General features: G+C 45.4%; 799 protein-coding genes, 2 tRNA genes, 15 pseudogenes and 2 riboswitches (2 of these 818 only partly in view). Of the genes and pseudogenes, 424 read left to right on the top strand and 392 right to left on the bottom strand.

Annotated features, from left to right (window positions below; genetic code table 11):
• The 9 genes in view from MUK70_RS11880 to MUK70_RS11840 are tightly spaced (at most 28 nt apart) and all read left to right on the top strand, a layout consistent with a single transcriptional unit that may run on beyond the window.
• Nucleotides 1-29, top strand: the 3' end of a protein-coding gene (locus MUK70_RS11880) for a hypothetical protein (RefSeq protein WP_234652247.1). Its footprint begins 214 nt before the window's first position; the window shows 29 of its 243 coding nt (coding positions 215-243); its start codon lies beyond the left edge, outside the window; the stop codon is at nt 27-29.
• A gap of 1 nt (nt 30) precedes the next feature.
• On the top strand, nt 31-546 hold the full coding sequence (locus MUK70_RS11875) for a head-tail connector protein (RefSeq protein WP_234652245.1): 516 nt from the start codon (nt 31-33) through the stop codon (nt 544-546).
• Nucleotides 534-863 carry a phage head completion protein gene (locus MUK70_RS11870; protein ID WP_234652243.1) on the top strand — a complete coding sequence of 110 codons (330 nt, stop codon included), beginning with the start codon at nt 534-536 and terminating at the stop codon, nt 861-863. The genes MUK70_RS11875 and MUK70_RS11870 overlap by 13 nt, the downstream gene beginning before the upstream one ends.
• A gap of 17 nt (nt 864-880) precedes the next feature.
• Complete coding sequence (locus MUK70_RS11865; RefSeq protein ID WP_244784814.1) at nt 881-1,333, top strand: hypothetical protein; 453 nt, start codon at nt 881-883, stop codon at nt 1,331-1,333.
• A 23-nt stretch (nt 1,334-1,356) separates the two neighbouring features.
• Complete coding sequence (locus MUK70_RS11860) at nt 1,357-1,788, top strand: hypothetical protein (protein ID WP_234652238.1); 432 nt, start codon at nt 1,357-1,359, stop codon at nt 1,786-1,788.
• Nucleotides 1,789-1,801: 13 nt separating this feature from the next.
• On the top strand, nt 1,802-2,221 hold the full coding sequence (locus MUK70_RS11855) for a phage tail tube protein (protein ID WP_234652237.1): 420 nt from the start codon (nt 1,802-1,804) through the stop codon (nt 2,219-2,221).
• 26 nt (nt 2,222-2,247) lie between these two features.
• Complete coding sequence (locus MUK70_RS11850) at nt 2,248-2,676, top strand: hypothetical protein (protein ID WP_234652236.1); 429 nt, start codon at nt 2,248-2,250, stop codon at nt 2,674-2,676.
• 28 nt (nt 2,677-2,704) lie between these two features.
• Nucleotides 2,705-2,992, top strand: coding sequence for a hypothetical protein (locus tag MUK70_RS11845; protein WP_234652235.1), 288 nt, complete (start codon nt 2,705-2,707; stop codon nt 2,990-2,992).
• Nucleotides 2,961-5,015 carry a tape measure protein gene (locus MUK70_RS11840; RefSeq protein ID WP_234652234.1) on the top strand — a complete coding sequence of 685 codons (2,055 nt, stop codon included), beginning with the start codon at nt 2,961-2,963 and terminating at the stop codon, nt 5,013-5,015. The genes MUK70_RS11845 and MUK70_RS11840 overlap by 32 nt, the downstream gene beginning before the upstream one ends.
• 545 nt (nt 5,016-5,560) lie before the next feature.
• Here the strand turns inward: MUK70_RS11840 and MUK70_RS30840 are convergent.
• Nucleotides 5,561-5,695 (bottom strand): hypothetical protein, encoded by a 135-nt coding sequence (locus MUK70_RS30840; protein WP_255715664.1) that lies wholly within the window; start codon nt 5,693-5,695, stop codon nt 5,561-5,563.
• Nucleotides 5,696-6,039: 344 nt separating this feature from the next.
• On the opposite strand from MUK70_RS30840, the gene MUK70_RS11835 reads away from it, so the two are divergent.
• From MUK70_RS11835 to MUK70_RS11820, 5 genes are read left to right on the top strand one after another with little or no spacing between them, the layout of a single operon-like run.
• Nucleotides 6,040-6,453, top strand: coding sequence for a hypothetical protein (locus MUK70_RS11835; RefSeq protein WP_234652233.1), 414 nt, complete (start codon nt 6,040-6,042; stop codon nt 6,451-6,453).
• Nucleotides 6,383-6,598: a helix-turn-helix domain-containing protein gene (locus tag MUK70_RS31140; protein WP_374759701.1), complete on the top strand. Its 216-nt coding sequence runs from the start codon at nt 6,383-6,385 to the stop codon at nt 6,596-6,598. The genes MUK70_RS11835 and MUK70_RS31140 overlap by 71 nt, the downstream gene beginning before the upstream one ends.
• Nucleotides 6,595-7,383 (top strand): hypothetical protein, encoded by a 789-nt coding sequence (locus MUK70_RS11830; protein WP_234652232.1) that lies wholly within the window; start codon nt 6,595-6,597, stop codon nt 7,381-7,383. Before MUK70_RS31140 ends, MUK70_RS11830 begins: the two co-directional genes overlap by 4 nt.
• A 20-nt stretch (nt 7,384-7,403) precedes the next feature.
• Entirely contained in the window at nt 7,404-7,571 is a 168-nt protein-coding gene (locus MUK70_RS11825) for a hypothetical protein (protein ID WP_234652231.1), read from the top strand.
• The gene (locus tag MUK70_RS11820) at nt 7,568-7,945 is read left to right on the top strand and encodes a hypothetical protein (RefSeq protein ID WP_234652225.1); all 378 of its coding nucleotides are present in this window, start codon (nt 7,568-7,570) and stop codon (nt 7,943-7,945) included. The genes MUK70_RS11825 and MUK70_RS11820 overlap by 4 nt, the downstream gene beginning before the upstream one ends.
• 34 nt (nt 7,946-7,979) lie before the next feature.
• Here MUK70_RS11820 and MUK70_RS11815 read toward each other — a convergent pair whose 3' ends face one another.
• Together MUK70_RS11815 and MUK70_RS11810 are read right to left on the bottom strand one after the other, a co-directional pair.
• Nucleotides 7,980-8,357 carry a hypothetical protein gene (locus tag MUK70_RS11815; protein ID WP_234652223.1) on the bottom strand — a complete coding sequence of 126 codons (378 nt, stop codon included), beginning with the start codon at nt 8,355-8,357 and terminating at the stop codon, nt 7,980-7,982.
• Nucleotides 8,354-8,590 (bottom strand): hypothetical protein, encoded by a 237-nt coding sequence (locus MUK70_RS11810; RefSeq protein ID WP_234652221.1) that lies wholly within the window; start codon nt 8,588-8,590, stop codon nt 8,354-8,356. The genes MUK70_RS11815 and MUK70_RS11810 overlap by 4 nt, the downstream gene beginning before the upstream one ends.
• Nucleotides 8,591-8,744: 154 nt before the next feature.
• On the opposite strand from MUK70_RS11810, the gene MUK70_RS11805 reads away from it, so the two are divergent.
• The 8 genes from MUK70_RS11805 (at nt 8,745) to MUK70_RS11770 (ending at nt 22,951) form a co-directional block, all read left to right on the top strand.
• Complete coding sequence (locus MUK70_RS11805; protein WP_234652219.1) at nt 8,745-14,474, top strand: hypothetical protein; 5,730 nt, start codon at nt 8,745-8,747, stop codon at nt 14,472-14,474.
• Nucleotides 14,475-14,533: 59 nt separating this feature from the next.
• Nucleotides 14,534-15,019: a hypothetical protein gene (locus tag MUK70_RS11800; protein WP_234652215.1), complete on the top strand. Its 486-nt coding sequence runs from the start codon at nt 14,534-14,536 to the stop codon at nt 15,017-15,019.
• A gap of 10 nt (nt 15,020-15,029) precedes the next feature.
• Nucleotides 15,030-17,939 carry an SGNH/GDSL hydrolase family protein gene (locus MUK70_RS11795; protein WP_234652214.1) on the top strand — a complete coding sequence of 970 codons (2,910 nt, stop codon included), beginning with the start codon at nt 15,030-15,032 and terminating at the stop codon, nt 17,937-17,939.
• Between the two features lie 11 nt (nt 17,940-17,950).
• Nucleotides 17,951-20,347: a hypothetical protein gene (locus MUK70_RS11790; RefSeq protein ID WP_234652211.1), complete on the top strand. Its 2,397-nt coding sequence runs from the start codon at nt 17,951-17,953 to the stop codon at nt 20,345-20,347.
• Nucleotides 20,348-20,488: 141 nt separating this feature from the next.
• Complete coding sequence (locus MUK70_RS11785; protein ID WP_234652209.1) at nt 20,489-20,902, top strand: hypothetical protein; 414 nt, start codon at nt 20,489-20,491, stop codon at nt 20,900-20,902.
• Complete coding sequence (locus MUK70_RS11780) at nt 20,899-21,369, top strand: hypothetical protein (RefSeq protein WP_234652207.1); 471 nt, start codon at nt 20,899-20,901, stop codon at nt 21,367-21,369. Before MUK70_RS11785 ends, MUK70_RS11780 begins: the two co-directional genes overlap by 4 nt.
• Nucleotides 21,369-21,875 (top strand): glycoside hydrolase family 108 protein, encoded by a 507-nt coding sequence (locus MUK70_RS11775; protein WP_234652196.1) that lies wholly within the window; start codon nt 21,369-21,371, stop codon nt 21,873-21,875. Before MUK70_RS11780 ends, MUK70_RS11775 begins: the two co-directional genes overlap by 1 nt.
• Nucleotides 21,872-22,951, top strand: coding sequence for a patatin-like phospholipase family protein (locus MUK70_RS11770; RefSeq protein ID WP_234652194.1), 1,080 nt, complete (start codon nt 21,872-21,874; stop codon nt 22,949-22,951). Before MUK70_RS11775 ends, MUK70_RS11770 begins: the two co-directional genes overlap by 4 nt.
• A 252-nt stretch (nt 22,952-23,203) precedes the next feature.
• On the opposite strand, the gene MUK70_RS11765 is transcribed toward MUK70_RS11770, so the two are convergent.
• The 8 genes from MUK70_RS11765 to MUK70_RS11730 form a co-directional block, all read right to left on the bottom strand.
• Nucleotides 23,204-23,554, bottom strand: coding sequence for a hypothetical protein (locus MUK70_RS11765; protein ID WP_234652193.1), 351 nt, complete (start codon nt 23,552-23,554; stop codon nt 23,204-23,206).
• Between the two features lie 62 nt (nt 23,555-23,616).
• Nucleotides 23,617-23,766 carry a hypothetical protein gene (locus MUK70_RS11760; protein WP_234652191.1) on the bottom strand — a complete coding sequence of 50 codons (150 nt, stop codon included), beginning with the start codon at nt 23,764-23,766 and terminating at the stop codon, nt 23,617-23,619.
• Nucleotides 23,767-24,099: 333 nt separating this feature from the next.
• The gene (locus MUK70_RS11755) at nt 24,100-24,381 is read right to left on the bottom strand and encodes a hypothetical protein (RefSeq protein ID WP_234652189.1); all 282 of its coding nucleotides are present in this window, start codon (nt 24,379-24,381) and stop codon (nt 24,100-24,102) included.
• Nucleotides 24,382-24,384: 3 nt separating this feature from the next.
• The gene (locus tag MUK70_RS11750; protein ID WP_234652187.1) at nt 24,385-24,645 is read right to left on the bottom strand and encodes a hypothetical protein; all 261 of its coding nucleotides are present in this window, start codon (nt 24,643-24,645) and stop codon (nt 24,385-24,387) included.
• Nucleotides 24,642-24,806, bottom strand: coding sequence for a hypothetical protein (locus MUK70_RS11745; protein ID WP_234652185.1), 165 nt, complete (start codon nt 24,804-24,806; stop codon nt 24,642-24,644). The genes MUK70_RS11750 and MUK70_RS11745 overlap by 4 nt, the downstream gene beginning before the upstream one ends.
• Nucleotides 24,807-24,896: 90 nt before the next feature.
• Nucleotides 24,897-25,544 (bottom strand): hypothetical protein, encoded by a 648-nt coding sequence (locus MUK70_RS11740; protein ID WP_234652183.1) that lies wholly within the window; start codon nt 25,542-25,544, stop codon nt 24,897-24,899.
• Nucleotides 25,545-25,547: 3 nt separating this feature from the next.
• Complete coding sequence (locus tag MUK70_RS11735; RefSeq protein WP_234652182.1) at nt 25,548-25,871, bottom strand: hypothetical protein; 324 nt, start codon at nt 25,869-25,871, stop codon at nt 25,548-25,550.
• 81 nt (nt 25,872-25,952) lie between these two features.
• Nucleotides 25,953-26,126: a hypothetical protein gene (locus MUK70_RS11730; protein ID WP_234652180.1), complete on the bottom strand. Its 174-nt coding sequence runs from the start codon at nt 26,124-26,126 to the stop codon at nt 25,953-25,955.
• A gap of 51 nt (nt 26,127-26,177) precedes the next feature.
• Here MUK70_RS11730 and MUK70_RS11725 point away from each other — a divergent pair, with 51 nt between their 5' ends.
• Entirely contained in the window at nt 26,178-26,609 is a 432-nt protein-coding gene (locus MUK70_RS11725; RefSeq protein WP_234652178.1) for a hypothetical protein, read from the top strand.
• Here the strand turns inward: MUK70_RS11725 and MUK70_RS11720 are convergent.
• The 21 genes from MUK70_RS11720 to MUK70_RS11620 form a co-directional block, all read right to left on the bottom strand.
• Nucleotides 26,606-26,983, bottom strand: coding sequence for a hypothetical protein (locus MUK70_RS11720; protein WP_234652176.1), 378 nt, complete (start codon nt 26,981-26,983; stop codon nt 26,606-26,608). The two genes, MUK70_RS11725 and MUK70_RS11720, sit on opposite strands and share 4 nt — an antisense overlap.
• A gap of 147 nt (nt 26,984-27,130) precedes the next feature.
• Nucleotides 27,131-27,409, bottom strand: a complete 279-nt coding sequence (locus MUK70_RS11715; RefSeq protein ID WP_234652174.1) for a hypothetical protein — start codon at nt 27,407-27,409, stop codon at nt 27,131-27,133.
• A 4-nt stretch (nt 27,410-27,413) separates the two neighbouring features.
• Complete coding sequence (locus MUK70_RS11710) at nt 27,414-27,560, bottom strand: hypothetical protein (protein ID WP_234652172.1); 147 nt, start codon at nt 27,558-27,560, stop codon at nt 27,414-27,416.
• A gap of 26 nt (nt 27,561-27,586) precedes the next feature.
• Nucleotides 27,587-27,799 (bottom strand): hypothetical protein, encoded by a 213-nt coding sequence (locus MUK70_RS11705; RefSeq protein ID WP_234652170.1) that lies wholly within the window; start codon nt 27,797-27,799, stop codon nt 27,587-27,589.
• 210 nt (nt 27,800-28,009) lie between these two features.
• On the bottom strand, nt 28,010-28,255 hold the full coding sequence (locus MUK70_RS11700; protein ID WP_234652167.1) for a hypothetical protein: 246 nt from the start codon (nt 28,253-28,255) through the stop codon (nt 28,010-28,012).
• Nucleotides 28,256-28,267: 12 nt separating this feature from the next.
• Nucleotides 28,268-28,555, bottom strand: a complete 288-nt coding sequence (locus MUK70_RS11695) for a hypothetical protein (protein ID WP_234652165.1) — start codon at nt 28,553-28,555, stop codon at nt 28,268-28,270.
• A complete protein-coding gene (locus MUK70_RS11690) occupies nt 28,552-28,821 on the bottom strand; it encodes a hypothetical protein (protein ID WP_234652163.1) in 270 nt (89 codons plus the stop codon). Before MUK70_RS11690 ends, MUK70_RS11695 begins: the two co-directional genes overlap by 4 nt.
• 23 nt (nt 28,822-28,844) lie before the next feature.
• On the bottom strand, nt 28,845-29,246 hold the full coding sequence (locus MUK70_RS11685) for a hypothetical protein (protein WP_234652161.1): 402 nt from the start codon (nt 29,244-29,246) through the stop codon (nt 28,845-28,847).
• A gap of 3 nt (nt 29,247-29,249) precedes the next feature.
• Nucleotides 29,250-29,699, bottom strand: a complete 450-nt coding sequence (locus tag MUK70_RS11680; protein WP_234652159.1) for a hypothetical protein — start codon at nt 29,697-29,699, stop codon at nt 29,250-29,252.
• 108 nt (nt 29,700-29,807) lie between these two features.
• Nucleotides 29,808-30,185: a hypothetical protein gene (locus MUK70_RS11675; RefSeq protein ID WP_234652157.1), complete on the bottom strand. Its 378-nt coding sequence runs from the start codon at nt 30,183-30,185 to the stop codon at nt 29,808-29,810.
• A gap of 86 nt (nt 30,186-30,271) precedes the next feature.
• The gene (locus MUK70_RS11670) at nt 30,272-30,883 is read right to left on the bottom strand and encodes an HNH endonuclease (RefSeq protein WP_234652156.1); all 612 of its coding nucleotides are present in this window, start codon (nt 30,881-30,883) and stop codon (nt 30,272-30,274) included.
• 452 nt (nt 30,884-31,335) lie between these two features.
• Nucleotides 31,336-31,617 carry a hypothetical protein gene (locus MUK70_RS11665; protein WP_234652154.1) on the bottom strand — a complete coding sequence of 94 codons (282 nt, stop codon included), beginning with the start codon at nt 31,615-31,617 and terminating at the stop codon, nt 31,336-31,338.
• Between the two features lie 182 nt (nt 31,618-31,799).
• A complete protein-coding gene (locus MUK70_RS11660) occupies nt 31,800-32,441 on the bottom strand; it encodes a phage replication initiation protein, NGO0469 family (RefSeq protein ID WP_234652152.1) in 642 nt (213 codons plus the stop codon).
• 154 nt (nt 32,442-32,595) lie between these two features.
• Nucleotides 32,596-32,856: a hypothetical protein gene (locus tag MUK70_RS11655; RefSeq protein WP_234652150.1), complete on the bottom strand. Its 261-nt coding sequence runs from the start codon at nt 32,854-32,856 to the stop codon at nt 32,596-32,598.
• Nucleotides 32,853-33,050 carry a hypothetical protein gene (locus tag MUK70_RS11650; protein ID WP_234652148.1) on the bottom strand — a complete coding sequence of 66 codons (198 nt, stop codon included), beginning with the start codon at nt 33,048-33,050 and terminating at the stop codon, nt 32,853-32,855. Before MUK70_RS11650 ends, MUK70_RS11655 begins: the two co-directional genes overlap by 4 nt.
• The gene (locus MUK70_RS11645; RefSeq protein ID WP_234652147.1) at nt 33,047-33,304 is read right to left on the bottom strand and encodes a hypothetical protein; all 258 of its coding nucleotides are present in this window, start codon (nt 33,302-33,304) and stop codon (nt 33,047-33,049) included. Before MUK70_RS11645 ends, MUK70_RS11650 begins: the two co-directional genes overlap by 4 nt.
• Nucleotides 33,301-33,669, bottom strand: a complete 369-nt coding sequence (locus tag MUK70_RS11640) for a hypothetical protein (RefSeq protein WP_234652145.1) — start codon at nt 33,667-33,669, stop codon at nt 33,301-33,303. The genes MUK70_RS11645 and MUK70_RS11640 overlap by 4 nt, the downstream gene beginning before the upstream one ends.
• 2 nt (nt 33,670-33,671) lie before the next feature.
• Nucleotides 33,672-34,001: a hypothetical protein gene (locus MUK70_RS11635; RefSeq protein ID WP_234652142.1), complete on the bottom strand. Its 330-nt coding sequence runs from the start codon at nt 33,999-34,001 to the stop codon at nt 33,672-33,674.
• Nucleotide 34,002: 1 nt separating this feature from the next.
• On the bottom strand, nt 34,003-34,209 hold the full coding sequence (locus tag MUK70_RS11630; RefSeq protein WP_234652140.1) for a hypothetical protein: 207 nt from the start codon (nt 34,207-34,209) through the stop codon (nt 34,003-34,005).
• The gene (locus MUK70_RS11625; protein ID WP_234652138.1) at nt 34,206-34,445 is read right to left on the bottom strand and encodes a hypothetical protein; all 240 of its coding nucleotides are present in this window, start codon (nt 34,443-34,445) and stop codon (nt 34,206-34,208) included. Before MUK70_RS11625 ends, MUK70_RS11630 begins: the two co-directional genes overlap by 4 nt.
• Before the next feature lie 184 nt (nt 34,446-34,629).
• Nucleotides 34,630-34,989, bottom strand: coding sequence for a DUF6283 family protein (locus tag MUK70_RS11620; RefSeq protein WP_234652137.1), 360 nt, complete (start codon nt 34,987-34,989; stop codon nt 34,630-34,632).
• A 352-nt stretch (nt 34,990-35,341) separates the two neighbouring features.
• On the opposite strand from MUK70_RS11620, the gene MUK70_RS11615 reads away from it, so the two are divergent.
• Nucleotides 35,342-35,869 (top strand): hypothetical protein, encoded by a 528-nt coding sequence (locus MUK70_RS11615; RefSeq protein WP_234652135.1) that lies wholly within the window; start codon nt 35,342-35,344, stop codon nt 35,867-35,869.
• On the opposite strand, the gene MUK70_RS11610 is transcribed toward MUK70_RS11615, so the two are convergent.
• From MUK70_RS11610 to MUK70_RS11560, 11 genes are all read right to left on the bottom strand, one after another.
• The gene (locus MUK70_RS11610) at nt 35,866-36,117 is read right to left on the bottom strand and encodes a hypothetical protein (protein ID WP_234652134.1); all 252 of its coding nucleotides are present in this window, start codon (nt 36,115-36,117) and stop codon (nt 35,866-35,868) included. The two genes, MUK70_RS11615 and MUK70_RS11610, sit on opposite strands and share 4 nt — an antisense overlap.
• A 237-nt stretch (nt 36,118-36,354) precedes the next feature.
• Complete coding sequence (locus MUK70_RS11605; RefSeq protein WP_234652132.1) at nt 36,355-36,564, bottom strand: hypothetical protein; 210 nt, start codon at nt 36,562-36,564, stop codon at nt 36,355-36,357.
• A complete protein-coding gene (locus MUK70_RS11600; protein WP_234652130.1) occupies nt 36,561-36,851 on the bottom strand; it encodes a DUF1064 domain-containing protein in 291 nt (96 codons plus the stop codon). Before MUK70_RS11600 ends, MUK70_RS11605 begins: the two co-directional genes overlap by 4 nt.
• Before the next feature lie 44 nt (nt 36,852-36,895).
• The gene (locus MUK70_RS11595) at nt 36,896-37,495 is read right to left on the bottom strand and encodes a hypothetical protein (RefSeq protein ID WP_234652128.1); all 600 of its coding nucleotides are present in this window, start codon (nt 37,493-37,495) and stop codon (nt 36,896-36,898) included.
• Between the two features lie 151 nt (nt 37,496-37,646).
• Nucleotides 37,647-37,925: a hypothetical protein gene (locus tag MUK70_RS11590; protein ID WP_234652126.1), complete on the bottom strand. Its 279-nt coding sequence runs from the start codon at nt 37,923-37,925 to the stop codon at nt 37,647-37,649.
• A 382-nt stretch (nt 37,926-38,307) separates the two neighbouring features.
• Nucleotides 38,308-38,943 carry a DNA methyltransferase gene (locus MUK70_RS11585; protein ID WP_234652124.1) on the bottom strand — a complete coding sequence of 212 codons (636 nt, stop codon included), beginning with the start codon at nt 38,941-38,943 and terminating at the stop codon, nt 38,308-38,310.
• A gap of 193 nt (nt 38,944-39,136) precedes the next feature.
• Complete coding sequence (locus MUK70_RS11580; RefSeq protein WP_234652123.1) at nt 39,137-40,534, bottom strand: replicative DNA helicase; 1,398 nt, start codon at nt 40,532-40,534, stop codon at nt 39,137-39,139.
• A complete protein-coding gene (locus tag MUK70_RS11575; protein WP_234652121.1) occupies nt 40,522-40,704 on the bottom strand; it encodes a hypothetical protein in 183 nt (60 codons plus the stop codon). The genes MUK70_RS11580 and MUK70_RS11575 overlap by 13 nt, the downstream gene beginning before the upstream one ends.
• Nucleotides 40,691-41,452, bottom strand: coding sequence for a Lin1244/Lin1753 domain-containing protein (locus tag MUK70_RS11570; RefSeq protein ID WP_234652119.1), 762 nt, complete (start codon nt 41,450-41,452; stop codon nt 40,691-40,693). The genes MUK70_RS11575 and MUK70_RS11570 overlap by 14 nt, the downstream gene beginning before the upstream one ends.
• A 2-nt stretch (nt 41,453-41,454) precedes the next feature.
• A complete protein-coding gene (locus tag MUK70_RS11565; RefSeq protein ID WP_234652117.1) occupies nt 41,455-42,039 on the bottom strand; it encodes a hypothetical protein in 585 nt (194 codons plus the stop codon).
• A gap of 88 nt (nt 42,040-42,127) precedes the next feature.
• The gene (locus tag MUK70_RS11560; protein WP_234652115.1) at nt 42,128-42,310 is read right to left on the bottom strand and encodes a hypothetical protein; all 183 of its coding nucleotides are present in this window, start codon (nt 42,308-42,310) and stop codon (nt 42,128-42,130) included.
• A gap of 207 nt (nt 42,311-42,517) precedes the next feature.
• Between MUK70_RS11560 and MUK70_RS11555 the strand changes: the two genes are divergently transcribed.
• The 3 genes from MUK70_RS11555 to MUK70_RS11545 all read left to right on the top strand — a co-directional run bounded on the left by MUK70_RS11555 (nt 42,518) and on the right by MUK70_RS11545 (nt 45,952).
• A complete protein-coding gene (locus MUK70_RS11555) occupies nt 42,518-42,979 on the top strand; it encodes a helix-turn-helix domain-containing protein (RefSeq protein ID WP_234652114.1) in 462 nt (153 codons plus the stop codon).
• 396 nt (nt 42,980-43,375) lie between these two features.
• Nucleotides 43,376-44,590, top strand: coding sequence for a site-specific integrase (locus MUK70_RS11550; RefSeq protein ID WP_234652112.1), 1,215 nt, complete (start codon nt 43,376-43,378; stop codon nt 44,588-44,590).
• Nucleotides 44,591-44,899: 309 nt separating this feature from the next.
• Nucleotides 44,900-45,952, top strand: coding sequence for a DUF932 domain-containing protein (locus MUK70_RS11545; protein ID WP_234652110.1), 1,053 nt, complete (start codon nt 44,900-44,902; stop codon nt 45,950-45,952).
• Between the two features lie 750 nt (nt 45,953-46,702).
• Here the strand turns inward: MUK70_RS11545 and MUK70_RS11540 are convergent.
• The 15 genes from MUK70_RS11540 to MUK70_RS11470 form a co-directional block, all read right to left on the bottom strand.
• Nucleotides 46,703-46,975, bottom strand: coding sequence for a helix-turn-helix domain-containing protein (locus MUK70_RS11540; protein ID WP_234652108.1), 273 nt, complete (start codon nt 46,973-46,975; stop codon nt 46,703-46,705).
• 320 nt (nt 46,976-47,295) lie between these two features.
• Complete coding sequence (locus tag MUK70_RS11535) at nt 47,296-48,087, bottom strand: hypothetical protein (RefSeq protein ID WP_234652106.1); 792 nt, start codon at nt 48,085-48,087, stop codon at nt 47,296-47,298.
• A 30-nt stretch (nt 48,088-48,117) separates the two neighbouring features.
• The gene (traN, locus tag MUK70_RS11530; RefSeq protein WP_234652097.1) at nt 48,118-48,945 is read right to left on the bottom strand and encodes a conjugative transposon protein TraN; all 828 of its coding nucleotides are present in this window, start codon (nt 48,943-48,945) and stop codon (nt 48,118-48,120) included.
• A gap of 29 nt (nt 48,946-48,974) precedes the next feature.
• Nucleotides 48,975-50,294 carry a conjugative transposon protein TraM gene (gene traM, locus MUK70_RS11525; RefSeq protein WP_234652095.1) on the bottom strand — a complete coding sequence of 440 codons (1,320 nt, stop codon included), beginning with the start codon at nt 50,292-50,294 and terminating at the stop codon, nt 48,975-48,977.
• Nucleotides 50,284-50,694, bottom strand: coding sequence for a hypothetical protein (locus MUK70_RS11520; RefSeq protein ID WP_234652093.1), 411 nt, complete (start codon nt 50,692-50,694; stop codon nt 50,284-50,286). The genes traM and MUK70_RS11520 overlap by 11 nt, the downstream gene beginning before the upstream one ends.
• Before the next feature lie 3 nt (nt 50,695-50,697).
• Nucleotides 50,698-51,315: a conjugative transposon protein TraK gene (traK, locus tag MUK70_RS11515; protein WP_234652091.1), complete on the bottom strand. Its 618-nt coding sequence runs from the start codon at nt 51,313-51,315 to the stop codon at nt 50,698-50,700.
• Nucleotides 51,316-51,327: 12 nt separating this feature from the next.
• Nucleotides 51,328-52,440 (bottom strand): conjugative transposon protein TraJ, encoded by a 1,113-nt coding sequence (gene traJ, locus MUK70_RS11510; protein WP_234652089.1) that lies wholly within the window; start codon nt 52,438-52,440, stop codon nt 51,328-51,330.
• A 20-nt stretch (nt 52,441-52,460) separates the two neighbouring features.
• Nucleotides 52,461-53,096, bottom strand: a complete 636-nt coding sequence (locus MUK70_RS11505) for a TerB family tellurite resistance protein (protein ID WP_234652087.1) — start codon at nt 53,094-53,096, stop codon at nt 52,461-52,463.
• 5 nt (nt 53,097-53,101) lie between these two features.
• A complete protein-coding gene (locus MUK70_RS11500) occupies nt 53,102-53,743 on the bottom strand; it encodes a hypothetical protein (RefSeq protein ID WP_234652084.1) in 642 nt (213 codons plus the stop codon).
• A 13-nt stretch (nt 53,744-53,756) separates the two neighbouring features.
• Entirely contained in the window at nt 53,757-54,434 is a 678-nt protein-coding gene (locus MUK70_RS11495) for a conjugal transfer protein TraI (protein WP_234652082.1), read from the bottom strand.
• 11 nt (nt 54,435-54,445) lie between these two features.
• Complete coding sequence (locus MUK70_RS11490) at nt 54,446-56,908, bottom strand: TraG family conjugative transposon ATPase (RefSeq protein WP_234652080.1); 2,463 nt, start codon at nt 56,906-56,908, stop codon at nt 54,446-54,448.
• A complete protein-coding gene (locus MUK70_RS11485) occupies nt 56,889-57,230 on the bottom strand; it encodes a DUF4133 domain-containing protein (protein ID WP_234652078.1) in 342 nt (113 codons plus the stop codon). Before MUK70_RS11485 ends, MUK70_RS11490 begins: the two co-directional genes overlap by 20 nt.
• An 11-nt stretch (nt 57,231-57,241) precedes the next feature.
• Nucleotides 57,242-57,568 (bottom strand): DUF4134 domain-containing protein, encoded by a 327-nt coding sequence (locus tag MUK70_RS11480; protein WP_255716572.1) that lies wholly within the window; start codon nt 57,566-57,568, stop codon nt 57,242-57,244.
• A gap of 94 nt (nt 57,569-57,662) precedes the next feature.
• Nucleotides 57,663-57,911 carry a hypothetical protein gene (locus MUK70_RS11475; RefSeq protein ID WP_234652076.1) on the bottom strand — a complete coding sequence of 83 codons (249 nt, stop codon included), beginning with the start codon at nt 57,909-57,911 and terminating at the stop codon, nt 57,663-57,665.
• A 65-nt stretch (nt 57,912-57,976) separates the two neighbouring features.
• The gene (locus tag MUK70_RS11470; protein ID WP_234652074.1) at nt 57,977-58,144 is read right to left on the bottom strand and encodes a hypothetical protein; all 168 of its coding nucleotides are present in this window, start codon (nt 58,142-58,144) and stop codon (nt 57,977-57,979) included.
• Nucleotides 58,145-58,558: 414 nt separating this feature from the next.
• On the opposite strand from MUK70_RS11470, the gene MUK70_RS11465 reads away from it, so the two are divergent.
• The 6 genes from MUK70_RS11465 to MUK70_RS11440 all read left to right on the top strand — a co-directional run bounded on the left by MUK70_RS11465 (nt 58,559) and on the right by MUK70_RS11440 (nt 64,410).
• Nucleotides 58,559-59,032 (top strand): JAB domain-containing protein, encoded by a 474-nt coding sequence (locus MUK70_RS11465; protein WP_234652072.1) that lies wholly within the window; start codon nt 58,559-58,561, stop codon nt 59,030-59,032.
• 391 nt (nt 59,033-59,423) lie between these two features.
• Nucleotides 59,424-59,651 (top strand): DUF4365 domain-containing protein, encoded by a 228-nt coding sequence (locus MUK70_RS11460; RefSeq protein ID WP_244784812.1) that lies wholly within the window; start codon nt 59,424-59,426, stop codon nt 59,649-59,651.
• A 593-nt stretch (nt 59,652-60,244) separates the two neighbouring features.
• A complete protein-coding gene (locus tag MUK70_RS11455) occupies nt 60,245-60,814 on the top strand; it encodes a hypothetical protein (protein WP_244784810.1) in 570 nt (189 codons plus the stop codon).
• 1 nt (nt 60,815) lies between these two features.
• Nucleotides 60,816-62,399 (top strand): argonaute/piwi family protein, encoded by a 1,584-nt coding sequence (locus MUK70_RS11450; RefSeq protein ID WP_234652068.1) that lies wholly within the window; start codon nt 60,816-60,818, stop codon nt 62,397-62,399.
• A gap of 56 nt (nt 62,400-62,455) precedes the next feature.
• The gene (locus tag MUK70_RS11445) at nt 62,456-63,166 is read left to right on the top strand and encodes a hypothetical protein (RefSeq protein WP_234652066.1); all 711 of its coding nucleotides are present in this window, start codon (nt 62,456-62,458) and stop codon (nt 63,164-63,166) included.
• Nucleotides 63,167-63,213: 47 nt separating this feature from the next.
• Nucleotides 63,214-64,410 carry an IS256 family transposase gene (locus MUK70_RS11440; protein WP_234658931.1) on the top strand — a complete coding sequence of 399 codons (1,197 nt, stop codon included), beginning with the start codon at nt 63,214-63,216 and terminating at the stop codon, nt 64,408-64,410.
• Between the two features lie 461 nt (nt 64,411-64,871).
• Here the strand turns inward: MUK70_RS11440 and MUK70_RS11435 are convergent, their stop codons facing one another.
• On the bottom strand, nt 64,872-65,309 hold the full coding sequence (locus MUK70_RS11435) for a helix-turn-helix domain-containing protein (RefSeq protein WP_234658709.1): 438 nt from the start codon (nt 65,307-65,309) through the stop codon (nt 64,872-64,874).
• Between the two features lie 180 nt (nt 65,310-65,489).
• Between MUK70_RS11435 and MUK70_RS11430 the strand changes: the two genes are divergently transcribed.
• A complete protein-coding gene (locus MUK70_RS11430; RefSeq protein ID WP_234658708.1) occupies nt 65,490-65,756 on the top strand; it encodes a hypothetical protein in 267 nt (88 codons plus the stop codon).
• A gap of 61 nt (nt 65,757-65,817) precedes the next feature.
• Here MUK70_RS11430 and MUK70_RS11425 read toward each other — a convergent pair whose 3' ends face one another.
• Both MUK70_RS11425 and MUK70_RS11420 read right to left on the bottom strand, forming a co-directional pair.
• Nucleotides 65,818-66,903, bottom strand: a complete 1,086-nt coding sequence (locus tag MUK70_RS11425) for a hypothetical protein (protein WP_234658707.1) — start codon at nt 66,901-66,903, stop codon at nt 65,818-65,820.
• 76 nt (nt 66,904-66,979) lie between these two features.
• Nucleotides 66,980-67,894 carry a BRCT domain-containing protein gene (locus tag MUK70_RS11420; protein WP_234658706.1) on the bottom strand — a complete coding sequence of 305 codons (915 nt, stop codon included), beginning with the start codon at nt 67,892-67,894 and terminating at the stop codon, nt 66,980-66,982.
• 193 nt (nt 67,895-68,087) lie between these two features.
• Between MUK70_RS11420 and MUK70_RS11415 the strand changes: the two genes are divergently transcribed.
• Both MUK70_RS11415 and MUK70_RS11410 read left to right on the top strand, forming a co-directional pair.
• Nucleotides 68,088-68,900, top strand: coding sequence for an oxidoreductase (locus MUK70_RS11415; protein WP_234658705.1), 813 nt, complete (start codon nt 68,088-68,090; stop codon nt 68,898-68,900).
• A gap of 20 nt (nt 68,901-68,920) precedes the next feature.
• Nucleotides 68,921-69,490: a Crp/Fnr family transcriptional regulator gene (locus MUK70_RS11410; protein ID WP_244784808.1), complete on the top strand. Its 570-nt coding sequence runs from the start codon at nt 68,921-68,923 to the stop codon at nt 69,488-69,490.
• Between the two features lie 8 nt (nt 69,491-69,498).
• Here the strand turns inward: MUK70_RS11410 and MUK70_RS11405 are convergent, their stop codons facing one another.
• The 3 genes from MUK70_RS11405 to MUK70_RS11395 form a co-directional block, all read right to left on the bottom strand.
• Complete coding sequence (locus MUK70_RS11405) at nt 69,499-69,861, bottom strand: VOC family protein (protein WP_234658703.1); 363 nt, start codon at nt 69,859-69,861, stop codon at nt 69,499-69,501.
• A gap of 61 nt (nt 69,862-69,922) precedes the next feature.
• Nucleotides 69,923-70,294 carry a VOC family protein gene (locus tag MUK70_RS11400; RefSeq protein WP_234658702.1) on the bottom strand — a complete coding sequence of 124 codons (372 nt, stop codon included), beginning with the start codon at nt 70,292-70,294 and terminating at the stop codon, nt 69,923-69,925.
• 58 nt (nt 70,295-70,352) lie between these two features.
• A complete protein-coding gene (locus MUK70_RS11395) occupies nt 70,353-70,919 on the bottom strand; it encodes a Crp/Fnr family transcriptional regulator (RefSeq protein WP_234658701.1) in 567 nt (188 codons plus the stop codon).
• Nucleotides 70,920-71,003: 84 nt separating this feature from the next.
• Here MUK70_RS11395 and MUK70_RS11390 point away from each other — a divergent pair, with 84 nt between their 5' ends.
• Nucleotides 71,004-71,510: a peptide-methionine (S)-S-oxide reductase gene (locus tag MUK70_RS11390; protein WP_234658700.1), complete on the top strand. Its 507-nt coding sequence runs from the start codon at nt 71,004-71,006 to the stop codon at nt 71,508-71,510.
• Here the strand turns inward: MUK70_RS11390 and MUK70_RS11385 are convergent.
• From MUK70_RS11385 to MUK70_RS11370, 4 genes are all read right to left on the bottom strand, one after another.
• A complete protein-coding gene (locus MUK70_RS11385) occupies nt 71,505-71,960 on the bottom strand; it encodes a DUF1905 domain-containing protein (RefSeq protein ID WP_234658698.1) in 456 nt (151 codons plus the stop codon). The two genes, MUK70_RS11390 and MUK70_RS11385, sit on opposite strands and share 6 nt — an antisense overlap.
• Nucleotides 71,961-71,994: 34 nt before the next feature.
• A complete protein-coding gene (locus MUK70_RS11380; protein ID WP_234658697.1) occupies nt 71,995-72,477 on the bottom strand; it encodes a DUF4385 domain-containing protein in 483 nt (160 codons plus the stop codon).
• Nucleotides 72,478-72,546: 69 nt separating this feature from the next.
• Nucleotides 72,547-73,068, bottom strand: a complete 522-nt coding sequence (locus MUK70_RS11375) for a hypothetical protein (RefSeq protein ID WP_244784806.1) — start codon at nt 73,066-73,068, stop codon at nt 72,547-72,549.
• A gap of 198 nt (nt 73,069-73,266) precedes the next feature.
• The gene (locus tag MUK70_RS11370) at nt 73,267-73,545 is read right to left on the bottom strand and encodes a hypothetical protein (RefSeq protein ID WP_234658695.1); all 279 of its coding nucleotides are present in this window, start codon (nt 73,543-73,545) and stop codon (nt 73,267-73,269) included.
• Between the two features lie 132 nt (nt 73,546-73,677).
• On the opposite strand from MUK70_RS11370, the gene MUK70_RS11365 reads away from it, so the two are divergent.
• The 8 genes from MUK70_RS11365 to MUK70_RS30835 all read left to right on the top strand — a co-directional run bounded on the left by MUK70_RS11365 (nt 73,678) and on the right by MUK70_RS30835 (nt 81,820).
• Nucleotides 73,678-74,559 carry a DUF8464 domain-containing protein gene (locus tag MUK70_RS11365; RefSeq protein WP_234658694.1) on the top strand — a complete coding sequence of 294 codons (882 nt, stop codon included), beginning with the start codon at nt 73,678-73,680 and terminating at the stop codon, nt 74,557-74,559.
• A gap of 201 nt (nt 74,560-74,760) precedes the next feature.
• A complete protein-coding gene (locus MUK70_RS11360) occupies nt 74,761-75,150 on the top strand; it encodes a plasmid mobilization protein (RefSeq protein WP_234658693.1) in 390 nt (129 codons plus the stop codon).
• The gene (locus MUK70_RS11355; RefSeq protein ID WP_234658692.1) at nt 75,138-76,433 is read left to right on the top strand and encodes a relaxase/mobilization nuclease domain-containing protein; all 1,296 of its coding nucleotides are present in this window, start codon (nt 75,138-75,140) and stop codon (nt 76,431-76,433) included. Before MUK70_RS11360 ends, MUK70_RS11355 begins: the two co-directional genes overlap by 13 nt.
• Nucleotides 76,434-76,446: 13 nt before the next feature.
• Nucleotides 76,447-78,438 carry a conjugal transfer protein MobC gene (gene mobC / locus MUK70_RS11350; RefSeq protein WP_234658691.1) on the top strand — a complete coding sequence of 664 codons (1,992 nt, stop codon included), beginning with the start codon at nt 76,447-76,449 and terminating at the stop codon, nt 78,436-78,438.
• A 195-nt stretch (nt 78,439-78,633) separates the two neighbouring features.
• Nucleotides 78,634-79,206 (top strand): GNAT family N-acetyltransferase, encoded by a 573-nt coding sequence (locus MUK70_RS11345; RefSeq protein WP_234658690.1) that lies wholly within the window; start codon nt 78,634-78,636, stop codon nt 79,204-79,206.
• Nucleotides 79,207-79,229: 23 nt separating this feature from the next.
• Nucleotides 79,230-80,210, top strand: coding sequence for a helix-turn-helix transcriptional regulator (locus MUK70_RS30925; RefSeq protein ID WP_275975562.1), 981 nt, complete (start codon nt 79,230-79,232; stop codon nt 80,208-80,210).
• A gap of 170 nt (nt 80,211-80,380) precedes the next feature.
• A complete protein-coding gene (locus tag MUK70_RS11335; protein WP_234658689.1) occupies nt 80,381-81,565 on the top strand; it encodes a hypothetical protein in 1,185 nt (394 codons plus the stop codon).
• Between the two features lie 123 nt (nt 81,566-81,688).
• A complete protein-coding gene (locus tag MUK70_RS30835) occupies nt 81,689-81,820 on the top strand; it encodes a hypothetical protein (RefSeq protein WP_255700588.1) in 132 nt (43 codons plus the stop codon).
• Between the two features lie 111 nt (nt 81,821-81,931).
• Here the strand turns inward: MUK70_RS30835 and MUK70_RS11330 are convergent, their stop codons facing one another.
• The 3 genes from MUK70_RS11330 to MUK70_RS11320 all read right to left on the bottom strand — a co-directional run bounded on the left by MUK70_RS11330 (nt 81,932) and on the right by MUK70_RS11320 (nt 83,549).
• Complete coding sequence (locus MUK70_RS11330) at nt 81,932-82,546, bottom strand: DinB/UmuC family translesion DNA polymerase (protein ID WP_234658687.1); 615 nt, start codon at nt 82,544-82,546, stop codon at nt 81,932-81,934.
• Nucleotides 82,547-82,639: 93 nt separating this feature from the next.
• The gene (locus tag MUK70_RS11325) at nt 82,640-83,191 is read right to left on the bottom strand and encodes a Y-family DNA polymerase (RefSeq protein ID WP_234658685.1); all 552 of its coding nucleotides are present in this window, start codon (nt 83,189-83,191) and stop codon (nt 82,640-82,642) included.
• Nucleotides 83,192-83,225: 34 nt separating this feature from the next.
• Nucleotides 83,226-83,549 carry a LexA family protein gene (locus MUK70_RS11320; protein WP_256464077.1) on the bottom strand — a complete coding sequence of 108 codons (324 nt, stop codon included), beginning with the start codon at nt 83,547-83,549 and terminating at the stop codon, nt 83,226-83,228.
• A 465-nt stretch (nt 83,550-84,014) separates the two neighbouring features.
• On the opposite strand from MUK70_RS11320, the pseudogene MUK70_RS11315 reads away from it, so the two are divergent.
• The 4 genes and pseudogenes from MUK70_RS11315 to MUK70_RS11300 form a co-directional block, all read left to right on the top strand.
• Nucleotides 84,015-84,380 (top strand): annotated as a pseudogene (locus tag MUK70_RS11315) (SOS response-associated peptidase family protein); the annotation flags it as partial.
• A gap of 1,110 nt (nt 84,381-85,490) precedes the next feature.
• A pseudogene (locus tag MUK70_RS11310) lies at nt 85,491-86,137 on the top strand (IclR family transcriptional regulator); the annotation flags it as partial.
• Nucleotides 86,138-86,143: 6 nt separating this feature from the next.
• The gene (locus tag MUK70_RS31270; RefSeq protein WP_445438801.1) at nt 86,144-86,506 is read left to right on the top strand and encodes a biotin/lipoyl-containing protein; all 363 of its coding nucleotides are present in this window, start codon (nt 86,144-86,146) and stop codon (nt 86,504-86,506) included.
• Between the two features lie 52 nt (nt 86,507-86,558).
• The gene (locus MUK70_RS11300) at nt 86,559-87,083 is read left to right on the top strand and encodes a DinB family protein (RefSeq protein ID WP_234658679.1); all 525 of its coding nucleotides are present in this window, start codon (nt 86,559-86,561) and stop codon (nt 87,081-87,083) included.
• A 139-nt stretch (nt 87,084-87,222) separates the two neighbouring features.
• On the opposite strand, the gene MUK70_RS11295 is transcribed toward MUK70_RS11300, so the two are convergent.
• The 3 genes from MUK70_RS11295 to MUK70_RS11285 all read right to left on the bottom strand — a co-directional run bounded on the left by MUK70_RS11295 (nt 87,223) and on the right by MUK70_RS11285 (nt 88,428).
• Nucleotides 87,223-87,450, bottom strand: coding sequence for an integrase core domain-containing protein (locus MUK70_RS11295; protein WP_234658678.1), 228 nt, complete (start codon nt 87,448-87,450; stop codon nt 87,223-87,225).
• Between the two features lie 8 nt (nt 87,451-87,458).
• A complete protein-coding gene (locus MUK70_RS11290) occupies nt 87,459-87,959 on the bottom strand; it encodes a DDE-type integrase/transposase/recombinase (RefSeq protein WP_510185832.1) in 501 nt (166 codons plus the stop codon).
• 247 nt (nt 87,960-88,206) lie between these two features.
• Nucleotides 88,207-88,428: a transposase gene (locus MUK70_RS11285; protein ID WP_234658674.1), complete on the bottom strand. Its 222-nt coding sequence runs from the start codon at nt 88,426-88,428 to the stop codon at nt 88,207-88,209.
• A gap of 21 nt (nt 88,429-88,449) precedes the next feature.
• On the opposite strand from MUK70_RS11285, the gene MUK70_RS11280 reads away from it, so the two are divergent.
• Both MUK70_RS11280 and MUK70_RS11275 read left to right on the top strand, forming a co-directional pair.
• Entirely contained in the window at nt 88,450-88,662 is a 213-nt protein-coding gene (locus MUK70_RS11280) for a PQQ-dependent sugar dehydrogenase (RefSeq protein WP_255716817.1), read from the top strand.
• Nucleotides 88,663-88,870: 208 nt separating this feature from the next.
• A complete protein-coding gene (locus MUK70_RS11275; protein ID WP_234658670.1) occupies nt 88,871-90,100 on the top strand; it encodes an alpha/beta hydrolase-fold protein in 1,230 nt (409 codons plus the stop codon).
• Between the two features lie 990 nt (nt 90,101-91,090).
• Here MUK70_RS11275 and MUK70_RS11270 read toward each other — a convergent pair.
• Nucleotides 91,091-93,454, bottom strand: a complete 2,364-nt coding sequence (locus MUK70_RS11270) for a TonB-dependent receptor domain-containing protein (protein ID WP_234658669.1) — start codon at nt 93,452-93,454, stop codon at nt 91,091-91,093.
• 103 nt (nt 93,455-93,557) lie between these two features.
• Nucleotides 93,558-94,625 (bottom strand): helix-turn-helix domain-containing protein, encoded by a 1,068-nt coding sequence (locus MUK70_RS11265; protein ID WP_234658668.1) that lies wholly within the window; start codon nt 94,623-94,625, stop codon nt 93,558-93,560.
• 141 nt (nt 94,626-94,766) lie between these two features.
• On the opposite strand from MUK70_RS11265, the pseudogene MUK70_RS11260 reads away from it, so the two are divergent.
• Nucleotides 94,767-95,669 (top strand): annotated as a pseudogene (locus MUK70_RS11260) (serine hydrolase domain-containing protein).
• Between the two features lie 11 nt (nt 95,670-95,680).
• On the opposite strand, the pseudogene MUK70_RS11255 reads toward MUK70_RS11260, so the two are convergent.
• From MUK70_RS11255 to MUK70_RS11210, 10 genes and pseudogenes are all read right to left on the bottom strand, one after another.
• A pseudogene (locus MUK70_RS11255) lies at nt 95,681-96,916 on the bottom strand (Tn3 family transposase).
• Nucleotides 96,906-97,940 carry a hypothetical protein gene (locus MUK70_RS11250; RefSeq protein ID WP_234658667.1) on the bottom strand — a complete coding sequence of 345 codons (1,035 nt, stop codon included), beginning with the start codon at nt 97,938-97,940 and terminating at the stop codon, nt 96,906-96,908. Before MUK70_RS11250 ends, MUK70_RS11255 begins: the two are co-directional and overlap by 11 nt.
• Nucleotides 97,885-98,670, bottom strand: a pseudogene (locus tag MUK70_RS11245) (DUF4158 domain-containing protein). The gene MUK70_RS11250 and the pseudogene MUK70_RS11245 overlap by 56 nt, the downstream one beginning before the upstream one ends.
• Nucleotides 98,671-98,890: 220 nt before the next feature.
• Nucleotides 98,891-101,338 carry an ABC transporter permease gene (locus tag MUK70_RS11240; RefSeq protein WP_234658666.1) on the bottom strand — a complete coding sequence of 816 codons (2,448 nt, stop codon included), beginning with the start codon at nt 101,336-101,338 and terminating at the stop codon, nt 98,891-98,893.
• Between the two features lie 153 nt (nt 101,339-101,491).
• The gene (locus tag MUK70_RS11235) at nt 101,492-101,905 is read right to left on the bottom strand and encodes a hypothetical protein (protein WP_244784804.1); all 414 of its coding nucleotides are present in this window, start codon (nt 101,903-101,905) and stop codon (nt 101,492-101,494) included.
• 148 nt (nt 101,906-102,053) lie between these two features.
• A complete protein-coding gene (locus tag MUK70_RS11230; protein WP_234658664.1) occupies nt 102,054-102,476 on the bottom strand; it encodes a response regulator in 423 nt (140 codons plus the stop codon).
• Nucleotides 102,477-103,703: 1,227 nt separating this feature from the next.
• Nucleotides 103,704-104,648: an alpha/beta fold hydrolase gene (locus MUK70_RS11225; protein WP_234658663.1), complete on the bottom strand. Its 945-nt coding sequence runs from the start codon at nt 104,646-104,648 to the stop codon at nt 103,704-103,706.
• Nucleotides 104,649-104,766: 118 nt separating this feature from the next.
• Nucleotides 104,767-105,558 carry a penicillin-binding transpeptidase domain-containing protein gene (locus tag MUK70_RS11220; protein ID WP_234658662.1) on the bottom strand — a complete coding sequence of 264 codons (792 nt, stop codon included), beginning with the start codon at nt 105,556-105,558 and terminating at the stop codon, nt 104,767-104,769.
• A gap of 49 nt (nt 105,559-105,607) precedes the next feature.
• Nucleotides 105,608-106,711, bottom strand: a complete 1,104-nt coding sequence (locus tag MUK70_RS11215) for a serine hydrolase domain-containing protein (RefSeq protein WP_234658661.1) — start codon at nt 106,709-106,711, stop codon at nt 105,608-105,610.
• Nucleotides 106,704-107,201 (bottom strand): nuclear transport factor 2 family protein, encoded by a 498-nt coding sequence (locus MUK70_RS11210; protein WP_234658660.1) that lies wholly within the window; start codon nt 107,199-107,201, stop codon nt 106,704-106,706. The genes MUK70_RS11215 and MUK70_RS11210 overlap by 8 nt, the downstream gene beginning before the upstream one ends.
• Nucleotides 107,202-107,335: 134 nt before the next feature.
• Here MUK70_RS11210 and MUK70_RS11205 point away from each other — a divergent pair, with 134 nt between their 5' ends.
• The 19 genes from MUK70_RS11205 to MUK70_RS11115 all read left to right on the top strand — a co-directional run bounded on the left by MUK70_RS11205 (nt 107,336) and on the right by MUK70_RS11115 (nt 126,489).
• Nucleotides 107,336-107,809, top strand: coding sequence for an Lrp/AsnC family transcriptional regulator (locus MUK70_RS11205; RefSeq protein ID WP_234658658.1), 474 nt, complete (start codon nt 107,336-107,338; stop codon nt 107,807-107,809).
• A 536-nt stretch (nt 107,810-108,345) separates the two neighbouring features.
• Nucleotides 108,346-110,820 carry a tetratricopeptide repeat-containing sensor histidine kinase gene (locus MUK70_RS11200; RefSeq protein WP_234658656.1) on the top strand — a complete coding sequence of 825 codons (2,475 nt, stop codon included), beginning with the start codon at nt 108,346-108,348 and terminating at the stop codon, nt 110,818-110,820.
• A 23-nt stretch (nt 110,821-110,843) separates the two neighbouring features.
• Nucleotides 110,844-112,820, top strand: coding sequence for a sigma 54-interacting transcriptional regulator (locus MUK70_RS11195; RefSeq protein WP_234658654.1), 1,977 nt, complete (start codon nt 110,844-110,846; stop codon nt 112,818-112,820).
• A gap of 225 nt (nt 112,821-113,045) precedes the next feature.
• The gene (locus MUK70_RS11190) at nt 113,046-113,870 is read left to right on the top strand and encodes a helix-turn-helix domain-containing protein (RefSeq protein ID WP_234658652.1); all 825 of its coding nucleotides are present in this window, start codon (nt 113,046-113,048) and stop codon (nt 113,868-113,870) included.
• Nucleotides 113,854-114,492: a DUF2490 domain-containing protein gene (locus tag MUK70_RS11185; RefSeq protein ID WP_234658651.1), complete on the top strand. Its 639-nt coding sequence runs from the start codon at nt 113,854-113,856 to the stop codon at nt 114,490-114,492. Before MUK70_RS11190 ends, MUK70_RS11185 begins: the two co-directional genes overlap by 17 nt.
• A gap of 84 nt (nt 114,493-114,576) precedes the next feature.
• On the top strand, nt 114,577-115,227 hold the full coding sequence (locus MUK70_RS11180) for a hypothetical protein (protein WP_234658650.1): 651 nt from the start codon (nt 114,577-114,579) through the stop codon (nt 115,225-115,227).
• A gap of 45 nt (nt 115,228-115,272) precedes the next feature.
• Complete coding sequence (locus MUK70_RS11175; protein WP_234658649.1) at nt 115,273-117,426, top strand: xanthine dehydrogenase family protein molybdopterin-binding subunit; 2,154 nt, start codon at nt 115,273-115,275, stop codon at nt 117,424-117,426.
• Between the two features lie 34 nt (nt 117,427-117,460).
• Complete coding sequence (locus MUK70_RS11170; protein WP_234658648.1) at nt 117,461-117,910, top strand: (2Fe-2S)-binding protein; 450 nt, start codon at nt 117,461-117,463, stop codon at nt 117,908-117,910.
• Between the two features lie 17 nt (nt 117,911-117,927).
• Nucleotides 117,928-119,295 carry an NAD-dependent succinate-semialdehyde dehydrogenase gene (locus MUK70_RS11165; RefSeq protein ID WP_234658647.1) on the top strand — a complete coding sequence of 456 codons (1,368 nt, stop codon included), beginning with the start codon at nt 117,928-117,930 and terminating at the stop codon, nt 119,293-119,295.
• A 24-nt stretch (nt 119,296-119,319) separates the two neighbouring features.
• Entirely contained in the window at nt 119,320-119,997 is a 678-nt protein-coding gene (locus MUK70_RS11160; protein WP_234658646.1) for a type 1 glutamine amidotransferase domain-containing protein, read from the top strand.
• Nucleotides 119,998-120,007: 10 nt separating this feature from the next.
• The gene (locus MUK70_RS11155; RefSeq protein WP_234658645.1) at nt 120,008-120,313 is read left to right on the top strand and encodes a putative quinol monooxygenase; all 306 of its coding nucleotides are present in this window, start codon (nt 120,008-120,010) and stop codon (nt 120,311-120,313) included.
• Between the two features lie 7 nt (nt 120,314-120,320).
• A complete protein-coding gene (locus tag MUK70_RS11150) occupies nt 120,321-121,352 on the top strand; it encodes a proline iminopeptidase-family hydrolase (RefSeq protein WP_234658643.1) in 1,032 nt (343 codons plus the stop codon).
• Between the two features lie 67 nt (nt 121,353-121,419).
• A complete protein-coding gene (locus MUK70_RS11145; RefSeq protein ID WP_234658641.1) occupies nt 121,420-122,445 on the top strand; it encodes a bestrophin family protein in 1,026 nt (341 codons plus the stop codon).
• A 43-nt stretch (nt 122,446-122,488) separates the two neighbouring features.
• The gene (locus tag MUK70_RS11140; RefSeq protein WP_234658639.1) at nt 122,489-123,241 is read left to right on the top strand and encodes a putative quinol monooxygenase; all 753 of its coding nucleotides are present in this window, start codon (nt 122,489-122,491) and stop codon (nt 123,239-123,241) included.
• A gap of 33 nt (nt 123,242-123,274) precedes the next feature.
• Nucleotides 123,275-124,090 carry a DJ-1/PfpI/YhbO family deglycase/protease gene (locus tag MUK70_RS11135; RefSeq protein ID WP_234658638.1) on the top strand — a complete coding sequence of 272 codons (816 nt, stop codon included), beginning with the start codon at nt 123,275-123,277 and terminating at the stop codon, nt 124,088-124,090.
• Nucleotides 124,091-124,139: 49 nt separating this feature from the next.
• A complete protein-coding gene (locus tag MUK70_RS11130) occupies nt 124,140-124,568 on the top strand; it encodes a cupin domain-containing protein (protein WP_234658636.1) in 429 nt (142 codons plus the stop codon).
• 34 nt (nt 124,569-124,602) lie between these two features.
• Nucleotides 124,603-125,586: an aldo/keto reductase gene (locus tag MUK70_RS11125; RefSeq protein ID WP_234658634.1), complete on the top strand. Its 984-nt coding sequence runs from the start codon at nt 124,603-124,605 to the stop codon at nt 125,584-125,586.
• A 2-nt stretch (nt 125,587-125,588) separates the two neighbouring features.
• Nucleotides 125,589-125,738, top strand: coding sequence for a helix-turn-helix domain-containing protein (locus tag MUK70_RS11120; RefSeq protein WP_244784802.1), 150 nt, complete (start codon nt 125,589-125,591; stop codon nt 125,736-125,738).
• Entirely contained in the window at nt 125,731-126,489 is a 759-nt protein-coding gene (locus tag MUK70_RS11115; protein WP_244784800.1) for a LysR substrate-binding domain-containing protein, read from the top strand. The genes MUK70_RS11120 and MUK70_RS11115 overlap by 8 nt, the downstream gene beginning before the upstream one ends.
• Here MUK70_RS11115 and MUK70_RS11110 read toward each other — a convergent pair.
• Together MUK70_RS11110 and MUK70_RS11105 are read right to left on the bottom strand one after the other, a co-directional pair.
• Nucleotides 126,484-128,085, bottom strand: a complete 1,602-nt coding sequence (locus tag MUK70_RS11110; RefSeq protein ID WP_234658632.1) for a Na+/H+ antiporter — start codon at nt 128,083-128,085, stop codon at nt 126,484-126,486. The genes MUK70_RS11115 and MUK70_RS11110 overlap by 6 nt on opposite strands.
• Nucleotides 128,085-128,897 carry an SDR family oxidoreductase gene (locus MUK70_RS11105; RefSeq protein ID WP_234658631.1) on the bottom strand — a complete coding sequence of 271 codons (813 nt, stop codon included), beginning with the start codon at nt 128,895-128,897 and terminating at the stop codon, nt 128,085-128,087. The genes MUK70_RS11110 and MUK70_RS11105 overlap by 1 nt, the downstream gene beginning before the upstream one ends.
• Nucleotides 128,898-129,152: 255 nt before the next feature.
• On the opposite strand from MUK70_RS11105, the gene MUK70_RS11100 reads away from it, so the two are divergent.
• The gene (locus tag MUK70_RS11100) at nt 129,153-131,579 is read left to right on the top strand and encodes a histidine kinase dimerization/phosphoacceptor domain -containing protein (protein ID WP_234658630.1); all 2,427 of its coding nucleotides are present in this window, start codon (nt 129,153-129,155) and stop codon (nt 131,577-131,579) included.
• Between the two features lie 710 nt (nt 131,580-132,289).
• On the opposite strand, the gene MUK70_RS11095 is transcribed toward MUK70_RS11100, so the two are convergent.
• Together MUK70_RS11095 and MUK70_RS11090 are read right to left on the bottom strand one after the other, a co-directional pair.
• Complete coding sequence (locus MUK70_RS11095) at nt 132,290-132,478, bottom strand: hypothetical protein (protein WP_234658629.1); 189 nt, start codon at nt 132,476-132,478, stop codon at nt 132,290-132,292.
• A 799-nt stretch (nt 132,479-133,277) separates the two neighbouring features.
• A complete protein-coding gene (locus MUK70_RS11090; RefSeq protein WP_234658628.1) occupies nt 133,278-134,420 on the bottom strand; it encodes a helix-turn-helix domain-containing protein in 1,143 nt (380 codons plus the stop codon).
• Between the two features lie 276 nt (nt 134,421-134,696).
• On the opposite strand from MUK70_RS11090, the gene MUK70_RS11085 reads away from it, so the two are divergent.
• The 4 genes from MUK70_RS11085 (at nt 134,697) to MUK70_RS11070 (ending at nt 142,064) form a co-directional block, all read left to right on the top strand.
• Nucleotides 134,697-135,902 carry an alkaline phosphatase family protein gene (locus MUK70_RS11085; protein WP_234658627.1) on the top strand — a complete coding sequence of 402 codons (1,206 nt, stop codon included), beginning with the start codon at nt 134,697-134,699 and terminating at the stop codon, nt 135,900-135,902.
• A gap of 66 nt (nt 135,903-135,968) precedes the next feature.
• Entirely contained in the window at nt 135,969-136,628 is a 660-nt protein-coding gene (locus MUK70_RS11080) for a GDSL-type esterase/lipase family protein (protein WP_234658626.1), read from the top strand.
• Nucleotides 136,629-137,116: 488 nt separating this feature from the next.
• Nucleotides 137,117-140,431 (top strand): SusC/RagA family TonB-linked outer membrane protein, encoded by a 3,315-nt coding sequence (locus tag MUK70_RS11075; RefSeq protein ID WP_234658625.1) that lies wholly within the window; start codon nt 137,117-137,119, stop codon nt 140,429-140,431.
• A 28-nt stretch (nt 140,432-140,459) separates the two neighbouring features.
• A complete protein-coding gene (locus tag MUK70_RS11070; protein WP_234658623.1) occupies nt 140,460-142,064 on the top strand; it encodes a SusD/RagB family nutrient-binding outer membrane lipoprotein in 1,605 nt (534 codons plus the stop codon).
• 229 nt (nt 142,065-142,293) lie between these two features.
• Here MUK70_RS11070 and MUK70_RS11065 read toward each other — a convergent pair whose 3' ends face one another.
• Nucleotides 142,294-143,217, bottom strand: coding sequence for a LysR family transcriptional regulator (locus MUK70_RS11065; RefSeq protein ID WP_244784798.1), 924 nt, complete (start codon nt 143,215-143,217; stop codon nt 142,294-142,296).
• A gap of 48 nt (nt 143,218-143,265) precedes the next feature.
• Here MUK70_RS11065 and MUK70_RS11060 point away from each other — a divergent pair, with 48 nt between their 5' ends.
• The 3 genes from MUK70_RS11060 to MUK70_RS11050 all read left to right on the top strand — a co-directional run bounded on the left by MUK70_RS11060 (nt 143,266) and on the right by MUK70_RS11050 (nt 145,298).
• Nucleotides 143,266-144,234: an alpha/beta fold hydrolase gene (locus MUK70_RS11060; RefSeq protein ID WP_234658621.1), complete on the top strand. Its 969-nt coding sequence runs from the start codon at nt 143,266-143,268 to the stop codon at nt 144,232-144,234.
• A gap of 117 nt (nt 144,235-144,351) precedes the next feature.
• Nucleotides 144,352-144,564 (top strand): DUF1348 family protein, encoded by a 213-nt coding sequence (locus MUK70_RS11055; RefSeq protein WP_310590041.1) that lies wholly within the window; start codon nt 144,352-144,354, stop codon nt 144,562-144,564.
• 92 nt (nt 144,565-144,656) lie between these two features.
• Nucleotides 144,657-145,298 (top strand): DJ-1/PfpI family protein, encoded by a 642-nt coding sequence (locus tag MUK70_RS11050; protein ID WP_256464072.1) that lies wholly within the window; start codon nt 144,657-144,659, stop codon nt 145,296-145,298.
• A 237-nt stretch (nt 145,299-145,535) separates the two neighbouring features.
• On the opposite strand, the gene MUK70_RS11045 is transcribed toward MUK70_RS11050, so the two are convergent.
• From MUK70_RS11045 to MUK70_RS11030, 4 genes are all read right to left on the bottom strand, one after another.
• Entirely contained in the window at nt 145,536-145,826 is a 291-nt protein-coding gene (locus MUK70_RS11045) for a LysR family transcriptional regulator substrate-binding protein (protein ID WP_234658712.1), read from the bottom strand.
• Nucleotides 145,827-145,887: 61 nt separating this feature from the next.
• Nucleotides 145,888-146,115: a type 2 periplasmic-binding domain-containing protein gene (locus tag MUK70_RS11040; protein WP_234658619.1), complete on the bottom strand. Its 228-nt coding sequence runs from the start codon at nt 146,113-146,115 to the stop codon at nt 145,888-145,890.
• Nucleotides 146,116-146,283: 168 nt separating this feature from the next.
• On the bottom strand, nt 146,284-148,113 hold the full coding sequence (locus tag MUK70_RS11035; protein ID WP_234658618.1) for a CocE/NonD family hydrolase: 1,830 nt from the start codon (nt 148,111-148,113) through the stop codon (nt 146,284-146,286).
• Between the two features lie 371 nt (nt 148,114-148,484).
• Complete coding sequence (locus MUK70_RS11030; protein WP_234658617.1) at nt 148,485-149,381, bottom strand: helix-turn-helix domain-containing protein; 897 nt, start codon at nt 149,379-149,381, stop codon at nt 148,485-148,487.
• 240 nt (nt 149,382-149,621) lie between these two features.
• Here MUK70_RS11030 and MUK70_RS11025 point away from each other — a divergent pair, with 240 nt between their 5' ends.
• The 15 genes from MUK70_RS11025 (at nt 149,622) to MUK70_RS10955 (ending at nt 169,219) form a co-directional block, all read left to right on the top strand.
• Entirely contained in the window at nt 149,622-152,696 is a 3,075-nt protein-coding gene (locus MUK70_RS11025; RefSeq protein WP_234658616.1) for a SusC/RagA family TonB-linked outer membrane protein, read from the top strand.
• A gap of 29 nt (nt 152,697-152,725) precedes the next feature.
• Nucleotides 152,726-154,270, top strand: coding sequence for a RagB/SusD family nutrient uptake outer membrane protein (locus MUK70_RS11020; RefSeq protein WP_234658615.1), 1,545 nt, complete (start codon nt 152,726-152,728; stop codon nt 154,268-154,270).
• 103 nt (nt 154,271-154,373) lie between these two features.
• On the top strand, nt 154,374-156,827 hold the full coding sequence (locus MUK70_RS11015) for an alpha-L-rhamnosidase C-terminal domain-containing protein (protein ID WP_234658613.1): 2,454 nt from the start codon (nt 154,374-154,376) through the stop codon (nt 156,825-156,827).
• Nucleotides 156,828-156,895: 68 nt separating this feature from the next.
• Nucleotides 156,896-157,708, top strand: coding sequence for a phytanoyl-CoA dioxygenase family protein (locus tag MUK70_RS11010; RefSeq protein WP_234658611.1), 813 nt, complete (start codon nt 156,896-156,898; stop codon nt 157,706-157,708).
• An 11-nt stretch (nt 157,709-157,719) separates the two neighbouring features.
• Nucleotides 157,720-158,781 carry a glycoside hydrolase family protein gene (locus MUK70_RS11005; RefSeq protein WP_234658610.1) on the top strand — a complete coding sequence of 354 codons (1,062 nt, stop codon included), beginning with the start codon at nt 157,720-157,722 and terminating at the stop codon, nt 158,779-158,781.
• A 3-nt stretch (nt 158,782-158,784) separates the two neighbouring features.
• Nucleotides 158,785-159,612, top strand: a complete 828-nt coding sequence (locus tag MUK70_RS11000) for a sugar phosphate isomerase/epimerase family protein (RefSeq protein ID WP_234658608.1) — start codon at nt 158,785-158,787, stop codon at nt 159,610-159,612.
• A 51-nt stretch (nt 159,613-159,663) separates the two neighbouring features.
• Nucleotides 159,664-162,162, top strand: a complete 2,499-nt coding sequence (locus MUK70_RS10995) for an alpha-L-rhamnosidase-related protein (protein WP_234658606.1) — start codon at nt 159,664-159,666, stop codon at nt 162,160-162,162.
• Between the two features lie 177 nt (nt 162,163-162,339).
• Complete coding sequence (locus tag MUK70_RS10990) at nt 162,340-162,969, top strand: Crp/Fnr family transcriptional regulator (RefSeq protein ID WP_234658605.1); 630 nt, start codon at nt 162,340-162,342, stop codon at nt 162,967-162,969.
• An 81-nt stretch (nt 162,970-163,050) separates the two neighbouring features.
• Nucleotides 163,051-163,584 carry a hypothetical protein gene (locus MUK70_RS10985; protein ID WP_234658604.1) on the top strand — a complete coding sequence of 178 codons (534 nt, stop codon included), beginning with the start codon at nt 163,051-163,053 and terminating at the stop codon, nt 163,582-163,584.
• A 40-nt stretch (nt 163,585-163,624) separates the two neighbouring features.
• On the top strand, nt 163,625-164,986 hold the full coding sequence (locus MUK70_RS10980) for an aldehyde dehydrogenase (RefSeq protein ID WP_234658603.1): 1,362 nt from the start codon (nt 163,625-163,627) through the stop codon (nt 164,984-164,986).
• Nucleotides 164,987-165,078: 92 nt separating this feature from the next.
• On the top strand, nt 165,079-166,188 hold the full coding sequence (locus MUK70_RS10975; protein WP_234658602.1) for an adenylate/guanylate cyclase domain-containing protein: 1,110 nt from the start codon (nt 165,079-165,081) through the stop codon (nt 166,186-166,188).
• A 68-nt stretch (nt 166,189-166,256) separates the two neighbouring features.
• Nucleotides 166,257-167,093, top strand: a complete 837-nt coding sequence (locus tag MUK70_RS10970) for a helix-turn-helix domain-containing protein (RefSeq protein ID WP_234658601.1) — start codon at nt 166,257-166,259, stop codon at nt 167,091-167,093.
• 78 nt (nt 167,094-167,171) lie between these two features.
• The gene (locus tag MUK70_RS10965) at nt 167,172-168,344 is read left to right on the top strand and encodes a pectin acetylesterase-family hydrolase (RefSeq protein ID WP_234658600.1); all 1,173 of its coding nucleotides are present in this window, start codon (nt 167,172-167,174) and stop codon (nt 168,342-168,344) included.
• Nucleotides 168,345-168,356: 12 nt separating this feature from the next.
• Nucleotides 168,357-168,629, top strand: coding sequence for a hypothetical protein (locus MUK70_RS10960; protein WP_234658599.1), 273 nt, complete (start codon nt 168,357-168,359; stop codon nt 168,627-168,629).
• Between the two features lie 182 nt (nt 168,630-168,811).
• Nucleotides 168,812-169,219, top strand: a complete 408-nt coding sequence (locus MUK70_RS10955; protein ID WP_234658598.1) for a hypothetical protein — start codon at nt 168,812-168,814, stop codon at nt 169,217-169,219.
• Nucleotides 169,220-169,380: 161 nt separating this feature from the next.
• On the opposite strand, the gene MUK70_RS10950 is transcribed toward MUK70_RS10955, so the two are convergent.
• The 9 genes from MUK70_RS10950 to MUK70_RS10910 all read right to left on the bottom strand — a co-directional run bounded on the left by MUK70_RS10950 (nt 169,381) and on the right by MUK70_RS10910 (nt 174,557).
• Nucleotides 169,381-169,752, bottom strand: a complete 372-nt coding sequence (locus tag MUK70_RS10950) for a hypothetical protein (protein ID WP_234658597.1) — start codon at nt 169,750-169,752, stop codon at nt 169,381-169,383.
• On the bottom strand, nt 169,739-170,284 hold the full coding sequence (locus MUK70_RS10945) for a hypothetical protein (protein WP_234658596.1): 546 nt from the start codon (nt 170,282-170,284) through the stop codon (nt 169,739-169,741). The genes MUK70_RS10950 and MUK70_RS10945 overlap by 14 nt, the downstream gene beginning before the upstream one ends.
• A complete protein-coding gene (locus tag MUK70_RS10940; RefSeq protein ID WP_234658594.1) occupies nt 170,259-170,612 on the bottom strand; it encodes a hypothetical protein in 354 nt (117 codons plus the stop codon). Before MUK70_RS10940 ends, MUK70_RS10945 begins: the two co-directional genes overlap by 26 nt.
• A 64-nt stretch (nt 170,613-170,676) precedes the next feature.
• Nucleotides 170,677-170,934, bottom strand: a complete 258-nt coding sequence (locus tag MUK70_RS10935) for a hypothetical protein (RefSeq protein ID WP_234658592.1) — start codon at nt 170,932-170,934, stop codon at nt 170,677-170,679.
• A gap of 75 nt (nt 170,935-171,009) precedes the next feature.
• Complete coding sequence (locus MUK70_RS10930) at nt 171,010-171,156, bottom strand: hypothetical protein (RefSeq protein WP_234658590.1); 147 nt, start codon at nt 171,154-171,156, stop codon at nt 171,010-171,012.
• 205 nt (nt 171,157-171,361) lie between these two features.
• Nucleotides 171,362-171,502, bottom strand: coding sequence for a hypothetical protein (locus tag MUK70_RS10925; RefSeq protein ID WP_234658588.1), 141 nt, complete (start codon nt 171,500-171,502; stop codon nt 171,362-171,364).
• 3 nt (nt 171,503-171,505) lie between these two features.
• The gene (locus MUK70_RS10920; RefSeq protein ID WP_234658587.1) at nt 171,506-172,420 is read right to left on the bottom strand and encodes an IS1595 family transposase; all 915 of its coding nucleotides are present in this window, start codon (nt 172,418-172,420) and stop codon (nt 171,506-171,508) included.
• A 566-nt stretch (nt 172,421-172,986) separates the two neighbouring features.
• On the bottom strand, nt 172,987-173,700 hold the full coding sequence (locus MUK70_RS10915) for a hypothetical protein (RefSeq protein ID WP_234658586.1): 714 nt from the start codon (nt 173,698-173,700) through the stop codon (nt 172,987-172,989).
• A 431-nt stretch (nt 173,701-174,131) separates the two neighbouring features.
• Nucleotides 174,132-174,557, bottom strand: a complete 426-nt coding sequence (locus MUK70_RS10910; RefSeq protein ID WP_234658585.1) for a response regulator — start codon at nt 174,555-174,557, stop codon at nt 174,132-174,134.
• A gap of 9 nt (nt 174,558-174,566) precedes the next feature.
• Here MUK70_RS10910 and MUK70_RS10905 point away from each other — a divergent pair, with 9 nt between their 5' ends.
• The gene (locus MUK70_RS10905; protein WP_234658584.1) at nt 174,567-174,947 is read left to right on the top strand and encodes an FAD-dependent monooxygenase; all 381 of its coding nucleotides are present in this window, start codon (nt 174,567-174,569) and stop codon (nt 174,945-174,947) included.
• Nucleotides 174,948-175,870: 923 nt separating this feature from the next.
• Here MUK70_RS10905 and MUK70_RS10900 read toward each other — a convergent pair.
• The 5 genes from MUK70_RS10900 to MUK70_RS10880 all read right to left on the bottom strand — a co-directional run bounded on the left by MUK70_RS10900 (nt 175,871) and on the right by MUK70_RS10880 (nt 180,788).
• Entirely contained in the window at nt 175,871-176,107 is a 237-nt protein-coding gene (locus tag MUK70_RS10900; protein WP_234658583.1) for a hypothetical protein, read from the bottom strand.
• Nucleotides 176,108-176,253: 146 nt separating this feature from the next.
• A complete protein-coding gene (locus MUK70_RS10895; protein WP_234658582.1) occupies nt 176,254-176,685 on the bottom strand; it encodes a hypothetical protein in 432 nt (143 codons plus the stop codon).
• Between the two features lie 466 nt (nt 176,686-177,151).
• Nucleotides 177,152-179,116 (bottom strand): sensor histidine kinase, encoded by a 1,965-nt coding sequence (locus tag MUK70_RS10890; protein WP_234658581.1) that lies wholly within the window; start codon nt 179,114-179,116, stop codon nt 177,152-177,154.
• An 84-nt stretch (nt 179,117-179,200) separates the two neighbouring features.
• On the bottom strand, nt 179,201-180,196 hold the full coding sequence (locus MUK70_RS10885) for an alpha/beta hydrolase (RefSeq protein ID WP_234658580.1): 996 nt from the start codon (nt 180,194-180,196) through the stop codon (nt 179,201-179,203).
• Between the two features lie 73 nt (nt 180,197-180,269).
• On the bottom strand, nt 180,270-180,788 hold the full coding sequence (locus tag MUK70_RS10880; protein WP_234658579.1) for a Crp/Fnr family transcriptional regulator: 519 nt from the start codon (nt 180,786-180,788) through the stop codon (nt 180,270-180,272).
• Nucleotides 180,789-180,860: 72 nt separating this feature from the next.
• Between MUK70_RS10880 and MUK70_RS10875 the strand changes: the two genes are divergently transcribed.
• The 6 genes from MUK70_RS10875 to MUK70_RS10850 all read left to right on the top strand — a co-directional run bounded on the left by MUK70_RS10875 (nt 180,861) and on the right by MUK70_RS10850 (nt 185,061).
• Nucleotides 180,861-181,067: a hypothetical protein gene (locus MUK70_RS10875; RefSeq protein WP_234658577.1), complete on the top strand. Its 207-nt coding sequence runs from the start codon at nt 180,861-180,863 to the stop codon at nt 181,065-181,067.
• Nucleotides 181,068-181,107: 40 nt separating this feature from the next.
• Entirely contained in the window at nt 181,108-181,449 is a 342-nt protein-coding gene (locus MUK70_RS10870) for an EthD domain-containing protein (RefSeq protein WP_234658575.1), read from the top strand.
• A 135-nt stretch (nt 181,450-181,584) separates the two neighbouring features.
• Nucleotides 181,585-182,409: an SDR family NAD(P)-dependent oxidoreductase gene (locus MUK70_RS10865; RefSeq protein WP_234658573.1), complete on the top strand. Its 825-nt coding sequence runs from the start codon at nt 181,585-181,587 to the stop codon at nt 182,407-182,409.
• A gap of 74 nt (nt 182,410-182,483) precedes the next feature.
• On the top strand, nt 182,484-183,380 hold the full coding sequence (locus tag MUK70_RS10860; RefSeq protein ID WP_234658572.1) for a helix-turn-helix domain-containing protein: 897 nt from the start codon (nt 182,484-182,486) through the stop codon (nt 183,378-183,380).
• A gap of 381 nt (nt 183,381-183,761) precedes the next feature.
• On the top strand, nt 183,762-184,469 hold the full coding sequence (locus tag MUK70_RS10855) for a helix-turn-helix transcriptional regulator (RefSeq protein ID WP_234658571.1): 708 nt from the start codon (nt 183,762-183,764) through the stop codon (nt 184,467-184,469).
• 64 nt (nt 184,470-184,533) lie between these two features.
• The gene (locus tag MUK70_RS10850) at nt 184,534-185,061 is read left to right on the top strand and encodes a VOC family protein (RefSeq protein ID WP_234658570.1); all 528 of its coding nucleotides are present in this window, start codon (nt 184,534-184,536) and stop codon (nt 185,059-185,061) included.
• A gap of 23 nt (nt 185,062-185,084) precedes the next feature.
• Here the strand turns inward: MUK70_RS10850 and MUK70_RS10845 are convergent, their stop codons facing one another.
• Genes MUK70_RS10845 through MUK70_RS10835 form a run of 3 tightly spaced genes read right to left on the bottom strand, consistent with a single transcriptional unit; the run spans nt 185,085 to nt 187,787 of the window.
• Nucleotides 185,085-185,861, bottom strand: a complete 777-nt coding sequence (locus MUK70_RS10845; RefSeq protein WP_234658569.1) for a hypothetical protein — start codon at nt 185,859-185,861, stop codon at nt 185,085-185,087.
• Nucleotides 185,862-185,877: 16 nt separating this feature from the next.
• On the bottom strand, nt 185,878-186,789 hold the full coding sequence (locus MUK70_RS10840; protein ID WP_234658568.1) for a helix-turn-helix domain-containing protein: 912 nt from the start codon (nt 186,787-186,789) through the stop codon (nt 185,878-185,880).
• A gap of 17 nt (nt 186,790-186,806) precedes the next feature.
• Nucleotides 186,807-187,787 carry an NAD(P)H-binding protein gene (locus tag MUK70_RS10835; protein ID WP_234658567.1) on the bottom strand — a complete coding sequence of 327 codons (981 nt, stop codon included), beginning with the start codon at nt 187,785-187,787 and terminating at the stop codon, nt 186,807-186,809.
• A gap of 234 nt (nt 187,788-188,021) precedes the next feature.
• Between MUK70_RS10835 and MUK70_RS10830 the strand changes: the two genes are divergently transcribed.
• The 7 genes from MUK70_RS10830 to MUK70_RS10800 all read left to right on the top strand — a co-directional run bounded on the left by MUK70_RS10830 (nt 188,022) and on the right by MUK70_RS10800 (nt 197,971).
• Entirely contained in the window at nt 188,022-188,534 is a 513-nt protein-coding gene (locus tag MUK70_RS10830; RefSeq protein ID WP_234658566.1) for a hypothetical protein, read from the top strand.
• 50 nt (nt 188,535-188,584) lie between these two features.
• Nucleotides 188,585-189,151: an adenylate/guanylate cyclase domain-containing protein gene (locus tag MUK70_RS10825; RefSeq protein ID WP_234658565.1), complete on the top strand. Its 567-nt coding sequence runs from the start codon at nt 188,585-188,587 to the stop codon at nt 189,149-189,151.
• Nucleotides 189,152-190,064: 913 nt separating this feature from the next.
• Nucleotides 190,065-191,228, top strand: coding sequence for an acetyltransferase domain-containing protein (locus tag MUK70_RS10820; RefSeq protein ID WP_234658564.1), 1,164 nt, complete (start codon nt 190,065-190,067; stop codon nt 191,226-191,228).
• A 1,247-nt stretch (nt 191,229-192,475) separates the two neighbouring features.
• Complete coding sequence (locus MUK70_RS10815; protein ID WP_234658563.1) at nt 192,476-193,060, top strand: RNA polymerase sigma-70 factor; 585 nt, start codon at nt 192,476-192,478, stop codon at nt 193,058-193,060.
• A gap of 89 nt (nt 193,061-193,149) precedes the next feature.
• Complete coding sequence (locus tag MUK70_RS10810) at nt 193,150-194,136, top strand: FecR family protein (RefSeq protein WP_234658562.1); 987 nt, start codon at nt 193,150-193,152, stop codon at nt 194,134-194,136.
• Between the two features lie 165 nt (nt 194,137-194,301).
• Nucleotides 194,302-197,070, top strand: a complete 2,769-nt coding sequence (locus MUK70_RS10805; RefSeq protein ID WP_234658560.1) for an outer membrane beta-barrel family protein — start codon at nt 194,302-194,304, stop codon at nt 197,068-197,070.
• 166 nt (nt 197,071-197,236) lie between these two features.
• Nucleotides 197,237-197,971 carry a hypothetical protein gene (locus MUK70_RS10800; RefSeq protein WP_234658558.1) on the top strand — a complete coding sequence of 245 codons (735 nt, stop codon included), beginning with the start codon at nt 197,237-197,239 and terminating at the stop codon, nt 197,969-197,971.
• Between the two features lie 222 nt (nt 197,972-198,193).
• Here the strand turns inward: MUK70_RS10800 and MUK70_RS10795 are convergent, their stop codons facing one another.
• The 6 genes from MUK70_RS10795 to MUK70_RS10770 all read right to left on the bottom strand — a co-directional run bounded on the left by MUK70_RS10795 (nt 198,194) and on the right by MUK70_RS10770 (nt 204,675).
• Complete coding sequence (locus MUK70_RS10795) at nt 198,194-198,376, bottom strand: hypothetical protein (protein WP_234658556.1); 183 nt, start codon at nt 198,374-198,376, stop codon at nt 198,194-198,196.
• 278 nt (nt 198,377-198,654) lie between these two features.
• Nucleotides 198,655-199,725, bottom strand: coding sequence for a serine hydrolase (locus MUK70_RS10790; protein ID WP_234658555.1), 1,071 nt, complete (start codon nt 199,723-199,725; stop codon nt 198,655-198,657).
• 306 nt (nt 199,726-200,031) lie between these two features.
• Nucleotides 200,032-200,169 (bottom strand): hypothetical protein, encoded by a 138-nt coding sequence (locus tag MUK70_RS10785; RefSeq protein WP_234658554.1) that lies wholly within the window; start codon nt 200,167-200,169, stop codon nt 200,032-200,034.
• 305 nt (nt 200,170-200,474) lie between these two features.
• Nucleotides 200,475-201,953: a S41 family peptidase gene (locus tag MUK70_RS10780; protein WP_234658553.1), complete on the bottom strand. Its 1,479-nt coding sequence runs from the start codon at nt 201,951-201,953 to the stop codon at nt 200,475-200,477.
• An 83-nt stretch (nt 201,954-202,036) separates the two neighbouring features.
• Nucleotides 202,037-203,353, bottom strand: coding sequence for a serine hydrolase domain-containing protein (locus tag MUK70_RS10775; RefSeq protein ID WP_234658552.1), 1,317 nt, complete (start codon nt 203,351-203,353; stop codon nt 202,037-202,039).
• Between the two features lie 956 nt (nt 203,354-204,309).
• A complete protein-coding gene (locus MUK70_RS10770; protein ID WP_234658551.1) occupies nt 204,310-204,675 on the bottom strand; it encodes a winged helix-turn-helix transcriptional regulator in 366 nt (121 codons plus the stop codon).
• Nucleotides 204,676-204,787: 112 nt separating this feature from the next.
• On the opposite strand from MUK70_RS10770, the gene MUK70_RS10765 reads away from it, so the two are divergent.
• Nucleotides 204,788-205,663, top strand: a complete 876-nt coding sequence (locus MUK70_RS10765) for an SDR family oxidoreductase (protein ID WP_234658550.1) — start codon at nt 204,788-204,790, stop codon at nt 205,661-205,663.
• 109 nt (nt 205,664-205,772) lie between these two features.
• Here the strand turns inward: MUK70_RS10765 and MUK70_RS10760 are convergent, their stop codons facing one another.
• From MUK70_RS10760 to MUK70_RS10745, 4 genes are all read right to left on the bottom strand, one after another.
• The gene (locus MUK70_RS10760) at nt 205,773-206,375 is read right to left on the bottom strand and encodes a cytochrome b (RefSeq protein ID WP_234658549.1); all 603 of its coding nucleotides are present in this window, start codon (nt 206,373-206,375) and stop codon (nt 205,773-205,775) included.
• Between the two features lie 2 nt (nt 206,376-206,377).
• On the bottom strand, nt 206,378-207,478 hold the full coding sequence (locus MUK70_RS10755; protein ID WP_234658548.1) for a catalase family peroxidase: 1,101 nt from the start codon (nt 207,476-207,478) through the stop codon (nt 206,378-206,380).
• Nucleotides 207,479-207,580: 102 nt separating this feature from the next.
• The gene (locus MUK70_RS10750; protein ID WP_234658546.1) at nt 207,581-208,354 is read right to left on the bottom strand and encodes a helix-turn-helix domain-containing protein; all 774 of its coding nucleotides are present in this window, start codon (nt 208,352-208,354) and stop codon (nt 207,581-207,583) included.
• 672 nt (nt 208,355-209,026) lie between these two features.
• Complete coding sequence (locus MUK70_RS10745; protein ID WP_234658545.1) at nt 209,027-209,635, bottom strand: NAD(P)H-dependent oxidoreductase; 609 nt, start codon at nt 209,633-209,635, stop codon at nt 209,027-209,029.
• Between the two features lie 251 nt (nt 209,636-209,886).
• On the opposite strand from MUK70_RS10745, the gene MUK70_RS10740 reads away from it, so the two are divergent.
• Nucleotides 209,887-210,261, top strand: coding sequence for a winged helix-turn-helix transcriptional regulator (locus MUK70_RS10740; RefSeq protein ID WP_234658543.1), 375 nt, complete (start codon nt 209,887-209,889; stop codon nt 210,259-210,261).
• A gap of 191 nt (nt 210,262-210,452) precedes the next feature.
• Here MUK70_RS10740 and MUK70_RS10735 read toward each other — a convergent pair whose 3' ends face one another.
• Nucleotides 210,453-210,776, bottom strand: coding sequence for a helix-turn-helix domain-containing protein (locus tag MUK70_RS10735; protein WP_234658542.1), 324 nt, complete (start codon nt 210,774-210,776; stop codon nt 210,453-210,455).
• Between the two features lie 517 nt (nt 210,777-211,293).
• Between MUK70_RS10735 and MUK70_RS10730 the strand changes: the two genes are divergently transcribed.
• On the top strand, nt 211,294-211,800 hold the full coding sequence (locus MUK70_RS10730) for a hypothetical protein (protein WP_234658541.1): 507 nt from the start codon (nt 211,294-211,296) through the stop codon (nt 211,798-211,800).
• Between the two features lie 380 nt (nt 211,801-212,180).
• Here MUK70_RS10730 and MUK70_RS10725 read toward each other — a convergent pair whose 3' ends face one another.
• Together MUK70_RS10725 and MUK70_RS10720 are read right to left on the bottom strand one after the other, a co-directional pair.
• The gene (locus MUK70_RS10725) at nt 212,181-212,489 is read right to left on the bottom strand and encodes a P-loop NTPase family protein (protein WP_234658540.1); all 309 of its coding nucleotides are present in this window, start codon (nt 212,487-212,489) and stop codon (nt 212,181-212,183) included.
• Between the two features lie 138 nt (nt 212,490-212,627).
• On the bottom strand, nt 212,628-213,086 hold the full coding sequence (locus MUK70_RS10720; protein WP_244784796.1) for a hypothetical protein: 459 nt from the start codon (nt 213,084-213,086) through the stop codon (nt 212,628-212,630).
• Nucleotides 213,087-213,103: 17 nt separating this feature from the next.
• On the opposite strand from MUK70_RS10720, the gene MUK70_RS10715 reads away from it, so the two are divergent.
• Nucleotides 213,104-213,337 carry a hypothetical protein gene (locus MUK70_RS10715; RefSeq protein WP_244784794.1) on the top strand — a complete coding sequence of 78 codons (234 nt, stop codon included), beginning with the start codon at nt 213,104-213,106 and terminating at the stop codon, nt 213,335-213,337.
• A gap of 26 nt (nt 213,338-213,363) precedes the next feature.
• Here MUK70_RS10715 and MUK70_RS10710 read toward each other — a convergent pair whose 3' ends face one another.
• Nucleotides 213,364-215,085, bottom strand: coding sequence for a serine hydrolase (locus tag MUK70_RS10710; protein ID WP_234658537.1), 1,722 nt, complete (start codon nt 215,083-215,085; stop codon nt 213,364-213,366).
• A 455-nt stretch (nt 215,086-215,540) separates the two neighbouring features.
• On the opposite strand from MUK70_RS10710, the pseudogene MUK70_RS31265 reads away from it, so the two are divergent.
• From MUK70_RS31265 to MUK70_RS10675, 8 genes and pseudogenes are all read left to right on the top strand, one after another.
• Nucleotides 215,541-215,711: pseudogene (locus tag MUK70_RS31265) on the top strand (IS982 family transposase); the annotation flags it as partial.
• 179 nt (nt 215,712-215,890) lie between these two features.
• Nucleotides 215,891-216,613: an SDR family oxidoreductase gene (locus tag MUK70_RS10705; RefSeq protein ID WP_234658536.1), complete on the top strand. Its 723-nt coding sequence runs from the start codon at nt 215,891-215,893 to the stop codon at nt 216,611-216,613.
• Between the two features lie 101 nt (nt 216,614-216,714).
• A complete protein-coding gene (locus tag MUK70_RS10700; RefSeq protein WP_234658535.1) occupies nt 216,715-217,383 on the top strand; it encodes a DUF2652 domain-containing protein in 669 nt (222 codons plus the stop codon).
• Between the two features lie 49 nt (nt 217,384-217,432).
• Nucleotides 217,433-218,473, top strand: coding sequence for an NAD(P)-dependent alcohol dehydrogenase (locus MUK70_RS10695; protein WP_234658533.1), 1,041 nt, complete (start codon nt 217,433-217,435; stop codon nt 218,471-218,473).
• A gap of 18 nt (nt 218,474-218,491) precedes the next feature.
• Nucleotides 218,492-219,403: a helix-turn-helix domain-containing protein gene (locus MUK70_RS10690; protein WP_234658531.1), complete on the top strand. Its 912-nt coding sequence runs from the start codon at nt 218,492-218,494 to the stop codon at nt 219,401-219,403.
• Nucleotides 219,404-219,518: 115 nt separating this feature from the next.
• On the top strand, nt 219,519-220,931 hold the full coding sequence (locus tag MUK70_RS10685; protein ID WP_234658529.1) for an aldehyde dehydrogenase family protein: 1,413 nt from the start codon (nt 219,519-219,521) through the stop codon (nt 220,929-220,931).
• A 76-nt stretch (nt 220,932-221,007) separates the two neighbouring features.
• Nucleotides 221,008-222,000, top strand: a complete 993-nt coding sequence (locus MUK70_RS10680) for a zinc-dependent alcohol dehydrogenase family protein (protein ID WP_234658528.1) — start codon at nt 221,008-221,010, stop codon at nt 221,998-222,000.
• A 150-nt stretch (nt 222,001-222,150) separates the two neighbouring features.
• Nucleotides 222,151-222,954: an AraC family transcriptional regulator gene (locus MUK70_RS10675; protein ID WP_234658527.1), complete on the top strand. Its 804-nt coding sequence runs from the start codon at nt 222,151-222,153 to the stop codon at nt 222,952-222,954.
• Between the two features lie 79 nt (nt 222,955-223,033).
• Here the strand turns inward: MUK70_RS10675 and MUK70_RS10670 are convergent, their stop codons facing one another.
• Nucleotides 223,034-223,405, bottom strand: coding sequence for an NIPSNAP family protein (locus MUK70_RS10670; RefSeq protein ID WP_234658526.1), 372 nt, complete (start codon nt 223,403-223,405; stop codon nt 223,034-223,036).
• 11 nt (nt 223,406-223,416) lie between these two features.
• Complete coding sequence (locus MUK70_RS10665) at nt 223,417-224,391, bottom strand: NADP-dependent oxidoreductase (RefSeq protein WP_234658525.1); 975 nt, start codon at nt 224,389-224,391, stop codon at nt 223,417-223,419.
• A gap of 288 nt (nt 224,392-224,679) precedes the next feature.
• On the opposite strand from MUK70_RS10665, the gene lipB reads away from it, so the two are divergent.
• The gene (lipB, locus tag MUK70_RS10660; protein WP_234658524.1) at nt 224,680-225,372 is read left to right on the top strand and encodes a lipoyl(octanoyl) transferase LipB; all 693 of its coding nucleotides are present in this window, start codon (nt 224,680-224,682) and stop codon (nt 225,370-225,372) included.
• A gap of 229 nt (nt 225,373-225,601) precedes the next feature.
• Here the strand turns inward: lipB and MUK70_RS10655 are convergent, their stop codons facing one another.
• The 5 genes from MUK70_RS10655 to MUK70_RS10635 all read right to left on the bottom strand — a co-directional run bounded on the left by MUK70_RS10655 (nt 225,602) and on the right by MUK70_RS10635 (nt 231,663).
• Nucleotides 225,602-226,288 (bottom strand): alpha/beta fold hydrolase, encoded by a 687-nt coding sequence (locus MUK70_RS10655; protein WP_234658711.1) that lies wholly within the window; start codon nt 226,286-226,288, stop codon nt 225,602-225,604.
• Between the two features lie 212 nt (nt 226,289-226,500).
• Complete coding sequence (locus MUK70_RS10650; RefSeq protein WP_244784792.1) at nt 226,501-227,571, bottom strand: serine hydrolase; 1,071 nt, start codon at nt 227,569-227,571, stop codon at nt 226,501-226,503.
• Nucleotides 227,572-228,663: 1,092 nt separating this feature from the next.
• Nucleotides 228,664-230,043, bottom strand: coding sequence for an aldehyde dehydrogenase family protein (locus MUK70_RS10645; protein ID WP_234658521.1), 1,380 nt, complete (start codon nt 230,041-230,043; stop codon nt 228,664-228,666).
• Between the two features lie 74 nt (nt 230,044-230,117).
• Nucleotides 230,118-230,729, bottom strand: coding sequence for a Crp/Fnr family transcriptional regulator (locus MUK70_RS10640; RefSeq protein WP_234658520.1), 612 nt, complete (start codon nt 230,727-230,729; stop codon nt 230,118-230,120).
• Nucleotides 230,730-230,772: 43 nt separating this feature from the next.
• Complete coding sequence (locus MUK70_RS10635) at nt 230,773-231,663, bottom strand: LysR family transcriptional regulator (RefSeq protein ID WP_234658518.1); 891 nt, start codon at nt 231,661-231,663, stop codon at nt 230,773-230,775.
• Nucleotides 231,664-231,736: 73 nt separating this feature from the next.
• On the opposite strand from MUK70_RS10635, the gene MUK70_RS10630 reads away from it, so the two are divergent.
• Nucleotides 231,737-233,185 (top strand): pyridoxal phosphate-dependent decarboxylase family protein, encoded by a 1,449-nt coding sequence (locus MUK70_RS10630; protein ID WP_234658516.1) that lies wholly within the window; start codon nt 231,737-231,739, stop codon nt 233,183-233,185.
• A gap of 64 nt (nt 233,186-233,249) precedes the next feature.
• On the opposite strand, the gene MUK70_RS10625 is transcribed toward MUK70_RS10630, so the two are convergent.
• The 3 genes from MUK70_RS10625 to MUK70_RS10615 form a co-directional block, all read right to left on the bottom strand.
• Nucleotides 233,250-233,459, bottom strand: coding sequence for a hypothetical protein (locus tag MUK70_RS10625; RefSeq protein ID WP_234658515.1), 210 nt, complete (start codon nt 233,457-233,459; stop codon nt 233,250-233,252).
• A 109-nt stretch (nt 233,460-233,568) separates the two neighbouring features.
• Nucleotides 233,569-233,856 (bottom strand): hypothetical protein, encoded by a 288-nt coding sequence (locus MUK70_RS10620; protein WP_234658514.1) that lies wholly within the window; start codon nt 233,854-233,856, stop codon nt 233,569-233,571.
• 449 nt (nt 233,857-234,305) lie between these two features.
• Complete coding sequence (locus MUK70_RS10615; RefSeq protein ID WP_234658513.1) at nt 234,306-234,485, bottom strand: hypothetical protein; 180 nt, start codon at nt 234,483-234,485, stop codon at nt 234,306-234,308.
• Between the two features lie 196 nt (nt 234,486-234,681).
• On the opposite strand from MUK70_RS10615, the gene MUK70_RS31135 reads away from it, so the two are divergent.
• Both MUK70_RS31135 and MUK70_RS31130 read left to right on the top strand, forming a co-directional pair.
• Nucleotides 234,682-234,939: an AraC family ligand binding domain-containing protein gene (locus MUK70_RS31135; protein ID WP_374759745.1), complete on the top strand. Its 258-nt coding sequence runs from the start codon at nt 234,682-234,684 to the stop codon at nt 234,937-234,939.
• 33 nt (nt 234,940-234,972) lie between these two features.
• A pseudogene (locus tag MUK70_RS31130) lies at nt 234,973-235,128 on the top strand (DUF4113 domain-containing protein); the annotation flags it as partial.
• Nucleotides 235,129-235,237: 109 nt separating this feature from the next.
• Here the strand turns inward: MUK70_RS31130 and MUK70_RS30830 are convergent.
• Both MUK70_RS30830 and MUK70_RS10610 read right to left on the bottom strand, forming a co-directional pair.
• On the bottom strand, nt 235,238-235,369 hold the full coding sequence (locus MUK70_RS30830; protein ID WP_255716814.1) for a hypothetical protein: 132 nt from the start codon (nt 235,367-235,369) through the stop codon (nt 235,238-235,240).
• A 122-nt stretch (nt 235,370-235,491) separates the two neighbouring features.
• Entirely contained in the window at nt 235,492-236,157 is a 666-nt protein-coding gene (locus MUK70_RS10610) for a hypothetical protein (RefSeq protein ID WP_234658512.1), read from the bottom strand.
• A 53-nt stretch (nt 236,158-236,210) separates the two neighbouring features.
• On the opposite strand from MUK70_RS10610, the gene MUK70_RS30825 reads away from it, so the two are divergent.
• The 4 genes and pseudogenes from MUK70_RS30825 (at nt 236,211) to MUK70_RS10595 (ending at nt 240,713) form a co-directional block, all read left to right on the top strand.
• Nucleotides 236,211-236,339, top strand: a complete 129-nt coding sequence (locus MUK70_RS30825; RefSeq protein WP_255716813.1) for a hypothetical protein — start codon at nt 236,211-236,213, stop codon at nt 236,337-236,339.
• Between the two features lie 173 nt (nt 236,340-236,512).
• The gene (gene istA, locus MUK70_RS10605) at nt 236,513-238,078 is read left to right on the top strand and encodes an IS21 family transposase (RefSeq protein ID WP_244784790.1); all 1,566 of its coding nucleotides are present in this window, start codon (nt 236,513-236,515) and stop codon (nt 238,076-238,078) included.
• A 27-nt stretch (nt 238,079-238,105) separates the two neighbouring features.
• Nucleotides 238,106-238,837: an IS21-like element helper ATPase IstB gene (gene istB / locus MUK70_RS10600; protein ID WP_234658510.1), complete on the top strand. Its 732-nt coding sequence runs from the start codon at nt 238,106-238,108 to the stop codon at nt 238,835-238,837.
• Between the two features lie 681 nt (nt 238,838-239,518).
• A pseudogene (locus tag MUK70_RS10595) lies at nt 239,519-240,713 on the top strand (IS256 family transposase).
• An 88-nt stretch (nt 240,714-240,801) separates the two neighbouring features.
• Here MUK70_RS10595 and MUK70_RS10590 read toward each other — a convergent pair.
• The 6 genes from MUK70_RS10590 to MUK70_RS10565 form a co-directional block, all read right to left on the bottom strand.
• The gene (locus MUK70_RS10590) at nt 240,802-241,266 is read right to left on the bottom strand and encodes a hypothetical protein (protein WP_244784788.1); all 465 of its coding nucleotides are present in this window, start codon (nt 241,264-241,266) and stop codon (nt 240,802-240,804) included.
• A 6-nt stretch (nt 241,267-241,272) separates the two neighbouring features.
• Nucleotides 241,273-242,637 carry a C10 family peptidase gene (locus MUK70_RS10585; RefSeq protein WP_234656208.1) on the bottom strand — a complete coding sequence of 455 codons (1,365 nt, stop codon included), beginning with the start codon at nt 242,635-242,637 and terminating at the stop codon, nt 241,273-241,275.
• Between the two features lie 650 nt (nt 242,638-243,287).
• Nucleotides 243,288-243,704 (bottom strand): hypothetical protein, encoded by a 417-nt coding sequence (locus MUK70_RS10580; protein WP_234656209.1) that lies wholly within the window; start codon nt 243,702-243,704, stop codon nt 243,288-243,290.
• Nucleotides 243,701-244,831 carry a DUF6973 domain-containing protein gene (locus tag MUK70_RS10575; protein WP_234656210.1) on the bottom strand — a complete coding sequence of 377 codons (1,131 nt, stop codon included), beginning with the start codon at nt 244,829-244,831 and terminating at the stop codon, nt 243,701-243,703. The genes MUK70_RS10580 and MUK70_RS10575 overlap by 4 nt, the downstream gene beginning before the upstream one ends.
• Nucleotides 244,832-245,175: 344 nt before the next feature.
• Nucleotides 245,176-246,189 carry an ISKra4 family transposase gene (locus tag MUK70_RS10570; RefSeq protein ID WP_256464076.1) on the bottom strand — a complete coding sequence of 338 codons (1,014 nt, stop codon included), beginning with the start codon at nt 246,187-246,189 and terminating at the stop codon, nt 245,176-245,178.
• A 714-nt stretch (nt 246,190-246,903) separates the two neighbouring features.
• Entirely contained in the window at nt 246,904-248,019 is a 1,116-nt protein-coding gene (locus MUK70_RS10565) for an alpha/beta hydrolase-fold protein (RefSeq protein WP_234656212.1), read from the bottom strand.
• A 494-nt stretch (nt 248,020-248,513) separates the two neighbouring features.
• Here MUK70_RS10565 and MUK70_RS31125 point away from each other — a divergent pair.
• Nucleotides 248,514-248,702: pseudogene (locus tag MUK70_RS31125) on the top strand (DUF6876 family protein); the annotation flags it as partial.
• A 45-nt stretch (nt 248,703-248,747) separates the two neighbouring features.
• Here the strand turns inward: MUK70_RS31125 and MUK70_RS10560 are convergent.
• Together MUK70_RS10560 and MUK70_RS10555 are read right to left on the bottom strand one after the other, a co-directional pair.
• On the bottom strand, nt 248,748-248,897 hold the full coding sequence (locus MUK70_RS10560) for a DUF3606 domain-containing protein (protein WP_234656213.1): 150 nt from the start codon (nt 248,895-248,897) through the stop codon (nt 248,748-248,750).
• Nucleotides 248,898-249,409: 512 nt separating this feature from the next.
• The gene (locus MUK70_RS10555) at nt 249,410-249,727 is read right to left on the bottom strand and encodes a hypothetical protein (protein ID WP_234656214.1); all 318 of its coding nucleotides are present in this window, start codon (nt 249,725-249,727) and stop codon (nt 249,410-249,412) included.
• A gap of 291 nt (nt 249,728-250,018) precedes the next feature.
• Here MUK70_RS10555 and MUK70_RS10550 point away from each other — a divergent pair, with 291 nt between their 5' ends.
• The 5 genes from MUK70_RS10550 (at nt 250,019) to MUK70_RS10530 (ending at nt 254,480) form a co-directional block, all read left to right on the top strand.
• The gene (locus MUK70_RS10550) at nt 250,019-250,636 is read left to right on the top strand and encodes a recombinase family protein (RefSeq protein ID WP_234656215.1); all 618 of its coding nucleotides are present in this window, start codon (nt 250,019-250,021) and stop codon (nt 250,634-250,636) included.
• A gap of 35 nt (nt 250,637-250,671) precedes the next feature.
• Nucleotides 250,672-251,100, top strand: a complete 429-nt coding sequence (locus MUK70_RS10545) for a VOC family protein (RefSeq protein ID WP_234656216.1) — start codon at nt 250,672-250,674, stop codon at nt 251,098-251,100.
• 20 nt (nt 251,101-251,120) lie between these two features.
• Nucleotides 251,121-251,558 carry a GNAT family N-acetyltransferase gene (locus MUK70_RS10540; protein WP_234656217.1) on the top strand — a complete coding sequence of 146 codons (438 nt, stop codon included), beginning with the start codon at nt 251,121-251,123 and terminating at the stop codon, nt 251,556-251,558.
• Nucleotides 251,559-252,020: 462 nt separating this feature from the next.
• Nucleotides 252,021-253,205, top strand: coding sequence for a CehA/McbA family metallohydrolase domain-containing protein (locus MUK70_RS10535; protein ID WP_234656218.1), 1,185 nt, complete (start codon nt 252,021-252,023; stop codon nt 253,203-253,205).
• Between the two features lie 33 nt (nt 253,206-253,238).
• Nucleotides 253,239-254,480, top strand: coding sequence for an ArnT family glycosyltransferase (locus tag MUK70_RS10530; protein ID WP_234656219.1), 1,242 nt, complete (start codon nt 253,239-253,241; stop codon nt 254,478-254,480).
• Nucleotides 254,481-254,661: 181 nt separating this feature from the next.
• On the opposite strand, the gene MUK70_RS10525 is transcribed toward MUK70_RS10530, so the two are convergent.
• Complete coding sequence (locus MUK70_RS10525; RefSeq protein ID WP_234656220.1) at nt 254,662-255,210, bottom strand: putative glycolipid-binding domain-containing protein; 549 nt, start codon at nt 255,208-255,210, stop codon at nt 254,662-254,664.
• 112 nt (nt 255,211-255,322) lie between these two features.
• Here MUK70_RS10525 and MUK70_RS10520 point away from each other — a divergent pair, with 112 nt between their 5' ends.
• From MUK70_RS10520 to MUK70_RS10500, 5 genes are all read left to right on the top strand, one after another.
• Nucleotides 255,323-255,901, top strand: coding sequence for an RNA polymerase sigma factor (locus MUK70_RS10520; RefSeq protein ID WP_234656221.1), 579 nt, complete (start codon nt 255,323-255,325; stop codon nt 255,899-255,901).
• A gap of 72 nt (nt 255,902-255,973) precedes the next feature.
• A complete protein-coding gene (locus MUK70_RS10515; RefSeq protein WP_234656222.1) occupies nt 255,974-257,020 on the top strand; it encodes a FecR family protein in 1,047 nt (348 codons plus the stop codon).
• Between the two features lie 98 nt (nt 257,021-257,118).
• Nucleotides 257,119-260,295 (top strand): SusC/RagA family TonB-linked outer membrane protein, encoded by a 3,177-nt coding sequence (locus MUK70_RS10510; protein ID WP_234656223.1) that lies wholly within the window; start codon nt 257,119-257,121, stop codon nt 260,293-260,295.
• Between the two features lie 12 nt (nt 260,296-260,307).
• Nucleotides 260,308-261,702, top strand: coding sequence for a RagB/SusD family nutrient uptake outer membrane protein (locus MUK70_RS10505; RefSeq protein ID WP_234656224.1), 1,395 nt, complete (start codon nt 260,308-260,310; stop codon nt 261,700-261,702).
• Nucleotides 261,703-261,712: 10 nt separating this feature from the next.
• Nucleotides 261,713-262,990, top strand: coding sequence for a ComEC/Rec2 family competence protein (locus tag MUK70_RS10500; RefSeq protein WP_234656225.1), 1,278 nt, complete (start codon nt 261,713-261,715; stop codon nt 262,988-262,990).
• A 1,089-nt stretch (nt 262,991-264,079) separates the two neighbouring features.
• Here MUK70_RS10500 and MUK70_RS10495 read toward each other — a convergent pair.
• From MUK70_RS10495 to MUK70_RS10475, 5 genes are all read right to left on the bottom strand, one after another.
• Nucleotides 264,080-264,478 (bottom strand): hypothetical protein, encoded by a 399-nt coding sequence (locus MUK70_RS10495; protein ID WP_234656226.1) that lies wholly within the window; start codon nt 264,476-264,478, stop codon nt 264,080-264,082.
• A gap of 512 nt (nt 264,479-264,990) precedes the next feature.
• Nucleotides 264,991-267,354, bottom strand: coding sequence for a S41 family peptidase (locus tag MUK70_RS10490; RefSeq protein ID WP_234656227.1), 2,364 nt, complete (start codon nt 267,352-267,354; stop codon nt 264,991-264,993).
• Nucleotides 267,355-267,451: 97 nt separating this feature from the next.
• Nucleotides 267,452-267,958 carry a DUF4252 domain-containing protein gene (locus MUK70_RS10485; RefSeq protein WP_234656228.1) on the bottom strand — a complete coding sequence of 169 codons (507 nt, stop codon included), beginning with the start codon at nt 267,956-267,958 and terminating at the stop codon, nt 267,452-267,454.
• Nucleotides 267,955-268,407 carry a PG0215 family putative anti-sigma factor gene (locus MUK70_RS10480; RefSeq protein WP_234656229.1) on the bottom strand — a complete coding sequence of 151 codons (453 nt, stop codon included), beginning with the start codon at nt 268,405-268,407 and terminating at the stop codon, nt 267,955-267,957. Before MUK70_RS10480 ends, MUK70_RS10485 begins: the two co-directional genes overlap by 4 nt.
• Complete coding sequence (locus MUK70_RS10475; protein WP_234656230.1) at nt 268,394-268,891, bottom strand: GFO_1088 family ECF-type sigma factor; 498 nt, start codon at nt 268,889-268,891, stop codon at nt 268,394-268,396. Before MUK70_RS10475 ends, MUK70_RS10480 begins: the two co-directional genes overlap by 14 nt.
• 639 nt (nt 268,892-269,530) lie before the next feature.
• On the opposite strand from MUK70_RS10475, the gene MUK70_RS10470 reads away from it, so the two are divergent.
• The 3 genes from MUK70_RS10470 to MUK70_RS10460 all read left to right on the top strand — a co-directional run bounded on the left by MUK70_RS10470 (nt 269,531) and on the right by MUK70_RS10460 (nt 273,249).
• A complete protein-coding gene (locus MUK70_RS10470; protein ID WP_234656231.1) occupies nt 269,531-270,508 on the top strand; it encodes a T9SS type A sorting domain-containing protein in 978 nt (325 codons plus the stop codon).
• Nucleotides 270,509-270,567: 59 nt separating this feature from the next.
• Nucleotides 270,568-271,599: a tail fiber domain-containing protein gene (locus MUK70_RS10465; protein ID WP_234656232.1), complete on the top strand. Its 1,032-nt coding sequence runs from the start codon at nt 270,568-270,570 to the stop codon at nt 271,597-271,599.
• Between the two features lie 552 nt (nt 271,600-272,151).
• Nucleotides 272,152-273,249, top strand: coding sequence for an adenylate/guanylate cyclase domain-containing protein (locus MUK70_RS10460; RefSeq protein WP_234656233.1), 1,098 nt, complete (start codon nt 272,152-272,154; stop codon nt 273,247-273,249).
• A gap of 45 nt (nt 273,250-273,294) precedes the next feature.
• Here the strand turns inward: MUK70_RS10460 and MUK70_RS10455 are convergent, their stop codons facing one another.
• The 6 genes and pseudogenes from MUK70_RS10455 to MUK70_RS10430 form a co-directional block, all read right to left on the bottom strand.
• A complete protein-coding gene (locus tag MUK70_RS10455) occupies nt 273,295-274,395 on the bottom strand; it encodes a medium chain dehydrogenase/reductase family protein (RefSeq protein ID WP_234656234.1) in 1,101 nt (366 codons plus the stop codon).
• 96 nt (nt 274,396-274,491) lie between these two features.
• On the bottom strand, nt 274,492-275,352 hold the full coding sequence (locus tag MUK70_RS10450) for a helix-turn-helix domain-containing protein (protein WP_234656235.1): 861 nt from the start codon (nt 275,350-275,352) through the stop codon (nt 274,492-274,494).
• A 310-nt stretch (nt 275,353-275,662) separates the two neighbouring features.
• A complete protein-coding gene (locus MUK70_RS10445; protein ID WP_234656236.1) occupies nt 275,663-275,881 on the bottom strand; it encodes a hypothetical protein in 219 nt (72 codons plus the stop codon).
• Nucleotides 275,882-275,885: 4 nt separating this feature from the next.
• Nucleotides 275,886-276,473, bottom strand: coding sequence for a peptide deformylase (gene def / locus MUK70_RS10440; protein WP_234656237.1), 588 nt, complete (start codon nt 276,471-276,473; stop codon nt 275,886-275,888).
• 413 nt (nt 276,474-276,886) lie between these two features.
• A pseudogene (locus MUK70_RS10435) lies at nt 276,887-277,048 on the bottom strand (DMT family transporter); the annotation flags it as partial.
• Nucleotides 277,049-277,104: 56 nt separating this feature from the next.
• Nucleotides 277,105-277,530: a VOC family protein gene (locus MUK70_RS10430; protein ID WP_234656238.1), complete on the bottom strand. Its 426-nt coding sequence runs from the start codon at nt 277,528-277,530 to the stop codon at nt 277,105-277,107.
• Nucleotides 277,531-277,710: 180 nt separating this feature from the next.
• Between MUK70_RS10430 and MUK70_RS10425 the strand changes: the two genes are divergently transcribed.
• The gene (locus MUK70_RS10425) at nt 277,711-278,541 is read left to right on the top strand and encodes a helix-turn-helix domain-containing protein (RefSeq protein ID WP_234656239.1); all 831 of its coding nucleotides are present in this window, start codon (nt 277,711-277,713) and stop codon (nt 278,539-278,541) included.
• Nucleotides 278,542-278,624: 83 nt separating this feature from the next.
• Here the strand turns inward: MUK70_RS10425 and MUK70_RS10420 are convergent, their stop codons facing one another.
• From MUK70_RS10420 to MUK70_RS10385, 8 genes are all read right to left on the bottom strand, one after another.
• Nucleotides 278,625-279,659 (bottom strand): alpha/beta fold hydrolase, encoded by a 1,035-nt coding sequence (locus tag MUK70_RS10420; RefSeq protein ID WP_234656240.1) that lies wholly within the window; start codon nt 279,657-279,659, stop codon nt 278,625-278,627.
• 21 nt (nt 279,660-279,680) lie between these two features.
• A complete protein-coding gene (locus MUK70_RS10415; protein WP_234656241.1) occupies nt 279,681-280,328 on the bottom strand; it encodes a hypothetical protein in 648 nt (215 codons plus the stop codon).
• A 219-nt stretch (nt 280,329-280,547) separates the two neighbouring features.
• Nucleotides 280,548-280,964, bottom strand: a complete 417-nt coding sequence (locus MUK70_RS10410) for a hypothetical protein (protein ID WP_234656242.1) — start codon at nt 280,962-280,964, stop codon at nt 280,548-280,550.
• A 676-nt stretch (nt 280,965-281,640) separates the two neighbouring features.
• A complete protein-coding gene (locus tag MUK70_RS10405; RefSeq protein ID WP_234656243.1) occupies nt 281,641-282,882 on the bottom strand; it encodes an RNA polymerase sigma factor in 1,242 nt (413 codons plus the stop codon).
• A 10-nt stretch (nt 282,883-282,892) separates the two neighbouring features.
• Nucleotides 282,893-283,243: a YciI family protein gene (locus tag MUK70_RS10400; RefSeq protein WP_234656244.1), complete on the bottom strand. Its 351-nt coding sequence runs from the start codon at nt 283,241-283,243 to the stop codon at nt 282,893-282,895.
• Between the two features lie 63 nt (nt 283,244-283,306).
• Entirely contained in the window at nt 283,307-283,759 is a 453-nt protein-coding gene (locus tag MUK70_RS10395; protein WP_234656245.1) for a carboxymuconolactone decarboxylase family protein, read from the bottom strand.
• A gap of 282 nt (nt 283,760-284,041) precedes the next feature.
• Complete coding sequence (locus MUK70_RS10390) at nt 284,042-284,431, bottom strand: RidA family protein (RefSeq protein ID WP_234656246.1); 390 nt, start codon at nt 284,429-284,431, stop codon at nt 284,042-284,044.
• Between the two features lie 118 nt (nt 284,432-284,549).
• Nucleotides 284,550-285,113, bottom strand: coding sequence for a Crp/Fnr family transcriptional regulator (locus MUK70_RS10385; RefSeq protein ID WP_234607394.1), 564 nt, complete (start codon nt 285,111-285,113; stop codon nt 284,550-284,552).
• A 535-nt stretch (nt 285,114-285,648) separates the two neighbouring features.
• Between MUK70_RS10385 and MUK70_RS10380 the strand changes: the two genes are divergently transcribed.
• On the top strand, nt 285,649-285,888 hold the full coding sequence (locus MUK70_RS10380) for a hypothetical protein (RefSeq protein WP_234656247.1): 240 nt from the start codon (nt 285,649-285,651) through the stop codon (nt 285,886-285,888).
• A gap of 292 nt (nt 285,889-286,180) precedes the next feature.
• Here MUK70_RS10380 and MUK70_RS10375 read toward each other — a convergent pair whose 3' ends face one another.
• Complete coding sequence (locus MUK70_RS10375; protein ID WP_234656248.1) at nt 286,181-287,809, bottom strand: RagB/SusD family nutrient uptake outer membrane protein; 1,629 nt, start codon at nt 287,807-287,809, stop codon at nt 286,181-286,183.
• Between the two features lie 19 nt (nt 287,810-287,828).
• A complete protein-coding gene (locus tag MUK70_RS10370; protein ID WP_234656249.1) occupies nt 287,829-290,876 on the bottom strand; it encodes a SusC/RagA family TonB-linked outer membrane protein in 3,048 nt (1,015 codons plus the stop codon).
• 595 nt (nt 290,877-291,471) lie between these two features.
• Between MUK70_RS10370 and MUK70_RS10365 the strand changes: the two genes are divergently transcribed.
• The gene (locus MUK70_RS10365; protein ID WP_234656250.1) at nt 291,472-292,059 is read left to right on the top strand and encodes a Crp/Fnr family transcriptional regulator; all 588 of its coding nucleotides are present in this window, start codon (nt 291,472-291,474) and stop codon (nt 292,057-292,059) included.
• A gap of 101 nt (nt 292,060-292,160) precedes the next feature.
• Nucleotides 292,161-292,997 (top strand): DUF2306 domain-containing protein, encoded by an 837-nt coding sequence (locus tag MUK70_RS10360; RefSeq protein ID WP_234656251.1) that lies wholly within the window; start codon nt 292,161-292,163, stop codon nt 292,995-292,997.
• 115 nt (nt 292,998-293,112) lie between these two features.
• On the opposite strand, the gene MUK70_RS10355 is transcribed toward MUK70_RS10360, so the two are convergent.
• Together MUK70_RS10355 and MUK70_RS10350 are read right to left on the bottom strand one after the other, a co-directional pair.
• A complete protein-coding gene (locus tag MUK70_RS10355) occupies nt 293,113-293,841 on the bottom strand; it encodes a LytR/AlgR family response regulator transcription factor (RefSeq protein WP_234656252.1) in 729 nt (242 codons plus the stop codon).
• 3 nt (nt 293,842-293,844) lie between these two features.
• A complete protein-coding gene (locus MUK70_RS10350; protein ID WP_244784786.1) occupies nt 293,845-294,990 on the bottom strand; it encodes a sensor histidine kinase in 1,146 nt (381 codons plus the stop codon).
• Between the two features lie 417 nt (nt 294,991-295,407).
• Between MUK70_RS10350 and MUK70_RS10345 the strand changes: the two genes are divergently transcribed.
• The 3 genes from MUK70_RS10345 to MUK70_RS10335 all read left to right on the top strand — a co-directional run bounded on the left by MUK70_RS10345 (nt 295,408) and on the right by MUK70_RS10335 (nt 300,246).
• Nucleotides 295,408-295,887, top strand: coding sequence for a (2Fe-2S)-binding protein (locus MUK70_RS10345; RefSeq protein WP_234656254.1), 480 nt, complete (start codon nt 295,408-295,410; stop codon nt 295,885-295,887).
• Nucleotides 295,877-298,036, top strand: coding sequence for a xanthine dehydrogenase family protein molybdopterin-binding subunit (locus MUK70_RS10340; RefSeq protein ID WP_234656255.1), 2,160 nt, complete (start codon nt 295,877-295,879; stop codon nt 298,034-298,036). The genes MUK70_RS10345 and MUK70_RS10340 overlap by 11 nt, the downstream gene beginning before the upstream one ends.
• Before the next feature lie 62 nt (nt 298,037-298,098).
• Entirely contained in the window at nt 298,099-300,246 is a 2,148-nt protein-coding gene (locus tag MUK70_RS10335; protein ID WP_234656256.1) for a xanthine dehydrogenase family protein molybdopterin-binding subunit, read from the top strand.
• Nucleotides 300,247-300,319: 73 nt separating this feature from the next.
• Here the strand turns inward: MUK70_RS10335 and MUK70_RS10330 are convergent, their stop codons facing one another.
• Together MUK70_RS10330 and MUK70_RS10325 are read right to left on the bottom strand one after the other, a co-directional pair.
• A complete protein-coding gene (locus MUK70_RS10330; protein WP_234656257.1) occupies nt 300,320-300,430 on the bottom strand; it encodes a chromate resistance protein ChrB domain-containing protein in 111 nt (36 codons plus the stop codon).
• Between the two features lie 4 nt (nt 300,431-300,434).
• Nucleotides 300,435-301,418 carry a DUF1259 domain-containing protein gene (locus MUK70_RS10325; RefSeq protein WP_234656258.1) on the bottom strand — a complete coding sequence of 328 codons (984 nt, stop codon included), beginning with the start codon at nt 301,416-301,418 and terminating at the stop codon, nt 300,435-300,437.
• A 422-nt stretch (nt 301,419-301,840) separates the two neighbouring features.
• Here MUK70_RS10325 and MUK70_RS10320 point away from each other — a divergent pair, with 422 nt between their 5' ends.
• A complete protein-coding gene (locus MUK70_RS10320; protein WP_234656259.1) occupies nt 301,841-302,218 on the top strand; it encodes a RidA family protein in 378 nt (125 codons plus the stop codon).
• 129 nt (nt 302,219-302,347) lie between these two features.
• On the opposite strand, the gene MUK70_RS10315 is transcribed toward MUK70_RS10320, so the two are convergent.
• A complete protein-coding gene (locus MUK70_RS10315; RefSeq protein WP_234656260.1) occupies nt 302,348-302,620 on the bottom strand; it encodes a response regulator in 273 nt (90 codons plus the stop codon).
• 34 nt (nt 302,621-302,654) lie between these two features.
• On the opposite strand from MUK70_RS10315, the gene MUK70_RS10310 reads away from it, so the two are divergent.
• The gene (locus tag MUK70_RS10310) at nt 302,655-304,265 is read left to right on the top strand and encodes a glycoside hydrolase family 26 protein (RefSeq protein ID WP_234656261.1); all 1,611 of its coding nucleotides are present in this window, start codon (nt 302,655-302,657) and stop codon (nt 304,263-304,265) included.
• Here the strand turns inward: MUK70_RS10310 and MUK70_RS10305 are convergent.
• The 3 genes from MUK70_RS10305 to MUK70_RS10295 all read right to left on the bottom strand — a co-directional run bounded on the left by MUK70_RS10305 (nt 304,251) and on the right by MUK70_RS10295 (nt 309,209).
• Nucleotides 304,251-307,172 carry a glycosyltransferase family 2 protein gene (locus MUK70_RS10305; RefSeq protein ID WP_234656262.1) on the bottom strand — a complete coding sequence of 974 codons (2,922 nt, stop codon included), beginning with the start codon at nt 307,170-307,172 and terminating at the stop codon, nt 304,251-304,253. The two genes, MUK70_RS10310 and MUK70_RS10305, sit on opposite strands and share 15 nt — an antisense overlap.
• Nucleotides 307,169-308,524 (bottom strand): glycoside hydrolase family 2 TIM barrel-domain containing protein, encoded by a 1,356-nt coding sequence (locus MUK70_RS10300; protein WP_234656263.1) that lies wholly within the window; start codon nt 308,522-308,524, stop codon nt 307,169-307,171. Before MUK70_RS10300 ends, MUK70_RS10305 begins: the two co-directional genes overlap by 4 nt.
• Before the next feature lie 304 nt (nt 308,525-308,828).
• On the bottom strand, nt 308,829-309,209 hold the full coding sequence (locus MUK70_RS10295) for a hypothetical protein (protein ID WP_234656264.1): 381 nt from the start codon (nt 309,207-309,209) through the stop codon (nt 308,829-308,831).
• Between the two features lie 210 nt (nt 309,210-309,419).
• Between MUK70_RS10295 and MUK70_RS10290 the strand changes: the two genes are divergently transcribed.
• From MUK70_RS10290 to MUK70_RS10270, 5 genes are all read left to right on the top strand, one after another.
• Nucleotides 309,420-310,862: an energy transducer TonB gene (locus MUK70_RS10290; RefSeq protein WP_234656265.1), complete on the top strand. Its 1,443-nt coding sequence runs from the start codon at nt 309,420-309,422 to the stop codon at nt 310,860-310,862.
• 58 nt (nt 310,863-310,920) lie between these two features.
• Nucleotides 310,921-311,298: a hypothetical protein gene (locus MUK70_RS10285; RefSeq protein ID WP_234656266.1), complete on the top strand. Its 378-nt coding sequence runs from the start codon at nt 310,921-310,923 to the stop codon at nt 311,296-311,298.
• A gap of 160 nt (nt 311,299-311,458) precedes the next feature.
• Nucleotides 311,459-312,811 (top strand): hypothetical protein, encoded by a 1,353-nt coding sequence (locus MUK70_RS10280; protein WP_234656267.1) that lies wholly within the window; start codon nt 311,459-311,461, stop codon nt 312,809-312,811.
• An 88-nt stretch (nt 312,812-312,899) separates the two neighbouring features.
• Nucleotides 312,900-313,913 carry a hypothetical protein gene (locus tag MUK70_RS10275; protein WP_234656268.1) on the top strand — a complete coding sequence of 338 codons (1,014 nt, stop codon included), beginning with the start codon at nt 312,900-312,902 and terminating at the stop codon, nt 313,911-313,913.
• A 537-nt stretch (nt 313,914-314,450) separates the two neighbouring features.
• Nucleotides 314,451-315,434, top strand: a complete 984-nt coding sequence (locus MUK70_RS10270) for a hypothetical protein (protein ID WP_234656269.1) — start codon at nt 314,451-314,453, stop codon at nt 315,432-315,434.
• Between the two features lie 96 nt (nt 315,435-315,530).
• Here the strand turns inward: MUK70_RS10270 and MUK70_RS10265 are convergent, their stop codons facing one another.
• Together MUK70_RS10265 and MUK70_RS10260 are read right to left on the bottom strand one after the other, a co-directional pair.
• Entirely contained in the window at nt 315,531-316,235 is a 705-nt protein-coding gene (locus MUK70_RS10265; protein WP_234656270.1) for a LytR/AlgR family response regulator transcription factor, read from the bottom strand.
• Nucleotide 316,236: 1 nt separating this feature from the next.
• Nucleotides 316,237-317,274, bottom strand: coding sequence for a sensor histidine kinase (locus MUK70_RS10260; RefSeq protein ID WP_234656271.1), 1,038 nt, complete (start codon nt 317,272-317,274; stop codon nt 316,237-316,239).
• Nucleotides 317,275-317,474: 200 nt separating this feature from the next.
• Between MUK70_RS10260 and MUK70_RS10255 the strand changes: the two genes are divergently transcribed.
• The 7 genes from MUK70_RS10255 to MUK70_RS10225 all read left to right on the top strand — a co-directional run bounded on the left by MUK70_RS10255 (nt 317,475) and on the right by MUK70_RS10225 (nt 324,171).
• Nucleotides 317,475-318,404 (top strand): ATP-binding cassette domain-containing protein, encoded by a 930-nt coding sequence (locus tag MUK70_RS10255; protein ID WP_234656272.1) that lies wholly within the window; start codon nt 317,475-317,477, stop codon nt 318,402-318,404.
• On the top strand, nt 318,401-319,153 hold the full coding sequence (locus tag MUK70_RS10250) for an ABC transporter permease (RefSeq protein WP_234656273.1): 753 nt from the start codon (nt 318,401-318,403) through the stop codon (nt 319,151-319,153). Before MUK70_RS10255 ends, MUK70_RS10250 begins: the two co-directional genes overlap by 4 nt.
• A 144-nt stretch (nt 319,154-319,297) precedes the next feature.
• The gene (locus tag MUK70_RS10245; RefSeq protein WP_234656274.1) at nt 319,298-319,624 is read left to right on the top strand and encodes an ArsR/SmtB family transcription factor; all 327 of its coding nucleotides are present in this window, start codon (nt 319,298-319,300) and stop codon (nt 319,622-319,624) included.
• On the top strand, nt 319,614-320,114 hold the full coding sequence (locus MUK70_RS10240; protein ID WP_234656275.1) for an SRPBCC family protein: 501 nt from the start codon (nt 319,614-319,616) through the stop codon (nt 320,112-320,114). The genes MUK70_RS10245 and MUK70_RS10240 overlap by 11 nt, the downstream gene beginning before the upstream one ends.
• A gap of 80 nt (nt 320,115-320,194) precedes the next feature.
• Nucleotides 320,195-320,635 carry a VOC family protein gene (locus MUK70_RS10235; protein WP_234607365.1) on the top strand — a complete coding sequence of 147 codons (441 nt, stop codon included), beginning with the start codon at nt 320,195-320,197 and terminating at the stop codon, nt 320,633-320,635.
• 331 nt (nt 320,636-320,966) lie between these two features.
• Nucleotides 320,967-322,190: a helix-turn-helix domain-containing protein gene (locus tag MUK70_RS10230; RefSeq protein WP_234656276.1), complete on the top strand. Its 1,224-nt coding sequence runs from the start codon at nt 320,967-320,969 to the stop codon at nt 322,188-322,190.
• 106 nt (nt 322,191-322,296) lie between these two features.
• The gene (locus MUK70_RS10225; protein ID WP_234656277.1) at nt 322,297-324,171 is read left to right on the top strand and encodes a serine hydrolase domain-containing protein; all 1,875 of its coding nucleotides are present in this window, start codon (nt 322,297-322,299) and stop codon (nt 324,169-324,171) included.
• A 286-nt stretch (nt 324,172-324,457) separates the two neighbouring features.
• Here MUK70_RS10225 and MUK70_RS10220 read toward each other — a convergent pair whose 3' ends face one another.
• The 5 genes from MUK70_RS10220 to MUK70_RS10200 all read right to left on the bottom strand — a co-directional run bounded on the left by MUK70_RS10220 (nt 324,458) and on the right by MUK70_RS10200 (nt 329,818).
• Nucleotides 324,458-324,769 (bottom strand): hypothetical protein, encoded by a 312-nt coding sequence (locus MUK70_RS10220; protein ID WP_234656278.1) that lies wholly within the window; start codon nt 324,767-324,769, stop codon nt 324,458-324,460.
• A 227-nt stretch (nt 324,770-324,996) separates the two neighbouring features.
• Nucleotides 324,997-325,692, bottom strand: a complete 696-nt coding sequence (locus MUK70_RS10215) for an ABC transporter ATP-binding protein (protein WP_234656279.1) — start codon at nt 325,690-325,692, stop codon at nt 324,997-324,999.
• On the bottom strand, nt 325,685-327,076 hold the full coding sequence (locus tag MUK70_RS10210; protein WP_234656280.1) for an ABC transporter permease: 1,392 nt from the start codon (nt 327,074-327,076) through the stop codon (nt 325,685-325,687). Before MUK70_RS10210 ends, MUK70_RS10215 begins: the two co-directional genes overlap by 8 nt.
• Nucleotides 327,073-328,593 carry an ABC transporter permease gene (locus MUK70_RS10205; RefSeq protein ID WP_234656281.1) on the bottom strand — a complete coding sequence of 507 codons (1,521 nt, stop codon included), beginning with the start codon at nt 328,591-328,593 and terminating at the stop codon, nt 327,073-327,075. The genes MUK70_RS10210 and MUK70_RS10205 overlap by 4 nt, the downstream gene beginning before the upstream one ends.
• Before the next feature lie 70 nt (nt 328,594-328,663).
• The gene (locus MUK70_RS10200; RefSeq protein WP_234656282.1) at nt 328,664-329,818 is read right to left on the bottom strand and encodes a DUF748 domain-containing protein; all 1,155 of its coding nucleotides are present in this window, start codon (nt 329,816-329,818) and stop codon (nt 328,664-328,666) included.
• A gap of 102 nt (nt 329,819-329,920) precedes the next feature.
• Between MUK70_RS10200 and MUK70_RS10195 the strand changes: the two genes are divergently transcribed.
• Nucleotides 329,921-330,208, top strand: a complete 288-nt coding sequence (locus MUK70_RS10195) for a hypothetical protein (protein WP_374759060.1) — start codon at nt 329,921-329,923, stop codon at nt 330,206-330,208.
• 173 nt (nt 330,209-330,381) lie between these two features.
• On the opposite strand, the gene MUK70_RS10190 is transcribed toward MUK70_RS10195, so the two are convergent.
• Nucleotides 330,382-330,576 (bottom strand): hypothetical protein, encoded by a 195-nt coding sequence (locus MUK70_RS10190; RefSeq protein WP_234607357.1) that lies wholly within the window; start codon nt 330,574-330,576, stop codon nt 330,382-330,384.
• Between the two features lie 187 nt (nt 330,577-330,763).
• On the opposite strand from MUK70_RS10190, the gene MUK70_RS10185 reads away from it, so the two are divergent.
• Nucleotides 330,764-330,991: a hypothetical protein gene (locus MUK70_RS10185; RefSeq protein ID WP_234607356.1), complete on the top strand. Its 228-nt coding sequence runs from the start codon at nt 330,764-330,766 to the stop codon at nt 330,989-330,991.
• A gap of 39 nt (nt 330,992-331,030) precedes the next feature.
• Nucleotides 331,031-331,627, top strand: coding sequence for a hypothetical protein (locus tag MUK70_RS10180; RefSeq protein ID WP_234656283.1), 597 nt, complete (start codon nt 331,031-331,033; stop codon nt 331,625-331,627).
• Between the two features lie 159 nt (nt 331,628-331,786).
• On the opposite strand, the gene MUK70_RS10175 is transcribed toward MUK70_RS10180, so the two are convergent.
• Nucleotides 331,787-332,173: an SPW repeat domain-containing protein gene (locus MUK70_RS10175; protein ID WP_234656284.1), complete on the bottom strand. Its 387-nt coding sequence runs from the start codon at nt 332,171-332,173 to the stop codon at nt 331,787-331,789.
• A 246-nt stretch (nt 332,174-332,419) separates the two neighbouring features.
• Between MUK70_RS10175 and MUK70_RS10170 the strand changes: the two genes are divergently transcribed.
• The 5 genes from MUK70_RS10170 to MUK70_RS10150 are packed head-to-tail and all read left to right on the top strand — an operon-like array spanning nt 332,420 to nt 340,442.
• On the top strand, nt 332,420-335,521 hold the full coding sequence (locus MUK70_RS10170; RefSeq protein WP_234656285.1) for a SusC/RagA family TonB-linked outer membrane protein: 3,102 nt from the start codon (nt 332,420-332,422) through the stop codon (nt 335,519-335,521).
• Between the two features lie 30 nt (nt 335,522-335,551).
• Entirely contained in the window at nt 335,552-337,093 is a 1,542-nt protein-coding gene (locus MUK70_RS10165) for a RagB/SusD family nutrient uptake outer membrane protein (RefSeq protein WP_234656286.1), read from the top strand.
• Nucleotides 337,094-337,124: 31 nt separating this feature from the next.
• Nucleotides 337,125-338,195, top strand: a complete 1,071-nt coding sequence (locus MUK70_RS10160; RefSeq protein WP_234656287.1) for a glycoside hydrolase family 43 protein — start codon at nt 337,125-337,127, stop codon at nt 338,193-338,195.
• A 45-nt stretch (nt 338,196-338,240) separates the two neighbouring features.
• A complete protein-coding gene (locus MUK70_RS10155; RefSeq protein ID WP_234656288.1) occupies nt 338,241-339,731 on the top strand; it encodes a family 43 glycosylhydrolase in 1,491 nt (496 codons plus the stop codon).
• A gap of 39 nt (nt 339,732-339,770) precedes the next feature.
• Nucleotides 339,771-340,442, top strand: a complete 672-nt coding sequence (locus MUK70_RS10150) for a DUF6766 family protein (RefSeq protein WP_255716659.1) — start codon at nt 339,771-339,773, stop codon at nt 340,440-340,442.
• A gap of 72 nt (nt 340,443-340,514) precedes the next feature.
• On the opposite strand, the gene MUK70_RS10145 is transcribed toward MUK70_RS10150, so the two are convergent.
• The 5 genes from MUK70_RS10145 to MUK70_RS10125 form a co-directional block, all read right to left on the bottom strand.
• Nucleotides 340,515-341,207, bottom strand: coding sequence for a DUF421 domain-containing protein (locus MUK70_RS10145; RefSeq protein WP_234656290.1), 693 nt, complete (start codon nt 341,205-341,207; stop codon nt 340,515-340,517).
• A complete protein-coding gene (locus tag MUK70_RS10140) occupies nt 341,204-341,932 on the bottom strand; it encodes a DUF421 domain-containing protein (RefSeq protein WP_234656291.1) in 729 nt (242 codons plus the stop codon). Before MUK70_RS10140 ends, MUK70_RS10145 begins: the two co-directional genes overlap by 4 nt.
• A 50-nt stretch (nt 341,933-341,982) precedes the next feature.
• Nucleotides 341,983-342,678, bottom strand: coding sequence for a DsbA family protein (locus MUK70_RS10135; RefSeq protein ID WP_234656292.1), 696 nt, complete (start codon nt 342,676-342,678; stop codon nt 341,983-341,985).
• Nucleotides 342,679-342,689: 11 nt separating this feature from the next.
• The gene (locus tag MUK70_RS10130) at nt 342,690-343,649 is read right to left on the bottom strand and encodes a manganese catalase family protein (RefSeq protein WP_234656293.1); all 960 of its coding nucleotides are present in this window, start codon (nt 343,647-343,649) and stop codon (nt 342,690-342,692) included.
• Nucleotides 343,650-343,833: 184 nt separating this feature from the next.
• Complete coding sequence (locus tag MUK70_RS10125; RefSeq protein WP_234656294.1) at nt 343,834-344,256, bottom strand: SRPBCC family protein; 423 nt, start codon at nt 344,254-344,256, stop codon at nt 343,834-343,836.
• Between the two features lie 359 nt (nt 344,257-344,615).
• Here MUK70_RS10125 and MUK70_RS10120 point away from each other — a divergent pair, with 359 nt between their 5' ends.
• The 3 genes from MUK70_RS10120 to MUK70_RS10110 are packed head-to-tail and all read left to right on the top strand — an operon-like array spanning nt 344,616 to nt 350,584.
• Complete coding sequence (locus tag MUK70_RS10120) at nt 344,616-347,684, top strand: SusC/RagA family TonB-linked outer membrane protein (protein WP_234656295.1); 3,069 nt, start codon at nt 344,616-344,618, stop codon at nt 347,682-347,684.
• Nucleotides 347,685-347,706: 22 nt separating this feature from the next.
• The gene (locus tag MUK70_RS10115) at nt 347,707-349,137 is read left to right on the top strand and encodes a RagB/SusD family nutrient uptake outer membrane protein (protein WP_234656296.1); all 1,431 of its coding nucleotides are present in this window, start codon (nt 347,707-347,709) and stop codon (nt 349,135-349,137) included.
• 37 nt (nt 349,138-349,174) lie between these two features.
• Nucleotides 349,175-350,584, top strand: coding sequence for a sulfatase family protein (locus tag MUK70_RS10110; RefSeq protein ID WP_234656297.1), 1,410 nt, complete (start codon nt 349,175-349,177; stop codon nt 350,582-350,584).
• A 39-nt stretch (nt 350,585-350,623) separates the two neighbouring features.
• On the opposite strand, the gene MUK70_RS10105 is transcribed toward MUK70_RS10110, so the two are convergent.
• Together MUK70_RS10105 and MUK70_RS10100 are read right to left on the bottom strand one after the other, a co-directional pair.
• A complete protein-coding gene (locus MUK70_RS10105; protein WP_234607340.1) occupies nt 350,624-351,376 on the bottom strand; it encodes an SDR family oxidoreductase in 753 nt (250 codons plus the stop codon).
• Between the two features lie 78 nt (nt 351,377-351,454).
• Nucleotides 351,455-352,405, bottom strand: a complete 951-nt coding sequence (locus MUK70_RS10100; RefSeq protein WP_234656298.1) for a helix-turn-helix domain-containing protein — start codon at nt 352,403-352,405, stop codon at nt 351,455-351,457.
• A 278-nt stretch (nt 352,406-352,683) separates the two neighbouring features.
• Between MUK70_RS10100 and MUK70_RS10095 the strand changes: the two genes are divergently transcribed.
• From MUK70_RS10095 to MUK70_RS10080, 4 genes are all read left to right on the top strand, one after another.
• Nucleotides 352,684-354,288 carry an arylsulfatase gene (locus tag MUK70_RS10095; protein ID WP_234656299.1) on the top strand — a complete coding sequence of 535 codons (1,605 nt, stop codon included), beginning with the start codon at nt 352,684-352,686 and terminating at the stop codon, nt 354,286-354,288.
• Nucleotides 354,289-354,417: 129 nt separating this feature from the next.
• Nucleotides 354,418-355,311: a helix-turn-helix domain-containing protein gene (locus MUK70_RS10090; protein WP_234656300.1), complete on the top strand. Its 894-nt coding sequence runs from the start codon at nt 354,418-354,420 to the stop codon at nt 355,309-355,311.
• Nucleotides 355,312-355,378: 67 nt separating this feature from the next.
• Nucleotides 355,379-356,116 carry an SDR family oxidoreductase gene (locus MUK70_RS10085; RefSeq protein ID WP_234656301.1) on the top strand — a complete coding sequence of 246 codons (738 nt, stop codon included), beginning with the start codon at nt 355,379-355,381 and terminating at the stop codon, nt 356,114-356,116.
• 143 nt (nt 356,117-356,259) lie between these two features.
• Complete coding sequence (locus MUK70_RS10080; protein ID WP_234607335.1) at nt 356,260-356,646, top strand: DoxX family protein; 387 nt, start codon at nt 356,260-356,262, stop codon at nt 356,644-356,646.
• A gap of 7 nt (nt 356,647-356,653) precedes the next feature.
• On the opposite strand, the gene MUK70_RS10075 is transcribed toward MUK70_RS10080, so the two are convergent.
• Nucleotides 356,654-358,789, bottom strand: a complete 2,136-nt coding sequence (locus MUK70_RS10075; RefSeq protein WP_234656302.1) for a hypothetical protein — start codon at nt 358,787-358,789, stop codon at nt 356,654-356,656.
• Nucleotides 358,790-359,015: 226 nt separating this feature from the next.
• Between MUK70_RS10075 and MUK70_RS10070 the strand changes: the two genes are divergently transcribed.
• From MUK70_RS10070 to MUK70_RS10050, 5 genes are all read left to right on the top strand, one after another.
• Nucleotides 359,016-359,618, top strand: a complete 603-nt coding sequence (locus tag MUK70_RS10070; protein ID WP_234607333.1) for a GDSL-type esterase/lipase family protein — start codon at nt 359,016-359,018, stop codon at nt 359,616-359,618.
• A 1-nt stretch (nt 359,619) separates the two neighbouring features.
• A complete protein-coding gene (locus MUK70_RS10065; RefSeq protein ID WP_234656303.1) occupies nt 359,620-360,372 on the top strand; it encodes an esterase family protein in 753 nt (250 codons plus the stop codon).
• Between the two features lie 119 nt (nt 360,373-360,491).
• The gene (locus MUK70_RS10060) at nt 360,492-361,031 is read left to right on the top strand and encodes a hypothetical protein (protein ID WP_234656304.1); all 540 of its coding nucleotides are present in this window, start codon (nt 360,492-360,494) and stop codon (nt 361,029-361,031) included.
• A 183-nt stretch (nt 361,032-361,214) separates the two neighbouring features.
• Nucleotides 361,215-361,652 carry a HEPN domain-containing protein gene (locus MUK70_RS10055; protein ID WP_234656305.1) on the top strand — a complete coding sequence of 146 codons (438 nt, stop codon included), beginning with the start codon at nt 361,215-361,217 and terminating at the stop codon, nt 361,650-361,652.
• Entirely contained in the window at nt 361,631-361,990 is a 360-nt protein-coding gene (locus tag MUK70_RS10050; protein ID WP_234656306.1) for a hypothetical protein, read from the top strand. Before MUK70_RS10055 ends, MUK70_RS10050 begins: the two co-directional genes overlap by 22 nt.
• 51 nt (nt 361,991-362,041) lie before the next feature.
• Here the strand turns inward: MUK70_RS10050 and MUK70_RS10045 are convergent, their stop codons facing one another.
• From MUK70_RS10045 to MUK70_RS10020, 6 genes are all read right to left on the bottom strand, one after another.
• Nucleotides 362,042-363,388, bottom strand: a complete 1,347-nt coding sequence (locus MUK70_RS10045; RefSeq protein WP_234656307.1) for an alkaline phosphatase family protein — start codon at nt 363,386-363,388, stop codon at nt 362,042-362,044.
• A gap of 136 nt (nt 363,389-363,524) precedes the next feature.
• A complete protein-coding gene (locus tag MUK70_RS10040) occupies nt 363,525-366,680 on the bottom strand; it encodes a TonB-dependent receptor (protein WP_234656308.1) in 3,156 nt (1,051 codons plus the stop codon).
• A gap of 362 nt (nt 366,681-367,042) precedes the next feature.
• Nucleotides 367,043-368,440: a sulfatase family protein gene (locus tag MUK70_RS10035; RefSeq protein WP_234656309.1), complete on the bottom strand. Its 1,398-nt coding sequence runs from the start codon at nt 368,438-368,440 to the stop codon at nt 367,043-367,045.
• Nucleotides 368,441-368,520: 80 nt separating this feature from the next.
• On the bottom strand, nt 368,521-370,434 hold the full coding sequence (locus tag MUK70_RS10030) for a glycoside hydrolase family 127 protein (RefSeq protein ID WP_234656497.1): 1,914 nt from the start codon (nt 370,432-370,434) through the stop codon (nt 368,521-368,523).
• A gap of 92 nt (nt 370,435-370,526) precedes the next feature.
• Nucleotides 370,527-370,901: a hypothetical protein gene (locus MUK70_RS10025; RefSeq protein ID WP_234656310.1), complete on the bottom strand. Its 375-nt coding sequence runs from the start codon at nt 370,899-370,901 to the stop codon at nt 370,527-370,529.
• Between the two features lie 45 nt (nt 370,902-370,946).
• Nucleotides 370,947-371,189 carry a hypothetical protein gene (locus MUK70_RS10020; protein ID WP_234656311.1) on the bottom strand — a complete coding sequence of 81 codons (243 nt, stop codon included), beginning with the start codon at nt 371,187-371,189 and terminating at the stop codon, nt 370,947-370,949.
• A gap of 1,151 nt (nt 371,190-372,340) precedes the next feature.
• Between MUK70_RS10020 and MUK70_RS10015 the strand changes: the two genes are divergently transcribed.
• From MUK70_RS10015 to MUK70_RS09995, 5 genes are all read left to right on the top strand, one after another.
• Nucleotides 372,341-375,520 carry a SusC/RagA family TonB-linked outer membrane protein gene (locus tag MUK70_RS10015; protein ID WP_234656312.1) on the top strand — a complete coding sequence of 1,060 codons (3,180 nt, stop codon included), beginning with the start codon at nt 372,341-372,343 and terminating at the stop codon, nt 375,518-375,520.
• Between the two features lie 32 nt (nt 375,521-375,552).
• Nucleotides 375,553-377,106, top strand: coding sequence for a SusD/RagB family nutrient-binding outer membrane lipoprotein (locus tag MUK70_RS10010; protein ID WP_234656313.1), 1,554 nt, complete (start codon nt 375,553-375,555; stop codon nt 377,104-377,106).
• 273 nt (nt 377,107-377,379) lie between these two features.
• Nucleotides 377,380-379,941 carry a TonB-dependent receptor gene (locus tag MUK70_RS10005; RefSeq protein WP_234656314.1) on the top strand — a complete coding sequence of 854 codons (2,562 nt, stop codon included), beginning with the start codon at nt 377,380-377,382 and terminating at the stop codon, nt 379,939-379,941.
• A gap of 246 nt (nt 379,942-380,187) precedes the next feature.
• Nucleotides 380,188-380,607: a DUF1810 domain-containing protein gene (locus MUK70_RS10000; protein WP_234656315.1), complete on the top strand. Its 420-nt coding sequence runs from the start codon at nt 380,188-380,190 to the stop codon at nt 380,605-380,607.
• Between the two features lie 6 nt (nt 380,608-380,613).
• Complete coding sequence (locus MUK70_RS09995) at nt 380,614-381,519, top strand: histone deacetylase family protein (RefSeq protein WP_234656316.1); 906 nt, start codon at nt 380,614-380,616, stop codon at nt 381,517-381,519.
• 116 nt (nt 381,520-381,635) lie between these two features.
• On the opposite strand, the gene MUK70_RS09990 is transcribed toward MUK70_RS09995, so the two are convergent.
• The 4 genes from MUK70_RS09990 to MUK70_RS09975 form a co-directional block, all read right to left on the bottom strand.
• Nucleotides 381,636-382,199 (bottom strand): hypothetical protein, encoded by a 564-nt coding sequence (locus tag MUK70_RS09990; protein ID WP_234656317.1) that lies wholly within the window; start codon nt 382,197-382,199, stop codon nt 381,636-381,638.
• Nucleotides 382,200-382,236: 37 nt separating this feature from the next.
• Complete coding sequence (locus MUK70_RS09985; protein ID WP_234656318.1) at nt 382,237-383,049, bottom strand: pseudouridylate synthase; 813 nt, start codon at nt 383,047-383,049, stop codon at nt 382,237-382,239.
• Nucleotides 383,050-383,151: 102 nt separating this feature from the next.
• Nucleotides 383,152-383,469, bottom strand: coding sequence for a hypothetical protein (locus MUK70_RS09980; protein WP_234656319.1), 318 nt, complete (start codon nt 383,467-383,469; stop codon nt 383,152-383,154).
• Between the two features lie 65 nt (nt 383,470-383,534).
• Nucleotides 383,535-384,371 carry a sigma-70 family RNA polymerase sigma factor gene (locus MUK70_RS09975; protein WP_234656320.1) on the bottom strand — a complete coding sequence of 279 codons (837 nt, stop codon included), beginning with the start codon at nt 384,369-384,371 and terminating at the stop codon, nt 383,535-383,537.
• 106 nt (nt 384,372-384,477) lie between these two features.
• Here MUK70_RS09975 and MUK70_RS09970 point away from each other — a divergent pair, with 106 nt between their 5' ends.
• Both MUK70_RS09970 and MUK70_RS09965 read left to right on the top strand, forming a co-directional pair.
• A complete protein-coding gene (locus MUK70_RS09970) occupies nt 384,478-385,566 on the top strand; it encodes a Gfo/Idh/MocA family protein (RefSeq protein WP_234656321.1) in 1,089 nt (362 codons plus the stop codon).
• A gap of 2 nt (nt 385,567-385,568) precedes the next feature.
• Nucleotides 385,569-387,896, top strand: a complete 2,328-nt coding sequence (locus MUK70_RS09965; RefSeq protein ID WP_234656322.1) for a DUF7133 domain-containing protein — start codon at nt 385,569-385,571, stop codon at nt 387,894-387,896.
• A 96-nt stretch (nt 387,897-387,992) separates the two neighbouring features.
• Here the strand turns inward: MUK70_RS09965 and MUK70_RS09960 are convergent, their stop codons facing one another.
• Entirely contained in the window at nt 387,993-390,173 is a 2,181-nt protein-coding gene (locus tag MUK70_RS09960; RefSeq protein WP_234656323.1) for a TonB-dependent receptor plug domain-containing protein, read from the bottom strand.
• Nucleotides 390,157-390,786: a cytochrome c biogenesis protein CcdA gene (locus tag MUK70_RS09955; protein WP_234607311.1), complete on the bottom strand. Its 630-nt coding sequence runs from the start codon at nt 390,784-390,786 to the stop codon at nt 390,157-390,159. Before MUK70_RS09955 ends, MUK70_RS09960 begins: the two co-directional genes overlap by 17 nt.
• A gap of 32 nt (nt 390,787-390,818) precedes the next feature.
• On the opposite strand from MUK70_RS09955, the gene MUK70_RS30815 reads away from it, so the two are divergent.
• From MUK70_RS30815 to cobC, 14 genes are all read left to right on the top strand, one after another.
• A complete protein-coding gene (locus tag MUK70_RS30815; RefSeq protein WP_255713554.1) occupies nt 390,819-390,950 on the top strand; it encodes a hypothetical protein in 132 nt (43 codons plus the stop codon).
• Nucleotides 390,920-391,184, bottom strand: a riboswitch (cobalamin riboswitch). (Overlaps the previous gene by 31 nt.)
• 75 nt (nt 391,185-391,259) lie before the next feature.
• Nucleotides 391,260-391,522: riboswitch (cobalamin riboswitch) on the top strand.
• A gap of 291 nt (nt 391,523-391,813) precedes the next feature.
• Complete coding sequence (locus MUK70_RS09950; RefSeq protein WP_234656324.1) at nt 391,814-393,136, top strand: cobyrinic acid a,c-diamide synthase CobB; 1,323 nt, start codon at nt 391,814-391,816, stop codon at nt 393,134-393,136.
• Between the two features lie 41 nt (nt 393,137-393,177).
• The gene (gene cobN, locus MUK70_RS09945) at nt 393,178-397,461 is read left to right on the top strand and encodes a cobaltochelatase subunit CobN (RefSeq protein ID WP_234656325.1); all 4,284 of its coding nucleotides are present in this window, start codon (nt 393,178-393,180) and stop codon (nt 397,459-397,461) included.
• An 18-nt stretch (nt 397,462-397,479) separates the two neighbouring features.
• A complete protein-coding gene (locus MUK70_RS09940) occupies nt 397,480-399,405 on the top strand; it encodes a magnesium chelatase subunit D family protein (RefSeq protein WP_234656326.1) in 1,926 nt (641 codons plus the stop codon).
• Entirely contained in the window at nt 399,389-400,876 is a 1,488-nt protein-coding gene (locus tag MUK70_RS09935) for a cobyric acid synthase (protein ID WP_234656327.1), read from the top strand. The genes MUK70_RS09940 and MUK70_RS09935 overlap by 17 nt, the downstream gene beginning before the upstream one ends.
• Before the next feature lie 3 nt (nt 400,877-400,879).
• A complete protein-coding gene (locus MUK70_RS09930; protein WP_234656328.1) occupies nt 400,880-401,902 on the top strand; it encodes a pyridoxal phosphate-dependent aminotransferase in 1,023 nt (340 codons plus the stop codon).
• Nucleotides 401,881-402,819, top strand: a complete 939-nt coding sequence (gene cbiB, locus MUK70_RS09925) for an adenosylcobinamide-phosphate synthase CbiB (protein WP_234656329.1) — start codon at nt 401,881-401,883, stop codon at nt 402,817-402,819. Before MUK70_RS09930 ends, cbiB begins: the two co-directional genes overlap by 22 nt.
• A gap of 156 nt (nt 402,820-402,975) precedes the next feature.
• Nucleotides 402,976-403,518, top strand: coding sequence for an AAA family ATPase (locus MUK70_RS09920; RefSeq protein WP_234656330.1), 543 nt, complete (start codon nt 402,976-402,978; stop codon nt 403,516-403,518).
• Nucleotides 403,505-404,686, top strand: a complete 1,182-nt coding sequence (locus MUK70_RS09915; protein WP_234656331.1) for an ABC transporter substrate-binding protein — start codon at nt 403,505-403,507, stop codon at nt 404,684-404,686. The genes MUK70_RS09920 and MUK70_RS09915 overlap by 14 nt, the downstream gene beginning before the upstream one ends.
• A 135-nt stretch (nt 404,687-404,821) precedes the next feature.
• Nucleotides 404,822-405,403 carry a cob(I)yrinic acid a,c-diamide adenosyltransferase gene (locus tag MUK70_RS09910; RefSeq protein ID WP_234656332.1) on the top strand — a complete coding sequence of 194 codons (582 nt, stop codon included), beginning with the start codon at nt 404,822-404,824 and terminating at the stop codon, nt 405,401-405,403.
• A complete protein-coding gene (locus tag MUK70_RS09905) occupies nt 405,400-405,912 on the top strand; it encodes a bifunctional adenosylcobinamide kinase/adenosylcobinamide-phosphate guanylyltransferase (RefSeq protein WP_234656333.1) in 513 nt (170 codons plus the stop codon). Before MUK70_RS09910 ends, MUK70_RS09905 begins: the two co-directional genes overlap by 4 nt.
• A gap of 11 nt (nt 405,913-405,923) precedes the next feature.
• Nucleotides 405,924-406,943, top strand: coding sequence for a nicotinate-nucleotide--dimethylbenzimidazole phosphoribosyltransferase (gene cobT, locus MUK70_RS09900; RefSeq protein WP_234656334.1), 1,020 nt, complete (start codon nt 405,924-405,926; stop codon nt 406,941-406,943).
• Nucleotides 406,940-407,731 carry an adenosylcobinamide-GDP ribazoletransferase gene (cobS, locus tag MUK70_RS09895; RefSeq protein ID WP_234656335.1) on the top strand — a complete coding sequence of 264 codons (792 nt, stop codon included), beginning with the start codon at nt 406,940-406,942 and terminating at the stop codon, nt 407,729-407,731. Before cobT ends, cobS begins: the two co-directional genes overlap by 4 nt.
• On the top strand, nt 407,716-408,252 hold the full coding sequence (gene cobC, locus MUK70_RS09890; RefSeq protein ID WP_234656336.1) for an alpha-ribazole phosphatase: 537 nt from the start codon (nt 407,716-407,718) through the stop codon (nt 408,250-408,252). The genes cobS and cobC overlap by 16 nt, the downstream gene beginning before the upstream one ends.
• Here the strand turns inward: cobC and MUK70_RS09885 are convergent.
• Nucleotides 408,227-408,757, bottom strand: coding sequence for a GNAT family N-acetyltransferase (locus MUK70_RS09885; RefSeq protein ID WP_234656337.1), 531 nt, complete (start codon nt 408,755-408,757; stop codon nt 408,227-408,229). The two genes, cobC and MUK70_RS09885, sit on opposite strands and share 26 nt — an antisense overlap.
• Before the next feature lie 60 nt (nt 408,758-408,817).
• Here MUK70_RS09885 and MUK70_RS09880 point away from each other — a divergent pair, with 60 nt between their 5' ends.
• From MUK70_RS09880 to MUK70_RS09825, 12 genes are all read left to right on the top strand, one after another.
• The gene (locus MUK70_RS09880; RefSeq protein ID WP_234656338.1) at nt 408,818-410,293 is read left to right on the top strand and encodes a glycoside hydrolase family 28 protein; all 1,476 of its coding nucleotides are present in this window, start codon (nt 408,818-408,820) and stop codon (nt 410,291-410,293) included.
• A gap of 120 nt (nt 410,294-410,413) precedes the next feature.
• A complete protein-coding gene (locus MUK70_RS09875; RefSeq protein WP_234656339.1) occupies nt 410,414-410,698 on the top strand; it encodes a hypothetical protein in 285 nt (94 codons plus the stop codon).
• 112 nt (nt 410,699-410,810) lie between these two features.
• Nucleotides 410,811-411,053: a hypothetical protein gene (locus tag MUK70_RS09870; protein ID WP_234607294.1), complete on the top strand. Its 243-nt coding sequence runs from the start codon at nt 410,811-410,813 to the stop codon at nt 411,051-411,053.
• A 15-nt stretch (nt 411,054-411,068) separates the two neighbouring features.
• Nucleotides 411,069-415,262 carry a hybrid sensor histidine kinase/response regulator transcription factor gene (locus MUK70_RS09865; RefSeq protein WP_234656340.1) on the top strand — a complete coding sequence of 1,398 codons (4,194 nt, stop codon included), beginning with the start codon at nt 411,069-411,071 and terminating at the stop codon, nt 415,260-415,262.
• A 217-nt stretch (nt 415,263-415,479) separates the two neighbouring features.
• Nucleotides 415,480-418,653 carry a SusC/RagA family TonB-linked outer membrane protein gene (locus MUK70_RS09860; RefSeq protein ID WP_234656341.1) on the top strand — a complete coding sequence of 1,058 codons (3,174 nt, stop codon included), beginning with the start codon at nt 415,480-415,482 and terminating at the stop codon, nt 418,651-418,653.
• An 11-nt stretch (nt 418,654-418,664) separates the two neighbouring features.
• On the top strand, nt 418,665-420,350 hold the full coding sequence (locus MUK70_RS09855) for a RagB/SusD family nutrient uptake outer membrane protein (RefSeq protein WP_234656342.1): 1,686 nt from the start codon (nt 418,665-418,667) through the stop codon (nt 420,348-420,350).
• Nucleotides 420,351-420,584: 234 nt separating this feature from the next.
• Nucleotides 420,585-422,174 carry a glycoside hydrolase family 30 protein gene (locus MUK70_RS09850; protein WP_234656343.1) on the top strand — a complete coding sequence of 530 codons (1,590 nt, stop codon included), beginning with the start codon at nt 420,585-420,587 and terminating at the stop codon, nt 422,172-422,174.
• Between the two features lie 68 nt (nt 422,175-422,242).
• Nucleotides 422,243-422,602, top strand: coding sequence for a hypothetical protein (locus MUK70_RS09845; protein ID WP_234656344.1), 360 nt, complete (start codon nt 422,243-422,245; stop codon nt 422,600-422,602).
• 96 nt (nt 422,603-422,698) lie between these two features.
• Entirely contained in the window at nt 422,699-427,060 is a 4,362-nt protein-coding gene (locus tag MUK70_RS09840; protein WP_234656345.1) for a CusA/CzcA family heavy metal efflux RND transporter, read from the top strand.
• Nucleotides 427,061-427,069: 9 nt separating this feature from the next.
• Nucleotides 427,070-428,221: an efflux RND transporter periplasmic adaptor subunit gene (locus tag MUK70_RS09835; protein ID WP_234656346.1), complete on the top strand. Its 1,152-nt coding sequence runs from the start codon at nt 427,070-427,072 to the stop codon at nt 428,219-428,221.
• Between the two features lie 108 nt (nt 428,222-428,329).
• On the top strand, nt 428,330-428,995 hold the full coding sequence (locus MUK70_RS09830) for a dihydrodipicolinate reductase C-terminal domain-containing protein (RefSeq protein WP_234656347.1): 666 nt from the start codon (nt 428,330-428,332) through the stop codon (nt 428,993-428,995).
• An 8-nt stretch (nt 428,996-429,003) separates the two neighbouring features.
• A complete protein-coding gene (locus MUK70_RS09825; protein ID WP_234656348.1) occupies nt 429,004-429,357 on the top strand; it encodes a hypothetical protein in 354 nt (117 codons plus the stop codon).
• Between the two features lie 11 nt (nt 429,358-429,368).
• Here the strand turns inward: MUK70_RS09825 and MUK70_RS09820 are convergent, their stop codons facing one another.
• The gene (locus MUK70_RS09820; protein ID WP_234656349.1) at nt 429,369-430,694 is read right to left on the bottom strand and encodes a glucuronyl esterase domain-containing protein; all 1,326 of its coding nucleotides are present in this window, start codon (nt 430,692-430,694) and stop codon (nt 429,369-429,371) included.
• Nucleotides 430,695-430,835: 141 nt separating this feature from the next.
• Between MUK70_RS09820 and MUK70_RS09815 the strand changes: the two genes are divergently transcribed.
• The 19 genes from MUK70_RS09815 to MUK70_RS09725 all read left to right on the top strand — a co-directional run bounded on the left by MUK70_RS09815 (nt 430,836) and on the right by MUK70_RS09725 (nt 467,799).
• Nucleotides 430,836-431,378: an RNA polymerase sigma-70 factor gene (locus MUK70_RS09815; protein WP_244784783.1), complete on the top strand. Its 543-nt coding sequence runs from the start codon at nt 430,836-430,838 to the stop codon at nt 431,376-431,378.
• A gap of 106 nt (nt 431,379-431,484) precedes the next feature.
• Nucleotides 431,485-432,471: a FecR family protein gene (locus MUK70_RS09810; protein ID WP_234656350.1), complete on the top strand. Its 987-nt coding sequence runs from the start codon at nt 431,485-431,487 to the stop codon at nt 432,469-432,471.
• A gap of 242 nt (nt 432,472-432,713) precedes the next feature.
• The gene (locus tag MUK70_RS09805; RefSeq protein WP_234656351.1) at nt 432,714-436,196 is read left to right on the top strand and encodes a TonB-dependent receptor; all 3,483 of its coding nucleotides are present in this window, start codon (nt 432,714-432,716) and stop codon (nt 436,194-436,196) included.
• A gap of 24 nt (nt 436,197-436,220) precedes the next feature.
• A complete protein-coding gene (locus MUK70_RS09800) occupies nt 436,221-438,002 on the top strand; it encodes a RagB/SusD family nutrient uptake outer membrane protein (protein ID WP_234656352.1) in 1,782 nt (593 codons plus the stop codon).
• Nucleotides 438,003-438,355: 353 nt separating this feature from the next.
• Nucleotides 438,356-441,484, top strand: coding sequence for a SusC/RagA family TonB-linked outer membrane protein (locus MUK70_RS09795; RefSeq protein WP_234656353.1), 3,129 nt, complete (start codon nt 438,356-438,358; stop codon nt 441,482-441,484).
• 11 nt (nt 441,485-441,495) lie between these two features.
• Entirely contained in the window at nt 441,496-443,250 is a 1,755-nt protein-coding gene (locus MUK70_RS09790) for a RagB/SusD family nutrient uptake outer membrane protein (protein ID WP_234656354.1), read from the top strand.
• Nucleotides 443,251-443,422: 172 nt separating this feature from the next.
• Entirely contained in the window at nt 443,423-445,120 is a 1,698-nt protein-coding gene (locus MUK70_RS09785; protein WP_234656355.1) for a pectate lyase family protein, read from the top strand.
• 4 nt (nt 445,121-445,124) lie between these two features.
• Complete coding sequence (locus MUK70_RS09780; RefSeq protein ID WP_234656356.1) at nt 445,125-448,280, top strand: DUF6298 domain-containing protein; 3,156 nt, start codon at nt 445,125-445,127, stop codon at nt 448,278-448,280.
• A 2-nt stretch (nt 448,281-448,282) separates the two neighbouring features.
• Nucleotides 448,283-449,827: an MGH1-like glycoside hydrolase domain-containing protein gene (locus MUK70_RS09775; protein ID WP_234656357.1), complete on the top strand. Its 1,545-nt coding sequence runs from the start codon at nt 448,283-448,285 to the stop codon at nt 449,825-449,827.
• A gap of 109 nt (nt 449,828-449,936) precedes the next feature.
• Nucleotides 449,937-451,019, top strand: coding sequence for a sialidase family protein (locus MUK70_RS09770; RefSeq protein ID WP_234656358.1), 1,083 nt, complete (start codon nt 449,937-449,939; stop codon nt 451,017-451,019).
• 164 nt (nt 451,020-451,183) lie between these two features.
• Nucleotides 451,184-452,071: a sugar phosphate isomerase/epimerase family protein gene (locus MUK70_RS09765; RefSeq protein ID WP_234656359.1), complete on the top strand. Its 888-nt coding sequence runs from the start codon at nt 451,184-451,186 to the stop codon at nt 452,069-452,071.
• 13 nt (nt 452,072-452,084) lie between these two features.
• Nucleotides 452,085-452,681, top strand: coding sequence for a DUF3826 domain-containing protein (locus MUK70_RS09760; RefSeq protein WP_234656360.1), 597 nt, complete (start codon nt 452,085-452,087; stop codon nt 452,679-452,681).
• Nucleotides 452,682-455,033 (top strand): DUF5703 domain-containing protein, encoded by a 2,352-nt coding sequence (locus MUK70_RS09755; protein ID WP_234656361.1) that lies wholly within the window; start codon nt 452,682-452,684, stop codon nt 455,031-455,033. It begins immediately after the preceding gene.
• Nucleotides 455,034-455,078: 45 nt separating this feature from the next.
• The gene (locus MUK70_RS09750; protein ID WP_234656362.1) at nt 455,079-457,394 is read left to right on the top strand and encodes a glycoside hydrolase family 95 protein; all 2,316 of its coding nucleotides are present in this window, start codon (nt 455,079-455,081) and stop codon (nt 457,392-457,394) included.
• Nucleotides 457,395-457,461: 67 nt separating this feature from the next.
• Complete coding sequence (locus tag MUK70_RS09745; protein ID WP_234656363.1) at nt 457,462-458,943, top strand: FGGY family carbohydrate kinase; 1,482 nt, start codon at nt 457,462-457,464, stop codon at nt 458,941-458,943.
• Between the two features lie 276 nt (nt 458,944-459,219).
• On the top strand, nt 459,220-462,366 hold the full coding sequence (locus tag MUK70_RS09740; RefSeq protein WP_234656364.1) for a SusC/RagA family TonB-linked outer membrane protein: 3,147 nt from the start codon (nt 459,220-459,222) through the stop codon (nt 462,364-462,366).
• A 100-nt stretch (nt 462,367-462,466) separates the two neighbouring features.
• Entirely contained in the window at nt 462,467-463,879 is a 1,413-nt protein-coding gene (locus MUK70_RS09735; RefSeq protein WP_234656365.1) for a RagB/SusD family nutrient uptake outer membrane protein, read from the top strand.
• A complete protein-coding gene (locus MUK70_RS09730; protein WP_234656366.1) occupies nt 463,866-465,707 on the top strand; it encodes an exo-alpha-sialidase in 1,842 nt (613 codons plus the stop codon). The genes MUK70_RS09735 and MUK70_RS09730 overlap by 14 nt, the downstream gene beginning before the upstream one ends.
• 64 nt (nt 465,708-465,771) lie before the next feature.
• The gene (locus tag MUK70_RS09725; protein WP_234656367.1) at nt 465,772-467,799 is read left to right on the top strand and encodes an aceric acid hydrolase; all 2,028 of its coding nucleotides are present in this window, start codon (nt 465,772-465,774) and stop codon (nt 467,797-467,799) included.
• Nucleotides 467,800-467,805: 6 nt separating this feature from the next.
• On the opposite strand, the gene MUK70_RS09720 is transcribed toward MUK70_RS09725, so the two are convergent.
• The gene (locus MUK70_RS09720; RefSeq protein WP_234656368.1) at nt 467,806-468,183 is read right to left on the bottom strand and encodes a helix-turn-helix domain-containing protein; all 378 of its coding nucleotides are present in this window, start codon (nt 468,181-468,183) and stop codon (nt 467,806-467,808) included.
• 3 nt (nt 468,184-468,186) lie between these two features.
• Nucleotides 468,187-468,492 carry a type II toxin-antitoxin system HigB family toxin gene (locus MUK70_RS09715; RefSeq protein ID WP_234656369.1) on the bottom strand — a complete coding sequence of 102 codons (306 nt, stop codon included), beginning with the start codon at nt 468,490-468,492 and terminating at the stop codon, nt 468,187-468,189.
• 68 nt (nt 468,493-468,560) lie between these two features.
• Between MUK70_RS09715 and MUK70_RS09710 the strand changes: the two genes are divergently transcribed.
• A complete protein-coding gene (locus tag MUK70_RS09710; protein ID WP_234656370.1) occupies nt 468,561-469,997 on the top strand; it encodes an alpha-L-fucosidase in 1,437 nt (478 codons plus the stop codon).
• Nucleotides 469,994-472,741, top strand: a complete 2,748-nt coding sequence (locus MUK70_RS09705) for an alpha-d-galacturonidase (RefSeq protein WP_234656371.1) — start codon at nt 469,994-469,996, stop codon at nt 472,739-472,741. The genes MUK70_RS09710 and MUK70_RS09705 overlap by 4 nt, the downstream gene beginning before the upstream one ends.
• A 13-nt stretch (nt 472,742-472,754) precedes the next feature.
• Here MUK70_RS09705 and MUK70_RS09700 read toward each other — a convergent pair whose 3' ends face one another.
• From MUK70_RS09700 to MUK70_RS09690, 3 genes are all read right to left on the bottom strand, one after another.
• Nucleotides 472,755-473,510 carry a 3-keto-disaccharide hydrolase gene (locus MUK70_RS09700; RefSeq protein WP_234656372.1) on the bottom strand — a complete coding sequence of 252 codons (756 nt, stop codon included), beginning with the start codon at nt 473,508-473,510 and terminating at the stop codon, nt 472,755-472,757.
• Nucleotides 473,511-473,641: 131 nt separating this feature from the next.
• Nucleotides 473,642-475,591: a plastocyanin/azurin family copper-binding protein gene (locus tag MUK70_RS09695; RefSeq protein ID WP_234656373.1), complete on the bottom strand. Its 1,950-nt coding sequence runs from the start codon at nt 475,589-475,591 to the stop codon at nt 473,642-473,644.
• On the bottom strand, nt 475,585-477,366 hold the full coding sequence (locus tag MUK70_RS09690; protein WP_234656374.1) for a PA14 domain-containing protein: 1,782 nt from the start codon (nt 477,364-477,366) through the stop codon (nt 475,585-475,587). Before MUK70_RS09690 ends, MUK70_RS09695 begins: the two co-directional genes overlap by 7 nt.
• Before the next feature lie 221 nt (nt 477,367-477,587).
• Here MUK70_RS09690 and MUK70_RS09685 point away from each other — a divergent pair, with 221 nt between their 5' ends.
• From MUK70_RS09685 to fbp, 10 genes are all read left to right on the top strand, one after another.
• Nucleotides 477,588-478,355: a DeoR/GlpR family DNA-binding transcription regulator gene (locus MUK70_RS09685; RefSeq protein WP_234606594.1), complete on the top strand. Its 768-nt coding sequence runs from the start codon at nt 477,588-477,590 to the stop codon at nt 478,353-478,355.
• Nucleotides 478,356-478,426: 71 nt separating this feature from the next.
• Nucleotides 478,427-479,839, top strand: a complete 1,413-nt coding sequence (locus tag MUK70_RS09680; protein ID WP_234656375.1) for an L-fucose/L-arabinose isomerase family protein — start codon at nt 478,427-478,429, stop codon at nt 479,837-479,839.
• Between the two features lie 15 nt (nt 479,840-479,854).
• A complete protein-coding gene (locus MUK70_RS09675) occupies nt 479,855-480,688 on the top strand; it encodes a transketolase (protein WP_234656376.1) in 834 nt (277 codons plus the stop codon).
• Between the two features lie 33 nt (nt 480,689-480,721).
• A complete protein-coding gene (locus MUK70_RS09670) occupies nt 480,722-481,684 on the top strand; it encodes a transketolase family protein (RefSeq protein WP_374759724.1) in 963 nt (320 codons plus the stop codon).
• A 108-nt stretch (nt 481,685-481,792) separates the two neighbouring features.
• The gene (locus MUK70_RS09665; protein WP_374759725.1) at nt 481,793-483,178 is read left to right on the top strand and encodes a DUF1593 domain-containing protein; all 1,386 of its coding nucleotides are present in this window, start codon (nt 481,793-481,795) and stop codon (nt 483,176-483,178) included.
• 80 nt (nt 483,179-483,258) lie between these two features.
• Entirely contained in the window at nt 483,259-484,212 is a 954-nt protein-coding gene (locus MUK70_RS09660) for a D-ribose ABC transporter substrate-binding protein (protein WP_234656379.1), read from the top strand.
• 2 nt (nt 484,213-484,214) lie between these two features.
• Nucleotides 484,215-484,844, top strand: coding sequence for a DUF2291 domain-containing protein (locus MUK70_RS09655; RefSeq protein ID WP_234656380.1), 630 nt, complete (start codon nt 484,215-484,217; stop codon nt 484,842-484,844).
• 17 nt (nt 484,845-484,861) lie between these two features.
• A complete protein-coding gene (locus tag MUK70_RS09650; protein WP_234656381.1) occupies nt 484,862-486,382 on the top strand; it encodes a sugar ABC transporter ATP-binding protein in 1,521 nt (506 codons plus the stop codon).
• Nucleotides 486,379-487,353, top strand: a complete 975-nt coding sequence (locus MUK70_RS09645) for an ABC transporter permease (RefSeq protein WP_244784781.1) — start codon at nt 486,379-486,381, stop codon at nt 487,351-487,353. The genes MUK70_RS09650 and MUK70_RS09645 overlap by 4 nt, the downstream gene beginning before the upstream one ends.
• A 58-nt stretch (nt 487,354-487,411) precedes the next feature.
• A complete protein-coding gene (gene fbp, locus MUK70_RS09640; RefSeq protein WP_234656383.1) occupies nt 487,412-488,407 on the top strand; it encodes a class 1 fructose-bisphosphatase in 996 nt (331 codons plus the stop codon).
• A 21-nt stretch (nt 488,408-488,428) separates the two neighbouring features.
• Here fbp and MUK70_RS09635 read toward each other — a convergent pair whose 3' ends face one another.
• A complete protein-coding gene (locus MUK70_RS09635; protein ID WP_234656384.1) occupies nt 488,429-488,980 on the bottom strand; it encodes a cysteine hydrolase family protein in 552 nt (183 codons plus the stop codon).
• 136 nt (nt 488,981-489,116) lie between these two features.
• Between MUK70_RS09635 and MUK70_RS09630 the strand changes: the two genes are divergently transcribed.
• Nucleotides 489,117-493,340, top strand: coding sequence for a hybrid sensor histidine kinase/response regulator (locus tag MUK70_RS09630; protein WP_234656385.1), 4,224 nt, complete (start codon nt 489,117-489,119; stop codon nt 493,338-493,340).
• Between the two features lie 52 nt (nt 493,341-493,392).
• Nucleotides 493,393-494,550 (top strand): acyltransferase family protein, encoded by a 1,158-nt coding sequence (locus MUK70_RS09625; RefSeq protein WP_234656386.1) that lies wholly within the window; start codon nt 493,393-493,395, stop codon nt 494,548-494,550.
• A 15-nt stretch (nt 494,551-494,565) separates the two neighbouring features.
• On the opposite strand, the gene MUK70_RS09620 is transcribed toward MUK70_RS09625, so the two are convergent.
• Nucleotides 494,566-495,342 carry a TspO-related membrane protein gene (locus MUK70_RS09620; protein ID WP_234656387.1) on the bottom strand — a complete coding sequence of 259 codons (777 nt, stop codon included), beginning with the start codon at nt 495,340-495,342 and terminating at the stop codon, nt 494,566-494,568.
• 54 nt (nt 495,343-495,396) lie between these two features.
• Between MUK70_RS09620 and mnmH the strand changes: the two genes are divergently transcribed.
• From mnmH to MUK70_RS09600, 4 genes are all read left to right on the top strand, one after another.
• Nucleotides 495,397-496,440: a tRNA 2-selenouridine(34) synthase MnmH gene (gene mnmH / locus MUK70_RS09615; protein WP_234656388.1), complete on the top strand. Its 1,044-nt coding sequence runs from the start codon at nt 495,397-495,399 to the stop codon at nt 496,438-496,440.
• Between the two features lie 8 nt (nt 496,441-496,448).
• Entirely contained in the window at nt 496,449-497,489 is a 1,041-nt protein-coding gene (selD, locus tag MUK70_RS09610) for a selenide, water dikinase SelD (protein ID WP_234656389.1), read from the top strand.
• 55 nt (nt 497,490-497,544) lie between these two features.
• On the top strand, nt 497,545-497,985 hold the full coding sequence (locus tag MUK70_RS09605) for a rhodanese-like domain-containing protein (protein WP_234656390.1): 441 nt from the start codon (nt 497,545-497,547) through the stop codon (nt 497,983-497,985).
• A gap of 152 nt (nt 497,986-498,137) precedes the next feature.
• Nucleotides 498,138-498,650 carry a TlpA family protein disulfide reductase gene (locus tag MUK70_RS09600; RefSeq protein WP_234656391.1) on the top strand — a complete coding sequence of 171 codons (513 nt, stop codon included), beginning with the start codon at nt 498,138-498,140 and terminating at the stop codon, nt 498,648-498,650.
• On the opposite strand, the gene MUK70_RS09595 is transcribed toward MUK70_RS09600, so the two are convergent.
• The 5 genes from MUK70_RS09595 to MUK70_RS09575 form a co-directional block, all read right to left on the bottom strand.
• Complete coding sequence (locus MUK70_RS09595; protein WP_234606612.1) at nt 498,651-499,022, bottom strand: helix-turn-helix domain-containing protein; 372 nt, start codon at nt 499,020-499,022, stop codon at nt 498,651-498,653. It abuts the gene before it with no gap.
• An 18-nt stretch (nt 499,023-499,040) separates the two neighbouring features.
• Nucleotides 499,041-499,334, bottom strand: a complete 294-nt coding sequence (locus MUK70_RS09590) for a type II toxin-antitoxin system HigB family toxin (protein ID WP_234656392.1) — start codon at nt 499,332-499,334, stop codon at nt 499,041-499,043.
• A 101-nt stretch (nt 499,335-499,435) separates the two neighbouring features.
• Entirely contained in the window at nt 499,436-499,897 is a 462-nt protein-coding gene (locus MUK70_RS09585; protein WP_234656393.1) for a DoxX family protein, read from the bottom strand.
• A gap of 62 nt (nt 499,898-499,959) precedes the next feature.
• A complete protein-coding gene (locus tag MUK70_RS09580; RefSeq protein WP_234656394.1) occupies nt 499,960-500,544 on the bottom strand; it encodes a Crp/Fnr family transcriptional regulator in 585 nt (194 codons plus the stop codon).
• A 4-nt stretch (nt 500,545-500,548) separates the two neighbouring features.
• Entirely contained in the window at nt 500,549-500,926 is a 378-nt protein-coding gene (locus MUK70_RS09575; protein WP_234606616.1) for a nuclear transport factor 2 family protein, read from the bottom strand.
• A gap of 75 nt (nt 500,927-501,001) precedes the next feature.
• Here MUK70_RS09575 and MUK70_RS09570 point away from each other — a divergent pair, with 75 nt between their 5' ends.
• On the top strand, nt 501,002-502,330 hold the full coding sequence (locus MUK70_RS09570; RefSeq protein WP_234656395.1) for a voltage-gated chloride channel family protein: 1,329 nt from the start codon (nt 501,002-501,004) through the stop codon (nt 502,328-502,330).
• A 5-nt stretch (nt 502,331-502,335) separates the two neighbouring features.
• Here MUK70_RS09570 and MUK70_RS09565 read toward each other — a convergent pair whose 3' ends face one another.
• The 6 genes from MUK70_RS09565 to cobA all read right to left on the bottom strand — a co-directional run bounded on the left by MUK70_RS09565 (nt 502,336) and on the right by cobA (nt 512,159).
• Nucleotides 502,336-502,806 carry a nitrate reductase associated protein gene (locus MUK70_RS09565; RefSeq protein WP_234656396.1) on the bottom strand — a complete coding sequence of 157 codons (471 nt, stop codon included), beginning with the start codon at nt 502,804-502,806 and terminating at the stop codon, nt 502,336-502,338.
• The gene (locus tag MUK70_RS09560) at nt 502,803-504,281 is read right to left on the bottom strand and encodes a rubredoxin (RefSeq protein WP_234656397.1); all 1,479 of its coding nucleotides are present in this window, start codon (nt 504,279-504,281) and stop codon (nt 502,803-502,805) included. The genes MUK70_RS09565 and MUK70_RS09560 overlap by 4 nt, the downstream gene beginning before the upstream one ends.
• 6 nt (nt 504,282-504,287) lie before the next feature.
• Nucleotides 504,288-507,806 carry a nitrate reductase gene (locus MUK70_RS09555; protein WP_234656398.1) on the bottom strand — a complete coding sequence of 1,173 codons (3,519 nt, stop codon included), beginning with the start codon at nt 507,804-507,806 and terminating at the stop codon, nt 504,288-504,290.
• 858 nt (nt 507,807-508,664) lie between these two features.
• Nucleotides 508,665-509,972 carry an MFS transporter gene (locus MUK70_RS09550; protein ID WP_234606621.1) on the bottom strand — a complete coding sequence of 436 codons (1,308 nt, stop codon included), beginning with the start codon at nt 509,970-509,972 and terminating at the stop codon, nt 508,665-508,667.
• A gap of 37 nt (nt 509,973-510,009) precedes the next feature.
• Nucleotides 510,010-511,368 carry an alginate export family protein gene (locus tag MUK70_RS09545; RefSeq protein WP_234656399.1) on the bottom strand — a complete coding sequence of 453 codons (1,359 nt, stop codon included), beginning with the start codon at nt 511,366-511,368 and terminating at the stop codon, nt 510,010-510,012.
• Between the two features lie 32 nt (nt 511,369-511,400).
• On the bottom strand, nt 511,401-512,159 hold the full coding sequence (gene cobA, locus MUK70_RS09540; protein WP_234656400.1) for a uroporphyrinogen-III C-methyltransferase: 759 nt from the start codon (nt 512,157-512,159) through the stop codon (nt 511,401-511,403).
• 277 nt (nt 512,160-512,436) lie between these two features.
• Between cobA and nirB the strand changes: the two genes are divergently transcribed.
• The 4 genes from nirB (at nt 512,437) to MUK70_RS09520 (ending at nt 517,616) form a co-directional block, all read left to right on the top strand.
• A complete protein-coding gene (nirB, locus tag MUK70_RS09535; RefSeq protein WP_234656401.1) occupies nt 512,437-514,953 on the top strand; it encodes a nitrite reductase large subunit NirB in 2,517 nt (838 codons plus the stop codon).
• A gap of 180 nt (nt 514,954-515,133) precedes the next feature.
• Nucleotides 515,134-515,487 (top strand): nitrite reductase small subunit NirD, encoded by a 354-nt coding sequence (gene nirD / locus MUK70_RS09530; protein WP_234606625.1) that lies wholly within the window; start codon nt 515,134-515,136, stop codon nt 515,485-515,487.
• A 4-nt stretch (nt 515,488-515,491) separates the two neighbouring features.
• Nucleotides 515,492-516,922 (top strand): ATP-binding protein, encoded by a 1,431-nt coding sequence (locus tag MUK70_RS09525; RefSeq protein ID WP_234656402.1) that lies wholly within the window; start codon nt 515,492-515,494, stop codon nt 516,920-516,922.
• Nucleotides 516,923-516,947: 25 nt separating this feature from the next.
• Entirely contained in the window at nt 516,948-517,616 is a 669-nt protein-coding gene (locus MUK70_RS09520) for a response regulator (RefSeq protein ID WP_234656403.1), read from the top strand.
• Nucleotides 517,617-517,621: 5 nt separating this feature from the next.
• Here the strand turns inward: MUK70_RS09520 and MUK70_RS09515 are convergent, their stop codons facing one another.
• Both MUK70_RS09515 and MUK70_RS09510 read right to left on the bottom strand, forming a co-directional pair.
• Nucleotides 517,622-518,401, bottom strand: a complete 780-nt coding sequence (locus tag MUK70_RS09515) for a LytR/AlgR family response regulator transcription factor (RefSeq protein WP_234656404.1) — start codon at nt 518,399-518,401, stop codon at nt 517,622-517,624.
• Between the two features lie 33 nt (nt 518,402-518,434).
• Nucleotides 518,435-519,511: a sensor histidine kinase gene (locus MUK70_RS09510; protein ID WP_234656405.1), complete on the bottom strand. Its 1,077-nt coding sequence runs from the start codon at nt 519,509-519,511 to the stop codon at nt 518,435-518,437.
• A 413-nt stretch (nt 519,512-519,924) separates the two neighbouring features.
• On the opposite strand from MUK70_RS09510, the gene MUK70_RS09505 reads away from it, so the two are divergent.
• The 4 genes from MUK70_RS09505 to MUK70_RS09490 all read left to right on the top strand — a co-directional run bounded on the left by MUK70_RS09505 (nt 519,925) and on the right by MUK70_RS09490 (nt 524,001).
• Nucleotides 519,925-520,551, top strand: coding sequence for a YceI family protein (locus MUK70_RS09505; RefSeq protein ID WP_234656406.1), 627 nt, complete (start codon nt 519,925-519,927; stop codon nt 520,549-520,551).
• 177 nt (nt 520,552-520,728) lie between these two features.
• On the top strand, nt 520,729-522,096 hold the full coding sequence (locus MUK70_RS09500; RefSeq protein WP_234656407.1) for a glycoside hydrolase family 140 protein: 1,368 nt from the start codon (nt 520,729-520,731) through the stop codon (nt 522,094-522,096).
• Nucleotides 522,097-522,175: 79 nt separating this feature from the next.
• A complete protein-coding gene (locus MUK70_RS09495; protein ID WP_234606632.1) occupies nt 522,176-522,787 on the top strand; it encodes a Crp/Fnr family transcriptional regulator in 612 nt (203 codons plus the stop codon).
• A gap of 71 nt (nt 522,788-522,858) precedes the next feature.
• Nucleotides 522,859-524,001 carry an oxidoreductase gene (locus MUK70_RS09490; RefSeq protein ID WP_234656408.1) on the top strand — a complete coding sequence of 381 codons (1,143 nt, stop codon included), beginning with the start codon at nt 522,859-522,861 and terminating at the stop codon, nt 523,999-524,001.
• Nucleotides 524,002-524,003: 2 nt separating this feature from the next.
• Here the strand turns inward: MUK70_RS09490 and MUK70_RS09485 are convergent, their stop codons facing one another.
• Nucleotides 524,004-525,728 carry a tetratricopeptide repeat protein gene (locus MUK70_RS09485; RefSeq protein WP_234656409.1) on the bottom strand — a complete coding sequence of 575 codons (1,725 nt, stop codon included), beginning with the start codon at nt 525,726-525,728 and terminating at the stop codon, nt 524,004-524,006.
• Between the two features lie 230 nt (nt 525,729-525,958).
• Here MUK70_RS09485 and MUK70_RS09480 point away from each other — a divergent pair, with 230 nt between their 5' ends.
• The 4 genes from MUK70_RS09480 to MUK70_RS09465 all read left to right on the top strand — a co-directional run bounded on the left by MUK70_RS09480 (nt 525,959) and on the right by MUK70_RS09465 (nt 530,498).
• The gene (locus MUK70_RS09480; protein WP_234656410.1) at nt 525,959-527,017 is read left to right on the top strand and encodes a LacI family DNA-binding transcriptional regulator; all 1,059 of its coding nucleotides are present in this window, start codon (nt 525,959-525,961) and stop codon (nt 527,015-527,017) included.
• 151 nt (nt 527,018-527,168) lie between these two features.
• The gene (locus MUK70_RS09475) at nt 527,169-528,392 is read left to right on the top strand and encodes an Nramp family divalent metal transporter (protein ID WP_234656411.1); all 1,224 of its coding nucleotides are present in this window, start codon (nt 527,169-527,171) and stop codon (nt 528,390-528,392) included.
• Entirely contained in the window at nt 528,392-529,408 is a 1,017-nt protein-coding gene (locus MUK70_RS09470; RefSeq protein ID WP_234656412.1) for an NAD-dependent epimerase/dehydratase family protein, read from the top strand. Before MUK70_RS09475 ends, MUK70_RS09470 begins: the two co-directional genes overlap by 1 nt.
• 28 nt (nt 529,409-529,436) lie before the next feature.
• Complete coding sequence (locus tag MUK70_RS09465; RefSeq protein ID WP_234656413.1) at nt 529,437-530,498, top strand: dihydrodipicolinate synthase family protein; 1,062 nt, start codon at nt 529,437-529,439, stop codon at nt 530,496-530,498.
• Here MUK70_RS09465 and MUK70_RS09460 read toward each other — a convergent pair.
• From MUK70_RS09460 to MUK70_RS09450, 3 genes are all read right to left on the bottom strand, one after another.
• Nucleotides 530,495-531,268 carry a LytR/AlgR family response regulator transcription factor gene (locus tag MUK70_RS09460; protein WP_234606639.1) on the bottom strand — a complete coding sequence of 258 codons (774 nt, stop codon included), beginning with the start codon at nt 531,266-531,268 and terminating at the stop codon, nt 530,495-530,497. The two genes, MUK70_RS09465 and MUK70_RS09460, sit on opposite strands and share 4 nt — an antisense overlap.
• Entirely contained in the window at nt 531,265-532,200 is a 936-nt protein-coding gene (locus tag MUK70_RS09455; protein WP_234606640.1) for a sensor histidine kinase, read from the bottom strand. Before MUK70_RS09455 ends, MUK70_RS09460 begins: the two co-directional genes overlap by 4 nt.
• A 104-nt stretch (nt 532,201-532,304) precedes the next feature.
• Nucleotides 532,305-533,240, bottom strand: coding sequence for a GAF domain-containing protein (locus MUK70_RS09450; protein ID WP_234656415.1), 936 nt, complete (start codon nt 533,238-533,240; stop codon nt 532,305-532,307).
• A gap of 472 nt (nt 533,241-533,712) precedes the next feature.
• Here MUK70_RS09450 and MUK70_RS09445 point away from each other — a divergent pair, with 472 nt between their 5' ends.
• The 23 genes from MUK70_RS09445 to MUK70_RS09335 all read left to right on the top strand — a co-directional run bounded on the left by MUK70_RS09445 (nt 533,713) and on the right by MUK70_RS09335 (nt 563,235).
• Complete coding sequence (locus MUK70_RS09445; RefSeq protein ID WP_234606642.1) at nt 533,713-534,576, top strand: ester cyclase; 864 nt, start codon at nt 533,713-533,715, stop codon at nt 534,574-534,576.
• Complete coding sequence (locus MUK70_RS09440; RefSeq protein ID WP_234656416.1) at nt 534,573-534,983, top strand: ester cyclase; 411 nt, start codon at nt 534,573-534,575, stop codon at nt 534,981-534,983. Before MUK70_RS09445 ends, MUK70_RS09440 begins: the two co-directional genes overlap by 4 nt.
• Nucleotide 534,984: 1 nt before the next feature.
• On the top strand, nt 534,985-536,139 hold the full coding sequence (locus tag MUK70_RS09435; protein WP_234656417.1) for a nuclear transport factor 2 family protein: 1,155 nt from the start codon (nt 534,985-534,987) through the stop codon (nt 536,137-536,139).
• Between the two features lie 103 nt (nt 536,140-536,242).
• Nucleotides 536,243-536,689, top strand: coding sequence for an ester cyclase (locus MUK70_RS09430; RefSeq protein ID WP_244784778.1), 447 nt, complete (start codon nt 536,243-536,245; stop codon nt 536,687-536,689).
• Between the two features lie 56 nt (nt 536,690-536,745).
• Complete coding sequence (locus tag MUK70_RS09425) at nt 536,746-537,573, top strand: type 1 glutamine amidotransferase domain-containing protein (RefSeq protein WP_082216367.1); 828 nt, start codon at nt 536,746-536,748, stop codon at nt 537,571-537,573.
• Nucleotides 537,563-539,272, top strand: coding sequence for a thiamine pyrophosphate-binding protein (locus tag MUK70_RS09420; protein ID WP_234656418.1), 1,710 nt, complete (start codon nt 537,563-537,565; stop codon nt 539,270-539,272). The genes MUK70_RS09425 and MUK70_RS09420 overlap by 11 nt, the downstream gene beginning before the upstream one ends.
• Nucleotides 539,273-539,315: 43 nt before the next feature.
• Nucleotides 539,316-540,851 (top strand): GMC family oxidoreductase, encoded by a 1,536-nt coding sequence (locus MUK70_RS09415; protein WP_234656419.1) that lies wholly within the window; start codon nt 539,316-539,318, stop codon nt 540,849-540,851.
• Nucleotides 540,852-540,897: 46 nt separating this feature from the next.
• The gene (locus tag MUK70_RS09410) at nt 540,898-541,323 is read left to right on the top strand and encodes a hypothetical protein (protein WP_234606647.1); all 426 of its coding nucleotides are present in this window, start codon (nt 540,898-540,900) and stop codon (nt 541,321-541,323) included.
• Between the two features lie 35 nt (nt 541,324-541,358).
• Nucleotides 541,359-541,751: a nuclear transport factor 2 family protein gene (locus tag MUK70_RS09405; RefSeq protein WP_234606648.1), complete on the top strand. Its 393-nt coding sequence runs from the start codon at nt 541,359-541,361 to the stop codon at nt 541,749-541,751.
• A gap of 29 nt (nt 541,752-541,780) precedes the next feature.
• Nucleotides 541,781-542,359, top strand: a complete 579-nt coding sequence (locus MUK70_RS09400) for a DJ-1/PfpI family protein (protein ID WP_234656420.1) — start codon at nt 541,781-541,783, stop codon at nt 542,357-542,359.
• 1 nt (nt 542,360) lies between these two features.
• On the top strand, nt 542,361-542,783 hold the full coding sequence (locus MUK70_RS09395; protein ID WP_234656421.1) for a VOC family protein: 423 nt from the start codon (nt 542,361-542,363) through the stop codon (nt 542,781-542,783).
• A gap of 31 nt (nt 542,784-542,814) precedes the next feature.
• Nucleotides 542,815-544,638, top strand: a complete 1,824-nt coding sequence (locus tag MUK70_RS09390; protein WP_234606651.1) for an AGE family epimerase/isomerase — start codon at nt 542,815-542,817, stop codon at nt 544,636-544,638.
• Between the two features lie 27 nt (nt 544,639-544,665).
• Nucleotides 544,666-545,004, top strand: a complete 339-nt coding sequence (locus MUK70_RS09385; RefSeq protein ID WP_234606652.1) for an STAS domain-containing protein — start codon at nt 544,666-544,668, stop codon at nt 545,002-545,004.
• Nucleotides 545,005-545,007: 3 nt separating this feature from the next.
• Complete coding sequence (gene glgX / locus MUK70_RS09380) at nt 545,008-547,128, top strand: glycogen debranching protein GlgX (protein WP_234656422.1); 2,121 nt, start codon at nt 545,008-545,010, stop codon at nt 547,126-547,128.
• A gap of 307 nt (nt 547,129-547,435) precedes the next feature.
• The gene (locus tag MUK70_RS09375; RefSeq protein ID WP_234656423.1) at nt 547,436-547,756 is read left to right on the top strand and encodes an STAS domain-containing protein; all 321 of its coding nucleotides are present in this window, start codon (nt 547,436-547,438) and stop codon (nt 547,754-547,756) included.
• 12 nt (nt 547,757-547,768) lie between these two features.
• Nucleotides 547,769-548,194: an ATP-binding protein gene (locus tag MUK70_RS09370; protein WP_234606655.1), complete on the top strand. Its 426-nt coding sequence runs from the start codon at nt 547,769-547,771 to the stop codon at nt 548,192-548,194.
• 5 nt (nt 548,195-548,199) lie between these two features.
• The gene (locus tag MUK70_RS09365; protein ID WP_234656424.1) at nt 548,200-551,367 is read left to right on the top strand and encodes a WD40 repeat domain-containing protein; all 3,168 of its coding nucleotides are present in this window, start codon (nt 548,200-548,202) and stop codon (nt 551,365-551,367) included.
• A gap of 1 nt (nt 551,368) precedes the next feature.
• Entirely contained in the window at nt 551,369-553,996 is a 2,628-nt protein-coding gene (locus MUK70_RS09360) for a TonB-dependent receptor plug domain-containing protein (protein WP_234656425.1), read from the top strand.
• Nucleotides 553,997-554,044: 48 nt separating this feature from the next.
• On the top strand, nt 554,045-554,602 hold the full coding sequence (locus MUK70_RS09355) for a GNAT family N-acetyltransferase (protein WP_234656426.1): 558 nt from the start codon (nt 554,045-554,047) through the stop codon (nt 554,600-554,602).
• Nucleotides 554,599-557,442, top strand: a complete 2,844-nt coding sequence (locus MUK70_RS09350; RefSeq protein ID WP_234656427.1) for a HEAT repeat domain-containing protein — start codon at nt 554,599-554,601, stop codon at nt 557,440-557,442. The genes MUK70_RS09355 and MUK70_RS09350 overlap by 4 nt, the downstream gene beginning before the upstream one ends.
• A complete protein-coding gene (locus tag MUK70_RS09345) occupies nt 557,417-561,127 on the top strand; it encodes a sensor histidine kinase (RefSeq protein WP_234656428.1) in 3,711 nt (1,236 codons plus the stop codon). Before MUK70_RS09350 ends, MUK70_RS09345 begins: the two co-directional genes overlap by 26 nt.
• A gap of 36 nt (nt 561,128-561,163) precedes the next feature.
• Nucleotides 561,164-561,994, top strand: a complete 831-nt coding sequence (locus tag MUK70_RS09340) for a sensor histidine kinase (RefSeq protein ID WP_234656429.1) — start codon at nt 561,164-561,166, stop codon at nt 561,992-561,994.
• Between the two features lie 59 nt (nt 561,995-562,053).
• The gene (locus tag MUK70_RS09335; protein WP_234606662.1) at nt 562,054-563,235 is read left to right on the top strand and encodes a PP2C family protein-serine/threonine phosphatase; all 1,182 of its coding nucleotides are present in this window, start codon (nt 562,054-562,056) and stop codon (nt 563,233-563,235) included.
• Between the two features lie 168 nt (nt 563,236-563,403).
• Here the strand turns inward: MUK70_RS09335 and MUK70_RS09330 are convergent, their stop codons facing one another.
• Nucleotides 563,404-565,218, bottom strand: coding sequence for a glycosyltransferase family protein (locus MUK70_RS09330; RefSeq protein ID WP_234656430.1), 1,815 nt, complete (start codon nt 565,216-565,218; stop codon nt 563,404-563,406).
• Between the two features lie 203 nt (nt 565,219-565,421).
• On the opposite strand from MUK70_RS09330, the gene MUK70_RS09325 reads away from it, so the two are divergent.
• From MUK70_RS09325 to pgi, 3 genes are all read left to right on the top strand, one after another.
• On the top strand, nt 565,422-566,627 hold the full coding sequence (locus MUK70_RS09325; protein ID WP_234656431.1) for a DUF5009 domain-containing protein: 1,206 nt from the start codon (nt 565,422-565,424) through the stop codon (nt 566,625-566,627).
• A gap of 66 nt (nt 566,628-566,693) precedes the next feature.
• The gene (locus tag MUK70_RS09320) at nt 566,694-567,533 is read left to right on the top strand and encodes a sugar phosphate isomerase/epimerase family protein (RefSeq protein WP_234656432.1); all 840 of its coding nucleotides are present in this window, start codon (nt 566,694-566,696) and stop codon (nt 567,531-567,533) included.
• Between the two features lie 106 nt (nt 567,534-567,639).
• A complete protein-coding gene (gene pgi / locus MUK70_RS09315) occupies nt 567,640-569,289 on the top strand; it encodes a glucose-6-phosphate isomerase (RefSeq protein WP_234656433.1) in 1,650 nt (549 codons plus the stop codon).
• On the opposite strand, the gene MUK70_RS09310 is transcribed toward pgi, so the two are convergent.
• Complete coding sequence (locus tag MUK70_RS09310; protein ID WP_234656434.1) at nt 569,268-569,654, bottom strand: VanZ family protein; 387 nt, start codon at nt 569,652-569,654, stop codon at nt 569,268-569,270. The two genes, pgi and MUK70_RS09310, sit on opposite strands and share 22 nt — an antisense overlap.
• Nucleotides 569,655-569,811: 157 nt before the next feature.
• Between MUK70_RS09310 and MUK70_RS09305 the strand changes: the two genes are divergently transcribed.
• Entirely contained in the window at nt 569,812-572,265 is a 2,454-nt protein-coding gene (locus MUK70_RS09305) for a carboxylesterase family protein (protein WP_244784776.1), read from the top strand.
• 77 nt (nt 572,266-572,342) lie between these two features.
• On the opposite strand, the gene MUK70_RS09300 is transcribed toward MUK70_RS09305, so the two are convergent.
• The 13 genes from MUK70_RS09300 to menB all read right to left on the bottom strand — a co-directional run bounded on the left by MUK70_RS09300 (nt 572,343) and on the right by menB (nt 586,823).
• A complete protein-coding gene (locus tag MUK70_RS09300; RefSeq protein WP_244784774.1) occupies nt 572,343-573,167 on the bottom strand; it encodes a glucose 1-dehydrogenase in 825 nt (274 codons plus the stop codon).
• Nucleotides 573,164-573,379: a hypothetical protein gene (locus MUK70_RS09295; RefSeq protein WP_082216392.1), complete on the bottom strand. Its 216-nt coding sequence runs from the start codon at nt 573,377-573,379 to the stop codon at nt 573,164-573,166. Before MUK70_RS09295 ends, MUK70_RS09300 begins: the two co-directional genes overlap by 4 nt.
• A gap of 191 nt (nt 573,380-573,570) precedes the next feature.
• The gene (gene dnaK / locus MUK70_RS09290) at nt 573,571-575,490 is read right to left on the bottom strand and encodes a molecular chaperone DnaK (protein ID WP_234606670.1); all 1,920 of its coding nucleotides are present in this window, start codon (nt 575,488-575,490) and stop codon (nt 573,571-573,573) included.
• Nucleotides 575,491-575,663: 173 nt separating this feature from the next.
• A complete protein-coding gene (locus MUK70_RS09285; RefSeq protein ID WP_234656436.1) occupies nt 575,664-578,210 on the bottom strand; it encodes a phosphocholine-specific phospholipase C in 2,547 nt (848 codons plus the stop codon).
• 145 nt (nt 578,211-578,355) lie between these two features.
• The gene (rplT, locus tag MUK70_RS09280) at nt 578,356-578,700 is read right to left on the bottom strand and encodes a 50S ribosomal protein L20 (RefSeq protein ID WP_026631508.1); all 345 of its coding nucleotides are present in this window, start codon (nt 578,698-578,700) and stop codon (nt 578,356-578,358) included.
• 103 nt (nt 578,701-578,803) lie between these two features.
• Nucleotides 578,804-578,998, bottom strand: a complete 195-nt coding sequence (gene rpmI, locus MUK70_RS09275; protein WP_026631509.1) for a 50S ribosomal protein L35 — start codon at nt 578,996-578,998, stop codon at nt 578,804-578,806.
• Nucleotides 578,999-579,148: 150 nt separating this feature from the next.
• Nucleotides 579,149-579,700: a translation initiation factor IF-3 gene (gene infC / locus MUK70_RS09270; protein WP_082216552.1), complete on the bottom strand. Its 552-nt coding sequence runs from the start codon at nt 579,698-579,700 to the stop codon at nt 579,149-579,151.
• 113 nt (nt 579,701-579,813) lie between these two features.
• Nucleotides 579,814-581,757, bottom strand: a complete 1,944-nt coding sequence (gene thrS, locus MUK70_RS09265; RefSeq protein ID WP_234656437.1) for a threonine--tRNA ligase — start codon at nt 581,755-581,757, stop codon at nt 579,814-579,816.
• Nucleotides 581,758-581,817: 60 nt separating this feature from the next.
• Nucleotides 581,818-583,014, bottom strand: coding sequence for a tetratricopeptide repeat protein (locus MUK70_RS09260; RefSeq protein ID WP_234656438.1), 1,197 nt, complete (start codon nt 583,012-583,014; stop codon nt 581,818-581,820).
• Nucleotides 583,007-583,894 (bottom strand): class I SAM-dependent methyltransferase, encoded by an 888-nt coding sequence (locus MUK70_RS09255; protein ID WP_234656439.1) that lies wholly within the window; start codon nt 583,892-583,894, stop codon nt 583,007-583,009. Before MUK70_RS09255 ends, MUK70_RS09260 begins: the two co-directional genes overlap by 8 nt.
• 76 nt (nt 583,895-583,970) lie before the next feature.
• The gene (locus MUK70_RS09250) at nt 583,971-585,545 is read right to left on the bottom strand and encodes a hypothetical protein (RefSeq protein ID WP_234656440.1); all 1,575 of its coding nucleotides are present in this window, start codon (nt 585,543-585,545) and stop codon (nt 583,971-583,973) included.
• Nucleotides 585,535-585,945, bottom strand: coding sequence for an EVE domain-containing protein (locus tag MUK70_RS09245; protein ID WP_234656441.1), 411 nt, complete (start codon nt 585,943-585,945; stop codon nt 585,535-585,537). The genes MUK70_RS09250 and MUK70_RS09245 overlap by 11 nt, the downstream gene beginning before the upstream one ends.
• Before the next feature lie 53 nt (nt 585,946-585,998).
• Entirely contained in the window at nt 585,999-586,823 is an 825-nt protein-coding gene (gene menB / locus MUK70_RS09240; protein ID WP_234656442.1) for a 1,4-dihydroxy-2-naphthoyl-CoA synthase, read from the bottom strand.
• 113 nt (nt 586,824-586,936) lie between these two features.
• Here menB and MUK70_RS09235 point away from each other — a divergent pair, with 113 nt between their 5' ends.
• Together MUK70_RS09235 and MUK70_RS09230 are read left to right on the top strand one after the other, a co-directional pair.
• A complete protein-coding gene (locus MUK70_RS09235) occupies nt 586,937-588,022 on the top strand; it encodes an AMP-binding protein (protein WP_234656443.1) in 1,086 nt (361 codons plus the stop codon).
• The gene (locus MUK70_RS09230; protein WP_234606679.1) at nt 588,015-588,788 is read left to right on the top strand and encodes a hypothetical protein; all 774 of its coding nucleotides are present in this window, start codon (nt 588,015-588,017) and stop codon (nt 588,786-588,788) included. The genes MUK70_RS09235 and MUK70_RS09230 overlap by 8 nt, the downstream gene beginning before the upstream one ends.
• Here MUK70_RS09230 and MUK70_RS09225 read toward each other — a convergent pair whose 3' ends face one another.
• From MUK70_RS09225 to topA, 4 genes are read right to left on the bottom strand one after another with little or no spacing between them, the layout of a single operon-like run.
• Nucleotides 588,789-589,916, bottom strand: a complete 1,128-nt coding sequence (locus MUK70_RS09225; RefSeq protein WP_234656444.1) for a helix-turn-helix transcriptional regulator — start codon at nt 589,914-589,916, stop codon at nt 588,789-588,791.
• Nucleotides 589,917-589,926: 10 nt separating this feature from the next.
• On the bottom strand, nt 589,927-590,808 hold the full coding sequence (locus tag MUK70_RS09220) for a bifunctional 5,10-methylenetetrahydrofolate dehydrogenase/5,10-methenyltetrahydrofolate cyclohydrolase (RefSeq protein ID WP_234656445.1): 882 nt from the start codon (nt 590,806-590,808) through the stop codon (nt 589,927-589,929).
• Nucleotides 590,808-591,494, bottom strand: a complete 687-nt coding sequence (locus MUK70_RS09215; protein ID WP_234656446.1) for an SIR2 family NAD-dependent protein deacylase — start codon at nt 591,492-591,494, stop codon at nt 590,808-590,810. The genes MUK70_RS09220 and MUK70_RS09215 overlap by 1 nt, the downstream gene beginning before the upstream one ends.
• A 36-nt stretch (nt 591,495-591,530) precedes the next feature.
• Nucleotides 591,531-593,981: a type I DNA topoisomerase gene (topA, locus tag MUK70_RS09210; RefSeq protein ID WP_234656447.1), complete on the bottom strand. Its 2,451-nt coding sequence runs from the start codon at nt 593,979-593,981 to the stop codon at nt 591,531-591,533.
• Between the two features lie 336 nt (nt 593,982-594,317).
• Here topA and MUK70_RS09205 point away from each other — a divergent pair, with 336 nt between their 5' ends.
• Nucleotides 594,318-597,089, top strand: coding sequence for a bifunctional aconitate hydratase 2/2-methylisocitrate dehydratase (locus tag MUK70_RS09205; protein ID WP_234656448.1), 2,772 nt, complete (start codon nt 594,318-594,320; stop codon nt 597,087-597,089).
• A gap of 56 nt (nt 597,090-597,145) precedes the next feature.
• Entirely contained in the window at nt 597,146-599,416 is a 2,271-nt protein-coding gene (locus tag MUK70_RS09200; protein ID WP_234656449.1) for an aconitate hydratase, read from the top strand.
• Between the two features lie 232 nt (nt 599,417-599,648).
• Here the strand turns inward: MUK70_RS09200 and lspA are convergent, their stop codons facing one another.
• A complete protein-coding gene (gene lspA, locus MUK70_RS09195) occupies nt 599,649-600,161 on the bottom strand; it encodes a signal peptidase II (RefSeq protein ID WP_234656450.1) in 513 nt (170 codons plus the stop codon).
• On the bottom strand, nt 600,162-600,851 hold the full coding sequence (locus MUK70_RS09190) for a 3-keto-disaccharide hydrolase (RefSeq protein ID WP_234656451.1): 690 nt from the start codon (nt 600,849-600,851) through the stop codon (nt 600,162-600,164).
• A gap of 136 nt (nt 600,852-600,987) precedes the next feature.
• Between MUK70_RS09190 and MUK70_RS09185 the strand changes: the two genes are divergently transcribed.
• Entirely contained in the window at nt 600,988-602,805 is a 1,818-nt protein-coding gene (locus MUK70_RS09185; protein ID WP_234656452.1) for a M61 family metallopeptidase, read from the top strand.
• 64 nt (nt 602,806-602,869) lie between these two features.
• Here MUK70_RS09185 and MUK70_RS09180 read toward each other — a convergent pair whose 3' ends face one another.
• The 3 genes from MUK70_RS09180 to MUK70_RS09170 form a co-directional block, all read right to left on the bottom strand.
• Nucleotides 602,870-607,207: a CotH kinase family protein gene (locus MUK70_RS09180; RefSeq protein WP_234656453.1), complete on the bottom strand. Its 4,338-nt coding sequence runs from the start codon at nt 607,205-607,207 to the stop codon at nt 602,870-602,872.
• Between the two features lie 232 nt (nt 607,208-607,439).
• Nucleotides 607,440-608,210 (bottom strand): TIGR03915 family putative DNA repair protein, encoded by a 771-nt coding sequence (locus MUK70_RS09175; RefSeq protein WP_234656454.1) that lies wholly within the window; start codon nt 608,208-608,210, stop codon nt 607,440-607,442.
• The gene (locus tag MUK70_RS09170; protein WP_234656455.1) at nt 608,210-609,466 is read right to left on the bottom strand and encodes a putative DNA modification/repair radical SAM protein; all 1,257 of its coding nucleotides are present in this window, start codon (nt 609,464-609,466) and stop codon (nt 608,210-608,212) included. The genes MUK70_RS09175 and MUK70_RS09170 overlap by 1 nt, the downstream gene beginning before the upstream one ends.
• A 141-nt stretch (nt 609,467-609,607) precedes the next feature.
• On the opposite strand from MUK70_RS09170, the gene MUK70_RS09165 reads away from it, so the two are divergent.
• Nucleotides 609,608-610,357, top strand: coding sequence for a TlpA family protein disulfide reductase (locus tag MUK70_RS09165; RefSeq protein WP_234656456.1), 750 nt, complete (start codon nt 609,608-609,610; stop codon nt 610,355-610,357).
• On the opposite strand, the gene MUK70_RS09160 is transcribed toward MUK70_RS09165, so the two are convergent.
• Both MUK70_RS09160 and MUK70_RS09155 read right to left on the bottom strand, forming a co-directional pair.
• A complete protein-coding gene (locus tag MUK70_RS09160; RefSeq protein WP_234656457.1) occupies nt 610,358-610,804 on the bottom strand; it encodes a DUF2059 domain-containing protein in 447 nt (148 codons plus the stop codon).
• 40 nt (nt 610,805-610,844) lie between these two features.
• Nucleotides 610,845-611,645, bottom strand: coding sequence for a GNAT family N-acetyltransferase (locus MUK70_RS09155; RefSeq protein ID WP_234656458.1), 801 nt, complete (start codon nt 611,643-611,645; stop codon nt 610,845-610,847).
• Nucleotides 611,646-611,755: 110 nt separating this feature from the next.
• Here MUK70_RS09155 and MUK70_RS09150 point away from each other — a divergent pair, with 110 nt between their 5' ends.
• The 3 genes from MUK70_RS09150 to MUK70_RS09140 all read left to right on the top strand — a co-directional run bounded on the left by MUK70_RS09150 (nt 611,756) and on the right by MUK70_RS09140 (nt 613,964).
• Nucleotides 611,756-612,595, top strand: coding sequence for a sulfurtransferase (locus MUK70_RS09150; RefSeq protein ID WP_234656459.1), 840 nt, complete (start codon nt 611,756-611,758; stop codon nt 612,593-612,595).
• Between the two features lie 459 nt (nt 612,596-613,054).
• Nucleotides 613,055-613,594 (top strand): YceI family protein, encoded by a 540-nt coding sequence (locus MUK70_RS09145; RefSeq protein WP_234656460.1) that lies wholly within the window; start codon nt 613,055-613,057, stop codon nt 613,592-613,594.
• A gap of 91 nt (nt 613,595-613,685) precedes the next feature.
• Nucleotides 613,686-613,964: a hypothetical protein gene (locus MUK70_RS09140; RefSeq protein ID WP_234606697.1), complete on the top strand. Its 279-nt coding sequence runs from the start codon at nt 613,686-613,688 to the stop codon at nt 613,962-613,964.
• Here MUK70_RS09140 and MUK70_RS09135 read toward each other — a convergent pair.
• Nucleotides 613,961-614,227: a hypothetical protein gene (locus MUK70_RS09135; protein WP_234656461.1), complete on the bottom strand. Its 267-nt coding sequence runs from the start codon at nt 614,225-614,227 to the stop codon at nt 613,961-613,963. The two genes, MUK70_RS09140 and MUK70_RS09135, sit on opposite strands and share 4 nt — an antisense overlap.
• A 172-nt stretch (nt 614,228-614,399) precedes the next feature.
• Here MUK70_RS09135 and MUK70_RS09130 point away from each other — a divergent pair, with 172 nt between their 5' ends.
• A complete protein-coding gene (locus MUK70_RS09130; protein ID WP_234656462.1) occupies nt 614,400-618,485 on the top strand; it encodes an FG-GAP-like repeat-containing protein in 4,086 nt (1,361 codons plus the stop codon).
• A gap of 116 nt (nt 618,486-618,601) precedes the next feature.
• On the opposite strand, the gene MUK70_RS09125 is transcribed toward MUK70_RS09130, so the two are convergent.
• Nucleotides 618,602-618,835 (bottom strand): hypothetical protein, encoded by a 234-nt coding sequence (locus MUK70_RS09125; protein WP_234606700.1) that lies wholly within the window; start codon nt 618,833-618,835, stop codon nt 618,602-618,604.
• Nucleotides 618,836-618,910: 75 nt separating this feature from the next.
• The gene (locus MUK70_RS09120; RefSeq protein ID WP_234606701.1) at nt 618,911-619,540 is read right to left on the bottom strand and encodes a pyridoxamine 5'-phosphate oxidase family protein; all 630 of its coding nucleotides are present in this window, start codon (nt 619,538-619,540) and stop codon (nt 618,911-618,913) included.
• Nucleotides 619,541-619,619: 79 nt separating this feature from the next.
• On the opposite strand from MUK70_RS09120, the gene pdxR reads away from it, so the two are divergent.
• Both pdxR and MUK70_RS09110 read left to right on the top strand, forming a co-directional pair.
• Complete coding sequence (pdxR, locus tag MUK70_RS09115; protein ID WP_234656463.1) at nt 619,620-621,113, top strand: MocR-like pyridoxine biosynthesis transcription factor PdxR; 1,494 nt, start codon at nt 619,620-619,622, stop codon at nt 621,111-621,113.
• A 25-nt stretch (nt 621,114-621,138) separates the two neighbouring features.
• Nucleotides 621,139-622,353, top strand: coding sequence for an MFS transporter (locus tag MUK70_RS09110; protein WP_234656464.1), 1,215 nt, complete (start codon nt 621,139-621,141; stop codon nt 622,351-622,353).
• Here the strand turns inward: MUK70_RS09110 and MUK70_RS09105 are convergent.
• Nucleotides 622,350-622,709, bottom strand: coding sequence for a helix-turn-helix domain-containing protein (locus MUK70_RS09105; protein WP_234656465.1), 360 nt, complete (start codon nt 622,707-622,709; stop codon nt 622,350-622,352). The genes MUK70_RS09110 and MUK70_RS09105 overlap by 4 nt on opposite strands.
• A gap of 127 nt (nt 622,710-622,836) precedes the next feature.
• On the opposite strand from MUK70_RS09105, the gene MUK70_RS09100 reads away from it, so the two are divergent.
• Nucleotides 622,837-623,115 carry a hypothetical protein gene (locus MUK70_RS09100; RefSeq protein WP_234606705.1) on the top strand — a complete coding sequence of 93 codons (279 nt, stop codon included), beginning with the start codon at nt 622,837-622,839 and terminating at the stop codon, nt 623,113-623,115.
• A 9-nt stretch (nt 623,116-623,124) separates the two neighbouring features.
• Here MUK70_RS09100 and MUK70_RS09095 read toward each other — a convergent pair whose 3' ends face one another.
• The 4 genes from MUK70_RS09095 to MUK70_RS09080 all read right to left on the bottom strand — a co-directional run bounded on the left by MUK70_RS09095 (nt 623,125) and on the right by MUK70_RS09080 (nt 628,028).
• Complete coding sequence (locus MUK70_RS09095) at nt 623,125-623,481, bottom strand: cupin domain-containing protein (protein WP_234656466.1); 357 nt, start codon at nt 623,479-623,481, stop codon at nt 623,125-623,127.
• A gap of 168 nt (nt 623,482-623,649) precedes the next feature.
• A complete protein-coding gene (locus MUK70_RS09090; protein ID WP_234656467.1) occupies nt 623,650-625,620 on the bottom strand; it encodes a TonB-dependent receptor plug domain-containing protein in 1,971 nt (656 codons plus the stop codon).
• A 44-nt stretch (nt 625,621-625,664) separates the two neighbouring features.
• A complete protein-coding gene (locus tag MUK70_RS09085) occupies nt 625,665-625,985 on the bottom strand; it encodes a DUF6660 family protein (RefSeq protein ID WP_234656468.1) in 321 nt (106 codons plus the stop codon).
• 15 nt (nt 625,986-626,000) lie between these two features.
• Nucleotides 626,001-628,028, bottom strand: coding sequence for a heavy metal translocating P-type ATPase (locus MUK70_RS09080; RefSeq protein ID WP_234656469.1), 2,028 nt, complete (start codon nt 628,026-628,028; stop codon nt 626,001-626,003).
• Nucleotides 628,029-628,337: 309 nt separating this feature from the next.
• Here MUK70_RS09080 and MUK70_RS09075 point away from each other — a divergent pair, with 309 nt between their 5' ends.
• Nucleotides 628,338-628,490, top strand: a complete 153-nt coding sequence (locus MUK70_RS09075; protein ID WP_234656470.1) for a hypothetical protein — start codon at nt 628,338-628,340, stop codon at nt 628,488-628,490.
• Nucleotides 628,487-628,651 (top strand): type II toxin-antitoxin system PemK/MazF family toxin, encoded by a 165-nt coding sequence (locus tag MUK70_RS09070; protein WP_234656471.1) that lies wholly within the window; start codon nt 628,487-628,489, stop codon nt 628,649-628,651. The genes MUK70_RS09075 and MUK70_RS09070 overlap by 4 nt, the downstream gene beginning before the upstream one ends.
• 41 nt (nt 628,652-628,692) lie before the next feature.
• Here MUK70_RS09070 and MUK70_RS09065 read toward each other — a convergent pair whose 3' ends face one another.
• Nucleotides 628,693-630,147 (bottom strand): aminotransferase-like domain-containing protein, encoded by a 1,455-nt coding sequence (locus MUK70_RS09065; RefSeq protein ID WP_234656472.1) that lies wholly within the window; start codon nt 630,145-630,147, stop codon nt 628,693-628,695.
• A gap of 175 nt (nt 630,148-630,322) precedes the next feature.
• Between MUK70_RS09065 and MUK70_RS09060 the strand changes: the two genes are divergently transcribed.
• The 5 genes from MUK70_RS09060 (at nt 630,323) to MUK70_RS09040 (ending at nt 634,795) form a co-directional block, all read left to right on the top strand.
• Nucleotides 630,323-630,787: a DUF1572 family protein gene (locus MUK70_RS09060; RefSeq protein WP_234656473.1), complete on the top strand. Its 465-nt coding sequence runs from the start codon at nt 630,323-630,325 to the stop codon at nt 630,785-630,787.
• Nucleotides 630,788-630,791: 4 nt separating this feature from the next.
• Nucleotides 630,792-631,154, top strand: a complete 363-nt coding sequence (locus tag MUK70_RS09055) for a nuclear transport factor 2 family protein (protein WP_234656474.1) — start codon at nt 630,792-630,794, stop codon at nt 631,152-631,154.
• Nucleotide 631,155: 1 nt separating this feature from the next.
• A complete protein-coding gene (locus tag MUK70_RS09050; RefSeq protein WP_234656475.1) occupies nt 631,156-632,556 on the top strand; it encodes a pyridoxal phosphate-dependent decarboxylase family protein in 1,401 nt (466 codons plus the stop codon).
• A 99-nt stretch (nt 632,557-632,655) separates the two neighbouring features.
• Nucleotides 632,656-632,961 (top strand): hypothetical protein, encoded by a 306-nt coding sequence (locus tag MUK70_RS09045; RefSeq protein WP_244784772.1) that lies wholly within the window; start codon nt 632,656-632,658, stop codon nt 632,959-632,961.
• A complete protein-coding gene (locus MUK70_RS09040) occupies nt 632,894-634,795 on the top strand; it encodes a T9SS type A sorting domain-containing protein (protein WP_244784770.1) in 1,902 nt (633 codons plus the stop codon). The genes MUK70_RS09045 and MUK70_RS09040 overlap by 68 nt, the downstream gene beginning before the upstream one ends.
• A gap of 53 nt (nt 634,796-634,848) precedes the next feature.
• On the opposite strand, the gene MUK70_RS09035 is transcribed toward MUK70_RS09040, so the two are convergent.
• The 3 genes from MUK70_RS09035 to MUK70_RS09025 are packed head-to-tail and all read right to left on the bottom strand — an operon-like array spanning nt 634,849 to nt 638,761.
• Nucleotides 634,849-636,918 (bottom strand): metallophosphoesterase, encoded by a 2,070-nt coding sequence (locus MUK70_RS09035; protein WP_244784768.1) that lies wholly within the window; start codon nt 636,916-636,918, stop codon nt 634,849-634,851.
• 36 nt (nt 636,919-636,954) lie between these two features.
• Nucleotides 636,955-637,401, bottom strand: coding sequence for a cytochrome-c peroxidase (locus MUK70_RS09030; RefSeq protein ID WP_244784766.1), 447 nt, complete (start codon nt 637,399-637,401; stop codon nt 636,955-636,957).
• 40 nt (nt 637,402-637,441) lie between these two features.
• A complete protein-coding gene (locus tag MUK70_RS09025) occupies nt 637,442-638,761 on the bottom strand; it encodes a cytochrome-c peroxidase (RefSeq protein ID WP_244784764.1) in 1,320 nt (439 codons plus the stop codon).
• A gap of 234 nt (nt 638,762-638,995) precedes the next feature.
• Between MUK70_RS09025 and MUK70_RS09020 the strand changes: the two genes are divergently transcribed.
• From MUK70_RS09020 to MUK70_RS09010, 3 genes are read left to right on the top strand one after another with little or no spacing between them, the layout of a single operon-like run.
• Complete coding sequence (locus tag MUK70_RS09020) at nt 638,996-640,237, top strand: glycosyltransferase family 1 protein (RefSeq protein WP_234656479.1); 1,242 nt, start codon at nt 638,996-638,998, stop codon at nt 640,235-640,237.
• The gene (locus MUK70_RS09015; protein ID WP_234656480.1) at nt 640,234-641,529 is read left to right on the top strand and encodes an amine oxidase; all 1,296 of its coding nucleotides are present in this window, start codon (nt 640,234-640,236) and stop codon (nt 641,527-641,529) included. The genes MUK70_RS09020 and MUK70_RS09015 overlap by 4 nt, the downstream gene beginning before the upstream one ends.
• A complete protein-coding gene (locus MUK70_RS09010; RefSeq protein ID WP_234656481.1) occupies nt 641,504-642,388 on the top strand; it encodes a helix-turn-helix domain-containing protein in 885 nt (294 codons plus the stop codon). Before MUK70_RS09015 ends, MUK70_RS09010 begins: the two co-directional genes overlap by 26 nt.
• Here the strand turns inward: MUK70_RS09010 and MUK70_RS09005 are convergent.
• The 7 genes from MUK70_RS09005 to MUK70_RS08975 all read right to left on the bottom strand — a co-directional run bounded on the left by MUK70_RS09005 (nt 642,385) and on the right by MUK70_RS08975 (nt 650,341).
• Nucleotides 642,385-642,768 carry a DUF983 domain-containing protein gene (locus tag MUK70_RS09005; protein ID WP_255713531.1) on the bottom strand — a complete coding sequence of 128 codons (384 nt, stop codon included), beginning with the start codon at nt 642,766-642,768 and terminating at the stop codon, nt 642,385-642,387. The genes MUK70_RS09010 and MUK70_RS09005 overlap by 4 nt on opposite strands.
• A 136-nt stretch (nt 642,769-642,904) precedes the next feature.
• Entirely contained in the window at nt 642,905-643,486 is a 582-nt protein-coding gene (locus tag MUK70_RS09000; RefSeq protein WP_234656482.1) for a chemotaxis protein CheB, read from the bottom strand.
• The gene (locus MUK70_RS08995; RefSeq protein WP_234606724.1) at nt 643,468-644,277 is read right to left on the bottom strand and encodes a CheR family methyltransferase; all 810 of its coding nucleotides are present in this window, start codon (nt 644,275-644,277) and stop codon (nt 643,468-643,470) included. The genes MUK70_RS09000 and MUK70_RS08995 overlap by 19 nt, the downstream gene beginning before the upstream one ends.
• A gap of 4 nt (nt 644,278-644,281) precedes the next feature.
• Complete coding sequence (locus MUK70_RS08990; protein ID WP_234656483.1) at nt 644,282-644,647, bottom strand: response regulator; 366 nt, start codon at nt 644,645-644,647, stop codon at nt 644,282-644,284.
• A gap of 12 nt (nt 644,648-644,659) precedes the next feature.
• Nucleotides 644,660-648,262 (bottom strand): response regulator, encoded by a 3,603-nt coding sequence (locus tag MUK70_RS08985; RefSeq protein ID WP_234656484.1) that lies wholly within the window; start codon nt 648,260-648,262, stop codon nt 644,660-644,662.
• 12 nt (nt 648,263-648,274) lie between these two features.
• Nucleotides 648,275-649,870, bottom strand: coding sequence for a hybrid sensor histidine kinase/response regulator (locus MUK70_RS08980; RefSeq protein ID WP_234656485.1), 1,596 nt, complete (start codon nt 649,868-649,870; stop codon nt 648,275-648,277).
• Between the two features lie 213 nt (nt 649,871-650,083).
• Complete coding sequence (locus MUK70_RS08975) at nt 650,084-650,341, bottom strand: hypothetical protein (RefSeq protein WP_234656486.1); 258 nt, start codon at nt 650,339-650,341, stop codon at nt 650,084-650,086.
• Nucleotides 650,342-650,531: 190 nt separating this feature from the next.
• Between MUK70_RS08975 and glgX (MUK70_RS08970) the strand changes: the two are divergent.
• Together glgX (MUK70_RS08970) and treZ are read left to right on the top strand one after the other, a co-directional pair.
• Nucleotides 650,532-652,713 (top strand): annotated as a pseudogene (gene glgX, locus MUK70_RS08970) (glycogen debranching protein GlgX).
• Nucleotides 652,710-654,539, top strand: coding sequence for a malto-oligosyltrehalose trehalohydrolase (gene treZ, locus MUK70_RS08965; RefSeq protein WP_234656488.1), 1,830 nt, complete (start codon nt 652,710-652,712; stop codon nt 654,537-654,539). The pseudogene glgX (MUK70_RS08970) and the gene treZ overlap by 4 nt, the downstream one beginning before the upstream one ends.
• On the opposite strand, the gene MUK70_RS08960 is transcribed toward treZ, so the two are convergent.
• The 7 genes and pseudogenes from MUK70_RS08960 to surE (MUK70_RS08930) all read right to left on the bottom strand — a co-directional run bounded on the left by MUK70_RS08960 (nt 654,526) and on the right by surE (MUK70_RS08930) (nt 662,102).
• Nucleotides 654,526-655,098, bottom strand: a complete 573-nt coding sequence (locus MUK70_RS08960; RefSeq protein ID WP_234656489.1) for a hypothetical protein — start codon at nt 655,096-655,098, stop codon at nt 654,526-654,528. The two genes, treZ and MUK70_RS08960, sit on opposite strands and share 14 nt — an antisense overlap.
• 95 nt (nt 655,099-655,193) lie before the next feature.
• The gene (locus MUK70_RS08955) at nt 655,194-655,916 is read right to left on the bottom strand and encodes a DUF3891 family protein (RefSeq protein ID WP_234656490.1); all 723 of its coding nucleotides are present in this window, start codon (nt 655,914-655,916) and stop codon (nt 655,194-655,196) included.
• 83 nt (nt 655,917-655,999) lie between these two features.
• On the bottom strand, nt 656,000-656,176 hold the full coding sequence (locus MUK70_RS08950) for a hypothetical protein (RefSeq protein ID WP_234606732.1): 177 nt from the start codon (nt 656,174-656,176) through the stop codon (nt 656,000-656,002).
• A 38-nt stretch (nt 656,177-656,214) separates the two neighbouring features.
• Nucleotides 656,215-657,405, bottom strand: a complete 1,191-nt coding sequence (locus tag MUK70_RS08945; RefSeq protein WP_234656491.1) for a THUMP domain-containing class I SAM-dependent RNA methyltransferase — start codon at nt 657,403-657,405, stop codon at nt 656,215-656,217.
• A gap of 82 nt (nt 657,406-657,487) precedes the next feature.
• Nucleotides 657,488-659,806, bottom strand: coding sequence for a DUF7133 domain-containing protein (locus tag MUK70_RS08940; protein WP_234656492.1), 2,319 nt, complete (start codon nt 659,804-659,806; stop codon nt 657,488-657,490).
• 68 nt (nt 659,807-659,874) lie between these two features.
• Nucleotides 659,875-661,177 (bottom strand): annotated as a pseudogene (locus tag MUK70_RS08935) (MFS transporter).
• A 190-nt stretch (nt 661,178-661,367) separates the two neighbouring features.
• Nucleotides 661,368-662,102 (bottom strand): 5'/3'-nucleotidase SurE, encoded by a 735-nt coding sequence (gene surE, locus MUK70_RS08930; RefSeq protein ID WP_234606736.1) that lies wholly within the window; start codon nt 662,100-662,102, stop codon nt 661,368-661,370.
• Nucleotides 662,103-662,186: 84 nt separating this feature from the next.
• On the opposite strand from surE (MUK70_RS08930), the gene MUK70_RS08925 reads away from it, so the two are divergent.
• The 3 genes from MUK70_RS08925 (at nt 662,187) to MUK70_RS08915 (ending at nt 664,530) form a co-directional block, all read left to right on the top strand.
• Nucleotides 662,187-663,098 carry a diacylglycerol/lipid kinase family protein gene (locus MUK70_RS08925; RefSeq protein WP_234656493.1) on the top strand — a complete coding sequence of 304 codons (912 nt, stop codon included), beginning with the start codon at nt 662,187-662,189 and terminating at the stop codon, nt 663,096-663,098.
• Between the two features lie 101 nt (nt 663,099-663,199).
• Nucleotides 663,200-664,204: an NAD(P)/FAD-dependent oxidoreductase gene (locus MUK70_RS08920; RefSeq protein WP_234656494.1), complete on the top strand. Its 1,005-nt coding sequence runs from the start codon at nt 663,200-663,202 to the stop codon at nt 664,202-664,204.
• Between the two features lie 2 nt (nt 664,205-664,206).
• Entirely contained in the window at nt 664,207-664,530 is a 324-nt protein-coding gene (locus MUK70_RS08915; RefSeq protein WP_234606739.1) for a 2Fe-2S iron-sulfur cluster-binding protein, read from the top strand.
• A gap of 76 nt (nt 664,531-664,606) precedes the next feature.
• On the opposite strand, the gene MUK70_RS08910 is transcribed toward MUK70_RS08915, so the two are convergent.
• Nucleotides 664,607-665,302: an SGNH/GDSL hydrolase family protein gene (locus MUK70_RS08910; protein ID WP_234656495.1), complete on the bottom strand. Its 696-nt coding sequence runs from the start codon at nt 665,300-665,302 to the stop codon at nt 664,607-664,609.
• An 89-nt stretch (nt 665,303-665,391) separates the two neighbouring features.
• Entirely contained in the window at nt 665,392-666,213 is an 822-nt protein-coding gene (locus MUK70_RS08905) for a maleylpyruvate isomerase N-terminal domain-containing protein (protein WP_234656496.1), read from the bottom strand.
• A 190-nt stretch (nt 666,214-666,403) separates the two neighbouring features.
• Here MUK70_RS08905 and MUK70_RS08900 point away from each other — a divergent pair, with 190 nt between their 5' ends.
• The 3 genes from MUK70_RS08900 to MUK70_RS08890 all read left to right on the top strand — a co-directional run bounded on the left by MUK70_RS08900 (nt 666,404) and on the right by MUK70_RS08890 (nt 668,546).
• Complete coding sequence (locus MUK70_RS08900) at nt 666,404-667,126, top strand: proteasome-type protease (protein ID WP_234606742.1); 723 nt, start codon at nt 666,404-666,406, stop codon at nt 667,124-667,126.
• Nucleotides 667,127-667,188: 62 nt separating this feature from the next.
• Complete coding sequence (locus MUK70_RS08895) at nt 667,189-667,707, top strand: helix-turn-helix domain-containing protein (RefSeq protein ID WP_234658927.1); 519 nt, start codon at nt 667,189-667,191, stop codon at nt 667,705-667,707.
• Nucleotides 667,704-668,546: an IS3 family transposase gene (locus tag MUK70_RS08890; protein ID WP_244784531.1), complete on the top strand. Its 843-nt coding sequence runs from the start codon at nt 667,704-667,706 to the stop codon at nt 668,544-668,546. The genes MUK70_RS08895 and MUK70_RS08890 overlap by 4 nt, the downstream gene beginning before the upstream one ends.
• 81 nt (nt 668,547-668,627) lie before the next feature.
• Here MUK70_RS08890 and MUK70_RS08885 read toward each other — a convergent pair whose 3' ends face one another.
• The 6 genes from MUK70_RS08885 to pdxA all read right to left on the bottom strand — a co-directional run bounded on the left by MUK70_RS08885 (nt 668,628) and on the right by pdxA (nt 676,937).
• Complete coding sequence (locus tag MUK70_RS08885; protein ID WP_234655825.1) at nt 668,628-670,949, bottom strand: efflux RND transporter permease subunit; 2,322 nt, start codon at nt 670,947-670,949, stop codon at nt 668,628-668,630.
• Between the two features lie 119 nt (nt 670,950-671,068).
• Complete coding sequence (locus tag MUK70_RS08880; RefSeq protein ID WP_234655826.1) at nt 671,069-672,262, bottom strand: class I SAM-dependent methyltransferase; 1,194 nt, start codon at nt 672,260-672,262, stop codon at nt 671,069-671,071.
• Nucleotides 672,263-672,296: 34 nt separating this feature from the next.
• The gene (locus MUK70_RS08875; protein ID WP_234655827.1) at nt 672,297-674,072 is read right to left on the bottom strand and encodes a tetratricopeptide repeat-containing sensor histidine kinase; all 1,776 of its coding nucleotides are present in this window, start codon (nt 674,070-674,072) and stop codon (nt 672,297-672,299) included.
• 183 nt (nt 674,073-674,255) lie between these two features.
• The gene (locus tag MUK70_RS08870) at nt 674,256-674,879 is read right to left on the bottom strand and encodes a DNA-3-methyladenine glycosylase (protein ID WP_234655828.1); all 624 of its coding nucleotides are present in this window, start codon (nt 674,877-674,879) and stop codon (nt 674,256-674,258) included.
• 3 nt (nt 674,880-674,882) lie between these two features.
• A complete protein-coding gene (locus tag MUK70_RS08865; protein ID WP_234606747.1) occupies nt 674,883-675,770 on the bottom strand; it encodes a YicC/YloC family endoribonuclease in 888 nt (295 codons plus the stop codon).
• A gap of 57 nt (nt 675,771-675,827) precedes the next feature.
• Nucleotides 675,828-676,937, bottom strand: a complete 1,110-nt coding sequence (gene pdxA / locus MUK70_RS08860) for a 4-hydroxythreonine-4-phosphate dehydrogenase PdxA (RefSeq protein WP_234655829.1) — start codon at nt 676,935-676,937, stop codon at nt 675,828-675,830.
• Nucleotides 676,938-677,032: 95 nt separating this feature from the next.
• Here pdxA and MUK70_RS08855 point away from each other — a divergent pair, with 95 nt between their 5' ends.
• A complete protein-coding gene (locus MUK70_RS08855) occupies nt 677,033-677,959 on the top strand; it encodes a 2-hydroxyacid dehydrogenase (protein ID WP_234655830.1) in 927 nt (308 codons plus the stop codon).
• A gap of 60 nt (nt 677,960-678,019) precedes the next feature.
• On the opposite strand, the gene MUK70_RS08850 is transcribed toward MUK70_RS08855, so the two are convergent.
• The 6 genes from MUK70_RS08850 to MUK70_RS08825 are packed head-to-tail and all read right to left on the bottom strand — an operon-like array spanning nt 678,020 to nt 681,725.
• The gene (locus MUK70_RS08850; protein ID WP_233798093.1) at nt 678,020-678,586 is read right to left on the bottom strand and encodes a 50S ribosomal protein L25/general stress protein Ctc; all 567 of its coding nucleotides are present in this window, start codon (nt 678,584-678,586) and stop codon (nt 678,020-678,022) included.
• A 37-nt stretch (nt 678,587-678,623) separates the two neighbouring features.
• A complete protein-coding gene (locus MUK70_RS08845; protein WP_234606750.1) occupies nt 678,624-679,568 on the bottom strand; it encodes a ribose-phosphate pyrophosphokinase in 945 nt (314 codons plus the stop codon).
• Between the two features lie 39 nt (nt 679,569-679,607).
• A complete protein-coding gene (locus MUK70_RS08840) occupies nt 679,608-680,183 on the bottom strand; it encodes a phosphatase PAP2 family protein (protein ID WP_234655831.1) in 576 nt (191 codons plus the stop codon).
• Nucleotides 680,180-681,157, bottom strand: coding sequence for a tryptophan--tRNA ligase (gene trpS, locus MUK70_RS08835; protein WP_234606752.1), 978 nt, complete (start codon nt 681,155-681,157; stop codon nt 680,180-680,182). Before trpS ends, MUK70_RS08840 begins: the two co-directional genes overlap by 4 nt.
• Nucleotides 681,158-681,176: 19 nt before the next feature.
• The gene (locus tag MUK70_RS08830; protein WP_234655832.1) at nt 681,177-681,500 is read right to left on the bottom strand and encodes a type II toxin-antitoxin system RelE/ParE family toxin; all 324 of its coding nucleotides are present in this window, start codon (nt 681,498-681,500) and stop codon (nt 681,177-681,179) included.
• A gap of 12 nt (nt 681,501-681,512) precedes the next feature.
• The gene (locus MUK70_RS08825) at nt 681,513-681,725 is read right to left on the bottom strand and encodes a hypothetical protein (protein ID WP_234606754.1); all 213 of its coding nucleotides are present in this window, start codon (nt 681,723-681,725) and stop codon (nt 681,513-681,515) included.
• A gap of 116 nt (nt 681,726-681,841) precedes the next feature.
• On the opposite strand from MUK70_RS08825, the gene MUK70_RS08820 reads away from it, so the two are divergent.
• From MUK70_RS08820 to MUK70_RS08805, 5 genes are all read left to right on the top strand, one after another.
• Entirely contained in the window at nt 681,842-682,513 is a 672-nt protein-coding gene (locus MUK70_RS08820; protein WP_234655833.1) for a DUF2461 domain-containing protein, read from the top strand.
• A 55-nt stretch (nt 682,514-682,568) separates the two neighbouring features.
• Nucleotides 682,569-686,207 (top strand): DNA polymerase III subunit alpha, encoded by a 3,639-nt coding sequence (gene dnaE, locus MUK70_RS08815; RefSeq protein ID WP_234655834.1) that lies wholly within the window; start codon nt 682,569-682,571, stop codon nt 686,205-686,207.
• A gap of 87 nt (nt 686,208-686,294) precedes the next feature.
• Entirely contained in the window at nt 686,295-686,627 is a 333-nt protein-coding gene (gene trxA / locus MUK70_RS08810) for a thioredoxin (RefSeq protein WP_082216473.1), read from the top strand.
• A 119-nt stretch (nt 686,628-686,746) separates the two neighbouring features.
• On the top strand, nt 686,747-686,932 hold the full coding sequence (locus tag MUK70_RS31120) for a type II toxin-antitoxin system HicA family toxin (protein WP_374759721.1): 186 nt from the start codon (nt 686,747-686,749) through the stop codon (nt 686,930-686,932).
• Nucleotides 686,929-687,324, top strand: coding sequence for a type II toxin-antitoxin system HicB family antitoxin (locus MUK70_RS08805; RefSeq protein WP_234655835.1), 396 nt, complete (start codon nt 686,929-686,931; stop codon nt 687,322-687,324). The genes MUK70_RS31120 and MUK70_RS08805 overlap by 4 nt, the downstream gene beginning before the upstream one ends.
• 8 nt (nt 687,325-687,332) lie before the next feature.
• Here MUK70_RS08805 and MUK70_RS08800 read toward each other — a convergent pair whose 3' ends face one another.
• The 7 genes from MUK70_RS08800 to MUK70_RS08770 all read right to left on the bottom strand — a co-directional run bounded on the left by MUK70_RS08800 (nt 687,333) and on the right by MUK70_RS08770 (nt 694,700).
• Nucleotides 687,333-688,211, bottom strand: a complete 879-nt coding sequence (locus tag MUK70_RS08800) for an aldose 1-epimerase family protein (RefSeq protein ID WP_234655836.1) — start codon at nt 688,209-688,211, stop codon at nt 687,333-687,335.
• 5 nt (nt 688,212-688,216) lie between these two features.
• Nucleotides 688,217-689,428 (bottom strand): aspartate aminotransferase family protein, encoded by a 1,212-nt coding sequence (locus MUK70_RS08795; protein ID WP_234655837.1) that lies wholly within the window; start codon nt 689,426-689,428, stop codon nt 688,217-688,219.
• A 57-nt stretch (nt 689,429-689,485) separates the two neighbouring features.
• Entirely contained in the window at nt 689,486-690,679 is a 1,194-nt protein-coding gene (locus MUK70_RS08790; protein ID WP_234655838.1) for a hypothetical protein, read from the bottom strand.
• The gene (locus MUK70_RS08785; RefSeq protein WP_234655839.1) at nt 690,672-691,514 is read right to left on the bottom strand and encodes a type 1 glutamine amidotransferase; all 843 of its coding nucleotides are present in this window, start codon (nt 691,512-691,514) and stop codon (nt 690,672-690,674) included. The genes MUK70_RS08790 and MUK70_RS08785 overlap by 8 nt, the downstream gene beginning before the upstream one ends.
• Before the next feature lie 111 nt (nt 691,515-691,625).
• Nucleotides 691,626-692,726: a carboxylate-amine ligase gene (locus MUK70_RS08780; RefSeq protein WP_234606762.1), complete on the bottom strand. Its 1,101-nt coding sequence runs from the start codon at nt 692,724-692,726 to the stop codon at nt 691,626-691,628.
• Between the two features lie 22 nt (nt 692,727-692,748).
• Nucleotides 692,749-693,972, bottom strand: a complete 1,224-nt coding sequence (locus tag MUK70_RS08775) for an ATP-grasp domain-containing protein (protein ID WP_234655840.1) — start codon at nt 693,970-693,972, stop codon at nt 692,749-692,751.
• Nucleotides 693,973-693,992: 20 nt separating this feature from the next.
• Nucleotides 693,993-694,700 carry an esterase family protein gene (locus MUK70_RS08770; protein ID WP_234655841.1) on the bottom strand — a complete coding sequence of 236 codons (708 nt, stop codon included), beginning with the start codon at nt 694,698-694,700 and terminating at the stop codon, nt 693,993-693,995.
• 123 nt (nt 694,701-694,823) lie between these two features.
• Between MUK70_RS08770 and MUK70_RS08765 the strand changes: the two genes are divergently transcribed.
• Nucleotides 694,824-695,627, top strand: coding sequence for an alpha/beta hydrolase (locus tag MUK70_RS08765; RefSeq protein ID WP_234655842.1), 804 nt, complete (start codon nt 694,824-694,826; stop codon nt 695,625-695,627).
• A gap of 4 nt (nt 695,628-695,631) precedes the next feature.
• Here MUK70_RS08765 and MUK70_RS08760 read toward each other — a convergent pair whose 3' ends face one another.
• Nucleotides 695,632-696,654, bottom strand: a complete 1,023-nt coding sequence (locus tag MUK70_RS08760) for an acyl-CoA reductase (RefSeq protein WP_234655843.1) — start codon at nt 696,652-696,654, stop codon at nt 695,632-695,634.
• Nucleotides 696,655-696,782: 128 nt separating this feature from the next.
• Between MUK70_RS08760 and MUK70_RS08755 the strand changes: the two genes are divergently transcribed.
• The 3 genes from MUK70_RS08755 (at nt 696,783) to MUK70_RS08745 (ending at nt 700,049) form a co-directional block, all read left to right on the top strand.
• A complete protein-coding gene (locus MUK70_RS08755) occupies nt 696,783-697,130 on the top strand; it encodes a 4Fe-4S binding protein (protein WP_082216484.1) in 348 nt (115 codons plus the stop codon).
• A 347-nt stretch (nt 697,131-697,477) separates the two neighbouring features.
• Nucleotides 697,478-698,680, top strand: coding sequence for a porin (locus MUK70_RS08750; protein ID WP_374759045.1), 1,203 nt, complete (start codon nt 697,478-697,480; stop codon nt 698,678-698,680).
• A gap of 49 nt (nt 698,681-698,729) precedes the next feature.
• Nucleotides 698,730-700,049 carry an ammonium transporter gene (locus MUK70_RS08745; RefSeq protein WP_234606767.1) on the top strand — a complete coding sequence of 440 codons (1,320 nt, stop codon included), beginning with the start codon at nt 698,730-698,732 and terminating at the stop codon, nt 700,047-700,049.
• A gap of 70 nt (nt 700,050-700,119) precedes the next feature.
• Here MUK70_RS08745 and mtaB read toward each other — a convergent pair whose 3' ends face one another.
• Nucleotides 700,120-701,451: a tRNA (N(6)-L-threonylcarbamoyladenosine(37)-C(2))-methylthiotransferase MtaB gene (mtaB, locus tag MUK70_RS08740; protein ID WP_234655844.1), complete on the bottom strand. Its 1,332-nt coding sequence runs from the start codon at nt 701,449-701,451 to the stop codon at nt 700,120-700,122.
• Between the two features lie 202 nt (nt 701,452-701,653).
• Nucleotides 701,654-703,486, bottom strand: coding sequence for an LTA synthase family protein (locus MUK70_RS08735; protein WP_234655845.1), 1,833 nt, complete (start codon nt 703,484-703,486; stop codon nt 701,654-701,656).
• Nucleotides 703,487-703,631: 145 nt separating this feature from the next.
• On the opposite strand from MUK70_RS08735, the gene MUK70_RS08730 reads away from it, so the two are divergent.
• Both MUK70_RS08730 and MUK70_RS08725 read left to right on the top strand, forming a co-directional pair.
• Entirely contained in the window at nt 703,632-705,818 is a 2,187-nt protein-coding gene (locus MUK70_RS08730) for a glutamine synthetase III family protein (RefSeq protein ID WP_234606771.1), read from the top strand.
• 41 nt (nt 705,819-705,859) lie between these two features.
• Nucleotides 705,860-706,414: a hypothetical protein gene (locus MUK70_RS08725; protein ID WP_234613227.1), complete on the top strand. Its 555-nt coding sequence runs from the start codon at nt 705,860-705,862 to the stop codon at nt 706,412-706,414.
• A 376-nt stretch (nt 706,415-706,790) separates the two neighbouring features.
• Here MUK70_RS08725 and MUK70_RS08720 read toward each other — a convergent pair whose 3' ends face one another.
• Nucleotides 706,791-707,801: a glutamine synthetase beta-grasp domain-containing protein gene (locus MUK70_RS08720; RefSeq protein ID WP_234606773.1), complete on the bottom strand. Its 1,011-nt coding sequence runs from the start codon at nt 707,799-707,801 to the stop codon at nt 706,791-706,793.
• Nucleotides 707,802-708,196: 395 nt separating this feature from the next.
• Between MUK70_RS08720 and MUK70_RS08715 the strand changes: the two genes are divergently transcribed.
• From MUK70_RS08715 to MUK70_RS08705, 3 genes are all read left to right on the top strand, one after another.
• Nucleotides 708,197-708,907 (top strand): RsmE family RNA methyltransferase, encoded by a 711-nt coding sequence (locus MUK70_RS08715; protein ID WP_234655846.1) that lies wholly within the window; start codon nt 708,197-708,199, stop codon nt 708,905-708,907.
• A gap of 15 nt (nt 708,908-708,922) precedes the next feature.
• The gene (locus MUK70_RS08710) at nt 708,923-709,600 is read left to right on the top strand and encodes a DUF4159 domain-containing protein (RefSeq protein ID WP_234655847.1); all 678 of its coding nucleotides are present in this window, start codon (nt 708,923-708,925) and stop codon (nt 709,598-709,600) included.
• Between the two features lie 153 nt (nt 709,601-709,753).
• Nucleotides 709,754-710,500 (top strand): acyl-CoA desaturase, encoded by a 747-nt coding sequence (locus MUK70_RS08705; protein ID WP_234606776.1) that lies wholly within the window; start codon nt 709,754-709,756, stop codon nt 710,498-710,500.
• A 357-nt stretch (nt 710,501-710,857) separates the two neighbouring features.
• Here MUK70_RS08705 and MUK70_RS08700 read toward each other — a convergent pair whose 3' ends face one another.
• Genes MUK70_RS08700 through MUK70_RS08680 form a run of 5 tightly spaced genes read right to left on the bottom strand, consistent with a single transcriptional unit; the run spans nt 710,858 to nt 716,081 of the window.
• Nucleotides 710,858-712,234 (bottom strand): sensor histidine kinase, encoded by a 1,377-nt coding sequence (locus tag MUK70_RS08700; protein ID WP_234655848.1) that lies wholly within the window; start codon nt 712,232-712,234, stop codon nt 710,858-710,860.
• A 3-nt stretch (nt 712,235-712,237) separates the two neighbouring features.
• Nucleotides 712,238-712,915, bottom strand: coding sequence for a response regulator (locus MUK70_RS08695; protein ID WP_234606778.1), 678 nt, complete (start codon nt 712,913-712,915; stop codon nt 712,238-712,240).
• Nucleotides 712,912-713,445 carry a 5' nucleotidase, NT5C type gene (locus tag MUK70_RS08690; RefSeq protein WP_234655849.1) on the bottom strand — a complete coding sequence of 178 codons (534 nt, stop codon included), beginning with the start codon at nt 713,443-713,445 and terminating at the stop codon, nt 712,912-712,914. Before MUK70_RS08690 ends, MUK70_RS08695 begins: the two co-directional genes overlap by 4 nt.
• On the bottom strand, nt 713,445-714,752 hold the full coding sequence (locus MUK70_RS08685) for a dihydrolipoamide acetyltransferase family protein (RefSeq protein WP_234655850.1): 1,308 nt from the start codon (nt 714,750-714,752) through the stop codon (nt 713,445-713,447). Before MUK70_RS08685 ends, MUK70_RS08690 begins: the two co-directional genes overlap by 1 nt.
• Nucleotides 714,753-714,809: 57 nt before the next feature.
• On the bottom strand, nt 714,810-716,081 hold the full coding sequence (locus MUK70_RS08680; RefSeq protein WP_234655851.1) for a competence/damage-inducible protein A: 1,272 nt from the start codon (nt 716,079-716,081) through the stop codon (nt 714,810-714,812).
• A gap of 105 nt (nt 716,082-716,186) precedes the next feature.
• Here MUK70_RS08680 and MUK70_RS08675 point away from each other — a divergent pair, with 105 nt between their 5' ends.
• Together MUK70_RS08675 and gldC are read left to right on the top strand one after the other, a co-directional pair.
• Nucleotides 716,187-716,912: a DUF4197 domain-containing protein gene (locus MUK70_RS08675; protein WP_234606782.1), complete on the top strand. Its 726-nt coding sequence runs from the start codon at nt 716,187-716,189 to the stop codon at nt 716,910-716,912.
• 58 nt (nt 716,913-716,970) lie between these two features.
• Nucleotides 716,971-717,312 carry a gliding motility protein GldC gene (gene gldC, locus MUK70_RS08670; protein WP_234613237.1) on the top strand — a complete coding sequence of 114 codons (342 nt, stop codon included), beginning with the start codon at nt 716,971-716,973 and terminating at the stop codon, nt 717,310-717,312.
• A gap of 104 nt (nt 717,313-717,416) precedes the next feature.
• Here the strand turns inward: gldC and MUK70_RS08665 are convergent, their stop codons facing one another.
• The 6 genes from MUK70_RS08665 to MUK70_RS08640 all read right to left on the bottom strand — a co-directional run bounded on the left by MUK70_RS08665 (nt 717,417) and on the right by MUK70_RS08640 (nt 723,810).
• On the bottom strand, nt 717,417-717,806 hold the full coding sequence (locus MUK70_RS08665; protein ID WP_234655852.1) for an MmcQ/YjbR family DNA-binding protein: 390 nt from the start codon (nt 717,804-717,806) through the stop codon (nt 717,417-717,419).
• The gene (locus tag MUK70_RS08660; protein WP_082216504.1) at nt 717,803-717,982 is read right to left on the bottom strand and encodes a DUF6728 family protein; all 180 of its coding nucleotides are present in this window, start codon (nt 717,980-717,982) and stop codon (nt 717,803-717,805) included. The genes MUK70_RS08665 and MUK70_RS08660 overlap by 4 nt, the downstream gene beginning before the upstream one ends.
• 33 nt (nt 717,983-718,015) lie before the next feature.
• Entirely contained in the window at nt 718,016-720,025 is a 2,010-nt protein-coding gene (gene ispG / locus MUK70_RS08655) for a (E)-4-hydroxy-3-methylbut-2-enyl-diphosphate synthase (protein WP_234655853.1), read from the bottom strand.
• A 73-nt stretch (nt 720,026-720,098) separates the two neighbouring features.
• Nucleotides 720,099-721,181 carry a GHMP family kinase ATP-binding protein gene (locus tag MUK70_RS08650; protein ID WP_234655854.1) on the bottom strand — a complete coding sequence of 361 codons (1,083 nt, stop codon included), beginning with the start codon at nt 721,179-721,181 and terminating at the stop codon, nt 720,099-720,101.
• Between the two features lie 3 nt (nt 721,182-721,184).
• The gene (locus tag MUK70_RS08645) at nt 721,185-722,402 is read right to left on the bottom strand and encodes a sugar MFS transporter (protein ID WP_234655855.1); all 1,218 of its coding nucleotides are present in this window, start codon (nt 722,400-722,402) and stop codon (nt 721,185-721,187) included.
• Nucleotides 722,403-722,457: 55 nt separating this feature from the next.
• Nucleotides 722,458-723,810, bottom strand: coding sequence for a Gfo/Idh/MocA family protein (locus MUK70_RS08640; protein ID WP_234655856.1), 1,353 nt, complete (start codon nt 723,808-723,810; stop codon nt 722,458-722,460).
• Nucleotides 723,811-724,110: 300 nt separating this feature from the next.
• On the opposite strand from MUK70_RS08640, the gene MUK70_RS08635 reads away from it, so the two are divergent.
• Together MUK70_RS08635 and folE are read left to right on the top strand one after the other, a co-directional pair.
• The gene (locus tag MUK70_RS08635; RefSeq protein WP_234655857.1) at nt 724,111-724,527 is read left to right on the top strand and encodes a 6-pyruvoyl trahydropterin synthase family protein; all 417 of its coding nucleotides are present in this window, start codon (nt 724,111-724,113) and stop codon (nt 724,525-724,527) included.
• Nucleotides 724,487-725,176, top strand: coding sequence for a GTP cyclohydrolase I FolE (gene folE / locus MUK70_RS08630; protein WP_234655858.1), 690 nt, complete (start codon nt 724,487-724,489; stop codon nt 725,174-725,176). The genes MUK70_RS08635 and folE overlap by 41 nt, the downstream gene beginning before the upstream one ends.
• Nucleotides 725,177-726,178: 1,002 nt before the next feature.
• Here folE and MUK70_RS08625 read toward each other — a convergent pair.
• Both MUK70_RS08625 and MUK70_RS08620 read right to left on the bottom strand, forming a co-directional pair.
• The gene (locus MUK70_RS08625) at nt 726,179-727,102 is read right to left on the bottom strand and encodes a sugar phosphate isomerase/epimerase family protein (protein ID WP_234655859.1); all 924 of its coding nucleotides are present in this window, start codon (nt 727,100-727,102) and stop codon (nt 726,179-726,181) included.
• Between the two features lie 27 nt (nt 727,103-727,129).
• The gene (locus MUK70_RS08620; RefSeq protein WP_234655860.1) at nt 727,130-728,140 is read right to left on the bottom strand and encodes a cation diffusion facilitator family transporter; all 1,011 of its coding nucleotides are present in this window, start codon (nt 728,138-728,140) and stop codon (nt 727,130-727,132) included.
• Nucleotides 728,141-728,178: 38 nt separating this feature from the next.
• Here MUK70_RS08620 and MUK70_RS08615 point away from each other — a divergent pair, with 38 nt between their 5' ends.
• Nucleotides 728,179-728,733, top strand: coding sequence for an NUDIX domain-containing protein (locus MUK70_RS08615; RefSeq protein ID WP_234655861.1), 555 nt, complete (start codon nt 728,179-728,181; stop codon nt 728,731-728,733).
• Between the two features lies 1 nt (nt 728,734).
• On the top strand, nt 728,735-729,349 hold the full coding sequence (locus MUK70_RS08610) for a LysE family translocator (RefSeq protein ID WP_234606793.1): 615 nt from the start codon (nt 728,735-728,737) through the stop codon (nt 729,347-729,349).
• Here MUK70_RS08610 and MUK70_RS08605 read toward each other — a convergent pair.
• Together MUK70_RS08605 and surE (MUK70_RS08600) are read right to left on the bottom strand one after the other, a co-directional pair.
• A pseudogene (locus MUK70_RS08605) lies at nt 729,333-730,921 on the bottom strand (GH3 family acyl-acid amido synthetase). The gene MUK70_RS08610 and the pseudogene MUK70_RS08605 sit on opposite strands and share 17 nt — an antisense overlap.
• A 15-nt stretch (nt 730,922-730,936) precedes the next feature.
• The gene (gene surE / locus MUK70_RS08600) at nt 730,937-731,704 is read right to left on the bottom strand and encodes a 5'/3'-nucleotidase SurE (protein ID WP_244784761.1); all 768 of its coding nucleotides are present in this window, start codon (nt 731,702-731,704) and stop codon (nt 730,937-730,939) included.
• A 123-nt stretch (nt 731,705-731,827) separates the two neighbouring features.
• Between surE (MUK70_RS08600) and MUK70_RS08595 the strand changes: the two genes are divergently transcribed.
• Nucleotides 731,828-732,325, top strand: coding sequence for a GNAT family N-acetyltransferase (locus tag MUK70_RS08595; protein ID WP_234655863.1), 498 nt, complete (start codon nt 731,828-731,830; stop codon nt 732,323-732,325).
• Between the two features lies 1 nt (nt 732,326).
• Here MUK70_RS08595 and trhO read toward each other — a convergent pair whose 3' ends face one another.
• A complete protein-coding gene (trhO, locus tag MUK70_RS08590) occupies nt 732,327-733,316 on the bottom strand; it encodes an oxygen-dependent tRNA uridine(34) hydroxylase TrhO (protein WP_234655864.1) in 990 nt (329 codons plus the stop codon).
• A gap of 197 nt (nt 733,317-733,513) precedes the next feature.
• Between trhO and MUK70_RS08585 the strand changes: the two genes are divergently transcribed.
• A complete protein-coding gene (locus tag MUK70_RS08585) occupies nt 733,514-734,128 on the top strand; it encodes a deoxynucleoside kinase (protein ID WP_234655865.1) in 615 nt (204 codons plus the stop codon).
• Between the two features lie 24 nt (nt 734,129-734,152).
• Here the strand turns inward: MUK70_RS08585 and MUK70_RS08580 are convergent, their stop codons facing one another.
• Entirely contained in the window at nt 734,153-734,617 is a 465-nt protein-coding gene (locus MUK70_RS08580) for a hypothetical protein (RefSeq protein ID WP_234655866.1), read from the bottom strand.
• A gap of 214 nt (nt 734,618-734,831) precedes the next feature.
• On the opposite strand from MUK70_RS08580, the gene MUK70_RS08575 reads away from it, so the two are divergent.
• The 3 genes and pseudogenes from MUK70_RS08575 to MUK70_RS08565 form a co-directional block, all read left to right on the top strand.
• Nucleotides 734,832-735,179: a DUF5675 family protein gene (locus tag MUK70_RS08575; RefSeq protein ID WP_234655867.1), complete on the top strand. Its 348-nt coding sequence runs from the start codon at nt 734,832-734,834 to the stop codon at nt 735,177-735,179.
• A 167-nt stretch (nt 735,180-735,346) separates the two neighbouring features.
• Nucleotides 735,347-735,934 (top strand): ATP-binding protein, encoded by a 588-nt coding sequence (locus tag MUK70_RS08570; protein ID WP_234655868.1) that lies wholly within the window; start codon nt 735,347-735,349, stop codon nt 735,932-735,934.
• Nucleotides 735,935-735,973: 39 nt separating this feature from the next.
• Nucleotides 735,974-736,735 (top strand): annotated as a pseudogene (locus tag MUK70_RS08565) (ATP-dependent nuclease); the annotation flags it as partial.
• Nucleotides 736,736-736,936: 201 nt separating this feature from the next.
• On the opposite strand, the gene MUK70_RS08560 reads toward MUK70_RS08565, so the two are convergent.
• From MUK70_RS08560 to MUK70_RS08550, 3 genes are all read right to left on the bottom strand, one after another.
• Nucleotides 736,937-737,572, bottom strand: a complete 636-nt coding sequence (locus MUK70_RS08560) for a hypothetical protein (RefSeq protein WP_234655870.1) — start codon at nt 737,570-737,572, stop codon at nt 736,937-736,939.
• 319 nt (nt 737,573-737,891) lie between these two features.
• Nucleotides 737,892-737,973, bottom strand: a tRNA-Leu gene (locus MUK70_RS08555).
• A gap of 94 nt (nt 737,974-738,067) precedes the next feature.
• Entirely contained in the window at nt 738,068-738,910 is an 843-nt protein-coding gene (locus tag MUK70_RS08550; protein WP_234655871.1) for a glycoside hydrolase family 43 protein, read from the bottom strand.
• A 116-nt stretch (nt 738,911-739,026) separates the two neighbouring features.
• Here MUK70_RS08550 and MUK70_RS08545 point away from each other — a divergent pair, with 116 nt between their 5' ends.
• The gene (locus tag MUK70_RS08545) at nt 739,027-740,082 is read left to right on the top strand and encodes a hypothetical protein (protein WP_244784760.1); all 1,056 of its coding nucleotides are present in this window, start codon (nt 739,027-739,029) and stop codon (nt 740,080-740,082) included.
• Between the two features lie 142 nt (nt 740,083-740,224).
• Nucleotides 740,225-740,752: an anthrone oxygenase family protein gene (locus MUK70_RS08540; protein ID WP_234655873.1), complete on the top strand. Its 528-nt coding sequence runs from the start codon at nt 740,225-740,227 to the stop codon at nt 740,750-740,752.
• A 47-nt stretch (nt 740,753-740,799) separates the two neighbouring features.
• Here the strand turns inward: MUK70_RS08540 and MUK70_RS08535 are convergent, their stop codons facing one another.
• The 5 genes from MUK70_RS08535 to MUK70_RS08515 all read right to left on the bottom strand — a co-directional run bounded on the left by MUK70_RS08535 (nt 740,800) and on the right by MUK70_RS08515 (nt 750,400).
• Nucleotides 740,800-741,183: a DoxX family protein gene (locus tag MUK70_RS08535; RefSeq protein WP_234606803.1), complete on the bottom strand. Its 384-nt coding sequence runs from the start codon at nt 741,181-741,183 to the stop codon at nt 740,800-740,802.
• A gap of 125 nt (nt 741,184-741,308) precedes the next feature.
• The gene (locus MUK70_RS08530) at nt 741,309-742,532 is read right to left on the bottom strand and encodes an RNA polymerase sigma factor (RefSeq protein ID WP_234655874.1); all 1,224 of its coding nucleotides are present in this window, start codon (nt 742,530-742,532) and stop codon (nt 741,309-741,311) included.
• 3 nt (nt 742,533-742,535) lie between these two features.
• Nucleotides 742,536-742,892: a YciI family protein gene (locus tag MUK70_RS08525; RefSeq protein WP_234606805.1), complete on the bottom strand. Its 357-nt coding sequence runs from the start codon at nt 742,890-742,892 to the stop codon at nt 742,536-742,538.
• A gap of 205 nt (nt 742,893-743,097) precedes the next feature.
• Nucleotides 743,098-745,164, bottom strand: coding sequence for a T9SS type A sorting domain-containing protein (locus MUK70_RS08520; RefSeq protein WP_234655875.1), 2,067 nt, complete (start codon nt 745,162-745,164; stop codon nt 743,098-743,100).
• Nucleotides 745,165-745,342: 178 nt separating this feature from the next.
• Entirely contained in the window at nt 745,343-750,400 is a 5,058-nt protein-coding gene (locus MUK70_RS08515) for a T9SS type A sorting domain-containing protein (RefSeq protein ID WP_234655876.1), read from the bottom strand.
• A gap of 577 nt (nt 750,401-750,977) precedes the next feature.
• Here MUK70_RS08515 and MUK70_RS08510 point away from each other — a divergent pair.
• The 3 genes from MUK70_RS08510 to MUK70_RS08500 all read left to right on the top strand — a co-directional run bounded on the left by MUK70_RS08510 (nt 750,978) and on the right by MUK70_RS08500 (nt 751,735).
• Nucleotides 750,978-751,050 (top strand) — tRNA-Lys (locus tag MUK70_RS08510).
• 253 nt (nt 751,051-751,303) lie between these two features.
• A complete protein-coding gene (locus MUK70_RS08505; RefSeq protein WP_234655877.1) occupies nt 751,304-751,465 on the top strand; it encodes an Arm DNA-binding domain-containing protein in 162 nt (53 codons plus the stop codon).
• A 21-nt stretch (nt 751,466-751,486) separates the two neighbouring features.
• Nucleotides 751,487-751,735: a hypothetical protein gene (locus MUK70_RS08500; protein ID WP_234655878.1), complete on the top strand. Its 249-nt coding sequence runs from the start codon at nt 751,487-751,489 to the stop codon at nt 751,733-751,735.
• Here MUK70_RS08500 and MUK70_RS08495 read toward each other — a convergent pair.
• On the bottom strand, nt 751,701-752,507 hold the full coding sequence (locus tag MUK70_RS08495) for a hypothetical protein (RefSeq protein WP_234655879.1): 807 nt from the start codon (nt 752,505-752,507) through the stop codon (nt 751,701-751,703). The genes MUK70_RS08500 and MUK70_RS08495 overlap by 35 nt on opposite strands.
• A 226-nt stretch (nt 752,508-752,733) precedes the next feature.
• On the opposite strand from MUK70_RS08495, the gene MUK70_RS08490 reads away from it, so the two are divergent.
• Nucleotides 752,734-753,483 (top strand): DUF6882 domain-containing protein, encoded by a 750-nt coding sequence (locus MUK70_RS08490; RefSeq protein ID WP_234655880.1) that lies wholly within the window; start codon nt 752,734-752,736, stop codon nt 753,481-753,483.
• Nucleotides 753,484-753,662: 179 nt separating this feature from the next.
• Here MUK70_RS08490 and MUK70_RS08485 read toward each other — a convergent pair whose 3' ends face one another.
• Together MUK70_RS08485 and MUK70_RS08480 are read right to left on the bottom strand one after the other, a co-directional pair.
• Complete coding sequence (locus MUK70_RS08485; protein ID WP_234655881.1) at nt 753,663-754,139, bottom strand: hypothetical protein; 477 nt, start codon at nt 754,137-754,139, stop codon at nt 753,663-753,665.
• 379 nt (nt 754,140-754,518) lie between these two features.
• Nucleotides 754,519-754,743: a hypothetical protein gene (locus tag MUK70_RS08480; RefSeq protein ID WP_234655882.1), complete on the bottom strand. Its 225-nt coding sequence runs from the start codon at nt 754,741-754,743 to the stop codon at nt 754,519-754,521.
• A gap of 1,214 nt (nt 754,744-755,957) precedes the next feature.
• Here MUK70_RS08480 and MUK70_RS08475 point away from each other — a divergent pair.
• The 5 genes from MUK70_RS08475 to MUK70_RS08455 all read left to right on the top strand — a co-directional run bounded on the left by MUK70_RS08475 (nt 755,958) and on the right by MUK70_RS08455 (nt 763,030).
• Complete coding sequence (locus tag MUK70_RS08475) at nt 755,958-757,280, top strand: hypothetical protein (RefSeq protein WP_234655883.1); 1,323 nt, start codon at nt 755,958-755,960, stop codon at nt 757,278-757,280.
• Between the two features lie 101 nt (nt 757,281-757,381).
• Nucleotides 757,382-758,701, top strand: coding sequence for a glycosyltransferase (locus MUK70_RS08470; protein ID WP_234655884.1), 1,320 nt, complete (start codon nt 757,382-757,384; stop codon nt 758,699-758,701).
• A gap of 49 nt (nt 758,702-758,750) precedes the next feature.
• Nucleotides 758,751-760,607, top strand: coding sequence for a sensor histidine kinase (locus tag MUK70_RS08465; protein WP_234655885.1), 1,857 nt, complete (start codon nt 758,751-758,753; stop codon nt 760,605-760,607).
• A gap of 3 nt (nt 760,608-760,610) precedes the next feature.
• Nucleotides 760,611-761,252 carry a response regulator transcription factor gene (locus MUK70_RS08460; RefSeq protein ID WP_234655886.1) on the top strand — a complete coding sequence of 214 codons (642 nt, stop codon included), beginning with the start codon at nt 760,611-760,613 and terminating at the stop codon, nt 761,250-761,252.
• A gap of 350 nt (nt 761,253-761,602) precedes the next feature.
• Complete coding sequence (locus MUK70_RS08455) at nt 761,603-763,030, top strand: RNA polymerase sigma factor (RefSeq protein WP_234655887.1); 1,428 nt, start codon at nt 761,603-761,605, stop codon at nt 763,028-763,030.
• Here MUK70_RS08455 and MUK70_RS08450 read toward each other — a convergent pair.
• Nucleotides 763,014-763,265: a hypothetical protein gene (locus MUK70_RS08450; protein ID WP_234655888.1), complete on the bottom strand. Its 252-nt coding sequence runs from the start codon at nt 763,263-763,265 to the stop codon at nt 763,014-763,016. The two genes, MUK70_RS08455 and MUK70_RS08450, sit on opposite strands and share 17 nt — an antisense overlap.
• Before the next feature lie 161 nt (nt 763,266-763,426).
• Here MUK70_RS08450 and MUK70_RS31320 point away from each other — a divergent pair, with 161 nt between their 5' ends.
• Entirely contained in the window at nt 763,427-763,666 is a 240-nt protein-coding gene (locus MUK70_RS31320) for a helix-turn-helix domain-containing protein (RefSeq protein WP_510185829.1), read from the top strand.
• 22 nt (nt 763,667-763,688) lie between these two features.
• Here MUK70_RS31320 and MUK70_RS08445 read toward each other — a convergent pair whose 3' ends face one another.
• The 8 genes from MUK70_RS08445 to MUK70_RS08410 form a co-directional block, all read right to left on the bottom strand.
• The gene (locus tag MUK70_RS08445; RefSeq protein ID WP_234655889.1) at nt 763,689-765,206 is read right to left on the bottom strand and encodes an outer membrane beta-barrel family protein; all 1,518 of its coding nucleotides are present in this window, start codon (nt 765,204-765,206) and stop codon (nt 763,689-763,691) included.
• Nucleotides 765,203-766,306, bottom strand: coding sequence for a carboxypeptidase regulatory-like domain-containing protein (locus MUK70_RS08440; protein WP_234655890.1), 1,104 nt, complete (start codon nt 766,304-766,306; stop codon nt 765,203-765,205). Before MUK70_RS08440 ends, MUK70_RS08445 begins: the two co-directional genes overlap by 4 nt.
• Nucleotides 766,307-766,368: 62 nt before the next feature.
• Nucleotides 766,369-767,361 (bottom strand): FecR family protein, encoded by a 993-nt coding sequence (locus MUK70_RS08435; protein ID WP_234655891.1) that lies wholly within the window; start codon nt 767,359-767,361, stop codon nt 766,369-766,371.
• 136 nt (nt 767,362-767,497) lie between these two features.
• Nucleotides 767,498-768,079 carry an RNA polymerase sigma factor gene (locus tag MUK70_RS08430; protein ID WP_234655892.1) on the bottom strand — a complete coding sequence of 194 codons (582 nt, stop codon included), beginning with the start codon at nt 768,077-768,079 and terminating at the stop codon, nt 767,498-767,500.
• Nucleotides 768,080-768,145: 66 nt separating this feature from the next.
• Nucleotides 768,146-769,246 (bottom strand): NAD(P)-binding domain-containing protein, encoded by a 1,101-nt coding sequence (locus tag MUK70_RS08425; protein WP_234655893.1) that lies wholly within the window; start codon nt 769,244-769,246, stop codon nt 768,146-768,148.
• 587 nt (nt 769,247-769,833) lie between these two features.
• Nucleotides 769,834-769,974, bottom strand: coding sequence for a hypothetical protein (locus MUK70_RS08420; RefSeq protein ID WP_234655894.1), 141 nt, complete (start codon nt 769,972-769,974; stop codon nt 769,834-769,836).
• Between the two features lie 27 nt (nt 769,975-770,001).
• On the bottom strand, nt 770,002-772,428 hold the full coding sequence (locus tag MUK70_RS08415; RefSeq protein WP_234655895.1) for an FtsX-like permease family protein: 2,427 nt from the start codon (nt 772,426-772,428) through the stop codon (nt 770,002-770,004).
• A gap of 1,026 nt (nt 772,429-773,454) precedes the next feature.
• On the bottom strand, nt 773,455-776,160 hold the full coding sequence (locus tag MUK70_RS08410) for an exo-rhamnogalacturonan lyase family protein (RefSeq protein ID WP_234655896.1): 2,706 nt from the start codon (nt 776,158-776,160) through the stop codon (nt 773,455-773,457).
• A 275-nt stretch (nt 776,161-776,435) separates the two neighbouring features.
• On the opposite strand from MUK70_RS08410, the gene MUK70_RS08405 reads away from it, so the two are divergent.
• The 5 genes from MUK70_RS08405 to MUK70_RS08385 all read left to right on the top strand — a co-directional run bounded on the left by MUK70_RS08405 (nt 776,436) and on the right by MUK70_RS08385 (nt 784,660).
• Nucleotides 776,436-779,738, top strand: coding sequence for a SusC/RagA family TonB-linked outer membrane protein (locus tag MUK70_RS08405; protein ID WP_234655897.1), 3,303 nt, complete (start codon nt 776,436-776,438; stop codon nt 779,736-779,738).
• 13 nt (nt 779,739-779,751) lie between these two features.
• Nucleotides 779,752-782,004, top strand: a complete 2,253-nt coding sequence (locus MUK70_RS08400; RefSeq protein ID WP_234655898.1) for a RagB/SusD family nutrient uptake outer membrane protein — start codon at nt 779,752-779,754, stop codon at nt 782,002-782,004.
• A 24-nt stretch (nt 782,005-782,028) separates the two neighbouring features.
• Nucleotides 782,029-783,417, top strand: coding sequence for an arylsulfatase (locus MUK70_RS08395; protein ID WP_234655899.1), 1,389 nt, complete (start codon nt 782,029-782,031; stop codon nt 783,415-783,417).
• Nucleotides 783,418-783,443: 26 nt separating this feature from the next.
• Nucleotides 783,444-784,139 carry a DUF6250 domain-containing protein gene (locus MUK70_RS08390; RefSeq protein ID WP_234655900.1) on the top strand — a complete coding sequence of 232 codons (696 nt, stop codon included), beginning with the start codon at nt 783,444-783,446 and terminating at the stop codon, nt 784,137-784,139.
• A 305-nt stretch (nt 784,140-784,444) separates the two neighbouring features.
• Nucleotides 784,445-784,660, top strand: coding sequence for a hypothetical protein (locus MUK70_RS08385; RefSeq protein ID WP_234655901.1), 216 nt, complete (start codon nt 784,445-784,447; stop codon nt 784,658-784,660).
• A gap of 331 nt (nt 784,661-784,991) precedes the next feature.
• Here MUK70_RS08385 and MUK70_RS08380 read toward each other — a convergent pair whose 3' ends face one another.
• The gene (locus MUK70_RS08380; protein WP_234606858.1) at nt 784,992-785,135 is read right to left on the bottom strand and encodes a hypothetical protein; all 144 of its coding nucleotides are present in this window, start codon (nt 785,133-785,135) and stop codon (nt 784,992-784,994) included.
• Between the two features lie 145 nt (nt 785,136-785,280).
• Between MUK70_RS08380 and MUK70_RS08375 the strand changes: the two genes are divergently transcribed.
• From MUK70_RS08375 to MUK70_RS08350, 6 genes and pseudogenes are all read left to right on the top strand, one after another.
• Complete coding sequence (locus MUK70_RS08375; RefSeq protein ID WP_234655902.1) at nt 785,281-788,328, top strand: SusC/RagA family TonB-linked outer membrane protein; 3,048 nt, start codon at nt 785,281-785,283, stop codon at nt 788,326-788,328.
• A 26-nt stretch (nt 788,329-788,354) separates the two neighbouring features.
• On the top strand, nt 788,355-789,887 hold the full coding sequence (locus MUK70_RS08370) for a RagB/SusD family nutrient uptake outer membrane protein (RefSeq protein ID WP_234655903.1): 1,533 nt from the start codon (nt 788,355-788,357) through the stop codon (nt 789,885-789,887).
• A gap of 61 nt (nt 789,888-789,948) precedes the next feature.
• Nucleotides 789,949-791,420: pseudogene (locus MUK70_RS08365) on the top strand (sulfatase family protein).
• 181 nt (nt 791,421-791,601) lie between these two features.
• Nucleotides 791,602-793,008, top strand: coding sequence for a sulfatase family protein (locus tag MUK70_RS08360; protein WP_234655905.1), 1,407 nt, complete (start codon nt 791,602-791,604; stop codon nt 793,006-793,008).
• Between the two features lie 127 nt (nt 793,009-793,135).
• On the top strand, nt 793,136-793,354 hold the full coding sequence (locus tag MUK70_RS08355) for a hypothetical protein (RefSeq protein WP_234655906.1): 219 nt from the start codon (nt 793,136-793,138) through the stop codon (nt 793,352-793,354).
• Nucleotides 793,351-795,396 carry an arylsulfatase gene (locus MUK70_RS08350; protein ID WP_234655907.1) on the top strand — a complete coding sequence of 682 codons (2,046 nt, stop codon included), beginning with the start codon at nt 793,351-793,353 and terminating at the stop codon, nt 795,394-795,396. Before MUK70_RS08355 ends, MUK70_RS08350 begins: the two co-directional genes overlap by 4 nt.
• Before the next feature lie 96 nt (nt 795,397-795,492).
• On the opposite strand, the gene MUK70_RS08345 is transcribed toward MUK70_RS08350, so the two are convergent.
• The 3 genes from MUK70_RS08345 to MUK70_RS08335 all read right to left on the bottom strand — a co-directional run bounded on the left by MUK70_RS08345 (nt 795,493) and on the right by MUK70_RS08335 (nt 798,816).
• Nucleotides 795,493-796,407 carry a helix-turn-helix domain-containing protein gene (locus MUK70_RS08345; protein WP_234655908.1) on the bottom strand — a complete coding sequence of 305 codons (915 nt, stop codon included), beginning with the start codon at nt 796,405-796,407 and terminating at the stop codon, nt 795,493-795,495.
• Between the two features lie 77 nt (nt 796,408-796,484).
• Nucleotides 796,485-797,222: an alpha/beta fold hydrolase gene (locus tag MUK70_RS08340; protein WP_234655909.1), complete on the bottom strand. Its 738-nt coding sequence runs from the start codon at nt 797,220-797,222 to the stop codon at nt 796,485-796,487.
• Between the two features lie 526 nt (nt 797,223-797,748).
• Nucleotides 797,749-798,816: an SDR family oxidoreductase gene (locus MUK70_RS08335; RefSeq protein ID WP_234655910.1), complete on the bottom strand. Its 1,068-nt coding sequence runs from the start codon at nt 798,814-798,816 to the stop codon at nt 797,749-797,751.
• 166 nt (nt 798,817-798,982) lie between these two features.
• On the opposite strand from MUK70_RS08335, the gene MUK70_RS08330 reads away from it, so the two are divergent.
• The 10 genes from MUK70_RS08330 to MUK70_RS08285 all read left to right on the top strand — a co-directional run bounded on the left by MUK70_RS08330 (nt 798,983) and on the right by MUK70_RS08285 (nt 815,832).
• The gene (locus tag MUK70_RS08330; RefSeq protein ID WP_234655911.1) at nt 798,983-799,570 is read left to right on the top strand and encodes a Crp/Fnr family transcriptional regulator; all 588 of its coding nucleotides are present in this window, start codon (nt 798,983-798,985) and stop codon (nt 799,568-799,570) included.
• A 134-nt stretch (nt 799,571-799,704) separates the two neighbouring features.
• Nucleotides 799,705-801,000, top strand: a complete 1,296-nt coding sequence (locus MUK70_RS08325; RefSeq protein ID WP_374759722.1) for an alpha/beta fold hydrolase — start codon at nt 799,705-799,707, stop codon at nt 800,998-801,000.
• A 303-nt stretch (nt 801,001-801,303) separates the two neighbouring features.
• Nucleotides 801,304-802,338: a chemotaxis protein CheB gene (locus tag MUK70_RS08320; RefSeq protein ID WP_234655913.1), complete on the top strand. Its 1,035-nt coding sequence runs from the start codon at nt 801,304-801,306 to the stop codon at nt 802,336-802,338.
• A gap of 73 nt (nt 802,339-802,411) precedes the next feature.
• Nucleotides 802,412-807,676 carry a PAS domain S-box protein gene (locus MUK70_RS08315; RefSeq protein ID WP_234655914.1) on the top strand — a complete coding sequence of 1,755 codons (5,265 nt, stop codon included), beginning with the start codon at nt 802,412-802,414 and terminating at the stop codon, nt 807,674-807,676.
• Nucleotides 807,677-807,722: 46 nt separating this feature from the next.
• Nucleotides 807,723-808,151, top strand: coding sequence for a response regulator (locus MUK70_RS08310; protein WP_234655915.1), 429 nt, complete (start codon nt 807,723-807,725; stop codon nt 808,149-808,151).
• 162 nt (nt 808,152-808,313) lie between these two features.
• Nucleotides 808,314-809,936, top strand: coding sequence for a L,D-transpeptidase family protein (locus tag MUK70_RS08305; protein ID WP_234655916.1), 1,623 nt, complete (start codon nt 808,314-808,316; stop codon nt 809,934-809,936).
• Nucleotides 809,937-810,209: 273 nt separating this feature from the next.
• The gene (locus MUK70_RS08300) at nt 810,210-811,406 is read left to right on the top strand and encodes a chromate transporter (RefSeq protein ID WP_234655917.1); all 1,197 of its coding nucleotides are present in this window, start codon (nt 810,210-810,212) and stop codon (nt 811,404-811,406) included.
• Between the two features lie 20 nt (nt 811,407-811,426).
• Nucleotides 811,427-812,158, top strand: a complete 732-nt coding sequence (locus MUK70_RS08295; RefSeq protein ID WP_234655918.1) for a DUF2490 domain-containing protein — start codon at nt 811,427-811,429, stop codon at nt 812,156-812,158.
• Between the two features lie 184 nt (nt 812,159-812,342).
• On the top strand, nt 812,343-814,586 hold the full coding sequence (locus MUK70_RS08290; RefSeq protein ID WP_234655919.1) for a heavy metal translocating P-type ATPase: 2,244 nt from the start codon (nt 812,343-812,345) through the stop codon (nt 814,584-814,586).
• A 118-nt stretch (nt 814,587-814,704) separates the two neighbouring features.
• A complete protein-coding gene (locus tag MUK70_RS08285; RefSeq protein WP_234655920.1) occupies nt 814,705-815,832 on the top strand; it encodes a metallophosphoesterase family protein in 1,128 nt (375 codons plus the stop codon).
• Nucleotides 815,833-815,836: 4 nt separating this feature from the next.
• On the opposite strand, the gene MUK70_RS08280 is transcribed toward MUK70_RS08285, so the two are convergent.
• The 9 genes from MUK70_RS08280 to MUK70_RS08240 all read right to left on the bottom strand — a co-directional run bounded on the left by MUK70_RS08280 (nt 815,837) and on the right by MUK70_RS08240 (nt 828,308).
• Complete coding sequence (locus MUK70_RS08280) at nt 815,837-818,662, bottom strand: PQQ-dependent sugar dehydrogenase (RefSeq protein ID WP_234655921.1); 2,826 nt, start codon at nt 818,660-818,662, stop codon at nt 815,837-815,839.
• Between the two features lie 58 nt (nt 818,663-818,720).
• Nucleotides 818,721-819,503, bottom strand: coding sequence for a LytR/AlgR family response regulator transcription factor (locus tag MUK70_RS08275; RefSeq protein ID WP_234606878.1), 783 nt, complete (start codon nt 819,501-819,503; stop codon nt 818,721-818,723).
• Nucleotides 819,504-819,514: 11 nt separating this feature from the next.
• Nucleotides 819,515-820,624, bottom strand: coding sequence for a sensor histidine kinase (locus MUK70_RS08270; RefSeq protein WP_234655922.1), 1,110 nt, complete (start codon nt 820,622-820,624; stop codon nt 819,515-819,517).
• Nucleotides 820,625-820,767: 143 nt separating this feature from the next.
• Complete coding sequence (locus tag MUK70_RS08265; protein ID WP_234655923.1) at nt 820,768-821,811, bottom strand: sensor histidine kinase; 1,044 nt, start codon at nt 821,809-821,811, stop codon at nt 820,768-820,770.
• A 208-nt stretch (nt 821,812-822,019) separates the two neighbouring features.
• On the bottom strand, nt 822,020-822,559 hold the full coding sequence (locus tag MUK70_RS08260) for a hypothetical protein (protein WP_234655924.1): 540 nt from the start codon (nt 822,557-822,559) through the stop codon (nt 822,020-822,022).
• Nucleotides 822,560-822,703: 144 nt separating this feature from the next.
• Nucleotides 822,704-824,806: a tetratricopeptide repeat-containing sensor histidine kinase gene (locus MUK70_RS08255; protein WP_234655925.1), complete on the bottom strand. Its 2,103-nt coding sequence runs from the start codon at nt 824,804-824,806 to the stop codon at nt 822,704-822,706.
• Nucleotides 824,807-824,808: 2 nt separating this feature from the next.
• Complete coding sequence (locus MUK70_RS08250) at nt 824,809-825,531, bottom strand: LytR/AlgR family response regulator transcription factor (RefSeq protein ID WP_234655926.1); 723 nt, start codon at nt 825,529-825,531, stop codon at nt 824,809-824,811.
• Nucleotides 825,532-825,631: 100 nt separating this feature from the next.
• Nucleotides 825,632-827,440 carry a DUF1420 family protein gene (locus MUK70_RS08245; RefSeq protein WP_234655927.1) on the bottom strand — a complete coding sequence of 603 codons (1,809 nt, stop codon included), beginning with the start codon at nt 827,438-827,440 and terminating at the stop codon, nt 825,632-825,634.
• 61 nt (nt 827,441-827,501) lie between these two features.
• The gene (locus MUK70_RS08240; protein WP_234606885.1) at nt 827,502-828,308 is read right to left on the bottom strand and encodes a hypothetical protein; all 807 of its coding nucleotides are present in this window, start codon (nt 828,306-828,308) and stop codon (nt 827,502-827,504) included.
• 179 nt (nt 828,309-828,487) lie between these two features.
• Here MUK70_RS08240 and MUK70_RS08235 point away from each other — a divergent pair, with 179 nt between their 5' ends.
• Nucleotides 828,488-829,753: an MFS transporter gene (locus MUK70_RS08235; RefSeq protein ID WP_234655928.1), complete on the top strand. Its 1,266-nt coding sequence runs from the start codon at nt 828,488-828,490 to the stop codon at nt 829,751-829,753.
• Here MUK70_RS08235 and MUK70_RS08230 read toward each other — a convergent pair.
• The gene (locus MUK70_RS08230; RefSeq protein WP_234655929.1) at nt 829,750-830,544 is read right to left on the bottom strand and encodes an MOSC domain-containing protein; all 795 of its coding nucleotides are present in this window, start codon (nt 830,542-830,544) and stop codon (nt 829,750-829,752) included. The genes MUK70_RS08235 and MUK70_RS08230 overlap by 4 nt on opposite strands.
• Nucleotides 830,545-830,690: 146 nt before the next feature.
• On the opposite strand from MUK70_RS08230, the gene MUK70_RS08225 reads away from it, so the two are divergent.
• Together MUK70_RS08225 and MUK70_RS08220 are read left to right on the top strand one after the other, a co-directional pair.
• Complete coding sequence (locus MUK70_RS08225; RefSeq protein WP_234655930.1) at nt 830,691-832,397, top strand: FAD/NAD(P)-binding protein; 1,707 nt, start codon at nt 830,691-830,693, stop codon at nt 832,395-832,397.
• A 93-nt stretch (nt 832,398-832,490) separates the two neighbouring features.
• Nucleotides 832,491-833,216 carry a 3-keto-disaccharide hydrolase gene (locus MUK70_RS08220; RefSeq protein WP_234655931.1) on the top strand — a complete coding sequence of 242 codons (726 nt, stop codon included), beginning with the start codon at nt 832,491-832,493 and terminating at the stop codon, nt 833,214-833,216.
• A 42-nt stretch (nt 833,217-833,258) separates the two neighbouring features.
• Here the strand turns inward: MUK70_RS08220 and MUK70_RS08215 are convergent, their stop codons facing one another.
• Both MUK70_RS08215 and MUK70_RS08210 read right to left on the bottom strand, forming a co-directional pair.
• Nucleotides 833,259-834,590 (bottom strand): vanadium-dependent haloperoxidase, encoded by a 1,332-nt coding sequence (locus MUK70_RS08215; RefSeq protein WP_234655932.1) that lies wholly within the window; start codon nt 834,588-834,590, stop codon nt 833,259-833,261.
• Nucleotides 834,591-834,721: 131 nt separating this feature from the next.
• Entirely contained in the window at nt 834,722-835,564 is an 843-nt protein-coding gene (locus MUK70_RS08210) for a sugar phosphate isomerase/epimerase family protein (RefSeq protein WP_234606891.1), read from the bottom strand.
• Nucleotides 835,565-835,702: 138 nt separating this feature from the next.
• Between MUK70_RS08210 and MUK70_RS08205 the strand changes: the two genes are divergently transcribed.
• On the top strand, nt 835,703-836,470 hold the full coding sequence (locus tag MUK70_RS08205) for an ImuA family protein (protein ID WP_244784757.1): 768 nt from the start codon (nt 835,703-835,705) through the stop codon (nt 836,468-836,470).
• A gap of 7 nt (nt 836,471-836,477) precedes the next feature.
• Here MUK70_RS08205 and MUK70_RS08200 read toward each other — a convergent pair whose 3' ends face one another.
• Together MUK70_RS08200 and MUK70_RS08195 are read right to left on the bottom strand one after the other, a co-directional pair.
• Nucleotides 836,478-837,350 (bottom strand): CE1 family esterase, encoded by an 873-nt coding sequence (locus MUK70_RS08200; RefSeq protein WP_234655934.1) that lies wholly within the window; start codon nt 837,348-837,350, stop codon nt 836,478-836,480.
• A 101-nt stretch (nt 837,351-837,451) separates the two neighbouring features.
• Entirely contained in the window at nt 837,452-837,874 is a 423-nt protein-coding gene (locus MUK70_RS08195) for a VOC family protein (RefSeq protein ID WP_234655935.1), read from the bottom strand.
• Nucleotides 837,875-838,129: 255 nt separating this feature from the next.
• On the opposite strand from MUK70_RS08195, the gene MUK70_RS08190 reads away from it, so the two are divergent.
• Entirely contained in the window at nt 838,130-838,909 is a 780-nt protein-coding gene (locus MUK70_RS08190; RefSeq protein ID WP_234655936.1) for a hypothetical protein, read from the top strand.
• A 90-nt stretch (nt 838,910-838,999) separates the two neighbouring features.
• On the opposite strand, the gene MUK70_RS08185 is transcribed toward MUK70_RS08190, so the two are convergent.
• On the bottom strand, nt 839,000-839,509 hold the full coding sequence (locus tag MUK70_RS08185) for an SRPBCC family protein (RefSeq protein ID WP_234655937.1): 510 nt from the start codon (nt 839,507-839,509) through the stop codon (nt 839,000-839,002).
• 16 nt (nt 839,510-839,525) lie between these two features.
• Nucleotides 839,526-839,882 carry an ArsR/SmtB family transcription factor gene (locus MUK70_RS08180; protein ID WP_234606897.1) on the bottom strand — a complete coding sequence of 119 codons (357 nt, stop codon included), beginning with the start codon at nt 839,880-839,882 and terminating at the stop codon, nt 839,526-839,528.
• 128 nt (nt 839,883-840,010) lie between these two features.
• On the opposite strand from MUK70_RS08180, the gene MUK70_RS08175 reads away from it, so the two are divergent.
• Nucleotides 840,011-840,349: an ArsR/SmtB family transcription factor gene (locus MUK70_RS08175; RefSeq protein ID WP_234606898.1), complete on the top strand. Its 339-nt coding sequence runs from the start codon at nt 840,011-840,013 to the stop codon at nt 840,347-840,349.
• On the top strand, nt 840,339-840,839 hold the full coding sequence (locus MUK70_RS08170; protein WP_234606899.1) for an SRPBCC family protein: 501 nt from the start codon (nt 840,339-840,341) through the stop codon (nt 840,837-840,839). Before MUK70_RS08175 ends, MUK70_RS08170 begins: the two co-directional genes overlap by 11 nt.
• Before the next feature lie 84 nt (nt 840,840-840,923).
• Here the strand turns inward: MUK70_RS08170 and MUK70_RS08165 are convergent, their stop codons facing one another.
• Nucleotides 840,924-841,520, bottom strand: coding sequence for an alpha-ketoglutarate-dependent dioxygenase AlkB family protein (locus MUK70_RS08165; protein WP_234655938.1), 597 nt, complete (start codon nt 841,518-841,520; stop codon nt 840,924-840,926).
• Between the two features lie 311 nt (nt 841,521-841,831).
• Between MUK70_RS08165 and MUK70_RS08160 the strand changes: the two genes are divergently transcribed.
• Together MUK70_RS08160 and MUK70_RS08155 are read left to right on the top strand one after the other, a co-directional pair.
• Nucleotides 841,832-843,331, top strand: coding sequence for a Y-family DNA polymerase (locus MUK70_RS08160; protein ID WP_234655939.1), 1,500 nt, complete (start codon nt 841,832-841,834; stop codon nt 843,329-843,331).
• A 50-nt stretch (nt 843,332-843,381) separates the two neighbouring features.
• Nucleotides 843,382-846,612 carry an error-prone DNA polymerase gene (locus MUK70_RS08155; protein WP_234655940.1) on the top strand — a complete coding sequence of 1,077 codons (3,231 nt, stop codon included), beginning with the start codon at nt 843,382-843,384 and terminating at the stop codon, nt 846,610-846,612.
• Between the two features lie 18 nt (nt 846,613-846,630).
• On the opposite strand, the gene MUK70_RS08150 is transcribed toward MUK70_RS08155, so the two are convergent.
• The 4 genes from MUK70_RS08150 to MUK70_RS08135 all read right to left on the bottom strand — a co-directional run bounded on the left by MUK70_RS08150 (nt 846,631) and on the right by MUK70_RS08135 (nt 850,255).
• The gene (locus MUK70_RS08150) at nt 846,631-847,965 is read right to left on the bottom strand and encodes a hypothetical protein (RefSeq protein ID WP_234655941.1); all 1,335 of its coding nucleotides are present in this window, start codon (nt 847,963-847,965) and stop codon (nt 846,631-846,633) included.
• Nucleotides 847,952-848,536: an RNA polymerase sigma factor gene (locus tag MUK70_RS08145; protein ID WP_234655942.1), complete on the bottom strand. Its 585-nt coding sequence runs from the start codon at nt 848,534-848,536 to the stop codon at nt 847,952-847,954. Before MUK70_RS08145 ends, MUK70_RS08150 begins: the two co-directional genes overlap by 14 nt.
• Before the next feature lie 51 nt (nt 848,537-848,587).
• Complete coding sequence (locus MUK70_RS08140) at nt 848,588-849,535, bottom strand: hypothetical protein (RefSeq protein ID WP_234655943.1); 948 nt, start codon at nt 849,533-849,535, stop codon at nt 848,588-848,590.
• A gap of 69 nt (nt 849,536-849,604) precedes the next feature.
• Nucleotides 849,605-850,255 carry a hypothetical protein gene (locus tag MUK70_RS08135; RefSeq protein WP_234655944.1) on the bottom strand — a complete coding sequence of 217 codons (651 nt, stop codon included), beginning with the start codon at nt 850,253-850,255 and terminating at the stop codon, nt 849,605-849,607.
• A 232-nt stretch (nt 850,256-850,487) separates the two neighbouring features.
• Between MUK70_RS08135 and MUK70_RS08130 the strand changes: the two genes are divergently transcribed.
• From MUK70_RS08130 to MUK70_RS08110, 5 genes are all read left to right on the top strand, one after another.
• Entirely contained in the window at nt 850,488-851,438 is a 951-nt protein-coding gene (locus MUK70_RS08130; RefSeq protein WP_234655945.1) for a TonB family protein, read from the top strand.
• 56 nt (nt 851,439-851,494) lie between these two features.
• Nucleotides 851,495-851,902 carry a response regulator gene (locus MUK70_RS08125; RefSeq protein WP_234655946.1) on the top strand — a complete coding sequence of 136 codons (408 nt, stop codon included), beginning with the start codon at nt 851,495-851,497 and terminating at the stop codon, nt 851,900-851,902.
• Nucleotides 851,903-852,004: 102 nt separating this feature from the next.
• On the top strand, nt 852,005-856,216 hold the full coding sequence (locus tag MUK70_RS08120) for a hybrid sensor histidine kinase/response regulator (RefSeq protein WP_234655947.1): 4,212 nt from the start codon (nt 852,005-852,007) through the stop codon (nt 856,214-856,216).
• A 106-nt stretch (nt 856,217-856,322) separates the two neighbouring features.
• The gene (locus MUK70_RS08115) at nt 856,323-856,658 is read left to right on the top strand and encodes a PadR family transcriptional regulator (protein WP_234655948.1); all 336 of its coding nucleotides are present in this window, start codon (nt 856,323-856,325) and stop codon (nt 856,656-856,658) included.
• Nucleotides 856,655-859,270 (top strand): ABC transporter permease, encoded by a 2,616-nt coding sequence (locus tag MUK70_RS08110; RefSeq protein WP_234655949.1) that lies wholly within the window; start codon nt 856,655-856,657, stop codon nt 859,268-859,270. Before MUK70_RS08115 ends, MUK70_RS08110 begins: the two co-directional genes overlap by 4 nt.
• A gap of 6 nt (nt 859,271-859,276) precedes the next feature.
• On the opposite strand, the gene MUK70_RS08105 is transcribed toward MUK70_RS08110, so the two are convergent.
• Nucleotides 859,277-860,368, bottom strand: coding sequence for a glycerophosphodiester phosphodiesterase family protein (locus MUK70_RS08105; RefSeq protein WP_234655950.1), 1,092 nt, complete (start codon nt 860,366-860,368; stop codon nt 859,277-859,279).
• A 206-nt stretch (nt 860,369-860,574) separates the two neighbouring features.
• On the opposite strand from MUK70_RS08105, the gene MUK70_RS08100 reads away from it, so the two are divergent.
• Nucleotides 860,575-860,967, top strand: coding sequence for a response regulator (locus MUK70_RS08100; protein ID WP_234655951.1), 393 nt, complete (start codon nt 860,575-860,577; stop codon nt 860,965-860,967).
• Nucleotides 860,968-860,974: 7 nt separating this feature from the next.
• Entirely contained in the window at nt 860,975-863,992 is a 3,018-nt protein-coding gene (locus MUK70_RS08095) for an ATP-binding protein (RefSeq protein ID WP_234655952.1), read from the top strand.
• 78 nt (nt 863,993-864,070) lie between these two features.
• Here MUK70_RS08095 and MUK70_RS08090 read toward each other — a convergent pair whose 3' ends face one another.
• Nucleotides 864,071-865,090, bottom strand: coding sequence for a ScyD/ScyE family protein (locus tag MUK70_RS08090; RefSeq protein WP_234606916.1), 1,020 nt, complete (start codon nt 865,088-865,090; stop codon nt 864,071-864,073).
• Nucleotides 865,091-865,402: 312 nt separating this feature from the next.
• On the opposite strand from MUK70_RS08090, the gene MUK70_RS08085 reads away from it, so the two are divergent.
• The 6 genes from MUK70_RS08085 (at nt 865,403) to MUK70_RS08060 (ending at nt 877,386) form a co-directional block, all read left to right on the top strand.
• Nucleotides 865,403-865,978, top strand: coding sequence for an RNA polymerase sigma factor (locus tag MUK70_RS08085; protein ID WP_234655953.1), 576 nt, complete (start codon nt 865,403-865,405; stop codon nt 865,976-865,978).
• Nucleotides 865,979-866,096: 118 nt separating this feature from the next.
• Nucleotides 866,097-867,179: a FecR family protein gene (locus MUK70_RS08080; protein ID WP_234655954.1), complete on the top strand. Its 1,083-nt coding sequence runs from the start codon at nt 866,097-866,099 to the stop codon at nt 867,177-867,179.
• Nucleotides 867,180-867,215: 36 nt separating this feature from the next.
• A complete protein-coding gene (locus MUK70_RS08075) occupies nt 867,216-870,830 on the top strand; it encodes a SusC/RagA family TonB-linked outer membrane protein (protein ID WP_234655955.1) in 3,615 nt (1,204 codons plus the stop codon).
• Nucleotides 870,831-870,842: 12 nt separating this feature from the next.
• A complete protein-coding gene (locus MUK70_RS08070; protein WP_234655956.1) occupies nt 870,843-872,561 on the top strand; it encodes a RagB/SusD family nutrient uptake outer membrane protein in 1,719 nt (572 codons plus the stop codon).
• A 73-nt stretch (nt 872,562-872,634) separates the two neighbouring features.
• Complete coding sequence (locus MUK70_RS08065; protein WP_234655957.1) at nt 872,635-875,898, top strand: DUF1553 domain-containing protein; 3,264 nt, start codon at nt 872,635-872,637, stop codon at nt 875,896-875,898.
• A 12-nt stretch (nt 875,899-875,910) separates the two neighbouring features.
• Nucleotides 875,911-877,386: a DUF1501 domain-containing protein gene (locus MUK70_RS08060; protein WP_234655958.1), complete on the top strand. Its 1,476-nt coding sequence runs from the start codon at nt 875,911-875,913 to the stop codon at nt 877,384-877,386.
• 41 nt (nt 877,387-877,427) lie between these two features.
• Here MUK70_RS08060 and MUK70_RS08055 read toward each other — a convergent pair whose 3' ends face one another.
• Nucleotides 877,428-880,043, bottom strand: a complete 2,616-nt coding sequence (locus tag MUK70_RS08055) for an ABC transporter permease (RefSeq protein WP_234655959.1) — start codon at nt 880,041-880,043, stop codon at nt 877,428-877,430.
• A gap of 1 nt (nt 880,044) precedes the next feature.
• Complete coding sequence (locus MUK70_RS08050) at nt 880,045-880,383, bottom strand: PadR family transcriptional regulator (RefSeq protein WP_234655960.1); 339 nt, start codon at nt 880,381-880,383, stop codon at nt 880,045-880,047.
• 230 nt (nt 880,384-880,613) lie between these two features.
• Here MUK70_RS08050 and MUK70_RS08045 point away from each other — a divergent pair, with 230 nt between their 5' ends.
• Nucleotides 880,614-881,474: a sugar phosphate isomerase/epimerase family protein gene (locus MUK70_RS08045; RefSeq protein ID WP_234606925.1), complete on the top strand. Its 861-nt coding sequence runs from the start codon at nt 880,614-880,616 to the stop codon at nt 881,472-881,474.
• 36 nt (nt 881,475-881,510) lie between these two features.
• Here MUK70_RS08045 and MUK70_RS08040 read toward each other — a convergent pair whose 3' ends face one another.
• Both MUK70_RS08040 and xth read right to left on the bottom strand, forming a co-directional pair.
• Nucleotides 881,511-882,506, bottom strand: a complete 996-nt coding sequence (locus MUK70_RS08040) for an ankyrin repeat domain-containing protein (protein WP_234655961.1) — start codon at nt 882,504-882,506, stop codon at nt 881,511-881,513.
• An 82-nt stretch (nt 882,507-882,588) separates the two neighbouring features.
• Nucleotides 882,589-883,371, bottom strand: a complete 783-nt coding sequence (gene xth / locus MUK70_RS08035) for an exodeoxyribonuclease III (protein ID WP_234655962.1) — start codon at nt 883,369-883,371, stop codon at nt 882,589-882,591.
• Between the two features lie 156 nt (nt 883,372-883,527).
• On the opposite strand from xth, the gene MUK70_RS08030 reads away from it, so the two are divergent.
• Nucleotides 883,528-883,953: a transposase gene (locus tag MUK70_RS08030; RefSeq protein ID WP_234608767.1), complete on the top strand. Its 426-nt coding sequence runs from the start codon at nt 883,528-883,530 to the stop codon at nt 883,951-883,953.
• On the opposite strand, the gene MUK70_RS08025 is transcribed toward MUK70_RS08030, so the two are convergent.
• Both MUK70_RS08025 and MUK70_RS08020 read right to left on the bottom strand, forming a co-directional pair.
• Nucleotides 883,950-885,518, bottom strand: a complete 1,569-nt coding sequence (locus tag MUK70_RS08025) for a sulfatase (RefSeq protein ID WP_234655963.1) — start codon at nt 885,516-885,518, stop codon at nt 883,950-883,952. The two genes, MUK70_RS08030 and MUK70_RS08025, sit on opposite strands and share 4 nt — an antisense overlap.
• Before the next feature lie 17 nt (nt 885,519-885,535).
• Nucleotides 885,536-885,721, bottom strand: a complete 186-nt coding sequence (locus MUK70_RS08020; protein ID WP_234655964.1) for a hypothetical protein — start codon at nt 885,719-885,721, stop codon at nt 885,536-885,538.
• On the opposite strand from MUK70_RS08020, the gene MUK70_RS08015 reads away from it, so the two are divergent.
• The 4 genes from MUK70_RS08015 (at nt 885,720) to MUK70_RS08000 (ending at nt 890,406) form a co-directional block, all read left to right on the top strand.
• Nucleotides 885,720-886,526 carry a sugar phosphate isomerase/epimerase family protein gene (locus MUK70_RS08015; protein ID WP_234655965.1) on the top strand — a complete coding sequence of 269 codons (807 nt, stop codon included), beginning with the start codon at nt 885,720-885,722 and terminating at the stop codon, nt 886,524-886,526. The two genes, MUK70_RS08020 and MUK70_RS08015, sit on opposite strands and share 2 nt — an antisense overlap.
• A gap of 156 nt (nt 886,527-886,682) precedes the next feature.
• Complete coding sequence (locus tag MUK70_RS08010; RefSeq protein WP_234655966.1) at nt 886,683-887,960, top strand: chloride channel protein; 1,278 nt, start codon at nt 886,683-886,685, stop codon at nt 887,958-887,960.
• Between the two features lie 91 nt (nt 887,961-888,051).
• Nucleotides 888,052-888,858 carry a hypothetical protein gene (locus tag MUK70_RS08005; RefSeq protein ID WP_234655967.1) on the top strand — a complete coding sequence of 269 codons (807 nt, stop codon included), beginning with the start codon at nt 888,052-888,054 and terminating at the stop codon, nt 888,856-888,858.
• A 12-nt stretch (nt 888,859-888,870) separates the two neighbouring features.
• The gene (locus MUK70_RS08000) at nt 888,871-890,406 is read left to right on the top strand and encodes an alkaline phosphatase family protein (protein WP_234655968.1); all 1,536 of its coding nucleotides are present in this window, start codon (nt 888,871-888,873) and stop codon (nt 890,404-890,406) included.
• Between the two features lie 28 nt (nt 890,407-890,434).
• Here MUK70_RS08000 and MUK70_RS07995 read toward each other — a convergent pair whose 3' ends face one another.
• The 3 genes from MUK70_RS07995 to MUK70_RS07985 form a co-directional block, all read right to left on the bottom strand.
• Nucleotides 890,435-890,791 (bottom strand): helix-turn-helix domain-containing protein, encoded by a 357-nt coding sequence (locus MUK70_RS07995; RefSeq protein WP_234608773.1) that lies wholly within the window; start codon nt 890,789-890,791, stop codon nt 890,435-890,437.
• A 4-nt stretch (nt 890,792-890,795) separates the two neighbouring features.
• A complete protein-coding gene (locus MUK70_RS07990) occupies nt 890,796-891,104 on the bottom strand; it encodes a type II toxin-antitoxin system HigB family toxin (protein WP_234655969.1) in 309 nt (102 codons plus the stop codon).
• Nucleotides 891,105-891,227: 123 nt separating this feature from the next.
• A complete protein-coding gene (locus MUK70_RS07985; RefSeq protein ID WP_310590040.1) occupies nt 891,228-891,653 on the bottom strand; it encodes a DUF6157 family protein in 426 nt (141 codons plus the stop codon).
• 94 nt (nt 891,654-891,747) lie between these two features.
• On the opposite strand from MUK70_RS07985, the gene MUK70_RS07980 reads away from it, so the two are divergent.
• Nucleotides 891,748-892,503 (top strand): MBL fold metallo-hydrolase, encoded by a 756-nt coding sequence (locus MUK70_RS07980; protein WP_234655970.1) that lies wholly within the window; start codon nt 891,748-891,750, stop codon nt 892,501-892,503.
• 67 nt (nt 892,504-892,570) lie between these two features.
• Here MUK70_RS07980 and MUK70_RS07975 read toward each other — a convergent pair whose 3' ends face one another.
• From MUK70_RS07975 to MUK70_RS07955, 5 genes are all read right to left on the bottom strand, one after another.
• On the bottom strand, nt 892,571-892,957 hold the full coding sequence (locus tag MUK70_RS07975; protein WP_234655971.1) for a type II toxin-antitoxin system VapC family toxin: 387 nt from the start codon (nt 892,955-892,957) through the stop codon (nt 892,571-892,573).
• On the bottom strand, nt 892,948-893,175 hold the full coding sequence (locus MUK70_RS07970; protein WP_234655972.1) for a hypothetical protein: 228 nt from the start codon (nt 893,173-893,175) through the stop codon (nt 892,948-892,950). Before MUK70_RS07970 ends, MUK70_RS07975 begins: the two co-directional genes overlap by 10 nt.
• Before the next feature lie 126 nt (nt 893,176-893,301).
• Complete coding sequence (locus MUK70_RS07965) at nt 893,302-894,069, bottom strand: LytR/AlgR family response regulator transcription factor (protein WP_234655973.1); 768 nt, start codon at nt 894,067-894,069, stop codon at nt 893,302-893,304.
• Between the two features lie 16 nt (nt 894,070-894,085).
• A complete protein-coding gene (locus MUK70_RS07960; RefSeq protein ID WP_234655974.1) occupies nt 894,086-895,105 on the bottom strand; it encodes a sensor histidine kinase in 1,020 nt (339 codons plus the stop codon).
• A gap of 42 nt (nt 895,106-895,147) precedes the next feature.
• Nucleotides 895,148-897,532, bottom strand: coding sequence for a TonB-dependent receptor (locus tag MUK70_RS07955; protein WP_234655975.1), 2,385 nt, complete (start codon nt 897,530-897,532; stop codon nt 895,148-895,150).
• A gap of 226 nt (nt 897,533-897,758) precedes the next feature.
• Between MUK70_RS07955 and MUK70_RS07950 the strand changes: the two genes are divergently transcribed.
• The 7 genes from MUK70_RS07950 (at nt 897,759) to MUK70_RS07920 (ending at nt 903,188) form a co-directional block, all read left to right on the top strand.
• The gene (locus tag MUK70_RS07950) at nt 897,759-898,172 is read left to right on the top strand and encodes a VOC family protein (RefSeq protein WP_234655976.1); all 414 of its coding nucleotides are present in this window, start codon (nt 897,759-897,761) and stop codon (nt 898,170-898,172) included.
• A 102-nt stretch (nt 898,173-898,274) separates the two neighbouring features.
• Nucleotides 898,275-899,327, top strand: coding sequence for a sensor histidine kinase (locus MUK70_RS07945; RefSeq protein ID WP_234655977.1), 1,053 nt, complete (start codon nt 898,275-898,277; stop codon nt 899,325-899,327).
• Between the two features lie 106 nt (nt 899,328-899,433).
• Nucleotides 899,434-900,069, top strand: a complete 636-nt coding sequence (locus MUK70_RS07940) for a response regulator (RefSeq protein ID WP_234608783.1) — start codon at nt 899,434-899,436, stop codon at nt 900,067-900,069.
• A gap of 14 nt (nt 900,070-900,083) precedes the next feature.
• The gene (locus MUK70_RS07935; RefSeq protein WP_234655978.1) at nt 900,084-901,319 is read left to right on the top strand and encodes a C39 family peptidase; all 1,236 of its coding nucleotides are present in this window, start codon (nt 900,084-900,086) and stop codon (nt 901,317-901,319) included.
• A 22-nt stretch (nt 901,320-901,341) separates the two neighbouring features.
• The gene (locus MUK70_RS07930) at nt 901,342-901,746 is read left to right on the top strand and encodes a hypothetical protein (protein ID WP_234655979.1); all 405 of its coding nucleotides are present in this window, start codon (nt 901,342-901,344) and stop codon (nt 901,744-901,746) included.
• The gene (locus MUK70_RS07925; RefSeq protein ID WP_234608786.1) at nt 901,743-902,453 is read left to right on the top strand and encodes a hypothetical protein; all 711 of its coding nucleotides are present in this window, start codon (nt 901,743-901,745) and stop codon (nt 902,451-902,453) included. Before MUK70_RS07930 ends, MUK70_RS07925 begins: the two co-directional genes overlap by 4 nt.
• Before the next feature lie 69 nt (nt 902,454-902,522).
• Nucleotides 902,523-903,188, top strand: a complete 666-nt coding sequence (locus MUK70_RS07920) for an START domain-containing protein (RefSeq protein WP_234655980.1) — start codon at nt 902,523-902,525, stop codon at nt 903,186-903,188.
• Between the two features lie 28 nt (nt 903,189-903,216).
• Here MUK70_RS07920 and MUK70_RS07915 read toward each other — a convergent pair whose 3' ends face one another.
• Nucleotides 903,217-904,161, bottom strand: a complete 945-nt coding sequence (locus tag MUK70_RS07915; protein ID WP_234655981.1) for a nitrilase family protein — start codon at nt 904,159-904,161, stop codon at nt 903,217-903,219.
• A 61-nt stretch (nt 904,162-904,222) separates the two neighbouring features.
• Nucleotides 904,223-905,044, bottom strand: coding sequence for an AraC family transcriptional regulator (locus MUK70_RS07910; protein ID WP_234655982.1), 822 nt, complete (start codon nt 905,042-905,044; stop codon nt 904,223-904,225).
• A 271-nt stretch (nt 905,045-905,315) separates the two neighbouring features.
• Here MUK70_RS07910 and MUK70_RS07905 point away from each other — a divergent pair, with 271 nt between their 5' ends.
• From MUK70_RS07905 to MUK70_RS07890, 4 genes are all read left to right on the top strand, one after another.
• Nucleotides 905,316-908,456 (top strand): SusC/RagA family TonB-linked outer membrane protein, encoded by a 3,141-nt coding sequence (locus tag MUK70_RS07905; protein WP_234655983.1) that lies wholly within the window; start codon nt 905,316-905,318, stop codon nt 908,454-908,456.
• An 11-nt stretch (nt 908,457-908,467) separates the two neighbouring features.
• Entirely contained in the window at nt 908,468-910,363 is a 1,896-nt protein-coding gene (locus MUK70_RS07900; protein WP_234655984.1) for a RagB/SusD family nutrient uptake outer membrane protein, read from the top strand.
• Between the two features lie 97 nt (nt 910,364-910,460).
• Nucleotides 910,461-911,150 (top strand): DUF3823 domain-containing protein, encoded by a 690-nt coding sequence (locus MUK70_RS07895; protein ID WP_234655985.1) that lies wholly within the window; start codon nt 910,461-910,463, stop codon nt 911,148-911,150.
• A 102-nt stretch (nt 911,151-911,252) separates the two neighbouring features.
• Nucleotides 911,253-912,563: a glycoside hydrolase family 99 protein gene (locus MUK70_RS07890; protein WP_234655986.1), complete on the top strand. Its 1,311-nt coding sequence runs from the start codon at nt 911,253-911,255 to the stop codon at nt 912,561-912,563.
• Between the two features lie 18 nt (nt 912,564-912,581).
• Here MUK70_RS07890 and MUK70_RS07885 read toward each other — a convergent pair whose 3' ends face one another.
• The 4 genes from MUK70_RS07885 to MUK70_RS07870 all read right to left on the bottom strand — a co-directional run bounded on the left by MUK70_RS07885 (nt 912,582) and on the right by MUK70_RS07870 (nt 919,689).
• Nucleotides 912,582-915,194 (bottom strand): galactose oxidase, encoded by a 2,613-nt coding sequence (locus MUK70_RS07885; RefSeq protein WP_234655987.1) that lies wholly within the window; start codon nt 915,192-915,194, stop codon nt 912,582-912,584.
• 144 nt (nt 915,195-915,338) lie between these two features.
• Nucleotides 915,339-916,055, bottom strand: coding sequence for a LolA-like protein (locus MUK70_RS07880; RefSeq protein WP_234655988.1), 717 nt, complete (start codon nt 916,053-916,055; stop codon nt 915,339-915,341).
• A gap of 65 nt (nt 916,056-916,120) precedes the next feature.
• Nucleotides 916,121-918,673 carry a TonB-dependent receptor gene (locus MUK70_RS07875; protein WP_234655989.1) on the bottom strand — a complete coding sequence of 851 codons (2,553 nt, stop codon included), beginning with the start codon at nt 918,671-918,673 and terminating at the stop codon, nt 916,121-916,123.
• A 173-nt stretch (nt 918,674-918,846) separates the two neighbouring features.
• On the bottom strand, nt 918,847-919,689 hold the full coding sequence (locus MUK70_RS07870) for a polysaccharide deacetylase family protein (RefSeq protein ID WP_234655990.1): 843 nt from the start codon (nt 919,687-919,689) through the stop codon (nt 918,847-918,849).
• A 157-nt stretch (nt 919,690-919,846) separates the two neighbouring features.
• Between MUK70_RS07870 and MUK70_RS07865 the strand changes: the two genes are divergently transcribed.
• A protein-coding gene (locus MUK70_RS07865; RefSeq protein ID WP_234655991.1) for a DUF1553 domain-containing protein crosses the window boundary here: on the top strand, nt 919,847-922,746 show its 5' portion. 334 nt of this gene lie beyond the right edge of the window; the window shows 2,900 of its 3,234 coding nt (coding positions 1-2,900); its start codon is at nt 919,847-919,849; the stop codon falls past the right edge of the window.

The following is a 922,746-nucleotide window of genomic DNA, read 5'->3' as shown; positions in this document are numbered from 1 at the left end:
CTAAGCCAGCCACAAAAGCACGCCCGTAGTATGACCACCAGGGGATTAGATGTACTTAAAACACCCGTAGACGGAGCACAGGAGCCGGTAACACTTGAAGAGTTAAAACTTCATTTGGCTATCGACTTTGACGACCACGATACGCTTTTAGCGCTATTGTTGGTTGACGCCCGTGAAGAGGTGGAAAAGTACACCGGATTATCCCTGATTCAGTCAAACGTAACGGCCAGGTGGGAAAGCCTTACAAGCGCTGAGCTTCCATACGGGCCCGTTATCGGGGCGGTAACAGGAGCAGACGATTACACGCTTGAAGGGGTTTCATTTCGCAGGTTATGCGCAGGCGCTAGTAGCCCGGTTGAGGTGAGTTATTTGGCGGGATATCCGATTGAGATACCGGCGGGGTTAAAGCTTGCCATCATCAAACTGGCAAGCGATCATTTTACTGAGCGCACGGGCGTAAAGGTGGATGGCAATGGCATTCAGGTATTGCCCAACAACTGGAAAACGGTAGCAGCTAAATATTCGAGAAAGTCATGGTTGGGATAAATCCAGGGATGTTGAGAGAAAAGGTAGGCTTTTACAGCCTTACTAAAACTAAAAACGCATCTGGTAAAACCTCCGGGACTGAAATATTCGAATACAATACGCTGGCAGCCGTAAAGCCAATGAAAGCAGTAGGCAGTCAAGAAAACGCCCGGTTAGTGCACGTCAGGCCTTACATGGTGACAATCCGATATCGGAAAGAAAAGGAGCCAAAAGTGGACTGGTTGATGAAGTATAAAGGTAAAACGTACCTGATCAACGAGATAACGGAAGTGGATGTGTTGGGAATGTTGGCGCATTTGATCGTGGTGAAATCCTAATGGCAAGTGTTGAGTTCGTGAACCTAAAACAGTTCAGTGTTGCGCTGAATAAGGCGCAAGGCAAAGTGGTTAAGCAGGTCAATAAAGAACTTGCCGGAACGGCACTCAGGACGGTAGCCGTAGCAAAAAACCGCTTACGAGTAAATAGCGAAGACTCCCGCGAAATGGCCTTTACAATTGGCGCCGTTCGTCAGAGTATCAACTTCATTCACGACCCGAAACTGCTTTCCGCTTCGGTCTTTGCCGGGAACACAAAAGGGGATCACATGGCGGCTTACCTGGAATTTGGAACAGGGCGGCATGCTGCAAGGTATGTGCCGACACTGCTAAAAGACTTCCAGGCATTAGCCAGAACATTCTACGTAAACGGAAAGGGAACATTAAAGGAGCATCCTTATTTGATCCCTGCGTATATGCAGGAAGGTGCACGATTAAAAGAGCGGTTGAAGAACATGAAAATAGGCTGGTGAACTGGCGGTAAACGAGCGAGTGGGTGAAAGATGTGGTGTTGCCTTTGAGGGTTGGTTATTTGGCTTTGCTTGACAATATAGTTGTCGAGGGAAGAGAGATTCAGGCCTTTGATCTGCAAGCCGATTCTGGAGTTGAGCCGCCTTACATAGTCATTGAGGGAATCTTTCAGATTTCCAATAATACCAAGGACTCTTTCGGCGGAGAAGTGACAGTGGACATACTGGTTTACAACGAATTCAAAGGGGACTTTGGAGGGCGTGAAACCACAGACAAAATCACAGATGAGATCCTTACAAGGGTTATTCCGGTGCCGGGACGGTCAGGGGTAGCAGCTTCGGGATTCAATGTGTACATGGCAAAATTAGTCGGGTCAAACGACGAGATGAACTATGCCAATACCGGCAGGAAATACCGGAAAAGGATTACGATTGAACATTTAGTGGAGCAATTATAAACAGGACGAGGGGATGGCAAAGTTTAATGGTAGTGATTTTAAGGCGAGCATTACCGGATCGCCTAACAAGGCAATTGCGGACTCTCGCGATTTGACTGTAAGTATTTCGGTAGCCACTATTGATGTAAGTACAAGGGACTCATTAGGCTGGCGTGAACTGATCGGTGGTCAACGCAGCTGGACGGCTCAGTTATCCGGTGTTGTGGACTATACAGAAGGAACAAACGAAGTGGGCGTTGCCTCATTGGTTGAGCTGGAAGTTTTGCGGGCGCCGATTGACCTGCTTTTTGGTAACACCGTGACAGGCTCACAAACCTACGCCGGCAAAGGTATTATCACCAGCGTAGAAACATCAGCACCTTACGAAGATGCGGTTGAATGGACGGCCTCAATTGAAGGAACCGGCCCGGTGGTATTGGCTGATATGGCGTAACAAATCTTCATTACTAGATCGAAATCATGAACAAATTATTAGGGTACTTCGAATTAAAGATTGAAGAGGATGTCATTCCTATAAAAATTGGTTGCTACACGCTTGAAAAATTTTGCGAAAGTTTCGGGTTGGGTTTGTCGCAAATCGGTGATGTATTTGAGCGAAAACTTGTGGGAGAAAAGGAAATAGAGATTCCGAAAGAGCCTGTTAAGTTTTTGGCTACTATTCTTTTTCATGGCTCCAATTATTGTGCAAAATTATCCGGATCAGGCAATGAGTACTCAATAGAGCAAGCCTATGAATGGGTCGATGAAATTGGGTTCAATTCCGATCAATCGGTGAAAGTTCTCACAAGCTTTTATGCAGCCATAATGAACGGCGGAACCCCAATTAAAGAAGTCCCCGAAGGAAAAAGTAAAAAAAAAGCCCCTGACATGGCAGACCTTCAGGGATGAGGCGATAGCCAACTTGGACATCACCTTAATGGAGTACTACGACAAGACGATATTTGAAATCACTGTCGAAATGAAGGGGTACAATTCCAGATGGGAGGAAAGAGTGTGGCCGTTCCGTGAGTTACTCGCAAAGATTCATAACGTGAATGTGGCGAAGGGTAAAGCTAAGCGCCCTTGGGAACTAATGCCTTTCCCTAGCGAAATGGAGGAAATCGCATGGCAAACCAAAATCAACGGAATAAAGGATTTTGCCAAGCTAAAAAATGATGTAAAAGCACGAGGGGATGGCGGATCAAGAGTTAATAGTAAAGTTTAAAGGGGATGATAGCGACTTGAATCAAGCATTCAAGCGAATACATCGGAATTTAGACGGGCTTCCATCTAGTACAGGTAAAGCAGACCGGGCTATAAACCAGCTTACTAAAAGCAACTCTAGCTTAGAAACGTCATTTGGATCTGTAATAAAGGGATATCTAGGTTTTGAGGCAGCACTGGCAGCAGGGAGGGCGTTTATTAGCGCGACAGCGAAGGTGCAAAAATTCGAGAATCAACTCAAAGTTGCGTCGGAAACCCAAGCGGACTATGCAAAAAATACGGCATTTCTTGATCAATTAGCCGAGCGTTATAATAAAAATGTAATTGACCTTGGGGCTAATTTCGCCAAACTATCCATTGCCACTAAGGATACGAACCTGGCAGGAAAAGAAACAGAGCGCTTGTTTTCGGCAGTTACAGCCGCGTCTTCCACATTGCAACTTTCGGTAGATGAAACCAATGGAGTGTTTCAAGCCTTCATCCAAATGGTTTCCAAAGGTAATGTCCAAGCAGAAGAACTTCGTGGACAATTAGGAGAGCGCCTATACGGGGCGTTTAACCTTGCGGCTAAATCAATGGGGGTAACAACCCAGGAGCTAAATAAAATGCTCGAAAGGGGTGAGGTTTTGGCATCTGATTTACTGCCAAGGTTAACCACAGAGATAGAAAAATCACTTGGGCCTGGCGCGGAAGCTAATGCAAGAAATTTAGGATCTGCCATTGAATATACAACCGGGCAGCTGACTCTTTTATTAGCAGGTGCAACCAAATCAACAGGATTAACTGATCTTTTTACTGACGCTACAAAGGCTGTCGGTAGTTTCGCTAAGCAATTAAGGACATCAGGATTCTTTGATTTTATCGGAATAACGCTAGGGTCTGCAAAGAACTCGCTGGTTGGGGGTCAGGATATGATCACCTCCGTTTTCGGGGCCGCAACCGAGTATGCGGCAGGGAAGGTAGGAGGTAGCAAATCCAGTACGGGAGGCGCTCAAAGCAAAACCGATACGAATGCTTACGGCGCTCAATTTGGAATACATGGGCGCAACAAAAAAGCAGAAGATCAAATAAGAAGACAAAACGAGATTATTGCCAATAAAGCCGCGTCTGAACTAAATAGATGGGTTTCAGAGCAAATTGAGCAATCTAAGGATCGGATAGCAGAAGGGTTGCTTAATGCAGAAATCGCCAATGATACCGCATTCCGCACGAACAATAGTGATATCGGAACGCCTAATACGCTGATGCGCACGGGAACATCGACGGCGTTCCATCCATATTCTTTACAATCGCACACCCAATTCGACAACCCAACAACGGGCGACGGTAGCGCGACAAGCTTTGATCACCTGACCAACCCGCAAGCAATGAGCGCGGCAGTTGACAAAGCTATTGCCGAGCAGAATCGCTTAAAAGGGTCAACTGATGATTTTGGGGCCTCTCTCCAAGAAAGCATTCAAGGGGCTTTTGCTGGATCAACGGCTTACGCAATAGAGGGGGTCGGGACATTGGCGGCAGGCTTAGCGATGGGCACAGCGGATTTAGCTGACGTAGGAAATGCTTTTATGTCAATCATAGCAAATCTTTTCGAAAACATAGGGAAAGCTCTTGCTCAGCATGCATCTTTATTACTTGCGGCAAAAATCGGGATAGCAAGTAATAATATAGCCTTGGTTGCCGCCGGAGCAGCATTAGCTTACGGCGCTGCGGCAGTGGCTAGATCTCAAATACAAGACGCCGGAGCAAGTGCTTTCTGGACTGGCGGGATAGTAGACGGCCCAGGTGGACGCGACCGCGTTCCCGCTATGCTAACCGCTGGTGAAATGGTTATGAATGGCAGCCAGCAACAAAGGTTGTGGGGTGTTATTTCTGGCGCTACATCGGGACGCGATATGCGCGGTGGTATTGGATCGCGGTCAAATGGATCAGAAACGGTTACTGTAAAAGTTCATGGCCGCCTTCGCGCCGGCGATATTGATCTATCCGGAAGAGAAGGGCGGAAGAGGAATAGTTATTTTGAGTAGGTTGCCCTGGCGCGGATATTTTCTGTTGTCCTTTTGTCTCTGTATTTCTGCCCGCGGCACGCCCAGCAACTACATGGAACGCTATGTGATTTAAATGCATAAAGCTTCCCGTCAGATTGCATAAGTCCTCGTAACGCGAGTCGCTTCTTATACTTCAACTCCGATATTTCTTGGCGCCTTCCTTTGTTCATGATAAGTTATTTTGAGTAGGAGGAGGGGGTGGTAGTTGTTTTAGAAATCTCTTTCAAATACAGAAACCCCTATCGGCAGTAAGCTAAAATCTCTTTTGATTTGCAAATACTCTGTTTCGGAGATCGTCTTTCCGTTGTTTATGTCACACAACTTTTCATATGCTCGTTCGCACCTAAAACACAGGTGCCTATACCGATTTAATTGTCTCTGTTTTCGGTTTTTCATGATTCAATACTTACTTATATACCCCCAATAGGTTCTCCTGGCCCAGTCGATGGCGAACTTCCTTCTTCTATCTTCCTGTGACTTTAGCCGTATCGCCTCTCTGAGATCCGACAGTTTAATAGTGATAATCATAAACCCCTTTCAGTTAATTTCCCTTCCACGTCCTCCAATAAAATCTCCCCGCGATCAATCATCTTCCGAAGCTGTTTCTGCGTTACTTGCAGCGCATCAGCCATTAATTTAAGTTTGGTTTCTTTATCCATTTCCATGTCAGTTATTTTTCTCTAAGATACTCATTTTAAGGGTGTTTATCAATAGGTGTCATAAATTCAGACTTCTCTGATTTTATGACACCCGGAATTCCGGGTTTTATGTTTTCAACCCCCGAAAATGTATAAATCCATAATTGGAAGGTTTCATAAATTCGTTTATAAACGAATTTATGGTGCAGGCAAAAAATCTTTACCTGCAAACTAAAATTTCGTAAATTATTTCAGGGGACAAATCATGAAAACGGGAATTTCCGCTTTTCTATAAATGTTTTTATGTACGCTTGCATGTACCATATATTTGTAGTATATTTGTATGGATTTAAAATAAGAGGTCTATGGTAGACGAGAACAGCATTAAGTCAAAACGTGAGTTTCTCATAAAAGAGTGCGATGCGAAGATTGGCTACAAGCTCAATCATCATGTACAGGAAAATGTCTCAATTCGTGTTTATTTATGGGAACACTATGAAAAAGAGGTTAAGATCGCGCTAATTAACGACCGGAAAGCATATTTTACTCTAATAAACGGCAATTCATTATGTGAATTTCGATTCTGGCCAAAATATGAAGTTGGCTGGATTTACGGAGTGACGGACACATTGGAGTCTGCAATTAGTATGGCTTACGACACAATTAGGCTAACTAAAATGACGGAATACTATCAGAAAAAAAATAAAAATGCGGGAAATATATACACAATTAAAGGATCTAAGATTAGCATCCAATCTAACGCAAGCACAGATTGCTGAGAAACTTGGGTCTGGAGGGTACACCAATAAGGCAGTATCAGACATAGAAAACGGCCGCAGAAAAGTTGGTTGGTCGGTTATTCAAGATTGGGCAAAAGCCTGTGGTAAAGAAGCTGAGATTGTATTTAAAAATATGAAACCATGAAAATTAACAACAGGACTTATCACCCTTTAAATTATCTCAAAGCAGGTGGCTTAAAATCTGTGCGAATTGCCAATTCCGATAAGATTGCAGACCCAACAAGCCCTACTTTTTACAATACATTCAATAAATGTATTCCTCATTTTAATAAAGACATACATTTGGTTTCGTCTACATTTTATGAATCAGCAACAGCGACCATGTCGAAAATGTTGGATCTTTATAATGATTCAAAAGACGACACGCCCATATCAGGCACTTTTATTGTCAATGATGCCAAGATGTTTAAAAATATGGCCATGATGGTCTACATTGATCCTTTAACAAAGGAAATGACATTGTTTTGTTTTACACTCGAAGGCATTTTAGTCTCGTTCTTCTTTAGAACTGAAAAAGGAATTACCGACTGGAAAAGTAAGGAGTTCGATAAAATAGAGCATGAGGTTTTAAAAAAATATATTTCTGAGTGGAACAATACATGTTGGGCGGTAGCGATTACGCTGTGCTATTTCAAAAGATATGCGCAGGTTGAAACCATTAATCTACCTCCCAATAAGAAGGTTAAAATCTTTCACACGAACTATGTGAATGAAACAAATCTCAGCATCACTCACCTTGACAGTAAGTGGTTTAACAATTTAGTCAAATCAGATGCATTCAAGGTTCGAGGTCACTTTCGATTTCAGCCCAAGAAAAAGGATGGAGAATGGACTAAGGAGTTAATTTGGATAAATGACTTTATGAAGGAAGGTTATACATCACCAGCGAAAATATTAAAAAATCAATAAACACTTTAATTTTAGAAATCATGGAAAACAATGAACAGTTAGAGTTGTCAAAAGAGACGGTTCGTCTACTCAAAGAAGCGGTCGCGCTGCTGGAGGAATTGGCTGCCGCTAACCGCCCCAGAAAAAGAAAGATAGAGGATTTTCGAGTTACCCAATTCATTTTAGATAGACGCGCATCACTACTATGAACCCGAAATTCACAAGATTTGTAAACGAAACACTTCCCAAATTTACCGAACACCTCGGGGAGGAATTCATAGAAGTGCGGGAAGATTACAAGCTGATCCGCTTCTATGACAACATTGATGGAAAGCGCGGTAAGATTCGGTTACAGTATTATCCGATTGGCGACGTAGCGCAACTTAACACTAACATCTGGATCAAAGAAAGAGCGCTAGAGTATATTGCTAAAGTCCTTCTGGGGGCTGATTCAACGCTTGAATCGCCTAGTGAGTTAATATCTATTCCGAAGTCCAGGTATGAGGAATTATTGAGAGTCGAGCAGGATTACCGGGCGTGGGTTAACTTTGGTAAAGATAAATTATTTGGTGCAAATGGTTGATTATCAGATATACCCTGATTACGGGTATATCTTTTTATTTTAAATGGAGAAATCGAACGTCACGCTGAGTAGTAAATATCACCATTAACCGGGGCTTGTTATTTCGGTCGTGGTGATAAGTTACCGACTTAATAATCTCGAATGGGACGTCCGAAACAAGCCCCCTAAGTTCGCAGTAATCGTTTTTCATCATCTCCCGATATACAGCCAATTCCGCATAGCTTACTCCTTCAAACTTGGGATACGCCTCACTGAATTTTTTATACAAAGGTTCGCTCCACATTTCTTCTTCATCAAAGGGATGTAGTTTCTTTTGTGGACGTGACAGTAAAGCGATACTCGGCTCGGACTTCGCAAAGGCTCCCAATCCTACCGCCCCAAGTAGAGAGGCGAAAAATGTTTTTCTGTTCATAATTCTTTAAAGCGCTTTGTTAATTCAGCCTCTCTTCTGGTATAGTGATCCAAATAAACACCCCATATGGCTTTTAAGAGGTCTTCGGGATGCTCAATAAGTTCTGTTTCAAACCCAAGACCATATGCTGGGGCCCCTCGGGACATAAGCCTCTCAGTTCGCTCGCGGCCTCTCTGTTGTTCTTTCAATTCGCGAAATATTTTTTCGCTTTCTCTGAATTGATCCTCTGTCATGATTCGTTCGACTTAGTTAGCTCCCAAATTTACAGTTAAATATAAACAATTCCCCTTTAATCAAAACACTCCTATAAACTTTTTATTAAAGTTTTTTTAATTATATTTGTTAGCTTTCGCAGGGGGACGAAATCGTGCGGGTTGAGGGGTTGGTATGGCATACGGTGTAAAGTGGTTTTCGGAGTTCGACGATATTGGAGATACACGTGATCCCGATAGCGTAAACGTTGTTTATCGTGTTGAAATCCTCGAAAGGGATTACGCGGGAGCGGCAACAGAAGTCTTGTCCAGCGACAACCCGCTTGTCATTGAAATGACCTCCGTAAATGACCCTTTCCAGGTCATTAGAAGCCAAAAAGCAACCGTTGAATGGATCTCTGATGAAGAGAGTGGTTTTAATATCACTGACCTTTTCATCACCGACGATAAGAAATATCAATTAGCCGTATGGGAGTATACCGGTAGTGGGTTAAAAATCCGCTGGCGGGGATACCTTGTGCCGATTGACTGCGAAGAACCATTTCATTCAAAGCCTTACCCTGTATCCTTTGCCGCAACCTGCGGACTTCCTTTTACGCGGGACGATTACTTTGTTGATGAATTCGGCAAGTTCCCGGTGGGTAAGAAGTCGCTGATTAACATCATTGCCGACGCGTTAACCAGCACAGGTTTCACGCATGAAATTCACACGTACATTAATTTGTACGAGCAAAATATGTCCTATTCTGCAAGCCCGTTAGCGCAGGCGGAAATAGACGCGGACGGATTGCGCGGCAAGAAAGCAAGCGAGGGACTTGAAGGGATTCTTTCTGCGTTTGGGGCTTACGTAACGCAATCTAATGGCGTTTGGGTTATCAAAGGTATCCGTGAGCAGACAGGGGAAACAGCTATCGTTAGGCAATTCAGCGCGGCGGGTAATCCCATCGGCGGCGCTTCGGTGTCGCAGCTGGTGAGCATTGGCAAAACCTTCTTTCCTGGTAGCATCACCCACTTACTGCCCAGCACAGAAACTAATCTTCGCTTAGCTGAGCCTAATTCAATCGTTACCGAAACCGTTGATCCAGGTATTGCCGTAAACAGGCTGGCAAACGGCACGTTTTCGGGCCCAATACTGGGCGGTAATATTCCAGGATGGAGAAATAATATAAAAGGTGGCGTTTCATGGGAAAGGACAGGGGCAGGGACATTTGATTCCCCGTACAGGTTGGAATTTAGGAGTCCCGTTTTTATTGATCCCAAAAAAGCAAAAAGCAGGTATCCTATTACGCCGGATGCTTACTTTGATACGGGTCCAATTGAGATACGGTGTGGAGCTTTCAATACGAGAGAGCAAGACCGCGTAGAATTGAAAATGGTCTTTGCAGGGGCCGCTAAATGCCACAACATTGATGCCGGGATGATGTTTGTCACGCTCAACGAAAGTGAGCGAAAGGGCGTTTCATGGCTTACGTCAGAAGGTGAATGGTATTATTCATCAAAGAATGACAGCGGCCCGTTTCTCATTAAACCGATCGGAAAAAGAAACGATCAGGTAAAAACTTATGACGAACTAGATTTACAGACTTTTGAGGTTGAAAGTAAAGCTATAACGAATTTCGTTCCGCGAAATGGGGAGGCGGTTGTGTATATCCGCGTCCGCATCTACCCTGGTGCGCGAGGTATGGGCTTCAATACGCCGAATGCGTTCTTTTCGGTTGAAGACCTTTCTTTAACATTCTATACCGGACTTGTCTTCGAAGGTGAGCATAAATACCAGGCAGACGGCAAGCTTCCTATCCGGGATGCAAATGAATTGTCTTATACGCAGATTATCGCTGATAAGATAGGCATTGATACACCGGAGCAAGGCCGGGATGTGAACCGGGTAATGACCGGGTACATGACCCTGACAGGCGGTAACCAGCTTACCCAGGCGTGGAGGTATATTGGCGATTCAATACCGGAACCCATCCAAAAAAGATCCCTTCGTGAGCGCATCAGGCAAGTGTGTGGTGAGCGCAGGATATGGGACGCCTCATTGATCGGCTATGATTTAACGCCTGATTTGACGGTGTTTAAGCCGGAGGATGAATTAGGAAACGCAAATATTTTTTATGCGCAAACCTCATGGAGATGGGACGTTAAAAACCTTTCCTATACATCAACGCTTTTAGAACTAAATCACTCTACGCTCGACGAAGAGGATATTTACCTATTCGATGATGAAGGAGGCCGTAGGGGTAACAGAATGTACCGTGGCGGGGCTACTTCGAACAGCGGCAGCACAGCAAAACCCAACATTGAAGAGATTGTATTAGATATAATCCCTACGCTTTATTTTTCCGTAGGGCATCAAGCCACACAATTCGTTGACCTCGCGCCTTTAATTCTATCCACACACCTTCCTTCTGATTTAACCGCAGAGATAAAGTACGCGCCTGAATGGGCTTCCAGTGTCATAATTGAGCTTGGTGAAGACTTTGATATGATCAAGGTCATTATCACAGGAAAGCCTACAACACGCGGCAATGACCGGGTGCAGGTGGAGCTTGTCGGCAGGGACGGTGAAGACTTCCTTGCTGTTATCAACATCATAGTCCTTCCCGCCACAAAAGTAACCTACAACCTGCTTGATATGTCAGCAGGCGGAGTTGTTGACGGGCCGCTTCCAGGCGTTTATCCTTTAAAAGACCTGTGGGATTTAACAGCTAAGATAGCCGGGCCGCATGACTTCTATCAGTTAAGAGTCAAAGGAGGTGGGCCAACCGGCAACGCAATAGACAGGGTGACGAACCAGTTTGTCACAGAAACCGAGCTGGATACCTACCAGATGTTTGGGGAAGATGGCGGCATAACTACCGAAGCGGGACAGTTCCGGTTATGGGTATACACAGAATTAAATAAAAGCCCAGTCAGTAACCAAAACATCACCTTTACGCTTTATGATGAAGAATATCTTAACAAGCTAAAATTCTTCCTTACATCAAGCGGCAGTGATATTGGTGAGATTGCAGTGGATGGATCAAGCAAGTTTGTAAAGCCCGGCGCGCTTAACATTAAGGCCGTTGCAGATGATGTAAACCACGACAAGGCGACCATCACATTATACCAGAACGAGATTGCATTAGCAAGCAGGACTTATCCGTTAGGGGCTGACTCGTTAACCGGAACTTACCTTGTTTACAACGTAGATACGGAACTTGCGCCGGGTTTCTATAATGTTGAGATCGTTTTAACCCTGGACGGAGAAGAAGTTCTTGTCAGGTATGCGGATTTTACCATTAACGAGGAAGAGCCTGAGGCGACAGAGAATGTATTAAAAATAGGCTCAGCCAACGCAGGCAAAACAAATCTTACGTTGATGGGTACGCTTGCCGGGTCTGGCAATGTGTTTCCTCTCCCTGCTTCTGGTTGGAACGTATGGAACGATTCGGTTTCACCTCCTTATGACTGGGAAGGATTTGATTTTTATCAATTCAAAGGCGGCAGTTTAATCCCTATCAGCACGCAGACATACGGTGTTTCCCCTTACCAGACCTATCCAGGCGAAGTTACTTTCTCTGATCACTATCTGTTTGGGAAAAAGAACAGCAAGCAGATAGATAGCATTCACGCAGATGAAACCGCTTTCAGGGTTATCCATACGCGTAGGGCAGGTGGAGCAGGTGGAACGCTCGTAGCGACAAGCACAGCAGATTTTTCTTTTGGCATTGATATTCCGATTGACGAAGCGCCGATTGGTGAGCCTGGGGGTGGGCTGGCTGATTACGTGGCTGGCGCTGGCATGTCAGAAACCGTTGAGGACTATATCAAACGCTTTGATGTCCGTGTGGACAATGTAGGTATTGAAATATTCGAACCAGAATCACCGGACGACCCCGATACCGCGCTTCTGAATCACCTTCGCCTAAAAGCAAAAGGAGTTACCTTCGCTAAGATCCAGGACATTCCCACCAAAACGGTTATTGGCCGTATGGCTGGCGGCACTGGCGTTACTTCGGCTATACCTGTTGCAACAATCGTAACAGGTGCCGATCCGGGGGATCTGGTGACAGTAGAGTATATCGAAGAGCTTATAAGCGCGTCCCTGGCTAAATACATGCCATTGACCAATGTTACAACGGGCAATGTAATCCCTAACTATTTCGGCGATGTAAACGCATATAACTTCACTGGTGTAGCTTTAATCGGTACTGGCGCGGCCAATGCGCCGAATGCTATTCCTGGTATGCTAATCGCAGGCGTGAGCGGCTCAAACGTCTCTCAGCTTGTCGTTACCCGCTCCGGGGATAACTCCTATTACAGGGGCACCAATGGGGGCGCACTGGGCACGTGGTACCAGATCGCAAGCCGGGCGTGGGTTGACCTGAAAGAAGTTAATACAGGGGTAGGATTATTAGGTGGCGGGCCGATAGCAACAAACCTTACTTTAACATTCGATACCGTTTGGGGTGATGCGAGGTATCTGGTTAATGCCAGTACGGGGCTTCCTTGGACGCAGGTAAATGTCAATACCAAACCCAAGTTTAATGTTTCGGCAGTTGACTCACCATCAGGCGGAAGTTCTTCGTTCCATGGTATTTACATCCCTCATTCAACGAATGCGGATATCGGGTCCACCATCGCATTTAGGAATGGTACTGCGTTTTTCAGAAGCGTCGAAAGCGGTGTGTGGGGTGTATGGTTGGCAATTGCAGACAAGCCGTGGGTGAATGCAAAACAGATACTTGGCGGCGATGGTATGGCTGCTGGCAGTGGCGGGGATTTATCAGCCAACCGGGTCATTGATCTGGGGACGCCTTCAACGTTAGATGCATCCACTACCAACGCAGTAACATCAACAAGCCACACACACGAGATTACGACAGGCAGCCTTGTGCAAGGCTCAAATATTGTTTTGTCCGGCACACTGACGGATAGACTGATTGGCGCGGGCAATGTGACCATTTCGGCAACAGCTATACCATGGACGATTGTAACCGGCAAGCCGACAACACTTTCAGGTTTTGGGATAGTGGACGGCGTAACGATCGGTGATTTCAATATCGGACTGGGAACGAAGGAAAACACCTTTCCGAAGGGCAATCTGGTTACTGGCGACAATATAACTTTCGGAGGATCAGGTGTAAACAGACTTGTAGGTTCGGGTGATTTGGTTATCGCCTGCAATAGCATGCCCTGGAATGATGTGACAGGAAAACCAACCACGGTTGCCGGTTATGGTATTACTGATGTGTACACGAAAGCAAATGTCGATGCGGGCCTTAATGGAAAAGAGAACACCTTCTCAAAGGGCAATCTCGTAACAGGCAACAACATCACTTTCGGCGGCGATCCTCTAAACAGGCTTGTCGGCTCAGGAAACCTTGTGATTGCCTGCAATAATATGCCATGGAACGATGTGACGGGCAAGCCGACAACAATTGCGGGGTACGGGATAACAGACGCCTATACTGAATCTCAGGTTGACTCTCTGTTATCCGGGAAAGCCAATTCATCCCATACGCATACATCGTCACAAATCACTGACTTTACCAGTGCAGTACGCGGGTCTATTTCAGGTACTGGGGGGATTTCTTACAACAACAGCACGGGGGTTATAAGCTACGCAGGTGCGGCCAGTCCCGTTTCTGTGGTAGGGCAAGCGGTAAATAGGACGGTTCGGTATGTGAATGGGGGTGCTCCCGCTCAGTTGTCAGATGGGTATATAGAAGATGATGGAGCGACCCTTACATTTCTAAATCCATGTGTGATTTACACTGGAACTCGCATTCAAAGGAGGGCGTATGCGAGTCCTGTTACTGGTATGCTATGGATGCAAACAGACGGAGGGGTGCTCGGAGCAAGCGTCTATGTTTACTATCTAACCGGTTGGATGAAGCTAGAAATCGGAGGTTTTGATTGAGGCTCCAATGCCCGGCTGTAGTGGGAAAAAATTGCATAACAACTAAAATCGAAAGTAACATGAAAATTAAACTAGACAGACTAAGGACATTAAAAGCAGAGTGCGAAGCCCTCGTTGCTCAGAACGCATTCAGTTTCGCAACGGACACCAGACTTACGAGATTGGGTGTGCTGGCTAAGAAAACCATAGAAAGAGAAGCGGGAGAAGCGTTGAGGGGTATTAATACGAGGCGCAATGAACTGTATCAGCAAGTTGTAAAAGATAACCCTAATGCAGATCAGCAAGCGATTTCATCCATATACCTGGCAGACAGCAGATCAAAAGAGATCATGGATCTGCAAGCGGAAATATGGGCAGAGGAAACAGATTTCGAATTTAAGCCTATACCGATCGGCATTGACGAGGTGAGAAAAGAAAACTTCGAAAAGTCCGTGACAGTAGAATACTACGGGTATTCCCACCACATAAACCCGAACATGTGTTTGCAGGGCTTAATTACCGAGGGGTTTGCAGAAGTATCAGAGTTGAAAGAAACAATTGAATAACTAGAATAAAATGAACAATCAGCCACGCAAGGTAGCAGACCTGACCGCCTTTATCGAAAACCCTTTTCCGATCATAATGCAATTTTTGAAGCCGTCCATTATCGTGGCACCGGTGGTTGTGGAACTATGGAGCAACAAGGCAATTTTTGTTGTCGTGCCGTCTTCGGCGGTCGGGGCTAATATCTCCTTTACGCTAACCGTTGCGTGGCTCAGGGTAATTGAAAATGCACAGATTTACGTCAAGTTTGCGGGCGAAACTAAATTCTCCTTTCCGATCAAAACAACTTTGGACGGAGCTGTTTCATCTGAGAGCACCTTTGTAATAACTGCGCCATCAATCGGCACCGTGCGGGTTAGCTCTTTCAGCGATGAGGCCACAGCCGCAAAAGCACTGGAAGCTATCCAGGCGGCGGAAGAAGCGAGAGGTTACCGCGATGAAGCCAAGGATCTTGTTGCATCCGCCGGAACAGGTATCGAGCAGAAGGGCATGTACAATTGGGCAACCAATACGCCTACATTATCGGCAGACGCAACTATTGGCCAAACAGACCCAGAGAAATACCAAATCTATGACATACCGGCAACGGGTGTTGGACTGGCTCAATTCTCTGGCAAGAATTTCACCGCCGGGGATACGATGGGTGAGGGAAAATTAAAGCAAGATCCGAGCGGGCAGTGGTTTTTTATTGCAGAAAGCAGCTCATTACTGGCTAAACTGGACGCTCAGTTTTCGCTAAACTCGTCATTGGTAGGGCCTTCTGTTGTAAGTACTTACACAACCAATAGCACATCGGGCTCAACCACCAGGATATTAGGCCAAAATAAAGCCGGGCTACTTGAAACAATAACCGTTTGGATTACCAGGGGCGGCATTCTGGAAGTGAAGATATTCCGCAAAAACCCTGATACGAGCTATAATTTGATCAATACCTTTTACCTGCTTACCAAAACAGGGCAGAATAATTTCAGCCTTGCCAATGGTGATTTTCCTGAGGTTATCCTACTTGATACCGATTACCTTGGCTGGCATCATGCTTATGTCAACTCATCGAACAACACAGCTTTCGTAGGCTTTAAAAATGAGGGGCCACCAACCTATTTTATAGCGGGTAATGCGGCGGGTACAAACCTTGATGCAGCGGAGGCTCTAACTACAAGTTTCGGTTTTAACTATACCGTATCAGTTGGGGTAACCGCTGCACGTCAGACACAAAGCAACGCTAAAATAACGGCAAACGCGACATCAAGCCTTTCGGCGGAAGAATCAAGCCGCGCTTATTTACAAGAAAGCCCGGATGTAGTTTCTGGCGTAACGGATTCATTAAGCACTTACACATTAACTCCCTCTGAGGATGTTACCAGAATTTATTACACACCGCTAACAGCGGGTTACATTAAAGCAGTTCAGTTGTGGGCCACACGGGCGGGCGATATTACATTCTTCATTTTTAGCAAGAACGCAAACGGCACGTTCAATATCGTTACCAGCTTTGAAGTTACGGCAGTGCTAGGGCTAAATACTATTGCGCCGGCCGATACTGTTACCGTTAAAAAAGGGGAATATTGGGGGTGGTATGTAAATAATCCAGGCGGACAAATCGGATACAAGGCTACGGCCGGAACAATTTACCCGTTCCTTGCAGGCCTTCCGTCGGGCAGCAATATTCTTTTCAACGCCAATTCGGCAAACCTATTTGCTGTCAATATTACGGTAGGAACCGGGGCATTAACCGATAAGGTGAATGATGCGCTTTCCCGTTTGGATGTTGTTGAGGAAGATATAAGCCTGAAGCGCACAGGAGCGCCGGTTGGGCTTATAAAAAAGTACTCCCTTTTGGTAGCCACAAAACCTTCTGATTGGGTTGAGGCGGGGGCGTGGTCGTGGACTACTTCGGGGCTTCAATCTCCCGGTTCGGGTAGTTGGGGTACTTATGCTTACTGGAATAAGCCTTCCAGCTTAGACGAAGATGCAGTTTGCATACGTGTTCAGGCGGTCAATGCGTCATCTGTATTTGCAATTGTCCGCAAAAGTCAATTGGTGGTAGGGACTTCTATCTTGGAAGCGGATTTGGGAGCCGGGAAAATTAAACTGTACCCGCAAATAGCAAACATCGGAGACACGCCTGGAACATCTGTTGCAGAAATAGACATTCCTTTCGCCCGTGTTGCAAACCGGGAGTACCTGCTTACCCTTCGTAAAGACCGGGAGATATTCTACGGTAAGCTGGTGGATACAGTAACACAGGAATCGGTTCAGCTAGTTTATAATTCAATTGGCGGGACTTCATGCGGGGAGTGCGTAGATGCGCCCGGGATTATATTCAGATCAGGTTCAATCATAATCAAAGACCTGGCCCACACAACAGCTATGCCTTACAATCCCTATATGACCATTGTTACGGATAGTATTGGCGATGGCGACACAATCCGTAATGAACCAAGCGGCGGGTATATGAACCGCTGGGCCGGAATAGTTTCCGCGCGCATTAAAGACAATATGTTTTTATCTGCAAGGGGCGGGGATACTACTGCTTTATCAGCGGCAAAGCTTACTGACATCCTGGCTATGATTGGCGAGATCAAAATATTCATTTATGCCATCGGTGTAAATGACTCAAATTTAACAACCTGGCAGAATGGAAAGAATGCAGCACGGGCAGCCGTATTGGCACATAGCCCGAAGGCCGAATTCATCGTGATCACACTACCGCCCAGGGATGATAGGGCGGCTTACGATACACAAGTAACGAATGCGGTGTTGGCTGGGCCAGATAGGTATCTGGACTTTGCTAAATGGATGACAACTAATGGTGATAGGGTGACCAGAGAAAACACTTTATTCCTGCCTGACGAAATCCACCCAAACGTTGCCGGACATGCAAAATTAGGAAGTGGAGTAATTAACGAATTAGGATTATAAACAAACAGATCATGAAAAAACTACTAATACTCATCCTTCTTTGCGCCCATCTGGGCTACGGGCAAACGGTAAACGTTCCAACGAAAGCCTACATTGACGTTCAGTTAAAAGGCGTGAACGCCCGTATTGACAGCCTCAATAAGGTGTTATCTGGTGGCGTAAAGCCGCCGCCGGTTGTGACACCTCTTGACTCATGCCCACGCGGGCCGTCTATTGAGGGGATTTCAAAGATTACCAATACCGGCGCTGAGCTAAATTTTGATGCGGATGGGGTACCTAAAATTAACTACGTTATTCTAAACGAAGCAGGGAATATACTTTATTCTGACAGCCTAATAGATTTGACTAAAAATCGGGTTCCATTCGAATATAAACCACTAGCAGATGGATCGTATTACCTGCGCATCCAAGGCCGCAACTGCGTTAGTACTCCATCTACGCGCAAGTTCACCATCAGGGGAGATTTACCACCCCCTGTTATTGACCCTAAACCAGTTTCCAATCCTTCGGTAATTGGCGCTGAATCCATCAAAGTAGGTGGCAGGTATTACACCTACAACCGGACGGGCGAACTGGAAGTGGCTTTCAATCAGGACGGCACACTATCCGACAACACACCTGGACTGGATAACTCAGGAACAATTTCAAAGCTTAATGGATGGAATGTGTTCTATATGCTGGGCTATTCTCATTTTGAAACAGAGAACGGCGAGTACCAGAAGTTCCAGAATATTACTTTGCCCGATGGGCCGGTTTCTGTCAGGCAATTCATTTGCAATCCTGACAAGATACCCAACCTTGAAACCTTTAAAAAATACCTGACCGCATACGGTGACAAAGGCGTAAACGCGCTGAATGCACGTATGTCACAGATGTTCATTTCGATCAAATCTGATCAAAAGGTAGGCAACGGGATTGGTAGGGATTGGCTTGTAGTTTCGCGTGTCCTGAACTTCCCTAAGACTTTGCCCGCGATGGACTGGCGACCATACAACAAATGGGTTGCTACGGCGGGAATAAACAGAGGAGATAATCAGGATACCTACCGGCGTGTCGGAGTAATACCTGATGCACGTTTCACGCAGCCTAATCAAGAAATGACCTTCAACACTGTAAAGGTGGGGCATGGTCAGGTTTTAAATTCGCAGGAAGCGTATAATGCAGGCCGTGCGTTTGCTACTTATATGGGTTCAAGCCCGTATTCCTACATTACCGAAGAACTTGTAGAGAATGGCCAGGGGCAATATGACAGGCCCGGAACATTGCCAGGATATCAAGTTTCCTACCATTTCGCGAGAGGTAACTTAGACGACATACGGGTTAAACATCCCGGTATTAATAAAAAAGATGCTGGTATATTTGGCGGGTACGGCGGTGATGATTTCTATGGCGCGATTGACCAAGGGCTGTTGTATGGCGACCGCAAGACTTATGAAGAGTCATTAACCAGTAAACTATACAAAGGTCACGGCATCCACGGGTGGAGCGCGGAAGATCATAGATATTTCACGGAAGGCAGTATTGAAGTCCGAAATTTCAACGCCAAATACTATTTCTGGAACCGGGTATATAATCTTCCCTACGAATTTATTGCGCTTAACGAACGGGTTAAGCTTGCAACGAAAACCTATGGTGGGCAGGATCGTGAATCTAACTTATCCATATTCAGCACACCGATCATTGAAAATTTTGTTTCGGATGACAATGGCAATCGGATTGGTATTGAAATAACGAATTCCGGTGAGGTTTATGATTATGCCGGAGGTACGGTTAAAACCAGGATGAACACTGGTCCCGCCGCCGCATGGGATGAGCTTTTCACTTCTGGCTTTTGGTCAACGCTGATAACATCTGGAACCGCCTTATGGGACGCCCCAAATACTCAATACGGTCAAGACGTTAATAAAATTGACTGGTGGTCTGAGCAGCAGATTTACTTTAAATCCAAGGGCGAAAGAGATTTCAGAAGGATTAACGATGGCGATTTCGGAAGGAGCGGCGTTCCAGAAAAAAGTCCGGAAGGATTAAAGAGCACACTTTACGCTCCTGTTATTGATGCCACAATGGCGGGAATGGAAGCAGCTTATGAAATCCGTAATCGGACTACTAAGCTTTCATTCATATCGTACGAGTCTAATCGGGGCGGATTTGTAGCTATGCCTGGTACCGCAGGATTTCACTTAAATGGTTTTGGCCCACCTAACTACAATTCCTTTGTAGTAAAAGATGCCTTCGATCAGAAAAAAGGAATTCCGTTGCTTGGACAAGGACCAGAAGGGGAGGTTTTAATCTATTACAACGGTTTTCTATCCAAACATCTTACCGAAAGAGTGAAGATCCGGCACAATGGGGTTGAGCATGATTTGGGTATCGTTTATGGACATCAGACAGTAATCAAAAAGCTATGAGCAAATTACAACTAAGGATAGAGCAGGCCTTGGTTGTAATAGGTTTCGCTGCTCTGTGCTGGCAAATATATATGTTGGTAAACCCTTAATATTTAAGCCTTTGGGCATGTGTTTTGTACGTAAGTTAATAGCCGCACAAGAATGGATAACCTGGAAAATGTTGATGATGCTTTAAAGAAAAAGGAATGGCCCAGGGCGACAATATTAATCATACTAATCGGGATTGCCGTGGTTTGGCTCTCTTTCAAAGATGCGATAAGCGGGAAAGATCAGGCAGAGAGAGAAGCCGCCATTAAGCTTGAACAAGTGCACGCATTTTATGCAAAAAAGATTGATTCCTTGAATACAAACTGGACGATCTTATACAATATTCAGGTGGACGGACGTATGCGGGATAAGGACGAGAATATTAAGCTACTTCGCGAGAAAGATGAGAAGTATAGCAATGCAGCAATTCAATACTATACTGAGTCGAAGGCGACCCGTATTAGAACAGAGCGGAATAACAAGAAAATAAAAGTTGTCGAAAGCGTGATAAATCCCGTAAAAAAATGACTACGCAGGAGGTTACATTCTCAATTTTAGTGGCGCTGGCTCTCAGCATTATGCCCTCGAACAATGGCAATAGCCAGGATGCTATCCGGGTTGAGACTTCATCCGAACCGGTGGTGCCGGAAGCCATTAAGCGCAAGGTGGAAAAGATAAAAGAAAAGTCCGCCGTAGAAGATTCGCTCATTAACAGGCTTGATGCGCCCGCTGAAATTATCAAAGAGGCGGTTAAGGAAGTGGCTCAAAGCTCAAAGGTTCTTGATAATACCAATCAACGCCTGGACAGGATTATTGTGAGCCTAGCGCCGGTAAAAGTCAAACGCAATAAAATGGTTATTACCGCGCACGTTGAATACAAAAAGCCAGTAGGATACACCGTGCCCGAATCAAAGCCGGTAGAATGGCCGCAGGTGTGCCCGGCGGAAGTTGAGCGCCGTAATTTATTTCAAAGAATATTTCACTGGATTAGGTAATGACATTCGAGAAAGCAATTGAATACGTGGGGCTGGAAGAAGGCGGCTTTTCATTGAACAAAAAAGACAAGGGCAATTATACGCCCTCTGGCGAGCTGAAGGGTACGAAGTACGGTATCTCTGCAAAGTCTTATCCTAACCTGGATATTAAGAACCTTACCTGGGAGAAGGCGCAAGGCATATACCTGCGCGACTTTTGGAATAAATACAGCGTGAATTCATTCCCGCCGGGTATCAGGCTATACTTGTTGGACTCAATAATCAATCACGGGCCAGCAAACGGGATTAAGATTTTGCAAACAGCAGCTGGCGTAAAAGCCGACGGTATATTGGGTGCCGTTACTTTGGCAAACGGCCAAAAGATAAACGCTTATGACTTTGCTTTTGCCCGTAGTGATTTCTATGTGGGGATTGTCAAACGGGATATTTCGCAGCTGGAATTCTTGAAAGGATGGGCGAGGCGCAATTTAAAGATATTGGAAATTTCAATCAGGGAGGGGATATGAATTTATCAGAAATAACAGAGCCAAAACGTGCCCTAAAACATGCTTTCTGTCTACCAGGGGGCGGCGCTAAGGCCGCAGTGCAATTAGGTGCGATTAACAGGTGTTTAGAATTAGGTGTAGAGGGGTCACTTTATGTTACCACATCTGGCGGATCTCCAAACGGGGCAATGGCAGCTATGCGCAAATACGATGAACTGAACGCCTTCTGGAGGCAGACAGGAGATACAGCCGGGCGGTTTATTTTTGAATCGTACCTGGCTCAGTTGCAAGATGGCACAGTTAGAGCTAATGTCGCGGCTATTCGGGATATATTGGCGGCGGGCTTAAACTTTGGCGATAAGATTGGATTGATCACTAAGAAAGGGCAACGCAGTTTTATTGATAAAATTATCAATAACGCGAAAGGCATTGATCATTTGCTGGACAACGCTCCGTTAAAGGAAACACTTTTGGCGCAAGTTCGCATGGCGGATATGAAAGCCGATTTCTATCCTACGTTCGTAAGTCTTTATGATGGACAATTACATTGCTACCACCACTCGCTTTTTAAAGACGACCGCAACTTAGCGCTAGCGGTTTTGGCATCCACTTCGATACCGGGCGTATGCGCGCCGGTTCCTGAAATCCATTTAGCTGACGGTACTGTAATTTATGACTGCGTAGACGGAGGATTAAGAGCTTCAAGCCCTTTTTCGCTTACCATCCAACACATTGATCCGGCTTACGATTGGGCGGCGTGGGCGATTGATAATAACAGCGTAAATCAACAATTAAATAAAAGTAAAAAAAACCTGGTAACTCAAGCCGGTGGCTCCGTAGATATCATGCTTAACGATGGGCTGGGCCGCGAAATTAAGATGACTAAAAAAATAAACGAGTGGGCTTTGAAGTATCCGGAATTTAGGGCAGCAGAAGGTATTAAGGTAGCCAAAATATTGCACATAGAAGCGCCATTAGATGCAGAAGGGTATCCATTATTAGGCTCTACGATGGATTTTCGTTCCGAGTGGATAGATAAGCGCATTGCTATTGGCTATGAGTCCGTAAATGAGTTTTTCAAGTTGGTTGCCGCATGAGCGCCGCCCTTTGTTTTGCTTTTGCTAACTCAGAGTAAAAATGGCGCATGATGTCTTGATCTATGCGGTCTTCTCTATTAAGGCCACAATCACAAAGGTCCGATCGTTTATGCTTAACTACATTTTGCTCATTGGAACATGCTTGGCAGGTCGATTTGTAAGTCATGATTTAGATGTCTAAAGTAGATTCAAATATAAAACATTCGATTTAGTTTGTTGCATAAAAAAAGGGGCTTATGGCCCCTGATTTATTTAAAACGAAATAAACTCGGCCCCACCACTTGCCAACCCCGACTTATCATCATCCTTTCCATAGCATATAATCCCTACGATTTCCAGTCTTTTATATTCGGGCACTTTCAAGAGTAGGTCTTCAACTTTCACATCAGTGTATTTGTCGAGAAACTCTTTGATTGAATCTGTAACGGCCTTTGCTCCTTCGTAATCTTCTTCCTCAATGCAATGAGATATGTGAAACAGAAATGTTTCCGCCCATTCAACTGGCTTGTCTCTATATTCATCAACCAAACGGAAGTCTACGTGCAGAATCTGCTGATCCATGAATTTCTTTATTGCGCGGTAATGCTTTTTGTCGAATGCCATGGTTTCATTTTTATTTATCACCTCCCTACCCACCAAAACTCCTCTCCTCACAGTTTTAGCCCTTACTTCACCCGCTCCCCATCCCGCGAGTACGCAAAAGGGTAAAATCCTGTCATTTTCGCGTACACGTCCAAAATCGAAGCAGCTTTTTCGTCCAAGTGCTCGTCCTGAATCTGTTTTGTTGGTTCTGAGTCTTCTTTTTTTAAGTCCATTGTTATAGATGTTTTATTGTGAAAATTCATTTTGTTTCCAAGGGGGGGGGGTATTTGGTGGGTGGTGGGAGTGGTATCCAATGGGTAGGCTGAATATACTCTGGAACGGGCTCCCCTCCTTGTGTATACCGAAAAGTCTCAATAGCTTTTTCGCCGGAAAATCCATTGACGCCGTGATAAATATCGCCTAAAATTAATTCGTTAATTGCTCCGATAAATCTTATTCTCCCCTTTGGAGCGGTTTCTATTGGTTGCCAGTTCTCCATTCCTTTCTTCGTTTACGTTGTTGGTTTATTGGTGGTGGGGCTCTTCTTTCTTGAAGAGAGGGGGTTACTATTTACTAAACATTTGATATTTCACTAAGCAAACTTCCCGACACTTGCTCTGCCTTCTTTTTTCTGCATATAATTCCATCGCCATAATCATCTTGAAACCGGCGGTTGAATTTTGATCAACGTCGGGGCATTCAGCTGCTAAAATCTCTTTGGCTGTAACAGGATCATCGCCTTGATCGTCCAGTAGATTGTGAATCTGAATAGATGCTGCGATAGGATTTTTTGACTTGATCGCCTCACGAACGATTGCCCGGATTTGTGGTAAAGTTGGTTTGCTCATATTTTATTTAGTAAGAATACTTGTTGTTTTTATTGCGTCCTTATCTGCAATAACCCATAAATCAGTCAAGGGCATATTTATTAATTTTTCCGCAGCACGATTAAGGGCATCTTGCGCCACGTCTTTGGCATACAACTCAGCTGCTTCGTAATTCATATCGTCCCAAAACATAGCGTCAACCGGATATTTTTCTTGCATTGCCCCCCAATCCTTAAACGACCTTCCTCGCGCTATTTCGTCACGGCAATCGTGAAATGTTTTCATTGTTTTACAAGTCTGATGAAGATTTTATTTTTAGCCCATTGAATATCCGCTACGCTTGCTTTCTTTGCGGTAAGTAAATAAGCACACTCAGGAATTTCCTCTCCCGGCCTCTTAAATTTTAAGGCAATTGTATTTAGTGGAATAATCCTTGTTTCTTTCATACTTTTCATTATACTTGCCACGATAATTCCTCGCACACCTCTGATCTTTTTTGATTATGCGCAATTTGCGAGGCTTTTTTATGCCCTATTTTATATCAGTTCGTTATATTCTTCAATCCATTCAGTCGGGATTTTAACGCGCATACTTACGCTGCTGCGAATAGCGCACTCAATATCTTTCAATCGGCTAGCCTTAAAAACTTCTCGCGGAACCAACGTTGGCACAGATGGCACGGTAGGTTTTACTTTCGCCCTGCTATTTGTAATTCCCACAGATCTAACCTCTGTCCGTTCCAGTATTTCATTGACCTCACGTGCAATACTTAACTGATCCCGAACTGGTCGGGCTTCTTCGGTGACAGGAATTGTTTTATCCCTACTATGACCTTTTGCATCTAGGATTCTCCCAGAAATCTTTTTAAGATTTAAGCGATGTTTTACGCGGTTCGTGATCTCTTGAAGAGAATTCTTGTCGTATACGTAATCGGACTTTGCATACAGCTTTGCCTTTTGCCCGTCCAATTTAAACGCAACCAATTCCCCTGCATGAAAAGCTACTGATAACTGCATTCCGATTGACTGACGGATTCTTGCTTGCTCTTTGGCATCACTAGGTGCAAAGTGATGAACCAATTCAGTTACGGAATACGCCGCCTTTTGATTAGAAAAGAATTCTTTCAGGAATGCTCTCCATCCCATAAAGTTCTTCTCTTTCCAAAAAATAGGCACGTGCGGCATAAGTTATCTTATTGAAGAACCACTGTTAAAGAAATCGTAAATACGATTAGCAATTTGGTCGATTTGTTCTGAATACTCCCTCTCTACAACACCAATAATTTCTAACACTTCAACTTCCAAATTGTCAGAAATTTCCACCTCTATGCACTTTTCTTCCAATCGGTAAGATAGTTGAACTGAACCTCTTCCCGTAGGGGATATATGTGGTTGTTGATGGAAACTATTTATAACAAATTTGGTATTATCAATCACTTTATCAGAAAACGGAAGCCCTCCGTAACCGTCCCAATCCTCTTTATATGTTCTATATAATTCTAGCTTTTCCATACCTCAATATACTAACAATCAACCACTTAACAAAATATTTTCCTCCCTATTTCACTTTTAAATATCTTTGCCTAAAAGTTGTTAAACTACGTTGGTATTATCAAGTTCGTGCTCGATAATAAATATGTGAGCATCCCCAACAATATCAAACTTGTTAGCAAAATCTTTATCGAACCACCAGTTGTATGATTCCATATCTTCGTCGTATTCTAAATATCTTCCGTCTTCATCTTGGATGTAAAATACTGTTTTCATGGTGCTTATAATTTCTGTTTTACTTTACCCAAAACTTCATCAACCTGAATAATGCCCAACTACACCCTAGCCGCCCACCTAATCCACTCCGGCCTTCAAATGGTTCTCAACCGGCTTGATTTGCAACCTGGGATGGACACCGTTGATATTCTTCGTGCTAACCTTACAATGCTCGATAAAATAGCCGCTGCGATGAAAAATAAGTACGGCGTGGACTCTGACCGGCCAGATTACGGGCAAGCGATTGAAATGCTTATGAGCGTGCTGGAGCAGGATGAGCCGGTTTACAATCATGTTATTGTTCATGCCAATAAAAACAATGAGACAATGTTGGTTACCAGCCGTGACGGCGGGAATACGTTTGAAAAGACCGACTCCAAAACCTTCATGGACTATGATCAGGCAATGGAAATGCTGAAAAGTATTCAATCCAATCATAAGCATGGGTTCTTTCATTTGGAGAAGAGGTATTGGCGGGGTTAGAGCTCAGGCTCATATCCAAGTGAACGTATAAAGTCTACCAATTTGAAATAATGTGCGTATCGCAAATGAACCCCGTTGTTAACTCCAAAGTGAATAATTCCGTCAGCCCAAATAGACATCGCGTTAATTTCTATTTCGTCGCTTGTTATGCCGAATAGGTTCAAACATTTACTATTTGGTACCACTACGGCTTTACTGAATGCCCACATCGGAAATACACATTCAAATACTTTTCTGCATGCTTCTTCATCCTTGTGAAGATCACTAAGTGGTTTATAGGGTGGATTAAATGACTCATAAATCAAATCAGCAGCCAACTCTTCTGAACAGTTAGCAATGGTGTTCTGGATTGTTTTTAATGTTAGTTTCTTCATTATTTCCGATTGATTTTAAGTTTTGAGCTTCACTGACACCGTAATCCTACTTCTGCCTTCTTCCCACTCATTATTTATTCCGTGCAAGACCGATTCTACAACATATAATTTCCGACCGATCACCAGATCCTCTCCAACACGTGGGTGTTACTGTTCTGGGAAGGGAAGGGGTCTATTCTTAACTGTTCTGGAAAAGTATTGCCCATGTGATTCAAGGATTGTATTGAGTGCGTCCCTATCATCCTTCACGCTTTCGTTGCACATCAATTCACACACTTCTTGCATAGCACTGGAAATAGCCTCAATAAACCATTCTTCTCCTTTGTGTCCAGACAATCCTAGGTAAGCCATGAGCATAAATTCCCATTCTTCGGCTTTCCTCCTCTCGGCCACAGCCTGCTTCGCTTGTTCAAAGGTGTAGTTCATGGGGTTAAAATTCATAGAGTATAGGCACTTTCTCGTAGTAGTGTGCGTCTGGATCTTGATCAACCCAGGATTTAGCCATGGATTCATCGAAAACCGCAAAGGGCGATCCGATCAGTTTTATTTTGCAGATGTAAATAAATTTCTCTTCCATCTTTTCTCTTCGATTAACGTTGTGAATTAGGGTGTTACTTCTTTTACCAGGTCATAGTAGCATTCACCTTCAAAAGCAAGAAAACGCCCATTAGGGAAATATTCATTCTCATCGTCGCCGGTAAAAATTCCATCGTACTCTGATACTATCTTCACATAAAAATAATTTCCTTGTAAATCGCAAATTTCAGGCTCTCTTACCTCATACGTCTTCCCAACTTCCAATTGTATCTCGCTCATGGCTTATTATCGCTTAAAAGATGAATACAATTCGCGATAAGAGTGGTAATTATAAATGGCACCCAAATAATGGGATAGAGTATTTGCATTACACTTTCTCCATTTACGCCTATAGGCGTAATACTTAATATTGATATGACGGCAAGAAAAGTAATACAACACCAGGATATATAATTTATGATTCTATCTTTCATCCTTTCTTTGGTTTAATTACTTGGTTACTGGTTTATACTGTTCGAGCATGTTTTTCATTGCTAATCTATGCTCATCAGAGTTTAAAGGATAAACCTTACCATCTATCTCAGTGCCCCATTGACCTTTTTCGAGACCAGCATCGACCCATTGTTTTTTGTAGTGATTAAGCTCGTCAATGTGCTCTTGCTTTGCAGTTCCTTCGTCAATAATTATTTGAAGTATTGCGCCTCTGATCCCTCCGGGTGTATTAGTCTCGCTCATAATTCCTCCTTTTCAAATTAACAATCCCTTAATCTCCATGTATCCATCCAGCTTAATGCAAACCGGCTGCTCTTCAACCAATTCGAGTATCTTGCGTAACTTTTGAAACTGGGAGTAGTGTATTAAGCCTTCCCAATCAATACTTCCGTTTGCAGGTTCAATCATAACACCTTCGCCTATCTCATCAATTGTGAAAACGTTGTTGGTGATCTTTACCAAGTGCGCTCCTTTCGCTGCAAGTGAGTTCAGGTATTTCAGCATCACCTTCGCACTGAATAGGATTATTGGGGTGTGCGTCATGGCTTAAAAGAGGGTTCTATCAATTCAACAGTTGCGGCCAATATCCAAACCCCCAATATTCCGGAATAATCCTGGTGTTTCTCATTAGCGTCTTTAATCAACTTTATCGCTGATTCAATCTCGCCTACCCCTTCTCGCTTGGAAACCGCTTTAACGATATCCATGTAAACCTTCACTTTGTCTGGATAGCTTTCACCAAACAAGGACTTCATACTGCTTCTCGCCTTATACATTTTGGCGGCTATATTTACGTGTTGTTCGGTCATAGTCGCTCGCTAGTTTTAACTGCCTATTTAATCTTCCTCTGACAATCTTCAATCACACTTACAATGTCCATCACCTCGGATTGAAGAAGGGTGAGGTTGTGATAGTTTGCCATATATTCCCATAAGTCGTGGTATGGGGTATTTGTTAACCATGACATGTCAATTTCAGGAGCAAGTGGCTCAATCCCGAACTCTGCGTAAGCGGCGTCGATTGACTGGCGGGTGAGCTGACGATCACTTTCTAGTAGATGAAACTTGTGCCAGAAATCTCCACCTTCCTTTGTTTTATCCCAAACTTGAAAACAGATAATTGAAATTTCTTTTTTGCCTCTTTCGTATTTTAACTGCCGCACAATGCGCTCAACCAAATCCGGGAACGCGGCGTATTTGTCTTTGTAGGCTTGGATTACTTCGGGTGGGGTCATGAGCTACAAACCAGAAAGTTTTGCTCTAACAATTTGACGGGCCCTCTCGGCAACCTGGTCTTCAATATTCATTTCGAGTCTTTTTTTGATGTATTCAGGCGTTAAAACATCTTTAATCGCTTTGTCTGCCGCTTCTCTTACAATTGCCCTGATTTCTTCTGAAAAGATCCTTTCGATTTCATCTTTTTTGATTTTATTTGTCAGTTCGTTCGGTACGATCTTCGTATACCATCCGTCTTTTACTTTACTAAAAAAAGTAGATTCAATAATAGGTCTTGCGAACTTTTGCAAGTCCGACAAGCAGGTTTCAACTACTGCCGGAACCATCGATTTAAGGTGCTTTTTAGTAAAATCCTGCACAACAGAATTTCTTACTTCTACTTCTAGTTCGGAGTCGCCGCCAATTAATCTATTTAGCGCTTCTAAACTGTTGATTTGAATTTTAGTTGACATATTCTTTATGAATTTTAATTGTTTCCTTATTTGAAATCCCTGATTTGAACCGTCAGCACGTCTTGCTGGCTGTGATTAGCAGGAAGAGGAGGATGGCGCGGGGTATTTTTAATCAATTACGATGTAAGGAACTCCGCCGGGTAATACGTCCCACATTTCACGAGGCACTAGAAATCTTAACTTCCCAATTCCATAACCAAGGCAAAAAAGCTGATCCATCGTTTCGTGAAGATCACACCACTGCTCTTCATTGTTGGTAATGCACATATTGAGAAAAGACCATCCGCCGCCTATTGAGCTCTTGAAGCTGTCGGGTAATTCCGAAAGCATGGATTCGATTTCGCTACGCTTTAAACTTAGCATGTTAATGTGAAGGTTGGCTTTCAGTTTAACCCCTTCGATAGTCCAAAGCAGTTCAGGATTATTGTGTTCCTTGAAAGAGCAATCCTCAAACATTTCCCTTACGTTTTGTGTAGTTAATTTCATTGTGATTGCTGTTAGATGGTGATCCCGAACCCAGGGCGCAGATAGCGTCGGCGCGGCGCGTATTACATTCCTAAACCCTAGTTCACTTATGCTTTTTGATAGCAGAAACGGTGCCCTTTATGCTGTTTTAGAACACCACTTGCTACTCTTGATACGCAAGAACCAATGAACCCGTCCTTCTCTGCAAGCTTGCACGACTCGTAGCTTGCGACATAGTTGCCATGCAGGTCGTAGGCGATAACAGGTTTTGAATTATGTACATCTTTGCCGACAAATCCTTTCCTATTACCAGCAGGTATCTGCAATCCCATATCATACGAATGCTGAGTGTTATGACTCACAGTACACCATTCCAGATTCTCTAAACTATTGTTCAACTTATTGCCGTCAATGTGGTTAACTACGGGATAGTTATTTGGATTGGGAATAAAAACAGTAGCCAGTAATCGGTGTACACTTTTAGTTTTAAATCCGTCTCCCAAATTCAACCGGTATGACTTGTATCCATTTCTGATGTCAATTTTCAAAATTGTAACACCAGTCGATCTTAGATGACCTCCTCTTACTTTCTTTAAGAATCCTTCTGTTTTGACGTGACCAAAACGATTTATCAAATATGGGCATCCCTCTTTGATTCGCACCCACCCCTCGTCCTTAATCCCCAATGCGTCAATCGCGTTTTTGAATCTTGTTGTCATTTGTTTTCAGGTTTAACTTTTTCAAACATTTCCTTATTCCTCGCATTATTCGCTCTATCCGTAACCCTTCGGTACTTTTCCAAGGCATCATAACGTAAGTGGCAAATCTGGCAAAGCGCCAACAGTCTATCGTCAGAAATTTCGTGATTGTCTTCATCGTGGTCAAGATGCGCAATTGTCAAAATAACCTTGACTGGCTTATATTCAGTCCAATGCGTACCCTCTCGCTTTGCGTCCTGCTCATTTCTAAACCAAATACTCCGAAACGTGTATCGACTATTATCGTCCTTGATTTGCAGCTTAATTGCGTAAACCGTTGAAAGGTGTTCCAGTCCACATCTCTCACATTTATTATTTGCACGAGACATTATCCTGGGCCTGATAACTTTCAACCACCCGGGCGGATATTTTGAATAATCAATTGGCATCTTTCATTGGTTTTTCGTCCACATCTATTTATTTTCAGCCAAGTATTCAGCTTCACTTGCATGAATAGCTTTACCCTTCGTAATGCGATTATAGTCAGCTTCGGTAACACACATAGTCTTTGGATGAAATGTTTTTATAAAAGCGCACAAATCCTCTGCTGTTGGCTCTACACATGATCGCGTCCATCTGTCGAAACACCGTTGAAAGTCGTCTTCTGTCAACTGGTGTAGAATCGCGAACTTGATGCCGCCTTCTAATTCAACAGTGATCTGTGAAATTTTTTGTATTGCTGATAATCCCTTCATTGTCTTAATCGTTTTCAGTTTTTATATCTATCCATTGGTGAGAATCCTTATCCCACACAACCCCGATTGTTTTAAGGTGGGCGTTCCATCGCGCCCAACCTTCTTTATCCCACCGGCGCCCAAACATGCGTGCTGTCCATTTAGCGTCGTTGGCGTTTTTGACGTTCTGCCAGGGGTTCACCTCAAAAAGGAAGATCCGAGTCGTCGGACTCTTCTTCTGCCATTACTGGTTCCTTCTCCTGCTTTCCTTGCGAACCAGCAATAGCCTTATATTCCTCAGACAGCGCAATCTTCTCCTGCAACCATTTGGGCAGTTTGTCGTAAACCTCTTGCTCAAATTCATCCAATGAAAAGAAGTAAGGCTTGTTGTGCGGTGTTGGCTTTGGCATTGATTTAGGCAACAGGGACGCCGAATTGATTTGAGCGTATTCTTTGCCAGACTTCTCGTTTGTGCCGTGACTGATGCTTAAAAGGCACGCTTTACCAAGCATGGTAGTAATATCCACGGCTTCGGCTTGCTGCTCTGTATATTTAAGGCCTCTCCAATTCTCCATAAATTTGCGAAGGCCTGCTTTTTCATGCATCGACAAAGTGAAGTTCTTCCCGGCGATCATCGGCTCTTCGCCTCTGGTTTCGTCAAATACTTTCTTTTCGTCAGAAAGCTCCCACACTACGCGCACCTGACGCTTCTTTGATTTCTCCCCGTTAAACTCTGTTTCCTGCGTGCCCAGGTCAACCATAGCATAACATAATGCCACGTGCGAGCCTGCTGGTAATAATTCATTTTCAAAATCCTGTCCGTTACTTTTTGCGATAATTCCCATGTTTTCTAATTGTTTAACTGTTCTGATTGATTTATTTCACTGTGACTATAATTTCCCTTCGTATCATAAATTTCAATTTCTTCTTCTATTTCCATTTGAAGCGTCCGCTGATGGGATTCTTCGAGTTCGCGGCATTCATCGGGTGTGAGAGGTGTCATGGCAGCACAGGTGGTGTTTTCCTTATGAGAGCTTTTGTAAACATATTAACCTCTTTGCTTTGCTTAATGCGCTCCGCTGCGTTAATGAGCGTTTGTGTGATGCAGTCTTTTGCATAATCCTTCATCGCTTCAACCACGAAGCTTTTGTAGGCTTTAATATTTTCTGCTACGTCCCCCATATCGTTTTCGCTCAATGATTCAAAACGATGTGATGCTTTTGCTTCGGCTTCTACCAGATATTCTTCTGCTGTTTTCATACTTCCTCTATTAAATCAAATTCCGTTTCTATATGTAAATTCATTCCGTTCTCCTGGTACCGGTCTTGCTGCTCGGGCAACTCTCCCCACTTTCCTACGTATGAGTAGATTCCTTGCGGGCATCGGCCGGTGATCGTTACGGGCGGGGCTTTTTTGTCGCGGGGCCGGTAGGTTTTGCCGACTTGGATTTTCACGGCGTAATGATCTCAGTGTTTTTAATGCGCTCCTTCCCGGTGAAAAAACAAACGCCGTCCCCTAGCTCCTTTGTGGCTTCGTCTGCTGCTCGGCTAAGCGTTCTGTTGGTGACCTCTGCTGCGTATTCCTTCATAGCTAAACCTGCGAACTCGGCGAACTTGCCATGCATTTCCTTGTGGTTAAACCCGTTTTCTTTGCACCACGCTTTGTATTGCTTGTAAGCCTGATAAAAGTAATCGTTCGCTGTTCTCATGCGGCGACACCGCTAATAGCCTCCAACTCACTGGTAAGCTGCTTAATCCGAACTTGCTTGTCATCTTCAAGTATGCCCGGTAGTTGCTCTTTAAAGATTTCCAGTTTGTAAGCATATTCATCGTAAGCGCTTCCTTCCATCCATTCAATAACGGAGTTTCTGTCATGGAATGAGAAGCCGACGCCGAAGGCAAAGTTTACCGACATTCTTCCCATCGTCACGAAATAAATGCTTTGATGGCTTTCCTCGTAGGTTACGCCAATGGCTTTTAAATATTGATGTAAGCCGTGTTGCTGAGCCATCTGAGCAAATTCCCTTGCAAGGGCTTCGATTGATTGTAGGCGGGTTGTTAGGGTTGTTTTCATGGTTAGTATCCGGCTTTGATCATGTCATTCAATAAAGCAAGCACGCGTTGTTTGGGGGTAGGTTGCGGGTACGGACTTGCGCCGTCATTTACACCAATTAGGCTGTATTCTCCTTTTGTGAAAACATAAATAGAATGTTGAAGTTCGCCTAATCTTCCCCTATATTCCGAGCAATTTGCAATTGAAAAATTATTATCATCACTACTGTTTAATCGGGAATAGTGACCAAACGCGCAGCACTTACTCTTTCTGTCTGTAAAGTCTTTTGTCGTCCACTGATCTTCCGGTATCGGCTCTAACAATCTCTTAGCTTCCTGTGCTATCGTTTCCATTCTACCGGTGTTGTTTATACGTTCCACTATTTTCCCTGTCAAACTTGGTGCTCCACCAGAAGCCGGCCAGTATTCCGGCGGCAATCGCAAGTATTATCCCGGCGCACGCATTCGCGTAAACTTGTTCGTCAGCCAGCCACATTAACACTTGTGAATAGCTCTCACCTATCCATATAAGGAGGTGTTCGATGGTTTGGGGGAGGGTCATAATGTTTCAGCTAATGCGGATTCTATTAATCCATGTTCTTCAAGTATCCTGCGAGTTGCCTCTGCTACTTCAATGGCGTATTGATGCCCGTATTGCTGCTCCCATACTGTGGGATCATCTTTGCTCAATAGGTATATCAGGTGTAATCTATTTAAGTTGAATACTTTCACTTCTGGATTAGACTCTATTCCTTTCCGGAACTGAATCATAAGTTGGGCAACGGCTTGGCAGTTCATGCTTTCCTGATTTTACGAATGATTAATAATGTCGCGGCGGTAAACACTGGCAGGTATCCTACCTGATCAGTCCACAAAAGAGGGTGCCGGCATATCCAGCTTAGTGCGTCCTTTGCGTAAGGCTCAACCCACAATGAAAAAGCAAGAGTAGGGAACCAGAGAAGGCGGATGATGGCGTAGGTTTTCATGGTGTTATCTGGATATGTTTAATACTTGGCAGTGTATCTTCGAACCGTTCATGTTGATCACCTACGACTTTCAAATCTTTGATGTTTTCGCATCGCATCATTTCCATCCTGAGTGCAATGTTATTACCTGGCCCAAGTTGATTATATATCCAGCCGACGCAGTGCTCTTCTTTTCCTTCTTTCGAATGATGGCATGCCATTGCTTTGCCTCCACTTCCTCTGAAATCTCCCGGATCTGCTATTGTACAAGACAAAGCTTTATGCTTATCTACATCATAGCCATCAGGAATATCAAAAGGGTTAGTTGATAACTTCCATGGGCACAACTTACATTGCTTGGTTCGCCTTAGTCTCATACCAACCGATCCTTTAACCATCCAGCAATCAAAAACGGGGAGAAAATAACTACCGCAGCGAAGGCGGCCACTCCCAGAATTGCACCAAAAATTAAATTCCCAATGAATACCATAACCGTTACTGTTTAAAGTTTCCCGCTACCGGCTTCTGCATTCGGGTGGTGCAGCTATCTTGGTGCGTTACTGTTTGTTTGACTTGTACAAATATAAATATTGTTGAAACATTATCCAAACATTATTTATGTTTTTAACAACAATATTTTTACTAAGGTAGATAATTGGTTGATTTTCAGGAAATGTTTTGAATTAATTGTACAAATTTTTAGACTTATCCCGTAAACAACCCTTTGATATGAGCAATACTGAGTCAAATTCATCCACTTATGGGATTATAGCCATTGCAATTTGCGTGGTTTCTCTTTTCACCATCCGACTATTCTTTTCTTTGTTTATGTTGGGTATTGTTGTGTTCGCGGTTATTGGCCTACTTAAAGACTCCGCCAAAATATGGTCCGCCGCTGCGTTAATATTTGCAGCGTTTCTTTATATGTCAGAGGCGAAAACATCATATGATAGACAGATATCAAAAAACAATTATTACAAAATCCAGTACAAGGTGATATGTGGTGGGTGTAATGTCACATACACTAATGAGAGCGGCGGGGAGGATAACTTTAAGAATCAGACAGAATTTTATCGAACCATTCAAATGAAAGGCGATCAAGATTTGCGCCTTTACGCACGAAACGACTACCGCGTCCAGGGAAGTGTTACGGTCGAAATATACGTAAATGGCGAATTATTGAAAAGCGAAACATCGTCAGGGGAGTTAGCAAGCGCCTCGGTTTTTGGTTATCCAGAAGATATCAATAAACATTAAAGTATCACCCCATCGGGATCAGGAATCAAGATGCCTAGCCTTATCTTCGCATCCATCCTAACCAGATCAATGTAAGCCCATATTTCCTCGTGGGTCATATCGGTTGTTGTTAGTCTGGCTTCATCAATGAACTTAACAAAAGGAATGTGGCGATGTTTGTAAACTTCATGCAGGTAAACAGGGTCGTGTCCGGTAAACTCAGAAATATATCCCATAACCACTTTCCAATAATATTTGTTTTCTTGCAAGCTACGCCCCTTAGAGCGCTTCTTTAACTTAATCACTTGTTCCCCTTTCAACTTCGAAAGGGTGGCGTATAAGGCCTGCTTTTAAAGTGGGTTGTCGAAGTTTACAATCAGATCCATTATTTCTTCCTTGGGATTTTGGCGATTCTTTCTTTGGTTAAACATCCGCAGCTCCGGACTTCTCCGCGGATCAGGGTTTGGTAGTCTGCAATTTTAATGTTCCCGCAGATGCATCTACATTCAATCTTTCTTCGCGACTTCACCGAAGTTGATTCGCAGATCACCGTCAACCTCCCGAACGTCTTGCCTATTAGGTGAGTTAAGTCCATTTAGAAGTTTTGTAAAAATGAGAATGGTTCTTTCGCAGTTCTGAGCGATTATAGGGGTAGTGGTTTTTGCCTTTTGTTCTTCCAGGGTGGCAATGGATTCCCTGATTTGTTGTGCGGTCATGAGAATTCACGGACTACCCATTCCTTTTTCAAGTACTGAATGGCAATGAATCGGAATGGGAATTTATCTGCTGCAACTTTGATTTTAACCAGGGAGTCGTCCTCCCATTTCCCTTTTACTTCGTGCACTTCCAATTCACCTGACGCTTTCAAAACCATAAAATCAATCTTGTAAAAACACTTATCCGCCAATCGCAGGTTTGCGGGTTCAAATTCGTACCAAAGTATCTCTCCGGCATGTTTCAATAGTTCTAGCCGCTGCGCGTACCTCGCCTCTGTTTGATTCATAGCTCCGGACTTTAATCGTCCAAGCGCTTGATAGTGTTTATTATTCATATTCTTTTCAATTTTATAGACAATTCATTGTACTCATCAACCCAATCAATAGGGATTGTCTTTTCGTCAAGCACACGCTGCGCTATTGCGGCCCGTAAGTCATCAACTCGCTTTTGGTTGTGTTCGGCGCGCGATAAGATTTGATTTGGTGTCTTGTGCTCCGGCTTCATTAAAGTTTTCTTGTCCTCAATGCTCCGATTTGCGTTAATTTTGCTGAAACCATGCTCCTTTTTTGTCGAAGGCACAGAAAACGCTTTTGGCTTCGGTCGGAGTTTTATAGACTCAATCATTTTTTTATTTCCTTCCTCTGACTTGAAAATGTCAGGCCTGCCGTAGTAATTTCTTCCATCGACTTTGATAGATAAAATCTCCTCGTCGTTTTCGAGTATTGAACATGTGGAGGCAATATTTGACACCACCCGAAAACCTTCATCTGGGAATTTTTCACAGAATTGAGCCGCTAAGTCTGTGGGACTCCAAGCTGTTTTTTGAGCATCAAAATATTGTAGTAAAAAGCTTTTCCATCCTGGGAAAGCATGGTGCCTCCAAAATCGCTCACGAACTTGAAGTTCTTTTATCCTATCGTATGGTTTCATTTTTCAGAATTTTATCTATTTGTAAGTGAGCAATACAGAACATGCATGTCACAAGCTCTTCTTTGTCTGTTACCTTCAACTTGTGCTTTGTTTGAGTGAACGCGCCCGGTCTTAAACATTCAGACCCTTTCATGTGAATCTTTGCCATTTATTATTCTTGATTTAAAGGTGTAACTAACGCTATCCGGCTTCCTATAAACCCTCGTTCAGTTGCCAGCAGTACATTTTCATGAATCCAAATATGACCGATCCGGCTAACAGCAATCCATGTGCTTACATTATTGAGATACTTACCGCGACCCCGACTATGGTGTATTTCTTCTGCTGGTATGCTCGGATATACCGCACAAAACATATTTTCCGGCTTGCTTAAAAATTCCTCCCGCAGCGCTCTATACGTTACCCGCTCTTTGGATAATTTCTTGCTCATTGGGCGGATTGGCTTTTTCTTTTTAGGCTTCCGTTTCTTTTTGTCGGTTCTCAGTGATTGGTGACATTTACAATACCCTTTGCCGAAAACAGGGCGCGTGCAATTAGTGGCCGTGCACGTTTTCATAACACCGGCTTTTTATGCTCTCTGAACCTTCCAAATTTTAGAACCTCCGTCTCCTTTAACTAGCCTATCAAATTGATTAAGATTGAGGCTGGATAGGTCTGCGTAAGCCAAGGTCGGCCTATTCTCGCTGTCCACAGATTTGACTATTCCAAAAGTGTATTTGAAAACTCCGTAGTCGTCAGATAGGTACACTTTAATTTTGTTTCCTACTTTGTAGGGTTTTAACTCAAATTTGTGATATCTCATGATTTTCGTTTTAGAATAAAACAAGCTGCTGTATGTGAGTCTCGAAGCGTTTGCAGCCCTGATCGAAATAATCCTTATCCAATTCACATCCGTAGAAATCGAATCCCATGTCGTAGGCGGCCACTCTGCTTGACTGAGATCCCAGGTGGGTGTCAAGTATTTTATCTCCCTGTTGAGCGTATCTTCCTAGAATCCATTTATAGAGATAATAAGGCTTTTCTGTTGGATGGAAGGTGTTTTGAGCTATCAATTTTGCTCTATTCGCGTTAACCTGCCTAGTAACCGTATTGAAAGAAGTCCATGCCATTTCGCCGTCGGACATAGTTAGGTCGTTTTGTCCTTTGTACCAGAATATCCACGCCTTCGTTGGTTTTAGGTATTCAGTAAAATAATTGCCACCCCATATAATCTGGTTCTTGCTGACCCGGAACAATTCAAAAAAGTACTCTTCTGATGGTATTCCATTATCCCATGATTTTTGGGTATGCGCTTTTCGATTATGCTTAGGATTTTTGTTAACGGATTTCTTCTGGCCGTCAATGCCAATTCCGTAAGGTGGATCAACAATCGCTAAATCGAAAAACTTATCTGGATATCGAGCCATCATAGCCATGTTATCCTCATTCGTTACAATGCTTATGCTCATGATTCAATCTTGGTCCAGGTTTTACACATCAACTTTCTGCTAATATCTTTCTCGCTGATTGCGAAGGCAGGGATAGGGCCGTCTCTTACGGTGGACTTTACGCACTTGCATTTAAGCTCAGCTTTTATCCTTTTGTCGGGTTGGTGCCAGAATACTTCGTATGTGCAGTCGTCAATCGTTTGGTATGTACCGATCATGAGAAAGATGTTTTGGCGCCGTTCAGTGCGTCGTTCCTATGATAACCCTTTGGCATTTCCACGGACATAGAAGCCGGTTCATACATTCGGTTCAATGCAACATTGCATTTGAGCAAAACAGGGCCCAACTGGCCTTCCCGGTTTTTGGCAAAAATGTATTCTATGTCGTGTGTCGGCACAAAGTTTTCCCCGCGAGATTCAGCTTCGTTGTAATCGTAATAGTCCTGACGGTAAAGGAAAATAACCCTAGTTGCGTCTTCTTCCAGTTTGCCAGAACTTTTTAAATCTTTTAGGATTGGTCTTTTGTCGCCGCGGCCTTCATTGTCCCGGTTAAGCTGTGAGAAGAGAATCAAAGGAATACCAAGTTGATTACCCAGGCGCGTTAGCTTCTTCATGACGCTATTCATCACCGCTGTTGCGTCAGAAGCATTTTTAACCATTCTATCCTCGCATAAACCCACATAATCCAGGTAAGCCGCCTTTAATCCATACTTGCGGTGCCAAGTTCGCAATGTTCTAACGATGTCGTTAATATCGCACGAGCGGGTATTGTCGTAGAAGTAAAGAGGGATTTTCTTTGCCTCTCCAGCCTTTTCGATGATAATTTCTTTTTGATTTTTTGCTAGTCGGCCCTTGGTAATATCACTCGAATTGAATCCGCTGGTGTTGGACATCATCCGGGCTACAAGTTTTGCCGGCCGGACTTCCAGGGATATTAAGGCGGTAGGGTATCCCACCATTGCCCCGTAAAATGAATGAAAGGTTGCGGCCACCGTCTTGCCCATTCCAGGCCTGGCAGCGAAAATAACTTTATCGTCAAATTCCCATCCGCCGGTGATTTTATCAAGCATCGGAAGTCCAGTTGGTATTCCGGTAATTCCGTTGGTCTGCTCACGGTTCATTAGATCAAACATTCCCTCTAGTGCTTCATCCATTGAAATCGCCTCCGTGTTCTTATTGCGGGACAGAGCAATGGTACTGGCCTCTGTTACCTCGTTCTCGATTTCGTCAATGTCATCATTTCGCTGGATCATTTGAAGTATTTCCAGTGCCTTAGTGAGCAGAGCCCGTTTTGTAGAATACTCAGCAAGTATCTCAGCGTTTTTAACCAGAAACTTCTCAGAACTGAATGTTCTTTTGATTTCCTGGTAGGTGCCAAGAATGTCTTGCCTTCCTGATGGAATTATCCGGTGAAGAATGGCGCTTTGCGAAACAACCGCTCCGGATGTATGTATTTCCATCACCACAGAGAAGAGAAATTTATAGTCCGGCTGGTAGAAGCAATTTTCATCCAATAGGTCTTCTACTTGATAAACAAGCTCAGGCCGGTTGCAGATGACCGAAAGGACATCCTTTTCAATTTCTGTGGCGTGAGGGGGGATTATTTGTTCCATTTCTTATTTTCGATAGCACTAAATAAATTAAACTGATCCATGGTGATGTCTCCGTCTGCCAGTGACTCATAAAGGATTTCCATTGATCCTTCGTAAGTATTTGCTTGTTGTCTTCTGGTTTTTGATTCTTCCATCATGCGACGTACTGTTCCTGGTTCAAGCTGGTTCATAGATGTCAGGGGAGTTTAAGTAGCGGCGAGGGGATCCATTCACTTGCGTATTTTCAGATCCCGGGTACTTCTTTTTCAATTCGTCTATGGTATCAACCCATGTTGAATTCACGGCTAAGTGCCAATCTTTCATTTTTGTTTTGGCTTTGCCTACCTTCCAGTCGTTATTTTCATAGTGCGACCAAAACTTACTAGCGAAGGCGGCCGCGGCTTTCTCAGAGGTTTTGAATTTCTCCTGGACGAAGGATTTTACATTCTCTTCTGATGGCGCAGTAAACTTCTTTTTTTCTTCCTTTTTATCTTCTAAAATTCGTTGTGGGTCTATAGATAATTTATTATCTATTATAGTATTGTTATGTACTGTACTGTTAGGAGCGTTACTAACGCTGTTGTAACGCGTTACATCTTCTGTATCTTTCTGATTTTCACGGTGTTGGTAAACTCGTTTTGCGGTTTTATTTCTTTTTTCGTCTATACTTTCGCTAAACTTTAGTATTCTTTTGTTGGAAGTTTCTCCATTGTTTGATGAAATAAGATCAATATCTTCCATATATGCCCAGCACTTTTCGAGTTTTTTGCCAACCTTCAGCTGCATTTTTAGGACGCGCGTATTGATCGGCTTTTCCTGTTTGGCTAGCTTCTCTAAGATGGTATAAAACAGCCCCAGCCCTTCGTATCCATACTCCATAAAGAGCATAGAAACTTTTTCATCTTCAAATGATCCGCTATCGTGGAGGAAGTACTTCATGCTTATTTATGTGATATCCAGGATTCATTTTTCGAGGAGTCGTATTTTACTTCCTGTGTTCCATCGAATAGCTTAAACAGGTTTAATTTTTTGCCCTCTCCGTACCATGTTTGTTCGTATGTGTCGGGTTTATACTTGTAATTGAAGATCCTATTGAATACTACCCCTTTGGCGGTGCTTTCATAGGTGTATAATCTAATGTCTAGTTCTGCCGACGCCGCCATGAAATCAACACATTGATCAATTGAATATCCTATTAAGCATGTTGACACATAACATTCTACGTTTTTGTAAATAGGATTGCTGCTGAGTAGTTGGTTGACGGCGTATTTGTATTTTTGCACTTGGCATAACGCCTCAAATGATACGTCACCCCTTTTTAGCTCATATATTGTTATGTGCACTTCCGACAGCCTGCCATTTTCGTCGGCAAAATCAAATCCTACCAAGTCTGGCGTTCCGAAAGAACCAAGCGATAATTGTCTGACGACTTTCGTGTGGTCGTAGATTAATAATCCCGAATCTTGTGTGTTTTGGAACTGCTGGAAATAAATTACATCCTCCAATTCTTTTTCTGAAATTCGCATTTAAAGAAGTGTTTACGTGTCCGAGCAAATTCATACCACTGACGGGATAAGTCATATCCGTTCATGGAAAAACTAAGAAGAGTAAATTTTAAGCTACTTCCAGGCTGGTTAGGGCGTCCTGTAACCCAAGCTCGGCAACTTCACCGCGTTCGATATATTCCTTTGCTGCCTTTACGATTGCGGACTCAACTTGTAGATCATCATACTTTCCAGCTAATACTGCATATATGTTACCGATTGTGTACGGGACACCTTTGTAAGGGGTGCACATATTTTGATCGTTCAGTATTTCAAGTGCTCTAGCAGGTAGTTTAGCCCTTTTTCCCAACCGCTCATACAATTTTCTTGTGTCTGTCCGCATAATATTTAATCTTTGTTGAAACAATATCCGTTTTATGTTTATATTTAAACCGTCGTTACATACAAATATAAATAATGTTGAAACTAAATCAAACAAAATTTATAAATATTATTATTTATGGAAGAAGAAGGAATAAAAGGTCGTTTTTCTGAGGAAATACAAGAGTTGGGTGTTTCAAAAAACGCAATTGCATCTCAAATTGGATTTTCCTCTCAGACATTTACGAATGTCACTTCCGGAAGGAATATGCCCGGAGCCTTGCTTTTAAGTAGAATTCATAAATTCTACCCTACGTTTGACATTTCATATGTCATTACCGGCATTCGATCCAATGACGACTCGGAGGAGGTCAAGAAGTTGAAAGAAGACTTGGACTTGCAGAGAGCCATTGTAAGGAAGTTCGCAATGCCGGGAAAGTCTAAGGGCGCGACTATCATTTGCCCAGGTAACAGAACGAGGGATACACGCCGGAAGATGTTCAAGGACATGAAGGCGGCAACCATTGTTCCAGTGCCGGGTCGCGTCCCTAATGCCATCATCAACCCGAACTGGTTTACCGGTTTAATCGGGTTGAACTGATGTCATCCCAATGGGCTAATTTTAACTACCAATGACTGCATATTCGGTTACCGTTTTTTCAAAAAGGGTTAGAAATGCATCAAAAACTTGATTTAGGTTAAATCAAAAGGGTAAGCGGGATCGTATTGCTGTTCCCTGCATCTCCACCAGTATCAATTACAAAAAGTATCAAAAGCCTGCAAATCAGTGATTTGTGGGCTTTTTGTTTGCTTTGAGCTTATCAAAATATTCAAATAATCACAATATGTTGGTGAGCAATTCGGTGAGCCCTTTTTTGTTCCTAAAACTGCTCACCGAATCCACTGCATATATTTGATTATGAACCTGTTCACCGCGTAAACATCTTGATTTTGGCTAGCTGGAACTTTATTTTTATCACTTTAAAAATTGAATGCTATGCTAACAAAAAGTTTCACGCTGTTATTTTATCTTAAAAAGCGCAGCAATTACGTAAAGGGTAAACTTCCTATTTATATGAGGTTGACAGTCGATGGAAAACGTATAGAAGTCGCTACAAAGCGAGAATGCGAACCCACAAAGTGGAATTCGGCAGCTGGAAGGGTGGCGGGGAATAGGGAAGAGGTCAAAAGCATAAATTCCTATTTGGATGTGCTCCAATCCAAGGTTTACGATCTTCATCGAAAAATGATTGAATCGGAGATTACAATTACCGCAGAGTTGTTTAAGAATAAGCTGGTTAATGACGATGAGAAAAAGAAAATGATTCTGGAGATTTTTGAGAAGCATAATTGTGATATGGCTTCTTTGGTCGGTACGGAATATTCGAAGATAACTTTGGTCAGATACAAAACCTCATTAGAACATACTCGCAATTTTATCAAATGGAAATACAATTTGAATGATTTCAGTATTCAAAGCTTGGATTACGACTTCATTGCGCAGTACGAGTTTTGGCTTAAGACGCAACGCAGGTGTGGGCACAATGCTACAATGAAGTATCTTGCAAACTTCAAGAAAATTGTACTAAGCTGCGTAAAAAAGGGCTGGCTAGGTAGAGACCCGTTCTACGGATTTAAATTCGCTAAACGTGAAGTAGATCGATCTGCATTATCTGAGAGAGAGCTTGAAAAAATCAGCTTGAAAGAGTTTGACAACGTGAGGCTGGATCAAGTAAGGGACATATTTTTGTTTTGCTGCTACACAGGCCTATCATATGTTGATGTCTTTAAGCTGCAACGTTCCGAGGTTATTGAGGGGCATGGAGGTGAGCTATGGATAACAATCAAACGACAGAAGACAGAGACATCCTCACGAGTGCCAATATTGCCCGCTGCTCGTAAAATATTACAAAAGTATGAAAGCCATCCGCAGTGCTCTGCTAAAGGTCAGCTTTTACCGGTGCTTTCTAATCAGAAAATGAATGCTTATCTCAAAGAGATCGCGGATGTCTGTCAGGTAAATAAAAACATAACATTTCACTTGGCAAGGCACACATTTGCAACCACAGTGACATTAACGAATGGTGTTCCTATGGAAAGCGTTTCCAAAATGTTAGGGCATCGAAATATCAGGACCACTCAACTTTACGCCAAGATTGTCGATAAGAAAATTTCGGAGGATATGAAAAAAATAGAGAGTTTGTATTCCTAGAATCGCGTTAATGATACCGTCGATTGACAAACAAACTCGGCAAAAGCGCAGCTAAATAAGTGGCCCTATTTCCTGAGACTTAATTATAGGTGCCAAAAGCGTCCGGCATAATGGCGGCTTCTTCTATTGTATAGATACTTGGAGTTCAAGCCGCCAGCCTGCGGCGCTTATTCCTTTTCCTTTTGGCCAGTTGAGGGCCACTGTTAGAGATGCTTTCTTTTTTTCTCGTTTTTCTTTGTCAAACATTCATTAAAAAGAAGAGAGAGGAAGGAAAAAGAAAATCATTTCTAACTTCTAACATGTACAATCATGGCTCACAACATCAATTTCAATGAGAACACCGACAAACACAGCTTTTTTAGTGTAAGGGAAAAAGCTTGGCACGGGCTCGGACAGGTGGTCAAGCAATATCCAACCAGCAAAGAGGCAATCATCTACGCCGGACTTGACTATCAGGTTGAGAAGGCCAATTTATCTGCCGGAACTATCGATAGTAAAGAATCGAAAGACAATAACCCAGTTCCTGTCCCGGGATATTTTGCGACGATGCGAACGGACAATAATGCTGTTTTGGGAGTTGTCGGCAAAGATTATCAGTTAGTCCAAAATCGGGATGCTTTTACGTTTTTTGATAGCATCGTCAATGGTGATGGCATTATGTATGAAACCGCTGGTGTCCTGGGCAAAGGTGAAAAGATCTTCATTACGGCCAAACTACCTGGTTATATTCAAGTCGGCAAAGACGATCTCATTGAGAAGTACTTGTTTCTAACAACATCCCATGATGGCAGTGGCAGCATTACAGCAGCTTTCACACCCGTAAGGATTGTTTGTGCCAATACGCTCAATGCCGCCTTGAAAAATATGACCAACGTTGTAAAGATCCGCCACACGAGCAATGCGTCAGAGAGGTTAAGAACAGCTCACAAAGTGATGGGAATCGCAAGCCGGTTTAGTGAGGAAATAGGTGCAACCTTTAATAACTGGGCAAAGAAACCCATCACCGACCCGCAATTAAAAAGATTGATTGAGATTGCTATGGCACCAAATAAGGAAGTGTTAGGCAACCTGAAAGATGGCAAAATCAACGCACTTTCAACCCAGTTTGTCAACATTGTTGAGGATGTCTACGAATACGCGTTGTCCAATCCAACACAGCAGCTCCCCACAACGATGGGAACAGTTTTTGGAGCTTATAACGCTGTGACAGGCTATTTTCAGAATGTCAGAAAATTCCAGGATGACGAGGCAAAATTAAAGTCGATTGTACTAGGCGGCACCGGGCAGCTCAGAACCCAGGCTGCTTTCAATTTGTGCAATGATTTTGCCAAACACGGGCCTGCAAGCTTCAATCTTAATTAACCGTGGGGGCCAGTCCCCACAATCTTGTATGGACCCCTAAATGCAAGCCGCCCCCGACCCAGAGCTTTCAGCAGCTCAGAGTCGGGGGCGGTTCAATTGTTTGAGTTTTTCGAAATCAGGTGCTAATGACTGTTGAAAAGCTCTAAGACAATCAGAATAATACCTGACACTATTGCCAATGCCGAAATAATCAATAATAGTCCTTCCCCGGTCGATGTGAGGATTGCCGAAAAATAGCTGTTATAATGCTGAGCCCCGCCATAACCTCTTCTGTTGAACCTTCGTTTACCTACAAATACCCTTAAAACCAGCCCAAGTATTAGAAGAATCACGCCGTAGGCCGTTACCGATGTAATACTGAATGCAAGAATCATAGCCCTTTTGTTTGAGTGATGACTGATTGATCAGATGTAAAATTAATGCATTGGAAATACCTGCACCACATTTGATACAAGCCTGCACAGAATTTCAGCTACTCAACCATCCACACTTGGCTTCCCTGCTTAGGATGATGGGATGGTAAATACTGGATGTAACCAAATGATTCAAGTTCTTTGAGATATTTATGGTACGTAGCAGTACTTTTAGTTCTCGACAAATGCATAATCGTTCGGCGCGTTACATGAAAGGGACTTGATTGTTTGTTCTTGTCCCAAAGCAGAACCAGTGCCAGGTAAGTCCCTACATGCCACACCTTCACTCGCTTATCTAGAAGTATTCGATTAAAGAATTTGGATATTGATCTTTCCATTACCTTTTAGTTTTGGAATCTGCTGCAAGCAGAGACTGGATGTCCTGAAATGCGTAGTAAAATGATCCTCCAACTTTATTGGGCCGGAGCTGGCCATTGATGCGCAAGTTTTGTAAGGTTCCGGGCGAGATATTTAACATCTTGCGGACATCAGCACTTTTGAGCCATTTTTTTGGCTCCGACTTATCGCTTGTCAGGAATTGTTTTAAGTCCTCAAGGAGCTCTCGCCGGAGCTGCTGCAAGTCTTCTTTTGTGATGAATTCGATATTCATATTTTTCGAAAATCAATAGATGATTATTAAACCTGCTATGCCAACAAGCGGATATTACTAGGCCGATTTTTATGAAATGAGGGCTCATAGACAATGTATCCAAAATCGCTTAGCTCGCGCACAACTCTATAATAGGTCTTGCCGCAAGATATTTTAGACAGGCTCATCAGCTCATAGCTGTACATGGATATGCATTCACTCATTAGCCTGTTTGCACAACGGAGAACGGCGGTGTAGACGCTGATATGCATCGCTGTGATACGAGCGTCTACACTGATATCGGTAAAGAATTGATCAAGACGTTTGGTGATATCCATAGATTATTGGCTTACCGACATTCCTTGATTTTTCTTTGGCTTTTTGCCTGAGTGATGGTCTTTTCCATCGTCGCCCAGCCCTTGTTCTACCTTCTGTGCTTGGCTTTTCCCTTTGGATTGGGAGGCCTCTTGTGACTGCCTGTTGTTGATCCTGTGCATGTTCGCATCAAAAACCGTCACGGATTTGAACTGAGGGTTGGCCTCGATATACCTTCGCTGCTCACTGCCATTTTCAAGGAATGTTACCGATTGACGGTTTCCTTTTTGAAGCGAATCTAACAGTTTGGACCTTTCCTGATCATTCTGCAATTCCTTGATTGGATGCTTAGCAAGTTCATTTTCTAGCTTGAAGCCATAGTTTTCATGAAATTGCTTCTGTTTGAAGTTTCCAGCATTATCGGTTTGCTTAAAGTCCATTTGCAGCCAGGCATTGTATATCTTACCTTCTTTATTGGTCAAATCTTTATTAACTGCGCGCCCGCTCATCAGGTTATAGCCCTCTTTCAAGGTTATGTTGTTATCCTTACCTATATAGAAGGTTTGGTTCATTTTTTCATTAGCCTGATCCTGCTTTAAGGAAGCGGTGTAGCTATTAAAAAAATACATATCTGTTGTCGCAGACCGCTTGAAATGCAGAGAACTGTTTAATTCATCTTTGCCAAATGTTCCTTGGTGTTGCAAAGTGAATTCGGGAGGCTGTCTTTTCAGATTGTCTTTTAGCTGAGCTTCCAATCCGTCGCCAAAACCGGTATACTTAACTTGGTCGCGGAGATATTCAAAATTCTTTTCATTCATGATTTCTGAAGTTTAAAATTGATAAAATGGCTATTGCTTAATCGGAGCTGCTTTTAAAATGTGTTTGTTGCGAACTTTGAGGTTGAGGTGCCTGCCTCCGTTTTTCTCCTGCACCTGTATTGAAAGGTATTTCTTGTCTGGAATTGTCATCTTCGGAAGCACATAAATGAAAGAGTGGGAGGAGCGCGGGTCAACAGCGCTGGTATCGCCCCGGATATGAAAAGGCTTGACCTCCAATTCCTGAACTGCGGTGCGTTTTGGTTGTTTTCTGTCTCTAATGAAGAACCGAAAATTTTCTATGTCGTACCTGATGGATGAGTTGTTGATCAGATCAATTTTATAGGCAAGCAGCCCTTCCTCAATGTAGAGTCCAGACAAAGAGAGCTCGGATTGTGAGGATCTGTCTTTGATTGAAATATTTCTGCCGCTACCTGTCGCGGCAGTCTCTGCGACTTTCGCAACCTCGGCTTCATTAAAAGCGTCAGTCCTTAACTTCGCAACTTGTTGTAAAGGCGGGCTCACCAGAATGTTCAGGTTAAGCGGCTTCAAGGCGTATTCAACATCGAAAGAGAACAGCTTGCCATCGGCTGTGATCACGGTCAAATTGGTTGCATTTAAGTCGGGCCGCGCAGCTTTTACCTGAAGAATGTTTTCAACGCCAACCGCTTTTTGAGCGAGTAAATCCTTGCTACCCCGGTCCACCGTTTTGATGCTGAAAGGGAAAATTAAGTGGGTGGTTTTGTCAGTAGTGACTTCCAGCGGGAAAGATTCAATGACCGAAGTTTCGATGACCTGACAAAAGCCACTTGTAATAATTAGAAGGCACAGCAGTAGCTGACACAAAAAGAATGTTCTCATGTTAGTGGAATGATTGATAAAGAGTGGAATTAAATCGTCTTGGCGTTTGCGTCTTTAAGCAGCACCCTATAACCAGCTTTGACGGATACCTGAATTAGTTTCGCCTTACGGCCAAAGAAAGTTTTTGCGGCTTCAATGCCTGCGCTTGCAGCTTGCGCTCCTATGGATGGATCAACCATAGGAATGTTGATGCCTTGAATTGCCCGGTCAGAAGATTGCTTACCAACATCCCTTGAAATCGCTCCCGGAATGTAAATGCCTTCAATGCCATCCATGTCATAGACATTCAGGCTAACCGGAAATAGTGCATTGTCTGAGCGGACAGATTCAATGGCGACCCGCAACCGCTCCTGGTTCAAGCTGGCCTTCCCGTATAGAAAGCTGCCAGCCGGAATCCGTTTACCCGCAATAAAGACATCGGTTGATAATCTAAATTTAACTGTGGCCCCGGTGACTAGTGTTTGATCCTGGTCAATTACAGCCTCAATAGCGGGGAGATTTGCGGCGCTGGGTTCTGAGTTTTCCAGCGAGTAGAAGCCGGTATTTGTGCTCAATCGGTCAGGATTGCTCGTTGTCGCTGAATCCGAATACATATCGGCCACTCCGAATAATGTAACGTTGGCTTGGTCACGGACTTCCGTAACTGGAAAAACCTGTTTTCTATTTGCAATCGATTGCTCGGCTACATTGCTAGCCGCAAGGTCAGGGTTTTGAATTTGCATGATCTTGTCAATCATGCCACTGAGCTCCTGCATTTCCGGATCGCTTTCAGGTTCCGACGCTTCCTGATCAAGGCCTGCCATTAACTGTTCTAACCGCTCGATCTCAGCACTTGATGGTGCTTTTTTATTCGATAGCTTTTCAATTTCAAAGGATTCAAAGTCAGGCTGAGACGTCTGCGACAACACTCTGTTTAGTTCACTAATTTTTTGATGTACCTGTTGTTCCGCCTGCTCGTGATTTTGTGTTTCGTTGGGTTGTGCTAACCCTTTCCTTTTTCTTCCGGGGCCATCAAGGTTCTTCAATGGTACACCCAAGGGGCCACCTGCCGCTACTAACAAAGTATCCTGATAGTAAGGATCTTTTTTTATCATTTCGCGCAACCGCGCCGAATCTGCTGAGGCTTTCTGATAAAAGCTGAGCTTGTTTAAAGATTTGTCGTCTTTCAGGATTGCGTCTGGAAGGCTTAGGATCAGTCCCTTATGATCTTTTTCTGCGGCAAAGTCTCCCTGTTTTCTGCCAATCAATACCCAGAAAAGCATTGTCAGGAAGGGGAGGACTAATAATGGCAGAAAGGTGTAAAATTTTCGCCGTTGTAAGAATTTTCGACTGTATGATTTATTCTGCATGATCATTGTTGTTTTGTTGTGAGTGATAGATGCTATCAGCAATGAAGGCCTTTTCAAGACTATCCAGATAGTTCTCGAATGCCTGCTGTTTTGGGCTTGGCGTTGCAGCTTTGATCGAGCTTGTTTTACCGACCAAGCTCTGAAACGTGTGACTTTCTTTGTCCGTGTGAGAGTACGGTATGGTCAGCCAAATGCAGTAAGCTACACCTAATCCTAGAATTGCAAAGAGGATTGCTTTTTGCCATCGGACGGGCAGTCCTGACATTTCTTGATTCATCCAGTCAGCTAGTTTCCTCTGTTTAGCTTTAATCTTTCCGGCAATTTTGACGGCTGCAGCTTCTGTCTCTGTAACTGCTGCCGGGCTAGTCTTTTGTTTGTGTCGATTGAAATTGTAGAACATAATTTAACGATTTTGAACATTTACATCTTTGTTTTCAAGGGTAGTCCAGCGCTCAATCAAAAACCCGTGCGGATTGTTATCACTGCGTGAGACGCTTCTCAGGTAGCCCTCCGTGACGAGCTTGCGCGTGACAATACTGGTAGATCTGATAATGCGCTGGCTGGCAACGCAGTGGAAGTAATACGGATAGTCATCTGTTTTGATCTCAACTGTGTCAACGCTGATCTGTTGACTGATATTTCCGGAAATGATGCTGGTGTAAAATCCGGATTCTTTCAGATTCTCGTACTGCGCTTTGGCCGATGCGTCTGCCAGATAAAGCGCCTTTACGAGGTTCGACTGGATTACCTTGTCGTCCGGGTCGAGGCTGAAAAAGTATCGGTGAAAAGTCGCGACATGGTCACGGGCTTCGACTGGGATATTTTCGTTTCGCTCGAATGCGTAGGCATCAAGTACTTTTCCGCTTGCCAAGATGTAGACCTTATCCTGTGTTTTATCTACCAGCTGATAGCTTTTGTAAACTGCAAAGCAGCAGAAGCCAATTGAGCATATAATGATAATCACAGTAAATGCGCGAACATGCCGGAACGCAGTGTCAATATTTTTTGCTTTGGTGAACATGACTGTAAATGATTATGAGTTTTGAGATTTTGGCATGGCTGTGCTTCTGGGAAGCGAGCCAAAGCCGCCACCTGCTGGAAATGCCCTGTTACCAATTCCAGTCGCGGTCTGCGAGAAAAGCGTAGTGACTTTATATAGGAATGGATTTCCGCCGCCTGCATGAACAATGTAGTTGGCAACCGAAGGCACTGAGAAATAGCCTATTATACCAATAATTAGAAAGATGAGATAGGCCATGTCAGTTGAGCTAAAAAATGTATCACCTGACCCCTCAACCTGGCTAATGTCCAGCGTCAGCATCATTTCCTGGATCTTGCCGATGATCGCCCCGAAAATATTTGCGACTGGAAGCCACAGGAAAATGTTCACATACCGCGCGATCCATCCAGTGAGTGTATGCTGGAAACCATCAAAGACTGCGAACCCAAATGCTAGGGGGCCGATAATAGCTAAGACAATCAGCTGAAAAGTTCGGAGTGTATTGATACAAAGCGCGGCAGCTTCAAACAGCAATCTGAGGATCTCGCTCATCCATTCTTTGATTGAGTTGCGAAAATTGTAAGATGCCTTTGCCATCGAAAACTTGATGTCGTTGCCGACACTGGCAAAAATGCCCTCGCCTGATGGGTCTTCGTTTCCATGCGTGTATTTGTACCATTTGTCACGATCTCCGTTTCCTGTGGCGCCGACATACATTTGCCATACATTGGTTTTCATGATCGCCTCCTCCTTCTTCTTCAACAGCAAAGTGATAGCTTCATTAGAACCTTCGACCATTGCCGAGGTGGCCCGGACAACAGGCGACATAATGCCGTTGATCATTGCTAAGACCGAGGGGAACATCAGGATTGCAAACCCCAGTACGAATGGCCGGAACAGCGGGTAAAAGTCGATCGGCTCGGCATTGGCCAGGTGTCTCCATATTCTTGATGAGATGTACCAAATTGCGGCGAAACCTGCGATTCCTCGCCCGACACTGATTAGTTTAGCACACATTGGCATCATTTCGTCATACAGCTTGTCAAGCACACTGTGAAGTCCGCTAATTTGCTCGGGAAACCCTTGGGCAAAAGAAAATTGTGGCAAACTGATTCCCATCACCGCAACTAATGCGGTTCTCGTCATTGCATTCATTACGTTTTGGATTAAGGCTTGACGCCGTTTAATTGTGCGCTGGTTTCGACTTCGGCAAATTCTTTGGCCCGTTGTAAGCCTAATGTTGCTGCTGTGGAGTTGAAATGACGGAGAAAAACCAGCTTGTCCTGCATCTCTTCGTGGATCTTGTCAATGGCAGACAAGCGCTCATCGTCGGACATTCGCATTTTTTTGGCGGTCAGTACCATCGTCAATGCATCCATGTTTTTCAAGCTTTGACTAATCAGCCTGGAATAAACGCGCTCCATGTAATCAAGCTCATCCTTATTGAAGTACTCCCCTGATTGAAAGTGCCCTAATGCTGTCCGATATTCCGAAATCAGCCGAACTTGAAATTCCACGATCTCCGCTATACGTTTGTATCGTTTTACTGCTGGGCTAACTTCCAGGAGCCCGTCAAGGAATGCTTCATGTAATTTAAAATTACCTTTTGAAATATCCTTAATTGTCGTGTAACCCTTAAAAAGAATATCATATCCGGCCTTCAACTCTTTCAGGATTTTCCGTAGCTGATTAAGCTTTTGAATATTCAGGATCAGTTGTGTGACCTCCGGCGTTTGGGCCTTCGCCTCCTTCACCGGAAGAAGGAGCGAAGTCAACAGTAATAGTATCAGTGCATATTTCATTGCTCTCATTTTATGCCGCGCAAGGCTCGGCTGGTTGTAACATCCTCTTTCTCTTTTATCCTCGCCGCCGCGAGTACCGCAGACTCACTGCAAAAAGCTTTTGAAAAAGTGAAATTGAAAAGCATATGCTGGTACAAGTCTTCGACGCGTTTGATACGATCGTTATCTGTCATTGCATAACTGCCGTCGGTAGTCACCTCTTTTAGAGAGACCTGTATTCTGTCGCAGTCGCTGGAAAGCCGGTCGAATACCGCCCGCAAGTAAGCTAGCTCGTCACTGGTAAGAAATTCGCTTTGACTCAGTTTCGACACACAAGAACTACAAACACTTTTTACCTCACCGTGATACATACCGATCCACTTGACCTTTACAAGACTAGCGATCTTCGGATTAACGACTTTAAGTGAATCGAAGTGATTTTTGTGCAACTTGAATTCCACATTGTTAATGTCCCCGATCATCGTCAAACCTTCTTTGGCGATCTTGTAACCTTTTTCGGTTAGTTCCAGATATATCTTCAATTGCGCAATCTGCTCGATCAAATACTTCTTTTGGGTTTTCTTTTGCCGGAACCATTCCTTAAATGTCTGCCCAAAACCAACATGAGCAAATCCCAACAGCAGTAATAGCATCTTCAACTTTTTCATCCTCCCGTCCGTGCTAATTGATCCCATATAGCTTTTTGACCACATCCACTTCCTGCTGATTTTTCGAGCGGCTTATACTAAGCATTGCGTTTTCCTGATTGAAACGGGTCAGGTCGCTATATAGCTGGTCTGTTTTGTCGGCTGCGTTGTCGATCAGTTCTAGCCGCTTCGCGTCTGTCATTTGCATGGTCAGGGATTCCACGATCATTTTGAGCAAGTCAATGTTTTTCGCGGAATTTTCGAGGATACCCACGTAGACCTGGAAGATGTAGTTGCGTTCCTGGGCAGTGAAATGCTTGTCGTCTGAGATCAGCCCCCAAAACCTCTTGTATTCATCAACAAGCCGGGAGTTTTTATCAGCGATCTGCTTGATCTTGAAGTAATAGGCAATGACTGCTTTGACCTTTTTGAGCTCTTCATAATACTTCTTGTAAAGGTCCCGCTGCTTTTTGACCCATTCAGTAATATCATCCAGTTGCAGCTTTGCCATCGTATTTTCAATGGCTTTCTGTGCATTTTGTAACCTGATTACTTTATTCTGTCTGCGCTGGATCATCAAATCAACTGCTCTAACAACCTTCTTGATCGCAGCTTTGATTACTGCGGCCCAAGGATTCGCCGCTTGGGCATTTTGGACCGGCGTCATTGTTAGCGCGAGTATTAGCGTGAAGAATAGAATATGCTTTCTCATTCCAGTGTGCTTTAAGAGTTTGCTGCCTTCATATCCTGGGCAAGCGCGGCAATTCCTTTTTGCATGCTTCCGAACCGCCTGGCATAATCCATCACCTTGATTTTCTCGGTTTCCTCAGTGGTGTAGCACAGGTATTCTTCCAGGCTAACTTCGGTCCGGTACACTCTGGAAAGCGTCCCGCCGAGACTGATAAAGACTTCCTTATACTTGCGAAGCGGATCATTTGCTTTGTTGACCGACAGGATCAGCGTCTTTTCCTTTTCCGTAAGACCGAGTAGTTCCTGGATCTGGTCGAACTTGTTTTGATACTTGCTCTGATCCAGCAGGATTTTGCAGTCGCTATTGTTGATGATCGCTTGTTTGACCACGGGAGAGCTGATAATGTCTTCCACTTCCTGCGTCACCACAATCGCCTCACCCAAATACTTCCGGACAGTTTTGAACAAATACTTAATGTAATCGGCCATTCCTTCCTTGGCGATCGCCTTCCACGCTTCTTCGATCAGGATCATTTTGCGGATGCCTTTCAGCTTTCTCATTTTACTGATGAAAACCTCCATGATGATAATCGTTACCACAGGGAACAAAATCGGGTGATCCTTAATGTTATCCAGCTCGAAGACGATAAACCGCTCACTTAAAAGGTCAATGTTTTCGGTCGCATTCAGTAAATAGTCAAATTCACCGCCCTGATAGTAGGGTCTTAAAACATAAAGCAAATTGCCAATATCAAAATCCCTGTCTTTGACTTTGTCTTCACTCAGGATGTTTACAAACTGGTCACGCAAGAATTCGTAGAAGGTGTTGAAGCAAGGAAATCCGCCTGAGCTGTTGATTTCTGCGTAGTACATCGTCAATGCATTGGACAGGGCTACATACTCGCTGCGCTTGAAAACCTCATTGTCTTTCTTCCAAAGCGCAAGGATCAGCGTCTTGATGCTTTCTTTCTTCTCCGTATCCAAGGCATCACCTTCTGCAATATAGAAGGGATTGAAGCGGATCGGGTTAGTTTCTTGATAAGTGAAGTAATATCCATTTACCAATTCACAAAGGCCCTTGTAGGAGTGACCGACATCGACGAGCACAATATGTGAACCTTGCTCATAGTAGCTTCTCACCATGTGATTGGTAAAGAACGACTTGCCACTGCCGGAAGGCCCCAAAATGAATTTGTTCCGGTTAGTGCAAATCCCTTTCTGGATCGGCTCGTCGCTAATATCTACATGCACCGGTTTGCCTGTGAGCCTGTCACCAAGCCGGATGCCGACAGGGCTGATTGACGACCGGTAACCCGTTTCTAGATTTAGAAAGCAGGAGGCCTGCTCGGCAAAACAATCAAAGGTTTCATTCATTGGAAAGTCCGCCGCATTGCCCGGAATGCCCGCCCAAAAAATCTGAGGTGCGCCCGTCGTTTCCTGCTTGGCGACTGCTTCCATTTGCGCAAGTGCGGCAGAGACTTTGTTGTTGAGCTCATTGAGCTCTTCCTTGTTGTGCGTCCAAACAAGCATATTGAAATGCGCCTTCACAGGTAATCGCTGATTGCTGATCGCTTCGTTCAAAAATGCATTGGTTGCATCTAGTGCGATCGCATTCTTTCGCGAATAAGCAGCCAGTGATTGCAACCTCAGCCGTTTGGTTTCCATTTTTCGAAGCGTTTTGGCGCCATCGTCAATGAAAATGTACTGGTTGTAAATGTGGTTGCAGCTTAGCAGTTGCCCGAGCGAAGACGCATAGCCAACGCTGAATTTTGTCTTGTCCGTCGAGTACCGGTCAAAGTGGATTTGTGAGCCGCAGGTAGATGGTAAGTCTTCCGTATCAGCCAGCGTATACAGTTGACAGTGCTGACCTCCGACTTGAATCCCGTCAGCAAATTGCAGGTCTTTGATAACTGGGCTTTCACGCTCCGACAAATAGCAATATTGCTCAATAATCCCGGTTCGGCCGGGCTGGCTCCAAAGTTCCTCATCCTTCAACCGTCGCAACTTAACAAAGCCGCTGTCTTCCATAATGTGCTTGAACTGGCCGACGCAGCTTAGCAATTCCTGCAATACTTTGGCGTCCATCGTTTCCTCAGGCACCAGCGTCGGTCGGATCATATTGGAGAGCAGCGAGGTTGAAAGCTTTCTGTTTGCTGGCTTTTTGGTAATGTAGATGTAGCAGCTGTGATCCAAAAATGGCCGCTCATTGAAATGCCGCTCACTGCTCCGTGACAAGAAACTGGTGTCCTCTTTTGAAAAGTCGGGTTCATACCGGCTGTCGACAAACCAATCCTGTTTGTGAAATATGGAGTGGGAGGGAAGCACCCTCAGCGCCTTCACCAACGTTTGATGAAAGGCCTCGTAATCGTGATCGGACAGGGTGAATATTTCAGGCAGATCTGCCTGAAATACCACTGTAATGTCGCCCTGCTTGCTCAGGATGCAATTGTGCTCAATGTCCATGATCGGAATGAGGTCATCCAAGTATTTTTCCATGGCTACGGATTGGTTTGAAAATGCTTCTTGAATTTGACCTGACATGTTTTGGAATGCTCCTTCTGGCCAACACCTTCGTGACTCCATGCTCACCGTAAACCCCGCTCAAATGGTAAATGCCCATGATCATCGGGATTCCCAAACAGACAACAATCCCGACACAGATGTAAGACCTGATCCCGCACACATAAAGCAGTGCATAAATTGCAAACAGTACGATAGCCGCCCCACCCATATACCAGATATACTGCGCCTTCAACCCCTTGAATTCAATGCTGGCGTTAATGCCTTTGTTGATTTGGTATACGCTCGTATTTCGCATAACGGTAATGCTTATAGGCCAAAGAAAGATTGCAGCACGGTGGCGACCACCACCAGGAAAATACAACTTCCAAACCACGCCGCAGCCACTTTTCCAGTGTCATTATCTCCCGCATTCCACTTCTGGAATACTTTCACGGCGCCTACCAGGCCGAGCACCGCGCCGATGGCATACATCAGCTGTGTGCCTGGCTCGAAGTAGCTTCTCACCTGGCTATCGGCCTCAGAAATACCCGCTGCGCCGTCCTGCGCTTTGGCGACCATGGCACTGAGCGACAGCAATATTGCCGTAAATAATTGTTTGGATTTGCAGATAACTGCGGATTTCACACGTTTCATACCCCTCATAAATTTGATTGTTGAACATTGATTTGAAGTTGCTCCCTTGCGCCTCCCCGGCGTCAACCGGGGAGGGTGGGAGACGGGCCCATCATTAAACCTCCTTCCAAACTTCCTCTAGCTCTGCAGCACTGAGGTTGATGTGGCCATATTTTGCCGATTCCGATGTGATCACATTATCGATCGCAAGCCGGAACGGTGTGCCTCTGATGGCGGAAAAATCTTTGATTAATAGTTGGATTAGAAAGATCAGGTCTTCCCTTTCGTATCTTTTTTGGCAGGCTTCCGATATCGAGCCTGATCTGCTGCGCCAGCTCCTCCACCTTGCCAAATACTTCTTCATTTTGCCAGACTGGCTTTTTTGTTTGCGTTATTTCCTTTTCATCAGCGTCGAACGTAGTCGCTTCGCTAGCTACTTGGGGGAGGTTTGTCCGCCCGCTGCCAGAGCTTGTTTTGCGAGCTGAAAAACGATTTGAGCTCATGCCGGTAGAACGCAATGCCGACGATCGCATAATAGACAGTTACAAGTGACGCCAATGTCAGTAAGTATTCCGTCCAGGTGAAATGTGGTAACATAATGTCTTGCTGTTTTGAAGTGGATAATTGCTTTGCCTTTCTCGAAAGGACATGACAAAACAACACCAGAAATCAAGGCTCTTCAAGTACAACTTTCGGCTGTACCTCAATTGTACCCATTGTACTCTATTGATTTTCAAAAGATTGAGGCTGCTAAAAAGTTTAAGATTTTGAAAAAAAACTTGAAGACTACCGCTAAGTCCGGCATTCCATGCGGGGCAGAGTTTCTTGTATCAATGATGCCACAAAGGTAGGCACAGGGCTGCGGGGCGTAGTAGAAATTCCGGCATAAACACCGGCATGAATGCCTTGCTGCCCGCAGGGCTTTCCTTTATTCCGTTGCTTCCACTACTTGCTTGCCCAGTGCCAGAATGAAGCGCCATAATTCATTCAATCACTTCAAATCTAGTAATTATGGAAAGCTTCGCAAATGTCTCAAACTTGTATCAGGTAGCAGAAATTGAGCTGATCTACAAAACCAATGTACAAGCAAGCCAGCGTCCTAAAATAACATCGTCCATAGATGCATACAATGTGCTAATCCAAAGCTGGAACCCCGACAGACTGGAATTTATTGAAGAGTTCAAGATACTGCTATTGAACAATGCCAGCCGGGTGCTAGGTATTTTTGAAGTTTCCAAAGGCGGGATTTCAGGAGCAAGTGCAGATGTAAGGATCGTTTTTGCAGCGGCTTTGAAGGCCAATGCAACAGGGATTATCCTGGCACACAACCACCCTTCTGGCCAGCTTGTGCCGAGTGATGCTGATAAGTATATTACTGAGAATATGAGAAAGGCTGGAGAGTTACTGAATATTCGGGTACTGGATCATCTGATCGTGACGGCGGAAGGTTTTTGCTCGTTTGTGGATGATGACCGCTTAGGATAGAATTGATTCCAAAATTCTTTCTACGGATACCTACGCATGGATATATTAGTTGACATCCGAGGTTTCCCTCCAAGTCCAGTCGACTATCGGAACTACATGTAAAATGTAATTACACGCTCCCTGAAGTGTGAGTCATTGCTAGGACATATCTGAAATTTTTAACGCGTTTAAATCTTGAATATCCTTTTCACACCGCGATTATAAATCTAAGAAAAGGCTTGCAATAAAAAAATAGATAATAAAAAATCGAATAAGAGCAAAAAAGTTTTCATAAAAAAAATATAACTTATTGATTATAAGCCTTATGTGATTTTTGAATTTTCCAAAAGTTTACAATCTTTGAAATAAGTTTTGTATTTGTTATCTTTAATTTTGCAAAAATTCAAGCATTATGTCAAAAATAGTTCGTGCGTCACATATCATTGCTGAGAGAGGAGTTAATGTTTTCGCGGATTATTGTAATCGGCATAATCCTTATATTATCTGGAGGGAAGAAACCAAAAATGATTTTGGTATCGATGGCGAGATTGAACTGACAGAAAAGACTGACGATGGAAAGACTAAGCCAACCTCACGCATATTAAAAGTTCAGGTCAAGTCGACAGAGCATGATAAATAGCTACATGATTCGAGAGACCGAAGATTCCTTTTGTTTTAGCGCCTCTGAGTCTGACCTGGAATACTGGAACAATTATAGGCGGTTCGGATATGAGGTTCTTCTAGTGATCTTTGACGGGCGCAAAGGGAATGAATATCTTTATTGCAAAAAAATAACTGATATTGATGTAGCGCTGTCTACAAAAAAAGGGAGACAAAAAGCAGCACCAATTCAGTTTTCGAAGATAGACAATCACCTCACAACAGGAAGTAACGAGTTCCTGGATCGTTTCGCGTCGTCATTCAAGCCGAGACTTAATCACTCTGTCTCTGAAATTATTGACTCCAACCTATGGCCATTTAGATCCGAACCTAGATGGATGTATTCATTTTCCAGTAGGTTCAAAAACAAGAAAGCTCTCTTTTCTGAAATTCAGTCAGGCATAGCTCCATATTTTATAATCAAGGATTCATTCATTTACACGTTTACTGACGCTCGGGAAGGGATTCAAAGAATTCTTTGATCAAGCTTCGGAAGACGGCTGCAATTGCCAAGAGCATAGATTCAACGATATCGTTAGCTCATCTACATTAAAGAATTACTATGTAGAGCTGATGAACGCTTACATATCAGATTTCATGAGACGTCGTGGCATGTGGTGGCAGAAAGACTATAAGCGATACTACTTTTACTTAAAAGAGGATCAGCAGGAGCACAAAGTATCCTTCAAGACTAGAAAAATCGCCAAGGAAACTGAAAAAAAGGTGGTAGGCTATTACGAGTATGGAAAAGATCACTTTTTTAGACACTGGGCAATCAATGTCAAAATTGTCTTTATTGAAAATAAGCTCTATCTAGTACTGAATCACAAATACCTTTTTACCTCAGACCGAAGGACTCCCATAAGGCCTGACAAGATAACTAAATATACAAATTACATCAATTCAAGAACTTACAATGATGGAGTTCTAGATGAACTTCATTTTTGGTGGTACCACTTTGCGAAAAACAATACAGAGTGGATGATTTTTGATGGAAAGAATTTGCAGCATCCGGATATAAGCGTTGGTAGACCGATTTGTTTTGATGTCCCATTTGGAATCGCAATGGATTCAGTGCGATCATCCGCAAAAACTAGACCACCAGTGAACGAAAATTCACAACAACTAGCCATATTTCTTTGATATGAAACCCGAATTATTAAGTGAACCCCTGCTTGAATTTGGAAACGACCGCCTTAGTGAAGACCCAAAACAAGGGATCACAATTGGAGGTTTCTTTTCCACCAGTTCTTACACACATCGATCTGAACTTCATTATGCACTAATAGGAACAAGTTTTGGCTTGGAGAAGACTACGGAATGGATTGAGAGTTTTTCCGGTCTTATTGAGGCTACTGCTAAAGAAGTTAAAATGACTTCGGAAACCAAGATATTAGATGGAGAAGTTATTGATGAGGATGATGAAGACGGCCTGCTATTTAGTGGTGATTTTGAAGATGAATTTGAGGATACAAGTACAGAAGTACAAATACAATACGAGCAAAATAAGCGATTAAATCCAGATTTTCCTGGGTTTTCATCAGAAGCGGTTTTTCGTTGTAGTTTTGTTAATGATGAGACAAATAACCGAACTATTAAGCAATCAAAAGTTGAATCGATTTTAGTTGATAATGATTTGACGGACTTTGATCGCATTGTTAGAATATGCGACTTATACAAAGATGCCTACATTGACTTATTGACGACTAGCTTATCTTTACCAAATTTATGCTTCATTGTTATACCAGCCAAGGTATTTAAAGATTTGTCGTCTATCCCTTTCAAAGGGAATTCCTTCTTTAATTTGCGGCGATATCTGAAAGCTCAACTTATTACATTACCAGGATCAATTCCTGTGCAAATTATTTTAGAAGATACTGTTCTTGGAAAGAAGAAGTCTCTTCAAGATCTTTCTATGCAAGCATGGAATTTTGTTGTAGCAAACTATTACAAAAATGGTGGTACTCCATGGACATTGACCCTAAAAGATAAGCACACTTGTTTTATTGGGATAAGCTTTCATAAAGTGCTTAATGCCGATACAAACCTAGTTAGGTCAAGTATTGCGCAGGCATTTAACTATGAAGGAAAAGGCATTGTATTTATTGGTAAATCATTTAAATGGGATTCTAATTTCCACAACACTCCTGCACCCCACTTGACTTATAATTATGCCGAGGATCTTATTAAGTCTGTAATTGAAAGGTATAAGCGGTTCAATAACAATATCTTACCTAACCGCGTAGTAATACATAAAACAACCGATTTCTGGAACTCTTCGCAGCATGCTGAATATGCAGAAGTCGAGGGTCTTAAAGATGGTATCCGAAAAGTACTTGGAGATGATGTTACCATAGATCTAGTAACAATTAAAACTTCTAGCATAAAGTTGCTACGACGGGAGGGTCGATATCCTGTTGTAAGGGGAACGATGCTTCCTTTGGATCAATATACGGGTGTTTTGTATACGACCGGCTATATTCCCTACTACGAGACCTATCCAGGTCTTCATATTCCGCGCCCTTTGGAGATCTCAATATTTGAGGGTGAGTCCACATTGAAACGTGTCTGTGAAGAAATTCTAGCATTGACAAAGCTGAACTTCAATAATTGTAATTTCTTTGATAGTTTACCCATCACGCTACGTTTTGCACAGAAGGTCGGTGAAATCGTTCAATATGCAGACGACGACTCTGTGTTGCCTGACAAATACTTTTTTTATATGTAATATGTTTCAGCGTTCTAATAATTGTGGATTGAGCACTTGGACGAATCATTAAGATTATGTATTACTCATCGGAATATCCAAAAGTATCTCGCTACGAAAAGTCGCCAAGCGCATTGAGTGGCTTAGCATCAAATTTTCTTTTTCATAAAGAGCTTTTACAGCGATTTAATAATCAACTATTTCTTGACGATGTTCACCTGAAAGAACTGATGGAATATTCGATCGAACTTGTAGGTGCAATAATTGATAGTGATTGGAAGGGTGAGAAGTTATCAAACACTGAGCGGGCAGAGATTGAAAAAGTTGTAAATGATTTTAATTCTATTGCGGCTCAATTTAGAAGTTCTGTTCCAAACGTAGATTCGATAGTTGAAAAGTTGAATAAAGACGAATGGAGATCACGGCATACTTCAGTTCAAAAAGAATTTTTAGAACAATTAAGTCAAGAGTCAGCAAAATCTATTCGATTGCGGCTAAATGATGTTATACCAAGACTGATACTGTTTCTGGAATCCTTAGTTGGCAAAAATGTCACTAAAAATTTAGTCAATTACAATGCGAAAATTGATGGATATTTAAGAAAGGTTAAGGATATTGATGAGCTAATTGTTAGAGTCAAAGCATCTCTGGACGAGGTTGGTATGCTACCTACTTTTCAAGGAGTAAGAAATTATGCTGGACTTTTTAACGCTGAATCAAAAAAATTTAAAGATCAGGCGAGATGGTGGCTTATGGGGACACTATCTCAAAATCTGTGTAAAGTTTAAATCGGGGTTTGTAACTCCGATTTTTTACTTTTAACAAAACACAGTTTATGAGACTAGAAGATTTGTTGACTGATGAGTTTTTAAAGCAGTTCAAGAGCCGCGAGACGCTCAATGACTTTCTTGGCCAGTTACAGAAGCGGGGCATTGAGAAAATGCTTGAAGGAGAGCTGGATGGGCATTTGGGATATGATAAGCACGAGCAGTCGCCCAACAGCAATTCCCGTAACGGCTATGGAAAAAAGAGGGTCAAGACCAGCTATGGCGAGTCGGAAATACGTATGCCCCGCGACCGGGACGCGAGTTTCAATCCGATGATTGTTCCCAAGCGGGAAAATATGGTAGATGGGGTCGAAGAGGTGATTGTATCGCTATATGCCAAGGGAATGAGTGTTGCCGATATCGAAGATCAGATCAGGGATGTTTACAATTTTGAAGTATCGACATCTACCATCAGCCGTATCACTTCCCGGATAGCAGAAGATATTGTCAGTTGGCAAAACCGGCCTTTGGAACCCGTTTATTTGATTGTCTGGATGGACGGTATTGTCTTCAAAGTACGTGAAAACAGCAAGGTAGTCAACAAGACAGTTTACATCGCTGTTGGGCTTAAACGCGATGGTTACAAGGAAATCTTAGGCATGTGGCTTGGTAAAAATGAGTCTGCAGCCTACTGGATGAGTGTTTTGACAGATATGAAAGCCCGCGGGTTACAGGACATCCTGATCACGGCAACAGACAATCTTAATGGTTTTACCCAAACAATCCGGTCTGTTTTTCCTGACTCTGCTACTCAGATTTGCGTAGTCCATCAAATCCGGAACAGTTGTCGGTATGTGGTTTGGAAAGATAAAAAGGAGTTTAGCCGTGATTTGAAAGACATTTACGGTGCCCCCACCCGGCAGGCGGCCTTAGCTGCCCTGGATAACCTTGAACTGAAATGGAACAGCAAATATTCCTACGCCATCAAAAGCTGGCGCGAGCACTGGGATGAGCTGACTGTCTTCTTTGATTTTCCATTAGAGATCCGCCAGATCATTTACACCACAAATCTCATAGAGAACCTAAATGGGAAAATTAGGAAGTACACAAAAAACAAGCTGTCGTTTCCTACTGATGAAGCAGTGATGAAATCCGTATATTTAGCCCTTAGAGAGGCTTCGAAGAAATGGACTATGCCCATCCGGAATTGGGGCATGATCCTGAATCAGTTTTTGACTATTTTTGAAAATAGGGTCAGGCTATAAGCTTCGCCCAACCCCGATTGAAAACTTTACACAGTTAATGCGATAGTCCCCTTATGGGCGTCGTAGTTGTTCTTCTCTTACTAACTCTGTTTGCTATCCTGAACTTCTATATGGTTTACAAAGGAATATTAGTTAATCTTAGTACGAATGATACGATTCAAATAAGTCTAAGCAAGTTGTTAATCCTCACAACCTTGGTGTATTTCCTAAGTTTATGTTCGAAGAACTATAAATCATGTAAACATAATGAGGTCTTGAATAGACATCGAGAGACCGCCTTAGTGTCGTTTCAGGCATTTGTAAATGCGCCTTCTGCTGATGATCAGACAAAAAATGCTGTTCTAATTGAAGCTACCCGAGCAATATTTAATAGTCAGCAAACGGGTTACGTATCAAGTGAGACAGAAGAATCTCCTCATAGGATAGTTGAAATTTTTAAGTCCTTCCAAAGCAAATAAATTTCATTTAGTTTTAATCAACCGCTCTAACCGCTCCATCATTTCATCCTTCTCCTTCAACATCCGCTCATACAAAGCAATCTTCTCCTCATGAAGCTGAATAATCTTTTCAATAGGATTTAAATTAATCGTTCCCTGATTAAAGGAATTATCATTAGAGTTGTTACTAGAATGATCGTGGTAAGTATTGGTAATAATGTTAATCGCCTGATCTTCATCAAAATTCCGTATCGCCTCAGCCGGGATTTTGAGAATCGCTGCAACTTGTTCCAAAATGTCAGAATCGATCTTTTCTTTTTGTTCTAGGAGGGAGATTTTTTGCTGGTTCCAGTCTTCGCCGAGCTCAAATGCGAGGGCGTCCTGCTTGAGACTCATTAATTCCCTAAAACGCTTCAAGTTACGGCCTTCGTGGATCTTAGGATTGGAGGTAGTATGTGCCATGTGGAAAGGGTGTTTGGTTAAAAAAGGCAATTTATAGAAATCTGCCGGGAAGTGCTCGGATATCTTACACGGGATTGCAATGTATGTTACCGGTCGATTGTGTTGCGAACAAAACACGGCAGTCGGTGCTTTGCAGAAAACGTAAACGCAAGATTTTGTACCACACTTAAAATCAATAAAATGGACACACTACCGCAGACGCATAGTCCGCACTCCGACGAGCCCGAGAACTCCGCACTAAACCAACTCTACATAGCCTATGGCCGGAAAGTCAAGGAGCTGCTCAGCCAAAGTGACGCCGAGACCTGGATTGAAGATCTTTGGGATATGTACACCGGCTTCACACTTTTCAGCCAGGAAGCTGGGTATGATCCGAGAGGTCACAACAGGTTTGTCTCTTTCAAAGAGCTGGTGTTTTTCTTCCGGGAAGTCGGAAAGATGAAATAGCGCTAGGAGTGAATGGCGACATAAAGCCACTTGTCGCCATTCATTCTCTAATCAAAATTGATTAGCTAGCTGCCAGCAGCAAAGGAGTAAGCTTGGCAATCGTTTCTAAAACAGGCTTGGCAATTTCACCTAAGGGTACCACTACATTTTTAATGCTTTCAATAGCCATCGAAAACCAACTTTTACGGGGTGTCGTGCTAGCGAGCTCTTCGCTTAGGGCCTTGACATCTTTTCCTAAGGTCTCAGCTGTTTTGGTGTCGATGTCTGAACTGAGAGCCGCTATCCTTTCAGAAAGCTGAATCACTAACTCTTTAAGTTCTGTCGGTGAGTTCGCTGAGCCAAGTTGTTGATTAACATGATTGGTGACATCCGCCATATAGTCCGCCACGTTGGTTATTGCTCCTGGACTATTCTCATTGTGAACATTAATATGTTTGCTATTGTCATTTTGTGTCATATACACTGCGGTTTGGATTAAACGGTATCGATCTACATTCACTAGCTCAAGTAAGCCCGGTCGGCCAGATAGGCCAATTATGTTATTTTTAATCGAGTTTATTTCAGTGAGTGCCTCTTCAATTTCTTGGGATATTTCTCTAGCAACCAATCTCACCGATTGAATAGTCTGTCCTTCTTTCAATCCCTGCGGCTGGTAGTAGTATGTATCAAAACCCTGATATTTTGTGAGCGTAAACAAAGCGCTTTGAAGTCGTGCAATTGAGCGATCTACTAATTGTACGATTCTACCTTCCCTTTCTTCCAAAAGTCCGAATAGACTCTCCCAGTCGTTCTTGTATTTGACGTGAGGGTCCAATTTATAGGCAATTTCACTTTCATATTGTAACCTTAGTTGTGCAAGCTGTCCACATATATCGTTCGTTTTCTTAAAATAATGTCGTGTACGTAGCTCCTCTAATTCATTCGCGAGTACTGGTAAGTTTTCACTCGTTAGGATATGCGAATCTATGGTTTTGTATTTTACTAGCGTTGCAAAGACATTCGTAAATGCTTGGTCTACAACACGACTCACTTCATTGATAAAAAGGAGAATACTTCGAAGGTCTTCATCAGATTTACTTCTATCTGAAACAGCTGCTTGTATAACATCTACAAGATTTTTAATAAGGCTCCTAAAAGAAATTTCCATAGATAATACCTTGGTTAATGTTGGTAACTGAAAATGTAATGGTAGGCATGATTGTGATTTCTGGACACTTCGGCTACTAATGGAGAAATCCAAACGCCTTCAACGCCGCAAACAAATCCTCCTCAAAAACCACTTCCGGCCCGGCACCTTTCTTTTTCATATTCATGGCCTTCTCCACCTTTCGCCCATACATTTCAAATGCCCAGGCAGGGTTTCGCACGTCGCATATCACCAGGTAGTGAAGCTTTGCAGTCACCGAGTCGGCGGCAATGCCTCCGTACATTTCAACAATCTGCGCCAGTTCCTTCCGCGAATACTTCGAAGACTCTCCGGTAAAGCAGAAGCTGCATTCCTGAATAAGGATTGAAACCTGCTGCTCAGCAAGCTTGACAGGAATGGTGACCTTCTCTTGTTCGGTTGGTCTGATGGAAGTAATGGATTGGCAGAATGTAAGCAGCTCGCAGTGATCGTCAGCGGATAACTGTCGCTCTGCTTGAATGCGCTCAATGGCTGGCAGCAGGGTATCAAATGGCCAGGTCTTAAACATGGGCGCATTGTTGGAAGTCCAATTGCCCAAAGCGGTAAGCTCCTCAATGTTGATCGTTTGGTCCGCGGAGATCCCAGCTAGAAACCCGCCAAGCTGTTGCGTGGAAGATGTGATCACATCATAATATGGATTCCGGTTGTAATCCAGATAATTCTTGCAAAGCCAGATCAGATCCTTAGCTTCTTCCGCCGTGACGATGCCATCGCTGATAATGGCATTGATCTTGGCGACAAATTTGTTGTAAGGAGCCTTCGCCTGCAAGCTGGAAACAGAGCTGATCCACGCGCGGAGCATTTCAATCTCGTTGTCATTAATATGGCCGTCCGCTTGAATGCCAACGATTAGCCCGTAAAGGGTGTTCAAATCTTTGTGAACCTGAGCCGGCCCGCAGAATTGGCGGAATGAGCCGCTGTCGTAAGTGTTGAAGTAGGAAGTGTTGATCATGGGAGGTTGAGTTGGGTTTGAGCAACAAGGGATTTTATTGTGCAACCTACTTCTACAAATTGTAACAACTTAGTAAGCGGTCAAGACTTTCGTAATCATTTGTAGCACAGGATAATCTCTTTTTGCCAAATGACAAATAATTCCATCTTTACTTGCGGCACCTTTGACCTATGGAACATCAAAAATCAAAAAAATGGAAAAGACAGTCTTAATTACGGGAGCCTCGGCAGGAATCGGAAAAGCAACGGCAGTATATTTGGCGCAAAACGGCTACAATGTGTATGGTGCCGCACGCAGAATTGAAAAGATGGAGGATTTGAAGGGATACGGAATAAAACCGATTTCTTTGGATGTCACTAGCGAAGAAAGTCTAGCCAAATGTGTTGCGCAAATTTTGGGCGAAGCCGGAAGTATAGATATCCTGGTAAACAATGCGGGCTCAGGTTATTATGGTGCATTGGAAGATATGGCGATATTGGATGCAAAATATCAGATGGAAGTAAATGTTTTCGGCCTGGCCCGTCTGATACAATTGGTGTTGCCGTCCATGCGAAAAAACAATTTCGGCAAAATCGTGAATATATCATCGGTGGGCGGTAAAGTAACTTTGCCAATGGGTGGGTGGTATCATGCTAGTAAATTTGCCATTGAAGGGTTGAGCGATGCACTTCGTAAAGAAGTAAAGTCTTTCGGAATTGACGTCATTGTGATTGAGCCGGGAGGTACGAAATCGGAGATGGTTGGGCTTGGAACTGATTATATGATGAAAGTTTCTGGTGGGACCGCGTACGGCAAGCTAGCGAAAGGGGTAAGCAAAATGTATGCGAAAATAGAAAAAGATGCTGCCGAGCCCATCGTCATTGCGAAGCTTATAAAAGAAGGGATCGAAGCAAAGAATCCGAAAACGCGATACGCCGGTGCTGCGGGAGCTAAAATGATGCTGTTTTTTAGAAAAATTTTGTCGGATAAACAATTTGACAAAATGGTAATGAGCCAAATGAATTAACCCCAATGGAATTGTTGCTTATGAAAGCACTCATTAATTACTTGTTACAATTCGGTAATTTGAACCCGACCCAAATTGATTTAGTCAAAAGCAAGGTTGTGTTTAAGGAAATCAAAAAAGACGAATATTTCCAGGAGGCTGGGAGAATACCCCGCGAGATTATTTTTTTGATCGATGGGATCATGAGAATTTGTTATTACAATAACAAAGGCGAAGAAATTACGAAGTATTTCATGCAAGAAAATCGTTTTCTGGCAGACATTAACAGCTACAATCAAGAGATTCCATCGACTGAATATATCCAAGCTGTTACAGATTGCTCGTACTTTGTTTTGTCCAAAAATGCAATGAGAGAGTTGTCGATGACGATCATAGAATGGGATAATATCATCTCCAAGATAACTGCCAAAGGTTTGGCGGACAAAGTGAACAAAATCAGCCCAATGATGTCGGAAGATGGAAAAGAGCGGTATCTTTCATTCCTGGAAAAATTCCCTAATCTTGCAAATCGCATTCCGTTGTCTTATCTGGCCTCGTATCTGGGAATCACGCAATCGTCACTAAGCAGGATCAGGCGAAACATTCGTTGATTTCTATTTTACCACTGTTGAATCACTACTCCTAGCTGTGTGTCCGTGACAGCAAATTCCTGTGCTCCCCAGGGACGTAAAGTGACTTTGTTAAGATTTGGATGCAGGAATTCAGGGTGGCTTGCAGCGATTTTATTGTATACTGATTGGATATCATCTGTTACGAGCCGAAATTCAGGGTGATGTTCCTCCGCATACTTCCTGTCTTGAAATAAGTTGATGCGTAAGCCATCTTTTTCAATCACGCAAAATGGCCTATGTGTTTTCAATTCGTCATGCGTGATTGTGAATTCCAGACAGTCCAGCCAGAATTTAAGGGCATCGTTGATATCTGTGTAAAATACGTTGGGAACAAGTTTGCTGAATTTCATATCGGTAAAAACTATATTGTTTCAGTGTCGAGAATAGTTACTGTGCAGTGAATTGTCAGGCTTATTGCTTATTGAAAAACTCTCCGAAATGCCATAAAATGCCGGAAGGATCGTGCACAAAGCATTCACGGCCCCAATGCTCAACACGAATTGGCGTAAGCCGCACATCTTTGTATTTGGCCGGAAGATTGAGTGACATGAGTTCTTCCCACGTGTTTTGTGCATTTTCTACTTCCAGGAAGATCATTGTGTTGTCGATCCAATCCTGGACAAACGCATCTTGCAGGTAGAAACCAACATTTTCTGTTCTGAAAAGGGACATGTCGGATGAGATTACCATTTCTTCAAAACCCAAATCGCGATAGAAATTTCGGGATATTTCAAAATTCCGGCAACCTACAAATGGCCGGATAGATAATGATGATTGTTTCATATTCCTGAGTTTTAAATCAAAAATATAGCTTCGGCCTGATTTGAACTATTGATTCAAATCAAGAAATGTCTACTTTCGAGATCGATCTCCTGACCCTGCTCAGCGTTTCGGGAGTCAGCTTGAGATACGATGCAATCATTTTCAAAGGAAATGTTTGTATCAGCTGTGGCCGGTTATTGAGAATGAATGTATATTTTTCGGCTGGAGTCATTGATTGATCAAAGAACTTCATTCTTTCCAGTGCGCCTTCCAAAACCCTGTTAAGCTGCAAAAAAGCAATAGACCTTCCAGTTAAATAATGAACGGTTTCGAGACTTAGTTCGAGAATGCGACTGTCGGTGAAAGTTTGGATGTAAGTTTCAGAGGGGCGTTGAGAAATCAGGCTTTGATAATCGAAAAACCATTCATTTTGAATGCGCAAATCAATGATGTTTCGATCCAGCTCAAATACATGTTCATATTGGTAAATGGATCCAGTCAGCAAATAATACATTGATTTAGCGACCTGGCCTTTGTGATGAATGAGTTCGTTTCGGGCAACATGCCGCGACCTAACCGCTTCTTCAAAGAGCCTTATCTCATCGTCCGAGTAAGTGCCGGTTGCTCGTAATATTTCTGAATACATAGGACCTGAGATTGTAAGGTGAAAGTACGACAATTGTAACATTCCATTTTTGTTGACGTCAAACCTATTAACAAATCAAAGTAAATGTTTCGTACAAATAAAATTGGTTTTGGAGGAAGTTGTCACTGGTGCACAGAAGCTATATTTCAATCATTAAAGGGTGTAATCAAAGTAAGTCAGGGCTGGATCGAGCCTGGCGATCATTCAGGTGGATTCTCAGAAGCAGTTATTGTTGAATTTGAACCTGATATGATTTCTATTGAAAAGCTAATTGAAATCCACCTTCATACGCACAGCTGCACTTCTCAACATTCGATGCGATCTAAATATAGATCTGCGGTTTATACATTCAATGACGATCAGGTAATCGCAGCGGTACGGGCTATTGAAATGTTGCAGGATGAGTTTGAGAATCCAATCATTACAAAAGTGATTCCGTTCAAAGCCTTTAAGTTGAATAATCAGCAATATTTAGATTACTACTACAACAACCCAGAGAAGCCGTTATGCAAAACTTTCATTGACCCGAAATTAAAGATTCTCTTAAGCCAATTTTCGAATCATGTGGAGGAAAAAAAGTTGATACTATGATAACTTGGTGATAGCGGCCATAATCTTTTGTTCCTGCCTGCTTTCATTCGGTTGTGAAAGAATGGTATTGATTATCTCCTCCTGCTCCTCGTTTGGCAGGGCTTTGAATTCTTTTAGAAGGCCGGCATTATCAAAACAATCTAGCAACTGATCTTTTGAGCTGAGCTTATTATCTGAGTTCATATACAGGGTCACTATCACTTCATCGCCGCCACCTTTGTTTATGGCTTTCCTGATGGTGCCATTAACGGAGATCATTTTGTCAGCATCTGTGACAGGCGCAAGATTTAAATCTTTGAATTCATAACCATCAATCGTACCAGAAACTTTCATTTCACCCCAGCTTCCCCGAATGTCTTTTGTTCCAGGTATAATTAGATGATAAGTCCAAGCACCCTTGCCAGGCTCGTGCTGGAGAATTAACTTTTCATTTTCTAGTAGTTTTTTCATATTTTAGGTTTGCTACACATATTACACATTTGGATCAGCCAAGCCTGTTTTTCCAATCCTTCTTCATTTGCGCATATTGCTCATTATTTTCCGCCTGCTTCCACTTGGAATAAAATATCGCAGCGGCCTCTGCCTTTTCTTCTTGGCCCGTACCTTTTTCTAGAAGTAAATACTCGTTCTCCTTATCGTACTTCTTTCCGCCTTTGTAATTGGCATACCGACGCGCCCGGGTAAAACCCATTTGCAGATATTTTCGCGCCATGTCGGCACCGACAAAATCATTCTTCAAAAGGTAGGCTAAAAAGACATCAAATATTTTGATACTGCTTTCTTCTGCAATGTCTTTCGTTTTGAACCGCCAGAACTGCCCAATCTCAGATTTGTAAGGTTCACAAATCAACACGCCCTGTTCGCCTTTTCCCACCCGGTAAAGCTCTGGATGTTTTTTATAATCGATATTAGGCTTCCAGCCGTAGGCTTCTTTATCAAAATCAAGGTAAGACGGTTTTTGTATCATCGATTTTTGAACCTGTTGTTTCCGTATCGGCATTGCATCAAATAATGTCAATTACGTTGATCCTTATTTTCAGCTTTCCGCTTTTTCAATCAAAGACGAAAGTACCGCCATAAATAACCTTGCCTTTTTAATAGCGAGGTGACCATTAGGAGCCCAAAAAGTTCCAAGTAGGTTATTGCCAGTATTATTGTGCCGCACTGTTGTGTCCATCTTATTGAGGTCATGCAGCAATTTGTCAACACTTAGCTCATCAAGGTCATCCCCCAGATTGTCGACAAGTTGTATTACATCGCCGCTATCGTTGAGTTGAATTAAATATGGTGTTAAGCCAATTTCAGCCAGCCGTTTATACTTGTCGGTATCGAGGTGATTTGATGTCTTTAAAACTGGCCTGAGCCCAACTCCTCCCTCAACAAAAGCGTTCAGGCGCTTAACCAGGTTAAGGGCACAGTCAAAATTGGAGAATGTGGCTACTGGTTTTTCGAGTTTATTCGCAAAGGCAGCAACTGCCCATACAAATTCTGAATTACCTACCTTGGCAAGGTCTAGCGATGACAACCCTACACTACTATACAGTTCTCGCGTTGTCATTGGGAGCTTTGTGATCATGGCAATAGTCAGTTTGTTGATGAAGTGAATAGTTGAGATATTTTGCGTATCAAATTGATGATCTCAAAAATATCTATTTGGCTTTCCAAATTCAAGTTGCGAGGCCGAAAGTTTTCGCGCTCAAATGCAAGGTTGCAATGTTATGCTCTGAGCAAAAGGTTGTTGAACAGCAAAATTTAATTACAACTTGGCCAGCCGGTCATTCAATTCAACTAGTCCCGATTTTTGCAGGCAATCATTTGATAGCGCTAACAGCTCTTCTTTCGATTCCTTCGAGGAAATATCAATCAGGTCGGGACTATCATTCATAACTTGGTCACTCAGCGCCTTGCTGATGGCCTGGGTCAGGAGCAATACATTCTTTCTGCTAATCTTCAAATCAATCTTGATCTGATCGTTCATCCCTGGGATACTCATGATGGTATCATACACACTGCTCAATTCTTTCGCGTTCATCATTTTCTGAGTTTAAATTTTCCTGTTCAAATGTAGAAAACCTGCCGTAAACGATCCTAAGGAGAATTTACACAGGATAGGTGTCTGACATTCTGGTTCTTTAATTTCGCCTTCGTTCAACAAAACGATCAGAAAATGAGAGAAGGGATGAGGGGAAATTATCAGCCGCTAACACTGGCTGATATTAAAAATTTAGATATCGTAGACTACCTGGCTACTGTTGGCCATGAGCCGGTCAAAGTGCGAGGTGCAGACCATTGGTACTTATCGCCTCTACGAAGTGAAAAAACAGCTTCATTCAAAGTCAACCGAAGATTGAATCGCTGGTACGACCACGGGATCGGCAAGGGGGGTAACCTCGTGGATTTTGCAATTGATTTTTTTCAATGTTCGGTAAAAGAGGTCTTGCAGAATTTTTCCGGTGATTTATCTCTTCGTCAGCCTATCCTTTCCCAACCCATTAGAGGTTACGAAGTCGCAGCCAAAGGTGTTCAAATTCAGTCTGTCCAACCTGTTTCTGCAAAGATGCTTTTTCAGTATTTGTCGGAAAGAAAGATTTCGGAGAAAGTGGCGAAAAAGTATTGTTACCAGGTTCACTACAAATTAGGTGACAGTCAGTATTTCGCGCTGGGATTTCGCAACGATTTGGAAGGCTATGAACTACGCAATTCCTTTTCGAAAGTATCCAGCAGTCCGAAGGCAATAACTTCAGTTAATAATGGTGCTGAAACCGTGTCTGTGTTTGAGGGATTCTTTGATTTTCTCTCTTACAAAACGCTCCTGTTACAGACAGGTGAGGAGTTGGAAGACCATGTTGTCTTGAATTCGATTTCGCTTTTTGAAAGGGCCCGTCCTTTCATGGAAAGGCATAGCAGGATCAATCTTTATCTGGACACGGATGCGCCTGGTCGTCAATGCAGCTTCAAGGCGACCCGTGTCAACGAAAAATACAAGGATGCTAGCGGCCTTTATGAAGGCTTCAAAGATTTGAATGAATGGCTTGTGAGGAGTTTTTGAATGCCGATGATAAGATCGTAGGGGATTGATAAATGCGAAAATTACGGCTTATCAAAAGTCGGGAGGGATTGCCTCTTACCCGCAATCGGCCAGATGTACAATTGTCTGACAATTGTCGGTTCTGCCGAACCGATCTGGCCGTCCCCCTCCGAAGTCGAGGCCGGTTCGTGAGAGATATGTTTAACGTGAAAAAGGTAGGTGATGGAAGGAAAAGAAACAAACAAGACCGAAAGGGTAACGCTCCGTCTGACGCCCGGCGAGTTGGCTCAGATCAATAAAAAGTGCAAATCTTCTACATGCAGAAAACTAAGTGAGTACATGCGACTGGTGCTGTTAAGCAAGCCTGTGTCTGTGGTCACCCGTGACCGATCTGCGGATGATTTAATGCTTGAAGTTACCAAGCTCCGCGTGGAGCTCAGCCGCCTCGGCAACAACTCCAACCAAGCGACAAAAAGGCTACATACACTCAGCCAAATCTCTGAATTTCGGAGCCATTTAGAGCAGCAAAATTCACACAATGAGGAAATTCTTTGGGTGCTCGAACAGGTCAAATCGATCATCAATAAACTGGCTGATCAATGGTTGCAGTGATCCATACAAGTAGTAGCCTAAGGGCTGTGCTGAGCTACAATGAAAGGAAGGTAGAAGAGGAGCAGGCCATCTGTTTGGCAGCGGAAAATTACCCGAAGGAGGCTACCGAATTGACATTCAATCAGAAACTAAATTTACTTCAAAAGCAAGCATCACTGAACCTTCGAACGAAGATTAATAGTGTCCATGTTTCTTTGAATTTTGACCCTTCCGAACGCCATGACCCAGATACATTAAGAGCCATTGCCGGGAGTTATATGGATAAGATTGGGTTTGGACAGCAGCCTTATTTGGTATATCAACACATGGATGCAGGCCACCCCCATATTCATCTTCTGACCACCAACATTCGGCCCGATGGAAGCAGAATATCGTTGCATAATCTGGGGAAAAATCAATCCGAAAAGGCCCGAAAGGAAATTGAAATTGACTTTAATCTAGTCAAAGCAGACGGGCGAAAACAGCAAAACCCACAGATCAAACCGGCAATGGTCAGCGCGAATTACGGGAAGGTGGAGACAAAACGCGCGATTGCCAATGTACTCACTGGCGTGGTCGATCAGTACAAATTCACCTCGATTCCAGAGCTAAATGCAGTCCTAAAACAATATAATGTAATGGCCGATCGCGGTAGTGAAGAATCTCGGACGTATCAAAAAGGAGGTCTTCATTATCGCCTTTTAAATAGAGAAGGCGAGCGGGTAGGGGTGCCAATCAAGGCCAGTGACTTCCATCAGAAACCAACGCTGAAATTCCTTCAAAGTAAGTTCGAGATGAATGAACAATTACGGCAGCCGGATAAAACAAGGATTAAAAATGCCATCGATTTTGCACTCTATGGAGACGACAATGTGACATTAGACCGACTTTCGAAAACCCTGGAACGGGATGGGATTGATACTGTATTAAGAAAAAATGACACCGGACTGATCTATGGTATTACTTATGTTGACCACCGTACAGGATCAGTTTTCAATGGCAGTTCACTTGGCAAAAATTATAGCGCGAAGGCAATTCAAGAGCGCTGCGGTCCGACACAGGAGATGCCCCGAAATTCAATGTCAAATGATTACACAATAGGGAAAAGCAATGCCGATTTCGAAAATCGCGACTCGGATCGGAGCAGCCATTTCACAATACCAGAGTTTCGTCAGCACAACGAAAGCAAAATTTCCGACAGCTCGGATGCATTGTTTGATCCTGTGAAACAAGACGGGTATATGCCAGGTCAGCTCAGGTCGAGCAGGCGTAAAAAGAAAAAAGGAATGTCACAATCACTTTAAAATCAAAATTATTATGGCATCAAATACTGGTGAAAACGAGGTTGGTCTTCGTAAGATTACCGACATGACACGGCTTATAAGCCTGTTGGTCCTGGTACTACACTTCTACTATTTTTGCTATGGAGCGTTCCAGGATTGGCATTTAACATTCGAAATATCTGATCGCATTTTGGAAAAAATTTCAAATGCTGGTTTGTTCACTACATTCAATAAAACTAAGCTGATAGCCCTTTCATTTTTAGTTATTTCGCTAGTAGGCGTGAAAGGGAAGAAGGGTGAAAACTTTAACGTTCGTCAAGGCTTGACCTACATTTTGATCGGGCTTCTGCTATACTTTCCAAGTTCGTTAGTCTTTAAGGTTGAAGTATCGGACGACCTGAAAACAATGTTTTACATGTTAGTTTCATCCACTGGTTTCCTGCTCATCATGTCAGGTGGAAGCAAGTTTTCTCGGCTTATTGTGGCACGGCTCAGTAGCGATATTTTTAATAAGGAAAATGAGACTTTTCCTCAATTTGAGCAGCTAATAGAGAATGAGTATTCAATCAACTTGCCTGCGGAGTATCGCTATAAAAATAGAAAAAGACCAAGTTGGATCAACATTATCAATCCTTTTCGAGGGTTGCTTGTAAGCGGATCGCCGGGATCAGGAAAGACATATTTCGTCTTCCGGCACATTATATCGCAACACATTGAAAAGGGGTTTTCAATGTTTGTTTATGACTTTAAGTACAACGATTTGACCCTGTTAGCTTATAATGCTTGGTTGGAAAACAAAGGCAATTCAAAGACTCCATTGGAATTCTACACAATCAATTTTGACGATCTGTCCCGTACCCACCGCTGCAATCCTTTGGACAGTGCAGGGATGACAGATATTACTGACGCAGTCGAATCCGCACGCACAATTTTGATGGGATTGAACAGGGAATGGATCAAGCGACAAGGGGATTTCTTTGTAGAATCTTCAATCAATTTTATGACTGCTATTATCTGGTTTTTACGCCGATATCAGGATGGCGAGTTCTGTACTTTGCCACATGTTATAGAGCTTATGCAGACAGACTATGACCGTCTTTTTACTATTCTCCGAGCCGAAAAGGAAATTGACGTATTCATTAATCCTTTTGTCACAGCATACTTGAATGATGCAATGCAACAGCTTGAGGGGCAAGTTGGATCGACAAAAATAGCGTTGGCTCGCTTAGCTTCGCCTCAATTATATTATGTTCTATCAGGCAATGATTTCACTTTGGATATCAATGATCCAGTAGCACCGAAAATTGTTTGCATGGGTAACAATCCGCAAAAAATTCAAGTGTTTGGTGCTGTCTTATCACTCTACGTCACGCGTTTAGTTAAACTAGTGAACCAATCCGGTAAGCTGAAAAGCAGTCTGATTTTTGATGAATTTCCCACAATTTATCTAAATAACATGGACACCTTGATTGCGACAGCCAGATCAAATAAAGTCGCAACTACCATTGGAATCCAGGATTTTAGTCAGCTTAAAAAAGACTATGGGAAAGAATATGCAGAGGTGATTATGAATATTGCTGGCAATATTATAAGCGGACAGGTTAGCGGGGAAACAGCCAAACAATTGTCTGATCGGTTCGGTAAAATCATGCAGGCACGGACAAGTTTATCGATCAACCGTATGGATACTTCTGTCAGCAAATCCCTACAATTAGATGCAGCTATTCCAATTTCTACAATTTCTTCTCTCAGCTCGGGAGAGTTTGTCGGATTTGTAGCTGACAATCCGGATCAGCAAATTGACTTAAAAGGCTTTCATTCGAAGTTCGTGACCATTCAAGTAGCAAGCAAAAGGATTAAACGTCAGACAGAATTGCCTGTTATTAGAAACATAACTCCCAACATTATTCAACAAAATTATTTGCAGATTAAACGTGATGTTGAATGTATTGTTGACTCTGAAATGGAGAGAATAATGGGATCTCCGTTACTCAAATATTTGCTGATTAAGAAAAAAACAGGCTGATATATGCAAAACATAGAAGAATTTTTGCGGTCTTATAACCGCACTGAAAATGAGTTATTTAATATGATATTTACTGTTTTCCGTGAAATAATTTGAAGAAATTTGTAGTAATTACAAATCTGAGTTCGTTATTTATCTCATAGATAACCCCAGCCTCCTCTTATAAATAAGATGTTTTTCACCAAATTTCTTACAATGAGAGAAGCAACATTAGCAGACAAGGAACTTGTCGTAGACATTCTCACCGAGTCATTTCAAGACAATCAAAGTGTAAATTATCTTATTCCGAACGACCGTCGGAAAAGCGCCAGGATTCGGGCGTTGATGGACTACTCTTACGAAACCTGTAAGCTTTTTGGAAAAGTATATGTCTCTGAAGACAAGAAGGGTTGCGCCTTGGTATCCTTTCCCGAGCGTAAAAAAACAACTTTAAAATCGCTATTGTTAGAAGTAAAACTCATCCTAAGTGCAATTGGATTGGGTAATATAAGCAAGGCGGTTAATCGGGAAAAGGAGATATCGAAAAACTATCCTTCTTCAAATATATATTACTTGTGGTTCATTGGCGTCGCAACAGAAAGCCAAAACAATGGTGTTGGTGGAAAGTTGATGACCGAACTACTCATGGAAGCAAAAAGGATGGAAAGGCCACTTTACCTTGAAACTTCCACGCTCAAAAACATACCCTGGTACAGGAAGTTCGGCTTGAATGTGTATAATCAACTTGACTTCGGATATACCCTTTTTCTCATTAGAAATGATCAATAGCGATGAGAATTGGGAGTACAGACATGCATGTTGTAACACTTGTGTTCATCATACTCGAACTCATCATGTTCGTGTATCAGGTGTTTTTTTATCTTTCTCATCCACAGGACAGGCGTAGGCTCTACTATGTAGGATTGTTGCTGTTTTTGATCATGAAAAATACTGCCAGCGGCTTTTTTCCTGATCCAAATCTTGATAGCCCTCCAATGGTTGTTCAGTATGCAATAGCTTACGGGATGGGATTTTTGATGGGTGCTTATTTCCCCTATTACTTTTACAAGGCGTTTGATTTAACGCGCTTACGATGGCACGCCCTATACGGTGTTCCACTATTTATCCTTTTGCCTTTTGCTGTCATTTTCCCTGGGAAGTTAATTTTTGACGGGGATATAGACAAAGCAATCAACTACGGAATGGTCATCCCTGCCGGGTATGCGCTTGTCCTTTTGTATACGATTCAACAGTCAATTCAGGCGAAATACAAAAAAGACATTCAGGATCGCAGGTTCTTTGAGGTGACAGCAGTGTATATGGCAGTCATACCTTGGGCATCACTTCCATTCTTTGCTTTCTTTCGAATCCACCAGGTGCCAGAGGCTCTACTCACAAACATAGGCTTTATAGTGATCACCGTCTTGTTCATCAGACGGTCCATTCAGGACAGTCGGGAAGAATACGATCGTCTGAGTGAACTGACCGGTGGGGATGGGCGAACTTCCCTATCGAAATTAGATTTAATAGATCAAATGGTCAAGCAAGTTCAGTCAAGCGGGATTTCTCCTTCTCAGCGTTTTGAGATCAATTTGAATACGGTTGGGCTAACGGCCAGGGAGAAAGAAATCGTAAGATTGATAAAAGTTGGAAAGACTTACAAGGTAATTGCCGAGCAGCTTTTTATTTCCGAGCGAACTGTGAGCAAGCATGTTCAAAATGTTTTTGAGAAGCTTGGCGTGTCAAACCGGGTTGAGCTGCTCAATCGGTTGGATATCTGGGAAAGTGGTTAAGAAAGGCACCCAGAGCCGAAATACGTGTTTTTGCGTATACGACGTGCGTCTTTATGCGTATGTTTTAAGCATGTAAATAGTTGTTTTCTCGTATTTACTTCGTGTCCTAAATCAGAGAGTTTTGTGCCAGACATTCAGTGCTATTGTGATGTTCACTTAACTTATATGAAATGGGACACGAGTATGCCTTGGACTGGCTAGACCAGATGGTTAACGAGCTAGATCCGCAAAGATCAGAACCAGAAAATTTGGATGATTATCAATCTATGGTTATTGTGAACAAAGCTGCCAAGGAAGAGAAGAGGCTTATCCAATCTTTCAAACAGTTTGTATTCAAAAAAGAAAAAACCAGGCAGATTAGGAATTCTGTCAACCATCATCTTTCTGCGGCAGTGAGTCTAATGAAAATTGCCGATAAAAACTTAAAGCAAATTCCTGCGAGGGCTAACAACTTTCGTGTGGCGCTAGAAAGTGTCTTCTCATGTCTCCACAAAGTGTCTGCGTTTATTGCTAATCGTTATAGAAATTTTGTTGATCAAAATATCTCTCTGGATATGGTTTGCGTTGATCCCCGGGCACATGATTTACGCAAGTTAGGCAACCGCGACGTTATGAAACACAATTCTGAACTGTCCGAGATTGTGATTAGGGCGTTCAGTGATATTTTCTTTGATCATCGAGGCGGTGAAATCACAATGCGTAAGTATGACTATTGGGTTAGTGTAAGTAATGCAGTTACTTATGCTGACAGTCCTTTGGAAATAACCGAACCATTCGACCGGTTGGAGCTGATCATGATAGAGCGAAATTACAATTCGCCACTGTTTGTGAAATATTTAACGTCCAAATTTTTAGATAAAATAAATGATTCTGTCGATCCCACATCAGTGGTGGAAAATCTTACCTTTTTGCAGAAAACATTCAACCAAATTCCGGTCATGAAGGATATGATTTTCAGTTGTCAATTTGACGATCTGAGCTTGACCGTCAATGCCTGGTTTATTCAGGAGATCGATTTCCAATCGAAAAGGAGCCGCACTGCTTTTTCTGAGCCTGTCGAGCAGCTACAAAGAGCTGGCAAAAAATATGATAGAAAGACTTCCGATAAGATCTTATGCAATCTTACTGTTGATCAGCTGTCGCTCTTTTTTAAAGCTGCCGACCTTTCGAATATCATATCGTCCCGTTCATTATCAGCGATTTTTCAATCGGTGGCTCCTTATCTTTCCACCCCACATCGCGCAGAAATCTCCCACAGTAGTCTTAGGGTGAAAAGCTATTCGGTTGAGGAACGAGATAAATCCTTGCTGATTGAAATGATGATCAGACTGACTGAGCAAATAAAGGATTTATGATAGACGCAGTCAATGCTTATGCCCGTTTGCACAATTATGGTAATCCAAATGAACAATAGCACTCGATGGCATAGCTTTTTTGTTTTAAGCAAATATCTATTTGTAACAAACGCTAGATTCAAAATGGGAATAAAGACAGGACCTAAAAAAGTTGCCAAGTCAACGGAAGAGCCAGACAAGCGTCAACGGGACAATAAAGAATCCCCAGGGAATACGCCTTCCTTGAAACCGCACAAGCACAAAAAAGGCGATTAGCTTTTTCATAACTTGAATAATATCGTATGCAACTGTTGTCAGGCTAGGACCATTCCTAGCCTTTTTTTGTTCGCCTTGACAGTGGTTCTGGGAGAGTTAGTGTGTGAGCCTTTATTTAGCGTGAATTGTAATTATCTCTTGCATTCGGGTGCTGTATCGCGGAGATAATTTGTCCTGCTTCATCTTCCAGCGAGTAGTCAAGTCCTGGCTTGCTAGCAGCACCTTGTTTTGACCCATAGATTTATTAAGCCTATCGACGACGGCCATCAAGTGCCCGTGACGAGGATCTGTGTTTTCGAAAATTTGCTGCTGCTTCGCGTTTGCAGGAGTTATTTCCATTACAATTACTCCTGCTTTTTTGTACCCATATCCTTCTTTGAATATTTTTTTAAGAGCTTCCAACGTAAAATGAGCTAGCTCAATGGCTGAATTGGTAGGGAAAGGTAAGTCAATGGTGATTGACTTATTGTACTGCGGTTGATCGGGCCGAAACGTGTTTGTATGAACGAATAATTGCAGGACATTACAGCAACTATCCTGCTCACGAAGCCGCTCGCTGCAAACCGAAGCAAAAGTGACGACTCGTTCTTTCACATCTTCGAATGCCGCAAAGTTTTGATTAAACGAGCGGGTTACAGCAATATTCTTCTTCAATTGCGGTGGTTCAAGATCCAGCGTTTTTTGACCAGCCAGTTCTTGTTGAAGTCTTAGGCCTACAATGCCCATTTTTTTTACCCATTCCTCGGGTAGCAATGTGAAATCCAGCACTGTTTCGACGCCAAGCGCTTTCAACCTTTTCTCATGCGCCCGCCCAATTCCCTAGACATCTCCAATGCGAAAAAAACTGATGGCCTTCAGTAGTTTATCTTGTGTGTCTATTATATGGACACCGCCGGTTTTGTCGGCGAATTTCTTTGCAATCTTGTTAGCGATTTTCGCTAGCGCTTTTGTGGGAGCCATTCCTACACTGATAGGAATTCCTGTGCTTTGTGTAACGGTCTTTCTCATGTCTTCTCCAATCTTTCGAAGATCCATGTGCTTGTGATCATCGAATCGGAGAAAAGCTTCGTCAATACTATAGACTTCCATTGCTGGGGTGTATCGACCTAGCAAGCTCATCACCCGGTTGCTCATATCTCCGTACAATGCATAGTTGCTTGAAAAAACATAAATTTGCTGTTCCTTGAATTTCTTTTCAAACAAGAATGCAGGAGCTCCCATCGTAATTCCAAGCGCCTTTGCTTTATTGGATCTGGCAATTACGCATCCGTCATTGTTACTGAGAACAACCACGGGTTTAACGTTCAATTCTGGCCGGAACATTCGTTCGCAGCTTGCATAAAAGTTATTACAATCGACCAGCGCGAACATATCAAAAGAATTTAATGATATTTGTGACGATTCCTCAAACTAAAAACTCCGTATCAGCAGCAACCCAAATCGGGGCGTAATGATCGTTTTCGGCTACCAGCCAGCATCCGCCCTCATCATATCGTACGCGTTTTACCAGGAAGTCGCCATTCAAAAAACAAATGGCGATGCAATTGTCTTTGCACGGAAGGCTTTTGTCGATTACCAAAATATCGCCGTCGTCAATATGGACATCAGTCAAACTTGTGCCCTTTACACGTCCGTAAAATGTGCTTGCAGGATTTTTTACAATTTCTTTTTGTAAATCAATTTCCAGGTCGATGAAATCGGCCGCAGGGGAGGGAAAACCAGCACTAATTGCAGGAATAAAGCGGTAAGCCAGTTTGTGCTGGCAATGTGTCTATAGACGCTTAATGATTGAACATTGAAAATCCCCTCCATCACCTTTCACTTTTTGCAAAGGTTGCACAGGGGAAGCAAGAAATCAAGATTTATAATGGAAATATTCCATCATTTTGGATTTATTCCATTTTATATTATCTTTGATATTCTTTACCATTTAAAGGTGAACCTAACTAACATTTTTGACTTAAATATTGAGGTTATGTGCTATCACGTGTCGAATGAGAGTGATGTTGAAACTTTGAAGGCAGAATTCAAACTTCCTGTTGACAAGCTCGAACAATTTCAAGAAAAGATACGACTTCAATGGCTTTAAGAAGCCGTTCTTGACTGCAATGACTACACCGAGATCACTTGATTTATACAGGTGGAGACTCATACCACCGAATGTAACTGACGAAAAGCATTCAGGTTTAATACGCTCAACGCAACCAATCATGACTTGTTTAATCGGGACAAGATGTGGAGGTATGCAAAGCATAATCGCTGCCTGGTCTTATGTACGGGATTCTTCGAGCCACACTATCCGGATCTAATGACAAGAGAGAATTATGAATCCTGGTATATCAAGCCATTAGAAAAGAAGTTTTTCGCTATGGGCGCGATCTATTCGACCTGGAAGGGAATGAACACTTTTGCCGTTGTTACGCAGGACGCGAGTCCATTGGTTGGTGCGATACATAATGATGGTAAGCGACGGCCACTGATCTTGAAAGGAGACGCTGCTCTGTCATGGATGATTCCCGGCTTGAATGAAAATGAAGTTATGGATTTGACTTATTTTTAGTACCCAGACGATAAGCTTTCGGCGTATCGGGTTATTGATGGAGTTTACAGCAATCAGATTGATACCAACTTACCGCAGGTTTTAGATCCGTATGAGCAGCCGCTGAGGAAGGCGGCTTAAATGCAAGTTGTCTAACGTCAATGGACATTCAGAGTTTCTTAATTATCATCAATTATTTGAATGTCTATTGGAATACCTATGCAGTTGTTCCTTGTACATTTAGATAGCTCACCCTAAATGCCGATTAAGAGAGATTTTACCTGACGAGGCTTATTTTGCAAACTAACTGGAATATGATGACCGAAACAGCTTGCTCAGGTCTGCAGGACAGCGGGTGTTTTGCAATTGTGTTTAATACAAATTGTACATAAATACCGTCGTATAACTGTAAATTCCGCGATTGGCATAAACTCCCTTTTAGTCACCGTAGACGAGTCAAATTTTACGATAAAATTACTATTGGTGACCTGAAACTGTACCCTCACTAGTTGAAGCCGCTAACAACCTATACTCTGGGTTCCACTTCGCACTTCTTCATGCTGACGGTCTCCCAGACTTTTTCATTTGCACTTGAAGATCTAGATATTTCTTTGTCAGCAAGTTTAAGGAAGGTGACTGGCAAGCCAGAGCCGTCAAGCATTAGTTGAAGAATGTTCAATTATTTGTAGCCGCCAAGACAGGTGCTATTCCTGATGAAAAGACCAGCATTGAGCTAACCTTTGAAGATGGGCACTTAATAGCCGACGTTGTAACAAATGGGGAGTAGTATAGGTGGGAGGCCTACGAGCTCATTAGACAATCAAGTTCCAGGGATCTTTGTATAATAGGGTGATGTCTTATTCGACAATAATTCCACTATTTTACTGGAAGTAATCTTGATGGAATCTTCAAAGATCGCGCTTAGATGTTTAATGCCGCGATATATGCCCGGTCGGATTTGCTACACCGAACCCGCGGTACTTTTGGCGACGGCCGCCGCCGTTCTAACTTTGAATTTAACCCATTTTCGATCGCCTTACCAGTGATGGCGTTGCCATACAAATTATAAAAGGCATCATACATAATCCGAATTTAGATTAATGTATAAAAAAGATTATAATCAAGATTTAAATGAGTACTGAAGACGACTCAACTGGCAATAAATCCATGATTACAAAATCGATGGAAGTATTGCAATTGTTAGCGAATTATTTCAATGGCCTGACGCTTCAGGAAATCGTCATGCTGCTGAACTATCCAAAGTCCTCCATTTATAAGATCGTCACGACGCTGCATGAGTTAAATTATCTAGGTAGAGAACTGGGTAGTTCGCGCTATTATCTTTCACGCAAATTGCTTGGTTTGGGCCTTTCTGCTGTCAGCAGTTATGATATTATAGAAAAGTCTAAGGAAAATATGAAACAACTCCGCGACCAGATCGGCGAATCGGTGATGATCGGCACGCTGCTGGACAAAGAAGCAATCCTACTCGATCAGTTTCAGGGAAATATCGATTTCGTTTTTATTTTAAAACAGGGAATGAGGTTTAGTCTGCACTCCACTGCTCCTGGAAAAGTTCTATTGGCCTTTTACCAAAAAAAGAACAGGAAGCAAAATTAGAAATCATTGCCCTTGATCCAATCAACGAATATACAATCACCGATAAGTCTTCACTGAAAAAAGAATTGGATAAAATTGTGGAAGACGGTTATGCGGCGGACATCAACGAAACTGTAAAAGGTGTGCATTGTGTTGCAGCGCCTATTTTTGATGAAAACAATAAGGTGATTGCCTGCGTGTGGACATCGGGACCGGCAGGGCGGCTGGCGCGTATAGAGGGTAGGGTTAATGTGGATATCCGCTCGCAAGCCGATGGGTATATTGAAAAAATATTTGTTGGAGAAGGCGATCAGGTAAGAGCCGGGCAGCCTTTATTTAAAATCGTCGACGCTTCCTACGTACAGCAACTGAACCTGGCAAAAGCTAATCTGGGTGCAGCCAAAGCAGCTTTGAAAAACGCAGCACTGGAAGTAGAAAAGTTTACAGAGCTCAGCAGAAGCGGTACCTCGCAAACTTTGCGACACAAAATCCGTAACGTTTTTGCGCTGGGTCGGCATTCCGGCGGCGGCGGCCGTACTATCTTTTAATTTAATCCAATAATGCCAAATCGTCAATTCTACTAAAAAAATATTAATACCGATGACAGAAAAAGAAATTTTGATCAGCCAGACATCAAATGCCTACGACTGGACAAATAAGCTTATTGAGACGATTCCACTCGAAAAATGGGAGATCATTCCGGATACGGTTGAATCCAGTATCAATTGGCAGGTTGGGCATTTGATCATCAGTCATTACTTCCATTCCATTATGGTAATTAAGGGGCATCAGATGGATATTCTGCAAAAACTTCCAATCAAAGACTACAGTGACATGTTTACTGTATCAGCACCGATACTCTCCGTAGGAAAAACAGACTCATTGAAATTATTGCAGGATCTGAAAATTGTGCAAGAAAAGTCGATGGACGTTCTTGCTGCGCTATCCGATTCAGAACTCCACAGTCCATTGGAACCCACGCCTACACTCCATCCGATCGCAACAACAAAATTTGAAGCAATTGACTGGAATATTAAACACACTATGTATCACTGCGGGCAAATTGGTATTCTAAGACGAATTGTTGACAAGCGTTATGATTTTGGTCTAAGGCTATCAAAATAAACAAAAGTACATCCAGCTCAACCTGATCGCATAACCCTGCTATTAAAGAAATTCTTTAAATCTCGGTTGACCATGTATTGACGTGGTTCCGTTTTGGTTTACACTTTTGCGGGTTAGTAAATATTAAAAACTTCAATTCTTATCCGGTTTGCTGATAGTATTCGGCCTCAAAAGCTACTGGATTTAGATAGTTCAATGACGAATGCAACCTCCTGGTATTGTAATATCCATCAATGTATTCAAATAAAACAGACTTCAATTTCTCGATACTTTCGTAACCGCCTTTCGGCATATCTAATTCGGCCTTCATCCTGCTCCAAAATGACTCAGCCCAAGCATTGTCGTACGGATCATCAGCGCGGGACATGCTCTGTCTCAACTTGAAAGTTTTGATCGCGCGGCGACCGTCACTTTCTTCATTTTCCGCGACAAATATTGTCCGCCGCGATCCGAGTGCACGATCATTCCCCGTTTGGCTCTTCGCTTTAAAAGTGCCCTCACTAACGGTTCCCTGACAAGGCCTTCTTCCATATTGTCGGCTAATTGCCAACCAACGATCTGCCTGGAATATAAGTCAATCCAAGTACACAGATAAGCCCATTTTCCGCCTTTTAACGGCATATAAGTGATATCTGACGTCCAAACTGCATTGGGCTGGCTTGGCTTTGGCTGATCAAGTAATAAGTTCCGACAAACTCGTTTTCCATGCTTACTACCAGTCGTCCTCGGAATAAACCTTGGCGGTTGTATAGCCCTCAAACCTTCTTTTCGCATGATCTCAGCGACTTTTCGACGACCAATCCTGATACCTTTTTGTTTCAAAGACTCTCTGATCCGTCTGCTTCCATACCGCTTCAAATTGCGGATAAACTCGATCCGTATCTCATCCTTTGGACGGTTATATTTTTGTCCGCATTATGACTTTCTGCTCGCTTGTACCGATAGTAGGCTGTGCGACTCACTTCAAAAAGCAAACACAGATAACTTACCTTATTTGTACTTGAAAGCGACAATATTAAGTCATAGACATCTCTTAGTCGGACGTGCTGAAGAGACCCAACGCCTTTTTTAAGATCTCACGGTCGGTTTTCAGGCGTTCAACTTCCGCTCGTAGTCTAGCATTTTAAGCAGCAAGTTTTGCAGCCTTACTACCTTCACTCTCCACATTCTTTGTTTTTGTCTTCATAGTTGCCATTCTCTTCCAACGATATAGAAGATTTTCAGCAATTCCAAACGTCTCCGAGATTTCCTTCGCGCTTCTGCCTGACGCTAACATTCTCGTTACTTCCAGCTTAAAATCAGCATCATAACTCTTTCGGGTCTTAACCCCTTTCTGAACTCCCATTCTGCATCATGTTGTGCAAAAATGTGTGCCGCTTTTTTGAGCCACCTCAGATTGTCCCGGGGGAGCTTGTGGCGTATGGTAATTGAAGACGAAAAAATAATAGCCGCCGAAGAACTTTTTACAGACAGCAGATTAAGAATTCGCAAAGTAGTGCAAAGTCCAGCTGGAAAATTATATCTGCTTACTGATGAAATAAACGGGAAGGTTATTAGAATTATGAACAGCACGAATTGAGATTAACATATGTTAGAGATCATCTTCGGAAGCCTGGCCAACTAAGGATTTGTTAGTTCGGAAACGAACAGCAAAAGGTTCATTTTCGCACAGAAAGACAAAAAATAACACGATAAGAAACTGATTAAAAGCACTATAAATATTGGCTCGCTTCTTTTACGAACACAAGACAAATCTTAAACTTAGAAATTATATTTAATTCCCAGCCATGCAAAAATTATGTGTTTTAATAGGATTACTATGCCTTTCCATTTTGACAAAAGGACAATCCAGCCAGCAAGCCGTAGTACTGGGACATATTGATACGGTATACTCCGAGGTATTGAAAGAAAAAAGGCCAATTTTAATTTACTCTCCAAGTTATGATTCAGCTTACTTCAGTAAACCGGTATATCCCGTATTATATGTTCTGGATGGAGAAGGGTATTTTGCTTCGCTGGTAACCATGATACAGCAGCTTAGTGTTCATAACGGCAATACGATCTTTCCTCAGATGATCATTATAGGTATTCCAAACCTACGCGGGACAAGGAACCGCGACCTTACCCCCTCTCCCAGTTCCATGGATCCAAAATCTGGTGGTGGCGAAGCCTTTACTGCCTTTTTAGAAAAAGAACTAATTCCTTACGTAGATAATCACTACACCACAGCTCCATACCGCACTTTAATCGGGCATTCATTGGGCGGCCTTTTGGTGGTAAATACATTATTAAAGCATCCTTCACTTTTTAACGCCTATGTAGCTTTGGATCCAAGTATGTCTTATGACCAAGGTAACCTGCTTAAACAAACCAAGGAGTTGTTACAGCAACAGAGCTGGAAGCAACAGAGTCTATTTTTAGGTATTGCTAACACCATGAATCCTGGTATGGATACCGCGCAGGTCAGATCGGATACTACTTTAATTACTTATCACATCAGGTCAATATTGAAGCTGAAAGATGACTTCACACAAGCCACTGCCAAAGGATTGCATTGGAACTACAAATATTATTCTGAGGACGACCATGCTTCAATACCACTGATAGCAGAATATGATGCGTTACGCTTTATTTTTCGCACCAACCGTTTTCCACGCAATCAACCGGGAAATCAATATTTCGATAAAAACTATTCCGTTGCGCAATTGAAAAAAGCCATGGACGCGCATTATCGTCTTCTTTCAAACGAACGCGGACACCAGGTGAAGCCGCCGGAACCTTTGATGAACCAGTTGGGATATTCCTTCTTGCAGCAAAAAGATTTTGAAAGAGCCTTCTTTTTCTTTGAAACCAACGTGAATTACTACCCAAACAGCTTTAATGTCTATGATGGCATGGGCGATTACTACTTAGCTGTTAATAAAAAAACAAAAGCAATTGACTGTTTCAAACAGGCACTGAGATTGAAAAACACTTTGGAGATACGAGACAAACTTCAAAAACTAAGTTCAAAATAAGGTGATACCAGAAAATGATATAGTTGCGCACCCCTCTACAGGGGACTTAGCTTTTTAAACACACACCACTTCAATTTCAGCATTTTCTGTCTCAACTGCTCAGCGGATGTCTCCAGGTCGGTAATTAGCCATGCTGTTTTCGGGTTCAGCTTGCCTTGGCTGGTGTGCCATTTAATTACTGTTCCTTAATTAGACGGCTACTTTTTTGAAAACTTCCAAACGAGATACAACATCTACAGTGAATCATGCGTCATAAAGACAATACAGCTTTCCCATCTAAACAAATGAACAGCCATGAAACAGAGTTTACCGTTCCCGCTGCTCTTAACAGCAGTATTTATTATTAGTAGTTGACTGGCTGTAAAACAACAGAAACTAGCCCCTGTGAATGGCTTTTAAGTGAAAGTCCACTAATCCAACTTTTTGTAAAATTCATTGATAAGCAAACCAAGGAAACGTTGATAATGGATGCATCGGTAATAAAAATTACTGAAAAGAAATCTGGGAATCCATAAGTAAACTGGAACATATACAATAGCACCGATTCCTTTCCGCTAAATGGTGCTATCTCACTTGCCGTTTTCCATGAAACACCCGGTGAATATCAGTATGACATCCAAATGGGTGAAGCTGGGATGGTCACATTATCCTATCAGGTCAGCCAGCAGGAAACAGAAAATCCCGCAGACCTTTTGCATACCCTGTGCGCGATATCAAGATTGTAAATCAACCATTTGATATTTTTCAATTTGAAGGTAAAGCGCATCCAAAAATCCTTATTGTCACACTGTAAAGGGCTGAATTGAAGAAAGCGAGAACCGTCACGACTTAGGGAACATTTCTCGGTCTTGAGCGTAGCCTATTCAATTCTACGGCCTCAGATGTAACGCTATGAGTGCAATCAAATTTATAATAGTTTATGCCACCTGAGAGCTCGTATTCTTGTAGGCTTTCCATTCGAAGAAAGTATAAACCAGAGAACTGGCCAAACTAATTGGCCCTGCTATTCTCGGGCTGTACTTGTCTTGGCTGTTGTGCAGCTGCTGCTGTCCCACCAAATCTGTATGTTGCAGTGAGCTTGAAGTAGTTATTACCAAAACGTCTGTTATAATAAACCTGGGTTTTCCCCACATTGTAATCGCCTTCGGCTATCGACCGGTTAAAAATATCGTTGGCACTCAGGTTCAATTTCAATTTGTTACGAAGCATTGACTTCTCGATCCCTGCGGTGACAATCGAGCGTCTGGTATCATGGCGGATACCATAATAACGGTCACCAAGGTGCCATGCGAGTAACTGCAATTTAATGCCCTGCTTGAGACTGAATGTGTTGCTTGTGTAAAAGTAAGCCTGGGGCGTTACCTTTCCGGTTGCATAGTCGTATTGGTCGTCAAACGACCGTCCGTAGGTAACGCTGACGGTGTTGATCGATTGCCACCAGTTCCCGATTGAGAAAGGCCTTGTTACTGATGCAAGAAACGTACGGTCACTGCTTCTGTTGATCGATTTAAGGACATAACTCTCCGGGGTGTTTCCTCTCAAAGCCGCCCCTGACAGCGGGTCGATGGTGTAAGTGTAGCCAATCTTGAATTCCGTTTTCTCGAAATTGATGCCGACTTCAAATGCATGTGCTTTTTCCGGAACAAGATTGGGATTGCCTTCAATCGTGGTGAAAGCATCCTGATAAGTAACAAATGGATTCAGTGCCTGGTATCTTGGACGGGTAATTCTGGCATTATAGGATGCTCTGAGCTTACTGCCATTTTCCAGCGGATAGCCCAGCTGCAGGTTGGGAAAAATGTTCAGATAGTCTCTGCCGAAATCCTGTCCTTCACCTGCCGTAGTGCTCAACTTATAATTGGTCCACTCTGCACGGACGCCGACATTGGCGCTCAGCTTACCGATATTACCCGAAAAACTAGTGTACGCGGCTCCAATCGATTCACTATAATCGAACAGGCTCGAGAGCTTCGAATCGGGTAAATAAGGTCCGTCAGCATTGCGCGAAATCAGAAACCGGGTGTCGGAATTGTTTCCAACATGGCTAAACCTGAGTCCAGACTCCAATTTCACGTCTTTTTTAAAGTGTTTGGTATGATCGACTTGAAGGGCAGCGATATTCAGGTCCTGTGAAAAGGTATTCCGCAGGTAACGCGGCTCAGTTCCGCCGAATTCTGAAATTACGTCCTCATTATCCGTCCTGAAAGTGGAGTACTGGGCACTAAGGAAAACTTGCGAACCAACTGTGTCGGTGCTTTTGGTAAAGTCGGCCATGATCGTATTGTTTTGCCTAAGCTCATTTCTTACAATGCTGCTGCCGTAGTTGTTGTCTGTTGTTAGCGAGGTGATCCTGTTGCGGCTCTCCACCGTTCCGCCTAAATGATCCCTGTTTCCATTATAGGAAACTGATAATACCGAAGCGGGCGAAAAGCGATAACTGACTCCGATACCGTAGGTTGCATAAATATTAAAATCCCTTTTCCAATCCGTCATGAGTGCGGAATTGAGATATTCGGAAGAATCCGGACGGTTTCTGACAGTATATAGCAGTTCCCTCCCGCTGCCCTTAAGTAAAACGATATTGGCAGAAAGTGAGAACTTGTCTTTGCCATAAGCCAGATCAGCAAAGCTGTTGGCATTGGTCCGGGCAAAATCGGATGCCGTCAGGTGCTGGCTAAGCCTGCCACTCAATCCATTCCCGTCTGGGGTTTTCGTGATAATGTTGATCACAGCCCGGCCTCCCGCGTCATAACGTGCAGAAGGGTTTGCAATAACTTCTATCCGTATAATCTGCGAAGTGGAGATACTCGCCAGGCGCTCGGCGGGAATAAGGGCTCCGTTAAGAGAAATAATCGCCTCACCCTTTCCCTGAAGAGAAATCACGCCCTCGTTGATCGTAAGTCCCGGCGTTCTCGAAAGGATTTCGTTAACCGAACTGCTGCTTGCCAGCACGGTTCCGGCTACATTGACTTCCATGTTGCCGTTATCGCCATAATGCATTAGAGGAGCCGCAGCGGTGATGGTTACCTGCCCCAGTGCAGTCGCGCTTTCTTGTGTGACAATTGTACCCAGGTCTACCTCTGCTTTTCGTGCGTAGCGGATGTTAATCGTAGTGTCTTTGGAAATAAGTGAGCTTAGCGTCAGCCGGAGATGAAAATCGTTCAGGCCAGAAATCGCGACATCTCCGTTGAAGGGACTGTTTTGAATTACTTTTCCAGTGGTGTCGGTCAGCCAAAAATTACCATCAACAGGAGCACCGGTTGCGTCGGTAACCTTTGCTGAAATGCTTCTGATCTGCGCGGAAACAGAGATGTCTAATAAAAGCGAAATGAGTAGAAAAACGATAGATTTCATGATTTTGGATTAAATGTCCAAAGCTAGCCACCACGAAAAATCAGAAGGTTTTGAAGTCGGGAATTCGGAGTTCGGATTTATAATTCCGTACCCAACTCACGGATTAAGTCGTTGACAATCCCTCCCTAAACTGGCTGGGCGTGGTTCCGCGGTATTTTTTGAATGCGGTAAAAAAAGTAGACTTTGCATTAAAGCCCACCTCGTAGCCGATCTCTTCAAGCTTGATCCCGTTGTTACTTGCGATCAGTTCGCATGCCTTGGCGACACGGTATTCGTTGATATAGACATTGAAACTCTTGCCCAGGTTGTCATTAAGCAGCTGCGAGAGCTGGTGCCCGGAAATGTTTACCGCTTTGGCCAGATCATTCAATTTAAGATCGGGATCTTTGTAAAGTTCTTGGTCGGTGATGATTTTGCGAACTTTGTCCGCCAAGGTTAAAGCATGGTCTTCCGTGATCTTCTTTTTGGCGTAACGCTCCGGTTCGGCATAGCCTAGGAATGTCGTATTTGACTTTTTTCGGCTTAGAAACAGAGGAATATTCAGGTAAAGCAGTAGTGAAAAGAACAAGGCACCGGTGATGTATACACTGCTGAATGACCAAAAAAAGACAATTAGATAGGCGGTTAAAATCACGGCATTCCCGAAATAGACAGAAAGAATTGGCTTTTCAGTGGGCGAGAGATTTTCGGTTTTGTCAAACAGCTTTACTATCCTTTTTCTGAGCATCCAGCCAGTCAGGATAAAATATGTTACCCACTGTGCGTAAATGATGTGAACTATGTAATGGTTCCAATCCCAGGGATGGGTCTGATAAGGAACGATTATCCCCAAAATAGTGATTCCCGCTATCCAGGCACTATATATATACTTCCATCGAACCGGTGTTTTGAGGGTGTTTTCAAGTGCGGCGCTGGTGAAATAATAAAGCGACGGACCTATTAAAAAACAGCCCGAAAGGCCTATTTGACGAAAAATCCGCGGTATATCAGGATAAAAATAACTAAAAATGACCTTGGTGATCCGCATGGTAAGTGCCAGAACCAGCAGTCCCAGAAAATATGATGCAGGAGCTTTTGTCTTTTTAAAAATCAGCAGATAACAACTGATAATGAGCCCATTAAATGCGCCCAGCGCGCTAAAAAAGAAAAGGATTTGCTGTCCTGGGTTCATGCATTTAGGTAGTAATTAAGAACATTTTAAACGAGTTTGTAAAAATAATAATATTAAATCCCCAAAACATTGATGACCACTTTCGCGCAACTAAAAAGCTTAACCTACCTTTGAAACAAAATCTGCTTTCCATAAATTTCAATGGTACACCGGTCAACACTCCTGAGCTCGCTTTCTTTATTGCTACTTTTTCCATATTTCTGTAAAGGTTTCACTGGCAGCAGCAGGAATCTGCTATATGCCCAGAACTTTGAGACTATTTCCGGCCAAACAAGTTCAAATGTATTTCAACGGATTGATTCACTTATTTTAGCTTCATCCGCAAGTCCTTTCAACGGAGTTATTTTAATTTCACAAGGATCAAAAATAAAGTATTCCTGGCTGGTTGGAAAAAAGGATTCTATTCAAAAACAGCTTTTTCTGGGATCAGATCTATTTGTAATCGGCTCGATAAGTAAACAATTCACCGCCGTATTAGTACTCCAAGAATATGATAAAGGTCGTTTAAAACTTCACATTCCCATCCGCGCTTATCTTCCCGACCTGCCAGCTTCATGGGCAGATACGGTTACAGTGCATTAGCTATTAACGCATACCCACGGAATTATGGCGCTCAACAAACCCTTGGCTTTTGAGCCGGGGACTAAGTACGCATATTCTCAAATTGGTTATGATCTGCTTGCCCGCATTACTGAAAAGGCCAGTGGAAAGTCTTTCTCCCAGCAGGCACAACAGCTCTTCCGAGCGTGCAGAATGACAAGTACTTTCCATTCCAATACAAAAAAATACAGTCACTTGCTTCAAGGCCATGTCTATAAAAATGGGAAAATAACGGCTGAGAAAAACACTTTTGAAAATTATCCCGCCGCTGGAACATTCATCTCTACGGCCAGTGACCTGGTCATCTGGAATATGCTGCTTCACGATGGAGAACTCCTGCAATCTGAAACGTATAAGCTGATGACGACCAAACAAAAGAATGCAATACGGGACCATCCGATTTTTGGCATTGTGAGGTTTTCATTACAAATGGACGGAAAATAGCGGTTTGCCAATTAGCGCTTATCGACAGGCGGCCGCAAAGCTCGTAGCCCGTTCTCTTGTAACCTGATTTCATCGTTGAAATCGTATTTTCCTAGCCGGTTTATATGCTCAAAAGGAGCCGGAGAGATATGTCCCAGATCTTTTTCATCGACTTGATAACCTTCCTTTTGAAGCTGTTTAAGAATTTCCTGGATGTAAACAGTATTCCAGACCATTACGATATTTGTCAGCAGATTAAGGCATCTGGCTGTAACTTGTTGCTGTTTTTCTTGCTTCTTGCGAATGATCCCATCACCTCCGAACCAGAGATAAACACGTAGGTTATGGAGTTGCTCCCCTTTATTGAGCTGGGTATTGATACGGCGCCTGAGCGGCAATTGTAGTAAGTATTTACATATAAAAATCGTTTTTACCACTTGTCCGTATGACTGCAAAACATACATGAGGTTATTCTGTCTTGGGTAGGATTGAATTTTATTAATTAGTAGTGAGGCTGTTACTGTTTCTGTCAAAACCGAAGCAGCCACTCTCTTAAGCTCATCGGCATGTTTTTTCAAGTAGTCGATATTGACGGTACCGGTGAACTTTAACTGCGGATACTGTATTTCTACCAGGTTTTCTTTGTCGGTTTTTATTTTGCACAGGCGTTGATTTTTTATATCGCGAAGCCGCGGGGCAAAACGTTTGTTAGCCAGGTCAAAGAATGCGAATAGTAAATCTGAATACCCATGTGTATCGGTGGTATGTTCAATAATGGTCAAATCCGTTTCATTAGTCAGGATTTCATCCAACGTGTGGAGCATCCCGTTCGGTGCTGCTGATCACTTTTGTGCCGTATTGGGAATACTGATCAGAGGTGTGGGTGTAAAAAGTCACCCCTTTTCCATACCCAAAATACTTTGGCAATGCCTGGGCATTCCGGATTTTGCCACTTGTCGCAAATCTTTGGCCATCGGAAGATGATGTGTCTCATCACCCCAATAGGATGATATCCATTGCCTGTGATGAAAATTTACCAACAGGTCATTGGCCCGTTTAAGGTTCTCGTCAGAAAAGTAATTATTGGCAACCCACCACAGCGAATGGTAATCCAGTTCAGAGGATCGTGCCAGATCAGCCAGCGTCAGGTTACATGCATTACCCAACAAAGCAGCAAACCTCAATGCATCATGTTCCGGATTACGAGGCAGGAGCTCTTCCTGTAATTCCTTTGCATAGCCAACCCAGGTATCTACTTCACGGATCATTTCTACCAGGCCAACGCGGGGCAACCGCTTGTTGATCTGCTGTTGTAGATTCTTTGACTGATTCAGGAAGATTTTCTGCTTCCAGCGGTGGAACAACCAATATTCCATCTTCTAACCTTATCTGGGTACCGTCTGACAACAGATCGGCCAAAGGTCCAAGCAGATCTGTTAATTCAAAAACTTTATCATCAATCCGTTTATCCATATCTAAACCTCCAAAAGGAAGGCATATCTCTGGTGAAGCTACCTGCCACCGTGTTTTAGGGATCAGAAAGCTATTAAAATCCGCATATTTGCTGGATAACTCGACAAAAACATCACCAGACTGGGGTCTGTCGTTGAGCACCGACAAAACACAAAGCTCGTAGGCGGGCGCTTGCAGTATCTTGTCAATGATGACTACTTTTTGCCAGGCCTGGGTAATAAAATGGGTTGGGGCAGATTCCGGCAATTTTCGTTTTGTCCCATTTTGAAGCAGAGTAACCAGATCTAAGCCAGTACCAAAATTATCTTTTGAAAAAGCTACTTTAAAATCCAGGACTCTGAGCAGGTAGGGAGTAAATTGTTTGAACCGGGCATAAGTCTTAAGTAAAAAGAATAAAGGAGTCTGATAGGCCAGTTTGGCTATTTTCAAGACTACCTGTAAAGCCTCTTGTATAGTTTCCTTTGATAAATTTTCAAATATTTTGCTTCTCAGGTACTGATTTTCTATAGTATCATCAACAACCATTTCAACAGTCTTCGTAAGCATTTTCACAGCCTGATTTTGAGATTTGACAACCCCCAGCTGATAGGCCTCCAAAGATTTTTTTGCATCGCTCAGGGCTTGGGTCCAGAAATCATGGTACATCACCAAAATGCTGTCGGTTGTATCAGGCAGTGTTTCCCGAAGGAAACACACCAGCAACGGATACCGCTTTTGTGGTTTGATACGCTGTAAATAATGATTTGAATTATTGCGAACGATGTTAGCTAAACGCTTTTTTCTGTTGGAAGGAATGACAGGTAAATCCCAGGTGTCCACTTTGATGTTTCTCAGAAAAGGTGATTTTATCAAGTGTTTGTCTGAGGCTTTTAGGCGTATTGGCCGTTGGCACCATACACAGCCAGCGATGATCGGTTAGTTTTCCGGTTTGATAGGTTTTAAGAAGATTGTCCAGCTGATTAAATAACTCAGGCTGCCATAAAAATGATAATCGTTGATAGGTCTCCGCGTGAAGATACTCGTCAATGCCTCCAATCACCCTTTCCAGGGTACCTACAGATGGTCTTAAAATTTTATCCTGGTGCAGTTTCTGGCAAAGTTTATTCAAAAGGTACCGCTCATTGTCATGCTCCATGCCCTGAGGAATTAACCATTTTTCATACAGAGGTTCATCCATTGGCTGCCATTTTCGAAAGTTCAGATACCGGAGCATCTGTTGAAAATGAAACGAGCGTGTCATTGCCCTGTTTCCGTAGCTTATTAAATCTGCGGTAACGGGCGCATCGTTTCCACTTGCGAGTTGATGAGAAACAAAGGAAACTATGTTATCCGGAATCTGGGTTTTCCATCAATCATTTAAAAAGCCAAAATATCTTATCAGACAAAGCTGGATCCCGATTGCCAGGCGGTTGGTTGAACCATGGAACGACTGAATAAATATGAGATCGGGCTGTGTTAAATAAAACCCTTGTTGTAAGTCCGTTTCGTCCAGGTCAGGGATTTGAATATATTGATCACGCTCCGAAGTTGTTGAAAAAGTAGCCGGCATAGATTATCAAAAAGGGTGTGGTAAAATTCAGATAAATTATACCTGTGAATCAGCAATTTATAAATCCGAATTTTATATTTGCGAAGGAGTTCCTTTTTGATAGGCAATTAAATGAAAAAGCAAGAGAATATCACCAAACGGGTAGCACTGTATGCAAGGGTATTTACCTTGGATAAAGGCCAGGATCCGGAAACCCAGCTGAGCCAGTTAAGGGCCCTTGTTATTCACTGCTAAGAATCTTGGCCGGGTTTATTCTAGCCACGGATATACTCTGAAAACTTACTGTTATCAATGCGATGGCTAAGATGATTATAATAGGTACAACAAACAGTAGCAGCGTCAAAGAGATATGATAGGCATAGTTGTCGAGCCATCGTATCAAACAAAAATATGTTATGGGAATAGCGACGAAACTGGAAATAATAACGAGTATGAGAAAGTCCCGTGAAAGTAAAACCGTAACTTGGGATATTGACGCACCCAAAGCTTTCCTAATACCAACCTCTCTAACCCGCTGTTTAGTGGCATATAATGATAAACCAAATAAACCCATACCTGAAACCAAACAAGCAAGTGCGCATAGCATATTAAAAAAATCAGCAAATTGTTTGTCAGTTGTATATTGACTGGCAACGTGATCTTCAAGCAAAAAATAGTCGAATGGGTTGTTAGGGAAAAAGTCTTTCCATGTCTTTTGAATCATGTTTAACCATTTGGCTGCATCGCCTTCATAAGTTTTGTCATTCAATACCATAGAAATCACAGGTCCATAATTGGCTGTGAAAAGCGTGGGTTCTATCCGCGACTTAAGAGAGTTTTGATGGAAATCATTTACTACAGCAATAACACGGCACTTATTTGGGCCCCAGTAAACTAATTTTCCAATAGCATTCTCGGGGGTGCCGAATTGTAGACGCTTTACACCAGTTTCATTGATTGCAATACTCTCTATTTTTGACCCAAAAAAGCCATCTGGAAACTCTGCTAGTTCGAAATTTCTTCCTGCTAGCAAATGAAGATTATATGACTTCAGGAATTCATCATCAACGACTTGAATCGAAAATGCGTTGTTTTTAATGTCCTTGTCTTTTTCTTGCCTGACATTTCCCTGCCAGTCAACCAGGTCGCCAGGAACGGAACTGGAAGTTGTTACCGATTTTACTATTGCCAGATTTTTTAAATGCTTTTTGAAGCTGGACAGTTTGGATATATAAGTGGAGTCAACATTAGAAGGAGCTTTTAAAACGACTGTATTGGCCACATTTATCCTAAGGTTTTGGCTTTCCATAAATTGAAACTGATTTCTGAGTACGAAAACAGAGATCATCAAACCTGCTGAAAGAGAAAATTGAAAAATAACGAGTCCTTTTCGAATATTAATGCCATTAGAATTGATATTCAACTTTCCCTTTAATGCACGTATTGGGGTTTTGAAAGCGATTAAGAGTGCAGGATATATTCCTGATAATAAAGAACATACTAGAAAAACCATGCATGCTGAAAGGATCGTGTAAAAATTAAGATCGAATATATCTTGATAATTACGGATACCAATGAATGAATATAGGTCATCGGAAAAAGCTTTCACACAAATGACGCTAAGCGCTATACCGATCAGATTAATTAAAAGAGATTCCAGAAGGAACTGAGGGACAAGTTCCAGACTATTTGCGCCAGAAACTTTTCTTACTGCCACCTCCTTAGCCCTTTCCGAAGATCGGGAAGTAGCCAGATTAACATAGTTGATCCAGGCAATTAACAATATAAAAACCGCAATGATGAGAAGAAAGTAAATTGAATCTGGATTTCCTCCTACATGCATCTCATCTTCCAAATGGGAATAAAGGTAAATTTCCTTGATAGGTTGTAGCTCGTAAGTACTATTTGAACCGCCTAGACCCGCTGCTGAGTTGGAATATTTAGCGGCAAATGTTTTGAAACGACTTTTTAAGCTACTTATATTTTGGTAGCTCTTTAATCGAAGATAATTGTACAATTCTGAATTCTTCAGGTTCGGTGTACTTTCAATGGATGAAATAGAAGCAAGAATATCAACATCAGCTAAATGGGAGTTTTGGGGGAGATCGGGCATCAAGCCAGTTACTATGTAACTTTGATTATGCATGCTCCCATTGAGTGTGAGGCTTTGACCGATCGGATCTGATAAGCCAAAGTAACGTTTAGCGGCGGATTCAGACAGTACCATAGAATTGGGTTGCTGCAAGGCGGTAACACTGTTTCCTTCCTTTAAAGTAATTGAGAAAAAATCAATAAAAGAATTGTCTGTAAAGAATACATTCCTTTCGTTGAAAATTTTACTGCTTCCAGCCTTGTCATTTTTTAATGTACAATCAAACCAGGAACGAGTCGAAAGCAGTTGTGTACATGCTTCGATTTCTGGGAAATTGGTCTGAATATCAGCTTTTAAATGCGGCGTAGTTAATGCCGATTCACTCGTTTTTTCCCCTTTATCATAAAATTCTGAGGTAATACGATAAATGCTGTCATAATTTAGAAACTTACTTTCATAGCTAAGCTCAAAACTCACATATTGCAGAATGAACAAACAAGCTGAAACTCCAATTGAAAGACCAAGAATATTTATTACTGATAGCAGTTTATTCTTTTTAAGGTTACGGAGTGTAATTACCAGATAACTTCTGAACATCTATGATGATTCGGTTAATGATAGAATATAAGCCGAATTTAGTTGAAAATTTCCAAGAATTTAGGTTTAAAGCCGTTCTAGCTGATCGAGAAGAGTAATACCTAAGCTTATAGTTCCTTAGCGCCGTTTTTCGCCCATTTGTAAGAAAAACCTCTAATAGCCTTGTCGCGTGAAGCCAAGCACTTCTTCCAACTGTCGTATTTGAACAGTAGGGTAATTCATTAAAATGAATCTGATTGCTTGGTAACGCACTTTTTTTCGATGTCGAAGTCCTAATTCCTGTTCTGCAACTTGGATCAGCGTGGAATAGTAAACTTGCGCGGCTGCATCTTTGTCAGTTCTACCAAACTGTGATTTTTTTGATGTAGACGGAGCCAGCTTTTCGCTAACTGGATGTTCGAAAGCCTTGTCTTCTACCTTATCTAACCAAGTTTTAACCGTATGACGTGTGACGCTAAATTTGTTAGCTGCCTGAGTAATGTTAAGTTTGCCCTGATGAATCTCAGATATCATTTGAAGCATGGTTTGTCGATGCTGCCGCATACGTAGTTCTTTGAGTTGATCCATAATTTAATAATTTGTGGTCAACTTATTTCAGGACAAGACAATACTGCGGTAGTGCCAGTGGACGTAGTAATTAATCAGATTTTTACGGATCTCCACCTTATTGCCAGAAGGGTACAGTTTCACGTTCGAGCCTTTGAATGACACCTGGCTAAAAATTATTGGGAGCGGCGCACTTTCTCCAATATTCAATCATGATCTTGATTGTTTCCTTAAGTTCATCAAATACTCCGGGCTTGACAAAGAACCCCTGCGCAGATGTACTGTAAGCATCAATAACGGCCTGATGGTTGATGGCTGTTGTGAAAAATACGTAGGGGATACACCGAAGACTAAGTTCAGCATCAGTCTGAACTTTCTTTCTAAGTTCTAATCCATTCAACTGGGGCAGATTTATATCCGATATAATAATGAAGGGCCGTTCCGGGGTTGTATAAAGATATTCTAGAGCCGATAATCCATCCAGGAAATAGATCCTTTTGTTGGAATACCCTAGTTCATTAAAAGCTTCTTCCAATACAAATCGGTCATCTTCGTCATCCTCGATAATAATGATTGTGCCACTTTTATTCATCGTATTGAAAGATCTGTATTAAGATATTTGTAAATATAATGCCATCAAGCTTGAAACCGAATTGCAGGATTGAAGAACTGCTAGTTTTGTAATATCAAAAAAGGACTATTTTTACTTTAATCAGTTTAACCTGAGTCTCTTCTCCGCCTGTTCGTAAGGCTATCCGGTCAAGCCACTCCTCACAATAGCTCTAATGTTTAAAATGGATAAAGCGGTAAATGCGCTGGCACGTATGCATTCGTCTAACGATTATCGTTCAATGCAGGAAAAAATCAATGACTTCCAGTTTCGAAATGAACAACTGTTTTTTCAGGTAACGCGTTAATTGAGCATCAAAAGCGAGTGATTTCACACAATAGAAGTCTGTTGTAAACTCTATTCATCGCTTATTACATGGTTGTCTGTCTTAAAAGCTTGCCTAATACCTGAGATCATTCTAGTTATGAGTCGATACTTCTTCAAACAGCAATAGAATAGACGGTCTATGCTTTTTAGGACGGGTCAGTCAATGAATCCCTCAGGAAATACAGTGTGTGAATTTCAACATTATATTGCAGTGTTTCATCATCATTCTTTTGCCATTTCTCACTTAGAAAATGGTGTCTAAGGACGATTTTATCGATGGGCCGGTAACGGGGATCGGTGCTCTACCTATTTCTGTTAGTCCTTTTGTACTTAAAATGCTGGTTAGCGGTTGTCGGAAATACTACATGTAAGGTTGATGCACTAAGAAAGCACTTAGCTGGATCAGGGCCTAAAACACAGAATACCTTCGGCTCCAGAGGTATACGTTCCTTCAGATTTCACATGACCGACATGAGCTAGGGTCTGTGGTTCTTTCCTCCCATTTATCGTTTATTAGCGTACGCGGAAACGGTAAATAGTGGTACTGATTAATGGCGGAATGGTTTCCACCGCAGGACAGCCGGAGAATTTTAAAAGAATATACAAACGCTATTTAGGAACTGAAACTTCTGGATATACTGCAATTAGCAACGGCGTACAAAAAATAACTATACGGGGCGACCATACTGAAACCGGCATATCCATACCGCCTTTGCATGCAGTCTATGCAATAAACCTTGCTATAAAAAAGGGGAGCTATTCCTGATTATGAGGTGTCAAACTCTGTCCAGGACATGTTGGAAAATAGAGATGCAGTTTTAGAGTTTGTATTTAAAAATCTATATCAGATGAATGCCAAGCGGTAACCGCTATGTACACTTTTTATTTATCCATTATTTCCTGAACACTCTGCAAAAACTTTGCTTGTTGATCTACAAATGGGTAATGAGAGCAATTTTCTATTGTATACAAATTTTGTGGACCAATGATCCTTTTTATGTCTGAAATCTGATTTTTTGAGAAGATGCCATCTTGCAGTCCATAAATGGCTGAGAGCTTTATATTTTTCTGAATGATATCCTTTAAAATGGGTTTGGTGTCAATATTAACACGAGATTCATTTTGATAAAATAGAATGGGGGCTTTATCATTACGGATATTTGACTTGGAAAAGTTGCTATTTTCGTACTCTTCAGTCAGCTCTCTTGACTCTAAAGTAGGTCTCGGCATTTTGAAGAAGCCAAAGTGCGATGCTACCTCATATGTCTGTTTCCGATACTGTTCACTTTGCTCGTTCAAGGTTTTAATGTAAGAAATCTTTTTGAGCATGGTTGAATCTCTCGCTTGTGTTGCAATTTTTAGACTTGTGGTAAGTATATGGTCGTAGGACTCCTGTTGAGAGAACAAAGCACCGACTAAAATAAGCCGCTCTACTTTTTGCGGAAATCTCTCTGTGTACAATGTTGAAACGATACCACCGAAGCTATGACCTAGGAGGTTTACCTTTGCCAAGTCGTAATCTTTAATAAGCGTATTTAAATCAGAAAAGGCTTCATCAAAATTTATTTTTGCTTCCGTATCGCTAGATCGTCCCTCACCTCTCCTGTCATATACAATTACATAAAAGCCTTTTTTAGCGAGCGCGTTTGCAGTTGTTGCTTCGAACAATGTCGAGTTACCCCTAGGGCCACCATGTAAATATATAATAGCTGGATCTCCTTTCTGACCATAGGCTTTCGAATATATTTGCTGAGCTATCGAACCTGGCGCGATAATGGATATAAGAATAAAAGTGGTTGCAAATGCTGTTCTAAAAAAGTGGTTCATTATTGAATTGGTAGGTAAGGTGGTGTAATATAATGGCAATTAAGACGTTGGAATTAAATCATCCGTAGGTAGTTCATGCTGAATTCTTCTTCGGCTACTATTCGCAATTCTATCAGCCCTAATTCGCCATTAGTTGGCTTAGAAATTCTTTCGTAATTGTTTTACGGCATTCTCCAAAGCCAGGATTTGATACTGAGCGTGGTTTAGTAATTCGGGTTGCGAAAAAATATACGTTTCCCTTTGATTCCACATAACCCACCCACCAGCCAATATCATTTCCTTCAACCCGGGTCCATCCTGTTTTGGATCTTAAAGTATGGCTGTCTGTATGCTCTGTAACCATCACTTTCTTTAAAATAGCGATGTTCTGTTTTGAAAAGGGAGTCTTATTCTCATATACATTGATCAAAAACTCAATCTGATTACGGGGAGATATAGCGAATTTTCCAAAATTCCAGAAATCGTCTCCTTGCTCGGAAAGGTCTCCATTACCATATTTTGACTTCTCTAAAATCTTTTTGTATTTTTCCCGACCGACTTGCTTGGCAAGCTCAATGAAGGCCCACCCGGCTGATAATTCAAATGCCTCCTTTACAGAGATGTCCCTGTAAATATCCGGACGATAGCCATAAAGTGTGGTATCTGTTGTCCCAGGCCACTTGATGATGTCGTTTTCATTTTTGATTACACCAGTTTCAAGCGCAATCAATAGATTGATAACTTTAAAAGTAGAAGCTGGTTGGCTCCCTATGTGGGAGTCAGATTCGTCCGTGGTAGTCCATTGATGTTTGTTATAATCATAAATGGTCGTGCTCCCTTTCACATTACATGACTGAAAAGGAGTTTCTTGATTTTGTGCAGTGACATCTAATGCAAAGATGTAGCATATGAGAAGCAATAGAATTTTCATGGCTTATAGCTAATTAAATTAAAGGTTGGTTTGATCTTACCGATTCTGATTACCTTCCCGTCAGAAAGAATTTTTCAAGCCGTTCATTAAAATCTCCCCCTTTGTCGCAATTGGTAAAAAAGACAAATCCACTTTGCTGGTCTCGGTTGATCCGGTAATAGGATTGAAAATTGCCATTGTTACCCCGGTGATTATAATCGGTGCCTTGAAACCCGGGTCTGATACCAATACCCAACCCCCAACCCGTGTCGCCGTCATAGTTTCCATCAGCCGGAAGTGTTACTTGCACCTTGAATAATTCATCGGCAGTTCCCTTTTTAAGTCCATGGCCTTTCATCAGCGCAATTAAAAAAGTGGCATAGCTTACAGCCTCAGTATGCAGGCCTCCCGCTGCTCCAAACCAGGTCGAATCCTGCTTTGGCAATGAACCGGGCCATCGGTGAATAGCTTTGCCATTCATGTATCCTGTCACTTTGTGACTGGTAATGAACGGATTAACACTAAACCAGGCATAGGACATGCCCAATGGTATTGAGACCTCTTTTTGAAAATTAACATCCAGAGTGGTCAGTTCATTCTTTGTAAGTTTTGCAATCACCCTCGATAAGTAGTAATATCCCTCTCCGGAATAAGCGTACGCTGTTCCTGGTTTAAATTTGAGGTAGAGCGTTCCTTTTGCAATATGTCTTGCACTATCGGCCAGATCTGATGTACGCCAGTTTGGAAGGCCAGAGGTGTGTTCAAGCACCATTCGTGCGGTGATTAATTTATAGCGCTCGTCACCAGATATGTCTTCATACAGCATGTACTTATATAATGGCGTATCCAGATTCAAAATGCCCTGATCAACGAGTCTTAATACAAAATAAGTAAAAACAGTTTTGGATAAAGATGCAGCCTCAAAAATGGACTGGTCATTTAAGGGTGCGTGAGTTTCCATACTTGTGGTTCCCATAGACCGGTGATAAACAATCTTTCCATTATTAATGATTGCTATGGACAAACCAGGCAAGTTACCTGGATTCACCTGGGATGCCAGAAACTGATCAAGGGATGCCCTCGAGACTATATTTCCGTTTAGGGTTTTAATTTGAGCATGCACTGCCGAGACCAGAAAGGCAAAAACGAGAGCACGGAAGACTTTCTTAATCATTATGCATCTCGTTGTGACCGTAACTAATAACCCGGGCTAATTTCCAGGCTCCGTCTTTGAACTGCCATAGCTGAACAAATTTGTAAGTTCCACTGACTTTTTCCTGTGTCTGGCCTTTGTTGGTGTGATAAAATGTATGCACTCCGATTTCAACAGCACCATATCCCTGTATTGGATGTACTTCCAAAGTGCTTTTGACTAGTTCTCTCCTGATTTGATTGCCTCTGGCACACATCTCCATTATAGAGCGCATTTCGTAATCAGCACCTACGTTTAAACCGCCTAGGTCATGATAGAACTCGATGTCATTGTTTATGAATTTACGATACGTTAAGCTGTCACAATGATTAAAGGCATTAAACAGGAGGCTGTCCGCTTTAACAATGTCTTTGTAGAGCTGGTCAGGAGCCGCAGAGATGGTTTTTTGAGCAAAAAGGATATTTGCATACAGACACATGAAAAATACCAGGGTGCTAATTTTCGGGTTCATTTTTATGATAATTACAAATCGACTTTAATTATCTGCAAAAATATTACGCTTTCATTGAAATAGTTTCTCTAAAATCTATGTAAATCTGCAATTTTGTTTCATTTTGCCCTTTGTATTGCCAATATTCTTTAATAATGTCTTTGGATCATTTTGATATTGAAATTTTAGCCATTCTCCAGGAAGGGAATCTTACTCCCCAGCGGACCATAGGAGAGCGAGTCAACCTTTCAGCTGCGGCAGTTAATCGTCGTATCAAGCGGATGGAGGCTGATGGGGTCATTCGAGCTAACATTGCTGTTTTGGATGCCGAAAAAGTTGGCCAACGCATTACGATAATAGTCGAAGTTGAACTGGAAAGCGAGCATGTAGACTTAATTGACCAGGCTAAGGCATCTTTCCTTGCAACACCCGAAGTACAACAATGTTATTATGTAACCGGTGAAATGGATTTTGTTTTAGTTGTCTCAGTAGCCAGTATGGGTGATTACGAATTATTAACCAGGCGTCTATTTTTTAACAATCCGAATATGAAACGCTTTCGCACATTGGTCGCCATGAATTGCGTAAAGGTAGGTTTATCGATTCCACTTCAAATAAGCGTCAAATAGGTTGCAGCACATTGTTCTGATTAGCAAAACTCATATTACCAGATAATAGATTTTATCTATGAAAGTTAATGTCTGAATTAATCGGTGGTTTAAGCGAACTTTATTCATCCTTCCAGTTTCTGGACTATTAGCATTCAGAGCGTTGAAATTGTTCAGTTAACCGCTCCAATCTCACGTTAAATTGTACTTTCTCCGGGGCCCAACATTTATTTCGAGACTGCACTTTTAATGCGTTTTAAGAGCCAAACGTACTTTACGCCCCTGTTTAAGAAAGTAACAGTGAGCCGCCCCGGGCTTCTCACGGAGGAGCACAAACTTATTTGAAAGCTTGTCTGCTTTAATTGCGGCTGGTACCTGGTTTTAGTAGCACAGTTCCGCACTTTTCCGTTTTCGCATATACTGCTACAAGAAACTGTCCCGATTCTGACAACATCAGTCGTCATTTATACATAGTCGTTATAACAGAAAATTAGTACCATTGCATTTTTGTGTTTGGTCGGTCAACGGATATTGGGCAGATCAATAAGTTGATTAACATGCATTTTGGTAAGGCCAGAATAATTTTCCCGATCATTATCTCTGCCATTTTATTAATGGCCCCGCTACGTGACGTTTCCAAAAAAGGAAAAGATAATCATCCAGAATTACTGTTGCAGCTCCGTAATAGCAAGGCTGATACCCATCGCGTGCATATTTATGACAAGCTAAGCCGGCATTATCTTAATAGTGCCGGCAAGTTGAAAAGCCACGCTGACAGCGCGCTATATTTCGCAAATAAAATGTTTTATTTGAGCCAAGCTTTGAAATACCAAAGGGGACAGGACGACGCGATCTTATTGAAAGGAGATCTATTTATTAAAAATAATGAGCTGAAATCTGCCATCAGCTTATTAAGCACATTGCGAGATTCCACCCGCATTCGATTTGCCATCACTCTGGCCAATTATTACATGGCTAAGCAAAATAAAACGAAGGCCGACACAGACAGTTCACTTGCTTTTTTGCTAGATGCAGACAAAAATGCCAAGACGCTTTCTGCTCAAAAATGGCAAAATGAAACTCTTCATGCCCGCGCAATCTTTGAGTTTAAAAACGGAAATGTAAATGTTGGAAAGAAAAAATTTAAAGAACTGATTGACTGTATTAACATACCCGGCGAAGAAGAAATCCAGGCCAGTATATGGCAAGAGCTCGCCAAGTTGATCTCGTCGCGCGATAATAGCGGCATTACCAGGTTGTATTGCTATCAACAGATGGCTGCGCTTTACAAGCAGTCGGGTAGCGAAGCAAAAGAAATCGAAGCATTAAAAAGCATTGCCGACATTAATCTGGTGCAAGGCAGACTGGCGCTTGCTGAATCGCAGCTGCTTGTGGTCCTTCGGCGTTACAAAGCGATAGGCTATCAAAACATTCACTATGTATATGATTTATTGTCAGTTACTTACCGTTATAAAGGTGAGTATAGTAAGGCTATTTTTTATGGGTTAAAAACCATTGAGGGAATGGAGGCTACACATGATACTGCTAGGGCAACTACCTTTTACAGTCGCCTTGCCAATATGTATAGAGAGCTGGGAAAACATGAAAAAAGTTTGGAATGGTATCGAAAAGTGGTACGACGGAAATTACTTGCTGATGATAGCAATCCCTACACAATCAGGGACGCAGGTTTTTTGGCCAGAGAATTAATAAAATTAAAAAGGGAAAAGGAGGCTTTGGCATTTATGCTTGCCTATCAGACAAATAATAAGCCTTTTGGGATATATGCGGAAGCAAGCATGGCGGCCTCTCTGGCTTATTGCTATCGCTCGGCGCATCAAAATCGTCAGGCGGATCGATACTATAACAAATTAATAACGATTAGTAGTCAGTTGCAGAATAACAATGAAATCTATACTGATGTTTATAATGAAATCGGGCAATATTTTTTAAGTAAAAAAGAATATAAGACGGCCGCACTTTATTTAAAGAAAGCATTAAATGCATCAGAGGGAATTAACTCATTGTCAGAAACTAAGGGGCTTTACATGGTGCTATATAAGGCAGATTCTGCGGCCGGAAATTACATTTCAGCTATGCAGTATTTGCTGAGAAATAAGGCATTAAATGATTCCATCTTCAGTATTGCAAAAAGCAGACAAATCGAGGAATTACAGGTTCAATATGAAACTGCACAAAGGAAAAAAGATATTGAATTACTCCATAATAAAAATAAACAGGCAAATGAACTGAAAAACATTATGCTGGCAGCCGCGGGATTATTGCTCGTGATTATCGGACTGCTTTATAATCGATATCTGATCAAACAAAGAAGTAACCGCGTACTGGAAGCAAATCAAAAGGAGCTGGACCGCAAAAACCATTTCTTGCAAACACTTAATGCCGAGCAAAATAAATTGCTGGAAGAAAAAGAATGGCTGATTACGGAAGTGCATCACCGAGTAAAAAATAACCTTCAAATCGTTACAAGCTTGCTCAATACACAAACCGCGTATCTAAAAGACGATGCTGCGATTCTTGCTGTAAAAGACAGCCTTCGACGGATGCAGGCCATGTCACTGATCCATCAGAAACTTTACATGGATCAGAACATGTCCACTATTTCCATGAAGGAATATGTCAATGAATTGGTCTGTAACTTGCAAGACAGTTTTTCAACAGGAAACCGTATCACTTTCGAGCAATATATTGAAGCATTGTACCTGGATGTGGCATCAGTCATTCCACTGGGGCTCATCATCAATGAAGGGATCGTTAACGCAATCAAATATGCTTTCCTAAATGTGGAAATGGGTGGCGTCCGCATTGATCTGCATCGCGACGGAGCGGAACATATACTGCTCAGGATATCGGATAATGGTGTCGGATTGCCGGCAGGTTTGGACATTATGCAGCATAATTCCCTGGGGCTGGATCTGATGCAAGGGCTAACAAAGCAATTGAATGGTGTGTTCAAAATAGAAAGTGATCATGGCGTACATATCACTGTCAGATTTAATTTGGTAAATTAGCTTTTTAAATTATACCTGTTTATATGAGTGGTAATGTGCTTATCGTAGAGGATGAATTTATTGTAGCCAATGACCTGCGCGTAGTTTTGAAGCAGGCCGGTTACAAGGTGAATGGCATCTCGGCTTCGGTGGAAGAAGCGGACGAAAGTATTAAGAAACAAAAGCCGGATCTTGTCATTCTTGATATCCAGTTGAAAGGTAAGTTGTCGGGAATTGATTTTGCCAGAACATTACGTGCTGAAAATATTGCCTTCATTTATCTGTCGGCCAATTCGAGCCAGAAAATACTGGAAGAAGCCAAGTCTACGGAGCCGGATGGGTTTTTAGTCAAGCCGTTTAGGGAAAAAGATTTACTCGTTTCATTGGACATTGCGTGGTATCGCCACACGCACAGTCTGGATTCAAAGTTGCGCCAGGAAACTCTTTTACAAAAACAGATGAGCGATATCAGCCAGGAAGTGCTGGATGCTGATCAAAAGTTGTTGAAAATGGCCGGGGTCATTCAGCCATTTGTTCCCTTTGATCTAATTGCTTCTGGTACGAGGCCATTTAAAACCGGGCAGTTTAATGATCTGGCTTATTTACGTATCGGTTTCAACGAGTATCAGTTCTTAGGCAAAAAAGAGTTTGCGACCATTTTAGGTTTGAAGGATCCTGCGCTCGCGATGGTGGCGGACAATAGTCCAATAGACACGGATGCGAATATTTACGATGACTTATCTGCTGTCGAAATGTCTGCGCCGGTAACACTTCAGAAGGTCCTTGCCGATACATTCAAATTGAAATCGTATCTAGTTTTGCCTGTGGCTTTGCATAATGGATTGGTTGTTCATTATTTCTTTTACAGCCGACAGCCTAATGCTTATTCGACAAGGCACATTAATTTGTTGCAAAGTCTGAAAACCCATTTGAGCGACGTTGCGCAAACTGGATTTGATACTGCCGAATCACCGGCCTTATCATCCAATATGGTACAACCAAAGAACAGTGCAGCAATATTTCAATCCGGTTTCAAAGGCATTATTGGTAATCATCCCCTTTTACTGAGCGCCCTGGATCTAACCATGCAAGTTGCTCCCTACACGACTTCCGTGCTGATCCTTGGCGAGAGTGGCACTGGTAAAGAGAATATTGCACGGTCTATCCATTCCAATTCGCCGAGGAAAAATGGCCCATTTGTCAAAGTCAATTGCGCTGCTATTCCTTCTGCATTGATAGAATCGGAGTTGTTCGGCCACGAAAAGGGCGCATTTACCGGTGCTAGCGAAAAGCGTAAGGGCAAGTTTGAACAAGCCAATGACGGGACTATTTTTCTGGATGAAATCGGAGAGCTTCCATTGGATATGCAGGTGAAGCTTTTGCGTGTTTTGCAGGAAAAGGAAGTCGAATACATTGGCAGCAGCATTTCCAAAAAAGTAAATGTCAGGATCATTGCTGCCACCAACAGAAACCTTGAAAAGGAAGTCGCAAAAGGAACATTCAGACTTGACCTGTATTATCGGTTGAATGTATTTCCCATTACATTACCGGCATTGAGGGAGCGAAAAAGTGACATACCTGCGTTGACCGAATTCTTCGCAAATAAATTTTGCCACGAATTTGGCAGGCTTTTTCCGGGTGTTGCCGAATCCATGATGGAAGGATTGAATGCCTATGATTGGCCAGGCAACATTCGCGAGCTCGAAAATGTAATAGAACAATCTGTGATTTTGAATGACGGGAAATCGAAGCTGGAATTGAAGCGAAGCCTGACCAACAAGGGCATTGAAAGCACCGACAAATTGAACATTGCAACGCTTGAAGATGTCAAGAACATTCAGAGAGAGACGGAGCGAGAATATATCATATCCATTTTACGAAAATCAAAAGGGCTGATCCGCGGTGCAAATGGAGCTGCTGAATTGTTGAATTTAAAGCCTACTACACTGGAATCCAGAATGGCAAAACTCGGCATTCAACGCGAAGATTTTACGAATTTTACAGAATCAAATAAGTTTTGAATTCGTCACACAGACTCCGAAAATATCGGAGTCTGAAAAAAGCCTCCCCCGAAAATTTCGGAGCTGCATGGGTTTTTGATAAATTGAATTGAAGTCATTCTATATATTAATGTGTTCAAAATCAGTATATTGTATTTATTGAGGCGCTATTTTAAGGATAAACGCAGAAGTGGCACATAATTGGTTGCAATCGAATTTGAAAGTGAAAAAGCAAATTCGATTGATATGCAAACTGATCTGACTGAGCCCTTGGAAATACTGGTGTTGACTGCTGACTATTTTAAAAATAGGGCAGACACGAAGTACGAGTTTGTCGAGATCATTTTGATAAAAGGAAGTAATTGTCAGTTGTCGTCCGGTTCGGAAGTTTATACCATTTCAGCAGAAAATGCGCTTCTCCTGAAACCAGGCCAATCAATCAATTTGGAACAAGCATACAAATTGGATGGATTGGTGATTCGCTTCCAAGCAGAAATGTTACCAGTAAATTTTAAATTTACAAGTGCGTATAGTTCCAATCTTGTGTCGAGGATATACGAAATTGGTGAACTTAGTGCAGAAGGAATCGGGAGCGTCATCGAATGTATGCAATGGGAATTGAAGCATTCCACCGGTTCGAAAATTGAAGTTTTGTCCGCTTACCTGCGTATTGTTTTGATTTATTTATCCAAACAAAAATCAATTGTCCTGGGGCCTGATATCAAATCAGATGCTGTTTTGGCAATCCGGTTTTTTAGCCTGCTGGAAAGCAAATATTTGGAATTCAAGAAAGTCAGTGACTATGCGGATGCACTGGCGGTAACTCCCAATTATCTGAATAAAGTCATCAAACGCGAAACAGGGCTTTCGGCCGGGGCAAACATCCGCGAGCGACTGATCAGACAAGCGAAGCAAATGGCGGCGGCACAAAATGCCAATCTGAAAAACATCGCATATAAGCTCGGTTTCAACGATGCAGCACATTTTAGCAAATATTTCAAGGCAAGTTGCGGATGCAACTTTACAACATATGTAAAGACGAAACCGCTCCGAAATGAAGCTTACATTTAATCTTGGGGTAGGCGTCGCCTTGCATTTTGTTTGTCTATTCAGCTTTAAGGCAAATGCTCAAACTCCGGCAACCAGGGCGATTTGGCTGATGCCGACATTACAATTCAATGTGTCCGATTCGGCGGCAATCAATTTGCAGCCGGGCTGGAACCCACAGCAGGGAATGTTCTTTATCTATGCCAACTCGGTTTTGAAGGTCAATCGGCTGCTCGACATTAATCTGGGCTATTTGTTTTTGGACTTACCAGAAAGGAATAACGACGAGTCGACATTCATGAATGGGGCAACGCTGAAATTAGGTTCGAGGAAATTCATGCTAGAAAATAGAAACCTAATATGGAACCGGTTCAGAACTTTGAAGGACAGCAAGCATTACGATCGGAACCGGGCGCGGCTGTTTTATCATATCAAGTTTGATCACTACAAAATAAGTCCTTATGTGGTTGATGAGTTCTGGATTTATTTAAATGAAATTCACCTGGCCAGGAACAGGGTAGGTGCAGGAGTTAGCTTGGCGGTGGTCGATAAGCTCAACCTGGACTTCTCTTACGTGAGGCAGTCGGATCGATCCGGCGACAAGCTGCATTTGTTTTTTCTGGTTCTGATCAAGTCACTAAACTAGCAAGATCAACGCTTTGAAATTGAAGCGTATAAGGCAATGAGTTAATGAAATTTAACGAGGAATTATTTCAAATAATCAAGAAATATGAAAGAGATCAAATTTGGCCGTTCACCTTTTTTGTTTGCTACAATCGTGGTAATTCTGACGTGCTTCGTTCAGGCAAAAGAATTGATTCATGAAGATCAAATCGATGATCTCGACGCTGCTCGCGTAAAGCCGATGGAGCAGATTTCGGAAGCTAACCTGCGTGCAGCAGAGTCCAAGAGAGCATTCCTTGACGCATACACGGTTTTTATGCATCCCAGATGCATGAATTGTCATCCGAAGGGAGATACGCCGTTCCAGGGAGATGACAGCCATTTACATTCCCAGGGCGTTACCCGCGGCGTGGACGGCAAGGGGGTTTATGCTAATAAATGCTCCAACTGCCACCAGCCGCAGACTACGGAGCTGGAAGGGGCGCATTTGCCTCCTTCGCATCCAAACTGGCATTTGCCCCCGGCAAACCGCAAAATGGTCTTTGAAGGGAAATCGCCGAGGGAGCTGGCGGCCAGTTTCAAAGATTCAAGCTTTACGGGCTTTGCAACCATGGAACGGTTTATCGACCACGTTGAGAAAGACCCGCTTGTGCAGCACAGCTTTACATACGGCAACCGCCCGCCGCTTTCCCATGATGTGTTTGTCGCAAGAGTAAAAGAGTGGATAAACAAAGGTGCCGTGCTGCCGGACAAGTAGCATGGAATGCATTTCAATTCATCACCAGATTAACAAATGTTGCAAATGATGGAAAAGATACCTGAATACAACCGTCGGGAGTTTCTGACAACCAGCGCAATCCTGGCAGGCGGGCTGCTCATTCCATTTCATTCTTTTGCAGGCAAAAGAGAACGGAATAACGCGAGCCTGGACACCTTAAAACCAAATGCTTACCTTCGGATCGGAACGGATGGTCAGGTGACCGTGCTGTTGTCACGCTCCGAGGTTGGACAGGGAATATGGACCTCGCTGCCCATGCTGATCGCAGAAGAGCTGGATGCCGACTGGACAAAAGTCCGGGCTGAACATGCCCCCGCCGCAGTGGAATATTATCATACCGTTTATGCCACACAGCGCACAGGCGGGTCAACGAGCATTTCCTCAGAATTTGAACGATACCGAAAAGCGGGAGCCACCGCACGACATTTATTGGTGCAGGCCGCTGCATCCCGCGCAAAGGTTGACTTTGCCGAATGTATCACAGAAAACGGGCAGGTGATTGCAGGGGGCATGAAAATAGATTATGGTGATCTGGTGAACGATGCCGCAAAGTTGAAACCACCAGCGGAGGTGCCTCTTAAAACCCCAGCGCATTGGAAAATAATTGGCAAAAGCAAAAAACGGCTCGATACACCCGATAAATCAAATGGTAAGGCGATTTTCGGCATTGATGTCCGCGAACCTGATGCGCTGACTGCTGTGATAGCACGGGTTCCGTTGGAAGGATCAGTTATTAAAAGTTACGATAAGGAAAAAGCGCTTAGCATTCCAGGCGTAAAGCAGGTTGTTGAAATTCCGCAGGGAGTGGCGGTGCTGGGAGATAATTTCTGGGTGGCAAGAAGGGGAAGAGATGCACTGAATGTGCAATGGGACCTGAAAGAAAACGCGAAGATCGACAGTAGGAGCCTTTTAGCAGATTACAAAAAAAGAGCAGATCAGGGAGGCATAGTCGCAACGGAAAAAGGTGATGTAGATGCGGCGCTCAAAACTTCCGCAAAAATAATATCCGTGGAATACTTCCAGCCCTACATTGCTCACGCACCGATGGAACCCTTGAATGCAACGGTTCGCTTAACCAAAGACAAATGCGAGGTGTGGACCGGCACCCAGACACAAACGGACGATCAGAATGCAGCCGCTGAAATTACGGGCTTGCCGATCAGTAAAGTTTTTATTCATACTATGTTTTTGGGCGGTTCATTCGGTCGGAGAAATATTACAAGGTCCGATTTTGTGCGCGAGGCGGTTGAAATTGCAAAGGCGACAGGGAAAGTTGTCAAGACGGTCTGGACGCGGGAAGATGACATTGCGGGCGGACGTTACAGGCCAGCATTTTTGCATCGGTTCAAAGTCGGGCTGGGTAAGGATGGCTTGCCAGTCGCCTGGAAACAGATCAGTGTCGGACAGTCGGTGATGACGGGCGGGCCGTTTGAGAAAGTGGCGGTGATTAATGGTGTAGATCAATATTCCATTGAAGGCATGCAACAAGCCGCACACGTGAATGCATTGGCAAATAAGAAAATCGAACTGAACACGCCAGTTTTGCCCGTTACCGTAGACAACTGGCGGGCGGTTGGGCTCAGCCACACCATTTTTGCCATGGAAAGCCTTTCGGATGAAATGGCCTACGCGGCCGGGAAAGATCCATTGGATTACCGCATCGCGCTCTATAAAGAAGAGCCCCGGTTGGTTCATGTACTCAAAGTGCTTAAAGAGAAAAGTGACTGGGGTAAAAAGCTGCCCAAAGGACAAGGAATGGGCGTTGCCGCTTTCAAAGGAATGGGAAGTTTTGCCGCATTAATATTTGAAGTGACGGTTAATCCGAAAGGTTTGGTCAAAGTCAGCAAAGCAACCTGCGTCGTTGATTGTGGCATTGCTATCAATCCGGATGGTGTTTTAGCCCAGGTGGAAAGCAGTGTCGGTCACGGACTTTCCGCAGCCTTGTACAGCGAAGTGACTTATAAAGCCGGACTGGTGGATCAACGCAATTTTCATGACTATAAATCGCTGCGGATGAATGAGATGCCGCTGGTGGAAACGCACATTGTCCCAAGCGAGGAAAAGCCGGGCGGGATAGGAGAGGCGGCTGCGGGGCAAGTGATGCCCGCCTTGACCAACGCGATTTTTGCCGCTATGGGAAGCCGGATCAGAACACTGCCTGTGTACCGAAAAAGCTAGGCTTTAATAACATTCCTTAAAACAGAAGACAACTATGATCACGCTAAAAGTGAACGGGGACAATCATACATTGGACGTGCCGGGCGAAATGCCAATCCTATGGGTAATCCGTGACGTACTGGGTCTGACAGGAACAAAATTCGGCTGCGGCGCGGCGCAATGCGGGGCTTGTACGGTGCATCTGGATGGGGACGGAATACGGTCCTGCATCACGCCGGTGTCCCGCGCAGCCGGGAAAGAAATCGTTACCATTGAAGGCCTGAATAATCACGTAGGAGACTCACTCCGGTCGGCCTGGGCGGAAGTGGACGTTCCGCAATGCGGTTATTGCCAATCGGGGCAGATCATGGCAGCTTCCATTCTCCTGACGGAAAATCCGGCACCCAATGATCAGGACATTGACCGGGCTATGTCAGGAAACATTTGCCGATGCGGCACTTATCAGCGAATCCGGGCCGCAATCCATCTTGCAGCAAAAAGCTAACTTCTAAACATTGAGCTATGAGTATTATATCAATCAATCCAACCAATGGCAGCCAGATAAAAACCTATACTGACCTGGGTTTTGAGGAAACCGTCCAAAAGATCGAGCGTGCGAACACGGCATGGGAAAGTTGGAAAAAATCCACCCGTGAAACACGCAATGCACTGCTTATTTCCATGGCAGGTGTATTAAGAAAGCGCAGTCAGGAATTGGCTGTACTCATGGCCACTGAAATGGGGAAACCTGTCACGCAAGGACTTGATGAGGTTGAAAAATGCGCCCGTTGCTGCGAGTATTATGCGGAAAACGCCGAAAAGCATCTTTCAGACAGGATTATTGAAACAGAAGCTTCTAAAAGTTACGTCACCTTTCAGCCGATTGGCGTAGTGTTGGCAGTCATGCCCTGGAATTTTCCCTTCTGGCAGGTTTTCCGGTTCCTGGTGCCGGCGCTGGCTGCTGGTAACTGCGGCGTGCTGAAACACGCATCCAATGTGCCGGGCTGCGCATTGGCTATTGAGGAAATAGTAAGGCAAGCCGGTTTCCCGGACGATGTCTTTTTGACGTTACTGGTTGGGAGCGACAAAGTTTCGAAAATCATTGAACATCCTTTGATTAAAGCAGTCACCCTCACGGGCAGCACCAATGCCGGTATCCAGGTTGCCACAAAAGCCGGGTCGGTTTTGAAAAAGACGGTTCTCGAACTGGGCGGAAGCGACGCCTATGTTGTGCTGGCAGATGCTGATCTTGAACTGGCAGCTGAATCCTGTGTGAACAGTCGCCTGATCAACGGCGGACAAAGTTGCATTGCAGGTAAGCGGTTCATTATTGAGAAAACGGTGATCGAAGAGTTTATCAAGCTTTTTTTTCAAAAAATGAAGGCGAAACGGGTGGGAGATCCGCTGGATGCCGCAACAGAAGTGGGACCTCAGGCACGCGCAGACCTCCGCGACGAGCTTCACGGCCAGGTTGAGAAATCGATTGAAAAGGGAGCAGTTTGCATTTTAGGTGGGGAAGTGCCACCCGGAAATAATGCATTTTATCCGCCCACGATGCTGATTAATGTAAAGCCCGGAATGCCGGCTTACTATGAAGAATTATTCGGACCGGTGGCTTCCATCATTGAGGCGGAAGACGAGGCCGACGCCATCCGTATTGCCAACGACAGCATTTTTGGATTGGGGTCAGCTGTTTTCACGCAAGACATAGCCAAGGGTGAGCACATTGCTGCAACAGAACTTCAGGCCGGTTCGAGTTACGTGAACCACCGTGTGGCTTCCGATCCGCGCCTTCCGTTCGGCGGGATCAAAACATCAGGTTACGGCCGCGAACTGAGCGATTTTGGCATCCACGAGTTTGTCAATGTGAAGACAGTTTATATCAAATAATGCAACCACTTAAATCCATTTATTATGAGGAGAAAAATTCTATTCATGGTGACCAGTGCGGCTGTGATCGGCCCGAAAAATCGCCCAACCGGCAGCTTGCTTACCGAGCTGGCGCATCCCTACGAAGCCTTTAAAAAGCAAGGGTATGACATCGATATTTACAGTGTAAAAGGAGGCGAAGCACCGATTGATATGGTCGAACTGGATGATCCCATCAACAGCGCCTTTTTGAGCGACGACGGATTGACTAAAATGAAAAGCACGGAAAGTATTGAAAACCTCTCCATAGCAGGATACGATGCAGTGTTCGTTCCAGGCGGCCTGGGGCCGGTTGCCGACATGACCGACAATCCACCTGTGCAGCAAATACTGGCGGATTTTTATGAAAGTGGCAAAGTAGTGAGTGCGGTTTGCCACGGTCCGGTTTCACTGGGTAATGTGATATTGAAAGATGGTTCTTACCTGGTCAACGGAAAAAATGTGACCGGGTTCAGTAAAGAGGAAGAAGAAAATTATGCGAAGGAAGATGTGCCTTTTGAGCTGGAAGATCTGCTGAAAGTTCACGGTGCCAATTATAGCTCCGTGGATCCCTGGCAGCCTTACAGCATCGCCGACGGAAGGCTTGTAACAGGTCAAAATCCGGCTTCGGCCCAGGGCGTTGCCGAGAAGGTGATTGCCATTTTAGAGTCAGCAGGTTCATAAATCAGCGATCATGAGCGCAACCACAATTACGACTTTTGCCAAATGGCAGGTCAAAAGTGAAAATCTCGAAACCGTGCTTCATTTGCTGGCAGACCTTTCTCAAAAAAGCAAAGCAGAAACGGATAATCTATTTTATCAGGTTTTCCAGGATAAGTCAAATCCTAATGTGCTTGTTTTATTTGAAAGTTATACAGACGAAGCCGCTCTGACTGCGCACCGGAATTCAGCGCATTTTCAGGAGATCGCCGTAAAGCAAATCATCCCGTTACTGGAAAACAGGGAGGTCGTACTGACCTCAGAATTAAATCTGAATTGAATAAATAATGCTGAGAATAAAACTCAAATACATCGTTCTGTTAATGGTCTTCGCGCTGGCCGCGTGCAGGGATAAGGAGCAGCAAAGCGAACATTTACTTGACTACTATGCCTCGGACACTTCGCAGGTGCAGACTGCCGGGGTTAAGATGATTCCAATCAAAACCCCGGCCGGTGTATACAAAGTTTGGACCAAACGGATCGGGAATAATCCCAAAATCAAGGTTTTGCTCCTGGCAGGCGGCCCGGGTTTTCCGCACGATTATCTGGAAGTTTTTGAAAGCTTTTTTCCAAAGGAGGGTATCGAGTTTTATTATTATGATGAACTCGGCTCAGGGAATTCTGACAAGTCAGTGGATTCAACCCGGTTTAGCGTCGATCGTGCAGTCGCGGAGTTGGAGCAGGTGCGGGAAGCATTGGGTTTGGATAAAGACAATCTCTACATTTTCGGGCATTCGTGGGGCGGCATTCTGGCCATGGAATATGCGCTGAAATACCAGCAGCACGTCAAGGGACTGATCATTTCCAATATGTCTTCAAGCGGGAAGGAGTTCAACCGGTACATTAAAGAAGTGCTCGTAAAACAGCTTCCGAAAGTCGCATTGGATAGCATTAACCTGCTGGCAGCCAGAAATGACTACGCCAATCCCAGATATACGGCATTGGTTACGAAACATTTCTATGGGAAGTTTGTTTGTCGGCTCCCGCTCGATCAATGGCCCGAGCCGTTTACCAGAGCACTAGGGAAGCTAAACCAGCCCTATTACTTGTCCATGCAGGGGCCGAGTGAGTTTGGTATCATCGGGAGTTTGAAGAATTGGGATATCAGCACAAGATTGAACCAGATCAAAGTTCCGGCCCTGATGATCGGTGCGAAATATGACGAGATGGATCCCAAGCACATGGAATGGATGAGCAAGCAAGTCGCAAACGGCAGATATCTGTATTGTCACAATGGAAGTCATCTCAGCATGTATGATCAGCAGCAAGTCTATATGAGGGGGATCATTCAGTTTCTCCGGGAGGGAAATGATGACTAATTGGGTGTTCGTATATCATTGTCCGTTCGCTCGAATCTTCGTGTAATATTTAATTTTCGTCGCGGTTATGATTGTCAGGAAAATGCTTTCTGTCAAAGCTATTTATGAGTTCACCGGCTATCATTTGTGGTGGCTCACGGGGTGGATGTCGCTGGTGGCTGTCCTGTATCATTTTACTGAATGCAGGTTGATGGCGCTTCCGTGGCTTCCGCTTCCGCTCATTGGCACTGCGGTTGCGTTTTATGTGGGTTTTAAAAATAATCAATCGTACGACAGGCTTTGGGAGGCGAGGAAAATATGGAGTGAAATGACGAATAGCAGCAGAAGATTGGGAACTCTAGCCCGCAATACCCGTTCGGGGGAGCTGGATGTGAGTGACAGCGTGGAGGTGAGAAGGCAGATTGTGTTCCGGCACATTGCCTATATTTATCAGCTTCGAAATCAACTGCTTGAACCCACTCCATGGGAACATGTCAGTTTGAAGGGGATTTTTGGATTGGGTAAAATCAACAGATTGAGGCGGGCAAGACTCGCTGCCATTTTTGAGAATGAGTTGCAAGAGGCAGCAGGGAGAGAATACATTTCCGAGGTGGAAAGTGATCAATTGAAGGAATATCAAAATGCGGCTGTACAATTGCTGAACCTGCAAACGGAAACGATCCAGAAGCTTTATGAGCGCAAAGAAATCACCATGATCCAGCAAATGCAGTTTCAAACGGCTGTGAATAGTTTCTATGATTGCCAGGGGAACCTGGAACGGATCAAGCAATCGCCATTGCCTCGAAAGTATGCCACATTCAGCTTTGTGTTCGTCTGCATTTTCATTTTTCTCCTGCCGTTTGGCATCGTTGGCGAGTTCGGTAAGATGGGCGCTGCCGGGGTCTGGTTAGCGATTCCGGTCGGGGCAATTATAGGCTGGATTTTCGTCGCCATGGAAATGACCGGTGACTATTCAGAGAACCCGTTTGAAGGCTTGCACAACGATACGCCGATGCTGTCCATTTGCAGGGAAATTGAGATTAATATGCTTCAAACCATAGGCGAAAAAGACATTCCGCGCCCGATTCAAGCCAGGGGAGATACAATTATTTGATCGGAGCATTATCATTTACATTGAATTTTTATCAACAAAAATTATGAAACCGAAAGCATTTTTTTCCATTCCACCACGGCCTCAATTGTTATTCTTTCTGCTGTTTATCCTGTGTATTTTCCAGGTAACTGCGCAAGACATTCAGCAAAACAATGTTGCCCGGATCACGCAATTTGAAGTGAAGGATGCGTATCAGGCTCAATTTAGAAAAGCATTGAGCGAATACGTTTTACATGCGCTCAGCTCAGGCAATAATGTCATGGCCGAGGCTTATTCAGAAAAGGAAAATCCCCGCTTGTTATGGTTGATTGAGAGATGGGATAACAAAGCTGCGCTAAGTCAATCAGCGAAGGATAAGCAGTTTACAGCTATAACCGCGCTTACTAAAGAAGCATTGCAGCAGCCTTCCAAAGTATTTAATGTAAAAGATCTGGAACCTCTCTCGAAACAGCAATGGAGAAGATCCGCAAGAAAGGAGGATAATCCACAGACGATGATGCTTTTTGTGAACTCAAAATCAGGCACAGCGCAGCGTTTCAAGGATGTATATCACGTAGCAATGCCCCAGTTTCGCCGTGAGAAAGGCGTAGTTACTTATCAGCTCTCACAACTGGAAAATGACAGCGAGCAATTTGTGACCTACGAAAAATTCAGGAGCGAAGCCGCTTTCCAGTTTCACTTGAAGTTCCCGCCAATCAAGCCTGTTGTTGATTATCTGGAAACAGACATTAAAGAAAAGCCTTTTCAAAAAGGACTGCACACACTCATTGAAATAGCTCCTCTCACCCGCGAATAGTACTAACTCAATTCAACATTAAATCATTTAAAAATGAAAGCAATCACAAAATTCATCTTGGCAAATCTATTGAGCTGCTTTATCCTGTTTAGTGCGCAAGCGCAGACAAATGCAAGAACTTCATCCGGCGGCGTTGATGAACTTGAAATTTTGAAACAACTCACTTCCACGGCTGTCGTGGCCGACCTGCCCGTTTACCAACTACTCAATGCTCCCGGAAATGAGCAATTGAAAGCATTCTTTTTCACGCCAGTCAAAGATCCTGCGGCTTTAAAAGGAAAGAGGATTGCGGTGATCGCGGCAGACGGCTTTGAGGAAATTGAAATGCTGGGACCAGTCTGGTATTTTAGGGCATTGGGCGCGAAAGTGGATATTGTGGCACCGAAATACAATCCTGCGCCCGAGCGCTATGGTTTGGGAACGCCCGAAATGGCCAAAGGTTATATTATGGCGATCCAGTATTTGCAACCTGTGGGCTGGGTAAAAGTGGACCGCACGGCCGATCAGATAAAAGTGGCCGATTATGACGCTATTTTCATTCCTGGCGGCGCTTGGAACCCGGATAACCTGCGCTTTGACAAAGATGTGATCAAATACATTCAGGATTTCAATAAGGCAGGAAAATTGGTCGCAGCCATTTGTCATGCGCCGGTTGTACTGGCAACTGCTGATATTTTGAAAGGCAAAAAGCTGACTGGCTACTGGAACGTCCACGCCGATCTTAAAAATGCAGGTGGCGTTTTGCAGGACGTACCCGTGGTAACAGACGGAAACTTGATCACCAGCAGGCACCCGATTGATGTTGCTGATTTTTCGAAGGCTGTGGAGCAGTGGTTATTGAAAAAATAGCTGTTCTCAATTCATTGACATCAGTTTTCATACTTAACATTCTTATCTGATGAAAGCGAAAGGAAAATTATCACTTTGCCTGCTTTGCCTCCTGCTTGGAAATCTACCAACACAAGCCCAGCAGCTAAAACACCTGGTGATTGACAAAATGGAAGCTAAGGCAATCTCTGACGGCATTACACTCAGATCTGAGTCGGGCGCCAACGGCACATTTGGTTATTTCGTTTTAAAAAAAGACGCAAGTGTTCCCATGCATAAGCACGTAAATGAGCAGTATTCTTTCATCTTAAAGGGTAGTGTAAAAGCAATAATCGGCGATACAACGATCATTATCAAAGCTGGTGAAGCTGTGCTGATCCCGGCTAATCTTCCACACAGTTTCACCAGCCTTGAAGAAGGGACTATTGATCTGGACTTTTTTGCTCCCCGCCGCGAGGATTGGATCAACGGCACAGCTGATTATTTCAAAAAGAAGTAAGTGGTAAAATTCATCACATTAAAATCCAGAAATTATGGAATACAGACAGTTAGGTAACTCGGCGTTGAAGTTATCCGCGATCACGTACGGAAGTTTTGCGATTGGCGGCACCATGTGGGGCGGAACTGAAAAGAACGATGCGCGAAAAGCAATCCTGACTTCAATTGATCACGGCATTACCACACTGGACACGGCGCCATTCTATGGATTTGGCCTGAGCGAAGCGTTAATCGGTGAGTCTATTAAGGACAGAGATCGTTCAGCAATTCAGATTCTTACAAAATTTGGGATGGTGTGGGACGGAAGTAACAATGGCAAAGGTGACTTTATGATGGATATTGATCAGGACGGTAAACAGTATCCGATCTATAAATATGCCTCGAAAGCCAACGTCATGAAAGAAGTGGAGGAAAGCCTGCAACGGCTGCGGACCGATTACATTGACCTGTTGCAACTGCACTGGCCCGATTCAACCACACCCATTGAAGAAACCATGGAAGCAATGCAGCTCCTGATCGATCAGGGTAAGATCCGCGCGGCAGGGGTTAGCAACTATAATGAAGTACAAATGTTGAAAGCGCAGGAACACATCAACCTGGCGTCTAACCAGGTGCCTTACAGTATGTTGAAACGACAGATAGAGGCGAAAGTAATTCCTGCGGCAGTCGAAAATCATATTGGCATTATTGCATACAGTCCGCTGGAAAGGGGCTTGCTGACCGGGAAGTTTTTCAACGGCAACGCGCTAAAATCCGATGATCACCGGAATGGATACTTTTCGCAATTTGATCTTGATAAGGTAAAATCTTTACTGGAACGCATTGAGCCAATAGCGCAAGAAAAAGGCGCCACCTTATCACAACTAGTGTTAAAATGGACAACACTTCAAAAAGGCGTTACCGTCGTTTTGGCGGGAGCCAGAAACGAAGAACAGGCCATTAGCAATGCTGGGGCGGTTGATATCGACCTCAGCAACGAAGAGCTGGATCAGATCAACCAAGCAGTTAATAGTTTGTAAATATGTTGAATCTCGAATGGTTTAGGACGTTTAAAGTGGTGTACGAGGTCGGCACATTGTCGGCGGCGGCGCAGTCGTTGTTTATTTCCCAGCCTGGGGTGAGCCTGCATTTGAGTGCGCTTGAATCCTACACCGGTTACCGCCTTGTTTGAACGAAAAAACAGGGGCGTCATACCAACAGACAGAGGCACGCTGCTTTACAATTACATCATTGGCCCGATGATCGGCCTGGAAGAAATTGAAAAGCTTTGCTACAAAAAATCGAAAACCAGCAGGGCGACGGTGAGTGTCGGAATGTGCTTTACAACGTTTCACTATACGCTTGAAGAGCATGTCGGACATTTACCGTTCAACCTGATTACAAAGTTTGGTGAATGTGCCCAACTGTTGAATGAGCTCAATGCCGGAGTGATAGACTTTGTAATTACTTCACAAACGCCGCCGTTACCGAACTTGGTTTACACACCATTTATGACCACACGCAATGTGCTGGTCTGTGGAGGTCAAACTGACATTAGTACACTTGAAAAACTGATTATTGCTAACCATCCCGAGCCAATCTCTGATTGGCTCGGGAATCAGGTTTGGTTTGCGACTTCCGCAGACATGGAGGCTGTAAAACGTTTTTGGCAAGTAAATTTTGAAGTATCACCTGACTTTAAGCCGAGTTTCGTTCTTCCGCATTACGGGTCTATTTTACGCAATCTCAAAAGTTGTAATGGCTTTGCAGTTGTTCCGGATTTTGTATGCAAGCATGAATTGGCGAATGGAACTGTGAAACTCGCATGGGAGGGAAGCCAACAGCCTGAGGATATGCTTCATTTTGCCAAAAGAAAAAATACATCTTATCCCAAAGAGCTCTTGCACCTGGAAAATTTATTGACCACAAACGGTCTTTCATAAATGATCTTCCAGCGTTTCTTCTTTAAGGTCCAGTCGCCGCTCCATAATCCGGATGACATCATCATCAAATTCGTCCCTGCGACAGAAATGAATCAAATGTCTTCTTTCATGTTCCAGAACCTCCATCATTACTTTATTAAAATGTCTGACCATCGCCCGCACTTTTTCCTTTTGATAGTCGTCATCCAGCCCCTCATAAACTCCTACCTTGAAAGCCATAAGTTCTAGTTTGTGCTGGATCATCCTGTTTTCCAGAGCATCTTTTGCATAACTGGAACTAAATTTATCATGCGCAGCATTGAATAAATATTTTTCAATAGCCATGAGCTGATCATGGTCTTCCACTTCGCCAGGAATTTTTTCTGGTTTGATAGTTTTGATCACCCAGGGAAGCGTCAGTCCCTGACCGACGAGCGTGACGATGATCACAATGTAGGTGATAAATAAGATCAGGCTGCGAAACGGAAATTCTCCACCGCCGGGAATGACAAGCGGAATGGATAATGCAGATGCAAGTGAAACGACGCCCCGCATGCCGATCCAGCTGATAATCATGGGGTTTCGCCAACCCGGATGCGGGACTGCCACTTTGATATACTTACTAATAAATGATGTAAAAATACCCGAAATATGTCCCGCGACCAGCCTCACCAGCATGATCAGTGCAGCAATGATTAATGCTATTTTCAGCGCTTCGGAAAGTGGGATATCCTTTAATCCCTTCATGATCCCAGGGAATTGTATGCCAATCAGAAAGAATACTATTGCATTCAGGATGAATGTGATCGACGGTAATATGGCGTTTGATTTCAGGCGGCTACTGTGCGGGAGGACAAAATGAGTCTGTGACGAAAGCAGCAATCCGGCAGTAACCACCGCAATCACCCCGGAAGATCCTAATTCTTCGGCAACAATGTAATTCAAGTAGGGGAGCACCAATAAAAGCGTAACATCCAGATCTGACGTAGTGGGCAACCACTTGTATAAAGCATAATAGAGCATTCCGATCGCTGCGCCAATCGCAATACCCGAAACGGTGATCACCGCAAACGTGCCAAGTGCTTCATACCAAACGAATTGATTGGAAACAACAGCCGCGAGTGCAAACCGAAATATTGTCAGGCTTGCTGCGTCGTTCAGCAGGCTTTCGCCTTCGAGGATGGAAACGAGGCCCTTGGGAAGTTTTAGTTTTTTCAGGATCGCGGTTGCCGCTGCTGCATCGGGCGGTGAAATGATGGCCCCGAGCAGAAAACCCTGGGCCATGGTGAAGCCCGGAATGAGCCAGCAGGAAACAATGGCAACAAATGTGGAAGTGAGCAAAACGTAACCAAATGCCATTACACTCACCATCCGCCGCCATTTCCAGAGCGCCCGCCATGAATATTGCTGCGCTGCGTCGAAAAGGATGGGAGGGAGGATAATCAAGAAAACAATGTCCGGATCGATTCGGACATTGGGGATTCCTGGTATGAAACTCAATGCTAACCCGGCTACTACAAGCAGGATCGGGTAAGCGATGGACAGCTTCCTGGCAATCAGCACCAGGAATGCTACCATCAAAACCAATGAAACATATATGATGAGATCGGTTTCCATCAAATCGTGTTTTCCCAAGCTTTGGCCTGTCCCTCTTTCAGCATATCCTCAACAAACTGAGGAAATACATTCCTGAATTTTCCGGTTTCGGCTGGAATGACGCGCACCATTTCATCGATCATATCCTGCGGGTCCAGCTTCCAATCCGGCGTATTAATTTGTTCATCAAAAGATGCTTTTAACGCGGCTTTTTTTGTGAAATTTTTAGCATCGTTCAACCAGCGGAATGACGTTTCGGACATTCTTTCATTGAAACCAGTAAAAAAAGCGCCCGGATTAATCGTCTGAACCTGAATGCCAAACGGTTCCAATTCTTCCTTCATGGATTCGGCGATGGCCTCCAAAGCATGTTTGGTAGAACAATAAATCCCAAAATGTGTCGGCGTAAACAACCCGCCCATAGAAGACAGCCAAACCACTTTACCTTTTCTGTTTTTTTCAATTAGGTTTGCAATGAACCGCTGAGTTAGGTCCAGCGGTGCAAAGACATTGGTTTCAAAATTCCTGCGAACAAGTTCCAGCGGAGTTTCAGACACCGGGCCCGTTTCTCCTATTCCGGCATTGTTGACCAGTATATCAGCATCCCATCGAAGTGCCGCACTAACGTCATACGGGTCTAAAATGTCAAGTCTTTCCACACGGAGGTTCTCTGTAATACCAAGTTCCCTTGCTTTATCGCGAAGGACGGTTACCTGTGGCCCGATGTGCACGCCGGCAAAAACTTCATGACCTAATTGAGCCAGTCCTATTGCGGTGCCTTCCCCTAAACCAGAACCTGCGCCCGTGATTAATATTCTTTTACTATTCGGCATGATGATGTGATTAAGTTATTGAAACTATACAGATTAAAGTTGTATTTTTAAATACTGAATGCAATCAAAGCTCGGTCGAATAGGCTGGAATTCAAAATAAGATGACTGATAGTCATTATTAGTTAACTGATAATATAAAAGCAATAAATCAGCGGTTGCATTCTCAATACTAGTATGATGCATTACTACATTAAAAGAATCTGTATTTTCTTTATTTTTATTTTGGCGAGCTCACCGTCTTCTTTTGCACAAAAAATGTGGGCCGAACAAACCAAATTGTTTGCACAATTACGAAATAGCAAGGCAGATACAAGGCGCGTTGATATTTTGCTCAAACTCGGCCGGTATTACATGCTAAGGGAATATTACGTGTACAGAACGGGCGACCCGAAATCACAGCTGGACAGTGCGTTGTATTTCTCTGACAAAGCACTTAGTTTAAGTAAAACATTGAAATATGAGCAAGGAACAAATGAGGCGGTTATTTTAAAAGCGGATGCCTTTATCAGGAGTCAAGATATGGGTTCTGCTCTTCGGATATTAAGTTCATTACAAAACGAAACCCGCTTTCGTTTGCTGGTAATTTTAGGACGTCACTATTTATTCCATATCCCCAGGACTCTCCGGGCGAAATCACATTTAGATAGCTCACTGCTTTTCTTAAATCAAGCCAATAAAATATCGTCAGTATTATTGTCTGATAAGTTACAGCCGGAACGTATACATGTAAAGGCAATGCAAAGCTTTATCCTGGAAGGTATCCACCCCAGTATAAAAATATATCTGGAATTAATCAGCAAAATTAATGCACCCGGAAATGAAGATCGCGAAGCATTGCTGTGGCATGAACTTACGACGCTTATTCCGTTGAGGGAAAAAAAGGGTTTGACGCGCTTGTATTGTTTCCAAAAGATGCGGGATTTGTACAAAAGAAATCACAATCAGGAAAGGGAAGCCTGGGTTTTAAAATCCATTGCAGATATCCATATCGTAAGTGGAATGCTGGATATGGCTGAAAGCGAATTGTTGGAAGTTCTTGCACTTTACGATGCCATTGGCTATCGCGAACTACATCATATCTATGACCTGCTGGCCATCACTTACCGCAGCAAGGGTGATTACGGCAAAAGTATTTTTTATGCAACGAAGGCTATTGAAAGTGTGGAAGCAACTAACGATTCTTCTTCGGCACTGACATTTTATGGCCAGCTAGCCGCGATGTATCGAGAGTTGGGACAATCGAACAAAAGCATCGAATGGTATTCTAAGTTGCTCGATAACAGGTCGTTTACAGCTGGTGAGAATCTTTTCAAATTCAGAGAGGCTGGCTTTTTCGCAAGGGAGCTCATTAAGTTGAAGAGGGAAAAGGAAGCGTTGGCTTACATGCTCAGTATTGAGTCTAAAAACAAGCCAGTCGGGATGCAGGCGGAAGCTTCGTTAATCAGTTCGCTGGCATTTTGCTATAAGGCCACAAGGCACGAGCGACAGGCAGATAATTATTACACCAGGCTAATAAAGCTTGCGAAAAAATTACCCAAGGACAATCAGGTTACAGCCAACGCTTATTACGAGATTGGTCAATATTTTATTAGTAAACATCAGTATGAGATGGCCTCGTCCTATTTGCGTAAAGCACTACATGAATCACCTGGATCCGTTTCAATTTCGTTAAAAAAAGATATTTATCTGTTACAATATAAAGCCGATTCCGGTTTGAATAATTGGAGTTCGGCTGCTAGAAATCTTTTAATACACAAACAGTTGAATGATTCCATTTTTAATGAGACAAAGAACTGGCAAATGGCAGAACTTCAAGTGCAATTCGAGACTGCCAAAAAGCAAAAGGATATTGAGCTGCTGAATAGTCAGAACAAGTTCCAACGAATCAAGGTTGAGGAGGCCAATAGGACAAAAAATATTTTGCTGGCTGCTGGTACATTGTTACTAGTCATTATAGGCTTATTATTAAATCGCTATCTCACAAAGCAGAAAAGCAACCGCATTCTTGAAGAAAAGAAAAAGGAATTGGATGAGAAAAATAAATTTCTCGAAACGCTTAATGCGGAGCAGGATAAGTTGCTTGAAGAAAAGCAATGGCTGATCAAGGAAGTGCATCACCGCGTGAAGAACAATCTCCAAATGGTGACAAGTTTACTCAACTCGCAATCGGTATATCTGGAAGATGATAAGGCAATTGTTGCTGTAAAAGATAGTCTGAGACGCATACAGGCAATGTCCCTGATTCACCAAAAACTTTATCAGGGTCCGAATACATCTGTTGTTTTTATGCCGGATTATATCAACGAATTGATAAATTATCTGCGCGAAAGTTTGGAGTCCAGTACACGGATTGTATTTGAACAGAGAATTGAACTTATTGATCTGGATGTTGCACAGGCAATTCCACTAGGATTGATCCTTAATGAATGTGTTGTTAATGCGATTAAATATGCATTTGTTAATCGCCAGGATGGGATTGTACGCATCGATTTGATGCGGGTGTCACCGGATCGTATAATGCTCAGCGTATCAGATAATGGAATTGGTTTGCCAGAGGGATTTGATGTAAACGAAAATAATTCACTCGGTCTCGATCTCATACGAGGATTAGCAAAACAAATCAACGGCGACTTTGTAATTGAAAGCCATAAAGGGGTGCACATTAAGCTTACCTTTACGTAACACAATCTAGAACTTTTCATCAGCCTAACCGTATGTGAGGGCTAAAAACATTTTGCGCCGTTCCGCTGGCGCCTGATCTAACCTTTGAATTCGATACGGGCTTTGCCTATCTAAACTAGAGAAAAGGAAGGAACTAATTTAAAAAAGTTAGAGGTAAAATCACGAATGTCAGCACCTATTCCACTCGCTAATGTCCATAGGTAGAACTGTGGATAGAACTTAGGAATATGAAATGAGAAATTTTTCTATATCATTTATTGTCAAGTGAGAAACACAGAATCAGGACCCTGGCAGCAGATTTGTGAAAGTATAAGTAAAGCTCACTTTGCACGTTCCGAATCTGAAGCTACATATTGTTTATTCTCCTTTATCACTAAGGTTTGATGCCATTTGACAGCATACATTTGAAATAGTAGAGCAAAAGATATACCTAAAAGACAGCACTTAGTTCAGGATCACAATGGCATTTTTCGTTTCATTAACAGAATATTTAGTCAAATTGGTCGCATTTTGAAGATCTACAACTGAATTAGATATCAAAAGAAGTAGTAGAAGCTGCTGGAGAATGCTTGGTAAATATGGCTGTTACTTCTAAAAAAGGAGATTTCTGTCCGAATAATGAGGCTTCTTTCAACGAAACCAGGGCTGGTACTCTTAGGACCACTGGCCAAGAAGCAATGGCCGCAGTTGCGATCTCAATATTTGCTTGATTATGGCACAATAATTTCAAATTCTCTTTGGTTAAGACCCTGCCAGACAAGACTTCCGTTATGCCAGATCTTTTCGGGAATCAGATTGGATGGGCTTTCTTGCCATTGAGTTTCAAGTGTATCCGATATGGGTTTGTTTCCAAGCTGAACTAATGTCAGTGTTTTTCGAAGTCCGATTTTTGAGTCCATAGTGACCATAAGGTAAATGTAACCTTCAATCGGATGTTTTTCGATAAGAAAGCTACCGCTGCTATTCGTTCTTGAATATAATATTTTGAAAGGCCACACTTGATTGATGTTATCTGGCGACATCAAATCATTTCCATTTTTGTCGAAAATGCGTATATCTACGCTTGTTGCTACGATTGTGCAGCACAGCATAGGTTTCTTTTCATCCTTTCTGCACCCTGTAAGCAATATTGACGCGAGTATGGCAAGGGGGCACAGTAAACTTTGTCATAGATAGATCGTTCAACTTTACATCCTAAGTTTAGGACTCACAAGATTTCCTAATTGTTATAAGACCTAGGCGGCATAATTCTGAAACTACTATGCAATAGATCACTGAACTTCACAGAGCTTGGGTTGTCGGGAATACTACATGAAGGGTTAGTAGATTAATACAGCACTCGGTCAAATTAGGTTGTACAAACTGAAAACCTTTCGGTCTTAGAGATGCATGTCCTTTTGATTTTGCATGGCCGGCATTGTGCGAAGGCCTTGATTCTTTATCCCATTGTCGCTTATCAGCGTACGCGGAAACGGTGGTTAAAATAAAATATGGCCCAAGTTCAAAAAAATGCAATATCAGCGGTGCAGGCGGCATATAAGTACACATTAGTCCTTTCATGCAAGGTTTAATTGTACTATGTTAGACAAAAAAAACAGAAGAGGTGGGGAAGAGTTTTGTTGAAAGACCGACTGTTGGTCGTCTATGTAGCGGCCGCCACCGTACAATCTTTAAATCTATCCAATCCTTTATATTTGCTCAATGGGCAGCGTTTATTTTTTTCTGATAATCGGAAGGGGTACTTCCAGTAATCTTTTTGAAATACTGATTGAAGGATGCTTTGTTTTTAAATCCAGCAGCGTAAGCAATTGAAAGAATGTTTGAACCTGTATTTGTTTTACATTCTAAAAGACGGGTCACCTCATCGACTCGATATTCGTTTATGTATTGGTAAAAAGACTTTTTAGCAAATACATTTAATGTCTCTGAAATATAATGTCTGTTGTAACCAGTGAGCATTGCTAGTTTATCTAAACTGAAATCCTCTTCCCGATAAAGTTTCCTCTCTTTAATCAAAGCTTCAATAATATTGTAAATCTCTTCATGCTCTCTGCCTTCAAGTAAAAGTTTTCGTTCGCTTTGTTCAGTAGTCTCTTGCTCCGAAGACATTATTTCAGGTAAGATTTTATCAGAAATATATTGATCGCTCATTACTGATTCGATAACTAGATTTTCAGGGCTGAACATGCGCGAATCAGGTTTGGCAACATATTTAAATTGAATTATAAAAACAGGAATCAGACCTAATGACACGTATAATATACATCTGACGGGAATAATATAGAACTGAAAATAGCTGCTAGCAATTACCAGAGCAATTTCGGTAATACCAACCAAAATAAAAATCCAGGCAATGTTTCGTATCAGGAAATAGTCTTTTATTTGATTTCGGCGAATTTTCTTCAAGGTAAATATTCCAAACACAATATGCGCACCAACTATCGGAAAAAAAACGATGGAATTGTAAAGTGACAGCACCAAATCAGTTTTACCCGGATACATGGATAATGCAGCAACTACACATCCATATAGGGTCATGCTGATTATTAAGGGGATAAACAAAAACCACAAGCGAGACGGAAGAAATAGTTGGTTAACTTTCTTAACTGCATAAAGATATAGCAACGGGCCATACGATAATTGTATAAAGGTATGCATCTGAAACAAAACAGCAGGGTTTTTAACCTCAGTGAAAATGTAAAATTTAGTCCCTAAATGCAACCCTATCCCAGCCAAAAGCAGCATCAAAAGATAATCGGATTTTTCCCTATTGTTATTATTGCATAGCAGGAACAACGATATGACTATTTGAACCAAAGCTCCGGCAATAATATATTTCATTACATAAACCGCTTTAAAAATAAATGCAAATTAAGGTAAATGCGAAGATTGTAATATTACCTCATTGTTAACATTGTATCACAGTCAAAAAAATGTACACGCAATTAAATTTTACAAATAGCTGATACACAAATCATTGAACGTAAATATTGATCAAGGCTTACTTTTTCTTTTAGTCATAGACATAGATGGTCGCAGAAGTAATCCTGCCTGCTCAGTTTTGCAGTGTAATTATTTAAAACATCAATAACAATTCAATCGCGAATCAGTAAAAACATGAGAAAAACCTCGTTTTACATTTATCTGTGTCAAGCACTAATTTTAAGTTGTTGTCTTGCAGTGCAGGCGCAACCGGCGAAAAAACATCAAAAGACAATCATTATTATGATTGATGGATTTGGAGAAGACTACTACCGCGCCACCGAAATGCCGAATTTAAATAAAATGGAAAAAGAAGGCATTTATAAAGTTGTCCCCTCTTTGATGCCAGCTGTAACCAATGTAAATAATATCGCCATAGCAACTGGCGATTCTCCTGAGAAAAACGGAATAACCGGTAATGTTTACTTAAATCCGGAAACAGAAAAAGAGGAATATATTGAAGATCCAAATCTAATCCTTACACCAACTATTTTTGAACGCGCAAAAAAGGCTGGAATTAAATCAGCGTTATTTTCCTGCAAAAAGAAAACGGTAGATTTGATGGGACAAGGTGCTGATATTCGCTTATGCCCCGAGTGCAATGGCGCAGATAGTTCAGAATGGTCAGATCAGTTTGGATCCCCACCAAACATTTACTCAAAGGAAGCATCTTACTGGATATTCAAGTCAGCCATTTACGCAATCCAAAAAAATCCGGATCTGGGACTAATCTACATCCACACGACAGATTATCCAATGCACACATGGCCGCCTCAAAGTAAAGATTCTAAAGACTTTCTCCATCATATTGATAAATATATCGGTGAATTAAGAAAGGTCGCTCCTGAGGCAGCAATTTTGATCACCGCTGACCATGGCTTGAATCACAAAGAATTTTGCTGGGATCTTGACAAGGCTTGCATGAACCGTAACACACCGATTAAAATTGCCATTTCTCCTGAAAAAGACCGCTATTTTAAGCATCACCGTGGCATGGGGGGAGCGGCATACGTGTATTTGAAAAATAAAGAAGATCTGGAAAAGGTAAAAAAAACACTTCTTTCTTTAAAAGGTATTGAAAACGTTTTGACCAGAGGTGATGCGGTGAAAGCATATGGTCTTATGGCGGAGCGGATCGGAGATCTGATGGTGGTTGGAGACAAAGTAACCGTTTTCGGCGCCTTGGAAAATCATGAATCCGAAATCCTGGACGAAAATTACCGAAGTCATGGATCGCCCTACGAGGCCAATGTCCCTTTGTTTGTTTACAATGCAAGCAATGCCCCCACTGCAGAATATTTCAAATATAATTATTTGTTAGCTGCGTGGATGTATAGATAATGCTTTATTAAATCGTGTTTACCAGTATAACAAAAATTAGTAATTACAATAATCAGATAGACTATCATGAAACTAAAATTAATTTTCATTTTAATAGGCTGTACTTTACATGCGTCTGTGATGGCTCAGCAAACATTTCCGTTTGAAGATGAGATCAAGGCTTTTCAGCACCAGGATAGTATAAGTTTTCCTGTTCAAAACAGCATCTTATTTATTGGAAGCTCAAGTATTCGTTTGTGGGAAGATCTTGAGCAACGCTTTCCAGGTCAGCAGATTATCAAACGAGGTGTAGGAGGTTGCGAAATGGCAGATTTAGCAGACTATTATGCGCCTTTAATCTTAATCCCGTATCATCCACGCAAGGTCTTTATTTTTGCGGGTGAAAATGACATTTCCCATGGCAAAACTGCACAGTCGGTAGCAGACAATTTCGCGAAATTATGGGTTCAAATTAGAACAAAACTCCCGGCGACTGAAATTTATTTTCTTTCTATTAAACGAAGCCCTTCCAGAATAAAATACGAGCCTATCGTCTTGCAGGCAAATTCCCTTATCAAGAATTACCTGGCTGGTAAAGCCAAAAGCCATTATGTGGATCTGGCACCGGCAATCTATAAACCAGGAACCACCCGATCAGATTCTACTTTGTTTGCTGATGACTATCTTCACCTAAACAGCAAAGGATATGATAAATGGCAGCAAGCCCTTCGACCTTTTGTGAAATAATTCTTAGGCAGAAGTCCAGCATACTAAGGGCTGTATACGTACCTTAAATTATTAAATCCAGTTACGTATAGCAATATGAGTTATTTTTCAATTCACCTAGAGTTGCTTCGTGTTTAGCGGCTTCGTGCAGATATTGTAATTTAATCTAAAATACACCATTGACCAGTTAGAATAGCCCCGTTATCCACTAAATAAATACCTAAGAGAGATTCTGTATTGCTAAATTTAATCGGATAATAGTCAGTATTGCTAATGCAAAGGCATCTAGTAATAAAAGTTACCCAAATCCTGCCTGATTCAAATTTCTCGTTTGTTCGGCCGCATAGATTCAAATTGATAGTTTGATAAACAAATAGTTACAATTAATTATAAAATACCCGCATAATTCCTATATCAGGAATTATGCGGACAATCCGCGGGTAATTTTCTTTTAATCCTGGCATATTTTAATTATCACATCCTGTTTAATGAAAACAAAAACTTTTACCATGAAACGTTCAGCAAACTTTTCATTAAAGGCATCTTTTGCCTTTTGGGGGGTGTTGCTTTTAACGGCACTGACTCCTTCGATGGCCCAAAACCAGATCATCAAAGGGAAAATTATCCAGACCTCCAATGCCCAGGCTATTCCCGGCGTAAGTATTTTGGTAAAAGGGACCAATACGGGATCTTCATCCAACGCCGACGGGGAATATGAAATTAGCGCGCCGTCCAACGCTACACTGATTTTCTCTTCCGTAGGATTTAACTCTCAGGAAATTTTAGTGGGATATAAAACACAAATTGATGTAAAACTGGAAGATGACATAAAATCACTCAATGAAGTTGTAGTTACCGCACTTGGCATCAAGAAAGAAGCACGTACAGTCGGCTACTCAACACAGGAGATCAAAGGTGCTGAGATGACCAAAGCGCGTGAACCTAATGCGATCAACTCTTTGACCGGTAAGATCGCAGGTCTTACTATTGGTGCTTCGGCTGAAATGCTCGGTCGTCCGCAGATTGTTCTTCGTGGCAGCACCGATGTTTTGTTTGTCGTAGATGGCGTGCCGGTCAACTCTGATACCTGGAACATGAATGGTGATGACGTTGATACTTACACCGTTTTAAAAGGCCCGAACGCCGCGGCTCTTTACGGTTCACGCGGACTAAACGGGGCGATCCTTGTGACGACAAAAAAAGGAAGTAAGGACAAAAGAGGTTTTAGTGTTGACTTTAACAGCAGCACGATGATGGAGAAAGGTTTTCTTGCGCTTCCGAAAGACCAGACTGAATACGGATATGGTACGGACTTCAAATATGCATACGGAAATAATGAATATGATTTAGATGGTGCCTACCGCCGTGCCAATATCTGGGGACCACGTTTTGAAGGCCAGAATGTACCGCAGTGGGACAGCCCGGTTGTAGGCGGCGTGCGTCAGGGAACGCCCTGGCTGGCCAAAGGAAAAGATAATTTCAAAAACTTCATGCAGGCCGGAATATTGTCAACTAACAACATATCACTATCTGCTTCTGGTGAAAAATATGACCTTCGTATTTCAGCCACCCATACTTATCAGAAAGGTATGTCGCCTAATACAAAGCTGAATATTGATAACCTGAACATCAACGGTGGATACAATATCACATCCAGACTTCGTATGGAAGCAGGTTTAAACTTCAATGCCCAGTATACGCCAAACATCCCGGACGTATCTTATGGACCAAACAGTTACCAGTACCTTTTTAAGGTGTACGGATCGGCCAGTTATGATATTGCTGATATGCGTGACTATTGGAAACAGGATGGCCTTCAGCAGAAATTTGTAGAGTATGGCCGTATCAATAACCCTTATTTTACTGCCAACGAGTGGCTGCACGGTCATTACAAAACAGACGTTTTTGGAAATATCAAGCTGAGCTACAAAATCACAGATGATCTGAATGTAGCTGTAAGAACACAAGTAACAACCTGGAATCAGCTTAGAACTGAGAAAGTACCACCATCAACGAATTTGAACAGCTATTACAGCGGTTACTATTTTGGATGGTATGGTGATTACCGCGAAGACAGAAGAACGCTTCTTGAAAACAATACAGACGTCCTTTTAAATTACAACAAGGCTGTAGCGAAAGATCTGCATTTGGGCGTGACTTTGGGTGGTAACCTTCGCACGTTCAAGTATAATTCCACCTGGGCATCGACCTATCAGTTGTCCATGCCAAGTGTGTATGACCTGGCAGCATCTAAAAATCCTGTTAAGGCCTATACTTTCGGATCAGACATGCAGGTTTATAGCGGTTACTACTCTGTGGATTTGGGTTACAAAGGTTATTTCAACATCAATACAACAGGCCGTGTAGATAATCTTTCTACACTTCCGGCAGGAAAGCAGACCTTCTTTTACCCATCGGTTTCTTTGAGCACTGTGGTAACAGACTATGCTAAACTTCCTGATTTTATCTCGTTTCTTAAAATCCGCGGATCGTATGCCAATGTTAAGGGCGGATTAACCTCGACAACTATCGGATCAGCATTCCAGGCTTTATACGGCACCACGCTGAACAGCGGGCTACTGGGTTACGGATCCGAGCTTTACACTTCGTATGACGGGCCAAGCTATACCAACCAGAATGCTTACAGCAGCACAAGCTACTACAACAACACCGGCGCTGTGACCTACTCGAAAAACCTGGCCAATCCAAACATCAAACCGCAGTCGAACAGCTCGTCTGAAATCGGTTTTGACATCAAGTTTTTAAGAAACCGTCTGGGCGCAGAATTTACCTATTTCCGCTCTGTGAACGGGCCTTTGATCTACCAACTTCCGCTGGCGCCATCAACAAGTTATGCCACCCAAAGTGTAAATGCAATCACCACGCTAAAAAAAGGATGGGAACTTTCAATCAACGGAAACCCGATCAGAGCAAACGGCTTTAGCTGGGATGTGATGTTTAACCTTTCTACCTACAAAGAGACGCTTAAAGACATTTACGGCGATCTGAAACAGGTGCAGCTTAATAACCATAACTACAAAATCGGTGAGCGTATGGATGCCTATTACGGCCGCAAGTTTGTGCGTTCGGATGCCGGTGAGATCATTCACGCAGGTGGTATTCCGATTGCACAGCAGTCTGGTGTCGACAATATGCAGCTTTTGGGCTACGCTAACCCAAACTATGTATTTGGATTCAATAATAAATTCAGCTACAAGAACCTGATGTTTAGCTTCCAGGTCGATGGCCGGGTAGGCGGAAAAATCTATGATTACGTTTATGCACAGGCAAGTAATGCAGGTTCTGCTATCGAAACAGCCACAGGTGATTTCGGCAAGGCACGTCTGGCTGAATGGAACAGCACTGCACTGGGCACAAAAACGGTAACTCCATCATATGTAGGTAAAGGGGTCGTAATTACAGGAGGAACACCGCATTATACCAATGGGAAAATTGATAATTACCAGGACCTTGAATTCGCTCCCAACACGCAGGCTACCACAGTCAGAACCTATATTCAAAATGGTTATTACAATCTTTTTGATGAGCCTTTCCTGACAAGCAGGTCGTATCTGAAACTGCGTGAAGTAGTATTTACCTACAATTTGCCGGAGAAATTCCTTGCCCGTTCCAAGTTCATCAGAGCTGCCAACATTTCGCTGGTGGGAAGAAACCTTTTATACTTCGCAGAGCGTAAGGATATGGATTTGGATCAGTATGCATCTGGATTTAATCTTTCCAGCACCAGTTTGAGTGGAAGCCAGGGCAATTTGCAGTCTTCAACCGCACGCCGTTACGGGATAAATATCAACCTGACATTCTAATCAACAACTGATTAATAAAATCAAAGTGATGAAACAATATATAATTAAGATAACAGCTGTGATAATAATCATCGCTGTGAGCGGTCTGAATGGATGTAAACAATCCGATTTGAACATTAATCCAAACATTGCAGGTGAGAGTTCCATAGTACCTGCAAGCCTGATCCTGAACCGTTTGACATGGGGACTCTACCAGGGAGGCGGTGTGGTCGACGCAGCAGCCAATGCGGTCTTTGAAGGTCCATGGGACCAGATCATGCGCTGGAACCAGTTTACAGTATCCAACAATTCCTATTACCGTGGCCAGAACATTTATAATTTCAGCAATACAGCCACTTCCTATGATGTGCTTAAGTACGCCAATAAAATGGAGGAGCAGTCCAAAGTACAGCTGGGTACTGATCAGAATGTCTATTCAGCCATAGCTAAATTTTTCAAAGCATATAGTTTCATCTGGCTCACGCAGCGTGTAGGCGATATTCCAATGAGTGACGCCGGAAATACCCAGGTGCTCGAACCTAAGTATGATTCGCAGAAAATCGTTTATCAAAATAGCCTTAAGCTGCTTGATGATGCCAATACGATAATGAAGACCATCATTACATCGTCAAATTCAGCCACTGTGGTAGAAGGTGATATTTACGGTCTGACTTATAAAAAATGGCAGAAAGTAATCAATAGTTATAAGCTAAGGGTCCTAATCAGCTTAAGCAAAAGAGCGGATGACACGGCAGATCTGAACATCAAACAGCAGTTTGCAGCCATCCTTGCAGATCCAGCTTCATACCCGGTGTTTGAAGGCAACACGGACAATATGGAATTTAAATACAACTCAGCTTACAATCCTTACTACCACGGCCCGAACGATACCTACAATACCTTTGAAAATATAGGGTCAACTTATCTTGAGATCACCACAGCCAACCAGGACCCGCGTACCTTTGTGAGCTCTACACCTGCACCTGCACAGATTGCAGCCGGTAAAACCGTCAGCGACTTTGGCGCATATCAGGGCGCTGACATCTCCGCCTATTCACAGGCGCAGCTGACCAATGATATGAATGCAGGTAAATACTCTTTTGTAAACTTCAAACGCTACTTTACTTCACTGGCAGGCCCTGAAAATTATATGATCATTGGATATCCAGAGATGTGCTTTAATGTGGCGGAAGCGATCAACCGGGGATGGTTGACAGGAGATGCTGCAAGCTGGTACAATAAAGGCATTCATGCTTCGCTGGCATACTATGGTTTAAGCGAAGGCCTGACCTATACCATCGGCGACAAAGGCGGTGCAACACTGGGAACAACGATAATCAATATTGTAAATTTCAAATCAAAGGTGGTTTATGCCGGAAACAATGCAAATGGCTTAAAGCAGATCCTGGAACAGAAGTATGTGGCATTTTTTCAAAATTCACAATGGGAGGCTTTTTATAACTGGCGCAGAACAGGTGTTCCTGCTTTTAAAGAAGGTGGTTCAGGCATCGGGACACCAACCAGCAAAATCCCATTGAGATGGCTTTACCCTGTTGATGAAAAAAATGAAAACACAGCCAACGTCAATGCAGCCATCACATCTCAGTATGGCGGTAAAGATGAAGCTACGGCTGTCATGTGGCTTTTAAAATAATTCTAACCCGGCATTCATTTCCGGCGGCTGTCATGGCTGCCGGACCTTTAAATTCGTAAAAAATGAAAAATTCATTGCCCTTTATTTTGGGCTTGGCCTGGATAGTATAACCCATCAAATCGAGCGAAGAAGATCGTCAATCTACATTGACTCCCGCTTTGTTTCCAGAATATAATGCAGAGTAATCAGATGCCCACCAATTCGACATTGCGAATTGAATGTGAAATCTTTATTTATCGCCGTTGTTACTTTTTGTTCCGCCACTAATGCTGATAAAGGCTTTTAAAGCAGGTGAAAGCGGCACATCTTTTCTGTAGACCAAAATTGTTGTCATAAGGCCCAACTCCTTTGGCAGAGGGAATGTTTTTATATTTCTATTACCATAAAAAGTACTTATGATTTCTTCTGGCATAACACTAAATCCAATACCGGATTCAATGAAATTTACAACGCCTTCAATGGAATTCATTACTGTTTTATGATATTGGGCAATACCTTTGCTTACAAGCCAAGAGTCAAGTTTAGCTCTAAAGACGCAGCCTTGATCGAAAACTATTGTTTTAAGCGGGTTTTTTTTAAGTAGAATATCCAGGTTTTCACAATCTGCAGGAGCAACAATTACGACCTGTTCCTCCTTTATTCTAATTTGTTCAAGTTCAGGAATGTCAAGAGGAGCAGGAATAAATGCTGCATCTAGTTTATAATTCAACACATCACTAATTAGGCTGGCACTCATCGCGGATCTAAAATCAAGGTCAACAAATGGGAATTTAGAGGCAAGTTCATTAACAAGTTCAGGCCCTTTCAGGGTCATCATGGTTTCCAAAAATCCAATTTTAATCTGGCCCTTTACGATGTCACTTTTACCAATCGACCTTTTTGCCTCATCCAAAATATGGTTGATTTGCTTGGTATAGCGAATCAGTTTTTCACCTTCCGGAGTTAATTCGACCTTGCGGTTGTTTCTGGTAAAAAGCAGTGCGCCAAACTCCTCTTCCAAATTTTTTATACGGGTAGTTACATTTGATTGAACTGTAAACATAGCTTCAGCAGCCTTTGTAAAACTGGCATAATGTGCAACGGCTTCAAATAAATTAAGGTCATTCGTGTTCATAAATCTTAAACTGAGATATATGGTATCTTTATAAATCATTTTGAATGATTAAATGTCAGGTTTACTTTTGAATAAAAAAAGGAAAAAATGAAAAATCTAAAAATAGCCTTAACGATAATCCTGACTGGCTTATTAGGGAGAACAGAAATTATGGCACAATCAAACACAGTTAAAACAAGTCCTGCTTTAGAAGTTGGAGTTGTACATCACCGCAAAGTAAATGTAAACGGACTTGGCGTATTTTATAGAGAGTCAGGCCCGGCAGGAGCACCCACAATATTATTATTGCATGGTTATCCAACATCATCCCATATGTTCCGGGATCTGATACCAATGCTGAACAAAAAATATCACGTTATAGCCCCTGATATTCCTGGATTTGGAAATACTGATTTGCCAGATCGTACAACTTATACCTATACTTTTGAAAATCTGGCCAAAACAATGCAGGGTTTTATAGATGAATTAGGTTTAAAAAGGTTTGCAATTTATGTATTCGATTATGGTGCACCAACCGGATTTCGTCTGGCACTTGCAAATCCAAAGAAAATTACGGGGATTATTTCACAGAATGGCAATGCCTATGTAGAAGGACTGAGTACGGGGTGGAATCCAATCCAGAAATATTGGGAAAATGACACCCAGGAAAATAGAGATGCGCTAAGGTCTTTTTATAGCAAGGAGGGAACAGAATTCCAGTATTTTACTGGTGTTACCGATTCATCGCTTGTAGCCCCCGAAGCTTACATTTTGGATCAGCATTTTCTGGATAGGCCAGAATCTGCAGAAATTCAGCTTGACCTGTTGAAAGACTATAAAACAAATGTTGATCTGTATCCATCGTTTCAAAAGTATTTTAGAGCCAATAAACCCAAATTGCTTGCTGTATGGGGAAATAAAGATCCATTTTTTCTTCCAGCCGGAGCTGAGGCCTATAAAAAAGATATTCCTGACGCAACAGTAAAATTTTATGATACTGGCCACTTTGCGTTAGAAACCCATGTACAGGAGATAGGAAATGAAATACTGAAGTTTCTCTCCACCCTTCCAAAATAAGATATTTGGGTGTGATACTGCCGGACTTTTTGCAAATAACAAATAAATCAAATGAAGTGATGGAAATTAAAAACCCAGTACCACCGTTTTAGCTACGATTCAGCGGTGAAGAAAGTTATGCTTGCAGAGCAAGCATGGAATAGCCGCGATCCTGAAGTAGTATGCATGGCTTATACCCTTAATACAGAATGGCGCAATCGGTCGGAATTTATCTCGGGCCGTGAAGAAGTCAAAGTATTTTTAGTAAACAAATGGGAGAAAGAACTTGACTGCAAGCTTAAAAAAGAACTTTGGGCATTTACAGACAACCCGTATAGCAGTTCGCTTTGAATATGAATGGCATGGCCATATTTAATGATGGTTTACTTTATAAATTCTGATATCACAAATTCATGAAAATTGGGATCCTGCTTTATGACTAAGTGACTGCCTTAGATGCGTTCGGTCCAATGGATATTTTAGACCGAGTTAAAGCATGGGATGTTCAAAATGTTGCCTGTTTGCCAGGCCCGATCGATGTTGGAAACAAGCTCTTCGTCGAGCCTTCTCTGATATTGACGGTGAAGACGAAATTGGATGTCCTTCTTATTCCGGGAGGTCGTGGGCAGATAGAATTTTATAAAAGTGAAGATAACCTTCGAATCGTCGAGGCAGTCTGTAAAAAAGCCGGTTTTGTTCTCACAGTATGTACAGGTTCGCTAATTCTAGCGTTCTGTGGACTTCTCTTTGATAAGAAAGTGACAACTAACAGGAACGCGTACCAGGCCCTTGAAAAGTTTGGTGCCATTGTAGTTGACGAGCGTATTGTCGAAGACAGTAATATTATCTCCTGCGGCGGGGTAACAGCAGGAATCGATCTAGGCTTTTACTTCGTCAATAAAATTGCCCGGCCTCATGAGGCTAGAAGAATTCAATTGCTTGTCGAGTACAATCCATCGCCACTCTACAGACATACAAGTCTCGAAACGGATGTAGCGCTCAACCATGAACTTACTAACGATTCAAAGAATATGATATCTGTGCGAGATGCTCAGATCGAAGCTCATCTTCAAAAATTTAAATAGCATATCCAAATATTCTCTCGTCATCGCAACTAGTTAAATGTCATTTTGAGAGTTGTGCAACGCCAACGGTGGTTAAAATGAAATCCAACAAACACTCTTCAATAAAGCTAAAATCCGTGAAGCAAGGCTACTATTGGTATTTGAAGTTCATAAAACTTTGTCAGTACCTGGGTTAAAATGTACTTTTCCCAGTTGTTAAAATCATTGTACATAAATTTAAACCAAGCGTTCAAAATTCTAGCGAATCTGGGATTTCAAAAGGCCACTCAGAGCTTGTACCAGCGGTGAAGGCTGTTCTGATTTGTGAACAAGAACATGCTTAATCACAATCTCTTTAAATGGTGTTCCATCGGGATTTACAATAGGCATGGAAATGAGATTGCTTTCCTGCTTCAAATCAAGAGATGCCGGTATAAAGGCAATCCCTTTTCCAGACCTAACCATGCTTTTTAGTAGTTCAAACGATGGCACATACTGCGCCATGTTGCTTTCTCGGTGAAAACCCGCTTTACGACAAACTTCTTCCAGTTGCCCGTAAAAGAGCCCTGCTTCTGGTCCATGGTCAATCCACTTTTCTTTTTTAGCGCAGCTAATTTGAAGCCTTTTGTCCAGCCAAATGATGCTCCCGGTTCATCAGGATTGTATAATCAGCTTGGGTGTATTGGTTGGCTATCAGTCCTTCACTAACCAGCGGCAGTACGCTTAAACCTAAGTCAATTTGCTCATTAGCTACGCTAAGCTGAACCTGGACCGGGTTTGGAAGCTCAACTATTTTAATCTCTAACAGCGGGAAGTGGGCTGAAAAAAGATTGAGCATTCCCATTATACGCTCAGGAAGTATCAGTTTAAAAACCCCTCAGCTAATTACCTGCTGCTGGGCCCCGACCTGCCGGGCACTGCGGACTGCTTTATCAGACAGTTGCAGGATTCGTTTGGCATCCGTAAGAAAAACTTTTCCCGCTTACCGGCATTGAGTCATCTGATATTATTCTGTTACCTGCAACTGTATGTGGGTTGGGAAGCGCTCCGATCGACTGATTTTATGGATGGCTGATTTGTAATCAGACTGTTTGGCCGTGAAAATTGAAGGAACATATGATTGTGGATTGCGATCAATTAGGGGAAACCAACTACTTTGAACCTGGACCATAACTCGGTGACCTTTTTTGAAAACATGATCAATCTGGTGCAAATCAATCGGGTACAGATTCACTTGATTCGGTTTAATTGGTTGCGGTGATTCAAAGCTTTTCCTATAACGACCACGAAAGACTTCATTGGCAACCATTAATTCGTATCCACCCATCGTAGGTTCAACAGGGATATTTTCTGGATAAACATCTATCAGCTTAACGATCCAGTCAGCATCGCTCCCAGAAGTAGCAGCATATAGGTTAGCCAAGATACGGCCCGTTACCGTTAAATCATCTTCAAGTGGATCAGTCTGCCAACTAAGGACATCTGGACGGTCTTTTACAAAACGCTGGTCTTCGGTTAACCAAGCTCGCCACCTGGAATCTTTGGAATTTGTCGGTTCGATAGGCCTGTTCCTGTATGGGACTGGATGCGATGGATCTGAAATGTAATAATCATACGCATCATTTTTATTGGTGGGCTTTGTAAATGATAGTTTACCATTTGCATGAATATATAGGTTCTTCACCCTCATTGCTGCTGGTGGCCACTTATCGTAATGTTGCCAACGATTGCTTCCTGTTTGAAATACTACTGCTTCGGAGGTGAAACCTTTGCCTTTCCCTTTCAGATGGTAGGCGAACCAAGGAGCCTGAATCTCCTTTCGAAAGGTCTCACCAGTATTTGAATTAAAATTTATGTTTCCTAGCTTTTCTCCGAGCCAATATGCCCATTGCCCATGATGCCAGGGGCCTATGACCAGTTGATTTATTTTATCTTTATCGATTTTTTCCAATGCCTGATATATGGATAGGGGGCCGTAAAAATCCTCTTGATCCCACCAACCCGCCACGTTCAATATTGGTACATTGTTTGAACTAAGTCGAGCGGTAGCAGATTGGCGCTGCCAAAAACCATCGTAGTTTGGATGTTTTACAAAGTTGTTCCACGAGGGTAGGGTGCTATGAAAGTATTTTCCATTAACATTTGAAAGTGGTCCTAACTGCAAGTACCAGTCAAAGGTGTCATAATAATTGAATGGAAAAAGTGTGTCGGTCTTAGAGGCTTCTTGACTAAATGCGTACTCGAAACTATAACTCAGCCGAAAAGCACCATTATGGTGAAAGTCATCACCCAGAAACATGTCTGCTGGAGAAGCCTGTGGTGATGCAGCTTTTAACGCGGGATGTGGCCGGATTATTCCCATTAATGTGGTCCAACCATCATACGAAATACCGTACATACCAACTTTACCATTGTTTCCAACAATGTTTTTTAGGAGCCAATCAATTGTATCATAAGTATCTGTACTTTCATCTATTCCTACTTGGCCGTTGATTAAGCTAGGTCGCAGCATCTCGTATCTACCCTCAGATTTATTCCGCCCTCTAATATCCTGAAAAACAAAAATATAGCCTTCACTTGCCATGTCTTTTATGTAGTCATTGTGACTCGGGTCATGGGATTGCACAGCATCATATGGAGTGCGCGTCATTAGAAACGGGAGATCGTCTTGATGTTGAGAGGGAACAAAAATCGAAGTGAACAGCCTAACGCCATCACGCATAGGAATCATTACATTCTTAGAGGTATACGTAAAAGTGGGGCTTGTTTGGGCATGAACCAAGTCACGGTTTAATAATCCACTTAAGAGAGCAAAACTTATCAGGAAGGTGCGCATGATTCTAGTCTTTTATGGCTCAAAACTACCTTGAATGCTCGTGATGATAGAAAATAATCTGCGAACCTCTTATTTCCATCTGCTAACGCCTACTTTGAGATCTAAACTTCTTCTGGGGAGATAAATAATGTTTGCAAAATCTAAGGTCCAATATTCGTACTTATATCACGGCAATGTAATCCTGAAATTTCGTGCATAAGATTCTTGAAGTTTACAAATAAGGCTCATTTTGTAACTGCTTGGAGTTGTCTAAAAATTCGGTCGTTTAAACGAAATTTCACCAACTATCATTTGTATGGGCAATGACGTTTATTTAGGCATAAATTGTTCATTTTAGTAACAAGGATTGATGTTAAAATGTACTAAAGGCATTAAGTGATAGCTTGCTTTCTATATGCCATAGGCGATATACCAGTTTTTTTCTTGAACACCTTTGAAAAATAAAAAACAGAATCGAATCCTGTCTGGTAAGTTATTTCGCTGATATTCAAATTTGTATTAATTAGCAAATCGCGCGCACGCGACAAGCGAAGGTTCAGATGATATTGATTGGGCGAGAAACCTGTTATCCGTTTGAAGGCTTTACGGAATGCAGAATAGCTCATAGGTAGCTGACCAGCTAAATTCTCTACGTCCACCTGTTTTTCATGGGATTCTTGCAGGATAAATTCAGCTTTTGCGATCAATCGACCAACCGGATCGTTATCATAAACTTTAAACTTCGATATAGTATGTAATATTCCCAGCAGCTGAAGGGTGATGCCGGCTATCTGCTGGTGATAACCCAGGTTGGCAATTTTAACCCGGTCAGAAATCCGAAGCAATAGCTCAATAACTTCTTTGTTGGATTTAATATCGACGAAAGGTTTGGCCGAATTGAAGCTAAGATTCTTCATCAGTTGCTGAATATAATAACCATTGAAACCCAGCCAATACTCTTCCCAGCCCGATTTTGAATCTGGTTTGTAGCGGTGCCATACCCCTGGGAAAAGAAAGAAACATTGCCCGGCTGTAACTTCGGTAGGGTGCAGATTTTCTGCTTCAAATATACCCTTGCCTTTGGTTATGAATATGACGTAGTAGTCATTTAAGATCCTTCCTCTGTTCCATGTTAGTTTATGACTATCAGGGTGCGGTTCATTGGGATATTGCTGATTCGGTTCAACTTTTGAATATCCTACCGTTGTCAGGTACATGCCCCAATCTTCCTCTGTCTTTCCTACGGTTAAGTATTTTATATAATTATTTGTCATAATTGATTTCTTCAATTTCCTCTCACACAAGGCCGCCGGCGAATATCGACAGACTTTGAGTCTATTAAATATCCCGCAACGGACTTTTTGATCTTTTTGCGTTCATTACTTCGTCAAATTGCCATAAACAAACATTATTTTGTACTTTCTGATAAATATACGAGATCTTTAGCGATTTGCCATATTAGCAAAGTGTAATTTAGAATCGGAAAATTGCTGTTGTAGCTTACCATTCTAACTTAAATCCTTTGCCGTATGAAGAAAATTTACTTGGGCGACCGGATATGCTATCCCGCCATTTTTACAATCATTTTTGTCCTTTTTGGTCACATCGCGTTGTTTGCCCAGAGCCGGAATATTACGGGTACTGTCCGTGACATGCAGGGAAGTCCGCTGCCAGGAGTTAGCTTGGTAGTGAAAGACACCCAGGTGGGTACGATTACCGATGTGGATGGGAAATTCACTATCCAGGCTTCATCAGGCAGTACCCTCACTTTTAGCTTTGTTGGTTACCAAACCACAAGCCAAGAAGTTGACAATGCGGATGTTCTGGACATTCAGCTACCCACTGATGAGACCAACTTAAATGAAGTGGTGGTTGTAGGTTATGGCACCCAAACTAAACGTGAGCTGACAGGCGCTGTCGCAAGTATCAAGGCAACTGAAATGAAAGACATTCCGGCTACTAACATCAGCCAGCGGCTTCAGGGGAAATTGGCCGGTGTACAAATCAATCAGAATTCAGGACAGCCTGGTGGAGAACTTAGCATCAGGATCCGGGGAGCTGCTTCCATTAATGCAGGAAATAATCCTTTGATTGTAGTGGACGGTTTCCCAACAACGAGCGGCCTGAACGTAATTAATCCTGATGCCATCGAATCCATTACAGTATTAAAGGATGCGGCCTCAGCATCGCTTTACGGTTCTCGCGCCGCGAACGGGGTGATTTTGGTAACTACAAAGCAAGCCAAAAACGGCCAGCGAAATGTGCAGTTCAGCAGTTTCGTGGGCGTACAGTCGGTATCCGACCGAGGAAAGCCCGATCTGATGAACGCCCCGGAATTTGCCCGGTTCAAAAAGGAATATTATGAAGATGCTGCGCTCTATGAAGGCTACACCGGCGGGGTTCCGGAGCAATACCGGAATCCGCAGCAGTATGGCCCAAACGACGGAACCAACTGGTTTGATGTGCTGTTACGGACGGCTGCCATTCAGGACTATAACCTTTCCTTTTCTACGGACGCCAAAACGGTACAGTCAGTTGTTCATTTAGGCTACAACAAACAGGACGGCGTGATGCTCAACAACTCGGCCAGCCGTTTTACCGTGCGGGCCAACAATGTTTTCTCGATTTCGGAGAAATTACGTTTTGGTCTGAATCTGGGCGCCACGCACTATGTTACAAACATAACCCCTGGACTTGGCGAGGGCCGCAACATTATTCAGGTAGCATATTTGTCGGACCCCACTTTAAAATACAGGAATGATGATGGTACTTATCCGATCGGTTTTGCACCACCCGGAATGTTTTCCACACCCAATTATTACCAGGTACTTAAGCAAACGGTTAACCCGGCCAAGTATATGGTACTCATGGGAAATGCATATGTAGATTATCAGATCCTGAAAGGACTGACGTTCAAATCCAGCATCAATATCAACACCAGCAATGACATTAACCGGCTGTTCCAGCCGTCAACTATTCTGGGGGGACCTACGCCGGCCGCATCGGCCAGAGGTAGCTATAACACGGCCAACTATATGTCATGGCTGTCAGAGAATACTTTGACCTACAATAAAGCCTTCGGCAATCACAACCTGGAAGCTCTGGTAGGGTATACAACGCAAAAGGTAACCAACGAAAACAGCAACATCAATGGCAGCCAGTTTCCGGACAACAGCATTCAGTGGCTGAACGTAGCCGCCAACCGGATCGGGAATGTAGGTGCCAGTGATTATTCGCTGATCAGTTACCTGGGAAGGTTGAATTATAACTTCAAAGGAAACTACCTGGTTTCACTGGCTTTTCGCAGTGATGGTTCTTCAAAGTTCGGTCCAAACAATCGCTACGGCACATTCCCTTCGGCTTCATTTGGCTGGGTGGTTTCCGACGAGCAGTTTATGAAACGCTACAAGTTTATTGATTTTTTCAAAGTGCGGGCCAGCTATGGCCAGGTTGGAAACAACAATATCGGTGACTATACGTACCTGGCCGGAGTCAACCCGGCAAACTATGTGTTGAACAATGCATTGGCCTCGGGCCGGGCGCTCGCAGGTATCGGAAACTCCAACCTAACCTGGGAAACGACCACTGGGTATGACTTCGGCGTCGATCTTGCGTTTCTGAATAATCGTATCAATGTCACGTACGATTATTACAAAAAGAAAACGGATGGCCTGCTTTATGCCATTGACATTCCCGTACAATCTGGCTACCCAGCTGTGACTTCAAATATTGGGCGCTTTGATTTCTGGGGACATGAGTTTGCCATTGATACGCGAAACATCGAAGGGAAATTCAACTGGAGCACTAGTTTCAATATCTCCTTTAACCGCAACCTGGTTCGTAAGCTGGGCACCAATGACGCCCCGATCGGCGGATATCAGGAATATTGGGACGACAACCGCACAGCCGTAGGAAACCCCATTGGTCTTTTTTATGGGTACATCAATACGGGCGTATACATGACGCAGCAGGAATTTGAAAGCCAGCCGCACGGGGCCACGTCTATGGTAGGTACTGCGCGTTTTGCGGACATCAGCGGGCCGGATGGAAAGCCGGACGGAAAAATTGACATCAACGACCGGACTTTTATAGGTGATCCCAACCCGGATTTTGTTTATGGGATGACCAATACGCTGAGCTACAAAAAGCTTGATCTATCCATCGTTGTTGCCGGGACGGTCGGCAATGATATTGCCGACGATGCATTTCAGTCTACCGAAAATATTGATGGTGTATTCAATGTGCGCAAAGGTGTCGCGCGGCGGTGGCGGTCAGAAGAAAATCCGGGCGATGGCATTTACCCTAGAACCAGGGCAGGAACGACGGCCGATTTCCGGAATTTTTCTACCCGTCAGGTTTTCAGCGGCAGCTATCTGGCTGTCAAAAATATTACGCTTGGGTATCTCATTCCAATTGGCAGCAAAACAACTGTGAAGAGCGTCAGGGCGTATTTCAGTACCCAAAATCCATTCATGCTCACCAAATATCCGGGCATGAATCCCGAAGTCGGTCTGGCGGGCCTGAACGGATTGAATCTGGGCCGTGACTTTACAGCTTTCCCCATTGCAAGAGTATACACGCTTGGCCTTAACGTTAATTTCTGACCCTGGCTTTCTGATTAACCATGACAATTATGAAAAAAATACTTTTAAGTGGAATCCTGGCCGTCATCCTGGCTGGTTGTAAGGAAAACTTCCTGAATCTTACTCCGCCGACGAGTTTAAGTTCGGCTACTTATTACCAGACCGAAGATCAGTTCAGGCAGGCAATCAACTCTGCGTATACACCGCTGCGTGAGCTTACGGATATCGGTGTGTATGATGGCGAAATGCGCTCGGACAATACATTTTTCACCATTTATCAGGCCAACCGAGGTTTGGATAAATCCCGGGAAGCCTATCCTCAGTTTCTTATTGATGCAACCGCTTCCAGTATTCCCAATACGCCCGGCAGCCGATGGGGAGCCAGTTACCGGGGCATTGCCTATGCCAACACCATCATAGACCGGCTGGATGCCAATACCAGTATAAGGGCCGATGCCAAAAATGCCATGCTTGGAGAAGCACTTTTCCTGCGGGCCTATTACTACTTCGGCTTGGTAACCCATTTTGGTGGTGTACCCCTTCAGCTAAAAGAAGTGACCAATTCCCAGGAGTCGTTCCAGCCCCGAAATACACCTGCTGAGGTATATACCCAGATCAAAACCGATGTACAAAGTGCTATCAACCTGCTTCCTGTTGCCACCACTTTTCCGCAAAACGGGCGTGCTACAAAGGGAGCAGCAAAGATGTTACTGGCTTACGCGCTAATGTCGGGCGAAAACAGGGACTATGCCGCTGCTGAAAAAGAGCTGCTCGACATTACGAAGATGAATTACGCACTCCTGCCCGATTACGCAAAAGTATTTGACCCTGCAAATAAGAATCATCAGGAGTCTATTTTTGACGTACAATATATGGCTGACCAGGTGAGTGGCCAGCAGAGTGCTTTTGCCTGGCAGTTTATGCCCAAAGTAACCAATCCCCAGTTTCTGATGGGATTTGATGGAGGCCGGATGAATATTTTCAGCGGCTGGAACGTACCTACCGATGAGCTGGTAAGTTCGTACGAAAAAGGAGACCTGAGGCTGCCCGCTTCCGTTGCCGTTGTCGAGGGAACCATCAGCGGCGTGGAAGATTTCACGGCCGAACTGCTTACATCTCCCGTCAATTATACGCCCAAGGCAGGAAAAGCATTCCGGTACATGATCAGTAAGTACTTCCATCCGCCTTATGACATTGCCTTTAATACGCCCGACAACTTTCCCGTTTACCGATATTCCGGAGCGCTGCTGCTGCTGGCTGAATGTCTGGTACAGCAAAATAAGGCCGGAGCCGCTTTGCCTTACCTGAACCAGGTTCGCCGCAGAGCCGGGCTTACTGAGCTGGGCACTGCTACACTGGATGCTGTTGCAAATGAAATGCGGCATGAACTTGCCTTTGAAAATCATCGCTGGCAGGACCTGATCCGGATCGGCAATGCCATTGAAGTGGCAACAGCCAAAGGTAAACGGCTTAAAGCCCAGTATGGCTGGATTCTTCCCGCCGCCTTTACTGTAACCCCGGAAAAGTTGCTGGATCCCATTCCATTCAGAGAAACACAAATCAACACTGAACTTGTGCAGAACCCGGGCTATTGATTTGCTTGTAGATCCATGAACTCATAAGGCTATTATATACATCAGGCCGGAGTCATTCGGCCTGATGAAGGGTTAAGTTTACCAATTAAAAACAAACTGATTAATGCGTATTCGAGTTATAGTGCGGGCAAGAGCGAATATTTTTAACCATTTATTGGTGCTTTTGCTCTGTTTATGGACTTTGCCTGGGCACGGGCAGATCAAAGAGCCTTATCGGCCTTTGCATGGCGGGGAATTGAATGCGAAGGTGATCAGGGATTCGCCGGATCCCATGATTGGTTACCATTGGACAAATCCTGGGGCCGACGATAGTCTGCAAATTTTTACCCTCCTGCCGCGGCAGACCGTTGCCAGCCCTTCCGGCGCTTTCCGGATAGAGAAGTCGGGCATTACGATCCTGGGTACCGGGGAGGTGCAATTTGATTTTGGCCAGGTGAATGCCGGGTGGGTGGAATTTGATTCAGAGGACCTGGATGGTGAGGTGCAGCTAAGCATCAGTGAGTACAAGGAACCGGCTATCCTGAATGCAGGTGCTCAGCATCCTGTCAAAACCCTCAAACCCGTTCGATATGGGAATACCTACCGGCTCGAACTGAATCAGCAGTTGTATGAAGGCGTCCGGTTTGCGTGGCTGCATGTTAAAACTTTCTCCAAACCCTGGAAGCTTACCAATTTCCGGCTTATCTGCCAGACCAAACCCGTCAACTATCTGGGCAGCTTTTCCTGCAATGATACCTTGCTTAACCGCATTTGGTATACGGGCGCGTATACAGTAAAGCTTAATGTGTTGCAGGATTACCTGGGAGCGATCCTGATGGAACGCAGCGACCGGCATTCCTGGACCGGCGATGCATATCCCTCACAGGCAGCGTCTATGGCAGCATTTGGTAATTTTGATTTTGTAAAAAAGAATATTGCATTCACCGCTCCTCAGGACAATGGTATTGCGGCCTACTCGATGTACTGGGTGCTGGGCCTGCTGGATTATTTCAGGTGCACCGGTGATACAGCCTTTCTGAAAGCTTACGCGGACAATGCTGCAAAACGGCTTGACGCCGCGTACGTGCACTTTGACAATTTGCCCAACCTGAGCTTCATGGGCTGGGACGAGCGGCTCGGTGCCGGATTTGAGCGGCCCAACATTCCCGAAAGTCAATGGGCTTATCGCTGGTTGTGCATTAACGCCTGGTCAAAATTTGCGGAATGCATGTCGGTCACTGGCAACGCGTCACTTGCGGAGAAGTACAGCAGGTATGCAGATGCTAAAAGAAAGCAGCTCTCGGATGATCAGCTCACCAGTTACGGCGTACACGCGCTAGCCGAGGTGATCAATGCTGGAAATGGCCCCTCATCCACGATACATCACTTAGCCGCAAAATGGTTTAAAGACCGGAATGCGCGGCTGTCGTATTCACCCTTCAACCAATACTTCATCTTGCAAGGCATGGCCAAAGCTGGTTACATGACGGAAGCGCTCACTACGATCAGGGATCAGTGGGGCGGACAAATTTCGTATGGCGGCACCACATTCTTTGAAGTGTTCCGGCCGTCGTGGAATGAGGCTTTGGCCCCGAATAGTGCGCCTGTTAACAATCAGTGTGGTTACACCAGTTTGACCCATCCCTGGGGAGCCGGGGTATCAAGATGGTTATCTGATGAAATACTGGGCGTGCGGCCTGTTACACCAGGCTATAAAACATTCAGCATCATCCCGTTTTTAAATGAATCGCTTACGTGGGTTAAGGGGGATGTACCAACGCCGTGGGGTATCATCAAAGCGTCGTTCAATTCTGTTACGGGCGATTGTGAGGTACATATTCCGGCAGGCACTACCGCGAGCAAGATAGGTATTCCCAAAAACGGGCGGCTGATCAAAGGGATTTTGGTAAACAACCGCCCGGTAAAAATCAAAAACCAGGACGCGCAGTATGTTTATTTGCATAACCTTCCATCAGGAAGTTACCGGATCAGGATCACTTATGGAAAATCATTGCCGTCCCCTTCGAGAACCGATAAGGATGAGCTCTCGTATGCGGTAACGGAATTTACGGTTGATTCCACGACTGGCGGCAACTGGAAAGCCAGGTTTGGGAAAGACGGCTATCTGCTGGCGGGCCGGAGCACGAAAGAAAATACGCTTAGAAAGCCTGTTTACATCGATTCGCTGCGGGTGATCAGGGCAGTTAACCAGACCTGGGAGGATCAGGCAGCCGATGCACGTGCATTGCAGCAGGAAGTGGCTGGGGAAAGATTCGTCAGCGCCTTTGTGACGCAGGACCCCCGGCCAACACTTCAAACCTTCACACTGGATATTTTTAAACGCAACCGGGCCCCGTACTACCTGACACTCTACTTCCTTGACTGGGACCGCAAAGGTCGCCGCTCGGCGATTGAACTGTTCGACGCCAACACATTGGAATTACTGGCACCTGTGCAGGTGATCGACAACTATGCGAATGGCAAATACCTGCGATTTAAAGTCGATCGCTCAGTTCGTGTGCGCATTAACCATGTGCGCGGGCCCAATGCAGCTCTTTCCGGTGTTTTCTTTAATTAAATACATTGGCTTTCACTTTATTCTTGAAAGTCAAATAAACTATCATTTAAATATTATTGTCGTAAAATATGAAAACAGAAATAACAGCCGGAGACGTAGCAAATTACCAGCGAGATGGCTTTATTGTTATTGAGAATTTTTTGTCGGAGCAGGAATTAGCTGAATGGCGAACTACTTTGGATGAAGCATTGGTCAATCGGAATGGGAATAAGCTGCCTGGCCGGAAAGAAGTGTATGGCAAAGGCGATGATGCGGATAAATCATATTATGATAATGTATTTGATCAGCTACTTAACCTCTGGCAAGACAATGCCGGAATCCGGAAACTGATGCTCGACGAGCGCATTGGAAAGATGGCCGCGCAACTGGCTGAGGTAGACGGAATACGCATCTGGCACGATCAGGCGCTGATTAAAAAGCCATGGGCTAATCCGACATCCTGGCACCTGGATACACCGTACTGGTCATTCACCGACCGCCGGGCGTTATCTATTTGGGTAGCGCTGGACGATGCTACGCTCGAAAATGGCTGCCTGTTTTTCATTCCGGGATCACATCAGGTGACCACCTTTGAAAACCCCGGTATTGGCAAAAATATGGGCGCTATTTTTACCACTTATCCGCAGTTTTATAAAACTAAATCCGTGGCTGTTCCGATGAAGGCAGGCAGCTGCTCATTTCACAACGGACTCACCATTCACGGCGCGCATGCCAATATGACCCCGGGATACCGGCGTGCCATGACCTGCGCATATATGCCCGATGGTAACACCTTTAATGGTATTCAGAATATCCTGAGTGACGAAGAAGTGGCTACTTTATCTATTGGCAGTTTATTGAATAAAGAATCGGTAAATCCTTTGATTTATCGGCGTTCGTAATCCTTCATTAAATGAATGTTTTCACATCATTCTGCTGTTTGTTTGTTGGTTTAACCAGCACAATCGACGCGTATTCGCAGCATGAAAATTATATGGACGGCAGACCGCCAGCGACGCAACGGATTGAATGTCAGGATCAAGGTATTGTCATGCGATATGGTGATGGGAAGGATAGCTGCGATGTGTATGGAGCACGCGAAGCTGTTTTGAATAAAGTAGGCAACACCTATTATCTGTTTTACGACGGCGCTGGAAAAGACGGCTGGAAGGCTTGCCTGGCTACGAGTACCGACCTGCAAAACTGGCAGAAGAAGGGCGCTATGCTCGACCTTGGCGATTCGACTAAAATGGACGCCAAAAGCGCATCGTCGCCTTGGGTGATTCAGGATAAAGATACCTGGCACATGTTCTATCTGGGCACTCCCAATGCAACAGCTGCCCCGGACCGCGTTCCCTCCTTTCCGTATCTGACCTTGAAGGCAAAAGCATTATCGCTGGAAGGACCTTGGATCAAACAGTATGATGTTGAGCCATTTACAACCAAGCCCAATACCTTTTATGCATTAACTGCCAGTCCGGGGTTCATTGTAAAGCATGGAAATGAATTCCTGCAGTTTTTCAGCGGATCGGCTCCGAAGGACAAGCTTGTAAAACGCACGGTAGGTATTGCCCGAACTAAGGACCTGAATGGCGGCTGGGATATTATTGAGACCCCCGTCGTGCCGCTGGATGAGCAGATTGAGAATTCAAGTCTTTATTACGATAAGAGCCAACGAACATGGTATCTCTTCACCAACCACATTGGCATCACCGAGAAAGGGACCGAGTTTACAGATGCGATTTGGGTGTATTGGACAAAGGACCTGCTTCACTGGCAAAAAGAGAACAAAGCCATTGTGCTCGACAAACAGAATTGCAAATGGTCGAAAGGTGCCATTGGCATGCCGACTGTCATCCAGACCGGCAACAAGCTTGCATTGCTTTACGATGCGGCGCCCGGCGAAAGCATCAGCCACATGAAAAGGAATATTGGGCTTGCCTGGATTCCATTGCCAATCAAAATTCAGAATTAACGAATGGATATCAAGATTCTAAGTCCACAATGGGGACATGAGCACCTTGAAGTGGTTGACTTTGTTTCAAAAATCGTTGATGCCGGCTATGATGGCATTGATACCTGGCTACCCCCGGACCTAAAAACCAAGAAAATCCTTTTGGATCAAATCGAAAAAAAAGGGCTTGTTTTTGTTGCGCATCAGCACGAGGCGAGGGGGGATGATTTTAAAACATTTCAATCCAGTTTTAAAAGAAACCTGATGGAGTGCGCAAACACATCTCCCGTACTGATCAATTCACATACGGGAAGGGACTATTTTACGCAGGATCAACTGCTCGCTCTGATTGATATTGCCGCCGAAATAGCTGATACCACAAACATGCCGATCGTACATGAGACGCACCGCGGCCGGATGGGGTATTCGCCGCAGTCTATGGAACCGCTTTTCGCTCAGCGCCCGGGGTTGGAAATAACGGCTGATTTTTCGCACTGGGTATGCGTGACAGAAAGTATGCTAGGCAGTTTTGAACCAGTTTTATACGAAGCTATCGACAGGACGCGGCACGTTCATGCGCGTGTGGGCTATGAGCAAGGGCCGCAGGTGACCGATCCAAGATCCCCCGAATGGGCTTATGCATTAAACCAGTTTTTAGTTTGGTGGGATGCGATTGTAGCAGTCAACAGACAGAAACACAGGAATATATTGACATTCACCACCGAGTTCGGACCATTTCCGTATATGCAGATGATTCCATTCACGGATAAATGCATTGCAGACCAATTTGATATCAACTGCTATATGAAAGATTTACTCACGGAGCGATATAGCGTCAAGACGGGTTCCTAATGATCGTCAGCGGTCAAGTATATTTCAAAAGCGCAATAAATCTCCCCAGACATGTATCCTAAATCAACATTTCTTTTCATAGTTCTGCTAATTTTAAATATCACTGCATTCGCTGACGGGTATAGGGACGATATTGTTTTTCAGGAAAAAGCAAAAACAGTCACATTGAGTGTCCCCGGTAAGAAATTAGCATTGGTGATCGATTATGGTGCCGGGTGTACGGTCAGGCAACTCGTGGTTAATGGCCAGCAAACTTTATCAACAAGTGGTGCCTTTACGGGTATGAAAGTAGGAGAGCGCATTTTCAGCTCAACCTCAGCACGCGATGTTAAGCTTGCACGTAAATCTGATGGCATTACATTAACCCATATAACTTATGGCAACGACACTCTAATGGTTGATGAAAGCTGGGATTTTACGATTGTAGGTTCTCTTATTAACTGGAAGATTACCCGTAAATACAGTAATGCTGCCCAGGTACAAGAAGTTGCTTTTCCAAAATGGAATTTTGCAGGACTGAATGTTTGGAAAGGCGGAATCCTGGACAACGGCGGGATGGTCTGGTGTAAATATTTAAAGCGGAATGACGATTCGTATGGCGTTCACACAGGGGGCGTGACCTTCTGGAATGACAAATCGGGAAACGGCTTACGGATAGCCACGCCAGCCAAGGTAAATCAAAATTTTTCAACAAAATTCTCAAACGAAAATAATCTCTTCACCTGTACGCAGCAGCTTAGCGAAAAGCCTTTGAAGCAACGGCATAACCTGAGCAGGTTTGTTTCGGGTAAGGCTGATGTCTTTGCACCGTTTAACGTTGAAGCAGGTACTGTAAGCGCTACTATTTCGCTGGAATATGTTGACTATTTCAAGGAATACTCGCGTGGGACATTACCCGGTATTAATGCCGAAACTGTTCGCGAGTTAATGAATACGACGGGGCGGTATGGTGTGGTTGACAACAATATTATTGGCGCCAACGGATGGCTTACCAATTGGAAATGTCTTCATGAACCGTTTTTCTCGCAGATCGGCATGGCACTTTACGATAGCAATTACACTGCCAACATGGCGGCCACTCTTAACCAGGAACGCGACCTGGCCATGCAAGCCGATGGCCGTGTACTCTCGCGCTGGCATAATGCTCCCGGAGACGAGATACCGGGTACTTACAATGCAGAAACGGGCTATTACGAAGCCATGTGGGGGTATACCATCGATTCGCAGCCCGGCTATGTGATCAACACCAGCGAGCAATTCGATCTGAGCGGTGATCTGGACTGGCTGCGTTCGCACAAGGCCGCATGCGAGAAGGCGCTCGACTGGCTCATCAGCCGTGATGCCAACCACAACGGCATTTTTGAAATGATGAACAACAATATCGCCGAGAAAAAAGCCAGTGACTGGCTGGATATTGTTTGGGCGAGCTATGAAAATGCTTTTGTAAATGCGCAGATGTTTGAGGCGCTGAACTTATGGGCGAACTGTGAGGAAGTATTGGGGGACCAGGACAAAGCAAGGCATTACCGGGCAACTGCCGCAAAACTGAAAGAGGCATTTAACAAACCCGTTGAAGAAGGCGGTTTTTGGTCGGCGGCAAAGAAGCGGTACGTTTACTGGCGTGATAATGATGGTTCGGTACATGGTGACAACCTGGTCACACCCGTCAATTTTGCGGCTATCGCATTTGGCCTTTGTGACGATCAGGAACGCATTACGCAATTACTTGATCAAATAGAGCAGCGTACCACTCAGGAAAATCTTTTTCACTGGCCACTGTGCTTTGATTCATTTACACAGGCTGAGGTATCACCCGGCAACTGGCCGTTTCCGAAATACGAGAACGGCGATATATTTCCGACCTGGGGCTATTTGGGCGTTCGTGCTTACACCCAGTATGATAAGAGCATTGCCCTGAAATACATCAACAAATTGCTTGACCAATATAAAAAGGATGGCCTTTCTTCGCAACGATACAGCCGCACGACGCAGCTTGGCCTGGGAGACGATATTCTTGCGGGCATTTGCACCAGTATCACCGCACTCTATCGCGATATTTACGGGATACGTCCAAAGTGGAATAGGATGGGACTTGAACCCAATCTTAGCCAACAGCTGAATAGTACGCAATTTAGCTACCGCTTGCGCGATATCCTTTACCAGGTAAAGCTGAATGTAGGAGATTACAGTTTGAGTACGGAACGTTTTACTATCAAGAGCAAGCAAAATTTCGGGGCAAGCAACGACGGTCAAATGTTCAATATATATCCGCAGAATCGCGAGAACTTCATACTACAAGTAAAGGCAGTCACAAAAAGTCAGCTTAAATTAAACCTCGAAGAAGCATTGCCGAAAGGGTTGGCCTGGACGGTAGCTTCCAAAGACAATTACACTTTTACATTAAAAGGCTTATCACCTAAAAGCCGGTATGACCTTACTATTAATAGCAAAAAGATGCTATTAACCGCCGATGCAAATGGATGTTTATCATTTAATCGTGATTGTAAAACCCCGGCTAGTTTTATTGTCATCATGGCCAACCAAAACTAGTAGTTTCTATCATGACATAGGCTTCATGATAAACCAGGACAATTCTGGCCCCCCCGCTAAGGGCCATGTTCGCTTGTATCACAATCAGTCTATACCTTATAATTTTTAATGTTATAGTGCAGCAAATCTTTATTCTAGAAGAATAATACATAATTTTTACTGTCTATATCAACTCTCATGCACTCAAAAAAATCAAATCAAGTATTACATGAGCAAGAGATGTCGGAAAGCATCGAAGCTATTAAGAAGTTTATAGGTGCAGTGGCCCCAATGGGTGAAGAAGATTTAGAATTACTGCCCTCAATCCTTGAATATAAGAAAGTTAAAAAAAACGATTACATTTTGAAGGAGGGTGAAATTTGTAAAAATGTGTACTTTCTAACCAAGGGATTTCTACGGATGTTTTTTGTAGATCATAGTGGTAATGAGGTAAATTACCGTTTTACTTTCGAAAATGATTTTTTTGTTGATTTTCAAAGCTTCCTTTTGCAGAAACCGTCACATTTCTTTTGGCAGGCAATGCAGGATAGCGAATTCTTAGTATTGCCCAAAACAGAAATTCTAAAACTCTACGCTACTTCACCAGCATGGAATAATTTTGGAAGGCTTGTATCCGAAAAGGTATATCTCCAAATGAATGAGAGAGTAGAAATGCTTTTGTTCATGACTCCGGAAGAGAGATATAATCACCTGCTGTCTACTCAGCCTGAACTTTTCGCAATGGTATCCCAGTTCCACCTTTCTTCCTATTTGGGTGTTAAGCCTGAATCTCTCAGCAGATTGCGTAAAAGGTTGCTGAAAAAATAGCTCCTTTTTTGTTTTCTTAACCAACGTCAACGTTTTGGGCGGCTTGCCGGAAGCACTTTTGTATCATAAACATCAAATGATATGAAAAACAAATTCTTCCAACAACAAACGCCTTCGGCTAAGTACAGCGAACGCTTTGTTCAAAATTTTCCCATTAACATTCCAATGGAGAAAATTGATCTTTACAAATGGTTTATTGAAATGAACGATATTGATTATCGTTCCTATTCGCCTGCTCACAAAGCAATAGGCAGTTATTTCAGGAATGAGAAATTTTTTATGACGAATGTTGAAAACATAGGGATGGATTCTGTCATCCAAAACTATGAATTAAAAAGTCATGCTGCCAACAGTATCCAGATGTATTCTGCAAAAAGCAAAGTGTATATATGGAGATGGTTTCCTGTAACAGTGGGTGTGCCCTGGGAAATGTATGTACAGCCCGTTTCCTCCACAAGTTGCCGCTTTATTTGCATGATAGGTGTCGACTATCCCAATGCTCTTTTAAGAATTGCTAATTGGTTCAATGGATTGGGCGGCTTGTTCTTACGCAAACACCTTAAAAAGGAAGGAAAAGCGTTTGCGCTTGATATTGAACAGAAGTTCAGCCTGTAAATCACTTTCACTACAATTATTAATAATTAAAATTACGATCATGAAATCAATAATAATAAATCAAAAGCAGTACTTCAATAGTAATGCAACAAAGCCGGTAGCATTTAGATTGGAACAATTAAAAAAATTGCGGACTGTTCTTAAAGCGAATGAGAAAATGCTTACAGAAGCTGTTTACAAAGATTTTCAGAAGGGAAGTTATAATACTTTTCTGACAGAGTTTGCCGGAGTATATGTTGCATTAAACGATGCTATTAAAAATGTAGGCAGATGGTCTAAAATAAAAAGAGCCGGTACAAGTATGGTTAACTTTCCGGGCAGCAGCTATGTTATTCCGGAACCCCTGGGAAGCTGCCTTGTTATCGGCTCATGGAACTACCCAATCAATCTTACTTTGGTGCCTGCCATTGCAGCTATGGTGGCTGGCAACACCGTAGTGATGAAGCCGAGCGAATTATCAGCACATACGAGCGCTGCATTAGCCAATATTATCTCCAACAATTTTGATCCATCTTACTTTGCTGTACTGGAAGGTGGGGTGGACGTAACAACTGAGGCTCTCTCACAGCCTTTTGATAAAATATTTTTTACTGGAAGTGTTCCGGTTGGAAAAGTTGTGTACCAGGCGGCATCCAAAAATCTTGTGCCGGTTACACTTGAGCTCGGTGGAAAAAGTCCACTAATTATCGCTCCGGATGCTAATCTTAAAACAACCGTAAAAAGGCTGGTATGGGGCAAATTTGTGAATGCAGGTCAAACATGCGTAGCACCAGACTATGTACTGGTTCATAAAAGCATCGAGATCGACTTTTTAAGCACCCTTAAAAATGAAATAGCAAAGGGAGATTTTTTTCTTGAAAATGATAACTATGCGCAAATTATCAGCGAAAAGCACTTTGACCGTCTTACCAGCATGATTGAACCAACCAAAGTGTTTATTGGAGGTAATCATGACCGCTCAAAACGATTTATTGCCCCTACGGTTCTTGTGAATGTAACAGAAGACGATAAAATAATGGCTGACGAAGTATTTGGCCCGATTCTACCTGTAATGATCTATGAAAACATTGATGATGCAATCACATTTATTAAAGCCCGGCCTAAGCCACTCTCTCTTTATTTGTTTTCTGAAAGCAGCTCATTACGTAAAAAGATATGGGGTGAAATTTCATTTGGCGGAGGCATGGTAAACGATGTTCTTATGCACTTTGTAAATGAGTCGCTTCCATTTGGGGGAGTAGGTAACAGTGGGATGGGCAACTATCATGGAGAAGCTGGTTTTAAAACCTTCTCACACTTTAAGAGTGTTATACACCGCCCAACCTTATTAGAGTTTCCGCTTAAATACTTTCCATTTACCAAGTTGAAATTTGCACTTATAAAAAAGGCTTTCGGAGTTTAGGAAAGGATAGTAGTATAACGTCGCCAGTAGACCTTTGGGGATTTCAGATAATTGATGGTTAATTTGAAAGCGAGTTCTTAATACCTAAATCTATGCTGTCACCGAAAACTAAAAGAGATGTTGCCCGTGTCATTCCTTTTGGAGTATTGTGGTTTGTTTTTGCCCTGATTTATACCATGCTGGAGAAAGGTATTCTTGGAGATCTGGACCATTATCCTTCTACGGGCGTTGAATATAATTTTGCAAGAAACATTTTGACCATTCCGGCCACAGGCCTGATGATGGGTATGCTGACCGGCATTTTTGAGGTCGGTTATTTCAGTAAGTGTTTTATAAAAAACAGCTTCACCAGAAAGATTGTATTTAAATCCCTTATTTATTTAATCATTGTTGTCATTTTTTTAATAACCATCATGTTAATCAATGCGCTAGATACGCATGAGCCACACTCGTTTCAAAATCTGTCATCTCCAGCGCGGGCGTTTTTAACTGACTACGCGGTAATCAGCACTTTGCTCTACATTGCTTCGATTGTTGTCATCACACAGTTCTACGCAGAATTTAGCCAAAGTATTGGATCAGGGACATTGAGCAATTTTTTTTTGGGAACGTATCATCATCCCGTAGAGGAAGAGAGAATATTTATGTTCCTGGATATGAAGTCCTCGACTACAATCGCGGAAAATCTTGGCCATGTCATGTACTTCGAGATGTTAAAAGAATACTTCTTTGACCTCTCAGGGGCTGTTATAGACTATGCTGGCACAATCTATCAATATGCTGGTGATGAGATGATCGTCTGCTGGAAACTAAAAGACGGTCTAAAGAAAAATAACAGTATTGAATGCTTCTTCGCTATGAAACGCGCTTTGGAGAAGCAGCAGGTGAAGTACAACAGTAAGTTCGGAATTTTACCGGCGTTTAAAGCTGGGCTGCATTTTGGTATGGTGACTACCGGGGAAATCGGATCGCTGAAAAAAGAAATCATCTTCACAGGTGACGTCCTTAATACTTCCGCGCGGATCCAGGGCCTCTGCAACCATTTCGGTGCTGACCTTTTGGTATCGGGGGACCTGGCTAGAATGCTTCAACTTCCAGCCACATATGCAATAAGATCTGTTGGAGAGAACCTACTGAAAGGCCGAAGTAAAACAATGGAGCTATTTGCCATATCATTCCGCGAAGACGGCCAAACGAAATAATCGTAGGATCATTGGGTATATTGCTGATCAAAATGTCAAAAATCAGTCACAGAATACCCACTAATTCAATGGCCGATAACCCCGGTCAAGGGATTTCTATTGATAGAATGACGATAAAAAGATCTGATTTTCGAACGGAGGTACAGTATGAAGAAGCCAAACGGTCACATCGCGATGAGGGACACACTTTCCACATTGTTGAACAGGGCACAGTAATTATTGAAATTGACTTTCAGATCTATCATGTAACAGCGCCGGCAGTTGTTTATATGCATCCCAACCAAGTGCATCGAATTTTAGATTTCGGGGACATTACCGTCAGCTCAATGGCAATAAAGAATGAAGATTTAAATCCCGATTATCTCGATTTTTTGGAAGATATCGTTCCCGCAAAGCCATTGATCCTGACGGAGGAATCCCACACGACGGTTTCGACTATCTTTTCACTGTGTCAGAATTTCTCGATACAAAAGAATAACAAACTATACTATTCCCTATTGAAGGACAGCTGCAATACCCTGGTCGCCTTTTTGACTTCTCAATTTTTATGTCAAACCAAAACGGAAACCCATCCTTCGAGGTTTGAGATAGTCAGCAAATCTTTCAAAAAGCTATTGGAAAAGGATTATCGCACATCAAAGCGGCCAAGTGAATATGCCCATCGGCTGAATATTTCCACAGCTTATCTCAACGAGTGTATCAAGCAAACAACAGGTCTTTCGGTTTCACATTCTATCCATGACCGGATCATTTTGGAAGCAAAACGTTTGCTCTATCACACAGATAAGCCGGTGAAGGAAATTGCCTTTGATCTTGGTTATGAAGATTACCCTTATTTTTCAAAGCTGTTTACCAAGGTTGCAGGTATGTCCGCAATGACTTTTCGGAACAAAAACCGCGGTTAGTACAATAGCTACAACTGATAGGCATTCCTGATCCCCATTTATCCCTGTAGTTTTGTTGCTGGATAAAATATAAAGGATATGGAATTGTTTTGGCTGATAGTTGAATGGGCAGCGTTGGTGGTTGTGGCTGCTGCGGTTCTTGGGTTTCTTTATTTTTACTTCATAAAGTTTGCACACCCTGGCGAAGTTGTAAGGATCGAAGACATTAAAGATGGTAATTGGCATTCTGTGCCAATGAAAGGCGGCACGATGTGCAGTGATGGTTCGGCCTATGAAATCTACATAAGAAAGGGCTCATCAAAAAATCTGATGATTTACTTTGCAGGAGGTGGTGCCTGTTGGGATGGTTACAGCGCCAGCAGACCGATTACCTTGATGAGCGCTTTGGGCGGAAATTCAAGGAGCCTGAAATCGTTCTATTTTCCAAAGCTGCAATGGTTCTACCCTAAGGCAATGGGTGGAATTGGAGATGATAAAGACCCTAAAAATGCTTTTCGTGACTGGAACATTGTTTTTGTTCCCTATTGTACAGGCGACATGCACATTGGGGACATTAAAAATACCTACACTTACAATGGCAAAAAGATAGAGATTCATCACAATGGACGGAAAAACAGTTTAGCGGCATTAGATTGGGTATTTGGCAATTTTAGGGATACAGACAAAATATTGGTGTTGGGTGAAAGTACAGGCGCCTTTGCTTCTGCTTTTTATACGCCATTGGTTGCAGACCATTATGCGGATAAAAAGATTTATTCATTATGTGATGCAGCTATGCTTACTTCTGGCAGATGGAAAGACATTTTGGATACTGTCTGGAACAGTCAAAGCCAGAAAAATCTGGGCTTTAAGATTGGGAAGGATATTTTTGAAGATGCGCTCATTCATCGGGTAGATTCGGTAAAAAGGCAGATCAAATATTTGCATAGCAATACTCTTTACGATGATGTTTTTACAAAGTTTGGTGCAGTTCTTAACCACCAGTCAACAGGTTCCAATGATTTCATAGATCAGTGGACGGCCAACACCAAGGCGTCCATGACCCGACTTAGCAATTCAGATATTGACTATAACTTTTTCATAACCAACTGGGGCTATGATCCTAAAAAACACGCCACGCAGCACACCATCACAACTAATGAATTTTATCACAAATGTACTGCCGATGGTGTTTCTTATGCCGAATGGTTGAAACGAAATGTGATCGACGATGAAAACCTGTCTCTTGGGCAAACACTAATTCAACAATAGTAATAGTCAATCATGGAACCGGTAAAGAATAAAAATGTATTGATATCAGGTGCAAGTTTTGCAGGGCTCACTTCTGCCTTTTGGATGGTAGAAATGGGCTATAAGGTAACTGTGGTGGAAATAGGCAGTGGGCTTAAAATGGGTGGTACACCTGCTGACATTAAGGACCAAACCGTTGATATCGTTAAACGGATGGGGCTCTTCCAGCAGATAAAAGCCAATAGAATAAGTTTGGAGAGGTGGGAATTTAAAATGCAGAAGACTTTACCGAGCCTACCGTTCTAATAAAAAAACCAGGTGAAGAATTACCGGACAACGAGTTTGAAATAGAAAGGGATGTTCTGCTTAACATGTTGTTTGAAGTCCTAAAAATAAGGTGAGCTTTATTTTTAATACCAGCATTACAGCTTTATAAGAAGAAAGGGACCATGTAGAAGTTCCATTCAAAGCGGGTACTAAAAACAAATATGGACTGGTACTGGGTTGTGACGGGATCCATTCTGTTGTCCGAGAAATACACTTTGGGGATGAGGTTCTCTCAGCGTCATTTTTTGGGACAGTGCTTTTCTATTGCCATCATAGACAAATACCTGATACCAGATTCTACCCTGCAACTATATGCCGAGCCAAATAAGGGCATTATGCTTAATGCCTATAATAACAAAACCGACATCGTTTTTACATTCCGGCCCGAGAAGGAAATAACCTATGATTTTCGTAATCAGCAGCAACATACAAAAATAATCTCGGAACAGTTTTTTGGGATGGGCTGGCGGTCCGCAGAACTTCAAAAAGAGCTGTTAAACGCCAGATCCTTTTATTTGGCAACTATATACTACTTGGGACAAGAAGGCAACAACGGGCGAATGCCCTAAAAGTGAGCTTTTGGAAGAAGGTAAAAATCCCTTAGCGTCAATACGCTTAGACCTTCTCATGGTCGGGACAGGCACCTTTAAATCAAAGAGCGGGTCAACCTCCTAATAGTTCCTTCATCTAGTTCAGGACTCCTAGGGCACGGTCAGTACCGGGTTGGGGGTTATACTACTTTATTGTAAACTATTTCTGCACTTGTACTAAGGCACCTTGCTTTGCTTTTTGTTAAAGTTGGAACGCCCTCTTCGCTGTGAATTTCGCTGTGAAACTCATTTTCTTCGATAGGGCAATAAACGGGTAAACAGTTGCAATCCGTTATTGATGTATAGGAAACTTTAACAATTATAGGAAAGTCTTTTTTCTCCAGTAATTTATCTACACATTCCTTATCAGTCCGTGTCCAGTTCCTATCAACAGAAGCCCCTTGCGAGTCTTTAAATGCTGCCGATGTTAACCTTCCTGCTTCATGATCAAATTGATGGCTGTGAACACCTCTAAAAAAAGATTCTTCCTCTAAGAACTCATTGGGCGGCATAGAATTGGTCTATATGATTACTTAACTGATCAGGTTGGGTTATATACTCTCTTTCATTGTCTCCTATTACTTCCAGCACCTCAATTCGATCTTCAAATATTTCTACCTCCATCAAATTTTCGCCGCTAGAATAGTCAAATTGGATAGATCCTCTTCCAGTTGGAGAGATATGAGGAGAGTAGGAAACTTTAAAAAGAATATTCTTAGCAGCATCAATTAGTTTTCCCGAAAAAGGAAGTCCGTCATAGCCATTCCATCCACGTTGGTATCCTTTATACTCATTAAGTTTCAAAAGGTTCATTCCGGTTTTTCTGGTAGGTATTGTGTAGTTGTACTTACTGGTGGTTCCTTGATTTTGCAAAGCTTCGCCTACATATTTTGAAGCTCTTTGCGTTTGTTGTCTTATTGAATCCCCAGTAAAAAATATAATTGTAGGGCGCGTATTAACGTACGGAAGGCTTTTAGACCCAAATTTTACATTTTTTGAGGTCTGGCTATCTCTCTGTTCAAGAAGGATTATTGGATTGCTCATTTTTGCTTAGCCCCTCTAAAAGATTAATTTGTTGCTCTAAAAAGTCTTTAACATCGCGGGCAGTTTTTAGGTTTAAAACAACTCCTGTTTCAATATACCTAATAAAACTATTCCTAAAATCATGAGGCTCTGCTTTCTCCGCGATTTCGTTTCCTAGCTGATTGTCTTTAATTTCAAATGTTTGCTTTTTAGGAATGGATTGCCTTTCTAAAAAAAAGTTTAGCATTATCTCTCCTTGAGGAGCAACCCCCCCGTGAGCACCATTAGCGTATACGGGGTTGTAATTTTCGCTAAATTTATATTTGTAGATTATCGTTGCTTCTGGCATTGTAGTATCGTTTCGTGTGAAATTAGATAATAATTAGTAAAATGTACTCTTTGCTAGAAAATTTTTAAGGGCTATAAGTCATACGGTAAGCATGCAGAACCTTATTGTATTCTTCCGCCGATTTCAATATTTTAGGGTCGTCTGCTGAAAATTCAAACAATCTGTCCTGAACTTCATCATACAGATAGAAGAGCGTTGATTTTGGGCATGAATAGATTTTAATGGTTGTTATATATGGTGAGATCCACCCAAGGTGAGCATTGTATGAGTCGAGTTTGAACTTATCGATCTCCCTGATGAATTGATACCCATGTAGTGCCATAGCCTTTTTCCGGCGTAACTACGTCATAAGCCAATTGGATGCAAAAGCGATGGGTAGTCGGTAGATATGAATTATTTAAAGGGATTTCAGTATTCTTTCATAGTCCTTCTTCACCTCAATATCCATTGCTTCAAGCTTTCGCAGTTCTTTAAGGAATCCTAGCTTTTCATCTTCCGGGAGGTCGATGTACAGCCTGAGTAACTTCAATATCGCGTCAGTCATATCTATTCATCAAAGGCATACTTAATCAAGCGGTATACTACATAAATGCCGGACATTCCCAAAATGTAAGACCCCGAAAGTCTTAATTTTTGATCAATTGGAAGGTTTTCGAGCAAGACACTGGTTATCAGTATGACAGCGATCAGCCCTAAGAAGTAAGGGAATATTTTGGATATGTATCGAAAATCTCCAATTCGAGAATGCTTCACGGCAGCGCGTCTTTCTTAGGATAGTCTTTCTTTTTCGGCTTTATCGCAGCGGCAATCATATCTTCAAAGGTTCCCTTTACGGCAACCTTCGTTTCGTACTTGTCCGCTCGTTTCTTCGGCTCCTTTTCTTTTGCCATAGCTTATTTCTTTATAAGGTCTGTATATCTAAGTCTCTTACCGTCTGCGCGTCCTACCGACAGTTCAAAGCGCGTAGTGTCTTTGATTTTTCTGCTATTATAACGGAAACCGAACTCATTACAATATCTATGTAAGTGTTTTGGACTAACGTTGTGATAGATACCGATAATACCTCTTTTAAGGATGCTCCAAAAGTTTTCAATGTTATTGGTATGGAAAACCTTATCAGTAACATAATTACCCTCTGAGTGCTTCACTGTAACGTGTTTGTAATCCCTTGCCAATCCAGCGTATGATTTATAAGCGTCAGTGATCAAAGTAGCTGACGTGCTTACTTTTGCCCGCATAATGCCTTGAAGAACTTCACCAGTCGTTTCGTCAACGACGTAAGTGCTAACGTTGCCGTCTCTTTCTAAAACACCTACAACCGGCGTTTTGTCTCTTTCTCCTTCTTTGGTTTTCTTGTTAGCGTGACGGTTTTTGTTTTTGCCACCAACATAAGTTTCGTCAACCTCAACAGTTCCTTCTAACAATTCAGGTGCATTTTCAGTCAGCATTTCACGGATACGGTGTAATACAAACCAAGCAGTTTTTTGTGTGATGTTAAGGTCACGGCTTAATTGTAATGATGAAATTCCTTTTTTGTGCGCAGTACATAGGTACATTGCAGCGAACCAAGTACGAAGACCGATCTTAGTGTTTTCGAAGATTGTGCCGCTGATAACAGTGAACTTTTTGTAGCACTCTTTATTAGCGCATTTGTAGCCGCGTGTTGTAGTGTACACGTGAGTGTGTCCACAATGTGGGCAAACGGGAGCACCACCATTCCAACGCTTATCAGCTAAGTAGTTTTTGCAGGTTTCTTCATCCTTGAAGAAGTCCAGAACTTGTAGTAAACTGTTGAATTGAGAAGTCATTTTTGCTTGTCCGTTAAACCTGTACAAATATACAAATTAATAACTTAATGGGACAAGAAATTACTGATTTATTTACAAAAATTTTTACACGTTTATTTATATAAATTTGGTACCCACAGCTTTATAGTTTAGATTTGTGTAACAATGCAAATAGGCCGACCGGAAATGAAACCAGCCGACCATGTTTGATACAAGTGAGACCGGATATGTTTTCGAATCTCGCAGGATTTCGATAAACAAGCGGGGTGGCGACCCCACTTTTGGCTTAAGGCCTATTTTATCAGAAATAAATTAACCGGGTCACCGCCCTCCCAGCGGCTCCCGGGCGATTCAACTACCGTTTTATCCGGATAGTAATTCTTCGCGTAACTGTGACACGTACCGGAACGATACGTCTTACAACAGTGACACTTGTGCTTGTTCTTCTAATCATTGGACTTAGAGCATCAAGGTTACGAACCCAAGTTGATCGGCCGGGAACATCGCCGATTACCGCTGAATAATCTCGAACATTACTCAGCAACAATATCTTAAAAGCGCCTGCTTCAACAGGTGCTTTTTATTTTTTAGAATGGAAGATCGTCTTCGTCCCAATTAATGACATTTGCACTGGGAGGTGTTTCTTCATCGTCTTCCTCATTATCTTCGTCAATCTCATTACTAGCAGCCTCTTCCTTCTCCTTCTCTTTGTTAAATTTCCTAGGCTCGTATTCAAACTCGATTGTATCGTAACCGTATCCTGTTTCATCAGGAGATGGTTCAAATTCTTCTAAAATATATTTTTCTCCATTATCTAAGGTTCCCAGCCACTCAGGCAATCCGTAAAAAACCTTCTTCCAGCTCTTATTGTATCTGACCGAAACAAGGCCTCCCTCTTCCAGCATTGCGTTGACAGGAGTTCTAAGAAAAGTTTCGGATTTTAGATCATGAGCGTTAAGATTGTCTTTTACTTCATCGCCCAGGTATTTTAATTTAACAAACCGACCTATCTCTTTTAAAGTCCATATAATCTGCTTTTTCCTGTCCGCCTTCATCGGAAACCCTTCGGTTTCAACCTCCTGTGCGGGCACTTTAACTCCGAAATCACCATTCGCTCTCTTGACGGCTTCTCCAAATTCGTGAAGCTGATTTTTCTTATGCGTCTCAATAAATCGCATGAACCAAGATATACTTGAATCAAAATCCTGTCGCTTTGCTATCAGATCTTGAATCTCCTCATCTATTTGATCTTTGGCAGCCTGTAAGCCCGTAATCGTGTCAACAGCAGTTTTTATGTCCATATCATTTGGAATAATGATTATTGCATTATACCTTTGCACTCAAGAAAAAATGGTGGAACCAGTGGGAATCGAACCCACACGGAAGGGTCTCAAGTCGCTCCGTTTTGTACCACAAATGGCCCCAGTATTTTTCTTTCTTCAGAATTTGCTCGCTCTAGCTTTGGTCGGTTGGATGCGAGCTTTTCTATTGTGTAGCAATATTAATAGTTTTTGATTTAACGTCAAAGACAAAACACAAAATTAAATAGAATATTTTTCTCTTTATTTTCTTTATTCTGTTTGTTGTAGTTCTTATTTGCTGTATTCTACAGGGTATTTCTACACATATCTTAGTTTTCCACGAAGTATTTCTATGAGGTATAAATTACCTCTATGCTGCTCACAAAAAAAGAGGCATTTAGCCTCTCTGAAACCTCTGCTACTAAAAAAGTCTACTTAAAATTATTTGGAGCAGCGCACTTCTTCCAGTAGTTCATTATAATGGTTATGCTATCGGTCAACTCTTCGATTGAGGTAGCTTTAATGAAAAACCCCTGAGCGGAGTTACTATAAGCGTCAATAACAACTTGCTGGTTGACAGCAGTCGAAAAGAACAGATAAGGAATGCACTTTAAACTTAATTCAGCATCTGTTTGTAGTTTTTCCTTTAATTTAAGTCCGTCCAGTTTCGGCAAATTTATATCAGAAAGGATAATGAACGGATGCGAATTTGGCTTGCGTAAATATTCTAGTGCAGCCTCTCCGTCGATAAAGTATACCCTTTTATTGGGGTGGTTTAGCTTATTAAATACTTCTTCCAGCATTTCCTGGTCATCCTCGTCGTCTTCTATAATGATGATTTCCCCGTTTTTATTCATGGATATCAAATGTTGATCGTTTCAAATATAAACATAAAAATCACACCAGCGGCTTGTCCCAACTCCTATATAGTTGCCTTTTATTTCGACAAATTCTGCCAAGTAAAAATGCCGTCGTGGACAAAAGGGCGGGTGGCATTGGTTGGGGACGCAGGTTATTGCGCTTCACCAGCAGCAGGTATGGGTGGCTCATTGGCCATAATAGGTGCTACTGCACTCGCAGATGCTTTTGAAAAATACCATGGAGACCATGAACTTTCGTTTAACGAATATAACAACGGACTACATCCATTTATCGAGCAGGTTCAAGCTGAAGCAGTGGAAATGTTGTACAAACTTCTTCCGAGGTCAGTGGAAGAAACAAAGATGAGGTTCCAGAATGGATTTTAGTAACTCGGGTAGCCATTTATTAAAAGATAACATGCAGTGGTTTGTGTTCTCTCAATAACTCATACATATCCAAGTTATTTTGAGCTGATAGAGGCTTAATTAAAAGAACGTAACAAGCTGACTTTTGATTACTAGTTGTTCAGCAGCAATGAGCGTTCTTCATTATTTTTAATGCAGGTGAAAAATGACATCTAAAAAAGACCGTTTTCTTGGTCTCATAGAACGTAGGTTTAAACAATCCTGCCTGATCGGGACAACTAGATGGATCTCGGTTGTCGGAAACAATACATGTAAGCTATCGATCCAATCAAAGCTCTTAGCTAGATCTATCCGTATAAACTAGAAAAGGTTTTGTCTCTTGGAGATGTATATGCTTCTCAGATTTTGCATGGCTAGCATTAAGTTTCTGCCTGGGGCTCTTTCTCTTATTTGTCGTTTCGTTAGCGTACGCGGAAACGGTGGTTAAAATGAAAAATAGATGGAATCGATAAATCAGCGTTTGGAGCTAGTTAGAATCAATTAAAGTTTGGTTAAGTGTGATTGGCTACCTTAAACTGTAATGTTGAAAACATCATTAAGGACAAAGGGAAATGGTCGTATGTTGTAGATACACACGATTCATGCTGAACTCTTCGTTGCAAAAAGAGGTCTCACTAAGATCAAACTATTTTGCAATAGTTCTTCCCCCGGTTAATTCCAGGGTTCGATTTTAAAGTCGTGAGCAATGCGGTGTGCATTACGCATCACAGCTATCAAGCACAAGAAGCACGAAAAAGTAAGGGCGATTTGGAATTCAAAATGGGCAGAATGCCAACCTCGAAATAAGTGAAAAAATCGTCCAACGCCTCCGGAAAGTTTCTAACTTTTCGAATTCACTGAACGAATCTGAGGTATGTATTTGATTTCAACTAATCTTTAAAATTTCAATTTTCTTTCCTGTGCCACAAATTACCGTTCCATCTCGTAGTTTTGCATAGGCGCGGTATGTTCCCGGCTGGTTTGCTTTGCCAGTCCCCAATCAGTGGGACTGGCAAAGCAACTATTTTCTGCATATTGGCAGCCTGCCCATCCAGTGGGCCGAACGGAACTTTGACGCCCGTTTGATTGCAGGAAGGAAGTGTGATAATTAGCAGGAAGGAGATTGTTATTGAAACTTTCATGGTAATAGCGGCACACTTTAAAATACCAGGAAATGCGACATAAAATTCGATTACAATTTAAGGATCAACAGGTGCCAGAATAGTACCAAAAGAAGTCTGTCAGTATAGACAAGCAGCTCAATTCTGACAGACTTCTTTGTGTTCAATTATTGAGGTAGAATGTAAGATTTCTTTTCACCATACACAATGTATTGGTCATTGACTGAGGCATAAGCCCGATAGTAGATCGCGCCTTTGTGTGGAAAGTTAGCTTGTGAGTGTGTCAGTTCGCCGAGGATTGCTGGCGCGGTGAATGCTTCGAAAATAGCTTCCGGGTTATCGAAAGTTATGTCATCCTTTGGAAGATCAGTGGTATATGGAATGTATGCGATACCATATTGTGTAATCACTTTGCCGCTGCCAAGATTTTTGAAGCTGACCCGAAAGTTCATGTCAATACCTCCGGGAACACTGACCCCGCTCGCATTACCAGTTTCGATAACAGGATCTTCACTCGGAATGTCGTGGTCAACGCACGATAAGGTGATGATTGAAAATGCCATCAAAAAAAGGCAGATGTGCAATAGATTTCTGGTCATAAAAGGGATTGTTTAAAAATGAAAAATTTAAGTACTGGAAAATAGATTCTCAACCGCAAACGTAGACATCGGCTTCACATCAGTCGCAACAATAATCAATGCTACATGAATTATTGTTGCATTGAAGATCTTCTAGTTTACTGTTAGAAGGTGTTTATCTGTATCAATTGTCTTCGTTAGCACCACTCTGAGAGCTTCTTCGAAAGTATGGCCGTGCTTTCCTGTTTGAAAATTTAACTGGATGAATCGTAGTTATTTGTATCTGAGTCGTGTCCAAATCGAATCGAGTGACACTGCAAGAGATCCAGCTAAAGCATCCTTGTCATGGAGACTCGAGATGGAATATAAAGTGCCGAAAGGAGCTTTCCGGAAGTTGCTAATGGAAAAAGTAATTTCAGATGAAAGACGTTATTTTTGGTAACCATGAAAATTGCCTTAAAGTTGAACCGTCTCTGGCATTAGCGAATCAAAGCAGCGGCACCGAAACCCTGAACTCAGTAGCCGTTTCATCCACGCTGACCTGGCTGGGGCTTAGGTAACGGTACAGCGATTTTAGGCTGTTCAATCCCTGCTTGTTGGACGTCTCAACGAAGCTCTTCCGCTGCAAGTTATTTTGCACGAAAAGCGTATCATTTTTAGCATAAATCAGAATAGTTAGGGGAGAGTCGTCGCTGACGATGTTGTGCTTGATGGCATTCTCGAGTAGATTTTGCAGGGTTACGGGGACAATCTGGCGAGTCAATGAATCGGGGTTGACATCGATGCTGATGCGCAGACCGTCGCCGAACCGGGTGGTTTGCAGGTCGACGTAATTTTGGGCAAACGCAAGCTCGGCCTCAAGGCTGACGAGTTCCGAGTCTTTGTTTTGCAGAATATAACGGTAAATCACTGACAGTTTCCGCAGAAATGTTGAAGCTTCTTTGGGTTGGGTAAGAATGAGGCTATTCAGTGAGGTCAGGCTGTTGAACAGGAAGTGAGGATTGAGGTGATTGATCAGGTTGTGATACTGGATTTCGGCCTTGTCGCGTTCGAGCCTTGTCATCTGGATTTGAAAGTGATGCAACCTTGCCGATTGCCGGAGTCGATACCGATATAAGCTGTACAGTAAAACCAGGGAGATAGCCATTAGCAGGGCTTTAAACCAGCGGGTGTTGTAAAAAGCCGTAGCAACGTGAATGCCCAGTGCGGTTTCCCGGCTCCTCAAGTCGCCCGCTATGGCTTCAACCCTGAAAATATAATCCCCACCAGGTAATTTGGTGTAAACAGCGTTGGTTTGGTTACCTGACTCTTTCCAGTCATCGTCGTAGCCTTCCAGTTTGTACCGGTACTGTTGATTGACCGAAACCGCCAGCATACTAAACTCGATCATAAATGAGTTATCGTCGGATTTTAGCCGGATGGGGGACATTCGGCCGTGCAGCATCAGGGTGGTATCATTCAGCCGAATCCGGTTGAGCAGTACAGGTTCAGGTCGGCGGACAGGTTGCAGATTTTCGGGCTTAAACTCGACGAGGTGACCTTTTTGAGCTGACAACAAGTGGCCATTCCGCATCGGAAACAGCCATGTGCTATACATAGTCGTGTACTCGTTGATCGGTAGCCGAAAGTTGAGAACCTGTTTTTTTTCGCCCGCTTTGATCACCGAAATCAAATTCTGGTTAGCCACCCATGTATTACCGAAGCGGTCGGGTCGGGCAGCCGTGCTTTGACTCATTGTCATGGCGTCGTTTTCGCCCCGGACTGTATCCTGACGGCGCACCGGGTCGTAGGTTACCAACCCACTCATATCTGTTGCCATCAAAAAGGAGCCGTCCCGGTCTTCCGTTAGTGAATTTAGCGTAATTTCATAATCAGCTTGGTGAGTATCGGTAACAATAAATTCTTTTCGCTGCTGAGAGAACCGCGCAAATCCTTCGGGGAAAATGTCCAGCCAGAAATTGCCTCGCCTGTCGAGCAGGGTTTGACGTACCAGAAATCGAGGATCGGTACTTGTCGACCGAATTTGGTAAGTTTTCCACTGCTGTCGGGCCAGGTCGTAGCCGAACGCCTGTTTGCCATCACCAAAAGCCCAATACTGATTGCCAACAAGCCGAAATGTTCGAAGCTCAACCAACTTCGCCGCTGGGGGCAACTCTATCGCCTTGAATTGGTGCGTCAGTGTATTAAATCGATAAATTGCTTTTGCGGATCCTATCAGCAGCTCATTCTCGTGCTGTTCTATACCCGTAACAGGCATTCCCCAAGGGTATTGACTTGTTTTGTTGGGCAGTCGATAGACATCGAGCCGGTTAGTCGCTGGTACGTAGTGCAACAGCCCCCGTATAGATGTGCCCAGCCACCACGACCCATCCGGGTCTTCGACGAAGGAGATGACGCCCCGCTCATCGGTAAGGGGTGGGAACAACGCTTCCAGGTCATATACATCGTACAATGTTCTTTCCGGATTGGTGTAAGCAAGGCCATTGGCCGTACCAGATAATTATCATTTGATAAATTGTGTTTTTAAAGTTGCAGCTTAGGTATTCATTTTAATTAAAAAATCTCCCATTAAAGCCAAAGCTTCTTTCGCAGCAACTAATTGATTGACGTTGGCGGGAAAAACATGTGGCATTCCTTCCCATACATGAATAGCTGTTTCTACTCCACATTTACTAGCCTGATTGGCGTATCTCAAAGAATCATCAAGTAAAATTTCAGCTTCTCCGACATGTATCTGTATTGGTGGTAACCCATCAAGATTTCCATATACTGGCGAAATCCGGGGATTTTTACTGTCTTCATTATTCACATAACGCTCAGCATTACCTCTAAGCGACTTTTCCGAAAGCAGTATGTCGACTTCTCCGTTTGATTTCAGACTCGGGGACTCAAAACCAAGATCTGTCCATGGAGAAATTGCGACTGCTGATATAGGTTTCAGACATATCCCCAAGACTGCATTACGGGTTGCCCATGCCAATGTAACTAAGGCCAGCCCGCCCCCTGCGGAATCTCCAACGATTGAAATTTTGTCGTATCCTTTTTCCAGAAGCCCATTGTAACAAAATTGTCCGTCTTCCACTGCAGCAGGAAAAGGATTTTCCGGAGCTAACCTGTATTGAGGAATAAAAACGGGTATTTTTGAAATCCTGGCAATGTGGCTTACAAAATTTCTATAAGAGAAAGCCGAACCAAGGTTATAGGCGCCACCATAAAAATATAGGATTGCAGACCCTAAGATAACATTATCCGGCAAGCACCACCATCCATTTACACCACCAACCTGCTCTTCTAAATAAGATATTTCAGGAGCTGGGATTATTTGTTCAATAAACTGGTCATAGAGGAGCCTCGCTTCGTTTACCGGCTGACCTGTGTTGTCTTTGAAACCGGCAACTGCCTCTTTCATCAAAGCTAAAACAGGGATATCGCTTGGGTCAAGGGCGTGATATTGCCCAAATTTAGGATCCAGAATATTTTTGTATATCGACGTGCGATCGATTATAAGGCCTTCAATTTCTGAATTTTCCATATTGTAGATAATTTGTTGATCACAAATTACCCGTTTAAAATCCGGGCAGAAATTAAACCAGTTTAATAAATACTTACTTCCTTTTACGCAGCATGCTCAAAAAAACCGGCGTGATGCCCAAGTAAGAGGCAATGTAGTTTTGGGCGATTCTTTTTTCCAGACCCGGGTAGAGCTGCTCGAATTTTAGATATTTCTGATGAGCTGTCAATTCCAATTCGGAGCTAATGCGCTGTTGCTGCATGATAAAACCATTTTGGAAAAGTATGCGGAAAAACCTTTCAAATTTGGGCACCTTCTCATAAAGGACTTCAATCTTATCCCGTGTGATTTGAAGCATTTCAGTATCTTCCAATGCATCAATACTATAATTCGCAGCCGCATTGGTATTGAAACTTAGGGTATCTGAGCACCACCAATTTTCCGGTGCAAATGTCAGAATATGTTCAATACCATTTTCTTGTGTGGAAAAAGTCCGAAGGCAACCTTTAGTGACAAAGCTAAGTACTTTTGAAATTCTTCCTGCCTCTAGCAGAAGTCCTCCTCGTTTAATGTTTTTGTATTCCAGTAGGGATAAAAAATATTCTTCTTCCAATGAAGTGAGTTCAATTACACAATCAAAAGCAGCCCGGGCGTAACCAAAACCGGTTTTGTTGACCGGGCAGGCATGGCAACTTCTGCTTTCGCGCAGGGGAGCCAGCTTGATGCAGCCAAAGTTGCCAAAGCAGGATACGAGGGAATGCTTTCGGGTAAATTAAATATAACACCCGGCCTGCTGAACGGTTTGATGGCTTTTGGAACAAGCATTACCCCTTCCAGAAGCTTGTTATTAGCCATATCTTCTTACGTGATGCGTGAGAAGATAAAGTATTAAGAACCTCATTTTAAACACAAATCAAATAAGCATCCTTAACATGATCAAATTCACTATTTTACTTCGCAGGCATGAGAATATCATCCACGAAGATTTCGTCTGGTACCACAAAAACAATCATGCACCATTGTTCGCTTCTCTGGCGGAGGTCAAAGAAAATGTCCGGCGCTATGTACAATGCTATTCACTGGATGTAACAATGCCGGGATTGCCGGCTCCGCAGTATGATGGGATCACAGAGCTTTGGTTTGATGAAGTGGAATCCATTGGAAAAGTTTTCAACGCTAAACCTTATCTGGAACTGATCAGGCCCGATGAAGAAAAATTTCTTGATCTACATGGCTGCGGTTTCATAATATCAATCGAAAACCCGGTTATATAAATTCGGCTAAAGTCTGCATATGTCCATCACTTTCAGATTCGAACGTTAAAACGTATCAGCATATCCTACTTCTGTATAAAGCCAGGAAGGTACCGCCACACTAATTTTGTCCTATCAATTTAAAACAAAAAAATAATGAAAAGGACAATCTTTATTACCGGTGCATCACGTGGATTTGGGAAGATCTGGGCCCAGGCGTTTTTGGAAAGAGGTGACAATGTGATTGCAACATCAAGAGATATCGGGCAGTTGGCGTACCTTTCAAACCAGTATGGTACTGCGCTGCTACCGATCGAGCTTGATATCACCAACAAGGCAGAAGTTATCACAGCAGTTAACCTGGCCAAGGAACATTTTGGTACTATAGATGTAGTCATCAACAACGCCGGATATTGTTTATTTGGGGCTGTTGAGGAAAACAGTGAAGAAGAGGCAAGAGCGCTCTTTGAAGTGAATGTATTTGGAACGCTCTGGGTCACGCAGGCAATCCTTCCCATTTTCAGAGAACAGGGCAAAGGACATCTTATCCAGCTCTCAAGTGTGATGGGAATCAATACCTTACCAACGATGGGGTTATACTCTGCAACCAAATTTGCCGTAGAAGGATTTAGCGAAGCGTTACTGGCAGAAGTCAAAGATTTTGGTATACACGTCACGCTGATTGAACCGAATTCGTTCAAAACAGAATTTTTCGGATCTTCTGCGGTCGAAAGCCAATCTATTGATGCGTATGCAAAGGTGACAGCAGATTTTAGGTCCGGTGAGGGAATCAAGCCTGAGAATATTGGTGATCCCAATGCTACGGTTGAAGCTATCCTGTATATTGTGGATGCTGAAAACCCTCCCCTCAGGTTGATGCTGGGTAAATTGGCCTATCCATGGACGCAATACACCTATGGTGAAAAGCTGGCCTCCTGGGAAGCACTGAAAGAAGTATCAGCAAAAGCCCACGGTCATTAATTAAATTGAAGGTTCGGGAAATTACAGAATCTGAATCATAATCCGGATTCTGTAATTTCCTTAAAACAAGCGATATGAAACATTACAAGACCATTTCACAGCTTCACCAGGACAGCAATTTTATGCCGCCCGAACATCCTATGATCAGCCTGATCCATTGCAGTGATGTAAACAGCTGCTCGATCGGCCAGAGTAAATTTACTTGTGACTTCTATATGATTGCCCTCAAGAAAATTGCCTCGGGCAGTTTTATTTACGGGAAATCACCATATGATCACGACAATGGGTCCATGTCGTTTGTAAAACCCAGACAGGTGATGGAGATAAACAGTGTGGTCATGGCTGAAAATGCCTTTGTAATTTTTATTCATGAGGATTATTTTCTGAGCCATAACCTGCACAAAGAAATAAAACAATACGGCTTTTTCGACTATGAAACCAATGAGGCGCTCCATCTTTCGCCCACTGAGGAAAAGATTATCTGGGAGTTGTATGATAAAATTTCATTCGAGTACAAAAACAATGCGGATGAGTTTAGCAAAGACATCATACTCACACATATCGATTCAATTTTAAAGTATGTCCAGCGCTTTTACAAGCGTCAGTTTATAAACAGAAAGGACATGTCAGGTCCAATCGTTACAAGATTTAACCGGATCCTGGCTTCTTATTTTGAAACGGGGCAACTCAATAAGAAGGGGCTACCGACCGTAACCGCTGTTTCGTCGCAATTAAATATATCGTCACGCTATTTGAGCGACCTGCTTAAACAGGAAACCGGAAAAACAGCATTGGAGCACATTCATATTTTTTTAATTGATGAGGCTAAAAACCTGTTGATGGGAACTGAGAACACAATCGCCGGAACAGCATATCAATTAGGCTTTGAAAATCCACCTTATTTTACCAGGCTTTTCAAAAAGCAGACAGGTAGTACGCCTGCTGAATTTAAGAAACAGCACCTCAATTAGCAGCGTTGTTGGAAATGCTACATGTAAGATATCGATGTAGTTAAAGCTCTTAGCAATATACATTTATACAAACTTGAAAAGCTTGGATCTTAGTGGTTATACATTCCCTTAGATTTTGCATGGCCAGCAGTGGTTACGCTTCGGTGGCTCTGTCTCCCATTTGTCAATTATCCGCGTTTGCAAAAAAGGTGGTACATCTGAGCTAACAAGAAAGGGTAATTTTTATTATATGTAATTAATAGTCAGGTATATACCGACCTCAATAGTTCATTAAATTCGTTTATTAAGAGGTTATTATTGCCGAAAATATAACATCAGATTATGCGCTATTGTCAAGATTACTGAAATTTAGTCTTGTTTAAGTATAAGTCGATTAGAATTGTGATAGACAAAGATATTTCCAGGCTTTCCAGATTGATCGCTATATTGACCCAGTTACAGTCTAAGAGATTGGTAACTTCAACGGAGCTTGCCGCAAAGTTCAATGTCAGTGTGAGGACTGTATACCGCGACATCAGAACATTGGATGAAGCCGGAGTGCCTATTATGACCGCGGAAGGAAAGGGTTATTCGTTAATGGAAGGTTACCGGCTTCCGCCAGTCATGTTTACAGAACAGGAAGCGAATGCATTTATAACCGCGGAGAAGCTGGTTTTGTTAAATAAGGACTCTTCACTTACAAAAAGTTATGTTGACGGTATTACAAAAATAAAATCCGTTTTACGGAGTGGTGCAAAGGATAAGTTGTTGCTACTTTCCGAGCGGCTAGCATTTGAGGAAAGCCCGGATAAGGATATTGCCAGCGATATTTTGGCATCTGTTCAAGTAGCTTTAACTAATTTCAGGATCGTAAAGATTGAATACTATTCGCCCTCTAAGGACGAAACTACAAACCGTCAAATTGAACCTTTTGCTGTCATAAATCGCGTGGGTGAAAGCTGGTACCTCATTGCCTGGTGCCGCACCCGGCAGGATTTCAGGCTGTTTCGTTTTGATAGGATCAGGAAAATGGAAATCAGCGACGAAACCTTTACGCCGCATAAGATCAGTCTTCAGGAGTATTTGGAAAAATATCGTAGTATTTTTTAGTACCCCTGACATAAGGCTGTCAGTTGACGGCAATAGTTTTGTGTAAACAATAAAATTAAAGAACATGAAAGACAAACAAATCAAAGTTGTCCCTGATAACTACACAGCGGTAACACCATGGATCATATCGCCATCGTCGGCTGGTTTAATTGACTTTTTAACAGCAGCATTTGAAGCCGAGGAAATTCCCAATAGCAGGATTGTGGATGAATCAGGTGTGATCATTCACGTAGTAATCCAAATAGCAGACGCCAGGGTGATGCTTTTTGATGCAAGAGAAGGCTGGGCCCCAACGCCAAGTTTTCTGAATCTATATGTGGATGATGTTGAAAGCACCTATCAAAAAGCGCTCGAATTTGGGGCAAAATCAGTGACTGATATTACTACATTGTGGTTTGGTGAGAAAGTTTGCAGGATTTTAGATCCTTTTGGCAACCTCTGGTGGATCAATGAGCGCGTCGAAGAAGTGGATTTTACCGATCCTAAAATCGGCGAACGAGCAGCTACCTCCGATGCGATAGAAGGTATATCCTACATTCAAAAATCGCTGGACGAAGCTTTAATAAGTCAAAAAGAATTTTTTACAAAGTAAGCAGGAAGGAATTGGCATTATTATTATTGCGAAAAACTTAATAACGGTTTGCTGTTAAGTGCTTGTAGCAGGCAGAAGAGCGCCAAAGCCCCATAAACTAATCCTGAAATTATAACCAATTTAATATCCCTGAGCAAATAATAAGCCATTAGCGGTAATACCTGCAAAGCATGCATTCCCACAAAATGTGCGATACGCAGATCGCCATATTTACGGCTCCAGTTAAGCAGCGGTATACCATCGCCATCACCCGAACCGCCAACACTATGTGAACCATTGGCACCTATGATAGCACCCTCAAACGCAAATATGACAAATAAAAATATGCCTATTCGAATAGCCCACAGGTAATAGCCTGGGAGTTCGGGAAATTGAACTGTACAAAATAAAATGCCGATATAGCCGGTATACAAAGTGGCGCCCATGGCTGCAAAAGCCATGGCTGCGGTAAGCGAAGTATAAAGGGATGAACTGATATTATAATGCGATAACTGACCACGAGCAGCCTGAAAAGTGATATAAAACAACTCGAACCCCAATAGTGTGATGGTAGTCCAGCTAAATGTACTGACCTGGTCAGGTAGTTCAAGATACCCGGTATACCAGCCCATCGTCCAGCAAAATGTACCGATCGACAAGGCGAATTTAAAAGGCTTATACCAGGTGTTGACCCCATTGATCTGAACATGGCTGAATTTTGCAATCAGCAACATTAAAACAGCGCTTAAAAGGCAAATCAGTCCAAAGTAAAACAAGGGTTCATTTCTGGATTTTAGAGCAGCAAAAAGATCGATCATCATTTTATGGATATGTCGGTTAATTAAATCTAGCCCTAAAATCCAGGGGCGAAAGATTGGTTTTACTCTTAAATAATTTACTGAAAGAAGGTGGGTGTTCAAAACCTAACGCATAGGCGATTTCGCTGATCGACACGTCCGTGAGGGATAGTTTCTCCTTGGCTTTTTCGATCAGCTTTTCGTGAATGTGTTGTTGCGTACTTTGGCCGGTCAATGCTTTTAGCAATGCGCTTAAATAGGTGGGTGAGATATTTAAAGTATCGGCAATCATTTGTACGGTTGGCAATCCTTTTTGGATTGGGTCATCCATGTTAAAATATCCCTCGAGTATTTCTTCCACGCGGGTCAGGATCTGATGGCTGCTTATTTTCCTGGTCAAAAACTGGCGGTTGTAAAACCGGTCACAATACTGGAGTAACAGCTCAATTTGTGCAACGATCAGGCCCTGGCTGAACTTATCGATGTTGGCATGATATTCCTGTTTGATCAGCTGCGCAATACCGCCAATGGTTGTCTCTTCTTTCTCGGAGAGAAAAAGGGCCTCATTCGCCGAATAGTCAAAGAATTCATATTGCCTGATCGTTTTTGCCAGCGGTGTGCCCCATAAAAAATCCGGGTGGACAAGCAGAATCCAGCCTGAATTTTTATAATCCTGATCGGCATCAAATGAAAACACCTGTTTGGGAGCAATAAAAAACATGACACCTTCATCAAAATCGTAGGCCTGCTGTCCATAGGTATATTTGATCGAACCCTCAAAATTCCTTTTCAGCGAAATGAGATAAAAATCAAATACAACGCTGATCCGGCTGTTCCCTTCCGGTGGTTTGAAATCATCCATGCTGATGACACTCACCAGCGGATGTTCCGGCTTGGCTATCCCCAAAACCTGATGGTATCGGCTGATGGTTTTAATTTGATAAGGTTCCATGTTTTTACTAATCTAACCTATTTTGAGTTGTAAACGGCTGCAAATTCCTGAGCGAAATCTTTCATTTTTACTTTGCCCATGGTCGGTATGTTTTTGTAGTAATCTTCAAATAAGATCCCGCCATTACGCTGGCTGGCATTCATTTCCGTAATATCATTCGCCAGGCTTAAAGGCATTTTATATTTTAGTAACGCATCCAGCATTTGTTTATCACTGATGGTTACCCATTTCAGATAAGGTTTACCAACGGCAGTACCAAGAATATTTGCAATTTGATTGCAGGTCAGCTCTTCGCTGGCTACATAGCGTGCCTTGCGCCCTTTAAAAGCCGATGTCAGTTCTTCTGAGATCGCAGCTGCAATATCCATAGGTGAAACCCAGGGCATTTTGTCCTCCGCGCCGTAATTGGATACAATAAGCCCCTTTTTCCCCTGCAGCAAACCCGTTAAGCCATAGTGACGAACCGTAAGGAACAACCCTACAAAGCCTTTCAGAAAACCTTCCCCTTTTACAATATCCATAAACTGATACAGATTATAGTAGAAACCCACCGGCCTCATAAACGTGATCGTTACATCTGCAGGTAATTGCTTCAAAACCTGCTCGGCTACAAAATGGAAGGCAAGCAATCCGTTTCCCTTGTCGGTATGAGCCCCTATACTGCTGAGGTGAACGACCTTTTTTACGCCCGATTGCTGAATCGCCTCGACATAATTGCTTGTGAGCCTGCGCGCTTCTTCCCTGGCATCCAGATTGGCATTTTCCTGAAAGTTAAACGGCGGAAGCATCGTGTAAACCGCGTCGGCACCGGTAAACGTTTTTGCCAGAAAACTGACGTCCTCGATTGAACCAATGGCTGCCATTGCGCCTATCGCTTCAATATCTTTTTGTTTGTCAGGATTACTGCTGATCACAGTTACTGCGTGACCGTTTTGTACCAACTCCTTAGCAAGTGGCTTGCTGATGTGTCCCAAAGAACCTGTTATAACAATTTTCATTTTTTTTGATTTTTGTTCATAACAAATGTCCGCTTTACAAATCAGCCGAACGTAGCCAAACCTGTGATTGTCATAGCCATTTTTAGTATATAGGGATTTCAACAACCCGAAATTCCCATGAGAATGATAAGAGAAAGATTTTTTCAACAATCCTGTAATCCAGAATGGTAAATTACCGGTTCATTATATTTAGAATTTAGGTTATTTTGATAGCTAATTCACCTGTCTAGATCTATGCTGTCACCGAAAACCAGAAGAAATGTTGCCCGTGTCATTCCTTTTGGTGTATTATGGTTTATTTTCAGCCTAATCTATGCCATGCTGGAAAAAGGGATTATCGGAAACCTGGACCATTATCCCTCTACGGGCGTTGACTACAATTTTGCAAGAAACATTTTTTTACTCCCATCGTCAGGCCTGATGATGGGGCTATTGACAGGGATTCTGGAAATCGGTTATTTCAGTAAGTGGTTTATTAAAAGGAGTTTCACTAAAAAGATCATCTTCAAATCCCTGATTTATCTGGTAATTGTTATCCTGTTCCTTGTCATTATTACTGTCATCAACACCGCATATACATATAACGTATATTCTTTAAAGAACCTGGTATCTCCGGCCTGGGCGTTTTTCACCGACTATGCTTTGATTGGTATTATGGTATACATTGCTTCAATCATTGTGATTACACAATTCTACGCGGAATTTAGCCAAAGCATTGGAGTGGGTACACTGAGTAACTTTTTTTAGGAAAATACCATCATCCTGTTGAAGAAGAAAGGATATTTATGTTCCTGGATATGAAGTCTTCAACTACAATTGCCGAAAATCTGGGCCATGTCAGTTACTTCGAGATGTTAAAAGAATATTTCTTCGATCTCTCAGAAGCTGTTATTGACTATGCCGGCACAATTTATCAATATGCCGGTGAAGAGATGATCATCTGCTGGAAACTGAAAGACGGGTTAAAAAATAATAACAGTATCGAGTGCTTTTTTGCAATGAAACGCGCTTTGGAACATCAGGCTGAAAAGTACAACAGTAGATTCGGTCTTTTGCCGGAATTCAAAGCGGGGCTGCATTCAGGAATGGTTACTGCCGGAGAGATCGGGTCGCTGAAAAAAGAAATCATCTTTACAGGCGACGTCCTCAATACATCCGCAAGGATCCAGGGGCTTTGCAACCATTTTGATGCTGACCTGCTGGTATCGGAAGACCTGGCTAAAATACTTCAGCTTCCGGCCACATATGCAATAAGGTCGGTTGGGGAGAACCTGCTTAAAGGCCGAAGTAAAACAATGGAGATATTTGCCATTTCCATTTCAAAGCACAATTCTTCACAGGGTATAATGCGATCGCAACAATAGGTCTTTTTGTATTTCATAGTCATCATTGATTTTGTCTACTGGATTATTGCTTAGAATAATCCAGTGGACACCTTAAGGTGAGACCTACTGGGTCAGTCGATACAGCTTATTTAAATTAAATCGAATTTTGTAACCGCTTGCGGCTGTCTAAAAATTCGGTGGTTAAAATGAAATATGACCAACACGCGCTTTTCATGACTTATTCTCTGTCAGAAGTCGAAATAGTACAGTTAAATATTTCTTGTGCACGTTTGATTGCACTTTGGCTAAACCCGAACATATTAACTGATAGTCGTGTGTAGGTGAGAAAATATGCTCTTGTGATGAGGTCAGAACGTATAGTGAGAGATGCATTAGCTAAGATTCTGTATTAGTCTTTGACCTGGCGGCATAGCTGGCTCGCTCTACGGAAATCATCGAATCCTTGTATGACTATTTCATACTCGCCATCTCGCTTTAAGGTTGAGGTCACCCAAGAACTCAATAAGCGGTGAGTCTCTTCACCACGCAAATAGAATTTTTTAAAGTCCATATCTGTATAAATTTTGCATAGTGGTTCGCCAGTCCAGCCAGTAATGCCGATTAGTGGTTTGAGGTAGAATGGCGTAATGTCTCCTTCAACAGCATATGTGTCGAGATTGATGGGAAGCACTTCTGTCCACGAGGGTAGGCATCCGAATCATGTTTTTTCCATGTAATTAGGTTCAATTAGCAAAACGGGCTGGTAGATTATCGGTCTACTGTGATTTAAGCATTTCGACTTGCAGCGATCAAGTCGTTGATTCGAACGGCAGAGTCAAAAATGCACGGAGGGAAGCCTGCAATACGGTTTTACCGCAGTTTGGTTTACCATTCAATAAGTTGTAATGAATATATTTTAATAAGGCAGGTCTTTATAGATAAACCGCTCTATATGAACTCGCTAACTAATCCCCGTATAAAATCTATCGACCTTTTGAAAGGGTTTGTAATGGTTCTGATGGCCCTTGACCATACACGCGACTACTTTTACCATTCAGCCGCATTTTTTGATATCAGCAATCCCGAGCATGCAACGTTGCCCGTGTATCTAACGCGCATCATGACGCACGTCTGCGCGCCGACTTTCAGCTTTCTGGCCGGGGTTTCGGCCTATATGTCGGGCAGGCACCGGGCGAAAGCAGATTTGTCTGCCCTCTTGATCAAGCGTGGTCTGTGGCTGATTTTTATGGAGCTTACGGTCATCGCCTTCGCCTGGTACCTCAATGTGGAATTCACCAACATAGACCTGGCAGTGATCTGGGTTTTAGGCGTGAGTATGATTGCTCTGGCCGGACTTATACATTTACCTCTAAATGTGATTTTCATGATCTCAATTCTGCTGATTGCTGGGCATAATTTGCTGGACAGCGTTCATTTGAGCACAGTCTGGTGGGGGATATCGCATGAGGTTTATTCAACTAAGATTCTGGGCGGAAATGTTACGCTCACAATTGTTTATCCCATCATCCCCTGGATCGCCGTGATGTCTTTGGGTTATTATTTCGGACAGTTTTATCAGTCATCTTTTAGAACCGAATATCGGCAGAAGCTCTTTAACCTGATAGGGCTAGGCAGCGTTTTCCTTTTTATAGTGATACGATGGGCAAACGTATATTGCGATCCGGTGCCCTGGATACATTTACATACGACGGACAGGACATTCATGTCGTTTTTTAACGTCAACAAATATCCGCCTTCGCTCTGCTATTTATTGTTTACACTTACATTTACCTTCCTGTTTCTGGCAAATTCCGAAAAGTGGAAGGGCAAATTGGTTGACTTTTTCTGCGTTTTCGGCCGGGTACCTTTCTTTTATTATATCCTGCATCTTTACACCATCCGCATTTTGGGCATGGTACTCGCCCAGTTGACAGGTTACGGCTGGAAGTCCGCAGTCCAGCACGATTTTGAGATCGATTTGAAGGGCTTCGGTTTTAGCCTGCCGGTCGTATATCTGATTTGGATCGCCATTATTATCGCACTTTATCCTGTTTGCAAAAAATTTGACCGCTATAAGCAAGGCCACCGCCAGCAATGGTGGCTGAGTTATCTGTGACATCGTCGGCGCAAATACCCGATTCATTCCGAATACGACGCTATTAGCTGGGTTGTTTAATGCGGCCAGTGAACGTTTTTGCCCCAAGTATTTTCGACAAAGAAATCGTTATTTCATCGAGAGCCGCTATCAACTCTATCTTGCCGGGCGTCACATAGACTGGAGGGGTAAGCAGAACGGGCGTTGCTGCTGGCAGTGAGTATAAGAAAATGTTTGTTGCAAATACACCTCTTGGTCGACAGCCAGAAGAGATTGCCAGAGCTGCCATATAAAAATTATCTATATGAACTTGGCGGCTAATTATTCGGTGGTTAAATTAAACTTGTATTAGGCCAAGCTTACAAGCAAAATCATTGCATGCTGGATTACAAGTGATGTTTTTGGTTCAATAAAATGGTTTAGCTACCAGGTTAATATGTAATGTATGCCTAGTATGCTTAGATCTTCACTTTTGAAAAAACATACATTGTTTCGGTTGCAGTCTGTTTGCAACGCTCGCCATATTTCGCTGTCTCATGCGCGCTGTCATCGAAGACTTTGAGGTCATCATAAGGAACAGTAACCTGGCAGCTACGCCTTTCACCACAGGGCAAGCTTCATAAGCCCCGCGAGCAAGTCATAATAGCACAGAAATTACTTTGAGGGTTGCTAGCGTCATCAAACTTTTTTGAAAATGCCTTCCGATATTTGCACGGTTCACTCAACTCATAGTTGATTGAAGGCTGATCTAAGGCGAACTTTGATAGGGTTGTGTCCATACCGGGCAGATCAAGAGGGTACCTATAACACTTAATGTGGATAAACTACAAATGGTCGTTCAGCTTTAAAAAGCTAAAAAAACGTCAGTCAAAAAATATGTGAGATGCTAGGGATTAGCAAACTTGTCCTTGATGCTTACATAGGGGCACGTGGAAAACAGTGATTTGGTCAATTAAATATTAGAACTGCCGCTACTACAAAACGTACGGCGATTTTGCCTAGAAAAACGTCCGTCACTGCTCTTCATTGTTCGAAAATGGACGAAAAAAGTATTATATCAATATACAAAATGGCCCATTCAATGCATATTGGAGGATTTAAGGTTTTGGTTCAGTATTTATATGAAAACTAGTTAAAGCGTCCTTCATCGGTAAGTGAAAGACTGTTATCAACTCAGACATATTATTTTGTTTATTAATACTACTTCTTTTTACTTCAATAGTTTTGCTCAGGAGACGGTAGATTATTGTATTGGTACCTAAACTAAAATGCCAGAAACACAACATTCAACGGATATTGAGCTGACTCATCTTTTAAAAAGTGACGATAAAACAGCCTTTGCCGAGATTTACAGGCGCTATGCAAAAAGTCTCGCAGGTTTTGCAGCATCAAAATTATTTAACCTGGAAGATGCCGAAGATATAATCCACGACATTTTCGTTAAACTTTGGGAAGACAGGGAACGGTTGCAAATCACTTCTAATTTAAAAACCTACCTGTTTACCCTTACCCGCCATCGTATTATCGATATAATACGTCGGAATATTACCCGTGAAGAATATGCAGCAATGCTGCAATCATTAGCAAATGCCTATCAGCCTAGCATTGAACAGAAAATAGCCGCTAAAGAACTTCAGCAAACTATTGAAAATTCGCTCGATCAACTATCTCCAAGAGTAAAAGATATATATCAGTTAAGCCGTGAGGAAAATCTAAGCATCCCGGAAATTGCGGAAAAGCTTCAATTATCAGAGCAGACAGTAAAAAATCAGCTATCCACTGCATTGTCACACCTAAGAAAATCAGTATCAGCCATTTCCGTATCAATTCTTTTACTTTGGTGGTTGCGTTAAGCCGCTGTTTACTCCTTAATTAAATAATATTTCATTTTCTTATAGTACTAAATGGTAGTTCATACGACTACTGTTAAATTTCTATAAAGATGGACCGAAATATTATAGAAACCTTATTGGATCGTTACCTGAAAGGCGAAACTTCAAAGGAAGAAAATGGATTGGTGGAAAGCTGGCTGGAGGAAAACAATAATCCCCGTTCCGAATGGCAGTATTTTAATCAAAGCCGGAAGGATCAATGGCTAGCAGATGTATTTGGCAAGATACAGGATAGCATCAAGGCTAACGAACCCAAAGTAGTTGTTATGCCGCAACGCGAGCATTTATGGCGGCGCCTTGCTGCCGTCGCAGCAGTGTTAGCTATTTGTTCTACGCTGTACCTGGAGTGGCCTGCCTTGCAAAATCGTCTGCATCCTGTACAGTTAACCGCGTTAACAGTTTCCTTAAATCAACAAAAGCAAATCACCTTAGCCGATGGAAGTAAAGTTTGGGTTAATGCCAGTTCTCAACTAAAATATCCCCCACAATTTAATGGTAAAACAAGAGAGGTTTATCTTTCCGGTGAGGCATATTTCGATATTAAACATATTGCAGACAAACCCTTTATTATACATACAGGAAAAGTAGTGACTACTGTTTTGGGGACGGCTTTTGATATTAAGGAGGATAAAATCAGCCATACCATTAAAGTAACTGTAATCCGGGGAAAGGTAAGTGTCGCTAACGGGAATAAGCAATTAGGAATCCTCACGCCTAATCAACAGATCAGCTTTAACATATTGAATAGTATGGCTACTCAAACTGAAGTAGATGCCAAACAGGCTATTGCCTGGCAGAAAAGCGAACTGCATTTTGAGGACATTACTTTTGCCGAAGCAGCCTCGCAGTTAGAGCAACACTTTAATGTTAAAATAAATTTCGGCAATGATAAAGTGAAAAACTGCCGGTTTACAGGTACAGCCCTTAAAGGTGAAAAACTGGATAAAATATTAAAGGTGATCTGCGCTTTTAACGACGCTACCTATCAAAGTAAAGCAGACGGCAGCATTATGATTAATGGAGCCGGATGTAATTAACGATAATAAATGGACGAGAAATAAAATAATAAAGAAAGGCTGATTTATACTCAAGGTAGTCTAAACAGTAAAAATAGAACCTGCAAGCCGACGGCTATCAGCTTACAGGTTTCCGGAGAACCGGAGCTTTAAATCATTTGGTAATCACTTAAAACATTTAAAAGTATGGAAATTTCTGCAAAAATGCAGGATGAGGGGATGTATTATGCTCCCCCTTTTAGTAAATCACAGCAATACCGATTAAACTTAATACAATTCATGCGCGTCAGTTTCCTTATTACCGCCTTACTCCTTGCCACGCTACAGTTATTGTTGGCAGTGCCAACACATGGCCAGGATATGACCGTTGAAAAGGTGACCGTAAGACTGAAACAACAGGAGTTAACAGACGCGTTTAAACAGATCGAACAGCAAACCACGCTGCGCTTTTTCTATCGTAAGGCAGATATAGATAAGATAGACAGACTGAACCTGGCGCCGGTTCGACGTACCATTGAACGGACGCTTTTCGAGTTACTGCGTAATACGGGCTTTGGCTTTAGGCAGATAGATCAAAATATCCTGATAGAAGCTAACGGGCAATTGCCCAACGCAAAAATTGGGATCAGCGGCAGGGTATTGGCGATGGACAATCAGCAACCACTACGTGATGTCCGGGTAGAGCTATTACGCAGTATTGATCTGCAATTGGTAGGGCAAGCTCTTACCGATTCTACCGGTCGTTTCCAGATCAGCACTCAGGATAACTCACCGCATATCATCAGGATAGCATTGTTGGGCTATCACGTATACCGGGCCCCGGTTGCCGATGGCGGTGAAGTTACCCTGCCGGAAGTTTATTTGGAACCCGATCCGAAGCTACTAAAAGAGGTGGTTATTGCTGGCAAATCACCACTGGTTAAGCAGGAAGTGGACCGGCTGGTTTACAATGTGCAGGGCGATCCGGATAATAAAACCAGCACTGTCCTGGATATGTTGGCTAAGGTCCCGTTGGTATCGGTTAATGCCGACGGCGATATCAAAGTAAAAGGCAGTTCGAGCTTTAAGGTACTCATAGATGGCCGTACGTCATCATTAGTTGCAAATAGCCCTGCGGATATTTTTAGGGTGATGCCGGCAAGCAGTATAGCCAGTATTGAAGTCATCACTATTCCGCCCGCGAAATATGATAGTGAGGGATTAGCGGGCATCATCAACGTGATCACCGTTAGAAAAAAACTCGATGGTTATAGTGCTAATCTCGGCTTTCAGTATAAGTTCCCCAACGGGCCACGCAACTATGCAAATGTCACGTTTAAAAGCGGCAAATTTGCCATGTCTGTATCAGGAGGCTATAACGTCAACAATACCCCGCAAACGCCTTTTTCTATCTCCCGGCAAAACATTAGCCCGGTTAATTCCACCATTGACCAGAAGGGTAGGGCCCATACCATTAATCATCAAAGCATTGTTTATTCCCAGTATAGTTATGAGCTAGACAGCCTGAACCTGATTTCCGCGATTGTTAACTATGCTAATGGTCTCAACCACCGCCGGGGCAGCAGTTTCACCCGCCAAATAGACAACACGAACAGCAGCTATCAATCAGACGAGGACGCTCGTAACACCCAACATGGGTATGACCTGGGCGTAGATTACCAAAGGGGTTTTAAGAGAAAGAAAACGCAACTGCTCTCGTTTTCCTATCGGTATAGCGATATCGACTACAACCGGCTTAACCTGTTTACCGCATCTCAGCAGGTAAATTCGAATATTGACGATTATAACCAGGAAAACATTTCAGGCACTAAAGAACACACCTTACAACTGGACTATACCCACCCTCTAAAGCGTGTGGACATAGAGGCAGGTATTAAAAGTATTCTCCGGCATAACTTCAGTGATTATGTAACCACCTTTGTTAATACAGACAACAGCTCAGCAAACGGTTTTAATTACGATCAGGACATTTACGCAGCTTATAACTCCTACCAATTTAAGCTGGATTCCTGGACAATTAAGGCAGGAGCAAGATGGGAGATGACTTCGATGAAGGCTGACTTTTCATCAGTTGGTATCGTGAATATTCCCAATTATAACCGGATAGTTCCTGCCATTGCCGTTCAAAAAAAGCTTTCCAAATCAACAAGTCTTAATTGGGGATACACCGAACGGATCAGTAGGCCGGGCATTAAGCAGCTAAACCCTTTTATCGACCGGCAAAATCCCTTTTCTATTAGCTATGGCAACCCCAATCTGCGGCCAGAGTTAAACCATACCTTCAGTTTCGGTTATAGTGCGTCCGGCAGTGGCTCTCTTAATGCGGGCTTAGGTTACACTTTTTCTAACAACTCTTTACAATACATAAGCCTATCAGGAGCAGACGGAGTACTTAATAACACTTACAGCAATTTGGGCAAAAACGCTACGCTCTCGGGTTACATAAGCGTTAATTATCCGCTTAGCCAGCGCCTAAACCTGAATGCTTTTGCGGAGATCAGTCGGGTACATCTGACCGGGATGATTGATGGGCTGAACTATATTAAAAACGCAATGTTCGGTAGCACCAACATTAACCTGAGTTACAAAACGGATCATGACTGGAAAGCGGGCTTTGAGTTTCAGTACTACAGTCAAACGGGAATAGCCTTGCAATCAACTTTTAGTCCATATTATTATACTTCCTTTAGCCTGGCTAAAAGCTTATTCAATAAAAAACTTACCATCCGAGGTACGGTAAGTAACCCTTATTTAAGATATCTTAATTACAAAATCAATTATTCAGATCCGCATTATAAGCAGGTTATACAGCAGGATATTGTTTATCGCAGGTTCAACATTTATTTAAACTATAGTTTTGGGAAACTGCGTGGTGCTGCTGTGAAAAAGAACAAAAAGTCGGTTAAAAATGACGATACCTCAAACGTTTCCCCCCCATCATTACCCGGCAATTAATTAAACATAAAAGGCTTTTAATATGAAAATTATCATCGCCATTGTATTAGAAGGAATTGCTTGAACCCTTTGTGCAAATGCACGGCAATACGAAGCACAGGTGAACATAGCATTAACGCATTAGAAATGCCTGCGCTTTTAAATTAAATTCACTTCAACTTACATTATGAAAAACTTTATCTCATTGCTAATTCCTCTTTGTCTCTCTCTGGGAGCTATTGCCCAGGTTCATACCTTTCCGTTCAAGTCTTCAAGTGCTCGTCAAATAAATATTTCACTTAACAACAGTGATGTTGAAATTATAGGTACTAATGAAGATAGTGTAACTATTACTGCGTCGAACTTTGTTGAGGCCGACAAAAATCTTCTCGGAGAGAGCGGTACTGGCCTAAACGTAGAGGTTTCAGAAAATCTTTTAGATATTAAAAAGATGTCAGAAGCGGCAGCCTCCTATGTTATTAGAGTGCCAAAAACATGCTCTTTATCCTTTCAAGAAGAATTTCGTGCTCCTAAGCTGATTCGGATTTCAAATATTAGTGGTTCCGTAGTAGCCAAATCATGGGTTTCAAGGATAATCTTAATGGAAATAGCGGGTCCGGTGCAGGCATCAAGTATGGCATCAGATGTCTCTGTTGAATATTCGTCTTTGTCTCAGATCAAGCCAAGTACCATCGAGTCTGCCGGGAGACTTGTGGAAGTTATTTTGCCACATGATTCAAAGGTTACTGCAAACCTGATTGTTACAGCAGGTAATGTAGAATCGGAATTTGATTTAGGCTTTCAGAATCGGGAATTATTAAAACAGGTAGGCGGAACCCGAAAAATTGAGGCTAAGCTTAACGGCGGGGGACCCCCATTAAATATTTCAGCTCATACTATAATAATCAAGAAAACTAAATAATCATTATAGTATTCTACCGACACCTTTGTTAATGGTGACCAATAGATCAAGAACAAATTATTCCTAAACATAGCTATCTAAACGGATGGCTAGAGACTGTAAAATGAACCAAAAAGCCAAAGTCCTTTTTCTACTTTAAAGATGGAGGGCATTTTTATTATTTTTTATTACCACATTATAAATTAGGTGGATCCAAAAATGTGTGCCTCTTTTGGATCCACCTCAGTTGCCTAATCCGGATTCAAAAACAACTAAATACTTGGTGCTTGTTATTGCAGAAAACGATGTTAGTTTGTGGGTGGTCAAATCAATTTTTGTTTCTGCAAACGGAGGTGTTGGGTCGTTCGTTTTTTTACAAGAAGCAACGAATACAAGGGTGACCAATGCCATTAATAAAATTTTCATTTCTGACATTTTATCTAATTTTTTTGCAAAGCTACTTTACTTTTGAAAAGCTATTTTTTTATGCTAGTAGACATTGGAATAATTGATAGAAGTGAATGAGGATATTTAAAATTCTTGCAAAAAAATGAGAATAGATTACTGCATTTCTAAATTATAATACACTAATAACGAGACGATCATATCTCTATTAAATATATCGGCATCTGAATTCTCACTAACTTTTGTTAAGTCTCTTTTGGTTCTGTATCCAGCAGTTGAGCACAAATTATCTTCTCAATTCAATTGTAAATTTGTTCCTTAACTTCTTGCACAAACGTTGGCTTTAATAAAATATTCTGATCAAAATAATTCATACCAACCTGCAAACGACTATTTTCTTCATTCGAAAGATCATTGAAGAAGTAAGCAAACTCAACATTGTTTCCTTTTTTGTCAGTAGCATAAACTGCCTTTGTCAGAACAAATAGAGTTGAACCTCCCTTTATTCCAATATGTTCAAATACATCCGAATTAGCAGGATTCTCCAATAGGTACTCCATTACTTCATCCAGGTACTTCTGCTCTTCCATACTGAAAAATTTCCGGTCATTGATTTTTTTCAAAATGCCTGCATACTCAGTTACAGTAGAACCAGTCAGTCGGTCTGACCAAACTTTTTGAACATCCATACCAAAGTCTCCTATATCAGACTTGTATGATGGATCTGCAAGCAATTTTTTATGAATCAAATTGATAAAAATTAAATATTCAGAATTGCTCATGCCACGAAGCTTTTCGGCAAGCGACTTACCCTTTAAACCCGGAAATGCCTCCTTGCCCACAAAGAGTGATGAAGCCAGATAAAACACTTTATCATGATTTTTAACTCCTAAATTTTTTAGCTCAGCTTCCACTTTTTCGGGTCCGAGTTTCGCAAGCAGCCATTCCTGGTTAGCATTTGAGCTAAACTGGATCATTCCCTTGGAGATTTCCCTAATACTTATTTTTTGATTTATTATTTTTGTAGAAACGGCTGAAAGCCAGTTTACGTGGGCACCGCCATCCGTGCCGGAAACATTAAACTTTTCTAAGTCAGCGACAGGAACCATTTCAGCTGCATTAATTTCTCCGGCAGCGGCCTGTCTTGCATACTCAATCGCCAGAATAATTTTGGCCGTACTTGCTAAAGGCATCATTTTATCACCGTTGTGCAACGCAAATAGCGTATCATTTCTCACTAACTTAATACTTGACCGTCCAGGATTTTCTTTTATAAATTTCAAAACGAAATCTTTATCAGGTGTAGGATCATTGGTTTTGCAACCTGTAACTACTAAAAGACATCCAAACATAATTTTTTTTAACATCATGGATTTGATTAAATGGAAATATATTCTTTTATGTCAATGATCTGATCTTGACATCATTATATTTAATTGGAATATCATTTATTAATTGTAATGACTTCTTTTTCTAACGTCACCTGATTTGACCCATAACCGATAAGTACTGGTTACGATAATAATTTTTACTGAAAACAAATCACTTACCTTTAATCTTTTGGGATTTAAAAGTTAAATCTGAATAAAATATTGTTTCTTGGTGACCAACCAATAATCCTTTTATAACAACTGTAAAGCTTTCATTGCCAGGTATAGCCATACCTATCTGTCTCACTAAAAATTTTCCCCTCTATAATGAAATATCATCCCTTGCCCTTCATCATGCTGATCGTCATAGTAGTACTCAAACTGTGCCAAGTCTTCATTTATAGTAAAATGATACCCTGCTAAAAACTTATCTTTATTTGTCATGTTAGTTTAAAAAGAATTGAAAATTGCCAATTTAATATAAATTAGGGTTAAAACTAAAAGAAAGTGAGAAAAGCGCCACGGGTTCGTTTGCAAAACAATTTTTGCTATCGTATTCCATCTCATCATTGAGCAATTGAAGTCTGTATTTTTCTGTAAATAGGGGTTATATTAAAAGATTGAACGAAAAGTAACAGGGGTTTGATCAAGCTCTTCCTAATGAGATTTGTGACCATGCCAATCCCGTTGCATTGTTTTGAGTATTGTCAATGTTTAGGTTGGAAATGATAGGGGTTCATGGATCATCATTAATCAGATTCTAAGGCTAATGCAGCGGCATACTTCCATTGCCTATCGTTGCTTTCTAATATATCAGTTACGCTGTTTATTAAAGGATGATCGGGCAAAACACCCCTATTTTTTTTACGGACGGTAACTGCATTCCAATAGCATAGGGAAGGTATTATTACCTTCAATCCAGAATTGGGCAGTTTAGCTTGTAAAAATATGCCCGAAGTATTCCCTTCCGCGCCTCCACCTGTTTCTTCCCCAATGAAGATCGCGGTAGTGATCTGCCTGATCACAGCGGCAGCATCTGCGGCGGTAGAGAAGGTATAACCATCTGTCAAAACGAACAATTTCCCCTTGAAATTTATTGAAGATGGTTGTTGTATATTAATACCGGCTTTTATTGCACCGGTAAGAAGATGTCGATCGACAGGGTCTGTAACTGTGCCTGTGTCTAGTATATTAAGCAGATCATGGCTCCACCCACCAAATGAAGGTTTAATTGTCCGCATTTGTATTTTTCTAAAATATCTGAAAGGTGCTGATGTAAGATGCGAAACAAGTGCTGCGCCATAAACATCCTCACCTCCACCATTGCTGCGCAGATCAAGTATCAGTGTCTTAGTATTTTTTTGATCAACAATTCTAAAAACACTATCCAACTCATTTTCAAATTCTTTTCCTTTGAATCCCTGAATCCGCAGGTTAGCAGTTTTACCTTCATTTGTAAAGCTTAAAGATACGTTTGGACCCCGACCTTCAAATTGGGTAACACCTTTTCTCACTTGCAGGTTAACAATTGAAAGTCTATTGATTTGACGGTGCGCGTCGGTTACCCCTACTACGTTAGTAATGATCACCTTACCCGTGCTGTTTTTTGCTTTTATATTAAACCGGTCCTGCTGACCAAAATATAGCCACAGGTTTTGAGAAAAATTATCAGCGAGCCGTTTGTTCCGGTGTGAATAGCCATATCCATCAGCTGAAATATGCGGTATCATTGCCTTAATAAGCGACCCAGACTGATGGCCGTTAATGCTTAGAATCTCCATGCCTGGGGTAATTGACTGGTCTTCCGCAGTTTCATTATAAAGCACTCTCAATTTCTCATTCTCTACCATAATAGTGAAGGGGAAAAGTTTCGAGGTCTTTAAAAGATTGTTGGTCTCATCATCATATTCCACCTTCATGTGGCCTTCCCTGAAACTGGCAATTAACGTTGTCAATAGTGAAATAAAGTCAGCCTGGTCATTTATGATCGCTAACTGTCTGCGATATTTATCGAACCTTTTTTGGACATGAATGCTATCGCTCAGACGGTAGATACCGCCATATGTTTCGACAAGCGCATGCTCTAATGTGCCAAAATCCGCCTTAAGCTGCCCTTCATTAAGCTTTCTAAGCGCTATTGGTGGTGGATTGTAGGTAGGTTTCCTGTTTTGTGCTTTAACCGGGTTGCAAAAACAAAATGCAATCAAAAAAGTAATACAATAAGGCATAATTGGTTCATATTTTCGGAAATGCCTTTACATAGGGCTTGCAATTCAGAGAAGCTAATGCGCTGTCAATGCTGGAAGATAAACTAATCTATTTTTTGAAACTTTTCGTTATAAAAAGATTGCTGTTCTTTTTCAAAACCGATTATCATCCCATTTTTATCCCTTATGAAAACCAACTTGGCAATGACCTCATTAAGAAAGAAGTCATCTTTTGCGGCAGGGTGGAGCTCATATTTTCGTTTGTGATTATTCTTAACATACAGAAATAACTTTCCCTTTTCCGTAAGAAAAACGAAATTAGGTGTTGTTGGATCTGAACTCTTATATTCGCCAACGTAACTATTTACATCAATAAGGATATCAGCATCCTTTACCGGATATTCTTGACCATGTTTAAAAAAATATTCGAGATGTTGCATGATGTGCTCCTCCATGTTGTTGTTAATAAAGATGACGAAGCCACTCTTTTTATCAGGATACATGATGTAATCAGCATTAAAAATTTGATTGTTCCCGTTATGCGAAATGCGGTCACCGGCTGATGTATGATGGATAAACACACCTAACCCTTTTGCCGCTGTATGTGATGGAGGATCATCATACGCCTGATCTTTCAACATTTCATTCATAGATTGTTTTTTCAACCCCTTATTATTTATTAGCGCAATCATGAATTTAGCAAACTCTGGCGCATTTGAACGTAAACTTGCTGCGGCATTAAGCTCATCAAAAGTTTCAAAATCACCCTTCCAGTTGGAACCATCGTCATTGCGCAAATATCCGCTCGCCTTGAACTGGTCAACATAATTGTTTCTTATTAAAGTGGAATTTGTCATTCCCAGTGATGTGCAAACCTCTTTATTCATGATCTCTCCCAAGCCCCTCAGGTTAGTGTTTAATAGATGGGCGATTGTTTTAGCCAAATATTGAAATCCTTCTCCTGAATAGCTCACCTGGGTGCCCGGTCGAAAGTTCAAGTACAGACTGCCTTTTTTAACCTTGGTGCTTAGTGAGTCTGGAACTTCATCATCGCGCCAGTTTGGGAAGCCTGTTGTATGACTAAGTGCCATTCGCGCTGTTATCAGTTTGTACCGCTCATCGTAAGCGATATCGGGATATGGCATGTATTTATATAAAGGGGTGTCCAGTGCTATCAATCCTTTCTCTACCTGCTTGAGCACATAATAGGCAAAAACTGATTTGGTTAAAGATGCCGCTTCAAAAAGCGTTTGACGAGTCACCTTTGTTTGTTGTTCAATGTCGGCGAGCCCCATTTCGCGGCTGTAAACTACCTTGCCATTATTGATGATAGCGATCGATAGCCCGGGAATACTCCCGGCCGCCATTTCCTTTTTCAGGAAGGCGTCTATTGCTGTTGGCAAAATTTCCTTGCCATTCAACGACTTAATTTGAGCTGTGCAAAATGTGGTCAGGGAACAAAAAATAATAGTAAGGAAAAGATTGTTTTTAGAAGAAAACATGTAGGATAAAGTACTTTAATTTGGGTTATTTATGATCAGGTCTATACTGAGGGAAAAATAGTCTGCCAATACAGTCAATCCTCCTTTAAACGCTCAAACGATAGATTTTGGAATTTTAAAGCGTTCACTATTGAACGAAATTTCGAGGTAGTGTCCGCTACGCAGATACCAACCGCAATCCTGGCTAATCGTATCAGATATCTCTGGCCTTCGTTTGCTAGCTTGGGTTAAAGTACAAGTTTGTACGGCAACGGCCTAGTCGGCCACGCCGCCGTATCAAAAGCCACGGCACTATCGTCTCTTCTTCAAAAAACCCTTAATATCAACACCACTGTACTTTAAAATTTTGTACAATGTAGGCTGACTTTTTATTTTGAACATTTCTCTGACTTCATCGGTACTCCGACTGTTCTTCTCATAAATTTCCTTGACTTCCGGGGCAATTTTGCGATAACGCTCGCTTAGCCCTTCTGGCCTACCCCCGGATCTGCCCCTTGCCGGGCCGAGTCTAGGCCCATTCGTTCATTTGTCTCATGAGTTAGGTTGTCGGGATACTACATGTAAAGTTGTCGTTGCAGTAAGTTAGCTCCTAGTCAGATCTGCCCCTACCAATCAAAATGCTTTCCGATTTTAGACGTATGCATGTTTCTTTAATTTTGGATGGGCATCCGTTAGCCAAGATCCACGGCTCTTTCTCTCATTTGTCGTTTACCCGAGTTCGTAAAATCGGTGTATGTTTTTGGGGAAACCAATTTTGGAATTGGCTCATTACTTGATCAATCAGATCTTTGAGTACTAGCCATAGTCGGATTGGAATGCTGCATATTTTTCATGATGGCCTTGGAAAATGTTTTAAATCGGCTCCTCTTAGTATATCATGCCACCAATTCGACCTGCCCGGTTTGCATCAGCCTTTTACGGTGGCCAATCCCCCAATCATTTAAAGAAACAATTACCTGTTCCAGGCTGTTTGCATATTCGTCCAAAGTGTATTCCACCAGTACCGGTGTGCCTGTGTAGACTGTGCGCTTGATCAACTGGTGTTCTTCCAGGTCTTTGAGTTCCTTTGTCAAGACCTTGGAGGTAATCCCTGTTACAGCCCGCTCGATTTCACGGAAACGGCTGTTGCCTGCCGAGATAGCAATGATAATTTGCAGCTTCCATTTTCCACTCAAAACTTCCAGTGCATCGCGGATGGGCAAGAGCGCCCCGGTACATTGTGTATGGTCTCTCTTCTTCATATCTTCTGTAATGCTGGCTACCTAAAGGTAACTGGCTACTTTTAGTTAACTGCTATCTTTTAGAATGCTAATGTATTAATTATGCAGAAATAAAACGAAAACAGATAACATTATGAGTACGATATTAGTAACCGGTGCATCCGGACATTTAGGTAAAGCAACGGTAGAAGAGCTGCTGGGAAAGGTAGATGCAAAAGATATTTCTGCACTGGTTCGTGACCCTGCAAAAGTGGAAGACCTGAAAGGCAAAGGTGTCAACGTTATTCAAGGCGATTACACAGATTATGATTCGCTGATAGCTGCTTTTAAAGGTGTTGACAAGCTGTACTTTGTCTCATCGAGCGATATCCCTAACCGCTTTGCCCAGCATCAAAATGTTGTTAAAGCTGCCGTTGAAGCAGGGGTAGGACATATCTTTTATACTAGTGTGCAGCGCAAATCCGAAGACGGAAGCTCGCCGATCGCCTTTGTTTCTGGTGCACACTTGAAAACCGACAATCTGATTAAAGAATCAGGGCTTACCTACACCATTTTAAAACATGGCTTGTATGCTGATGTTTTGCCAATGTTCATCGGTGACAAGGTGATTGAAACGGGCACGATCTTCCTTCCTGCCGGTGATGGAAAGTCTTCTTTTGTGAGCCGCAAGGACTTGGCAGCAGCGGCTGCAAATCTTCTGACCTCGGAAGGCCATGAAAATAAGATTTACGAAATGTGTGCTCCTGTGGCATACTCTTTTGAAGATATTGCAGGAATACTTAGTGAGCTGTCAGGTAGAACCATACAGTATGTTTCTCCATCAGCTGAAGTATTTACTGAGCAGTTGAAAAGCTACGGCCTTCCTGATGAAGCAATCCAGGGCATAACTACTATATGTGTAGCCATTGCCCAGGGTGAATTCGACTTGCATTCTACTGATTTGCAGCAGATCCTGGGAAGAGAGCCAGAATCTGTTAAAGACTTTCTGAAAGCGGCTTATCGGCTTTAAAATGATTGAACAGTGGCCGCTCATTGATTCGTACCAGCGGCTGCTGAGTTCAACTCAATTTAGAAAATCAGAAATTACCCAGTCATTCATCCCAGGTTTTACTTTTTTATCATGATTCAGCCCCTCCAGCAGGAGATTGTTCAGATCTATCAATTGTTTTTCTTGACCACGTAATACTCGAAAACAGGCCGTCACGATATACCCATGCATGTAACAATGCTGCGGAAAGGTGCCCTGTTACCATTAAGAAAAGCATCCAGGCCATCACCTTGTGGGCATCGTGCAACCATGCAAATAAAAATGGACTCTGTGGGAGGATTGAGGGAAGGTTCATACCCGGAAACAGCTTTACCAGAAAACCTGCGGCGGACAATTGTGCCCATCCTGTCAGTGGCAAAGCCAGCATCATGCCATACAGGGCCCAATGCAGGATTACTGCCGCTTTTGACTGAAAACTGGACATGCCAGCGGGCATATTTGGTACAGCAAAGCTTAGCCTGTTTATGAACCGGATAATGACCAACAACAGTATAGCTATGCCTAATGGAATATGAAGGTCCAGCAACCAGGGTCTCCACGTCAGGGATGTCATCATTCCCAATCCGACGAATATCATGGTAATTATCATCGATGCCATCAGCCAGTGTAATATTCGGGCTGTAATATTGAAATGCGTTGGCGGAGCGGAAGAGATATTTTTAGTTTTAGCCATGATTACTTGTTGCCAGCGTTATCTTTTTGATGTTTGCCTACTGCATCCGTGGCCTTACCATACCCGATCTCGCGTACCCGATCGCTGTGCGAATGAGAATAAATGCCGGCCCGGGCTGCCAGAACCGGATCATCGGAAAGAGTAATTCCCTTGGGGACACGGGTGGGATCGAAGTTAATATCCCTGCAACCACCCTTGGTCTGGTCAAAAACATGGGACACTTCCAATGTGCCTGCCACTATCTGTCTGCGGTTTTCAGGCCAAACCTGTGATGGGTCATTTACCGGGTCGCCTGGTTCGGCCAAAGTCAGCACAAGGTCCCAGTATAGCGGCCCCTTTTCAAGACGCTTTTTCAAATCTTCAAACAGGAAGTCGTGGCTGGCCTGTTTACGCTGACGGACACTCCAGGAAGTAAATTCTGCGTGTGGACGCATAGACCAGCGTATTACCTGCTTTTTACCATTCGCATCAATTAAGATGAACGAATTAATAACATTGTACTGAGCCCCGGCAAAACTGCGGGTCCAGGGTGCGGTAGCATCCCATTTTACATATTTCTGAGCCTCTGGATGTTTTTTCAAGAAAGCCGCTACCCGAGCTGGGTCGGGAGCACCTGTGTTGGAGACAGGTTTATATGCTTCCACTTGCTCCAGGAAACCTTCCGTATCGCGGGTAGCAAAATAAGGTTCGTTGTTCAGTTTCATTCGCCATTGTTCCCCGTCATCAGCAGTAAGCATCAGGGCCATACTTACTGTTCGGGTGGAATTGTCAGGAGCGTAGGGATCTGGACTACCCAGTGAGAAACGGCCTGTAACCGGAACTTTCTGTTGGGCAAAAACCCTTGCGATCGAAAATGGCACCCCTTTACCGGACGCACGAAAAGTGCCTTCAAAGCAGATTCCCTTTCCGTGGGCCCGGCGGTAACCTGCAAGGTATGTTTTGGGTGTATCCTTTAGGAATGTTCGGGTGGTAATGCGTCCTCCAATTAGACCTGCTGACCAGGCAAAGGCCAAAACTAATCCGGATGCAATCAGGAAAATCCCAACTAATTTAAAGAGAACACGCTTTGTTTTCAGATAGGCTACTAAGGAGGCTTTTTTCATTTTAGTCTTGAAGTGTACTTTTCCGTTTCTGTTTACTTACAGCGCAAATATAGCGTAACAGAGATGGGGAAAAATTACACTTTCCAGCCCAAAAAAAGGACTTTACTGCTTTGCAAATTCTTTGGGGGTCAGGCCTGTATGTTTTTTTGTAAAACGGGTAAGATAGGAGGGTTCGGTAAACCCAAGATCATATGCTATTTCCTTTATGGTCCTTTTGCCGAGATGCAATTCCTTTCGAATTTCCAGAACAATGCGGTCCTGGATCAGATACTTTAACTTTTTGTTGGTGATACTCTCGCAGATCTGATTGAGCTTTTTGGCAGAAATATTCAACTCTTTGATATAAAATGCCGCTCCTTTTTCTGTAATAAAATGCGTTTCGATCAGACTCATCAGTTTTCCGAAAACTGGATAGTCCACATACTCCCTGAGCCTTGGGCTTTCATCAAAAATTGCTGACACATGAAATAAAAGCGAAAACATATAGCTTTCCATCATTAACGCTCTATTGTCGCTGCTATACTCCGCTAACAGCAGATCAACGATGGATCTCATTGTTAAGGCACTTTTACCATCAAGCGATACCAATTGATTGATAAAAAACCCATTCAGGTAATCTGAGCCTATCTTTTGATTTATCCCAAAGAATACATCGTTATGGATTAAAAACAAATACCCTTTCTTATCAGTGAGATCAATTTTGACATTCTGGTATGGGTAAATGACGACGGCCTGAGAGCCACGGGCTTCAAAATCATTAAAGTCAATACTAAAAGTGATACTTCCATCGGTCTCCGTACTCCATAGCAGCTGATGGAAATTAAACCGTTGATAATGATCGAAAGTACCAGCACGCAATTCTTCTAACTTAAACACCTCTATAAATGGGAATTGTGTTATAGGCTTATTCAAACTGTAATTTCTCAAACTACGCGATAGATTAATGGCGATAAATATAGGTTAAAATTCCACTTTCATATTTAAAGTAAAATTTTAAAAATGGAAAAGCCACGTCAAAAAAAGAGGCACTGAATTTCTTTCACAATTAAAGGTTGAAAAGAGCAGAAACCTATCGGAAAGTTTCATAAAGGTTTATTCTTTCTCAAACAAATTGTAGCTCCATGAGCAGTCGATCCTATTAGAAAGATCCCTATTTAGCTTTTCTGAATGCAAATCCGTACGCATTGCCAAGAATTAGATATCCAAATTTGTTTGATATTTTTCCATAAATGTCCTAAATTTATATCATCAGTCAAAATGTCTTCAAAATCCATTTCCTCCAGAGAAGTATTGAAGTCACCAAAACCTCACAATAAAACCCTCTTTATCGACTGTAAAGAGGGTCTGTGGTGTCCAACTTGATCCTTTCGAATCTATTCTTTCCTGATGCAGGCTTATGGAGATATTAAATTATTTAAACCCCTTCTTTAAAACTAAAATAATTAGTATGAATGAGGAATGACCACGTTCAGCGAAATTGGGGCCATATATGGAATAATCCCCAATCTAAGTATTACTTTGTTTATGTGCAGAACTGAATTGATATGACTAAGACAAACCAAAAACTTTTTCTAAATGTTCGGGATACCTTTCTAATGTGCCTGAGATGTCGCCATCTTTGTAAATATCAAAACAATTGTAATCCGGCACAGTTTCTACCCCACAAAAACGATAAGTCGCTGTAATATGTATTAAGGCATCAGTTGTACTTCTACCTTCATACAAAAGCTGATCGCTATTGCCAAAACTTTCCTGTGGCGCATTCCACGTACTACTAACCATAAATTTCTTTCCCATCATTTTTCCACCTGTTCCATATTGTCTGGTCGGATCCTGACGTGTTCTGCCGTCATTTACAAAGAATGTCGTTTTAATGAATCCGCCGTCAAAAACTTCATCCACGTATTTTTTATATATCCAAGGCGCACTAAACCAATTAATTGGGGTCTGTAAAATGATGATATCTGCTGCCAGATGTTTTTCTACCTCTACATCCACATTATATCCATCCTCAACTTTAGTTTCTAAAACTTCGAAATCCTTTGACAGGAAAAAGTCTTTTGCTTTTTGATGAAATGCCTGATTTAATAATCCCTCCGACCGATTAGGGTAGGTTAAATGTGCATTGATCAAGAGTACTTTTTTTGTTGCATTCATTTTAATTCTATTAAGTATTATGATTTTGTGGTTGGTTTACCATTTTATACAATCTTTTAACATTCCGTTGTTAAAAGATGATCAGCAGTAATTACCTATAACTAATTTCAGTATCATAGATATGCGAATCAGTCACTAATACATCGGGAACAGCCTTCAGTTAATAAAGCAAAATTATGTATATTTGCTTGTATAAAGTAAGTTGTAACCAAAAGGTTAGTACTATCATAAAGGTTAGTTGCATAATGTAGATGGAAAGTGAAAACGATAAAAACGAATTCAAAAGTTTTGCCTGTTCTCAAAGTTTAAAGGCTATTGAGGATGTTCTGCATGTTCTAGGAGGTAAGTGGAAATTGCGCATTGTAGTGGGAATCGCTAGTGGATATAATCGCTTTAATGAATTACAGAGGGCCGTGGAAGGTATTTCTGCTAGGGTGTTGTCAAATGAGTTGAAGGATTTGGAAACAAATGGTGTTATAGTTCGTAAAGTTGAAGCGGGAGCTACACCTGTTATTGTTACTTATGAGCCAACTGAATATGCTAAGACAGTTATGCCCATTGTAAATACACTAGCTGATTGGGGAAAAAATCACAGAAATAAATTACAGAATGAATCTCATTTGTAAAGGATCAAAATGAAAGACACTGGACATTTGAGCAGGATCTTCCATTTGTAAGATGTTAAATCGGCAGAGCTATCTTTACATCGACTTCAATTAATCTATTCTTTAAAACTTCTCCAATATTAGCAAGCAGAGCCAAATTCTAGCTATTCGATGTTACCTGGTTTACTGTGGACCAATTGGAAGCTGCAGATTCATATTAGGCGGTTTATTGACAACTGTTCTAGTTTTGCAATCGTCTTGCGGAACGGAACGACACTTCCTTCTTCAAGTTTCCTTATTTGCGCAGCGTCCATTCCGAAGATCATTCCGAATTTCTTATAGCTCAACCCGTGTCGGTATCGATATTGTTTCAGCCTGACTTTCAATGTACTCGTATCAAACTGCCATGGCGAGTATCTTAAAAACACAACTATGCGTGGATAATATGAGATTTTCGGCTGACTCCGGTAGTTCTCCCAATACGTGATGCAATCTTCGACTACGCCTAGTGACCTCGCGACCGCCGCCTGTGACATGTTTAAATCCATCCTTCTGTGCCGTAAATGTACGCCTAAAGTGACGGGTTTATGTGGATAGCTGATTAGGCACGGCTTAGATGTGCTCTTATCTAGGGTTAGACTAAAAGATTGTACATAAACGACCACCAGCCTTTTGAAAGCTATATATGGAGCAAATATGAGCACCCATATAGTTGAAAGCATATTACCATGCTTCATGGCAGCTAGTTCCGGTGAGCATATTTTGAGAAAAGGTAAACTTCAAACTCTTCAATATTCAAAGATGGCGGTGAGATTTACACGTAGCAAACATCTCACTAGACAAAAAGCTCTACCGAACCCGCGGTACTTTTCGTTCAATCTTTTAATTTAACCCAAGTTTGTGAAAATAATTGTAATAGTACATTCAGGAAAGTAAGCTGAGCAATAAAGAGCAAAATTTCATGGTTGGCTTCCAGCTATTTCACAAGTTGATACAACGTTTCTTATCAATCTTGTGTCATTAAAATAGCTAGTTTTCTAAACCGGTAATCGCATGATTAAAAAACAAAACCTTCCCTTTAAGCGGATTTTATTGACAGTACTATTTCTTAATATTTTTACTGGCTGTAAAAAAGCTCATACAGACCCCTGTGAGGGGCTGCTCAATGAAAGTCCACCGGCGAAGATTATCGTAAAATTCATTGATAAACAAACCAGGGAGCCGTTGATAGTTGATACCGCATTTATAAAAATAACCGACAAACGATCCGGGACTGCTTATAAAAACTGGAGTGTTATAAATACAACCGGATTTGACGCACTGAATGGCTCGCTAACCATTGGATTTTTTAATGAGACGCCAGGTGAATATCAGTTTAACATTCAGCTAGGCAATAAGGGAACGGCAGTGCTTTCTTACCAGGTGAGCAGAAAAGAAACAGATAATCCTTGCAGGCCTGACAGTTACCCGATTGGTGAAATCAAGATTGTAAATCAATCCTTTGAGCATTTTCAATATGAAAGCAGAGCCTATCCCAACATCCTGATAACAGCACTATAACAGGCTTAGTATTGATGAAAGCACATTAATTCATAGATTTCAAAAACTGGTTTACTATTCTTTTTCCAAATTTTGTAAAAAAATAAAGGCTAATGGAAACAGTGGTAATCCATTTGTCGAACCGGTACTGGTTTACACCAACATTATTGGCGGACGGGGATGTTTTGGTGCTTATCATACGGGTAGTTTGCTGATAAATCAGTAGATTATTTAATCAGATTTTCAATGCGTTGCTATACATTAAATGGCCGTATCCGTTGCTGAACTTCAATTAAAAATTGATAAATGCTTCCCAGCAATCTTGGATTTTTGTAACTTCAGGGATGCAAGGAAGAAAAAACTACCCCGCGCGACGGCCACCGAAAAATTGTTCACGAATTTCAAATTATCAGAGCGGAGCCTATGGCATGATTTACCTCATATAGAAAAACGACAAGATCAAACATGGACTGCCATTCCTCTCCCCAGCTGACAAGTGAGCCACCGACAATGTAATGATCCAGCGCCGACAAAGATTCGTTAAGCATTTGGTTTCGAACTGCCGGATCCCGTTCTACCGTGAACGGAATATCAGACTGTTTCCAAAAAAACAGGTCCGTGTCGAAATACGGGCTGGCCAGCTTTTCCGACAACGCCCTACCCAGCGTCGTCGACCCAGCACAGGATGCGCCCATTATGAGGATTTTCATATGACAAAAGTAGTACTGTCACTCGTATCTTCCTGGCCAATCGCTCAAAAAAGCAGGTTAAATGTCTCCCTGGCATTAAGCACTGCTACACTTTGAGGCGACCAGCCGTTGAGCAGAATCGCGACGGTCAGTTTGTGCTCAGGGTAGGTAAAATACCTTTCCCACGAACTCGTACACATGGCCGTCATGCTCGACGGCAGTGCCGTGGTCGGTCTCAATTTTCATCAATCCCAGGCCATACTGCTTGTAATATTTCAGTTCGTCGGGAAGCGTCTCCGGATAGATGTCCTGATAGGTATGCATGAGCGCCAAAGAGGGGGGAAGTACTTCTCCCGTTAGCAAGGCTTGCAGAAATACGACCTTTTGTCCAGAAAAACCTGGTTCGAAAAGAAAACAATCCCAAGGCAAAGGGTGAATGTTGAAAGGGCGAACGGCAAAATGGCCCGGGCCGAAAGAAGCCTTTTCGAGCGCACCGGCAATGCGGATGATCCAAAAATTTATGTAGAGAAAGCGTACGATCGGATCGAGTTGGAAATCGATGCCAAAGGGAAACCTGGCAATATTAAAGAGATATTCGCCCAAAAGTGAGCTGATCACAGTGAACGAATATCAGTATGACAACAATCCCCAACCCATTCAAAAGGTTGTATACAATCCAGGGCACCCTTTTTGATGGTCAGGAACATTTACTTTCAACCAATAACCGGACCAAAGTCACCGTCACTTATCCTGCTAACGGAAAGGTTGTCGTATTGGATTACACATTCAAATACAACGTGGACGGCTATCCGAAAGACGGATTTTATTCCAATCGCAGGGCGCTGGATATGCAGTATAAATGTCGGTAACGGAGTTGAAGGGATCAGTCGGCACTCTATTTTGCATCCGCTGCAAAGTCCGGGGGCAATTTTTTAAACCATAAATTCACAACACGCCCGTTCGTCATGCGAAGGCCTGTGATCTCGTCGGAAGTGCTGCGTACAATGTCTATATTTTGGACAAACCACCAGGGAGCACTTAACCGGTCCTTATTGACCACATTCAGATCCACTTCCCCATGATGCACATGAACGAGTTTTAACTTGTTGTCTTTGAGGTTTATTGTATAAATCGTTTCCAGCTCAGGACTGTAATATTGGCCAGTAAAATCTTCCTTTTTTATGTCTGAGTCCTGCCTGGGTTGCACGCGGTTCCCAGGATGTTCACCATTTTGCCGCAATGTGATCTTTTTTACCTGGCCTTCTTTAGACTTGTGAAAAATGACAGAAGCCTCGACCACTTTCAGAAAGAATGTTGTGTCGGATGAAGGGAAGATCTCAGCTTGCGGTTGCTCGGTTGCCTGGGTAAAATATCGGTCCCCTTCTTTTCTGAAATTCATAATAAACCCGGGCTCCTCGGCCAGTTCATAAGCGCCGGCATAATTTCTGAAAAGCGTAGAGTCAAATTTATAATTTTCGTTTGTGGCCACAGCAGCTGGTTTTTTGACAACATTCTTCTCTTCTTTAAACAAGGAAGCCATGTAAATCCCAGCCAATTCAAATGCTTTCCGCTCCGGCGCAAATTCTGCCTGGTTGCTCAAAACTATGAAGCCATAATCCTCCTTCGGAAAATAGGTGATCGACGACCGGAAACCTGCATCAGCACCATTGTGACCATAGTAAGCCAGTCCTTTGTAATTGCCATGCGCCAACCCGAATGCATAAGGCAGCGTGTCGCCCTTCGTCAAGCGCCCGCGTTCGAGCATTTGTTTCATCACCGACGGTCCCCCGATTTGAGAAGTCTTAAAATTTTTAATCCAAAATAAAAGGTCATTAACTGTTGTAAATAAGCTGGTTGCACCCACATTACCATAACTTAAAATTGCTTTTTCAAATGCTCCCTCCTTTTCCTGCGACTTGTGAAAAGAGTATGCGCGCCCTTTCACAATCTGCTCCTGATCATCGTAGAACAGCGTATTTTTCATCCCCAACGGCTTAAAAACTTCCTGCTCCATCCACTCCGCGAATGGCTTTTTCCCCACACGGCTTACAATTTCAGCTAGAAGGGTATAACCGGTGTTGCAATAAGCGAATGCACTGCCCGGCTCAAAATTCAGCTCCTTCTGCCTTTTGATCAGATTAAACACATGTTCCTTGGTAATGACGTCGTCCAGCCGCCAGCCTGCCATCGATAACAGGTTCCACTGGTCGCGCAGGCCGCTTGTATGATGGATCAGGTGGCGGATTGTGATGGTTTTGCCAAAATCCGGGACCTCCGGGATGTATTTGCGGATGTCATCGTCCAGCGAGAGTTTTCCCTGTTGCGCCAGCAGGACAACAGCATAGGCCGTAAACTGCTTTGAAACAGAGGCAACATGAAAAATCGTTTCCGGCCCGTTCTTTGCACCGGTCTCCACATCCGATTCGCCAAAACCTTTGGCATATATTAATTTGCCCTGATGAACAACCCCAAACGCTGCGCCGGGACTGCCCGGCTTGTTCCATTCCGTAAAAAGCGAATCCGCCCTGGCAGAGAGCCTTGCAGACTGTGCAATTGCAGGAGAAATGTGCTGTATGACAAGCAACGCGAGGGCAACTGAATAGAGTAAAGATTTCATTTCAAATGTAGAATATTGCGAAAGGGATAAACAAGGGGATAATTGACCGCTTGAAGTTAATTAAATCGAAACTTTGATCATACTTTTAGTGACAATTGGTAAAGCAGCCGTTTGGGTTGGTTTTCAGTTTCCCAGCAACCGCTTTCAATTGCATCGCTTTTTTACTTACCGGATAACGGTGGAGAATTCGGATGACTTGATCATCTGATTCCGTGGCAGATTGACCACCAATAGACTATTGTTCATTTATAGTTTGTTCGTTTAGTGTTAAATTATATTAAATACGGTTACATATCATATTATGCTTTGATAACATTGAGTCTATTCGACCAATGAGGTGCTTTTTGATGACGAATGCTGTCAAATTCAAGAGACCAGTTGTGCGGTTGATATTTGATGAAAAAAAATTTGCATTTTGCTGAAATTCAGTAAGTTAATAAGGGTGCCAGGCCGTAATAACAGTACACAATCTGAAAGCCAATTTTTCGACTATTGCCAAAATAGTTTTTCGAGACGAAATCAACGCTGATGGTAAATTTAGATTCTATCCGAACAAACCAAAGATGCCTGATATACAGATCATTGTTCTTTCATGCTTAGCTGAATCGTTGTCAATAGACTCGGAAATTATCAGCGTACTAGAAAACGGTAAGCTTTAAGGGAATGTTACAACATAACCCAATAGAATTACTTTATTCATGATTAGTATCACAATATTTGTGATATTTAAAGGTGTCTGTGGTCTGCGCGGAGAGGTTAGAAATGAATTCGATAAAACCGAGTTGTAACGTAAAAAATAAACAAAATGGAAACAGCAAATAATACAATCTTTATTTCAGGCGGTTCCGCGGGCATAGGCCTTGAAATAGCAAGAAATTTTAATGAAAAAGGAAATAAGGTAATTATCAATGGACGGGATGAAGACCGTTTAAGGCACGCTTTAAAGAGTCTACCCGGAGCCGTAGCTATGGCTGGTGATATGTCGATAGCAGATGAGAGAGTTCGTATTGTAGATAGTTTACAGCAGCAGTACCCCCAAACAAATATAATCATCAACAACGCTGGTACCGCAAACTTTTACAGTTTGGACCAGATCAAAGATTCATTTGATTTCGCACAGCAGGAAATAAATACCAATTACTTGGCAATTGTCCATTTTACAGAGTTAATGCTTCCTGGGCTGTTGGAAAAGGAACGGTCTGCTATTGTCAATGTGACCTCTCAGGCAGCCTATAGACCATTTTCCGTTGCACCTACCTACGCTGCAAGCAAAGCTGCTTTACATTTTTATACCCAATCACTGAGATCTGCTTTGGCTCAAAGCAATATTAAGATTTTCGAGCTGATCCCACCTTTGGTAAATACAGAATTTTCTACGGCAATTGGTGGGGCTTCACGCGGTATACCTCCATTGGAAGTTGCAGAAGAACTTATAAATGCCTTTAAAATCGATCAGCTCGACGTTCCGGTCGGCAAAGCAAAAGCAATTCATACCGTGATTCAAAATGCGCTGAAAACATTAAGCTAACTTCTGTTAACAGTTGGAGACTATGCTACATTTTGCAGCGATCCAGCTACATTTTCTATCTGCATACTAGTGAAATTTGCTGCATACCAAAGAATAAAGTTATGCAAAGGCCAAAGAATCTTGATCGGTCCGCCCGCAACCTGGATGAGATGGGTACCGTTTTGATTGTTGACATCAGTGGTTATACCAGATTTGTCCATGAAGCAGATTACATCCAGGGATCCAGGGTCATGACCCGCTTGCTTGGTGTATTGATGGAAACCAACCAGCTTGGTTTAAGAGTCTCTGAGATCGAAGGGGACGCAATTCTTTTTTACCTGCCTGGCCGGCCACCCTTACCGTCCATACTCAAACAGCAGTTTGAAGCAATGATCGATGGTTTTTGGGACTTGACCAGGCAAATGTCGGAATCTGTTCCGCAAGCTTCACGGCTATCCATCAAAATGGTCGCCCACTACGGAAGGATCATTGAATTTTCTCTTAAAGGATTTCGCAAATTATATGGGGAGGCCGTTATTGAGGCACACCGGTTATTGAAAAATAATGTTGATTCCAATACGTATATCCTGATTACCGAAATACTATTATCATTTCATCCTGATGATGCCTGCCAGGACCAGCGTGTTGTACACATGTGCGAAACTTACGATTTTGGGACGATTTGTTACAGGTATCTTCAATATAAGCGCCCTGGGCAATCCGACGACCAGCCATTCACTCAAAAAGTGATACAACATACCCCGATTGAGCTACATTTAGCAGCATCTTGAATCTGACCTTTGTAATAGTTAAACAATCATTCAAACAGCAAAGAAAGTTATGATTAACGCAAAAGGTTACGCTGCCCAAGATCCGCAGGCCGATCTGGCACCATGGGAGTTTCAGGTCCGTGAATTAGGTCCACACGATGTTCAGTTAAGAATTATGTATTGTGGCGTATGCCATACCGACCTGCATCAAATTCGGAATGATTGGTTTCCTGGGATTTTTCCGATGGTTCCAGGTCATGAAATTGTAGGGGAAGTCGTCGAAATCGGGGCGCATGTTAAAAAGTTCGCCAGAGGTGACTGGGCCGGGGTAGGTGTGATGGTTGACTCCTGTGGGGTGTGCCAGGAATGCGGGCATGACCACGAGAACCAATGTTCTAATGGCACCGTATGGACGTATAACAGCTTGGGTAAGGATGGATTGCCAACATATGGCGGATATGCAAATATTCTCGTGGTGAACGAGAAGTTTGCTTTACAGGTGTCCAAAGTGCTCGATCCCAAGGGTGTGGGGCCTTTGCTGTGCGCAGGGATTACAACCTACTCACCACTGCGCAGGCTCAATGTAGGCCAGGGACACAAGCTGGCGGTACTTGGCTTGGGTGGTCTGGGGCACATGGCCGTCAAATTCGGATTGGCCTTTGGCGCGGATGTGACGGTACTGAGCAATTCTCCTGCGAAACGTTACGATGCATTGGAACTTGGGGCTCATCACTTTATAGACATGAGCAATGTTGATGAAGCAGAATCTGTTAAGGGCACTTTTGATTTTATCATCGATTGTGTATCGGCCAAACATGATCTAAATTTATACCTGGGGCTATTAGCAAATGGCGGGACTCACATATGTGTTGGAATCCCGTCCGAACCTTTTGAATTATCGCCATTTTCACTTCTGTCTGGAAATAAATCGGTGACAGGCTCCGGGGCAGGAGGCTTGGCTGAAACCCAGGAAATGCTGGATTTTTGTGCAGCCCACAATATTACAGCCGACGTGGAATTGATAGATATAAAAAACATCAATGCCGCTTTTGAAAGGATGGTCCGTGGAGATGTCCGGTACCGTTTTGTAATCGACTTGGAAACACTCTAATTATAAAATCGACTAGCTATGAAACCGGAGAAAAAAGGAATGATGACCTTCAATTCCATCCCAGAGTTTCACAAAATATTAGGCACTGCTGAGCCTGGCCATCCATTGGTTAGTGTGATTAATTTCCAGGATCTTGGCGATTTTGCTACGGAAATTTCTGAAAAGGCGATCTACAATTTTTACATGATCTTGTTGGTGAAACGCTTTGACGGAAGAATCCGGTACGGCCAGAACTATGTGGATTTTGATGCAGGCCAGATCTCTTTTTTTTCTCCGGGACAAATACTTTCGACCAATGCCAATGCCAAGGAAGGCTGGATTCTGCTCATACATCCGGATTTCATCAGGGATCACCCTTTTGGTAAGATTATTAAGAATTTCGGTTTTTTTTCTTATGAAATTTATGAAGCCTTATTTCTTTCCGAGAAGGAAGAAAGCCTGCTTGATGCTGTGGCCGACAGCATTGCCCAGGAATGCCGGGTTAATACCGACCAATTCAGTCAAAAGATCATCATTGCGTTGATTGAAGTGCTGCTGAACCATGCCGACCGTTTTTATAATAGACAGTTCATTACCCGAAAACACCTCAATAATGACCTGCTTGCCAGGCTTGAAGGTATCCTGACTGAGTATTTTGATAGTGATAAGGTGAGCGAAGAAGGCTTGCCGTCAGTAGAAGACATTGCCGCCCAGCTATTTGTCTCACCCCATTATCTGAGTGATATGCTCAAATCACTCACTGGCCTGAATACGCAGCAGCATATTCAGAATAAACTCATCGAAAAGGCGAAGGAAAACCTGGCCGCAACAACACTTTCAGTTGGAGAAATTGCCTACCAGCTTGGTTTCAGTCATTCGCAGTCGTTTAACCGTTTTTTCAAAACGAAAACAGACCTTTCTCCGCTAGCCTACCGGAGGTCTTTCAACTAATAAAAATTACCCCTTTTTTCTTTCCTGACAGGTGCATCATGCACCTGTACGCTACCCTTATGCCTTAACGTAATTATCCACTTGTATATTTTTAAACTTTAAATAAACAACTATCATGAAAATGATTGAACGCATTTACATCAATGGGAATTTTGTTACACCACATGGCACAGAAACGTTCGAGCTGGTCAGCCCGACAAACAACACCCAGATTGGCACTGTCAGACTTGCCGATCAAGAGGATACCAGAGCAGCTATTGCTGCTGCAAAAAACGCCTTCAAAACATATTCGCGAACAACCCCAGCTGAGCGCATTGTCTATTTGCAGCGCATATATGATGCAGTCGAGCGCCGTCAGGATGACATTATTCAGGCGATGCTACTGGAATACGGCGGCACGCTGCAATTCACCAGAGAAGCAGCCAAGTCCTGCCTGGCCTTTATCGGATCGAACATAGACCTTCTCAAAAGCTTTGAATTTCAGCAAAGGCTGGGAGATTCCGAAGTATTGTTGGAGCCGCTTGGCGTTGTCGGCATCATCACGCCCTGGAATGCGAGCAGTGGTTTTATCTGCAGCAAATTATCGACTGCCCTGGCCGCCGGGTGCACGGCTGTGATCAAACCTAGTGAAATGAGCGCAATCCAGACCCAGGTCATCACCGAATGCCTGCATGAAGCGGACCTGCCAGCCGGCGTCTTTAATATCGTAACCGGCCGTGGAGAAATTGTTGGAAATGAGATCACGCTCAACCCGGATATCGCTAAAATTACCTTTACAGGTTCGACGGCAGTGGGTAAAATGATTGCCAAAGGCGCTGTCGACACTATGAAGCGTGTCACATTGGAACTGGGAGGGAAATCACCTAACATACTTTTGGAAGATGCTGATTTTCAGACGGCTGTACCCATGGCGGCATTGCTGGCTTTCATGAACAGTGGGCAGGCTTGTGTAGCAGGCACCCGGCTATTGGTACCTGAAAGCCGTCTTGAAGAAGTTGAAACCATTATGAAAGCCACTGTCGAAAATTTGAAAGTAGGCAACCCGGCAGACGAAGACACGGTAGTAGGGCCAATGGTGAGCAAAAAGCAGTATCAGCGCGTCCAGGATTACATCAAGATCGGTCAGGAGGAAGGTGCTCAACTCCTTGTAGGTGGCCAGGGGCATCCTCAGGGACTTGAAGCAGGTAATTTCGTTCGACCGACCGTATTCAGCCGTGTGAAGAATGATATGCGGATCGCGCGGGAAGAGATTTTTGGACCGGTGCTTTCTATCATCACCTATAAGGATGAAGAAGAAGCGGTTGAAATCGCAAACGATACTAACTATGGTCTATTTGCCTATATAAGTTCTGCTGATGAAGACCGGGCAAAAAAGATTGCCTTCAGAATACAAGCAGGGCGGGTTGCCATCAACCAGTTTAGCTTTGATTTGGTAGCACCCTTCGGCGGTTACAAACAATCAGGTATTGGCCGGGAATATGGCAAGTACGGGTTAGAGGCATTTTTAGAACCAAAAGCAATTTGCTAGTGGCGTTGAAGCGGGCAGGGCCTGGATAGGGCCCTGCCAATTAAAACATTTGTCAACCTGGAAAAAATGTAAGATCATGAAAGCACTAATTCTGAATCAATTCAATACCCCATTTGAGCTAACAGACCTGCCCAAACCACAAATAAGCAGTCAGCAAGTCCTGATCAAGGTTGTGGCAAGCGGTATCAATCCAATCGACCTGCAAATCAGGGCTGGTATGGTGCCTTTTGCACAAGTTAAATTACCCAATGCGGTACTTGGCACCGATATGTCGGGCATCATTACAGCAGTTGGAAAGGATGTAATAAATTTCCATGTAGGCGAGGCGGTATTTGGCATGGCAGGAGGGGTTGCTGGTATTCAAGGAACACTGGCTGAATATGTTGCCGCCGACCCTGCGCTTCTTGCAAAAAAACCGGATCAACTTAGTTTTAAAGAGGCAGCGTCCTTGCCGCTATATGCCATTACGGCCTGGGAAGCAATCGTCGAGCGTGGCGCAGTGCGAAAAAGAGATTCAGTGCTAATACAGGGAGGAGCAGGCGGGGTGGGGCACCTGGCGATCCAGATCGCGCAGGCCAGGGGCGCGGAAGTTTTTGCTACCGGCACAAGCAAACAAGCAGATGTGATCCGGGAATTCGGGGCATGGCCGGTCGATTTTGAAAGCCAGTCTGTACAAGACTATGTCAACGAGCTGACTGGCGATCTGGGCTTTGATATGATCCTTGATACAGTAGGTGGTGATGTCCTGGAAGCTTCGTTCGGCGCCGTGAAGCGCTATACAGGAAGGGTCGTGAGTGTGTCAGGTTGGGGAGCCCATAGTCTGACCTCTTTATCGTTCCGTGGAGCTAGTTTTTCAGGCATCTTTGCTTTGTACCCCCTGATTTCAGGAGTTGGAAGGGCGCGTCAGGGAAAGATACTGGCTGATGTGGCCATGCTGGTATCGACTGGTAAACTGTGCCCGACAGTATCTGACCTTGATTTTCCTCTTGAAGCTATTGAAGAAGCATATCGTTATCAGGAGGTGAAGACAGAGCTTGGTAAAGTTACTGTTTCGGTCAGCAACCCATAAACTCTCCAAATTGTCAAGAGACATTATTCCTTGATCCGGTAAGCTGTCCCTATCTGACTAATTACTGACATTTTCGACAAAGTGAAAATGACGTTTAAAACAAAGCCTTGTAGGTTAAATTCCTCTATTTTTGACTAAAAATAGTTAACAATGGCAGAGCAGCAGCAGAATAAATTTGCATCAATCGTCTGGGCGGTAACGGAAGATAAATTTTATAAAGACGAGATCATCCTTGAATTTCATTCGTTTGTCCGGATTATTTCCGGGGAAATGAAAGTGGTCCAGGCGGAAAATTCATATATGTTTGGTGCAGGGGATACATTACTTTTTCCACGCAATCAATTGTCAGCTGTAATCAAACGGCCAAAAGACGGACGGCCTTACAAAGCAGTTGTGCTCGGATTAACGACCGAACGGCTAAAAGAATTTTATACTAAACATACGTTACAGCCAATTCTGCCGCTTGCACATAAAACCAGGAAATTCGACCCACATCCATTATTAGACGGCTTTTTCGCTTCACTGGCGTCCTATTTCGAACTGGAAGACGAACTGCCGATCGACATTGCCAGGTTGAAGTTAGAAGAAGCTATTTCCATCCTCCGATCGCTTGACAACAATATTGATAGCCTATTGGCCGATTTCTCTCAGCCAGGTAAAATCAGTCTGGCTGACTTTATGGAAAAGCATTATATGTTTAATATGCCCATTGAAAAGTTTGGATACTTGACCGGGCGGAGCTTATCTACCTTCCACAGGGATTTTAAGAAGGCTTTTTATACTTCTCCACAAAAATGGCTTACTAAAAAGCGACTGGAACTTGCTCATTATCAACTCAGCGAAAAACATAGAAAACCTGTCGAAGTATATCTGGAAGCGGGGTTTGAAAATCTGTCACATTTTTCTTTTGCCTTCAAAAAGCAGTTTGGGTACGCGCCGACAAATTTGATCTGACCAGTATTTTAAATTTAAGCGTTCACCTTTCACCATTAAGGCAAGTACGCAACTGATTGCTCAGTTGCGTACTTGCTGTTTATTGTAACAAAAGGGAAGGATAATGGTTGAATGAGTGATCATCCACTGCTTGCCGCATCACGTCAATTAAATCTTTGGAATATCCACCAAACAGTTCCAGTCGGTTAATTTTCCAATCAACTTTGTATTTTTCTGAAACGGGTTTTATCATTTCAAGATGAGTGAGCAATGCCGCTTCACTGGCATAAGCTTCAATGATCAGGCATTCGAAGGTGGCAGGGTCAAAATAGCATTCATGCGTCAGCACGCTTTCAGGCCCTTCTTTTTTTACAACCTCCCTGGTTTCGGCTACCATTTGTTTAAAAGTCTGCCAGTCACTGGCCTTAACGGTGGCCCTGGCATGGAGCCTGACAATTGATTCACTCGACATATCCATTCGCATTAAGGCACAACGATGATTTTCCCGACTGTATTTTTTGTCTGCACAATTGTATGTGCTTTGTACATTTCTTCCAGCGGGAATACATGGGAAATGTGTGTTTTTACTTCACCCGACGACAGAAGTCTGGCCACATATTCCATATCATGCTCATAGGTTGGGTTAGGGGTCACATTGACCCTAAGCACCTTGACATTTTTTTCACTCAAAGCCCTCTCAACAAATTCAGTTTCTGGGTAGACGATCAGGCTGAGCAATGTACCGCCTGGCTTCAAGGCTTTGAGTGAACGCTCGATATGTTTGTCATCATCGCTCCATACACTGTCGTGAACGATGTCTGCATCTGTAACGAGCTCTTCAAAACGTTGTGATTTGTAATCAATGAATTCGTTGGCCCCAATTCCGAGGACAAAATCCCGGTTGTCCCCGGATGCTACACCGACAACATATGCCCCAAAATGTTTGGCGAACTGCACGCCATAATGGCCAACACCCCCGGAAGCTCCATGAATGATTACTTTATCGCCTTTTTTGATCTTTCCATGATTGACCAAAGAAACCCAAGCCGTCATGGCTGCCATAGTTGCACCGGCAGCTGCTTCGAAGGTTACATTGTCTGGTTTAAGGACAAGTTCGTTTTCAGGGGCAGCAATAAACTCTGCATAGGCATTTGCCTGTCCGATAAACTTGAAGTTGCCAAAAACTTGATCACCGATCTTGAACTTGGTCACACTCGCGCCTAATTCGGTCACAATTCCTGAAACGTCCCAGCCTAGAATAATATGCTCCTCGTTGCCTTGAGTCTGGTAAACCGCATCCAGATACGCCTTGTTGCGACGCACATAGGCATCTACGGGATTTACGCTAATGGCTTTCACCTGTACCAGTACCTCATTTGCTGCTATGGTGGGAAGGGGAACATCTGCCAAAACTAGATTTTGTGGCTCACCGACTTCTTTTAAAATGATTGCTTTCATATTTGATATATATTTTATGAAGCAAAATTAGTCAGCTCAGCAAAGAAGGGTTTTGCTTAGAGTGTCAAGTTTGCTTTGCTGAGAATGTCAATACGTTGACAAGCTGCAAGCTGGGTATGGGGCAAACACTAGAATAGCCTTCGAACTAGCCAAGGGATCAATCAAGCTGACTTTCATTTTAATCGATATTGGCACAATTCCGGTAAATTTGGGAGAAATCAAAAATTACTAAAGGATGAGCCTGTGAATATTCATTATATGATCGCTTAAGTATTTGAAGAGGATGACATGAGAACAAAAACATATTATGTAGACAAAAAAGTAATTCCTCACCAGACAGCGGTGGATTTCCAGATTGAAGAGCGGGCAAAGATTATATTACTTAAAACGCAAAAATTTGACACTTCGGAGTCGAATCTACTGATATTGTGTGAACACTATCCCATACTTACTTGTGGAAGTTCTGCCAAAGAAAGCCACCTGTTAATTGACAGAAGTGAACTTCCCAATGTTGGCCTCGAAATATCAACTATCAAAAGAGGGGGTGCGATCACCTTCCATGGTCCGGGGCAAATAGTAGGCTATCCAATACTGGATCTGGAAAATTTTAAAACAGACATTAGGTGGTATATTGAAACTCTGGCCAATGTCATCATTGATACGCTTGGGAATTATAATATATCGGGTTATTACGATCACGAATTTCCTGGCGTCTGGATTTATGATGAAGTGACTGCTAAGAAAAAAAAGATTTGTGCTGTCGGCGTGCATCTTTCCAGATGGGTAACTAATCATGGTTTCGCTCTAAATGTTAATAACAACATGAGCTTTTATCAGTATTTCATTCCCTGTTCTATTGATTCGCCAGACAGGGAAACAACTTCCTTGAGTAGGGAGATTGGATTTGATGTAAGTATTACCGAGGTCAAAAAAATAATCATGAAAAACTTTCAAAAGTATTTTTCAACTGAATTGATTTAGTTAACAGATAATCGATAGGAATGTTACCCTTGACTGGTCGCAGCTGTGGATTCAAATGCACCTTTTGTGAAAATATACTCGCCATAATTACCCAATCAAAAGCAATTAAAATTCTTTTAATGGTGTTAATATTCGTAACTACCATTGGTATAGATGTTAACCGTCTGGTGGGCGTTTATGCGGCGGCCACTGCCGTACAATCTTTTCATTTAACCCGGGACGACAATTTTTATCTCAATTTTGAAATCAATAGATTAAAATTGTCAATCACCAGGGTCGGTTCCTCAATCATAATGGCATGTCCTGATTTTGTTGTGGCAATATGGCTAAAATCAGTTACATTCTTTCCTAACAATTCGTGTGCGTTATACAGTATTTGCTTGTCTGATAAAGGATGGGTAGCATCCACTTGCATGCTGGTTAACACAATTACTGGTACATTCGGTAAAGAGGATGATTTACTGACGTATTGTAGGTCTTCTATAAATTCCCTAGCTTCAAATGCCACGCCGGAATTTGCACCACCGGCATTTTTGGCATTCTCGTAAAGCAGATCTTCATCAGCCTGCGAGGGATGGCTATAAAATTCGTGTGTGGGATCAACAAATAATAGGGCTGCCGTTTTCAGAGGATTTTTAATTGCGTAGTCTCTAATGATCAAACCGCCTAATGAATGTCCAATCAATATTACCTTTCTTCCGTTTGAAAATGTATTGATCACGCTTTCCAATTCGGTTCGTAACCGTTCAATATTTCTTGGAGTTGGGCCATTTTCTGATTTTCCATAACCTGCCCGGTCATACATGAGCACATCAGAGTTGCTGTTTATTTGTGAAGCAATAGCTTTTTCAGTCCATACCGTATGGTCGTTGCCTAATCCGGATTCAAAAACAACTAAATACTTGGTGTTTGTTATTGCAGAAAACGATGTTAGTTGTGGGTGATCAAATCAATTTTTGTCTCTTTAAACGAAGGTGTTGGGTCGTTCGTTTTTTTACAAGAAGCAACGAATACAATGGTGGCCAATGCTATTAATATAATTTTCATTTCTGACATTTTATTTAATTTTTTTTGCAAAGCTACTTTACTTTTGCAAAGCAGCAGTTGAGCACAAATTATCTTCTCAATTCAATTGGAAATTTGTTCCTTAACTTCTTGCACAAACGTTGGCTTTAATAAAATATTCTGATCAAAATAATTCATACCAACCTGCAAACGACTATTTTCTTCATTCGAAAGCTCATTGAAGAAGTAAGCAAACTCAACTTTGTTGCCTTTTTTGTCCGTAGCATAAACCGCCTTTGTCAGAACAAATAGAGTTGAACCTCCCTTTATTCCAATATGTTCAAATACATGCGAGTTAGCAGGATTCTCCAATAGGTACTCCATTATTTCATCCAGGTACTTCTGCTCTTCGATACTGAAAAATTTCCGGTCATTAATTTTTTTCAAAATGCCTGCATACTCAGTTACAGTAGAACCAGTCAGTCGGTCTGACCAAACTTTTTGAACATCCGTACCAAAGTCTCCCAAATCAGACTTGTATGATGGATCTATAAGCAATTTTTTATGAATCAAATTGATATAAGTTAAATAATCAGAATTACTCATGCCACGGAGCTTTTCCACAAGCAGGTTATCCTTTAAACCCGGAAATGCCTCCTTGCCCACAAAAAGTGACGAAGCCAGAAAAAACACTTTATCATGATTTTTAACTCCTAAATTTTTTAGCTCAGCTTCCACTTTTTCGGGTCCCAGTTTCTCAATCAGCCATTCCTGATTAGCATTTGAGCTAAACTGGATCATTCCCTTGGAGATTTCCCTAATACTTATTTTTTGATTTATTATTTTTGCAGAAACGGCTGAAAGCCAGTTTATGTGGGCACCGCCATCCGTACCGGAAACATTAAACTTTTCTAAGTCAGCGACAGGAACCATTTCAGCTGCATTAATTTCTCCGGCAGCGGCCTGTCTTGCATACTCAATCGCCAGAATAATTTTGGCCGTACTTGCCAAAGGCATCATTTTATCACCGTTGTGCAACGCAAATACCGTATCATTTCTCACTAACTTAATACTTGACCGTCCAGGATTTTCTTTTATAAATTTCAAAACGAAATCTTTATCAGGTGTAGGATCATTGGTTTTGCAACCTGTAACTACTAAAAGACATCCAAACATAATTTTGTTTAACATCATGGCTTTGATTAAATGGAAATATAGGGTTAAACTAAAAGATTGAACCAAAAGTACAGTGGGTTAGAGTTTTCTAACGAGGCCGTTTGTCAATCCTTGATTAAATTTCGCCCGAAAATGGCTACTGAGGCCATCAACGTACAAACCCTTCGTTCTAACATGCAAAAGTTAATGATTCTGCTCGCCGCAGTACTTCTATGCCCGGCTATCTCTGCCAAAGAAACATATTTCGAGTCAGCTGCTGATAGGCAGATGGCGTGGATAGATAACACCTCTCCGCAAAATACTCAGTCTTCCCTGAGTCAAGATATCCAAACCGTTGCTACTTTTATGACTACTAACGGTGATCGTATTCTCGCATTTAAAAGATCGCGGGAACGATACCTGACTCTCGGCTAAGCCTTGGGTAAATCGACAAATGCAAGTGATCGTACTGATATTAATACTCGCTTAATAGAGGAAGAAAAGCAGCATAAAAGACTGGAAGAGCTCATGGTGAAAGTTGCCGTTTCCCCTAAGGATTGGACGACTGCGGATTTGCAGAAGTTGAAAGCAGATCCTAAAGCGCAGAAATGTTCTAAGCGCTTGTGCGTGTCCGCGATGCTATTTATGGTGATGAGTATAGCGAGAAAATTAAAACGTACCTGATTAAGAAAATTCAGAATGTGATGCCTGGTGAAGAACCTATGACAGTATCAGAATTGCGTGGTCTTCTTGATAGGGTTAAAATAGTTGGCGGCGGCAAAGTAATCAGTAAATGAACGAAGGAATACAACCGATTTACACCCTGCCAACTTTGCCACACCAAACCCGCGTTACTTTCGGTTCAATCTTTTAATTTAACCCATTTTAGTGGAGTAGGGGCGGTGGCAAAGGATATGATCAAAGGCCTGCTTGATCAGAAACAGGTGCAGCAATTGTGAGAAAACCCTTCATGACTGGACAAACCAGCAATGTTAGCGGGTGGGAAGTACTACCAGTATTTCATAAAGCAAATGGCTGAACAACCCGTTTGCTTCGCAATTTAGATTATTCAGCCATTTAGCCAGGATTTTGAGCAGCGATCACCTTAGATATCGCTTTTGGGTAGCCTGATTAATAGTCAAACCATAGATTCAGGGCTTGTAATTTTTCAATAGTATACGGTGGTATAAGGAAGTCTACGCTATTGACGGTTGGCGCGTGTAGTATTGACTTAGCATGCGTCAATGCATCAAAACCAGGCTTTCCATAGTAGGTACCCATTCCTGAGGCGCCGACACCACCAAATGGCAAGGTAACAATGAACACGTGTATATTGCTCTGATTGACTGCGCCGCCGCCAAAAGACAATGTTTCAGCCAACAGATTTATAGTATCCTGATCCTGGCTAAATATGTAAGCCGATAGAGGCTTCGCTTTTTGTTTGATATTTCCAACAGCATCGCTAAGTTCGGAATAGGTCAAAACCGGGAGTATCGGGCCAAAGATTTCTTCATCCATGATCGGATCGTTCCACTTCACCGGATAAATTATGGTTGGTTCCATGAAACGGTTTAGCTCATCATGGGAACCTCCAGCTACTACTTTTTCTGCATCTATTAGTGAAACCAGCCTCTGAACAGATGATATGCTGATCATTTTTGAAAAATCAGGATTTGCTGCAATTTCATCGCCATACATTTCCGTAAGTGCTTTCTTTGACTCTTCGATAAAGCTGTCGGCCACGGACTCATGGATATAAACATATCCCGGTGATGTACACCACTGGCCACCCCAGCCAGTTGCCGCCCAGACCAGCTTACGCGCAGCATCTGCAACATTAGCAGTCTGGTCGATAATAACAGGATTTTGGCCGCCTAGCTCAAGTATCGTTGGCGTTAGGTGCTCTGCCGCTGCTTTAGCTACGATTTTACCGGTCTTGCTGCTGCCTGTAAAAATTATAAAGTCAAACGGGAGGGAAAGTAGTTCTTCGGACACTTCTTTTCCGCCATTTACCAAAGCCAATACCTCAGGTTCAAAGTACTGCGGAATCAGACTTTCGAGTAGTCCGCTTGTTGCGGGAGTTTGTTCATTAGCCTTCATCACAACAGTATTGCCTGCTGAGAGTGCGGCAATTGCCGGATTTATCAGCAGTATCAAAGGGCCATTATAGGGCCCTATAACCAATGTTGATCCGTAAGGTTCCCGGTATATTATTCCCTTGTGGCCGGAAGTGGCCAAGAATTTCGGAATGGGCACTTCAACGGGCTGCATCCATTGGACCAGTTGTGATTTAACAAACTGAATAATGCCAAGAGGGGCGTTAACCTCGAAGAGCTGTTCAGAGAAACATGTTTTGAAGTCTGTCTTAAGGGCCTCCAGGAAAGCAGCTTGATTTTCTGAAAGCATACGTTCCATGTTTTCAAGTTGGGTTATCCTCCATTCGTAAGTTTTAGAGACCTCGGTCAGAAAGTAGGCCTTCTGACGGTTAAAAATTTCTTTTATGGAATACATAGATATGAGATTTGTTGATCACAAAATTGCCCAATCACATCTCTTGTTGCATTCACATTTGTTAATAAACGAAATTATGCAGATTTCGATAGCTGTCTTATCCTGCTCAATGACTGAGGGACAATGCCCAAATAGGTTGCTATGTAATAATTGGAAAACATATTCAAAAGATGCGGCTCTTCCTCCAAGAGCTTCAGATAACGATGTTTAGCGGACATGGTCAAAAATGTTGCAATACGGTCATAAGTGTGGATAAATGCCCGCTCACTCAATTTTCTCATCCAACGCTCAAATACTGCACAGTTATCTAAAAGAAAATCCACTTCGGCCCTGGAAAAATGAATCGCCCGCACGTCTGTCAGTGCTTCCACAGTCAGGGTCGCTGCCTGGCCGGATACAAAACTTTTATAATCAACCGCAAACAAGTTTTTCACTGTACTGTGTGCATTATTAAAATGAAAGAACCAGGTAGTTGTTTTCCCATCTGTGTCTAGAAAAAAGGAAATTGCCTCTCCTGTGAGCACAAAAAACACCTGTTGGCAAACATCCCCAGCATTCAAAACAACTGCACCCTTTTTAATGGTTACTTCTCTGCAATGGGAGTCTATCAGGTTCTTTGATTGTTCATCAAGTTCAACATCTTCTCCCATTAGGTCAAAGAAAGATTTACAAAAGGGGTTTTCCATATCGTGATTTACTTGTCTTTTAGGAGGTAATACTGGAATTAGTCTATAAGGGATTAATTTTATAATGCTTTATGTAATCAATGATTTCTGGAAAAGCTGCCTCTGTGTTTGGTAGCCATAACATGACATTCTCTACCTTTTGCGGGATATCTTTAAGCTCAATATATTTTATTCCCTTATATCCCTTTAAACTGCTTACAGGCTCAATTGTCAGGCCGAACCCGGATTCAACCAGTCGGATTGCAGTACTTGCAAAGGGTGTCTCATGTATAGCCAAAGGGGTAAATCCCTCATGTGTAAAGATTGAATTGATCGTTTCGACAAATTTGGGTCCTTCAGCTTTGGGTGGCAAAATAAAGCGTTCATTTCTCAGGGCCAATAATCCTTTAAAATTATTCGCTTCGATAGGATAGTCCTTCGGCATAGCCAGGGCAAAATTTGTTCTGGCTATCAACATATGTCTAAATGCTTCGTCGATCTCGGGGTTAGATGCAAAACCAATATCAATTTCTCTACTTTTTAGCGCTTCATACTGTCTTGTGTTATTGAATTCTAACCAGACGAAACGAATTTCAGGATACAATTTATTTATAGATAAAATAAGATCTGGCAGGAAATATTGTAAAGCAGAATGCGTATAACCAATTCTAATTTCACCGGCCTGACCCACATAAAGTTTTTTTGTATGCTTAACCACGTGATCGAATTGGTTAAGAAGTTGCTCGGCTTCATTTTGAAAATATCTTCCAGCGGCTGTTAATATTACCTTGCGCTTGGTTCTTAGAAAAAGCGATACACCAATAAAATCTTCCAATTGTTTGATCTGCCTACTTAGAGCAGGCTGAGCAACGTGTGTCTGCTCGGAAGCTCTCGAAAAATTAAGCGTTTTACAGAGGATCAAAAAGTTTCGGAGTACAAGGGTATCAATGTCCATTTATTCAATTTTTGAATAAATATATTCAAATTTAGTATTTTTTTTCATGAGAATGATTGGATTATTTTGTTTCATGGATAAAGAAACAGATACTACCAATTGGTTTTCAGCAGTAAACTCTCCGGAGTATTTTCGTACAATTGGGTATGAACTGATTGATTTGCTTGCTCGCGAGCTTCAAATCGCAAATTCGCCTCTAAGTGAACAAAAAGCTATTGAGTGGAAGGAACCTGAGCAGATGTTGTCTCATTGGTCTGACGATTTTTCTTCTGAACAGGTCAGCGATCCAGTAACCCTGTTTAAGGAAATTCTAAGTCATTCCATAAATATGAATAGAAGAGGGAACGTTGGCCACCAAATTTCTGCACCACATCCGCTTAGTGTGATTACATCGATGCTAATGGCACATCTAAACAACGGTATGGGGGTTTATGAAGTGGGAATGACTGGTAATGCCATGGAGAAGATTATTATTGAGAAATTGGTCAACTTGTTTAATTTGCCATTAAGTGCCACAGGTTTTGTAACGTCAGGAGGGAGTTTAGGAAACTTGACTGCACTGCTGACAGCAAAAGCGCTCTACTTGAATAAGAGCCCCAATACCCCATTAGATAAGCTTGCCATACTTGTGTCCGATGAGGCACACTACAGTATAGAGCGGGCATTCGCGATAATGGGGATACCAGTTCAGAACCTCATAAAAGTACCGGTTAATAGTACTTTTCAAATGCGTACTGAGCTTCTTGAAGGTTATTATGCAGATGCTTGTAACGAAGGTAAAACTGTTTTTTGCATTGTAGGTTGTTCGTGTTCGACATCTACCGGGGCTTTCGATGACCTGACTTCAATTGCTTTATTTGCCAAACGACATGATATATGGTTTCATGTAGATGCTGCGCACGGCGGACCCGTTATCTTTTCAGATAGATATAAATATTTGCTGGAAGGAATTGAAGATGCTGATTCAATCATTATGGATTTTCATAAAATGATGTCTGTCCCATCATTATCGACTGCTGTAATCTTTGCACAGGGATGGCATTCCAGTTTAACATTCTCCCAAAATGCAAAGTACCTATGGCAAGATCAACAGCGCGAAGAGTGGTACAATTCTGGGAAAAGAACTTTCGAATGTACAAAACCCATGACTGTTATTCATGTCTATACATTATTGCGGGTTTACGGACAAGAGATATTCCAGCGGCAAATTGAACTCCAGTATGATCTGGCAAAAAGTTATGCGAAGCACATATCTCAAATTGGTCATCTTGAGCTTCTGTGTCAGCCCCAATCAAATATAGTTTGCTTTAGATACGTTGAAATCAATGCGGACCTCAATGAGGTTAACAAACAGATTCAGTTGGCAGTTATAAAAGAGGGGACATTTTATATTGTTGGAACCACATCTAATGGCGACTATTACCTAAGAATTTCTTTGATGAATACACGTACAACGCTTGACGATTTGAAAATGTTAACTAAAATCATTATTAGGAGGGGGAGAGAACTAGTCAAAAGATAGTATTTTGATTTATAGCACCAACCTTCTCGCTATCGTAAGTCATCAATACGCTGCTTGATTCCGATTACTCTATGGCCTTTAAAATCGTTGCAATATCATTTTCCAGATCGGCTAAGTCAAGGCCTCCAGCATTAGAAAAAAGTAACATCATTTGATTACCCGCTGTCTTACGGCTTAAAAGGCTGGTAGCCGGGAAGATCTCCTTTATGGTATGCAACATCCCAAACTCCCCCGTTTGCCTAAATACCAACCGTAGCCAAATTTTGGTTGACATGCTGGTGGAACATCGGAGCTTGTAACGACTTGGATAAAGAATCTTACGAATGAATGCGCTTGTCAACCAGCCAAAGCATAGTTGTAAACGACATCTTTTTCACATTGGTCTAATAACGAACAAAGGTGGTCTCTTGAAAACGCATCATTTCATTCGCGATATCTTTGGCAGCTTGATCTGAAATCACAGGTATAGCAGGAACTGTTGACGTGTAAAATGCAGGATTTCCTGCTGAGCCTACGGATTCAGTCGATCCTCCATCCCATCTGTGGCCATAATCACAAACAGTTTCGCATGTCTCGACTTGCGGGAAATGACAGTATTCGTCACCATAAGCCATCCAGGGCGGTGAATCTGGTTGCCCTAATTTCATAGGATAGCAAGTCCAAAGTACCATACACTGTGTTACGCAAACGAGATTTGTACGAGCTGCTTTATCGGCAGGGTATAAACTTTTATTGGCCTTCCTTCTTGATATCCGTAACCAACAATAAGATTCTCGTTCATATCAAAAATCCTGATCTCGCGGCTATATCCACTTACGTAACTTCTTGAAGAATATGACCTTACAGTTTGAGTTTGAAATTTATCTCCCTGCTTGAATACAAGAATTTTATCTGTTGACTTTCTTATTTTTTATCTTCCACTTTTGGCATCGTCAACGGTTCCTACATTCATTGCTAAACCTCCTTCATAATCAAAAGGCACAACGACCGCATTTTCCTTCTCTGCATTGTCAAAAAAAGCCTTTTCTTTTTCATTGACGCAACACCAATTCTACCGGTTCCGCTTTTTTCTTGCCCTAACTCACTATTTATCAAAAATAAGAGCCGCCGCTTCGTTGATTTATGTGGTTCGATATCCACTTTCTGAAAACACCAGTTTTTCGGAGTAAATCGAACCAATGATCTCACGCTTCTGATTTGTATCTGATCTTGTGTATACACCATCAATGCTCGAAAGCGCATTTACTGCCCTATCCAGCAACTTTTCAAGGTTCACAGGACTGCCGACGCTAGTTGTCATCTCAGTTGAATTGGCCTCTAGTCGCACAAGCTTTTCCTCTATTTGCTTTCATGGTCCGGTAGTCCTTTGGATCAATGCAGAATAGTGTGCAGATTTTGAAAATATCACTTAGTGTGATAAAAGTCACTGATTATTTTAGATGTTCCGGCAGTATTTCTTCCTACTCTCAATCCGACAAAAAGCACTTAGATAAGACATGGAAACCCTAAAAAATAAACTGCCCATATTTTGCCTGAATATGTACCGGTCAAGTCGGGAAAACGAGCCGTTTTGTGTTATTAGGCTAGAAGAACTATCAAAAAGAGTAAAAGGTGTTGAGCAGCCACATTCACATTCTTTTTACATGCTGATTATTGTCTTGAAGGGTTCGGGTAAGCACTTTATCGATCTTCACAAGTATTCTATTACCAAAGATCAAATGTACTTTCTAAGCCCTGCCCATGCAGATTTTTGAAAACACAGATCCTCGCCACGGCCACTTGATGCAGTTGTCGATAAACTAAACAAGTCCATGGGCCGAAATAAAGTACTGCTAGCGAGCGAGGGCTTGACTACGCGATGGAAGATGAAGCAGGAAAAATTGTCTCCGCGATACAGCATCAGTATGCAGGAGATATTACAATTCACGCTAAATAAAGGCTGACACAAACTGACTCGCTTCTAGAACTGGTGCCAGGACGAACAAAAAAGGCTAGGAATTCTCCTAGCCTAACGATAGCTGCATACGATATTCTTCAAGCTCGCGAAAAAAGCTAATCGCCTTTTTTGTGCTTGTGCGATTTCAAGGAAGGCGTATTACCTGGAGATTCTTTATTATCCCGTTGACGCTTGTCTGGCTCTTCCGTTGACTTGGCAACTTTTTTAGGTCCTGTCTTTATTCCCATTTCGATATAGTGTTTACTAAATATAGATAATTAACTGAGACTAAAAAGCTATGCCATCGATTTGAAATTGTTCAATGGGATTACTTTATTGTGCGATCAGCCATAAGCATTGACTGCCTCCGTCATAAATCCTTGATTTGCTCAGTCAATCTGATCATCATTTCAATCAGCAAGGATTTATCTCGTTCCTCAACCGAATAGCTTTTCACCCTTAGACTACTGTGAGAGATTTCTGCGCGATGTGGAGTGGAAAGATAAGGAGCCACTGATTGAAAAACTGCTGGTAATGAGCGCGCTGTTATAATATTCGACATGTCAGCCGCTTTGAAAAAAAGAGCCAATTGATCGACGGTTAATTTGCAAAGTACTTTATCCGCAGTCTTTCTTACATAGCTAGATGACTTGATTTCCATGGCCGGTGACTCAATAATGTTCTCAGTATTACTGTGCGATTTAAATTCAATTTCGCAGATAAACCATTTGTTGATTGTCAGGGATAGGTCATCATATTGCCTGTCGTAGGTCAAGTCCTTAATTACCGGTATTTGATTAAATAACTTTTGAATGTAGGCTAACTTCTTGATCCTAATGTCATCAGACGCAAGTTCCTCGATCTGACTTTTAAAACGATCGGTGAGGTATCTCGCAAATTTTGTTGAGTTGAAATTCCTCTCAATGAGTAGTGATTCCAGGTTGGAAAAGTGCTCGTTACCTACATTTCTTCCTTGGGACCCGCGAATCAGCTCGTTTAGACCTTTCCAGTGGCAACTATATAGCAGTTGGGACAAAGCTGGCGTGATTTTTTATCAAATGTTGATTGAATAATCAACATTTGATATCCATGAATAAAAACGGGGAAATCATCATTATAGAAGACGACGAGGATGACCAGGCTGGATATTCCGGACCAAAGAGGGCCACTAATTCCGTTGAACTTGAGCCAGCATTCCGGGCAAACAGAGCCACTTGAAGAGTGCTATTCGATGGTAATTCCGGGGAATCAGAGCCAGTATGTTACTGACATTCCGGCGTAATTGAGCCACCCGGGCCGTTGTGCGATGGCATTCCGGACAAAGAGAGCCACCTCATACTTGGTATTGAAGAACTTCAACATCCATCTTTTGCAAAAAAAACGCACAAGGGATGGCTAACAAAGTTACTTCGATGCAAACACTACGCTTGATTATACAGTTGCTTGACCGTAACACTTCGGAACGAAACATTTCCCGGCAACTCCACATTTCCCGCAATACAGTTAAATTTTACAGGGAGCGACTGCAACAAAGGGTTTATTCTTACAAGCAATTGCAGGGACTGGATGATGAGTTGCTGTCAGAGATTGTTTATGCAGACTTACCTTCAACCCAGGACGAAGATGAGCGTAAGCAGGATTTTCGCCAGCGCGTACCTTATTTCCTTTCAGAGCTGGAGCGGACTGGTATGACACGCCAACTACTCTGGGAGGAATATATCAACCAACATCCTGACGGTTACCGGTACTCGCAGTTTTGTCACCATCTTCACGAGTTGGGTAAGGTATTACAACCGAGCTTTCATGCCCGCTATAATGCCGGCGAATTGATGATGATCGATTTTGCCGGGACATCGATGTATTATGTTGACCGGCCTACCGGCGAACAGATTAATTGCCCGGTCCTGATATGCGTTCTTTCGTTCAGTAACTACACCTACGTGGAAGCGCTACCTAATGGAAGGTTGCCTGCCCTGATTGCAGCGCTCAACAACTGCCTGCGCTACTTCAAAGGCGCACCGCTGTCTTTAAAAACCGATAATATGCGGCAAGTCGTGCAAAAAAGCAACCGCTACGAACCTACGTTCACTGAGCTGATCCAGCAATGGGCACTGCATAATAATATTGCCCTGGTCGCTACCAGGCCTGGTAAACCCAAGGATAAGGCACCGGTCGAAGGCCATGTCAAGATCTCCTACCAGCGCATCTATGCGCCTTTACGCGACCAGGTGTTTTTCAGTATCCAGGAATTGAACGAAGGCATCCGCAGGCAACTGGAAGTGCACAACAATAAGAACTTCCAGGGCAAAAGTTACAGTCGCCTCTGGCAGTTTTCCCAGCAGGAGCAGCACCTGCTGCAAACACTGCCCGACCAGCCTTTTATGATCAAGCACAGCACTTCGGCCAAGGTGCAGAAGAACTATCACGTCACCTTAGGTGAGGACTGGCACCATTACAGCGTCCCCTTCCATCATATCGGCAAACAGGTAACCATCATTTATGATCAACAGACAGTAGAGATTTACCTGAACCACCACCGGATTACAGTCCACAAGCGCTTTTTCAATGAGCACGGCTACACGACCCTCAAGGAACACATGCCTGAGAACCACCACGCCTACCAGCAGCAAAAGGGTTGGGATAGCGACTACTTCCTCAGACAGGCCCTTCAAGTTGGCCCGGCAACCCGCTCATATATTGAAGGGGTTTTGAAGGGGCGGCAGTTCACCGAGCAAACGTTCAATTCCTGTCGTGGGATACTGCGCTTGGGCTCCATTTACGGCAAAGAGCGCCTGGAAGCTGCTTGCCATCGAGCGACCCATGCCGGTTCTTACAGCTACAAAACGCTATCGAATATTCTTGCCAATAACCTGGACAAGGCCCCTGATATAGCCCAGACCACACTATTCCAAACGCCTGATCATGATAACATTCGCGGCGCAGCCGCATACGAGTAAAGATTGTATCAATTAAACCAAGCAAAAATGAATACCGATCAAACTTGTCAGCAATTGACCCAACTGAAATTGCAAGGCATGGCCTCCCGTTATGCGGTCATAGCCGAGCAGCCGGTACACCAACAGCCCGAAGCCCATGCCATGGTAGCCATGCTGGTACAGGCAGAACACGAACAGCGGATCCTTCACAGGACACAGCTTTATTTAAAACTGGCTAAGTTGCGGTACACTGCATACGTCGAGCAGGTAAGCTGTAAACCTGAAAGGGGCATCACTTCCGAACAGCTCATCCGGTTAAGTGACTGTTCTTTTATTCAAAAGGGCGAGAACGTGTTGATCACAGGTGCAACGGGCTGCGGAAAATCTTATCTGGCTTGCGCCTTCGGGCGGCAAGCCTGCATTAAAGGTTATAAAGTGCTTTACTATCCAATGAACCGTTTTATTGAACAATTAGCGTTGGCCAGGCTCGATGGAACTTACATAAAATGGCTCAATCAGATTGCGAAAGCACCCCTGCTGATCTTGGATGACTTCGGCTTACAGCCGCTCAGCCACGATACTAAAATGGCCTTACTTCAAATGTTGGAGGACCGGTACGCCTCCGGATCAACGATCATTACCGCGCAGATGCCCGTGGGAAACTGGCACGAGTACATCAATGACCCGAGCCTGGCTGATGCGATATGTGACAGACTGACAGCAAATGCCCACAGAATAAATCTGCAGGGAAGCTCCATGAGAAAGACAAAAACTAGCTAATTTTAAACTCTTCAATACCAAGCTACCGCTGGCTCAAGGTCTGCGGAATGCTGGCTCTGTTTCGCCGGAATTTCCACAATGTCAAAGGTCTATCGCAAAGATAGACTTTTGACATTTTTATGTTCCATCATATTCTAAGGTTCACTCTTCTATCCTTCTCAATATCAGGCCCCTGTCTGCGTAGCGCTGCCGGTACAAGGCCAATTCCATCGCATTTATCCAAATCATGTGAGATCCGTGTATGAGGTTTTTCTTACAAATGTGCGGAAACATACGCTAAGTAACTAAATATTTAGTTTGTTTAAGTTCGCTTGTCTATGGGAATTTCCGTACGAATGTTGGCGGCCCCCCAATATGCGGCAGCGTTTTAACATAATGATAATAACATGATGAGTTTAGGTTGTCGGGAATACTACATGTAACTTTTTTGGGAAGTCAACCGATTTCCTCTGATAGCAGCTAAATCCAGAGGTTTTTCTTACAAATGGGCGAGAAACCTCAGAACAAAGGGGAAAACAAAGAGCTGGTTAGGGAACGGGATAAAAAGAGAGGTTTGAGATTCGGTATGTAAGGCTATTTTATATTTCAAGTCAGTAATTTTTTGACACTATCTCAAAATCTGTGTAAAGTTTAAATCGGGGTTTGTAACTCCGATTTTTTACTTTTAACAAAACACAGTTTATGAGACTAGAAGATTTGTTGACTGATGAGTTTTTAAAGCAGTTCAAGAGCCGCGAGACGCTCAATGACTTTCTTGGCCAGTTACAGAAGCGGGGCATTGAGAAAATGCTTGAAGGAGAGCTGGATGGGCATTTGGGATATGATAAGCACGAGCAGTCGCCCAACAGCAATTCCCGTAACGGCTATGGAAAAAAGAGGGTCAAGACCAGCTATGGCGAGTCGGAAATACGTAGCCCCGCGCCGGGACGCGAGTTTCAATCCGATGATTGTTCCCAAGCGGGAAAATATGGTAGATGGGGTCGAAGAGGTGATTGTATCGCTATATGCCAAGGGAATGAGTGTTGCCGATATCGAAGATCAGATCAGGGATGTTTACAATTTTGAAGTATCGACATCTACCATCAGCCGTATCACTTCCCGGATAGCAGAAGATATTGTCAGTTGGCAAAACCGGCCTTTGGAACCCGTTTATTTGATTGTCTGGATGGACGGTATTGTCTTCAAAGTACGTGAAAACAGCAAGGTAGTCAACAAGACAGTTTACATCGCTGTTGGGCTTAAACGCGATGGTTACAAGGAAATCTTAGGCATGTGGCTTGGTAAAAATGAGTCTGCAGCCTACTGGATGAGTGTTTTGACAGATATGAAAGCCCGCGGGTTACAGGACATCCTGATCACGGCAACAGACAATCTTAATGGTTTTACCCAAACAATCCGGTCTGTTTTTCCTGACTCTGCTACTCAGATTTGCGTAGTCCATCAAATCCGGAACAGTTGTCGGTATGTGGTTTGGAAAGATAAAAAGGAGTTTAGCCGTGATTTGAAAGACATTTACGGTGCCCCCACCCGGCAGGCGGCCTTAGCTGCCCTGGATAACCTTGAACTGAAATGGAACAGCAAATATTCCTACGCCATCAAAAGCTGGCGCGAGCACTGGGATGAGCTGACTGTCTTCTTTGATTTTCCATTAGAGATCCGCCAGATCATTTACACCACAAATCTCATAGAGAACCTAAATGGGAAAATTAGGAAGTACACAAAAAACAAGCTGTCGTTTCCTACTGATGAAGCAGTGATGAAATCCGTATATTTAGCCCTTAGAGAGGCTTCGAAGAAATGGACTATGCCCATCCGGAATTGGGGCATGATCCTGAATCAGTTTTTGACTATTTTTGAAAATAGGGTCAGGCTATAAGCTTCGCCCAACCCCGATTGAAAACTTTACACAGTTAATGCGATAGTCCCTTTTTTTTGTAAAATCACTGACTTGAAATATGTCTACTTTACCTATTTTTACTAGCACCTAGATAAGAATAGTGGTACCTGACAGTATCTACTTTTGTAGAATTATCAATAAATCCACTACTTACTAACCTAAATCTGCCATCCAGAGCACTATCCAATAATTCCAATTTGAGAACGCGATTTCCAGCAGTATATTCCATGTATATCCGACCTTTTTTACCTTCGACATTCGTTGCACTATTCATATATATAACGTCTAATGACTTTTTATCTATGAATTCGGTAAAGTAATCTCTTCTGTTTTCTTGGCCAATCTCAATAATTTGTTCTTGCTTCATATCTTTGGCAAGAATGGTTGTAGTTTTTCCCTCTGTCTTTTCTAATATCCAAAAACCGTGGGAAATATTAATCATTTCAGCGGTATTCCCGTAATATGGATCCTTGCAAGCAGCTAATTGGCTAGTAACTAAGCCTACGATGACTAAATATAAAATGCTTTTCATAATGCCTTAGTTTGGTCTTATTCCTGTTAATGCTCTTAAATAGGTGTCATAAGTGCCATTGTCCGTAGAAAAGCTATAAGTTGTGAAAAAGTATCCATTGCTTGTTCCTCCCCACCCCCAATTCATGCCAATGTATTCCGCGTCATAATTTCTACAATCTTCAATACAATTATCTCCATTTTCATCACACCCAACATATGTTTTATATTGAGTAGATAGTGTTGAATAACCATCTCCAACCCATATATGTGCATCATTTGCGTTTACACCATTTAAGGTTCCCGTAAAAATGACAGGGAAATAATTATTTAAGTCACTTTTTACCTGTGCATACTTGCTACTCAAGCTTCCCCATGTACCACCATTTGCAAAAAAGAACCCACTTTGTAATGCATTGTTTATATTTCCTGGAATTGTCCATGTGTTACAATTTCCTAAAACACCGTAATTTGAACTTGCAGCAGCGCCGGCTATACGCGTAAGTAAAGCGCGTTGGTTTCTACCAGTAGTTGAAGGGAAACCGCAATCTGTGTCGGTTTCTCTCGGCATAGAAGGATAGTCAGGCACGAAACAACTGGAGTTATAGCATAATGTAACGTTCGAAGGGTACTGATGATAGCGCATTACCATTCCCATAGCTACCGCACCACATCCTGCTGCTCGTCTCTGACAGGTGCAACCATTGTCGGAGGTAGAATAATACTTCGTTGACCCACTTTGATTCCATCTAGCAACATTATCAACGTATCTGCCAGTTTCATGATAATTGTAAAAATAGTCGCATCCTGTCCAGTCCATTACCCGGCCACCATCCTTTTTTACACTGCCTTCTAAAACTTTCCATAACTGGCTTATCCCTGGCTCGGGCCGATCTTTTTGTTTCGCCTTTTTTATGTGGTATTTGGCAACTTCAAACCATTCACTTATCCCTGCTAATCCATCATTCCTAAAGGGATTATTATCAGAATATGCCAATATTGGTATACAACGCTTATCGGCGGAGATGATCACAAAACCTTGATTATCTTTATAATTGATTATGTGATACATGTCATCCTCTCCATCTTTTACAGTCTCTTTTGATAAAACTTCCTTTTTTGAGCTAGTAAAAGGATTCTCATCACTTGTACTGCTATATCGTGCTTGTTTACTTGTTCGAGCGGATTCCGTAATAGACATAGTATTGGAAGCAATTGTAACGGCGTCAGTCAGGGTGACATTATAGTTCTGTAATTCTGTACCATCATTCAAATCTTTGGTAGGTTTTAGTTCCTGGGTGTCGTTTTTACATTGAAATAAAAAAACGGATAAAGCGAAGAAATAAATAGCCGATTTGATAATCTGTTTTCGAGCGTTAGATTCTGTTTTCATAAAATATGATTTGAGGTGGATGTATATTCTTAATATATCTTGGGGGCATGAATAGCATTCCCACCATGATTGACCTTTTATTTACCCCCCCCCATAATTGATAGAGTGGTAATTACAATAAATTTTATGATCCTTTTTGTCTGTTTAACTTTAGCTTAAACAGTTGGGAATATCTATTCTCGAAAATCTAGGCAATTGTACGAAAAATAGACAATAATTAGAATTATGGTGTAAATTATATTTTTTATTACAATAGCCCTATTTTATTTAGTGACACGATTGCCTTTAGTTTGAACTATCCAAAAGATATCGAGCATCTTTTTGAAAATTAAAAAAATCTAACCTTTCTTCTTGTGACCGGTGGTTGCTAATCACAATTTGTTGTATAAGTTATCTTATATTAAATAGACGGCCAATAATCCGTGCCGAACCACGGGAAGCAATTTTAGTAAAGGCCTTTCCGAGTAAAGATCATTACAACCCATTACTCAGAAAAGCTTTTCGAATGATGCATTGCTGTTTGGATAACCTGTTGTCAGATCTAATTCAGCATCTGAAGTCCATTCCCAAAACCGATGAAAAGCCAATAGACTTCAATAGAGAAACTTCAACAGACATAAACAAAGCCAGTTGAAGTATTCTATGTGTACCTATTGAATTGACATGCTGATATCTACTTCTCCGGTGGCATGGCGAGCACCAATAATAGTTGCTGTAACCTTGCCAACTCCTTTTGAGCCGTAATAATCTCGTCTAAATTCAGCTTCGACCTTTCCACCAGGGATATGGATGACTTCATTTTGTAGTAGAGAATCGGACTTGGATCCGGGATACCGATAGTAAATGCCAATTTTCAAGGCATAATCGTAAGTAGTAAAACCGTCTACATTTATAACCACTGAGTTGTTACCATCCTTCCAGGGAATAGCTGTTAAGGTTGTCTCATCACCAAAGTGCTGTACATTTAATTTAGAAACATTTCGGTTTCCCATTAAAATGGCACCTAGTATAATGACGATTACAATAATTGCAATGCCTGAAATTATTATTATACGCGATCTACTCATCGATTTGTTGGGGTTAAAACTCCATCTTTAATATATACGCCTCGACCCATATCAATTTCATCTTTGATCAAGATTCTGAGTTCGGTTTCCTGATCTTTTGGGTCAGAATACTTTGATTTTATGAAAAGACCGATTTTGTTACCTAATTCATTGTTCTGTAAATCCATTTTTTTTGCAAGATTTTGTGGATCAGTAATATCTGCTTCATGAAGTTCCGCTAAGAATCTGGCTATCCCATCATCCCATGTCAACACCATTAAGCCAACCCAAAACGCATGTTTAAATGCGTTGGCAATTGTGTTATCATATTCATTACCATAAAGAGAAAGCGTTTTGCTTTCTGCTGTTTTTTGGGCTCTCATCGCTGCATAAATTAACCAAGGATGTCTGGTATAATAGGCTTTCTCATAGTCGTTTGCGCCTTTCAGCCACTCTCTCACTAAATCGTCATTTAACACGTATGCATAGACAATGGCTGGATCAGAACCACAGCATCCGCCAGGTAAAGCGTTTGGCATTTGCGACCAATCTACTGCATCAGGGTTTCCGTCGAATCGGTCGCAAATAATTTCGCTACGCCAATACAAGAAGGTTAACTCTGAACAATAATTGATAGCCGGTACACATCCTTGACTATAAACAGCCGAACTTATCTCCCAGCACCCGCTGCTTGTCCTGCCATTATTGATTTGTCCATTCCCAGGAGATAAGTGCGAGACTACATTTCCATTTTTTAAGATCCTTCCATACAAAAATGTTTCATCCCAGTCCTTCACATAAATCCGGCCGGAAAAAGTAGGGCCGACAATGTTTGTTTGGTCATTATTTAAAAAGTAATCTTTGTCGGCAATATAATTTATAATTCTAGCGTTTTTCTTGGCTTTATCTTCCGTTAGCAATAAATATGATCTGGAATATGTAGTGAGATCAACGCTCTCATGTTTCCCACCAACTTCTATCGATGTAACTAGCTGATCCCGGTAAATAATAGGCACTAAAACATTTACTTTTGCACCGCTCGAATCTAGCCCGCCTACAAAATCCCAAAGTATTTCCTTTTTGCGCTGGAATTGAGCGGTTCTTAGATTAGTATTGAACTGAATGCTATCTTCAAACCACTTTTTCATTTAAGCAATGCTCGATGGACTCCTTTTAACGGATAAAGGAGCAGGTGCATCCTTGATAATTTGGGTTTGACAAGCTAGAAAAATTGAGCCGCCAAAAATAAGGGCACTTAATGCCAGTAATGAAATTGATAAACGAGTCTTCATAAAATTGTTGTTAAAGTGAGACAACAAAATTATTGTTGATTTGCAAACTGCATTCTACCGATAGACTCAGTTAATGATAATATAATAGAGGTGACATTTATCATAAAATATGTTAACATAAAATATAAACATCCGTAATGACTTTACCTTTGATTGTAAATTCATAGTAATAATGGAGTGCATCAAAAAGCGTGGGAGACTCATGCAGCTTCCTGGATAACATCAGGATCCTTCACTGATTTGATCGACCTAAAATCCGGATATATCTTTCGAAAAATATCTTCCCATTCGTTGTTCAATACTTTTGTCCGGACTTGAAGCAGTAAGTGTGCTCCTTTTTTAGTCCACTGCATGGACTGTTTTTTAGAAAAACGTTTAGCAATTACATAATTGACTGTGGATTCCACAAAACTGGTTGAAATAACTTCGCCGTAATTATAGCGCTGGGCGTAATTGACAATAAAATTCTGATTGTTGATGATGTATTTGTCGAAATCGGTAACGTATGTCTGAAAGGGTTTAATCTTGTCATATTTTTTCTTTTGGCCTTCGTCTTCCAAATGATCAGTAAGATAGAAGTCAAGATCGTAGCAATGCTCGATAGCTCTTACAGCATTACCATGCCATAAATTCCATTTTATGCGGGTCAATAAATGTTGAAAAGCCTTCCCTCTTTTTTCATCTACTTTTATTAACCCAAGCGCACACTGGTGTAGAACTGTCAGTTTCATGGTGATATGAAACCAATCCAGAATGTGTGTGGATTCCGCATTGAGGTAGGTTTGTAGATTCCGTAAGTTATCAGCACCATCTGAAAAAAATTCAAGCTGCTGGTGGGGCTGCATTCTTTGTGATACAAGATGGTTATAAAACCGGCGTTTGGATTTTAAATCATATGATCCGACGAATGCAAAGCATTTGGCTGGTTTTTCAGCCGGAATCGACTTGCCAGCTATTACTTCGAATATGCTCTTTTTATCTTTCCAGGCCCTGACATACCCGCCATCAATACCCACAACCATGGTTCTTTCCGGCCTTGGTAATGCCTGCGGTTGGTTTATGCTGCCACAATCGTACATCCACTGTTCTTCTCCAACCTCTTGTTCCTGGGCTGATGCCAACTCATATAGATGGTTCTGTATCGTTGTCGCGTTAATTGTTTCTGCAACTGGCAGGACTTCTTTCAACAAATTTGCCGTCTTTTCAAAAGGGATTAAACACGCCTATTTCGTTTCAAGAAACAAGAGCTCAGGAGTAGTATGGCTTGGAAACAGTTCATTCAAAGGGCTGAACGTTTTATTATCTTCGCCATAATATCTAGGGCTTTCAAAAGTGATATCACCGAAAAGTGTCTTAAGCTTAAAGGTATAGTTTCCTTTTTTACGAAGCTTTTGTAGTCCCTTACTTTTGATAAAGGCTCCCAGTTGCTTTTCAACGATGGATTGCTGACCGAATTGATTACAGCATGAAATTGGATGTTATTGAATGTTCCCTCAACATAGCATAAAATTTCTACACTTAAAACCGGCATCAAAGATCCCTACATCCAGTATTGCGAGTTGAAACGTTTTGACGATGGGTGGCCGCATAGTCAAATGTAGCCTATCATAAACGATTACCCAACCCTTTTTATTGACCTTCCCCCGTGATGTGCATAAAACTCGTGATTCCCTGTATACCAATACCAATATTGATGGAAATACTTTTACTCAGCGGTTTTTCCTGGTAGCTACAAAATCAACGATTTTGATAAAGATGGAAAATTGCGATCTGTGGAAATCAAGCTGGTTTTAGGAACGATATACTTTGAAATATTGAATATGGATTAGAACTATTGTATTGGTGGGGAATAGAAAAGCGGGTGAAGTTGTTTCTCAGGTGATTAGCCATATTTAGTCCGATAACCACCTGATTCACAAAGGTTAATTTTATTTAAATAAAAGCGGTGCCATCTGATACAGGCTGCGGCGCCAGGTAAGAAATTCATGCGCTGTGCCCTCGGAAACATATGAAACCGAATTATATCCGGCCGTTTTAAGCGCAGTAGCCGCATTCCTCACGCCGTCGGGTTTCTCTTTACTACCTGCACTGAGGAAAACAAGCTTAGGCTTGGTTTTGTCTTTTAGATCTTCAAGTGAATACACACCTCCGCTGAGTAGCGCATAGTAGCCGAAAACGTCTGGCTTGTTGAGGGTAATCGTGCGGGTTTCCATTCCTCCCATGGAAAGGCCTGCCATGGCGCGTTTGTCGCGACTGGCTAATGTTTTGAAAGTAGCGTCTACATACGGAATCAGCTCGTCAACCAATACGGTCTGGAAAGGTTCAATCTTAAATTCCCTTATCTTTCCCATTTTGACCTCATTGGTCATTCCATAGGTCATGACAATTATGAACGGCTCAATTTTACCGTCTGCAATCAGGTTGTCCATAATCAGGTTCGCGCGCCCCTGGTTGCTCCAGGCGGTTTCGTCTTCTCCCCATCCGTGCTGCAGGTACAGCACCGGATAGCGTTTGTTTCCCTTTTCATATCCGGCAGGGGTATAAACAAATGCGCGACGGGAAGTACCTGTGCTTTTAGATGGGAATAATATCTGTTGCACATGGCCGTGTGGTACACTCTTCAGCTGATAAAAGTCCTGATCGTGAGCCGGAATTTCAATACCGCTTTCCCAGCGAATCGAGCCGTAATAGTTCAATGTACCCGGATCATTAAAGGTTCCCCCATCCACATTAAGGTGGTAATAGTGAAAGCCCTCGTCCATGGGTCCTTCGGTAGTTCCGGCAAAAAAACCTTCCGGATCTTTAGTGAGTTTGGTTCCGCCCCTTCCGCCCAGTCCAAGGCTTACCCTTACACTATCTGCCTGCGGTGCCTTGATCCGGAAACGGACATATCCCTGAGAATTCACCTGAGGGTATTCCTGGCCGGGCTGATTAAGTTCTGAGGGCTTAAAGTCGTCCTTGACAGCTGACTTTTCCACCTGTGCCCAAGCAGCTCCTACAGTTAACGAAGCTGCCAGAATAAAGGTAAAACATTGTTTGTTCATGTGCTTTTAGTTAAAATACCCGTTTAGAATGTAATGCTTATGTTATTCTACGTGGAAAATAAATGGGAACTGGCTACCGGTTAAAAGTGGTCAGATGGAAAACCTACTTTATATGAACGTCATTAATCGTCAACGCAGATTACCCATAAGACGATGCTGATGGCGGCGATTGCCTTCGGAACTAGAAGATACAGTAGTTGTCACCCCCGGTAGCTCGCTGAAAATGCCCTTCAAAAGACCAAAGGTTACCTCTTAAAGCAATTGGACTGATTTACTTGTCATTTTGGTGCAGAATTTAGTTTTTCGTTCAAATGGCAAGAACCGGGACCAGCGTAAGAAGTCTGAGCGGCAGCTGTGCAACACTCACATCTGCTTATCGGTACCTAAAAACGGACGCGGTCGTTGCACAACTCATGCTTACGTATGTCGGAGCAGTGACGCACATGTTTTTATAGTACGAGCTTTGCCAAGACCCCTATCAGCAGTACCACCCGCGCGTTAAAAATGAAGGATTTCAGGTTTGGAAACTTAGTGTCGACCTGCAGCAATCTTCTGCCACACTTACTTGCGATGACGGCAATCCGGTATTATTTACAAAACAAATCAGCTACACCGATTTCCCGCTAGAAGAGATCATCATCTATTTTACTGATAATGTGATTTTACTACCTGGTGAATATTAACCAGGTAAAGCTGCCTCATTTCCAGGGCAGCTTTCAAATTACTTTTTACCTAAATATTCCCGCTTCTTTGACCGCTTCGCTCAATTTTTCTTTTGAAACACCTAAGTCCTTGGTCCAGTAAGCAACTTCATAATTTTCGCTTAGATTGATGCGGCTACTGTCGGCCGGTCCTTGTTTGGTTTTGTCGTCTGCCATCTTCTTTAATGGTTGAAGAAGTGCTGGTACCGATTTATTTGTTACACCGTTATCGGATAGAAGCTGTGGCCAAATCTGTGGCGGATTGTATTTTACCCATGCTGACAAAAATGATGGCCAGGTAATAACCAGAATGGTTGAACCTAAGGAACAATGGAGGGCTTTAGAATAATTTATCTAGAAAGAATTTTTTGTAGTTGTCTCTTGACATAATGACGGCTCATGTGTAATTTACTGTCCTAATTGCAGCTACTGAAATCATGGTGAGCAATTCGGTGAGCAGTGTTTTATGAAGTATAATAAGTAATTGATTATAAGTCTGATGTGTGATTAGTTCGACTCCCTGCATCTCCACTCCAACAAATTTCAAACCTCGAAACGCCCGTAGATCAATGATTTACGGGCGTTTTGTTTGATGCTCAATATCTCAAATCTTTCAAAGTCTAACAGTAGCAAAGGGACGATTTCGGGACTGAATACCATTATGATTTTTAGTCCCTTTCTGGTCTCTTTTACATACCTAATCGTTTGTCATTCAATAACATGTGCGGCAAATGAACATCTTGATTCAAAAATGAGATATCTAATTTTAAAACAAAAAAGATGGAATCCACAATCAATCCTGTAAACACTGTAAAGACAATTGAAATCAGTAACATAAGATTGGCTTCTTTATTTCTATTGCTGTTCATTAGGTTTTGCCGTAGTAAAAATCCTCCGAACACCGGTGCGAAAAACACTGAGAAACCCCAAATTGCTCTTTTTGAGTATATTTTGACTGTATTTTCTTGGTTTAAGTCTGGTGGTGTATGTTCGCTTTCTGCTGTCATTTCTTTGTTAGTCTAGGATCCAGTTGGAACTGCCAGATTTTCTACTGAGCACTTTATTGCCAATAACATAGTCAAAGCAATTTGGCATGATTATCTCACCTATCATCAGACGTCTACATGCGATGTGAACTAGAATTGAAAAATGTTCACACTCATGTCCGTTCTGAGAGTGTAGTTGCTCGGTCAGTTTCATATAAATTGTAAGGATAATTTAGCAAAAAGGTCTTCATATTACACTGTTATTATTATAAAATAAATCAGGTAATCAGGTTTTCATCTAATCACTGAAAAATGCCCCGAAATATCGCCTATTTACGTGTCTCGACCCTGGATCAAGACCTCGAAAAGAACAAAACTGACATACTACACTTGGCCAAGGAGAAAAATTTGGGCAAAGTGGAATTTGTTCAGGAGAAGGTCTCCGGGAATGTTTCCTGGCGTAACAGCAAAATCGGTCCAATCATTGATGAGCTTAAAAAAGGGGATGTAATTTTACTGAGTGAATTTTCGCGACTTGGACGATCCATGCTTGAAGTGATGGAGATCATATCGATAGCCATGCAGAAAGGTATCCGGATCTATACTGTGAAAGGAGCCTGGCAACTTGACGACTCAATCCAGAGTAAAGTCATGGCAATGGTTTTTGCAATGGCATCAGAAATTGAAAGAGACCTGATCAGTAAGAGGACGAAAGAGTCACTTGCGGCTAAGAAATTATCAGGCATAAAATTAGGCCGACCAACTGGCCCAGGTAAAAGCAAGCTTGATCAGTACAAGCCCGAGATCGAAGCATTGCTGCTCAGTGGTTCTAGTCAGAAGTACATAGCAGACCGTTACCGAATTACAGAAGCGACTTTATCCAACTGGATAAAAAAGAAAGGGATAAAAAAATACCAAAAGGCTGTTTAAAAAGGTGGCATTGACAATTAATTAATTAACAACATATGGAAGGAAATATTAATGGAATATTAGAATCGGCACTATACTTCCCGGATCTGAACAGTGCCAGCGAATTCTACAAGGATTTGTTTGGATTTGAAGTTTTACTTAGCTCAGAACGGTTAGTGGCATTAAGTGTTGCAGGGAAACAGGTGTTACTACTGTTTCAAGAAGAAGGCTCTCTTAAAGAGGTTCAGCTCCCGACAGGGGGCTTTATACCGGCACACGATGGAAAGGGACCGGTTCACATAGCATTTTCAATTGATAGTGGCTCGATTGGTTACTGGAAAGAACGTCTGACTAGCCGCAACATCGATATAGAAAGTGAAATTTCCTTCAATCAGGGATATAGTCTGTATTTCTACGATACCAATAAACATTTAGTTGAACTTGCGACACCGGGTATTTGGAAGGGATTAGGGGAGACGTTATAACCAGAAGTAAAACATATTATATGCATATTGATATTAGGTTAGCCGAAACATCAGACATTCCTTCAATTTTTAACATTCGAACAAGTGTCAAAGAAAATCACTTGTCATTGGAACAGCTTGCAGAAATAGGAATCACATATGAAACAATTGAAAGGGCGATTTTAGAGGAACCTTGTCTTTGGATTGCTCTGGTTAATAATCATCCCGCAGGCTTTTCTATGGCAGACTCTAGCGAGGGATGTGTTTTTGCTGCCTTTGTTAGTCCGGCTTATGAAGGTATTGGAATAGGTAGAATTCTCATGGAAAAGGCAGAAGCATTTCTATTTAATCATTATACAAAAATATGGCTTGAAACGGCTAGGAATAGTCGTGCAGAAGACTTCTATACCAAGCTAGGCTGGATTGCCACTGAAAGCTTACCAAATGGAGATATACGTTTTGAAAAATATCAAAAGTAAAATTTGCCTATTTCAGACACCATTTAACTGGGAGGGTTAACTTTTCTGCGGCCATCCTGTCTAACCCTGGGTATGGAATATAACGAGGATAAACAGTCGGATCAACACTTGGCCCCGAGTGGAAGCACCTTGTTTTTCCAACAATGCATCATTGTAGAATTTTGTTTATGTTCAGAATAGATTATGGTGAATAAACGGGAGGAAAGCATGGAAAGCGCTAGCGAATGCATGCTTTCAGCCGTTATCGGTCGTAAATTTTGATCCCGCGAAATTGAATATTTCTCATAATATACGTTTTCAGGAATCGGGCATTTAACAAAAAGATAATCTTAGGCACACCACGGACGCAAGCAATCTGAATTTCATCCTAACTTTCGGATCAATCGGCTTTTTTGAGATTGTTCTCCGCATATTCTTATTAGGCTAATGTTGAAGTAATACGAGAAAGCCATTTTTGCGGGCATGAAAATACTCGGTATCATTCTGCTCGCATTCCTTACCTGGGTGCTCTGGCTAGTCGTTTCGCAATACCTTTTTTGCGCCCGTTTTCAGTTCGACGATCCTGTTCCATTTGAAGGTTTATCCATTTTCAATCCCTATGACTCAGTCGATGCTGCGCAATGGGTGAAATGTAATTTTCATGCGCATTCGCGTGCCTGGGAGGGATTTACCAATGGTCATGGAAGTGCGGAAGACATTCACGAAGCATATAAAGCGCTGAATTATGGTGTGCATTGTGTTTCAAATTATCACTATATCGACACGACCCACTCTTCCGACCCGGGCTACATTCCCGCGTACGAGCATGGTTACAACATAACCAAAACACATCAGCTTGTCCTCGGCTCGGATAAGGTGCTTTGGCTCGATTACCTTTTTCCACAATCGGTTCATAACAAACAACATGTGCTCAAACACCTGAGCGAGTCGGCAGAGCTTGTCATCCTGAACCACCCGGCACTCAAAAATGCCTACACAAAAGAAGACTTATCGCAGCTGAATGGATACGACTGTATGGAAGTGCTAAGTCCATCCGTCGTTTCCATTGAACAATGGGATGCAGCACTTTCAGCTGGGAAAAAGGTGTTTATAGTCGGCAATGATGACACCCATAATGTGCTGACGAAAAACCGCCTGGGGCGCATGTGTACGTTTATTAATGTGGCTGCCAATTCTTCAAAAGAGGTTTTGACTGCATTAAAAACGGGACGGAGCTATGGTGTCGTAATCGGCGCAGGACAGCTTGTCGACTCGTTACCGTTCTTAAAAAGTGTCAAAGTGATGGGTGATACGGTATTTATAAAGATGAGCAATGCTGCAAACCATGTGACATTGACCGGGCAGAATGGGAAAGTACTGGCTTCGCTTGACCATACCGACCAGATCTCTTACCGGCTTTCTCCATCTGATCATTATTCGCGTGCTACGTTTGAATATGAGAATGGTACGAAAGTTTACCTCAACCCTGTTTTTTACATTCCGAAAACAGGGTACCGCACGCCTGTTTCATTCGAAAATGTGGGAGAAACTATATTCTTTCGTGCGGTCGGAGTTGGTGTACTTTCTCTTTGGGTATTGCTTTTACTCAGTCAGTTTCCCGGCATAAGGCGTCAACGGTTTGGACGCAAACGCTTGTCGCTGAGGTGAAAATAACGTTGAATAGGTAACAGACAAATGCATATGCTCCTGCCATGCAATAGTAAATCCGCAGTACGCTGGATAGTCGTGATTTCGACGTTGATACGCTGCTTTGTAGCCTGGTTTACCGATCTGGGAAATGATGAGGTATATTATTTCACCTACGCCGTTCAGCCGGACCTCAACCATTTTGATCACCCGCCATTGATCGGCATTTTCATCCGGATCTTCACGGGTAATCTTTACTTTCATCACGAGTTTTTTATGCGCCTGCCTGCCATTGTTGGCGCAGGCATTAATACCTGGCTGATTGCAAAGAGCGGAAAACTGATCCGAAATGAACGGACGGGGGTTGTTGCCGCTCTTCTTTACAATACCTCCATTTACACCAGCATTATTTCAGGCGTCTTTATTTTGCCCGATTCAGTTCAGGTTGTTTTCTGGCTGGCGGCTCTTTTTTGTATGCTTCAAAGTATCCGTAGTAAATCCGCTAAATCACAAAACAGGTACATACTTTGGATCGGCATTTGGGCCGGGCTTGCTATTATGAGCAAGGTACACGGCGTTTTCCTCTGGGCGGGCTTTTTGGTATTTATCGTTTTCAACAGGTCGAATTGGCTCAAAAATCCATATCTGTATTTGTCGATGATTATCACAGCAGCCATAAGTTCTCCAATTCTGATCTGGAATATTAACAACGATTTTATCACCTGGCATTTTCACAGTGAAAGGGTTCAACCCGAAGGAATGGGATTGAATGGGAAGTCTTTTCTGAAAACGACAATCGGTCAGATCTTGTACAGTAATCCTTTTCAATTCGGCATTTATCTGCTGCTGATCAGTGCAATTCGCAGGAAACGTGCATTTGTGCAGGACCCGGATTTGCAGCTTCTTCTCTGGTGCAGCCTGCCTCTTATTGGTTGTACCACCGCCATATCTCTTTTTCGCGATACACTCCCGCACTGGAGCGGGCCGGGGTTTATCGGTTTAATGCTCTTGTCAGCCGCATTTGTGGATCACCTCGTTGCCTCGGCTGGCAGCAAGCTCCTGGAACGACTACTTATATCCTCCTCAGGTTTGATCCTGCTGGTCGTGCTGGGAGGTCTTCCGCTCATACATTACTATCCTGGAACATTCGGCAAGAAATCGGCACCGAATGTTGGAAGCGGTGATCCCACACTGGACCTTTATGGTTGGGATGAGTTAATGCCTGCATTCAAAAAAATCAGGGATAAGGATATTGGGCATCGCAGGTCCGGACATTGCAGCCCCGCCGAAAGTTAACGGAGATGATATTATCATTTTCAGCAAAACAGCCAAATTTCGCCACGCTCGATCGAGGCCGGCCTTGGCAGTGGAGACTGGGATTTTTATCTATGGAAGCCAAAGCGCAGGAAGTTACAAATTCAATGGAGGATGAGATTCGTGGGGAGAATCCCTACACGATCATCTGGCATGGAACAAGTCATTGCATATCAGATTGACGCGTAAATAATCCCGGATAGTCGAGCACAAAGCCATTATCATCTACGAGAATGTCGGCCTCAAAATCATTTGGAACATTTTCATAATGATATAGGTTTGCCGAGAGCCTAGTATAACATTGCTTGACAGGTTTAATCGTACGGTCCATTAAATCAAAATATACTACACTTATTTCTCTTACTTCTTTTTCAGATAATACCAGCCTATTGATCGGCAACGAATTGGTAAAAGGGGTAAGTGAAATATCAACATAATCACATTGATCAAAACGGTTGTCTGGCTGACCGTTAGCTATCCATGTTCCAAGGTGGTCGCGTTCAAATAAGAATTGAAAATTAACGCCTCCGAAATGTCCGAAAAGCTCGCAATAATTGGTCTTCCAATGTGTGTCTGTCCTAATTTTATAGCAAATATCCAGGTCTGGCCCTGAAATTTCAGAAGTCACGAGCACACTCTCGCTACGTACATCAATGATACAGTTTTCGATCGTGCCATCGTCTAAACCTTTCCATTTAATTTGTGTCCCCATGTTGTAGATTACTGTTCAAGGCCTAGATGATCGCCCAATTAACAATTTGATAAATAATGCGGCCGCTGAATTTTGATTAATTTTACTAGATGTATCGCGCATTAAAAATAGTATGGGTGTTTTAAAAAACAGCAAACCCTTTAAAGAAGATAATGTAAAGGCTTTTGATGAAATCTACCATCAATACAGTGACGCTGTTTACCGTAATGTCAGTAAAATAGTCAGACAGCCTGTCTTGGCTGAGGAAATCTTGCAAGACGTTTTTTTTGCACTTTGGGAAAACTGGGATCAGATCGACATTGACAACTCGGTAGGAGGTTGGCTGATGGTGGTAAGCCAAAACAAAGCGATTAGCTGTATCAGGAAAATGGTCAGGGAAAAGGTGATCGCGCAAGCGGAGATCCCTGAGATTATCGACGAGCAGGACGAGACTTCGGAAGACCTCGAAATAAAGCTAAACCTGCTCTACAACGCGATAGAGCAGCTTCCGCCGCGAAGAAAAGAAGTATTTACCCTTTGTAAGCTGGAAGGGAAATCCTATCAGGAAGCTTCGGAAATGATGGGGATCTCCGTTTACACAGTGAAAGAGCATTTGATTGCAGCTACAAAAGTCCTCAAAGAATATATCCAGGTGCATGGGGCTAAAAATGCCGCGTGGCTATTGTATATCTTAACGCATCTTGGCAAATAAATATAGTTAACAATTTCGTAACATACCGGATACCCACCACGGCGAAGCGTTCCGCGTATTTAGATTGAAAGCATGGAAGAACTCGACAAACTCATACAGAAATTTTGGGCTGGCCAAACAACGAATGCAGAAGATATTCAGCTTCTGCAAATGCTGGCTGATGACAAAGAAATACTGGTCGAATTTTCGGATATGCAGGATACAATGCTGAACAGCGAGAAAAAAAATGAGTTATTGGACCGGCTGCATGTCAGAATGAATGTACAGGAAGGCAGTACCCGAAAAACCGGGCAACCATTCCTGCATTGGAGTTTGCGTTACTGGGTTGCAGCGGCCTCAGTGGTGCTAGTATTGGCGGGGATGTTTGCCATTTACAGCATGAGAGGCATGCCGCACAAAGAAGTAGCACAGCATTCCGCAGTTGGCAAGGAAGAACTGGTACAATTAGTCAATTCGTCGGACTCTGTTCAGCACATTGCCTTGGCCGACGGCTCGGTCATTAAACTTTTTCCGGAAAGTGGGATTTCTTATTATAAGTCATTCTCAGTGGATAAACGTGACATTTCGTTGCACGGAATGGCTGAGTTTAAAGTTGCAAAAGATTCGGCCCGACCATTTAGCGTATATACCGGAGCGTTAACAACGACAGCCCTCGGAACGACCTTTGTGGTAGATGCGCCGGTCAACAAAAACTATATTAATGTCAGGTTGATTGAAGGGAAAGTGGTGCTGCGCGCTGCACGCATGAAAGCGATCTATTTGTATCCTGGACAGGAATGCGAATATGTCAAAGACACGGGTGAGACAACTGTGAAGGAGTTAAGTAAAGCAAAACCGCAGGGTTTGTCGCGGCAGGAATTCAAAACTGCTCCCACGCCGGGCAGAAAAGAAACCTTAATGTTTGTGCAAAAGCCATTATCAGATGTTTTTGACCAAATTGGGCGACATTATGGAGTTCGGATCGAGAGTGCTGATCCGCAAGTGAATGTGATTTCGTTTTCCGGGTCATTCTTCGAAACGGATTCGCTTAGATCAGTTCTCAAAATAATATGTGACGCCAATCACCTCACTTTTCAAGAGCAACAGAATAAAATAACCATAGAAAAGGTCAAAAAGTAACTTCGTGCCGGTCGGGGTTCGCGTATAACCATGTTTTCATTTTTTCCATGCTCCGTCTTCCGGGGCAACAGGTAAACTATTTTCAAAACAAATTGCAGATGATGAAAAATGTACAGAAAAGGTGGCTGATGCTACTATTCATGATGGTGCCCTGCCTTTCCTATGCCCAGCAAATGGACAGTCAGGTGACAGGCTCGGTAACAAGTTTGGACGGCGAGGAACTGGCAGGCGTAACGATAGCGATCCAGGAAACAGGCTCAGAGAAAAAAGCGTTTTCGATGACAGACGAGAAGGGACTTTTTAAAATTGATAACCTGCAACAGGGCAAATCATACAGCCTTCTGTTCAGTTTTGTTGGCTTTGAAAGTCAGGTTTTGAAAGATTTTCAGATCAAACAAAAGGACAATAATTCCATTGCAATCCGCATGGCCGAAGCGGCAAATGCACTTGACCAGCTTGTAGTAATCGGATATGGATCGCAGCAGAAGCGGTTTGTTACCGGTTCGGTAGCCAAGATCAGCAATGAAAAACTGTCCACGTACAGCGGAAGTAATTTTGCTCAGCAGCTTTCTGGTAAAGCAGCCGGCATTGTCGTCAACGATGCAAATGGCCAGCCCGGATCTAATCCGCAAATTGTGATCAGAGGCATTGGTACACTTACCGCTGGCCGCAATCCGCTCATTGTAGTCGACGGCTTTCCGCTGACTGAGGGGACGTCACTCAACTACATTAACCCCAACGATATTGAAAACCTGGAAGTGTTGAAAGATCCGGCGTCCGCAGCTATTTATGGGTCGAGGGCTGCAAACGGCGTGATTTTGATCACAACCAAAAAAAGCAAGTCGGAAAAGGTCAATGTTGCCCTGGACGTGTACACCGGCTTTCAACAAAAAGCAGACAAGGTTGAATATGTGGATGCTTACGACGCTGCAACTTACCTGACCGAAGCCAGGGATTGGGGATATGTATCCAAAAACCCCGCTAACCGCAGTGTCTCGGATGACCGGGCTACCCGGATTGCAAAAGGCGCTTCACTCCGTGAGCTTCCATTGAACTATCTGGCACCTTATCTGGCAAAGGAGCAAGGCTTGGTCAATACCAATTGGATGGACGAAATATTCAGGACCGCGCCGATGAGCAACTACAATGTGGCTGTGAGCGGCAGCAGCGCAAATACCTCTTACTACACGTCGTTCAATCATTTCAGCCAGGAAGGAATTCTGATCAACAACAATTTAAAAAGATACAGTGCTACACTGAAACTTGACTCGGATATTTCCAAAAGAGCCACCATTGGAATCAGCCTTAATCCTTCTTACACCACCCAGAAATTTATCAATACCAATGGCGGGTTTGATGAGCCCATCGGGATGGTTACGGCCATGTATCCTTTTTTTAAACCCTATAATGAGGATGGAAGTCTGGCTATCAGTGAGCAGATCGTTGCCAACGGGCCTGAGGACGGTGCACTGGTTGAGAACCCGGTGGCAGCTGCCAAGCTGATCAAAAATAACCGCAGCTTTTTCCGCATGTTTGGAAACGCCTTTGTTAGTTATGAAATCGCCAGTGGGCTGAAATACAAATTCGTGCTGGGAGGCGATTTCGCGCAAAGCAATTTTGATTTTTATAATCCATCTAACCTGGGTGCGTACCGGACACCAGCACCCAAACCCGCCTCAGCATCTGAAACCAATGCTTCGCTGAATAATATTCTGGTTGAACATACCCTGAATTATTCCAAGAAAATTGGTCAGCACGATTTCAGTGTTCTGGCCGGTTACAGTTTTCAGCGGGAAAACAGCAAATCTACCCTGGTGACAGGGACAAATATCGCTGACGATAATGTAGACAACATTGCAGGTGCCAGTGCATTTACAGTAGAACCAAGCCGCGAGCGGTGGGTGCAGGTTTCGTATCTTTCCAGAATTCAATACATCTTCAACGAACGCTACATTGCCTCCGCAACCTACCGTACCGACGGCTCATCCAGGTTTGGGGTTAATAATAAATGGGGGAAATTTCCTTCTGTTACGGCAGGTTGGATTTGGAGCAAGGAAGGTTTTTTTCCGCAACAATCGCTCATTACTTTTGGTAAGGCAAGGGCAACGTGGGGTGTTTCGGGAAATAATCAGATAGGCCCTTACGGCTCGCTGGCGCTGATTTCAGGCGGGAATGCTGCCAATAACTATCTTTTTGGCTCAACCCTGGCACCCGGTTTTAGTGCCGCCGCCACGCCAAACCCCAACCTTTCCTGGGAAACCAATACCTCATACAACCTGGGACTGGACGTACAATTGCTGAACAAGATCGATCTGACGGCCGAATATTATAATGCAACCACCTCCGACCTGCTTTTAGATGTTCCTATTCCACAGCAATCCGGCTTCAATACTTCATTGCAGAATATTGGTAAAATCAGAAATACGGGCCTCGAAATTTCGGCATCGGCCGGTGGCATTAATCTTGGTAAAATCGGCTGGTCGATAGATGGTAATATTTCTTTCAACAAAAATAAAGTTCTGGCCCTGGCTCCCGGGCAGACGCAGATCATCGCCGGTTCAAACAGTAACATTATTACGAAAGTCGGAGAGTCGGTAGCCGAACTTTATGGATACCAGGTAACTGGCATTTTTAAAACGCAGGAGCAATTGGGCACAATCCCCAAGTTGCCAGGAACTTTGCTGGGCGATTACATGGTGAAAGACGAAAATGGTGATGGAGTAATCGATTCGCGCGACTGGATTTCCATGGGAACCTACCTTCCAAAATTCACCTACGGAATCAGTAATGCATTCACATTCCGGAATTTTCAGCTGTCACTCTCCATTGCGGGGGTTGAAGGGCGTAAAGTAATGGAAAGTAATTTTGCTTCCCGGGAAGAATCTGGCGAGGGTTTTGCGATGCCAACCAAGTACTATTTCGAAAACCGCTATCATCCCGAGCACAACCCCGACGGATTTCTCGGTCAACCGAATTATGGTAACTTTTCGGCAGCAAGGCGGTCTGTACGCGCGTCGGACCGGTTTATCTACGATGCGGATTTTATCCGGCTCAGAGATGCACAACTTTCTTACAACTTGCCGGAAGCATTGATCAAAAAGGCAAGCATAGCTGCGGCAAGGGTATATGTAAGTGGAAACAATTTGCTGACACTCACCAAATTCAGAGGCTATAATCCTGAGGCCACCACACCCTCGGTGCTAACCAGCGGCCAGAGCACTTCCAATTATCCGATCGCCCGTACATTTTTGATAGGCTTCAACCTTACTTTTTAATTAAAATCAGACATGAAAAAGACCATCATATACCTGATCATGACGCTTGTTTTTGGCGCATGCACGGATCAGCTCGAACAGCGTCCATTGACCAGCAAGGAGCTCGGCGTATTCCTGAAAACAGAAACCGAGGTAGAGGAATACGTCAATTCCATCTATGCCGCTTTGCAAAATAATGGGCTATATGGATTGAACTTGCCTGCCATGGGAGAGATTCCATCTGACAATACTTTCGACGAAGTTCCTGCAAATGATGCGGCTGTCTTTGGCGATATGGATGAATTCAAAACCATTCCGGCCAATGGCGCTGTGGCCGATAATTGGCGGATGTCGTATGTGGCGATCCAGCGCTGTAATGTAGTGCTGGCCAGGATTAATGACGTGACTTTTAAAGCGGATATTACTAAAAATGCCCGGATCGGGGAAGCTAAATTCATCCGTGCGCTGATGTATTTTAACTTGGTCAGATTTTACGGTGATGTTCCGCTTGTGCTGGATGAAACAACTGATCCCAACGTTTTCTTCGGGCAGGGCAGAGCAAATACTTTACAGGTTTATGAGCAGATCATTAAAGATTTGTCGGAATCTATTCCATCATTGCCCGCTTCATCCAGTCAGCCCGGACGTGTTATTAAAACCGCCGCACAGGCATTGCTGGGCAAAGTTTATTTGACCCAAAAAGAATATCAGAAAGCCAAAACAGAGCTCGATGCGCTCATTGCCCCGAATGCTCATGCGCTTTTGCCGTCCGTGGAAGACGTTTTTTCGCTTTCGAATGAAAATAACCAAGAGATCATTTTTGCAGTACAATTTGCTTCCGGGATTAATGGAAACACAGAAGGAAGCACGATGTATCAACAATTTGCGCCATCGGGCACAGTAAGCGGCGCGAAAGGGCATAATTTGCCAACCATTGAACTTTACAATAAATACACTCAAAATGATGCACGAAAGGGCGCATACGTCGCGCTGACCCCTTCCGGAGTTCCATTCAATAATAAATTGAAGAAGGCGGAAATAATCACAGATGGAGGCAGCAATGTGGTTGTCCTCAGGTATGCCGATGTGTTGTTGATGCAGGCAGAAATTGAAAATGAATTGGGGAACCTCGCCTCGGCACAAAATCTGCTTAACCTGGTGCGGAAGCGCGCAGGTTTGACCAACACTGCTTCGACAACGCAAAGCGATTTACGCGCAGCGATTGACCTGGAAAGGAGATTAGAACTGGTAGGTGAGGGGCACCGCTGGTTGGACCTGCTCAGGACCGGTCAGGCAATTACAGTCATGAATAGCTGGTTTACGGCAAACAATAAACCGATCACAGTGTCGGCAAAAAACCTGGTCCTACCAATTCCGCAAAATCAGATTGATACCGATCCTGCCATCATTCAAAATCCTGCATATTAACCGTATCCAAATGAAGCTGTTCCAACATTTGTTAAGTTGCTTTTTCCTGCTTATCGTCTCAGCCGGTGCCGCGTTGGCACAATCGGACACAACGTCGTTAATCTGGAAAGAGGGGTATCTGGATATTCATCATATCAACACCGGAAGAGGAGTGAGCACATTTTTCGCCTTACCCGACGGAACAACCATGCTCGTCGATGCAGGGGATATGGACGACTCTGTTTCGGTTAAAAGCCTGCCATTAACTGTCACGCCGCCTTATCCTGACAACAGTAAAACGGCAGGGCAGTGGATTGCAGATTACATTCGCCAGGTAACGCCGCAAAACAAGAAAATTGTCCTGGACTACGCGGTTATCACCCATTTCCACAGCGATCACTTTGGCTTAATCACGCCTAGAACCAAAACTGCACCGGGTGGCAACTACAAATTGACCGGAATGACGGAAGTAGGAACACTGATCCCAATTAAAAAGATCATAGACAGAAACTATCCTGGCTATAATTTTCCAACAGATTTGAGAGAAGCGTACAAAGGAGAGTCAAGCATCTTTTTGAATCTGCAACAGTTCATCAATGATCAGCAAAAAAATGGCTTGACTGCCGAAGGTTTGAAAGTGGGGTCTGTAAGTCAGATTGTTTTGAAAAATAATACAGGTAAATATTCTGATTTTAAAGTCCGGGGAGTCAAAACAAACGGGACAATCTGGACGGGTATAAGTGACAATACTTTTGAATATTTCCCTGCGGACAGCGTATTGGATGCAAAGGGTAAGTTCAACGAAAATCCGCTCAGCTTGGCAATCAAACTGTCCTACGGTAAGTTCGACTATTTCACTGGCGGGGATAACACGGGTTTACAGGGATTTGGATTGCCAACCTGGTTTGATACGGAAACCCCCATGGCCAAAGCAGTAGGCAAGGTGGAGGTGACCACATTAAACCACCACGGCAACCGGGATGCTACCAACGAAAATTTTTTAGGCAGCTTGCAACCCAAGGCGGTTATTGAACAAACTTGGTGCAGCGACCATCCTGGACAGGAAGTGATGCACAGGCTTCTTTCGAATCACATTTACAAGGGGGAAAAGAATATTTTTGCCACCAATATTCAGGAAGTAACCAAGGCAACACTTGGGTTCTGGTTTACGAGGGGATACAAAAGTATGTTCGGGCATGTGATCGTACGCGTACTCCCCGGAGGAAACCAGTTTTACATTCTGATTGCCGAAACTGTTAATTCCAAAGTTACTATCAAAGGTGTATTTGGACCATTTGCTTCGGAATGAACAGGATTGGACGAACCGCCTGGGCTACAAAGCCTTACTACCAAGTGAGGGTCGATAATATTTATATCAACACTTAATGCCTGCTAACAGCTTAGCGTTCTACTCACGAAGAAAACATCAAGATTTGTCCAAAGTAGGCCCGAGCGCATGGATCAAAGTTCAAAGAGTTTGTAGAATTAACATTATGTTCAACGGAAGTAACAAGTCAAGGCTTTCTGCAAGGCTGCGTTTGTGTTGTAATTATACGTTTGTTGAAGTAACAGCTGATCAACGTTGAATACGCAAATGCTACATACAAGCGGTATCAAACCACTCTCAGTCATACCCAAGAATTTATAATATGGAATTTAAAGTCCGAGATTTCGATGTGCGGAAACTTAATTTCAAATTCATCGCTCAGCTCTTTGGTCGACGTTAGCCATTTTATATCTGGCATTCCTGGATTACTCGATGAAAACAGCCCCCGAGCTGTGGTATCGAACTAAAATAGCTGATCAATAAATAACATACGCACTTTTGACGGGCCCATTGTGACTTGCTGCAGACAACCTTCGTATTACCTCTAATTTGACATCTTTCTTATCAGAATGCTGATATTAAACCCACCAGTTTGGCTTCCGGAGCTAGGACGATATTGCTGCTAAGTGGTTTTATTTCGGTTAAAAATTTTGAGAAAAAAGATCAGAAAGGCCGTTATTGAAAAACCTAGCAGGACGTACCTGAATGAACCATCGATTGAGATCGCCAACAATAAGGCGACCAAGGCTGATATTGCAATGATGAGATTATTTTTCATACGCATTTTTAGATATAAGCCTAAGGTCCTTAAATGCTACTGAGCCGGTACAAAGCTTTCTTTTATTACGTTATGATTATCTAGCCCTTTTGTTCGGTTCGATAAACTTGCTCGGCCTTGACTCGCTAGACTTGGTGGATCGGTTAGTTACGATCACCACCGCGTGCATCAATATTTTGTTGAGTTCACCTTTTGATATTGGCAAACCCACTCTTTACGCATATATAAGGGCAAACATAAAATGGTAGTATATGATCAACACTTAGTTAATGTGGTAGCCTAATGTCTTATGTTTACGACTGCCAATTTTCAATGCAATCACCTATTCTCTTTATTCTGGCAGACCATATCCTATAATTTATATAAGCCTGAATGGCAACGAGCAAGACCAGGCCAAAAAGCGTCCAGTTTTTCTCAGTATCAAGCTCTACGGAAGAAACAAAGAAAATTAATAGGCAAATCAATGAGACCGTCCGTGTCAGCAATGAAACCATAGCGTATCCTTTAAGCTTTTTGTGATATTTAATCATCGACTGCAAAATATCTTCTCCTGATACAATGTTTTTTGCGGCCATGTAGCCCGTCAAGCTATGGATGATAACCATGAGAAAAGATCCGACGAGTAAGAAATTGGCGTACAACGGTTTTTTGTCCCCATCAAACATCGCCAATCCAAGGTTTAAGATCTTCATCGAAAAATGATTGAATCAGAGACTGACATCACCGCAGAGTTATTCAAGAATGTTCGTACACATCTGCCCGAGCTAAAAGCATCACACAAAGAAAAGTGAATAAGATTAAGCGGCCTAGTCTCCGGGGAAATATTAGTGAGCGTATGAGCCTGTTCAGTAATTTTCATAAACAAATTTCCAAGCATTCTGCTCACCATTTTCAACCTCTTCCAGTAAGCCATTGTTATACTTGTTATTAAATTGATGCGTATCAGAATAGGCTGTTGTATTTGGTGGTCTTCGGTAGGGATGCCTACATGATCTTGACACGAAAAAAGGAACACTGAAAGGAGCAGAGGGACGCATAAAATCGAGAAGTATTTCATATATCACATTGACGTTTTAATCCCACAAATATAAATGTAACCGATGTACTATATGCAACAAGCTACAATCATTAAACGCAAATTGTCAGCAGCCTTGACCCAGCACTAAGATTCTTAGGTCACTTGCCAGCAGCCGAATTTATTAGCCTATCTCCGGATTTCACTAAGTGCTCTTTGCAAAATTTCGTCATCGCCGTTCAAAAAGCCTCGAAGTGTTTTATTTATGGGTATATCAATCTTAACACCCAATTTTTGATTTGGCGTCCCATCTGGATAGTACTCACCGAAACCGGAAAAGAACGAAAAATATTGGCCTGGGAAATTAATAGTAATAGCCATCCCGTTTGCACCAGCTGTTTGCGTACCAATAGTAGTGGCGCGCGTTACACCCTGCAAAGCAATTACATTCCATTCTCCCTGGCTTTGAATCCCTTCATCTACAAGTATAAAATACTTCTTGTCCTTCAAGAATTTGTTTGAATTGGGCTGAATAATTTCATGTTCAATAAGTAAATGATTTTTTGATAAAACAGGACTTGTGACAAAAGGAAATTCATTATATGCCACTGTATCCGGCTTTGCGGCTATATAGGATGCCAATTCAGTGCCTATGTGACTATCCCGGGGATAACCTCTTGCATCCAAAATAATCGAATTGCAGTCTTTAAGCATGCGAGATAAGCTATCGAGCTGATGCACAAAAAGCCTATTGATTCTCATATATCCGATACCGGGTTCCAGTATCTGACAGAATGGTTCTTTAAGGGGAAAACGATTTATTTTACCTCTTAAATTGTAATAGTCATCCCTCTTGATTCTGCGCAGAACAATGTCTTTAACCTGTCCGTGACTGAGAACTGTAATTATGGCAGTACTGCCTAATGCTCCATTTGTAAGCCAGGTAAAATAATACTCCCGGCTAAACCCGGCTTTATTGGAAGCCACAATCAGTTTTTCCCATCGCTTCGCCAGTGTGCTTACCGGAACATGATCAATGGCAATCAATTCATCGCCTTCCTTAAGTTGAGATAAGTTATGGCGCTGCGCTGTATCTGCCAGTACGCTTGTTATAAAAACCTTGTTATCTACCACGTCCGTCCCAATAGGAAGGTTTCCATCCATAATGCCAAAAGGTGACCTACCGCCTCGCTTGTTTATTAATATGCTATGGCCATCCTGGATAGATGTGGTTAGCTCCATCAATGCTAGGAAATAAAGGGAGTCGTTTTCCGCCTTAATAAATTTAGGAATGAAATGAGTCAGGACTTTACTCCAATCGCCAGGGATCAGGTTTTTATTGGGAGAAAAATAGTAAATGGCATTCCAAAAGTTAAACAATCCAAGTAAGCGTAATTTCAAATCAGGTACTTGTTTTGAAGGATAATCGAACTGGGGTTTACGAATGAAAACAGTGTTCTCGACCTGTTTGGGAAGAGCGTGTTTTATAGGATGGCTAAACAGACGACCAGCTTCTTTGATGATAAGTTGTTGAGAATCTGTACCTGATTGAGATGCTATATAGGCATCCGGTGTCGATCCAAATGTTCCATCCTCATAAATCAGCTCTGATGTTCTGATCTTCACAGAAATGTTATCCGGTAGTTCCATGCTATGAAAATCTCCATAAACATAGTCAGGCATTTCACCTTGAAAGATAATGTTGCACAAATTACGGTTGCGCAAAGCTAATAGTGCTTTGAGCGTATTAACGTTGACATACCGGTTAACAACGAAGCAGAATCTTTTGGATTTTAAGGATGTGTCTTGCTTAGATAAAAGATAGCCACCCTCGGAAACACTCCTTATACCGTAGTGGACTTGCAAATGACCTACAATTTCACCCTTTTCATCTTGCGGCAATATATTGATATCATGGGGGAAGTCTTGGCGCATAAGCCCCTTGTAATAAAAGCTACGTGCCGTAGGTAAAATCAAAGTCCGGTTTATCAACTTGCCAACCAGCGGCTGTACTAATTGTGTATATTGTTTCAGTCCAGCGTTATTGTCAATCGCTGTATTCCGTAAATCAATAATGAAGGATCGGTGAGAAGCAATTACTTCCGGTGTAAGAACGGAATCTAGCGCCAGGTGTTTTCTAAATATGCTTTGAGGAGCAGTCACATATAATATTCCTGCGGTCGGAGAGCTTAGTTTCAAGTCAGGCTCAATATCTGTCGTGTAGATAGTAAGGCCTTTTTTATCTATAATTCCTGAGTGAGCATCATTCAGATTTGAAAACATTGCTGAAAGTGCTTTCTGAAAACCCTTAGCCGTTGGATCGTCCAATAACGCGCCAATATTGGATATCACCAGACTGTCAACAGCTAGCACACCTTTTCCAGTGGTTGGATGAAAGTAATTGATCACTCCCCATACTTTGCCGAAACTTGCAATCCTGGCTATTTGAAGAGAATCGGATTGATTTTGTAAATTTTGAATGGTTTCTGCATAACCAAATTCAGAATGTAAAATAGCATAGAGAGTCAATAGCGTTTTGGCTATAAATTTCATGGGTGGTTTCTAAAAATGTAGATTTTGGAATTGACTGAGGAGAGGACGCAGATAAACGTAGCATCCCTGGGGTGGGAAGATCTTGACTAGTCGAGCTTTATCTGCCTATGGCTAATGATCGAACACTTTCTAAATCAATGTTATCGCCTAGAAAACTGCTCACCAGAAAGTTTTTCTTGCCAACGGACACGTTGACCAGTTCGGTAATTTTATTTCCGTTGCTTCGCGTATAGATTATACCGGAAGTTTTGCCATTTAACTCCCAGCGGTAGTATTCTTTGTAAATACTGCTTTTTTTCATCTCTGTGTCCAACTGGCTGATGATTTGATTTGACTTCTCAGGCGAGCTGTCAAAACTGAGGTATTTATAGGTTTTCACCTGCTTCATAATGCGGGCTATACTTGGGTGCGACCACATTCCGGTTTCATTAGAACGTTTCACCATTGCTTCACCCATTGTGTTTACGGAATAGCCTGGCATGCCGGCATATTGCTTGAAGTACAAGTCAATAAATGTTTGATTTGGTTCTGGTGCCAATTTATCCTGTCCGAAGGAATAATAACTTGAAAACAGGATTATATATATAAAGCAGATCCGTTTCATAATGGATAGTTTTCTGTTTGTCCTTTGTTTATTAAACCAGTTGGTTTGTTAAGATGCTGGTAGGCTTCGTTAAGCGCATTTGACATTGTCATCAGACTGGACTCTGCTCTCTTGCGGGCCAGAGCCTCGTTTTGGTACTGTACTCTCTGATTATAATTTACTCCTGCCCAAGTCAGGCCGGACACTATGATGACAGTTGCTGCAATTTTAAACCAAATAGGGTAACGGAGGGGTAAGGTCTTACTACTGCTTTGATCAACCGTGAAGTGAACTTCCCCATGCCCTGTATTACTCGCATCTTTAATGGCTCCAAACCAATGCTTGTCAGCTGTAAATGCTTCATTGGCTTCTTGGGTTGACAGGAATGCTTTGATTAACTTTTCTTCCTCTATGGTTGTCTCGGCCTGCCAGTACTTTTTTAAAAGTATTTCGATCTTATCTTTTTCCATGAACTTTATCTTTTAAATATTGCCGAGCCCTGTACAAGTACACTTTTACCTGCGCATCAGTAATACCCATGACCTTCGCAATTTCTTTGTATTCCAATTCCTCGATTTCACGCAGATGCAGAATGTTTCTTTGGATATCCGGTAGTTTACTTGTCAGAGAATTAAAGCGAAACATCAAGTGATCGGTGGTCATGTCTGTGTCTGTCTGGCTAGGTTCGCTCCCTTCGGGAATATCGTCCAGACTGCTGTATACCCGGCCTTTTAGCTTTTTAGTATGATTCAGATATTCGTTACGTATCATGCGCATAGAATAAGCCTCAAAATTTTCCCAGCTGCCCCAATCTTCCCGTAGCTTCCAGAGTTTGAGAAGTGTATCCTGGAGAATGTCCTCGGCATCATTTACATCCTTCGTAAGCGATAGCGCAAAACGATAAAGTTTTCGCTGGCTGCTTATAAAGAGATTGTAAAGTTTCGGATTCATCATGTTTTGTTAAGGAGACAAAACGGCCCATCTAAAAGTTACAATTATTTTTAGCCATGCCTGTTTGTCTACCTAACATTACGAAGTTCTGCCCATTCAAAAATATTTTAATCTTGTATACATTCCTTTCTAAGTTCGGACATGCATGAACCCCTAGTACTTCCAGTCGAACATCGAGGCACAGCTATTGAATTCCCTCTGACAATTGTTACACAAGGGTATACTCATCAGCTGGAAATTGAGGGCAAAAAGCTAGTTTTTGAAAAAGATGATCAGGGTGAATACCGGATTATGGAACAGTCTAGCCGTTCCGGTCAGAATATGGAAGCGGGACCACGCGCCATATTCATATCTCCAATGACGGCTCCATTGAACACTATTACGGAGATGAGATTGAACCTATCGGCAATGTTTTTAAGCCCGTCTATCAAATCAGAATGTTAGGTTATTCTGCTTGATGATAAGTTATGTAATCCTCAAATGGATCCGAGATTTGTCGTTTGACAAACCGGTTGTTGGCCTATTGACACTTCATATAAAACACTATAAACTGCTTGTAAAATTATTTCTATAAAACCATACCTTTGATCCCGAGTAATATCCACGTATTATTCCATCATTCTAATTGTTAACCCGTTGCTTATGAAGCATTATTTACTCTTTTGCCTGCTGGCCCCGTTATGTTCTTTTAATGCCACGGCTCAATTTACCTCAGGAACAGAGGGCTTTTACACTTCTCCAGGTACGGATGTATGTATTGATGGGCTCACATTCCGGCCAACGGCGGCTTTCGGTATCGTGAATAACACCTTAACAATCTCGCCAACTGCACTACCGGGAAGTCCTCCCAGTATTGCACGCGTTTATACTTTTGACTCACCGGTCACCTTTACAGGCAGGCTCGGGCTGTTTTATCTTGCATCAGAACTTAACAGGAATACTGAAACGATGCTTCAGGTGGCTTATCAGAATGCAGCTCCGGTTACTACAATTGGGAGCGTGGTCAATAACACCTCGCATTACATTTATAATGATCTGCTAGCTCCTATCACTTTTAGAACCGTCACGGCGGCACAGCATGGAGCTCTTCCGGTCACCCTCCTGGAATTTAAAGCTAAAAAGGAAGGATCAGCTGCTAGTCTGAATTGGTCAACTACTTATGAGTCCAACAGTGACTATTTCAATGTGGAACATAGCAGTAACGCGAAAGACTGGAACACGCTTTCAAAGATCACAGCAGCCAATCAAAGCAATGGTTTGAAAAACTATGGTTTTTCGCACGGTTCGCCAGCAGCAGGCACTAACTACTACCGTCTCAAAATGGTGGATAAAGATCAGTCATATGCATACAGCACGATCCGTGAGCTTCATTTTGAGCAATCTTACCAAATTGCCCTTTACCCTAATCCTGCCGTTGATAAAGTCCGGATCAGCATGGACCACTGGGATAAAATTGCCACTGTCAAACTATTGGGCGCACAGGGAAACACGCTCTTAGAATTTGACAAAAAACCTTTGTCCAAAGAAATTAATATAAGAAATTTTCCTGCTGGTCTGTATGTGGTACAACTACTTTTGAAAGATGGAAGTACAGCAGCAGTCAAAGTGATCAAGCAATAACTTATTTAACTTAACTCCGGAATGGAAAATTAATTATCCATTCACTTTTAACAAAAACTATGAAACAAACCTTACTTTCTTCTCTTTTTATTGCAGTTTCTACCAGTCTATATGCCCAGGTTGGGATCGGTTTAACAGAACCCAAAGCATTTTTGAACGTTGCGGAAGGTAAAACAGTGCTATTTGGAGCCGACACTGCTGGTGTACAATCACAGACACCAGGGACTTCTCCAAAAGTGATCTGGTATGGCAGCAAGGGCGCCTTCCGGGCCGGCGGGATTTCTAATGACGAAAACAACTATACCCATTGGGACAATGCGAATGTAGGCCGGTATTCTTTCGCCAGCGGTGCTATTACCAAAGCTAACGGGGATTATTCAACGGCTATGGGGTTTGGCACACAAGCTAGCGGGCAAAACTCAACTGCCTTTGGTAGTTGGACATTTGCAAGTGGGGATTATTCAACGGCTATGGGTTCTTCGGTTAGAGCAGATCATAGAGGGTCATTTATTATTGGTGATGATAGTAATAGTTTGGGTTCCACTTACAATACCACAGCTAATAACCAGATGATGACGCATTTTGCCGGTGGTTATGTTTTATATACCTCCAACGCCCGACAGGATAATTTCCCATCCGGAGTACAGCTCGAACCCAATGCTTATGCATGGTCAGTGGTATCCGACTCAACACGAAAAGAAAACTTTCGTGCTACCGACGGAGCGCTGTTTCTTAAAAAGATCAGTGGGATGCGGCTGGGAAGCTGGAACTATAAGGGGCAGGATGTGAAGCAATACCGTCATTACGGCCCAATGGCTCAGGACTTTTTTGCAGCCTTCGGGCGCGACGAATTGGGGCTAATCGGAGAAAATAAGTCTATTAACCAGGCTGATTTTGATGGCGTTAACCTGATCGCAATCCAGGCTTTAATTAAGGAAGTAGAAGCTTTAAAAGCAGAAAACAAAAACCTGAAACAAGCGGAGACTTCTATGAAAGCTGAAACAGAGTCGCTGAAAGTGAAAATGCAGCAATTCGAAAAACAGCTATCCACATTAATGGCCTCCGGCGCCATTTCAACGTTATCGAAATAAAGTGAAACTTGCTCACAGGGTAGAAGAGCATTATAACAAGTTCCTTTGAGAATCCGGGTAATAAGTCTGATATTGAAGGTGACAAAATAGTAATGCCAGCCCGTGCGGGTTCGCCAAAGTGGGCCCGCAAATATCGATGTTTCCGATCACTTAAATTCCGCTCGTGCAATGCTCGCCAGCTTTATGGGAAGAGAACACTTGGTGGCGAAACCCGAGTGAGGGCCAAGGTGCTGGCTATAATATTTTTCGTAAATTCTAGGACCCCATACAACCATTCAAGCGCTTTTGATCCACTTTATCAAAAGTAGCACCATGTTTTGCCGTGTGCCCCAAAGAAAATTTTGGGCTGCCTTTTTTAGCTGCTATGGATAGTCCGAAGTGTCCGATAAACATAGAGTGAAAAATTAATGCCCGATTTGGAATGCAATAATCTATATAAATACTCCACTTGACAAAAATCAAGACACATCAATAATATACTTTTTTACATGTATGGGGCTTCTATTGAAAATTTAGGGTTATTTTGAAAATCAGTCCTCAATACCCCAATCCATGCTGTCACCGAAAACCAGAAGAGATGTTGCCCGTGTCATTCCTTTTGGCGTATTATGGTTTATTTTTAGCCTGATTTATTGCATGCTGGAAAGAGGTATTCTTGGAGATCTGGACCACTATCCATCGACAGGCAATCAGTACAAATTTGCAGCAAACATTTTTGCCATCCCTGTCGCAGGCCTGATGATGGGTCTAATTACCGGCATTCTCGAGATTGGTTATTTCAGTAAGTGGTTTATCAAAAAGAGCTTCGCCAGAAAGATCGTATTTAAATCTTTTCTTTACCTGATCATTACTATCATTTTTCTGGCTGTCACGTTGTTGATGAATGGACTAAATACGCACCGTGAGCATTCTTTTGAAAACTTGGTATCACCAGCCCTGGCATTCTTCACTGACTACGCTGCGGTCGGTCTTACGATATACATTGCTTCGATAATTCTGATTACACAATTCTATGCTGAATTTAGCCAGAGTATCGGACCGGGTACCTTGAGTAATTTTTTCTTAGGGAAATACCATCATCCGGTAGAGGAAGAGCGGATATTTATGTTTCTGGATATGAAGTCCTCGACTACAATCGCAGAAAATCTTGGGCATGTCAGGTACTTCGAGATGTTAAAAGAATACTTTTTTGACCTGTCAGTTGCGGTTATTGATTATGCCGGTACAATCTATCAATACGCTGGTGATGAGATGATCGTCAGCTGGAAACTGAAAGACGGGTTAGTAAATAATAATTGTATTGAGTGCTTCTTCGCTATGAAACACGCACTGAAGAAGCAGGAGGAAAAATACAACAGCAACTTCGGCATCTTGCCGGCGTTTAAAGCCGGCCTACATTTTGGTATGGTTACTGCCGGGGAAATCGGATCGCTGAAAAAGGAAATTATATTTACAGGTGACGTTCTTAATACTTCCGCAAGAATCCAGGGACTTTGCAATCATTTCAATGCCGACCTGCTGGTATCTGAGGATCTGGCCAAAATACTTCATCTTCCGGCCACTTACGAGATCAGATCGGTGGGAGAGAACCTGCTGAAAGGCCGAAATAAAAAAATAGAGATATTTTCCATTTCAGCCTCTCATATATAGAGTGCTGTTCGATACCACATTAATTTTAATAGTGCTGCTCTTAATTCAAGGGACAAGCACAACCTTGCCATAAGCTGTCCGTGATTCGGCCAATTTCATGGCAGCTGTGATTTGCGCCAAAGGAAACCGGGCAGCAATTTGAGGTTTAAGGACTCCGCTAGCGAGCAATGTGGTGAGCTGCGTAAAAGTTTCCCTTAGCTGTATTTGAAAAGTTTCGCTGCCTTTTCCGTCCCAGATATTGTAAAAATAAGCCTTGCGACCATTAGGCAGGATATTCCACCATCCTAATTGTACCAGTACTTTTAGAAACGGGATCAGAATATTACCAGTGTCATTTAGTGCTGAGGCAATGGCATAACATACAAGCACGCCACCTTTGGTAAGCAGGCCAAAAGATCTGGCAAAACTTGCTCCACCCACATGGTCAAAAACTGCATCTACGCCACCGGGTGAATGTTTTAGCACGCTCCCCGCTAAATCAGTATCATTATAATCTACCGGCTGCACGCCTTGCGCCCGCAATGCTTCATGGTGACGAGGTGAAGCAGTTCCGATTACCCGGACGCCAGCATAAAGGGCCAGTTGTGTCAGAATTGTTCCGACACCACCATTGGCACCATGAACAAGGATCGTTTGTCCACGCTTGATCCGGGCTTTGACGTGCAGCATTTGCCAGGCAGTAATGCCATTAACAATTAACGTTTCAGCTTCAAGAGGATCAATATCCTCAGGGACAGGCAGCAGGTCGCTGGCCGGAAGCAGGGTATAGCTTGCCCAGCCGCCAGTCTTTGTCAAGGCAGCGACGCGTTTGCCTAGTAAAGTTGTATCAACGCCCGGGCCGGTTGCAACAACAGTACCAACCAGGTCATAGCCCGGAACGAAAGGAAACTTGGGCTGCTCGTAATACCTGCCACGGCGCATGGACTGCTCGGCAAAACATATGCCGCTGGCTTCCACTTTTACACTTACCTGTCCGGCAGCAGGGTCATTTAATACACGGGTTTTAACCAGCAACCCTTCCGGCTCAACGATACCCGGCATGATTACTTCTGTGGTATTAAACCTGGTTTGTTCTAAGGATTGAACATTTTGGTGATTTACAGTATTACCCGTAATCCTGTTTCCATTTTCTGTAAGTGATTCCATCTTTGCTGTTTGATTTAAATGAACAGTACAAATGTATATGGATGGACTTCGGGGAAATTGTAAGAAAACGAAATGGCCGCTAAGGACTAAAGTATGTTATGGCTGCGCCGGATAAGTATCGGCAACTACGCAGAAACTTCCATTGTCTAAGTTTTTAATAAACTGCTGAGGCGCCACGCCTAAGAAATACTGGAAGTCTTTAATTAGGTGGCTCTGGTCATGATAATCGTGCGTGGCGATCAGATCGAAAATAGCTATTTTCTGATTGCTCCGGGCAAGGATGTAAGCAATGACTTCCTTAAAGCGCAAAAAGCGGAGCAGCTCTTTAACGGAATAGCCGGTATGTTTTTGAAACTTGAGCTGGATACTTCTTTCCGAAAGACGGGTATCAGCCGCTATGGCTTTTACCGGGTCTACACAGGGGTTGAAAAACTGGGCCAGGTTACCGATTATCGTCTGCACTACCTGATCATTTTCTTTAAGTAAGCCTATGGCGGACTGGTTAAATACACTTACTCTTTGTTCTGTTGTAGGTAGGGCTGCTAATTCTTCCCAAAGGCGATCAAAGCGACCGTCATCTGTTAAAATCTCCGCACCTGTCCCTTCTTCGCTAGTCAGTCCTGTTAAAGGCAAACCAAATAAGCGCTGAAAACCATTGAATTTAAAGTTAACTACCAAACCGTCTGCACCGGGCAGCAGTTCATAGTTCAGCATCTGGCGGAGTGGGCCAATTACAGCGGTACGTCGGATAACTTCCACATCCAGAGGGTTATTGTGAAAGGAAATGCGTACAGGTATTCCAAAGTTAAATACCAGCATCATTTCCAAATTTGGACAAACATGCCTGGTGATAGGTTGTCCATCTGAGGCAACAAACAGATGATAGAAGTTATTGATCACATCTTCAAAAGGTGCCTCTATCAAAAATGACGCACCGTTTATATCCGTTTGTTCCATTGCTTCTGTTGGTTTTCTTACAATACCGAGATTCGCTAGCGTGCTAGGTTGGCCTTATCAAATTTAATGAAACCACGATTAGTTACAAGTCTATCACTTAACACACGAACGCAATTAGCATAACTATATGCTCGGATCCTACCTCTCTGATTGATCCGTTAAGCCTGGAGTCAGTAGATGCGCTATATGAATATCTATGCCTGGTTTTGAAGAAACGCAACTTTGCTCTTTCCACGCCACTTACCATGAAAGACGCAGACTTTCCTAAGAATGGTCTGCAAAGTTATTTTTTACACGATGGGTATTTCAATTAGCACGCATTTCTTATCGCATAACTGTCGTTCCAAAGTGTCGATTTGCGCTCTGGAAGATTACTTACCATCTGCACCGATCTGTCCAACATCCATCCGTTCACATGAAATATGGATGTGGAAATGCTTTCTAAACTGATCCTAACCGTTGGTTCATAGTGTGTAAAGGTCATATATCTGACCCTGGCGCCGCAAATAGCAGCATTGATTCCTAACATGTTATTATCTTTTAGAAAAATGCATAGGATAAGCCGATTTGACAAGGCCTTTGCTCACCCTTTTCAATTTACTCTTCACCAGCTTCTTTCGCAAGGAATTGAGATAATCGGTATGCAGGATGCCGCGGGTATGATCAAATTCGTGTTGAATCATGCGGGCAGTTAATCCATCAAAAAAACGAGACTTTTTTACAAAATGCTGATCGGAGTATTCTATCTTAATCGACCAACTCCTAGTTACTGGCAGGACTAATCCGGGTATGCTAAGACAACCTTCATCGTCAGTCCAGACGCGGCCTGAACGCCACACTATGTTAGCGTTCACAAACGTCTCGACAAGACCCTTATCATTTTCGTCAAAAAAATCTTGGCGCTGATCGGCCTCTAAACCTTCATAAGTGCCTCTGCTGTCCACAATGAACAAATTGATATTACGACCAATTTGAGGTGCAGCCAGCCCACAACCATTTGCGTGATACATCGTTTCCCACATATCGTCGATGAGTGAAGCCACAATAGAATCATTTGTCTGAACGTCAGTGCAGGGCTGTCTTAACGTGCTACATCCGTAGGCGAAAATTGGTAATATCATTCCTTTGTTTTTTTTAAAAATTCGCTAGAATAAATCACCGGGCCAATGAACCTTGGTTAACTAACTGATCTGCGTATTCTGCTTAATGCCTGTGGCGTAATGCCAATGTACGAGGCTATGTACTTTAACGGAACAAATCTTAACAGTTGCGGCTGATCAATGAAAAGATTCAGATAGCGTTCCGTAGCAGTTTGACTCAGTAAGGAGAATTCCCTCCGGCTTTTGAACAAAAACAGACGTTCAGCCGCTTGGCGTCCCAGGACATTATCAACCTGTGTTTGGGAATAAACCTTTTGCAAATCTTCATAAGATATCTTCCAGCAAACCGATTTTTCCAGGGCTTGAAGCGCATAGGTAGATCGGGTTTGCGTAAGGAACGAATCATAGGCTTTATCCAGGCTTATTTTTACTAGCTATTCGGTAATGAATTTCAATCCAACGATAGAAATTATCAATGTGCTCAGGAAAAAGAGCCGCCAGAAGCTGGCAGGCTCTTCAAATACAAGTATGCCTACGATGACCGTGCCAACTGCACCAATACCTGTCCATACGGCGTAGGCGGTTCCAATGGGTATTCTATTACAAAACACGGTATATTGAGAACCTCTCCCACCAAAAAAAGATGGCCAATTTATATGTTAGGATTGTTCAAAATTTCAACATAATGCTTGTTGTACATTATACCTAAGATATTGCCGAAAGGATCAATTACAGAAGCTGTAATAAATCCTACGCCATATTCGGTTATAGGACCGTATGCCGTCGCACCATGAGCAATGAGGCTATTCAAAGTTTCTTCAATGTTATCAACATGCCAATAAGCAATTTCACAGCCGGGCTGCGCAGGCATAGGCGGTGCGTATTTTCGGTCAATTAAGCCCAGTTCATGCTGATAATCCCCAATACGGAATTCTATATACGCAGGGTTTTCAGGATCTGGTCTTTCAAAATAAGGTTCAACCCCCAGTATTTTGGTGTACCATTTCTTTGCAGCTTTTAAATCATCTGCCCAGTAACTAATTGTTGTTAGTCCTCTTAAATTAATTGCCTGCTCCATGTTTTGCTTTTTTTTTTCAAAATTATGTGCGTGGCACTTCTAAAAATAGTAGAATTGCGACATCCAAAAGGAAATTCTGCAATTAAAGGGAAACCGAATTTACAGTACATTACAAATGTCATCGCCTCACGTTATCTACATCGCAGTCTGATATTATAATCAATTTGACTAAAAAGTGACATGGATTATAGGGTATTTACACCGCATAAATTATTAGCACCCTATGTGCGATATTTCAGCGCATTGAATTTTAATAAGCTTAGTGGTTTATCACAGATTAAGGTCTTTGCCGACCGTTATCCGCATTTGGTATTTCAGCACAACAACGGACGATCAGCATTTTTTAGGGATGCGGACGCATTACCCCCGGCATTTATCTGTGGGGTGAAAATCTTGCCATATATACTTGATCTCGACAATCATGAAGTTGTAACTGTCACTTTTTATCCACAAGCCATTAAGCAACTTTTCGGGATCAATGTCAATGAGCTAAACGACCAGATTGTTGACCTGATCAATTTTGCCCCAGCTGATTTACTAGAACGTTTGTATTATTCTAGATGTTTAGCTGAACGCATAGATCTATTAACTGAATTTTTATTAAAAAAAATAAATGATGCCGCACCGCCGGACCATCTAATCAGTGAAAGTATCCGCTTGATCAATGATATAGATATCGAAACATCTTTAAATAGTTTATCTAATTATTTCAAAATCTCCACCCGCCAGTTTGAAAGGCGTTTCAAATCTTCAACGGGCTTGTCTCCGAAACTGTTCATTCGTGCGGCAAGATTTGAATCAGCACTCCAGGCAATTAGGGATAACCAGTTTGAAAACCTTTCCGGTTTAGCACATTACCTCAATTTTGCTGATCAATCTCACTTTATAAAAGAGTTTAAAACATTTTCCGGCCTTACGCCCAAGACATTTCTTTTCAACAATCAAAAAACACAAAGCGTCATTCCTGATAATGGTGTTGTAACGATAAACCATCTGGTTACCGAATGCTAAATTGTCGCTTGATTTTTGATGACTGATTAAATCATTCAAGATAAATTGAGCTCAAAATCCCAATTGGATTCGCATTCATTTATTTAATGACCCATAACCCATTGGTTCACGCTCTGCCAGAAGGCGGTCGGCTCGTTAAACATCGGACTGTGACCACTGTGATTAAAAATTGTTGTCATCACATCCGTGCTCCCTATGCGCGCCTTAATGTCATCTGCAAGCTGGGGAGGGCACACAAAATCGTATTTTCCCCATAGCAAAAGTGTCGGTACTTTAATTTTGTACAGGTTTTCAGTGGCTTTTTGAGCATATGCCTGCTTGTCGATTTCTTTAATGAAATTGCTGTAAACCCCATTGCTGAGATAGGTGGTCACCGGATAGTTATATTCCCGTATAAAAAACTTGATCAGTTCTTTGGTCGTCTTACCGGTCGTAATGTCGCTGATCAGGTCCTCGGCGTCGTGCGCGTGTCCATTGATTTTCCTGGTAACTGAATAATTGTTTTTGGGATCGTGGTCGCGGCAATAATCCGTGATCTTCTGCCAATCTCCGGCATTCCGTCCCGCCAGTATTTCCTGCTCCCCAAACTTGATGAGGTTGTTGCGCGAAAGCGAGTCGCTCATAGCGTAATTATGCTCGCCGTCCACCTGTATCCACCCGCTCACCAATGATTGATTATCAGCCTGCTGCAAAAATAAGGGTACCAATAACCCTCCCCAGCTATGACCGAGCAAGTATATTTTCTTTGATTGACCATAACGATGACGCAGCAGGATAATCAGCTTTTTCAGGTCGTCCAGATAATTGGCAATGTTGGCTTTGCTGATGTTACCCTGCGTGGTACCGGCAAGGCGCTGGTCCCAGTAGGCTACTGCAAAATTCTTTTCGGCAATATGGGTGGCTTCGTCAATATTATAGTACAATGATCCGTCGCCGGGACCTCCATGCACCATGGCGAGAATTTTGTCGCTGCTGATGTTCCCTTCAAGGTATACGTGCATTTTAGCGTCGTCATTTTCGAGGTAAAACTGATCTCTGACAAGACCGCTTGTACCTATTTCTTCTTTCTGACATCCCGCCAATAGCAAAACCACTGCCAGGGATATAATGAAATTCATTTTCATAGCTGATTGATTTATTTATTTGAAACGTTGCTTGATTTTAGCTTTATGGGTCATCAGATTGCTGAACTTGTACCCGGCACCAACCTCTACCATGACCCGGCCTACGACGAAGTTGTTATAAGGCAGGTTGGTGAATAATGTTGCTTTTGTAAATAGTGAGAGCGGATTATCAGGATTTTTCATCGAGAAATCTTTTCCAAAACTGACGGTTAAGGAGGGAGCGAAATAGAAGTCACCGGCTAATTTGCGTTTAGAAACAGCGCCGTCATCTCCGACGCGATAAACTGTACCGTCAATAATCGTGCGGCTGATTCCGATCTGTGGTTCGAAGCCGGAAAACCAGCCGTTTTGATTGATACGCTGCCACTGGTAACCCGTTTGGAGAAATAGGTTGGCATTGTAATCTTCGTGATAATAAAATCCCAGATTCGTAGTGATGGAGCGGTTGCGGTATATTGTTTTTCGGTCGCCATTCCGCTTGGCTTTCGCAACCATCTTACTGACTAAAAGATAGTCCGCTCCGATTTTTAGGCCAGGGTATTTTAGTGCGCCGAGTACCGAGGCATGTACATTCAGGCCGCTTTCTTTGCCGGGATATGCAGACTGGGCGTAACTGTTAAGGGTGGCCAGAAGTAAAAACCAGACCAGGTTCCAATATTTCATTTTTCAGGCTGTTATATTAGTTGAACATTATCTGGCTGACCGACAACCAAAGAATGGCTCACCCTAAACTGATGCCTGTTAATTTTTATAAAAAGGTTTTATACAACTTAAATTGAGATTAGTTAGAAATGCAATTGCAGTCCGGATTAGCTGCTATACCCTTACTGGACCCCTTACAGGATTAGTGTAAGGCTCTTTCAGTGTAATACAAAAGTGCATTTACTGAATTGACATGCTAATTTCAACTTCCCCAGTGGCATGCTGTGCACCAATAACAGTGGCTGTGACTTTGCCAACTCCTTTTGAGCCGTAATAATCTCGGAGAAATTTGGCTTTAACCTCTCCGCGAGGTATGTGGATTAACTCGGTTTGGATCAAAGAATCGGACTTGGATTTGAGAGGGCGATAGTAAATCCCAATTTTTAAGGCATAATCGGCAGTAGTATAACCATCTACGTTTATAGCCACTGAGATGTTATTTCCTTTCCAGGGAACAACTGCTAAGGTTGTGCTATCACCAAAGTTGTGTACAATTATGCTAGAAACATGTTGGTTTCCCATGAAAATGACGCCCAGTATTGCGGTGATTAAAATAACTGCAATGCCTGAAATTTTTATTATTCGTGACCTACTCATTTGTTTGTTGGGATTTAAACCCCGTTGTTTATATAGACACTGCCTGGATCTGCGCAGCATCCGCCCGGCGACTTGTTTGGCATTGAAGACCAATCAATTGCATCGGGGTTTCCGTCGAAGCGATCGCAGATTGTTTCGGTTCGCCAATACATGAATTGCAAGTCTCCGCATATTCCGGCAGCAGGCACACATGCTTGACTATAAACAGGCGAATTTATAATTATACAGCCGCTGCTTGTCCTGCCATTATTGATTTGTCCATTCCCGGGAAATTAGTGCGAAGCAATACCTCCAATGGAACTGAGTAGCGATTCTTCATAAGATTGTTGTTAAGTTGAGACTACAAAATTATTGTTGATTTGAGGGCCGCATTCTACCCATAGATTCTTTTAATGATAATATAATAATGGTAACATTTATCACCGATAATGTTCACATAAATTATAAATATGCGTAATCTCTTCCATTGTGAATTGATACTAACAATGGAGTATATACAGCAGATAATTTAAAGCTTTAATGGCGCGCGGTATTGATATCATATCTTTGATATCTTCCCTTATTGTGAAAAGCGTATAACCTGGCAATTTAAATAAATGAATTACTTGATCAGCGTCTGTTTTTTTATCGGTTCCATGATTTATTTCAACTGTAGCAATAGGATCGGGTGTGTGGATCAAAGCGCATCCATATTCCGCTGAATCGTCACCTTATCGGCTGCCGAGACTGCTAGTTCGAGCGCCTTTTCGTAGTTCAATTTTGCCTTATAGTTGTTGAGGCCCGTGTATAAATTTCCGAGTAGTGCATAGTAAAGGTGATTGGAAGTCAGACTTAGCTTTTCTGCTTCAACGATGGCCGTTGCCTTGCCTCTTGCCCTAGCCAGCGCAAATGTGCGGTTTAATGCCGCGATGGGGGAGTATTCCAGCACGAGCAGCTGGTTGTACAAATCCAGGATGTTTTCCCATTTGTCCCGCGAATCTTCTTTGATAGTATGCCAATAGGCGATGCCCGCTTCCAAATGGTAGCGGGTGACGATTGTTCCTGCGGCAGCCTTTCTCAAAAAGTAAATGCCCTGATCGATCAGTTCACGGTTCCACAGCGTCTCGTCCTGGTCTTCATATAAAATTGCTTCCCCGTTTTCGCTAATCCGCGCTTCGAGACGCGAGGCATGAAAGCTCATTAATGCTAGTAATGCATTTGTGGCCGGGGTATTAGTCAGATCGTTTTGTACCAAAAAGTAATTTAGCCGGATTGCCTCAGCACAGAGCGACTTGCGGATATTGGCGTGCACTGCATCGGTTTGCGTCCCGGATGAATAATATCCTTCTGAAAAGACAAGATATAGCGTTTTTAAAACCGGTTCGAGCCGCTCGTGGATCTCAGCCCGCGTAGGCTGACCGATGCGAATCTTCTCTTCTTTCAATTTTTCTTTTGCGCGGCTTATTCTTTTGTAAATGACCTCTCTTTCCGTCAGAAAGGCGTTAGCGATTTCCTGGATACCAAAGCCGCAAAGCAGGTTTAGCGCCAGCGCAACCTGAGACTCCCTGGATATGCTCGGGTGGCAGACTGCGAAAATCATTGCGAGCTGGCTGTCTTCGATGTTTTTTGACGAAAGGTCTATATCCGATGGTTCTGTGTCGTGTGCCTGATAGCGGATTTCAGGAGCCAGTTTTTGCGTGAAAAGCAAACTGCGCTTCAAGTGGTTTTTAGCTTTGTTTTTGGCCACTGTATATAACCAGGCATTCGGGTTTTCAGGTAAACCGTTATAACCCCACGATTCGGTTGCGGCCAAAAATGTGTCGCTCACAATGTCTTCGGCGATTTCAATATGCTCAAAACCAAAATGATAGCAGAGTACCGCAACGATCTTGCGGTACTCTGTCCTGAACAAATCAGGGATAAGGGAGGCAGCGCTCATTGAACTTGGTTTAATTCCCAGGCGTTGGCAACGCCATTCGAACCTCCACCGATGCACCCCATTCAATCACGGGGCAGCCTTTGGCTATTTCTACCGCTTCGTCATAGTCTGCCGCGCGAATCAGGATGATGCCGCCTACGGATTCTTTGATCTCGGCGTAGGGGCCGTTGGTGACGCTGTTTGATTTGATCACTCTGCCGTCACTATCCCATCGCTTGGGCGGTGCTGCCAGCTTATTTTGGGCAGCGATGCCGCCAATCCAGTCTTGAAACGGCTTGATGGCTGCCTGCATTTGTTCGGGCGATGGGCTGGCGTCTTTGCTGACCAGGTCTCTGTGTATGATTATTGCGAAGTCGTTCATTTTTTCTAAGTGTAATGGTTAACAAAAGTGGTTTTTTAAGGTCTGGTTATCAACCGAAAAGGCTTAGCCGAACTGTCCGACGCGGTAGTCGCCGGGGACTGTCTGAAATGCAATATTAAGCCGGTTCCAGTTATTAATGTTATTTACAGAAAAGGTAAGGTCGATCATTTCTTCCTCAGTAAAATGATTGCTTACTTCCTGAAATACCTCTTCGCTCACATGGCAATGCGTCACAGCTTCGGCCCAGGCAAATGCAGCGCGTTCGCGCTCGGAGTAATAAGGCGTTTCACGCCAGGCACTTACTCCGTACAATCGCTGTTCAGTTTCGCCCATTGCGCGAAGATCTTTTGAGTGCATATCCAGGCAATATGCGCAGCCGTTGATCTGTGACACCCGGAAGTTTACCAATTCCAGTAGTTGATGCCCAATTGTTGATTTTTTGAGGTAACCGCCCATGCTGAAAAGCACTTTCAATGCGCCCTGTCCTTTTTCCTGAAAATTAACTCTAGCTTCCATTTAACAATTTGTTTTAATTAAAAACCTATTGACAATCGGCTGCTGCGGATTGGACAGAGATAGCATATTTTTTTGAGAAAAATCTGTGACTGAGGTTTGAAAAAAGATAGGAGAGCTTATGAGGAAGCTTTTTGAGGCTACTTCTGCATGCCAGAAATAATGATTATTATAAAATAGGCCTTCGAATTAATGTGGATTACGCATCAGTTTTTAAGGTTGGTATTTGAGGGAAGTAAAGCGCAGCCAGCCCCATCGGATAGCTGCGCTTTTAGGCTTCCATTTTTACTTCACGACTGTGGCTTCCAGTTCAACCTTTAATGTTTCGAACAGGCTTACGACTTCCAACATAGTGACTGTGGTCTTAACCTGATGCAGGGCAACCCACTCCTGAAAAATGTTGAAATGAGGCCAAAGCTCTGCGGTCGCAGTAGTGTATATGTTTAGCCGTACAATTCCACTGCATTCGTAACCGGCCTCGGTGATGACTTGTTTTAGATTTTGTAAGGCTAAGGTTAACTGGGATTTCATGTCTTCGTTACTAGAAATTCCCTCCGCATTGATGGCGGTTTGTCCTGAGACATACAGCGTGCTTTCTACACTTTTAACTTCAACAGCTTGTACATAGCTGCGGGCATCTTGCCATTGCCAGGGATTAATAATGCGCTTTTCCATTGAGTGATATTTGATTTTGCGCCAATTGTGGCACAGGTTAATTACACTGCAAAGTTTGGAATAAGGCCTGCATGAAGTCGTTGATCATTCTCACTAATTTAATGTGAGATATATCACATCAAGGCGATAACCGGCTCAGTGTTTCCCGCGACACGCCCAGGTAAGCCGCAAGTTGACTTTTTGGTACGCGCTGAATGAGCGCCGGATACTGTTTGAGGAGCTGTTCGTAACGTTCTTTTGCATTGGATGTTAACCAGGATATAATGCGACGTTGCGCACCCAGGAAACCGAAATTTGCTTTTTCAAGGAAAAACCGCTCCATTTTTTGCAGCCCGTCACAAAGAGCTTTATAGCCGTCCAAAGAAAGGCACAGAACTTCGGTATCTTCAAGACATTCGAGTGACATTGTCGCTGTTGTCTGCATATAGAAGGCATAAAAGTCACTTTCCCACCAATCTTCCATAGCAAAAGAAACAATGTGCTGCTTTCCGGTGTCATCCGTGTAAACAAGCTTCAAAAGCCCCGAAATGATGAAGTAGTGATACTTTACTTGTTCGCCTTCCTGTATAAGGAACTGGTGCTTCTTGAATTTCTTTGCAACAAAATGCTCAGAAACAAACAAAAACTCACTATCTGTAAGTTCAACAATCTTTTCTATATGTGCTCTGAGTTGCTCGTACATTGATTAAAGTCGAAGATTCAATTGCCAATTCAAGCGAGTCATTCCTGATCACTATTTCTGATAATTTCCTGAATTAACCAACTCTTGCACTAATCCCTGTATTAAATGTCATTTAAAAAGCGAACTTGACGAGTCTCAGAACAGACTTATCCATCGCTTACATCCGATCAAACATGATAACCATCTTTAAGCATAGCCTTTAAGGTCAGTTTGGTGAGGTAGCTCCGAAAAGCGATCCACATTTTTACACAACGTGATGCAAAATGAAAGATCAAAAATCGGTAAAAACTCGTCGGAGTTATGCTCGTAAGCCTCAATCCTCCAAGGCCAATTACCAAATTCCACAAAGGTGTCTGTTTCCAAAATATGAGGCCGTCGAAATATCAGGATAACTCAACTTTAAGGCAAATCGTTGATAAAAAAATTGAAGAGGATATGAATTTTGTACCTTGGTGTAAAACCAGCAACACCCGCAGCTATGAACGCGCCCATGTGCTGGGAAATGTAGACGTAGGTTTAAATAGCTAGGACGAGCATGACACAAGATCAAGCCATTGAAGAAGCAAAAAAGATCGTTGCTTCGATGCCCGCAACGACGGATAATCTCCATCTCAATATCGTTGTCCCGGACAAGGATTCCCAAGACTCGTCATATTGGACCATTACTTTTAAGCAGGAAGAATTTTCAGAGATGGATGATAGAGGTTTCTGGATGGATTTGATCAGATGGGAATTCGAAAGTGCACAATCACAAAGTGATTGTGAGCGTAAATGATATCTGTAAAGTCACGCTTGTCTGTCTCAACATTTAGGGTTACCGGTATTCCAGCCGTTGATGTTTATATAAAGTCAAGCCTGCAAGGCAAAAAGTATCAATGCCCTCCGAGCATTTCGGTAGTGGTCAACAATATCTTAAACTCAGGTTCAGCATAGATAAGTAAGCGGTTTGAGGTCCTTGGATGGCATTTGTGCAACTAACGGATTTGAGCTACTTTACTGACACAAAAATGACCGGCAGCCCAGGCTGCCGGTCAAAATAATGAAGTTAAACCATTAAAAGTCTCGAATTAGTACCCATTATTCTGGGACAAATTTGAGTTTTTATTTAGTTCAGGCCTTGGGATTGGAAGCAGGCTGCGATACGCACCGTTGGGCACGTGAGATAACCAGGATTTTGTTGTGAACACACCGAAACGGATCAGATCTTGCCGACGGCGCCCTTCCTGCGCAAATTCCCATCCAAGCTCATCCAGGAAACGTCCATATTTAATATCAGCCCCGCCTTCGTTTGTGGTCGTATTATGGTTTTTCAACCCGTAAGCGTAAGTGCTCCCTTTTTGCAGATCCGCAGCAGTGACAACGGCTTTTGCAGGGTTGGCCTTAAAATTGCGCGCTCTTACAGTAGTCACGATTGCTGCGGCCTCGGAGCCTTTTCCGGTCCTTAGTAACGACTCTGCCTTCATCAGCAGCACATCGGCATAGCGTAGCAAGGGCCAGTCGTTGCTTAGATTTACAGTTGTTCCTTTTTCTATTTCAAATTTACCTAGCCTGAAACCATGCACTTCTTCTGACTGATCTACACCTGGCAGTTGATTAATGTAGCTTAACGGCTTTCCGGCAAATGCACCCAACGTACTTTTCAGAGGAGTGCCTCCTGCCGAATATTGCGGGCCCTGAATCCAGTTGCTTACTAGCCGCTCATCGTCCTTATCAAAAGAATCAATAAACTGCGGAATGGCGCAAATCCCGCCCCAAGGTGTGTTTAACAGGTTGTACGTAGCCTGATTGGCTGGTTGCAAAGTTTCCATGTGAATAGAAAACCCGTTCCAGTCAGTTACATATTTGATGTCAAATGGTATGGCGAAAATGATTTCTTTTGACGATTCGTTATTTGTTTTAAAAACCTCTTTCTGGGTCGCTTCCAAAGCATATCCTGCACCAGAGTTGATGACCAGGTTGCATTGTTCAATGCACTTTTCCCATGCAGGCGTGCCTGTGTAAACTTCTGCATTGAGGTACATTTTAGCAAGCAAAGTATGCGCGCCCCACTTGTTGAAACGACCATATGTAGTAGGGTCGTTCTTTTCTGAAAGCAGCGGCAAATTGTCCAGAATGTCCTTTACAATAAAATCGAAAACCTCTTTCCTCGTGCTTTGTTTTGGAATAAAACCAGCGGGAACATCAAACTGGGTGATAATGGGCACATTTCCAAACAGGTCGCACAACACATAATAATAAGATGCGCGCAGTACTTTCAACTCAGCTATCACCGCTTCCTTACCGTCTGTGAACGGAATGCTTCCCGATTCAATCTGATAAATAAGACGGTTACAGTTGGCAATACCTGCGTAAGACCGGTTCCAGTTATTTATCGCAATCTCGTCGTCGGCAGTCCATTTGTGGTCGTGGATCCTGCGGTAAACGCCGCCATCAACCCAGCCGTTGGGACGGGAGGGTATAACGAGTTGGTCACCTGATATTTCCTGCGTGCGGAAAAGTCCGTTCCATTGTTGCATCACGTCGCGCCAGTTGGTGTAAGCAGCACCTACAAGCGAGGCCACATCACCGGATGCGGGAGTAAATTGATTGGCAATAATGCGATCGAAGCTTTCATCTTTTAAATCGGTACAAGAGCTGCCCAGTAACAGGGCCACGACTGCAATTTTACTTTTTAAGCCAAAGTGTATATTGTTCATAATAAGATTGTTAAAGTTTTTACAATGACAAGTTTAATCCCAGCGTGAATGTCCTGGTCATTGGATACTTGTCCCGACTGTCATTACCCGGAGAAAGTCCCAGCCTGTCTACCTCAGGATCCACTCCTTTGTACTTGGTAAAAGTGAATGTGTTCAGCGTAGAGCCATAAACCCGGATAGCCTTGATGTGTTTTGTTTTGAGCTTCGGGATGTTATAACCGATCGTGATGTTATCAATTTTCCAGAAATCACCATCTTCAATGTAGTAACTATTGAATTCCTGCGGCATCGTCGGGCTCAGCACTGCTTTGTCAAAAACCTTGTCATAGGACGATTTCAAGTTGTTATACTGTTGAAGGCCAGTGCTTTCAAAGAACATGCGCTGATAATTCAGGATCTGGTATTTGAATGCGCCGCGCATGGTTACACCCAGGTCCAAATTTTTGTAACGCAGGTTATTATTGAAGTTGAGATAAAATTTGGGCAGACCATTACCGAGCACCCGTTTGTCTTCAAATGCATGCTGGAACTCATCATAATTTTGCGGCTGGCCATCACGGCCTTCGTAAATCCATTTCCCATCTTCGGATATGTCAAGTACTTTGAATCCGTAAAAGTCACCCACCTGGTCGCCAATGCGCACAATGTGCGTGAAAGTCTGAACCGGGTCGCCGGTTGCACCTGTTGTGAAAAAATCGTTGGTCGTTTTGTAAATGTCGTTCGAAAGGCTCACCAGTTTATTGGTGTTGGTCGAATAATTGACACTCGCATTCCAGGTAAAGTTTTTAGTCTGCACCGGCACAAAGTTGACCAGTACTTCCAATCCTCTGTTCTCCATCACACCCACATTTGCCCGCGTTGATGTGTAAAGGTTCGGTGGGCTAGGCACCTGAAAATCATATAAAAGCCCTTTGATCTTCCTGTTATAAAAATCGACGCTACCATTGATCCTGTTTTTCAAAATAGCGAAATCAAGTCCGATATTCGACTCATGCTTTTCCTCCCATCTCAGGTCTGGATTTGGATTTTGGGCGGGAACCAGGGTCTGAACCCATTTGCCATTGCTATAAAAGAACTTTTGATAGTTTAGGATCGCCACGCCAAGAAACAGGTTGTTAGGCTGGGTTCCCGTAACCCCATAACCTGCTCTCAATTTCAGATCCTCGAAGATCGTTTGCCCTTTCATAAATGCCTCGTTGCTAATGCGCCAGCCCAGCGAAACTGCCGGGAATGTTCCCCAAGGGTTTTTGGCACCATAAAGCTGACTGGCTCCTTCATGCCTGATGCTTGCCAGTAAAAGGTAGCGGTCGTCGAAGTTATAAGTGGCCCTTGCAAAAAAACCGATCAGGTTCGTCTCTCTTTTCGAGCTGCCAATGGGTGCAAGCCCTGTCTTTAATGCATCTCCGATACCGATATTGTTGTAAGAAAATTTATCGGTCGGAAAATCCCAGTTCTGCATAAAAGAGTCTGAGAATGAGTTGTCCTGATAGCTATAACCGCCCAGCAGGGAGAATTTGTGACGGTTCAGGTTTTTGGAATATTGTGCGGTTAGCTCCATAAGCTTATCTACTGATCTCACTGAACCAATAGAGGCGTAGCCATTGCGCCCGTCCCTCAATGCAGATACATGGCTTTTGGTTTCTGAATAGCCACGATTTTGATTGTATTGATTGTAGGAAAACAAGGCCGAAAGTTTCAGGTCTTCAATGGGATTATAGCTGATATTGGACGTTATCCGAGTATTCTGGGAGTTGTTTTTCCCATCACTTTCCCGCAAACGAGCCACGGGGTTATCGTAATTAAAGATCCCCGTTTGCTGAAACCAGGTGCCATCCGGATTTTGCAATGGTGCGGTAGGATTTTGAATGATTGCCTGACGGTAAGTATAACCATTGAAACTGACCCCGTCGCCGGTGGTCGGATAACTGTTGTAGGAATTGATAAAACCAAGGTTAATGTTGAGTTTGTCATTCAACATGGTATGGTTTACATCGGCGCGCCCATTGAAAGTTTTATTTTCTGATTTAATAAAAATACCATCCAGATACCGGTAATTGAGGTTTACCAGATAATTGGTACGGTGACTGCCGCCTCGAAAAGTCAAATTGTGAACCTGACTTAATGCTTTTTTAGAAATTTCCTTCATCCAGTCTGTATCAGAGCCCAGGTCCCACGAAGGCTCCCGGATACCCTGCGCAATATGTTCGCGGTAATCGGCTGCCGTGAGCAGTTCGAGCTTCCGGGCAACGGTTTGCGTGCTGAAAGAAGTGTTGTATTCAACCGTACTATTGTAATTTCCACTAGCTCTTTTAGTAGTGACAATGATGACTCCATTGGTACCCCGCGTTCCGTAGATCGCAGCCGCAGAACCGTCTTTCAGAACGTCAATGGATTCAATATCCTCTGGGGCTACGGTTTTGAGGTCGCCCGGGACACCGTCAATGAGTACCAACGGATTGGAGTTAGCACCGAGCAGAGTAGTATTTCCCCGAAGCAGGATCTGTGAGCCTTGTGTAGGGTCACCGCTTGGCGCTGAAATGGTAAGACCAGCTACTTTTCCCTGTAAAAGCTGACCCGCATCCACTGCAGGCGTTTTTACAAAGTTCTCCTGCGTAACACGAACCACCGAGCTGGTAACGTCTGCCTTACGCTGACTTCCATAACCCACCACGACCACTTCCGTAAGTTCCTTGCTGTCGGTCGCTAGTACTACATTGAAGTTGGACTGATTACCAATTGCAATCTCCTGCGAAACATAACCAATAAATGAGAAAACAAGTGTGGTGGCCTGATCCTCCACTTTTAGCTCAAAATTACCTTCGGGATCTGTGATAGTTCCGCTCGAAGTTCCTTTCACAACAACACTTACACCAGGCAAGGCTGTATTATTATTGTCCAGCACTTTTCCCTTCAGTACTTTTTCTGCCTTCATGGGCAGCTCCATTTTAAGCGAAGCAGGCGGGACTTTGGCGGCTATCACCTGATGTGAAAAGAGGGATCCTGCAATCAGCATGGCACAAAGTGGTCTGCCAAACCCCGCGAGAGGAGTTAGTCGATTTGTAATCATAATGGAACCGTTTTAGTTAATTTTTATAGATAGAATATTTAATTTATAATAATTTAAATTGCTTAAATCCTACTTAATTTTGGGCATACTGAGCGTATAATATCAGTAAATCAGCGAATTTGTTCACCCCAGGAACAAAACACTGAACTCGCTAACCATATACCGTATACGCAGGCTAGATCATCCGTTATTAGCGGCATATCAAATTACAATACAATTTTAAGTCTAAATAATACTAAATAAAATACGGTTTTTAGCAACTACTGACTGTATTTTGATCTTATTATTGCATAATGAACGGAACAGTGCAAATTTTAGCAGTATTAGAAATTTATTCTGCTCATCCACAATTCGATATTTACCATATGCTGCTGGAAGGAATTGGCAGTTTGTCCTCCTTCCGGGGTTCCACTGCCAAAACGGTGATTTTGATACAGGAGGGCTGCCCTGTAATTGATACGATGTGGGAATAACCGGTATCATGCACTGCTTAAAGCCTGTTACCGGTCATTGGTACTCAATTGACATCATCTATGGTTTTCCCTAACTTGAAGCTTGTTAAAGAAATTTCACTCCCCATTTGGACGGTCCTTTTATGGATGAATCTTATTACACGAAATTATTCGATTATATCGAACAAATTTTGATCCTGCCAGAAAGTGACAAGGATGCGATTCGTGATTCGTTTAAGCCTGCTTTTGTCCCAAAAAATACGATTATAGAGCCAGCCGGACGAATTCCTGATTACCATAATTTCATAGTCGCAGGCTACATGAGGAACTATTACCTGGACGAGGACAACAACGAGATCACCACCGATCTGAACGAGGGTTCCCGTTTTTTTACATCTTATTCACATTTCATGAATCGCACAGTCTCCAATGAGAACTTACATTGTATTACAGACTGCAAATTACTACGCATTAGCCGCCAAGAAGTGGAGAGTCGTGCCAGTGTGAGCAGTACCCAGAAAGAATACACCATCCGCATCTTACAAAAACATCTTCAACAAGACAAAGACCGGATTAATGACCTGGTTAATTTGACTGCTGAGGGCCGGTACAGGAAATTGTTGATTGAGAAGCCTGACATCTTAAAAAACGTCCCCCTCAGATACATCGCTTCTTACCTTGGGATCACACAGCGGCATATTAGCAGATTAAGAAGTGCAATCAGCAAGTAGCGGTTAAACTGGAATACAACCGCTCATCCCTATTGGACATTTGTCTGGTTTGTCTGGAAACTTCGCGCTTTAAGTTTAAATTAAATTTGAAGCCATAAGAGATGATAACACAAACAGATGTTCCGTTATCCAGCACAGAAAATACTTCGTATTCAACTAGAATCTTAACTTTTACTGCAACCCTGTGGCTTGTCGTGGCTACTCTCGGCCAATGGATATTTGCCGCTTATATACTATTGTTCTATGGTAGACCTGCCTTGACTGGTGCGTTTGAAAAGTGGAACAGGGTACTCCCACATGGTTACGTGGAGGGAGACTGGAAAGGAAATTTTGTCGTCGGGCTACACCTACTACTCGCTTTAATCATGGTAGTGGGCGGTCCATTGCAGCTTATACCTCAGATAAGAAAACGCTTACCTGTAATACATCGTCTGATTGGACGCGTGTATGTTTCGGCTGCCATTATCGTGAGTGCCGCAGGACTGATTATGGTTTGGACACGGGGAACGATTGGCGATCATACGCAGCAAATCAGCATCAGTATCCAAGCTGTATATATCATTCTATTTGCTATAATTTCTATCCGAAAAGCGAGATCAAGAAATTTTAAAAGTCACAGAAGCTGGTCATTAAGGCTTTTTATGGTTGTTAGCGGTGTCTGGTTTTTCCGGGTAGGGCTTATGTTCTGGATATTGATAAACGGAGCTCCGGTTGGGTTTGATTCAAAAACATTTACCGGCCCTTTTCTAACCTTTCTTGCTATCAGTACTTATGCCATTCCGCTTTCACTCATTCTTTTGGAGATGTATTTTTTTGCTTGCAGAAAAAACAATTTCACTTTAAATATCGGCGTGTCGCTAATCATTTTTTTAGTAACACTAATCATGGGTGTTGGGATTTTCGGAGCGACGATGGGGATGTGGCTACCACGAATCTAGTCATCATTATTAAGTGCGGCAGCTGAACGGTAGTAACGAGTGGACTTAAAGTAGGAGTAAAAACATCAAAAAAATATAGACATTTGAAGTTCGGGGGAGCCATGGAGAAATCAGATTATTTGATCCAAAGCTTTTTATTAACAACCTGCTGTATCACCTGTTCCCGGTAGTTTCTGCTGATGGGAACACGGTGCGACTGGATAAAAAGTTCGTTGCCTTCAATTCCTTCAATCTTGCTGACCGATACGATGTACGATTTATGAACTCGTATGAATGACTTGCTATCCAGGTTTTCTTCCAGATTTTTGAGATAAAGCAGCGTCATGTATTTGCTTTTACGGGTGTAAATTACAACATAGTTCTGCATTCCCTGAATGTACAGGATATCGTCCAGATGGATCTTCTCATATTTGCTCCCTGATTTTATGAAAAAATAATCCGCGTCGGAAGCTGGTTTTTGTATTTCGTGGTCAGACGACCTGGTCACCAGGCGGTGGTAATCGTTAGCCTTGTTCGCGGCTTTGAAAAACCGGTCAAAGGTGATCGGCTTTAAAAGATAGTCAAGCACATTCAGCTGGAATCCTTCGAGCGCGTAACTCGGATAAGCCGTGGTGAGAATAACCATGGGCGGGTTTTGCACGATTTTCAAAAAGTCGATTCCGTTCATTTTCGGCATCTGAACATCCAGAAAAATCAGGTCGACCCGGTGCTCACCGAGCACCTTCATCAGTTCGACAGGATTCTCACACGTACCTTTGAGAGTCAAAAAATCGATTTCACGCACATAGTTGGAAATGCCTTCCCTGGCAAGTGGCTCATCGTCGACAATCAAACAGTTCAGCATAAATCAGCTATTAAAATTTAATACAGGCACGTCACCTTGCGCAGGAACCAGCTCAGAAACACATAGCAGCAGTCTTAAATCAAACTGGACATTGTCTTCTTTTATTTGGAGATCATATTGCTCCGGATAAATCAAATCCAGTCTTCTTTGTACATTTTTCAGGCCAATTCCGCCATAATAGATTATATCTCGGGTCGTAAAGGGTGAGGTACTGTTTGAAACACTGAAATCAAGTTTACCCCCTTCCATTTTTAGTTTTATGCGAATCCAGTTGGGGCCACTGGCATGCTTTGAAACATGTTTGAAAGCATTTTCCACAAAAATCATCAACAAAAAAGGAGCTATGCCAAAAAGATGGGTGTTGCGCCGATCCAGATCAAGCGCGATATCAATGTTGTCGTTTTGCCTGAGTTTTTCCAGCTCGATGAAGTTTTCGATGTAAGTGATCTCATTGTGCAGCGGAATTTGCAGATCATTGCATTCATAGAGCTGATACCGCAAGAGCTCCGAGAATTTGGCCAGAGCGTCTGACGCCATATCAGGATTTTTATGGATCAGAAAAAAGATCGAATTGATGGTATTGAAGAGAAAGTGCGGATTGAATTGATTTTTAAGAAATTCCAATTCTGTTTCGAGCTTTTCTTTCTCTAGCGCCTGCTGCTTCCGCTGCGTTTGGATCCAGCTTTTGGTTAGTTTAATGCTCATCGCCAAGGTCATGCTCGCTACGGTGGAAGGCAGTGCATTGTTCAGAAATCTGTAAAAACATTCAGCCTCATTTCCTCCCCCATACAATTCGGACAGACTCCTTCCGGATACATAAGAACTAAAATAATATCCGCTGATGATAAAAAGCGTGGTGGCTACCATCGTAGACAGCAGCAAACCGACGTAGGCGGCAAACCTGCTCTTTTCAAGATATCTGGGAATCAGGTAGTAGAGATTGAAATAAACCGCCAGTGCCTGAAAAATAAAGTAGAAGCTAAATTTGATCGCATATGGCAGGACTGTGAGGGAACTCGCCGGTTTGAAAGCATTACCCATCGACACCGCCCACCACAGATAATGGTAGAGAAACCAAAAAGGCAAATGATATAATTTGTATCTAAAAAACCAGTTTTTAGCGGACAGCGAAATTGTCGGAAACATCATTCATTTCTAAAAAGATTTCCCCTCTCAATGCGCCAGACGAAATCCAGTTCATTGTCTATCCCGAAGATACACAATTTCCATCATCTGCCGACTCACGTATATGAACTGCGGTTATCCGTTGACGAAATGTACGCCAGGGTATATTTCAGGCTTTGACAAGGATTACTTTCCGGCAGAATCCGGTTTATCCCGATTTCCGCATTTGGTCAATTATTCAGTTCCAGTCATCAACTAATGTTTTTTTTATTTTAAAAGATCTATTGTTTTGGTGGAATCCTTAACCCAAAATGAGTGAGCACAAATCCTTGGGATTGTCGCTTGCCACACGCACTAACAAAACATTTCCAGGGGCGCTACCCTGAGGACAGACCATCAGCGAATCAAACTATCATCCTGAAACCGAAAAAATAGCTATTTATGCCTGTATACAATCTAAAAGTCAACGGAAAGAATCATCGCATTGAGGCCGACGAGCAAATGCCGCTACTTTGGGTCATCAGAGATCTGGTCGGACTGACGGGCACCAAATACGGGTGCGGGATCGGTCAGTGCGGAGCGTGCACGATTCACCTCGGTGGTTCGCCGGTAAGGTCCTGTTCATTTCCGGTTTCTGCCGTAGCGGATCAGGCTGTCACCACCATTGAGGGAATTTCCGCAGATAATTCTCACCCTGTACAGATAGCTTGGATCGCCGAGCAGGTTCCTCAATGCGGGTATTGCCAAAGCGGACAAATTATGTCTGCCGTTGCGCTTCTGCAAGCCAACAAGAACCCAACAGATCAGGATATCAACGACGCCATGCAGGGAAACATCTGTCGCTGTGGCACCTATCCGCGAATCCGAAAAGCGATCAAGTCGGCAGCTATCAATTCAAAATCTCCTCAAAATGGAAGGTAAAGATCCAGAACTGTCGCGCAGGGATTTTATTCTCCAAGCAGGATTTTCCGGTATTGCATTAACGATCGGCCTGCCCATTTACGGCACCGGGAAAGTTAACTTTCCATCCTCAGGTATCAGGCCCGGCAAGGACCTGATGTCATGGATTACCCTTGACCAATCCGGTAAGGTGACGATCCTGTGTCATCGTTCAGAAATGGGGCAGGGAACCTTTCAGGCCATCCCGCAGATAATCGCAGAAGAACTGGAACTCCACCCGGATCAGGTCAATATTCGGTTCGCTCCGGCGAACCCTGAAAAATTTGGCCCCCAGCCCCAGGAAGGGAGTTTTTCCATACGGGGTTGGTACCAGCAGCTTTTAAAGCTGGGTGCAACTGCCAGGGAAATGTTAATACAGGCCGCAGCAAACCAGTGGTCTGTCGCTAAATCATCGTGTTATGCCCAGAACGGGCAAATCATCCATCGTACGTCTGGCAGAGCGTTACGCTACGATCAGTTGATTGAAGCGGCATCAAAACTGACGCCGCCTGAACAGGTCAGCTTAAAACATCGTAAGTACTACAAGATCATTGGGAAGCCACTGCCAAGACAGGATATACCGCTCAAAACAAACGGAAGCGCAGTATTTGGTCTGGACAAAAAAATCCCTGGTATGCTGTACGCCGTGGTCGAGCGAAATCCCCGGTTCCTTGGCAAGGTGAAAAGTTTTGATGATGCAGCGGCCTTGAAAATCCCCGGCGTGAAGCATGTGCTAAAAGTACACCGGGCAGTTTTTGCAAATCTCTGTGAGGGTGTTGCGGTCGTAGCGGACTCGCTTTGGGCTGCCATACAGGGGCGCAAAGCATTGAATGTAATATGGAATGACGAAGGATTCGACCACCAGGATTCAGAGCAACTTTCGGAACAAATGCTTCAGAATCTTAAAAAGCCCGGGCCTTCCCAAAAATTTGAACTTGCTTTTCAGGAATCGGAGAAAAATATTGAAGCCATTTATGAAACCCCATATCAATCGCACAGCTGCATGGAGCCACTCAATTGCATTGCTGATGTGAGGCCCGACCGCATTGAAATCTGGGGGCCTATTCAGGAAGCCAACTGGACACAGGCCGATTTAAGTGAACGAATGGGTATTCCGAAGGAAAATGTGACGGTTCATATGACTTTCCTTGGCGGCGGCTTCGGTCGCAAAGCTTTTACGGACTATCCGCATGAGGCGGCGCTCATTTCAAAAGCAGTGAAAGCACCGGTACAGGTCGTCTGGACGCGGGAAGACGATATGCGCCTAGGCCCGTTCCGCCCGGGCGCAAGCTACGTCTGTCGCGGAGGAATTGACAAGCACGGAAATATCAGTGCCTGGCAGACAATAAGCGCAACTCAATGGATCGGTCAGGAGTGGAGCGCAACGCCTTACCCTGCTCCCAAGTCCTCTTCTTACAATGAAGGAGATCTGGAGGGATTTTTAAAACCTTACTTCAAGTCCATCCCGCACTATAGTTTTGCCGACGTTCCTACCCGATCACCAATCCCGGTCATGTGGTGGCGATCGGTATCAGCCTCTACAAATGCCTTTGCAAGTGAAAGTTTTATGGATGAACTTGCTCATGCCGCAAATGAGGACCCATTGGAATTCAGAAAAAAACATCTGCCCGACGCCCGGTATCAGGCACTCATCGATCGCATCGAAACCGCCAGCAGCTGGACTTCCCGGGGCAAAAAAGAAGGATGGGGCCTGGCAATCGCCGAATGTTTTGGCAGTATTTGCGCACATGCCGTGAAGATGTCACGTAAGGCCGACGGTAAAATTTACATTGACAAAGTAATCGCCGTGATGGACTGCGGGTGGTATGTGAATCCGGATATTATACGGGCTCAGGTTGAAGGCAGTATCATCATGGGATTGGGTGCCGCCATCAAACATGCAACTACATTTAAGGGCGGGAAAGCCGTTCAACAAAATTTTGATACCTATCCAATGCCCCGCATCGCCGATTCACCGCAGATTGAGGTACATATCATGGAAAACAATGAAAAAGCAGGTGGTGTCGGCGAGCCGGGTTTACCGCCTTTTGCTCCGGCGCTCTGCAATGCTATATTCGATCTGACGGGAAAACGAATACGCCAACTGCCATTTGATCTTGATAAAATCTGACATACATCCAGGACAGGTACGATCTGGCAAGATTTCTGTCCTGTTTAACCGCTTTAATTCTGATGAATACAGCAGGCAATACCGACCGGCGGAACTTCCTTAAAACCACTATTTTTGCCAGTGGCGGGTTACTTATCGGATATGCCCTGAAAGGGGAAAATATTCCGAAAGTCTGCATTCAAACCGGTGAAAACGTGATGAATGCGCTGATCCATATTAGTGAAGACAACAGCATACACATCATTTTATCAAAAGTAGAAATGGGGCAGGGCATTTGGACTACTCTGCCGATGCTGATCGCCGAAGAACTGGATTGTGATTGGAATAAAATAAAAGTGAGACACGCCCCGCCGGGCAAAGGGGGCGATTTCAAACAGTCTCTTTTCGTGACCTCCACAGGCGGGTCCGATTCGACGCGCTCCGAATTCGACCGTTATCGCATGGCTGGTGCGACTGCCCGGACCATGCTTGTCCTTACCGCCGCGAAAAGACTGGGCGTACCGACCGAAATGTGTAAAACAGAAAATGGATTTGTGATCGCCGGAAAACATCGGATCAGCTATGGTGAGATGGCCAAAGAAGCCTCGATGTTACCTGTTCCTGATGTAAAACTACGCGAGCCCGGAAAGTGGAAATTGATCGGGAAATCTCAAAAAAGGCTTGACAATCCCGAAAAAATAAACGGGAAGGCTACTTATGGTATCGACATCCGGTTACCCGGTTTGTTGACCGCAGTAGTAGCGCATGCTCCGGTTTTTGGAGGAAAAGTAAAAACGTTTGACGATTCCAAAGCAAAATTGATCCCGGGCGTTCGGGATGTAGTAGAAATCCCGAGCGGAATCGCTGTGCTGGCTGATCACTACTGGGCCGCAAAACGCGGTCGTGATGCATTGATAATTGAATGGGATGACGGTGAAAATAAGTCCATTGACAGCAGGCAATTACTGGAAGAATATCAGGAACTTTCGGGCGCAAAAGGGAAAGTCATCAAAGAAAAGGGCAACGTATCGACAGCCTTTCAAAATGCAGCTGACACGGTGGACGTTGTATTTTCATTCCCATATCTGGCTCACGCCCCGATGGAGCCGCTGAACTGCACAGTAAAAATCCAGAAAGACAAATGTGAAGTGTGGACCGGGACGCAGTCACCCCTGCTTCACCAAACCGAAATAGCATCATTTTTAGGCCTGTCCCCGGACAAGGTCGAGTTGAATACGCCTCATTTGGGTGGCAGTTTTGGCAGGCGCGGCTCATTCAGTTCCGACTGGGTAATCGAAGCGGTGCAAATCGCCAAAACAAGCGGTAAATTCATTAAACTCGTCTGGTCACGCGAGGACGATATCAGAGGTGGATATTACCGGCCGGTTTACGTGCATAAGGTTCACATTGGGATTGGCCAGGGCGGTCTGCCGGTTGCCTGGGAACATCGTATTGTGGGACAGTCACTTTTCGCCAATACACCATTGGAAAAGGACATTGTTTTCAATGGCATTGATTATAGTTCTGTGACAACAGGCGCGCCCTATTCAGATTCCATTCCGGATTTCTCTTTTGAGCTGCATACGACAAAAGTTGGTATTCCCGTTCTGGCATGGCGTTCAGTGGGCAATTCGCATACCGCTTTCGCAGTAGAAACGACGATCAACGAACTGGCGCACCGGGCAGCAAAAGATCCCGTGGAGTATCGACGTGTGCTGCTGAAAGATCATCCAAGACATCTTTCCGTTCTCAACCTCGCCGCCGAAAAGTCGGGATGGTTTACCACGTTACCGAAGGGGCGCTTCCGTGGCGTAGCCATTCACGAGGCGATGGGAAGTTGCGTATGTCAGGTCATTGAATTATCTGTAGATAACAGGTCGATACAACTGCATCGGGTAGTTTGTACCATTGATTGCGGCCTGGCCGTGAATCCTGACGGCGTTCGGGCCCAGATGGAAAGCGGCATCATTTACGGACTGACAGCGGCCCTTTATGGCGAAATAACCATTGAAAAAGGGCAGGTAAAGCAAAGTAACTTTCATGATTACCAAATGCTGCGTATGAATGAAACTCCCGAAATAGAGGTGCATATTGTGGCTAGTGATTCAAAAATGGGCGGGGCGGGAGAGCCTGGTGTACCTCCGGTCGCTCCCGCGCTGGTTCATGCACTTTTTGCGGCTACCGGCAAACGTATCCGAAGTTTGCCGGTGCGCATAGATGATCTCTTTTAATCGTTTCTCATCAGCGAGTAAAATCGCAGGTATGCAAATGTTTGGAGATTATATCAGGATTACCCTCGTTCGGTTAAACGATCCGGCCATCCTGAGCACCTTCAATTTTATCGACAGTGTTCTTAATCGGCCACGCGCATGTAATCCCGTCGATCTTGGGCTGTTGGCGGGTAATCCAATTCATTATCTTAGTGATTTGAATGCACTGCTTTGACAGGTTTTCCCAGAACATCCAGCGCCGAGCGGAAGCCCTTGGCAAGCGTTGTAGCCGGGCCGCGTCCATAGTAGTGCAGGAAGATAATCCTTGGGTTTTCACCAAACATATGGTTATGCAATGCTACCACTTCCAGATTATTGGCTCGTAGTGCTTTAATGACCGTATTGACTTCGTCTTCCAGCATCGCGATATCGCCAGCGATATGGGCACTGTCCTTATTACCAGCAAAGCTTGCCCAGGAGTTGAGCCCAATTGCAGCGGTCATTTCTGCACCCATTGCCATGACGGTCAGATCGTCGCGCCCAACGGTGTACTTATATGTTGGCCCGTTTACGACCCCGGTATGCCTGACAACTGCGTCGAGCGCCGGTATATCAAAGAGTTCTTTACCTGTTGCAGTGGATGGAGCGGAAGGTACAGGCTGGTTTTTAGGAGAAATTTTGGCATCTTTAATAGTAGCCGCAAACTTTTTGGCCAGATCTTCCGGGCTACCCATGCCGTGCAAGTGCATATAGAAAATGCGGGGCTGCTCGTAAAAGAAGTGGTTATGGATCGCGCCGATTTCAAGGCCATTGGCGTGCGCGGCCGAGATCAGGGGGTTCACTTCTTCTTCCAATAGCACGGTGTCACTCATCAACACTGCGGATTTGCCGTCCAGTGTTTTCTTGATCGAAGCCCAGCCACCGAATCCAAATGGGATCGGGACAGGTTCCCCTTTCACCGTGACTTTAAGGTCGTTACGAGGAAGCGGGGTTGTATGGACAGCCTGTCCTTCATTGTAAGTCCCTTTTTTACCCATGGCTGCTTCAATGGCAGCAATCTCTTCCGGGGTTAGTGGTGGCGTTTTTGCCAGAGCGCTCCCAGCTTTTACAGTGGTTGCACCCAACAATCCAGCGGTTGTAAAATAAGAACTTGCCTTCAGCCAGTCCCTTCTGGATAAAAATAATTTGGTCATAGGTTATTGAAGTTATCAGTGGTTGTCAATCGAAAATTATAAACGCTTTAAAATGTTATTCTTTTATAGCATTAGTGCGCAATATTAACCAATCGCAAATCTCTGTGATAGAATGAAAATGACAGATTTGTATAGAGATTACTTTTTAGCCAAGTTTTTCGGAAGTCTGACATTACAGAATCCGCCCACCATGTGTGCAGTTATTGGTACAAGAAATCTTATTGCAGTATCTTGCAGCCATAGGGATTAAACCGTAATATGCCACGATTTCAGGTTATGTGCGGATTTCAAAAAATTGAGCAAAACCCAATGGGACATTCGACGCCTCAAAAAGGGGTGGCTGTGAGAAGGTTCAATCGTTAACGGTGTTGGGAGGTCGGGATTAAACAAACAAGGAAAATATATCAATAACAATCTATCACATGAGTACAATCGAAAAGGCTTCTGCACCGGCGGTACCGATCTCAAAAGCTTTGGTGTCAAACGGATTCTTGTTCATTTCGGGTCAGATCGGCTCTGCTGGTGGACGGCTGGTAAGTACTTCCTTCGAGGATGAGGTACGGCAAGTGTTTACGAATATTGAGACGATACTTAAGGAGCATGAATTGACTTTCAGCCACATTGTTAGTGTTACGGTGTACTTAACGGACATGAGGCATTTCGACGAACTGAACGCGGTGTACCAAACTTATTTCGTTGACCGCTATCCAACCCGTACCTGTCTGGCCGTGGCAGGTTTGCCCAAGCAAGCGCGGGTTGAATTAACCACAATTGCTAGTTTCGAGCAAAAAACGAGCTAGGCGTACAACGCACATCGGATTTCCGATCTGGCTGACACCCTTGTCTTTCTTCCAAACAAGAACAGACGGTTACCGAGATGCAAACAAATAACAGCGCGTTTTGAAACTGTTTATTGATGGTTAAAAGCGCTATGGCCATTTCTGAAAAACAGGCTTGGTAGGGGCTGCCGGCTTAACTGCGGTTGACCAAAAGTCTAGCGGGTTCTCAAAATAAAAACGCCAACCGGTGATGTCAAGTGGTTTGACAAGGTAGGCGTTTGCCTGCTGCCTGTAACAATCATCGATGTCCTGGGTGCGGTCCGAATAAGTAAAAACCACTATTGGAATGTTTTCCAAATGATTGAAATGTAGCGATTTGCGTATGAAAACCCCCAGGATTTTAATGATTTCAGCAGGGATCATTTCGACATGTTTGCTGGTGTTCTTTTTTCAAAAGTTGAAATCTTCTTCCACGACATCCACTGATGCTCTAGACTCGACGTTCCACGAGCATGTTATCGGTACATTCGAGCTGAATGAGCAGAGTCTTACGCATTCATTCTCGCATTATGCATTAACATTGGACAAGCACACTGATGAGGCGTCTATCAACAAATTGCTTGCTGAGATCCCGGACGCAGAACAGCTGATCATTACCATTTTAATGCCTGGAACCGACTTTGCTTCTGCACCCAACGCGCTCAGTGAGGTGCGTAGCGGAGCGTATGACGCCAAGATCGAGGCATTCTGTCGTGCACTGGCAAATAGATCCGGCACGATTTATTTGCGCTGGAATCCCGAAATGGAAGTTCCTGTGCAACTATATCCCTGGCAATATCAAGCACCGAATGACTATATTGAAGCATTCAATCACTTTTCGAAATTGTCTAAATCGGTTTTTCCGGCAGTCAAAATTGTCTGGGGAGCGGCGGGTTATCCTGGCACAGATGAATATTGGCCGGGCGGTGCGTATGTGGACAATGTAAGCATAACGATCAATGGTAAATCCGAATCGAAAGCGACTGCTTTCCCGGCCGTGAAAGACCTGGAGGTGAATGTCAGACGGAAAATACAAAGGATGCGAATGTTTGGAAAGCCGGTTCTTGTATTGAATGCGGGAAATGATCATGAGGCCGATGTCAAAACGGCACTGACGAACGCTGCGGCCACTACCAGGCGAGACGCTGCCTATTTGTATCAGATTGAGGACACAGCAAGTGCTTCAAAGATCGAGGGGAGGGGAGAACCGCTTATCGGTGTTTATGATCCGAAAAAATTGCTGGTCAATTCCGGACTGTTAGGCGCAGAGCATATTTTTATTGATCTGGAAAATGTGCAAAACGGCCAGTTCGAAAAAGAGTTCAATGCAATCGTTTCCCGGCAGCACGACGCGATTGTGAGTATAGAGCCATGGCGAGATTTGAAAGTCCGAAAAGATTCGAATGTGCTTGGCAACGTTATTAACGGCGTTTACGATGCGGAATTTGCTGAAATCTACCGCGTTCTTTCGACTGGTAAACAAACTGTGTACCTGCGTTTTGCGCATGAAATGGAGATCCCAATCCATAGATATGCGTGGCAAAGTCAGGATCCCGCGCTTTACATCAAGGCCTTCCGGTATTTTATGAATTTTGATAAGTTAAAAAATAAACGCATCAAAAAAGTCTGGGGCCCGGCAGGTGACCGGGGTTCGATGGAATGGTGGCCCGGCGGCGATGTTGTGGATTACATCAGCATTGCCATTTACGGTTTGCCCGATAAAAATATAACAGATCCCGAGAAGCAGGAGTCTTTCGAGGCCATTTATAATCGGAAAGCTTATCGAATGCGGCTGGCAAACAAGCCGATCTTTATCACTGAATTCGGCGTAAAAGGCCCGGAAGATTTTCAGCAAAAGTGGCTGTCCAAAGCCGCCAAAGTCATTGGCTCCCACCCGGAAATACGGGGTGTCAGCTACTTCAATCTTGCCGATAATCCCAAAGTCTGGGGGAACATCCCGGCTCCGGATTGGAGCGTCAGCAAGGAAACATTTCAGCATTTTGTGACAACTTTGTCAGAAAGCCGATGACTGTGCTGGCAGCGGTGTGTTCAGGCTGGAATCAATGATGTCGATCACTGTATCATCATGGAGCACAAATAAATAAAGCTTATAGGTTTCAGGATGTTTGGGAATGCTTAGGGTCAAGTCCGGACCGGTGCCAACGTCCTTTGTGGAGACGAGGTTGTAGAAATGGTCCATTCGGACAAGTTTCCATTCGAATTTTAGGCTGGTCTGCATGTTTTTTGCCAGCGACCACTTTCCGTCCTTTTTGATGACCGCATGGTAATCGAGGAGAGTGCCGGCAAATGTTCCGGCAGCGGGTCTTAAAATTTTGATTTTTGGTGAGATCAATGGTTTTGCACCACCCTTCCATCGGGCTGCCAGTTGTAGATATGAATTTTTTTTACGGCCGGTCAGGTCTTTGACAGCATCAAAACTCACGCGCCCGGAAGTGTGTACATCCTGCCAATTGGAAATAAATATACCGGCTGAATCACCTGAAAGCTTGTCATAAACATCAAAAGCAGCATAGCTGATGAAATGCGGGAAGTTTTTCGGGATGGTGTCCTTTGGCGCGTTGTCGTTATAAACGAGGCCATAAGCGGCGATTTGCGGAATGGCAGATCGAATCCTGGCAACGACGCCAGGCATTCCCTCCGATACTTTAATGTCCAATGTGATCGGTCGTCTCGGATCGGCGATTTTTATTTGCAACACCAACTTTTTAAGCCAGCCCAGATAAGCATCCTGCTGGTAAGTAAGATCCGACTGTTGATAATACAGGCTCAGATTCTGGAAAACAGCATTCCCGATGTTCCACGAAGTGATTTTTGGGTTTGCCTTATTCTTTCTGACGGTTCGCAATATCGTTTCTGAAAGCGCTTCCAGGCTTTCTTTGTCCGCTCTAAAATCAAGATCGTCCGGGACCCAAAATCCATAATGCAGATCCATCGCTTGCTGTTCGGCGATCCGTAGAATGTTATGATCGTAAAAGCTTGGGCCGTAAAATTTCACGGTGTTAATGCCCATCTTTTTCATTTCCTGAAAATCGGCGACAAGTTCTTTTTTGGTAAACTCGTGATAATCATTTTGCCAATCCGACCCTTTCAGATAGTTTATCCCCCGCGTTCCTTTAAAGGAGCTTGCTGCTGTGGAATTAATAGGGGAAGATAAATCAGCAACCGCCGATTCCTGCATTGTGGAAGCTATTGGCTTGTTTCCTAGAGTAATCTGCCCAGGCATTTGATGCCCTGCACTTTTCTCAAACCCAGGTTCATTTTCTAGAAACTTAAATTTTGCGTTGTAGATCCAGACACCGAGCAACAACAATGTAACCAGCATGGCTGTGCTGCGCAGGCCGGTATAAAGTTGGTGTCGTAAAATCCATAGGGCTCCTTTTACAAATTTTACACGGCCCATCACTGCATCCAGCCACGGATGACTTGCCCGCAGGAGCCGAAACTGTTGCTGCCGGCTTGCTGCAATGGTAAAGCACATAAAAAGACAATTCAGTCCGGCAAAACCCGCCATTACCAGATTGTAAGGGTTCCAGTCTGTGAGTAACCCGTAGCCAATTGCAGCAGCCGAAACGCCCAGCACAACCAGGTTCGGGACATTGAGCGGCCAGTTGTTGGCTTCATTTCCATCCTTCGGCGTTGGTACATAGGGCACTTTCTTCCCGATAATTGTATAAACCAGACCCAGTATAAATATCCACCAGCTGCCGATCAGCAACAATCCGCCCACCATGTGAAAACCACGTTCTTCTTCTTCCATCACCCACCATTGCACGAAGTGCCGGATTAGCACGATGGATGCGATCAGGGGAAACACAGCCAGGCCAAATTCCGAGACATCCATGCGCATAGGACTTATATCAAAACACAAGGCAATAACCGGGATCAGAAAGTTGATCAGGTAAATAATGCCGGACATGTAATGCAGGGGAAGTATGCCGTAATGCAGCTTTTGCCGCCATGTAAACTGGCTGAACAATTTGGGGTAAGCCGTGACAAGTAAATCGAAAACACCCCTCGACCACTTCAATTGTTGTTTGTAATAGGCAGAAAGCGTTGACGGCACCAGCCCGCGTGCCATAACTTCGGGCACATATACCGACTTCCATCCTTTGGCGTGCAGCTGCATGGACGTATGCAGATCTTCCGCAAGGCCAGCCGCATGCCCGCCAATGGAATCTAATGCTGTCCGTCGAAACGTGCAATTTGCGCCAATAGCGAGCACGGTCCCATATTTGTTCATGGTCATCATTATCGGCCCGTAAAACTGGTAGGTCTGCTGGGCCGCACCCTTGGCGATAAGGCTTTCGTCTCCGTTTTTGTATGCCTGAACAACCTGCACATAACCGATTTCCGGATGGACGAAATGCGGGACAATAGGGTCTAGAAAATCAGGAAGCGGTACGTGATCCGGATCCAAGACGACGCATAACTCGCCGGTAGACTGTTTTAAAGCATTGTTAATGTTACCGGCTTTCGCGTTTCTCTTATCCGTCCGCGTGACATGATGCACGCCAAGCTGATGACAAACTTCTTTCAAAAAAGGATCATTGGCTTCGTCGCACAGGTAAGTTTCATGCGGGTAGGTGATCGCTTTAACTGCTTTAAGTGTTTCAAGGATCATCTCATAAGGCTCACCCGCACAGAATGTTGTGAATATGTCAACGGTGAAATTCCTGTTCAGTGGCGGAGTCTCCGGCACAGTAATGTAAAGATAATGGTACCACTCATACAGCAGTTTCAGGCACGTAAACAGGAGTGTGACCATCAGCATCCAGTAGAGCGGCGCATATCCGCGCACGGAGCGGTCCAGGACATTGTAAAGAAAAAATACGATTGCAAGGCATCCAATGAAGATCATCACCCGAAGTGTGATAAGCTCTTTCTTTGACGGAGGTGTGATCGATATGCGCTTCATCGGTCGCTCACAACATAAAAAGGCGTGTTACACGTAGCGAAATTGCCATTGTAGTCATATATTTTTGCAAAAATACGGTAAGGTCCTTCCTCCATGGGCGATGTAAACTCGGTGGTCAGCTTCCCGGCAGGTTCGATTTTCCTATCGAGCGGGAGAAGTTTGCGCGTGCTGTTTTGCCCGTTTTCTTTATACCAATCTTCTCTGAATATTTCCCACCGGACAGACATAATGCTGTCTTTCTCATGCATAACCAGTTCCGGGCGCATCGTTTCTCCTGGATTTAGTAAAATATTATCAGCAGCGCCCTTGTTATTGAGCAGCATGTAACGGATCTGCGGATAGTGCTCCTGTGGAAGCTTTCCTGTCCAAATAGATTCCATGATGGCAACGGGCTCGGACTTTCTGCCGGATTCGTCAAATATGCTGAACCAGGTATGGGTAGTTTCCTGCTTACTGCCCCAATAAAAAATGAAATTTCCTACCAGTCGAGGGTCTTTCACAGGCATTTCCTGTCGATAACGGTTGAGGATAACGTCAGCCTTCTTTTTGCTTGGATTTTCAATGAAAGCACCCCAGGCGGTACGCTGGGTTCCGGTCCATGGGCCATCTGTTCCCCATTCCAGTAACATGTAAGGTCCGTTCCAAAACCACGAAAAGCTTTTCAAATCTTCTTTGAGCAGGCTTATATTGTTAAAAATGTTAAATGAAATCAGATCAAGGTCGCAACGCAGCTGAATATTGGCAATGTATTTCCGGTTGAAATTCAAGACTGTCGTCGTGACCGGATGATTAGGATCAAGATGCCGGATCATTTTTGTTATTGCATTGAACGCATCATAAAAATTGTTGTATGAAGGATTGTAAGGAAAGTCCAGCTCATTTCCCAGACACCACATTAAAAGTGCGGGGTGGTTCTTATGTCGGTCAATAAGAGACTGAAATTGAGACAATTGCCGTAATACTTTAACAGGATCATTGTAAAGATCAATTTGATCACTGTTCTGCATGGGAAGACCGGCGATAACGGCAATGTTGTTCGCGTGCGCGCTGTCCAGAATCTGTTGCAGGTGAGTAGTGTCCCATATACGAAGACAATTCCCGCCAGCCTCCTGCAGCGTATGAAAGTTTGATGCCCCACTTGCGCCCTTAATCCCGAATGCTTTTCCATTCCGCAATACAACGTAGCCGCTGTCAGATTTCGCAATGCGAACTATCGCCGCGGAATTTTCTTTTACGTCTTGACAAGCCAGTAAAGTGACGTATAGGCAAGTGCTGAAAATGATGGAATATACGATGTTGTTTCCCGACGAAATAAGGCTGGCAATGTCAGAAAAGGGTTTATTGAGATTCACAATCACTAAAATACGAAGATATGGGAAATTTCAAAACTCTTACTGATGCCAACCTGGTGGAGAACTGTGTAGAGCGAACTTTCAGAGAGAGACTGCTGCATCGCTTTTGTAGCGACGGCGTTTGCATACTTCTATTTGGGACGACTGGTGCCCGGTGATGGATTCACCAAAATATCAACTATCAGATGGATACTATAAGTCCAGAAAGGTCTGCTTCACAGCGATCGTGCGCCTCAGATTGACAACGTCGTCAATGTCCGGAATTGTACCATAACCTGAACAGCTTTTGAAATGTAGCAAACCTTTAATATTCGATCGTATAATTTTCTACATGGAGATAGTAATATTCTAAACTGCCCACAGGTGGTTTCCGGTCTTTTTCATAAGGCAGATAGCTTCCGGAAAATCGGACTTTCATGCCCTCATGTTTGAGCACATCCAGTTCATCACAATAAAATCCTGCAATTTGTGAATCGTAGGAACCCTGAACTGAAACGTATATGGCCCAGCGGTTCTCATATTGATTATAGCTGACTATCCCCAACTGGTTTTTAGCCTCTTTTGCAGGTTTTCCGGAAAAGCAGCTGCCCAAGTCAGGCAACTGGCTTTCCGTATCGTCGTCGCAACCAATCATTGCGGCTAAAAATATTGGTATTATGATTGAACCGATGATCTTTATTAACATAACTATCCCTTTTTATCTATAAAAGACAATGGTCGCTCAGTGATGGTTGTAACCAACAATGATATAATTGAAATATTTACAGCGGCGTTTGTCTATCCTATCGGATCGCGAAATTGCTCCTATGCTAAAATTGAGGGTTTAAGAGTAACATTAATTTAATAAACAGTAGATTGTTACGCAGTAAATTTGGAGTGACAAAATTTACAACCAATGAAGAAACTCCTTTTCTACCTGGTGCTCTTGCCAACAATCACTTTTGCGCAGCAGGTCTATCAGATTCATGAAGTTCAGCAGAAAGCGGCGCCTTCCGGCGGCGACGCGTATCTCGAGCAATTCATCAATGCCAACATGCAAGTCCCTTTCGAGAGCACAGTTAAGGGGGTAAATGGACGTGTATACCTGAAGGGCATTATAGAGCCCAACGGACACATTTCCCACGTCGAAGTAGCGCGTGGCTTAAACCCGCTCTGCGACCAGGAAGCCGTGCGGGTAATAAGCATGTACAATGCCTGGAAACCGGCAGAGCAGAACGGCCTGAAAGTCAGGCAGGCGATCATTGTCCCAGTAACTTTTAAAACAGGTCCACTAAATACCTATGACAGCACGCAAACGGCGCTGATAGGATATTTCGATTCGAAAAACGCGCCAACCACTGATCCCAAAAAGTATGAATACCGCAGTATTACCCCCGTGGATGCGCGAGGATATGTAAAGGGAGATGTGATTTACGAAGAAAGGTCTGGCAAAAAATGGAATAAAGTTGGTACAGCCACTTTCTTCCGCGAGCGTTTCTGGTACAAGCCCGCCCTGGCCGGAAGCGATTCCGTTCAGGCCATGCGCATCGGCGCAAGGGACGAAAATGGGGCCAGCCACGCTACGGAGCTTGTTGAACACTCAAATGGACAGCTACTTGCCTACACCGAATTTGGCGCATTTAACAGGGCAACATTGGAAAAAACATACGATTTACGCGGAATGGTCCGCTCAGCAAAAATTTCCGGTGATAGTGTTAATTCCTATATTCGCTGGTTTGCCAACGGACAAATCGCATCCATATGGGACGAAACAACGCGCACGCCGCCGAATGTTGAGTTAATCACCTTAATAAATAGCTGGGACTCGACTGGAAATCAGCAACTGAGAGAGGGGCAGGGTTACTGGAAATCTTTCAATATAACGCCGCAGGGCAAATGGTTTTTAGAACAAGGTGCTGTCTCCCGGGGCCTGAAACAGGGGAAATGGATCGGCAAATGGGCTGATAGCACGGTATATTACGAGGAGGTCTACGAAAGTGGGATCTTGAAAAATGGTTTTGCAATTGAAGATGGGCAGCGAGTGGAATATGAGACCGCAAAAAGCAATCCACAATTCAAAGGCGGCGTCAAAGAAATGTACAAGTTTTTGGGTATGAATATAAAATTTCCCTCCCTGGCCTCTCGTGCCCGTGTTTCGGGACAAGTCAGAATATCCTTCACGGTTTGCGAAGACGGTTCGGTTTGTGATTATAAGGTGGAGCAAGGACTGGGTTTTGGTACTGAGGACGAGGCAATGCGCGCAGTGAAAATGATGAGCGGCCATTGGGAGCCTGGTACCATGCGCGGCAAACCTGTCCGGGTCAGGTGCCAGGTTCCTATCAATTTCCAGTCAATATAAGCGTGCCATCAAAATAAGAACCGCAATCCAAAAAATCATCACCGAAATGTTCAAGAATATGAAGCACTTTTTCATGCCAATCGTTTTAGCCTTGATTTCCCTTCCCACATTTGGTCAACTATTCGTTGGTAAGGTAGATATTGATAAATCTGACAGCATTAAAGTTATTGAAGTCATGATTGCGGAAAAAATGTCTAATAAGTATGTCGATGTATATATTGATTTTGGACAGAAGAGCAATTTCAAGGCAGGCAGCATTGATAATAATCCAGACGATCAAAGGATTACAGATTCTACAACAGGAAAGCCGGTCCGGTTTAAGTCCACAGCAGACGTACTTAATTTCCTGGAAGCCCACAACTGGGATCACTATGATTCTGTGATTATTGCCGATAGGGGCGAAAGGTTATTTTATTATTACCTCAGAAAAAAGTAACAAACATTAGAAGAGAAAGCGTGTTCGCAAAACGACCTCCACATCTAATTTAATAAACAAACCTTATTTAATTAATCCCAATTCAGATAGTGAATTGTATATCTAATATAAAATAAGTTACTTAGAGGCACTTTGCTACGATCCGTGATCCCCCTTTCAAATGAAGAAAACAGCTTACATTCTGCTTGTTTTATGCGCCATTCTGGCAAGCTGTAAGAAAAACAGCGGGGACACTGATGTTTTGCCAAAGCCCGAACCGGAGCCAACAGGGCTAGTGACGGCTGGCGAATTTTTGAAGGGCTTGCAGGTTACCGGCGCCGAGGCAGTACAGTTTGATTCCACTAACAACAGTTACGTTGTGCGCTTACCGGATGGCTTTGCGCCTGACCAAGCCGAAGTCCGCCTTGCCCTGAAACCCAACATTGCATTGGAAGATGCTACCGGCAAACTGAGCGCAGACAGCGTTATCCATTATAATTATCACGGAACAAGTGCGTTACCGTTTCGCCTGAGGCGCAAAACCAGCAGCAGGTCATTTGATTTTGAGGTCTATTTTAGGTTTTCAGGGGCTCCACAGATAGACCTGCTCGAAAAGCAGCTTCAGGTGTATCCATCTTATACACAATTTCCTTTGCGCTACCGGGCAAATGTCGGGAGCATCCCTTCCGGTCCGGGAAGACCTGGTCCTTTGGTCAAAATCTTCAATACCAGGACAGGGCGGACAGTAACCACCCGCTTCAATGATCAGTTTGCAGTGATAAACAGCGATTTAGGCGAGAATGTACTGACAGATGATTTGATGAATGTGGAGGTTACACTTGAAGGTCAAAAGTCTGTGATTTTTGAAGGCGTTAAATTCATTAAAGGAAAGGCTGTGGTTTATCCCAGCCCGAGTTATAAGTATCAATTCCTGTATAAAGATACCATACAAGTATTCGGCGACAATTTTGTTGCCGGTCAAAAGTACTCGGTGCGTTTCTCCAATGATTTCCTGGCTAACCCCATGGTAGCAGCCGCGCGCATTGTTGATGGCAGATCGCTGTCTGTCGACAAGATTCCTGCTGATTTGCCGGAAGGGTCTTACCTGATGTCTTTTTATGAATCAGACAGATTAATGGGAAATGGCACCCTGCATGTGTCTTACCATGAAACCAATGCCATTGAATCCATTTGGAAAGGCAGCCTTTATGGAGTAACCGGCCGAAGCGCGGACCCTCTGTCAGTTGGTAGGGGAGAGTCTTTTTTTGTAAAGGCCTCGCCAGTCTCGTACGGGCATCACGATTCAGACTTTAACGTAAATATGCTGCCGCGTCTGCGGCTGAGATTGGCGGAAAAAACAGTTGAACTTGATCCCGAGCTGGTCGTTTTCCACTGGGGAATAGCGGGGATAAAGATCGGTTTTGGCAGATACACTATTCCTCCGAACCTTCCCGCCGGTAACTATGATGTGCGGGGCCTTTTTGTAAACAATAGCGAATCCAAATCTTACTGGTCCAAATTACAGGTGAAGTAAAGCAAAAAGATATACGTGAATTTGTAAAAATATTCAACCAAGGAGTGGATTATTGACTCCCGAACTAATTGTCAAGTATTTCTAAAAAATGTTTAAATATAAATTACTTGCTGCCTTGCTTCTCATCATTCAGGGGTGTGCCATTCATGAAACACCTTTGGAAGATGCTAACACTGTTCCGGAATCAGTGCATAACCTTATTTATGAGAAGTTTCCGGATGCCAGAAACCTATCGAGCATTGTTATTGAGAAGAATAAAGTGTATGAGGTTACCTTTAAATTAAATGATGACAAATATTCAGTAGTCGCAAACGGCAAAGGCATTATTTCCACCGCAAGAACTACCGGTGAAGCAATACCGGATTCATTGGTCAACAGGTTAAACAATACTATCATTAAGGGCGGGACATTTTCAGACTACCGCATAATTACCCTCATTGATGGATACCCTCCGCATCCTACCGTAAATTATCGCCTAAACGGCACGGACTTTGTCCTGACTCTTGCGGGTTCGGTATTTATGGCCCCATATACTAAAATGATTCTCTTATGGAACCTTTCTGACTTGCCTGATAAAATTGTACAGTTCATTGATAAACGAAACAAACCTAATCCTGCGTTTGTCAATACGCTCGTCAATTTAAATCAACAGACCAGGGATTCGTTGAAAGTCAATAATGAACTCTCCTTTAGAGGTGCGATCCTCTACGTGAATAGTGACGGGACCAAAACATACGAAGTCAATGTGTCTTATTTCGGTGCTACCTCACAAAGATTGTTGTTCAATGGTAGTGGAGACCTTATTTGGGTAAGTAGCTTCAATGCAATTAGGCAGTATGATCAGGATCTAACTAAGAGGAATTTCGACACCAATCTGACACTGAAGGAAATGATGACGTTTACGGATATATTACGCGCATCCTCTCATTTTTTTGGGTTTAGTCTTGACGTTAGCGACAACCTCCAAAACAGTTTCAGAAATGAGTATGCCGGGCTCACCAGTTACACCTTGTTCTTATCCAATAACTCGCCTGACCGATGGACGCTCTACTATGATGCTAACAAGAAACTAATATTTCCAGTGTATTCTGCTGGGTGGTGATGAATCAAGTGAGATCGATATGAATATTTCGACCAATATTCATTATGTTTTTAAATAACATCTCCCTGGAATTTTGATGAGTTAAATGATTTCATAAAGAAGGCTTTTTAAAGTTCGTTCGTGGATTTTGAGAGAACCCGAAAGCGTCGGTTGATCAAAAAATTACTTTACGTTTTCTGTTAAAGTGACGCAACGGTTTACCTGGAAAAACCTGTCTTTATTGTAACTCTAACTCAACTCCGAATGCACGCAACAGTCCAGGCACTGCTATTTCTATCAGGCAAAAAATCACCTCCTTTAATAAAAGAGTCGATTAAGAAAGGGCCCCAGGACAATGAGGTCGGGAAGGTATTTGTTGAAAAGTTGTTTGCAAGATGTTTAGACTCCGATTTGCGGATACTGGCGACCTCGTTCGTGATATTCGTATCTGTGCTGCTGCTAACTTATCCTAAATACCTGGAGTTGCTTTCAGATCCAAACCTTAAAACCAATTATTCCTATTTTTTCAATAAAGTGGACGCTCCGCTAACTGCCTCTGTGGGCGGCCGGGAAACACACGGCGCTAAAATAGATTTTCGCTTAACAGTCCCGCTTTTAGCCAAAGCGATCGGAGTAAGCGGGGCAAATGCAAAAACTGTTGTATTCATTTATATCATTCAGTCGGCATTACTGATCCCGTTTTTGTTCGTGCTTATTAAGCTGCTGCTCCAACATCTGTCTCGTTCTTCCGTATTGCCTATTGTCTTGGGTATATCTACTATTTACCTGGCCAAAGCATTTATATGGGACTACGATTTTTGGTTTGATGGATTTGCGTACTTTTTTCTTTTACTCGGGTTGTATTTCCAAAACCGAATGGCCATTTTTTTAACATTAACGCTGGCGTGCTGGACTGATGAAAGGTCCGTGATAGCGTTGTCATCTATATTTTTGTTTCACCTTTTATCAGAAAATAATTTTAATATAAGATCAGTGAAGGGTTTTTGGTCTACGGCCCGCTGGGTCGGGCACAGGTCAAACATCGTGTTGCTGGTTGCCATTAGTTATCTCGCATCACGGTTCTTTCTTTCTGACCGGTTCGGCCTCCACACACCTACTGGCGAAGGTTCCGGCGTGGAGTTAAGTTTGATTCCCTACCAACTCAAGCACCGGCTTGCGGGAATATTTTTAAGCTTTGAAGGCCTGTGGATTTTATTTCTAATCGCCATAGCCCAGTTATTGAGAAGGGGCGAAACACTTTTAGCATTAGCTATCGCAAGTATCATGCTCATTCATATAGTTATTGCATATTCTGTTTTCGATATTACAAGAAGCATGACCTACGGTTTCCCATTGATGATTTTGGCAGCTATTATCATCCAGAAGCATGAATTCACTGTATCAAAGGATATTTACAGAGGAGCCTCCCTGATTTGCATGCTGCTGCCAACGCAGTATCTAATATTTTTCCCACGTCAAATACCTTGGACGGTGTGCAGCTATAATCAGCTCGAACCGGTGATAAGAGGATTGTTTTTTTGACAGAAAGTCGTCAAAACAAGGCAAGCACCGCTTAATAAGACTTTTTCCTGCCATTTAATCGCATAGGCATCCTGGTCAATGAGCAGATCAAGGCAATTAAACGCCAAATACTTTCAAGAAATCATCCTTATAATTACCCCCTAACGGCACTTCGCTTTTGCCGAGAATGATGCGGTTTCCCTGCAAACCGGTAATTTTTGAAAGGTTGACAATAAAGGACCGGTGGACTCTGAAAAACAGCTCATTAGGTAGGTGAGTTTCGATAGAGGAAAGTGGGTTAGTGCTCATTAAATGCTCACCCATAGTAACAACTTTTGTATTGTTGCGGTTAGCCTCTAAATACACAATTTGATCATAGTTCAACTTGTTAATCCGGCCTTCTGTTCGTAAAAGCAGGTGATTACTTTGGGTGATTGTTTGCGTTTCGGGTTTAGTGGTCTTCTTGGAATCTAATTTCTCAATAACCCGGTCAATGGCGATTATAAAACGCTCAATTGAAAAAGGTTTCAACAAGTAATCACAGGCAGCAAGGTCAAATGCATCCGTCGCAAATTCTTTGTAGGCCGTAGTAAAAATGACCAATGGAGGATTTTTTAATGTCTTCAAAAGGTCAATTCCGGACAATACTGGCATGTTGATATCCATCAAAAGCAAATCGATCTGAAGCTGCTGCATCTTTTCCCTGGCTTCAAAAGCATCACTACATTGCGCCACAACCCGCAGCACAGGAAGCAGTTTACAGTACTCGACCAAGATTTGTCTTGCAACGGGGGCGTCGTCTACAATCAGGCAATTGATCATCTTATTTTGCTTTCAAGCGTAGTTCCACATGATATGTACCATTGTCGTGGGTGGCGTTGTAAAAATAATCACTTCCATAAATCAGGTTTAATCTTTTCAGTGTATGGTGCAGACCAATGCCTGACGGCTCCTGAAAACCGGTTTGCTCCTTTTGGTCAGGATCAAACGAGTTTTTAACGGCGCAGCAGATCCAACCTTCAAGGACTCGTAATGTAATGGCGACTAACATACTTGGCTTGCGGGTAGATTTCGAATGTTTGAATGCATTTTCTACAAAGACAATCAACAGCATGGGAGCGATCCGTATCTGCTCGCCCGGATTTTCTTCGATCGCAAGTTCCAGCATCAGCCTGTCACCATTCTGTATTTTCTCAAAATCAATGTAATTCTTTAAATACAGCAGCTCATTTTCAAGAAGAATAAAGTCCTCCCTGGTTTCATAGACGCTATATCTAAGCAATTCCGAAAGTTTAAGCAGTAAGCTGGGCACCCTTTGCTGCTGCGTGAGCGATATCCCATAAATATTATTGAGTGTGTTAAATAGAAAATGCGGGCTCAGTTGCGATAACAATAGCCGCAGCTCGCTTTCCTTTTGTTCCTGGGCGATTTTAGCTTCTGTCACCTGGACAGCCAATGTATGCCGTGCCAGGGCAATTGCGATTCCAAAAAATACAAACAGTAACGAAATGGGAAAGCATATAAACAGGTTTTGCAAGAAATACCCGGCTACATTTCCTTTGAACATATATGCAGCACCGGCAGCGCCACCTAACACCAGTGTCAGAAATATTAAAACTGATTTTGAAACAAGCACCTGCACTGATGAACGGTTTAGCCAAGACTTGCCATACCACCTTCCTACATAAGTGCATGTCAAAATGTACAGGCAGCTTATCATAGCAGCACCAGCCGCGTCGAGGTTACCACTTAAAACGACGGCGAATGAAAAGGTCCCCACAAACGCCAGGCAGAAAGAAAGGTGCAGCAGCGTTCTGGAAGCCATTACTTTTCCAATAAAAGATTCCAGGTGCTTCATCATTCAAATATGGGCAATCACCGCCGCTTTCAAAATATTTCATGCCGAAAACCCGCTTTTCAATGCCCAATTCAACTTACATGTCTCCAAAAGATTCGGCATGCCAAACGGCCAATAGGACGGGCTGGTTTCCGGTTATGTCCCGATGATTTTTCATTTTGAATAAAGCCGAGAACATTTGCTGTCATTTTAAACACAGAGATATGATTGATGCGCATGCGCTTGCCCTTGAAACAAGCGATTTGTCTTTTAGTTTTTCTAAGGATCATCCTGTCATTAAGGGGCTTAATATGCGAATTCCGAAAGGGAGTTTTTATGGCTTTTTAGGCCCGAACGGCGCAGGCAAAACCACCACGATCAGGCTGTTGCTTGACCTGCTCCCTTCAAGCTCAGGAGCCGTCAAAATTTTTGGGAAATCCTACCGTAATGATCGTAATGGGATACTTTCGCGGATCGGCACGCTCATCGAAACCCCATCGCTATATGACCATCTCACCGGGTTTGACAATCTCAAAGTAACCGCAGACCTGAGATGTATCACAAAGGAAAGAGTGTGGCAGGTTCTTGAAATGGTGGGCCTGGCAACCGAAGGCGAAAAGTATGTGCACAGCTATTCACTTGGAATGAAACAGCGGCTTGGACTGGCGCTAGCCCTTCTTTCTTCACCGGATCTGTTAATACTGGATGAGCCTACCAATGGGCTTGATCCGAACGGCATTATAGAAATCAGGGGGTTATTGCGGGATCTGAATGTGAACCACCGTGTTACGATCCTGATCTCAAGCCACTTACTTTCAGAGGTTGAAAGGCTGGTTTCGCATGTGGGTATTATTGGCCAAGGGAAAATGCTTTTTCAAGGGCGCCTGAAAGAACTGCAGCAAATGAGCCGGGAAAAGGCAATCATTGAAATTGATACAGATGACAACATCCGGGCCCTGGCAATCCTGATGGAAGATCATCAGCCTATCATTAAAGCAGCTCAGTTTCTTGCAATTCAATTGGTTAATAAGGATCACCTGGCCCAGGTGATCGCACTGTTGACTGGGGCAGGCCTGCGTGTCAACCGCGCCCAGCTGGTCGAAAGAAGTCTCGAAGAAACCTTCCTTTCACTTATAAAAGACAATCACTTATGAAATTGTTCTATGCCGAGTTCATTAAACTTAAAAATACATTCGCCCTCTGGCTTACCTTATTAGGCGCTCTTTTTATCCCCCTGATCTTGTTTGGCACCTACATATCCGATGTCAAAGCCTTTGTACCGGGGAAGGGAATAAGTCCCTGGGACGACTTCCTGGTTCGGACGCTGAACGGGTGCTGCTTCTTTTCAATTGGCTTTGTTTTATTGATCATTGGCCTGATCATCCAAATCGAACATAAGGCAAATGCATGGAAACACTTGTTTTCGCTGCCTATCAGCAGGGGGCTGATATACATGGGCAAACTGATGGTTATTTTGACCATGGTCCTTGTTTTTTTCGCCTTCTACCTTTCATTCAGCGTTGCGTCGGGTGTGGCGCTCGGCTATGTAATACCAGATTTTGGATTTTTACAATTTCCCATACCCACCCTTCATCTTTTCAGGTTTGTGACCGAATTCTTTATTTCTATACTGCCGACTGTTTTTTTACAGTATTGGCTGTCATTCCGGATAAAAAGTCTGATCATTTCGCTGGGTATTGGCCTGGGTGGGCTCATGATAGGGTTACTGCTAAAAAGCTGGGAACATATTGTTTACCTGCCTTATGCAGCCCCGTTTCAAATGCTGAACTACAAGGAAGGAAGCCCAGCCAACTTCCAAAATCTTTATTTACTAAATGCCGTGTATACCATTTTATTTCTTTCCCTTAGTTACAAATACTTCACCAAACGATTTCGCGGATAGGCAGATACCCGACTCAGAGGCACATCATTCCCGGATTCAGCTTAAAAGTGCTGACCAATACATCTGAAAATAAAAATAAATTTGCGCAACTCAAAAGTTGCGCGTACATTTGCAACTCAGAGGTTGCGAATAATTAGAATAAACATGAGACAAGACATATTCCAGGCTATTGCTGATCCAACTCGCAGAGCTATTTTATCTTTAATTGCTATGCAGGCATTGACGCCAAATACAATGGCTGAAAAATTTGATATGAGCCGGCAAGCAGTATCGAAACACATTAAAGTATTAAATGAATGCGGACTGATCAGACCGGAGCAGTCGGGTAGGGAGATTTACTATCACTTTAATGCAAAAAAAATGCAGGAGTTTGATAATTGGCTGGCCCAGTTCCGGCAAAGTTGGGAAACTCAATTTAATCAACTTGACAAAGTATTAGCAACAATTAAAAACAAAAAAAATGAACAGTAATTTATTATTTGATTTTACAGTTGACAAAGCGGCGAAAACGGTATTTATAACCAGGGAATTTGATGCTGGTCTTTCTCTGGTATGGGATGCTTTTACTAAACCGGAATTACTGGATCAATGGTCGGCACCTGCGCCAATGCGTGCCAAAACCAAATACATGAATTTTGAGGTTGGAGGAAAAAGATTTTATGCCATGATAAGTCCCGATGGACAAGCGCGTTGGGCATTGCAGCGATATACTTCCATTACGCCAAAGACTCACTTTCAAATCTATAATGCCTTTTCCGATAAAGACGAAAACCTTGAATTGCCGGGGTCTGAATGGGATTACAATTTCAGTGAACAAGATGGTATAACAAAAGTAAATATTACAGTTTTTAATGAATCGTTTGAGCGAATGGAGAAATTACTGGATGGATTTACAGCAGGGTTCAAGATGACATTAAAGAACCTGGAAGATCTTCTTGTAACATTATCTCAGAAATCATAAAAAGAACATTTTAGAGACTTGACATAGCTCTATCACTCAAAGCTTAATTGAAAAAAAATAAACAATTAAATATTATAATCATGAAAGCAATTAATCCCTGGATCAACTTTAATGGAAATGCTGAGGAAGCATTCAATTTTTACAAATCAGTTTTTGGCGGAGAATTCGCAAAAGTGATTCGTTTTAAAGACATAGCAAGCGCTGAATTTCCAGTGTCAGAGAATGAAGCGGATAAAGTCATGCACATTTCCCTGCCTATTGGGAAAAACAATGTATTAATAGCGAATGATGTTCCCGAAATAATGGGACGGACAAACGAAAATGAGAACAGATCAAAAATAGCAGTGAGTGCAGAAAGTCGTGAAGAAGCGGATAAAGTATTTGACGGGCTATCGGCAGGCGGAGATGTTGAAGGTCCCATTGGCGACACCCCCTGGGGAACATACGCCGGAATGTTCAGAGATAAGTATGGCATTGAATGGATCGTGGAATTTGACCCAAATGACAACGGTCAGATTTAGCCGAACAAAGGATACTCCGGATACTATTGGCGATTCTGATGTCTAAATTGTAACGGGCGCGACGCTGGTAGGCGAGAAATTTGCTGCTCATTCAGTATTAAACCCCGCATTAAGGCTTCTGAAAGAGCACTCATTTAAATGGACAATATGTCGAAAGGGCTTTCGGATCGCAGCCACTGCGTGCGGTTCGGAGGCTCTCGCCCGACATAGAATCGGAGTAAACAGCTTGTAAGGGCCATGCCGGATTCAACTTTGTAAACCTTCCGACGAAATAAGCGGTGATGAATTAGACAAATTTTCTAATTTCAATCCCCACGGTGGAACCGCCGGGATGGAATCCCCATGGCGGAACCGCCGGGATGGAATCCCCACGGTGGAACTGCCGCGGTGGAACCGCCACGCGAGCCGCAAACATTCACAGCACAAACAACGCATGTCCGACCCTTTACTAATTGGCCTAACCACCGGAGGGGCTTTTCTGCTCGCATTTTTACTTTTTACAAATCCTAAAAACAATAATGTCAAGGCAAACCACTGGCTTGGCGCATTCATTTTCACTTTTGGCTGTGCAATGCTGGAAGTGTTCCTGCATAATCTTCACCTGCATAGCAAGCGGGTTGCCCTCTTTGATCTGATAGAAGTAAGCCGGTTTTTATCGGCTCCGATGTTGTATCTGAGTGTTGTTTTTTTTACAGCAACAGACAAAAAGAGCACCATCCGCATGCTGTGGCATTTCGTCCTTTTTGCAGCAGTCCTGCTTTTCCGCCTTCCTCATATGGTGACAGGAGAAAACGTGAGGTTTTCAGATCCTATGACGGCGCGGGTCGTATTGACATTGCTGAAAATCGCCTTGCCCATCCAGACAGTCGTTTACTGGGGCTTGTCCTACCGCAAACTGATCCGCCACCGGCAGAACATTGAGCAGGTAGCCAGTTCGACCGATGAAATTGACCTGTCGTGGCTGCAATATTTTTTATGGGTCCTGGCCGCCGTCGTGTTGGTATGGCTTAATCTGGCCATATTCAATTTCACTTTACTATTTCATATTACGCCGTTTTTATATCTGCTGAGTGTATATTTCCTGGCATATTTTGCATTGCAACAGAAAGAAATTTACCCGTATTCAAAACCGGCATTAAGAGAGTTGGACCTGGTTATTTCTGCTAAAACGAGCACCCGGAGCGAAAAGCAGAAAAGGCTGACTGAGAGCCAGGCGTCTGTGCTTAAAGATAAACTGGCACATTTGATGCAGGCAGAAAAAGTATACCTCGACAGTGCTCTCAGCCTTCCCGTACTTGCCCAGAAAATGAGTATTTCCATTCATGAGCTGTCCTACCTGATCAACGAGGTGTATGGCCAGAATTTCTTTTCGTTTGTAAACGGCTATCGGATCGAGGAAGCGAAGCGGCTGTTGCTTTCCGAAGAATTTGAAAAGTTGAACATGCTGGGAATTGCTTTTGAAGCCGGATTCAACTCAAAAACCACTTTTAATACAGCTTTTAAGAAATCAACCGGCCAGTCACCAAGTGAATTTGCCTCCGCTGGCAGAAAATAAGCTTCCAAATCTTCAAAAACGGTGCGTTTGGATACATCCGAACGCCGGTAACCCCATTTCTGACCTATTTCGGCCATTGATTCACTTTCAAAAATTGTAAAATCCAATGGCCCGTAGCATTACTTTCTTTTTACTTGTTTTAGCATTTCTGCTGGCAACTTTATCGACATTTCCGGCCGTTCAGGCCCAGGAGCCTGTGCCCAAAACACTGGACGAGCTGAAAGCCCGGCTCGAGTCCGAGATGCAGCGCCAACACGTTGCCGGAATGATGCTGGCAATCGTGGATAAAGACTCAGTCCGGTTTTCAGGCGGTTTAGGATTATCCGACATGGGTAAAAGAACTCCTGTTACGCAGCGTCAATTGTTTCGCGCCGCCTCCATTACGAAAACGTTTATTGCGCTCAGCATTCTGGATCTGGTAAAGGAAAAGAAACTGCGCGGTACCACGAAATTGAGCGATATAGCGCCTGAAATTCCATTTGAAAATAAATGGGAGACTTCAAATCCGGTTACCATTGAAATGCTGCTGGAACACACCACCGGGTTTAGCGATAAGTCCCCTTTCGAAGAATACAACTTCACAGGCAAGCCGGTTACCGGCATTGGTTCGGTAGCGGTTTTTGGGAAATTTATGAAATCCAGATGGAAACCGGGAGAGCGGCATTCCTATTCCAGCGTGAACTATGCCATTCTGGATTACATCATCGGAAAGGTTTCAAGCAAACCGACAAGTGAATATTTGCGTACAAAGGTTTTTACACCTCTGCAAATGCCAGATGCAAACATCGCTATGACCAGCGATGGCTCGGCGAAATACAGTAAGGGCTATGTCTGGAAGGACGATCATTTCCAGTTGGTGCCGCATCAGCCGGCTTTCAATCCCGGATACAGTTCTCTGAATGTCAGTGCATTGGATTTTGCATTTGCATTGAAGGCATATTTGAATGACTGGAAAACACATTCCGGGCCATTTCTTTCGGAGAAATTTTTGAATGAATCTGAAACGCCGCATACTTATCTGTCTGCCCGTGCGGGGCTGATGAACACATACGGGTATGGTAACGAAGCCAGCGACATCGCAGGGCATATTTTCCGGGGACACCGGGGCGCGATCGGAGGATTTTTGTCCGCTTTTTTATATAACCGTAAACTAGGATTGGGGTATGCCTTCGCTATCAATACGCACAACGAATCATTCTATCGGTACGCCGACCATTTGATCAGTCAATTCGTTTTGCAGCATGTCCAGAAACCCGTTATGCCAGTTACGTATCCTTTGAATAAGGCAGTAGCACAGCCATTTATGGGTTATTACAAGCTAAGCAACCCAAGTCAGTTATACACAGGTTTTTTCGAAAGCCTTACCAATACAATCAAGGTAGAACAGGTCGGGAACGAATTAAGCGTTCAAATTCTGGGCCGCGGCTCAATGAAATGGCAAGCGGCTGAGGCTGCGGGCATCCGTTACAAGAGTCTTCACGCCGCCAGCCCGCAGATACTGTTTTTGAAAGACACGGAGGGTAACCACGTGATTGTGGATGGCACGCTTTATTTTGAAAAGACGACTGCTTTCGCCGCCTGGTCGTCCCTCCTTGGTTTTGCAGTAAGTGTACTTTTTTTGGTGAGCACATTGTTTTTTTTGCTGATTAATCTGCTGCTCTTCGTGGCAGGTAAAATACCAAGATGTGTGCTGGTAACAAGATTCTCACCAGCACTTGTAACGACCGGGTCATTATTGATTCTATGGTCAGCCAGCCAACTATTTGATCATATGAGAGAAGCCTCTTCCACCGATTGGCTTTTTATGATGTGGGGAGCGGGAAAGTATTTATTCGCAGCCGGTACACTGCTTGTTTTATATATTTTGAGTGTAAAATGGAGAACATTCAGCAGCAAAGGATTGAAGGGATATCTTGTAATGGTTGCGATTTCAGCATGCTATTTATTTTTCATTTTCGTAAGCAGCAATTGGTATTACTGAACAAAACAACATTTTCTAATGCTGTACTGATGACGATCTGCATGCTAACGCTCACAAGATGACTGAATGAAATCAACCTCGATAGCATTTACTTTTGGTGCTGTTTAATCGTTTCAAAACCACACGGTGGCAAGCTCGCGACCGTGTGGTATAAATGGCAGCTGGAAGGCGCTAGCGAGGCGGGAAAAGCTCTTACCCGTTAACCGGCCGGTCTCAAACAAAATCCAGCCTGGACATTCTAGAAGAGAAAACCTGCCTTAGACACGCCAACATGCAATAGGCAGGACTAATCCAGCCTGCCCAAATCCTTTTTCATCTCCGACCACACATCAATGTCGGCGGCGTCCGCATCGGTATAATTAGACTTTAAATGATCTATGAAAGCAAACTTGGTTTCGTCCGAATCCAGGTGCAGGTGATCTTCAAGACCATCGGCCTTAACCAGATATTCGTAACCGTCGTTGGTAACCTCTTTGGAAGTATAAAATTTGCCGGACCTTTCGAAATTGTTTATCGAATTATAAAGATCATATACATCTTCCTTGCTTTCCAGGGCGATGCCTGATAGCCAGGTCTCAAAGTTTTCTGTTTTTGCCATGTCCTTTTTGGTAGTTTATAAATTACCTTAGCCAAAACCATTCCAATAAAAACTGCTGCTGTTGGAGCGCTGATTTCTTTGAAAGTGCCAGATCGCCGTATCCCACATGCGGTAAACACATCCCCAAAAGGCCAATTTTGCCGACATTACGAACGTCGCTGTTATTAATACGTGGCTGGAACGCCTGCTTGCCGACAGGCTTTTCTCACCAATTTAATTGGCAGCTGCTAAACCGTTTTCAGGTAAAGGCTTTCAAGCTCGTTCGCTGAGATGGAGGCTGCGTCAATCTCAGATTGCAGGTTGCCTTCTTTCATGATCCCGATTCGGCTTGCGACTTCTTTGGCCCGGAAAATGTCGTGGGTTGCCATTAAGATCGCCGTGCCATTTGCAGCAAGGGTCTTTATAATCCGGGAAAATTCATTGGATGCTTTCGGATCAAGTCCGCTGGTTGGCTCATCCAGCAGCAGCACTTTCGCTTTCTTTGCAACAGCGATGGCAATGCCTACTTTTTGCCGCATTCCTTTCGAGTATCCTGCCAATCTTTGATCAAATGCTTTCGATTGCAGGCCGGCAGTTGCGAGCAATTCACCCAGCTCTTTTTTTGAATAATCAAAACCCGCCAGCGAAGAAAAATATTCCAGGTTTTCAATGCCGGTCAGGTTTGGATAAAGCATTACCGTTTCCGGAATGTAGGCGAGATACTTTTTAATCTCTTGTGGGTTTTCGGCTACTGATATACCATTAATTAGTGCATTGCCTTCGGTAGGCGCTATGAAACCCAGAAACAGATTGATAGTCGTGGTTTTCCCAGCCCCGTTCTGACCGAGCAGCGCAAAGATTTCACCGGGCTGAATGCTTAAATTCAGATTGTTTACGGCAGTTTGAATGCCGTAGCGTTTGGTAAGGTTTATAGCTTCAAGCATTTTGAATGTCTTTGATTTTAATAAAATTTCTGTTGAATAACATCAGCGCAGCTCCAAGCGAGCCGATCACCCAGATGAGGATCGCCATTACGCCGCGGAAAATGGGTTCATCCACATATTGATTAGGATGATAAGCCGGGTAACCACCCCAGTCAATGCTTTCGGTAGGGGTTTCTTCAAAAATGAAAGGGTAGAAGTACTCGCGGACCTGCCGGTGGTGGGCCTTCACCGATTGCAGATAGCGGATGTGGCTGGTAAGGTCTGTGTTAGCAATCTTGTTTAATGACTGCTGCGCGGCAATGACAGGGTTGAAGCCCGCAATTTGTTCGGATAGCGTCTGTCTTTGCATTAATTTATCAAAAAGCTTTTTGGAGGAGTTAGCCGATTCCAGATCACCCGAAAATTGCATGGCATAATACCAGCCAGGAGAATATTTGTCGTCGGGGATAGGGTATTTGCGATACTGAGGATAAACCGCGTAGAACTTTTCCATCGTCGGCTTCTTGGGCTCGTCCCATTTGGCATGGTATCCTTCCCTCTGGCGGATCGCCGTTTCAGCCGCTTCGGGCACACGTATGCTGTTGTTCACGGTAATATTTGCGATGCCGGGAAACAGGATCGCCAGGAAAATCCAGATGCAGACCAATGTAGTCGCATTGAATGAAGAGCTTCTGCCCAAAGCAATAACCAGTAGCGAGACTGTGAACCAGAAGAGCATGTAGAGGATTACTACGGTCAGCAGCTCGAAGGTGGGCATCGAAAGGGGGAGGCGCAAAGAGATGATTGCGGCAGCAAATACAAGTAGGGTGACTGCTAAAATAATCGCCAAACGAACCAGCAGCTTGCCAGCAATGGCCGCACCCATGTTATTGCCCGTAGTTCGGACTATTTTCCAGACGCCGCTTTCCTGTTCTTCCGAAAGCACGTTATAGGTAAACGCAATGATCAGCAGCGGGAAAAGAAATATAAATACAAAAGAAGCGTCTAGGTTTCCAACCAGTAAGGTAAGCGGATTGGTTAACTCGGAATCATAAAGCTGCCCTTCAATCGCCAGCATTTTGACTTTCAATGTGAAGGGATTTACATCGCGTTGCCCGATTGAAAATTTCGCCCAGGGAGAAGCCGGGTTGGTCGTATAAAAGAAGGGATAGTAGGCTGTCGTGCCGACCGCTTTTCCTGTTCCATGCTCCACAATCTCTTGCAAATGATGTCTTTGCACACTTTGCACCGTTGTAATCGTCTGCTGCTGCTGACTAATTACCTGGTTGCCGTGATAAAAGCTGTACAAACCAAAAAGCAGCAGGCTGATTGCCCCGATCAGCACCGTTTTTCCCAGCAGGAAGTTTTTGATTTCCAGCAACAGAACTTTCCGATGGATTTTCATATTTGATACGCGCGTTTGGAAGAAACAAAGATTAATACGCCCAGGCTGGCAAAAACCCACAGGATTAATGCAGCCATACCAAGCGTTCCGGCCGCGAGGTTTTCACTGAATGCCAAAGGCTGGAAGCTGAAATCGGGTTGCTGTTGCCAGTTTTTAGCGCTGACCTTCTGTTTGCTGTCGTTTTGATATTTGATCTGAGTCAAATGGATCTCATTGAGCTTTTTAGTTTTTTCAAAGCGGTACTTTTCGGTCTGTTTTTGAAATGCTGTGAAGCTGTCAAAGTCGGTTCCTGAGAGGTTCATGGAAATATTGCGGATCGCCAGATACGGATCTGCAAAACCCAAAATGGAGGATACACTATTTTGGGCCTTATATATGTCGACCAGTCGATCAAAATGTTTGTTGAAGATGCCCGACGAAATGTTTTCCCCTTCCTGCATTACCAATGCGCCATAATTGACTGGAAGCTGTGAGATCGAATCCACATTATATTTTTTCAGGGTGTTTGCCTTCAAGCTTGCGAAATGCGGGTCATCTGGATTATGACTATCGCCCTGCTTGCTCACATCTTCTTCAATGGCCTGCTCGAAAGCGATCTTATCCGGTGCCCGGTGCAGGCTGCTGCCGAGCGTCTGGGCACTTTTGGGAATGACAATAAAAAACAGCATCCAGACCAGGACAAGGACCATCAGCGCGTTTTTTGCAGATTTGCTTATAGCAGAAACGATCACAACCAGCATGGTAATGATCAGGAAGTAAATGGCATATAAAATGGTAAGCAGCAGCACGCGTAGCAAGGCCTCGGCACTCATATCCCCGGTAATGAGCAGGTTGCCCGCTAGCAGGCTTACTAGCAGCAACGGCAAAAACAAAGCCCAGACAACGGCCGTCAGCCCGGTTATTTTGCCGATAAGAATGTCCAGGTACGATGCGCTTTGGCATAAGAGTAATTTAAGTACACCATTTAGTTTGAGACTGGCAACGGTTTGAAAGCCGATGAAAATGATGAACAAGGGAACGAGCAGCTGTAATACCATGGCCATGCTCAGTTCGCCGAAACGAAGCATCCCATTAGAAAAACCCGCTTCACTCATATTAACCGTGTTTTGCCTGTGCGCTTCCAGAAAAACAGAATTGCCTACATAGCTGTCAAGGCCGAAATCAAAGAAGCTGAGCGGGGATTTTTCCCGGAAAACCATGTAGCCATAGTGGGCAACGCGGTGCGGGTGCCGGTTGGGCTGGCTCATCCATTGGTCATGCACCTCCTGATGTGCCGCTTTTTGCTGATGATTGAATTTACTGACGTATTGCCAGCCGGTAAACGTCGCCAGTAACGCAACGACGAACAACACAGTAAACAGCGCCAACGGAACCTTACTTCGAAAGATGGATGCCCATTCCTGACGGGCGACAAGGGTGATAAAGCGGAAATGCATATAAAAATTGATCAATTGCAAAGCAGTTGCACCAGCATTTACATAAAAAGTATGCACATGCAACGGGGTTGCAATATACATACTTTTTTATTGTTGCATCATTGTTGCAATGATAAATATGGCTATGGTACGCATTCCATAGCCTATCGCATTACTTTTTTTCTTTTTTCTCTTTCTTCTCCTTTTTATCCCCGGAAAATATTTTCTGTAAAAATGTTTTCTTCTCCTTTTTTGGATCGTCGACAGAAGCGATGCTGATCTCGCTGTCGATGGAAGGTTGGATGGCATGGATGAATGCATTTTGAAGGATATGGCTCAAAGCATACCAAATATTGGTTTCCGGGTCATCAAGCTTCCCCTCGAAAGGGATTTTGGTAGCCACCTGATCCTTGGGCTGATTCCGGAGCAACTGGCCTACGCCACCTGCGGCAGCTTCCCAGAGCTTTCTGAAAACATTGTCTTTCCGGTCCTCCTTGCCAAGGACATCCAGGTCTTTAATCAATGGTTTGACATACCCGGCAAACCTGTTATTCTTAGCTGCTACTTCGGTATAAAGCCCGAAACGGCCTTTATTAACGTCAATTTTTGCATAGGCCTGAAAAAATTCATTCAGCTTGACCAGGTTTGTATTTTTAAGCTCGGCACTCATGTCAAAGGTCGGCTGGTCGGCCAGTGGGTTCAGTTTTGCGTTCATCGTCAGGGTTCCTTCATAGATCCGGGCAGAGGCATCCACACTGGCCGGCAGCAGGGCGGAGGAATCGTAGCTGTTTCGCAGGTTTTGAGCCAGCAAGTGCAAGCTGTCCATGTGTATGTCCACTTTTGGCGCAGTACTCGGGTCTTTATAGCGAACAGTGCCGTTGCGGATTTCACAGCGGTTGATGCTGAGCGGCATGAAATCGTTCAGTATTTTTTTAAAATCAGCCGAGTCCCTGGCGATCTGTTTGGGCTCCACCTTGTCCTTTGTGAAGACCAGGAGCGGCTTTTCAACCCTCACATTACCGGCAATAGAGCCCTTTAAAAGTGCCTTCCATTCAATCGAGAGATCAATAACGGAAGCGGCGAAAAAGGGTGTCTGCTTGCCTGAAACCGTATCGGCCTTATTGAGATAAATGCTGTCCACCCGGTAAGCACCCCGGAGCACCGCAAGGTCAACATCTTGTATATGACCATAATATCCTTTCATCTCTGCCAGGCTCTTATTGGCATAGTGCAGAACAATGTATGGAAGGGCTATCCGGACGGCTATCATCAGTAATAGCACTCCGGCGATAATCCAGGTAACTTTCTTTCTTTTGGAAGTAGGCATATAAAAGCAGTTCATCAGGTGATGCCGGCATTTCAAAAAAAGGGTGCCAATACGCATAACGCTCCGGTGGTTAGTGCCGGCAGGTATGATATTTATATGCAGATGCGGCAAACTAAAAATCAAGAGAAAATGAAAAATCTAACAGACGCAAGCCACAGCGAAGGTAAAGTGGCAGAGGCAATTGAAGAACAAACAGCCAAACTGCCTTCAGACGTATTTTTGTGGGCCGCCCTGGGTGCTATCGGTGTATCACTGGCTTTGAAAATTATGGGGCGCAAGCACACTGCACTCTTTGTGGGACAATGGACCTCCCCGTTTTTATTGCTGGGTGTCTACAACAAAATTGTTAAAACCCAGGGACACGATCAGGCGGATAGCGGGAATTATTAACGGCGAACAGGTTACAGCATTTGTATCGGGAAATGGCCAGGTCGCCCTATTCAGAAAATGACTAATGGCTGTAAATAACCCGGTGTGAATTGACATTTTTCAAAACCGCACGAGCCCCTGCTTTGTCAGGGGCTTTGTTGTATCTGAGGTTTTGGAAATCTTAATGTCTCCTGTTAAAGTGGCTTCTGCACGACTTTCCCGCCGGACTTCAGGCTTTTCGATTTGTTTTTGTTTGGTTTATCTAAAGGCCGACTATAAGAAGTGCCCTCCGTTTTTCTAAATCCTCCCGGTGTGAACAGGTCATCTATGCTGTCCTTGGTTCCGTTTTCAGATGCGGGCTGGTCTTGGTTTGTGGTTTCGCTGTTCATGTCGTCTCGTGGATAGGTAGTTTTTCGAAAACGACCGGCTCTGATAAATACCATGCCAATCACGCAGCCCGAGATCACTGCTGGCGCGCATTTGATTTATAATAGTGCTCTCGGTAAAGAGGGCACTCCTGGCATACATTTTATAGCCCGCGTCAAATAGGTTTATTCATATTTAATTTTTTTGATCATGAAAATTGCATTTTCTATCATCCTTTCGGTTCTCGGTTTGTTGATCCAGGGATGTACTTCAAATAGCAGTGACAAGGCACAAACTGATACGGGTCAGGCCGTCGATTCCGCTGTGGTAGGGAAGGATACTACGTCAGTGGATGTCCGAAGAGATATTGATCTGAGCGACGACCAGAAACAGGTGCTTCCTGGCCGGGACACAACAAATTCCGATGAGCCAAAATGACCACCCTTTCTCTGCGAGGGTTCACAAAAAACGTAGGTTATGCAAAAAATAAAGCTGTTTTCTCAATACAATCTCGACGCACTTTTTCTTAAAACGCAGAAAGAAATTGATGATCAGATAAGCCAATGGCCGGATCACTACTTTTATAGCGGACAGATACAGTTGCACGTCGAAACATTGAGGACCTCCTTGCGGGTTGATTTGCCTGAGATCGATTTCAAGAATGGCCGCCAGGTGATGCTCGAGCGCATATTGCCGGCATCTGTCTTCCAGCCGGGGCTCAGAAACAATGCAAACGTGCGTGTCGACGTTCTGATTTTTGAATATCAGGCCATAGGTCATATTTATTTACTGGGTTGCTGCCCACCTCTCACTGTCCCGGAACCGCCTGGCGACTGGTATGCCGATCCTGTCCATCAGCAGATCATTATCGAATATGCGGAGTATGAAAAGCATCCGAGAAAGACCCTTATCGCTCATCAATATTATACTGCCAGCTTGCAATTGTGCTATGAATCGCTGAAAGACGAATTCGCCGTATTTTATAAAAAATTGAACGACGCGATAGATGCCGCAATCACAGAAAGAAAAAGTGAAATCGATGACATGAAACGAATGCTCGATTTTTTGAAATAAATGTTGTTTGTGTTTGATGCGATCATATCGCTTTCTCCACCCCACCTCGCCAGCGCCCAAATAGCTATACTGCAAGGCTCGTTCAGCTTTTACATTGATGTATTGAATACGTGAAGCCACATGGTAGGCAGTCACTTGCTTTTGCCAGGTTTTCTTTAACTAAGGCTGCTGGCTGTGTTCCAATGTATCTGCTTCATCGCTTTGCGCAACGCGCCTTGTCATGAGCCCGGCCGCGACTTCAAAGAGGCCAAGCAACAAATGCGGCAGATAAACTTCATCGGCAAAACCCAGGATCCAGGGAGATGCAGCGAGAAATAAGCCGGTGGCAATGTCAATGTTCAGGTGCGCCGCCATAGGTAAACTGCGAACCATACCGCCTTCATAGTCCATGAAAAGTGACATGAGAATAGACATACAACCGACCGCAATCAAAGTCCAGGTTGCGGGCAAAACGTCATTGAAGCCAAGTATCCAGGGCATCGCGATAAACAGGATACTGGTGGTGTAATCTATTCTGCTGTGAAGCTTTGTGCTGATAACATTCATAGGATGTGATTTTTAATGGTTGTTGATGATTTTAAAAAAAAATGCCGTCCTGTTAAAAATTGTGCCAGTTACAAACTCTTTTGTTTTCCAGTCCTTTTCCACGGTCAATTTCTGAATGTGCAGCAACCGGCCTCAATCGCTTTTTGAATGGCACAATTTTTTATCAGCTCGATACCATTTTTTCCAGTTCCCTCCGGACTGGGAAACTTGTTGTTATTGTCTGTTTAATTCATCAACCCATCAGTTATGCGCTATTCTTATACGCTATTTCAAATTGCGCTTCTTCTTATTTTCTGTGTGAAATTTGCGTCTGCCCAGGACAGGCAAATTAGCGGCATTGTGCAGACAGCCACCGGTGAGGTGCTGCCAGGCGCAACAGTGCTCGTCGCCGGCACAACCGCCGCGACTATCACGGATGCCGAAGGAAAATTTTCAATTGCCGCACAAAACGGGCAAACACTTCGGATCTCATTTATTGGCTATCTGGCATCGGACATTCCCGTAACGGATCAAACCACGTATACCGTCCAGTTAGCCGAAGATGCGCAGAACCTGGAAGAATTTGTTGTGATCGGCTATCAGTCCGTTCGGCGCTCGGATCTCACAGGTGCAACCGGCATCATTGATGCGCAGAATACAAACAAACGTATTGCCCGCTCCGTACCCGAAGCATTGCAGGGAATGACGCCCGGTGTTGCGGTACGGAACGGCGGCGCGCCAGGCCAGGAGGCCGTCGTGAATATACGCGGCCTGAGTACGCTGTTCGGGAATGCAAGCCCCTTGTACGTGATCGATGGCATGTTGGCCGACGCAAATACTACCGTGAACCCCAATGACGTGGAGACTATCCAGGTATTGAAAGATGCCTCCGCTGCTGCCATTTATGGTTCCCGGGCGGCGAACGGAGTAATCATCATTACCACTAAGAAAGGGAAAGAAGGAGCGCTGAAAGTGGATGCTTCCCTTCGCCTGGGGGTTTCATCACTTCCCAAACGCTGGGATATGATGAATGCACAGGAGTTTGTTGCTACAAATACCCGCGCCTATCAGGCGGTAGGTTATGCATTGCAGCCCGCAGTGGCCAGTTATAACGGCGCCGTGAATACAAACTGGGCTGACGAACTGTTGCAAACGGGTAGCATTCAGGATTATAACGTGAGCCTTTCGGGCGGCGGTAAAGACAGCAAATACCTGATCTCCGGATCGTATTTTGCTGACGAAGGAGTGCTCAAAGCCCGTAACTTTCAGCGTGGCTCGATGCGCATTAACACAGAGGCTACCCGCAACAAATTCACATTTGGCGAAAACCTGATGATTTCCAGCACCCAGCGAAATGCACCATTCCAGGGTGGGTTTGCCGAAGGGAATGCCTGGTATGATATCTGGACCAGCCTCCCCATCATTCCTGTTCAGAGTGCAGACCTGGTGAGTAACTCAAATCCCGGCGGATGGGGTTACGGGTCGTTCAATGCGAGGTCGTTTTCTCGTAACCAGCTGGCGATCAATGATATTACAAAGACATCTTACAACTTCTTTAAAGTGCTGGGCAATGCGTTTGTCGACTACAAAATCTTGAAAGGGGTAAGTTATCGCTTCAACGCAGGGCTGGAAACGAGTTTTGATAAAACCAATAACCTGCGAAAGGAAGGGCTCTGGTATTGGAATCAGTCACCCGAATTCAGCAGCGTTGGGGAAACACGGGCACAGTTCCTGAGTTATCTTTTTGAGCATACGCTTAACTTCAATTTTACTTTTAACAAACACAATTTAAACGGTGTTGTAGGTTACACGCAGCAAACGATCCAAAACGATGATGTGGGCGGACGAAGGTTACAGCTTGGTTTTTTCGGGGGCGAATATTTCACGACCATCAACGCTGCGAGCGGCGGAATGACCGCGACCGGAACGCGCTCGCAAACGCTCATTAACTCCGCACTGGGAAGGCTGAACTATAATTTTGCTGAAAAATACTATCTCACCTTTACTTTCCGCGCTGATAAGGACTCCCGATTTTCACCTGCACACCGCACCGGTTATTTCCCTTCCGCGGCTGCTTCGTGGAAAATCAGTAATGAGGATTTTTTTAAATCGGACATTATTACCGAGCTGAAACTGAGAGGGTCCTATGGTATTTTGGGTTCCGCAAACCTGAGCAACTATCAGTTCACCGGCTTCCTGAACCAGGCACCGAGGGCTGTGTTCGGATCGGGGCAAACGGAATTTCCTGGGGCAACACAGGCCAGGCTCGTGTATGAGGATATTAAATGGGAACAAAAAGCCACGACCAACATTGGTGCAGACCTGGTACTTTTTAATAACAAATTAGCCGTTACGATTGATGCATTTCGGTCGGTTGCAAAAGATGTGTTGCTATCCCTGCCGCTGCCGCTGTACATTGGAAACTTGCAGGGCGATCCCTTAGTGAACATTGGTTCTATTGAAAATAAAGGGGTTGAGCTTGATTTCAGTTACCGGCAGACTTCGGGGCCATTCACGTGGAGCGTTGCGCCCAATTTCAGCATCATCCGGAATAAAGTGCTCGAACTTGGAAACCTGGGTGTGGACGAGGAGACTGGGGAGCCGCGTAACTACATTCAGTCAGGAAATACGCGCTCGCAGGTTGGCCGCTCCATTGGTGAATATTACCTGATAAAAACCGACGGGCTTTTCCAGAACGACGAAGAAATACAGGCGCATAAAGCCCAGGCTGCCTATGCGAAACCAGGCGATGTCCGCTACGTGAACCGCGTCGATCAGGGCACGAATGATGATATCAACGACCGCGACCGCACATTTGCAGGCAGTCCGTGGCCCAAATTTACTTCGGGTCTTATCCTGAATGGGACCTGGTCCGGGTTGTCGCTGAATGTTCAGTTCTACGGCGCATTTGGCCAAAAAATATACAATGACGTCAGGAGGGATCTGGACGGAATGGGATACTCGAACTATCGCCGGGGCATTAATCCCTGGGCGCCGGGAAACACCGACACCGATTTTCCACGCCTCGGTGTTTCTTATTCCACCGGTGCTACGGGTGACCCCGCCAGTGCGGACCGCGGTATTGTTTCCAATGTAAGGGGAAACACCGATCGTTGGCTGGAAAATGGATCTTATTTAAGGTTGAGGAACATCGAACTATCCTATTCGATCCCTGAGCGTGTCACCGGGAAACTGTCTTTGAGCAATGCCAGGGTTTATGTGAGTGCTCAAAATCTGGCGACTTTCACGAAATACACAGGGCTTGATCCCGATGTGGTTGGCGCGAATTTCAACCTGGAACCTGGGGTGGACCTGGGAGGATACCCATCATCACGCATCTTATCATTCGGCCTCAACCTCGGTTTCTGATCAGTGGCTATTATCCCAAAAGACATCAACATGAAAAAGATATTTTTGCTTGCTTCATTTATTTTGCTGGTTACCACCGCCTGCGACCGCGATTTTGATCAGCCCAATCCTAATAATCCGACAATTGCCTCTTTCTGGAAAAGTGAGGCGGATGCGGTGAAAGGGATCAATGCTGTTTACAGTACTTTTCACCGGACGGCCACGCTGTATTCCAGGTTCCTTTTTTACCACGGAATGCTCCGTTCGGATGAAGGCTATGGCTCCGGCGGTGACATTACGCTGAATAATGTTATGAGCTTCAATCAGACTAACTACAATGAAGGTCTTACTGCCGGAACCTGGCAGAATTTGTTCATCGGGGTATTCAGGGCAAATCAGGTACTCGCTTACGTGCCCGGCATCGAGATGAACGATGGCTTGAAAAACCGCATAATCGGCGAGGCGAAGTTTCTGCGCGGACTGTTTTATTTTAATCTTACTTTATATTTCGGAAGGCCACCGATTATTCTTGCACCGTCAAGCCCAACGGACCGGCCTTCCAATGCGAGCAATGCAGAAGCCTGGGCGCAAGTGGAAAAAGACCTGATGGAAGCAGCAGCTACCCTGCCGCTGAGCTATACAGGCGATGACCTCGGTCGCGCCACACGCGGTGCGGCGATGGGTTTACTGGGAAAGGCTTATTTACAGCAGGGCAAAAATCAGGAAGCAGTGAATGCACTGGCCTGGTTTGTTACCGGTCAAGGAAAAGGATTATACCGTCTGACGCCCAATTATCAGGACAATTTTAAGGCTTCAACCGAAAATAACAGCGAGTCCGTTTTTGAAATACAATTCCGGTTCAATCCCAATGAGAGTACGGATGACGATGTGGACGAAACCAAAATTAATAATACGGGAACTTCTATTGCGCAATTCTATGCGCCGCGGGGCGTAGGTTTTTCTGACGGCGGGGCACGTCGCTGGCTTATCGGTGAATTTAAACAAGAGAATACAGCACAAGGCGCACGGGATCCGCGGCTGGCAGCAACATTGCTGTTTGACTCCACTGACGTGCGCGGCCCGCGGTTCACAATGGTTTACGGGCAGACATTTGCCACCCGCTACGGGGCAAGTACCGGCGAAAGCAGTGCTGTTTGGTTTCGCAAACAGCTGAATGACAACGAGCCGGGAAGAACGGAAGAAGGCTTCCGATCGCCCAATAATTATCGGTTGCTGCGGTATGCGGATATTTTATTAATGTACGCAGAGGCATTAAATGGAGCGAACCAGACCGCACAGGCTTTGCAGTACGTGGATATGGTGCGCGCACGGGCGGGGCTGAGGCCGCTAAGCCGGGCTGGCGGATGGAACCAGGCGCAGCTTCTTGGCCAGATCAAGCACGAGCGCATTACGGAGCTCACAGGAGAAGGCTGGCGTTTTGCAGATTTACAGCGTTGGGGCGACCTCGGGCCCGAACTGGCGGTGCGCGATCCGGAGTTTACCAATTTCAGAAAAGGCAGAAATGAATGGTACCCGATCCCGCAATCGGACATTGACCTTAATCCAAACCTGACCCAGAATCCTGGGTATTGATTACGTTTCTAGTTGACTTTAAATAGTTTTTATGAGTTTGAAAGCCTGGTACAGACCCGTTATTATCTGGTGCGCTTCACTTGTCTTCGTCGCCGCGTCCTGTAAAAAGGAGGCGCAGGCACCGAAACCAGGTGAGCAGCAGACCACCACATTCACGAATCCTCTGCTGAATGCCGCGCCGGATCCCTGGGTGGTTCAGAAAGATTCAACTTATTACTATCTGCATACGCTTGGCAATCGCATCCAGATCTGGAAGACAAGCCGGATGAGCCGGCTAAAAGATGTAACGCCTGTGACCGTTTTCTCTGCACCAGCCACCGGAGGTAATTCCAGGGATATCTGGGCACCAGAGTTATTCTTCCTCAATAACAAATGGTATATCTATTATACCGCCTCAGATGGGAACGACCGGGCACACCGGATGTGGGTTTTGGAAAATACAAATGCTGATCCAACCCAGGGCTCCTGGACAGACAAAGGTGCGCTTGTAACCCAGCCTGCTGACTTGTGGTCGATTGACGGGACTGTTTTTCAACAAGATACAACACTGTATCTGATATGGTCGGGCAGGCCTTTTGCGGGAGGTCCAACTGATTTAACCCAAAATTTATACATCTCCCGGATGAGCAGTCCTTTCAGGCTCGCGGGACAGACGGTAAAAATCTCCTCCCCCGGATACGATTGGGAAAAGCGTGGTTTTGCAGTAAACGAAGGACCTGAAATCCTTCGTAATCCGGCCGGCCGGGTGCATTTGGTGTATTCGGGCAGTTATTGCGGCGATGACCGCTATTCGCTTGGGTTAATGAAATTAAATGAAGGGAGCGACCCGCTGAATTCCGCTAACTGGACCAAGTCCCCGAATCCGGTCTTCACAGGTCTGGCTTCGGCAAATGCATTCGGTGTAGGGCACAACGGGTTTTTCAAATCACGCGACGGAAAAGAGGATTGGGTTATTTATCATGCCAATTCAGCCGCAGGTGAAGGCTGCGACGATTCCCGAAATGTAAGAATGCAAAAATTCAGCTGGACTTCCGACGGCCTCCCCAGTTTTGGAGAGCCGGTAGCCACCGGGCGGTCGGTCGATGTGCCTTCGGGTGAATAAATGTATATTTACAGCATTAAAAAGGCATTCACATCAAAACTATTTATGAGGAAATTAAGCATCAGCTTATTGTTACTGCTGACATTCGTTCAACTTTCAATAGCCCAGCGGGCAGTGGTACGCGGGGATTTTGCTGATCCATCGGTCATTAAGGTAGGGGATACTTATTATACAACGGCGACGAGCTCCAACTGGGCACCCGCATTCCCTATTATGAAATCAAAAGACCTGATTAACTGGGAGCAGACGGGCTCCATATTCCCTGATCTCACTGCCTGGGCCGACTTCTACTATTGGGCCCCTGAATTGACTTACGACAATGGCAAAGTGTATGTTTATTACACCGCCCATAAAAAAGGAGGCAACCTTTGCGTTGGGGTGGCCAGTGCCGATTCGCCGGAAGGTCCGTTCAGGGATCACGGCCCGCTGGTCTGCCAGGAAGTAGGATCTATTGACGGGTTCCCGGTTCGTGACGAAAATAACAAGCTGCACCTGATCTGGAAAGAAGACGGCAATAGCGTGGGAAAACCAACACCCATCTGGATTCAGCCGATCAATGAAGAGAGAACCGCGCTGACAGGCGAAAAACGGGAGCTTTTCCGTAATGATACGCCATGGGAAGCCAATCTGGTGGAAGGTGTTTCCGTCATAAAAAACAATGGCTACTTCTACGCGATTTACGCGGCAGCAGGCTGTTGCGGTCCCGGTTGTACCTATGCAACCGGTGTTGCCAGGGCCAAAAAATTAATGGGTCCCTGGGAAAAATTCTCCGGAAACCCTATCCTTAGCGGGCAAGGTGACTGGATGTGCCCGGGACATGGAACGGCCGTTGTGCACCAGGGGAAAAATTACCTCATGTACCATGCCTACGACCGCGCATCCAACAAGTATACCGGCAGGCAAGCGCTCATCCGCAGATTTGAATTCACTCCCGACAACTGGATCAGTTTTACAGACGACTACCTGTCGCCCGCAGACAAAAATACAGCCTATAAGGTTACCGACGATTTTGACAAAAACAAACTGGGACTGCAGTGGAGCTGGTCCGTTTTCAACAAACCCGCATTGGAGTTAAAAAATGGCCGCGTGGGACTACACATGAAGGATGATCGGGAAGTGTTTGTGGCCAGGAGGATAGATAGCCGGAATTATGAGGCCACAGTAGAAACGATCCCTGTAAAAGATGCGCTGGCCGGTGTAGCGTTAATTGGTGACGACAAGAACCTGATCTACGCAGCGGCGAAACAGGACAGCATTCATGTTACACTCGTTAAAGATGGTGCAAGAAGCAGTCTCGGAGCTTTTCCTGTGGCTGCCGGGGGCAAACATTTATTTATAAAACTGACCGTGAAAAACAACACGGATATCCGTTTCCATTATAGCCTCAACGGATCAGATTTTACACGCTTGGAGACACTGAGTGCAGACATTACTTATATGCCTCCCTGGGATCGGGCGCTGCGTGTAGGAATTTTAGGCAAAGGCGTGCAGGGGGATGCGGTAGTCGTGGAGAAATTTGTTTTTGAAAGTAAGTAACATACGGGCTCATTATTAACATCACCTTTTATTATAGCTATGGGCTCTTTATCAAAATCTCATTCTTTTTTTTATAGAAACGGCTTGGGGCTGGTTGCCTTCAGTTTATTTGTTGTGGCACTCATTGCACAAACATTCACAGGCTGGCACCAGCACAATGCAGAACTACAGCAGGATGGAGCCGTGGCGATCGGCCTGCTCAGCTATTTGGGTAGCGGGCATTTTATTTCTGCAACTTTTGAAAATTTCGAGAGCGAATTCCTGCAAATGGCTTTATATGTGGTGTTAACAGTGGGGCTTCGTCAGAAAGGTTCGGCGGAATCCAAATCCCTGGATGAGCCGGAAGAAGTGGACCGTGAGCCGGTAGCGGGTCCCGACGCCCCGTGGCCCGTCAGGAAAGGTGGCCTTATATTGAAACTGTATCAATATTCGCTTTTTATTGCCTTTGCTATCTTGTTCCTGGTTAGCTGGGGGCTGCATCTTTACGGAAGCTGGACAGAGCACAATGAACAAAATGTCCTGAATGGCGAGGCGAAGGACACCGTTGCGAACTACTTAACACAAGCTAATTTTTGGTTTGAAACCTTTCAAAACTGGCAAAGCGAATTTCTTTCAATTGCGAGCATTGTTTTACTCACCATTTTTTTAAGACAGAAGGGTTCGCCCGAGTCCAAGCCCGTTGATGCTCCTCATTCCCAAACAGGAAAGTAATGGCTGGCGCTTTCATGCAAAAAGCTGACCGATTTCCCGGTCAGCTTTTTGCATGAAATGACTCGAACTTTTCTATTTCAGCGATACCGCCTGTGCCCAGTGTCGGCTGCCGCAGTTGCCACAAGGCTGGTCTGTGGAGTCGTCTGCTGGCGGGAAGCCGCATATGTCGCAAACCTGGATAGGTTCACGCTGATAGGACTGGTCTTGAAATTCAACGTCCTTGTCCGGGAGCACGCCCAGACCGGGAACTATCTCCGTCTCGCGTATTATTGTAAAACTGCCTCCTGCTTCAAAATACAAACGCTTCACTTCTCCCAAATGCAAAATGTCATTGCTGCGAAGCTGAGAAAACACGCGCTCCCTGGTAATGCCTGTTAACCTCATATCTTTCAGGTTCAAATGGTGATCATGTACCAGAACCGAAATGTTGCCCTGGGTAAGCGATTCAAGTTTCTGGTTTCGGGTTGCCATCCACGCAGTTACTTGCTGGATCAAAATCACTACAATTGCGATTACGAACGCCGGAAGGATGCCGCGGTCAGGCGATAGCAACGGAATACCAATGGCGGCTGCCAGAGAAACCATCGCGATCATTTCGTTCCGACTGAGCTGAGACGCCATCCGTTTGCCCATCAGCCTCATTGAGATCATCAGAATGGCGTAAATCACTGCTACTCTTAAAATAACTTCCCAGTAAAATGCACCCGGCACATCGCCGACAAAAATGCGTTGCCAGTCATTTATGCGAATATCCTCGGGTTTCATGATTGACTGGCTATTTGATTGGATTCAGTTGGAACAGATACACTCGCCACTTCCCAATTCGACGAGTCACAAACTGGGCACTGGCCTTCCGCATCTTCCCCGGGAAGTGCTTTTCCGCAGTGCAGGCATACCTTCTGGCCCTCACTGATCTCTTGGGAAAAACAATTGATTTCCGGATCATCCGGTGGAAAGAGGATAAGGCCGGGTGCGGGGCGTTTTTTCTTACATATCGTAAAAATACCGCAGGCCTCAAGATACACTCTGTCTATTTCTCCCAGGTTAAATATTCCCTTCCCACGTAGGGCTGCAAACAATTGTTGTCTCGAAACTTTCGTCTTCGCCATTTCGTCCAGCTGCATGATGCCATCTTTCACCAGTATACTGAATGTCCCCTGGCTGATGTCCTCGAACGTCGCACTTTTGAATTCACCCAGCGTGAGGCCGCGCTGGAAAATAAGTGCGCAGACAAGGACCATAATGCCTAGCAGCAACCCCGTTTGCGGCATCTGCATTCCTGGTGATACAATTGCACCGAGCGTGACCATCACTGCGAGCTCGGAAATGGTTAGCTGCCCGCCCATTCGTTTGCCCATCAGCCTTACGATAACCACAAGGAAAAGGTAAATGATGAATGTGCGGATCAGCACTTCTACCAAAAATATGGGTGGCGCTTGTCCAAAGAGGATACGTTCCCAATCGCCGGGTATAATTTCTTCTTTTTTCATTGCTTAGCAGGACGTCTTAGTACAGCTCCGAGAGTGACAATGCTTTGTAATCAAGGGAGAACAGATTGATCCTGCGAAACCACAAGCAATTGGTTGAAAGCGTCCACCAGTGCTTCATAGGGTCTGAAGCCGGTCATAATTAACCCTTTTCCTGATTTTGTAAAGGTTAATGTAGGAAAACGGCCGATGCGGTTGTAGGCAACCTGCCGCAGATCGCTACGGAACGCTTCACGGCTTTGAGCGTTGTCATAATCATTCAGAAAGCGCTCATAATCTACTACATCGGGATATAACAGGCTTGAACCGCGGGCCGCTTCCAGCAAGACATCTTTTTTGGAGATATTCAGTGCATCCACCATAACCGCCTTCCATACAGCCTGCATGTAATATTCTGATGCTTCAAAACTCTGTAAGCCCGCAGTTTTGACAGCAATACAGGCAGGATATGAAGAGGTGGGTGGCTCTTCCTGGCTCCATATCATGTCGTTTATCTTCGCGCCGGTCTTGTGCTGTGCTTCCATCCAAATCGGGCCCATCTGGGCTGGTCTGCTAACCGAATTGAACGGATCATTATATTTGGTCCAGTCCGGGATCATCCCACCCAGGCAATAAGAGTAGGTAATCTGGTGTTTGTATGCTTCAATAAAACGTTGCCAGTGGGGTTGAAGTGCCCAGCTCCAGCAACAGAGCGGATCGGTATAAAAAACGATTTTTACCCGATCCGCCTGGTGGTTTGATAAGTCCAATTCAGTTTGGATTATAATTCGTTAATAAAGCCGCCCGACTTGTCGTAAGTGCTCCATTGCGCATCAATTTCAGCAGTAGCACTCATGATTTCCTCGCTACGCAATTTGCTCAGCTCTTCGTTAAGCGCTTTTACCGATTTTTCCGTACGGTCTGTTCCGGTTGGCGTCAGGGTCGTAAGCCCATTGGTATCAAGCACTTGTTGCAAGGGATCATCAACATACTGCCATGTTTCGCCCAGCTGTGTACTGCTTCCCTCGTTCCATGGCCCGCGCGCGTCCATTCCACTGGACATGTTATAATAGAGATTACTGTAACGCGGATCGCCTTGCAGGATGCCCGGAGGGAAATTGGGCTGAATAGTTGCCAATGCAGCCTCAAACATCTGGTAATGTGCAATTTCCCGGGTCATTAAGAACCGCAGCGTTTCTTTTACCGAAGGATCATCCGTAAATTTCATCAGATATTCGTAAACAATTTTCGCTCTCGATTCCGCAGCGATGTTGGAGCGAAGATCAACGGTCAGGTCACCGTTTGCAGTCACATAAGCAGCGGTCCAGGGGATACCGTTACTATCTGTTAATGCAGGGCCTCCACCCGTAAGGACCCCAAAATGAGGGTTCACAATGGCTTCATGGATGAAATCCTCCTTTGCGGCTGTTCCGTCCAACAATTTCATGATCTCGGATTCCTCCGAGGCATTCTTCAATTCCCCATTAACACCACCCAGCAACATTTGAATGGTAGCACCCACAATTTCCAGGTGACTGAATTCCTCCGTAGCAATGTCCATGAGCAAATCGTACTTGTCGGGATACGGATTCTTTGCAGTGAATGCCTGAACAAAATACTGCATTGCTGCTTTAAGTTCGCCATTGCTGCCGCCGAATTGTTCGAGCAGGAGTCTTGCAAACTTCGGATCGGGTTTGGAAACCCTGGCGTTAAACTGTAATTCTTTTACGTGATAAAACATAGCATATTTGGTTTAGTTGCCAGATTGGAAAGTCCAGCCATTGTAAAAACCTATGCCACCGAAAAAGGGTAGGGGGCCGACGCTTTCTTTCCCCAGATCTGAGCAATTTTTACGCTAAATGCCGCCCCGGACTCCCGAAGCGGCATTTGATAAAAAAAGCGTTAAAGTGACTCTTCCTGAGTGCTTAGTTCCCCTCTACATGTTTCTTAAAATTGTCGAGGATGGCCTGCCAGCCGGATTTCTGCATTTCGGCCGGGTTGGTTTGCTCAGCATCGAAAATCTCAGTCACCGTCGTGCTGTCACCATTGTCCATAAAAGTCACCTGCACAGTTCTGCCGTCCTCCATGTCGTATTCGATCAGACTTTCCGGAACGACATTGGAATAAACCCCTCCGAAATCAAAACTGAAACTGCCATCTTTTGCAGCCATAGTGGTTCTGAACTTCCCGCCGGTGCGCACATCATTTTCTGCAAAGGGTGCATGCCAGTCGTCTGAGGCAAAACACCATTTTGTGATGTCCTCAGGTGCATTAAATTGTTCCCAAACTGTTGCAACCGGCGCGTTAATGGTCGTTTCAACGGTGATTTTTTGTGCTAAGGTTCCCATTTTCTGTTTGTGTTTTTGGTGAATGATTACGCTACAAAGATGGGCGAAGTTGTTGAAACCAGCAGGTGCCGATTATGACAAAATGGAGGGTTCGTTGCGTCATTCTCTCAATTGAAATGCCCTTGATCAGGCTGAGCCTCCATTGTTCCGAGTCAAATTCGAGGTGCCCCGTTGCTGTTGGATTCTCAACAGTCTAGCTTATTTCTCCTTATAGCTCCCTTTTGTCTTTTATCCCCTTTATCAATGATCATAACAAATAATAATCTATAAACTTGGTAGAATAAATAGTTTATCTAATTTTGCGCTCTCAATCTACAAAGTCTATTACTCAAATATTTTATTAATCCTTATTACCTGCAATGCCTCCATCTTTCCATTCTCCTCATTTACGAATACTAACCCTGGGACTGCTGCTGCTGGCATTTCCCGGTTTTGCACAAACGCTCGTTAAGGGAAAAGTAACCTCAACCAATGATCAGTCGGCGCTTCCCGGCATTAATGTGTTGATTAAGGGTTCCACAACCGGAACTACAACCAACACGGAGGGATATTACGAACTGCAGGCCGGTGACGACGCAATATTGGTGATTTCTGGCATCGGCTACCTTACGCAGGAAGTTCCGGTCAAGAGCCGCTCACAGGTGAATGTGCAGTTAAGCGATGATACGCGCCAGTTGAATGAACTCGTGGTGGTAGGTTACGGAACGCAAAAGAAGCGGGACGTGACAGGCTCCGTGAGTTCTCTGGATGCCAAAGATTTTAATAAGGGTGTACAAACATCTGTTGATCAGCTTATTGCGGGACGGTCGCCTGGGGTGCAAGTGACACAATCCAGCTCTGAGCCGGGCGGAGGCGTAACAATACGGATACGCGGGGCCAACTCCATCAATGCAAACAATGAGCCGCTGTATGTGATTGACGGTCTTCCCATTAACAATACTTCCGTTGTGCCCGCCTCGACGGTCGTAACGGAGCAGGCACCACGAAACCCGCTGAATGCATTAAATCCGAACGACATTGAGTCGGTTGAGATTTTGAAAGATGCCTCGGCAACGGCAATTTACGGTTCGCGTGGCGCAAACGGGGTGATTTTAATCACAACCAAAAAAGGCGTCAAAGGCAAGCTGAATGTTAATTATGCTGTTTCGGGGGGAATTTCAGAGGTTACCAAACAAGTTCCCGTGTTGAATGCGAAACAGTATATGGGCCTGCTCAATGACCTGCGGGCTGATCAGAAACAGGCGCCTGAGTTTTCGGCGGAGCAGATTGCCCAGGTCGGGAACGGCACTTACTGGCAGGATGAAATTTTCCGGAAAGGCACTGTCCAGAACCACCAGCTGAGCTTCTCGGGCGGTCAGGACAAATTTAATTACTATGCCTCGCTGAATTATCTGGACCAAAAAGGAGTGGTGATCAGCTCCGGGATTCAAAAATACACGGGGCGGGTGAACCTCAACTATACGGATGATAAGTTCAAATTCGGTCTCAGTCTTAATTCCAGTAATATTAAAGACGATTTCGTGCCCAATGGAGTGAGTGTGAACGAAAGCGCCGGGGTGATTAACACGGCAATTTTTCAGGACCCGACGCTTACCTTCAGAAACCCTAATGGCACCTGGACGCAGACACAAATCGTAAACCTAGAAAATCCGGTGGGGCTGGCCAATGAGGTGAGCGACTTTGCGACAACCAACCGGACTTTCGCCAGCGTTTTTGCAGAATACTTTTTCCTGCCTGAACTATCGGCGAAAGTCAATTTCGGCACGGACAGACAAGATTCCCGCCGGGACATATTCACTTCCCGGCTCACGAAAAGAGCGGAGGGAACAAAAGGAGTCGCTAATGTGCTGACCAGCAATTCGTACAACAACCTGATCGAAGTCACGGCCCGCTACAATAAGGCTCTTAATAAAAATCATCAATTAGAAGTCTTGGGTGGCTATACTTTCCAAGAATTTGAAACAAGTTCATTAACCGCCGGTGCGCAGAATTTCCCGTTGGATGCATTGGGCACCGATAATCTTGCCGCAGGCGCACAAAGCACTTTTTCGCTTGGGACCGGCCGCACCAAGAACCAGCTGCTGTCGTATCTGGGACGCATTAATTACAACCTGTATGACAAATATTTATTGACAGCCTCCATTCGCGCAGACGGTTCATCACGGTTTGGGGATAATAACAAATATGGGGTTTTCCCTTCCGTAGCACTGGGATGGCGCATCAAGGACGAGGTTTTCCTGAAAAATGTGAATGCCATCACCGATCTGAAATTCCGCGCCAGCTACGGAGTGACGGGTAACCAGGACATTGGAAGCTACAAATCGCTCGTGCTGCTTGGGCCGCAAGGGCAGGCCATTTTTGACGGAACGCCATATGTAGGAATTTCAACAACACAATTGCCCAATCCGGACCTGAAATGGGAAACAACCACACAACTCAACCTGGGGATAGATTTCGGTGTTTTAGATAACAGGCTGACGGGTAGCATTGACTATTTCCAAAAGCAGACAAAGGACTTGCTGCTGCAACTTCCCGTGCCGCGTACGACCGGCTTTACCACAACATTCGAAAATGTAGGCGGCTTGAAAAACTCGGGATTTGAGCTGGGGCTGAATTCGATCAACATTACGGCTCCCTTCACCTGGAGAACTTCCGCGAATTTTTCGGCGGTCAAAAATGAGGTGACCGATCTGGGTACGCTTCCTTTTATTCTGGGTGGGTCTGCGGGTTTTACCAATGACTTTACGATCATTCGCAAAGGCGATCCGTTGAATGCTTACTATGGTTACATTGTGGACGGCGTTTTTCAGACAGGCGATAATATTGCCAGTTCTGCGCAGCCATTATCCCGGCCGGGGGAATATAAATACCGCGACGTGAATGGTGACGGCACAATCAACTCGCAGGACCGTACGATTTTGGGCTCGCCGTTTCCCAAATTTAGTTATGGCTTGAACAACGATTTTACATATGGTCCGTTCAATCTCTCTTTCTTTTTCCAGGGCGTGCAGGGAAGTAAGATCTTCAACCTGAACCGCACCGAATCTGAAAACCCGATATCGTTCCGTCGTAACCGTTTGGTGGAAACTTACACCGATCGCTGGACGCCGACTAATCCGACAAATGCCAATTCTTCTGCAATTCCGGTTGCCGTCGCTTACACGAGCAATGTCAACAGCCGGGCGGTGGAAGATGCATCTTACCTGCGTTTGAAAACCTTGCAACTGACCTACAACTTCCCGACTGCAAAATGGAAATACGTGCGTAATGTGCAGATTTATGTGACCGGTCAAAATCTTTTCACCATCACCAAATACACAGGTTACGACCCCGAAGTCAGTGCATTCGGAACATCCAATGTGCGCGCGGATTACAATGCATTCCCACTGTCGCGCACTTATACAGCCGGCCTGAGTATCAATCTATAACATTGCAGAAGCTCTTAATAAAATGAAAAAACTGATATATATCTTTTTGTTACTGACCGTTTTAGGGTGTGATAAGCCCCTGGAAGAGGAAGTGTTTTCTTCATTTGGTCCGAATAATTTTTTCAACACCGCCGATGATGCCGAGGCACTTTTGAATGCTGCCTATGCCCTGGAACAAAAGCAGGGCACGGACGGTTTCCGGAATATTTTCGTGATGGCCGAAGTCACCACAGACCTGCTTATTATCCGGGAAGGCGGGCTTCGCGGATTGGCACAGCCGCTCGAAGATTTCACCTGGAATGCATCGCACGAGTTTTTCGATGTGGCCTGGACACGATATTACAGTGCCATTTACCGCGCTAACCTGGTCATTGATAATGTCCCGAACATTGATTTCGATGTAGAAAGAAAGAAGCAGATCGTGGCCGAAGCGAGGTTCTTGCGCGCCAGCGGCTACATTTACCTCTATGATCTCTTTGGTCCGACCCCGATCATTACCAGCAGCATCAGCACCAGCGAAGACAGGCCAGCGAGGGCTTCTAACGAGGAATTTGTAAAATTTGTCGCAGATGAGTTGACGGCCGTGAGCGAAATCCTGCCTGTAAAAGCAACCCAATATGGAAGAGCCACAAGAGGCGCTGCGCTCGCGTTTTTGACGAAATTTTATTTAAATAATAAAAACTGGGCAAAAACAGACGAAACTGCCCAAAAAGTGATCGATCTGAACAGTTATAATCTTTTCAATTCAACAAACCGGGCGGATCTTTTCAAGCTGGCCAATGAGGTGAACAGCGAATTCATTTATGTTCGCCCGCACGTAGCGCAACCGGGATTAGGCACCAATTATTTGCCACATGCAGCGCCGCCGAATTATAAATACAAGGGTACGGCCAAAGCGAATTATGCGACGCAGCTGAAAACATTGTCTGGCTTTTACGATTCGTTTGACCCTAAGGATCAGCGCCGACAGGTGTTTCTTACCGAATATGACGATTTGAACGGAAAGCACATTGTGTTGGGGCAGGATGATAAAAGAAGCTTTAAATTTGAAGAAGACCTGAATGCCACCGGTGCGGATCTGGGCAACGATTTTCCGGTGGTCCGTTATGCCGACATTCTTTTGAGCAAAGCCGAAGCATTGAATGAATTGAAAGGCCCGACACCCGACGCACTTGCACTTTTAAATCAGGTTCATGTAAAAGCAGGGCTTCCTGTATTAACATTAGCCAACGTAGCGACCAAAGATGCTTTCCGGGCGCAGATTTTGAAGGAGCGTGGATGGGAATTTTTCTCCGAAGAGCTGCGTCGCCAGGACCTGATCCGTCATGGCAAATTCATTGAGCTGGCCAAAGGAAGGGGTAAAGTTGCATTCGATCACCAGGTGTTGTTTCCTATCCCGCAAAGCGAAATTGACCGTAATCCAAGTTTGAAACAGAACGAAGGTTATAAATAAGCGGAAGGATTGCTATTGCTTTTTATAAAATATAAATATGAAAAAAAGTCTCTTCTCTGTTTTCGTAACAGCATTTTTCCTGATGTCCGCAACTGGGTTTTCCCAAAAGGCGAAGCAGCCAAACTTCATCATTATCCTTGCAGATGATCTCGGTTACGGCGATTTGAGCGCTTACGGCCACCCCACGATCCGTACGCCGAATCTGGACAAAATGGCGCTGGAAGGAACGCGTTTTACGCAATTTTATGTCGCGGCTAATGTTTGCTCGCCTAGTCGCGCCGCATTGCTTACAGGCAGATTGCCGATCCGAAACGGGGTTTTTGGAACTAACAGTGCCAACAAGGTTTTCTTTGTCAATTCCACCAGCGGCCTTCCCAAGCGTGAGACGACCTTACCCAAAGCATTGAAATCAAAGGGTTACCAAACCGCCATTGTCGGGAAGTGGCACCTGGGCTCGCTGCCTGAATTTTTACCGCTTAACTATGGTTTTGACTCCTATTTTGGCATTCCTTACTCGAATGATATGGGCAAAGAATCCTTCCGCACGGGCAAGGACGGGAAGCCCGCTTTATCAACCGAAAATCCGCCACTGCCGCTGTATCGTGATTCCAAACTACTGGAAACCGAGCCTGACCAGGACCTGCTGACCAAAAGATTCACGACAGAAGTTACCGACCTGATCATCAGGAACAAAAACAAACCTTTCTTCATTTACTACGCGAGCCCGTTTCCGCACGTTCCCTTGCATGCCTCACCGGAGTTTGCAGGAAAAAGCAAACGCGGGTTGTACGGCGATGTGGTGGAAGAGCTGGACTGGAGCGTGGGTCAGATTTTGAATAAATTAAAAGAACTCAAACTCGATAACAACACATTTGTAGTGTTCCTGAGCGATAATGGTCCATGGCTGATGAAGTCGCTGATCGATGAAAACGGCGGCTCGTCAGGCTTGCTTTACGAAGCAAAAGCGTCCACCTACGAAGGCGGAATGCGTGTTCCTGCTATCGCCTGGATGCCCGGAACTGTGAAACCACAGATATCGTCTGCCATTGCAACATCCATGGATTTGTATCCGACGATTTTGAAATGGGCCGGGGCAGAGACACCTTCCAACACGCAGCTTGACGGGAATGATATCAGTGACATTCTAACAGGCAAGTCGGATAAGGTCACGGACATAGTGTATTACTACGATGCGAACAATTTATATGCGATTAGGAAAGGACCGTACAAAGCGCACTTCAAAACAAATCCTTCCTATTCGCAAAAGCCTGCCGCCGAGCACAATCCGCCTTTGCTGTACAACCTGGAACACGACCCTTCAGAGAAATTTGAGATTGGCAGTCAAAATCCGCAGGTGATCGAAGAATTGACTGCGGCTTTCAAAAAGCATCTGGAAGGCGTGGTCCCCGTCGACGCTGAGCTGGACAAGCGGGAAGTGCGGAAGTAACGCATCAGCCCGGGTTATAGCAGCGGCTGAAAAGGCGTGTTACAGCCCTACGCCGCCGGTCACCTCAATGCGCTGACCATTGACCCATTTGGCGTCTTCGCTGCAAAGAAAGGCGACTACGCCACCAATGTCATCCGGCAGTCCGACCCTGTTCAGTGCAGTAATGCCTTGGACAAAGGCCCTTATTTCGGGGGAATCCTGCATGGCTCCGCCGCCAAAAATAGCCCCTGGCGCGACTACATTCACATTAATTCCCCTCGAACCCAGTTCAAGGGCAAGATATCTCGTATACACGTCTACGGCGCCTTTCATGATCGCGTAGGCCGATGCGCCTGCAAAGCTCTGGCGCGAGGTGGCCGAAGATAGATTTACGATGCGGCCACCGTCGCGAAGATGCGGCAACGCTTTTTGGGTAAGGAAATAAACGCCTTTAAGATGGATGTTCATCATTTCATCAAAATGTTCCTCGGTCGTTTCGGTGACGGGGGCCGTTAAGCTTGTTCCGGCGTTGTTGATGAGGAAATCAAACCGATCTGTTCCGAATGTGGACGTTAATGCTGCATTCGCCTGTTCGAAAAAGGTGTCGAAGCCATTGGTTTCGGCTGTATTCAATGGTAATGCAACAGCCTTGCGGCCAAGTGATTGGATTGCGGCCACAGTTGCGTCGGCTTCTGTTTTGTTGCTGCGATAGGTTAGTAATATATCGGTTCCTTTTGTGGCAAGGTTTAATGCGATGTCTTTGCCGATACCACGGCTTCCGCCGGTAATGATTGCGATTTTTTGCGTTGTCATGACTTTTTGTATTAATTTTTAAAACGATACAAATGTCCGTGAAAAGCGCATATGCCAGTTTGTGCTTCACAATCAATTTTATGTATAATTCGAACTTTCTGTCTGGCGCCGAAAGGCACCTGGGGAAAAGGAAGTTTCACTCTTGAAGAATTTGGCAAAATGGGCGAAGTCAGAAAATCCGAGACAATCCGCGATCTCGGCAATGGTCCAGTCGGTGTGGAGTAGCAATGCCCTGGCTTCCTGCACAATCCGCCCGGAAATGAGTTCAGTGGTAGTTAGTCCTGTGGTTTCTCTGAGCACTTTGTTCAAATGGTTCACGTGGACCGCGAGGTGATCGGCATATTGTTTTGCCGTGCGTAACGCGATTTTATGTTGGGGGTTTTCAAGTGGAAATTGTCTTTCCAGTAATTCAATAAAAAGGGAAGTGGTGCGGGCAAATGCACTGTGATTAGGATGCAGCATGGTGGTGGACTGCCGCTTCTGGCCGATGTGGATGAGTTCGAGCGTATAGGCGCGCATGAGATCATATTTATAAGCATAGTTGGACGCGATTTCTGCTTCCATGTTCTCGAATATGCTTTGTACACGCGCCGCATCCGGTTCCGACAATGCATAAACAGGGTGCTCGGGCGATTTAAAGATGGGCAGTTCGTCCAGGATTACGCCACTTTTCGTCGGGTGAAGAAATTCCGCTGAGAAGACACAAAATTGCCCCGTTTGCTTACCGATAGGCAGCCAGTTGAAAGGTGTTTTCGGCGTTGTGAAGATCAGTGTCGGCTGCGTGATCTCAATGGTGCGGTCCGGGTAGTCGGCCCGTGAACGTCCCGTCAGGAAGCTGATTTTATAAAATGCGCGGCAAGGATAGGGGACCGTTGGTTTTTCACGTGTTGTTTGTGAGATCTCGGTGAAATTAAATACATTGAAATGTCCTGCTTCGTGCTGGATTCCATCAGGTAACAATGCGCTGAGATCCCGCGAAGCGCCACTGGACAAGCGCTCACAAAGATTTTCAAAAGAGGTCGAGCTCATAATATTTTTTGTAAAAATCAAATTTAACAAAAAAACACATGCCGACCGCTGAATGTTTCTATGCGCACATTGCCAGGGAGAAAAAATTTGCTTAAAAAATAAACTATCAAATTGGTAGACTAAACAGTTTATTTAAATTTGCACCACAACCACCACTCAAAAATGCCACCTCCTTGCTTATGCCTATCCGATATCCAGATGAGCTCATTACCATGAACAACCCAGATCGAAATATGAATTACAAACAGGTCATCAAGCCGGTGGCCCATTGAATGCTTATGATGAATACTTTAAGATTCCGGTTTTTACAACTTTTGCTGCTGTTTTTGAGCGTTACGTCTGTACGGGCGCAGGATAAAAGCCAACATCCAAACATAATTATTATTTTGGCAGATGACCTCGGGTTTTCCGATCTGGGCTGTTTCGGCTCTGAGATCAGTACGCCCAATCTGGACAGGTTGGCCAGGGAGGGCATTAAGCTTACATCGTTTTACAATAGTGGTCGCTGCTGTCCGTCTCGGGCGGCTTTGCTTACCGGCCTGTATCCGCATCAGGCCGGCATAGGGGACATGGTTCAGGATAAAGGTTCCCCGGCCTATCAGGGTTACCTGAGCGAGAACAGTGCGACCATTGCCCAGCTGCTAAAAACCAAAGATTATAACACCATTATCTCGGGTAAATGGCATGTAGGACTTGTGCCATCGGCACTGGCGCATAACCGCGGCTTCGACAAATCATTCACAATGCTCAATAACGGAAGCAGCTATTTCAACTCAGAGCCAATTTACAACGATGGGCGCACCGTCAACTTTCTCTTGAACGGCCAAAAAATAGAGCGCCAGGATACATCGCGCTACCTGACCCAGGCGATCACGGATTTTGCGGTAAAATCTTTGGATGAAGTTAAATCCAGCAAAAACCCGTTTTTCCTTTATGTTGCCTACACGGCTCCTCACTGGCCTATACAAGCTCCGCCCGAGGACATTGCCAAGTACAAAGGAAAGTACATGGAAGGCTGGGATGCGCTGCGCAAACAGCGTTTTGAACGGCAGAAGCAGTTCGGCATTATCGACAAACAATGGCTGCTGTCGTCCCGGTATCAGGGAGCCAGTGAATGGGAAAAGCTGACGAGTGTGGAAAAAGACCTGTGGGATACCCGTATGGCCATCTATGCGGCGATGATCGATCGCATGGACCGTGGCGTAGGAGAGATTCTGACCAAACTTAAAGACATTCAGAAGGATAAAAACACGCTTGTCATTTTTGTCTCTGACAATGGTGGCAGCGGCGATACTGTGAAAGACTGGAATTATGTAACCCAGAAGAATGGTACGCCCGGCTCGGTCAACGCCATTGACAGCTATTATCCCGAGTGGGGCAATGCGAGCAATACTCCGTTTAGATTGTTTAAAAAAAATACGCATGAGGGTGGCATTGCATCGCCATTTATCGCCTGGTTTCCAGGGCAGATCGCGGCTGGGACTTCCAGCAGCCAAATCGGGCATTTGATAGATTTGCTGCCGACCTGTCTGGAATGGGCCGGGCTCCAATATCCCAGGAAGCTGGCTGGCAAGGAACTAACCGCATTGCCCGGGAACAGCTTGAAGTCGACTTTAACAGCGCATCAGAACATAAATAAGCGCAGCGGAACGGTTAACCGGACGCTCTTCTGGGAGCACGAGGGCAGTCGCGCGATCAGAAGCGGACGTTGGAAACTCGTCGCCGAGATTCATCAGCCCTGGGAACTTTATGATTTGCAAGTGGACAGAACGGAGACCAATGATCTCGCTGGTAAGTTACCAGCAAAAGTAAAAGAGCTTGAAAAGCAATATTTGGAATGGGCGAAACGCGTGGGGGTTGTTGACTGGGATTTGATTAAATAACGGCTTCATCCAACAATCGCGCTTTTTGAAACAATAAGGTCGCGGGAAGAAGCCATTTTTTTGCCTGCGAATACACGTCTTCTTGTCCCGAAAAGAGCATTGCGTGCCAAAATTCCCTAATTTTAATCCATGCAAATATTAAGCGATGCGTTGCAGGTGCCCGTCTATGATTTAGAGGCGGAGGAGCCGGGAGGGAACAAACATTTCCGGGTTTATAATTTCGAAGGCAATCCGCCCCATCACGCGGACCTTCTCATTCCGCACCGGAAGGACCATTATCTGTTCGTTTTGATCAGGCAGGCAGGAGGCACGCGGCAGTGGCTCGATATGGCACCCTTTACGCTTCAAGATAACATGGTTTACTTTTCAGCGCCAAATCAAATCATTGTAAAAGAGGGGTTTGCGAAATTATGGGCTACGGGTATTGCCTTTACAGATGAATTTTTGTCTTTGCAGGAAAGTGCATCATTAAGCAAGCTTCCAGTCATCCGGAATCCCCAAGGCGGCCATAAGCTGGCGCTTACCGAGTCGGATAGGCAGTTTGTGGAGGATTTATTGGCGAAAATCAATGTAGAATACCGAAATCCTGGTGAATGGCAGCAACGCATGTTGGGCGCTTACCTGAGCGTGCTGCTCACATATCTCAGCCGCCTCTACGTGGAGCAGTACAAGGAAAAGGAGATCTCTGCTGATAAAATGCTCCTGAAAAGTTTTCTGTCCAAAGTCAATGAATGTTTCCGGGAACTCCACGAGGTTGGTGAATACGCTTCACTGCTGCATATTTCAGCGGGGCACCTGAGCGAGGAAGTCAAAATGCAAAGCGGCAAACCAGCCATCAAGCACATTCACGAACGGCTGACGCTCGAGGCACGCCGCCTGCTCTTTCACACAAATTATTCTTCCAAAGAAATAGCCTTTGATCTGGGTTTTGCCGAAGCATCGTATTTCAACCGCTTCTTCAAACGTGAAACGGGCCAGACGCCGGCCGAGTTTCGGGCCAGCATCCGCGAAATGTACCATTAATACCGCAGGATGTGTTCCAGCGGCGAAGGAAGTTGGCAGTAGTTTTGTGCTGTTAAACAAACGAAATATGAAAACAGTACTGATAACAGGAGCAAACAAAAGCATTGGCTTTGAAACGGCCAGGCAATTATTACAACAAGGATATTATGTGTATCTCGGGTCCAGGGATTTGAACAAAGGCCAGGAGGCGGTCGGCCAGCTTCGCGCTGAGGGGTTTGATCAGGTGGAAGCCATTGAGATCGATGTGGATAGCATTGAATCCATACAAGCTGCGCGCGGGATTTTGGGAGGGAAAATCAACTCGCTGGACGTGCTGGTCAACAACGCCGGGGTAGCAGGCAGCTTCCCGCAAACAGCGCTCGAAACGGATGTTGACGTTTTCAGGCAGGTGTTTGAAACCAATTTTTTTGGCGTAATATCGGTAACCCAGGCATTTATTGATCTGTTAAGACAGTCGCCGGAACCCAGGATCGTCAATGTAACTTCCGGCTTGGGGTCACTCACATTGCATAATGATCCGGCATGGAAATATTACGAGGCCAAGCCAACTGCTTATGTGGCTTCCAAGGCTGCGCTCAATGCCTACACCATCGTTCTGGCGCACAACTTACGCGACACGGCATTTAAAGTAAATGCGGTTGATCCCGGTTACACCGCCACGGACTTCAATCACCATTCGGGTCCGGGAACTGTGCCGGATGCGGCGGCCAGGGTGGTAAAAGCGGCCATGTTAGGTTCCGAAGGGCCAACGGGCCAGTTTTTTAGTGATGACAATGCGCCTGAAACGGGCATTAGTCCCTGGTAAAATGTCTCAGCAATGTATTTTAAGATCTGAACTTCATTGATTTTTAAATGCTCAAAATGCCGGTGAACGCGCTTCACCGGCATTTTGCTTTTCATGCATTTTTCGGGGAACAGTATTTGTAAACCTGCTATAAACTGAAAACAATGAAAGAAAAAGATATCAAAACAGCCGCCCGCATCCTGTTGGGAGCAAGTTTAGTATATGCCGGCATCAGCCACCTTACATTTGCACGAAGAGAATTCCAGGCGCAAGTCCCTGATTTTGTCCCGCTTAAAAAGGACGACACCGTCGTTTATTCCGGTGTTGCCGAAATCGCTATGGGCAGTGCTTTAATCGTGGCTCCCAAAAAGCACCGCGCAAATGTAGGACGGCTTGCCGCGGCGTTCTTCACGGCTGTTTTTCCGGGAAACATTGCTCAATATGTCAATAAACGCAGCGCCTTCGGCCTGGATACGGACAAGAAGCGGTTCATCAGACTATTTTTTCAGCCTGTACTCGTGTGGTGGGCGCTGGGAAGCACCCGGAAGTAATCCTGTTTTACTTCGCTTCACCCACTTCCAGCAAGCCGTGATAATAAGCCATATAATAAGGCAGGAGGAAGAATGTTCCTTCGTGTTCGTCGTGGCCGTCTCCTTCTGAGGCTAACAGGGCGAAACCGTCGCGGTCTTGTCTTACGTGGCCGCGCTCGTCGATGGGTAATGCATAACCGTCGGTGCGCCATCCGATGTTTTTATCCTGCAAGGGAGAAGCGTCAAAAACGACGTCGAGGCGATGGGTGTTATCCATGGTGTATCCGATGAGGTCGAGCGGTATTTTTTGCAGGTTTTCGAGAATGAAGCCGGTGCGGTAATTGCCTTTGTAATGGGCTTTTACGACTTTCGAGGCATATAATCTGTTCTCGGGAAAAAGTCCTTTGTTTTCAAACATTTTCTGATCGGCCTGCTGGGTGAAGCGATTTGCCAGCGCTGCATAGATCGCATCCCAGAATGCGTTTTTTTGCTTGCTGATGTGCTGCCATGCCACTTCCAATCCTTGCCGGTACATGAGTAACAGCGAAGGGTCCGTTTCATAATTGATTAATCCGTAAAGGCTCATTAAACAAATGTTGTTGTCCCAGGGAACGACGTTTTCCGGAGGGAAAAACTCCTTTGGATGCAGGGCGTTAATGTGATAGTTGTATTTATCCCGGAGGATTTTTGCCTCGGCATCGTACTTCTTATCGCCCGTAACGTGCCTGGCTACATTCAGGAATGAGAGCATTACTGCCGAATTAAGTCCACGCTGATCATAACCATACACAGAATTGAAATATTCAGGAGAAAAATCGCCCCAGCGCGTCACCTTGCCATCGTGGTCCACGAGCTTGTATCCATGTCGTATCAAATGGTCGGTAATGTCACCGACAACATCCCGCACAGCCTGTTTTTCTTCCTCGGTTTTCGCAACCAGATCATAATAAATGCCGTAAAAGAAGAAATGTCCGGCCAGTTCGTCCGAGCTTGTATCGCATTTCCAGTAATATTTTCCGTCTTTGCTTTTAGGGAAACGGGGGTAAATGTCTTTCCACATTGGATCGTGCTGCTGGTTGCGGAGGTTGTCCTCGCGGCTGTAAATTTCATTTACTTTTTCAGGCCAGTCCACAGGAATTATCACACGTGCCGGGAAGCCCTTTTCATGGGTAATGTCCACGAGCCATTTGCAGGCTTTGAAACTCCTGTCTGCCAATGCTTTCGCCTCCGGATCGCCGGTAGCAGCGTATCGGAATGCTTGCGCAGCCCCGTACATGGAGGTGTACATGCCATCGTTATCTGAAATGGCGACTTCGGAAGTTGCTATGTTAAATTGTTCCTTCAAATGGCTTTGCGCCACAAAACCCATCCGGTTATGGCGTTCTTCGACCTGTTTTGTGAAGTGCTGTGCTTTTTCTTCGAGTGATAGCGACTGGCGGGTGATCTGGCTGATGCCTTTGTCTGTCCCAATCCATGCGGTGCCATTATCCGTCTGCACCGCAATCGCATTCACTTGATCGTCGGGGAGCCAGCGGCGGCTGAAACGATATTTGAACTGATCCTGATCTACTTCAATAGCTCCTTTATTTGTCCCAAACCACACAAGGCCATCAGGACCGGCCGCGGCGCAGGTAAACTGGTTGTAGGGCAGGCCCTCTTTTCCGGTAAACAACTTCCATTTATCTCCGTCCAGGTAACCGACGCCTTCTTCGGAACCAAACCATAGCCGGCTCTTGGAATCCATAACCAATGCAGTAACATGTCTGAGCGACCAGCTATAATGTTCATTTTTTGGGAAGATCCTTTCGGGGCTTTTTCCTTTTTGATAAAAATACAAACCGTCTTCACAGCCGATCGCCCACCCATTCTTGTAGGGGACGCCCGCTAATACTTTTGTCCCCTGAATGTTGGGTATGGGAGGCTGGGATAATGCTTTTCCCGCAGCAACAGCAGTCCATTTACCATCATTAAACTTTGTTGATTTCCCTGCAACGGAAGCAATCGGCTGGTTGTTCATTAATGTAATGTGGTTCACTTTTCCGTCCGGCAAGCCCGTCGCGGAGGTGTGCAGGGTCACCACTTCCTGAACAAATTTCTGGTTTGGCACGGATTGCGCCAGCAGATGGGATGACAAAAGGAGGCACCAGTAAAAGAGCGGTTTCATGAAGTTGAATAGGAGGGTTTACGTAAACGAATACACTTTATACTTCCGGCCATTGCAAAGAGGCTACTCGCTGGCAACTGGTGCTTTATTTGATTAAAATGATTTTGGCTGTGATGGAATGCGGTATGGCATGCAAAATGTAACATTGGAACGGGTGAAGTTCACAACCGCATAACATTAGGATCGTAATTTTAAGAAGTCAGATTAGGTTAACATTACATCGCTTATGAATTGGTACGAAGACGAAGTGCAGCGGGTTGAAAAAGAATCTGAAAAGCTGCCTTTTCAGCCGGAAACGCTGTTTTACGGCAGTTCCAGCATTACGCTCTGGACTACATTGTATACAGATTTCGAGGATATCAAACCTGTTAATCTCGGTTTTGGGGGATCCACACTGGCGGCTTGTTCCTGGTTCTTCAACAGGATCATGGCGCAGATCAGCGCTCCTAAAACCGTTATCATTTATGCCGGGGACAATGATTTGGGTGATGGCCGCAACCCTATGGAAGTTTGCCTGTATTACCGGCAGCTTATCGGACAGATCAGGGAAAAATTCGGGGACATTCCATGCTATTATATCAGTATTAAGCCGAGTTTGCAGCGTTGGGAGATCATCGCTCAGATCAGGACAGCAAACAGGCTGATCCTGGATGAGATCAATGGAGATCCAAATCAGCATTACATTAATATTTTTCCGGCCATGCTGGACGTGCAGGGCACACCGGTCAGAGGATTTTTTGAACAGGATGGCCTGCACCTCAGTCCAGCCGGATATGCAGTGTGGACAAAGGAAATACGGAACGCGTTAAATCTCCCAACCAATGATTAATATGATGAGCCAATCGCCTCCCGTTGCCATAGAGAGAGCGTACCAGAAATGGTTCAGCCCTGCCCTGAACAGAGATATGGAAATGCTCGTTTTCGGGTCCGGAGGTGTTCCAGTTTTGTTTTTTCCAACCCGGGCGGCACGCTTCTACGATCTGGAAAACTGGAAAATCATTGAGGCCATGCGCGAGCGGATTAACGATCGGGAAATCCAGGTTTTCTGTGTGGACAGTGTTGATCAGGAGAGTTTCTATTCAGCACGGTCCCCTGATCAGCGCATCCTCAGACATTTGCAATACGAGCAATATATTTTGACGGAGGTTATCCCTTTCATCAGAAAAAGAAATAAATCGAAGCAGCTCACGGTTACGGGATGCAGCCTGGGCGGCTATCATGCTGTGAACATTGGATTGAAACACCCCACTCTTTTTACCAAAATAGTAGGCATGAGCGCCCGCTACGACCTCACCAAACCCCTGCCTTTTTTCGCGGACCTGTTTGACGGCTATTTCGATGAGAACATTTACTACAATATGCCCAACCATTTCGTGCCCGGCATTTGTGACGAAAGGCTTTTGCAACAGATCAGGAAAATTGACATTACGCTGGTAATCGGTCGCGAAGATTCGTTTCTGGCGGATAACGAGCGGTTGAGTTACGCGTTATCGAATATAGGCGTGCCGCACAAACTGTACATCTGGGATGAAGAGGCACACAGACCGCGTTATTGGCGCGAGATGGTTAAGTTGTATTTGTAGGGAGCACACTCCTGCAAAATCGTCGTTTTCGGCTGCATATAAGAGCGTCCCAGGGTCAGGTGCATTGAATTGGCATGGTTTGTTTAACATTTGAAATTTCAAATCAAAACTGAAAAACCATGCTTGATGAATTGTTTAATCTGATAAAACAAAACGGACAACAGGCAGTTGTTGAGAATAACGAAGTGCCAAACGAGCACAACGAGGCCGTTATGCAGGAAGCTCAGTCGTCCATAGTGGATGGTTTGAGTAATATCAAAGAGCCGGATCAGGTCAATAGCCTGTTCGAATCGGTGCAGAGCGGACACGCGGAAAGCAATCCGGCCGTGCAGCAAATCTCAAACAATTTCGCGGGCAACATTATGCAGAAATTCGGCATCAATGGCGGCACAGCGGCGTCGATCGCAGCTGCGATCATTCCGGTCGTCCTAGCCAAAATGGCCAACCGCGGCGGACAAGGCGGAGCCGGCGGACTGGACTTGGGCGGATTGTTAGGCTCACTGACCGGCGGCCGATTCGGAGGCGGCAACCTCGGCGGAAGCAATACATCATCCGGCGGCTTAGGCGGAAATCTCGGCAGCATGGGCGCCAAGCTAGGCCTTGACAAAGACGGCGACGGTGACGTGGATCTGAATGATCTGACTAAGATGTTTAAATAATGATTTATTTGCCGGTGGAAAAATGATTTTGAATTTTTGAAGCATTCCGCTTAGGTTTGCTTTGCTCCCAATAAAAATAGCGGTGCGTGAGCACCGCTATTTTTGTATATGGCGCGGATGAATCTGGCTAAAATGGAGCGTTTTCTTGCAGATCTGTTAATTATTTTTCAAACTGTGTAACATTTGGCGACAGCATTGCAATTAAAAACCCTGGCTAATGAAAGAATATTAGAAGCAGAGGTCCTTTTGGAGAATTCAAAGCATGCAGGAGTATTCTACTTAGCAGGTTATGCAATTGAATTTGCTCTTAAAGCAGTAATCTGTTCACGACTTGATGTTGAAATGTTTGACCAGTCACGTAACAGTAATCAGAAGGACATATCTCCAAAGGTTTCAAGCGCGTTTTTAACACATAACCTTACAGATTTGCTTATACTATCCGGATTAAAGCGTGAGTTTAACATAAAAAAGATAAGTGATTCAGGTTTTGCAGCAGCCTGGTCTGAAGTGTCCCAGTGGAGTGAACAAAGAAGGTATGATTTTGGTTGTACTGAGCAAGCAGCGAATGATTTTTTAAGTCACTCAAAAACTTTATTAGCATGGATAAGAAATCACTGGTAAAAAGTATAAACGATGTATTTAACGCCGAGAGAGTAAACGGGTTACATATTGATCAGTTTGGACTTGCACCAGCCTATCGCGGGCTATCTTCTAACTCATTTACATTGGGCGTAAGCGCTCCGTCTCTTGTTAATGAGGAGTCTTCTTCGAGGAAAACCAGAATTATATTTGATGCTTTGTACAAAGGTTTGAATGATGCGGAGAAAATGGCCATCGACCGAGTTCGAGTGTATAATAATATAGACGAGTTGAAGGCTAGCTCCTTTTATGATTTTGAAAGTTTTGATTCGAGTTATATTGAGTGTGATTTTATTCCTGATCTTCATAGCGTTGCATAAAAAAGAGCTTCCCATCAATGAGGAAGCTCTTTTTACATCTTCTAAACAATCCTACTCCTTCAACAACAATCCCGGATACAACGTCCCGTCCGCACTAGGGAAATCTAATCCTAATAGCTTTGCGACAAGTGGGGCGATATCCTGCAAGCTCATTTCGGGCACAACTGCGCCGGGTTTGATGCCTTTGCCGAATGCTACGAAGCCGGTTTGGATTTCCTTGAAGTCGGGGAAGAAGCCGTGGGTTCCTCCGCTTGAAGCGCGCAGGAAATCGCCCGTTGCGGCTCCGCTGATGGTAATTCCCTGGACGGGCGCGATGGCCAGGGATGCATTAGGGTCAGAACCGACTGCGTCCAGTGCTGCGCGGTCTTTAACGGCGAAAAGGTTTTTTTGGTTGACTGGAAGCTGATCCAAAACCTGTTTTACTTTTTCGAGCGTTTTTGTATCATTTTTATCTTTCAAATGTAAGAATGCCGAACCGCCTGCGCTGTGGAAATAGGCTTTCCAATTTGCCTTGTTATTCGGATCGTAAAGTCCGGCTTTGGCTAATAGAATGTTGGGTGCGATGGCGGTGTGGATGTCTACAAAACCGTGGTCGCCCGTAATAATGAATGTTGTGTTTTCTCTGATGCCTGCTTTTTCAGTGGCTTCGATGATTGCCTTAATGCCCCGATCAACGCTCGAAAGAGAAGCCCTCACTTTGTCGCCGTCGCGTCCCTGTTCGTGCTCGAAATGGTCAACAGCAACCAGGTGCACAGCTAGAAATGAAGGCTTGTACTGGCGGATCAGATAACTGCTGATACGTGACATATTATCGTCAATGCTCAGGTAATCGCCGTCAAAATCAATTTCTTCAAGCTTTCCGGTAGCATTCTGCTGGATCTCTTCATACAGACCTTTTGGGAAAGAATTTTCGGAAAGCGCTTTTGTCATATTGCGTTTTCCGCCTTTTGTTTCAGGTAAATACCAAAACTCGGGAATGTTGTAAGTGGCCGGGCTACCCACAGAAACCGGCCAAAAAACCGAAGCCGTTTTCAAGCCTTTTTCTTTGGCTACACTAAACAGGGTAGGGACTTTAATGGTGCTGTAATCCCATATCCATTTGCCGGTAACTTCCAGCGGCTCGGAAGGCGTGTTGTAATAAACGCCGTGCTTGATGGGCTTCACGCCAGTGATAATAGTGGTGTGGGAAGGGTAAGTGACGGTTGGGAAAACGCCGGTGACGCCATCGGAATACGCTCCGGTCTGCATGCCCTGGCGCAGGTTTACCATGGACCAGTTCGGATCTTTGTAAAACTCCGGCCTTAATCCGTCAATGCTGATCAGGACAACGTGCGAATCTTGCGCGAATGCGTTTAGGGAGAGTGCAATGAGACCTATGGAGGTAATTAGTTTCTTCACTGTGTTTGGCATTGTTTCTAATCAGTTCATTCTGCTGAAAATTGAAGCACCCTTGTCACGCTGAGCGGAGTCGAAGCGAATGTAAGATGCTTCTCACATTCGCTTCGACTCCGCTCAGCGTGACAAAGGCAAAGAATTAAAACCCGTATCTCAAACCAAGCTGGATCTGGTAAGGGTTACCATTCAAGCTGGATACACCGGTTCCGGCGCCGAGATTGTAGACATACTGCTTTGTTGCAGCATCGAAGCTTTTGATCGAGTAAAGGTTCTGTTTACCGAGGTTGTAACCAACGCCCCAATCTTTGTTCAAAAGGTTGGCGACATTGAAGACGTCAACAGAAGCTTCAAGACCATGGTCACCAAACAGTCTGAAACGTTTCGCAAGGCGCAAGTCAAATACACCGTAGAAATCATTGATACCACCGTTACGCTCAGCCATTTTGCCCATATCTCTGTTGATATAGTCCTTAATGCTTTGCTCTGCCTCCGGATTATCCAGGATAGCCTGGATGCCTTTGCGGATGTATTCTGGTGTTTCGGGGCTGTTTGGATTGTAAATGTAAGCCAGGTCATTCGAGGATACGAAGTCACCGTTCATGTTACCGCTTACTGCCATCGAGTAGCGCGTTCCGCCGATTCCTGAGTAGCGAAGACCAATTGTTACACCGTAAATGCTTGGCGCTGTTCCGTAGAATACGATTTTGCTGCGGAACTGGTTGTTGGCATAATTCATCTTGCTCAAATCTCGCGGATCATCAGCCACCATCAAATCAAGCGTTGCCGTGTTGGCTACGTTTCCATTGTAGGAAGTGTTGTCTTTCGAATCATTCCAAGTGTAAGAAGCAGTGATCTGTCCGTCTTTGAAGTAACGATACGTTCCGTCGATCACCACTGCATATTGGTCTTTCTTTCCTTCGCTGTTCAATTCCAGCACGCGGCCCACATTTTTGGTCTTACGGCTGTTCAACCAGTTGGTTGCACCGTTTTTAGGGTTAATGCTTTCAGCGGGCACAAATACGCCACGATTCGCTTCTGCCGCGATGCGGAAGAAAGGATCTTCTACCATATTGCGGTCTACATACATATAGTTGTTACGCGCCCATGAAGCATATCCGCTCACACCCACACGCAGACGGTCGCTGAAAAAGTGGTTGTAAGAGAAGTTGGTTTTATAAACAACCGGAATTTTCGCGTCTTTGCTGTTGGTGTTAATCGTTACCAATCTTTCAATGCCAGGAATGTCGAAAAGCTCTGCGCCTGGTGCTGTGGAAGGGTCTGCGCGGTAGCCGGGGAAGTTTGGTTTCGGAACCAGGTCACCCTGAATTTCAACCGAAGCAACCCTTGTTCCGTCAAACAACATGTTGTTGATCATCGAGTAAGGGTTCAAAGCCGAGCCAAAAACACCCGCACCCAAACGAACGATGTCCTTGCTTTTCTCATTCACGTCCCAGGTAAACTGCACACGTGGTTGTAACTGCGTTGTATTGATCACATTATCAGTACGCAAGCCCAGTTCGTCAAAAACAACCTGGCTGAAATTGGCTTTATTCAAGTACTGCGTGTTATCCAAACGCAAACCTGCCATCATTTCCAGACCCAGCGCCAGTTTTGTGTCCATTTGCACGTAAAGACCTGTCGCCAGAGAATTTACAACATTGCTAGGATCATCAAGCAGGTTGATTTCTCTTGCATAACGATATGGCGTCATGTTGTTGAAGTTCTCCAAACCTGTGAAGTAAAAACGACCGTTCATCTCGCTTCCGTAACGCGACTTCATGCGGTTGTACATCAGGTCAAGACCGAAAGTAAAGTTGATCCTTCCTGTGTTGTAATAAAAATTATCAACCAACTGAACTACATTTCCTTTGAACCATTCGGGCGAGAAACGCTGGCCACCAATCTGAATGGAAGTATTGTAATTGTTCGTTCCTGAAACAGATTGTACGTTTTCAACGATTGCGCGGGGGATCCCATCTGATGGAAGTTCAGGACTTGGAATAACGGCCACATCTTCGTAGAAATGCTGCAATTTCAGCTCGTTTGTTGCTTTTGGGTTCAAAATAGTCCGTAAAGACAACATTAAGCTGTTATCAAACTTTTTACGGTCAATGTAAGATTCGTAAGCATTGATGCTTGTGTTATCGCCTTCGGACAGGAGGTCGTTTTCTCTTACAAAGTTATCGCGAATGGTTAGCAGGTTTTTGGAATTCAACTGCCAGTCGATTCTTGCAAATACGGCGTCCGTTCCTTTTGTTTTGCCAAAAGCGCCAAACTGAGGGCCATTAGAAACGCCATACTTTGATCTTGCGATATCCAGAAAGTTATCCAGAGTTTCCTGAGTCACCTTATTGGCAGCTTCGTCAGCTGCTGACTGAATGTTTGCAATGTATAACGGACGTGAATCAGCCTGGTGATCCCATGCTACAAAGAAATGCGCTTTATCCTTTTTGATTGCTCCACCCAAAGAAGCTCCATACTGGAAGGTAGAAAAATCCTGCACTCTTTTATTTCCCCTCAAATCATATGGACTTGAAAGATTGTCGTTGCGCATAAATGTAAATGCACTTCCCGAAAGCTTGTTGGTTCCGGATTTTGTAACTGTACTGATCGTACCACCACCCGCGCGGCCCATGGTTACGTCGTATTCGTTGGTTACAACCTTAAACTCGCGAATTGCTTCCATTGAGATGGAATATGCGCTCTGAGTAGACCCACCGGCGATTGTTCCGCGCGAAGTCATACCATCAATCGTAAAGTTGGTAGAAGACGCAAGTTGTCCGCCCAAACTGGTTCCGTTGCTCAAAGGCGAAAGGTCTACCAGCGAGGTGAAGTTACGTCCGTTTACAGGTAATTTAGTGATGTCTTTCGCTGTAATCTGCGTTGATGCACCTAAGGTTACGACCGTGTTTTTCAATGAGTTAGCTTTGATATCCACAGCTTGAAGCTCGTTGGCGCTGCTTTCCATTGCGAAGTTCAGTCTCAGCTGATCGCCCTGGTTTAATGCGTATCCTGTTTTCTTCTGTTCTCCAAAACCAATAAAGGAAACCGTGATGGAGTAAGGTGAGCCAAGCGGTAATTGCTTGATAATGTAGTCGCCATTCATGTCCGTAACCGTTCCGGCCTGGAAGCCGGTAGATTCGTTTCTGACCAGTACGGTCGCGCCCGGGATCGGGCCTGCATTTACTTCGGTGACTTTCCCGATGATGGTTGCTTCGTTGCCCTGCGCATACAAATTGGCAGAACAGACGACCATTGCGAATGCCACAATTAGTCCGGTAATTAATCGATTCATTTTTGGTGAGTTAATTGAGTAATAGTTGTGATTGGAAAAAAAAGTTGCCTTGTCAGGGCGGGGAGATTAACGCCGCAAAAGTAGACAGACAATGTTAAGGCTGTGTTAACGGTGGATTAACCATTAATTAACCTTCTGAGGCGGACGGGATGTGTTGTTATGAAATAAAGCAGCGTTGGTCAACGGCACAATTATATAGCTCGCTTCGATGAGCGAGGCACCGGCTCGGTTGAGATTATCATTACGGTTCACGACAAGAGACTGGAACGGGTTACCGAGCAACCGCTGGGTGCGAATGTGCTTAATTTGGAATAAGGGCTTTTATTTCAAAACACTTGGTTGCCTGTTTCTTGCAGCAAATGCTACTCACCCAACTTTGGCAACGATTTCCACCAGGCGAGTAACTTTTCACTTAGTTCGTTCACCTTACTGGCTTTTGTCGCGGCAACATTACTGGCTTCTGCCGGGTCCTTAATAATGTTGTAAAGCTCCACATTGCTGCGGTCATGGTTCATGAGCAGCTTCCATTCACCAGACCGTACTGCCAGTTGAGGGCTTTTATCTGTGCCTTTGGGGTAGGCGTAGGCGATGGTGTTGCGGCCATATTCCCAGAACATTTCCTTTTTTCGGAATGATGGTTTGCCCAGTAAAACCGCCGACCGGTCAACGCCGTCGCTCTGGTAAGCAGCTGGCAGTGTGACGCCGGAAAGTTTGGATAATGTGGGCAGCAGGTCGGTCGCGTGAAGCTCGGACCGGTCGTCCGTTGTTCCAGCCGGAATGTGTCCCGGCCAGCTCACGATGAAAGGCATCCGGATTCCTCCTTCGTATAACGAGAGTTTTGAGCCGCGGAACCCGCCACTTCGCGAACCGAAAGTTGGGAGCGCGCCGTTGTCACTGGTGAAAATAATGATGGTGTTTTCTAAAAGCCCGCTTGCTTTCAGTCCGTCGATGAGGCGACCGATCTGGATGTCGTATTCTTGGAGGACGCGTTTGAAAGCGGCTTCCGACTGCGGCTTTAATGTCTCTTCACCTGCGTCTGGCTTCGGCACCCAAGGCGTGTGGACTTCGTCGGGCCAGAGGTTTACAAAGCATGGCTGCGCCCTGTGACGGTTCATGAAATCCAATGTTTTATCCACAAAATAGGCGGTGCGGTTCCACCTTTTAATGCTGTCCTTATCCGACCAGATCCAGTTTGTAGCCGTGAGCAGCGGGTCTGGTTCGGGGCTTTCGTAGGTGCTTGCGTGCTCGTTGATTCCGTATTGGTCAAACTTCGGGGCGTCGGTGACATCCCTTCCGCCGCCCATGTGCCATTTCCCGAAATGACCGGTTACATAGCCTGCGTTTTTAAAGAACCGCGCCATTGAAGGTGCTTTGGGATTCAGGAAATCAATTTGCTCGGCGTCTTTGTTGTGACTCTTTTTGTCAAGATATGTCACAAAATTCCACTTTCCTGGCTGCATTCCGGTGAGTATACTGGCACGGGACGGGGAGCAAATAGGCGCACCGCTATAATAATGTGTAAGCTTCAATCCGTTTGCTGCAAGTTTGTCGATGTTGGGTGTCGGCACGATGGTGCCTCCGAATGCGCTGAGGTCACCCACGCCCATATCGTCGGTGAGAATGATGATGACGTTGGGCTGCGACTTGCTCCTTTCTGCCTCTTTGCGTTGCGCGGTTACCGGCAGCGCTTGAAACAATAACCAAAGTCCTGCCGAAATTTTGCACAGATTTATTCCTTTCATCCCGATAAGCGGTTTCATTTTTACAAAAAGTATTGCTGGAACCATCGCCGCAGTGTCAATTGGCGTACAAATTTGCCAGCGTTGGATAGCGGCAGACATTATTCCGCTATTCTGATATTCTTCATTTTGGAAGGCATCCAAACCTGCATCGGACCTTTGCCGCGGTTAGCCCAGGTATAATAAGGGATTGCCGTGACAATGTGCGGTTTCGCTTGCACACTTAAACCGTCCGCAGCGGCCTCAACTTTCAAAAGGTTCGCCTTTATGGCAATCACCGGTTCATCCAAAATCCGACCATTTTCCGTGCTGAATGTTGGGTTTTCCGGAACCAGCAAGTTCCAGACTTCACCCGCATTGTCGGCACCCTCTACGCAGTATACAAGCGGCCCGCGTTGCAGCGCAATCCGATCCTCATTCGCTTTTACCTCCTTCCGGGCCTTGATCTGACGTACTTCCATAGGAAATTTGAGCTCAATCTCATCGCCGTTCTGCCAGGTGCGGTCGATCACTGCATAACCTTTTTCAAGTTGATAGTTGATGGATTTACCGTTGAGTAAAATCTCCGCTTTCTCAGTGCCAGCTATCTTAAAACTGTAAAGCTCGCCGGGAACCGCTGTGTTCGCGGCCCAGCCGGGAATGCGGATGTTTAGCGCGTATTTTACTTTCTGACTTGGGGTCATCGTTATTTTGACATTGCCGTCCCACGGGTAAGCCGTTTCCATACGAAGCGGAACGCTCGTTTTCCCGATCTGAAACCTCGTGCTACTGCCCACAAAAAGGTTTACCCAAACTTTGTTTTCTGCTTTACCATATATATAGTCACCCACCGAAGCCACCAGCCGGGCAATGTTGGAAGGGCAGCAGGCCGTTCCGAACCATGCATTCCGGGCATTATTTCCGATGGAAGATAGGGGATTACCATAGAAAAATAGGTCGCCGGTTAGACTTAACCCATCCAATGCACCATTGTAAAGGCTGCGTTCCAGCACGTCGATATATTTGGCATCGCCGGTCAGTGCATTCATCCGCTGGTTCCAGAACACCATGCCGACGGAGGCACAGGTTTCGCTGTATGCTGTTCCGTTTGGCAAATCATAATCGGCTGTAAATCCCTCATTTTGCCCTGAGGAGCCTATTCCGCCTGTCAAATACATGTTCCGGTAAACCACATCTTCCCATACCGTGGTCATCGCATTCAAATAACCCGGGTCCTGGGTTACGGAAGCCACGTCAGCCGCACCGGTGTATTGATACATGGCGCGCACCGCGTGACCGGTGATTTCTTTTTGCTGTTTTACCGGCACGTCGTCCTGGCAATATTTAGGGTCCTTCCATTCGTCCCATATTTTGCCTTTCCCATTGCCATGACCACGCTGTTCCAAAAACCAGTCGGCCAGTTTGAGATATCTGTCTTCTTCGGTTAAATGATACATTTTCATCAATGCCAGCTCAACTTCCTGGTGCCCCGACACCCAGGGCCGGTTGGTAACGCGGAATGTGGAGTCTATGTGGTCTGCGAAACGGATGGCGACGTCCAATAATTTTCGCTTACCAGTCGTGTTGTAATACGCAACCGCTGCTTCCATCAAATGTCCCGCGCAATAATCTTCGTGCTTTTCCATGTCGGTCCAGCGCTGGGTTATGTCGGTCAGCGTGTAATATGTGTTAAGATAACCGTCTGATTGCTGCGCCGCAGCGATCTTGTCGATCCACTCATCGGCTTTCTTTTCCAAAACAGCGTCGGGCCGGTTTTTGAGCGAGTAAGCCATGGCTTCAATGGCTTTGTACACGTCACTGTCGTCATAATAAATTCCCTCGTGCTTTTCTCCCTGCTTTCGCGCCACTTTTTCAAAATTCCTGATGCGCCCCGATTTTTCCTCGGTCTGAATAATACACGCATTCAGCGTCGCTGTCGCCACTTTTTCCTGTTTGGGTTTCCAAAAATTGTCATTAATCGAAACTTCGGAAAAACCGACGGGCTGTATGCGCTGGGCGTAAACATCGCTGTCCATGAGATTCAAACAAAACAGGCTGGCGGCGCTAAGCGCTATGTTAATGATCTGTTGCATGGTGAGTCGCTGTTAAGGCGCTGTTAACGAGAAAGTTATTGTCGACCGGGTAAATATCCATGTATTGCTAAATCTGCTTTCGTTTCCACCTCAAGCATCGATCCACCAACCAGGACATAATTTCTTTTTGTGACTTGCCACACGTCGTTATAGTAGTGGTCGGTAAGAAGAATACCCTTATCGGCTAATTTAGACGAAATAATATTCTTAATTACATTATGAAAAAGTGGATCTATCATAGAAAATGGTTCATCCAGCAGTAAGAAAGGATGTTCCATATGGGCCAGTAGCAGGAACTCGAAATACTTTTGCGTACCGAAAGATAGTTCTCCGACCCGCTTGTTTTCAAACGAAGCTACACTGGGCGAATAAAAAATTTGATTCTGCTTTTTCCCATCTGAAAAGACCATTGAAATGAGATTTCTGACTTTTATGTCGCGAGGCAGAAAACTTTCCTATGGAAGATAGGCAATCAATTTGTTTGCTACCACCAGGCGCATCTTGGTTAAGCCCAGGTTATAGTATAAGTAATATTCGTTCGCATGGAAAACCGAATAGGCGATTAGACTTAGGACCATGCCGCCCGTAAGAAATAGAAGAATTCCTCCGAAAGGGCCTATAACAATGGCCAGTATGACGGAAATAGCCAGGTTGAATTTTGTTAAGTCAACATAATATTTCCAAAACGCCCAAGTCATAGCCAGTTTTTTACGAACATCACAAACTAGTGATAAAAAATTGGTAAAGCATTACTTATAAGATCTTTAACATATTTTATGAGTTGCAATGTCAACGACTTGCTCTGACTGCCACCTTTTATTGTCAGACCGGGCCACATTCCTCATATGAGTATCATTGGCCGCAAGCTTTTTGAGCAACTATATATGTCACTTGGGATCAATATTTTTGTAACTGTTATTCCGAAATTTTTAATTTACTGAAAATAAGTAAGTTAAATAGCGTAACTTACATTTCTACCATCCAATAATTCACCATGGAAATCTCGTACAGCCTTTCGCATGTGAATCGGTTATTTGACCATTCAATAGATTTGCAGCTTCGTTTTCACGCAGCTTATCAACGGAGCTTACTCATAAGTGAAAGTATTACGTCGATCATCTTAAAGGCCGAGAGGTTTGGGATTATAAGTAAAGCCAGATAAGGCGATGGAGATTGCGTACGGGAAGTTTTAGAGGTGCTAAACGCCTCTTTTTTGCGTGAATTATTTTTCAGGCTACATTGTAGATTGATGGAGTGCAATGGCACTTGAAGGTTTTTATGATAGTCCGCCCATCTAAAAATACTTCGGTTTTCTTAATGTTATCTTCTTGGCCCTCAGTTGCAGTTTTTAACCCCCCCCCAAATAAAAGGATTAGGATCAACCGCATATGTCCTGGTACCAGTCTCTCAGAAGTGCTTCATTAATTTCACCGTCTGAGTTAAGGTTGTCCCAATAACCGCTTGTTAGTTTACAAAGCTCTAAAATCGCTTCGTATGTCCCACCAACACTAAATTCTTTTTCCTGTGACGCGCTGGTTACCAACGGTTGCACGATTTCAGGCTATGCCAGTCTGTTACCGACCCGGCGTTGCCAGTTTGAATCAACGAATAAGACAAATAAAATTTATTATTCTATTATATCCATAGAGAATAAATATTTAATGTGTTTTTAATAACTTTGCAAAAGAATCTCAATCGGAAGGTCCGATTTGCGTTCGCTGAAACAGTTTTTGCCAAATAAAATTTTAGAATCTGCCCATGAAAAAGATCAAACGTAAACTAAATGCCAACAAAAGTGTTATGTAATTTTTACAAACCTAAAATCAACTCTCTTACAAAAATACAATTCATGAAAACACGGTTTCTATATCTATTCTTGCTGACATTTCTTGTGACGGGATTTGTCAGTGCCCAGCAACGGGTCATAACCGGGATCATCACGGATGCCAACGACGGCTCGCCGCTTCCGGGCGCTTCTGTGGCCGTAAAAGGCACTTCGTCCGGAACACTTTCAGATGCGGACGGCTCTTTCACCCTGAATGTGAATGATGAAACTTCCATACTGGTCGTTTCCTTTATTGGCTACCTGGCTCAGGATGTGGCGATTGGCAACAGTAACAAAATCGCTGTCGCGCTGAAAGCCGATACCAGGATCCTCAACGAAGTGGTAGTCACCGCCCTCGGCATCTCGCGTGAAAAGCGTGCGCTGGGCTACGCAGTGCAGGAGATCAAAGGGGAAGCTTTACAAACGAGGCCTACCAACGCATTAAGTGCGCTTTCCGGGAAAGTTGCCGGTTTGCAGGTCACAACATCGGGCGGCAACATGGGCGGGTCTTCCCGTGTGCTTTTGCGCGGGATCAATTCCATTTCGGGCAATAACCAGCCTCTGTACGTCATCGACGGGACGCCGATCGACAATGCGGACCTGAACAGCGCAGCTACCAGCGCGGGAAGTGGCGGAAAGGATGTTGGTAACATGATCCAGGACATTAATCCGGATGATATCGAGAACATTTCGGTACTGAAAGGGCCTTCTGCGGCAGCGCTTTACGGAACCAGGGCGGCAAACGGGGTTATTTTGATCACAACCAAAAAGGGCAAGGAAAACAGCAAAGTGAACATCACGCTGAACACCGGCATCGAGTTTGAACAAATCGTGCGGTTGCCCAAGCGCCAAAAATTATATGGCGGCGGTTTTTCGAGCACATTCCAGCAGGCGAAGATAGGTGGAACGGATTACAACATTGCCGAATATGCGGTAGACGAAAGCTGGGGCCCGAAACTGGATGGAACGCCAGTGCTGCATTGGTATAACCTGGATCCCGAAAACACAGCGGAATACCTGAAACCACAACCATGGAGCTATCCTAAAAACGATGTGCATTCATTCTTCGAGACGGGTGTGGCCAATACAAACAGCCTGTCTGTCAGCGGTGGAAATGCGAACTCGACTTACCGCCTTTCCTACACCAATAAAAATGTGAAAGGAACGGTGCCGAATTCATCGTTGAAACGGAATTCGATCAACTTTTCAGGATCGACGCAGCTGGGTAAATTGAAGGTTTATAACAATTTCAACTACATCAAAAACCAGTCAACCGGACGTCCATGGACGGGCGCAACCAACCGGAACATTATTCTGGAAGCGTTTCAATGGGGACAGGTTCAGGTGGATTATGATAAACTGAAAAACTATAAGCGGGCCGACGGAACGCAGATTTTGTGGAACCGCAGCGGCTATCAGAACACACCGGCAGGAGAAGCCGCCAAGTTTATCGATAATCCTTACTGGTCGGCCAATGAAAGCTATCTGGATGAAAACAGGGATCGTTTTTACGGAAATGTGGGTCTGGTTTACGACGTGAACAGCTGGCTGAAAGTGAGCGGAAAAGTGAATGCGGATGTTTACAATTACCAATATCAGGACCGCATTGCCGTTTATTCCCGAACCCAATCGCAGTACCAGGAATACATCAATAATTTCAGCGAATTCAATTATGAGCTGCTGGCTTCGGCTAACAAAAGCTGGGATGATTTCTCCTTGAATGTGAATGTCGGGGGAAACATTATGAGCCAGAAACGCCGCATCAGTGATGCTGTGACACAAGGCGGTCTGATCATTCCCGAGTATTATAATCTTAAAAACGCAAGTTCTGTTCTGGTCAATTCAAATGCTTACCGCAAGCAGATCAACTCACTTTTTGCCAGCTTCTCGCTGGGTTACAGAAGTTTGCTTTTCCTGGACGGAACATTGCGTAATGACTGGTCATCGACATTGCCGATCGGTAAAAACTCATTTGCATATCCTTCCTTAACAACGAGTCTGATCCTGAGCGAACTGAATGGTGTGAAAGACATCGGCTGGCTGGATTTTGCGAAAGTTCGTTTGGGCTGGGCGCAAGTGGGTAACGATACAGATCCTTACCAGTTGCAACGCGCTTACGAAGCCACGCAATCTTTTGACGGACTGGCGTCCTACAAACTGCCAAATCAGCTCAATAACCAGGCTTTGAAACCTGAGATTACCAGCTCGTGGGAAACAGGTCTGAGCATTCAGGCGTTCAAAAACAGGGTAGGGCTAGACGTGACTTATTACGACAATGTAAGCCGCAACCAGATCATCAACATCCCGGTTTCTTCTGCTTTTGGCTATGATTCCAAGGTGATCAATGCAGGTAAGATCAACAACAAAGGCGTAGAAGTAACATTGACAGGCACACCGATCCGCCAGAATGGTTTCGAGTGGAATTCAAGCCTGAACTGGTCGCGCAACCGCAACAAGGTGATCCAGTTGGCACCGGGCGTTAACACATTTCAGCTAGCCAACAGCCTGGTAACGTTGGTGGCGCGCGAAGGCCAGCCTTACGGACAGATTTTAGGTAACGACTTTATTTATGCGGCGGACGGCCAAAAGGTCATCAAAGCGGACGGAACCTATGAACGCGGTCAGCAATTGACGCCCCTGGGAAGTGTGTTGCCAAAATATCTTTTCGGTTTTCAAAACAGCTTTACCTATAAAAACTTCAACCTCGGCTTCCTGGTGGACGGCCGCGTAGGAGGGAAATTCTTCTCACAAACATACAAGGTAGGCATGTACTCCGGTGTGCTGGAAAAAACCGCCGCTAACAATGTGCGTGAAACCGGCGTGGTGCTGGAGGGCGTAAAAGGAACGGTAACCTACAATGCGGACGGGACTTATGAAGTGACCAACACGTCGGTCAACGACACGCGCATTACGGCGCAAGCCTGGGCACGGGGAGAATACAGCGGGCCGACGCCACAAACGATCTTCGATGCTACATTCGTGAAGTTGCGGGAAATTACATTCGGTTACAACTTGCCTTTGGCCAACAAAACGGTGAAGTCGGTCTATTTTGGCTTGTACGGGCGGAACCTTGTGAATATCTACACAGCCAGTAAATACATTGATCCCGAATTCACGAGCAGCGGCGGCAACATTCAGGGTCTTGAAGGCGGAAGCATTCCGGTGCCGGCGACTTACGGTCTGAATGTCAATGTGAAGTTTTGAGGCAGCTAATTATTAAGACAAAAATGAAGAAAATGAAAAAGTCCATATATCAAAAAGGCATCTTTTCCCTCGCCATTGGCATGGTAACATTGCTCGCTTCGTGCAGCGACAGCCATTTCGAGGAAATAAACAAAGATCCGAACCGTCCCGAAAACGCAACGACGACGACGATCCTGCTATCGGCTGAAAAGCAACTGATCGATAACATCCGTAATGAGAATTTCTCGCTGCGCGGGTCACAGTTATTTGCTCAATATTACAGCCAGAACATTTACAGCGACCAATCACGTTACGACATTCCCCGCGCTTATTCAGACACTTATTGGAGTAATGCCTACAAAGCGCTCAACAACCTGAATGAGATCATTATCCTGAACACCGATCCTGCTAAAAAAGATGTGGCAGCGGCGGGTGTGGCCGGAACGAACGCCAACCAGATTGCCATTGCGCGGATCTTGAAAGCCTACGCTTTTCAGGGATTGACCGATGCTTTCGGTAATGTTCCTTATCAGTCTTATGGGAATCCGGACCCTGAATTTCAGGCCTTGCAACAAAACCCGGAGAACCTGAGCCCGGCCTATGCGAGCCAGCAAAAGATTTATCAGGATATTCTGAACGAGCTGAAATCGGCTGGTGATACTTTGATCAAATACAAAACGGCGACCACATTTGGTAATTACGATGTGATCTATAAAGGGAAAAATGAATTGTGGGCCAAATTCGCAAATTCACTCCGCCTGCGCATTGCTACGCGGATCAGGACCAAGCTTCCGGCAGAATCGAAAACGCATTTTGAAGATGCTTTGGCAAAAGGTGTTTTCACTTCCAATGCAGATAATGCAGTATTCAAATACCAGGCCCTCGCCCCGAACGAAGCCCCGCTTTATCGCGCGACGGTGACTGCCAACCGGAAGGATTTCGCGGTTTCACACGTGCTGATCAATGTGCTGAAAGGCGAGATGGGTACTGTGAAGGTCGAGGACCCGAGACTGCCGATATATGCGACCAAAAACGCGGCCGGTGAATACGTAGGCCAGCCTTACGGATTACCCGTGGCGGCTGCCGGGTTGCTGACAGCCACGGATGTAAGCCTCCCCGGTGCAGCTGTGAATGCAGCCAGCTATGGAGAGGTTTTGCAGGAATATGCGGAAGTTTCCTTCCTGGTTTCGGAATACAAAAACTGGGACCAGCAGGCTTACATCAATGGTGTTACAGCATCCCTGCAAAAATGGGGCGTGGCACCAGCCGACATTGCGACATACATTGCAGCCCTTCCGAAAGCGGATAAGGCAAATGTTTTGAACCAAAAATACCTGGCTCTTTACACGCAGGGTGATGAGGCATGGAGCGAGATTCGCCGCACCGGCTATCCGACATTCCTTGTAAAACCGGGCGATGTGGTCTGGCGCAGGACTGCCAACGGACAAACGGCCGATTACAAATTCCAGCCATTGTTTGGAGAAGGGGTTCCGCTTCGTTTGTACTACCCGCCAAAAGAACAAAGTGTAAACCTTGTCAACTACCAGAACGCCGTAAAAGCCCAGGGCAACGACGATATTACGACATCACTTTGGTGGGATAAATAATTAAGGGAAATTAGATTATATAAACGCAATGGCGGCCTGTCGGTCGCTGTTGCGTTTTATTTTTGCATTTTTATTATCCTATTAACTCTATATAGTTTATGTTTTTATATATTTGTGCCCAAACTAATCAAACTCCTTTATGAATTCAGTTATCCTAAGCAAAGGCTCTTATTGTTGGCGGTGCAATGTTGCCTTATAACCAGGAGGTTGAGTTCAACTTTCTGACATCAATTTAAAATCCAGACAACCATCATATCGCAAATTGCAGTAAGCATGAAAAATTATTTTAAGTCGACCATTCTCACAATTGCATTTCTATTTCCCCTTTATTTATTCGCACAGGATGCCACCGTTAATGCTACGGTAACCGGAAAAGTGCTGGATGCCCGCACAGATGAACCTTTGATCGGCGCCACCGTAACCATTAAAGGAACGACCAATGGGGATGTCACGGACGCAAACGGGGAATTCAGCCTTGTTACGGGCCAGATCCTGCCATTTACACTCATCGTTTCCTATGTAGGTTATGTAAAAAAGGAAATCCTGATCAACGAGAGTAAGGTCGAGATCAAGCTTGAAGTGAACAATACTCAGCTTGAAGACGTGGTAATTTCTTCACGTCGTCGTCAGGAATCGGCTCAGGAAGTTCCCATTCCTATTTCGGTAATCGGCGGGACGAGGGCCGAGGACGCAGGTGCGTTTAATGTGAACCGCTTGAAAGAACTGGTGCCAACCGTACAGCTTTATGCTTCCAATGCAAGGAACACAACATTGAACATTCGCGGACTGGGCTCCACTTACGGCCTTACCAACGACGGGATCGACCCGGGTGTAGGTTTTTATGTAGATGGTGTTTACTATGCACGCCCGGCTGCCACAGCGCTGGATTTTATCGATATAGAGCGCGTTGAGGTTTTACGCGGTCCACAGGGAACACTTTTCGGGAAAAACACAACGGCCGGTGCATTCAACATTACAACCCGGGCTGCAAGCTTCACACCGGGTGCCAACCTGGAATTGAGCTATGGTAACCTGGGATATGTTCAGGCAAAAGCTTCGGTAACAGGCCCTTTGAGTAAAAAATTGGCAGCAAGGGTTTCTTTTACAGGAACGCAGCGTAACGGAACATTCTTCAACGAGCATACGCAACTGCCGATCAACGACATCAACAACATCGGTGTCCGGGGCCAGCTGCTTTACACGCCTTCGGATAAAGTAAATATTACCGTAATCGGGGACATTTCGGATCAGAAACCAACGGGTTACGGCTGGCCGGTGGCGGGAGTCGTTAAAACCAAAAGGGCTGATTACCGCCAGTTTAACAACATTATTGCAGATCTGGGATATACAATTCCTTACAAAAGCGCATTCGAACGCAGACTCGACCTGGATACACCTTCCAAAGCAGACAACCAGTTAGGTGGCGTTTCTGTGAATGCTGATATCAAAATAGGGAATGGGACGCTGACCTCAACTTCGGCATGGCGTTACTGGAAATGGACTCCTCTGAATGACAGGGATTACATTGGGTTGCCGGTATTTACCATTTCTTCAGGTAACTCGGCGCACGACCAGTGGTCGCAGGAATTGCGCTATTCAGGAAAAATTTCTCCTAAATTAAGCGGCGTTGTTGGTGTATTTGGCCTTTGGCAGGACCTTACTTCCGATCCGGTCCAGACCGAAGAAGCAGGTTCGGCCCAATGGCGTTTCGCGCAAAGCTCTACAAGCCCGTTGTGGCAGACACCAGGCTTGCTCGACAACTTCGGGATCAGAACAACAAACCGTATAAAAAGTACCAGTTTAGCCGTTTTCGCACAGGCTGACTGGGCGGTGACTGAAAAAATTCACATTTTGCCCGGTATCCGTTATAACTACGATAAAAAAGTAGTTGATTACAGCCGCGTTGCTTACGGAGGATTGCAGACGACAGACGCGGCATTGCTTGCATTGAAAAACGGGGTTTACAGCAATCAATCATTCAACACCGATTACGCGGAGGGGAATTTCTCGGGCCAGCTGTCCGTGCAGTATAAGGCAAGCACACGTTTGAATGCTTACGCAACCTATTCAGTTGGCTTCAAGCCTATTGGTGTGAACGTTGGAGGTTTGCCAACAGCAAGCGGAGCCGTGTTGCTTGATCTTGCCAAAGTAAAACCTGAATTTGTTGAGCACAAAGAATTCGGTATCAAAACAAAACCATCAGGCAACTCCGTATTGAACCTGACTTTCTTCCGCTCGGATATTGATGATTTCCAAACGCAGGTGCAAACGCCGGAACCGGGTGTAAACAGAGGTTACCTTGCCAATGCGGAAAAAGTGCGCGTGCAGGGAGCTGAACTGGATGGTAACATTCGTTTCGGCGCATTGACCTTAAACGCAGCCGTTGCCTATACAGATGGTAAATATGCGAAATTCACCAATGCACCGGTGCCTTTGGAAGAAGTAGGCGGCCCGCAAGCATTCAAAGATGTTTCAGGCGGACGTTTGCCGGGGATTTCAAAATGGTCCGGATCAATAGGCGGCGAAGTGGTAGCCAAGGCTTCGTTCCTTGGACTTAAAGGCAATTTCTTTTTGGGAATCGATGAATATTACCGCTCGGAATTCTCGTCGAGCCCTTCTCCGTCACAATATCTGAATATTGACGGATACGGATTAACGAATGCAAGATTGGGTTTCAGGGCTTCAAATGGCATCACATTCTTCCTTTGGGGACGCAACCTGCTCAACAAAGATTATTATGAGCAATTGCTGGCCGCTCCCGGAAGCTATGGCCAATACGCCGGGATTGTGGGTGACCAGAGGACTTACGGGGTGACAATCCGGTATTCGTTATAGCAGGAAAAATATTTCTTGGGTACAATAAGGCAAAAAGAGAAGCTGCATCATGCGGCTTCTCTTTTTTAATGCAGGGCATCCTGAAATAAGCTCAGCCTCAGATGTCATGCATTGTTTTTGGTGTACTTGAATCTGAGAGTCCGCAAGAATCAGAAAAGGTTATATGGATACAAGAAAGTTTTACTTAAAATCAGTTTGATTGCTGGCAAGCTTTTGTTTGGCATACACCAAAACAAATCAAACGAAATGGATTCAGACTTAGATAAATTTCTTACCGCGCAGGAGGGGGACTATGCAGGGGCATTAGCGGAGATGAAGAGAGGCAGGAAGCAGGGGCACTGGATTTGGTATATCTTTCCGCAAATAACAGGTTTGGGGATGAGCAGCACGTCCGTATATTATGCGATAGCAGATATGGAACAAGCAAACCGATACTTTCAACATCCGGTACTCGGAAGAAGATTGGTCGAAATTTCAAACGTGATATTGGCTGTTGAGAGCAAAACGGCTAATCAGATCATGGGAACGCCGGATGACTTAAAGCTGCGGTCAAGCATGACTTTGTTTAGTATGATTGAGAATGCTGATCCGGTCTTTCAGGAGGTTTTGAATAAATATTTTAATGGTAATCCTGATCAAAAAACGATCGAAATCCTCAATAAATGACCCTGCATGTTTCCAATTGCGTTTGACCCCATATACAAATATCCGGTGCCGGAAGGGCACCGGTTTCCAATGGATAAATATGAGCTGCTTCCCGTACAATTGCTGCGGGAAGGAATTGCCGAGCAGGCCGATTTTTTTAGCCCGGAACCCGTGGACATGCAAGCCGTTTATGCCGTGCATGACCGGCATTATGCGGACAGGATCGTGCAGGGCAAATTGAGTAACCAGGAAATGAGGCGCATTGGTTTTACACAAACACCGCTGCTGGCTGAGCGCGAACTGCGGATCACGAACGGAACCGTGCAAGGTGCGCTCAAAGCACTGGATATGGGCATTGCTTTCAATATAGCCGGTGGCACACATCATGCGGGCCGAGATTTTGGAGAAGGGTTTTGTATGATCAATGACCAGGCTGTTGCAGCGCAATACCTGATCGATCACAAAAAAGCAAAACAAGTACTCATTATCGATCTTGATGTGCACCAGGGGAATGGGACAGCGCACATTTTCTCTGACCGGCCACGCATTTTCACGTTTTCCATGCACGGGAAAAATAATTATCCTTTCAGAAAAGAAAACAGCGACCTGGATGTGTCACTGGAAGACCGCACGGACGATAATACCTATTTACGCATTTTAAAAGAGACTCTTCCAGGGCTTATTGAGCAGGTTAAGCCAGATTTTATCTTTTACCAGGCCGGTGTTGACATTCTACAAACTGATAAAATAGGACGTATGTCCTGTACCGTGCAGGGATGCCAGCATCGGGACGAAATGGTTCTGGAAACCGCAAAAAAGCACAACATTCCGGTGCAATGCAGCATGGGTGGCGGCTACTCTCCCCAGCTTCGTACGATCCTGAATGCTCATGCAAACACTTACCGCGTAGCAGGGCAAATTTTTCATCGGTGAGTCCGGGACAGGACTTGCATGTTTGTGTATTTGCCTGAACTGCCTGTGCTCTAAAATTAGCAGGCATAATTAATTGACCTGATAAGAGAAGATGACCAAAAGGCTTCCGCTAAAACTTAATCCAGCATTGCTATTGAAAACAGTTTATTAGTCCTGTCAAAAAGTAACTCGATGCGCGAATCCAGGTGGATGCTGCCAGTTTTGAGTTGCAGTACGCAGGCCGAATCGAAATGAAGGTTTCGGGAAATGCCGGTTCTGTGCGTGATCGGAAAGTTGAGAAACTGAGCGGTTGCCCTTGTTCCGGGACGCTGATGTGGTTTTAGATTCTGTGAAGCTAACTTATCGCCAACTTTAAAAACTTGGCCATCAACTGCGCCGACCGAAATACTGTTGTCCGACAAGTTCCAGTTAACCATCCTATCTTGCCGGAAGAAAATGTTGTTCTTCCCGTATTTGTACAGTTTCAACGTGTCCTCGTCAATTTCCGAGTAGTGATCAGTAACCTGATCAGGTTCACCCAAAACCGCTACGCACCGTGCTGAACTGTCTCCGGTGAAAACGCCGGTTGCATTGTTGCCGGGTTTCATCAAAGCGATTTGCGTGATGTCGACAACAGTTTGACATTGGGCAGTGCATGTGAACAATGTTAACAGGAAGCTGGTAATGAAGTAATATTTCAAAGCGTTTGAGCAAAATTTACCTTATAACGCCAAAAATCTAGTTTTCACTTACTGGATTGGCATCCATTTCAATTCCTGAAAGCATATGCGCCAGAATGGGCGCACATTTTTCGCGGCATGCCGGGTAGAAATGCCGGTGTTTCCAGAAGTCCGATTTGGGAGACTTTCCCCACCAGAATTCAGCGAGCGCAAGCGGCCTCATTTTGTTTTGAAACGCATATTGAAGCAATTTCGGAGCGGCACATTCGCCAGCGCCCGCAGGCGGATTTTTGTAAGAGGCATCTGCAAATAACGCACGCAAACTCTTCTGTTCTCCGGCCTGGTTAAGGAAATTATATTGATCAAAAATCGCATGCTGCAATGCAACGGAATGGTTCTTACGCAAAACTTTCAGGTCTGAAATTTGAGGGCGAAGTAACTCGTTTTCCAAAAATTCAAGCTGGTTTATCTCATCATTCATACGCGAAAGTGCCGTCATTCCGGCATTCAGGAACCCGTCTGCCGCGACTCCGTCGAAGATGGGCGGGACGAATCTGGCGTGATGGTTTCCACCGGCCAGCTTCCCCGAGAACGCAGCAATGTATCCTATTTTGGCCTCGTCGGTTTCTACCACGAGCACACCAAACATTTTGCCGATTACATGCTCCGTATCGTCGGACAAACCGAAATTATGTTGCCAATCCTGCTGACTTTCCAAATGTGCCTGCAACATTTCCACAGCCAGCAAACTCACCGGGTGGGGGTCGTAACAAAACGGAAAGGTGAATCGGTCAGGTAATGGAAAATCGGCTGTGAAATCTTCAAAAGGAGTGAAGAAAGCGTTTTGGGACGATGTCGGGGGCTTTAACAAAAGAAATTTGGATACTTCAATTTTAAAATGCTGTCGGATACAACCGGTGTATCCGACAGCAAAAGTACAAATTTGTAAGGAACGGCTAAAAATGTGCGAACATTAAGGCTCATTTAATATGTCCGTTGTTGCCGCGACAAGACTCCATTCTTCCAGTTTATGCGTGTTGTTCAGGCCGCTTTCGTCTCTTTGTCGTTGAAATTCTTTGAAACTGGGCACATTAAGTACCTTATTCTGAATTTCGGAATTTTTGAAATGAGACAGGTGAACAAACGTTTTTCCATCATTAAGAAGATAAACATTGTAACGGAAGTCGTTTCCGCTCAGCTTTTTAAAATCTTCCATAAAAATTTGAATGTTCTCCTGGTTTTTTTGCACATACGCACCATCCACCGTGTAAGATACTTTTACAGCTATCATGTTTTTGTCTGTTTTGGTTATTTTGATGGAATGACAATCGAGCTTTCCAAAACGTGACAAAAATTTTAAAAGTGGGCTATTATGTTCAGTTTTCCAGGATCGACAATGGAATAAATCCTCTTGATTTTAGTTTGCTCGATCTCAAAAATCTGGCAGTTTACCAGCACGCCGTTATTGTAAAATAATATGGCAGGCTGGTGGTTCAGTTCACGATATTCGATCTCAAATAAATGCTGGTAAGTTTTGTAAACATAAAGCATCAGGTCAGCTGCGTTGTCTGCACCTGCTGTTAATGCGCTCACAATCTTAATCTTGCCGCCGCCATCTGTACGGACAACAATGTCTTCTGATAGCATTTCAACCAAGTTTTCTACATGGCCGCTTCTGATGGTATCCATGTAATTCTGAAGATAACCCTCAGGAAATGCTGTCGCGGATTTTCTGGGTTGTGCAGTATCCTTCAATAATGTTTTGGCCCTGCTCAGGAGTTTGCGGGAGTTTTCAACGGTGAATGATAATGCTTCTGCAATTTCCTGATGTGAATAGTCAAATGCCTCTTTCAGGATAAAAACGGCTCTTTCCCTGGGCCCCAGATTTTCCAGTAAAACGAGCATCGAATAGGACAATATTTCTTCCCGGATAATGTTCGTATCCGTCATTTCAACCGGCTCGGGAAGCCACATGCTGTCGCTTACGGTTTTCTTGTTACGCTTCTTTAAATTAATAGATTGATTCACCACACTTTTGATCAGATAACCCGTTTCATTTTCGATAGCCCGATCCTGGGCCGTCAGATATTTGAGCATCACATCCTGGACAACGTCCCGCGCATCTTCTGCCGATCCCAGAATATTGTAGGCGTAGGGGAATAGTTTCTTTTGGTAATTCTTCAATAAATCCATTTTCAAAGAAAGAAAATTATTCAGACATTAATAACTGTAAGTCTTACACTTAATTTAAATAAATATGGATATTTGCAGAGTGAATTATAATATAACAATCTGAGCTATGCAACTAGAAAGGCGCGATTTCCTATCATCATTGACGTTGGCCAGCGCGGCCACCTTGTTTACCGGCACCTCACTACTGGCAGCCACGACACCTAAAAAAGATAAATTAGGCATTGCTCTGGTCGGTTTGGGCTATTACAGCACCGACCTGCTCGCGCCTGCGCTGCAAATGACCGAAAAATGTTACCTGGCAGGCATCGTAACGGGCACTCCTGCCAAAGCGGAAACCTGGAAAACGAAATATAACATTCCCGACAAAAACATCTACAACTATCAGAATTTCGACAAGATCGCAGACAACCCGGATATCGACATCGTGTATGTGGTGTTGCCGCCGTCCATGCACCGCGAATTTGTGGTACGCGCAGCGAAGGCAGGAAAGCACGTTTTCTGTGAAAAACCGATGGCTCCTTCGGTTGCGGATTGTGAGGCCATGATCAGCGCTTGCAAAAGCAACAAGGTAAAATTGGCGATCGGTTACCGCTGCCAGCACGACCCGAATATCCAGGCGTATATGAAAGTGGCGAAAGAACAGAAATTCGGAAAAGTAAAAATGGTCAATAGCGCGGCCGGCTACGTCGATAACCGCACAGACCACTGGAAGCAAAAGAAGTCGCTGGGTGGAGGCGTAATGGGTGATATGGGCGTTTATGCATTGCAGGGAGCCAGGCTTGCCACGGGCGAAGAGCCCATCAGCGTGATCGCGCAAGCCTCCACAACGCGCCCCGAAATATATAAGGAAGTGGAGGAAACGATGATGTTCATGCTGGATTTTCCAAGCGGCGCGCGCGCGGCCTGCCAGACGAGCTTTGGCATCAATATGAATTATTTACAGATCAATTATGAAAAAGGCTGGGTGAAATTGGAGCCGCAGTCGGGTTATAATGGGAACAAAGGCAGCATGTCGGACGGCACGGTCATAAATTTCCCGATCAAAAGTCAGCAGGCAAAACAAATGGATGAAGACTGCCTGGCCATCATAAATAACACGGATCTGATCGCTCCGGGTGAGGAAGGGCTTCGCGATATCCGTGTCGTGGAGGCTATTTACAAATCTGTTGCATCCGGCAAAAGTGTAAAAATCTGAAAATGAGAAATGTCATTGCGTTTTCCGGATTGCTATTAGGCTCCGTGCTGATCTATAATTGCTCGGGGACGAAGAAAAGCACAGCCTCGGCTGATTTCCAAACACCTGAATTCAATCCCAATCCAACAGGTAAATATCTTTCGCCGAAGGAAAGCATGGCAACCATGCACCTCCCGCCGGGTTACCGCTTGCAGCTGGTAGCCAGCGAACCCATGATCAAAGAGCCGGTGGCGATTGCGTGGGATGGCAATGGCAGAATGTATGTGGCCGAAATGCTCACTTACATGCAGGATGCGGACGCAGCAGGCGAGCAGCAGAAAATCAGCCGCATCTCTCTCTTGGAAGACACAGATAATGATGGTGTAATGGATAAAAGCACTGTTTTTATAGACAGTCTGCTTTTGCCGCGAATGATGCAGCCGGTTGGTAATGAACTGCTTGTGAATGAAACCAACACCATTGATATTTACAGTTACCGCGATACAAATGGCGATGGAAAAGCAGATCTGAAAAAGCCTGTTTATCAAAACGACAAATATGTGGTCAATGATGTGAACATGGAGCACCAGCGGAGCGGGCTCGATTGGAACCTGGACAACTGGATGTATCTCACTTATGACGCAGTCCGTTTTCGTTATACCAATGGCAAAATGCAGGTGGACACCATCGTGAGCGGATCGAGCGGGCAGTGGGGGCTTACCCACGATGACTATGGCCGGCTTTTCTATTCCCGGGCAGGCGGCGAAATTCCGGCGCTTGGTTTTCAGATCAACCCAAAATACGGGACACTGGATTTTCCCGATCAATACAATGCAGCGTTTTCGGAAGTGTGGCCGATCATTGCCACGCCGGACGTGCAGGGCGGGCCGCCGCGCCTGCGCCCGAATGAAACACTGAACCATTTCACCGCGCCAACAGGACAATCCATTTACAGGGGCGAGCAGTATCCCGTCGATTTCTACGGCGATTACATTGTCTGCGAACCGGTTGCGAGGGCAGTAAGGCGTGCAAAAGTGCTGCACCAAAATGGAAAAACGACTTTGCAAAACGTCTATCAGCACAAAGAATTCCTGTCTTCTTCGGACATGAATTTCAGGCCCGTAAATTCTGCCACCGGACCGGATGGTCATCTGTACATTGTGGATATGCATCGCGGGATCATTCAGCAAGGCAACTGGACACCCCCGGGATCTTTTCTCCGACAAAAAATCGACAGCATAGGCCTTGCCAAAAACGTGGGGCACGGCCGTATTTACCGGATCGTTCACGAAAGTTCCAAAATGGCCGCGAAGCCACATATGCTGGACCAAAGCCCCACTGAGCTGATTGCGCATCTGGGCCATCCTAACGGCTGGTGGCGCGATAATGCGCAGAAAGAACTCATCGCGCGGGCAGATAAATCGATAATTCCGGCTTTGAAAGAAATCGCAACCGGCAAGCGTAACATTGCGCAAAAAGAATATCAACATCTGGCACGAATCCATGCATTATGGACATTGGAAGGTATGGATGCCGTTGACCAGGAGTTGCTAACCACCGCAATGAATGATCCTGATCCGCGCGTCAGGAAGACGGCTGTATGGATCAGCGAACCTTATTTCAAGTCGGGTGATGAAAAAATGATTGCATTGGCCGGGAAACGGGCACAAGACGTGGACGATGACGTGCGCGTTCAGGTGCTTTTGTCATTGTATAACAGCAAATTGGATCAGGCGAAGGCGATTGTAAAAGAGATTTTGGATAAAGGACAAAATCATGAAATGCTGCTGGCGACGAAAACAGCTTTGGACAAAAACGAAAATGTAAGAACTTTTGGAAGCCGACTGGGACAGATGGATGAAGAATCGCGGAAGCTCATTATCGGCGGCGCAGCAATTTTCAAATCATTGTGTGCGAGCTGTCATGGGGCTGACGCCAAAGGTCTGGCGATAGGCGGGGCAGGAATGGCCGCACCACCGCTAGCCGGCTCGCCCAGACTTGAATTCATCGAGAAAAACAACCTGGTCCGCATCGTGCTGAAAGGCTTGACCGGGCCGGTGGATGGCAAAGAATATACCAGCATTATGCCGGCTATGGAAGCCAACAGCGACGAATGGGTGGCATCAGTGGTAAGTTACATTCGCCATGATTTTGGCGGCAAACCGCCTCGGAAAAAGGGTGAAATTCCAGGAATGGCACCTGCTGCGGTGAATAATGAGTCCGGTTTTCCAGTCAGGAAAGCATCTTCACCCGTAGTGACCGCAGAGGAAGTCAAAAAAATAAGACAAGAAACAGCTTCCCGGACAACGGCCTGGACAATCCAGGAACTTAAACCGGAAATACAGGAATGAGAAAAAAGCAAAATCTGCTTTGATCCTGATCAATTTTTTGGGGCGGAGCAGATTTTGCAAAACTGTTCAGGGACTTTTGATGTTGCTTCCCGTTCCTTAAAAGCGAAACGCATACCGGCAGGAAATAGCTCGTCCTGGCAGGTTATACCCTCTTTTTTCGTAATAATTTTCATCCGTCACATTCGCGACTTTCAGGGTAAGTGCATGGTTACCGGTAATTTGGAATGAAGCTGCAAAGTCAATCACCATATAATTGGGATACTCGATTTCCGGATTGATCGGATCTGTGTAGTCAATGTCCGTCCGCATCGCCACCTTCCGGCCGGATAACCGGAGCCGCAGCCATTTAAGATTGTCATATTCCAAACCATAATTGAATGTATTTCTGGCCACGTTCTGAATGTTCCTGGTCATTTCGGAAGCATCCGATCCGATGATCAGTTCCTTCGCTTTAAGCAGTGAAGTGCCATTCCAGAATACTCTAAATGCATATCGGAAGTCGTTTATTGCTCCCAAATCATAGGAAATTTCCGTTTCCAAACCATGGATACTGGCGTCAGCGGCGTTGGTGAAAGTTGCCCTCGAAACGATCACATCGCCATTGGTTAATGGCTCGTTTACCGTCCTGATAATTTTTGCGATCCGGTTCTCGACCTGCGTTGAAAAGTATGTAACACTGGCTGATAAGCCGGATTTTGGCTTGTTCAAATGTATTCCCAAATCCCAGCTCAGGCTGCTTTCATTTTTCAGCTCGGGATTTCCGGCGGTGACCGCTATCCGGCCTTTCGCATCCCTGATCTCATTGTAACCGGCCACGCTGTAAGCATCCGTCGTGACGAAAGCCCGGCCAACATTTGCCTTTATGAACACATGACGAACAGGGTTATAAGTAATGCCAAGACTTGGGCTTGTGAAAGGCATTTTTTCCTTGCCCGCCTGGTAAGTCGGCAATAATGCAGTTTCCCGCACATCGAATGTAATGTTGTCATAGCGTACACCCGGCTGCAAAGTGATTTTACCAAATTCCAGCAATGCCTGCGCGAAAAATGCGGACGAAATGATCGCATATGCGGGCTGCGTTGGCGCGCGTTCTGTGGTGTCGTTGGTCCAGCGGCGGCTTCTGATAGAAGCATTCAGATAATCATAACCTGTAATTAATGAATGTCGCCCGATCTTCCACACATCCTTGACCTGGATTCCTTTCCATTCGTTCTTCCCCGCAGCGGAACGAAAAGGGACAACGGGTTTTCCCGAAACATTCAAAGTATAATTGGTCGTGTTCTCTCCCGCACCAAAAACTTTCACGCTCGGACTATGCGCGCCGATTTTTCCCGTAAGCGCCATGTCCAATGCCGATCGGCCCATGTCTTTGGTACTCGCTTCTGTGCTGCCCGACGAAATCTCACCCGGCGATTCAACATCTTTTGCCTGAAAGGTCTCACCCCGCACATCCAGCCGGAAAAATGGATTCAGTTGATAACCCATTCGCAATGCACCGGAATAGTAATGTAACTCCGTATAAGGCCGTCTTTCACCATCATTCACCGTTTCATCCACTTTTTCGGCGGGCTGGTTGGCGTAGTTTTTCTGTGAAGAAGTATTTCCAAATGCATTTCGCAGCCAGTTGCCGCGCCCGATTTTATAATCTTTTGATCTTTCCAAATAGGCAAAGGAAAGATCGTAATCGAGTCTTTTTGTCAGGTTTCCGCCCGTATTAGCGCCAGCCTGAATTGTCTTAAAACTGCCATATTCCACAAAGCCATTGCCGCTAGCCGGGCCCTTGGAACGCTTGGTGATCACATTAATCACACCGCCCATCGCCTGAGAACCATAAAGTGAAGACGCTGGGCCCTTCAAGACTTCGATCCTTTCGATGCCATTCAAATTGATCTGCGACAGGTTCGTCACACCAGCCGCACGTCCGTCGACCAGCAGTAAAGTCCTTTGGTTAAGGCCCGAAAATTGAGGCCGGAAACCGCGAATTCCGACTCCGCTGGACAGATTGGGATACTGGATCACGTCCACAGCCGCTGATTTGCGGACAATGTCGGTCAGGTCCTGCGCCGGCGTGAGGCGGATGTCTTCGGAAGAAATGAGGTCGATTTTTTGGGCAATCCTTTCTTTTTGTGTGTCAAAACGCGTCGCCGTAACCACGATTGGATTCAGCAGATTCGCGTCTGCCGAATCGGTTGGTGCGACCTGGGCGGAAACAGAAATACAGCCCGCTAATGCCAGGCAGGAAACGGATAATTGTAAAGTTTTATGCAAGGGATTCATATAAAGTGATTGCTCCGATAACGATTGAAAATGTGCCTACAACGTAGTTAATGACTTTGAGAAATGTCTCCCTTTTGCCTCCGAAGCGATTGATAGAAGTCGCAAAAAAATAGCCATACGCAGACATGGAGAGAATAATCCCGGCACTTTGCAGGATAATGATCCAGACAGCCGCGGACGTGTCGCTTGCTGCAAGCGTAAGCGCCACCGCGCAGGCGCCGCCCGTTCCCGCAAGTCCGTGCACCATGCCTACCCAAAAAGCGCGGCTCAATTTTTGTTGTGGATTGGGCAATTGTAATGTCTTGTCCTTCAAAAAGTTCCGGCGGATTGCCACCAAGCCCAGCCAGATCATCAGCGGCCCGACGAGCAGCTCCACCTTCTCGGAGATGTCAAGTGTGACAGACGATTTCAGCAGCAGGACCAGCACCGCGAAAAGGATCAAGGTGAAAGAATGTCCGAGTGCCCAGTGGGACGATCGCCAGATTAATTTCCAGCGCTGGCGCGGGCTTTTAGCATCCTCGCTCGCCAGCACCGAAACCGCCGCCATATGGTCGGGTTCGAAGGAATGCTGGATGCCAAGTAACAGAGAGTCAATGAGGAGAATGTTCACCATTCGTTTTTCGTGGCAGTTTAGATAAGTGAAAAATGCTTATCTCGAAAAACTCAGGGAACAATGCAGGAGCAGGCAACGGCCCACAAAGAAGCCATTACCATCGTCCTATTGCCTTTCTTCCCGAAAGCAATCCGGATAAAAATATCGACTGGCAGGTCTTCTGACTCGTTCCGCAGCAACGCCTTCCCGGGGAGTTTTTTTAATGAGTGAATGACTGAATGAGTGAATGACTGAATGTTTTTTATTCACTCATTCAGTCATTCAACATTAATCAACCCCAGTGGCAATCTTGTTACAGCGCTTTATTTGAACTTACAGCAGCGGGTACTGCTCCGGATTTTCACCGGATTCCCTTTTCATCACGCCCGGAGACGTGAACCAATTGAGCCGCAAAGATGGAGTTTTTTTGTTTTACGCAACGATAAAAACGATTATTCCCCTACTTTTGCAGCCTTGAAATAGTTCTTTGCTTTATTTTTCCAACAGGAAAAGGTTTTACTAACCACGTGAATTAATAGGGAATCGTGTGCAAATCACGAGCTGTCGCGCAACTGTAAGTAACCAAAGTTTACATCGAATGATATCCACCGGGGCAATGATTTAATGACTGAATGAGTGAATGATTGAATGACTGAATGTTTTTTTATTCACTCATTCAATCATTCAAAATTAACTCCCCGGGAAGGATGATGTGAATGTTACAAGTCAGGAGACCTGCCTTTTTTTGTTGACAAATGCTTCCGCGAAATGAAGCTTCGTCTGGTCTGGATATGTCCGGTTTTTTGAACCGTGATTTTCGGGTGCAATCTGCCCGATCTCTCTCTTTTCGTCTTCTTTTCGTTTGCATTTTAAAATGCTGCAAGAGCTTTTAACTCACCTGAAATAAGTTAAAAGTATGCAAATGCCACAAAACTGCTGTCCGCGAACCGACGGCGTCCGCGCTGAGCGCAGTAACATCCCTCTCCGATCATTCTTACCGGGAGCGACCATAGGCTTTTTGTTAATTGTCAAATATGGTTTGTAAGAAATGACATTAACGAAATCCCACTTCCTGATCTCCGCTCCATCGAGCAACTCCGGTAAAACCACGATTACGCTGGCATTGCTGCGTGCTTTGAAAAACAGAGGTTTAGAAGTTCAGCCTTTTAAATGCGGGCCGGATTACATTGATCCCATTCACCATACAGCGGCGGCGGGGAAGCAGAGTGTTAATCTGGACACATTCATGTCCTCAGAAACGCATGTGCAGGGAATTTATGCCAAATACAGTTCTGTGGCGGATGTTTCTGTGACAGAGGGCGTGATGGGACTTTTTGATGGGTCTGATAAAATGCGGGGCAGCAGCGCGGATATCGCGCAGTTGCTTGCTATCCCGGTAATTCTGGTCGTTAATGCGAAATCCATGGCTTACTCGGCGGCTCCGCTTTTGTTTGGTTTTAAAAATTTTGACAGGCGGGTTCGTGTGGTCGGCGTAATCTTCAATTTTGTGAGCACGCCGTCGCATTACCGGTTTTTGAAAGATGCGTGCACGGATGTGGGCGTGGAAGCATTGGGTTATCTTCCCCAAAACAATACATTAAGCATTCCTTCGCGGCATCTGGGCCTGCACATTTCTGCCGAGACAAATTATGAGCAGATCATTGCAAACCTGGCGGAAACGCTTCCCAAAACCGTCGATCTCGACCGGTTGCTGGAAATTACACAGCGCGGTGACCAGGAAAATCCGGATCATAATAGTAAGTCAGATACGAAACTGGCGAACCTGAAAATCAGCATTGCGAGGGACGAAGCCTTCACATTTTTATATCAGGAAAATATAAAATTACTGTCACGTTTTGGCGAGATCACTTGGTTTAGTCCGCTGCATGATAACGTTTTGCCGGAAACCGATTTCCTCTATTTACCAGGTGGTTATCCCGAATTATTTGCGGAAAAACTGAGTGAAAACACGTCTATGCGGGCCAGTCTTAAAGATTATTGTGAAAAAGGCAATCGAACGCTGGCAGAATGCGGCGGTATGATGTATCTGGCAAAAAACCTTACAGATCAATATGGCGAAACATTTCCAATGGTTGGCGTCCTGGATTGCACCACCTCCATGCAAAGTGCAAAAATGACATTGGGTTACCGCATCGCCGATTGGAATAATATAGAAATCAAAGGCCACGAATTTCATTACAGTAACCTCATTGACAACGAGATGCAGCCGCAAAGTATGCCCGTCACGAACGCAAAAGGAATTGAAACAGACACAAAAATTTACGGAAAATACAACACATACGCCTCCTACATGCATTTGTACTGGGCAGATAATGAGTCATTTATACAAAATCTATTAGCCATAAAATAAAAAATGCCGACGGCCAATAGCCGAAAGCCGACAGCAAAAAAATGACAACCAAACGACAGCGTATCACCCGTGCGGACGGAAAAGCGATTAACCTTGTGCAGCGGCGGGGGCATTTGTCGTATTGCTACAACGCCTGCTGCTGCGGTCGCACGGACCGGGGTTATGCTGCGATTCCCGTGGAATTGTACAAAAGTGAGTGGCTCAAAAGGAAGCTGCGCAATGTAGTGCATATGACCAAAGGGGGCTGCCTCGGGCCGTGCACGCTGGCGAATGTGGTTACTCTGTTGTTTGACGGGCATTCGGTGTGGTTTCATTCCATTAACAACGACTGGCAGATCATCGCGATTTTCGATTATATCGAAAGCATGGTGAAAGCCGACCGCTATCTCGTTCCACCGTCCGATCTGGCCGAATATGTGTTCCAATTCTACACTTGGAAAGGCTCAGAAACGGCCACGATCAGCGGACAAGCAGCATTGCCAACAGAAGGCATTGTGTTTATGACACATGCGGACACGGATTTGCTGACATTAAACCGCGCCATGGAAATATTGCCAGATGACTTTCCTAAAACAATGGGAATCAGTTTGCTGGCCGTGAAAAGTGAAGAACAAATGCAGCAGTTGCTGACCAGGGAACTGGCCGAAGCACAGATCATTGTGATCCGCATCCATGGCAGATTAAGCAGTATCCCGGGTTATGGCGAGCTGGTCAGGCTTGCCAGGGAGCGGCAACAACATTTGATCATCGTAAGCGGGACCGGTGAATTAAATCCCGACTTCGCAGCCGTCTCCACTGTTTCGCCTGTTATTTTGCAAGAAACATTAAACTATCTGCAAACGGGCGGTTACGCCAACTTTACTTCATTGCTTTGCTATCTGTCTGATCATTTGCTGATGACGGGTTTCGGGGCAGAACCTGCGGTTCAGCTGCCCGAACATGGAATTTACCATCCCGACCTTCCTGAAAACGCAGACATTACGGATTGGTTGAAATACAAAAATCCGGCTTTCCCAACGGTTGCAATCACCTTTTATCGCGCACACTGGATCAGCGGAAACACGCATTTTGTGGATGCAATGATCCGGTCGCTTGAAAGCCGGAATGTGAATGTGTTGCCGGTTTTTACATCTTCTTTGAAAGCGGCTGACCCGGTTTCAGGCAAGCCGATCGCTTTCCAGTATTTTGATCATGAGTCGGTTCACGTGGATGTATTGATCAACACCATTTCATTTGCGATCACGGACATTCAGCCTGCGGGAACGATTAGCAAGCCCGTAGCGGCGCTGGCAAATTTGGATGTGCCCATTTTACAGGCCATTACAAGTGGAATGAGCCGCGGACCGTGGGAAACTTCGTCGCGGGGCTTGAACCCGCTCGATACGGCAATGAATGTGGCGATCCCCGAATTTGACGGCAGGATCATTACGGTTCCGGTTTCGTTTAAAGAAAAGGGCAAGGAAACAAAGGGCTACGAACCGCTCGATAATAGGGTGGAGCGCGTTACCGGCCTGGCGCTCCGTTTTGCCAGGTTACGACATCTCAAAAATGCTGAAAAACGCATCGCATTCATTTTTACAAACTCCAATACAAAAGCTTCTCAGATAGGAAATGCAGTTGGGTTGGATGCACCGGCATCATTGATGAATATGCTGCATGCGATGCAAGCGGAGGGTTATGAGATTAAAAACCTGCCTGCTACGAGCAACGAATTGATCCACACATTGATCGATCGCTGCTCCTATGACCAGAATTATCTGACCAACGAACAATTGGAAAATGCAGCCGGACACGTTCCGGCGCATCAATATCAAAAATGGTTTGAAGAACTGCCGGAAGCATTAAAAAATAAGATTGTCAATCAATGGGGAAACGCGCCAGGCGAAACCTTTGTGCATAACGGAAGGATCGCATTGGCGGGGTTGGATCTGGGCAATGCGTTCGTGGCCTTGCAACCGCCACGTGGTTACGGCATGGACCCGGATGCCATTTACCATCAGCCCGACCTGCCGCCAACGCATCATTATTATGCATTATATCGCTGGCTGCGCGACAGTTGGGGCGCCGACGCAATTGTGCACGTAGGCAAGCACGGCACCCTTGAATGGTTGCCAGGGAAAAGCATTGGCCTCTCCGAAAACTGCTTTCCGGATGCATTGCTGGGCGATATGCCGCTTTTTTATCCCTTTATTATCAATGATCCCGGAGAAGGTTCGCAAGCCAAACGAAGAGCGCATGCTGTGATCGTTGACCATCTTACTCCACCGATGACTTCGGCAGATAGTTACGGTGAATTGGCGCAACTCACGCAATTGGTCGATGAATATTATCAGGTTGAAAGTCTGGACCCGTCGAAGTTACCGTTGTTGCAAAGGCAGATTTGGGAACTGATCCGGAGTACGAATCTCGATACCGACCTATCCGCTATGCTCAGCCGTGACCATGGCGATCACAAACATGACTGGGACGATGAAATGACGCCCGAGGGCGTGCCCGTAAGTCTGACCGAAATGGATGGGAAGGACATTGCCCACCTCATTGAGGACATTGATGGCTATTTGTGTGAACTCGGCGCCGCACAGATCCGTAATGGCCTCCATACGTTGGGAGAAATGCCCGCAGGCGGCGCACTGGCAGATATGTTACAGGCGCTTACTAGGCTCCAAAACGGTGCAGTCGCCGGTTTGCAGTCCGAGTTAGCAACATTATTTGATCTTCCACTTAATGATATTCTGGCAAAAAAAGGAGAGAAGCTCCATGCAGTTGACCCTAAATTCGAACAGCTTGCCGGAAGGAAAGTTGTCACCGGTGCGGACGCTCTGGAGGTGATGGACGAGCTGAGCAACCATTTGTTCAGACTGCTTGAACATTATCATTTTACGCCCGCTTCCATTGACCAGGTGATTTTTGAAACGCTTAACGTGACGCCTGCCTGTGCGGGTTTTGAAAATATCAGATCCATTCTTGCTTTCGTTTGCTGGGCGCTGCTGCCTGACCTCGCGCGAACGGATGAAGAGATCACAAACCTGTTGCACGGACTTTCCGGAGGCTACATTCCGGCCGGGCCGAGCGGTGCGCCTACGCGTGGTATGGCGCATATTCTGCCCACCGGACGTAATTTTTATGCCGTCGATCCGCGCGTGCTCCCTTCCAAAGCTGCGTGGGAAGTGGGACAACAACTTGCGCGCGAAGTTTTGGAAAGACACTTCAAAGACGCCGGCCGCTATCCCGAAAGCGTTGGGATAAGCATCTGGGGCACGAGCGCTATGCGAACACAAGGGGACGATGTGGCCGAAGTGCTGGCGCTGCTGGGCGTTCGTCCGGTCTGGCAGGCGGAAAGCAGGCGCATAACCGGCATCGAGATCATCGAATTGGCCGAACTAGGCCGTCCACGCATTGATGTAACGACGCGGATCAGCGGGTTTTTCAGAGACGCTTTTCCACATTTGATTGAGTTGCTGGACGATGCTGTACAAATGGTTATCGCGCAGGACGAGCCGTTGGAAGAAAATTTTGTCCGGAAACATTATTTAAAAGATTTAGCGGAACTACAAAAGGACGACAACCTCACCATTGAAGAGGCCGAGGAAAAGGCTGCTTACCGGATTTTCGGCGCAGCACCGGGAGCATACGGTGCAGGAATTTTGCCGCTGATCGACGAGCGCAACTGGCATTCTGATGCCGATCTGGCAAAAGCCTACGTCAATTGGGGCGGATATGCCTATTCCAAAAACGCGCAAGGTGTGGACGCCAGGACCGAATTCCGGCAGCGACTGGCGGGGGTAGAAGTGGCGCTGCACAACCAGGACAACCGCGAACACGACATTTTCGACAGCGACGATTACCTCCAATTTCATGGCGGGATGATCGCTACGATCCGTAACCTTACAGGCCAGCAGCCGAAACATTATTTTGGAGATTCTCAAAATCCTGCGTTGCCGATTGTGAGGGACTTGAAGGAGGAAACATTGCGCGTGTTCAGGTCGCGGGTGATTAACCCGAAATGGATCGAGAGCATTAAGAAACATGGTTACAAGGGCGGATTGGAGCTTACTGCGACGGTCGACTATATTTTTGGCTATGATGCCACGGCTCACGTGGCCGAGGATTGGATGTACGAAAAGCTGGCCCAAACCTATGCGCTAGATCCGCAAATGCAACAATTTTTTGAGGAAAATAACCCCTGGGCGCTGAATGCAATTGCAGAAAGATTGCTTGAAGCGGCCCAGCGAGGTATGTGGGCAGCCCCTTCGCAGGCGGCGTTGGATGGTTTAAAAGATTTGTATATCAAAAGCGAAACGCTGCTGGAAGCACGGGCCGAATAGTACATTAACAAGCTGTAAATGAGTAAACATTATCCATTTTCTGCGATAGTAGGGCAACCGAAACTAAAAAAAGCGCTGCTTCTTTGTGCGGTGAACCCTGCTATTGGTGGTGTGCTGATCAAGGGAGAAAAGGGCACCGCCAAAAGCACGGCGGTCCGAGGGCTTGCGGCCGTCATGCCCTATATTCATTCAGAAGTCTCTTCCGGTGAAACGCATCGGTTGCCCAAAATTCCGGTTCCGTTTGTTGACTTGCCGCTGGGTGCTTCGGAAGACCGCGTGATCGGGAGTCTGGACATTGCGGCAATGGTTTCGGAGAAAAAGCAAAAGCTGCTGCCCGGACTGCTGGCAGCTGCACATAGGGGCATTTTATATGTGGATGAAGTAAATCTGCTGCCCGATCATCTGGTGGACATTCTGCTGGATGTGGCCGCATCGGGCGTTAATACCATTCAGCGGGAAGGTCTTTCGATAGCTCACCCGTCACGTTTTGCGCTGATTGGCACTATGAACCCGGAAGAAGGCAACCTTCGTCCGCAGTTTCTGGACCGATTCGGATTAATGGTGGAAGTGGAAGCGCAGCGGGATATCGCGGAGAGGACCGAGGTTGTCAAAAGAAGGATTTCTTTTGAACACAATGCGGAAGAGTTTACAGCGCATTGGAACGGTGCGCAACTGGCTTTGCAAACGCAAATCGCAAATGCGCAAAGTCTCCTTCCCGAAGTTGTCATGCCCGAAGGTCTGCTCACACTGATCAGCCAGCTTTGTATAGAAAGGTCTGTGGCGAGCCTGCGGGCGGATATAGTAATGTATAAAACCGCAATCACCATGGCCGCAATGGCCAACCGAAAAACGGTTATCGCCGACGATATTCGGCATGCAGCGGAGCTGGTTTTGATACACCGCAAAGGGAAAAAGCCTTTTGAACAAAAACAAAATAACCCAGAAGCTGACCGGAATGCCACGCCAGGCGATAAGCAATCTCCGTCTCACAAAGGGCAATCTCCGCTGGACAATGCGCAAAAGGAGCAGCCCGAACCGGAAGATTCCCAATCTGGTCATGATAGAAACCAGGACAAATGCCTAGAAGGAGATTGTCCATCCGATACGGCACAAGTTTTCCTTCCCGCCGTTTCAGCCAAGGTTCCTGACATTCATTCAGATAAAACCATTTTTTCACCCGAGCAGAATGTCGCCCGCCGCCAGAAAACCATTAATATGCCAAAGGGTTTTCAGATAAGTGCAGAGAAATTCTCCGATGGCAGTCTGGCCGTTTCCGAAACGATCAGACACGCCATCGTGCGTCAGGCGTCCGCATCCGATTATAATACACTGGTTATTAAAAATGAAGATCTGCATCAAAAAATCAAGGCTGGAAAAACGGGGCAACTGATCCTGTTTGTGGTGGATGCTTCGGGCTCTATGGCGGCGGGGAAGCGGATGGAAGCGGTAAAGGGAAGCGTGCTTGCGCTTTTGCAAGATGCTTATCAAAAGCGTGACCGGGTAGGGGTGATCGCTTTTCGCGGCGTGGAAGCGGAGGTGCTGCTGGAACCCACACGCAGCATTGAATCTGCGGAGCAAGCAATGGAAAATTTACCGACAGGTGGAAGGACACCATTGGCCCACGCTCTTCAAGCTTCATTACAACTTATTAAAAAAGAACATGTTGATGCTAAAACGTTATTGATTGTTCTTAGTGACGGAAAGGCAAATGTGCCACTGGCGGGCGGCGGCGATCCCTGGCAACAGGCACTGCAACTGGCTGCTACGATTGGAGAAATGCAGATAAAATCATTGGTACTCGACACAGAAGGCGGTTACCTGCGGCTAGGCCGGGCCGCAGAGCTGGCTAACGCGCTGAAAGGGGAATATTTGTCCCTGGATAAGCTTTCGGCAGAATCGATTACGGGCACCATTCATTCTCATATTTATGACAGGCAACAATAGGAAGCCGCTCAGGCCGATCATGTTTGTCGGCACGGGCTCGGATGTGGGGAAAAGCGTGATTACGGCTGGGTTTTGCAGGATTTTCAAGCAGGATGGCTATCAGCCCGCGCCATTCAAAGCGCAGAATATGTCGCTAAACAGCTATGTAACAGCGGACGGACTCGAACTTGGACGCGCGCAGGCTATGCAGGCCGAGGCGGCCGGAATTCCGTGTTTGTCGGATATGAACCCGGTGCTGCTGAAGCCCACGAGCGACCAATCGTCACAGGTGGTTCTGAATGGTAAACCGGTTGGTAATCAGTCGGCTTACGAGTATTTCATGGCCAATGACCGCCGCGAACTGTTCGAAGCTGTAAAGGAGGCTTTCAATCGGCTTTCGACAAGCTATCACCCGATTGTGATGGAGGGCGCAGGCAGCATTTCGGAGCTAAACCTGAAACACCGCGACATTACCAACCTGCGCATGGCCGCCCACGCCGGAGCCGCCACTTACCTGATCGGCGATATCGACCGCGGAGGCGTTTTTGGCAGCGTTTACGGCACCATAGCATTGCTTACAGACGAAGAAAAAGCCTGCATGAAAGGCATTATCATCAACAAATTCAGGGGTGATGGCCGCTTGTTCGAAGATGGAAAACGTATGCTGGAAGAACTTACGGGCCTGCCGGTGGTGGGCATTTTGCCATATTTCCGGGATATTTACATAGAGCAGGAAGATTCCGTTTCGCTGGAATCCAAATATAAAACTTCGGTGGCCGGCAAAGTGAATGTGGTCGTTATTCTGCTGCGGCGCTTGTCCAACTTTACGGATTTTGACCGGCTAGAAAGCGATCAGCGGGTTAACCTCTTTTATACGAATGATCCCGCCGAAATAGCAAACGCCGATATCGTCATTATCCCAGGCAGCAAAAACACCATTGATGATATGCTTTTTATCAAAAATAATGGTGTCGCAAAAGCAATTTTGCAAGCGCATAAGTCAGGCAAAACGGTTATCGGGATCTGCGGCGGTTATCAAATGCTGGGCGAAACGATCCTGGATCCGCACCATGTGGAAGGCACCACTGAAAGTGTGCCCGGCTTGGGTATTTTACCGGTTTCAACCACGCTGCAAGCAGAGAAAACGACACTGCAATGCCGGTTCCGGTTTCGGGAAAGTGAAAACCTGGCATTTGGTTACGAGATCCATATGGGTGAAACGGTGATTACGGGCCATGAAAAAGCCGTCGCAACATTGTCTGACGGACGGAATGATGGCTGTTTTCTCAATGAAAAAACCTGGGGCACTTACCTGCACGGGATTCTTGATAATGATGAGGTGATCGCTCATTTGTTGCAGCCCTATACAACGGATCACTCTGAAAATCAGATCAGTTTCCGGGCATTTAAGGAAAAGCAATTTGATAAGCTGGCGGACGTGATCCGGGCGAATGTGGATATGGAATTGATTTATAAATCCCTTAAAATCTAGCGCATGTTACACGGGCATGGAGATGATGGTTACCGTTACGGACAGGAAATTTTGGCTGATTTCAGCACAAATGTCTGGTATGGAGGCGAACCGGCGGGTTTGAAGGAGTATATTTTTGAAAAATGGGCAAATATCAATCGCTATCCCGAGGTGGCCGGCGAAGGTCTGACTGCTCAAATCACAGGGCATCACAGACTTTCCAATGATCAGATTTTAGTCGCTAATGGCACAACCGAAAGCATTTACCTGATTGCACAGCTTTTTGCAGGAAAGAAAACCACGATTGTAACGCCCGCATTTTCGGAGTATGAGGATGCTTGCGCCATGCACGGGCACGAAATGCAGTTTTTGAGCTGGAAGGAAAGTCTGGAACTGCCCCGACTCAAAAGTGACCTCGTTTTTATATGTAACCCGAATAATCCCACGGGTTTCACATTTCCTGATCTTACATTCTGGCTGCGCATCAACCGGCAATGTGTGTTTGTGGTGGATGAGGCATTCATTGATTTTGCGCCTGGCACCGGGTCGATGCTGGAAGCATTAAGCCAGTTTGAAAACCTGATCATTCTGCGGTCGCTTACGAAAGCTTATGCGATTCCGGGGCTTAGGCTGGGTTATATCCTGGCTGGAAATGAGTGGATTGATCAACTGTTGCGCATAAAGCAACCCTGGTCTGTTAATGCGATTGCGCTGGCAGCGGGTTCCTTTATTTTTGATCATTTTGATGAGGTCCAGCCGCCCGTTGCGCAGTTACTATATGATAAAAAAGAGCTGACAAATCAGCTCAGACAAAATGATGCTTTTGAAATTGAAGATAGCGATACGCATTTTTTTCTTGCTAAAACCATCATTCGTAATGCTGCCCAGCTCAAAACCTTTCTGCTCGAAGAACACCAGATTCTGATCCGCGATGCCAGCAATTTCCGAAACCTGACACGCCAGCATTTCAGGATTGCCGCGCTCTGTCCTGATAAAAATCAACTGCTCATTAACGCGCTCGAAGCATGGAAAACGCGCTATTACTGATCGTGCCGTTATGCGTCGGCTATCTTCTGGATCTTTTGCTCGGCGATCCCGATCACTGGCCTCATCCCGTGCGGTTGTTTGGCGATGCGATTGCGCTTGGGGAGCGGAATTTAAATCACGGGGGCAGCAAGATTTTAAAAGGAGCATTGCTGGCTTTATGCCTGGTTTTGGCTGTGTATTTTATTTTAACAATGTTAAATAATGCGGTTTTTGAGATCAAATGGCTTTTTGTGGTAATTAACAGCATTTGGGTTTACTATGGACTGGCCAACAAAAATCTGGTTTCGGAAGGTCAGAATGTCTTTGATATGCTGGAAAAGAGGGGACTTTCTGAGGGGCGTGCGCAACTTTCGCGGATTGTGGGAAGGGATACAATTCAATTGAGTGAGCAGCAGATCCGGACGGCCGTTTTTGAAACCATGTCGGAGAATCTGAGTGATGGCGTTGTGGCTCCGCTGTTTTACTACGCATTGGCTGGTGCGCCGGGTATGATGGCCTACAAAATGATCAATACAATGGATTCCATGATTGGCTACCATAATGCCCGCTATGAACAATTTGGAAAATTCGCGGCTCGGCTGGACGATGCGGCCAACTTTATCCCGGCGCGGATCACGGCGTTATTAATGGTGCTGGTGACAGGCAGTTGGCGTGGACTGCGGTTTATTTTCAAATACGGCAACAAACACAAAAGCCCGAATGCAGGCTATCCCGAATCGGCTCTGGCAGGCATTCTCCATTGTCGTTTTGGCGGTCCCAATGTGTATCACGGAGTGCTTATCGACAAACCATATATAGGGGAGAACGGGAGGAGAATTAGGAAAGAAGAAATCAGAAAAGTTTCGCAGATAAATCACCTGGTATGTCTGATAACCATTTTGTTATGCTGCATATGGTTCATGATATTAAAAATTTGAAAAGAAATAATATTCCGAAAAAATATTTCGTCGATAAATGCTTCGCCGTTGAAAGAAAAAGAATAATTCTTCGCCGTTGACTTAAGTCAGAAAAAGAGTAATTCTTCGCCGTTGACTTAAGTCAACGGGAATTAGAATTGGAAATAAAAATAGATTATGAATAAGATTATTATTTCCGGTGGGCCGGGTTCTGGAAAATCGACGTTGCTGATTGCGCTGGAAAGTTCTGGTTTCCAATGTGTGCCGGAGGTTTCGCGGGAGCTGATCCGGCAGGAGGTGGCGAGGAGTTCGGAATGTGTTCCATGGAAAGATCTGGCGTGTTTTGCCAGGCTCTGTTTAGGTAAAATGATCTTTGATTTTGAAAATGTTTCGTACGATAACCTCACCTTTTTTGATCGTGGCATTCCGGATATTATTGCTTATCTGCGTTTTGGCGGCTTGCCCGTTGATGATGCATTTATGACCGCGGCTGTAACATTCCGGTATGCAGCCGAGGTCTTTATCGCGCCACCCTGGGAGGCAATTTACATCAATGATAACGAGCGTTGGCAGACATTCAGTGAAGCCGCTGCATTGTATTCGGAAATCAAAAAAGTGTATACCGAACTCGGTTATCAGGTGACGGAATTGCCATTGGCATCCGTTGAGAAACGGGTTGAATTTACTTTAACAAAACTTGAACGAATTGAATATAAGTAACTTTCTATCAGGATGTTGTATTGTGTTTCTTGCGGCCATTCTGGTCGCTTGCAGCACTTCGTCAACGCTTTATGAGCAAGGGGAATCGGGCTATGAAGGGCCAGCGCTTTTTAAGGAGAAAGTTGTCATCAGGCATGCGAAAGGTTTTACCATTGATTACCATAAAAATTTCAAATTGGTCAAAATCATGAGCCCGTTTGAGAAGACTACGGACACCATGACATTTGTCCTCCTCCAACGCGGCACCCCAAAACCAGCAGGTTATCCCAGCGCACAGATCATTCCAATTCCTGTCCAAAGCCTGGTTCCTATGTCTTCCATGCACATTGGATTGGTTGGTTTTTTAGGCGCCGAGCACATTGTTACCGGCATGGGAAACCTTACTTACGTCTCGTCCGAAAAGATCCGGGCGCGGATTAAGTCGGGCGATATTAAGGAAGTGGGAAAGGATCAGGGATTGAATGAAGAACTGCTTATTGCCATGCATCCCGATCTGGTAATGGCGATAGGGAGCCCGGTGTCCAAAATCAACCGCTATCAGTCGCTCAAACAAGCTGGAATTCCTGTGATGGTCAATTCGGAATGGATTGAGACCACGCCGCTTGCCCGCGCCGAATGGGTGAAATTGATGGCCGCCCTGCTGAACAAGGAAGCAGAGGTGAATGCCAGGTTTGGGGAATCCGAAAAGGAATATGCACGCCTCGCAAAGCTGGCAAAGGGCCGCAGAACTAAACCAAGCCTGGTTTCGGGCATGAATTCGAAAGACGCATGGTTCGTCCCGAGTGGCAGCGGCTATGTTAGCAGGTTATTTCAGGATGCTGGCGGGCATTACCAGTGGGCGGACACGAAGGCAACAGGCAGTCTCCCGCTCAATTTTGAAACGGTGTATCCGATTGCTTTGCATGCAGATTTCTGGTTAAATGTGGGGATACTGGGCGTAAAATCGAGGCAGGAGCTTCTGGATAAAGATCGGCGCTATGCGGATTTCAAGGCCTTCAAAACAGGAAACATATTTACCCATAACAAAAGGCAAGCAGCCAACGGCGCAAACGATTACTGGGAATCAGGAGCAGTGAGCCCGCACCTGGTGCTGGCAGATCTAATCAAAATCCTCCACCCGGAATTACTGCCAGCGCATGAATTGGTTTACTATCAGAAGATCGAGTAGGGGTTGCCCTAAATCCCTAAAGGGACTTTGCGTTTGCTGTTCATTCCGAGCGATGGCACCCGCTCATTCACACATTCACACATTCACACATTCACACATTCAATCATTCAGTCATTCACTCATTCAAAATTAACCATGAAAATCTACACCAAAAAAGGAGACAAAGGAACCACGGGGCTGTTTGGCGGGAGCAGGGTTCCGAAGGATAATGTACGCATCGAATGCATCGGAACGCTGGATGAAGTTAATTCTACGATCGGATTAATGCGGGTGAAGCTCGGAACTGATCATGAATGGCAGTCTAATTTGCACAAAATTCAGAAAGATCTGATGGATATGATGTCGCATCTGGCACGGCCTTCGGATGCGAAGAAGGAAAACACTAACCCGATGCCGGTAGACGGTGCGGAGTTTTGTGAAACCTGGATCGATGACCTGGAAGCCGCCATGACTTCGCCTTCGGACTATTTCCTGTTGCCGGGCGGAAACGAGATTTCGGCTTTGTGCCACATGGTGCGGACACAGATGAGACGGGGCGAAAGGAGACTGGTGTCATTGATTAAAACCGATTCCGTGGATGAGGCGATCCCCGCTTACATCAACCGGCTTTCCGACCTGTTTTTTACGCTGGCCCGGGCCGAAATGGATAAGGCGGGTGTAGCGGAAGAAAAGTGGCAGCTGTTTTTGTATAAGCGTTTCAAAACAGCTGACAAATGATCGTTTATATCAGCGGCGGCGCCAGAAGCGGGAAAAGTGGTTTTGCGCAGGAAATGGCTTTGAAAGTCAGTTCTGCGCCTGTTTATGTGGCTACGGCAAAGGTTTGGGATGAAGATTTTGCAGCACGTGTAGCGCGTCACAAACGGGAACGGGGAGCTGAATGGACTTCGATTGAGGCGGGGGCCGACATTCATTTACAACCAATCAAGAACCGCGTGGTGGTGATTGATTGCGTAACGCTCTGGCTAACAAATCTTTTCATCTCTTACGATGAAGACATTGAAAGAACGCTGGCAGCATTCAAAGCGGAAATTGATGGCCTTATGGCATTAGAAGGCACATTCATCATCATTTCCAACGAAATCGGAATGGGTGTACATGCTGCGACGGAACTCGGACGCAAGTTCACCGATTTGCAAGGCTGGGCCAATCAATATGTTGCCAGCAAAGCAGAAGAAGCCATTTTTATGGTTTCCGGACTGCCATTATGGTTAAAGAAATCAAATTAAAAAATAAAGCCATGAACGTTGTATTAGCGGACCAGATCCAGCATAAAATTGATTTTAAGACCAAACCAACGGGGGCATTGGGAATGTTGGAAAAACTGGCATTTCAAATTGCCCAAATCCAACAGACATTGACTCCCGAGCTCAAAAAGCCGCATATCATCGTGTTTGCGGCGAGCCACGGCATCGCGGCACATGCGGTTAGTGCTTATCCGGCTGAGGTGACGGCTCAAATGGTGCTGAACTTCTTAAACGGCGGCGCAGCGATCAATGTTTTCACGAGGCAGCATGGCATAGCGTTGCTGGTTGTGGATGCCGGTGTGAATTATGATTTTGGTAAAAATGAAAAGCTCATCGACGCGAAAGTGGGTTTTGGAACAAACAATATTTTGACCTCCCCGGCTATGTCAGCAATAGAATGCGATGCGTGCCTGCAACGCGGCAGGGAAATCGTGGGCGATGTCCGGGCAACCGGCTGTAACGTGATCGGTTTTGGCGAGATGGGCATTGGCAACACCTCATCAGCAGCATTGATGATGAGCAAATTACTGGACTTGCCACTGGAAGATTGTGTGGGCAAAGGCACAGGTTTAAGTGATGAGCAAATGTCTGCCAAGCTGGCGATCCTTCATCAGGCCATGCAGAACCATGCAGATCTCGACAACAATCCCCTGCGCGTGCTGCAAACTTTCGGCGGGTTTGAAATCGCAATGATGTGCGGTGCAATGCTGGAAGCGGCGGATAGGGGAATGGTCGTTTTGGTGGATGGTTTTATTGCTTCTGTGGCTTATCTGACAGCTTTTCGAATGCATGCCAAGATTTCGCAACATGCTGTTTTCTGCCACGAATCCTCGGAGAAGGGGCACGAAATTTTACTGCGGAGTTTGAATGCAACCCCGATCTTACGGCTGGGGATGCGGCTTGGGGAGGGTACGGGCTGCGCTGTTGCGTATCCTGTTTTGCAGAGTGCCGTGGCGTTTTTAAACGAAATGGCTAGTTTTGAAAGCGCCGGTGTCAGCAATAAAGTCGCATGAAACAGCAACTGACGCTCTTTTTCACCGCCCTGCAGTTTTATACCCGCATTCCGGTGCCCGGCCGGGTGTTGTACAAACCTGAAAATTTAAGTCTGGCAACAGGATATTTACCCTTAATCGGCTGTCTGGTAGGCCTTATTTCGGGATTGACCTGGCTGACCGGTGCGCAACTGGCTACTATTCCGATCGGTCTCGCGCTGTCTATGATCGCATCGGTTCTCACCACCGGAGCATTCCACGAAGATGGATTTGCCGATGTTTGCGATGGATTCGGGGGTGGCTGGACGCGGGATAAGATCATGGAAATAATGAAAGACAGTCGTGTAGGAACTTATGGTTCTGTTGGGTTAATGTCGGTGCTGGCTTTGAAATTTCTGCTTTTAGATAACCTGGCCTTACAGCGGGAAAACAACTTTACAATTCTCACAGCCACGTTAGCCAGCGCCCACGCTTGGAGCCGGTTAATGCCTGTTTTTGTCATTTTCACACAACCTTATGCACGTGTTGGTCAGGGGAGTAAAGCAAAAGCCGCCACACAAATGGTCGGTTGGACCAGCATTGCAACGGGCTGTCTTTTCGCATTGATCCCACTGATTTTACTCGGCTGGGTGAGCCGGACGCCATTCATTTGGATCTGTTGCATTTTGCCTGCCATCATTACATTCGAGCTGACCCGCTATTTTAAAAAATGGATCGGGGGATACACCGGCGATTGCCTCGGCGCTATCCAGCAAACCAGCGAAGTCACTTTCTACCTTTCACTCACGGCACTTTGGAAATTTATCTGATCAGGCACACCACGCCACTTATTACAGCCGGGCACATTTACGGTTGGTCCGATATCCCATTGGCTGAAACATTTTTAACGGAGGTTAACGATGTTAGAAAACAATTACATGTCAGTTTTGACCGGGTATATGCCAGTCCGTCAACACGTTGTCTGAAACTGGCGACCGAGATTAGCGAAAAGGTCTTTATCGACGAGCGCCTTCGGGAGCTGCATTTCGGCGATTGGGAAGGCGAAAGATGGGATACGGTTGACCAAAATGCATTACAGATCTGGATGGATGATTTCGTGAACGTCTGCATTCCCGGCGGTGAAAGCATGCTGCAAATGAAAGAGCGATTGCGCTCCTTTTGGAATGAATTAATGGAGAATGACATAGATAATGTTGCCGTGGTCACACACGCAGGCGCTATCCGAATCCTGCTTGCTTTGCATCAGAGAATGGATTTGAACCGGATATTCGACATCCAGGTCTGTTACGGACAAGTTTTTCATGTCAAATCACCCGTTCCATATAGATAGTCTCTTCGATCGGATTAAAATAGTAGGGATCGATAGGCTCGAAACCAAAAGATTCGTACAGACTGCGCGCTTTGGTCATACTGCTCAATGTGTCCAGCCGGACCTTCTTGTAGCCAATCCTGGCTGCGGTTGCGATGGCTCTTTCCAATAACTCCTTTCCAATACCAAATCCCCGGAAATCAGGCCGGACATACATCCGTTTCAGTTCGGCAATTTCGTCGTCCAATCGCCTGATTCCGGCACAGCCTGCCAGCGAACCGTCTTGATAGACGAGCAGAAGTGCGCCAGTCGGTTTGTCGTATTGCAGGCGGACCGATTCCAGTTCTCCGGAAAAATTCTGGAATGACAGATCAATGTCCAAAGAATTGGCATATTCAATGAAAAGCTCCTTCGCCTGCTCAAATTCTTCGCTCGTTTCTGCTAATTTATAAAACACATTCATGGTGACCGTGATATTTTTTAGTCCTGTAAGCAGCAACAAAATTGTAAAGGAAATCAACTCCATACTATTCGGTCCTGCTGAAAATATATCCGTTCTTTATCCAGCCCCATTAATTTTAACATTATGACATTCAGAAAACGTTTCCTACCCATGGCAATGCTCGCGCTCTGTTCCTTTGGGGCGACAGCACAAAATGGGGAAAATTATAGCTGGACCAATCTTCCAAAAGCGGAGCAGCCCGTTTTTAAGCGTGACACCATCCGGATAACAGCCTATGGTGCGCTTCCCGACGGGCATACGCTGAATACCCATGCGATCCATCAGGCGATTGATGCGTTGAGCAGGAAAGGCGGGGGCGTTGTGATGGTGCCTCCGGGTCTTTGGATGACCGGGCCGATTGTCATGAAAAGCAATATTAACCTGTATTTGAGTGAGAATGCGACGCTGCTTTTCACCCCGGACAAGACGCAATATGCATTGACCGAGGGTTTTTACGAGGGTAAGAGCGCCGCGCGCAACCAGTCTCCCATCTCCGGCATCAACCTCGAAAATGTTGCCGTAACGGGGAAAGGCATTGTGGATGGCAATGGGGATGTGTGGCGCGCTGTTCACAAAAGCCAGTTGACAGAAGGCCAATGGAAAGAAAAAGTTGCTTCCGGTGGAGTCCTCAAAGACGATGGCAAAACCTGGTATCCCAGTGATCAATTCAAAAAAGCAAGCACCGAAAACAAAAGCATGCTGCTCACGCCGGGCAAAACGCCAAGGGATTTTGCGGACATGAAGGATTTTCTCAGGCCTAATCTTGTGGTTTTCAACAACTGCAAAAAGGTGCTGCTGGAAGGCGTAACCTTCCAGAATTCAGCCGCCTGGTGCATTCACCCCCTCATGTGTCAGGACCTGACCATCCGTAATGTGCGTGTAAAGAACCCTGAATACGCGCATAATGGTGACGGAATGGACATTGAATCCTGCAAAAACTTTCTGATCGAAGGCTGCACGCTGGACGTGGGGGATGATGCCATTTGTATCAAATCGGGCAAAGACGAGGAAGGCAGAAAACGCGGCATACCCACGGAGAATGGCCTCATCAGAAACAACGTTGTGTACAATGGGCATGGTGGCTTTGTGGTGGGCAGCGAAATGAGCGGCGGCGCGCGGAATATTTTCGTTCAGAACTGCACATTTATGGGCACGGACAAGGGGTTGCGCTTCAAATCCGTGCGCGGTCGCGGGGGCGTGGTCGAAAAAATCTATGCAAAGGATATTTACATGAAGGACATTGCGCAGGAAGCAGTATTCTTTGATCTCTTTTATTTCGTGAAATTTGCAACAGATGGCGCGCGCGACATGCGGGAAGTCGTCAATGAAGGCACTCCGGTTTTCCGGGACATGCATTTTGAGAACATCGTTTGCAACGGCGCCGCCAAAGCCATTTTCATACGAGGGCTTGCCGAAATGCCGGTAAAGAACATTATCATGGAAAATATGGTCATTACTGCCGACTCCGGCATAGAGCTGACCGATGGTAAGAACATTCAGTTCAAAAATGTGCATCTGATCACGCCGGAAAAAGACCAGATAGTTAACCAGGTAAGGTGAAATGCAATTCCATATTTTTTTTCTTCTTTGGTGCCAAATGGTTGAGATATCGCGTCATTAACTGTAAATTGTTCATCTAATAAAAATGAATAGCCGTACAAGGCGCTTAACTTCTTGGCGATGATACTCCTGGACCTTTTGGGTGTGCTGATCGTGGGCGTCAGCTTCTTCTTACTAAGCCACATAGTCGATCTCTTCAGACCGAAAAGAAAGCGCATGGTGCAAAGGATTCCCCGGCGACTGCCAGAAAAGCGGCACCGCAGACAGATCAAGGCAGATCTGGATAATTTGCTGTTACGCTACAACCAGGGCACCTTGAACGAGCAGCAGTACTACTACGAAGCAAACGAACTAATTGACCAGTTGGCCGATGTACTTGAAAATGAGGCGTCTTTTAGTCATTAATTATGCTTTTAACAAAGAAATAACCCACATTTTTTTTCAATTAATTATAAATGTTTACGTTTTTTACAAAACATTGAAGATCCATTTGTTAGGTTAAAAAACATTTTGGTTTATGAGTTCAAATCTAGAGGAAAAGCGCAGGGAATTGTTTGAGCTTCATAAGGCGAAACTTGGAGCGGATGCACCGCTGATGAGGAAACCTGTTGAAAAAGTGGTCGTTGAAAAAAAAGTCGAGCAACCGAAAGCACCGATCAGCAAAAGGGACAAAATCAAATACGCAGTTTTTGCGTTTGCCGGCATTATCGTGGTCATTGAATTGTTATTTTTGGCAAAAGAGGCGGGTTGGTTGAAGTAATTTACGAGTGACTTGATGAAGGGGACAATCCTGAAAAAACTTATAGGCCTGGGCTTATCCTGCCTGGGCATGTTCCCGGTTTTAGCTGCTGAGAGTGGAAGAGTGCTGCGGTATTCATTAAAGGAAGGTCTGTCTTTTGGCATCGTAAACAGCATTGTCCAGGATAAGCAGGGACTGATGTGGTTTGCAACCGGCGACGGCCTCAACCGTTTCGACGGCACCTCCTTCAAAGTCTTCAAAAATAGTCCTGATAACAAACAGAGTCTTTCCGGAAATTACGTAAAATCAGTTTTTCGCGACCGGGATGGCACCATATGGACCAGTTCCAGGAATGGCCTGAACGAATTTGTCTCGGAAAAGGAGATTTTCAAACGCCATACGCCCATGCCCGTCAAGGGCAGCTCGGGCGCGGATGTCAGCGACATTTCGCAGGCGAGGGATGGCAATCTTTGGATTTCGCTGAACGGTGCCGGTTTCGCTCTTTTCGATAAAAAGGTCGGGAAGTTTACATATTATAATCAGCAAAACCTTCCAAATCTTACCACCAATTCTATCCTTAACACCTATGAGGACTCCAAAGGGCTCCTCTGGCTGGGGACGAGGGATTCCGGAATCGATATTTTTCAAGTCGGGAAGGACAGGAAGCTTGTCAAAGCAAGCCTCAATCTTGAAAATTTGCCTTCCACGCGCATCAACAACATTTATGAGGATCATTTAAGCAACATCTGGATCGCATCCGCAAAGGGACTTGTATTGTTCAAAAGGGATGAGTCCAAATTCTACATTTTACACCTGCCCGGGAACCACCGCACGGACATTTATCTGTCGTTATTGGAAAACCACCGCGGGCAACTCCTGGTGGGCGTACAGGATGGCGGCCTTTACAGTCTCGATCTGAGACAAGTGGCGCAGCGCAAACCGGGAGCTTACACTTTCGAAAAGATCAATAATTCACGGAACGAGGGCATTACACAGCGTTCGGTCCAATCCATTTACATGGATGCCGACCGCAATATCTGGCTCGGCACTTACGGTGAGGGCGTTTACCTGATCAGCAGCATTCCGGAGAAATTCCGAAGTTTTGAGAAAAAGATCCAGGATTCACGTGCGGAAAGTCACCTCCGATTTTATGGCATGTGCGTGGATAAGGACGGCAATCTCTGGTTGGGGACGGATGGAGATGGCATTTATAAAACCAAAAGCTCAGGAGAAACCATCAAGCATTATGCCGCTCGCAATGCGCCGGGCGCGCTTTCAGATGGAGCGGTCATAGCGGCACATCGGGGACGGGACGATTACTTATGGTTCGGCACTTATTCCGGCGGACTTTTCCAATATGATCCTTTAAAAGACTCATTCAAGCAATATGCCAACATGCCCGGGAATCCGGCAAGTTTGGGTAAAAATGACGTTCGGGTCATTTATGAGGACAGTAGACGGAATTTGTGGGTCGGGACCAATGGCGGCGGGCTTGCGCTTCTTGACCGTAAAAAAGGCACATTTCAAAATTTTGTGACCACCAACAGCAGTATTAACTCCAATGACGTAAGGGCGATTAAAGAAGATAGCAGGGGAAATCTCTGGATAGGCAGCTACGGGGGCGGGCTTAATTATCTGGATGTAAGCACCATGCAATTCAAGTCGTTTTTTAACGAACCCGGAAAAGCGGGCTATCTGTCTAACCGCATCATATTTTCATTGCATTTTGACGCGAAAGAAAGGCTATGGATCGGTTCGGAGGGAAACGGCCTTTTGATATATGACACGAAAAACGGAACGACGCGGCATTTCACAGAGAAGAACGGCCTTGCCAATGATGTAATTTATGCATTTCAGGAGGAAAGCGTTGATAATGTTTGGTTTAGTACAAATAAAGGATTGTCCAGGATCAACCTTTCCAACAATCGGATTGATCATTATGACCAGAGCAACGGGTTGCAGGGCGGGCAGTTTAATCCCAACTCGGCGCTTTATATCGAGCATACAAAGGCAATGGTTTTCGGCGGCACCGAAGGCTGGAACCTGTTTGTTCCGGCCGATATCAAACCATCGGATTATAAACCGAAAGTAATGATCACCGGCCTGCAATTGTTCGGCCAAAATGTAGCGGTCGGCGCAAAAAAGGATGGCAGGATCATCCTGGAAAAGCGGATCGCAGAACAGGAGGAGATTGTTTTACAGCCCAGCCAATCCGTTTTTGCCATTCAATACACCGCCTTAAATTACGCTTACCCTGATCGTAACCACTTCGCCTACAAGCTGGAAGGCCTGGATAAAGACTGGAATTACGTGCAAAATGAGCGTTCGGCGACTTACCGTTATCTTCCGCCGGGCGGTTATCTGTTTAAGGTAAAATCGGCTAACCAGGATGGTATTTGGTTTGAAAATATAGCGAGCCTCCATGTGCGTGTGATGCCGCCGTGGTATCAAACCTGGTGGGCTTACCTGCTTTATCTGGGCGTCGGGGTGCTTCTTGTTTACTATTACCAGCAATATAAGATCAGGCAGGCGCGGTTGCAATATGAAGTCCAGATGGCGCATTTCGAAACCCAGAAAGAAAAAGAGCTGAACGAAAAGAAGCTAGCATTTTTTACCCACATTTCGCATGAGTTCCGCACACCGTTAACGCTTATTATCAACCCGGTAAAGGAGCTGTTACTCAAAGCGGAGAACCGCCATCCCGATCAGAACAGTCTCAACATTGTTTATCGCAATGCGAAACGATTGCTGAGTATGGTCGATCAATTGCTGCTTTTCCGGAAGGCGGACCGGGAAGCCGACAAGCTGAACCCGGCTGTCCAGAATATCTCGAAACTGGCGCTGGAAGTTTTTCAATGTTTTACCCATCAGGCTGAACAGAAGCATATTAACTATCAGTTTATAAGTCCAAATGACGATTTGGAGCTGGTGGCGGATCGGGAAAAGATAGAAATTGCGCTTTTCAACCTGGTTTCAAATGCTGTCAAATACACGCCAAAAAATGGAACTGTAACATTGGAGATCGCTGAAACGGTCGATCAGGTGCAGATTCTGGTCAGCGATTCGGGGCCGGGCATTCCGACAAATGTGGGTGATAGCATTTTCTCCGTTTTTCATCAATTTCAAGACGGGCGTTTTCCTTCCAAAGGCGGCTTCGGCATTGGATTATTTTTGACCAAAACCTTTATTGAAAGCCATTTTGGGAGCATTCATTATGAATCGGTTGTGGGCAGCGGCACCGTTTTCAAGGTTTTGCTCTGGAAAGCACATCCGCAATTGGTGACAGCTGATCTGCCGACCATTGTGGAGGAAGGCAACTCTGTGCTGTTGGAAGAGCTTTCGGAGGACGGAGTAATGCTCACATCATCAGCCATTTCGCGTCACCAGCTGGTGGTGGAAGAGCTGAGCTCGGACATTAAAACGATGCTGATCGTGGAAGACGACGCGGATATCAGGCAGTACATCGGCCAGGCATTCACCGGTAAGTTCAAGCTTTTGCAAGCGGAGAGCGGGGAGGATGGGATTTTGCTCGTCAGGAAGCATTTGCCTGACATTGTCATCAGTGACGTGTTCATGGATGGAATCAGCGGCATAGAAATGTGCAGCCAGATCAAAAGTGACCTCATGCTGAGCCACATTCCGGTAATCCTGCTCACGGCGAGCACTTCCCAGGAATCGCGCCTGAAAGGCATCGAGGGCGGAGCGGATGATTACATTAGTAAGCCCTTTGACAAAACACTGCTCGTTGCCCGTGTGGATGCGATCCTGAAAAACCGCAATGACCTGCAGCGATATTTTTACAACGAGATCACATTGCAGGCGAACGACTTCAAGATTTCATCCGAGTATAAGGAATTTTTGAAAGAATGTATCCGCGTTGTCGAAAACCATTTGACCGATCCCGACTTCTCCATCAAAGTGCTTGCCGCTGAGATCGGCATGAGCCATTCAACATTGTATAACCGCATCAAATCTATATCGGGACAGTCCACCAACAGCTTTATCCGGTTCATCCGCCTGCGTCGCGCAGCACAAATCCTGATCACGACAGACATGACGATTTCGGAAGTTGCATACCAGGTTGGGATTAATGATATCAAGTATTTCCGGGGACAATTTTCCAAACTTTTTGAAATGAAGCCCTCCGAATATGTCAAGAAATACCGCAACCCGTTTCACGAGAATTTCCAGGTGAACCGGGGGATTTTTCAAAATAAATTGGACAATTAGGCGATCTTCTGTTAGGATTTGTGAAAAAAATGCCCGGTTTTCCCAAGATCGGGCGTTTTTTATTGAATTACCCCCTTCTTAATGTGAAAATGCCCCCTGCCTTCCAAATACAAATAATCATACTTTTGATTGGTCAATTTATAAAAGTGGACGGCTCTTTTTTGCTCCGGCTTTAATAGACAAACACCAATTACCTTAATTATTTAACCATTGATTTATGAAGAAATCTTTTCGAAGCTGGTGGGCTTTGCCTGGGACGCTTAATGGAACCGGGGCCAAACTATGGCGGCATGCAGGGCTGACTTTTTTACTGGCAGTGATTTCACTGTGTGCAGTCGCGCAGACCGCAGTCGCGCAGACCGCCGTCGCGCAAACCGCATTTGTGGTAAAAGGAACTGTCACTGCGGACAACGGTGATAACCTTCCCGGCGCTAGCGTGATCCTGAAAGGCACCTCAACAGGCACTACAACAGATGCAGACGGTAAATATTCACTTACCATTTCGGACCCGAACGGAACGCTTGTATTCACTTACATCGGGTATATCAATCAGGAAGTTGCCGTAGCGAACCGCAGTGAGATCGACGTGAAGCTTGCAACCAATGACAAAACATTGCAGGAAATTGTGGTTGTTGGATACGGAACGCAGAAAAAGGCAACCTTAACAGGCTCAGTTTCCGAAGTGAAAGGTGCTGACATTGTTAAAAGTCCGCAGCCCAATCTCTCCAACTCACTGGCAGGCCGGTTCTCGGGTTTTGTTGCGAACAACAGGGGCGGGGAACCTGGTTATGACGGTTCCAGCTATACAATCCGCGGTTTCGCATCAACAGGAAACAGCGATGTGCTTGTCGTTGTGGACGGAATCCCCGGCCAGGTGGGCGGCTTGGAACGTCTCGATCCAAACGATATCGAGAGCATTTCCATCCTGAAAGACGCTTCTGCGGCGGTTTATGGAAGCCGCGCTGCGAACGGTGTTATCCTGGTTACAACAAAAAGAGGAACAACGGGCAAACCGGTCATTTCATATAGTTTCAATCAGGGCTTTTCATCGCCCACAAGATTGCCAAAACTGGCTGATGCACCAACATACGCGACAATTTTGAACGAAATTGATTACTACAACAATCCCGCTGGTGGCATGAACCAGTTTTACACAGCCGAAGAAATCGAGAAGTTCAGAAACGGTTCAGATCCATTGAATTACCCAAACACGGATTGGCAAAAAGAGACCTTAAATAAGTTTGCATTGCAAAACCAACACAATCTGGGTATTAACGGAGGCACGGAGAATGTGAAATATTACGTGTCGCTTGGGACGATTTATCAGGATGGTTTGTATAAAAATGGCGCCACGAAATACAAGCAATACAACTTTCGCTCGAACATTGACGCCAACGTTACTAAGGATTTCAAAGTAGGCCTCTCATTGTCAGGTCGTCAAGAAAATAGGCAGTTCCCGATTTCTACCGCTGGAAACACCTTCCGCTCCATTTACCGCGCTTACCCAACCGTAATCTCGCGCTATCCGAACGGAAATTACTCTACCGGCGTAGAAAACAGCAATCCGGTCGTGCTGGGAACGGATATGGGCGGAACGATCAACAACCCGACTTCCGTATTCAACGGGATACTTCGCGGAAGTTACGACCTGCCTTTTGTTGAGGGCTTGTCAGTTGACGGATTTTTCTCAGTGGACAAATCTTTCAATTTTTCCAAGAATTTCAGCACGCCTTACACGCTCTATAACTACAATGGCGACACGGGTGCTTACAGTTCCGTGGTAACAGGCGGCTCGGCAGGGGCGGCGTCCCTTACCCAATCACAGGCGAACATTACCAATGTGACGCAAAATATCCGGATGAGCTTTTTGAGGCAATTCGGTAATCATAATGTGAACGCATTTGTGGCTTACGAGCAGAACAAGCGTAATGAAGTAAAATTCGACGCATCCCGTATCAACTATCCAACTGTTTCCACGCCCGAACTTTCTCAGGGTGGTGCAGCGGCCACAGACAAGAATAACTCGGGAAGCAGCTACAATTTCACCCGTAAAAGCGTCATCGGCCGCATTGCTTACAATTTCAGCGAAAAATACCTGGCCGAAGTGCAGGCTCGGATCGATGGATCGTCTGTATTCCCCAAAGGCAAGCAGTATGGGTTTTTCCCCTCAATATCAGCAGGTTACCGTATTTCGGAAGAGGATTGGTTTAAAAACAGTGTCAGTTTTATCAATGACCTGAAAATCCGTGCTTCGTATGGTTCGCTGGGAAATGATAATGTGGGCCAGTTCCAATATTACAACAATTACTCTTTCGTGAACCAGTATGTGCTTGGCTCAACTGTGATCACGCCGGGAATTGACCTGACCAAACTGGCTAACCCGAACATTACCTGGGAAGTAGCAAAGAAAATGGACATCGGTCTTAATGCGGTTTTCCTGAAAAACTTCAATCTGGAAGTTATTTATTTTCAGCAAAAAAGGTCGGATATCCTTGCGGCCAGAAATGCTTCTATCCCAAACACATCGGGAATTGTGAACCCGTTTAAGACCAATGATAACACACCATTGGTGCCGGATCAGAACATCGGAAAGGTGAATAGCTCAGGTTTCGAAGCCACATTGGGCTATAACCACTCGGGAACATTCCGCTACAACATTTCAGGAAATATGACCTATGCAAAAAGTAAGGTTGTGTTTATAGATGAAGCGCCGGGAACATTGGATTACCAGCGTCAGACAGGCGGTCCGCTTTACACCAACCTGCTGTATAATTCAATTGGAATTTTCCGCACCCAGGCAGACCTTGACGCCTATCCGCACCTCAAAGGCGCGCAACTGGGCGACCTGATCCTGGAAGATTACAACGGCGACGGCGAGATCACAGCTGACGACCAGACCCGGACACCTTACGGAAATGTGCCTTTGCTTACATACGGCTTGGTGCTGAATGGCGGTTACAAAGCATTTGACGCATCCATTGTTTTCGCAGGGCAAGGCATGGTGAGCCAGTATGTGCTTCCGGAGTCGGGACAAGTCGGAAACTTTTACAGCAGCTGGGCAGACAACCGTTGGAGCCCGACAAACCCGGAAGGATCTTACCCAAGGGTTGATACGCGCGCCTCATCATCGATCAACGGAGGGCTTTACGCCAACACTTTCTGGCTTGACAATGCATCATTCGTCCGCCTGAAAAACATTGAAGTTGGTTTTACATTGCCAAAAGAAGCATTGTCGAAAATTAAGATCGCCTCCCTTAGAATTTACGCCAGCGCATTTAACCTCTTCACCATCACTGGCGTGAAAGATTACGACCCGGAAGGGAACAGCAACAGCGGACAATTTTATCCGCAGCAGAGGATCTTGAACCTGGGTTTGAACATTAAGTTTTAATGAATACTGAAATGATAAAGCAAATAAAAAATATACTCATTACGGCCATCTGCGGAGTGTGCGGGCTGGCGGTTGTAGCTTGTCAGGAGAATTTCCTGGATGTGGTTCCTACGGACCGGGTTTCAGATGCATCCATTTTATCCGACTCGGTTCTTTTTGAGGCCTTTGTGATTAACCGTTACATGGGTGCACGTCTTACCGACAAAGAAGCAGAAGGCACATTGCCAGGCTTCGGGCGCGGGTTTGAATACGCAATGTGGTCATCGCTTACCGATGAATCCATTTATAACAACGACGACAACACCTGGGTGATCCAGCGCGGGCAACTTGCCCCGGAAAATACGGGGATTGCAGGAACGCTCTGGGGCAGAAGTTACAGGAGCATCCGCGAGATCAATTACGCCTTGGCCAATGTGGACAAGGTGCCGATGAGCCAGGGTAAAAAGGATAGATTAAAAGGCGAGCTTCAATTCCTTCGCGCATTCCGTTACCATGACCTGATCCGTAATTATGGTAAAGTGGTTTTATTAGGCGATAAAGTGTACGAACTGGACGACGATCTGACAAGCGAGGATCTTTTCGACCGCTCGGAAATTAAAGCCGGCATTGAATATGTGGTTGCACAGCTGGACGAGGCGAGTGCACTTTTGCCAAAAGACAACGATAACGGCTCGTGGAAACTGGGCCGGGCTACGAAAGGAGCTGCAATGGCATTGAAAGCGAGACTGTTGCTTTATGGTGCAAGCCCTTTGTATAATGCTGCAACCTGGGCACAAGCTGCCGCGGCTTCCAAAGCAGTGATGGATTTGAATAAATATAGCTTATACACAGGTGGTTATGGCAAAATATTCACTGTGGCCGATCATTCAGAGATCATTTTCGGTCGTCTTTATGCACAAGGCGCGCGCCACGTTTGCCTGGAAATTGCCAACGGCCCTAACAGCTATAATGCCTGGGGCGGAAACGTTCCGGTGCAGAACCTGGTAAATGATTACGAGATGATGGACGGAACCAAAATCACAGAAACCGGGACCAGCTACAATCCGCAGGATCCGTACAAAGGCCGCGACCCGCGTTTTTACGAAACAATCCTTTACAACGGCGCCACTTACCGCGGAAGCACCATCCAGACATTTACACCGGGCGGGAAAGACAGCAAGGACGGCCCGTCCAACTGGAACACTTCCAAGACAGGTTATTATCTGAAAAAATTCATGAATGATGCCCTGCCGATCGACAACCCATGGGATATCGCAGGAACACAAACCTGGATCTACTTCCGCTATGCTGAAATTCTGCTCAGCTACGCCGAAGCGCAAAATGAAGCAGTAGGCCCGGATGCATCAGTTTATGCAGCCATCAATGCGGTAAGACGACGTCCAGGCGTAATGATGCCGGTTTTGAAAGCAGGGTTAACCCAGGCGCAGATGCGCACAAAAATCAGAAACGAACGCCGCATCGAGCTAGCCTTCGAAGAGCACCGCTTCTATGATGTCCGCAGATGGAAAATCGCCAACGAAACGGAAAACGCGCCTGCTAATGGCATCGAGATCGGTAAAAGCGGCAATGCATTTACTTACAAAGTAAAAGAAGCCCTAACCGGAAAAGCATTCTCCGAAAAACAATACTGGCTCCCGATCCCAAGAGCCGAAATCCAGGCTTCCAATAATAAGCTGGAACAGAACCCTGGGTACTAAGCGTAGTACTAGCAGCAACGTCGTGGCTGCCCGTCGGCTGCATTGGCGTAGTACTAGCAGCAACGTCGTGCACGTGCCTTCGACCGCCCGGCGGCCCGGTCCGCTCAGGCTGACAAGACATCTCGCTTGTCACCCTGAGCGGAGTCGAAGGGCTAGCACAAAGGCCACCAGCTAGCACAACGCCTTGTCACCCTGAGCGAACCGGGCCGCCGGGCGGTCGAAGGGCTAGCACCAATGCCACTTACCATCAAAACCAACAAAACCTTGAACCCAACCAAACAACTCCTATCAACCCTTCTCTTTGCATTAACCCTAACATCCTGCTCCTCAGCAACGCCGGGTACTGTCAATGGGCCTGGCGGGAAGGTGGAGCCCATAAAAGTTACCATTAACCCTGCCAAAACTTTTCAGACCATTGATCATTTCGGCGCGTCGGATGCCTGGTCTTGCCAGTTTGTGGGTAACTGGCCGGATGCCAAGCGAAACGGGATTGCGGATTTGCTGTTCAGCGGCGATACGCTCGGTAATGGTAAGCCAAAAGGCATAGGATTGTCATTATGGCGCTTCAACATTGGTGCGGGGGCGGCTGAGCAGGGCGATGCCAGCGGGATTAAGGATGAATGGCGGCGTGCCGAGTCGTTTCTGAACGACGATGGCACTTATAACTGGAACAAGCAAGCCGGGCAGATCTGGTTTTTGAAGGCGGCAAAGGAGCGGGGTGTGAATGAATTCCTTGCGTTTCCAAACAGCCCGCCGGTGCAGTTTACAGTGAATAAAAAGGGTTATGCCAATGCAGGAAAGCCGAATTTGACAGCTGAAAATTTCGATAAATACGGTGATTTCATGGCCAATGTCGTGAGCGGCGTTCGTGAAAAGGCCGGGATCACTTTCAACCACATTAGTCCGGTGAATGAACCGCAGTGGGACTGGAGCGATGGCGGACAGGAAGGGACCCCTTTTTTCAACAACGAGATTGCAGGCATTGCCAGATCGCTGAGTGCATCATTGATCAAAAGTAAGTTGCCAACCAAAATCGACATTGCGGAAGCGGGACAGATCGATTATCTCTATTCCGAGTTCAATAAACAGGGCAGGGGCAATCAGATCCACGCGTTTTTTGATAAAACATCACCGGATTACATCGGTAACCTGCCCAATCTGACGCAAACCATTTCCGGTCACAGCTATTTCACGACTTCACCATACAGCAAGGCTGCCTCAAAAAGGCAGGAAATTGCCAAAGCACTGCAAACAACGCCTGGACTGAAATACTGGATGTCGGAATATTGTATTTTGGGGGATAACGAAGGCGAGATCCAGGGCTCCGGACGCGATCTGGGGATAAATGCAGGCATTTACATCGCCAAAGTGATCCATAATGATCTGGTGAATGCCAACGCTTCGGCATGGCACTGGTGGATTGCCATTTCTCCCTATAACTATAAAGACGGCCTGATTTACATTGATAAAAACAAAACCGATGGCAACTATCAGTCCTCCAAAATGCTGTGGGCACTGGGCAATTACAGCCGCTTTGTACGCCCGGGAGCGGTTCGGACAGAAGCTTCGGCTTCGTCTGGCAGCGAAGGATTATTAATTTCCGCCTACAAAAACACAGATAACCAGCTCGTAACGGTCATCATCAATGATCAGTCCAAAGCAGCCGAAATTGCATTGAACTTGCAGGCAAACAAGCTTTCCAACCTTAAAATCTATAAAACATCAGCCGCCGCCGACCTTGAACCCATGTCGGTGCCAGCGGGAAGCCCGGTTACTATCGAGGCAAAAAGCATTGTGACCATTGTAGGCATGCTGGTGCAATAAAATTCTTTTTCCTTGTGATTACAGTCGTCGGGGGCTATTTTTGAGCCGTGAAAAGGTTTATCCGAAATATGCTCCTGACGATTGTCATCCTTGATACAACATCATTGTATCAGGTTATGAAAGCGCCGTCACTGATCAGGCATTTTCTCGAACACAAATCTTTGGACCAGAATGTAAGCTTCGTCGACTTCCTTTCCATGCATTACTGGGGTGAAGATCTGGACGATAATGATGATGAAAAAGATATGCAGCTGCCTTTCAAGAAAATTGAAATGCATCATGTTAATTTCTTCTTCTTTGCGCCCCAGGAAAGGTTTGCTTTCATACACAATTCCCAACCCATTATCAAGGCCGATTACGGCCCCGACCAGCCTCAGGTCGCTTATAATACAACGCTGGGCTCCCTCTTCCGCCCGCCTCGAATTTAAGTATATATCAATGCGCAGGATCCGATCCTGAAACACCATTTGTGCTCCATAAGGGCGCATATGGCCTCATTTGCTATATATTTATTTTGATTCAATATGCTGAACAGAATTATCCGGTTCTCTGTGAAGAACAAACTGGTAATCGGGATATTCATGCTGCTGTGGGTGGTCTACGGCGCGTATGAAGTGACCCGGTTACCCATTGATGCCGTTCCCGACATTACCAATAACCAGGTGCAGGTGATTACCACCGCGCCGTCCTTAGGCGCCGAAGACGTGGAGCGCTTGATTACTTTTCCGATCGAACAGGCGATCAGCAACATTCCCGGCCTGAAAGAAAGCCGCAGCATGTCCCGTTTCGGGCTGTCGCTCATCAGCATTGTTTTTGATGATGAATCCGATGTGTACTGGGCGCGCCAGCAGGTTACCGAAAGGCTTTCGCAAGTAGAAATAACCGAGGATGCCAATACGCCGCAGCTCGCACCCGCAACGACCGGGCTGGGGGAAATTTACCAATATGTATTGAAACCAAAAGATGGGTTCGAGAAAAAATATTCACTCGCGGACCTCCGCACTACGCAGGACTGGTTCGTTCGCAGGCAGCTGCTGGGCACGCCGGGCGTAGCGGATGTTTCCACTTTTGGCGGCGACCTCAAACAATATGAAGTGGCTGTGATCCCGGCAAACTTAAAAGCGTTCAACCTCTCTATCAGCGATGTGTTTACCGCACTGAGCCGAAACAACCAGAATGCGGGCGGTGCGTATATAGAGAAGGGGCCGACCGTGATGTACATACGCAGTGTTGGGCTGGCAGGTTCGATGGACGACATTCGCAAGATCGTTGTGAAAAATAACAGCAACGGAACGCCGGTGCTGGTCAGTCATGTGGCGGAGGTGCGGCTGGGTTCGGCCATTCGCTATGGCGCACTGACGATGGCAGGCAAAGGCGAGCTTTCGGGTGGGATTGTCATGATGCTGAAAGGTGGGAATTCCTCCGAAGTGGTTAAAAACGTGAAGTTACGCGTGGCCGAAATCCAGAAAACATTGCCCGAAGGAATGGAGATCGAGCCTTTTCTGGACCGGACCAAAATGGTTAGTAATGCCATTGGGACGGTTGAACACAACCTTTTGGAAGGCGCATTAATTGTGGTTTTGATACTGGTCCTGTTCCTGGGAAACCTGCGTGCCGGGCTAATTGTGGCGTCGGTGATCCCGTTATCCATGCTTTTTGCCATTGCGATGATGAACCTCTTCGGCGTGAGCGGCAACCTGATGAGCTTAGGCGCACTGGATTTCGGACTGATCGTGGATGGCGCGGTGATCATTGTGGAAGCCATTTTGCATCACATGCATTTTTCCAAAAAATACCTGAACGTAGAACGCGTTTCCCAAGCTGAGATGGATGAGGAAGTGACCGGCTCGGCCTCCCGGATGATGAATGCAGCGGTTTTCGGCCAAATTATTATTCTGATCGTTTACTTGCCCATTCTCTCCCTTTCCGGCATTGAAGGCAAAATGTTTAAGCCCATGGCACAGACCGTTGCATTCGCTGTGATGGGCGCATTCATCTTATCACTGACCTACATTCCCATGATCAGCGCATTGTTGATCAGTAAAAAAATCGTCCATAAGCCCAACTTTTCCGACCGTGTTATGACGCGTCTGGAAAATGGTTACGCCAGGCTGTTATCCGGTGCATTAAGGATTAAGAAAACGCTCGTGATTTCGGCCTTTGCATTGTTTGGCTTTGCGGTGTTTTTATTTATGCAAATGGGCGGAGAATTTATCCCGCAGCTCGAAGAAGGCGATTTCGCAACCGAAACCCGCTTGCTCGTTGGGACGAACCTGAGCACGACCATTGATGCATTCAAAGTCATTTCTGAAAAACTGAAAGCGGATTATCCAGAGGTGGAAAAAATAGTGTCCCGCATCGGAAGCGCAGAAATCCCGACCGATCCGATGCCCATTGAAGGCGGCGACATGATCATTGTTTTAAAGGATAAAGCGGAGTGGAAAAGTGCGAAAACTTTCCCGGATCTGGCCAGCAAAATGGCCGCTACTGCGCAGGAAGTGATGCCAGGCATCACAACCGGATTTCAGTATCCTGTCCAAATGCGTTTCAACGAGCTGATGACGGGCGCCAAGCAGGATGTGGTTTGCAAAATATTTGGTGAAGATCTCGACAAGCTCGCCGCATATGCCGAACAATTGGGAAGCATTTCCAAGACTGTGGACGGCACAGCAGATTGGTACATTGAAAAAGTCACCGGGATGCCACAGGTTGTGATCGAATTCAACCGCGACGAGATTGCAAAATACGGCATGAACATTGATGACATAAACCGCACCATTAATGCCGCTTTCGCGGGAGCCGCCGCAGGACAGATCTATGAAGGCGAAAAGAAATTCGATCTCGTCGTGCGGGTGGGCAATGAAGGTCGCAGAAATATCAATGATGTTCAAAACCTGCTCATCACCACGCCGGGAGGCATTCAGATTCCGCTTTATCAGGTCGCCAGCATCCAGGAAGTAGAAGGCCCGAACCAGATCCAGCGCGAAAATACGCGGAGGAGGATCATTGTCGGGTTCAATGTGAGAGGCCGGGACGTGCAGTCCATCGTGGAGGAGTTGCAGGGCAAAGTGGATACGAAAATGAAATTCGAAGCCGGTTACAGCATTACATATGGCGGCGCATTCGAGAACTTGCAACAAGCCAAAGCCCGGCTCGTCATCGCCGTTCCCGTTGCACTGCTGCTGATATTTATCATGCTTTATTTTGCCTTTTCTTCGGTGAAAGATGGCTTGCTGATCTACACCGCCATTCCGCTTTCAGCGATTGGAGGCGTTTTCGGGCTTGCTTTGCGCGGGATGCCATTCAGCATTTCGGCCGGGGTGGGCTTCATTGCATTGTTTGGCGTCGCGGTGCTGAATGGCATTGTGCTGTTGTCCGAGTTCAACAGGATCAGAAAAGAAGGCGTTATTCAGGACGCATGGCAAGTGGTAATGACGGGCACACGCAACCGCCTGCGGCCAGTTTTAATGACTGCAGCAGTCGCCTCGTTGGGTTTCTTGCCGATGGCGTTGAGCAATGGGGCAGGTGCGGAAGTGCAGCGGCCGCTGGCGACGGTGGTGATCGGCGGGCTGATCAGCGCGACATTACTAACGCTTTTTGTGCTGCCGGGTTTGTATTTGTTGTTTGATAAAGGGCCTAAAATCAAGGTGCTTAAACCAGCCTTAACATTGCTGCTAATGCTTTTTGTGCATGCCGGTTTCTCCCAAACCACGCAAACGCCCATTGACCTGGATACCGCCATGAAGATCGCATTGGAAAAAAACTTGCAGGTGAAAAGCGACCGGCTGGGTGAAAAAGCAAGCGAACGCCTGCAATCCAGTTCGTTTGACATTGGCAAAACGAACATCAGCGCGGACTATGGAAAAGTGAACAGCATTAACAATGATAACCGGATCGGCATTAGCCAGACATTCAATTTTCCTGGCGTTTATGCAAATCAGCGGAAATTATTGGAAGCGAACTTCCTGGCTTCCAGGGCTAATACGAAGCTTACGGAACAGGAAATCCGAGCGAATGTGCGTCAACTGTTTTTCGAATACATTTCGCTCACCGAGCGCAGGCGATTACTCGTTTATGCGGACAGCATTTACAGGTTGTTTGAAACAAAATCCAATTTACGCTTTGAAAAAGGGGCTGCTAATGTTCTGGAAAAAACCGCCGCCGAATCACGCAGGCAGCAGATTACCAATCAGTTAAATCTGATAAATAATGACCTGGAAATTGCTGTGAGGCAGTTCAACTTTTTTGTGCAGGATTCAAAAACCTATTTACCAAAAGTGGATCGGCCCAAGATCAGCGATCCGCTGCTCACACCCGATTCTGCGGCGATTCACGAGCTACCATTGATGGAATTGGCTCGCTATCAGCAGGATGCAGCCCGATATCGCTGGCAAACGGAGAAATCGAAACTGCTTCCTGACTTGACCATTGGATACAACAATCAAACGCTGATCGGTCAGCAGGTTGTGCGTGGCCGGGAGCTAACTTATGGTGCTGGCAAAAGGTTTAGCTATGTCAGCGCGGGCATTGGCATTCCGCTGTTTTTCAAAGCACAGAATGCACGCGTAGCGGCTGCGAAGCTGGATTGGGAAAGGAATCAAAAACAGTCTGATCTGATCAGTTTAAGACTTCGAAATGAACTGGATAACGCCAGTCAGCAGATCAGAAAATACCAGCAGAGCCTGCAATATTATGAAGGACAGGGCCTGAAAAACGCTGACGTAATCATCACCACCGCCGACCAGCAGTTTCAGGAAGGAGACATTGATTTTCTGCAATGGGCCATCGTCGCCGACCAGGCGATCACGATTAAAAATGAATATATCAATGCGCTGAACAGCTATAATCTGGCTGTCATCGAGTGGTTGAAACTGAACAACTTATAAAGCATTCAAATGAAAAATCACATTGTTATTTGTCTCGGCGTGCTGCTGCTGTTTTCCTGCGCGGACGAGAAGTCAAAAGAAACCGATCAGCCGGAAAGCCCAGCTTCGGACTCCGCGCAAACCGAGCAAATGGTCTCCATCAGCGACGCCCAGCAGAAAAGCGTGGGCATAGAAGTGGGTACGCCAGCATTTGAAAACATCAGCGGCGTGCTGTCGCTGCAGGGGAAAATCGACGTGCCGCCGCAGAGCACCATAAGCCTCAGTTTTCCGGTCGGCGGCTACTTAAAATCCACCAAAATGCTCCCTGGCATGCATGTACGCAAGGGTGAGGTTTTGGCCGAGTTAGAGGATATGCAGTTCATCCAGCTCCAACAGGATTACCTGACTGCCAAGGAAAAGTTACTCCTGGCAGAATCCGAATTCAACCGCCAGCGCGACCTGAATGCCAGCAAAGCCAGCAGCGACCGGGTTTTTCAGCAGGCCAGGGCAGAAATGGAAACCCAGCGCATACTAGCCAGCGCATTGGGACAAAAACTGGAAGTGATCGGCATTGACCCGGCTAAACTTAAAGCGGATAAGATCTCGAAAAGCGTGCCTATTAAGTCGCCCATCAATGGTTTTGTCTCGAAAGTCAATGTCAATGTAGGCAAGTACACCGCGCCGACGGACATGCTTTTCGAGCTTGTCAATCCGAATGATATCCATCTGGTTCTGAATGTGTTTGAAAAAGATCTTAGTGCATTATCGGTAGGCCAGCGTGTAACCGCTTTCACCAATGGTGATCCAGCGAGGAAATTCCAGGCCGAGATTATTCTGATCACCAAAAGCCTCGACCAGGACAGAATGGCGGAAGTGCATTGCCATTTCGAGAAATACAATGCATCGCTCGTTCCAGGCATGTTTATGAACGGTGAAGTCTCCGTGACCAGCAAGAAAGCGCTCACTGTGCCCGAGGACGCGCTCGTGCGCTGGGAAAATAAATTCTACGTTTTCACCGACAACGGCAGCGGCAACTTCGAAATGATCCATGTAAAACCAGGCGTCATTAACCACGGCAAGCAGCAAATAGAAGCAGCCGGCATTGATGATAGCACCAAGCTGGTTGTTAAGAATGCTTATGCACTCCTGATGAAGATCAAAAACACAGAAAAAGATGGATAGGGAGCTGCTGATTTGCATTCCTGCCCATTTCTTCTGAATATTCGCTGCCGGAATAATATGCTCATTGTTCGGTAATGGTAAAGTTTAAAGTAAAAATGTTCGCAGGAAATGAAAGTGTTTGTTGTTGGTTCGGGTAAGTTGGCGAGTGCAATTCTTTCGGCCAAAACAACATTTAACAACTGCGAGCTGATTCCCTGGGAAAATGCATTTCAGCATTCAAAAGAACAAGCAATAATCCTGCACTGCGGTTCCGGGCGACAGATTGCTGAATGTGTAATGTTCTGTCAGCGAACCGGTTCAAAGTTCATTGAGCTTTCGACAGGTCTGGATACCGAACATTTTACACCCGATTTTCCAATCATCATTTGCCCGAACACCTCCATCTTAATGCTCAAAACCATGGGCATGCTGGGGCAGTTTGGGAAACAATTTAAGGATTACCAAATCGCAATCACAGAGTCGCACCAGTCGGCCAAACAAACTGAGCCGGGAACTGCTTTTCATATTGCTGATTCACTTGGCTTTCCTGTTGAGAAGATTATTTCTGTAAGAGATCGGGAAACGCAATCGGCTGAAATCGGCATTCCGGATGAGTTTCTTGGTAAACATGCCTATCATAAAATCGTTATTCAAGATGGAAACGATTCATTGACCATTGAAACGAAAGTCCTTGGGCATACGTCCTATGCGGCTGGCGTCCGGCAGATTATTGATTTGATTTTAAATAAAAATCTCGAAAACAAGCGGTATAATGTCCTCGAATTAATGCAATAGTAATTCACATGAACACAAAAGCTTCTTTTTTTGATAAAAAACTGATTGTCAGCTCGTTCACCGTGCTTTTTGCCAGCGCTATTGTCGTCGCTGTCATTAAAAGCGCGGAGAGCATTCATTTACCTTACATTGTTGCCGTGCTCTGCGCTGTTATTCTCGGATTCGTGGAGCCGCGCAAGGGCTGGTTTCTGGCGTTATTACAATGTATTCTCATTCTGACAGGCTACTTTCTATTCACCCACTTACCTGAAAACACCGCTCAGCAGGAACTCGAAAATTTCAGCCTTTACGGTTCGCTGATCCTCACATTCGTCGCCAGTTTCCTGGGTGGTTTTATCAAAAGAGCATTAAACACAAAATGATTACCAGTCATTTACAAGTATTTTTTCATATATGAAATAATGTGTGTCCAATCGACCGGAAGCACACTGTGTCCACCGTCGTGCATGAAATAACCGAGCTCGTTCATGAGTAGTGAGGTGTCACCCGCAGCTGGCATAACCGCTGTTTCAGGGCCTTTTTCCTTAAATAATTTGTAGACAGGAGCGGCCGCAACAGCAGCTAAAAACTCACCCTTCGGATCCGACCAGTAATCCGTGCTGCCTGTTTGCAGCAGCAATGGTCGGGGGGCGATTAAGGCCACAAGCATATGTCCATCAACGGGTAAGCTGTTTACATTGGCTGCATAGTCATGATATTTCGGGGCGAATTGATACAAATATCGGCTTGGATCCGAAATATGCTGGATTGTTTCGCCATAATTTCGCCTGCTCAGCGCGGCGCCGCCTTCGCCCGAAATGCTGGCAATAATGACCTTGTATCTCGGGTCATGCGCACCAGCCCACAGCACTGTTTTTCCCAAACGAGAAGCACCTTGCAATGCAACACGCTTGCTGTCAATGGATTTATCCGTTTCAAAATAATCCATAGCGCGGCTCAGTCCCCAACCCCAGGCAGCAATAGCGCCCCACTCGTCGGGTGCGGTCTGTGTTTGTCCGGGTTTTAAATAAAGACTGCGGATCCCGTGCTTAATGCCGTCTTTGAAATCAGGTTCAATATCACCATAATACACGGTGGCAAACCCAAAACCGGCATCGATAAATTGCTCCACATTCATCTTCCCGAATGGCGTAGGCTTATCCGCTTTCACACGCTGACCTTCCTTGTTCCATACATTACCAACCATTAAACCCGGATCGTCAATAAGTTGATTATAAGCGATAAACGAAATGTTCATCAGCAAAGGGACAGGCTTGGTTGCAGCAGCGGGTGTGTAAATCACCAGGTTCATTTTATGGTCCGCAGTGTCTTTGGTAAAATAAACCGTAACCTGCTTGCGTGTCGCTTTCCCATTCAGTGCAGGCGTTTCTTTATCAAAAACATTGAAATGCATGTCCGTCGGACGACCGGGCATTTTGCCAAACTGTGATTCTTCAAACAGCTTTACAATTTCAGGCCTGCGCTTTTTAGTCCAGACCTCCGCGCTGGTCACTTTTTGTCCGTCATTGGTTTTCAGCGGATCGGGGAGGGTGTAAGTGCCCACCGAATCCTCCGAATAATTGACTGGAAAACCGGCAACCATTGTCGGGCGGTTCGCCGCTTGCTGTTGTGCGGCTGCGATGTAACTTACAGATAACAAGCAGCAAGTCATCCACTTGGCCGCAGAAGTGCGATGCGGTGAATTTGGGAATTTTGACATAGGACTAATTTTTACCTTTTTTAACATTATATAAGATGAAACGCATGCTTTTGCGCTTATGCAGCTTGGGTAACTTCACATTCAATAATCCTGAAAAGAGCGGTGACAGACGTGTACAGCACTTATTCCGAAGAAACATTGATGAAATTGATTTGTCAATGTGACGAAGAACTGGCGTTTCGCGAGCTTTACAGGCGTCACGCGCGGCTCCTCGTTCATATTGCTATAAGGAAGACGGGGCTGAAATCTATTGCCGAAGACCTGGTTCAGGAGACTTTTTTGAAATTCTGGCTCGGCAGGAACAAGTTCGACATTCAAAAAAATATCCAGGCTTACCTGAATGGGATGTTGAAAAACAACATTATCAACTATTTCCACCAGGAGCAGAAAAAGAGAACGACCGCATTCCTGGATGAAGAAGAAGTGCTCGATAATGATACGAGTGAATATCTGGAATTCAATAATCTCCATGAATTTTACGAGCAATCGCTGCTCAAACTTCCGCAGAAATGCCGCGAAGTTTTTATCCTGAGCCGAAAAGGCTATTCCCTCAAAGAAATCGCCGCTTCTATGGAAATTTCCGAGAAAACCGTGGAAGCGCATATCAGCAAGGCGCTCAAAATCCTGCGCGTAGAAATGAAAGATTACATCGCATTTGCCGTGCTTTTTCTTCCATTAATTTGACTTATCCTATTTTTTAAAAAAAAATTTACATTCGAACTAAGGGTTGCGCCAGCATTTCATAGACTGTACTATTGAAACCTATTAATAAGTGTAAAACCTACACCTAATGAAGCACCCTAAACCTTCATCTGAGATTTTAAGAAAATACCTGACCGGCACATGCAGCGATGCGGAAAGCCAGGAAGTGAACGACTGGTATCAAAGTCTGGACGCCGGGCATCCCGAGCTCTGGACTGGTGTTGAGGAAGAAAACCTGTACAACCGCATTCAGGTGCGCATCGCGGAGGAGGAAAAAACACATTTGCGGCCTGCTCCGGTGGCGGTGTTCCGGACATATGCGCTCCGGGTTGCGGCTGTGTTGTTTGTTGGCCTGGGCATTGCTTATTATTTCTATTTCAAACCAGATAAAACGGTTTCCGAAACGAATGCACAGGTTTCTGATTGGGTAAGTTTCGAAAATAATGAGAAAAAAGTGAACCGCTACACGCTGCCCGACAGCACGACGGTTTGGCTGAGTCCAGGGGCGACATTGTCCTATGCGAGAGCATTTAAGCAACGAAAAGTGCGTTTTTCAGGTGAAGGATTTTTTGATGTAAAGCCCGACAAGCTGCATCCGTTCGAGATCTTTTCGGGCGAAATGAAAACCCGGGTTTTAGGGACCAGTTTTAATTTGCGTGCCAATGCAGGCGAAGCAACTTGCCAGGTTACGGTGGTGACGGGCATGGTGGAAGTGGAATCTTTGAAAGAGAAAAAGCCGGTGGTTCTGCGTCCCGCACAGCAGGTGGTTTTTGCCAAAAACAGCGATGCATTAACGGTGAAAACATTGCCTGAAAATCGGGAAACGAAGGAAATCTGGCAAAGCGTCTCCCTGGTTTTCGACGAAGTGCCGATGGACGAAGTGGCCGAACGGTTGGAAAAGATCTTTAAGGTTAACATTGAATTCAAAGACCCGCAGATTAAAAAGTGCCGTCTGAAAGTGGATTTTAATAACCAGCGGCTTCCCGAGATCCTGGATATGATTGATGCTTTGTTAGGAACGACTTACCAGATAGAGGGAGAAAAAATTACGTTTGGCGGTGAAGGCTGTCATTAAAACAGGCATTTCCGACTTGCCCGATGAACTACATGAATTTTAACCAAAACCGGAATATCCGATGATCACCTGAAAGCCATCCCTACCAACAGCTTTTAGTCAGAAAACAGATCAGGAGTGGTGCAACACCCCTGATCCGAACTGATTAAGAAGTATCCCAGAACATGCGGTTCATTAACTCGCCCGGAGGCAGTTAAGCAGGATAGTTATTGCTAACATTTTAACCAATTCAATGTAAACTTATGAAAAAACATTTTCATCCACGGCATGGATTGCTACCCAAAATCATGCGACTGACGATCTACCAATTATTATGTATCGGCCTGTGCTCGGCAATGGCCTTTGCGCATAATTCACCGGCCCAGGAACTCCTCAACAAAGGGGTGACGCTGGAACTGAAGAATGTGACTTTGAATGAGGCATTGATAAAAATCGAGAACGAAACGAAGGTGAAATTCGCCTATTCGAGCAACCTGGTGAGCTTGCAGCATATCGTGAGCATTGATGCCCGCAAAGAAAAGCTCGACGCAGTGCTCGACCGCCTGCTGACGCCGCTGGCCATTGCTTACCGTGTCAAAAACAACCAGATCCTTTTGTCCCGGTCAACTAAAAAAGCGACTTCGCTGCAAACCCCTGAAGAGCCGGAAGTAACGCCGGTCGCAGCGGATATCACGGTAAGAGGAACGGTTAAGACGCCCGAAACCAACGAGCCTTTGCCGGGTGTAAGCATTATTTTGAAAGGAACCCAAAGAGGAACAACGACCGATGTCTCGGGTAATTTTCAAATTGATGTTCCTGATGGCAATGCGGTGTTGATTTTTTCATTTGTGGGCTATCTGTCTCAGGAAGTGACCGTTGGCAATGCTACGGACCTTAAAGTGGATCTGGTTCTGGATACGAAAGCACTGGACGAAGTGGTGGTTGTGGGTTATGGAACGCAGAAGAAATCGACATTAACAGGCTCGATCGCATCGGTGAAGGGAAGTGAGATTGCGGAAAATCCGGTCCCTAACATTTCCAACTCCATCGCAGGAAGGGTTGCCGGCGTAAGCATGCGGCCCAATGGCGGACAGCCGGGAAACGACTCGCCTCAGATATACATTCGCGGGATTGGAACAACTGGAAATAACCGCCCGCTGGTTGTTGTGGACGGGATTATCCGGGATAATATAAACCAGATCGATCCGGGTTCTATTGAAACAGTAACCGTTTTGAAAGATGCAGCCGCGGTGGCGCCCTACGGCCTGGGCGGTGCGAACGGCGTGTTGCTCATTACGACGAAAAAAGGCGCAACTGGCGCTCCAACATTAACATTGAGCAGTTACTACGGAACCCAAACGCCAACCTATTATCCCAAGCTATTGAGCGCACAAGACTATATGCGACTCAAAAACGAAGCATATCTGAACGAAAACCCGAACGGGACACAGCTGCCATTTGCAACTGATGTGGTTGAAAATTACATTAATCTCAACCGCGAAGATCCCGACAAATACCCGATCAGCAACACCAAGGATCTCGTGAACATGAATGCACCCATGCAGAATTACGCATTGCAGCTCAGTGGCGGATCGGACCGGATCAAATATCAAACCGGCCTTGGCTTCCTGAAACAAAACGGAATGTTTGATCCCGTGAAATATTCACGTTACAGCTATAACATTAATATTACCGCGGAGGCAACAAAAACCACGACTGTTTCCCTTTCGCTCATAGGAGCGGTGGAGCGTGTTTCTTCTGTGGACACGGCTGTTTCTGCTGCTAACCTTTTCCGCAATGGTTTCAAATACATTCCGACGCGCAGTCTTTATTACAGCAATGGTTTGTGGGGAGAATTTGCAGGAAACTCGCCGGTGGGGATTTTGAATGCGGGTTATACCAAAAACAATAACTCGACACTGCTGACAACGATTGCCATTGAACAAAAGCTGCCGTTTATCAAAGGGCTAAGCGTAAAAGGAACATTCAGCTACGATCCAATAACACGGACCAAGAAAGGATATCACAAGCCTTTCTATTATTACACCCAGGATCTGAACACCACGCCTTACTCTTACAAAAGGGAGATTTCAACATCCGAAGGCGGCGCGGCAGCATTCTCCTGGCTTGCCCAGCAGTTTATCAAAACGCAAACGTTTACATACCAGGGTTACCTTAATTATCACAACACTTTCGGCAAGCATGACTTCACCGGATTGCTGGTTGCGGAAGCCAGGAATAACACTTATGAGCTTTTCTCGGCGCGTCGCAACAACTTCGCGGTGGACGTGGATGAGCTGAATATGGGGAGCTCAAACAAGAATGATTTCGACAACGGCGGCACCTCGTCGACCGGCAGTCAGATCGGTTATGTGTATCGCGTAGGCTATGCTTATGCGGGCAAATATTTGCTGGAAGCATCAGGCCGTTATGATGGACATTATTATTTTGCGCCGGGAAAAAGATGGGGTTACTTCCCCGCATTCTCAGCGGGCTGGGTGGTTTCAGAAGAAAGTTTTCTCAAAAATTCCGTGAGCTGGGTGGACAACCTGAAAGTGCGCGGATCGTGGGGGAAATCGGGTAACCTGGCCGGAACGGCTTTTCAATATCTGACGGGTTATAACCTCAACGGCAACGCGTATGCTTTCGGAACCGGTTCGATGGTGCAGGGTGCAATTGTTCCCAATGAGGCCAATCAGAACATTACCTGGGAAATTTCTACTAAAACAGACATTGGGATTGAAGCCGCATTCTGGCGCGGAATGCTAACATTGGAAGCAGATTATTTCCATGAAAAACGCACGGGCATGCTGCTGCCACCAGCGGTAAGCGTGCCGGTTGAATATGGCCTGGCACTCGCGGATGAAAACGGCGGGATTATGGAAAATAATGGTTTTGAAGTAAGTGCGGGCACAAATCACCGTCTGGCTAATGGCCTGCGTCTGGGCCTGAATGCCAATGTAAGCTTTGCCAAAAACAAAATGATCAAGGTTTACGAAACGGCTGCCACGCGCAACAATCCCAACCGCAGCCGCACCGGCCGCCCGCTTGGAACGCAATTTGGCTACGAAACTATGGGCATTTTCAGCACGGAAGACGACACCAATGACGATGGCCTGATCAATGCGGCCGACGGTTACAACATTACGCAATTTGGCACGCTACGCCCTGGTGACATTCGCTATGCCGACATCAGCGGACCGAACGGCACGCCCGACGGAAAGATTGATTCCAATGATGAAACGGTGATTGGCAACCCGGTTTACCCGTTCCTGACCTACGGATTGAATGCTACGGCAAGCTGGAAAGGATTCGACGCAAACCTGTTTTTCCAGGGATCGTCCATGGCTGACCTGGATATCCGCCAGTTCCAGACCATTCCGTTCAATAACAACAACAGTAATTCCAGCTACGAATATTACGACAACCGCTGGACGCCGCAAACCCAGGACGCCCGTTACCCACGCGCAAACCAGGCGCCTTATGCAAACAACACGCAGCTCTCGGATTTCTGGATGCAGAACACGAACCATATCCGCTTGAAAACGGCCATCATTGGCTACACGCTTCCGGCAAGCCTCACTAAATCCATCAAAATCCAGAATGTGCGGGTTTACGCTTCCGGCCAGAACTTGTTTACAGCCAGCAAGATGAAGTTTATGGACCCGGAAGTGGGAGCGACCGATCGTGAGACGGCTTATCCGAATCAAAAAGTGTATGTGTTCGGATTAAATGTGACATTCTGATTTCAAAAAATGGATAATCGTATTATGAAAAATATCAAACAAATCATTTTTGCCGCAGCGCTCGGAATGTGCCTTACTACATCGTGTAAGGAAGATTTCCTGGACAATCAGATCAAAAGCAGGCTTACCGACGACATTCAGTGGGCTTCCGAAGGCAACGCCGATCTTTTCCTGAACGACATTTACAGCGCGCTTTCCAACAAATGGAATTCGCCGGATAACCTGGACAATTTTACCGACGACAATGATGCCGGTTTTTACTGGAAATCATATAGTTGGCGCCAGGGGATCGTGGACCCGGCCGTGAACCAGGGAACGCCCATGGACCACGCCAATGCCAATGCAACGGATTATGCGTCCTGGGGAGCAGGCTTTACCAAAATCAGGAAGTGTAATTTGTTCATCGAGAAAATAACCGAAAACGCGGCTAATTTTTCCGAGGCTTATATCAAGAAGCGCACGGATGAAGTGCGGTTCTTGCGTGCCTATTATTACAGTGAGCTTTTTATGCACCTGGGCGGTCTGCCGATCATTACAGCAACGTTGGATCGGAACAAAATGAGTGAAGAAGAGCTTTATAATGAGCGCAGTACGTTTGAAGAAACATTCAATTTCATTACTACGGAACTGGATCAGATCGTGACCAACAAGCTGCTGCCCGCGAAATACAATGCCGGCGAGGCCGATGCAGGCCGCGCTACGTTGGGTGCTGCGCTCGCGTTGAAAGGCTGGCTGGAACTGTATGCGGCCAGTCCGGCATTTAATACGGCCACGCCGCCATCAGGCGCCGATCCTAACAAGCTGATCGCGTTCGGAAATTTTGATGCGAAGCGCTGGCAGAAAGCAGCTGCGACCAATAAGAAGTTCATGGATACTTTTGGCGGTCAGTATGCGCTGTTTTCGGACGTGTCTGCGCTTTGGTGGGAAAAAAATGAATACAATTCAGAAATCATCTGGGATCGCCAGATCGTGCCTGTGATCATGGGTTCCAATTACGAGCAGTACGGCGGCCCGGTTTGGATCGACGGCGTATATTACACCTGGGGTAACTATTGTCCGACGCAGGAATTGGTCGACCAGTTTGCGATGGCCAATGGAAAGCCCATTACCGACCCAACTTCCGGTTACGATCCGCAAAAGCCTTATGTGAACCGCGAGAAGCGCTTTTATGACTTCATCGTGTACGACGGCGCACCTTATAAGCAGGATTGGATGGCAAAAGTGGACACCATTTATACGCGCATTGATAAGGTTAGGCCTTCCAAAAATCAGATCGATTTCGGAACGGACGACGTGGGTAACACAGGTTATTATTTCAAAAAGAAAATCAACCCGCTGAAACCCCGCGGTGGCGCGCAAAGCGGGCAGAACTTCGTTTATTATCGTTACGCCGAAGTGCTGTTGAATTATGCGGAAGCGCAAAACGAAGCCGCCGGACCAGACGCCTCAGTTTATGCCGCTGTTAATGCGATCCGCAAAAGGTCCAATTTGCCTGAACTGGCCGCCGGACTGACCAAGGAAACCATGCGCCAGGCCATTCGCCGCGAACGCCGCGTAGAGTTGTGCTTTGAAACAAAACGATTCTACGACATTATCCGCTGGGTGATTGCCGAGGATGTGATGAACAAAGATTTCCATGGTATGAAAATCACAAACTCATCGCCGAATGATAACAAAGGAAAGTGGGTGTATGAAGTGGTAGGATTAAACCATCCGCACGTTTTTACCAAGAAAATGTACATGAACCCAATCCCGCAGCCGGTGATTGACCAAAATAAGAAAATTAAGCAAAATCCTGGTTACTAGGTTTTTATAGTTCATTCATGTCGGCCCGGTCTGCTTTTATGCAAGCCGGGCTTTTTTATTTTGCTTCAAAAATCATCGATAGAGAAAAAGTACAATTTTAATCAGCTGCTTTTAGTCACCTTTGGATATTTTGCATTATACTACATTGTGTCATTTTAACACTTTCGTTTAATTTCGAACATTTACTTTTTGCCTTTGCAATCGTTCCCGGTAACGTGTGCAGAAATAAAATCGAAAATTATCTTGCTTACCAGATTCTGTATAAATAGACTTGAACAGGGTTTCTATTGTACTTTATCAATGGATAATCGAAGTTGTATTGAAATAGTTCTATTTTAAATCATTCGATGAATATGGCAAGGGTTTTTCTACTTTTTCTATTTCTTTTGGCCATGTCCTTTTCCGGCACTGCGCAGAACCGCCAGTTGAAGGGTGTCGTGACCGATGCAGCCTCCAAAGAGCCAATGGCAGGCGTTTCTGTTCTCATTGCGGGAACGACACAGGGAACAACTACGGATGCAGCGGGTAAGTTTTCACTCAACCTTCCAGCCGACGGAAAATCGATTATTATCAGCTATGTGGGTTTCCTGAAACAAACTATGGAGATTGGTAACCGGTCGTCTGTGGAGATTGCTTTGGAGCCGGATGTGAAAGCATTGGAAGATGTGGTCGTGGTGGGTTATGGCGAGCAAAAGCGTTCGCATTTGACGGGTGCGGTTGCGACAGTAAAAATTAATGAGATTGATGAGCTTCCGGTTGGCGACATTTCATCCGCGTTAGCGGGCAAGTTGCCGGGAATCTCCGTAAGCGGAGGCTCAGCACGTCCCGGCACACCGGCGTCCATCGTGATCCGTAATCCTACAAAAGCGTCAAAAGATGGCGGCAGCAATTCACCGCTTTTTATCATTGATGATGTGATTCGTACGGAAGCCGATTTTCAATTGCTCGATGCATCTGAAATTGAAAATTTATCCATTCTAAAAGATGGAGCCGCGGCTGTTTATGGTGCGAGAGCAGCATTGGGCGTGGTTGTTGTACGCACCAAGCGTGGAAAAGCAGGCAAGCCACAGGTCAATTATACGACCACATTCGGCATGTCGGAAGCAACGGACCGGTCCAAAATGATGAATGGCGTGCAGCTTGCCACTTACCTGAACGATTTTAATAAAACCAAAGGTCTTGCGCCAAACGATCCGGAATTTTACTCACCGGACGAGCTCGATCATTTTAAAAATAACAATTATGACTGGTTTGATATGGCCTGGAAACCATCATTCAATACACGGCATGCACTCAATATCAGCGGCGGAACGGACCGGGCGACATTCTTTGCCGGCGCAACGTATTTTGCACAAAACGGAAATGTCGATAACATCAGTTATAAGAAATGGAATTTCCGCGCGAGCAGCGACGTGAAGATTACCAAAAACCTGAAAGTAGGATTGGGGGTGAGCGGAAATTTGTCAGACAACAAATTATTTTACCTCAAACAGGGCGGAGAGAATGTGGAGAAAGATGTGACCAACCTTTTAAATACACCCCAATTCATACCCCCCTATGTCAATGGCTTACCGGTTTTGCTTCCCGGCGGCTCCAACTCAACTGGCTTCCACTTTTTCGAAGCGCAAAAACTCAATAACTACACCCGCGCCAGAAACGTTGTGCTGAACATTAATGCTTACCTGGAATACAATGTTCCTTTTGTTCAGGGCCTGAAAGTCCGCGGGGTTTACAACAAAAACCTGGGCAATGATTGGGGAAAACAGTTTGGCACCTATTATAAGACATATGGTTTTTCCATGCAAGGCGAAAACCGGCACATTTACGGCGGCACGCCCAATGCACCCACAAGGCTTAACAATGGTGACCGGCTGAGGTTCAACCCCGGGTTTTCCGAGTCTTATCAAATGAATGTGAACCTGAGTTATGCACGTGATTTTGGCAGGCATTCTATCAGCGCGCTGGCATTGGTGGAGCAGTCGGAAATTTACTCCGAAAGCATTGCCACATTTAAAGAAGGTATTTTTGAAGGCGGTAATGACTATTTAATGTCTGCATTGGGAGCCAAAGACATAGGCCCGAATACCGCGAATGAAAGCGGCATTCTTTCTTATGTCGGCAGGTTAAATTACAGTTTTGCCGAACGCTATTTACTGGAAGTTTCTTTCCGCCGCGATGCCTCCACTAAATTTGCTCCGGAATATCGCTGGGGAACATTCCCGCAGGTTTCGGCTGGTTGGGTGTTGTCGGAAGAAAGTTTATTTAAAGAAAAACTTAGCTTCATCAACTTTCTGAAACTCCGCGCTTCCATCGGATTTCTGGGCGGCGACCGCACGGCAAACTGGCAATGGCTGCAACGCTATACGCCCCAGGCTTCCAATGGAGCCGTTTTCGGCGGAAACAGCGACCGGACGGTTGGGATAAAACTGGAAAAACTTCCTAACTATTTTGGCCGCTGGGATGATGTTACCAAAAAGAACATTGGTCTCGACGCATCTTTCCTGAACAGCAGATTGACAACCGGTTTTGACTTTTTCCACGATCATGGCTATAATCTGCTTACCACATTGTCCTCATCTGTCCCGCTGACCATTGGCTCTGTGATGCCTTCCGAAAATTATGAGACCATTAATTCCTTTGGTTTTGAGTTTTCGACCGGTTGGAGCAGCAAAATTGGCAAGAGCATTGATTATAATGTGAACGCTTTCCTCGCCTGGAATGACAACCGCAACATTCTCGTCGATGTGGCGCCTACCAACAGAGGCACCTGGCTCGACCCGACGGGTCTTTCCGGCGATCGTGGAATAATGGGCTATCAATATCTGGGCATGTTCCGTTCACAGGACGAGGTAGACCGGTTTCTTGAACAAAACAATGATTACACGATCTTCGGCAGGGCGCCGATGCCGGGAATGCTTTACTATAAAGACATTCGAGGCCCGCGACAGACGGACGGAAGTTACGAAGCCCCCGACGGTAAAATCACCGAGGACGACATGGATTACCTGAGTAAAAAGGAGAACAACCATTACAACTTCGGGTTCTCGTTTGGTTTTGGCTTCAAAGGATTTAAGCTCGATGTCGTAACCGCAGGGTCCTTTGGCGGACAGGGCATTGTCGATGGCGATGCACGCAAAAAGGCGGCCGTGGACGTTTCAAGGCCTGTTTTCTGGGCAGATCATTACACGCCTGAAAACCCGGATGCAGCCTATCCGGACCCTTATTACGACGACACTTACTCCGTCGCCTCGTCATTCTGGTTCCGGGATGCATTTGTATTCCGTATGCGCAGCATGAATTTGTCTTACAGTATTGGACAAAATCTTTCAAAAAGGCTGGGCGTGAGCGGACTGAAAATTATCGGCGTGGCCATGAACCCTTTCAATTTCTATAACCCCTACGATTACAAAGGCTCGGTAGGCGCATACAATGTGTATCCGTTGATGAAAACATGGTCATTGGGATTAAATCTTACACTTTAAAACGGACTGGTATGAAACCGCAACATATTTTTGTATTGGCAGCTGTTTTACTGACTTCGGGCTGCGAAAAAGTGCTGGACAAAACGGACCTGTCGGCATTTAATGAAGAGCAGGTTTTTAATGATACGCTGCTGGCCAGGGGCTATGTGGACTATGTTTATGACCAAAATCTACCTGTGTGGCCAACCGGCGATTTTCTGAAAGCAACGGATGAGATTTCGGGTGAAACGCGTTTTTTCGAAGGAACTGTGCAGGTGAACACCGTCGCAGATTTCGGGACTTCTGTAAATGCCACAAACAATTACGGAAAGATCCGTTCTATCAATCAGTTTTTGACCAAAATGCCTTCCAGCGGGCTTAGCGAAGCTTATAAAAAGCAATTGATGGGGCAGGTCTCATTTTTTCGCGCTTACCGGTATTTTGATCTCGTACAACTGTATGGTGGTGTTCCGCTGGTGCTGGAACCGCTTGGTGCGATCGGCGAAGGAGAAAAAGAACAAGCCGCAATCCCCAGAAGCAGCACATCCGAAAGCATTCAGCAAATCGTTTCCGACCTGAATTACAGCATTGAAAACCTCCCCGGCAAATGGAATGATTCCAATGATTGGGGCAGGATTACAAGCGGTGCGGCGGCAGGCTTCAAAGGGAGAATCTTACTACATTATGCAAGTCCGCAATTCAACCCGAACGATCTGTCGGAGCGCTGGCAAGCCGCTTATGACGCTAACAAACAGGCGATTGACTTATTGAAAGCAAACGGTTTTGGATTACATCAAAGCTTTAAAGACCTGTGGTTTACCGAAGCTAATAATCCTGAGGCTGTGTGGGTTACGTGCTATAATAATAAGGTAGGGGATCAAATTAATAAAAATCAAACCTGGGACAACAACACGCGGCCTTCTTACTTGGGAACAGGAAGCGGCTCCAACCAGCCGACCTGGGAAATTGCACAAGCGTTCCCTATGAAGAACGGTAAAAACATTGACGAAAAAGGTTCAGGCTACGACCCAAAGCTGTTTTACAAAAACCGCGACCCGAGATTTGATAACACTATTGCCTACAACGGAGGCACCTGGCACATTAACGGCAACGCAAATTACAGGCTCTGGACCTATTTTGTAAACAACAAGACCGTCGAGCAAAAAGCCACGGTAACCGGCTTCTACGTTCGCAAAGCCATTGACCCAAATTTGGCCACCGGCGCAGTCGCCAATAGCGGAACCGACTGGATTGAAATGCGTTACGCCGAAGTAATGCTCAATTTCGCAGAAGCCGCATGCGGCATTAACAAGCTGGACGAAGCTTACACGCAATTAAAAGAAATCAGGAAGAGAGCCGGCATCGACCCTAATGCAGACAGTTTTTATGGGCTCAACCCCAAAATGACCCGCGCACAAATGTTCCAGGCGATCCTGCATGAAAGACAAATAGAGCTCGCCTTCGAAGGAAAGCGCTTCTGGGATCTCCGCCGCTGGAAACAGTTTGAAACCAGGCTGAACGGAAAACGCAGAACGGGCGTAACGATAAATCTGAAAACCTCCGCCATCTCGCCCGAAGATTTCGCCGCCAGACGCGACGGCATGAGCCTGGATTCCGTTTATCGCAATTACATGGAAATCGTCCCCAAAGAGTTGGACACCAAATACGTGATCAACTGGTTACCTGAATATTACTTTTTCGCCATCCCAAGCACAGCACTAACTAACAATGCAAAACTAGAACAAAACATCGGCTGGCCTTCGGGTACGTTTGATCCGTTAAAGTAGCGGGTCTGCGTCACGGCGGCTATTAGACTTGCTAAGTCTTTAAGACTTAGCAAGTCTAATAGCAAGTCTACGTGCTAAGCGGAGCGCCGTAAAGTAACGGTGTTCGACTCCGCTCAGACTGACGAGGTAAGTTAGACCAATTACCATAAAATCAAAATCAACGATAACAAACATGATATCAAAAAAATCACTCCCACTCCTAATTCTAGCTGCCCTGGCCCTTTTGGCACCAGCAGCCCACGCTCAATATCCCAAAATCCCGGCTGCGGCGCAGAAAACCAGCGATTCGCTTCTGAAGGCTGCGATGTGGAAATCGGAAATTGCCTGGCAGAAGGCGCTGCCGATTATTGAGCAGGAGGCTAAAAATGGTAAGCCTTACATTCCGTGGGCGGCCAGGCCGGTGGATCTTCCGCAGTCTGACATTCCGGCTTTTCCGGGTGCAGAGGGCGGTGGTGCTTACAGTTTTGGAGGTCGGGGTGGTAAAGTCTACGTGGTGAAAAGTCTGGCGGACAGCGGACCCGGGACGTTGCGTGATGCTTGTGAGCAGGGCGGTGCGCGCATCATTGTTTTTAATGTCGCAGGCATCATTCGTTTGAAAACACCGCTGATTATTCGTGCTCCGTACATTACGATTGCCGGCCAGACTGCTCCTGGCGACGGTGTGTGTGTGGCAGGAGAAACGGTTTGGATCAACACACACGACGTCGTGATTCGCCACATGCGTTTTCGTCGGGGTGAGACATTTGTGGGCCGTCGTGATGATTCCATCGGTGGTAATCCGATTGGTAACATTATGATTGACCACGTTTCGGCGAGTTGGGGTTTGGATGAGAACATGTCTATGTATCGTCATATGTATAACGACAGCACCGGCGCTGCCGAAGCAAAGCTTCCTACGGTGAACATTACCATTCAGAATTCAATATTTTCCGAGACGCTGGATACCTGGAACCATTCGTTCGGAAGTACGCTGGGCGGAGAGAATTGTACGTTTATGCGCAATTTATGGGCAAATAACGCTGGTAGAAATCCGTCCATCGGTTGGTTTGGTATTTTTAATTTCGCTAACAACGTGGTGTTTAACTGGGTGCACCGTTCCATTGACGGCGGGGATTACCGGGCGATGTACAACATTATCAATAACTATTTCAAGCCAGGGCCGCAAACGCCTAAGGATGCGCCCATCGGTCACCGGATCGTCAAACCCGAAGCCGGACGAAGCAAGCTGGATCATCTGGTTTTTGGCCGCGCTTATGTGAATGGAAACGTTATGGAAGGCAACGAGCAGGTTACAAAGGACAACTGGGCAGGCGGAGTGCAGGTTGAAGATCTGGCCGACGCCGGAAAATATCAGGATAAAATGAAGTGGAACAGGCCGTTGCCCATGCCGACGTTTCCTATCATGAGCGCCAAAGAGTCATTTGATTATGTGCTTGCCCATGCAGGCGCAACCCTGCCGAAGCGCGACCCTGTGGACACGCGCGTGACGACACAGGTCAGGACAGGAAAGATCAATCCGATCGATGGTGTTACTTTGCCAAAAACGCAGTTTGAGCACCGTCGTTTGCCTATTGATTCTTATAAAAACGGCATTATTACAGATATTTCGCAAGTAGGGGGTTATCCTGAATATAAAGGAACACCTTATAAAGATTCAGACGATGACGGCATGCCCGATGACTGGGAAGTGAAATACAGTCTCAATCCAAACGATGCTTCGGACGCGCAAAAAGATATGAGCGGCGACGGCTATGCCAACATTGAAAAATTTATTAATGGCATTGATCCGAAAAAGAAAACAAATTGGAAAGACCCTAAGAATAACCACGATACGCTGGCTTCATTAAAGGAACCGTCTAACAAAAAGTAAGATTTTGAAGGTTAAGGATTACATAAAAAGGGTGATTGTATGGAATACAATCCTGTCTCTGACGGGGTTGTATTTATTTATGCCTGATGGTGTCTTAGCACAGAAAAAAATCAGGCCGCCGTCCCCGGTTGCACTGGGCGAAGACGGAAAACTGCATTACGCCCCCGATTCGCTTGGTAACCGCATTGTAGACTTTTCCTATGCAGGCTATATGGCCGGGAATAAGCAAATTCCGAATGTTCCTATCAGGGTTATCGTGCCGGTTAAGGAAGGCGACGCAACCTTGCGCATTCAGGCAGCGATCGATTATGTGGGTTCTTTGCCAGCGGACAAGGAGGGGATACGCGGCGCTGTTTTGTTGGAAAAGGGTGTGCATACGATCTTGAGAAGCCTTTTCATCAAAAAATCAGGCGTTGTAATCCGTGGAAACGGGACATTGGATCATAAAACGACATTGCTGGGCACCGGACTCTCGCGCGAGACGATCATTCAAATTTTGGGTACAAATGATCTGAAAAAAGGCAATCGTATTGAGGTTGAAGATGAATATGTTCCGGTTAATGCATTGAGATTCAATATTTCAGACGCGGCTGATTTTAAAGTGGGGGACCATATTCAGATTCAGCGTCCATCCACAAAGGAATGGATCCGGCTGCTCAAAATGGAGGAGTTTGGCGGTGAAACCGGCTGGCTTGGCTGGAAGCCAGGGCAAAGGGATATTATCTGGGACCGCACCATTACAGCCATTTCTGGAAAGCAGATCACCATTGATGCGCCGATCACAACGGCTTTGGATAGAAAATTTGGCGGCGGTTTCATAACCAAATATGCCTGGTTGGGGCGCATTAGCCAGATCGGCATTGAAAATCTTTGCATTGAATCCACATTCGACAGCACGAACCTAAAAGACGAGGAACATCGCTGGATGGGTGTTACCATGGAAAATGTGGAAAATGCATGGGTCAGGCAAGTGCATTTCAAAGGTCTTGCCGGATCGGCAGTAGCGCTTTTTGAGACAGTTTCAAAGGTTACGGTAGAGGATTGTAAGTCACTGATGCCGGTTTCCGAAATCGCTGGTCAGCGGCGAAACACATTTTACACACAAGGTCAGTTGACGCTTTTTCAGAGATGTTATGCTGAAAACGGTTTTCATGATTTTTCTACGGGTTACCGCGCTCCCGGGCCCAATGCATTTTTGCAGTGTGAGTCGGTTCTGCCGTTTGGTTTCAGCGGTGCGGCGGACAGCTGGGCTTCCGGGGTTTTATTCGACAATGTAAACATTGATGGTCAGGCATTAAGCTTTAAAAATCGTGGCCAGGACGGACAGGGCGCGGGTTGGGCTGCTGCTAACAGTGTTATGTGGCAATGTTCCGCATCCCGCGTTGAGAATTTCAGTCCACCAGGGTCAACCAACTCTGCATTCGGGATCTGGGCGGAATTTGCTGGCGATGGTTATTGGGAGAACGTAAATGAGCACGTTAAACCACGCAGTTTATATGTCGCACAATTATCGGAACGGATTGGAAATGAAGCAGTAGTTCATGCCGCGATATTGCCTAAGGAGTCCGAAGCTTCCAGCAGCCCGAGCATTCAGCAAGCTGCGGAACTGACAGCGAAATCCAATATTCCCGCGGCTTCACTAGCCGATTGGATAGATTTGGCTATACAAAGAAATCCCATTCCCGTTGCATACGAGAACATTAAAACCATTGATGAAATTGGAATAAAACAACCGATCAAAAGGCAAAATCTACCACCGTTAACCCTCAAAAACGGCTGGCTTGTGCGGGGAAATCAGGTTGTTACCGGCAACCGCCAGGAAGTTCCGTGGTGGCGCGGAAGCATTCGTCCGCATGACGTAGCACAAGGCAAACCGCACATTACCCGCTTCGTGCCGGGGAGATCCGGCGCTGGTCTGACAGATATTCCGGATGCGATGACGGATTCGCTTTTGGCTAAAAATATAACGGTGCTCGATCATAATTACGGCCTATGGTACGACCGCCGACGTGACGATCACGAACGCATCCGCCGCATAGACGGGGACGTGTGGCCACCTTTTTACGAGCAGCCTTTCGCAAGGAGCGGCAAGGAAACTGCCTGGGATAATCTCAGCAAGTATGATCTGACCAAATACAATGCCTGGTACTGGGCACGGCTGAAAGAATTTGTGCAACTGGCAGATCAAAAGGGACTTGTGCTCTATCATGAAAATTACTTCCAGCACAACATCCTGGAAGCAGGGGCGCACTACGCCGATTTTCCATGGCGCCCGGCAAACAATATAAACGCCACTGGTTTCCTGGAGCCACCGCCTTACGCAGGCGACAAACGGATTTTTATGGCCGGGCAGTTTTACGACATTACCAATCCTGAGCGCAAGGCGATTCACACCGCATACATTCGCAAATGCCTGGAGAATTTCGCGGACCAGAGCGGCGTCATTCAGTTTATCGGTGCCGAGTATACCGGGCCGTTGCATTTCGTGAAATTCTGGCTGGATGTGATCGCTGATTGGGAAAAAGAGACCGGGAAAAACGCATTAATCGCCCTGAGCACAACAAAAGATGTTCAGGATGCCATTCTAGACGAGCCTGATTATGCCAAAGTTGTGGACATGATAGACATCCGTTACTGGCATTTACGCGAAGATGGCACACATTATGCGCCGGAAGGAGGCCAAAACCTTGCGCCAAGGCAACACGCCAGGTTGCAGAAAACGGGCAAGATTTCCTTTAACTCAGTTTACAAAGCAGTGCTGGATTACCGCCGGAAATATCCCGGAAAAGCAGTGCTTTACTCAGCTGGAAACTACGACTCAAATGCCTGGGCCGTTTTCTTGGCTAGCGGATCAATCAGTGCAATTCCGCGAATTTCTGACGGGTTTTTAAATGAAGTTTCCGAAATGAAACCAGACTCTTCGGACGAATACAAATTGGTTAATCCAGGAACCGGGGCGGTCATTTATAAAGAAACCAATGCAAGCTTCGATCTGGATCTGAGCAGTTTTAAAGGCAATTTCCTCTTGCACCGCATTGATCCGACGACCGGAAAATTCATTGGAAAAACAGAAAATATCAAGGGAGGTAAGTCAATTAAAGTAAACCAAACCTCGGAATTGAAAACCGGTCCTGTGGTTTTTTGGATAACTAAAAAATGATCATGCGCACGAAGAACCAGATCTATTTATTGCTGATTTTTTTGATCGGAATGAGCGCGTGTTCAAGGCGTAGTGCAGGGCCTGCCGTGCTGAAAGCGGAAAACTACCGGCATCATGTGGAGCATTTCAACCGGATGGAGGATGAAAATAAGGTCAACGCGATCCCTAATGCGCAATCGTGGGACTGGATGAAATCCAACATTCCGTTGTTTGACTGTCCGCAGGATAATTTTCAGGAGATCTATTATTATCGCTGGTGGACATTCCGGAAACACATTCATCAGACTCCGCAAGGCTTTATTATCACCGAATTCCTGGTCGACCGTAACTACGCCGATAAATACAACATGATCAGCTGCGCGCTCGGGCATCACATCTACGAAGGGCGCTGGCTGCATAATCAGCAATATCTGGATGATTACGTGCATGTTTGGTTCCGTGGAAATGAGGGGAGCAGAATGAAAAAATTGCTCACATTCAGCAGCTGGACGGCCGATGCGCTCTACAATCGCTATAAGGTCAATCGGGACAAAGCATTTGTGCTGGATATGCTGCCGGATCTGCAATCGGAATATCAGGCCTGGGAAAAAGACCGCCGCACGCAAAGCGGCCTTTTCTGGCAAACGGATGTAAAAGACGGCATGGAAGAATCATTGAGCGGCGGCCGGAGGGAGCAAAATGCCAGGCCGACCATTAACAGTTACATGTACGGAAATGCAAAGGCAATCGCTCAGATCGCACATTTAAAGGGAGATTCCACTGCCAAGGCCTTTTATCAATCGAAAGCAGACACTTTGAAAAGGCTCATTACAGAAAAGCTCTGGAACCCCGGGAGCGGCTTTTTTGAAACCGTAAAAAAAGGCGGCTCAGGTGACTTTGCAGGCGTGCGTGAAGCAATCGGTTACATTCCCTGGTATTTTAATTTACCCAATGAAAAACATGACGAAGCCTGGCAGCAAGTGATTGAACCAAAAGGCTTTCGCGCGCCATTCGGGCTAACGACAGCAGAACGCAGACACCCCGATTTCCGCACGCACGGATGCTGTAAATGTGAATGGGACGGAGCGGTCTGGCCATTTGCGACTTCCCAGACATTGACCGGAATGGCCAACCGGATGAATGTTGGCGATGGTAAAACATTGACAGACACCACCTATTTCAGGTTGATGGAGCTTTATGTAGAGTCGCAATATTACCGCGGCAAGCCCTATATCGGCGAATATCTGGATGAAACGACGGGTTACTGGCTCAAAGGCGATCAGGAAAGAAGCAGATATTACAATCACTCCACATTCAATGACCTCATTATTTCAGGCTTAATCGGGCTTCGGCCGAGGGAAGATGACACCATTGAAGTCAACCCGTTGATCCCGCAAAATAAGTGGGACTGGTTTTGCCTGGATAATGTGCTGTATCATGGTAACATTCTGACAATCATATGGGATAAGGACGGAAGTCACTATAAAAAGGGAAAAGGACTGCAAGTTTTGGTCAACGGTAAAAAAGCAGGCTCATCAGAAAAAATCGAAAGGTTATTGATTAAATAGTTTTAATAAAATGCACGAAAAATCATAAAAGCAAGTCCCGGAGGGACGAAATATCGATAGCAAATCACAACAAGCGCATTTTAAATGCCGGAGACATGCAACAACAATTATGAAAAAACAACACCTGGCAATCGCCACAATCCTCTTATTCCTGACCGGGCTAACGAACGCCCAAACTTACCGGGACGGCATCGTCACCGACGAATTCATTTTTGAAAAAACATCTTTCCCTGAAAGCCATGCGTCCACTATTGCGGAAACGCCAGGCGGACTGGTAAGCGCCTTTTTCGGAGGGACGAAAGAACGAAATCCCGACGTAGGGATCTGGGTAAGTCGCCTCGAAAGTGGTAAATGGACAGCGCCTGTTGAAGTTGCGAACGGCATTGTGAATGATACATTGCGATATGCTTGCTGGAACCCGGTTTTGTACCAGGTTCCAAAAGGTGAGCTCATGTTGTTTTACAAAGTCGGCCCCAATGTTGCGGGATGGAAAGGCTTTCTGATCACTTCCAAGGACAACGGCAAAAGCTGGTCGAAACCAACCGCATTGCAGGAAGGATTTCTTGGCCCGATCAAAAACAAGCCGGTTTTGCTCGCTAACGGAGCGTTATGGTGCCCATCGAGCACGGAAGGAAAAGATGGCTGGCGGGTGCATTTTGAGGTAACCCCTGATTTCGGCAAAACATGGCGAAAAGTGGGCCCGCTGAATGATGGAAAGGCCATTAGCGCGATCCAACCAAGCATTTTAACCTATTCGAACGGCGATATGCAGATACTGTGCCGCAGCCGGAACCGCGCCATTGTCGAAACCTGGTCAAAAGATGGTGGAAAAACCTGGTCGGAAATGAAGGCTTCGAATTTGCCAAATAATAACTCGGGAACCGATGCCGTGACATTGAAAGACGGTCGGCAATTATTGGTTTATAATCACGTGCTGCCGCCTGGAAATGAAGCGAAAGGGCCACGCACGCCTTTGAATGTGGCGATTTCAGAAGATGGCAAAAATTGGGGAGCTGCGTTGATTTTGGAAGATTCGCCGATCAGTCAGTACTCGTATCCTTCTGTAATTCAATCCAATGACGGCATGGTGCACATTGTATACACCTGGCGCCGCGAGCGGATCAAATATGTGAAAATTGATCCTTCCAAATTGACAGGAAAAGCGATAAGTGGAGGAAAATGGCCGCAATAACAGGAAGCCCCTCCGGGGCTAAAAACGATCACGCAAATGCATTTTTCTAGAAACAGAAAGCTCCTCCAGAGCACAACCGGCCCAGCGGGCCACCCTGTTTCTAGCAATGGATATTCGAATCACGGTTCAGCCCCGGCGGGGCTTCCTGTTTCTAGCACAAATGAATGATGACACGACGCAAATTTCTTACCCTTGCAGCATTATCCGGCGTATTGCTGCCATTTGCACCAATGCTTTTGGCGAGGGGGCAAAGACAACGCTACAAAATAGCTGTGATTGACCTGATGATCTTAAAACGTCAGAAATTGAGCGCTTTACAATTGGCAAAGGAAATCGGAGCAGATGGTTTGGAGGTGGATATGGGCGGTTTGGGCAACCGGCCGACCTTTGATAACAAACTGGCGGATCCCGAAATCCGGAAACAATATCTGGATAAGGCAAGGGAGCTTAACCTGGAAATCTGCTCATTGGCAATGACGGGCTTTTACGCGCAGTCATTCGCCAAACGGGACGGCATTGAAAAGACGATCGGTGACTGCATTGAGACTATGATGCAGATGAACATTAAAACGGCATTTCTTCCGATGGGTGTGCAAGGCGATTTGGTTAAAAACCCTGAATTAAGACCTCAGATTATAGAACGACTGAAACTGATCGCACCCATGGCTGAGAAAGCCGGCGTTGTAATTGGCATTGAAACAGCGCTCGGCGCGGCGGAAGAGGTGAAGTTGCTGAATGAAGTTGGCTCGAAGGCGATCCAGATTTATTTTAATTTTTCCAATCCGCTCGAGGCCGGTCGGGATGTGAGTGAAGAGTTGATGATTTTGGGCAAAAACCGCATTTGCCAGATCCATTGTACAGATAAGGACGGCGTTTGGCTGGAAAACAACACGCGAATTGATATGAAAAAAGTGAAAGCAACATTGGATAAAATGGGCTGGAAAGGCTGGCTGGTTATCGAGCGCTCGCGCGACGCAGCGAAACCACAAGACGTGAAAGGAAATTTTGGCGCTAACACCGCATTCATGAAATCTATTTTTCAAAACGCATAACTACGCATCGACAATGAAAACGAAACACATTCTGCTCTGTATCGGACTGCTTATATGCCCAATTTTGAAGGCGCAAAGCCAGGCGGATAGCGACAAAGCTTATCTCGCAACCGTCACCAAACGCTCGGATAAAATACTTGGCGATTTGCAAATCGCTGATTCTGTGAAGTATAAGCAAGTCAGGGAGATCATGGTGAAGCAATATGTTGATTTAAATAATCTCCAACAGCAAAAAAGTGAAGAGCAGATCGCACAAAAACGGACTGAGCTGCATCAACATTACGTCGCCCAACTTTCAGCACAACTTACGCCAGCACAAGTTGAGAAAATCAAAGACGGAATGACTTATGGCGTGTTGCCCGTAACTTATAAAGCTTACACAGACATGATCCCGACATTGAAAGAGGAAGAAAAATCGCAGATTATGAGCTGGTTAACAGAAGCCAGAGAATTAGCGATGGATGGCGGATCGTCGGACGAAAAGCACAAGGTTTTTGGCAAATACAAAGGGCGGATTAATAATTATCTCTCTGAGCGCGGCTACAACATTCAGGAAGAGCGAAGAAATTGGGAAGCGCGTATGAAAGCATCCAAATCAAACGGCCGCTAAATGCAAGTTTCCCGCCGTTCCAGCATTCTTTTTTTTCTATGTTTATGTCTCATTAAGAGTGCATTAGCGCAGCCATTTAATCTTGAAACCTACAATGTTAAGTGGACAAGCCAGAGCAAAAATGCAGGTGAATCGATGCCTTGCGGTGGAGGAGATATTGGGTTGAATGTGTGGGTTGAGAATGGGGATGTGCTCTTTTATTTGTCGAGAAGCGGGGCTTTTGATGAAAATAATATTTTTCCAAAACTGGGACGGGTGCGGATCAGGCTGTCTCCCAATCCGTTTGCAGATGGCACCGCGTTTCGGCAGGAGCTGAAACTGCAAGAAGGATATGTTGAAATCGCGGGCAATTCCGGTGTTGGGGAGGTTGTATTAAAAATATGGGTTGATGTTTTTAATCCGGTTGTGCATGTGGATGTATCTGGCAACAAGCCGGTTCGAGTCAATGCGTGGTATGAAAGCTGGCGGACGCAGGATCGGGAATTGCAGGGTCGGGAAAAGCATGCAAGCTCTTTTAAATGGTTGAAAGATAAGGTTGTAGTTTCAAAAGACATCATTCGCGAACACGATAGCGGAGTGCTTTTCTATCATCAAAATAAGGATTCAACATTGTTTGACCTGGCGGTAAAACAGCAGCAATTGGAATCCGTAAAATCACAGCTTTGGAATCCGCTGAAAGGGATGGTTTATGGTGGCTGGATGCAGGGGGAAAATATGGTTCCTGACATTGCAAACGGGCAATTGAAGGCTGTTTCCGGGAATTATGTCAATGCTCGATTTCAGGGATTTGGTCTAAAAAGCAGGGATGCTGCTCGCTCGCATCGTTTAAATGTATATCTCCACATTGAGGAAAAGAGCGACGCGGAGAAGTGGAAAAACGGATTGTCAAAAATCGTTTCAAAGGTGAAGAACGAAGAAAAGACAGCCAGACAAAAAACGCTTGATTGGTGGAGAGCCTATTGGCAACGAAGCCACATTGCAATCAGTGCTGATAGGCCAGATCCAACTTCGCCAGCCTGGCAGGTTGGGCGTAATTACCAGCTGTTCAGGTATATGCTGGGCTGTAATGCCTTCGGCGCCTATCCGACCAAATTCAACGGCGGACTTTTTACCCACGATCCGGTTTTTATCGATTCAACAATGAAATTCGGGCCTGATTACCGGAGCTGGGGCGGCGGAACATTTACGGCTCAAAACCAGCGGCTGGTATACTGGCCGATGCTGAAAAGCGGTGATTTTGATATGATGGACTCACAATTCAACTTTTACCTGCGCACATTATCCAATGCGGAAACGCGCACAAAACATTACTGGGGACACCAGGGCGCATCTTTTACGGAGCAGATCGAAAATTTTGGTTTGCCCAATTATGCAGAATACGGGCAGAAGCGACCGAAAGATTTTGATCCCGGAGTGGAATACAATGCCTGGCTCGAATATTTATGGGACACATCGCTGGAATTTTGCCTGATGATCCTTGATACAGAGCGTTTTACGAATTCTGATATTGGCAAATATCTACCGCTGATTGAAAGTTGTACAGTCTTTTTCGATGAACATTATCAATATCTAGCTGAAAAGCGTGGCGCCAAAAAACTGGATCAGAACGGACACTTGGTGATATTCCCAGGCTCAGCAGCAGAGACTTATAAAATGGCCTACAACTCCGTAACAACTGTCGCGGGCTTGAAAACAGTGCTTTCCAGGATGCTCGATTTGCCAGCGAAATATGGGACGGAAACGCAGCGTAAAGAATGGGCGGCGCGGCTCGCCAGAGTGCCGCCGCTTACTTTTCGTCAAATGCAGGGACACCAGACCATTGCGCCGGCGAAAGTTTGGGAACGGATCCAGAACACTGAGATCCCGCAGCTTTATCCTGTTTTTCCTTTCGGAATGTATGGAATCGGACTTCCGGATCTGGAAGTGGCGGTTAACACCTGGAAATATGACACGGAGGCAATCAAGAACCGGAACCATACCAGCTGGCACCAGGACAACATTTTTTGCGCAAGACTCGGATTGACGAAGGAAGCTGCTAGGCTCACCGTGAAAAAGTTACAGGATTCCGGTCGCAGGTTTCCGGCTTTTTGGGGGCCGGGCCACGACTGGGTTCCGGACCATAACTGGGGCGGTTCGGGCATGATCGGTTTGCAGGAAATGTTGATGCAGACCGTCGGTGATTCGATCTATCTTTTCCCGGCCTGGCCAAAAGATTGGGATGTGAAATTCAAGCTTCATGCACCTTATAACACAACGGTTGAAGGCGAGTTGCAAAACGGCAGAATAATGCACTTGAAAGTGATGCCCGAATCGCGAAAGAAGGACTTGGTGATCGCTGAGCTGCTCAGATAAGCGCCATTACAGGAACTGATCTGTTTTAAAATTAAACATTACGAAATGATTTTCAACTCATTATCTATTCTAAAAGCAACATTAGCGCTCGGGCTTCTAGTCAGTCTGAGCATTTTGCCGAGCAGTGCGCAAGACCTGAAACTTTGGTATAAACAACCTTCAAAACAGTGGGAGGACGCGCTTCCGGTCGGTAATGGAAGTTTGGCGGCAATGGTCTATGGCGGCGTCGAAAGTGAGCGGATCCAGTTCAATGAAGAGACATTATGGACGGGTGAACCCAGAAGTTATGCACGCAAAGGCGCAAACCAATATCTCGGACAAATCCGGACTTTACTGAATGAGGGCAAGCAAGAGGAGGCGGAAAAGCTGGCTGCGGAGCAATTTATGGGGGTTCCACTGCGGCAAATGGCTTATCAGGCTTTTGGTGATATATACATTGATTTCCCTGAACATTTTAAACCTATCAACTATCGCCGGGAGTTGGATCTTGAAAAAGGGGTTGCGCTTGTGTCTTATAAAAATGGAAATGTGGGTTATAAAAGAGAGGTTTTTGCCAGCTATCCTGCGAAGGCGATTTATGTAAAGCTAACCGCGGATCGGTCTGGTAAGCTCAATTTTACTGTCCGACTGGACGCAATTCATGTGAATAAGAAAACGACCGGTAACGCCAATGAGCTGGCCCTGAACGTCCAGGTCGAAAATGGTGTGCTGGAAGGCGTTGCTAAAATGAAGGTGCTCACCGATGGGAAACTAAGCCAGCAGGATGGCAAAATGAGCATTCAGAACGCAACCACAGCAACGCTAATTTTGTCAGCGGCAACCAATTATATTGATTACAAAACCGTAACTGGAAACCCGGCCACAAAAACAGCGGCTTTACTAAAAAATGCCCCTGCTTATGAGCAGGCAATGAAGGAACACATTGCGGATCACCAAGCGCTTTTTTCAAGGTTTAATTTAAAACTTCCAGGCAAAGATAATGCGACATTACCCACCGACGAACGGCTTTTGAAATTCAAAGAGAATCCCGACGATCCGGCTTTTTTGGCCTTATATGTGCAATATGCACGATATCTGCTCATTGCGAGCAGCCGTCCGGGCACACATGCGGCCAATTTGCAGGGGAAGTGGAACCACCAGCTGAAACCTTCCTGGGACAGCAAATACACCGTGAACATTAACACGGAAATGAATTATTGGCCTGCGGAAATGGGCAATCTGGCGGAATGTCACCAACCTCTTTTTGCCATGATTCGCGATCTTTCGGAAACCGGTGCGGAGGTTGCCAGGGAACATTATCATGCCAATGGCTGGCTGGTGCATCACAACACTGACGTTTGGCGCGGCGCGGCACCGATCAATGCTTCGGATCACGGGATCTGGGTCACGGGCGGCGCGTGGCTTAGCCTTCATTTGTGGGAACATTACCGCTTTACGCAGGATAAAGATTTTCTTGAAAAAACGGCTTACCCGCTCATGAAGGGCGCAGCGGAGTTTTTTGCAGATTTTTTGGTAAAAGATCCGAAGACCGGAAAGCTGATCAGCTCACCCTCCAATTCACCCGAAAACGGCGGGTTAGTGGCAGGACCAACCATGGATCATCAGATTATAAGAGGCTTATTCAAGGCTTGTATTGAAAGCGCGAATGTCCTGGGAAAAGATCAGCAATTTGCTGCAAAACTTGAAAAGTTAGCGTCGCAAATTGCTCCTAACCAGATTGGTAAGGCCGGTCAATTGCAGGAATGGATGGCGGACATAGACGATACAACCAGCCATCACAGGCATGTCTCACACTTGTGGGGCGTTTATCCTGGGGAGGAAATCACGCCGGAAAAAACACCGGAATTGCTCGATGCAGCAAAAAAATCACTGGAATTCAGGGGTGATGATGGCACAGGATGGAGCCTGGCCTGGAAAATCAATTACTGGGCGAGGTTTCTGGATGGTGAGCATGCGTATGCAATGATTAGAAAGTTATTTAACCCAATCATGGACTCATCCGTGAAGAAAGGCGGGGGAGGTTCTTACCCCAATCTTTTCGATGCACATCCGCCTTTTCAGATCGATGGAAACTTTGGTGGTGCGGCCGGTATTTTGGAATTGCTCGTTCAAAGCCATCTCGGGGAATTGCATTTGTTGCCCGCTTTGCCCAAGGCGCTGCCACAAGGAAAAGTGTCTGGTTTGGTTGCCAGAGGCGCTTTTGAGATTACAATGGAATGGGAAAATGGTCAGCTGCAATCCGTTGACATACTTTCCAAGGCGGGTAACAAATGCCATGTGCGTTACGGCTCCAAACGCTTTGCCTTTAACACTGTGAAGGGAAAACATTACAAACTGGATGCTAATCTGAATTTGCAGTAAAACCCTCTTGTGTTTTTCTTTACTTGCGAATGTCTTTGTTTTATTTTCTTTCTGAATTTCCTTTCCTATGAACGGCCCATTTATACTTGCAATTGACCAAGGAACAAGCAGCACCAAGACAGTTTTGTTTGATATAAACGGCATGGCTGTTGCACGTGGCGTTGAGCCGCTTCACACGAGCTATCTGGACGGAGGGTTCGTGGAACAGGATCCGGAAGCAATATATAATAATGTGTTAGGCTCGGTCGAAAAATGTTTAGCCGACCTCAGGGCAAAAGGCGGAATCGTTTCTGAAATAAAAGCATGCGGCATTTCCAATCAGCGTGAGACTTTTGTTTTATGGGATGAAAAGGGGAATTCATTGTGCCCGGCAGTCGTCTGGCAATGCAAGCGGTCAGTCGCAATTTGCGAACGGCTCAAAGCATCCGGTCTGGAAAGTGAGATCCGGCAGAAAACAGGCTTGCTGGTTGACCCTTATTTTTCGGCCTCGAAAGTCATTTGGTTGAATGAAAACCATGCCGAGGTGAAAAGTGCAATTCAGGCGGGGAAAGCATTTTTTGGGACCGTTGACACCTGGTTGCTTTATAAATTAACTGACGGAGCATATTACCGCACCGACCATACAAATGCATCGCGCACCATGTTTTTTAATCTCCATACATTGGATTGGGATAGAAAGTTGCTTGCGGAATTTGATTTGCATAACCTTCAATTGCCTGATATTCAACCGTCTTCGTCATCTTTCGGCGCAACGGATTTTGGAGGTTTATTGGAGACCAAAATCGAAGTTTCAGCCATGATCGGCGATTCGCACGCTGCTGCTTTTGGGGAAGGGTGCTTCGCTCCCGGCATAGCAAAAGCAACATTAGGAACCGGTTCTTCCATCCTGATGAACATTGGTAAATTCCCGAAACCGTCTCAAAATGGTATGGTTACCACCATTGGTTGGAGCATGGGCAAGCATGTTGAGTATGCATTGGAGGGCGTCATCGTGACTTGTGGCGCGACGATTTCGTGGTTGAAAAATAACCTGGGAATGTTTGGTGAGATTACAGATACGCAGGAAATGGCGAATGCGGTCCGGGACAATAACGGCGTATATCTGGTTCCGGCATTCAGCGGACTGGGTGCACCACATTGGGACATGAGCCGCAAAGCTTCCATCACCGGGCTGACTTTCGATTGCAATAAAAATCACATTGTAAGGGCTGCACTGGAATCCATTCCTTATCAGATTAAGGATGTAATCATGGCTATGGAGTCGGATACGGGTATTTTGTTGCAGGAATTGAAGATAGATGGCGGGCTTACTGCCAACACATTTGTCGTTCAGTTTCTGGCCGATCTCTTGGAAAAACCTGTGGTTAATCTGGGTTTTCCGGAAGTTTCAGCATTGGGAGCCGCTTATCTGGCGGGATTGCAAGCGGGTGTTTATGAAAGCATTGCGTTTCTGAAAGGTCTGAGCAGGGACCATACGACGGTGAATCCGTCGCCTGATAATTCTATCGCTGCATCGGGTTATTTGGGCTGGCGGGAGGCGGTTGGCTGATCAATCTGTAACTTTTAGAAGTTCTTCCAGGCCTGTGCATCTGCATAGGCTTTTTTATTTGTTTCTATTTATCAAATAATACACTTCAAATGAAAGACAATTTGTAGTCAAAACACCTGAGTTGAATGGTTTTAAACAATTTTTTATCGAAATAAGACATAAATATTTGCAATTAGTTTTTTGTGAATAAAAATGTTCCTATTTTTCGTAAAAAATAGAATAAAAAAGAAAGTAAAAGAAAAACACTGCACCAGTTAAAATTTAATTCTCCTGCATATGAAGAAAATCTTACCGATTATCCTGGCATTTATACTGGCGGTGCCGGTCGTAAATGCGCAGAGTTTCGCTGTGAAAGGCAGCGTGACGGGCGTTACCGACACAGACCCGCTGGCGGGTGTGAGCGTCGTGATCAAAGGAACACAACGGGGAACAACGACGGGCGCGGATGGAACATTCCAGATAGATGTGCCTGATCGGGAAACGGTTCTTGTGTTCAGTTTCGTTGGTTATCAATCCGTTGAAGAAACGGTTGGGAGCCGCACAGCTATTTCGGTGAAGCTTATTTCGGAAAGCAAGTCGTTGGAGGAAATGGTGGTCGTAGGTTATGGGTCACAAAGCAAACGGGCTGTTACCGGGGCAGTTATCTCCATCAATTATGACAAATTCAAAGACCGCTCTTTTAGTAATGTGACGCAATCCCTTGCCGGAACTTTACCGGGGGTCAACATTTCGCAATCACAAGGTGCGCCGGGCGCTTCGCCGGTGATTAAAATTCGCGGCGTCAGCTCGATTACAGCAGGCACGAATCCGCTGATCGTTGTGGACGGCGTTCCGCTGGAAAACTTCAATTTAAACCTTATTAATCCACAGGATATCGAGTCGATCGAGGTTTTAAAGGATGCTTCTTCGGCTGCGATTTACGGTTCAAGAGGTTCCAGCGGCGTAATCCTGGTTACGACCAAAATGGGCAAGCCGGGGAAAGTCAGCGTGAGTGCAAATGTTGAATATGGATCGCAGAAAGTGGTTCGCCGCGTCAAAATGATGGACGCGCAGCAGTATATTGAGACTTACATTGATGCAAAAAATAATGCATGGGCTGCGCAAGGAGGAAAGGCAAGTGATCCCAACAGCGCCAGGCCGGCAACTCTAAAAATTCCGGAAGATTTTACGAGCAACCCGCAACAATTTGGCAAAGGCACAAACTGGCAGGATGTCATGTTCCGCACGGCGCCGTCCTATAATGCGCAGGTAACGATTTCGGGCGGCACTGAGAAAACGCAATACATGTTTTCCGCCGCTTATCTGGATCAGACTGCGGTTTTGGATGCGAATTATTACAAACGTCTGGCTGTAAGATCCAACATTAAAACCCAGATCAGCAAAAAGTTAAGTGTCGGTCTGAACCTCGGTATCACTTCTATTTTTGACCGTACGGAAGGAACGCAGGGAAAGAGTGATGTAATCAGTCTCGGTTTACAGAGTAACCCGCATTTTCCGGTCTATAATGAAAATGGCAACCTCGGTTTCCGTGATCCGAATTCTACATGGTTTCGTTTTACGTCTTATAACGACATGAATTTATGGCATCCGTATTCGCTCACGAGAGAGCTCGACAAGGCGAGAAAGTCTTTTAACACACTTGCAACGGGCTTTATGGAGTATGAGATCGTGGATAATCTGCGGTTCAGAACCAGCCTTAGCGGTAACCTTTATAATACGCGCAATGCCTTTTATTGGAATGATAAACAAAAATATGGTTACTCGGCTGTGCTTGCAGCACAGGGAAATGCGGGCGATGCTTACATGTTCAATTGGCTAAGCGAGAATACATTGACCTACGAAAAGAAGATCGGAGAACATGCACTGACGGGCCTTTTGGGTTATACGAGTCAAAAACAGCGCGACGAAACCATGTTCGTGGCCGCCAATAATTTCCCTAACGACTTGGTTCACACGCTGAACGCGGGAACCGTAACTGCTGGAAATACAACAGCCAGTGAATGGTCGCTGCTCTCATATCTGGCAAGGGTCCAATACAATTTTAAGAACAAATATTTTCTGACCGGTGCGATTCGCCGCGATGGCATGTCGCGTTTTGGTGAGGATAACAAATGGGGTTATTTCCCTTCTGTATCAGCGGGTTGGCTGATTTCGGACGAAAGCTTTTTATCCGGTGTAAGCGCCATTAACAGCCTGAAAATCCGCGCTAGTTATGGGGTGACGGGAAACAACCAGATCCCGAACTACGGACCGATCAGTTTGCTTGCTTCTGCGCCTTATGTGAACGGGACAACGCTTGCTAATGGTTTGAAAGTGAGTAATCTCGCCAATTCAGGGCTGAGATGGGAGAAGACGAACCAGTTCAATGTGGGTGTGGATCTGGCGATATTTAATAACCGGGTCAATCTGTCGGCTGAATATTATAATTCCATTACGCGTGATATGCTCCTTTTCGTGCCGGTTCCTGATATAACCGGCTTTTCATCCCAATTGACAAACATTGGTAAAATGCGCAACCGGGGTGTGGAATTGAATATCTCCACGAAAAACCTGACAGGCGATTTAACCTGGACGACGGATTTCAACATATCTAGAAACCGCAATAAAGTGCTGCAACTCGGGCCAGGCAATGCGCCGATTCAGTATGTGGATAATGTGGTTACGGTCCGTACGGAAGTTGGGCAGCCTGTTTCGAATTTTTACGGATATGTTTTCGACGGCGTTTTCAACAATCAAAACGAAATAGACGCTTACCCGCACCACAGCAGCACAACACCTGGCGATCCGAAAGTGCGCGACGTGAATGGAGATGGTAAAATTTCAGATGCCGATCGGACGATCTTGGGAAATTACCAACCTGATTTCACTGCCGGGATCACCAATACGGTTGGTTATAAGGGTTTTGAGCTTTCGTTTTTGTTCCAGGGGTCGTTTGGCGGAGAGATTGCCAATAACAATGTGCGCTACTTAGGCACCTGGGATAACGGCCGCAATTTCTTTGCGAGCATGTATAATTACTGGCGTTCGGAAGCGGAACCGGGGGACGGCAAACATTTCAAGCCTTCGGTGAATTACCTGGGTCTTCAGAAACAATTCTCGTCTTACTGGGTAGAGGACGCATCTTTTGTGAGGTTGAGGAATGTGAGAGTCTCGTATGCATTGCCTGGAAAATGGAGCAGTAAGCTCAGAATCAGCGGTGCCAGGGTTTACGTGAATGCTGAAAATGTGCATTTATTTAGCAAATACACAGGTTATGACCCCGAGAACACCACTTACGGAACGACGTCATATAGCAGCAGCATGGAAACTGCCGGTTCGTATAGCAGCGGAAATGCGCCGGTGCCTGGAGCCTTTCAGGGCGTAGATTATGGATCCTATCCATTGCCCAGAGTGATTACGGTTGGGATTAAGGCTGATTTTTAATGCCATTAATTCACCAGTCAACACTCATTACATTCGTGTAAATCAGCGCCCGCCGCTGCGGTGCATTTTTGGCAAAAATAAAAACGTTAAAAAAACAAAAATGAAAAATATCATAAAAATCGTCACTCTAATCAGCCTCGTGGCAGCCTCGTGGGGATGCAAAGATTCCTTCCTGGAACTTGCTCCGATCTCGAACCCGAACGCTGAGATTTTCTATAAAACAAGGACCGATTTCGACCTTGCTACCAATGCGGCTTACAACACATTGGTAACCGTTTACCACCCGCAGGGGCCCGTTTCCTACGCAGGTGAACTGATGAGCGACAATGTTACGATCTTCAATATTTCTGGAAACCAGGCCGATAAATGGCAGTTTCGCGACTATTCACTGGCTCCGGCGAATACAATGGTTTACCAGTTCTGGCAGGATTTCTACAAGTCGCTTTACAACATAAATATCATTTTAGACAAGATTGCGACGGCGGATATTGACGCCACTTATAAATCTCAGACAGAGGGCGAAATGTTGTTCCTCCGCTCGCTCTATTACTTTAATATGGTGCGGATCTGGGGCGATATTCCGTTGGTAACAAAGCCGGTAACCGCTGCTGAGGCCTATAACATTTTGAGGTCGCCTTCGGCGGAGGTCTATGCGCAGATAATCAAAGATCTGAACGAAGCCAAAGCAAAACTTCCGGCTACTTCCAGCATTGTCGGAAGGGCAACGAAAGGTGCTGCGCAAACGCTGTTAGGGAAAGTATACTTAACAACCGGCGATAAAACGAATGCTGCAAAAGAACTGAAAGAAATTTATGACAGCAAACAATACGAACTGCTTCCGTCTTATGCATCGCTTTGGGACGTAAAAAACAAAAATACCAAAGAATCAATTTTCGAAATCCAGTTTTTAGGCGGCAGCGCGACTAACCCTTACAGCAATTATTATCTCGAATTTTTCCCTAATTCCAATGCGTTAGGTTTTTACGGAGCAGGCATGAACCAGGTTGCGGACGACCTTTGGAATGAATTCGAGAAAAGCGATTCGCGGAAAGAAGCGAGCATTGACACGGGTTTCGTGGATGCAAAAGGTAATTTTACAGCCGCTAGATTTCCTAAAAAATGGACGGATAAGACAGCGCCGCTCATCAGTCAAAACATCGCAGCAAACAACAATTTCATTGTATTACGTTACGCCGACGTGCTTTTAATGCTTACTGAGGCGACAGGAGAAGTTTCCTATCTAAACGAAGTGCGGAAAAGAGCTGCATTGCCGCTTTATGGAACAGCCGCTTATCCTGCCAAATACAATACGGTTGCGCTGGCCTTGGAACACGAGCGCAGGGCGGAACTCGCCTTCGAATTTCATAGATGGTTTGACCTGAAAAGAACAAACCGTGCGATCCCAGTGCTTGCGGCCAAAGGGAAAAATGTTTCAGAACAAAAATTACTGTTGCCGATCCCGAGCATTGTCCGCGATCAGAACTCCAGAATAACGCAGAATGCAGGATACTAAACTGAAAATAACAACATTGGTGGCAGTCCTGTGCATGCAGCTTTCGCATGCGCAGGACACGATCCGTTACACAGGGAAAACTTTGGTAAATGTCGATTACCATCACGGCGCGCTTACGCCGGCGATCGGGGCACATTCCTACCAGACGTTAAGGGTAAACCGCGACGATCCGGGCAAAGACACGGCTATAACCTGGACTTATAATCACGCGCCTAATCTGGCTTACTGGAATGATACATATTATCTCAATTACCTGAGTAACCCCGTTGGCGAACACATTCCGCCGGGACAAACACTCCTGCAAACGTCGAAGGACGGTCGCTCCTGGTCGAAACCGGTTACGCTATTCCCGCCATATAAAATTCCGGACGGGACAACAAAAAAGACGCATTCCGGAACGGCCAGAGACCTTTACGCGGTGATGCATCAACGCATGGGTTTTTATGTTTCCAAAAGCAAAAAATTGCTCACACTGGCCTACTACGGCATTGCATTGGATGCCAAAGACGATCCGAACGATGGAAACGGGATTGGCCGTGTAGTTAGGGAGATCAAGAAAGATGGCAGTTTTGGACCCATTTATTTCATCAGACCGAATGCTTCCTGGAAGCAAAAATCGGATTACCCGCTGTTTTCTGAAAGCAAAGACAAGGAATTTGTCAAAGCCTGCGAAGAGTTGCTGGCGAACAAACTGGTGACACAGCAATGGGTGGAAGAAGCAGACCGGGACGATCCGTTAATATCGTTAAAAGGGGAGTATAAGGCGCTCAGTGCGTATCATTTACAAGACGGCAGAGTGGTGGGACTTTGGAAAAATGCCTTAACCAGCATGAGCGCAGACAATGGTGCGACCTGGCTTTACAAGCCTAAACGAGCGCCCGGATTTGTCAATAGTAACGCCAAAATTTGGGGGCAGAAGACATCCGACGGAAAGTATGCCACGGTTTATAATCCATCTGAATTTCGCTGGCCGTTAGCGGTTTCGGTGAGTGATGATGGGATCAATTACAAAAACCTGCTGCTCGTTAATGGTGAGATCACTTCCATGCGTTATGGCGGTAATTACAAATCTTACGGGCCGCAATATCCGCGTGGCATCAGCGAGGGCGATGGCACACCTCCCGATGGGAAGTTGTGGGTTTCATACAGCATGAACAAAGAGGATATCTGGATTTCATCTATTCCCGTGCCGATCAGGTCGGTGGCTGAAAAACATGCAACGGATCGTTTTCATGAGCTGCCGGAAGGGAAAGAGCTTTCGGAATGGAACATTTACAGTCCGCTCTGGGCCGCCGTGGGCATTGAAAAAGGGCAAGATGGCGCTAAATTGCTATCGTTAAAAGATTCAGATCCATTTGATTATGCCAAAGCAGAACGCGTGATCCCGGCGACTAAAAAACTGGTTGCGGAAATTTCTGTTGAGCCAAAACAGAATGATCATGGTTTGCTGGACATTGAGCTTCAGGATGCAAAGGGCACACCGGGCATCCGGCTTTCATTTGATTCAACAGGGAATTTCAGGGCAAAGGCCGGTTACCGAAATAAAGATCTAGTGACCTATAAGCCAGGCGAAAAATACGAGATCAAGATCCAGCTCAACACCGAAACGCGACTTTACAGCGTTACCGTTAATGGCAGGAATCTTGGTAATAACATTCTTTTTGCCCCCCTTGAATCCGTCAGCCGCATCACTTTCCGCACCGGCGACACCCGCCGTTTTCCCAACGCAGACACACCTACGGATCAAATGTATGACCTGCCGAATGCGGGCATGAAGGATCGGGAAGCGGTTTATTATGTTAGATATTTAATAAGTAAGGGAAGTTAGAGTTAGACAGACTTGCTAAGTCTTAAGACTTGGCAAGTCTCGAAACGCTTGCATCAAAAAAGATATGAAACACAGCAAAAAACTAACCATCGCACTTTTCGCATTGTCGATTGCGCAAATGCTTCATGCACAGGATAATGCGCTGGTAAACACTTCGCAAAGTTCCTTCGCTAAGCTGCATGGAACCGACATGAACGCGGTGCGATGGACCCAGGGATTCTGGGCCGATCGGTTTAAAGTATGCCGGGAAACCATGGTGCCGGAACTCTGGAAAACTTACACGGACCCCACCATCAGTCATTCATTCCGGAACTTCGAAATTGCTGCTGGCTTAGAACAAGGGAATTTTAAAGGCCCTTCGTTTCATGACGGTGATTTTTATAAAACATTTGAAGCCGTTGCCAGCATGTACGCCGTCACAAAGGACAAAAAACTGGACGAAATGATGGATAAGGCAATCGCTGTCATGGCAAAAGCCCAGCGTGAGGACGGTTATATTTATACCAAGGCGATTATCGAGCAAAAGAAGAGCGGTGAAGCGCAAATGTTTGCCGACCGTTTGAGTTTCGAAGCTTATAATTTCGGCCATTTAATGACCGCAGCTTGCGTGCATTACCGCGCAACGGGAAAGACATCTTTACTCAGTGTCGCTAAAAAAGCAGCCGATTTTTTAATCGGTTTTTACAACACTGCTACGCCTGAACAATCCAGGAATGCCATTTGCCCATCTCATTACATGGGTCTGTCCGAACTTTACCGCACCACCCACGATCAGAAATATCTGACATTGGTCAAGCATTTGATTTCTATCAAGGGAGCAACCGAAGGCACAGACGACAACCAGGACCGGATTCCTTTCTTAAAACAAACCAAAGTAATGGGCCATGCCGTTCGCGCTAATTACCTGTACGCGGGCGTCGCCGATGTGTATGCGGAAACCGGGGACGCTGCACTTTTGAAACAGCTCCATGCCATGTGGGACGACGTTACGCAGCACAAAATGTACGTTACCGGCGCCTGTGGCTCGCTTTACGACGGCGTTTCACCAGACGGAACTTCGTACAAACCGGATGACGTACAAAAGGTTCATCAGGCTTACGGAAGGGATTACCAGCTCCCGAATTACACGGCACACAACGAAACCTGCGCGAACATTGGCAATGTGCTTTGGAACTGGCGGATGCTGCAAATTACCGGCGATGCCAAGTACGCGGACATCGTGGAGCTGGCCTTGTACAACAGCGTCTTGTCCGGCATTAACCTCAAAGGAGATAAATTTCTTTATACCAACCCATTAAGCCACTCCGATTCGCTCCCTTTTGCGCAGCGCTGGTCGAAGGATAGGGTACCTTATATTTCAAAATCCAATTGCTGTCCGCCAAATACGGTGCGCACTGTTTCGGAAGTGAGCCAGTACGCTTACAGCCTGTCGGACGCAGGTGTGTTTTTCAATTTGTATGGTGGAAATAATCTGGATACAAAAATCAAAGCTGGTTCATTAAAGTTGACCCAGACAACGGATTATCCCTGGGATGGGAAAGTGAATATTTCCTTGCAGGAAGCGCCAAAAGAACCATTCTCTATGTTTCTTAGGATTCCAGGCTGGTGTGGCGACGCGAAGATATTGGTCAATGGAAAGGCGCATAATGCAAAGCTTGTTCCGGGAACCTATGCAGAAATAAAAGGCAGCTGGAAAGCGGGTGACAAAATTGAAATCACGCTTCCTATGCCAGTAAAATTGATCGAATCGAATCCATTGGTGGAGGAAACGCGAAATCAAATCGCCGTAAAGCGTGGGCCTGTTGTTTACTGCCTCGAATCCATCGACCTGCCAAAGGGAAGAAGCATTTTCGACGTCGCAATCAGTATCCAAAACAATTTAAAACCGACTCCATTAATCATTGAGAACAGTCCGGTCATGAGCCTGCAAGGTGATGCGTTGCTGGTTGACAATTCGGATTGGAGCAAGAAATTATACCGGGAAGTTTCCGCAGAAACGCCGAAAACAATCCCGGTCCGCCTGGTTCCGTACTACGCCTGGGGCAACCGGGGGCACAATGATATGTCGGTATGGTTGCCGCTGGCTCGGTAAAGGCAATTAAGCATTGTCCAGCAAAAAGCCCGGATCAACGCCTAATTTTTGGTAAACAGCTTTTAGAAAAGGAACATCCGGCTCACGCTTGCCATTCAGGATCTGCGAAAGCTTTGGCTTACCAAGCCCCAGCATTTCAGCCAGCGCTGCCTGCGTAAGTTTAAGCTGAAACCGCTTTAATTCAACCATTTCGGGGATGGTTTTGGGCTTCGGCAAGGGATAATGAACGTCCTCAAACTCTTCGGCTGCGACAGCCATTTTACGGAGTTTCCAGGCTTCGGTCTTTGACAGATTTCCTTCTCCTTTATTCATGAGAGAAAGAATTTCTTTCATCGCCGTTTCATATTCCGCCTCATTTGAAAAAATTATCTTATCATTTTCCATATCCTAATTCTTGTGTAAAATCTTGGCAGCATCAATTTTATCATACTCGGCATGCGTTCCGATAAACAAAATGTAAACCGTACGAACATCGAAATGGATTTTTGCTATCAGCCTATAATCATTCCCTTTTATATTAAAAACGTATCGGTCATTCCCAACAAAATCGGCTGATCTGAATGTCTGCTTTAAATTCGAAAAGCTGGACCAGTCAGCCGCTTTGCAATGCTTATACCAATGTAAAAGTGCATCAGTTGATCGCGGTTCCAGTTCTGCAAACGCATTAATCATTCGTTTGGAAAGAATAACCATTTAGTGTGTGTTTTAATGTACTACGAAGATTAAATTTTTTTCTGAATTATAAAACATTGTTTCAAAATATGAAATTATCCTCCTATCGTTTTTTACCTGGTTTATGCCTGGCGGTAATCGCTTTTAGTCACCCTGCCAAACTCTTTGCCCAGTCAGCTTACCAGCCCAGCTGGTCGTCGCTGGAAAAGCATAATGAGGTGCCCGATTGGATGCGGGATGCGAAATTTGGGATTTATTGCCATTGGGGCGTATATGCCGTACCTGCTTATAACAATGAGCATTACATTCAGCACATGCACAATGACAGCCCGGATTACTCCAAACTGGGGACTTACAAGCGCCACCTTGCGCTGTACGGGCCTTTGGAAAAGTTCGATTATCACGACTTTATTCCAATGTTCAAAGGCGAGCATTTCAATGCAGATGAATGGGCGGATCTGTTCGTGAAAGGCGGCGCGCGATTTGCGGGGCCGGTTGCCGAGCATCATGATGGTTTTGCTATGTGGGACAGCGACTTAACGCCATTTAATGCAAAAGATATGGGCCCCAAAAGGGATGTTGTAGGCGAATTGGAAAAGTCGATCCGAAAGCGTGGAATGAAGTTCTTCACTTCGTTGCACCATGAACTGAACTACACCAATGTTAAAATGAAACCCGGCTGGGCTGGTTCGGATCCAAAATATGCGAAGCTTTACGGCTCGACCATGAATAAGCAAGAGTGGGAACAAATGTGGATGGAAAAGTGCAAAGAGCTGATCGACAAATATCATCCGGACGTTATTTACCACGACGCCTGGCTCGAACAAGTGCCCGAAAAGAACCTGCAAACTTACCTCGCCCATTATTTCAACGAGGCGGATAAGCGTAAGCAGGACGTGATTGTGACTTACAAAGGCGAAGACATTCCCCTGGGGGTTGGCATGGAAGATCATGAAAATTCGAATCCCAAGAACATTATCGACAAGCCCTGGCTATGCGACTATTCAATCGGGACCGGCCTTTCTTATTCCTGGGGCTACACGGAGGGCATGGAAATCCGGCAGGCAAAAGAGATCATTCATACATTAATTGAAGTGGTTAGCAAGAACGGACAAATGCTTTTGAACCTGTCGCCGAAGGCCGACGGCACTTTCCCGGACGATCAAAAGGATGTGGTTTACAAAGTGGGTCGCTGGATGTGGTCGTTTGGTGAGGCGATTTATGACACGCGTCCATTCAGCGTCTTTGGCGAGACCACGCCTGCGGGTCAAAGGGTTTATTATACGAAAAAAGGAAAAATACTTTACGCCATCTTCCTCGATTGGCCAGGCGAAAATGCTATTAACTTGAAGAAGTTGACATCCGAGCGTCTTGCCGGGAAGGTCACGAATGTTAATCTGCTCGGTTTAAAAAACCTGGTGAAATGTCAAAATACCTTGTCGGCAGGTGGCCTGACAATCACAGTTCCCGCAAAAACGAGGGTTCCCTCAGACATTGCTTACGTTTTTAAAATTGAGACGGAATGAAAAAATATAGTCTTATCCTTGGTTTAATACTGCTGGCATTTTCATCATTGGCCCAAGCCAAATCCAGTGTTGCAGATGAAAAAAAGATCAACATTTATGTGGCCGGCACGTCCCATGCACGTATCGATTTTGGCATAAAAAAGCTGTCTGAAACGCTTAGGCAGAATGGTTTTGAAGTGACCATGTTGCCTAAAAGAGCCAAAATGCCACCGGCTGGAAAAGTAAAGACGATTTTCATTGGCATTGCTAAGGACGGCTTGATACAAATGCTCTTGAAAGAGCTGTCTGACGTGCCAGCGCGAAGCCCGGGTAAAGAAGGTTTTCAAATTTTCTCTGCGGGTAAAAAACTGATCCTGGCAGGTTCCGATCCATCAGGCGTTTTGTATGGTTGCATGGAAATGGTTGAGCGCATTAAAAATGAAGGCAAAATTCCTGAAAAATTAACGGTGTCAGATCAGCCGGAAATGGTGTTGCGCGGGACTTGCATTGGTGTTCAGAAACCGGTTTACCTTCCCGGTCGCACAGTCTATGAATACCCTTACACACCCGAAAATTTCCCATGGTTTTATGATAAATCCTTGTGGATCAAATATCTGGATATGCTCGTAGAGAACCGGATGAACTCCCTTTACCTTTGGAATGGCCACCCGTTTGCCTCCCTTGTTAAACTGAAAGATTATCCTTATGCGGTTGAAGTGGATGACGAAACATTCAAAAAAAATGAAGAGATTTTCAGTTTTCTGACCCAGGAAGCCGATAAGCGTGGCATATGGGTAATTCAGATGTTTTATAATATTATTGTTTCCAAACCTTTCGCCGAAAAACACGGGATCAAAACGCAGGATAGAAAGCGTCCTATCACCCCGCTGATCGCCGATTATACCAGAAAATCCATTGCCGCTTTCGTTGAAAAGTATCCGAACGTGGGCTTGCTCATCACGCTTGGAGAAGCCATGGAAGGCGACGAGTCGGATGTAGAATGGTTTACCAAAACGATCATTCCCGGCGTGCAGGACGGCCTTGCGAAACTGGACAGCGTAGTGCAGCCGCCGATTGTGTTGCGCGGACATGATACGAATCCGCAGCTCGTCATGAAAGCCGCTTTGCCGCTTTACAAAAATTTATACACCATGAACAAGTATAATGGTGAGGCTTTGACAACTTACCAGCCACGCGGGCCATGGGCTAAAATGCACAGGGAAATGAGCGAGCTGGGCTCCACACATATTGATAATGTGCACATCCTGGCAAATTTGGAGCCTTTCCGGTATGGTTCGGCCGATTTTATCCAAAAAAGCGTCCAGGCCATGCACGATGTGCATGGCGCAAATGGGCTGCATTTATATCCCGAGGCGTCTTACTGGGACTGGCCTTATTCCGCAGACAATGTCACGCCGCGACAGCTCCAAATGGACCGCGACTGGGTTTGGTACAAAGCCTGGGCGCGTTATGCATGGAACTGCCGCCGCGACCGGAAGGAGGAAATTGCTTATTGGACCAAACAACTGGGCGATGATTTTGATATCGGCGAACATGGAGGGGAAGTTTTGGAAGCCTATGAACAGGCAGGAGAAATAGCGCCTAAACTGCTCCGAAGATTTGGTATAACAAACGGCAACCGGCAGACGCTCACATTAGGGATGACCATGAGCCAGCTTGTCAATCCTAAAAAATACCGGGTCTGGCCAGAGCTTTATAACTCCGATGGGCCTGAGGGAGAGAGCCTTACGGAATATATGGAGAAAGAATCCCGCGGCGCAAAACACATTGGAGAAACGCCGGTACAGATCATTGATGAGGTTGTCGAACACGGAAAGCTGGCCGCAGCTGCCATTGAAAAAGCGGCTCTGCACGTCAAAAGGAACAAAGAAGAATTTGACCGCGTGCAAAATGATGTGTATTGCAATGAGGCATTAGCGGATTTCTTTTCTGAAAAAGTGAAGGCTGCGGCTTTGGTTTTAAAATATCAATATTCCAATAATGTTTCCGATCTGGAAACTGCCGTCCCGCACCTCCAAAAGAGCGTTGCCCATTTTAAACGGCTCGCGGATCTGACCAGGGACACTTATTTATACGCCAACAGCATGCAAACGGCGCAACGACGCGTGCCGGTAGGAGGGGATGATGGTAAAAACAAGACCTGGGTGGAGCTGCTGCCTTACTATGAAAAGGAATTGGCCAGTTTCAAAAACAACATTAGCAAACTCAAAGCTGGTAACGTCAGCGAGCCTTCTATGCTTGCGCTGAAACCCGCCAAGGTCACGTTCGTGGACAAAAGCCTGAAAACTTTCTCACTGGAAAAAGGACAGCCTGTATATGCAGACGAGGCGTCGATCATTACCGGATTGGCGGATGTTTTGAAATCTTTGAAGGCTGTCAGGATGGATGCAGACAAGCAGAAGGCATCTCAAACGAGCATTAAATTTAAAGCAGAAAAGCCTGTGAAAGTGCTGATTGGCTATTTTCAGGATAAGAACAAATTATTTTTAGCCCCGCCAAATCTGGAAACAGACGCCAGCGCCAATGATTTCGGTCAGGCAGAAGTGCGCCTTGCCGGTGCATTGAAATTCTCTGGTTTGCCGGACGTGAATGTGCATTCCTATCAATTTCCTGCCGGCGAAAATGTATTGACGCTCGGAAAAGGGAAAGTGCTCGTTCTGGGTTTTATAAGCGCTGACAAGGATCCGAAAGGGTCTGAGACCGGGGACAAAATTGGGAAAACGCTTGATTGGTTATTTGAATAAACGGTCAGGCGTCTTAAAATTCTCTGATCCAGATATTACGAAAGCTGACGCGACTGCCATGCTCCTGCAGTCGCAGCGGCATTTTCGCTTCATGATATTCGTATTTCGGAAAACCCTGATAAACCATCGGCCCTTTGAGCTCAACATGGTTCAGGATCAACACATTATTATGCAAAACCGTCATATAAGCAGGCGTTTTTAACGATTTGTCCGCATTGAAGACGGGCGCTTCGAAAATGATGTCAAAGCTCTGCCAGGTTTGCGGTTTCCGTGCTGCATTCACAAGGGGAATATGCTGTTTATAAACACTTCCCGCCTGTCCGTTGTAATAAATCCTGGTTTCGTAATTGTACGATTCGTAGATCTGTAACTCGTAAAGCCCCATTAAAAACACCCCGCTATTGCCCCGGTTCATGCCCTTATCCTCCTTTGGGTCAGGTGTTTTCCATTCGATGTGAAGCTGGCTATTGCCAAATTTTTGCCTCGTTTGAATGTCTGTTGTTTTAGGCACAATCGTCATTCCCTCCGCATTAACTTCCCATTTCACAGCCGACCCGTCCAAATGCCTCCACTTATCTAAATCTTGTTTCCCGCGAAACAAAACAATGGCGTCGGAAGGCGGCAAATCCGGACTTTCCGCAGGAATAACAACCGGCGGTTTCACAGACCAATCTTCTGTGGCTGACGCGGGTGGGAGGGTCTGGGAAAAAGTAAAACTGCTTTTTAATATAAGTGCTGAAAGGAGAAAGATGTAAAAGTTTTTACTCATTTGAGAGGACAGAATAAATTATTCAAATAATTATCTCAAAAAATCAGACCCAGTCCCCGAAAATTTTTCTTCACAGGTAAGGTGTCCGACAAGCGCTCTATTTCCTGTTGCAGGTAAGCTAAATGTTGCATTCACCGCACTTTCATAACACCCTTCATCACAAACGAATGCCCGGGAAAGCTGCATATAAACGGATAATCCCCCGCTTTCGGCGCGGTGAAGTAGATGGTTTGCGAAGCTTCCGGCTGGATGAGGCAAGTGTGGAAGAGGACGGATTTCGAGTCGGGGATGTAGCCGGCGTTGGTGCCGTTTAGGCCCATATCCATGGCGTTTTGGCCGACTTCTTCCCCTTTGCCCGGCGCTGTAATGACCAGATTATGAAGCATATCATCGTTGTTATTGAAAACAAGCTTCACTTTGCTGCCCGCCTTAACTTCCAGGATTTCCTTGTCAAATTTCAAGCCAGGTTTTGTGCCCATATTGATAGTCATATCAGCGCCTGTTTTCCAGTCGGCGGGTTGTTCTTGGATTGATTTGGATGAATCGCTTCCGCAACCTGCTGCTATCGGAGGCGTTTTTGTGTGCGCCATTTCGTGATGTGCGTGGTTCGTTCCTTCCGGGAATGCGTTGATGGTGTAATAGGCCTCCGGATGAAGCAGTTTTTCGCCTTCCTGCGTCGCTATATTTGCAATTTTTAGTTCATGAATGTAACCTGCGCGAAGCCCGTTTACTGTCAAATTCACTTTTTTTCCATCTTCCGAAACTTCGGCCTTACTCACATTGCAATTGCCAGCGTTAATGACCGGACTGCCATACTTTTTGTGATAGCTGTATGTAAAGCCAGTCATCTTGTAATTTTCAGTCATTGAGCCAATTGCTTTGTTGACAGGCTTGGTAAATTCTAATTCAAAACCAGTTGTAGTAATACGCATTGCCCTAATCTCAAGGGGAAATTGTTTTGGAAAAATTACTCTTTGTAAACCAAAAAGATCTTTCCCCGTAGACGCCCAGCCGCGGCTTGTCATGCCGACAAACAGAGAGTGATCACTTCCCCAGGCCATCCGTAAAATTCCGGAAGCAAATCCCTCACGAAACGGAAAGCAAGCGCCTTGATACTGACCATTCACTTTTTCCAAAAACGCTCGCATAATTTTGCTATGGCCCTGATCACCAACAAGTAACTGGCCTTTAAACGGCCCGGCTTCTTCAGAATCCATGGATATGATCGCCGAAGTGGATATGCCCATCACCGTATGTGGAAACCAAATGCCGGGCACTTTAAAATGGGGCTTTCCCTGTGCATAGTCGTACATAATGCCGATCGAATCAGCAAAGGACGCGCGTTTTAAATCAAGGGGAGAACCTGGTTCAGAGGCCCATTTCAGGCCAGCCGGATGACCGGCAAAATCACCTGCATTCAGGTGCGTGATCCGTCCAGAGCCGATCCAGTCTCCCTGGTTCTCAGCCACGAAAATATCCCCGGAAGCATTGAGGCCAAAAGCAGCCGGTGAACGCATACCTGTTGCAAACGGCGTCATTTTGCCATCTTCCGTAATTTTGAGCATCCATCCGCGCCATTTGGTAAGGCTTTCTCCACGACCTACCCACGATAAATTGAGGGTCACCAGCATTTCGCCGTTTGGCAGGATCAGAGGTCCATAGGAATATTCATGGTAATTTCCTGAAATAGGCCAGGCGTAAATGGTTTGGAAAAGATCAGCCAACCCATCGCCATTGCTGTCCGACATTTTCGTAAGCTCGGAGCGCTGGGTGGTGAAGAAGGCGCCTTTTTTATAAGCTAGCCAAAGTGGTTCGTGCAAGCCGCTGGCAAACAGCGAGTAACGGGGCAAGTTGCTTTTTGTCTGATAAGGATCATCTATCACCCAGATTTCGCCGCGCCGCGTGGCGACGCCCAATTTATCTTCGTCGGTAAAAGCCAGCCCGCCTACTTCCAGCATAATGCTGTCGGGCACAGGCACCGTTGTTATTTTGTAATATTTGCTTTCGTTTTCCGGAACATTCTGAGCGAACGATTCCATTGCACAAATGAAAAGCAAAGCAATGATTGCGCACCTTACCATATTATATCGTACTTAATCGTAAGCGTTTCATTTTGAATTGGTATGATGAGTTGCTGGCGGCCGTTATCCCGCCGCAGAATGGGCTCGACTCCTCCCGTTTGCAAATTTTCAATGTAATAACTCTTATCATCGATCGCATAGCCGCCTTGGGTGGTTTGTTCGATCGCGCTTCCTTCTGCCAGCAGGAGATAGACTGGTTTACCCAATTTTGAAACAGTTTTGATTTTTCTGGTCAAGCCTTCATTTTCCGGTGCCGGATATAAAGAATCTTCAACACTGTTCTCATTCAATGTATAGAAATAAACAGGTAAGCCATTGTCAATGAGCCTGTAACCGCAACCTGCGAAAACGCCGTCTGCTGTCTGCGCCGAATCCGGCCAGGAGGCCTGGGGCGATGTTAAGTATGCTAACAGAGGCTTTTGCGTAAATTCCAGTTTGGCACCCAAGGGGATTTCCAGCTGTTTCTCACCACGTTCCGTCCACATGTTGGAAACATCAATAAACCGTCCATGCCACGCGGCTAGCAGGTTATATCGCTTCATGTCGTAAGCGTAATTATTTCCGCTGTTTGTCCTGTCTGACGCCAGTGAGGGGATGCCGACCGAGGCCACGTAAGGATTGACTTTACCGCGATGCATCATAAACCCGCGTTGTACAGCAGGTTTGTTTTTCACCTTGTATTCCAAAGGTTCAAACCGTTCACTCACGCGCATGGAAGCGGGTGTCGTGAGCGATTGCCAGGGAACATGAGGACCTTCATAGTGTAAGACCAGGCATTCATCGGAATTTGAATAGACAATTTTGAATGGATGTTTCCCTTTTGTTAATGTGTGTTTGACATAAAAAGCACGCTCAAAGTCACGTGTTCCCCGGTTGTCAATAACCTGTTTTCCATCGATGTAAAACCAGGCACCGCCCCCGGCAATCATTTTAAAAAGATAGTCGCCATCATATGGAATTTCCATCATACCCTCCATCACCAGCTGCGATTTGCGGTCGCCTACAAAATGTGAGAGTGTGTCGGTAACTCCGGTGCGCCTGGGATGGAGCGTTGCAAGCGTGTCCGGGTTTTTGTGTAAACCCTGATAAACCTTGAAACGAGTGGCTGAAATGCGGATCGAGTCTTTTGTGTAAATTTTATAGCGAACCTTTCGAATCGCAAATGGAAGGTCATTTCCAACGAATGCCAATGACCTGTTTGTGCTTTTTTGCTGCGTATTAATAGGCTGATTTTCTGTGCTTTTTGCAAATTCCTGGCCATTAAGCAGGATTTTATCAAAGCCTGCTGATTGCGTTTCCTTTCCATTTTTATCTAATACTGCTGCCCTGAAATGGATTGTTAAATGTTGCCAAAGGCCGGGCGCTTTCGCACCGGGATTCTCCTTTTTCATCCAGTCGTCCGTGATGCTGATGACATAGCGGCCGTGAAGCAACACACGTAACGATGCGCCTTTTGACAAAAGGAAGTCAAGCTCAATGTCCGCATCGCCGAATTCCGCCTTGGAAGTGAGGGGCTTACTTTTTTTCTTGGGTTTATAATATAGAATTCCTTTTTCCTTGTCCTTGGTAAGGTTTCCAATTTGCTTTCTGTCAGCGGATACCGTGCCCGCAATGTGCCAGATTCCAGTGTCTGCGTTGCGAAATTGGTCCAGATTATCCAGTTTCAATGTGTCAAATGGGAGACTTGGATTGTCAATCTGGGCAATAGCGAGCGGCGCGTAAAAAAGCATGACCGCTGCTGCAAGCTTTTGGGATAGTCGTTGAATAGGCATCATCAAGGTCTGGTATTCACATACAAGGAATTTGTATCACAATTATAGTATTATATTTTCAGTTATTATTTTTTATTTTCTTTTATTTTCGCAAATTTGCTTTTCATATGTAAAACCTATCTATTTGTACTGCACTTACGTTTATTTTTTGTTGTGATACGATTACTTAATTGTTTTCCTTCTATTTTTAGGTAAAAACCATAAGGACTACAAACTATAACATAATGCTCGCAAATCAGAGAAGGGACAAAATACTTGAATTGCTCAAAGAAGACGGTTCGGCGAAGGTCATTGATCTTGCTAAACTTTTTAAGGTGACCGAAGTGACGATCCGGCAGGATTTGGATAAACTGGAAAAGGATGGATTGGTTACCAAAGAGCACGGTGGTGCATTTTTGAAAAATGTGGAAGATCAGGTCCGCAACTTTTCGCTGGCTAACCAGGAAAATCTGGATAAAAAGGAATTGATCGCGGCGAAATGCCTGGAATACATTGCCAATGGCGACACCATTATTCTGGATTCGGGGTCGACAACGACGGAGATAGCCAAAAAGCTGCGAGGAAGCAACCGGCATTTGACAGTAATCACAAATGCACTGAACATTGCCTTGCTGCTGGGCGCCGAAACGGGAATTGAAGTAATTATGACGGGAGGCGAGTTCAAGCCACCCACATTGTCGCTCACGGGACAAAAAGCCGCAGATTTTTTCAAAGGTCTGAATGTCCAGAAGTTGTTCTTGGCCACGGCAGGATTGTCATTGAAGTCAGGCCTTACTTATCCAAGTATCAGTGATTTAGTTGTAAAAAAAGCCATGATAGACGCAGCTGATACAACTTATCTGGTTGCGGATTCGACGAAAGTTGGCAAAAGCGCTTTCGCCAGTTTAGGAGCGCTGTCGCTGATCGATTATGTGATCACCGACGCAGGAATCGAGGAAAAACACAAACAGCTTTTTCACGACAATGAAATTGAACTGATCATAGCTGACTAAAAGCCCATCCGGCTAAACAATATATATTGCCCCGCGCTTCAACCCGGGGCAAAAGAAGCAACAAATTAACTATGAGCGAAAAAGGAAGTATAGGTGTCATCATTGGAAACAGGGATTTTTTCCCGGACAGGCTGGTCGCGGAAGCGCGCGTGGAAATCATTGATCTGCTGTCGAAACTGAAAATCAACAGCATCATGCTCGACACCGAAGACACCAAGTTGGGTGGTGTGGAGACATTTCAGGACGCGCAAAAATGCGCAGCATTATTCCGGAGGCATCGGGATGAGATCATTGGCGTGCTGGTTGTATTACCCAATTTTGGAGACGAAAGAGGCATTGCTGAAACATTGAAGCTGGCGGAATTGAATGTGCCTGTTTTAGTGCAGGGTTATCCGGATGATCTGGATAAACTGGATGTTGCCCGACGCAGGGATTCGTGGTGCGGGAAGATTTCTGCTTGCAATAATTTATATCAGTTTGGCATAAAATATACACTGACTACCAAGCATGTGGTGCATCCGTCGGATCCATCATTTGTGAAAGATCTGCTGGATTTTACAGCCGTTTGCCGCGTCACCAAAGGCTTGCGTAATGTGCGTATTGGTGCCATTGGCGCGCGTCCGGGAGGGTTTAACACCGTTCGTTACAGCGAGAAAATACTGCAAAGAAACGGTATTTCCGTCGTCACGGTCGACCTTTCGGAAATCCTGGGCAATGCCAACAAGCTTACTGCCCAGGATGCAAGCGTGCAGCAGCGGCTGCAAAGGATCCGGGATTACGCTTCCACAGGCAGAACACCCGACGAAGCACTGATCCAAATGGCGAAGCTCGACGTCGTGCTTTCTGATTTTATGCAGGAGAATGCACTGGATGCCACGGCTATTCAGTGCTGGACTTCTGTGCAGAAAAATTACGGTTGCAATGTGTGCACGAGCATGAGCATCATGAGCGAAAATATGCTCCCCAGCGGCTGTGAAGTGGATGTAACCGGAACATTAAGCATGTACGCCCTACAACTCGCATCCGGCTCGCCGAGCGCGCTCGTGGATTGGAATAACAATTATGCGAACGATGATAACAAATGTGTGCTTTTCCATTGCGGCAACTGGGCGAAATCCTTTTTGCCTGACATTGAGATCAGCACAGCCCCGATTTTGGGTACTTCTGTCGGAGAAGAAAATACGTATGGCGCTTTATCCGGCCGTACGCCTGCGATGCCGCTTACATTTGGCCGCATCAGCACCGACGACCCACGTGGCGTGATGAAGGCATACATTGGAGAAGGCAGGCTCACGGACGACACATTGAAAACATTTGGAAACCGGGCCGTGGCCGAGATCCCGAACCTGCAAGACCTCATGCAATACATCTGCCGCAATGGATTTGAACACCATGTGGTGATGAATGCGTCAAAAACAGCAAGCATTCTTAAAGAAGCACTAGGCAATTATATGGGCTGGGAAGTGCAGCTTTTTGATAATTAATAGTCCAGGAAAACCATGTCGGAAAAGGAGTTAGCGCAGAAATCGGTAGAGTACCGCAAGAAAATACTCAAATACATTTATCAGGCCAAAGCGGGTCACACCGGCGGCAGCCTGTCGTGTATCGATATCCTGAACGTACTCTACAATCATACGATGCATGTGGATGCGACCGATTTCACTTCTCCCGACCGCGACCGTTACATTCAGAGTAAAGGGCATACGGTGGAAGCATTGTATGTTGTGCTGGCCTCCCGGGGCTTTTTTCCGGAATCGGATCTGGAAACACTTTGCAAATATCAATCGCATTATATCGGCCACCCTACGCGCAAAGTGCATGGCGTTGAGCAAAATACCGGTGCATTGGGGCATGGACTTTCACTGAGCGTGGGCACTGCCATTGCGGGGAAATTGGATAAAAAAGATTACCGCGTTTTCACGGTTTTGGGCGACGGCGAACTGCCGGAGGGCTCCAACTGGGAAGCAGCATTGTCGGCATCGCATTACAAGCTCGACAATCTGTGTGCGATTTTGGATAAAAATACATTACAGATCTCCGGCCCTACGGCGGACGTGCTTAATACAGACCCTGTTGATAAAAAATTTGAAGCATTTGGCTGGGAAGTGCGGCACGTGGATGGGCATGATATCAAACAGTTGACAGAAGCGTTCGATGCGTTGCCGTTTGCGAAGGGCAAGCCGAGTCTCATTATTGCACACACGGTGAAGGGTAAAGGCATCAGTTTCATGGAAAATCAGCTGAAATGGCATCACGGCGTACCCGATCCGAAGCAATATGCAGATGCCGTGCAGGAGCTGGATCTGTATGGAGAAACGCTGGCTTCGGCATAAAAAGGAATGGTTTTAATCAAAACGGATAGCATTGTGGATGCGACTATTGATAACATTGCGGTTGCGCAACAGACCAACCTGGAAGTTTTTTCCGGTGTTTTGCAGCTGCTGGCAGAGACGGACAAGGACATTATCGTTGTAACCAGCGACTCGCGAGGGTCCGGGAAGCTCGTTCCTTTTGGCCAAAAATTTCCGGATCAGATCATTGAAGTGGGCATTGCGGAGCAAAACCTTGTAGGAGTTTCGGCTGGAATTGCTTCGACCGGGAAGAAAGTTTTTGCAGTTTCGCCAGCTTGTTTTCTGACTGCCCGCGCTTTGGAACAGATCAAAAATGACGTTGCCTATTCCAATAATCCGGTGACGCTGGTGGGGATCAGTGCGGGCGTGAGCTATGGTGCATTAGGTTCAACGCATCACAGTTTGCACGATTTTGCAGTTTTAAGAACCATTCACAATCTCATTATAGTGGCTCCGGCTGATAATTTTGAGGCGGAACAGGCCGTTAAGCTCGCCGCGGAAACCGATTTGCCGGTTTACATTCGTTTTGGAAAAAAATCAATGCCTTTGCTGTCTGCCGAAAAATCATTTGAATTTGGCAAAGGTCGCGTCATCCGTGAAGGAAGCGACCTGACGATCATTGCCACCGGCGAAACCGTTGAACATGCCTGCCGGGCCGCCCGGAAGCTGGAAAGGGAACATAACCTCGCGGCGACAGTCGTAAGCATGCACACCATTAAGCCATTGGACTACAATCTTTTATCAGACATTGCTGCTTGGGACAAACCCATCATTACGGTGGAAGAACACAGTGTTTACGGTGGGCTAGGCGAGGCTTGCGCTTCATTTTTGATCCAGAATAATTTCCGTAACCGTTTCAAAATCATTGGTATACCAGACGAATACACGGTAACCGGTTCGCAGCAGGAAATCTTCAATCATTACGGAATTTCGGAGGACGGGATTACACAAACCGCACTTGCCCTTTTGGGAGAATAAATTAAATCGGGTAGGGGTAAAGTTTTCCGGGATAAGTCGGGAAATAAGCCACCTCTTTCAAATATGGTAAATCGGGAATTTTTTATGAAGTTGTCAAGATACATTGCAATGTCTGCCCTCATGCTTGGTTTTTCACTGGCCAAAGCGCAGCCTGCTGCTCAAAAGCACCGGGTTTTGATTTTGACAGACATTGAAAATGAACCGGACGACACCCAGTCAATGGTTCGTTTTCTGACTTATTCCAACCATTGGGATGTGGAAGGTTTGATCGCGACCACTTCCATTCACCAGCAAAAAAGGATCGCTCCTGAAAAAATCAAGCAGCTTATTAATGCGTATGGCAAAGTCAGGAACAACCTGTTGCTCCACGAAAAAGGCTTTCCCGAAACCGAATATTTGCTCAGCATTACCAAAAGCAGTTTTCCCGAATTTGGGCTGAATGCGGTTGGAAAAGGTAAAGATTCGGAAGGTTCGGAATGGATCATTAAGGTGATTGATAAAAAAGATGACAGGCCGGTTTGGATTCCTGTTTGGGGCGGTGCTAACTGTCTTGCGCAGGCGCTTTGGAAAGTGAAAATGACACGGTCGCCGGAAGATCTCAAAAAGTTTGTTTCCAAAATCAGAATGTACACCATTTCAGATCAGGACGATACGGGACCGTGGATCCGGAAGAATTTTCCCGATTTGTTTTATGTGGGCAGTCCGGGTTACCATGCGGCAGGCGCTTACCATTATGCAACGTGGTCGGGCATTAGCGGTGACAAGTTTCATGGCAGGTTCGTGGGCGCGAATTTCACCATTGTGGACAATCCCTGGCTCGACGAAAACGTGCGTAATCACGGACCATTAGGCGCAGAATACCCGTTCACGAAATTCCTCATGGAAGGCGACACGCCTTCGTTTTTAGGGCTGGTTAACAACGGCTTAAATGATCCGGAGCATCCCGAATTCGGCGGCTGGGGCGGTCGCTATGAATTGTACACGCCACACACATTGAAATATTTTTATGAGCCGGAAACCCGCCCAATCTACACCGACGCCATGGACGAAGTGAAAGGCGTTGACAGTGCATTTCATACCAGTAACAAAGCCACTTTGTGGCGGTGGCGGGAAGCGTTTCAGAATGACTTTGCCGCGCGGATGGACTGGACGATCAAGCCTTATAAAGAGGCGAATCACCCTCCAAAAGCCGCATTAAAGCATGCAAATGTCATCAGGGCTAAAGCCGGCGAGAAAGTAACATTAAGTGCTGAAGGTTCGGAAGATCCCGATGGAAACGAGCTTACTTATCAATGGATCTACTATCCTGAGCCTGGCTCTTACAACCAGAAAGACCCGCTGGGAATCAACAACTGGCAGACCAAAAGCACATTTTTTAGTGCTCCGAAGGTTGAAAAACCGGAAACGATACATATTGTCCTGGCCGTGACAGATAAGGGCGTCCCAGCGCTGACGAGATATCAGCGGGTGATCGTAACGGTTTATCCTGAGTAATGTGGGTGAGGGACCCAGACTTGCTAAGTCTTAAAGACTTAGCAAGTCTATAGCAAAACGCCCAGACAAATCAAAGCAACATGAGATCAATGAGAAAATACAGCATTCTACTTTTCGCAATCATTGCACTCACATTCGCGGACTGCAAATCCAAAGATGGTGCGGAAGAGCCTAAGAAAATGGCGATCGTAGTTTCTACGCTGAACAATCCCTGGTTTGTATTCCTGGCCGAAAGGGCGCAGGCCAAGGCGAAAGAGCTGGGCTATGAATCGAAAGTGTTTGATTCTCAAAACAATACATCGCTGGAAACGGATCATTTCGAAAATGCGATGGCAAGCGGCTATGACGCGATCTTGTTTAATCCAACGGATGCGGACGGGTCTATTGTCAATGTAAAAAATGCCACAGCGGCCGGCGTTCCCGTATTTTGCATGGACCGTGAAGTGAATTCCAATGAGGCCGCGACTTCGCAGATCTTGTCCGACAGTTACTCAGGCTGCGTGGCGATTGCGAAATATTTTGTGGAAACATTGAATAAAAAAGGAAAATACGTCGAGATCCTCGGCATGGTGGGTGATAATAACACCTGGAACCGTTCGAAAGGTTTTCACAGCGTGGTTGACCATTATCCGGGTTTGAAAATGGTGGCACAGCAAAGCGCCGACTTTGACAGGAACAAGGCTATGGAAGTGCTGGAATCCATTTTGCAAGCCCAGCCCGACATTGATGCGGTTTTTTGTGGTAATGACGCCATGGCGATGGGCGCATATCAGGCCCTGGTTGCAGCGGGAAAAGCGGATAAAGTAAAGGTGTTCGGATTTGATGGTGCCGAAGACGTGGTCAATTCCGTCAAGGACGGAAAGATCATGGCGACCGGCATGCAGTTCCCCGAAGTGATGGCGCAAACGGCCGCTAATTTTGCAGACGAATATTTCAAAGGCAAACGCGATTTTCCCAAGAAAATGCCGGTGGCTGTGGAGTTGGTCGTGAAGGATAACATTGAAAATTACGCCGCTTACGGCAAAAAGGAATAGCGATGAAGAAAATGATCCGGTATGGTGTGTTCCTGCTGATAGTAGCTTTTCTGGCTTATAATTCGGTGTATTTCAAAAAATTGGATGAGGTGAAAGCAGGAACTGCTTCTTTCAATGCGGCCAAATATGCGGAAGAATTTTGGACTAAAAAGCTCACGCCGTCTTTGGCAAAATCGGCTGAAACCGGGCAGCTTTTGTCGCTTCTGCGAACAGACAAAGACAAGGCTTTCAAGGATCACGCGCACGCATTAGGCATTGGGAACATTAAATATTTCCTGATCAAAGGCACTGGAAAAGTGACGGGTGTGGAGGAAAATCAGGTGCTGATTAGGCTGGAATCTGACGGTGAACAACCCGAAATGCGCATTGCTACTGAATATGTTTTTGGTAATGCAGTGCGGGATGCTTCCGGGACGATCGATATCAACGCGTTTTCCAATTCTATGGATTTCAACAATGTCTCAGCTGAAATCAACGGGATCATCCGCGAAAAAGTGATCCCGCCTTTTAGATCAAAAGTGAAAAAAGGCGATGTGGTTGAGTTTGCGGGGGCTATTGAATTGAATCAGGAACATTTGAAGCTGGATAATATTGAAATTATCCCTATTAGCTTGAAAATAAGGGATTTGTAAACCAATCATATCTTCAAATGCTGGAAGTCAACAACATAACGAAGAGATTCCCGGGCGTCATCGCGCTTGAAAACGTGTGCCTTTCCATAGAGGCAGGCAAAGTCACCGCATTGATCGGGGAGAATGGCGCTGGGAAGTCTACACTGATGAAGATCCTTTCCGGCGTTTACCAGGATTTTGAAGGAGATATTCATTTCAAAGGTGCGCCTGTAAAGTTCTCTGGCCCGAAAGACGCGCAGCAAAAAGGCATCGCGATCATTCACCAGGAACTCAATCTGATCCCATATCTGACCATTACTGAAAACATTTTTCTTGGCAGGGAAATACGCACGCAGTTCGGGACGATTGATAAGAACCGGATGCGCAAAAAAACGCAGGAATTGCTGGACAGGCTGAAACTGAAAGTGAAGCCCGAAACGCAGGTGGTGAAGCTGAAAGTAGGACAGCAGCAAATTGTAGAAATCGCTAAATCACTGCTCACAGACGCCGACCTGATCATTATGGACGAGCCTACGTCCGCCATAACCGGCAGCGAAGTGGATCTGCTTTTTGATATCATTGAAAACCTTAGACACGAAGGCAAGGCGATTATTTACGTCTCCCACAAGCTGGACGAATTGTTTCGGATCGCGGATCATTATGTCGTGTTAAGAGATGGCAAATCCATCGAATTCGGGCGAATGGAGGGTATTACGCAGGATCAGCTGATTGCGAAAATGGTGGGGCGGAAGATCGAGATCATGCGCAAAAGCACTGGCGAGGCCAAATGTGAGACGTTGCTGGAAGTGAAAAACCTGACATTAAAACATCCCATCCGTCCGAAGGAAGATCTTTTGAAGGGCATTTCATTTGAAATTTGCAAAGGAGAAATCGTTGGTATTTTTGGATTAATGGGTGCCGGGAGGACCGAGTTGTTGGAGACCATCTTTGGTTTGCATGCAGGCGGCATGAGCGGTCAGATTGTAATGGAAGGGAAGGAACTGAAATGTGCATCTCCCTCCGCAGCCATCGCAGCTGGATTGGCGCTGGTGCCTGAGGACCGCAAAAAAGATGGATTGGTGCTCGGCCTGGATGTAAAAACGAACATTAGCCTGACCACACTGCCGGATCTTGAAAAACTGGGGACATTAAGCGATGCGAAAGAAGTGGTGCTCGCGGATAAATACATTGGCGAGCTGCAAATCAAGACATCTTCTAAAAACCAAAAAGCAAATAACCTGAGCGGCGGAAACCAGCAAAAGATCGTTCTGGCAAAGTGGCTGGCCACAAAACCCAAGCTCCTCCTGCTCGACGAACCAACGCGCGGGATCGATATCAATGCCAAAAACGAAATTTACAAACTGATCATTAAACTGGCCGAAGATGGCCTGGGCATCATAGTCGTTTCCTCCGAGCTACCCGAAATTCTGGCAGTTTCCGACAGGGTCCTGGTGATGGCCGAAGGCGCGTTAACCGCTGGTTTCCCAATCAGCGAAGCCACCGAAGATTCCATTTTGCGGGCCGCAATCCCGCAATCCAATTTTGAAAAACAAGCATGAATATAGCATTAGACCGATCCAAATTACTGCGTTTCCAGTCCCTCATCGCGCTTTTTCTGCTGTGCCTGGGACTTAGTATTTTGTCGGACAAGTTCCTCAGCGTCTCCAATCTCTGGAACGTCATGCGGCAGATCTCGGTGAATATTTGTATTTCAACAGGCATGACATTGATCGTGCTTACTGCGGGAATAGATTTGTCCGTGGGCTCTGTATTAGCACTTTGCGGCGCGATAACGGCCGGTTTGCTTAAAAACGGCATCGAGCTTCCGGACAACAACCTTTACATTGGTTTTACGATTCTTGGCGCAATCTTCGCCGGAATAATCACGGGGTCGGCCATGGGCGCATTCAACGGCTGGACTATTACCAAGTTCAATGTGCCTCCATTTGTCGCAACGCTGGCCATGCTTACGGTCGCCCGCGGGTTAACCATGCTCTGGACGCAGGGTTTTCCGATCAGCGGGCTAGGAGACACGTTTTTATATTTCGGGACCGGCTGGTTTTTGGGCATTCCCGTGCCGGTCTGGATATCGGCGGTGATTGTAGCCATAGCCGTTTTTGTCACCAACAAAACGCGGCTCGGGCGTTACATTTATGCGATCGGAGGCCACGAAAGCGCTTCGCGATTGTCTGGTATTCAGGTGAATAGGGTCAAAATTATTGTCTACACGATTGCAGGTGCATTGGCTGCTGTCGGGGGCATCATGGTAACTTCGCGTCTTGATTCTGCACAGCCGAACGCCGGCATCAGCTACGAACTGGATTCTATCGCCGCGGTGGTGATCGGCGGCACTTCGCTATCCGGTGGCCGGGGCAGTATTTTAGGGACGGTTCAGGGCGCAATCATTATTGGCGTGCTTAATAATGGCCTCGTACTGCTTAATGTGTCGCCTTTCTGGCAACAAGTTGTGAAAGGTTTGGTCATATTGATTGCTGTTATTATCGACAAGTCAGGCTCAAAAAACGATTGAATCCTAAATCCTGCTGCACGAGTGCTCAACATTTGTCCATCTACTAATCATTCATGTTATGAGTCCGAAAACTGCTCAGGAACTTGCGTTGCCCGTAGGCGTGACGCTCGACAGGTTTATTATGTTAAGCCAAAGTGCATTCCCCTATGCAACGGGTGAGCTGTCCCAATTGCTGCGGGACATCGCGCTGGCAGGAAAGATCATTAACCGGGAAATTAACCGCGCAGGCCTGGTGGACATTGCGGGCGGTAACGGAACGGATAATGTGCAGGGCGAAAACCAACAAAAACTGGACATTATCGCCAATATCAGGTTCATAAGGGCATTGAAAAACGGCGGAGAAGTGTGCGCGATCCTGTCCGAAGAGGACGAAGACATTATTCACACCGGTAATGATCACGGCAAATATGTGGTGGCCATGGACCCGCTCGACGGCTCGTCCAACATTGATGTGAATGTTTCAATAGGCACAATTTTCTCCATTTACAGACGCGTATCGCCCATTGACGGGCCAGCCACCAAAGAAGATTTCCTGCAAGGCGGACGAAAGCAGGTTGCAGCGGGTTACATCTTATACGGCTCGTCGACCATGCTTGTTTACTCCACCGGTGAAGGCGTGAACGGCTTCACTTACGATCATTCACTGGGAGAGTTTATATTATCTCACAAGAACATTTGTTCGCCGCAGAACGGCACCATTTACTCTGTTAATGACGGCTATATCAATGATTATCCGGCATTTGTACAGCAATATCTGATCAAATGTAAAGAGAAGTCCTGCACTGCGCGATACATCGGCTCCCTGGTTGCTGACTTCCATCGCAATTTGCTCCGGGGCGGCGTTTACCTTTACCCATCTACCCAAAAAACGCCCGAGGGTAAACTCCGGCTATTATATGAATGCTATCCGCTGGCATTCATCGCAGAAAAGTCAGGTGGAAAAGCCATCGACGGCTTCGGCGCTATTCTCGACATTATACCCACTTCCTTCCACCAGCGATCCCCGATTTATCTGGGATCTTCCACAATGGTGGACGAGGTGATGAAATGCTGAATCCGTTTGGTAATAAGCGCATTAGTCAAGCAAAGCGATGACTGCTTCGCTTTTTATAACCTCAATTTTCCCCTCAGTCGGGATCATGTTGCCCCATATCCAGTTGTAATGCCGGACGATTTGTTCTGCGGCTAAATGCGGCCTGTCGCCTGCCGTGTGGCCATCTTCGACAACGATAATGTTATAGTCTTTCGATAAGGCAGCCTGGACCGTGGACTCGACGCAGAAATCAGTTGCGCTGCCTGTTATGACCAGTTCGGTTACGTTTAGTTCGCTTAATCTGGATTCAAGTGCGGTGTTATAAAACGAGTCGTGCGCTTCTTTTTCGATAATCAGATCAGTCGGTCCGACGTGCAAATCGGACAGGATCTGCCATTCGTGCGTGTCAGGAATGTATTCGTTTAGCCGGGTGCCATTGTGTTGTATAAAAATAACAGGCAGATCGTTCGCACGAAATTGGGCAGACAGTTCATTGATCCGTTTCACAATCCCTTCCGGGTCGTAGCGCTTTGATTCTGCAGTAAAAGAACCGTTCTGCATGTCAATGATTAGCAGGCATTTCCGAGTTTCCATAGTTTTAGTTTCACAGGCCGAAAAATTCAGCAGATAGTTATATTTTAAATGTATATTTCTACAAAAATTGCAAAAGTAGTTTTACGTACTCGGCCCGATGAAGTTGACCTCTTCCTGTTGTGTTCTTTTCATTTTAATGCAATTTATTGCATTAAAAGCCTTCCCGCAAAACAAGCCGCTTCACTTCCGACACCTTTCCGCTGAAAATGGTCTTTTGAACAATAATGTGAACTGCGTCATGCAGGATAACACCGGTTTCATCTGGATCGGGACGAATGGTGGCTTACACCGTTACGACGGCCATGAATTTAAGATTTACAAAAACGACGACAAAGACGAAAACAGCATCAGCAACGATTTCGTGACTGCGCTCGCGGAAGACCGGTCGGGCAATATCTGGATCGCAACCAGCGGCGGCGGAGTAAATGTGCTTGACCCGCATAAGGGTGTTTTTGCCAAATATATATTTAAAGGAAATGATCCGAAATCAATTTCAGGGGATTATGTAAACAAGATAGTTTTTGATCAGAATGAAAAGCTATGGATTGCAACAACCGGCGGCCTGGATGTTTTCGATCCGATCAGCCGGACCGTATTAAAACATTATAAATCTGACGAAAAAAACGCGCAGAGTCTAAGCGAAAACAATGTTAACACTGTTTTTTGTGACAAACAGAACAATATCTGGGCCGGAACTGCACAAGGATTGAACCTGCTGGACAGCAAAACGGGGGCTTTTCGCAGATTTGTGTCTGATAATGGTGGGAAAAGCATGTCGGGCAATGATATACGGGCGATCTTTCAGGATAGTAAAAGCAGGATTTGGGTGGGCACATACGGTTTTGGTCTTAACCTTTATCAGCCGGGTGATGGCTCATTCAAGCGATTTAAGAATGACCCAAAGGAGCCTGCATCGATCTCGAATAACAACATTACGAGCATTAACGAGCATTTCGGCGAGATCTGGATCGGCACCGAAAACGGCGGACTGAATATTCTGGATACACAAAGCTGGACATTCAGTTCCTATACGCACGACGAGGTGGATAGGAGCAGCGTCGCCGGAAATTCCGTGGATTACATTTTCAAAGACCGGCAAAAAAACCTTTGGCTGGGGATCTACAGCGCCGGACTGAGCATTTACAAAAGCAACAACAGCTTCATACATTACCAACACAATTCGTCGGCAAACAGTCTTTCAAACGATTTCGTGCTTTGCTTTTTTGAAGGCAGGGATGGGAACATCTGGATCGGAACGGATGGTGGCGGGCTAAATCTGATGGACAAAAAAAAGCAGAAATTCAGTGCTTTCCGTCCAAAAAATTCAGGCATTTCAGGGGAGCATATCCTCGCAATTGTTCCCGATCATGAAGACAAGCTTTGGATCGGGACATGGGGAAACGGATTGAATGTGCTTGATCCGGAAACAAAACGGTTTACTGTTTTGAAACATCTCGAAAACGATACTAACAGCTTGTATTCCAACAATGTATATGCAATAGCCAGGACGCCCGATAACAGGATATGGTTAAGCACTTACGGCGAAGGGCTGGATGTTTTTGATCCTGCAACCAGGCGGTTTAAGCATTATCTCAGTGAGCTTACCGATCCGAAAACGCTATCTGACAACACTATTAATTGTTTCCTCACGGATCGCAGCGGTAACTTGTGGATGGGCACGGATGAAGGCCAGCTGAACCGGTATAACCGTGCGACCGACACATTTACGAGATTTCGGGTGAGTGACAGCGAACGCGTTTTTAACAGCGCGATCAATAGCATTGCAGAAGACAAGCACGGCATCTTATGGCTCTCAACGCTGCGGGGGCTCATCCGTTTTGACCCGCATACGGGCAAATTCAAAAAATATACGACCAAGGAGGGGTTGGTCAACAATGTTACCGAAGCGGTTATTGAGGACGATTTGGGCATGCTCTGGGTTAGTACGGTGAGCGGGCTTTCCCGTTTTGATCCAAAAGCCGAAAAGTTTCAGAATTATACGATTGAATATGGCCTGCAAGCGAGGGAATTTAATCAAAAATCAGCCTATAAGGATAAGGAGGGTATTTTGTATTTTGGTGGGGTCAATGGTTTTAATAAAATCAATCCAAGGCAAATCAGCAGGGAAAGCAGTAACTATCCCATTATCGTAACGAGTTTTAAAGTGTTCAACCGCGACGAAGCAGATGCGGATCCGGACGGATATGCACTCGTTTTGCCTCAGGAAATTTCCCAGGCGCGAACGATCACACTTTCACATGACCAGTCCTTCATTTCGATTACTTTCGCGGCACTGGATTTTTCGTCTTTTCAAAAAAGCTACGCTTATTCCCTGGAAGGGTTTGACAAAAACTGGCATTATGTTGGAGACGATAACACCGCCATCTATACCAATCTGCCGTCTGGCAATTATGTGTTCAAAATCAAGGCGCAGAACACTTCGGGCGTATGGATCACCGGGCAAAACAGCCTGAACATTATCGTCAGGCCGCCGTTCTGGGCAACCTGGTGGTTCAGGATTGCCTCGGTTATCGTAGCAGTATGTACGGTTTACTGGCTATATCTTTATCGCGTAAACACCATTATCCGGCAGAAGGCGAACCTGGAAAAATTGGTGGAAGAACGCACGGCGACGGTGCAAAAACAGGCTGAGGAGCTGCATGCGCAGGCGGACCATCTGCATGCGCTGAATGAGGAGTTACAATCGCAATCGGAAGAACTGCGCGTCCAGACGGAGGAATTGTTCGAGCAGCATGAACAGGCGCAACTGGCGCGAGAAGAAGCGGAGCGGGCCAATCAGGCGAAAAGCATTTTCCTGGCTACGATGAGCCATGAAATCCGGACGCCCATGAATGGCGTCATTGGCATGACTGCATTGCTCTCGGAAACAGAACTGACCGAGGAACAGCAAGATTATACCAAGACAATTGCAAGCTGCGGAGAAACCCTGGTGAATGTCATCAACGACATTCTGGATTTTTCAAAGATAGAATCCGGCAAGATCGACCTCGAAGCACATGAATTTGACCTACGGCTGACTATTGAAGAAATCATGGACCTGTTTTCATTACAAGCTTCGAAGCAGCATATTGATCTCTTGTATCACATTGAACCAGGCCTTCCGGATTATCTGGTGGGCGACAGTTCGAGGCTGAAACAAATTTTGACCAACCTGATCAATAACGCCATTAAATTTACGAGCCGTGGTGAAGTTTACGTGCATGTTTATCCTAATACATCAGCTGAAAACAACGAAATTGATGTTGGTTTTACGGTCCGGGACACCGGAATTGGCATTAAGCAGGAAAGTCTGAATAACCTGTTCAAACCATTTTCACAAGTGGATTCTTCCGTAAACCGCATGTATGGCGGCACCGGTCTCGGCCTCGTGATCTGCGAAAGGCTCGTCCGCCTCATGAATGGTGCGATTCGCGTAGAGAGCGAATACGGAAAAGGGTCTTCATTTCATTTTTATATATCAGTCGGCTATGTTGAAAAAATGAAGTCGAAGCCGAATGAAGCGCAAAATTTGGTGCAGATTGAAGGAAAAGGCATATTGTTTGTCGACGACAGTTTAACAAATCTCAACATTCTGAAAAGCCATGCCGAGCAATGGAAACTGAAACCGGTTCTGGCCGAATCTGCTTGCGAGGCCTTAGCAGCATTGCAGCGCGATAGTCAGATCGAGCTTGTGGTGACCGATATGGATATGCCGGAACAGGACGGTGTTTCGCTTGCCAGAAAGATAGCAACAGATTTCCCATCCGTAACCGTAATTTTATTAAGTTCAGCCGGTGACGACGCCAGGATGAAATTCCCTGAACTTTTTGCAGACATTTTAACCAAACCCGTTCGTAAATCTGTTTTATTAAAAAGTATTTTTGCTGCACTGACTCACCAACAACACCTTCCATCCGAATCAGAACCAGAAAAGCGAATGCTAGAAACCGATTTTTCAATCCAATTTCCTCTCAAAATAATGGTTGCCGAAGATAATTTGGTGAATCAGAAGTTTATCGACTACGTGCTTAAAAAGCTGGGTTACGAAATCCAGATAGCCGAAAATGGCTTGGTTGCCATTGAGAAATTGGCCTCGACCGCCTATGATGTGATCCTGATGGACTTGCAAATGCCCGTAATGGACGGCCTCGAAGCAACCAAGATCATCCGGAAAGACCACAGCGCATTGCCATACATTGTAGCCCTCACCGCCAACGCCATGACCGAAGACAGAAATAACTGCCTGAACAACGGCATGGACGATTACATTTCCAAGCCGATGAAGCTCGAGGTGATTAAGGAAGTGCTGAAAAAGGCCTATCAAAAAATCCATAAGCAGCCAGCAGACGCGCAATCCTGACATTCCATGAGCTTTTTTGTAACTTGGTCCTATTAGCCATAACCGAGAAGAAATGTCACACCAGGTTCCGCCATCTGCCCTAATTCCCGATCATCCCAAAAGTAAAATCGTATACATTGATTATCTGAAAGTGCTGCTGACCGCTCTTGTGATTGCGCATCATGCTTTTGTCACTTACGGCGCGCCGGGAGGGTGGTATTATTCAGAAAAAACAACCATTACCGGTGCTATCATGGCTATGACAATGTTTGTGGCCGTGAATCAGTCGTACTTTATGGGTTTTTTCTTTTTCCTGTCGGCATTGTTCATTCCGTCCTCTTACAAAAAGAAAGGCGCAACGGTTTTTATTAGGGACCGATTGTTTCGTCTTGGAATTCCGCTGTTGTTTTACTCTTTCGTACTGGCGCCCGTCATGAACTACCTGGTTTACTATTACGCCGGGGAGCATCACATTACATTCCTGCAATTTTTATCCGGTTACGACTCTTGGATCAGCGTGGGCGTTTTGTGGTTTGTAGTGGCGTTGCTGCTTTTCAGCCTTCTTTATGCAGTTTGGAAAAGCATTGCAACATCTCCGCCCGACGTCTGGCCCATGCCTGCGGTGAAAAATATTCTGCGTTTAGGAGCCGCCCTCGCCGTTGTCAGTTTCATAGTCAGGCTGAGTTTTCCGGTGGGTTGGGTGCTGGATCCGGTTGGGTTCCAGCTCGGGCATTTTCCGCAATACATCGCCGTTTTTATGGTCGGCATCGCGGCCGCAGAAAGCAAATGGCTGGATCAGCTAAATTCCGGTCAGTACAAAAAAATAAAGACCATCGCGCTGTGCATGATCTTTATTGGTTTCCCGATGGTTTATGCAATCAAGATGATTTTCGATAATCCTCTGGAATGGTTCAGCGGCGGGTTGCACGGCGAGGCAGCATTCTATGCGTTTTGGGAACAAATTACAGGTGTGTGCATCATGGTCGCACTTTTTGCATATGGCAAAGAGCACTTAAATACGCCGAACGCTCTGCTCAGTAGAATGTCCCGCTGCGCGTTTGCCGTGTACATTTTGCACCCATTCGTGCTCATCTCCCTTTCACTTTTACTAAGGTCCTGGGACGTGGACCCGGTTGTGAAACTGCTGATCGTAACTCCCCTGGGCGTTATATTCAGTTTTTTGCTGGGCGACTTCGTCATCAGAATTCCTGGTGTCAATAAGGTCATTTAGCAATGTTAACGTCAGTTATTTGACCAGATAATGTTTGCCCCGGTTCATATAGGCATGTAAGCCATTGCTGATCAGGATTACTGCAACGACAGCAACTGCCGTGAACGCAATGTCCTGATGCGCTCCCCAGTTTGCCACAGCAACCGCGGCAAGCCCCCATGCGCCGACCATTGCAGCCTCTCGCAAATTACGGTTCCATGTCAGGAAGAGTTGGATAAAACCTGCCACACAGATCATAATGATGGTCCAGGCATTTGCAGAAATCCCGAAGCCATCCCAGCCGATCTTGGTAAGATAAGCAGCGATATTGGCGATCAATGCAACGGTAATCCAGCCCAGATATAATGCAAAAGGCCACCATTCCAAGGCAATTTTTTTCATAGTGACCAGATCCAGTTCCATGCGTGTTTTTAAAACTATTCCCAGCAATGAGCTGAGTAACACAATCATTATCAGCACGGAAGCGCCCGTATAGTCATAAAGCCAGGCAATGATCCACAGGCAATTCGCAATGCAGGAAATGACGAAAAGCCATCCGATCCTGCCTACGATCTCCGGCGCCTTTTTATCATTGAAAAGCCCTCGGCTCTGATGAATTACAAATGCAGCCAGACCAATGTAAATCACCCCCCAAATGGAGAACGCATAGCCAGAGGGTGTGAAGAAATTTTGATATTCGGCCGAGACCGTGGCCATTGTATTATTATTGAAAATGCCTGTATTCGACAAGTAATTCATGATTACTGTCGCAATGAATGCCAGTATATTCGCTATTTGCAATGTCTTTGTCATAATTGAAGGTCCGAATTTTTTGATAAAACTGAAACCTGCAAAGCCTGTGCCAAGATGATCAGAACAATAGCGATCAACGAATATTTTCTTTTACCAGGCGGTGTTCCGCTGGCTGATGTGCGCACGCCGGCGGAGTTTGCGCATGGGCACATTCCCGGCGCATTCAATCTGCCTTTGTTTACCAACGAAGAGCGGGTTTTGGTCGGGACAACTTACAAGCAGGTTGGGAGGGAGGAAGCGATTCTGTTAGGATTTGACTTAACCGGTTCCAAATGGTCGGGCTTTATCAAGCATGCTCTCGAAGTTGCTCCCGGTAAAAAAGTTGCAGTGCATTGCTGGCGGGGCGGCATGCGGAGTGGTGCCATGGCTTGGGCGTTAAGTCTTTATGGTTTTGAGGTTTTTCTCATTGAAGGTGGTTATAAAAGTTTCAGGCGATGGGCGCTGGAACAGTTTCAGAAACCAGCGGCGTTCCTGATATTGGGAGGCAGGACAGGATCGGGCAAGACAAAAATCTTACGTGAACTCGCGTCGCTGGGCGAACAAGTAATTGATCTGGAAGACCTGGCGCAGCATCAGGGCTCGTCCTATGGCACGATGAACAGGCTTGTCCAGCCCACGCAGGAACAGTTTGAAAACAATCTGGCCTGCCAGTTGAAAGATATCAATAGGGAAAAGTGCCTGTGGGTGGAAGACGAGAGCAGAAATATTGGCAAACTTACAATTCCTGCGCCCTTTTTCAATCAAATGAGCAGCGCCACGCTGATCGATATCAAAGTGGGCTTGGATCAGCGGGTTGAGGCATTAACATTGGAATACGGCCCGCTCGAAAAAGAATTTTTGATCGCCTGCACAAACCGCATTCACAAAAGGCTGGGACCATTGCAGACGAAGCAAGCAATAGCGGCCATCAGTGAGGGAAATATGGAAGAATTTATCCGTATCGTGCTCGTTTATTATGACAAGACTTACCAGAAAGATATGGCCAAAAGAAGCGCCGAAAAGGTGCTGACTATGGACATTACAAGCAAGGATATGACTGTAAATGCAAAGCAGATTTTAAATTATATCAACACTATTCCGGCCACAGCGCACCCATAGCAAACCCCATGGACACAACAACTGTTAAACTAACGCAATATTCCCACGGAGCCGGCTGCGGCTGCAAGATCAGCCCGGCTATCCTGGACAAAATCCTGCATAGTCCCGTCATCGCACAAGCCGACCCGCGACTGCTCGTAGGGAACGATAAACGTGATGATGCGGCTGTTCTCGATCTCGGGAATGGCACTGCGCTCATTTCAACCACGGACTTTTTCATGCCCATTGTGGACGATGCCTACGATTTCGGTCGGATCGCGTCCGCAAATGCCATCAGTGATGTATATGCCATGGGTGGAAACCCGGTCCTTGCGATTGCAATCCTCGGCTGGCCTGTCGATAAGTTGGCGCCGGAGGTGGCACAGCGCGTGCTCGAAGGCGCGCGTGCCATCTGTGGCGAAGCAGGCATTACACTCGCAGGCGGACATAGTATCGACTGCCCCGAGCCCGTTTTCGGGCTGGCTGTTACCGGTCTGGTCAGCATCGGGCAGCTTAAACAGAACTCCACTGGGAAGGCAGGGTGCCGTTTGTATCTGACCAAAGCGCTGGGTGTGGGAATACTATCCACTGCACAGAAAAAGGGCCTTTTGCTAGACGCGGATGCTGAAATAGCGCTCAATAGCATGGTGAAACTGAACATCCTGGGCGAAACTTTCGCCCGAATGGATGGTGTGGAAGCCATGACGGATGTTACAGGTTTTGGGTTATTGGGCCACCTTGCCGAAATGTGTGAAGGAAGCGGCTTGTCAGCGGTTATTGAGTTTGAAAAAGTCCCCGTGATCGACTCGCTGCCCTATTATCTCGATAAGCAGTGCTTTCCGGGAGGAACCAGTAGAAATCTGGAAAGTTATGGGCATAAAGTGGGACCGCTTACCGACCGCCAAAAATATATTCTTGCCGATCCGCAGACCAGCGGCGGTTTGCTCGTTGCAGTAAGTGAGGAACATGCTGCGGATTTCGAAAGAACAATGGCCGTCTTAGGCAATAACTTGATATCTTTCGGCTGGCTGGAACCCGGGCACGACGGGCCGCTGATCACAGTACGATAAAATGAACCCGGTGCATATTCCGGTTTCTGATTTTTAAACCATTCAATGTAAAATAATGATGAAAAGCACTAAACAATTTCTACTGATTTTCTCCTTTATCCTGCTCTCACTCCATATCCAGGCTCAGACGAAAGAGGAGCCGTGGACGGAATCCCAACTCATGCCTACCAGTGAGCTGGCTGCGCTTATCGAAAATCCTGATGCTGCCAAACCGCTGATCATCAACATTGGCCCACAGGCGGTTATCAAAGGTTCGGTGGACGTGGGACCCGGAAAAGAAAAGGATAATATCAAGAAATTAGAAAAAATGCTTTCGAAGGAAAAGAAAGACCGGGAAGTGATTTTGTACTGCGGCTGCTGCCCGTTCGACAAGTGTCCTAACATCCGCCCGGCGTTCAGTTTGATCAAAGAAAAGGGTTTCGCAAAGGCCAAACTCCTGAATGTGCCTAAAAATATCAAGACAAACTGGATTGATGCGGGGTATCCGGTTAATTAGTGAGCAGGCGGCGTGCGCTGAATGAGCGGGCGCTGATGCGCTGAATGAGCGGGCGCCGTTGCGCTGAATGATTGAATGATTGAATGATTGAATGATTGAATGAGCGGGCGTCATGCGCTGAATGAGTTAAGGAGTTAGTTAATGTATTTACGATGTTGAAATTGACTGGGTTGGGTTTGGTTTTTGGATTGTTGGGCTGCTTGAATGCGGCGGCTCAGGGTAATGTGATTAAAATTGGGGGAAGAGCGCCGGAGATAGTGCTTCCTTCATTGATGGGCGATTCGATCGCACTCTCATCCCAAAAAGGGAAGGTTGTTCTGGTTGATTTTTGGGCGAGCTGGTGCGCGCCATGTGTAGAGGAGCAGCCGGAGCTCAAAAAGCTTTATAATCAATTCAACAAGTCGGGGAATGCTGAGAAAAAGTTCGAAATTTTCGGCGTTTCGCTGGACAGCAAGAAGCCAGCCTGGGAGAAAACAGTCCGTAAATACAAGATCAAATGGATCCAGGTCAGCGATCTGAAATTCTGGACATCCCCTGTCGCCAAAACCTACGAAATTGAAGCGCTCCCTTTTAATGTTTTACTGGATAAAAGCGGCACGATCGTAGGGGTGAACCTGCATGGCAAGGAACTTGAAAACGCGGTGACTGTGGAGCTGGCCAAGTAATCAGCGCAGTTCGTATTCATGCGTCAGTGCCTCCACCGGAATCCGCAGCAGCCTGCTGAATTTCCGGATCATAGTAAGCGATAAGGCTTGTTTGTAATTCAAGACCTTACTAACCGTTCCCTTATCGCCATATTCTTTCGCCAAATCAGCCGATTTATAACCAAAATCATCCATTCGGATTTTAATCAGCTCAATCGGGTCAACCTCCATCAGGTTCGCCCCAATTTTTTCATACTCAGAAATAAGGTGAACAAGCAAGCGTTTTTCCTTATGCGCATCACTATTTTTGGGAGCATTCTTCACTTCCTGATAACGAGCAAGCGCCAGCACATAATCGCCATCATTCTCGATCAAAAACCATTGTGTTTTCATTGATAGTTATATTAGGTATTAAACTGTTTCCGCATTGATCTGATCATATTCCGAATGTGTTCCCACGAACCTCACTTCGACAATTTGATCTTCATAGTCAACTTCAACAATAAGCCGGTACTTATTTCCTACGATTTTAAACCGGGCCCGTTTGTTACTGAGAATTTTCGCTCTCGGAAAGTCTTGTAAAACTTCACTGCTCTTTTGCCAATTCGCTTCCTCGACGACAGTTTTCCAAACGGACAAGCTCTTCCCCGAATCGGAATGATTCCTGGCAAAATCGGATATTTTGCGTAACTGAACGATAACCATGTTCCATAATGAGTTGAAGTTTTTTCATAATAGTTGGAACATGTTGGCATCACAAAAATACCCAAAAGTTGGTAAATAGCCAACTTTTGGGTAAATATTTTTCAATAGTTCAAATCCCGCACCGCGAAGAACCAGACCCAGGCGATGAAAAATAGTTGCAGCGGCACACGGAACCAGAGATAGCGCAGGCCTTCGCCATCGAAGGTGCCTTTTTCGTAGTTGAGATTTTTAATGGCGGCGTAGATGTTCGCGGGCAGGATCAGAATGAAGAAAACGATGATGATGATGCCGATTATTGGCCTGAACGCAGGGAGAAGCAGTGCTAAGCCCAGTATTATTTCCAAAACTCCAGTGAAATAAACGATTTCCTTCTTAAAGGGAATAAAATCCGGGATCATCATGGACATGCCTTTGGTAAACATAAAATGGCCGAGCGCTGTGAAGCAAAGCATAACACCCAAGGCAAGGTTACCGCTCAATGGCAGGTTCCAGTCTCTGGAAAATATTTTGGAAATGGTCGCAGTCAATGCGAATACGATGAGTAACAAGGCGAATGGTTTCATAGGTGGCCAATTTTGATTTATACAAAATTCCAAAATGAAACCAAGCGGGGAAATGATGTATGTTAGTTTCGTGCGAACGCCTTCCTGATCCGGCTCAAACTTTCAGGCTGGATGCCTAAAAAAGAAGAAAGATGCTTCACTGAAATTTCCTGAACCAACCTTGGATTGCGCTGCATCAAATTCGCGTATCGCTCCTCGGCCGTAAGTGAAAGTAAGTCCATTTCTTTGCGTAACCGCTTAGTGTACTGATACTCGGCAATCAGGCGCCCGGTTCTTTCACCATTATGGAAGCTTCGGTAAAAGTTTTGCAAATCAGCATGGGAAATGGCAACTGCTTCCGTGTCTTCCAGCAATTCGATGGTTACAGAGCTGGGTTCGCGCGTGATAAAGGAATAGTAAGCCGTCACAAAATCACATTCAAATTGGAAATCAACAGTGAACTCTTTGCCATCATGTAAAAAGTAATTGCGCGTTGCCCCGCTGTTCAAGAAGTATATGAAATTCTCAACCTGTCCCTGGGATATCAGGAATGCACCTTTCTTGTAATGTTTGACAGCCAATTTAGAAGAAAACGCCTCCCATTCATCCTGGGGCAAAGGCGAAATTTGCTGAATGGCTTGTTTGATTTTTTGTAGATGTACTGTCATCGAATCAACTGATGTCCGTTAGACGGACGATCTTGTTTTCAGAAAATTCAAAGACAGACTTGCCAACCATGTCAAGCTCGTCTCCTTTTTTCAGGCCGTTTGGCAAATCCATCGCCAGTACTGCATAATATTCGATCTCGATTTCCGACCAGTTTTCGTTGTGGATGAACTTGTTGATCGTCTGCTGCCGGGATGAAAACAGGTCCACCGCCTGCTCGGCCTGGTTTCTAAACTCTTCAATGCCGTTGAGCTCCATCGTCACTTCGTCATTCACCATATTTTCAAAAACAATGTTCTCATCAAAGTCGGCGACCATTCCGTCCACATCGAAGTTGTTGTAAGCAGTTACATAATTTGTAATAATTATTTCCCGATCTTTCATAGCATTGTAAATTGATTCGTCCAGAGAGCCATAAATATACCAAATTCACTCATTCACTAATTCAGTCATTCAAAATTGTCCCCTGACCGCTTTCGCCTCCCCAAAAACTTCGTTCCGCTTTTCCGACGCTTCCCCATTATTTTCTACACGGGAAAATGGCTCGTGATCGCTAGTCTGATCGGCGTGCTTACAGGCTCGGCTTCGGCGCTGTTTCTGGTTTCGCTGGACTGGGCCACGAATTTTCGGGAGGCCCACAGGTGGATCATTGCATTGCTGCCGGTTGCAGGATTTTTAATCGGTTGCATGTATCATTATGGGGGAAAGGACGTGGAAGCTGGCAACAATCTTTTGCTGGAAAACATCCATCGCCCGTCGACCATTATTCCACTGAAAATGGCCCCATTCATTCTAATTGGCACCATAGCTACGCATTTGTTCGGCGGTTCGGCGGGTAGGGAAGGCACGGCCTTGCAAATCGGCGGGTCCATTGCCGATCAGTTTACAAACCTTTTCAGGCTTCGCCCGCGCGACAGAAAACTGGTCATAATCGCAGGCATAGCAGCTGGTTTTGGCTCCGTTTTCGGGACGCCGCTGGCCGGGGCGATATTTGCAATTGAGGTTATTCTGATCGGCAGATTGCGTTACGATGCATTGCTACCTGCATTCATTGCATCCGTGGTTGCTGATCTGACTACCAGGGCATGGCAAGTGGGACATACGCATTATCACATTCCGTTTGTTCCGGAAATATCACCGCTGAATTTGCTATGCGCGGTTCTGGCCGGGTGTATTTTTGGAATTTGTTCCATCGTATTCACTTCACTGACGCATTATTTGGGAAGTGTTTTCAAAGCGCGAGTAAGTTTCCCGCCGTTAAGGCCGGTTATCGGCGGCGTTATTGTAGTGCTGGCTGTGTTTGGAACCGGAACGACGCGTTACATCGGATTGGGCATTCCCGTCATTTTGGAGTCCTTTTCCGAGCCATTGCCAGCGTATGATTTTGCATTAAAAATCCTTTTCACCGCAGTTACCCTCGGCGCAGCATTCAAAGGCGGAGAAGTGACGCCATTGTTCTTTATAGGAGCAACATTAGGCAGTTTTCTTTCTTATTTTATTCCCTTACCAACAGCTTTACTGGTCGGAATGGGCTTTGTGGCCGTTTTCGCAGGTGCCGCCAACACACCGCTCGCCTGCACGATCATGGCGATTGAGCTGTTTGGAGCTTCTTGTGGTGTTTATGTCGCACTCGCCTGCGTGGTCGCGTATTTTTTCTCGGGCCATCGCGGGATTTATGGTTCGCAACGTGTCGGGCAGCCTAAACATTTGCTATATGGCCGGCATGCCGATAAAAGACTTTCGGATCTGCGTGCCGAAGTCAAAAAGCGGGATTGGAGAAAGCGTTAGATTGATCACATTAAGCCGAACTCGCTGCATGCAATCGGGAAATTGCTTCCTTCGTGACCCGACCGACCCAGCTTTACCAGTGCAAATCTCTGGAGCGTTTCCAGGTTTCTCCACTGTTCCGTCGTCAGTTGCGGGCAAGCAAATTCGCTCGCTTTTTCTTTCACTTCCGCCGGAATTTCCTGCGTTTCATTCCAGCTATCCGCAATTTGTTTTAAAACCGATGGATATTGGCCGGTGTATTTCCAAACCAGCGCATTCACATAACGGCCATATGCCTCTATTTCATCGGGAAATTGACAAGGCAGATCGGCTAATTGTTCCTTTTCCTCAAAACTCAGTTTAGCCCAATCAGCCAGCTGCAATTTGATCCGGCATGAATCCAGTTTGTATCTCACAATCATGGGGATACAGCGCAGGTTGTTTACGAAATCATTTTCAAATTGAAAATATTGGGTTCGGATATCAAGAATTGTCATGACACTGGAAGTTCTGATAATGTTGATTTGTTCAATTCTGTCGCGGTCATCTCGGTTTTGCTGGCGTCGCAGGTTGGACAGCAATATGTTTCGGGTAAATCCTCAAATGCTGTTCCGGGTGCTATGTTTTGTGCTGCATCACCATATTCCGGGTCGTAAACGGTCAGGCAATCGGGACATTGATAAATGAGCGCTACGATTTTGATAGCCAACTTCGCATCATCCGTTTCTGGCGGCGCCACTTTGAAGTGCTCTCTGGAACGCTGATTATTAAATCTTCTGCAAAGTTTTTCCAACTGGGCAGCAACATGAATTTTGTATAAACCCTTTTCAAAAAGCAGCTGCGTGCGGCTGTTTGGATTAAAATTTTCTGTATAATAAATGTCGTAAACATGAAACATGGCCAACTCACCCATCCGCAACAAAGGCCGTTTTTTAATCAAAACACTTCCAAAAACTTCCGATTTTGCCTTGGTTTGTATGCCAAAACAAAGTCCGAAAGTGCGCATATCGTGTTTATCAAAATAATGGATAAGGTCATTTTTCAAACTTGCGCCGTCCTCATTATGGTCCTCCGTTTGCCAAGCCAGCTCATTCGCCGCGTGCCGCACATTGATGTTGTGTTTGCCGAGAATGTTGCTCCAGTCGGTTCTGTGATGATCTTCTATTCCCTTAATTACCAGTGATTTCCATGGTGTAATGCAAATTTCGCCGATGCGTGTTTTGAGGCATAATGCGCAAACATCGAGCAAAAATTCAATAGGAAACAGCTCGTCGCGGCGATACAAGCCAAGCCATGTTCTGGATTCATAACGGTTGAAACCTTCATAGTAGGGAAGCGAAAATGATGGCAATTCGAGATCCGATGACGCAGGTTGCGAGACATAGCGAATCTTCTTTTTTACCAAATCATACAAACTCTCTTCCTCACAGTGATCACCCGAAAGCATGCAGTCTTCAATCACTTTTGCCAGCCGGCCGATTTCGTTCGTGTACACCAGATCATTCCATTTATAAACCGTATTCGTCTGTTTGTTACGCACATACAAATACCAGAAATGCGGTTCGGGCGAGGAAATGAAATTCAGATTGCCCGTAAAAAACGGCGTAAAGCTCTGGTTAGAATCCGAAATGTTGATTTTCAATGCAGGGTCGTAATCAAAGGTGTCCAGCACCGAGTGATATTCATTCGCATTCAACCATTGTCCCGTCCTGAAAACTTCCTCTCCACAATAGGAACTCACAATGTTAGGCTGCCGGTCTGTGTTCATTTCGTAGAATATCCCGCTCTTTTTCAGGTCTTTTTCCAAAAAGCGCATATCCTCATAAAACACGGACATCAGTAACTGCTGCCGCGATCCGAAGCGCACTTTACGCACATTCGCATGCCAGGCTGCGGTCAGAATGTCTTTTAAATAACCCGGCGAGGCAATCCCGCCCGGGAGATTGATTTTTACATTATAATAGTCTCTCATGATCGCCTAAACTAATGTTGCTTCCACCGCTTTTTCCAAAATACTTCGCACTTCCGGCCTGCACGAGCCGCAACCTGTTCCGGCGCCTGTGCGCTGGCATAACGTTTGGAAATCACTGCACCCGCCCGCAATGGCGCGTTCCAGGTTCCCCTGGCCGACATTGTTGCAGGAGCACACCAATTTTCCCTCCAAAGGCTCCGCTTTCTGGCTGGCCCTCAATAATTGCAGGCGTTTCTCTGAAAGTTCTATCGAATTGGAAATCAGGTCTCTATATTCCAAAAACTCGTTTTTGTCCCCGATTAATATCGCACCCACCAGCTTATCCCGGTGTACAATGCACTTCTTATAATAACGCTTGGATTTATCTATAAAAACAATCTGCTCGTAAGCCGGATCATGATTAGGAACGTCTGTCAGGCCAATGCTGCAAAGCTGTAGCCCTTCCATTTTCAGGATGTTCATGGACGTGCTGCCTTTATAAGGCTGCGAGATATCACCTGCCATATACTTTGCAATGACTTCGGCTTGCTGTTCGGCTGCGAGGGTGATGCCCCACATTTGTCCGTTCCATTCGGCGATTTCACCTGCTGCATAAATGTCCGGGTCGGAAGTTTGCAAATAGTCATTCACCACAACGCCGCGTTTGCAATCCAGTCCGGCATGCTGCGCAAGTTCAATTACTGGCACAGTGCCAATCGCCAAAACCACCACATCACACTGGATTTTACGGCCGGATTTCAACCTAATTCCCTCCACCTTTTCCTGGCCGCTGAATGTGGCGACCTCATCGTTGAAATAAGTTTCAATCCCACGATCCATCAATTCCTGATAAAGCAATTCGCTCGCAAGCGGGTCAAGCTGGCGTTCCATAAAACGGCCGCTGCGCTGGATAACGCTTACCTTTACATGCATTTCACGGAAAGACGCCGCGAGTTCCAGGCCCAAGATCCCGCCGCCTACAATCACAGCGTGTGGCTCAGGTTGTTTCAAAAACGGCAACAGCGAATCCGCATCCAGACGCGAGCGCATATTGAAAATGCCCGGCAGATCCGGCACGCCTTTGGGCATAAAAGCCTTGCTGCCCATGCCCAAAATCAGCTTGTCGTAAGTGTGTTCCTGCCCGATGCTATCGACAACGGTTTTGTTTTTCCTGTCAATATGAACTATGGAAGTGCCTTTATGCACTTTAATGTTGTTTTCCTCGAACTGATCCTCCCGCAACTTCACCAGTTGCTCCCAATGCTGCGCGCCGCTGATGTAGTCCGGAAGCATTACCCGATTGTAGAACGGATAAATTTCTTTTGAAAAAACATGAATTTCATCCTCCTGATTTAAAGCACGATAGGAGTTTATGAACCCCAGTCCAGCCGAACCAGCGCCTATGATGATGATCTTTTCAACGGGTTTTTTATACAAAGAAACCTGCACTGCGGAGAATTTGAAATCGGGTTCTTTGGATTTCGGGTCCACCAGATTGTTAGTCAGGTTATTCGCCCGAGCAAGGTTACTACCGAGGATTTTGCCCCAATGCATGGGCAAAAAGCAAAGTCCCGGTCTGACGTCCTCGGTTATGTTGACCTTCACCCGCACTTCGCCGCGGCGGCTTTGGATTACGGCTAATTGTCCTTCTCTGATGTTGCGATGCTCCGCGTCTTCTGGATGAAGTTGTAAAAAAGGTTGGGGTGTGTGTTGGTTTAATTTCGCTACGCGGCCGGTTTTGGTCATAGTATGCCATTGGTCGCGTATTCTGCCGTTGGTTAAAACCAACGGGTAGGTTTCGCTTGTGGGTTCGGAGTGGTTTTCGTCGGGGACGGCGTGGATTTGGGCTCTTTTGTTTTTTGTGTGAAATTGGTGGTCTGTGAAAAGCCGTTTTGTGCCGGTTATTGGGGTTTTATTGTTTTCAAAGGATGTGGTAAGGGGCCATTGGATGCTTCTGTTGGTTTTTAGAAGTTGGTAATTAACGCCGGTTACGTCAATGGTCGTCCCGGCTGTGCAGGCGGTGTATTCGTCGTAAACTTCGGAAGTGTTTTTGTAATCAAATGAATCTCCGAAGCCCATTTTGGCGGCAAAACGCCAGATGATTTCTGCGTCCGGCAACGCTTCTCCGGGTGCGTCGATGGCTTTGGGTAAATGCGTGATACGTCTTTCTGCATTGGTCATTGTGCCTTCTTTTTCCAGCCACGCCGCCGCCGGAAGCACCACATCAGCAAACTTCACCGTATCCGCCCGATTCGAAACATCCTGAACCACCACAAACCGCGACTTGTTCAGCGCGGCTTCGGCAACATTGATGTCCGGCATACTCACCAGTGGGTTCGTATTAATGATCCAGATGGCTTTTAATTTATCGTCTGCCAGCGCTTCGAACATTTCCGTGGCGGTGAGGCCGGGCTTGTTCGCGATTTTTACCGGCGTATTCCAAAATTCCTCCATTTCGGCGCGATGCGAGGCATTAATTACTTCGCGGTGGCCGGGAAGAATGTTCGCCAGCCCGCCCGTTTCGCGTCCGCCCATGGCATTGGGCTGTCCGGTCAGTGAAAAAGGTCCGTTGCCCGGTTTACCAATTTTTCCTGTGATCAAATGCAGGTTAATGAGCGAAAGATTTTTATTCACCCCGATCACCGACTGATTGAGTCCCATTGTCCAGAACGACAAAAATCCCTTACACTGACCGATCCATTCTGCTGCGGTGTAAATGTCGGCGGCGTCGATTCCACAAAGCTCAGCTGCTTCCGCAACCGTCCTTTGCATTACTTTTTCTTGAAAGTCCGGAAATCCGTCCGTGTGCGCGGCAATGAACTGCTGGTCAATGTAATTTTTTTCAATTAATATCCTTCCAATAGCATTATTGAGCACAATGTCAGTGCCCGGCGCTATCTGCAAATGCAGGTCGGAGGAGCGGGAGGTGTCTGTTTTTCTGGGATCAACGCAGATGATTTTGACATCAGGATTGGCGGCCTTATGTGCTTCGACGCGCCGCCAGATAATGGGATGGCACCAGGCAGGATTCGCACCGGTTACAAAGATCACATCGGCCGCCTCGATGTCGTCGTAGCAAACCGGCACGCTGTCCTCGCCCAGTGCCAGCTTGTAACCCACCACAGCCGAGCTCATGCAAAGCCGCGAGTTGGTATCAATGTTATTGGATCCTATAAAGCCCTTAATGAGCTTGTTAACGAGATAATATTCTTCCGTAAGGCATTGTCCGGACACGTAAAACGCAACAGAATCCGGCCCGAACTTTTTGATCAAAGTCTTAAAAACCGCCGCCGTCCGCTCCAAAGCATCATCCCAATTCACGCGTTGCATAGGCATCGAGCGGTTGAGCCGCATTTGCGGATAGAGCAGCCGGTCCGACTGATCCATCACCGTATAATGCAGGTTCATGCCCTTGGAGCACAACATCCCCATGTTGGAAGGGTGCTCCTTATCACCCTCCAAGCTCAGTTGCCCGTTCCCCTCCTTCGTAACCACAACCCCGCAGCCCACGCCACAGTAACAGCAAGTTGATTTGAATGTTTTCATAGGTTGATGATATTAAGCCAAATTGCGGCAGTTATATTGGTCTCAAGTGCAAAGCCCGGCCCCAGCGGGGCCTCCTTTTTCTAAAAAATGCGCAACCGACAAAAACCCCAACGCCACATCCAAGCAGCCCGCCAAAGTCCCTTTAGGGATTTAGGGCAAAGGCGCATCCAAAACCACCAAGTTGCAGCGGGGCGTCGCGGTGGGTTTGGGCGTTTTTCTGTTTAACCCCCAACCCCCTGGAAGGGGGCTTTTGTTTTTCGCTTGCAATATTTTTTTTGTGACTTGCAAAGTCTGAGAATATAGCATTCGGGTAAACTGCCCGGCCCCAGCGGGGCCTCCTTTTTCTAGAACATACGCAACCAACAAAAAACCCAACGCCACATCCAAGCAGCCCGCAAAAGTCCCTTTAGGGATTTAGGGCAAAAGCGCATCCAAAACCACCAAGTTGCAACGGGGCATCGGGGTGGGGTTGGGCGTTTTTCCGTTTAACCCCCAACCCCCTGGAAGGGGGCTTTTGTATATGGCTGGTAATGTTGTTTTTGTGTTTTGCAAAGTATGAGACCATAGCGTTCAGGTAAATCGCCCGGCCCCAGCGGGGCCTCCTTTTTCTAGAACATACGCAACCAACAAAATCCCCAAACGCCACATCCTAGCAGCCCGCAAAAGTCCCTTTAGGGATTTAGGGCAAAAGCGCATCCAAAACCACCAAGTTGCAACGGGGCATCGGGGTGGGGTTGGGCGTTTAACCCCCAACCCCCTGGAAGGGGGGCTTTTGTTTTTGGCTTGTGATATTTTTTTTGTGATTTGCAAAGTCTGAGACCATAGCATTCGGGTAAATTTTCGGACTCGCTGCGCTTTCTATGCCTCCGCTGGTTCCAGCGCGCCTTCGGCAACCAAGCTTCTCGTTTTATCAAAATTAATCAGCGCAACAACAGCTGCAATACACGCGATCGCTACCCCGATGTACATGAATGCCTGTGAGTAAGTGATTTCACTTGATTTGAACAGAAATCCTGCCAGAACCGCTCCAACATTGCCTCCCGCACCCACAATCCCACTCACGGAACCGATCGCTTTTGGATTGATGAATGGCACCATCGCATAAGTAACGCCATTGGCCATCTTCAAAAACATCGCGAAGCACAACATGGTAACCACCGCTGCAACAATGCTGCCGCTCTGGGCAAACAATGCAATGCCGATTCCTTCACAAGCCAGCAGAAGCGCGAGCAGTTTGCCTTTGCCGATCATTCCATATTTGTTACCTACTTTATCAGCCACAATTCCGCCGACTGCCCTTGCAAAAATATTCATAAAACCAAATGCACCCGCCAGGATCCCAGCCGTAGCAAGCGAAGTTTCGAAGTTTTCAAAAAAGTAAAGTGCGGCAACATTATCAAAGGTGATTTCTATTCCAAAACATGCGCCATAAGCCAGGAAAAGCGCCCAGGTTCTTGGATCTTTCATGGCCAGTTTAAGCGTTCCTTTTGTTTTAACTGCCTTTGCATTCGCAATTTCCAGATCTTCAAAGTTTCCGGCCGGGGTGTCTTTGGTGAAACGATAATAGACAAATGCGAAAATGAAAAGAAATACACCCGGGAAAATCATGGCAATTCTCCATGCGGATTCCGGCAGGTAGCCCATTCCTACAATTCCTGCGAAAACCAATGGCATAACCATGTTTGTGATACCGCCGCCCAGGTTTCCCCAGCCGCCAGCCACCGCATTGGCCGTGCCCACGATCTTTTTATCGAACATGACAGAAGTGTGGTATTGTGTGATCACAAATGAAGCGCCGATCACGCCGATTGCCAGACGGAACAGCAAAAAACCTTCATAGGAATGCACCAGGCCAACGGTCATCACCGGAATGGAACAGATTCCCATTAATGCCGCATAGGTTTTTCTCGGCCCCCAGGAGTCGCATAGTTTTCCAATTGCAATGCGCGCCACAACGGTTGCGGCAACGGAAGCGATGATGATGTTTCCGATCTGGCCTTTGGTTAAGCCCAGATCCGTTTTAACAATAGTCATCAACGGCGCCAAGCCGAACCAGCCGAAAAAGCAGAGGAAAAAGGCCATCCACGTAAGGTGGAAAGTGCGCATTTGTACGCCTTTGAAACTGAAAATATTCAACTTTTCAAGCGGCTTATTGGTTGTTTCCATAGTAATAAGAGTTTTGATATGATGTTGTAGGAAATGCTTATTTCAAAAATTCAGGCTTGATATTGATCATCAGATAAGCCCAGTTGGCCATTTTCTGCGGATCTTTAACTGCTTTGACCTGCGCCAGACTGTTCGTCGGCAGGAATGTGCAGTAACCGCCCTGAAAGCTGATGGTTTTGGTCAGATTGTAAGTGGCAATGATGTCAAGCTCTTCTCCAAAATTGGCCGACAGCTTTTCGTCTTTCGCATTCCGAATGCTGGCAGCGCTTGAAAATTGGTGCAGATCAATGGCTATGGACAGCTTTTCAGTTGCTTTGATCACGCTGTTGATATAAAAATCCGCTAGTCCGCCTTTGCCGAAGCCATTGGCTGCATAGAAGTAATCCATTTGTCCCCAAAACTTGTGCGGGGTGCCATATAGCGGATCAAAAGTGCTGTTTTTGCGTGAACCGTTCGTTGATCCGGAAGTGTAATCAAAACCTGGCCCGATGGAAAAAACCCGGCTGACTCCATACATTCCCTTTACCGAATACATGTAAGCGTTCAGCGATTTGCCATCCTTATCTTTGCCCGCCTGATAATACGCGCTGGCTGTCAGGTTCCAGGCTTTTCCAAGTTTGGTTTGCAGATAAGGCCCGAAAGTAACGCGCTTATTTGTGCCATTTTTAATAGTTCTGACGCCCGCTGTATCCAAAGCATACTTTTGAAAATCGTCTATCAGAATCAGGAAAGAAGCATTTCCCTGTTTTAGTTTCTTGCCTAAATAAGCGAACTGCATGGATTTATACATAGTGCCGATGCCATTTGTCCCGGCTGCATAACCATTGGGAACGCCATCATATAAAGTGCCTGTCCTAAGCTCACGGTTTTGGTTATACGCAACACCAATATGTGCAGTGAGACCCTTGAAACCGTATTTTAACAATGCTGCATCATGCCGGCGAGCTTGTTGGAGCCAATCCAGGTTTCCCAGCAGTCGGCTGTCGTCGTAAAGCAATTCCTGACGCCCGATCTTCAATGCAAACTCTTTTCCCAGCTTCGTCTGGTTTGTGTCTAGTAAGCTGATTTCTCCCCAAGCTTCATGCAACATCAGGCCATTAAGCGCCGGATTGGTAATGCGGTTGTTCGTCGAAGCATCCTGTCCCCAAACCCTAACATCCTGAACAGCAACAAAAAACTGCGTTCTGTAACCCTTGTAACCTGCATTAAGCCTTGTTCTTTGGGAAGTAAAAAACGCAGCCTTGTCCGATTTCGATAATGGTGAACCCTGGCCGTGTAGCAATTCCGAGCGTGTCCGCAACTGGCCCGAAAGGCTGAACTGCGCACTGGCATTGTGCGAACCAAGCAGACAAAAACCCGCTGCAACCAGCAATAAGAGGTAGAAATTAGATTTCATGGAGTGAAAGGTTAGTTGTGTAAGCCGTTATTTCAGGAAACCAATTGCATGCTTTGCAAATATTCCATCGCATAGGACGGATGCAAAGCCACCACATCGCCCATGATCATGATGGCGGGCGTGCCAATGTTGTTCTCTTTCACGAGGCGCGGGATCTCCCAAACCTGTCCCATCACGCTTTTTTCATCGGGGCGCGTGCCGTTTTGGATCACCGCCATCGGCAAATGTCCGCGCCCGAAGTGTTTGTATAGTGCACATACCTCATTCACTTTGCTCAATCCCATCAAAACAATCACCGTTGCTTTCGACTGGGCTGCAAGTCGCAGGTCCTCTGAAAGTTCGCCATTTTGCGTCGTGCCGGTTATCACCCAAAAACTTTCACTCACACCGCGGCGCGTCACCGGAATTTCCATCGAAGCCGGGACTGCTATGCAGCTTGAAACGCCGGGCACCACTTCGCAGGCAACGCCATGATCTCTTGCATATTCCATTTCTTCATGTCCGCGACCAAATACGAACGAGTCGCCACCTTTCAACCTCACTACATGTCCGCGCTTGCGGGCCAGTCGAACGATTAGTCCGTTAATCTCTTCCTGCGAGAATGAAGGGTTTCCGACCTTTTTTCCAACATACATTTTCAAAGCATGGGGCGGGGCGAAATCCAAAATCTCCACATTGGCCAGCTCATCATAAAGGACTACATCTGCTTCTCTGATTGCCCTGATCCCTTTCAGCGTGATCAATTCTCCGTTGCCAGGTCCGGCGCCCACAAGTGTCAGTTTTGCTTCCATCTCTTATATATATAATAGAGTGAATATTGGAAATGTTCTATATATAGTATTTTGTAACTATATCATTTACTGGTTCAAAATTAAGGGCAATATTTTATAAAACAATGCTTTTGCCAATATTTATGTTTCATTTCGACTATAATTGCGAATATAAAATTAGGAAATTGATTAAATGCGATTTAAGTTTGTTCAACAAAAGAGGAGTAAAAAATAGCTTTATATTAAAATAATACAACATAATAATAATGTTTTCACAAATTAATAGTTACTATTTACTATGAATCCAATATCAAACACCCATATTGTTGTGATAGGCAATGGTATGGTAGGCTACAAATTCTGTGAAAAGTTGCTCGCCAAGAAAAAAAATGATCAGCAAATCACCCTCACTGTTTTCGGCGAAGAGCCACGTGTGGCATATGACCGGGTGCATTTGAGCGAATATTTTGCAGGCAAAACGGCGGATGACCTTACATTGGCAAGTGCAGACTGGTATACAGACAACGGGATCAGGCTATTCCTGTCTGATCCCGTTGTTGACATAGACCGTGAAGAAAAGTTGGTAAGATCACATCATGGCCATATAGTTCATTATGACTATCTGATCATGGCAACAGGCTCGGGAGCCTTTGTTCCGGCCATTCCAGGCGTGGAAAAAGACGGAGTGTTTGTATACAGGACTATTGAAGATCTGGAACTGATCCAGTCCTATGCTCGCAAAGCGAAAAAAGGTGCGGTGCTGGGCGGGGGACTGCTGGGCCTGGAAGCGGCGAAAGCATTACTGGACCTGGGTTTACAGGAAGCGCACGTGGTAGAATTCGCTTCGCGCCTTATGCCAAGGCAAATCGATGAAGCCGGTTCCCGGATTCTTCAAAACCAATTGGAATCACTTGGATTACAAATACATCTTGCCAAAAGCACGCAGGAAATTGTAGGCGGCGATTGCATCGAAGGCATGCAGTTCAATGATAACAGCCTGCTGGACGTGGATATGCTGGTGATTTCCGCCGGAATTCGACCACGTGATGAGCTGGCCAAAATTGCTGGACTTGAAACGCATCCGAGAGGCGGCATCGTGGTTAATAACCAGCTGCAAACTTCCGATCCCAGCATTTTTGCAATCGGCGAATGTGCGTTGGCACATCATATGATTTACGGGCTCATCGCACCGGGCTATGAAATGGCCGAAGTGGTGGCAACATTGTTATTGGGCGGAGAAAAGGAGTTTTTGCCTTTCGATATGTCTACGAAATTGAAGCTGATCGGAACGGATGTCGCGAGTTTCGGCGATCCGTTTATCGAAGAGCCTGCATGCAAAACCATTCGCTACGAGAACAAAGCAAAAGGCGTTTATAAAAGAATTAATGTTAGCCAGGACGGCAAAACACTACTGGGCGGCATTCTCGTTGGAGATGCAGAACAATATAATATGCTTCTGCAAACGTGTAAAAGCAAAACGATTCTGCCACCAGACTCAGAGGACCTGATCCTCGGTTCACGTGGGGGAGAAGAGGCCGGAGCAGGTGTGATGAGCTTCCCGGACGACGCACTGATCTGCTCGTGCGAGGCGGTTACCAAAGGGATGATCTGCCAGGAAGTAAGCGAAAAGGGCAACCACACAATAGACGCTCTGAAAAAATCCTGTAAGGCCGGGACAGGCTGCGGCGGCTGCGTGCCCATGGTGAAGGATATTATTTCCGGCGTCATGAAGCAAAATGGCATTTATGTGCGCAATGTCGTGTGCGAACATTTTGATTATTCCAGACAAGAATTGCTGGATCTGGTCAAAATGAATGGTGCGAAAACTTATGGCGCTGTGCTGGACGAATTCGGGAAAGGCGATGGTTGTGAGGTCTGCAAGCCACTGGTTGCCTCGTTACTGGCCAGTTTGTGGAACGAGAGTATTTTGCAAAAAGACCGTGCAACGATACAGGATTCCAACGACCGTTACCTGGCGAACATTCAAAAAGGAGGAACATATTCGGTTGTGCCAAGGATTCCAGGCGGAGAGATCACGCCTGAAAAGCTGATCATTATCGGTCAGGTGGCGCAACAATATAATTTGTATACCAAAATCACAGGCGGCCAGCGCATTGACTTGTTCGGCGCGCATTTGAATGATCTTCCGGATATCTGGGAGCAGTTGATTGATGCCGGATTTGAAAGTGGTCATGCTTATGGAAAATCATTAAGAACTGTAAAAAGCTGCGTAGGATCAACCTGGTGCCGGTTTGGGGTGCAGGATTCGGTGACATTTGCGATTGAAGTGGAAGATCGTTACAAAGGTTTGCGCTCGCCGCACAAGTTAAAATCGGCGGTCTCGGGTTGTGTGCGGGAATGTGCGGAGGCACAAAGCAAGGATTTTGGGATCATTGCAACCGAAAAAGGCTGGAATTTATACGTCTGCGGAAACGGAGGCTCCAAACCGCAACACGCCCAATTGCTCGCGACGGACGTGGACAAAGAAACCTGCTTGAAGCTAATCGACAGATTTTTAATGTTTTATATTAAAACCGCTGACCCGTTAACCCGAACGGCAACCTGGCTGAACAAGATGGAAGGCGGCATGTCTTACCTGAAAGCGGTGATCGTGGATGATGTGCTGGGCATCGCGGCGGAACTGGAATATGATATGCAGAAGCTCATTGATGTGTATCAATGCGAATGGAAAGAAGTGGTGCAAAATCCTGAATTAAGAAAACGCTTCTCACACTTCGTGAACGCACCTGTGAAGGACCCATCCATCGCTTTTGAAACCATGAGAGATCAAAAAAGAGCCAAGGAATGGGCTTAAATCTTTTAAAAATGACAGAGATTAATCCTTCCTTTCTTTGCCCCGGGTTGAAACCCGGGGCAAAGGATTGCTGGTGATCCGGCTTGGAGCGATTTACTTGTAAGTCGCATCATAGCGACAGTCTATTACCCCGACTTTCAAGTCGGGGATACACAACACAAACGCTAACAAACATCCCAAATGGAAACGACAACACAAACACAAAATAGAGTAACCTGGCACATTGCTTGCCATGTCGATGACATCCCAGAAGATGGTGGCGGCTGCGCGCTGATCGATGGGAAACAGATCGCGATTTTTAACTTCGCCAGAAGAGGGGAGTGGTACGCGACTGATAACCAATGTCCGCACCGCCAGCAAATGGCCGTGTCGCGCGGGATGATCGGCAGCCAGGAAGGTGAGCCCAAAGTCGCCTGCCCTTTTCACAAAAAAACCTTTTCATTGCAAAGTGGGCAGTGCCTCAATGATGATTCCTATAAAATCAATACCTTTCCGGTGATGGTGAAAGAAAACCTCGTTTACATCGGAATATGAGCGAATGGAGAGACTCGACAAGAGCGTAGCAAGCAGTCTGACACGGTTTTACATTGTTGCATTATGCGTAGTAGCGATGCTGACAATCAGTGGTTTGTTCCTGATCAGAAGGACGATCAACAACCTGAACCACGACAGTCGGATGGTGAATGTTGCCGGCAGGCAGCGGATGCTGAGCCAGCGGCTGACCAAACTTGCCATCTTGAATGTCGGGCAGATGAAACACAGCGACTCCACGCAGTTCAGCGCGCTTTTGAAAATTTGGAAGGATAGTCATGAAAATTTGGCAAACAAAAAACTGCCTGTCGAAAATGGACTGGTAACCTGGAAAAGCGCCGCGCTGGATTCCATGTTTTTGGATCTTATGCCGGTTTTTGACAGTATTTACCTCAATTTTTTGTTGGTCAATGATCCCATTGTTGCGGCACCGGCGAAAGCGCAGGCATTGAGTCTCATTCTGGAAAAGGAACCATTGTTTCTTGCCAAAATGGATAAGATCGTTTTTCAGTTCGACAAGGAAAGTTTCCAGAGGCTGGAAAACCTCGAAAGGATCGAGTGGATCCTGGACATTATGACAATCCTTGTGCTTTTTGCAGAGGGCATATTGATCTTCCGCCCAGTCGTAAACACCACCCGGCGCGTGGTGAAAATGCTGACTGAATCGGAGAATGCGTTGCAGCTTTCCAATCAGAAATTAAAAGAGGCAAATAATCAGCTGCTGGAAGCGCAGAATGAATTGCTTCGTGTGGAAGAAGAAAAATATGAATTGCAACTGGCCGAAGACCGCATCCGCGCCAGCGCATTGATCGAAGGGCAGGAAGAGGAGCGCAAGCGGTTTGCTCTGGAATTGCATGACGGGATCGGCCAGATGCTGACCGGCCTTAAACTTCACGGTGAAAAGCTGAAATCGGTCCAGTTTCATGACGAGAAGAATCAGAAACGATTTGGGCAGCTGCTCGCATTGATTCAGGATATCATCCAGACCACCCGGCAGATCTCGTTCAATTTGATGCCTTCTGTGCTCAGTGATTTTGGACTTAATGCTGCATTGCGATTGCTTTGCGAGCAAACTGCCGAGTTATCAGGAATCAAAATCGAGTTTGACGGCGATGCAAACAAGCGCATTGAAATGAGCCGCCCAATGGAAATTGGCCTGTATCGCATTGCCCAGGAAGCATTAAATAATGCGGTTAAGCATGCCAATGCGGATAAGATCAAGATTAAATTGGAACAAAATAAGAATCGGATCTTTTTGGAAATTGCCGATAACGGAAAAGGATTTTTAATTAGTAATTTGAAATCAGAAGAAGGAATTTTCCTCACCAGAAACGGTATGGAAAATATCCGCACCAGGACACAGCTGCTGAACGGTGAGATGGAAATTATCTCCAAAGTAGACAGCGGAACCAACCTGATTGTTCGGGTCGATTTGTAATTATTAATCCCAAAAACATTCGTTCATGCCCATCCGAATTTTAATCGTTGATGACCACTCCGTGGTAAGACAAGGGATTATCACCCTTTTGGAAGATGAGGAAGACCTGTTGATAGCAGGTGAGGCGTCGGATGGCGATGAAGTCTGGGATATGGTTGAGACCGCGGGACCAGATGTGATTTTACTGGATCTTACGATGCCCAGAATGTCAGGAATTGATGTGATCAAGCAAATTGTTCCTGTTTTTCCGAATGTCAGGATTTTGGTTTTCAGCATGCATAACAATGCCGATTATATGATTTCGTCGGCTATAAGCGGCGCTTCGGGTTACTTACAGAAAGACACCAGCCGCGATGAAATGTTGAAAGCCATCCGCAGTGTTGCCAAAGGTGAGCTTTATTTTCCTCCCTATGCCTCTTCGGTGATTATCAAAAACCTGTTGAAACAAATCGCCAGAAATCCGGAGCCAAAAGTGGAATTTGAAGAGGGCAATGACAAGTCGATCTGGAAAATGATTACGCCGCGTGAACAGCAGATCCTGAAATGTCTCACCGAAGGCATGAGCAGCAAGGACATCGCCGAAAAATTTGATATCAGCTCAAATACCGTCGCCAACCAGCGCGCAAGCATTATGAAGAAGGCGAATGTAAAAAACACGGCCGAACTGATCAGCCTGGCCTTACGCGGCAATTAAGCAAATTATTTACCCATCCAAACCTTAAAAGCCTGTACTTTCTCACGGCTTACAATGCTCTCTTTATTAAGATTCGGCTGTAACCGCAACGCCAGGCGATGCCCGAAATAGTCGCTGATCTGATTAACAGATTTTACGGTAATGATAAATGAACGGCTGATCCTGAAAAACGAAGCCGGATCGAGGAGTTCTTCCAGTTCGTCCATGTTGTAATCCACGATAAACTGTTTGTCGTCGTGCGTTTTGAAAAAGCTGATCCGCTCCTCACTGAAAAAGTAAGAAATAGCATCCACTTCCACGGAAACGAGTTTCTGAACGTGTTTTACCAAAAACCTTGTACGGTAATCTTTGGGCTGGAATTGACTTTGGAGTTCCAGCACGAGCTTCTCAATGTTCACAGCCTGTGTTTCCGTCACCTGCGAAAAAGTCTCTCTAAATGCGCTGTATTTATCCAATGCTGTATTCAGATCTTCTTTCTGAACTGGTTTGAGCAGATAATCAATGCTGTTTACCTTGAAAGCCCGTAATGCATATTCATCATAAGAAGTGATAAATATGACCGGACTTTTAACCCGCAGTTGATCAAAAATTTCAAAACTCTGACCATCTGCCAGCTCAATGTCCATCAGGATTAAATCGGGGGACGGATGGGTTGCCAACCAGTTGACTGTCGCGTTAATGCTGCTTGTAATGCCGATTACGCGCGCCTGATGATCCAGTTTCGCTAATGTGGCTTTCAGCTTGTCAACCGCCAGGTCTTCATCTTCAACTATCAGAATATTCATCTTAAAACAGTATGTTAATGTGGTATATCAGGGTTATTTGTAATTGTGAATGAGCGGGATAGTCACAGTAAAGACATTGTCGTCATCCAGGATGATAATGTCAGGCTGGTTCAGCAAGCGATATTTAGTCGATATATTGGCCAGGCCCACTTTGTTGGATTGTACAATTAATCGCTTCCTATGCAGCGAATTTCGGACAATGAGGTTTTCGTTTTGGTCTGTTTTTATTTCAATGACAAGCGGCTCCTGTTTCAGGATCACGTTGTGTTTGACTGCATTTTCTAAAAGCATTTGCAGCGTAAGTGGCGGCAGCAGGTAATCTTCATACATTTTTTCAATATCCACATCCAGCATAATTCCCTCAGCGTAACGTGTTTTGAGCAAATGAAAATAGGAAGAGATGAATTTGATCTCGGCGGAAAGCGTCGTCAGTTCCTGCTCGTTCGTACGGAGCAGATAACGGTAAACCTTACTTAACTCATCCAGGAATTCTTCTGCTTTGTCAGGATCCTTATGAATCAGTGCGGATAAAGAATTGAGACTATTAAACAAAAAATGCGGGTTAACCTGGCTTTTCAGCCCATCCAGCTGACTTTGCAGGTTTGCTTTTTTTAGCTTTTCTGCTTCCAGTTTCAGGTTTTCCGCTTCTAATAATGTGCCCCGCCAACGCTCGAAAATGTAAAGCCCTTCGTAAAAGCTTGTAGCCACAATGTTGATTAGGAGGCCTGAGAGAAGAGCGGCGACGAAATTTCCGAAATCAAATGTGTAACCGAGAAAACCAGTTCGATAGAAGCCATAAAATAAAATGCACGCGATGATGCCGGTGAGCGGAATGTAAATGGACATCGACAGCAGCAGCCGGTAAGTGGTTTGCTGCACATCCTGCAAAATGACGCGCATATAATGTCCCGCCAGAATGTGCAGCCGCCACGAGATCACCCATACTGCGCATACAATCATTGTTGCATAAACAAACACCTCACTTTCCCGCATATAGCGACGGCCAAAAAGCAGATATGCCAGCGTAAGGAAGTACGGAAGACAAACAAACAAGACCCAGACGTCCTTCCTGCTGATCGGGCTTTTCAGTATGGATTTAAATTTAGACATGTCCTGATTTGAATGAGCGGGCGCCGATGGGGTTAATGAGTGAATGTGTGAATGAGTGAATGTGTGAATGAGTGAATGAATGAATGTGTGAATGTAAATGAAGGAATGGGAATGTGAATGAATGAATGTGTGACCGGAAAGGGAAAGTTTTCAAAGTTTAACTGGTCACCGCCCGCAATCCGTCACTCATTGACTCATCAAGCAGCGACCCGCTCGTTCATTGCATCGGCGCCCGCTCATTCAGCGCATCGGCGCCCGCTCATTCAATCATCCAATCATTCACTCATTCAAAATCAATCCAATTTCTCAATTCGGAAATTGAAATGCGCAGTTCAGTAGATATCAGATTACGCCGGGCTGGTGAAAAGCGGAGTTTTGTCAAAAATCACAAAAACAAAACAAAACTATCAGTCATGAAAACAATCATTTTATCTGCGATCAGTGCAGTAACCATGCTTTGGGCAGGTTGCAAAACCGACGAAATCAGCCAAAAGCAAGTTTACGTTTTGAATGAGGAAACTTCCGTTGCGGAGTGGAAAGGCGCAATGCCCGACAATGCTAACACAGGCTCATTCGCCGTAAAAAGTAAGGACCTGGAGGTGGAAAATGGCAAAGTTACAGGCGGCTCATTCATTATTCCTATCGCTTCGATCAAGAATTTTAACCTGCCGGACGCCGTGAAGCCGCAGTTGCTGGAACATTTGAAAAGCGCTGATTTCTTCAACATGGCAGTTCATCCGGAGGCCGCTTTTAAAATCACAAAAGTACAGCCTTACACAGGCAGGGACACCGCCGCAATAGCAGGCGCTAACTTTCTCGTAACAGGAGATTTCACCATGATCGGCAAAACAAACTCACTAACATTCCCGGCCAAAATCGACGTAAACGAAAAAAACCTAAAAACCGAAGCCAAATTCAGCATCGACCGCACCAAATGGGGTATGACCTATGCCACAGACCCAAAAGCAGAAGGACATTATATCTATAACGACGTGGCTATCCATTTGAAGCTGGACGGCACGAGGAAGGGGAGTGAGTAGGGGGGATGAGCGGGCGCCGGTGCGCTGAATGATTGAATGAGCGGGCGCCGGTGCGCTGAATGATTGAATGATTGAATGAGTGAATAAAATTTAAAACATTCAGTCATTCAATCATTCAATCATTCAAAATTAAAATTTCATTCGTATCATTATAAAAATAAAACATTTGAAATAACCATGACTTGTCGCAACCTCTGTTATGCCTTCTTGCTATTATTCGCCGGTTATGGCGCCGTGGCGCAGTCGTATACCGTGAGTCCGAACAAGCGTTATCTGATGAGGGAGGGGAAACCGTTTTTCTGGCTTGGTGATACAGCGTGGGAACTGTTCCACCGGCTCGATCGCGAAGATGCCACGTATTATCTGGAAAAGCGTGCAGCACAAGGTTTTACAGTTATTCAAGCGGTGGCTTTGGCTGAGTTTGACGGATTGAATGTTCCAAACACTTACGGAGACAGACCATTGATCGATAATGACCCGACCAAACCTAATGAAGCCTACTTTAAACACGTGGATTTTATCATCGACAAAGCCGCAGAACTTAACTTAACCATTGCTTTTCTGCCCACCTGGGGCGATAAGGTCTTTAAATCGACCTGGGGAAAGGGGCCGGAAGTTTTCAATAAAAGCAATGCAGAGGTTTATGGAAAATGGCTCGGTAATCGCTATAAAAACCGTAAAAATATTATCTGGGTGCTTGGCGGCGACCGCACACCTAGAAAGGATGTGGACGATGTCGGCGTTTGGCGCGCCATGGCCGCGGGCGTTGTTGCGGGTGTGGGAGGGAATGATAATGCGATGATGACCTTTCATCCGCAACCAAATAAAGAAGGATCAGGGGAATGGTTTCATGATGACAATTGGCTTGATTTCAATATGTTTCAGAACGGGCATTGCCGTGACGCAGCCGTTTATGAAAATATAAAACGAGCCTATGACCGCCAGCCGGTTAAACCTGTGTTGGACGGAGAACCTATTTATGAAGACCATCCGGTTTGTTTCAATGCCAGCGAGCTGGGCACTTCCAATGCATATGACGTAAGAAAAGCCGCTTATCTCGACCTGTTTTCGGGCGCTTTCGGTCACACTTACGGTTGCCACGACATTTGGCAAATGTACGCGCCTAATCGCGAAGCCGTGAACGGCCCGCACATTTTCTGGCAACAGGCACTCGACTTGCCCGGTGCGAAAGAAATGAAATTTGTCCGCAAGCTCATGGAATCGCGACCGATCACAGAAAGGGTTCCGGATCAGACAGTTATCATAGAAAATGACCTGGCTTCATACGAAAGGATACAGGCCACGAGGGGCGCAGACTACATTTTTGTTTACACCTCAACGGGCAGATCATTTTCTGTAAATCCTGGTAAGATCTCTGGGAGTCAGTTAAATGCATTTTGGTATGACCCTAAAAATGGCAAAACCAAGGAAATTGGTAAAATGGACAGCAAGGCGGTGAAGCAATTCACGCCGCCTACTTCGGGTTACGGCCATGACTGGATTCTGGTCTTGGATGATGCGTCTAAAAATTATAAGATGCCGTGAGCATGAAACTGACGATCGGCATTTCAAACGTTTCCTGACATATTTTTAATATTTTTAGCATCTATTCTATGCTTAAAAATTGGAAAAAACAGAAGATCTACACCGGTTAATCCTGAACCATGCGTTGCAGCGGATCAGCCTGACAGAGGAAGAACAGCGTCATTTTTGTTCACTGTTAACGGTTCGGCATTTGCTTCCAAGGCAGTATCTGGTGCAGCAGGGAGACATTTGCAACCATGAAAGCTACGTTTGCAAAGGCTTTTTACGCTCCTTTTACATGGACGAAAAAGGGAACGACCATACATTGCATTTTGCGTTTGAAGATTGGTGGATCACCGATTCCACCAGTTTTTTGATGCGCATCCCGGCCACGCGCAACATTGTGGCTCTGGAAGCTTCAACATTGTTACAGATCGATAAGGCCAGCCTCGATCAGCTTTATCTTGACATTCCGGTTTTTGAAAGATATTGGCGCATTATGGATGAAAAATCGGGCATCGCGCAGAATCAGCGGATTCTGAATTCCATTTCTATGAGTGGCGCCGAGCGTTATGAAGCGTTAATCCGGAAATATCCGAGCCTCGAACAAAGGATGCCACAGAAATACATTGCCTCATATCTGGGCATTACGCCGGTGTTTTTAAGCCAGATCAGAAAGAGCTTGTCACGCCCTGACATTAAACAAGTTTAAGGCTTTTTATTAAATTAGTTATACGTGCCCCCGGGAGCTGCTGCCATAGCTTTGTATCAAAAAAATGAGCTATGGAAATGAAAAAAAGCAGCCTCTTTGACCCACAAAAACTGCACGGAGGACGTCAACTACGCAACCGCCTCGTAGTTGCGCCATTAACCAGAAAGAGTGCAACATCCGAAGGCGTTCCCACGCAGGAAATGGTTGATTATTATGGCGCATTTGCGGAAGGCGGCTTTGGAATGATCATCTCAGAAGGCACGTACACCGATCATTTATTCAGCCAGTCCGACCTCAACCAGCCTGGCATCACGCATGAAGGGCAAATGCTGGGATGGAAAAAGGTTACCGACAAAGTTCACAGCCACGATACGGTTTTTATCAACCAGCTCATGCATGCGGGGGCGCTCGGGCAATTGCAGGAGCACACCATTGCTCCTTCGGCTGTGCGGCCGATCGGCGAGCGGTCCACAGAATTGAGCGGTCTTACGGGGCCTTTCCCGCTTCCCAGAGTGATGGAGCGCGCAGATTTTGAGGCGGTTCAGCGCGGTTATGTGCATGCTGCAACATTATCCCGCGAGGCGGGTTTTGATGGCATTGAAATCCACGCAGCGAACGGCTATTTATTCGACCAGTTTCTGACCGAGCATACGAACCTGAGAATGGATCAGTATGGCGGCGATGTGCGGAACCGGTTACGTTTTTTAATGGAAGTTTATCAGGCGATCCGGGACGCGTTGCCAGCCGATTTTATTATCGGCATCCGGCTTTCCGAAAGCAAAGTGAACGATCTCACATACAGATGGCCCGGCGGCTCACAAACGGCAACGGAAATTTTCGAAGTGTTGAGCGGCATCCAGCCCGATTACTTTCACATTGCTTCGGAAGGCGGTTCCTGGAAAAGAGAAAGCCTGTATGCTGATGGGTTGTCATCGACCGGGATTGCCAAAAAACTGACTCGAATCCCCATCATAGCCAACGGCGGATTACACGACATTGAGTTGGCAGAGTCGCTTGTAGCGAGCGATCAGGCAGACTTAATCTCTATTGGCCGCGCCGCCATTGCCAATCCCGACTGGCCAAACCGCATCTTGAAAGGACAGGAAACGATTCCATTTTTCAAAGATCTGATCAAACCCAGCTTAACATTAAAGCATACGGAGCAGGTTTTGAGCCAGTATTTGCAACAAACGCCGCCCAGGCGGCAGGCATAAAGTCAGCGCAGGAAAACGGAGCCCGTCGGCAGCTGTTCCGCGGCAGAAAATGACTGCTTGTAACCACGCTCTATTTTAGCCAGTTCCTTCGTTTTCTTTTGTGCCTGCAGGCTTTGCGACAGGCCAATGGCGGACCAGCCGTTGCCGGGGTTCCAGATGAGATCTTCCCTGTAAATTTTCTCTGCGACGGCTGGTTTGTTCATTTTTAGTAAATAAGCGCCTAAAAACTGCCGCGCCGGAATCGGCCAGTCGTTTGGTTCCGTGTAAATCAGGCCATCTTCGATTTCAACCGCTTTGTTCAGACTGGCAATGGTCTCGTCAAATTTTTTGTCATCAAAAGCAATGGCTGCTGTCAGGATTTCTCCGGCAATGTTTGCGATTGGCGTAAATGAGTTAAAGGGAACGCGCCTTTTGGTCAGGACCGGATCTTTTGCTTTCTGCAAAAGTGACCTCAATTCAGCTTTGGCTTTATCGCCGGCTCCGGTATTTACATAGGCTATTCCTCTCGCGAAGTTGCGTAGTAGCGCAGCATATGTCCATTCAGGATCCAGTTTAGTGGTGTCTTTCAGTATTTCATCCCATTTTCCAAGCCTGACCAAAGTTAATTCGGGTAGCATGAAAAGATATTGATCATACGGATTTTCATAAACCGGTGTCACCGTTTTTCTTAATCGGTTCGCCGCGTACATGCCCGTTTTGTACAAGCCCGCACTCATGGCGCAGTAAGTTTGAACAGCAAAATAATGCGGACTGTGCTTCACCAAACTCAGGTTTTTCGCCAGAGAATCATATCGGAGCAAAGCCGCATCCGCGCGATCATTTACGTCCACGCCTTTCAGAAAAAGGCCATTTCGCTCATATTCGTGGCTGGACATATGCACCATATGCGCGACCCCGGGGAGCTGGTCACGTAATTTGTCTGCGTTCGGAAGCGCAACTTCCGGATGTCGCGAAGCTTCTGTTAAGTGAATGTGGTAATGCAAAGCTGCCGGGTGGTTTGGGTTATTCTTTAAAACGCTTTCGCTCAGCCTAACCACTTCATTCGTCCAGGCTTTGGGTGTTCCATCGTTATTCCAAAAATCCCATGCGTGAATAAGCATCACTGCATCGACAAAGAGCATTTTAATGTCCAGGTCTTCCGGGAACTGGCTGATTAACCCGCGCGTTTTGGCAGCATAAGTGACATTGAGCTCCTTTCTGTCCGCATCCGAAGCATCTGCCGAATAACGCTGGTTCATCACGGCGATCAATGCCTGTGCTTTTTTATTCCCTTTACTTGCAAACTGGTTCATTTGCTTCAAAACATTGCCCAAATTTTCAGGCTTTTTATAGAGATGGGCTGCATTATAGTATGGACCCATGGCCAATGCTTGCCCCCAGTAAGCCATTGCGCACGCTGGTTCCAGCCGGGCCGCTTCCTGAAATGAGGCCAGCGATTCCTTCATATGGTAACTATAATACATATTCAGCCCCTGATCGAAATAAAACTGAACACTGTCATTTGTGGTAGAGACCGGATATGAATAGTTTCCCCAGCCCGGCATCGCTGAAATGAATTTTCCATTGGTTGCTGCCCTCACGTCCGAATCAGGAATTGAGCCGCATATGGCAATGCTGTTTTGTTCGGTATTTTGTGTTTCAAAAAGATGAAATGCATTGAACCGCAGCAAGAGAGCGGCCGTGATAATGACTGGAAGCAATAAAAAAGGAAGGAAGATGTTTTTCATTTGAATTGAGAATGTGCCGGACGGATCATTTAAATATAAAGTGTTTATTTCTTTTTTGATAATCAGAGCTGCTTTTTGTGGCGAGAGACCTTGCCGGCGCGAGGCATGTGCAAGAAATTGAAACTAGCCGCGCTGGTAAGCGGATCGGGCTGGTCAAATGTTCTGTTTTCCGGCCCGGTTTTATTTTAATATTTTATATTTACCCCGGTTATAACAAACTTAAACCCTTGATGGAAAAAGAGAATACCTTGTTCGGCGTGCGGGAAATTGCGAGAAGGGCCAATGTATCCACTGCCACCGTTGACCGCGTGCTGCATAACCGGACGGGGGTTTCGGAAAAGACAAAACAGCGGATCAATGACATTATCAAGGAGCTGGATTATCAGCCCAACATCCTTGCAAGCAGGCTTGCATCAAAAAAAATTATTACGCTTGCAATCCTGATCCCGGAAGTTTCGGAGGAAACCGATTTCTGGGAAGCACCATTAAACGGTGTCCGCAGGGCAGAGGCCGAAATCAAGCAATATGGCATTCAGACACATACGTTTTTCTACGACCTTAACAGCAAGGATTCCTATGTTCAGAAAGCAAGGGAAATCCTGCAACTGGATGTGAACGGCATCTTGATAGCGCCGTCATTCGTAACGGAAACCCAGGAATTTGCGGAAGAATGCAACCAACGAAAAATCCCGTTCATATTCATTGACTCGGACATTCCGGAGCTGAAAAGACTGTCATACATTGGCCCGCATTTGTACAAAAGCGGCTACGTAGGCGCAAAGCTGCTCACTTACAGGTTACAACCTGAGAAAAAAGTGCTGATCATTAACATTTCAAAGGAGATTGATAATTTCAATTACGAGACAATTGAAAAAGGTTTCCGGGCCTATTTCTCCGATAACCATAATCCTAACGAAATCCTCCGCATCGACATCCGGGAGACGGATTACCAATCCGTTGCTCGCCATCTTACCTACGTTTTTCACCTGAATATGGACATTGGCGCCGCTTTTGTAACGAATTCACGCGTTAATACGGTCGCTTCATTTCTCAAAAACAGCCATCGGACCGAAGTTTCCCTGATCGGTTATGATTTTGTAAAGGACAATGTGAAATATCTGGAAAGCAATGTGATCGATTTTCTGATATGTCACCGCCCTGAGGACCAAGCCTACCGTGGCATTATGGCGCTGTACCAGACATTGGTCATGAATTCCACCGTTCCCAGGCTAAGCTATATGCCCATTGACATTGTGACGAAAGAAAATTGTGAATTTTATCAAAATTAAGAAGGAAGCGATTGTCTAGGTAGGTTAGGACAACTTTATTCATTCGCATATTAGCATTGTTCAACATTTGTTTTCTATATTTACGGGCACGTGCCCGTTTTACGTTAAGTATAATAACGCGTCAGTCCGAAATCCCTAAACCGTTGATATTTTGAAAGACTCTATCCTGAAATGGCTGCGCTCACTGGGGCCTGGAATGATTACAGCCGCACTGGTTTTCGGACCCAGTAAGTTGACCATCACTTCCAAGCTGGGGGCGGTTTACGGCTATTCGCTGCTTTGGATCGTCGTTGTGGCGATCTTCTTTATGGGTGTTTTTACAGCAATGTCAACCCGGATCGGCATCGCTACAAATCAATCACTGCTTGCTTCGGTGAAGCGAAAATGGGGTAAACCAGCCTCCGTTGCCATGGGAATTGGTGTTTTTCTGGTGAGCACTTCATTTCAGGCCGGCAATTCCATTGGTGTCGGTATTTCGGTTGGAGAGCTTTATCATACGTCGCCGGTTCCGTGGATCATCTTTTTCAATGTAGTAGGGATCAGTTTGCTTTTTTTCAGAAGCTTTTATTCTGTGCTTGAAAAGACAATGATCTTCCTGATTTTGGTCATGCTGTTTTCTTTTGTAACAACATTTTTTTATGCCAAACCGGATGCTTCCGAAATTTTCACAGGCTTCACGACACCGGTTATCCCGGAAGGTTCGCAAGGACTGATTATCGCATTTGTCGCTTCCTGCTTCTCGATTGTCGGTGCGCTGTATCAATGTTACCTCATTCAAGAGCGTATCAGGGTGAGGCCGGAGGTCAGAAATAATAGAAATGATAGCACGACGGGCATCATTGTGCTCGGTGTCATGTGTGCGATTGTGATCATTTGCGCAGCCGCTATCCTGCATCCAAAAGGGATTGCTGTTAACTCTGCAACGGATATGGCCAGGGCGCTGGAACCGCTCTTTGGTAATAATGCATCCACACTTTTCCTGGTGGGCTTATTTGGTGCGGCATTCTCTTCTTTGATCGGAAATGCTTCGGTAGGCGGCACATTGCTGGGCGATGCACTGGGGTTAGGAAGCAATTTTAGTTCAAAATCAGTGCGTTATCTGGTTGCGTTGGTCATGATTTTTGGTGCAGCGATTGCTGTCAAATTTGGCAAATTGCCATTGGAACTAATCGTTTTTGCGCAAAGCGTTACCATTTTCATTGTTCCGTTTATCGGAACGGCACTTTATATGGTGGGCAATGATAAAAGCATTATGGGCGACAAGGTGAACAGTCCGCTGGTGAAAGTGGTTGCGGGCATCGGGCTCATCATCGTTTTTTCACTCGCGATCATCAATAGTAAAGAATTATTTTTCAACAATCCGCTTTTTAAATAATGACTGGTTTCGAACTTTTGGAAGAAAAATGGCTGAGTCCATCGGATATTTTAGTTGAGGATATAAAAAAAATAAAAGGCGACATCCTGATCCTGGGCGCAGGCGGTAAGATCGGGCCGAGCATTGCGAAACTGGCGAAGCAAGCCATTGATCGCGCCGGGCTGAACAAGCGTGTCATAGGCGTCTCCCGGTTCAGTGAGGAGGGGTTAGCTGATGAGCTGAATGCGGCGGGCATTGAAACCATCGCCGCCAACGTCTTGAACGATGCCGAGTTGCAGGCTTTACCGGAAGTTGAGAATGTGCTTTATCTCGCTGGAACTAAATTTGGCACCTCCAATAATGAACCTTACACGTGGGCGATGAATACGTATCTGCCGGGGCGTGTTGCTGAGAAATTCAAGAATTCCAGAATCGTTGTTTATTCAACAGGTAACGTTTACCCGTTCACAACGGTGGCCTCGGGCGGCGCTACTGAAGATCTTCGGGCCGATCCCGTAGGCGAATATGGACAGTCTTGCCTGGGTAGGGAGCGGTTATTTCAATATTTTTCGTCTGTTCACGGCACACCAATTCTGATTTACCGGCTCAATTATGCTATTGATTTCAAATATGGGGTGTTACTGGAAGTGGCAAAATCGGTGCTGGCCGGCAAACCTGTGGACCTGCGTACGGGGCACGTAAATGTGATCTGGCAGGGCGACGCAAACGAGATGGCGATCCGCTCGCTGCTTCATTGCGAATCGCCTTCAAAAATCCTGAACATTACCGGCCCTGAAACCGTTTCGCTTCGCTGGCTGGCAACTGAGTTCGGACGTATATTCAATACCGAACCATTTTTTGTAAACGAGGAGCAGCCCACAGCGTTACTAAGCAATGCGGCCGAGTCTTTCAGGCTGTTTGGCTATCCGCGCACGACATTGAAACAAATGATTGAGATCACTGCGCAATGGTTGCAGGAAGGTGGGAAAACGATCAACAAGCCCACTCATTTCCAGGAGCGGAAGGGGCAGTTTTAAGAGATTTTGAATAAAAAAATAGGAAGGAATGCTTAATCAGAATACTAAAAAACTGTTGTTTGACGGAACTGTAATCCCGGCGCATCCGCTGGCTTTACAGCACAATTTGCAGCTGGACGAGCGCAGGCAGCGCGGGTTAACCAGATATTATATGGCGAGTGGGGCAGGAGGCGTCGCCATTGGTGTCCATACCACGCAATTTGAGATCCGCGACCCGGAAGTGAATCTGTACGAAGCCGTGCTGCGGATCACGGCTGAGGAAATTGATCAGGCCGGTTTGGATCGTCCATTCATCAAAGTTGCGGGCATATGCGGTCTTACAGATCAGGCAGTGAAGGAAGCACATATGGCTGTAAAATATGGTTATGACCTGGGTTTGGTGAGTATGGCCGCATTTAAAAATCAGTCGGAGGCGGACATTATCAAGCACATTAAAACAATTGCCGAAATCATCCCTGTTTTTGGATTTTACCTGCAGGCCGCTATTGGCGGGCGGATTTATTCTTATAATTTTTGGCAGCAGTTTGCCGAAATCCCAAATGTGCTGGCGATCAAAATCGCGGCATTTAACCGTTACCAAACGCTGGATGTGGTCCGCGCTGTTTGCAACAGTTCAAGGGTAAATGACATTGCACTTTACACAGGCAATGACGACAACATTGTAGCCGACCTGATCACGCCTTACCGGTTTGAGGTGAATGGTGAAATTGTTGAAAAAACATTCGTGGGCGGCTTGCTCGGACACTGGGCGGTGTGGACGGAAAAGGCCGTGAAAGTGCTTGCGGACGCAAAAGAATTTGTGAACAACAAACACGCCGACGCAGCTGACATCCTGCGTTTGAATGTTGCAGTAACAGACATGAACGCGGCCATTTTTGATCCTGCCCACAACTTTCACGGGTGCATTACGGGCGTGCATGAAGTGCTTGTAAGGCAAGGATTAATGGAAGGAATCCGGACTTTGAACCCAAAGGAAACGCTTTCGCCAGGGCAGGCTGAGGAGATTACCCGTGTCATGCAAGCATATCCACATTTGATTGATGATGAATTTGTTAATGCATTTTTAGCACAGGAGATCAGGGCAGTTTAAGATAATTCTTCAAACCATTTCTTAAAAACCGGCACGCGTTCCTTGCTGATCAGGATCTGATTGGATGAAGATGGCGCTGTGCGGACGAGCAGCCTGCCGTTGAAATACAATTCTATTTCTGAAATGCATTCCCTGGAAATGATAAACTGGCGGTTTGCCCTGAAAAAATTGGTCGTATCCAGTTGGTTTTCAAGCTCCTCCAAAGATTTGTCCACGACGAAACTCTTATCGTCATGCAATGTAGCGACTACAACGCCGTTTTTGATGGTTAGCCACGCAAAATCCGAATCTTTCAACGGGATCAGCTTGTCGCGATAAGGCACCAGAAAGCTTCTGCGCGGACTTTTTCGGTTCAGGATCTGGTTGTGCATCAGCTCTTCCAGGTATTTCACTTTGCTTATCGCATTCTCTTCATTCAGCTGATAGTATTTCTCCAGACTGAATTGCAATGCTTCCTGACGAATGGGTTTCAGCAGATAATCAATGCTGTTGAGCTTAAATGCGCGCATGGCATATTCGTCGTGCGCAGTGGTAAAAATCACCGGGCAACCGATGGAAATCTGTTCAAAAATCTGAAAACATGTGCCGTCGCCCAGCTGCACATCCAGGAAAATCAGGTCCGGAACGGGGTTGTTGCTTAACCATTCAACCGCCGTTTCCACGCTTTCCAACACATTCAGAATCTCAGTTTTAGGGTCAATTTTTTGAATCAGCTGCGTTAAATACTGGCCCGCCGGCTGCTCGTCTTCAATGATAAGGATTTTGGTCATGGAGCTTCAATCAATGGGACTTTTACTGTAAAATGTTGCTCGTCTTCCAGCAATAATGGTTTCTGGCCCGTCTGGATCTTATACCGCTTGTCCAGATTCTGCAGGCCGATGCCTGTTCCGGGAGAATTTTTCTTGTTAACCGAATTGGACACTGTAATCTGTTTTTCCTGCTCATTCAGCCGAAGATCGATCATCAATATCTGGTTGGATGTGATCACATTATGCTTGATCGCGTTCTCAATGAGTATCTGCAACGACAGCGGGATGATATACCAGTTCCGCGCCGTTTCGATATCATGAAAACAGAAGGCCAGTTTTCCGCCGAATCGCGCTTTGTACAGATCAAGATAAGCACGGGCCGCATCGAGTTCGTCTTTGAGCAGGATCAGGCTTTGGTTCTGCACTTTCAGGTTATATCGCAGAATGTCCGACAAATCCAGCACGATGCGTTGGGCCAGATCGGGATTGGTGGCGATGGATATGTTCAGGATATTTAATGCATTGAACAAGAAATGCGGGTTCAACTGGTTTTGCAACGCTTCCAGCTGTGCTTTGAGCTGCTCGCGTTTGAGCTGCTCGTTTTCCAGTCCGATCTGGTGGTTCTCCTGCGTAGTAAGCAAAAAGTTCCTGAAACCCAGGATGGCGATTAACAGCAGAATATGATATAAATAATATACAACCCTGAAAATCAGCATATCCGAATTGTCATCGTCCAATGCCAGTTTCAGCTGGAAAAGGAGCTCGTTTATAGACAGGAAGAGGACGATTAGCAGCACTATCTGGACCCATGTTTTCTGGCTGTTGAACCAGCTGGGCACATTATAGGTGTTTTGCAGGCAGATGTATACGAAGATCCACGAAAATTCAAAACTTATGATGAACTGGATGCAAATATCCAATATGCCCGCGCCAACATTATCCTGGTCAAACATGGAAGTCCAGATAAAAATGAGACGCGGAATTGTGGCAAACAAGCTAAGGATGAAACAGAGACGCCAACCTAATGACATCCCGTTCCGGTAATTCAAGTCGGGGTTCATGCCAGGCTTGTCAGGAATTTGCTATTTCTTGAAGTTTTGCCTGAGGTTGAGTTCGTTTTCTGGATCAATGAAGCCACAGACTCAATAAGGGCAATCTCGGCCTGCGTCCATTCCCGGTTGTTTAATGTGTCGTCGAGCGCTATAAAGCCGGTCCAGCCCGCGTTACCCTGCACCGGAACCGCCATCATGGATTGGGCATCCTGCTGACTAAACCACTGAACTTCTGCTCCGCTCTTGTTGGATGAAGGCTCCAAAACAGGCTTTTTGGCATTAAATAAAGCATTCCAACGATTGAAACCGGGAATTTTAATGGTCTTTCCGGTATGTTTGGCAGGCACGCCGGGTGCAGTAACTTCTATTTTCAAGGTCAGGTCGTGCGCATCACCGGTTGCAGGCTGGTTTTTGGTATAGAAATATATTCTGCTGAGGTCCATCACTTCCAGCAGCAATGAGAATGCATTAGAAAGCGAATTTGCAGCGATCTCATCTTCGCAACGCGCCAGGACCTTTTTATAAAGTGATTCATGGTTCTGGTTATGCTGGGCAATCTTTTTTCGTGCGTTGTTTTTCCATTTCGCAAGTGTGTTTTCCAGCGCGGGAATCCAGCCCAGTTTATTGGAACAATTAATATAATAGCTCGTTTCCGTTACCGCAAGCACTCTTTCCGCCGTTACAGGGCAATGTCCCTCTGTCATCACCAGGCAAGGAAGCTGACTCCCGAGCACGTTAGCCAGGTCGGTGATCTTGCCGTCAGGAAGCAGGCAGTTGGAGATCAGTAAGTCGTATTTGGATTCGTAAAAAGCCTCAATGGCCGATTGTTTGGAAGCAACTTGCCGGATGCTGAACTTATAGCCTGCGTAACCCAGCGAGTCTTCGAGTAGTGCAAGATATTCTTTTTGAATTGCAACGATAAGGAGGTTTAAGGGTTTCATTTTGATAAACGTTTTATGAGTTACTAAGAGTGTATATGCTGATCAGACAGAGCACATTCCGGCAGGTGGAAATGCGTCGGGAATCTCATGGCGGCAGTTGGTTACCGGCCTGATTTACAAGTGCATGTAATTTAAAGGGTAATACGTGGTCGGCTGCTTAATGTATGCGGTTCGCATGAGGTGGATATTGGGTTGCAATTATACAAATTAAAGTAGAAAGAATACTACCATGCCAACCTAAATAGATATAAAAAAAACGGCCGTCAAAATCTCATTCTTACGTCGACGGTTTGAAGTCGGGAATCAACAGGTTCACCTTTACTTTTTTCAGTTTCAATTAAAATTTGAATCGTCCCGCAGCAGTTATGGGGATATTTATAGAAGAAAAGGGACAAAGAGGCGAAATTATGTTCTGTTTCCCTGATCAATCTGGTTTCAAATTTAAACCCTTCTAACTGTTTAACTAAAAAACATGAACGCTAATAAAGTACTTTCCCGACGATATTTCTATCAAATTATGAATGGCAAGAATGAGCAGGTCGCTCATGAGATCTTGTCGGATGATTTCGTTTTTACATTGCCTACTCACCCTGAACCATTTCACGGCCCGGACGGATTTATCGGATTGGTTCGCATGCTCCACGATTCTTTCCCTGACTTTTATCTTAACCCGCATGAAATGGTTGCAGGCGGTGACTGGGTAGTTACACGTTGGAAAGGCGGCGGCACGCACACAGGCGGCCCTTTGCTGACAGTTAAAGGCAATGTAGAGGCAACAGGCAAATCTTTTGAAGTGGACGGAATGACCTGGCATACCATTAAAGATGGCAAGATCGTCGAGTCTGTTGGTCACGAAGATACGCTTGGCCTGCTGCTTCAATTGGGTATTTTACCTTCCGAAGCCAAAGAGGATACAACTGATCCGGAGTACAACCAGACATTGGCAACACGGTATTTTGAGGAGATCATGAGCCAGGGCAAACTGGAAGTGATTGAAGAAATCCTGGATCCTGAATTCGCATTCATTATCCCTACACAACCTGAGCCAATCGCCGGATATACGGCATTCAGGAACTTCGTAATTTATCTGCGCAACGCATTTCCTGATATCAAATTCAACATCATGCGCCAGACGGCCGAAGGCAATAAAGTAGCAACACGCTGGAACATTGAAGGAACGCATCAGGGAGAATTCCTCGGCGCGGCGCCAACGGGTAACCACGTGAAAGACTACGGAATCGACATTTTTACAATCAAAAATGGTAAGATCCTTTCGGTTCATGTGAATGAAAACGATTTCGGACTGATGCAGCAACTAGGAGCGATCCCATCATGATATCAGAAGAAAATAAAGCAATAGTACGCCGATACTGGTTCGATTTCTGGAATGAAAAGAATGTGGAGGTCCTGGACGAAATCGCTGTCGAAGATGTGATATTTCATTTTCCTCCCGGACAGTCCCATCAGCCACCCACATTGAGAAAATGGTTCGAAACAGCCTTGATCGCATTCCCGGACGTGCATTTCACATTGCACGACGAACTCGCGGAAGGGGATAAAGTGGTCAGCCGCTGGTCTTACGAAGCAACCAACACGGGCAACTTTCTCGGAAGGGAAACCACCAGCATAAGGGTTCAGGATCAAGGCATTGACATATTCCGCATTGAAGACGGGAAGATCGTTGAGATGTGGGTTGCCCAGGACAGTCTGGGTTTGTTGCAACAATTGAAAGTGATTCAATAAAATGGAAAGAGCAGTTGTCCGTCATGATGTTAACAGAGGCGGGCAGCTTCCGGTAAAGCCCACAATCATTACAAGTTTCGATCCGGACAAGGATGTGCTGGTCATTGATGAGCCTGAGCTTTCCAGAAAAGACCTGGTTTTTGAGCAGGACGGACAAGACACATTGATCAGGCTCGCAGATTCATTCATGATTCTGGCTTCGCTGGAAAATGTCAATGCGATTGATCTGGATCCGGTTCCGTTTTTGAAAAAATTTTATAAAGCATTGCAGGAGAATAATATAGAGCAAGTTCTATCATTTCTAGCGGACGATGTTTTATGGGAAATGGGCGGGCCGCAGGATTTGATTCCCTGGTCAGGCGCTTGGGAAGGGAAAGCAGGAGTAAGTCAATTTTTCAGATTACAAAAAGAAGGATTGGCTTTTGAAAAACTGAATCCAACCCGGTTTATAGCGCAGGGGAATACAGTTGCTGTGGTGATGGAAGGAAGCGGTGAAACAAAATCAGGACATGCATTTTCTGGGGGCGTTGTCCATTGGATCATAATTAAAAACGGCCAGATCAGCCAATTACAATGTTACCGCGACACTTTTCCAATTATTGAAGCATTGCAGGGCGGAAGGCCGTTCACGGTTAACGCAAGCATTAATGGAACAGCACATTATACCAATAAATCGGTTACATCACCGCGAACAACGGACAGCATTGTGTTTGATGAAACGGTTTTCGACACTGCGCCCGCAACCGTAAAGTCCGCAAGGGCCATGTATGCCGCATTGCAGGGACTGAAATCAGAAGATGTTCGGAAGGCATTTGCGCCAAACGTTGTCTGGCATATGTTCGGGCCGCGCGACATTATCGCCTGGTCGGGCGAGCGCATAGGGCCGATTGCAGCCGTGGAGTCGGCGAAGCAAATCATTGAAACCATGCGTTTTGACCATTTCAAGGCGGTTAGGATGATTTATCAGGATAATGTGGCGGCTGTTCTCATTGACGAGCCGGGCGTTTCAAAAGCAACCGGAATCCCGTTTCACACCAGCGTCGTGCACATTGTAGTCGTGAATGAAGACGGAAAAGTGGCCTCGATCCAAAACCACGTGAATACAGCAGAAATAGTAGAAGCCTTTTTAGGCGGGAGACCTTATACGGTAACATAGAGGGCTTTCGGCTTTCGGCCATCGGCTATCAGCATACCGCCGACAGCCGAAAGCTGACCGCCGACCGCCGACAGCCAAAATTAACCCTTAAAAAACAAAAACCATGTCACTTACAGCAGAACAAAACAATGCGATTTGCGTAGAATTCTTTGAAACAGCCTGGAATACAGGTGTTGTGCGCGAAGACTTACTGGCGTCCGATGCGATAGACCATTCACAGGTGGGCGGTAAAACAGTTTCTGAGCCCGGTTCGGCCAGTTTCAAAGGGATCGTGGGCATGTTCCGCGGAGCTATGCCGGATGCAAAGCTGAGCATTGAAGATCAGAGATATGTAGCCGATAAAGTGGTGCACAGATGGAGACTCAACGGCACCGATACAGGCGGCGTAATGGGCATGCCGCCATCCGGAAAATCCATCACATTGACAGGCACAACCACAGCCCGAATGAAAGACGGAAAAATCGCCGAGCGCTGGGCTAATGTGGATGAACTTGGCCTTTTGCAGCAATTAGGCGTTGTGCCTCCTCCTCCAGGAGCCGCCGCTCATTAATAACGCATTCGTAAACTCTCCTCGATATTTTTTAAAATTATTCAAACCCGAATTTTATGTCTAAAAAAGTACTCGCCATTTTATCGGAATACGGATATTGGGGCATTGAGCTGGTAGGGCCGCTCGAAAAACTGGAAGAAGCCGGTTACACCGTTGATTTCATTACACCCAACGGAAAAAAGGCCGAAGCATTGCCTCCGAGCTATGATACAACTTACGTAGATCCTCCTCTTGGCGTGTGCGTTACGACGCAGCTCGCCGCTGACAAAGTGAATGCTTTTGAAGCAACAAACCGTTTGGAAAAAACAATGAACCTGTCGGAAGTGATCCCGCAGCGTCCTTACTTCTCCACACCAGACTTTCTTCGCGCATTCGAAAAATATTATAGCGACCTCAAAATTGCACAGGACAAGCTGACCGAAGAATACGACGCAGTTTTCCTGGTAGGCGGCAGCGGCCCGATCATTGACATGGTGAACAACCAGCGCGTCCATGATGTAATTCTTGCTTTTTACAAAAAACAAATGCCTGTTGCCGGGATCTGCTACGGCGTTGCGCCACTTGTTTTTGCAAGGGATTTCAACGAACGTAATTCCATCATCAAAGGAAAACACGTAACAGGGCATTGCATTGAGTACGATTACCACGACGGAACCGGCTTCCTGCACACCGATCTGAACATGGGGCCACCGCCATATGTGCTGGAATACATTCTTTCCGACGCCGTTGGACCAGAAGGACAATATCATGGAAATTTTGGTAAAGAAACTTCCGTAATCGTTGACTATCCATTTATTACAGGCCGTTCATTGCAATGTTCCTTCGAATTCGGAGAGCAGTTTGTGAACGTTTTGGACAAAGGCCTCACACGTTATGGCTGGTAAAACCGGGAATCAGAAGATCATTGAGCAATTCCTTGCGGATGGCATGGATTACATGTTCGGCAATCCCGGCACGGTGGAGCAAGGTTTCCTTGACGCCCTGGCCGAGTATCCCGAGATGAAATACATCCTCACCTTGCAGGAAACAATTGCGGTCATGATGGGCGACGGTTACGCCCGCGCCACGCAGAAACCAACATTGGTACAGTTGCACAGCTCCCCCGGCATTGGTAATGCGGTGGGCGCTGTGTATCAGGCCAAAAGAGGTCATGCGCCGCTGGTGGTGATCGGGTCGGATGCGGGTGTGCAATACATGAATATGGATGCGCAAATGGCGAATGACCTGGTGGCCATGATGGCGCCGGTGACCAAGTATTCAACTATGGCCACGTCTTCAAAATCACTGTTACGGACGTTACGCCGGGCAGTAAAAATCGCATCTACGCCTCCTATGGGGCCGGTTTATGTTTGCCTGCCCATGGATGTTCTCGATGAGATCAACGATGAGCCCGTATTTCCAAGCTGCATTCCTTCCACGCGGGTTGCCCCTGCGCCGGAACTGATCACGCAGTCAGCGGAAATGTTGCTGGCAGCTGAAAAGCCGATAATTTTCGTCGGTGACGGCATTGCGTATTCAGATGCGATCCCGGAGCTTACACACGTTGCCGAGCTTTTAGGCGCGGAAGTCTATGGTGTCGAATTCGGGGATCTCGTCATGGACAACACGCATCCGTTGTATCAGGGAACGACGGGCCACATGTTTGGATCTTTCAGCCACCCGATTACGACAAAGGGCGATGCGAACCTCATTGTGGGCACTTATATGATGCCTGAGGTTTTTCCAGAGCTGGGAGAGATTTACGCACCGGACGCCAAAGTGATCCATTTCGATCTCAATGCTTATGAGATTGCAAAGAACCACCGCGTTGACCTGGGTGTTGTGAGCGATCCGAAACTTTCGCTTGCTGCTCTTGCTCAGACAATTGAAGCGTTGGTGACGCCTGAACAGACGGCAAAAGCACAACAACGTATAGCGGATATCGGTAATGCCAAGAACGATAAAATCTTAGCTGAAAAAGAAGCGGACGACAAACTGAAAGGCAGATCGCCGCTGAATATGGCGCAATTTACCAAAGTGCTGGCCGAGCAGCTGAATCAGGATGAAACCATCATTTTCGACGAAGCATTGACGAGTTCAGCGGCAGTAAGCCGTTACCTTCCGCCTAAGCTCGCAAAACAATATTTTTTCACGCGCGGCGGTTCGCTTGGTGTAGGATTTCCAGGAGCAATCGGTGCCAAAATAGCCAATCCTGAAAAGACTGTAATCGGTTTTTCCGGTGACGGCGGCAGCATGTACACCATCCAGACATTATGGTCAGCGGTGCGGCATAATACGGGAGCCAAATTTGTGGTCTGCAACAATGGCTCTTATAAATTACTGCAACTCAACATTGACCAATACTGGCAGGAACGCGAAATTCCGAAACACGATCATCCGCTGCCATTTGACCTTTCCTATCCCGCAATCCGGTTCGACCTTTTGGCAAAATCCATGGGGGTAGAAGCGGTGAGGGTTGAAAAAGTAGAAGAAATTTTGCCGGCTATCGAAAGAATGCTGGCCGACGATAAGCCCTTTTTGATCGATCTGGTGCTGGAAGGCAACCACAAGTCGGACTGGGTGAAAGTGAATTGCTCGCAATAACCATAAACGCTGAAAACCCTCCTCCATTTTTAAAATGGTCAACATGAGATTTGATTACATTATTGTTGGCGCCGGGGCGGCCGGGAGCGTGCTGGCCAATCGCCTGAGCGCCAACCCGGACACGAAAGTGCTGCTCATTGAAGCCGGAAAAAACGACCGGGAAGCTGCAATTCAGGATCCGGGAGGCTTTGTAAGCCTCTGGGGATCGGATATGGACTGGCAATTACAAACCACCGAACAAGCTGGTTTGAATGGCCGCTCCATCACGATTAACCAAGGCAAAGTGCTGGGAGGCAGTACTTCGATCAACGCCATGATGTACGTCCGCGGTAACCCGGCCAACTTCGATAAATGGGAAGCAATGGGTGCCCAGGGATGGGGTTATGAAGCTGTTTTGCCTTATTTTAAAAAATCGGAAAACTACGAAAATGGCGCTTCGGATTATCACGCAACGGGCGGAGCATTAAGCATTCGTGACTGCCCGGATGAAGTCATGCGCTCGGAGCATTTTCTGGTAGGCGCAACGCAGCTGGGTTACGATGGCCCGAATTGGGATTACAATGGTGCCCGGCAGGAAAATGGGGCTGGACTGTTGCAATTTCACATTGATGAAAATGGTCACCGAGACAGCGGTGCATCCGCTTTCCTGCACTCAATTGCTGACAGGAAAAACTTGACAATCGTTACCGGCGCACTGGTTTCCAGAGTTTTAATTGAAAATAAAAAGGCGACCGGCGTGGAGTTTATCTCTCGTGATGGTTTGCTGGTAGAAGCTTTTGCCGATAAAGAGATCATCATTTCAGCAGGCGCACTGGGTTCTCCCAAGCTGCTGCTATTGTCGGGAATCGGGCCGGCTGCTGAATTGCAGGAGCTTGGCATAGCAGTGATCGAAGATCTGCCTGGCGTAGGGAAAAACTTGCAGGATCATTTGCAGCTGCCGATGATTTTCCGGTCAAAAATTCCAATGTCAAATACAACATTGCTTACGGGTAATGTGCTGTTTGTCAATACAAAAAATGACGGAAGTGTGGTGGATTTGCAAATCAACTTTACACCAAGCCTGCCAGAGCCATTAGCACCGGTTTTGCCGGATCTGGGCGGCCCGGTTTGTATTTTCTTGCCCATTCTGGTTCAGCCTGAAAGCCGTGGAAAAGTAATGTTGAGATCTAAAAATCCGGCCGACATGCCGGTTATTAATCCCAATTATCTGGAAAAAGCGTCAGATATAACAGTGCTTTCGAAGGCTGTTGAACTGGTGAGAAAGCTTGCTAACACACCTAAGTTTTTGGAGCTGAATGGCGGTGAAATGGTCCCTGGTGTGGAAGCTGACATCGAAGCATTCGTCAGAAGCCAGAGCACAACGATCTGGCATCCAGCCGGAACCTGTAAAATGGGCATTGATAAAATGGCCGTTGTTGACGCTGGATTACGAGTGCATGGCATTCAGAACCTCAGAATTGCCGACGCCTCGGTTATGCCAGCGGTTACCAGCGGAAATACGGTTGCAGCCTGCTTTATGATCGGCGAAAAAGCAGCTGATATGATCCTTGCAGCGGACAGTGCTGCCAATTTGAAATAGTCTAAACCATTGATTGAATTATAATTAACCTAAAATATAAAATACAATGCTAACGCAGGAAGCAATAAAAGAACTGGCTCTTGACTGGTATAAAAAGCTGGATGTCCACGTCCCGATGGTTGAAGTTTTGCCGCTGCTTGCGGATGCCGAACTCGAAATGGTATTCCCGGAAGCAACAGTTTACGGATATGCAGGATTTGAAGGCTGGTTTCAGCGCGTGATCCGGATCTTTTTCGACGAAGTTCATACGGTTAAGGTCGTTGAGCCCGTCATCAACGGCGATACTGCGGTGGTAAAAGTGGTGGTCCAATGGGAAGCCAGCGTATGGAATGCTCCCGAACCATTCAGCAAACGCATCAAATGTGATGCTTTTCAAACCTGGGAAGTAAAATTGACGGACGCTGGAAAGGTGGTCATTACCAAATACATTGTCGACGGCCTGGAATATCACGAAGGGTCAGCGACACTCTAAATCAGGTTATTAACCCATCTTTATTAAACCAAAATATGAAAAACGTACCGGATACCAAGCTGGGCAGAATGTACAAAGAACACATTCAGCATATTCTTGACAAAAACATCGACGCGCTGCTTGACCAGTATACAGACGATGCGACGTTGATCAGCAGCTTTTCCAAGTCGCCCGTTATTTACAAAGGCCGCGACCAGGTGAACGAGCATATGCAAGGCATTTTGGGCATCGACGGACTGGAAACAGACATTGTGTTCTGGGCCGAAACCGAAGATCCGGAAACATTAATGATCACCGAACAGATCACGATGACGGTTGGTGGCGAGAAAAGTGAAATGCGTTTTGCTGACAGCTGGGTGCTGCAAGACGGAAAAATTGCCATTCACTTCGCAGGAATGGTCCAGCATCCCGACGGAACATTAGCCTAACTAAATAGAACCTCCTAAACCCTTTCACCATGAAACTGGCAGATAAAAAGATCGGTGTGCTCTTGGAAGCCGATTATTTTGAGAATGAAATTTTCTACTACAAATTCCGCTTTCCCGAAGAAGGCGCTGAGCTGCATTTTCTGACAAGGTTATGGGGACAGGATAAACTCACCTTTCTGGGCCACGAATATCGTGCGCCGATGGATTGCTGGGAATCGTTCGAGAACATGAGCGACGAGGAGCTGCGCACTTACGACGCCATTATCGTGCCTTCGGGCATGGTTTCGGACCGGCTGCGTTACACCGAGGACGTGGAGAAAATTCCGCCTGCAACCGAATTCCTGAAACGCGTTTTTGCTGAACCAGGCATTTTGAAAGGTATTATCTGTCACGGATTATGGCTTACTGCACCTGCAACCGAGCTCGTTCGCGGCCGCAAATTGGTTTGCCACAATAACCTGATCGGTGACGCAAAGGCATATGGAGCCATTTATACCAATGAAGATGTGGTTGTGGACGGCGACTTGATCACCGGACGCTCTGGCGGGCATGCGCATTTGTTTGCCAAAAAGATCATTGAAACATTGTCAGCAGCTAACCCTAACTAATATGAGCGCGACATTTTTCCACCTGGCACTTACAGTTAAAAACCTCGCGAAGTTCGAGGATTTTTATTCTAAATATTTTGGGTTCCGCAGGGCAAGGGTCATCAGTCTGGGCGACGACGCCGAGCTGGTTTTCCTTAAAAACGATGACAACATTTACTTCGAAATCTTCCCGCCCGAAGAAGACCGCCCTTACCCGATGTCCGAAGCAGACGGCCCGCATTATCCTGGTTTAAGGCACATTGCATTCTCCGTGGACGACATCGATGCCAAAGTGGAAAGCATGGGAGAAGACGCCGTCATCACCCTCGGCCCATTGCATTTCGACGACGTAATCGAAGGCTGGAAAACCGTATGGCTCAAAGACCCCGAAGGAAACATTATTGAAATCACCCAGGGCTATCGGGATCAGGAAGATCTGGCTTAATAAACTCTCAAACACCTTTACCAACTAACGCATGAATATTAATTTCACTTTTTCGGATACCATTGCGGGTTATATCACGGGATATAATGCAGAGGAACGCTGGTTTACTGTGGAGACGTCGGACAAGCGTCCTTTCAAGATCAATCTGATCGCTTCCACCTATGCGCGCGGCGTGCAGAACCTGACAGAAGGTTGGCAGGATCCAGGCGATATCGCACCGTTTTTGTCGACAAATGGACAATATGTTTTCGCTTACGGAACATTTTATCCCAATGCAGGCGCGGACGAAAGCACATTTGAAGCGCAGCAATTGATTTTCCCGGGTAAGGAGCCAAAAGCTTATCGCCACGAGGAGCAGAATTACTGGATCACGCAGATCAGTTCTATTGCTTCCAGCTATCTGAAATGGCAGTTTGATTATCCGAAAGAGGAGATCAACTACAAAAATTATCGCACAATGCTCCATTTGGGAGGTTCCAAAAAAGGAGATTACTTGCAGGAAACAGACACAATTTCCAGAATGGTTTACGGATTTGCATCCGCATATCTGTTGACCGGAAAAGACGAATTCCTGGAAGGGGCAGAGCTTGGAACAGAATATCTGCGCGACCACATGCGCTTTTTTGACCAAGATGATGACCTCGTTTACTGGTATCACGGCTTGAAAGTGGAAGGCCAGAAAGAAACCAAATTGCTGACTTCGGAATTTGGTGACGACCTGGATTCGCTTCCTATGTATGAGCAGATCTACGCCCTCGCAGGCCCGACGCAAACCTACCGCATCACGGGCGATCAGCGCATCCGCGACGACATTGACAAAACCATTGATCTGTTTGAAAAATATTTCAAAGATCCAAATGGCGTAGGTTACTACTCCCACTTGCACCCGATCACATTGGATGCGCACGAGGAATCTTTGGCTCATAACAAAGCCCGCAAAAACTGGAACTCCGTGGGTGACCACGCGCCTGCTTACCTGATCAACCTCTGGCTGGCAAGCGGCGAGCAAAAGCACGCTGATTTCTTGGAATACACTTTTGACACCATTACCAAATATTTCCCAGACTACGAAAACAGTCCGTTTGTTCAGGAGAAATTTTTCGAAGATTGGAGCAAAGACCAAACATGGGGATGGCAGCAAAACCGTGCAGTAGTAGGGCACAACCTGAAAATCGCATGGAACCTGATCCGTCAGCAATCGCTGACTCCAAAAGAAGAATATCTGGCATTTGCCAAAAAAATTGCTGAATTGATGCCTGCGGCTGGTTCTGATCAACAGCGTGGCGGCTGGTATGACGTGGTTGAACGCGTTCAGAAGACAGGCGACAAGCACCAATTTGTATGGCATGACCGCAAGGCGTGGTGGCAGCAGGAGCAGGCAATTCTTGCTTACCTGATCATGTACGGGGTTTTGGGAGATAAAGAATACGAAAAACAAGCGCGTGAGGCGGCAGCATTCTACAATGCATTCTTCCTGGATAATGACGATGGCGGTGTGTATTTCAATGTGTTGGGCAATGGTATGCCGTATCTTTTGGGAACAGAGCGTTTCAAAGGAAGCCACTCCATGAGTGCATATCACAGCACAGAACTATGCTATCTGTCAGCAGTTTATATCAATTTGCTGATCACCAAGCAGCCAACTTATTTCTACTTTAAGCCTTATCCAAACGGCTGGAAGGACAACATTCTGCGTGTTTCGCCGGATATCCTGCCTCCCGGAAGCGTGTATATCAGCGAGGTTTTCATTGACGATCAGCCTTATACAGATTTCGATGCCTATGCACTTACCGTGAAACTTCCTGAAACAGAGGAACGTATCCGCGTGAAAGTACAGATCAGTTCGGCCAAGTAATTTGAACCATATTTAGAAACTATTCAGATGAAAGTTACCATTACGGATCAGGAGGAAATTACGGTGGTTGCGGTCTCCGGCGACATAGACAGCAAAACGGCACCCGAATTTGAAAGAAATGCAAAGGTGGCCATGGACAAAAGCAAAAACATCGCGATTGACCTCACCGACGTAGGTTTCATGTCCAGCGCCGGGCTGCGTGTGTTGCTGATGGTTTACCGGAATATCAGGTCGCAGGAAGGTAAAGTGGTGCTTGTGGGGGTTTCGGAAGAAATCCAGGACGTGATGTCCACCACCGGTTTTATCAACTTTTTTACCATTGTTGAGAAGCCGGAAGACGGAGTTGCATTCCTAAAACAAGACTAATCCATGGCAACAGATATCAGGATTGATTACTACCCGACGCACGAGCAGCAGGGGATCAAGTTCAGACGCGGACATGCGTTGCCATTCGGAGCGACCATGGTTCCGAACGGGATCAATTTCAGCATTTATTCGAGCGAAGCCATCGACTGTACGCTTGTATTGTTCGAAAGGGGCGAAGCGGAGCCGTTTGCCGAGATCCGTTTTCCGGAAGAATTCAGAACGGGCAATGTGTATTCCATGATCGTTTTTGATCTGGATTACGAGCGCCTGGAATATGGTTACCGCATGGACGGCCCCTTCAAGCCCGAAGAAGGTCACCGTTTTGACAAAAGCATTATTCTCAGCGATCCGTACGCCAAAGCCATTGGCGGACGGGATTCCTGGCTGGCCAAACCGAATTGGGATAACATTTATCCATATCGCTCACGCCTCGTTTTTGAGGATTTTGACTGGGAAAATGACCACCCGCTCGAAACGCCGATCGAGGATCTGGTGATCTATGAAATGCACGTGCGCGGTTTTACGCAGCATCCATCATCCAATGTCAAAAACCCGGGCACATTTGCAGCCATTCGCAGCAAAGTGGCTTACCTGAAAGATCTGGGGATCAACTGCGTGGAGCTCATGCCGATTTATGAGTTTGATGAATGGGAAAACAGCAAGGAAAACCCGGTTACAGGCGGCTTGATCGTCAATTTCTGGGGTTATAGCACGGTTAATTTCTTTTCTCCAAAAGCAGGTTATGCTGCCACGGGGAAGTTTGGGATGCAGGTGGATGAGCTGAAAACGTTGGTTAAAGAACTGCACAAAAACGGCATTGAAGTGATGCTGGATGTGGTTTTCAATCACACAGCAGAAGGCGACCACCGCGGTCACACAATCTCGTTCAGGGGAATTGATAACAAAACCTACTACATGCTCACGCCTGAGGGTTATTATTTCAATTTCTCAGGAACTGGCAACACATTGAATTGCAACAATCCGGTGGTGCGGAACATGGTTCTGGACTGTCTGCGTTACTGGGCAGCCGATTACCACATTGATGGTTTCCGTTTCGACCTCGCCGCCATTCTTGGCCGTGACCAAAACGGAGCGCCATTAAGCAACCCGCCATTGCTCGAATCGCTCGCATATGACCCGATTCTGGCCAAATGCAAGCTGGTAGCCGAAGCCTGGGACGCAGGCGGCTTATACCAGGTCGGTTCATTCCCGGCATACGGACGCTGGGCAGAATGGAACGGAAAATACCGCGACTCGATCCGGAAATTCCTCAAAGGCGACGAAGGTTTAGTTGGAGAAATCGCGCAATGCATCCAGGGATGGCCTGATCTGTACTACTATCGCGGCCCGACAGCCAGCATTAACTTCATCGCCTGCCACGACGGTTTCACCCTTTATGACCTATTTGCTTACAATGAAAAACACAACGAAGCGAATGGAGAGAATAACAATGACGGTGGTAATGATAACCATTCATGGAATTGTGGGGTGGAAGGTGAAACGGATGATTCGTACATTAATCAGCTACGTCACAAGCAGATAAAGAATGCATTGTCGATCCTTATGGTGAGCCAGGGCGTTCCTATGATCCTTTCGGGCGATGAAGTGGGCGTTACCAAATCCGGTAATAATAACACCTATTGCCACGATAATGAGCTTAACTGGCTGGATTGGAGCTTGATGGAAAAGAACGCGGACATTTATCGCTTCGCGCAACACATTATGCGCTTCCGCCGTGCACATCCGGTGCTCAGGAGCAGGACGCATTTCCAGCATAAGGACTATGTAGGCAGCGGGTTCGCGGACATCACATTCCACGGAACCCAAGCCTGGCAACCCGACTTTTCACCAAGCAGCCGCTGCCTGGCATTCATGCTGGACGGCGCCCACGCCAAAAGCGGAACAATCCGGGACGATTCGATATACGTAGCGATGAATTCGCACTGGGACGCATTATACTACGAACTCCCACCACTTCCAGCCGGCCAAAAATGGCATCTGGCCGTGAATACGGACATGCCAACTGGTGAGGACATTTACGAAGTTGGTAAGGAGCCGAGGTTGGAAGACCAGGGGAGGTTTTTGGTTGGGGGGAGAGCGACGGTCATCTTGGTTGGGAAGTAGCGCCCTTTGGCGGAGGGGGTAGCAGTGGCGCCCTTCGGCGGTCGTGCTAGCAGTAACGCCCCTTCGGCTCCGCTCAGGGTGACAAGCTAGTTGTACGACGGCACTGGTTAGCAACAGCGGAACGCCTTGTCAGCCTGAGCGGACCGGGCCGCCGGGCGGTCGAAGGCACGTGCACGACGCGGCTCACAATCGGAGCACTAGCAGAACGCCCTTCGGCCTCCGGCACGTTCGAAACGCCGCTTAGAAGCACAAGGCAGTAACAGTTAGCATTTAAATAACTCATTTAAAACCTTTAATTAATATTCCAATGGCATTTCAAATAGAATCCCTAATAGAAAATCAGGAGGCGCGCTTTACTTTGCATGGCGAGCTGGATTCGCTTTCGGCGCGTGTTTTTCAGACTGAAATTGAGAAAATTGCTAATCAACCCATTGATGCTTTGGTGCTTGACATGGAGGACCTTAGCTTTATGTCATCGGCGGGGCTTAGAGTTTTGATTTACTCAAAGCAGAAAATCGGGCCGAAATTATCCATTTACATCGTGAAACCGCAGGAACTGATTGTGGATACGCTTACCAAAACGGGCTTGCAGCACAGCGTTACCATCGTTGATCAATATCCAGTTTAACATCTCCTGATAATGGAATCGAAAAGTTTTCCCGGCACTGTTGATTCTCTCGATTCGCTGCGGGAATACATTGGTGAGCTTTCGGAAAAGGCTGGGTTGGCCAAAAAACCAACTTATAGCCTCAAACTGGCGGTCGATGAGATTGCTACAAACATTATTTTGTACGGCTATCAGGCGCCGGGCATCGAAGCGGATTTTCAGGTGGTGAGTGAGATCACGGCCGAGAAACTCGTGGTGATCCTGGAAGACATTGCCGCGCCGTTTGACCCGCTTGCGAAAGAACTGCCCAATGCGCAGGACCTTACGCTTTCGCTGGAAGAACGCGGCATTGGCGGCCTCGGTATTTTCTTGACGATCAATGGTGTCGATGAGTTTTCCTATGAATATGCCCATGGAAAGAACCGTAACAAATTTGTAATGAAAATTGCCGCAACCTGAAACATATGGTTGAGAATTCTACCTTTACCAATCCATTTCCGGGCCTTCGAAGTTATGATTATGAAGATCATGCTTTGTTCTTCGGCAGGGACGCGCACATCCGGGAGTTGAAAAACAAACTCCTGGACGGGCGCTTCCTTGCATTGATCGGTTCGTCGGGAAGTGGAAAGTCTTCGTTGATCAAAGCCGGCCTCATTCCTTCATTGGAAGAAGGCGACGCCTCAAATCGCTGGAAAGTAATTCTTTTCCGGCCGGGTGGAAATCCGGTCCGGAATTTTGTGGATGCGGTGAAAGCGGCATTGCGCGAGGATGATCCGATTTGGGACAGTCGCGATCCGGTGTCCCTGGAAAAAGAGCTCAGCAATGATACCAAAGTCGCATTATCATTGCTCTCCGCCACGCGCGGCCAGAAAATTCTGCTGGTTATCGACCAGTTTGAGGAGCTTTTCCGCTATGAACTTTCGGAAGATTCCTCGGGCATAAACAGGACGAACGCTTTTGTAAAACTACTGCTAACGCTTATCAATCAGCGCGAGCTTCCGGTACACGCTGTTATTACAATGCGCTCCGATTATCTGGACCATTGTACTGAATTCAATGGTCTCACAGAGATCATCAATAAAGGCTATTATCTCCTTCCGAAAATGAACCCGGAAGAGGTCAGACAAGTCATTGTAGGTCCCGTGGAATCCGTTGGAGCCAGCATTGAGCCCGAACTGGTAACCGGTCTATTGAAAGAACTCGCCGATAACCCCGACTTCCTCCCCATTCTGCAACATGCATTAATGCGCACATGGGACCGCTGGAAGTCGACAAAGCCGTATTCTTCCCCCGTTTCGCGATCTGATTACGAGGCCATTGGCACTATGCAGGAGTCGATCACGATGCATGCAGAGGAAATTTACACGCAACGGTTGGATGAAAAGCGGCGAAATGCCGCTGCCAAGCTTTTCAAGTCGCTCATCGTGCTTGGCCCTAGCGATACATCGTCGCTGCACCCGACCGTCCTGCGCGAAATTATTCAGATCACAGGCATTCCCGATTATCTGTTGATCGACGTGATCATGGTTTTCAGGGAAAACGGAGTTTCGATTTTAACACCGAAACCGGGCGTAAAGATTGACCAGAATTCAATCATTGACGTCTCGGTTGAAAAAGTCCTCACATTTTGGGAAAGATGCAGGAAGTGGATAGAGGAAGAGCTGGAATCCGCAAAACTCTATAAACAACTCAGTTACTCAGCCTCCCTTTATCAGGACGGCCGCACCGGACTTTGGGTCAATCCTGAATTGCAGTTGGGCCTTAAATGGCTGAAAGAAAGCGAGCCAACATTGGAATGGGCGCAGCGCTACGATCCTTTTTTTGAGCGTGCAACCAATTTTTTGGATTATAGTAAAAAACAGTATGAGCTCGAAGTAAGGCAAAAAGAAGACCGCCAGAAACGGGAGCTTCGCAAGGCGAGAATTTTCGCTTCTGTCCTGGGGATCAGCTCATTAGTTTCATTACTATTTCTTATCGTGGCGCTCGTGCTACGGACACAGGCACAGCAAAGCGAAAAAACGGCACTGGAAAAAGAAAGTCTGGCTTTGGAAGAGAGAAAGCGCGCTGAGGACCAGACGCGCGAAGCTATTTCACAGAAAAAAATAGCAGAACAGCAGGGCACATTTGCCGAATTGCAAAAGACATTAACCGAGGAACAAAAAGGCATAGCCGTAAGAGAGCAGGAAAAAGCGGTAAAGGAGAGCATTGCTGCAAAAATCGCGAAGCAGATAGCTGAGGAACAAAAGTTTCAGGCCGATAATGCCAGAAAAGCAGCGGTGGAATCGCAGAAACAAACGGAAATACAAAAAGAATACGCGGTAAATGCGCAAAAAGAGTCGGAGCGGCAAAAAGTGTATGCGCAATCTGCTCAGAAAGAAGCAGAAACTTCGAGAAACGACGCATTGAAACAGCGCTCAAAAGCGGTCGCACGCTTCATCGCGATCCAGTCATTCCAAATGCCTGCGGGTGATGAACTGACGGCATTATTAGCATTAAAAGCATATGATTTTAATATAAAAAATGGGGGAGAACGCGAGAATCCGGACATTTTTAATGCACTATCGAAGGCGGCGGGTGCTAAGGCAACATTGATCGCACACAATGACATTGTACGCGTCGTCGCCGAGCCGCAAGCCGGTAATTCGCTTTTTGCAACAGCGGGCGACGACGGCGTGGTGAGTTTGTGGAATTATCTGACACCTGCCGTAAAGCCGCTTTTGTTCCGCAATCCCAAGCAGACGTTCAGGAGCATCCGTTCCGTGGCTTTTATGCCGGACGGAAAAACGTTTTTCACTGGCTCTTCCAACGGTCAGATCGTGCGCTGGGACAACTTTACGCCCGGCACGCCGCCAGCTAAAACCATTATCGGACACGACGGAATTGTGTTCTCCATGACGGTTAAGAACATCAATAATAAGCCGCATTTGATCTCGGTCAGCTCCGCTGGCCAGGTAAGACTTTGGGACGTGAGCGATAAGAAACTGGAAGTCTTGAAAAATGTTAATCTCGGCACCGAGATCGCATCTGTCGAGATGTGGGCTGACGGTCGTTTCATGTTTCTGGCGACCGGAAATGGCAAACTGATCCGCATTGACTTAAATAAGCTGGATTCAAAACCAATAGAATATAGTCTGCCAGGTTTACGCGGCAGGCTGCTTTCCATGGCATTCACGCCTGACCAAAAATATCTTTATTTCGGAACGAGCTCGGGAATGCTTTACCATGTGCGGATTACGAATGACGAGCCGGTCCCGAACTCATTGACCGGCACGCAGGGAACGCACACTTCGGGCATTACCAGCATTGCCTTCGCTCCCGACGGCAGCCGCATTGCTACCGCTTGCTATGACTGGAAAATCCGCATCTGGAATGCAAAAGAGGATATTTCCAAACAACAGCCTGTTTTGTTAAGCGATTTTGATTATTGGGTGATGGACATTCAGTTTACCCGCGACGGGAACAAGTTGCTGGCAGCCGGAGCGGATAAAACAGTTCGGATATGGGACATCAATTCAGCTGCATTATTTACCGAAGTTTCCAAAAGAGTAAAGCGCGAACTGACCGAGGAAGAGTGGGATCAATACATCGGAAAGGATATTCCTTACGAAAAACTGTCCCGGAACATCAGATAATATGAAAGGATTTTTACATATCTTAATGCTGATATCCCTCGCTTTCGCGGGCACGAAAGCATTTGCCCAGGAAGACTGTGACGCATCCGTCATCATACCCGAGGCCGACAGGAAATACCGAACAGGGAACTTTGACGAGGTTTTTCAAATACTAAACCCATGCCTCAAAACGAAGTTCTCGCCAAATGCGCAAGTGCAGGCTTATAAGATCATTGCCTTAACGTACCTGGCACTCGACTCCCTGCCGCAAGCTGCAACAGCTGTCAGAAATCTATTAGTGGCCAACCAAAATTACGAGCCCGAATTTTCCGCATTGCCACAATTCAAAGACCTGGTCGCACAGCAACGTGATCTCATGGACCGTATTATCCAAATCACTTCTGTTTCCAAGAAAGCAGAAAATCTCTTACAGGTCCCTGCGACGGTAACGGTTTTGACCCAAACAGACATTGTAAAAAGAGGTTACAAAGATTTGACCCAAATGCTGAATGACATTCCCGGCTTTGACGTCATTCGAGGCAACGGCCCTTCTTATGTAACATTTTACCAGCGCGGTTACCGCTCTACTTCCAATGATCGCACCATCCTGCTCGTAGATGGCGTAGAGGAAAATGACCTGAATTCGGACAACATTCCCGTTTCCAGGCAATATGCACTGTCTGATATCGAGCGTGTGGAAGTGATCTATGGGCCAGCATCCACAATGTATGGAGCCAATGCATTTATGGGAGTTATTAACCTCATTACCAAGCGTTTCCTGGATCAGGAAATGCCCGAAGGAAAGAAAATGGTTGTTTCCACGAATGGCCAGGTGCGTTATGGATCATTGAATACGAAACTCGTGGATGGCGTGGTTACGGTTCGGACAAAAGACGTTGCGGTCTCGGTGACATCGCGTTATTTTTCCTCTAACGAACTGGATTACAGCAAATATCCGGAATGGAATTACGACCCGAGAACGGCAAATAATTATCCGATTCAGCAAAATATCAATGGAGCCGCCGCTCAGACTTACATTACCAATAACAAGCTCACAACGCTTTTTCCAAACAGTAATTTATATCAAATCGGCTATGATGCGAATGGAGCTGCAAATGCGCTGAGCCTTACCGATGCCGGAAAGGCCAGGGCGGCGGAACTGGATAATGCGAATTTATTCCAGGCTAATGTGAATGGAAGCCGGGTTGGCTTCAATGATGATTCCAAAAACTTTTATATACGCGCCAAAGTTGAGTTCAAGGATTTCATGATATCGCTCATGAGCTGGAAAACGGACGAAGGCGCAACGCCGTGGTACACCAACCGCTCGCGGATCGTGACGCCGGAAGTTTCCCGCTGGGTGGCCAATAACAAAGCTTTTTCGCTGACTTACAATAAGTTTATCTCCGAAAAAGTGCAGATCCTGAACCTGACTTCCTATCGCCTGCACGAGCTGAACGGAGCAACCAATCTGCCCACTTATCGCGGTTATTTCAATGGCAGTTACAGCATTATTGACCTGCTAAACGAACGCAAGCCAACTTACTCGATCCCGTACTGGTATCGCGTTTCCAACCAGCTTCGTAACGAGTTCCGGGTGTTGCTCACACCATTGCCCAAGCTCGATATTAACAGCGGCATTGAAATCCGGAACAGCATTATTCAGGCCAATTATATTACAGCCCAAACCGAAAACGCCGACGAAACCGGCCGCCCGGATTCCACGCTGGCGGGGGGCGATAATTTCCGCGTTTTTGACATCGGCATATTTACACAAGCCACTTATAACTGGACCGAAAGTCTCAAAACAGTGTTGGGTTCCAGGCTTGATCACAACCAGATCCGCTCCAATGGTGGTTACGGTTTTGTATTCAATCCGAGAGTAAGCCTTATTTATTCAAAAGGGAAGTTTGTATTGAAAGGCATTTACACCGAGGCATTTAAGGATGCTTCCTATCTTCAAAAATATGCAACAAACCGCGAACGGCAGCTTAATAATCCAACCTTGCAGCCCGAGCGCGTGAAGAATGTGGAAGGCAGCGTTTCGGTGCGGTTTAGCAAAGCTATGTCGTTCAATGTGGCGGGTTACATCGCCAATTACAGCAATGCAGTCGGCCTGGCTGCTGCTACAACGCCCGCCGGTGTGGCCACGCAACAGTTCCAGGCACTGGGGAAGCAGCGGATTATTGGCCTTCAATCGGAGGCGCGGTACGATGTGAAAAATCTGAATGTCTGGGGAAATCTTACTTACAGCAAACCGCGCGATCTCAGCAAGGTAGAAGGCCAGAAAATTCCGGTCAGCGACATTGCGCCTTGGTCTGCTAATCTGGGGGCTGTTTACGAGCCCGTCAAAAATCTGAGCATTAGCGTCACCAATAACTATGTGAGTGCCCGCAAATCCGGGACCGGAACCTCTGGCAGCAGCAATCCAATCACGCGGTTTGAACCAATCTACTTGTTGAATTCAACATTGACTTATCATAATGTTCTGAATATGTTGAGTTTACAGGTTCAGGTGTCCAATGTGTTTAACCACGAATATTTTGTGCCGGGCATCCGCGCAGCTGAGGGCATTACGTCAGCGTCGCGTTACCCGCAGGAAGGCCGCGTGTTCTCGATCGGGCTTCTTTTTGATACAAACCGAAAATAAAATGTACGCATCGAAATGGAATCAGTGCTTATAAAACCCCCTCGCTCCATGGAAACAAGGTTTGAAATCAGAAATTCGGAGTTCCTGCTTATGAAGCTGGATTATCCCGAACGGCTGGACGAAATGGGGGCGCTCCGTGTGCTGGCATGGAAAGATGAACAGGGAATAAGCCAGGATTTTTTCTCGCATAATGCCTGGCTGGACGATGAAGATTTACTCGCGCACCATTGGGTGATTTTACATAACAAGGAAATCGTGGCTGCTGCGCGCATGAGTTTTCACAATGATTACCAGTCCATTCCGCATGCGGATCTTTTTGACGGCTCCATCCTGGAAAGTTATGGAACTGGCCCTTATGCATCATTGAACAGACTGGTCGTCGCGCCGGGATTTCGCGGGAATGGATTCTCCGCATTGCTGGATGAAGCGCGGATCCAATATGCCGCCACGCACGGTGTCAGGCTGATCATTGCGCAGCCCGTCGCTTCCCGCATCAAACCATTGGAAGATCTTGGCTTTTTATATCTGGGCAAAATCAGGCCGCTGTATCAAATGCCCGAACGGCAGATCTATTTTATGATTAAGGAGTTAGCCAATAATTTGTGAAAAACATCAAGGACATATCGCGGATGCTGAACATCAGAAAGGACGAGGAAGGCCTCGTGAGCCTGCTGATGGCCTACTCATTTTTTATGGGCGGCGCAACTGCATTGTTCTACACCGTGGTGGCCTCTTCATTTCTGGTTAGTTTCGACCGGTTAATGTTACCGCAGGTTTACGTGGTCGGCGGCGTTTTCGTATATCTGCTCGGATTAGGCCTGACGCGCATCCAAAAGCGCATTGCATTCGACCGGCTGGGCGAAAATGCGTTGCTTTTCCTGATCGTCTCCATAGCAGTGTTCCTGGTAATTTATCATTCGACGGGCAGCAAGTGGGTGTTTTTTTTCCTCTTTATCTGGAACCGGATTTTCGTGCTGGTCAATGGCGTCACGTTCTGGGCAGTCGTCGTAAAGCTTTTCAATTTCCAGCAATCCAAAAGATTGTCTTCGCTGATCAACACCGGTGACGTTTTTTCGTCCGTGATCATGTACCTGGCCGTTCCTGCACTGGTGAAGATTTTGCCAATCGATTCACTATTGATTATCGCGGTCGGTTTCTTGATCGTCTGCGCGGTTTTGTTAAAAAAAATTCACAAACGTTACGTAACTGCCGACCACGCGCGGATCGAAATTAAAGCCAAACCAACTGACGCTGCGGTAACGGACGCGGTTGATCCAAAATATTACCGCAACATTTTCCTGCTCGCATTACTGCCCGTTTTTGCATTGTTTTACGTGGAATACATTTTCTTCACCGAGTCGCGCAATGTGTTTCCGAACAAAGAATCGCTGGCCAGTTTCCTTGGATTTTTCTTCGGGATCAGTGCCATTCTGGAATTCTTCATCAAAACATTTCTCTATAATAAACTGATCAACAAATACGGCTTACGGCTCGGCATTCTGATTTTGCCGTTAAGCCTCGTTTTTAGTTTCGCCGTTTCGGTCATTTATGGCCTGGGTTACGACACCGCTGCCATCTTTTTTGCTTGCATTGCGCTCTCGCGCTTTTTTATGAGTGCTGTCAGAAAGGCCATTGCGGAGCCGGCTTACCAGGTTTTGTATCAGCCAATTCAAGCGCGTCTAAGGCTGAATGTTCAGGGGCGGATCGAAGGTCGGGCCAAGGCGATGGGAGGATTGGCAGCGGGCGTTTTGCTTTTTGTGCTTGTTAATATTTCGCGGATGGAAGCATTGCAGCTGGCTATTTTGTTTCTGATCGTAGCCGTTTGCTGGACATTTGCGGCATTTGTAGGCGAGAACTCTTACAAAAAGATGGTGCGTGATAAAGTTTTTCGTTTTCCGGAAAAATCTTTGAAAAGGGTTTCTTACATGCCCGAGCAGGACGTTTCACACAAGCCTTTTGACCAACTCAGAAACCAGGTTTTTTCGCCAAACGAAGCTGACCGCATTGAAGCGGCGCTCGGCCTCGGGAGCACAAACCGTTTCCTGTCGTACAAGTATCTGATTCCGCTCTTGCAAGATCCCAATAAACGGGTGCGCGAGGCGGCGATTTACACTGCCGGTGAATTAAAAAGGGCAGAGTTATGGCCGTTTTTGATGGAACAGATGGAAACGGACCGCTATTTTTCAGTGGCCTTTGATGCGTTGGTAAAGTCGGGCCCTGCGCTGTTGAAATACATTGAAAAATCATTTTTGAGCAATACGGATAACCGTTATCGCCAGCTTCATTTGCTGAAAATTGTGGAACAGATCGGTGGGCCGGAAGCGATCCGCTTCCTGCGCAGAAACCTGGAAAATCCAAACCGTTTTGTAAAGGATAAAGTGATGGAAGCCTTGCGGAACCTGCGTTATACCTGCAACAGCACCGAGCAAACTTTCATGCTGAACGAGCTGGACGAGCACTTGAAAACATTCGCCTGGTTACTCTCGGCGGAGCATGACCTTTCGGAAGCATATAAGCCTGGAAGTCAGCTGATGCTGAACATTGACAGAGAAAAACTGCGGATTATGCGAAAGGCTTTTATTGTGCTGGAAGCCGTATATGGTTCCCGATTTCATGCCGTAACATTGCTGAAAAGCGATCAATCGACTGATGCGAGGGATTATCTCACTGAGATTTGCGACCTGTTATTGCCCGAGAACATTAAAAACAAAGTCCTTCCTTACCTGGACAGTGATTCGCTGGAGGAAATGCGGCGGCGTTATGCAGATATTTATCCACTGGCCATGCTTTCGGTTGATGAACGTCTGATTGATATCATTAACAGGGATTACACGCGGATTTCACGGTGGACAAAGGCCGTGGCAATTCAGGAATTGAGGCATTTCAGTGCGGATGTTGTCACGCCGGTTCTGGTTGCCAACGCGGTTTCCAATTCCAAAGTAATTTCGCAGACTGCGTTTTATGTCCTCAGGATCGTGAATCCTGCGCGTTTTCGCAGCTTACTGGACGTGATGACGCGGAATCGTGACACCTTTCACCTTGAAATCATGAAGCCGCTCGACTGGCTCGCAACCGAGGACGATCTGCTCATTTCCAAGCTCCGGCGCTTGCGCGAAACGCACGCGTTAGGCGGTTTGCTGAGTGGAGAATTGCAAAAGATCCTGCTGACCTCAGCGTACTTTCAGGAAGAGGCAGGCGAGGTGGTGGATCTGCGTAAGCACCTTAGCGACGGCGACGTCTCCATTTTGGTAACATATGGAAAATTGTATTTTTCAAAAATCGGTGCATTGGAAGCGGGCAGCATTCGCGATGTGGGCGAGCTGACTGCTATGGGTGTTGCCATGATCCCCAACGCGCTGGAAGACACGGAATTCTATATCATTGAAAATTTCCTTTTAAAAGATCTTAATATCAGGCAACATGTGGCGGAAAGCGTTGAAGATTAATCCTTTATTGATCATTCTGATCTTGTTGCCCGGTTTGAAACAACTTCGGGCGCAGCAGATTAATTCGGCGAGACCGGAGGTGGGAAGGCCGCTGTCAGGATTTTATCAATCGGCTGAATATCATGCACATGGCCAGAATTTCGCCATTACGCAGGACAAGTCAGGTGTCATGTATTTCGCCAATTTTGCGGGTGTGCTGGAATATGACGGCGTTTCCTGGAAAACCATCCAGACCACCAATGTCACCCGCGTTTCGGCGCTCGCTACGGACGCAAAAAACCGTGTGCTGGTGGGAGCCAACGGAGAGTTTGGTTATCTGGGTACGGATGCGTTTGGTGCGCACCGGTTTGTGGATCTTTCTTCAAAACTTAAAGCCAAATTCGGGCAGATCATTCAGATCATCCCGACGAAATCAGGCGCGTGGTTTGTGACGGACGGGGTTAATTTCCTTTGGAACGGCTCAACGGTGAAGCCGTTCCAGCACAATCTCAGAATCCAGGCGGCTTTTCCATTAAAAGGGGAGGTGCTGGTTTATGCCAAAAACAAGGGGATCATGTTGGTTGACGGCAACCAGTTCTCCAAAATAGCTCAAAATGCCAATGTGCCCGCCTTACTGGACCTGATTTCTGTGGTGCAGCTGACCGATGGCTCTGCGCTTTTGGTGACGACCAGTCAGGGGATTTTTAGATTGAGAAATAACCGTATCGAAGTCATGGATGGCAATGCCAATCCTGTCCTGATGCGCAATCAGGCTACTTACGCGGCAAAATTACAAGACGGGACCATTGCTGTCAGCATGGCGACAGGTGGCATGCTGGTTATGAATGCGCAGGGAAATGTGCAATATCCGGTTTATGCCGGTGCGGATCTGGAAGAAAGCCAGGTGGCGGCCATGTTTACCGACCGGGAACAAAATCTTTGGTTGGCGCTGAATGATGGAATTGCGCGTTTTGATTTGCCTTCGCCGATTTCGGTATTTGGAAATGAGGATGGTTTGAGAGGTTCGGTTACCGCAGTCAGGCGTTTCGAGGGCCGGATCGTGATCGGCACTTTGTATGGATTGTATTATATTGAAAATAATAAAATTGTTCATGTCAATGGCTTTTCAGGAAGTTGCCTGGGCTTTGATGAGGCAAATGGCTCATTATACATTGCTTCCAACAAGGGGCTTTTTCGATGGTCGAAAAACGCCGGGATTACCAGAATAACTTCCAGTTTTTCACTCAGCATTACGGTTTCAAAGTCTGGAAACTTGTTTGTCGGCATGCAGGACGGGCTTGCCAGGCTGGTGCGTGCCGGAAACGGCTGGCAGCCCGGGCGGGTAGCATCGGTGAATGAACAAATTGTCGGCGTGACTGAATTTCCGGCCGGGACATTCTGGCTGGAAACGCTTTCCAATGGCATTATCAAGCTGGATGAGGAATCCGGCACTGTAAAGCGCTTTTCAGCTGCGCAAGGCATTTCGAGCCCATTGTATAACAAGCTGGCCTTGTATCAAAACAGATTGATGGTTTCCAACAAAGATGGCCTTTTCGAGTATCAACCTCAGTCCGACCGTTTCGCACGGGCAAACTGGCTGCACGCCGAAAAAACCTGGTTTGACCGCATTCAGGGTGATCATCAGGGCAATATTTGGACAACGCGCGGGGATAAAAAATCTGCTTCCTTATTCAAAAAGAAGCCTTCCGGTAAGTTTGAACTTGTGGAAACTCCATTGCTGCCTATTGCTGATGTCCCTTTTCAGGTGATTTTTCCGGATGAGCAAGGCAATGCCTGGCTTGGTGGAGACAGGGGCCTTTACCGGCTCGATATGCAGGTCCGTGACCAATACGTTTATGAATACCCGGTGTTGCTCCGGAGCGTTGCGACGCAGGATAGCTTGCTGGAATTTGCCCAGAATGGCGAGATCAGAAAAACGCTCGGCCATCGCCAGAACAACTTGATCTTCGAATTTGCATTGCCCAGTTATCACAGCAATCAGGAGGTGGATTATCAATATATTCTTGAAAATTATGACAAGGAATGGTCGGACTGGGGAGCATTAACCAGGAAAGAGTACAGCGGTCTGCCTTCCGGAACATACACATTCAAAGTGCGGGCAAAGGACGTTTACAACCATGTTTCGAAAGAGACTTCGCTCACATTCAAGATCCGCGTGCCGTGGTTCCGGCAGTGGTATATGATCGCGCTTTACCTGATTTTATTTGGGTTAATGATCTATTATACGGTGCGGTGGAGGTTAAGGAGCATTTTAAGGGAAAAGGAAGAATTGGAAACGCGGATCAGGGAGCGTACGGAGGAAGTTGTGAATCAGAAAGAAGAACTGGAATTGCAATCTGAGGAGTTGTCGGCAACCAATGATCAATTGGAACGGATCGATGAGTTTGTGAAATCAATTAATGGCGAAGTGAACACCGGACGGCTTTTTCAGCTGGTTCTGAACAAACTCTGCGAGTTCCAGAATGTAAACGGCGCATCCGCATTGGTATATAACAAAGCGGCTGATAATTACCAGTTTATCGCGCTCGCAGGCGCCGTGGAGAATGCGAAAGTGGATGATATCAGACTAACGTCGAGGCAGGCCGAGCAGCGTTATGTGGAAGATGGGGAAGAAATTCTGGAAGACATTTTCCTGAAAAATGATTTCCGGAGCCAGAATGCAGATGACACGATTGATGAACTTTTTTCTCCTAAGTCGCTGATTACGATTCTGATCCGGGTGGACGGCTACGTGAAAAGCTACATTACATTGGAAAATACAGATCGAGAGAATGCCTTTTCGGAGCGTGACTTCAATGTGGTCAAAAACCTGAAAGAGCATTTGATAGGTGCTTACATTAAAACCAACATTCTCGAGAATCTTGAAAATACACTGTCCAACCTCAAATCGACGCAGGAGGAACTGATCCGGCAGGAACGTTTGGCGTCGGTAGGAAGCCTTACCAAAGGAATTGTCGATCGGATTTTGAACCCGCTAAACTACATTAACAACTTTTCGCAATCGTCGGGAAAGTTGTTGAAGGAAATTACGGAAGTCACAGATAAACACCAGGACGGCCTTTCGGAAGATGAGAAAGATGATCTCGACAGCGGTTTTGAAATGCTTCAAAAGAACCTGGAAAAGATATACGAACACGGCAACAGCACGACACGCATTGTAAAAGATATGCAGAAACTGCTGAAAGGAAAATCAACAGACTTCATGGTGACGGAACTCAATCCATTCCTGGAAGCGAAGGCCAGATCGGCCATTCAGGAAGTGCTGAATGAGTACAAAGATGCCGCTGTAAAGCTGGAACTTGAACTGTATTCGAATCCGGTGAAGGTGAGCCTGCTTCCGTATGAGTTTGCACAGGTGCTTGTGAATGTGATCAGCAATGCTTGTTATGCGCTGCTGGAAAAGGCCAGGGTTGACAAAGCATTTGAACCGCTTATTTTGATCTCTTCCAAGCCGGTTGCAGGGGGAATCCTGGTGACTGTCCGGGATAATGGCAAAGGCATTCCGGCCAAGGAACAGGAACAGCTTTTCAATCCGTTTTTCACGACCAAACCTACCTCCAAAGGGACAGGACTTGGCTTATATATGAGTAAGGATATCATTGAATATCACAAGGGGCGCATGTCGGTAAATTCATTGGAAGGAGTATTTACCGAAATAGAAATTTTCCTGCCGGTTATCGCTTAACACGCTAAATGCTGCAAAATTTAAATAACCATGACTATGGGAGCCGGAACAACGGAACACGACATTGAACTTTATCAGCAAAAAATCATCGAGCTCAACAGGCTTGCGGAGATAGGGCAACTGAGCGCGGGAATTTTACATGAAATTAAAAATCCGGTGAGTTTTGTAAATAACTTTTCCCGCCTTTCGCAAGGATTGGTAGGCGAAATCCTGGACATTTGCCGAAAGCCATTGTCTGACATGAACGACACGGACCTGGCTGACGAAAAGGATTTGTTGGAAACACTTTCCCAAAACCTCCTTAAGATCAACGAAAACGGCAAACGCATTGAGCGGATCATCCAGGGGATGCTCGCACAGGCCCGTTCTGACGCCGCCGTCCTCGAACCCACAGATCTGAACCAGCTCCTCGAAGAATACAGCAAGCTTGCTTACCAGGGCGTTCGTGCGGACGACAGCACATTTAATGTCACGCTCAAATACAATCTGGATCCGCAGGTTGGGAATGTGAAACTGGCCAAAGGTGAATTCGGGCGGGTAATTGTAAACCTCGTAAACAATGCTTGCTACGCAGTGAATGAAAAGGTAAAAAGGCAGCCCGATGCATACGAACCCATCATTGAAATAACAACGAATCGGCTGGACGGGGAAGTTGAAATCAGGATTTGTGATAATGGAATCGGCATTCCGGAAGACATTGTTGCCAAGCTTTTTCAGCCGTTTTTTACGACAAAGCCGCAGGGAAAAGGAACGGGATTAGGACTGTCTCTCACCTATACAAGTGTGACGGACACGCATAAGGGGAGCATTGAAGTAACGTCTGTTTTGGGCGAAAAAACGGAATTCAGCATTGTAATTCCTGCGTGAAAAGCGTGGGTGTTTAAGAAAAAAAGTATAGGATATCAATTTCAAAAAATTATAAGATAATGGCTATCAGAATATTAAGTGTAGATGACGAACAGGATATGGAGATGCTTATTCTTCAATTGTTCCGCAAGCAGATCCGCGACAAAAAATACGAGTTTGTGTTTGCCAATAACGGGATCGAGGCGTTGGAGCGACTGGAAGAGTCTGATGATATTGCACTTATTTTATCGGACATTAACATGCCGGGCATGGACGGACTGACGTTTCTTTCGAAGGTAAATGAGAGGCAGAATCCGCTGCTGAAATCCATCATGGTGTCTGCATATGGCGATATGGATAATATTCGAACGGCGATGAACCGCGGTGCATTTGACTTTGTAACCAAGCCTGTCAATTTCGAAGATCTTGAAATCACCATTTCCAAAACGGTGGAGCACATTGAAATGCTTACCAGCCTGGAAAAGGGCCGTGAGCAGCTGATTGCAATTCAGAACGATCTGAGTGTGGCGAAAGAAATCCAGATGTCGATGTTACCGAAAACGGTTCCCGCCAACATCGGCAAAGCAGGTGTGGATTTACATGCATTTATCCATCCTGCAAAAGTCGTTGGTGGTGACTTGTATGATTATTTCATGATGGATTCCGAGCATTTGTTCTTTATGATCGGCGACGTTTCCGACAAGGGCGTGCCAGCCGCATTGTTCATGGCGATCAGCAAGGCCATCTTCAAAAGCCAGTTTTCCAACCGTAACGGCGATTCAATTACAGAAAAAGTAAAGATTGTCAATGAGTTTCTGAGTGAAGATAATTCCTCATACATGTTCGTTACGGCCTTTGTTTGTATTTTAAATGTGAAAACCGGTGTCGTAGAATACGTAGATGCAGGTCACGAACCTCCCGTCATTATTCGCGCCAACGGCGAAACTGAATTGGTCAAAAAGGAGGGAGGCATGGCGCTTTGCTTCGACCCGACCTTTGAGTTTGAATCACACACGCTCACATTAAACCCAGGCGACAAGTTTGTTCTCTATACCGACGGAGTAACTGACGCCAACAACCTCGCGGGAGCGCGCTATGGCCTGCATTACCTGCAAGATTTCTTCACCACCGGCGAAGGCTCTACCAAAGAAACCGCCAAAGAAATGAACGAAGCGACGTTGGAAAGTCTGATAGATTTCATCGGGCCAGCCACGCAGTTTGATGACATTACGATGTTGTCGCTGCGGTATCTGCCGGGGTGATACATGAATAAACAGTAAATCCCGGAGGGATGAAACAGCACACATGCTGTTTCATCCCTCCGGGATTTTACAAGGTAACCGGAAACCCATATTCTACCAATATTATATCCCGCTGGGATTTCGTCGGTTATGCGATTTTCTTGAACGCCAAAACATGGTTTCGATATTTTAATATAACCCGGCAACAGGCTGGTATCTGAACAGGGCCAGCTTGTAGTTTTCGTGGTAACGCTGTTGCAATTCAGACCAGCATAGGGTGTCCAGGACGGACTTGGGTAAGGTAGCACGAGGGATATATTGCTGATTTTCAAATTCTTCAACGAATTGCATAAAAATTTCGGTGAGCTGAATGACAGCTTCCTCAGTCGATTGCTGCCGGCGTTTTACGATTTTTACCTCATTGTTTCCTGCCATATCAGCGGCTTCACCCGCGAAACGGCCGAAACCGGAAACATCGCTGGTTACAACCGGTGTGCCGTGGAGCACTGTTTCCATGGCAGCGTTGCCCCAGGGCTCATACAGGGATGGAAAAATGCCTAAATGGCAGCCTCTCGCGAATTCGAGATAGTCCATTGAGAACAACGAAGTTGCTCTTTCAATGAAATCGGGGTGATAAATGATTTTGACACGATTTTCCTCCCTGTTATTCAATCCCGCATCTTCACAAAATTCAGTAATGCTGTCTTTTTCGATCAAATGGTGGGTTGTCACGGGTGGCAGGCCATTTCTTTTGAAGTTCGCGAGCGCTTGTCTCCACAGCATTTGCAGTTCATCGTCAATGAGTTGGTTGAGGTCGGGCAGTTTGTGGCCGGCCGAGCCGGTTACATTGGCGTAAATTCTGGGTCCAAGTTTCGTGCTGATCTTTCTACAAATTCTTTGTAACTCCTGGAACCGCTGCCGCGCTTCCAGGACGTCGGGCTTGATGTTATGAAAAGGCTTTTTGGTAATGATAAACAAAACAACATTGATATCAGACTGCCGGCTAGCAAGCGCTTCATTGAGTCGGGCGATTGCCTGCAGGGTGACATCAAAGCCCTTGTTAAAATATTCATATCTGCCGGAAGTGAAGAAGTACAGCGTTTTGTCACTTCTGAGCTGATAGCTGGGAGAGAAAAGCGCTTTTATGAGTGCGTCGATCTTTTCCCTGTTTTGCAAATGCTTTTCAAAAACTTCGTGGCCCACGCCTGGCTTCCGGTGGATGCCGTTATGCACTATACTGTCGGGGCGGCGACCTAAAAATGCTTCACATTCCGAGGCAGTCCATGCGCTGTTGGTGACCAGCACATGTGCGTGTCTGGCGACGTTTCTTTCTATTTTTGCCTCCGTTTCTATGCCATATTCTTCGGCTTTCTGAGCCCAGTTGAATGTCGGGATTCCGGAAAAATAACCGGCTTCGTTCGAGGCGAGGTAACGTCCGAGCAGTGTGGCATGGGTTGTGAAAACAGTCGCGAGCCGAACCTGCTGGCGGGACAGATCGGGGAGGCTGGCGGCGGACATCCACTCGTGATAATGTGCGATAACATCCTGGTTAATATGAAGTTCCTCAATTAACTTGGTCAAAAAAAGGCGCGTAACTTCTCCAAAACCAAGCACTTGATCCAATAACTCACTGCTTTTGAGCGCGGATATTTCGTGATGCTCCCATAATGTCGTTTTAGCCGCGTTTAGCTTTTCAATATTAATGTTGGGATTTATCAGGATCACTCTCGGACGGGCCTCTTCGAGGAGCCAGTAACCGTAATGTATTTCAAATCCCAGGTCTCTGATGTGCTGAATGGCCTTCGAAAGCGGTGTGTAATCCAGCTCGCGGATCGGGCGGAAATCGAGCTTGGCTTTTTCGGGAATGTAGGGCCCGATGAGATAGTAATTCTCGCCGTAAGTGTCCGTCATGGTCGGCACTTTGGACTTGATGAACGTGAATATCCCGCCGATCTGGTTACAGACTTCCCAGGCAATTTCGAATAGAAGGGTATCCGGCTTCAAAATGTTCAGAGGGTAACGTAGGATATTTCAATTAAAATTAATTACTTAAACAAGGCGCAAGTCATTGAAATAGGCTAAGCAGAAAAATCGGACTGTAAAACAGCTAAAAGTGATGTTGAGTTAGTTCTACAAAGGAAACACATTCCTTCTAATGCCATATTTCCTGTATATTACGTTCCTTAATCCTACTCCTAAACCTTTTGATGAAAACTTTATCGCCCGCCTCACTGCGCCTCGATTCTATTGACATTTTTCGGGCACTGACCATGCTGCTGATGATTTTTGTAAACGATTTCTGGACGCTCACCGGCGTTCCGGAATGGATGGAACACAGCAAAGGCCCCGACGACGCTATGGGTCTTTCGGATGTAGTGTTCCCCGTGTTTCTATTCATTGTAGGCTTATCCATTCCCTTCGCCATCGCGAACAGAAAAGCGAAAGGTGACAGCAACAGAACCATCCTTTTTCACATTGGCGAGCGCACATTTGCGCTTTTACTGATGGGGATTTTTATTGTTAATTACGAAAATATCGTGAGCTCCGGCATGTGGGTGAACAAGTATGTGTGGGAGATTTTGATGGTGGTGGCATTCTTCCTGATCTGGAATGTGTATCCCAATGATCCTGGTAAAAAAACGCTTTATACGGGTCTGAAAATACTTGGTTATCTCCTTCTGGTTGGTTTGGCAGCCATCTACAAAGGCGGCGACGCAGCGAACCCTTCGTGGATGGGCACACACTGGTACGGCATTCTCGGGCTGATCGGTTGGGCTTATCTGATTTGTGCGCTCATTTATTTTTTGGCCGGAGATCGTTTGGCATGGAATGTTGCCGGCTGGCTCTTTCTCGTGTTTTTTAATCTGGCGGACTTCGCAGGGGCGCTTTCTTTTCTGGACCCTATTAAAGATTATGTATGGATCGTAGGAAGCGGTGCAATGCCTGCGTTCGCGATGGCAGGCGTTGTGGCATCGGTCATTTACCGGCTTTACAGCAAGAGAAACGGCATCACTACGACTTATTTGCTGATCCTGGTAATCCTGGGCGTTGTGTGCCTGGCCTATGGATTTGGGACGCGGCCTTTTTGGGGGATTTCCAAAATCAGGGCAACGCCGGCTTGGATAGGCCTATGCAGCGGCATTGCGTTTATCGTTTTTGCGATATTGTTCTGGATGGTGGATTTGAAAAAAGTCAAGAATTGGGCAAACGTTATCAGGCCTGCCGGAACGGCGACGCTGACCTGTTATCTTGTTCCATACATCTGGTATGCCTTGCTGACGCTCATTCATTTCAGTCTACCCGAATTTCTCAGGACCGGCACGATCGGGCTGATCAAGTCGTTTGGTTTTGCTGTGCTGGTCATCATGGCAACCGGTCTGCTCAACCGGATCGGGATCAGACTCAAGATTTAAATAAATGGGTGGTAAATCTGCGAAGCATTGTCTTTTCTATTGTACGCGGATTTAAATAATATAAAAATGAATACAAGACGAGATTTTGTAAAAAAGGGAATCACCGGATTGGTGACTGGCGGTTTGGTGTCCCAGTCCGCTTTTGCCGGGGATTTTATGTTTGAGAAAAAGGCAGACACATTTAAATTGGCGATGGCCGGATTCAGCTTTGTAAACTTCAAGCTGGATGAGTCACTGGAAATGATGAAAAGGACGGATGTGCATTATTTGTGTATCAAAGACTTTCATTTGCCCTACAAAAGCACAGCCGAGGAAATCGCGGCTTTTCATGAAAAATTGAAACAAGCTGGCGTAACCGGATATGCGGTTGGGCCGATCTATACGAAAACACCCCAGGACATTGATAATGCATTCGATTATGCTAAAAGGGTGGGCGTGAAGCTGATCGTGGGCATTCCGAATCATGAAGATCTTAAATATGTGAGTGATAAGGTGAAGGAAACAGGCATTCGTTATGCAATCCACAATCACGGGCCCGAAGACAAGCTTTACCCCAATGCTACGTCCATTCATAATCTGATCAAAAACCTGGATCCCGACTTGGGCATCTGTTTTGATATGGGCCATAACCGTCGTGACAACCAGGATTCGGTTGCCGACCTGGGCAAATACTCAAAAAGGATCTTTGATATACACTTAAAAAACGTTAGCGCAGCCACCAAAGATGGCAAAACGTGTGAGCTGGGACGCGGAATTATTGATATTCCTGCCTTTGTGAAAATGCTTAGGAAAGTAAAGTACGACGGTTGCTGCAGTCTTGAATATGAGAAAGATATGAAGGATCCGTTAGCCGGGATTGCCGAGTCAGTGGGGTATTTCAGAGGGGTTTGTGATGCGGTCAGTTAAGTAAAAGTCGGTTCAAGTGGTGTAAAATCATATTTTTGCACTGAAAAGAATGTTATGACCGCAACTGCGGCCCGAAAAATGATTTATAAACATAACGCCATAAGTAATGCTTAAAACCGTGCCCTTTGATCAACTGGCAGCTTATAAAAAGCTGAAAACGCATCACAAAACCATTTCTCAGAAACATTTAAAAGCGCTTTTTGAGGAAGATGCGGATCGTCACAAGAAATTCTCTATCCGGTTTGGCGATATTTTTCTCGACTATTCTAAAAACCGTATTACAACGCGCACGCGGTCCTATCTCGTTCAGCTTGCCGAAGAGGCGGGGCTGGCGGATGCGATTGAGCAAATGTTTACTGGAGAAAAAATCAATGCGACAGAAGGCCGCTCTGTGCTGCACGTTGCCTTACGCAACCGTTCCAACGAGCCTGTTTTGTCGGACGGGAAGGATGTTATGCCGGACGTGAATGCTGTTCTCGGGAAAATGAAGGAGTTTTCGGGGAAGGTTAGGTCCGGAACCTGGAAAGGTTATTCAGGAAAAGAGATTACGGACATTGTGAACATTGGGATTGGTGGAAGCGACCTGGGCCCGGTAATGGTTACCGAAGCATTGAAAGCTTACGGGAAGCCAGGCCTGAATGTGCACTTCGTATCTAATGTTGACGGGACACATATCGCTGAAACGACCAAGTTGCTGAACCCGGAAACGACATTGTTTATGATCGCCTCCAAAACGTTCACCACCCAGGAAACGATGACCAACGCGCACAGTGCCCGTTCCTGGTTTTTGGAAAAGGCGAGCGATAAAGAGCATGTGAAAAAGCACTTTGTTGCCATTTCTACAAATCAGGCCGAAGTTGAAAAATTCGGGATTGATCCGGAAAATATGTTCGGTTTTTGGGATTGGGTTGGCGGTCGTTATTCGCTATGGTCGGCAATCGGGCTTTCTATCGCTTGTTTTGTGGGTTTCCAGAACTTTGAACAGCTGCTTGCCGGCGCGCATGAAATGGACAAGCATTTCAGGACAACCAAATTTGAAAGGAATATTCCGGTCATTCTTGCGTTGCTCGGCGTTTGGTACAACGATTTCTTTGATGCGCAAACACAGGCAATTTTGCCTTATGACCAGTATTTGCACCGTTTCGCGGCTTACTTCCAGCAGGGAGATATGGAGAGCAACGGCAAGAGCACCGGCAGAGACGGAAAACCTGTTGGTTACCAAACCGGTCCGGTGATCTGGGGCGAGCCCGGAACCAATGGTCAGCACGCATTTTATCAATTGATTCACCAGGGAACAAAGCTGATTCCCTGCGATTTTATTGCGCCGGCAACAAGCCATAATCCGCTGGGCGAGCATCATAAAATGCTTTTGTCCAACTTTTTTGCACAGACAGAAGCATTAATGAATGGCAAGACCGAAGAGGAAGTGAAAGCTGAATTAGTGGCTGCGAAGAAGTCAAAAGAGGAGATAGAATTTCTAACACCGTTCAAAGTGTTTTCAGGCAATCGCCCGACGAACTCTATTTTGGTGAAGAAAATCACACCAAAGACCTTGGGAAGCCTCATTGCCATGTATGAGCACAAGATTTTCGTACAGGGCATTATCTGGAACATTTTCAGCTTCGATCAGTGGGGTGTAGAGCTAGGCAAGCAGCTTGCGAACAAAATATACCCTGAACTTCAAAATGACTGGCCTGTTTCAAACCACGATAGTTCGACCAACGGCCTGATCAATCAATACAAACGGTGGCGGTAACGGTCAGTGACCAGTAATTTGAACGCAAATCCGATTAACACACCAGCAGCATCTGCAACGGCATCCCACCAGTCAAACGTGCGGTCGAAGGGCAGGAGCTGCTGGTAAAATTCCAAACCTAATCCGTAAGCCATTCCAAGCAGCACGAACAGTGCTGCTTTTTTTGGATATACCAGCGTCCATAAAGTGATCCAAACGATAAAGAGTCCTGCATGAACGACCTTATCAAAACCGGCGATCGGTGCGGAAGGAATATCTTTTCCCGGCCATGTGCAGGCTAGCAAGATCAGGAAGGTCCAGAACCAGGCAACCCACGGGTTTCGGGACAATGTTTCAACGATATTTTGGAAGAACTTAGCGATCATTTGAGGGCGATTAAGTCTGCAATTTAGTTTTTTTCGCTTCTTGTTCGTGCCAGAAAGCAGAACTCGTTCAAAACAGAATAATTACTAATTTAAAAATGACTCCCCATATTAGTAATATTTTTTAATAATTTAGTGAGTCACAAAATCCCTTGCCTTAATGAGAAGAATTTACTCATCGCTCACGCTATTGCTCATCTTTTCCCTTTCCGGTTTCGCTCAGAAAATTGTCCATTTGGATGAAGGTCTTGCAGCGGGGCCTTGTCATCAATATGGCCGGGAAGCATTGTACACCGATCAGCTCGCTTATCAGCTTTATAACGGAACCCTTGCGAAACCGCAGGAAGGTGGCTTGCTGTTTAAAAACGCCAAAGGCGAAAATATCAATTGGAGGAAAGTTCAAGCCGACACATCGCATAGATTACGCGGGGATTCTTTTTCTAACGGTTATGTGTATTTGACGTATCAATCTGATAAAGAGCAAACTGCGATCCTGACTGTGACAGGCAATGATATGCTTCTCTTTAACGGCGCGCCTCGCGGCGGCGATATGTACCGCTATGGCTGGATGAATTTACCGGTTCGGTTGAAGAAAGGGACGAATGAAATATATGCACGCGTAGCGCGCTTTGGAAGATTTGGTGGCATTGCTGCTAACCTGACATTTCCCGAAAAGCCGGTTTTTATCGATACCAAGGATGTAACGCTGCCAGATGTGGTTCCGGGCCTGAAAAACGATTCGCTGTGGATCGGCCTTGTTGTAGCAAATACATCATCGAAGGTGTTAACTGGTTTGCGGATCACGTCAGTTGTTTCAGGTAAAGAGGTTACCACAAATTTGCCCTCCATTCCTGCATTAAGTTTGCGTAAGGTTGGAATAATGTTGGATGCTTCCCGCGTTCAGGCCGGTAAACAAGACGTTGCGATCACTTTAACACAATCTGGCAAAGTGATTGATTCTAAGAGTATTAGCATTCAATCTATTGAGGAAGGGAAGCAGTATAGCAGGACATTTGTAAGTGAACTGGATGGCAGCATTCAATACTATGCGGTTTCTCCACAATTAAAGTCAGGTTCGACAGAGAAGCCCGCATTGTTTTTCTCCGTTCATGGCGCGGAAGTTCAGGCCATCAGCCAGGCAAGAGCCTATAAGCCGAAAGATTGGGGTGTGTTGGTAGCGCCGACAAACAGGCGCCCGCGTGGCTTTAACTGGGAAGATTGGGGAAGGTTGGATGCGCTGGAAGTTTTAGACATTGCGAAGAAACAATATAACCTGGATCCGGCAAAGATTTTCCTGACCGGTCACTCCATGGGCGGTCACGGAACCTGGTTTTTGGGTGCCACTTATCCTGAAAAATGGGCTGCTATTGCGCCTTCTGCTGGCTATCCAACACTATCGACTTACGGCTCACATGATGGCGTCATCCCGGACAGCGCAAGTTCGCCTATGGAAGCGGTTTTGCTCCGCGCGAGTAATCCAAGCAATGTTTTGGCCCTGACTTCCAATTACAAAAGTTTGGGTGTGTACGTAGCGCATGGGGATGCGGACAAGACCGTGCCCGTCACATATGCGAGACAAATGCGCGACATTCTGGGCAAGTTTCACAGGGATTTCAGCTATTATGAGCACATTGGCGGCGAACATTGGTATGGTGATATCAGCGTGGACTGGCCGCCGATTTTCAACTTTTTCAGCTGGCACTCCATTCCTGCTGATACAACAGTAAATGCAATTGACTTCACAACAGCCAATCCGGGCATTTCCTCAAAAATGCGTTGGGCGTCTGTTCATCAACAACTTACTGCGCTTAAATACAGCAGAATTCAATTGAGTGCAGATAAAACAGCAAAGAAGATCAGCGGGAAGACGGATAATGTTGCTTTGCTCTCGCTCGACCTGGGCTCTTTTCCGGTCGGAACGAATGTTAACATTGCTTTGGATAGTTTAGCCGCCCTGGAATATCAGGTTAAGACAGAGAATGAGACTATTTATTTGGAAAAAGAAAACAACTGGCAACTTGCAGAAGCACCAGCGAAAACGCAGAAAAATATTCTGAGAAATGGGACATTCAAAGATGCTTTCAGAAACAGGATGGTGTTTGTGTATGCAACGGGCGGAAGCAAAGACGAAGCAGGCTGGGCACTCGAAAAGGCCAAATTTGATGCTGAATCCTGGTATTATCGTGGAAACGGCGCTGTTGACATTGTGGCGGATAAAGATTTCTTGCCTCAGAATTACAAAGATCGCGGCGTTATTTTGTATGGAAATAAAGACACGAATGCCGCCTGGGATTTATTATTAAAAGATTGCCCGGTGCGTGTTGGTAAAGGCAAGATTACAGTGGGAGAGAAGCAGTTTTCGGGAGATTTAGCAACCTATTTTATATACCCGAGACCGGATAGTGACATTGCATCCGTGGGTGTGATCGCCGGAACGAGTAAGAAAGGTTTCCAGGCAGCGAATGCGAATCAGTATTTCAGTGGCGGAAGCGGTTTCCCTGATTTGATGATTTTCTCAGCTGATATGCTTAAAAACGGTATAAAGGAAGTGAAAATGGCTGGCTTTTTTGGGAACGACTGGTCGGTCGAAAAAGGGGAATTTGTAAATAATTAAGATGACATTGCGTCAATGAAAACGCGCCGGGATGTTGATCCCGGCGCGTTTTTCTTGTGATGAAGTGTAATTAGAATTTAGCCGTTGTCTGCAAACTCAGGATATAATGTCATTCCGCCATCAATGTAGAGCGTTTCTCCGTTAACGTAGTCAGAGTCATCGGAAGCAAGCCATGCGACTGCTTTTGCCACATCCTGGGGCGTTCCAATTCTTTTATAAGGAATCAATTCCAAAAGCCCTTTGTATTTGTCAGGGTCTGACCAAACCTCTTTATTAATCGAAGTTTTGATTGCACCCGGACTAACGGAATTGACACGGATTTTGTAAGGAGCGAGCTCTTGGGATATGGACTTCATGAACATCATTATGCCCCCTTTCGAAGCTGCGTAATTCACGTGGCCAGCCCAGGGGATGACGTCGTGTACAGAACTCATCAGGATAATTTTACCAATGGACAATTCGCTGTGATTTACCTCCGTAGCTGCCTTCTCCTGCGCTACGAACTGCCTTGCTGCTTCACGGCAAACCAGAAACTGACCTGTAAGATTTACATCGATCACCTTCTGCCATTGCTGTAATGTCATTTCCAAAAAAGAGGAATCTTTTTGCAAACCGGCATTGCTTACAACGATATCCAACCGCCCATATTTGCTGATGGTTTCGTTGAACAATGCTTTTACTTCTTCTTCACGACTTTCATCGGCTTTAACCAGAATCGCATTTCCGCCTTTTGAGATGATTTCGTTCAGCGTCTTCTCGCCTTCTTCCAGATTGGAACTGTAATTGACAACAACCTTAGCACCAAGTTCTGCCAGATAGATCGCGCACGCTTTTCCAATTCCTGAACTTGATCCGGTAACAATCGCAACCTGATCTTTAAATTTCAGCTCTGAACCTATCATATGATCTCTTTTTCGAATGATTTCAATTTTTTCCAAACCCGACGGTTAACGTTTTTGACCGCCCAGTTTTTTGCAATTAAAATTGCTTTCGAAACCGCCTCACGAGGAGAAATATTATTTGTTCTTAAAAGCTCCTGCGCAATGGTAACTGCCTTTTCACGGGTCGTAGGAGATAAATACATCAACTCTGGTAACGCGATTCTATTGTCCATACTGATTTTTGAATTTTAGTAGCAGTGGTTAGTTGTCTGATGAATATGTAACCCAAATCGGTAAAAATTAATGCCAGAAACGACCGGACTTTTTTAAACTTTTTACAGGAATCAAATACCCACTTTTTTAAAAAATTCGTGTAAAAAAAATCCCCATCTGGTTAAAGACGGGGATTTTCAAAATTGTCTGATTATTTGACTTCTTCAAAATTTACATCCGTCACATCATCAGTGGCGCTGCCGTTGTCTGCTGCACCGGGATTTCCGGTTGGTCCGCCTTGCTGTGCGCCTGCTGGCTGGCCTTCTGCACCGCCTTGTGCGTACATTTCCTGAGAAGCGGCTTGCCATGCGGCATTCAGTTTTTCCATTGCTGTATCAATTCCAGCAAGGTCCTGGCTCTGATGCGCGGTTCTCAATTCTGCCAATGCTCCTTCAATGGCTGATTTATTTCCAGCAGAAAGCTTGTCGCCGAATTCTTTTAATTGTTTATCAGTAGAGAAGATCAGGCTGTCAGCAGCATTGATTTTCTCGATTTTTTCACGTTCTGCTTTATCAGCCGCTTCGTTTGCTTTTGCTTCTTCACGCATACGGCTGATCTCTGCGTCTGTCAAACCGCTTGAAGCTTCAATGCGGATTTTCTGCTCTTTGTTTGTGCCTTTATCTTTCGCAGAAACATGCAGGATACCATTTGCATCCACGTCAAATGTCACTTCGATTTGTGGCGTTCCGCGTTGTGCCGGTGGAATGTCAGACAAGTGGAAACGTCCTAATGTACGGTTCTGCGTAGCCATCGGGCGTTCGCCTTGCAACACGTGGATCTCAACAGATGGCTGGTTATCAGCAGCAGTAGAGAATGTTTCTGTCTTTTTAGACGGGATTGTCGTGTTGGCATCGATCAGCTTGGTGAACACACCGCCTAATGTTTCGATACCCAATGACAATGGAATAACGTCCAAAAGAAGTACATCCTTCACTTCACCTGTTAAAACACCACCCTGGATTGCTGCACCAATTGCAACAGCCTCATCCGGGTTAACACCTTTCGAAGGTTTTCTGCCAAAGAATTTCTCAACTTCTTCCTGCACACGTGGGATACGCGTAGATCCACCAACCAAAATCACTTCGTTGATATCATTATTGGTATAACCCGCATTTTTCATGGCTTTCTTGCAAGGCTCCATCATTCTCAGGAACAATGAATCAGCAAGCTGCTCGAACTTTGCACGCGTTAATGTGCGTACAAGGTGTTTTGGAATGCCGTCAACCGGAAATATATATGGCAGGTTGATCTCAGTTTGTGTTGAGCTTGACAACTCCACTTTCGCTTTTTCAGCAGCTTCTTTCAAACGTTGAAGCGCCATTGCGTCTCTTCGTAGATCAACTGCTTCGTCTTTTTGGAATTCGTCGGCAAGCCAGTTAATGATCACCTGGTCAAAGTCGTCACCACCAAGGTGTGTATCACCGTCGGTAGATTTTACTTCAAAAACGCCGTCACCCAGTTCAAGGATCGAAACGTCAAATGTACCACCACCCAAGTCGAAAACCGCGATTTTCATGTCCAGGTGTTGCTTGTCGAGACCGTAGGCAAGTGCAGCGGCAGTAGGTTCGTTGATGATACGTTTCACATCAAGACCTGCAATCTGACCAGCTTCTTTGGTAGCCTGACGTTCAGCATCATTGAAATAAGCAGGAACAGTAATAACCGCTTCTGTCACTTCCTGACCAAGATAATCCTCGGCAGTTTGTCTCATTTTCTGCAAAATGAATGCAGAAACTTCCTGTGGAGTATATAGCCTGTCACCGATGGGGATACGAGGCGTGTTGTTTGGACCTTTATCAACGGTGTACGCAACAGTTTTTTGCTCACTTGTTACATCATCGTATTTTTTGCCCATAAATCTCTTTATGGAACTGATAGTATGCTTGGGATTCGTGATCGCCTGGCGTTTCGCTGGTGCACCGATTTTGCGTTCACCATTATCCATGAATGCAACCACTGAAGGGGTTGTACGAGCACCTTCGCTGTTTGCAATTACAACCGGCTCGTTACCCTCCATGACAGCCACGCAGGAGTTCGTTGTTCCTAAGTCTATGCCAATAATTTTTCCCATTGTTCTATATTAAAGTTAAGTATAATTTGATTCTGACTAATCCGCTGAGAGCACCTGGCCATACAGCGTTCTGAGGGTTAACTAAAAACCTCGTACCAGAAAGAATCGAATGAAAGGGAAGTGACAAAGTGTCAGGCCGGATTCCGGTCTGACACTTTTAAGAAATGAAGGGATTAAGCCAGGTCGGCCATGAGCGGATCGCTCTTACTTATGCGGCCAGTTTCCACGTGTCCTGCGACGCGGACCAGGAAGTCAGGATGCGCCTCTGAGGTGACGGAGAAGTCATACCATTGGAAGCTTTTATCCAGGTTAAGAACCAATGTTTGTTCCAGACTTGCGGAAGCATGCTCGCCGTTTAATGTTACAAGCTGATTACTAGCGCCATAGGCATTGTCCTGGACGACGAAAGTGCTTTTCGAAGCCATTTTGTTCACCTCGATTTTAAGCTCAATGTTGCCAGTTGGTTTGTTGTTTTTGTCAAACTGATAATGCAAACCAACTTTCACATTGCCTGTGGCCTTATTACCCTGGAATTCCCTGAAAAAGCCGTTAGGCCCATAAACCCGCAGATGATATTTTCCGCCTTCAAAATCCTCCGGTTTCCACGATCCCGTGAGCGTGTCGCCTGCTTTCACAGCATAGTTCCAGACTTTAACCTCTTCATTTTTGTATTTTCCAGGCGCATAAACCATGAATGGAGCCCCGGCTGCCTTGTCGCGGAATATGCCATTTTTGGCTTCGAGCTTTATCTCAAATGCATTTTTGGCAGTATTAAAGCTGCCCTCTGCTGCCAGTTCGTAAGGGATCGGGCAGGAGGGACGTGTTCCTTTTTCCTGCTTAGGCATGAGCGGTGCGGCGAGCGGGTTCTTGTTGATCTGCTCTATTTCAACCTTTGACAATGCTTTATATGCATTAGGCAGCTTTTTAAACTTAGCATTGAAAATGCCCTCCATGAATTCGTCTCGCGCGAGGAAAGTCGGCAATGGGATTTTTTCGCCTTCGTAAGGCGTAAAAGTTGAAGTCAAATCACCGCAAATAGTCCTTCTCCAAGCGCTGATGTTGGTTTCTTCTATCTTCTTGCCCGCCTTGTGACTCACGAATTTTTCCAAAAACTGCAAGATGGAAGTGTGATCAAAAACCTCCGAACACACATTCCCGCCTCGATTCCATGGCGACGCAACGACCAGCGGAACGCGGAAACCAAGCCCGATGGGACTTTCCCGGCATTCCTTCTCTTCCTTTTTGGTCATGTCCTGCGCCATCGTCACGAACTCCGTTTTGCAATCAATGCCTTCTGAAACTGCGCCTGTGTCTTCTTTATAGGGATCAGGCACTACAAAAGGTGGGACGTGATCGAAATAGCCATCATTCTCATCATAGCAAAGGATGAAAATGGTTTTCTTCCAGACTTCCGGATCAGCCGTAAGAATGTCCATGACTTCCGAAACATACCACGCGCCATACCAGGGTGATGTAGGGTGATCCGAAAAATTTTCCGGTGCCACGAGCCAGGAGACGGTTGGTAAAGTCCCGCTTTTAACATCGCTCCGAAACTGGTGCAACACATCGCCCTGCGGCGCTTTGGCTTCGTGCTCTATGTCGCCGTCCTGGTATTTTACAGTCGTTACTTTGCGGTAATCAGGGTCATTCTTATTCGTCGTGAATGCTTTTTGATGAATGTTCTTCGTGCGTTGGGAAAGCTTTTCGTAGTTTTCCGGCGTCCATTTTTCCAGTTCTTCTTTGGCAAACACCAACTCTTTTTGCTTTAAATTCAACGACTTTTCAAGATCTGTCGCTTCTTTCGTTCCTTTTGCCGCTTTCGCTAGTTTCGCTTCTGTTTCTTGGATTTCCGCTGGCAATGCGCTTAATCTCGCTTTTTGATATTTCTGATAACCGGTGTGATATCGGATTTGATATTGGCTGAACCATTCAATAGGGTTGTCTGTAAAGTTAGCCAGCCAGGAATCTTCCTCACCCGTCAGACCGGTGTTAATGCTGAGTTCATTTTGATAAATTCGCCACGAAACGCCATTGTCTTCCAAGCGCTCAGGGAATGTTGTCCATGATGCTTCTGCATCGTCAGAAACATTCTCATTTCGAATGTTAGCATAATGTTCAGGGCTTGGTTTTTCGCGAACCGTTCCGGACCAGAGATAAAGTCTGTTAGGCGTTGTGCCGGTTAAAGACGAACAGAAATTCTGGTCACACACTGTGAAAGCATCCGCCAGCGCATAATAAAAAGGAATGTCCTCGCGATTATAGAAACCTTGCGTTAAAGGCATTTTAGCATAATCCTTATGGCCTGGCTGCTTGGCAATGAGCCATTTATCATATTTTCCGCCGTTACGCGCATCCACCTGATTAGGCCAGGAATGCGGCAAAGAACCCATCCAGGTCGCATTGGATTCCCGCATGTTCAAACGGAATGGGGCGAACGTTTCACCAAATGCATTGGTTTGAAGCCAGACGAGATTTTTATTGGGCAATGTAATAGCCCGGGGATCATTAAAGCCCCGCACACCACGAAGCGAGCCATAGCAATGGTCAAACGAACGGTTTTCCTGCATCAGGATCACCACGTGTTCTGCATCCAGATAAGTGCTTCCTTTTTTTGGATCAATAGCCAGCGCCCTTTGAATGGAAGGCGGCAGTGCACTCAACATACCGGCTGCACCGGTGAGCATGGTGGCCTTTTTTATAAACTCCCTTCTGGATTCCATGGGGTAGGGGTTTTAGGTTTGAACTTGTCTGTAATACGCGACAAAAACACTAAAGTACCAACCTTTTATTATTTCAGGAGTTAAAAAATTGTGAAGAAGTTTGGGGAGGACAAAAAAAATCCCGCCGGAGAGGCGGGATGCTGTTTTATTTTACCTGATCAACGATCGCTTTGAATGCTTCCGGATGATTCATCGCCAAGTCAGCGAGAACTTTCCGGTTTAGCTCGATGCCGCTGGCACTAAGCTTGCCGATGAAAGCAGAATATGATAAACCGTGAAGACGGGCCCCTGCGTTGATACGCTGGATCCACAATGCACGGAAATTACGTTTCTTTTGCTTACGACCTTTGTATGCGTATGCCAAACCGCGCTCTACTGCGTTTTTAGCTACTGTCCATACATTTTTACGACGGCCGAAATAGCCTTTCGCAAGTTTTAATACTTTTTTACGTCTTGCACGTGACGCAACGTGATTTACTGAACGTGGCATAAAATTAACTGTTTTTGATGGTCGGCGCTCTGATGAGTCTTGAATTGCCTTCTATCGGGTTGAACAAAAAACCAGAATGGATATTCTAATTAATGGCTGCGAATTATTTCGCGAGCATAGCCATCACCTGCTTAACATTAGACACATCGATCAGACCTGTTTTAACCAATCCGCGCTTGCGCTTGTTTGATTTTTTGGTCAGGATGTGGCTGTGAAACGCGTGTTTGCGTTTGATTTTGCCAGTGCCGGTCAGCGCGAAACGCTTTTTAGCACCAGAATTGCTTTTCATTTTAGGCATGATTCAAAAAAATTTATTGATAAAATATAAAACAGCGCGCAAAATTAGCCAAAATGTTTCTAAAATGAAAATCGTGTCCCTGACAAAGTCAAAGACACGATACATTTAACTAATATATGTGATGGAAGAACCGAATTCGGAACGGCCAGGTTATTTTTTAGCAGGTGCAGGCGCAAGAATGATTGTCATTCTCTTTCCTTCTAGTTTAGGCTCCATTTCAAGCTTACCATAGTCTGTAAGGGCTTCTGAAAACTTGTTTAATAAGTTAACCCCTCTTTCTTTGAAAACGATGGTACGTCCAACGAAATGAACGTAAGCTTTTACTTTCGAACCTTCTTTTAGGAAATTTATCGCATGTTTTAATTTAAAGTCAAAATCATGATCATCGGTATTAGGGCCGAAACGGATCTCTTTGATGACAACTTTCATTGCCTTCGCCTTGATCTCTTTCTGCTTCTTCTTCTGCTCATATTTGAACTTCGAATAGTCAACCACTTTGCAAACAGGCGGAACCGCCGTTGGCGCAATTTCAACTAAATCAAGGCTTTGTGCCTTCGCAAGCGCGCGGGCCGTATTGATATCAACTATGCCTGGTTCAATGTTCTCTCCAACCAGACGCACTTCTTTTGCTGTAATTCGTTCGTTTATTTTATAAGGTTCTTCGGGAACTCTTAACCGTCCACTCGGGGGTCTTAATGCCATATAACTTGGTTTGGTGTTACTTTGGGTTTTATTGGTAAAATCAAAAAACTTAACACTGGTGTCACAAAAATAGTGCCTTAGTGCGGGAATTATAACAAAAAGTTAGAAAATCATCAAATAATGGCAGCCTCTTTCTTGAAAAAGCTTGCAAACTCCTCAATTGTCATACTTCCCATGTCTCCTTCGCCTTTCCTGCGCACCGACAATTTGCCTTCCGCCGCTTCTTTTTCGCCGACGATGAGCATGAAAGGAACTTTGGTAACTTCCGCATCGCGGATCTTCCGGCCGATCTTCTCGTCGCGATGATCCACAAAGCCGCGGATGTCGTGGTCCTGCAATTTGAAAAATACATCTTCTGCGTAATCAGCGAACTTTTCGGATATTGGCAAGATCGCTATCTGGTCCGGTGAAAGCCACAATGGGAACTGCCCGGCTGTGTTTTCGATCAGGATGGCAATAAATCTTTCCATCGAACCGAATGGCGCGCGGTGGATCATGACTGGCTGATGCTTTTGATTATCGGAGCCGGTGTATTCGAGTCCGAAGCGTTTTGGCATCTGGTAATCCACCTGGATCGTGCCCAGCTGCCATTTCCTGCCCAATGCGTCACGCACCATGAAATCAAGTTTCGGGCCGTAGAATGCGGCTTCGCCTAATTCAGTCACCGTACTTAATCCGCGTTCCTGGGCGGCTTCTATGATGGCATTTTCTGCTCTTTCCCAATCTTCGTCTTTTCCGATATATTTCACCTTGTCGTTCGGATCACGAAGCGAGATCTGTGCGCTGTAATCCTCGAAACCGAGTGATTTGAAAACATATAATACAAGGTCAATCACACGGACAAATTCTTCTTTAACCTGATCCGGCCGGCAAAAAATGTGTGCGTCGTCCTGTGTAAAGCCACGCACTCGGGTAAGCCCGTGCAGCTCACCGCTTTGCTCATATCTGTAAACCGTTCCAAACTCCGAAAAGCGCAAAGGAAGATCTTTGTAGGAGCGGGGAGAGGTTTTATAAATCTCACAGTGATGCGGACAGTTCATTGGTTTTAGCAAATATTCTTCGCCAACGTTCGGTGTTTTGATCGGTTGGAAAGAATCCTTGCCATATTTATCCCAGTGGCCGGAAGTAACATAAAGTTCCTTGCTGCCAATGTTAGGCGTGATCACAGGCAGGTAACCCGCTCGCGATTGTGCCTTGCTCAAAAATGATTGCAGACGTTCCCGTAGCATCGCGCCTTTTGGCAGCCACAAGGGTAATCCCTGACCTACTTTTTCAGAAAAAGCAAACAGCTCCAACTCCTTGCCTAAGCGACGGTGATCGCGTTTTTTCGCTTCTTCCATTAATGTTACATACTCTTCCAGCTCTTTTTGTTTTGGAAAAGTAATCCCGTAAATGCGGGTCAACATCTTGTTTTCCTGCTTATTACGCCAGTAAGCGCCAGCAATGTTGGTCAGCTTAACGGCCTTAATGAAGCCGGTGTTCGGAATGTGCGGTCCACGGCAAAGGTCGGTAAAACCGCCTTGCTCATATAATGTAATGGAGCCGTCTTCCAGGCCATCAATCAGTTCCAGTTTATATTCGTCGCCCTTTTGGGTGAATAGTTCCAAAGCATCGGCCTTGCTGATAGGCTTCCTGATATACTCATTTTTCTGGCGCGCCAGTTCAAGCATTTTCGCTTCGATCTTTGGAAAGTCATCCTGAGAAATAGAATTGTCGCCCAGATCAACGTCATAGTAAAACCCTTTTTCGATCGACGGTCCTGTTCCGAATTTTACGCCCGGATACAATGCTTCCAATGCTTCGGCGAGTAAGTGGGCAGAAGAGTGCCAGAACGTTGATTTTCCGTCCTCATCATTCCAGGTAAGCAATTTCACCAGAGAATCCTGCGTAATCTCACGCGTAGGGTCCCAAACTTCATTGTTTACTTTGGCAGCGATTACATTTCGCGCCAAACCTTCACTGATACTGAGCGCAATGCCCATGGCAGTAATCCCTTTCGGGTAAAACCGTTCACTTCCGTCGGGCAGGGTAATTTTTACTTGAGACGCGTCTTCCATTCAAAAATTTAATTCTTATGACAATTAATCAAAGGCTTGTGAGGGCCACAAAGTACAAATCTATTCAATTTTAGCTTTTCGAGACGAGTCTACGCGGATATTTGTAGTTCCTCTCGGGCGTATTACGTTAATTTTCACGCGCGACGTGTCGAGCAGCTTGTATCCGGAGCTCGCGCTTGCATCGGGATTGTAGGTGGAGTAAATACTGGCATCCTCGTCTCTCCGGATTCGGTAAAGGCCGTTCCGGGCACTTTGATCGCCGGGGCTGAGCACCAGTGCAGTTGTATAATAGTCAATAGCCTTGGTGTAATCGCCCGCTTTTTCATAGGCATAACCCAACATATTGTTAATGTCTTTGGACTTAGGCTTTATTTTCAGAAGCGCCTCCAAAGCCCGGATCGCTTTGTAATATTCCTTCAACTGTGTGCCAACCGTCGCAATGCGCATGAGCGCGTCCTCGTACGCAGGTTTGAGCGCAACGGCTTTTTGGTAATTAATTAAAGCAGTGTCTGGTTTAGCCAGCACATTAAAAATTTCTCCCCGCTCAAAATAGAGACTTGGCACATTCGGGAACCGCTGAATGGCCTTCTCGTTGATGGTCAGCGCCTCAGCAGGATTTTTGAGTTTTCTTAATATAATAATACTCTGCTCATAAGCCCTCAAAAGTTTCGGGTTTACATTCATCGCGTATTTAAAACTCGAAATACTTGCCAGTGAATCGCCCTGACGCGCTTGTAACATTCCTTTTACATAATACGCGGAACCGTCATAAGGAGCCATTTTCATAGCCTGGTTCAAATAATTAATTGCTTCCCTGAAACGGCCTTTGGCTTGCAGCACGTCCGCGAGCAGCACATATAGTTCGGGGCTGCTTTGCTGCAATGCTTCCGCTCGTTGCGCATCTTCCAGCGCTTTGTCAATTTGGCCCAGTTCCCGGTTGACTTTGCCGCGCAACAGGAAATACTCACTTACATTCTCCTGTTCGTAGATGGACTCATTGATATCTTCCAAAGCATCGGAATATTGCTCTCTTTCAAAATAAATCCGCGCTCTTTTAAAGTAATTTTGATCTGTATCAATGCCCCTGTTAATGAGTTCGGTAAGTGATAACAGCGCATCACTTTGCCATTGCGCATGGGTCTTTTTTACAACGGGCGGAATGCGCGTGGAATTTCTGGCGTCACTCTGGCAGGATTGGATTAACACAGCCAGAATGATGCAAGATAAAATAGATATGCGCTCGAAAATTTTAGACATTCTGGTCTGAAAATCTTGAAAAAACGCCTAATGGAAGGTTTTTGCCAAAAGAATCCGGAATAAATAGCTCGCCAAATTCATGGTGGATCTGCGTTCCGAAATGTGCTTTGATCAAATTCTCCACGATGAGCGCTGAGAAACCCAAAGAATATAAATTGATGATGAAGAAGAAATTTTCCTTCTTCAAGAGTAAAGCGCAAAGTTTCAGGATTTCATTCAGACTTTCTTCCAAAAGCCATTTTTCGCCATCCGGTCCGCGTCCATATGCGGGTGGATCAAGGATAATGCCATTATATTGATTGCCTCTCCGCACTTCCCGCTGCACAAATTTCAATGCATCTTCCACAACCCAACGAATATTGTCCAGCCCGCTCAGTTCCATATTTTCCCTCGACCAGCTGATTACCTGCTTCACCGAATCCACGTGCGTAACGTCCGCGCCCGAAGCTTTTGCTGCCAGTGAAGCAATACCTGTGTAGGCAAATAAATTTAGCACGGAAGGCTTCGTTTCCGGGATTTGTTTTAATTTCTTCGCAATGTAATCCCAATTGGTCGCTTGCTCCGGAAACACGCCCACGTGCTTGAACGATGACAGTGCGAGTTTCGAGCGTAAATGCAGCGTATTGGTCCTGTATTGAAAAACCCACTTATCCGGCATGCCGTCCTTGGCAATCCACTGGCCTTTTTCCTGCGAATTTTTATCTCTTTTGAAAATCGCATTTGAACGCTTTTCCCATTCGGCCTCGGAAAGGGATTTGTCCCAAATTGCCTGAGGTTCAGGACGTGACAAAATATAAGGGCCGAACCTTTCGAGCTTTTCAAAGCCGCCGGTGTCGATCAATTCGTAATCTGTATGTTGCTCAGGAGATAATAAAATCATGGAAATAAATTTCGGCCATTTCCCATTTTCCCCATTTCCGTCGGCTTAAGCCGACGGAAAACGGCGGAAAAATGGATTAATATGCAATTTTGTTTAAATAAAAAACATTGCGTCTGCCTCTCGTTTGCGGATCGCCGGCGGCGTTGATAATGCGTTGCTCGCCCCACGCCAGATAGAAGTTTTCATACCAGTAATCAATGTCATCCGTGCTGGTTTTTCTCACTTTATCACCTTCTACATTGGTTTCGTTCGGGATCACGCGGTCACTGTCCACCACCTGATTTCCCTTGATAATCTTGCTCCGGATGGCTCCATTGTGACTGTAAACCAGGCGCGAATTGCCATTGGTGAAAGTCTGCACCTTGATCTTTTCACGCAGGTCCATGCTTTTGACATTATCGAAATTAATGCTGTTATCCCAAAGCAATTTGCCGTTTTCATCTACATCGGCCACGACAGCGTGCGTGTAGGTGAATCCGTCGAAAACCTGCTGATTGTAACCGCGACCGCCATACATGGGATTCCATAAATATGGATTGTATAACCCCATTCCAAAGGGATAGCCCATCATTCCGCCGTAACCAAGCCCGCCCATCATAGAGGGATTCTGGTAACGATATTCGGGGTAAAAAACTTCGGCTACTAAAAGGAAATTGTTGTTTTTCGGCACGATGTCATGCACGAGCAAGCGATAATTGAGTTTCAAATCGTCGCCGCTTTCTTTTTTTTTGCGAATGCGCTTTTCCATTTTTTCCTGCTGTCGCTCGTTCATGAAATTGAAAAAGTTCTTGAACTCGGTAAAGCTGTGATAACGCGTGAAAACAGGCTCATTACCAATGATTTTGCTGATATAAAGCCCTTGTGAAGCAGCATTCGAAGTGCTCTGCATATTTCGGTAACCATATGTGCCGATTACGACCCTTACGGAGTCGTTAAGCACTTGTAATCTGCCGCTTAGTAACGAATAGTCGTCCTCGGGGTCAACAGAAACCTGCGCATAAAGCTCGCCAGTTTCTTCATATGAGCGAGCGACGATGCGGGTTTGCCTTCCTTTCTTTACTGCAAAACAAACATTCACCAAATGATGCGCGGTGTCCACTTCAACAGTCTGAATAGCATTAGAGCCTTTGATAGCGGAAGGTAAAATTTTCGTTTGGCCCGTCCTGAGCTGGGTCAAAATGAGAACAGGTTCGTTCCTCACCATTCCGGCCATGAAAACCGAGTAACCCAACGTTTTGAAATCGGTAATCTCAAAACGGTCGACTGTATTAATGGTAAATGTTTCTACGAAACCCGGGCCAACATTCACTTTCACGATCTGATATAAGGAACTCCGATATTTACTAAAAAGCAAAAACACCGCTTGGCCGTCATAGGAAGCGGTTATATAGTCCAAGTTCGCCTCAATTGGCCCGTCTATGGACCATACGCGTTCCAGATTCGTGTCAAATTTCTGAACATTGAATGTGCCTTTCTCGGGCTTGGAAATCAGCAGTACACCTTGCGAACCCAAAGGCACGGTTTGGTAAGCCATGTTCCCCGACAAGGGCAATTCTATTCTCTTAACGCCTTGTGCAGCAGTCAATAGTGATGCTGAGACAAGGACGGAAAGCAATAAAATCCGACGAAATGCAGATAGATTAAGATTCATGTGCCAATGCAACAATAATGTCGAATTCTTCGCGCTTAACCGGCACTACGGACAACCTGGACAGGCGCACAAGCTCCATATTTTTGAGAATATCGTGTTTTTTGATTTGTTCAAGCGTCACCGTTTTAGGAAAATGCTCCACCGGAACCATATTTACTACGACCCAGTCACCTGTATCAATGGTTGGATCGGGATAATGTTCTTTTGAAACTTTTGCCAAACCAACAACTTCCTTTCCAATGTTGCTGTGGTAAAAAAGAACCAGGTCGCCTTTTTTCATGGCCATCAGGTTGTTACGCGCGGCAAAATTCCTTACGCCATCCCACATGCCTTCTTTTTCCTTTACGAGGTGATCCCAGGAATATTTATTCGGTTCAGTTTTTACAAGCCAGTGGTTCATGGATTTCAGTTAGGTTTTAAACGAATTCTTTGGTTAAAAAACGCATCTTACGATCAGGGAAATTTCGGGTATTTGCTGAAATCCGGCTTTCTTTTTTCAAGAAACGACTTTTGCCCTTCCTTCGCTTCTTCGCTCAGATAGTAAAGCAATGTTGCGTTTCCCGCCAATTCCTGGATCCCAGCCTGTCCGTCGAGTTCCGCATTGAAAGAGCTTTTCAGCATTCTGATAGACAAAGGACTCTTCTCCTGTATTTTTTTACACCATTCAACAGTCGTCGTCTCCAAGTCTTCCAAGGGAACAACCTTGTTTACCAAACCCATTTGCAATGCTTCCTGCGCGTCATATTGGTCGCATAGGAACCAGATTTCCCGCGCTTTTTTCTGCCCAACAACTCTTGCCAGATAAGAAGCGCCAAAACCGCCATCGAAGCTTCCCACTTTCGGGCCTGTCTGGCCGAATCTTGCATTCTCTGCTGCTATGGAAAGGTCGCAGATCACGTGCAGCACATGCCCGCCGCCAATAGCCCAGCCCGCAACCATGGCGATAACTGCCTTAGGGATAGAGCGGATCATGCGTTGCAGGTCAAGCACATTCAAACGGGGCACATGGTCATCGCCGATGTAACCGCCATGTCCACGAACGGATTGGTCGCCGCCGGAACAGAATGCTTTTCCACCTTCGCCGGTTAAAATAATGACATCAATGCGGGTGTCTTCTCGGCAAATATGCATCGCGTCGATCATTTCCGTAACTGTGAGCGGCGTGAAAGCGTTGTGTTTATGCGGGCGATTTATGCTTATTTTTGCAATGCCTTCGTGCAGCGTAAAAAGGATTTCCTCGTATTCTTTAATGGTTTCCCACTGGATCAAACTGGACATAAATTCGGAATGTAAATGAATAATCTGGCGTTAAAAAGCTAACTATAACCGCCGTTAACTCGTTCGCAACAATCTGCGAAATTACAGATTGTTTGGGTTTCCTTCAAAAACAAATGAATAACTTTCCAATGCCCTGGAACACAAGTACAACCGCCTTCAAGACCCAGCAAAGACCCGAGCATCCCCACTTTGGCAAAGCATATGATTTCATGCAATCGTGGCTAATTGGCCGACAAACATTCACATTGCAAACGTCCGGCTCAACCGGAGATCCCAAGCTTATTGAAGTGCAAAGAAGCCAACTGGTCAGCAGCGCGCGAATGACGGGTAAGGCACTCGATCTTGCAAAAGGAACACGTGCCCTGGTTTGTCTGAATGTACATTATATAGCGGGCCTGATGATGCTTGTGCGCGGGATGGAGCTGGGTTGGGAGATGACGATCATTGAACCGTCGGCAAACCCACTGGTTGACCTGAGTGTTAATGACACATTTGATTTTGCAGCTTTGGTGCCGTTACAGCTTGCATCAGTGCTCGAAAACGCGCAAACAGCAAATCAAGTTGGCAGATTAGGGAAAATCCTCTTGGGCGGCGCACCGGTTCATGTCTCTTTACAAAGGAAAATAGAAGCACTAACCATTCCGGTTTACCAAAGCTACGGCATGACGGAAACCGTTTCACACATTGCACTTCGCCGGTTGAACGGAGAAAACTTTTCGGAAGATTACCACTTCCTGCCCAACATTATTTTCGGCACCGACGACCGTGGCTGTCTGCACATTTCAGGGCCGGTAACCAATGGCGAAATAGTCCAGACGAATGACCTGGTGGAGATCACAGGAGATACATTCAAATGGATCGGACGGGCTGATAATGTGATCAATTCTGGTGGCGTGAAGATTGTTTTGGACAAAGTGGACGCGGGCGTTGGTGAGGTTTTTTACGATTTGAAAATTGCAAGTGCATTTTTTAATTGGTTTGTTGTGGATGAAAAACTGGGCCAGAAATTGATCCTGGTAATCGAAGGAACTGAAAATGCTTTTCAGGCGGATGACATTATTCCGCAAATTAGAAAGCGCCTTTCCGCCTATGAAACCCCGAAACATGTTTACTTTGTGCAGCATTTTAGTAAAACCACCACGGACAAGGTCGACAAACGCCGCACTGTCCAACAACTTTTAGCATCTCAAAATGGATAAAAATATTCAAATCCCCGGTTTCTATATCGTTCGTTTTCAAACCGCCTCAGTCGTTCCGGCCCCCTTTTCGCATTTTTATACAATCAAACTGGATATCGCTTCCAAAGATCAGCTCACGGTTGATTTTGACATCAAATATCTGGATCGCGACGAGCTGGATGAGGATGATCTGCTGGACGAAGGTTTTTCTCCGGATGATGATTACGCTTGGAAAGGGAATGTTCCTGCGATCTGGATTGATCAGTTTCAGGACATTATGGCTTCTTCCAAGATCATTAGAAAACGGGAAGAGAGTGAATTTGAGGATTTTATAGAAATTGAATTGGATGAAAACGGCAAAATGGTGACCATTTATCCGGTCGATAAGGAACGCTGGTCGTATTTCTTGCAGGAGTTTATGCAGGCTGTGTTTGAAGCGGGTGGCCGTGAGAAGCCATTTGAGCTTACTTACCTTGAAATTGACGGCGAAAAGCAGAAGCAATTAGACCTACGCGCTTCTTTTGCAGAAAAATCATTTACCGTGATTACAGACAAGGCGCCAGCAAGAAATCTGGAATGGTCGCAACTGCAAAAAATCATGGACACGGTTTACAAAGCTGAATTTGTGCCTGACAATGCTTCGGACGCAAAGCCCAAAAAACCAGGAAAATACATTACTGCCGGTGACGGACTTTGGTATCAAATGGGCGTGGCGATCCTGGAAACAACTGCGAAAAGTAAGGATTTGCCTAAAATTGAAGCATTGTTCAATGCTTTGTCCAAATAATTAAGATCTGTATTGGCTCAGTTCCTGCTGCAATTCATCCACCAGCAGGCTGACCCTTTCCAGTGAAGGCTGCGGCGTCGGCAGTTGCAGACTTACAAAAGCCTTCACTTCCCAAACTTCCTGCACGTCCTGCAAAGGAACTTCAAGCTCTTCCAAATCGGCTATATCGGAGGTAAGCAACAAAACTCCGGAGGTTTTCACGTGATTAAATGCCGTTCTGTACACAAAACCATGGCCGCGCAACACAAAAATGTACTGCATGTCATCCTTAATGTCATACCAGTTTCTCACAAATGTTCCCACGAGAATCGAGCCGGGATAGGCGAAGTCTGCACCGCTTTCAAACGCCCGATAGTAGCCCATCGGCAGGTTAGGAAGCTGGAAAACAGGCAATTGGTTTAAGTATGCGGGGTTTTGGAAGTTGGCAAGATATTCCTGCTGTAAGTTTTTCGCAACCCATTGAATGGTAGGATAATTAACCACCTTTTCTTCAACCTGCGCATTAAACTGAATTCCCTGGAATTGATTGTTAAAAACCGGCAATTGCGAATCTGGATGAGCATTAACCGGAGAGGTCTGTATCACAGGCTGGTTTTGAGCGACAGGCTGGTTTTGAGAGACAGGTTGGTTTTGAAGAACAGGCTGATTCTGTAAAGCTGGCTGAACGGGCGCAACAGGCTGCACAACCTGCACCGGCTGGCTTTGCGGCTCCCCATTGACAGGTTTGAAATTAACCTGCTTGGAAACCATCCTGATCTCAGGCTCCGGCTGCTGGTATTTTTCAATAATTTTAGACAAAGGCTGCGGCTCGGAAAATGCCGGAATGCGCGTCTGCGCCGGCGTAGGCACATTGCCGGAATGTGAAACCGTCATAGGGCGACCAGCATTCATTGGCAAAGACATGTCAGGCGTTTCCCGCAATTTTCGAAGATCATTTTTGAGCAGATTATCCACCGTAATGCCAAAAGCCGCCGCCATATTTTTCAAATTGGTCAGGTTCGGATTGGCACGGGCTTCTTCGTAAGCGCCGAGTAATGAGCGCTTTATAGCGATCTTTCTGGCAAATTGCTCTTGGGTAAGACCATTCAGCCTTCTGAGATATTTGATGTTGTTGCTTACGATGCTCATGATACAGATTTTATGAATATATCTCCTTCTTCGCAGCTTTAAATGTGTTGGTCAGCAACCCGCAAATGGTCATCAAACCAACGCCTCCGGGAACGGGTGTGATGTAACCTGCTTTGGGCGCAACGTCATTGAAATCAACGTCTCCTTTAATGGCAAACCCGCTTTTTCTGGTTTCATCCACAACCCGTGTAATGCCTACATCAATTACAACTGCTCCCTCCTTAACGTAATCCGCTGTAACAAATTCTGGCCTGCCCAGCGCAACGATCAAAATATCTGCGGTTTGGCAGATTTCTTTCAGATTTTGTGTTTTTGAATGCGTAATGGTCACCGTGCAATTGCCCGGATATTCGTTGCGCTGCATTAATATGCTCATCGGCAAGCCCACAATCTGGCTCCGGCCGATTACGACGCAATGTTTGCCGCTGGTTTCAATTTTGGCACGAATGAGCATTTCCAAAATGCCGAACGGGGTCGCAGAAATGTACGCAGGCAATCCTTTGCACATTTTACCTACATTCACCGGATGAAAACCGTCCACGTCTTTGGCCGGGTTAACGGCCTCCATAATGGTGTTTTCGGAAATGTGTTTGGGTAAAGGAAGCTGTACAATGAATCCGTCCACATCCGGATCATTATTAAGACCTTCCACCGCTTCCAGCAGTTCCTTTTCACTTATTTCAGGCCCAAATCTCAGTAGTGTGGAAGTGAAGCCGATCTCTTCGCAGCTCCTGATCTTGGACGCTACATATGTTTCACTTGCACCGTCAGCACCCACGAGGATTGCTGCCAAATGTGGCTTCTTGCCGCCATTCGCGATCCACGCTTCCACTTCGTTTTTTATTTCAAACTTAATTTGGGATGAAATTGCTTTCCCGTCCAGTAACTGCATTATTTATGGGTAATATTTTTGATAAGAATTTCCATTCCTGTTGTTGCCTTTTCCTGAATAAAGGTCATGTTGGGTTTCAGGCTGATATCCGGTTTTGCGGGATCTATGATGTAAATAGGTTTATCCGCGCCTACATAATGTACCAGTCCGGCAGCCGGATAAACGGCCAGCGACGTGCCTACCACAACGAAAATATCGGCTTCCTCGGTCACTTCCATCGCGATTTCCATCATCGGGACTTCTTCGCCAAACCATACAATGTGCGGCCTTAACTGACTTCCCAATTCGCAAAGATCACCCGTTTTCAACTCCCAGGACGACATTTCGTAAACCAGATCGGGGTTTTTCGTGCTTCTGGATTTAAAAAGCTCGCCATGCAAGTGGATTACATTAGAGGATCCGGCGATTTCGTGCAGATTATCCACGTTCTGCGTGATAATGGTCACGTCGAAATCTTTCTCCAACTCAACCAGTGCATCATGAGCTGCGTTGGGTTTCACTGTTGCGGCTTGCTTTCTGCGCTGGTTGTAAAAGTCCAGAACGAGTTCCTGGTTACGCTGCCAGGCTTCCGGCGTGGCTACGTCTTCAATACGAAAATTGTCCCACAAGCCTCCGTTATCGCGGAATGTACTGATCCCGCTTTCGGCGCTGATTCCCGCTCCCGACAGCACTACAAGTTTTTTCATAATTTCAAATGTCTAGTGTGTAACTGATTTAGTTTTTCAACTTTTCTTGGCTGCTTTTGGAGCCGCTGCTTTTTTCGCCGCCGGTTTCTTGGCTGCGGGCTTCTTCGCCGCCGGTTTTTTCTCTGCCACTTTCTTTTCTGCCGGTGCTTTTACAGCTGCCGCTTTTGCTGCCGGTTTTTTGGCTCCTCTTCCTGCCGGTCTGTCCGGAGTTTCCGCGGCCAGTTTTACCACTTCTTCATAAGTTAAGGAAGCGGGCTCGGTGCCTTTCGGGATTTTTACATTCTTTTTTCCAAAAGCGATATAAGGTCCGTATTTACCGTTAAGGACTTTTGCATCGGGATCTTCACTGAACTCTTTAATGGTTCTGTTGCTGTCGTTCAGGCGTTTTTCAGTGATAATTTCAACCAGTCTGTCTTCGGTAACCGCCATGGGATCATCCGTTCTGGCCAGTGAAAAATATTTGCCGTCGTGTTTCACATAAGGGCCGAACTTGCCGATGTTCACGATCAGTTCTTTTTCTTCAAATAAACCAACTTCACGGGGCAGTTTGAAGAGTTCAAAGGCTTCTTCCAGCGTAATGTTTTCCATAAGCTGGCCCTTCATTAAGCTCGCGAACTTTGGCTTCTCTTCATCCTCTGCATCGCCAATCTGTACATAAGGGCCGTATTTACCAATCCTGACAGAAACTTTTTTGCCTGTTGCTGGATCTTCACCTAAATCGCGAGAAGTGAGGCTGCGGTCAATCGCTTCTTCGTTGGCCTCGGTAACTTTCTTTTGAAATGGTGTATAAAAGTTTTTGATCATCTGGCGCCATTCCAGCTGGCCGTCTGCGATGTTGTCAAAATCCTTCTCCACATTTGCTGTGAAAGAATAATCAATAATGTCGTTGAAATGGCTTACGAGGAAGTCATTCACAACCATTCCGGTGCTGGTTGGGAATAGTTTTGCCTTCTCAGATCCGTATATTTCTTTATTAACCTTGCTATTAATCTGGTTATTGGCCAGCGTCAGTTCTTTAAACTCACGCTCGTTTCCCATCCGGTCTTCTTTAACAATGTATTCCCGTCTTAATATGGTAGAAATTGTCGGTGCGTATGTGGATGGACGTCCGATTCCCATTTCTTCCAGTTTTTTCACCAAACTCGCTTCCGTATAGCGTGGCGGGTTTCTTGTAAAGCGCTCCGTTGCCCGCATGTCCGCCAGGTTCAGGATCTGGTTAATGTTAAGTGGGGGTAACATTCCTTTTTGCTCTTCGTCGCCTTCATCATCGCTGGATTCCAGATAAACTTTCAGGAAACCTTCAAATTTGATGACCTCACCTTGCGCAACAAGCTCTTCGGAAGTGGTTGATATCGTGATGGTTGCCGTCGTACGTTCTAATTGTGCATCCGACATTTGGGATGCAATCGCACGCTTCCAGATCAGCTCGTATAAACGCTGCTCATTGCGGTCCCCGCTGCCGTTTAATGTAGAAAAATCAGTCGGGCGGATTGCTTCGTGAGCTTCCTGCGCCGATTCATTTTTGGTCTTAAATATCCTTTTATTATAGTAATCCTGTCCGTATTCCTTTGTGATCTGAACCCGGGCTTTTTCCAATGCTTCCTCCGACAAATTCGTGGAGTCCGTTCTCATATAGGAAATCTTACCTGCTTCGTAAAGCCGCTGTGCCACCGTCATGGTTTGCGCTACGGAAAAGCTCAATTTTCTGGATGCTTCCTGTTGTAATGTAGAGGTTGTGAATGGCGGTGCGGGTGTTTTTTTAGCTGGTTTAACTTCAAGACTTTTGATTGAGAATTGTGCGCCAATGCATTTTTCAAGAAACTTCATGGCATCATCCTCCTGCGCAAAATTCTTGGCGAGCTCTGCATTTAAGACTTTGCCGTTTCCAAGATCGAAATGCGCGGTTACTTTAAAGCTGCTTTTGCTTCGGAATGCGTCAATTTCTCTCTCTCTTTCCACAATGATCCGCACCGCAACGGATTGCACACGGCCGGCAGAAAGGTTGGATTTACCAATCCTGATCTTTTTCCAAAGCACAGGAGAAAGTTCATAACCCACAAGCCTGTCGAGGATTCTGCGTGCCTGCTGTGCATCCACAAGGTCCACATCAATGATACGCGGCTTGGAAATCGCATTCTGTAAAGCAGTTTTCGTAATCTCCCTGAACACAATTCTTTTGGTGTCGTCGGGTAACCCCAATGCTTCTTTCAAGTGCCAAGATATCGCCTCTCCTTCGCGGTCATCATCCGTTGCGAGCCACACTTCTGCGCCTTTGGCGAGTTTTTTGAGCTCGGATATCACCTTTACTTTATCAGCTGAAATTTCATAAGAAGGCTGGAAACCATGCTCTACATCCACGCCCATATCATGCTCCGGTAGGTCACGAACGTGTCCGAAACTTGACTTGACGGTGAAATCTGCTCCTAAATAACTTTCAATGGTTTTGGCCTTCGCCGGTGACTCTACGATCACCAGATTTTTTGACATAACTTTGGATTTAAGGGATCTTGTAGCACTTTGAATGTCCAAATATAGGGTACAATACTGCAAAAAATCAAAGTGGCGCTGAAAAGGTAATCTAAAATCGCCGATAATGCGGCAGGCCCGGTTCAGGGCTTTTGAAATAATTTCCCAAATATCCGGGCTGTAAGAACAAAAACTTTAAGGGCGAGGTTATTTAAATGCGTCCTTAGTATGTAATGATGCTAAATAGTAATGAAAAGCGGCAGGCAGGCCTCAGCTTATGCCGTAAATTCGTACTTTCGCGTGTTTTAATGATCAAAAATCTTCCACCTAATTGAGGCGTATATTGTATTTTTCACTATGAACATTTATAAGGATTACATCAAGGAAATCGAAGAAAGAGCAGCCCAGGGACTTCATCCTAAGCCGATTGACGGCGCCGAATTGCTGGGAGAAATCATCGCACAAATCAAGGATACGGAAAACGAGTATCGTGAAGATTCTCTTAAATTCTTTATCTACAATACATTACCAGGAACTACAAGTGCTGCGGGTGCAAAAGCCAGATTTCTAAAAGAGATCATCCTTGGTGAATCCCTAGTAGCAGAAATAACACCTGCGTTCGCGTTTGAGTTGTTGTCGCACATGAAAGGCGGTCCTTCCATCGGCGTTTTGCTGGATCTTGCATTAGGGGAAGACTTCTCGATTGCAAAACAAGCTGCCCAGGTGCTGAAAACGCAGGTTTACCTGTATGATGCAGACACGGACCGGCTGAAAGAAGCATTTAAAAATGGCAATGAGATTGCCAGAGAAATCCTTGAAAGCTACGCACGGGGCGAATTCTTTACAAAACTGCCCGAAATTCCAGAAGAAATTAAGATCGTAACGTTCATCGCCGGTGAAGGAGACATCTCAACGGATTTGCTTTCTCCGGGTAATCAGGCGCATTCCCGCTCTGACCGTGAATTGCATGGCCAATGCATGATCACAACTGCGGCACAGAAGCAAATCAAAGCATTGCAGGAAGAACATCCTGGCAAAAGCGTGATGCTGATCGCGGAGAAAGGGACGATGGGCGTGGGTTCATCAAGGATGTCGGGTGTGAACAATGTGGCGCTATGGACCGGGAAACCAGCCAGTCCGTATATACCTTACGTTAACATTGCGCCGATTGTTGGCGGAACAAATGGCATCTCTCCGATTTTCCTTACAACCGTGGATGTTACAGGTGGTATCGGTATTGACTTGAAAAACTGGGTCAAAAAAGTGGATGAAAACGGTAATGTTGTCCGTAACGAAAGCGGTGACCCGGTTTTGGAAGAGGTTTACTCTGTTGCTACGGGCACTGTTTTGACCATTAATACAAAAACAAAAAAGCTTTACAACGGCGAACAGGAACTTATCGATATTTCCAAAGCGCTTACTCCGCAGAAAAGAGAGTTTATCAGGGCCGGCGGATCTTACGCCATTGTTTTTGGTAAAAAAATACAAACGATTGCAGCGAAGATTCTGGGCATTGAACCTACGCTGGTTTTTGCTCCTTCCAAAGAAATTTCGAATGAAGGACAAGGTCTGACAGCAGTTGAAAAAATCTTTAACAGAAATGCAGTTGGTACCACGCCTGGCAAAGTTTTGCATGCCGGTTCAGATGTCCGCGTCGAGGTTAATATCGTCGGTTCGCAGGATACGACGGGGCTTATGACCGCTCAGGAGTTGGAATCAATGGCCGCAACAACGATTTCGCCAATTGTAGACGGTGCATATCAGTCGGGTTGTCATACAGCATCGGTTTGGGATAAAAAAGCGCAGGCCAATATTCCGAAACTGATGAAGTTTATGAATGATTTCGGCTTGATTACTGCGCGTGACCCGAAAGGCGAATATCACTCGATGACTGACGTGATCCACAAAGTGCTTAACGACATTACAATAGACGAGTGGGCGATCATCATCGGCGGCGACTCGCATACGAGAATGTCCAAAGGTGTTGCATTTGGGGCTGACTCTGGAACCGTTGCGATTGCATTGGCTACTGGTGAAGTATCCATGCCGATTCCGGAGTCCGTAAAAGTAACATTCAAGGGTGAAATGAAGGATCACATGGATTTCCGTGATGTGGTGCATGCGACGCAAGCACAGATGCTTCAAAAGTTTGGCGGAGAGAACGTATTCCAGGGCAGGATCATTGAAGTTCACCTCGGAACGCTTCCTGCCGACCAGGCATTCACCTTTACAGACTGGACCGCAGAGATGAAAGCGAAAGCTTCCATCTGTATTTCGGAAGATGATACACTGATTGAATCGCTGGAAATTGCGAAAAAGAGGATCCAGATCATGATCGACAAGGGAATGGAGAACCACAAACAGGTTCTTCAGGGACTGATCAACAAAGCGGATAAGCGGATAGCTGAAATTAAATCAGGCGAAAAGCCAGCTTTGGTGCCTGACGCGAATGCCAAATATTATGCGGAGGTTGTGATCGATCTGGATGCGATCGTAGAGCCCATGATCGCAGATCCGGACGTTAATAATAAAGAAGTGTCCAAACGTTACACCCACGATACGATTCGTCCGCTCTCTTATTATGGAGAGGATAAAAAAGTAGATCTTGGGTTTGTTGGCTCGTGCATGGTTCACAAAGGAGATTTGAAAATTGTTTCTCAAATGCTCCGCAATTTGGAAGAACAGCAAGGTAAGGTCGAATTTTTTGCTCCGCTGGTTGTGGCAGCACCTACTTATAATATTATAGAGGAATTGAAAAAAGAGGGTGACTGGGATGTTTTGCAGAAATACTCTGGTTTCGAATTCGACGACAATGCTCCGAAAGTGGCGGCGCGTACGGAATACGAAAATATGATGTATCTGGAACGCCCGGGCTGTAACCTTTGCATGGGTAATCAGGAGAAAGCGGCCAAAGGAGACACAGTTCTGGCAACCTCAACCCGTCTTTTCCAGGGAAGAGTCGTCGAAGATTCGGAACGTAAAAAAGGAGAGTCTCTGCTGGCATCCACACCCGTTGTTGTTTTGTCTGCAATCCTGGGGCGGATTCCCAATCTGGACGAATATAAAGCGGCTGTGGTAGGCATTGACTTGACCAAGTTTGCGCCGCCTGTGAAACAATTAAGCAGATAATCATTGCTGGTACAATTGTTGACGAGTTAGCATGTATAAGCATTAATTTAATTACTATGGCATTTGACTTAGATATGATTAAGGGCGTTTATGCCCACATGCAGGAAAGGGTAGAAGCGGCCCGTAAAATTGAAGGGCGGCCTTTAACACTGGCTGAAAAGATTTTATATTCCCATTTGTGGGAAGGAACGCCTACCCAGGTATACGAGCGCGGCAAGTCTTATGTGGATTTTGCTCCCGACCGTGTGGCTATGCAGGATGCGACGGCTCAAATGGCGCTTCTGCAATTTATGCAGGCTGGCAGGCCACAGGTTGCCGTTCCTTCGACTGTACACTGCGATCACCTGATCCAGGCAGAAGTTGGTGCAGCCCAGGACTTGAAAAATGCCGTCGACAAGAACAAAGAAGTATATGATTTTCTTTCTTCTGTTTCTAATAAATATGGATTAGGCTTCTGGAAAGCAGGTGCAGGCATCATCCACCAGGTTGTGCTTGAAAACTATGCTTTTCCGGGTGGAATGATGATCGGAACCGATTCACACACGCCTAACGCGGGTGGTTTGGGAATGATTGCGATAGGTGTAGGTGGTGCGGATGCCAGTGATGTAATGTCTGGGCTTGCATGGGAGCTGAAAATGCCCCGTTTGATCGGTGTTAAATTAACCGGAAAGCTGAGCGGTTGGACTGCTGCCAAGGACGTAATTCTTTGGGTTGCAGGCCAGTTAACCGTTAAAGGTGGAACAGGGTACATTGTTGAATATTTTGGGGATGGTGCAGAAAGCATTTCAGCAACCGGAAAAGCGACAATCTGTAACATGGGTGCCGAGATTGGTGCCACAACTTCGATTTTTGCTTATGATGCAAGAAGCGCTGCCTATTTGAGAGCAACGGAGCGTGCTGATATTGCGGAAGCTGCTGATGCTGTTAAAGAACATTTGCGTTCTGATAACGAAGTGTACGCGGATCCTGCAACCTATTTTGATCAATTGATTGAGCTGGATCTTTCTACATTGGAACCGCATGTGAATGGTCCGTTTACGCCCGATCTGGCTTGGCCTCTTTCCAAATTTGCAACTGCGGTGAGAGAAAACGGCTGGCCGGAAGTGCTTTCCGTTGGTCTGATCGGTTCTTGTACGAATTCAAGTTATGAAGATGTAAGCCGTGCAGCTTCACTGGCGCAGCAGGCAGTTGACAAAAAACTGACTGTCAGCTCGGAATATACCATTACGCCAGGCTCTGAGCTCGTTCGCTATACGGTAGAACGTGACGGTTACCTGGATACATTTGCACAAATTGGTGGTGTTGTTTTAGCGAATGCCTGTGGCCCTTGTATCGGTCAGTGGGCGCGTCACGGTGCTGAAAAGGGGGAGAAAAACTCCATCATCACATCATTCAACCGTAACTTCTCAAAACGTGCAGATGGTAACCCCAATACGCACTCGTTCGTAGCATCTCCGGAGATCGTAACGGCACTGGCCATTGCAGGTCGTCTGACATTTGATCCGCGTAAGGACAAGCTGGTAAATTCGGAGGGCATTGAAGTAATGTTGGATGAGCCAAGTGGACTGGAACTGCCAATCAAAGGGTATGCAGTGGAAGATGCTGGTTATCAGGCCCCTGCGGAGGACCCAAGTCAGGTTCAGGTGTTGGTAAGCCCAACTTCCGATCGTCTGCAGTTACTGGCGCCCTTTCCTGCGTGGGAAGGAACAGATCTGAAAGGATTGAAACTTCTGATCAAGGCAAAAGGTAAATGTACGACTGACCACATTTCAATGGCAGGCCCCTGGCTGAAATACCGCGGCCACCTTGACAATATTTCCAACAATATGCTGATTGGTGCGGTTAACTACTATAATGAGAAAACCAACACCATTAAAAACCAGTTGACTAACCAATATGCAGAAGTTCCCGCAGTGCAGCGTGATTACAAAGCACATGGCATCGGAACGATTGTGGTGGGAGACGAAAACTATGGGGAAGGATCATCCCGCGAACATGCAGCGATGGAGCCCCGTTTCTTAGGCGTTCGTGCCATTTTGACTAAATCATTTGCACGTATCCACGAAACGAACCTCAAAAAGCAGGGAATGCTGGCTTTGACATTTGCAAATACTGCCGATTACGACAAGATCCAGGAAGATGATTCCATCGACATCCTGGGCCTCGAAACGTTCGCAGAAGGTCAGCCGCTAACGATCGTTTTGCACCACGTTGATGGCACAAATGAAGAGTTCCCCGTTAACCATACATACAATGAGCAGCAAATCGAATGGTTCAAAGCAGGTTCCGCATTGAATATTATTCGTAAATCGGTTGGAGCGGCGTAGTAGTGTAATGCCAAATCGCAGAGCGATACAACATTGGTATCCACCAAGCAATATTGATCATCGAAGAAGAAAAATCCCGGAGGGATGTAACGACATATACGACGTTACATCCCTCCGGGATTTTATTTAACATTCGGGCCAATTATTTCTACCAATATGATATCCCTCCGGGATTTGGATTGTCATCTACTTTACCGACATAATATCCTTTCGGGACTTACTTAAAATAGAATTAACCCAACATCCTGGCCTTTTGCCTTGTGTAGGACTGAATAAAAAAGATGAGCATTCCGGTCATGATTGATACGTCTGCCATGTTGAAAATGCCGGTTTGAAAAAACCCGAAATTAATGTGCAGAAAATCGGTAACAGAGCCGTGGACGAGCCTGTCATAAATGTTGCCGATCCCACCGCCAATCGCGAAGCTTAACGCCAGCGCGCTTAGTAAGGTAAGATTCTTTTTTAACAGAATATAGGCAATGCCAAAGCACAGTGCGATCAGTGGAATGATGGAAAGCAGGACGACCTTCAATGTGTGAGGCAACGAACTTCCCAGGCTTAAAAAAGCACCCGTGTTTTCGACATAAGTGATCGTCACAACGTCTTCGATAACGCTGATTGTCTGATAAAAACCAACGTTCTTTCGGATAACATTCTTCGATATCTGGTCACAGCCGATATTGAAAATGAGGATGATGACAATAGCAATATTCCTGATCAGCCGATCCGATTTTATTTCAAACATTTATTTTGACAAAGTTTTAATAGATGCAACTTTCACCTCCTTGAACTCAACTTCCGATCCCTCCGCCTGCAAGGCAATCTGACCTTTCTGCGCTGTTGCATTATAACCATAATTAACCATCACTCCGTTCAACCACACCTTAATTGAATTTTTTACACATTCGATCGTCATCGAATTCCACTCACCGAGCGGCTTTTCAGTTCCGTCGGTCAGGTTAGGGATTCTTCTTAATTTGTCGCCGTTGACGCCCCACTTTTCTTTCGGGCCGCGTCTTTTTTCCATATCCGGCACGGTAATGTCTTCCTGGATGCACCAAAAATCACCTGCGTTCTGGTTCATCATTTGCACTTCAATGGATTTTGGGAACATTTCATAAAGCGCTCGGGGCGTAGAAACGAAGACTAGCGCACCGCAGTTGCCAGGCTTACCAGCGAAGCGATACTGGAATGTGAAACGGAAGTTTTCGTACTGGTCGTCGGTTATTAAATGGCCTCCCGGCGTCCCCAGGCTCACCAGCAATCCGTTACGCACAATGAATGGCGTTTTCAGGGCCGGGTCTTTGTCCATATCAGGAACATCTGTATGCCAGCCTTTCAGATCCTTGCCATTGAATAGTGATTTGGTCTGGGCTTGGGATTGTTGTGAAATACTAAACAAAAGCAGGCATAAGGTTAAAAGTCTTTGTCTCATCAATAAGGTTATTTCAGGTTTAAGTATTGTTTAGAACGGAAAAATTAAGCATTTATCTGCTGAGTGCAATCACACCCATATTAAATGTAGGAGATTAAGATTAAATTGACCGCTTCCATTCCGAATCATCGATGCTATGAAAAAACTTTTTTACCTATCCGCTTTTCAGCTATTTGCTGGATACGCCTTTGCACAAAAGATCAATTATGAAGTATCGTTTCCGAATCTTGTCCACCACGAAGCCAATATAGCTGTAATTGTAAGCGACGCGCCGCAGAAGGAGCTGACGTTCCGCATGAGCCGCTCTTCCCCCGGCCGCTATGCCACGCACGAGTATGGAAAGAACGTTTATGATGTAAAGGCATTTGACAAGGCGGGCCGGGAGGTTGCGGTGGAGCGTGTGGACGGCGACGTTTATAAAGTGACGGGGTTAAACGGTTTTGTAAAAATGCAATACACGCTTTACGCTAACCATGCCGATGGAACTTATGCGGGTTTGGATCAAAACAGCGTCCATTTGAATGCTCCGGCAACTTTTATGTGGGTAAAGGAATTACAAAATACGCCAATAGAAGTAAAATTCGATGTGCCGAAGGACGGCAGCTGGACCATTGCAACCCAGCTTAAACCCGGCCCACAGCCCAATACATTCAGCGCGTCGGATCTGCAATATTTTATGGACTCGCCAATTAAAATCGGCAAGTTGGCCATCAAGGAGTGGACATTGAACAATCCGGACAAGAAGCCTGCTAAATTTAGGCTTGCGCTTGAAGTAACCGGAAGCGAATCGCTGGCAGACGATTTTGCCGCAAAAGTGAAGCGGGTAACGCAGGAAAGCCAGATAGTTTTTGGAGCATTTCCGGCATTTGATTTTGGTCAATATACTTTTCTGGCCAGCATTAATCCCTATGTAAAAGGCGATGGCATGGAGCACCGTAACAGCACAATGATCTCGATTCCTGTGGCGTTTGATGGGTCCAGCAATCTGTTAGGCGTTTTCTCCCATGAATTTTTCCATGCCTGGAATGTAGAGCGCATCCGTCCTAAAACGCTTGAACCGTTCAATTTCGAGAAAAGCAATATGAGCTTTGAGCTTTGGTTTGCCGAGGGATTCACGCAATATTACGGCGAGTTGATTTTGGCACGCGCAGGTTTTGAGTCACCGGAAGATTATTGTCAGACATTAAGTTTCTTGATAAATACAAAGGAAAATACAACCGGTGCAAAAAGGATTTCCCCTGTTCAGGCTAGTTGCAACGCTGTTTTTGTGGACGCCGGCGTTTCGATCGATAAGACCAATTATCCTAACATTTACACCTCGTACTATCCCTATGGCGCGTCCATTGCACTTGCGCTCGATCTGCAATTGCGTGCACGAGGATTAACATTAGACGGCTATATGCAGGCTGTCTGGCAGAAACACGGGGAGCCGGAAGTGCCTTATCAGGTGGGCGATTTGCAGAATGTGCTGGTTGCTTACAGTAAAGATCAAGCTTTTGCAGAAGGGTTTTTTGCCAAATATGTGAATGGTCACGAATCGTTCGACTATGCTCCTTTACTGCAAATGGCCGGATTGACATTGAAAAAACAGTTTGAAGGCAAAGCATGGATTGGAGATGTTAAATATAAGGAAGGAACGGAACTTACCATTCTAGCCAACACCATTATAGATTCACCATTGTATGTTGCCGGATTGGACATTGACGACCAAATACTGAAATTGGATGGAAAATCTGTGGCGACACAGGCCGAGTTGAATGCTATTTTGAATGCGCATAAGCCGGGCGAGCACATTCCTATTGAATATCGCCACCGCGAGGAGACAAAAATGGGGATGCTAATCCTGAAAGAAAATCCGAAATGGATTGTCAAAATGAATGAAAGTGCAGACTTGCCTGTGACGGAGGAAATGAAGAAATTTCGTAAAGATTGGCTGGGCAGTAAAATCAAATGATACATGAATGATAAAGCAGCCAAGCCGGGGCATTGCTCCGGCTTGGCTGCTTTATCATTCTCAACTATTGCCCTATCAACAGCTTTTTAACCTCCGTGGTTTTGCCATTTTTGATCTGTATTAAATAAATGCCGGACGGAACATTCGGAAGCTTGATCTGCTCATCGTGCGCGCCGTTTCCTTTCACTTTTGAAGTATGCCAAACCCTGCCGCGAATGTCCGTCACCGTAATGGTTCCTTCGTTGCCATCGGATAAGCTGAACTTCGCATTGAATTCACCCGGCGATGGATTCGGGAAGACTTTCAGGCTTTCGTCCGGCGCCGCTGGCCCGAATAATTTTTCAGGTGCACCCATTCTGGCGTTATTTGACCCGGTGCCCGACACGCAAAGCTTATCCTGCCTGATACTTGGACCACTCAATCCCTGAATGCGGACAGTGTTGTTACCAGCGGCAAGCGTTACATTGAAGACTTCCTCACGGAACACAATGTTCCAGGTGTATGTGGCAGTCACATTAACCAAGGCAATTGCTGTATTCCCATTCACCGAGATAGCAATGTTCGGGTTCGAACTCGCGGAATAACGCAATTTCAGTTGGTAAACCCCGGCATTTGGTACCCCATTGACCGCATAGTCTACGTAGTGATTGTAATCCTCTTTCGCGCCTCTTGTGCTGCCATTGGATGCATTCGGGTCGCCCGTTATCGCACCATTACCACTCTGACTTTCAGATTCAAGACAGAGACTGAAATTGCCGCCAACGGGTGGATTGCAATTGGTAATGTTCAGGGTTACCGTTGCTGTTTTATCCACGCATCCGCTTTTGGAAGCCTTTACGGTGTAAGTGTAAGAACCGTTCGCACCGGGTGCAGTAATGTTGATTGAGCTTCCGGTTTGGTTGATGCCATTGCCAGTCCATGTGTAAATGACGCCTGCGCAATCGGCTCCTGTGCAGCCGGACGATAAGGTTACATTTGCTGAACAAGCCGGGCTGTTGTTGGAAGCAGTTGCGGTAATGTCAAATGCGCAACTTGGTTGTGAGTTTGACACCTGGATAGTCACATTCACTGTCTTATTCGCACAGCCGTTTTTGGTAGCGGTAAGCGTGTAAGTGTAACTTCCGGGCGCAGATGGCGCATTAATATTGGCCGTAGAGCCGGAGGCGTTGGCGCCATTGCCCGTCCAGGCATACGCAACACTTCCGCAATCCCCGCCTGTGCAGTTGGCATTAAAACTGATCTGCTCCTGCGGTGCATATGTTGCTTTATTAGCACTCGGTGCAATGTTGAAATTACAGGTCGGCTCCTGCGGATTCTGACCTCCCGGACCTGTCACGCATATTTTGTCCTGGCGGATGCTGTATCCGGGCAGTCCCTGGATCCTGAGCGTGTTGTTGCCCTGGTTCAGCGTGACATTAAATGTTTCCTCACGCCAGACAATGTTCCAGGAATAAGTTGGAGGGAAATTGGCGGATGGTAACACCACATTTCCATTGACAGAAAAGCTCGCCTGTGCAGCGCCATTGGCATAATACCGAACCTTCACCTGATGCGTTCCAGTGGCTTTTACGCCATTGACGGCATAATCGACATAGTGGTTGTAATTGTCTTTCTCACCTCTCGTGCTGCCATTGGAAGCATTCGGGTCGCCGGTTATAGCACCGTTTCCGCTTTGACTTTCAGCTTCCAGACATGCGCTGAAAGGATCATTGCCAACGGGAGGATTGCAGTTGGTAATGTTCAGGGTTACCGTTGCTGTTTTATCCGCGCACCCGCTTTTGGAAGCTTTTACGGTGTAAGTGTAGGAACCATTGGCACCGGGTGCAGTAATGTTGATTGAGCTTCCGGTTTGGTTGATGCCATTGCCGGTCCATGTGTAGATGACGCCTGCGCAATCCGCTCCTGTGCAGCCGGATGATAATGTGACATTCGCAGAGCAAGCCGGGCTGGTGTTGGAAGCAGTGGCGGTAATGTCAAATGCGCAACTTGGTTGTGAGTTTGCCACCTGGATAATCACATTCACTGTCTTATTCGCGCAGCCGTTTTTAGTAGCGGTAAGCGTGTAAGTGTAACTTCCGGGCGCAGATGGCGCATTGATATTGGCCGTAGAACCGGAGGCGTTGGCTCCATTGCCCGTCCAGGCATACGTAACACTTCCGCAATCCCCGCCTGTGCAATTGGCATTAAAACTGATCTGCTCCTGCGGTGCATATGTTGCTTTATTAGCACTCGGTGCAATGTTGAAATTACAGGTCGGCTCCTGCGGATTCTGACCTCCCGGGCCTGTCACGCATATTTTGTCCTGGCGGATGCTGTATCCGGACAGTCCCTGGATCCTGAGCGTGTTGTTGCCCTGGTTCAGCGTTACATTGAATGTTTCCTCACGCCAGACAATGTTCCAGGAATAAGTTGGAGGGAAATTGGCGGATGGCAACACCACACTTCCATTGACAGAAAAGCTCGCCTGTGCAGCGCCATTGGCATAGTACCGAACCTTCACCTGATGCGTTCCAGTGACTTTTACGCCATTGACGGCATAATCGACATAGTGATTGTAATTGTCTTTCTCACCTCTGGTGCTGCCATTGGAAGCATTCGGGTCGCCGGTTATAGCACCGTTCCCGCTTTGATTTTCAGCTTCAAAACATGCGCTGAAAGGATCATTGCCAACGGGTGGATTGCAATTGGTAATGTTCAGGGTTACCGTTGCTGTTTTATCTGCGCATCCGCTTTTGGAAGCTTTTACGGTGTACGTGTAAGAACCGTTCGCACCAGGTGCAGTAATATTGATTGAGCTTCCGGTTTGATTGATGCCATTGCCGCTCCATGTGTAAATGACGCCTGCGCAATCGGCTCCTGTGCAGCCTGATGATAAGGTTACATTTGCTGAGCAAGCCGGGCTGGTGTTGGAAGCAGTTGCGGTAATGTCAAATGCGCAGGATGACTGGCCATTGCAGCCACCATCCATCATGGGGCAGAAATAAGTGTCCAGCCAGGCCAAACGCTGTGTAATGTAATTGTTCACATATGCCAGTCCGCCTGACCGGTTGGCACCGCCATAATTGTCTTGTGAAACCGCAGCATCACGCTCGTAGATAAGATTGGAATTCAGTAAATTATAATTCGTCTGGAAGCGGTTTTTGAGGTTTGCTTCTGCCAGTAAATTTTGTCTGAGCTGAAAGTAACGTGTTGCGAGTTTATTTTTGAAACCGTCAGGATTGGTGCGAAAGAGTTTTTTGAATAATCCGTTTTGCCTGTCGCCCTGCGTTTTGTTGCTTCGAACCCCGTCCGGGAAATACCCCCAGGCTCCATCAAGGTCCCACGGCACGAAAAACCAGGGCTGTCCCTGATCGTATCGGCCGATGAAGTAGTTCTTCTCCATATTATCCTCGACCGACAGCAGGTTTAAAAATATAAAATAGTCGATCACATTTTCCTGCTTAAACAGGTTCCAGATATTCGCCTTAAAGTCAGCATCTGATGACTCAATAACTGCTTTTAAAAGGTTGTGATGATTATTCCAATCGCTGTAATCCGGATATTCCAGTTCCCAGCTCTGCCAATCTTCGGCCCCCGGCGCGGGCTTAGCCACACCAATTCCTTCCCAGGCTGCTGAAAGCGACCAGTCGTCCGCCTTGAACAATTCACCTCTCGTTACGTCACCATCATTCTTTTTCAGCTGCAACTGCTTACGGTCCATATCTTCACCAATCATATAAACTCCTTTATATGACTTGTTCATAAAAACCTCCACATATTTAGTACGGATGGAAGAGACTGCGGAGGGTTCGGACGCGGCGTAATACAGCTTGTGCATATCAATCCAGAGGTTATGGGAAACATTATTTGTGGATCTCAATTCCTCGTTCCACATCCCGAAAAACAGCCAGCGCTTATCGCTTCTCAAACCCAGGATGGATTGATCCTTGTTTTTGCCTTGCGCATCTTTGAACTGCACCCGATAATTTTTCTTCGGGAAGAACGATGAACTGTTACCCCGAATACGTATCGCCATGTTGGATACAAGCGGACTTGTTGTCGGCTCTGCGATTGATATTCCGCCAGGAATCTCCTCTTCCAGGTTGATTTGGGACGGATCAGGCACTTCCAGATTTACCAGCGGCAGCTGGGTAAAATATAAGGAGTATTGCTGCCCGTCATTGGTGATCAGGTATTTAACCCCGTATGAGAGGGTCGTGACGTTTCCGGCGAAGGTGAAAACCTTTGAGCCAAACTGCATTTGGATGGGTGAGCCGGTAATTTGCGAGGGAATTGGAAGCTGATTGCAAACGATCATCTTGCGCCCCTCATCAACATAGAATCGGTAATTGTCGGCGGGGATTTGAGCTTGGGCGCATAAACATTGCAGCCAAAGAATTGTCAGGTAAAGGAGGTTTCTCATGACGTAGAATTTAAGTGTGACAAACACTACCCAATATCCGGAGAGTGCATTTCAAACTTAATATATTTATACGCCACAACCTTACCGTATAATAACTGAAACCTACCGAAGAATTATCAAAATTCGCTCAAAGTGAACATGTTATAGAAGTATTTTAGCTAATTGTGTAGAATAGGTTAAGGTAGCATAAAATATGTATTCCGGCCCAGTACATCCTGCCTATTTTGACCGTTCATGATTGCTTTTCGGAAAGATATTTCCAATAACGCTTGGGCACGTGGCGAATGTGGAGCTTCATGTTTTTTCGTGCCGGAATATTGACGCTCCGGAAGTAATCTTTCCAAAGCAAAGCGTACAATTCTTCTTTCGGATCCAGGACGTTTACGGGAAGCGCATTGAGTGCGGGAGACATCTCAGCGGTGAAGTCAAAAGTGATTTCCTCTACTTTTTGCAAATCATAATACAACCCATACTTTCTCTTCAAATCGTAGATAATCCATTTTTGGTCGGCATAGCGATTTTTAAAATGATCAATGAGTAATGGCAGGACATTGAAATCCGGCTCAATGTGTGCGTAGAAAATCTCATCTGCGGTTTTCTGAAAACGTATAAATGCCTCCATCCGGTGCTTTTCACGATGCACTTTGTGGCTCATCTGAGAAATTTCTAGCACATAGCGATTCCCAAAATTAGCTTCCGCTCCCGGCGGATTATCAATGATGTACCGTATAAATCCGAACAGATCCTGAAAAGCCGCAGGTTGCTCGGAAAGGTAGGTTTTGTAAATCGACTTCATCCAATTGCTGTCCAGCTTTTTGGCCAAACCTTTCCATACCCGATTCGCTTTGGCGTCATCGCTTACGACCTGAAATGCTTCTTTGAAGACATCAGGGACATAATGCACCTTGCTGACGATTTTTACATCCTCAGACTTCTTCTGATAACAATCAAAAACAGCAGTCAGCAAACCCTCCAGACTCCCGTCAAACACAAATATTTCCATTAAAAGATAGAAAGCTGGTTTTTGGGGACCTTGGTGTATTTACTGCTGCTTTCGGACAAAATCACCGCTTTGATGTGTCCCGCCTCATAATCCCTGAGCTGCATGGGACTATCGGCATATCGTATAAAATGCCTGGCCTTGTTGAACGAAATCCCGATTTTTTTTAATTGATCCTGATGTAATCTGCCAAATTTTCTTGCCTGGACAATTTTGAGCGCAGAAGCAACGCCTATGCCAGGCACACGCATGATCATCTTATAATCAGCCGTGTTTACATCAATGGGGAAATGTTCAAGATTTCGGAGGGCCCAACTTAATTTAGGATCAACGTCAACGTCCAGATTAGGATGGGCATCGTTCAGGATCTCTTTAATGTCAAAGCCGTAAAAACGCATAAGCCAGTCCGTTTGATACAAACGATTTTCTCTGATTAACGGCGGTTGTGAGCCTATAACGGGCAATCGGGAATCATTGCTGATGGGAATGTAGCCAGAATAATAGACCCTTTTGAGTGAAAAATCCTTATAGAAAGTATTGGCCATATGCATGATTTCCTTATCGGATTCCGGGGTTGCACCAATGACCATTTGCGTGCTCTGGCCGGCCGGAACAAATTTCGGAACCGCCTTGATAAGCGCTTTCTCGCTTGAAAATTGCGTAATGGTTTGCTGAATATAATGCAGCGGCTTTTTCACATCATCATGCGATTTTTCCGGGGCCAGTAACTTCAAGCCGGTCTCGGTAGGCATTTCCAGATTAATGCTCATCCGGTCGGCATAGAGGCCCGCCTCTTTCAACAATTCTTCGCTCGCACCTGGGATTGTTTTCAGGTGAATGTATCCGTTAAAGCGCTGTTCATTTCGCAACTTTTTTACGATCCTGACAAGGCGCTCCATCGTGTAATCGGCGTTTTTGAAGATGCCCGAACTCAGGAAAAGCCCTTCGATATAATTGCGGCGGTAAAAATTCATCGTCAGCTCAACGACTTCATCAACCGTAAAGGCTGCGCGTTTGATATCATTGCTTCGGCGCGAAACGCAAAATGCGCAGTCGTAGATGCAATGATTGGTCAACAGGATTTTTAGCAGTGAAACACAACGGCCGTCCTCTGTATAGGTGTGACAAATTCCCGTTCCCTCCGCATCTCCCAAACCCTTATTTTCATTCTTTCTATTACTGCCACTGGATGAACAAGATACGTCATACTTTGCAGCGTCAGCCAAAATTTCCAACTTCTCACGAATCCTCTCGAACATACATTTTTTTCAATAAGTTGTCCTGCACTAAAATATTGTGAAGCACTAACCAGTTATAACAACGATATTTGCGTTACGATAGTGCAATATAGTATCAAAACTTTGATACTAACAGAATCTTAAATAATAAAACCGTTCCAGATGAATTTCGGTCGTACTGAGATTTTTTTATCCATTTTTTTCGCGACAATTTGCTCTTTCGCATACGCTCAGCCGGAAGAGCCCAAAGTAACCCGCTACAATGGAAAGGTGAGCCAGAAGATCGTCATGACAAAGGATTCGCCCATTTTCGACCGCTCTACAGGCAAGCGGATCAGTTATGCGGTCTATGACGAAATGCTTCGGAAAAATCCCGGACTGTACAGAACACAGCCTATTTTTGACAAATTTGGTAAGGCTTCGTCTTTTGAAATTGTAAAGAAAAGCCAGCTTCTGATCCAGGATAATGGTTCCGTCATGCAAAATTCCGATCTGATGCCGGAAGTAGGGGAGCCGTTGCCTCCTTTTGTAATGCAAGGGCTGGACGGGAAGGAATATAATTCGGAAAAATTGCGTGGCAAATATGTTTTGCTGGGGTTTTGGGTCAAATTTGAAAAACCGCTTTATACGCTTGCCAGCACAAAAGTGATCTCTGATTTTGTCGAGGAAAATCGTAAAAAAGGAATTGAGATCGTTTCCTTGGGCACCACTTTAAATACCGAAGATGAATGTCTGGATGCGATCCCGAAACGGAATTGCGGTTTCGTTCCCGTTCCGGAATCGTATGGTTTTAACCAGCGCTACAAGATCAGTGAAACTCCTTATTTTATATTACTGGATAAAAAAGGCAACATCAGAGCCATGGCGCCGCACACGGAGTTCTCTGCGATCAGTGACTTGGTTTTGAGATAGTTAGTAACCCTTCGCTTTGAGCTTTTCCTGAAATTCATTTGCGATTTTCATTCCCCACTGCTGGCCAACCTGCATGGATTCCTGCATAATGGCAGGCGTTTTAGCGGCATATTTAACACCAATGGGTGTTTGGTAAAATGCGATGAGCTGCTGTAGATCGTCTTGGGAGAGGCTCTTTGAATAAACGGGCTCCAGCATATTCACAAGATCGTCCAGCGAGGTTTTCAGAAACTCACCTTGAAATTGCTGCCAGATACTGTCCGGAACGGTTGTTTTTTGCTGCTTGAACATGGTAAACATTTGCTCGATAGCCACTTTGTAAGACTTCTCCGAGCCGGACACTTCGAACATTTTCTTCAATTTCGCCTTGTACTCCGGGTTGCCTTGTGCATTCGAAAATGCAACACAGGTCAAAATGAGCATCATTGTACACGTGAATTTTTTCATCGTTTCTAGTTATTGTTTGATTAAATGATTTTCAACTTGGTTACCCTAATTGCCCGCTGATCCGGTTATAGATGCCGGTTGCATGCCATGCTCGTTTTTCTCCGAGAACCATCCTCCGCGAAATCTTGTAAAATTGAAAGTGGTGCCCTTGAAGGCAATCAATCGCAAACTCGTTACCGGTCGGCACGACCGCCGCGGTCTCGTCCATGGCCCGGCGCTTGATCAAAGCCGCCCCCGCCGCTTCCGAAACGGCAATTATAGGCCCATCGCCCCATCCCGGAATGTAAAATCCCTGAACTTGCGAATCCACAACATATAATAGAGCGGATTTTATAAAATCGGAGATAACACCGCTGCGATCTTCTCCTGAAACCTGCGCATCAACGTTATAGATCTGGTTCAGATAATGTTCCTCATATGGCACAATGTGCTCAGAAAACGAAGTTACGGGCGCACCACCGGTGCTGCGCATATGCGTATAGGTCGTTTCCTCCTCGAACCCCAATTTCGCGTAAACGGGAAAGCCATATTCGGTGGCATCCAGATAAATGGTTTTGTATTTAGCCCGGTCAATATTTGCAATCAGATCCTGCGTAATGGCATTGCCAAGTCCTTTTTTCCGATGGCCTTCATGCACTACTATGCACGCAAGCCACACCGTATCTGCATGCATGATGGAAGTGCCAATGGCAATGAGTTCACCATTTTCGGAAATTTTAATCGGATGGCAATGCGGTGAAGCGATGAAATATTCGAAACGAGGGACTAAATTGCCCCAGTCAGCGGGCTGCATGGCAGGCAGTTGCACCAGGTCGGCTGTAATAAACTCAGAACTCTTCATGTAAGGCTAATCATGCTTTCTAATTGCTAAATACTTAAAATTATGCTTCAAACTTACTGCTGGCGCTAAATATTTATATTTTTATCCATCAATTCCAAAATCCTCATCCTATGGAAATCATTCAAGCCGCAGCTGTCAGACAGCTTCTCGAAGATCAAAAAGCAATTATTGTGGATGCCCGGGGTGGTCCAGATGCATTTGAACGGTTTCACTCGGCGCACATTGAAAATGCCCTTTTCGTGAATCTGGAAACAGACCTTTCTGTTAAAACAGATAATGCTGCGCACGGCGGTCGGCATCCGTTGCCCGCCCCCAAAACTTTTGGAGAACTGTTAGGAAAATTGGGGATCACAGCGGATTCAACGGTTGTCGTCTATGATGATAAGAAAGGCGCAAATGCTGCTGCTCGTTTTTGGTGGATGCTTAAAGCGGCTGGCCATGACAAGGTTTTCGTAGTGAGCGGGGGAATTGAAGCTTTGCAAAAAGTTGGTTTCAGCATTTCAAAAGAAACCCCGCCAAAACCAGATGCCGCTCCGCATTACGAGTTTGTGGATTATCAGTTGCCTTATGCAGATGCCGATCAGGTCGAGGAAGCAGCGGGCAACCCGGATTTTCTTGTCATCGATGTGCGCGAAAATTACCGGTTTGTGGGTGAAAGCGAGCCGATCGATTTGGTTGCCGGACATATTCCGGGCGCTGTAAATATTCCGTTTGCGGGCAACCTGGATAAGGACGGTAACTTCTTATCCAGTGAGGAATTAGCAGAAAAATACAAAAGTGCATTAGGCCAGCGTGACCCGAAGCACGTGATTGTGCATTGCGGGTCCGGTGTAACTGCTTGTCATACGCTATTGGCGCTCGCTGACGCAGGCCTGGAAGGGGCAGCCCTCTACGTCGGTTCGTGGAGCGAATGGTCACGGAACGACCGCCCCGTTGCAACTGGGAATTGAATTTGCAGGCTATCGAGTGGCCTGCAAATTTGAGTATGGGATCGAAAGCTCAGCCTTGAATCTGCATTCAAGGTTTATATACTATTGCTCCGTAAAACGAATTAGAGGCCTAGAAAAGGCAGCTACATAAAATCGGATCAAGGCTTTGCCAAGAGGGCTTTGAGGCAAATACTTTGTCGCCGTTCAATAACTCAAAATGGCTTCATATAGCGAAACGAGCTATTTTCGTGCTAGTTAAAAGTCGAAATGAACTTATAAATTCATGACAGTTGAGCCGCATTTGCTTATCAGATGCATACATGGTTTAGAAAATCCGCTAACTGTGGAAGAAGTGGCTCACATGCTGGGATATGAGCATGCCCACCGTCTTTCGGAAGCTTTTAAAAAACACCATAATGCAAGTCCATCGAAAATATAAAAGCAATAAACGCTCCGCGTTTATTAAGCCATTTTGAAATTATGTTTCGGAAATACAAGCTCCTTGCGTTAATCGCGATCTCTATATTAAGCTCATTTACATTCCTTTTTATTGCCGATTGGGAAATTAGCAAAGGTTACACCATTCATTTTGATGGGAAATATGCAAAAGGATCTTTCTCCGACCTCAGCGGATTAATCACCTTTGACCCTGAAAACCCCGGTGCAGCGGCGTTTGATGTATCAGTAAAAGTGGCCTCCATTGAAACGGGGAATGATCTAAAAAACAAACACGCAAAAAGTGATAAGTGGTTTGATGCTGAGCACTTTCCGGAAATACGTTTCACCTCGTCCAAGGTGACCAGGATCGACTCCGCCTATATGGTGATAGGAATGTTGGAGCTCCGGGGAATCAAAAAAGAAATTGCAATTCCGTTCACATTCAGGCCGGAAGGAGGCGGGTCGCACTTTTATGGGAAATTTAAAGTCAACCGGGGGGATTTCGGGATTGGTAAAACCAATGGTAAGGACTCAGATTCTACACTGGTTGAGGTGTCCGTGCCTGTGATGTCAAAAAACTGACCGATTTTTAAACGAAAGCTTACAGCAAAATCCGCGAGGATTATTTGGTATGATATTTTTTTAGGTAAATAGTAACAATTTATTAACAGCCATGAAGAATCACATTGAGTGCCATTATAAAGACGGGGCACTGGTTTTTTGCACCACACACGGTTATTCTTATAGTAGAGCGCACGAAATACTGGACGTATTTAATGTGCTGGGTTTAGTCTCCAAGCTGCGCAACAAATCATCCGATCTTTTCTGGGTTGTAGGCCGGTTACATGTCGACTATGATCCGTTCCAACACGAGCCGGAGAAGTGGAATCAGGTAGTTTCTGAATTGGTCCGCAACAAAACTTTTCTGGAAGAAAAGCTTGAAGCATTTTAGCGTTTATTGAGCTCTTCCAGCTGTTTTATTAACTCGTTCAAGTCTTGCTCTGCGGCTTTCAGTGATTTTACATCATCGGTTTCCACCACATTTTCCGCAGGATCATCAAAGTTTTTTGCTTCCTCCATAGTCTCAGGATTTTCCCGGTTTTCCGGTGAAAATTCTGTGGTTAGATCAATGTTTGTCCGCTCAAATTCGATTTGCTGACGTTTTGAAAGGATCTTTTCTTCCAATTCTCTTTTATTGACTTCTGAATTATTCATGCCATTTATTTTTGGTTTAAAATAAAAGTGAAAAAACCAGGCCACTTTTTACCTTTTGTTCAATAAACCTACCGTTCGTTCATTGGTTTGCGGTCAGGAACTTGGGATTAATAAAATTTGCCAAGGTGGCTTTGTGTCATCTTCGGATTTTTATCGACCCTAATTTCAGACTATGAAACAGCTTTACAGGAGAGGGATGTATGCCATTTTATTAATGCTGTTCGTTGCCGCCTATGTGGTGAAAATGCAGGAGCTATCGTCAGGCAAACCGATCCCTGCTGGCCCCGCTCCACACAAAACAAAGCCCATACAAGCTAAGCCAGGTGCGGTCCACGACAGCACGATGAACAGCATCCAGCGAGGCCTGGCCAGGCGGGAATATAACATTTCCTTAGATCCAGAAAAAAACGTCTTGCAAAGCCCCAACCGCAAGCAGGGCCTGCGTGCTTACTACAAGCCGGGCGTACTGACAATGAGAAACCGCGTTGACTCGGCAGGGCATGACTTTTCTTTAAAACTGGTCAACACAGGCATTTTCGCGGATGGCAGGCAGATCCTCTCGGCCCAGCCAAATGCAACAACCGAAAGCGTGGACAACAGGCTGCTAATCAAACACAAAGGTTTTACAGAAGAATTTGTCAACAACGAAGAAGGCGTCCGCCAGAACTTCATCATTAGCTCCGCACCGGTTAACACGAAGGAATTACAAGTCAGGGTATCAGTCAATGGTTTGAAGGTTAATGATCTGAAAAATAATGCGTTGCAATTTTATGCTGAAAACAAGAAAGGCAAATTAACCAACAGCCTGATTTATAAAGACATTAAGTGCTGGGATGCAGACGGAAAAATACTGCCCGCAACATTGCGCTATGAAGATGGCCTTGTAATGCTAAGTGCTAACGTTCAAAACGCCGCTTACCCGGTGACCATTGATCCCATTGTCGTAAACGGAAACCCAACCAATGCCAAAGCGATAGTAGAGGGCAACCAGATAGGTGCTCAGGCGGGTTATGCAGTATCTTCGGCGGGAGATGTGAATGGTGATGGTTATAGCGATGTGCTGGTAGGAGCTCCTTTCTTCGACAGCGGGGAGACTAATGAGGGGGTTGTGTTTGTATACCATGGTTCGGCCTCGGGACTGAGCGCCAATGCGGTGGTAACCTTGCAAAGCAACCAGAACGAAGCCCAGTTCGGCACCAGCGTCTCTTCCGCTGGTGATCTCAATAAAGATGGATATAGTGATGTAATTATCGGCGCTCCATTTTACACAAAAGGTGAGACCAAAGAGGGCGCAGCGATGGTGTACTATGGTTCTGCATTGGGTTTGAATAGCGCAGCGACAATCCTGGAAAGCAATCAGTCCAATGCGAAATTTGGCAGGGCCGTTGAGGGCCTGGGCGATGTAAATGACGACGGGTTCAGCGATGTCATTGTTGGTGCCCCTTTGTATGACAAAGGTCAGATAGACGAGGGTGCAGTTTTTATATATCATGGCTCAGCGGTTGGCATTAACCTGCTGGCCGCCAACATGCTCGAGAGTAACCAGGTAAAAGCACAATATGGTTATGTTTCCGCAGGAGCTGGCGATGTAAATGGGGACGGCTACAATGATGTACTCGTGGGAGCATATGCCTACGACAAAGGCCATGACAACGAAGGCGCGGTGTTTGTGCATCTGGGCTCTGCCGTTGGCATTAACAACAATGCCTCCGTGGTATTGGAAGGCAATCAAATCAATGCCCAATATGGCTGGTCTGCCGCAACAGCCGGTGATGTGAATGGTGATGGCTATTCCGACATCATGGTTGGGAGCTATTTATACGACTATGGGCAAACAAACGAAGGCGCCGTATTTGTCTATCACGGATCAGCACAAGGCATCAAAGCAAGTGCCGCCATCAGGCTTGAAAGCAATCAACCCGAAGCAAAACAGGGCATCGCCGTGGCATGCGCAGGTGATGTCAACGGCGACGGTTACAGCGACGTAATGATCGGCATCTGGCAATATGACAAAGTTGAAAGCAACGAAGGAGCAGTAGTACTGCACCACGGCTCACCCAGCGGCCTGATATCGTCGCCCGCATCAACCCTTGAAAGCAACCAGGCCGATGCGGGTTTGGGTTGGTCTGTAAAAAGCGCCGGTGATGTGAACGGGGATGGGTATAGCGATATCGTCACGGGCGCGAATACTTATGACAAAGGGCAAGTGGATGAGGGTGCGGCGTTTGTTTGGTTGGGGATGGCGGATGGGGTTTCGGCAGCACCGGTCGTTACTTTGGAGGGGAACCAAGAAGGTGCACAATTTGGATTTTCGGTTGCTAGCGCAGGTGATGTGAATGGAGACGGTTATGGTGATATTATTATCGGAGCGAAATATTACGACAATGGCACTCCGACAGAGGGAGCTGCATTTATATATTATGGCTCGAAAATAGGGCTCAATCAAAATACGCCAGCGATACTCGAAAGTAACGATTGGGGAGCGTATATGGGCTGGTCCGTTTCAGGTGGAGGTGATGTGAATGGTGATGGCTTTAGTGACGTAGTTGTTGGAGCCCCAGCTTACTCCGGTAATGGGAATGCGCCGGGAGCAGCTTTCATTTATCATGGCTCCGCTGCTGGCATAATAGGTGCTCCTGCTTCGATTCTTACTCCTTTAAAAAGCGGTTATTTTGGCGCATCAGTTTCAGATGCGGGGGATTTGAATGGTGATGGATTCAGTGACGTTGTTGTCGGAGCTTTTGGACAAAACAACAAGGGTGCGTTTTCTGTTTTTTACGGTTCCTCACTGGGAATTAACCCGAATACAGAAATGAATGTGGAAGGAAATCAGGCCTTTGCAGAGTTTGGCTGGAAGGTTTCTAAGGCAGGTGATGTCAATGGCGACGGATACGCTGATTTAATAATTGGTGCACATTTTCTGAGCAATGGAGAATCAAAGGAAGGACAAGTTTTGATTTATCACGGGTCATCATCTGGAATCTTAAAGGTTCCAAACAACATATTGGAAATCAATGAAGCTAATGCTTGTTTTGGAGCAGACGTTTCTAATGCTGGTGATATTAACGGAGATGGCTTTGGGGACATTCTGGCCGGATCCTCTGGGTATTCCACTGGTAACAAAATGATAAGTGCGGCAGTTAGAATTTACTATGGATCCGCCAGTGGAATCCTAGCTGCATCTGTTGTTAAGCTTGAAGGAAGTAGCGGTGGACCAATTCTTTCTCATCCCGTAGCTAGCGCTGGTGATGTCAACGGCGACGGATATTCTGACATTGCACTTGGCGCGAATTATAAGATTTCGGCAACTTACGTCGGCAATATTTTCTTATATCTAGGTTCTAATTTAGGAATAACTAGCTCCCTCCCCTCACAGATCATTTCGTGTCCTTCTCCAGAACTGACGAGTGTCTTTGGGCATTCCATTGCAAGTGCGGGAGACGTTAACGGAGACGGCTTTGCGGATTTACTTGTAGGTGTACCATATGAAAATAGCGGCTCAAAGGCTAATGGTGAGGCATTTATATTTCAAGGTAACGGCACGATTGGTCTCCAAAATAACCTACGCCTCTATAATTCTAATCTAATAACCATCATTACACAATCCCAGAAAGCCCAAAACAATTTCGGAGCAGGGCTTTATGCAAAATCATTCCTAGGAAGAAACAAAGGAAAATTGGTTTGGGAAACGAAAGCTAAAGGCGAGGGATTTTCTAAGGCCAGCAACAACATGATCACCAACAGCACGCAATCCACAAGTTCACAGAGCGGTTATGTTGATTTGGGACTTTCGGGAAAAGAGTTGAAAAATTTGATTGATAAGCAAGGACCTTCCACCAAAGTGCGGGTTCGTGTCAAATATGATAGAACACTTGCGTTAACCGGCCAGCTTTATGGCCCGTGGCGTTACTTGCCCTCTTACCTTGTTGGCAATAGCATTGCGCCCGCGCCGGAGGATGTGGTAGACGATATGTCGGAAACGGTGAAGCGGAAGGTGGAAGAATCTTTGGCTGGAAAGGCAGGGGAATTGATTTACGTATATCCTAATCCGGCATCGGATCGCTTGGTGCTGAAATCGGATGGTGCGGATCGGATTAAAAATGTGCAGATGTTGACTGTTGAAGGGCGCTCGGTTTATCGTTCTTCGACGCCAGTTTCTGAGATTGACGTCAGGAATGTGGCGGCCGGGAACTATATTTTATTGATTACGCACCTGGATGGCTCGACGAGTACAAGAAAAGTGGTTATTGAAAAGTAATGCTGACTAAAAAGTAATTCTGAGAAAGACTGGTCGTACCGAGCAATACGAATAGAAAAATCCTTCTGATTTCAGGAGGATTTTCTATTTGGTATAACAAGAGTGCGGCTCTCGTTTTATACCAAAATCGCCATGTCGGGGTCATTCTGGGTTGGGAAGCCGTTTGAGGAATAGCCCAATCCGACGCGTTTTCCCGTGTTTTCTGCCTGCTCCAATAGCTGAAAGACTTTTTCTTCGCCTTCAAGCCGCAGTGCCTGATATAGAATATTCCCGTAGTGAAATTCCTGGGAACCTAGGCCGTTTTTCAAAGCAGCCAATTGGCAACGGTCGAAAATTTCCTTTCCTGTCATGGGTTGCATCGTTTGGATTAAATCTGGCATCATTCTAGCCAAAAGATGCGCAAAGTATAACCAAGGTTGCATGCTTTATGCCAAATGTTTTGGCAAAGGAATATGCTGGCTCAATTCATCGGGAACAGGAGCAAGATATTTGGTCTGAATAGGAATGAGGCCTGACCAGATCGGCAATTCCAGATCCTCTTCTTCATCCTTAGGCATTCCCGACCGCGTTTTAGCGCAGGCCTCTTCCAAAGAAAATGCTAATGCAGTGGTTTTTTTTACTTCACTGTCTTTCATTGAACGCAGATAATCCCAGCTGTTTGGGACGATTTTATTGGTAAGCCATTCAAAGGCAGCCCTTTTTGTTTCCGTATCCTCAACTTTTTCGGCATTTGAAAATATAACTACCGACCGGTAATTAACCGAATGACTAAATGCGGATTTGGCAACAACCAGCGCGTCAGTAAGCATAACGGTGATGCAAACCGGAATGCCATTTTCAATTTCCCTGATAAAATGACTGCCTACGGAGCCGTGGATGTATATCTTGTCTTCGTAACGCACAAATGCGGTTGGGATGGAAAATGGCCGATTGTTGACTGAATAGCTTACCGTGCAAAACAATGCTTCGTCCAGAATGGAACAAATAACCTCGAAGTCCTGTGTTGACCTTTTGGCTAGTCTGCTTGGCGTAAGATAGGATGGGGGAGTGCTCATGTCTTTTGTTTTTTAACAAAAATATGGTGAAATTGGATGCACAAAAGAGTCCAATATTTAGAAACAAAGTGGTCCAATTATGGTTCAGGTGCTCTCTACTTTACTGCTTGTAGACAAGAAAAGCAAACAGCCCGTATATCTCCAAATTGCCAATCAACTCATGGCGCTGATTCGTACGGGAACATTGCAAACTGGTTATAGATTGCTTAGTACAAGGCAATTAGCATTGTTATTGAAAGTGCATAGGCGTACAGTTGTGCAAGCTTATGATGAGCTGCTGGCACAGGGTTGGCTGGAAAGCCACACGGGCAATGGCACATTCGTAGCCAAACATTTGCCTGAAATTCAATTGTCCAACAAGCATATCGGAACAGAAAAGGCCATTGTGCCTGCTGAAAAGGCAGGCTTCAAGTTTGTTCAGCAGCCGCATCTCGACCGGGCGTTTCTCCGGAGCAGCACACGTCTGCATTTAGACGATGGCTTCCCGGATCCGCGTCTTGCGCCTCTGGACGATTTGTCCCGGGCTTATCGCAGCCAGTTGCTGGGCGGAAATCCGTATTCCCGGTTGGGTTATGGTGACACAAAAGGATCTGTGTGGCTGCGGCAAGAATTATCGGCATATCTGAATGAAACCCGCGGCATGAAAACAATGCCGGAAAATATCCTGATCGTTCGCGGCGTCATTATGGGCTTGTATCTGGTTAGTACGGCCTTATTGCAACCGGGCGACAATGTGGTGGTAGACGCGCCAGGCTGGTTTGGTGCAAATATGAATTTCATTCAGGCAGGGGCGAACCCTATCCGTGTGCCGGTGGATGAGCATGGGGTTGATGTGGCTGCTTTGGAACAAATATGTCAAAAACAGACAATCAGGATGGTTTACGTCACCTCACATCATCATTATCCCACTACGGTTGCGCTTCGGGCAGACCGGCGTCTTAACCTTTTGAAATTGGCGGAGCAGTATGGATTTATCATTTTTGAGGATGATTATGACTACGATTTTCACTATTTAAGTAAACCGCTGATGCCCCTCGCCGGTGCGGATCCCACTGGAATGGTTATGTATTGCGGGTCTTTTACCAAAACCATTTCACCGGCGTTCCGGGTGGGTTATCTTGTAGGGCCAGGTGATGTGATCACTTATCTGGCCAAACTAAGGCGGATTATTGACCGGCAGGGAGACCAAATGCTGGAAAATGCGATCGCCGAATTACTGCACACCGGCGTCATTCAAAGGCATCTGCGGAAGTCGGTCCGGATTTATAAACAGCGGAGAGACTTATTTTGCGATTTGTTGAGAAGTCGACTTGGCAATTATGTGAAATTTCAAATCCCTGATGGCGGCATGGCGGTTTGGACCCAATTTGATCCCGATATTAATCTGGTCAAATTGGCCGACAGTGCTTTGCAAAAAGACCTTTATATGTCTAACGGAACTTCCGGAATCCCTCCCGGCAACAGCTTCGCAGAGCCGCCTAATAATGCCGTCAGACTCGGTTTTGCATCTTCAAATGCAGAGGAATTGGAGGAAAGTGTTGAGATAATCAGGAATTTATTGGGAAATTTGTAAACCAGTTAGCCTGAAAAATGAATTTATGTTGAACAAGATCATTGAGAGCTATCGCGTCTCATTCAGTGGATTAAGCAGAGAAACGTGGTTGCTTAGCGTCGTCATTCTGGTAAACCGGTGTGGCTATATGGCGGTTCCTTTTATGAGTATGTACATTACGCAGAGCCTCCACAGAAGCATAGCGGACGCAGGTTTGATCATCACATTGTTTGGGGCCGGATCTGTCCTGGGCGGCATGGCGGGCGGTTACCTAACAGATATCTGGGGTTTCCGGCCGGTTCAAATCGTCTGCCTCGTCATAAGCGGACTGCTATTTGTTCTCTTTGGAATGGTTACCAGCTTTACCGGACTATGCATCCTCATTGTGGTGCTCAGTTTTTTTGTGGAGGCTTTCAAACCTGCCAATAGCACCGCCGTTGCGGCTTATTCTTCGCCCGGAAATCTCACGCGCTCCTATGCATTAAACCGCCTGGCAATGAACATTGGCTTTGGTTTTGGCACTTCGGTCGGCGGAATTCTCGCTGCGATCAATTACAGCTTATTGTTTTGGGTCGATGGCGTCGTTTATATCCTTGCAGGACTTTTAATTGTGCTGTTGCTTCCGAAAGCGAAAATGGTCAGCCGTTCCGGTCATGCACATGCGGCCGAAATCGTGGGCCAATCACCATGGAAGGACGCTTTGTTTGTCCGGTTCTTGGTGGTCGTCATGCTGTACATGATTTGTTTTATACTGCTCTTCCGGCTTGTTCCGGTTTATTGGAAAGAGGAAATGCACATCGGAGAGTCTACAATCGGAATTCTGCTTGGTATGAACGGGATTATCATTGCCTTGTTCGAAATGGTCCTCATTCAGAACCTGGGAAACCGCCGGCCCGATTCTTACTATATGGTAGCAGGAACCGTTTTCAGTGCGTTGGCTTTCAGCATGTTGGTTGTGCCGGTGATAGCGCCGGTTATTCTTGCGGCCGCTGCTGTGATCTTGTTCACGATTGGTGAAATGCTTGCGCTCCCTTATATCAGCACATTCGTGATGAGCAGGGCGTCCGAATTTAACAGGGGCAAATATTCGGCTGCGTACTCGGTTTCACAGTCCGTTGCGCAGATCATCGCGCCTGCCGCTGGTGGCTATATTGCAGCACATTGGGGTTACAACGTGCTGTGGGTCACGCTGGTAATCCTGAGTTTTTCGTGTGCGCTCGGTTTCAGAATGCTTTTCCAGGGGAAGATGAGGCTGGGTTAAGCCTCGTTTTCTTCGCCCGATTTTTTCGATTGCTCCAATAAGTCGAGCAACTCCTTATTTTTTTCTGATTCTCTTTCCAAAGCTTTTTTCTGAAGTTCGATCAGGTCGTCTTTTCTAACCATCACGTAATTTTCCTGCGGCTCTTCAAACTGCGGTGCTTCGCCGATCAGGTAGGCAGCGGTTGTGCTGAATAGTTCTGCCAATTTCTTGAACTCAGCAATGGAGGGTTCATTCTTGTTTGTTTCCCAATTCGAGATAGTGCCTTTTCCTTTTTTGGCCATAATCACTGCGAGCTGCTCCTGACTCAAACCTAGTTTTTCGCGACCCTGCTTAATTCTTTTGCCAATACTCACCATTAATTTATATTTTAGTCCTAATTAATTTGATCTTGATATAATTTTATTGTACTTTTGTATATCGGTTTTCGTAATGCACAAATTACAAAAAACCTTGTAATCTTCTCACACATTATCATAGTAACAAATGGAAAAACAACAAACCCGCGTGAAGGAGTATGGTTGTCTGACAATCAAAGAGCGCCTGCTCCTCCGATTTATCAAGTCGAGAAATGTTGTTGGTAAGAATTGGCGGGGCGTGCTGGCCGCCAGGGATCCTTTCTTCAACACCAAACTGGGCGGAGATTATTTAACCTCAGTCGCCCAGGCGGTGTCAGACAGCAGTCGCGGCAATGTGGACCGCATTGAACGCGTTACTGTTGCGCTCGAAAAAATTGCCGGCATCAAGCCGGTCGCTGTGGTGTAGTAACTGCCGTTACTTCAACTCCGTTGTAATGAATTCCAGAATGCCGGTGCCGGTATTTTTTAGATCATGAATGGAGCTGCCCTGCTCAATAATATTTTGAAAAGAGGTTTGCCCTTTTTTGAATGTAAAACTTACCTGGCTACCGTCTTCCTGGTTGGAAACGCCTTGCCCGTCCTGTAAAACGGTCCAGAAATAATCGTAGTTGTGACGGTGATAATGGATGCGTTCACCGGGTTGTAGGCAAATGTGCCATACTTTTACCTTATCATTCTCGAAAAGCAAAGTATCGCCGACTGCCTGATTCTGTGTATTCTCTTCAAGTTCCTCCCGAAGTTGCTCAGGGGATAATGCATCGGTTCTCGACATTTTTTCTTACAGTTTTGGTGGATCGTCGTTGCTATGCCAATGTTCTTTTGGCATTTTAAAAAGGGTTTTGGTTTCAAAAATTACTCTTTTCCCCGGTAACGGCTTTTTGCAAAAGGCAAAACTGAAAGTAGGACAAGGAGTCGGCCAGCAACTCCTTATCCTACTTTTTTACAAATTGATTTTTATTCCGCCATTGAAGACAAAACCATCCAACGGTGCATAAATGTCTCTGAATGTTGGGGTTGAAATGCTGCCGGTATAAATGTTGTCAAAACGGGTTTGGCGTGCGTCAAGGAAATTTTCAAAATTGATATAAATAGAAAACCGCTCCCAAAGCCGCTCGACCATGAAGCCCAGGATCACATATTCCTGGCCGGTTTTACCGTCGCTCAACTGCTGCTTGCTGAAATAATATGCTTCTAAACCCGCTTTCCATTTTTCCTCCACTTCATAAAACAACACTGAATTGATCCTGTGTTTGGGGGTCAGGAAATTCTGCTGATGGCGACCGTTTTCACGTATCCGCGCGTCCGTATAGGTGTAACCCAGGAACAGTTTGAAATCGCTGTAACCCAGTTTCAAATTCGTTTCCGATCCGCGGGTGTCAATGTGGCCGCTTATGTTTTCAAACTGATAACCTGCATTACCGGTGGGTTTGAGGATCAGCGGCTTGGTAATGTATGTGTAAAAAAACAACTGGTTGATACTGAAATTCAACTGATCATTGAAAAGCCTCGTCTGGTAATTTACATCCCAGTTCCCGCCGTAACTGTGTTCAAGGCGGTTTTTGTCTTTATCAATTCCCGAAACCCCCTGATATTGAATGCGTTCACTTTCCTCGGTGAAGATAGTCGGAGCCTTATAACCCATTCCTCCTCCGATACGGGACGTAAAAGTGGGGGAGAGTTTCAATAGTGCCGAGATCCTGGGAAGAAATGCCATGCCATAATCCATCACATAATCCGCCCGCAAACCCGTTTCTATATGCAGCCATTCGGCCGCTTTCCAGGTATTTTGGGCAAATGCGCCTAATGTGTTGAGGTTGTAATCGCGTTTCTGACCGATGGCAAGCGGTTTTTCCTTAAACTGGTCCGTCCATAAATTCGCGCCCGCTATCCATTCCAGCTTGTCGCCATGATTGGCGTATGATGCCTCGGTGAAAGTCGAATATTGGGTCCCGTCAAATGCGTATCCAGGTGTCGTAAGCTTTCTGTTGAAATAGCTCACGCTGTTTTTAACAATAAAATGCTCATGGTTTCCAAAGATATGGTCGAACAAAAACTGCGTGCTCATGCGCTGTGTTTTGTTTTTTTCGAAATAGCTGTGGCCGGTTTCATTTTTGTTTTTGATAAAATGCATATCCCCGCCGATGCGGTTTTCGAAAGCCGTGTTCACTCCCAGGCTGATCGTCGTATTCGAATTAGGATACACAAAAAAACGCGGATTAAACGTAAAGCGCTCGAATTTCGGAATAGCGGAAAGGTCAATTCCAGCCGGATCGTAGGCAGCATTGCGGTTATGCGCAGCGAAGATCGTGGCACCGGTTTTTCCGAATTTTTTGGAATAAAAGCCATTTACATCGAAGCCGCCGGCGCTCGTTCCGTTCAAGTGAAATTTCAGTTCCTGCTCATCCTTAGGTGTTTTCGAGATCAGATTGACAAGGCCCGCGATGGCACCGCCTCCGTACAATGTTGAGGCTGCGCCTTTGATCACTTCCACTTGTTTAAGGTCTAGCGGGGGGATTTGCAGCAGCCCTAATCCGCTGGACGCGCCGGAATAAAGCGGAAAACCGTCTTTCAAAATCTGCGTGTAACGGCCATCGAGGCCTTGTATACGTATGCTTGCATTGGCGCTCGTAGCGGAAGTGGTTTGCACCTGGATTCCCGTGCTCTCGCTCAAAACCATGCGGATGTCGCCCGGTTTCATGTTCGCTTTTTCATCAAGTTCCTCGCCGGCAATGAATTCAACGCGGGTAGGAATGTCTTTGATCGTTCGTGAGCTGCGGGTGGAAGAAATGACGACTTCTTCCATTTCCTGGGTTTTATCTGTTTCGTAAACAGACGTTGTATCGGTCGTATTTTGTGCTTGCGTGTGGCCAGCATATAGCATAACCAGCACAAGCAAAGCTATTTTTTGCATTGTGAGATTTAAATCGTGGTAAAAAATGGAATGTATTTACTGATTTAAACCAGCTTGGGCGGCTGCCAGATGGCCAGCGGGATGATTTCGAAATAGGGATCTTTGTGAAAACCCACGCGCATTGCGACCGTAAAATGCGGTTTCAGCGCAAAATGCGGTGTGGTCAGTACATTCAAAACCTGGCCGCAGCACGCGCAAATGCAAAATGGAGAGCAGATTTCGGAATGGTTTTCGTGATCCTGCTGCGCGTTATTATTGAATGCCGCTTCGTAGCGTTCATCATCCATACATTCCACCTCGTCGCCGCAGGGAAGCAGCGCCAGCAGGAGCATGTAAGCAGACAATATGACGGCCAGAAACTTCAAATGGATTTTTTTGAATTAAATTTTCTTTCCCTGGATCCTGAAAGCATTTAAAATTGCCAGTAAAGCTACACCAACATCTGCAAAAACCGCCTCCCATAAGGTGGCAATTCCGCCCGCACCGAGGATCATTACAAGCACTTTGACGCCCATCGCAGCCGAAATGTTTTGATATACAATGCCTTTCGTGATTTTGCCGACTTTAATGGCGGATGCAATTTTCAGCGGCTGGTCATTCTGGATTACGATGTCGGCCGTTTCAATCGCCACGTCCGATCCCAATGCGCCCATCGCAATGCCCACATCCGCAAGTGCGATCACCGGCGCATCGTTCACGCCGTCGCCTGCAAAGGCAATGTGTTTTCCTTCGGCTTTGAGTTGTTCTACGATCCTGACTTTGTCTTCGGGCAGCAAGTTTCCGTAGCTTCGGCCGATTTGCAGTTGCCCGGCAATGTGGGAAACAACTGCCTCCTTGTCGCCAGAAAGCATAATCGTCTCAATGCCGAGCTTTTTCAATTCCGCAACTGTTTGCAGTGCATCTTCCTTAATCTCATCGGCAATGGTAATGTATCCGGCATAGGAACCGTTAACGGCCACTGCTACAATGGTTTCAGCAATGTTGGCAAGCTCCTTCGGATAAGCCACCTGGAATTTATCCAGCAGTTTGAGGTTACCCGCCAGCAGCGAATCCGCACCGACTTTTCCTTTCAATCCATGCCCGGAGATCTCTTCTACTTCGGTTGGTTTTACTAATGCCGAATCAGATGCGTGTGCCACGACGGCTTTCGCAACGGGGTGTGTTGAATAGCTTTCCAGCGAAGCGGTTTTTGAAATAAAATCTTTGCTATCCAGCGTAGTTTCCACTTTTTGAACCTTGAACACCCCTTTGGTCAACGTGCCTGTTTTGTCCGAAACCAATGTGTCGATCTTGGTAATGACATCCAGGAAATTAGCGCCTTTTACCAGGATCCCGTTGCGCGACGCCAAGCCGATCCCACCAAAATAACCCAGCGGAATGGAGATCGTAAGCGCACAAGGGCAAGCGATCACGAGGAAAACCATGCCGCGATAAAGCCATTGGTCAAACCCGTAATTTTCGACAAAAAAGTAGGGGAGGAGAATGATCAGCACCGCCAACAAGAATACAATCGGTGTGTAAATTTTTGCTAACCGGCTTATTAGTAATTGCGTAGGTGCTTTCCGGCCGGTTGCTTCCTGCACCATTTCCAGGATCCGGGAAAGTTTGGAATCCTTAAAAAGCGCCGTTACTTCAACTTCAACCGATTTTTCCGTATTGATCATTCCGGCGAGAACCGCTTCGTTCCGGCTTTTTTGGTCCGGAACCGATTCACCAGTTAAAGCTGCGGTGTTGAATGTGCCGTGGAGCGATTTTAAAATGCCGTCCAGCGCCACTTTTTCACCGGCTTTTACCACAATGGTCTCACCAATGGCCACAGAGCCCGGCGCAATCTGCACATCTTTGCCATCGCGGATCACGGTAACCTGTTCCGGGCGAATGTCCAGAAGTGCCTTAATGGAGCGTTTGGATCTGCTAACCGCCATATCCTGAAAGAGTTCGCCGATTTCGTAAAAGATCATCACCGCAACACCCTCGCTGAATTCGCCAATGTAAAATGCGCCGATCGTTGCAATCGTCATTAATGTAAATTCATTGAAGAAATCGCTGCGCATGACGCGACGAAAAGCGGTCGCAATGGTTTTGTTGCCGGCTAAAACGTATGCAGCCAGCATGGAGACAATTTCCAGGTTGCGGTTAACCTCGATCTTCAAAATAAAAGTCACAAAAAGAAAGCCGAGCAAAAGCGCCAGACTAACCCAAAGCATCCAGCGGCTTTTCAGCAAACCATCATCCGCAGCATTCCCATGGCCATGATCGTGCCCGTCGTGATCATGACCGTCGTGATCATGCCCGTCGTGATCAGTGTGGTTGTGTTCGTGTTTTTGTTTCACCGGGATCTGCGTCTCGCCTGAGCAGCAATCCTTGGCGTCATGATGTATTTGGCCTTCGCTCGCCCCTAACTTCATCGTTTGAATATCAAAAAGATTATTAATACGGTCGACCGTCTTAGTTGGGAAACAAACCCCGCCGACACAACAAAGATAGTTCGCAACACCGTGCAACAGGGTTACAAGTGCTGAAAATCAGGTAATTGCAATATCGTTGCAGGGCGTTTGGATCTGCTTTAATAGCCGTAAAGGAGAGATCACACTTTGCATCGTGCTGAATCTCAGTTAGAAATTTGAATTGTTATAACATTATTATAACTTTTCCAGATGCTAGTCAGAGTCCGCAGAATAGGGAACTCCCGGGGGGTAATTCTTTCAAAAAGCATAATGGAACAATGTGATATCAAAGACCCGGTCAGTGTTGAGGTCAAAGGAAATGCAATCGTCATTGAACCCGCCGCACAGAGTCCGCGCGAGGGTTGGGAACAGCAATTTGAGCTAGCAAAAAAAGGGAATGAGGAAGAGCTGATGGGCGGTTGAACCGCTCGCTTAATACGGTTATTGTTGCGCCGCTAACATCAAGCACTAAGAAATATCCCACCCGAATCGACTGCATGGTGGCTGGTAAATCAGGCCAGATTGCGCTGGATCAGCTCAGAACGGTTGACAAAGTAAAACTCACCCAAAAAAAGGGGTGCTAGACGACGATACTGCTGCTGGCGTCCTTGACATTCTTAAAGCATTATTCGCTTAAATCTTCCAAAGACTTTATCAACGCACCCAGCCGCTTCAATCCTGCATCGATAGCCGCTGTAAAAGGTGATCCGAAGCTGATTCTGATATAGTTGGTGAAACGGGCGTCGGTGCTGAAAATCTGGCCCGGGGCTATGCTTACGTTTTGCAGGATTGCGGCCTCAAATAGCTTGAATGCATTGATTTTTGGGTCCAGTTCAATCCAAAAAACATAACCGCCCTGCGGACGGCTGACTTGTGTTTCCGGGGGGAAATGTTCCGTGATGGCTTGCATGTAGCGCAGGCTTTGGGTGTGAAGCGCTTTTCTCAGATTCCGCATATGGAGGTCATAGCGGCCCGTTTCAAAGAAATTTCCAATCGCTGCGTGCGTGGGCGTTGCCGACGAGACGGTTTGCGTGATTTTATTACTAATTACTTTATCCCAAAATTTGCCGGGAATGCACCAGCCGACGCGATAGCCCGGCGCCAGGGTTTTAGAAATCGATGAACACAGCATTACCAGCCCATTTTTGTCAAAACTTTTGCACGTTTTAGGCCGACTTTTACCAAAATACATTTCACCATAAATGTCGTCTTCGATCAAGGGAATTTCCCGGACGGCGAGCATTTCAACCAGTTGCTTTTTGCGGTAATCGGGCATTAATGCGCCCGTGGGATTTGAAAAATTGGGTACAAAGAGACAGGCCTTGATCCGGACTGTTTCCAATGCTTTTTCCAGAAAATCAATGTCAGGGCCGTCCTGAGGGTCACTTGGTACTTCGAAAATCTTTAAGCCAAGCATCTTGATCACATTAAAAATCCCGAAATAGACAGGGCTTTCAATAGCAATCGTATCGCCAGGTTCTGTCACCGCTTTCAGGCAAAAAGCCACGGCTTCCATGCAGCCATGCGTTGTAATGATGTCGTCGGCAGTAACATTGCCGCCCCAATTGAATGCATAACGGGCGATTTGCTTTCTTAAATTCAGATTTCCGGGGATCTCCTCATATTGCGTGCAGCTTTCGGGGCTTTGCCGGATTGCTTCCATAAGTGCCTTGTTGAGCTTCGCGACCGGGATCAATTCCACCGGGGGCACGGCGACGGACAGCCTTACCATGCCTTCCCGGGACAATGTTCTGTAAACCTGCCTGATCATTTCGTCCACATCTATCGTTGCAGCCTGAGCCGAAACGAGCGGAAATGATTGCTTTTTGAGGCGCTGTGCTGGTTTGTAACGCACAAAGTATCCTGATTTTGGCCGCGCTTCCACATATCCCTTGCTCTCTAATGCCACATAGGCCTTGTAAGCTGTGCTCAGGCTAATGCCTTGTTCCTTGCTTACCGCGCGGAGTGAAATGAGCTTATCGCCGGCTTTTAATGTGTTGTTTTCGATCTGATGTTCAAGCCGCTCAGCAATCTGGTTGTATAGGAAGTCATCTTTTTCCTCGGATGAATTTGTTTGCACGGGCCATATTTGTTTTCAACTGTTATGCTCAAAAATACCAAAACTGAATCTGTTTTTTAATGTTTTGAACAGACAATTTTGCATCGCAGTTTGATTGACGTGCAGTGAGGACGCCCGGCCGCAGGGATTTCTGAAATGTATCGGTAAATTAGACTGCACCTTACGTTTGTTAGCCATGGAAAAAGAAATTATTACCCTGCTTTTTGAAAGAGATCTTAAAAAGCTCCGCGAAGAAATAGAAAAGTATCCCACCGAGGATTCTCTTTGGGTGCAGTTGCCGGGCACCATTAATACGGGCGGGAACCTTTGCCAGCATTTGATTGGTAACCTGAGCACTTATGTAGGCCTCACATTGGGAAATGTTCCTTATGTTCGGAACCGCGATGCGGAATTTGCCAGACGGCTTTTTACCAAAACGGAGTTGATTGGAGAGCTGGACAAGTTACTGCCAGTTGTTGTAAAATCTGTAAGCGACCTCTCTGATACGCAGCTGGCAAGCGGGTATCCCCGCAATGTGCTCGATATGTTCGAGAATCAGACAACAGCATTGGTTTTAATTCATTTACTGACCCATTTATCTTACCACTTAGGCCAGATCAATTACCATAGACGTTGGATTACGGCCGTAAATCCTGAATAAAAGCATGGAAATTACAACGATTGCTGCCCGGTCCTTCGCAGAAGAATGGATCGGCGCCTGGAATAGCCATGACCTGGCTTCCGTTATGCAACATTATGCAGCTGACATCGAATTCTATTCTCCTTTCATTAAACGGCTGGGGATGAACGATGAGGGCTTTATCCATGGTCGTGATGTGCTCGAAACGTATTTTGCGAAAGCGCTTGCGGTATATCCGGATCTTCATTTTGAAATGCATGAAACGCTGACGGGAGCGAACTCTGTGGTGCTATATTATACGAGCGTCAATAATAAGAAGGCAGCGGAACTGATGCAGTTTGATGCATTTGGGAAAATTAATCTGGTTAAGGCACATTACAACGATTAAAATGAGCATTCAATTACAAGATGATCTGGCGCATATAGACCGGATATTGGAAGAGGTAAAAAACAGGAGTCTGGATTTTCTGTCGCAACTGAACGAGTTGCCGACCTATGCGGCGGATCAGCAAACCGACCCTGATGCATTGGCAGCGAACGGGTTAGGGACTCAGGGGAGTTTAGCGTTGTTTCAAAGAAAATACCGGAAACTAATGGTTGCCAGTCCGGGACCGCGGTATTGGGGTTTTGTGACGGGTGGCGCGACGCCGGCTTCCATTGCGGGCGACTGGCTTACAACCGTTTTTGACCAAAATACGCAGGGCACAAAGGGAGCGGGCGATATTTCGGCGATTGTTGAAAAAGAAACGATCCGCCTGCTCTCCCAATTGCTGGACCTGCCTGAGGAATTCAACGGGGGATTTGTGACCGGCGCGACTATGTCCAACTTTACCGGATTGGCAGTGGGCAGGCAATGGGCTGGAAAGAAGTTGGGCATTGATATATCCAGAACAGGAATGTCTTCGGAGATTATCGTGATGGCAGCGACGCCGCATTCTTCGGTGATCAAATCGCTCTCCATGCTAGGATTTGGCAGTGGTAATTTGTTTAAGATCAATGCGTTGCCGGGAAGAGAGGCTATGGACATTGCGGACCTGGAAGCAAAACTGATGGCCAGTAACGACAAACCGGTCATCGTCAATTGCAGCGCGGGAACGGTTAATACGGTTGATTTTGATGACATTGCTGCGATCGTCGCATTGAAAAAGAAGTACGACTTCTGGCTGCATATCGATGCTGCCTTTGGCGGCTTTGCAGCTTGCTCGCCAGCACACAGCCATCTGCTGGCAGGGTGGGAGCAGGCAGACAGCATTACCATTGACTGCCACAAATGGATGAATGTGCCCTACGACAGCGCAGTGATTTTTGTAAGGAAGCAGCATGATCGCTTACAGGTGGAGACATTCCAAAACACGAATGCGCCATATCTGGGGGACCCTTCCGAAAACTTTTCTTATTTGAATTTCCTGCCGGAAAACTCGCGCAGGTTCCGGGCCTTACCGGCTTGGTTCGGCTTGGTTGCCTACGGGAAATCAGGTTATCAGTGGATTATTGAAAACAGCATTGCGCGCGCAAACGAGCTGGGTCAATACATTACAGGCAGCGGGACTTTTGAACTTGCGGCACCGGTCCGGCTTAATGTGGTCATTTTCAGGCTGCGGGATGCAGACAGGACAACGGCGTTTCTTGATCGGTTGAACAAAAGCGGAAATGTTTTCATGACGCCGACCACATTGGACGGGAAAAGTTGCGTGCGCGCTGCATTCGTAAATTATCGCACCAGCGCTAATGACATTGTTATTGCAACCAGGGAGATGGAAGCGGCGTACGACTTTGTGCTGAATCGGTGATAAGCAATGGGAACTATTACAACATGGATCAGGGTTTGACTTTTATCAGGAAATTTTTGGATTAAAATATTTCCTGCATGACCATAAACCCTTCTACTTGTGAAAAAACTTTACACCCTCGTTGGGGCTTTACTGCCTTTATGTGCCAACGGACAATGTCCTGTTGATCTTGAACTGACTACACAAGCCCAGGTTTCCGCCTTCCAGGCAACTTATACAGACTGCACAAGTCTCCCAGGAAACCTTACCATAACCGGGGATGACATTACTGACCTGAGTAACCTTGTGACGCTCACCAATGTGGGTGGAAACCTGTTAGTCAACGGGCAATCCGCTGTTGCAAAATCTTACCGGACTGGACAATATACTTGCCGTGGCAGGCGATCTGGAAGTCACCGAAAATGATGGCCTTCTTAACTTGGAGGCATTATCCAACGTCGCAGAAGTTAACGGAAGCCTTATCATTGGTGATAACGACTTGCTGACCAGTCTTGCCGGGCTCAGCAGCATTCATGCCGTAGGGCTCGATCTTGTGATTGGGGCTAATGATCTGCTCACCACATTTTCACCGCTTGTTATCAACAGCGTTGGACGGGATCTGCGGCTTGGTTTTAATGAGTCGCTGGTAAGTCTTGCAGGGCTGGAAAATATAACGGTCGTGCCTGGTTACGTGGAAATCACTGGGAATATCACGCTGGTGAATTTGACTGGATTGAATGGCCTTACAACGATCGGAGAAGATCTTTATATTGATTTCAATAATAATCTGGTCAATCTTGTGGGACTGGAAAATCTTGTGACTATCGAATCAGACCTCTTTATGGAGGAAAATGGTAGCCTGGTTAGCCTCACAGGTTTGGAGGGATTGACAACTGTCAGGGATGATGTTGAAATTAATTACCATGATGCCCTGCTTAATTTGTCGGGTTTTAGCGGGCTTACTTCAATTGGCGGCGCGCTGTTACTTCAAAATAATTTTGGCCTCGAAACATTGGACGGTCTCGAAGGTGTGACGTCATTTGGGGAGGAAGTCCTGCTTTCTTTTAATCCGTATCTGGAAAACGTCGATGGACTTTCAGGAGTAAAGTCGATTGGCCCGTTGGGATTTGTGTCGCTGCTCAACTTCTCATTATCGGACATTACGGGACTTTCAGCACTGGAATCGATTGACGGAGATCTGATCTTCGTAGGGAATGCAAGCCTTATCAACCTCGCTGGTTTAGAAAACCTGGCATCCATTGGCGATTCTAGTTCTCTGGTGGTCGCTTCAAATCCGCAGTTGGAGGACATGAGTGCGCTTTCGGGCCTTATAACGGTGGGCAATCTCCTAGTGGACAACAATGAGGTTTTGACGAGCCTTGCCGGATTGAATAATATCGTGACGGTCACCGATTCCTTATCGGTGTCGGCCAACGCACTGCTCGAAAATCTGGACGACCTTGAAAACCTGAAAACGATTGGCGGCAGTGTGTCGGTATACCAAAATCAACTATTAACCTCCCTTTCCGGTTTGGGTAAACTCCAATCCATTGGCGGGGCTTATCTGTTGATCTCAGAAAACCCGGAGCTCGAAATGTGCGCTATTCCGCCGGTTTGTAGATATCTGTCCACCGAAACGCCTGAATTGCTTGACATATCAGCCAACAAACCCGGATGTAACTCAGAAACCGAAGTTTTAGATGCCTGCGCTGCGCTTCCCGTCGCGCTGATCGGGTTCGAAGTCAAAAAAGAGCATCATGCTGCATTGCTTTCGTGGTCCACAAGTATGGAGACCAACAGCGACTATTTTGTTGTTCAACATAGCTCCGAGGGTAAAAACTGGAAAACGATCGGGACATTGAAGGCAAAAGGCGAAAGTGTTGTGGTGCAGCCTTACACATTCAGCCACAGCGCTCCTGTGGAAGGTAGCAACTTTTACCGCTTGAAAATGATAGATCATGACGGTTCTTACGCATATAGCCAGATTCGCGGCCTGAATTTTGCCAGTCTGCCGGAGATCGCTTCCATTTACCCCAACCCTGTATTCGAAAAATTATCCGTTCAGGTTGCAGGTGGAACTGCTATTGAAAAAGTGGAGATCTTCAATGCGCTTGGGAAAGTCTTATATGCAACTGATTTTGGACAAAACAAAAAAACGAAATCCGAGTTACAGATAGGGCATCTGCCCACCGGCCTTTACCAGGTAACGCTAACCGACAGCAACGGAAAAAAAGAAACAAAAAAGATCATCAAAAACTAGCGCTGGTTTGAAAGCCGGGCATAGGTGCGAAATCAGGATGACTCAGGCCACGGTTAATAAACTGCTAGTTTCCGCACGAGGCTCCGCCCGTTCACAGTGACTTTCAACAGATAAATTCCCGCAGCCACATTATCGGGCAAAAATGGCACTGCCGCTTCCGTCAGTGTCATTTTCTTGCCCTCCAAAACCCGCCCGGACACATCCATCAATGTCATTTCCACTTTCAGGGTCGCCTTTTCCACAAGCCTGATCTGCATTTGACGTGCTGACGAAGGGTTAGGGATTACTTCAATATCAAATGCCTGCGTGTCTGGATCGGCAGCCAGGATAATTTCCTGCAACCGGATCGAAGTGATAGCCGAATAGCGAATGCGTCCATCCAGCGCCACCATTTTAAGCCGGTAATATATGGGTTGATTAAAATCCAGTTTCGGACTTTGTTCGTCTTTAAAACTGTAATTTTTGTTTACGCCCGAATTTGGTCCGCCGGCAACACGGCCGATTTCAGCCCATTTCAAATCATCCTGCGCACGCTCGATCAGAAAATGGGAGAATGCGTTTTCGAATTCGGTGGTCCAGCTGAGGGTAACCACATTAGCGGGATCGGCAGCGCGTGAAAAAGCATTGAGCTTAACCGGTTCCGGCAAAGTTACTTTTACGTGAAAAACGTCATTGATACAGTTCTGTGAATCCTTTACATGAAAGTCAGCCGTTTTGTCGGGAGAAACGGTGATGGAGGAGGTTTTGGCGCCCGTATTCCACACATGCTCACCGATAAAGGAAGATTTTAATTCAATGCTTTCCCCTGCATTGATCTCGACGGTTGTTTCCTTACTCACGTCTTTTTCTAGCGTAAACTGGTCATATACGACCCCGTCGAGCCCGATCCATTTCGCGTCGAGCCGGTTACTTTCCACTTCCAGCACCATGCCGCCCGAACGTTCCGCATTCGAGTAATACATTGCCTTATGCGGGAAACCAGCCGCTTTTGAGCCAAGCTGACCTGCCGAGCCCGACACCACATACACCGTCCCTTTATTGGAATCCGACTTTTTGAAGTACGGACAAGATTGCGGCGAGCCATCATATCTTCCCGAGGAAGTGCTAAGATTATGCTTTCCCGGATCAAATGTGTCGGCCTTGTCGTAATGTCCCTGGATGAGGCGTGAGCGCTCGTACACGTGGCTATGTCCGCAGAGGATAAGGTCCACGCCGTTTCTTTCCAGGATGCGGATGAAGTTTTCGCGGATTTTGATCAGGTCATTTTCTGTCTCCGAATTGCGCGAACCCTGTGAGTAGGGCGGATGGTGCCAGTAAGCCACGATCCAGTCCTTGTTTTGGTTTGCCGCCAGATCTTTTTTAATCCACTGAACCTGTCTGCCAAGCGTATCGTACAACCGCGTTGCCTGATCTTCCTTACCATAAGAATCCAGCGAAAGAAAGTGCACATTTCCGTAATCGTAGGAGTAAAAGGCTTGGGATTCAGAGGCTACGCCACCGGCTTCACCTTGGGTAGGCATTATAAAAATGTTGTAATAGGGAACATTGTGGTCGGTTTGGCGGTCAAAATTATCATTGTTGTAATCGTGATTTCCCGGCGCAGGGAATACGGGATTTTTTCTTAGAAACGCCTGTTTGTAATGATTAAAAAAATTGGACTGGTATTCGGCGTCCGTTCCGAAAGCGTAGGCATTGTCGCCCAGCAGCAATAACGCATTCATGTAGTTCTCTCCCAGATATTTCGAAATGGCGTCGCGTACCATTCCCTGGGTTGCTGAGTTAGTCCCGCAATCACCCAGAACCCCGAACCTGTATTTTCCTTGCGTCCCCGGTTTGGGTGACGTTTGAAAATAATTTTCCTGATCTCCTTCCAGCACTTCGCTGGCGTAGCCAATTGCATAGTAATAGCGCGTCGCCGGAGCAAGCTCCGAAAGTTGGACCGCGTGCTCGGTTTGCTTTGCTGATAGCTCCACACTCATGGTCAGTGCCGACGGCGTAAGACCATAGCGGACCAGGCTTGTAGTGGCCACATCGGTTCGCCAGCGCACAACCATGCTCGTGGACGTTGCCGATTGCAGGTAAGGCCCGCGCAGCAGCGTTATTTGTGCTTCCGCGGCATTCATGATAAAAAGCAGTAGAGGCAGAAAGTAGATTTTTCTTCATATTTTATCGGTTAGGGCATGTAAAAATGCGATAATGTCTTTCTTTTCCTGATCTGTCAGATTGAGTGGGAGCGGCGAAAGCGTTTGCCGGGGCAAGTCCAGCCCTAATCCTGCGCCTCCGCCTTTATCATAAAAATCAATTACTTTTTCAAGGGAGGAAAATGCGCCATTGTGCATGTACGGGCCGGTTACTGCTGCATTTCTTACAGTCGGCGTTTTGAATGCTGCTTCGTAATAAGGCGTTGCGCGCACATCCATGCGTCCATTGTCCGGGTCTTTTTTAGGATTTAAAAGATCATCCGTCGCGGTCGTGCCGATGACCTCAAACTCTGTTAAAGCATAGAATGGAGGAATCAGGCCATTGAAAAGCGGAGCGAAATGACAAGTCCCGCATTGGGCTTTGCCCATAAAAAGGTTGAAGCCGCTGACTTGGACATCGCTCATTGCTTTTGGGTCTCCTGCCAGATAGCGGTCAAAATCTGAATTATACGGGTTTTAATGTTCTCATAAAAGCGGCCAGTGCGGAATAGATCTGCTGCTCAGCTGGTTTGCTTTTGTCTTTCTTAGGGAAAGCTTTTTTGAACAAATGCTTGTATTCCTTGTCTTTGAGCAAATTTTGCATGCTCTGTATGGGAATTGCATTCATTTCCAATGAATCGCGCATGACAGTTTCAATTTGCTCTTCCAGTGTTTTTGCCCGCCCATCCCAGAATTGATTTTGCTGCGCCGCCACATAAAACAGCGAGGGGGCATTGCGCCGGACACTGGTGTGCGGATTAAGGCCCATGCTCCTGGGGAGACCATCGGTAAAATAGTTGGCTGGATTGTGGCAGGAAGCACAGCTTCTGGAACCATTGCCTGACAACCGCGTTTCAAAAAACAGCTTTTTCCCCAGTGTAACCCGCTTGGCAGTGAGTTCCTTATTATTCGTTGAATCCACGGGTTGCACTGCACCGGGACTGAACATATGCGCTGCATCATAACGCAACAGGCCTGGCGGCACCGAATCCAGCTTCATTTCACGGATCATTACATTCAAATGTTTTTGAAGGGGCAAAGCATAATGGGTGAGAAATTTCAGTCTGTCAAATGAATCAAACTCCGGGTTATTTCTAAGGAACATAATGGAATTCCCCAAATAGTGGAAGACGCTGTCGTGTTTTTTTTCATCGAGATAGGGCTTTAATGTGAGGGCAATCGTCTCCATTGCCACTTCCGATTCCCAGATACCGCTTTTCAGTATCGGGGCGTCAAATCCGGTGATTCCCAATGCGATTATGCGGATGAGTTCGAGTCTCACGGCCGCGAGAATTTGTTTGTCATTGGTTTCAAATTTATACAAAAGCGCATGCAGATCGTTCGCTGCATGGCTCAGTAACCCGGCTTGAACGGCGAGTTCTTTCTTCGATTCAATGGTAATGCTGTCGAACAAGATAGCTTCCATATACTGCATGCCGGCTGGCTCCATGTATTCCAGATGCGGCTCCTCGATCTCGTTTTTAGGAGGACGGTTGTAGATCCGGGACGAAGTAAAGAAAAAGTGTTCGAGGAAATATTCGATGCGTTTGTAGGCTAACCGGCTATATATCAGCTTTGTTTTTGCAATGTTGATGCTTTCCGGCTGGTTCGGATGCAAATTGTGGATTGCTGCTGAAAGATCTTCCAGACTCAGGGCATAGGATTTCGCATCCGCCTCAAAGCGTTCTATGCTAAGTTCCACACCCACCGATCCCGGCGTTCGTTTCGCGGAATTGGCAAGCATAAGGAGCGAGGCAAAAAGCAGCAGGGTAAAGTTTTTGCTCATCGGCAGAGGGTCTGTTTTACTACCCTAATATTACAGAGAAAAATCAAATTTTCCTGCTTCACAGGCTCTGTTGCGTATAGTGGTTCGCGTGCTAATTTGTGCCCGTGCCGTTTCTGGGCAGAGCGTCTGGCATAGTAATTTATAATACGCCCTGAAAATGATCCGTTTTTTTCCATTATAAGTCAATAGAAAATAAAAGCGGGTTGTACATTCATCAACAATCATATTAACGTAATGATAGATACCCCAATCAGCAACGATTTTTCTACAAATCACTTGCATCGTTTAGATTTGTCAGGAAGCGGCGAGCAAGATTCGCTTCCTAAAAACCTGCTTTGTTTTTCTCACCTCCGGTGGGACTTTGTTTACCAGCGGCCGCAGCATTTGTTAACGCGCTTTTCGGACATCGCGGCGGTTTACTTTCTGGAAGAACCGATCTTTGGGAAAACGGACGTTCCTTATCTCACATTTTCCCAGCGGTTACCCGATCTTTGGGTTTGTGTGCCGCATCTTGCAGATGGACTCACCAAGGATGAAGTCAATGCGCAGCTGCGTGAACTGATCCGGGTGTTTTTTGTAAATAAAAAACTGGATGAGTTTATATTCTGGTATTATACGCCGATGGCGCTGGAATTTTCATCGCACTTGTCACCGGGGCTGACTGTTTATGATTGCATGGACGAATTGTCTGCATTCAAGTTTGCACCGGAGAAATTGAAATCGCTGGAAAAGAACCTGTTGAATAAGGCAGACATTGTTTTCACAGGCGGACATTCACTTTTCGAATCCAAGAAAAATCTGCACCCGAATATTCATCCCTTCCCGAGCAGCATTGACAAGAAACATTTCGGCCAAGCAAGAAAACAAAATTGTGAATCTGCGGATCAGGCCTGTATCAAAGGACCGAAGATTGGTTTTTATGGCGTGATTGACGAGCGTTTTGACATTGAGCTAATCAGGGAAATTGCTACACAGCGCCCGGATTGGAACATTGTGCTGATAGGACCGGTTGTGAAGATCGACCCGAAAACACTTCCACAAGGAAGCAATATCCATTATCTCGGTTCAAAATCATATGCGCAGCTTCCGGCTTATCTTTCAGGTTGGGACGTTGCTATGGTGCCTTTTCTGCTGAACGAATCCACGCGTTTCATCAGTCCCACCAAAACGCCCGAATATCTATGCGCCGGTAAGCCTGTTGTCTCCACAGCCATTCGCGATGTGGTGTATCCTTATGGTAAGAGTAAGTTGGTTTCAATTGGAAAAAATGGCAGTGAGTTTGTTAAGGCAATTGCGTATTGGCTTCAAATGAATGATAAAAAAGATTGGCTGGGCAGTGTTGATAAATTTTTGCTTACCAATTCATGGGACCTGACCTGCGCTGATATGACAGACTATATGTCCTCTGCGTACCGGAACAGGAAAGTGGTGGCGATGCCAAAGCATAAGGTCTCTAAATTGCAAAGCGAACAATGAGCGGGTCGGATAGTCAGGTGGTGACCAACCCGTTTAAAACTTTTTGGATGGGTGGGTTTGAATGCGCGGATCAGCTCAATCTTCACGGTGACCGGGTAGACCTGTTGAATGCGACTGGTCACCTGGAACTCATTGAAGAAGATTACAAGATGTTGAAGCAGTTCAACATTGCCACCGTGCGCGAGGGAATTCGTTGGAGCGAGGTGGAATACGAGCCTTACCAATACGATTTCAGTGCTGTGAAACGCATGATGCTGGCAGGAGCGAAACATGGAGTCCAGCAGATCTGGGACATTTGCCATTTTGGTTATCCATCGGATCTAAACCCTTTGCATCCCCATTTTACCAGGCGTTTCGTGGCGCTATGCAAGGCTTTTGCTTCGTTTTACAATCATTTGTCACTGGATATGCCGTTGATCGTGACGCCGATCAACGAGGTTGGGTTCATTTCCTGGCTGGCAGGCGACGCGGCGGGCACGGCGCCATATTGTAAAAATAATGGCTGGGAAATGAAATATGCGCTTATGCGCGCCTACATTGCGGGCGTGGAAGCCCTCAAAGCGTACGATCCGAGCATCAGGATCCTGACCACGGAACCACTGATCAATGTAGTGCCGGAAACGGATGCAACCGCAGCGGAAATATTGCAGGCAAAAGCCGCGCACGATCTCCAGTATCAGGCAATGGATATGTTGTGCGGCAGGATCTGTCCTGAATTGGGTGGAAAGCCTGAGTATCTGGATATGCTTGGTTTCAATTACTATTATAACAATCAGTGGGTTGCAGAATCGCACTTTTATATGGGATGGAATGATCCTATCCCTGACCCGAGATTACGCAGTTTGTCGGATTTATTGCTGGAAGCGCATATGCGCTATGACGTGCCGGTGGTCTTGAGCGAAACGAGCCATCCGCTGGAGGACAGGCCGCTCTGGATCAATATGGTGGCTGAGGAGAGCTGCAAACTGGTGCGTGAGGGCATTCCGCTGTGGGGAGTTTGCTATTATCCAATGATCGACCGGCCCGACTGGGACGATCTTACGAACTGGCATCATTCGGGGATCTGGGATGCGGATCCTTTGGCACCTGCAAGGAACCGGGTGTTGCATGAGCCATCGGCCGTGGCGTTGCTGCGCGGTCAGGCAAGCTTGCAACAAATCATGTATGCAGCGCAGAACCAGTATGCATATAAAAGGAAAGAACGCATGTCAATGCTGGACTATATTACTAAATTGCCGGGTAAGATTATGTCCGATCTATTTTCACATGCAGACAGCGTTTCCCCGGCTTGATATTGGTCCGCTCTCCGAATACAGGGAGGATGATGTAATGATCAATCGGTTTGAGGATTATTTGAAAGAACATCAGAATTTAATATTTCCACACCGGCATAACTTTTACCATCTGGTGCTGTTTACAAAAGGCGGCGGGTTTCATACCATCGACTTTAACCATTTTAATGTGCACCCGTTCCAGATCTACTTCATGATTCCTGGACAAGTGCATTCGTGGGATTTTGAGGGAGAAATGGCGGGTTATGTAGTGAATTTTTCGGAAGCTTTTTTCCGGTCTTTCCTGCTCAAACAGGATTATCTTGATTCTTTTTCTTTTTTTGACGGGGACAGTTCGAATAACGTGGTTGCCATTGCAGCAGAAATTCAGCCTAACATTGTCGGGCTTTTTGAAGAATTACTGTTACAGGCTGGTAAGGCTAAGTTTCGGGAAGACATTATCCGTGTTTCGTTGCTTCACATATTTCTGTTGCTGGAACAGAGCAACGCACAGGACAAGAAACGAAGTGCCCACATTCAGCAGCATCCATTGATCAGGAATTTTCAAAAACTGATCGAGAAAAATTTTACAACAATCAGGCAGCCGGGTGAATATGCGGAAATGCTCCATGTCACGCCTAATCATCTCAACGCGCTTTGCAAAGAACATCTCAGTTTACAGGCTGGCGCTTTGATACGGAACAGGATCGTGCTGGAAGCGAAGCGGTTGCTGATCAATCTGGATTTCACAGTTTCCGAGATAGCATATAAGTTGAATTTCAATGACAACTCTTACTTTACCCGTTTCTTCAAGAAAGAGACAGGCATGACGCCCGAAGTATTCCGGGCGAAGTCTGCCAATCAGTCGGGTAAATCCTAGCGTTTCACCGCTTCCTGATCCTGTGGTTTGATAAACAATGCAAGCCACGCCCTACGCGCCAGCCGGTAAAAATAGGGGGTTAAAATGATGAGGACCGGAATGATGGACATCAGAAAATAATCCAGATACTCTTCAAAAAAGTTGACGAATATCAGAAAATAGATCACCATAAAGGCGACATAAAATGAATAGCTCATATACAACGCGCCCTGATAGAAACCTGGTTCAGGAACCAGGTTTTCGCCGCAGTGCGGGCAATGCTTGTTCATTTTATCAAAGTTTTTCAGGCTATAGGCACTTTTTGTAATAAAAAAATCACCTTCACCACATCTTGGGCATTTGTTAAAAAGGACGCTATATAATTTACTGGGCTTTGCCATGGCATTGAAGTTTTGAATTAATACAAATTTCGCCAGAAACCAGCTCAGAAAGAAAGACTGAAAGTATGTTTTGTGGCACTGATCAACGATTGCCAGAAAAGCCGTGCTTATTTTTCAGGTAAAACTCATGAAGAAGTCAGCGGAGATTATTGATGTAATGCGACATCTGGCGAACGTCCAGAACGTGATCAATCACAGTGTGCATCATGGCATGATGCGGCATGTATGGCATTTGTGCCGTCTCGGGGTTTTGCACGATTGTGGTGCCGCCTGCTTTTTTTACCAGGGAAAGGCCTTTTGTGCCATCTTCATTGGCGCCCGAAAGAAGCATAGCCACCAATGAAGGCCCGTAAACTTCCGCAGCCGACTCGAAAGTGACGTCAATGCTGGGCCTGCTGAAATTGATCTTCTCTGAATAATCCAACGAAAAGCTTTCGTCTTTCTCAATCAGTAAATGATAATCTGCCGGTGCCAGGTAAATGTGTCCGGGGAGGATCCGATCTTTGTCTTCCACTTCACACGTGGGCAATAATGTTTTCGTTGAAAGCAATTCAGAAAGGGACGAATCGGCGGAGTGGCGGCGATGCAATACCAGGATCATAGCAAAAGGCAAATGATTTTGCAACAGAGGCAGTAAGTTGAAGAGCACCTGGAGACTCCCGGCTGATCCTCCGATTACCATTGCTTTTACTGCATTTGCTACATGATTTTTTTCCATATTTTTTCCCGGTTAAGCTGCTTAAACTTATTTTGTATCACCGAAAATTTAAGTGTTTCCTTAGTTCCCAAAGCCAGGTAACCCAGTGTTCCAAGGCTGGCATCGAAAAGTTTTAAAACGCGGTCCTGCAAATCTTTATCAAAGTAAATGAGGACATTCCTGCACAGGATCAGATCAAATTCATTAAAAGAGCTGTCAGAGACCAGGTTATGTGTTGAGATAATGATTTTCTCAGAGAGTTCCTTTTCAAATTTCGCCTGCCCGTAATGGGCTGTGTAATATTCCGAAAAGTCTTTTAAGCCGCCCGATTCAATGTAGCTTTCTGAATATTGCTTCATCTGCTGCAACGGAAAAATGCCTTTTCGCACCTTTTCCAGGACGCTCGGATTCAGGTCGGTGGCGTATAGCAGTGACTTGCGCAGCAAGCCCGCTTCTTTGAGCAAAATAGCCATGGAATATACTTCCTCGCCCGTGGAGCAGCCTGCATGCCAGATCCGGATAAATGGCTTCGTACCGAGTACAGGCAGGATATCGTCACGCAAAGACTTGTAAAACGAGGGGTCCCGAAACATTTCCGTCACATTCACCGTAATCTCCTCGACAAACCTTTTCAGGTAATTTTCGTCCGTTCTGAGCTTGTAACGAAACTCGGCGAAACTGGGAAACTTGTCAATCGATACAAGCCGGACAATGCGCCTTTTCAGGGACGCTTTGGAATAGCTTGTAAAATCATATCCATAAATATCTACCAGGTCATTTAGCAGCAGCTCAACATCCTCATCCTCAATCATCGTTCTATATGTCTTTTAAAAGCCGCAGTAATTTTTCTACATCGATCGGCTTCGAGATGTATTCATCCGCGCCAGCTCTCAAACATTTTTCACGATCGCCCACCATGGCTTGTGCGGTAACCGCGTACACCGGGGTGTTTTTCCTGCCTTCTATTCTTTTGATCAGAGGAATAGCATCGTAACCATCCATTTCGGGCATCATCATGTCTATCAGGATCGCGTCAACGGGCTCATCCGTTTTTAGCAAATCTAATGCCTCAGGTGCGCCGCTGCACGAAATGCAGTCATAGGATTTCGCTTTCAATGTCGCTTTCAAGGCAAAGATGTTCCGCGCATCATCGTCGATAATCAGCACTTTTTTTTTATTCATGGGAAGGTCGGTTCAGGATTTTTCGTAAAGCCACACACGCAGGAGCGACATCAGCTGGTCAATGTCAACAGGCTTGGTAATGTAGTCGGATGCGCCCGCGTTAATGCATTTTTCACGGTCGCCCGTCATGGCTTTTGCAGTTACGGCGATGACCGGCAGGTTGCGCCATTTGTGGTTTTCCCGGATGCGCCTTGCGGTTTCGTAGCCATCCATCTGGGGCATCATCATATCCAGCAGGACCACGTCCACATCGGGATTTTCTTCCAGCCGCTGCAAGGCTTCTTTGCCGTCCAGAGCGGTTACAACATTCATCTTAAAGTTTTCCAATGACTTCGACAGCGAGAAAATATTCCGCACATCATCATCCGCGATCAACACAGTCTTGCCATTTAATATGTCTGCTAATCCAACTAATTTTTGTCGGTCCGACATTTTTTGCGGCGTTTTCTTGTTTTCTTCCACCACATGAAGGAACAGGGAAACTTCGTCCAACATACGCTGATAGGAGTGGGCCGTTTTGACAATAATTGAGTCTGCATATTGTTTAATGCGCAGTTCTTCTGTCATGGACAGGCTCTTTCCTGTGAATACAATGATCGGGATATGCTCGAAACCGGGTGTCATTTTAGCCATTTCCAGGATGTCATAAGCTTTCTTGTCGGGTATGCCCATATCCAGGATCACGCAGTCCACCTCATTGTTCTGCAAGGTTTCCAAACCTTCGCTTATGTCGCTTTTCAGTTTGGAATTAATATTGAAAGACGACAGGAAGTAAGCGAGCGCCTTTGCATGCATGGAGTTATCTTCCACAATCAGCACCTTTTTACTCCGCCGGCTCACCACGAATTCGATCTTTTTGAAGATCTCTTCCATCTTTTCAAATGCAACCGGCTTATCAATAAAGTCCACTGCGCCTTTGAGCAAACTTTCATTTTTCATACGGTGCGACGACATAATGTGCACCGGAATATGCCGTGTTTCCGGACGGGCCTTCAGCTCGTCCATTACTTCCCAGCCGCTGAGCACGGGAAGCTGAATGTCCAGTAAAATACCCATAGGCACAAATGCCTGCGCAAGTTCCAGTCCTTCATCGCCGCGCACGGCCACGATGCCTTTGTAACCTTGCTTACGGGTGTAATCAAGCAAAGACTTTGCGAACGTTGTATCGTCTTCAATGATCAGAATGGTCTTGTCTGTGCTTTCAATGTTGTCGCGGTCATCGTCGATACTTCTTGGAATAACTGTGCTGATAAATCGTTTGTCAATTCCCTCAGGTTTCGTTTTCAGCGACGCCTCATTGTGGTTTACAAAGTAGTTCTGCTGCTCGCTGCCTGCCGGATTGTACGTCTTTGCAATTGGGATACCGAGGGTGAACACGCTGCCCTCATTCAGCTTGCTGCTTAACGAGATTTCGCCGCCGAGCAACTTCACAAGCTCGCGGCTGATCGACAATCCCAATCCTGTCCCGCCGTATTTGCGCTTGGTGGATCCGTCTGCTTGCTGGAATGCTTCAAATATGTGCTGCTGCTTCTCAGGGGCAACGCCTATGCCCGTATCTGTGACCGCGAAGCTGATCAGATGTTCCGCTTCCGGCTTCCGTTTGATATCAATTTGAACAGACCCCTGCGAAGTGAATTTCAAAGCGTTGGAAATGAGGTTTTTCAAGATCTGTTCCAAACGCATCTTGTCTGTTTCAATCACAAGCGGAACACCGTTTTCAATGTTGATATTGAAATCGAGCCCTTTCTCTTTCGCTACCGGACTGAACAGGCCTCTCAAATCTTCAACAATTTCTTTCACCGACACATTGCCATAATCCAGCTCCATTTTACCGGCCTCAATCTTGGACAAATCGAGGATTTCATCAATCAGGCCGAGTAAACCGTTGCCGGAAGACTGGATCACCGTTGCATATTCTATTTGATCGCTACTCAGGTTCTTCTCATCGTTTTCAGCAAGTAATCTGCTCAGGAGCAGGATTGAGTTTAGCGGTGTCCGCAGCTCATGCGACATATTGGCCAGGAACTCAGACTTATAGCGCGTGGTTAATTCGAGTTCCTCTGCTTTTTTCTGAATTTCAATATTCTTTTCTTCCAGTAAACCGCTCCGTTCTTCAAGTTCCTCATTGGTTTGCTGCAACTCTTCCTGTTGTACGCGAAGCTCTTCTTCGGATGCCTGCAACTTCTGCGACTGCGCTTCCAGCTCGGCATTGAGGTTTTCCAGTTCGTTATGCTGCGTTTGTAATTCCTCGGATTGTGCCTGCGTTTCTTCCAGGAAGTTTTGCAGTTTTAAATAATCCAATGCCGAGTTAATGCCTGTCGCAATGGATTCCAGGTTGTTTTCCAAAAACAGGATATCATTGCGGTCCGGTTTGCTCAAAAAGCCAAGTTCAATGACCCCGATGCACTCATAGGCATAAATGAGCGGCAAAATAGCGAGTGTAACGGGCTTTGTTTCCCCCAGGGTCGATGTCACTTTGAGGTAATTCTCAGGAACGTCGTACACGATCAGGGGCTTTTTACTTTCAATCACCTGCCCTGCAAGTCCCGAGCCTGGCGTAATTGTGTCGGGTGCCTGCTCCGCAGCGTAACTGCTCGCGAGCCTGAAATTCCAATCATTATCCTGGATATAAATGGTGCCGAGTTGCGCCTTGGAATAACGTGTGATGGTGTTGATGAGATTTGTCGCCAGTTTTTTCAATATCCGCTCTCCCCGAATGGCGTCACTGATTTCCACGGCTCCGGTTTGCAGCCAGTTTCTCGTGGTAAGGTCATTGAATGTCTGTTCCAGCGAAGCAGTCATCGTGTTAAGTGCTAATGAAATGCGTCCGAGATCGTCATCGCTTTGATCTTGCGACCTTACCTTATAATCACCATTTGAAACCTGTCTGGTAATCTGCTCTATGCGGTTGATCCTGCGTTCTGTCTCTGTATATTTTTGTTCTTCAAGTAATTGGGCGGCAAGCCGTTTGTCCATATCATTTTTAATGCGCATATAGGCAAAAACCGTGATCAGGATCGAGATTAATGCGGCAACGACGAGCAGGATTGGCGTATAGCGAATGTAGATTTCCTGCTGTTCGAGACGGTCCTGCAAGATTTTGTTTTCCTCGGATTTGATGCGTTCCACCACCAGCCGCAGATCATCCATGACCTTTTTTCCTCTGAGCATTTCCCTGAGCCTGCCGTTCTGGTCGTTGGCGAAGTCCGGATTCCTGCGTGTCTGGTCTATAATGTTCTGCATCTGCCCAAATTTGGCTTCATACAATGCTTTGACTTCACGCAGGTTTTTTTGCTGGATCGGACTGTCCGCCGTTAGTTCGCTGAGATTATTGTGACTGTTTGTAGTTTTCGCGTACGCGTCGGAGTAGGGGTCCAGAAACGTCTGTTCTCCGGTGATCAGAAAACCGCGCTGACCAGTTTCCGCATCTTTTACATAGGAAATAATGCTTTCTGCTTCAATGAGGACCTGGTTGGTATGGTTGACAAGCTGAGAGTTGTTAATTAATTTTTGGGTGCTGTAATAAGATGCCAGCAAGCTGAATATCAGCAATAATATGGAGAAGGAAAAAACAATTTGTAGTTGCTGAATGATAGAGTTAGAGGTTTTTCTCATCGTGCCTTGCTGCTAATTTTCAGTTTTGGTTTCATTTAAAACCTGCTCCTGGACCAGGGGCAGGATAAGAATAAATTGCGCTCCGCGATTTTCCGCGCTCCTGGCCGAAATGATCCCGTTATGCTTGTCCATGATCTTTTTCGCGATCGCCAGTCCGATCCCCGTCCCTTCGTAAGTACCGAGGTTGTTAAGACGCTGGAAGATGACGAATATCCGGTCGAGAAATTTCTCGTCGAAGCCTATGCCATTATCTTCAATCACGATCCTGCAAAAATGGCCGCCCTCATCGACTTCGGCGTCTACAAATTTCTCCGCAATAATGGTTGAGGATATCTTAATAACCGGCGGCGTCCCTTCTTTAGAGAATTTGAGTGCATTGCTGATCAGATTTTGAAAAACCTGCCGGATCTGACTGGGAATGGTGTCAATAATGGGCAATTTATCGAGCTGGATTACTGCTCTTTTGCTCAGGATAATCTCATCGAAATCGGACAAAAGATCTTCCAGAAGCGCGTTCAGGTCGGTAGGCTGGAAATGCGCCTTGACGGAAAGCCTGGAATAATCCAGCAGATCGCTGATCAGGCGCGACATTCGGGCCGAAGAGCTGATGGATCTGTTGAGATAAGAAATGGCCTCAGGATTTTCTTTCAGGTATTTGTCTTTAATTAGATGGCTGAATGTCTGTATTTTGCGCAGAGGTTCTTTCAAATCATGAGAAACAACCCACGCAAATTGCTGTAATTCGTGATTGGTCGTTTCCAGCTCGGAATTCTTATCCAGGAGTTCTTTCGTTCGGAGTTCCACCTTGTGTTCCAGCAGCTCATTGGCCATTTTTTGCTGGTGAATGTCCGTAAATGTTCCTACCCAGCGAATGCTCGAGCCGTTTTGCAGGATCGGGATGATTTTGATCAGAAAATATTTGTATTCCTGCGTATCCAGATGCTTTAATCTTGCCTCACCTGTGAATTCGAGGCCATCCTTAAAATGCGTTTCCCAGGCACGGTAAAGGTCGTCTTCCGGATGAGATTCCGGAAAAACGGTGGCATCCCGGGAAAGCTGAAACCAATGTTCATTCACAAATTCGATTTTTCCGTCAATGCCGATGGTGAAAGCGATCTGGGGAAGGGATTCCAGGATGAAACGCAGTTCCTGCATACGCCCGGCCAGTTCCTCCTGTGCCTTTTTCCTGATTTCAATCTCATATTGCAGGGAATGCTGGATCGATTTGAGTTCCTGCTGCTGCTCAAACAGCTTATTGAATGTTTTGACTTTCAGCAACAAAATATCCGGGTCTACGGGTTTGGTCAGGTAATCAATGCCGCCCGACGAGTAACCCTTGGTAATAAACCGTTTTTCCTTGTTCACCGCAGACAGGAAAATGATCGGCGTGTCTTTTGCTTTGCCGAAGCCAGAAATGGCCTCCGCCACTTCAAACCCGTCCATACCAGGCATCTGAACATCCATTATGATCACAGAATAGCTGTTTTTCAGGATTTTTCTCAACGCCTCTTCACCCGACTCTGCACTATCCGTTTTGAAATTGTGCAGTTCCAGAATCTTTTTTAAAGGAAGTATATTTTCGGGCCTGTCGTCGACAATCAGAATCATAATATGGGTAAAAAATTATCCACGCAATTCTTGTTAGATGTCAGCTGTGAAGTAATATGTACCAATCGAAATTAAACTTATATGTGTATACGCTGCAAGTCAATTAGTTAAGATACAGTGACAAAAACAACTTCAATTTTAGTTAAAATAAACGTTTTCTACGCAAATTTGTACAAAAATCGTACCAAAACGGACGTTTTTTTGCGTTTTTGGCTAATTATCCGCATTGCTTTCCCGGACATTGTCAATGACAATAATCTTCAATTCTTCCACCCATTTTTGAATTGTAATCATGGGATGAATAAAGGGCATGTCAAACTCTTCTGAGATTGAGGAGTGTCCCTCTTGCTTCACCATATCAATAATGGCGTTTACCAGATGCTCGTCCGAGGAATCATAGGCAGTGTCTTCATTCATCTCACTGACCTTTTGTAGAAATGCCAGCATTTCCGGCAACTTGTTTTTGTCCATAATGTTATTGTTACGCGCTCATTCGGGCTTCTGTGGAATATTTTCCCGAACAAGTAACCGCTGTTCTGGCATAATTTTATAGCAAATCGTGTTCTCAAATGAAATTCCAGCGCATAAGGTGTGTGTGAGAGCGGTTCAGCAGGCGATCCTGGCTGAGCGATATGGAATTGATAACGAAAATGATTCAAAGATGAAAAAAGTATCTAACAATAATGTTGTTAAAGAATCGGAACACAGCAAAATACTAGTTTATCCAGGCGAACCCTATCCATTAGGCGCAACCTGGGATGGAGAGGGCGTTAACTTTGCGTTGTATTCGGAGAATGCGACTGGCGTGGAATTATGTTTGTTCGAGAGTCAGGAAAGTTTGCGCGAGCACATTAAAATCGAGATCAAGGAAGCGTCGCACCATGTGTGGCATGTGTATGTGCCGGGATTGAAACCGGGACAATTGTACGGATATCGCGTTCACGGGCCCTATGAACCAGCATATGGTTTCCGTTTTAATCCGAATAAGCTTCTGATTGATCCGTATGCCAAATCTGTTTCGGGAACAATCCAGTGGCACGATGCGCTTTTTGGATACGTTATTGGTGACGAAAATGAGGACCTGAGTTTCAGCGAACTCGATAGCGCTCCCTACATCCCCAAATCGGTTGTCATTGATCCAACGTTTGACTGGGAAGGCGTGCAGCCGCCCGAGATTCCGTATCACGATACCATTCTTTATGAGACACATGTGAAGGGTTTCACTTTTTTGAATAAAGAAATTCCCGAGGAAATCCGCGGAACATATGCGGCTATGGCTCATCCGGCGACGATTAAATATCTTAAAGAGCTGGGTGTGAACGCTGTTGAGCTCATGCCTGTACACCATTTCATTTCTGACCGACATTTAAAGGAGCGTGAACTGACCAATTACTGGGGATATAATTCCATCGGTTTTTTTGCCCCGGATGTGCGTTACAGCAGCTCCGGAACCCACGGCCAGCAAGTGAACGAGTTTAAAAATATGGTCAAGGAAATGCATAAGGCCGGCATTGAAGTGATCCTGGACGTGGTTTACAACCATACAGGGGAAGGAAACCATATGGGTCCTACATTGTCCTTCCGGGGGATTGACAATATGTCGTATTACCGCTTGATGGACGGGCGCTATTACATGGATTACACAGGAACCGGTAACACATTGAATGCCAGGCTTCCCAGCGTGCTGCGGTTGATCATGGACAGTTTGCGTTACTGGATCACTGAAATGCATGTTGACGGATTCCGCTTTGACCTTGCGTCTACGCTGGCCAGGGAATTGCACGAAGTGGACAGGCTTAGCGCGTTCTTCGATATCATCCACCAGGACCCTATCATTTCACAGGTAAAACTGATCGCCGAGCCCTGGGACATTGGTTATGATGGTTACCAGGTCGGAAAATTCCCTATGGGCTGGGCTGAATGGAATGGTCGTTACCGCGACTGTATGCGTGACTTTTGGCGAGGAGCCGATAGTATGCTGGCCGAGTTCGCAGAGCGCTTTACAGGGAGTTCGGATCTATATAAAGGAGAGTATCGCAGACCAACCGCAAGCATTAATTTTATAACTGCCCACGACGGATTTACATTGAACGACCTGGTGTCGTATAATGCAAAACGTAATTTTGCGAATGGTGAGGATAACAATGATGGCGATGATCACAATCGTTCGTGGAACTGCGGCAGTGAAGGGCCGTCGGACAACCCCCGAAGTAATGGAGCTCAGAAACAAGCAGAAAAGAAATTTCCTTACAACGCTTTTCCTTTCGCAGGGCGTGCCTATGCTCGTGGCGGGTGATGAGTGGGGAAGGACACAAGGTGGAAACAACAATGCATATTGCCAGGATAATGAGATTTCGTGGCTCGACTGGGAAAAAGCAGACCAGGATTTATTAACATTCTCACAAAAGCTGATCGCTTTCAGTAAAGCGCACCGTTCGTTCCGCAGACGGGATTGGTTCCGCGGATTGCCGATCAAAGGGAAAGGGCTGGAAGACATCGCCTGGTTTTTACCGGACGGAAGCGAAATGCCGGAAGAAAACTGGAACCACGACTATGCTAAATCACTGGGCATATTCCTGAATGGTAAAGGAATCCGGCATGTGAATAAAAAGGGTGAGCCGATTTACGATGATAGCTTTTATATGATCTTTAACGCCCATTTCGAGCCGGTTGAATACAAACTTCCTCCAAAAAAGTATGGTACAGAATGGCGTAAAGTGATTGATACAAGTGCAAACTGTATTACTGAGGATGGCCAGTTATTCGAGCCGGATGCTCTGGTGACCGTAGATAGCCGGTCGATAATCGTTTTTAAACACGCATTGGAACAACAAAAAATATGATTGACAACGAAAAGCTGCTGCCGGGAGTAAGATTTAATGAATTCGGAGAAGCAAATGTGGTTGTATGGGCACCGGAGCTTGATGAGGTGTCGCTCTTGCTGGTTGAATCTGAGGTGCAATTGCCACTCAAAAAGCAGGAACTGGGCTATTGGTCATTGCAAACAGGCGCACTCAAAGCGGGCGACATTTACCAGTTCATTGTAAATGGAAACCGTTCGCCCGACCCGGCGTCCCTCTGGCAACCGCAAGGTGTCCACGGGCCGTCTGCCGCTTATGACCTCAGAAGTTTTAAATGGACGGATAAAAATCTGCCCCAGGTCGCTCTGAAAGATTACATCATTTACGAACTGCATACAGGCACTTTTACGGAAGAAGGCACGTTCGCCGCTATGGAAAGCAAGCTGGATTATCTGGTTGATCTGGGCATTAATGCGATTGAGATTATGCCCGTTTCGCAATTTGCAGGTGCCCGTAATTGGGGTTACGACGGCGTGTTACCGTATTGTGTGCAGGATTCCTACGGCGGACCCGAGGCGTTGCAGCATCTCGTCAATGCATGCCATGAAAAAGGGCTTGCAGTTATTCTGGACGTTGTGTATAACCACATTGGCCCGGAGGGTAATGTGCTGCCGCAGTATGGTCCTTATTTTACAGATAGATACAACACACCCTGGGGAGATGCGATCAACTTTGATGATGCCTGGTGTGACGGTGTACGCGGTTATTTTATAGAAAATGTCCTGATGTGGTTCCGGGACTTTCACATAGATGCACTAAGAATGGATGCCGTACATGCGATTAAGGATATGAGCCCGGTTCATATTTTACAGGAAATGAAAAGCCGTGTGAATGAATTGGCAGAGCAAACCGGGAAGGCGCATTACCTGATCGTGGAAATGGATCTGAATGATACGAAGTTCATTAAACCGACATCAAAGGGAGGTTACGGATTGGATGGACAGTGGGTAGATGAATTTCACCACGCATTACGTGTCGCTTCTGGCCAGCAGCGAAGCGGTTATTATTCTGATTTTGAGCCGATAACGTCGCTGGCAAAATCCTATAAAGATGCTTACGTATACGACGGGACGTTTTCCGAACATCGGAAGCGGATATTTGGTGTAAAGGCCGATGGTTACCCGGGGGAGCAGTTTGTGGTTTTTTCTCAAAACCATGATCATGTAGGCAACCGGATGCTGGGTGAGCGGACGAGCCAGCTGGTTTCGTTTGAAATGCAAAAGTTGCTTGCTGGGGCCGTTTTGGTGAGTCCTTATCTGCCTATGTTGTTTATGGGAGAGGAATATAGCGAGCGCAATCCATTTATGTATTTCGTGAGTCATACAGATCCTGAGCTGGCGGAAGCTGTCAGGAAGGGTAGGAAGCGCGAATTTGCCGCGTTTCACATAGAAGGCGAAGCGCCAGATCCGATGGGTGTGGAGACATTCAATAGTTCGAAGTTGCAATGGTCTTTGCTGCCGAAGGAGCCACACCAAACGATGTTTCAGTTTTACAAAACACTGATTCAGCTGAGGAAAAGCCAGCCTGCATTGCATAATATGGACCGGCAAGCAATTGAAGTTGAGCCGGATGTGGTAAATGAGACCATTACGATTCGTCGCTGGTCCGGGGAGCAGGAAATTATTGTGGTCCTCAATTTCTCTAAATCAGTCCGTGAAACCTGGTTGCCTGAGCGGGGCAGCGGGTGGAAAAAACTGATCGCATCTTCGGATTCTCAATGGAATGGCATAGGGATAATGGCCGACCCGCCTGCCGACAGGCTGATTATGCTTGCGCCCGAGAGCTTTGCCGTATTTACAAATTCCTGATTTTGATCTTTATTTCGTGTGGCGCCACCTCGTCGCCACCGAAATAGGGAAGGAGTTTATAAGCGATGCCCACACCGCCTGAACAGTGACGAGGCATCCTGGTGTCGACGCCGTGATAAGAAAAAATATAAGAATTATCTTCTAATGCGATCTTGAAACTGTTCGTCTCATTCAATTGTGCAGTGCCAAGATCCTTTGCTTCGCGTACGCCATTGGCATAAGTATATGCGTAAATATGGATGGCACCTTCATTCCAGTTCCAGCCGAACCTGGCACTGTTGCTCTGGTGCTGGGAGCTGCAATCCGAGAATCCGTAAAGTTTGTTGATATCAAACTGGTTTTCAGGAATACTTGTCTTGTAAATGCACGAGCTGTCAAAGACCACTTGAAACCGAAGTGAACTTGCCGTAAACGGTGTGTTGATATTCTTCTCGACTTCGTGTTGTCCGGCCTTGATCGTATAAGTAGTGAAATCGTCGCCGAAACTTGGCCTATTCCCGATCCATTCGCAGGACACCGTTCCCACAAGCAGGAGGATACAAAAAAGTGCTTTTTTCATATGAGTATGCATTGCCTCCGCAACATGAATACGGAGATCAGCTTATGAACGAAAGTATGTGCTGAAAATTGAACAATAACCACGTTGTGCAGGCATTATTTGGAAATTAAATAGGTGTGGAACTGCACAGGGGCGTCTTTCAGCTTCTCGCGAAACGCAATAACATTGTCAAATTTCAGTTGTGTCATCGTTTTTGACTCAAAATGAATTTTAAAACTGTCCGTATCAAACGGCCAGGGCGTCACATGCAGTACACTTTCTTCCGGCGACCAGAGTTCGTATTGCTGATTGTCTGGTCCTCGGCTGATTTCAATTTTCCGACCTTCTGGAGGAACCTGATTTTGGCATATCAATAATGACAATGCGTCGCACCATTCAAGGATCTGGTAAGCCGTCCTTATTTCTTTTTCATCTAATCCGGCCTCTTTCCGCCACTTCCCGTCCCAGGTTTTCAACTTTTTACAGTAAGCGACGATGTGCTTGTCTGTTTCTTTCTCATACAAAAACTGAATGTGCTGCGAAGTGAGGAGCGCGATATAACGGCTTTTGGAAAGGGCGAGTTGGAGGAGTTCTTCACATTTATCTTCATCAAACTTTCGCATTTTAAAATTGACCGGACCGCCGTTTTCATTCAGCAAATTGTCATCATTAACAAATTCATTGAACACATCGTCGTGCTCCGTGGTTGCAATGATTGTTTCCAGCCAGCGTTCCGGCCGGAAGTCGTGTTTCCAGTAAAAGCATATTTGTCCCGAAAGCAGCCCGTGTGCGCGTTGGGAAATGATCTGCCAGCCGTCTTCCTGATAATTAACGATCATAATTTTTATAAATATTTCTGTGCAAAAAAGGCCAGGAAATTGTTCCTGGCCTTGATACTGAAAAACTGCTGTTCAAACAATAACTATTGCTGCTGTTTTTGCTGCTTTCCAGCACTTTGTTGCTCTTTGTGATTATTTGTAATGTGGTCTCCTTTCACCATTTCCTCTTCCTTATGCCTGCTATCCAAGTTGTCTTTGTTTTCAGGCTTGTTGCGGGACTGAGACTGTTGCATCGTTCCCGAATTTTGTGACTGTTTCATGACAATCATTATTTGGTTCTGATGATTGTATCTAAAAATTATGCCAATGGTTCAGCGGGCGGATTAAATTCTCTCCGCGTGCCTTCATAAAGCTCGTATTCCAGTAAGCGACAGTCGATTGTGCTGGTATAGAACTCGATTCTGCGCTTGGCTTTCAGCCCGATTTTCTTAGCAAGATCGAGGTTTCCGGTAAACACATAACCGAAATATCCGCCACACCTTTGTTTCATAAAATTGCCGATCCGCGCATAAGTTTCTTCCAGCTCTGCAATTTCGCCCAGCCGGTCACCATATTCGGGATTGATGAAAAATACGCCTTTGTTTTCATTCGGAACTTCTGTCTCGGCGAAGTCACAGCATTCAAAATCGATCAGCCCGGACACGCCGGCTGCGATCGCGTTCTTCTGCGCATTGGCAATGGCCACATTGCTGTAATCCGTAGCGATGATCCTTAGGCCTGGCACTTCTCTGATCTGTTCTTCGAGCTTATCCTGTTCGGCATAATATATTTCCTTGTCGTAACCGAGTACGTGCATGAACGCGAAATTATCCCGGAACAAGCCGGGGCGGCTGTTCGTGGCAATCAATGCCGCTTCAATCGCCAACGTTCCCGAGCCGCACATCGGATTGATGAATGTAGTGTTCCGGTCCCAGCGGCTTGCCAGAATGGTTGCCGAGGCCAGCGCTTCAAGCATGGGCGCACGACCAGGGATTTTACGGTAACCGTGACGCGCCAGCGAATCGCCCGACGTGTCTATGAAAATTTCAGCAGAATCATTCTTCCAGAATAAATGGATCACGGCGCCAACCAAATCTGAACCAGTTGTCGGCCGGGTGCCTTTTTTGTCCCGGAACCGGTCGACGATCGCATCCTTCACGCGCAGGTTTGCAAACATGCTGTTATTGATCGTCGGGTTTTGAACATTGCTGGTAACCGAAAAATAGCCTTCTCCGGCAATGATATCTTCCCATGGCATCTGGATCAAAAACCGGTACACATCGTCCGGGTGATTGGCAGTAAAGGAGCCGAGGCTGTACAGGACCTGACTTGCGCAGTAAAGATTCAGGTTTAATTTAATACACTCATTAATAGACGCTTTGATCCGTAATCCGGTGACAAAAGCTTCCTCGATGCCGAATCCCAGATCTTTTACCTCTTGTTCCAGATAGGGCGCAAGGCGTTTGTGACAAGTGATAATGACGCGGGACGGTGTTGTGAAATATGACATGCTTGGCGGTAAGCTTCTCGGTGATCAGCTTGGATTTGTTTGTTTTTCAAAGAACAAACTTAGCGCTTTCTGGCCTAACCGCCTATATGCCGTTCAATTCGGTCTCCGTGAAGGCCTTTTCGCGCCCGGTGAGTTTTTGCCTCGTTTTTTCTACTTCTTCGGTCGTTACCTTGTCCGCATCATTGCGCCATGACTTTCTGATAAAGCTCAATAGCTGCGCAATGTCCTCGCTCGGCATATCCTTATCATAACCGATTCCGGGCATGTCGCCGCTTACCTCGGGCGTTTGGTAAATGCGGCCATTGACTTTTACAGGGCCTGTTAATCCATAAAGAATAATTGAAATCAACTTGTCTTTATTCCCGGTAACCCATTCGGACTGGTTCAAGGGTGGTGCGAGCGACTTAATTCCTGCGCCGTCCGCGCCGTGGCAAGTCTGGCAAATGGATGTAAATAATGCTTCTCCTTTCGGGAATTCTTTTTTCAGCATTTCCGGATTTCTGTTGCCGCGCGCACTTTGAACGGTGGTAATGGCCCTTTGTAATTGTTTGTTCAGGACAAAATCAGGATTCGACAAAGTCGCGGAAATCTCTGATTTGAAAGCCTCTTCCTGATCCTGCAAGTTGCTGATTATGGCGTCGCTGACATAGCGGTTGTTTGGATATTTCGTTGCAAGCTTTACTAACAGGCCGCGTGACGTAGTTGTATCGAAAGGTTGCATTGTTTTAGCAACCAGCGCGATGTAAGGTGCTGCTAATGTGTCATTTGATTCCAGCATGGTATCAAAAACCGAAGCAAACTGCTGATAGGAAGTCGGCGTCATCAGTGCGGGTGAAACGGCCAGTCCCTGGCTGCGGAATTTCCAGTCAGCTTGCCTGAGCCATGCAACTGCTTCCTCTGTTTTTAAGGAATTGAGCCCTTCCAATGTCCATAATGCGTGAATTGCGAGCAGAGGACTTTCGGTTTGTTTGATGGCTGCACGCAATGCAGGAACGGTCTGGTTGTATTTCCCATCGATCAGTTTTTGCTGCGCACGGTCTCTAACCCAACCGTTAGCGTGGCCCAAAAGCTTGACGAGCTCGTTTGCGTCAGATGGAATTAAAACCACCCCGGCTTTTGCATTCTTTGGCACCACTTTATAAATCCGGCCACTGGAAAGGGGCTGCGTCAGGTCGCGCTTGCCGATCTGGTCTTTCAGGTATGGCGTTAAGTAAGTTTTGTGCTGAATGATTCCGCGATACATATCCAGAATGTACATGGCGCCGTCGGGGCCATTATAAAGGCTGACCGGGCGGAAGCGCTCGTCTGTACTCGCAAGGAATTCCTTATTTTTATAAGCCTGCTCACCTTTCACGATATATCCGCTTTCCGAAAGAATGTTCCGCTTGATAAGGTTTGCCGAAGGTTCGGGCACAAATGCATTGAACTGATATTGATCGCCGAAAAGATCGCCACGGTAAACAACCGGGGCTGCTGCTGCCGTGAAATTGGTCAGGCGAAGGCTGTCATCGAGTACATTTTTCATGTAACCGCGGTTGACGCCGGGCGTAGGGTGCAATGGGAATACATTGTTATCGGCCACCCATTTTTCATTATAACCAGCTACATTTTTCTGGTTTTTATTAGATGCCCCCAAACCGGCGGGAAAGTAATCTCCGATCAGGTTTTGAGAATTGTTGTTGTAATACAGACGCCCGTAATTATCCTGGCTGATGCCCCATTGTCCGCGAAAATGGGTGTGCTCAATTTCCCATTTATTGCCCCGTTTCCGATAACGTTTGTCTGATTTGGCATTATAGATCCAGTTGTCCATTGCGCGAAAAAGCCCGTTAGGCTGGTGTTCCACATTTCCGCCTTCGGTATACTTGGGATCGACCAGCGTTCTTTTTCCAACCTTGTCATTTTTGATTTCATAAAACCACAGATTGGTCGGTTCCGCTACGAGTATGCCGTTTTCGATCAGACAAATGGCTCTTGGTAAAACAAGCGAGTCAATGATCACCGTGCGGTCGTCATAAATACCATCTTTATTCTTATCGTCCAGGATCACGATATTTCCGTTTGGAATGTCCTCTCCTGTTCCGACGGTGTCGGGCATATAGCCGGTCATTTCCACCACCCACATTCTGGCTTTGTCATCAAATTGCATGGCAACAGGTGCACTTACCAACGGCTCGGCAGCGATCAGTTTCACCTCGAAGCCATCTTCCACCTGCATTTTTTCAGTGGTGTTTTCCGGCGAAATAAATGGTGACTGGCCTCTGACGGCCACAGGCGCAGGCGCTTGCTTTTCCGTTTTTTCGGAGACAACTTGTTTCGAAGCAGATTGCTTATTTGACTTGCAATAAAACAGTGTGATTGAAATCGTCAGGAAAAGGATATAGTAGCGGGACTTTCTCATTTCAATGGTTTACTTCTTTTCAGTGGGTGATGAATTTTAAATATAAACACGTTGGAAATACCAAACAATCAATCTCTTAACGCTTCTTCTACGGGTTTCATGTTCTTGGTCAGAAAATGAATGATCAGCCAGGCCACAAAGTAGGCCAGACCGCATATAACGAACAAAATATTATAACCAGCCCCAATGTTCCCCGCCGCCTTGTAATAATCCAGCAATGACCCAACCAACAACGGAAACAGCGTTGATCCGATTGACCCCGCCATGCCGCCGATCCCTACAACAGAGCTTACCGCGCGTTTGGGGAAGATATCGGATACAATGGTAAAAATGTTCGCGCTCCAAGCCTGGTGGGCTGCCGCTGCAATGCTGATAATGGCCACTGCCACCCAGATGTCAGTAGCAAACTTGGCAAGAATAATAGGTAAAACGGCGAATGCGACAACCAGCAGCGCGGTTTTCCGTGCCCGCAATGGTTCCCAGCCTAATTTTTTGATCAGATAAGAGGAAAGGTAACCGCCTCCAATGCTCCCGAAAGTGGTTGCCGTATAAACAATAGCCAGGTGCAAACTTGGTTTTTTGAGATCAAGCGAGAATGTGGTCGCAAAATAGGAGGGAAGCCAAAAAAGGAAAAACCACCAGATAGGATCTGTTAAGAGTTTTCCGCTAATAAAAACCCAGGTTTGGGGCAATTGAATAAGTCTGGCCCATTTAATGGGTTTTTCGTCGGTGGCGGCTACGTCTTCACTATCGCTGTGAATGTAAGCAAATTCCTCGGGCTGGATTTTCTTGTGCCTTGATGGGATTTCATAAAATAACCACCAGAAAATGAGCCAGATAAAACCCAACGCACCGGGTAATTAGAAACGCCTCCTGCCAGCCGTATGCGCCCAATAACCAGGGAACCATAATCGGTGCAGCCACAGCTCCTATGCTTGTACCCGAATTGAAAATTCCGGTTGCCAGCGCGCGCTCGCGCTTGGGGAACCATTCAGCCGTGGCTTTTACAGCTGCCGGGAAGTTTCCCGCTTCCCCCAATCCCAAAAGTGCCCTTACAGCACCAAAGCCTAGCGTGCTCTTGACAAACGCATGCGCGATAGCGGCAATGGACCATATAATGATCGAGATGGAGTAACCCAATTTTGAACCGATCCTATCAATGAAATTTCCGAAAATGATATAACCCAGGGCGTAACAACCGGCAAAAACCATGACAATGTTTGCGTAGTCAGACTCGGTCCAGTTAAATTCTACTTCAAGCGTAGGTTTCAGCAAGCCAAGGATTTGTCTGTCGATGTAGTTGATTGTGGTGGCAAAGAATAGTAATGCACAAATGACCCAGCGATAATTGCCGATTTTGGATTTTTCCATAGTTAGAGGTAAAAGGATTTCTTCGGATTCAGGACCTGAAATATGTCTGTCAGAAAAGAAGACTATCTTTTTACCATTCTACCCCTTAAAAGGACGCTCCAACCACCAATAAAAAACAAATCCCGCCACTAACAAGCTGAGTTGCAGTGGCGGGCGAAACCTCTTTTTCAAAGATTGTAGTAAGCGGTAATCAGGAAATCGGGTAAGCTTTTTGTGCTTTTTCGAGGTCCGCTTCATTGGTAAGGTCAAGGCGAAGCGGCGTAATCGAGACAAAGCCGTTTTCAATGGCCCATCGGTCCGTGCCTTCTTCTGCCGGCTCCATTGGAATGACTGTAAACCAATAGTGTTTCCGGCCCATCGGGTCGAGTGCGGGCACGATCTGATTATCATATAACCTGACCGACTGCCTCGTCCAGCGAACGCCTTTTGGTTCCGGCGGGAAGTTCACATTGACCAGATTTAAATGTTCATTTTCAAATAAAACGGCCAACGCCTTTTCCACAAACGGGTCTAACGCATCAAAGTCGGGTTCTTTTTCCGTGGGTGTGCTGAGTGCAATGCCTTTCATTCCAAACAAAACGGCCTGTTTCGCTGCCGCAAGTGTTCCAGAATGCCACATGGCATTTCCCAAATTCGGCCCCATATTGATTCCCGAAAGAACCACGTCCGGCTTGTCCCACAAATGCTGGCCAAGTGCAACGCAGTCGGCTGGCGTGCCGTTTACGCGCCATGCGTCAATTCCATCGAAATCTATCGGCGATTTTTTATATGAAAGAGGTCTTGAAGCCGTAATTGCATGACCCATAGATGATTGTTCCACATCTGGTGCAACTACTTTAACCTCTCCGAACCGGGCCGCAATTTTAGCCAGGGCAGCGAGTCCGGGGCTGTAAATTCCATCGTCGTTTGTTACAAGAATTTTCATGATGATATCTTTTTTGTGCTATACGTTAATAAAATTATGCCTGGTATGTTTTTTATGGTTGGAGGGTTATCCTAAATACTTTCTATGAAAAACACCAACCTTTTGCACAACCCCACAGCCGGGGACAATGATTTTTCCGAAACAGAACTAGTGAAACTGATCGAGGCGGAAGGGTTTAAATGTGATTACTCTTCTGTGAAAGAAGAGGGCTGGGATGACTTTAAGACCGAGACAGATTTTTTAATCATTGCCGGCGGAGACGGAACCGTAAGGCGTGTAGCCAAAGCGCTCATGGAACGGAAGCGCCTGGATAAACAGTATCCGATTGCGCTGCTGCCGCACGGCACCGCCAACAATATTGCAACGGCTTTGCAAATCACAGGCGAGGCGAAAGAGATCGCGAAAACGTGGCATAATGAGCACTTACAACCGTTTGACATTGGTAAAATATACGGACTGGGCGAAGACCGGTTTTTTCTCGAAGGCTTTGGTTATGGCGTATTTCCGCGTCTGATGAAAGTGATGAGCAAAATGGAAGATGAAATCGGCGATACGGTGGAACAAAAACTGAAAACTGCGCTTGCAGTGCTTTATGACATTGTATTGAATTACGAGGCGAAGGAATGCAGGATCGTGGCTGACGGCGTGGAGCATTCAGGCAGATATCTGATGGTTGAAGTCATGAACATCCGGTCCATTGGGCCTAATCTGTTTTTGGCACCCGACGCGGATCCCGGAGATGGGGAACTGGAAATAGTAATGATCCCGGAAACGCAGCGAGAGAAATTCGAAGCTTTCGTACTAAGCCAAATCAATGGTGAAGATGAGAAATACAGCTTTAACACCATTAAGGCTAAAAGCGTAGAATTGTCTTGGGGAGGTAAAGATTTACATATTGACGATGAGCGTATTAAGCTCGAAGAGCCCGTCGGGGTTACCATTGAATTACAACCAAAAATGCTAAACTTCATCATTACAAACGCCTCTTTGCGATAACTTTTGGTTATGGTTTATAAGCAATTGTGATTGGTATGCTGTCCAAATGAGCGGTAATTTTGGATCATTAAATTATTCCAAAGTTCAAATTCATAACAATCATGATTACCACAGATATTTGCATTATTGGTGCCGGGCCCGTTGGTTTGTTCGCTGTTTTCGAGGCCGGGTTGCTTAAAATGCGTTGCCATTTAATTGACGCCCTGCCGGTTGTAGGCGGTCAGCTGTCAGAAATTTATCCGCAAAAACCCATCTACGATATTCCCGGTGCACCAGGCATCATTGCCGAAGATCTGGTCAAGAATTTAATGATACAGATTGAAGAGTTCAAACCCGGATTCACATTGGGAGAGCGCGTAGAAGCGCTTGAAAAACAAGAAGACGAAACATACATTGTGCGCACAAACGAAGGCACAGTCGTTCACTGCAAAGTAGTGGTGATAGCAGCGGGTTTGGGGAGTTTTGAGCCAAGAAAACCAGCAGTTGAAAAACTGGAATATTTTGAAGGCAAGGGCGTACATTATATGGTGAAAAAACCCGAGCAGTTTCGTAACCAGAACGTCGTGCTCGCCGGTGGCGGCGACTCGGCCCTGGACTGGACCATCTTCCTGGCGGACATTGCTTCCAGAGTAACTTTGGTACACCGCGGCGACACATTTCGTGGAGCTCCGGATTCTGCGGAAAAAGTTTTTGAGCTGGCGGGCAAAGGGAAAATCGATCTCATCCTGCAATCTCAGGTGAGCAGCCTGGGAGGAAACGGGGTTTTAAAGGAAATTTCCATCGTCGGCAATGACAAAAGCGTCACCACTATTCCTACCGACCATTTTATCCCTCTTTTCGGATTGAGCCCGAAACTCGGCCCGATTGCAGACTGGCAGCTTGGCGTTGAAAAATCTGCCGTTATTGTCGACACGGTGGACTACTCGACTAATGTGGAGCGGATTTATGCCATTGGTGATATCAACACCTATCCAGGTAAGCTGAAACTGATCCTTTGTGGTTTCCATGAAGCCGCGATCATGATGCAGAGCGCATTCAAATATGTGTATCCGGATCAGAAATTGAGTTTCAAATACACAACTGTTAACGGTGTTAATGCATTTTAGCGATGATAAATATTCAGGTAGAAGATAACAACGGCGATCGTCAGGATCTGGAAGTGCCTGTGGATATGGGGCTTAACCTGATGGAAATGCTCAAAGCATATGAATACGACATTCAGGCCACATGTGGCGGGATGGGTTTATGCGCCACCTGTCACATTGCGGTCATCGCAGGCGGGGACGGATTGCCGGAACTTAACGATAACGAGCTCGCCACGCTGGACACATTGCCGGACGCAGAAATGAACAGCCGGCTCGCATGCCAGCTGCGGTGCAATGACGAAATGGATGGTCTGGTAATCCGCATAAAAGCCTTGCAGGAAGTGTAATTAAGGTTATAGAATTTTGGAATATGAGTACATAAACCTTCGCCTTTGTAAAGCGGAGGTTTTTAGTGTTTCAATTTCAAATTTTCGCCTTAATCAGCGGAAGGACGGCATCCACCCAAAGCTGATGCATCTTCCCTGAATAATGCAGGTTGTCACGCGCCAGCAGGGAAGGGTCGCTTGCCGCTCGTCTGGAAAGAGGGGTTATATCAATGAAAATGACCTTTTGCTTGTCGCATTCATCTTTGGCAACGAGGTTAAAGGCATCAATTTCCTTCGCAATGTTCGCACGGTCCGACTCGCCATAAGGTGTTGATCCCCAGTCCGGAATGGACATGACAAAGACGCGATCCGCTTTGCCACTGGCTAGCGCGATGCTTTTGGTAAGCAAGTTGCGAAACTCGCTGCGATATTCGTCGATGCTTCGTCCCTGAAACTGGTTGTTGACGCCGATCATTAGGGAAACCAGATCATAATCGGATGCGGGCTTAGCGTTATCGACGGAAAAAGTGAGGTCCTTTGTCGTCCAGCCGGTGGTGGCTATAATGTCCGGCGAACGGAACTGGGCACCTGCATTTTTTAAACTTTTGACCAACAACACGGGCCAGCGTTCCGCTTCCGTGACACTTTGACCAATTGTGTAGGAGTCGCCCAACCCCAGAAACTTTGCGCCCTGCTCCGTGCTGCCCGGATTGTATGCATTTCCGGGCTCGCCATTATTACTGCATCCCGAAAGCAGGGTGATGTATATAAATAGGATTTGAATCAGTTTCATGTCAATCATCGCTGGCCATGATGGGTACGAATGGCCTTTTGCTGCTTATATACAGAATTCCGGATCGTTTAGATCGAAACTTGGCTGCATTAAGCCATCACAGCGATCAGGTTTAAGGCAATTTTGGCCAGGTTTGCATCGCCCTCGATGATAATATCCGCTTCCGCTTCCTCCGGTTTAAGAGCTTTGGTGAATAGTTTCCAGGCGATTGCGGGAGGAATGGTCAGCAGTGCATTTTTTTCACCGGCAAACTCATTTTCAATTTTCCATCCGTCGGCTTTTTTTACCAAAAATCTAAGGAAAGGCGTGTCCACGCCAACATTGATTGCGATCGCCGTTCCGGTCTTCGCGTCTACGTCTCGATAAGTGTGGGGCAAACCGCGCAGCAATGTGTCGATGAACGGGTAATAAAGTTGTTCGGTAATGATGCCTTGCTTGCCCGTTGCCTCCCGTATCTGTTGCTGATGATGCCACTTTTCCGTGTATTCTCGTGCTATGTGAAACCAGTTTTTGGACGTTTGCTCGCCAGCCCAGGCCACGGCAAATTTTGCTTCCCTTTCCAGATCCTGCTCTGACATAATGAGCGAATATTCCCTGCCGGTGCTTTCCAGCAAATCAATCAAAACCGCAGGGCTAAGCCGTTTTGTAGCATTCACCCAATCGTTGTTCAACTTATTCAGAAATAGCACCAGGTCTCCGTAGGAATTGATCTCGCGGTCGGGCGGAACATTATAATTGTCGCGAGATCCTGAAATGGTCCGCAGGTTTCCGTCCAGCAGATGCGAAGCCACGTCTTTTACACTCCACAACCTCGCTACGGTGGTTTTATGCCAATCGTCGTACGAAAGTGATTTTAGTAATTCAATTAATTTCTGGTCAAGGACAGGGAATAAATGGACTGTTTCTATCATAAAATAATGGCTCTTTTTGTTGTTGGCGGCGCTTTCGGAGCGGATGCAATTTCAAAAAAATCGCTATTAAATGCATGTTTTTTGTCCGCGTCATCCGTCATTTTGGTACTTTTGAGCGGATTTCATTTAGTTATCGACCCATTAGAGCATTATAAATAGGCGATCCGGGCGATTTAATTAACAGTAGAAAATGACTTATTGTTTAGGAATAAAAGTAAAAGAAGGGCTCGTCGCACTGGCCGACACCCGCATTACAGCAGGGACCAACACGACTGTAAAGAAGAAAATGTATGTGACGCAAAAGGACAACTATTCCTTGTTTATCATGACGAGCGGATTGCGTTCGGTACGCGATAAAGCGGTTCATTATTTTGAAGAACTTATCAGCGAGGGCGTTGTTTATAACAAACTTTACAAAGCCGTAAATGCTTTTGGAGAACAAATTAAGCGCGTTGCAGAGGAAGACAGGGCTTCATTGGAACGTGCCGGTTTAAAATTCAATCTCAACACCATTGTGGGAGGGCAATTGAAGGACGACGCAGAGCACAAGTTGTTTTTGCTTTATTCCGAAGGCAACTGGGTCGAACTGGATGAGGGATCTCCTTACGTGATCATCGGTAACTCCGGACAGGGAAAAGCGATCCTGAACCGCGTCCTGAATGGCGAGTCAACGATGAAGCAGGCTCTGAAAGCGGGTTTCCTGTCTTTTGATTCGACGCGTGTGAGTAACAATGATGTGGATTTTCCGATTGATGTAGTGCTTTACAAAAAGGACAGCTTTAAAATTGTTGAGCACCGTTATGAGAAGAAAGACCTGGAACAGATTTCCGACATTTGGGCCGACAAGCTCAAACAGGCACTCGACGACATTCCGGAAGAGTGGATGGATCAGAGTTTTGAAAAAATAGTATAACAAAAAAGGGCTGCTTCAATGCACTGCCCCCAAAAAGTTAGACACTTCTTGGGGGCTTTTTTATGGGCAAAAACAGAAAACACAGTGTAGCTTTCAGGCTAAAGGTCGTTAAAGCCTATCTAGCCGGTGATGGTATCAATGAATTATCCAGACGCTTTAAGATTGCTAAATCCAGTGTGCAAAAATGGATTGGACATTATAAGCAAGGCGGGGGTTCAAGCCTTTTGCCGCAATACGGGCACAATTACACAAAAGAATTTAAGCAACAAGTCGTGCATGCTTATCAGAACCAGGGCTTATCTTTGAATGAGTGCTGCTTCAAATTTAAAATACCCAGCATGAGTACTTTACATGTCTGGATCAGGCAGTATGAGCAGTTTGGTATAGATGGTTTTATCACGGCCCGTGGCAGGCCCAGGTCTATGAAAAACAAACCCAAGATCATTAAAACATACGGTCCATTGACCCGATTGGAGGAGCTCGAAAACGAGAACCTGCGCCTGAGGGCAGAGAATGACTTGCTAAAAAAGCTGGATGCCTTAATCCGCGAGAAGGAAGCTGCGCAAAAGAAAAAGCGTTGACAATCCATGGGTTAAGGCAGAAATACCCGCTTGAATTGCTTTTGGACCTCTTTGAAATACCCAGAAGTAATTTCTACTACCATATTAAAAATAGCGCTGCCGACAGCAAGTATAAAGACGCGCGAAGGCAGATCAGGCAAGTTTATGATCGGCATAAGGGAAGGTTCGGCTACCGTCGCATTACAATGACTATCCGTAAGATGGGCAGCAACATCAACCATAAAACGGTCTTAAAGCTGATGAAGGCCATGGACCTTAAATCGCTGGTCCGCGCCAAAAAGTACCGCTCTTACAAAGGTCAGACAGGCAAGGTAGCGCCCAACATCCTCAACAGGGATTTTAAATCTATAAAGCCATCACAGAAATGGGCAACGGATGTCTCTGAGTTCAGGGTGAAAGACAAAAAACTTTTTCTATCTCCTATTATTGATCTCTTTAATGGAGAAATCATCAGTTATAGCCTATCTGAATCGGCTAATTTCAAACAAGTCACACAAATGCTCAAAACCGCATTTAAAAAGATAAATAAGCCAGAAAGCCTGGTGCTACATTCGGATCAGGGATGGCAATACCAAATGAGTGAATATCAAAAAATGCTCAAATCAAAAGGCATTACCCAAAGTATGTCCAGAAAAGGCAATTGCCTGGACAACGCTATTATTGAAAACTTTTTTGGAACAATTAAATCGGAATTGTTCTACCTGAACAAATATCAAAGCATTGATGAGCTCAAAAAAGACATCAAAGATTACATTCACTATTACAACAAAGATAGGATCAGGCTTAATTTAAATGGAATGAGCCCGGCTCAATACCGGGCTCATCACACTAATCGTTAAATCTTAACTCGTCCAACTTTTGGGGTTCAGTCCATCAAAGCAGCCCTTTTTTGTTGCAGATATGTATGAACGCATACGTTGTCAGTCGGGCCTAACATTTTTCCCCTGCCGCTTAGCGATCGAAAGCAGTAACGCAGGCAGCAGAATGAGATTTGTACACATGGCCACGAGCAAGGTGATAGAAACCATGACACCCATGGCAGCCGTTCCTCCGAAGCTCGACGCTGCGAAAATAGAGAAGCCACAGAACAGGATCACGGCTGTGTAGATCATGCTGAGCCCTGTTCCAAAAATGGATGCCGTAACGGCCTGGGAAGGCGTAAGGCCATTCTTGTGGAGTTCTTCGCGATATCTCGTCAGGAAGTAAACCGTTCCGTCCGATGCAATTCCAAATGTAATGCTGAAAATGAGAATGGTGGTGGGCTTGAAATAAATGCCAAAATAACCCATAATACCTGCTGTAAGGGCGAGGGGAATCAAACAGGGGAGTTTGGAAAGCAAAATAATAGGTATAGACCTGAAAAGCACCATTCCTACAATGGCAATCATTACTATGGCGATCAGCAAGCTTTCATACAGGTTGCTTAGCAAATAATCATTGCTTTTAAGAAAGACCAGGCTGTGACCGGTAAGGCTCACTTTGTATTTTGCAGGGCTGAAAATTGAGTCAACTTTGGGGCGGATCTTCTGCATTAGCTCCTTAATCCGCTCAGAACCAACATCGGCCATTTGAAAGCTTACGCGCGTTACGCTTTTGTCCTTGTTTACAAATGCATTCAGTTGCTTGGAAGCGCCCTGCTGATCCTGCACATAACCAGTGAGTTTGTTCAGTTCCAAAATACCGGGTAAAGCATAATATTTAGCATCACCTCCACGGTAAGATTGATATAAAAAGCGCGAAGCTTCTACAACAGAAAGCGGTTTGGAAAACTCCGGAAACTTGGCCATTTCGTTTTGAAAGGCCTTTATTTTGTACAGCACTTCGGCCTGATCCGCGAAAATTCCATTCGGTTTTTTCGTATCGATCATAACCTCAAAGGGCAGAACACCATTGAAGTTTTTCTCAAAAAACCTCAAATCCGTGTAAACGACATCCTTTTTTGGAAGGTCATCGACAACATAACCGATGGTTTTGATCTTCGTCATCCCAAATGCTGAAATGATGATCAGCACAACCATGGCCATGTAAATTTCTTTGCGGCGGTTATGCACCAGAAAATCGACTTTTTTGAGAAAACCGGATGCCCATTTGCCGTCAAGATGTTTCAAATGGCGTGCTTTTGGAACGCTCATATAATGCAGCGTAATTGGTAACAGGAGCAGGCAAAGCACATAAGTGGCCATGACACTGATAGCCGCAACAACGCCGAATTCGACAAGCAAAATGCTGTTTGTAAAATAAAAAACCCCAAAACCAATGGCCGTGGTCATATTCGCCAGGAATGTCGACAAGCCAATCTGCCGGATCATTTCCAACAATGCTTCGTCCTTGTCATTATGGGATCTGAGCTCGACCTGATATTTGTTGATCAGAAAGACGCAGTTTGGCACACCTATAACAATCAATAATGGAGGAAGAAGTCCGGTAAGGGCGGTGATTTTATAATTGAAAAGATGCAAAATTCCAACGGAAAAAATTACTCCGATCAGCACCACAACAATAGACAACAGGGTGAGTCTGAGCGACCTGAAAAACGCCCAAAGGATTAGTAAGGTAACAAAAACGGCCAGTCCCATGAACAACTCCATTTCCCCGGAGATCTTTTTCATGTTCACCGTGCGGATATAAGGCATCCCCGAATAGTGCAGATCGGCCTTATATTTCGCCCCGAACTCCTCTGCCATGGCTTCAATGTCGCTGACAATGGTTAGCCTGCGCTTGGAATTCAGCTCTTTGTCGTTGAATGTTACAACGATCAGTGTTGCGTTTGTTTTGCTATTGAGGACCAGGCCCTCGTAGATTGGCAGATTAGCGATTTCATTTTTAATACTGTCCGCTTCTGCTTGTGTGGATGGGATTTGCTTGATGACCGGTGCGACATCGAACTTTCTAAGACTGTCGTTGCGATTGATTTTGTAAACATTGGCAAGCGAAAGCACATTTTTGATGCCTTCTGTGTCTTTAATGCGTTGGGTTAGCTTGCACCAGTCGCGGAATTTATTGATCTCGAACAATTGTGGATCCTGCCAGCCGATTACCATGACGCTGCCGTCTTCACCAAACGACTTCCTGAAATCCTGATATTCTTTTTCAACCGGATCATTAGCAGGCAGTATCCGGGCGAAGTTGTAAGACAGTTCGATTTTGCTCGCTTCGTAAGCCATGAAAATCGTCGAAACGAACACCAATGCAATCCACAAAAGCCGATAGCGGATAATGTAAGTTGCTATTTTATTCCACATATTAAGTTAGTCAGTTCCACAAAAAGTTGCAAATATACGGACAGGGAAGAGAAAAAGAGACTTTTCGAGAGATATATCCGGGTAATGAAAATGCTTACAAAAGGCGATCCAATTGAACGCTAGTGGCTTTGTAAACCGGCAATTCTTTCGAGATGATGGTAATCAATCCCAAAATACTGTTTCGCGTCGCGGATCTTTTGAAGAATGGCTTGCTGGTCCGGCGCATTGCGCTTGTCCTTCGTGCCAACGATCAGGACGTTTTTAGGTGTATGCGCATCCGAAATGAACTCAAAAACTTTGGTTTTATATCCAAAGTATTCCAGTATCAACGCACGAATGCCGTCCGTCACCATCTCCGCCTGTCGTTCCAGAAAAATCCCGTAACGAGTAAGAAAGTGGACATCATTCGCGACTTTGTTTTTCTCAATCTCCCGGCGGATCTGTTTGTGACAGCACGGCGCCACCACGATCAGGTCTGAACCTGCCGAGATTCCCTTGAAAATCGCATCGTCGGTTGCTGTATCACAAGCGTGCAGCGCAATGAGTATGTTTGTGCCTTCACTGTCAAAGTTTTCAATGGTACCTTCCTCGAAATGCAGATTGTCGAAATCTGCATTTTGCGCGATCTGATTGCAAAGCGCCACCAGGTCCGGGCGAAATTCAACACCTGTTACATGCGCGTCAACATGCAGCACATTTTGCAAATAGTCGTAGAGCGCAAAAGTGAGATAACCCTTTCCGGAGCCCATGTCAGCCACATTCAGCTGCTTATCCGTGGGGATCTCCTTAATCAGTGCGCTTAATATTTCAATGTAATGATTGATTTGCCGAAACTTATCCTGCGCTTTTTTGAACACGTTTCCGTCTTTGTCGGTAATATTCAGGTCGTGCAGGTAAGGCTTGTTATCGCTGCTAATGAGACGGTTCTTGCTGTGATCGTGTTCGGGTAGCGGCACTTCTCTTGCTTCGGTCACCTTCTTTTTTAAGGTCACCTTGTTGTTTTTTAGTATTTCAAATTGCAGTTCTTCCGAATTGGTAAACAGCGTTGCAACGTGGAATTCTGTCGAAATGAGGTTTTCAAAAAGCGCTTTGGCTTCCTCGAAACTATAATTTTTTACGATGTCCCGGGTTTTGTAGCGGTAAGTGAAGCTGAATTTTTCCTCCTTTTTGATCAAAACCTTTTTCACATAAACGTTTTTTAGGTTTTCGTCCGGTCCGTGATAATTTCCAAGCGACAGCTTAATGAAGGAGTGGTTTGAAATGCTGTGTTCAAATGCGGCAATAAATTCTTCGACTTTTGGCAAAATATTCATGTGATGAGGACTCGTTGTTCGGGCGCTTACTGTTTTAAACGATGGTCTTTGGGATTTCAATATCCACTTTGAGACCATTGGGCTGCTGGCTGATGATCTGCACTTTTCCCCGCAGGCTTTCAACCCTGTTTTTAACATTTTTCAGCCCGACACCCTGACGGGAAGGTTCCACCATACCGTTGCCGTTATCAATGATCGTCAGGTGAATGTTTTTGTGATTTTCGGTCAGGTTAATGCTGGCTTCGTTTGCTCCGGAGTGCTTGATAATGTTATTCGTGAGTTCCAATACAATGCTGTAAAGCTCAAATTCGGTTTTGTTGTTCAGCCGGTGTGACATGCCTGAGACATTGAAACTAAATTCAATGTTCTTATTCTCGTTCATCTTGTCTGTGAGTCTGTGCAGCGCCATAACAAGTCCATGTTCTTCCAGCTCAGCGGGCATGAGGTTGTGCGAGAGGCTGCGAACTTCGCGGTAAGCAGCGCCCACCATTTGATGGACACTTTCGTAGATTTTCTGCTCTTCAGGGGACAGCACTTTTTTGTCGATCCCGAATAAATACCAGTTCAGTGATGCCAGCGTTCCGCCCAAATTATCGTGTAACTCAGCTGCAACACGCTTACGTTCAATAGCTTGCCCTCGTGCCATTGCTTCGCTTATTTCAGCGTTTTTTCTGCGCAGCTTTTTGTTGTTAAACCATAAAAAGGCTGCAAAAGCGATGATCAGACAAGAGAAACCGATCAGGAACTGCTGAACTATACGCTGTTCTGCAATGATCTTTTCCTGAATTGCGGAGTCCATGATCTGGTTGTCATAACTCAGCTGATACATGGTGTACTGGCGTTGCACGTATTCCGTATGCAGCATCCGGCGGTTGAAAATAACCTTCTCCATATAATCCAGCGCTTGCTGGAACATTTTCTTGTTCTTATAGGCCCGTGAGAGTGAGAGGAGCGCCCAGTTGGTCTGCTGGGAAGAGTGAAATATGGTCGAATTCTCCAGAGCCCTCGAGGCTGTTTCAATGGCAAGATCGTTTTGCTGGCTCAGGCAGTAAATGTTGGCAAGATCATTCAGCACATTCAATTCGCCATAGCGGTTGTTTATTTTCTGAAAAAGGACCAGGGAACGTTTGAGAAATCCTTCGGCTTTTTTCGGCTCGTTTTTCACAACGTGCAGGTAACCCATGTTTTGAAGCACGGTTGCGCGGCCCCAATCCGAATCCATCTTATCAAAACGCGCATAAGCCTGGTTGTAATAAGGGATGGCCTCGGCAAACATTCCTTTTTCCCTGTAAGAATTCCCGAGGTTATCAATGCAGGTAGCCGCGGCACTGTCTTCGCCAAGCTCCTCAAAAATGGCTATGGCTTGCCGGTAATTGATCCGTGCAGAATCCCATTGGCGGTATTCGGAGTAACTTTCAGCTAAAAAAAGCTTTGCGTGCGCAGTGTAAAGCGGCATGTTTTTAGACAAAGTCATTGTTTCATTGGAAAGCTCCCGAAGCACATCATAGCTGCCGTCCAATAAATAATAAGTGCTTAACAGGTTGTAGGCGAGTATCTTACCTTTACTCCATTGATGCTTTTGAGAAAGTCTCAGCACATGCTTCGAATAGAACATTGCTTTTTCCGCATCCTGGAAAAGATATTCTTTCGCAAATTGATGGTATTTCAAAATCAAGACCGTGTCTTCTGCAAAGCCCTCCACCGGCATAGATTCAACGATTTCCTTTTTTGGAGCAACAGCGGTGTCCCCGTAGCCAGAAGTGCAGCGACTTCCGCTTACCAGCGTAGCCAATGACAAAATCGTTATCAATCTGTACAAGTTACCCATAGATCAGACTTACGGAACGGGTAAAAAGAGCCGCAAGACGCAGCGAATGCAGAATTTCCATAGAGTCGTTGAGCGTGGGTTAACTATCAAAGATAAAAAATTCTTACAGAAGCGCAGGATAATGTCGCCTCATAAGTGTGAGGAGTTATACATTTCCTGGTAAAATTACAATTTGCTTGCAAAAATACTGTCTTTTATGTAAAATCTGTAGAGCAAATCCACCCCAACATTAATTCCAATGCGTTTGGACGTGGCGACATCCAGATTTTGGACTGCCCGTTCCTTGATGTACAAGGTTTTCGTGTTCAATAATGTGTTATTGTGCACGGATCTCTGAATACCCATTGCGCGCGCGAGATTACCGGGGCCCTTACACAAATCGCTCAATTTCAAGGGTTTCGTTCGCAGTTTTTCGGCACTCCTGCCTGGGATAAGTTGCCGGCGCATTTCCATGATTTCAATGCCCTGCACCGGTTGCAATGCACGGATCAGCACCGCTTCTCCAATCCCTTCCTTGTTGCTGACAACATTGAAACATTCGTACATACCGTAGATCAAGTATACGTAGCTCGTTCCCGCGACGCCGTACATGGGTTCGGTGCGCGTTGTGCGCCTGTTATACGCGTGGCAGGCCGGATCGTCGGACAGATACGCTTCGGTTTCAACGATGATTCCGCTGGTAATGCCATCAGGGCTTTCGTGTACAAGCTCGCAGCCCAGCAATTTTTCTGCGAGCGTGCGGGTATCGTAGTCGCTGTAAAAAGATAGTGGTAATATACTTTCCGGCACCAACTAAATGATGTTCATGGTTTGTTCCTTAATCTTTTCGAGCTCGTCCTTCATTTGAACAACCAAATGCTGGATCGTTGCATCATTCGCTTTGGAGCCGATGGTGTTGATCTCACGGCCAATTTCCTGCGCAATAAAATTCAGTTTCTTGCCATTGCTTTCAGGTGATCGCAATGTTTCGGTGAAGTAGGTGAGGTGATTGGCAAGCCTGATTTTCTCCTCAGAAATGTCGAATTTCTCGACATAATAAATCAGCTCCTGTTCAAAACGATTAGTGTCGAAATTGTCATCGGCCAGAAGCTCCCTGACCTGCTTTTCAAGCCTTTCACGCACGGCCGGAATGCGCAGTTTGTCCTGTTCTGCAACGCTGTCCAATAATGTTTGGATGGTGTTTATATATTCCGTGAATTTGTCCGAAGTCATTTTCCCTTCCTGCTCCCGGAAAACCGAGCATTTCCGTATGGCTTCCAAAACGGCCACTTTAATCTGCGTCCAGTCGTTTTCTTTGCCGGAATCGTCGACCGTATCGTTATTATAAGCATTAGGCATTTGCAGGGCGATGCGTAACAATTCAGTGGCATCGGGAGTGAATCCCAGGTCGGTGGAGGTTGTGTAAAGATCTGTATAATAAGCACTCACAAGCGCTTTGTTAACCGAAGTGGATGCAACCGTTTTTCCGATCGGCTGAACGGAAAGCGTAAATTCAACTTTGCCACGTTCAAGCGACTGGGTCAGCAGGTTGCGGATCTCAATTTCACGGTCCGAGAAATTCCTGGGAATGCGGCAATAAATATCCAGAAACTTGGAATTAAGCGTCTTAATCTCAACCGTGACATTTATTGATTCGGATTCGATGTTGGATACACCGTATCCGGTCATTGATTTTAACATTAGTTTTTGGTCTAGGTAAATATATGTAATGCCTGCCGGTAAGCGGCTGGCTCGTGGTTAACTGTTAAAGCGCTGTTTTCCCCCGGACTTGGCTGGGTGTTGACTTTCAGATTGTTGCGGTTTGGAAATTAAAGCATGTTTGTCAATATCCTCATTCACCACCCTGAATCTTGCAACATCGCAGGCAAGATAAATTGCTTGCAGCAGTGAACCCGGCTCAGCGATGTTCTTTCCCGCAATGTTATAGGCAGTTCCATGGTCCGGCGAAGTCCTCACTACTGAAAGTCCGGCTGTGAAATTTACTCCCTCGTTGAACGCCAGCGTTTTAAAAGGAATCAGTCCCTGATCGTGATACATGGCTAAAACCGCATCATACTGCTTGTAAGTAGCAGCCGCGAAGAAGCCGTCCGCAGGAAAGGGGCCGAAAACCAGGTTGCCCTTTTCCTTAAAATTCCTGATAACAGGCTGAATAACATCAATTTCCTCGCCTCCCAGCAAGCCGTTTTCTCCGGCATGCGGATTCAGGCCGAGCACGGCAAGTTTAGGTTTTTTTATGCCAAAATCCCCTTTTAATGATTGCAGCATCTGCTCGATTTTCGCGGTGAGTTTTTCAGCAGTGACACTGGTGCTAACTTTTTCAAGCGGGATATGTCCTGACAATACGCCCACACGCAGCTCGCCGGAAACCATGAACATCAATGCATCCTCTTTTCCAAAATATTGCGCTAAAAACTCCGTATGACCCGGAAATTTGAAATCCTCATTCTGAATGTTGTCCTTATTGATCGGCCCGGTTACCAGAGCCTGTATTTTTCCTTCTTTCAGATCCTCAACTGCTCTTTTTAATGATGCAAAAGATCCCTGACCGGCCTCTGGGGTTATTTTTCCAGGCTGAATTTCAGTTTGATGGTCGTGCCAGCAAGTGATGACATTGGTTAGTTTTGGGTTGGCCTGGTCTGCTTTCTGGATGCCATGCAAAGTCCAGTCCTTCATTTCAAGAAGGTTACGATACTGATTAAGCACTCTTAATGAACCGTAGATAATGGGCGTGCACAATTTTGCTAACTGATTCCCTTCTAATGCTTTGAGTATAACTTCCGGCCCAATCCCATTGTAATCGCCTAATGTAATTCCTATGATTGGTTTATCGCTGATTTGATCGCTCATGTAGGTTAAATGCTATTGTAACTGTTCTTCTGAGTAATTCTGTATTACTTTTGCGGAATGATTGACCGGCAAGTTACAAAAAATCCCGTGCTCCTATGAAAATCCTGATCGCAGACTCGATGCATCCTTCGCTTTTTGAAATGTTGCGGGACGAAGGCTGGGATTATTCCTATCACCCGGAATTCCGTCGCGAAGATATTTTAAACAACATTTCCGGTTATGAAGGGCTCGTGATCCGGAGCAAAACCAATGTGGATGAAGAGATGCTTTCTGCGGCAACCCAGCTGCGCTTTATCGCCAGGGCAGGAGCGGGGCTGGACCTGATTGACCTGGAAGTTGCCCGGACGCGTCAGATCGAGGTTTTCCATGCGGGAAAAGGGAATCGCGACGCGGTGGCGGAACATGCGCTGGGAATGCTGCTTGTACTTTTCAACAACATATTAAGAGCGGACCGGCAAGTACGCAGCGGAACATGGGACCGTGAAGGCAACCGCGGCGTGGAGCTGATGAATAAAACGGTCGGCATTATCGGTTATGGAAATAATGGTTCGGCAACTGCGCAGCGGCTTAGCGGATTTGGCTGTCAGGTGCTTGCGTATGATAAGTACCGTGACAATTATGGCGATGCCTTCGCCAGCGAATCCAGCATGCAAGAAATTATGGAAAAAGCGGATATTGTAAGTCTGCACATTCCATTGACAGAAGTCACGCGCTATCTTGTAAATGATGAATTTGTGGATAATTTTTCAAAACCATTTTACCTGCTAAATCTGTCCCGCGGGGAAACTGTCAGTTTGGATGCTGTTGTAAAAGGATTGAAATCCGGAAGAATCCTGGGCGCTTGTCTGGATGTGCTGGAAAATGAAAAAATCAACAAGCTCACCCAGGCTCAGCAGGAAGCGTTTGATTATCTGAGAGCGTCTGACAATGTGGTGCTGACTCCGCACATTGCTGGCTGGACGCACGAGAGTTATATCCGGATCAATGAAGTGTTGATAGACCAAATCCGGAACTGGCTGTAAACAAATATGCCGACCAAAGGTCGGCACGTTTGCATCTATTAGCCATGAAAAATAAAATACTTACTTGCCAAGTGTACCTCTCAGTGCACGTGGGATCTCTACTGAAGCAATCGGGTTGCTTGCGGCTGTTAATATAACGAAATTTTCAGCCTTTACTGCACCAACCTTAACAGATTTTCCTAAATCCAGCTCAGTTACATCAACATCTACATAGTCTGGAATGTTCTCAGCCAAACCTTGTACGCGCAATTTACGCAATTTTTGATTCATTTTACCACCTTTCATAACACCGGATGATGTACCTGTCAATTTCACAGGAACGTCAACCTTAATTTCTTTGCCATCAACGATCTGCAAAAAGTCTGCATGAATCAATGAATCGTTAACCGGGTGAAACTGTCTTTCTTGCAAGATGGCGTTATATAAAGTTCCCTCTATATTAAGCGTAACATTAAAAATATCCGGTGTGAAAAGCAACTCGCGGAACAACATAGCCGGTGCATAAAAATGAACCTGCTCAGCTCCACCATACAGCACAGACGGAACATAACCTTGTGAACGTAGTTCGGTTGCTTCCGTCTTGCCGAGATTCGCTCTTTTAAACCCTACAATCTCATGCGTTTTCATAAGAATATTTAATTAAGAAGATAAAAAATAAAAAAATTTACTGATAATTTATAAACAAAGAACTAATAGATTCATGATCACGGATACGCCCGATGGCTTTTGCGAATAACTCTGCAACTGACAATACGCGTATTTTGGCATTCTGTTGCTTCAAAGGAATTGTATCAGTGATAATCAGCTCTTCCAAAACAGAATTGGCAATGTTTTCGTGCGCTTTACCCGACATAATCGCGTGTGTACTAATGGCCCGCACAGAATTGGCCCCTTTTTCAATAATCAATTCAGCGGCTTTGCATAGTGTACCACCGGTGTCAATTAAATCATCAACCAATACAACATCCATGCCTTCCACATCTCCAATCACCTGCATACTTGCGATTTCATTCGCCCGTTTCCGGTGCTTATCACAAAGGATCATGTCAACATTCAAAAATTTCGCAAAATTACGCGCCCTGGCTGCTCCCCCCATATCCGGCGATGCAATCAGCAGGTTTTTCAGGTTCAGTGATTTAATGTAGGGAACAAATATCGACGTTCCTTCCAAATGGTCAACCGGGAGATCAAAAAAGCCCTGGATCTGTCCTGCGTGCAAATCAACCGTCATCAGACGATCAACACCCACAGAAGTAAGCAGGTTGGCAACTACTTTCGCAGCGATAGCCACGCGCGGCTTGTCTTTTCTGTCTTGCCTGGCGTAGCCAAAATAAGGAATGACCACAGTTACATAATGTGCGGAAGCGCGACGGGCGGCATCCACCATTAAAAGCAATTCCATTAGATTGTCAGCCGGGGGAAATGTGGATTGGATCAGAAAAACATCGCAACCCCTGATCGACTCCTCGAAACTGGGTGAAAGTTCTCCATCACTGAATTTCCTCAAAGTATAACCTCCCAGCTCTTTGCCATAATACCTGGCAATGTCTTTGGCCAAATATTCGGATTGACTCCCCGAAAATATTTTTACTGTATTAAATGAACCCATTGACCAAACTGAAATTTGCGCAAAATTATATAAAAACGGTCAGATACGGTAATATCTCGTCAAAAAAGTGTGGTAAAGTTTTATACAAAGCCATCCCACAAGCAACCCGATCAGCGCGCCAATCACAATATCAGCCGGATAATGTACGCCAACATAAACGCGGCTATATGAGTAAATCGCTGCCCAGACGAATATCAGCCACATATTTGGTGCCTTGGTTCTCAGGAAGGCAAACCAGGCGGTGGCAACAGCAAAACTGGTGGAAGCGTGTGACGAAGCGAAACCATAAAGTCCGCCACAGCCCGTTACCTGATGCACTAATCCCTGCAATTCAGGTTCATGACAAGGTCTGAATCTCACAAAATAAGGTTTCATCAATCCGGAGGTGATTTTGTCGGCAATGATCACTGCAACGAGCACAACTGCGAGTTCTGCCAACCCTTTTTTCCAGTCTTTCCGAAGATGGACAGCGATCAGCACCATGTACATCGGAATCCAGGTGTATTTGAATGTGATCCAATACATCAGCGAATCCAGCCAGGGCGTATGATGACCATTTAACCAAAGAAATAAATCCTGGTCGGAATTGATCAACATGTCAACACTTTCTGTCATAAGCTGAAACCGAGTACTTTACGAACTTTTTTAATTGTTTCCTGAGCGATCGCGCGCGCCTTCGTTTCTCCTGCCACAAGAATGGCTTCCAGTTCCTGTTCGTTTTCCATATAATGGTTGAAAATACGGCGCGGCTCTGCGAATTTTTCCAGCATACATTCCAGCAGGGCCTGTTTGGCGTGTCCATAGCCGTAACCGCCATTCAAATAGTTCTGGCGCATACTTGCGATCTCATTTTCAGAGGCAATGAGGCTGTATAGTCGGAATGTAATGTCCGTCTCAGGATCTTTGGGTTCTTCCAGGGGTGTAGAGTCGGAAACAATCTTTTTAATGGCTTTTTTCAATTCATTCTCCGGAACGAAAATGTCGATGTAGTTGTGGTAAGACTTGCTCATTTTCTGGCCATCGACGCCCGGAATGGTCATCATGCGCTCGTCTATTTGCGGCTCGGGCAATACAAGCATTTCTTCCCCGGCTATTTGATTGAAACGCGTTGCAATGTCCTTGGTCATTTCCAGGTGCTGCTTCTGGTCTTTTCCAACCGGGATAATGTTGGCATTATAAAGCAAAATATCCGCGGCCTGCAAAACGGGGTAAGTAAACAGACCTGCATTGACATCCGCCAGTTTCTCCGATTTCTCTTTGAATGAAGTTGCGTTGGCCAGCATAGGGAATGGCGTAAAGCAATTGAGATACCAGGCCAGCTCTGTATGCTCCTGAACCCTGGACTGCCTCCAGAACACATTTTTCTCAAAATCAAAACCGAATGCAAGCCACGTTGCGGCAATGGCGCGCGCATACTCGTGCCTTAACTTTCCGTCTTTAATGGAAACAAGCGAATGAAGGTCTGCAATAAAAAAGAATGATTCGTTCTCGGGGTTTCTTGAAAGTTCGATAGCGGGCACAATCGCTCCTAAAATATTCCCCAAATGGGGCCTCCCGCTACTCTGAATGCCTGTAAGGATTCTGGCCATTTAAAATTTGTTACTTGTATTATTTTAATAATTCAATAAAAGAACGAATGTCTTTAAGGGAAACTGTTTCTCGCTCAGATTTGTCATAAATATCCAGAAGAAACAACTCGTTGTTAAGTATTTTAAAATATGTAATTACCCGAATTCCTCCGCTTTTGCCCTTTCGCTTGCTTTTTACTTGCCAACGAATTTTGAAAATCTGCGATCCGAGTGGTGTCCCCCTTGTGGGGTTCGCAGATAAAATTTCAATGAGAGACTTTACTTCTGTTTCTAGTGAGGAATATTTTTTTGCTAGTCTTTTGTACTCTCTTAAAAATTCATGTGTGTAAGTGATTTCAACCATCGGCAACAAGCTTTAATCTTTGAATAGATCGTTTATGTTAGGTTTAGGGAGTTTGCCTTCTTCCATCAACTTTACTTCTTTCAAAGCCCTGGTAAGCGAATCAAATAGCCACTGTTTGTCTGACTTCTGTTTGTCTGACTTTGCTTTCAACTCTGGCCGGACTTTGTCTGGCCTGGAAACAGCGAGCTTCTTCTTATCTTCTTTGGACAAAAATGGACGGTTCATAGCTTTCTCCTGATTATCAGTTTTTAAGAAGTTTTCCGATTTCTAATTTGCCAAAATTCGTTAAATTGAATCACAAAACGTAGTAAATTTGAATTTTATAGCTTCACCAAGATACGATGGAATCCACAACGCTTCACTTTTTAAGTCAACTAGCCGAAAATAATAACAGGGAATGGTTCCAGCAAAATAGAAAGGATTACGACGCAGCAAAGGCGGATTTGGAGAAACTGGTGGCTTACCTGATCGAGGAAGTCGGCAAATTCCAGGATCTGGGTAATCTGCAAGTGAAAGAATGCATTTTCAGGATTAACCGCGATATCCGGTTTTCGAAAAATAAGGCACCATATAAGAATAACCTGAGCGCTGGCATTGGGCCTGGCGGTAAAGGTTCTGGGAAAATTGACTATTATCTTCAAATTCAGCCTGGTAACAGGACGTTTCTGGGCGGTGGGATGTGGGAAACAACGCCCGAACAACTAGCCAGATTTCGTCAGGAGATCGATTACAATGCGGATGAGTTGAAGCAGATTATTCATGACAAGGACTTTCATGACTATTATCCGAAGATTGAGGGCGAGGCGCTGAAAACCACGCCAAAAGGTTACGCCAAAGATCACCCTGAGATTCAGCTATTAAAACAAAAACAACTTTTTTTCTCCCACACTTACACGGATAAAGAAGTGACTTCCAAAGACTTTGGAAAAATGGTTGTGAAAGGAATCTCTTTGCTTAAACCTTTTACGGACTATATGAATTATGTAATATATGAACAGCCTGCGGAGTCCTGAATTCGAGTGCCTGCCTTTCTGACTTAGTCCATAATTCCAAACTACAACCTATAATATGCAGTTTTCACACTTGCACTGCCACACGCAATTTTCCCTTCTGGACGGTGCGGCGGATATAAAAAAGCTTTTCAAAAAGGCAAAAGAAGATAATATGCCTGCGGTTGCCATTACGGATCACGGGAACATGTTCGGCGTGTTCGAATTCGTGGCGGAAGGCAATAAGCAGGGCATTAAGCCAATTGTGGGATGCGAATTTTATGTTGTGGAAGACCGGCACATCCGGCAGTTTACGAAGGATAAAAAGGACGTTCGGCACCACCAGTTGCTTCTTGCCAAAGATGAGTTAGGATATAAAAACCTTATCAAGATGTGTTCGCTCGGGTTTATCGAGGGAATGTATGGCAAGTATCCGCGGATTGATAAAGAGCTGATTGTCAAATATCATAAGGGCCTAATTGCCACCACATGTTGCATCGGGGCCATTATTCCAAAAACCATTTTAAGAAAAGGCGAAGAGGAAGCGGAGAAGGAATTTAAATGGTGGCTGGACCTGTTTGGTGATGACTTTTACGTGGAGCTGCAACGCCACGAGATTCGGGATCAATTAATTGTTAATCAAGTACTTGTAAAATTCGCGAGAAAATATAACGTTAAGATCATCGCATCAAACGATTCGCATTATGTGGATCAGGAGGATTGGAATGCGCATGATATTTTACTTTGTATCAACACCGGAGATAAGCAGAGCACGCCTTCTGCGAAGGATTTTGACGACGATAAGGGCATTCCGAAAGGCTCGCGTTTCGCGTTCTTTAATGATCAGTTTTATTTCAAAAATACGAGCGAAATGATGAAGCTGTTCAACGACTTGCCTGAGTCGCTGGACAATACAAATGAGATTGTAGATAAAATAAAAGCGCTGGACCTGCGGAAAGACATTCTGCTTCCCAATTTCCCGATTCCTGATGAATTTAAGACACACACGTTGTCGGAAATGGTTGGAAAAAAGGAGCTTACGGCAGATGTGTTGAACCAGTGGGAATATCTCAAACACATTACATTCGAGGGCGCGAAGTTCAAATATGGCACGATAACGCCGGAAATTGAAGACCGTCTGAACTTCGAATTGCACACAATCCGGAACATGGGTTTTCCCGGTTATTTCCTGATTGTGGCCGACTTTATTGATGCAGGCCGCAAGATGGGCGTTTTCATTGGCCCGGGACGTGGTTCGGCGGCAGGTTCCGTGGTGGCGTATTGCACAGGGATTACCAACATTGACCCGATTAAGTATGATTTACTTTTCGAGCGTTTCCTGAACCCGGACCGTATTTCACTTCCCGATATTGATACGGACTTCGATGATGAAGGCCGTCAGAAAGTGATTGATTATGTAGTTAAAAAATATGGCTATAACCAGGTTGCGCAGATTGTGACTTATGGTACAATGGCCGCAAAATCGGCGATTAAGGACGTTGCACGGGTGATGGACCTTCCGCTTGCAGATGCCAATATGCTGGCGAAACTTGTTCCGGACAAGCCTACCTATAATATGACACTGAACCGGATCTTCACGGCGCCGCTGGAAGGAGAGGGGAGTTTGACCAAAAAGGAAGGAATTGCACCGGAGGAGTTGGATAATGTCAAGAAAATGCGCGCCATTGCATTGGGTAACGACTTGCAGGCTAGCGTTTTACAGGAGGCAAGAAGACTTGAAGGAACGGTTAGAAACACCGGAATCCATGCAGCAGGGATTATTATCGCGCCAAGTGACCTGACCGAAATTATTCCGGTCAGCACGTCCAAGGATTCTGATTTTTTAATAACCCAATATCAGGGAAAAATCATCGAGGATGCAGGGGTTATCAAAATGGACTTTCTGGGTCTGCGAAACCTGACCATCATTAAGGAAGCATTGCGGCTGATCAAGCAAAATCATAACGTCGACATTGTGATCGACGACATTCCGCTGGACGATCCGAAAGTTTTTGAGTTGTTTCAAAGAGGCGAAACCAACGCGATTTTCCAGTTTGAATCCGATGGGATGAAAAAGCACATGCGCGACCTGATCCCGGACCGCTTTGAGCACCTTATCGCCATGAATGCGCTTTACCGTCCCGGTCCGATCGCCTACATCCCCAACTTTATCAGGAGGAAAAACGGCCAGGAGGAAATTACTTACGATCTGCCCGAATTGGAAGAATATTTGGCTGACACATATGGCATTACAGTCTATCAGGAGCAGGTAATGCTTTTGTCCCAAAAACTCGGCGGATTTACAAAAGGTCAAGCTGATACATTGCGTAAAGCAATGGGTAAGAAGCAGATAGAAACGCTGAATAAAATGAAGGGCGACTTCATGAAAGGCGGAACTGAAAAAGGACTGGATGCCAAAAAACTGGAAAAAATCTGGACGGACTGGGAGGCATTCGCATCCTATGCATTTAATAAATCACATTCAACCTGTTACGCGTTCGTAGCTTACCAGACTGCCTATCTGAAAGCACATTACACGGCCGAATACATGTCCGCTGTCTTAACGAGCTCGCTTGGTAACATTGAAAAGATTACATTTTTCATGGAGGAATGTAAAGCACAGGGATTGAAAGTATTAGGGCCAGACATCAATGAGTCGGACAGGCAGTTTAATGCAAATAAAAAGCATGAAATCCGCTTTGGATTGGCCGGTGTGAAAGGAAGCGGCGATGCGGCTGTCGAATCCATTATTGAAGAGAGAAACCAGAACGGACCATTTAAGGACATTTTCGATTTTATGACACGCGTTAACCTGCGCACGGTTAATAAGAAAACCATTGAAAGTCTGGCCTATGCGGGTGGATTTGACTGTTTCCCTGAATATCACCGGGCGCAATATTTTGCAACGGACGCTAATGATAACCTTACTTTTATTGAAAAGCTGATCCGCTATGCTAACAAAGCGCAGGGCGGAGGTGTGGTCGATTTATTTAGTCATTCCGGCGGTGGCGCTGAAATTGCCAAACCGAAAGCTGCCGATATAGTAGCTTGGGATGATCTCGCTAAGCTGCGCTATGAGCAGGAAGTTGTCGGTTTTTATATTTCAGGGCATCCGCTGGATACATTCCGAGTGGAGCTCGATAATTTCTGCAATTGCACATTGGATAAGGTGATGGAGATTGGAGAAGGGGAGCGGTCACCGAAATATTTTGGCAAGGACATTAATGTGGGTGGCATTGTTACCAGCGCGCAGGAACGTATGTCGCGCAATGGCAGCTTATTCATGATCTTCAAAATCGAAGATTACCGCGGCTCGATGGAAATGTTGCTGGGTGGCGAGGATTATATCCGGTTCAAAAATTACTTACAGGTTGGTCAGTTTTTATACATCAAAGGCAAAGTGCAGAACCGCTGGAAACAGGAAGATCAGTTTGAATTTAAAATCTCCCAAATCCAGCTTTTGACAGAGATCAGGGAGAAGATGTGCAGGAAGATCCGTATTAATCTGACGTTGGATCAAATCGACGCGCAGTTTATCCATTTGCTGAACGAAACGTTTGGTAATCACCCCGGTTCATGCGCGGTGAATATGACGGTTATAGATCCGGAAACACATCTGGAAGTGGAAATGGTGTCGCGCGGATATAGGGTTGCGCCGTCCAATGAGTTGTTCAAAGTGCTGAATGGATTTCATGGTGTGAAATTCTTTTTAAACTGACCTGGTGCAAATAGAATCAGGAACTTTTAGTTACTTATAATCCTTATTACATCAGATTTATAAAATAACATTAGACATTTTTTCGACATGGGAAAAGCACTTGAAATTACCGATAGCACCTTTGAAGATCTCATTCAGGGAGATAAGCCAGTACTTGTAGATTTTTGGGCTGAGTGGTGTGGTCCTTGTAAGATGATCGGACCAGTTGTGGAACAGCTTGCTGGTGAGTATGAAGGTAAGGCTGTTATTGGTAAAATGGATGTGGATATGAACTCTTCGGTGCCAGCTAAATTCGGTATTCGCAGTATCCCGACATTGATGATCTTTAAAGGCGGACAACTAGTAGATAAAGTTGTAGGCGTTGTGCCAAAAACAACTTTGGAAGATAAATTAAACGCACAGATCGAAGCTACGGTATAGTAGTAAGCGATTTGTAGAAAGACTAAAAGCTCCCAAAAAGGAGCTTTTTTTGTGGGTGTTAATTTGAAAATGGTATATTATTATATACCTTTGCACCTAACACTTTGCTCACACTATCAATGAAATATTCAGAGTTTCACCGTATTGTACGGCGTAATGGCTGGGCGCACATAAGAACACGTGGCAGTCACTATATTTATGAAAAAGGTGATCAGCGTTATTCGATTGCTAACCATGGCGCGAAAGAGATGCCAGAAGGAACGAGATTAAGAGCAATTAAAGGAATGAACTTAGAACTAAGATGAAAAAGATCAGAGTTGTAATCGAGCGTAGCAAAGACTTCTATGGCGCATATTCAGAGAATGTCAATAAAATCAACGGAGGCGGGGAGACGATCGAAGATGTGAAAAAGTCGGTTCTAGAATGTATTGAGATCATCAAATCCTTTGACGACAGAAACATTCCTGCGGCATTGAAAGGCGAATATGAAATTATTTGGAAGTTTGACGTTGGGAGTTTTCTAAAATACTATAAAGGTATTTTCAGCCAGTCTGGCATCGCACGTCTGACGGGTATCAACGAAAAGCTTTTAAATCACTATGCCTCGGGTTTAAAAAAACCGAGACCAGCCCAGGCAAAAAAAATTGAAGCTGCACTGCACCAGTTGGGCAGTGAGCTTCTAGCACTGAAATTGTAATAAAACTTTTATTCACTAATCTCAATCTCAAACTTCGCCTCAAACTTTCCGCCAGCGGCGAGTTTGAGGATTCCTTCTTTCGTTTCAAAGTTTTGATCTGAATCAGCGCTGTCGGCGATGCCAAGCCAGGGTTCGATGCAAACGAAGTGGCCGCCAGGTTTGGCCCAGATTCCCAGATATTTGAAGTCGTCGTAATGAACGGTGATGACTTGAGACGACTTTATGCTGCGGAGACTGACTTGTTTTGAAACCAGATGTTTGAAGATCAGCGCGTCGTTGTCGAACAAGTGTTCGTTCAGATGCAATATATTGGTATTTTCCAAAATCGGCTTGGTAGTATTTCCTACTAAGCCGTTTTTTTCTAACAACCAGGTAGAATCGTTTTCGACGGCGTAGAATTCAAGATAATAATCTTCATAAACCTCGTCGACATGCAACGGGCATTTGAACGCAGGGTGTCCGCCGAGCGAAAACAACATTTCCTCAGTACCGTGATTGATCACTTCATGATTCACAATGACCCTGTTTTCTTTCAGGCTGTAAGTGACCAGGAATTCAAACTCAAACGGGTAAATTTCTAACGTCGTTTCGCTGAATTTTAGCCCAAAAGTCAGACTATCGGCCGTTTGATTGATCAATTTCACATCCGCATTATTCCTGATAAACCCGTGACGCGGCACCGCGTATTGCTTGCCTTGATAAGTGACAAATCCATTCTTGATCGCCCCGATGACTGGAAAAAGAACAGGAGCGTGGCTGGCCCATACATTCGGATCGGCATCCCATAAAAAGTCTTTTCCGGTTACGGTCGACTGGATTTGAATAAGTTCTGCGCCCGTTTCCTGGACCGCTATTTTCAAATGTTGATTTTCAATGGAGTAATTCATAAGTCTTATTCGTTCAAAACTGACAAAATAACGGCACAAGCTTCCCGGATCTGATCTTCGGTGATGGTAAGTGGCGGGGCAATGCGCATAGCATTGTCGCAGAACAAAAACCAGTCAGTAACAACGCCGCGTTCAATGCAGCGGTCGATGGTGTCTTTCAATTTCGCAAAAGATTCCATCTCCGCAGCGAGCATTAAGCCCCTTCCCCTTACTTCTTTGATCGCCGGATGGACTAATAATGATTTGAAAAGATAGCCTTTTGCATTGGCCGAGGCCGCTAGATTTTCATCTAACGTAACCTGCAATGCCGCTAGGGAAGACGCACAACTTACAGGATGCCCGCCAAATGTGGTAATGTGCCCAAGAATGGGATTGTTTTTAAAAACGCTCATGATTCTCTGGGAGGCCATAAATGCACCGATCGGCATTCCGCCACCCATTCCTTTGGCGCTGAGCAGAATATCCGGATACGTTCCAAATTGTTCAAACGCCCAAAATGAACCCGTACGACCATATCCGGTTTGAATTTCATCGAAAATCAGCAACGCGCCTGTTTCATTACACTTCTTCCTCAAAGCTGGAAAATAGGCGTCATCAGGCTCGCGCACACCGGATTCCCCACCAATGATTTCAATGACGACAGCGGCTGTTTTTTCTGTTATTTTTTCAATATCCGGAGAAAATCCATGCTGAATATTCGTTATACCCGGAAGCAACGGACGAAAGTTTCGTTTGAAAAATTCCGCTCCTGCTAGGCTCAAAGCACCCTGGGTTGCGCCGTGGTAAGCATTATAACATGAAACAAACCCATCGCGGCCAGTAAAGCGCTTCGCCAGTTTCATCGCGCCTTCGACCGCTTCCGCTCCCGAATTGGTAAAATAAACATTGTCGATTAAACCGTACGGGGATGGGTTTGCAGTTTCCACCCGTAATGTGTCCGTCAGTGCTTTCGCAAGCTGCACTTGCGTATTTTGCACGAATTCACCGTACACAAGCAAATGCATATGCTTTTCCAGTTGTTCGTGGATAGCAGCCAGTACCTTCGGATGGCGGTGACCTACATTGCTGACCGCAATCCCGGAAATCAGGTCCATATACCGCTTTCCATCCGCGCTGTACATATATACGCCCTCGGCTTTCTCAATTTCTAAGGCAAGTGGATAGTCAGATGTTTGGGCTAAATGATCAAAAAAATGTTGGCGGTGCGATATATGCATTCTAAATGTTAACTACTTTTTAAAAGTATTCTATTTATAAAATTTATAAAACATAACTTACTTTTCGAAAAAAGCGGCGCTGCCGCCAACCCAGGTGAAATCCTTGTTGAAGCGAACGCCGATCATTTCTCCGCGACTGAGCCGGCTCAATGAAACAAACAGTTCCGGCTTGTCGGCGTCGTCTTTCCAGCCATACATCATGCGGACTTCACACTTAACCAAACCGTCGGGCGCCTGAATGACCGGCTCGTACACCACTTTGCGCTGCAAAATATAATTTTCAGAATCTGACAAACCCATTAAATCTACTTCGGCAATGTGCAGCTGAACGCCGGAACCAGCGAACGAGAAAAGCGGTTTCAAAACATAATTCTCCAAGTCTGCTGGAAATTTACCCTCATAATCACTTACGAACTTTGTTTCCGGCACATATTCACTTTTGAGGAAAGGGATGGAAAATTTACTGATCCTGAAAAACCAGTTAGGATGCCCAGCCCAACTCACATTCACATCGTCGGTGAAATGATAGCTTGTTTCCAGGTCGGGATAATTCAGTAAATCATCGAATATAAGGCGATTATAGATTCGCTTCACTTGAATTTTACGACCGTCTTTTTCGTAATAGAGATCCCTTCCTTCTTTGATTAATTTGGTATAACAAACGGCTTTAATGCCAAGCATTGCTTCCGTAACCGCAAAGTCAACTCGTGTTTTCTGCTTTTCAGGGAAGATTTCCAATAAAATTACGTGCTCAGGATCTTCGCCTGCGAGGATCAATTCTTTCAGCTTCCCGACATATTCTTCATAAGAATCCGCGCCAAAGCTGTAACGGAAACTTTCAGGGATTTCAAAGTGCTTTTTGAAAGATTCGGACAAATAAGCCTGGTAGCCGAAAACAGAAGGAAATCCTTGCAGCTCAATCAGTTGTGGAGTTAATTCGCCTCTTTCATTTTTGCAAATCGCAAAGTCAATGGCCAAAAAAGAGGTGTGTTTGTTTTCATTCGGCACGTTTTGATCTGCCGGGACAGCCCGCGCTGTGTTACTCACAAATTCCGGAGAGCGCAATGTTTCAATGATCTGCTCTGACGCAATGTTGATTTTTTCGAGTAGTTCTTTTGGAACAAAAATCGGTGTTTCGGCCACTCGAAAATCCAACTGGCCTGGAAAATCCGTTTCGAAAGAATTTACAAACGCCTCGTATTTACTGTCCGTAAAAGATCGGTTAAATGCTTCGCGGGCTTGCTTATGCATAGGCAGGCAGAAAAGATTTATTCAAAGCATTTTTAAGAAAAGCCGGAATAACAACCGCTTCGGTCATCATAATTTTGTCCGGATCGTTCAAATGCGAGATCATATCATCGTATTTGGCCTGGCCGTGCGCTGCGACGATGCTGGTCTTTTTATCTTCGCGTAAAAAGTAGCGAAGCATTCCTTCCGCGTCCGCCTCTGGGTGAAACTGCGTTCCGACAATCTCCTTGGAAAAGCGGATTGCCATCACAGCGCGTTCCAGCGGAACGTGCGGCCTGATTTTTTCAAGACAAAGCAATTTTGCGCCCATATTTTCGAGCATAAATTGATTGGGCTGCGTAACCTGAAAATCGCGCGAATCCACAATCCAGAAAGGATCGCTTAATGCATTCAACAGCGCGTCTTTCCTGCCCGAAGCCGTTTTATGCACCGGAAACGTTCCGAATGAAGTTTTTCTACGTTTGCTGACACCCGCAAGTTGCCAGTGTATGCAAGCCATTTGAAATGAATGACAGATCAGGAAAAGATGCTTTTTTGTCTTATTATGCCGGTTCGCATTGAACTGGAATATTTGGTCCAAAAAATTAAAAAACTTCTTTTCCCAGCCCTCACCCATCGGCGAGGGATTTCCCGGGCCGCCCGTAGAAATATAGGCGTCGAAATTCAATCCCGGAACTTCCAGCTTTTGTCTGACATCGAAAATGGTGTATTCAACGGGCACCGACTCATTTTCACCAAATGCGGTAATGATTTTTTTGATACACCGCATTCCTTCATTCTCAAACCCGTCGTACATGTCCAGAATAGCAATCCGGAAATGTTTTTTGTCATCAATCATCTTTGAGGGCTGCCCGTTTCACGCGGACAGACGTTATATTTTGTTAGAATCTTGTAAATATTCTTAACAACCTGAGGCGCTTTAAGTTCGCACCGGGCTAAAAAATCGTCTTTAATCTAAACCGATTTTCGTCTCCGAAACGATATAATCTACCACGGCATTCATACTTCCAGTGCTTTCAAACACAGCCAATTGACGGTCCGCGCCCGTGCCCATGGCCATTATTTGATGAATGTAATCGATCTCTTTCCGGCTCCCCAGTTCGTCAACTACATCATCAATAAATTCCAGCAGCTCTACAACCAGCACATTGTACTCGACCTCCTCCTGTTTTCCGAAATCAATCAGCTTGCCTTGGATCCCGTAACGGGCGGCGCGCCACTTGTTTTCGTTTATCAGCATACGGTGATATGGCCTGAATGTCAGGTTCATGCGATGCAATTTGTGTATTTTGGCGACGAGCGCCTGCATAATGGCGGCCAAACAGATGGTTTCATCTGTTCGCATAGGCACGTCACACATGCGGAACTCAATGGTGTCAAAAAATGGATGCACACGAATGTCCCACCAGATCTTCTTGCCATTATCAATGCACTTGGTTTTGATAAGCAGATTGACGTATTCGTCATACTCAGCCGCGCTGGAAAAGGAATCAGGAATACCGGTTCTCGGGAATTTATCAAAAACCTTGGATCGGTATGATTTGAAACCCGTATTTCGGCCGCACCAGAAAGGCGAGTTGGTCGACAATGCATAAATGTGCGGCAAAAAATACCGGACCGCGTTCATGATCTGAATCGCCTCATCCCGGTTTTCGATTCCCACGTGCACGTGCAAACCGAAAATCAGGTTGCCACGTGCGACGTCGCGCATTTCATCGATGATTTCATCATAGCGCGGGTCCGGGGTGATGAGCTGTTCAACCCAGTCTGCGAATGGATGCGTTCCGGCTGCCGCAACCTGCAAATTTTGCTTTTCAGCCAGATCCAGAATCATTTTACGCAAGTAGGTAACTTCCTCCCGTGCTTCCTGAATGTTGTGACAAATGTTTGTTCCCACTTCCACAACAGCCTGGTGCATTTCTGCCTTCACCCGCTCTTTAAGCGTGATCTTTCCGTCCTCTACCAGCTTCGACATATGTGACCTCAGATTCCTCGTTACAGGATCAATGGTCTGAAATTCTTCCTCAATTCCCAGGGTGAATGTGGCCATAAAGCGTGCGTATGCTGTTTTATTACGATTTTTTTAATTTGGAGTTAGCTGCGGGCGCTTTCGTCACTGCCGCTTTTTTGGTTGGTATTTTTGGAGTCGGCTCACTGGGAACGGGCTGGTTTCCCTTATCCTCTACCAATTTCCCAGACTTTTTCGGCGTAACCGTTTTTACTTTTACTTCTTTCGCAGAAGCGGGGCCTGGCTCAGGCATATTGGCCGGAACAGGCGCAGCAGTTACTGCAGGCGCAGCAATTTCAACGGCAGGAGCCGCAGCGACAGTTGCTGGTTGTGCAGCTGGAATGCGCAATGCATCTTTTACAAATGTTCCCCAGGTTAAATTGGTTTGTCCGGGCACTTGTGCTTTTGCCCTTTCAATGGCCATATTCGCTGCTGCTTCTACAACCCATTCGAAATTATCACGGCCAACGGAATAAATGTCTGCATCCGGCGCTGGATTGCAAAAATCGATGGCGATAGGAATGCCATCCCTCACTGCAAACTCGACCGTGTTGAAATCATAGCCTAATGCAATGTTGAGCCTCAATGTGTAATCCCTGATCGTTTCCAGCAATTTTTCGCCTTCCTCACCTGTGGCCTTCATTTCGGCCGCATAACGCAAGTGATGCGGGTTTCTTGGTTCATAAGGCATAATCAGCACTTCTTTTTGCCCAATGCAATAGCAGCGGAAATAATCTGTAAACTCAATTTCCTCCTGCAACATCATCACCAACTGACCTGTTTCTTCGTGCTTATGCCACATATCATGCGGGTTTACCACTTTGTAAACGCTTTTCCAGCCACCACCATCGTGCGGTTTCATGTAAGCGGGGAAGCCAATGTATTGGAATATTTCTTCCCAGGCCATTGGAAAAGCCAGGTTACGGAAAGAGGTTTCGGAAGTATTTTCGGGACGCTCTTTTGAGGGAAGCAGAACGGTTTTAGGAACCGGAACGCCTATTTTTTCAGCCAATGCATTATTAAAGAACTTTTCATCAGCACTCCACCAAAAAGGGTTGTTGATCACCGCCGTTCCCGATATTGCGGCATTTTTAAGATATGCACGATAAAAAGGCACATCCTGAGAAATTCGGTCAATGATCACCGCGTATTCGGTTGGGTCGGCTTGCACTACTTTGTCAATCGTCACGGCTTCTGCGATGAAACCACTGTCTTTGCTATTGACTCTTTCAATAAATGCGTTTGGAAAAGTGTTTTCCATTCCAAACAAAATTCCAATTTTTTTCATATCAGGTTTCTGTTTTGTATTTACATGATGCGCGACAGGTAGTCCGGAAACATTTTGTTCCATAGTGGCCAGTCGTGTTTTTCCCAGCCTCTAATATCCAGCCAATGTTCGATGCCCTGGTCGTTCAGGATCCTGGACATCTTTAAATTGCTGTCGAGGCAAATGTCCCAGTCGGAAGTCCCCAGCACGATTTTCATGTGGCCATAACGCCAGCCTTGTTCGTTGGGCATGAAATCGACGGGGTTATTAAAATAAACCGTATCGTCGTAAAATCCGTCGGTAAAGCTGCGAATATCAAAGGCACCGCTCATACTGATCATATACGCCACCTGATCGGGATGTTTGAATGCGAAATTAGCCGCGTGAAAGCCGCCAAAGCTGCATCCGGCCACGCCGATCTTATCAACGTGACATTCACTTCTAATATAAGGAACCAGTTCGTTGCTCAGGAATTTGTCATACTGAATGTGGTTAAGCACCCTGTATTGCGGGTTTAAATGCTTGGCGTACCAGGAATCGGCGTCGATCGAATCAACGCAATAGATTTTGTATTTCCCGGATTCTACGAGCGAGCGAGCGGATTCGATCAGGCCCATGTCTTTTGCCTGGTAGTATCTTCCCAGGGTTGTAGGGAAAAGCAGCAGCGGATAGCCCCAATTGCCATAGACCAGCATGTCTACATTCCTGTCCAGATGATGCGAGTAATAATTGATATGCTTCTCTTCCAAACGGAGCTTTTTTTGTTTAATACCATTGATATTGAAATATACAAAACAAATTAAAGGAAGCAAATTATAGGCATTTATTAACTTGCAGGCTTTAATCGCATCCATTTCAACGAAGACATAAATTTGAGTTTCGCCGATAAGCCTGTCCTTCCTATCATAAAAAATGTATTTTCTATCTTCCTGGAAAGGGAAGCCGCTATTTCGGTAATTCTGCCGATTCACTATGATCCTTCGCTTTCCTATCCGCTGGTGCTGTTTAATGATGGGCAGGATTTTGAGGGATTGGGCATGGCGCAGATCGCTGCACGCTTGCAGGAAAGTGGCGCAACGATCCCGTTTCTGATCGCCGGCATCCATGCCAATGAAAACCGGATTTACGAGTATGGCGTTGCGGCTGAGGCCGATTATGCGGGCCGTGGAAACAGGGCGGGGGCGACCTCGGAGTTTGTTACCAAAGAATTGCTGCCATTTCTAAATGCAGAATATCATGTTTCGCAGGAGCACATTGTGTACGCAGGATTTTCTTTGGGAGGACTAATGGCTTTGGATATTGTCTGGAACAATCCGCAGATTTTTTCAAAAGCCGGGGTGTTTTCAGGCTCCTTATGGTGGCGGAAAAGGGCATTGCATGACGGCTACGACGATTCCGATCGCATTATGCACACGCAGCTGCAAAATGCTGACGAAAAGCCCGGCCTCCAATTCTGGTTCCAATGCGGATCATTGGACGAATACGACGACCGTGACGGCGACGGAGTGATTGATTCGATCCAGGATACGCTGGAATGCATCGCCATACTGGAGAAGAAGGGATATGCCTGGAACCGGGATGTGTTTTACAAGGAGGTTGCGTTGGGTGAACACAACCTGAACACATGGTCCGAAGCGCTTCCTGATTTTTTTAAATGGGCTTTTTCAGGAAAATAGAAAATTAGAATTTTGCTAAAAATGCCATGGTGTCAACCGCGTCGGCATAATCGGTCAATCCTGGTTCCTGCGTTTTGCCAAAGGGGATAAGCCCGGCAGTCGTTATTTCGGCATTTGTAACTACGCACTGGATTTTCTCAGCCTGTTCCTTTAATGGTGCTTCAACGTCGGAAAGTGATTCATATGTTTCGTAATGCAGCACACTGATCGCCGAAACCAATGCTTTGCTTTCCGTAAGCAACAGGAAACCGTTGTCGTAATGCGGCACCCGGTTTACCAGGAAAATGGACTTGTTGTATTCGTAGTTGTTAAAGTATTTGTGGTGATGCAGATACGTCTTGTCCAGGTCTTGAATGGATTCGTAAAACTTGGTAAAATCATATCCGGCCGGGACAAAAAGCTTGGAAACATTGCGGCATCCCAGACCAAAATACTGTAAGGCATCCCGGCCAAGCGCCGCCAGTTCATCACTGCTTTCACTGCCTGTCAATACGGCGACAGACGTCCGGTTTTTTCGGATAATGTTGGGTTTTTTGGCAAAATAATAATGGAAATAACGTGCAGTGTTGTCGCTACCGGTTGCAATGTAAGCGTCCGCATCATTCAGGCGCTCAACGAAACGAATGTGTTCTTCAAGCCCTGGTTCGATATCCACAAGCTTATTGAGCAGTGCTTGGATGAGCATTTGGTCATCAGAGCTGGGTTTTGCCAACAATATATGTCCGCTGACGAGGACCGACAATGCGTCATGAAATCCGACAGCCGGAATGTTCCCGGCCATTACAACGCCTATTTTTTGTGAAGAAGCAGGTTCGGGATATTGCGCAGCCCAGGCATTGAGCTTGTCTGCATTTAAAAATTGATGAGCAAGCGCGTTAAGCGATCGGGCGACATTTTCGGGTGTAAACCAGTTGTTTTTGCTATTAGCGCGGGCGATCCATTCTTCAATTATCGGCTCGCTTTGAGGGTTTGTGATGAATTTTCCAAGATTTATAAATGCATTTATCCGCTGTGCTCTCGATATCATTCTGACTGAACGCTGAAAAGTTAAATTAGGTATTCGTTTTTATTTTTCTGATTGCCGGGAAACTATAAATAGTTATATTTGTTACTCTAAACAGAAGAAATAGCAACAAATATAAACAATCCGGCGATATGGCTATAATGATAACCGATGAATGCATAAATTGTGGGGCGTGCGAGCCAGAGTGCCCTAACACAGCAATTTATGAAGGAGGTGTTGAGTGGACCTGGGGTGATGGTACAAGTCTGGACGAGGTGGATTTTGGCGATGGGACCATTGTAAGTGGTAAGGAAAAACAGTCACCAGTTTCCGATGAATTCTATTATATCGTATCAGATAAATGTACAGAGTGCGTAGGTTTCCACGAAGAGCCTCAATGTGCTGCGGTTTGTCCTGTTGATTGCTGCGTTCCGGATCCTGATAATGAAGAGGAGGAAGATACATTACTTGCGAAAAAAGCATGGATGCATGGTGAATAAAACCTGCTAGCCAAATAAGATTTTGAGCCCCGCCAACAGCGGGGCTTTTTTTGTGCCTCTATAAATCCGTAAATGTCATTATAATAATAAAATTTCTTAATAATTGCGGCGATAAGCTGTTTAGGAAATTTTGTATAAACTGATTTACACAAAATTAAAAATTTTAAACAAAAAATGTCAAAACGCCATATTTATGTTCATAAAACAATAAAATAGAGTATAAAAAAATGAAAATTGTGTTTTTTAATATAAAATTCAGCTTAGATATTTGATAAATACAATTTATGTACAATATTTGATCCAGTAATACAGCCGGAAAGTAATATTAACTTAAACAGAATATAATTATGAAAAAAGTCTATTGTACAGTATTATCTTTAATGGTTCCTTTTTTGGGTTTTGCAAAGTCGGAGGAGGACAAAAAGGCCGTTAAAGCAGATACAACAGTGGTTACCGAGGTGAAGGACGAAGATGATGCCAAAGGTGCATTTGCGTTTTCCGGCTATCTGGACTCTTATTACATGGCTAATTTCAATAAACCTGCGTCGCGTTCTAATATGGGTGGAAGCAACGCACGTGTATTCGATCAGCGCTCAGGTCAGTTTTCCCTTGGATTGGTTCAGACAAAAGTGGCTTACACCAACGCGAAATCAGAAGCTGTGGTTGATTTGACATTCGGGCCTAACGCCAACATGGGTAACTATGGTAATGCATTGTTTAGCACCGCACTCGCTATCAAGCAAGCTTATTTTACTTACAAATTCACGGACAAGTTTTCGATGACCGCCGGACAATTCGGAACAAACATCGGATATGAAGTGATCGACGCACCGGCCAACTTCAACTACTCCCTATCAAACTTATTTAACAATGGCCCATTCTACCATGCTGGTTTGAAAGCAACTTATGCTTTTTCAGACAAAGCTTCCTTAATGGTAGGCGTTGTGAACAATGTTGACGGATTAGGAGATAACAACCGCAAAAAGGGGATTATCAGCCAGCTTTACTTCCAGCCAGTCGCAAACTGGAATGTATATGTGAACTATATTGGAAGCAACGAAGCAAATCCGGATACAGTTACTTTCAAAGAGCCGTCTGCTTTCTATCAGGTTTTTGACCTTACTACAAGTTTCCAGATCACTGAGAAATTCCTGCTTGGATTGAATGCTGCATACGGAAGCCAAAAAGGAGATTATCAAGGTTACGGCGGGCCTACTGACACCGAAACATGGGGCGGTGTAGCTGTTTATGCCAACACGGCATTAACAGACAACTTCGCAATCGGTGCGCGTTACGAATACTTTAACAATGACAGCGGCGTTCGCGGTTTACTAACACCAGCCGGTCAGGGAACAAGTGTTAATTCAATCACTTTAACAGGTAACATCAGCCTTGCCGACGGACACATCCTGGTTAAACCTGAATTCCGTCTGGATGCCTATCCAAAAGTAAGCGGTGCAGGCGAAGCGCAGCAATTTGAAGATTCTGATGGCGAGTGGACTAAAAACAGCCAGACGACTTTCGGACTTGCATTTATTTACAAATTCTAATTTTCAATCACATACCTTCTTAATCTACCTATAATAACTATTTACTACAATGGAAAAACGTAACTACATTCCACTGATTATCCTGCTCGTAATCAGTATTCTCGGTGCCTTCATCCCCAATGTTCCGACTCAGATCGTAACGGAGGGCATCAATTCCGGTGATACCGCCTGGTTACTGGTGTCTGCTGCCCTGGTTTTGCTTATGACGCCGGGTCTGGCTTACTTCTACGGCGGAATGGTGAATAACAAAAACGTTATCTCGACAATGCTTCAGAGCTTCATCGCAATGGGCGTTATCAGTGTCCTTTGGGTTGTTATTGGTTTCAGTCTTGCATTCGGTGATGACATCGGCGGATTTGTGGGTAACCCAATGACGCACTTCATGTTCAAAGGCGTTTTGGACGGGCCGGTTTGGGGAACAATTCCTTTCGCTCTTTTTGCCATGTTCCAAATGAAGTTCGCGGTGATCACACCTGCGCTTGTAACGGGTTCAATGGCTGAGCGTATCAACTTCCGTTCTTACGTGTTGTTCATCATCTTGTTCTGCGTATTCATTTACTCACCACTGGCGCACATGACGTGGCATGCAGATGGTATCCTTTTCAAAATGGGTGTGCTTGACTTTGCAGGTGGAACGGTTGTTCACATGTCTGCGGGCTGGGCTGCTTTGGCCGGTGCACTTTACCTGAAAAGACGTAAGTCATTAACAGAAGATCACGTATTGCCTCCTGCTAACATTCCTTTCGTTCTTTTGGGAACAGGTTTGCTTTGGTTCGGTTGGTTCGGTTTCAACGCAGGTTCGGCACTTTCAGCTTCTCCATTGGCAGTTTCTGCTTTCGCTACGACGAACACTGCTGCTGGTGCCGCTGGTCTTTCATGGGTTTTGTTTGATGTTGCAAGAGGCAAAAAGGTGTCAGCACTTGGTTTCTGTATTGGTGCGGTTGTAGGTCTTGTGGCTATCACGCCTGCTGCCGGTTTCGTAACGGTTCCTGCATCTCTTTTCATCGGAACGATCGCTGCTGTGATCAGTAACTACGTTGCTCACCTGCGCACACGTTCTACATTGGATGATACATTGGACGTATTTCCTTGCCACGGTGTAGGCGGTATGGTTGGTATGTTGATGACGGGTGTATTTGCAACAAGCGGTGTTAACTCACTGGTTACGGATCAAGGTCTTGCTTTCGGCGAAACAACATTGTTCATCAACCACGTAATTGCTTTGGTAGGTGTGTCTGTTTTCGCATTCGGTGGTTCATTGCTGCTGCTTAAAATCACAGATCTTATCTTGCCACTTCGTGTATCTGAATTGGATGAGAAAGCTGGATTGGATATCAGCCAGCACGATGAGTTTCTTATAGAAGCGTAATTTTTCTCAACGTTATATAAAAGCAAAGCCCGGAATGTTCCGGGCTTTGCTTTTATAAATTCATTTATTTTCAGGAATGAATGAAAACTTCTTCTTCAACCTCGGTCACTTCCATGAATCCTGCATCATTAATGTGGTCGTATCTTACTGCTTTTGTTTCGTTAATCAGTAACGGATCGTATTTTACCGCCACACGAACGTAATTGTCGGTGAACCCCAGCATCTGACCGTTCTGAATCTCGTCTTCAAACAAAACCAGTCCCTGCTTGTCGACTTGCTGCTCATAGAAGAAGCGCTTTTTCTTTTCCGAAAGGATATGAAGCATTTTGGAACGATCTGCCCTAACATTCTTGGCAACAACAGGCCTGATTTGCAAAGCCGCCGTATTTTCTCTTTCCGAATAAGTGAAAACGTGCAGGTAAGAAACGTCGAGCTCATTCAAAAACTGATAACTTTCTTCAAAAAGCTGCTGCGTTTCGCCCGGGTGGCCTACGATCACGTCCACGCCAATGCAGCACTCAGGCATCAGCGATTTGATCTTCGCAACGCGTTCTGCATACAATTCACGCTTATAACGACGCTTCATTAATGCCAAAACCGAGTTGGAACCCGATTGCAGCGGAATGTGAAAATGATGTGCAAAACGTTTCGATGTTGCAACAAACTCAATGATCTCGTCGGTCAGTAAATTTGGTTCAATGGAGGAAATGCGGAAGCGTAAAATGCCTTCCACCTCGTCCAATGCCTTTACCAGATCCAGAAATGTCTCTTTGCGCTCGCCGTTCTGTAAACCGAAATCACCAATGTTAACGCCCGTCAAAACGATTTCTTTCACGTCCCTTGCAGCAATGTCCCGAGCCGCTTTCACAATGTTGGCTATGCTGTCGGACCGGCTTTTGCCTCTTGCCAATGGAATGGTGCAGTAGGAGCAGGGATAATCGCAGCCGTCCTGTACTTTGAGGAAAGTGCGCGTGCGGTCATTCAGTGAATAAGAAGTGTGATATTCAACGGCGTGGTCGATAGTGGAAGCGACCACCTGTGCCGGTTGGCCAAATGGTGTCTTTTCAAATGTATCGATCAGCTCCACCAAACGGAATTTTTCCGCAGCTCCCAAAACCGCATCCACGCCTGGAATTTCAGAGATTTCTTTGGGTTTCAATTGCGCATAGCAACCAATAATGGCTACATACCCATCGCCATTGATCTTTTGAGCCTCGCGCACAATCTTGCGGCATTTTTTATCCGCATTTTCCGTAACAGAGCAGGTGTTAATAATAAAAATATCAGGCGTTTCATTAAACTCAACCTTCTGATATCCTTTCTGCTCAAACATGCGGCCAATGGACGACGTTTCAGAATAATTCAGTTTACAGCCTAATGTATAAAAAGCGACTTTTTTCATTGGTTTTAATTATCCTGCGAATTTACAAATTTATTGGCAATCAGCTGTTGGCAATCAGCTGTCGGCTTTTGGCGTTCGGCAGTAGGCTTTCGGCTGTCAGCCGTCGGATTCTGGCTCTTGTGAATCGATGCGACCGTCGAAAGCTGACTGCGGAAGCCGACTGCCGAACGCTAACTGCCGAAAGCCGACTGCTGACCGCCGCCTACCTTTTCAAATAATCGCTGAAAGACGATTGCAAATATGCTTTTCCAAAGTTTTCTTCTTCTGGCGTCAGTGCTCCGGTTTTTTCTATGATGTTGCCGCCAATGTTGTCCCGCACCAGAAAACCGCCGGGTTTCATCCAGCCTAGCCCATTGGTAAATGCGAAATAAGCAAATGGGACACGGTTTTTGCCAAAGATATCATTGCTCCAAGTGAATGAACCCGAAGGAAGGTGCAACTGGTTCAATAATGTTGCTGCCAGATCGGTTTGCGACGACAGCGAATCAATTCTTGACGGCTGCATTTGTAACGCGCCTCCGAGCCAGAGCATTGGGATACGAAATTCAGCAGGCTTGCTTTTGTCCGTTTCCGGGAGCGGATGGCCGTGGTCGGCGATGATGATCACCAGCGTGTTGTTCCACCAGGATTTGGTTTTAGCAACCTTAATAAATTCTCCTATCGAAGCGTCCGTATAATGATGGGCATTCAAAAACAAATGTTCAGCATCATTACCCGGAATCGCCGTTTTGACCGGAACTTCAAATGGCTCGTGGCTGCTTAATGTAAAGAGCGTTGAGAAAAATGGCTGCTTCTGCTTATCCAGATCACTCATCAGGCGGTTCAAAACAATGTGGTCATGCGCGCCCCATTTGGAATTCATATCCTTTTCATCAAAATCATTTTTATCGATAATTTGGTCAAAATCCTGCTGCATAAAGTAAGATTTCATATTGGCAAACTCCGTTTCACCGCCATAATAAAAGGATGTATGCCAGCCATTTTGCCGAAAAATCTTTGGTAACGAGGGTAATGACATCGTTTTTTTCGGGATTTTGATAATTGAACTGGTCGGCTGCGCGGGATAGCCGCTTAAAATGGCAACCATTCCCTTGTCGCTGCGATTTCCGCTTGCATAAACATGGGTAAAGAGCAATCCTTCTTTCGCCAGCCGATCAAACTGCGGCGTTACATTTTTCAAACCGTTCAAACTGCCAACCACTTTCGAGGTAAAGCTCTCCCAGATGATGACGACGACATTGATCTTACCGGCTTTCACAAGGTGCTGCGATGTGCTGTCAGCCTTGTAAAGCGCCTGTGTCATCCGGTCGGCCTCTTTTTCGTCAAAATACAGGAATGGGTTTTTCTTTGAATAACTCGCATTGATGAGCGAACTCATGTAATTCCACGGCACATTTACGGCGGCATAATTGGCAAAGCTCTTTTCGCTGAAAAACACGGCGCTTTCGTTCATAGGCGCCAGCTGCAACCCGCCACGGATCGGAATGATCAGGCTGGCTGCCAGGATCAGGAAAACGGGGATTGTGTAAATAAAACCGGTTTTTTCAAAGGCGCTCATGCTGCGTTTAATAATGGTCTGCAGCAATTTCCAGACAAGGAAAAATAACACCGCAAAAAGTATCAAAAGCGGAAAAACAGGCGCCGCGCCCATGGAAGCGAATGCTTCGGTGGGCGTTTTGAGATAATGCAAGGACGTGGCGTCAATGCGAAATCCCCAGGCTTTAAATAATTCCAGGTCCGCCACGACCATTAAGGTGATCAAAAATGCAATGATGGAGCTAAAAATGACCAGTGTTTTTTCATACCACTGCCATTTTCGGGCCGTGAACATCATGAGCAGTGCAGGGATCATTAGGATGTAGCCTGCAAATGAAATGTCCATTTGCAAACCATGCGCAGCGCTCTTTACCCAAAGAGATGACGGCAGCTCGAGCGTTTTTTTATAATGGTAAGCCAGAAATATAATACGGAAAAACTGGAAAAGAACGACCCAGCTAATCCCGTATAGGGCAATAAATTCTAATCTTTTGCGCATTTGTGTCCAGGAGAATTTGCAAAGTTCCGAAAAATGCGCCAACCTGCATTATTATGCTGCCTAAATGTGAAAATCTAACGCAGAATAGTTGTAGATACCTTTAAATAAATAATTTTGAGGAGAATTAATATAAATCCGATTATAAATGACTTTTCGTTCCAAAGCTTTTGAGATTGCTCAAGGCCGGGTTGCCCCTTCGCTTACCCCTCCATCTGAAAAAGTAGCTGACTTATACGGAAGCAATACATTCAGTGATGATGTCATGAAAACGTTGCTGTCTGCCGAGGCTTACACCAAAATTTCCAACGCCATACGATCAGGTTCGACAATAGACCGGGAAGTGGCGGATGAGGTTTCGGCGGCAATGAAATCATGGGCAATTTCAAAGGGCGCAACGCACTATACGCACTGGTTTCAGCCCCTAACCGGAACGACTGCCGAAAAGCACGACTCATTTTTTGACTTAACAATAGACGGAAAAGCTGTCGAGAAATTCAAAGGAAGTGCATTGGTCCAGCAGGAGCCGGATGCATCTTCGTTCCCGAGCGGCGGTTTGCGTGCCACATTTGAGGCACGCGGTTATACAGGCTGGGACCCGAGCTCGCCGGCATTTCTAATGGATAATGGGGCAGGGGGGAAGACCTTGTGTATTCCGTCCGTTTTCATTTCCTACACAGGTGAAGCGCTTGATTATAAGGCTCCGTTGCTCAAATCGCTCGTCATGCTGGATAAAGCGGCGACTTCGGTTTGCCAGTTTTTCAACCGCGACGTAGATAAGGTGACGCCGACATTAGGCATTGAACAGGAATACTTTTTGGTTGATAAAGCGCTCTATTATGCGCGTCCCGACCTGTTAATGGCAGGAAGGACCGTTTTCGGGCATAGTCCCGCGCGCGGCCAGCAGCTGGATGACCATTATTTTGGATCAATATCCCCGCGCGTGAATGCGTTTATGGTGGATTTTGAATTTGAGGCATTAAAACTGGGCATTCCGGTCCGCACTCGCCATAATGAGGTCGCACCTGGCCAGTACGAATGTGCACCTACGTTCGAGGAAGTGAACCTGGCTATTGACCACAATGCATTGCTAATGGACTTAATGCAAAAAGTGGGTGACAGGCACAATTTTCAGGTTTTGTTTCACGAAAAACCATTTGCAGGCATTAACGGAAGCGGAAAACACAACAACTGGTCGCTTTCAACAGACACTGGTATTAACCTGCTTGCGCCGACTTCCAAGCCTAAGGAAAACCTGCGTTTCCTGACATTTCTGATGAATGTAGTCAAGGCCGTTCACGATCATGCGGACTTGTTGCGCGCGTCCATTTCGTCTGCCGGTAATGAGCATAGGTTGGGAGCCAATGAAGCACCGCCTTCGATTGTGTCCGTTTTCTTAGGGAATGAATTGACTAATATGTTGGAAGAATTGGTCAACAAAGGGGAGATTACGCTCGAAAAAGGAGAGAATTTCTATTATAAGCTTGGCATAACCCGCATTCCAAACCTGCAACGCGATAACACGGACCGCAACCGCACGTCGCCGTTCTGTTTTACGGGAAACAAATTCGAATATCGCGCCGTAGGAAGTTCTCAGAACAGCGCGTCTCCAATGATCGTTTTGAACACCATTGTGGCCAACCAGCTTTTGGAATTCAAAAAAGAGATGGACGAAAGACTTGCCGCGGGAGAAGAGAAGAAAGTGGCGACAGTCGAAATCCTGAAACGCTATTTTACCGAATCTAAAAACATTCTTTTCGAAGGAAACGGTTATTCTGACGAATGGGTGGAAGAGGCGAAGAGCCGCGGCCTGAGCAATATCAGGGAAACTTACGACGCCTTATATGCTTACACAACCGAGCGCACGATCACCGCATTCGAGCGAATGGGCGTGCTTACGTCACGTGAGCTGCATGCGCGGTATGAAATTGAGCTGGAAAATTATGTCAAGAAATTACAGATCGAATCCCGCGTGATTGGTGACTTGGCGTTGAACCACATTGTTTCGACAGTTGTGAAATACCAGTTTAAACTTGCCCAGACAGCGCGATCGCTCACAGACCTGGAAATGCTGGAAGAGGCGGCGCCAATCAAGGAAATTATCAAAGATATTTCCACGCATATCGTGGTCATTAAAAAACTGGTTCACGAAATGACAGAGCAGCGTAAAACGGCCAACAACATTGATGATCTGTTTGAAAGGGCCAAAATGTATGGCTCTGAGGTGAAAGGATTTTTTGAAGAGATCAGATATCATGTGGATAAACTCGAATTATTGATCGATGACGAAGACTGGCCTTTGGCAAAATACCGTGAAATGTTATTTTTGGAATAATTTTTAAAGCGAGCGCTTTATTCAAACAAACAATTGAAACTATGAATCCGGGATTTGATCCAGAAGAAATTGCAGTGCTGAAACAAGAATGTAAAGCAGAGCGATCGAGCTTTATACATGTTGAGGACGAATTGGAAGAGGATGAAGAGGAAAACAACGAGCATGCGCACGTTCAGTTCGTAGGTTTTTACAAAGAAAAAGAAGTCATCTATGATGCGCTGATTTACACTTTGCGGTTACATCATTCGACCCTCGTATATGACGCTGCTTTGGAAAGGTTAAAAAAGGTGATGCCAAATTACGTGTCCCTCGACGAGCGCCCGGAAAATTACGTTGCGGATGAAGAGCAGGACGAGGAAGCAGAATTGTTGCTCACCGAGTTCATCGAAGAGATAGAAGAAAATGAAGAAATAACAGTCCGCGAGCACGTTGAAACAGACGAAACATTTGATTATGGAATCGGATTGGAAGTGGGTTTAAATAAAACCGAAATCAATGATAAGACGATCAACGATTTCATCATACGCTTCAACGCCGGCCGCATCCAGCTAGACCCAACGCTCTACGCGTTTTCTGGAAGCGAAGAGCAGGATTGATGTTAAAGTCCCGGAGGGACGCAATATCGGTAGCGAATAGGTCAATACGTGGAATGAAAATCCCGGAGGGATGGAACGACGTGCATGTCGTCACATCCCTCCGGGATTTTCATTTTGCCAGTCGATTAACATTGCTACCGATATTACATCCCTCCGGGATTTTTTCATTTTGCCAGCCGATTAACATTGCTACCAATATGATTCCCTCCGGGATTTTCTGCGGCTACTACACGGCTACCGCGCGGCGGTTGACAATATTGCATGCTCCGTGATTCGTTGACGGGTGCCAACGCTTCGCGATTTGACAATGCCCTTTAACGCAAAAAACCGCCATGAAGCGGTTTTTTGCGTTAACATTATATCTATTCTGCAAATATTATAGCGCAGATTTAACAGTCTTGATAATACGCGCTGCTACTTTGTAAGGATCAGCAGCTGAGTTTGGACGACGGTCTTCCAAATATCCGCTCCATCCTTTTTGAGGAACAAGAACAGGGATACGGATTGAAGCACCACGGTCAGAAACTCCGTAGCTGAAATCGTGGATAGAAGCAGTTTCGTGCTTTCCAGTCAAACGAAGGTGGTTATCAGCACCGTAAACGTCGATGTGTTCTTTCACAACCGGACGGAAAGATTCGCAAACTTTATCGAAAACTTCTTTGCTGCCAGCAGTTCTCAAAGCAGAGTTTGAGAAGTTGGCGTGCATTCCGCTTCCATTCCAGTCAAGCTCGCCGAGAGGCTTGCAATGCCAGTTGATAGCAACACCATATTTTTCACCGATTCTTTCAAGCAAGTAACGGCCAAGCCAGATCTGGTCACCAGCTTCTTTCGCGCCTTTTGCGAAAATCTGGAATTCCCACTGTCCTGCTGCAACCTCTGCATTGATACCTTCTACATTAAGTCCGGCTTCAAGACAAGCGTCAAGATGCTCTTCGATAATTTCGCGACCAAATGCGTTTTGCGCGCCTACTGAGCAATAGTAAGGTCCTTGTGGTGCAGGGTAACCATTTGCCGGGAAGCCAAGCGGTTTGTTTGTTTCAGTATCCCAAAGGAAATATTCTTGTTCGAAACCGAACCAGAAATCATTGTCATCATCTTCAATTGTTGCACGACCGTTGGATACGTGAGCAGTCCCGTCAGCATTAAGTACTTCACACATTACAAGATATGCATCTTTGCGCAATGGATCCGGGATAATATAAACAGGTTTCAATAAACAGTCAGAAGAACCGCCAAGCGCTTGTTCAGTGGATGAACCATCAAATGACCAGTTGCTGCAATCTTCCAATTTCCCACTAAAATCGCTTTCAATTTTGGTTTTGCTACGTAAACTTTGGGTCGGCTTGTAGCCATCCAACCAAATATATTCCAGCTTGGATTTTGACATAATAGTACTAGATAAAGTGGTGACGAATAATTATAACGGCACAATATTAATGCAAAAATGTATTTCCAAAAAATAAAAACTAAGAAATATTAACCTTATGCAGAATATTATTGCGTTTGTGGTAGTATTGTCAGTAAAAAATGCATTATTCCTATAAAGTGTTTGAAATCTGAATTCAGGCTTACTGATAAATAATTTTGTAAAAACCTGGATATTACGTTTAAATAAGCTCCAACCTTCATTGAAATATTGCAAAAATGCAAAATTCAGGTTTTTTAATAAACCCGGAATAATATAATGAAAGCGTGGCGTTTTATTATGAAAGGGTCGTTAATTTCAGCGTTATTTTGAAAACCAACCCGGTTTTTTTACCTTATTGAATATTTTCTTTTCACATGCATTTATTTTATCAGCCCGACTCGAATCTTTACGAACTGGATGAAGAAGAGGCCAGGCATAGTTCCAAGGTTTTGAGGCTTAATTCCGGCGACATTATATATGTTACCAATGGCAAAGGCACATTGCAGAAATGCGTGCTTAACATTCAGGGGAAAAAAGCCGGATACGAAGTGCTCGAATCGCAGACCATTCAGAGACGTCCTTTTTCTGTTCATATGGCGATCGCGCCCACGCGCAAGGCGGAGCGAAATGAATGGATGGTGGAAAAAATGACCGAGATAGGGGTGGAGCACATTGACTTTGTGGTGACCGAGCACACTAACGCTGACACGATAAACCGGGTCGTAAACCTGACCAGGCTGAACCGCATTGCAGCGGCCGCCATGAAGCAATCGCAGCAACATTACCTGCCTATCATCACCATTGGCAATAAATATGAGGCGTTTATTAAAGGAGTGGCAGATTCGGAGAAATTAATTGCCTATGTTCCGGATCACAATAAGGTTGAACACGTTTTTAGTAAAGTAAAAAAAGACTCAGGCACAACTTTATTAGTAGGGCCGGAAGGTGATTTTAGTGAAAAGGAAATATCATTAGCACTCGAATACGGATTTTCAACCGTTTCCCTCGGCCCGACCCGTTTGAGAACCGAAACCGCAGCAGTAGCTGGCTGTCATGCTATAAATCTGGCACAAAACATTTTATAAACGCACCCAACCAGTATGAGAAGATCAGTAGTGAGTTTTGGCAAAATAGTAGGGCTGGTCGCATTTGTTTTAATAGGCTCCGCGACATTCGCTCAATCATCATTAAAAATAGCCAAGCTCAAATACGGCGGCGGTGGCGACTGGTATGCCAATAAAACTTCGCTTTCCAACCTGATCAAATTCTGCAATACGGAGCTCAAAATGAACATTAACCCCGCGGAAGACGTGGTGGAAGTGGGCAGCCCGGATATTTTTGCATATCCGTTTGTCCACATGACAGGGCACGGTAATGTTGTTTTCAGTGACGCTGAGGCGCAAAATCTGCGCAATTATCTGTTGTCGGGGGGATTTTTGCACATCGATGACAATTACGGATTGGATCAGTTTGTCAGGAGAGAAATGAAGAAGGTTTTTCCAGAGCTCTCTTTTGTGGAATTGCCTTTTGATCACCAGGTATACCGCATTAAATATGTGTTTCCGGAAGGTTTGCCCAAAGTTCATGAACACGATGGAAAGCAACCGCAGGGCTTCGGATTGATCTGGCAGGGTCGGCTGGTTTGCTATTACAGCTACGAAACGGACCTCGGAAACGGCTGGGAAGATCAGAGTGTTTACAATGATCCGGAAGAAATGCGCAGAAAAGCATTGCAAATGGGGGCAAACTTGCTGAGCTATGCTTTTATGATTCTTTGAGTAATATCAATGTTGTTTTAATCCGTAATCTCACAAAAATCGTATCTCTCTATATTAAAATAATTCCAAATTAGGTTTTCCGATTTTCGGTTTTGTAAACGCTTACCCTTACTTTTGTACCAAGTTTAAAATATTATAATTTCATCTCGTTCCATGTATATTGTTCTTATCGTTTTTGTTGTACATTGGTATTTGTCCCTATTCTGTCAAACCTTCTTCCTACACCGCTATTCCGCTCATAAGATGTTTATTATGAGCAAACCGTGGGAGCGTTTCTTTTATTTGCTGACATATCTTTCCCAAGGTTCTTCTTATTTAAGTCCAAGAGCTTACGCGATTTTACACCGCATGCACCACGCTTTTAGTGACACAGAAAAAGATCCGCACTCTCCGCATCACACTAAAAACGTTTTTACGATGATGTGGGAAACGAAGAATATTTATAATGCTGTACTTAGCCGCAAGCGCGCGATCGAGTCGCAATTCGAAAGGAATTATCCGGAATGGCGCTTTATCGAAAAACTCGGCGACTCATGGCTTTCCCGTTCCGGGTGGGCATTGCTTTATACTGCTTTTTATATCCTGGCGTACATATATCTGGATATGCATTGGGCATTCTTCTTCCTTTTGCCTGTACATTTCCTAATGGGCCCGATCCACGGAGCGATTGTAAACTGGAGTGGTCACAAATATGGTTATCAAAACTTCGATAACGACGACAAATCTAAGAATTCGTTAATTTTCGACTTCTTAATGATGGGCGAGTTATTTCAAAACAATCACCATAAAAAGCCTAATTCAATCAATTTCGGCTCACGCTGGTATGAAGTCGACCCGACTTACCCGGTGATTAAGATGCTGAATAAGTTGAAGATTATTGAGATTAGGAAGAAGAATTAATAAAGTTAGTAGGTGGCTTAGTGCTAGCCCTTCGACTCCGCTCAGGGTGACAAGTAAATTGTCCATGGGCGGAGTTTTTTTATGTCTTACTGACGGAGCCCCTGTCACACTGAGCGGAGCCTCTGTCACACTGAGCAGAGCCCCTGTCACACTGAGCGGAGCCGAAGTGAACCGCCCAGCGGCCGAAGGGCACAAAAAAACTTTGGCAGGTGTGAGATACACCTGCCAAGTTTGCTTATTAACACCACAAAAAATGAAATCCTTTTTGAACTGCCGTTTTATCGGCATGTCTTATTGAGACAATACAAATAAATCACACAATACTTAAAAAGACGTTAATAAAAAGTTAGAATTTCCTTAGAGCTTCGATAAAGTTACTACGAATGTCGTTCCCTTCGGCTCGTTTGAATAAATGGCCACATTGCCATTATGGAGTTTCACAATCCGCTCCACCAGCGAAAGCCCAATCCCATATCCCTTAATATTGGCCGTGTTGTCGCTGCGGTAAAAAGGCTGAAATACCAGGCTTTGATCTTCTTTGGGAATTCCCTTTCCGTTATCTGAAAAACTCAATGTCAGTCTCCTCGCCGATGTTTTCAGATCCACATTTACGGTATGATTATCTGAAAACTTGCAGGCATTGTCCATCAGATTCAGGAAAGCTGTTTTAAGCAATGTAGTATTTCCTGTCAGTTCCAACCAGGTGTCGTCTTCCGGCAGTTCTTCAAAATTGAGCTGAATGTTATAGGAAGGGTTTGCCTGTGCAAGTCCCATCCTGCAATCCAGCAGGAGGTCGTCGACGCGGATGATTTCTGTGAGCAGATCTTTCTGATCCTCACTTACTTTGGCGAGCTCCAATAGTGTGTTTGAAAGCTGCGCAAGTTCCTGAATATCCTCCAAAACAGACCTGATCGTCAATTGATAATCAGCCGTATTGCGTTCTTTGAGCATGCTAACTTCCAGCTGAGATCGGATTTTGGTTAATGGGTTTTTAAGCTCGTGGGAAACATTGGCCACGAAGATCTTTTGCATCTGAAAAGCCGTTTCAATCCTGTCCAAAAGATTGTTAAATGTGGTGGTTAAGCGTCCTATTTCATCCTTTTGGTTCGGAACATCAAGTCGGGTATCGAGCTTTTGGGGTAAAATTCTTTCCACTGCATTCATAACCTTGGAAATCGGCCGTAATGCACGTTTGGAGAAAATCCAGCCCACAAGTGCGACGATAATTGTTACTATAAAGAACAAAACCGTGAGCAATGTGCTCAAATTGGAAAGATTGGCTTGTCCGTACAAATCTTTCGCGCCGAGCAAAACAACGGCTTTGTTGTAGGGATATTTGTAATACAACCCGACAACTTTATATTCGCCGTCGGTGTAGCGGATCTGGCCTGCTTTGCGGATTTCGTCCAGCCAGTAATTGGAAACATGAATGGATTTTGAATGCGGGTTGGTTGGATTGCTATAAATCAGCCGGTTTTTTTCGTCGAAAATAAATGTGTTTTCATCATAGATCAAATCGCGGTTGGTTTCGTCCAAGGCTTTTAAAACCTCCGTATTGACCTGAGGAACAATCAGCAAAAGTTCCGCCTGCGACTTGGCTTTCGACCTTAAACGATCGTAAAAATCCTCATTAACATTGTAATACGAGAAAAAATAGATCGCAAGAAACGTGATCAGAAGGATTCCGCTCACCAGCAGGGAAAACTGAACTGTAAGTCTGGTGCGGATTTGCATAATTTACTCTACTTTAAGCACATAACCCATGCCAAACTGGGTATGGATCAATTTGACGGGATAATCCTTATCAATTTTTTTACGGAGATAATTTACATAAACTTCAATGACATTGGTGCCCGTATCGAAACCAATATCCCAAACTTGCTCTGCAATCTCCACTTTGGAAATAACCCGGCCCTGGTTCCGGATCAAGTAAACAAGTAAATTGAATTCTCTTGCAGTAAGGTTGATTTTATTGCCTGAACGGTGGACCGTTTTAGCATCCAGCGAAACTTCCAGATCAGCAAATTTCAGGACCTGCGCAGTGTGTGAAACCGTCGTCCCACGCTTAGTAAGTGCTCTCACACGCGCCAGGAGCTCTTTAAACTCAAATGGTTTGACCAGATAATCATCCGCGCCTGCATCCAGACCGGTTACTTTATCGTCCGTGGTCCCCAGTGCCGTCAACATTAAAATCGGCGTTTCGTCTCCCCAGTTCCGTATTTCGCGACAAAGCTCAATGCCGTTTATTCCCGGAATGATAATGTCGCTGATGATCAATTGATAAGTGTTATTTTTTGCCAACTGCCTGCCAATCAGGCCGTCGTATGCAATGTCGACCTCGTATCCGTTTTCTTCCAGTCCTTGTTTAATGGACTGCAAAGTTTTGGGCTCGTCTTCAATTAATAGTAGTTTCATGCGATGGGTAAGAATAATTCAGAAACATCCTTCCAATTGGAAACACGCTTATATGAGGTTTCTTTAACATTATGCGGCGCTGTAAAAAGGATGCCCGCCCCTTTGAATGCATTCAGGTTCCGCACATGATCATCGACCAGGTAATCGGACTGAATAATGCTTTTATAACCGCAGAACACCACATTTGTCCAGGGTATGAACGGAAAGTGCTTTTTGAGCCAGGCAAATTTGTCGTTGAATGATGTAGGAAATTCCATGCATGCGGTCGCAACAAATATTTCGTAGAATTTAGACAGCTTGTAAACCGTTTCCACTGCGCCGTTCATCACCTCAATGTCTGCAAAAAAGCCCGGTGTGTCTATGATCCTGTGCAGTTTAGTCAGCTGCTTGGGATGCAATATGTCCCTGAAAGCACTTTTGCTCAATTGTTCTTCAGTATATAAGGTCGAAAAATCATTATGAACGATGCTGACGAGTTTCTTGTGCGTATCCGCCAGCACGTCATCCATGTCCAAAGTGAGTCTGAGCATTACATTATGGATCTGTGCGTATCGAAATTTTCAAGGTAATCGTTCACACGTTTCAGAAAAAGCCCGCCTAGTGAGCCGTCCACAACGCGGTGATCGTAAGAATGGGATATGAACATCAGGCTGCGGATGCCGAGCAAGTCACCTTGCGGCGTTTCAATTACAGCCGGTTTTTTCTTAATAGCTCCAAAAGCCATGATGGCAACCTGCGGCTGTACAATGATAGGCGTTCCCATGAGGTTGGCAAATGCACCAATGTTGGAAACGGTGTAAGTTCCGCCTGCCAGGTCATCGGCCTTCAACTTATTTTCCCGCGCTCTTTTGGCAAGATCATTTACTTTCCTTGCTAAACCGGGTAAATCATACTGGTCAGCGCGATGGATAACCGGAACGATCAGGTTTCCATCCGGTAAAGCCACGGCCATACCAATGTTAATTTCCTTTTTCTTAATGATCTTATCGCCGTCAACCGAAATGTTGATCATAGGATAATCCTTAATCGCCTTCACCACAGCTTCGATCAAAATCGGCGTGAATGTAATGCTATCGCCGGTCTTCTTTCTGTATTCTGCTTTCGTATGTTCGCGCCACTGCACCACCGGCGTCATATCCGTTTCAATAAATGAAGTGACGTGCGCCGAAATTCTCCTGGACTCGATCATGCGCTGCGAAATCATCTTCCGCATCCGGTCCATTTCAATGATCTCGTTGGAGCCATTCAGTGAAGTTGCAAGCGGCGTTGGCACTCCGATATTCTTTTTCCGATTATCCAAAAATGAAAAAATATCACTTTTGGTAACCCTGTTTTCCATGCCCGTTCCGTGAATGGTCGCAAGCTCGGTTTCAGTAATGTGCTCTCGGCGCGCAATGCTGAGCACGAGCGGGGAGTAGAAGGCGTTGTGGTCTGGATTACTATTGGCCAGTTCTAAGGCGGGCTCGGCCTTTTTGGTAAGCACTTCCTCATATTCTTTTTCGAGAGCAGCTGCGGTTGCTTCCACTTCCGGTTCTGCACTAACCGGCGCATGAACGGGTTTATCTACGGGCTGCTGGTCATCCTCATCCACGTCATTTTCAACTTCAATCTTCGCAACGGGGCTTCCAATCGGAACAACATCATTTTCTTTGACAAGCCACTCCGTAAGCACGCCGGAAAAAGGGCAGGGCACTTCCGTATCCACTTTGTCCGTGGCAACCTCCAAAATGGAATCATCCACCGAAACCTTGTCACCGGCTTTCGCAAGTAAATGAAGGACGGTACACTCCATGATACTTTCGCCCATTGGAGGCATTACCATTTCAACTATTTTCATAACTGGTTTCTTTCGTTGGCGCATAAGATTGAGCGCCGCAACTAATTAATGTTCTTCTCAGCCTTTTATCGTAAGGCTTGTTTTCAAAATGGTTTTCCTCAACAAATTCAACGCGTAGGAAGAAGTAAGTTCTATATTGATCTTGCGGTTGTTACGCAATGTTAGCAACTGGGTGAATGTTTCATCCGGCGTTGCGCAGGCAATCCAGATCGTACCCACCGGTTTGTCATCCGTGCCGCCATCAGGTCCGGCAATGCCCGTGGTTGAAATCGCAAATGTGGTGTTCAGCACCTTGCGTGCACCTTCGGCCATTTCCCGCGCAGTCTGCTCGCTGACGGCCCCGTATGCTTCCAATGTCTGACGTGACACACCTAACACATTCATTTTGACCTCATTACTATAACTTACAACTGAACCTTCAAAATAACGGGAAGCGCCAGGAACGTTTGTAATCTGATTGGCTACAAAACCGCCGGTGCAACTCTCTGCCGTGCCTACCGTGGCGTGGTTTTGAACAAGTAACGATCCGATGACCGTTTCCAGTTCATCACTATCAAAACCAAAAACCCATTCTTCAATGTACGGCATCAGTAGCCCGACTTGTTCGGCCAGCTCGGCATCAAGTTGAATCTGATCTGTTCCTGTGCCGGTCAAACGCAGCTTTACCTGTCCAAAATGAGGCAGGTAAGCCAATTTTATATGTGCGGGAAGTGCATCTTCCCAGGGAGCGATCTTCTCAGCCAGGAATGATTCTCCTATGCCGATCGTCCGCACCGATTTATGTTGAATAATGTTGGAAACAAACTTCGCTTTAAGCCTGGGAAGGATCTCAAATTCCATCAGGCTCTTCATTTCGTAAGGCACGCCGGGCAGCGAAACGTAAACAACATTGTCTTTTTCAAACCACATGCCAGGCGCTGTTCCCCAAAGGTTGGGAATGTAGGTACAATTTTTGGGAAGTGCAGCTTGCTGAATGTTCAGCTCAGTCATGGCGCGACCGCGTTTCGCAAAAAAACCAGTGATCAGTTCGAGTGCCTCCTGATTGATTTCCAGTTCAGTCCCAAAATATTCGCAAAATGTATGCTTGGTAATGTCATCGCGGGTAGGGCCGAGGCCTCCCGTCACAATAATAACATCCACCCGCTGGCTAGCCGCCGCGAATGCATCCAGGATGTCCGCTTTATTGTCTCCAACCGAAGTCTTCCTCACCGGACGAATGCCTATATCAGTGAGTTGAGAGCCAATCCATTGCGTGTTCGTATCCGTAATTTGTCCAAAAAGAATTTCATCACCGATCGTTAATATTTCAGCCCGGATAATGGGAAGCATAGTTTGAAATGGGTTGAATGAGACTGTTATTTCCCAAAAATAAGTAAAATTAATCGTTATTGAGTACGTTTAAAGCGTAGTCAGAATTTAACAAACACAATCGTAATGAATCACAAAATCTTAGCAATATTATTATTTTCACTCATATCAGCCACTAATTCGCAGGCGCAGTTCAACTTAGGAAAAGTGCTGGATAAGGTAGGCGGAAAATCGGATGCGCTTGGTGAAAACGAAATCGTTTCAGGCTTGAAAGAAGCCCTAAATGTTGGGATCAGCAACGGTTCGGCGGAGGCTTCCAAAGTGGATGGTTTTTTCAAAAATGAATTAATTAAAATCGCTGTTCCCCCGGAAGCGCAAAAGGTGGCTGAAACTTTGAGAAAAATGGGATTGGGCGACCAGGTTGACAAATTCACCTTATCACTCAACCGCGCCGCGGAGGATGCTGCGAAAAAATCAAAACCGATCTTCGTAAAAGCAATTACTTCCATGACCGTGCCTGATGCGCTGGGTATTTTAAAAGGACAAGACGATGCAGCGACGCAGTATTTAAAGAAAACAACTAATGAAGATCTTTATAAAACATTCTTCCCGGTTGTAGACTCCACGCTTAACCTGAACAAAGCCACTGATTATTACAAAGAGATTGTAGACACTTACAACAAGCTCCCTCTGGTCAAAAAAGTGAATCCCGATTTGAAAGGTTATGCTACCCAAAAGACCATTGACGGGCTATATGTTTTGATCGCTCAGGAAGAGAAAAAGATCCGCGAAGACCCGAAAGCGCGTGTTACCGATCTTTTGAAAAAGGTGTTTAAACAGGCAACGAAGTAATTTTAGAACTATAAATATCCTCGATTGGTTACTTTTGTCTGAAATATTAACACCTCATATGAAAAAATCGGAAATACATTTTACCGTTGAACTCGACGACAAGAACATACCGGAAAAGATTTTTTGGAATGCAACGGACAACCCTAACGAAGGTATCAACGACACCCGTGCGATCGCCATTGCCGTTTGGGACCATTACCACCGCGGCACATTAAAAATCGATCTTTGGACAAAGGACATGGAAGTTTTCGAAATGAAACGCTTCTACATCGAACTCATGAGCGGCATCGCAGACACGCTGCTTACTGCAACAAATGATACCGTCATGGCCGACGCCATTGAGGGCGTGTGCGAGACGTTAAGCAAGAAGTTGGATGAAGAGATGAAGGCTGCGAAGTGACCTCGGCTCCGCTCGGTCTGACAGGGCGAACTGCTCCGCTCGGTCTGACAGGGCGAACTGCTCCGCTCTGTCAGACCGAGCGGAGCCGAGGTCAGACCAACAATTTATTTGTGCGAATCGCTTCCAGACTTGTCACCCCGAGCGGAGCCGAGGGACGCCTGGTCCTTCTTCGGCAGACTCTTAACCACCAAATCATAAGATTCTTTCACCCATTCAAATAACGTCTCACTTGGAATGTTACCGGTGACGTGGACTGTATTCCAGTGCTTCTTGTTCATATGATATCCGGGATTTACGTCCGGATATTTTTCTCTTAGCTCTTCTGCTTTTTCAGGATCACATTTGGCGTTGAACTGATGTGACGCTGAGTCCATGGGCGTGAGGAGGAAGACTTTGCCTTTGACCTTGAACACTAATGTATCTGGCCCAAATGGCAATTCTTCTGTCACACCCGGGAGTTTCAGGCAGTAATCTCTCAGCGATTCTAAATTCATCTTGTCAATGCTCTAACGATCATAATGATAACGCAAATCAGGAACATGACGATGGAAATTTTGTTGATCCCATGCATCATGCGCAGGTTAAAGGAATCGGGGGCATTCGGATCCCTTTTTTTGAAAACGCGAAAGAAATAACCAAACACGTCGCCTAACTGAAAGTATCTTTTCATAAAATTTACGGTTTTCTGTCTTTACCAACCCTACTAAACCAATATTTCCCGCTCATCCGGCTCAATCCAGCGGCCGTCTTCACGTATTAAGCCAATTAATTCCTCCACAGCCCTGGCCGCCGTAACCGATCTTTTGATTACTTCCTGACCACGATACAAAGCGATTTTATCCTTGCCCATCCCCACATAGCCGTAATCCGCATCCGCCATTTCACCCGGTCCGTTTACGATGCAGCCCATAATGCCGATTTTCACACCTTTCAAATGTTCCGTGTGCTTGCGGATCATTGCCGTCGTTTCCTGCAAATCGAAAAGTGTTCTGCCGCAGGACGGGCAGGAAATGTATTCCGTTTTTGACATCCGGGTTCTCGCAGCCTGTAAAATGCCGAATGCAATGCTGTTGAAGGATGCGGCAGATTTGAGCATATCGGCATGGGTGATATGCGTTGGAAAGGATGGCTGCAGTAACACGCCGTCCCCAAAGCCATCCACGAGCAAGCCGCCGATGTCGGTGGCTGAGTATAATGTAAGCTCGTCGCCCAAATCACTCGCGTAATCGCACTGTACGACCACGGGAACTTTAATGCCTTTTTCAACCAGTTTATAGAAGAACCGGCGAAGTTCGGGCATCGCGTGTGCATTGTCCGTGTGGATTAGGAGGACAACATTTGTTGCTAACCGGATGCTTTCAAGGAGCAAATCGTCGAGCGAATGAATGGTTCCCTTGATAAAATTCAACTGTGGGGAAACGCTTGTTTTATCAATTTCAAGCCATTCTCCTGCTTCGAAAAGTGGAAATTTGTTAACTGCATTTTCGTGCGTTAACCATTGCTCAAAATCCAGGATTTCACGCAATCCGTTGGGCAGCATGAAAGGCGCAGGATTTTTTCCGGAATATATAAAATCAGCTCCCTGATCATTCATCGCCCATTTGTCAGGCACAGGCAGAAAGAAATGTCCAACGCTTTTAAGGTCTTCCAGCTGGGTTACGTGGATATTAGAATAATCCGCAATAACACGCGGCACATTCAAATGACCAATGTTATAAACTTCCTTTGTATCTCTTCTTGTATATTGGAATGGATTAATCGGGCAGGATTCAACGGGTTCAATATATCCGTGCGGCGTACGATTCGCATATCGCTGGATCAAGGCACGGGCCACAGGAGCCTCCTTTTCAGGCGCTTCGGTTAGAGAAACCCGCACCGTATCGCCAAGACCATCTTCAAGCAATGTGCCAATGCCGACTGCAGACTTAATCCTGCCATCTTCTGCTTCCCCGGCTTCCGTAACGCCCAAATGCAGCGGATAAGGCTTCAACCCTTCTTCGTCCAGACGCTGCACAAGCAAACGATAGGCTTCCACCATGACCTGCGTATTGCTGGATTTCATGGAAAGCGCAATGTTAAAATAATTAAACTCTTCACAAATGCGCAAAAATTCCAGCGCAGATTCAACCATTCCGAGTGGTGTGTCGCCATAACGGCTTAATATCCGGTCGGACAGCGAACCGTGGTTTGTCCCAATTCGCATGGCTGTGCCGTACTCCTTGCATATGCGGACCAGCGGGATGAATTTTTCCCGAATTCTTTCCAGTTCTGCGGCATAGGAAGCGTCGGTGTAATCGATGATTTCGAAACGCTTGCGGTCTGCATAATTACCTGGATTAATCCTTACTTTTTCAACGATCCTGGCGGCAAGTTCAGCTGCATTAGGCGTGAAATGTATATCGGCGATCAGGGGAACATTAATACCAAGCTTGCGCAGGCCGTTCCGTATGTTTTCAAGATTTTGCGCTTCCTTCACACTGGGCGCGGTGATGCGCACATATTCACAACCCGAATCCACCATGCGGATCACTTCGTCAATGGAACCTTGCGTATCCATGGTATCAACGGTTGTCATGGACTGGACGCGGATGGGATAATCGGAGCCCATGGGGAGGTCGCCGATGTTTATTGTGATGGTTTTTCGCCTGTTATATGCTGTCAGTGAGGGACAGTAAAGATTTGTCGTTTTTTCAGAAGCTGTAACTACTGCCATGGAGTTGTTATTATATTGGCAAAGGTCTTAAAACAAAAACACAATCGGAATTACAATCGTGCATTTTAATGCCTCAGTTTTCGATCCGCGTTCCTGAATCAACGGTGATAATGTAACTTTTCCCGCCTTCTTTTTCAATGGCTTCGGCCACTTCTTCTGCCTTCGTGGGCGCATACACAAACATGCAACCGCCACCGCCCGAGCCATTGATCTTGCCGCCTAATGCGCCAGCAGATAATGCAGCATTCATCATGCGCTCGATTTTGGGTGTTGAAGTTCTTTTATGGTCGCGCAGGTTTTCGTAGTGTTTGTAAAGCAGCCCGCCGAAATGTTTGTCAAATTCCTCATTAACAGGGATATGGATACTTTGCGTTAACAAAACTTTCCCTTCAACAAGAATGTCGCGGTCTTCCAGATTCGCTTTTAAAAGACTCAGTTCATCGTCGGTAAGCTGCGCTTTATAATCAATCCAATTGTCAAAAGGCGTGGTGAAAATGGAGAATTCGGGATCGTAATTGGAGACTTTTTTGATCACATCTTCCATTCCATAACGGCAGCGCGCCAGAATTCCTAATGTGTCTTTTGGCTCCAAAGAGTCACCTAGAACGAATGTTCCGAGCGTCGGAGTCAGTGCTTCAACGTGGATAATGGGTGTCGATTCCAGGTAAATCACATGGCCGATGGCTGTCGAATAATGATCCATCATGCCGCCCGGTTCCCCAAATTCGAGCACCTCTGCAGCATTAGCAATTTCGCCCAGTTCTTTTTGGGAAAAACCAACCGGGTTATCGCTCATTTTATCCAGAAAATGTGCCCAGGAAACAATGAGTGCGGAGGAGCTCGACGTTCCTGAATTAATTGGAATATTACCCTGTATAACACATTCAAAGCCTTTTGAGAATGTTAAACCCTTCCGTTTTAAAATATTAATGGTGCTGCGGAAATAATCCCGCTGCACCACGTATGGAAATGTGTCATGGAGTGAAAATTCCTCTTTCAGCCCAAGATCGGGCAAATGCAGGATGATTTTGCTGTCATCCCGGTAATGTCCGTCGATGCTGATCCTGCGCGAAATGGCTGCTGCAATGACAGGTAAGCCAAGATAATCCTGATGTTCACCAAATAAACATATACGGCCCGGGGTCGAAATCCTCATGAACTACCAGCTTTTCTTTTTATGGCCAATCAGACCGAAATACAGGATAAACATATACAATGGAACCATAACCCAATAGGCCTGCTGTTCGTCTTTAATGTAATCTGCAATGCCGCCGTAAACCAATGGCATTACCGCACCACCGGATATTCCCATTACCAATAATGCAGAGGCAATTTTGGTAAATTTACCTAGCCCGCTCAAAGCCAAAGGCCACAATGCCGGCCAGATCACCGCATTGGCAAACCCTAAAATGGCAATGCAAAGCACGGAAGTAAAACCTGTTGTGAAGATCGCGGCAATGGTCACAACCATTCCTAGAACGGCTGAAAACATAAGATATGCCTGTTGGGAAACATATTTGGGAATCAAAACAATGCCTAAAACGTAGCCAAACATCATTCCGCCCAATGTATATGTTCCGAAAAGCCTGGCTTCTTCTTCTGCAAAGCCCAGCGAAACGCCATAGTTGATAATCGTATCTCCTGCAATCACTTCAACACCCACGTAGCAAAACAATGCTATTACGCCGAGCACAAGGTTAGGAAACTGAAAAACGCTCTTCTTTTCTACAACGGGCAATGCTCCAACCGGCGTTTCTTCCTCTTCGCTTACTTCAACCAAACCTTTCGACATGCGAATCAGAATTGCCAAGCCGACCAAAACTGCCGTCAGAACGAGATAGGGAACAACCACTTTGTCCAGCTCTGCTTTCGGATCTGTTGAGCTAGCGCCCGATAAAAGCAATTTACCAATGATCACCTGGCTGAGGATCCCGGCCGATTTGTTCGCAATTCCCATAATACTGATCCGTTGCGCAGCACTTTCCCGTGGCCCAAGGATCGTAGCATATGGGTTTGAAGAGGTCTGCAGAACGGTAAGCCCAATCCCGATTGTGAAAAGTCCCACCAGAAATACAGGGTAGGAAGCCATTTCAGCAGCCGGGATAAAAATCAATGTTCCGGCAGCCATTACAAGAAGGGCCAGCGACATTCCATTTTTAAAACCGGTCTTTTTTACAACATAGGAACAGGGAATCGCCATGATCGTGTAGGAAATAAAAAAGGCGAATGTTACCAGATAGGAACTGGTGTTGTCAAGGGAGAATGCTTTTTTGAAAAATGTTATTAATGTGCCGTTAACCCAAGTGATGAAACCCATCACAAAAAATATAACGCCAATCATAAAGAGAGGGCCAAGGTAGCTGTTCTTGTTGTTCATTTAGTTTTAAATTAATTGGTCAGGGTTATGTAGGTTAAAAATGAAAAATAAAATGTTAGTACTCGTCATTCAGGCCGAAAATACGCTTGTTGGTTTTCCATTTGCCTCTGGTGAAGTCAGGAATTTCAATGGGCGCGCTTCCTTTTGCTATGGACAATTCGGATAGCGGGCTGATTGCGCTCCAAGTTGCCGCGTCGTACACGTCAATCGGCGGAGCCGTTTTTCTTTTGATAGATTCAATAAAACCTCTTAATACAAAATAATCGATGCCGCCATGTCCGGCACTTTCTGCGTCCTTCGCATATTTTGCCCATAGTGGATGGTCGTTTTTGTCGAGATAGGCCTTATCGGGTTCGGCAGTATGTTCTTTTGGAGAAACGCCTTCTATATATATGCTGTGTCCGTCGTTCATCCAGATGCCGTTGGTTCCCTGTGCACGGAAAGCGAGCGAGTAGGGGCGTGGCGAGTTGGTGTCATGAACAAGCACGATGTTTTCTCCATTATGACATTGGATCACTGTCGTTACAATGTCACCGAGCTTGAAATTCACCTTCGCATTCGGGTGATCCTTACCGCCGTGATCGACGATATATTTATGCAATCCCCTCGATTTTGTGGCCGTTGAAGTCAGGTAAGAGAAGCGGTTGCCGCGATTAATGTCGAGCCAATGGGCAACGGGGCCCAGGCCGTGTGTTGGATAAATGTCTCCATTGCGGTCAACGGAATGTTGGGTGCGCCATTTGGCTTCCGAAAATCCTTTTTCACCAAATTCAACGCCGACACCACCGTTGCTTTTCCCGTCATTTAACTTCACCGATCGCAAATCGTGCTGGTAACCGCAATGTGCATAGGTCATTTCGCCGAACATTCCTTCACGCACCATCTTCAAAATGGCCATGACATCCCGGCGGTAACAAACGTTTTCCAGGATCATGCAATGCGATCCGGTTTTCTCAAAAGTATCAACCAGATCCCATGAATCCTGCAGAGTAACGGTGGCCGAAACTTCCACGGCCGCATATTTTCCGGCTTTCATCGCCGCCAAAGTCATAGGCACGTGCCACTGCCAGGGCGTTGCGATCAATATGCCGTCCAGATCATCGCGCTTTACGAGATTAAGAAAATCTTCTTCGCCTTTGGAATAAACCGCTGGCGCTTTCCTTCCTGACTTTTTTATTTGTTCAAGAGAAATATTGATGGCAGCCGGATCAATGTCACAGATTGCGTTCACCTCCACATCCTGCCTGAAAAGCGCTTGTTCCAGATGGCTGCGGCCCCGGAGGCCTACGCCGATGAAGCCAAGCCGCACTTTATCAGCCATTTTTGCCTCGTTGGAATACAAAGACGGCATCATTCCTAAGGCCGGGCCGACCATTGTGGCTTTTTGAATAAAATCGCGTCTATTCATTAACTTGTCAAGATAAGGTTTAGAATGGTGTGAACCGGCCCAGGGCGCAATGGTTTCCAAGATCGCAATTTACATTCAATAACCGTATTTTTTAATTTTTTTTATTAATTCAAATAAAAAGCGATTTACGATAGCAGGTAATGAATATTGGGGAAAATGAACAAATTGGATTTGTAAAGCGTTAACCCAAAACAAGTAACTCCAAGAGCGCATTACGTCCAGGCTCAAAGGCTTTAAGTGTGTTGGACACATACTTTGTAACGACATTTAAAGCAAGTTTTATTTTAAGTGAATCATCATATGGCGCAAAAGGTGGCGGTGTTTCGGAAGGAACATTTCAACGCGGCTCATCGTCTTCATAATCCGGATTGGTCGGCTGAAAAGAACGAGCACGTGTTTGGCAAATGCAATAATCCCAATTTTCACGGGCACAATTATGAACTGATCGTACAAGTGACGGGGGAAGTTGATCATGAGACGGGCTATGTGCTGGATATGAAAGTATTGAGCTCCATTTTAAAGGAATTCGTACTGGATCGTTTTGACCATAAGAACCTGAATCTGGACGTTGAAGAATTCAAGTCACTAAACCCTTCCGCGGAAAATATCGCGATCGTTATACATTCAATATTAAGATCAAAAATTGATTCAGGCCTTAACCTGAAAGTCAGATTATATGAAACAGAACGGAACTTCGTCGAATATCCAGTCGACTGAAACGGTTGAGGTTGAGGAAATTGGCAACAATCATTTATTTTCATCGATCGAGACGCCCATGCGCAAAGATGCTTTCGCCATGGATGACGATCTTAAAATGGAGCTGATTGAAAAGCATTTCCGCCACATTATGGAAATCATGGGTCTGGACCTGGCCGATGACAGCTTGAAAGGCACACCAAAACGTGTCGCTAAGATGTTCATCACGGAGGTTTTCAGCGGCCTTGATCCCAAAAACAAACCAGCGGTCACGCTTTTTGAAAATAAATACAAATACGACCAGATGCTGGTCGAAAAAGATATTTCGGTTTTCTCCAATTGTGAGCACCATTTTGTGCCTATTTATGGAAAAGCCCACGTCGCGTACCTTTCGAGCGGCAAAGTGATCGGCTTGTCCAAACTGAACCGGATCGTAGAATACTTCGCAAAACGTCCGCAAGTCCAGGAGAGGCTAACCGTGCAGATCGCTAACGAATTGAAACAGGCATTACAAACCGAAGACGTAGCAGTTGTAATCGATGCGCAGCATATGTGTGTGCAGTCGAGAGGAATACGCGATTCGGGCAGTTCTACCGTGACGGCGTTTTATGGCGGGAAGTTTCAGGAGGAGATTACTAAAAAGGAGTTTTTGAGTTATTTGGGGATGTGACCTGGGCTGGTAGGACCCCCGAACCCCCTGGGACGGGGCTTTACATTTTGGTAGCAGCGACGAAAGGCCTTCGAGGGTGTACATTCGGGATGAAAAAAGAGGACTTTGCACAGTGCGAAGTCCTCTTTGTCATCTTACCAGCAGCAACGAAAGCCCGATTCGCGGGCGTCCATCGGGTATGAAAAAAGAGGACCTTGCACAATGCAAAGTCCTCTTTGTCATCTTACCAGCAGCAACGAAAGCCCCCTTTCAGGGGGTTGGGGGTCCTACCGTAGGCCCAACGCGCTCCAACAACGCCTTCGTAGCCTTAATCCCTTCATACTCAGAAAGCTTGCTCCCTTCATACCGGCAGTTCTACCGTGACGGCGTTTTATGGCGGGAAGTTTCAGGAGGAGATTACTAAGAAGGAGTTTTTGAGTTATTTGGGGATGTGACTTGGTCTGGTAGGACCCCCGAACCCCCTGGGAGGGGGCTTTACATTTTTCTAGCAGCGACGAAAGCCCTTCGAGGGCGTACATTCGGGATGAAAAAGAAGACTTTGCATCGTGCAAAGTCCTCTTTTTTCATCTTACCAGCAGTAACGAAAGCCTGATTCGCGGGAATCCACCCCTTACGAAAAAAGAGAGCCTTGCACAATGCAAAGTCCCCTTTGCCATCTTACCAGCAGCAACGAAAGCCCGATTCGAGGGCGTCCATCCGGTATAAAAAAAGAGAACCTTGCACAATGCAAAGCCCTCTCTGTCATCTTACCAGCAGCAACGAAGGCCCCCTTTCAGGGGGTTGGGGGTCAAACCGTAGGCCCAACGCGCTCCAACAACAATTCCCTTAAATCCAGCATACTTTACGATTTCCAGGATTTTTGTATATCATCTTACTATTAACAACGAAATCACGATTAGCGGGCATACATCCGGTATAAAAAGAGGGCTAAGCACACAATGCAAAAGCCCTCTTTGTCATCTCACCAGCAGCAACGAAAGCCCCCTTTCAGGGGGTTGGGGGTCAAACCGTAGGCCCAACGCGCTCCAACAACGCTTTCGTAGCCTTAATCCCTTCATACTCCGAAAGCTTGCTTCCTTCATACTCAATTCCTGCAATGCCCTTAAATCCTGCATCCTTTACGATTTTCAGGATTTTTGTATAGTCTGTTTCGATGCAGTTTCCTTTTTCGTCGAAATCGTACGTTTTTGCGCTTACGCCTTTTGCATATGGCATCAATTCTTTTGTTCCCTGATACCTGTCATACGATTCTGCGCAGCCGCCGTCTTTTCTGGTGATGCAGAAATTGCCGAAGTCAGGCAATGTTCCTACATTTTTCAGATTGACCTGCTTCATTACACCTGACAACCACTGTCCATTGGAGGAAGATCCGCCGTGGTTTTCAACGATTACATTGATGCCTGTTTTTGCAGCAAATTCGCCCAGTTTGCCAAGTCCTTCCACTGCGGACTTCGCGATTTCTTCAAAACTACCTTTGCCGAATGCATTTACGCGGATGGTTTTGCAGCCGAGATATTTTGCAGCTTCTACCCATCTGTAGTGATTTTCAACGGCTTTGTTACGAACCGCAGCGTCCAATTCTCCCAACCCGCCTTCACCGTCGATCATGATCAGGTGAGCGGTAACGCCGTTGTCCTTTTGTCTCTGAATCAAATCATTAAGATATGTTTTGTCTTCTGCTTTGTCTTTGAAGAACTGGTTTACGTACTCAACGATTGAAATGCCAAACTCTTTTTTAGCGAGCGCAGGGAAGTCCAGGTTAGTCAGCTCTTTTTTGAAAAGCGACTTGTGTAAAGACCATTCTGCGAGGGAGATATCAAACCATAGTTTTTTGGCAGGATCTGCCATCAAAAGGTCGGAAAAAGCGGTGGCTGCGAAGGCAGTAGCACCAGCTTTTTTAAGGAAATCGCGACGGGAAACGTACATTTTGGTTAGAATTTAGATTTATGTTTATTAAGGAATATGAATTCTTGCTTCGTTATACAGCTTTTCGTTTTTGACGAGACTCGCCGCGTCCCAGTCAATATCTTTGATAAATGCATGCTGACGAACGGGGCAATCCGCTATCCGGCAAAAGTAGCAGCATTGATAAAGGCACGGGTCAGCATGAACGAATATTTCGGTTTCTCCCGTATGGCTGGCTTTCAGTATATTCTCAAAATTATGAATTGTTTCATGCACTTTTTGAAGTTCCCAATAATAGGGAAGCGTCAAGTGACAATCGATGTGCAGATCTGAGCCATATTGCTGCACACGCAGATTATGCACGTCAATCCATTCTTCCTTTTTATTTTGTTTTAATGTTTGCACCACTTTTTCCAGCAATGCATCATCCACAGCGTCCATGAGGCCGGCCACGGACTTGCTTACGAGCAGAAATCCATTGTAAGCCAGGAAAACGCCGAATAACAGGGACGCTGCGCTGTCTATCCAGACATATCCCGTCAGCATGATCAGGCCAACGCTGAAAATCAGCACAAGGCTGCTGATGCTATCCGTCATCAAATGTCGCCCATCAGCCACCAATGCCAGCGAGTTGACCTTTTTGCCCTCGGTAATCAGTTTATAACCAATGGCAGTGTTTACGATAATTGTAAAAATTATAAAAACCGAACCCTGCGCAAGATTTTGGATAGGAGCGGGGTCCATAATGCGCTTGACTGCTTCTATGATAATAAAAAGTGAAGCAATGATAATTAATGCACCTTCGAAACCGGCAGAGAAAAACTCTATTTTCCCATGGCCGTAAGGATGGTTTCTGTCCTTGGGTTGCGCGGAAAGATAAATGCTGTAGAACGCAAAACCGCTTGCGATCACATTGATGATCGATTCCAATGCGTCGCTCAGGATCGCGTTCGAAGAGGTGAGATAATAAGCGAAGAATTTCAAACCCGTCAGCAAGATGCTGGCTATAAAAGACAGCAGTATGAGACGTTGTTTAAGCTTATTTTGGTTTATTTGCATTTGAGATTTGAAATTCAGAGGTCAAAAATACTAAGAAAATGCGGGTTATAACCACAGAAAATAATTGGAAAACACTTTCAACCGAAACTGTCTACGAAAATGCATGGCTCGAACTGAGCCATCGCGATGTGATCAACCCGTCGGGAAATAAAGGCATTTATGGGCTGGTTAAGTTTAAGAATCAGGCCATCGGCGTCATTCCTCTGGATGCAGAGGGCAACATTTATCTGGTAGGCCAATACCGCTATGCAATTGAGGAATATTCCTGGGAAATCCCCGAAGGCGGCGGGGCGTTGAATGCAGATCCGCTGGACGCTGCAAAGCGTGAATTGAAAGAGGAAACGGGTTTAGTGGCTGAAAAATGGACCAAACTCGCTCGCATTCACACTTCCAATTCTGCTACTAATGAAGAAGGTTTCTTATTCATCGCCGAGCAACTCACCCAGCAGGACGCGGAACCCGAGGATACGGAAGATCTGCAAGTGCGAAAAGTAACATTGCAGGAAGCCGTTGATATGTGCATGCGTTCCGAAATCACAGATTCGCTATCCGTATGCGCCATCTTAATGACTGCCAGACTGAAGGGAATCTGATATGCTGGAATCGCTTTTGTATGGCACGCTTACGGGAATAGCATTATGCCTCACTTTTGGGACGGTGTTTTTTTCATTGGTGCAAAACAGCGTTGACAATGGTTACAAAACAGGCGTAAAAATCGCTTTCGGCGTGTTGGTGTGCGATATTATCTTCGTTTTCTTCGCCATTTACGGAACCGCATTACTGCCCGACATTCCCGATTTTAAAAAGTGGATGGCCGGCGCGGGCGTCGTTTTCCTCATCGCGCTCGGCCTGACAAACATCATCAAAGGACAGCCGCAGATTGCGTATCCCAAAACGAGCCTCGGAAACCTGCTTTATTATTTCACAACCGGTTTTTTGCTGAATGGCCTTAATCCCGTGAATTTCATCAGCTGGGTAACAATTGCTTCTTATCTCCGCACCAATCTGCATTATAATTATCATCAGGTGCTGATGTTTTTCGGAGCGAGTGTGGTGGTTGTGTTTTTCGTAGAATGTGGCATTGCAATATTTGCACACAGGTTAAAACGCGTTTTTACACCAAAAGTGGTCACGATATTTAATAAAGTGACAGGCGTCGTTTTTATCCTGATCGCCTGCCAGATCGCATATGTCAATTTCCTGAGTTAATGGAAGGCTCATCTTTAATGTAACCATTCTTTTCCAAAAAACCCTTCCAGTCGTCCATTAAGAAATTTTTGAAAACACGTGGGAATTTGTGCTGACCGCCCATTTTGCCTTTGGAATTCATCCAGTCGTAAAAAGCTTTGTTAGGTAAAACCGTTACAAAAACTTCCTTCAATGCATGGCGCCTTTCAACGGCATAATCATCATTGAGTTCCGCTAATTTAGCATCCAGCTTGGTTTTGAGCTCTTCTGCATTCACATCCGTTTCCTCAACACCTACATACCAGTGATGCGCAAACATTGAACCGTATTCAATGCCGCAAACCGTGAATTCTTTCACTGTCAGCCCCATTTCGTCAGAAACCAGATCCACCGCTTTGTTCATATTGTCAACGGAAAGATGCTCTCCGCAAAGGCTCAAATAATGCTTCGTACGGCCTGTGATGACGATTTCACCTTTGGATTTGTCAATAAATTTAACCGTGTCCCCAATCAGGTAACGCCATGAACCGGCGCAAGTCGACAGCAGCAATGCATACTCCTTTCCTTCTTCCACCTGATCGACCATTAATGTCTCAGGATCAGGCAGTAATGTGCCTTCGGAGTCGAAGTTCTTTTCGTTGAAAGGAATAAATTCAAAGAAAATGCCGTTGTCACAAACCAGCTCCATGCCTTGTGAGCCTGGGCGGGTTTGGTAGGCTATGAATCCTTCGGAAGCAAGATAAGTATTAATGTAGATCAGCGGCCGCGCGAGCAGTTTTTCAAAGCCTTTTCTGTAAGGCTCAAAAGAAACGCCGCCGTGCGCAAAAACCTGTAAATTGGGCCAGATATCGTGAATGGTGTTGACCTTATAATGCGCAATGATCTTTTCCATCAAAAGCTGAATCCATGCCGGAACGCCCACAATAAAGCCGATGTCCCACTCGTGGGCCTGCTTTGTAATTTCCTCCAGTTTCAGTCCCCAGTCCTTCTGCGCCGCGATTTTTTCTCCGGGTTTGTAATAAGGCCTGAACCAATAGGGAATCTGCTTGGCGGTAATGCCGCTCAGATCGCCTTCAAAATGTTTGTCCTGGTTATTCAGATTTGTACTGCCGGCGAGCATTAAAAAGCCTTTTTCATACAAATCATTGGGAAGGTCCTTATAATGTCCGAGCGAAAGGATCTGGCGAATGCTGGTTTTCTGGATCGCCCGGGACATGGCTTTTGTAACGGAATGTGCTTGGTCGCAGCCTCGGAAGTGCCCGAGCTTAACGCATAATATTTAATCTGGCCAGGCCAGCAAATGTCCTTTTCTCCTTCCAGTGACCGATGCCACCATTCGTTGAATATCTTGTTGTAGTCGTAAACAGGAACCGTTTTCTTGTATAACTCGTAGTAGGCACCCTTTTCACTGAACAAAATCGATGATAGCAGCTCGTCGAAATTGTATTTTTCTCCAAACTCGGTGTAACGTGCCTTGGCGAGCAATTTAGCCAAAGTCTTTTTTTGCTGAATGTGAAGACTTGCCTTTCTGCGGTTAGCAACAATGTTGCTGATATGAATTCCTTTTTTTAATAAACTACCTACTAATGCCATAGCTGAATTTTAAAATTATAAATCCCAGGTCGAAAGCTGCTTAACCGCCTCATACGCTGTCAGATCATATTGACACGGGACAACAGAAATATAATTGTTATCCAGCGCCCAGACATCGGTATCTTCTTTTGCGGTGTCAAAATTGATGAATTCTCCTGCCATCCACAGGTAACCTCTTCCGTTCGGGTCTACGCGGTAATCGAATTTTTCCTGCCACTTGGCATGCGCCTGTCTGCAAACTTTCACACCTTTCAGAGGCAGGTCCGTCTTCTCCGGAATGTTAACGTTCAATGCGATGCCATTCGGTATGCCGGTTTTGAGCGCTTCTTCGGTAATCGATTTAATAAAAGGGATCGCATGGTCAAAATCAGCATCTTCCCGGTAATCTGTCAATGAAAATCCAATTGCCGGAATGCCTTCAATCGCTGCCTCAATGGCCGCCGACATGGTTCCCGAGTAAAGCACGCTGATCGAGCTGTTACTTCCGTGGTTGATCCCGCTCACGACCAGGTCCGGTTTCCGATCTTGTAGAACATAGTTTTTAGCCAGTTTAACGCAGTCAGCTGGCGTTCCCGAGCATTCATATTCAACAACTCCTTCAAAAATATGTGTGGAATAAAGTCTTAATGGTTCGCCAATGGTAATTGCGTGGCCCATCCCGGATTGCGGGCTGTTCGGCGCGACAACGATCACTTCTCCAAGGGTTTGCATTACTTCTACCAGTGTTCGGATTCCTTTGGACGTTATGCCATCGTCGTTTGTAACTAAAATCAGGGGTTTCATATAATTCTACTTATCGGCGAGCCTTTTTGGGGGTTCAATGTCGGGGCTGGCTAATGAAGTATATGTGGTTTTTAGGTTGAAAAAAGATTTATTTGTAACTGTAATATGTCAAAATTAAGCAATATGCCCTCATTCTCAATAAAACATGCAACGGTTGGCGACATCCCGGCCATCATCGCAATCCAGGAAAAAACCTGGGAACCTACTTATGGTGATATACTTACGAAAGAGCAAATTGACTTTATGTTTGAAAAAATATATTCTCACGAGTCCCTCCTGCGACAGTTTACCGTTGAGCAGCATTCCTTCCTGATCCTGCTGAACAACGAAGAGCCCGAAGGATTTGCATCCGTATCCCGGGAAGGGCCGGAAAAGTTTAAGTTACAGAAAATATACGTACTTCCTTCAACTCAGGGGACGGGGGCGGGGAAATTTCTGCTTAGCGAAACTGAAAATTTTGTAAAATCGGCCGGGGGCAAAAAACTCATTTTAAATGTGAACCGATACAACAAAGCAAAGGGTTTTTATGAAAAAAACGGCTTTGCAGTGACCGGCGAAGAGGACATTCCGATAGGTCCTTACTGGATGAACGATTATATTCTGGAAAAGCAACTGAACTGACTTATTCAGCAGGTTCAGTCCTTTGTGCCAACTTCATTTTTTTAATGTTCTTTTTCTGGCTTTTCAGGCCCTGTAATGGGTGGTAATGGTTGCTGTTGCTCACATAATAGCCCGTTCCATCATACGTGCGCTTATGCGGATGCGCCTTGCATTCGGTTGAACATGCGCCTTCCATATCTTCACCGCATTGATGACAAACCGGCACGTGCGTGTTGCATTCCGCATTGGCGCAGTTGATCATGCGGTCGCATGGTTCATTGCAGATATAACAACGGGAAATAACGGTCGGGTTAACTTTATTGACTTCGACAGCAATGCGGTTGTCAAAAACGTAACATTTCCCATCAAAATTTTCGCCGCCTTCTTCCAGTCCGTAACGGATAATGCCGCCATGCAATTGGTACACATCCTGAAAACCCTGTTCGAGCAGGTAAGCACTTGCTTTTTCGCATTTGATGCCGCCAGTGCAATAAGTAACGATTTTCTTATCCTTCAAATGCTCGATCTCGTGAATGTGATCGGGCAGCTCGCGAAGGTTGTGCATGTCAAAAGTGATGGCACCTTTGAATTTGCCTAACTCGTGCTCATAATCGGAGCGCATATCCACCAGAACAACATTCGGATCGTTAATAATCTGCTTAAATTCAGCCGGTTCTAAATGCTTCCCGGTGCGGACCAGAGGGTCGACCCCCAGATCAGAATTGACAATTTCCTCCTTAACCCGAACGTGCAGCTTTTGAAAAGCAACTTTGTCATGCTCCTCCACTTTGAATTGCACATCTTTAAACCGACTGTCGGAACGCACGTAATTCATATATGCTTCACAATCTTCCGGCGTACCCGACACTGTTCCGTTCAAACCTTCCGGCGCAATGATAATCCTGCCTAAAAGATTGTGCTGAACACAGAACAAATGATGCTCATCGCGATACGTTTCCGTGTCTTCGATGGGTGCATAGAAATAATATAAGATTACCCTAAAAGGCTTCATTATTGCATTTTTTGATGTATTGCAAAGAGGAAAGGATTTCTTCCACGCAGTTCCTGCCTCCAAATCAGGCGCAAATATACGAAGAAACGAACTTTAACGAAAGTCAGAAAAACGGACTTTGTGATCAGCAAACAATTAAAATGATTTCTATATTTTTACCGCACTCAATGCATTCCTAACCATACATTTCTCACATTATGCACATTGCAATCATTGGAAATATCGGCGCCGGCAAGACCACATTGACCCAGATGCTGGGCGAATATTTCAAATGGGATGTGATGTACGAAGCCGTGGAGGGAAACCCGTATCTGGCTGATTTTTACCAGGATATGGATCGCTGGGCATTTAATCTGCAAATATATTTCCTCAATAACCGCTTCGCGCAAGTCCAGAAAATACGTGAAACCACTTACTCCACGATCATTCAGGACAGAACCATTTACGAGGACGCTTTCATTTTTGCAAGAAACCTGCACGAGTCGGGTGTGATGACAGAGCGGGACTATCAAACTTATCTGTTGCTTTTCGAGTCCATTATCCGGACAGTGTCACAGCCCGACCTGCTCATTTATCTCAAAGCAGGCATTCCTAAGCTCGTTTCTCAGATTAAAAAGCGGGGAAGGGACTTTGAGGCTGACATTTCAACAGATTACCTGGTCGCCCTCAACCATTATTACGAAGATTTTGTGAAGCATTATGATCACGGGAAGATCATCGAAATTGATGTAAACCAAATGGACTTCGCTTCCAATCCCGACGATTTCAACTTCATCGTCGCTAAATTGAATAAAGAATTATTTTATATCTGAAAACGGGAGATTAGCTTGCTGCCGTTAAAGGACGCACGCAAGTGCTTTATTGAGGATCTGGTTGCTCTTCGCGCCGAATGTATAAATCTTACGCTCTTCGGGAAGAATAATTTCTATTTTGGTGGTGCTCTTCATTTTGTTCAGCTCTTCCGGCGTTACCGGCGATGAAAGCATAAATGACATGTTCCAGAAATTGCGGTCGGATGTGGTTGTAAAGAGTGAGAAAGTGCCTTCTTTGGTTGTAAAGCGAATCTCGGTGAACATTTGTACGTGAAAAATCAGGTCTACCTTTTCGTTATGGTATGTGAAGATTTTTTCTTCCCCCACCCGCAAAAACGACAAAAATTCCTTCTTTCCGACCAGCTGAACGATCTGGTAATATTCTTTTTTATTGGTGGAACGGCTTACTTTTTCCAGGCACTGTGCATTGCATAGGGACAGGCAAGCAGACACCAGCCCAATAACTCCAAGGAGAGCAATTGATTTCATGTAATGGTAGTCCTTTAAACTAAAAAATCAGGGTAGGTCAATGGAGAGTAAATATATGCTATTTTTTTAAAAAGGAATGCTATAAAAAAACCTGCGCCGGAATGCAGCGCAGGTTGTGACCAGGAGGGGAAGCCAGCACGCTCAGCTCGCTGACCGTCGATGGAAAGGCGCATCACCTTGTTTTGGAAGATAAAGACCGGGCCTGGACTGGAAAATGAGCTTGGCGCAAATCGCTGCTAAAAAGATCTATAAGGAAACAGTGATTCCGACCGGCCGGTATAAAGTCATTATTGTCTATTCAAACAGGTTCAACCGGATGTTGCGGCGCCTGGTGGGCGTACTTGGATTCGGCAGGATCCTAATTCATCCAGGAAATTTCATTCGAAATATAGAAGGCTGTTTGCTGCCTGGTTTGACAAACTGGATCCAGGATAAGGAATACTGTGTCGAATCCAGTGTGACCGCGCATGATCGGCTTGCTAGCAAAATCCTGGCAGCTGAGAAAAAAGGTGAAGAAATCTGGATCACTATCAAAACCGATTACAAGTCGGCAACGGTATAGCAACATGATCAAACAACACAAAAAGAACGGGTGAGCATTAGCGGTCCCGTTCTTCTGTTTTTACCATTATGCCCAACGATCAAATAATAAACCAATGCATCATCCGGCTTTGAATAACAATTAACAAATAGGATCTTGCATTTTTTAGAAAAACCACGATAATACTCATGATTAACAAACTTTCAATTTTAGGATTTAGAGGCTTTGGAGATGAGCAATTTTTGGAGCTTGCCGTTCCAAATACAGAACCTGGAAGCGGCCTAACTGTGCTTGTTGGACCGAATAATTCTGGCAAATCATCAATTATTGAATGTCTAAAGGCAATATCTTCGAGAGGCCATGCAAGTCCAAGCTTTACCGAAGGGAAAAGGAATAAAGCGGCAGGTGATATTGTTTCAATGGCAGTTTATGATGACGGGGGCGGAAAACTGACATTGAAGACCGCAGAACAGGGAGGCAGCGAGACGTTTTTTCATGAGGAAGGTATTAAGAGGGCAAATTTTTTTGCATTTGTTCTTTCCTCCAGAAGGGCATTCAATCCTTATTTTAATAAGAATTCTTCTGACAGAAACGCTTTCTTTGCTAATGAACAAGTTTCAGCTCAAAGAGGGGTTTCGCGCGATCTCTTCCAGTATCGTCTATTCCACATATTACAAAATAATCGTGATGCATTCAATGACGTTCTAAGCAAAATAATAGATCCGGTACCAAATTGGACGATCGATCAATCAGATTCCGGAAATTATTATGTCTAATTCAACTACCAAGGAAATTACCACAATAGCGACGGTGCAGGAGAGGGCTTGCTCAGTATATTTACAGTAGTTGACGCCATATACGATTCAAATCCAGGGGATCTGATTGTTATTGATGAACCTGAACTTTCATTGCATCCTTCCCTACAAAGAAAACTAGCCCAGGTTCTATTAGATTTTTCGGCTGATAGACAAATTATAATAGCCACTCATTCTCCCTTTTTCATAAGCTGGGAATCTCTTCGAAATGGAGGTTCGATAGCGCGTGTCGTAAAGGAAAATGCAAGGAGTGTTATTTATCAAATGCCTGTCTCTATGCGAGACGTCATCAACGGTTTGATATCTAATTTAAACAATCCTCATGTCTTGGGTTTAGATGCTAAGGAAATGTTTTTTTTAGAAGAAAATATAAACATAGTTGAAGGCCAAGAAGATGTGGTTTTCCTAAAAAGAGCTCTTTTGCTCCTAGGAATAGATCTGAAAGGTAGTTTTTTCGGCTGGGGAATTGGTGGAGCGACTAACTTGCCTAATATTCTATTATTGTTAACTCATTTAGGCTTCACTAAGGTAGCCTGCTTGCTAGATAACAATATGAGGGAGCTGGCAGAAAGAATGGCCAAGCTGTATCCTAACTACTCGTTTTTCATTTTTCCAACGGATGATATTCGAGACAAGAAGCCAGTCAAGGCACGTGATCAAATAGAAGGTCTAATGGATTCGTCAGGTGAAAATGTTAAAGAACATTATAGGGAGGAAGTGGCGCAAACAATCAGTCAAATCAACGATTATCACAGTAATTGAAAATTGTGGACGGAAAGAATTGGTGAGCAGTAGCAGTAATAGTAGTACCGTTCATTTACAGAAACGATTTTTTATAACTTTGAATTCCCTTTTTTCCTAGACAAATGACAAAAATGAACAATGAACAACGAACAATTGCAGGATCTGAATTACTATTTGAATGCCGAATATTGAAGACTTAAACGTTTTAGGACACTATCGTCAATCTGTGGATGACCATATTCTCGCTAATACTTTTGTTAACGATGATATTGTTTGGAATTTCGATTCCAGAATAACAGAAGTACACATTGTCACCAATATACCTAAAAAGCCGTAAATCCATTTTCCAACTATCTCAGCGTTTTGAAGTTTCAAATTGACAGTCGTTAAATGATTGACTTTCTCATTCAATTCCCTGTTTTGTCTTTCATAATTGAGCTGTTCGATTTCTAGCGTAATCTTTTGTTTTTCAAGCTTATCTCGTTCTGCCTCAAACCGCTCGCGCTCTTTTATGGCAAGTTCACGATCTTCAAGCTGCTTTTTTTCTGCTTTTTTTCTTTCGGCCTCAGTATTTAGATAGGCTTTCCAACCTCCATTTCTTGCAACCTTAATACCCTTCGTGGTAATTATTATTGCAGTTTCAGGTTGATTGAACCCGGTACATCTTTGAGCTACTTGGTAATTGTACATTTTTTGTCGCACCGTTTGCTCCATAAATCGGTCATAGCTATCTGGTGTTCTACAAAAATCGGGAACTTGTAAACAACCGCCAGCCCATTCAGGTTTTATCAATTCGTTTAGTATGTATTCGATGATATCATCTTCATCATGAACACCCGGATTATATTTGAACATAATTTCAGATTGCTGGAAATAGGTTAATGCGTGCTGAGTACTGAAATACTCCCAGATCTCGCACATATTGGACTGATATCAGAATGTTCACACTGTTCTTCTTCACTAACTTATTTCGGTTTACCGAAAACATTTAAACCGAGACGTACCACTGGGATCCTTTCGCCGCTAAAAGACAGCAAATTCAAAAGGGTAGGGGCCGCTTTCATCCAGACAGAGATCGTGCTTTTGGGCGAGAAACTGGCGAGATTCTGGCGACACAAGCATCTCACTCATAAAAAAAGTGCGTTTAGAGGTTCCAAACGCACTTTATGACATGTGACCAGGAGGAGAGTCGAACTCCCATACCCGAAGGCACTACCCCCTCAAAGTAGCGTGTCTACCAATTCCACCACCTGGCCGAGGATTTTGCAAAAGTACAATTTAAATAACATGCCGCAAGACCGCCGAAATGTTTTTTAAGCGTTTTTTCAACGCGGAATCGCAACTTGGTGTTTACGAATTGCTTAACTTTTCAACTCCGTCCGAAGTCATGACAACCTGCTTCATTGTGCCGTCCGCGTTATAATGCAGATAGTCTATGCAAACAGAACGCCGGTGACTTCCACCGTTTGGTAATGCGCCATTGTGATAGAAAAAGTATGACTTGCCCCTGAAATCCAATGTCGCCGGCCGGTTGGTCTCACAATTGTCAGCCGCCTCATTGAGTATACCCTTGAATTCCCAGGGGCCTGCGGCATTTCTGCTCATTGCATAAGCCACTTTTTCGGGAAGTTCGTGGCCGTAAGACAGATAATACCAATCGCCATGCTTATGAATGTGTGCACCTTCGAAAAAGCCGGGAAGCTCTGTAATTCGGATCTCCCCATCAATGGCGGTCAGGTTGCTGTTCAGCCGTGCGTAGTAGCAGAGGGTGTTTCCCCAATACATATGCGCCGTGCCGTCATCGTCGATGAGGACGGACGGGTCCAGGTTTGCTTTATCGGTTTCTGCTTTTGGAAGCATATCATGGGTAACCAGCGCGTGACCCAATGCATCCTCAAATGGCTCGGTCGGATGCCTGGAAACGGCAACTGCGATGGCTTTGCCGGGAACCGAACCATGGCTGACGGACACAAACCAGTAAAATTTATCATTGAAATGAATCACTTTCGAAGCATAGGCATCACCCTTGGCCCATTTGAAATCCTTCGCACTTAAAGGAACCGGATGTTCGATCCATGTTTTGAGGTCCGTTGAGGAAAAACAAAGCCAGTTATTCATTACATAATCGTCCACATCAGCCCGAGGTTCGTCGTGTCCGGTGTACAGGTAAGCGGTGTTGTTGAAGGCGATCACGGTCGGTCGGCGGTGAATTTGTGCCGGATAATTGGATTGCTAATTAGTAGTTCGGAACCCGTCATGGTATCATTTTTTTTGTTTAAAACACCTTATTTGTTGCCAGATTACTACTTTTGAAAAGATTTACCAACAATCCTTATCACCACACAATGCAAAAAGTTGATGTCAACGTCATCTATTACGGGAAGCCGTATCAAACGATCATTTCCATTTTATCGCTGCTCAAAGTCAGTGGACAATACATCAATTCGGTTTACATTACCGTAGAAAATAAACAACCATTTGGCCATTACGGCGACGTTTTTAAGGTAATAAAGGCCATTGAGCCAGTGATTCCGATCCATCTTTATTATCCCAAATCATTTTATAATCTTGAAATCCTGGACTATGACCGTGTGAAAAACGATGCGGATTATCGCTGGACTGTTCCGTATCAATATGCGCTCGAACATGCCCAGATGAAGTGGCTGTTTATCATGCATAATGATATGGTATTTCATAAAGACATGATTGGTGATATGCTCCCGTTGTTCCTGAAAGATGAGAAGACAGCCGGCACAGGATCCATCGGACAATGCTGGTCTTGTCCTGCAAATAAAGCGCAGCTTTGCGGCGGACATGTGTTTATGAAATACATTCCCAGTGCCGAAGAGGCGATTGCCGTACACGAACAATACGAAACGCCAAGACAAAAACGCGACCTGGAAATCCTGCATTCGGGCCGTATCCATCCGCTTCCGGAATGCCGCCTGAATGAATATGCTTGCATGATTAATGTCGCGACTTATCGTAAAACTACATTGCCGCTGGGAGAGAACGGTTGCTTTGGCGGCAACTGGGAATTTACGGCGGATCTGGGCACTGGCTGGTTTCACCAAATGGTTAACCAGGGACATAAATTCTCACACTTCGTTTTGGAAGAGTATGCAAAGCATTCCTCATTCAACCCAATCGGGCAGGGGATCATGGCGTATTCCAATCAGGATAATTACATATTGAGCGAAAAAAATGCGCTGCAATATCTGGTTGATAATTACAAAATTGATGCGTCGCTTGATTTCAAAACGTCGGTTACGGCTGGACTAAGAGAGCGGAAATATCGTTTCAGGGATTTCAAACGAAGCCTTATCCCAACTGCCAAGCGAATCGCCAAGTCGATCGTCCGTTAGTTGTTAAGCATAAAAACCCATAATGTTTGCTTAGGCCGTTACATCGAAACGACATTCAGGTCAGTGCTGCGGTTGCCGGATTTATTCTATTTCAGTGACGGTGTGATGCCTATTTTTGATTTAATTCTTCAAAAATGGCAACATGAAAGATCACTCAAACAGACTCTCTAAACCAATGATGCATGCACTTTATTTTCCGAGCCTGATCCTGACCGCTTTGCTGACGGGTCTGTCAGCTGGCTTGTTCTACGCCTATTCCTGCTCAGTCAATTTAGGATTGGCCAGGTTGCCAGACAACGAATATTTACGGGCGATGCAGGAGATCAACAAGGCAATTCTGAATCCTGTGTTTTTTATGTCATTCATAGGCTCAATTTTTCTTCTGGCGTTTGCCAGCTGGCTGAGTCATTCGGAACAAGTGGCTACGTTCAGGCTTCTCTTAGCCGCAACGCTCGTGTATGCAATCGGCGTTTTTGGCGTAACGGTTGCGGGCAATGTGCCGTTAAACGATACTTTGGCTGGTTTTAACATCAATGCAGCAACGGCAGACGAAATTAGGCTGCAACGTCTTCATTTCGAACGGCCTTGGAACAAGCTGCATTCAATCAGAACGCTTTGCTCAGTCGGCGCATTTTTGCTCGTAGTTATCGCTTTGTGCAAAACAAAATAGAAAGGCCAAAGCCTTTCTATTAATAACTACTAAGTCTGATTTCTCAATCAATATGCGTGTCTTTGATCCACCGCATTCAATTTGTGATAAGTAACATAGGAAACCATCAGCACTGCAAGAACGATAAGCGGAAATACAGACCCAAATCCGAATCCGTCTACAACCGTTGTACTGATGCTGGCGCAGAGAAAGTCAAAAACAAAACCTGCATAGGCCCATTCTTTTAATCTTGCAGGCACTTTTGGTAATATGATCGCCAAAGATCCTGCCACTTTAAAGGCGGTGATCATGGGGCCGAAATAATCCGGGTAACCCAGGTGGCGAATTCCTTCGAGGGCCATTTCGGTTTGCGATGTGAGTGCGGGCATTACGCCTTCAAACAAAAAAATCAGTGTGGTTGAAATCCAGAAAATAATGCGGGTTGTTTTCATGACAGTAAATGTTTTGCGTTTATGGTTTGTTTTTGTTGATACAAACCTACTGCATATTTTACCCGGTGACGCAGTGTAAATACGACGAATAGGAGGGTGCTTTGCGACAAATTTAGCAAGGCCATTTACACCGGTAATTTTTTGCGGATCGCTTCTCTGTCTGTGTCTGATTTTGCCATTGAGAGGGCGGTTTGCCAATGCAGCTTCGCTTTTTCATCGTCCAGACCGCTATAAAGCTCTCCCAGCAATGCGTAATAGAAGTGATTTTCGGGTAAATTAAGCTTTTCGGCCTCGCTAATGGCCGCTTCTTTTCCTCTGACTTTTGCGACGGCGTATGTGCGGTTGAGCGCGGCAGCAGGGGAATATTCTCTTTGCAATAATTGATTGTAGAGGTGCAAAATCCCTTCCCATTTTTCAGCACTATCATGCTGTTGCGTGTGCCACGCGGCGATGCCGGCTTCAAGGTGATATTTAGACAATCTATTTCCCTGCGCAGCCTTTTTTAAGAAATATCCGCCTTTGCTGATCAGGTCTGTGTTCCAAAGGCCAGAGTCCTGGTCATCATATAAAATAATGGCGCCCTTTGCATTGATTCTTGCATCAAGTCTCGACGCGTGGAAACACATTAGGGCGAGCAGCGCATTCACCTGTGGCTTGTTCGTTTCCGGGTTTTCAACGAGCATTGTACACAGGCGCATTGCTTCCAGACAAAGGTCTTTTCGTAATGTATTGTTCTGACTAACAGAATAATATCCCTCGTTGAAGAGCAAATAAATAGTCATCAGAACCTGATCCAGCCGCTGGTCGATTTCTGATTGAGCCGGAAGCGTTATCCGGATATTTTCTTCACGTAATTTCTCCTTTGCCCGGAATAATCGCTTGTTGATCGTTTCCTTGTTCGTAACAAAAGCGGTTGCAATTTCATCAATGCCAAAACCGCAGAGAATTCGCAAGGAAAGGCCGATTTGCGATGCGTGGGAGATAGCAGGATGGCAGATTGCAAACATCATTTGCAATTGACTGTCATTGATATTTTGAGTGGAAAGGTCAATCTCGCTTTCAATGGAACTATCATTTTCTGCTTTCAAAGCGGGAAAAACGCTTTCCCTGAAAATGACGTCGCGTTGCAAGTGATTTTTTGCTTTGTTTTTAGCCGTATTATAAAGCCACCCCACCGGATTGGGCGGGAGGCCTTCCAGTCCCCAGGCTTGCATAGCAACCTGAAATGTTTCACTTGCAATATCTTCTGCAATCTCAATTTCCCGGAAACCAAAATGCCTGCAAAGCACCGACACAATTTTTCGGTATTCTGTTCTGAATAAATGCGGGATGATTGTTCCGTGATCCAAAATTCAATTCGTTTCGTGAACCGAGATTATTTTACGGACTTCGACACTGTTGCCTTCGCCTTTGAGAATCGGGCAGGCTTGTGCGATTTTAACGGCTTCCTCAAAATTCTCTGCCTTAATCATGATAAAGCCCGCGATGGATTCCTTGATCTCAGCAAAAGGTCCGTCGGTGATAACATCATTGTATTTCAAAACCTTCCCTTCAATCGACAAGCCTTTGCCACCGGAAAACTTATTCTCCGCTTCAATGCTGCCAACCCAGTCATGATATTGTTTCATATATTCCTGCATTTGCTCTGGCGAAGGCTGGGCTTCCTTTGTCAGTAAGTCAAGCCGCATAAGGATGATGTACTCGTCCATGTTTTTCTGTTTTTTAGTTAAAGTAAATGGTTTAGATTTTATATCCGCATTACAAATGACATTCGCCTGATTGGACATCAACAGGCGAATTTTTTTAAGCAATTTGTGAGCTGGCTGGCCAAATCATTGATTTACCTTGAAACGACCGCATAAAAAAATGGCTGCGACACAATGCGTCGCAGCCATTTCAAACCATTTGCAATACTTATCTGATTTTAAAGAATCTCATGTTCATCTCCTGATCTCCGTAGTACACTTTCAGGAAGTAATGACCATCGTTCAATCCTGTTACGTTAAGCGATATTTTGTTTTTCCCTGCCACGATATCCGATTGGGTCGTGTTCATTTTGACACCGGTTAAGCTGTAAGTTTCAACTTTTCCTTTCCCGGCAGTTTTGGAAACAAACTCAACACTAACGAGTTCTTTAACCGGATTTGGCGCAACAACCGCTTCGCTGATCGCGTCATAGCGAACGGTGATAATCCTGCTCGTCAGGAACGAGCCGTCTTCGTCGACCATTTTCAACTGGTAATAGTTGTTGCCGTAAAGCGGCGCTTTATCCAGGAATTTATATTCGCCAACTCTCTTGTCTGACAATGGCATTGTTCCAATAACCGAACCAGATTTCATCTGGCTGTCAAAGCGGATGATTTCAAAGCCTTTGCCATCCTTTTCTTCTGCAACATTCCAGGATAGCTCTACACCATTGCTCACAGGTGTTCCGTCGAATCTCGAAATATGGATTGGAAGTGCCTCTCCAACTTTGAAAGCCATGGTCTGAACACTAGATTTGCATGATCCACCCTCAATCGCCAATATATAATCGCCGTCGGGAAGCGCCGCAAAGGTAATTTTCGGACGGTCACTTTGTAGATTCACGCGTGCTGAACGCATCATGTTGGATCCTTTCATGATCTTCCAATCAATGCTCGCAACGTTTTCACCGTGAAAGTTGAAAACAAGTTCGGTGCTCTTAGGATCACTGATCCCTTTGAGATTTGGACCTAATGCACATGGCATGCGGCTGTCGGCACTTGTGATGTCAAAAGATTTTGAACTGACAGAAGAAACGCAATCACCGCCTTCAATTTCAAGCGTATAAGTCCCCAATGATTGTGCAGGGTAAGTGATCTGCACGCTATTGGCTGTCAAGCCTCCGGTTTTGCCGTTAGCAACTGTGTTTCCGTTCTTTTTAATCCTCCAAGTAAGGTTCGGAATGTTTGTTCCGTTGACGGTTAGCATCAAAGCGGTTGTAGAAGCGTTGGCGATCGTAGCAATTGTGGGGCCGCCAGCGCAATTTGGAGGCGTAATATTGAAGTTGGATGTGCTAACAGAAGATTTGCAATCGCCGCCTTCAATTTCCAATGTGTAATTTCCAGCAGACAATGTAGAGAATGAAATGTCAACGTTTGTAGAACTCAATGTTCCTGTTTTGCCGGAACGCACAACAGTTGAACCGGATTTGATTCTCCAATCAATGTTTGGAATTCCGTTACCGCTGTAACTAAAACGCAGAGCTGTCTGGGAAACATTGCTGATTGTACCCAATGTCGGGCCACCCGGGCAGTTTGGTTCGGGATCAACAACCGAATCGGGGTTTTTAGGAAGTTCGTTCCAAAAGCAGCTCAAAACCTCATTGTAATTCAATGTGAAGCCCATATTAGGATTCATCGAGCTACCATTTTCACCTTCGATGGTCTGACGAATCAAACCCATTGAGATCGCGTCGCGGCTGTATGTATTCGTTTCGCGGTGAAAATTGACGCGTAACAAACCGTCTTTTATGATCGCATACTGGTATGTTTTTACATTATCGCCACCAATATATGTTCCAAGTCGCAAGCCGTCTGTAATGGGTTTACCATTACAAGGGATCATATTTCCCTGCTGCGTTCCCAGATAATTGTTGCCCATTGTGCTTGGGTCAATGGAGTTGACGCAAGAATTGACAATGCGGTTTCCGTTGGCATCGTTAGGGAACCGGTTGTTATCCATGTGCAACAGGATGGCCGTGTTATCAAATGCCTGCGATTTGCGGCTCTGGTCCGGGTTTCCATCCCATCTGATGTAGATCCTGTTCTGGTTGATAATCGTGTAGACTGGCCTTCCACCTACATTACCCAGTAACTCATCGTGTGTCCAGGTCCTGCCTCCGCAATTAACCTGCGTTGCAAAAGCAAACTGATTCTTTTGCAACTCGTCATCGGGGGTTGCAGCCATCATGAGGCTTAACAACCCACTCGCATACGCTAGCTTTTGTAAGAATTTCATCAATGTTAATCAGGTAAATGTTGAAGAATTAAATTATTTGGGTTAAAAAAGTGCTTTGGGAATACTTAGGGTGATGAAGTGTTTGGTAACACCAGATATCAATCTCGATCCGTTTGCAGCGAAGGTTTAAAAAAAAAGGCTGCGACATTTCTGCCACAGCCTTTTTTATGCCTTATTCTTAGTTAGACTTGAAGAATCTAAGGTTCATTTCCTGAACTCCGTAATAAACTTTAATAAAATAATGGCCGTCAGCTAAACCAGTTACGTTAAGCGAGACTTTGTTGAGTCCTTCTTTAATCGTTGGCTGGACAGCATTCACTTTAACACCACTGATATTGAATGTTTCAAGTTTTCCCTGTCCTGCAACTTTCGAATAGAACTCTATGTTCACGAAATCTTTAACAGGGTTAGGGGAAACAATGACTTTATCAATCACTTCGTAACGAGCATTGACAATTTCACTTTTTGAGTAAGTGCCATTTTTATCGATCACATTCAGCTGGTAGTGATTGACTCCGAAAAGTGGTGTTTTATCAACAAACTTGTATTCGCCAACTTGCTGATCAGACGATGAAATGTGACCGATCACTGCGGAAGTTTTTAAGTTGCCGTTGTAACGAATAACCTCAAACCCACTTCCGTCTTTTTGCTCCGGAGCAGTCCAGGCCAATTCCACTCCTTCGGTTGCAGGAGCAGCCTCAAATCTCGCAACAGGAACTGGCATTACGCCTCCCCCGATCTGGAAGCTCATTGTCTGCGCCTCAGATCTGCAGGCACCTCCCTCAATTGCGAGCGTGTAGGACCCCGGTTCAAGCGCCGCGTAAGTAATTGTTGGACGGTCGCTGGTTAATTGAATACGTGCCGAACGGATTACGGTAGCGCCTTGAAGGATTTTCCAATCAATGCTGGCAACATTCTCTCCATGGAAGTTGAACGTGAGCTCGGTTGCTTTTGGATCTGTAATGGATTTCAACAATGGTCCGAACTGACATGGAGGACGGCTGTCTGTTGTAGTAACATTGAAATTAGAAGTGCTAACAAGCGAAGTGCAACTGCCACCTTCAATTTCAAGAGAATACGTCCCTGTTGCAAGGCTGGCAAATGTTAAGGAGGCAGAGTTTGAACTCAAAGTGCCCGTTTTTCCACTTGCTAATGTAGTTCCACCTTGTTTGACTCTCCAAGTCAGAGCAGAAACACCTGAACCGTTAAAGTCAACTGTTAGACCTGTTCCAGAAACATTTTTGATGCTAGAAATGGTTGGTCCGCTTGCGCAGTTTGTCGTTGTTATGGGGAAGTACCAAGCGTGAACAGCCGAAGTACAGTCGCCACCTTCAATTTCCAGTATATATGTTCCTGCTATAAGGCTAGGATAGGTGATTGAGGCAGAATTAGACCCCAGGTTGCCAGTTCTTCCACTTGCAAGAACAGATGCACCTGATTTAATGCGCCATGTTAATCTTGACACGCCTGTACCACTGTAATCGACTGTCAAACCAGTTGCTGAAATGTTTCTGATATTTGTAATTTTCGGTCCGGCAGGGCAGTTGGCCAGTGCAATTGAGAAGGCTCTTGAACTAACTGAAGAAACACAATTGCCACCTTCAATTTCAAGAGAATACGTGCCTGCTGCAAGGCTGGCAAATGTTAAGGAAGCAGAGTTTGAACTCAAAGTGCCCGTTTTTCCACTTGCAAGTGTAGTACCGCCTTGTTTAATCCTCCAAGTCAGAGCAGAAACGCCTGAACCGTTAAAGTCAACTGTCAGACCTGTTCCAGAAACATTTTTGATGCTAGAAATGGTTGGACCGCTTGCGCAGTTTGCCGTTGTTATAGGGAAGTACCAAGCGTGAACAGCCGAAGTACAGTCGCCACCTTCAATTTCCAGTATATATGTTCCTGCTATAAGGCTAGGATAGGTGATTGAGGCAGAATTAGACCCCAGGTTGCCAGTTCTTCCACTTGCAAGAACAGATGCACCTGATTTAATGCGCCATGTTAATCTTGACACGCCTGTACCACTGTAGTCGACTGTTAAACCAGTCGCTGAAATGTTTCTGATATTTGTAATTTTCGGTCCGGCAGGGCAATTGGCCTGGCCAATTGCAAAAGCTCTTGAATTAACCGAAGAAATACAGTCACCACCTTCAACCTCCAATGTGTAAGATCCATTGCTAATCGCCTCAAACGTAATGTCAACCAGGGCGGAAGTCAATGCTCCGGTTTTGCCAGAACGAACAACGTTAGCGCCAGATTTGATTCTCCAAGTGATGTTAGGCACGCCGATTCCATCAAATTGAAAACGTAAGCCCGTTTGCGAAATGTTGGTCACTGCCACAAGTGTCGGGCCGCTGGTGCAGTTTGCATTTGTTACATTGAAGTTGGACGCGCTAACCGAAGAAACGCAATCCCCACCTTCAATTTCAAGCGAATAAGTGCCCGCGCCCAAGCTTGCAAATGTTATTGTAGCAGAGTTTGAGCCAAGATTTCCAGTTTTGCCATTTCTGACAACATTACCATTTTGTTTTACACGCCAGGTAAGGTTTGGAATGCCTGAGCCGTTGAAATCAACCGTCAGACTCGTGCCGGAAATGTTCTTGATGGTCGTGATTGTAGGTCCGCTGGCACAGTTAGGCTGAGATACTGAGAAGTTGGAAGTGCTAACAGATGAGGAACAGTTTCCACCTTCGATTTCCAAAGTATAATTGCCGGTGCTCAATGCAGAAAATGTAATCGAAGCCGAGTTTGAGCTCAGATTTCCGGTATTGCCACTGGCCACTGTGTTGCCGCCTTGTTTCACACGCCATGTAACGCTTGAAACTCCCACGCCATCAAAATCAACCGTTAAGCCTGTTGATGACACATTTTTGATAGTGGTAATTGCTGGTCCGGAAGGGCAGTTCGTTGAACCGACCGAGAAACTTTTTGAGCTAACGGAGGAGATACAATCGCCGCCTTCGATTTCCAATGTATAATTTCCACCGTTCAATGCAGCGAAAGAAATGTCAACAAGTGAAGAAGTCAAGCCAGGCGTTTTTCCGTTACGCACTACCTCAGGACCGGATTTAATTCTCCATGTAATGTTAGGAACGCCGTTACCGTCGAATTGGAAGCGCAAGCCAGAGGCCGAAATATTGCTGATGGTGCCCAAAGTAGGTCCGCCAGGGCAGGTGCCTGGGTTAACTGTAAAGTTGGAAGCGCTAACCGAAGAAACGCAATCGCCGCCTTCAATTTCCAGCGAATAAGTGCCCGCGCCCAAGCTTGCAAATGTTATAGTAGCAGAGTTTGAGCCAAGGTTTCCAGTTTTGCCATTTCTGACAACATTACCATTTTGTTTTACACGCCAAGTAAGATTTGGAATGCCTGAGCCGTTGAAATCAACCGTCAGACTCGTGCCGGAAATGTTCTTGATGGTCGTGATTGTGGGTCCGCTAGCACAGTTAGGCTGAGATACTGAGAAGTTGGAAGTGCTCACAGATGAGGAACAGTTTCCACCTTCGATTTCCAATGTATAATTGCCGGTGCCCAATGCAGAAAATGTAATCGAAGCCGAGTTTGAGCTCAGATTTCCGGTATTGCCACTGGCCACTGTGTTGCCGCCTTGTTTCACACGCCATGTAACGCTTGAAACTCCCACGCCATCAAAATCGACCGTTAAGCCTGTTGATGACACATTTTTGATAGTGGTAATTGCTGGTCCGGAAGGGCAGTTCGTTGAACCAACCGAGAAACTTTTTGAGCTAACGGAGGAGATACAGTCGCCGCCTTCGATTTCCAATGTATAATTTCCACCGTTCAATGCAGCGAATGAAATGTCAACAAGTGAAGAAGTCAAGCCAGGCGTTTTTCCGTTACGCACTACCTCAGGACCGGATTTAATTCTCCATGTAATGTTAGGAACGCCGTTACCGTCGAATTGGAAGCGCAAGCCAGAAGCCGAAATATTGCTTATCGTGCCCAAAGTAGGTCCGCCGGGGCAGGTTCCCGGAACGATCGTAAAGTTTGAAGCGCTTACCGAAGAGCTGCAATCCCCACCTTCTATTTCCAATTCGTAAGTGCCAGCGCCAAGGCTGTTAAATGAAATGGAAGCTGAATTAGAAGTCAAATTACCCGTTTTGCCGTTTCTGACAACATTGCCATTTTGTTTTACGCGCCATGTAAGGTTAGGAATGCCCGAACCATTGAAATCAACTGTAAGAGCCGTTGGTGAAACATTTTTTACGCTTGAAATTGTTGGTCCGCTTGGGCAGTTTGGCTGGTTAACTGTAAATGATGCAGCGCTTACCGATGAAGTACAGTCACCGCCTTCAATTTCCAGGGTATAATTTCCGGCGCTGAGAACGCTGAATGAAATGTCAACATTATTAGAAGACAAATTTCCGGATTTACCGGAGCGAATCACACTGCCGCCGGATTTAATTCTCCAGTCAATGTTAGGAATGCCGTTACCTGAATACGCGAAACGAAGGCCAGTTTGTGAAACGTTACTTACGCCTCCGATTGTAGGTCCGCTAGGGCAATTTGGCTCCGGGTTAACCACTGAATCCGGATTCTTCGGAAGTTCGTTCCAGAAGCAGCTCAGCACCTCGGTGTAGTTCAATGAAAAACCCATGTTCGGGTTCATGAAACTTCCGTTTTCACCTTCGAGCGTCTGACGGATAAGGCCCATTGAAATGGCATCGCGGCTGTAGTTGTTTGTTTCACGGTGAAAATTCACACGCAACAAGCCATCCTTAATGATCGCATATTGGAATGTCCGGACGCCATCGCCTCCACGGTATGTACCCAGCATCAAACCATCTGTAATGGGCTTGTTGTTACAAGGGATCATGTTGCCTTGCTGCGCTCCCAGATAATTGTTACCCATTGTACTAGGGTCAATGGAGTTGATACATGAGTTAACAATCCGGTTTCCATCCGTGTTATTAGGAAACTTATTGTTATCCATATGCAGCAAAATCGCTGTGTTCTCAAAGGCCTGATTTTTTCGGCTAGGGTCCGGGTTCCCGTCCCATCTGATGTAGATCCTGTTCTGATGGATAATTGTGTATACCGGCTTCCCGCCTACATTGCCCAGGAACTCGTCGTGCGTCCATACCATTGGCTGGCTTGTTCCAGGTTTTGTTCCGCAGATCACCTGCGACGCCACGGCCATCTGCTCTTTCCGTAACGCATCATCCGACGTTGCTGCCATGAGGCCAAGCAACCCGCTCGCGAAAATTAATTTCTGTAAAAATTTCATCAATGTTAAACAGGTAAATGTTGAAGAATTAAATTGTATGGGTTAAAAAATGCGTAAACAGGACATCGGAACGCCGATATGGTCCGTTTTCAGGTTAAAGGGGCACGCCCTGATTTGAAAATTGTAGCTGGAAAGTGTAACTCCTTGACAAAGAGTATGTAATGGATGTAAACAATTTATTATATAACAAATAGAATATGTTTGTAGAAGTATAAACCTTCGAAATGTAGTAATAATTTATTTAGTAGCAAGAGGGAAAACCAAAATTTTTATGTGCGCCGTTCAACCGTTTAATAAAAAGTTCCTGGATTAGAACAATATTTTTGTCATAAATCTGCTCCTGCGCGTTCAGCGGCTCATTTTCGTATCGGGCAAAAAAGTTTATCAGTGTTGAAAAAATTTTTCCTTGCCATATGTCTTTAAAACAGAACGTTACATCCACCAGGAATTTCAATTCCTTAAAAACTTTCAACCTCAATTTGGAGGGAGATTTTAAAAGTGTACCTTTGCACCACGATTGAGGAACGGGGTACGAGGAAATGAGCTGAGGCTAGCAGTGTAACCAGCCGAAAAATAGGATTCCGTAGCTCAGCTGGTAGAGCAATACACTTTTAATGTATGGGTCCTGGGTTCGAATCCCAGCGGGATCACTTGAAGAAATAACAAAAAGCATCAAAAGCCTGCAAATCAACGGATTAGCAGGCTTTTTCTTTTCCGGACTATCCCAAAAGATTCATCTTTCCGCAAATTTTTGGTGAGTAATTCGGTGAGTTCGACAATCTGCAAATTTTACTCACCAGAATCGCTGTAACTTATTGTATGTGAAGATGTTTACGGCGTAAACATCTTGTGCTGATTAGGCTTGCAAGACTACTTTTGTTCAACTTTAAACCTGAAAAGGGTATGAAAACAAAGATCAGTCTGCTTCTCTATTTGAAGAAGCCGAAAAATTATCTAAAAGGACCTGTGCCAATTTACTTGCGGATTACTGTTGAAAGTAAAAGAGCTGAATTTACGACTGGGCGAGAATGTGAGCCAAGCCGGTGGAATGCGGTTGCTGGATGAGTTACTGGTGTGAAGGAAGCTGTGAAGTCGACAAATTCTTATCTCGGCAACCTTGAACAGCAATTATTAGATGCACATGCCGCGCTGGTTCGTGATGATGCTTTGATAACGGCGGAGACAATCAAAAACAAGTTTCTAGGCGTCGGTCCAAAGCAACGGCTATTGATGGAGGTGATTGCCGATCACAATGAGCGGATGAAGGCTTTGGTGGGACAAGAATATGCAATCGGCACACTCAACCGCTACAAAGTATACTTGATAGAAAAGTAAGGTTTGGGATATCGCCACAGTTATGCAATGAAAGGGTTTTAAGATTAATAAGGTTTTCTAGATCCACATAACTTTCAAGAGCTTTGCAATTGACACAAACCAGGCTCTCTATGCTTGTGGGAAGATCATTAAGGGATTCTAATTTAGAGCAGTCATGAAGTTGCAGATTTCTAACACGCCCGGATGTAAGCCCTAAGGTTTGCCGAATATCACTTTTAAGTATATGAAGAACAACAAGATTCGCTGGAATATTTAATCCTTCAAAATTTTGCGTTCTTGGCTTGTATTTCCAAAGGTATAATTCCCTTAATGATGAGTTTCCCAACAGAACAGGAAAGCCCGGATACCAGTCCGTTGAAAGAATTTCGAGATTATCAAGTTTAGAATAATCAAATCGTTGGTCTTTTCGATTAACAGAAGTAATAGCAACTTTCAAGTTGCTCAGCTCGATCAAACTCGAATACCCCAAGGCTAGATTAGCAATGTTAACTTTTTCAATAAAGCTTATTGATTCCAAGAAGCTTAAATCCTTAATACACTTGGAATCAAACTGGTTTAGATAAATACCAGAAACAGCGTTATTGATTATGTAATCAACCTCGGCCATTAGATCATTTCCAGTTAGCACCAGACAGTCAGGCTGGCCGTCTAAGCCTGTGGTGAAATGATGACCGTTTTTTTCAATGTACCCCATAACGACAAATATATCTAATAATTGATCAGGTCGGTTTGGTGAAAAAATCAAATAATTTATAATATTCTCTGATTGCATTTTATTTTTCTCTATTCGATGGAGCGCCACAATATGATTAGTGGGGACGACTCGCTGTTGACGAAATAGCAAGATTTCAGGTTAGCTCCTCTCTCATATTACTGCTCAATAGCTCCGAATGTGTTGGCAGGTGCGCTCTAAATGTATTACTTTACATGGGCCTTAAGTTAACCTAGGGCATATATATACAGGCTGTTACTTCTTTAAACTAGAATTTGTGGTGGAAATGGAATATCACTCGTTTGCAAAAGACTGTATCGATGAGTTAAAGGTTTTGCAAGAAAAATTTAATAAGGATTATGATCTTGACAGTTATGCAAACTGGTTCTATGATCAGGCCACGGGACTACTGACCTTTTCCTCCAACGAACCAGAGCTGAATTTCAAATATTTTGAAGTTGGCAGTTTTTCACACAAATCAGACACCTGGATGTGGTCATGGCACAACGAAAATACTTCCGAAAATGCCAAGGTGGCCGCTAAGCAAATAAAGGACTTTGGTGAAAGGTGTGGTTTCACCAAATTGACAAATGGCTGTTTCGAAATCGATGAATTCGAAGCCTGGGAATTCGTTGCTATCGCAGCCAAGGTTATCAATGGAATTGGTGCCTACCGGCCCGTCAACGACAACGGATTAAAGATCTTTCTTGTGATTACTGAGCATGTTGACAATGAAACGGCTAAGAACATCAAGAACAAGTATATAGAATGCAGCGATCATGAATACAGACGAGTCGCGTTCGTATGTCAGCATCTGAATTTCGCTACCAGAGTCGGTTTCGAAGAATCGTTCGAAACACTTGAAGGCATGGAATTGTCGGAAGAAGACGACTTTCAGGCATGGTGCGACCAATGTGAAAGTATCAGAGTTTTAGAAGATGGATGGAACCACAATACAATGAAATTTGCAAAGCTAAGGGTCGTGTGTGAGGCATGCTATTTTAAGATGAAGGAGTTGAACCTGGGGTCGGTATAGTAGCCAGCTTTTCCTTCTTGAAAAAGGAACGCCTGTCTTTTTATTTGTAAGTCTGATCAGCTTATAATTAAAACCATACGACCCTAATATTTGCCCCTACACCTGGACAAGTGAGAAACTTTGATAGATTCGCTTGTCTGTAACCAGGCGACGCGACAGACAAGCGAAAGTAAAGCTACTTACTCTGAAACAGAGGCAGCCCTTGGTTTTCTGCCGCGCGGCTTGCCAGTATATTCAGGTTTTGGTGCCGAATTTTCAAAAATTAGTTGATATCCTACGACTCCTTCGTCATAATGAAAAAGGCTGACAGAGAAGGTCACCTTAGTGCTTTCGAAATCGATTCCTCCCTTTTTTAGTATTAGCGCCAGAGGGATTACATATCCGCCACGTCCGCTTCTTTCAAATGGAAAAGCCTGCTCAGCACTATCTGATGGCACTAGGTACAATGACTTGATGGTTCTTTTGCCCTCATCTGTGCCGATCTTAAATTGGGTCGACGCGGCCTCGATTCCTAACTCTTCCAAGGTAGCAGACGGGAATACCAGTTTACCAGTGGCAGAGATATAGCCTGTCGGCAATGGTTTTAATTTTGGTGCTGGTTTTTGAACTGCCGCGTTTTCTTCTGGCGCAAAGAATTTAATTGATTTGACTTTCATTGGTGTTTGTATGGGGTTATTACCCGCTAAAATAAAGCATTCACACCAAATATCCGTTTCTATACTGAATTGAACGGCGCTAGTTTAAATCCACCGCTAATTTGACATTATTTTCTTGGTATTATTCTCATAGACCAAGCCGTTTTTGTCTGCGTTGGGTTTGTTTTTTCTCGTGTTGAGAAGTTAGCTTTTCCCCATTATTTACATTTAGCTTGTGTTCAATAGCCGATAGCGAATAGTCCCTTCCTATAGCAGAATCTTTGACCTTCATGCCGTTTCTGACATTAAGGAAGGCAATCCCCCTGCCAATGTATGTCTTGTAGCCCTGCTTTTGCAACTCCTTTTTTAACTGCTCTATTGAAGTACTTTTCGCTAATTTCTAGTCGATCGTTTCTTTTAGCTTTAAAATAGATTTATCTGTAATCTGGATTTGGTTTTTACTTTCCTGGGTCAAGTGCATTTCCGCTGTAATAGTCAGTCCTAATTCCAGCTCCATCCTCCGACAAAAGTTTCCGGTCTTAGCGTAATTGTTAAAATGGTCGGCTGTGTTTTTACCATTGTAATTGATCCGGTTTGCCACGATGGCAGATGGCCTCTCTTGCAATGATAATAGAGTTTGCGTGGCAGGATACCTTTTAGGAGTTGTGTTGCCCCCTTCGTATCTAAGAGCTTATCAGGATATTTGGCCAGGTCTGATCGGATCTGTACCGGCTTACCTGTCTTTCCAAGACGTCCAAATCTTGCTGGGCCGTCCCTAAGTTAAATTTTGCTATGTCCATTTTGCCTGCTTGTTTAGTAAAACATGCTGGCAAAATTCACGGGTGGAATGGTGGAAACGGTTCCCGGTCTTCCCTACGGAACCAAGCGAATGAAGCTTTTAGAAGCCTTTAAGAAGTAGACGGGCCTGCGAAATGTATTTGTAGCGCTGGTCATTTGGGCCGCAGTCAAATTGGGCTTGTTCTTCTGGTTGAAAAACCTTGATGAATGAACCCTGCTCAAAATTGTGGATTAGAAAACTATTAAAAAGTGACGCTATTTGCGGGCCATCCAGAGCTTTGCTAACATATCCCATTTCGTTAAGTACAAAATACAAAGCGCCAGTGTATAGCCTGCCGCCTTTATGCTGCTTGTGGAATAGATACATGTCAGCTGTTGGGGTGGGTACAACCCATTTATGCTCGACTAGCAGCCGGATGAACACATCGAATCTGCCACGCCAGTCTGTTAAATCATCACCAATTAAAATCTCATGAAAAGGGCCTATGATTGTCGGTGATTTAGGCGGTTTCTTTGACCGGTTCACTTGGTCCAGGTGATTTGCACTTCTCCGCGGCAATTAAAAAAGTTATCATACCATCAATACTAATTAGTATTGCTTTCCCCAACCAGATAGTGCGTCTTAATCCCCTGTTATGCATTACAATTGTAATTTGTTTTGGCATACCGCTATTCTGTATTGTAAACAGTACGGGAATAACCGTAAAAAAGAATTGAGGATAGAAAAGAGAGGCTTCAAATGTTACACTTGTACCACATGATTTTTTCTAAGGTGCTTTATCTACTTCTCGCCGTTTTTAAAGTATAAGGCTGCGTGAAGTCTTTTGGAAACATTAGTAAACTTCACAAATTCTCCGTCAATCCGAACATGACCGTCCATGCAACATTGAAGTCAGACGGCAAATCTCAAATGAAATAAGCAATACTACCCATCAAAATGAGCATTGAATCCTATGTTCTGCCCTGAACATCCCAGGTAATTTTGTGGCTCAAAACAATTTTAACATGTCTGGCCCGACAGCTGGATAACATTCAAAAGCCATGAAGATTATACCGCTTTTTACGTGGGGGCTTGCAGCCTCCATGCTGCTTGCCTGTGAAAAAACAAATCTTGACCCCGCTCACCCCGATAACTATTCCACAGGTACCGTGACGGAAGTGGGCAAACCGGTGGGCCTGGCAGCTACCAAGGTTATAGGCCCCGAAGGAGGCAGCATTATTTCCGCCGACGGGAAATTCACCCTGACCGTTCCCGCAGGCGCACTAGGCCAGTCCACTTCCCTGACGGTTGAACCCGTCGAAAACACCTGTCCAAATGGTATCGGTACCAGCTACTGCATTAAACCCGCGAATACGCAGTTTGCCAAAGATGTGGACATGGATTACCAACATGCTGAAGGTGACCTGAACGGAGCGGATGAAAGCCAGCTTATGCTGGCCAGGCAGCAGCCAGACCATTCGTGGGCGATGGTCCGAAAGGGGCAACTCACTAAGCCGAGCCGAAAGATCTCCACCAAAATAAAGCGTACGGGGACCGTTAGCATGGTAACCAAATACATGCTGGAATCTACGAAGAAGGAACTGATCCCTTCTGAGGAAGCTCAGCTTCAATTCAGAGCGGTGTCGTATTGGCCAGAAAAAAGTGAAGAAGATCCGGGTGAACTTATTGTTCCTCTGATTGTTGAAATCCGTCTTAGCAAGATCCAGGATTTCAGGGTCAACAACATCTTGTTTGGGAATAATTACAATGGGAACATTGAATTCAGGGGAACTGGCGGGGATCAACCCATTTTTTATTACGTCGCCCCTGCAAAATTGCCTGCAAAAGAAAAGCGCGAAATGATTGTGTCAGTTAAGCTGACAGACAACCCCAAAGTAACGTTTACTTACAAGTTCAAAATAGTCTCGGGCTGCACCGTCACCGTCGATGGAAAGAAGTTTGAGGACCTCGACGTGCGGGTTTGGTATCAGAAAAATGACATGGGTGCATATTACGGTGTCGAGATAAATGGACTGCCCGCAAAGGCAAAGCTTTCTCAATTTAAAATCGGGTTACTATATGAGTTCGATGGGCCGAAAACCTATCTACTCAAAGGTGGATTAGAAGAGGTGCAGAATCAAACATTCTTCATTGGCGGTCCGACTTCCGACGGCAGCGGTATTTACAACACTCTTTATGTTGATTTCGATTACGGCGAACATGGTAAGCTCATATTCGACCCCGCAACCCTCCACGTTCAGGAGTACGGAGGACCGGGCTCGATTTCCAGCGGGACAGTTTCATGCAACCTTCATCTGGAACGACAAAAGGAAAATCCGATCAAATTCCAGGCAGTATTCAGGGCAATCGCGATAGGATTCTAGCCTCTTGTGCTCATATCTATTTTACAGCCTTTGTACACAGTCTCAATTTGGACGAATCAGTCCCACACATACCAATCAATTATACAAAACAATTATTAGCCATGAAAAAAATCCTTTTTGCCAACATTCCGTTTGACGGACATTTTAATCCCCTTACCGGCATTGCCATGCACCTCAAATCGCAGGGTCACGATGTGCGCTGGTATGCGGCCAGCGCCTACCAGGATAAGCTTGCACGTTTGGATATTCAGCACTATCCTTTCAAAAAAGCGGTAGACTACAACCAGCAGAATGTCAACGAAATCTTCCCCGAAAGACTGGCCATCAAAGGCCAGGTTCAAAAATTGAAGTTTGATATGAAAAACTATTTCGCATTGCGCGGACCGGAATTCTATCAGGACATTCGTGACATCGACGAAACATGGTCTTTTGACTTGATGATCAGCGATATTGCTTTTACCGGCATTCCGTTTGTGAAGGACAAGCTGGGCAAACGTGTCATCTCAGTCGGCGTTTTCCCACTCACGGAAAACTCGCGTGACCTTCCTCCCGCAGGCCTGGGCATGGTGCCGTCTGACACTTTCTTCGGAAGGAGAAAACAGGATATTTTACGATTTGTGTCCGATAACCTGCTGTTCAGGGAATCGAAGCTTTTATTCAGACGATTGTTCATCGAACACGGCATGGCGCCTGCCAACGGGCATCTGTTTCAGATTTGCGGGCAAAAATCGGATCTGCTCCTGCAAAGCGGGACACCCGGGTTTGAGTTCAAACGGTCCGATCTCAGTGCCAATATTCGCTTCATTGGTGCGCTGCTGCCGTATTCGGGCAGCCATACCGAAACTTTTGCGCTCACTGGAAAACTTAAAAATTACAAAAGGGTCGTTCTCGTGACGCAGGGTACCATGGAAAAAGACCCGGAAAAAATACTGGTACCTACCCTGGAAGCATTTAAGGATACGGATGTACTGGTAATTGCGACGACGGGCGGGTCAGGAACCGCCACACTGCAGGCCCGCTTTCCGCAACCCAACCTTGTGATCCGGGATTTCATTTCATTTGCAGATATCATGCCTCAATGTGACGTATATGTGACTAACGGAGGGTATGGCGGCGTGATGCTGGGAATTCAGAACGAATTGCCGCTGGTTGTTGCCGGGATCCATGAAGGGAAAAATGAGATCAATGCGCGGGTTGGGTATTTCAAGCTGGGTCTCGATTTGAAAACGGAGTATCCGACCGCTGAGCAAATCAGGAATTCGGTTGACAAAGTGCTCACGGACAAGCAATATGTAGAAAAAGTGAAGAAAATGGCGCGGGAGTTTTCCCAGTACCGTGTGTTTGATCTGTGTGATCAATATATTCACCAACTCTTTGAACATCACGGTAATAAGGATCAGCAATTTTCTAAATATATTTGAATTGGTAAAACCACCCAATTCGGGATACCCAACCTCCATTCGTTCAATCATGCAAAAGTACCTCCAACCCCCTGTGTTTGGTTTGCCTCTGTTATGGGTGCTGATCCTCTTAAACTTTTCGCTTGTGCTGGCACAAAGCCAGGATATCACATTGCGCGCCGGTGAAACCCACGTGGAACCGGCGCTGCGGTTTAGTATCCTGGAAGATAAAACCGCAAGCTTATCCATAGAGGACATTTTAAGAAATGCATCACAGTTTACGCCCAGCCCTCAGGAAGTCGCAAACTTTGGGGCTTCCAAGTCCGCGCTCTGGCTTAGGTTAATTGTTACAAACCGTTCCCGCGAGGCCTGGTTCCTGTCCATCGATGCGCCGTTTTTGAAAGAGGTAGATATGTATAAAGTGGGCGTCGCCGGTGTAGTACAACATGTGAGCCTGGGATCCGGAAAGCCTTTCAAAGAACGGATCGTACAGACGACGGAGATGATATTTCCGCTTGGCTTGCAGTATAAAGAAAATGCCGTCTTTTATTTCAGGATCAGGAGTAATTCTGTTTTGAAAGCTCCATTCAAAATAGCGACGTTGCAGTACATCCTTGAAAACACCCAAACAATCGAGCTCATCGACGGCATTTATTTCGGTCTGATCCTGGCACTGATCATTTATAATCTTTTTGTGTTCATTTCGATCAGAGAATCTGCGTACCTGTATTATGCGATGTATATACTTTGCATTGCCTTCAATATCGCATATATCCGCGGCTATCTGTTACACTACATTTTCCCAGCGTTTCCGCAGGCCAATCATTCTGTGTTTTCCGCTGTGGGAGCTTTCCTATTTGCCGTGCTGTTCACGAATTCGTTTCTTAACACCCGTCATTATTGTCCCGAATTGAGGCGGCTCGGGTACTTTTTGCTGGGATGCTGCGTGGTGAGTCTGGCATTTGCCGTCAACGGAGACGTGCTGATGGCCTTTCAGCTGAACTGGATCATCTTTGTCTTCTTTATTTATTATTTCAACCGGCTTGGCTTTAGCGTACTGCGAAAAGGATTTAGCCCGGCAAGATATTACCTGCTGGGCTTCAATATTTTCTTCGCGGCACTTGCCTTGTTCATCCTGAAAGACAATGCACTGTTACCACAGAACATGCTGACTGAGAGCGCCTATCAGATTGGCTCGGCGCTGGAATCGGTTATTCTCTCCTATGCCTTGGCCAACAAGTTGCATATTTTCAAAAGGGAGAGGCAAGAAAGCCAGGACCTGGCACTTTTACAGGCAAATCAATTTTCGCAGCAGCTGATTGCCTCCCAGGAAATCGAGCGAAAACGGGTCGCGGCAGAATTGCATGACAGCCTGGGACAAAGTCTTGGAATGGTAAAAAATAAAGTTTTGATCCTGAAACGTGACCTGAGGATACCGGGTGCGCAAGAGAAACAAGTCGCTGATCTGGAAACAATGGTGACGGAGACGATTCAGGAGGTGCGCAATATCTCGTACAATCTCCGGCCTTTGCATCTAGAACTTTTGGGTGTCAGCCAGTCCATCCAAAGCTTGCTGGAAGACATTGTTGAGTCTTCACACATGGAAATTGAGTCCGATATAAAGAAGATAGACGGTTTACTGACCAAGGAAAATGAAATCAATGTTTTCAGGATCATTCAGGAGTGTTTGAACAACATTGTGAAACATGCGCAGGCAACACGAGCCCGGGTGCGTATAATTTCTGACACGACGTTTATCTATATCCGTGTTGAAGACAATGGTATTGGCATTGCCTCAAAAAATGTTATCGGAAAAGGCTGCGGTTTGATAAGCATCCGCGAACGGCTCAACATCATGAACGGACAGTTCGAAATTCTGCAAAACATACCCAATGGAACGATTGTGAGTATCAAAATCAAGATCTAATTTATGCAGCTAAAAATCCTTATCGCCGACGATCACCCCATTTTTTTGACAGGCCTAAAAGAAGTCATTGAAACAGACGAAGGCCTGAAAGTAGTAACCAGTGCGCGGAACGGAAAAGAGGCTTTGCAGCAATTTCAAGCGTATTCTAATCTGGATGTCGTTGTGCTGGACATCAATATGCCGGTTATGTCAGGTCTGGAAGCGGCCGAGCAGTTGTTACAAATCAAACCCGACCTCCCAGTAATCATCCTGACGATGCACAAGGAAAAAGCGCCTTTTATGAAGTCGTTGGAAATAGGCGTGATGGGATACGTGTTGAAAGAGAACGCAGTTTCAGACATTGTCCATGCGATTTACAAAGTCATGGATGGAAACTCTTACCTGAGCCCCGAGATTTCGTCTTACCTATTAAAGCGGAATGCCTTTAAAACAAAACAGGAAAATGAACCTGATCTGCTAGGCCTTTTAACCCCGGCAGAAAATCAGATTATCAGAATGATCGCCGCCTACAAATCGAGCAGAGAAATCGCAGATGAGCTTTTTATCAGTGAAAAAACTGTTTTCAATCACCGGATGAATATTTCGAAAAAGTTGAATATAACTGGTAAGAACAGCTTGCTACGCTTTGCGCTTGACCATTTCTGATAACGGTTATCTTTATCGAGGCTTAAATTATAGTGGCGGTCCCTGGCAGCTAATCTCCGGCTATTAGGTTTTATTAGCACCGGAAGTTGCATATTGACACACGTCGAGACGGTGTATGATTACTTTGTTCATAACGATAGATGTTTGTTACACAAAGGTCCAAAACAGAGCGCCCCGGCTTCTTAAACTGGTTTAAGAAATAAACTTTTTTCTTAACTCACTTTGCACCGGCAATAATGATTTTCATTGAATGGAATTGGTTTATAAATTACACCGTACAAGATTAATTTTTCCAAAGATCTACTGCAACCTTTCGAAAAAACTGCATCATGTGAGGTATTTACTCAGTTATGGATAATATTTCAAAACATTTTTGGGAAGACGCGTATCGGCAGAACATTGGAAAAATGATCGCGGTTTGCTGGCGGTATACCCACGACAGGCAGACAGCTGAGGATCTGGCGCATGATGCATTTGTTGTTGCAATCGGCAAAGTGACGAGCTTTAAGAACCGGGGACCTTTTGAAGCTTGGCTAAGGCGCATTGTTGTCAACGTGGCGCTGCAATACCTTCGGCAGCAAAAAGAGCGGGAAAAAATTAGAATAGGCACAGAATATCCATGTGAGCTTGATGCCAATCAGGATGAAAACCCGGGTCGTTTTTCATTTTCGGAAATTGAGCTTTTGGAAGTGATAAGCAATTTGCCGGAACATCATAAGCTCGTATTTAATCTATATGTGATCGACAACTTTACGCACGCCCAAATTGCGGCACAGCTTGGAATTAGCGAAGGAACTTCTAAGTCTCATTTGGCGCGGGCACGAAAAAAGATCAGGGAACTTCTTAATGAAAGAATCAGGGACAATAAAAGAGGGAAGAAATCATTTCCGTTATTTATTTTGCCTTACCAGAGTTGGGGTATTGATGGTTTTATTTTTGGTAGATTAAAAGATCTTCAAGTTCAACCTAAAAGATTATTATCATTAAATATCTCCAAGACAGAATGTATGACGATTCCAAAATATGTCTCAACAGGACTTACATCAAGGTTCTTTTTCAAAGCTGGACTTTGGGCTGCCTCTATCGCAATCGGCTTGGGTGGATTTTCACATATGATTTACAAGGAGAAAGAAAATGGCCATCAACAGGATAAATTGCAAATAGTAGCTCAAAGCTCAGAACGTGTCTCAGATTTCAATTCAAATAAAGAACAACTAACGGAACATTTATTTTCCGATTCAATTACTGCCACCATTCCTGAAAATCTCATCATAGTTGAAAAAACTAAAAATGGAGACCCAATGAAAAATTTAAGCACTTTAAGTGGAGTAGTGATTGCAAGTCTGAGTTTCAACTCCATAGATCTGGCAAAAGAACTACCTGTTCAGTTAAAAAACCGGAGTATCGAAGTACAAACAGTTTCCAATTCAAATGCAATTGCGGAAAATGGCCGCGCAACCGAAAAGCTAGAAGTGAGATTGTCCCAGGGTACGTTTTACGCGCAGAAATTACTTTGGTCAGAAACCAGAAAACTTTATTTCCTGGGTGACAATGTAAAAGTGGATTTCAATACGAACAGATTCGTAGGAAGCGGGCGTTTTTCATTCCTCGAAGATGTCAACCATCTCGTGATCAATGGCATCCCATTGAAAATGAACGAGGCCATTAAACTTTCGAACAAGAAATACAATCTTAACCAGCTCAATGCAGTGGAAGGGCTGAAAAAATATGGGGAAGATGGGAAAAATGGTGTCGTAGAAATTACCGTCTCCGAATGAAGAAATGGGCGCCGCGCGGCAGATTGAGTAAGAAATCGTTGATAAGCTGACCTGCGCTTGAAGTGAACACACCGTATTTAGAGCCATCGAAGTTCGCGCTCAGCGCACGTCTTCCCCTAACCAAAACGATCAGCTCCGGTGCGGTAAGTTTAAGCAATTGTGACTTGTCGATCCACAATTTTTCTGTGGATATCGACAAGCCGGTTTGGCGATAGTTACGGAAACCGTCTGCCACAGGTTCGATGTACCAACTGATTCAGTGTCGTTGGCTGCGGACGAGACTGAGAAGGAAGGATAGCATCAAAATACGGCACCGTCGATCATTTCATCTAGTAACCTTTTCAGTAACCTGCCCTACGTAAACCAGTTTGACTGGGCTAGCTTATCAAGCCAACGATGTTCCCGACAAAAAGAATTGCTCAGATTCTACACTTCCTTTCTCCGTGCACCCGACATTACCCGTGCGAAGGTAATATTCTAAAAACCGGAAAAGCTAAAACCAAACGTCTCAACGCTCTAAGCGCTCTGCAAGCCCTGGATTGTCAGCCAGGGGATATTCTGGAATACTGTGATCCATGGTACAGCATCTATCAAGCCGGATTGACAAGCATCCAATTTCCCTATGATATTGCCTAAACGACATCGTGACTCCAAACTTCTATTGAGCTCTTCTTTTCTCATCAAAAAGTACGTTCCTGTTATTTCCCGAAACCTTTGATCTTCCGAACAAATAGGTAAGGCCAAGGTTGAAGGTTTTATAATCGTAGTCCGTTTTTACGCTCTGTACAAAATCGATGAAACGTATATCATATTTGGATACACTGCCAATAAAAAAGGATGAGCTAAGTATCAAATTGCTATTGAGTAACTTCAATCTGGTGCCGATTGTTAGATTGCTTTGACTGTATGTGTAAACATTTCCGCCGGTTGAGGGAAGATTTTGGCTGTAATTGAGATAAAAACTCAACTTGGGAGTTGCCTTGAAACTATTGTTGACGCTAAGTGACGTGGAAGTGCCATTTTGGGTAGGAATGTCTTCTATTTTAGAGTTTGAGGATGTAAAGAAAAAAGAGGCTGAGGTGCTATTGTCCCACCATTTGAATAGTGCCCGGTTAAACGATACGTAGGCGCCCAGGTTGTCCTGAGCTAAATAATTTTCTATCCTCGAAACTACCGACGGTCCATTAACCGTGGTGATTGATGAAAATATATCACTGCTATGTTGTGTAAATGCGGTAAAAGAAAACCAACCTTTATACAAATAGCTGATTTCCCAGTTGTTACTATATGAAGGAAGGAGAAGCGGATTTCCCACGGAATAACTGTAAATATTTGAATAGAATGCAAAAGGGTTTAAGAAATTCAGGCCCGGACGATTGATCCTCCTCGAATAATTAAAAGAAATAACATCACTCCCGCTTGCTTTGTAAAGGAGATAGGCTGTGGGAAACAAAGCGCCATAACTGCGCTTACTACGCTGTTCCAAAGTCGGCGAATAGCCATCCATTGTCGTATATTCATAGCGTAATCCTACTTTGGCTGTCCATTTTTTTGACAGTTCAGACTCCATGCTGACATAAGAGGCCAGGTTATTTTCGGTATAGTTGAATTCGTTACTGCGCGTCTTATCCAGCAAGAATTCATCATGGACGTAATTATAATATGCCACATCCGCGCCGTTATTAAAATTGGCAAATTTAATCCCTGTCTCTATTATCACCCACTTATAAGGCAATGTCAGGTCTGATTGAATTGACCAGATGTCATATCTTGAAACGCTATTATTTCGAACTGGGGCAGAGGTATTTTCGGATTCAGAAACGAAATCGTTTCGTATGCTCGGTTTGTTTGTAAAAAAGCTGACAGAACTGCTTAATTTTTTACCGGTTGTATCAATCTTCAGATCGTGGTATGCATTCAAGGTCTGCGTGAACAATGGCCTTGAAATGTTGGCCGTTGTATTCAAAATCGAGTCAAGATTATCGCCTGTATGATAGCTGCTCTTATTATTCAAGGTAGTGAGCGACTTACTGTCTGATGCATTGTAAATAAGCCCGATATTATTATATCTATTCAATTTGTAATCAATACTCAAACCAGCCTGTACACCTGGTGTCGTTGTTACACGCTGGCCGCGGCCAAGGATTGGGTTCGGTCTCTCGACTATATCGTTCAACTCCTTAATAATACTGCGATAGCTTGATTAACAGTAAAAGAACTGCTAATTTTTTCCGATCGGTAGAAAAGTGCCAGATTGTTATTATAGGAGCTATATGTTCGCCGTAAAAACGACGAACTTATTGACCCGCGCCAACCCAAAGATTCGTTTTTCTTCAAAACAATGTTAATCAGGCCGGCATTTCCCTGGGCCTCATATTTCGCCGGCGGATTGGTAATGATCTCAATTTTTTCTACACTTTCAGATCTGAGTGCTTTTAGATAGTTAGTCAGGTCGGTTCCGCTTAAATAAATTATTTTCTCATTGACCATAACACCCATCCCGCCCTTGCCCACCATTGAAACGCCATTGTCGGATACCTTTAAAAACGGCGCCACCTGCAAAGCCTCAAAGAGGGAAGAACCGTTTGCCATGATGGTGTTGTTCAGGTTGAATATCCATCGATCAGCCTTTCGTTCAAGAACAGGGCGTCTGCTGGTTATAGTGATTTGTTTGAGTTGTCTTGTTGATTCGATTAGTATGATATCCGGTAATTGAACCGTCCTTATGTCTCTTAATGTAAGGGCAAGGGACAAAGTATCTTTGCTTACTTCCGAAATCCTGATCAAATAGTCACCTTGCTCTGTTGCCGTGAGCCTGAAATATCCTCCGGTATCGGTTTGTGCAACCTGGATCAATTGATTAGTAGCAAGCTGCTTTATCATTACGTTCGCAAACGCTATTGATTTATGATTGATGTCCACCACCCGGCCTTTGATCTCATAATCGGCTGGCGCAATTTTACGTTCGATCAGTATATTCCCCTCGACCTGCCGGAATGAAAGAAAAGTGTTTTGCAGTAGCTCCCGCAAGGTTTGTTCAATAGTTTTTGTCGCTACCGGCACGGTAAGGTTCGTGAATGATTTAATTTCCGCTTTACGGTAATAAAAGCGAAGCGAGGTTTGCTGCTCGATTTTTTTGAGGCCATTAGCGAGGCTTTCATTCCGCAGGCCGATAGTAACCAATTCCAAGTGCATATCTTGCCCCCTGGTGCCGATTGCAAATAGTAACTGGAATGTGGTTAATATAATGAAGGTAACGATAACGCTTATACGCATTAGATACAAAATAGATGGCTTGTTTGATTCTATCGCATCGCTGATGCGAGTATGTAGGCTTCTTAGTTGTTACAACCTGGCCCATCTATGATGATGCTGCCGTCAGGCTCGACCCGATAAGTGGCATTGTTGAAAGCGCACATTACTTTTAGTATTTTCTCCAATTCTTCACCATTGATGGAAGTGCCGGTAAAACGGCAGTCCTTCAATTTTGTATTACTGAAACTGATCTTCACATCGAAGTGCTGTCGCAATTGCGCGATTGCATCACCAAAACTCACATCTTCAAAATGCAGGTCACTTTGCTGCCACGCAATGACCGCTGCGGCATTAACAGTTGCCTGTAAAGCTTCCTCTTTTAAGGTGTTGAAACTGATCTGCTGGTTAGGACGAAGCACACCCAGTAATTCACCACCGTTGGCAACGCTCACCTTACCACGGGTCACTGTAACCTGGATGGTATGTTTGCTTTTGTCCTCTTTAATATTAAATGCAGTGCCCAACACCTTTGTTATCACGTTCCCGGTATGAATAATAAAAGGTTTGGCAGTGTCATGGTGAATATCAAAATACGCTTCACCGGAGAGGTAAACCTCCCTTGTTTGGCCATTGAATGTTTCAGGATATTTCAACTCGGATCCGGCATTGATCCATACCCGACTACCGTCAGCAAGCGTGATTGCCTTTTTTTGGTTAATGGGGGCTTGGAGTGCTGTGAGCTGCACAGGATTTAAGAGGCTTTGCAGTAACGGCCATTCCAGGTACAAAGTACAAGCGATCAACAATACCGCTGCTGCAGCTGCAACACTTTGCCACCACCAACGCTTTCTTTGCGGCAGCGGCACAACTTTAACCTCTGCCTGGCGAATGGTGTTGTTAATGTCACTAAACACGCTGGAAAGCCACTGATCCTTACCTGATTGGTCCAGATTATCCCATTCTTGATTGGGGTTACCATGCTCTTCGAGCCAGCGCTCCACCAGCTGGTTTTCTTTCTGTGTGGTCTCGCCCTTTAAGTAACGATCCAGTAAGGCGACTATTTGCTGACGACTCATTTGCTATCCATTTCGCAGTAGCCGTATGATGTGCCATTTAGTACTATTGGGAAAATGATTTTTTTTAGGCAAGCATAATAACGGCAATCGCCTAGAACCCGTAACACACTTAAATGGGGAACATGTGATGCCGGATTCAGGAAAGCCAGAACATGAATGCGACAGCAGTTGCTCCTGCCAATGAAGCCCGTAGATGTTTTAATGCAGTAGAAAGCTGGTTTTTCACCGTCTGTTCGGAAATCTGCAATTTGTCGGCAATTTCTGTAATGCTTAAATTTTCTTCCCGGCTCAACAAATAAACTTCCTTCACACGCGGAGATAACTTATTCAGCGATGTTTCGATAATGTGGGTTATTTCCTTTGCCGCAATTTCCTGCTCAATCGTAATTCCATAGTCGACGGCCAGCGAATTTACCATTGCTGCGTACTCCTCGCGTGTAATGTTCTTCCGAATTTTATCAACGATGCGATAGCGGGTGAGTTTGAACAGATATGCTTTTAAATCGCGGTCAACTTTCAAGTCTTTTCTTTCCTGCCAGAGCTTTACAAAAACGTCGTGAATAATATCCCTGCTATCCTCGAAATCAAATAATTTGGAGCTCGCAAAACCCACCAACAAAGCTGCATATCGACTATAAATTTCAGAAAAAGCATTGCTATCGTCTTTTTTTAAAAGATCGATCAATTGCAAATCGGTTAAGTTTGAATATGTCGACATGTGTTGTTCCTTGTTGCCGGCTTAGCGGCTTACACTTTTTATTTTCTATAAGTAGCTGCTTATAAATTAGTTTGATATCCGTTCGACCAAACCCAAAGTCGCCATTAACTCCCGGGCTGCCACCAACCCTGCACGATTGGCTCCGATAGTGGATGCAGACGGACCGTATCCGGGTAAATGGATGCGGGGTTCCTTCGCGACCATCGTTGCCAACCGGCCAGACATGACAATGCCACCAGTTTCTTCCCTGGGTAAAACGGATTTCAAATGGACCAGTGCCCCTCGGAACCCGGTGTTCCAGAGAATGACATCGGCCTTTTCCTCACTGCCGTCTTCCCATTTAACGCCGTCGCTGGTGATCTCGCTGAACATTGGGAAGCGGTTCAGTACGCCCCTCCGTTTCATGTCCACCACTTCCGGCGAAAGGGGCAGCCCGGTAACGGAGACGACAGACGAAGGAAGCAGACCGTTTCTCACCCTTTCTTCCACCATTGCCACGGCCTTATGGCCGGCCACATCGTCAAAAGGACCTTCTCTAAAAACGGGCGGGCGGCGGGTGACCCAGATGGTAGTGGTCACTTTTGAGATCTGGTCGAGTAATTGGATTGCAGATATACCCGCGCCAACCACAACAACGCGCTTTCCCTTAAAGTAGTCGGCAGTTTTAAAATCTTTTGTATGCAACTGTTCGCCTGTGAAGAGGTCTGCCCCCGGGTAGGCAGGAATGTAAGGGTTTTCCCATGTACCGGTGGCGTTAATGATCCCCATTGCTGAAAACAGCGTTTTTGACGAATCAATATAGAACCGATCGTGGTGGAGATATACACTTTCTACTTTCACCGGACGAAATACCCGGATGCCGAATTTTTGCTCGTAAAGCTCGTAGTAATGAGGCACAGCAATACTGGCTTGCACAGTCGCGCTAGCTTTATCGAACGTTTCTTCGAAAGCCATTCCGGGTAAATCATGAATCTTGTTCACAGTACTAAGCGTAAGCGACGGCCAACGATATTGCCACGCGCCACCCGCTGCCGAAGCCGCGTCCAGTACTATGAAATCAGGTCCAATTTCCAACCCTAATTTTTTTAAATAATAAGCTGCGGACAGGCCGGCTTGGCCAGCACCGATGACCATGATCTTTGTCTTGTATCGAATTCTATCTGGCATTTATAACTTTTTACGCGTCGTTCTAATTATAATCACTTAATCCGGAAGAACGAAACTCAGATTTTGCAGTTAGCATGTAAATCCATAGAGCATTCTACATAAATAACATTAATTAACAGCTACCAAACTCGTATTATCAAAAAAAACAGTTTTGGTTCGACATTATTGATACGTTGACTGACGGTCATTTACTAATCTTTCAAAGCCGCCATGGCCAAGCTGGTAAAATCGCTTCGCGCTGAATAAGCCTAATTCTTATATAATAAATTTAAATATATTAGTAAGCGCAAATATACTGATAGGGCAAGCGCCCTTATAACGGATAATCGCTTCTTCCAACTAAAAACCTTCAAAACTTTCTTTTTGGGAGACTTTTCGGAGATAAATGTACATTGTACTCCAAGTCGTGTCAAAGGATCCGGTAACCCGCTTTGTTTGATAATCGAGTAAAGTTAGCTCTTATACCTAACTGTACTAAAATCAAGCGTCAAAAGCGACCGTAATCCGTCTTACTTAGCGATGAAGGGCTTACGCGGGGACCGGACAAGATGTGTGAAAACAGTGTGGCGACGGAACAACGAAAGTCTCTAAATTCCTTCATTCCTGAGCAACGGAACGCATTTGCCCATCGATATCGACGAGTAAATGCTGAAAAGCGGCTCAATGGGGTTCATCGTCTGATTCTCTTCACGTCTCGTCAAGATGCGCCATTGATAGATGAAACGCACAAACCTTATAAATTTAAAAGGAATGGATCATTCACTTCTGAGCGATTTAACGGGGTCGAGTAATGCGGTAGCAATGGTTTTCATACCGATCGATACTAGCACCATCAGCAGCATTGTCAGCGCCGGGCCGAAGAACAGGTACGGCGTAAGCGACGCCCGCGTAGCATAATTATCGAGCCAGGCGCTGGCCAGGAAGTATGTCACCGGCAGGCCAATGGCGATAGCCACGATGATAAGTTTAAAATACTCCCTGGACAATAGTACCACCAGATCACCGGTCGTTGCGCCGATTACCTTCCTGATTCCGATTTCTTTGGTCCGTTTGGAAGCAGTGAATGTCGCTAACCCAAATAACCCCAGACAGGAAATCACGACCGCGATAATGGTCAGGAAGCCAAAAACCTGGCGGAAACGATCTTCTGTTTTATATTGCTTGTCATACTCGCTATCCAGAAAAAAGTAAGTGAAAGGGGAATAGGGAAAATTGGCTTCATAAACGCGTTTGAGCGCGGTCAACTGCTCAGCGGGATTTCCGGGCGCAAACTTCACACTCGCATACCGGTCGAACCGGGGGGAATACAAATGGATGATGGGTATATGCGGCACTTTGGGCGAGTCATAATGGTAGTTATCAACGACCGCCCGGATCGTCGCCTGATTGCCCCAGAGATCGACCCGTTTGCCGATCGCTTCCTGCGGCGTTTTAATCTCCCACAACCGGAGCGTTTCCATATTGACGATCAGCTGCCGATCAGTGGTATCCGGGAAGCCGAGCCGGGTTGTCGCATCGAAGTTCTTGCCGGCCAGCAACCGGATAGACATTTGATCGATAAACGACGTGTCAATGGCAGTAATATGATAGTTGTAATAAGTTTTCTGGGCGGCCCCCGAAAGGTTAACACCGGTGGTCGTTCCCATTCCCGCCGTCCCCATCCCTGGTACGGTGCCCGAAAACGAAACACCTTTCACCTGTGATTGTTCGAGCAGCATTTGCCGGAATGCGCTGTAATCCGGACGAATATCCGCCCCAACAGGTGCTTTTACTACCAGTGTGTGGTCTATATTGAGCCCCAGCTCTTGTTCTCGCATGTACTTCACCTGCTTATACACGACCACGGTTTGAACCAATAAAATCAATGTCACCGCAAACTGGAAAACGACCAGTGACTTGCGGAGGAATGCACCTTTGACCGAGGTTGAAAAATTACCTTTCAATACCTTCACGGGCTCAAACGAGGCGAGCACGATAGCCGGGTAAAAACCTGAAAGCAGCACGCTGCATAACAGAAACGCTACTGCGCTTTTCCAGAAAAATGCATCGGCCAGCACGGTGAATGACTCCGGCAGGCCGGTAATGTCGATAAATGATGTTTCGAGCATTGCCACGATGCCGACAGCCAAACCTCCGGCCAGCAAATTGACTAGTACCGTCTCGACCAGCACCTGCATCCGGATCTGCCGCTGATTTGACCCGACAGCCTTTCTCACTCCGACTTCCCTGGCCCTGTCCAGCGCCCTGGCCGTTGTTAAGTTCACGTAATTTACGAAAGCACCCAGCAAAACCAGTATTGCCACACCGAGCAGCAAGTACACTGACCTTGGGTCGCCATTTGCCTCGGTCTCAAATGTCTTGTGAGAATAAAGATGGATGTCGCCGATTTTCTGAGCGACCACCCGTTCGTTTTGAAAGCGCTTTTCCCGCAACAACCGAGCGGTAAACGCTTCGAGTGATTGGGTAAACGCTTCCTGAGTAGTCCGGTTGGTCAGTTGCAGATAGGTATATGCACTGTTATTGTTCCAATTGTCTTCGCTCTCTCCAAAATCCGATAGCATCGTAGGATAAGAAAGAACCATGTCGAATTTCAAATGCGTATTCGCGGGAGAGTCTGGCACCACACCCACTATTTCAACTAAAATACTACTGTTTGACCTTGGAACCTTAATCGTTTTTCCAACTACATCCAGCGTATTGAAATAGGTCCGGGCCATTGTTTCGGTCAGCACCGCCTCCCTGGGCCTGCCGAAAATCCCTCCCGCCTTACCACGTACCAGCGGATAGTTAAACATCCGAAAGAAAGATGAGTCCACCGCGTACACATTCGAAAGCTGGTAGTATCGGTCACCGATTTGCATGGCCGAAAGGCGGTTGCGCAACGGGTAAGCACGCGCATAGCTTTCCACCTCATTCATTTCCCGCAATGCCCTTGCTGCAATTGGCGGATAGGTTTCCGCATCCTGGGCGTCTACAGTTCCACCATTCATATAATCCATCGAAAGCCTGACTACCCGGTCTGCCAATGGATTTCCGTGCTCGTAGCTCAGCTCGAAACGTACATATTGTGTGATGAGTAACGCTACGGCCAACCCGGTTGCCAGCCCGAAAATATTGATGAATGAAAATGTACTATTCTTCCGAAGGTTGCGTAAGGCGATGATCGTGTAATTAAGGAGCATATTCCGATATTTTTGATTTACAGCAGTCACATTGCGCTGGCAGTTGGCCACCCAAAGCATATTCCAGTCATGTGAACAAACAATTATACCCGACTCGATAAATGCAGCAAATCGCTTTGGAGAGTACTTTTTGGTCTCTTTGCATGTCCGATTTCGCACATGCTAGTCCTATTTCGCACACGTTCGATTTTACTGAGATTAGGAAAAATGGGAAACTTATGAACTTGATCGGGAATACTCCAAAAGCACCAAGATAAATCGTAGCTCCGGAAGATAAACCAATAGACTAATAGGTCAATGAAATACAATTCACGGTACCTTGCAATATAATTCACCGCCGTTTTTACTGAATCTCAAGAAACTACCACAACAATAATCTCCCCTTCGTGACGATTTCGTATCTTCAAAATACCAATTCGATGCTAAAACGCATCAAAACAAGCTAAAAGAATAGGTTACCACTTCGGTACCTATTTTTGGAGGAATTTCAACTAGTTGATATACAGGCGTTTAGGCGCAATATCTTTGGCCAGAAACGCAAACCCTAACAACCAGCCCGCATGAACGGCCGCACGGGGTTCGGTTATAAGTTGATATCGGAGCGTATCATTTTTATTAAGAACAACTTCGCCCTGTGCAGGAATCATGGCACAGTAAAAATTGGCAAAGAGAGATTTGCCATCGCCGGTCGTCGTAAATAATTTGATTCATATTCGAAAACAGGTCAGACTAATCCGCACGTAGATATAATGCACATAAACTACAGTTTAAGGTCAGTTATTTGATCTACACTTTTTAATACGAGGAATTCTGCATCGTAAACAACTTATCCGGGTAACAATATTTGGAACATTTCATAAAAACCACTGTGGCCACAGCAGCCCCGGTGCTGGTCGCAGCTCGCCGACCATAATAAATAGGACATTGGGTTTAGTGTTTTTTATAGCAGAACAAAAGCTGGCAGGGGCGAAAAATATTGCCACCACCATGATGGAAATTCTTATCATAACTAAATGGTTGGTTAATTCATTCGTTCAGATACAGGCCTGCAAAAGCCAGACATTGTATCGCGCCAAGGCTCCATTGCGCTGCGCCGTTGGTGGATACGTTTGGGTTTTCATCAATCGGATTCAGAACTTCCGGGCCTTTCAAATGCGTTATTTCCAGCCTGGTGCTGCGCGTGCCACCCTGGCTTTTGTAAAATTCTTCCCAGGCACGCTGTCCAAGTTTTGGATCATTGTGCTGTTTGGCAGCGAATGCAGTCAGCCGGGCGTGGCCTTGCTGTAAATTGAGCTTTTTTAAACTTTCACCCAGTTCCTGCTTCTGTTCTTCGGGCGTCGCATTGTACAACCGGCAGTAATCCAGCCAGGCTTTGGCAAACTTTGGGTCGTCGACCAGCCCGAGCAGCTCGAAACAGATCTCGGATAAGCCAAAAACGGCGTTTAAATGCGAGACCGAGACTTTTCCGGTTTTATCAATTTCAAATGCGCCCGTTTTCAGGTTAAGCAGAGAGGAGCCGGTGAAGAATCCGTGCGGCTGTGCGGCGATGGTGCGCATGCTGTTGAGCAGCTTTTCTCTGATCGCTTTGTCCTGCGTACGCTCCCATTCGGTGAGCCAGGCTCCGGCGATGGCGCCCCAGTCAGTGCCGAAAGAAACAGTTGCAATGTCCGAGTTTTCCGTGTTTTTTGGCGCTGCTGCATTTACCTTGCGTACAGGCACCACCGTTTGCAGTGTTTTTACCGCATTGATCTGTTCTCGCATTAAATCGCCGGTGCGTTCGTCACCGGTAAGGTAATAATAAAAGCGCCGGTTGGTGGCGGTGCTAATGCGAAGCTGCTTGGCGCTGCAGCCCCAATGCATCACATTGTGTCGGGAGCCAAGCGGAGCAAACGGACCAATGTGGTGCACGTCCACTTCACCTGTATGCCGTGTCATCGCCTCGGCAATTCGAAAGGCGTCGCTGCGGCCGCTTCTCAGAAAATAATACCAAAGCCAGATGTCGGTAGAAAGCTCGGAGTTATCCCAGGCAAAACCGCCTACGTCGTATTTCCATACATGCCGGTCGGTGTCATAGGCGTGCATAAAGTCGCCATAGTTCCAGAATCCATACCAATGACGTGCCTCGATCTGGTTTTTGTAATAGTCAAAGTAGAAATCCAGCTGCTTTTCAATGGCAGCTTTCTTTTCGCTACTGGTATCGGGTAAGCTGAACGCGTTTCCAAAAACCCCGCTGGCTGCCAGATAATCCGGCATGGGAAGCAGCATCGAAGGCGATTGTATTTGATCAGCGATTTCAGCCAGGGCGGCATTGGAAGGTGTATGCGGCAGTGCCAGGATCAGCATTTCGCTGGTTCTCGCTACACCGTAAGGCCTGCCAAATTCAGGCTCATAATCTTCATATGTGATTTCCAAACCTTCCAGCTGTTCTGCATACGTATCCTGGCCCATTCCATCATGGTAAAACCGCAGGTCCATCGGCTGTGAGCGCGGAGCCCAAAGCCACAGCGTTACTTCACCCTTTTCTTGTTCAGCTTTCCGGATATCGAGCTGGGCCGGATGGCTCTGCCAGAAATTGCGGATGCCGAATGCTACCCCGCCGGCCGGACTGCCCAGGTAACCTGTCCCAGCCGAGCGTTTGCCATAAGCCGATTGCAACCGGGCATGGCCCTGCCTGGTTTGTTTTTGTATTTCAAAGGCATCGGGCGTTGGCTGAAAAAGTGTATAGGAACCAAACGCCGGAATGTATTGGAGCCGCTGGGCTACTGTTTGAGGTAGCTCGGCATTGATAGGGGTTGGGTTTCCGGTGATCTGCGCCTGGGTGAATGCTTGACCCGGATCACGACGCAGGCCGGTAAGTCCGCGAACACTTTCGGCAAAAACACCACCGTTCTCTCCCACAAAGCGCACGTGACGGTTGTGCAGCTCCGTACCCTGAAACGGCACATCGAACCTGACGCCAAGGCCGCGCATGAAATCCTTGCTTTCGTCGGCATCGTAGATAATTGTGTGCATCAGCCTTACCGAGTCGCTTTCCGCATAGAAATACAGTCGTACAATATAAGGTAACAGCTGGCGGCTGCTATCTGCGTGACTTCCTTCCAGTTTGACCACCGCGCGCACCGGCCCGTTTTGTTCGACGATTACTTTTTCAATCTTTCCCTCCAGCCGGCTGAGCTGAAAGTCACTTATCTCGTCATCAGAATCCTGCGTTTGGACCAGCAGAACCAGCCGGGCATTTTTAGCGGTTTCTTTACCGGCAGCGGAAAGCGATTCAAAAATGGTTGACCCATTTTTCTCAATCACGCATTGCAGCTTGCCGGTGTTTACTTTGATGTGCGAATTGGTTTCTTCTATGAGGGGTTTGGCCGGTGCTTTTTTGATTGTGGCGGCCTGCAACTTGACTTCTTCTGCGGAAATAGCAAGCGGGCTCAGCGCGTGGGCCGTCCATTTTAAGCTGCCGTCAGGCCAGTAAGCCAGCGGCCAGCTTTGCACGGGTTTTTCTATGCTGCCTGATATAAGTGCCAAACCAGCGTCTTTTTTCAAAGCACCTTTTGGCCAGGGAACTCCGAAGGTGACCCCGTTTGCATAGGTGGGTTTATCCAGCCAATGCAGCGGCACAGAGACAGCCGCATTTTTCGCATTGCTTGAAGGTTTTATGGCGCCCAGCAACGGAATGCCCGCTGCGGTGAGCACCGAATCTTGTACGAATTTTCGTCGTGTAATTTTTTTCATTGGATGCTGTCAATAAGCATTAAGAGCGTTTAAACCGACTTGAACCGAATGCAAATTAGGAAAGTTTTTTAGTATATTATTCTTGTAGATTAAATAGAATATCTATTTTTGTGTCAGATCAACAATTAATAATATAATTTGTATTAATCTAATATATTATTTACTAAAATAGTTTTTGGACTAGTTTATATTGGATTTTGCCGTTTTTCGACCCCGGGATGAACCGCCCTTCCTGGTAAGGATTCTTTTGCCCAATCAATCAAAATTAAATTCGTATGAAGAAAATTGTCTATCCACTTAGTGTGCTGCTGTGCCTGGCGGGAGGCATCGAAACATCGCATGCAAAGCCGACCCGAAACGGACCTGCGATCATCTCCCAATGGACAGATCGTACATTAAAAGGAACCGTAAAAGATGAAAAAGGGGAGGGGCTTCCCGGCGTGAGCGTAGTGATCCAGGGTACTACTAGAGGCTCGATTACAGACGAAAAAGGAGCTTTTCATCTCGAAGTGCCCGATGAAGGAGCTACTTTGGTTTTTTCGTTCGTAGGCTATGTTCAGCAGCAAGTCAAGCTGGGGAATGAATCGACACTGGACATTAAGCTGCTCTCCGATACCAAATCGCTGGAAGAATTTGTCGTTGTAGGTTATGGTACCCAAAAGAAAAGCGATCTGACGGGTGCTATTTCCAGTCTTTCGGGGGCGCAGATCCGAGAGAGGCCAATCCAGAACGTGGTGCAGGCAATGCAGGGTAAAATTTCCGGCGTGGATGTTACAACCAACCAGCGTCCGGGAGAAGTGGGGAGAATCCGTATTCGTGGAAACAGGTCCATCAATGCGTCCAACGAGCCGCTTTATGTGATCGATGGGATCCCGCTTTCGGCCAGCGAGGTTAGTGCAATTAATCCCAATGATGTTGCCTCGGTAGAAGTTTTGAAAGATGCTTCTGCAACGGCGATTTACGGCTCACGCGGTGCTAACGGGGTGATTCTCATCAACTATAAGGAAGGTAAAAAAGGCCAGACATCGATCAATTACGATGTGAGCTACACAGCTACAAAGATACATTCGATGACCGACTATATGAATTCGGGACAGCTTCTGAACTGGCAGCGGCAGTCGCATATCAACGGCGGCACTTATACCGGAAAATTTGGTACAGCGCCTGATCCGGATTTTGACGTTCAGACATTTGGAGGCGGCGAGGAATATGGCATTAACAGCATTCGCACTGCCTATCAGTGGAACCCGGACGGAACCGTGCAGCTTCGCGCGGCCACGCCCGAGGAAGTAGCGACTGGCTATGCGGCCCAAGTGCCTGTTTACGATGCAGACAACCTTTTTGACCAAAATTGGGCAAAACTGATAAGCCGCACGGGCCGGACACAGAACCATTTGCTCTCGCTTTCGTCTGGCACCGATAAGTCCAAAGTGTATCTTTCCATGGGTTATCTGGATCAGCTGGGAACCCTGAAAGATCAGGATTTCAAAAGATATTCGCTGAATTTGAAAGGCGATATTACGCCCAGGAAATGGCTGACTGTCGGGCTGGCTTTGAATGGGGTTTACTCCTTGCAAAACTACGGGACCTCAGAAAATTCCTCAAACAGTGGTGCGAAAGATTCTTACGGACAGGCACTTACACTGATGCCGTATGCACGTGCATTTGCTGACAATGGCCAGATCCTGAATACAAACCGCGAGGGTCTTTCGGCGCATAATGTACTGCTGAATGTCGATAACTCGACTAACGAGCACAAGCTGGCTTCACTGCTTTCCAACATTTATGCCGAAGTCCGCTTTACCGACTGGCTCAAATACAATGTCAAATTCGGGGCTCAGTACAGTGATAAAGAATACGGATCTTTTTTTGGACCTAATTATACCAACCCTTTCAGCGCAGTCGGCACCGCGCCGCTAATCGGCTACAATGCGCATAACAAAGCGCTGGGCTGGACCATGGAAAATATCCTGTTTTTCAACAAGCAATTTGGGGTTCACAATTTGGGCATCACTGCCTTGCAATCCATGCAGCAGAATACGACTAATTCCATCAACATCCGCGCCCAAGGCATCACCTTCCCGACTTCCCTATGGTACAACCTGGCGGCCAATGCGACTGGCATTCCCATGGGCTACGGAACTTCGTACAGCCGCTCGGCGCTGGCTTCATACATGGGCCGGATCAATTATGGCTTGCTTGACCGTTTTCTGGTGACATTAACGGGCCGGTGGGACGGCGCATCGGTGCTGGCAAATGGCAACAAATGGGCGTTTTTTCCCTCGGCAGCACTGGCCTGGAAATTGGAAGAAGAGGCGTTTATCAAGCAGTTAAGCTGGGTGAGCCAGTTGAAACTGCGTTACAGCTGGGGCCGGACGGGTAACTCGTCGGTCGCTGCATATTCCACTGGTGGCTCAATCATCGGCGCGGGTTACGTCTTTAACGAAACGCAGGCCGCGGGTTATAAATCGGCTACAATGCCCAATCAGGATCTGCGCTGGGAAAAGACAGCCCAGCAGAACATTGGGTTAGACTTTGCATTATTTAAAAACCGCATTTCGGGTTCATTGGAAGTATATAAAGCGCAGACCAGCGATCTGCTCATGTCGCGTTCGATCCCGCCCGTGCTGGGTTATACCAGCATTTTAAGCAATATTGGAAAAACGCAAAATCAGGGGATCGAAATCACGGTTTCCACCGTGAATGTAAATCAAAAGGATTTCACCTGGCGCACAGATCTGAACTGGTCGGCAAACCGCGAAAAGATTCTTGAACTGACCGATGGCCGCGTGGATGACCTGGCAAATGGCTGGTATATCGGTCAGCCGATCTCTGTTTTCCGCGATTATCAATATGACCGGCTTTGGCAAAATACCCCTGAGGACCTGCGGCTGATCGAGCTCTACAAAAAAATCGGAAATATCACCGCATTGCCAGGCCAGGTTAAAATCAAAGACCAGCCGCTGGTCACCAACACGGAGTCGGGCGGAAGCACCAAGACAGTCACATTGGCCAGCGGAGAAGTGGTTACTTACCTGGACAATGGATTTGGCGTGATTAATGACAACGACAAGGCAATTTTAGGAAGCAACAGACCTTCGTGGACAGCCGGAATTACCAACACGCTGGGTTATAAGGATTTTGAGTTAAGCTTTTTGATCCAGGCCCGTGTGAACAACTTGTATTATGGCGCACTGCAAACTTATGGACGAAGAATTGAGAACGACACATGGAGCCCGACCAACACAGGTGCCGCTTACCCGCAGCCGACCACAGCGACATTTACCAATTACAACAGCGTTCGCAATTATGTAGACGGCTCGCTAGTGGCGTTGAGAAATATATCGCTTACTTATAATCTTGCCACAAAAATCGCCGAGCGCTACAAGATCGGCAATGCGCAGGTTTACGCGCAGGTACTCAACCCATTCATGTGGGGCGGGGCAGCCGTGAAGGCCGGACTCAACCCGGAGGACATTACCGGCTGGGATACCACCGCAGGCGCGCAATCGGGTGGACAAACCAATAATACGATTTTAAACAGAAGTCTGGTGCTGGGACTGAGGATCACCCTTTAAATGATTTGAAACAATGAAAAAATACATCTTACCCATTTTGTTTTTGCTGCCGCTGAGCTCCTGCAAGGAATTTTTAGAGGAGAAAATGGTTTCAACCATCACGCAGGATTATTTTGAAACCGAAAAAGGAGCCGAAGAGCTGGTGGTGGCCTCCTACAACACATTACGCTGGAAATACGGGTTTATGGAAGGGCCCTACCTGTTCGAAACCGGGACGGATCTTACTGAACCGACCGACAATAACTGGGCAACAATCAGTCCTGCCGTGTGGGCACCAACGGGCGAGGCGGGCAGCTATGCCAACAATTTAATGGGCTACTACGCTACGCAGCTTTTAGGCGGCTACCCCGTCATCAACGATTGCAACAAGGCCATTGAGATTATTAGCATTAAGAAACCCGGCAAGTTTGCAGCGGATCAAACTTATGCCGATTCCCGGCTTTCGGAGGTCTATTTCTTGCGGGCATACACCTACTATATGCTGGTTACCCAGCTGGGCGATGTGCCGATGCCGCTGAAAAGCAACAATTCCATGCCTGCTGCCTTTAACTTTCCAAAGTCAACCTCCGAGCAGATTTACAGGCAGCTCATCGCCGACCTGCGTTTTGCGCACGATCACTTGCCAGTAAGCCAAACCGAACGCGGCCGTATTACCAAAGGTGCAACGGCACATTTGCTGGCGAAATTGTATTTACAGCGCGCTCAGGCGCAGGATTTCGGACAGTATCGCAATGCGAACGGATCAGTAAATCCCGGAGATCCGAATGCGCATTTGGGATTATTATACAAAGGAAAAGTGAGCACTGATCTGGACTCGTCCCGCATTTTTGCAACGGAAGTGATCGAGGCTTATTCGGCTTCCAATGGCGGGCAGTTTGGTGGGCTGGCTTCTGATTTTTGGGATTTGTTCAAAACCGCAAGAGGTGATTGGAGCAACGAATCCAATTCTGAAATTATCCTGCAGGCCTCCTACGGCAATAACCTGGACAATGGCCGCTATGGCATGCGGACTACTGCTGCGTTTACCTGCGATTACACCAATGCAGCCTGGAATCTGCCTTCCAAAACCTGGGCCTATGGGCTAAGGAAAGGAACCGGCTTTTTGCCGACAGACTGGGGCTATGACGTATTTACCGATAAGATCAATGATTCCCGTTACGAAAAAAGCTTTCAGATCGAATACGTGAGCGCCTCTTTTGATAATAACACATTACAGGATGGGCCGGGACTCGCTTACACGGATCCGAATAATAAATCGCTTGCATGGACAGCAGAGGAAGCAGCCTATTTCAACACAAAAATTTTGCCCGGTTACAAGCGTTCCTCCTGGGCCGCGCGCCCGGCCGTAGCGGGCCAGCGCAAGATAGGGCAGGGGGATCTGGGTTTGGTGTTTTTGGAAAATACCAAAGAAACTGCGATCGACTACCTGGAAGCTGTTTCGCAGCCTTATGTTTTGTATCCAAGATGGGTTAAAAGAGACGGGCAGTATCTCTACCGCAAAACGGGTGTCGACAGACTTTCGTCCAATACGGGTTTGCTGCTGGGCAGAACGCTGCGGCCATCTTCACGTAAATTTGTCGATCCCAACCGCAGCACCGTGGATAACCACTTTGGAACGCGTGATGTGGCCATTTTCCGTCTGGCTGAAACCTACCTGATCCGCGCGGAAGTGTATGGGCGTCAGGGAAATATAGGTGCTGCCATCAATGATATCAATGTATTGCGGGCGCGGGCTGCCTACAAAACGAGTGAAAAACGTGCCGAAGTTCTGGCCCGCATTTATCCGGGATCAGAGGCGTTGGTCAAAGCGGAAAAGGTGTTTCCTTATGAGGTTGCAACCGATACGTACAGCAAAATCAAAGTCGATGCTTCTTACTGGGATGGTGGTTCGGCCAAATCAAAGCTCGAAAGCTATCCAACAGAGGCCAATACAGCCTTGAAGCGCTTCGTGCATTTTATTTATAATGAATATTCCCGCGAATTCAACTCCGAGCAGATCCTTTACGAAGGAATTCACCACGCGGGCATTCAGCTCGAAAGGGTTTTGCACCACAATCAGCTGGCCTCTCCCAAAGCCGGAAATTGGCCGGTGGCGGATAATCCTGTTAATGGGAACGGGCAAAATGGAAACGGAAAAGGTGTTTTCAGCGCTAAAGACACATTCAAACCATTTCCGCAGGCCTATATTAATATGCTGACGGACGAAAAAGGCACTGCATTGACCGGTGAGGCTCTGCGGACTTACCAGAATCCTGGTTACAATTGATTTTTTTGTATTAATTAAAGATATATGCTAAAAAAATGGAGCATGCTGGCGGCCGGTCTGATGATCGCCGCCAGCACTTTTGCGCAAGACACGCCCAACATCATCTTCATCCTGGCCGACGATCTGGGCTATGCAGACATTGGCGTGAACGGACAAAAGCTGATCAAGACCCCTAATATAGATGCATTGGCCAAGGAAGGGGTCACATTCACAGATTTCTATGCCGGTGCGCCGGTTTGCTCACCTTCCAGAAGCGTGCTGATCACCGGATTACACACCGGCCACACGACCATTCGCGGGAATTCGACCATTCGTGGTGGGATTAAAGGAACGAAAGGGAAGAATCCTGTAAGTCGCGCAAACCTGGCCGAAGACGATTTCACCGTCGGGCAGCTGATGAGCAAGTCAGGTTACCACACGGCATTATTCGGGAAATGGCATCTCGACGGCTACGACACGCTGGCAACCCCGATTCACCGCGGCTTTGATGAGTTTTCGGGCTGGCTGGTAAGTTATGGTAAGACCTACGCAAAAGGTTACTGGCCCGAAGCGCGGTACACCAATGGAAAGCTGGTGGATATTCCCGGAAATCAGAACGGGAGCAAGGGTTATTATACCGACGATATCTGTACTGACGAAAGCCTTGCTTTTTTAGCAAGACAAAAGAATGCGGCAAAACCATTCCTGCTGATGGTCAATTACAACAGCCCGCATTCACCGTTTGACGCGGCCGATAGCACCATTTACCAAGACAAAAACTGGTCGGCGGACGCTAAAATCTACGCCGCCCAGGTGCATCACCTGGATGAGAACATTGGTAAAATCAAAAAATATCTGACTGAAAGCGGCCTGTCCAAAAACACCATCGTTTTCTTCTGTTCTGACAATGGTCCGCGCTCTGAACCTTCGCCTGACCAAACTGCTGTGGTCGAGTTTTTCGATTCGAATGGGAAGCTCAGAGGCTACAAACGTGACCTCTACGAAGGCGGCATCCGCGTACCGATGATCGCCTGGGCGCCAGGGAAGCTGAAACCGGAGGCCGTCATCGATGAGCCTGCTTATTTTGCCGATATGATGCCGACCTTTGCCGATATTGCCAGATCAAAAATCTCCTACCAAACCGATGGGGCGAGCATCTTGCCTTTCTTAAATGGCAAGAAAGCAGCCAAACCACGTTTTTTATATTGGGAATTCTTCGAAAAGGGTTTTGAGCAGGCCGTCCGATATGGCAAGTGGAAAGCGGTAAAGGCCGCTGGAAAGTTTGAGCTTTATGATTTGAGCAACGACGTCAGTGAGACTAAAGATGTGACTTTGGAAAATCCTGCCGTTGTAAAGCGAATTGAGCAGTATCTTAAAACGAGCCGGACCGAGTCGCCATTCTGGCCGGTTGAGGGCCGCCGTGGAACGGAATGAGTGAATGATGTATAACGAATTAACATATGTCCGGATATAGGTTTAGGTGGAGGGTGCTTTTGGTTGTTTCACTTTTTTGTTTGGAGGGTTATTGCCAATCAAAGAAGCCCGAACTGCTGTTTTCTGAGAATTTTGACGACACGCTCAATCTGGGACTTTGGCGTGCTGAAATCGAACCTGTCGGCGAGTCGGCTGTCTATACGCGCGATGGGCAGCTGATCTTAAATACAGCTGGCGGTGTGACGGTCTGGTTTACTCAAAAACTCGAAGGGAACATCCGCATTGAATACGACTGGACGGTTCTGGTCGAAGGGGAGGAGAATGACAGGCTTTCGGACCTGAACCAGTTCTGGATGGCGACTGACCCGCGAAATGCAAACCTGTATACACGCAGCGGCAAGTTTGAAGATTACGACTCGCTGTCGCTTTATTATGTCGGTTTTGGGGGTAATAGCAATACCACCACGCGTTTTCGAAAGTATCATGGAAATGGAGAAAAGCCTCTTTTACAGGAATTTAAAGACAAAGAGCACCTGCTGAAACCCAATCACCGGTATCACATCAAGATCAAAGTCGAAGATGGGCGGACCACTTTCTCAGTCGATGACAATGTTATCTTTGACTGGAACGATAAATCTCCGCTGCGCCAGGGATATTTTGCGTTCCGATCCACAGCGTCCCGTCATGCGATCGATCATTTTCGCGTTTGGAAATCGCTTTAATCGGTACTGTGCTGCCAGGGGTAGATAGTTTGCTTACCGGAAAGACCATTTAGGATAATCAAATTTAACCTTATATTTGTCTATAAGACGCTGCTCAGGACATTGTGCAGGATGTTTTTGTCGCTTTCTGGACCAAAGGTTCGTTTTACAGATCCAGAAATCTTTGCCTGCATACCTTTACACTTCCATTCGTAACCGCGTCCTGAATGTTATCGAGCAAGACCGGGTTTACAACCACCACATTAATTCCTTTGTTGAATTTTTAGACGAAACTTCGACTGAAATTATGGGCCAGTCCAGTGAGGATGAAGCACTTTTTCGACTGTTTGATCAGAAGAAAACAACTTGCCACCCAATATCTCGAAGCTATCGCATTGCTTGAAACTGCCTGGGAGAAGGAGCATAGACTGGGTTACAGCGAGCAGCCTTCCTATGCCCGGCCGGTGCTGATCGGTCTGGCGGAGGTGCATCAGCAGGCAGGTGATTCCAAAGTGCGGTTACGGCGTATGAAAAGCTGCTGAAAAAACGGCCAGGCACCGCGAACGGACTTTGGGGATTATACAAAGTGTACAAGCAAGAAGGCGACGTAGGCAAAGCGGCCGAATATGCCAAGAAACTCAATGACGCCATTGCACAGGGAGATCAGCGTCTTTATCCATTATAATGCATCAGCAAAGTCCGGCATGCGGTTGCATCAATTAAGAATATCTTAAAATTTATCTATAAGTTGGCAGAGTTTGCAATTGAACCAAAAATTTCCAAATAAATTCTTTTTTCTTCGGTTTTTAAAAGTTTACTTTGTCTATCAAATTAATAGGATAACTGTAAACCACCAACAGATCCTCAACCTATTCACTTATTGATCTGTAATATGAATGTACGTTCAGCACGGATAGCTATTGTCCAACCTACGGTGGTTCCAATTTTTACCTTATCGCGCAGGTGTTGCTCCTGACCCAGCGTTACTGCTGTGCCGTTAAGCACTAAACTATTCACTTCGCTTGGTTTTGAAGGCTCGCTGCGCGGCATTCTTTGTCATACATCACGCAATTTTCAACCAAACCTCAGTTGCTGAGACGCTTCTCACGGAACCGTATATAGTTTACCGTTAGGTATTTGCTACTCACCTACAATTAAATTCATGAAGCAGTTTTACCTTATTGCCAGTTTGGTGCTGGTTGTAGGTCTGGCGCAAGCGCAAGACCTGGTTAGTGGCTTTGTTAAGGATGACAGCGGCCAATCGCTGCCCGGCGCAACCATTGTACAAAAAGGCACATCGAAGTACGCCGTTTCAGAACCTGACGGAAAATTTGAGATCGCTGTCGGAAAGGAATTTCCATTCACCATTCAGGTCAGTTTGACTGGCTATCAACAGCAGGAAGTAGAAATCTACGAACTGGCGGCAGAACCCATTGACGTTATATTGAAAACGGCCAACGTGCTCGATCAGGTGGTAGTAATCGGTTACGGTACCCAGAAAAAAGGCGATTTGACAGGCTCGGTATCCTCTATTTCTACGGGAGATTTGAAGGGTGTACCAATCAGCTCGCTTGACCGCGCATTGCAGGGCAGGGCAGCGGGCGTACAGGTAACCCAGTCTTCGGGCCAGCCGGGAAGCTCTGTGAGCATCAAGATCCGGGGAGGTAACTCAATCAATGGCGCCAACGAGCCGCTGTATGTGATTGATGGTTTTCCGGTTTACAACAACAATAGCTATGCCGATGCGGGCGTAACCAATGGACCGACTATCAATGCGTTATCTACGCTGAACCCTAGCGACATTGAGTCTATTGATATCTTGAAAGATGCGTCGGCCACAGCTATTTATGGTTCAAGAGGTGCGAATGGTGTCGTGATTATTACAACAAAAAAAGGAAAAGCAGGCAAGAACATTATCACCTACGATGGCTATTATGGTGTCCAAAAAGTGCTGAAAACGCTACCACTTTTGAATGCACAGCAATGGGCATTGCTTAAAAACGATGCATTAATCGATTCCAAAAAAGCTCCTGCATTCTCTCAGGCCGAAATCGACAGTCTCGGTCAGCCAGGCGTGGGAACCGACTGGCAGGATGCGGCATTCAGACAGGCTGCGATCCAGAACCACAGTCTTTCGTTTTCTGGCGGGGATGATAAAACGCGGTTTGCGGTGTCGGGTAATTATTTCAAACAGGACGGTATTCTTCAAAATTCTGATTTCGAGCGGTACTCCTTCCGTATTAACCTCGACCGGGATATGAGCAAACGCTTTAAGCTGGGCATTAACTTCTCGGGAAGCAAATCTTCCGCCAATGTCGCACCTGAAAACGTGGTACCCAACCTTTTGCAAATGCCGCCGACTATGCCGATCTATGATCTAAATTCTGCGAACGGATTCACCTTGCGCAGCATTTACGACAGTCCGCTGGCCAATCCGATCGCGACATTATATTTGCAAGTCAATGAAACACACATCTTTCGCGGCTTCGGAAATGCTTATGGCGAGTACCAGATCGCTGACGGGCTGAAAGCAAAAGTTTCCATTGGTACTGACATCCTGCTCAACAAGCAAAACCGCTATCTGCCCTCGACCTTGCAGGAAGGAGTGGGTTTAGGAGGACAAGGAACTGTGGGGAATAAAAATACGATAGGGTGGCTGAATGAGAATACACTTAGCTACAATAAATCTTTTAGCCAGGACCACGCACTCGACGCAGTGATTGGGATTACCCAGCAGGCTTCCACCACGGAAAATGTGGTCGCCCGCTCGGCTACATTTGTTACCGATGAATTTGGCTATCATAACTTGGGTGGCGGAACTACTTTCCAGAATGCTTCTTCCAATTACTTCAAGTGGACTTTGCTATCTTACCTGGGCAGGATCAATTATACATTTCGTCAAAAATATAACCTGACTGTCACTGCACGCGCAGACGGTTCATCTCGTTTGGGAAATGACAACAAATGGGGTTTTTTCCCTTCGGCGGCACTTTCCTGGAACCTGGGTAGGGAGGATTTTATCAAAAACATCAAGGAAATCAGCAACCTGAAATTCAGGATCAGCGGCGGTATCACGGGTAACCAGGAAATCGCACCTTACACGTCGCTCGCCCAGGAAGCCTATTACAGCTATTTGTTCGGCCGGAAACTTGTGGCAGGTTATGCGCCAAATGGAATCGCGAACCCGAACCTGGGTTGGGAGCAAACCGCGCAGTACGACGCCGGTCTTGATTTGGGTTTTTTCAAAAACCGCATTAATGTGACCCTCGACGCTTACTACAAGAAAACTTCCGACCTGCTGCTCGACGTTCCTTTGCCTTATACTTCGGGATATGCCAATGCATTTCAAAATTATGGTGCAGTTGAAAATAAGGGGATTGAACTGTCGGTGAATACTGTCAACAGCGAAGGAGCGCTCGGCTGGACAACTGATTTTGTTTTTTCGACCAACAAAAATAAGGTACTCAGTCTCGGGCCAGGTGTATCGCAGGTGATCTCCGGTAATTCCATTGCGCAGGTAGGCTCGCCGATCGGTTCATTCCTGGTGTTGAAAGCAGACGGTATTTTCCAGACCGGAGATGATATTGCAAATCTTCCAAAATTCCTTGCAAGTGATCGCGCAGGTAGTCAGCGGTATGTAGATATCAGCGGGCCCAATGGCGTTCCCGACGGGACCATTACGCAGGCACACGATCGCGTGATCGTAGGCAATGCGCAGCCGAAGTTTTTGTATGGTCTAACCAACAATTTCACCTTTAAAGGCTTTGACCTGAATGTGTTGCTGCAAGGGCAGTCGGGCAACAAAGTGTACAATGCAAATCAGGCCAACCTGGAATTGGGAACAGGTTATATCAACGGCTCGACGACCATGCTTGACCGCTGGACACCCACCAATCCAAGCAATGTAATCCACCGGGCCATTGAAAACCCTGCGGTGACCGTTTCAGACAGGTTCATCGAAAACGGGTCCTATCTGCGACTAAAAAACCTAAGCCTTGGCTATTCGCTCCCGGCAGCCCTGACAGGCAAGATCGGTATCAGTCAGCTTCGCATTTATGTTACTGCCCAAAACCTGGTGACGTGGACGAAATACACGGGTTACGATCCGGAAGTGAGCCGCAACGAGCAGGCAACGCTGACGCAGGGTGTCGATAACGGTGTTTATCCGGCAAGCAAAACATTCCTCGGCGGCTTAACACTTACATTCTAGTCACAGCCACTTCAAGCGCATTTATCATGAAAAAATATTCCAATACTTTCAAATTAGTTTTGCTTTCCGGACTGATTCAGCTTGCAATTACATCCTGCGTTGATCTTGATGAAGTCCCGAAATCGTTCATCTCTACTGATCAGTTCTTTAAAACTCAGGCCGACGCGATTGCTGCGGTGAATGCCATTTACTTTCGCCTCAATGCTACCGGGCAGACTCCCTATCACATCCTTTTTTCCACGGGAATGGATATGATGAGCGATGACGTACAGCCGGGGCCGGGTGCTACCAATGCGGATGTGCGGTCACAGTCGGTGCTTTCGCATTCATCCACCGGGCTGCGTGTGCGGGAAATATGGCAGCAGCATTATGATGCGATCAACCGCGCAAATATCGCCATTGACAAAATCCCGGCCGTGGAAATGGATGCTGCCCTGAGAAACCGGCTGGTGCTGGAAGCAAAGTTTTTGCGTGCATTGTATTATTTCAACCTGGTTCGCCTTTATGGTGACGTGCCGCTGGTTATACATGAAACCACGTCCCTAAGCCCGGAAGCATTGTATGTGGAAAGAACCCCGGCAGAGCAGGTTTACCAACAGATCATTCAGGATCTTACCGACGCGCACGGCCTTCCAAATGATACATTCGGAGCTTCAGGGGCAAAGTATACTGCGGCAGATGCGGGCCGGGCAACCGGCGGGGCGGCACGGTCGCTGCTGGCGAAGGTGTACCTTACACGGTATGATTATGCCAATGCAATCGCCAAGTCGGCGGAGGTGATTAACGGGACATTTGGATACGGGCTCTTTGCAGACTATGCACAGGTATTTTTACCGGCAAACAAAAACGGGATCGAGCATATCTTCTCCGCTCAGTTTGAGGCCAATGCAGATTCTCACGGGAATAACCAGGCCATGCGCTCGGCACCAACGGGTATCCCGGGTTTGAATGGAAACTTTGCCGAACAGCCGATGCCAGGCATCTACGAGCTTTATTCCGCCAAAGACAAACGCCGGGATGTGAGCTTTATCACTTCCATTATCAGTCCCGCTAACGGACAGACTTACCAGCTGACGGTAAAAGATCCTGCAACCGGACAGATTAAACCCAACCCGCATTTCAATAAATGGTGGGACCCGGCGCAGGCTGGTAACCTTGGTCAATCGGCTGCGAATGTGCCCATTCTGAGGTTTTCGGATGTGCTGCTGATCCACGCGGAGGCAGTTAACGAGCAGGAAGGTCCAACTGCTACGGCGTATACCTCCTACAATAAGGTACGCCGACGCGCCGGTTTGGCCAACCTCACACCCGGACTTACCCAGGCGCAGTTCCGCGACTCGCTGCGCATTGACCGCCGCCTGGAATTTGTGTTCGAATACTCGCGCTGGTTTGACCTGATCCGTTACAAACCGCTCACAGGCCCGGATGCATACCTGATCAAATCCTTGAAAGCAGCTGGGAAAAACAACGTACAACCTAAACATTATCTATACCCGATCCCGCAGCAGGAAATTGACAATAATCCAAAGTTGCAGGGAAAACAGAACCCGGGATGGTGATCGGCTATTGGCTTTTGTCCATCCTTATTGTTCAACCCGCAACTTTACTAAATCGATAAAAATGATGAAACTCAAAACGATTCTTTCCACCGCAGTTATTGCCTTCGCGCTTTCTGCCCGTGCGCAGGTGCCTTCCAAGCCTAATATTATCTTCATTTACACGGATGATCAGCGTTTTGATGCGTTGAGTGTGGTGCAGCAGGAGCAAGGTGACAAAGTGCGCTTTCCCTGGTTTTCAACGCCAAATTTGGACCGCCTGGCCCATGAAGGAGTGCGCTTCCGCAATGCATTTGTGATCAATTCGCTTTGCTCGCCAAGCCGCTCGACACTGCTCAATAGCCGTTACAATCATCTAAATGGGATTGCCAATAACCACACAGGCCTTTCTGACACGACTGTAACTTACGCCACCGAGCTCCGTAAAGCAGGCTATGCCACTGCGTTTTTTGGGAAATGGCACATGGGGAATGAAACCGGAAAGCGGCCCGGATTCGACTATTCAGCCAGTTTTGTAGGACAAGGGAAGTATTTCGATTGCCCCATAGAGATCAATGGCATAGCCCAGCCAAGTCAGGGCTGGGTTGATGACGTATCTACGACGAACGCGATCAGCTATATACGTGAAAATAAGAACAAGACTTTCCTGGTAACACTCGCATTCAAGTCGGGGCACGGGCCTTTTCAGCCACCAGTGCGCCATACGGACACCTATGCGAATGTAAATCTAACGGAGCCGGGCAATCAGGCTGCGGTGTTTCCTTACAAAGGTCAGATCGAAACCGGAAGACCAAATAACAATAACAATGCGAATGCAGCCCAGGCCAAAGGCGGCTCGTGGACAGCAAACAACGAGCAGCGGATCAGAGGGTATTTCGGTGCATTAAAAGGAGTTGATGAAAATGTGGGGCGTATTTTAAAAACGCTCGACTCTTTGAAGCTGGACGAGAACACCGTCATCATTTTTTCAAGTGACAATGGCTTTTTCTTTGGTGAGCACGGTTTGGGCGACAAGCGCGCGGCTTATGAAGAGTCTATCCGCATCCCGCTGCTGGTCCGCTATCCCGCCCGTTTTCCAAAAGGTAAAAAAATAGATAAAATCGTCCTCAACCTGGATGCCGCGCCTTCATTGCTGACCTGGCGGGAGTTGCTGCGCCCAAATCGTTTCAGGGTAAAAGCTGGGTTCCACTTATAGAGGACAAAGCCAAAGACTGGCGGACTTCATTCCTCTATGAATATTTCTATGAGCGAAACAACCAGACTCCCACGATCAAAGCGATCCGGACAGAAAAAAGCAAGCTGATCCTGTACCCTGGCGAAGAAGGCTGGTCGGAATTATACGACCTCAGCAGTGACCCAAGTGAATCCAAAAATCTCTTCAACACAAAAGAAGGCGAAAAGCTGAAAACGCAGCTGCAAGGCGAGCTGACCAAACAGGAGCAGGCAGTAGGATACACCAATCCGGACTACGCAGATCCCCGTCCGCTGGACGAAAATGGGAAGTATGTGAGGCCGAAGAGAGAGGTGGTGCCGTGAGGGATTTTGAATTTTGAATGACTGAATGATCCGCCGTGGAACGGGGAATGATCCGCCGTGGAACGGTGAACTTTGAACTTTGAATGAGTGAATGAGTGAATGAGCCACTTTGGAACGAACCTTAATGACTTGTCACGCTGAGCGCAGTCGAAGCGCTATAACCTTAAATTTTCTATACTACATGATACGATTTGTAACACTTTTTGCGCTGGTTTTGCTGCACTTCACTGCCTTGGCGCAGGCGAAGAAGAGCCGGCAGCCTAACATTATTTTGATTGTTTCTGATGATCATAGTGCTCCGTTTTTAGGGTGCTATGGTTATCCTGAGATCAAGACGCCGAATATTGATAAGCTTGCGGCGGAAGGGATTATTTTTAAAAAGGCTTATACCACCGCGCCACAATGTGTTTTGTCGAGGGCAGCTATTATGACGGGAAGGAATACGCTGGACATTCAGATGACACGGTTTTCTGCGCCGCTGGATGCTTCGGTGACTTCCTATCCCGAGCTGCTCAGAAAAGGTGGATACCACACAGGCATTCTCGGCAGAAGTTTTCACCTTGATGGAAACCGGAGAGTACCGGAGACAGTTGCGGTACTTGAAAAATACAACCTGGAAACCTTTAAAAACCGGGTTGATTACCTGAAAGCATCTGGCAACAGGGATACGATCTTTCAGCAGTACACCGAATTTCTGGACCAGGCTCCGAAGGGAAAGCCCTTCTTTGTGCAGGTTGGATACAGCGATCCGCACCGGCTTTTTAATGCCAAAAATTTTGAACCTGATCCTGCCAAAATCTCGGTTCCTGCGCATTGGCCTGATACCAAATTGCTGCGTGAAGATTTCGCCGCTTACCTTGGCGAGATCCAGCGGCTCGACAGTGATGTGGGCCGGGTTTTAGAGGATCTCAAAAAACGCGGGTTGGATCAGAACACACTCGTTGTTTTCATCGGCGACAATGGCGGTGCATTGCTTCGCGGGAAGGGTACTTTGTACGATCTGGGGATTCACGTTCCGCTGATTATCCGCTACCCAGGGCTTATAAAGGCAGGGCAGACGAGCGATGCATTGGTTTCGGGAATTGACATTGCGCCTACTTTTCTGTCGGTAGCCGGCTTGCCTGTGCCGAAAGAGATTACCGGCCAAAACCTTGCGCCTGCATTTAGTAATCCGCAGTTTGCCGGGCATGATCACATCTTCGCAGTACGTGGCGCGCATGGTCAGGGTTTACCTACCAATTCTTCCAACTTTGATCTCGGCAGGACGATTTTTAACAAAAAATACAAGCTCATCTACAATGCAATCTGGCAGATACCTTACCATCCAGTTGATTTCGCAGGACAGCCTTTCTGGCTGGATTTGAAGCAAAAACATGCAGAAGGCACATTGGCTGAACCATTCGATAAACTCCTTTTCGCCGATCGCCGCCAGATGTTTGAGCTTTACGACGAAGAGAAAGATCCATTTGAAACAAATAACCTGGCCGGAAAGCCGGAAGCAAAGCAGATTGAACACGAGCTGAAAAGCCGCTTGCAGGAATGGATGATTGTGAACAGGGATTATTTGCCGTTGCCGATTGCGCCGTAACTGGCTTTCGGCAATCGGCAGCGGCTTTTGGCCATTAGCTGTTAGCGATTAGCCTCCTGCCTGTTAGCTTTTTTTGGTTTGTACTTACTTAATATTTATTGAATTGAAAAAACTGTTTAGCACTGGAATGCGTGTTTCATTTTTTGTGGCTGTACTTTTCGGAAATACTGTGTTGGGGCAGCATAGTCCTACGTCGGCTTTTGAAGGGAAAATTGGCAAGACTATCGAAACCACCACAGAGGCAGCACCGAAAATCAATCCCAAGGCTCCTGCTGGCGCACCTAATATTGTGTGGATCCAGATTGATGACATTGGTTACGGGCGATTTCTGCATTTGGCGGGTTGATAGAAACACCCAATATAGACCGGCTTGCCAAGCAAGGTTTGCGCTATACCAATTTCCATACTACAGCATTCTGTGCACCAACCCGCGCCGCGTTGCTGACGGGAAGAAACCAGCATTCTGTCCATTTTGGCTTCTTTGCAAGCAATTCGTACAATACACCCGGATACGACGGCTACCTTCCTTTTGAAAAAGCGACGGTGGGAGAAATTTTGAGGGAAAATGGCTATAATACCTTTGCGGTAGGCAAATATCACCTTACGCATCCGTCCGACGCCACGCAGGCGGGGCCGTTCAACCGGTGGCCAACCGGGCGGGGTTTTGACCATTATTTCGGATTTGCGCCCGAGGTAGCTGCGACAGACCAGTGGCACCCAACCCTGTACCGCGATACCCAGCGCGAGCCGGAGGATCCAAAAGGCAGGCACGTGACTGAACTGCTCGCCAATGAAGCTATTCGCTACATTTCTGGTCAAAAGTCCGCGGCTCCTGATAAACCTTTCTTCCTCTACTTCGCGCCCGGTGCAGTGCATGCGCCTATTCAGGTGAGTAAAGAATGGATTGACAAATACAAAGGCAAGTTCAGTGCGGGCTGGGATAAGTACAAGGAAACGGTTTTGAAAAATCAGAAAGCACTTGGTGTAGTCCCAGCGAACATTAAACCGGCACCGAAGAATCCCGGCGTGAAGGACTGGGATGCACTTTCCGGGGATGAGAAGAAGCTTTTTGAAAGGTACATTGAAGTTTATGCGGCTTTTGTTTCGCATACAGATCATGAGATCGGGCGCATTATCAACCACATTGAGCAGATTGGTGAGCTGGATAATACATTGGTGGTGGTACTTGTCGGGGACAATGGGGCAGAGGGCGCCGGGCGAGAGATCGGACGCTTTTTAGCTAATAAAACAAATGAAACGGAGGAACAAACCGTAGCCAGGTATGTAAAAAATCTCGACCTGCTGGGAACAGAAAATTCATCCGTTCTTTACCCCGATGGCTGGGCCGCTGCTACCAACACGCCTTTCCGTTATTATAAAAGCTACGGGAACTTCGAGGGTGGCACACACGATCCGCTGATCCTTTTTTATCCAAATAAAATAAAAGACAAAGGCGGTATTCGTCACCAGTATTCACACGTAAACGATGTCCTTCCAACTACGCTCGAACTGGCCGGGGCGAAAGTTCCAAACGTGATCAACGGATACAAACAGGAGCCGGTGGAAGGTGTAAGTCTTGCATATTCCATTGATGCTGCCAATAAGAATGCAGCGGAGCGCCACACGGTGCAGTACCACGAAATGACAGGATCTTATGCCATTTACAAAGACGGCTGGAAAGCGTCCTTCCCGCGCGACCGCTCCAAACGAATTCCTGAAAGTGAAGAAAAATGGCATTTATACAACCTCAAAGAAGATTTCAATGAGCTGAACGATCTGGCAGACAAGTATCCTGATAAGGTAAAAGAACTGGCGGAGGTATTTGACAAAGAAGCCTGGAAGTACAATGTATATCCATTAAAAGACAAATGGGAAACAGCAAACCAGAGTATTTATGATGGAAAAACAAAGGTAACCCTGTATCCTGAGGCAAGTTATACCAATGCGTCGGCTTTCCGGTTTGGCACTTCCTCTTACTCGATTTCGGCCCGGGCTATTATCCCTGCAAAAGGTGCGGAAGGTGTGTTAGTATCCTTTGGGAATACGCTGTCAGGATTGAGCTTGTATGTGAAAGACAAGAAGCTGGTTTTTGCGTATAACTCAGAAGGGGAAGTGCGCGAAATTACATCGGACAAGCCGGTACCGGCAGGAGAAATCACGTTGAAGGCGGAGGTTTTGTATGGTAATGACAAGAAAGACAAAGCAGTAACTTTGTTTATCAACAACGAAAAAGTTGGAACGCTGAACCTGGGCACAGTGGCCACGGCAGCCAGCGGTTATGAAGGTTTGGAAGTTGGCCGGGACGTAGGTACTACGGTGACACCGGCTTATAAAGCTCCGTTCAACTTCACTGGTGAATTGAAAGATGTGGTGATTGAAAAACTGTAATTTGATTTAGCATATGGCACAAGTTGAGGCAGTAACCTGTCAATGCAACTTGTGCTATTTGCTTTCAAAACCTTACTCAGTAAAAGCCGTGTATAGTCAATTAAAACTTGCTCTGAAATCCAAAGGCGATAAGCTGGTCTTTGCCTTGAAGAGCCTGCTGAATGACTGGGGATGTTCAAAACCCAGGCCATATGCAATTTCGCTCACAGATTGATCCGTCATGGACAATTGTATTTTGGCATGTTCGATTAACTTGTCCTGTATGTAATGCTGGGTACTCTTTCCTGTTAATGTCTTCAATAAGCCACTTAGGTAGCCAGCGGACAAATTCAATGATGCCGCCACGTATTGCACCGTAGGCATTCCGTCCACTGTCAGCTTCCCGCTTTTGAAATACTGATCCAGCATAGATTCCAGGCGGTCAAGGATCGAGTGCCCGGAAATTTTACGGGTGATAAACTGCCTCTGGTAAAACCTGTCTGCATAGGTCAACAGCAGTTCGAGCTGCGCGATGATCACAGGGCCGCTGAACTTATCAATGTTATTGCGATATTCCTGGGCCATATTTTCCATGATGGCAAGGACGGACTTTTCTTCCTTATCCGTTAAGAACAAAGCCTCATTAACGGAATAGTTAAAATAATCATAGTTCTTAATCGTCTTTGCCAGTGCTGTCTTCCAAAGGAAATCGGGATGGATAAGCAGTAGCCAGCCTGATCGGTTGATTTCTTTACCATAGGCATCCACTTCAAAAACTTGACCGGGGAGCATGAAAAACATTACACCTTCCTCAAAGAGTCCGGACTGCTGCCCGTACTTCATGTTGCCCTTAAAATCCCGGTCGAGAAGGATAGAATAAAAGTCAAATACGTAACTCTTGTTGGCCATGCACTGCAGTTGAACGGAGCCGTAATCGATCACACTGATAAGCGGATGTTCTGGCTTGGGAAGTCCCATGACCTTATGGTATTCACTGATCGTTTTTAACCTGTGGATCACCTTGTTTTGCATGTCCTAAGTTACTGATAAATGTCTGTAAATTGGCCCAAAATCATAGATCCTCTTTCCCGATAACGTGCCAATCGCCTCTATGGCTGCGTTACCTCTTTCAGTTTTTTAACCAGATTCTCCGGTTGCTCCCTCATTGAATAATGACCGCCTTCAAAAGTAAATATTTTCCAATTCCTGGCCTTGGCTCGCAATAACCCCATTTTGTCATGTTCAGGACTGCTCTTGCCCTCCTTGGTCATTAATATAAAAACAGCCGGAATTTTTTTGACCAGTGGATTGCCAATCTGAATAGGTTCGGTAAAAGTACCCAGCGGTTGCGGCACATCGCCGGGCGGCACTGCCTTTGTGAATCCGAAAGGGTAAACAAACACGCTGTCCTTGATCATGGGTCCCCAAAGGTCTCCACAGATATCTTTTGCGCTTTCGCCATTATTGGGAACCATCGCATCCAGATAAACCAGCTGCCTGATTCGATCGGGAACCCGCTCGGCCACACCGGAAATGACCATGCCCCCATAACTATGCCCCACGAGAATTACATTATGGAGATTCTCAAACCTGATCAGGTTCAGGATGTCATTAATGTAAGTAGTCAAGTTGATGCCGGGTCTGGACAGGTGCACCCTTTCGCCAAGGCCGGTGAGCGTCGGGCGGTAAACTCTGTCCCCATTGGCAGTTAAGATGGAATCCACTTTTGCGTAATCCCAGCCGCCGTCCCATGCCCCCGGAACGAAAAGAAATGTACGGGCATGCTGCTGCTGTCCGTAGGCGAGCGAAGAAAAGGCGATGCTTAAAATGAAAATCAGTTTTTTCATGAAATGTCCCATTGATGTAGTTGATTGAGGCTACAAAATTGGGAAGTGGCCAGCTGGCATTACTAACCAAATCTGCCTTTGTTGTAACAAAATATCATGTCGGGCCATTGGCTGCTGGATCAACATTTTCAAAGGTGAAATGGAGTAACAACAGCTAATACATAGATAAAACTTAGATGGTGCAATTGATGATAAAATTTGGAAGCGAGAGGAACATCAAAAATAAGAAAAAGCATCAAAAGCCTGCAAATCAGCAGATTAGCAGGCTTTTTCTTTTCCGGCTTATCCCAAAATATTCAATTTTCTACAAATTTTGGGTGAGTAATCCGGTGAGTTCGAAGATCTGCAAATTTTACTCACCAGAACCGATCAAAAACAACTTTCGATTGGCTTGCGGATTGAGATCGGTTTACCAACTTGAAGTGACAAAGCAATAGCAATGATTATCCCCAATGTACTCCCACTGAATTTTCGGAACTGCACTTAGCAAGTTCGTAAATGAATGCAGTTCCGAAGATTGATGGCACTATGGAATCAAATTTTCTGCACGGAGCTTCCCGAACAACCCAAAAAATGAATCGCGCGTATCTTTGTATACCGCAAAGCCAAGTTTGCGGCTTTTAGACATATCAGTCATCACTTCCAGTGGACGGCCCAGGTCGAGATCAGTATGCCACGCATTCGAAATGCGGCTGAGCGCCGGTTCTTTGAGTTGATACTTGGCCGCAATTTCCTGCCAAAGTACATCGTAGCCTTTCATTTCTGTTTCAAGGGGATGAATCGTCGTGTCAAACCCGACAGGCTCAATCCCAAACCAGTCAGCTATTTGCTTCCAAAGCCATTTCCAGCGAAATACATCTCCATTGGCAATGTTGAATGCCTCGTTGTAAGCCGCATCAGTTACTGCGGCCCATATCATTTGTTCCGCCAATATTTGCGCATCTGTCACATCCGAAATGCCTTCCCACTGCGCTGCCGAACCAGGAAAACGGAAAGGTCTGCCTGTTTCTTTGCAAATCGAAGCATATACAGCCAAGGTTGATCCCATATTCATCAGGTTACCAACGGCGTGTCCGATTACGGTGTGTGGTCTGTGAATGCTCCATGTAAAACCATCGCGATCAGCGGCAGCATAAACCTCGTCTTCCTGGGCATAGTAAAAGTTTTCGATATCCAATCGCGGATGCTCTTCGCGAACAGGCGTTTCGGGCAACGTACCTGCCTTTGCGTAAGCGTCAAAGGGGCCGAGATAGTGTTTCAAACCTGTCACCAACGCAACATGCTTCACTGTTTGCTTGGCGGACAATGTGTCGAGCAGATTGCGGACCAGCGCGCTGTTGACCCGGATATTCTCAGCTTCCGTTTCGTTGCGCATCCAGGTTGTGAAGAAAACGTGTGTAGGCGCAATGTCCCGTAGCTTGTCGGAGAGATCGTTTATATCCAGCAGATTAGCCGCGATGGGCGTCAGTCCGGCAACGTCGGTCCGGGGATTTCGAGCCAGGCCATAAGTTGTCCAACCTTTCAAAATGAGGTTCTCTGCCAGGTTACTTCCGGTAATGCCGGTTGAGCCGACTACCAATGCAATATTTGTCATTTTATATTTGTGAATGATTCGAATGCAAAATTACCCAGCGCAAACCGAACAACTCTTGACCTGTGTTAACCCATACACTTGATCTGGATCAAGTTTTGCGCTCATTTCACAGTGACCTATTTAGGCATGCGGAACTATATTTATAATTCATAGGATTTGATAAGATATGTTCGAGGTTCTTTTTAACCATATTGAAGAAAAAGTCGCGCTCTCTGATTCAGACAAAGAGGTGATCAAGACTTTCTTTGTGCCCAGGAAATTGAGAAAGAGGCAGTATTTATTGCAGGAAGGCGACCTTTGTAAAAACATGGCATTCGTAGCCAAGGGTTTGCTTCGAACCTACAATATAGACGACAAGGGCAACGAACATATGAGTGTGTTCGGCTGGGAAGGTTGGTGGCTGTCGGATTTTAACAGTTTTTTGACAGGACACCCAGCAGTATTTAATATCGACGCCATTGAAAACTCCGAATTGCTACTCATTTCAAGGTCGGATTATGAGTCACTCACGCTTGCGGTTCCGATCATGGATAGGTATTTCAGGATACTTTATCAGAACAGCATTGTCACAAAGGAGCGTCGGCTGATGAATTCGATCACCTACACTGCGGAAGAACAATATCTAAGACTTGCGCAGGCGCAACCGCAAATCATCCAACGGGTTCCCCAAAATTTGATTGCTTCCTACCTTGGCTTAGCGCCAGAGACACTAAGCCGCATTAAAAAGAATCTTGCGCTAAGAAATAATAGTTGATTCGCGATAAATTTCTTCAATTATTAGTTAACGCGCCTTCTTCTTTCTCCTTCTGGCCCCTGGCCTTGCTTTATTGCCACTGCCGACATAATTTACGATGTCAAGATGTTCTCAATATCTAATATTATATACTGATGAAAGCTTCACTTTTGCTTGCGGTGATATTTGCGATAGCTATCTGCCTGAAAACTTCGGCACAAATAAAGGCATCGTTCCCGGAGCGAATAGTGCATCAATTTCAAGGACATTTCAATAATGACAAGCCGGATAGTGTCTTTTCAATGCTGTCTCCAAATACGCAACGCATTTTAAGCCCAAGTCGACTGCAATCGGTTTTTACACAAATAAGGTCCCAGTTTGGCAATCTGGATTCAACACGGATGCTCTCAATCAAAGATTCGATGGCATACTTTAAGGCAAGTTTTTCTAAGGCTCCTTTACTTTTAACAATCTCCCTTGATGTAAATCAAAAGATCGGCATATTCACTTTCACACCCTATTCGGAGCCTGCAAGAAAATCATCAAACGCCCATTTTGAAGAGGTCGACATTAGTTTCACCCGACCTGATCTAACATTAAAAGGGACATTAGCGCTACCCAAGTCTGGAATTCATGAGACATTAATAATAATTGTTGCTGGTTCCGGCCCAACGGACCGAAATGGAAATCAGAATCTTGCCGCCAATAATTCACTGCAAATGGTGAGTGCAGGTTTAGCAGAAAAAGGTTTTGCCACAGTTCGTTATGACAAGAGGGGTGTTGGTGAAAGTCAAAAAGCCGGAATCAGTGAGAAAGACCTTCGGTTTGATGATTACGCAAAAGATCTGGCTTCGATTACACGTGATCTTATGGGTGACAAAAGATTTAAAAGGATTGTCTTGCTTGGTCATAGTGAAGGCGCATTGCTGGCTATGATTGTTGCGCGGGAGCTCAAACCTGCCGGACTCATTATTCTCAATGGACAGGCCGAGCCAGCAGATGTATTATTAAGACGACAATTGCGTAAGAATTTGCCTGACTCAACTTTCCAGACAGCAAATACGATATTGGCTGGTCTTAAAGCAGGGAAGATTACAGATAATATTTCAAATACGACATTATCAGGAGTTTTCAGGCCTAATGTTCAACCATACCTGATTTCCTGGATTGCTTATGATCCAACCCAAATCATTAAACAGGTTTCAGTGCCCACTTTAATTGTCCAGGGCCTTACAGATTTACAGACTGGCGAGGATCAGGCAAAGAAATTAGCAGAAGCTCTGCCATCTTGCAAATTGGTGCTTATCGATGATATGAATCATGTGTTGAAAAAGTCAAGCATCAACACTATTGAGAATTTGCAGACATATAATAACCCTGATCTTCGGCTAAACGAGAAGTTACTGCCACCCATCATTTCTTTTATCGATCGCATTAAGCAACAGCCATAGCTGAGGTTTTCAAAATAAAAACGCCACCCGGTAATGTCAAGTGGTTTGACGAGGTAGGCGTTTGCCTGCTGCGAGATTAAACCCGGCCGAAGTTGACATGGCTGATTTCCGCTAAAAAATTTGCCCCTTCAACAACGAGCATTGAAAATAATATGCATTATTAATGGAGCGCAATCTGATGGTTTAGATATATGATGTTTGAACATTGCTAAAATTCAGTTTCATGCATGGTTAGCCAAGTAGTTAGGGATTTTACCTACCTTAACACTTATAGAACATCAATTAAGATAATAAAATAATTGGATGGATAAACAGAATATCATAGTTATAGGGGCGTCCGCTGGCGGATTTGAGGCATTGAAAAAAATTGTTTCAGTTTTGCCGCCTGATCTGGATGCGGCTATTTTCATTGTTTGGCATATGGCTCCGACTATTCGGGGCGTGCTTCCACAGGTATTAAGCAAGATCAGCACAATTCCCGCTGCCCATGCTGTGGATGGCGAGCCGATTATTATGAACCGTATCTACGTTGCCCCGCCAGACCACCATATGCTGCTGGAACAAGGGCATATCCGCGTGACGCGCGGTCCGAAAGAAAACCGCTTTCGACCGGCAGTTGACCCCCTTTTCCGTTCAGCTGCTTATGCATACGGAAACCGGGTAATCGGTGTAGTGCTGTCGGGCGCCCTTGATGACGGCACGGCAGGATTATGGAGTATTAAATATCGCGGCGGTGTAGCCGTCGTGCAAGATCCGGATGACTCGGAAGTATCCTCAATGCCTGAAAGTGCAATTAGCCAGGTAGCTGTTAACTATGTTGTCCCGTTGGCCGAAATAGGGCCCTTATTGACCAAGCTAGCTGGCAAGCCTGCCGGTGAAAAAATCCAGGCGACCATGCAGGAAGATGACAAAACAAAAACGGAAATCAAGATAGCGGCCGAAGACACTGCGGCGGGCATCAATATTTTTCAATACGGGCAACTAAGCCCTTATGCATGCCCGGAATGTCACGGCGTGCTTACTTTATTAAAAGATGGCAACATTAGCCGGTTCCGTTGTCATACGGGCCACGCGTATTCAGCTGATGCGCTGCTGGATGCCATTACGGAAAAGATTGAAGATAGCCTTTACAGTGCTATCCGGGGTGTGGACGAAAGTATGCTTCTGCTTAATCATATAGGGGATCATTTTGCCGAAGCGAACCACAAAAGGCTCGCGGCGCAATATTTTCAGAAGGCTCAACTGGCCCAGCAACGGTCAGAACTTGTGCGGCAAGCCGTAATGCTGCAAACGCAATTGGGCACCGATGAGCTTGCCGTGAACCAAGACAAAAATTGAGTTAACAATTTGCGAAAGCTACCTATTGACCCCTAAAATAATACGCAACCATAACGCCATAAAGGACCAGCACGTGAGCAAGAAACAGTCTAAAGAACAAGAAACAGCCAACCAGATCCCAGCTACCCCGGCGCCGCAAAAGCAGACACTTGTTGTCGGCATAGGAGCTTCGGCTGGCGGGGTGGAGGCATTGACCGAGTTCTTCGAACAGGTTACTGCGGATTCCGGCCTGGCCTATGTGGTCATTTTGCACTTGTCACCCGACTATGATAGCCAATTAACGGAAGTACTTTCTCAGGTGGCGTCCATCCCCGTCACCAGGGTCACTGAAAAGGTTCTCATACAGCCTGACAACGTGTATGTTGTGCCTCCCAATCAGCATTTGCAAATGCTGAATGACCATATCACGGTTTCGCCAAACATTCTTGTGGAAGAACGCCGCGCGCCCGTAGATATTTTCTTTCGTTCCCTTGCAGAATCGCATGGGCCGATGTCCGTTGGGGTGATCCTGTCGGGAACCGGCGCAAACGGATCGATGGGTCTAAAACGGATCAAGGAGAACGGGGGGGCAGTTTTCGTACAAAACCCGCGTGAGGCAGTCTTTAATGAAATGCCAAGGCAAGCCATTGCAACCAACCTGGTTGACGACATACTCTCAGTGAACCAGATCCCGGCCAAGCTTGTATCTTACCGTGACAGCTTGGGAAAGGTATCGATCGGCGAAGAAGCTGATATGCGCCCCGAAGATCAGCAGCAGGCGCTACGCGAAATATTCACTCATTTGCGTCTGCGGACCGGTCACGATTTTTCCAATTACAAAAGGCCGACATTAATGCGCCGTTTTGAGCGGCGTATTAATGTCCGTAATCTTGTTGATCTTCCCTCGTATGCAGCCTTTTTGCATGATCACCCCGAGGAAACCCAGGCGCTGCTGAAAGACTTGCTGATTTCGGTCACCAATTTCTTTCGCGACAATAAGCCATTTCTGGCACTGGAGCAGGAGATACTTCCAATACTCGCCCGCGATCAAGGCGCCGATGGCGTTGTTCGTATCTGGGTAGCGGGCTGCGCAACAGGCGAGGAAGCCTACTCGCTAGCCATGTTGATGGCGGAACTGACAATGGATATGATCGATGCGCCAAAGGTGCAAATATTTGCCACCGATATAGATGAGGCGGCCATTACTATTGCGCGCGAAGGCCGTTATACGCTCAATGATGCTGCCGACATTTCCCCTGAGCGCCTTCGCCGGTTTTTGGTGCCAGACGGTGATGAGTTTAAGATCCGTCAAGAGATCCGCGAGATGGTGCTTTTTGCCCATCACAATGTGCTGAAAGATCCGCCCTTTTCGAGAATTGATTTGATAACATGCCGTAATCTTTTGATTTACTTTAACAGCGTGGCTCAGGAGCGGGTGATGGAAACATTCCATTTCGCCTTAAAGCCGGGCGGCTACCTGCTGCTGGGACTTTCAGAGACGACCGATGGGGCTGGCGATTTGTTTGCCAGTGTCAGCCGTGAAAACCACATTTACCAGAGCCGACCTGTTTTGGTGCGCGCATACCCGGTGCCTGAAAGTACCATATCGATACCTTCCGGGAGAAAACTGGCGCAGGATACGCCCATGCCCAAAGATAGCCGGTCGTTGCCGAGCCGTCTCAACTTCGGGGATCTGCACCAGCAGCTCTTAGAGCAGTATGCTCCGCCATCTATCATTGTCAATGAGGACTACGACATTCTGCACCTGTCCGAGCGTGCAGGCATGTATCTGCATATTGCGGGCGGCGAGCCTTCGAAAAACCTGCTTAAACTGATCCGCCCCGAGCTGCGTATTGAGCTCAGAACTGCCTTTTACCAGGCTGTACAGCAAAAATCTAATGTCCAGGCGCCTAACCTCCAAGTCAGGATAGACGACAGGATTGAGACGCTGACGCTGCATGTACGCCCTGTCCTGGATGATGAAAGCAGTGGCAGAAGCAACCCTGCCCAGGGTTTTTTACTGGTCATTTTCGAAACAACAGGTCAACACACCGGCCCCACAACAAGTGTATTGGCTTCCAAGGAGCCTGTGGCCCGCCAACTCGAAGAAGAACTGGTGCGTATCAAGGCGCAGCTGCGCACTTCAAACGAACAGCACGAAACCCAGGCCGAAGAGCTGAAAGCCTCTAATGAAGAGTTACAGGCTATGAATGAGGAGCTGCGCTCGGCAGCGGAAGAGCTGGAAACCAGTAAGGAAGAATTGCAATCCATCAATGAGGAGTTGTCCACAGTTAATCAGGAATTGAAGGTTAAAGTAGAGGAAATCTCTATGACGAGAAGTAACCTGCAAAACCTGATCAACTCTACGGATCTTGCCACTCTCTTTTTAGACCGCAGCCTTCGCGTAAATCTGTTTACCCCAGCCGCCCGTAATATTTTCAATCTGATCCCTTCGGACAGTGGGCGGCCTTTAACCGACATTACCAACCGGCTCGCGGATGCTGAACTGGTGCGGGATGCGGAAGCTGTTCTCGAAAAGCTGCAACCCGTCGAACGCGAAGTTGAAACGGTTGACGGCCAGTTATTTTTAATGCGGGTATTGCCATATCGCACTGCTGAGGACCGTATTAATGGTGTTGTGCTGACTTTTGTCGACATTTCCCGGCGCAGGGCAGCAGAGGAAGCTGTGCGTCAATCTGAGGAGCGCATGCGACTGGTATTTGAAAGTGCCAGGGACTATGCTATCCTCACCCTTGACCTTGAAGGCCGGGTCGCAAGTTGGAGCCCGGGTGCGCAAATGGTCATGGGATATCCCGAAGATAAAATTTTGGGCAGGCCCGGCGATATCCTTTTTACACCCCAGGACCGTCAGAATCGTGTGCCTGAGTTCGAGCAGCAAACGGCCCGCGAGCTTGGATATGCCGAGAATGAGCGCTGGCACGTGCGCAAAGACGGGACTCGCTTCTGGGGTTCAGGGTCTATTTCCCCTTTAAAGGATGGGCATGGGAAATTGCTGGGATATGTCAAGATCATGCGTGATCTGACTGAGCGGCGCGCCGCCGAAGAAGCCCAGTCGTTTCTCGCGGCCATCGTTGAATCTTCACAGGACGCGATCATGACCGTCAATTTTGAAGGCGTTATCACCAGTTGGAACCAGGCTGCCCACGACTTATATGGCTATCCGGCTTCTGACGCCATAGGTCAACCACTGACCATGCTCACCTTGCCCGAAGATCTTGACCAGCTATTAAAGGATACGGAGAAGATCAAGGTTTATCAGAAAGTTGAGATTTTCGACTCTGTCCGGGTTAATAAAGATGGCAGGGAAATGATACTGGAAGTAATTATGTCACCGGTAAAAGACACCTCCGGTCAAGTCATTGGTATTTCAACCATTGCCCGCGATGTTACCATACGCAAGCAGGCCGAGGATGCTCAGGCATTTAAAAACCTTACGCTGCAGCAGCAAACCGAGTTACTGGCACTCACCGGCAGCTGGGAATACGACCGTGCCACCTCTGAGTTTATCTGGTCGGAAGGAATGTACCAACTATTTAACCTGCCACTAGGGCATCCTGTCCATACAGATATTTATCTGGACTTCACGGTAAATGCTGATAAGGAAGCCGCCCAGCAGTTTACCAACTGGCTCACAGGCGGCACAGAAGCTATTGAGCAGGTTTTGCGAATTAATACTGAGAACACTGTCAAATACCTAAAAATCAGAGGACTGGCTTTACCTGACGAAAGCGGAGCATTGGTCAAAGCGCTGGGGATCGACTGGGACATTACAGAGCAGGTTCTTGCTCAAGAGCAGATCAGGCAGAGTGAGGCGCAGCTCAGGACCCTCGTCGAAAATACACCGGATGTGATTACACGCTGGGACGCAGATCTTCGGTTGCTTTTTGCTAACAGTGCTTTTATTGGGAAATCTGGGCAAAGCCTTGAAGATCTACTGGGCAGGACAAATAAACAAATGGGCCAGCCCGACCATATTGCGGGTCCATATATGGACAAGCTCCGGCAAACCTTTGATACAGGCAAATCGCAAGAGCATTATCATTCACTTCCAATGCCTAGCGGGCAATTCGACTATTATTCACGTATGGTTCCCGAGCGTGGCCCTGACGGTTCTGTTCAAAGTGTGCTGGCTATCGCGCGCGATATCACAGAACTGCAAAGGGCTCAGCAGCAAACACGGCAAATGGCTGAAAACCTGCAAGCCGTGCTGGACGCATCACCAGCCTGCATCGGCCTTTTGAAAGCCGTCAGGGCGCAGGAGGATTCGGGTACTGTGACCGGGTTTCACCTGGCCGTAGGCAATCAGAAGCTGGCCGAGTTCTTTGACGAGCCACTTGGCGAGCTGTTGGGAAAACCCGCCCAGCATTTTGAGACTTTGCTATGGGGCCATCAGACACTTGAATTTTTGATGCAGGTTTACCACAACGACAATCCCCGCTATGATGAAAAACACATTATTGTGGACGGACAGGAGCGGTGGCTTGCCGTTGCAATCAGTCGCCAGGACGATGGTGTGGTATTAACCGGTCTTGACATAACCGGACTAAAAGAAGCGCAGTCACAGCAGCAGTACTGGCTTGGGCAGCTGGAAGATGCCCGGCAGAGCACGCAAACCGTTGCCCAACTTCGCGATGCGCTCAAAGAACGGGGCGAGTTGCTAAGATCTGCCTCTCACGATTTGCGCGGGCAGGTCGGTGTGATCACTTCGGCTGCCCAGTTACTGGGGATGTCTGGCAGCGAAACAGACAATAATGTGCTTATCCAGATGATCCAGCGCAATACCAGGCAGATGACCCAGCTCATGAGTAGTTTGCTGGATTTTGCCCGTCTGGAAGCAGCTCAGGAAGTAGTTTACATCAGCACTTTTGACGTGGCAGTACTGTTGCGGGAGCTCGCCCAAAATACGCAGCCTTTTGCAACAGAGCGGGGTTTGTGGTTGAAAACAGAAGAACTGGCGAGCCTGGAAGTAAAAAGTGACCCGGTGCAAATTCGCCGGATCGCGCAAAATTTATTATTAAACGCCCTGAAATATACCACCGTAGGCGGAGTAACGATTACCTGTGAAAGGCTGACAAATTTACCCGGTTGGTGTTTTAGAGTAACAGATACAGGGCCAGGGCTTCCGGCCAGGCTGCTAAGCCGGCTTAAAGGGGAACCCCAGCAGGAAGAGGAGGACGAAATTTTGGTTGCGACTGGCAGGTCCGGAGGGGAAGGGATAGGTCTGGCCATCGTTACGCGCCTTTGTACGCTCCTTGGTGGCGAGCTTATTGTAGACAGTCGCCCCGGAGAGGGCACATGGTTTGAAATCCGGTTTAATGAACCTCAAGCAAATGAATGATAGATGACAAAGATGGGATTGTCCACTACACTATAATATATTACAAATGTCAAACTCACACTTGGTCTTTTTGGTAGATGACGATGCGGATTACCGCTTTCTTGTTGGGCAGGTCTTTAAATTTTTCTTACCGCAGCATCAGGTGCAGTTCTTTGCCGATGGTTCTGAACTTGCTGATAGTCTAGATTTGCCAGAGGATCAAGATCCGGTTTTGCCCCGGGTTATTTTACTGGACATTGATATGCCAAAGCTAAACGGCTTTCAGACACTGTTAAGATTAAAGGATCATGATCACTGGCAGACTGTGCCTGTAATCATGATGACCAACCGCGATCAGGCAGAATTTCGCGAGGAGAGCTTCCGTTTGAAAGCAAGCGGATTCACTCTAAAGCCAATGGATATACAAGAAATCAAAGCTGTAATGACTGAAATTTGCGAACATGCAGGCGATTTTACGGCATTATATCCGCAATAATATACCGGCGATAACAAGGGTTGTGCTACCACTATCTTTTTTAATGGGCGAGATGGTCATGCCGAGCCAAGCGATTTCAGCATGCTTACTTAGCGGTGCACAGTGGTGGACAAATGACAAAATATACAAGTGAACAAAAGAAATTAAATATATATGCGGCACGTGATTTCAATACATTCGGTAAGTCGTATATGCGCTTCATTCGTTTTTGCGATTATGGTTATGCTGCTGGCTTCTTGTCAGACAAGGGAGGAGAAACAGCGGCCCGCAGTTGCGAAAAGAGATACCACAATCAAGGTCGAAAATTCTTTTACCAAACTTTTTATTGACACAACGACATTGGCCCGCTTTGTGAAGGAGCGTAGCACGAACGATAGCCTTGTCAATAAAATACAGAACTTTTATAACCGGCGAAACTACCAGTTCTCCTGGTTTTTCCCTGATGGGATGGCCGAGTTTGTGCACACATTTCTGAGTCTGCAAAATGACTACATCTATGTTTCCGGTGACAGTTCGCTCTACGACCCATTGCTTATGGCTAACATTGATTCTCTCGAACTGCGGAAGCGTATTATCCCGACAGATCCGCTTGTAGTTAACACAGAACTGGCATTGACGGAACATTTTTTCAGGTATACCCAGAAAGCATATTCGGGCGACAGAAGCATTAACATTCAGGAACTTGACTGGTTTATTCCTCGCAAAAAGGTCAATCCAGCCGAATTTTTGGATTCCTTGCTAAAAAACAAAGGAGAAAATCTGGCCTCCTACGAGCCCGTGAATACGCAGTATAATCTGCTCAAAGAGCAACTCAAAATTTATCATCCGCTTGTGAACGAAGACTGGACGGCCTTGCATTCAGCGAAAACGCTACGGTTAGGCGATTCATCCACAACAATTTCCGAGATTAAAAGACGCCTGGCACTGCTTAAAGACCTGGAACCGGGCGATTCAACCAATATTTTCGATTCCACGCTTTTGAATGGCGCACGATCGTTTCAAACCCGAATGGGGTTAAAAACATCCGGGGAGATTGGCGCGGCGTTTTTGAAAGAACTTAATGTGCCCGTGCGCGAAAGAATCCGGCAAATGCTTATCAATATGGAACGGATACGTTGGGTTCCGGCAGCTCCCGCAACAGATTATATACTGGTAAACATTCCCGAATTCAAGCTGCATATGTATGAAAAAGGAAAGCTTGCATTCAGTATGAATGCCGTGGTGGGCTCACAGGTTCACAGCACTGTGATCTTTTCCGGGAAGTTGAATCAGATTGTATTCAGTCCGTATTGGAATGTGCCAGCGAGCATCCTGAAAAACGAAATTTTGCCCGGGATCAAACGAAACAAAAACTACCTGGCCCGGCATAATATGGAATGGAATGGCAATAGCGTGCGCCAAAAACCTGGTAAGTCCAATTCGTTAGGGCTGGTGAAGTTCCTGTTTCCCAACAGTTACAACATTTATCTGCATGATACTCCGTCGAAAAATCTGTTTGCTGAATCGCAGCGTGCATTCAGTCATGGATGTATTCGACTGTCTGAGCCGAAGAAACTAGCCGAATTTTTGCTTCGCAGGGATTCAACCTGGACGACCAGCAAAATAACCGCTGCCATGAATAGCGGTAAAGAAAAATACGTGCGGCTCCGTGGCAGCAACGAAATACCCGTCTTCATTGGTTACTTTACCGCCTGGGTGGATCATACAGGCAAACTTAATTTCCGAAAGGATATTTATGGGCATGATCAAAAAATGGCTGAAAGGCTTTTCGCGTCACTGGAATAGACTAAAACGAGTTCTGACAATAACGGGTCTTCACTCCAAAATACACCCACCACATGCATATCCAGATCATACTTTATCACACATTGCCCACCTGACCGGCTTTTCAGACCAGAGCCATTTTAGCAGGATCTTTAAAGCTCCTACTAGTCCAAATGCGTTACATTGTCAAAAAAATTTGCCCGAAAAAGTAATCCTCATACAAATCAGTCATTTTCATTCTATCCTTTGGATGTTGCAGCTGCTAGTATTGCATCTTAATCGCAAGTCAGCAACATGACCAACGAAAATATCAGAATAAAAGATTTGCCGCCTGTTTACACAATATCTGCCCTGACCCAATACTTTTTAAAACTCGGCACATTGGGATTTGGCGGTCCGGTAGCCCTGATCGGCTACATGCACCGGGACCTGGTGGAAGACAAAAAGTGGATCAGTGAGGATGAATACCGCGAAGGCCTGGCGCTCGCGCAACTTGCCCCGGGCCCGCTGGCAGCCCAGCTGGGCATTTATCTTGGCTATGTGCATTATGGAGTTTGGGGAGCAACGCTTACCGGGCTGGCATTTGTGCTCCCATCCTTTATAATGGTTGTTTTGCTGGGTATGGCTTACAAGGTCTACGGCGGGCTTCCCTGGATGCAGTCGGTGTTTTACGGTGTCGGCTCTGCGGTGATCGGCATTATCTCGCTGAGTTGCTACAAGCTGACCATTAAGTCAATCAGTAAGATTGAGCCGGAAGCAATTAAAAGCAGGTGGGTTCTGTGGATCTTTTTTTTGACAATGGCAATCGTTACCGCCATCACGCAGCGAGAGGAAGTGTGGCTTTTCATCCTTCTCGGGTTCATTTATATGGTAGTAAAAGCACCTCCAAAATTGCTTCAAAGAAAGCATACTTCCTTATCGGTCATTCTTTTAGCCGGCACGGGTTTCTGGCAATACGAGCCCGGCGAGCTTGTCAAACTGGCTCTGTTCTTCACTGAGGCAGGCGCATTTGTATTCGGGAGCGGGCTGGCGATTATCCCTTTTTTACAAGCCGGTGTTGTGAATGAAATGGGGTGGCTCAACGAGCAGCAGTTCCTGGATTCTGTTGCGGTCGCAATGATCACGCCTGGTCCGGTGGTGATCACAGTAGGCTTTATCGGTTTTCTGGTTTCCGGCTTTGCCGGGGCGGCCGTAGCTGCCCTGGGTGTTTTTCTCCCATGCTTTGTTTTCACGGTCTTGCCTGCGCCCTACTTCAAAAAGATCTCAAAAAATACCAGTATCAAAGCGTTTGTAGACGGGATAACAGCAGCCGTAGTGGGTGCGCTGGTTGGATCGGTGTTCGTGATTGCTACTCGGTCCATTGTTGATGGCGCATCTGCGCTAATTGCCGTAACGACCATTCTTTCATTGATTTATATAAAAAAATTACAAGAACCTTACATCATCCTCGCGGCTGCCATTGTTGGCTTTTGCATTAAAACTTATCTATAAATATAATTTTACCTGACCTTATGAAGCGCGTTATTTTAATACTATTTGTCCTTTTTTCTATTCCATCCCTGGGCCAAAAACAGGTCAACAAACATAGTGGTGTTTGGCTGGGCTATTTTAACCAGACCAGGATTTCTGATAAATGGGGTATCTGGCTGGATCTTCACGCCCGGCGCACGGATTTTCTGGATCGTTGGTCTACACAGATCATTCGTCCCGGGATTACTTATTATGCCAATGACCACCTTCGGTTTACTGCTGGTTATGCTTACGCCCGCAGCTATCCTGCTGCTGGCCTGCACACCGTTCGGCCTGAAAACAGACTTTGGCAACAAGTACTTTGGACAAGCCGTCAAAAACGACTGCAAACCCAGCAATGGATCAGGGTGGAAGAGCGCTTTAATCGTAAAATTGCCAATGATGCATTGCAGGACGGCTACAATTTCAACTTTCGCTTCCGGTATTTGCTGAACCTGATGGTACCGCTGAACCGCGATTTCATCGAGCCGAATACATTGTTCTTTGCATTCAATGACGAGATTCATATCAATGCAGGCAAACAGATCACTTACAATCTCTTTGACCAGAACCGTTTATTTGTCGGATTAGGCTACCAGTTTACAAAGGGTCTGAATTTGCAAGTCGGTTACATGAACCAGTTCCAGCAACTTCCTTCCGGAAACCATTTTAACAGCAACAACGTGCTGCGTGTTTTTGTGTTCCACAATCTGGATATCAGGTCAAAAAAATAGCATTGCCATGTATTAAGACCTTTGTATTGTGTAATTAATTGTAAATAATGGGTCCATCAACGCAACTTTTCAAAGCGTAATGTTACGGAAAAGCGCATGCCTCAATAATTATACAAAGCACCACCTGAATTGTGTAAGACGCTAAGGAGCGGGCGGCTGTACATTTGTACAAATGAAAAGAGAGATGGAAACGACATTTGAAAATCATATAAAACAAACATTTCCGGTGTTAGGCATGTCATGCGCCGCATGTGCGGTGAGCGTTGAAAGCACGCTGAAATCCGTTAATGGCGTGCACGACGCGGGTGTAAATTACGCAACACAGACTGCCTGGGCCGATTATGATGATTCGGTAACCACTACTGAACTTCAAAATGCAGTCCGTGCGATTGGTTATGATCTGGTTGTGGATGTGGAAGATCCGCACCAGGTGCAGCAAGACGCGCAATCGAAGCATTACAATGAGCTGAAAAAACGGACGATCCTGGCATCGCTGCTTTCGTTGCCAATTGTCATCATTGGTATGTTTTTCATGGAAGGCTCGGCGCGCGCGCTGCCATATGGAAACTGGATCATGATGGCGCTAGCAGCGCCGGTTGTCTTCATGCTGGGCCGCACGTTTTTTGTTAATGCATTCAAGCAAGCCCGGCATGGAAGGGCAAATATGGATACGCTCGTTGCATTGAGTACGGGCATAGCCTTCCTTTTTAGTGCCTTCAACACTATTTATCCTGAGTTCTGGCATGCGCGGGGATTGCACGCACATGTGTATTTCGAGGCCGCTGCGGTTGTTATTGCATTTATTTTGCTGGGAAAGCTCATGGAGGAAAAGGCGAAGTCAAATACATCGTCTGCACTGAAAAAATTGATGGGCTTACAGCCTAAAACGGTTACCGTTATCCGTGATGGCCTTGAATCCGGGATCCCTGTTGCCGATGTAAAAGTGGGCGACAGCATTGTCATCAAGCCCGGCGAAAAAATTCCTGTGGACGGCGTTACAACAGAAGGAAGCTCCTTTGTGGATGAAAGTATGATCAGCGGGGAGCCGGTGGCCGTGGAAAAAAAGCAAGGTGAGCAGGTGTTTGCCGGTACGATTAATCAAAAAGGCAGCTTTGTTTTTGTAGCCGAAAAAGTAGGAGGAGACACCATTTTGGCGCAAATCATCAAAATGGTGCAACAGGCGCAGGGAAGTAAGGCACCGGTTCAAAAACTGGTTGATAAAATAGCCGGGATTTTCGTCCCCGTAGTCATTGGGATTGCGATCCTGACGTTCATCGGATGGATGCTTTTAGGAGGCGAAAACGCTTTTACGCACGCATTGATGACGTCCGTTACTGTGCTGGTGATTGCTTGTCCCTGCGCACTCGGTCTCGCAACGCCAACCGCCATCATGGTTGGAGTAGGGAAGGGGGCAGAAAATAATATATTGATCAAAGATGCGGAGAGTCTGGAACTCGCGCATAAGGTGAACGCCATCATCCTGGATAAAACCGGAACAATCACGGAAGGGAAGCCAGCGGTTACGCAGATCGTTTGGGAAAAGGAGATCCAGGACCAGACATTTTCCGAACAAGTTTTATTAGCCATGGAATCGCGCTCGGAACACCCGCTGGCCGAAGCTGTTGTCAACCGTTTGAAAAAGGAGAATGTTCAAAAAGCTTCTTTGCAATCGTTTGACAGCGTTACCGGCCAGGGTGTGCGGGCCGTGTGTAATGGTGCTGATTATTTCGTGGGGAACAAAACCCTGATTTCGGAAGGCGCTGTGGCGATCAGCAGTGAGCTCGTCGCGTTGGCGGAAAAATGGCAACAGGAAGCGCAGACGGTTATTTATTTTGCTGATAACACCAATGTGCTCGCGATCATTGCTATCGCAGACAAAATTAAAACCACGTCTAAGCAAGCCGTAGAAAAGTTGCAGCACATGGGTATTGAAGTTTATATGCTGACCGGTGATAACCGGCAGACGGCTGCCGCGGTGGCCGGGCAGGTTGGTTTACGTCACTACAAAGCAGAGGTTATGCCTTCCGAAAAAGCCGCTTTTGTAAAGCAACTGCAGGCAGAAGGCAAGATCGTGGCGATGGTGGGTGACGGGATCAATGATAGCCACGCTCTGGCGCAGGCCGATGTAAGCATCGCAATGGGAAAAGGCTCGGACATCGCCATGGATGTTGCCAAGATGACCCTGATCACCTCAGATCTGAACATGATTCCGAAGGCATTAAACTTGTCCGCAAAAACGGTTAAGACGATCAGACAGAACCTTTTCTGGGCATTCATCTATAACCTGATCGGCATTCCGGTCGCTGCCGGGGTGCTCTATGCCGTGAATGGATTCCTGCTCGATCCAATGCTCGCAGGCGCGGCTATGGCCCTGAGTTCGGTGTCGGTTGTGGGGAACAGCTTGCGTTTGAAGGCAATGAAATTATAGGTTCCAGCCTGTAAATGATTAGGACAAATCAGAACCAAAACACGCGGACACCCGTTGTGAAAATGTGCATTTGCCTTACAGCGGTGCACATTTAGAACGTTCAGTTATTCGCAACTTAATGAATTCAGTCCTTAATAAGAAATACGACAAACCGGTTATTAAAAAACACCAGCCGGACGACTCCTACAAGTTCCAGCCATTGCCTGCTCCAACAGGAACGTATCCCTACCACTTTGATTTAGAGGAAGTTCAAACATTAAATGACCGTGATAAGCTAGCGTTTCATATGTTGGGCGATACGGGAAGTGTCCGCAATCCCGATTTTCAAAAGCTTGTGGTTGCCGAAATGATCAAGCAATATCAGCAAACGGATGGCACGGGCAAGGAACCGATGTTTTTGTATCATTTGGGCGATATCGTTTACAATTTTGGGGAAGCAAGCCAGTACAAAAGGCAGTTTTTTGAGCCCTACCAAAAATATCCCGGCCCTATATTTGCGATCCCGGGTAACCACGACAGCGACGTGAACCCTGATAGTCGCGTTTCCTATCAGAGCCTGGATCCGTTCCGGGCCGTTTTCTGTGACAAGCAGCCGCAAACTGTGGCTTTCAGCGGAGGCGCGGAACGAAAAAGTATGACGCAGCCTCATGTATTCTGGTCCCTTATTACGCCGGTTGCGCGCATTATCGGCATGTATGGGAATGTTACCAAGTTTGGTGTCATTACGCCGGATCAGCGCAAATGGCTGATGGAAGAGTTGCGGAGTGCGGATGCAGAGCGCCCCGAAAAGGCGATAATCCTTTGTATTCACCACGCACCTTATTCTGCGGATGTGAACCACGGTTCAAGCTTGCCGATGATCCAGTTTTTCGATGGGGTTTTTGAACAAACCAGCGTACGGCCCGACATTGTTTTCAGCGGTCACGTCCATAACTATCAGCGTTTTTCGAAGCGTTATTTTGATGGGAAAACGGTCCCGTTTATCGTTGCCGGTGGGGGTGGTTATGATGAGCTCCATCCCGTTGCGTCCACTTCCGATAGTCGTTTTACAGCTAATAATGCAGCTTTTAACAATGTTACCCTGGAAAATTACTGCGATAACAAGCACGGATTTTTGAAAGTATCCTTGGAAAGAACAACGAAAGGCATCCGCATCACCAGCGAATTTTACACCCTGCCGCATGAACAAAGGGTCGAACCAGGAATGAATGCTATCCTGGCCGACCGCTTTATTTTAGAGACCTGAATCCTTACTGCTTGAAAGTAACTTTGGAAAGCGTCATCAGAGGTTCAATCGGCTTTGCAGTCTCGTTTTTGAATATTATATAAATATCGTGTTTGCCTGTTGTTGGTTTAATGTTCACCAAAACGGGTGCCCGTGAAGGGCGACGGGGCGGTTTTACCGTTTCCCCAGGCTTTTTCTGGCTCTCCATTTCCGCCATTAACTTGGCCATATCAACCTCCGGCGCTACTTCAACTTGCTGCTCGCCTACCAGCGTTCCGGTTGGTGAATCAAGCCTGATCTCGATTTTGCCACCCATTGCGCCTTCGCGTTTCTGCGCCGCAGCGTTAAGCTCAAGGGCTTTAATATCTGTCAGATCTGTTTCTTTAAATGCCAGGAAACTGTTTGCAAAAGCCACGACACTGAAACCTAAACCAGCGGTTCCCAATGCTTTCATATCCGCCCCTTGCACGATGGGCGCTTCGGCCGCATTTAGTTCCGGGCTTCTGAGCACGATCATTTCTTCCGTCGTTTGCGCCGGAATGGCTTTGTTTCCGCTCATTGACCGGTCTGTAAACGCCGCCCTGATCAAAACAGAACCTTTTCCATTATCCTGTGCAGGAATTTTGGGTGTATACTCGCCCTTTACCGGCAACGTGCTCAGCGTTTTATCTGTGCTGTTGAGAATGTATTTTACAATGGTCTCCGCATCAGCAACGGGTAACGCAGGATGAGCGGCCATAGCAACTTCGCCCCAAACGCCCGATCCGCCTTTCAAAATCTTCTCAACCAGTTTTTCCGTTACACCCGGCTTGCCTTTGTATTTATTGGAAATGTCTGCAAACGAAGGTCCTACGGATTTTGCATCCAGCTGATGGCAAACCTTACAGTCACTTTTCCCTATCAAAACCTGGGCAACCGCAAACTGCGTGCTCGCATCCACACTGCGCTGGCTTTGAATAACTTCCGCATAATCAAAGCCTTCTGAAGCGTAATCAATGCTTACTGCAATTTCTTCCGGCTTGATCTTTCCTTCCAGCAAACTTCCGTCTTCCTTGTCCGTTACATCGATGGAGTAGGGAATGGGTTTTCCAGGGAAAAAGAATGTTTTATTGCCTTCCAGGTTTACTGCAACTTTGGGCGGCTCATTGCCGGCGATGATTTTCAAAGATTGAGAATTGGAAGCACCTTTTGCGTCTGTTACAGTCAGGCTTGCCGTGTAAACGCCGGGTTTATCAAATGTTACATTAGGTTCAGCCGTAGCGAATGTCCGGGCTGCGCCGCTGTTGCCTGTGATTTTCCAGCTGTATTTGAGTTTGTCCCCGTCAAAATCCTTGGTTCCTGCCGAGGAAAGCTTTGCCTGGAACGGGACGGTTCCTCCCTTTTTGTCCGTCGAAACCTGCACGATCGGCTTGCGGTTGCCGCCATTGTACTCAATGCGTATAAGCCTCGAATTTTCGCTCTTTCTGAACCAGTTACTGCCATATTCAAGTACATATAAATCACCCGAAGGCCCGAATTTAATGTCAATCGGCTGCACCGGGTGGTAAGCAGGCAACACGCGTTCCATGGACTGGTAATCTCCATTTTCGTTCATGGAAATAGCCATAATCCAGCCTCGCGAAAAGTCGGCTGCTATCCATTTGTTCTCGTAATAAGCTGGCCAGGGTCTTTTGGGCGCTTTAAAATCGGAGCGGTGGTAAACAGGTCCGCCTGTTGCACTCCTTGAACCGGATCCCACTGCCGGGAATTTCTCGGAAATGCCGTAAGGATAGTAAATAAAGCTGGGCGCGGTGGGTATGAGCTCTTTCAACCCCGTATTATTCGGTGAATTGTTGACCAGATTTTTAGGGTCTTTTTTGGCCAAAGGCTTATTGGCAGCATAGTCATACACCGGAAATGCCTGATCATCACCTACAAACCACGGCCAGCCAAAGTTTCCGGGCTTTCTGGCCTGGTTCAGTTCATCGTAACCTCTCGGCCCGATTTCCGAATCCTCGCTGGCATCCGGTCCCACTTCACCCCAGTACAAATAGCCGGTTTTGCTGTCCACAGCAATGCGCCAAGGGTTCCGATGGCCCATGGAATAAATTTCCGGACGTGTTTTTGCAGTTCCTTTCGGGTACAGGTTGCCCTCGGGAATGGTGTACGAGCCGTCGGGTTCGGGATGTATTTTCAAGATTTTTCCCCTCAAATCGTTTGTATTGCCCGCATGTCCCTGGTCGTCCCAGCTGGCGCGTCCTTCCCGTTCGTCTGTCTGAGCAGCTTTCTGGTTTCCTGTGTTGTTGCCGACAGTTAAATACAGGTTACCAGCTTTGTCCCAGGTCATTCCGCCGCCAGTGTGGCAGCATACTTCACGCTGTGTCACCACTTCGATCACATCTTTCTTGGAGTTTTCAACCAGCTGGTCGTCGCGTAGTTCGTAGCGTGAGAGAATGTGTTTTTTCTCTGTTGGATGCGCATAGTAAAGATAAACCCAATGATTTTTCTCAAAGTTCGGATCCATGGTGAAACCCATTAATCCCTCCTCAGCTTCCCTCGAAACGCCTTCCTTGCTAACATATTTGGTGTTAACGGGAATCATGGCGATCAGATTGGTGGACTGGGTGGACGCATTGTATTTCTTTAATGCACCTTTTCTTTCAATAATGTAAGCTGAACCGTCCGGAAGCACTTCAAAAACCATGGGTTCGTCCAGGTTGTCGGCTACCACAATGGGTGTGAAACGGCTTTCGTCGGGTTTGGGCGGATTGTCCTGGATCGTAAATGCGGCGATCAGCAAAAGAGCGGGAAGTTTGGCGGTGTTTTTGAAGACGCGCGAAATTCGCTGGAAACGGGGGGATAGGTTTGTCATAAACAGAAACAATAGTTTACTGGAAATATAACAAATTATCGTTAAAAATTCTCATTCCTCATTTTCCCATCCAATGCTTGAAATCGCCCACTTTTTCCCGGCTTACCAGCGCCTCCTTATTGTGCAAAGGCCGCAGGCTCAGCGAAAGCCGGCTCCCGAAATACGGATCTATTTTATCCACCGATTTGTGGGTGACCATCATGCCACGGTTAATGCGGAAAAATTTGGCGGGGTCCAGCACATCGGCAAGCTCGTCCAATGTGTAATCCACCAGGAGTTTCTGGTTGGAATCGGTAACAAAAAAGCTGTAACGCTCTTCTGTGAAAAAGTAAGCGATTTCACTCACCTCTATGGACAGCATTTTTTGTCCCTGTTTTACCAAAAAGCGTTGCCTGTATTCTTTTTTGCTGCTTTTTTGAAAACCTTCCAATAATTTCCTGATCCCTTCCAGCGACTCTTCACCCGGCTGTGCACGCATGTTTTCATATTTTTGAAGTGCGCGCTGCAAATCGTCGCGGTGGACCGGTTTGAGCAGATAATCAATGCTGTTCAGCTTAAAAGCCTGCAATGCGTACTCATCATAAGAGGTCGTGAAAATGATCGTGCTGGTCACCTGCACACGGTTAAATATCTCGAAACTTTGCCCGTCGGAAAGTTCAATATCCAGAAAAATCAGGTCCGGGTCTGCGTTACCAGCCTTCCGGTTGCTTTTAATCCATTCTACGGTTTCTTCAATGCTGTCCGTAACGCCGGTGATCAGCAAAGCGGGCGCAGTTTCATTCAATAATTTTCTTAGTCTTCTGACAGACAGATCTTCGTCTTCAACGATCAGTGCATCCATAGTGTTATATTTCAGGCTATTAATGGGAGGATTACTGTAAAAAATTCATGATTGCTTTCTACTACGGGCTGTGAAATATCCTTTTGCTGTTCGTTGAGCAGCTTGTATTTGGTGATAATGTTCACAAGTCCCACGCCGGTCGATTCCAGGTTTTCGGCACCGGCGGTCAGTGTTTTCTTCTGCAAATTATTGCGCACCATCAGATTTCCTTCCTGCGTGCTCAATATAAAAATCGTAAGCGGTCGGCTGGCGCGGATTACATTGTGCTTCACGGCATTTTCGACGAGTAATTGCAATGTTAATGGTGGGATCCGGCGGTTAAGCAAATGTTTCTCCACATGCACATAAAGCTTCATTCCGTCGCCGTATCGTGTTTTTAAGAGATGTCCGTAAGATTCGATGAAAGAGAGCTCCTTTTGCAGAGTCGTCAGCTGGCTCAAATCGCTGTCATCCAGGGAGGCGTGATTGGTTTGTAATAAATAGCGATAGACCCGCGCCATTTCGTCCACAAACTGCTCTGCTTTTTGCGGATCTTCGGCGATCAGCGTTGACAATGAATTTAGTGTATTAAACAGGAAATGCGGGCTGACCTGCGCTTTCAAACTTTCCAGTTGCACGTTCACGTTCTCCTTCATCAATCTTTCACGGTTCACTTCATGGTGTTTCCATCTGCCAATCGCATTAATCGTCTCCTGGATTCCCATGACCAGCATAATGGCACCCACATTGACCAGGTAAATGGTCAGGATACGCGGAACTGTGAGTGTAGAGCCGAAGAGCCCGAAGCCAATGTAAAGCCAGGCTATGAACATCAAAAAAACACCGGAAAGGGCCGCGTGTGCAGCTATGGAGACCAAAATGCGCCTTAATGTCTGATCCAGTCTAGGGTAACGCTGGGCAATATTGTTGTTGATCTCAGTTTGAATAAAAAACGTGATCGTCAGCAGAAAACCGTTCAACAATGTGCTTCCTGTAAAAATCTTCCAGTTGCTGATAAAACCGGGGCCGACCATGAGATAATTGAAAAACACCAGGAAAACCGGCATAGTCAGCGCGTACGACCACCGGCTTTTCGGGTTTATTATCCCTGACATTCCCGCTATCCCTTTTCCCTTCGCCATGTTTTGTCGGCCCGTTACGTCGGCCGCGATCTCAGTTTGTTGATGAATTCAAAAGTATAACAGCGTAATAAAAAAGCAGGAATGTTATTTGTATCAATTGAATGAATAAATGCATGAATTGTTCAGAATCCGGAATACTAAAATCAGGCTCTCACCCGGCCGGACAATAATGGCACCGTGACCGTAAAATGCTCCGCTGTCTCCTCCACACGAATCTCCCGGTTGCTCAGCGCGTGATATTTGACCCGAAGTCCGCCAAGGCCGCCCTGATCCGTCCCCATGGCCCGCACTTTGCTCTGAATATTGTTCCGGACCATTATACGCTGGCTAAAAGCAATTTCCACCTTAATGATCAGTGGCTTCGCTTTCGTCATTGTATTGAATTTGATCGCATTATCGATCAACACCTGCAAAACCAGCGGCGGAACAAGCAGTTCACCCGAATACGGATCCGGCTCAACAATTTGCAGGCTCTCGCCATAACGTGCGCCTAACAGCCGCGCATAGGTGTGCAGAAAAGCAAATTCAGCCTGGACCGGAACGAGTTCCGTTTTGGAAGCCTGTAAAATGTAACGGTAGATTTTGGCAAGATCTTCCACAAATTCTTCCGCCTTGTCCTGGTCATCGCTGATCAGGGCAGAAAGCGTGTTCAGGCTGTTGAACAAAAAATGCGGGTTAACCTGTCCTTTGAGGGCATCGAACTGATGCTGCAATGATTCACGTTCCAGCCTTTCACTTTCAGCCTGGTTTTTCTTCCATTGTTCCAAAGAATAAAAAAGACCGAGCAAAGCGCAAAGGAAAACATCAAAGAATGCGCCCAGGATCATAATAGGCCAGATATTTTCCCAAACAAACTGCACTTCAAGCCCCGGGGTAACGCTGTATGCCCAAACATCAAAAGCAGCCAGCACCATTGTAAGCAACCCCACGGCCAGCAACATGGCTATCAAACGGGGTCTAGTCTGGTCCACATTGGGAAAGCGTGCGATGATCCACCGGATCACAATCGTCAGCGAGGCGATCGCAAACCAGTATAGCGCCAAAACGAGCAGCGTGGCTTTAACGAAAACCGAAAATTCCTGAAAATAGGAAGTGCCGATGAAATAATAATTACCGACAATACAGAACACGGGCATCATGAACAGATGATACCACCATTCGTATCTCGAAAAAAAGCGCGGCCTCACAATTTGTGCGGAAGAGGGTTTGGAAGATAAAACCAAAAATAACGAACCCGAAATAATTACTGATCAGTCCGCTGATGTTTTTTAGATCATTTGCATCTTTCCGTAATAACTACATGAACGCCGCGTAACGCTCGCTTCCACGGCTTTGGTCTCATAATATCGGCTTGTTGCAGTTAAATTTCCCGCTCAGGAAGACGCACCAACCTGTTCAACGCCAGCCCAAGGCGACCCCTGCACCCGCATAGGAAGCGAGCGGGTTGGCTATGAGTGGCGGGGTGTATCTTAGTTTCAAAATGTAAATCCAACGGTCGGTTACCAGGTTGATGCGTAGTCCGGCAATGCCTGCTGGTGTGATGAGGCGCTGTCCGTTGGTTCCGCCATGCAGGCCGCGGTCGTATAGGTCAACGAAAAAGGACCCCAGACCTGCCTCAAAATAGGTTTCAATGTTGCGGTAACCCGGCTGTGGGATGCAGGACCGGCGTTTATACGGGTTCAAAATAAAGCAATGGGTTAATGCAGCTGAAAAAGCGGGGCTCCGAAAATCCCGCTCAGCGACAGCGCCTATCCCGGCCTGAATATTCCAGAACGAAATTTTGGAATAACCAAATGCGGCCTCGGCCGTAAAAGCGCCCTTTGGAGCAATCCCAAACATTTCCACGCCGAATGCGCCGCGTATACGTGTGTAATGTGGCTGCGCGGCAGTGAGGGATGTATTGAGAATGAAAAGTAAAATGAGTCTGGCGGACACTGAGCAGGGTTTTGCCTTTCAACGTAAGAAATCCACGTGCTAGTATGTGTGAAGTATTTTGCTTGGTAACCGTCCTGTTTCTGTCCGGCCATTACAATGAAGTTACCATTAGAAATTCATCCGCGCCGGAAACAAATGCAATTCCTAGGTAAATACAATCAAGCTTCGCGTTATCATCCCGCCGGGATTTTCAAACCTTATTTTCAACCCCGTTTTCACAGACAGGTCATCTACCAATCTTAGACCCAGTCCGGAAAGCCCTTTTCCGGCGTCTTTCTGAGAGAGGATTTCCAGGTAATCGGCCTGGCTGAATGCTTTGCCTTCGTTTTCGATAAACAGCGTGAGCTGATTTGATTCCCGCGACATGCCGAGTCTTATCGATCCGTTTTCTTCCGAAGCCTTTACGGCATTTTGGAGCAGGTTTCTGACAATCGCTTGCAGATAGTTGGGGTCGGTTTTTACAATGGTCTGCGCCGGGATGTTATTTTCAATTTGAAGGTTTTTAGCATCGACGTTCAGTTGCAGCAACTTCAAGCTCTGCAAGGCGACCAGGGAAACGTCCACGGGCTGGATGTCGGCTTGAAACTGGTTCATCTGGGTTTTTGACCACAATAGCAGGTCCTCCATTGTTTCCAGGAGCGAACCCGTGGCAGTTTGGATTTTTTCACTGAGTTCGGCTTTCTGGACTTCGGAAAGCAGCTTGGGATTGAGCTGCTGCAATTTCAGGAATTGGTAAACCTGGCTGATTGGTGAGCGCAGATCGTGGCTGATAATGCTGAAAAGCTTGGCCTTCGTGCTGTTGGCTTCTTCCAACTCAGCAATCAGCTTAGCGAGTTCCTTGTTTTTGCGATCCAGGATTTCAGCGTTTTTTCGCTTATTCCTGTAAATAACACCAAGTAGAACCAACGATAACGCGAGCAGCAACAGCCCTGAAATGAGCCATATAAGCTGCTTTTTTGTCTTATCGATCTGAATATTTTTCACTTCGATCTGCTGCTGCTTGTCTTTGTTCTGATATTGCGCCTCGGCGTCCGCAATGCTTTTTCGGGACGATTCCAGATAGAGCGAATCGCGGATCGGCGCATATTTGTCGTAGTATGCAAACGCCTGCTGCCACTGACCGTTCGCAGCATAGCATTTGGCGAGTGATTGTAAAAGGGCAGCGTGGATTTCCAGCCCCAGTGCAGCGCTGTTTGGTTCCGCCGCCTTCAAAACAGGCAGTGCCTTCGCATATTTCTTTTGCCCCATGTACAATGTTCCCGTCATGAAATCGACCTGTGACATTAAAAATTCATTCGCCCATTTCGGCGCCAGATCATTGGCGCGCTTGATGAAAATGGCGGCGCTGTCCAGCTTATTGGCCGACAGGTAAAAATCAGCAAATGTGAGGTCCGATGCGATTTTGTTGGTTCGGCGGCCTGCACTCTGGTTGTCGGGTGTGATCATTCCAGCCAGGCTGTCGTAATAGATTTTCGCGTTCCCCGGTTGCTTCAGTAATATGTAAACGTCCGCCATATCCTTGTAGTAATGGTTCAGATAAGGCTTATGTGCGACAATGTAATTTCTGGCCTCCTTACCGTAATAAAGCCCTTTTTCGCCCTGCGCCATATCAATGTAAAGCTCTGACAAGCTCAGCAGGTCTACCGCCACATCTTCCCTGTCTTTAATCACCCCATCCCGGATCAGTTTCTTTTTAATGGCGATGCCTTTCAGCAAATAATTGATCTGCGTGTTATATTGCCCTTTCACAAAATAGTAATTTCCGATCGTGGCATAAAGTGAAGCTTTATCGCGTTCGTTTTTGGTTGTATCAATGCTGGCCAGCATTTCCTTGAGGGCCCCTTCGCTCTTGTGCGTGTGGCCGGCCGTGTTGGAGTATGAATATAGTAGCCGCTGTAAAGAAATGAGGATGCGAACGGACAACTTGCCCTTACGCGCGTCCGCGAGTGATTTTTCGTGAAAATAGATCGAGCTGTCGGGATCGGAGCTTTCAAATGCGAAGCCCAGATTGTAATAAAAAATAGAGCGGTAATACCAGTCGTTGGCCGGCGCGATTTTCAGCGCGTATTTTGACACCACTTTTTCCCGCTCCACCTCTTCGTGCGCCGCCAGAGAATCGCATAAGTCCGCAAGCGCTTCCAGTTTATCCCGATTGGTTTTATAGCGGGATAGGTCAGGAACAGCCTGCGCATGAATGTTTATTATGAAGACATTAGTGAAAACGAAAACCAGTAAAATCTGCTTCATAGTCAAAGTCGGAGCTTTGCAATTGCTGATCGATATGTTTTGCCAACGGGGATGACGGTATTATTACAAACCACCTCTGAATGCCGCAGCTCCTTAATTTGGTTCAAAGAGACGGCGTAGCTGCGGTGTATACGCATAAAGCGGTCCGACGGAAGTTGCTCCATGAAGCACGTCAGCGTGGACAAGGTGACGTAATTTTTTTGCTGTGTGATAATCTTGGTATAATCCTGCATCGCTTCCAGATAAATAATGTCCTTCTGAGACAATTTAACCTGATTATGACCTTCCTTAATGGTAAGTGTATCATCCCCAAAAAGCACTTCATAAGCCTCGGCACGATGTTTCATTAGCGCATATTCGCGAATTCTCCGTGCCGTTTCCTGAAAACGCGCCTCGGTTAATGGTTTCAGGATATAATCTAATGCGGAAAGCTCGTAACCTTCAATGGCAAACTCGTGATGAGATGTAATGAAAACGGCGATATCAACTTCATTCCTGATCTTCCTTAAAAGCTCCAAACCCGTAAAACCGGGCATTTCAATGTCCAGAAAAACAAGATCGGGCTTGATATATTGCTGCGCTTCATAACCTTCCAGCGCATTGGCAAATGTGCCGCAGTTTTGCAGAAAGGGAAATGCTTTTGCGAATTCGGAAATGAAAAGCAAATCGAGCGGATTATCGTCAATCGCAATAAAACGGATCCCGGGAAGCGAACTGGCGGTCATAAAAGATTTAGTAAATGATCTTCAATATATGCAAAAGGATTCTCTGCCGATATCCGCTAAGTAAAAAGGCGATTCAATATAAAACGGTGGCTTCCACCATTCAGTTTTTCAGGATGGCAGCGGAGTCTGTCTTGAATATAGCGATCTGATAAGCAGTCCGGTTCCGCGGATTTCTGGTGGCGAGCGGGAATCTTTTCGGCCCGAATGTTAATGTGGCATGGGTGGCACTTTGTAACTGCTCGCCACCCGTTTTTGGTAAAACAATGTAATGTACTTGATATTTAGCTAGTTTTTTGCGCAGCGCCTCCACTTCCGCGGGTTCGTTCGTTGAGGTAAAAACCAGATATTCCCAGGGGAAAAAGGGTCGGGGAAGGAAGGCCCGCGAGCGGCTGGTGGTGGCTATATTTGCGTCAGCCGGCAGCTTTTCGTTAAGCCAGACGCTTTCTGCATACCCGTTTGCAGAATTCATCAAGACGGTGGTTCTCAGGTTGTCGGAAAAAAGGGAAGGCGCTAGTGCGAATAACCCGATTGTTACAAACGGCACCATGCAAAACAATTGCGCCCGCATCAGCCAGTTGAAGTATTTGAAATTTGTTGCCTGGCCATAAGCGGTGATAAACAGGGGAATTGTCCATAAAAGCGGCTCCATAAGAAACCGTGATGACAGCTGGCTTCCAATGGAAATGGCTACGAGCAAAAACAAAATGCTGGCGATTTCAGCTTTGGCGGTTCTGAAAAGGAACGGTAAAAACCCAAAAATAATGATGCCTGAGCCCAGTATGGCCGAGACTTTCCCGATGCTGTCAGTTAGTAACAGGTTTGCAGGAAAGGGAAATGACGACTCGCGGAAATTTTTGATATAATGGTGAAATCTTTGGATAACCGGGTCAGGCTCAGAAAAAAAGCCTTCCAGCAGCGGGGACAGGGGATCACCAAAGTGAACCCACCTGAAAAGCAACTGCGGCCCAAGGATTAATAATGTAAGGAATGCGAAGTTGGCTGCGACGGTTGATAGCAAAATGTTTTTCGGCCGCTTCATTACAAACAAAACAACCAGCGCCGCAATGCTGATCAGGAACGAGTATTTTAAACCCGCAGCAAACAAAATGGCCAGCATTAGCAAACGAATGCGCGCCAGCGTGGAATGCCCGGAATTGCTTATAAAAAGGAAGCAAACCGTTGTACAAAGAATGCCTGTCAGCTGATGTTTTTGATTTGGCAAGAGAAACAATAATGTAGGGATTGCTGCAAGAAATACGGAAACGGCCAGTTTTTGCCCGGGTACGAACCTTGCCGAAAGCGCGCGCATTGTATAAAGCAGCGCGACCATTTGAATAAATGCGCCAAGTTGCGGGCAACCGTTCGCAACGCCCAGCAAATTAATCATCTCCCCGAACCCTGCCAGCCTGTAATGCAGATGGTCACGGTTAAACCAGAGGCTTCCTTTCTGCAAGATTTCGACAGGCAGCGCAAGATGATAATTTAATGAATCGGAATCTGTCGGGACGGTGAGGGAAAGCAGGAAATAGCTACCCAGGACGGCAATCAGGACCCATGCTGTGATGAATTCAAAAGATTGCAGCGCTCGGAAAACCGCTAATTTCTCTCTTACAAAGCCCCCAAAATCCGCTCTCCGGCGCACAACAATGAACATGCCACAAAGAACGATTCCCCAGAAAATCACTTTTAGTAAAAATACTGAAACGAGTCCAAAAAGGCCGATCAGCCAGATCAGCCAGGAAAGCGCGAGGAGCCCTGCAAAGAAATAAAGCGCGCTTTGGACTGGTTCAGCAGTTTTGAAAAGCCGCTTTCCTATATCGTTGCTGATAATCGCCAAACTCGTTCCCAGGCTCAGAGTAAGTAAAACGGAGAGAGGTGAAGAGATAAAATAGCCGCTCAACGAATTCATAGTGATTTTTGAGGCAAGATAGGATTAATGCTTTACCGGGGCAAATTGATATATGCCACCGTTACCGACATTTATACTGCATATCCAGCGCCCTGCGATTGGAATAAAATCCGTCTTTCGGATAGCCGCCCGCGTCGTATTTGAATGTGTAATCCAATACGGTAACCTTTCCATTGGCGGGATAAGTGATGGTGACTTTTGTTCGATTATTGGTGGAAAGTAAATGTTCCTGATCATCAAAAAAGGCGCCCTGGATTGTATATAGCCTTTTGAATGGGTTAGGATTGTTGTCATATTGATATTCGTTCACTGTGATCAGCTCACTTTTAGGCGAATATCTTTTTAATGTTACGAGGTTTCCTTTGGCATCGATTTCCAGTTCTATCCGATCGTATTCTTTCTCTACGTAACTTTTCGGATCATCCGCATTACCGGTGCGCTCGAAAAGGCTTCTTTTAACCCGGGCCATGTTACCATTTGCCCATTCAACATTTACCCTTTGCCTTGGAAGTGTTTTCTTTTCGTACCAGGTTTTACTGGACAAAAGGCCATTGTCTGCGTATTCAAATCGGATGACATTTTCATTATCTGAGTTGCTGATAGCGGAGGGTTTCTCCTCATTGTAATAGTAGCTGATCGTGCTTGTTATTTTGGTTGTGTCTCCAAAATAGCCTGTATATGCGTATGTGGTGCCGGTGATGAGGTTTTGTTTATTATAGTTGATCTCCATTTTCGCCCCGCTGCCTGTGGTGTCCGTAACATAGCTGGTGAGCAGGCACCCCTCGCTTCCCAGCGGTACTTTGTCCGCATCTTTGTCTTTGCAGGCCAGGAAAATCAATGTAAATACGACAAGTACAAGTTGTTTCATTGGCTGCGGGATCTTGCTTGATGAAGTTAATACACAATTGATTATCAAAGCGGGAACGCACATTGATATACCATTCCCGGGCATGCGAAATGTGACGAAGACGATAAAAATAGTATAATCCTTCATTTGATGCCTTACCACTATTTATGAAAATTGTTTAAGCCAGGATTTACAAACGCATGAAACCACAATTGGCCCAGATAAGATGGTATCGGATCATTCCGGTTGTTTTTGTAACATATAGTCTTGCTTACCTGGACAGGGCCAACTTCGGTTTTGCGGTTGCCGGCGGTATGGCCGGAGATTTGAACATTACCCCTAACACATCCACATTACTCAGTTCGCTTTTCTTTCTGGGTTATTTCTTTTTCCAGATCCCCGGAGCTCAATATGCAGCGCATAAGGCAGCCAAAAAGTTGATTTTCATTTCATTGATCTGCTGGGGCGCATTGGCAGCGGCCACGGGAATGGTAAACGACACCACCACGCTGATCGTGATCCGCTTCATGCTCGGTGTGGTAGAAAGCGCTGTGATGCCTGCAATGCTTATTTTGCTGAGCCAATGGTTCACCAAAGAAGAACGCTCGCGGGCCAACACATTCCTGATCCTCGGAAACCCGGTTACGGTTCTTTGGATGTCGGTTTTATCCGGTTATCTCATTGATTCAATGGGCTGGCGATGGATGTTTATCATTCAGGGGTTACCGGGAATTCTTTGGGCTTTTATCTGGTGGAAACTCATTGATGAACGCCCTATGGAAGCTAAATGGCTTTCGGACGAGGAGAAAAAGGAATTGGAAAAACGTTTGCAGGAAGAACAGGTGGGCATAAAACCTGTCAAGAATTATGCGGAGGCTTTCAAGTCCAGGAAAGTGATTTTGCTGTCGCTTCAATATCTTTTGTGGAGCGTTGGTGTTTATGGATTCGTCATGTGGCTGCCGTCTATCATTAAGGCTGCACCGGACATGAGTATGGTCACCACGGGCTGGTTATCGTCTGTTCCTTATTTGCTCGCAGTGATAGGAATGCTGAGCGCGTCTTACTTTTCGGACAAATCGGGCAACAGGAAGCTGTTTATCTGGCCGTTCCTACTGATTGCCGCTATCTGTTTATATGCTACGGTGTGGCTTGGCCCGGACAAGTTCTGGCTTTCTTATGGGTTGCTTGTTATTGCGGGAGGTGCGTTATATACACCATATGGCCCATTTTTCGCTGCTATTGCCGATGTTTTGCCAAAAAATGTGATCGGCGGGGCGATCGGACTGATCAACAGTCTGGGCGCGTTGGGATCTTTTGCAGGCTCTTATCTGGTAGGTTATCTTAATAGTGAAACGGGAAATTTCAATGCATCCTATACACTCATGTCCGGCGCGCTGGTCCTGGCTACTATGATCACATTGATTGTGATACCGGCACCTGAAAAAAGGAAGGTTGCAGCGATTTAATGCAGTGTAATGTGATCGCCTTCCCGCACAATGCCACTTTCCAGCCCGACGACATTTTGCCCGAAAAATATATCCTTTCCTTCTTTTCGGTAAGTTGACAATGCTTTCAGCGTCTCAGGACTTTTTATGCCCGTTTTAGGGTCAATGTTGACCATTATGCAGCGCTCGCAAGGCTTGGCCACCTGGAAGCTTGTATTTCCGATCGTTATGGTTTTCCACGAGTCTTCCTCAAAAGGAGTAGTGCCCGCAACAACGAAATTTGGCCGAAAGCGCTTCATTTCAACGGATTGAGAAAGTTTGCTGTTTAAATGGTCCAGTGAGGCCTGGGATATGAGAAGAAATGGGAAATCGTCCGCAAAGCTAACCGTGTGACCTGTCCCTGCATAAGCAGGGTTCATTGGACGCTGCGTTTCAGGAGTCATTTCTACAATGCGCACAATCTTGCCGAGCCGTTCACTCAACCATTCATCTGCCAGGTTTGAAATTGTTCTTGCCAAAACCCGATCACTCCATATTTTTACTTCAATCTCATCGTCATTTTCCCGTTCGAAAGGGACAAGGATTTGGTTGACAGGATCATAACGATGGGAAATCAACAAGCCATCCTCTGAAAACGCAACATCCAGCAAAGTCATTTGTGCGTTGGTTCGCTGGGTAAGAAAAGTGCCTTTTTCATCTACTATCAGCCAGCGCCGGTCATATTGCAAACCACGTTCTTCGGCAAGCGATTCTTTCAAACGGATTCCCCCGAGGGACTTTACAGGATAAACCCATATTTCTGATAAAAACATTGGCGGGAGATTGTGGTGTTTGGTCTGAAATTCGGTACAATGATTTGATTTGGTTAAAAAACCATTCCCAGAATAATATTGGTACAATTGTTTATTATATTCAGAAAAAGGAATCGGATTAATTACACTTAACATTCTGTAAAGCATTGAAGACCCGTATTGCCATCCTAGGCGGTGGCCCAAGTGCATTATTTGTCTTAAAAAGATTTGTAGAAGCTGGTCAGAAAGACCTTGAAATACACATTTTTGAAAGTAAGAAACTGCTGGGCGCAGGAATGCCTTACAGTTATCAAGGCTCTAACCAAGAGCATGTTACCAACGTTTCAGATAACGAAATCCCAGAGATTGTAACCTCTATCGAAGAATGGATCCAGACCGTGCCCGAGGATGTGCTCACCCGGTTTGGGGTGGACCGGGACGGGTTTAATGAATATAAAGTGTTGCCCAGGCTATTGTTTGGTCAATATCTGTCCGCACAATTTGATCTGTTATTAAAAAAGGCAGAAAGGCTGGGCTTGCAGACGCATGTTCACACTGGTTGCAGGGTGATTGACATCACGGATGTTCCCGGCGAAAAAAAGGTGGATATTACAATTGAGACATCAGGAGTGTCGCGTTTTAATCGTGTGGTGATTTGCACCGGGCACAACTGGCCGGTGAAACACGAGGGAACCATACCCGGCTATTTTGATTCGCCGTATCCTCCTGCCAAGCTGAAATTGCAACTCAATCATCCGGTTGCGATCAGAGGGTCATCATTAACCGCCATAGATGCCATGCGTACACTGGCCCGGAATAATGGGGCATTTCATACGGAAGAAGATGGAACGGTTGTGTTTGTCCCTTCGGAAGAAAGCCCCGATTTTAAGCTGGTTATGCATTCCAGGAACGGGCTTTTGCCTGCCATTCGCTTCCATTTGGAGGACCCGCTGCTGTCTGATGAGGCATTGTTGACGGAAGATGAAATTGAGGAGAACAGACAGGCAAATGATGGTTTCCTGCAACTGGATTATATTTTTGAAAAGGCCTTTATAGATCTGTTTCGGGAAAAAGATCCTGAATTTTACGAACGCATTAAAGATCAAAGCATTGAGGAGTTTGTGGAAATGATGATGGGATTGCGCGAAAAAATGGAGCCGTTCGCGCTTTTCAGAAGAGAATATGCGGAAGCTGAAAAGTCGATCAGGAGCGAGAAATCCATTCATTGGAAGGAGATTCTGGCGGTTTTGAGTTATGTGCTAAATTATCCTGCCAAATATATGTCGGCTGAGGACCGTTTGAGATTGCAAAAGGTTTTGATGCCGCTCATTTCAATTGTCATTGCGTTTGTGCCTCAGAGCTCTGCCAAGGAAATGCTGGCGCTGGACGATGCCGGAAAGCTGGAAATCGTTTCCGTAGGAGATGATAGTGAGGTAGATCCGGAAAGCAAAGGTGGAGTCACTTATCGCTATACCGATCATTCCGGGGAAGCCAAAGCGGTTTATTACAACACATTTGTGGACTGCATTGGCCAGCCACATTTACCTTTTGAGAGTTTTCCGTTTAAAAGCCTCATTGCAAACGGCACTGTGCGGCCGGCGCATTTGAAATTCAGATCCTCCCAAGCGGGCGGAGAGGCGGTTGCAAGCGGTAATAAGGACGTTGAACAAACTGGGAGGGAAGATTTTTTCCTCAAAGTGCCCGGCATAGCGATCACTGATAATTTCCAGGTTATTTCACGTTCAGGGGACATTAATCACCGCATTTACATTATGGCTGTTCCTTATATCGGGGGTTACAACCCGGATTATTCTGGACTGGATTTCTGCGAACAGGCTTCATTAACCATAGTAGGCAGTATTTTGGAAGATTAGCGTGTGTCTCAGACTGGTTTAACAAACAATTTTTTTGACAAATAAGTATTTTGAGAACGATCAATGCTTGTTCTCAATAAACCCAAATCTAAAATGTTCCGACCTGCCATACTCGCCCTGCTGTTGAACTTTGCTTTTGTATGTGCAAATGCACAAGCGCTTAACACGCTTTCCGCCACTGAAAAGAAGGATGGCTGGAAACTTTTATTCGACGGAAAAGACTTCAAAGGCTGGCATGCATATGGCGGTAAGGAAGTTGGTTCCGCCTGGGTTGTAGACCAGGGCGCAATCAAATTGAATGTTCCGGAGCGTGCCGGAAACAAGGCCAAAAATGGGGGCGACATTGTAATCGATGAGGTTGTGAGTGGTGATTTTGAGTTTAAAGCAGAATGGAAAGTGAGCAAATATGCCAACAGCGGCATTTTCTTTTTTGTAACAGAATCCCCAAAATATAAGAACATGCATGACACCGGCCTTGAATTGCAGGTGATCGATGACAAAATTTATGAGGGCGCCAGAGAAAATACCCACCGTGCGAGCGACTTTTTCGGCATAGCCAATGCGCGACTGAGGGAAGGAAACCCGGAAGGTGAATGGAACAAGATCCATTTTATTGTAAAAAAGGGCAAGCTTACCGTTTACCAAAACGAATTCATGGTGCAGGAGCATGACCTCAACAGCGCTGACTGGAAGCAAAAAGTAGCCGGCAGCGGATTTAAAGCGGCACCCATTTCCAAAGGCTCGTATGCCGGAAGAATCGGATTGCAGGATTGGGGAAGCACAGTCTGGTATCGCAACATTAAGCTTCGCAAGCTTTAAACTCGGTCAGGAATAATGTGTTAAAGGAGTGGAAAAAACAGTTCAGGAGCGCTTGAATTTGATCTTGTCGTGCAGATTCTGAGCGATCTTTTTTCCCTGTCTCTGCCCATCATCACAGGTTTTTCGATAATGGATGCCTCCGTAAACGCGCGAATTGCCGGCTTCGATAGCGGCTTCTTCGAATGAATTGAAAGATCTTGGCGCAAAACCCAGGCGGTTATACGAGTTGTCTGTGAATTTGTAATGATCACCAAATAATAAGGTGAGGGTCCGCGCTGCCGCAGCGGAAATAACTGCATGGCCGGAAGGATATTCGGGATGCGGAGGCGTGATAATGAATGTTTTCCAGTCGGGTTTGTTCATCACGGTGCGGATGTAAGTGACTGGCCTCAGTCCATTATAAAGATATTTTCCTTTGAAAACGCTGATAGTTGCTTCTGCACAGGCAATGCTGAGTTTTGCGTTTGCTACCACAGCTGTTTCCATGTTGGATTTTTCTTTGATCAGCAATTGGTTTAAAATAGAAAGCCAATGCGCTCCGCCATAACTTTTGCCATCGGGATCGTCTGCCCAAAAAAGCGCAATCGCTTTTTGCTCCGGTGAAAGACTTTGTGAAATGTCGTAAACTTCCTTCACCTGTGCATAGTAAGGCGAAGCCGGGTCTGTGGAGTAGGGGATTGGTTTTTGGCCGTCTGCACCTTCATCACTACCGATAAAGACAGAGCGGTTTTTGCCCCAGTTTGTTAGCGACGCGGGCATATTTGAAGGTGGCGTTGGAAGCCAGGCGCCTGTAACAGCCGGAATGTTGAAAGGTGTTTTGTCATCATTCCCATCCGTTTTGGCCCAACTGAAAACGGCATCCGCAATGCTCTTTCCAAATGTGGCAGATCTGGCCAGTTCATCGGATTTATTATCTTTTTGAAATAATGCAGCAAGAGCGGCTTCCAGGGAGTCAATGGACGCCTTGTTGGCTGGGGAGGTCATTGGATATAAGCTTTTGGTGATGGAAGCCATTGCTGCATTTGCGGATGCCGGCCAGTAATATGTTTCACCTTTTTGAATAGATGGAAGTGCTTGTAATCCATTCAGTTGTGAGGCGATAGATTGATATTCAGGCATTCCGGGAACTACGGATTCGTAGAGCGTAATGCCTGTATACACGCATCTTCGAAGTGTGACGGGCGGTGGTGCAGGTGTGGTCTGGGCTATTTTGAGCTGCAAATCGATCCATGAAGTTACAACGTCAGCCGGAAATGAAGAAACGTCATTTTTAGATTTAACGGCATGGGGATCGGCCGATACCGCACTAACTGAGCTGATAACCAGCCAAACAGCGATCTGGATGATATGCCGGAATTTTAAACATTGCTTCATGAGACATATTTGTTTGTGATAAACCAATTTACATATATTATTTCCCCAAGCCTAAGACCTTTCAGGAAATCAGGCGGAAATTTTATTTACCGTAAATGGTTCACAACCAGCGTGTCAGCTTGAAGCAAAGCTTATTTTAATCCCAGCGTTTTGTTATAATATTGAACGGTCTGAATGACCGATTGCAGATTTGTCGGCTTCTCCTGGCGATCACGTTCGATAATGATGTGACCCTTAAAATTCTGTCTTTCCAACTCTTTAAAAACAGCAGGGAAGTCGATTACGCCGGTTCCTGCGACCACATCCACAAGTTTTGGATCATTGTAAGCGGCAATGTCTTTAAGATGGATCGCGATAATGTGACCTTCCAGCTTCTTCAATGCGTCCACTGGATTAATGCCGCTTTTAGGCATATGGCCCAGGTCAGCGCAAACGCCAAAGTTAGGATGACCTTTTAATGCCGCCAGGGTTGAATCGGGATGCCAGTAAGCGCTGGTCCCTTTCCAGTGGTTGTGAATGGCGAGTTTCATTCCGTAAACACCGGCAAGGCTGTCGATGCTGTCCCACATTTTTACAGGCGGCTCAGCGGTCACGTATTTCACCTTGAATTGTTTTGCTATCTCGAATTCCCTTTTCCAGTCATTCACCGTTTTGCCCCCCACGAGGTAAATGCTTTCCATTTTCAGGTTGGTTTTATCCAGCATTGTTTTGAGTTGGGCTATTCCCGAGGGCGACAATTTCATCATAATCGAATCCTTCAATTCAGGACCGGCTTTTGCAAAGGTGAAGCCCTCTACATATTTCAGGCCAGCGCTGTCTGCTTTGGCCAACTGCCCGGAGAAAGAGAACGGATTAAAAGTATAAAGCGCCACGCCGAGCTTCCAGTCGCGCGGCGGCCAGTGGTTCATAGCTGTCCATGTGAAACAGGCAATCAACAAGCAGGCAGATTTGAATAACAATATAGATTTTTTCATTGAAGATCATGTTTTGATTGATTAAGCGCTTCGATCCATTTTTTTACTAAGCCGGGTGCCAATGTTCTGCATAAAACTAAAAAATATTTTCGGTTTTTAATTTTAATTGGTATTTTTGGAATCATAAAATTGTTACTATTGATAACAATTTACTCAACTTCCGTCATGAATCAGCCTGCTTCTAAAAGCGATGTTGCAAAACAGCTGCAAAAAGAAATCCTTTCTTTGCAGGGGTTCAAAACAGCATCTGACGGGCCGCAGCGTTCATTTGATTTTGGAGAGTTGGAAGCGGCCTTTCCGAATCAGGTTTTTCCAACGGGAGCAGTTCATGAATTTTTAAGCACTGCGCGGGAGGACGCGGCTGCAACAACCGGTTTCATGATGGGGCTGCTGGGGAAATTGCTGGAAAAGGGTGGGGCATGTCTATGGATCAGCATGAACCGCACACTTTTTCCTCCGGCTATGAAATTTTTCGGAATAGAGCCGGATAAGGTAATTTTTATTGATCTCGACAAAGAACAGGATGTGTTGTGGGCTGTTGAAGAGTCGTTGAAATGTGATGCACTCACCGCCGTCGTGGGGGAATTGAATGAGATAACATTAACTCAGTCAAGGCGCTTGCAGCTGGCTGTGGAGCATAGCCGTGTAACTGGATTTCTCCATCGCTGTAATCCCAGGAGCCTGAATACACTGGCATGTGTATCCAGGTGGAAAGTAAAGCCCATTCCAAGTCAACTGGAAGAGGATATGCCGGGTGTAGGCTTTCCCCGCTGGCACGTCCAACTCCTAAAAGTCCGCAACGGGGAGCCTGGCGAGTGGAAACTGGAATGGTCCGGCGGCCGGTTTAACTATCTGGAACGGAAGGTGAAGGTTTTGGGAAAGGAGACAATGCTGCAAGTTGGTTGAGTGAAATTTACTTCCCCATCTGCCTTTTAAAAAATGCCCAGGTTTCTTCAAAAATATCGAAATCGGTCAGGAACTCGTGTTTGCCGTTGATGACTTTCAGCAAGGTAACTTCGGGTTTACCCTTCTTTTGATAAGTGTATTTTTCTACGGTAATGTTGTTGTTTTTATCGCCGTCCGGCATCATCGATTTTACCGGCATGCCATCGTAACCATCCAATTTGGCCCAATACTGGAATGATTGGTCCGTAGCGCGAACATGGCCTAGTGTCACGCCTGCCGTTTTTACTTCACCGCCGTTGTAAGGATTGGTTTCGTCAGCCGTTCCGTTTGTGATCATGACGGGTAAAGGAACGTTAAGCGCCGCGCAGTCCATATTTTCATCGGTAGGCATATTGGCCACAATCGCCGAAATTGCCTTGATCTTATCAGGCATAGTCAATGCCAGTTTGTAAGACATATGTCCGCCTCCCGAAAATCCGGTTGCGAAAACCTGGGCTTTGTTGATTTTATATTGATCAGAAAAGAAGTCGATCATCGCTGAGAAAAATGCTTCCTCATTCAAATTTTCCTTATTAGCGATCGCTGTGGACGCCTTCCGGCATTCATTCCAATATTTTTTATATCCAGCAGGATAAACCAGAACCAAATTTTCAGCCTCAGCCTTGGCCTGTAATTTCGCAGCTCTCGGTGCAAAACCCATCGGTTCACCACCCGAGCCGTGCAAGATAAAAATAAGGCTGGCGCCAGGTTTGACTTTCACGGATTTATCATAAACAAACACCCGGTGACGACTCTCAATCAATAATGAGTCAGAAACCAGTTGTGCATGGGCAGAAAGGCACGAAATCAATAGCAGCGCAGGAAAAATGTACTTGAACATGTTACAAATCAGGAATAAATATGTTCTGCAATTTACATCTTAGCCCAAAATATTGTCAGCTTTTTATTAAATAACATGAGCGATGTACTCTTGTCCCACCATCAAGCATTTTCCAGCGTAGCGATATCGAACTTACTCATTTGCAGAAAAGCCTCTATCACCCGCGGCGCCTTTTCCGGATCCGACATTAGCTTAGATAATACACTCGGAACAATCTGCCACGACATGCCGAATTTATCATCCAGCCAGCCGCATTGGCTGTATTTGCCACCGTCGCCAAGCCTTTCCCAGTAATAATCGATTTCTTCCTGTGTGTCACATTCGACTACGAAGGAAGTGGCAGGCGAAAATTTGTAATGCGGACCGCCGTTTAGGCCCATGAATTTGAAACCGTTCAACTCGAAGGTCACAACCATCGGATTTTCGGAGGTTATTTTTGAGCTTTTAAAAATGGAACAGTAATAATCGGCTGCTTCCCGGGCATTTCCGTCGTACCAAAGGCATGGGTAAAGGGGCTTTATCATTTGATCGCAGTTTAGTTGTTTACAATTGTCCGCCAATTAAATTCCGTTCGCTGTTACTACTGGCTAACAGCGAAAAATCGTTCCTACGTCTGGGGTCTGCTCTTACATGAAAGACGTTGCTTCACATCGCTCCACAGACCGGTTGTAAATGTATGTGCAATTAATCGGTTGCGCAAATTAGTTTGGAAATTTTTATGACTGTTGCGGCAGGAGATTATATTTGGTTAAGACTCCACCTATTCATCCGTCCCAATTATGAGATTGCTGCAATTTTTCTTCTTCTTGATTATTTCAAATGCTTCATTTGCCCAGCATGTGCGTGATTCTTCATTTGTTTTAAATAAATATTATGGCTTGCTGAATGGCAGCGCAGCATCGGGACAGAAGCGGGTTGAATTGCAATCGGACATTGATACCACCTGGAACCGATGGAAGGAACGGGGATATAGTTTCGGATTTTTGCCTTCCAAAACACCCATGTATACCACCATTAATGGTATTTTGAGTACGCCTTACATGATCCAGGTGCGGGGTAATGCCGAAGAGCGAAACAAAAAACGCTGGGGCTATCATGTTTTCGAGGGTTATGCCAAAGATGACAAATCGCGCATTACCATGCTGGTAAACAAGCACATTGAAATGGATCGACCCGTTGCAGAACTGTATTATTATTCAACGGTGTACAATCACGACGAAACCGCTTATAACTGGTTCAAAATCGGCTCCGACGTAAAGCAGCATTCCTTTCTGTTTGGCAGGGATAAAGCGATATTTTACGGCTCATTGAAGCTGACCAACGCACTGACATTAGGTCAAATCGGAAAAGAAGACATTTCGTTAACGAAACCAGCAGGAGACGACGAGCAAAATGCGGAGAAAGATGCCAAATATGTAAATTATAATGAGCTGAAAAACGGTGGTGACGGAACCATCTTTTACGACAAAGACCGGGATATGGTAGTCATAAAGATCAAAGGCAAATGGATGAAAGTGGCCGTGGAGGCATTACCGGAAGGTGTGGAATATGGGTTTTGAGGATAACATCCTTGCATTATTTGCCTGGTATAGAATGTAAGATAGAAAAGACGGCCCTCGTAAGGTGACCGTCTTTTCCAATTGTTTAATTTAACCCTGCACCTTTTCCAAATAAGCATCCAGCTTGTCAAATGTTCCGCTGAAACCTTCCTGCATATTATCCATGATTGAGAAATAGGTTTCTTCCTGGGCGGTTGTTGCGTTGATGGGATGGCCCTGGATTGTCAATGTGGTTATTCCATCCTTTTCTTCTAATGTGATCTGATTGAAGACTTCCAACGGAAAATCCATAGGAAATGGCGAAGTGATAATATTCCCTTCCGCGTCAGCAAAGGAATTGACGAATTCAAGTAAATCGTCGCGCCGGATGTTTTTGTATTGAAATAATCCCCACATTTCGTGGCCGTTTCCCTCCATTTTATAATGCGTGCTGCCCCCGGTACGAAAGTCAAAACGCAAAACGGAAAGTTGGCTGCCAGCCGGTCCCCACCATTCGCCGAATGATTCTGGCGATGCAAATGCGTCAAAAACAAGCGTTTTTGGTGCTTTGAATTCCCGTACAATTTTCAACCCTGCTCTTTTTTGTGTTTGCTGTTCCATTTTATTTGTTGTTTGATTAATTCGTTTTGGATTCTTCGTCTGACGGATTACTACTCTGTATCTTGTCCAGGTAACTTCCCAGGGCATCGAATTTCGCATTCCAGAATTGTTTGTACTGATCGACCCAGTCAGACACTTCGCTCAGCCCATCCAGTTTAGCCTCGCAAAACCTTTCCCGGCCTTCCTGCCGCACAACCACCATACCACATTCAGCCAGGATCTTGATATGCTGCGAAATAGCTGGCCTGCTGATATCAAAATTTTCAGCAATGCTGTTAAGGTTCATTGATTTATGCGCGACCAAACTGATAATTTGTCGCCTTGTAGGATCTGCTATGGCCTGAAAAACATCCCTTCTTGCTTCAATGGACATGATATGTAAGTATTTGGTTACGCAAATGTATATGTAAGTATTTGGTTACGCAAATATTTGAGAAAAAACTTTTGCAACTATAAAGTTGCGCTTATCTTTGCCTCATCACATGGCTTAAAATTCGGCATATGCCCAAGGAGTTTAGAAGAGATGTATTTCAGGCTATTGCAGATCCCACGCGCAGGGCGATATTGGGCATGATTGCTTTGCAGGCGATGACACCCAATGCGTTGGCCGAACATTTTGATACCAGCCGACAGGCTGTTTCAAAACATATAAAAATACTGACCGAGTGCCAGTTGATCAGGCAAGAGTCTTCTGGAAGGGAAATTTATTATCATTTCAATGCAAAGCGAATGAGGGAAGTAGACCAGTGGCTCGAACAGTTCAAAAAGCTTTGGGAAGATCGATTTAATCAGCTAGACCAAGTATTACATAACTTAAAACCAAATGATTATGAAGACTGAACTGTTGTTGAATTTTACCGTTGATAAGGAAAATAAAAAAATTCATGTGGAGCGGGAATTTGCCGCTTCGATAGCCAAAGTCTGGGCTGCTTGGACGCAAAAAGAGTTGCTGGAACAATGGTGGGCGCCAAAGCCCTGGAAAGCCAGAACGAAAGAAATGGATTTCAGCGAAGGAGGACACTGGTTGTATGCAATGGTCGGCCCGGAAGGTGAAGAGCATTGGGCACGAATGGATTACAAATCGATTACCGCGCAAAAATCCTATTCAGCCCTGGATTTTTTCTGTGACGAAAATGGTAAACCGAGCGATTTTCTTCCTGGCTCACAATGGCTTACGTCCTTCAAGGAAACCAGTAATAACACAATCGTGGATGTTTTGCTGACATTCAACGAACTTTCAGATCTTGAAAAACACATTGAAATGGGTTTCAAAGAGGGTTTCCTAATGGCATTCGAAAATCTCGACGAAGTGCTGGAACATCAGCAATAAGTTGGTACATTAATAAAGCTCTAAATCGGTTCGGTCCGGTTTGGGGCTTTATTTATCCTGGATTTTATCAGGGTCTTTAATACGCTATGCCACTTTCCTGAATGTGAGATTGATCCTTGCTTTCATGGGTTTAGCCGATTTGGCAATGCGATGCTCCCAAAATTTTTGTAAATCACCTTTCATGAGCAGCAAAGAACCATTGCCTAATTCTAATGAATATTGCTGTCTGTGGTGGTCTTTATTTCTAAAATCAAAATTACGCGGCTGCCCCAAACTAACGGATGCGATTTCCGTTTTTAGGCCTGTAATTGTATCCTTGTCGCTATGCCAGGCAACCGAATCACTGCCATCGCGATAATAATTTAGCAATACTCCGTTGAAAATGATCCCGGTGTGTTCTTCGACTTTCATTTTGATCGCACGCAGTTCATCCGTCCATGGGATAGGGGGCCTTACATCATCCTGCCGGATGGGGCGGTCGCCAAACCAGGCACATAATCTGGGAGTCAATACTTCTTTATCATACATCATAACTTTGGTCTGCTGCCAGGAGACTGTTTCAAGAAAAAATTTCAGATACCGCTCACTTTCCATTTTCCCAAAGAATCCCGGCCTATATTCCATCAGATGTTCCGGGAGAAGCAAATGCTCCCCGTCTTCAAATAACTTAAACTGCTCCATTTCACATTCTCTTCTATTTCTTTCCTATTGGCTTTCTTTCGTTCATTTTGCCAGATTCCGGGTTCCTCAAAATTCATTTCCCAAGTCTTCTTCTTTCTGGTTTCTTCAAATAATGGCGGTTGATTTAATGCAGGCATTACCAAGCTGTTTTAGTGTGTAAAAATGATTTTGTCAACAAAACAAAGTAAAGAAAATCCTTGCGATTAAGCAAGAGATTTGATATCATTGTGACCAAATTAAAGATATTGAAAGTATCATATATGAATTAAATAATTGATTAATAAGGTTTTATGTAAAAAATATTCAAGGTTATGCCACAGCGCTTTGCTAACATATGGTTCCGACATTTAATCACAGATTGGGTTGTGACTGAGCGTCCTGAGCTGACTGGTGAGCCATTTGTTTTGGCTGCTCCGGAGCGCGGAAGAATGATTGTTAAGGCGGCAAGTCCGAAAGCAATAGAAAGCGGGATTGACATGGGAATGGTTGTGGCGGATGCGAGAGCGCTTTACCCTGCACTGGAAGTGATAGATGATCAGCCCGATAAGGCTAAGGAGTTGCTGATAGCGTTGGCGGAATGGTGTATACGTTACACGCCCGTTGTTTCCATTGACCTACCCGATGGCCTGATGCTTGACATTACCGGTTGTGCACATCTCTGGGCTGGAGAGCGCGCATATTTAAAGGATATGATCGTCCGGCTCAGGCAAAAGGGATATTATGTAAGTGCTGCAATCTCTGATACGGTGGGCAGCGCCTGGGCAGTGGCGCATTACGGGCATGATAAGCGCATTGTTCAGCCCAACCGAATTTCAGATGCATTGTTGCCGCTGTCACCAGCAGCATTGCGCCTTGAAATGGCCGTGGTGGAGCGGATGCATAAATTAGGGTTTTACCAGATCCGAAACTTTATTAATATGCCTCGTTCCGTGCTGAGAAGGCGGTTTGGGCAGCAACTTCTGGATCGGGTGGACCAGGCCTTCGGACATGCGATTGAGGTGATTGAACCCATAAAACCAGCGGTGCCATACCAGGAACGGTTGCCTTGCATGGAGCCGATTGTGACAGCAACCGGCATTCAGATCGCTTTAAGGCGGCTTTTGGAAACGCTGTGCCGCCGTTTGGTAAAGGAAGGAAAAGGCCTACGAACTGCGGTTTTCAAAGGATTCCGGGTGGATGGAAAAATTATACAGATAGACATAGTTACCAACCGGGGATCATTCCACGTCGGCCATCTGTTTAAGCTGTTTGAGCTGAAAATCAGTACGATGGAGCCGGCATTGGGCATTGAGTTGTTCTTACTGGAAGCTCCTGTTACAGAAGACGTGAATGCGGTTCAGGAAAAGCTTTGGAATACCAACGCCGGCCAGGATAATGTGAACCTGATAGAATTGCTGGACAGAGTTGCAGGCAAAGCAGGAATAAAAACCATTCACCGCTATTTGCCGGATGAACATTACTGGCCCGAAAGGTCCGTTAAAATCGCCGGTTCGTTGCTCGAAAAGCCGGAAACGACCTGGCGCATTGACCGTCCGAGACCCATTACGTTATTGGCTAATCCACAGCTGATCGACGTTTCGGCTCCTTTGCCAGATTACCCGCCACTGCTTTTCAGGTATAAAGGAGTAGTGCATTATGTGAAGAGGGCAGATGGTCCGGAACGGATTGAAAGGGAATGGTGGCTGGAACAAGGCATGCACCGCGATTATTATTGTGTTGAAGATCCGGAAGGTGCGCGATTCTGGATTTTCCGCCTCGGGCATTATGATAAAACAGGTTCTAAATGGTTTATTCACGGTTTTTTTGCTTAAAGGCCAGGTTCGGTAGTGCTTCCGAACCAATCAAAAAATGATTGCTTAACATGAGCTACACCGAATTGCAGGTAACGACCAATTTTAGCTTCCTCCGCGGCGGATCACACCCGGAGGAACTGGTGGGGCAGGCTTTGATTTTCGGATACAAAAAAATTGCCATCACAGACCGGAACACCCTCGCAGGCATCGTTCGTGCGCACGCTGCCGCAAAAGGAAAGGACATTCGCATTATTCCAGCTTGTCGGCTGGATCTGCTGGATGGGCCTGGCTTACTGGCTTACCCGACTACGCAACAGGCTTATTCCCAGCTTTCTTCCTTGTTAACCGAGGGCAATTTAAGAGCTGAAAAAGGAGAATGTCATTTGTACAAAGCCGATGTTTTTCGTTACGCGGGTGAAATAAAGTTCATTGTGGTTCCTCCCGCGGCCTTGAATGCGCATTTTGATTTCGAACCTGAATTTAAGCGGGCATTACAAGAATACAGAAAGGCTTTTGGAAAGGATATTTACATAGCTGCTGCGCGCTCTTACCAGGGCGATGATACGAAAAAACTGTATCGTATTGCTCAGATAGCCAGCCAGATGGACATTCCCATGGTCGCAACAAATGACGTGTATTATCATAATCCGGTTCGAAGGGAATTGCAGGATGTCCTTACGTGCATACGGGAGAAATGCACGATTAATAATGCAGGCTTTCGGCTATATCAGAATGGAGAGCGGTTTTTGAAACCCATTGACGAGATGCAGCGGCTTTTCAGGCAGTATCCCAATGCGATCGAGCGGACGCAGGAAATTGCGGATGCGTGCCGGTTTTCCCTGAATGAGCTAAAATATGTTTATCCTGAGGAAATTACAAGCTCTGGGAATTCTGCGATGATCGAGCTGCAAATACTGACCTGGAAAGGAGCTATGGAGCGTTTTGGCGCATGCATACCTCAGAAAGTTGAAGATGCGATCCATTACGAAATGCAGTTTGTGGAAGAAATGGATTATGCTCCCTACTTTCTGACGGTTTACGACATTGTACGTTTTGCAAGGGAGCGAAAAATCCTTTGCCAGGGCCGGGGTTCCGCGGCTAATTCGACCGTATGTTACTGTTTAGGCATTACTTCTGTTGACCCCACGGAAATAGACCTGCTTTTCGAGCGCTTTATTTCCTCTGCACGGAATGAGCCGCCGGATATTGATGTGGATTTTGAGCACGAACGACGGGAAGAAGTGATCCAGTATATTTATCAAAAATACGGCCGGGACAGGGCAGGAATTGTGGCTACGGTTACGCAAATGCATCAGCGCGGCGCTATCCGGGATGTGGCCAAGGCAATGGGCATGTCGCTGGATGCCATTAACCGGCTTGCTAACTCGATCTGGGAATTTACAGATGAGTGGTTCGATGGCAAACGGGTTGCCGAACAAGGCTTTAACCCCAATGATCCGCATTTGATCAAAATTCTGGACCTGACCAGGCAATATATTGGCTTTCCAAGACAGCTGGGCCAGCATACGGGTGGTTTTGTGATCACACAGGGAAAACTTTCGGACTTGTGCCCCATTATGAACGCTCGGATGGTGGACCGTACATGCATTGAATGGAATAAAGACGACATTGATACACTGGGTTTTCTGAAAATAGATGTGCTGGCTTTGGGCATGCTGACCTGCATCCGGAAAGCCTTTGATCTGGCCAAAAAACACTATGATCAGGATTATACGCTGGCTAATATTCCTCAAAACCGGGAAGATGTTTATGATATGATCTGCGCGGCGGATACAATCGGTGTTTTCCAGATTGAGAGCAGGGCGCAGCAATCCATGTTACCCCGGTTGAAGCCGCGTTGTTTTTATGACCTGGTCATTGAAGTCGCCATCGTTCGTCCCGGGCCGATTCAGGGGGATATGGTACATCCCTATTTGCGCAGGAGGAATCGCGAAGAAGAAATAAGTTACCCTTCCAAAGAGCTGGAAGCCATTTTAGGTAAAACATTGGGCGTGCCTTTGTTCCAGGAACAGGCCATGAAAATAGCGATTGTTGCCGCTGGATTTACTCCTGCCGAAGCCGACGAGTTGCGGCGCAGTATGGCTACTTTTAAAGTCAGGGGCATGGTAACCAAATTTGAGGAAAAGCTCGTAGCCGGTATGACGGCAAGAGGTTATACCAAGGATTTTGCACAGCGTGTTTTCAGGCAATTGGAAGGTTTCGGAAGCTATGGTTTTCCCGAGAGCCATGCCGCCAGCTTTGCATTGCTGGTTTATGTCTCCTGTTATATCAAATGCGTTTATCCGGATGTTTTTGCAACAGCACTGTTAAACAGCATGCCAATGGGTTTTTACCAACCTGCGCAAATTGTTATTGATGCCAGAAAGCATAATGTTGAAGTAAGGCCAATTGATATCAACCATTCGGAATGGGATAATATTTTGGAAGAAAAAACGGGGAAATACTGTCCGATCAGGCTGGGTTTCAGGCAAATTAAGGGTATGAGAGAGGATGATATACAGGCATTGCTCGCAGGCCGAACGAAACCATTTACCCATTTGCACACATTACGCGACGCCGGTGTTTCCCAGGCCGCACTGGAAAAACTGGCGGATGCCGATGCATTCAGGTCCATCGGTCTGGATCGCCGACAGGCGCTTTGGGAAGTTTCCGCAATGAGTGACCGGCCCATGGGTTTGTTTGCAGGGCAAATATCCGAAAGCGCATTAGAAGCCCCGGTGGAACTGCCGCATATGACTGCTTCTGAGCATGTGGTGCAGGATTATACTTCCACCTCTTTATCCTTAAAGGCGCATCCCGTAAGTTTTGTCAGGGAAAAGTTAGATCTACTGAATGTTTTCTCAACTAAAAAATTAGATCTGATAGGCAACACAAGAATGGTGAAAGTAGCCGGACTTGTGCTGGTCAGGCAGCGTCCCGGAACTGCGGGGGGCGTTTGTTTCATCACCATCGAAGATGAAACCGGTTTTGCAAACCTGGTCGTATTTCAGAAGCTTTTTGAACAATATCGAAAGGAGATTTTGTATGCCAGGTTATTAATGGTGGAAGGGAAGTTGCAGCGGGAAGGGGAGGTCACCCATGTAATAGTTCAGAAATGCTATGATCTTTCGGTATTATTGAAAAAATTAACGGCCGCGGAAGACGAAAATCCGGATATACTGACACTTTCCCGTGCAGACGAAAAAGATGAGTATGCTACAATGGCCGTTAACAAAAAGACACAGGTTCGCAGGGATGTACAAACTGAAATCTTCCCGAATGGCCGGAATTTCAGGTAAAGTTTGAACCCAGAGTTTCTATCTGCTCAGCCTTAAACCTGCCGAAATACCAACCCGGTAAGGCTGGTAGTAAAACGGATCGCCCGAACCTGCAAACTTTACCGGACTGAATTCAGCATACGGTCCGATATGAAGCGATGTGTTTTTGCTGATCGGAAATTGTTTCCCTATGCTGGCATTAACCCAGCCGATGCTCTGTTTTCGTATCAGGCCATACGAATATTCCAGACCCGCGGTAGCGTAATATTTGCCCACCGAAGCATTTCCCCAGCTTACCTGCTTGTTGGCCCCGATTCCCAAAAGGCTGAATTTGTTATCCTGGCTTACCCGCGTCCCCTGGCGTATTACCTTGAAATGATCCTTGTCAAAAGTGGGCACAATGTAATCATTACCAGCGATTTCGTAGGAATAGGACTGCTGAAACCGGCCATAATGAAGCATAAATTGAAAACCTTTTTTCTCAACCCCCACACTGAACTTATATCCCAATGACTGCAAAGAAAAAGTGGAAGGAAACTCAAAATTTTGGAAACTTTGCCCACCGGAGGGCACCGTCAGAATCTGGTAAGATTGCAGGACAGCCACATTAACAAGCCAACTAAAACTGCTTGTGCTATGCTTCACAACAGGCTTTACATCATTTTTTGGAACCCGAACTTCGGGCAAGTCAGCATTGTGATGTGGAATTGTCACGGGTTGGTTTTCCATTTCATTTATGGCTGACTCAATTCTATTGTCTATATCTGTTGTCTTAAATTGACTTAGCAATTCCTCCGCATTCTCACCGCGCACTGAATCTGGCGTATTTCTGGAATTCGAAAATGAAGGTCCCGAAAGTTGCGGGGTGACTGATATTGGAGAGTTTACAAAATTGCTTTGAGGTTGATCCTGAGAAATGGCTGAAACACTGCTTTCAACATTTTTTGAGAGTAATATTGTGTTAGAGATCTTTTTGTTTTCAAATGACTTTATTGCCAGCTTTTCGTTTTTGCCAGCCAAGATTTTGTGATTTACAGACTGCTTAGCTGAGACCAATTCTGTCCGCAATGCTATGTTAGCAGCTTCTGTCTCAGTCACTTTCGTTTTGTTCACTTCCGTGCTTGATACAGCTGTCTTTGTTACTGACGCTTTTATCGTATCTTTTTTCATAAAATGCTGGTCTGTCATAATGCCAACAATGGTTATGCCTACAAATAGCAATGTAAAAAACAGATATTTCCACTGCCGGCCGGGTTTAATATTAGCGCGTATTTTCCTGAATGCAGACGGATTGGGCACGTCTTCAAAATCATCAAATTTGCGTTGAAGGGCTGCCCGCAATGCCTCGTTGAGTTTATCCTCAGAAGTTTTCATGATGCACGATCCCTTTAAGTTCCAATTTTTTTAAAAGCAAATTACGTCCCCTCATAAACTGCGAGCGGGAAGTCGCATCCGGGATGGAGAGCAATTCACCAATTTCAGCATGTGTATAGCCGTCAATCAGGTGCAGGTTGATGATCGTCCTGTATTTGTCTGGCAGCTCGTTGATGATCGCCAACAAATCTTTCACATTCAACTGATCAATGATCTTTCCATAATCGTCCGATTCGAGCTGAATATCCATTTTGTCAATCGAACCATTAAGGTCCTGTTGTTTTGTGGTCCTGTGATAGTAATTGATCGCTGTCCTCACAACCGTCACCTTGACCCAACTATCCACTGAATCCGGGTCTTTCAGATCCTGGATATTGTTGAAAATTTTGATAAATGCCTCCTGGAAAATGTCTTCCGCCTCCATTCTTGTTCTTGCATAACGCTGACAAACACCCGTTAACCGCCCTTTGTACCGCTCATAAAATGCAGTCTGCGCACTTGGATCTTGCTTTTGGCAAGCTTTCACCAGGGAGGCCAGATTACTGAATTTTTTTGAGAGAAAAAACTTCATAAAGTCCGGAACATGAACGCGTTAGAGGTCAGTTTATAATTACAGCGTATCTTATTGAAAATAAATAAAGTATGTTTTGTTTACCAACTTCCCTTCTCCGTCAAATTGCAAATCGCAAAAGTCGAATGTTGTGTTATTGAGATATCTGAGCGTATAGCATTTGGCGTTCCTATATTCTCCCATCCATTTCATGCCAATGACGGGTTGGGTAGTGAAGCCGGCAAGTTCGGGCGACGCGTCGATATACTCTTGAATTGCGTCTGGCAATTCGTCAAAATTGGGCAGAGAATTAGGGTCGTCCGGCTCATTGAATGCCCTGCTAAACCACTTAACATCACCAGCTTCGTTAAAAAGTAGGTTGGCATATGTTTTCACACCGTCCTTATCGAAACTCACCAGCACATTATAGGATTTCGTGTAATTCAAACTGATCTTTACTTCCACAGATACAAATTTGATATTGGGATCTGCATGGATGTAGGTCTGCGTTTGTTGGGGCAGGACGCTCATATCCTCATAAAGTATCCAGTAAAGCGTTTCTTCAAAGGCCGCTCCCGCAATCCGGTTGTCTACCAATACCCAGTTAAACGAATAATCATTGCCCTGCAAGTTATAGATCAGCCTGTTTCTCTGGTCCGGTGCAACGGTCCCGATCTGGTCGCGGTTTGCGCTAAACGTTCCTCCTTTAAATGCACTGTTTCCTACTAATGTCAACAATTTTGAAGGGGGATTTTCTGAGCTAAAACGATAGGTTTCCCAGATTTTGGTGCTGTCAGCGAGCGTAGAATACTTGTCGGCACCCTCGTCAAACTTTACCTCCCAGACCAGCTTTTCAAGCAGTGGCTTAAACACCATATTCTCTGCATTGGGATACCATTGTTTTATCTGCTCGATCACCTTACCGGGCACCGGCTCCGGCTCAATCGGCTCTAAACGATTGACTTGGTTACAGGATGCAATGGAAAACAAACAAAGGATGCACAGAACAATAACTCTCATACCAACTTAATCTTACCTAAAATTTAACACGTAAAAGTGCCGATAAATAACCATTCATTTCAAGACCCATCAGAACATAACAAAGCGCTGATGTGCCAGGTCAAAAGGCTCGCGTTCATAAAACCACAAGGGCCGCATTGTAATGTGATACGACACGGCCCCGAGTTTAGGGTCTACGTCATTGAAAATAAATCTGATCTGTTCCCGCTTGCCGGAGTTCTGCGCTTCTTCCATTGATTTGTGAAAAAATACGCCGGTAGTGTCTATATATGCCTCTTTGCCATCCGGTATAATCGGAAAATAACTGGACGAACCGGATGATCTGACGATCAGGGTTTGTTTCTCGGTGTTCCAATGATATTTCATATTCGTGGGAAGCATGATCTTGATGTTCAGCGAGAAGGTTTGTGCGTGGGAGGGAAACTTGGTATTCGGGATGCTGCTGCTGCCGTAGAAGTAAACATAGCCTTCACGGAAAACCAGACAAACGGCGTCTCTGTATTGCTGAATGATGGTGTCTGCAAGTAAATTTAGTGAATCTCCTCCAACAATCCGGTAAGCATCTGTAACACGCATCGGATAGTTTTCAAATTGCTTTTGTTCAAATGGACCCGTGTCATTTGATACTTTCGGAATAACCGTTTCCGTAGTTACGTTCGAACATGAAAAATTTGTAAGAACAATGGCCCAGATCACTATTGCAGGGAAAATTCTTTTCATTGTTGCAACGGTTTACTTGTTTGTAATTTCCTTCATTTGTGTCTTCCATAACTAGGACACACAGTAAAGTAAAATGCGTTGCACATTTTTGAAATTTGTTTACGCTTGTTAGCGAATGCTCTTTATGCACCCGATTACCGGAAACTGCATATCGGGCTGCGTAAGCATTGCAAATAAATTCCTGGAAGGCGCGTTTTGTATGGGAAGTAATTCAAGTAACTGAACGAGTTATATGATCAAAGGTCCAATGTTAATGAACGCAATGGTCGCAAGCGTTCTTATCCTCGTAATGATCGGGAAATTTACCCGTGCAGATAATATTAACCACAAAGAAACAATTCAGGTAAAAGGCGTAGTGAAGGACGTGAACGGCATTCCTGTTTTTAATGCAGCCGTTTTTATCAAAGGGTCCACATTGGGAACCGTGACCAATATCAAAGGTTATTTCGAGCTCAGCAATGTTCCTGAAAATAGTCTGATGACCGTTAGCCATCCTGACTTCGAGCCGGTGGAGATGGATGTCAGCAAATCTGAAAAAAATTATGATATCGTTCTCAAAGCAAAACTGGGGTGGGTCAGCAAGACTATACCAGAGGTAAAACCCAAAAAAGCATCGGAGACGAACGAGCCGCCGGGAAACAGGTTAATGTTGGAAAAATGGCCGCGTTTTCCCGGAGGGACGAAGGAACTGGTCAAATTTCTTGCACATCACATGCAATATCCGCCCGAGGCATTTAAGGCAGGGGTGGAGGGGCAGGCATCGGTTTCATTTTTTTTGGATGAAAAAGGGAACATCAGTAGTCCGGTGATCGTGAACGGGCCAGGGTGGGGGATTGATGAAGAAGCCGTGCGACTGGTTCAAAATATGCCACAATGGACGCCAGCGAGGCAAAACGGGAAAGCCGTGGCGGTTCGATACACCATCGTTATTCCATTTGACCTGGAAGTAGAAAAGCTGCCGATCCATATCCGTGAAAAACAGCCCGATATTTTTAGCAGAAAAAGCCGCCTGACGGTCAATAAGCCAACCTTCAAAAATGGCACAGAATTCAAAGCGTTCTTCGAGAAATCTCTAAACCTTTCCCAAAAGGAGCCGCCGAAAACGGAGCTCTATCGCTACAATATGATTACCAGGCCGGTGATTATGCCGCTGCCGGCCATTGAAATGAAATATAAAAAGTGAGTGGACAGGTTCCGGGAACAATTGTTTTACTATATGGTTTAGGAACTGTGTGTGGAATGGATTATACCAAAATGAACAATAATATTTTACTGATAGACGATGATCCCGATGATCATGAGATCTTTGAATTTGCATTAGAACTTGCTTATCCGACAGCAACTTGCGAGCACTCCTACAATTGCCAGGACGCTGTGGAAAAGATTAGGAAAAGGTCTTCACCTTTACCGGGAAACATTTTCCTGGACTTCAATATGCCGATGATGGAACTGCCTAAATGCTTGTTTGCCATCAATGAGGCGCTTGGCGTTGACCATGCCGACATCGTCATTCTCACAGGTTTCAGAACGGATGATCTACCCGATTTCAACTCTTTTGGCGTCGTGAAGGTGATTTCGAAACCCAGCACCATTGAGTTGTTGGCAGAAGAAATTCAGGATGTTGTAGGTTACTGGGCAAGTGCTTAGGGCATAACTTTGGCTTTGTGCTTTATTTTATAATATTTCTTTGCAGAGTAATAAATTCAGTTTAATTTACGTAGAAATAGTTGCAACTGAACGTGACCTTGCATGCGTAAATTCTTTACTTTCCTCTTCATTCTTCTTTGTTTTTCCACCAGTTCATTTTCCCAAAACAACAGCGCAAAATTCCGGCATCTCACCACGGGTCAGGGGTTGTCTCAAAACAACGTCACTTGTATTGCAAAGGATAGGCGCGGATTTATGTGGTTCGGGACTCCGGATGGCCTTAATAAATTTGACGGCTACACTTTTACGGTTTATCGCAATGATCCTGGTAATGCGCAGAGTATCAGTCATAATTATATCCATGCCATTCTTGAAGACAAACGGGGTATAATGTGGATCGCAACCGACGGTGGCGGATTGAGCCGGTTCGACAGCGATACGGATACTTTTACAAACTACCGGCACAAGGCAGGCGATGACAACAGTCTTGCTAACAACGCAGTGCATGCCATTGATCAGGATAAGAACGGAAACATTTGGCTTGGGACTATCGGCGGCGGCATCAGCGTCCTTAATCCTGAAAAAAACACATTTCGCAATTATTCTGCCAACTCCGGAGTGCCGGGAAGTTTGAGCCATAACGTGGTCAGCGACATTACCGTGGACAGGCAGGGAACTATCTGGATTGCGACCAGCGGCGGGGGGCTTAATCGGTTTAATCCGGCGACAAATAGCTTTCTCACATTCAAAAACATTCCCGGTGATCCTACTTCGCTCAGTAACGATGATCTGAATGAGGTTTTCGAAGATTCGCGCGGCAGGCTGTGGGTTGCAACAGAAGGCGGAGGGCTTAATCTGCTTAACCGCATTACGGGAACATTCACGTCGTTCAAGCATCGAGACGGGCAGCCGGGCCTTTCGCATAACGATGTTATTTCATTGGAGGAAGATAAAAATGGTAAGCTGTGGATTGGGACTCGCAACGGCGGAATCAATGTATTGCAGGAAGGCAATGCATTTTCCCATTTTAGATACGACAAAAACGATGTTGGCGGCTTAAATAACGGTTCTATTTACACCATGTTCTGCGACCCGCAAGGAACAATGTGGATAGGCACTTACAGCGGCGGCATCAATGTCATGGATCACGAGCCGTTAAAATTTGGCCTGTATAAGACCAGCACCATTGCTCCCCAAAGTTTGAATAACGACAATGTCCTGACCGTGATAGAAGATTTTGAGGGGAAAGTCTGGGCCGGAACCGACGGAGGTGGCATCAATGTCCTGGACAGGAAGACAAATCAGATTGCCCATTTTACGCACGACCCGAACAATGAAAACAGCGTTGCGAGCAACTATGTGATCGCTATCTGTGAAGATGAGGCGCGCAACATTTGGATAGGAAACTATAAGGGCGGTTTAAGTCTGTACGACCGGGAAACGGCTTCCTTCCGGAATTTGAATAAGAGTGACAATCCCGCTTCCGCCGTGTATGCCAACATTCACGTAGTGATCAATGACGAAAGCAGGCGCTGTCTGTGGATTGGGACGTCCAGAGGTTTGTTGAAATATGATAAAGTTTCAGGGAAGGTGAGCGAATTCAGGGCCAATGCCAATATTCCCGGCTCGATCAGCAACGATGTGATCCTCTCTGTTTTTGTGGATTCAGAAAAAAAGCTTTGGGTGGGAACGGAGGGTAGCGGCCTGAATTTATATAATGAAAAAAATAACCGGTTCACAACGTTCAGATCTGATCCTAAACAAGCTAAGAGTCTGTCTAACAATCAGGTGAATGCAATTTTTGAAGATAAAAATCGGCAACTATGGGTTGCCACCAGCGGTGGTTTGAACCTGTATAATAAACAAAACAGCACATTTAAACATTACCAAAAATCCGACGGTTTGCCCAACGATGTGATTCAGGGCGTTGCAGAAGATGATCACGGGCTGCTCTGGGTCAGTTCCAACAACGGGCTTTCGAGATTTAATCCGAAAACAGCGGAATTCAGAAATTTTGATTTTAGCGATGGTTTGCAGGAAGGATCATTCAACCGCTTGTCCTTATTCAAAAACAAGGCGGGCTTGATCTTCATCGGAGGACAGTATGGCCTCAACTTTTTCCATCCCGACAGCATTAAATACAACACATTTGTTCCTCCGGTCTTTATTACCGGTTTCCAGATTTTCAATCGACCGGTCAGCAACCTTGATAAGGATTCTCCCATTGACAACCAGATCAGCGCAGCCAAAGAAATAACAGTTTCTTATGCGCAATCCATGCTTTCATTCGAATTCACAGCGCTGAACTACACATTATCTGAAAAGAACCAATACGCATATCAACTCGTCGGTTTTGATAAAGACTGGATTTATAGTGGTACAAACAGGAAGGCAACCTACACCAATCTCGATCCGGGAGAATACGTTTTCAAGGTGAAAGCTTCCAACAATGATGGCGTCTGGAATGAAAGTGGGACAAGCATTACCCTGCATGTGACGCCGCCATTCTGGAAAACAATCTGGTTTCAGGCGCTGGCCGCTTTATGCGCTGCCTGTGGCATTTACGCCATTTACCGCTGGCGGATAGGGGCCATTAAGCGACAAAAAGATTTGTTGCAAATGCAGGTTGCGGAACGGACGGTAGAAGTCATCCGGCAAAAGCACGAACTGGAACTGCAATCCGCAGATCTGCAAATCATGAACGCGCGTTTGCAGGGTCAGCACGAAAGGGAATTGCTGGCAAGACAAGAAGCCGAAAAGGCCAATATGGCGAAAAGTGTTTTCCTGGCAACGATGAGCCATGAGATCCGTACGCCCATGAATGGTGTGATCGGGATGGCTTTGCTGCTCGCGCAAACGCCTATGAATGAGGAACAAACAGAATATACAGACACCATTATCAAATGTGGTGACAGCTTGCTTACAGTTATCAACGACATTCTGGATTTTTCCAAAATTGAGTCCGGAAACATGGAGCTGGAAAAGATCAGTTTCAACCTCCGCGACTGCATAGAGGATGTTTTGGACATATTTTCTTCCAAAGCCGCGGTGATCGGGCTGGACCTTGTTTATCAGATCAGCCCGCAGGTCCCTAATCAGATCATCGGTGATAGTCAGAGGCTGCGCCAGATTCTGGTCAATCTCGTGGGAAATGCAATCAAATTCACGCATCAAGGTGAAATTCTCGTTATTGCGAAGCTGGCAAAATACATAAGTGACGAGGAAATTGAAATCAACTTTCAGATCAAAGACACAGGGATCGGCATTCCGGCAGATAAGCTCGACCGCCTTTTTATAGCGTTCTCGCAGGTGGATTCGTCTCACACACGTAAGTATGGAGGCACGGGGCTTGGTTTGGTCATTAGCCAAAGGCTTGTGAACCTGATGGGCGGAGAGATCAGTGTTGATAGTGAACCTGGCAAGGGAACGAGTTTTCATTTCTCGATTCTGGCCGAAATAAGCCATGAAGCTCAGCGGCAATATGTGCATTTTAACACTTCCGAAAATGACGGAAAGGCCGTTCTGGTCGTGGATGATAACGAAACGAATTTGCGCATATTCCAGGCGCAGATGGAACAGTGGAAACTGGTCCCAACGTTGGCATCATCGGGAAAGCAAGCGCTGGAAATCCTGGACAGCGGAAGCAGATTTGACCTGATCATTACCGACCAGCAAATGCCCGAAATGGATGGCCTGAGCCTGGCTGCAAAAATCAAGGCGCGCTTTCCCACATTGCCGATCTTCCTGCTTAGCTCCGTAGGCGATGATAAGCGCCAGAATGTCAAGGATTTATTTGCAGCGATACTCACCAAACCTGTTAAACATCACCAGCTGGGCCAGCTCATCCAGATGGAGCTCAAAAATCAGGGTGATTCTGCCCGCCCGATTTTACCGCCCGTTCCATCGCCGCTCTCAGAAGGGTTTGCCATTCAATATCCTTTGCACATCCTGGTTGCAGAAGACAACCAGATCAACGAAAAGCTTTTTGTGAAAATCCTGGGCAAAATGGGATACAATCCGATCGTCACCCGCGACGGTTTGGAAGTCGTCGCAAGAACTTTTTCGGAGAAGTTTGATGTCGTTTTCATGGATATCCAAATGCCCGAAATGGACGGATTGGAAGCCACACGCCGCATTCGTAAACAGCAAATCGACCAGCCCTACATTATCGCCATGACCGCCAACGCCATGAAAGAAGACCGCGAAGAATGCCTCGCAGCCGGTATGGACGACTACATCTCGAAACCCCTGCGTTACGATGACATTACGTCGTCATTAAAGAGGGCATATCTGGCTTGTATTTCGGCGGAGTAGCGTCCCATTTTAAGGTAAAAAAATATTATACATACAAAGCAAGAATTAATAAATCGATTTTACATACATTTGGTGAAGATATGCACTTCTTGTTTGTTTGGTTTTTATGAAGGGAACTCATTTAGGGGAGTTTGAGGAGCTGGTTTTGCTGACGATCGCTTCGTTGGCAAGCGAGGCATATAGTGTTGCGATTTGTGATGAATTGGAAAGGTATACGGGCCGGGCTGCTAAGCTGGGTGTGGTGCATTCCGTTTTGAACCGCTTGGAAGAGAAGGGTTTAGCAAAGAGCAGGCTGGGGGAGGCGAGCAGCACGAGGGGTGGAAAGCGTAAGCGTTTTTATGAGGTTAGCCATACCGGAAAGGTCGCGCTGACGAGGTCCAAAGAAGTGCGTGAAAATATCTGGCGCAACATTCCAGGCTTTAACCTTGAAGGCTCCATATGAAAGCAACAGGCCAACCGCCGCGCTGGGCAACCCGCTTCCTGCAATGGTACTGCCGTCCACGTTTGCTGGAAGATTTGGAAGGAGATCTGTTCGAATATTTTGAGCGAAATGTAAAAAATAAAGGATTGCTCCGGGCCAGGATCATCTACGTGATCGACGTGCTTAAATTTCTGAGGCCCTATACTTTTCGGAAAATAGATTTCTTTAACCTTTTCATTCACTGGATCATGATTGGCAGCTATCTCAAAACCTCACGCCGCAGCCTCGTCCGCAATAAATTGTTCTCTCTGATCAACATTATCGGCCTGGCCGTCAGTATGTCTGTTGGCCTGCTCGTGATCACCGTGATTACAGATTTAAACTCCTATGACGATTTTCACCAGGGCCGTGACAGGATCTACCGGGTTATTACCAGCTTTCGAAATGCCGATCAGCCGCCTATGGAGCTTGCTTCCACTTTGGTGAAGGCTGGGCAGAAAATCCGGGAAACGGTGGCAGGCGCGGAGCAGGTTACGACTTTTCGTAACGGATTCTCAGGTGACGCCCGCGTTGGTAATTCGACATTTCCGCTGGAAGCAATCTGGGCAGATAACTCTTTTCTGAAAGTTTTCACATTTCCGTTGGTCAAAGGCGACGTAACAACGGCCCTGCAAGAACCTTATGCGCTGGTTTTGTCCGAAAAAACAGCGAGGAAAATGTTTGGCGAAGCGGACCCGATTGGCAAGCCGGTAATGTTCGATACCACCAGTTATGTGGTTCGGGGCGTTGTGAAGGACTTGCCTAAACTGTCCCATATCCGGTTTGACATGCTGGTTTCCTTCGCAACCATTGAGGCGCAGCAGGAGGAAAAAAACAACTTTTATGATTGGGATAACATATGGTCCAATTATGTGTATGTGTTAATGCCCGAGCATTCCGAGATCGCGCCTGTAAACGCGGCTTTGGCAAAGATCAGCAAGCAGGAAAGTGCTGTATACAAAGACAAAGCGGTATCCATTTCTCTGGAATCCATGAAGGGCGCCGTGCTGGGCGGAAAATTCTCTAACAATGTGGGGCCTGCCATTTCACCGCTCGTTACCTGGGTGTTGAGCGGACTGGCGTTCGTGATCATACTTTCTGCCTGTTTCAATTATACCAATTTATCCGTTGCACGCTCACTCCGGCGGTCGCGGGAGGTCGGGATCAGGAAGATCATTGGTGCCAGAAAAAGCCATGTTTTGGGACAGTTTATGGCCGAGTCGGTGATCATTGCCATGCTCGCACTGGTTTTTTCATTAGGGTTATTTTTGTTTTTGAAGAAAGAATTCCTTGCCCTGGATTCGAATATCTCCGACCTCCTTTCCCTGGATTTGTCCTTCAAAACGATTCTTTACTTCATTGCCCTAGCCTGCCTTGTTGGCCTGGCTGCCGGCTTCCTGCCAGCATTGTTTTTTTCCCGCATCAATGCCCTTTTGGTGATGAAGGATATGTCAAACCTGACACTTTTCCGGCGGATCGGAATGCGTAAGGCATTAATTGTCATTCAGTATACATTGTCACTGTTTTTTATTGCAGCGACACTTGTCGGTCACAGCCAGTATAAAAGTTTGCTCCGTTTCGATCTGGGATTTGAAACAGAAAACATTGTCAACATTCGCATGCAAGGAAATAATCCGGATGTAATGGCAAAGGAGTTTGCAGAGATTCCTGTTGTGAAAGCGGTTTCACGATCACTGATGATCACGAGCCTGGGAAGTTACCACGGATCGACGCTCAAATACGGCCTTGATTCCAACAATGTGTGGCTGAATCTGGTCGACGAACACTATATGCCGCTGCATGATCACAAATTACTGGCTGGAACAAATTTCAAATTGCGGCCCGGGAAAGGGAAAGAGAGTGAAGTTATCGTCAATGAGCAGGTTCTGAAAAGATTTAACATTGCTAAAAGAAGTCCGGAAAATGCGCTGGGCAAAGTCGTAACTGTGGATGGTCAGGCATTAACGATCATAGGTGTGATCAAGGATTTCCATTATGGCACGCTGGAAGCGAAGATCGAGCCGGTCATATTTCGCTACTCCGCCAATGAGCCGTCCGGCTATCTCAATGTAAAAATCGCGTCCGGGGACCTTCCCGGCACAATGGACATGCTTGAAACTGCCTGGCGGAAGGTCGATAAAGTGCATCCCATCCAGGCGAAATTCTACAACGACCAGATCGAGTCTGCATACAGCCAGTTTTCGGTCATGGTCAAGGTCGTTGGTTTTGTTGCCTTCCTGGCGATTTGTATTGCTTCGCTCGGATTGTTTGGAATGGTGGTTTTCACGACCGAAACCAAGCTCAAGGAAATCAGTATCCGCAAAGTGCTGGGAGCGAGCGAAGGTGGTTTGGTGTATCTGCTGTGTGAAGGGTTTTTGATCCTGCTAATAGTTTCCGCATTGATCGCCATTCCGGCAACCTACTTTTTCTTTGACAAAATCGTTTTGGACGACTTTCCGTATCACCAACCGATCAACATACTGGAATTGCTCGCGGGCGTTTTGGTTGTGATGTTACTCGCTTTCCTGATGATCGGATCGCAGACGGTTAAAGCCGCGAGGAACAATCCGGCCAAAGTGTTGAAAAGCGAGTAACTGAATTTATTTTTTGCCGAAAAACTTTTGCTTCGGACTGTCCTGCTTAATGAAGCCCTTCACGGCCTCAGCCAGCTCAATCGGATAGTCCGATTCAATGATGGATGCGCCATCTTTTGCGATCGAAACATAGGCCGCTTTGCGCTCTTCTGCGCTTTTTAACTTATCATAGGATGACGCCGCAGAGATCATGGCCATCGCGCCCGCTTTGTTGAGCAGGCTGTAAAGTTCTTGATTTTCAGGCTTTACCAATGGCCCGATGTATGCAATGAGCTGTGTAAAAGGCACGCCTGCTTTTTGATATGCCTCAAATTCTGCTTTTGTTTTGATAAATGCGGAAAATGTGCTGTTAGGGTTATTTTTTAGATAAAAAGCCGCTTCTTCGGGCTTATGCACGGTCAGCATGACGAATGAATCTGCCTTGTGTTTTTTGATCAATGCGGCAGTCATTTCCAGCGGAACGTCTTTGTGATCGAGATTCAGAATGGTTTTACCGCGACCCCATTCAATCACCTCGCTTAATGTAGGAATTGGGAAATCGGTGACATTTCCTTCGGCGTCTTTCAGCTTAAACTGTTTGAGCTCCGCATAGGTATAATCAGAAAGTTTGCCTTTCCCTGTCGTTGTCCTGTCCAGCATGGCGTCATGCATGAGGACAATTACACTGTCCTTTGTGAGCCGCGGGTCTATTTCAAAAAATGCCGGCGTATGTTTTAATGTATTTTCAAAAGTCGCGATGGAGTTTTCAGGAAAACCTTTAATCATGCCGCCGCGGTGACCTGCAATGAGCAGCACATCATTTCCGGTGTATTTAAAAAACGCGTGCAGATCTTTGGCAGACTTCAATTTAAGCACATTCATTTTATCCTGACCATTCACAGCATTTAACGCTCCGAAAAGAAACAAGCTGGTTACGGCAGAAAGTAAAAAAGACTTTTTCATAAAAAAATGGGTAGTTAAGCTTTTAACATACTGTTGTGATCGGGTCAAAAACGAATCCTGAATGTAGTTCCGTTTTCTGAGTTCCTGAAAAAAAGTTTGGTAACCTGTTTCGTATTTCTCCAACAGATCGCCCGCCGGTTCCACGATTTTTCCCATATGCGTCGTTATTGCTTTTGCTGCCTCGTGTAAGGTCTTGCAATGCGTGGTGCGTTACATTGTGTATCAATTGAAATGGTTAAAGGCTTGGAAGACAGAGCGATTAAGGCGATTATGCAAGCCGCTTTCCATTTCTTCACTTTTTGCAGAGATAGGATTTCATTATCTTGCGTAGCGCTCGTTGCGTATGCTTGAAAACTGTAAAAATGCCCGAAAAAGTGACTGTGCTGCTGGTTGATGATGACATTGACGATCAGGAAATATTTTCAATCATGCTGGAAGACGCACTTCCCGAAGCAGAATGTGTGTTTGCAAGAGACGGCATTCAGGCACTTGAGAAACTTGAACAACCTGCATTTGCCCCTGATGTCATATTTATTGACATTAATATGCCCAAAATGAATGGTATGGAATTTTTAGCAGAGATGAAAAAAAGGCCATCACTTGTTCATATTCCCACTTTTATGTACTCAACTTCCAACGAAAAAACCATCGTAGAGCAGTGCAGGAACCTGGGCGCTTCCGGGCTGATTAAAAAACAGGCCAATACGGATGAGGTGAAAAAAGAGATCAAAAGAATAGTATCGACCCTTATCTAGGCATTGCATGGTTGACAGTGAGATTAAAAAGCTTGAATTCCTCGCCGGAGGAGGTGAGATGGGTGAGCGCATCCGGCAATATAATTGGGATGAAACAAGTTTGGGTAACCCCGCACAGTGGCCACAAAGCCTCAAAACATGCGTTCGGATCATGCTTAGCTCCAAGCAACCGATCTGGATTGGCTGGGGCCACCAGCTGGTCAAACTTTATAATGATGCCTATATTGATATCGTTCGGGGGAAACATCCGATCGCGTTAGGGCAACCAGCTTCTGTTGTTTGGAAAGATATCTGGAAGGACATTGAGCCGCTGCTGTCGCGGGCGATGAACAAAGATGAGGGCACTTATGTAGAATCCCAGCTGCTGATTATGGAGCGGAGCGGTTTTCCAGAAGAGACTTACTATACATTTTCCTACACACCCGTGCTGGGTGCAGACGGTCTTCCGTCCGGCATCATTTGCTATAATACTGCTGATACAGAAAGGATTATCAATGAGAGGGCACTCAGAACTATGCAGCAGCTTGATACGGTTGCGCAGAAAAAAAATGAGCAGGAAGTGTACGCACAAGCGACGAAAGCACTTTCGGGCAACCCGAGGGATTTCCCTTTTTCATTGATTTACAAAATAAAAAATGACGGCAGCAGCGCCGAAATTGTTGCATACTCAGGCTTTGCTGAAAAACCAGTTGACGGAATGCTGGATCTGCGTGATGGCGAAACAGTTGCTGCCGGTAGGTTAACGGCCATTACTGAAAACCACATGACAGAATCGCCTGTGAACGGGCGGTGGCAAGAAGTGCCCAAAGGCGACTGGGATGTTCCGCCCAGGGTTTTTGTGGACATTCCTATTAAATCCGCTACCAGGCAGTTTCCGTTGGCAGTGCTCACGGTAGGGCTTAACCCTTACCGCAAATTTGATGATGCTTACCGGAACTTCATTCAAATGATCGCGGACCAGATTGCGCTGGGTGTAAGCAACACGCTTGCCTATGAGGAAGAGCGCAAGCGCGCGGAGGCCTTGGAAGCATTGGATAAGGCAAAAACACTTTTTTTTACCAATATCAGTCATGAATTTCGCACGCCCCTGATGCTGATCCTGGGGCCGCTTGAAGAGTTGTTGAAGAAACCGGGCACCGCTTTGACAACTGCCGAAAAGCAGAGCATCGAGTTGACGCACCGTAATGCGCTGCGGCTTCTGAAACTGGTTAATTCCCTGCTGGATTTCAGTCGCATTGAGAGCGGGCGGCATTTGGCAAACTTTGTTCTGACGGACTTAGCAACCTACACCCAAAACTTAGCTGCCAATTTCAGGTCCGTGATAGAAAGGGCTGATCTGCAATTCCATGTCAATACGGACGAGCAAATTCCTCCGGTGTATCTGGATCGGCAAATGTGGGAGAAAATCGTTTTTAATCTTTTGTCCAATGCATTTAAATACACATTGGAAGGCACCATATCTGTGGATGTTTATGCAAAGGAGGGAAACGCCGTGCTGACAGTGCGGGACACCGGAGTGGGAATTCCGGAAAGTGAGCTGCCACATATGTTTGAGCGCTTTCACCGGGTTCAAAACACTGGTGGAAGGACCTATGAAGGCACCGGGATCGGTTTGTCACTGATCAAAGAGCTGGTCCGGCTGCACCAGGGAACAATCCAGGTGGAAAGCGTTGAGGGAGAGGGTAGCTGTTTTACGGTTTCAATTCCGTTGGGAAAGGGGCATTTGCCGGTCACACAGATTTTAGAAGATAATCCCAGCTTCGAAATTCCGGGTGCTGATGCATATCTGCAGGAAGTGGCGGCACTAGTCGGAAGGGACAAATCATCAGATAAGGATGGTGATCTGAGCAGCATTCTGCCCGAAGAAGCGGATGAGCTCGTCCTGATTGTGGATGACAATGCTGATATGCGGCAACATATACAATCGCTGATCGCTACGAAATACCGTACGATTACGGCAACAAACGGTCTCGACGCGCTTGAAAAAATGCAAAAATATAAGCCTACGCTGATTTTGAGTGACATTATGATGCCAGAAGTCGACGGCATTGAACTGCTCAAACGGGTGAAGGCCAATCCGGAAACTTCGCAGCTGCCGGTAATCCTGATCACAGCCCGGGCTGGGGAAGATTCGAAAATAGAAGGTTATGAAATTGGTGCAGATGATTATTTGGTAAAACCATTTTCCGCGAATGAAATGCTGGCCAGGATCAAATCACAGATCAAGATCAATAATTCACGAAAGAAGATTTTCCTGGATCAGAAATCATTTACAGATAAACTCGAACAAAAAGTTCAGCAGCGCACGGAGGATTTGGTGAAAGCGAACAAGGAGCTGGAATCATTTAATTACATTGCCAGTCACGATTTGCAGGAGCCGCTGCGGAAAATACAGACATTTATCCATCTGATCCAAAAGAATAAACAGGACGAAAAAGCCACACAAGTTTACTATGACAAGATTTCGTCGTCTGCGCAACGCATGAGCGATCTCATTCAGTCTTTGCTGACATACAGCCGGTTAGCTAAGATAGGAGAGGGTCATACGCTCATTGACATGAATAAGATTGTGAAGGACATTGAGATCGACTTTGAACTATTGATTGCAGAAAAACAAGCAGTGATAAAATGTGTAAACCTTCCTGTTATCAAAGCGAACGGCTTTCAGATCAACCAGCTGTTTTCGAACCTGATCAGCAATTCACTCAAATTCTCAACACAAAGCCCTGAGATAGTGATTTCCTCAGAAATTGTGAAGGGAAGTAGCGTTGTTGCGCCTACGTTCGTGAATCCCGACCAGCCTTTTTATCAAATTACGTTTTCGGACAATGGCATCGGGTTTGAGCAAGAATTCAGCGAGAAAATTTTTAGCCTGTTCCAGCGGTTGCACGGTAAACATGAATATTCAGGAACCGGGATCGGGCTTAGCATTGTGAAAAAGATAGTGGAGCAGCACGAGGGCTACATTGCCGCCGAATCAAGCCTCGGAAATGGCGCTGTATTCCATATCTGGCTGCCGGTTTAGCAAATTGATCCTCCATAGAAAACAAAAAATCGCCTTCCGGAAAAGGAAGGCGATTTTTTGTTTTCTATCAGCAAGATATCAGTATGTCAGCTTATACACTTTGCTGTTCCCCAGCGAAACCACGTAATAAGTGTTGGTATAAACCTTTTCAATGTCGGTGGGCATATTCAGGCCTGCCAGAACGACGCCCCCGTCTTCACTATTGACGGTTCCTTTATTTTGTTCGAAAATGAACGAGGGGGAAAAATCCGAGAAATGCAATACCAAAGGTTTATTGCTGTCTGTAAGTACAACATCAACAAGTGTAGTAAATCCTTTCTTATAGTCGGAGACGCTGCCCATCTGATCCACCGTCTTGATTTCAGCCAGTCCTGCGTTAAAGGGAAAGCCGGTCAGGGAAGTAACAAAGAATTTGCTGCCATCCCACGCAATTCCCGTTGGAACGAAATCAACAGTCGGGCCGCCCACCGGTTTTTTAGGATTGTCGAAATCAGGGAAAGTGGCAAAAACACTTTTTGAACCATCGCTTTTTCTGCGGATGATCATGTTACCAGCCGCATCCGTGATGAAAAGGTCACCGCCTGGCCCCCAGGCCAGATTGTAAAGGTTAGATTCCGCCGTGGCCGGATCAGGGAATTGTGCTTTTACAAATGAACCTAAATCTTCGTAACTCAGATCCATGGCTTTCAACGGAGCGTCGCCAGGTTTCCACGCCGAAACATTGGCCTTATAAAGCCTGCCTTCTACGCCATGAAGAATGTAGAGCATCCCGTCTTTATACAAAAGGTGCGTTAGTCCGCTAGGCATTTTTTCTACACTGCTTTTAGATAAAAATCCTGTGATGGCGCGATGCACCGTGCCGTCCGCGCCGATCATTGAAACGGCGCCGTCGTGGGTGTCGCCCTGGTCTGTTGCGCTGCCTTGCTCCGTCACCCAAAGCGTGTTGTTGTCGCCTTTAGTAATGGCAATCGGAGCTAGCAGGGTGCCTTTTGAAAATTCGGCAGACTGGAATTCGACGGGGTCCGGAGCGTGGTCCGTACAGCTTAGGGCAGAGGCGAAAACAAAAAAGGCGAGGCCAAGTAAACGAGCAGATTTCATAAGCATCAGGTTTGAGAATTGTGAGTAAAATAACACGTAGCAATATTAATAAATCAAGCCGTAAAGGGACAATTCTAATTTTATCTTTTTATTAAATGGTATATGCATTCAGATTATTCTGCCTTTCACAGGTTATGGCCAGAGCATTCCGATAGGCTTTTTCCTAACAGGCATTATGCGTGCATTTTTTGAAACGGATTGGCAAAACGTTATCCGTTAAAAGTCCTATCACTTAGCCTTTTGCAGTAATAAAAGGTTGAATTATACTTAATAAAGAAATTGGGTGTTGTTGCCTTACTATTGTTGCTAACCATGGAAAATGATTTGCTTCTCTGGCAAAAATTCAAAAATGGCGACCGGGCTGTGTTTGAATCCATGATCAGGGAACATTATCGCGCATTGTTTGATTACGGGAAAAAGCTGATCGCCAATCACGAGGCGCTCACGGATTGCATACACGATGTCTTCACCACACTTTGGGACCGCCGCGAATTTCTGGGAGCGACGGACCAGATCAAGCCCTACTTGCTGAAAAGCCTGCGTAACCGGATTTTCAAGGAAAAGCAGCGCAGCAATGTATTTATCCCGTTGGAAAACGGCGATGCACTTTTTCTGAATGAAGAAGACATTGAATCCAGGATCATTTCATCCGAGCATACCGACGAAACCAAGAAACAAATTGGTTATGTGCTGCACACATTAACGCCGCGGCAACAGGAGATCATTTACCTCAAATTTTACGAAAACCTCACAAACGATCAGATCGCAACTGTGCTGGGGATCACCCGACCGGCGGTAGCCAATTTACTGCACATTACACTCAAGCTCTTCCGCGAGAAGTGGGAGACTTTGCTGCACACCATCCTTTTGTTCATTTTATCGATCTGATTTTTAGGCTCATAGGAAAGATTGAGATATTATTTTAAAAATATTTCAACTTTTTCCATGATTATTTTACGAAATCCTGATTATGTCATTGTGAGTGCCACAATTATGGTGCTTTGCTATGAAAAATTATGATAAATACAATCTGGAAGATTTTTTACTAGATGAAGATTTCAGACTTTGGGTCACGCAGCATGACCAGAATGCAAGTGATTTCTGGACAAAAATCGAAGGACAATATCCTGAAAAAAAGGTGGTCATGCAACAAGCCCGTGAGCTGTTACTGACCTGGAATCGAAACCAATCCGAACTTTCTGATGACGATCTGGAAATACAGGTCAGCAGGATCCTGGCCAGCACCGGGCCACGGGTTACCCAGCCGTTTCAATACAGGTTTACAACAACATGGATCTCAGTGGCTGCCTCAGCGCTGCTGATTATGGGCATAGGATGGGGGATTTCGCATAAGATGCAGAAGGAGCAACCCGCTTCTGATTATAAGCAATATGTGTCGCAAGTGCAGGTGCCCATGAAAGAGGTTGTGAATCACACCAATCAAAAAATGTCAGTCAAACTGCCGGACGGCAGCGTAGTGGCCCTTTCGCCAGCAAGTCGGATCAGCTATGCGGAAGCATTCAGACACAACAGAAAAAGAGAGGTGTATTTGTCCGGAGAAGCCTTTTTTGAGGTGGAAAAAGATGCGCTGAATCCATTTTTCGTATACGCGCACGGACTTGTGACCCGCGTGGTAGGAACCAGCTTTCTAGTGAAAACGACGGACACAAATGTTGAAGTACTCGTCCGCAGTGGCAGGGTTTCGGTGTTAGCCATGAAGGATATTGATAATCAGCGCAGCCGTAACACCGAACTGTTGCTGACGCCCAACCAGCAGGCGATTTTTTCGACCAGGGACAACCTGCTTTCCAAATCCATTTCCAGCATGCCGCTAGAACTCATCAAGCCCGAAACCCAGTCCGGATTTGTGTTCATGGACCAGCCCATTCATAAAGTATTTGCCACACTCGAAAAGGTTTACGGCATTCCCATTGTGTACGACAGCGCGGTCATGGAGAAATGTTCGCTGCATGTTGAGCTAAGTAATGAGCCATTTTTCACGAAGTTAGACATCATCAGCCAGACCATCGGGGCGAGCTATCGCGTTAGCGACGGGCAAGTGATCGTTTCGAGCGAAGGCTGTGATTAAGAGCCTGATATTCCTAACCCAAACCAATTTTAGTGTATGAAAAAAAATAGTAAACCATTAAAATTTCTGGTAACTGTGATAAAAGTTACATGCATTCCATTTTTCGTTTCGCTGATCTTCACCGGCCTGTCGTTTGCGAACGATGGATTGGCGCAGGAGCTTCTCAACCGGGAAGTGAGCATTGAAGCGAATCAGCAGGAATTAAAAAGTGTTTTGGCCAGCATTGAGAAGTCTGCAAAAGTAAAGTTCTCCTACGTTCCGTCCCTGATCAAAAATCAGAAAGTAACATTGTCCGCAACCAACCAGACCCTGAAAATGGTTTTGAAGGAACTGCTGATGCCCTTACAGATCAGGTTTTCAGTGTCAGGTGAATACATTATTTTAAATAAAAAACAGGAGGATGCGCCCGATGCGCCGAAAGAGCAGGGAATGCTCATTCCGCTCCCTTACCTCAATCCGGTTGACATTACAATCAAAGGACAAGTGCTGGCGAGCGACAGCAAAGAGCCGCTTCCGGGTGTAAGTGTGGTGGTGAAAGGCACCCAGCAAGGAGCAATTACGGGCGGCGACGGATCTTACACGCTGGTTGTTCCTGACGAAAAGGCCATTTTGGTGTTCAGCTTTGTCGGTTACGTATCTCAGGAAATTCAGGTGGCTAACCGTTCATCTGTAAACGTCACGCTGGAAGCAGATATCAAGGCGTTGAGCGAAGTGGTTGTAACAGGTTATACCACGCAATCCCGCAGAGACATTACCGGTTCCGTAAGTGTCATCGACGCCGAAAAGCTCCTGTCTGTCCCGGCCACTAACCTGGCGCAGCAGTTGCAGGGACGCGCTGCAGGCGTAACCGTGGGAACGGACAACACGCCCGGTGGCGGTGTGGCCGTTCGGGTGCGTGGTTATGGCACATTAGGTAACAATGACCCCTTGTATGTAATCGACGGCGTGCCGACCAAAGGAAGTTTGAACACCATCAACCAGAACGATATTGAAACCATTCAGATATTAAAGGATGCTTCGTCTGCCTCGATTTACGGATCGCGTGCGGCGAATGGCGTCGTAATCATTACAACCAAGAGGGGAAAGAACGGCGTGCCGAAGTTCACGTTTGATGCCTATTACGGCGTGCAAAGGCTTGCCAAAACAATGGACCTGCTAAACACGGCCGAGTATGGTCAATATCTCTGGCAGAGCAAAAAGAATGCGAATGTTGTAAATCCCACCACGGGCAATCCGGAACACGCACAGTTTGGCCGCGGTGCTGAGCCGGTTATTCCGGACTACATTATCCCGGACGGCGCTTCGGCCAACGAACCGCGTGTGAACCCGGCGAATTACAGCTTTGACCGCTACACTGATCCGAATTTCGGCAAAACAAAATTCTCGATTACGAAGGCGAACAAAGAAGGAACCGACTGGATGAATGAGGTCTTTGACCCCGCACCGATTCAAAATTACCAACTGGGCGTTTCGGGCGGTTCGGAAAAGAGCCGTTATGCTTTTTCTGCCAATTATTTCAACCAGCAGGGAATCTTGATCCATAATGGTTACAAGCGTTATTCGATTCGGGCCAATACAGAATTTACGATCAAAAAAAGGGTCCGCATTGGTGAAAATTTGCAGGTCGCTTATGGACAGCGCCAGGGGAATTATGGAAATAACAGCGAGACGAGCCAGGTTTCCAATACATATCGCGCACAGCCCATCATCCCGGTTTATGATATCGGCGGAAACTTCGCCGGGACGTTAGGCAGTAATTTGGGTAATGCCAATAACCCGGTAGGGCAGTTGGTAAGGAACAAAAACAATGGTTATAAAGATTTGCGCATCTTTGGTAACACCTATGCAGAAGTGGACATTCTCAAAAACCTGACTGCAAAAACCAGCTTCGGGATCGATGCGACGGTCTCGGCAGGAACCTATTTTACCCCTGTTGAGATCGAGCTTGCGCACGGGACCAACGTGAACAGTTTGAGTGAAAACAGAAGTTACAGCTATGCCTGGACCTGGACCAACTCGCTGACTTACGATAAAACATTCGGCGATCACCATTTGAATGTTTTTGCCGGTCTGGAATCCATTGATTCTTACGGAAACTTTGTGAATGCTTATCGCCAGGGCTTCTTTTCCAACGCGGAAGATCTGAGATACATTGATGCAGGTAACCCTTCCACGTCTACCAACAGTGGTTATGCATCTTCTTCCTGGTCGTTATTTTCCTACTTTGGCCGGATCGATTATGCTTTTCAGGACAAGTATTTGTTACAGGGAACAGTTCGGCGTGACGCATCTTCGCGGTTCCAGGCAGCGTCACGCTATGCCACTTTCCCGGCGGCAAGCATAGGCTGGCGGCTGTCAAAAGAGGCTTTTTTATCCAATGTAAGCTTCATTACAGACCTGAAACTGAGAGCCGGCTGGGGACAGACCGGTAACCAGGAAATCGGGGATTTTAATGCTTATTCCACTTATCAGAGCAATCCAAACAGCAGCGGTTACGGGATTGGCGGTGCACCAATCGGCTACGTACAGGGTTTCGACCTGGCCAGATTTGGTAACCCTAATGCGAAATGGGAAACAACCACAACCGTCAATGTGGGCTTGGATGCCAATTTGTTCAAAGGCAAATTCGACCTGAGCCTGGACGTTTTTGATCGCCAGACCAGGGATTTGCTTTACACAAAAGCATACGATCCCCGCCTGGGAGACGCATCCATTCCTGCCCAGAACATTGCTTCATTACAAAACAGGGGCATGGACCTTGGTTTGAATTACAATGAAGCCGTTATGGATGGACAGCTCACTTACAGCATCGGCGTTAACTTCTCAACTTACCGCAATAAAATCCTGGCACTCGATCCGCAGAACCCGAACGACTTTTTGCCAGGCTTTTCCCTGCGTACACCCGCCGTCACACGCTCCATTGCCGGCCGTCCGATCTCATCCTTTTATGGCTATATCATCGACGGGATCCTGCAAAATGAGGAGCAGGTGGCGGCGCACGCGAAGTTTCCGGGTTATTATGATTCCAATATTTATATCAATGGAAAAAGGACCCAGGGAGTCGGCAAGTTCGATTACCGTGATGTGAACAATGATGGCATTATCAACGCCAGCGACCAGACATACATCGGCAGCCCGCACCCCGATTTTACCTACGGCATCAATGCCAATGTTGCCTATAAAGGCTTCGACCTGACCATCTTTGCACAGGGCGTACAAGGCAATGATATCTTCAATCACGTCCGCTACTGGACTGATTTTGAGGTGTTCCAGGGAAACCGCACGAAGCGCATGCTGTACGAATCCTGGCGGCCCGATAATCCCAATGCCAAGCTTCCGATCTTGGATGCCAATGACGCGCAAAGCGGCGAGCCTTCCACTTATTTCGTTGAAGACGGTTCTTATCTGCGGTTCAAGAACATTCAGTTGGGATACACATTACCGAAGTCAATCCTTAACAAAATCGGGACAGACCATTTGAAAGTGTACGTGCAGGCGCAAAACCTGTTCACATTTACCAAGTATACAGGACTTGACCCGGAGGTGAATCTGCGGAATTTCAACAGCGGCTCCGACCGGCAGATCGGTGTGGATGAAGGTGTTTATCCAACGCCCAAATCGATTATCGTAGGTCTTAGTCTCGGATTTTAAAACAGAACGAACATGAAAAAGATATTCATACTCATTACATTGTTCCTGGCATCTTCCTGTGGCGATGGTTTCCTCGAAAAAAAGCCATTAGGACAGTATAGCCCGGAAATTATTAAGACAGCATCCGGCATTGAAGGCGCATTGACCGGCACTTATGCATTGCTCGACGGCATAGGAACGAGCGGCGTCACAACCTGGCACGGAGCAGTTTCCAACTGGATTTTCGGCAGCGTTGTTTCGGATGATGCCTACAAAGGATCCGACGCGGGCGACCAGCCTGAGCAGACTTTTATGGAACGTTATGTATGGCTGACCACCAACACGCACATTTACGGCAAATGGCGAACATTATATGACGGCGTAGCCCGCGCCAACGACGTCCTGAAAACATTGCCGGAAGTTGCCGGCCTGGACGATGTGCGCAAATTGCAGATTCAGGCAGAAGCCCGGTTCCTGCGCGGACATTATCATTTCGAGGCCAAAAAAATGTGGGGCAATATTTCTTACATTGATGAGCAGCTGTGGGATACGAGCGACCCGGGCAGTGTGCAAGTCCCCAACACAGAAGATGCCTGGCCAAAAATTGAAGCCGATTTCCAGTTTGCAGCCGACAATCTGCCCGCAACCCAAACACAGCCTGGCCGGCCCACCAAATGGGCTGCCCTCGCTTATCTGGGCAAATGTCACATGTTCCAGGGATTTCCCAAAGGACAGCCAAATGTTGCACATTTGACGGCAGCCAAAGCTGCATTAATTCAGGTGGTTAACAGCGGCAAATATCGGTTAATGGATAATTTTCATGACAATTTCGCAGCTGAAACGCGTAACAATGCCGAGTCAGTTTTTGAAGTACAGTATTCCGTAACAGCTGCGGACGGATCGGGTGGGAACCAGGGCGACGAACTTACCTATATGTATCCGAATGGCCCCGGAGGGTGCTGCGGATTTTATCAGGCTTCGCAAAATCTGGTAAATGCTTATAAGACAGATGCGAAAGGCTTGCCAATGATCCGGACATTCAATGATGAAGATGTGAAGAATGATGAAGGCCTTCTTTCCTCTGCTCCCTTCGAACCTTACACAGGCAGGCTCGACGCACGTCTGGACTGGACCGTTGGTCGTCGCGGCATTCCCTTTATTGACTGGGGCGTTCACCCGGGCCGTTTCTGGATTCGCGACCAATCTTACGCAGGCCCTTATTCTTCGAAAAAACAAATTGTAAGTAAAGCAGAATCCGGCAAAACCGGCAGCCCCAGACTAAGTTCAAACAACTATCGCTTAATGCGTTACGACCATGTTATACTGTGGCTTGCGGAGTGTGAAGTAGAGTTGGGTAATCTTGAAAAAGCAAGAGAATATGTAAATATGATCCGAAAAAGAGCTGCTAATCCGGGCGGATTTGTTAAAACGGAGGCGGGCAAACCAGCTGCCAACTATGTGGTGGGCCTTTATAATGATCCATGGACTAATGTTGCTGCGGCGCGGGAAGCAGTGCGTTTCGAAAACCGTCTCGAATTCGCGATGGAAGGCCACCGGTTTTTTGACCTGGTAAGATGGGGCATTGCAGTGAATGTGCTGAATAAATATCTGGAAAAAGAAAAGACCTTGCGGACCTACCTCAGCGGGGCAAAATTTGAAGAAAAGCACCAATATTATCCCATCCCGCAGCAGGCAATTGTTTACAGTACCAAAAATGGCGAGGCTACTTTACAGCAAAACCCTGGTTACTAACGTTATAAAAAGCAAAGAAGCTGTTTTATAAATGGTTTCCTTGCTGTAAATTAAGGCTTAAATTGACCCATTAATGTTCAGGAAATTCTTCAAATATTGCTTTATATGGCCGCTGGGCGGCGCTTTACTGGCCTCCTGCGCCGGCAAAGCAGACCTGCCCGATGACGTCGCAGCAGAAATGTCAACACTGTCGGAGCCGATCGATTATACTTATGATGTAAAACCGATCCTGTCCGATCGCTGCTTTGCTTGTCACGGGCCGGATGCCAATCATCAGAAAGCTGGTTTGCGGCTGGACCTGGCCAATGCGGCTTACGAGAAGGAAACGGAAAGCGGACTAAAAGCGATCAAGCCGGGCAACTCCGATAAGAGCGAATTGGTGCACCGGATACTTTCTACCGACCCCGAAATATTAATGCCCACGCCGGAATCACATTTGTCGCTGACCGCGCGGGAAAAGGCGATTCTAGTAAAATGGGTGGAAGAAGGGGCGGAGTATAAGCCGCATTGGGCATTCACCAGGGTTGAAAAGCCAAAGGTTCCCAAGGTTAAAAATGAAGGCTGGGTTAAAAATGACATTGACCGGTTTATCCTCGGCAAACTCGAAGAAAAAGGCATCAAACCAGCGCCGGAAGCAGAAAAGACAACACTGCTGCGCCGGGCTTACCTGGACATTACGGGTCTGCCGCCGACGCCGGAGGAAGTGAAGGCGTTCCTCGCTGATAAGTCGCCAAAAGCATATGAAAAGGTGGTGGATAAACTGCTGGCTTCACCGCATTACGGGGAGCATATGGCCGTTTCCTGGCTGGACGCCGCACGTTACGCGGACACGCACGGTTATCAGGACGACGGCATGCGGACCGCATGGCCGTTCCGCGACTGGGTGATCAGATCTTTTAACCAAAATCAACCTTACGATCAGTTTGTAACCTGGCAGCTCGCGGGCGATATGCTGCCAAAACCCACTCGTGATCAAATGGTGGCGACAGGTTTCAACCGCATGCATCAGCAAAGTCAGGAAGGCGGGATTATCCCGGAAGAATATCGGACCGCTTACGTGATGGACCGCGTGGATACATTCGGCAAAACATTCCTCGGCATAAGTGTCGAATGCGCCCGCTGCCACGACCACAAATATGATCCGATCAGCCATAAAGATTATTATTCGCTGTATTCGTTTTTTAATAATAACAACGAAAACGGGCAGATCCCTTACAATGGAGAAGCCAGCCCAAGCATAACATTGCCGTCGCCTGAGGCCGACGCGAAGCTGAAATTCATTCACACCAGTCTCACCAAGGAAAAAACGGAAAGACAGGAACGCATCTCCACAGCAGAGCAAAATTTCCAAAACTGGCTCGTCACCGCAGAAGCCAACCCCGAAAAAGCATTGCTTCCCGCTTCCAAAGATCTGGTGGGTCATTTTACATTTGACGAACCCAAGGGCAAGGATTTCCAAAACCTGGCCGATCCAAAGCATAAGGCTAATTCCGAAGGCGATGACAGCTTGTCTAATGTGGCCTCACGGCCTGGTAAGATTGGAAAAGCACGGTTCATGTATGGTGAAAACTCAGTGGGGTTTGGGGATAAATTTGCGTTTTTCGAGCGTAACCAGCCATTTAGTATCAGTATTTGGCTCAATCTGCATGATCCCGCCGTCAGCGGCTCGCTCATACACAAGTCCAACGGCGTCATGAATGGTTATCGGGGTTGGAATATTTTCAGGGAAAAAGATGGCCGTATCCGCTTGATGATGAGTCATGTATGGCCCGAAAACGCAATTGAAGTGCAGACGGTGGAGAAATTTCCTTTGAACAAATGGACGCAGATCGGCTTTACTTATGACGGTCTGAGCAAAGCCAGTGGTTTGAAATTGTATATCAATGGTCAGCCCGCCAAAGTGGTTGTGCACAATGATAACCTGACGGAAAGCATTCTTTATGGCAAGAATAAAACGAACTGGTATGTGGACCGGCTCAATATCGGCCGCCTGTCCGATCAGCGTACGAAGAACTTCGAAGTGGACGAATTCAGGATTTACACAAGGCCATTGACCAGCCTTGAAATGCTGGGGCTTTATACATTGAAAGATGAATTGGTGACAGCCATTAAAACACCGTCAGCAACACGCAATCCGGCTCAGTTGGCATCATTAAAAGAATATTATTTCAATAATGTTGATGCTGAATTCACAAAACACCTGGCCGAAAGCAGAAGGCTGATCGCGGAAGAGACGGAGATTTTGGACAAGGAAATTGATGTAATGGTGATGAAAGAGCGCAAGTTTCCACGTAAAGCATTCATTCTCAATAGAGGCGCTTACGACGCTCCGGGTAAGCCCGTTAACCCGGATACGCCCGACAGCTTCTTTAAAATACCAAAAAGCTTTCCTAAAAACAGGCTTGGACTGGCTAAATGGCTGCTCCACGAAGACCATCCACTTTTCACACGCGTAACTGTGAACCGTTTCTGGATGATGTATTTCGGAAAAGGGCTTGTGGTTTCGAGCGATGACTTTGGTAATCAGGGTGAACTGCCTACCCATCCGCAACTGCTTGATTACCTGGCGGCCACATTCCGCCAGTCGAACTGGAATGTGAAGGCAATGCAAAAAATGATTGTCATGTCGGCCACTTACAGGCAATCATCCAATGTCAGTCCTGAGCGGCGTGAAAGCGATCCGGATAACAGACTGTATGCCCGTGGGCCCAGTTACCGTATGAGTGCAGAGCAGATCCGGGACAATGCATTGGCTTCCAGTAGTTTGCTGACGCCCAGGATCGGTGGCAAGAGTGCATATCCCTATCAGCCAAACGGCCTTTGGGAAGCACTCGCGACCAGAAATGAGGTCGTTTATAAGCAGCAGCATGGTGATAGTTTGTACAGGCGCAGCTTGTATACAGTGTGGAAACGCAGTTCACCACCACCCATGATGCTCAATTTTGATGCTGCGGAAAGGCATTTTTGTATTACCAAACGCCAGAAAACGAGCACCCCACTGCAAGCATTGGTGGTGATGAACGACCCGCAGTTTGTGGAAGCGTCTCGCGTGCTGGCGCAGCAAATGCTGAAAAAAGGCAAAACGTTGGATGAACAACTTTCCTATGCATTTACGGCACTAACCAGCAGGGCGCCAGTCAAGAAGGAAATGACCATTTTGAGGGAACTATACGAGGAAGAATATTCTGATTTCAGTAAGAACCCGAAGCGTGTGAAAGAGATCCTTTCGACGGGCGAATATCCGGTGGACAAAACGCTGGATCCTGCGCAGGTTGCAGCGGGAACAATCGTGGCCAGCACGGTTATGAACTTTGACGAATTTTTGATCAAGAGATAAAAGGAAATAGTTATGAGCTTTTACAGAGAACTTGAAAACCACGTGCACGAGCAATTAAGCCGGCGCAATTTCTTGTCAAAAACAAGCCTTGGTTTAGGAGCGGCCGCGATGGCCTCCTTATTAAATGCAGATTCAATGGCCAAGAAAATCGCAGCTGGAACACCGGAGGGTGCATCTTTGCCATTGGGTAAGCCACATTTTGCGCCCAAAGCGAAGCGGATCATCTATCTTTTCCAAAGCGGCGCGCCTTCGCAGCTCGAACTGTTTGATTATAAGCCCAAACTGGAACAAATGTGGGGCCAGGATCTGCCGGAATCGGTCAGAAAAGGGCAGCGGTTGACGGGTATGACCGCCGGACAAAGTAGTTTTCCCCTTGCCGCATCCAAATACCAGTTTGCCCGGCACGGTTCCAATGATATGATGATCAGCGAGTTGATGCCTTACACGTCCAGCATTGTGGACGATGTGACATTCATTCGCTCCATGCACACGGAGGCCATTAACCATGATCCTGCGGTGACGTTTTTCCAAACAGGAAGTCAGCAGGGAGGGCGTCCTTCCTGGGGATCGTGGATCAGTTACGGGCTGGGTTCCGACAACCAGAATATGCCTTCGTTTGTGGTCTTGCTTTCAAAAGGCCGGGCCGGTGACCAGCCGCTTTATGCCAAGTTGTGGAGCAATGGTTTTCTGCCATCTGTGCACCAGGGCGTCGTTTTTCGCTCCGGCCCCGACCCGGTTTTTTACCTGAATAATCCGGAAGGCATTGATAAAACAAGCCGCAGAAGAATGCTGAACTCGCTCGCAAAATTGCAGCAGGCGCAATTCGAAAAAATCCTGGATCCCGAGGTGAATTACCGGATGGCGCAATACGAAATGGCTTACCGCATGCAAACAGCCGTTCCGGAAACCATGGATATTTCCAAAGAGCCGGATTATATTTTTGACTTATATGGCGAAGAATCCCGCAAGCCCGGAACATTCGCAGCGAACTGCTTACTTGCACGCAAGCTCATTGAAAAGGACGTCAAGTTTGTGCAGCTTTATCATCAGGGCTGGGACCAGCATGGTAACCTGCCGAATGACATTAAAACTATGGCGAAAAGCGTGGACCAGGCATCCGCAGCATTGATTAAGGACTTGAAACAGCGTGGCTTACTCGATGAAACGCTTGTAGTTTGGGGAGGCGAATTCGGCCGTGGCGCTTATTCCCAGGGCAAACTTACCAAGGACAATTACGGCCGCGACCACCATCCGAGAAGCTTTACGATCTGGATGGCAGGAGCGGGCGTTAAAAAAGGTTTTGTCTTTGGTGAAACTGATGAATTTGGATATAATGTAATCAAAGATCCCGTGCATGTGCATGATTTTCAGGCGACTGTCATGCATTTGCTAGGAGTAGACCATGAGCAGCTCATCTTCAAACATCAGGGCCGCCGCTATCGCCTTACCGATGTGCATGGCAAGGTTGTAAAACCGATATTGACTTAGAAACAGGCACATTTAATGTGCCTGTTTCGTTTCTGGAAGCCTCATTCACTTCTCAAACTCTTTACAGGATCCAGCAGCGCGGCTTTAATGGCCTGGTAACTTACTGTTAGCAAGGTTATTCCCAATGCGCCCAGCCCTGTCAATGCAAAAATCCACCAGGAAATTTCTGTGTGGTATTGATAGTTTTTGAGCCAGTCGTTCATGAAATACCAGGAAATGGGGATCGAAAAGATGCAGGAAATGATGACCAGCAGCACAAAATCCTTCGAAAGCATGCCCCAGAGGTTGCTTACCGACGCACCCAGCACTTTTCGGATGCCGATTTCTTTCGTACGCTGCTCGGCTACGAAAGAGGCCAGTCCGAATAAGCCAAGACAGGAAATAAAGATCGCCAGGATCGCGAAAAAGCTGGCCAGTTTGCCAATCCGCTCTTCCGTTCCGAACTTTTTGGTATACTCTTCATCGGCAAAATTATAAGTGAAAGGACTGCCCGGATTATATTTTTTAAATACAGTCTCAACCTTTCCAAGCGCCTCGCTCGCGCTGATATTTGGCGTAAGTCTGATGCTGATGACCGAAATGTTCCGATAATTAATGACAAAAAACGACGGACTTACGGGCGAGAAAGGATTCTCTTTTATCATATCCTTCACCACTCCAATGATCCTGTACTGTTTGCCGCTGGCCCTGACGAAGGAATCTAGCGGTTTCTTAAAATTCATCAATTTTGCGGCTGACTCGTTCAGGATCATGGCTGAGGAATCCGTTGAAAATGTTCTTGAAAAATCGCGGCCTTGTTTCAACTGCCAGCCAATAGTTTTGCCGTAGTCATGCGTGACGGAATTGTGCATCACCAGCGGCTGCGTTTCAGGACTTTTTCCTTCCCAGGAAATGTCCGTAGTGCCGCCATCCTGAGCGGTTATCACGCCGGAAGACTGAGCCATTTCCTTCACCGCGCCGGTGTTGAGCAGATCCAGCCGCAATGCCTGATAATGTTGCAAAAGTTCAGGCGTGTTCATTTTAACTTCGATCAACCCGTTTTTACTGTATCCGACGGGGCGATTTTTGGCAAACTGGATCTGCCTGAAAATAATGATTGTGCCGATAATGAGCGTGACGGAAACTGTAAACTGCATCACAACGAGCACTTTACGGGGAATTGCGGCGAAGCGGCCGGCTGAGAATCTGCCTTTGAGGACTTTTAAAGGCTGGAAAGAGGACAAATAAATCGCTGGATAACTGCCTGCAATGATGCCGGTTAACAAACTGAAGCCAAGTCCTAACAACCAGAAATTAGGATTGAACCATAAAATTGACATTTGCTTTTGCGCAACTTCATTGAAAAAAGGTAATGCAGCCGCTGCCAGAAACACCGAAAGAATAAACGCAATAAGTACAACAAACAGCGACTCGCTAAAAAACTGGCCGATCAGCTGCCCTCTCAACGAACCGATCGCTTTTCGGATGCCTACTTCCTTGGCGCGTTTCTCCGACCTTGCTGTGCTTAAATTCATGAAATTGATGCAGGCCAGCAGCAACACGAACACGCCAATGATACCAAACAGCCAGACAAACTGAATTAATCCGCCAGTATTTACGCCGTTTTTGAAGTCACCGTACAAGTGCCATTTGTTCATAGGATGCAGGAAAAATTCAGGTTTGTAGCGTGGTGGGTTATCCATTTTTGTCCTGATTTCCCTGATTTTTGCTGAAACCTGATCAGCATCGGCACCATCTTTCAATTGCGCATAAATTTGGAAACTGTTGCTATCCCAATCATTTTCAATGGATTTGGCATAAGGATCATTGTTGAGAAGCAATTTCCAGGGCGTGATATAAAGCGTTTCTTTGAATGTGCTGTTGGTTGGAAAATCCTCATAGATGCCTGTGACCTTCACATTTACCTTATTATCAATTTTTACAAGCTGATTAAGCGGATCGGAGTCTCCGAAAAGTGTCTTGGCCAATGACTCGGAAAGTAAAATGGCGTTTGCATCGTCCAGCCCGTTGCGCGACCCGGCCAGCATATTGACAGACATCATTTCCAAAAATGCAGGTTCGACGGAACTTCCCGTTTTTGCAAATTTATTATCGCCAGCCGCAAGAACCTGGCTCAGGCGCTTTGACATAACCACCGATTTGAAATCAGGATATTTGGTACGAAGCTCGCCTGCCAGCGGAATGGGCATCACATCATAAGTCGATTTTTCAACCTCAAATGTCACGAATTGAAACAGTTGCACAACACGGTCGTGGTTTTTGTGATATCTGTCAAAAGACAATTCGTCATAAACCCAGAGCCCAATGAGCATGGCCACGGCCATTCCCACGGACAACCCACCAATGTTAATTGCCGCATATCCTTTGTGTTTCAGTATATTGCGTAAGGCGATTTTGAAATAGTTCTGTATCATAATATGGCTGAATAGATGAGTTTTCGTATAGTCACGTGACTTCTTTTTTTTGGCAAATGGCCTTAATAACTTCAATACGCTCAGTGCGTATCGCCAGTTTGCTTGCTGTGAACCAGCAGTTTGCTTCCAGTAGGCGTACATTTCCAGCAAATCGCCCTCCACTTCTTCCGAAGTGTTGGGGTCGGCCCACCAGCGCAGGAGGGTAGTGGCCCACTGGGGCGGTTCGGGAGGGTTTCGACTCATTTTATAGGCCCATTAGTTGCAATGTCTGCGGCGGCAATGCGTTCCACAGCTCCTCACGAACTTGCTTAACTTCCATCAAGGCCTTGCGCCCCAATGCGGTAACAGTAAAAAACCGCTTCCTACGACCGCCGCGTTCCGCAGTCGCGCCTCCCATGGAAGATGTCAGAAAATGTTTTTCTTCCAGGCGTTGCAAGGTCGTGTGCACAGAACTAAACCCAACGACGCGGCCGGTTTTTTGTTCGAGCTCCTGCGTGACAGTTACCGCATATGCCTCCTCGCCCAGGATGGCGACGGTGAGCAAAATAACTTCTTCAAACTCTCCCAGAAAGGTTCGTTTCATAACAAATTTTTATTTGATACGATAATGTCGATCAAATGTCATGCCATTTTTGTAAAAGCGCTCCTTTTGTTCAAATCAGGCGTTTTGGGAAAGTCGGGTCGCCTTAAAATGTTCAATTCCGAACAATGGATGTGCTCAGGCGGACAGCCGATTGCTTGCAGGGTATGAATACAAATTATTCGTCTTTCCTAATAAATACACAGACGTATCTTTTAACAAATGATTATAAAATGAAAATCAAAAGAATTCTGATTGCTTCCTTCGTTTTCGCCTTGGGGGTTAATACGCTATTTGCACAAAAAGGAAAACCGCTTTTTCCTGATACGCCCGGAATGGTTTCTTATACTTTCCGCAAAAGTTTGGCGAAAGATCCCGCAGCGACGTTAGATACGCTCCAAAAGTTGGGCATCAAAGACATGGAATTTTCAAGTTTGTTTGGCAAAACAGCCGCTGAGTTGCGCAAGCTGCTGGATGAGCGCGGCATGAAATGCTCATCTTTCGGCGTGCAATATCCGGATGCGCTCGACAAAACAAAGGAGGTCGGGGAAAACGCAAAAACGCTAGGAGCCAAGTTTGTGAGAGTCGCCTGGATCCCTCACAAAGGCCCGTTCACATTAGAAATGGCGGAGAAGACGGTGGCGGATTTCAACAAGATCGGGAAGCAGCTGAAAGAGGAATTCGGTATCACATTTTGCTATCACAATCATGGTTATGAATTTGAAAAGCACGAGGACGGCACATTAATGGATTATATTATCCAAAAAACAGATCCAAAATATGTAAGCTTCGAAATCGACTTGCTATGGACATTTTTCCCGGGTGCTGATCCGGCAGCTCTGATTGCCAAATATCCCAAGCGCTTCAAACTGATGCACATGAAAGACCTCAAAAAAGGTGTGACGGGGAATATGTCCGGCGGAACGCCGGTTGAAAATGATGTGGCATTAGGGACCGGACAGCTTGATATTCCGGCAATTTTGAAAGCTGCGAAGAAGTCATCTATCGAGCATTATTACATTGAGGACGAAAGCCCGAGCTACGCCACCCAGGTGCCGCAAACAATGGCCTATTTAAAAAGCCTGACTTACTAAAAAACCGGCCCGCAACGGGCCGGTTTTTTTTCAATATTACTTCAAAGCATTCAAGCGCTCTTTTAACGATATAAATTCGAGCGGTGGCGTTTTACCCCAACTGGTGAACTGCTTGTCCTGGTAAGCAACCGCTTTACGAATATCCCAGCCACCAGCGGTTTGGTAATCCGGTTTGGCCCCGTGATTGAGCAGCAAGTTGCAAATTTCCCATTGTTCTGAACCGGCTGCTGCGCATAAGGCCGACGAAATGATGACCTCATCCTCATATTTAGGTGAAAACGCATTCGGATCTGCACCATGTTCCAGCAATAAGCTCACTTTTTTAGCCTTGAACGGATCATTCACGTCCAGATAAATCGCATCGAAGAGGATCGGATATTTTCGTTCTTTTTCAACTGCGTTTGCATCGGCCCCGTTTTTCAGAAAAAATTCCAGAAATGCGGGATCGTCTTCAATGATATTGAAATGCGTTGCTGTGTGCATGGTGTCGTCTGTTTCGATCCTTGCACCTTTGTCCAGCAATAATTGAAGGGATTCCAGCACTTTTTCCTTTGGATTTTTCCTGGCCTGCATGGCGGCGAAGTCCAGCAATGTGATATGATCTTCACCACTCGCATTCAGGTTCGGGATGGGCTGTTCGAGTCCGGCTTTCAGTTGTGCTATGTCACCCTGGGCAATGGCTGCCGCAAGATTACGTCTTAACGGGTCTGGAAAATAATACGAGCCGTTTGCCTTTTCATTCATTTCACGGTCATCACTGCTGTTTTGGTAATTCATGATAACGCGGCCCAGGCTTAGATAAAAAATGCCCATTGCCAGCGGATAAATGTTGATGACCAGCGCGATGATCTTGGTCGTTTTATAAGGCAGATAATTTAGCAGCGCGAGGGTGGCGAGCGGAATGTATAACATGATTAACATGCCGCTCGCCATACCGCGGTCAGTTTGTGTTTTGGAAAAGAGCAGCGTACATAAGATTCCAAGCGCATATGCACTGACAACCACCCAGTTAATTAGTGATATCGTTTTCATGCAGGCAAAATAAGCAATCATGCGCAGGGCAAATATCTTACTTATTTACAGGCATATCAGGATTAGTAAGCGGTCGGTGTTTTTACGTTTCGGGATCTGCAATCTCGATCCAGGTCGGCGCGTGGTCACTTGACTTTTCCCAGCCCCGGACTTCTTTGTCTACACCTGCTGCAAGCAGCCGCGCGTCTATGTGCGGACTCAATAAGAAGTGGTCAATGCGGAGCCCTGCATTGCGGCCGTAAGCATTCCTGAAATAATCCCAGAAAGTATAGATGGTTTCATCGGGATGCATTTTTCTGATGGCGTCCGTCCAGCCCTGGTCCACGATATTTTTAAAAGCTTCGCGGACCTCGGGACGGAAAAGGGCGTCGTCCACCCAGCGCTCAGGCTTGTAAACATCCAGTTCCGTTGGCATTACATTATAATCGCCAGCCAGCACAACCGGTACGTCATATGCCAGTAGTTCGGCGGCGTGTGCAGTAAACCGTTCAAACCAGCGCAGCTTGTATTCAAGCTTCGGCCCGGGAGCCGGGTTCCCATTAGGCAGATACAGGCAGCCAATGAGCATACCATTAATAATCGCCTCAATATAACGGCTGTGTAGATCCTCGTCATCGCCGGGAAGCGTCCTGCGCACTTCTTTCAGCTCCATGCCCCGCGCCAGGATCGCCACCCCGTTCCAACTTTTCTGACCATGCCAGATTGCATTGTAACCTGCATCTAAAATCGCTTTTTCAGGGAATTTCTCTTGCGGCGCTTTTAATTCCTGCAAACAAACGACATCCGGTTTTGTCATTTCGAGCCAGCGCAGCAGCACGGGCAACCGGCCGTTGACTCCATTTACGTTGTATGTGGCAATTCTCATATCTGGTAATTTTTAAGAAATATCATTATAAAAATCAGTCCCGTAGCATTTCTATTCAAAAACGGTGAAATTTGAATGTATATAAATTCGATAGACTTTATATTTTAAATTTTGTTTTTCGTATTTTTGGCCAGGCTAATTCATTTGTAGCACAATATGCGAAACGGTAATCTGATTGATTTTTATAAAAATGAACAACTTGCCACAACGGCATTCAAGGAATTGCGGCTGCGTAAAGGGATTACGTGCAAGAAATGCGGGAGCACGCAACATTACTGGCTGGCGCCTAAGCAGCAGTTTCAATGTAAACAATGCAGGTTCAGGACTACATTGCAGAGCGGCACTGTGCTCGAAGGCAGTAAGTTGCCCATTTCCTATTTTTTCATTGCCGTTTATCTGATTATGAAAAAGGGCAATGCTTTCACGATCCAGGAATTTCAGGACGAAACAGGGCACAAATATTATGAGCCGCTCTACGACTTTGTCAGGAAAATCAAGGCATACCTGCATGAAAACGACCAAAACCGTATTTTGATCGACTTTGTTGAGATCCTTAACCAGCAATTACCGGTGGAGAATTAGTGTTTGGCCGCGATGGCATCGGGCGGGGGAACTTCCGCTCCGGTGCTTTTGAACACGGGCCATTGGGCATTCATTTGTTTTAATTGTTTTGAAAAAAGCGCAGCAAGTTCCTTCACTTTTTCTGGTTTTGAAGATGCGAGATCATTTTCCTCGCCGATGTCGTTTGTAAGATCGTATAATTCCAGCCTGGCATTCCGGTAATCGTAGAGCAGCTTCCAGTCACCTTTGCGGAATGCGCTGGCATAGTGAGTGTTAGGACCTTCTGCAGCGATCCAGCGGTTGGGATGGTGCCATACAAGCTCGCGGCTCGAGTCTTTCCATGCAGGGTTTTTCAACAGGGGAAGAAAGCTTTTTCCATCTACTTGCTGAATTATTTCCGGGTTTTTGACGCCTGCAACATCCAGGATTGTCGGGAAAAAATCCTCAATAATCACATATTGGTCAGCCACAGAATTGGGCTTCACCACTTTGGGCCAGCGCACCAGCATAGGCTCACGAATCCCGCCTTCGTAAACCGAACCTTTTCCGGCCTTCAACGGCAAGTTATGCGTCCACGCCTGCCCGCCGCGCGCAGGTGTTGTGCTCAGTCCGCCATTGTCGGACATAAAAAGAACGATCGTGTTATCGTCAATTTTGTGCTTGTCCAAAAAGTCCAGCACATCACCCAGACTCTTATCCATGCCTTCCACCAGTGCCGAATATTTCGCTTCTGTGCTATCCAGGCCGGTTTTTAAATATTTATCCAAATAGCGCTTGTCCGCATTTAACGGAATGTGAACTGCATAATGTGCCAGATACAAGAAGAAGGGTTTGTTGTCGGCCAGCGGTTTTTCCATCGCTTTCAAAGCCTCGGTCGTGATGGCGTCGGTCAGGAAGACATCGGTGCCATGATAGGCTTCCAGCCCGGGAACTGCGTTGCGGTTGGATTTCCCGTTCACCACATTATCATAATTTTTCTCACCCAGGTAACTCGCCGGATGGCCGATCGAGCTGCCCGCAATGTTGATATCAAATCCCAGATTTTTGGGGTCCGAACCTGGCGTGCCCGTCGATCCGAAATGGGCTTTGCCGCTGTGAATGGTGTAATAGCCGTTTTGTTTCAGAATAGCAGGCAATGGCGTTCCATGGAATGTATGCGCCACGTCCGCAGCAGGGCTAAAACCATTGATATTCCAGTTTACCGGCTTTAAGCCCGGGTCCGCATGATCAGTATTCTTGTCTTTGTCCGGTGATGTCCAGTGCGTTACGTGCGTCCGTGCGGCGTTGGCACCCGTGATCAGGCTTACCCGCGAAGGTGTGCATACGGGCATGGCATATGCATTCGTAAACTTCATGCCTTCCCTCGCCATGCGCTCCATATTCGGTGTGTGGTAACGTTTATTGAAAGGTGTTTGCTGAGTCCAGAATGGCACCGAAGTATCCTGCCAGCCCATGTCATCAACCAGGAAGACAATAATGTTCGGTTTTTTAAGGGGGCTATTGTGCGCCTGGGAGGGAGCAGGAAAGAATGTTGCAAAGGCCAGCAAAGCCGTGGAAAAGCGTTTAATAATCCGGATTGTAATCATTTTGGACGGGTAGGGATTCAATTCAAATCGATTTCTGGCAAATTATGAATAATCCGGCAGCCTTTACATGGAGAATTGTCAACAGTGCCACCAAGCTGTTGGTCGCCTAAATTTTTGTCAAAAATAGGTTGCCACACGCGCTCAGCCGGTAGAACAGGGAACGGGATCGCCTTTTTTGATAAAATCCACGACCATTCAAACATGAAAATCAAGTTTTATGCGCCTCAATGGGGCAACACGCTTCCTTTTGACACGTTTTGCAAAAACGTAAAGCTGGCAGGATACGATGGGGTAGAGATGGCGCTGCCTTTCGACAAAAAGAAAAAAGGAGTGATTCTGGAAGCGCTGGCCAGACATGGCCTGGAACTGATCGGTCAATACTGGCAGTCGTTTGAGCGGGATATTGATGTGCATGCGGCCAATTATGAGAAATATCTCCGGAATCTCATCGCTGCAAAGCCGGTGTTTATTAATTGCCAGACAGGGAAGGATTATTTCAGTTTTGAGCAAAACAAGCGGCTTTTTGATCTGGCTGCGTCGCTTGCAAGGGAATCGGGCATCCGCATAATTCATGAAACGCACCGTGGAAAAAGTCTTTACGCCGCGCACGTTACGCATCATTATCTCACCCGTATCCCGGACCTGCGCATCACGCTTGATATTTCGCATTGGTGTAATGTACATGAATCATTGCTGGAAGATCAGGCTGCGGAAATTGCATTGGCCTTCATGCATACAGATCACATTCACAGCAGGGTAGGGCACCCCGAAGGTCCGCAAGTGAATGACCCGCGCGCGCCGGAATGGTCAGAAGCACTGGAAAAGCATTTGCAATGGTGGGATCAGATTGTTGCCGCACACGCCGCCACGCAATCACCGCTTACCGTCACAACCGAGTTCGGCCCAGCCACATACATGCCTTTGTTGCCTTACTCGCAAATGCCTGTCGCGAATCAGTGGGACATCAATGTGCATATGATGAATCTTCTGAAAGCCCGGTATCATTAATACCACAGTAATGCTCGGGAAGCGGGCAATTGGACAAGGCATGAACAAAAAATTTCTCGCGCAAAAAGGGCGGAGGAACGGTTCGCTATGCCAGACAGGTCGCCTGCCGAGGAACCAAAAAGGAAATGAGGCGATTGTATGATATATTAATGCAGCATGGATCAGAAATCTTATCACGTAAAAAAGAGCAAAAGAGTCGCAGGTGTTTTAATTGCAGCCGCATTTACAGGCGTATTATCCGCACTGATCGCCGACACACTGAAAGTCATCACCGAACATTACGAGGAGAGTTTGCTCGAGAAGATCCATGAAAACACTTATCTCATTTTTCTGCTGCCATTAATCGGCATCACTACGATCCACTTGCTCCGCCGTTTTCTGTTCCGGAATAAAGCCAACAAAGGCATTAAGGAGGTTTTGGACACGATTAACAAAGGCGGCAATACGCTTCCTACCTACAAAGTTCCTTCCCATTATTTCAATGGTTTTTTGACAGTCATTTTTGGTGGCTCCACCGGCATTGAGGTTTCCACCGTCGTAGCCACGGCATCAGTAGGCGCATTGTCCAGTCGTAAAGTTAGTTATCTCAAAAAATACAGGACAGACCTTGTCTGCTCAGGACTGGCTGCGGGCGTAACTGCATTGTTTAATGCGCCGATTGCAGGTTTCTTATTTGCATTTGAAGTGTTCACCAAAAGGAAAAGCAAGCTCCACACAGCCAGCGTCATCACGGCTGTTTTGGTGTCCTATGTCCTGACACGTTATTTCTTTTTCAAACAAATATTCAGTTTCAATGTCTCCGTTTGGAACAGTTATGCATTGCCTTATTTCGTTTTATTAGGCATCATTGCGGGTTTCAATGCCGTTTACCTCACCAAATGTGTGCTTTTCTTCAAGCGTTTTTTCGGCTCGTTAAACAATGACATTACCAAGATCCTGGCCGGTTCATTACTGATTTCCACCATTGTTTTCTTCTTTCCAAGCTTATATGGCGAAGGCTACGCAGGGATCAATCATTTAATAAAGCTATCGCCCGAAACAGCCATGGCAACGATGTTATCATTGATTTTGATATTGATCTTCAAGCCTCTGGCCACTTCCATCACATTGGGTGCTGGTGGTGACGGAGGTGTTTTTGCACCCAGTCTTTTCATCGGCGCATTCCTGGGATTAATCGTTTGCACGGTCCTGAACCATTTTTTCGGTCTTCATTTAATTCCCGTTAATTTCATGATCATAGGCATGGCTGCTGTGTTGAGCGGCAGTATTCACGCGCCGTTTACAGCAATTTTTCTGGTCTGCGCCATAGCCGATAATTACATGCTTTTTGTGCCTATTCTAGTCGCCAGCCTTGTTTCCAAGCTGGTTGCGCATTTCCTTTTTCCCTACACCGTGTATACATACAAGGCGCCCGCTCTGGAAAAAGTACACTGAATTGGCGAGCCCGGGAAGATATAATGTAATGGTAAAATTGTGCAGAATAATATTTGATTAATTTTATCGGTCAAATATTACCCGAACCATCATGACCCTGCGCAATTTGCCGTTCTTCCTCTGGTGTGCATTATGCAGCTTTTTTCCCGCAATTTGTTTGTCTCAAACCATCAAGGAAGTCCGGTCGTTTCAGGTGACGGAGGCCAAACAGGCCGTAGCCGTCGATGAGGATCATTTCTACGTGATCAACAACAGCACCATTACCAAGCATTCCAAGCGCGACGGCAGGCAGATTGCCGTATGGGACGGCTCGAAAGAGGGCATCAAACACCTGAACAGCGGTGTGGTCATTAAGGGAAAAATGTATTGCGCCAACACCAATTACCCCGAAATCCCAATGGCAAGCTCCATTGAAATCTTCGATGTAAATTCCATGCAACATATTGGTAATCATAGTTTTGGCATTGCCGAGCACGGTTCGCTTACCTGGATTGATCAAAAAGACGGATTTTGGTGGAGCGGATTTGCACATTACGCCGGTAAGGAAGCCAGTGAAGGCCGGGATGTGCGCTGGACTTCGGTTGTAAAATATGATTCCGAATGGCGGCAGCTCGAATCCTGGGTTTTCCCCCAACAAATCGTCGACCTTTTTACGCCAAAAAGCAACTCTGGCGGCGCCTGGGGGAAAGACGGACAACTCTATTGCACGGGTCACGATCAGCCGGAAATATATGTAATGCGCTTGCCGAAGTCTGGATTTACGCTCGAACATGTGAGGACATTACCGGCACCCGTGCACGGCCAGGGGATTGCAATGGATCATTGGGCAACGGGAAAACAGATTATTTATGGCATTAACCGTGCCGAAAACAAGGTCATCTCAGCTGAAATCAAATAACGAAGACATGTTATGAAAACCAGGTCCGCAACAAGCATCCAAGTCCTGATATTCTGTTTTTTAATGTTCCGGGCTTTTGGGCAAAATAATACAGCTACACCGGCATTGGTCAGCAAAAACAAAACGCTCATTGTCTTTTTTGACGGGCTGAGACCCGACTACATTACTAGCGGGCAAATGCCTAACCTGTTTGCATTCAGGCAAAAAGCATCTGTCGGCAAGCACCACCACAGCGTTTTCCCGACTGTTACAAGGGTGAATTCTGCCTCTTACGCCACGGGTTCTTATCCTGGCACACATGGGATATTAGGCAATGCAGTCTATTTTCCGGAGGTGAACAAGAACAAAAGTGTAGGGACTTCGTACAACGATCTGACCAAGGTCATTGGTGCCATCTCCGAACCGTTGCTGTCCGCGGTTACGCTTGGAGAAGTGCTTCAGGCTGCCGGTGAGCGCATGATGGTGTTCAGCTCCGGAACAACCGGACAAGCCTTTTTGCAAAATTACAAAGTTAGCGGCGGGGCCGTTATCAACCCGGGGTTGATTCTGCCGGATTCCATTAAAGCAAAGGTGTTGGCAGATCTGGGAGAGGCTTCAAAAGAAGGCTCCGAGGATCAGAACAGGCACAAATGGGTGACGGATGCATTGTTGAAATACAGTGTGAACAGCAAAGCGCCGCTGGTCAGTGCCATCTGGTTTTCCGACCCGGACGGTGCTGCGCATGAGCACGGAATCGGTTCTGACGAGGCTGTGAGCGCTATTAAATTTGTAGATGCCCAATTCGGAAGGATTCTGGAAGCCATTGAATCGCGCGGACTTCGTGAACAATATAACATTATTATTTCAACTGATCACGGATTCGTGACGCATAATGGTAACCAGGAGTTGAGCGATTTTCTGATAAAGGAAGGTTTTAAAAAAGACAAAGAATCGGAAGATGTAATTCTGGCGGAGGGTTCCATTTATGTTAAAGACCATGATCAGGAAATGATTGAAAAGATCGTTACTGCACTTCACAAGCAAGCGTGGGTTGGTGCTGTTTTTACCAAAGCAAGAAGCAAGGGCAGCTTAAAAGGTTGGGTTGAAGGCACTTTCTCGTTTGACGCAGCACACCTTAATCACAAACGCGCCGGTGACATTCTCGTCGCACCCAACTGGAATGATGACAAGAACACCAAAGATTTTGCGGGAACGGATTTTTCCACGGGCGTTGCGGGTCACGGCGGATCCAGTCCTTACGAGATCCACATTGAGCTTATGGCCGCCGGTCCGGACTTTAAAAAGCTGACCGATACAGATTTACCCACTTCCAATGTAGACATTGCCCCCACCATTTTAGGCATTTACGGCCTGCCGGTTCCGCCACAAATGGACGGCCGGATAATTCATGAGATCTTGAAAAAGCCCGGCGACTCAGTTGGGAAAATGGTTCAGGAAACATTGGTAAGTGAAGTCACTTATCCCTGGGGCATTTACAAACTGACGCTTTATATGTCAGTGCTGGGAAAATACCGTTACTTCACTTTTAGCAAAACGGAGCGTCGATAACGGTCATACAGGATTTTGTAGCAGTTCGCTAGCCGAGAAGCACTTGCGCAGGAATACCAAGCTTTTCATGAAACAATTTCGCGAGTTTCAAGGTGAGTGGTTTCTTTCTGTTCAGTATTGCAGAAACATAACTTTTGCTGCCAACCCAATCGACTAAGTCTTTATTTTTTAATCCCTTTTCGTCCATTTTAAGCTTAATAGCCTCGATAGGGTCGGGAGAGGGGATTTTATAATGCACATCTTCATAAGCTTTGATCAAGAGCAAAGCAATTTGCAGATTATTCCCTTCTTTGCTTTCCGGATTCGGCTTTTTATCAAATTGCTCATCGATCCATTCGAGCATCAGCTCGTACTCTGCATCGCTTTTAATCAGTTTCAATTCCATTATTTCACGGTTTATATTTTATTGATTTAACATCCACCTTATCATATTCCGAATGGTTTCCGAACCATTTGATCTGAATCGTTTTGTATTCAAATACAATCCGCACCACCAGCCTGTAATGATTCCCCATAATGTTGAATACCACCCGATCATCGCCTACCAAACTTGCCTTTGCAAAGACAGCCTTCAATTCCTGAAAACTACTAAATTCCGCATTGATCATTTCCTCATACCATTCTCTTAATGCATTGGAGGCCTGCGGATACATAACGCAATATGCTAAAAGTGTTTTGCGTGCGATAATGTTAAACATGATAAAGTTTACTATTAGTGAACAAATGTACGTTTTAATTTTAGAATTACAAATCATTAGACGTAACATTTCCACCCAGGTCACATGCAAAAGAATATTTTATTTTTAAGACCCTCACGACCCCTAAGCCCGCTTCGAACGCATTGCTTTTACGGTTTCCACTTTGTCGTCGGTCGAGAACTTTTCGTATTCCTGGGAGTCCTGGCTGTAAAGGGCCACTTTTCCTTCCGAGTTGCTGTGGACGCCCCAGCCGTATCGCTTTGTAAGCGGGGAAGCCCTCAGGCAAGGTTGCCCTTTGGAGAAGAATTTTTCGCGTTCTGCTGCGAGTTCGCTTTCGCCGAAGCCTTGCCGGGCTGCATAAGTCTCGAAGAGGACGTCGTCGGATGTGTATTGATAAGGATGCTGGCTGATCATTTCAAATTGAATGTTCGCAACTGATTTTTCAGTTCCTTTCATAGGCGGAACTTCGCCACATTTTGCAGGACTGTCAGCAGCGACCTGGATAAATGTATCGAAATAATTGGCGGAATGCGTTTTCATCTTGGTCATGCTCAATGTATTTTGAAATTCATATCATGTAACCAATTTAAAAGGTCTGGGAATAAATACAAAAAGTTAACTTTGATCAAAAACTCGACAAAACATGAAAACAACATTTGCGCTCTTATTTCTTATGATTTCTGCGCCGCTTTGGGCGCAGCTTCCGGCTGCGGACGATCTGCAAACATCAAAAGGGCCGTTGAAAATCCAACCGCTTAACCACGCCACCATGGCCATGTCCTGGGCCGGAAAAACGATTTACATTGATCCATATGGCGGCACAAAGACTTTCAAAGGCATTGCAGCACCTGATCTGATACTCATTACAGATATTCATGGCGACCATTTCGATGCTAAAACTTTGGACTCGCTGGATTTGGGTAAAGCAATCATTGTTGCACCGAAAGCGGTTATTGATATGATGTCGGACAAACTTAAAGCCAAAGCGGTTGCGGTTGCTAACGGTCAAACAATCAGCAAATTGGACGTTTCTATCATGGCCATTCCCATGTATAACCTCCCAGAATCAGCCGATGCAAAGCATACCAAAGGCCGGGGCAATGGTTATGTTTTGAAATTCGGGGATAAAACGATTTACATCAGCGGTGACACGGCCGGAATTCCGGAGATGCGCGCATTGAAGAACATTGATGTAGCATTCGTTTGCATGAATCTTCCCTACACCATGGACGTGCCCGAAGCTGCTTCCGCTGTCCTTGATTTCAAACCGAAAATCATCTATCCCTATCATTACCGTGGCCAGAACGGCCTTAGCGACACCGAAGCGTTCAAAAAACTTGTTAACGCAGGCGACGCGAAGATTGACGTGAGGCTGAGGGACTGGTATTCAATTAAGTAAGGCTTTCACTCGTCAAGAAGAAACCCAAAGACTCTATACTCCAAGAGCCTTTGGGTTTTATTTTTTTTCAAACTCTTTTCAGAGCCGGAATGTATTCAAAATGTCCATCTCTTGTAAATAATGGAATGCCGTAAAAAGTACAAATGGCAGCTATCCAGATATCATTTTCAGGAATCGGGCAACCTATATCCCGCAAGTGTTTTTTAATACTTGAATATTCATTTGCAACGGGTTCCTGAGTGTCAAGCACCTCGCAATCGAATATAAAAGATTGATAACGCGGAAGATTATAATTGATGCGGCTGGAATTTTTGGCTCCATAAAGCAGTTCACCGCACACGGTAACCGGAAGATAAATGAGGTCGAATCTTTCCAGCGTTCTGATAGTAGCGGAGTTGCCATTAAGCGCTTCAATTGCGACGTTCGTGTCGATTGCAACGCTATTCAATGCCATTCACCGTCGATCTTGCCAAATTCGTCATTTATTATCTGGGTCACCTCAACTGCTGCGGAGTTGTCGATGGTTCCGGCATGCGATAGCACGCGTTCCACATTTCGTTTTGGTGCAGTCTGCGTTTTAAGACTGCGGAGGAAATCAAGCAATTTGGCTTGCATAGAGCTGCTCCGGGAAACCCAAGCCACATCTTGCTCAATCTGTTCTTGTATTGTCATGATGGTGTCGTGATATAGCGTGTTAAAATTATTGTCAATATAGCATTATCCGACTCCAAAACCATACCGGTTTCTTACAATTTTTTCCTAAACGCTCCCATTAAGCTTTTCAAGGAATTTCTCCCCTCAGTTTTCCAGCCACGATTTAAATGCGGGCGCTTTTTCCCGGCTGACGATCACTTCCTGGGCCGTTTCAGGGTGTAGCTGGATTTTTAATTTACCATTGAAATAGTTGTGGATTTTCTGGATCGCGCTCATGCTTGCGATAAATTGCCGGTTGAGCCGGAAAAAGCTGGCAGGGTCTACCAATGTTTCCAGCTCCTCCAATTTGTAATCCACAAGATATTGTCGCCCGTCTGTTGCTACGAGGCAAGCGAGTTCATTAGCCGTGTAAAAGTAGGCGACCTGATCCTGATGAATTGGGATCAGCTGTTCACCGTTCTTGATCAGAAACCGCGTCTTATGCACCTTTTTGCTCATTTCCAAACTATCGAGAAGCGATTCAACTTTCCTTGCATAAGCCTTTGGTGAGAAGTCTTCTTTCAGATCGTCAAACTTTTTAATCGCATTGGCCAATTCCGGTGACTTGATGGGTTTGAGCAAGTAATCGATGCTTTTTACCCTGAATGCTTTGATGGCGTATTCGTCATAAGATGTGGTGAATACAATCGGGCTATGCGCCGGAAATGCTTCAAAAATCTGGAAACTGAGCCCGTCCGAAAGCTGGATGTCGGAAAAAATCAGATCCACCTGATGCGCCCCTGCAAACCAGCGTTTAGCCGACTCAACACTTTCGAGCACGGCGATAATGTCAATTTTAGGATCAAGTTTTTTGATCAGTTTTTCCAGCCGCTCGGCAGCCGGATATTCGTCTTCTATAATGACAACTTTCATATAATGCTCCTAAAACCTAAGCCAGCTGTGGCAGAAGCGGGATTTTAACACTAAACAAATTATCACTCCGCGAGATCTCGACGCGTCGCTCCGTTAGCAGGCTGTATCGGTTAATGATGTTCTGAAGCCCGACCCTTGTCGACTTTTCCAGGACGGTTTTTTCCAGGATATTGTTGGCGATGACAAGATAGTTATTGTCTTCGCGGATTGTGATTTTCAAGGGGTTTTCCTTGGAAGCAACGTTATGCTTGATCGCATTCTCAATCAGCATCTGCAAGCTCAGCGGCGTCACATGCTGCTGGTAAGTGGCGCTGGACAACTCCTTTTCAACCAGCATATTATCGCGAAAACGAATCTTGTTGAGATACACATAAGCATCCACAAAAGCCAGCTCTTCTTCCACCAGGACGGTATTTTTATTACGGCTTACCAACACATATCTGTAAACATCTGACAATCTTTCCAGATAATCCTGCGCATCCGTGTTGTCGTCGTCGATCAAAGCAGCAAGCGTGTTCATGCTGTTAAAGAGGAAATGCGGATCCAGCTGGTTTTTAAGCACTTCCAATTGAGATTGAACGCCTTCCCGCATCAGCGATTCGGTTTTGCGAACGTTAGCTTGCCAGGCTTCGAAGAAATAAACAGCCTCATAAACCAAGTAAACCAGTAATGTCGGAATAATGCTAATCTTAAAACCCAGCATGGTCCCTTCTGAATTCAGGAAAACCTTGCAAAGAATCTCATCAAGGATCAATGTTACTACAAATGTGTACACGAGTGCAAGCATTGCTTCGGTCAGCAGACGCCTGTTGGTCTGGCTGTAATCCGGAAACAATCTGCGCATTTTTACGATGATGAAGCGGTTGCCTTCCCACAATGCAATGGTTATAAGCCCGGAGATCAACACATTGTACAGGAAAACAATGTTGAACTCCATGAAATTCTCAAAATGGATAACCGCCGGAATCAGTACGGAAAGAAGGGGAATCCCGATCAGTCGCATTCTCCCGTCATGCAGCGTGTAAAGATTTTTCATAAGCTAAAATTTGCCGGGCCCTAATGCCTCGGCAAAATGCAATTAAAATGTATATCTAAAAAGAGGAACGGGGAAAAAACCCTGCTGATACTGAGTCGCCAGGCTGTTTGTTCGCGGATTGTATGTTTGCTGGAACACATTCTGTTTGGCCGTCACATTTTGCAGGTCCAGCGCAAATTCCATGGTGCTTTTTCGATATTCTTTCCTGAACGAGAACCGGAGGTCTGTGCGGAAATAGGGGTCCTGGCGAAGCGAAAAGGCCCTTCTCTCGTCGTAAACCGCGTCTCCGCGAATGCGCGAGGCATCGAGGTTCAATGGTGAAATGTATTTCCCGCCCACAAGCGTCGACCGGATGCTGGCGCTCAGCACATTATTTTTATTTCTGCCTATTTTAATCTCCTTCCCGGCCAGCACATTTAATACATAACGTGTATTAAATGCAGTATTACGCTCAATTTTATCGCTCCCCTTGTATTTTGATTCAAATAACGAGCTGGTAATCAAGAAATAATATCCTTTATTGAAATATCTTTCCAATGTCAGCTCAATCCCGACATTTTTTCCCGTTCCGCCATTCACCAGGCTATCGCGGTCGGAAGGGCCGAATGAGCTGCCAATATTGAGTGTTGAAAATGACGACTTCGTTCTTTCAACAGGGGCGTTGTTAATCGTTTGATAATAAGGCTCTATTTTCAGCAACAGGTTTTCCGTCAGTCTGTTTTCATAGCTCAGCACAAAATGGTGGCTTCTTGTGTAATCCAGTTCCTTATTGGTAAAAATGGTTCCGTCGGCCGTTTTTGTTTGCACAAAATAGGTGTAAATGTCTTGGGCCTGACTGTTCATTCCGTAACCTGCGCTGAGCGACTGACCATGTTTGAAGGCGTACTGAAAGCCAAATCGCGGCTCGACAGCCACCTTGTTATTTAGACTATAATGTTGAAAATGAACGCCGGTTGTAAGCAGCATACGCCTGCTCATCCTGTATTTCCATTGACCATAGGCCTGTGTCAGCAACGAATTTTCTCCTTTCACATCCACCCGCACTGTATCAAACTTTCCTGCCTGATACATGTTTCGGTTATAAAGGTCAAAATTGAGTAAATCAGTCGTTATGCCGCCGTAAAGGCTGTTTTTTGCATTGACTTTATGGCGAACATTTAGCGAGGCCGAGTATTTCTGCGTTTTGAAACGACCTTCTGAATTGGCAAAAGCTTCTCTGGTAACCGTGCTGATGGAATCCCCATTAAACTTCTGATCGGTCGTGCTCATGCCCAGAGTTAATTTTGCGAATGTTTTGGCAGAGAGATTATGTTCGTAAGACAAGCCAAGAATATTGGTTGCGTATCGCACCTTTGTATTGCTATTCTCGGTCCCATATAAATCCGTAACAGTTGTATCCACATCATTACCAAGGAATTGTACGTCGCTGGCGCCAAGGATCCCAAACAAGGTAAGCTTGCCCTTCGCTCCCGTGGGAACGGCCACTTTGAAATTAACGTCCTGGTAATCAGGAACAGCGTTGCCAGTGCCGAAGTTAATGCCCAAAGCCTTGAACACGCCGAGGGTGGAATAGCGATAATTAACAAGATAGGAAGCCTTGGATTTTTTGGAAAAAGGCCCTTCCGCACCCAGTTCAAAACCATTAAATCCAACCTGGCCCAGAAATTCAGATTGTTCATTATTCCCTTCGCGCATACGAAGGTCAAAAACGGCGGATAATGCATTGCCATATTGTGCCGGGAAGGCGCTGGTCATAAAATCTGATTTTGCCAAAACGTTGTTATTCAGCAAGCTAACCGGCCCGCCCGTCGCCGATAATGAACCAAAATGGTTGGGGTTCGGAATGTTGAGCCCTTCTAGTTGCCATAGCATTCCGGTAGGAGAATTGCCACGCACCACAATGTCATTCCGCGAGTCATCACCCGAAACTACGCCCGCATAATTCGCGGCCATCCGTGACGGATCGCCCAATGAACCCGCGTAACGTTTTGTGTCTTCAATGTTGAAAGAGCGTCCGCTTACGAGGGATAACTCGTTGTTTGTCTTGCTTTTATCATTACTTCGGTCGGCTGTTACCACCACTTCGTTCAGCGCCTGAACGTTTTCCGTCATCGTAACATTCACGATCACTTCTTTTCCGGAAGTCAGCAAAATATTGGAAAGGCGTTGTTCCTCATAACCCACTGAGGTGATGCGGAATGTCTGCCTTCCCTGCGGTACACCGGTGATTTTAAATGCACCATTTATATCCGTGATCGCACCGATCGGGTTCGAACCGTCGGGCTGAATGAGCATGACCGAGGCGCCGATTACCGGTGTTTGCGAAACTTCGTCACGGATCAAGCCCCGGATCGTCTGCGTCGCCTGCTGCGCGAAAAGATACTGTCCCGCAGCAAGTAAAAGAAAAAGAAAGAATAATTTTTTCATGGCTAACATTTTGATTGAACGATACAAATCTGAATTTATAATCCGTCCTAGGACAGTCCGATCCCGTCGAAGTGTAAAATGGCCCGGGCGAAACGTAAAGGGAAAGGGGGGGAAGCGTCAGCGCTTAACAGGGCAGTGTCGCAAAGTGCCCCCCAATTTGTCGTATTATCCCTGTTATGAACCCTGGCACCGGCTTATTTTTGTTCAATTCCGATCCTACGTAAAGATGGCAACGCGCATTTCACCTTATCTGACATTCAATGGCAACTGCAAGCAGGCCATGCAGTTCTATAAAGAATGTTTTGGTGGAAATCTTACGGTCGAAACAATTGGCGACACCCCGTTTGCCATTGAATTTCAGGATGGCATGCACGATCAGGTCATGCATGCCATGCTAACGAGCCGCGAGTTTACGATCATGGCAACCGATTTCATGGGTTCGCAAGACTTCGTTCATTCCAGTGACATTTCTATCGCGCTGTTGTTCGACGATCAGCAGGAAGTTATCCGGTGTTTTACCAAACTCGCTGCCGAAGGAAGGGTCATTTATGCATTAAACGATCAGCTGGATGAAGATCTTTTCGGCGTAGTTCAGGATCAGTTTGATATCATCTGGATGTTTAACTACAATGTGCATTAACCTATATCAGCAAACTGTTATGCTTCTGCAAAGGCTTGTTTACCAGCGCCTAATCTTGTAATTTGGCAGGCTCTCTGCAAACCTGAAACATTGCCTGTTGTCATGCGTCTTGCCCTGCCATTTCTGTTGGTCATTTCCTCACATTGTTGTCTCGCGCAATTGCAGATAAGCAAGGTTTTAGTCAATGGCAAACCACATCAGCTTACCGGCGACACCATTCGTCTCAAAGCTGGCGATCACGATCTGATCATTGAATTTCAAAGTGTCCGCGCGAATGCCGTCACTTATCATTATCAGTTGCAGGGTGTTGATAATGAGTATGTTGAATCCAGTTATCCGGTTTCACGCTATACTGCGCTGGATGCGGGAGATTATGTTTATGATATCAAAGCACTGGCCGGCAGGGAAGCGCTTTTTCAATCTGTGATCTACATAAAAAAGGAGCAGGGATTCTGGAACCAATGGTGGTTTATCCCGTCCATCGTCTTCTACATTCTGGTGCTCATCGGCGTCAGCATTTATTTATTCCTCCTTTACGATTTCCGCCAAAAGCTGCGTATGCAGCACGTAAGAAACAAAATTGCCGCCGATCTCCATGATGAAGTGGGCTCAAACCTGAACAGCATTGCCATTTTTGTAGAGGTTTTGAGAAAAAAAGCGCCGCCGGAAATGCTGCCTGTTCTGGAAAAGATCATTGCCAATTCCAAGGAATCCGTCGCGCTGATGCAGGATACTGTTTGGACCATTAATCCTAAAAACGATAACATTTACAAGCTTTTCGACCGTATGGAGTCATTTGCATCGGGCGTGCTGTCGAGCCAGGATATCGGTTTTGACTTCAAGGTTGAGACAGATCTGGGGCAGGTCAGTTTCACGATGGAGCAGCGTAAAAGCGTTTATCTGATCTTCAAAGAAGCGATCAATAATATCGTCAAACATGCCGAGGCCAGCATGGTTTGGGTGCACGTGTCCCGCTCCAAAGACACGGTCCACGTGGGGATTGAAGATAATGGAAAGGGTTTTGATATGGCCGCCGAAAGCACTGGGAATGGTCTTTCCAATTTTAAAGATCGGGCAAAAGAATCTGGTATTCAGTTTTTTATAGAATCTGAAAAAGGGAAAGGCACACGTCTTGAAACGCACATTGCATTGTAATGTGAAGGTAAAATATCCATATAATTGTTGATATTTTATCCTGAAATAAGCTGCGAAATTTGTCATCAGCAAGTGTTCAACTTATCACCTGAAACAGGTCAATTGCATGATACGCGTCTTACTTTTTGAGGATAATAAAAACCTGCGGGAAAGTCTCGCCATGTATCTTTCGGCAACCGACGGCATATGGTTCATCGACGCCTACCCGAACGCTAAGGAAGCGTGGCCGATCGTAAAAAAGCACAAGCCGGACGTGGTGCTCATGGACATTCAAATGCCCCAGAGATCGGGCATCGATGCCATGACCGAGATCCGGAAAAATGCGCCTGATGTGAAGGTGCTGATTCAGACGGTTTTTGAGGACGACGATAAAATATTCCAGGCGATATGCTCCGGCGCATCGGGTTACATCATCAAAAACCCTAATCCGGAAGTGTATGTCAAAGCGATCCGCGAAGTGAATGCCGGCGGCTCACATCTGTCGCCTTCCATCGCGCGCCGTGTACTGGAAATGTTTCAGCACCAGTTTGTTAAGAGCGAGCTTACATTTGTGGAGCTTACCCAGCGTGAACAGCAGGTTTTGCGCCACATGGTCAAAGGAATGAGTTATAAAATGATTGCGGATGCCTGCAATATTTCGTTTAGCACCGTTGCCACACACGTGAACCACATTTATGAAAAGCTTCATGTCAACTCCGCGCCCGAAGCCGTTGTGAAAGCTTTGGAATGGCGCCTGGTATAACCCCTAAAACCAAAATGAGCGTTTCCAACTTTCCTAACATCCGGCAGGTGCATTCCACTATTTGCTGGGCAGCCTGCATCGAAATGGTCGCGCGGTTCATCCATGGGCAGAGCGATTTCGACCACATTCCGGGATCTGAAATGCCTTTACAGCGCCGTATCCTGAAAGAATATTACACGATTGAAGGCTCCTTAGATGCGAACCTTGCTATGCTGACTTCTTTTTGTGAAATAGGGGATGGTTACCCGTCCCTGCGACCCGAGAAAAAATACTACCAGGAAATTCTGAAAAAAGTCTTTGGTATTAATGCAAAACAGCGTTTTCAGGCAAACATTCCCAGTTTTGCATCGCTTAGACGCTATACGGATGCTGGAAAACCCGTAGTCCTGGGTATGAAATATCCAGGCATTGTGAATGGAAACCATGCTGTGGTGGTAACCCACTGCCAGATTAGTGAAGGTGTGAAGCTGATCCGTGTCGTAGATCCGTTCGCAAGCCAGCAAAGAACCGACATTTGCACGACGGGGCCTGGAAAAATTGCCTATCTTGACTATAATAGCCTGTATAACAGAAATGAACAAGAACCGGCTCTGGTGTCGGTAACAACTAATTTCTTGAAACTGGCCGTGACTTTGCAGGCTATGATGCCGTTGGACGACGCAGGTTTAGAGCCCTCCGATATGCAAAACACGGGCGGCATTGAAGACATCCGAAATATGGTGATGGGTTTTTTTCTGGATGAATCTATTTTCAGGGTTCGGTTGGAGGACCTGAAAGTCCGTGAGGCAGTAATCACTTCGCATTACCAAACGCTTACTGCCTTCCTGAATAATGGACAGGCAGAGGAATTGAAACTCCTTAAAGTGTTGGCGGGGAAAAAAGAGAGCCTCGAAATCATGATCTCCGAAAAGCCGGCGACGGACAAATCGGCCGCAGTGTTTGAATTTGTGGGTATTCGTGAAAGCTATTTTACCGACGAGAATGTGGCCAGCGTCAAACTGAAATTTGGCGGACATGGAACTGGAAGACACGTTAACCATTTCGAACCCAATTACACGCTGCTGCATTTGCAACCCGGCGATCTCACATTCATGGTTTTCAGGCAGGGCGAAGAAAATTGTTATGTTTCGCTTTCTAACCTGCCAACCATTGGTGTGCATTACAAAGAGCCTTACACTTTTGAAGAGCTGCAAAACATCATCCTCAAAGCATTCCCAAAATACATTGAATATGAAAGCAAGACTAAATAACTGAAATTCAAACCATCCTGTCATGCCAAACTTTATCATTAACAAGTCCGATTTCGAGGAAGTTGCCATCAACCGTGTGCCGTTACCGGAGGGTTTTACGCAAAAGTGCCGGACAAAGGCAAGCATATTCCGTATCATGAATTCAGGAAAGCGTGCAGATGGAATTTTGATCCGCATCATCAACCGCGCCAATGGAAAACCTGATATCCGGATTTTTAAATATTTCAAAAAACAAGATATCGGCAACGGATTTGTCGTCGAGCGCCCAGTTCTGGAGGATCAGATGCTGAGAGGCGCTTTCATCGTTTTAAACATTTACATATACACCAACCCCAACCGCTCGCTCATCATCGCGGGCAGTGATACGCCTTGCGGGCAGGAGGGCGGCGACGCAGGTGAAGGCGTAAAAGTGCGGATCCCCACATGACGGAATCAGAGTTTGGTCAATTGGTAATCAAGGTCGGATATGTGCTTTTAGCAGCAAGAGGTGCCATAGTGGGCGTTTTTTTGCTGCGTTACAGAGGCGTGCCCGATCATTTTGTATTGAAACCCTTGTTTTGGTATGCAATATTCGCGCTGCTGATCGCAATTTTTGAATCGTCATTTATCGGGTTGGTCAATACATTTCCTGACTTTTTTGTGCCTTACCTTACCCGATTTGAAATTGACGATACATTTTTCATTTCGCCGATTTATTACTTAAACGAACTCTGGTTCCTGGGACTCTTTTTCGGCCGCATTGTGCACGGGCAGACAGGAAGGCTGATACGCATTATTTCGGTGTGTCTTTTTGTTCTGGAAATCCTAAATACGCTTTTTGCAGAAGGTTATAAAGATGCGCAAAAAGTAGGGTCGTTCTGTCTTGCCTTGTATCTGATCGTGGTTTCGGTTTTATTTTTCAAACAGCATTTCATCAATAAAATAGGCAATTCACTCAGCACGGATGCGCTTAATTTGATCGTCTGGGGTTTTTTCTGTATGAATACATTCTCCATCCTGATCCTGTTTTTTTCGGATAGGTTGTACAATGATCTGCCCTCGCTGTTTTACCAGATCAGCATGGGCCGTATGGCGATCGAGATTTTTGGCTTGCTGCTGATTGCTTACGGCGTGCGGCTGTTCAAGCCGTCCTGAAACAATTCCCGGAAATGTCTTTTGGGAATACCGAATTAAAAACGGCCTTGCCGCGTTCCAAAAGAAGAAATGAATGTTTTTGTTGCTCGCATGCGCCGGTATTTTAGTCTTTATCTCTTGTTTTCGTTGGTTATTTCAAATGCTTTTGCACAGCGCGACTGGAAGCTTGTGACTGAATCGCAGGGCATTAAGGTGCTTTCGAAAAGCGCTCCGGGTTCCAGGATCAATGCCTTACGCGTTGAGTGCGAAGTAAAGGCAAGTGCCGGAGCGTTGGTAGCCATGCTGCTGGACGTGAAAGCAGCCGAGGAGTGGGTTTTTCATACCAAGTCCTGCGATTTACTTAAAAAAGTTTCTCCCTCCGAATTATATTACTATTCCGAAGTAAGCATGCCGTGGCCGCTTTCAAATCGTGACTTTGTAGCACATATCCGTGTCAGTCAGGATAAAGTCACCAAAGTAGTAACGGTGGATGCGCCAGCCGTTCCGGGTTTCGTCGCACAAAAAGAAGGCATCGTCCGAATCAGCCACTCGGAAGGTTACTGGACTATTAAACCGCTTTCCGCGGAAAAAATCAGCATCGTATACACGTTGCAGGTCGATCCCGGCGGCGACATTCCTGCCTGGGTTGTCAACACATTTTCAGCGCAGGGACCATTGCACAGTTTTCGTAAGATGAAGCTTGAATTGGAAGCAGGTAAATACCGGAATACAGCAGCCGGATTTATTGTTAACTAAATCCGGCTGCTGCATTTTCGCGTGATACTCAGGTTAGCCACACCACTTTCTGGCTGGAAGCATGTTCCGCACCAATGATGCCGGCGTAAAGTTCTGGCCGGCGTGCCATTTTGTAGCGGTGGCCGCCTGCCTGAGTGAGTTTTTCCGGGGTTAACGTGGCAACGGCAATGTCATTATCGAGTTTTCGACATTCTGCGATAATGTCGCCAAATGGGTCCAGGATCATAGAGCAGCCGTTTTTCAGCTGGTCGTCATCCATGCCGATGGGATTTGAAAAAATGGCATAAATCGCATTGTCATATGCACGCGCCGGCAGCCATTTCATCAGCCACGCACGGCCTTTCAGTCCGTCAAATTCCAGTCGTAACGATGTTGGGTCTTCGTGTCTTTTTTCCCACAAAACAGGATCTGCAAAGCCTGCGCCCGGCCGTGTGGAAGGCGTCATCATGGTCACATGCGGCATGAAAATAATGTCTGCACCGAGCAAGGTGGTTGCCCGTACATTCTCGACAATGTTGTTATCATAACAAATCAAAATCCCGCATTTCCAGCCATAAAGATCAAATACGACATATTCATCGCCGGGTGTCAGGTTGCCGTTAATGAATGGATGCAGCTTTCTGAATTTGGCGATCAAGCCGTTTTTGTCAACACAAACATAAGCTTTGAAAAGATTTCCGGCCTCATCTTTCTCGAAAAGGCCAGCCAGGACGGCAATGTTGTGTTTGGCCGCGATTTCAATAAGTCTTTGAATGCTTGGCCCGTCGGGAATGAATTCCGCAAGTTCGGTAAGCTGATCGCGATCCAGCTTCCTGGCAAATGTATATCCCGTAACCGAACATTCATGAAATGCAATGACCTGTGCGCCGTCAGCTGCCGCTTTGCCCGCAAGCTTGTCGATTGTTTCGAGGTTATAGGCCTTGTCACCGCTGCTGTTTTCAAACTGCGCAGTGGCTACTTTGAGATTTTCCATGGGTTTTTTTATTGCAAAGCTATGCGTAGCGGAAAAGCCGGCATTGTAAAATTCCGACAAATCAAATCGAACCGGGAACATTGATCTGCATAAGATTAATCGCCAGCCGATTCGTGCCTTGGTCGTATTGAGTAGGTGTAATGCCCGTAAGATCGCTAAAATCCTTTATGAAGTGCGCCTGATCATAATAACCGGCTTCATAGCACAAGGCCGTTAACGTCATATCCGGACTGGCTTTCCTGAGTTTGAGATAGCGCTGTAAACGCGCGATACGGCTGTATAATTTTGGGGAAATCCCGATATGCAGATCGAACGCACGTTCCAAACTCCGCTCAGTGACGGCCAGGTTTTCAGCAAGCAGCCGCACGGGAATCGGCGACACGGCATTGTGGATCATCTGCGTGCAGGCTGTGATCAGTTTGTTGTCCTGTCGGTGATTTGCCAATTGGTTTAATAGAAATGCTTCGATACAATGAATGCGCGCCTGGTGCGTGGGGGCGGCTAAAACCTGATCGGTCAGCTGATCGGCCGACCGGGGGAAAACCTCGGATAATGCGAGTGTTTGATTCGCAAGCAATTTTGCTGGCATGTTCATCAATGCGGACAGTCCGAACGACTTGAACACGACAATGAGCATCCCTATTCTGGCACCTGAAATCAGGTCGAAATGATGGTTAACTTGCCCGTAAATGAAGCTTTCGGGATGCCGGATTGGGGTTTTGCAATGCAGGTCTTGTTGCAAAAACGCATCTCCGAAATGAAACGCCATACCGGGGTGCCCATCCGGAAAGAAGCGGTGGCGGGACGGCTGAGCCGCATGATCTTCAAGAATGAGATAATGCAGAATGTACGGAACCAGCGCTGGTGACGGATATAATTGCATGGCTGTCGCTCGAAATGGTTATGCAAAATAGTGATTCCAGCTGTGAATATTCAGTATATCATGTCCTGTTTCTGAATGCGCGCCTCAGTGCAGATTTCCCTTTATTGGATTATTTTATTTAAAAATTAGATAAAAATACCCTCTGGTAAGGTTTGGTTAATGTTTTATTAATCTTTTCTTAATGAGCCCCACATTACTTTGATGCATGGTTTGGCCAACCAGGATATCACTGAAGCTTCACATTGCTGTCACCGACATTTAAAAGAACTCTATGGAAAATCGACTTTTATTAAAACCGGAAGGATTACGAAACTTCCAGAAATACCTGCTGCATTTTTCCCTCGCGCTAGCCGTCATGCTGCTGACGGCGCGTTCGGCCATCGCGCAGTCGGCTAACGAAACGACAATCTCGGGAGAGATCAAGGATGAGAAGAACGATGCCATCCCGGGTGCAAGCATCGTGTTACAAGGCTCAGCAAAAGGAACTACAACGGATGCAAACGGCAAGTTTTCAATGCGTGTACCGCGATCCGGCTCGATCCTTATTATCAGTTTTCTGGGTTATAAACGCCAGGAAATTACAGTCGGCAACCAAACCGACTTTGCCATCAAACTCGAACCCAGCACCGACGATTTGCAGGAGGTGGTGGTGGTAGGATACGGAACGCAGCGGAAACAAACGCTCACCGGCGCGATATCCAACATTATTTCGGAAGACATTAAAACCACCACGCACACGAGCCTGGCACAAAGCCTTCAGGGAAAAGTGGCTGGCGTGCAGATCCGCCAGAACTCGGGAGAGCCGGGTTCGTTCAGTACGAGCATTAACATCCGCGGATTCGGTGAGCCGCTTTATGTGGTCGACGGTGTGGCACGTGACGGCGGTTATGAATTCCAGAAGATCAATCCGGACGATATTGAAAGCATTTCCGTGTTGAAGGATGCTTCGGCTGCGATTTTCGGGATCAGAGCTGGGAATGGCGTGGTGATCGTGACGACCAAAAAAGGCAGCAAAGGAAAGCCTAAGTTCAGTTACAATGCGGTTTACGGACGGCAAAGCCCTACGGACGTCCCGCAGATGACATCCGCCCTGCAATGGGCCGAAATGCGCAATGATGCGGCCAAAAATCTGGGCGAAAATCCTGTTTATACAGCCGAGGAAATCGAAAAATTCAGAACAGGAGCGCCTGGTTATGAGGGAACGGATTGGTATAAAACGGTTTTGAACAAATCGGCTTCCCAGCAGCAGCATTTTCTATCCGCATCGGGTGGGGAGGGAGCCGTGACGTATTTTACCAGTTTTGGCTTTCAAAATGAAAACGGCTTGCTGAAAAGCAAGGATATGGGTTACAAAAAGTACACATTCAGGGCTAATGTTGGCATTGAGTTAACCAAAAACCTGAAAGCGGACCTGATTCTTTCCGGGCTTTTTGACAAGAGAGACCAGCCGGGAGACAATTTTTTCAATATCTACAAAGGCACCAGGATCGCATTGGCAACGGAGCGTCCTTATGCCAATGATAACCCAAAATATCCTTCCCTGCTCAGCGGAGGCTATAATCCTGTTGCGCTGGCGGACGGCGACCTGACAGGGTATAATGAAGAAGCAAACAAGTTTTTCCAATCCACTTTTGCCCTGACTTACTCGGTTCCTTTCGTTCCGGGGTTGAAAGTAAAAGGCCTGGTGGCGTACGACAGCAATAACTATCGCAATAAATCTGTCTCAAAAAGCTATAACCTTTACACTTACGAGGCAGCAACGGACAAATACACAGCGCATTTGCAACGTAATCCGTCTCGCATCGGCAATAACTTTTCCGACAATAACCGCGTCACCTTCCAGGGCCAGTTGCTGTATAATACGGTGATCGCCAAAAATCACAATGTCGGTGCGACATTGGTTTACGAACAGCAGGAATCCAAAAACCGCTGGGCCGGCCTAGGCAGGGAATATGCGTTTTACACCAATGACCAGATTGATCAGGCCGGGCTTAATAACCAGACTACCAGCGGTTCTGAGAGCGAATATGCGAGTCAATCCTTTGTGGGAAGGCTGAATTACGATTTCAAGGAAAAATATCTGCTCGAAGTGGCCGCCCGTTACGACGGCTCCTACCGTTACCACCCGGATCGTCGCTGGGGCTTGTTCCCGGTGGTTTCTGCTGGCTGGCGGATTTCCGAAGAGCGGTTTATGGACAACATTCCGTTGATCTCCAATCTGAAACTAAGAGGTTCTTACGGCTTGGTAGGCGCGGATGCAGGCGCGCCATTCCAGTATGTGCCTGGCTTCTCGCTTACTGGCGGCGGCGGATATGAGTTTACCAATGGCAATTACACGACCGGAGCAGCTTCTCCCGCCATTGTAAACGAAAAACTGACGTGGTTTAAATCCAAAATCAAGGATGTCGGCATCGACATCGGGCTTTGGGACAACCGGGTAGACCTGACTTTTGACGTCTATCAGCGTGACCGCAAAGGCTTGCTGGCCAGGCGGAATGTATCACTACCCAATACTTTCGGCGGAACATTGCCGGATGAAAACCTGAATAGCGACCGTGTGCAAGGCATTGAATTCTCGGCAGCTTACAATGGTCAGGTTCGTGATTTCAAATATGGCATTTCGGGCAACTTTAACTTCGCGCGCACCATGAACCGCTACGTGGAAAGAGGGGATTTTCTGAATAGCATGGACAAATGGAAAACCGGGACAACCAACCGCTGGAACGACGTCGTATGGGCATACCAGTTAGAAGGACAGTTCCAGAATAAGGATGAGGTGATTTACGCGCCTATTCAGAACGGGGATTTGGGAAACACACGTGAGCTTCCCGGCGATTTTAAATACAAAGATGTGGATGGAAACGGCATGATTGATGGTAATGATGCATTGCCTTTGTTCTTCGGCGGTGATCCCAAAATGTATTATGGCGTGACATTAAATGCTTCGTGGAAAGGTTTCGATTTCACAGCGCTGTTCCAGGGATCGGGCAAATACAGCGTACGTTTTCGGGAAGTGTATGCGGAAGTTTTTGCCTTCCGCGGCAACACACCGGCATATTTCTACGACAGATGGCATCTGGATGGTGATAATGAATGGGTTCCCGGCAAATGGCCTGCTTCCCGCTTCAATTACAATGTAGGTGCGATGTATGCGGAAAGCTCGGCCTGGCGGAAAGACGCCTCTTATCTGCGGTTTAAAAGCGCGCAGCTTGGCTACACCTTTAACCTCGCCTGGCTGAAAAAGATCGGGATCGACGATGTTCGCATCTACGGAAATGCGCACAACATTTTTACCTGGGCCGATCCGTTCGTAAAGCCTTTTGACCCCGAAAAAATCGAAGGTTTGTTTGGCGCAGGGCTTACCTATCCGGTAACTAGAAGCTACAACTTTGGTATTAATGTTACATTCTAACAGTTCAGAAAATGAAATTGACCAGACATATATTAATGCTCTTTGTGCTGTTAACCGCCGTTAGCTGCGACAATGTGCTTGATAAGCAGCCATTGGACAAGTTACAGGGAGAGAATCTTTTTTCTAATCCGGAGGGGGTTAAGTTGTACATGGCAAACCTGTATTACCAGTTGCCTATTGAGGATTTTACGTTTTTCAGACAAGGTTTCAACTGGAACACGGGTGACCCGAACAATGGCGGGTTTGCCCCGGCCATGATCACCGACGAAGCGGTGCACACGGAATTCGGTGATTTTATCGGGAATGACGATTTTCAATGGTGGGACCAGGGTTACAAGCTGATCCGGGATACCAATATCCTCATTGACATTATTCCAACACTGGATGTGAGTGAGGACGAAACGAAAGCGCTGGTAGGTGAAAGTGCCTTCATTCGGGCTTATGCCTATTTTGCATTGGTGAAAAGATATGGGGGCGTTCCTCTGATCACGGCTGTTCAGAAATATGAAGGCGATGTGGAAGCGCTGAAAGTGCCGCGCAGCACGGAGAAAGAAACCTGGGATTTTGTTTTGAAGGAATGTGATATCGCGATTGCCAACCTGGCGGATGCATGGCCCGGCGGGGAAAGACGCGCTACCAAATGGGTGGCATATGCGCTCAAATCGAGGGCTGCCCTCCATGCTGCATCTTTGGCGAAGTATGGTTCAAGAGCGCCTATTTCCGGCACTGCGGTGGACCAGAAGCTGGTTGGAATAGAAAAATCTGCTGCTGCGGACTATTACAAAGCAGCCATTGAATCTTCTGAAGCCATTATAAATTCCGGAAAATTCGCGCTTTACAAACCCACGCCGGCTAGCCCGGAGGAAGCGGCTGAAAATTACCGCAAGTTGTTTGAAGATCCCAACATTGCCCCGACGGAAGCCATTTTTATCAAAGGTTTTGCACGGCCTGGCGCAGGCACCGGACATAATTACGGGATTTGGTATCAGCCTAACCAAACGGCCAACGGATGGCCGCACCCGGGCCGTATGAACCCGACACTGGACTTGATCGACGCTTATGAAACCTATGCAAATCCAGGTCAAAATGCGCCTGTGACGACAACGGTTGCGGGTAATGATGTGAACGATTATAATGGTTTCGACCCGGCAAAAAATTATAAACGCTTCGACGATCCGGCGGGGATCTATAAGGATAAAGATGCACGCCTGTGGGCGACGGCGATCTTGCCCGGAACGGCCTGGAAGGGACAGAAAATCATCATTCAGGCTGGGTTTGTAAAGCCGGATGGCAATGCACAACTGTTTGGTGGTGAACCGGTTAAAGTGGGTAACACAACGATTTATCCTTACGGGGCTGCGGATCGCACGCAATATTCCGGTTTCGACACCTGGGGCGGAAACAACACCAGGACGGGTGTAAGTTTCAAGAAATTCCTGAGCGAGGGCGTGAACGTCGCGCCGGGCTGGAACCAGACCGTTTCCGACTGGGCTGACTTCCGTTATGCCGAAATCCTGCTCAACTACGCAGAGGCAATCGTTGAAAGCGGCACAGGAACAGTGGCAAAAGGAGCGCAGGCGCTGAATGGCATTCGCCGCCGCGCGGGGCATACCAAAGACATTCCTTTGACGATCGATAATGTAATCAGGGAAAGAAGGGTGGAGCTCGCTTTTGAAAACAAGCGCTTCTGGGACCTAGTAAGAAGGCGTGAATACCACACGCTCTTTAACAACCGCGTGCGCCATGCTCTAATTCCGGTGCTCGATCTGCGTGTGACGCCTGCTAAATACATTTTCATCCGTCAGAACATTGCGCGCCTGAATCCGGCAACGTTCGACTACAAGCAGTATTACCGTTATATTCCCGGCGTCGGCTCGAACGGATTGGTTCAAAATCCGCAATATTAGGACGGCTTTCGGCTTTCGGCAATCGGCAATCGGCTGTCGGTTGCGATTGCTGACTGCCGATTGCCAACAACTTCTTTTCTCAATTCAACAAATGACTATGAAAACGATAAAAATATACACTTGGGCGCTGGGGTTAATGTTCTCGGCAGCAGCTTGTAAAATAGATAATTATCCTGCGCCGGACGCGCAGCTTTACGGAACTTTCCTGGACATAGAAACCAATGAACCTGTGGAACAGGACATTATCCGGGGAAGCACGATTGAGTTTATCGAGCATGGCTACGCTTCTCAGACGAAGCAGGTCATGATTGTGAAAAACGATGGCACTTACCGCAACAATCTCATTTTTGCTAATCAATACACGATTACGCCAGTGCGGGGAAATTTCGTTCCCGCAGAACCGCAGGACGTGACAGTAGCGGGTGAAACCAAGCTGGATTTTAAAGTGCAGCCTTACATTCGGGTAAAAGATGCCAAGATCGAGAAATCCGGCTCAAAAGTAGTCGCGACGTTCAAAATCCAGCAGACTGTGATCAATAATGTACGGAAAATAGGCCTTTATGCACATCCTGAGCCTTCGGTTGGGGAGCCGATGCGGACGGTTCTGTCTGAAACGGAGATCAATGGGGCGATGGATCCCAATAAGATTTATAAGCTCGAAATTGACATTCCGTCAAATAGCAACAATTTGAAAACAGGCAGCTCGTATTTCTTCCGCATCGGCGCGATCATCGATGCCCCGGAATCCAAATTCAATTACGCTAAAGCCGTGCGAATTGCCTTGTGATTGTATTAAATGATATCCTTTGCTCCGGGTTTTAACCCGGAGCAAAGGATATAGGGGATTTCAATCCATCAAATGCATGGATTTTAAACTAAACCTTTAACTATGAAATTTTTAGACTTCCTGATACTCTTACCTTTTCTTTCATTCAGCTGCAATGGTGCAGAAAATGTCAAACAACCTATTGATCCTGAACCCATTGAAGAAGTCAGATACGATGAGACTGGCGTGCTGTTCAAAAGCTACAAAGGCTTGGTCATGGCGGGTTACCAGGGCTGGTTTACGGCCGAGGGTGATGGCGCGGGGCGCGGTTGGCATCATTATCAGAAAGCCGGGAAGTTCGAGCCCGGAGCGACTTCGATTGACTTTTGGCCGGATGTAACGGATTATTCTAAAACATATAAAACATCTTTTAAATACAAAAACGGTGAACCGGCGCAGGTTTACAGCCCTTATGACGAAGAAAGCGTGGATCTGCATTTCAAATGGATGAAAGAGCATGGCATTGACGGCGTTTATATGCAGCGTTTTGTGTCCGAAGTGAAAGGGGAAAGTGGTAAAAAGCATTTCAATAAAGTGCTTGCCAATGCATTGAAAGCTTCCAAAAAATACGGCCGGGCGATCAGCGTCATGTACGATCTGAGCGGTTCAACATCTGCGGATATGGACTTTATTGTGAAGGATTGGGAAGAATTGCAAAGCACATTCAAGCTATTTGATAACAAGGAAAACCCGCAATATCTGCGCCATAGCGGCCGTCCTATGTTGGCGATCTGGGGCGTGGGTTTCAATGATGGGCGTAAATACACTATTGCGGACATTCAGAAGCTGGTGGAAAAAGTGAAAGGGCCGACGAAAAAAGCTTCGATCCTCCTCGGTGTGCCTTACTATTGGCGTAGCCTTGGAAAGGATACGGAAAACTCAACATTGCTGCATACAGTTGTCAAAAGTGTGGACGTGGTGATGCCGTGGGCGGTTGGCCGTTATAATGCATCCACTTACACGGACGTCGCTGGTCCGAACCTGCCTGCCGACATTGCCTGGTGTAAAGCGAATAATCTGGATTATGCGCCGCTTGTTTTTCCGGGTTTTAGCTGGGGTAATTTGAAGAACGACAAATCGCTCTATAACCAGATCCCGCGCGGGAAAGGCGACTTTTTATGGCAACAAATCGCAGGCGCCAAACTATCGGGCGCAGAAGCATTGTACGTAGCAATGTTTGATGAGGTAGACGAAGGCACTGCCATTTTTAAATGCAGGCGGGAAGGGGAACTTCCTGAAAATGCCGACGGGAAGTTTGTAGGCATCGAGCCCGATCTCAAAACAGACCATTATCTATGGCTCACAGGGCAAGGCGCGAAGTGGTTTCACGGTGAACCGGGGTTCAGCGCTAAGAAACCTGAACGACCGCTTTGAGGGGATTGGAAATGCGCGCTAGGAATGCAAAACTTCCGGCATGTCTTTCCGAAACTCTTCCCCGTAAATCCGCATGTACTCTCTGGCAAAATTTTCAAAAGTGGTTTTTGCCAGGGAGTGCTTGCCCAAAAGTGCCAAAGCTTTGCACTTGATGGTCATCGCTTCTTCGTTCACCGGGTCAAAATAGAAGATGTAATTGGCCACTTTGATCATGAATTCGGGATCATCCGCAATTTTCACCGAAGTTGCATAGCGCAAATAAGCATCCACGATCTCGTTGGAGATCTCGGATTTGAAACTGTCCAACCACTCATATTCCAGATCGGCCAGGAATGTTCCGCGCTTACTAATTTGTGACAGGTCGAAAATGTCCTGTTTGGAAAGCAAGCGCTTATCCGAAACGAGCTTTAAATATTCCGCATAATCGACGTGAATTTGCTCATAATCAATGTTAACCCGCCAGTATCCGCTCTCTTTGGAAATGTGACACCATTTCAGTTTGTCCAAAATCCCTTTCAGCTTCGCAATGTTAACTGCCCGGTTGTTTCGTGCGCTTTCAGATGATTTATCAAACCACAACAGCTCCTTTAATTTCTCAGAACTGATTCCTTCGCGACGGACGGAATGTAACAGGATCACAAGAAAGAGCTCTTTGAGTAAAGGCGTGAATAACCTTGTGATTTCGGTCCCCTGATCATCAAATAATTGCAGGTTACCAAACAGCATAATACTGCTATGAAGCGGCATTGCCTTCGTTTCAATGCTTTTTTTAGCAAATTCCGTGATAGGAGCGGGAGAAAACGTGACTTCCGCGGGCTTGAATGGTTCAATCGGGGCTGGAACAACTTTGGCGGCCGCCTGAGACGGTTTGCGGCGTCTGTAAAAGTAAACGCCGGCAATAACTGCAACCAGAGCCCCGATGATACAGAGCATATTTTCGGACTTTGCGGAAGCCTGCTTAACGGCAGGGGCCGTTTCCAATGGCGGTGAAAAGAGCGAATAAATGGAAACCTTAGTCTGATTCTGATCCGTCCTGAAAAGCGTGACGGCCACAAACCTGCCCGTTGATTCATCAAAAAACAGATCTGCAAACGATTCTGTATCGACAAATTCAAACGGAATTTTTGAGCCAACGACCTTATATTCCGGCCTGGAAAGCGAACCTGTGATCAGCTGTAATGCGGAGTTGAATTTATCTTTCGGGAAAATCAGCGCATAGTAAGCGTTTTCTTTTTCCTTGACGATCATGGAGTTGGCAAAAACAAAATCGTCCTGCGGGATTTTCAGATCATAGATTTTTTTAAACAAACGCGTTTTAGCATTGAAAAAAATAAGGTCATACCAATTGCGCGGGTTCAAGATCTGCCGGCCCGTTACACTTCCATAACCGCCCATCAGGTATGCCCCGTCCGATGCTGCGCCGGCAGCTGCTAAATAGCGTGGCCCGAAAGTGCTGTCCTGCGGACTGGTTTGCGACCAGTTTCCAGTGCCCAAATGATATTTTTGAATGGTGTTTTTATATTCCAAATGTCCATAACCTCCTAAAATGTAGATCGTTGAGTCGGGTTTGGAATAAAACTTGTTCGCGTGCAGAAAATGCGTTTTCAATTCAGCCTTCAAGTCGCTCTTATCCCATTTGCTGCTTAATGTATCGAAATGCGAAACCTGTTTTTCGTTGATAAAAAGATTGTAAATACTGTTTGTAGACTTTTCATACAGCACTTGGTTATCCATGAAAAGCGGCTGCTTCCCAGACTGGTAAGGAATGCGTTTCACCTGATTGCTTGAAATGCGGTGCGTCGTTAACGTATCGGTGCCAACAATGTAGACCATCCCGGTGGTTTGGTCGCAGGTAACCCGGGCGGGGCCTTGTATGACGAACGTTTGCAGCGGCTGCCATTCATAATGCATCTTTTTGATCCATAGTGGATTAGCAACGAGGCCATCGGTATTTTTTGCGGTCCCGATTGCTTTTGCGCCGCTCATTTCGTCGAGGTTCCAGTGATATTTTTCCTCTCCGCTCTCCTTAATGGCAATGTTGCGGATTTTCATCGGCGGGACGTCCGTGGTGTTGAAGTTTTTATATTTATTAGCCCCAAAAAGAATTTTAAAACAGCCGTTCTTTTCCAGTGCAATGGCCTGCCTGAATTGCCGCGTTCCGCTAAAAACAGTGAGTGTTTCAGCGTCTTTGTTAAATATCAGTCTTATGCTGTTCCAGTTTTCGTAAAGCGGGATTTCGTCAATGTCGAAGGCGATTTTGGAGAATTTATCGCCGATTACCACTTTGAAGCGGTCCTTATTCAGGGAAGAATTGTCATATAGGATATCAATGTTCTGCCGGTCATTTTCGATGAGCCGCACGATATAGCCGAAGTAGTTCTTCTTGTGTTTAAGAAAGGAAACTTCGAAGGAAAGCTCAAAATTATTGTCAAAGCAAAATGTCTTGTCAGGCGAGAGGTCCAGGCCGGTCCTTTTATCCTGCACCGATTCATAACTTTCAAAACCAAGGCCATACGATTGCGCAGGGCATAAATTGACCATCCCGTAAAAGAACTGGAATGCGAGCAGGACAAAAACAATCTTCAAACGTGTACACATATTCAAACGACCACGCTCTGGCAGGGTGCGCAATTAGTAAATATTAAGATTTTTTTGGCTTCATTTTACTTTATCCGGTATTTATTTGTTTGGTCAACAATTCGGAAGGCATTGATTATAAGCAAAAAAGGCACCGGAATGATTTCCGATGCCTTTTGCATTTCTTAACCGTTGGTTTTATTTAACGGGTTTCTTGAAAATGGCCGCGTCAACAGGCGTATTAACCGAAACTTTGCTGGTAATGAAGGACATAGTGCCCATTTGCGCATTGGTAATGTCCATCGTGTTCGGGAATTTAACGCCTTCTACCTCTTTGTAGTCCGACAAGTCAATTTCACCGCTCTGCCCATTCATGTCCACTTTTACCTTGCTTACGAGATACGTTTCCGCATCCAGATATTCATCCATCGTCGTTCCTTCTTTTGAAGTGACTTTGAGGTGGTAAACGTCTTTTTTGTCGAGCTTCTCTTTGCCCACAAGTTCTACTTTATTTCCTTTTTCTTTGTAATTAACAAGTCCACCGAAGGGATCAAGTGATGCAATTTGCTGTTTCAGCTGATCGGCTGGCATATCCTCGGGCTCTCCCGTGCCACCCATTTGCGTTGGCCGGATCATCCAGCCTTTGGAATCGTCCACCACCTGCACCATGGCATTACCCATAACGGTCGACTCGTTACGAAGCGATTTCCCAACCACAAGAACCGTTTTGGTAGGGATTTCCATACCCTGCACGGCGAGCGAACGCTCGGTAATGACCGTATTAACTGCCTTAATTTTATCCATTCCGCCCAAAGCAGCCACGTGCTTGTCTACGATTTCATCGACTGTTTGCGCGTAAGAGCCTGCCGAGATCAAAGCCGCTGCAAAAGCGACGAACAATTTGGTTGTTTTCATATGTAAGGTTATTTGGAGTTAAATTAGTTTGTCTTTTTTCTATTAAAGCATTGATATTGAATTAACTACCGGGGCGCATTTCCGCCACCTGCGGGAGCCGGGCCTGATTGCCCGCTGCCTTCACTCTTCACGTCGTCGTTGTTGACAGACTTCGCTTTGCGTTTCGGAGCGTCCATGGTCATCTTCCCGATTTTGTAAGTGAATGTCAGCCTTACACCGCGATTATACATGAAAATATCATTAACCTGGTTGAAATCCGGCGAGGTCAGTTCCGTGTGCATTTTGAAACGTCTGCTCAGGAAGTTTTCGGCTGCCAATCCCAAGCTTGCTTTTTTGTCGGCAAATTCCTTTTTCACACCCACGGTATAAAACCCAAATCCGCCCATATGCCCTTGCAGCTGAACCTGGTTGCCCTGCATAAAACCGAACGCCTGTGCCCCCCAGCCGTTTTTGAATGTTGCCTGGGAGAACACGCCGCCGCTCACAACAAAACCTGTGTTTTCCAATGTTCTCGAAACGCCTTTTTCCAGCGTCTGGCCGGTTAATGTGGTATAAAATATGTTTGAGAAAACCCCAAAGCTGATTTTTGAAGTTGCGGCCACATTTGCAAACAAGTTAAGACCATAAGCATGTTGCTTTCCGATGTTTTCGTAAGTGGTAATGATCGATCCTGCGAGCGTATCCGATGGCTGGCGCACTTGTGTGATCGCGTTGTTGGTCACGCGGCCGAAGAATGTCGCATTGATGAAAGTTTTCTTAATATTTTTGCTTAATCCCAGTTCAAAGTTGTTGGTCAGTTCCGGTCTCAGTTCGGGGTTACCAATGGTGATGTTCTGCGGGTTGGCTGAGTTGAAGTTCGGGTTGAGCTGCTGTAAACCCGGACGCTGTATTCTGCGGTTGTAACCCAATTTCACTGTTGTTCCTTTGAATGTTTTGGAAGCATTAACACTAGGCACCAGCACGCCATAATTACCCACACCAACGGTTCCTTCATTTGTGCTGGCATCAATAAAAGTATGCTCATAACGCAAGCCGCCCTTGAATGTGTAGCGTTTTTTGGTTGTATAAGTATAGGAAGTATAACCTGCTGCAATGTTCTGGTGATAGGTCAAATCGCCGGCCGGCTGATCCAGTTCAGGACGAAAATCACCGGATGGCTTAGCGGTCAGGAAATTGTATGCACTGGTAACTTCCCTGATAATGCCCTTTCCACCGAATTCCAGCATCTGATTCTTCTTGATAGGCGTTTGATAATCAGATTGTAATGTAAATTCCTGGTTAATGCTTTTGTTCAAATTGCGCTGACGGTTGATGAGCTCGCTGCTTCCATTCAAAATATCTGCATCAAAATCATTGGTCAGGTCATTGCGGCTGTAAAGTGTAGATATGCTCCATTCCTGCTGTGGTTTGAATGTATGCAGGTAATCAATATTTGCATCAATGGTCCCCGAAAGGTTTTTCGCATCCACATTACGGGCAGAGTTCAAGTCCATTTCACCCGTTTTCGTGATGCGCGTGATCAAATCCTGCTGACTGCGGAAGTTACGCACACCGTAACGAACGCCTGCGGTAATACTCTGATTTTTTGCCAGATCATAGTCAAAACCCAGGTTGTAGTTTCCAAACAACCCACGGCTCGATCCGTCGCCTGTCTGGCGTGTGACTGTCGACACATCATTCACGATGCTTGTTTGTTCAAGGGTGGTTTTCGTGATCGTGTTATACATGCCGCGCCCGAACCCACCGATCGTGAAACCTGCTTTTCCTTTTCGGTAACCCCCATTTAAAGAAAGAATGGAACCGCGGTTTCCTATGCCGGAATCGATATTGAGGTTCAATCCCTGCAAGCTGTTTTTCTTGGTGATAATGTTAATGATCCCGCCGGAACCTTCCGCATCGTATTTGGCAGACGGGCTGGTGATCACTTCCACCGATTTGATCTGATCGGCTGGGATCTGTTTTAATGCATCCGCAACGCTGTTGGCAATGATCGTACTGGGCTTATTGTTGACCAGCACGCGGATATTCTGACTTCCGCGCAAGGAAACATTACCATCCAGATCGACCGTCAGAAGCGGCACTTTCCTCAAAATATCTGTTGCGTCGCCCCCTTTTGCCGTAATGTCTTTTTCCGCATTGTAAACAAGCCTGTCTACTTTTTCTTCGATCAAAGCGGCTTGTCCGGTAACGGTAACTTCGTTTAATGTTTTGATGTTCGACGACAGGGAGATGACGCCCAGATTAAGGTCCTGGCCTTTGGCGATTGCAATGTTATCTATTGTTTTATTTACAAATCCGATAAATGAAATCAGAACCTTGTATTCGCCTGCCGCCAGTTTGGATAATGTAAATTTGCCGTTTTCATCGGCAACCGTTCCGTCGACGGCCTGGCCGCTTGCTTTGCTGTAAAGTGCTATGCTTGCAAATTCAATGCCTTTTGCGGAAGAAGAATCCACGATGGAACCGGATAATTTTGCATTTCCTTTCGGGCTTTGATCACCGGCTGTGCCGGGTAATGCCTTGGGCTGTGCTGTTCCGCCGGCTCCTGGAAATTGTGCAATTGCAGGGGAAACGAAGGTGGCCAGGATGATGAGTGAAGAAAGCAGAAGTTTTATCATTGTTATGGGATTGTATTTTCGCCATAAAAATGCAACGGAATAAAAAAACCTTTTAATAATTTATGATAAAGGCTTGATTAAACGGGATGGATGAAGCGTTTGTACAGATGGAGAGCCGGGCTGAGACTTTCCAAGTCTGCAAGACTTGGGAAGTCTGAATAGTTATTGCAGGCTCATTTCAAATCCCTGTAACCAATCAATGCGATCTTCTTTTCTTTAATAGCCGCTTTTACCCTGGCGCTCGTGAACAGATCGGTCACGCCCTGGCGGTCCGCGGCAACATCTTCGTAACCAATGTGATGAATTGCCTGTAACTCCGCATCATTGAGCCCTGGATGGTCTACAAACATGTAAGTTTTGCCAGGCTGAAGCTTGTCCAGCATTTTAAGGAAGCTTTCTATTTTTTGTTCAGAAGTCTTGTGCGGTCCTTCATAACTTACATAGCTAACATCGACCGGCTCGGGATCGATAGGGATTTTGTATTCTTTTGAAAGCCTTTTGGTCAAAGCCCTTACTTCCTCTGAAATGCCTGTGCAGCCCATATGCGACGACAAGTGGGTGATAGTCGGCAGTTTTTTCAAAGCCAGCTCAATCTGCGCCCTGAATTCTTTTTCCACATCTTCGATCTTCCAGCTATTTTCCATGATCGCACGTTTGGGATAATTTTTGTTCGCGCGCACCATAGGGTAAAAATAGCCATCTTCATCACAAAGGCTTGGACAATCCGAAACCGGTCTCCATTTCACGTTATCCCACTCGCTGGTAAGCGCAAGGTGTATGCCGATATCAGCTCCCGGATTGTCTTTCAGCATCTGCACCGCCTCCGGAAACCACGGCGACGGAACGATTACCTCAATGGAAGTCTGAAATCCCTCTTTGAAACATTTCAAAAGCGCCAGGTTGCCTGAGTGTGAATAACCCATGTCATCGCCGCGGACAATAAGCCTGGGCGATTGCTGTGCATAAGCCGCAAGTGTAAAGACAAAAATGAGGAGAAAGAGATAAATTCGTTTCATGGGTTTACCGACAGGCAGTTATGGATATGGAATCTTTTTTATAAATAAAAAGAATGATGTGTCAGCCCGATGGCTACAAAGCAAATATAGGAATTAGAGAAAAATTTAGGATTAAACTTTGAATCCTAAATGAAAATTGACTAAAATCGGTATGCATATGACGCTCAAAACCATACTTTTCTTCGGATTTACGGTTGCTTTGTTCTCTTGTCAGCCTGATCTGCCCGAGGATGTGCAGCTCGCATATGAAGAACTGCCCGAAAAGCTGGATTATAATCAGCACGTAAAACCCGTGTTATCGGACAAGTGTTTTGCTTGCCACGGACCGGATAAGGCGAAGCAGAAAGCCGGTTTAAGGCTTGACATTCAGGAGGCTGCTTATAGCGACTTGCCCGAGAATAAAGGAAAAGTTGCAATTAATCCTGGCGATCTCAAAAACAGCGAGGTCTTTCACCGCATTCTTTCACAAGATCCGGAGTATATGATGCCGACGCCTGCTTCGCACCTGAATCTGAGTGCAAAAGAGAAGGCCATTTTGGTTAAATGGATCAGAGACGGCGCTGCATATAAGCCACATTGGGCATTTGTAAAACCTGAAAAAACAGAAGTCCCGGAAGTGAAAAGCAAGGATTGGACGAAAAATCCGATTGATAATTTCATTCTGGCAAAGCTTGAAACTGAAAATTTTAAGCCATCTGCCGAAGCCGGTAAAGAGCTCCTTCTACGCAGGTTATCGCTCGACCTGACCGGTTTGCCGCCAACAATTGCTGAAATCGATGCTTTTTTGAATGATAAGTCAGGTAATGCTTACGAAAAACAAGTTGACCGGCTCATGAGATCGCCGCATTACGGCGAGAAGATGGCCGTGGATTGGCTTGATCTCGCGCGTTTTGCAGACTCGCACGGTTACACCGTCGATCGGTTACGTGATATGTCGCCTTACCGGGACTGGGTGATTGGTGCCTTTAACCGGAACTTTCCTTACGACAAGTTCCTGCACTGGCAGTTGGCAGGCGACCTCATGCCAAGGCCAACCAGGGATATGCTCATCGCAACAGCTTTCAACCGGAACCATCAGCAAAATATGGAAGGCGGGATTATCGAAGAGGAATTTCAGACCGAATATGTGGTGGACAGGACAAATACATTTGGTGATGCAATGCTCGGAATTTCAGTAGGTTGTGCCAAATGCCATGACCATAAATACGATCCTGTCTCTCAAAAGAACTACTACGAACTGTTCAGTTTTTTCAATAATGTAAAAGAGGCCGGCCAAATCTCCTGGGACGACGCACTTCCCACACCAACATTAATGCTGCCCACGGAAGAGCAGGAGAAAATGCTGAAATTCCTGAAAGCGCGCGAAACGGAACAGCAGGGAATGGTCTCGCAAAGCAAAAACAATGATCAGGCAGGTTTTGAAAAATGGTTGGACGGTGGTGGTTTGAAGAAGTTAGCCCATGACAAAATTCCGTCAGCCGGTTTGCAAGCGCATTTTTCATTTGATAAAAACACATTAGCGCGTCAAAACCTGACCAATGATATAAATTCGAAGCAGGCAGGAATCATGAAACGTGAATCGGGCATGACTGGCGACAAACCCGTTTTTGAAACTCATGGAGAGGGCTATGCAATGCGTTTTGATGGCGATGTATATTTGGATTTAAATCAGATTGGTGTTTTCAGACGGTCGGAGCCGTTTAGCGTAGGAATTTGGGTGAATGTGCCTAAGGAAATGAAAGAGGGCGTGATTTTACATAAGAGCCAGGCCGAACGGCTTTACAACTTTCGGGGATACCATTTGTACTTAAAAAACAATAAGCTGGAACTGAATATGGCGCACACAGCGCCCTCCAATGCGGTTGCAAAAGTGTCGAAAAGTGATGTGCCCAGGGGCAAATGGATCCAATTGACGATCACCTATGATGGTTCATCCAAAGCGGCTGGTTTTAAGCTGTTTATGGACGGTGCCGAAGTGGCAATGGAAACGGAGATGGATCAGCTGACAAAAGACATCTTGTTCAAATCCAAAGTGCAGCCCGGATTACAGGTTGGTGCCTGGTGGCGCGGGAACGGCTTTAAAAATGGGCTCGCAGACGACATTGTCGTTTATAACCGGGCATTGACCCCATTCGAAATAGAAATTCTTGCAGGGAAGAATGAATGGAAAGCAATCGCTTCTTCGGATAAAAATACAATGTCCGACAAACAACTCAATGTGCTGAAAGATTACTATTTATCGGCTGTTTCTCAATCGGTTATCGATGCGGAAAAAGACCTTCGAAAAATCCGCACTGTGCTGGCTGATTCGGCCGAGCAAATCAGGGAATTAATGGTCATGCAGGAAATGCCGAAACGGAAAAAGGCGCACGTTCTGCTTCGCGGAAATTATGATGCTTTCGGGGAAGAGGTTTTTCCAAATACACCCAAATCAATATTGGCATTCCCCAAAACTTTACCCAGGAACAGATATGGGTTGGCGCAATGGCTCACGAGCAAAGATAACCCGCTAACTGCACGGGTTGCGGTGAACCGGTTTTGGCAAAATTACTTTGGCACCGGACTGGTGAAAACAACGGAAGATTTTGGTAACCAGGGAGAGATGCCGAGCCATCCGGAATTGCTGGACTGGCTGGCAATTGAGTTTCAGGAATCGGGTTGGAATGTGAAAAAGCTCAACAAACTCATTGTGATGTCGGCCACTTACCGGCAGCGATCGGATGCTTCGCCAGAAATTCGGGAGAAGGATCCTGAAAACCGGTTGCTGTCTCACAGCCCGGCTAACAGGCTCACGGCGGAAATGATCCGGGATAATGCTTTGGCTGCGAGCGGATTAATCAATAAAAAGATAGGTGGAAAGAGCGTAAAGCCTTACCAGCCTGAGGGACTTTGGGAGATCAACAACACACATTATCAGCGCGACTCGGGGGATGCGGTCTATCGTCGAAGTTTGTATGTAATAACGAAAAGATCCGTTCCCAATCCGACACTCTCAACATTTGATGCAACTTCAAGGAGTTTTTGTGTAGTAAGAAGGCAAAAAACCAACACGCCGCT

Source organism: Dyadobacter chenwenxiniae, assembly GCF_022869785.1.
GTDB lineage: Bacteria > Bacteroidota > Bacteroidia > Cytophagales > Spirosomataceae > Dyadobacter > Dyadobacter chenwenxiniae.
Note: the sequence above shows the minus strand (reverse complement) of the source record. Positions and strands in the feature narration are given on the sequence as shown.

Bases quoted from the DNA above. Each gene is read 5' to 3' on its own strand.
- MUK70_RS09635 (WP_234656384.1), bottom strand. From the start codon at position 488,980: ATGGAAACTCGGAAATGCCTGCTAATCATTGACATGCAGAACGGTTCT.
- MUK70_RS09885 (WP_234656337.1), bottom strand. From the start codon at position 408,757: ATGGAGTTGATTTCCTTTACAATTTTGTTGCTGCTTACAGGACTAAAA.
- MUK70_RS10150 (WP_255716659.1), top strand. From the start codon at position 339,771: ATGGGCTCTTTATCAAAATCTCATTCTTTTTTTTATAGAAACGGCTTG.
- MUK70_RS11785 (WP_234652209.1), top strand. From the start codon at position 20,489: ATGGATAACCTGGAAAATGTTGATGATGCTTTAAAGAAAAAGGAATGG.
- MUK70_RS10230 (WP_234656276.1), top strand. From the start codon at position 320,967: ATGGAATCCCCATGGCGGAACCGCCGGGATGGAATCCCCACGGTGGAA.
- MUK70_RS31140 (WP_374759701.1), top strand. From the start codon at position 6,383: ATGCGGGAAATATATACACAATTAAAGGATCTAAGATTAGCATCCAAT.
- folE (WP_234655858.1), top strand. From the start codon at position 724,487: ATGAAACAGAACGGAACTTCGTCGAATATCCAGTCGACTGAAACGGTT.
- MUK70_RS08950 (WP_234606732.1), bottom strand. From the start codon at position 656,176: ATGAAACAGTCACAAAATTCGGGAACGATGCAACAGTCTCAGTCCCGC.
- MUK70_RS08030 (WP_234608767.1), top strand. From the start codon at position 883,528: ATGCGAAACGGTAATCTGATTGATTTTTATAAAAATGAACAACTTGCC.
- MUK70_RS11665 (WP_234652154.1), bottom strand. From the start codon at position 31,617: ATGAAGGGATTATCAGCAATACAAAAAATTTCACAGATCACTGTTGAA.
- MUK70_RS08270 (WP_234655922.1), bottom strand. From the start codon at position 820,624: ATGGCGAAGGGAAAAGGGATAGCGGGAATGTCAGGGATAATAAACCCG.
- pgi (WP_234656433.1), top strand. From the start codon at position 567,640: ATGCTTAAAACCGTGCCCTTTGATCAACTGGCAGCTTATAAAAAGCTG.
- MUK70_RS11740 (WP_234652183.1), bottom strand. From the start codon at position 25,544: ATGCCGCACGTGCCTATTTTTTGGAAAGAGAAGAACTTTATGGGATGG.
- MUK70_RS08830 (WP_234655832.1), bottom strand. From the start codon at position 681,500: ATGGTTGAAATCACTTACACACATGAATTTTTAAGAGAGTACAAAAGA.
- MUK70_RS08240 (WP_234606885.1), bottom strand. From the start codon at position 828,308: ATGAAACAACTTGTACTTGTCGTATTTACATTGATTTTCCTGGCCTGC.
- MUK70_RS08675 (WP_234606782.1), top strand. From the start codon at position 716,187: ATGAATCACAAAATCTTAGCAATATTATTATTTTCACTCATATCAGCC.
- MUK70_RS11855 (WP_234652237.1), top strand. From the start codon at position 1,802: ATGGCAAAGTTTAATGGTAGTGATTTTAAGGCGAGCATTACCGGATCG.
- MUK70_RS08120 (WP_234655947.1), top strand. From the start codon at position 852,005: ATGCGTAAATTCTTTACTTTCCTCTTCATTCTTCTTTGTTTTTCCACC.
- MUK70_RS10120 (WP_234656295.1), top strand. From the start codon at position 344,616: ATGCCTCCATCTTTCCATTCTCCTCATTTACGAATACTAACCCTGGGA.
- MUK70_RS09575 (WP_234606616.1), bottom strand. From the start codon at position 500,926: ATGAAAGATCGGGAAATAATTATTACAAATTATGTAACTGCTTACAAC.
- MUK70_RS07945 (WP_234655977.1), top strand. From the start codon at position 898,275: ATGCGTCTTGCCCTGCCATTTCTGTTGGTCATTTCCTCACATTGTTGT.
- MUK70_RS11080 (WP_234658626.1), top strand. From the start codon at position 135,969: ATGAAACTAAAATTAATTTTCATTTTAATAGGCTGTACTTTACATGCG.
- MUK70_RS09690 (WP_234656374.1), bottom strand. From the start codon at position 477,366: ATGATGCCTATTCAACGACTATCCCAAAAGCTTGCAGCAGCGGTCATG.
- MUK70_RS11195 (WP_234658654.1), top strand. From the start codon at position 110,844: ATGAGTGGTAATGTGCTTATCGTAGAGGATGAATTTATTGTAGCCAAT.
- MUK70_RS11065 (WP_244784798.1), bottom strand. From the start codon at position 143,217: ATGATTTATAAAGATACCATATATCTCAGTTTAAGATTTATGAACACG.
- MUK70_RS11355 (WP_234658692.1), top strand. From the start codon at position 75,138: ATGGTTGCAGTGATCCATACAAGTAGTAGCCTAAGGGCTGTGCTGAGC.
- MUK70_RS10900 (WP_234658583.1), bottom strand. From the start codon at position 176,107: ATGAAAGTTTCAATAACAATCTCCTTCCTGCTAATTATCACACTTCCT.
- MUK70_RS11280 (WP_255716817.1), top strand. From the start codon at position 88,450: ATGTGTGCCGCTTTTTTGAGCCACCTCAGATTGTCCCGGGGGAGCTTG.
- MUK70_RS07915 (WP_234655981.1), bottom strand. From the start codon at position 904,161: ATGGAAAATCTCAAAGTAGCCACTGCGCAGTTTGAAAACAGCAGCGGT.
- MUK70_RS11040 (WP_234658619.1), bottom strand. From the start codon at position 146,115: ATGCTCAATCTTTTTTCAGCCCACTTCCCGCTGTTAGAGATTAAAATA.
- MUK70_RS08090 (WP_234606916.1), bottom strand. From the start codon at position 865,090: ATGAAATCTGCTCGTTTACTTGGCCTCGCCTTTTTTGTTTTCGCCTCT.
- trpS (WP_234606752.1), bottom strand. From the start codon at position 681,157: ATGGCCAGAATCCTTACAGGCATTCAGAGTAGCGGGAGGCCCCATTTG.
- MUK70_RS10015 (WP_234656312.1), top strand. From the start codon at position 372,341: ATGAAAACACGGTTTCTATATCTATTCTTGCTGACATTTCTTGTGACG.
- MUK70_RS09555 (WP_234656398.1), bottom strand. From the start codon at position 507,806: ATGAAAACATTCAAATCAACTTGCTGTTACTGTGGCGTGGGCTGCGGG.
- MUK70_RS09155 (WP_234656458.1), bottom strand. From the start codon at position 611,645: ATGAAGAGTTCTGAGTTTATTACAGCCGACCTGGTGCAACTGCCTGCC.
- MUK70_RS11615 (WP_234652135.1), top strand. From the start codon at position 35,342: ATGAGCAATACTGAGTCAAATTCATCCACTTATGGGATTATAGCCATT.
- MUK70_RS09130 (WP_234656462.1), top strand. From the start codon at position 614,400: ATGAAACAGCTTTACAGGAGAGGGATGTATGCCATTTTATTAATGCTG.
- MUK70_RS10990 (WP_234658605.1), top strand. From the start codon at position 162,340: ATGCACTCAAAAAAATCAAATCAAGTATTACATGAGCAAGAGATGTCG.
- MUK70_RS07960 (WP_234655974.1), bottom strand. From the start codon at position 895,105: ATGAAAAATCTTTACACGCTGCATGACGGGAGAATGCGACTGATCGGG.
- MUK70_RS09715 (WP_234656369.1), bottom strand. From the start codon at position 468,492: ATGGTTATTCTTTCCAAACGAATGATTAATGCGTTTGCAGAACTGGAA.
- MUK70_RS08375 (WP_234655902.1), top strand. From the start codon at position 785,281: ATGAAGCAGTTTTACCTTATTGCCAGTTTGGTGCTGGTTGTAGGTCTG.
- MUK70_RS11715 (WP_234652174.1), bottom strand. From the start codon at position 27,409: ATGAACTACACCTTTGAACAAGCGAAGCAGGCTGTGGCCGAGAGGAGG.
- MUK70_RS08025 (WP_234655963.1), bottom strand. From the start codon at position 885,518: ATGATTACAATCCGGATTATTAAACGCTTTTCCACGGCTTTGCTGGCC.
- mobC (WP_234658691.1), top strand. From the start codon at position 76,447: ATGGCATCAAATACTGGTGAAAACGAGGTTGGTCTTCGTAAGATTACC.
- MUK70_RS10215 (WP_234656279.1), bottom strand. From the start codon at position 325,692: ATGCTTGAAGCTATAAACCTTACCAAACGCTACGGCATTCAAACTGCC.
- MUK70_RS08095 (WP_234655952.1), top strand. From the start codon at position 860,975: ATGGTTGACAGTGAGATTAAAAAGCTTGAATTCCTCGCCGGAGGAGGT.
- MUK70_RS10730 (WP_234658541.1), top strand. From the start codon at position 211,294: ATGATTAAAAAACAAAACCTTCCCTTTAAGCGGATTTTATTGACAGTA.
- MUK70_RS11505 (WP_234652087.1), bottom strand. From the start codon at position 53,096: ATGAAATATGCACTGATACTATTACTGTTGACTTCGCTCCTTCTTCCG.
- MUK70_RS10125 (WP_234656294.1), bottom strand. From the start codon at position 344,256: ATGGGAACCTTAGCACAAAAAATCACCGTTGAAACGACCATTAACGCG.
- MUK70_RS08700 (WP_234655848.1), bottom strand. From the start codon at position 712,234: ATGCAAATCCGCACCAGACTTACAGTTCAGTTTTCCCTGCTGGTGAGC.
- MUK70_RS10845 (WP_234658569.1), bottom strand. From the start codon at position 185,861: ATGATGATCGATCTTTTTGCTGCTCTAAAATCCAGAAATGAACCCTTG.
- MUK70_RS08980 (WP_234656485.1), bottom strand. From the start codon at position 649,870: ATGATTCTGATTGTCGACGACAGGCCCGAAAATATACTTCCTTTAAAA.
- MUK70_RS08730 (WP_234606771.1), top strand. From the start codon at position 703,632: ATGACTTTTCGTTCCAAAGCTTTTGAGATTGCTCAAGGCCGGGTTGCC.
- MUK70_RS11430 (WP_234658708.1), top strand. From the start codon at position 65,490: ATGGACACACTACCGCAGACGCATAGTCCGCACTCCGACGAGCCCGAG.
- MUK70_RS08465 (WP_234655885.1), top strand. From the start codon at position 758,751: ATGCAAAAGTACCTCCAACCCCCTGTGTTTGGTTTGCCTCTGTTATGG.
- MUK70_RS08115 (WP_234655948.1), top strand. From the start codon at position 856,323: ATGAAGGGAACTCATTTAGGGGAGTTTGAGGAGCTGGTTTTGCTGACG.
- MUK70_RS10000 (WP_234656315.1), top strand. From the start codon at position 380,188: ATGGATTCAGACTTAGATAAATTTCTTACCGCGCAGGAGGGGGACTAT.
- MUK70_RS10350 (WP_244784786.1), bottom strand. From the start codon at position 294,990: ATGATGTTTCCGACAATTTCGCTGTCCGCTAAAAACTGGTTTTTTAGA.
- MUK70_RS11600 (WP_234652130.1), bottom strand. From the start codon at position 36,851: ATGAATCAAACAGAGGCGAGGTACGCGCAGCGGCTAGAACTATTGAAA.
- MUK70_RS10380 (WP_234656247.1), top strand. From the start codon at position 285,649: ATGACACAAGATCAAGCCATTGAAGAAGCAAAAAAGATCGTTGCTTCG.
- MUK70_RS08340 (WP_234655909.1), bottom strand. From the start codon at position 797,222: ATGAAAAAACTGATTTTCATTTTAAGCATCGCCTTTTCTTCGCTCGCC.
- MUK70_RS09750 (WP_234656362.1), top strand. From the start codon at position 455,079: ATGATTTTCAACTCATTATCTATTCTAAAAGCAACATTAGCGCTCGGG.
- MUK70_RS11175 (WP_234658649.1), top strand. From the start codon at position 115,273: ATGATGGAAAAGATACCTGAATACAACCGTCGGGAGTTTCTGACAACC.
- MUK70_RS11750 (WP_234652187.1), bottom strand. From the start codon at position 24,645: ATGAAAACATTTCACGATTGCCGTGACGAAATAGCGCGAGGAAGGTCG.
- MUK70_RS09080 (WP_234656469.1), bottom strand. From the start codon at position 628,028: ATGAAGTTAGGGGCGAGCGAAGGCCAAATACATCATGACGCCAAGGAT.
- MUK70_RS10560 (WP_234656213.1), bottom strand. From the start codon at position 248,897: ATGGCAGACGACAAAACCAAACAAGGACCGGCCGACAGTAGCCGCATC.
- MUK70_RS10635 (WP_234658518.1), bottom strand. From the start codon at position 231,663: ATGGACATTGATACCCTTGTACTCCGAAACTTTTTGATCCTCTGTAAA.
- nirD (WP_234606625.1), top strand. From the start codon at position 515,134: ATGGAAACGACAACACAAACACAAAATAGAGTAACCTGGCACATTGCT.
- MUK70_RS11735 (WP_234652182.1), bottom strand. From the start codon at position 25,871: ATGGAAAAGCTAGAATTATATAGAACATATAAAGAGGATTGGGACGGT.
- MUK70_RS11005 (WP_234658610.1), top strand. From the start codon at position 157,720: ATGAATGTTTTCACATCATTCTGCTGTTTGTTTGTTGGTTTAACCAGC.
- MUK70_RS11730 (WP_234652180.1), bottom strand. From the start codon at position 26,126: ATGAAAACAGTATTTTACATCCAAGATGAAGACGGAAGATATTTAGAA.
- MUK70_RS08040 (WP_234655961.1), bottom strand. From the start codon at position 882,506: ATGAAAACGATATCACTAATTAACTGGGTGGTTGTCAGTGCATATGCG.
- MUK70_RS10565 (WP_234656212.1), bottom strand. From the start codon at position 248,019: ATGAACAAACAATGTTTTACCTTTATTCTGGCAGCTTCGTTAACTGTA.
- MUK70_RS11270 (WP_234658669.1), bottom strand. From the start codon at position 93,454: ATGAAATCTATCGTTTTTCTACTCATTTCGCTTTTATTAGACATCTCT.
- MUK70_RS10780 (WP_234658553.1), bottom strand. From the start codon at position 201,953: ATGCCTTATTGTATTACTTTTTTGATTGCATTTTGTTTTTGCAACCCG.
- MUK70_RS11085 (WP_234658627.1), top strand. From the start codon at position 134,697: ATGAGAAAAACCTCGTTTTACATTTATCTGTGTCAAGCACTAATTTTA.
- MUK70_RS09320 (WP_234656432.1), top strand. From the start codon at position 566,694: ATGAATACAAGACGAGATTTTGTAAAAAAGGGAATCACCGGATTGGTG.
- MUK70_RS09430 (WP_244784778.1), top strand. From the start codon at position 536,243: ATGTCACTTACAGCAGAACAAAACAATGCGATTTGCGTAGAATTCTTT.
- MUK70_RS11705 (WP_234652170.1), bottom strand. From the start codon at position 27,799: ATGAGCGAGATACAATTGGAAGTTGGGAAGACGTATGAGGTAAGAGAG.
- MUK70_RS10940 (WP_234658594.1), bottom strand. From the start codon at position 170,612: ATGCCAGAAGCAACGATAATCTACAAATATAAATTTAGCGAAAATTAC.
- MUK70_RS11850 (WP_234652236.1), top strand. From the start codon at position 2,248: ATGAACAAATTATTAGGGTACTTCGAATTAAAGATTGAAGAGGATGTC.
- MUK70_RS09110 (WP_234656464.1), top strand. From the start codon at position 621,139: ATGTTGAACAAGATCATTGAGAGCTATCGCGTCTCATTCAGTGGATTA.
- MUK70_RS08695 (WP_234606778.1), bottom strand. From the start codon at position 712,915: ATGAAACTACTATTAATTGAAGACGAGCCCAAAACTTTGCAGTCCATT.
- MUK70_RS11620 (WP_234652137.1), bottom strand. From the start codon at position 34,989: ATGAGACTAAGGCGAACCAAGCAATGTAAGTTGTGCCCATGGAAGTTA.
- MUK70_RS10110 (WP_234656297.1), top strand. From the start codon at position 349,175: ATGAAAAAAAGTCTCTTCTCTGTTTTCGTAACAGCATTTTTCCTGATG.
- MUK70_RS08940 (WP_234656492.1), bottom strand. From the start codon at position 659,806: ATGAGAAAGTCCCGCTACTATATCCTTTTCCTGACGATTTCAATCACA.
- MUK70_RS11795 (WP_234652214.1), top strand. From the start codon at position 15,030: ATGAACAATCAGCCACGCAAGGTAGCAGACCTGACCGCCTTTATCGAA.
- MUK70_RS09220 (WP_234656445.1), bottom strand. From the start codon at position 590,808: ATGCAGTTACTGGACGGGAAAGCAATTTCATCCCAAATTAAGTTTGAA.
- MUK70_RS07890 (WP_234655986.1), top strand. From the start codon at position 911,253: ATGAAATTTTTAGACTTCCTGATACTCTTACCTTTTCTTTCATTCAGC.
- MUK70_RS10485 (WP_234656228.1), bottom strand. From the start codon at position 267,958: ATGAAACGGATCTGCTTTATATATATAATCCTGTTTTCAAGTTATTAT.
- MUK70_RS08140 (WP_234655943.1), bottom strand. From the start codon at position 849,535: ATGAGAGTTATTGTTCTGTGCATCCTTTGTTTGTTTTCCATTGCATCC.
- surE (WP_234606736.1), bottom strand. From the start codon at position 662,102: ATGAAAATTCTTGTAACAAACGACGATGGAATTTACAGCCCCGGACTC.
- rplT (WP_026631508.1), bottom strand. From the start codon at position 578,700: ATGCCACGTTCAGTAAATCACGTTGCGTCACGTGCAAGACGTAAAAAA.
- MUK70_RS09755 (WP_234656361.1), top strand. From the start codon at position 452,682: ATGCAAGTTTCCCGCCGTTCCAGCATTCTTTTTTTTCTATGTTTATGT.
- MUK70_RS09850 (WP_234656343.1), top strand. From the start codon at position 420,585: ATGCCACTTACCATCAAAACCAACAAAACCTTGAACCCAACCAAACAA.
- MUK70_RS30815 (WP_255713554.1), top strand. From the start codon at position 390,819: ATGCTTATCTCGAAAAACTCAGGGAACAATGCAGGAGCAGGCAACGGC.
- MUK70_RS11835 (WP_234652233.1), top strand. From the start codon at position 6,040: ATGGTAGACGAGAACAGCATTAAGTCAAAACGTGAGTTTCTCATAAAA.
- MUK70_RS10860 (WP_234658572.1), top strand. From the start codon at position 182,484: ATGAAACATTACAAGACCATTTCACAGCTTCACCAGGACAGCAATTTT.
- MUK70_RS09525 (WP_234656402.1), top strand. From the start codon at position 515,492: ATGGAGAGACTCGACAAGAGCGTAGCAAGCAGTCTGACACGGTTTTAC.
- MUK70_RS08435 (WP_234655891.1), bottom strand. From the start codon at position 767,361: ATGAGTCGTCAGCAAATAGTCGCCTTACTGGATCGTTACTTAAAGGGC.
- MUK70_RS10795 (WP_234658556.1), bottom strand. From the start codon at position 198,376: ATGAAAATTTTATTAATGGCATTGGTCACCCTTGTATTCGTTGCTTCT.
- MUK70_RS07875 (WP_234655989.1), bottom strand. From the start codon at position 918,673: ATGATAAAACTTCTGCTTTCTTCACTCATCATCCTGGCCACCTTCGTT.
- MUK70_RS10800 (WP_234658558.1), top strand. From the start codon at position 197,237: ATGAAAAACTTTATCTCATTGCTAATTCCTCTTTGTCTCTCTCTGGGA.
- MUK70_RS10355 (WP_234656252.1), bottom strand. From the start codon at position 293,841: ATGCTGAACTGTTTGATTGTCGACGATGAGCCACTTGCCAGGGAAGGC.
- MUK70_RS09480 (WP_234656410.1), top strand. From the start codon at position 525,959: ATGGAAAAAGAGAATACCTTGTTCGGCGTGCGGGAAATTGCGAGAAGG.
- glgX (WP_234656422.1), top strand. From the start codon at position 545,008: ATGGCAACAGATATCAGGATTGATTACTACCCGACGCACGAGCAGCAG.
- MUK70_RS07950 (WP_234655976.1), top strand. From the start codon at position 897,759: ATGGCAACGCGCATTTCACCTTATCTGACATTCAATGGCAACTGCAAG.
- MUK70_RS08160 (WP_234655939.1), top strand. From the start codon at position 841,832: ATGCCACAGCGCTTTGCTAACATATGGTTCCGACATTTAATCACAGAT.
- MUK70_RS08275 (WP_234606878.1), bottom strand. From the start codon at position 819,503: ATGGATGCACTGATCGTTGAAGACGAAGATCTGTCTGTCAGAAGACTA.
- MUK70_RS10905 (WP_234658584.1), top strand. From the start codon at position 174,567: ATGTTGATCGTTTCAAATATAAACATAAAAATCACACCAGCGGCTTGT.
- MUK70_RS08410 (WP_234655896.1), bottom strand. From the start codon at position 776,160: ATGAAAAAAATTACACGACGAAAATTCGTACAAGATTCGGTGCTCACC.
- MUK70_RS10240 (WP_234656275.1), top strand. From the start codon at position 319,614: ATGAACAGTAATTTATTATTTGATTTTACAGTTGACAAAGCGGCGAAA.
- MUK70_RS11480 (WP_255716572.1), bottom strand. From the start codon at position 57,568: ATGAAACGTGTGAAATCCGCAGTTATCTGCAAATCCAAACAATTATTT.
- MUK70_RS08470 (WP_234655884.1), top strand. From the start codon at position 757,382: ATGAAAAAAATCCTTTTTGCCAACATTCCGTTTGACGGACATTTTAAT.
- MUK70_RS10030 (WP_234656497.1), bottom strand. From the start codon at position 370,434: ATGGACAGCGATGTTTACGCCCAGCGCATACAGCCCGTCGGTTTTTCC.
- MUK70_RS10680 (WP_234658528.1), top strand. From the start codon at position 221,008: ATGAAAGCACTAATTCTGAATCAATTCAATACCCCATTTGAGCTAACA.
- MUK70_RS09920 (WP_234656330.1), top strand. From the start codon at position 402,976: ATGAATAAGATTATTATTTCCGGTGGGCCGGGTTCTGGAAAATCGACG.
- MUK70_RS08735 (WP_234655845.1), bottom strand. From the start codon at position 703,486: ATGCGCAAAAGATTAGAATTTATTGCCCTATACGGGATTAGCTGGGTC.
- MUK70_RS08295 (WP_234655918.1), top strand. From the start codon at position 811,427: ATGAAGCGCGTTATTTTAATACTATTTGTCCTTTTTTCTATTCCATCC.
- MUK70_RS10070 (WP_234607333.1), top strand. From the start codon at position 359,016: ATGAATTGGTACGAAGACGAAGTGCAGCGGGTTGAAAAAGAATCTGAA.
- ispG (WP_234655853.1), bottom strand. From the start codon at position 720,025: ATGGCAGTAGTTACAGCTTCTGAAAAAACGACAAATCTTTACTGTCCC.
- MUK70_RS11445 (WP_234652066.1), top strand. From the start codon at position 62,456: ATGTATTACTCATCGGAATATCCAAAAGTATCTCGCTACGAAAAGTCG.
- MUK70_RS07965 (WP_234655973.1), bottom strand. From the start codon at position 894,069: ATGAAAGTTGTCATTATAGAAGACGAATATCCGGCTGCCGAGCGGCTG.
- cobS (WP_234656335.1), top strand. From the start codon at position 406,940: ATGAAACAGCAACTGACGCTCTTTTTCACCGCCCTGCAGTTTTATACC.
- MUK70_RS07955 (WP_234655975.1), bottom strand. From the start codon at position 897,532: ATGAAAAAATTATTCTTTCTTTTTCTTTTACTTGCTGCGGGACAGTAT.
- MUK70_RS11690 (WP_234652163.1), bottom strand. From the start codon at position 28,821: ATGACCGAACAACACGTAAATATAGCCGCCAAAATGTATAAGGCGAGA.
- MUK70_RS09100 (WP_234606705.1), top strand. From the start codon at position 622,837: ATGGAAAAACAACAAACCCGCGTGAAGGAGTATGGTTGTCTGACAATC.
- MUK70_RS09740 (WP_234656364.1), top strand. From the start codon at position 459,220: ATGAAGAAAATCTTACCGATTATCCTGGCATTTATACTGGCGGTGCCG.
- MUK70_RS08760 (WP_234655843.1), bottom strand. From the start codon at position 696,654: ATGATATCGAGAGCACAGCGGATAAATGCATTTATAAATCTTGGAAAA.
- MUK70_RS08210 (WP_234606891.1), bottom strand. From the start codon at position 835,564: ATGAAAAAATCTATATTGTTATTCAAATCTGCCTGCTTGTTGATTGCC.
- MUK70_RS08170 (WP_234606899.1), top strand. From the start codon at position 840,339: ATGAAGACTGAACTGTTGTTGAATTTTACCGTTGATAAGGAAAATAAA.
- MUK70_RS07895 (WP_234655985.1), top strand. From the start codon at position 910,461: ATGAAAACGATAAAAATATACACTTGGGCGCTGGGGTTAATGTTCTCG.
- MUK70_RS09785 (WP_234656355.1), top strand. From the start codon at position 443,423: ATGATATCAAAAAAATCACTCCCACTCCTAATTCTAGCTGCCCTGGCC.
- MUK70_RS11410 (WP_244784808.1), top strand. From the start codon at position 68,921: ATGAAAGCACTCATTAATTACTTGTTACAATTCGGTAATTTGAACCCG.
- MUK70_RS10805 (WP_234658560.1), top strand. From the start codon at position 194,302: ATGGAAATTTCTGCAAAAATGCAGGATGAGGGGATGTATTATGCTCCC.
- MUK70_RS09175 (WP_234656454.1), bottom strand. From the start codon at position 608,210: ATGGAAATATTTGTGTTTGACGGGAGTCTGGAGGGTTTGCTGACTGCT.
- MUK70_RS11000 (WP_234658608.1), top strand. From the start codon at position 158,785: ATGGATATCAAGATTCTAAGTCCACAATGGGGACATGAGCACCTTGAA.
- MUK70_RS08055 (WP_234655959.1), bottom strand. From the start codon at position 880,043: ATGAGTCGAAACCCTCCCGAACCGCCCCAGTGGGCCACTACCCTCCTG.
- MUK70_RS11805 (WP_234652219.1), top strand. From the start codon at position 8,745: ATGGCATACGGTGTAAAGTGGTTTTCGGAGTTCGACGATATTGGAGAT.
- MUK70_RS08525 (WP_234606805.1), bottom strand. From the start codon at position 742,892: ATGGACGAGTACATCATCCTTATGCGGCTTGACTTACTGACAAAGGAA.
- MUK70_RS11840 (WP_234652234.1), top strand. From the start codon at position 2,961: ATGGCGGATCAAGAGTTAATAGTAAAGTTTAAAGGGGATGATAGCGAC.
- MUK70_RS10040 (WP_234656308.1), bottom strand. From the start codon at position 366,680: ATGAATCGATTAATTACCGGACTAATTGTGGCATTCGCAATGGTCGTC.
- MUK70_RS08895 (WP_234658927.1), top strand. From the start codon at position 667,189: ATGGGCAAAAACAGAAAACACAGTGTAGCTTTCAGGCTAAAGGTCGTT.
- MUK70_RS08345 (WP_234655908.1), bottom strand. From the start codon at position 796,407: ATGCAAAACAAGGTGATCCACAGGTTAAAAACGATCAGTGAATACCAT.
- MUK70_RS10675 (WP_234658527.1), top strand. From the start codon at position 222,151: ATGGCAGAGCAGCAGCAGAATAAATTTGCATCAATCGTCTGGGCGGTA.
- MUK70_RS09660 (WP_234656379.1), top strand. From the start codon at position 483,259: ATGAGATCAATGAGAAAATACAGCATTCTACTTTTCGCAATCATTGCA.
- MUK70_RS11150 (WP_234658643.1), top strand. From the start codon at position 120,321: ATGCTGAGAATAAAACTCAAATACATCGTTCTGTTAATGGTCTTCGCG.
- MUK70_RS11400 (WP_234658702.1), bottom strand. From the start codon at position 70,294: ATGAAACAATCATCATTATCTATCCGGCCATTTGTAGGTTGCCGGAAT.
- MUK70_RS11335 (WP_234658689.1), top strand. From the start codon at position 80,381: ATGGGACACGAGTATGCCTTGGACTGGCTAGACCAGATGGTTAACGAG.
- traK (WP_234652091.1), bottom strand. From the start codon at position 51,315: ATGTTCACCAAAGCAAAAAATATTGACACTGCGTTCCGGCATGTTCGC.
- MUK70_RS11830 (WP_234652232.1), top strand. From the start codon at position 6,595: ATGAAAATTAACAACAGGACTTATCACCCTTTAAATTATCTCAAAGCA.
- MUK70_RS10645 (WP_234658521.1), bottom strand. From the start codon at position 230,043: ATGTATTCCATAAAAGAAATTTTTAACCGTCAGAAGGCCTACTTTCTG.
- MUK70_RS31135 (WP_374759745.1), top strand. From the start codon at position 234,682: ATGGAAACCCTAAAAAATAAACTGCCCATATTTTGCCTGAATATGTAC.
- MUK70_RS08325 (WP_374759722.1), top strand. From the start codon at position 799,705: ATGAAAGCTTCACTTTTGCTTGCGGTGATATTTGCGATAGCTATCTGC.
- MUK70_RS11200 (WP_234658656.1), top strand. From the start codon at position 108,346: ATGCATTTTGGTAAGGCCAGAATAATTTTCCCGATCATTATCTCTGCC.
- MUK70_RS09015 (WP_234656480.1), top strand. From the start codon at position 640,234: ATGAGCGGGTCGGATAGTCAGGTGGTGACCAACCCGTTTAAAACTTTT.
- MUK70_RS11235 (WP_244784804.1), bottom strand. From the start codon at position 101,905: ATGGATCAACTCAAAGAACTACGTATGCGGCAGCATCGACAAACCATG.
- MUK70_RS10085 (WP_234656301.1), top strand. From the start codon at position 355,379: ATGAAAACAGTACTGATAACAGGAGCAAACAAAAGCATTGGCTTTGAA.
- MUK70_RS10650 (WP_244784792.1), bottom strand. From the start codon at position 227,571: ATGATGTTAAACAAAATTATGTTTGGATGTCTTTTAGTAGTTACAGGT.
- MUK70_RS11225 (WP_234658663.1), bottom strand. From the start codon at position 104,648: ATGAACCACTTTTTTAGAACAGCATTTGCAACCACTTTTATTCTTATA.
- MUK70_RS08310 (WP_234655915.1), top strand. From the start codon at position 807,723: ATGTCAAACTCACACTTGGTCTTTTTGGTAGATGACGATGCGGATTAC.
- MUK70_RS09035 (WP_244784768.1), bottom strand. From the start codon at position 636,918: ATGAATGCCGCGGAAGCACAAATAACGCTGCTGCGCGGGCCTTACCTG.
- MUK70_RS08650 (WP_234655854.1), bottom strand. From the start codon at position 721,181: ATGAGGATTTCGACCCCGGGCCGTATATGTTTATTTGGTGAACATCAG.
- MUK70_RS10830 (WP_234658566.1), top strand. From the start codon at position 188,022: ATGCTGTCACCGAAAACCAGAAGAAATGTTGCCCGTGTCATTCCTTTT.
- MUK70_RS11230 (WP_234658664.1), bottom strand. From the start codon at position 102,476: ATGAATAAAAGTGGCACAATCATTATTATCGAGGATGACGAAGATGAC.
- MUK70_RS08355 (WP_234655906.1), top strand. From the start codon at position 793,136: ATGCGTGTTTCATTTTTTGTGGCTGTACTTTTCGGAAATACTGTGTTG.
- istB (WP_234658510.1), top strand. From the start codon at position 238,106: ATGAATACCGATCAAACTTGTCAGCAATTGACCCAACTGAAATTGCAA.
- MUK70_RS09305 (WP_244784776.1), top strand. From the start codon at position 569,812: ATGAGAAGAATTTACTCATCGCTCACGCTATTGCTCATCTTTTCCCTT.
- MUK70_RS08685 (WP_234655850.1), bottom strand. From the start codon at position 714,752: ATGAAAATAGTTGAAATGGTAATGCCTCCAATGGGCGAAAGTATCATG.
- MUK70_RS10625 (WP_234658515.1), bottom strand. From the start codon at position 233,459: ATGTCAACCAAAATTTGGCTACGGTTGGTATTTAGGCAAACGGGGGAG.
- MUK70_RS11765 (WP_234652193.1), bottom strand. From the start codon at position 23,554: ATGGCATTCGACAAAAAGCATTACCGCGCAATAAAGAAATTCATGGAT.
- MUK70_RS11055 (WP_310590041.1), top strand. From the start codon at position 144,352: ATGCTTGCAGAGCAAGCATGGAATAGCCGCGATCCTGAAGTAGTATGC.
- MUK70_RS10370 (WP_234656249.1), bottom strand. From the start codon at position 290,876: ATGATTACAAATCGACTAACTCCTCTCGCGGGGTTTGGCAGACCACTT.
- MUK70_RS10575 (WP_234656210.1), bottom strand. From the start codon at position 244,831: ATGAAAAAGTGGTTTGAAGATAGCATTCAGTTCAATACTAATCTAAGA.
- MUK70_RS10465 (WP_234656232.1), top strand. From the start codon at position 270,568: ATGAAACAAACCTTACTTTCTTCTCTTTTTATTGCAGTTTCTACCAGT.
- MUK70_RS11725 (WP_234652178.1), top strand. From the start codon at position 26,178: ATGCCCAACTACACCCTAGCCGCCCACCTAATCCACTCCGGCCTTCAA.
- MUK70_RS30825 (WP_255716813.1), top strand. From the start codon at position 236,211: ATGAATAAAAACGGGGAAATCATCATTATAGAAGACGACGAGGATGAC.
- MUK70_RS08620 (WP_234655860.1), bottom strand. From the start codon at position 728,140: ATGCAAATAAACCAAAATAAGCTTAAACAACGTCTCATACTGCTGTCT.
- MUK70_RS09565 (WP_234656396.1), bottom strand. From the start codon at position 502,806: ATGACAATTCTTGATATCCGAACCCAATATTTTCAATTTGAAAATGAT.
- cobN (WP_234656325.1), top strand. From the start codon at position 393,178: ATGACAACCAAACGACAGCGTATCACCCGTGCGGACGGAAAAGCGATT.
- MUK70_RS09000 (WP_234656482.1), bottom strand. From the start codon at position 643,486: ATGGAAAAAAATCATGTAGCAAATGCAGTAAAAGCAATGGTAATCGGA.
- MUK70_RS08475 (WP_234655883.1), top strand. From the start codon at position 755,958: ATGAAGATTATACCGCTTTTTACGTGGGGGCTTGCAGCCTCCATGCTG.
- MUK70_RS10225 (WP_234656277.1), top strand. From the start codon at position 322,297: ATGGCCCGTAGCATTACTTTCTTTTTACTTGTTTTAGCATTTCTGCTG.
- MUK70_RS09450 (WP_234656415.1), bottom strand. From the start codon at position 533,240: ATGAAACCCTTAAACCTCCTTATCGTTGCAATTCAAAAAGAATATCTT.
- MUK70_RS08075 (WP_234655955.1), top strand. From the start codon at position 867,216: ATGAAAAAAAATAGTAAACCATTAAAATTTCTGGTAACTGTGATAAAA.
- MUK70_RS09585 (WP_234656393.1), bottom strand. From the start codon at position 499,897: ATGAAACCATTCGCCTTGTTACTCATCGTATTCGCATTGACTGCGACC.
- MUK70_RS11545 (WP_234652110.1), top strand. From the start codon at position 44,900: ATGGCTCACAACATCAATTTCAATGAGAACACCGACAAACACAGCTTT.
- MUK70_RS09125 (WP_234606700.1), bottom strand. From the start codon at position 618,835: ATGACAGGAAAGGAAATTTTCGACCGTTGCCAATTGGCTGCTTTGAAA.
- dnaK (WP_234606670.1), bottom strand. From the start codon at position 575,490: ATGGGAAAAATTATTGGCATAGACTTAGGAACAACGAACTCCTGCGTG.
- MUK70_RS09245 (WP_234656441.1), bottom strand. From the start codon at position 585,945: ATGAACCACTGGCTTGTAAAAACTGAACCGAATAAATATTCCTGGGAT.
- MUK70_RS11370 (WP_234658695.1), bottom strand. From the start codon at position 73,545: ATGATGAACGCGAAAGAATTGAGCAGTGTGTATGATACCATCATGAGT.
- MUK70_RS09870 (WP_234607294.1), top strand. From the start codon at position 410,811: ATGAGTTCAAATCTAGAGGAAAAGCGCAGGGAATTGTTTGAGCTTCAT.
- MUK70_RS07900 (WP_234655984.1), top strand. From the start codon at position 908,468: ATGAAATTGACCAGACATATATTAATGCTCTTTGTGCTGTTAACCGCC.
- MUK70_RS10185 (WP_234607356.1), top strand. From the start codon at position 330,764: ATGAAAATTGCATTTTCTATCATCCTTTCGGTTCTCGGTTTGTTGATC.
- MUK70_RS11375 (WP_244784806.1), bottom strand. From the start codon at position 73,068: ATGACAACGCGAGAACTGTATAGTAGTGTAGGGTTGTCATCGCTAGAC.
- MUK70_RS09230 (WP_234606679.1), top strand. From the start codon at position 588,015: ATGGATAAAAATATTCAAATCCCCGGTTTCTATATCGTTCGTTTTCAA.
- MUK70_RS08165 (WP_234655938.1), bottom strand. From the start codon at position 841,520: ATGGAGCAGTTTAAGTTATTTGAAGACGGGGAGCATTTGCTTCTCCCG.
- MUK70_RS11680 (WP_234652159.1), bottom strand. From the start codon at position 29,699: ATGTCAACTAAAATTCAAATCAACAGTTTAGAAGCGCTAAATAGATTA.
- MUK70_RS09445 (WP_234606642.1), top strand. From the start codon at position 533,713: ATGAACGCTAATAAAGTACTTTCCCGACGATATTTCTATCAAATTATG.
- MUK70_RS08415 (WP_234655895.1), bottom strand. From the start codon at position 772,428: ATGCTCCTTAATTACACGATCATCGCCTTACGCAACCTTCGGAAGAAT.
- MUK70_RS10415 (WP_234656241.1), bottom strand. From the start codon at position 280,328: ATGAAATATTGGAACCTGGTCTGGTTTTTACTTCTGGCCACCCTTAAC.
- MUK70_RS09845 (WP_234656344.1), top strand. From the start codon at position 422,243: ATGCTCCTGACGATTGTCATCCTTGATACAACATCATTGTATCAGGTT.
- MUK70_RS11710 (WP_234652172.1), bottom strand. From the start codon at position 27,560: ATGGAAGAGAAATTTATTTACATCTGCAAAATAAAACTGATCGGATCG.
- MUK70_RS11825 (WP_234652231.1), top strand. From the start codon at position 7,404: ATGGAAAACAATGAACAGTTAGAGTTGTCAAAAGAGACGGTTCGTCTA.
- MUK70_RS10490 (WP_234656227.1), bottom strand. From the start codon at position 267,354: ATGAAATTTATAGCCAAAACGCTATTGACTCTCTATGCTATTTTACAT.
- MUK70_RS09730 (WP_234656366.1), top strand. From the start codon at position 463,866: ATGCAGGATACTAAACTGAAAATAACAACATTGGTGGCAGTCCTGTGC.
- MUK70_RS09150 (WP_234656459.1), top strand. From the start codon at position 611,756: ATGGAAATCATTCAAGCCGCAGCTGTCAGACAGCTTCTCGAAGATCAA.
- MUK70_RS09185 (WP_234656452.1), top strand. From the start codon at position 600,988: ATGAAAAAACTTTTTTACCTATCCGCTTTTCAGCTATTTGCTGGATAC.
- MUK70_RS10480 (WP_234656229.1), bottom strand. From the start codon at position 268,407: ATGGAAAAAGATAAGATCGAAATACTTTTAAAAAAGTACTGGCAGGCC.
- MUK70_RS07985 (WP_310590040.1), bottom strand. From the start codon at position 891,653: ATGACCAAGATGAAAACGCATTCCGCCAATTATTTCGATACATTTATC.
- MUK70_RS08200 (WP_234655934.1), bottom strand. From the start codon at position 837,350: ATGTTCAAGTACATTTTTCCTGCGCTGCTATTGATTTCGTGCCTTTCT.
- MUK70_RS09140 (WP_234606697.1), top strand. From the start codon at position 613,686: ATGAAGAATCACATTGAGTGCCATTATAAAGACGGGGCACTGGTTTTT.
- MUK70_RS10685 (WP_234658529.1), top strand. From the start codon at position 219,519: ATGAAAATGATTGAACGCATTTACATCAATGGGAATTTTGTTACACCA.
- MUK70_RS10875 (WP_234658577.1), top strand. From the start codon at position 180,861: ATGGCAACTTCTGCTTTCGCGCAGGGGAGCCAGCTTGATGCAGCCAAA.
- MUK70_RS08485 (WP_234655881.1), bottom strand. From the start codon at position 754,139: ATGAAAGTCAAATCAATTAAATTCTTTGCGCCAGAAGAAAACGCGGCA.
- MUK70_RS09795 (WP_234656353.1), top strand. From the start codon at position 438,356: ATGGCAAGGGTTTTTCTACTTTTTCTATTTCTTTTGGCCATGTCCTTT.
- MUK70_RS10095 (WP_234656299.1), top strand. From the start codon at position 352,684: ATGATGAATACTTTAAGATTCCGGTTTTTACAACTTTTGCTGCTGTTT.
- MUK70_RS08000 (WP_234655968.1), top strand. From the start codon at position 888,871: ATGAAAACCAGGTCCGCAACAAGCATCCAAGTCCTGATATTCTGTTTT.
- MUK70_RS11720 (WP_234652176.1), bottom strand. From the start codon at position 26,983: ATGAAGAAACTAACATTAAAAACAATCCAGAACACCATTGCTAACTGT.
- MUK70_RS10935 (WP_234658592.1), bottom strand. From the start codon at position 170,934: ATGGCACTACATGGGTATCAATTCATCAGGGAGATCGATAAGTTCAAA.
- MUK70_RS09145 (WP_234656460.1), top strand. From the start codon at position 613,055: ATGTTTCGGAAATACAAGCTCCTTGCGTTAATCGCGATCTCTATATTA.
- MUK70_RS08775 (WP_234655840.1), bottom strand. From the start codon at position 693,972: ATGAAAAAAATTGGAATTTTGTTTGGAATGGAAAACACTTTTCCAAAC.
- MUK70_RS10145 (WP_234656290.1), bottom strand. From the start codon at position 341,207: ATGAAACCCGAGGATATTCGCATAAATGACTGGCAACGCATTTTTGTC.
- MUK70_RS11325 (WP_234658685.1), bottom strand. From the start codon at position 83,191: ATGTTCGCGCTGGTCGATTGTAATAACTTTTATGCAAGCTGCGAACGA.
- surE (WP_244784761.1), bottom strand. From the start codon at position 731,704: ATGAAACCCCTGATTTTAGTTACAAACGACGATGGCATAACGTCCAAA.
- MUK70_RS11265 (WP_234658668.1), bottom strand. From the start codon at position 94,625: ATGAACCCAGGACAGCAAATCCTTTTCTTTTTTAGCGCGCTGGGCGCA.
- MUK70_RS08520 (WP_234655875.1), bottom strand. From the start codon at position 745,164: ATGAAATTCTTACAAAAGCTAGCGTATGCGAGTGGGTTGTTAAGCCTC.
- MUK70_RS08300 (WP_234655917.1), top strand. From the start codon at position 810,210: ATGACCAACGAAAATATCAGAATAAAAGATTTGCCGCCTGTTTACACA.
- MUK70_RS09590 (WP_234656392.1), bottom strand. From the start codon at position 499,334: ATGGTTATCGTTCAGTTACGCAAAATATCCGATTTTGCCAGGAATCAT.
- MUK70_RS09835 (WP_234656346.1), top strand. From the start codon at position 427,070: ATGAAAAATCACATTGTTATTTGTCTCGGCGTGCTGCTGCTGTTTTCC.
- MUK70_RS07870 (WP_234655990.1), bottom strand. From the start codon at position 919,689: ATGAAACGAATTTATCTCTTTCTCCTCATTTTTGTCTTTACACTTGCG.
- MUK70_RS10280 (WP_234656267.1), top strand. From the start codon at position 311,459: ATGAAGAAAACAGCTTACATTCTGCTTGTTTTATGCGCCATTCTGGCA.
- MUK70_RS09460 (WP_234606639.1), bottom strand. From the start codon at position 531,268: ATGACCAAAATCCTTATCATTGAAGACGAGCAGCCGGCGGGCCAGTAT.
- MUK70_RS08110 (WP_234655949.1), top strand. From the start codon at position 856,655: ATGAAAGCAACAGGCCAACCGCCGCGCTGGGCAACCCGCTTCCTGCAA.
- MUK70_RS09745 (WP_234656363.1), top strand. From the start codon at position 457,462: ATGAACGGCCCATTTATACTTGCAATTGACCAAGGAACAAGCAGCACC.
- MUK70_RS08125 (WP_234655946.1), top strand. From the start codon at position 851,495: ATGGATTATACCAAAATGAACAATAATATTTTACTGATAGACGATGAT.
- MUK70_RS07930 (WP_234655979.1), top strand. From the start codon at position 901,342: ATGCCAAACTTTATCATTAACAAGTCCGATTTCGAGGAAGTTGCCATC.
- MUK70_RS11240 (WP_234658666.1), bottom strand. From the start codon at position 101,338: ATGTTCAGAAGTTATCTGGTAATTACACTCCGTAACCTTAAAAAGAAT.
- MUK70_RS08800 (WP_234655836.1), bottom strand. From the start codon at position 688,211: ATGAATTACTCCATTGAAAATCAACATTTGAAAATAGCGGTCCAGGAA.
- rpmI (WP_026631509.1), bottom strand. From the start codon at position 578,998: ATGCCTAAAATGAAAAGCAATTCTGGTGCTAAAAAGCGTTTCGCGCTG.
- MUK70_RS08665 (WP_234655852.1), bottom strand. From the start codon at position 717,806: ATGAATTTAGAATCGCTGAGAGATTACTGCCTGAAACTCCCGGGTGTG.
- MUK70_RS08715 (WP_234655846.1), top strand. From the start codon at position 708,197: ATGCATTTATTTTATCAGCCCGACTCGAATCTTTACGAACTGGATGAA.
- MUK70_RS09180 (WP_234656453.1), bottom strand. From the start codon at position 607,207: ATGAGAAACCTCCTTTACCTGACAATTCTTTGGCTGCAATGTTTATGC.
- MUK70_RS07925 (WP_234608786.1), top strand. From the start codon at position 901,743: ATGACGGAATCAGAGTTTGGTCAATTGGTAATCAAGGTCGGATATGTG.
- MUK70_RS08080 (WP_234655954.1), top strand. From the start codon at position 866,097: ATGAAAAATTATGATAAATACAATCTGGAAGATTTTTTACTAGATGAA.
- MUK70_RS10375 (WP_234656248.1), bottom strand. From the start codon at position 287,809: ATGAACAATATACACTTTGGCTTAAAAAGTAAAATTGCAGTCGTGGCC.
- MUK70_RS08535 (WP_234606803.1), bottom strand. From the start codon at position 741,183: ATGAAAACAACCCGCATTATTTTCTGGATTTCAACCACACTGATTTTT.
- MUK70_RS10835 (WP_234658567.1), bottom strand. From the start codon at position 187,787: ATGAAAATTGTTATAACAGGTTCTTTGGGACACATCAGCAAGCCACTT.
- MUK70_RS08070 (WP_234655956.1), top strand. From the start codon at position 870,843: ATGAAAAAGATATTCATACTCATTACATTGTTCCTGGCATCTTCCTGT.
- MUK70_RS10850 (WP_234658570.1), top strand. From the start codon at position 184,534: ATGAAAGACAAACAAATCAAAGTTGTCCCTGATAACTACACAGCGGTA.
- MUK70_RS08490 (WP_234655880.1), top strand. From the start codon at position 752,734: ATGGAATATCACTCGTTTGCAAAAGACTGTATCGATGAGTTAAAGGTT.
- MUK70_RS10765 (WP_234658550.1), top strand. From the start codon at position 204,788: ATGAGTACGATATTAGTAACCGGTGCATCCGGACATTTAGGTAAAGCA.
- MUK70_RS10160 (WP_234656287.1), top strand. From the start codon at position 337,125: ATGAGTTTGAAAGCCTGGTACAGACCCGTTATTATCTGGTGCGCTTCA.
- MUK70_RS09055 (WP_234656474.1), top strand. From the start codon at position 630,792: ATGGAAATTACAACGATTGCTGCCCGGTCCTTCGCAGAAGAATGGATC.
- MUK70_RS11770 (WP_234652194.1), top strand. From the start codon at position 21,872: ATGAATTTATCAGAAATAACAGAGCCAAAACGTGCCCTAAAACATGCT.
- MUK70_RS07975 (WP_234655971.1), bottom strand. From the start codon at position 892,957: ATGGCATTGAATAGCGTTGCAATCGACACGAACGTCGCAATTGAAGCG.
- MUK70_RS10555 (WP_234656214.1), bottom strand. From the start codon at position 249,727: ATGACAGCAGAAAGCGAACATACACCACCAGACTTAAACCAAGAAAAT.
- MUK70_RS09255 (WP_234656439.1), bottom strand. From the start codon at position 583,894: ATGATTTTATTATCTCCTGAGCAACATACAGATTACGAATTGATCGAC.
- MUK70_RS09455 (WP_234606640.1), bottom strand. From the start codon at position 532,200: ATGTTTGACCAGGATAATGTTGGCGCGGGCATATTGGATATTTGCATC.
- MUK70_RS10200 (WP_234656282.1), bottom strand. From the start codon at position 329,818: ATGCCTACTTCCAAAAGAAAGAAAGTTACCTGGATTATCGCCGGAGTG.
- MUK70_RS09515 (WP_234656404.1), bottom strand. From the start codon at position 518,401: ATGAATATTCTGATAGTTGAAGATGAAGACCTGGCGGTTGACAAGCTG.
- MUK70_RS08780 (WP_234606762.1), bottom strand. From the start codon at position 692,726: ATGGCCACATTCACCCTGGGAATTGAGGAAGAATTTCAGACCATTGAT.
- xth (WP_234655962.1), bottom strand. From the start codon at position 883,371: ATGAGAATTGCCACATACAACGTAAATGGAGTCAACGGCCGGTTGCCC.
- MUK70_RS09395 (WP_234656421.1), top strand. From the start codon at position 542,361: ATGAGCGCGACATTTTTCCACCTGGCACTTACAGTTAAAAACCTCGCG.
- MUK70_RS08050 (WP_234655960.1), bottom strand. From the start codon at position 880,383: ATGAAACGAACCTTTCTGGGAGAGTTTGAAGAAGTTATTTTGCTCACC.
- MUK70_RS09545 (WP_234656399.1), bottom strand. From the start codon at position 511,368: ATGAAATCTAATTTCTACCTCTTATTGCTGGTTGCAGCGGGTTTTTGT.
- MUK70_RS08010 (WP_234655966.1), top strand. From the start codon at position 886,683: ATGGATCAGAAATCTTATCACGTAAAAAAGAGCAAAAGAGTCGCAGGT.
- MUK70_RS08580 (WP_234655866.1), bottom strand. From the start codon at position 734,617: ATGAAATCAATTGCTCTCCTTGGAGTTATTGGGCTGGTGTCTGCTTGC.
- MUK70_RS11440 (WP_234658931.1), top strand. From the start codon at position 63,214: ATGAGACTAGAAGATTTGTTGACTGATGAGTTTTTAAAGCAGTTCAAG.
- MUK70_RS08495 (WP_234655879.1), bottom strand. From the start codon at position 752,507: ATGCAATCAGAGAATATTATAAATTATTTGATTTTTTCACCAAACCGA.
- MUK70_RS09075 (WP_234656470.1), top strand. From the start codon at position 628,338: ATGGAACAATGTGATATCAAAGACCCGGTCAGTGTTGAGGTCAAAGGA.
- MUK70_RS10115 (WP_234656296.1), top strand. From the start codon at position 347,707: ATGAAAAAACTGATATATATCTTTTTGTTACTGACCGTTTTAGGGTGT.
- mnmH (WP_234656388.1), top strand. From the start codon at position 495,397: ATGATCAGAACAATAGCGATCAACGAATATTTTCTTTTACCAGGCGGT.
- MUK70_RS09325 (WP_234656431.1), top strand. From the start codon at position 565,422: ATGAAAACTTTATCGCCCGCCTCACTGCGCCTCGATTCTATTGACATT.
- MUK70_RS07990 (WP_234655969.1), bottom strand. From the start codon at position 891,104: ATGTTTAACATTATCGCACGCAAAACACTTTTAGCATATTGCGTTATG.
- MUK70_RS08635 (WP_234655857.1), top strand. From the start codon at position 724,111: ATGGCGCAAAAGGTGGCGGTGTTTCGGAAGGAACATTTCAACGCGGCT.
- MUK70_RS10755 (WP_234658548.1), bottom strand. From the start codon at position 207,478: ATGAAAAAAGCCTCCTTAGTAGCCTATCTGAAAACAAAGCGTGTTCTC.
- MUK70_RS08995 (WP_234606724.1), bottom strand. From the start codon at position 644,277: ATGATTGAGGATGAGGATGTTGAGCTGCTGCTAAATGACCTGGTAGAT.
- MUK70_RS09105 (WP_234656465.1), bottom strand. From the start codon at position 622,709: ATGGTGAGTATTGGCAAAAGAATTAAGCAGGGTCGCGAAAAACTAGGT.
- MUK70_RS08440 (WP_234655890.1), bottom strand. From the start codon at position 766,306: ATGCGTATAAGCGTTATCGTTACCTTCATTATATTAACCACATTCCAG.
- MUK70_RS09550 (WP_234606621.1), bottom strand. From the start codon at position 509,972: ATGGAAACAACCAATAAGCCGCTTGAAAAGTTGAATATTTTCAGTTTC.
- MUK70_RS11570 (WP_234652119.1), bottom strand. From the start codon at position 41,452: ATGAAGTACTTCCTCCACGATAGCGGATCATTTGAAGATGAAAAAGTT.
- MUK70_RS11105 (WP_234658631.1), bottom strand. From the start codon at position 128,897: ATGCCGAATAGTAAAAGAATATTAATCACGGGCGCAGGTTCTGGTTTA.
- MUK70_RS08195 (WP_234655935.1), bottom strand. From the start codon at position 837,874: ATGATAAAGCCCCTTTACCCATGCCTTTGGTACGACGGAAATGCCCGG.
- MUK70_RS09705 (WP_234656371.1), top strand. From the start codon at position 469,994: ATGAAAAAATATAGTCTTATCCTTGGTTTAATACTGCTGGCATTTTCA.
- MUK70_RS11685 (WP_234652161.1), bottom strand. From the start codon at position 29,246: ATGACCCCACCCGAAGTAATCCAAGCCTACAAAGACAAATACGCCGCG.
- MUK70_RS11450 (WP_234652068.1), top strand. From the start codon at position 60,816: ATGAAACCCGAATTATTAAGTGAACCCCTGCTTGAATTTGGAAACGAC.
- MUK70_RS09960 (WP_234656323.1), bottom strand. From the start codon at position 390,173: ATGAATCCCTTGCATAAAACTTTACAATTATCCGTTTCCTGCCTGGCA.
- MUK70_RS08615 (WP_234655861.1), top strand. From the start codon at position 728,179: ATGCGGGTTATAACCACAGAAAATAATTGGAAAACACTTTCAACCGAA.
- MUK70_RS08910 (WP_234656495.1), bottom strand. From the start codon at position 665,302: ATGAAACTGATTCAAATCCTATTTATATACATCACCCTGCTTTCGGGA.
- MUK70_RS08885 (WP_234655825.1), bottom strand. From the start codon at position 670,949: ATGTGGAATAAAATAGCAACTTACATTATCCGCTATCGGCTTTTGTGG.
- MUK70_RS09435 (WP_234656417.1), top strand. From the start codon at position 534,985: ATGGAAAGAGCAGTTGTCCGTCATGATGTTAACAGAGGCGGGCAGCTT.
- MUK70_RS07935 (WP_234655978.1), top strand. From the start codon at position 900,084: ATGAGCGTTTCCAACTTTCCTAACATCCGGCAGGTGCATTCCACTATT.
- MUK70_RS10840 (WP_234658568.1), bottom strand. From the start codon at position 186,789: ATGGAACCTTATCAAATTAAAACCATCAGCCGATACCATCAGGTTTTG.
- MUK70_RS09200 (WP_234656449.1), top strand. From the start codon at position 597,146: ATGGCATTTGACTTAGATATGATTAAGGGCGTTTATGCCCACATGCAG.
- MUK70_RS11810 (WP_234652221.1), bottom strand. From the start codon at position 8,590: ATGACAGAGGATCAATTCAGAGAAAGCGAAAAAATATTTCGCGAATTG.
- MUK70_RS09710 (WP_234656370.1), top strand. From the start codon at position 468,561: ATGAAATTATCCTCCTATCGTTTTTTACCTGGTTTATGCCTGGCGGTA.
- MUK70_RS07880 (WP_234655988.1), bottom strand. From the start codon at position 916,055: ATGAAAACAACCAAATTGTTCGTCGCTTTTGCAGCGGCTTTGATCTCG.
- MUK70_RS10515 (WP_234656222.1), top strand. From the start codon at position 255,974: ATGGAAGAACTCGACAAACTCATACAGAAATTTTGGGCTGGCCAAACA.
- nirB (WP_234656401.1), top strand. From the start codon at position 512,437: ATGAATCCAATATCAAACACCCATATTGTTGTGATAGGCAATGGTATG.
- MUK70_RS08085 (WP_234655953.1), top strand. From the start codon at position 865,403: ATGGAAAATGATTTGCTTCTCTGGCAAAAATTCAAAAATGGCGACCGG.
- MUK70_RS08660 (WP_082216504.1), bottom strand. From the start codon at position 717,982: ATGAAAAGATACTTTCAGTTAGGCGACGTGTTTGGTTATTTCTTTCGC.
- MUK70_RS09865 (WP_234656340.1), top strand. From the start codon at position 411,069: ATGAAGGGGACAATCCTGAAAAAACTTATAGGCCTGGGCTTATCCTGC.
- MUK70_RS09840 (WP_234656345.1), top strand. From the start codon at position 422,699: ATGCTGAACAGAATTATCCGGTTCTCTGTGAAGAACAAACTGGTAATC.
- MUK70_RS11425 (WP_234658707.1), bottom strand. From the start codon at position 66,903: ATGGAAATTTCTTTTAGGAGCCTTATTAAAAATCTTGTAGATGTTATA.
- MUK70_RS10550 (WP_234656215.1), top strand. From the start codon at position 250,019: ATGCCCCGAAATATCGCCTATTTACGTGTCTCGACCCTGGATCAAGAC.
- MUK70_RS11820 (WP_234652225.1), top strand. From the start codon at position 7,568: ATGAACCCGAAATTCACAAGATTTGTAAACGAAACACTTCCCAAATTT.
- MUK70_RS10545 (WP_234656216.1), top strand. From the start codon at position 250,672: ATGGAAGGAAATATTAATGGAATATTAGAATCGGCACTATACTTCCCG.
- MUK70_RS11120 (WP_244784802.1), top strand. From the start codon at position 125,589: ATGTTGAATCTCGAATGGTTTAGGACGTTTAAAGTGGTGTACGAGGTC.
- MUK70_RS08690 (WP_234655849.1), bottom strand. From the start codon at position 713,445: ATGCTCAGACTCACTTTGGACATGGATGACGTGCTGGCGGATACGCAC.
- MUK70_RS09025 (WP_244784764.1), bottom strand. From the start codon at position 638,761: ATGAGCAAAAACTTTACCCTGCTGCTTTTTGCCTCGCTCCTTATGCTT.
- MUK70_RS08820 (WP_234655833.1), top strand. From the start codon at position 681,842: ATGGAATCCACAACGCTTCACTTTTTAAGTCAACTAGCCGAAAATAAT.
- MUK70_RS10870 (WP_234658575.1), top strand. From the start codon at position 181,108: ATGATCAAATTCACTATTTTACTTCGCAGGCATGAGAATATCATCCAC.
- MUK70_RS08015 (WP_234655965.1), top strand. From the start codon at position 885,720: ATGAAAATCAAGTTTTATGCGCCTCAATGGGGCAACACGCTTCCTTTT.
- MUK70_RS11790 (WP_234652211.1), top strand. From the start codon at position 17,951: ATGAAAAAACTACTAATACTCATCCTTCTTTGCGCCCATCTGGGCTAC.
- MUK70_RS08945 (WP_234656491.1), bottom strand. From the start codon at position 657,405: ATGTCATATTTCACAACACCGTCCCGCGTCATTATCACTTGTCACAAA.
- MUK70_RS09190 (WP_234656451.1), bottom strand. From the start codon at position 600,851: ATGAGACAAAGACTTTTAACCTTATGCCTGCTTTTGTTTAGTATTTCA.
- MUK70_RS11395 (WP_234658701.1), bottom strand. From the start codon at position 70,919: ATGTATTCAGAAATATTACGAGCAACCGGCACTTACTCGGACGATGAG.
- MUK70_RS10290 (WP_234656265.1), top strand. From the start codon at position 309,420: ATGAAGAAACTCCTTTTCTACCTGGTGCTCTTGCCAACAATCACTTTT.
- MUK70_RS11145 (WP_234658641.1), top strand. From the start codon at position 121,420: ATGATTGTCAGGAAAATGCTTTCTGTCAAAGCTATTTATGAGTTCACC.
- MUK70_RS09580 (WP_234656394.1), bottom strand. From the start codon at position 500,544: ATGACAGTACATCTACAAAAAATCAAACAAGCCATTCAGCAAATTTCG.
- MUK70_RS10535 (WP_234656218.1), top strand. From the start codon at position 252,021: ATGAAAATACTCGGTATCATTCTGCTCGCATTCCTTACCTGGGTGCTC.
- MUK70_RS11180 (WP_234658650.1), top strand. From the start codon at position 114,577: ATGAAAGAGATCAAATTTGGCCGTTCACCTTTTTTGTTTGCTACAATC.
- MUK70_RS10390 (WP_234656246.1), bottom strand. From the start codon at position 284,431: ATGGAAAAGCGCATTATTAATCCCTGGCAATGGCAAGATGCCCGCAGC.
- MUK70_RS09060 (WP_234656473.1), top strand. From the start codon at position 630,323: ATGGAAAAAGAAATTATTACCCTGCTTTTTGAAAGAGATCTTAAAAAG.
- MUK70_RS10745 (WP_234658545.1), bottom strand. From the start codon at position 209,635: ATGAATGCAACAAAAAAAGTACTCTTGATCAATGCACATTTAACCTAC.
- MUK70_RS09405 (WP_234606648.1), top strand. From the start codon at position 541,359: ATGAAAAACGTACCGGATACCAAGCTGGGCAGAATGTACAAAGAACAC.
- MUK70_RS11275 (WP_234658670.1), top strand. From the start codon at position 88,871: ATGCAAAAATTATGTGTTTTAATAGGATTACTATGCCTTTCCATTTTG.
- MUK70_RS11500 (WP_234652084.1), bottom strand. From the start codon at position 53,743: ATGAAAAAGTTGAAGATGCTATTACTGCTGTTGGGATTTGCTCATGTT.
- MUK70_RS11435 (WP_234658709.1), bottom strand. From the start codon at position 65,309: ATGGCACATACTACCTCCAATCCTAAGATCCACGAAGGCCGTAACTTG.
- menB (WP_234656442.1), bottom strand. From the start codon at position 586,823: ATGTCCAGTTTGATCCAGTGGGAAACCATTAAAGAATACGAGGAAATC.
- MUK70_RS11555 (WP_234652114.1), top strand. From the start codon at position 42,518: ATGGAAGAAGAAGGAATAAAAGGTCGTTTTTCTGAGGAAATACAAGAG.
- MUK70_RS09010 (WP_234656481.1), top strand. From the start codon at position 641,504: ATGCAGACAGCGTTTCCCCGGCTTGATATTGGTCCGCTCTCCGAATAC.
- MUK70_RS09830 (WP_234656347.1), top strand. From the start codon at position 428,330: ATGAAAGTGTTTGTTGTTGGTTCGGGTAAGTTGGCGAGTGCAATTCTT.
- MUK70_RS11550 (WP_234652112.1), top strand. From the start codon at position 43,376: ATGCTAACAAAAAGTTTCACGCTGTTATTTTATCTTAAAAAGCGCAGC.
- MUK70_RS11405 (WP_234658703.1), bottom strand. From the start codon at position 69,861: ATGAAATTCAGCAAACTTGTTCCCAACGTATTTTACACAGATATCAAC.
- MUK70_RS09135 (WP_234656461.1), bottom strand. From the start codon at position 614,227: ATGAATAATTCAGAAGTCAATAAAAGAGAATTGGAAGAAAAGATCCTT.
- MUK70_RS11155 (WP_234658645.1), top strand. From the start codon at position 120,008: ATGAGCGCAACCACAATTACGACTTTTGCCAAATGGCAGGTCAAAAGT.
- MUK70_RS08975 (WP_234656486.1), bottom strand. From the start codon at position 650,341: ATGGACAAAAACAAGTTGCCGGAAATGCTGGCATTTCTACAAAAGGTC.
- MUK70_RS09310 (WP_234656434.1), bottom strand. From the start codon at position 569,654: ATGATCGCTAAGTTCTTCCAAAATATCGTTGAAACATTGTCCCGAAAC.
- MUK70_RS09300 (WP_244784774.1), bottom strand. From the start codon at position 573,167: ATGATAGGTTCAGAGCTGAAATTTAAAGATCAGGTTGCGATTGTTACC.
- MUK70_RS10960 (WP_234658599.1), top strand. From the start codon at position 168,357: ATGGAACCGGTAAAGAATAAAAATGTATTGATATCAGGTGCAAGTTTT.
- MUK70_RS07970 (WP_234655972.1), bottom strand. From the start codon at position 893,175: ATGACAATACAAGAACAGATTGAGCAAGATGTGGCTTGGGTTTCCCGG.
- MUK70_RS11490 (WP_234652080.1), bottom strand. From the start codon at position 56,908: ATGGAAAAATACTTGGATGACCTCATTCCGATCATGGACATTGAGCAC.
- MUK70_RS10420 (WP_234656240.1), bottom strand. From the start codon at position 279,659: ATGAATTTCATTATATCCCTGGCAGTGGTTTTGCTATTGGCGGGATGT.
- MUK70_RS10700 (WP_234658535.1), top strand. From the start codon at position 216,715: ATGCAAAGGCCAAAGAATCTTGATCGGTCCGCCCGCAACCTGGATGAG.
- MUK70_RS10825 (WP_234658565.1), top strand. From the start codon at position 188,585: ATGAAGTCTTCAACTACAATTGCCGAAAATCTGGGCCATGTCAGTTAC.
- MUK70_RS08805 (WP_234655835.1), top strand. From the start codon at position 686,929: ATGAAAAAGATCAGAGTTGTAATCGAGCGTAGCAAAGACTTCTATGGC.
- MUK70_RS08900 (WP_234606742.1), top strand. From the start codon at position 666,404: ATGACTTATTGTTTAGGAATAAAAGTAAAAGAAGGGCTCGTCGCACTG.
- MUK70_RS09725 (WP_234656367.1), top strand. From the start codon at position 465,772: ATGAAACACAGCAAAAAACTAACCATCGCACTTTTCGCATTGTCGATT.
- MUK70_RS10035 (WP_234656309.1), bottom strand. From the start codon at position 368,440: ATGAAACCGCTTATCGGGATGAAAGGAATAAATCTGTGCAAAATTTCG.
- istA (WP_244784790.1), top strand. From the start codon at position 236,513: ATGGCTAACAAAGTTACTTCGATGCAAACACTACGCTTGATTATACAG.
- MUK70_RS09685 (WP_234606594.1), top strand. From the start codon at position 477,588: ATGCTCGCAAATCAGAGAAGGGACAAAATACTTGAATTGCTCAAAGAA.
- MUK70_RS10025 (WP_234656310.1), bottom strand. From the start codon at position 370,901: ATGGTCTTTTCAGATGGGAAAAAGCAGAATCAAATTTTTTATTCGCCC.
- MUK70_RS11595 (WP_234652128.1), bottom strand. From the start codon at position 37,495: ATGAAACCATACGATAGGATAAAAGAACTTCAAGTTCGTGAGCGATTT.
- MUK70_RS08505 (WP_234655877.1), top strand. From the start codon at position 751,304: ATGAAAACAAAGATCAGTCTGCTTCTCTATTTGAAGAAGCCGAAAAAT.
- MUK70_RS08400 (WP_234655898.1), top strand. From the start codon at position 779,752: ATGAAAAAATACATCTTACCCATTTTGTTTTTGCTGCCGCTGAGCTCC.
- MUK70_RS10590 (WP_244784788.1), bottom strand. From the start codon at position 241,266: ATGAAAAGCATTTTATATTTAGTCATCGTAGGCTTAGTTACTAGCCAA.
- MUK70_RS10920 (WP_234658587.1), bottom strand. From the start codon at position 172,420: ATGACTTCTCAATTCAACAGTTTACTACAAGTTCTGGACTTCTTCAAG.
- MUK70_RS08335 (WP_234655910.1), bottom strand. From the start codon at position 798,816: ATGACAAATATTGCATTGGTAGTCGGCTCAACCGGCATTACCGGAAGT.
- MUK70_RS09215 (WP_234656446.1), bottom strand. From the start codon at position 591,494: ATGAAAAAACTTGTAGTGCTGTCGGGAGCGGGAATCAGCGCCGAAAGC.
- MUK70_RS09770 (WP_234656358.1), top strand. From the start codon at position 449,937: ATGAAAAAACAACACCTGGCAATCGCCACAATCCTCTTATTCCTGACC.
- MUK70_RS11760 (WP_234652191.1), bottom strand. From the start codon at position 23,766: ATGGACTTAAAAAAAGAAGACTCAGAACCAACAAAACAGATTCAGGAC.
- MUK70_RS09560 (WP_234656397.1), bottom strand. From the start codon at position 504,281: ATGAGAGACTATTATAATGTAAAAATCAATCTCCCGGGCGGGATTGCC.
- MUK70_RS09765 (WP_234656359.1), top strand. From the start codon at position 451,184: ATGATGACACGACGCAAATTTCTTACCCTTGCAGCATTATCCGGCGTA.
- MUK70_RS08230 (WP_234655929.1), bottom strand. From the start codon at position 830,544: ATGTTTTTATCAGAAATATGGGTTTATCCTGTAAAGTCCCTCGGGGGA.
- MUK70_RS11670 (WP_234652156.1), bottom strand. From the start codon at position 30,883: ATGACAACAAGATTCAAAAACGCGATTGACGCATTGGGGATTAAGGAC.
- MUK70_RS08395 (WP_234655899.1), top strand. From the start codon at position 782,029: ATGCTAAAAAAATGGAGCATGCTGGCGGCCGGTCTGATGATCGCCGCC.
- MUK70_RS11165 (WP_234658647.1), top strand. From the start codon at position 117,928: ATGAGTATTATATCAATCAATCCAACCAATGGCAGCCAGATAAAAACC.
- MUK70_RS10630 (WP_234658516.1), top strand. From the start codon at position 231,737: ATGGATAAAGAAACAGATACTACCAATTGGTTTTCAGCAGTAAACTCT.
- MUK70_RS11580 (WP_234652123.1), bottom strand. From the start codon at position 40,534: ATGGAACAAATAATCCCCCCTCACGCCACAGAAATTGAAAAGGATGTC.
- MUK70_RS11460 (WP_244784812.1), top strand. From the start codon at position 59,424: ATGTCAAAAATAGTTCGTGCGTCACATATCATTGCTGAGAGAGGAGTT.
- MUK70_RS10445 (WP_234656236.1), bottom strand. From the start codon at position 275,881: ATGTTAGGAATCAATGCTGCTATTTGCGGCGCCAGGGTCAGATATATG.
- MUK70_RS10210 (WP_234656280.1), bottom strand. From the start codon at position 327,076: ATGAAAATCCATCGGAAAGTTCTGTTGCTGGAAATCAAAAACTTCCTG.
- MUK70_RS09800 (WP_234656352.1), top strand. From the start codon at position 436,221: ATGAAAAATATCAAACAAATCATTTTTGCCGCAGCGCTCGGAATGTGC.
- MUK70_RS07980 (WP_234655970.1), top strand. From the start codon at position 891,748: ATGAAAACAACATTTGCGCTCTTATTTCTTATGATTTCTGCGCCGCTT.
- MUK70_RS09120 (WP_234606701.1), bottom strand. From the start codon at position 619,540: ATGAGCACTCCCCCATCCTATCTTACGCCAAGCAGACTAGCCAAAAGG.
- MUK70_RS09090 (WP_234656467.1), bottom strand. From the start codon at position 625,620: ATGCAAAAAATAGCTTTGCTTGTGCTGGTTATGCTATATGCTGGCCAC.
- MUK70_RS09365 (WP_234656424.1), top strand. From the start codon at position 548,200: ATGGTTGAGAATTCTACCTTTACCAATCCATTTCCGGGCCTTCGAAGT.
- MUK70_RS09665 (WP_374759725.1), top strand. From the start codon at position 481,793: ATGTCTGCCCTCATGCTTGGTTTTTCACTGGCCAAAGCGCAGCCTGCT.
- MUK70_RS08855 (WP_234655830.1), top strand. From the start codon at position 677,033: ATGAAAATCCTGATCGCAGACTCGATGCATCCTTCGCTTTTTGAAATG.
- MUK70_RS09905 (WP_234656333.1), top strand. From the start codon at position 405,400: ATGATCGTTTATATCAGCGGCGGCGCCAGAAGCGGGAAAAGTGGTTTT.
- MUK70_RS10330 (WP_234656257.1), bottom strand. From the start codon at position 300,430: ATGAATTGGATTACCCGCCAACAGCCCAAGATCGACGGGATTACATGC.
- MUK70_RS11015 (WP_234658613.1), top strand. From the start codon at position 154,374: ATGCGTATTCGAGTTATAGTGCGGGCAAGAGCGAATATTTTTAACCAT.
- MUK70_RS08060 (WP_234655958.1), top strand. From the start codon at position 875,911: ATGAGCTTTTACAGAGAACTTGAAAACCACGTGCACGAGCAATTAAGC.
- MUK70_RS10810 (WP_234658562.1), top strand. From the start codon at position 193,150: ATGGACCGAAATATTATAGAAACCTTATTGGATCGTTACCTGAAAGGC.
- MUK70_RS08595 (WP_234655863.1), top strand. From the start codon at position 731,828: ATGCCCTCATTCTCAATAAAACATGCAACGGTTGGCGACATCCCGGCC.
- MUK70_RS08865 (WP_234606747.1), bottom strand. From the start codon at position 675,770: ATGTTAAAATCAATGACCGGATACGGTGTATCCAACATCGAATCCGAA.
- MUK70_RS09465 (WP_234656413.1), top strand. From the start codon at position 529,437: ATGCTTAATCAGAATACTAAAAAACTGTTGTTTGACGGAACTGTAATC.
- MUK70_RS11700 (WP_234652167.1), bottom strand. From the start codon at position 28,255: ATGAGCGAGACTAATACACCCGGAGGGATCAGAGGCGCAATACTTCAA.
- topA (WP_234656447.1), bottom strand. From the start codon at position 593,981: ATGTCAAAAAATCTGGTGATCGTAGAGTCACCGGCGAAGGCCAAAACC.
- MUK70_RS08790 (WP_234655838.1), bottom strand. From the start codon at position 690,679: ATGCATAAGCAAGCCCGCGAAGCATTTAACCGATCTTTTACGGACAGT.
- MUK70_RS08585 (WP_234655865.1), top strand. From the start codon at position 733,514: ATGCACATTGCAATCATTGGAAATATCGGCGCCGGCAAGACCACATTG.
- MUK70_RS11475 (WP_234652076.1), bottom strand. From the start codon at position 57,911: ATGAAGAAGTATTTGGCAAGGTGGAGGAGCTGGCGCAGCAGATCAGGC.
- MUK70_RS08705 (WP_234606776.1), top strand. From the start codon at position 709,754: ATGTATATTGTTCTTATCGTTTTTGTTGTACATTGGTATTTGTCCCTA.
- MUK70_RS09720 (WP_234656368.1), bottom strand. From the start codon at position 468,183: ATGGAAAATGATAAGATAATTTTTTCAAATGAGGCGGAATATGAAACG.
- MUK70_RS09735 (WP_234656365.1), top strand. From the start codon at position 462,467: ATGAAAAATATCATAAAAATCGTCACTCTAATCAGCCTCGTGGCAGCC.
- MUK70_RS08330 (WP_234655911.1), top strand. From the start codon at position 798,983: ATGTTCGAGGTTCTTTTTAACCATATTGAAGAAAAAGTCGCGCTCTCT.
- traM (WP_234652095.1), bottom strand. From the start codon at position 50,294: ATGCAGAATAAATCATACAGTCGAAAATTCTTACAACGGCGAAAATTT.
- MUK70_RS09825 (WP_234656348.1), top strand. From the start codon at position 429,004: ATGAACACAAAAGCTTCTTTTTTTGATAAAAAACTGATTGTCAGCTCG.
- MUK70_RS10770 (WP_234658551.1), bottom strand. From the start codon at position 204,675: ATGAAGAAGAGAGACCATACACAATGTACCGGGGCGCTCTTGCCCATC.
- MUK70_RS10470 (WP_234656231.1), top strand. From the start codon at position 269,531: ATGAAGCATTATTTACTCTTTTGCCTGCTGGCCCCGTTATGTTCTTTT.
- dnaE (WP_234655834.1), top strand. From the start codon at position 682,569: ATGCAGTTTTCACACTTGCACTGCCACACGCAATTTTCCCTTCTGGAC.
- MUK70_RS10345 (WP_234656254.1), top strand. From the start codon at position 295,408: ATGCCTGTATACAATCTAAAAGTCAACGGAAAGAATCATCGCATTGAG.
- MUK70_RS10140 (WP_234656291.1), bottom strand. From the start codon at position 341,932: ATGAAAAAAGAAGAAATTATACCCGGCGATTGGGAACGTATCCTCTTT.
- MUK70_RS11535 (WP_234652106.1), bottom strand. From the start codon at position 48,087: ATGAATGAAAAGAATTTTGAATATCTCCGCGACCAAGTTAAGTATACC.
- MUK70_RS30830 (WP_255716814.1), bottom strand. From the start codon at position 235,369: ATGGGAATAAAGACAGGACCTAAAAAAGTTGCCAAGTCAACGGAAGAG.
- MUK70_RS09805 (WP_234656351.1), top strand. From the start codon at position 432,714: ATGAAAAAACATTTTCATCCACGGCATGGATTGCTACCCAAAATCATG.
- MUK70_RS11300 (WP_234658679.1), top strand. From the start codon at position 86,559: ATGACAGAAAAAGAAATTTTGATCAGCCAGACATCAAATGCCTACGAC.
- MUK70_RS10400 (WP_234656244.1), bottom strand. From the start codon at position 283,243: ATGAACGACTTCGCAATAATCATACACAGAGACCTGGTCAGCAAAGAC.
- MUK70_RS09440 (WP_234656416.1), top strand. From the start codon at position 534,573: ATGATATCAGAAGAAAATAAAGCAATAGTACGCCGATACTGGTTCGAT.
- MUK70_RS09505 (WP_234656406.1), top strand. From the start codon at position 519,925: ATGAAAACAATCATTTTATCTGCGATCAGTGCAGTAACCATGCTTTGG.
- MUK70_RS10915 (WP_234658586.1), bottom strand. From the start codon at position 173,700: ATGGACATAAAAACTGCTGTTGACACGATTACGGGCTTACAGGCTGCC.
- MUK70_RS08880 (WP_234655826.1), bottom strand. From the start codon at position 672,262: ATGAATATTTTGCCAAAAGTCGAAGAATTTATTGCCGCATTTGAACAC.
- MUK70_RS11125 (WP_234658634.1), top strand. From the start codon at position 124,603: ATGGAATACAGACAGTTAGGTAACTCGGCGTTGAAGTTATCCGCGATC.
- MUK70_RS08430 (WP_234655892.1), bottom strand. From the start codon at position 768,079: ATGTCGACATATTCAAACTTAACCGATTTGCAATTGATCGATCTTTTA.
- MUK70_RS09485 (WP_234656409.1), bottom strand. From the start codon at position 525,728: ATGAAAAACATCTTCCTTCCTTTTTTATTGCTTCCAGTCATTATCACG.
- MUK70_RS30835 (WP_255700588.1), top strand. From the start codon at position 81,689: ATGGGAATAAAGACAGGACCTAAAAAAGTTGCCAAGTCAACGGAAGAG.
- MUK70_RS08575 (WP_234655867.1), top strand. From the start codon at position 734,832: ATGAGCTTGGCGCAAATCGCTGCTAAAAAGATCTATAAGGAAACAGTG.
- MUK70_RS08745 (WP_234606767.1), top strand. From the start codon at position 698,730: ATGGAAAAACGTAACTACATTCCACTGATTATCCTGCTCGTAATCAGT.
- MUK70_RS10190 (WP_234607357.1), bottom strand. From the start codon at position 330,576: ATGAACAGCGAAACCACAAACCAAGACCAGCCCGCATCTGAAAACGGA.
- MUK70_RS09260 (WP_234656438.1), bottom strand. From the start codon at position 583,014: ATGTCTAAAATTTTCGAGCGCATATCTATTTTATCTTGCATCATTCTG.
- MUK70_RS10275 (WP_234656268.1), top strand. From the start codon at position 312,900: ATGTTTAAATATAAATTACTTGCTGCCTTGCTTCTCATCATTCAGGGG.
- MUK70_RS10020 (WP_234656311.1), bottom strand. From the start codon at position 371,189: ATGACTTGGGCGTTTTGGAAATATTATGTTGACTTAACAAAATTCAAC.
- lspA (WP_234656450.1), bottom strand. From the start codon at position 600,161: ATGTTTGAAATAAAATCGGATCGGCTGATCAGGAATATTGCTATTGTC.
- MUK70_RS08570 (WP_234655868.1), top strand. From the start codon at position 735,347: ATGATTAACAAACTTTCAATTTTAGGATTTAGAGGCTTTGGAGATGAG.
- MUK70_RS09875 (WP_234656339.1), top strand. From the start codon at position 410,414: ATGATACTCCTGGACCTTTTGGGTGTGCTGATCGTGGGCGTCAGCTTC.
- MUK70_RS09030 (WP_244784766.1), bottom strand. From the start codon at position 637,401: ATGAGCGATGTCCAAGTCAGCGGCTTCAACCTTTTTATGGGCAAAGCC.
- MUK70_RS09360 (WP_234656425.1), top strand. From the start codon at position 551,369: ATGAAAGGATTTTTACATATCTTAATGCTGATATCCCTCGCTTTCGCG.
- MUK70_RS10430 (WP_234656238.1), bottom strand. From the start codon at position 277,530: ATGGAGCAGGCAATTAATTTAAGAGGACTAACAACAATTAGTTACTGG.
- MUK70_RS10910 (WP_234658585.1), bottom strand. From the start codon at position 174,557: ATGAATAAAAACGGGGAAATCATCATTATAGAAGACGACGAGGATGAC.
- MUK70_RS09335 (WP_234606662.1), top strand. From the start codon at position 562,054: ATGGCTATCAGAATATTAAGTGTAGATGACGAACAGGATATGGAGATG.
- MUK70_RS10665 (WP_234658525.1), bottom strand. From the start codon at position 224,391: ATGAAAGCAATCATTTTAAAAGAAGTCGGTGAGCCACAAAATCTAGTT.
- MUK70_RS10010 (WP_234656313.1), top strand. From the start codon at position 375,553: ATGAAAAAGTCCATATATCAAAAAGGCATCTTTTCCCTCGCCATTGGC.
- MUK70_RS11035 (WP_234658618.1), bottom strand. From the start codon at position 148,113: ATGCGCACCTTCCTGATAAGTTTTGCTCTCTTAAGTGGATTATTAAAC.
- MUK70_RS10975 (WP_234658602.1), top strand. From the start codon at position 165,079: ATGCTGTCACCGAAAACTAAAAGAGATGTTGCCCGTGTCATTCCTTTT.
- thrS (WP_234656437.1), bottom strand. From the start codon at position 581,757: ATGGAAGACGCGTCTCAAGTAAAAATTACCCTGCCCGACGGAAGTGAA.
- MUK70_RS10005 (WP_234656314.1), top strand. From the start codon at position 377,380: ATGAAAAATTATTTTAAGTCGACCATTCTCACAATTGCATTTCTATTT.
- MUK70_RS08150 (WP_234655941.1), bottom strand. From the start codon at position 847,965: ATGAAAACTTCTGAGGATAAACTCAACGAGGCATTGCGGGCAGCCCTT.
- MUK70_RS11330 (WP_234658687.1), bottom strand. From the start codon at position 82,546: ATGGGCATTGTAGGCCTAAGACTTCAACAAGAACTGGCTGGTCAAAAA.
- MUK70_RS09160 (WP_234656457.1), bottom strand. From the start codon at position 610,804: ATGAAAAAATTCACGTGTACAATGATGCTCATTTTGACCTGTGTTGCA.
- MUK70_RS08280 (WP_234655921.1), bottom strand. From the start codon at position 818,662: ATGACAAACCTATCCCCCCGTTTCCAGCGAATTTCGCGCGTCTTCAAA.
- MUK70_RS10620 (WP_234658514.1), bottom strand. From the start codon at position 233,856: ATGGTACTTTGGACTTGCTATCCTATGAAATTAGGGCAACCAGATTCA.
- MUK70_RS09775 (WP_234656357.1), top strand. From the start codon at position 448,283: ATGCGCACGAAGAACCAGATCTATTTATTGCTGATTTTTTTGATCGGA.
- MUK70_RS10510 (WP_234656223.1), top strand. From the start codon at position 257,119: ATGATGAAAAATGTACAGAAAAGGTGGCTGATGCTACTATTCATGATG.
- MUK70_RS11345 (WP_234658690.1), top strand. From the start codon at position 78,634: ATGAGAGAAGCAACATTAGCAGACAAGGAACTTGTCGTAGACATTCTC.
- MUK70_RS10395 (WP_234656245.1), bottom strand. From the start codon at position 283,759: ATGGAAGCTAGAGTTAATTTTCAGGAAAAAGGACAGGGCGCATTGAAA.
- infC (WP_082216552.1), bottom strand. From the start codon at position 579,700: ATGGCATTAAGACCCCCGAGTGGACGGTTAAGAGTTCCCGAAGAACCT.
- MUK70_RS09285 (WP_234656436.1), bottom strand. From the start codon at position 578,210: ATGGAATCCAGAAGGGAGTTTATAAAAAAGGCCACCATGCTCACCGGT.
- MUK70_RS11100 (WP_234658630.1), top strand. From the start codon at position 129,153: ATGTGGGCCGAACAAACCAAATTGTTTGCACAATTACGAAATAGCAAG.
- MUK70_RS11470 (WP_234652074.1), bottom strand. From the start codon at position 58,144: ATGTTACCACATTTCACCTGGACGGAATACTTACTGACATTGGCGTCA.
- selD (WP_234656389.1), top strand. From the start codon at position 496,449: ATGGACACAACAACTGTTAAACTAACGCAATATTCCCACGGAGCCGGC.
- MUK70_RS10220 (WP_234656278.1), bottom strand. From the start codon at position 324,769: ATGGCAAAAACAGAAAACTTTGAGACCTGGCTATCAGGCATCGCCCTG.
- MUK70_RS09415 (WP_234656419.1), top strand. From the start codon at position 539,316: ATGAGATTTGATTACATTATTGTTGGCGCCGGGGCGGCCGGGAGCGTG.
- MUK70_RS11220 (WP_234658662.1), bottom strand. From the start codon at position 105,558: ATGAAAATTCTATTGCTTCTCATATGCTACATCTTTGCATTAGATGTC.
- MUK70_RS10925 (WP_234658588.1), bottom strand. From the start codon at position 171,502: ATGGCAAAAGAAAAGGAGCCGAAGAAACGAGCGGACAAGTACGAAACG.
- MUK70_RS10885 (WP_234658580.1), bottom strand. From the start codon at position 180,196: ATGGAAAATTCAGAAATTGAAGGCCTTATAATCGATCGCACGTCGATA.
- MUK70_RS10250 (WP_234656273.1), top strand. From the start codon at position 318,401: ATGAAATTGTTCTATGCCGAGTTCATTAAACTTAAAAATACATTCGCC.
- MUK70_RS10235 (WP_234607365.1), top strand. From the start codon at position 320,195: ATGAAAGCAATTAATCCCTGGATCAACTTTAATGGAAATGCTGAGGAA.
- MUK70_RS10715 (WP_244784794.1), top strand. From the start codon at position 213,104: ATGACAACAATCCCCAACCCATTCAAAAGGTTGTATACAATCCAGGGC.
- MUK70_RS10970 (WP_234658601.1), top strand. From the start codon at position 166,257: ATGGCCGATAACCCCGGTCAAGGGATTTCTATTGATAGAATGACGATA.
- MUK70_RS07920 (WP_234655980.1), top strand. From the start codon at position 902,523: ATGAATGTTTTTGTTGCTCGCATGCGCCGGTATTTTAGTCTTTATCTC.
- MUK70_RS08145 (WP_234655942.1), bottom strand. From the start codon at position 848,536: ATGAAGTTTTTTCTCTCAAAAAAATTCAGTAATCTGGCCTCCCTGGTG.
- def (WP_234656237.1), bottom strand. From the start codon at position 276,473: ATGATATTACCAATTTTCGCCTACGGATGTAGCACGTTAAGACAGCCC.
- MUK70_RS10075 (WP_234656302.1), bottom strand. From the start codon at position 358,789: ATGAAACCGCTCTTTTACTGGTGCCTCCTTTTGTCATCCCATCTGCTG.
- MUK70_RS11390 (WP_234658700.1), top strand. From the start codon at position 71,004: ATGTTTCGTACAAATAAAATTGGTTTTGGAGGAAGTTGTCACTGGTGC.
- MUK70_RS31120 (WP_374759721.1), top strand. From the start codon at position 686,747: ATGAAATATTCAGAGTTTCACCGTATTGTACGGCGTAATGGCTGGGCG.
- MUK70_RS11185 (WP_234658651.1), top strand. From the start codon at position 113,854: ATGAAGCTTACATTTAATCTTGGGGTAGGCGTCGCCTTGCATTTTGTT.
- MUK70_RS11365 (WP_234658694.1), top strand. From the start codon at position 73,678: ATGAGAGAAGGGATGAGGGGAAATTATCAGCCGCTAACACTGGCTGAT.
- MUK70_RS10495 (WP_234656226.1), bottom strand. From the start codon at position 264,478: ATGAAGATCTTAAACCTTGGATTGGCGATGTTTGATGGGGACAAAAAA.
- MUK70_RS11585 (WP_234652124.1), bottom strand. From the start codon at position 38,943: ATGAGCATAAGCATTGTAACGAATGAGGATAACATGGCTATGATGGCT.
- MUK70_RS10985 (WP_234658604.1), top strand. From the start codon at position 163,051: ATGAAAAACAAATTCTTCCAACAACAAACGCCTTCGGCTAAGTACAGC.
- MUK70_RS10105 (WP_234607340.1), bottom strand. From the start codon at position 351,376: ATGACAACGCAAAAAATCGCAATCATTACCGGCGGAAGCCGTGGTATC.
- MUK70_RS08990 (WP_234656483.1), bottom strand. From the start codon at position 644,647: ATGAATAAAAAAAAAGTGCTGATTATCGACGATGATGCGCGGAACATC.
- MUK70_RS08290 (WP_234655919.1), top strand. From the start codon at position 812,343: ATGGAAACGACATTTGAAAATCATATAAAACAAACATTTCCGGTGTTA.
- MUK70_RS09650 (WP_234656381.1), top strand. From the start codon at position 484,862: ATGCTGGAAGTCAACAACATAACGAAGAGATTCCCGGGCGTCATCGCG.
- MUK70_RS08175 (WP_234606898.1), top strand. From the start codon at position 840,011: ATGCCCAAGGAGTTTAGAAGAGATGTATTTCAGGCTATTGCAGATCCC.
- MUK70_RS10725 (WP_234658540.1), bottom strand. From the start codon at position 212,489: ATGAAAATCCTCATAATGGGCGCATCCTGTGCTGGGTCGACGACGCTG.
- MUK70_RS10525 (WP_234656220.1), bottom strand. From the start codon at position 255,210: ATGGGGACACAAATTAAATGGAAAGGTTTAGACGATGGCACGATCGAA.
- MUK70_RS11025 (WP_234658616.1), top strand. From the start codon at position 149,622: ATGAAGAAAATTTACTTGGGCGACCGGATATGCTATCCCGCCATTTTT.
- MUK70_RS09425 (WP_082216367.1), top strand. From the start codon at position 536,746: ATGTCTAAAAAAGTACTCGCCATTTTATCGGAATACGGATATTGGGGC.
- MUK70_RS08925 (WP_234656493.1), top strand. From the start codon at position 662,187: ATGAAAAACACCAACCTTTTGCACAACCCCACAGCCGGGGACAATGAT.
- MUK70_RS09170 (WP_234656455.1), bottom strand. From the start codon at position 609,466: ATGTTCGAGAGGATTCGTGAGAAGTTGGAAATTTTGGCTGACGCTGCA.
- MUK70_RS10790 (WP_234658555.1), bottom strand. From the start codon at position 199,725: ATGATGTTAAAAAAAATTATGTTTGGATGTCTTTTAGTAGTTACAGGT.
- MUK70_RS08135 (WP_234655944.1), bottom strand. From the start codon at position 850,255: ATGAAAAGAATTTTCCCTGCAATAGTGATCTGGGCCATTGTTCTTACA.
- MUK70_RS09975 (WP_234656320.1), bottom strand. From the start codon at position 384,371: ATGGATTTATTGAAGAATTACCAAAAGAAACTATTCCCCTACGCCTAC.
- MUK70_RS08460 (WP_234655886.1), top strand. From the start codon at position 760,611: ATGCAGCTAAAAATCCTTATCGCCGACGATCACCCCATTTTTTTGACA.
- MUK70_RS11605 (WP_234652132.1), bottom strand. From the start codon at position 36,564: ATGACCGCACAACAAATCAGGGAATCCATTGCCACCCTGGAAGAACAA.
- MUK70_RS10640 (WP_234658520.1), bottom strand. From the start codon at position 230,729: ATGGAAAACCCCTTTTGTAAATCTTTCTTTGACCTAATGGGAGAAGAT.
- MUK70_RS11360 (WP_234658693.1), top strand. From the start codon at position 74,761: ATGGAAGGAAAAGAAACAAACAAGACCGAAAGGGTAACGCTCCGTCTG.
- MUK70_RS08920 (WP_234656494.1), top strand. From the start codon at position 663,200: ATGATTACCACAGATATTTGCATTATTGGTGCCGGGCCCGTTGGTTTG.
- MUK70_RS08370 (WP_234655903.1), top strand. From the start codon at position 788,355: ATGAAAAAATATTCCAATACTTTCAAATTAGTTTTGCTTTCCGGACTG.
- MUK70_RS11075 (WP_234658625.1), top strand. From the start codon at position 137,117: ATGAAACGTTCAGCAAACTTTTCATTAAAGGCATCTTTTGCCTTTTGG.
- fbp (WP_234656383.1), top strand. From the start codon at position 487,412: ATGAGTCCGAAAACTGCTCAGGAACTTGCGTTGCCCGTAGGCGTGACG.
- MUK70_RS09095 (WP_234656466.1), bottom strand. From the start codon at position 623,481: ATGTCGAGAACCGATGCATTATCCCCTGAGCAACTTCGGGAGGAACTT.
- MUK70_RS08390 (WP_234655900.1), top strand. From the start codon at position 783,444: ATGTCCGGATATAGGTTTAGGTGGAGGGTGCTTTTGGTTGTTTCACTT.
- MUK70_RS09625 (WP_234656386.1), top strand. From the start codon at position 493,393: ATGTCACACCAGGTTCCGCCATCTGCCCTAATTCCCGATCATCCCAAA.
- MUK70_RS08255 (WP_234655925.1), bottom strand. From the start codon at position 824,806: ATGAAGCAGATTTTACTGGTTTTCGTTTTCACTAATGTCTTCATAATA.
- MUK70_RS10385 (WP_234607394.1), bottom strand. From the start codon at position 285,113: ATGTACGAGCAACTCAGAGCACATATAGAAAAGATTGTTGAACTTACA.
- MUK70_RS08960 (WP_234656489.1), bottom strand. From the start codon at position 655,098: ATGAAAAAAGCACTTTTTTGTATCCTCCTGCTTGTGGGAACGGTGTCC.
- MUK70_RS08645 (WP_234655855.1), bottom strand. From the start codon at position 722,402: ATGAACAACAAGAACAGCTACCTTGGCCCTCTCTTTATGATTGGCGTT.
- MUK70_RS09950 (WP_234656324.1), top strand. From the start codon at position 391,814: ATGACATTAACGAAATCCCACTTCCTGATCTCCGCTCCATCGAGCAAC.
- MUK70_RS10530 (WP_234656219.1), top strand. From the start codon at position 253,239: ATGCTCCTGCCATGCAATAGTAAATCCGCAGTACGCTGGATAGTCGTG.
- MUK70_RS11675 (WP_234652157.1), bottom strand. From the start codon at position 30,185: ATGAAATTAACTACACAAAACGTAAGGGAAATGTTTGAGGATTGCTCT.
- MUK70_RS11140 (WP_234658639.1), top strand. From the start codon at position 122,489: ATGAAACCGAAAGCATTTTTTTCCATTCCACCACGGCCTCAATTGTTA.
- MUK70_RS11540 (WP_234652108.1), bottom strand. From the start codon at position 46,975: ATGAATATCGAATTCATCACAAAAGAAGACTTGCAGCAGCTCCGGCGA.
- MUK70_RS10785 (WP_234658554.1), bottom strand. From the start codon at position 200,169: ATGACAAATAAAGATAAGTTTTTAGCAGGGTATCATTTTACTATAAAT.
- MUK70_RS08045 (WP_234606925.1), top strand. From the start codon at position 880,614: ATGAAAATCAAAAGAATTCTGATTGCTTCCTTCGTTTTCGCCTTGGGG.
- MUK70_RS11875 (WP_234652245.1), top strand. From the start codon at position 31: ATGACCACCAGGGGATTAGATGTACTTAAAACACCCGTAGACGGAGCA.
- MUK70_RS08755 (WP_082216484.1), top strand. From the start codon at position 696,783: ATGGCTATAATGATAACCGATGAATGCATAAATTGTGGGGCGTGCGAG.
- MUK70_RS09760 (WP_234656360.1), top strand. From the start codon at position 452,085: ATGAAAACGAAACACATTCTGCTCTGTATCGGACTGCTTATATGCCCA.
- MUK70_RS09420 (WP_234656418.1), top strand. From the start codon at position 537,563: ATGGCTGGTAAAACCGGGAATCAGAAGATCATTGAGCAATTCCTTGCG.
- MUK70_RS10505 (WP_234656224.1), top strand. From the start codon at position 260,308: ATGAAAAAGACCATCATATACCTGATCATGACGCTTGTTTTTGGCGCA.
- MUK70_RS10165 (WP_234656286.1), top strand. From the start codon at position 335,552: ATGAAAAAGATATTTTTGCTTGCTTCATTTATTTTGCTGGTTACCACC.
- MUK70_RS09225 (WP_234656444.1), bottom strand. From the start codon at position 589,916: ATGAGCATCGTAAGCAACAACATCAAATATCTCAGAAGGCTGAATGGT.
- MUK70_RS11485 (WP_234652078.1), bottom strand. From the start codon at position 57,230: ATGCGAAATACGAGCGTATACCAAATCAACAAAGGCATTAACGCCAGC.
- MUK70_RS10695 (WP_234658533.1), top strand. From the start codon at position 217,433: ATGATTAACGCAAAAGGTTACGCTGCCCAAGATCCGCAGGCCGATCTG.
- MUK70_RS11520 (WP_234652093.1), bottom strand. From the start codon at position 50,694: ATGTTCTACAATTTCAATCGACACAAACAAAAGACTAGCCCGGCAGCA.
- MUK70_RS11465 (WP_234652072.1), top strand. From the start codon at position 58,559: ATGGAAAGCTTCGCAAATGTCTCAAACTTGTATCAGGTAGCAGAAATT.
- MUK70_RS09675 (WP_234656376.1), top strand. From the start codon at position 479,855: ATGTCGGAAAAGGAGTTAGCGCAGAAATCGGTAGAGTACCGCAAGAAA.
- gldC (WP_234613237.1), top strand. From the start codon at position 716,971: ATGAAAAAATCGGAAATACATTTTACCGTTGAACTCGACGACAAGAAC.
- MUK70_RS08850 (WP_233798093.1), bottom strand. From the start codon at position 678,586: ATGAAAACGCATGAGATTGTAGGGTTTAAAAGAGCGAATCTCGGCAAG.
- MUK70_RS09655 (WP_234656380.1), top strand. From the start codon at position 484,215: ATGAAGAAAATGATCCGGTATGGTGTGTTCCTGCTGATAGTAGCTTTT.
- traJ (WP_234652089.1), bottom strand. From the start codon at position 52,440: ATGACGAGAACCGCATTAGTTGCGGTGATGGGAATCAGTTTGCCACAA.
- MUK70_RS08625 (WP_234655859.1), bottom strand. From the start codon at position 727,102: ATGTACGTTTCCCGTCGCGATTTCCTTAAAAAAGCTGGTGCTACTGCC.
- MUK70_RS08455 (WP_234655887.1), top strand. From the start codon at position 761,603: ATGGATAATATTTCAAAACATTTTTGGGAAGACGCGTATCGGCAGAAC.
- MUK70_RS10705 (WP_234658536.1), top strand. From the start codon at position 215,891: ATGGAAACAGCAAATAATACAATCTTTATTTCAGGCGGTTCCGCGGGC.
- MUK70_RS09860 (WP_234656341.1), top strand. From the start codon at position 415,480: ATGAAGAAATCTTTTCGAAGCTGGTGGGCTTTGCCTGGGACGCTTAAT.
- MUK70_RS09965 (WP_234656322.1), top strand. From the start codon at position 385,569: ATGAGAAATGTCATTGCGTTTTCCGGATTGCTATTAGGCTCCGTGCTG.
- MUK70_RS09790 (WP_234656354.1), top strand. From the start codon at position 441,496: ATGAAACCGCAACATATTTTTGTATTGGCAGCTGTTTTACTGACTTCG.
- MUK70_RS10865 (WP_234658573.1), top strand. From the start codon at position 181,585: ATGAAAAGGACAATCTTTATTACCGGTGCATCACGTGGATTTGGGAAG.
- MUK70_RS09295 (WP_082216392.1), bottom strand. From the start codon at position 573,379: ATGGACAATAGAATCGCGTTACCAGAGTTGATGTATTTATCTCCTACG.
- MUK70_RS09645 (WP_244784781.1), top strand. From the start codon at position 486,379: ATGAATATAGCATTAGACCGATCCAAATTACTGCGTTTCCAGTCCCTC.
- MUK70_RS08320 (WP_234655913.1), top strand. From the start codon at position 801,304: ATGGATAAACAGAATATCATAGTTATAGGGGCGTCCGCTGGCGGATTT.
- mtaB (WP_234655844.1), bottom strand. From the start codon at position 701,451: ATGAAAAAAGTCGCTTTTTATACATTAGGCTGTAAACTGAATTATTCT.
- MUK70_RS09235 (WP_234656443.1), top strand. From the start codon at position 586,937: ATGAATAACTTTCCAATGCCCTGGAACACAAGTACAACCGCCTTCAAG.
- MUK70_RS11630 (WP_234652140.1), bottom strand. From the start codon at position 34,209: ATGACCCTCCCCCAAACCATCGAACACCTCCTTATATGGATAGGTGAG.
- MUK70_RS10090 (WP_234656300.1), top strand. From the start codon at position 354,418: ATGCAAATATTAAGCGATGCGTTGCAGGTGCCCGTCTATGATTTAGAG.
- MUK70_RS11090 (WP_234658628.1), bottom strand. From the start codon at position 134,420: ATGAAATATATTATTGCCGGAGCTTTGGTTCAAATAGTCATATCGTTG.
- MUK70_RS09510 (WP_234656405.1), bottom strand. From the start codon at position 519,511: ATGTCTAAATTTAAATCCATACTGAAAAGCCCGATCAGCAGGAAGGAC.
- MUK70_RS10340 (WP_234656255.1), top strand. From the start codon at position 295,877: ATGGAAGGTAAAGATCCAGAACTGTCGCGCAGGGATTTTATTCTCCAA.
- MUK70_RS07995 (WP_234608773.1), bottom strand. From the start codon at position 890,791: ATGGAATTGAAACTGATTAAAAGCGATGCAGAGTACGAGCTGATGCTC.
- MUK70_RS11060 (WP_234658621.1), top strand. From the start codon at position 143,266: ATGAAAAATCTAAAAATAGCCTTAACGATAATCCTGACTGGCTTATTA.
- MUK70_RS11215 (WP_234658661.1), bottom strand. From the start codon at position 106,711: ATGATTAAGAAAGTCTTCCGTGCTCTCGTTTTTGCCTTTCTGGTCTCG.
- MUK70_RS10500 (WP_234656225.1), top strand. From the start codon at position 261,713: ATGAAGCTGTTCCAACATTTGTTAAGTTGCTTTTTCCTGCTTATCGTC.
- MUK70_RS11380 (WP_234658697.1), bottom strand. From the start codon at position 72,477: ATGATACAAAAACCGTCTTACCTTGATTTTGATAAAGAAGCCTACGGC.
- MUK70_RS09930 (WP_234656328.1), top strand. From the start codon at position 400,880: ATGTTACACGGGCATGGAGATGATGGTTACCGTTACGGACAGGAAATT.
- MUK70_RS08610 (WP_234606793.1), top strand. From the start codon at position 728,735: ATGCTGGAATCGCTTTTGTATGGCACGCTTACGGGAATAGCATTATGC.
- MUK70_RS10175 (WP_234656284.1), bottom strand. From the start codon at position 332,173: ATGAATGTTATCAGCACAAAGCTTCACAGCAGAATAGATTACACCACC.
- MUK70_RS09400 (WP_234656420.1), top strand. From the start codon at position 541,781: ATGAAACTGGCAGATAAAAAGATCGGTGTGCTCTTGGAAGCCGATTAT.
- MUK70_RS09500 (WP_234656407.1), top strand. From the start codon at position 520,729: ATGACTTGTCGCAACCTCTGTTATGCCTTCTTGCTATTATTCGCCGGT.
- MUK70_RS08825 (WP_234606754.1), bottom strand. From the start codon at position 681,725: ATGAACCGTCCATTTTTGTCCAAAGAAGATAAGAAGAAGCTCGCTGTT.
- MUK70_RS09935 (WP_234656327.1), top strand. From the start codon at position 399,389: ATGACAGGCAACAATAGGAAGCCGCTCAGGCCGATCATGTTTGTCGGC.
- MUK70_RS08065 (WP_234655957.1), top strand. From the start codon at position 872,635: ATGTTCAGGAAATTCTTCAAATATTGCTTTATATGGCCGCTGGGCGGC.
- MUK70_RS11575 (WP_234652121.1), bottom strand. From the start codon at position 40,704: ATGAACCAGCTTGAACCAGGAACAGTACGTCGCATGATGGAAGAATCA.
- MUK70_RS11385 (WP_234658698.1), bottom strand. From the start codon at position 71,960: ATGAAAAAACTACTAGAAAATGAAAAGTTAATTCTCCAGCACGAGCCT.
- MUK70_RS08720 (WP_234606773.1), bottom strand. From the start codon at position 707,801: ATGTCAAAATCCAAGCTGGAATATATTTGGTTGGATGGCTACAAGCCG.
- MUK70_RS09020 (WP_234656479.1), top strand. From the start codon at position 638,996: ATGATAGATACCCCAATCAGCAACGATTTTTCTACAAATCACTTGCAT.
- MUK70_RS08100 (WP_234655951.1), top strand. From the start codon at position 860,575: ATGCCCGAAAAAGTGACTGTGCTGCTGGTTGATGATGACATTGACGAT.
- MUK70_RS10080 (WP_234607335.1), top strand. From the start codon at position 356,260: ATGAAAGAAAAAGATATCAAAACAGCCGCCCGCATCCTGTTGGGAGCA.
- MUK70_RS31320 (WP_510185829.1), top strand. From the start codon at position 763,427: ATGTTCCCGACAAAAAGAATTGCTCAGATTCTACACTTCCTTTCTCCG.
- MUK70_RS10050 (WP_234656306.1), top strand. From the start codon at position 361,631: ATGGATAAGAAATCACTGGTAAAAAGTATAAACGATGTATTTAACGCC.
- MUK70_RS09370 (WP_234606655.1), top strand. From the start codon at position 547,769: ATGGAATCGAAAAGTTTTCCCGGCACTGTTGATTCTCTCGATTCGCTG.
- MUK70_RS08360 (WP_234655905.1), top strand. From the start codon at position 791,602: ATGATACGATTTGTAACACTTTTTGCGCTGGTTTTGCTGCACTTCACT.
- MUK70_RS08215 (WP_234655932.1), bottom strand. From the start codon at position 834,590: ATGAAGCAATGTTTAAAATTCCGGCATATCATCCAGATCGCTGTTTGG.
- MUK70_RS10130 (WP_234656293.1), bottom strand. From the start codon at position 343,649: ATGTTTTATCACGTAAAAGAATTACAGTTTAACGCCAGGGTTTCCAAA.
- MUK70_RS09700 (WP_234656372.1), bottom strand. From the start codon at position 473,510: ATGAGTAAAAACTTTTACATCTTTCTCCTTTCAGCACTTATATTAAAA.
- MUK70_RS09250 (WP_234656440.1), bottom strand. From the start codon at position 585,545: ATGAATCTTAATCTATCTGCATTTCGTCGGATTTTATTGCTTTCCGTC.
- MUK70_RS10980 (WP_234658603.1), top strand. From the start codon at position 163,625: ATGAAATCAATAATAATAAATCAAAAGCAGTACTTCAATAGTAATGCA.
- MUK70_RS10945 (WP_234658596.1), bottom strand. From the start codon at position 170,284: ATGAGCAATCCAATAATCCTTCTTGAACAGAGAGATAGCCAGACCTCA.
- MUK70_RS10955 (WP_234658598.1), top strand. From the start codon at position 168,812: ATGGACTGGTACTGGGTTGTGACGGGATCCATTCTGTTGTCCGAGAAA.
- cobT (WP_234656334.1), top strand. From the start codon at position 405,924: ATGAACGTTGTATTAGCGGACCAGATCCAGCATAAAATTGATTTTAAG.
- MUK70_RS10260 (WP_234656271.1), bottom strand. From the start codon at position 317,274: ATGATGAAGCACCTGGAATCTTTTATTGGAAAAGTAATGGCTTCCAGA.
- MUK70_RS09490 (WP_234656408.1), top strand. From the start codon at position 522,859: ATGGAAATGAAAAAAAGCAGCCTCTTTGACCCACAAAAACTGCACGGA.
- MUK70_RS08515 (WP_234655876.1), bottom strand. From the start codon at position 750,400: ATGAAATTTTTACAGAAATTAATTTTCGCGAGCGGGTTGCTTGGCCTC.
- pdxA (WP_234655829.1), bottom strand. From the start codon at position 676,937: ATGAGCGATCAAATCAGCGATAAACCAATCATAGGAATTACATTAGGC.
- MUK70_RS09955 (WP_234607311.1), bottom strand. From the start codon at position 390,786: ATGGTGAACATTCTCCTCATTGACTCTCTGTTACTTGGCATCCAGCAT.
- MUK70_RS11560 (WP_234652115.1), bottom strand. From the start codon at position 42,310: ATGTGCACCCCTTACAAAGGTGTCCCGTACACAATCGGTAACATATAT.
- MUK70_RS09470 (WP_234656412.1), top strand. From the start codon at position 528,392: ATGACTGGTTTCGAACTTTTGGAAGAAAAATGGCTGAGTCCATCGGAT.
- MUK70_RS11420 (WP_234658706.1), bottom strand. From the start codon at position 67,894: ATGATCAACACTTCCTACTTCAACACTTACGACAGCGGCTCATTCCGC.
- MUK70_RS08955 (WP_234656490.1), bottom strand. From the start codon at position 655,916: ATGATCGTTAATTATCAGGAAGACGGCTGGCAGATCATTTCCCAACGC.
- MUK70_RS08845 (WP_234606750.1), bottom strand. From the start codon at position 679,568: ATGGGTTCATTTAATACAGTAAAAATATTTTCGGGGAGTCAATCCGAA.
- MUK70_RS10065 (WP_234656303.1), top strand. From the start codon at position 359,620: ATGATGAGCCAATCGCCTCCCGTTGCCATAGAGAGAGCGTACCAGAAA.
- MUK70_RS11660 (WP_234652152.1), bottom strand. From the start codon at position 32,441: ATGGGAATTATCGCAAAAAGTAACGGACAGGATTTTGAAAATGAATTA.
- MUK70_RS10425 (WP_234656239.1), top strand. From the start codon at position 277,711: ATGGATTATAGGGTATTTACACCGCATAAATTATTAGCACCCTATGTG.
- MUK70_RS11645 (WP_234652147.1), bottom strand. From the start codon at position 33,304: ATGAGAACAGCGAACGATTACTTTTATCAGGCTTACAAGCAATACAAA.
- MUK70_RS09910 (WP_234656332.1), top strand. From the start codon at position 404,822: ATGAAAATCTACACCAAAAAAGGAGACAAAGGAACCACGGGGCTGTTT.
- MUK70_RS10740 (WP_234658543.1), top strand. From the start codon at position 209,887: ATGGAAAGTGAAAACGATAAAAACGAATTCAAAAGTTTTGCCTGTTCT.
- MUK70_RS09980 (WP_234656319.1), bottom strand. From the start codon at position 383,469: ATGATAGCTGTAAAAGTATCTTACACGGTGGATGGTGCGTATGTGCAA.
- MUK70_RS10735 (WP_234658542.1), bottom strand. From the start codon at position 210,776: ATGTCACAGGCGGCGGTCGCGAGGTCACTAGGCGTAGTCGAAGATTGC.
- MUK70_RS10405 (WP_234656243.1), bottom strand. From the start codon at position 282,882: ATGAGCGCTGCCTCCCTTATCCCTGATTTGTTCAGGACAGAGTACCGC.
- MUK70_RS10670 (WP_234658526.1), bottom strand. From the start codon at position 223,405: ATGTCGAGTGAATCAATTGTCAGGCTCCATGCCAGGGCCACCGTTAAG.
- lipB (WP_234658524.1), top strand. From the start codon at position 224,680: ATGAGAACAAAAACATATTATGTAGACAAAAAAGTAATTCCTCACCAG.
- MUK70_RS10155 (WP_234656288.1), top strand. From the start codon at position 338,241: ATGAGGAAATTAAGCATCAGCTTATTGTTACTGCTGACATTCGTTCAA.
- MUK70_RS10690 (WP_234658531.1), top strand. From the start codon at position 218,492: ATGAAACCGGAGAAAAAAGGAATGATGACCTTCAATTCCATCCCAGAG.
- MUK70_RS09880 (WP_234656338.1), top strand. From the start codon at position 408,818: ATGACATTCAGAAAACGTTTCCTACCCATGGCAATGCTCGCGCTCTGT.
- MUK70_RS11845 (WP_234652235.1), top strand. From the start codon at position 2,705: ATGGAGTACTACGACAAGACGATATTTGAAATCACTGTCGAAATGAAG.
- MUK70_RS10245 (WP_234656274.1), top strand. From the start codon at position 319,298: ATGAGACAAGACATATTCCAGGCTATTGCTGATCCAACTCGCAGAGCT.
- MUK70_RS10540 (WP_234656217.1), top strand. From the start codon at position 251,121: ATGCATATTGATATTAGGTTAGCCGAAACATCAGACATTCCTTCAATT.
- MUK70_RS11210 (WP_234658660.1), bottom strand. From the start codon at position 107,201: ATGAACCCGAAAATTAGCACCCTGGTATTTTTCATGTGTCTGTATGCA.
- MUK70_RS09605 (WP_234656390.1), top strand. From the start codon at position 497,545: ATGATGAAAAGCACTAAACAATTTCTACTGATTTTCTCCTTTATCCTG.
- MUK70_RS10820 (WP_234658564.1), top strand. From the start codon at position 190,065: ATGAACTCGCTAACTAATCCCCGTATAAAATCTATCGACCTTTTGAAA.
- MUK70_RS09820 (WP_234656349.1), bottom strand. From the start codon at position 430,694: ATGTCAAAATTCCCAAATTCACCGCATCGCACTTCTGCGGCCAAGTGG.
- MUK70_RS09375 (WP_234656423.1), top strand. From the start codon at position 547,436: ATGGCATTTCAAATAGAATCCCTAATAGAAAATCAGGAGGCGCGCTTT.
- MUK70_RS08005 (WP_234655967.1), top strand. From the start codon at position 888,052: ATGACCCTGCGCAATTTGCCGTTCTTCCTCTGGTGTGCATTATGCAGC.
- MUK70_RS11170 (WP_234658648.1), top strand. From the start codon at position 117,461: ATGATCACGCTAAAAGTGAACGGGGACAATCATACATTGGACGTGCCG.
- MUK70_RS09995 (WP_234656316.1), top strand. From the start codon at position 380,614: ATGTTTCCAATTGCGTTTGACCCCATATACAAATATCCGGTGCCGGAA.
- MUK70_RS10335 (WP_234656256.1), top strand. From the start codon at position 298,099: ATGAATACAGCAGGCAATACCGACCGGCGGAACTTCCTTAAAACCACT.
- MUK70_RS11455 (WP_244784810.1), top strand. From the start codon at position 60,245: ATGAACGCTTACATATCAGATTTCATGAGACGTCGTGGCATGTGGTGG.
- MUK70_RS11635 (WP_234652142.1), bottom strand. From the start codon at position 34,001: ATGGAAACGATAGCACAGGAAGCTAAGAGATTGTTAGAGCCGATACCG.
- MUK70_RS11205 (WP_234658658.1), top strand. From the start codon at position 107,336: ATGTCTTTGGATCATTTTGATATTGAAATTTTAGCCATTCTCCAGGAA.
- MUK70_RS11070 (WP_234658623.1), top strand. From the start codon at position 140,460: ATGAAACAATATATAATTAAGATAACAGCTGTGATAATAATCATCGCT.
- MUK70_RS10815 (WP_234658563.1), top strand. From the start codon at position 192,476: ATGCCAGAAACACAACATTCAACGGATATTGAGCTGACTCATCTTTTA.
- MUK70_RS10305 (WP_234656262.1), bottom strand. From the start codon at position 307,172: ATGAAGCGCATATCGATCACACCTCCGTCAAAGAAAGAGCTTATCACA.
- MUK70_RS09630 (WP_234656385.1), top strand. From the start codon at position 489,117: ATGCAATTTATTGCATTAAAAGCCTTCCCGCAAAACAAGCCGCTTCAC.
- MUK70_RS08180 (WP_234606897.1), bottom strand. From the start codon at position 839,882: ATGTCCATTGAAGCAAGAAGGGATGTTTTTCAGGCCATAGCAGATCCT.
- MUK70_RS08130 (WP_234655945.1), top strand. From the start codon at position 850,488: ATGATCAAAGGTCCAATGTTAATGAACGCAATGGTCGCAAGCGTTCTT.
- MUK70_RS11590 (WP_234652126.1), bottom strand. From the start codon at position 37,925: ATGAGCAAGAAATTATCCAAAGAGCGGGTAACGTATAGAGCGCTGCGG.
- MUK70_RS10710 (WP_234658537.1), bottom strand. From the start codon at position 215,085: ATGAAATCTTTACTCTATTCAGTTGCCCTCGCGTTGCTTGTCATACAG.
- MUK70_RS11870 (WP_234652243.1), top strand. From the start codon at position 534: ATGGTTGGGATAAATCCAGGGATGTTGAGAGAAAAGGTAGGCTTTTAC.
- cobA (WP_234656400.1), bottom strand. From the start codon at position 512,159: ATGGAAGCAAAACTGACACTTGTGGGCGCCGGACCTGGCAACGGAGAA.
- MUK70_RS09855 (WP_234656342.1), top strand. From the start codon at position 418,665: ATGATAAAGCAAATAAAAAATATACTCATTACGGCCATCTGCGGAGTG.
- MUK70_RS09620 (WP_234656387.1), bottom strand. From the start codon at position 495,342: ATGACAAAGACATTGCAAATAGCGAATATACTGGCATTCATTGCGACA.
- MUK70_RS08840 (WP_234655831.1), bottom strand. From the start codon at position 680,183: ATGACAGAAAGTGTTGACATGTTGATCAATTCCGACCAGGATTTATTT.
- MUK70_RS08385 (WP_234655901.1), top strand. From the start codon at position 784,445: ATGAAGCACTTTTTCGACTGTTTGATCAGAAGAAAACAACTTGCCACC.
- MUK70_RS09695 (WP_234656373.1), bottom strand. From the start codon at position 475,591: ATGGTAAGGTGCGCAATCATTGCTTTGCTTTTCATTTGTGCAATGGAA.
- MUK70_RS11495 (WP_234652082.1), bottom strand. From the start codon at position 54,434: ATGAGAAAGCATATTCTATTCTTCACGCTAATACTCGCGCTAACAATG.
- MUK70_RS10205 (WP_234656281.1), bottom strand. From the start codon at position 328,593: ATGTATATTGCAACCCCGTTGCATGTGCATACTTTTTATGTAAATGCT.
- MUK70_RS09390 (WP_234606651.1), top strand. From the start codon at position 542,815: ATGAATATTAATTTCACTTTTTCGGATACCATTGCGGGTTATATCACG.
- MUK70_RS11800 (WP_234652215.1), top strand. From the start codon at position 14,534: ATGAAAATTAAACTAGACAGACTAAGGACATTAAAAGCAGAGTGCGAA.
- MUK70_RS09385 (WP_234606652.1), top strand. From the start codon at position 544,666: ATGAAAGTTACCATTACGGATCAGGAGGAAATTACGGTGGTTGCGGTC.
- MUK70_RS10320 (WP_234656259.1), top strand. From the start codon at position 301,841: ATGAGTACAATCGAAAAGGCTTCTGCACCGGCGGTACCGATCTCAAAA.
- MUK70_RS11745 (WP_234652185.1), bottom strand. From the start codon at position 24,806: ATGAAAGAAACAAGGATTATTCCACTAAATACAATTGCCTTAAAATTT.
- MUK70_RS09165 (WP_234656456.1), top strand. From the start codon at position 609,608: ATGAATTTCGGTCGTACTGAGATTTTTTTATCCATTTTTTTCGCGACA.
- MUK70_RS10410 (WP_234656242.1), bottom strand. From the start codon at position 280,964: ATGAGTAGGTCACGAATAATAAAAATTTCAGGCATTGCAGTTATTTTA.
- treZ (WP_234656488.1), top strand. From the start codon at position 652,710: ATGATTGACAACGAAAAGCTGCTGCCGGGAGTAAGATTTAATGAATTC.
- MUK70_RS08245 (WP_234655927.1), bottom strand. From the start codon at position 827,440: ATGAATTCGTTGAGCGGCTATTTTATCTCTTCACCTCTCTCCGTTTTA.
- MUK70_RS30840 (WP_255715664.1), bottom strand. From the start codon at position 5,695: ATGGATAAAGAAACCAAACTTAAATTAATGGCTGATGCGCTGCAAGTA.
- MUK70_RS11135 (WP_234658638.1), top strand. From the start codon at position 123,275: ATGAAAGCAATCACAAAATTCATCTTGGCAAATCTATTGAGCTGCTTT.
- MUK70_RS08710 (WP_234655847.1), top strand. From the start codon at position 708,923: ATGAGAAGATCAGTAGTGAGTTTTGGCAAAATAGTAGGGCTGGTCGCA.
- MUK70_RS10100 (WP_234656298.1), bottom strand. From the start codon at position 352,405: ATGAGCTCGACCTCTTTTGAAAATCTTTGTGAGCGCTTGTCCAGTGGC.
- pdxR (WP_234656463.1), top strand. From the start codon at position 619,620: ATGGTTCAGGTGCTCTCTACTTTACTGCTTGTAGACAAGAAAAGCAAA.
- MUK70_RS11780 (WP_234652207.1), top strand. From the start codon at position 20,899: ATGACTACGCAGGAGGTTACATTCTCAATTTTAGTGGCGCTGGCTCTC.
- MUK70_RS08155 (WP_234655940.1), top strand. From the start codon at position 843,382: ATGAGCTACACCGAATTGCAGGTAACGACCAATTTTAGCTTCCTCCGC.
- MUK70_RS30925 (WP_275975562.1), top strand. From the start codon at position 79,230: ATGCATGTTGTAACACTTGTGTTCATCATACTCGAACTCATCATGTTC.
- MUK70_RS08235 (WP_234655928.1), top strand. From the start codon at position 828,488: ATGAAACCACAATTGGCCCAGATAAGATGGTATCGGATCATTCCGGTT.
- MUK70_RS10460 (WP_234656233.1), top strand. From the start codon at position 272,152: ATGCTGTCACCGAAAACCAGAAGAGATGTTGCCCGTGTCATTCCTTTT.
- MUK70_RS08750 (WP_374759045.1), top strand. From the start codon at position 697,478: ATGAAAAAAGTCTATTGTACAGTATTATCTTTAATGGTTCCTTTTTTG.
- MUK70_RS09050 (WP_234656475.1), top strand. From the start codon at position 631,156: ATGAGCATTCAATTACAAGATGATCTGGCGCATATAGACCGGATATTG.
- MUK70_RS11020 (WP_234658615.1), top strand. From the start codon at position 152,726: ATGAAAAAAATACTTTTAAGTGGAATCCTGGCCGTCATCCTGGCTGGT.
- MUK70_RS08540 (WP_234655873.1), top strand. From the start codon at position 740,225: ATGAAAGATCACTCAAACAGACTCTCTAAACCAATGATGCATGCACTT.
- MUK70_RS10195 (WP_374759060.1), top strand. From the start codon at position 329,921: ATGCGGCAAACTAAAAATCAAGAGAAAATGAAAAATCTAACAGACGCA.
- MUK70_RS09355 (WP_234656426.1), top strand. From the start codon at position 554,045: ATGGAAACAAGGTTTGAAATCAGAAATTCGGAGTTCCTGCTTATGAAG.
- MUK70_RS10170 (WP_234656285.1), top strand. From the start codon at position 332,420: ATGCGCTATTCTTATACGCTATTTCAAATTGCGCTTCTTCTTATTTTC.
- MUK70_RS10360 (WP_234656251.1), top strand. From the start codon at position 292,161: ATGATAACACAAACAGATGTTCCGTTATCCAGCACAGAAAATACTTCG.
- MUK70_RS10760 (WP_234658549.1), bottom strand. From the start codon at position 206,375: ATGGCTAAAACTAAAAATATCTCTTCCGCTCCGCCAACGCATTTCAAT.
- MUK70_RS09970 (WP_234656321.1), top strand. From the start codon at position 384,478: ATGCAACTAGAAAGGCGCGATTTCCTATCATCATTGACGTTGGCCAGC.
- MUK70_RS10365 (WP_234656250.1), top strand. From the start codon at position 291,472: ATGGATGAATCTTATTACACGAAATTATTCGATTATATCGAACAAATT.
- MUK70_RS08220 (WP_234655931.1), top strand. From the start codon at position 832,491: ATGTTCCGACCTGCCATACTCGCCCTGCTGTTGAACTTTGCTTTTGTA.
- MUK70_RS10615 (WP_234658513.1), bottom strand. From the start codon at position 234,485: ATGACAACTAGCGTCGGCAGTCCTGTGAACCTTGAAAAGTTGCTGGAT.
- MUK70_RS07905 (WP_234655983.1), top strand. From the start codon at position 905,316: ATGGAAAATCGACTTTTATTAAAACCGGAAGGATTACGAAACTTCCAG.
- MUK70_RS10315 (WP_234656260.1), bottom strand. From the start codon at position 302,620: ATGATCCCTGCTGAAATCATTAAAATCCTGGGGGTTTTCATACGCAAA.
- MUK70_RS10060 (WP_234656304.1), top strand. From the start codon at position 360,492: ATGCTTGATGAATTGTTTAATCTGATAAAACAAAACGGACAACAGGCA.
- MUK70_RS08185 (WP_234655937.1), bottom strand. From the start codon at position 839,509: ATGGAACAGCAAACACAAAAAAGAGCAGGGTTGAAAATTGTACGGGAA.
- MUK70_RS09600 (WP_234656391.1), top strand. From the start codon at position 498,138: ATGTTGAAATTGACTGGGTTGGGTTTGGTTTTTGGATTGTTGGGCTGC.
- MUK70_RS11655 (WP_234652150.1), bottom strand. From the start codon at position 32,856: ATGAAAACAGCAGAAGAATATCTGGTAGAAGCCGAAGCAAAAGCATCA.
- MUK70_RS08915 (WP_234606739.1), top strand. From the start codon at position 664,207: ATGATAAATATTCAGGTAGAAGATAACAACGGCGATCGTCAGGATCTG.
- MUK70_RS10455 (WP_234656234.1), bottom strand. From the start codon at position 274,395: ATGGAATCACTTACAGAAAATGGAAACAGGATTACGGGTAATACTGTA.
- trxA (WP_082216473.1), top strand. From the start codon at position 686,295: ATGGGAAAAGCACTTGAAATTACCGATAGCACCTTTGAAGATCTCATT.
- MUK70_RS09520 (WP_234656403.1), top strand. From the start codon at position 516,948: ATGCCCATCCGAATTTTAATCGTTGATGACCACTCCGTGGTAAGACAA.
- MUK70_RS08105 (WP_234655950.1), bottom strand. From the start codon at position 860,368: ATGGGAAAAATCGTGGAACCGGCGGGCGATCTGTTGGAGAAATACGAA.
- MUK70_RS09815 (WP_244784783.1), top strand. From the start codon at position 430,836: ATGAAATTGATTTGTCAATGTGACGAAGAACTGGCGTTTCGCGAGCTT.
- MUK70_RS08795 (WP_234655837.1), bottom strand. From the start codon at position 689,428: ATGCATATATCGCACCGCCAACATTTTTTTGATCATTTAGCCCAAACA.
- MUK70_RS11095 (WP_234658629.1), bottom strand. From the start codon at position 132,478: ATGGACTCAAAAATCGGACTTCGAAAAACACTGACATTAGTTCAGCTT.
- MUK70_RS09345 (WP_234656428.1), top strand. From the start codon at position 557,417: ATGTGGCGGAAAGCGTTGAAGATTAATCCTTTATTGATCATTCTGATC.
- MUK70_RS10180 (WP_234656283.1), top strand. From the start codon at position 331,031: ATGCAAAAAATAAAGCTGTTTTCTCAATACAATCTCGACGCACTTTTT.
- MUK70_RS10950 (WP_234658597.1), bottom strand. From the start codon at position 169,752: ATGCCGCCCAATGAGTTCTTAGAGGAAGAATCTTTTTTTAGAGGTGTT.
- MUK70_RS11755 (WP_234652189.1), bottom strand. From the start codon at position 24,381: ATGAGCAAACCAACTTTACCACAAATCCGGGCAATCGTTCGTGAGGCG.
- MUK70_RS11695 (WP_234652165.1), bottom strand. From the start codon at position 28,555: ATGACGCACACCCCAATAATCCTATTCAGTGCGAAGGTGATGCTGAAA.
- MUK70_RS10325 (WP_234656258.1), bottom strand. From the start codon at position 301,418: ATGACCAAATTATTTTTATCCAGAAGGGACTGGCTGAAGGCAAGTTCT.
- MUK70_RS11625 (WP_234652138.1), bottom strand. From the start codon at position 34,445: ATGAACTGCCAAGCCGTTGCCCAACTTATGATTCAGTTCCGGAAAGGA.
- MUK70_RS08725 (WP_234613227.1), top strand. From the start codon at position 705,860: ATGAATCCGGGATTTGATCCAGAAGAAATTGCAGTGCTGAAACAAGAA.
- MUK70_RS09680 (WP_234656375.1), top strand. From the start codon at position 478,427: ATGAGCGAAAAAGGAAGTATAGGTGTCATCATTGGAAACAGGGATTTT.
- MUK70_RS10295 (WP_234656264.1), bottom strand. From the start codon at position 309,209: ATGTTAATAAAGATCATCGGTTCAATCATAATACCAATATTTTTAGCC.
- MUK70_RS10520 (WP_234656221.1), top strand. From the start codon at position 255,323: ATGGGTGTTTTAAAAAACAGCAAACCCTTTAAAGAAGATAATGTAAAG.
- MUK70_RS08020 (WP_234655964.1), bottom strand. From the start codon at position 885,721: ATGTTTGAATGGTCGTGGATTTTATCAAAAAAGGCGATCCCGTTCCCT.
- MUK70_RS11565 (WP_234652117.1), bottom strand. From the start codon at position 42,039: ATGCGAATTTCAGAAAAAGAATTGGAGGATGTAATTTATTTCCAGCAG.
- MUK70_RS09595 (WP_234606612.1), bottom strand. From the start codon at position 499,022: ATGAAAACACAATGGTTTTTGATCGAGAATGATGGCGATTATGTGCTG.
- MUK70_RS09205 (WP_234656448.1), top strand. From the start codon at position 594,318: ATGAACATTTATAAGGATTACATCAAGGAAATCGAAGAAAGAGCAGCC.
- MUK70_RS10285 (WP_234656266.1), top strand. From the start codon at position 310,921: ATGAAGCACTTTTTCATGCCAATCGTTTTAGCCTTGATTTCCCTTCCC.
- MUK70_RS11415 (WP_234658705.1), top strand. From the start codon at position 68,088: ATGGAAAAGACAGTCTTAATTACGGGAGCCTCGGCAGGAATCGGAAAA.
- MUK70_RS08985 (WP_234656484.1), bottom strand. From the start codon at position 648,262: ATGAGAAAAACCTCTAACTCTATCATTCAGCAACTACAAATTGTTTTT.
- MUK70_RS10450 (WP_234656235.1), bottom strand. From the start codon at position 275,352: ATGGAACAAACGGATATAAACGGTGCGTCATTTTTGATAGAGGCACCT.
- MUK70_RS08425 (WP_234655893.1), bottom strand. From the start codon at position 769,246: ATGCCAGATAGAATTCGATACAAGACAAAGATCATGGTCATCGGTGCT.
- MUK70_RS09410 (WP_234606647.1), top strand. From the start codon at position 540,898: ATGCTAACGCAGGAAGCAATAAAAGAACTGGCTCTTGACTGGTATAAA.
- MUK70_RS08680 (WP_234655851.1), bottom strand. From the start codon at position 716,081: ATGCTTCCCATTATCCGGGCTGAAATATTAACGATCGGTGATGAAATT.
- MUK70_RS11010 (WP_234658611.1), top strand. From the start codon at position 156,896: ATGAAAACAGAAATAACAGCCGGAGACGTAGCAAATTACCAGCGAGAT.
- traN (WP_234652097.1), bottom strand. From the start codon at position 48,945: ATGAGAACATTCTTTTTGTGTCAGCTACTGCTGTGCCTTCTAATTATT.
- MUK70_RS10995 (WP_234658606.1), top strand. From the start codon at position 159,664: ATGTATCCTAAATCAACATTTCTTTTCATAGTTCTGCTAATTTTAAAT.
- MUK70_RS10965 (WP_234658600.1), top strand. From the start codon at position 167,172: ATGGAATTGTTTTGGCTGATAGTTGAATGGGCAGCGTTGGTGGTTGTG.
- MUK70_RS11775 (WP_234652196.1), top strand. From the start codon at position 21,369: ATGACATTCGAGAAAGCAATTGAATACGTGGGGCTGGAAGAAGGCGGC.
- MUK70_RS10580 (WP_234656209.1), bottom strand. From the start codon at position 243,704: ATGAGTAGATCGCGTATAATAATAATTTCAGGCATTGCAATTATTGTA.
- trhO (WP_234655864.1), bottom strand. From the start codon at position 733,316: ATGAAGCCTTTTAGGGTAATCTTATATTATTTCTATGCACCCATCGAA.
- MUK70_RS11160 (WP_234658646.1), top strand. From the start codon at position 119,320: ATGAGGAGAAAAATTCTATTCATGGTGACCAGTGCGGCTGTGATCGGC.
- MUK70_RS08640 (WP_234655856.1), bottom strand. From the start codon at position 723,810: ATGAATAGACGCGATTTTATTCAAAAAGCCACAATGGTCGGCCCGGCC.
- MUK70_RS11295 (WP_234658678.1), bottom strand. From the start codon at position 87,450: ATGTCCCGCGCTGATGATCCGTACGACAATGCTTGGGCTGAGTCATTT.
- MUK70_RS10265 (WP_234656270.1), bottom strand. From the start codon at position 316,235: ATGATCAATTGCCTGATTGTAGACGACGCCCCCGTTGCAAGACAAATC.
- cbiB (WP_234656329.1), top strand. From the start codon at position 401,881: ATGGAAAACGCGCTATTACTGATCGTGCCGTTATGCGTCGGCTATCTT.
- MUK70_RS07940 (WP_234608783.1), top strand. From the start codon at position 899,434: ATGATACGCGTCTTACTTTTTGAGGATAATAAAAACCTGCGGGAAAGT.
- MUK70_RS08285 (WP_234655920.1), top strand. From the start codon at position 814,705: ATGAATTCAGTCCTTAATAAGAAATACGACAAACCGGTTATTAAAAAA.
- MUK70_RS10475 (WP_234656230.1), bottom strand. From the start codon at position 268,891: ATGATGAATCCGAAACTTTACAATCTCTTTATAAGCAGCCAGCGAAAA.
- MUK70_RS09005 (WP_255713531.1), bottom strand. From the start codon at position 642,768: ATGGCAAAGCCCAGTAAATTATATAGCGTCCTTTTTAACAAATGCCCA.
- MUK70_RS07910 (WP_234655982.1), bottom strand. From the start codon at position 905,044: ATGCAATTATATCCGTCACCAGCGCTGGTTCCGTACATTCTGCATTAT.
- MUK70_RS09940 (WP_234656326.1), top strand. From the start codon at position 397,480: ATGAGTAAACATTATCCATTTTCTGCGATAGTAGGGCAACCGAAACTA.
- MUK70_RS11130 (WP_234658636.1), top strand. From the start codon at position 124,140: ATGAAAGCGAAAGGAAAATTATCACTTTGCCTGCTTTGCCTCCTGCTT.
- MUK70_RS11285 (WP_234658674.1), bottom strand. From the start codon at position 88,428: ATGGGAGTTCAGAAAGGGGTTAAGACCCGAAAGAGTTATGATGCTGAT.
- MUK70_RS10255 (WP_234656272.1), top strand. From the start codon at position 317,475: ATGATTGATGCGCATGCGCTTGCCCTTGAAACAAGCGATTTGTCTTTT.
- MUK70_RS08190 (WP_234655936.1), top strand. From the start codon at position 838,130: ATGAGATTGCTGCAATTTTTCTTCTTCTTGATTATTTCAAATGCTTCA.
- MUK70_RS09810 (WP_234656350.1), top strand. From the start codon at position 431,485: ATGAAGCACCCTAAACCTTCATCTGAGATTTTAAGAAAATACCTGACC.
- MUK70_RS10585 (WP_234656208.1), bottom strand. From the start codon at position 242,637: ATGAAAACAGAATCTAACGCTCGAAAACAGATTATCAAATCGGCTATT.
- MUK70_RS08250 (WP_234655926.1), bottom strand. From the start codon at position 825,531: ATGACCGCCAGTTCGCTTCCCGGGATCCGTTTTATTGCGATTGACGAT.
- MUK70_RS11640 (WP_234652145.1), bottom strand. From the start codon at position 33,669: ATGAAAACAACCCTAACAACCCGCCTACAATCAATCGAAGCCCTTGCA.
- MUK70_RS08785 (WP_234655839.1), bottom strand. From the start codon at position 691,514: ATGATTGATGACAAAAAACATTTCCGGATTGCTATTCTGGACATGTAC.
- MUK70_RS08905 (WP_234656496.1), bottom strand. From the start codon at position 666,213: ATGATAGAAACAGTCCATTTATTCCCTGTCCTTGACCAGAAATTAATT.
- MUK70_RS11190 (WP_234658652.1), top strand. From the start codon at position 113,046: ATGCAAACTGATCTGACTGAGCCCTTGGAAATACTGGTGTTGACTGCT.
- MUK70_RS11815 (WP_234652223.1), bottom strand. From the start codon at position 8,357: ATGAACAGAAAAACATTTTTCGCCTCTCTACTTGGGGCGGTAGGATTG.
- MUK70_RS08560 (WP_234655870.1), bottom strand. From the start codon at position 737,572: ATGTTCAAATATAATCCGGGTGTTCATGATGAAGATGATATCATCGAA.
- MUK70_RS09340 (WP_234656429.1), top strand. From the start codon at position 561,164: ATGGGAGCCGGAACAACGGAACACGACATTGAACTTTATCAGCAAAAA.
- MUK70_RS08405 (WP_234655897.1), top strand. From the start codon at position 776,436: ATGAAGAAAATTGTCTATCCACTTAGTGTGCTGCTGTGCCTGGCGGGA.
- MUK70_RS11110 (WP_234658632.1), bottom strand. From the start codon at position 128,085: ATGGAAACCGATCTCATCATATATGTTTCATTGGTTTTGATGGTAGCA.
- MUK70_RS10930 (WP_234658590.1), bottom strand. From the start codon at position 171,156: ATGACTGACGCGATATTGAAGTTACTCAGGCTGTACATCGACCTCCCG.
- MUK70_RS10895 (WP_234658582.1), bottom strand. From the start codon at position 176,685: ATGACCAGAAATCTATTGCACATCTGCCTTTTTTTGATGGCATTTTCA.